Origin of the sequence: Nanhaiella sioensis (genome assembly GCF_046557775.1) — a bacterium.
Lineage (GTDB): Bacteria > Bacillota > Bacilli > Bacillales > SM2101 > Nanhaiella > Nanhaiella sioensis.
In genome coordinates this window covers 2,410,685-3,333,430 of the sequence record NZ_JBKAEG010000001.1, presented here as the reverse complement: position 1 = coordinate 3,333,430, position 922,746 = coordinate 2,410,685, and the positions used below count along the sequence as shown (strand labels likewise).

Sequence of the window (922,746 nt, the reverse complement as noted above, 5' to 3'; positions counted from 1 at the left end):
GTAACTATTTTGGATTCTGTATTGTAGTCCAATACTAATCCAGCAAAATCAAATGCTGTTTTCTTGCTATGATTTCCATACATTTGTTCTTTATACCCCGGTACACCCTCAAAAAATGCTGGAGCCGTTTCACGATTTGCACATTTATCAAGTTCCTCTAGCCATTCTTGTTTAATAGTAAAATGATCTGGATCAGCACAATAAGCGTCAATAATTTTTCGATACACGCTTACTACAGTAGCTACATAATGAATGGACTTCATACGACCTTCAATCTTTAAACTGTCAATACCTAAGTCAATCATTTTTGGAATCGATTCAACTAACTTTAAATCTTTCGGACTCATTGCAAATGGTGCATCAGTTTCCTCAAACAATGCCACTTCACCATCGTTTGAGTTAAGGCTATACAAGTCATAATCCCATCTACAAGATTGGCAACAACCTCCACGGTTAGAATCACGTGCAGTCATATGATTACTTAACGTACAGCGCCCTGAATAGGAAATACACATTGCCCCATGGATAAATGTCTCAATTTCAATATCAGTCTTTTCCTTAATTTCTCTTATCTCTTCCGCACTCGTTTCACGACCTAATACAACACGCTCCAGTCCTTCTTCTTTCCAAAATTGAACTGCCTTCCAGTTTGAAAGTGATTGCTGTGTACTTAAATGGACCTCTAACTTAGGAGCAACTAGTCGACATGTTTCGATAATCAACGGATCTGCAACAATAATTCCTGTTACACCAGCACTTTGAAGCCCTTGTAAATATTCTTCTAAACCATCAATATTTTCATTGTGAGCATAAATATTTGTAGTTACATATATTTTAGCACCATAATTATTGGCGAACTTAACCCCTTCTGCCATTTCTTCATGGGAGAAATTATCAGCATTGGAACGTAAGCCATATTCTTGACCTCCAATATACACTGCATCTGCTCCGTACTGGACAGCTATTTTTAACTTTTCTAAATTACCTGCTGGGGCTAGTAATTCAGGCTTTTTAGTAATAACTCTTTGGCCATTAATCATAGCAGAAATTCCATCTTTTAATGCAACCATAATTACTACCTCCTTTTATGTCTAGCTTTTCTTTTGTTCTCCGTCTAACACCTATCTCCTGGAAGTCATAAGCCAAGCTGCTAAGAAGGTTAAAAAAACAACCTTCCTGCGACTTTTCTTATGCTTGTCGGAAATGAACGAGGCGCTTGCGCTTTTCTTTAATAAACTGTTTCTTTGAAGAAAAATCCACTATCTAACGGACGATTTTGGGGTTGTATCTTTTCAATTTCTTCAATAAGCTGATCTTTTTGTTCTTCGTATTGCTCTCGATCTTTAGCACATAAATCCATCGCATATCGATATTTTTTTGTAACCTCAAGTAAATATTGAGGTGATTTTAATACCCCATCAATTTTAAAGCTTTCTATTTCAGCATCCATCATTTCTTCTAACTCATCTATTATACAAATATCATTTGGACTCATAATATGTGTTCCATTTGCGTCTTCGAAGATTGGATATTTGTTGTTTCTTTCATTATCGTGTAGAAATAAATTTTTGTTATTGCTATCGTTCTTTACTTCCATTGACTTACCTTGGAATTCAAAGTAGTTACCAATCAATGAACGTTTTGAATGGAACATACATGTCATACCATGGACTTGTACTTCTAGCTTCACTTTAGCATGTTCCTTCATTTCAAGGATCGCATCCATATTTAACTCTCTAGCTAGAACAGCACGTTCAGCACCTTTTCTTCCCCAATAGTTGCATGTATACCAGTTAGTAGCTGTTGTTTCCGTATTCCAATGCAACCTCATATTTGGTGCGATCTCTTTCACAGTCATTAACACAGAAGGATCACCGAAGACAATTGCATCTATCCCAACTTCATTTAAATAAGAAATGTAGTCTGGTAGTTCACCAATTTTGTCGTTATGAAATATGCCATTCATAGCTACATATACTTTTCTATTTTTTGCATGGGCGATTTGTACTACTTCTTTTATATCATTTCTACTAAATTCCCCAGCTAATCTTAAACCATACCTTTGTTCACCTATAATAAAAGCATCAGCCCCTGCTTGAATAAGTGGCTCAATATCTTCCACACAAGTAGGGGTAACTAATAATTCTGGTATCCTCATTTTTTAGTCACCTCTTCGCTTACTAATTGCCATGCCATCTCCTACTGGTAAAATAGTTGTATCATATAAAGGGTTCTTCATTAACCACTCGTTATAATTTCTTATTTTGCTAATAAGTTGATTAGTACGCTTATTTTCTGTATCTATTTTGGAAGCTACAAAACCTTTATATAAAACATTATCAGTAATGATTATTGCATTTTGTGAGAGCATAGGGCTATACAATTCAAAAAATCGTTTATATTGCCCTTTTGCTGCATCTATAAATAAAAAATCAAATGGACCTCTATGCTTCACTTGTTCTTCAAGTTCAAGGGCATTGCCAAATAAAATATCTATTTGCTTTGAACATCCACTCTTTTTTACGAAATCACGTGCAGTATCATATCGTTGTTTGTGACGTTCAACTGTTACAATTTCTGCATGTGGCAAAGTTAATGCCATCCTTAAAGCAGAATAGCCAATCGCCGTTCCAATTTCCAAAATTTTTTTAGGTTGCGCAATACGTAATATTTGTAGTATTGCTTCTATTCCAACGAGCTCCATTATCGGTACATGATGCTCGTTTGCATACTGCTCCATTTCGTGTATTAGAGGCTGTCTCTCTCTTACGAGACTCTCTAAATAGGTATTCACTAGCTCGACATCCACGCTATGCTACCTCATTCCTGTAGATTATCATTGTTCTATTAGACTGTTTTCGCATTGATGGTTGTTTACGTACTAAGAATATAAACCCGTTACATCTAACGTTCTGGTGATTTTTCCTGTATAAAACGATACAAACTTATAAAACCACTTCTTACGATTCTAATTGAGTAACAAAAACAACAAATTGATCGAAAAGAGCCTTAAAAAAAGAAGAGTTCGACAAAAGAACTCCCAACAACTCGATATATTTTACCATAACAACAAGGGGATTGCGAATTATTCTCCGCCCCCCCTTTAATTACCACTTTTTATACATATAATTTGTTCGATCTCTTAGTCATTCGTAATATATTGTGCTTTTAGCGCATTATGTTCTTCAAGTGTTTTTGCATAAAAGACATCTCCCGATGGAGCTGCTAAGAAATATAGGTAGTCTGTACTTGCTGGATTTAATGCAGCAATGATGGACATTTCTCCTGCATTAGCAATCGGACCTGGAGGTAAACCAGCATGCATATAAGTGTTATATGGAGAATTCACTTCTAAATCTTCGTATAGTACGCGATCCTTATGCTTTCCTAATGCGTATAACACTGTAGGATCGGTTTGTAGCGGCATACCAATATCCATTCTATTGTAAAATACACTAGATATCTGTTCTCTATCGGTTTTTGCTGTAGCTTCTTCTTCAATTAATGAAGCCATCGTTAAGACTGTGTGTGCAGACATTCCTAACCCAGCAATTTCTGCATCATAATTTAATAATACTTCTTGTGTTTTAGCTAACATTTTTTCTACAATATCCTCAATTGAAGGATCTTCTTTGTAAAAATCGTAAGTTGCCGGAAAGAGATATCCTTCAAGGGGATATTTAATATTTTCACCTAGAATTTCTTCCGTCAAGAGATCAGGATAGTGAGATTGAAGTGTAGCTATATACTCTTTGTCTGTAAGTTTTGCCATCACTTCATCTTCAGAATAATTCGTTTTCTCTGCAATTATTTTACCGATTTGTGTTAGTTGTTTACCTTCAGGAATCGTTATTTTAAAAACAACATCTTGTATAACCACACCGGTTTTAATACTATCGATCAACTCTTGAAAAGTCATCGACGGACTCAATTCATAGTCTCCAGCTTGAAAACCTGATTCATTTTTAAACTTAATATAATAGCGAAATATTTTAGCATCTTTTATAAGACCGTTTTCCTCTAAAATATTTGCAATAGCAGTTGATGAAGAACCAATCGGTATCGTAATATTAACAGTTTCCTCATTTTCCGGTTCTACTGGTTGTAGAGCTGATTTTATATATACATAGCCGCCTCCAATAACTCCAGCTATTACAATTAATAAAACTAAGGTGATAACAAGTACAATTCTTCTAATAACTCTAGCTTCTTTATGTTGTTCTATAATTTTTTCCTGCTTTTCATTCTGTGCTTCTTTCTCAGACATATCGAGTCCTCCTTTCACTCGAACTATTATACTACATTTTTTTTATCATTCGCCATTTGCTTACAAAATTATTCTAATCTTAATAGGTAAAATGAGTTAAGTGGTACCGTAGAATAATCATGTAATCGCAATTTTCATAAAGCATAAGTGTTTCACTCATCCTCGACAAGCCTTGAGGTCATTCATTTGAAGGCGTTTTACCTTCAGGGAAAATGATAAAGTGGCTTTGATGGGTAAGGCAATGCGAATAAAAAAGACTGTTTTCACATAGATTGTTGCTTTTCATACTAAGATTTATACGCACGTATACATCTAGCTTTCGTGGTGCATCTACAACGACGCACTAATTTAAAAACAATAGCTACAGATTTTACGAAAAGAAACATAAATAATGATAAACATCATGCAGTAAATATAGTTCAGAGAAATCTCACTTTTTTATCTGTTAAAATAGATAAGGCCGACTCTATTTTGTAGCTAAAAAGCTACCATTAGAGTCAGCCTGGTCCTTATCTGTAATAATAACTACATTTACACTTCTTCGTTTTCATCAAGGAAAGTATTAAGCATTTCTTCAACCATATCCCACTCTTCATCAGTTTCAATAGGCTGTAATTCACCATCTTTATTGTCATCACTCGGAACAAAGCTTGATGCATGAATTTCTATATCTTCATCTTCATCATGGTCTGCTCCAACTGGATAATAAAGTACATATGATTTACCGAATTCAGCATTTTCAAATGTAAAAAGCACTTTACATAGCTGTTCATTCCCGTTTTCATCTACTACCGTTATTTGATCTTCGTTGTGTGTCATACTTTCACCTCATTAGTTTTTACTGTCCAAATATCCTTGTAAAATCATCACTGCTGCCATTTTGTCAATGACTTTCTTTCTTTTCTTACGACTAACATCTGCACTTAATAATACACGTTCAGCTGCCATCGTAGATAAACGCTCGTCCCATAATTGGGTTTCAAGCTGAAATGTTTCTTCCATCAATTTAGCAAATGCTATACAAGCTTCTCCCCTTGGACCAACTGTACCATTCATATTTTTAGGAAAGCCGACAACAATTTTCTGAACTTCATATTGTTGAATGAGTTCTTTTAGACGGTCCAACCTAAATTCATTTCTCTCTTCGTCGATTTTTATTGTTTCGATACCTTGGGCAGTCCAACCCATTTCGTCACTTACAGCTACCCCTATCGTTTTAGTACCGACGTCTAATCCAAGGATTCGCATATACTTACTCCTTACGGTGATGCTCTAAATAAGATTTAACTAACTCCTCAATCAATTCATCACGTTCAATTTGTCTTATAATGTTCCTAGCGTCTTTATGACGAGGAATATAGGCAGGATCGCCAGATAATAAATATCCTACAACTTGGTTAATTGGATTGTAACCTTTGTCTTGCAAAGCATCATAAACTGTAAAAAGTACATCTTTTACATTTGTTTCGACAGGTTCTTCTGAAAAATTAAATTGCATTGTTTTATCGAACGAGCTCATTATATGCACCTCACCCTCAAGATCCGACTGTTGAATCTGTCAAGTTTTTCATACTTACATTGTACACTAAATATATAAATTATAAAACGGATTTAACCCATTCTTCAACATAGTTTAATGCACTTTCAAGTTTATTAGGGTCTTTTCCACCTGCTTGTGCCATATCAGGTCGACCACCACCGCCACCGCCACAGCGTGTAGCTACTTCTTTGACTACTTTGCCGGCATGGTAGCCCTTTTGAATCAAATCCTTAGTAACACCCGCTACTATATTCACTTTATCATCATTAATAGCACCTAAGACAACAACGGCTGAGCCTAAATTTTGTTTTAATTCATCAACCATTGAGCGTAAATTATTCATATCTGCTGCATCTACTATACTCGTTAGAACCGAAACTCCATTCACATCTTTAACTGCATTGACTAAATTACTTGCTTCGATATTTCCTAACTTTGCCGATAAGGATTCATTTTCACGCTGAACCATACGTAATTCGGATGTCAAAGATTCAATTCTGCTCGTAACATCCTTCGGATTTACTTTTAATTTGTTTGCAGCTTCATGTAATAACTGAACTTGCTCATTAATTACTTGATATGCCCCTTGACCAGTAACGGCCTCTATACGCCTTGTTCCAGCACCTATACCTGATTCTGAAATAACCTTGAATAAACCGATGACCGAGGTATTCGGTACATGGCAACCACCACATAGCTCTAAACTGTAGTCACCTACTTGAACAACACGTACAACCTCTCCATATTTTTCACCGAAAAGTGCCATTGCACCCATTTCTTTTGCTTCGTCAAGTGATTTATAGTCAATTTGAACTGCAATGCTTTTCCAAATTTGTTCATTAACGATAGACTCTATTTGATCCAATTCTTCCTGTGTCACTTGACCAAAATGTGAAAAGTCAAATCGCAGACGATCAGCATTTACCAATGAACCAGCTTGATTAACATGTTTTCCTAATACATCTTTCAACGCTTGGTGGAGAAGATGAGTAGCCGTATGATTCTTAATAATATTTAACCGTTTTTCTTCATTTATTTTCGCTTCAAATGCTTGACCTTTTTGTAGTGTACCTTTTTCAACGATAACATGATGAATATTTTGTCCATTTGGAGCTTTTTGAACATCTTTTACTTTTAATACAGTATCTTTATTTTCAAATAATCCCTGGTCAGCAATCTGCCCACCACTTTCAGCATAAAAAGGTGTTTTATCAACGATAATTTGTGCCTCTTGCCCTTGTTCTATACGTTCAACAAAGTCACCATCTTTAACGATTATTTCAATTTTACTTCCAGCCTTTGTTTGTTCATAACCAACAAAGTTACTTTCAACCTTAACGTCACCTAACACTCCGCCTTGCACTTGCATTGAATCAACATCTTGACGAGCAGCGCGAGCTCGTTCTCGTTGGAGCTCCATCTCTTTTTCAAATCCTGCATGATCAACCTTCATATGTTCATCTTCTGCATATTCCTCAGTAAGCTCAACTGGAAAACCGTATGTATCATATAAACGAAACACATCTGTTCCAGAAATTGTATCACTGCCATTTTCTTTCTCTTTTTTAATTACACTTGCTAAAATCGTTAAGCCTTCATTAAGCGTTTCATGGAAACGTTCTTCTTCATTTTTCACAACTTTTTGAATAAATTCAGTTTTCGCCTTTACTTCTGGATAAAAATCAACCATGATTTCTGCTACGGTTGGTACAAGCTCAAACATAAACGGTCGTTGGATATTAATTTTCTTTGCGTAACGCACAGCTCGACGTAATAAACGACGCAATACATAACCTCTTCCTTCATTTGATGGAAGTGCACCATCACTTACAGCAAAAGTAACTGTGCGAATATGGTCAGCAATTACTTTAAATGCAACATCTTTTGAACTGTCTTGACGGTATTTTTCATTTGAGATATGCTCTGTCGCTTCTATAATTGGCATAAAAAGATCCGTATCAAAGTTGGTTGGAACATCTTGGATAATTGAGCACATGCGTTCAAGTCCCATACCTGTATCAATATTTTTCTTTGGTAGGGGTGTATAAGATCCATCAGGATTATGATTAAACTGTGAAAATACTAAATTCCATACTTCTAAATAGCGCTCATTTTCTCCACCTGGAAATAATTCAGGGTCATTGGGATCATTCCCAAATTGCTCACCACGATCATAAAAAATTTCTGTATTTGGTCCACTTGGCCCTTCACCAATATCCCAAAAATTCTCCTCTAATCGAATTATACGTTCTTTCGGAACACCAACTTCCTTATTCCATATTTCAAACGCTTCATCATCTTCTGGGTGGATCGTGACAGAGAGCTTTTCTGGATCAAACCCTATCCACTTATCACTTGTTAAGAATTCCCATGCCCAATGAATTGCTTCATTTTTAAAATAATCTCCTATAGAAAAATTCCCCAACATTTCAAAGAAAGTATGATGACGAGCTGTTTGCCCAACGTTTTCGATATCATTTGTTCGAATCGATTTTTGGGCATTACAAATTCTAGGGTTATCTGGAATAACTCTGCCATCAAAATATTTCTTTAATGTAGCAACACCACTATTTATCCATAACAGCGTTGGGTCTTCATGTGGCACTAATGAAGCACTTGGTTCTATTGCATGGTCTTTTTCCTGAAAAAAATCTAAAAACATTTGGCGTACTTCTGCAGAGTTTAGTTTCTTCATGTTAATATCTCCTTTTAGAAATTGTTCAATAAAGCACTGAAAAAAATATTTCACTAATTGAACACTCTTTAATAATGACTCTTTCCGAAAGCTATGTTGCTAATGTCACCGAATTAGAAAATAAAAAGAGTTTAATACGTTTCACATCTTTTTAAGAAGAAAAGATGTCACCAACGAAAGTGGTGTACGTGTTTATTACTAATTCGAAAAACAACAAACATTGCGAAAACAGCCTTAAAAATATAAAAAACCCCCATCCCAAAAGCAGGGACGAGAGTTATACTCGCGGTACCACCCTGATTATGAACAATTTCGAAAAGCGTAAATTCCCCAACATTTCTGGTAAATGACAAGCGCCTTACAGAAAAATATGTTTGTTCATCACTCATGATAAGCCGTAACGTGGCAAAACGGCAGGGTTTATCTGCACTCAAGATTAGCTTTCTGTTATCCTTCACCTAGAATTTCTTTCAGCCTAAAGGGAAATTCCTCTCTGATTTTATAATTACATAAGGTGGACTATAACATACTCGATCCGTCATCGTTTTCCGTATTATAATGCGAATTATAGACAAGCAAAACTTATTTGTCAATGATTCATTAAATATGTTTTGGCATGAAGTATCGTAACTTTTAGTATCGCTAAAAAAGGAACAGCAACTATTAAACCTAATACACCTGCAATCTCTCCCCCAACTAACAGTGCAAACATTATAACAATAGGGTGCATATGCAGGCTTTTTCCTACAATTAGTGGTGATAATACATTGCCTTCAATAAATTGTAAAACAAGGACTAAACCGGATACGAATAGAACCATCTTCATTGAGATAGTCGCTGCGATAATAACGGCTGGAATTAAACCAATAATTGGTCCAAAATAAGGAATAATATTCGTAACCCCTATGATGCTTCCTAGTAGCAAAGGGTATTTCATTTTGATTAACCAAAAACCAATTGTTGCAATAATTCCGATCGCAAAGCACACAAATAGTTGCCCTCTAATGTAATTACCAAGTGATTCATCAACCCCTTTTAAAAACTCTTTCCCGGGGGTACGAAATTTTTTTGGTGTTATGTACCATATTGCCTTATTTATATCTGGGTAGTCTTTAAGCATATAGAAAACTAAAAACGGAATGATAGCAATTAAAATAATATAGTTCAGCAATCGTTTCATACTGTTTAATAACTTTGTAACTAGTAATGCACTCTCTTTCTCAATTGATTGTAGCCCTTCCTCAATTCTATCGTGAAATCCATTTGGCCAATGGGATGTTTGATCACGAATTTCCTCAATCCAATCTCGGTACGTCTCGATAAATATTGGTACATTTTCACTTAAATCCTTTAGCTGTTCAATAATAATTGGTACTCCTTTATATAAGCCGAAACCAACTCCTCCAAAGAACAAAGTATATATAAGTAAAATAGCAATAGACCTGGGAACTCCGTGATGATGGATTTTCTCGATAATGGGATGAAGTAAGTAAGTAATAAATGCGGCAATAACAAAAGGGGTAATTACAATTGCAATCATCTTTAGCGTTGGTTTCCAAATCGGCGCAAGCTTCATAAAAACGTATAACAATACAAACATTAATAAAAAGAGAAGTAAGCGATAAATCCATACTAAACGAATGTCCTTCATCTATACCCCACCTCTAATTAAATTCTGATCGTTACAAAATATCAACTTTAAAAAAGGGCAGAACCCGTAATTGGGTCAGCCCCTTTTAGTCAGTAAAGCATCTTAGCAACTTTCTTTCTCATTCTCTTTATATTTTTTGGAGACATGATGTCACTTCTTTGGTTCATTTGGTATGCAGCAACCCCCATACCTAAAGCAACCAATGACGCAGTAATTGTTCTGTTCATTTTGTCCTCCTTAATGAAAGAGTCAATTACAAATTTATCGTACGATCTTCTTCTCCAAAGAGATCATCCAATGAACTAAGCGTTCCATCTTCTTCAACTTGATGGGTATTAATGATACCTTGGTTTACTGACATTTCTATAAAACAGTTCCAACAATAATATTGGTTAACACCAATTTTACCAAGATCTTTATTTTTACAATTTGGACACATTAACATCAAACGACACCTCTTTATTTCCGCTTAGCTTTAAAAATGATGGTATCTTTGTTAACGGTAAAGTCATTGCTTTTAATTACTTTTTTTCCATCACTTATATCAGAAAAGAAACCATCTGTTATTTTATACCCTTCTATTGTGCCCAATTCTTCTTGGAAAAATACGTCTTCTAATATTCCAAGAACTTCCCCATTTTCAGATTTCACGAATTTTTTTGCTAAGCTATGGTGGGTGTTTAAGTAATGTGTATTTTTCTCTTGGCGTGTAGAATATTTTGTTGTAGAACTGCTAATCGTAATTCCATCATTATCAAAAGATAAAACTGATTCTATTGGAATAAAAGTATCTCTCTGAAAAAGCCTTTTACCTTCAACAACGATTGATGCGACCTTTCCATCTTCTTGAACTAAAAGATCAACGACGTTGCCAAGCTGTTTGCCATCATGTGAATAAACTGGTAACCCCTTTAATAAGGAAAATGTCCGCAAAGATATCCCACCTTCCCGAACATTATTAGGTTACTCAATCATCCATGAAATCATAAGGTGTAACGTTTTCCATTAATTTTTCTTCTTGTACAATAAAAGGAATGTCATCTTCGTTGTCAATTTCACCTTCATGAGCCATTCTTAATTTTTCACATAATGTTGTTTGTCTTATACCATCATCATTACGGCTAACTCCATGTCGAAAAGCTTGCTCTTCACCACATAATATTAGAAATTTTTTACTTCTTGTAATACCTGTATATAGTAAATTTCTTCTTAGCATGCGGTAATAGCTTTTTACAACTGGCATAATAACGATTGGAAATTCACTACCCTGAGACTTATGTATGGAACAACAATACGCGTGGGTGATTTGGTTCAAATCTTGTTTTGTATAAGTAACTTCATTTCCCTCAAAAGATACAATAACCATATCTTGTTTTTCAGTATTTTCCTTGGAGTAGAATATTGAGACAACTTCTCCCATATCTCCATTAAAAACATTACTTTCTGGTTGATTGACGAGTTGCAACACCTTGTCGCCAATTCTATATATTACATCGCCAAATGACATTTCACGTTTTTGGTCTGACGGAGGGTTAAACATACTTTGTAGCATTTTATTTAATTGATCTATACCTGCAGGCCCACGATACATGGGTGCTAGAACTTGGATATCTCTTGCACTATATCCTTTTTCTTTTGCACTTTGTGCAACCTTTGATACAACATCAAGTACTTGATTAGGTCTACATGGTAAAAAAGATCGGTCAGTTTTTTGCGAAACAATATCTCGTGGCAATTGACCTTTTTTAATGTCATGAGCAAGCGCTATGATTGAGGATCCTTCTGATTGTCGATAAATTTCAGTTAGACGAACTGTTGGAATAATATTAGCATCTAATAAGTCCTTCAATACTTGTCCTGGCCCAACAGATGGCAATTGATCCTCATCTCCAACAATAATCATTTGGATAGATTCAGGTAGTGATTTAAATAGTTGATTTGCCAACCAAACATCAACCATTGACATTTCATCTACAATTAACAATTTTCCTTCAATTGGGTTATCTTCATCATGTTCAAATCCATCGACTCCATTCCAACCTAATAAGCGATGTATTGTCACAGCCTTTAAACCTGTGGCTTCACTCATGCGCTTTGCAGCTCTACCTGTAGGGGCAACAAGTAGTATTGGAAACGGGTTTTCTTTATTATAATCACTAGGGTTTAATGAACAGCCATGTAAATCTGCATATACATTTACAATTCCATTAATAACTGTCGTCTTCCCAGTCCCAGGTCCTCCGGTTAGTAAAAGCATTGGTGATAATAAGGCTTTTTGAATTGCCTCTTTTTGTGAAGGTGCATACTGAACATTGAGATATTCTTCTATATTACCTAGCGACAATAAGAATTCTGAATCTGGAAATTGATCCTCATATTCAGTTTGACTCAATATTCGACCAATATTTGTTACAAGTCCTTTTTCTGAAAAGAATAATGAAGGACTGTAAACTTTATCCTCTTCAACAATAATTTTATCTTCTTCCGACAGATGGGTAATAATCCGAGAGATATCTTCTTCATCCATGGAATCACGCTTATTTTCTTCTAGTAACTCTTTTACATCCCTAATTAATTGATGTAAATATTGATATGTATGCCCTTCTTGAATTGATTGCTGATCAAGCATATAAAGACAACCTGCCTTTATACGATGCGGATTATTGCCCGAGATGCCTAACATATACCCAAGCTCATCCGCTCTACTAAAGCCAACTCCTTCAACATCTTCTACTAGCTGGTAAGGGTTGTTTTGGATAATTTGTAATGTTTCATCTTTGTATACTTGATAAATCTTCATTGATAATTGCGGACCGAATCCATATTGAGATAACGCAATCATTATTTGTTCAAGACCTTGATGTTCTTTTAACGTATCAACTATTTGCTGAGCTTTATCTTTTGAAAGTTTAGGTACCTTTTCAAGAGCTGAAGGATTTTGTAAAATTGTTGAGATTGCAGCTTCACCTAATGCATCGACAATGTTGCTTGCTGTTTTTTTACCCACTCCTTGAAATAGATCACTTGATAAGTACTGTATAATCCCTTGCTTCGTTTGAGGAAGATCTTTCCTGAAACTATCGACGTGAAATTGCATGCCAAACTTAGGATGTTCCTTCAGTTTACCAAAAAAGATATATGTTTCATCTTCATGGATACGAGGGAAATAACCTGTGACAACTGCTTCTTTTTCTGTATATTGTTCGTTCGTTTCCTGCAATCGGATGCGAACGACTGAATATAGATTGGCTTCATTGTGAAAGATGGTGACTAGATGTGTACCCTTCATATACTTCTGCTCTTCATTATACAAATCCAGCACTCCTTGTTGCTCCATCAGCATCATTTCCCTCCTTTCATTACGAATCGTAAATATGTATGTTACGAGTTGCCGTTTGATCTAAAAACACTATATAAAAGCACGTCCTAGAACAATGTAACAGCGACTAATCAAGGCGTTGTTACAGTACTGCATCTAATTGACAGATACCAAGTTACAATTCGTGGCATCTTTCCTTTATATAGTTGATAAAGTACCAAAATACTTCTCGTTGTATCACTATAGAAACATTACCGAAGAATAAAATCTATTATGAAAACATTAAGTTTGCTCTATTATTTTTTTTCCATGAGCAGCTAATACATGATCTGGTTGAATCTCACATGCCTTATTAAACATCGCTAAAGCTTGCTCACCATTTTCTTTGAATGCATACGCAACACCTAAATTATAAAATGCATCCGCATGATTAGGGTCTAAATGAATGACCTGTTGAAACTGTTCCATGGCTTGATCAATTAGATTTTCATTCGCAAGACATAAGCCGTATTGAAACCTTGCTTCGGCATCATCGACATTTAGTTCAACTGCTCTTTGAAAATAAGGTAAAGCGAGTTTGGGTTGATCTAATTGTAACAACGACATACCTAGCATAAAATACGTATCAGAGTTTGTTAAACCTTTTTTCATAGCTATTTCGAACATATTCTTTGCATCTGCATATTTTTCATTATTGTAGTGTAAGTTACCAGTGCTGTAATAAGCCGCACCATTATCTTCATCAAGCTCAATTGCTTTATTAAAAAAAGCTATCGCCTTTTCGTTTTCACCTAAGGCAGAAAGCAAGTTCCCAAAATTGATATATGCGATTGGATCCTTTGGTGAATCTTCAATAGCTTGATTAAACACCTTTGCAGCTTCTTCATATTTTCCTTCTTGCATATATTGAATTCCTAGCTTATTATTATCAACCATTTTTAAAACCTCCAATTAGCTATTAGTATAGCATAGGAATGATACTAGTGCCTCAATACACTTTGATGGCACCGTTACGTTCATCAAAGTTGTAAATCCAATCATAACAGCATTTTATTGTTACTAAAACGTATAATTACAAGAGGTTGTATTGCACCTAAAAAGCTTCACCTCTGCATAAGTGAGGTGAAGCTTTTTCTAAAATATTTTACTACACGTAATCTAGTTCTTCTCCATTTTTGTACACAATATCAATTGTCCCACCACCTAGGCATTCGTCTCCATCATAAAAAACAACTGCCTGTCCAGGTGTTATTGCTCTAATTGGTTCCTCAAAAATAATTTTGACATTATTATCATCTATTCTATGGACGGTAATAGCATTGTCCTGTTGACGATAACGAAATTTCGCAGTACATTTTAGTGTATCTGTTATTTCACGATCGGATACCCAACTTACATTTGTAGCTAAAATTGCGTCCGAATACAACAAATCATTATGAAAACCTTGGTCAACGTATAAAATATTTTTTTCTAAATTCTTTCCTACTACAAACCAAGGCTCACCACTTCCTCCAATACCTAAACCATGACGTTGGCCAATCGTATAATACATTAAACCGTCATGCTCTCCTTTTATTTCACCTGATAATGTTTGCATTTCTCCAGGCTGAGCAGGTAAATAATTACTTAAAAATTCTTTAAAGTTTCGTTCACCGATAAAGCAAATTCCCGTACTATCTTTTTTCGTTGCTGTTGCTAACCCAGCTTGTTGGGCTATTTCACGAACCTTACTTTTATTAATTTCACCAAGAGGAAAGAGTACTTTAGAAAGTTGCTCTTGACCTAGTTGATTTAAAAAATAAGTTTGGTCTTTATTTTCATCTATCCCACGGAGCATTTTGTATTCTCCGTTACGATATGCAACTCTAGCATAATGACCCGTCGCCACATAATCGGCTCCTAAAGCTAGTGCATGATCTAAAAAGGCTTTAAATTTAATTTCTTTATTACACATTACATCTGGGTTAGGTGTTCTACCAGCTTTGTATTCATCTAAAAAGTAAGTAAATACCTTATCCCAATATTGTTTTTCAAAATTAACTGCATAGTAGGGAATACCAATCTGATTACATACTTGAATGACATCGTTATAATCTTCAGTTGCTGTACAAACGCCATTTTCATCAGTATCATCCCAATTTTTCATAAAAATACCAATTACATCATAACCTTGTTCTTTTAACAGCAATGCAGCAACCGAAGAATCAACCCCACCCGACATACCTACAACAACACGTGTATCGTTAGGAGCTTTGCTCATTACTTTCACCTCATTTATATATAATATTATTTAATGTTTTGTTAACCGTTTCACAATTTTGGTTATTTCATATGCTGCTTTTCGGATTTCTTCCTCATTATTTCCATAACCAAAACTAAACCTGATCGAAGATTGTATTCTCTCAGAGCCGTTCCCAAACATCGCTACTAAAACATGTGATGGATCAACAGAACCGGCAGTACAAGCCGAGCCACTAGAAGCCGCAATACCTATAAGATCTAAGTTAACAAGTAAAGCCTCGACACTTACTCCTGCAAAACTAACATTTAATATATTTGGTACAGTCAATTCAAGATCTCCATTGATGCTGAAATCAATTTCTTCTTGTTTGAATATATCTATCATTTGTTTTTTATAGTTGCTATATAGCTCAAAGCGTTCATTCCTGCCTTTGTTGCTTAATTGAACAGCATGTTTAAGACCAACAATACTCGCCACGTTTTCTGTGCCTGCACGTCTCTTTCTTTCTTGTTCACCACCATGTAAACTTGGAGTGATTTTCACTCCAGAACGAACGTATAAATACCCAACACCTTTTGGGCCGTTAATTTTATGCCCTGAAACCGATAATAAATCAATACCAAGGTCATCGACATTAATAGGGAATAAATTATACCCCTGTACAATATCTGAATGAACATACGCACCATTTGCTCTTACAATTTCACTTAACTCTTTAATAGGTTGTATTGCACCAACTTCGTTATTAGCTAACATAATTGACACAAGAATCGTTTGATCTGTCAATGATGCCTTTACATCTTCAATAGAAACAATTCCATTCTCCTGCACTGGTAAATACGTAACCTTAAAGCCTTGGATTTCTAAATATTCACAAGTATGCAAAATAGCGTGATGCTCAACCTTAGTTGTAATTATATGGTTACCTCGGTGTTTATTTGCTAATGCAACTCCAATCAGAGCTAAATTATCTGCTTCCGTACCACCACTCGTAAAAATAATTTCTGTTGACTTGGCACCAATATTAGCAGAGATTGTTTGTCTAGCATCATCTATGGCTTGGCGACTTTCCCTGCCAAAGGAGTGAATACTAGAAGGGTTACCGAAAATTCCACTCATATATGGGCTCATCTCTTTAACAACGTCTGGATGAGTTGGAGAAGTTGCCGCATGGTCAAGATATATTCTTTCCATTGTATTCCTCCTTAAATGAAATGCGCAAGCGACATGCTCATCCCCGAACCTCGAGGGGATAGGCGCTGAAGCTAGACTACCATGAAATGCGCAAACAACTTATATATAAAACATGTAAGATTCTTGATCTCCACCACTGTAACTTGCTAAATCCTCTAGTGTAGTATTATCTAGGACATCTTTCACAGCATCACGAATTCGTATCCATAACTGCCTTTTGGCAGGCTCTTCATCATCTAAAACCTCAACTGGACTAATTGGTCCCTCTAAAACTCTAATAATATCTCCAGCAGTTATCTTTGATGGATCACCTGCTAACACATATCCACCGTACGCTCCTCGAATGCTCTTTACTAACCTAGCATTGCGTAAAGGAGCAATCAATTGCTCTAAATAATGTTCAGATAGATCATGAGTTTTAGCGATAGATTTTAACGAAATCGGCCCATCACCATATTTCTTGGCCAATTCAATCATTATTGTAAGTCCATACCTACCTTTAGTCGAAATCTTCATCCTTTATATCCCTCCACAAATAAGAAATGCTTAGACACTAGATTTCCCCACGACTGTGGGCAATGGTGAAATTGTCATCTTGATCCTGGTGATAAGCATAAGACGAACCTACGAGAGTGCTTTTAAGATCATCTTCTTGTCGCATTGGCTTATACCGGAAGCCGATGGTGCCTGGGGCTAGACATTATCGAAGTCATTAAGTCCCGTTCACAATCAAAATTTATATTATAAAATGGCTGATAGCTAACCATTGTATAGTTACAGACGGCTGTTCTCGCATGCATTGTTGTTGTACGAACAATTTGTTTAATCACCATTCCTGGCTTCTTTTCTTCATTAAAATATGCCAATAGAATAAATCACTTCAATACTAAAAACAACAATGCTTACTTAAAGAGTCTACATATATAACATTAAGCATTTGCCATTATACCATAATAGTGTATTGTAATACATATTAACATCCTAGAACAAGAACAAAGATTCCAAAAAGTAGGAGAGATGATTACTTTGTTATTCGAGTCATTGGTTGAATCCCCGTTATCATTTCGAATGAGACCTAGGAAATTAGACGAAATTGTTGGCCAACAACATATAATTGGACCAAAAACGGCGTTATATAAAATGATAGTTAATGGCCATGTGCCATCAATATTGTTATATGGAGAACCTGGTATTGGAAAAACTTCGATTGCCAAAGCTATTGCCGGGACGGTAAATATGCCCTTCGTTTCTATTAATGCAACTACAGCAGGCAAAAAAGATATAGAAAATGCTGTTAGACAAGCGGAAGTTGAAGGAAGTTTAATCTTATTTGTCGATGAGGTGCATCGGTTCAATAAAGCACAACAAGACTATCTTTTACCTCATGTTGAAAAAGGTTTAATCACATTAATAGGTGCAACTACTGAGAACCCCTTTCATGATGTAAATCCAGCGATTAGAAGCAGGTGCGGTCAAATAAAAGAATTACAACGTATTTCTAGAGAAGATATGATGACATTACTATTGAGAGCATTGACTGATTCGACAAGAGGCTTAGGTAGCTTAGACATTGAAATTGCTGATGAAGCTCTTGAAATAATTACTCAGTCGACTAACGGTGATGCACGATCAGCATTAAATATTCTAGAGGATGTAGTAATAGCATCAAAAGAGGTTGATGTGGAAAAAATCATCGTTCCTATTAAAACAGTAGAAGAATGTGTTGAAAATAAAGGTTTTTCTCACGACAAAAAGGGCGATATATACTATTCTCTATTATCTTGCTTGCAAAAGAGTATTAGGGGTAGCGATGTAAATGCAGCACTTCATTATTTAGCTCGGTTAATTGAGGGTGGAGATTTAACATCAATTATTAGAAGACTAATTGTCATTGCCTATGAAGACATATCTCTCGCTGCTCCAGAAGTAGCAGTAAGAACGGTTACTGCATGCGAAGCAGTTGAAAGACTTGGCTTGCCAGAGGCAAGAATTCCATTAGCAAACGTCGTTGTAGATCAATGTTTGTCTCCTAAAACAAACAGTGCATATAAAGCTCTTGATATGGCACTAGAAGATGTTAGAAAAGGTTATACAGGTGAAATCCCCTTACATTTACGGGATGCTCATTATAAAGGAGCTAAAACGATGGGGCATGGAATTGGTTATAAGTATCCTCACGATTATCCTAATGGCTGGGTACATCAGCAATATCTTCCTGATGAACTAAAGGGTAAGGAGTACTTTCAACCTAAGCAAAGTGGACAAGAAAAACAATATGCTAAAGTATATGAGCGGCTTAAAGACTTATTTGATGGAAAGTAAACTTTAACACCTGAATGAATTCTAGCAAAATGTCATCGAACTGCCTAAAAAAAAATAAGTACGTAAGGGGAGAATTAAATTATGTCATTTTAATTCTCCCTTTTTTCACTTACATACTTTCATGGAATGTTCTATTTATAACCTCAATTTGTTGGTCGCGTGTCAATTTAATAAAATTCACGGCATAACCTGAAACACGTATTGTTAATTGTGGATATTTTTCCGGATGCTCCATTGCATCAAGTAACTGTTCACGTTCAAACACGTTAACATTTATATGATGACCATGTTGTGCCATATATCCATCTAAGATAGAGACAAGATTATTGATTCTCGTTTGCTCTTCTTTACCTAGAGAATTAGGAACCATTGAAAAAGTACAAGAGATTCCATCTAGACAATCTTCATAAGGAAGCTTTGCTACAGAATTTAGTGATGCTAACGCTCCATTTTTATCACGTCCATGTAACGGGTTGGCACCCGGTGCAAACGCCTCGCCTGCTTTTCTTCCATCAGGTGTTGTACCTGTTTTTTTCCCGTACACAACGTTTGAAGTTATAGTTAATATAGATTGTGTCGGTACAGAAGAACGATACGTCGGATACAGACGAAGCTTATTCATAAATGTCTCAACTAACTCTGTTGCAATCATGTCAACACGATCATCATCGTTACCGAACTGTGGATAATCTCCGTCAATTTCAAAATCAACCGCGATTCCATACTCATTTCGAATAGGTCTTACTTTTGCGTATTTTATTGCACTTAAAGAATCTGCTACAACCGATAAGCCAGCGATACCGCAAGCCATAGTACGTAATATTTCCTCATCATGTAGTGCCATTTCAATACGCTCATAAGAATACTTATCATGCATGTAATGTATAATATTTAAGGTATTCATATATAGCTTCGCTAGCCAATTTAGCATTTCATCATAGTTTTTCATTACTTCTTCATAATTCAAGATATTTGAAGTAATTGGATCAAGGCTTGGTCCAACTTGCACACCTGACTTTTCATCTATCCCACCGTTAATTGCATATAGTAATGCCTTCGCCAAGTTAGCACGCGCTCCAAAAAACTGCATTTGTTTACCTATCTTCATGGCAGAAACACAACATGCAATACCGTAATCATCACCGTATTCTTTACGCATTAAATCATCATTTTCATATTGAATGGAACTTGTTTTTATTGACATTTTTGAACAATATCTTGTGAAATGATCTGGAAGCTCAGTCGACCAAAGTACTGTTAAGTTAGGTTCAGGAGCTGGTCCAAGATTGTCAAGCGTGTGTAGGAAGCGGAATGATGTTTTGGAAACAAGTGGACGTCCGTCAAGACTCATACCACCAATTGATTCAGTTACCCACGTCGGGTCACCACTAAACAACTCGTTATAATCAGGAGTACGCAAAAATTTCACAAGACGTAGCTTCATTACAAAATGATCAACTAATTCTTGGACTTCTGATTCAGTTAGAACCCCATTGTGTATATCTCTTTCAAAATATATATCTAAAAATGTGGATACACGACCGAGACTCATCGCAGCGCCATTTTGTTCTTTTATCGCTGCAAGGTATGCAAAATATAGCCATTGAATTGCTTCTCTAGCGTTTACTGCGGGTTTTGATATATCATACCCGTATGATGCAGCCATATCTTTTAACTCTTGTAATGCTCTAAATTGTTCAGAAATCTCTTCACGATCACGAATAACTGTGTCACTCATTAAATCATTCTCTAATCGAGCATGAGCCTTGCTTTTTTCTTCCATCAAACGGTCTACACCATATAATGCTACTCTGCGATAATCACCGATAATTCTTCCTCGTCCGTATGCATCTGGTAACCCAGTAATGATACCAGCTTTACGTGCCTTCCTCATTTCTGGAGTATAAGCATCGAAGACCCCTTGATTATGTGTTTTTCGATACTCAGTAAACGTTTTCTCGACTTCTGTATCGAGATCATATCCATAAGCCTCGCAAGCATCTTTTACCATACGGATACCACCAAAAGGTTGGATGGAACGTTTTAATGGCTCATCCGTTTGTAGCCCTACAACGCTTTCAAGATTTTTATCAATATATCCTGGCTCATGTGAAGTAATGGTTGATACTGTTTGTGTATCAATATCAAGTACACCACCATTGTCCCGTTCCTGTTTCATCAACTCTAATACTTTATCCCAAAGTTGAGTGGTTTTTAGAGTTGGGGGGGCAAGGAAATCTTCCTTGCCCGTATAGGGTGTAACATTTGTTTGAATAAAATCTCGTACATCTATGGAATGTAGCCATTTTCCTTCTTTGAAGTTCTTCCAAGCAACTTCCGTTGGAATCGTACTCAATCTGTTCATCCTAATCCCCCCAAATTATACTCCTTTGAATGTTTGACGATAAATTTCTTCTAACTCGGTAACTAATGGTAACTTTGGATTTGCTGGTGTACATTGATCTTCAAATGCTCTGTCTGCCAAAATTGCCACTTTTTCTTCAAATTCTTTTTTATCTACACCATTCTCAGGTAAACTCATAGGAATATTTAGTTCTTTCGCTAATTTAATTACCGCTTGGATTAAGCTCTCTACACCTTCTTCAGTTGTACGTGCTGGTAAACCTAATGCTTTAGCAATTTCAGCATAACGTTGATCAGCAATGAAATGTTTATATTTAGGGAATGCTGTAAACTTTTTCGGTTTTGTTGCATTGAAACGAATAACATGTGGCATTAATAATGTATTTGCTCTACCGTGTGCAATATGGAACTCTGCACCCATTTTATGTGCCAAGCTATGATTAATACCTAAGAATGCATTTGCAAATGCCATACCTGCAATTGTAGATGCATTGTGCATTTTCTCTCTTGCAAGTTCATCTGCACCGTTATGATAAGCTTTTGGTAAATATTCAAATACTAGTTGAATAGCTTTAATCGCTAAACCATCCGTATAATCATTTGCCATATTAGAAACGTAAGCTTCAATCGCATGTGTTAGAACATCCATACCAGTATCTGCAGTTACGTGCTTCGGAACTGTCATAACAAACTGTGGATCTACGATTGCAACATCTGGTGTTAACTCATAATCTGCTAACGGATACTTGACATTGTTTTTCTTGTCTGTAATAACAGAGAATGGTGTTACCTCAGATCCAGTTCCTGAAGTTGTTGGTATTGCAACAAATTTAGCTTTGTTTCCTAGTTTAGGATATTTGAACGTACGTTTACGAATGTCTAAAAACTTCTGTTTTAAGCCATGGAACGTTGTTTCTGGGTGTTCGTAAAATAACCACATTCCTTTTGCAGCATCCATCGCTGATCCACCGCCAAGTGCAATGATGACATCAGGTTGGAATTCTTTCATCATTTCTGCACCCTTCATCACAGTTTCAATAGATGGATCTGGCTCAACATTTGAGAAAATTTCACAATGGACGTAATCTTGACGTTTACGTAAATAATAAAGAACTTTATCAACATAGCCAAGCTTCACCATACCTGGGTCCGTTACAATCAAAGCTTTTGAGATTTCAGGCATTTTTGCTAAATATTGAGTAGAATGCTTTTCAAAGTAAACTTTTGGTGGAAGCTTAAACCATTGCATATTGACATTCCTTTTCGCAATTTTTTTGATATTTAATAAGTTCGCTGTTCCAACATTTGAAGATACAGAGTTCTTACCGTAAGATCCACAACCTAATGTTAATGAAGGAATATATGCATTATAAATATCTCCGATTGCCCCTTGTGAAGATGGAGCATTCACAATGACACGACATGCCTTCATACGTTTTCCATAAGCTTCTATGGTTTTTTGGTCTTCAGAATGGATTACAGCAGAGTGACCTAGACCTCCAAACTCTAGCATTTCTTCTGCACGAGTAATCCCTTCCTCTGTATTATTAACTTTATAACAAGCTAGTACTGGACTAAGCTTTTCTCTTGAAAGTGGGTGAGCTTCACCTACACCTTTTAATTCAGCGATTAGAATTTTAGTATCTTTGGGTACTTCTACACCAGCCATTTTTGCGATTTCATAAGCTGGTTTACCAACGATGTTTGGATTAACAGCACATTTGTTTTCATCAATAACAAGTTTTTCTACTTTTTTCTTTTCGTTTTCTGATAAGAAGTGACAAGAATGATATATCATTTCTTTTTTCACTTCATCATAAATTTCTTTATCGATAATAACAGCTTGTTCAGAAGCACAAATCATACCATTATCAAATGTTTTTGATAAAATTAAATCATTTACAGAACGTTTCACCTCAGCAGATTTTTCAATATAACAAGGTACGTTACCAGCACCTACACCTAACGCAGGTTTACCAGTACTATAAGCTGATTTAACCATTCCTGGGCCACCTGTCGCTAAGACGATCGCAACCCCATCATGATTCATTAATTGTTTTGTTGCTTCGATAGATGGCGTTTCTATCCATTGAATACAACCTTCAGGCGCTCCTGCTTTTACTGCTGCGTCACGAAGAATTCTTGCTGCTTCACTACTACATTTTTGTGCAGATGGATGGAAAGCAAAAATAATTGGGTTTCTAGTTTTAATTGCAATAATTGCTTTAAACATCGTTGTTGATGTTGGATTTGTCACTGGTGTTACACCAGCAACAACACCTACTGGCTCTGCAACTTCGATTACACCTTCGTGTTCATTATCATTAATAATGCCGACAGTTTTATCATATTTAACGTTATGATAAATATATTCAGTAGCAAAAATGTTTTTAATAATTTTATCCTCATAAACACCACGTTTTGTTTCATCAACTGCTAGCTTAGCTAAGTGCATATGTTGATCTAATCCTGCTAAAGCCATTTCTTTTACTATGTCATTGATCATTTCTTGATCATAATTGCGAAATTCCTTTAAAGCTTTAGAACCACGATCAACTAAAGAATTAATCATTTTTGAAACATCTTGTTGTTGTTTTAATACTTTTTCTTCAACAGCCATTTGAAACTCCTCCTAATTTCTCGCTTAAAGTTTGTGAATGTTTTCACATGTGAATGTTAAAAAAAAGCAACTTACTTGATACTTTACGTTTTTTACTAAATTTATTAACTAACTATCTTACACGTTTATTATACTATCGATATGTTGCGAATAGTTACATTAAATTTGACGACATTGTGAATAATTTCACATATATTATTAAACTGATATCCTCGACTTTTACTCCTTTTAATCCTTAAAAAAACTAGTAAATGTATAAAAATTATAATAGCCGTCCATTCTATTAATAGAAAATCTACTATATAGTAAATTAAATTTTTCAGAAGATAGGAGTGTTTATGTGAAAGTTCGTCAAGATGCATGGTCTCATGAAGAAGACCTATTACTCGCAGAAACAGTACTTCGCTATATTCGTGAAGGTGGAACTCAGTTATCAGCCTTCGAAGAAGTTGGTGATAAGCTTAACCGAACTTCTGCTGCTTGTGGATTTCGGTGGAACGCGGAAGTAAGAGGAAAGTATGATCAAGCTATCGCCATTGCGAAAAAGCAAAGAAAAGAAAGAAAGAGAGCGTTAGACAGATTAAAGAAGCAAGATGAGCTTCCTAGTACAATTTCACTACCACAGATTACTACAGTTGATGATAACCATCCAGTAGAGAGCTATAATCTAAATAATGAGTTCACGACAGAGTTGTTGACTACGCCAGTGACGACATCAGTTCCACCTATAGAGCCATCAGCTGGATCAAATTCAATATCTCTAGAAGATTGCATTTCTTATTTAAAAGAACTTAAAGTACAAGATCAACATTCAATGAGATTGCAGCAGGAAAATGTACAATTACAACAAGAAAACCAAACTCTTTCAAAGCAAAATAAAGAACTAGTTATAAAGCTTGAAAAAATGTCCGAAAAGCAATCTATGATACAAGAAGACTATCAAGCATTAGTACAAATTATGGATCGAGCACGGAAAATGGTTTTATTTGATGATAATGAAGAAAGACCTTCTCCAGCTTTTAGAATGGATAAAAACGGAAACTTAGAACAATTAGCTAAGTAAAAAACGTGGTCTATCTTTAGACCACGTTTTTGTCATTGTCGGAACGAGAAGAACCAAGTCGATATCAGATAAATGTAGAGTATTTTTAGCCCTGATTTACTCGTTTAATTGGTATATCTGTTAACAATTCAGTAACCACGTGACTTGCCATTATTAGCCCTGCTACTGATGGAACAAAAGCATTGGATGATGGTGGCATTTTAGCTTTTCTAATAGGTGTATTTTCATCAGGTACAATTTTCTTGCGAATATCTTCCCGAATCACAATAGGACTCTCGTCAGAAAATACTACTTTAATCCCCTTACGGATACCCTCTTTTCTTAACTTCGTTCGAATAACTTTTGCAATGGGATCAGTGTGAGTTTTGGAAATATCAGCTATTTTAAAACGTGTAGGGTCCATTTTATTTGCTGCACCCATACTTGAAATAATTGGAATCTTCCTCTGCAAGCATTCCTTCATTAAATGGATTTTATAACAAATCGTATCAGACGCATCTATAACAAAATCTATTCCATAACTAAAAAATTCCTCATACGTCTCCTCTGTATAAAACATTTTCAACGCAATCACTTGACATTCTGGATTAATATCTTTTATACGGTCCTTCATGAGGTCAGCTTTTGGCTTACCGACAGTTGAGAGTAAAGCGTGAATTTGTCGATTTACATTTGTAATATCGACATCATCCTTATCAACTAATACAAGCCTTCCTACACCAGATCGAGCTAGTGCTTCAGCTGCAAATGAACCTACACCACCAATTCCAAGTACTGCCACTGTGCTATTTTTTAAAATGTTTAATCCTTCTATCCCAATCGCTAATTCATTTCTAGAAAATTGATGTAACATATTCTCAACTCCGTTTGTCACAAACTTATTCAATGTTTTCCGATAAAAATAATATCATAAATTATAAGAAATACAAGATTTGAAGATCATTTTTTCGACAAAATACAAAATGTAACAGTCTTGGAAAAAAGTTTTTTTGTAACGTTGCCGTCGTTATCTAGAACAAAAGCTGCTACGAACTTTAACTGGGGGCACGTTTATTTCTTAGCAAAACAGCCCATTGTAAGATCATCAAGCTACGTCTGTTACAAATGTATGGCATTTATGTACTCTAAATAGCTACAAAAACCCTATACATCATGTATAGGGTATACCTTTTTTATTTTATTATAACGGAACGGAAGTCCCAATTGTGCCGTCGATGCCTTCGTTTTGATCCCGCACTCCGCAGGTGGGTGCCCTGTTCCAAATGTTAGTACGTCCTTATAATCCAGAAGGCATGTACGCCGTTTGAAAACTCAAGCTCCCGTATAACTTATTGTTCGGTCAAAACAATAGGTTATAAGACGAACACATCAGGACTTTCAAGTTCTGTTATTATAATATCACACCAATTTACAGTTATCAAGTTGAGGAAATATTGGACATATTAGCTTTTTTTCACAGTTAACGCTAAGTTAAGTTCAGCTAATTGTTCGATGCTTACTTCTCCAGGTGCGTCTGTTAGTAAATCGCTAGCACTAGCAGTTTTCGGAAAAGCAATCGTATCACGTAGATTAGAACGACCTGCTAAGATCATGACAATTCGATCTAAGCCTAAAGCTATACCTCCGTGAGGTGGTGTCCCATATTCAAATGCTTCCATCAAAAAGCCAAATTGTTCGTTAGCTTCTTCCTCTGTAAAGCCTAAAGCTTTAAACATTTTTTCTTGTAACTCTCTTTCATATATACGCAGTGACCCTCCACCTAATTCATAGCCGTTTAACACTAAATCATATGCAACAGCTTTTACGCGAGAAGGGTCTGTATCTAACAATTCAATATCTTCTCGAGCAGGCATTGTAAAAGGATGGTGTGCTGCGTAATAACGCCCTTCTTCATCATCATGCTCTAATAAAGGCCAGTCTGTTACCCACAGGAAATTAAATTTATTTTCAACAATTAAGTTTAGTTCTTTTCCTAGCTTTATGCGCAATGCACCAAGAGCATCTGCCACAACTGCTTTTTTATCAGCGACGAATAATAATAAGTCTCCTGCAACAGCTTCTAAAGAAGAAATAAAGCCATTTTGTTCTTCTTCACTGAAAAACTTTGCAATTGGACCTTTAAGCCCTTCTTCCTCAACTTTTAGCCAAGCTAACCCTTTTGCGCCATAAACACTAACAAAATCAGCTAAAGCATCAATATCTTTTCGAGAAAAGGAGGTCGCAGCACCTTTCACATTAAGTGCCTTGACTTGGCCACCTGAATTAACAGCCCCTGAAAACACTTTAAATCCACAGTCCTGAACTTGTTCCGATAAGTCTATTAACTCCATCTCAAAGCGCGTATCAGGTTTATCAGAACCGAATCTATCCATAGCTTCGTCATAGGTCATGCGTGGAAACGGAAGCGATACTTCAAGACCTTTAACATCACTCATGACTTTTGACATCATTTGCTCTGTCATCGAAATAATATCCTCTTGATCCATAAAGGAAGTTTCGATATCAATTTGGGTAAATTCAGGTTGGCGATCTGCTCGTAAATCTTCATCTCTGAAACAACGTGCAATTTGATAATATTTTTCGATGCCACCTACCATTAACAATTGTTTGAATAATTGAGGTGATTGTGGTAAAGCATAAAACTCACCCTCATGAACACGACTAGGTACTAAATAATCACGCGCTCCTTCTGGTGTACTCTTTGTTAGAATTGGCGTCTCAATATCTAAAAACCCTTCATCATCTAAATATGATCTAATTGATTTCGTAATATTATGGCGCATTTTTAACGTATCAAATATGACTGGTCTTCGAAAATCTAGGTAGCGATACTTTAAGCGGGTATCTTCAGAAACCTCTGATTGATCAGCAATTACAAAAGGAGGTGTTTTTGCTGAATTAATGATTGTAATTTGTTCTGCGTGTACTTCAATTTTTCCAGTACTAAGGTTTTCGTTAATCGTGCCCTCTTCACGAGCAACTACATTACCCTCTATATGAAGAACAAATTCATTTCTTACTTTCTCTGCTATACTTAATGCTTCAGGAGACATTTCTGGATTAAATACTACTTGAACGATCCCCGTACGGTCACGTAAATCAACAAATATTAAGCCACCTAGGTCACGTCTTTTTTGTACCCACCCTTTTAATTTTACTTTTTCTCCAATTGCCTGCTCTGTTACTTGCCCACAAAAATATGATCTTCCAAACATAAGAATCCCCCTATTGTATGTTTTCCATTACATATGACGTAAAATCATTCAGATTTATTTCACTTTGTTCACCAGTACTCATATTTTTTACATTAATTACGTTTCTCTCTATCTCTTCGTCACCTAATACAGCGACAAATTTTGCTTGTAACCTGTCAGCCGCTTTGAATTGAGCTTTTAATTTCTTATCTTGATAATCTTTCTCCGCAATTAATCCAGCATTCCGTAATTGATGTACTAGGGAGACGGACATATCCTTCGCTTTTTCTCCTAGCGTAACAACGTAACAATCGATGTGACTCGTTATTGGAAGCTGTATCTTCTCGGCATCGATTGCTGCTAACAGTCGTTCTATACTTAGCGCAAACCCTACACCAGGAGTTTCTGGCCCACCAATACTCTGTACTAAACCGTTATATCTACCCCCACCACATAAAGTTGTAATGGAGCCAAAGCCTTCTGCATTACTCATTATTTCAAATGCGGTATGATTATAATAATCAAGTCCTCGTACTAGGCGAGCGTCTACTTCAAAGGGAATGTGTAGGCTTGTTAAATACGTCTGAACCTTATCAAAATATATTTTTGATTCATCATTTAAATATTCCAATATGGAAGGTGCTGAATTCATCAATTCATGACCTTGATCCTTTTTACAATCTAAAATTCTTAACGGATTTTTCTCTAATCTGGTTTGACAATCGGTGCAAAACTCATCAATTTTAGGTTCAAAGTGCTTAATAAGGGCATCACGATGAGCCACTCTACTTTCTTGATCACCTAAGCTGTTGATAACAAGTTTTAAATTTGTAAGCCCTAAGCTTTTGTATAAGTCCATTGCTATTGCAATTACTTCAGCATCAATTGCTGGGTCATTACTTCCGAGCGCTTCTATGCCAAATTGAACAAATTGACGAAACCTTCCTGATTGCGGTCTTTCGTAACGAAACATTGGGCCAATATAAAATAGTTTTGTAGGCTGATTAGGACTCCCGTACATCTTTTTTTCTACAAAAGCTCGAACAACCGATGCTGTGCCCTCAGGCCTTAATGTTAAACTCCTTTGTCCTCTGTCCTCAAATGTATACATCTCTTTTTGGACGATATCTGTTGTTTCTCCTACCCCTCTAGCAAATAGCTCTGTATGTTCAAAAACTGGCGTCCGGAGTTCCTTGTAATTATATTTCCCACACAACTCTCTAGCTTTTTCTTCAACATATTGCCAGCGCTCAACTTCATCCGGGAGAATATCTTGTGTTCCCCTTGGTATTTGATAAGACATACATTTTCCTCCTAAATTAACCAAAATAAAAAACTCCCATCCCTACTATTCGTAGGGACGAGAGTTATCATTTACCCGTGGTGCCACCCTAGTTGAAGCATTATTCATCTGCTTCCACTTAGTCAGTTAACGCCTGATTACGTCCTTCTCCTAGTCAAACCTTGTTACTTGTAAACGTTCAAGAAACTCTTGACCATTTTCAGTTAACAATTAATAATTTTTCAGAGAGAAACCTCCAGAGTGTTCATTCGTTAAGTCAGCATGACGAAATGCTTTCAGCCTAATGGCACTTCTTCTCTTTTCATGTGAACCCTTAACTACTATTCTCTTTCACTGGTTGCTTCAATATTATTTTCAGAAAGAATTTTATATTATCATACGTATGAACAGAAAACTTGTCAAGAGAATTCGATAATTATTATGATCTATGCAAGTGTTTTTTTAGTTTTTTTATATCTTTCACTGCTAATCCATACTCCGACGCCAATTCTATTAATGTAGAATCATTCTCTCTTTGAATAAAGTCATGGAAGTCCACACCGAATAATTGATTGCCTTCTTTTCCACTAATCGCACTTTTCTCACTATATCTCACAATAAAACTTCCTTTCCACACCATTTTCTACTGCATTTATATTTCTCTACGTAATAATTGTAGTTTTCCCTTCTGGCTGAAAATATTTCATTAAATATACAAGGAAATATAAAAAAATTAGCGAAAGAGTAAAGATGGCAAAAAGCTAATAGAGGAGGTACATTGTTTGTTCAAGAAGATATGTTTATTTGTCCTAATTCTTGTTATTCTTATACCTAATAATAAAATTACTTATGCTGAAACAGAAACAATAGCAGTGAATGTTCCATCATTAAATGTGCGTACAGGACCTGGTTTATCATATGAGGTCATTACAAATGTTAAACAGGATGAACACTTTACATTAATAGCTACAAAAGACGATTGGATTCAAATACAATTACCAAATCAACAAACTGGTTGGGTGGCCTCATGGCTGGTCACCCAAAATCTCACTACAGAAAAATATAGCTCGACATCAAAAGTTACTGCAATTGTAGATGAGCTACGTATACGACAAGGTCCAGGAAGTAATTTTGAAATTATTGGTTCGATGAATCAGGGTGATCATGCTAATGTAATTGAGCAACAAGTGGATTGGACAAAAGTTTCATTTGCCAGTCAAGTTGGATGGGTCTCTTCACAATACTTGTCACTATCTGATTCTGATTTATCCACTCCTATGGAACAAGCACAAATCATTGCTCAAATATCTGTGGATAGCTTAAATGTTAGAAGTGAACCTTCTCTAGAGTCAGAAATTATCGGCCAGCTTCATAACGGAGAAGAAAATGCAATATTAAGTGAGCAAGAGAATTGGCTTGAAATTTCATACATGAATACTTCTGGCTGGATTCATCGATCATTTGTCAATTTTATTAATAAACAACAACAGGAAATTGACACATTAAACCCAAACGAGCACACCGATGGTTCTGATTCAGAACATGAGGAGCAGCAACACACAGATATAAAAGGTGTAGTAACAGCAACGACACTTAACGTAAGGAGCAATTATTCATTAGATGGAGACATTGTAGGTAATATACCTCAAGGAGAAGAGGTACTCATATTAGAAGAAAATAACAAGTGGTATAAAATCAATTGGCTCGGAGGTGAAGGCTGGGTTGCTAGCTGGTACGTCAAGCTTTTAGAAGAACAAAATAACCCTAACACGGTAAACGAACCTAAAGAGAAAGAAAATACTGTTCGTATTTTACATAATGGTACAAATTTACGAGATAAGCCATCAACGACTGCAAAAATAGTCGTACGTGCAAATGAAGGTGATACTTATCCAATCCTTGATATTGATGGAGATTGGTATAAAATTCAACTACCTAATGAAAGTACTGCCTATGTTGCAGGCTGGATTGTCAAAGCATCTACTAACGTACCCATTATAGAAAAAAGTGGCATTGAACAATATTTAAAGGATAAAATTATCGTCATCGACCCTGGACATGGTGGACGTGACGGCGGAACAACTGGTTTGAAAGGTTCGCTCGAAAAGAACATTACTGTTAGGACTGCAAACATCTTAGAAGACAAGCTAACTGCTGCAGGAGCTACAGTCTTTTTAACTAGAGAAGAAGATATTTACGTATCGTTAAGAAACAGAGTAAGTATTTCACATTACTATAATGCTGATGCCTTTATTAGTTTACATTACGACAGTACTACTGATAGAGGGGTAAGTGGCATTACTTCATTTTACTATGACGAAACAAAGGATAAACAATTAGCAGTATCTTTACATGAACAACTTATTAATTATACTAATTTAAATGACCGAAGTGCCCGATTTGGCAATTATCATGTATTAAGAGAAAACAAGCAGCCATCAGCCCTTCTCGAATTAGGGTTTTTAAGCAATAATGAAGAAGAATTAATGATCAATTCAACACACTTTCAAGAAGCGATAGGCAATGCACTCTATTATGGGCTCGCACAATATTTTAATAACAATTAGAGGTTGTCCAGAAAGTCATTCAATGACTTTCTGGACAACCTCTTCATTTACGCTCTCTCACTATCAATGATTAATGTCACTGGACCATCATTGATAAAGTCAACATCCATCATTTTTCCGAATTGACCTGTCTCAACAATAGCACCATTGTTCATTAATTGTTTATTAAAAAAATCATAAATGGCTTTCGCCTGCTCAGGTTTAGCTGCTTCCATGAAATTAGGTCTCCGTCCTTTACGGCAATCACCATATAATGTGAATTGTGATACAGATAGTACTTGCCCACCGACATCTAATAATGAAAGATTCATTTTTCCATTGTCATCTTCAAATATTCGAAGATTAACAATTTTTTCAGCTAAATATTTGGCATCTTCTTCTGTATCGGTATGCGTTACACCTACTAGCAATAAAAGCCCATGAGAAACTTGGCCAACTGTTTGTTCATTTACGATGACCTTTCCGTTTTTAGCGCGTTGGACGACTACTCTCATATCGTTAATCCTCTCTAATTCATGATCCTTCTAACAGAATAAACATCAGGAATCTGCTTAATTCTCTCTACTACTTTTTGTAAATGACTAATGTTTTTTATAAAAATGGCCATATTTATCATTGCCATTTTATTACGGTCTGTTTTCCCTGTGACAGATGAAATGTTCGTTTTTGATTCATTAACCGCCTGCAGAACTTCATTAAGCAGACCTCTACGATCAAATCCTGTTATCTCAATCTCAACATTGTATTCGCGACTTTCTTTAGCATGACCTTCCCACTCGACAGGAATAAGTCTTTTCTCAGCATCTTCAGTATTAATGTTGGGACAATCAGCACGGTGTATGGAAACACCTCGTCCTTTTGTTATAAAGCCAACAATTTCATCACCTGGAACAGGATTACAACATTTTGATAATCTAATGAGCAAGTTGTCAATTCCTTGCACACGAACTCCTGCATCACGTTTTTTTGCTTGAGGAATAGGAATTTGTCTTACTTCCGATGCAGCTTCTGTAATATTCTTCTCTAGTTCATCGTCTTTCTTTTTGCGCCATTTATCGGTAAGACGCGTAACAACTTGAGCAGCTGTAATTCCATTAAATCCAACAGCTGCATACATATCTTCTTCATTATTGAAGTTGAACTTTTCAGCAACAACCTTTAAATTTTCTGGTGATAATACTTCTTTCACGTCAAACTCAAGATTCTTAATTTCTTTCTCAATAAGTTCCTGCCCTTTTTCAATATGCTCTTCACGTCGCTGCTTCTTGAAAAATTGTCGAATCTTATTTTTCGCTTGAGAAGTTTGAGCAAGCTTTAACCAGTCTTGACTTGGACCATAAGAATGCTTCGATGTTAATATTTCAATGATGTCACCTGTTCTTAATTTATAATCAAGTGTTACCATTTTTCCGTTAACTTTTGCACCAATTGTCTTATTACCAATTTCTGAGTGAATACGATAAGCAAAATCAATAGGAACCGAACCAGATGGTAATTCGATTACATCGCCCTTTGGTGTAAAGATATATACCATATCCGAGAACAAATCAATCTTTAAAGATTCCATAAATTCTTCAGCATTTGTTGCATCATTTTGCCACTCTAAAATTTCCCGGAACCAAGTCATTTTCGTTTCAAATGAGGATTTATCACTAACAGCTTTACCTTCTTTATATGACCAATGGGCCGCTATCCCGAATTCTGCGATTTGATGCATTTCAGTCGTTCGTATTTGTACTTCCATAGGCTCACCTTTAGGGCCTATAACAGTCGTATGAAGAGACTGGTACATATTAGGCTTTGGCATTGCTATATAATCCTTAAACCTGCCAGGCATAGGCTTCCAACACGTATGAATAATGCCTAAGACCGCATAGCAATCCTTGATGCTATTTACAATAATCCTCAAAGCCAACAAATCATAGATTTCATTAAATTGTTTATTTTGTAGAATCATTTTTCGATAAATACTGTAAATATGTTTAGGGCGTCCATATATTTCTGACTTAATCGATACATCATTTATCTTTGTTTTTAAGTCCTGTATCGTTTCAGCTAAGTATTGCTCTCTTTCAGCCCGTTTTTTCTTCATCAAGTTCACAATGCGATAGTATTGCTGGGGGTTTAAATATCGTAAAGCAGTATCTTCTAGCTCCCATTTTATTTTTGATATTCCAAGGCGATGAGCCAATGGGGCGAAAATTTCAAGAGTTTCATTTGATATACGCATTTGCTTCTCATGTGGTAAATGCTTTAATGTACGCATGTTATGCAAGCGATCTGCTAGTTTTATTAAAATTACGCGAATATCCTTTGCCATAGCAACAAACATTTTTCGGTGATTCTCAGCCTGTTGTTGTTCATGAGATTTATATTTAATTTTACCGAGCTTTGTTACACCATCTACAAGCATAGCAACTTCTTTGCCAAACTCAGTTGTCATTTTTTCAATTGAAGTATCAGTGTCCTCTATAACATCGTGAAGAAAACCTGCTGCAATCGTTGCAGGATCTAACTCTAAATCTACGAGTATTCCTGCTACTTGAATAGGATGAATAATATATGGCTCACCAGATTTTCTAAATTGATCATGATGAGCTTGCTCCGCAAACTGATATGCATTTGCGATAAATTCAATATCGTCTTGTGACAAGTAAGCTCTCGCCTTGTCAATTACCTGTTCAGCTGTTAACACATGTTCATTAGCCATGATATCACCTTTACAATAAGTATTGTATTTATTATCATGAAATTTCGAGTAGATGTAAAGTATTGATTAAACGGAAAATCTAGCCGACACATGATAATGGCGGAATGTCGTCATCCATGACTCTCCCCGAAAAGCATGCACTCCACTTTTTAGCCGGGGCTAGGTCCGATCGCTAGACATCTGAAAAACAATTTCAAGCATCTCCATTACCCCCAAAGACAAGCATTAGCATTATATCGCCATGAAGGTGTTTTACCTTTTTACGATTTGGGGGGATTTGTGAAAGATATAGACATAGGTTGATCTTATATAATGGTTTTTTTCGCATTAATTATTGCTTTTCGTACTAAGAGCCAAACACGTACACAACTAGAGTTCGAGGCATCTTTCCTTCTATACAACAATGACCATGTAAAACCAATATTTTTTGTAATAATTAGCTTATAATAGCAACAAAGTTTACGAAAAGAACCTATTTAATTGATAAAGCTTGAAAAAAGAGCCCTCTTCAAAATGAGCGCTCTCTTAAATTCTATGTTAAGCGTGTGGAAAAACTTAAAATTCCATTAATGAAAGAACATCGTAATTATCAATCTTGTTTCGCCCATCTAAATACGAAAGTTCGATTAAAAAGGCAATTCCTGCCACGACTCCACCTAACTCTTCTACAAGCTTGATTGTTGCTTCAATTGTACCACCAGTTGCTAATAAGTCGTCAGTTATTAATACTCTTTGTCCTGGCTTTATCGCGTCTTTATGAATCGTAAGCACATCTTTTCCATACTCTAATCCATAATCTACCTTTATCACGTCACGAGGTAATTTACCTTCTTTTCTTACAGGTGCAAACCCTACTTCTAAAGCATATGCTACTGGACATCCAATAATAAATCCTCTTGCTTCTGGTCCAACTACTAAATCAATTTTTCTTTCACTTGCATATTTCACAATTTGATCTGTTGCATATTTATAGACTTCACCTTTATCCATAATCGTGGTGATATCTTTAAATTGTATTCCTTCTTTAGGAAAATCTGGTACTACGGTAACATACTTTTTTAAATCCATTCGTTCACTGCCTCCTGCGAACCTTTATTATTATTGTTATCAAACCAATGCTTCAATTGTTGATATGATGAATACGAAAATGTACGTTCAAGCTCAAGCTGTGCTTGTTTTGAGCGATACGTTATTGACTCAGTCAAATCCCTTTTTTCTGTATGATTTGATATAGAAATGAATCCATTGTCTATTTTAACAAATTCTAATTCAAAAAACACCTTTGACATAAATTCTATCGTTTCTTTTGTCCATCCTTTATGAATAGCTAACTTTTCAGCGTAGCGGTTCAAATCGAAAGAACCTTTTTGTACTAAAAAGCGATAATACCAAGAAAAGTGTTTTCGAGTTGGTATTGTAGTAAAAAAATGATCTTGTTCATGGTGGAACAATGCGTATATTCGTTCAGGTAAACCAGCATGTTGTAGCAAACTTATCTGCTCAATCGATGATGGTAGGTCTACCATTATAACGTGTTTTGAACTTATGTCGATAACATCATCGTGCGCTTCAACTTTATAAATAACATTCTCGTATTCGCTAAGTTGTAATTTACTTATCGTTTGCTCGTTAAAGATGATTAGCTGTAGTTTATGTGATGGAATAAGTTCAATCAATTTTTCTACATCTTTTGTACCCCTATAATCAAAAAGCTGCCACTCATTCACGCTAATATCTTGCAGCATTAACTGAGCCTTTCGATTATTGTTCCACTCATTAATAGATAAATCTCCTACGACAGATACTCGAGAAAGTGGAGATATATCATCATACAAATAACCAAATCTAAAAGCAATTGTATCTAATTGACTTCCAGCTTCTTCAAGCACTACTTTCAAGTGTGCTTGATCAGTCCCAATCTTGCGCATATCACTAATATTGACATTATCTATCAAAAACTTAGGCTTTGGATTGTTCATTCCATATGGTGCCAATTTTCCTATTTGTTCAATTGTTGAAATTGTCACTTCGTCTATTGAACATGTGGTATCTATATTGGTAATTGGTACATATTCCTCTTCGATTAAAACATCTTGAGCTATAGCATTTAATCGGTATCGTAAATCTTCAATATCTTCAAGTTGTAGTGTCATTCCTGCAGCCATAGGATGGCCTCCAAAATGAGGTAAAATATCACGACATTTTGATAAATTTGCGAATAAATCAAAGCCTTCAATACTTCGAGCAGATCCTTTAGCCAGTCCACTTTCCTGATCAACACTTAAAACAATTGTTGGACGGTAAAATTTATCCACAAGACGAGAGGCAACAATACCGATAATCCCTGAATTCCAATCTTCGTCTGCAACAATTAGAACAGCATTGTCGTCTAGAGGGTATTGTTCTTCAACTTGTTTTATCGCTTCTTCTGTTGTTTTATTTACTAGCTGCTGACGTTGCTTATTTAACAAATCTATTTCATTAGCAAGGTGGGAGGCTTCCTCTACATTATCAGTCATAAGTAAATGTACTGCTGGATCAGCCGAATCTAACCTACCAACTGCGTTAAGTCTCGGTGCAATAGCAAAGCCAATTGTATCTTCATTAATTTCATTTGCATCAACACGACAAACTTTCAATAATTCTTTTATACCTTTTCTAGATGTCACTTGAAGCTTTTTTATTCCTTTATATGCAATTAGACGGTTTTCTCCTGATAGAGGTACTAAATCAGCAATTGTTCCAATGGCGACAATACCTAAGAGTGATGTCGGTACCTCGCCAAGTAATGCATGGGCTACTTTAAATGCAACACCAACCCCTGCCAAGTCTTTGCACGGATATACACTATTTGGTTTTTTAGGGTGGATAATTGCTAACGCATCAGGAAGCTCAGGACCTGGCTCATGGTGATCAGTTATAATTAAATCTAACCCTAATTCCCCAGCAACCGTCGCTTCATTTAAAGCAGCAATTCCAGTATCTACAGTTATGATTAGCGAAACCCCTTCTTCTTTTGCCCATTTAAAAGCTTCTTCGTTCGGACCATATCCTTCTGTGAACCGATTTGGTATATAGAAGTCTACCTTAGCTCCCATTTCATTAAGAGTTGATAATAGGACTGCTGTACTACTAACACCATCTGCATCATAGTCACCAAAAATGAGAATCTGTTCTTCAAGTTCAATTGCTTTCTTTATTCTTGCAATTGCAACATCCATATCTTCTAGTAAAAACGGGTCATGAAAATCTTGATTTTCTATATTTAGAAAGGCATGAGCATCTTCAACAGTATCTATGCCACGATTGATGAGTAATTTTGCAACAAGAGGGGTAATACTTAGTGCATCGGCAAGCTGCTGTACTTGTTCTTCATTACATTCATTTATTTTCCATCGAGTTTTAGACTGTAGCATACTATCTCCCCTTTATTAAAACAAGCCCTATTATACTAGAGAGCTAGTTGTGTTTCAAATTCAATCTATTGCCAGCTCAGACTTTATTAATTTATTGTCTCTAACCTTACCCCTTTTTTAATACATAAGACTGTTTTCATATAGAATGTTGTTTTTAATATAAAAAATAAATTTTTAGTCGCATCTTTTCTTCTATTTTATGAAGAAAAAAGTTTACGAAAAGTGCCTACATAAAAAAAGCCGCAGTACATGTACTACGGCTATTGCAAAGGGTTATTTCGCAGCTGTTTAATTTGGTAACAACAGCAACAAAGTATTCGAAAAGAGTCTTTGCAAAAAACGTTTTTTTTAGCTCAAATTGTTCTCTTACTGTTGTTTTGAAGGATTTCTAAGACCTAGCTTCTTGCTTTTCCAAACTAACCAAAGCTGAGATGCGATAAACATGGATGAATATGTTCCTGCAACTAAACCGATCAGTAGAGCAAATGAGAAGTTTGTAATTGATTCACTTCCGAATATTAACAATGCACCTACAGCAATAACTACAGTAAGCACCGTATTAATAGACCTTGCTAACGTTTGCTGTAGACTTTTATTTACAACAGCTGCTAGATCTTCAAATGTTTTAATTTTCTTTTTCTTCTTATAGTTTTCACGTATACGATCAAATGTAACAATCGTATCATTAATCGAATAACCTACGATCGTTAAGACCGCAGCGATAAATGTTAAATCGACTTCGAGTCTAGTTAAACTAAAGAATGCAATAATGAAAAATGAGTCGTGTAACAATGCCACAATGGCTGCTAACGCCATCGTCATTTCAAACCGAATGGTAACATAAATGATGATACCTATAGATGCAATCAATACAGATATGAATGCATTACGAGCTAGTTCCTTACCGATAGTTGGAGAAACCGTACTTACATTAGGCTCTTGACCATATTTGTCAATAAAATGAGACTTTAGTTCATTAATTTTAGCTTGCTCAAGTACTCCTAAAAAGCGTGCAACTGCAATTTCATTATTTGTTCCTGAAAGTACGATCTCATCATCTGGTACTAAACCTATCTGACCAAGCTCTTCAGTTACTTCTTTTGCTGTGAGCGATTGACTAGCACCTATTTCTACCCTCGTTCCACTTTCAAAGTCTATGCCGAGATTAAGCTTCATTGTTAATAGGAGAATCACTCCAACTACAATCATAGCCCCTGAGAATAGGAAAAATTTCTTACGATGCTTTACAAAATCAACCTTATCAAATTTTGTCGATAACTCTGTTTCATCTGTTACGTCTGCAATATCTAATATATCCGCTTGCTTAACTCCAAAATAACTAGGCTTTTTATTTAGGAAGCGGCTATTCACCCACAAGCCAAGCAAAATTCTTGAGCCATATACAGCAGTAATAAAGCTGACGATAATACTTACGATTAACATCGTTGCAAACCCTTTAACTGAGCTTGTCCCATATACAAACAATACTGTTGCTGCTAACAGTGTAGTAATGTTAGCGTCTAGAATGGTTGATAGCGACCTGCGGTTTCCAGCCCGGAAAGCAGACATCGTCGATTTACCTAGCTTAATTTCTTCCTTAATTCGCTCATATGTAATGATATTTGCATCAACAGCCATACCTACACCTAGGATTAACGCAGCGATACCTGGTAAAGTTAAAACACCATTCATTAAATCAAAAACGAGTAAAATGAGGAAAATATAAATGCTTAAAGTAATTGTTGCGATTAATCCCGGAAAACGATAATAACCGATCATAAATATAAAGATGATTGCAATTCCGACAATCCCCGCAAATACCGTTTTTTCCATTGCTTGTTCACCGAATTTTGCACCTACCGATGTAGAATAAATCTCTTTTAGATCTACTGGTAGCGCTCCGGCATTCAACAAATCAGAAAGCTCTTTCGTTTCAGCTACAGTAAAGTTACCTGATATCATTGGTGTTTTAATATTCAATACTTCATTTACATTTGCAACTGATAAAATTTTATTACTATTGGTGTTCTTTAACTCTTCAAATGAGTCTACACCTTCTTCGAAATCAAGCCACATAACTAATTGATTATTTGGAGCCATATTTAAAATTTGTTCTGTAACTTGACCAAATTTATCTGCATCTTTTATTGTAAGGGATACAATCGGCGCTCCATTTTCATCGAAAGATGGACTCGCACCCCCCTCTTCCAAGTCTGTACCATCTAACATAATATTGTCATTAACATCTCTAATCGTTAACTTTGCACCTGTTGATAGGATTTCTCTTGCTTTATTTTGATCCTCAACACCTGCTAATTGCACACGAATTCGATCTGTACCTTCAATCTGAATACTCGGTTCACTCACACCTAAAACATTCACACGTCGGTCCAGAGCTGCAGCTGTACTTTCTAAAATAGAGTTGGTTATTTCTTCATCCTCATGTACGGGTATAGCTTCATATAAAACTTCAAAGCCCCCCTGTAGGTCAAGACCTAACTTAATGTCGTTGGTTATTCCTTTTAGCGTATAGCCCATCGTGCTGCCAATCACTAGCACGAGCAAAAAAAACGCTACGATGCGACCTCTTTTTACCATAACTAAAAATCCTCCTTAAAATTAACAAAAAAGCACAAGCACCTTAGAAATATTCTTTGCGTTAATAATGTATATCTTATATGTCTGTAACCTTGTCTAACAAAACAATTATGAAACATATTTAACTACCTGTCAATTTCACACTAAATATGCATTGTTCAATAAAAGATATACCCGCCTACAATAGTTGATTCAAGACGTCTTTTCCTTCTTCACTAAATAAACTTGGTGCTTTATATGCTTCAATTGTTATATAGCTCATATATTCGCTTATCGTAAGGCTCAAAATATCATTTACCATTTCGTAAAGTTTCTTTCCTTCTTTTACACGCTTCCACTTTTTTTTCTTTAAGCACTCCCATAGCTGCTCCTCAGTTACATCTTCATAACCAAACATGCAGAACTCTTCTAATTTACTCGTTAGAGCAGGTTGACAAATTGCTTTAAATTGTTCAAGAACATCCAATTTATTATTCAATATTATCCACTCCTACGTTAGAAATAGAAAACGTTTAAATGTTATGAAACAACCTCGTATTTCTTTTCCCATACTTGTCATGCTTGGCCAACCCACATGCATATAGTTAATTGTATATGATATCACCCTTTTTGAGAAGGTAGGGACCAAGATGACAAAACAAACATTTTTGAAAGGTACGCTTATACTCGTTATAGCTGGTTTAATAACAAGAATTCTAGGATTTATTAACAGAGTAGTAATTGCTAGAATGATTGGTGAAGAAGGCGTTGGCTTATATATGATGGCCGTGCCAACATTAATTCTAACAATTAATTTAACCCAGCTTGGACTTCCTGTTGCAATATCAAAGCTCGTAGCAGAAGCAGAAGCAGTTGGTGACAGAAGAAAAATCAAAAAAATATTAGTTATCTCGTTATCAATTACTCTTATTACGAGCGTTATTTTTACAAGTGGAATGATTGGATTTGCCCCATTACTCTCCAATACGCTATTAACCGATTCAAGAACACTTTATCCTTTGTTAGCGATTTCCCCAATTGTTCCTATTGTTGCATTGTCATCGGTTATGAGAGGATATTTCCAAGGGAAGCAGAATATGAAACCACCAGCTATTTCACAGGTGATAGAACAAATCGTCAGAATTACGCTCGTAGCAGTCTTTACAAAAGCTTTTTTACCTTATGGGATTGAATTTGCTGCTGCAGGTGCAATGATTTCTGTAGTGATAGGCGAATTTGCTTCGCTTATTTATATGATAACGATGTTTAAGCTAAATAAGAGAATAAAAGTTAGACGCCATTTTTTTAAATCAATGAAAGATGGAAAAGAAACGTTTAATGGGCTGATGAGAATAGCATTGCCTACTACTGGAAGCAGATTAATTGGTTCAATTTCATGGTTTTTTGAACCCATTGTCGTTGCCCAAAGCCTCGCTATAGCAGGACTCTCAATATCTCTTGCTACAAGACAATACGGGGAATTAACAGGATATGCCCTTCCATTAATGTTCTTACCCTCTTTTATTACTCATTCATTACAAGTTGCACTAGTACCTGCCATTAGTGAAGCTGCTGCAAATAACAAAATGCAGATCGTGGAATATAGGCTACAGCAAGCATTACGTCTATCTTTTGTTACTGGAGGTTTAGCTGTAGTAGTTCTTTATATTTTTGCCACACCTCTTATGGAGATTATGTACGGGACTAGTAATGCAGCAATATATGTAAAATTAATGGCTCCTTTTTTTATTTTACATTATTTTCAAGGTCCATTACAAGCAACACTTCAAGCTCTTGATTTGGCAAAAGCCGCTATGATTAATAGTTTAATAGGGGCAATCGTTAAATTAGCTGCAATATTTGCCTTAGCAACTCAGCCAGAAATAGGAATAATGGGGGCTGCACTCGCTATTGTCGTATCAATGATGCTAGTTACTCTACTTCATTTTTCTACAGTATTAAAAGTCATTTCCTATACTTTTTACGTAAAGGATTATATAAAAACGGGTTTAACAATTGTCATTTCAGGTATTGTTGGGCACTATGTATTTTCTTATTTATTAGCTATAGATTCATTAATATTTAGAACGTTATTTGCGATTATTAGTACATCTCTCACATATTTTCTATTATTAATTATCTTTAACTTAATCAAACCTGATGAGCTCGCTCGGGTGCCTATTTTAAGAAAATTATTTACAACTAGCGGCAAATAATTTAAAAGGTAAAAAAATGTACATCTAGCAATCGTTATCCAGGGTATTTAAAGCTATTCTACTTATAGAGGAAAAGAGCTATCCTTAAAGCAAAGTATATATGAATTCGCAAAAGAAACACTTATTGATTCACATTGCAATTCACACAAAAAGACTGACTTCTGTTAAGTCGGTCTTTTCTATCCTAAATAATAAAATATTCGATTACCCAAATTTGTAGTTGAAGAGCTTATAAAACAAATACCATTAAATCTTCATCAAAGTATTGACCATTAAACTTTAATGATTTAAGCTCTGTTCCATAAATTTTAAATCCAACAGATTCATATAAATTTTTAGCATTGTTGTTATTATGTTCTACGGTTAAATTGATTTGTTCTAATCCTTCACACCCTTTTGCCTTTTTTATAAGTTCCAAAATAAGTGCTTTTCCGATACCTTGCCCTCTAACCTCGGGAGCTACACACATGCCAAAAACATTTCCTTTATGAGCAGTTTTAACATTAATTTCACGAATAAAAGTAACAGTTCCAAATAATGAACCATCATTATCAAAAGAGCCTAAAACAAACTTGTCTTTAGATGGTTTTATTCGCTCTACAACGGTATCGGTTGAAAATTGGACTTCTCTTTCATATGTTGAACCAAACGCTTCAGGATTAGTTTGTAAGGCTTTTAATCTAAATTCTTGATAGATAGGAGCATCAGACTCAGCCAAAATACGAATATTCATTATCTCTCCCTCATTTCCTACTATATTCATTTCCATCATATAAAATATTTTTTATTTTAACATAAAATCCCATTAAATCTTTAAAAAATCATCCTTTTGCAGAGGATGATTTCCATAAACTTATTTGCAATGGCTGTTTTCGCATTAATTGTTGTTTTTCGTACTTAGAACCAAACACGTACACAACTAAAGTTCGTGCAAATTTTCTTCTGTACTACGACGTACTAATTTGATAACATGAGGAACAATATTTACGAAAAGAGCCCTACTAAACTTCGTTCGTATTCCAGCTTTATAAAAATTCTATTAGATAGCGATAATAAACATAAATAGATGAAATAAATAGTGACACTACAACAACTGGAAACCCTATTTTTAAAAATTCTAGAAAATTCACTTGTTGCTTCGCTTTTGCAGCTAAACCAGCAACGACTAAATTTGAGGATGCCCCCAATAGCGTACCATTTCCTCCTAAACAAGCTCCTAACGCTAACGACCACCATAATGGATCAACATTAGTCATTCCATAATCCTGAAACTCCACAATAACTGGAATCATTGCTGCTACAAATGGGATATTATCTACAAATCCTGAAAAAATTCCTGTTAGCCATAAAATTAACATGGCTGTTTTAGGTAAATCTCCTTCTGTATAATACATAATTCCTCTAGCCATTTCATTAATTATACCTACCTCTTCTAACCCGCCTACTAATAGAAATAACCCAATGAAAAAAAATAAAGTTCCCCATTCTACCTGTTTAAAAACATCTTCTGGTTTGTGTTCTTTATGGGTCAATAATAATAATAACAGGGCACCTGCCAATGCCACGCTAGTTAAGTCAATATGTAAAAATGGATGCAAAATGAATCCAGTAAACGTCATACATAAAACAGTTAACGCCTTTACTAACGTAGCATTTTTTTGTAAATATTCAACAGGATCAATTTCCATTAATCGCTGCCTATATTCTTCTTTAACATGTAATTGTTTTCCATAAATTAAAGCTAAACCACCGATAATTAATGTAAAAATGACTAAGACGATTGGAGAGAGATGGATAATAAAAGAATTAAACGTTAAATGTTTGACTGCTTGACCAATCATAATATTCGGTGGATCTCCAATTAATGTAGCTGTCCCACCTATATTCGATGATATGATAATTACAATCAAATAAGGCACAGCAGGGATATGTAGTAATTTAGTTAACGTTAAGACGACTGGAACTAGTAGTAATACCGTCGTAACATTAGCTAATAATGCAGACCCAACCGCAGTTATTAAAGAGATAACGATTAATAATGGAATCGCCTTCCCACCTACTAATTTTGCAACGACAATCGCAACATACTCAAATACCCCTGTTTGACCCGTAATTGAGATGAGAATCATCATGGAAAACAATAACGCAATTGTATTCCAATCTATATACTCTAAAAATGCAGCGTCAATATCAAAAATCCCCACTATTAGCATTGTTACTCCCCCAAGTCCTGCAACAAGGGTCCGATCTAGCTTTTCAGTCATAATGACGATATAGGAAATAATAAAAATAATGAGAGCAAGCATAGAACTCATTCCATTTCTCCTTCCTTGTCCCCTTTAAATATCTTGTTCAAAAAGAAATTCTTACTAAGAGCTGTAATGTTTCATAGCGAATATAGATGGGTACATAAAGCTCCAGTACAGTTATGTTATTTATCTTTCTCCTACTTTTTGAACACCTTCTTTATAATCATATGATGCTTATCCAAAAAAATATTTATATTCTATTTTTTTATTTACTGAATATGCTCGTACTATAAGAAAAGCGGAGACGCCTTTGACTATCCCCGACAAACACTGGAAGAATTTTTTTTGAAGGCATTTCTCGCCTTGGAATCAAATAGTGAAGTGCGCTCGAGGGGTTAGGCGTTGGAGCTGGACATTAAGAAAAGCGTAGTCGAATGTTCAATATATACGGAAGGGGAATGGTGAAAATGGAAACAAAAAAAATGAGTGGAGCAGTACTCTATGGAGTATTAACAATTTTAATTATTGTCTTGGGAATGAGCATGTTATTTTCCTTACTTCTTAGGTTTACTAACTTAAATGAATTGTCTCTTTCTTGGGTTATTACAATCGTTGGGTTCATCGCTGTCTTTATTGGAGGATTTGTTTCAGGAGGTAAAGGAAAAGAAAAAGGATGGCTAGTCGGTGCGATGACTAGTATTGTGTATACTTTCATTGTTTTCCTCGTACAATATTTAGGATACGATTCTCCCTTTACATTACAGCAGTTGTTGTTCCACACTGGCTTTTTAGTTACTTCTATTTTTGGAGGGATCATAGGAGTGAATATTTCCTCCTCACCAACAAGAGAAACTTAAATGTGTAAAAGAAGATCATTACTCGGTTATTACATGAGGTAAAGAAAAAAGGTTGGAGTCATATTCATTTTTCAAACTATGAAAAGAACATTGATACCGGCATTTTTTCTTTCTAGAACGATGGAATTTAAATCGGATATGATCAACTATGCTAAATGAAAGGTCTTTTAGTAAGGCTGTGCAAATGAAAAGAGGTTGACTAAATAATATAGTCAACCTCTACATACGTTATTCAGATACTAATTCTCTGACAGCTTGACGATCGTATGTAAGACGAGCCCCATCTCCTGCTTTGAGGATTATCTTGTTCTCATCAATTGAATCAACGATTGCGTGTAAACCACCTATTGTGATGATTTTATCACCTTTTTTTAGTTCATTTTGCATTTGCTGAACAGCTTTTTGCCTCTTTTGTTGTGGTCGAATAAGAATGAAGTAAAAGATTACAAACATTAACAGCAAGGGCAAGAAACTTAAAATCCCTTCCATTTTTTCACCCCCTTTTATGTAAATGCTCAAAAGTCATTGCCTTATGAACAAAACCTCTTAAGCTAAAATTGTTTGGCATTTGGTTTATTGAAACCGTAGCGATCAAAAAACTCCTCTCGGAAGTCTCCAAGACGATCCTCACGTATCGCTTGTCTGACCTGCTCCATCAATTTTAACAGAAAATAAAGGTTATGATAAGACGTTAATCTAATTCCGAACGTTTCATTACATTTTAACAAATGTCGAATATAAGCTCGCGAATAATTTTTACACGTATAGCAATCACAATTCTCATCTAAAGGATTAAAGTCTCGAGCATATTTTGCATTTTTCACAACGAGACGCCCTTTACTAGTCATCAAGGTCCCATTCCGAGCTATGCGTGTAGGTAACACACAATCAAACATATCAATACCCCTAATAGCACCATCTATTAAAGCGTCTGGAGACCCTACTCCCATTAAATATCGTGGTTTATTAGAAGGCAATAATGGTGTTGTAAATTCCAACACTCGATTCATAACATCTTTTGGTTCACCAACCGATAAACCACCGACAGCATAACCAGGAAAGTCTAATGAGACAAGGTCTGCGGCACTTTGTTTACGAAGTTCCTCATACTCTCCACCTTGAACAATACCAAACAGCCCTTGATCATGAGGTCTATTGTGAGCTGTTAAACAACGCTCTGCCCAACGGCTCGTACGCTCTACTGATTTTTTCATATAATCAAATTCAGCAGGGTATGGAGGACATTCATCAAAAGCCATCATGATATCTGAACCGAGTGCATTTTGAATTTCCATTGCTTTTTCTGGTGACAAGAACAGCTTATCGCCATTCAAATGATGACGAAAATGGACACCTTCTTCTTCAATGCGCCTGAAGTCACTTAAGCTAAATACTTGAAAGCCTCCTGAATCTGTTAGTATCGCTCTATCCCAATTCATAAATTGGTGTAAGCCACCTGCTTCCTTAACAATATCATGTCCTGGACGTAACCAAAGATGATAAGTATTACTAAGAATGATTCCAGCACCCATTTCCTTCAAATCCTCAGGGGACATCGTTTTTACTGTTGCTAACGTTCCGACTGGCATAAATACAGGTGTTTCAAATGAGCCATGAGGAGTATGTACTCTACCTAAACGAGCACCTGTTTGTTTGCAAGTTTTTATATGTTCGTAAGTAATTGCTGTCATAAATTAATCCTTTCCTATAAGGTATTTCTGTATTTCTTATATACACAAGCGTAGTTGTATTTACAGTGTTACTTAATTAGCATTGCATCGCCAAAACTAAAAAAGCGATAACTATTTTTCACTGCCAAGTTGTAGGCTCTTAATATATTTTCTCTTCCTGCTAAAGCACTAACAAGCATAATGAGTGTAGATTTTGGTAAATGAAAATTTGTTAACATTGCATCTATTGCCTTGAATTTGTACCCAGGGAATATAAATATATCAGTCCAACCACTACAAGAGGTAAATTTTCCATGATTGTCTCTTGCAATTGTTTCTAACGTCCGAGTTGTAGTTGTCCCAACTGCTACGATCTTTCCTCCACTGTTTCGCACATCATTTAACAATTTTGCTGTACCCTCTGTCATTTGATAATATTCAGCATGCATATCATGCTCTTCAATTGTTTCAACACTTACAGGTCGAAAAGTACCTAATCCAACATGAAGTGTAATAAAAGCAATGTGCACACCTTTATTACGAAGTTTTGTTAATATTTGCTCAGTAAAATGGAGCCCTGCAGTTGGAGCAGCAGCTGATCCTATTTCACGTGCAAATACTGTTTGATAGCGCTCACGATCTTCAAGCTGTTCTTTTATATATGGAGGTAATGGCATTTCCCCTAGAGAGTCTAGCACCTCTACAAATATACCGTCATACGTAAACTTTAAAGTTCTCCCTCCTTGTTCACTAGTATGCGTGCATTCCGCTTTTAATCGCCCATCGCCGAATAAAATGATGGTTCCTTCTTTTACTCTTTTTGCAGGTTTAACTAATGTTTCCCATTCATCGTTATTTTGTTGCTTCAATAGCAACACTTCTATTTTCGCACCAGTATCTTCTTTTTCACCAAATAAACGGGCGGGTAGTACTTTCGTGTCATTTAAGACGAGACAATCACCTTCATTGAGGAAGGATATAATATTTTCAAATTGTTGATTGTTGATCTCACCAGTTTGTTTATCTAACACCATTAATCTTGATGCTTCACGATTCTCAAGCGGTGTTTGAGCAATTAATTGTTCAGGTAAATCAAAATCAAATAAGTCTACTTTCAATGCTGTCACCTCATAAGTGTTGTTCTCTTTTTCAGGTTTGATACATTATTAATACATCTTCAATCAATTTTATAAACTTGATAAGAATCGAATTATTTCAGACGGTTTATGACAAATAGTATGAGAGTTAATAATACGCTAAGAATAATTGATGTTACAATCGGAAAATAAATCGTCGAGTTACCTTTTTTAATAACCATATCACCAGGCAATTTACCAAAAGAAATAAATTGCATCAAAAATCCAATGATAAAAATTACCGCACCCACTATCATCACAACTTTCGGTATTCCTGTCAAATGTTTGGCACCTCCATACCGAAATGATCGTAAACGAGGTTCGTTACCATTCTTCCCCTAGGAGTACGTTGTATAAAACCCATTTGCAATAAATATGGTTCATATACATCTTCAATAGTTTGTGCTTCTTCCCCTATCGTAGCCGCAATGGTTTCAAGGCCCACAGGTCCTCCACGAAATTTTTCTATTATTCCTTTTAATAGTTTGTGATCAATATGATCTAATCCTAATCGATCAACTTGTAATAATTCTAGCGACTTAATAGCATTGTCATTTGTAATATCTCCATCACCACGTACTTGAGCAAAATCTCTCACACGTCTAAGTAAGCGGTTTGCTATTCTTGGTGTTCCCCGTGATCTCCTTGCTACTTCTACTGCAGCCTGAAGGTCAATATTTACGGAGACAATATCAGCAGTCCTTTCAACAATTGTCGTGAGCTGCTTTTCATTATAATATTCCAATCTACTCAAAACACCGAACCGATCACGAAGAGGAGCTGATAATGAACCTGCTCTCGTCGTTGCACCAACCAAAGTAAATGGGGGGAGATCTAATCTAACAGATCGTGAACTTTCTCCTTTTCCTATTACTATATCAATGCAAAAATCTTCCATAGCTGGGTATAAAACTTCCTCTATTGTTCTTGGTAGACGATGAATTTCATCAATAAAAAGAACATCACCAGGCTCTAAAGATGTTAATATCGCTGCTAAATCACCGGGACGTTCAATTGCAGGACCTGAAGTTGTTCTAATGTTCACATTCATTTCATTAGCAATAATCGTTGCTAACGTTGTTTTCCCAAGTCCTGGTGGACCATATAGTAATACATGATCTAATGTTTCTTGACGCTGCTTTGCTGCTTCAATAAATATTTCTAAGTTCTCCTTAACCTTTTCTTGACCTATATACTGCTTTAAAGTTTGTGGACGTAAACTCTGCTCTAATGATACATCATCAATATCTGCTTCACTACAAACAAGGCGCTCCTCCATCGCTTCAAGCCTCCTACGTTAATAGCCTTTGTAATGCTTTTTTAATATACTGATCAGTCGTAAGCTGTTCTTCAAGTAAATGTTTTTTCACCTTATTAATTTCTCTTTCTGCATAACCGAGAACTTTTAGCGCTTCTATCGCTTCAAGTAGCGCCTGTGGTCCATTCTCTTGTTCTTCTATACTATCATCTGAAGAAAATAAATTTGGCACTGCTACTAAGTCCTCAAGTTTACCTTTTAAATCAAGAATCATTTGTCTAGCAGTTTTTTTCCCTACTCCTGGAAATTTCACTAAAAACTTTTCATCTTCTTGTTCAATTGCTTGGACAACCTGTACTGGCTGTCCAGCAGCTAAGATTGCAAGTGCTCCTTTTGGACCAATTCCAGAGACTTGTAAAAGTTTGCGAAATAATGCTTTTTCTTCTCTAGTTTGAAATCCGTATAAAGCTAGAACATCTTCACGAACGTACTGATATGTATAGATAGTTTCCTCACTTTGTACGTGAAAAACATAAGGGTTTGGTGTTTGAATCTCATAACCAATCCCATTATTTTCAATAACAATATATTCTGGGTTTATATATTGAATACTCCCTTTGACAAATTCAATCAACTTTCTCTCTCCTCATCTTTGCTGTACATCATTTTACCATACTTTATTCACAATGAAGCAAAATCTTGTACAAGAAAGAATATGTTAATTGAAGTCACTGTTAAAAAACATTTTTTAGGTAAGAAGTGACAAGGTTCTCTAATCAACTTACAAATATATCCATTTGTTACAGGCAATTATGGTATACTAGCTTGAAAATGCTTAAACGCTTCAATGACTTGATTATATTTATCCTTTGATTCAACAGGAATACCTCGTTTTAATAACTCATGTTGGTGACTTTCAAGTTTACCTATATCAATTTGATAAAAAGATTGAATGACTCGACTCCCACCTGCTGGTTTTCCTTCAAAAATCATCAATACACCATTATCATTAATACCGAAGTAACCATTTGCCTTCAATAAAGGCGAAATATCTTCAATATGGCGCATAAAAACAATTTGCTCGTCATTTTGTTCAACTAGTTGCCAGTCAGCATATAGCGCCCAAAAGTCTTCCATTGACCAAATCGTTTCATTTACAATTTCTTCACTTACTTCACCATCTAAATAGATTCTTTCAAGAATGACCTTTTTATATAACGGACCTGAAACTTCGTAAACGTCCGAATCAGCATTTCTTTTGTCATTCGTAGAATGTAATCTCATATCATTTCCTGTAGCTATAACTGAAGCTAGCAAACTAAAAATTGAAAAAATCATACTTGATATCAAAATTTTACTAAACAGTCTCATTATCATCACCTCTAAAATCAAGTGCTACAATATTATTCTGACCATTTAATAACATTTTTAATCTACATTGAAAATATGCCGCATAGCATCCAAAACAAAAGGGTCAGAAACCCAATACATATACATAGTATATGTATTGGGAGTTCAGACCCTCTTGTACTTTTTTATCTCATACGTGTGTTTATTGAACCTTCAAACAAATCGTTAATTGATTTATTAATTGTTTCTCGAGGTCCACCGTTTCGGATATCGTTATCTATTTGACGAATTAATGAAAGTGTTCCCGTATCTGTTACAACCTTCACATTTTTTCCATTAGCAAGTGTACCGATTGATCGCTGGACATCATTAATAACTTCTCTTTGATTTCCTGTAGTATCACAGGCAACAATAACATCATTTCCACGAACTAACGTACGTGCTGCCCTTACATTTGGGACAGTTTCTGCTTTTCGTGAAATATCTTCAGCAAGTCTTCCTTCATAATTGGTGTAATATGATGACCTTGCCGGTGTTGTTAAGTTATTTAAGTGTCCATGGTAATTATACCCTGATTGATCTGCAAGTGGCTCGCGGTTAACTGTTGCTGGAAAACGCATTGGAGCATTGTTATAATTTGTACTTTTTTTATAAGCAATATTCCTTTTGTTATTTGTAACGTTTCTATCCATAAATTCTGTTATCGCACCATCATTATCATTCATCATATAAGCATTACCAGTATTTTGGTTATACCGATTATGGTTTATATTTTCATTTGAATAATATCCAATTGGCCTTGTCCGTTCGTTATATTCAAGTGCTTCTTCTTTAGCAGTTGTATTACAAGCTGCTAGCACTCCAACAAGTAATAGCGATCCTGATATCGAAAATACAGATTTCCGCAACGTTTATCCCCCCATACCATTCTGTGCGTCATCATGTGTGAACATCATCTAAAAAAGATTGATGTTCATCATTATGTTGGCATTTAAGCATGAAGGTTATACTAAAACTCCGACGGTAACTGCTTACAGTTTTGGAGAGGCAGCCGCAAGCTCTCATTTTTAATAAGAGCGATGAATTTGACGATCAATTTCAGAAATTGCTTCGCATTATATATATTTATCGGTTATCTCATTTTCATCAGTTTACCAATAAGCCTGCATTTGGTGCATAGCAACTCGCGCATTTCACACTAAATAGTTGTAATTATTTACTACTGCATATCACGTAGTCATTCGAAGACGAGCACGGGTATTGAGCTCATTAGTTGTACTAAAAAGTAACAACTTTGCATATACAGTGTCATAGTCTTTAACTGCAAGTTGCTACGATCAATAAATGTAATAACAAATATATGGTTTACGGTAAGTAACAGTCAATCGTATGCTAACTAAAAAAAGAAGGCTTTATGCCCCCTCATTGATAAATGTACAATTTGTTGTTTTCATCATTTATCCGCATAATTATGCTCCCTCATACAAAACAAAAAGCATAGGTTCCGATGCTTTTCTCAAATGTTCAAGACTTTTGAATTACATCATAAGCCAAGCCAACAACAAGGTTAAATATTACTCATCTTGCTGTTGGCTTATAATTGACACCAAAGAAAGTAAGTATGACGTTTGCTTTAATTGTCTTCATTATCGTAATGTGGCATTGGATAAACAGGTTGATACGGTGGAGCTGATGGATAATAATACTGATATGGTGCCACCCTATGGTGTGATTGATGATTATTATATGCCTGTGGTTGCATCATTGGGTTAACACCATAAGGTTGTTGATTAGCGTATGGCATTACCCCTGCTTGCTCTGGAATGGTAGGCGCATTTTCATAAGACATCACACTTTCCTTATTATCTATTTCTTCATCTGGGCTTAGCGCTTCAGGAGATACTCCCTCCGGTGCAGGTTGCATTGAATAAGGTTCATAGCCAAATCCGTACCCTGGCTGAATAGGTGTAATCGGTACACAATATGGTGCAGGTTGCATCATATATGGTGCTTGTGGTGCGTTTGCTGGTGAGACCCCCATTGGAGGTTTCTCAACACTAGGCATTACATTTGATATAGGTGCGATATTTTGGTTTTGCTTCATTACCATTTCTTCTTCCATAGGCATAACATTAGCTTTCATTGTTTCTTCTTCCATTTCTGGCATCATCATCGGGCTTACTGCTTGTGGATAAAAGTTAGGAGGTGGTGTTGGCTGATATCCGTATGCTGGAGCGACATATTGTGGTGTAGGTGGGTAATATTGTGGCATTGGTGGCATCTTTGGCATTTCTATTTTCTCCTCCATCACATCTTCAGCTTCTACCTCTTCCGGTTTCATCATACCAGGTAAAACATTACTAGGCTTTTCTGGATATTCAGGTGCAGGTGCAACTGCAGGTTGTTGATTTACAATCGGCATATTCATTGTATAATAGTTATTCACATCTATTTCAGGATAGTAGGGTGTATGCTTTTGCTTCATTGGAGGAACATATGGTACTTTGTTTTCTTCCGCCATTAATGCTTTGTTCTGAGTTTTTTCTACCGGTTTAACTTCTTCCTTTTTCTCTTCTGCCATGACAGGCAAAGGTTTTTGTGGCTGATTAATAATTGGCTCTTCCACTTCAGCTTCGACATTCGATACTACGTTTACTTTTGCTTCTTTTTTTACATTATTGTTAATAGCCGCTTCTTTTTTTACATGAACATTCCCAGTAGGTACTTTAATTTTCATCCCAGGCAAAATCATATCCGGGTTACTTAATTGTGTATTCATATTTTTTAATTCTGTAAAATCAACTCCATATTTTTGAGCAATTTTCCATAATGTATCACCTTTTTGGACAATGTGGATTTTCACTATTAGGCTCCCTCCTCACAAATCAGTCTTTACAGTGTATGTGAACTTAGGCATTTTGCCACTATTCTTCACCAAAACATATGCTGTATGAACTTAAATTATGTATAACAGCTACAAAAAAACTCCTGAGAACATACCAGGAGTCTTCTTATTAATTCATATTTAATAAAGGCTGTTTGCGCATTGAATATAAGCCTCCATTCAAAGAAATAATTCTACATACAATGCTAAAGTCATTGACATGTTTTCCTAATTAACAAAGGAAATTAATAACAATATCTATATTAACTATTTCTTGAGTTGCGACATAGTTTATATAGCGTGATTTAACTTATATCATGCCCTTGCAAGCATTCTTTCTAACGCCTTCAATGAATCTTCTGCAACTTGTTCTGGGACAATAATTTGATTATGAACATTGCCCTTTTCAAGCTCTTCTAATGCCCAAAGTAGATGCGGTAAATCGATACGATTCATAGTTAAACAAGGACACATTGCCGGATTTAACGATATAATTTCTTTATCAGGATGATCGTTAATTATGCGATTAACTAAGTTCATCTCTGTGCCGATTGCCCACTTACTTCCAGCTTCCGCTTTAGAAATTGTTTCTATAATATATTTAGTTGAGCCTGCATCATCTGATAATTCAACGACTTCACGACTACATTCAGGGTGAACAATAATATTCATATCAGGTTTAGTGGCGCGTATTTCTTTAATATTCTCAACAGTGAAATTTTCATGGACAGAACAATGCCCTTTCCATAAAATCACCTTTACATCTTCTAAGTCACCTTCGTATTCGAAGCTATCAGAGATTGGATTCCAAACAGCCATTTGTTCTAAAGGAATTCCTAAATCGTAGGCAGTATTTCTTCCTAAGTGCTGGTCAGGCAAAAATAAAATTCTTTCTTTTTGTGTAAATGCCCATTCAAGCATTTTTTTCGCATTTGAAGATGTGACCGTAGCACCACCGTTTCTTCCAACAAATGCCTTAATTTCAGCTGTTGAATTGACATATGTTAAAGGTAAAATTGTATCCCCAAATTCGGCTTTCATCTTGCTAAAACCGCGCTCAGTTTGTTCAAGGTTTGCCATATCTGCCATCGAGCATCCTGCGCGCATATCTGGCAAGATTACTTTTTGATTGTGGTCGGTCAATATATCTGCTGTTTCAGCCATAAAATGCACTCCACAAAACACAATATATTCAGCTTCTTTATTTGCAGCTGAAACTTGTGCTAGTTGGAGTGAATCACCTGTCGTGTCTGCGAATTGAATAACTTCATCTTTCTGATAATGGTGGCCTGGAATATACAACTTATTACCGAAATTCTCCTTTATTTCCGACACACGTCTGACCATTTCTTCTGTTGATAATTCTCGATATCGCTCAGGCAATCCTTGATGTTTTTCACTTTGAATTAAATCTAGTACGTTCAATTTCAGTTCTCCCCTTCCTGTTATTTAACTCTCATGCTAATATCTAAAGCCTTGACAGAATGTGTAAGCATTCCTAAGGATATATAATCTACACCAGTATCTCTGTATAACGGTAAGCTTTCAAGATTGATTCCTCCTGATGCTTCTGTAATTATACTTGTGGGCACTAAAGAAACATATTTTTTAATTGCTTCCGGCGTACAATTATCAAACATAATAACATCAGCCTTTGCTTGCACTGCTTCTATTACTTGTTCTTCAGTCTCCGTTTCCACCTCAATTTTTACCATATGACCTACTTGCTGTCTAACGGCTGTTACAGCCTTTGTAATTGATCCACAAAAGGCTATATGATTATCTTTAATCATTACACCATCATAAAGACCTATGCGATGATTATATCCACCTCCACAAGAAACAGCATATTTTTCAAACATACGTAATCCTGGTGTCGTTTTTCTTGTATCGCATATCCTCGTATGATCACTGTTTAATTGCTTAACTACTTCATTAGTGAGTGTTGCAATGCCGCTCATCCGTTGTATTAAGTTTAATATCACACGCTCACCAATGAGAATATTTTGTATCGAGCCTTCAATGGTTGCAATAACATCACCAGCAGCTACTATATCACCATCGGTCTTATGTGTCTCTACAGTAATATTGGAATCAAGTATTTGATAGCCCTCTTTAATAATGTCTTCTCCGCAAAAAAGTCCATCACCTTTAGCTATCATTTTTGCTATGCCTTGTTGATGAGTAGGAAAGATTGTTTCAGATGTTACATCTCTCTCACCAATGTCTTCTAAAAAAAATTGCTCAATGTCTTTCCGTAACTTAATTTTGTTCATACTGTCATCTCCTGTTACTTACTGCATAAGTAGATGCTTCATATTTATGTCTAATTATTTCTTCTCCTAACCATCCTAGATCATCTTCACTCGGATAATCAGTACGATAATGTCCTCCTCGACTTTCTGTTCTTAACAGTGCTGATGATGAAATTAACCAACCTACCGTCACCATATTAATGATGGTAACTTGTTCATTAGTCAATTGAGATAAATCAACATATTTTTTATCATTCATTAGATATTGTTCAAACCATGTTTTTGCATCAAACAAGCTGTTTTCATCTCGAACAATACCTACATTTTGCATCATCACAGCTTGTATTTGTTGCTTAGTAGGAAGATCCGTTGAATACTGTCCAATTTGGTCTCGTTTTTTTAGATGGTTAATATTTTTAAAATTTAAGTTTGATTGTAAAATATAGTCCGATAAGAGCTGTGAAAATACAATTCCTTCTAACAATGAATTACTTGCTAATCGATTAGCACCATGTACTCCTGTACAAGCTGTTTCACCTACAGCATATAAGCCTTTAATAGACGTTTTACCTTGATGGTCTGTCCTTATGCCCCCCATAAGGAAATGAGCTCCTGGTACGACTGGAATAAATTTATCGTTAAGATCTATTTGCTGTTCTTGACAGAGTTTGGTTATTGTTGGAAATCTCTTATTAAAATTATCAATTGTGGATATATCTAAAAATATTTCTTCACCTTTATTCATTTCCGAGTAGATGACTCGTGAAACAACATCGCGAGGTGCAAGATCGCCTAACTCATGTACACCTTCCATTATTTTTCTGCCTTCTTTTGTGACCAATTTAGCCCCTTCACCACGTACAGCTTCAGATACTAGACCACCTACAATCCCATCCGCATATAACATCGTTGGATGAAACTGAATAAATTCTAAATCAACGAGCTGTGCACCTGCACGAAATGCCATCGCTAAGCCGTCGCCAGTAACAGAATCATTATTCGAAGTTCTACTGTACATCCCACCGCAGCCACCTGTTGCTAGCACCGTGTGTACAGCATAATATTTCGTTGTTTGTCCTTTGCTATCTCTAGTGATAACTCCAGTGCACACATCATTGGTCACGAGTAAATCTATAGCCATCTCATCCTCAATGATAGTAACTTTATCTTTAATCCGATTGTGTAAATAGGTCATCAGTCGTCTTCCTGTAGCATCTCCCCCAGCGTGAAGGATTCGCGATGCTCGATGAGCCCCTTCTTTACCAAGTTGCAGATGATTACTAGCGCTTCTATCAAACTGCATACCATTTTCAATCAATTGTTGTATATAAAAAGGTCCTTGTTGAACAAGAAGCTTAACAGAATGCTCATTATTATGATTACGTCCGGCTATAACTGTATCATAATAATGTGCCATCCAATGATCATTTTCATCAACTACACAAGCAACCCCGCCTTGTGCTAAAGATGAATTATTATCATGTTTCGTGGACTTTGTGATAACTATCACATTTTTATGCTTACATAAACGTTCTGCAGCAACTAATGCCGATATGCCACTACCAATAATAATTACATCTACTTTAGGCATATTTCCGCCCCCTAGATTACAACTGTCTTGACACCTATATTGACATATATTTAAACTAAAGACAAGAGATATTTACTTTTTTTCATAAAGAGGTGCAAATGATGATTTATCTAGACTATGCTGCTACAACACCTATATGTAGTGAAGCAATGCAGGTTTATGAGCATACATCTACAAACATTTTTGGAAATGCTAATAGTTTACATGATTATGGTAGTAGGTCAAATGAAGTCTTAGAGGCTTGTAGAGCTGAATTAGGAAAATTGTTTAATGGTAAGAAGAATGGTATTTTTTTTACTAGTGGAGGTACAGAGAGTAACTTTCTTGCCATCAAATCACTTATAGAAGCTCATCACCATAAAGGCAATCATCTTATTACTACTGAAGTTGAGCATTCATCTGTATTAAACGTATTCCGACAATTGGAGTTAGAAGGGTTTAACGTAACATACTTAACAGTTAATCAACACGGTCAAATAGATTTAGAACAATTGAAAAGTGAAATAACATCAAATACAATTTTAGCCTCTATTCAACATGCTAATTCAGAAATTGGAACGGTTCAACCCTTAGCAAAAATAGGGGCACTACTAAAAGAACATCATGTTCTTTTTCATAGTGACTGCATTCAAACATTTGGAAAGATTCCAATTGATGTACAGAAATTTAACCTTGATAGTATTTCTATCTCAAGTCACAAAATATATGGACCAAAAGGTGTTGGGGCAGTATATATTCACCCTGGAGTAGAATGGAGAGCACAATATCCTCATTCAACTCACGAGAATGGCTTTAGGCCTGGCACTATAAACGTACCAGGAATTGCTTCATTTGTTGCTGCTGCACAAATATCCTGTCGTAATATAGATAATGATATCGATCATTTTGCTACATTAAGACAAAGCCTGATTTCTGAATTACATGGACTTAACAGAACTGTCGAAGTTATTGGTCATCCTCAAGATCAGCTACAGCATATCGTTGCTATCATTATTGAAGGTATTGAAGGTCAATATACTATGCTTGAATGTAACCGTTTCGGCATCGCTATATCTACTGGAAGTGCATGTAAAGTTGGTATGCAAGAGCCTTCAAAAACTATGCTTGCCATAGGAAAATCCAAAGAGGAAGCCAAACAATACGTACGGTTATCTTTCGGTAAATACACAACAATTTCTGATATTAATAAATTCATCTCAGTTTTAGACAAACTTGATCAACAGTTTCAAAAAAACAGTTAATAAGGAGGTATAGAATGGGTAACGAACAGAAAATATTTGGTGAAGCGAGAAGGAATCTTATATTAAAGTGGCTAAAAGAAAGTCATGGTCCAGTTACTGGAGGAGAACTCTCAAGGCGGACAAAAGTAAGTAGGCAAGTCATTGTACAAGATATTTCTTTATTAAAAGCACGACATGAACCAATTTTGGCAACTAGTCAAGGATATTTATATGTACAGCAACAACAAAAACAACTATATTCCAGAATTGTTGTTTGTCGTCACACCCCTGAACAAACAGAAAGAGAACTAACGTTACTTGTTGATCTTGGAGTTACAGTAAAAGATGTGACAATTGAACACCCGGTATATGGTGATTTAACTGCATCTGTCATGGTTAGTAATCGTAATGAGGTCAAACAATTTCTCAAAAAATTAACTACGACGAATGCTCCATTGCTCTCTGAACTAACTGATGGTATTCATATGCATACATTAGAGGCCAATGAAATAACTAAACTTGACGCAGCCTGTGAAGCGTTAAAAAAAGCTGAATTCTTAGCCTAGTAACAAAGAAAAGCGGAAGTGCCTCGGTCATCACCGACAAGCACTGGAAGCAAAAAAATGTAAAGGTGTCTTTTGCCTTTACTTTTTTGCTGAAGTGACCTCGAGGGGATAGGCGCTATAGCTAGACAGTTTGAATAGCGGAAGGTGCTTGCTCATTGGCGACAGCTAGAAGCAAAAAAATGTAAAGGTGTCTTTTGCCTTTACTTTTTTGCTGAAGTGACCTCGAGGGGATAGGCGCTATAGCTAGACAGTTTGAAAAGCGGAAGGTGCTTGCTCATCGGCGACAGCTAGAAGCAAAAAAATGTAAAGGCGTTCTCTGCCTTTACATTTTTTAGTGAAGTGACCGAGCCGAAAACGTCTGAAGCTAGACAGCTTCAAATGTGGAAAGTGCTTAAGTCTATGATAAGCTGGGACATGGTAGATTATGGCGCCATTTTTTCACTTCGATTGGTGTTTTTATACTCACACATACTTACATTTTTATAGCATATTTTTCACATCTTGTAACCATTTGAAAAACTATGTCTAAAGAATAATGCATCTTAACTGCTTAAATATGAAAGTATGGATAGCTTCCTAATATGTTTACAGAGCAACCTAGAGCTTCCAGTTCAGCAATTGCACCTGGTATTAGCACATCATCCATTTCTTTTTCTATATCAATAAGAAAAAAATAATTGCCTAGACCGGTCTTCATTGGTCTAGATTCTATTTTTGATAAGTTCAATTTCCTCCATGCAAAAGCTGAGAGGACTTGGTGTAGTGCACCAGATTGATCATCTAATGGCAGAGAGATCATTAAGGTGGTTTTATAACCTGAAACTTTTTTACTAGTATGAAGTTGTTTATTACCTTTATGCAACACGACAAACCTTGTGTGATTATTTTGGTAATCATGAATGTTTTCACGGACGATCGATAATCCATATTCCAATGCAGCTAATTCATTAGCAATCGCAGCTACCTTTTCACCTTTGTGCTCCCTAACATACTTTGCAGCTGCACTAGTAGAAGTAGTGTAGTCATGTGTAACACCTTTTAAATGCTTATGCAAGAATTTATGGCACTGTGCAATAGCGTGAGAGTGTGAAAATACTCGTTCAACAGCTTGCCATTCTTTTTGATGATCTGGATGTACCATTAAATGCTGCTTTATGGGAGCTACTATTTCACCTACTATTGGAACAGTTTGTTCATGAATTAGATAATCAACGGTTAAATTGACAGATCCCTCTAATGCATTTTCTAGAGGTACTACACTTAATTCTACGTCACCATGACTTACTGCGTCGATACACTCTGGTATCGTGTGGAACGGTATTCTTTCTACAGGTGAAAAAAGCTTAGAAACTGCTAGGTCTGTAAATGACGCTTTTGGTCCTAAATAGCCAATTGACAGTACCACAAGTATCCCCTCTCCTATTATATATATAAATTTATATTAAGTAGTCTTTAATGTGTTGTACATATGAAATACGTGTCTATAAGCCCAACTGGTTTTATGCACCTGAACTCAATACTTCAACATTCAAAACAAACTCTAAACGGTTTAGCTTCGAAAGTAATGTATTAATTTCTTCAGTCATTCCAGCTGTATCGAGGGATAAAGTAACATTTGCTTTTCCATGAACAGGTATTGTTTGGTGGATCGTTAATATGTTACATTTTGCTGCCGAAACAAGCTTCAGCAATTGAGATAAAGTACCAGATCTATCCTCTAGATGAAAGAACAGAGTTATAATTTTCTCCTTTACAATTGTATTAAAGGGGAAAACAGCATCACGATATTTATAAAACACACTTCGGCTAACATCAACCTTTTGAACAGCATCTGCAACAGATTTTGCCTTTTTTCGTTCAATTAGTTCTTTCGCCTCGAGTACTTTTTTCATTGACTCTGGCAGTGCATCTTCTCGAACTAAATAAAACTTATCTCCCACTTTGCCCCAAGCCCCCCTCAATTTATATTTTTCTAAAGTCCTCAAAGGTTTCAAAGCGGTTAGATTTATAAATTGATCATATAATTTATTTAGATTTAATCTATAAATTCAAACTCGAATTCAAGTATCTTAACAAGGTCTCCATCCTTTGCTCCCTGTTGGCGTAGTGCATCGTCAATCCCCATACCTCGTAGCTGACGAGAAAAACGTCGTACAGATTCATCTCTAGAGAAATCAGTCATTTTAAATAATTTTTCTACATTATTACCATATACTACAAACGAACCATCACTTTCACGCGATATTTGGAAGTTAGGTGTTTCTTTAATATGTTTATACAGAACGCTTTGACTTTCTTCTTGATCATCACTTTCATCATATAAAAGAAACTCTGGTGTTTTTTCAACCAAATCAGCAATTTCAAACAATAGGTCACGCAAGCCTTGTCTTGTTACTGCAGATACAGGAAAAATTTTCACATCGTCACTCATAAGCTTGTCTTTAAACTGCTGTAAGTTTTCTTCTGCATCAGGCATATCCATTTTATTTGCAACGATGATTTGTGGTCGTTCTGTTAAACGTAAGTTATATTCACGTAATTCTTCATTAATGACCTGATAATCATCAAATGGATCTCGGCCTTCCATACCAGACATATCTATAACATGAACAATTACTTTTGTTCTTTCAATGTGACGTAAAAATTGATGACCTAGTCCAACACCTTGATGTGCACCTTCAATAAGCCCTGGTAAATCTGCCATCACAAAGCTACGACTATCTTCAGTCTCTACCACACCTAAATTTGGAACAATCGTTGTGAAATGGTATTCAGCTATTTTTGGCTTCGCTGCAGAAACTGTTGAAAGCAATGTTGACTTACCAACGCTTGGAAAACCTACTAATCCTACATCAGCTAGTACTTTCAACTCCATCGTAACATAGCGTTCTTGACCTGGTTCACCATTTTCAGCAATTTCTGGTGCAGGATTGGCAGGTGTTGCAAAACGTATATTCCCTCTTCCGCCACGTCCACCTTTCGCAATGACAGCGCTTTGCTCATGGATTGTTAAATCAGCTAATACCTCTTTGGTATCATCGTCGAGTACAACAGTTCCTGGAGGCACTTTAACAACTAGTGAATCAGCGTTTTTACCGTGCATACTCTTTGACATTCCGTGTTCTCCACGGGATGCTTTAAAATGTCTTTTGTAGCGGAAATCCATCAAAGTTCTTAGACCCTCATCTACCTGAAATATTACGTCAGCACCTTTGCCTCCATCACCACCTGCAGGACCGCCTTTTGGTACATATTTTTCACGTCGAAAGGCGACCATTCCATTTCCACCATCGCCACCTTTAACATATATTTTGACTTGATCGACAAACATATCTCTTCCTCCGATCTTAGTAATTAAGAAAAGCGCAAGGCGCTGGCCTATCGGCAACATGTATAACCGTTCAGTCGAAAGGTTGTCATTTACCTTCTGGGCACACCCCGATCTCGGGCAGAAGCACCTGGAGCTAGCATTTAGAAAAGCGGATGCGCCTTATCATCCTCAACATCCACTAAAGTCAATGAAGACGTTTTTTGCCTTCAAGATCGTATGACGAATAGAAGCGAGGAGATTGACGCTAAAGCTATATATTCAAAAAATCTTAGGTCACATCAAAGTAAAGATACTTCTAGCGACATTTCAGTGGTATGTAAATCGTAATCAGTAATAGATATTTGTTCTTCACTATTGTTATTTTTTACCCACAAAGTTATTTTATCTGCTTCTGATATTATGCCACGAAAGTCAAAAAAGAAACGGACATCGTTGTTACGTATATCGATTGAAATATTTAAATGGTGATTTCCATTTGGGTGAACTGAATTTTCTAAAAGCTCTATCAAACTTTTTGTCCAATTTATCATACTTCGATCGTATTTTGATAAATCTTGGACTTCCCCAAGCACCTCATATTCAATGAATACTTTATGGCTTTCCCAATTATAAGTCATTAAATATGCTGCTAAGGAAGGTAATTTTAAGTTAGAAAGCTTGGCTTCATACTCAGCTTCAAACACCATTTCTTCAATAATTTCTTTTACTCTATCAAGGTTATCTAGTTCTATATTTCCTTTTATTAATTGTAGCTTATTCAGCCAATCATGACGCGAGTGTCGCAATAACTCAACGATATCCAACTGTTTTTTCATATTTCCACTCCTAATGACACAAAATAGTGGTTAATATATAAAAATGAAGAAAACTCTAACCATAATGGTTAGAGTTTGTTTAAATGTTACGCTTCTTGAGCAACAGGGTACACACTAACTTGTTTGCGGTCACGACCTAACCGTTCAAAACGTACCACGCCGTCAACTTTTGCGTATAATGTATCATCCCCGCCACGGCCAACGTTGACACCTGGATAAATTTTTGTACCGCGTTGACGATATAAAATTGATCCACCTGTAACTGTTTGACCATCAGCACGTTTAGCACCTAAACGTTTCGAGATTGAATCACGTCCGTTTTTTGTACTACCTACACCTTTTTTAGATGCAAAAAATTGAAGGTCTAATCTTAACATGATATTCACCTCCTATTTGATTTTAATTATTATTGTTTAGTAATTTTGATGTAATCCCCATACTCTTGTTCAATGGATTTCAAAGACACGAGCATTCCTTCAAGCAACAACTGAATTTTATCAGCTACAACTTTGTCAATGTTAGATGGTACTTCACAGTAAAGGTAGCCATCTTGTTGTTGAATGATTGGCTCGGTATTTGTTAATGCATAAATAGCATTAATAGTACCAATTGAAACAGCTGAGGCACCAGCACAAACAATATCTTTACCATGCGCAGCTTGATACGCATGACCACTCATCGTAAATGATTGTATCGTCCCATCATTTGCGCGGTCAATCTTAACATTTATCATAGTACACCTAGATTATGCGTTGATTTTTTCAATAACAATTTTTGTATAAGGTTGACGATGACCTTGCTTTTTACGCACGTTTTTCTTAGGTTTATATTTGAAAATGACAATTTTCTTTTGACGGCCATGTTTTTCAACTTTTGCTGTTACAGTCGCACCAGCTACAGTAGGACTTCCAACTTTAACATTGTCTCCACCTACGAATAAAACCTTATCAAAAGTAACAGTTTCACCATCAGCCACGTTTAGCTTTTCAATATAAAGCTCTTGACCTTCTTCAACTTTAAGTTGTTTTCCACCAGTTTCAATAATTGCGTACATACTTGCACCTCCTTAATAAACTAAGACTCGCCAGTATTCAGGCGTTTCGAAAGCATCGAACACTTATTTATGTACCTGATCTGAGCGGTTGTAGCACGGTGCTACAAACAAACACAAATAAAATGATAGCATAGAAAAATGTTTACTGTCAATAAGTGTTTTCTACTTTCGACTTATTTACTTTTTCAAGAATATCTGCATATGTACCCATTTGCTTTATTTCATAAAATGCGTCTGTTTTCTTAGATGTTGTTGTTAAAAAGATAGATAGCCGTAACATCGTTTCTAACCTAGTAAGATGCTCATCATTATGACCGCAAAATATCTTTTTAATGCTTTCTGTTGTCTCTATCCATATTGCTTCAACATCTGTTTGACGATATTCCATCATTTCACGATCAAGTTTATATGCAATTTCTTCATTTGAAAGCACCCTACCTATACCATCACATTTCTCACAAGATGCTGTTAATTGTATTGGTATACTATCTCGTACTTTTTTACGTGACATTTCTAGAATACCTAAACGTGTATATCCAAAGATGTTAGTTCTTGTCCTATCTTTAGCCATTTCTTTTGTAAGTACATGACTAACTTGTCTTTTATCTTCTTCGGTTTTCATATCAATAAAATCAATTAAAATAATTCCTCCGATATCACGTAATCGAAGTTGTCTTGCTATTTCTATTGCAGCTAACTTATTTATACGTACAATAGTATCACGAATCGCAGATTTCCCTAAATATTTACCAGAATTCACATCAATTACTGTTAATGCTTCTGTTTGCTCAATAATGATATACCCTCCATTATCTAACCAAACAATTTTTTTTAGCAATTTGTCTATTTCATGGTCTATATGGAAAGCAGAAAAAATATTTATTTTATTCGTATACAATGAAACGCTTGGTGTAGCTTCTTTTTTACTACCGTTAAATCTTGTTTTTATTTCCTTATAATAGTTCTGTTCATCTACGATGACTTCTTTAATTGTTGATTGAGGAATTTCTCTAAATATCTTATCAACAAAATGATTACCATGATGTAAAAGATAAGGTGCCTTAGCCATTTGCTGTCTACGTTGAAGTTGCTGAAAACGTTCCTTTAAAAACATTAACTCTTGAATGATAACCTCTTCATCAATCTCTATAGAAGCTGTTCTAAAAATAACTCCTTCATTTTCTTCGCACCAATCTTCACCTAAGCTTTGTAAATAAGTTCGCTTTATATTATCATCAATTTTTTTCGAAACTGCAACATAATTACCAAATGGTAAATATATAACGTAACGACCAGGTACCTCAATGATACCGCTTAACTTCGCACCTTTATTACCAATTTCTTCTTTAATTCCTTGGACGAGTATTGTTTCACCTTGATGGATAAAACTTGATATCGATTTTTGTTGTTTTTCCTTTACTGATAAAGGCGACAAATGATAGCTTAAAAGTTGATCTCGGTGTATAAACCCTTTCTTCTCAGCTCCATAATCTACAAAAGCTGCTTGTATACCAGGATGAACATCAGTAACTCGACCTAGGTAGATATTCCCTACAACCTCATGATTATTAGGTTGCTCAATATGATATTCAACGAGCTTATTATCTTCAACTATCGCCATTCTTTTTTGTAAGCTCGTTGCGTTAATAATCAGTTTTTTTTCCAATATTCAATGCCTCATTTCGTGAACGATCGATATTTTTATATTTTACCGCCACACACAAGATAAGTGCAAGCTCCGACCAATCCAGAGGGTGAATGAAGACTTTTTATCTTGGCTGCTCTACCATTGATTATTGCTTTTCATACTAAGAAATAAATAAGCATAAACTTAAGGACTCGTGGCATCTTTTCTCATTTAAAATGAGGTCAATTGCATAAAATTTAGTTATTGCTGTTCTAAATTAATCTCATTAACAACAAAGTTTCAATGATCATCTTTGCTTTTTTTGCTATTAAAAATAGGCTATAGTACTATAGGTTCAAACGATGATCTTTTCTTCTTTATTCCATGACAAACATTTAAAACATGATTAGGGCAAAAAAAAAAGAATGTTACGAGAACATCGTTAGAAGATTTTAGATGCTAAAAGGCCTTGCGTGCAAAAAAATTCCCATAGATTATAATTAGTACTCATATAGCAAATCACCAATTGGTTGTGTCACTAGCTTTTCAGAAAAATACGCATGTAATAATTCGTTCTCATCTAGAGAAGCATTTTCCTTCTCTCCACGTTGAACAATAATGGAATGTTTATAACCTCTTTGAAACTTTAGTAAAACATGATGAATTTGTTCTACATCATCAACAATTATAGACTTTAACTGCTGAACAGAATCTTGTTTGCCATAATATCTCTCTAGCAAAAATCTCATAAACACATAATGACGTTGGCGCCATTCAATAATGAGAGAGTAAGCTAAGAAGCCAATGATCATCCAAAGATTTAATTGAAACGGATAGATAATTAGAAATAATACGACCATTACAAGAATTAGTATGAACGAGCAGGAGAGTGTCCTCTTATGTGCATTGCTAAAAGGTTGTTTTAAAGATAATATTACAAATAATAATTTCCCCCCATCTAGCGGCCAAATAGGAAGTAAATTTAAAGACAAGATCACTAAATTTTGATTTACAAATAATTGAAAGCTGTCTTCTGACAACAACGACGTAGTGTATAGGAGATAGCCAACTCCCAATAGCCATATATGTTGAAGTGGTCCTGCTAAAATCACAATTAACTCTTGCTTTATTGGTCGGTTCCCATGTTCATCTACCTCAGCTACTCCACCAAAAGGCAACAAAGCAATGCGTTTAATACGCCATGAAAAAAAATGAGCCGCAAGCACATGACCCATTTCGTGAACAAAAACGATAAGAAAGAGCATGATAAGTTCCCTTACATGTCCGGTTATAATGCCGATCCCTATCAAAAACCAAAGCAATGGGTGAATGTATACTTTTGATAACAATACAATGATGTTATTCAAATGAGATCACCTGTATCGGATCAATAAATTCGGTACCTTTTTTAATTGCAAAATAATATGTTCCCTTTGTTTGATCACTATCTTCCATCACATCACCAATCACTTCACCTTTTTCAATAAATTTAAACATTTCAGTTGAGATTGACTGCAAATTTCCATACCACGTTTCTGTTTTATTAGCATGTTGTACGATCACTGTTTTACCAAGACCTTCCTTCTTTCCAGCGAAGGATACCCACCCATCGTCCATCGACTCAACTTCTGTTTTGCTTACTGTCTCAATAACAATACCCTGTCCATCCGTCTCAAAACCTTGTAATACTTTTCCTGATGCAGGGACTGCATACTCAAAATCGGAAAATTCAGTTTTATCCTCTCCTGCAATATTGCGTTCAGGAAGGAGAGCAATCGGTTTTCCGAATATATCTTCATACCATGCTGAGACAGAAGCAAATTGAAATTCTTGCTGAAATGTTCCGGTAACAAAATCCCTACCCGATTTAAATGTATCTGATTCGTTTTTAAACATAATTGCTACAATTAACACTAGACATATAGAAAATAATACTTTAAACATAAATTTTTCTTTTTGAAATAGTGGATGAATATCATTAGATTCATTTTGAAATGAAGAGTTGGGCATTGGTACTTTATGATGTTCATCACGAAACATTTCCGTTGAGGGTTGATCGCGAGGTGGGCGTATCCCTCTATCTTTTTTTCTTTTTGCAATACGTTTTCTAATTTCATCAGCACGATGATGTCCCATTTATCTCACACCATTCCCCTTTAAGAGCATGTTCAAAAAGAGCGAAGAATAACAAGACGGCTTAGCTACGAGCACCGGAATGAAACTACTGCACTGAGAAAAAATTCTGCTGCTTCGTATCAAGGAATTAACTTCTCTGAAACAAATCTCGGAAGAATCGAGGCATCCGTAATGCCATTTACACTACATTACAGCAAATGTATTGGATCCCCACATAAATCCGTAATTTTCTATGGCGCATACGGATTAAGAACACCCTGTTCAAGTTAATTCTACAGTCCTTCTTCCCAAACTTTTTGAACGATCTCTTTAATCAATTGTTTGTACCATTTTATGACTTGTCCGGATTGATTAGAACAAAAAATCCATTAGGAGATGGTGAAAAAAGTCGTTGTAACTATATTTATTTATTTGGATCGTGTGTCTTCTATTCAACCTCATTTAAAATTACTACACAGATAGAAGTGGTCGGCTACAATGTTAGAAACTAAAGGATTTTTTTATTAATTGTTATTTTTCAAACTAGGAGCTAAACACGAATGACACAACCGTTACTGCATGTTCTCTTTTCTAATGATTATCAAGTTCATATAAAACAGCCTAATCACTTCAAATTTTGAAATACAGTTACAATTTTTTGAAAAGAGCCTAAATATATATAATCACTATACAACAAATCATATAATCGAGAGATTGCTAAACTTCCATAATAAGACTGGTGTTTTTGGATCGATTGTTTATTCAAAGTTAGTAGCAAATAAATTTATGAAAAGACCCATAAGAAAAAGACCTCTGATTAAAAGGAAACTAATCAGAAGCCATTATATATACTTGATAGAGGAATGATATAAACCTGCTCTATCCTATTTATACTTTCACGCCAAAGAATTTTTTAATTTTTGAAAACATACCCTTCTCCCCAATGTCTAAAGATTGGAGAGGAACAGATTCGCCTAACACCCTTCGTGCAATATTTCTATAAGCAACACCAGCTATATTCTTTGGATTCATAGCTATCGGCTCACCTTCGTTGGATGCTTTAATTACCTCATCATCGTCTGCTACGATACCGATCAAATCAATTGAAAGATGAGCTACAACATCATCCACGTCTAGCATATCCCCGTCTTTTACCATTTTATTACGTATTCTATTAATTATTAGTTTTGGTGGTTCTATGTCCTCTTCTTTTTCAAGTAAACCTATAATACGATCCGCATCTCGAACAGCTGATTTCTCTGGTGTTGTTACGACAATTGCCTTATTCGCTCCCGCGACAGCATTTCTGTATCCTTGTTCGATCCCTGCGGGGCAATCGATAAGAACATAATCAAAATCCTGTCTAATTTCGGAAACTAGTTTTTTCATTTGATCAGGGGTTACAGCTGTTTTATCACTTGTTTGTGCTGCAGGAAGTAAGTATAAATTATCATCAAACCGCTTATCTTTTACTAAGGCTTGATTAATCTTTGTACAACGACCTTCTACTACATCTACTAAATCAAATATAATTCGATTTTCTAGACCCATTACGACATCTAAATTTCGAAGGCCAATATCTGTATCTACTAAACACACACGTTTTCCTGCTAGCGCTAAAGCGGTTCCTAGATTAGCAGATGTTGTTGTTTTGCCTACTCCACCTTTTCCTGATGTTATGACTATAGCATCTCCCACTGTCACATTCCCCTTTCCAACCGCGTTAATATAGGTCTAATATGAGTTAGCAGTTGTAAACGATCTACTATTATTTTGTTATCATCATTTATATAAGCACATTCCATACCATGTGAACTATCATCATCATATTCCGGTGCTCGGCTAATAATATTACAGATTTTCAATTGTGAAGGTTTCATTACTGATGCAGCAATTACGGATTGTTTATCGTTATTCGCACCCGCATGGGCAACTCCACGCAGAGCACCTAAAACAAAAATATTACCGCCAGCTACAACCTTCCCACCCGGATTCACGTCACCAATAAGTAGTAAATCACCTTGTACATGCAATACTTGTCCTGAACGTATTATTTTACATACAGGAACAACCTCTGTTTCTCGTTTCCACGTTAATGCTTCCTCTTTGGAAATTACATTCCCCTCTATTGAATCTACAACAAGTTGCTTCTTTGAACGAATGAGCACACGAATTTGTTCTTCTTGTTCATTTGTTAGAAAACGATTACCAATCTGCAAATGAACAGCTATGAAAGGACCTTCCTCATCCCCTTGAAATGTTAGCGATAGCTTTTCTTCTAGCTCTTGTAACAAGCTTTGGAATGAGCATGTATCATCGAGATGTAACGTCAATCCTTCTTTCGTTCCTTTTATCGTAACCAATTGTTGTTTATGCTTATTCACGTCGTTCACCTCAATGAATATATATTTCGACAAAGGTTGAATATTTCCTCTAAGATGATTGTCAAAAAATCAGTTAATTAACTTGTTATGTATTTAGCTATGCTAGCCTTTTCTATCATCTTCTGACACTTTTGTTAAGTATCTTTTTAAAGGATAAGAGAAAATAACTAGAAATATACTATTTAACACGATAGTCGGATATAATCGATTCATACTAAAATCATTTATTGACATTTGTGTACTTGTAATTAGGGCATATAGTCCATATACATAATATTCTATGAAAGAAATCATAAAAAGACATATAACTGATACAATAACTAAATTAGATTGGAGAAACTTCATAAGCTTAAAAACTAAGTATGCAGCAACAGGATACGAAAACATATATATTCCAATAACTTCTGTATATACTACATCATATAATAATCCAAATATTGCTGCATATATAATACCGATTAATTTATCACGATAAACTGTAATAAAGATAAACATAATTAACGAAAACCTTGGAACATAAATGAAATCTTTAAAAAACCGTTCAGGTGGAAATATGTCTATGATCGTACTTTCAGCAATAAATAAGAAAGTAGCGAAAAGAGGAAGGTAAAAACGTCGCACTATTCTTCCCCCTCGATATCTACTGGTGTCATAGTCCGTTCTAGTACGATGACGTGATCGATTGCTGAAAAATTCGCTTCTGGTTTAACATACGCTAATTGTAATAACCCAGATTCATCTGGCACTACATCTATTACTTTACCGATTGGCAACCCACTAGGAAAAACGCCACCTAACCCAGATGTAATGACGTCTTGGTCCACCTTCACTTCGACATTCGATGCTTTCTTAAGTTTTAATAATAGTGCCTCACGTTCATCATCATAGCCTTCAATAACACCATCTACATTGCTTTCTTCATCCTCACCTAGAACAACTGCAGCAACCCGATTTATTCGATTTTGATTCGTATCACTTAACAGTTGAATGGTTGATTTAAATTGTGAAGTCTGCTTCACTTTTCCTATTAAGCCTTTTGAGGTAATGACTGCCATATCGACTTTCACACCGTGTTTTTCACCTTTATTTATATATATATTCTGATACCATTGATCAGGATTTCTACCAATAACCGTCGCTTGAATCGGAGTATAATCTGTAAGACTTGTTGTTTTTTCTAATATAGCACTAAGCTCTTCATAATCTTGTTCAAGAATTTGATACTTGTCTTTTAACGCAACGTATTCTTCCAACCTGGCCTTTAACATTTTGTTCTCTTCGTATGTATTCTTTAAGTCATTCACATTTTCAAAGAAGCCCGCAACATATTGTGCGGGCTGATGAACGATGGATTGTACCCAACCAACGGTGTCTTTGATAAACTGTTCTGGCCATGTTACCTGCTCACGGTCTCTTAATGAAAACCCAATCAATGCCACTAAAATAATTACACATATTAATAATATTATTAATCGTTTATTTAAGAAGAATTGTGGCATGATTTGCACCCTCTTAAGTTAATCATATTAATCATTAACTTGGTTTTTGAATAAATGAATGTGATCTAATGCTTTTCCAGTACCTATCGCAACACAATCAAGTGGATTTTCTGCAATAAGAACTGGCATTTTCGTTTCTTCACTAATAACCTTATCTAAATTTCTTAACAACGCGCCTCCACCAGTCAAAACAATTCCTCTATCCATAATATCTGCGGCTAATTCAGGAGGCGTATTTTCTAACGTATTCTTTACTGATTCTACAATAGAAAATACTGTATCACGCATTGCTTGAGTGATTTCGTCTGCAGAAATTTCTATAGTTTTTGGCAACCCTGTAACTAAGTCACGACCTCTTATTTCCATGCCTTCGACATCATCTGATATACTTGCTGATCCAATCTCTACTTTTATTAATTCTGCGGTACGCTCACCAATTAATAAGTTAAACGATTTACGAATATATTGAATGATCGCTTCATCCATCTCATCACCAGCAACACGTATGGATTGCTTAGTAACAATCCCTCCTAAAGAAATTATCGCAACCTCCGTCGTACCTCCACCAATATCGACAACCATGCTACCAGTAGGCTCCCACACCGGTAAATTTGCACCGATAGCTGCTGCAAATGGCTCTTCAATCGTGTATGCTTCACGGGCACCAGCCTGCTTTGTAGCATCCTTAACAGCCCGCTTTTCAACTGCAGTTACACCAGAAGGTATACATACCATAACATTCGGTTTACGCGCAAAAACACTTTTATTTTTCAATGCTTGCTTAATATAATATTTCATCATCGTTGCTGTTGTTTCATAATCTGCAATAACCCCATCCTTCATCGGGCGTCTTGCCACAACATTTCCAGGTGTACGTCCAATCATATTTTTAGCTTCATTACCAACAGCCACTATTTGCTTAGAGTCTTTTTGAAAAGCCACTACTGAAGGTTCCCTCACGAGTATACCTTTTCCTTTTACATACACAACTGTATTTGCTGTTCCTAAATCTATTCCAAGGTCTCTAGTACCAATGCCAAACATTAATTGTATCTTCCTTTCTGCTACGAAATACATATAATTATTGTAGTAAACTTTTGCTTGTCCATTTAAAAGTGATTTGTATAGCCACTTTCAGCAAAAAACTTGCTGTTTTCATATTAATAAATATACAACTAGAGTATGTGCCATCTTCTCTTATTTCATGAGATGACTATCAAGTAGAATAGTCACTAGTTGATCTAATTTGATAACATTATTTACAAAGTTTACGAAAAAGAGTTAGTAAAAAACTCATAAATAATATTATATCGTACCACCGATTAAAATAACAGTGCTACAAATATCCTTTTTCCTTTAAGCTTACGAATTTATTATCACCTATTATAATATGGTCTAATAAGTCGATTCCTATAATCTTACTACACTCTGATAGTCGCTTAGTTACTTCAATATCCTCACGGCTAGGTGTCGGGTCTCCGGACGGATGATTATGTGAACATATGATTGAAGCTGCTGAACGGCGAAAAGCTTCTTTAAACACTTCTCTAGGATGGACAATTGATGCATTTAAGCTACCAATGAAAACTGTTTGCCTATGCATCACTTGATTTTTAGTGTTTAAATACAAAACGACAAAATGTTCTTGTGTAAGAAAACGCATGTCATCCATGACGTAACTTGCAGCGTCTCTAGGTGATTTAATGACATACCTTTCTTCAAATTGCAGTCTTCCAATACGCATGCCTAATTCCACAGAAGCCATAATTTGCACAGCCTTTGCGACACCGATTCCTTTAATTTCTGTAATTTCTTCTATAGAAGCGTCCTTTAATAAACGAAGTCCTTCAAAGTGTGTTAATAGCCGGTTCGATAATTGAAGAACAGATTCATTTTTCGTTCCAGTTCTTAAAATGATTGCTAGAAGTTCATGATTAGAGAGACAATTTGGTCCTTCAGTGATAAGTCGTTCTCTAGGGCGCTCGTCTTTTGGGAAGTCACGTATCATCACTTCGCTTACATTCATATTTCCCCCCCTTAGTATAGAATACGCATTATTATTTAGTTATCTTTGGGTAATAGCCGATTTTTTTCAGCTCGCGAACAGTTCTAGCTACCGGTAAACCTACAACTGAAAAATAATCACCTTTAAGCTCTTTTACTAATAGTGCACCTAATCCCTGTATACCGTAGGATCCCGCTTTATCAAATGGTTCACCACTATCAATATACTCAGTAATTTCTTGTTCAGTTAATTCCCAAAAGGTTACCTCTGTGGATTCAAAAAACGTCTTTTCCAATTGAGGAGAAATGAGTGCTACTCCTGTTAGGACTTGATGCTTGGAACCAGATAGTTTTGTTAGTGTATTAAACGCATCATCTCTATTTTGTGGTTTACCTAGTAATTCACCGTTACTTATAACAATTGTGTCAGCCCCAATTACATATGAATTTGGATTGTAGTTTGAGATATTCTTTGCTTTTTGGTATGCAAGTGACATGACGACATCTTCAGGAGGTAAATGAGCATCAATAATTTCTTCAATATTACTTACAGAGACAGTAAATGGTATGCGAAGGTTTTCTAAAAGTTCTTTTCTACGAGGAGATCCAGAGGCTAAAATGAGGTTATTCATACTATCACCCTTTATTTTATTTCGTACAGTTTGGAAGATACAACAGTATCGTAACAAATTATTGGCTCATTAACAATTCATATTAGTATATTTTAGATCATATTTATTTTTTACCCTTATTTATTACACTAAATTGCTCTAAAACAGTAAAAAATCACTTAATTAGAATCATTATTAAAGGAAAAACGACTGCAGCTGCTCTTAATTACTACGTGCTTTATTCAAGTTTAGATTATGTAAATGAGCATACTTTAAACACTGAAATACAAAGTTAATCTTAAGTAGAATAAATAATGCCCGTGGCTTCAAAAGCTGTTGACAAATAAATTAGGATTTCCTTAATTAGTATAGAAATTAATCTCCACAGTTTTTTAGGTAGGAAATAGCTAATAGAAAGGGTCGCAAGATGGTCATATACAACTATATAAAGTATATGCAGCTATACAAAGGATTGTGTGGTTTGTCCTTTCAGAGAGCAATGTTGTCCACAAAAGGGTATATATTCAACAATCAGTAGACTCATTGCCTATGAATCATTGGAAGTGAACGATCAACGTTCCATATAAATATAAAGATTTAACACTTAAGGAGAAATGCAATGAAGGCTCATACCGGACCATGAAGTCAAAGTACACTTACTTTATACATATAAACGGACCTTGTAAAAATAAAAATATGCCTCTTATCAGCTAGAGTGAAAAATAATAAAACAATTGTAAGTAATAAACTGAAGCATAAAACCTAAAATTCAAAAGTGAGAAAACAAAGCACATAGGATGGAAATCTGAAAAGGGTAATTGACCTTTGCTCAATTCCCTTTTAGCTAACTGCCATATGAACTTTATTTTTTATGATGACTGCTTTCGCATTAATTGCTGCTTTTCACAATCATCTCATCGTATAATACGAGAATATTCAGTAAAGCTTGCTGACTATTCATTATGGATGTACGGTCACCGTTTTGCCTATAGGTTTTCAGTTGTTGAACTGCTGTGGTTAGTTCCTTAGCATGCTGCTGTATTAAGGTTGACAATGTATTCAAATCTAGCTGAGAAATCATCAAATAGTTTTGCTCTAAACTATTCCACACTTCTTCATTTAATGACTTTCCAGAAAGTAATATAGCTGATGACTCAATAAGACTTTCATAAAACTGTCTGCTTAGTCCAATATAATTCTTTTCTTCATCATTACTAGTAGTAATTGTTCCACCCTCAATGACAAATTGCTTGTTATACGTCTCTAATCCTCTATCAGTAAAAAGTTGACTAAGAGAGTCAATAGATGCCTGCGTATTGCTAAGCCCAATAAACAAAGAATAATTGTCCGCGCTTTTTATTAGGATCGATGGGATTCCATTACTTGATAATTGCTGTTGATATTCCTGTCCAGAAGATTCTTGAGAAAAAGCTCCTCCTTGAACAACTTGTACAACGAGAGGTTCAAAAATATCTATTTGAGTAGTACTAGAAGCCTGGTTCAAATTGGTAGCATCTGATAAGTCAACTGAGTCTTCCAATGGCATATTTTCTTCTAGTGCCTGTTTTGGCTGCTCGTCAGAAATTAATTGTAACATTAATAAGCCTAACCCAATTCCAATGACAATTGCCAATAGTATGGACATCAAAAAGTTTTTTGATGAATACGGAAATTTATGGTTTATTTTAGGGAATCTTAATTTACGCCTCGATGTATCGCTATTTCCTTTATGACGCAAGTCTTCGATTGAAACTATATCTTTATGCTCAATATTGTTTTGTTGTTTATCAGGTAATACCCACAAAAATTCCTCTTCACCTTGATCTTTTGTTGTAGCTACTTGTTTCTTCCCGACAGACAGGTTCTTTTTTTTTCTTTGAACCCCATTTTGCTCTTTTCCGTTAATTTTAATTGATATCTGTTCTTTTTGCTCGTCCACACTTTCACCACCTAGTGTCACATTTCTTAGCTTGCTCCAATGGTAGCATAGGGCTTCAAAAAAAACACAAGACTTTTGTCGTCTTAATATTAAAGGTTTTCGTCAAATTTCTTAGTTGCTTTTTTGGCTCTAATTTAATATTGCCCGTTTTCACATTGATTGTTGTTTTTCGTATTAAGGAATTAACACGTACACAACAAGAATTCGGGGCATCCTTTCTTCTTTTTAATGATGACTTACATTCTAAAACCATGATAACCATAGCAACAAAGATCACGAAAGGAGCATAAATATTAAATAACAATCATCTTGTTAACATACCACGATATTATTATTTCACTAAAATAATAACTAATGATTGTTCCAAGCAAAATAAACGGGACAAATGGAATGGGAATTTTCCGATTTAGCCTGCTTAACAACATCCCCAATAACCCATACAAAGCACCAAATAATGTTGAACAAAAAAATGCTAACAACACCCCTTTAGAGCCAAGGACGACCCCTAGAAGACTAAACAGTTTAATATCTCCACCACCTATTCCTCCTCTGCTTATTATTGAAATAAGGCTTAGTAAACAAAACGCAATAAGCGCGCCTATGATGGCATCCCACCACGGTGTTAACGGAAGGAAAATGCGTTCAATCACAAACACAACTGTGAAAAATAACAAGACTTTGTTTGGTATTAGCATGAAAGTAATATCTGAAACAAAGAGGATCATCAACATCGAAATCATTGTCCAACAAACTAATAATTCCATCGACCAACCTAATATCAATGGGGAAATTGTTATAAGAATTGCAGTCATTAATTCAACAATAGGGTAAAGAGGGGAAATAGGGGATTTACATTTACGACATTTCCCTCCTTGAATGATAAATGAGAAGACAGGGATAAGCTCAAGTGATGTAAGCTGTCTCTTGCAGTTAAGACAAGCAGAGCGAGGAGCAACAATCGACTCCCCCTTTGGAACACGTAGGCCAATAACATTGAAAAAAGAGCCGAGAATTAGTGATAATAAAAAAATATATAGATACACATATACCATATGATTAGCTCCATCTACATATATTTTGACCAGTTTCTTCTGAACTCATATGCTAAGCTACAACTCATTAATTACAGTGGCTGGAGGGTTCTCTATGTTTACTTTGTTGTTATTTTCCGATAAACCTGAGTACAACAACTAGTTTTTTTATTACTATCTTCATTTGATAGATGAAATAATATCAGGATTACTATTTTTAAAATAAACACCCATTAACAAAGTAATCGATTATGGAATTTCCCTTTATAATGAAAATTATTGTGCAAGCACGGCTACTTTATTTCTTCCTGCTTGCTTCGCTCCTGTATACATCGCTCTATCAGCTGTACGAATGAGCTCTATTGGATTTTCTCCATCGTAAGGAGAGGTAGCAATTCCTATACTTGCAGTAATTTTAACTTGTTGGACTTTCTTATCAGATAAATTCCCAGTAATATAAAATGGTCTTGATGCGATCTTTTTCCGAATGTCCTCCGCCAAAGAAAACGCTGATTGACGGTCGTAGAGAGGTAATAGAATAATGAATTCTTCTCCTCCATAGCGTGCAACAGTTCCTTCATTCCCTACAATCTCTGTTAACAGCATAGCAGTATCACGGAGAATGTCATTTCCGCTTTGATGACCATAAGTATCGTTCACCGCTTTAAAATGGTCTATATCAATTAAGATGATGGATAGCGATTTGTACCAATCTTTTTTTGATAATACATCCATTTCTTGACTTAATAAGACTTCAAAATATTGATAGTTATATATTTTTGTTAAACCATCATGTTCACTTTTATGCTTAGCTTCTTCGTAATGACGCGCATTTTCAATCGCTACAGCCAAATAAGATCCTAATAAATCTACTAGCATTAACTGATATTTTTTATATGCCCGCTTCTTATGGGAGGCTAAAACAATGACAGAAACAACAGTTTGGTTTCGCACAACAGGGACAGCCATAACACTTTCTACCGTTGGTGGTAAACAGCCATTCATAACCGATTTCCAGCTGTTACGAGAATGATAGATAACTGGTTTCTTAGAAGCCCAAACCTCTCCAGCAATCCCTTCATATTTTTGTAATGGAGGGATTGTGAGCTTTTTTTCCTCAGAACATTCAAAATACCTAATTAAATTGAGAGTATCATCATTTACCACATCTAAAATATATGCTAAATCTACAGGAAACATCATGGTGAGCTTCTCTAAAAATAAATCTATTACTTGTTTTACTTTTAGCTGTTCTGCCAGTTGATGACCTATTTCACTAGCACGTTGTAAATAATCATTGACTTTTCGACTTGAATTATAGAGTTGAATCATAGTTACGATACATATAAATGGTAAGCCTGTATAAATTAATGCATGGATACCTAGTTGTTCATATAATAAAAATAAAATAAGTCCAAAAGGGATAAGAATACAAGTGGTTATAACTTCCCATAGCATGTCTCGACTTAACAGTGACTTTTTCATTTTTCTTTTGAATTTTACATAATCAATTATTGCTAAAAACAGTTGGTTTGAAATAAAAATAGTTACCAAATAACCTATTATTGGTATGGCTGACTGAGTTAAATTGACTATTTCAGCACCATGAGCGCCTCCTAGGCTATAATATACTAGGCCTCCTATGATAGAAATTGATACGAACATGATTGAATTTAATGGGTAACGATATAATTCGCTCTTGCTAATACGTAACCTTAATAGAAGTACGACGATAGAAAGCTGCATTAATACCATCTCAACAAATAACCCAAACGATAAAAACACAGCTAATAACACAGCTTGGCCAAAAAATATCGGCGTTTCATTAACAATAATAGGAAAAAAGCAAACAATAATCATTAATATTAAAAATAAAAGAATATCCTGAGCATTCTCATATAATAAAGGACTCGTATTTGAAAATACTAAGTATAAAACTAAAGGTGTATATATAGCCCAATATACCCATAATATGTTTTTAGATTTCAAATATCGTCCTCCTCTACCACATATTTCATATTTAATCATTTATCGTCTATATTTTACCAAATTTTCAGACAAAAGTCATATGTAATATGAAAATACTACGACAAACATCCTAATATATGTAATCGTACTTCTGATATAAAATATAGTGAACCTGTGATAATAAGAACGTCATCTTTAGGGATGGAGTTAAGCTTTTCATTTATAACTACTTTCCAATCTTCCTCGTAATCCTTATTACTTCTACTACATTGATCATACAATTCTCTTGCTGATAAAGACCTAGGAAAATCGAATGAAGTACATGTAAGTCGTTCAGCAATATCAGCTAAAGGGTTAAGCATATCTCCAATGTGTTTATCTGCTAATGCAGAAAATATGATATGTATCTTCTTATCGTTAAAGTGATCGTTAAGCGTTTTACATAAGGCTTGAACTCCCTCTGGGTTATGTGCACCATCAATGATAACCATCGGTTCTGCCATTAGCGTTTCAAAACGACCAGCCCAAAATGCGGCCTTTATTCCATCGCGAATATGGACTTCTTCTATGGTCATTGAAAAATGTGTTTTCAAATATACGGCTGCCATAATTGCTAGAGCCGCATTTTTCACTTGATGAGCACCTTTCATCTTAGAGTTGAGATCATTTATTGTTAAAAAAGGAGTCTTAATTGAGAATGATTCACCGCTTTTTGTTGATTGATAATTAGCAATAGTAAAATCGAGGTTATATTGATATACTTGAGAATTTGTAGACTGTGCTTTTGCTAAAATGACTTGTAAGGCTTCTTCCTGTTCAACCGAAGTAATCACTGGTGAGTCTGGCTTTATAATTCCACTTTTTTCATATGCAATTTCTTCAACTGTCTCGCCAAGAATAGCAGTATGATCAAACCCGATGTTCGTAATAATGGAAAATAATGGGTCAATAACATTCGTAGAATCTAACCTACCTCCTAGGCCTGTTTCAAAGATTACGAGGTCAACTTGCTTTGTTTTTGCAAAATAAACTAATGCCATCGCAGTGATTACTTCAAATTCGGTAGGCGAACCTAACTCAGTATGTTCTAACTGTTCTGCTAACGGTTTAATCTCATTAACTAAACTTACGATTTCCTCATCATGAATTGGAACACCATTGATGCTAATACGTTCATTAAATTGTTCAATGTAAGGTGATGTAAAAGTACCTATGTTGTAGCCTGCCTCTTGTAAAATTGTTCGCAAATAACATACCGTCGAACCTTTACCATTTGTCCCAGCAACATGAATTGTTTTAATATGTTGTTCAGGATGAGCCAAACGCTCCATCATCCACTCCATTCTTTTTAGTCCTGGCTTCATACCTAAACGAAGTCGTGAATGAATCCAATCTATAGCTTCCTTATATGTAACTACCATAAAAACTCCTCCTTAGTAACAATTAACGTGAAGCTCTTGCCCCTCTAATATTCCCTGCCAATCTAAAGCTCTGTGTCATCTATTAAAAGCTTATTTTAATGCCGAAATCATATCTAGGACTAAAGGATCTAGATTATAGAAAAGTGCAGCTCTTTGACTATCTGTCGCAAACACTGCAGCTTTGTTATATTCAAAAAACACGAACCCTCTCAGGTTCGTGTTATATTTTAGTCTATCCATCATTCATTTGTCTACAAATGAATTTAGAATAATTTTTTAGAAAATGCTCCTCATTCATCATGCCTTTCAAATGAATCCGCTCTTTATTAATGTATTATCCTTTCAGTTCCGCGATACGAGCACGAACTGTTTCACGTTTTTCAACATAATCCTGTTCCTTTGCACGTTCTTCAGCAATTACTTTTTCTGGAGCTTTGTTGACGAAACCTTCATTACTTAATTTCTTTTGTACACGGTCTACTTCTTTATTCAGCTTTTCCAATTCTTTTTGCAGACGTTGTACTTCTTCTTCAATATTAATTAAGCCTTCAAGTGGTAGAATTAATTCTGCACCCGTTACTACCGCTGTCATAGACTTTGCAGGTGGTTGTAATCCTACACCGATCATTAATTCACTTGGATTACAGAATCTATCGATATATGAACGATTGTCTTCTAGACGAGTAGCTACATTCTCATCTTTTGCATTAATGTGGAGCTTAATCTTCTTACTCATTGGTGTATTCACTTCAGCTCGAACATTGCGGACTGATCGAATAATATCAACGAGTAAGTGCATATCATTTGCAGCTTGTTCGTTTGAAAGTTCTGAACGAACCTGCGGCCACTTAGCAACTGTTATTGAGTTACCTTCATGAGGTAGATTTTGCCAAATTTCCTCGGTAATAAAAGGCATAAACGGATGTAATAAGCGTAGAGTATTATCTAACACATATGCCAATACACTTCGTGTCGATTTCTTTGCCTTGACATCATCCCCATATAATGGGAGCTTAGCCATTTCTATATACCAATCACAGAAATCATCCCAAATGAAGTTGTATAACACACGACCAACTTCACCAAATTCATATTTATCTGCTAAAGTAGTAACCTTTTCAATTGTCTCATTAAGTCTTGTTAATATCCATTGATCTGCTACTGACTTCTCTCCTGTTAAGTCTATTTCTTCATACTTAAGGCCATCTAAATTCATTATTACGAATCGCGATGCATTCCATATTTTATTAGCAAAGTTCCAAGTAGCTTCAACCTTCTCCGTGCTATAACGTAAATCTTGACCTGGAGAGCTACCTGTTGCCAGGAAGTAACGTAAGGAATCAGCACCATATTGGTCGATGACATCCATTGGATCTACACCATTTCCTAAAGATTTACTCATTTTTCTTCCATCCGAAGCACGTACAAGTCCATGTATTAATACATCATCAAAAGGACGTTTCTCAGTAAACTCGAGAGCTTGGAATATCATTCTTGACACCCAGAAGAAAATAATATCATAACCAGTAACGAGAACATTCGATGGATAATAACGATTGTAATCCAATGAAGATTCATCAGGCCATCCCATCGTTGAAAATGGCCAAAGCGCTGAACTGAACCAAGTATCTAATACATCAGTGTCTTGTTCCCAATTTTCAACGTCAGCTGGTGGTTCATGATCTACATACACTTCACCTGTCTCCTTATGGTACCAAGCAGGAATACGATGTCCCCACCACAATTGACGAGAAATACACCAATCACGAATATTTTCCATCCAACGTAAATACGTTTTTTCAAAGCGATCAGGAACAAAATTCACCTTATCACCTGTTTGCTGTAACTTGATCGCTTCATCAGCTAATGGCTGCATTTTTACAAACCATTGTGTTGACAAATATGGCTCAACTACAGCTCCACTTCGTTCACTATGACCTACTGAATGCATATGCTCCTCAATCTTAAAGAGTACTCCTTGCTCTTCTAAATCTTTCACAATTTGCTTACGACATTCAAAGCGATCCATCCCTTGGTATTTACCAGCATTGTTATTCATCGTTCCGTCTTCATTCATAACAAGAACTCTTTCAAGATTATGACGGTTACCAATTTCGAAGTCATTTGGATCATGGGCTGGAGTAATTTTTACTGCTCCAGATCCGAACTCCATATCAACATAGTCGTCACCTACGATCTTTAGCTCTCTTCCGATTATTGGTAGTTTAGCTGTTTTTCCAATCAAATGCTTATAGCGCTCATCCTTTGGATGAACTGCAATAGCAGTATCTCCAAGCATCGTCTCAGGTCGTGTTGTAGCAATTTCGATATGCCCTGAACCGTCCGTTAGTGGATAACGCATATGATAAAATGCACCTTGCACATCTTTATGAATCACTTCAATGTCTGACAGGGCTGTCTTCGTTTGTGGGTCCCAGTTAATGATATACTCTCCACGGTAAATAAGATCTTTTTTGTACAATGTTACGAAAACTTCACGAACAGCTTTAGAAAGCCCTTCATCAAGTGTAAAACGCTCGCGTGAATAATCTAGACCCAAGCCAAGCTTTGACCACTGCTGACGAATATGACTAGCGTACTCCTCTTTCCACTTCCACGTTTCCTCAACAAATTTTTCTCTTCCTAAATCATATCTAGATGTTCCTTGTTCACGTAGCTTTGCTTCGACCTTTGCTTGAGTAGCAATACCAGCGTGATCCATTCCAGGTAACCAAAGAACATCCAACCCTTGCATGCGTTTCATACGCGTCAATATATCTTGTAATGTTGTATCCCAAGCATGACCTAAATGTAGCTTGCCTGTTACATTTGGTGGGGGTATTACAATTGTATAAGGTTCTTTTTCACTATCTCCAGTTGCCTCAAAATATTTTCCTTCAAGCCAAAACTTATATCGATTTTTTTCAACTTTATTTGGATCGTATTTTGTCGATAGCATTTGTTCATTTGTTTCCATGTTAGTTCCTCCTGACTAATAACTTAAGAAAATTAAAATAGCAACGTTCGAAAAACGCCAATCAATTGCGAAAAGCAAAACCTAACTAAAAAATAAAAACTCCTCCATCCAAAAAAGGACGAAAGGAGTTTATTTTCCGCGGTTCCACCTTAATTCTTAAACTACATTATTACACAATGAAGTTTAAGCGCTTAAACAAATAACGGTTGCATCCGGCTTCTTCTAATTGACACATCGATCTTTCAAAGAAGCAGCTTAAGGGTGACTTTCGAATAATAGCGATCCTAAGAAATTTCTCAGCTATAAATTTCTCTCTCTGAAGGAGCTACCTATTGTACTCTTCCCTGTCTACGCATTTAGATATTGTTCAATGAACATGAACGCATCTCTTATATGTTTGTCAATAGTATCATATTTATATTCTATATACTACCGAAAAATTGTTTTTGTCGTCAATCATCTTAACCAATTTTTTTTAAAGTTATTCATTAGTTAGCAAATTAGATGGGTGAATGCACTATTTCATTGATGGTGGCATACTTTAATATATGTTTATTTACGAGTATTTATTGTAAAGGCTGTTTTCAGTTGAGGTGATCATGGACTTAAATTATACTACTGATTACTCCAAGTGTTTTCTCCTCTTTAAACCGCTACAATTCCTTAAAGCCTCATCTATACGAAAGGCTCTTTTCATAAACTTTGTTGAAATTTCCGAAATACTCTTGTGATTTACAATACTAATATGTCCATTAAATCCTAGTTGTTTGCATAGTTATATGTTATCACGAAAAACAACTAAAAATTCGAAAACAGCCATAAGAAAAGTGTAGCTGTGAAAATCACTAGCTTATTTAAATGTAAGGAGGCTAACGATGAGACGGAAATACACACCTTTTTCACTTCCACCATGGGCGCGTCAGCTTCGCGATATTTGTGGACAAATGATCATTCCTATTGCGGTCTTTCAATTACTTCGTACCATCTTTTTTCCAACTACGTTTGATGTGTTTATACTTGCTTTGTTAGTCGTTATTGCAGTAGCATTTGAATTCAATTGGATATAAGAAATCCCATATACAACATATGATATGTTATATATGGGATTCTTTTTATTCGTCACTAGTCATTTTTTCTCCGTCAATTAACTGCATAATAACAAACTCAATGTTTTTCATTTGCCAATATGCCCGTAGTAATTGTTCAGTACTCTGAAGCTCATTGTTATTTGTTGAACTTGCTAAATGTTTTCGAACAATATTATATAATTGTTCAGGATATGAACCGTAACTGTATAGCAAAAAACGTTCTTCTTCCTTTAATGAGTTAAATTGTTGATAATGCTGAATCCACTCGACACATTCATGGTTATTCACTGGGTACGTTTTTAATGTACGGTGTATTAATGTAACTAAATCATATACAGGAGAAGCGACAGATGACCTTTCAAAGTTAATAAAATAACCTTTCCCTTTATCGTTGCTTACGACGTGTTCAGGTGAAACATTCCCGTGTACGATTGAAACTCGAGAATGCTTTTTTTGTTCGGTCCTTTCAAACCATTGATCTAGATTTCGTTCAGCAAAATGAATAGCTTGCATGATTTCGTGAAAATACGTAACAAACTGCAATTCAAATGGTGACATATACCATTTACTTTCACACACTTCCATATACCTTTCCAAAAAGACCCTTTGAGTTCTCCATGATGCTTTTATATCATTATATGATTTTGCTATTTGATTATTCGTATACACTATGTCCTTCGATGTCATATAATGAAGTCTCGCTAATTCTCGCATCATTTGCTGAAAGAAACCTTGACGATTTTCATGTTGAAACCATGGCATTAAATAAAAACAATTATTGTCGAAGTGTACAAGAAAGTTTCCATTGTTAGTTCGATAAATAGGAATAATATTCGTAAATCCACGTTCGAATAAAGATTGCATTGTCTTAATAAATGAACCGTCTTTATATTTACCATCCAATCTCTTCAATGCGAACGTTCCTGACTTGGAATGTACTTTGACAAGCTTCTTTCCAATCTGCTCAACCTGATCGGGTATTATTCCATATTTAGCTATGATAGGACTATGATAATTTAATACTGTTGCTGTTTTATCATGACCCTCATTTTTCGTAGTCATGTTAATTACTAAACTTTGCTATCGATGTAGATAGGTATATATAATATTTGACCTTCATAAATGTCATGTTCTTGTTCGAGATGATTTACTCGTAAAAGCTGTTGAACAGATACATCATATCTTTCTGATATGGATTGTACGGAATCACCTTGTTGAACAAAACACATTTTCACTTGTGAAAAATCGCTTTCATGCTCCTCTTTGCCAAATATCTTGGTTAAATATAGTGCATTCTCATCACGTTTTGCTTCAGATTCGTCCCCTATCATCGCTTCTTCTCTGACCTTTATTTCCTTTGTTTGAACCTCATTACGTTCTTCACTGTGCCTTTCAAAGTTCAATACTAAATCAGTTTCTTCTCTACCTTTTAATTCAACCTGAGGACTATATACATCTACATTTGGTACATTACTTTCAGCACTTTCTGCTGAATCTAAAACATCTTCTTCTACTTGTTTTCTGACTTCAACTTCGAATGGATCATACAAGTCTTCTTCAATTCCAACATGCACCACATCTTCTCCATCTTTTACATTTCCCATTGAATCGACATCATTTACTTCTACTCGTTCGGTCCCTTCCTTTCCCTCTTCATGCTCAATGATTTCCTCATAATACTCACCTTCTCTTATAACCTCAGATTGGTGATGATCATATATTCCACTTATAGAAAGATCTGCAAACACTTCTAAACACCTTGTTTGAGGAATTTCATAGTCAAATGAATTGATTGAAATATACACGTCATCCATACGATCAATTCGAGTCTTCGGAATTGTTATATCAACAGGAAAAACATGCTTTAGCTCACTTACACCATCTTCTCGTGTAATAATAGTATTAACAACCCTTCCAGGAAACTCTCTGACGTCTTCATGTACAGCATTTTCATCTATTCTGTATTCACCTGATAGCTGAAGCGAACCACGAATTGTAATATATTGATCATGCTCTTCAATCATAATATCAGGATCTAAAGAAATTGATAAAAGTTCAGAGACTTCCTGTCCCTTTTGAAACCATACCGACTCTTCAATTGAAAATCGCAGCGACGATTGCTCTTCTTGTGTCACCTTACTCCTCCTTTCAAACAAGTACCATTTTTACTATGACATTACAGATTTATGAATGAAATTGATCATTTATGTATAAAACGTTGATAAAACATGAAAAAGGTGTAGATAAAGTTGATGGTACACTTTATCTACACCTTCTTTTTCTATGTTCATTTACTTAAGATTTAAGCTTTGAAAAAGCTTTTTCCGCACTGTGAATTGTATGTTGAATATCTTCATGTGAATGAGCTGTTGATAAAAATAGTCCTTCAAACTGAGATGGTGGCAAAAAGACACCTTGTTCAGACATAGCTTGATAAAATGTTGCAAAATAAGCTAAATTAGATTTTTTTGCCATTTCATAATTTGTTACTTCTTCATCTGTAAAGAAGAAGCCGATCATTGAACCAGCACGATTGATTGTATGTGGAATTTCATATTTACGTGCTGCTGCTGAAAGACCTTCCTCTAAAAGATCTGCTTTTTGTTCAAATTGTGCATACGATTCTGGTGTTAATTGGATCAATGTTTCATAACCAGCTGTCATTGCAAGTGGGTTACCGGACAGTGTACCAGCTTGATAAATCGGTCCACTCGGAGCGATTTGGTTCATTATTTCCGCTTTTCCACCGTATGCACCTACTGGAAGGCCACCGCCAATAACTTTTCCTAGGCATGTAATATCTGGGATAACACCAAAATACCCTTGTGCACAATGATACGCAACTCTAAATCCTGACATAACTTCATCAAAGATTAATAATGAACCATACTCTTCAGTAATTTCCCTTAATCCTTCTAGAAAGCCCTCCTGAGGTGGTACAACCCCCATATTACCAGCAACAGGTTCAACGATAACGCCAGCAATATCATCACCAAATTGCTCAAAAGCATATTTGACACTATTAAGATCGTTATAAGGAACTGTAATAGTATTTTTTGCAATACCCTCTGGCACACCAGGACTGTCAGGTAAGCCGAGTGTTGCAACTCCTGATCCAGCCTTAATTAATAATGAATCTCCGTGTCCATGATAACAACCTTCAAACTTCATTATTTTATTGCGAGAAGTATAACCTCGGGCTAAACGAAGAGCACTCATTGTTGCCTCTGTACCTGAGCTAACCATTCTAATTACTTCAATGGATGGTACGCGATCAATAACAAGCTGGGCAAGATCATTTTCAATTAATGAAGGTGCTCCAAAGCTTGTGCCATCTTCAGTTACTTTTTTAATTGCTTCTACGACTCTTTCATTTGCATGTCCATGAATAAGTGGTCCCCATGACAAAACATAATCTATATATTCATTTCCGTCGATATCGTATATTTTTGATCCTTTCCCCTTTTTCATAAAGATCGGGTTCATATCAACAGATTTAAATGCACGAACAGGACTATTCACTCCACCTGGCATAAGTTGTTGTGCTTTTTCAAACGCTTCAATTGACTTTTGATAGCTTCGCATAATTAGACACCTTCCTATAAATAATCAAGGGTGTTACTCAGGGGTAATAAAGTATCTACATTCCCTGACATATAAGTGTTTCTCAACATGTTTACTTCTCAGTTAACCAACGGGCTGCATCTTTAGCAAAGTAGGTTATGATTAGATCAACTCCAGCTCGCTTCATACTAGTCAGTTTTTCTAAAACGACTTCTTGTTCATTCAACCAACCATTTTGTGCTGCTGCTTTAATCATCGAATACTCGCCGCTAACGTTATAAGCTACAATTGGGATGTTAATATTGTTTTGCATATCTCTGATAATGTCTAAATATGAAAGAGCTGGTTTGACTATGAGAAAGTCTGCTCCTTCTTCTACGTCAGATTGAGCTTCACGAAGTGCTTCCAAACGGTTTGCTGGGTCCATTTGATATGTTTTACGATCCCCAAACTGTGGCGCACCATGAGCTGCATCTCTAAAAGGGCCATAGAAAGCAGATGCATACTTTACACCATAAGACATCATTGGAATATACTCATAGCCCGCTTCATCTAAGCCTTGACGAATTGCTGCTACAAAACCATCCATCATATTTGAAGGAGCAATAATATCAGCCCCAGCTTTTGCCTGGCTTATCGCTGTTTTCACGAGTAAATTTAATGACGGGTCATTCAAAACTTGTCCACCTTGAATAATTCCACAATGCCCATGATCTGTATATTGACAGAGACATGTATCAGCAATAACGACAAGCTCAGGAAAAGATGCTTTAAGTTGTCGTATAGCATCTTGAACAATTCCATGGTCATGATATGCTTGAGAGCCAACATCATCTTTCTCATTAGGTACCCCGAAGACAATGACAGATGGTATACCAAGTTCAACAACTTCTGCCACTTCTTCATTAAGACGATCAAGTGAATATTGATAAACTCCAGGCATCGATGAAACAGGGTTTTTTTGGTTTTCCCCTTCTACCACAAATAGGGGATAAATGAAATCTTCAACGTGTAAATGTGTTTCACGTACCATTCTTCGGACATTAGCTGTTTGACGTAGCCTACGATAACGGGAAAAATTAATATCTTTCATGTAACAAATCCTTCCTTTCATATACTCACATGATTTTCACAAAAGTCCGAGTTAAATAAATTTGCTTATCACTTATAGATGTTATTCTAAGGCTCTTTTCGTAAACTATGTTGCTATTGTAATCCAATTAATACCAAAAAGTGGTTTAACATGGTTAGTCATTGTTGTACAGAAGAAAAGATGCCACTAACTCTAGTTGTGTACGTGTTTGGCTCTTAGTACGAAAAGCAACAATTAATGCGAAAACAGCCTATTAATTTGACACTCGGTTATAATACAGAACAAGCTCTTGCAGCATACTATCAAGCGTATACTCTTTTGGACATATATGCACGGTTATACCAAGATTAGTTGCTGTTTCTTTCGTTATAGGGCCGATACAAGCGACTATACAGCCTCGGATGTATTGGGCTATTGAATGCCCACTTAATAATGATACAAAGTTTTTAACAGCTGAGGAACTCGCAAATGTGATGACATCTATGTCATCATTTGTGAGCATTCTATATAATTTATGTTTACTCTCGCTGTTCTCAATTGTTTGATAAACGACCAAATCCGTTACATCATATCCGCTATTAATTAACTGAGACTTTATCGTATCACGTGAAAGATTCCCTCTAACGTTTAAAATTCGATTTCCCGAATTCAAATATGGATATAATGCCTCTAATAAACTTTCTTGTACAAACTGTTTTGGTACAACTGACGCTTCGTGTCCATACTGTTGTAATGCTTCTAAAGTTCTTTTTCCTACTACAGCAATCTTCGGAAATAATACGTTACAATCCAGCTGCTCCTGAAATTGTTGAAAAAAGAAATGTACGCCATTTGCGCTTGAGAAAATAAGCCATTGATATTCATGTAGCTTATTCACAACCATCTTGTTTTCATGTGTATAATTTGCAGGGATGATAGAAATTAGCGGAATTTCTACCGGGATACCTCCAAGTTCTACAATTTTCTCAGCAAAGCCTTTTGCCTGCTGTTTACCTCTTGTCACAACTATTCTTTTGTTATGTAGAGGTAACATATTATGCATTATTGATTAAGCTCCTCTTTCACTTGATCAATGAGGTTTTTGGCACCCATTTTTGTAAGCTTCATAGCAGCTAATATACCTACTTCCTCTGGGTTTGTTCCGGTAATCGTTTCTTTAAAAATTGTTTCGCCATCAGGTGATGCTACGAGTGCATGTAATACAATTTCATCATGTTGGTTAATTTGAGCATACCCCGCAATTGGAACTTGACAGCCACCTTCCATCTTATCAAGAAATGTACGTTCTGCTTCAGTAGTTCGGGAAGTTTCTTTATCATTTAATTTTGCCAGTTCATTCAAAAGGTCCGTATCATCAATGCGACACTCAATTCCAAGTGCGCCCTGACCGACAGCAGGTAAACAACTTATTGGCTCAAGATATTCAGTTACTACATCATCTTTCCACCCCATACGTGCTAACCCAGCTGCTGCTAAGACAATTGCATCATATTCGTTATTTTCTAATTTCCTTAAGCGAGTATCAATATTACCTCGAATCCATTTAATCTCTATATCGGAGCGAAGTGCTAGCAGCTGTGCTGCCCTTCGTAAACTACTTGTTCCAATTATTGCTCCACTCGGAAGCTGTTCAAAAGGAATGTGACCTTTTGAAATTATGACATCTCTAGGGTCCTCACGTTTTGGAATACAGCCAATCGTTAAATGTTCTGGTAAAACAGCTGGCATATCCTTCATACTATGTACGGCCATATCAATTTCTTTATTAAGCATAGCTTGTTCGATTTCTTTAACAAACAACCCTTTTCCGCCAACCTTTGATAAGGTCACATCAAGAATTTTATCACCTTTAGTAACAATTTCTTTCACTTCAAACTCAAATGGAACGCCTAATTGCTTTAAAGTATCTATTACCCAATTAGTTTGAGTTAACGCTAATTTACTTTTACGAGAACCTACAATTATTTTTCGCATGATTTCCTCCTAAATCATTAGCAAAGTGGAGGTGGTTATTTATATTTCCAGCAACCACTATCGTTTTATTTAAAATGCAGTACTTTTAATGAAATCTAGATAGACTTCCAAATAGAAAAAAATTAATAAGAAGGACTAAAAATGAAGCCACATTCCATGTCGCAAGCGTTTTCCCTTGTAAATTCTTACCCACACGCATATATAGATAAACCCCGTATACAATTAAAACCGTAAAAGAGCCAAGGACTTTCACATCATACCAATGAAAATTAGGAATTTGTATATACGCCCATATCAAGCCTAAAATTAACCCTAGTAGTAACATTGGTACTCCAATTACATTTAACACATAAGACATATGATCCAATTTAGTGAGGTCTTCTATACGAAGCAAGCGTTTTCCCCATCTCTTTTGTTTTAGCAAATTATATTGAATCAAATACAGTGTTGTAAAGATAAAAGATAATGTAAATGCTCCATATGACAATATGGTCATTGTAATATGAATCACTAATAATTCTGACATGAGTTGCTCTGCGCCTGCGACAGATTGTTCATGATTAGGTGCGAATGTATGTAAGGCCATTACAAAAAAGCCTAGAACGTTCGTAAAAAAAACAATAAAGTCCACTCGTAACAGACGATTAATTACAAGTGATAACGTAATCAATACCCATGCATAAAAATAGAGTCCTTCAAAAAGCGTCAAAATAGGAAAGCGCCCTGTTTCCATCATTCTCAGAAACAAAAAAATTGTTTGTAAACACCAAACAATAGAAAGTAACCAGAAGGCAACTCTATTAGCCTTCCGGTTATTATGAAGAAAGTCAACAAAATATAGCAGTACACTTACTGCATATATACATACGGTAAACTCGTATAGCCTTGTCATATATATATCTATCATATTCGTCTCCTCACTTATGAACTATGAAGAGATAGCTGTTTTGCAGTCGCAAGTTGTTGAACCTGCTGCTTGTCTAGCTCAACCTTTACCGCTTCTTCAATATTAAATATTTTCATAAAGAGCTGTAATGACTCTTCAGCATTATCTTCCGCAGCTATTTCTTTTGCTCCCAAGATTGGATCTTTTAGCAATTGATTAACAATGCTCTTTGTATGTTTATTAATAACTTTTCTTTCTCGTTCTGAAAGGTTCGGTAGTTTACGATCGATGCTTCTCATCGTTTCAGCTTGGACTTCAAGTGCACGTTGTCTAAGTGCAGAGATAACAGGTACAACCCCTAATGTATTAAGCCATTGTTTAAACATCACTATTTCTGACTCAATCATTAACTCAATTTGTATTGAAGCCTTTTGTCGCTCCGCTAAATTAGCTTGTACTATATCCTCTAAATCATCAATATCATATAGAAATACATTATCAAGCGCTGCAAGCTGTGGATCTAAATCGCGCGGAACAGCAATATCGACCATAAATATAGGTCTACCTTTTCTCATTTTTTTTACTTGTTCCATCATAGCTTTGTTTATAACATAGTCCTTCGCTCCGGTCGAACTTATCATTATATCAGCTTCTACTAAAGCTTGTTGAATATCTTCCATTGACTTAGCTTGTCCTGAAAAGCGCTTGGCTAGGGATTCAGCTTTTTCCATCGTTCTATTAACAACCGTAACTTGTTTTACACCATTGCCATGAAGATTTTCGACAGCTAGTTCTCCCATCTTACCTGCACCTAAAATTAACACATGTTTATTTGTTAACTGACCAAAAATCTTCTTTGCAAGCTCAACTGCAGCATAGCTGATCGACATTGCATTTGAAGAAATTTCAGTTTCCGAATGCGCACGTTTTGCTAATGTGATTACTTGTTTAAATAACTGGTTGAAGATTGTACCAGTCGTTTGCGCCTCCTGAGCTAATAAAAAACTTGATCGAACCTGACCTAATATTTGTGTCTCACCTAAAACCATCGACTTTAGGCCACATGCGACATTAAATAGGTGGTCAATCGCACCATCACTTTCAAATATCGTTAAATACGGCGATACCTCATCTTTATCTAAATTAAACCAATCTGCTAAAAAAGCTTTTATATAGTATCGACCTGTATGCAATTGATCAACAACAGCATAGACTTCAGTTCGATTACATGTTGAAATAATAACATTCTCTAAAATACTCTTTTGCTTTTGCAAAGCTTTCATTGCCTCATGTAATCTATTTGCATCAAAAGTCAATTTTTCACGAATTTCGACAGGTGCTGTTTTATAATTTACCCCAACAACGATGATATGCACTGTAACTTTGCACCCCCTAATATGCCTATTCTCCCATATACATAAAACTATATCTATTATAACATGTATGAAATATTGTCATTTTTTTAAATGTGAACACAATATGAACATATGTTAAGATTAATTAAATACGTACTACATTGTGTAGAATATCAAAAACAGCTTTGTTTATCAAGTAAGCTCTATTAAATTCAAGGAGGTTTTCATGAAGAAACAGAGCATTTTTTCTAGTATAATCCTGATCGGATTTGGGATTTATTTGCTCATTCAACAACTAAACATCAAAATAACTCCAGGTTTTTACACATGGCCTACTTGGCTGTTAATCATCGGAACCGCCTTGATAGCTCACGCATACATAACTAAGCAATATAACAATATATTACCTGGAATTATTTTATTTGGCTTTGGTATACATTTTCAAAATTTCTTTAGTTTACCCTTTTGGCCAGATAATCCTGTCATGTTATTATTTATTATATCCATAGGATTATTATTACAGTATACAAAATTAAAAACAGGCTTGATTCAAGGGTTACTATTATTGTTTATAGCTCTATTGTTTCTATTTAATAACGAAATTATGAATTGGATTGGCAATCTCGAAAATACTACATCAAGTATATCAAGTTTTTGGCCATTCATTCTTATTGCTATCGGTTTATATATTCTATTTTTCCAAAAGGGCTAAGGCTAGACAATTAGAAAAATGCTGGCGTATGCCCAATCATGTTACACAAATTCCAAATGTCTGTCTTCATGCTGACTCATCGAACAAACGCGAAGTTTCTTTCACTTTGGCACTTGTTGCTTTTAGGGTGAAAGGGCGAAACGACCTTGAAGCCTTGTGCTGACAACTAGAAAAGTACAGGAGTCTCTTTTTCCCTCAAGCATATGCAATTCGAATTTAACACGCTAATAATATTCAGACGCTCTTCGTAACCATTGTTCTGCTAACAATGGTTTTATTATTTTCAACACTTCCTACCAGTAAAGGCGCCATGAAATTCTAGTTGTTTCGTTCTTACTTCTCAATATATTGCACACCATTATTAAACACAAAAAAGTAAGCAGAGTATAATATTCCCCTGCTTACTGCAACTATCTATCATTACATAAACTTATTTAAAGCTGACCATGCCTCTACTTTTCCTTTGCCTGTTTCAGATGAAAATAGTATTAACTGATCGTTAGGGTCGAGTTGTAGGTCCTGACGAATAACTTTAGCGTGTTTTTCCCATTTACCCTTTGGTATTTTATCTGCCTTTGTTGCAATTACAATAGTAGGAATTTCATAATGTTTTAAAAAGTCATACATAATCACATCATCGTTTGAAGGTGGATGACGAAGATCTATCAATAAAATTACCGCACGTAAAGGCTCACGTGTAGTAAGATACTTCTCGATCATTTTACCCCAGGCTTCCCGTTCCTTCTTAGACACTTTTGCATAGCCATAACCGGGTACGTCAACAAAATATAGTGACTCATTAAGTAAATAAAAGTTTAAGGTTTGTGTCTTACCTGGTTTTGATGATGTTCTAGCTAAATTTTTACGATGGATCATTTTATTTATAAAGGAAGATTTACCAACATTTGACCTTCCTGCTAAGGCGAATTCTGGAAACCTCTCTGCATTTGGATACTGTTCTGGCTTCACCGCACTAATAACTATTTCTGCATCTGTAACTTTCATATAGTATCTCCTAAAATCGCATGTTCCAAGACTTCATCCAAATGAGAAACGAGTATGAAGGTTAAATCATTTCTCACACTTTCTGGAATATCATCAATATCTTTTTCATTATCTTTAGGAACAATAATTTTCCTTAAGCCAGCTCGATGAGCACTTAACGTTTTTTCTTTTAGTCCTCCTATAGGAAGCACTCTCCCACGAAGTGTAATTTCTCCAGTCATACCTACTTCTTTACTAACAGGATAATCCGTTAAAGCAGAAATAAGTGCTGTTGCCATTGTAATTCCTGCTGATGGACCATCTTTAGGTACTGCACCTTCAGGGACATGGATGTGGATATCATTCTCTTCATGGAAATTTGGATCAATATGAAGCTCTTCTGCTCTAGATCGTATGTAACTGAATGCAGCTTGTGCTGATTCTTTCATTACATCACCAAGTTTCCCGGTTAAAACAAGCTTCCCCTTACCCGGAGAAAGTGAAACTTCTATTGATAACGTATCTCCTCCAACAGGAGTATATGCAAGCCCAGTTGCCACACCAACTTGGTCATCTATTTCAGCTTGACCGTAACGAAATATTTTTTTCCCTAAAAATTCTTCAATATTCTTATCAGTAATGATTACTCTTTTACGTTCTTCTGCAACAATTAACTTAGCTGCTTTTCTACATATTGTTGCGAGCTGACGTTCTAATCCACGGACGCCTGCTTCACGTGTGTAATACCTTATAACACTCTGTAAGCCATCATCTCTAATTTGTAATACTGCTTTTTTCATACCATGTTCTTTCAACTGCTTAGGAAATAAATGGTCCTTTGCAATATGCAGTTTTTCAATTTCAGTATAACCAGCAATCGTTATTATTTCCATTCGATCTCGAAGCGGTCCTGGAATTGTAGATAAATCATTAGCAGTAGCAATAAATACTACATTAGATAGATCATATGGTTCTTCAATATAGTGGTCACTAAATGAATGATTTTGTTCTGGATCAAGTACTTCTAGCATCGCAGAAGATGGATCCCCACGAAAATCACTTGACATTTTATCAATTTCATCCAATAGAAATACTGGATTGATAGTAGATGCTTTTTTCATACCTTGAATAATTCTACCTGGCATCGCCCCTACATATGTTCTTCGGTGACCCCTAATCTCTGATTCATCACGGACACCACCAAGAGAAATACGGACAAAATTTCTATTTAACGATTTAGCTATAGACTTAGCCAGTGATGTTTTACCTACCCCAGGAGGACCGGACAGGCATAAAATTGGGCCTTTTAACGATTCCGTTAACTGTTGCACTGCTAAGTATTCAAGAACACGTTCTTTCACTTTTTCAAGACCGAAATGCTCATCGTTTAAGATCTTTTCAGCTTTTTTGACATTTAAACTATCCTCTGTAGAAACAGACCAAGGTAACATAATTAACCAATCGATATAATTTCTAATTACACCACTCTCAGCAGAGCTAACAGGTATTTTCTCATATCTATCTAACTCTTTTAAAGCAGTTTCTTTTACTTGGTCAGGCATCCCAGCTTCATGTATTTTACTTTTTAGTTTTTCAATTTCACCAGTTTTTCCTTCTTTATCTCCTAGCTCTTTTTGTATTGCTTTCATTTGCTCACGGAGATAGTACTCTTTTTGCGTTCGTTCCATTGACCGTTTTACAGTTTGTCCTATTTTTTTCTCTAAGTTTAAAACTTCACGTTCATTATTAATGATAGTAATAACTTGATGAAGACGTTCTTTAAGATCTGTTGTTTCCAATATCTCTTGCTTCTCTTTAATCTTTAACGGTAAATGGGAAGCAATGATATCTGCCATTCTCCCTGGCTCTTCAATATCTGACACGGTCATAAACGTTTCTGCCGATATTTTTTTTGATAGTTTTATGTATTGCTCAAATAATTGTAGCATTGTCCTCATCAACGCTTCTTCTTCATTGCCTTTCACCTGCGGATCTTCATATGTATTAATTTTTGCAGAGTGATAAGTACCTTCATCATAATATTTTTCGATTTCAGCTCTACTAATCCCTTCTACTAAAACCCGAATTGTACCATTTGGCAACTTAAGCATTTGCTTAACATGGGTTAATGTCCCCATTTCGTACAGATCATCGATCGTTGGTTCTTCTATCGAAACATCTACTTGCGATGATAAGAAAATATGTCGGTCTTCCATCATTGCTTTTTCGAGCGCTTTCACAGATTTATCACGACCGACATCTAGATGCAATACCATTGTCGGATAGATTAATACTCCTCGGAGAGGCAGGAGGGGAACGATCATTTGTTTATTCTTACCCATCGGAAAAATACCTCCAATTATATAAAACACTAAATACTTGTATTGAACTATTGTATAGTACATTTTTTCCTTTGTAAAATAGAAACAACTATCACTGCATTTATTGAAGGTGAGTTTTTTGCTTTTTGAAAAGCGCCACAGTTCAAAGAGTCTAACTTACAAGGCACTTTATACTATGGCTCATTTCAAAAATCCTGCTGTTATTGTTACTAAATTTGAAAGGCTCTCTTTTCTTATTATTTATTCCTCTTGATACTAAATTTAGGACAGCACCATACAAATTTATGCAAGTGACTTTATATTAAAGACTTGGTTTATACGTATTTATTTCTTAGTACGAAAAGCAACAATCAATCCGAAAACAGCCATATGGAAAGTAAGATAAGGTTTGTTAGAGAAGAAAAATTACCACGAACATCGTTTGGGTGGTATTTACTAAATACTGAAATCAACAATTAACAAAACGGACACAACCTTTTCAATTATCGATCATTAAACTGATTCTTTTTCCTGTAGTTTTGCTGAAGATGATATGATTGATTCAGTATGATGAATCTTTGGCTTTATTAAAGCAATATCGAATACTTCATTTAGATGATTGACAGGAATAATCTCAATTCCTTCTATGCCTTTTAAAAGCTTTTGCATATTTTCCGATGGTATGATCACCTTTTTTGCTCCTGCTTGTCTTGCAGCTTTCACTTTCGCAACGACACCACCAATTGGTTTTACATTACCGTGAATACTAATTTCTCCTGTCATCGCTACAGTTCTATCAACTTTCACTTTATTAATTGAAGAATAAATACCAGTCGCCATTGCAATCCCTGCAGAAGGTCCATCAACTGGAAATCCACCAGGAAAATTGACGTGTATATCAAAATCTGATGCAGGGACGCCCATAGAACGAAGAACAGTAATTACATTTTCAATAGACCCTTTAGCCATACTTTTTCGTCTAATTGATTTAGCCCTATCTCCAATACTTTCCTCTTCTGCAATGCCTGTAATATTAATTGTACCTTGATCTTCTGCAGGAATAATCGTTACTTCAATTTCTAGTAACGCTCCTGTATTTGGCCCAAATACAGCTAAGCCATTAACTAGACCTACCTTTGAATTAGCACAGATTTTCTTTTCATAACGTGGTACAAGCTGAGAGGACTCAATCACCCACTCTATATCCTCATCATATATGCTCTCTCTTTCTTCAGAAATTGCAATCCCTGCAGCAACTTGAACCATATTGACCGCTTCACGACCATTCCTAGCATAATTTGATAAAATCCCTAACCCTTTATCTTCTATCTCCATTTGTACTTTCTGAGCGGCATTGCTAGCTACAACCTTAATTTCATCTTTATCTAACTCTCGGAAAAACACTTCTAAACATCGAGAACGAATCGCAGGTGGTATTTCACTTGGTGTTCTAGTAGTTGCTCCAATTAACCGAAAGTCTGCTGGTAAACCATTTTGAAAAATATCATGAATATGATTAGGAATTTGTGAATTTTCTTCACTATAATAAGCACTTTCCAAAAATACTTTTCGATCCTCAAGAACCTTTAGTAGCTTATTCATTTGAATAGGGTGAAGCTCTCCAATCTCGTCAATAAAGAGTACACCACCATGGGCATTCGTCACAGCACCTTGCTTTGGTTGCGGTATACCTGCTTGCCCCATGGCCCCCGCACCTTGATAAATTGGATCATGTACTGAGCCAATTAATGGGTCAGCAATACCCCTTTCATCAAAACGAGCAGTAGTGGCGTCAAGTTCAACAAAAACCGAAGATTGGTGAAATGGTGATTTAGTGCTTTTTTTTGCTTCTTCTAATACTAATCTAGCCGCAGCCGTCTTTCCAACACCAGGTGGGCCATATATAAGGACATGTTGAGGGTTTGGCCCACATAAAGCAGCCTTTAAAGAACGAATTCCATCGATTTGTCCGACAATTTCTTGAAAACTTGACGGCCGAACTTTTTCGGCTAATGGCTCAGTCAATGAAATAGAACGAAGTTTTCTCAAATGTTCCATTTCTTTACGTGATTCTTTATCAATTGATATTTTTTGAGTGCGTTGATTTCTTAATAAATTCCAAAAATATAGCCCAATAATTACACCAAAAAATAACTGGACGAGTAAGGCGATGCTAGTCCAACTCATATCAATTCCCTCCTGAACGTATGAATCCATCATTAATTGATAGTATCTCCGTGCAGAAGTTTGTATAAACACATTTTTTTCATACATTAAAATTAATGGAAATAAGTCACTGACAACTGAACATCTCGTTCATTCATCGGTAAATTAGCTGCCCACTATCCTAAAATATTATTGGGATTAAAACCCCAAAAACCTCTAAAGGTAAGTAAAATCCTTTAGAGGTTGTTATGTTTCCAGACAATTTTTAAGCTGATGTTTTTCGATCTTTTAATTCTGAACCATCATCAAGTATTAATTTTGGTGGAGTATTATGCATAACAGTATCTGCTGTTATAATACACTTTGATATGTCCTCTCTAGAAGGAAGCTCGAACATAACATCCAGCATAATACCTTCAATAATTGAACGTAGACCACGAGCCCCTGTTTTACGTTCAATTGCTTTTTTGGCAATTTCAATCAGAGCATCTTCTTCAAAATCTAACTCTACATTATCTAGCTCAAGCATTTTCTGATACTGTTTCACGAGTGCATTTTTAGGTAATGTAAGAATTTTTACTAATGCATCTTCATCAAGTGGTTCTAAGCTTGCAATTACAGGTAATCGACCTATAAACTCTGGAATTAGTCCAAACTTCAGCAAGTCTTCAGGTAGAACTTTTGATAACAGCTCCTTCTGATCATGCTCTTTTTGCTTCATGTCTGATCCAAAACCGATCACTTTTTTTCCTAAACGACGTTTTATAATTGGCTCAATGCCATCAAAGGCACCACCACATATAAACAAAATATTTGTTGTATCAATTTGAATAAACTCTTGATGTGGGTGCTTCCTTCCACCTTGAGGAGGAACGCTAGCAATCGTGCCTTCTAAAATTTTCAGCAATGCCTGTTGCACGCCTTCTCCAGAAACATCACGAGTAATAGAAGGGTTTTCCGATTTACGAGCAACTTTATCTATCTCGTCAATATAAATGATACCCTTTTCAGCCTTTTCAACATCATAATCAGCTGCTTGTATTAACTTTAGCAAAATATTTTCAACATCTTCACCTACATATCCAGCCTCAGTAAGTGATGTTGCATCAGCAATAGCAAATGGTACATTTAAAATTCTTGCTAATGTTTCAGCTAGCAAAGTTTTACCTGATCCAGTTGGGCCTATCATTGCGATGTTACTTTTTGAAAGTTCAACATCATCAATTTTACTATTTGAGTTAATTCGCTTGTAATGATTGTACACTGCTACCGCAAGGGATTTCTTTGCAGCATCTTGACCAATAACGTACTCGTCAAGGATTTCGCGAATTGCAATTGGTTTCGGAACTTCTTTGAATTCTACTTCTTCTTCAGTCCCTAATTCCTCTTCAACTATTTCAGTGCATAATTCTATACATTCATCACATATATATACACCTGGACCGGCAACTAATTTACGAACCTGATCTTGGGTTTTTCCGCAAAACGAACATTTTAATTGTCCTTTTTCTTCGTTAAATTTAAATCCCATATTTTCACCCCTTATTTCATTTTTTCTTATGGAGGATGTTCAAAGCAACAGCGCCTTATCCTTCTATGTTCTTGTTATCCTCATAGTACAATCAAAATTACCGATTTAAAAAAAGTTATGTATTGCATTTTATCACAAATGTACTTGCTAACAAAAATAATGCGCTCAACACTATGTATAACAACTGATCATCTTTATTAATACAACATTATAACTCATACGGATAAATAATAACAGTAGAATGCATTGACCTACTTATCGTTTATTAATAAGCAGTTTTCTCATTGTTTTTTTCCTACTGAGAAATAAACAACTAGTGTTCTTGGCACCTTTTATTCTGAAACGTGATGACTAACATCTAGAGCCACTTCTTATGGGTCTAATTTGGTGATAATAGCAACAAATCTACGAAAGAGCCTTTTTTAAAACGAGATCTTCCAACTTATGAACATTAGCAACATGGTTAGAAAGGAGCCATTAATAATTACTTTACCCATACTCATTTAAAAAAAATAACATTATTGTTAGCAATACATGGAAAAAAAAGACGCATGCAATATTCCTCTGATTAGATAAAACAAGGCACGATGTACTTCGTGCCTTGTTTTACTTCTTACTTATTATTATGCAACATCTTTACGATTCTCTACAAGAAAATCAATTGATTTACGAATTTTTAAATCTCCTTTGATGCTATCTAAATTCCCTAACATCTTCTTAATTTCTTCTATAGGCATGTTGTACATACCTGCCATATTGTCAAGTTCTTTTTCAATTTCTTCGTCCGTAACATCAAAATTCTCAGCTGCAGCAATTGCTTCTAAAGTTAAGTTAATTTTAACGCGTTTTTCAGCTTCTTCCTTCATCTGCTCTCTGAGTGCCGCTTCATCCTGACCAGAGAATTGTGTGTATAGCTCAAGGTTCATGCCTTGCATTTGTAGACGCTGTTCAAACTCTTGAACCATTCTATCTGTCTCAGTTTTAAACATCGCTTCAGGAATTTCTACTTCAGCATTTTCAGCAGCTTTTTCTATTAATGAATTTCTAAGGCTATCCTCTGCTTCACGCTTTTTAGTTTCTTGTAATTTTTCTCTCGTTTTTGTTGTTAATTCTTCTAAAGATTCAACTTCATCATCAACATCTTTTGCAAACTCATCATCTAAGACAGGAAGTTCTTTTGCTTTTATTTCATGAACTTTCACCTTAAACGTTGCTGGCTTGCCAGCTAATTCTTCAGAGTGGTATTCTTCAGGGAAAGTTACTTCAACTTCTTTTTCAGCACCTGCTTCTAAACCAACTAACTGATCTTCAAAACCAGGAATAAATGTACCTGAACCGATTTCTAATGAATAATTTTCAGCTGTTCCACCTTCGAATGCTTCACCATTAACAAAACCTTCGAAATCCATGATTACTGTATCACCGTTTTCAACAGAACCTTCTTCTTTTAAAGTTAATTCTGCTTGGCGTTCTTGAAGTTGCTTAAGCTCATTATCAACATCTTCATCAGTTACAGTAGCATCAATTTCTTCAACTTCTAAGCCTTTATATTCACCTAATTTAACTTCCGGTTTCACTGTTACCTTGGCTGTGAAAATAAGTGTTTTACCTTTTTCCATTTGTTCAATATCAACATCTGGGCGATCAACTGGTTCAATTCCAGTTTCCTCAACAGCTGCTGAGTATGCCTCAGGTAATAAAATATCTAAAGCATCTTGATATAAAGACTCTACGCCGAACCTTTTTTCGAATAGACTTCTTGGCATTTTACCTTTACGGAAACCAGGAACGTTCACCTGTTTCACAACTTTATTAAACGCAGCATCTAGTCCTTCATTAACTTTTTCTGCATCTACTTCAACAGTTAGGACACCTTGGTTCCCTTCTGATTTTTCCCATTTTGCAGACATAAAAATTCCCTCCAACATCTATTTATATGCTTCATTAATCAAATATGATAGATAACGAATTGATTATATCATTATCTTTTTGCGCACTTATATGTAGCTTCAAATTTACTACAATACAACCACTACATTATAACACAGAATAATTTGCTTTCAACACAAACTAATTTTTTTATATAAATTAATTAACAGTTAAAGATTCCCAGCTATGTACGTAGTGTGACTAATTTACTGTTCAACTCATTTATTATGAAGAAATGTCCTCTATCTTATAGATGGCTTCACAAGCTTGCATTAATTGTTCATTATTTACATTATACTTGGATACTATACTATGTCGGTCATGATCAAACCCCTGCATCTCCAAAGCTATTATATGTAATGCTGCAGCCCAGAGATTTGCTTCCTTTGGTTCTGGGTATAAAGGAAATAAAATGAACAAATGTCTAAACCAAATCTCTTTAATTACTTCATATAAAGTTGGATTTTCATTTAAAACATTCTTTTCCAGTATTGTTAAAACTTCTTTTGTAAAAGGATCCTCTCTACTATCTAAAAGCTCGGTTGGCTTTATTGTTATATCTCGATTAAATTTATTGATACTTATATCAAAATCTACTTCTTGCTCCATTAAAACTTGTAATAAAGCAGATTTAATTAGCGGTGACTTTTTAGGGTTAGCTAAATAAGTCTCTATTGTCTGTCTCTCACGACGAACATTTTGATTACGAAGAAGTTGAATTGCTGTCCAGTGTTCTTCAATATCATCGCCTTGGTTGAGCATTTGATCCAGAGTGCTACCTTCAGCAATATTATCGTTATTACTATTCTCCACATTATTGACATTCATTTTTCTACTGAAGTCTAGAAGTTTAAATAGATTTTCAGCATATTCTGAAGGGATATTTCCCTCTTGAAGTATAGCCTCAATCGTTGTAATGATTTCATTGTAATGCCCCTGCTGGAGCAGAATAGACGTATATATTTGTAATACTTGATAATAATCGCCAATTCCTTTTTGCAGCATGCTATTACATATTTCTTTTGCTTCCTCAAATCTATTTAATTCGAACAGGCATAACACAGTACCTAATTCAATTTCAGGGTGGTCACTTTCTAATTCACCTGCTTGATCAAACAACAAAAGTGCTTCTTGAAATTGCTTATGCTGTAGTTGATCGAACCCCTTTTCAATAAGTCGTTCTTTTAGATTAGGGAAGGGAAGAATATTTTCACTTTGTTTTCTGATATCTGCCATCAATTTTACCGTCCTATAGCCATTTTCGTACTTTTGTGTTATTAAGTTTATCAAGTAAGTGAACAGAAAACAAGAAGCGCCTCGGAACGAACCTAGGCGCCTCTTCTACTTATTTAATATCTCATATTGTGATATGTGTTTTTCATAAACAAAAGTCAAGTCTATTTCATCCCAACCTTTAATTAACAACTCTTTTCTGTATTGATCAATGAGAAATCCTTTACTTAAGCCTTTCTCATCCGATATAGTTTGATTCTCTAAATCTATTTGTAAAGTATAGTTAGAACTATTTCCTTCATATAATATATACTTTACATCTTCTCTATCTAATTTAATTGGGAGCAAACCATTTTTTAAGCAATTCCCATAAAATATATCTGCAAATGATGGAGCGATAATTACTTTAAATCCATAGTCTTGTAATGCCCACGGGGCGTGTTCGCGAGAAGAACCACATCCAAAGTTTTCATTTGCTACAAGTATTGTTGCACCAGCGTTCTCCTGTTTATTTAATTCAAAATCTGGATTTAATGTATGATTATCAAGATACCGCCAGTCATAAAATAAATATTGACCAAATCCTGTTCGCTCTATTCTTTTTAAAAACTGCTTAGGTATGATTTGGTCGGTATCAACATTTACACGATCTAACCCTGCTACCTTACCAGTGTGAATATGAAATGGTTCCATACCCCTATCTCTCCTTTAACTTTAAGTTTTCAGGAATGCTCACTTCAACTAATATATGTGAGTAATGCCAACTACCTACTATGTCACTTACTACGTTACACAATAGTTTTTTGTAGTTTTCTAATATCTACAAACCTACCATATATAGCTGCTGCTGCTGCCATCGCAGGACTAACTAAATGAGTTCTAGCACCTTTTCCTTGTCTTCCTTCAAAATTTCGATTTGATGTTGAAGCACAGCGTTCTCCCTCTGGTACAACATCTGGATTCATACTTAAGCACATGCTACATCCTGATTCACGCCATTCAAAACCTGCTGAAATGAAAATATCTGCTAAACCTTCCTCTTCCGCCTGACGCTTCACCTCTTGTGAACCTGGTACAACTAGCGCTCTTACCTGATTTGACACCTTGTTACCTTGCGCAATTTTAGCAGCTTCGCGAAGATCGCTTATCCTTGAATTTGTACATGAACCTATAAATACATGTTGAATTTCTACATCAGAAATTTGTGTACCAGCTTGTAAGCCCATATATTGTAGTGCACTATCTACAGCCCTTTGATCTGCTTCATCATCGAAGTCTAGAGGTGAAGGTATTACTTGCTCGATCGTTACACTCATCCCCGGTGTTGTTCCCCATGTAACAGTTGGAGCTATTTCACTTGCGTCAATTTCAATGACTCTATCAAAGGTTGCATTTGAATCACTTGCTAATTTTTCCCATTTTTTCACAAGTCTATTATACTCTTCACCGTTGGGAATATGCTTCTTTCCTTTTAAATACGAAAATGTTGTTCTATCTGGACTAATTAAGCCAGCTTTTGCACCTGCTTCTATTGACATATTACATATGGTCATCCGTTCCTCCATCGACATATTACGGATTGTATCACCTGTAAATTCAATAATATGACCTGTACCAACATTTACACCATATTCTCCGATAATAGATAAGATGACATCTTTAGCGGAAACACCAGCAGCTAACTTACCATTTATATTAATTTTTAATGTTTTAGGTCGGTGTTGCCATAATGTTTGAGTTGCCAATACGTGCTCAACTTCACTAGTACCAATACCGAATGCTAACGCTCCAAATGCTCCATGAGTCGATGTATGGCTATCACCACATACGATTGTTTTCCCAGGCTGTGTGAGACCTAATTGAGGACCTATAACGTGAACAATACCTTGATCAGGACTGTTTAAATCCGCCAAATAAATGCCAAATTCTTCACAATTTTTTTCAAGAGCAGTCATTTGGTTTTGTGCTACTTCATCTTGGATGATGTAGCGATTGAATGTAGGTACATTATGATCCATCGTTGCAAATGTTAAATCTGGGCGTCTTACTTTCCGATTATTTAAACGTAACCCTTCAAATGCTTGTGGAGAAGTAACTTCATGAACGAGATGAAGGTCTATATACAATAAATCAGGCTTGCCTTCTTCTTGATATACGATATTTTTTTCCCATATTTTTTCTATAATATTTTTTGGTTCCACGAATAAATTCACCTCTCAATATTGTCAAATGTTAATCAAACATTATTCGTGTAAAGACCCTATATAGGTTTCCACTAGATAGGTCTTTAGACCTATCTAGTGGGTGTGCAAGGGTTTCCTATTTATGTCTACCTATGATTTACGCGTATATTGACATAATGTTTGATATTGCAGCATGGTCTAGTACAGCTGCTTTAATACGTTCAACCATTTCCTCTGTTTTAACCGCTCTTTTTCCTTCTTGTACAACATCAGGAGTACGATGTCCAGCAGCAAGCACTTGATTCACAGCATTTTCAATTGCTTTTGCTTCTTCATCCATTTGAAAGGAATTTCTCAGCATCATAGCAGCAGACAATATCATTGCTACCGGATTCGCTTTATTTTGCCCTGCTATATCTGGTGCTGACCCATGTATTGGTTCATACAGGCATGGACCTGTAGTTGACAAACTTGCCGATGGAAGCATTCCTAAAGACCCAGTCAACATTGATGCTTCATCACTTAATATATCACCAAACATATTTTCAGTTACAATGACATCAAACTGTGTTGGATTTTTTATTAATTGCATCGCTGCGTTATCGACCAACATATGCTCTAATTGAACATTTGGAAAATCTTGCGCTACCTCCTCAGCCACTTCTCTCCACATGCGACTAGACTCAAGTACATTTGCTTTATCAACAGAAGTAACTTTGCTCCGACGGTTCTTAGCCAATTCAAATGCTGTGACTAATATTCTCTTCATTTCTTTTCGTTTATAATAAAGTGTATCTACGACAGATTCTTCTCCTCTGTCTATCGTTCGAGCACTTGGTTTTCCAAAATACAATCCTCCTGTAAGCTCTCGTACGATGAGTAAATCAACACCTGTAATTATATTCTCTTTTATTGGTGACGACTCAATTAAACTAGGGTTAAATGAAACAGGCCGTAAATTTGCATATAACTCCAATTCTTTACGAATTTGTAATAAGCCCTTTTCAGGACGAAGTTCAGGTGGATTTTGATCCCATTGCGGTCCTCCAACAGCACCTAACAATACAGCATCACTTTGTTTGCAATCATTTAACGTCTTATCTGGTAACGGGCTACCTGTTTGTTCAATCGCTGCTCCACCAATTAAGCTATATATAAAGTCAAATTGATGATTAAATCGCTCTCCTACAGCTTTCAATATTTCTACTGCCCCTCTAGAAACTTCTGGACCAATTCCATCTCCGGGTAAAACGGTAATTTTCTTTTTCACTTTTTATTCCTCCAATCTCAAATTATCATTGTTAACTTATTGGTTTATTTAGAGGGCATACGATAGTTTTCTCTTGTTAAGCTGTTATTTCATCGTCACTTCTTCAACAGTATTCTTATATTTTTGTAGGTAAAATACTCTATTTATCGCATTAATATATGCTTTCGCAGAAGCTTCTAACACGTCTTGATCCAAGCCTCTCCCACTCGTCTCTTCACCATTTACTCGAACATTCACATATACTTGTGCTAACGCATCTCTACCTCCACTAACTGATTGTATTTTATAATCTAATAGCTTTACAGAAGCATGGACCATTCTTTCCAATGTATTGTATATAGCCTCTACGCTACCTGCTCCAGTTGCCGCCTCTTGAATGATCTCACCTTCCAATCCTTTAAGGGTAATAGTGGCAGTTGGCACTTGGTTGGTACCGTATTGTACTTGTAGAGAGATTAATTCATATTGTGTATCTCCCTTCCCGAATCTCTCTTCTAGTACTAATGCAATTAAATCATCATCAGTAATGTCTTTCTTCTTATCCGCTAAATCTTTAAATAACTTAAACAATGAATTAATTTCTTCATCTTTCACTGAGATCCCTAGCTCTTGGATACGCGTTCGGAACGCATGTCGTCCTGAATGCTTACCAAGCACCATTGCATTTGTATTTACACCGACTAATTCAGGCGAAATAATTTCATACGTTGTTTTTTCTTTTAACACACCATCCTGATGAATTCCTGCCTCATGTGCAAAAGCATTTTTACCAACTACAGCTTTATTTGGTGGTATTACCATGCCTGTTAGTTTACTTACTAAGTCACTTGTTCTTTTTATTTCATTTAATTGGATATTTGTTTTAGCATTATAGAAATCTTTTCGAATATGAAGAGCTACAGCGATTTCTTCTAAAGAAGCATTCCCAGCACGCTCGCCAATCCCGTTTAATGTTGCTTCTACCTGTGTTGCACCGTGTTCAATGGCGCTAAGGGAATTAACGACTGCCATCCCTAAATCATCGTGGCAATGAGCGGACAATGAAACTTTTTGAATATTCGGAACATTTTTCTTAAGATAGCTGAATATTTCACCGTATTCCTTCGGGGTTATATATCCTACTGTATCTGGAATATTAATGACACTTGCTCCTGCTTCAATCACAGCTGTTACAATCTTTGCTAAAAATGGGAGTTCTGAACGACATGCATCTTCAGCTGACCATTGAATGATAGGAAACCGCTGTTTGGCGTATTTAACAGCCTCCACTGCTGATTCAAGTACTTGCTCTGGGCTTTGCTTTAACTTATATTTCATATGAATTGGAGATGTTGCGATAAAAAGGTGAAGTCGAGGCTGAGCTCCACCTTTTAACGCATCCCATGCTGCATCTATATCTGATTGAACTGATCGTGAAAGTCCTGTAACTGAACTATTTTTAATAACAGCTGCAACTTCTCTCACTGATTGTAAGTCACCGCTTGAAGCAGCCGGAAAACCCGCTTCAATAATATCAACACCAAGACGTTCAAGCTGTTTAGCAATTTCTATCTTTTCCGATAAGTTCAAATTGACTCCAGGAGATTGTTCACCATCTCGAAGCGTTGTATCAAAGATTTTAATTGTCTGCACTTGTTCCAACTGCCTCCTTCTTTTGTTTAATAAATGGCATCATTTTTCTTAATTCGCGTCCCACTACTTCAATTTGATGCTCATTTTCCCGTTTATTAATCGCTGTAAATTCAGGGCGATTCGCCTGATTTTCTAAGATCCAGCCTTTTGCAAATTTACCTGTTTGGATATCTTCTAATACTTTTTTCATTTCTTGCTTAACGGAATCAGTGATTACTCTAGGTCCTGATACAAAATCTCCCCATTGTGCTGTATCAGAAATTGAGTAACGCATCCCTTCTAAACCATCTTCATACATTAAATCGATAATTAATTTGAGCTCATGTAGACATTCAAAATACGCAAGTTCTGGTTGATATCCCGCTTCTACTAATGTTTCAAATCCAGCCTTGACAAGTGATGTTAAACCTCCACATAAAACCGCTTGTTCACCAAATAAGTCTGTTTCTGTTTCTTCTTGGAACGTTGTTTCAAGTACCCCAGCTCGAGCTGAGCCAATTGCTTTGGCATATGCTAAAGCGACCTCTTTTGCTTCACCTGATACATCCTGATATAGAGCGAATAACGCTGGCACTCCAGCACCTTCTTTGTACGTTCGTCTAACAAGATGTCCCGGACCTTTTGGTGCTACTAAAAATACATCCACAAAGCTTGGTGGTACAATTTGATTGAAATGAATGTTAAATCCATGTGCAAATACTAAAGCATTCCCTGGTTTAAGACCTTGTTCAATTTCTTCTTTATATACTTTCGTTTGAAGTTCATCAGGTAATAAAACCATGACAATATCAGCTTGTTCGGCTGCTTCTTTAACCGATTGTACCGTAAATCCATCTGCTACTGCTTTGTCCCATGAACCACCTTTTCTTAAACCTACTACAACATCTACTCCACTTTCACTTAAATTTAGGGCATGTGCATGACCTTGAGAACCATATCCGATGATTGCTACCTTTTTTCCTGTTAAATAACTATCGTTTGCATCCCCGTTATAATATACTTTTACCATGATTTAATCTCTCCCTTTTTAGACGATTGAATGTGATTTTATATTTGTTACAGCTTTTTGCATGCCACGTGCAAATGCTGTTGTTCCTGTTCTAGCTATTTCTTTAATTCCATAAGGTTTTATTAATTCAATGAGTGCTTCAATCTTTGATGATTCTCCAGTTACTTGTATAACTAGGCTATCCTTACTAACATCAAGGATTGATGCTCTAAATGGTTCGATTAAACCATATATTTCATTCCTAGTTGCTGGAGGTGCAACTACTTTAATTAACGCTAATTCTCTCGCTACGATAGCTTGATCAGTTATGTCCATTACCTTCAAGACATCAATTTGCTTATTTAGTTGCTTTGTAATTTGTTCAGCTACTCGCTGATCCTCAACGTGAACAACACATGTTATCCGAGAAACTCCAGCTACTTCTGTTGCTCCAACTGTTATACTCTCAATGTTATAATGACGTTTTGTAAATAAGCCTGTAATGCGATTTAAAACACCAGATCGATTATTAACAGTTAATGTGATAATACGTTTCACAATTTCACCCCCACCATCTCATGTAATCCTTTGCCTGGGGCTACCATTGGATAAACATTCTCGTCAGATGTAACATGAAAGTCGATGAGAACTGGTCCATCAATTTCTAAAGCTTCTTGCAACACTTTTTTTGCTTCTGCTTCCGTTGTTGCTTTTAACCCTCTAATTCCGTATGCTTCTGCAAGCTTCGCAAAATCTGGTTGATTTGGAATAAGTGAATGGGAATAACGTTGATCATAAAATATTTGTTGCCATTGTCTAACCATTCCTAATGATTGATTGTTAATAATTACAGCTTTGACAGGTAAATTAAGCTCCTGCATAACTGATAGTTCCTGACAGGTCATTTGAAACCCTCCGTCACCGACAATTGAAATGACAGTTGCTTCTCTATCAGCAAGCTGGGCACCTATAGCTGCTGGTAAACCAAAACCCATTGTACCTAGTCCTCCAGATGTGACCCACCTATTTGGATATTTAAATTTGTAGTATTGTGCAGTCCACATTTGGTGTTGCCCAACGTCAGTCGTAATAATTGCTTCACCATTTGTATTTTCATAGATTAATTCAATTACTTTTTGTGGTTTAAGTTCGTTCGTATTCTTTTGATAAACTAGCGGATATTCTAGTTTTCGGTTCGCTAGCTTCTTGCGCCATTCACTTGAAGGTCCACATTTACCATTTTGAGCAATGAGTTCTTTTAATGCTTCTTTTGCATCTCCAACTACTGGAATTTGCGTCGGTACGTTTTTACCGATTTCAGCTGGGTCAATATCGATATGGGCTACAACTGCATTTGGTGCAAAATGCTTCAAATTACCAGTTACTCGATCATCGAACCTAGCACCTATGCTTATGAGTAAATCACATTCATATAGAGCCATATTTGCTGTATATGTGCCATGCATCCCCGCCATGCCTAGGGATAACTCATGCTCTGCTGGAAAGCCACCTAAACCTAATAGCGTGTGAATAACTGGAATGCTTTGTTGATCTGCGTATGCCTTCAATTCGTTTGAAGCATTTGCATGAAGAACTCCAGCTCCGGCAAGAATAACCGGTTTTTGCGCTTGACTGACTGCTTCAACTAACTTACGAATTTGAAGATGATTTGGCTCCCTAGTAGGCTGATACCCTGGAAGAGATATTTTTTGATCGTAATCAAAATGACCTTCAAGTATTGCCATATCTTTCGGAATATCAATTAATACCGGTCCAGGACGACCTGTCGTTGCAATATGAAATGCCTCTTTTATCACCTTTGGTACGTCTTTAACATCTCTAATTTGATAATTGTGCTTCGTAATTGGTGTAGTGATTCCTAGAATATCTGCTTCTTGGAATGCATCTGTTCCAATCACTGAAGATGCTACCTGACCAGTAAATACAACAAGTGGTAATGAATCTATCATTGCATCAGTTAAGCCAGTTACGATATTCGTTGCTCCTGGACCAGAAGTCGCAATAACCACTCCTGGCTTTCCAGAAATTCTTGCATAACCTTCAGCTGCATGTATGCCTCCTTGTTCATGTCTTGTAAGCACATGGTCTATTCCAGAATCATAAAGTGAATCGTAAATTGGGAGAACAGCACCACCAGGATAACCAAAGATCACTTCAACGTTTTCCTTCTTTAACGCTTCTATTAGCATATAAGATCCGCTCATCTTTGATTTAACGTTATTTCTTACACCTACCTTTACCTTTGCGCCCACGTAATTTCCTCCTTTTTGAACACTCTTTTGTAATTGCTGTTTTCGAATTAAGAAACATATATAAGACAAGTATTGTGGCATCTTCTCGTGATAATAATTGCATAGTAACTGTTCTAGATTTTAAAATTAATGACAATAGCAACAATGTATACTGAACCTTTGTAATAAAAAAAGCCCCTTCACCCCCAACAAACACTCACCATAACAGTAAGTGTAAGGGGTGAAAAGACTTTACTTTCCACGGTACCACCCTTTTTCATGATCATAAGATCATCTCATGAATAGTCTAATGCTATTCCTTTTGATAACGGGTAAATTTTTAATTTCACCCGGCCAACCCTACTATGACGTTCAAGTTGACACTCAGAGGCGAGTTCACCTTTCGATAGTAGCACCGGTTTCCACCAACTCCGGCTCTCTGTAGCTTCCTAACTCGAAGATTACTTATCCTCTTCAACATTTTATCTTTTTTCTAAATTTTCAAAATACAAAAGATGTTACAATTCTAAGTCGATGTATATATACTAGCCCGCCGTTACTTCTTGGTTTGATTGATAAACCTTTACTCCATCAGAAACGACTTTTTTCCTAAACTCCTCAAGCAGTTTTTTAGTATGTTTTCCTGGTTTTCCATCACCAATTTCCCTGCCATCAACTTTGACTACAGCAATGACCTCTGCTGCTGTTCCTGTGAGAAATACTTCATCACATGTGTATACATCATGACGAGTAAATGGCTCTTCCTTGAGCTCGTAACCTAATTCAGAAGCAATTTCTAAAATTGCATTTCTCGTAATCCCTTCAAGGGCTCCAACATAACCTGGAGGAGTATAGAGGGTGCTATCTTTGACAATAAAAATATTGTCCGCTGACCCTTCTGAAACATATCCTTGATCATTTAACATTAAAGCTTCACTTACATTTGCCAAATGCGCTTCAATTTTCACTAGAATATTGTTTAAATAATTTAACGATTTAACTTTAGGGCTTAAAACATCAGGTCTATTTCGTCTAGTTGCAACAGTAATAATCTCTATGCCAGTTTCATACAGCTTTTTCGGAAAAAGTGCAAGAGGCTCCACGATAATAACAACTTGAGGTTTACTGCATTTAAACGGATCTAGACCCAAATCACCAGCACCCCTAGAAACCACAAGACGAATATAAGCATCTTCAAACTTATTTTTTTGGATTGCTTGAACAACTAGATCTGTCAATTCCTCTTCTGTATAAGGAATAGTTAGCATAATTGATTTAGCTGAGCGATATAAACGATCCATATGTTCTTTCATCCGATAAACGTTTCCGCTATACACTCGAATACCTTCGAATACACCATCTCCGTATAAAAAGCCATGATCATAAACTGAAATTTTTGCATCTTCTTTTTTTACAAAAGTATCACCTAAAAAAATCCACTGATCACCCATCTTATATCCTCCTTCCCTTTATTATATAGACGCTTTAAATCGATAAATACATAGATATAAAAAAATATCCTAAAATGTACCTTTTTGAATGAACCAACACTAGGTATTTATACCGACAAAAAACTAAGGAATTTTAACGTAAAATCATGTAAAAATATAGATTTTAAAAACTAATAAATATTGTGACAATTTTTTATTTGAGGACTATCTTACGCTCATTTGTTTAAAGAGTCAATAGTCTTTTGAAGAATTATTTGAAAATTTGTATTTATCACTCAATTTGAATACGCTTACATCACTGTTATTATGAGGTTTTTAAATTTGTGAAACTTTTTAAAAAATAGGTTCAAAAAGTTAGAAAGAGAAACTGAAAATGTGAAGCCTTCAATCCAACCTCATTTATTCAATATAAAATTTATGATTAAAGTAATTTCCAATACATAACTTTTATTCATGATCTTCCCTCAAATCAGTTTACATATATAAGCAGTATTAATTATTTCTTATCCATATTACATATTTCTATAACTACTGCAGAGAATATTTCTATATAATTTAAATTTTACACATTTGGAGGAGAACTAATGACATTAATACCTCACGACCCGTTCAGACATTTATCAAACATGAGAAGGGACATGGACAGGCTATTTACTAACTTCTCAAACTTCCCTTTCGACTATACCAATGAGCAAAACTACTTAGGAATGATTAGAGTTGATGTTTATGAGACAAATAACGAGGTTGTGGCTACGTGTGACATTCCTGGATTAGAAAAAAAAGAGGATGTAAATATTGAAATTGACAACAATGTTTTAAATATTAGTGGCTCTATAAATGGGACTAACGATGTAAAAGATGAGAATTTATACAGAAGAGAAAGACATACAGGTAGCTTTCATAGAGCAGTAACTCTACCAACAACTGTAAATGTTGAGGGAGTGATAGCAACATACAAAAATGGTGTTCTAGAGGTTACTATGCCAAAAAAAAACCAAGGCACCAAGAAGAAAATTAATGTTGATTTTCATTAATCAACAGAGGAGCTTTTCATATTTGGTTTTACTGGAGTAACATCATTTAGTTGATATACTTTTATTTACTTTCGTATACATTAAAAAAGAACAATATTTTTCTAGCTATATAAAATATCAACTTTTTCAAAATATCCACATAACTACTTCAAAAAATACCTGTTTCCTTATATCAATAGCAGTATAAAAAAATGGATAATCATACAGTATTCACACTGTATGATTATCCATTATCTGTTAAAACCCATCATGGGTTACATTGCTATGTAATGGCGTCCCAGGAGAGATTCGAACTCCCGACCGACGGCTTAGAAGGCCGTTGCTCTATCCAGCTGAGCTACTGGGACAAAATAAGTTGATTAATTGTTAACGACAAAATTTATTATATAAATATTAGTATAGTTTGTCAATCATTTTTAAGGAGTAAATAAAAAAAATTTCCTCACTCAAATTTATAATCCCCATTATTCTACTTAGAGAGTACCTTACCATTTTTATATTATAGTAAGGTGACTCTCAAGACTAAGCATATATAGAACTATGCATTTTATTATTCAAGGATAAATTCGCTTGATAAAGACGGTACAATCTTCCCCTCAATACTATAGTAATTGACATGGATATGTCTATTTTGTATATGTAGTATAACATATGTTTTATCTTTGCGCATTCTCGGGAGTCGGAGGCTCCCCGGGTTAATAAATAAAATTCCATCAGCCATTTCTGTTCCTGCTATGTGTGAATGCCCAAAGCAAACAACCTTCGCATCAACTTCCTTAGCACGATATAAAAGATTCATTAAAGTCATTTTTACATTATATAGATGACCATGTGTAACAAATAAATGTTGCTGTCCACATTTTTCGACTAAATGATCAGGGTATGCTGAGTCTATATCACAATTTCCTCTAACAGAGTTAAATCCTTGCATTGCCTCAGCATGAGCTGGGAGCTCTGAATCTCCACAATGAATCATCATTTGAACATCATCTTCGTGTCTACGAGCAACTTGTGTAAGCTCTTCTGATAAGCCATGGCTATCACTTACGACTAAAATTTTCATGTTACTTGTCCTCATCAGCAAATATCTCAGACCATAAATGTGAAAGCTTTTTTAATGCAATGGCTCGATGACTCATTTCATTTTTTTCTTGTTTCGATAATTGAGCCATTGTCTTTTCTTTCTCTTCTACATAAAAAATAGGATCATAGCCAAAACCGTTTTGTCCAACAGGGGTGTCCGTAATTCTACCTTCACATGTGCCTTCAACTACATGGGTTTCTCCTTTAGGAAAAGCAATAGCTAAGGCACAATGAAAACGTCCAGTCCTTTTATGAGTTGGTACACCTTCTAGCTCCTGCAATACTTTTTCCAGATTGGCTTGATCATCTTTATGTTCTCCAGCATAGCGGGCAGAATAAACTCCAGGGCGACCGTCAAGAGCATCTACTGCTAATCCTGAATCATCTGCAATGACAATAGTATGAAACCGATTTGCTACAGCCTCAGCTTTTATGATTGCATTTTCAGCAAAAGTCTGTCCTGTTTCCTCAATATCTATCGGCTCGTTAATATCGAACAAAGACTGTATTTCAATTCCTTTAGGCTCTAGCATGGACTTAAATTCATTTACTTTGCCCATATTTTTTGTTGCAATTAATACTTGGTTCACTCTAGTTCCCACTTTCATCAGTAGCTGATTTAATATGTTGGACGAATTCACCTAATGCTTCGCGCTGCTTTTGAATGATCTCATGAATCCCTTCTTCAGCTAAAGATAATAAATTGTTTAGCTCATCTCTTGAAAAAGTTGCTTCTTCTCCAGTTCCTTGTAACTCAACAAATTGGCCTGACCCTGTCATAACAACATTCATATCTACTTGTGCTGATGAATCCTCGATATAGTTCAAATCTAAAATAGGCCCTAGCTTCGCATCTATCCCAACAGAGGTAGCTGCTAAAAAGTCTTGTATTGGTGATTTTGTTAATTTTTTCTCAGACATTAGTTTCCCAACTGCTAGCACAACAGCAACAAAAGCACCTGTAATGGACGCAGTTCTCGTACCACCGTCTGCTTGAATGACATCACAATCAATCCAGATTGTTCTTTCACCAATTTTTTCTAAATCAACAACTGAGCGCAATGCTCTTCCAATCAAGCGTTGTATCTCCATCGTTCTTCCCGATACTTTCCCTTTACTAGATTCCCGGATGTTTCTTGAATCAGTCGCTCGAGGTAACATTGAGTATTCTGCTGTAATCCACCCTTTACCTTCACCTCTCATAAACGGTGGAACTCGATCTTCAATACTCGCAGTACAAATAACTTTCGTATCACCAACAGAGATTAGTACTGAACCTTCAGGATGCTTTAAATAATTTGTCTCAATATGTATTCTTCTTAATTGATCTTCGTTCCGTCCATCAACTCTCATTTATAATTCCTCCTCATCAAACATAAAAAACATAAACACCCCATTCCACATATAACAATCCCACTCACTTTGGGGAATGGCGAAGTGTTTTTAATTGCGAAATGCGCAAGCACCCTGGTTATTCCCGACAAGCGCTGGAGTCATCGCATACGAAGGCGTTCTTTGCCTTCAGATGCGATGACGAAGCGACCTCGAGGGAATGGGTGCTGAAGCTAGACAATTGCGAAATGCGCAAGGCGACTGCTTATCGGCGACAAGCATAAGTTAAGCTGGCTGGAAGGTTGCTTTTTAACCTTCTTGACAGTTTAGCTTATGACCTCGAGCCGATCGCGCCTGGAGCTAGACAATTGCGAAATGCGTAAGGCGACTGCTTATCGGCGACAAGCATAAGTTAAGCTGGCTGGAAGGTTGCTTTTTAACCTTCTTGACAGTTTAGCTTATGACCTCGAGCCGATCGCGCCTGGAGCTAGACAATTGCGAAATGCGCAAGGCGACTGCTTATCGGCGACAAGCATAAGTTAAGCTGGCTGGAAGGTTGCTTTTTAACCTTCTTGACAGTTTAGCTTATGACCTCGAGCCGATGGCGCCTGGAGCTAGACAATTGCGAAATGTGCAAGCACCTTGATTATTCCCGGCAAGCGCTGGAGTCATCGCATACGCAGGCGTTCTCTGCCTTCAGATGCGATGACGAAGCGTCCTCAAGGGAATTAGACAATAAGAAGAGGTAGCTCAAATACGCCTACCTCTTGTACTCATCTTTATATAGTATATCAAAAAAAGATTTTTAAAAACTATCCATGTTCACATTTTTTGGCCTTGATACTGGTTCAGCTAATAATTCACCTTGTTCATTCACAAGCTCTGCTTTCCCATTTACTTGAATAGCTACCTGTTCTATACCTTCCTGTTCTGTTAGTGTTAGGACTAATGTATCTAATACATTTGTATTAATAATCGGATCTTCTGAAAAGCTTCCTAGAATATATTCATTAAAATTTAAAATAACTTGCCCGTCTTGGATGATCGGTTCGCTCAATAATTCAACTTCATTATTGATTGCCCCTAATAATTTTGATGTGTAACTAGGTCCTTCAACTAATTCATTAATGACAGCAACGATGCTATTTTCTTCAGTGTTCTCTACTCTTCTAGTAACAGGAACATAGTAGGTTGAATCAGCATTTTCCGCTAAGAAATAGACTGTAACAGGGTATGAATTTGTAATATCTGCAACTTCATTTTCATCAAAATTAATACCGTGCTCTCTGCTAACCCCTTCCCCAATCGGTGTTCCGTTCACAGGCATTACAGGTTGATCGTAACCATTTATCCTTATCTGTACTTTATTAATTGTGTCAAACTGAGTTAATGTCCATGTGATTGCTTGTAATATTTTTAGTTCATCTTCTTTATTGTACTCTTGAAATTCCTTTGAAAAATCAGCAATTACTATTCCATCTTCTACTATGTTCACCTCAACTGATGTACCTGCAGGTAATACAGCTCTAAATCCATTAGGAAGCATATCCTCTACTGGCCCATCTTGTACCAAGTATTCTAAAACTTGCTTTGCTGGACCTTCTACTATCGGTAACTCTACTGTTTGTGGAACGACCATTCCATATTGATCGAGCAGAAATAATTCACGTTGAACAGTGTCTACCACTACATCTTCCTGTAAATCAACACTTACACCTTCTTCTTGTTCTGAATCCATTATACTTTCTCCGTCAGTAAATTCCCCTTCCTCCAAATAAGTTGTTTCTTGAGGTGGATCAATCTCAAGGCCTGTATCTTCTCCACCAAAAAGACCACATCCAGCTAATAACACTGATAATGTTAATATAGCAGTGGTCATTTTGAGTATTTTCCATGTTTTCATTTATCTTCCCCCTTACATCAGTTTGTACTACTATGTATACGAGCTGTTTTTATTTTTAGACCGATAAAAAAGAAAAAACCCTCTAGCTTGGCTAGAGGATGTAAAATAAAGCTTCTCATTTAATTTTTTATAAACTAATAGTTTCTATATTTTCAATAGGGTGCCCAAATAAATTCGAAGCAATTTGTTGGAAAATCTCCTGTGCACCTGTTGTAAGGAATAGATGATTATTATTACCATCTTCATCATTTAATAATCCACTATGATATAGAATCGTGCTGACTTCCCGAGCAGTCTCATCTCCCGAACAAATAATATTCACCCTTTCTCCCATAAATTCACTAATTAAATGACTTAAAAGTGGGTAGTGAGTACAACCTAAAATAAGTGTATCAATTCTTTTATTTTTTAATTCTACTAAAGTTTCAGCAACCACTCTTTTCGCTTGTTCCCCTTCATAGTCACCACTCTCAACGAGTGGAACAAATCTAGGACACGCAAGTGATTCTACATAAACATTGTGGTTAATAGACTCTAATGCTTGTTTATAAGCGCCACTAGCGATGGTACCTACAGTACCGATTACACCTATATGATTATTGCTTGTTATTTTTAGTGCAGTCCTAGCTCCTGGATGAATTACACCAACAACAGGTATATTGAGCTCATTCTTTATTTCTTCTAATACTGCAGCTGTAGCAGTATTACAAGCAATAACAAGCATTTTAATATCATATGTTAGCAAGTAATTTGTCATTTCCCATGTATATTCCCGGACTTCTTCACTCGGCCTCGGCCCATAGGGACATCTAGCGGTATCTCCTAAATAAATGATTCTTTCTTTAGGTAACTGACGATTGATTTCTTTCGCAACCGTTAGTCCTCCTACTCCTGAATCGATAACTCCAATCGGTCTTAACAAAAAATCGCCTCATTCTTATCTCGTTTCTCGATGTATATTTAAAGTGTCACCTTATTTTCTATCTTTTTGAATTGAAATGCAAGTATTTCACAAGGTGAAGCATAGCTACTAAATTGTATAAAAGTAATTTACCTTAGACAATCATATTATTTAAATATTCTTTGCCGATAAAATCGAGCACAGTCATAACTTTTTATGAAACTAGTTATATGCACGTATTACAATGTATGTTTCTTAAACCATTTCCAAACGTATATAGACATCAAGAAACTTAATACAAAGCAAATAACCCAAACAATTAACAATTCAGTAAAATCAATCTGAAACGTAAAAGAGTTCATAAAATACTTAATTATATAATAATCTACAACGAGTGGAATAGATATAACCACAGTGTACAATAGTACAAATTGTACTCTGCTTAAGTTCTTCAACTCCCTAAAATTGTCCATTTAATAACCTCCAGTATCAAACCTTAAAGTTACATCTTAGATTGTGCAATCCACTACTTATATTTTTTCACATAAATATTATATGTCGATCACGTTTGCTGACAGAACTTACTTAAAATTAAGACATATAAATAACCGGCCTCCCTATGTAAGGTAAGCCGGTATACATTAAAGCTTAAGTTCACCCATTCGCAATAGCTCGACTACTGCCTGCGAACGCCCCTTAACTCCTAGCTTTTGCATGGCATTTGAAATATGATTTCGAACAGTTTTCTCGCTAATAAATAATTCACTAGCAATTTCTTTTGTTGTTTTATCTTGAACTAACAATTCAAATACTTCTCTTTCTCTCTTAGTGAGTAACGGCTTTGGTTGAAACTCCTTCTCCTTCAAATATTGTAACCCTCCTTGCTAAAGGTACGAGCTGAACTAGCGGATGGGTATATATTTAGTCATGTTATCTTATGTTTGAAGGAGTATTGCTGTGATTATTTTCGTCCAAAATGTACGAACATCATGCTTTTCTTTTACATGACACCTTATATCAGAATTTATTTTCTTGGTTTATAATTAAACCGTAATGAATTGCTTGATTGAGTTAGATGTAACGGGTTGTTTCAATCAATCCTAAATATTAGTTGATCAGATGCCAACTCCTATAGAGATGATTATAAAAGGCTGTATACGTTTGAGAGCTATACACAAATATAATTCATTTTTTTCTCACTAAAGACTATAAAATTATATCATACACATGAGCTGCTTAATTATATATGAAAAAAAGCGACAAAGTTTACGAAAAGAGCCTTAAAAAAATATTAAAAACCAGCTAATTGTGAATTTGTTGACGTCGTGGAGGTAGGAGCTATATCGAATAATTGACGTAAATATGTGTTCATAAATAAACTATTTGGATCTAAGTCATTTCTTAACAGCAAGAACTCATTCCAATATGGATATACTTCTTTTAGTGTATGTGCTGTTAGTGTATGCATCTTCCCCCAATGAGGTCTGCCGTTATATTTTCTGCATATTTGTTCAACACTACGAAAATAATCTATATACTCCATCCCTTTGTACATATGAACAGCAATATATGCGGAGTCTCTCTCAAAAGCTGGGCTTAGCCATATATCGTCTCGTTTAACATAGCGACATTCTATTGGGAAATGTACGGGGAACTTTTTTTCATTAATCATATCCCTTATTTCTGTAAGCACATTCGCAAGCTGATTAGCTGGAATATTATATTCCATTTCATTGAATTTAACATCTCTTATTGATGCAAAAACTTTATAGCTATCGTCGATGGCTCGCTCATTCGGAACTACTCTTCCTGACAATCTGCTTACCGATTTACTTAACGAAGGTATTAAACGACACCCTTCTGATAACACCCTGTACAAGCCATTTTCAATAAATTTTTTATTAAATGAATCTGTAATATTTTTTTTCGTTTTATCGTCGTTTGTTTTATTAACAAATTTAGCTTGAACATATTTGCTATATGGAAACCAAAAAAATTCAAAATGTCGATTTTCCGTTTTATATTTGTCTAGATTTTGTAGGCAATCATCTAAGAACATTCGTTTGCTCTCTAAAAGTAATTTATATGCTGGTACAACCTTCAACTTAAGTTTAACAATAATACCTAAAGCACCCAATGATAGCTGTAAAGCTTTAAACATTTGAGTGTTTTTATCCATACTACATTCTAGTAACTCTCCCTTCCCAGTTACTACAGTCATTTCTACAACTTGTGTAGCCAAACTACTAAACTGGATTCCCGTCCCATGAGTACCCGTACTTATAGCTCCAGCTATTGATTGAGCATTAATATCACCCAAATTTTCTTGTGCATATCCAAGTTGGTGAAGAGCCTCTCCCAAAACATGCAGCTTTGTTCCTGCCCAAACAGAAACAATATCATTCTCTCGGTCTGTATGTTCTATCCCTTCAAGGAGATCCAATGAAAGTAATAGATCATTAGTTGCTACTAATGAAGTAAATGAGTGACCAGAACCAACCACACGTATAGCCTGATTAGTTTTGTTACATTGTTTAACGATTAAAACGATTTCTTCAATGCTTTTTGGGTACATGACCTTTGCAGGTTTACTTACAACACTCCCAGACCAGTTCTCCCACCTCTGTACTTCTACAGCTTTTACGGAGTTCACAGTTGTCCCCCTCACTATACAATTTATTCTCAAAGTCTTATCTATCATATTTAAATCTCATTAATATTATACTAAATCTTCAGAATTATCGAAAGAAAACATATATTATTCACTTAGTTTTTATTACAATATAATTATAGGTAAAATTCTTATCATAATGATAGTTGCAGTATTATTAATAACAAACGTCTTGATAAAGGAGAATGTACATGGCAATAAAAGTCGCAAAATGGATAAGTTATATCATTCTATTAATCGCACTCATTTTTATCACTTTTTTGATCTATGTGACAGTTACAGATTACAAACCTGCAGAAGAAATTTCACTTACAGTTAATAACCAAAGTGGAAATATGCTTAGGGCAAATGAACCTTTTACGATGACTACTTTTAATATTGGTTATGCAGGGTTAGATAAGGAACAAGATTTTTTTCTAGACGGTGGAAAAATGTCAAAATCAAGTAGCAAAGAACAAACGTTGATAAATTTAGAAGCAATAACGTCATTCATAGAGGATAAAAAATCTGATATTTATTTATTACAAGAAGTTGATACTGATTCTTCACGTAGCAATCACATTAATCAAATCGATCATATTTCAAAGAAATTACCTGATTATAGTTATACGTATGGTGTAAATTACAAAGTCCCTTGGGTACCAGTACCAATCCTAGATCCAATGGGATCGGCAAATAGTGGTATATTGACTTTATCTAAATACACAATTGAACAAAGTACTAGATTTGCACTAGCTGGAAAAGAAGACTGGCCAAGACAATTATTTGATTTGGACCGTGCATTTACTGAAAATAGAATTCCTATCGACAATGGAAAAGAGCTGATTCTTATTCACCTACATTTATCAGCATACGATGAAGGTGGGAAGGTGAGAAAACAGCAATTACAATACTTATCTCAATATTTAGCAAATGAGATACAAAAAGAAAACTATTTAATATTAGGTGGAGACTGGAATCATGTTATTCCTGGAACAGATCCTTATTTATTCGAAACAACAGAAGAGTGGCCTGAATGGCTGCAAGAATTCCCTGAAACATTTAAACCAGAGGGCTTCCAATGGGTAGCAGATCGACAGGTTCCAACTAGTCGCACAACCCAATATTCATTTAGAGAAGGAGTGAATTTCTTAGCTGTAATTGATGGCTTCTTAGTATCTCCAAATATTGAAGTTATAAATGTATCAGGAGATTACTTAGGATATGAAAACAGTGATCATAACCCAGTGACAGGAGAATTTATTTTAAAATAGAAATGCTCGCTTCACTTTGTTGCTATTGTTATATAAGCAATAGAATGAGGTTAGATGTCATTTGCATCTTTTTAGAGAAGAAAAGGTATTAAAGCTTGCTGTTATGCAATTTCATATTATATTAATGCTAGATAGATAGCCTCAAGGCTTTGGACTTATTTTCAGCTGGATTAAGTATAAGAGCATAATCAATAAGAAAACAAAAAACCTCTTCAACCGTTGAAGAGGTTTTCATTACTAATTAAACTCGATCACTACCGAAGAAGTTCTTAAATGATTGAATAGCTGTATCCCTATTTAAGGATGCAATTGATGTAGTTAATGGAATTCCTTTTGGACATGATTGTACACAGTTTTGGGAATTCCCACAATTCGCCAGACCACCTTCACCCATAAGTGCATCTAGACGCTCACCTTTGTTCAGGGCTCCTGTTGGATGTGCATTGAACAAGCGAACTTGTGAAAGCGGAGCAGGTCCAATAAAGTTTGATTTACTGTTAACGTTCGGACAAGACTCTAAGCACACACCACATGTCATACATTTTGATAGTTCATAAGCCCATTGACGTTTCGTTTCAGGCATACGTGGACCAGGTCCTAAATCGTACGTTCCATCAATCGGAACCCAAGCCTTTACTTTTTTCAATGAATCAAACATTCTACTTCTATCAACTTGTAAATCACGCACAACTGGGAATGTTCTCATCGGCTGTAATCTAATCGGCTGCTCTAATTTATCAACCAAAGCTGTACATGATTGCTGTGGCTTACCATTTATGACCATTGAGCATGCACCGCATACTTCTTCTAAACAGTTCATATCCCAATTAATTGGTGCTGTTTTATTACCATTTTTATCAACCGGATTTCTGCGAATTTCCATAAGTGCTGAAATGACATTCATGTTCGGTCGATATGGAATTTCAAACTCTTGTTCATAAGGGGAAGAATCAGGCTCATCTTGTCGTGTAATAATAAATTGAACGACCTTCTGCTCACTCATCTTACTTCTCCCCCTTCTTTTTCTTCGTATAATCACGCTTACGTGGTTCAATCAATGATACATCAACATCTTCGTAACTAAATTCTGGAGCTGACTTATGATCAACAAACTTTGCCATCGTTGTTTTTAACCATTCTTCATCATTACGATCAGGGAAGTCAGGCTTATAATGAGCACCGCGACTTTCGTTTCTGTTATATGCACCAATCGTTACTACACGTGATAATTGTAGCATGTTTTGAAGTTGACGAGTAAATGATGCACCTTGGTTACTCCATTTGGCTGTATCATTAATATTAATATTATCAAAACGTTCGATAAGTTCTTGTATTTTTTCATCTGTTTTTAGTAGCTTATCATTGTGTCTAACAACCGTTACATTATCGGTCATCCATTCCCCAAGTTCTTTATGAAGAATATAAGCATTTTCATTACCATCAAGATTTAAAATATTATTCCATTTTTCAGTTTCTTGCTTCTCAAAGCTTTCAAATAAAGAAGAGGATATATCTTCAGCACTCTTCTCAAGACCATTAATATATTCAACAGCTTTTGGCCCAGCGACCATACCTCCATAAATTGCTGACAGTAATGAATTTGCACCAAGGCGGTTAGCCCCATGTTGAGAATAATCACATTCTCCTGCAGCAAATAGGCCAGGTACATTTGTCATTTGATTATAATCTACCCATAAACCACCCATTGAGTAATGAACAGCAGGGAAGATCTTCATCGGTAATTTACGTGGATCATCACCCATAAATTTTTCGTAAATTTCAATGATACCACCAAGCTTAACATCAAGCTCTTTAGGATCTTTATGTGATAGGTCTAAATAGACCATGTTTTCTCCATTTATTCCTAGTTTTAAATCAACACACACATGGAATATTTCACGTGTTGCAATATCTCGTGGAACAAGATTTCCGTATGCAGGATATTTTTCCTCAAGGAAATACCACGGCTTTCCATCCTTATACGTCCATACACGTCCACCTTCGCCACGTGCTGATTCACTCATCAGTCTCAGCTTATCGTCACCAGGGATAGCTGTTGGATGAATTTGAATAAACTCACCATTCGCGTAGCTCACACCTTGTTGATAAACAATCGATGCTGCTGATCCAGTATTAATGACTGAGTTAGTTGACTTCCCAAAAATGATTCCAGGTCCACCAGTCGCTAAAATAACTGCATCGGCTTTAAATGATTTAATGTCCATTGTTTTTAAATCTTGACCGACGATACCACGGCAAGTCCCATCGTCATCAATGACAGACCCTAAAAATTCCCATCCTTCATATTTCGTTACAAGTCCACTCACTTCGTGGCGACGAACTTGCTCATCTAATGCATATAGCAGCTGCTGTCCAGTCGTTGCACCAGCAAATGCTGTTCTATGATGCTGCGTTCCACCAAATCTACGGAAGTCTAATAATCCTTCTGGTGTACGGTTAAACATAACGCCCATACGATCTAATAAATGTATAATACCAGGTGCAGCATCACACATTGCTTTTACCGGTGGCTGATTTGCTAGAAAGTCCCCACCATAAACTGTATCATCGAAATGCTCCCATGGTGAATCTCCTTCACCTTTTGTATTTACGGCACCGTTAATACCACCTTGTGCACATACAGAGTGAGAACGTTTAACTGGTACTAATGAAAATAGATCAACCGCTACTCCTGCTTCTGCAGCTTTAATTGTTGCCATTAAGCCAGCTAGCCCACCGCCGACTACAATGATTTTTCCGTTACTCAAAGTAACTCACCCCTTTAATTGCTTACTTAGATTCAAGTGAATGCTAAAATCGTACGAATACCTACATATGAAAGTGCTACAAACACACCGATCGTTACATAAGTAGAGATTTGTTGTGAACGGGGAGTTACGGTAATTCCCCAACTAACTAGGAATGACCATAATCCATTTGCAAAATGAAAAATAGTTGAAATAACACCAACGATATAAAAACCAAGCATGATAGGGCTTTCTAAAATATTCGCCATCATATCATAATTAACTTCTGCACCGAAAGCTGCTTGAACTCGGGTTTGATAAACATGCCAAGTAATGAATATTAACGTAATAACCCCTGATATACGTTGTAATAGGAACATCCAGTTTCTGAAAAAACTATAATTGCTTACATTATTTTTAGCTGTGAAAGCAATATACAGCCCGTATATCGCATGAAATAAAATAGGAAGAAAAATGACAAAAGCCTCTAAAACATAGCGATATGGCAGACCTTCCATAAAGTGAGCCGCTTTATTAAACGCCTCCGGACCTCTTGTCGCAAAGTAATTCACAGTTAAATGCTGAATTAAAAATATCCCTACTGGAATGACTCCTAATAGTGAATGTAATCTGCGATAAAAGAATTCACGATTATTTTCCACAGTTATACCCCCCTTGAGTTGAATCATTTTTTTGAAAACTTAAAACAAAAGTAAAATAAAATAAAATCCCATCCCCATTACTTATGATGAGGAAAAAATAAAAAATGAATAGATTGCATTTTTTATCAATATAATGTAACAAATTTATTGTACTCTCAACATTATCAAGCGTCAAGAAAACGTGTTCATAAAATATTCATGAATTTTCTTTTTTTTCGTCATAATCAATCAAATTTCACCGTAATTTTCCATTATACGGTGAACCACTCTTCATAAAAGACGAACAATCTGTATCCTTAAAAGTTTTCATTAAAAGTAAACAAAAAACTTATGCCTTAATGCTGCTATTGTTATATAATAATTTGGTGAAGAGGGGGTCAAAATGAAAGACTTAATCTATACCGAAGAACATACAGAAGAAAATAATACATCCGTACCTGCTTTTGGGTTAGAAATCTATAGAGAACATGTGCTTCCGAATATTTTTCGAAAAGAATTATCATTTATTATGTATTTATCAGGAAAAGATCTAGCAAGAAAATTTCCATGTAATAATATTGATGAAATCATTTCATTTTTTCATGAGGCTGGATGGGGGAACTTATCCACTGTAAAAGAAACGAAAAACGAGCTACACCTCGAATTAAATGGACATCTTGTTGAAAAGCGCTTATCATCTGACAATATAACCTTTCAACTGGAAGCTGGTTTTTTAGCGGAACAAATTCAAGGACAAAAACAAATGATTACAGAAGCTTATGAGCAGCAAAAGCCTCGATCGAAAAAGGTGATTTTCACTGTAAAATGGGATAGGCTTGATACCATTTCTTCATAAACAGCCAGCTCTTCATTAATCATTATATTTAATGTAGAGTCGCTCTTTTCGTAAACTATGATACTTTTTTCCTAAACTAGAAGATAAAGATGTTGTTGTACGCAACAATCATCGTTTTATAGAAGAAAAGATACTATGAAATAGGTACGAAAAACAACAATCTATGCGAAAGCCGTCATTAAAAAAGACAAATCTGTTTGTTATTTCTTAGTACGATAAATTTGCTATTTTAACGATAGAGACCCTGACGAATATACATCAGGGTCTCTTCTCAGTTTTGGCTCCTTATGGTTTATGATTGTCATCGATATCATAAACATAAATGATATGAATCATTGAGCGTAACAGTAGTTAATTCCTAAATGATAACCTTTTATTATTCTTCGTCGTTCATCTTGTTATAAATTTCTTTAGCTACATTAATTGGAATCTGTGCTTTTTGAAGATCTTCAACGGTTGCTTCTTTTAACTTTTTAATTGAGCCAAAATGCTTAAGAAGTGCTTTTTTCCGTTTTTCACCAACACCTGGGATATCATCAAGTATAGATTTAAATACAGATTTACTTCTTATTTGACGATGGAAAGTTATTGCAAAGCGATGCACTTCATCTTGTATACGTTGAATCAAATAAAACTCTTGGCTATTTCTTTCAAGCGGTACTGTTTGGACAGGATCACCAACAATTAGTTCAGATGTGCGGTGTTTATCATCTTTAACCATTCCTGCAACCGGAACTTCGATTCCAAGCTCATTTTCTAAAACATCTTGAACTGCGGCTAAATGCCCTTTGCCACCGTCAACTAAAATTAAATCTGGAAATGGCATATTCTCCTTTAATACACGAGTGTATCTCCTTCTTACTACCTCGCGCATAGAATCATAATCATCTGGCCCAATGACTGATTTTATTTTGTACTTTCGATACTCTTTCTTTTCTGGCTTCCCATCAATAAAAACAACCATTGCAGATACAGGATCCGTCCCTTGAATATTTGAATTATCAAAGGCCTCTATACGGTGAGGAGTTTCAATCCTCAATTGTGTACCTAAGTTTTCTACAGCCTTTATTGTTCTTTCTTCATCACGTTCGATAAGTGAAAACTTCTCTTGTAAAGCAAGCTTCGCATTTTTCTTTGCTAAATCAAGCAGTTCTTTCTTTTGTCCACGTTTTGGTTGTAAAACCTGTACTTGTAATAACTGTTCAACTAACTGTTTATCAATATCATTTGGAAGCAATATTTGCTTTGGGATAAAATGCTCTGTTTTCGAATAAAACTGCCCTAAATATGTTAAAAAGTCTTCAGTCGGCTCATTGTAAAAAGGAAATATCGACACGTCTCGCTCAATCATCTTTCCTTGACGAATAAAAAATACTTGTACACACATCCATCCTTTATCAAAAGAGTAGCCAAAGACATCACGGTCAACTAAATCCTTCATTGTTATTTTTTGTTTTTCCATCGTTGTTTCAATATGTGTAATTTGATCACGGTATTCTTTAGCCCGCTCAAAATCTAGCTCTTCCGATGCCTTTAGCATTTTTGAAGTTAGCTCTTTTTTTGTTTGTTTATACCCACCATTTAAAAATCGAACGATTTGTTCGACCATTTCTTTGTTTTGCTCTTCAGTCACTTCATTCACACAAGGAGCTAGGCATTGTCCCATATGATAATATAGGCAAACTCGGTCTGGGAGCGTTGAGCATTTGCGCAGAGGGTACATACGATCCAATAGTTTTTTCGTTTCGTTCGCAGCTTGAACATTTGGGTATGGACCAAAATATTTGCCTTTATCTTTTTTGACCTTCCTCGTAATAAGTAGACGTGGGTGAGTATCTGCCGTGACTTTAATGTAAGGATACGTTTTATCATCCTTTAACATAATATTATATTTTGGATCAAACTTTTTAATTAAATTAATTTCAAGAATTAAAGCTTCTATATTTGAAGATGTCACGATATATTCAAAATCAACAATTTCATTTACTAGCCGTAACGTCTTTCCATCATGAGAGCCTGTAAAGTAAGACCTGACACGATTCCTAAGAACTTTCGCCTTCCCTACATAGATGACTGTCCCATTCTTATCCTTCATTAAATAACATCCTGGATGTTCTGGTACAATTGAAATTTTTTCTTTTAAATGATCTGACATGACAATCGCTCCAACCTTTAATCTTTCCACTTATATAAAGTGATTTCTCCATATGAAGGGTCCGACATGATACTCGAAGAGAATGAAGTCACTTTCTCAATAAATCCTGAAACATTAACCCCTTGTGATTCAAATCCTTTGAGTACATGATCAGTAACATAAATTGTTGCATTCTTATAATATAATTTATCTTGTAGAAACCTTTCATAAGTAAATATTCTTTTGTGAGGAAAGGATACGTTATTATACTTTAGCACCCTCGTTTCCTCCCAAGTATATAATACAACAAATTCGTTCTGTGCATCTAAATAATTGCCTAATTGATGTGTAGCTGGTTGCTCTGTTGCTTGTTCGTAAATTAATTTATATCCTACAATCCCTTGACTAAGGACAATAACTGTTAACATCACAACAAGGAATATGTGAAAGGATCTCTTTAAAATCAAAATGAGTAATTGAAAAAGAACCATACCAACTAGAGGCGTTATATGTCTAGGCTTATCAATGTTTTGCGCAAACAATGCCCAGATGAAATACGTTGCCCCGATGATTAATAACCAATAATCCGAGCGTGTGTAAAGTTTTTGTGTAAGTAATTTATAGCAACAAAAAATGAATAGTACGCTATATACTAACAATAATAATAATGATTTAGCAGCTACTCCATTCCAGACTATGTTTATTCCGATTAATGTTAATAATCGATAAAAAACAGACTCGCTAGCAGTAACTTGTGTTCCACCCCAGTCATTGAAGTGACCGGATGTAAAAGATAGAGCTAATTTAATAAAGCCACTAACACTTCCTTCAGTCATTATTAACCCTATAACCCAACATAATTGAAAAATGATTGCAAATACAACTAGACGACTAAGTCTCCCAAAAGATTCAAACCTTTTCCAATCATATATCCAAAGAAGTATAATACCAATCCCAAAGGGTAAATAAGATAGACGAATGCCTAATACGATACTAAAAAAAAGCAGAGGCAATAACTGCAAAACAAATCGATCTGAATTTTTTGCTTGAAATAAACTCCATATATACCACCAAAGAAATGCAATCGCTGAACCTTCTGACATAGGTTGAGTAACAATTAAGCCTACGTAACTTGCCGTTTGTATGACAGCTACGACCAAAAGGCTTTGTTGTCTATTAATATATTGTCTAGCCATCAAATAAATGGGTATAACGGAAGTGATCATCGCTAAAACATTAAAAACCGCTAGTGCCTTGGCTCCATTATCAATGACCGTATTTATTAACATACCACCTAATATAAAATAAGGATAACCAGGGAAATGTGGTTGCATTGATAATAAATCATAACGTGTAAGTGCCAAAGCAAAATCTACCTGATCCCATGTTGCAGCAAAAGGACTACTATATATTAATTGCAAATAATAATAATAAGTTAAACAAATGATACAAACAGTAACACAAAGTGAAAGTATATGCTTTTTATTATTTTCTAGGAAATGATTCATTAGGTTTTAAGGTTATTGAAAATCAACAAAACGCTGATAACACCCCAGGCTAACCTCCTTAATTCTTCCAAATAGAGAAGCATAAAAGCGACTTTTCTGCTCATCTTGCAGTTTCAAAAACATTATTCAACCTCGACACTACATAGGTTTATGAATTTATTTGTTCCTTATACATCAATATAAGAATACTTTAATATGCTGAAAAAAGTACAAGACTACTGTCTCGTACTTTTAAAAAGTATATTTTTTAAAGCTTTGTTTGGGGTTCAAGCACCTTAACATTGTTTGTTTGTTCTTGTTTGCTGTTCTTCTGCTGTTCTTGGCCATAATGGGATTTAATTAGTAAATAGATGACTACGAAGTACCCTATATATGCCAACATTTCTTCAATTGACGGCATAGAAGAATAACCGAAAAGTGCTTTTAAGAATATGCCAATATCACCAGATAAGAGAGGTGCTACTCCGTTATCTCGCACATAGTGCGCGTAATCGATTGGATGTTCTGGTAAAAACCAAGTAATGTCATAGACATGTGGCATTACACTACCGATAATTTCTAAATCTTGGAGCATTCCAATTCCTTGAACTAATAAACCAGCTGCTATTAAGATAATAAATGCACCAGTAACTTTAAAGAATGTCTTTAATGGAATACGCATTGTCCCTTTAAAGAAGAAGTAACAAATGACTACAGCAATGAGCATACCCGTTATTGCTCCCCAACCTTCAAGTGCTGCACCAATATTCCCCCCGGTAATAGCTGCAAAGAAAAATACTGTTTCGACACCCTCTCGCAAAACGACTAGAAATGAATGAATAACCATACCAATTATATTACCTGTTGAAATAAATCGGTTCATTTTGCCTTCTACATTACCCTTAATATCTTTACTATGTGCTGCCATCCAAAACACCATTTGGGTAAGTAGCAACGTAGAAACTAAAATAATTCCAATCTTTAAGTACATCTCGTTTCCCATAGCTGCAAAACCGGTAAAAACAACTTGGAACAACATCGCTATCCCGACACTTGCTAATACTGCTAATCCTGCTCCTAACCACACATATTTAGTATATTTTGAATGGTCCATTCTTTTTAAGTAGGTCGTAATGATCCCAACAATGAGCAGGGCTTCAAGAACCTCTCGAAACGTAATTAATAATGCTTGAATTTGCATAGCTTTTCTCCTTCCCCACTAGGAGTATCTCATAAGACGAATTTCAAAACACTTAAATGATGCTCATATATTACTTACTTTTTTTCTTCATAGAATATATAACGATAGCTATTATCACACCAATGATTAAAAGAATTGGAATCCAGTTTGTAAAGTTAGATAAATCTGTCCATTCTTTTTTTCCAGTATCCGTCAAAGTAGACTCAACATCTTCTTCGTTAAAATGTCCAACTTCAATATTTAACACATTAAGCTGCTCTTGAATTGTCGAAAGAATGATTTCTTTACTTTCTATAAAACTATTAATATCTGCTTCTTTCTCACCTACACCAAATAATCCAGGATTTCCAAGGGCAGATAATGCAAGATCAAACTCATTTCTTAACGATTGATCCAATTCTTGATCTTTACTCTCGATAAGTGGTGATAATGCTTCATATGTAGCAAATCCTTTTGCTAATAAACGCTTAGATGTATCAAAATCTTCAAAGTTTAGTTCAATACTTTCAAGTCGACGTGCTATATTCAAAACGAGGATTTTTTCTAAGTCCTTAATGACTGCATCTTTATTTTCATCCTCTATATGTTTTGTAATAGTTTCTGTTGGCTCTGAGCCCATATGGAGGTCAACATCTTCTTTGACTGTCTCGTAAATGGCTTTAACCTCAGAAAAATTAGGTGGTTCTTCATTTAATTTTATAAGCATATCCTTATATGCTTCAGCAATCGGCTCCTTATTTGGATCACCGTATGAATATGCAAAAACTTGAGTCGATAATAGCGAATTGAAAATGAATATCAATGTCACCCAAAAAAATAATACCTTTTTCATATAATATTTCCTCCCACACATTAATGATAATGATTATCATCATTAATGTCAATACTATATATTAAGAAAAGCATAAGTGTCATTACTAATGTTTCTTGCTCTGTTCAATGTTATTTAAACGTAAAGTTCTTGCTTGAAGCCTGTCAGGAAAAACTTCATTAAAATGTGACGAAGCTTTAGCACATATTAAGTGATTTCAAATCAGACCGATACGGTTTGAGAGGCTTGAAGGTGTTGCAATAGGCACAAACACCTCCTACATCTTTAAAAAAGCATTTTAGCTATTCATACGTCATTCTGTAGATCTCTTAACAAGTTAGAATTATAGCTTTTCGTACTAGTGACATGTATCTTCTATCCATTGATGATACAAAACCATATTTTACTGACATAATTTTGTGAAATTAGCTACTCTTTTTCGCTGCTTCTAATGGTAATATGTGATAATTGTAATCTATTTCTACTTGTTCGACTGGCCTTGTTATTTCTTTTATTATTGCAGGTAGGACACTTGTCATATAAGAATTAAATTTAATAAAAGATTTGCCTTTTGTCCTCACATGATACTTAATGGGAACTTCCTTCACACGAAATCCTTTTCTTACTAAATTTAGCGTGATAACTTGGGCATAATTGTAATCATGAATAATCTCAGCATTTTTCATCGCCTGTAGTGAGAATGCCCGCATACCCGATTGTCCATCATGTATCCATTTTCTTAGTAGGATGGATTGCATAAATGTAAAGCAATAATTTCCTAACCTGCGATGAAGCTTCATTCCTTGAATTGTCCCAAGAAAGCGTGAACCCATTACATAATCATATTCACCTGATAAGATTGGCTGTAAAAGATCAGGGATTTGTGTTGCTGGATATTCATTATCAGCATCTATCATTACACTGATGTGTCCACCTAACCTAACACTTTCCTCTAACCCCTTTCTAACAGCTGCTCCTAAACCTTGGTTTGACGAAAATTGATAAAAATAATCCGCGCCTGCCTCTCGTGCTACTTTCACCGTTTGATCTGTGGAGCCATCATCAATAACGAGTACTTTTACTTCTAACCTGTCATGAAAGTATCTAGGGATTGCTTTAATAACCTCAGCGATTGATTTTTCTTCATTGTGGGCTGGTAAAAATACGATTACAGTTTGCTTCATCATCATTTGTGAACGCCCTTTCTTATCGCATCTACTAAAACTGGTCCACGGCTATGACTAGGGTAGGGAGCACCTAATAAGTATGCGATTGTAGGCGCAACTGAAACGAGACTTTGCTTGTCGTCAATTCGCTTACCTTTTTCGATATTTGCTCCATACATAAAAAATGGAACATAGCGTTCTCCCTCATCTAAATGTCCATGACCACCTATCCCATCAGCTTGTCCATGGTCAGCACAAACGATAATTGTTGTGTTTGTCATCTTTCCTTGTTCTTCTAGCCAATCAACATATTCCTTTAGCAAAGTATCTGCTTCTTCAATTTTTTGAATATATTCATCATATAGAACACCACGGCTATGACCTGTTTGGTCTGTACTAATTAACTGGGCGACTAGTAAATCCGGATCTTGTTCGCTCATAATTAGCTTTGCTCTATCAATGATGTTTCTGTCTGCAACATCATTATGCATAACTGCTGTAACGGTTTCCACATCATCACCCATTGAGTCAACTAAATGTGCGATGCCTAGCAGCCTTCCTTTTTTACCTACTTTTCGCAATGAGTCAAAGATACTCTCAACTTTAATTCCTAATTTCCACACCATATTTGATTTAATACCGTGTTCAAAAGGATATGTTCCAGTAAACATTGAAGTAAAGCATACAACTGTTCTAGCTGGATATAACGTTTCCATTTGAGAATAGTCTGTACCATTTTTTCTTAAATAATCTAAGAAGGGTGTATTCGCCTCTTCAAATCGCTCTTTTCTCATACCATCAACGACCAAGACAACTACTTTATCACTCATCGCTTCCTTTTGTTCTGGAGCGTTATTTGTTTTTTCACTTATTATTTTTGGCTTCCAATCAAACAAATTTCGATGTAATATCCATGCAAATAATAATAAAAAGACATAAAATGCTAATAAAGGTGAGTATGATAATTCAAAATCCATGTGCATTTGTTCAAATGTTAAATTCCACAATGACAGAAGTAATAAGAACTTTGGTAATTGCTCTTGTGCATTACCACTCGTTGAATCACTATTTTTTAGTACGAGCTTCCAAAAACGCGTAAAGTTCCACCACGTTGTTCCAATGCGCAAATGATAATACAATGTACCCCAAAAAAAGACAGTAAAAAAGAAATATAACCCTAAAGCAAATAGTAGTAATGGGACATTAACACTGTTCCAAATAATTAAATAAATAACAAATGGTATCCATAAATAATTACGTAAAAACAATGGAAAATCATAAATGAAATATAGAATAAACACAGGGAGTATTAAAATAAAGCTTAATAGAAATGCTGAAAACGATTGTCCCTCAAAAAGAGTCGTAAGATTAAATAGAAGCATCGTACCTATTACAAAAATAGGTGTGAATGGCTTCCCTTCATTCAAAAGATTCCAGCACCGAGCTGCAAACTTCTCAAATTTTGACGCCTTTTTCATGAAGAATAGCCTCCTTTTCTTTTTATCCAAGTGCTGATAGAACTAACAGAAACTGGTGTGAAAATAGTTGTTATTATACCTACAATAAACGAAAAAATAAATTTAAAACCATGACTAATAATTGCAATCTCGTATGCCTCTTTCATTGTGATGTTTTTTATACTAGTAATGGCAAATGTCATAACCGTTTCATAGGTGGCAAGTCCGCCAGGAGTTACCTGAAACACTTGGCCACCGACAGTTAAACTATTTACCCATACTGAATGCAAAAAAGCGAGATTACCTTGATAAAGGAGAGCGACACCGTATACGACAATTCCTTCACATATCCAGCTTAATAAAACTGTCGAAATGATTAAAAACCCCTTCCAACCTTTTAACGCATTTTTCAACAAAGCAAAATGCCTTCTCACAAGATTGGCAAACTTTCTTATAAAAAAAATGGCCATAATAGTAACCATGAAAAAAACAGCACCATAGAAAAAAATAGATTGCTGCAATGGGAAGCTTTTTAATATAATTATAAATCCAAACCCTGATATTGACATTAAGATGGCCATATCGATGATGCGTAATACAACGACTGAATGTAATACCTCATCTAGTCGGATTAGCTTCTCCTTCTTTGCCATCACTCCTACTCTAACAACGTCTCCAACTTTGAAAGGTACTACATGATTAACAAAAAGGCTTAAGAAGATGCCTTGCATACAAGTGATTAACGTAACCTTACCATTTACATACCATTTCCAGGCTAACGACCGCAAGATAAATGACAATCCATAAACTACAAACATGACAGCCAATAATAGTGGTGTATTTATAAGTTTTTTTATTGATAATAGCAAGTCAGAACTATTAAACAGCGTGGATGATAAGATTATAAAGATAACTACAGAACAAATCCCAATTGCTTTTACCAACAGTGAAAGATTACTTCTTTTCATACTCTCTTCCCATTCATCTTTACTCTGTACCTTAAGATATTACCATAAATAATACTTAAAATATATTTTTTACAAAGGCTGTTTGGATACACTATAGTCCATGACATTTATCCAATGACCTACCTTACCTAACAAGTTTAAATTGCATTGAAGTTTACGAAAGGCTGCTTACGCATTGATTGTTGCTCTTCCTTCTGAGATATAATCACGTAAACATCTAGTGTTTGTGGCAACTTTTTGATAATATTTAACTCTCTTAAATCTCATCTTACAACAAAGTTTACGAACAGTGCCCTACGAAAAGTTCCTTTTCGCAATGTTATTTTTTCTCAAACAAAGAGCCGCAAAGAGCGGCTTCTATGTTATTCATTGATTAATTTGTCAAGTGTAGCAACGATTGATTCACTAATAGGCGCTGCTTCATCACCCTTATTCTCGCTAACTGCATCATACCATTTTTCTGCTTGTTCTAGGAGTGCTATTCTGTCATCTCCAAGCTCTAGCTCGATAGCTTTAACAAACATATTTCCTTCTAATGCTTCGATTGTCGCTTCATTCACGTTACCTTCTTCTAAAGCAGTTACTACTTTCCCGTGGTATACCTTTGATTTCCCTACAAATGCTTTTGTAAATAAGTCATGTACTTGCTCTGCTTTGATGTCAACAGGATTTGTCATATTCAGAGAGAATAATTCATCTAGCTGTTGAGCAGCAGCTTCATCACCACCTGATAAAGATCCTTTAATTGCTTGGAAGAAGCCCCATGCTTCAGCTTGCATGATCGTTAGGTTTAATTCATCAGCATTACCTTCTGCTACTGCTGCTTCAATTTTTTCTGCGTAAGATTGAGCTGCTAAATAGTAGCTACGGTAAATTGATTTATCAGTTAATTGAACAAGTACTGAAAAATCTTCAATATTTCCTTCATTTAATGCTATCTCTTGAGCCGCAAGCCCTGCTTGAATGCTCTGTTCCATACTAAAAGTATCAGTTAATTCATAGTAACTATCACGTTTCACAGCTGTTGGTATAATCACTTCTTCTGCTAAAAGCTTTAATTCTGCAAAAGCTAATTCAGCATCTGCTTGCTTTTCCTCTTCTAAAAATGCAATCACATCTTTATGTAAACTCTTTTGCTTATGATAGAAGTAGGATTGTGTTAACTTATCAATTATTTGTTTGGCAATATTTGCATCTAGCTCACCTGCTGCTGCTGCATCCTTTGCCGTTACAATCGCTTGATCGAAATCACCATTTGTTTCAGTGACCGCATCTTGAAGGTCTGCCTCGTATAAGCTACCTACCTTATCCCAATCTACTGGATTTCCTTCTTTTGCATTACCTAGCTCTTCAATCATTAATTTATATGCTTCAATTTGCTTTGATGTAATCGAATCTTCTACAGATACCTCAGTAGTTTCATCAGAAGTTTGTTGTTCCTCAACTTGTTCAACAGATGCTTCTTCTTTTTTATCAGTATATGTTTCCTCTGTATCAGAACTACATCCTGCTAGCACACCGCCAGCAAATACTATACTTGAAAATAAAGTAATAACTTTTTTCTTATTCACTAAAAACCTCTCCCTGAATGTGTTGTGTTTGTTTATTGATAATGATTTTCATTACAGGTTGAATTATACAGAGAATGATTTTCAATGTCAATGGTATTTCATAAAAAAGGTTGATTGCTAGTTCATAGATTACTAGTCAATTCAACCAAAAGTTGTAACAATTCTCATCCTTCTTTACGATGCTGAAGTCAAGTTTGTTATGTAAGCTTAAATTATTCAAGGTTGCTTCCGCATTGATTGTTGCTTTTCGCCCTTACATATAAACGAATATATACATCTAGCATTAGTGGCGTCTTTCCTATTCTCATAATAGCAACTAATTTAAGAAAAAAAAGCATTATTCAAAGGGGGAATATAAATGAAGGTTTTAGATTTAGTGAATACACCTGTTTCAGCTTCAAAATTAGAAGTCATCTTTAAAAGTGCTTCCAAAAATACGGCACTATTCGAATGTGTGCTACTACCTCAAGAGGAGATCAAACCACATATACACTCCTTTGGTGAAGACTGCGCAGTCGTTCTTTCAGGAGAATTGACTTATTACGTATCTAACAATCAATCGATAACTGCTACAGAAGGAGATCTTGTTTTAGGATGGAAAAATGTTATTCATGGCTACAAAAATAATACAAAAAACCCACTTCATCTGCTTATTTTTGCATCGCCACGAGAGTTTTTTATTTCATCAACAGCAATCGAGTATAAATATGTAGCGGATGATGATCCAATGGTTATTCATCTACCAATAGAACAGCGTATCATTCTTTCAAACCAACAAAGAGTAGTAGAATCACAATATTCTTCTTTCTCCACTCTTCAAATAGAAGGAGTACACCAAGGGGAGTATAACAAGGAGATGCAAGCATTTGTAGACTATAAAAATAAAAGAGTTTATATATATGAAGATGAGCCTGTTGATTTACAAGTAAACCAAACCACATATTTCATTAAATATGAATACTCTTACAAATAACGATTACCTCTATTACGATAAACCGAAGCAGCCAAGTTAGAGACTTCTGTGTGATAATCATCATTTGTTAGTAAAAATGAAAAGAACCTTAGTAAATAATAATAAAAAAGGAGATAAGACACTTTTACATTTTGTCATTATCTCCCTGCTAATTTACCATGTTATTTATCGCTTAAACGTGCTTTGACAATAAATCAGCTAATGCTTCTTTAGGTTGGAAACCAACCACTTTATCAACTACTTCACCATTTTTGAAAACTAATAATGTTGGGATGCTCATCACACCAAATTTTGCTGCAGTTTCTTGGTTATCATCAACGTCAAGCTTAACAATTTTAACTTTATCTCCCATTTCTTGATCTAACTCTTCAAGTACTGGAGCAATCATCTTACAAGGTCCGCACCATGGTGCCCAAAAGTCTGCTAGTACTACTCCATCACTAGTTTCAGCTGTAAAATTTTGATCAGTAACATGTGAAATTGCCATGTTTATCTTCCTCCTAATTATCTACTTCTTTTGATACATCAAAGTATATCACTGTATGGTTTTGGATGCTAATTTTTTGCTTCAGTTGTAATTTTACCTTCAAGATAATATTTTACTTCAGTAAATTTCGAATTAACTAATCTTGTTCTTTAAGGGGATTTTCTGTCGTCTAGCATTGTAAAAAGGACTTCACCCTTGTTACTTATTTAGTAAGCACAGGGAAAGTCCTTTTAGCACATGTAAAAAGGTTATTTCTATTGACTACACCATTTTGTGTTTAAATTTATGAAAGAACTTTTAATTTCTTAAATTCATCTGTTAGTAACGGCACAACATCAAACAAATCACCGACAATTCCATAGTCTGCTACATTAAAGATATTTGCCTCTGCATCCTTATTAATTGCAACGATAACTTTCGAATTAGACATACCTGCTAAATGTTGAATAGCGCCTGAAATGCCACATGCTATATATAGATCAGGTGTGACAACTTTTCCAGTCTGACCAATTTGTAACGAGTAGTCACAGTATTCCGCATCACAAGCCCCACGTGAAGCACCAACTGCCCCGCCAAGTACATCTGCTAACTCTTTTAATGGCTCAAACCCTTCTTCACTTTTTACACCTCTACCACCAGCTATAACTACTTTAGCTTCTGACAGATCTACTCCCTCGGAAGCCTTTCTAACGACTTCTTTAATAATTGTTCTGAGGTCCTTAATATCTACTGTTAATGAAGAAACTTCACCTGTTTTAGCTTCATCCTTTTCTAGTGGAGCAATGTTATTTGGACGTACTGTAACAAAGATTTTGTCACCCGTTACAATCTTCTTTTCAAATGCTTTACCAGAATAGATAGGGCGAGTAAATACAATATTCCCTCCTACACTTTCCACAGCAGTTGCATCAGATATTAATCCACTGTCAAGTTTACTCGCAATTTTTGGTGCTAAATCTTTACCTAGAGCGGTATGCCCAATCACGATTCCGTCCGGTTGCTCAGCATCAATTGCAGCAAGAAGTGCCTGAGAAAAACCATCTGTAGTATATGCATTTAATTTTTCATTTTCTACTATAACAACACGGTCTGAACCGAAATAGATCATTTCATTAGCTACACTTGATACAGCATCTCCTATTAGTACTGCAACTACTTCGCCGCCTTCTGCAACTGTTTTTGCAGCTGCAACCGCTTCAAACGACACATTACGTAATGTGTTATCACGAACTTCACCTAGTACTAAAACTTTTCTAGCCATTTTTATTCCTCCCGAATACACTATTTTTAAGATTAGCACAAGCGGTTTGATCTCCTCCGACAAGTGCCTTCATGTAGAAATGACTAAGTGACCACTTGATAATGCATACTGGAGCATGGCACATGGAACCCCTACTCCACCCAAAGTCAGCCCTTGCCATCATGAATAACTTCCATGCAATCCTCATTTACCTAGGCTGTTTTCGCATAGATTGTTGTTTTTCGTATTAATTGTTAAACACGAATACAACTGGATTTCGTGGCATCTTTTCTTCTATAAAAAGATGATTATTGAGTAAAACGACACCTTTAACTTCTCGTTTAGGAACTATAGTAATAAAGTTTAAGAAAATAGCCTTTACCTAAGAATAAATTTATAAAACCTTCGCTTCAGAATGTAGTAACGATACGAGTTCTTTTACTTGATCAGGAATGTCGCCTGCTAATATTTTTCCTGCTTCTTTTTTAGGCGGTAAATATATTTCAATTGTCTTCGTTTTTGGAGCTACATCGTCTTCATCTATATCTAAATCATCTAGTTCAAGCTCTTCTAACGGCTTTTTCTTAGCTTTCATAATACCTGGAAGTGATGGATAACGCGGCTCATTTAAACCTTGTTGAGCTGTGATAAGTAATGGTAATGTCGTTTCAATAATCTCTGAATCTCCTTCTACATCACGGACAACTGTAGCTTTACTACCATCAATGTCTAGTTTTGTTATTGTAGTAACATACGGTATCCCAAGTATTTCTGCAACGCGTGGACCAACTTGACCAGAGCCACTATCAATTGCTACATTCCCTGCTAAAATTAAATCAACTTCCTGTTCCTTTAAATACTCTGCAATTATTTTAGCAGTTGAATATTGATCGCTCTCTTCTAAATCTTCTTCTGTGTTAATTAATACAGCCTTATCGCATCCCATCGCTAACGCTGTTCGAAGTTCCTTTTCAGATTCTTCTCCTCCAACAGTTATGACAGTTATTTCTCCACCATGCTCATCTCGAATTTGAATTGCTTCTTCAACAGCATATTCATCGTAAGGGTTAATAATGAATTCAGCCCCATCTTCATTTATTTCACCATTTGAAATAACAATTTTTTCCTCAGTATCAAATGTTCTTTTTAATAATACATAGATGTTCATTCTATTCCCTCCAATTTACTCTTCAAAATATTTTAACATCTCAAACTATTGTTACTTTCCTTTAAAAGTTGGTGCTCTTTTTTCTAGAAATGCACTAATACCTTCGCTAGCATCTTCTGTTGCAAAAACTTTCCCAAAAAGCTCTGCTTCCCGCTTAACTCCACCATAGTATTGATCAGCTTTTGTGTATCTTAATAATTCAATTACAGCTGAAACAGATATTGGACTTTTTGCAGCTATTTTTAAAGCTAGTTTACTAGCTTCTTCTAACATAACTTCTTCTGGAAATGCGTGGTTAGCTAAGCCTAACTTTACAGCTTCCAAACCTGAAATTGGCTCGCTCGTTAACATCAATTCAGCTGCCTTAGCAGTACCTACATAACGTGGTAAACGCTGTGTTCCTGCAAAACCTGGTATTAAACCTAATTGAAGTTCTGGCAAGCCAAGCTTTGCGTTGTCGGTTACAATGCGTATATGACAGCTCATTGCAAGCTCTAAGCCTCCACCAAGCGCAGCTCCATGAATTGCTGCAATAACAGGTTTTGAAAATAACTCAATTCTTTCAAATAATTGTTGACCAGCTTCTGATAAGACTGAAAACTCTTCACTGCTCGATACAGTCGTAAATTCCTTTATATCAGCTCCTGCGGAAAAGAAGCGCCCCTCACCTTGTAATAAAATGACTCTCACATCTTCATTCTTTTCTAAGTCATCTAATCTTTTTGAAAGCTCTTTCAAAACTAAAGATGACACAGCATTCGCTGGAGGATGATCCAGTGAAACTGTTGCGACATAGTTTGCTATATGACATTTTGTATATTCCATACGTTCACCCCTTCTTTCTGAAAGGCTCTTTTCACAACTTTTATTGTTATATTTTAATACTACAACATCAAAGCGAGGTTTTATGCAATTGGTGAAATTTTCATTTCAAGGAAATGATCATAAAACCATAGTGGTACACTTATGTGTGAAGACAAGCCGTTTGCAGTGTCAAAACTGGAAAAGAACGCCAGTTTTGACCATTTGTTTAATTAACTAATCTCAGTTGACCCACATCCGCTAACTACTAAATGGTGCAGAGGATATGCTAATGTCACTAGATCATACTTTTGATCATTCATTACCCACGATGTTACTGTTTCATCAATCGTTCCAAATATCATCTGTCTTGCTAGGCGTATGTCTAAATTTTTGCGAAATTCACCTCTATCGATTCCTGCAAGTATTATATGGTCCAATACTTTTAAATAGCCTTTTAACACATCGTTTATTTTCACACGTAGCTCTTTATTAGATTGACGTAATTCTAACTGAGTAACGATCGCTAAATGATGATCATCTGATAATAATTTGAAGTGTTTTTCAATCAACAGTAATAACTTCTCTTTAGCTGATTCCATTCCTGCAATTTCTTCACTAATTTTTTCTATAAAACTCCCCATTTTCTCTTGAAATAAAGATATCAATATATCTTCTTTGTTTTTAAAATATAAATATATAGTTCCATCTGCAACCCCAGCTTGTTTTGCAATTTTTGAAACTTGAGCTTGATGATAGCCATTCTCTGCAATTACGATTACAGCTGCATCAATGATTTTCTTGTATTTCGGTTTGTTACGCTTCACTATAACTCGTCCCTTCAAAAGGATGTTCAAAAAGAATGGTAAAAATGATGCTTTTGGACGTTACAGCAGTCTATGCCAATATAGCAAGTTACACGCCCTGCTCTTCTAACCTTCTTATCCTCCTTTTGAACACTCACCTCATTAAATGAATGAATCGTCATTCATATTTTAATAATAAAACAGGACTGTTTTTCTTGTCAAGTATATAGTGACTAAATAGACCCTTTCACCGTATGCTCATGTGAAAGGGTACTAAATATTATTGTATATTACACTTACGTAGACTAGCTATCCTTTTTCTTACCCCGTAAAGAAAAGCATATATATGATGCCTATTAATACAAAGATTCCACATAATACAAGTAGAACTTTTGCTAAAGTTTCCATTCTTACTAATCTCTCCTAACCTATCCCTGCTCCAATCACATAGGATAATCCTACTGAAATAATCATTGAAATAAAACCGACAGCCCTATTATCACTCTCAATTTCTTCATCAATTTTAAACATTGGTGTTAAAAACTCGTAAATAAAGTAGCCACTGAGGAGTAATATAAAACCAAAAAGTCCCCACCCCATCATCGTTAATAAAGAATCATGATGACCGATGGAAAATCGAAAAATATTCGCTAAACCGAAAATCTTACCTCCGGTAGCCATGGCAACAGCAATGTTTCCTTTCTTTATTTGTTCCCAATTTTTATACTTTGTTACAATCTCAAAAATCGATAAAAATATAATAATTGAAAGCACAACAACACTGTAATATGCTGCTGTTTGCACAAGTTCATTTTCCCAAAATGAGCTCATTTTCGCTCCCCCTATTTCAATTCTACAATAGAAATTCCTGAACCACCTTCACTCGCCTCACCATAACGAACTTTTTTAACAGCTCTGTGATTTTTTAAAAGGTCCTGAACTCCTTTTCTTAGAGCGCCAGTTCCTTTTCCATGTATGATAGAAACACGTGGGTATCCAGCAAGTATTGCATCGTCAAGATACTTCTCTACACGAAGTATCGCATTTTCAAATCTTTCACCTCGTAAATCTAATTCAAGGCTGACATGGTACTCTTTTCCTTTGATTGCTACAAGAGGCTTCGTTTCTATCGGTTTTGGGCGACTAGCATATTGAAGATCTGATTCTTTCACTTTCATTTTCATAATTCCTAGTTGCACTAGCCACTCTTTCGATGAAGCCTTTTCTAGTAAATGACCTTTTTGATCAAGGCTAATTACTTTCACTTCGTCACCAGGTTGGAGGCTTTGTTCATTCTTTTTGCGAATGATATTATTCTTGCTTTTATTAAGCTTTGGAGCTGCAGCTTCAAGTCGTTTCTTTGCATCAATAAGCTCGTGCTCTTTCACCTGTACATATTGTTCCTTTTGGATTTTACGTAAATCCCCAATAATCGATTCTGCTTCTTGTTTTGCAATATTAACAGTTTCACGAGCTTTTTGTTCTGCTTGTTCGAATATCACATCTTTTTGACTAGCAAGCTCAGTCAGTTGATCTTCAAGCTTCTTATGAAGATCCTTTGCTTCTTTCCTAAGTCGCTCAGCTTCCTCTAGCTTCTCTTCCGCATGCTTTTTACTATCTTCCAAGGAAGCAATCATATTCTCCACAGTATTACTTTCAGTACTAATTTGCTTTTTAGCTCGATATATGACCTGTTCGTCTAAGCCTAAACGTCTTGATATGTCAAAAGCATTACTTCTCCCAGGAACTCCAATAAGCAAACGATATGTAGGACTCAACGTCTCTACATCAAATTCCACACTAGCATTAATTACTCCATCTCTATTATATCCATATGCTTTAAGCTCTGGATAGTGTGTCGTAGCTACCACCCTTGCTCCTTTTTGGTAGACTTCGTCCAATATAGAAATAGCTAATGCCGCACCTTCCTGTGGATCTGTTCCCGCTCCTAACTCATCAAACAGCACAAGGCTTTCACTATTAAATTGCTGTAAAATGTCTACAATATTTACCATATGCGACGAAAAAGTACTTAAACTTTGTTCTATAGATTGTTCATCACCTATATCTGCATAAATCGAGGAGAAAACAGACATTTCAGAACCATCTTCAGCAGGGATTTGCAGCCCAGACTGTGCCATTAACGTACATAAACCAATCGTTTTTAGCGCAACTGTTTTCCCCCCAGTATTTGGTCCAGTTATTAAGATCGTAGAATAATCTTTTCCTAGCTCTATATCGTTAGGTACCACCTCATCAGGATCAATTAATGGATGCTTTGCTTTAACCAATCTAATATAACGATCATTGTTCATCACTGGCTTTGATGCTTTGATACTGCGAGCATATTTTGCCTTTGTAAACATAAAGTCAATTTCAGCTAGTATATCAATATTATGTAGTAACCCATCAGCTTCTTCTGCTACATTTACCGTTAATTCATGCAGTATTTTCTCAATTTCTTGCTTCTCTTTTATTTTTGCCTCATGTAAAAGGTTATTTAGTTCAACGACAACTTGCGGCTCAATAAACAATGTTGCACCAGATGAAGATTGATCATGAACGATACCACCGTAAGAACTCCGATATTCTTGTTTTACTGGGATAACAAAGCGATCATTTCTAATTGTAATAATAACATCTGATAGCTTTTTTTGAGCTGAGCTCGACCTAATAATACTTTCTAATTTTTCACGAATGCGGGCTTCACTCGTTCTTAACTGCTGTCTTATTGTTCGCAGCTTAGAACTAGCATGATCATAAATCTCTCCATAATCATTTATACATTGCTTAATTGAGTCTTCCAATTCTCTAAATGGAATTAGTTCAGAACTTAACTCGTGAAAATATGGGATGTCATGATCATCTTCAATCATATCACTCGTAAATTTTTGAATTTGCCTTCCCGCATATATTGTATTTGCAATATCCAATAGTTCTTCAGGATGTAACGTACTGTTGATCTTTGCTCTTTTCACGTTTGATCGAATATCAAAAATACCCCCTAAAGGAACATTCCCTTTTAATCGAAGTATTTTGACAGCCTCATCTGTTTGCTCTTGTAATTTAACTACTTCTTCAAATTTTGTAGCTGGCATTAACGTATCTACCTTTGCTTTCCCTAATGAAGAAGCAACATGAGTAACCAATAAATCTTTTATTTTGTTAAATTCTAATGTTTTTAAAACTCGTTCTAGCATGATGTTTTCCTCCTTATGCTTGGAGAGGTCAAATATATGTTAGTATTATTTCTCATGTCGATGTAAAAAAGCCCGAACACTTTCTACGTCCCATGTATTAATCACATTTGCGCTTTTTACCCAACCCTTCATTGCAGTTGATACACCGATCGACATATCCTCAAGCATTTCAATATTATGAGCATCCGTATTTATGACAATCTTCAATCCTGCCTGTTGCGCTTTTCGAAGGTGATCTGATGAAAGGTCTAAACGGTTTGGGTTTGCATTCAACTCTAACGCGGTATTAGTCTCCTTTGCGAGTTCAATTAGCATATCAACATCTACATCATACCCAATGCGCCTCCCAATCAACCTGCCTGTAGGGTGAGCAATTATATCAACATGATGATTACGTAATGCTGTTGTTAACCTCTCCATGATGACCTCTTTTGGTTGAGAGAAACTAGAGTGAATGGATGCAATAACAATATCCATATCCTTCATGACTGAATCATCATAATCTAATGTACCATCTGGTAATATGTCCATTTCTACACCAGCGAATATGACAAAATCATCATATTTTTTATTTAACCTTCTAATTTCCTCTCTTTGAGCCTTTAAGCGTTCAACTGTTAAGCCATTAGCTACTCGTAAGAACTGTGAATGATCCGTAATGGCCATATATTTATATCCCTTATCCCTACACACTTCAGCCATCTCTTCTATTGAATACGCACCATCGCTCCAAGTCGAATGCATATGTAGATCACCTTGAATATCTTCTAAGGAAATTAAGTCTTTTGAATGAAAGGATGTAGTTACTTCACTACCATCTTCACGAAGTTCAGGTGGAATATAATTCAAGTCAAAATAAGAATAGAAATCTTCTTCTGAAGAAAAGGTCGTCGTTTCTCCTGTATTTATATTTTCGACACCATATTCACTAATTTTTTCACCACGTTCTTTTGCTAATTGACGCATTCGAACATTGTGGTCTTTAGAACCAGTGAAATGGTGTAGTGTCGTCGCAAATTCAAGAGGTGCAACCAAGCGAAAATCGACGGAAACTTCATAATCATATTGTAATTGAACCGAAACCTTTGTGTCTCCATTTGAAATGATAGTGGTCATATGTTTAAGCTCAATAAGTTGTTTTCTAACTTTATCACGCTCATTTGTAGCAATAATAAAGTCTAAATCTTTTATTGTTTCTTTCATTCTTCTTAAACTGCCAGCTCTTGAATATTGTATCACGCCGTCCATGGATGCTAATGCCTGTTCAATTTCATTAGCTATCGGAAGCATGAATGCAATGGGTAACCTTTCGGGACGAGAGCCCATATCTTCAATAGCAGCAAGGATCTTTTCCTCTGTTTTCTTCCCGAATCCTGCTAATGCTTGTACCTTATTTGCAATACAAGCCTCCTTTAATGAAGCAGCGTCAACAACCGCTAATTCTTTATAGAGCTTTGCAATTTTTTTGCCGCCTACCCCAGGTAATTTCAATAATGGAATAAGACCCGTTGGTACTTCTTTTTTCAATTCTGTTAATAAAGAGGACTCTCCACTTTCAATAAACTCCGAAATCACCGCAGATGTACCTTTACCTATTCCTGGTATATCAGTAAAGATATTAATTGAAGAAAGGCTTCGATCGTCGTTTTCTAACGCTGTTGCTGCTTTACGAAATGCTGATATTTTAAAAGGGTTTTCTCCTTTTAGTTCCATATATATTGCAATTGTTTCGAGTAGCTTAATAATTTCTTTTTTATTCATCTCCAACGATACCACTCCTTTAATTATTTCTAACTATAAGAAAAGTGTCATGGCTATCATTACTTTATCTTATCAAAAGGCTCTTTTTATTAACTTTTTTGCTATAGCTCCTAACTAGAAGGTTTTTACTCAAAAATCATTGTTTTATAACAACCTGCCACGAAACCTAGTCGTATTCGTGTTTATTCTTTTGTGTACAAAATAACATTTCATGTAAAAACAGCCACTTAGAAATAATGGCGTAAATTGCTCCTGATGAGCCAATAAGAAGGTGTATCCAAAATTGAACATACCATAAGAGCGTATATCGTGAAAAGCCTTACTTTTCTATAAAAATAATACAGTTTTTTTCAAAAAATGTACAACTACGAACTAGCAAAGGCTATTGTCGTAAAATTTATTGCTTATGACAAAATTAAAACCGTGATCAACTGACTTCATGCAAAAGATGCCACGAACGTTACATATCTAAGGGTTTATTATTTAGTGTGAAAACAAAAAGAGGGTAATTCACACCAAAAACAACTGGTCGATGAACTATCCTCTAAAGACGGATCTCACTCCTAATTTATCCCGCAACATACTCAAACCAAAGATCTTTTATCATTGATGAAAAAATCGGGGTGTGTTTTATCATCATATTAGCCACAAATGAATCTTGTATAGGCATTTGAATAAAGTCTATTGGTAACAATGCTACAATATAAAGCACAACAAATAAGATGATGTAAACTTCTAAGAAACCTAGAATAGCTCCTGCCCATCCATTGATTTGTTTTAAGATTGGTAAATGAGCAACAAAGTCTAGCATCGATCCAAGGATCTGCATAATGATCTTGACCATTATAAATATGATTACAAAAGCGATCGCTCTATAATATGCATCCTCAAGGTTCATATTTTCAAATAAAGAATTTAATGCGCTTCCTTCACCAATTGTTGGATATGGGATCCAAAGAATTAATTTGGGTGCTAGAGTGTCATAATAGATTGATGCTAAAACAAATGCAACAATCAACCCAAAGAAGTGAATAATTTGAAGCACGAACCCTCTCTTTAAGCCTATTAAAAATCCTGCAATAAGAATAATTATTAAAATAAGATCAAGCATTTAAAATTCAATCCTTTTCTTTATTTACTTGTTGTTCTAGTTTTTCATATTTTTCGGTCAGCTTTACGTAATCATGAACTACGTTAACAGCGGTTAACACCGCTAATTTATGAACGTCTAAATAAGGGTTTTTCCGACCTATCTCTCTCATCTTTTCATCTACTATTGAAGCTACTTTTAGCACATGACTAGTATTCTCTGAGCCTACAATTGAATATTGCTGACCATATATATCAACAGTTGTTCTCGTTTTAGATTTCTCTGACAACTTGTTGTCCCCCATTTCATCAAAATCCTAATCTTTATCATACCATGAAAAAAGTAGTTGTGGAAAGAATTCCATAATAGAAATGAATACAGAGTATAATGAAGGTATAATGAGGGTATAAAGATCATGGGGTACTATATTTATATAAATCTCTGAATTTGCCTCTAGTGTATGATAGTTGATGCTATTAGCTTCCTTTTGGCAGCTTTCATCCTCATTGTATTTTCGTATTCTATGACATATACGAATACAACACCCATAACACCTTTATTCTTGAAACACTATACCTATCATATATAATCTAGCTATTCGTTTTTAACATCAATAGTAACGAAATTTAGGAAAAGAGCATTACTTCATAAAATGAATCTGTGAAGGGGTTGTTTATAGTTGGCTAATTCTGTTATTACAGTTGATAAAGCTACCATCAATAAAATGAAAAAACACTATGAAAATATTAGTGGTGGTGCTTTACCACCAGGAGCTATTTTTATAGCTAAGGGACCAACGTTTACTATAACTGCATATCGTTCAGGAAAAGTATTATTTCAAGGCAAAGAAGGAAGCCAGGAAGCACAGCTTTGGGAGTCACAACAAAACAGCTCTTCAACTTCTAGTAACAAGATTAACAAGAGTTCCACACAAGGAGCTGCGAAAACAAAGTATTCCCCGCCAGATAATATTTCAACTCTTTCAATTATCGGCTCTGATGAAGTAGGGACTGGCGACTATTTCGGACCTATTACTGTAGTCGCTACCTTCGTTGAAACAAAACACATTCCGTTATTGAAGGAATTAGGAGTGAAAGATTCGAAAGGCTTAACAGATGAAAAGATTTGTTCTATTGCAAAAGACATCATATCAATCATTCCATATAGTTTACTTATTTTACATAATGAAAAATATAATGACCTACAAACTAGCGGTATGACCCAAGGAAAAATGAAAGCTATTCTACATAACCGTGCTATTCAACACGTATTAAAGAAAATTGAACCAGCGAAGCATGACGGAATATTAATTGATCAATTCGCTGAACCGTCGACTTATTATAAACATTTACAAAAAGAGCGAACAATCGTTAAAGACCATGTTTATTTCAGTACGAAAGCTGAAGGTATCCATATGGCTGTAGCTGCTGCGTCAATAATTGCACGATACGCATTTTTGAAAGAAATGACTAAATTGAGTAAAGAATGTGGGATGGAGCTACCAAAAGGAGCTGGCGCCCATGTTGACAAAGCAGCTGCGAAAGTAATTTCAAAGTTCGGTATTCAAAAGCTAAAACAATTTACTAAATACCATTTCGCAAATACCGAGAAGGCGAAGAAATTAGTATAAAGATAAACAGTGATAGGATAACCATTATATAATGCTATTGCACAAACACCATAGCGCCTTTCTTCCCTTATGTATGTACAAAATTATGAACTAACTAGAAGAAGAGCATGCATATAAAAAAGTGTCTCGTATTGATCCGAGACACTTTTTCATATTCATGACTTCCTTTGAAGTTCATTATGTTGTATGAACCATATGTCCAGTGAGGCATGATACTCTATTAATTGGAATACTTCCATTCGCACTCTGTTGGCTATCATAATCTATTGTAACGCATATTGTATCTAAGCTTTGCAATTGAATTAACGTATCTGTGGTACAACATCCCGGTCCCTCAATTGATTGACATGATATGTTAGTTAAGCTATTTTGTACTAAATTAATTGTAGTTTGGGCATCACCATCCGAAGTCTCAATTTGTATCGATGTACTAAAATGATAAACACCATCCGAAGGTGCAGTAAATATGGAAGTACTAGTATCATAATTGTTTCCACCAAATTCAAAATCTTCATTTGGGAATGTTACTTTTAAAGCGGTTGAAGGATCTGGAATATCCTGACCACCAGTTTCTGCTCTAAAACTAAGCATCGGTACTGGGCCTGGTGGACCAGTAGCTCCTTGTGGGCCTTGAACACCATCTAATCCAGGTGGACCAGTAGCTCCTTGTGTTCCTTGTAGTCCTTGCGGTCCTCGTGCTCCTTGTAGCCCTCTTAATCCAGGTGGACCTGGTGGTCCTTGTGGGCCAGATGGTAGTTGTGGAACCACTTTACACTTACAATTTTCACTTTCCATTCTCTCACCTCTCATCTTGCATAGTTGTAATCATATATATGAAAAACCTTTATATGTGTTTGGATTCATATACATTTTTTTACAATAAAGGCCTTAACATAAAAAAAGTGTCCCGATATAACTCGAGACACCTTTTGTTAATGTTTATTAACACGGTTAGTATGATAGTTCAAAACTAACCTCTTAATTTTGCATCGAACTGATTTTCGACAGCCTTTAAAACATTTTCATGGACAGAGGTTACCTCTTCATCAGTAAGCGTACGTTCTGGATCTAAATAGCGTAAAGAGAAGGCTACTGATTTTTTGCCTTGCTCCATATGCTCACCTTCGTATAAATCAAAGATCGAAACATTCTTTAACAGATCTCCACCCGCTTCTATAATTGTTTTCTTTAAATCACCAACTGCTACTTCACTATTGACAACGAGTGCTATATCTCTAGTAATTGAAGGAAAGCGCGGAATGAGATTATATTTAAGTTCCGAAACTTCAGCTTGAAGTAGCTTTTCTAATGACAATTCAAATACGTAAGTCTCTTGTAAATCAAGTTCATTTTGAGTGATTGGATGAAGTTGACCAATGATACCTAATACGTCTCCATCTAGTAAGATTTGTGCAGTTCGACCTGGATGAAGAAGATCTTGTTTTATTTGTTTGTATTGAATGCGCTCCTCCAAACCCAAGTGGCTAAATAAGCCATCTAAAACACCTTTTGCGACATAGAAATCTACTGCTTTCTTCTCACCTTGCCATAAGTGGGATGACCAAAGGCCAGTCAATGCTCCAGCAACATGTTCCTTTTCATTTGGCAGTGCATCTTTATCAGATGATACAAATACTGATGCTGTTTCATAAATTGCAATATCTTCAATTTGTCGAGCACTATTATGTTTTACTACATCAAGTAAATGAGGTATTAAACTTAAACGTAGCATGCTGCGCTCTTCACTCATCGGCATGGCTAAACGCACTGGCTCTGCCTCTTCTAATGCAAACTGTTTCACTTTTTCCTCACTCGTTAATGAGTAATTCACTACTTGATATAAGCCTGCTCCTTCAAGATAACGACGTACTTTACGACGTTTCGCTTGATAAGGAGTCAATATACCTGGTCTAGCTTCACCGATAGGGAGAGTCGATTTGACATTATCATAACCGTATAATCTCCCTACTTCTTCAACTAAATCTTCTGGAATTGAAATATCGTTTCTTCTTGTTGGAACAGTGACAACAAAAACATCATTATCTACAGTATATGAGAACTGGAGATTATGAAAAATGCTACCAACTTCTTCATTCGAAATTGACGTCCCGAGTAAACGATTGATTTGTTGGACAGACACCGACACGACAACAGGTTGTAATTGTAGTGTATCACTGATGGCCTCATCACCAGCGATTTCTCCTCCAGCATATTCCATCATTAAATATGCTGCTCGATTTGCCGCTTCTTGCGTTCGTTTCGGATCTATACCTTTTTCAAAACGCGCACTTGAATCGCTCCTTAATCCATGGCTTTTAGAACTACTTCGTACGACACCACTGTTAAAGTAAGCAGCTTCCAATAAAATCGTTGTAGTATCTTCACGGACCTCAGAATCAGCTCCACCCATAACCCCAGCAAGCGCTACAGGCTCATTTCCATTTGTAATGACAAGGTCATCTTCTGTTAATGAGCGTTTTACATCATCTAGCGTAGTAAGCTCCTCTCCAGGTTTAGCACGACGCACAAGTACCTCTTTTGATCCAAAACGGTCATAATCAAACGCATGTAATGGTTGACCATATTCAAGTAGGACATAATTCGTAATATCAACTACATTATTGATCGGTCTAATACCCGCTGCCATAAGGCGAGTTTGTAACCACAAAGGTGATGGACCTACTTTGACATTTTTTATTACCTTAGCAATATATAGTGGATTAGCGTCATGATCTTCAATATTCACTGAAACTAAATCTGAAGCCATGTCATTGCTTTCCTGTAGTTGAAAACGAGGAAGTTCAACCTCTTTCCCCAACATTGCACCTACTTCATACGCCACACCTAACATATTTAAACAATCAGATCGATTCGCTGTTAACTCCAACTCCAACACATGATCATCTAAGTTAAGCTGTTCGAGTGCGTCACTACCAACTTCAACATCGTTAGGAAAAACAAAGATACCTGTTGCATAATCTTTTTGAATGACCTTCGCTTCAATTCCTAGCTCTTGAAGTGAACAAATCATCCCATGGGATTCCTCGCCTCTTAACTTCGCTTTTTTAATTTTGAAGTTTCCAGGTAATACCGCACCTACTTTTGCAACGGCTACCTTTTGTCCTGCAGCGACATTTGCCGCACCACAAATAATTTGAACAGGTTCACTATCACCGATATCAACGCTACATACGCTTAGTTTATCAGCATTTGGATGCTGCTCCTTTGACAACACATGACCAACAACAACATTTTTTATGCCCTTATTTAAAGATTCTACTACTTCTACTTCAATACCAGTACGATTAAATTTTTCTGCAAGTTCTTCAGGAGTTACAGCAGATGCATCGACATATTGCTGTAACCATTTATATGAGACTAACATGTTTATCCCTCCTCATTAAGCTCGGTTAAATTGTTTTAAGAAACGAAGATCATTTGTATATAAGTGACGTATGTCATCAATTCCGTATTTCAACATCGCTATTCGATCTGGACCCATTCCAAAGGCAAAGCCTGAATATTTTTTCGAGTCAAAACCCGCCATTTCAAGCACGTTTGGATGCACCATCCCTGACCCTAGTACTTCAATCCAGCCTGTACCTTTACAAATGTTACAACCTTTACCACTACATTTCATACATGAAATATCAACTTCAACCGATGGTTCTGTAAACGGGAAAAAGCTAGGACGAAGACGAATTTCCCTTTCATCACCAAACATTTTCTTTGCGAATACTTCTAACGTACCTTTTAAATCGCTTAAGCTAATATTTTCATCAACTACAAGTCCTTCTATTTGCATAAATTGATGCGAGTGTGTTGCATCGTCGGTATCTCGTCGATACACTCTCCCTGGACAAATGATTTTCACAGGCCCTTTACCTTGATGTTTTTCCATCGTTCTTACTTGCACTGGTGAAGTATGTGTCCGAAGTAAAATATCGTTTAATATAAAGAAGGAATCCTGCATATCACGGGCAGGGTGTCCTTTAGGTAGATTTAATGCTTCAAAATTATAGTAATCTTGCTCAACCTCTGGCCCCTCTGCTATCGTATAACCCATACCAAGGAACAAATCTTCAATTTCTTCAATAACGACCGTTAAAGGATGTGGATTCCCAGCAGCAATCGGCCTACCTGGCAGCGTGACATCAATTGTTTCGGATGCTAATTGCTCTTCGACTGCTTGTTTTTCTAGTTTCGTTTTCTTTTCTTCTAATGCAGTTTGAATAGCTTCTCTTACCTCGTTCGCTAAAGCCCCCATTTTAGGTCTTTCCTCAGCGGATAGCTTACCCATACCTCTTAATACTTCTGTAATAGGGCCTTTCTTTCCTAAATATTGGACACGAATATCATTTAACTGCTTTAAATCTTCTACTAAGTTAACTTTTTCAATTGCTTCTTGTTGAAGCTCCTTTAATCGTTCTTGCATGTTTTATACCTCCTTTTAATTAACAAGCTTCATGCTTTTTAACAAACGCTGGATTATAGCGCGATCTCCCATGAAATAGCCATGATTTCGAGCATATAAATACAGCTACATATCTCAGAAAACATATGACATTCAATAACAACTGTTAAGTAACTGTGAATTGTTGTCTTCAATCACTCCCCTACAAGTAATGGAGCTAGACAATTCTTAACAAACTTTGAAAGCATAATAAAACCCCGTCCCTAAAAGAAGGGACGAGGTATATCGCGGTACCACCCTTGTTAACAGCTACGAAGTCTTGAAAGCTGTTCACTTCATTTAGATAACGGAACTAGGCCCGGTACACCTTTACATTTTAGCCAACGCCAAAATGGTCTAAGTGCCAACTCAAGAGGTGAATTCACTTATTTCTACCATAAAAATGCTTTCAGTCATCGGCATTTTCTCCCTACATGGCGATCGATAAGCTACTCTTCTCTGTCAAAGTTTTTAATATTTATAGAGGTTGTTCAAAGTGCTGAAACAGAACACTCATTTACACTATTTTGATTTATACAAAATAACTATTGCTTTATTATATTTAAAAATAATTGCTTATGCAACCTTATTGTTGAAAATGATAAAGTACAATCCCCGTTGCAACGGCAACATTTAATGATTCACTTTTTCCATATATAGGTATATAAATGTTGGATGTCGTACTTTTTAGCAGTTCTTCATTTACCCCATTACCTTCGTTTCCAACTAATAAAGCAAATTTGGATCGGGGGGTAATCTCTCGATAATCGACACCATTTTGTAAAGATGTACCAAAGATAGATACATTCTTTTCTTTCAATAGTCTCACCCAATCGACAAGGCTTCCTTTTACAACTGGTACATGAAAGACCGCTCCTTGAGTTGCCCTAAGTACCTTTGGATTATATACATCAACAGTCCCATTTCCTAAAACAATCGCATCAATGCCAACCGCTTCTGCAGTTCGGATGATCGTTCCAACATTTCCTGGATCCTGTACAGCATCAATAAGTAAATATTTATTTTTATTATCTAAACTAGTGTCCAATGTTAATTTGTTACAAACTGCAAATATACCTTGAGGTGCTTCAGTTTCACTTATAACTGCTATTATTTCATCATTGACGTATGTAACATCTATATTCGTTATATCCCACTTTGATGGTATTTCAGTTTTTTCATTTATAATTAGCTCATTCACCGTACCATTTGTATGTAGTGCTTCTTCCACCATATGAAAACCTTCAACGAGAAAAAGTCCTGTTTTTTCTCGTTCTTTTCTTGTATGAAGCTTTTTCCATTGCTTCACTTTTGGATTTTTAGAGGATTCAATTCGTCTCAACTAAGTAAACTCCTTTTATTTTGCTCAATATTTAAGGCTGTTTTTGCATTAATTATTGTTTTTCGTATTAAGAAATAAACACGTACACAACTAGTATTCATGGCATCTTTTCTTCCATACAACGATAACTAACATGTAAAACCACTTTTTTTGGAACTAATATGGGGACCATAGCAATAAAATTTACGAAAAGAGCCATATTTAAACTTTACCTATTATACATAATAACAGTGAAATACACAAAAACTATCGCTATATTACATTACACAATGAAGAGGATGATAAATATGAACTTAAACTTGCGTCAAGCAATCCTTACAAACGTATCTGGAAATTCACAACAAGAATTAGAAAATACAATTGTTGATGCCATTCAACGTGGAGAAGAAAAAATGTTACCTGGGCTAGGCGTTTTATTTGAAGTAATTTGGGAGAATGCAACTGAAGAGGAAAAACATGAAATGTTGCAAACACTTGAAGATGGATTGAAACAATGATAAACAGCAAATGAAAGAAATTTTGAACATATAGGGGAGAGAAAGGGTCTCCCCTACGCTGTGCTAAAGCAATGTTAATGATTAACTTGATTCAACTAATTGTTGTAAGCAACCATGAATTTTATCCGCTTCACTTACTCCTGATAATGCAGCACCTTGATAACCACCCCCAGGGCGTGTCCATGCCCCTACTAACGACAGGTTTTCAATAGGTGTTTGTCTACTTAACCTATTTAATCCAGATTGATCAACAGTTTGGGAAAATCCATATACCGCACCTGCAGGATTCTTTGTATATCTTTGCATCGTTCTTGGCGTACCTAACTCCAATACTTCTATACTGCTAGTGATACCTGGATAATTCTCTTCTAATTGTGTTAATAAATAATTTGTTACTTCTTCTTTCTTCTGCGCGTATTTTTCCTTGTCTTCAGGCCAATTAGTAATAAAGTCAATAAAGGCTAGCGCAATGATTGGTTTTCCATTTGGACTTAATTCAGGATCTAATTTGTAATAATTAGTTATACCAAAATTAGCTTGTGTATATTGCCCTTCCTGTAAGTAATTGTAATCTTTACTAGGGTCCTTTTCCTTCACAAACACAATATCCTCATCAACTAAATTATATTTTGCTGGATCATCTTTTAACCCAATATATAGTTGAGTTACTGAAGGGCCGATTTCTAATTTCTCTAAATCCTGAACATAAGAACTACCTTTGAACTGATCACCTAATAAATTGGCGAATGTCATTTGTGGACTCGCATTTGAAATAATCCATTTCCCTTCAAATACATCACCTTTTTTTGTTTTTAACCCTGTCGCTTTTTGCTCCGACACAATAATTTCCGTTACTTCTTGACGTAAAAATACATCTCCACCATTTTCATGGATAACATCGACTAAGGCATCTGCGATTGCTTGTGCACCACCTTTTACATAGTAAGTGCCGTCCAGATGATAGCCTATCCACGGTACAAAAAAGTAATGAGCAGAAAGAGTTTTAGGTGGCAGACCGTAGTAAGGCCATAGCAACGTGAAAATTGCAATAAACTCCTCATCTGTTACATACTCTTTCAATACTTCTTCAGTAGACATTTGTGACCATTTAATAAATAACTGTGCATGCATAAATATTGTTTGTTTCTTTTCATCCTTAGGTATAGTTGCATCGGTCAAAAACTTCATCTCTTTACTGAAAGAAATTAAGTCCTTAAATAAATTCGATATACCTTCTTTTTCATGTGGGAACATTTTATGCAAATAAGTTAAATATTCATCAGGGTCTTGTGGGATATCAATCCTCTTCCCGTCCCATACAACAGTATATGGATGTTCTTTTTTTATAGGAGTGATTCGATCCATCATCCCACATTTTGAAAAGATGTCATAACAAATCTGACCTTCTTCCAAACTTGCAATACCGTGTAAAGATACGTCAAATTCATATCGCCCTTTTCGTGGAAAATTAGTTGCATAACCACCTGGACGAACATGATGATCAAAAACTGCTACCTTGTATCCAAGCTTTGATAACCTCGCTGCAGAACAAAGTCCACCAATTCCTGACCCAATAACTAATACATCATAACTAGACATTTTCCTTCCCCCTTTATCAAAAAGATATATATCTTATAGATATAATTCTATAAATAGCTACAAAAGATGTCAAGATAGAAAATAAATGGTATATTTAACTTTAGTTTGACATTTTAACAAACTTTATATATCATTTAGATATATAACTTTTAGATATATATAATCGTATTTGAATTGAGGTAATTGTATGTCAAGAGAGAATAAGACGATGTACACACTTTTAGGCTTGTTAATGTATTCACCTTTAACTGGGTATGAAATAAAAAGGACCATTGAGAGTAGTATCAAGCATTTTTGGCAGGAAAGTTATGGACAAATCTATCCAACCCTTAAGAAGCTAGTAGATCAGGAACTTGCAGTTGTACATATTGAAAAAGTAGAAGGAAAGCCCGATCGAAAAGTTTATACGATTACTGAGCAAGGGAGACAAGAGTTCATAAATTGGCTGGAAAAACCGATTGAAAAAATTCCTATCCATAAAAATGAATTATTACTAAAGGTTTTTTATGGCCAATATCTAACTGTAGAACAAAATATTGAACAGATAATTCAATACCGACAAAAAATGGAAGATATATTACAAACTTTAAATACTACTGAGCAATTCTTAATATCTAGAAAAAAGGACGATCCTCACTTTGATTATTGGATGCTTACTTTATCACATGGACAATCAATCGTAAAAGCAACAATACAATGGTGCGAGGATAGTATGGACATATTATCCAATAAATAACCTTTAAATAAGATGAAGATATTTTACCACCTGATTCTTCAATATTTCACTATTATTTAAGGCTCTTTTCGTAAACATTGTTGCTAATGTTATCAAGTGCTATAAAAAGTGGTAAAAGATGCCGCGAACATTAGGTGTATACGTGCTTATACCCTACAACGAAAAACAACAATCAATACGAAAACAGCTGTATAAAAAATAAGTAACAAAGCTTACATCTTTTTGTAAGCTTTGTTACTATTGGACGCTTAAGTTGTACTAAGATCAGTTACTTTTCAAATGATAAGCTACGTTGAAAATATGAACAACAACTTACTATAGAAAAGTGTGTGAACAATTGTTAATTAAAAGTAATTTTTTGGACATTACTTTCATCTAACTGTTTAATAACTTCTACAACTAGCTTAATAGTGTTTTCATAATCATCACGATGAAGCAAAGCAGCATTTGTGTGAATATACCGAGTAGGGATTGTTATTGTAAGTGTAGGAACTCCTTTACCAGTTAAATGAATTGCACCCGAATCAGTTGTGCCACCTGTAATTAGATCAAATTGATAAGGAATATTATGCGCTTCAGCAATATTTGTTACGAAATCTCGTAAGCCCTTGTGGGCTATCATTGATGCATCATACAATATTACTTGAGGGCCTTCTCCCATTTTTCCTACAGCTTCACTTTCATTAACACCTGGCGTATCACCAGCAATTCCTACATCAACACTTATTGCGATATCAGGTTGAATCATATGCGCAGACGTTTTCGCACCACGTAAACCTATTTCTTCTTGAGCTGTCCCAACCCCGTAGAAGACGTTAGGATGATTCTCAATGTCCAATCTTTTCATTACTTCGATCGCTACGGCACACCCAACTCTGTTATCCCACGCTTTAGCAAGTAGCATTTTTTCATTTTTCATCACTGTAAATTCTGTATGAGGAACAATTTGATCACCAGGACTAATCCCCCATGCAGCTGCTTCTTCCTTACTTGAAGCACCGACATCAATATACATGTTTTTAATATCGGCTGGCTTCTTCCGCGCTTGTAAAGGAAGAAGATGAGGAGGTTTTGAACCTATTATACCTGTTATCTCACCTAATTTAGTTACGATAGTCACTCGTTGTGCGAGCATAACCTGAGACCACCAACCACCAATTGTTTGAAAACGAATAAAACCATTTTTATCAATTTGTGTTACGATAAAGCCTACTTCATCTAAGTGTGCTGCTAGCATGATTCTTGGCCCTTTTTCCATACCCGTTTTTCTCGCAACTAAGCTTCCTAAACCATCTATCATCACTTCATCGGCAACTGGGGATATGTATTTCTCCATTACTTCACGTACTTCTCGCTCATTTCCAGAAATTCCTTTTGCATCTGTTAAATCTTTTAGCATCATTAACGTTTCATCTAATTGCTTCGTCATATATATCCTCCTATACTACATTAACCACATAAAAATATTCTGTACTATTTAATAAAAAAATTATAACAAATTAAAATATATTTGAAACCTTTTTAAATTTCATTCGTAAAGATAGCAAACTATATTTTGTGAGGGTGTTGAACATGTTTGTATTATTCATTCGTCTTGCTATCATTGTGCTTCTTATTTTTATTATATATAGAATGGTCAAATACATTTTAAATCCTAAAAGAAAACTTGAACTGGCACACGAGCAAAAAAAATATTTCTTATTAGATAATCCAAATAACGTTCATAAAAACTTTCTGTTAACGTACCAAGGGGTTCTTTTTGAAGGTGAGAAGTATTTAGGGACAACCGATAAAGCGTTTGAGGTAGTATCAATGTTTGTGTGGGCAAAAGATGTTTCAACATTACAAGGACTCAATCGTGACGATTTTTTAATTATTGAACAGCACTTAAAAACACACTATCCAAATGCAAAAATCGATTGGAAAAGTCCTATTAAAGAATTTTTAAATTAAACTTTGATGTTGCTATTGTTTCTAGATTAAACAGTTAGATCAGGAGAGCTAGTTGTGCAAACACATCCATACAAAAACAATAACGGAACTCTTGATCCATGCAGTAGAAATCGTACCATTTGAAATTTTTTGTACACTGAAGTGAAACTTGCTGGAGAGCTAAGCGGCATAGTCACTCAAAAATAAAGGTAACTGAACGCAGAAGTTACCTTTATTTTTATTTTTCTGAAAAAAAATCTCCCCACTTAATGATCACTTGCTTTTCCCTTAAAAGGTAAAATAATAAAGTCAATGATAGCAAAATTGTAATAATTAGCGTTGGAGAAAACTGTTTCATAAACTGGCCAAATACTGTGTAAAATAAGGCTACTGGAATATTTGCCATTACAGAGAACTTTAAATAGTCTTTGAAGTTTTTGGATATTTCTACTATACACAACGATAACAAATGATAGTGGATAAAAGGAATTAAGCGCAAAATTGATATTTGAGCAATTGTAAAATTCACATGATCTCCTAACCATTTCTTTTTTAAAGATAGCATTTTTTGAAATACTTTAGGAATATATTGAAATAAAATAAAAAACATAATACCCGCCATTGATAAACCAATGATTGAATATACCGTTCCTAAAACAGCTCCAAACAACACTCCACCTGCTATACATACAATCGGTACTGGAATAAAAATAAATTGTCGAACCAAATGAAAAAAAATAAAAATGATCGGTGCCATGTAACCACTAGAATCAGTAATAACAAATAACATTGTCATAGCTTCATTCACAAGCTCACCCCATCGATCTATGCTGCACAACTATTAAGTGCAAGAGAGGATATTTATCTTTGGTTTTGATTCTAAAGGCATTTATAATGTGAACGACAATAGCAGTGCTATTTCATGATATACTTCGCAAGTAGCAATTATGACAAAACAACCAATATTGATGCAAAAATTAATAAGTGGGCGGTTGCTACTATAGGGAGTCCAATAGTAAACATTTTATGTTTTGTTTTATGTCTATGTCGGTACATTCCTATCCATAAACCGAACGCTCCTCCAACTAGCGCGGTATACCAAAGTGACTTCTCTGAAATTCTCCACTTTTGCTGTTTTGCTTTCCTTTTATCAATATACATGACAACATATCCAACTAAATTTAATATTACATATAAAAGTAAAAATACCTCTTTCATTCATTCTCCCTCCCTCCTACAAACTACCAAGTGCCTCCAAATCAACCTAAGAACACCCACATCCTGTATGTCAATGTCATCCAGACTCCACCTACCAACACTTTTCACTTTAATATGGTTTTTCCTAACCACTAGATTTACCGACATACAGCATTTAAAACTTTGAAAAATATAAACTTTCTTATCTCATAAAAAGGCCATTCTCAACGTTGAGAATGACCTTTTTTATCATTATTTATTTAAGCTGTTTTTTGCAACTGTAGCTAACTCAGCAAATGCTTTTTCATCATGAATAGCAAGATCAGCTAGCATTTTACGGTTTACTTCAATACCAGCAATTTTCAAACCGTTCATCATGCGGCTATATGAAAGACCATTCATACGTGCTGCTGCGTTAATACGAGTGATCCATAGCTTACGGAAGTCACGTTTTTTCTGACGACGATCACGGTATGCATACATTAATGATTTCATTACTTGTTGATTAGCAACTTTATATAATGTATGTTTAGAACCGTAATATCCCTTAGCTAATTTTATTACTTTTTTACGACGTTGACGCGTCACTGTACCGCCTTTTACTCTTGGCATAGTAGTTTCCTCCTAAAATCGATAAGATGATCAAAATATCAGGAGAATTAAGCTTTAGATAAGTGTGTTAGCTTACTTTCACTCTTCGTGAATGCTATACACTAATCATCGGCTTGTTCTTCTCCACTAATTTGAACTCCCTGTATATAAAACGAATTATTTTAAGTTATCAAGCAAGTGACGAATACGTTTGTAATCGCCTGAGCTTACTAATGTACCTTTACGTAGTTTACGTTTTTGCTTTGTAGATTTGTTAGCAAATAAATGGCTAGTATAAGCGTGTGAACGCTTCAGTTTCCCTGATCCAGTTTTCTTAAAACGCTTTGCAGCGCCACGATGAGTTTTCATTTTAGGCATAAGGTGTTCCTCCTCATTTCATTACTTTTCATTATTTGGTGCTAATATTAAAAACATGCTACGCCCTTCCATTTTGGGCTTTGATTCAACTACACTTATATCATTACAAGCTTCTGAAAAGCGATCTAATACACGTTGACCAATTTCTTTATGCGTAATTGCTCGCCCTTTAAAACGAATTGACGCCTTAACTTTGTCTCCTTTTTCAAGGAACTTACGAGCGTTACGAAGTTTTGTGTTAAAGTCATGCTCTTCAATAGTTGGACTTAAGCGAACTTCTTTCAGACTAATAACTTTTTGATTCTTGCGTGCTTCTTTATCTTTTTTCTGTTGTTCAAAACGGAATTTTCCATAGTCCATAATACGACAAACTGGCGGTTTCGCGTTTGGAGCAACTAAAACTAAATCAAGATTCGCTCTGGCTGCAATTTCTAATGCTTCATGCTTAGATTTAATTCCAAGCTGATCACCATCTTTACCAATTAAACGAACTTCGCGAGCACGTATGCTCTCATTGACGAACATATCCTTGCTAATAAGTAGCCACCTCCAAGGTTTTTTAAACACATTATTTGAACTATTGTGTACTCTACAACAATTGATAAGTATTGTTCCACTGTAATCATGGATAATTATGACCAATCATGCAAAAAAGTGTGAGTACACAAGGCACCCACACTTTACGATTTATTAGTAAAGACACATATCGTATACCTGGCAACTGCAAACATGCGTCAAACAGGTGAGAAGCGGGTGCTTCTTCTTTTTAACAAACAAGTATTCTTTTATCACCTTAGCTATTTTATCATTAACAATTTATTGTGTCAAGAAAAAGAATATTAACAAGCAACGTTTATTATTCTATCAAATTCCATTTTAATATGCAACATGAAAATATTAGTACTTAACGATTAACTTCTTTTGTTAATCCTTCTAAGAATTCAACAAATGGAACTGTCTCAGATTTCTGCTCTCCATATTTTCGCACATTCACTGCTTTTTCACTAATTTCATTATCACCAACAACAAGCATATAAGGAACTTTTTGCATTTGATGCTCACGAATTTTATATCCAATTTTTTCATCACGTTCATCTAATTCAACTCGAAACCCTTGAGCTTGAAGCTGTTCCTGTACCTCTTTAGCATACGCTAGGTGAACATCAGGAGAGACTGGAATGACCTCAACTTGTACAGGAGCTAACCATGTAGGGAAGGCTCCCTTGTACTCCTCAATTAAAAAGGCTACGAACCTTTCCATTGTAGATACAACCCCACGGTGAATAACAACTGGGCGATGCTGTTTCCCATCCTCACCAACGTATGTGAGATCAAAACGTTCAGGTAATAAAAAGTCAAGTTGTACAGTTGATAAAGTTTCATCTTTACCTAATGCAGTTCTAACTTGAACATCAAGCTTTGGTCCATAAAAAGCCGCTTCTCCATCTGCTTCATAATATTCTAATTGGAGATCATCCATCGCTTCTTTTAGCATACTTTGTGCTTTTTCCCACATCACATCATCGTCAAAATATTTTTCTTTATCTTCAGGATCCCGATAAGACAAACGGAAGGAATAGTCATTAATACCGAAGTCTTTATATACTTCTTGAATAAGTCGGACAACACGAATAAATTCATCTTTGATTTGATCAGGCCTAGTAAAAATATGAGCGTCATTTAATGTCATACCCCGTACACGTTGTAAGCCGGATAAAGCACCTGACATTTCGTAACGATGCATCGTACCAAGCTCAGCAATTCGAATTGGTAGTTTTCGATAGCTATGGATTTCATTTTTATAAATCATCATATGATGTGGGCAATTCATCGGTCTTAATACTAATTCTTCATTATCCATTTCCATCTTTGGAAACATGTCTTCTTGATAATGATCCCAGTGTCCAGAAGTCTTGTATAAATCTACACTTCCTAATACTGGAGTATATACGTGTTGATATCCTAGCTTTTCTTCTTTATCAACGATATAACGCTCAATGACTCTTCGAATAGTAGCACCTTTTGGTAGCCATAACGGTAAGCCTTGCCCAACTGTTATTGAATTAGAAAATAAGTTTAGTTCTTTTCCTATTTTTCGATGGTCGCGTTCTTTTGCCTCTTCTAGAAAGCGTAAATGTTCCTTCAACTCTTCTTTTTTAAAGAAAGCTGTTCCATAAATACGTTGAAGCATCTTATTTTTACTATCACCACGCCAGTATGCTCCAGCGATGCTTAGTAGCTTAAATTCTTTAATTTTGCTCGTAAAGGGTACATGAACTCCTCTGCAAAGGTCAAAAAATTCGCCTTGCTCATAAATTGATACAGTCTCACCTGCTGGAATATCATTTATTAACTCAAGCTTTAGATTATCATCTATTTCTTCAAAACGCTTTATTGCTTCTTCACGACTCACTTCGTGACGTACAATTTCAATATTTTCATTAACAATTTTCTTCATTTCTTTTTCAATTTTTTGTAAGTCGTCTGGACGAATAGATTCTTCCATATCAATATCGTAATAAAATCCATTTTCAATTACTGGACCTACACCAAGCTTCACATTTTTATAAACACGTTTGATTGCCTGTGCCAATAAGTGAGCTGTACTATGACGTAAAATTTCTAACGCCTCATCCTCACTTTGTGTAATGATTGAAATAGTACCATCTTGTAAAATTGGTGATCGAAGATCAATAAGCTCACCATTTAATTTTCCTGCAATTGCCTTTTTCTTTAACCCCGGACTTATGGATGCCGCAATATCTTCTGTCGTGATTCCTTTCTCATACTCCTTAATAGCTCCATCTGGAAATGTCATGTTAATCATTTCTGACATCCTACTCACTCCTTTTTTCATCATTTAATGTAACTACCTCAAAAATAACAATCCGTTGTGGAAAACATCGAAAAACAAAAAAACTCATCCCTAAAAAAGGGACGAGTTTGGTCTCGTGGTTCCACCCTTGTTTCTTACTTATCTGCATGCAAAGATAGATATAGTAAGCTCAAGACATAGATAACGGATATCCCGCCAGTAATTAATAAATTGAAACAATCGTTCACTACTGAAGTTTAGAGGTGGTAAGTATATTTTTCGTGTTAGGAAGATTTCAGCCGAGTCTTCCCTCTCTATAAACCGTAAAAATGATACCCATGTCCTCATCATAACCTTTAAAGAAGTTGTTCAAAAATTATTTATGTAGGTAATTATATTTTTATTAGTGTCGAAAATCAAGCCTATTATACAATTATTTTTCAGTCCATTATCTATTGTAGTGACTTAATTGCTGGAAATCTTGCTTTGGATAGATCTTTACACGTTCTTGAAAGATGTTGTGGATGGTTTGTATTAAACTATGATCAATTTCATCACTATAAATCATTACAGATTGTGGTGCTAGCGATACAAGAGGTGCAATGACAGATGAATCTATGTAAATAGATTGTGAAATCATCATTTTCCGATCTATTTGTTTCGTCAAATCTTCCCTTTGCAATTGTACATATCGATCATTAAAAAAATGGAATAAATGTCCATTGTCATGTAACAGATGGATCTTAGAATAAACCGCTTGTCGTACATGTAGTAAGTCACGTAATGTTTGAATAAAATTTTGATATTCCTGCTCAAGCTTATACTCATCTATAGCTAGTTCAGTGTATTCCAATAATTGTTCAAAATATTTCTTTAAGCGAAAACGGATAAATGAATCGAATGAAAACGATATAGATTCGTGCAAAAAATCTTCTAATGATTGTTTAATAAGTGTTATTCTAGATCGGGCACATTTCATAGCCGGGAGATCATTCCTCTCCCCATTAAATATTGTATGTGCTATCTCGATTATTTGTCTTTGCTCGTCCGTATTCTTAAAATAAAATGAATTTACAATAAATGATTGTAACCACTCATCCTCCTTTTTATCAATTATGTAGTTTAGAAGCACAGGGATAACAAGCATATCTATAATCTTTTTCATATCTTTGTCAGGGCCGATTTTAACTAAATGGGCAAAATCATATGTAATTAGAACTGAATGGTCAGCTCCACTTTTTAACCTCTCACACACTTCACTTGCATCTAATTTATTTTGAAAATAAATTTCAATCAAGTTTGTCCCCCCTTTTGCCAACACCTGTTTATATATATATGGGGGATATGATTATTTTAGAAGTTTCATTTTCGCTGTTTATAAGAAAGGCCGTTTACCCATTATTACTTGTCCTTTTTATCTACAAACCCTTTAGTCACATATAACACCGTTTTGCTGCTGTAAGCTTGTAAAGACCATTAGAGACGAAATTCACTTTTAAAGATTCCCTATAACAGTGCAATAGTAAAACGTATATATACATCTCGACAACTGGTGGTTTTTCATACTAAGAAGGTGGAGAGGAAGCTTTGTGGTAAAACGCAAAACTATACAACCAACTAAAAACGGCGTATCCATAGTAAGGATAGCCGTATCAGTTCAATTCTTGTCGTATCTTCTATTTTTCCCAGTAATTTCAACAGGAATCGTTAAATATTTTATTCGCTCCATAATCCTCGCTGCTTTCAGCTTTTCTTCTTCGCCCCGTTGAGAATAAGATAGATGATGCTGAAGTTGATCATAACTAAAATTGGATGTAAAGAATGTTGGTAAGTTCTCAAGCATTCGATACTGTAAAATGGGCCCTAAAATCTCATCACGTGTCCAGCTTGTCATTGATTCAGCTCCAATATCATCAAGCATAAGTACCGACACCTTTTTTACCACTTCAATTTTATGATTTAACGATTGATCCTGAAATGAACCTTTCAGTTCACGTAAAAATTCTGGGAGATATATTAGCATTGTAGCGACGTTTTTGCTTGCTAATTCATTTGCAATGGCCCCTAAAAGATATGTCTTACCTACTCCAAACGGGCCATGAAAGAATAAACCTCTCCCTCCGTTCTTGTCTTTATCATACTTTTCTATAAAGTCTTGTATTAAATGAACAGCTTTTAGTCTACTTTTATCATCTAAAGCAACTTGATCAATAGTAGCTAGAAGTATTTCACTTGGAATATTAATGGACTGTATAAGATCTTGTTGCTTTTTTTGCTCATCGTATTTTAGTTTTTTATTACATTTATCATATTGTATATCAATTGAATTTCCACTAATAATTAAAGTTGGCTCGTACCCTTTGATCATATTTGAACACCGATCGAAAGATATACATTTCTGACAATTTTTCGACTGGCTAATATATTCATATAATTTATTTAAGCTACGGTCAATCATATCTCCTGTGACTCTATCATGATGTTGATTTAAAAATTGTTGGATATCAGGATTTTGGAGTATTTCAGTTTTCATCTGATTTAGACGTAGTTGAAACTTATCATTTTGGAACAATTTAGACATCGTTTCGTTAATTCGCTCCACTCTGCTCCCCTCTTTTCCTATTTTGAGTTTCCTTTATATTTATTAATTCGCTCCTGAAGCTTTTGCCTTTCCTTTTCAAAATCTACTTCTTCCACTTTTTCTTCACTTACCTGATCCTGTTTCTCTTCAACAAACCAATCAGGTAACAATTCTTTACGAACTGGTTTTTTTGTTGAGGCAGAACGTTTTTTATTATTTGTATTCGCCCAGGTTTGATATTGCCGATGCTCTTGTTTAGCAAGCTCCATCGCTTGTTTCACGGTTTTAATATTTTTTCTCGACCAATGACTAGCTATCTTTTCAACGTAGCCTCTTGTGAGCTTCATATCAGTACGAAGCAACACATAATATATTAAGACGTTCACAACTCCTGGTAATAATTTCTGATTAACCATCACATCTTCAATAATTTGAAGGTCAGCAGCTGATGGTACAGAACCATCCGCAAGATCCATTAAAACCTTCTTTGGTGATATTAATTCAAGTTGTTTTATCAGTTGGTCTTCCTTCGTTTCTACTTGTTGATCATTCATTGTCCTTTGTGTGATCGGTTGTACTTGCTCGACAATAGAAGGTAGCCGATCACCATTCTCAAATTTATACCAGTCTCGTGCTTCTTTGCGAAGTTTTTCTATATCAATTTTATCATCCATAGTTAACGAACTCATCGTAATTTTTTGCATTTCTATTGGGTCTATTTCATATAAAAACGATAGCTTTGTTATCATGTCTTTTACTTTATCAGTAATCGCCTTTTTTGGTACCATACTTTCGGATAAGCCAGCGAAAAATAAATTAAAGTTAAATGCTTCTTGCAAATAAGTTGGTTCATTTTTTGCAGCATTATTGATATAGTTATTTCCTTCTTGAGGTATTAACTGTTCAATGATCTCATCGTTAGCGTTAGATACCATTTCGGAAGGGTGAATAGATTTAAAAATCTCATTAAACGATTTTGTTATAGGTGTATATTGAATGCTGTCGATTTGTTTGTCTGAGAAGAAACGTTTTAGCTTTGCATATTTATTTTTCCCAACTCTATTATACAAAAAAACATTTAATACTCCGTCATTAAAAAATTGATCAGGAGATAATGGAGGTTGCAGCTCATAAATAAAATGACGAACATCATTTTCTTTTTTTTCATATGTTTTTAATAGTCCAATTCCCTCAAGCTTAAGCCTTTGTCTAAAAATTTCATGTAAATTACACTGCATAAGCCCCATTAAACTATGGTGTGTAGATTCTTCACTCCACAATCTATTTTCTTCAAGTTCAGCCCATAGAGTCATAAATAAACTAAAAGCACCATTTTCAATTAATGGTTGATAGAGCAACGTTATTATTTTTCGATCAAACTCTTGTAAAATTGTTTTACAACTCACATAATATCGATCTACAGGAATTAATTCTTTCCAATGATGTTCCACTATATAACCTAACCTTTCATAGATATTCTAACTATTCCTATGTTCAATATATTAAAAAAAGAGCTTGAAGAATATTCTTAAGCTCCTATCTAAATTTCTTTTTTAATTAGTTCTTTTAATTCTTCTATAAAAACGTTGATATCTTTAAATTGTCTGTAAACAGAAGCAAAACGAACGTATGATACTTCATCAATTTTGGACAACTTTTCCATGACCATCTCACCTATCATCTCGCTACCTACTTCGGAATAACCTTGGCTTCTTAAGTCCTTCTCAATGAAGTTAATGATATCTTCTAATTGAGTTAAGGAAACAGGCCTTTTCTCACAAGCTTTAATAAGGCCACGTAGAATCTTTTCGCGACTGAACTCTTCTCTTGTTCCTTCTTTTTTAACAACGATAAGTGGTAGTTCTTCCACTTTTTCAAACGTTGTAACCCGATATTGACACACTTCACATTCACGTCTTCTTCTTATAGCGCGTCCTTCATCTACAGGCCGAGAATCTAATACCCTAGTTCCATTATGTTGACAAGAAGGGCATTTCATACAATCAGCTCCGTTCTTTTCTTGCTGAGTTTTTAATATAGGCTTCTTTCGCATTAATTGTTACTTGTCGTAATAAGCTGTTTTCGTACTAACGTATACAACTACTAGGTTTTGGTACATCTTTTCTAAAGACTATAAGAAGCATATAATACATATCAGTTTTTCTAATGTAAGTAAAAAAGCAACAAAATTTACGCAAAGAGCCTTAATAGAAGAGAACATAGCTTTCCTTAAGTTTCTTATTCTCTATACTCTAATGATATAAAAAGACGAAACTAAGTACAAGCATAAAAATAAAGAGGTATATTGATATACCCCTTTTTTGTTCGAACATTTATATGATTGTTATAGAACTTTTAATTTTGATTTTTGCACTTGCACTGGACCCATTCCACGAGGTAATTCAATATTCTCACGTGATTCAGCACCTAAAGCTTCTGCAATATGTTGAGCAGCAACATTAGGGTCAATACGATCACCACATGTATAAACGTCTATGCTAGCATAACCATGCTCGGGAAAGCTGTGTATTGTTAAATGAGATTCAGAAATAATTACGACACCACTTACTCCGTGAGGAGCAAATTTATGGAAAGCAACTTCTCTAACTTCAGCACCTGACTTTAATGCTGCATCAACAAAAATCTTTTCAATTTCATTGATATCATTTAACTTCTCAAAATTACAACCCCACAGCTCAGAAATAACGTGTCTACCCATTGTTTCCATATGCTAGTCCCCCTTAAGCGATAAATATTATTCAGACATGAATTTCTTCTAACAGATATTTTTCATAACTACCACGGGGGAAAGTTAGTCCAAAGAGGTCCTAACCCTTTAAGTAGCTACAGTATCTATTCATCAAGAAGTTCACGAAAAATAGTATACTTTGTTTGTGTGATTTTTGCAACAACCTTTTCTATTTTTATTCGCGTAAGTTAAGGGCAGTATTGATTTGTGGTGATACTATTTACATTTTCCTTTTTTATAACAAATATCCGATAAAACTTGTGGAAATAACAAAAGTTGCACGTCAATTCCTCCAAAGTCTTATGATTAACTGCACTGCAGAATGTCTGTCTGATGTCTTCTTGCTGATGTCAACGGCAAGTAGAAGACGAGCTCTTGATCTTGGAATGGGTATTTTACTGCAACTTCCATTAACATTGCCTCATCGAAAGAAACATTTTCTTTTCTGAGAAATAACATTGCTCACTCAAAAAGATTATTTACATCTCATGATAATAAATAATATGTCCATATCCATTAAAACTATATAGTAAAAAGTTTATTGCGATTGTAACTAAATTACGTCTGCAATGTGATTTTATCCCATTTTTTAGTAGGGTGTGTTATTTCTTAATATACGAACAACAATTCATGACTTATTAACACTATAATCGTAAATGTTGTTATTTGTATCCAATTGAACAGCTAGTAGTGGTTATATACGATTGTCATCGTTAAATTGAAGTAACGATGACACGAACCCTAGTAGAATCCGTAGCTCAAAAATAACTATCTATACGATGACAACCAAAGAAAAAAGAGTATATTTAAATAAACATACTCTTTAGCTATATAAACCATATCCTTATGCTTTTTTACCCAACCTTCATTTCTGTTTTTTTCATCATTTCACATGCTACATATTTAACTAAATCTACAACTCGACATGAATAGCCCCACTCATTATCATACCAAGCAAGAATTTTTATTTTACGATTATTTAAAACCATTGTTGATAAACCATCAATGATCGAAGAATGGGGATTTGTATTAAAATCAACTGATACTAACGGCTCTGTTGTAAAATCAATAATCCCTTTTAAATAAGTATTAGATGCAATGATAAATGCATCATTTATTTCATCAATTGTTACATCTCTCTTTACATCCACGACTAAATCCACTAGTGATACGTTTGAAGTTGGGACACGTAGCGCCATACCGTGTAATTTTCCTTTTAACTGCGGTAGAACAAGTGATAACGCTTTCGCAGCACCTGTACTTGTAGGAATAATTGATTGCGCACACGCACGCGCACGACGTAGATCTTTATGAGGATTGTCAATATTTTTTTGGTCATTCGTATATGCATGTACTGTTGTCATTAGACCACTTTCTATTCCAAATTGTTCATCAATTATTTTGGCAACTGGTGCCAAGCAATTTGTTGTACATGAAGCATTTGAAATAATATCGTGCTCTTCTGTATTAAATTTACTCTCATTTACTCCCATTACGACTGTAATATCTTCATTTTTTCCAGGTGCTGTTAATATTACTTTTTTTGCCCCTGCATCTAAGTGTAAGCTAGCTTTAGCTCGGTCATTAAATTGACCAGTAGCTTCAATAACAATATCTATATTAAGACTTCCCCAAGGTAATTCTTTTGGGTCACGTGTACTTAACAACTTTATTCTGTTTCCATTTACGATGAGGCAATCATTTTCTGCAACCACTTCACCATCAAATTTGCCATGATTCGTATCATACTTAATTAAATGTGCCAATGTTTCAGCTGGGTAGCTAGCATTTATTGCAACTATTTCTAATTCTCTGCTTGTCATCGCTTGACGAAATACCATTCTTCCAATTCTTCCAAAACCATTAATCGCAATTCTTGTATTCATAATATTACTCCCCTCGAAAATAATGTTATACTTTTCATTACATTCGTGTAATTAGTATAACATAATTATCTAGAATTGTGATAATTAAAATACACATATTTTTTTCCAACATACAAAAAGACCCCTACCTCTATATCTATCGATAAGAAGTGGGGGAATGTTCTCTAAGCTTATGTTCTTTTCGTAAACTATGTTGGTCATGAACTAGAAGTAGTTTTATGTATACTTTAGTTAAGTAAACGCTGAGTGAATAAGGAGAAATATTCTACTCACCGCATTGAAAACCAGCGCATATCCCATGTAGGAAAAGCCTAAATCAACCTAAGATTAATGAGCTTACTGATTCGGCAATATTTGTATACTCCAGTTTTGGAGGAGTTTGTGGAGTTGTTCCTCAGTATTTAATATAGAACCATTATTATTTAACACCGCACTAGCTAAAGAGATTTTATCCTTTAGAGGCATTTGCGAATTAATTCGAGCTTCGGCTTCATGCTTAAGGTAGTTATTTCTTTGCATTAGTCTATGTAATTGAACATCTGGGTCTACATATACAAGTAGCGTTTTGTCGACCATATCAGTTAATTTACTTTCAAACAATAGCGGTATGTCTAAAATAACCACTTGTAAACCTTGCTTCATGTATTCATCCATTCGTTCAAACATCTTTTTACGTACTGCTGGATGCACGATACTGTTCAATTGTTGCCTTTTTTCTTCATCATGAAAGATAATATTACCTAGTTTCTCTCTATCTAACTCTCCATTAGGTTGTGTAACCTTCTCACCAAATGTTGCAATTATTTTTTTATATGCAGACTCACCAGCTGTGACTACCTCTCTCGCAATTATATCTGCATCAACTATAGGAAATCCAAGCTTTTCAAGCATTTTTGCTACTGTGCTTTTACCGCTTGCTATTCCTCCTGTTAGCCCTATGATAAGCGTCATTACCGATCCCCCATTTTCTGCAAGTAATTATATTCGGAATGGGTAGTAACCCCATTCCTCTTTGTTTTAACGTTATAACTTCCATATTCCTAAGACAATTAAAATAACTCCTGGTAAAAAAGAGAACTTTTTTACCCATGTTAGTCCTGAAAATAAAATACCACTTTTTAACCCTAATGATAAAAAAAGCATGCTCATCAATGCAACTGAAGCAGCCATTAACATCGGGGAATAACCTAAAAGGGCTGCTCCAAGGCCTGCACCAAACGCATCTAACGAAAGGGCTGCTCCAAGTAGGAATGCTTCAATACCAGTAATTGTTCCCGATTTGTCTAGATCGGCCGCCATCGGCTTTCTAAGAATATTAATAACTACGCCTAACGATCTAATTTCCAAATTAAATAAAATTTTTTCTTCATCCTCATCTAACATATTTTTCGCAGGACGAAAAAACTGGAATAATACCCAAGCACCTATACATACAAGTACTACCGCACCAATTTTTTCTGCAATGCTTGGAGATAGTATCATTGAAATCATATTTCCAAAAAACATTGCTACACTTAAAGTAATTGCTGAACAGAATGCAATGATAATAATTGACTTTATTGGCAAACTCATTTTTCGCAAGCCATAAGTGAAGCCAACAGTAAAACTATCTAAACTAACTGCAAAAGCTAAAATTATGAGCGACATATATTGAACCATTGCATGAGCTCCTTCCGATTTAGCTACAGTAGTATATGGAAGAAGCCCATCCAAAGTTCAAAAAGAAGCTCTATGTTTTTTTACAGGCGGTTTTATCGCAACGATTGTTGCTTGTCGCACAAAAAATAAACACGTATTTGGTAAGATTTCGTGGCATCTTTTCTATTGATAAAATTACTGAGTTCTCATAAAACTCACATGATGTCCATTTTTAGTAAAAATAACAAAATACTTACGAAAAGAGCCTTTTATAGCTGTTTTTTCGCATCGCTTGTTGCTTGTCCCACAAAAAATAAACACGTATTTGGTAAGATTTCGTGGCATCTTTTCTATTGGTAAAATTACTGAGTTCTCAAACTCATCATGATGTCCATTTTTAGTAAAAATAACAAAATACTTCCGAAAAGAGCGTTTTACAGCTGTTTTTTCGCATCAATTGTTGCTTGTCGTACAAAAAATATTCCGTGGCATCTTTTCTTCTATAAATTGACGACGGTTGCATGTAACTGCATCTTAATCTTCTATTTTACGAACAATAACAATAAAGTTTTTAAAAAAGTGCCTTTTGTACAGCTGTTTTCACTGTTGATTGCATGTAAAAAGCGCAGTACTACAACAAATATGCTTGAAAACATAATCAACTTTTTGCTTGGCAGTTAGGGCAATAAAATGATGAACGCTGATCTATTTTTAGGTTTTCAATAGAACTTCCACATTCAGGACAAAAGTCTTTATTATAAACCATATGGAGTTCTTGGAATGTTCCTTTTTTCCCTTCGGAATTTACATAATCTCTTATAGATGAGCCTCCTAGTTTTATTGCAAGTTCAAACGTTTCTTTAATATGACCTAATAATTCTAACAGCTTTTCATCTGAAACCTCCCCAACAGATGTTAATGGGTTTAGCTTAGCTTTATAAAGACATTCGGATGCGTATATATTTCCCACACCTTGAATGACATTTGGTTGCATAATTACACGTTTTATCGGTTTGTTAATGAAAGCTTTATTTCTTATTATTTCCAAAAAAATCCTTGGAGCATCTTCAGAAGCTGGATCGGGACCAACCTCTTGAAGAGGTCGATAAGCGGTATACTCTTGTTTATTCAAAGCGCCCATCCATCCAAATCTCCTTTGATCTGAATAAACCATTAATGACTTGTCATTTAATTTAAATATGATATGAACATGTTTTCGATAATTTGGTGCAATTTCATCTAAGTCGTTTACATGAAAAATAGCACCAGTCATGCCAAGATGGGTGACTAAGTATAAGGTGGGAGTATCAGCTTGATTTAAATTGAAAATTAAGTACTTACCTTTCCTTTCAAGCTTTTCTATACTTCCTCCTTCTAGACGTTGAGAGAATGTTTCAACTTCTTGCCTTCCTATTTTTTTAAAAGGCATAGTAATCTTTGGATGTAGAACAGATACCTCTGAAATTATTTTGCCTAGTACTTTAGGCTCTATTGAGTTTAAAACTTGTTGTACTTCAGGTCCTTCCGGAATGAAGAACTCCTCCTTTCAACCATTCCCTATATGCTGCTTTACCACTACTTTGCATCATACCATGTAGGGCCATATGAGTAATCAACCTTCAGTGGAACAGTTAATTCTACTGCACTCTCCATGACATCAGGAACAAGTTGTTTCAGTATTTCTATTTCTTCTTGTGGTGCTTCAAAGATTAATTCATCATGTACTTGAAGTAACAGCTTTGCTGCTAAGCCCTCTTGGTGTATGCGATTAGCCATTTTGATCATCGCCAATTTAATAATATCGGCTGCACTTCCTTGTATTGGTGTGTTCATTGCAGTTCGTTCAGCAAAACTTCTCACATTAAAATTCCTACTCGTTATTTCCGGAATATAACGCCTTCTTTGCAAAAGGGTTGATACATAACCTTTTTGTTTTGCCTCTTGAATGATATCATCCATATAGTTTTTCACACCAGGGAAGCTATCAAAGTAACGCTGGATAAAGTTTGCTGCCTCTTTTCTAGTAATCCCAAGATTTTGTGACAAGCCATAATCACTGATTCCATAAACAATTCCAAAATTCACAGCTTTTGCTTGCCTACGCATGTTTGATGTTATATCATTTTCATTTACATGAAACACATCCATCGCAGTTTTTGTATGTATATCTAAATCTTGATTAAATGCAGTAATTAAATTAGCATCATTTGCAATATGTGCTAACACTCTTAATTCAATTTGTGAGTAATCTGCAGCAAAGATGACCCAGTCCTCTTTAGAAGGAACAAAAGCCTGCCTAATTTTGCGTCCTTCCTCCAATCTTATTGGTATGTTTTGTAAGTTAGGGTCAATTGAACTCAATCTCCCTGTCTGTGTTAAAACTTGATTAAATCGAGTATGGATTTTGGATGTATCCTTATGTACAACCTTTAATAATCCTTCAATATATGTTGATTTTAGTTTACCTAATTGTCGATAATGTAAAATTTTATCAATAATATTGTGTTTAGATTGTAGTTTCTCAAGAACGTCAGCAGAAGTAGAGTATCCAGTTTTCGTCTTCTTAATAACAGGTAAGTTTAATTTCTCAAATAAAATAACACCTAATTGTTTAGGAGAATTAATATTAAAGCTCTCTCCAGCTAGTTTATATATTGCATTCTCTAAGTTAGATAATTGCTTTGATAGCTCATCTCCCATTAGTTTAAGCTTGTCTACGTTCACATTTACACCGATTTCTTCCATTTTTGCTAATATAGAAGATAGTGGCATTTCTAAATTCAGTAACAAATCTAATTGTTCATTTTCTTGCAAATCATTTATAAGTTGATCCTTCATCTTATATAATGCATTTGCTTTACGTATGAGGTGTTCCATCAATTGTTGTTGCTCGGGAACTTTTCTCTTGGCACCCTTTCCATAAACTTGTTCATCAGTTAATATATCTGACATACCATAACGTTTTGCTATACTTGTGACCTCATCATTCGTGTCGGATGGATCTAATATATAGGAAGCAATAATGGTATCGAAATCAATTCCTGCTAATTGTATGCCATTCCAATGTAAGGAAACCATTGCTTTTTTTCCATCAAAAACAGTTTTCTTCATTTCCTCATTTTTTGCCCAGTCTTTAAATATATTAGAATTTACTGCTACTTCTGTAGGAATAAAATAGCGGCCATTCGTATTTTCAATTGCAATGCCTAAAATATCTCCCAAATGATAGTTTTCTTCTAATACCTCAACAACTAATGAACAATGATCAGCTAGCATATCTTGAGTTACCTCAGTAGCAACTGTAAATTCTATTTCGTTAAACTCCTCCTGATTTACCTCCTCAGAGTAGCCAAGTTTTGCTAACATTGATTCAAAACCTAAATCTTTATAAATGCCACTTACTTTTTCTTTGTCTATACCCTTAAAGTTAGCATCATTTACAGTGATACTAAGAGGAGCTTCACAGTTAATAGTTGCTAACTCTTTACTCAATATTGCAAGCTCTGTATGATCAGTTAATTTTTCCTTTAACTTTTTTCCACTTACTTGATCAATTGATGCAAGCACTTGTTCCACTGTTCCAAATTCTTTTAAGAGCTTTAATGCAGTCTTTTCTCCAACTCCTGGTACTCCAGGAATATTATCTGAACTATCACCCATTAAACCTTTTAAATCAATGATTTGAGCAGGTTTAATACCATATTTTTCTGCAATAAACTCAGGTGTATACTTGTCAACATCAGTAATACCCTTACGAGTAATATTAACAGTAATATTACTTGTAGAAAGCTGAGTTAAATCTTTATCACCTGTGATGACTTTGACATCAAAACCATCCAGTTCAGCTTGTTTTGATAAAGTGCCAATTATATCGTCTGCTTCATAATTTTCGAGTTCATAGCGAGTAATTTTATAGGCATCTAATAGTTCTCTAATAAATGGAAATTGTTCTGATAACTCTGGAGGAGTTTTTTGCCTTCCTCCCTTATATTCACTATAAGTTTCATGCCTGAAAGTCGTTTTTCCAGCATCGAATGCTACTAACATATGTGTTGGTTTTTCTTCATCTATAATTTTATTTAACATCATCGTAAAACCATAAATTGCATTTGTATGTATCCCTTTATTGTTGCTCAGTAAAGGTAGAGCAAAAAATGCACGGTATGCGATACTGTTTCCATCTATCAACACTAACTTGTTTTTATCCAATTAAAGCCCTCCTCAACGCAAAAAAAAGCCGTTATTCCTTCTTTCTATTGTAGCATGATATAGAAAAGAAAGGAAAATAACGACTTTTAAATGTTTGTTATTGTAAATTGCCCATCAGTAGATTTGCATAAGGTGAATCACTAGGAAGGATTATCATCGTCTCACCATTAATCGTCGTTTTATACGACTCTAAAGTTCGGAATAATTGATAAAACTCAGCATCTTTAGAAAATGATTCATTGTATATTTTAGCAGCTTCAGCTTCCCCTTCCCCTCGAATTACTTCCGCATCAGCCTTTGCTTTAGATAAAATTTCTTTAACTACTTTATCAGTATTTGCAATTATACGATTTTTATCAGCATCTCCTCTTGATAAATACTCCTGAGCAATCTTTTCACGATCAGAAATCATTCGAGTGAAAACAGTTTGTTCATTTTCTACAGGTAAATCTGTTCTTTTCATCCGTACATCAATTACTTGAATCCCATAGTTATCACGTACTAGCAACTCATTCACTTTTTCGGTAACCACATCGTTCAAACTACCTCTTGATGATTTTTCATCATTAATAACTTCATCATAGTTTAGCTTCCCTAACTCAGCACGGACGACAGAATAAATGAACTCGCCCATCTTAGCTTCTGCACCTGCAACAGTTCTTGCATTTGCAATCATCAGCTTAGGGTTCTCAATTTTCCATACGGAATAATTATCAATAATTAATCGTTTTTTATCTCTCGTATTAATTTCAGCCTCTTCCACATCATAAATCATTTGATATTTTGGTAAAGTAGTTACTGTTTGGATAAAAGGGATTTTATAGCTTAGCCCTGGTTCATCTTTATAATCTACTACTTCCCCAAATTGACGGATGACTTTATATTCACCTTCTTTTACGATAAAAAGGTTACTTAATATAATTCCAACTAAGACGAGAAATATAATTAAGAAAATTCCAGAAGTTCTATATTTCTTCCAATCCACATTCCCTTTCCGCTCATTAATATCAACTATGTTTTGATCACTCATTATTACCTTCACTTCCTTCCTGCTTAACTGGCGGTGTTTGACTTTCAAGTGGTTTAAGAGGTAAGTATTTTAATGTATTTCCGTCATCATTCATAATATATAGCTGAGTGTTAGGTAACACCTGCTCTAATGTTTCAATGATTAAACGTTGTTTCGTAATTTCTGGTGAATTTTTATATTCACTATATATTGAATTAAATAACGCTACATCACCAACGGCTTTTTGAATTCTTGCCACCTTATCTCCTTCTGCATTGTAGATAATGGCGTCTTTTTCCCCTTCAGCCTCTTGCTTACGTTTGTTTTCATATTTTTCTGCCTCATTGATCTTCGTATTCATCGTTTCTCTAGCGTCAGTAACATTTGTAAATGCTTTTCTTACTTCATCATTTGGTAATTCAACATCTTGCAATTTAACTGCTAACACGGAGATTCCAATGTCATATTTATCAACGAGTGATGTTAATAATTCAAAGACTTCCGCCTCAATTTCTGCTTTCCCAGATGTAAGAGCATCATCAATTGCTGAGCTACCGATAATACTTCTTAGTGAAGCGGATGTAGAATTGTATAAAATTTGCTCAGGATCTAAGGAATTATATAAGAATTTCCCTGGGTTTGTTATTTTCCATTGAACTACAAGATCTGCTAAAACAATATTTTCGTCACCAGTAATCATCTTCGTATCATTACGGTTTTCACGAACTACCTCATTGTTCCTTTCCTCATATCCAAACTGTAAACTAAATGTCTCCTTTGACAGCTTTTGAACACTTTGGATAGGCCAAGGCAATTTAAAATGAAGCCCTGGTTCACTAATACCTTCTTCTACTTTACCAAAAGTTAAAATAACTGCTTGTTCTGATTCATCAACGGTGTACCAAGACGTTAAAGCGCTCACACCTAACAGAACGACTAAAATTGCTAACCCTATAAATGAATATATCCTCTTCATACTAATCATGTCTCTCCCTCTCTTTCTTAGGCCTTAATATGTAGTACGGTTCAAAACATAAAAAGGTTTCATATGGTTCCCAATTTTATTTTAACGGAATATTAACAAAGAAAATAGCAAAAACATTGTAAAAACCACAAAAAAAAAGAGAACATGTTTCCATGTTCCCAAAGATGGTTCCTTCTGGATGAAGGGGTTTTCATTATATATACTAGCAGAGTATTGTAAAGGTTGCTTAAACGCCCTGTAAATTAATTGTTAACATATCCCATGATGTTAACTGTACGCTAGACGTATTGTTTTTTCAATACTACTGTAAAAACCGTTCCTTCCCCAACCTTACTTTCGACAAAGATTTGCCCATGATGCGCTTCTATAATATGCTTTACAATCGCAAGGCCTAATCCAGTCCCACCTGAATTTCGACTTCGATCCCTATCAACTCGGTAAAAGCGTTCAAAAATCCGTGGAATTTCTTCCTCTTTTATACCTATACCAGTGTCTATTATTTTGACAGATACCTCTTCTGTATTTTCAGCAATCATGATATCTACCTTTCCCTCAGGTCCAGTATAGACAATCGAATTTGATATTAGATTTATAAATACTTGCTTTAAACGGTCAGCATCCCCTGCCACAAATAAGTTTTCTGTCGCTTGGGCATTCATAGTAACTTTAATATTTTTTTCATCAGCTTTTCCAGCTAAAATGACCATTATTTCTTCAATAAGTACCTTTATGTCAACTTGATCAATATTTAAAGTAAATCCATGTTGCTCAATTTTCGAAAGATCTAGTAAATCTTGAATTAAGCTTTGCATCCTTTCACTTTCTTTCAATATGATGGAAAGAAAGTACTGCAAAGTGTTTTCGTCCTTCATTGCCCCATCTAATAATGTTTCACTAAAACCTTTAATAGAAGTAATTGGCGTTCTTAATTCATGAGAAACATTTGCTACGAAGTCCTTTCTCATTTGTTCAAGCATTTTTAATTCAGTAATATCGTGGAAAACTACAACTATACCTTTCCACTCATCGTTATTTCCAATAATTGGTCCACCATACACCTCAAAATGCTTTCGTTCAATTGAAATAGGTAGGCGTAATTGCTTTCTTACCTTTTCTTCAGTCATAAAAATTTCTTCAACGAGAGAAATCACTTCCTTATGACTAAAAGCTTCATAATAATATTTATACAAAAAATCATTAGGGTTTACTTGAAAGATTTCAGTAAAAGCTTTATTTACTAAATGAATGTAACCTTTACTATCAATTAAGAGTAAACCGCTACCCATATTTTCGATTAATGTTTCCAATCTATCTTGTTGCATTTCATGAGATTTTTTCATATCCTGGAGCGTTCGAGCTAGAACATTGATGGACTGGCTTAACATTCCAGTTTCATCTAATTCACCTTCATATGTCCTCGCTTTATAATTTCCTTTTGCTAGCTCCATAGCTACCTTAGTAGCTGATTCAAGCGGCTTTGTATATTGTGTTGTTATTTTAATAGCTAATAGCATGATAATAACTAGCCCGACTCCAAGGCTACTTATCACTAGTCCCCAAATCTGTGTGCTAATTTTATCTAATGAGGCCTGAGATGTTGTTAAAATGATATAACCAAGTAAAGTATCTTCTTTTATAATAGACATGCCATATGAATATAAGTTTTCATCTTCGTTAGTTATATGAAATCCATTGTCATTTTCCTTATTTTGCTTTAGAAGATATTGTAGATCTCCATTTGTTAGTATATTGTTATTAGGATTTGATTGGTATTTCTCTCTACCTCGTTGATCCAAAATGGTAACATCAGTGTTTAAAATCTCTCCTATTGAATTAGCCCTCTCGTTAATATTCGCGCTTTCAATCCCTTCTTCAGCTATAGTATACGCAGCCATTTTTGCATCCTTTTCAATCTGCTCGTAAAATGAATTATTATAATATGACTCAAATAATTGTCCTATAAATAGACCTAAGGCTAATAATACTGTGACGATTAATGAAATCAATGCAAAGAGAAGGCGAGATCGAAATTTAAGCATCTAGTTTAGGCTCCTCCAGTTTATAACCTAATCCCCGAATCGTTTTAATATATATTGGCTTTCTTGTGTTCATTTCAATTTTTTCTCTAAGGTGACTAACATGAACATCAACTATACGTGTATCTCCAGCAAAGTCATAATTCCACACTGCACTTAGTAGTTGATCTCTCGTTAAGACTCTTCCTTTGTTTTTGCACAAGTATAATAGTAACTCAAATTCCTTCGGCGTAAGTTCTAATTTCTCACCAAGAAAATACGCTTCATAGTGCTCTGGAATGATTTTTAAATTTCCAATGATGATTGCTGCTTGATCTTCAACAGATTCACTCTTGACTTGATTTGATATTTGCATACGCCGTAAAATCGCTTTTACTCTAGCGACAACCTCTCTTGGACTAAAAGGCTTCGTCATATAATCATCTGCCCCTAGTTCTAAGCCAAGTACTTTATCAAATTCATCGTCCTTTGCAGTAAGCATTAAAATTGGCGTAAAAACCTTTTCTAATCTTAGTTGTTTACATACTTCAATACCATCAATTTGAGGTAGCATTAAGTCAAGAATGATTAAATCAGGCTTTTCACTTTTCGCTTTTTGTTTACCTGATTGTCCATCAGTCGCTACAATAACTTCAAACCCAGCTTTCTGCAAGTTATATGTAAGTAATGTCACAATAGACTGTTCATCATCAACCACTAATATTTTTGTACTCATATGTACCTCCAAGTATACGTATTAAACCCCATCCATCACTCAGAACTCTGTTACATATTCAGTGTTTTTGTTTTCATATCCAGAATTACACACATCTTTCAATAAATCTCTTTTCGTAAACATTGTTGCTATTGTTATCAAATCATTACGATAAAAAATGGTTTTATAAAGTTATTCATCGTTGTCCATAAGAAAGATGCCACGAACGTTAGTTGTGTACGTGATCTAATACGAAAAACACAATCGATGCGAATACAGCCTTTAATAAGCATTCGGTCATCTTTTCGAGGTAAACAAACGAATTGAAACACATCAACTTCGACTATTTGTTCTTTTGTATATTATAGTACGAAAGTGTACGAAAAGAGCCTACATACATAAATTATAATCGATTAGAAATAGACAAACCAACTTTTTTTATTATAGGCTCTTTTCATAAACTTTGTTGATTTTCTTTCACTTACATTGGAGTAACCGATGTTATCTGCCTTTATTTAGCCCTTTTTAATATAGACCCTTTCACTATTTTTATTAACATTGAACAGCATGATGCGTTTATAGAAAACTCAGTAATTTTAACACAGAAAAAATGCCACCAACGCTAAAGTAAACTTGCCTATATTTAAGAATCAATGCGAAAATTAAAAGAACGAAGAGGATCAATTCTCTTCGTTCTTCAGTATATATTAAAAGTTTTCTAAAGCATTCCCGTCTAATGATTCTAAGCGATGGGGTGGACATACAAGTGTAGTACCTTCTAATACTTTTTCATCTTCCTCATTTGTTGCTTCAATCTTAATTTCAATCGTATGGTTACTTTCATCAACGTTTATGACTTCAAAAAGAAATTGTACCGTTCCATAATGATATACAGGATGAATAAAGGAAATATCTTGTTTGAGTATATGACTGCCTGGTCCAGGTAAATACTTTGAGATTGCAGAGGTAATAATTCCTATTAACATAATATTAGGGGCTATTGGTTTTTTATAAGGTGTCTGAGATGCATAGTCATGCTGAATATATAATGGATTTGAATCATTTGTTAGTCCTAAATAGAGTAATAAATCTTTGTCCTCAATTTTTTCAGTTAAAGATAATTTTTCACCAACTGAAATTTCATTAATCAATCTTCCTAATTTTCTTTTTTTGCCTAACAACATACAAAACCTCCTATATTCGAAATACAGTATAATTGAATGCGCTAGTTCATACTTATTCCCGAAAAAGCACTGAAGACCTTTATATGATTATGCTTGAACCATCACAGTGCGTATATAAAAATAGAACATACTAGAAATTATGTAAAAACACAATGAAAATAAAAGGGTCATACTCCACATTTCTATAACATTTAGGGTAGTTATTCCCTATATACTGTATAGTATGTGGAGTTAGACCCTTTTGAATGCTAATGATTATGCGAGAACTTTCATTACACTTTTCACAGCTTCAGCTGATTTGGACAGAGCACTCTTTTCTTCCTCTGTTAACTCTAACTCAATAACTTTTTCAATACCATTAGCTCCAAGGATAGTTGGCACACCAAGATATATGCCCTCAAAGCCATATTCACCTTCTAAATAAGCGATGGATGGTAATACTCGACGTTGGTCTTTAAGAATTGCCTCTACCATTTCAACAAGGGAAGCAGCTGGAGCATAATATGCACTACCATTCCCTAGTAAGTTAACAATTTCCCCTCCACCTTTACGCGTACGTTCTACAATTGCATCTAGACGTTCCTTTGGAATTAACGTTTCGAGTGGAATACCACCTGCATATGAATAACGTACTAATGGCACCATATCATCACCATGACCACCTAATACGAAGCCAGTTATATCTTTAACTGATATATTCAGTTCTTGTGAAATAAATGTTCTAAAACGTGCAGTATCGAGTACCCCTGATTGACCTATGACACGATTTTTTGGAAATCCAGATTCTGTGAATACAGTGTAAGTCATTGCATCAACAGGATTCGTTAAAACAATGATATAACAGTTTGGCGAGTATTTCACAATTTCTTGTGTCACACTTTTCATTACTTTTTGATTTGTTTGCACTAGATCATCGCGACTCATTCCTGGTTTACGTGCTATACCAGCGGTAATTACTACGATATCTGAATCAGCAGTATCAGCATAATCAGATGTTCCGATTATATTTGAATCAAACCCTTGAACAGGACTTGCTTCTAACATATCTAATGCCTTACCCTTAGTAGGATTTTCCATTTGAGGAATGTCCACTAATACAACATCTCCAAGTTCCTTTTGCCCTAATAAAAATGCTGTCGTTGCACCAGTAAATCCTCCACCGATGACAGAGATTTTTTTTCTTTTTAATGTCATGAAAATTTCCCCCTAATCAACATCTATTTTGTCATTAATGCTTATAAGTTATTAATTAATTCATCAGCAAACTCTGAACATTTCACTTCTGTAGCACCATCCATTAAACGTGCGAAATCATAAGTTACAACTTTAGAAGCAATAGACTTCTCCATAGACTTTGTGATTAAATCAGCAGCTTCATTCCACCCTAAATGCTCAAGCATTAGTACCCCAGATAAAAGTACAGAAGATGGGTTAACTTTATCTAAACCTGCATATTTAGGAGCTGTACCGTGTGTCGCTTCAAAGATAGCATGTCCTGATTCATAATTGATGTTAGCACCAGGGGCAATCCCAATACCACCAACTTGTGCTGCTAATGCGTCAGAAATATAGTCACCATTCAAGTTCATTGTAGCAACGACATCAAATTCTTTTGGACGAGTTAATATTTGTTGTAGGAAAATATCAGCAATTGCATCTTTAACGATAATTTTCCCTGCTGCTTCAGCTTCAGATTGAGCTTTATTCGCTGCCTCTTTTCCTTCTGCTTCAACGATGCGATCATACTCAGCCCAAGTAAATACTTTATCTCCAAACTCTTTTTCCGCAAGTTCATATCCCCAATTTTTAAATGCACCTTCAGTAAATTTCATGATGTTACCTTTATGAACAAGCGTTACAGATTTACGTCCTTCTTTGATAGCGTAATTTATTGCTGAACGTACTAAGCGGTATGTGCCTTCTTCTGACACTGGCTTAATTCCGATACCTGATGTTTCTGGGAAGCGAATCTTGGCAACTCCCATTTCATTTTGTAGGAATTCAATCACTTTTTTCACTTCATCTGAGCCTTTTGCATACTCAATCCCTGCATAGATATCTTCTGTGTTTTCACGGAAAATAACCATATCAGTATCCTCTGGGCGCTTAACAGGTGATGGAACACCTTGGAAATAACGAACAGGTCTTAAACATACAAACAAATCTAGTTCTTGACGAAGAGCTACATTTAAAGAACGTATACCTCCACCAATAGGTGTAGTAAGTGGTCCTTTGATAGCAATTATGTACTCTCTAATGTCATCAAGTGTTGCCTCAGGAAGCCATTCACCTGTTTGGTTAAATGCTTTTTCACCAGCAAGAACTTCTTTCCAAATAATTGATTTCTCACCATTGTACGCTTTTTCTACTGCAGCCTCCAACACTCGTGATGCTGCTGCCCAAATGTCTGGCCCCGTACCATCACCTTCGATAAAAGGAATGATAGGATTATTTGGTACATTTAACTTTCCATTTTCAACCGTAATTTTTTTCCCTTGTGTCAATATAAAAACCTCCATCCATGATGCTGTTGTTATTTTTATTAATCCATTATCCATTGGAAAGAGAAGGAGCTCCCTTTCCAACCAAATACTATTTTATCATTTAATACTTCCTTACATAAAATACTTTCTATATTATCTCTGTTCCATAGGGATATAAACCTGTTTACTCGGTCCTGTATATTCTGCTCTTGGACGAATTAAACGGTTGTTATCATATTGTTCTAATATGTGTGCTAACCAGCCTGAGATACGGCTTACAGCAAATATAGGTGTAAATATATCGTGATCAATTCCTAAGCTGTGGTAGACAGATGCAGAGTAAAAATCTACATTAGGAGGAAGTGGTTTTTCAGATGTTACTAGGTCTTCAATTTTCACAGACATTTCAAACCACTTTGTTTCACCTGTAATTCTTGTTAGTTTCTCAGACATTTCCTTTAAATGCTTCGCACGAGGATCGCCTTTTCTATATACTCGATGACCAAAGCCCATAATTTTTTCTTTCTGTTCAAATTTATTTTTAATATAAGGATCTACATTTTCTACAGACCCGATTTCTGTTAGCATTTTCATTACAGCTTCATTTGCACCGCCATGAAGAGGTCCTTTAAGTGCACCAATTGCAGCAGTAATACCAGAATACACATCAGATAGCGTTGCGACACACACACGGCCAGTAAAGGTTGAAGCATTGAGCTCATGGTCCGCATGTAAAACCAACGCTTTATTGAAAGCTTCTATAGCGATGTCACTTGGCTCTTCACCTGTAAGCATGTACAAGAAATTAGCAGCAAAACCTAAATCTGTACGTGGTGATATTGGCTCAAGACCTTTTCGTATACGTGAAAAAGAAGTAACAATTGTAGGTATTTTTGCTTGTAAACGAATAGCTTTACGATAATTTGCTTCTTCATCCATTTTATCAGCTTCAGCGTCATATAATCCTAACAAGGAAATAGCTGAGCGTAACGCCGCCATAGGGTGAACCTCGTTAATAGGATACATATTAAAATGATCAATGATTTCTTGTGGAATGCTTGCATTTTCAGCTAATTCATTTGTTAGTTGTGCAAGCTCATTCTTGTTAGGTAATTTGCGGTTCCAAAGTAGGTAAATGACCTCTTCAAAACTAGCATTTTCTGCAAGATCATCAATGTCATATCCTGCGTATGTTAGTGTGTCATCTATGATTGAACTAATAGATGATGATGTTGCTACTATCCCTTCCAGACCGCGTGTTACTGTCATAAAAATCTCTCCTTTTTAAATAAAATTCCCCATAGCCTTTATATTTACTGTACTAGAAATTGAGCGGTTGCTCAAATTAGGAAAAAACTTACTTATTTCATATACACATCAACAGCAAGGTTATTCTATTTATATATAATAAGAAAATATGTGCACTAATACACTAATAAGCATGAGAAAGTTTCCCTCCTTAAATTAAGAAAACATGCTGCCTAGTCTATAGTCCCTCTCATTTATATGAGCAAATTGGTTTTTTCACAAACGGGGAAGTGCGAATGATCTTATCTCACAAAAAGAAAATGCTTACATTTTATGCTTTTTTCAAAAGATTAACATTCCTGCTAAGACATGTAAAAATACCCCTCTACTATTTTATTGTGAGTAAGGGCATTAATATAAGAAAGATAACATATTAGTATTATTATAAACAATTATCAGACTCTTGTGAATGAAAAGAACCTTATTTATTTAAAAAAATATTATTACAAGAAAATAATCAACCAAAAATATTAAAAATTCTCATACATATATATGCAATCCCTGCTCCAATTAAAGGGCCAACTGCTACAGCTTTAAACAGTGCTACTGCTAAAATAGTGCCGAATACAAGTGCTGCTGTAATATGAGGATCATTCTCCAATAACGTTAAACCACTTTTTGCAATGATCGCAACAGCCATTCCAGACAGTAATGCAATCCAAGCATATGGAGATTTAAGAGCTTCAAGAAGTTGTTTAAACCCAATTTCACCTGTCGCAATAGGAACTAATACAGCAACTGTAATGATCGTTACACCCCAATTAATTCCCTTACCTTGAATATAAGGATATAGCTTTGAATCAAATCCAAGCAATTTTATTAGTAGCAGGACAAAAATAGCAATGATTAGTGATTGATTTTTCGCGATGATTCCAATTGCTAGTAAGATTAATAAGAATGCTGTTGATTGAGAGAACAATATAATCAATCCTCCTTGCTGCGCTCTACCAGGTCAATCATAACAAACAATTGGTCAATGTAAAAGAATCGCCTTATAATGTATAAAATTCACAAAACTATCCTTTCCATTCTTAACCATATTATTATAAAATACTTATATGGGATAGGGGGGCTGTTTATTGAATCTTGAATATGTTTACCGTGGGCTACGCCTACTATTTGTATTAGCAATAATAACGATAGGAATCATAGGACTTTATTATGTATCAACTGTTACATATCCGTTCATTATTGCGCTAATAATCGCTTATTTAATAAACCCGATCGTAAACCTCTTGGAACGTAAAGCAAAAATACCACGATCACTATCAATCTTTATTACCTTAATTTTATTATTCGGAATCATAGCAGGCTTAATTACACTATTAGTTGTCGAAATAGTTGCAGGCACAGAATATTTAGCTAAAGTTGTACCTGAACACTTTAACACACTAATGCAATATATTGAAGTGTTTATTGCAAGTAAAATCATTCCGTTCTACAACCAGCTTGCAGTGTTCTTTAAAAATCTAGATGCTGGGCAACAAGATACAATTATGCAAAACATTTCATCAGTCGGTACGAATATTGCGTCAAGTGTCGGAGATTTCATCCAACAAGTACTAGAAAACATTCCAAACTTATTAGCTTGGGTTCCTAACACTGGAACAGTTGTCGTTTTTTCACTACTAGCTACTTTTTTCATTAGTAAGGACTGGGATCGTCTGTCTGGATTAATGAGTAAACTGTTACCTAGAAAAGCAAGAACTAGCGGTAAAAAAGTCTTTTTTGACTTAAAAAAAGCTCTTTTCGGATTTTTAAAAGCTCAAGCAACTTTAATATCGATTACCGCAATTATCGTATTAATAGGGTTGCTCATTTTAAGAGTAAATTATGCAATAACAATCGCTTTAATAATAGGTTTTGTTGATCTACTTCCGTACTTAGGAACAGGACTTATTTTAGTGCCATGGATCGTTTATGCAGCTGTAAGTGGAGATATATCTCTAGCCATTGGGTTAGGGATACTATATATCATCATCCTTATTACAAGACAAATTATGGAACCTAAAGTATTATCATCTAGTATTGGTTTAGATCCTTTAGCAACGCTCGTATCATTATTCATTGGATTTAAACTGCTAGGGTTTTTGGGGCTAATCGCTGGACCTGTTATATTGGTAATTATTAAAACCTTGCATAGTGCAAATATATTTAATGAATTATATGCTTATATCATAGGTAAAAAAGAGTCCTAAACAAGGACTCTTTTTTATCTATGGGCAAATTTTCTACTCGTATACCCATCCCATTGTGTTATCTTATAATCGTTATATTTCCACGGTCGATCATCTTTTTGATGACTTTGAGTAGGAATGGCTTTAAAATATTTCTTGTCATCGGGATTAGTAGCATAAAACCTATTGCATCGGTAATAAAGCCAGGGGTTAATAATACTACACCACCAACTAGTATACAAAGTCCATCTATAATTGCATCTCCTGGGGGTCGTCCGTAGCTCACTTGTTGTTGAAAATTACGTAATGTTTCTATTCCTTGCTTTTTAGCTAGCCATGCTCCTAAAACACCAGTTAAAATAATTAAAACGATCGTCGGAAATATACCTAAAGTATTACCTGACAATATTAATAAGCCAATTTCTAGTGCTGGAACTATAATGATAAGTGCAATCATCATTTGCAACATTATGTTGTGGTCCTCCAATCACCGTTGAACAATATTGATCTATTTGTCCTTATTATACCTTAAAATAAAAAAAAGAGAAGGCATAACACCTTCTCCAGTGATGAATTTATAATACACTAGTTCTTCCTTCATAAATCGTTCCTAAGCCGCCATCAACAGTTATTTCATTTCCATCTTTAATAATCTTAGTCGCATTTTCCACACCAACGATGACAGGTATACCTAAGCTCAGTCCAACTACTGCTGCATGACTTGTAAGACCACCTTCTTCAGTAATAATAGCTGAAGCCATTTCTAAAGATGACATCATATCAGCATCTGTACATTGAGTAACTAATATAGCTCCCTCTGTCATTTTTTGTTTAGCATCTTTTTGACTAGCTACGACAACCGCTTTTCCAAATGCTGATTTACGACCTACACCTTGTCCTTTAGCGATAACATTGCCTACCACATGAATTTTCATTAAGTTGGTAGCACCTTTTTCACCAGTTGGAACACCTGCTGTAATTACGACTAAATCACCGCATGAAATAAGTTTGGCGTCTAATGATGCCTGGACAGCTACTTCAAGCATTTCGTCAGTTGAGTTCGCTTGTTTAGCCGTTATTGGATAGACACCCCAAGTAAGAGCAAGCTTGCGAGAAGTAGATTTATCTCCTGTTACTGCAATAATTGGTGCTTTTGGACGATATTTAGAAATCATTCTAGCAGTATATCCACTCGCTGTTGGAGCGATAATCGCATTAACTCCTAAATTAAGTGCAGTATGAGCAACCGATTGGCTAAGAGCATCAGGGATCGTTGGATTTGTTTGTTTACTACGCTTTGCTAAAATTTGAGAGTATTCCAATGCTGTTTCGGCACGGGATGCAATGCTGTGCATTGTACCTACAGCTTCTACTGGATACGATCCAGCAGCAGTTTCCCCAGATAACATGATAGCATCAGTACCATCAAAAATAGCATTTGCAACATCACTCGCCTCAGCACGTGTAGGTCTTGGATTTCGTTGCATAGAATCTAACATTTGAGTTGCTGTAATAACAGGCTTTCCAAGCTCATTACATTTTTTAATAAGTTCTTTTTGTACAAGAGGAACTTCTTCTGCTGGTATTTCAACACCTAAATCTCCACGAGCTACCATTAATCCATCTGAAACCTCAAGTATATCGTCGATATTATCAACGCCTTCTTGGTTTTCAATTTTTGGTATAATTTGTATATTTGGTGCATCATGTTTTTCTAATATCTCACGAATATCTAGAACATCACTAGCACGACGAACAAAAGAAGCAGCGATAAAATCTACACCTTGTTCGATACCAAAAATGATATCGTTAGCATCTTTATCGGTAATTCCTGGTAATTTCACCTTAACCCCTGGAACATTTACCCCTTTTTTATTTTTTAATACACCGTTATTTAATACTTTTGTTGTTATTTCCCCAAGTTCTGCATTAATTGCAATTACTTCAAGGCCAATTAAACCATCATCTAGCAAAATTTTAGAACCAACTTCAACATCTTCAATTAAACCTGGATAAGTGATAGAAAACTTTTGAGGTGTACCAATAACCTCTTCCATTGAAATAATTACTTCAGAACCATCAATTAACTCAATTGCACCGCTTTCCATCGTATGTGTTCTAATTTCCGGACCCTTCGTATCGAGAAGAATAGCGATATTTTTTCCAGTCTTTTTGGCAGCTTCACGAATATTTTTTATACGTGCTCCATGCTCCTCAAAATCACCATGTGAAAAATTCAATCTAGTTACGTTCATCCCTGTTTCCATTAACTCAACTAACTTATCTACACTTTCACTAGCCGGACCTATTGTACATACAATCTTTGTTTTTCTCATCAATTTCTACCCCCAATAGTAATTTTCTTTCTATATTGATAATTCTTTTGATAATTTATACATATCTTCATCAATATGATGTTGCTGTGCCAACGCTTCGATAATATCATGATCGACGAGTTTATTATTTTGAATACCGACAGCTCGGCCACCTTTACTAGCTAATAAAAGCTCTACAGCTTTCGCACCTAGTCGGCTTGCTAATACTCTGTCAAATGCAGTAGGTGATCCACCACGTTGAATATGACCTAATACAGACACACGTGTTTCAAAGTCAGTTTCCTCTTGAATCTTATTACCGATATCAACACCACTGCCTACACCCTCTGCAACGATAATGATACTATGCTTCTTACCTCTTTCATGTCCACTTCTTAATCTATTAGTAATCTCATTCATGTCATAGTTAGCTTCAGGTATTAGAATTGTTTCTGCTCCACCTGCTAAGCCAGCCCATAACGCTATATCACCCGCTAATCTTCCCATTACTTCGATAACATAAGTGCGTTCATGAGAAGTAGCAGTATCACGAATCTTATCTATCGCATCTATTACAGTATTTAATGCAGTGTCAAACCCAATAGTAAAATCAGTTCCAGGAATATCATTATCAATCGTTCCTGGTACACCTACACAAGGGTAACCATGCTCAGTTAGCGCTTTTGCTCCTCTGTACGATCCATCTCCACCAACAACAACAAGCCCTTCAATTCCATGCTTATTTAACTGCTCAATACCTTGTTTCTGCCCTTCAGGTGTTTTAAACTCTTCACACCTTGCAGAATAGAGCATTGTTCCACCTCGATGAATGATATCTCCAACGGAACCAAGTTCTAACTTTTTAATATTACCACTCATTAAACCTGCATAGCCTTGGTACACTCCATATACTTCAATATTATGATAAATTGCTTTTCTAACAACTGCTCTAACTGCCGCATTCATTCCTGGGGAGTCTCCACCACTCGTTAACACACCAATTCTTTTCATTACGTCTCACCTCATTAATTTGTATGAACGGCCTTGAGAAGAGAAGGCGAGATTTACAAAAAAATACATCCGACCTCCATCATCAGAACCTAAGTATTCTTAAAATAACATTTCATTACGACGAAAACAATATCACAAATGTGAAAAAAAAAGGAAAACGTGCATCCAAAATTGATTTTGGATGCACGTTGCATTATTTTACCTCTACGTAACCGTTTTCATAAGAAATTTGTCCGATAGTTTTGTATTTTCTATACCTTTCCTGAACCAAAGTTGCGGAGTCCAATTCCTTTAGCTCACTAATGGATTGCTTTAAAACTACATCAATTAGCTTAGCTTGCTCATCAACATCTCGGTGAGCTCCACCTTTAATTTCAGGAATGATTTCGTCAATAACACCTAACTCTTTTAAATCTGGTGCAGTAATTTTCATCGATTCAGCAGCTTTTTTGGCTAGGGCTGCATCCTTCCATAAAATAGATGCGGCACCTTCTGGAGTGATTACTGAATATGTTGAATTCTCTAACATATGAATATGGTTTCCAACTCCAATACCTAAAGCTCCTCCACTTCCACCTTCTCCAATGACAATACAAACAACTGGGACTGTTAATCCAGCCATTTCAAACAAGTTCTTTGCAATCGCTTCACTCTGGCCTCTTTCTTCAGCTGCTTTTCCTGGGTAAGCACCTTTCGTATCAATAAAACAAACGATCGTGCGCTGAAATTTTTCTGCCTGTTTCATTAAACGTAATGCTTTACGGTATCCCTCTGGATGAGGCATTCCAAAATTTCTACGAATATTTTCTTTCGTATCTTTACCCCGTTGATGTCCTATAACAGTTACAGGAAGCCCATAATATTTTGCTATTCCTCCAACGATTGCACCGTCATCTCCAAAATATCGGTCTCCGTGACACTCCATAAAATTAGTAAACAAACGTTCAATATAATCTAATGTTGTTGGGCGATTTGGGTGACGAGCTATTTGAACCCGATCCCACGTTTTCATATTTCCATATATTTCACTTTCTAATTTCTTTAACCGTTGCTCAAGTTTTTCAATTTCAGCAGACAAATCCACATCAGAATTTTGTGTAAATTCCTTCAGTTCAGCAATTTTTTTAGTTAGTTCAATTATAGGGCGTTCAAATTCTAACTCAGCTACCATTCCAAATCACCTCCTATATGTATGGATAGTACATTCTCTAAAGTTTCTTTCATATTATGCCGATGAACTACAACATCAAGCTGCCCTTTTTCCAATAAAAATTCAGCAGTTTGAAAATCCTCCGGAAGCTCTTCTCGTATTGTTTGCTCTATAATACGTCTACCAGCAAACCCTATTAAAGCACCTGGTTCAGCAAAATTATAATCTCCTAAAGATGCAAAACTCGCTGAAACCCCGCCGGTTGTAGGATCTGTCATTACAGATATAATGAGTCCTCCTTGATCACTAAAAAGTTTAAGGGCTGCACTTGTTTTAGCCATTTGCATTAAACTTAATACACCCTCCTGCATTCTCGCACCACCTGAAGTAGTAAATATAATAAAAGGTACATTCAGCTCCATGGCCTTTTCAATTGCAAGAGTAATTTTTTCTCCAATTACAGACCCCATACTACCCATTCGAAAGTGTGAATCCATAACAGCTATAACTGTTTTAAAGCCACTAATTTCTCCCTCACCAGTAACTATTCCTTCGTTAAGACCTGTTTTGATACGATCTTTTTCTATCTTTTCTTCATATCCAGGAAAGTTTAGTGGATTATCCGAGATCAAGCCTTGATCATACTCACGAAAAGTCCCTTCATCTATCAAACTGCCAATTCTTTCGAAAGCTGTCATTCTATGATGGTGATCACAATTTAAGCATACACGTAAATTTTTGTTTAATTCTTTCGTATACATAATTTTTTTACAGCTTGGACATTTTGTCATGATACCTTCGGGCACATCTTGTTTTGCTTGCTCTGAGGGAATGGATGCATACTTTTTCTTTTTTACAAAAAAATCCTTAAGCATTGTGTAAATCCCCTTTACCAAATTCTATATACTACCTCTACTTTAACTAAATGTTATAAATAATTTTGTCAAAGTTTGTCATGCATCTATCGACAATTGTTTTACAGCTATGTTTTCATAAGTGCTAAGGGCTAAGTCTACTTTTTCTTCCTCAAGCGCATTTATGAGTTCTGTATAATAGTCTAACGGAAGGTTATAAGAATGATATTCCAACTTATAATAATCAAATAACACTAGCCAAATTCTTAGCAACAGCCTATTATTTGTCGCTTCTACAACTGTTTTCATAAATTGATCATGATCAAAGTTATTACCAGAAGTTAACGACTTCAAACATTGTAAATAGCTTTTATTACTTACTTTGCAACATAAAAAAATAGAATTGCGCTCGAGTAAATATTTGGTCTCTAGTATATCTTCTTTAGCCTTATCATCCTGTAAAATAAAGCTTCCAATTAGCTCAATAAGGCTATGGTCACCAAATTCTTTGATGAACGTTCCTTCACCCTGTCGTGTTTCAATTATGCCTAGTAATTCTAACGCTCTCAGTGCCTCACGTACAGAAGAGCGGCCTGCTTTTAATCTAACAGCAAGCTCACGTTCTGATGGGATTTTATCACCAGCTTTTAATCTATCTTCTGTAATTATGCATTGTAATTGATGAACAATCTCTATATATACTTTAGATCTTGATGACATTATTATTCATTACCAATAATTGAAAGTTTGCGGGTTTTTTCTGCAATACTCTCTGGGTCTAATTGGATACGTGCTACACCTGTTTCCATTGCAGCTTTCGCAACAGCTGCAGCAACCATTGGAGCTACTCTAGGATCAAATGGAGCTGGAATGACATAGTCTGCCTGTAGATCTTCATCTGAAACAAGCCTTGCAATCGCTTTAACGGCAGCGATCTTCATTTGCTCATTTATGTGAGTAGCACGAATATCTAGCGCACCTCGAAATATTCCAGGAAAAGCCAGGACGTTATTTACTTGATTGGGAAAATCAGATCGACCTGTTCCAACAACCTTTGCTCCAGCTTCCTTCGCCTGATCAGGCATGATTTCAGGATTAGGATTTGCCATTGCAAAAATAATCGGATCATCATCCATATTTTGAATCATTTCCTTAGTTAGTGCACCTTCAACAGAAACACCTATAAAAACATCAGCACCTTTGATAACATCGGCTAATGTTCCCTCCATTTTTTCCCGATTAGTGTACTTCGCTACTTCATTTTTTACATTGTTCATCCCGTACGATCTGCCTTCAAATATAGCACCTTTAGAATCGCACATCACTATATCTCTTACACCAAAGTTATATAATAATTTGATAATTGCTATTCCAGCTGCACCCGCTCCATTAGCTACTATTTTGATTTCAGACATCTTTTTCCCAACTAATTTAAGTGCGTTCACCAAACCGGCTACTGTAACAATAGCTGTTCCGTGTTGGTCATCATGGAAAATAGGGATATTCGTTTCTTTCTTTAAGCGTTCTTCAATGATGAAACAATTTGGAGCTGCAATATCCTCAAGGTTAACCCCACCGAATGTCGGTTCCAATAATTTCACTGTTTCAACAATTTTATCAACATCTGTTGTGTTCAAACAAATTGGAAAGGCGTCAACTCCTGCAAAGCTTTTGAAAAGTACAGCTTTCCCTTCCATGACAGGCATAGCTGCTTCTGGTCCAATGTTACCAAGCCCCAATACAGCTGTACCGTCAGAGACTACAGCAACCATATTTCCCTTCATCGTATATTCATAGACTTTTTGTACATCATCATAAATATCCTTACAAGGTTCTGCTACACCAGGTGAATAGGCTAAGCTTAAATCCTTTGCATTTCGAACAGGAACTTTAGATTTGGACTCTAACTTTCCTCTATGAATACTATGCATATGTAATGCTTCTTCTCTTAATGACATGTCATTTCACTCCTTAATGTACTACAAAGTTAGCGAAATATATAGCAAAAATATACCTCTCTTACTGCCACTCAATGTTCCTATTGTTTTATTAACTCACGTTTCCTTCAATATGTTAATATAACTCATGTCACAAACAGCAGTAGATTGGTCTGACCAATGATACCTATACAATATAACATAATAGTGATAGAAGTAAAGAAGTATATCATTTTAAAACAACGTTTCTTTCACCCAATATCTCGGTCATCTGCTCTATACATTCTTGTGAAGGGTCTACCAAAAATTCTTCAGGTAGGCGAATTGTTCTTTGTTCTCTTTCATAATATATAAGTACCGCAGTTTCTCCAGGGAATGATGATAATATATTTTTTATTTCTTGAACTTTCCCTTCAGCCATTTGTATGTCTTCAAATCTCAAATAAAGAGATTTATTAGAAGATGACTTGATCATTTCATCCATTGTATAAACGGTTTTAATAATAATTTGTAGCTTTTCTAACCTTTTTTCACATTTCCCTTCTACGACCACGATATTGCCCTTGTGCAGAATATTACTATATTGTTTATAAACAGCTGGAAACGCAACCGCATCAACATCTCCTGAATCATCACTAAACGTATAAAATGACATTACTTCCCCTTTTTTTGTACGTATTACTCGATCATTTGTAATATATACACCTAATTTCACTAATTCATTTGATTTATTATCTGCAAGCTGATGAATTTTTCTCGTACGTATGGAGAAGAATAAATCTTCATACATCGTTGTGGGATAACTTGAGAGATAGAATCCAACAGCTTCTTTCTCCAGCTTTAACATTTGATCTTCGGATAATTCTGCAACTTGAGCATATTTTGGCTTGAGCATAAATTCCTCATGAAATAGTTCAATTTGATCTTTGCTATCTGGTCTAACTAGTTCAGCATGCTCTAATGCAATATCTATACTAGCTAATATAGTAGCTCTGTTTTCTCCAAACTCATCAAAGCAACCTGCCATTACTAATGACTCTATCGTTTGTCTTTTAATTTGTTTCGCGGAAGTTCGTATGCAAAAATCGAATAGATCACTAAACTTTTTTTGTTTTCGGCTACGAAAGATTTCTTTTAAAGCAGCTCCTCCAACATGGTTAATAGCAGCTAGTCCAAACCTAAGTCCATGTTTTTCAACTGAAAAACCAAAGAAGCTGTGATTTATGGATGGTGGTAATATTTTTATGCCTTGCTGCTTAGCTTCTCTAATATAGGAAGCGAGCTTATCCTCCTTACTTATGACGCTTGTTAAGATTGATGCATAAAAATAGATTGGATAATTTGCTTTTAAATAAGCTAAATGATACGCAATCATGCTATATGCAACTGAGTGACTTCTATTAAATCCATAATTAGCAAAGCGAACTATTAAATCATAAATAGAATTTGCAACCGACACAGAGTACCCTTTGCTAACGCTGCCATTGACAAAGTGTTCCCTTTCTTCGTCTAATACATCCTTTTTCTTCTTTGATACTGCCCTTCTTAATAGATCCGCTTCACCTAACGAAAATCCTGCCATTACCGCAGCAATTTGCATAATTTGTTCTTGATACACAATCACACCGTACGTCTTAGCTAATATAGACTCTAAATCAGGATGCGGATATGAAATTGGAGACTTATTATGCTTCCTGTCAATATAAATCGGTATGTTATCCATTGGTCCAGGTCTATATAGTGCATTTACAGCAACAATATCCTCAAAGCTACTCGGCTTCAATCTTTTGAGCACCTGCCTCATGCCTTCGGATTCAAGCTGAAAAACACCTGTTGTTTGCCCTTGACTAAGGAGAGAGTAAGTGACCTTATCATCCATTGGAGTTTGATCTAGGTTAATGTTATTCCCAGTCTTTCTTTCAACCATAGTTATAATATTTTCTATCAGTGTAAGGTTACGTAAGCCTAAAAAATCCATCTTTAGTAGACCAATATCCTCTAAAATATCCATTGGATACTGTGTTAAATATACATCTGCATGACCTTCTTGAATGGGAATGATATTCGTTAATTGTCGATCACTTATAATTACACCCGCAGCATGAGTAGATGTATGTCGTGGTAAACCTTCTATTGTTAACGCTATTTCATATATTCTTTTCGCCACATCGGTTTGTTGTATACGCTCCCTAAACTCAGAAGATTGACGATACGCCTCCTCAAGTGTGATTCCTTGCTTCATCGGTATTTTTTTAGCTAAAAAGTCCACTTCTTTTGGTGATGCCCCCACTACTCTTCCTACATCACGTAATGCTGCTCTTGCACCAAGCGTACCAAATGTAATGATTTGAGCGACATGTAATTGCCCGTACTTATTCTTTACATAATGGATCATCTCGTCACGACGGGTATCTGGAAAGTCAATATCTATATCAGGCATCGTAACCCTTTGTGGATTTAAAAACCTCTCAAACAACAACTGATGCTTTATTGGATCTATATTAGTTATGTATAAGACATATGCAACTAGCGAACCTGCGGCAGATCCCCTTCCTGGACCAGTTAGGATACCGTTATGGTGCGCATACTTCATAAAGTCCCAAACGATTAAAAAATAATCGCTAAATTTCATTCGATTTATAATTTCTAATTCATACATTAGACGGTCATAATGTTCGTCCGTCGGCTCTTGATAACGTTCCTTTAACCCTTTCAAACATAAAGAAGCTAAGTAATCATTCGACTGCTTGCCATCTGGAACAGGAAACCTTGGCAATTGTGCCGTACCAAGTGCTATCTCAGCATTACATCTATTTGCTATTTCAACAGAATTTGCTACTGCGCTTGGATAGCTATTAAAAAGTACAAGCATCTCTTCTGGACTCTTTAAATAATACTCATTTGAGGCTAGTTTAGTTAAATGATCGTCGGATAATTTTAACCCTTGTTTAATAGCTGTTAAGCAATTATAAGCAATAGCATCTTTCTTTTCGGTATAATGTATATCATTTGTTGCTACAACACTGAGATCAACATCTTTACTTAACGTTACTAGCATCTCAGTTAATTCACGATCTTGTTGTCTATGTTGTTGAATTGAAAAGAAAAAGCAATGATTAGCAAAAAAACTTTTGTAGAAATTAGCACGTTCTCTTGCTTTTTCAACCTCATTATTAAGTAACAATTGTTCTATTTCACCATGACGACCAGGTGTAATTGCAATAAGATCTTGTCTATAATGCTGGAGCCATTTTAATGGAATACCGTCCTTCGCTTTTGTTAATACCGAACTGCTAATTTTCATTAAGTTTTGATAGCCATTGTTATTTTTTGCGAGCAGTACTAACGGATAAGCACTAGGCGCATCTGAACTTTCATTTACAAGTACAGAGACTGTAAGACCAATGATAGGTTTTATTGAATGCTTTAAACATGTTTTATAAAAGGTAACAGCTCCGTACATGACATTTTCATCTGTTAATGCCAAAGCACTATAACCGTGATGTTTTGCTTTTAAAACTAAACTTTCAATTGATGCTGCACTGTTCAATAAGCTGTAAGCACTTTTTATTTGAAGGTGAACAAAAGACACAGAAACCCCCACCTTATCATCATTACTTTTAGAGTTCATTTATAAATAACCCGAATTGAATGCACTTGTAGACTTAGGTTCATTTAAATATGTAGCTAGCTTAGTCGTCGAATGACATAAGCTGTTGCATTTTTTGTTAACAGAATATAGCACTTTCATACAAGTACAGTTTTGTTCCTTACTTCATTCAAATCCCTCTATTAATAATTATATTTGTTGTAACCAAGCTATACAAATCTAAAACATATTTCCTTACGTTTGTCCATATACATGTATCGAAAGGATGATGAGTATGGAATTGAAGGAAGCGTTTATCCCAATGTTTATAAAAAGCTATTTTATAGCCTTCGGTGTTCTACTCGGCGGGGCTTTAATTGGTGGTTTAGGAGCATTTATATCTGGGCAACCACCCTTAACTGAAATGTTTCGTCTGTCAAACAGATTAAAGATATGGGCATTGGTAGCGGCAATTGGTGGAACGTTTGATGCGATTTATAGCTTTGAGCGGGGCATATTTTCTGGAGAAACTCGTGATGTATTTAAACAAATTTTACTTATTGTTTCAGCTATGGGAGGCGCTCAAACAGGGACGGAAATCATTCATTGGTTTACACAGGAACATATTTCACGATGAGGATACCGCCACATTTTCAATTACCGAATTGGCAGCGATTTTTTGCTGGAGTAGCTATTGGCGCCATTATTAGTTGGTTAGTGTTTCTATATATGTTTGGCGTTTTACAGGAAAAACAAGTTAGTATGATTGAGCGTCAGCAAAAAGAAATTTTCAAACTTAATAATGACATAAAAATTTGGCAGGATGATTATCGAGAGTTAAATGAGAAGAATAAAAAACAACTAACTTTACAAGAAATAATAATAGACATCACCGCACATGAAAAATTTAACTTAGATCAAAATAGCATCATCTTTATTCAGGAAGAAATCAGAAAAGAACTAAGCTCTTTGCTTGCGAAAGATATTGAAACAGTTTATAAAAATAGTACTTTGTTAGAGAAATCAATTGAAAACAAACCATTTACAATTAATGAAAAATCATACCGAGTAAGAATAAAAAAGATTGGATATTTCACAACATTATATATTCATGGAACGATTGAAATCGTAAAGTAAGCAGATAACAGGAATGAGTGAGATTCATTCCCGTTATTTTATTCAGCACAAACCTTTTCTAAATCTGCCAATACATCATTAATTGTATCCCAAGAATAAATTGATGCCCCTGCGGCGAGTGGGTGCCCCCCACCATTGTATTTCTTCGCTACCCCATTTATTACAGGCGCTTTCGAGCGTAGACGTACCCTAATTACATCTTCCTCTTCAACAAAAAACACCCAAGCTTTTATCCCTTGAATATGTCCGATTGTACTTACCAATTGAGAAGCTTCCATGGGAGTAACCTCAAATTCATCTAGCATTTCCTTTGTTATAATAACAGAAGCAGCACCATTTTCTGACACAGTAAGGTTTTGAAATACATAACCATTTAACTTTGCAACATTCAGTTTCGTTTCGTATAGCTGATTATAAAGATTATTAATTGAAAAACCATATTCAATTAGTTCACTTGCATACTTAAAAGTTATTGGGTTCGTATTAGGAAACATAAACCTCCCAGTATCTCCTACAATACCTGCATATATCAATTCTGCCGCTTTTTTATTTAATACTAATCCTTCATTTTCACCATATTTATAAAACTCATAAATCATTTCACTCGTTGAACTTGCAGTTGTATCTACCCAAATAATATCACCATAAGGCGTTTCATTAGGGTGATGATCTATTTTTATTAGTTTCTTTCCTAAGGAATACCTCGTATCATCAATTCTTTCTTCATTGGCAGTATCACATACTATCACGAGAGCATCATTATATGTTATATCCGTGATGTCATCTAATCTACTTAAAAAGTTCAAAGACTTTTCCTCACTACCTACTGAAAATACTTTTTTTTCTGGAAAAGACGCTCTAATGATTTCTGACAACCCACATTGGGAACCGTATGCATCAGGATCGGGGCGAACATGCCTATGAACTATAATTGTGTCGAACTGTTTTATTGCTTGCAAAATATTATCTTTCATTCGTATCACCTAACATTCAATGGTTTTCTTTATCATAACATGAAAGAGCTTAGCATAGTTAGTTGTAGCTTTTTAGGCTATTAATGGCTAAAATAATAATGGACAAACAAGATGGAGGTTTAACTGCATGCCTGTATTCGTTATATTTATCGTTTTATCTATTTCATTTTATTTATTTTATAAAATAAAATACTTCAGAACAAAAAGGCCGATTGAACGTCAGTGGATATCTGCTAAATCCAGTATTGCACTTGGTACCTTCGTTTTATTATTTGCAATTAACCAGCTAATATTATTCCCAACAACGATTACATTCATTGTTGGAACGATATTGATATTGTTTGGTGGAGGTAGTATTTGGGCAGGGTATCGAGCGTATAAATATTTTTTACCACTAGCGATTAAAGAAGCTGAAGAACTTAAATAAAGGATGAAAGCGGAGATAGCTATCTCCGCTTCCGTTATTACTTGGACGATGACAATTTACCGTGTATGGTGTTTGTATTTAGTAGAATTCGGTCGCACACATATTCTCTAAGATAAGGTAAAGCACTTATGACCGGTCAATAAGTTGACACATCATTAAAGCTTTTCCAACAACCACCCCTTCATTATAAACCTCTACATCTACTTTGCCGAATTTACGACCCACTTCTAATACTTTTGGACGTATTTCAATCATACTCTCAATTTGTACAGGTTTAATGAAATAGATTGTAATGTTTTCTACAACTATATCTCCTTTTTTAAAAGAACGAAGAACTCTATTAGCAGCTTCCGTTACGATTGTCGTAAATACACCGTAAGAGATTGTTCCAAGATGGTTTGTCATTTGTGGTGTTACTTCACACCGATACATTTCACTTTCTTTTGAACTAGTAGATATATTTACAAAATGACTCGTCACTAGATCATCAATTGTCTCTCCGATTTGAGGTTGTCGTTGAATCATTTGCAATGCTTTTAACACGTCTTGCCGACTAATTATTCCTTGAAGTTTATTTGATTGATTCACAACAGGGAGCATTTCAATCCCTTCCCAAACCATCATATGAGAACATGATGCTACTGACGTTTTCCCACTTACGTTCAATGGATTTTTCGTCATTATTTTCTCTATCACCGTGTCATTGTTACTCCCCATAATGTCTTTTGCGGTAACCATGCCTTGAATTTTCAATTGATCATCAACTACTGGATATCGACTATGTTTTGTCTCAGTATTATATTCATACCATTTTGAAACCGGATCATTCACCTTTAAATAAATGGTATTTTCGATAGGAGTCAATATATCCTCAACTAACACAATTTCTTTTTTAATTAATTGATCATATATGGCTCGATTGATCATTGTTGCAACAGTAAACGTATCGTAACTACTAGAAATGATCGGCAATTGTAGTTCATCTGCTAGCTTTTTCACATAATCATCAGTATCGAAGCCACCAGTAATTAATACAGCTGCTCCCGCCTCTAATGCAAGTTCATGTGCTTTCGTCCGGTTTCCAACTATTAATAGATTTCCTGCCCCAGTGTATCGCATCATTGCTTCGAGCTTCATTGCACCGATGACCATTTTGTTCAGTGTTTTATGTAAGCCTTCTCTTCCACCTAAAACTTGCCCATCTACAATATTTACAACCTCGGCATATGTAAGCTTTTCAAAGTTTTCTTTTTTCTTACGTTCAATTCTAATTGTTCCGACACGTTCAATCGTACTCACATAGCCTTTATTTTCTGCATCCTTTATTGCACGGTACGCTGTTCCCTCACTTACACTCATATCTTTTGCAATTTGGCGAACTGAAATTTTTTCCCCTACCGGTAAGCTATCAATGTATTGTAATATTTGTTCATGTTTTGTAGCCAATTTATTCACCCTTTTTCTCGGTTTCATTATTGGTAGTAGCTAGAAGTTTGTTAAAATCCTACTATTACACTACCAAATATGGACACCACTTGGATTATCTAACCCTATTTTTCTTTATTATAAAGGTGTGAGCAAATTGATTCAATGAAGCTATTGGTACTGTTTTACTTTTTTTACTTGATTTTTAGATAATCTAACCTTTTGTGATGATTTGTTCTTAGGTAAATACAACAATCCCACTAAATTCCCTCCTATAACAATGATCCCAAAGCTAACCCAGACGAGCGAATAAACACCATGCAAGGTATCTGTTGTAAAAGACAAAGAGGGTACCGCAATATATATGATCGCACTACTAATAAGAAGGCATAGCAACAATCTATTTTTCATTTGTTTCAATCCTTTCAAATAGAGTTTGTACTAATTAATATGCACCTTATGCCTTAAAAAGAAGTAGCTGATCGAGTGGATACATAAAATAGATAAATTCCTCTCATTTACAAAAGGAAAAGGCTCTTTCGTATTTCCTACTTTCACATGTGGAACAAGTTACCAGGGTAACACATCTAATTATGTATGTGTTATTAGTTTATTAAATCGGCTACTGCTTCAACATATTGTTGTGCCCAGTTAGAAAATGATAGATCATGCTTCCATGTAACCATCCCCATAGCTTTCGCACAGCCCCAATCTAGTACATTTTGTTGGAGCATGTGTACTTTTATTCGTTGTTGATAAGATTCTTTTTCTTCTACATTATGTAAGTATATAGACAATAAATGTCGTGCAATTTCCTGTTCTCCATTATCAATATATAGTATGAGCATCTTTATTAAATCTGAAACTGGGTCTCCAAAATAGGAGTTCGTGAAATCAAATAAACCACTAATACTCCATCCTCTATCATTTGTATGTAACAAAAAGTTTTCTGGTTTAAAGTCTCCCATAACGAATGCGGGTGAAGTGATGCTATCAAAATATCCTTTTGCACTGTTTAATAATTCCTCTACCCACAATATGTCTTCAGTAGTTATAGTTGAATACTTTTTTGCATCATTCAACCAATAATTAATTCTGTTATATAGCCATGTTCTGTATGTACCATCAAAAGGACGTATACTGAAATCTTTCGTATTTAACTCACCAAAGTCATTTACTTTCCAACTATGTAGTGCAGTAAGCGTTTCAGCTATCACTTCAGCAATTTTAAATTTGTCCTCTAAAAACAGCCTACTACTAACTTCTCTTAAATGTTTACCTGGAAGTAATGGCATGATTGCATATTTCCAACCAAATATATCTTCATTATCATCAACAAGATAAGGTGTAGGAACAGCTATGCTTGTTCGATCACGTATTTTTTCTACAAAAAACTTCTCTTCAGCAAACTGCCCAGAAAAAAGCGGATTTCCTTTGAGAACAAACCTTCCTTCAGTAGACGTAACAAGCAAGGTTTGTCCCATAACACCAATTGCTGTTTTTTCTGAAGAGACAAATTTACCTAAGTTAAATCTATGAAGCATAGACTGTAGCTGTGTATCAGTAATATGCCCCAATTTTTTCGAAGCAAAAATAATTTCAGTAGTCAATCTTATCCCCCTAAATAAAGCTTTTTTTATGTTTCACCTGGCTGTTTTCATATTATTTGTTGCTTTTCGTTCTAAAAGCACGTATACAAATAGCATTCGTACCATCTTCTCTACTTTTACAATTATTAATCTTTCATAAAACTCATCAAACTGTTAAAAGTATCAAGAAAACTTACGAAAAGATTTTTTGGTTATTATTGGATGAAACTAGCTTAAAATCTTATTTTGCTATTCGCAACATGATTTACGAAAAAGATTTTTCCTTGTTATATAATATTCTTTATGATTTACTCATTCCCTTTTCAAATAAAAAAAGCTTGTTTTGATCGCTTTCAAAACAAACTCTTTATTTCAACATTCAATGTATAAACCATTATTCAAATGTTAATTTATCTTGTTGATTAACAGTTATTTAATCTAGACGCGAATGCCTTCGCCTACCTGTAATACTTTTCCATTACCTTTTAATTGGCTAACAAATTGTTCGGCATTTTGTTCAATCACTGGGAACGTATTGAAATGAATTGGCACAACGAGCTTTGCCTGCAACCATTCCGCAGCAACAATTGCATCAGTAGGACCCATCGTGAAATTATCTCCAATAGGAATAAATGCAACATCTAAATTATTCAGCTCACCAATCATTTTCATGTCAGAAAATAGCGCGGTATCTCCTGCATGGTATATGGTTTTACCCTCTGAGCTAAATAGTATACCACTAGGCATACCGGTATAAATAATTTCTTTCTTTTCTTCATCTATGTAGCTAGAGCCGTGAAATGCTTGTGTTAGCTTGACAGTACCAAAATCAAAGTCAAAAGACCCACCGATATGCATACCGTGGACCTTTACACCTTGCCAGCTTAGGAAAGTAGCTAATTCATATGGAGCAATAACAAGTGCATCATTTTTTTTAGCTAATTGAACGGTATCACCAACATGATCCTTATGTCCGTGTGTTATTAAAATCACATCTACTAGTAAATCTGACACTTGTAAATCTGTTAAATTGTTCCCATTAATAAATGGATCGATGATCAATTTTTTGCCTTTCGTTTCTATCACAACAACTGAATGGCCATGAAACGATACTTGCACAAAAATCCCTCCTTTTTTTTATATGTATGAAAATCTCCTTACACTCATGAGTATAATCCTATAGCTGTTATTTTCAAACTATTTTTCGTTTGCTAATCGTAATTAACTGTTTACATTCTCACCTTTCCCTGCTAGGCTCAAGATTAATAAGATTTTTCAAAAGGGATGGTGTTGTTAAATGAATCAACGTCTTAAACTACTCTCAGAGTGGCTAACGGAGCAAGATATCTCTATGTGCTTTGTTACGAATCCGTCAAATGTCTTCTATTATAGCGGTTTCTTGAGTGACCCTCATGAAAGATTATTAGCGTTACTTGTATTTCAGCAAGAAGAACCTATTCTAGTGTGTCCACAAATGGAAACACAGCAAGTAAAAGACGCAGGTTGGACATATGAAATTATAGGATATAACGATACCGACAATCCGTGGGAATTTATTGCTACTGCCATAGCCAAAAGAAAAATAAACATCCATTCACTTGCAGTAGAAAAAGACCACCTGAATGTTAGCCGTCTAGAATTACTTCAGAGCTTATATCCAAATGCTTCGTTTATTCGTGCAGAAGAAAAACTAAACACGCTTAGAATGTTAAAGGATAGCAAAGAGATTGACATTTTGCGACAGGCTGCAGAACTAGCTGATTACGGCATTGAAGTTGGAGTTTCCGAGATTAAAGAGGGTAAAACAGAGATGGAGATTCTGGCTACGATTGAATATGAACTCAAGAAAAAAGGGATTCAACAAATGTCTTTCCAAACAATGGTCTTAACAGGAAAGAAAACAGCTTCTCCTCATGGAAACCCAAGTACTGATAAAATCCAGCAAGGAGATTTTATTTTGTTTGACTTAGGGGTTGTTATTGATGGCTATTGCTCAGATATAACAAGAACAGTAGCCTTAGGTAACATAAGTGACCAACAACAGCAGATTTATGAGACTGTTTTAAAAGCAGAATTAGCTGCACTTGAGGCTAGCAAACCTGGGGTTGAAGTTGGAAAAGTAGACAAGACTGCCCGTGATATTATTACTAGTGCAGGATATGGTGAATACTTTACTCATAGAATTGGACACGGACTCGGTATTGAAGTACATGAGTATCCTTCAATGAGCGCAACTAACAACATGCTATTACAACCGGGGATGGTATATACTATTGAACCTGGAATTTATATACCTGAAATAGGTGGGGTTAGAATTGAAGACGATGTCGTAATTACTGAAAACGGCATTGAAACCTTAACAAAATTCCCTAAGGAGTTAACTATTATATAGAAAAGCGCAAGCGCCTTGATCATCCCCGACAAGCACTGGAGGCATTTCACATGAAGGCGCTTTTTGCCTTGGGGTGAAATGGTGAAGTGACTCGAGGGGATAGGCGCTGGAGCTAGACAATCAGGAAAAGCGGAAGGCGCCTGGTTATCGGCGACAAGCATAAGACAAGACGGCTGGAAGGTTGCTTTTTAACCTTCTTGACGGATTGACTTATGACCTCGAGCCGATGGCGCGTGGAGCTAGACAATTAAGAAAAGCGGAAGGCGCCTGGTTATCGGCGACAAGCATAAGACAAGACGGCTGGTAGGTTGCTTTTTAACCTTCTTGACGGATTGACTTATGACCTCGAGCCGATGGCGCGTGGAGCTAGACAATCAGGAAAAGCGGAAGGCGCCTGGTTATCGGTGACAAGCATAAGACAAGACGGCTGGTAGGTTGCTTTTTAACCTTCTTGACGGATTGACTTATGACCTCGAGCCGATGGCGCGTGGAGCTAGACAATTAAGAAAAGCAGACTGACCAAGACAATCAGGAGGTATATTATGAAAGTTGAATTATTTTCTCACACCCAGCTATCCAATAAAAAACGAGAACAACTAAAAGATGTACTAGACTTAGGGGTAACAGATGGCAAATTAGTTGCCTTTACCGCAATAAGAAACTGTTATTCCCATCTTTTACCAACCGAAATTGTTGAACAAGAAGGGCATAGATACCTAAACAAACCTGCTACAGATGGTGGAAGTGGAAATGATATGGACAGATTAATACGACATATTGTTCATAGCGGACATACTTCTACGATGGAACATATCTCATTTACGTTTGCTCTTGAAGGTGTTTCAAGAGCGCTTATGGCTCAACTAACGCGCCACAGAGTTGGCTTTTCATATTCCATCGAATCTCAAAGGTATGTAAATTACGGCAGTGATAGTAAAAGTGGTGGCTTTACTTATTCAAGCCCTGTTTCATTAAATGAAGAACAATTAGAGGTTTTTTCAACTTACATGGATGATATACAAAATATGTATAATAAACTAATAGAAATGAAGGTTAAGCCTGAAGACGCACGTGCTATTTTACCACAATCTGTAAACACAAATATTGTAATGACATGCAATCTAACATCTTTCTTAAGTTTTTATAGCAAAAGAAAGCCTGGTACTCATGCTCAGGCTGAAATTCAAGAACTTGCAGTTAAAATGCGAGATGAAATCTTAGATGTTGAACCTTGGCTTCAAGGATTTTTCGAGTAAAACCACACTTTACAATCAGGTGGAGAACCACCTTCACCTGATTGTAGGAACAATGGAGTTAAATGCTACAAAAATAGGTGGTTTGAATTACCTAAATCTGTTTATTACATTTTCCCCGCCTGTCACATCAATGATAGAACCTGTTATCATGTCTGAGTCATTTTCACATAAGAAAGTAATCGTTCTTGCAATATCTTCTCCTGTAGCAGACCTACCTATTGGTGTGTGATTCATACCTGTCATGCTTCTAGCGTCCGAAATAGAAGCTTCCTTCATATCACCCAATATATTACCTGGACATACCATATTTGCAGTAATTCCATATGAAGCCTCTTCTAATGCAATTGTTTTAGTTAACGATACTAGGCCAACTTTAGCTGCACTGAACCCAGACCTATGAATCCAACCTTGAGCAGCATCAGCACCTTGGAACCCATATGTAATGATTCGACCAAAATGTTGTTTTCGCATTATCGGGAGCGTTTTTTTGAGCAAATGAAAGACACTATTAAGATTGCCTTCAATCATTTCATACCATTCAGCCTCTTCATAATCTATAAGATTTTTGCGTTCAAAAATATAAGGTCCTGCATTGTTAATTAAGAAGTCCATTCGTCCAAACCTCTCCATTGTTTTATCAACGAGTTGAATTAAATTTGTTTTATCCGTTACATCTCCTTGTATAAATTGCAATCGGTCGTCCAAGTGCTTATACTGATCTTGAAAATCTTTAACAGCTCGGTCATACGTACGATAATTCACTGTCACAGAGTATCCCTTCTCTAACAGTTTTTCTGTTACTTTCCGACCAAGCCCCTTTGCCCCTGCAGTAATCAGTGCATGTCTCACAATTTCACCCTCCCCCTAAATATCATTACATGTATTTTTTCCAACATTAATTGGCTATGTTCTATATATGTAAAGTTGTACATTGTTATTATATTACAAGATGTTTCTCTTTGTATATTTTCCCAACCAAAAACACCATGACCTCTTAAGTCATGATGTCTTAGTTTATACTATTTATTATTTATTATTAATATCCTCAGCTTCTTGTTGTTTATCATATCGTTGCTCAATTACACCACTTGAGTATGCCTCTGTTATTTGTTGACTAATTTCCTCTGAAGCCTCTTCGAAATAGTTATACTGATTTTTAGTGCCTGTATTATTTTTATGTTTGTTCATCATCAACACCCCTTTTTAATTGTCATAATATTTTCAAGACATCATTAGTTTCTAATTTTTTTAACATGCTATACTGGTAATATAAAGAAATATAAATCCTAAGGGGTGATTTTTATATGAGCATAACTTATAACAAAATTCTAGTAGCAGTGGATGGGTCAAAAGAGGCTGAATGGGCTTTTAAGAAAGCTGTTGAAATTGCCAAAAGAAATAATGCTGGTATTGTTCTAACACATATTGTTGATACAAGATCATTTGCCACTGTTGAGACTTATGACAGAATGATAGCAGAAAGAGCTGAGAAATATGCTACAGAGCTCCTAGGAGAATATCAAGATCTAGCAAATAAGGCTGGTGTAGAAGAAATAACTATTGATATAGACTTTGGGTCACCTAAAGCACATATTGCAAAAGAGATAGCACCTAAACACAATGTAGACCTTATCATATGTGGTGCTACAGGGCTAAATGCAATTGAAAGGTTTTTTATCGGAAGCGTTTCGGAAGCGATTACACGTTATGCAAAATGTGACGTATTAATCGTTAGAACTGAAAAAGATTTGTAACTTTTGAATAATTAACTATAATAAATGATCCAGGGTTTTATAACCCTGGATTACTTTTTTTCTAAGCGTAATTTAGCTTGTAATATTGCATTTTCTACTTCCCGAAACCCAGTCCCTCCTACACTATTTCTACGATTTACAGCAGTATATGGGTCCAAATAATCAAATATATCTTCTTCGAATAAATGACATGCATTTTTGTATTCATTGAATGGTAAATCTAACAAATAAAATTCTCTATCAATACATGTTAGTACAAGCTTCCCTACAATTTCATGAGCTTCACGAAATGGTAATCCTTTCGATGCTAAGTAGTCAGCTAATTCAGTTGCATTTGAAAAATCTTGATTAGTCGCTGCTGACATTTGATTTTTGTTGATAACCATTGATGCAATCATGCCTGTAAAAATTTGTAGTGAACCAATAACAGTTTTTACAGTATCGAACATTCCTTCCTTATCTTCTTGCATATCTTTGTTATAAGCTAACGGCGTCCCCTTTAAGACAGTTAATAATCCAAATAAATTTCCATAAACCCTGCCAGTTTTCCCACGAATTAGCTCGGCCATATCTGGATTTTTCTTTTGTGGCATTATACTACTTCCTGTTGCAAAACGATCATCGATTTCAATAAATTGAAATTCTTGACTAGACCATAAAATCATTTCTTCACATAAGCGTGATAAGTGCATCATTAGCATAGAGCTGTTACTTAAAAATTCAACAATAAAATCTCTATCACTAACTGCGTCTATACTATTTTCATAAATACTATTAAAGCCTAACAATGAAGCGCTATATTCACGGTCAATGGGAAATGTTGTTCCAGCCAATGCTCCAGCACCAAGCGGGGATTGGTTTATACGCTTTAGTGATTCCTTATATCGAGTTTTATCCCTCTCAAGCATCCAGAAATAAGCCATTAAGTGATGTGCAAAGGTTATTGGCTGGGCTCGTTGTAGATGTGTATAACCTGGTATAATCGCTTCAATATGGTGCTCTGCTTGCGTAACAAGTGCAGCTTGGAATTCACAAATTAATAAAATAATTTCATTCACATTTTTTTGTAAATATAAATGCATATCCGTTGCTACTTGATCATTTCTACTTCGGCCTGTGTGTAACTTTCCACCCACAGGCCCTATCTCTTCAATTAACATTTTTTCAATATTAAGATGAATATCTTCTTCACTCACAGAAAAAGACAATTCATTGTTTAATGCTTTTTGTTCTAATAACAGAAGCCCTTGCTTAATCTTTTGAACATCACCTTCAGGTAATATTCCACATTTACCTAACATCGCTACATGTGCAAGGCTACCCTTAATGTCTTCTTCTACTAGTTCTTGGTCAAAGGGAATAGAAGCACCGAACTCTTCAACCCATTCCTCAGCTGTTTGCTTAAAACGGCCTCCCCAAAGTTTCTTCACACTATCACCTTCTCATTGTTAACGATGCTGCTCACTTTCGTTGGTAACCCCCACAGTGTTATAAAACCTACTGCTGAAGAATGATCAAATTCGTCCTCCGTAGAATAGGTTGCTAATTTTTCATCATATAATGAGTTTGGCGATTTTCTTCCTTCAACGATCGCATGCCCTTTAAATAATTTCACACGTACGATACCGTTCACAAACTGTTGTGTTTCAGCTAAAAATGCTAGTAACGCATCTTTTAAGGGTGAAAACCACAGTCCATTATAAATTAATTCAGTGAGCTGTTTTTCAATGAGTGGTTTGAAATGTGCCACTTCCTTGACTAATGTTATATCTTCTAGTTCTTTATGAGCTTTTATAAGTGTCATTGCTCCCGGGCATTCATACACCTCCCGAGATTTGATACCGACTAAACGATTCTCAACATGATCGATTCTACCTACACCATGCTTTCCAGCTAATAAATTCAATTCTAATATAAGCTCTGCTAAGGAGTATTTTTTGCCATTTAAAGATACAGGAACCCCCTTCTCAAAGCTAATTTCTACAATATCAGGTATAGTTGGCGTGTTGTCTATGCTAGCTGTTAGTTCGTAAGCCTCTTCTGGAGGGGCTACCCATGGATCTTCTAGTACACCACATTCGTTACTTCTTCCCCAAAGATTTTGGTCAATGGAAAATGGACTATCCAAATTAACCGGTATAGGTATGTTTTTGTTTTTTGCATATGCAATTTCTTCTTCACGAGACCAACTCCAATCTCTAACTGGTGCTAACACTTCCAATTTAGGATTGAGTGCTTTAATAGCCACCTCAAAACGTACCTGATCGTTTCCTTTACCAGTACAACCATGAGCGACAGCAACTGCACCTTCAAGCTCTGCAACTTCTACTAACTTTTTTGCAATTAGTGGTCTTGATAATGCAGATACTAATGGATATTTCCCTTCATATAACGTATGTGCTTGCAATGATATTAAAGCGTAATCATTTGCAAATTCCTCCTTAGCATCAATGACATATGATTTGATTGCTCCAACCTTTAACGCCTTTTCCTTAATAAATTGAAGATCCTTTCCCTCCCCAACGTCTAAACAACACGCTATAACCCCGTATCCATGCTCCTGAAGCCATTTAATTGCTACAGAAGTATCCAAGCCACCTGAATATGCTAAAACAATTTTTTTATTAGTCATCTTAACTCTCCCTCATTTTTTGTATATTTATTCTTATTAACTTATATTTATTCATACATATTAACAGCACTTTTACAAGATTTCAATAGAATTTTTATAATAAGTACAAAAATTCTCTATTGGATAAAAAGAACTTAGTAATGTACAATAGCGATAAGTAACTAGTCTTGGAGGAACGTTAATGATAGAAAATTTTATAATGGATAAACGTTTAGGAATATCCATTCCTAAACTTCAGAAGAATTGGGAAGACTTTACTAAAAATGATCAGCAAGCAATATTGTTGCAATGGGAGAAGGTTCGAGGGAAAATCCCTGACCGTATTGCAGATTTAGAAAAGATAATAAATAACAAACAAGCGGCACTTGGAAATGAAAATGATTTTCAGCGTTCATGCATACTCAATTCAGAAATAGCAGAATTAGCCTCCATTATTAATGATTTATGGCTATGGTATCGAATCAACCAAAATGTAACCGAAAAAATACATGTGTAAAGAAAAGCGGAAGGCGCCCGGTCATCGGCGACAAGCATAAGACGAGCCGACGAGAAGGTTGCTTTTTAACTTTCTCATCGGCTTGACTTATGCCCTCGAGCCGATGGCGCCTGGAGCTAGACAATTTAGAAAAGCGCAAGCGCCTTGATCATCCCCGACAAGCACTGGAAGCCTTTCACTAGAAGGTGCTTTTTACCTTCTGGTGAAAGGGTGAAGTGACTTGAGGGGATAGCGCTGGAGCTAGACAATTTAGAAAAGCGGAGCCGACTGGTTAGACTCGACAAGCGTTGGAACCTTTACGACTGAAGACGTTTTTTGTCTTCTGATGTAAAGGTGAAACGAACCGAGAGGCTAGGAGGCGGAGCTAGACAATTAAGAAAAGCGGTGCCGACTGGTCAGACTCGACAAGCGTTGGAACCTTTACGACTGAAGACGCTTTTTGTCTTCTGATGTAAAGGTGAAACGACTCGAGAGGCTAGGAGGCGGAGCTAGACAATAAGAAAAAGCCGAAGGCACCTTGATTATTAGAATCCATCGACCCGAAGGCGTTTTTTGCCTTCGGGTCGATGGTGAAGTGACTAGAGAGGATAGGTGCACATGTTAGCACTGCAACTAAATAAATACTATAAGTCCTTTCGTATTTCACGGACTACATGGCCAAGCTCCGGAAGAATAAGTTTATTCATTGCAAGCTTAACGGCTCCAGAAGAACCCGGTGTAGAAAAAATTGCTGTATCACCTGCTACACCAGCTATCGCACGTGATAAAATAGCTGCAGAACCGATATCTTCAGTGTAGCTTAACATTCTAAACAATTCTCCAAAACCTACTATCTCCTTGTCTATCATATCTTTAACTGTTTCAATAGTCACATCTCGTCTTGCAATACCAGTGCCACCATTTGTGAGAACAACATCAATATCTTGTTGATCACACCCAGCTATTATTGAACGGTGAATAAGCTGCTGTTCATCCTTCACAATGTCATAATCAACAACTTGATGACCACTATCCTTTAATAAAGAGATCATTAATTGTCCACTTTTATCTGTCATTTTATCTCTCGTATCACTAATTGTTATCACTTTACATCTAACCAGCTTTGGGGCCTCTTTTTTATGTTCTATTGTGCTCATAAAGGATTCCCACCTTTCTTATGTAGATAAGAGTATTGGTAATATTTTTGTGCAAAGGTTGTAACATTTCTAGTTAATTGATAGTTTATACCCGCTCCAATCGCTATACCGACAATTGGTATTCCTTGAATCATTTTTCTACGGAAAAAGTAAATCATCATTGTTTTTAGTATCTGTTTAAGAGGTTGGTCCAGCCACTCTTCATTCATTAGTTTTTCATTTCCTTCATAAAAAAATGACTGAGTTGAATTTTCCATATCGTTCAACAAATTTCCCCATGCATTGCCTTGTAATCTTTTTGGAAGTGTCGCACCGTGAAATACCTTCAATGCTGTCATCATTTCGGATGGTGTATTTATTTCATTGCCATATGACATAGCAATTAATTGAACTGCCCTTAAGTTGATAATTAACATAAGAGGTAAATCTATTCCTAAAAACGGAGCTCCTCCTGTACCAGTAATCCCACCTTGAACAAAAGAATATAATCTACTCTTGGCAACTTGCTGTTCACATAAATATGTAAGCTGATCTATGGATAATGTTTGTAAATCTGTTAATTGATTTATGTCTTCTTCAAATAATCTTGCAGAAGTAATGATTTGTTCTCTCGTATCTATTTGTGGCTGTGATCCTTGAATCATTGCATGTAAATGAAATAACCAGTTATCTAGCTTCACAAAAAACTCTGTTCTTATATCATCAGGAAGAAGTTGAAAAGATTTATGCAGCCATTTGTCATATAATAATTCAAAGTCTGTCGGGTTCAATTGAGAGAATCGACTTTCCCAAGCAATTATATCATTTAAAACTTGTTGTTCACGATCAGTCACTGTCATCTTATTCCTCCTATTTCCAAACTTAGCCTATTATTATTATAACATGCTGACTAATTAAGAAAAGCGCAAGCGCCTTGATCATCCCCGACAAGCACTGGAAGCGTTTTACACGAAGGCGCTTTTTGCCTTAGGGTGAAATGGTGAAGTGACCTCGAGGGGATAGGCGCTGGAGCTAGACAATTTAGAAAAGCGCAAGCGCCTTGATTATCCCCGACAAGCACTGGAAGCATTTTACATGAAGGCGCTTTTTGCCTTCGGGTGAAATGGTGAAGTGACCTCGAGGGGATAGGCGCTGGAGCTAGACAATTCAGAAAAGCGCAAGCGCCTTGATTATCCCCGACAAGCACTGGAAGCATTTCACATGAAGGCGCTTTTTGCCTTCGGGTGAAATGGTGAAGTGACCTCGAGGGGATAGGCGCTGGAGCTAGACAATTCAGAAAAGCGCAAGCGCCTTGATCATCCCCGACAAGCACTGGAGGCATTTTACATGAAGGCGTTTTTGCCTTAGGGTGAAATGGTGAAGTGACCCTGGAGGGGATAGGTGCTTGAGATTTCACACATGGATAAACATCATACAGTGAATGAAACTACGAAGTAATTTTATACTTTCTTACCTTTTAACAAATACAAAAAGAGTCTTGTTCAGCAAATAACGCAAAACAAGACTCTCATTTATTAAATGATAACTTTATTAGTGTAATGCAATTTTCACAACATCACGAGCAATCATAACTTCTTCATCCGTCGGTATGACAATAACCTTAACAGGTGAATGCGGATAATTAATAAACGCTTCTTTACCACGAACTTTATTAAGTGACGGATCCCAGTATACTCCCATAAATTCAAGTCCTTTTAACACACGAGTACGTATAACGTCACTATTTTCACCAATACCTGCAGTGAATATAATCGCGTCTACACCATACATTTTAGATGCATATGAGCCTATATACTTATGAATTCTATCTGCAAATACTTGTAAAGCTAATTCGGCACGTTCATTTCCTTGTTCAGCTTCTTGCTCAATATCACGTAAATCACTTGAGAAACCAGATACACCAAGCATTCCACTGCGTTTATTTAATACATCTAGTACTTCATCGGCAGTTTTCCCCGTCTTCTCCATAATAAACGGAATCAACGCAGGATCAATATCACCTGAACGCGTACCCATAGCCACACCTGCGAGTGGAGTGAAGCCCATTGAGGTATCAATTGATTTACCACCTTCAATTGCAGCTATACTTGCCCCATTACCTAAGTGACATGATATAAGACGTAGCTGTTCCAACGGACGTCCTAAAAGTTCTGCTGCACGTTCTGAAACATATTTATGTGAGGTACCATGGAATCCATATTTACGAATTCCATATTCACTATAATAATGATATGGCAAACTATATAGAAATGATTGATCCGGCATCGTTTGATGAAATGCGGTATCAAACACAGCGATAGACGGTACATTAGGTAGTACTTCCTTAAATGCTTTTACACCAGTAAGGTTTGCTGGATTATGCAATGGTGCTAATTCAGATAACTCTTCGATATCCTTAATTACATCATCAGTAATTAATACAGAGTCATTGAATTTTTCACCACCGTGAACGACACGATGACCGATGCCCTCAATCTCATCTAATGATTGAATAATATTTAATGATGTCAGCTTATCAAGAAGCATCTTAACCGCAACTGAATGATCAGCGATAGGGCTAACTTCTGTTTGTTTCTCACCATTAACTGTTATATTAAAAATTGCATCGTCAAATCCAATTCGTTCTACAATCCCCTTTGTAACAACCTCTTCACTCGGCATTTCAAATAATTGAAATTTAAGAGAAGAACTACCTGCATTTATAGCAATAACTTTAGACATGTTATTTCACAGCTCCTTTAAAAATCGACACAATTTCATATCCGCCTCTATCATTTAACCACTCACTTTATTACAATGCAATATTAATGTAAAAATGGTACCGTTTTCGTCATAATTTCTTTATTTTCTGATTTTACTTTATTATTTTTCTACTTTAATCCAACTATCAATTCTTTGAATAATTCCTTGGATTGCTTCTTTCTTGGAAAAACTAGGGAGGTCAACTAGCAGTGCCTGCTTTGGCACCTTAACTTCTGCCCCCTTTTTCTGTAAAATAAAAATACTTTTTGCATGCTTCTCATGTTGAAACAAAGATAAAGGCAACTGTAATAACCCTTGAATTATACTCGTTTCTTTTAAATACTTATGTAATGATGGTGCTAGCTCACTTTCAAAAAGGTTATTGGGTACAAGGAAGAACAAATACCCTCCCTCTTTCGTGTAGTTCATGCATTGTTCAATAAATAAATGATGTGCATAAGAATGTCCTTCCGGTGACTTCAATTCATACCCATCGGCCACAACATAGTTTGGATAGTATCCAATTGGCAAATCACATACAACAAGATCAACAGGATCAATTAATAATGGCTCTAAACTATCTTGATTAAAAAATTGAATTGGGTGCTGCTGAAGGTTAGCATTCACATACGCAAGCTTAATTAATAAATCATCCACATCTACACCGAAACTCGTTATTTGTTTATCAGAAGTATGGTTTAGAACAGTCGTAAGTAAATTTCCTGTCCCTACAGCAGGGTCAACAACTTTGAAGGATTCATAGTTTCTCATGAATTTAGAAACAAGATAACTTACGAAAACCCCAACTGAATCTGGTGTCATTTGATGATTTGGCTGTGTCGATTCCCGCATCCCCTTTAAAGCTGCAAGCTGGTATGCTTTTCTGATTTCCTCATTTGAATATTTTTGTACAATGAGCTTTTCGTACTCTTTATTTAATCTTTTCTTTGAAAGTTCACTAAGTTCTTCCTGTAAAATTGTTTCATGAAATATGTTTTCACCTGTTTCTGCCACTGCTTCTAAATATGAGCATGCTAGGTCCTCTTGCAATAGATTAGCTGTACAGTCTATTACTGTAAAGATTTGTTCGATATTGGTTGACAAATTAAAAACCTCCTAAATGTAAATGTATACTAATTGCAATTTAATATTCTCCTATACAGAAAATAATTATATTAATTTAATCCGATCAAAAAAGAAGGAAAAAGACCTCAACATCGAGGTCTTTTAGCATATGCAGCGTATTATCGTTCGTTAGTACTTGTCAGGGCAATTCAAGTCGGCTTCGCTTTGCTTGTTACTTTGCGGCCTTTACTGCTTCGATTGCTGCTTCGTAGTTTGGATGGTTCGTACCTTCTGAAACATACTCTACGTACGTGATACTATCATTGCTATCAATGACGAATACGGCACGTGCTAATAGACGAAGTTCTTTAATAACAACTCCGTATGCTTCACCAAATGATAGATCACGATGGTCAGATAAAGTAACGACGTTATCTATACCGCTTGCTCCACACCAACGCTTTTGAGCAAAAGGTAAGTCTACACTTACTGTTAACACTTGTACATTATCTAGGCTAGCTACCTCTTCATTAAAACGTCTAGTCTGCGCATCACATACCCCAGTATCAACTGAAGGGACAACACTGATTAGGCGAACTGAACCTTTAGAATTAGCTAACGTCACAGGCGACAAATCATTTGCTAACACCGTATAATCCGGAGCCTTGTCACCAACCTTAACCTCATTACCTAGTAATGTAACTGGATTACCTTTAAACGTGATATTTGCCATATTAAAATTCCCCCTTATTAGTGTATGTTCAAGTTTCTTGAACAACTATTTTTCTCCTAAATCTTTAAACAATCTAATATTTTTAGTATGTATAGTGATAATCATAACTTTTCTTATTATAGATTGCAAAGAAAAAACCTAGCTTACGTGTCAATACTAGTGAGTGGATTCACCCTCCATAATTAGAAACTTTATTAGCCACCTTTTCTTCTCTGTTTTAGAAAAGGAACTCTAGTTGCGCTCCTAGTACGAGAAACAACAATCAATTCGAAAACAGCCTATGGTTTTCATGCAACTATGCTAAACGATAATAAAGTACGTGAATTGGAATATACTTATACAGGTGGAGGGTCCACTAATTCGGTAGTAAAAATTAACGTAGCCGAATAATTGATGATACTAAAGGGCAGATAATGAGGGTAAGAAAATAGTGTTTATGAATGCTCACAGTTTAAATTTCCACTGCCTGCAATAGCACTAATTTTTTCCTATTAGATCGTACATAACGGATAGATAAGGGACAAGTTACGTTGTACTTTATCTACCCGTGTTCCCATAACAACTATGTCGATGTTTTTCGTAAATTTGTTTTCATATTAAGATATTTAAAAATATACAACCATTGTTTTGTGGTATCTTTACATTAATATCGGATGAAACCTGATTTGCTGTTGCAAAAATAACAACCAAGACCAAATGATTTAATTAAAGGAATTTTACTTTAGCTCATATATCAAAATCTTGCTTTGGCATATCTTGGTGATCTTTTGCTTTATTTCCTTTTATCTCCCGTTCACCATTTTGATCATTTTTCGAAAACATTTGTTGTATTTTTTCTACTGCCTGTGGAGCTAATTCTAATATTTTTTCATACAAATGTGTATTTTCATCAAGATGCAACAGCTTTACTCCTGAAGGATTAACAATTAAAAAAGCAATAGGGGTAATCGAAACTCCTCCACCACTTCCACCTCCAAAGGGATGTTTCTTAGAATTTTGCCCTTGTTGCCCTTGTTGACTACTCCGTTCTTCGATATAAAATTCACTTCCTCCTGCTGCAAACCCAAACCCTACTTTTGAAACAGTTAAGATCACACTACCATCAGGTGTTTCAACAGGATCTCCAATTATCGTATTTACGTCAATCATCTCTTTTAAATTCTCCATAGCAGTGGTCATTAAACCTTGTATAGGATGATCAGACATATTAACACCTCCTATAGTTTATATCGATTCTTTCATTTTTTTATTTTTATGTAATGGAGGGTGACCATGCTGACCATGCCTAAAATGTGGCCGTCCCCCTTTCCATAATTTCAATAACCTTATTCCTCCTAAAATAGCATACCCGATTCGAAAGTATAACATACACTTTAATTTTGTATGCGAACTAGGTTTTTGATATGAAGGAGCTATCTCTATATAAGGGTTCGTATCAAGTTTCATATTATTGCTAACCAAACCAATAACTCCTCCCTTTACACCCCATGCAAGTCCAGAAAGTATAGCTGTCATAGCTGCATCACGAGCACCTAATTGAGTTTGCCATTCAAACTTCGTTACGTGAACTTTTTTAAAAAAATTTCTGATTATTTGATGAAACCCAACAATATGTTCTATAAGCTCCTTTGCGTTTTGTATCCCTTCAATAACATCATTTACTGAAATGTGTTCAACATCTTTATTGTCAGTTTGTTCTTCCCCTACATTTTTTGACGATTTGTTTTGTCCCACGACAAGATTAGCATCTTTCTTATCTACTTTTATAAATGGAACATTGTACGTATAGCGTATGATCCCAAACAAAGTTCTTAGTTGAATCTTAATTTGATCGTTGTCCTTTTCATGTAGTAGAAGTACACGAACAGTAATCTTCATGAAGAGCAAACATAGGATGACAACAACAGAGCTTGCTATGATAGTTATCATTACCAACATATACTCCTCCCTTCTACTAACCTATTATCACCTTCCCCAAATAAAATAAACCTATGAAGACACTAGCCTTCATAGGTTTTAAAATGAAAATTCGTATGTTATTTTCTTTCATGAACTACAGTCGTATCAGCAAATATGTCATGTAAACCTTGTTTTTTCGGTAAAAATGCTACTAAAATATAGCCAATCATAAAAAACTTTGAAATAAACCTACCAATAAACTCTCTAAACAGGATAGTAGACCAAGTTAACTGATCGCCTTTTATGTTAATGACACGTAGACCAAACACCATTTTTCCAAGTGTTTTATGAAAGTACTTTGTCATTAAAACGAAATATAAGTAGAAGGTACACGCAGTTGCAATTGAAATTGCTGCAAACATCCCACTGTCCTTTAGTGGTAAATCAAGCAAACGGAACAACGGATATATAATGATGCGATTAATACTTCCTATGACAGCTAGATCAAATAAATATGACCAAAATCTCATCCAAAATCCTGCGTTATAATGTAGTGATTGTTGTTTATTTGAAATGCCAACATTATCATGTTCTTGATGATCAGAATGAACAGTTCCATTATGAACTATATTGTCATTATGACCTTCTAAAACAGCTTTTGTTTCTGCAGGACTAATTTCCTTGTTTTCGGTTCCATTATTCTTTGTTTCCATATAAATCCCCCCTATTCAGCATATAAATACATAGGTCTTGGGGAATTTGGTTGAGATAACATTTTCATGAGTCCAGCCATTTCAATTTCTTTATTCATAAATTTATTTGCTGTTATCTCAAATATTGACCAATTCAACCCTAAGTTTTCTTCATACTTAATTACTTGTGCATTTTTAAGGTCCATGTCTTCTTTTAATATTTCTAGAGCATCATCATAATATCCGAATTCATCAATGAGATTTAGCTCTTTTGCTTGCCTTCCGTCATAAATGCGCCCATCAGCAATTTCTCGTACTTTATCTTCTGGAATGTTTCTTCCCTCCGATATCACCTTAACGAAGCCATCGTACGAATTATTAAGCATAGATTGCAGTATGTTTCGCTCTTCTTCTGTCATCTCTCTTGAAGGGCTCATAATGTCTTTAAATTGACCACTTTTGATTGTCACAAACTCTACTCCATATTTCTCAGCTAAGCCAGCGTAATTAACCCCCTGCATGATAACACCTAACGAGCCTGTTAAAGTTTCAGGACTCGCAATGATTTTATCTGCTAATGCTGAAATATAATATCCACCTGATGCTGCCATACTTCCCATCGATACATAGACTGGTTTACCCGTTTCTTCTCTGTATTCTGTTAATTTCTTATGTATTTCAGCGCTTTCAACAACTCCTCCACCAGGTGAGTTCACACGAAGTAAAATCGCTTTGATGGCATTATCTTCTTTAGCACTGTCTATCATACTTAAAAATCGTCGATGATTATACCCCACTGATTCAAAGATTGATGTTACATTCGTAGTGTCTTGAATCGCGCCATTTACTTCTAAAACAAGGATTTTTGATAAAGGGCTCTTCCCCTCTTCAATTACTTTTTCATCAAATTCCTTGTCTGTTGTAAAAATTTCCTCAGATATATCACCAATACCAGAAAAAGCAATTGAACTTACTGTATTAACTAAAACTGAAATAACGAAAAGTAATACAGCTATGCCTAGTGCCGCCCATCTTTTTAAACTCATCAACATTCACTCCTTCTTAATCACAGTATCATTTCCTATTTTGTCATACATTTAGTTTCATAAAAATGATAAACTATATACACAATAATCAATTGTAGCAGATTTTTTAGCAAAATAGTGAATACTTGGAAACAATATTCTGTCTTGATACTTAGTAGGAGGTATGATTTATGTTTAATCGCCGTAACATTTTTTTGTTTTATAAAAGTGATCCAGTCCTCGACAAACAAGTAGAATCATTATACACAATAGCTGAACAATACGGATTTAAAATCGTAAATGACTACAAAGATGCAAATATTATTGTAAGTATAGGTGGAGATGGGACATTCCTTCAAGCAGTAAGAAAGACTGGCTTCCAGGAGGATTGTTTGTACGCTGGAATTTCCAACACAGGCTCTCTTAGTTTATATTGTGATTTCCACATAGATGATACCGATAAAATGATAGAAGCATTAAAAAATGAAGAAGTGGAAGTAAGAAAATATCCTACGATTAATGTATCTGTAGATGATATGACCTCGTTCCAATGTTTAAATGAATGTTCAATTCGTTCAACAATTATTAAAACGTTTGTCATTGATGTACATATAGATGACCTTCATTTTGAAACTTTCCGTGGTGATGGCATGGTTATAGCTACACCTACAGGCAGTACGGCATATAATAAATCTGTTAATGGAGCCGTTGTAGACCCACTACTTCCATGTATGCAAGTAAGTGAGATTGCCTCATTGAATAATAACCGCTATAGAACATTAGGTTCATCGTTTATTTTAAGTGGTGCACGTAAGCTTACGCTTAAGGTAGTTCAAGATGGTAATGATTTTCCAACTATCGGTATGGATAATGAAGCGGTTAGCATACGCCATGTAAATAAAATTGAAATTCAGCTTAGTGACAAAAAAATAAAAACTGTAAAATTACGAGACAATTCTTTTTGGGAGAAGGTTAAAAGGAGATTTTTGTAACTGGTTTTAGCCTCAATTCATACAATAGGATTATGCCTTAAATAACAATATAGTAAAAAAAGCCTGTTTTGATTCATTTCTAAACAGGCTCTTAATCTTTGAACCATTCCTAGCTTCTCAGTTTGTGTCACTTTTATAGACAATATTATTATCAACAACGGTCATCACAACATTTGTTAACGGAATATCTTCCGGATCAATTTGTAAAATATCTCTATCTAATATTGTAAAATCAGCTACAAACCCTGGCGTTATTTTTCCATGTGTTTGTTCCATTTTCACTGCGTAAGCACTGCCACGTGTATAAAGACAAACAGCCTCAAACGGTGTTAGTTTTTCATCTTGATAATAGCCTTCATGTTTATCAGAAGGGGACTTCCTCATAATAGCAGCGTAAATTCCAAGTAGAGGATTTGCACTTTCTATCGGTGCATCCGACCCTCCAGCACAATGAAATCCTTCATCTATCAGAGTTCGCCAAGCATAGCTATATTGCATTCTGTCTTCACCAAGCCTATCGATAACCCAAGGGAAATCCGACATTACAAATGTTGGCTGTATATCCAAAATGACTGAAAGGTGCTTTGCTCTCTCTATTAATTCTTTACGAAGAATTTGTGCGTGAATCAACCGATCCCTTTCTCCTTTAGGTGGTGGGTATGCTTCAATTGCAGAAATTGCATACTCAAATGCTAAATCTCCAATAACATGGATAGCCACCGGCATATTATACAACCTTGCTTTTTTAACGAGCTCCTTTAATTCATCTTGAGAATGAATTGCAATTCCTGACGTGCTTGATTGATCATGATATGGTTCAGATAATAGAGCAGTTCGACCACCTAATGCGCCATCAGCAAAAATTTTCATCGCACCAAATTTGATGAATTCTTCGTTGCTACTATCATTTAATTCCCTTTGAATCATGTCATCAATTACTTCATGATGAACTAATAAATTTGCCCTGAATTTTTTGCTTTGTCCATTAATGACATGAAGAAATGTTTCATACGTTTGTGAAAAACTATTATAATAATTCAAATCTTCAGTATGTGCACCAACTAGACCTAATGAAAAACAATGATCAATCGATGTTGCCAATGCCTTGTTCAAGTAGTCTGTTGTTACTGCGGGGATAGCCTTCGTCACAATATCAACCGCCTTGTCTAACAAATACCCTGTTGGCTCACCTTTATCATTCCGAACAATTACCCCACCTTTAGGATCCGTTGTTTCTGCTGTTATTCCTGCTAACTGAAGTGCTTTTGAGTTAACAATTGCTGCATGATGACAAATGCGTTTTAAAACCATCGGATTGTTCGGTGAAATCTCATCTAGATCAAATCGGTTGAAAATTTTTTTATCTTTAAGATTATTTTCATTCCAACCTTCTGCAATGACCCAATCACCACTATTGTATGATTTCACATATTCTTTCAATGCTGTTCTTATATCATCTGAAGTAGTTTTTGAAGATAAATCCATTGTTAACAATTTTTCTCCAAGTCCTATTAGATGTATATGACTATCTACAAAGCCTGGAAACATAACGGCATTTTGCAGGTCAACATTTTTAGTAATATACTCACCATATTCTTTCCGCAACTGCTCTTCGGAACCGATATCTTTAATCATACCTTCTTCCACATATACTGCTTCTGCTTTATCATTTTCGTTGCACATCGTATAAATTGTTCCGCCAAACCAAAGTGTACCCATTTTTACCTCTCCCAATATCGATCGTAGAGCAGTTCTGATAGACTTGTAATTTACATCTTGGAACTGCCCTATCTATATTTCCTTCTTGACATTTATTTTATCAAAACATTCGAAGGAGAGAAATATAGCCTTTATTTTTGTTTGAAAGACCTCTCTTTCCGAAGTTCTTGATTTCGTAATTCTATACGACGAATTTTTCCTGATGTTGTTTTTGGCAAGTCTTCAACAAATTCTATTTTCCGAGGATATTTGTAAGGAGCTGTTAGATCTTTGACATGATCTTGTAGTTGTTTAATAAGCTCTTCATTATGTTCAGATAACCCCTCACGCAGAACTATAAATGCTTTAACGATTAACCCGCGAACATCATCTGGGCTACCAACTACAGCACATTCTTTTACGGACGGATGTTTGACTAAAGCATCTTCAACTTCAAACGGGCCGATGGTGTAACCAGAACTTATAATAATATCATCACTCCTCCCCTCAAACCAATAATATCCATCTTTATCTTTCTTCGCCTTATCTCCTGTGATATAGTATTCTCCACGAAATTGCTTAGCGGTTCTTTCTGGATCTTTATAATAATGTTTAAATAATGCTGGGGTTTCAACATGAACTGCAATATCACCAACTTCTCCAATATCACATGGCTCTCCTAAATCGTTAATGATTTCAATTGTATTACCTGGCGTCGGTTTTCCCATAGAACCTGGTTTAATTTCCATTCCTTTCATGACCCCTACTAATAAAGTATTCTCTGTTTGCCCGTATCCGTCCCGAACGTCAACATGAAAATATTTATTAAACGTCTTAATCACTTCACGATTCAGAGGTTCCCCAGCTGAGACCGCACTATGTAAAGATGGAAGTTTGAAATCACCAATGTTATCTACTTTCGCCATAAGACGATATTCTGTTGGGGTACAACATAATACATTTACTTCATAATCACTTAACAGCTGTAAATATTTTTTAGGTTCAAATTTCCCATCATAAACTATTCCAGTAGCACCAGTTCCTAGTGTTGAAAGAAAAGGACTCCAAATCCATTTCTGCCATCCAGGACCCGCAGTTGCCCAAACTGTGTCGTTATCTCTAATGCTTAACCAGCTCGATGCTGCTGTTTTCAAATGAGCATATCCCCATCCATGTGTATGGACAACCCCTTTTGGGTTTCCAGTTGTTCCTGACGTATATGATAAAAAAACAATATCATCTCGTTTAGTTTGTGCAGTTACTAATTTATCACTGCTACCTTTACATTTTTCCCTAAGATTTTTCCATCCAGCTTTATCTTCTTTTCCAACAATATACTTAGTTATTGTTTCAATATTTTTGACTTCTTCAAATTGCTCGACAAAAGGATGATAGCATATGATACCTTTCACTTCTCCATGTTGAATACGATACTGTAAGTCTTTAGTTCGAAGCATTTCTGAACAGGGGATAACAACTAATCCCGCTTTAATTGCACCTAAATAAATACTATATGCCTCAATCATTCTTGGTATGAGAACGAGCACCTTATCACCTTGTTGAAACCCATCATTTAATAATGTATTCCCTATTTTATTTGCTTCCTTCATTAAGCTACCATATGTAATCTCTCTTTTGACACCTAGCTCACTTTCGTATTTTAAGGCAATTCTTGAACTATCACTTGAAAAGCGTTCTACTTCTTCAGATAAATTATAAATATCTGGCGCAATTAAATCTTGTCGATTCATGAACAACTCCTCCATTCAAAAAAAATCATCTTAATATTTCATATTATACTAAATTATCAAAATTTTTGTAATGGTGTAGTAAATTATAAAAACAGCGAAGTACTATATCACACTATATAGTCTCCTATTGTCTTCGTATGCTAAAAATTATAAGCTCAAAAATAAATAATAAAAAAGAGCGGGATATGATCCCGCTCTTTGTAGCCATAATATTTATTTATTGTTGTTGGTAGCCTCCACCTATTTGCTGCTCAGCCATTTGTACAAGGCGCTTCGTTATTTCTCCACCGACAGAACCGTTTGCACGAGAAGTAGTGTCAGGCCCTAGGTTCACTCCAAATTCAGAAGCGATTTCGTACTTCATTTGATCAAGAGCTTGCTGTACACCAGGAACTACTAATTGATTTGAACTGTTGTATGCCATGTGTTATCACCTCCTTGTGGTAATAGAGTGTGTTAAAACAATAGGCATAATTCACGTAAATGTTGGTAATTGTTCAAAATTTGCAAAGGGGCATAGGTTAATAGCGCTGAAAATCGCTGGACAGAAGTGTCTTGAAGGATTTTTTGACGATAGCAAATAGACGGCTTCTCTACTGAAATATATAGGAAACCTAGAACATAAAAGCCATTAAAGCCTTTATGCTCTATTTAGTTTACAACTGAGTGGACACTACAGCTAATTAAAATAAACTTTCAATATTTTCCTCGTTTGTCAATTCTTTATCATTTCTTATAACAATAGTTTCAGTACCTGAAACCGCCTCGCTAATTAATGAATCAAAATCGACAAAACTCTCAAAATGATTTATTTTATCACGCTTTGGTTTCGTTTTAGGTGAGGTTGGTGTAAATATCGTACAACAATCCTCATAAGGACGTATTGATATATCATGAGTGTCAATTTGCTTAGATATATCTATAATTTCTAATTTATCCATCGTTATTAATGGTCTGATGATTGGCGTTGATGTAACTTCATTAATCGTATACATACTTTCGAGTGTTTGAGATGCCACTTGACCAAGGCTTTCACCATTAATAATTGCTAAGGCATCATTCTTTTGCCTCAATTGATCAGTGATTTGTAGCATTAAACGCCTCGTTGAAGTCATCGTATAATTATCAGGTATTTTTTGTTGAATAACTTGTTGAATATTTGTAAATGGGACAATATGAAGCTTAATTGAATCTGTATAATCAGTTAGCTTCTTAGCTAAATCAATGACCTTTTGTTTTGAGCGTTCACTCGTAAAAGGCGGGCTATAGAAATGTACTGCTTCTACTTCTAGTCCTCGTTTCATCGCTAAGTATCCAGCAACTGGGCTATCAATTCCACCTGACAACATGAGCATTGCCTTACCACTAGTACCCACTGGAAACCCTCCGGCACCGCTTATATCTTTAAAGGTGATATATGTTGCATTATGACGAACTTCTACACGTAAATTAATATCTGGCTCATGTACATTTACCGTTAAATCTTGGATATTTCGCAAAATATGACTACCAATTTCATAATTTAATTCATTTGAATTGAGAGGAAATTGTTTATTTGCTCTTTTTGCAGTTACCTTAAATGTTTTTCCTTCAGGGTCTAACTCCTTAATTGCCTCAAGAGCCCCTTCTTTAATTTTTTCGATATCACTTAAGGTTTTGATCGCTAGGCTAAATGAATGAATCCCAAAAATTGATGATAGTTTTTCAATAATTTTCTCGTAAGGCTCACCATTTAATTTGATATACATTCTATCACGCTGTTTTTCAATCTCGATGTTTTCAAACTCTCTTAACTTGCCCTTTATATTTTTCTTTAGACGATTTACAAAATAATTTCTATTACGTTTTTTTGTTGATAATTCTCCATAACGAATTAATATATGTTCATATTGCATGTTGTCATTACCTCATTACTATCTTTAATTTGGACTGTTGTCACTCTAATAATTGTTTGTTATTTCTGTACTACGATAACAGACGGAGAAAGCCCGATCTATTAAGTAACCATAAACTACTAAACTTTACGCAAAGAGCCTTAATTTTTTAGCCGATTTTTGAATAGCAGTTAATACTTTAGGTACTTCATGTATGGAATTATTATAGGATAAACTGATACGAATTGCACTTTCAGCTTCTTGCTCATTTTTTCCCATTGCTAACAATGTTTTACTTGCCACCCTTTTCTTTGAAGAGCATGCTGATGTTGTTGACAAATAAATTTGTTCCTCTTCTAATGAGTGGACAAACACTTCCGGCTTTATTCCATGTATTGTCATATTAATAATATGTGGTGCCGAGCTTTTAGTAGATGTATTAAGTGTAATAAATGGTAATTTACTTAACTCATCCATATACGCATCTTTTATTTTTACCAGATCTTTAATTTTCATTTGATAATTTTCTAATGTAAGGCGAAGTGCTTTTGTCATTGCTACGATCCCAGCTACATTTTCCGTTCCTGAACGATTATTGTACTCCTGAGAGCCCCCAGCAAGTAGTGGGGATACAGTAACTCCTTCTCGAATATAAAGAATTCCGTTACCTTTTAAGCCATGAAATTTATGCCCAGACATTGAACATAAATCAATAAAATTTCTTTTAAAATCTAGCGGCACTTTCCCTAACCCTTGTACATGGTCTACATGAAATATAATCTTTGGGTAAGCTTTTAATAATTTCCCAAATTCCGCAATCGGCTGAACTGAGCCAACCTCATTGTTCACATGTATGATAGATACAAGGATTGTATCATCTCTGATTGCCTTTTTAACATCATCTATTTGTACCATTCCATTTGAATTTACAGGTAAATAAGTAACATCATATCCAATTTCCTCAAGTTGCTTACATGCTTCCGTAACGGAAGGATGTTCTATAGTCGTTGTAATAATGTGTTTTCCTCGATTACGGTTAGCAAATGCAATACCTTTTATTGCATGATTATTTCCCTCCGTACCACCTGAATTAAATGTAATTTCATTTGGTTTAACATTTAATAGCTTTGCTGTTGTTTCTCGTGAGTGTGTCAATAGACGCTCTGCTTCACCACCAAGCTTATGTAATGAAGAAGGGTTCCCATAAAATTTACGAGACACAGTAACTAGTGAATCAATGACATCCTCATATGGATTTGTTGTAGCACTATTATCTAAATATATCACAATAAGTCCCCCGATTAGTGTCATTTTGCAACTATCTATAATATCATATTTTCATTTAAATTCCCATAAAATCGATAATTTAATCACATAAAAAAGGGGCTGGGACAAAACCCACCTTTGAGATGAAAAAGCCGGTGAAATTTTTACAAGAAGTAAAATTTCACCGGCTTTGTTTATTTTGGAATTAAAATAAGGACCACTTCTGATAAAATAAAGTTACCACACCAAATTTCATCGGAAAGAAGGGTCCTTATGTTTAAAAATTATATCATGAATCAATTAATTTTGCCTTTAGATCTAGAAGTAAAATTACAAAAGAACGATATTGCCTTCCATGTCCATCATTTAGTTGAAAGTATCCCTCAGGAAGCGTTTGAACCATTTCTCCGAAATGAAGGCTGTCCTGCCTATCATCCACGCATGATGCTTAAAATAATTCTATGTGCCTACACGCAATCTGTCTTTTCTGGACGCAAAATTGAAGCCCTATTAAAAGACAGTATTCGTATGATGTGGCTAGCTCAAGGATATGAACCAAGCTACCGCACAATCAACCGATTCCGTGTTCAACCAGAAGTGAAAGAATTAATTCGTGAATGTTTCGTACAATTCCGTTGCCAATTGATCGAAGAGAAACTTATTGATCAAGAAGCGATTTTTATTGATGGTACAAAAATCGAAGCAAATGCGAATAAATTTACGTTCGTCTGGAAGAAATCCATAGAGAACTATCATGAGAGTTTAATTGAAAAGTCAAACCAGCTGTACAATGAGTTACTTAAGAATGAAATCATACCTGAAATTCAACGTGAAACGGCTGAACAGTTATCATTGGATGAGCTCGCTCAATTGGTTCAAAAAGTAGACGATGTCGTAACCAAGTATGATAAACAAATTGAAGATACGTCAGACGTTTCAGAACGAAAAGCCTTAAGAAGTGAACGTAAGTACCCAAAACAAATTCGAAAGCAATTGATTGATTTCGTCTCACGTAAACAGAAATATCAACAAGACTTAGAAACCTTTGGCTCACGTAATAGTTATTCTAAAACAGATCCCGATGCGACATTTATGCGAATGAAAGATGATTATATGAAAAACGGACAATTGAAAGCTGGTTACAATGTACAAATCGCAACGGAAGGTCAATACACACTTGCCTATAGTTTGTTTTCAAACCCAACAGATACACGTACATTAATTCCATTTTTAGATGAAATTGAGCAACATTATTTCGAGTTACCGAACCACATTGTTGCAGATGCAGGTTATGGTAGTGAACAGAACTATAATGATATCCTTTCTAATAGAAAACGAGAAGCGCTTATTACGTATAACTTATATTTAAAGGAACAAAAGAAAAAGTACCGACAAAACACATTTAATCCCGAAAATTGGGAGTATGACGAGGAAACAGATACATATACATGTCCTAATCAAAAGCGCCTTCAATTTCAATATCATTCTATTCGCAATGACCGTACAGGATTTGAACGGAAGTTCAAAGTCTACGAGTGTGAAGACTGTTCCGCATGCCCATTCCGTTCATTATGTACAAAAGCAAAAGAAGGCAACAATCGAAAACTAATGGTGAATGAAAAATGGGAACAGCAAAAAGAATATGTAAGAGCGAAGCTTTCAGAAGAGACAACGAGTGCCATCTATCGAAAACGAAAAATCGATGTGGAACCAGTTTTTGGATTTTTGAAGGCGAATTTGTGTTTCTCTCGATTTTCTGTACGTGGAAAATCGAAGGTGGAAAACGAAATGGGCCTTGCGTTAATGGCTGTGAATTTAAACAAAATCACTGCCAACAAATAAGGTAATAGAGGCCCTACCACTCTAAATAGAAAAAAGGTGAATTTGAGCTCACTCAAATTCACCTTTTTCATTTTTTGAGGCTAGTTATGTCCCAGCCTCTTATAAAATGGCTGTTATCACAGTGATTGTCGTTTTTTTTACTAGGAAATAAAGCACATGGCACCTTTTCTTCTCTAAAGGCTATAAAATCTTTCCTGCTTATATTTTGTGAAGTATAGCAACATAGGTTATGAAAAAAGCCTATAAAATTACATATCCAGCTTAATCAACTTAACAGAAAAAGGACTTATTTATCCTCTAACATTTCCTCTATTTTACTTAAAGCACCTGGCTCTATTTCTTCAATAGCAGTAGCTGCTTGTTCAAGTGATAATGAGTAATCATAACTTCTAAATGATACTTCAGACTCTTTCAGTTGTTCAGCAAGCTTCTTATTTTTACTTCTATACCTATTCCCATACTGTATTAACTTTTCAACTAAGTAAGCTTGCTCAATCATTTCATCTGTCATTGTGGAGGATGCATTTACCTGCTCAACTGCTTTTGCAAGCAACTGATTAATAGCAACCATATCTAGAGGTTTTTCTTCAAGTTTTAAAAAGACCTGTTCAAGCGCATTTCTAGTCTCACTTAATACAGCTTGGTATGAAGCGGGAATACCCGGAATATTACTCTTTTGAACTTTTCTTTTTAGTTCCATGAGCTGCTTCTTCATCTCAGTTGTTTTTTCTCTTGCAAATAGTTCATCTTTACGTAAATTTTGAAGCATCTCTTTAAATTGTTCATGTTGCTCTGTTAAATCGTTGATTCCTTCTAAACAACTCTCAAGTTCTTCTCTGACAATTGTATAGGCCAATTGTTCTTCATCTTTTTTATTTACAATTGCTGTATATCGTTTTTGAAGCTGACCGATTTGATTTTCTATATTATGGTACTTTGCAATTTCTTCTTCATCTAGATGATATAATTGTTGAACAAACAATGTTTCTTCTCGTGTCTCATTTGTCTCTTCTTTTAGAGAACGTATTAGTTCACTTACGTTATGTTGATTATGATTGATAAAATGATGAGCCAATACTTCTTTCTCTAAAAGATCATATAGTGTCTCAATATTTTCTTTAGTTTCTTCTAGCCCTTTTGAAACATCATGTATTTCTGTTTTTTCTATTAAATCTATATACTTACTAAGTTGTGTTCGTATTCGTTCAACTTCAATCTCAACTGGTATATGATCTAATTTGTACCCCTGTTCACTCATCTCAAGGTATCCACTATGAATTTCTTCAAGTTGGTTAGGTATCGTCCCTTGACATTCTGTTAATAATTGAGGTAATTGTTCCATCTTACTTTGCATTTCTTGAAGATTATTACTTAAATCTATTAAAGCCTCTTTTGCCTCTAAATAATCTCCATTAGCAGTAATTTCATCAACATGTAAAAATTCTTTTTCTAGTTCATCTAATTGATTTTCTAAATTTGTTTCCGCCTTACCATATAAGTGGCGTCTTGCTAGTAAATCCTTTTTTATATTCTTAAAGATAGTTCTAAACTCTTCTACGTCTAATCTATTTTGCTCTTCACTGCCTACTAATTCTTCCAGCTCTTTTAAGATTGTAGCAATATTGTCTTCTACGTCTCTTATCAATTGATCAATTTTCAGTAAAACTTCCTTTGATTTATTAAATCTGTATTTGTCTGTATATTCTTCTGCGTCAAACAATAATTCTTCTACATTTGGCAAGTGCAATGTAATAATTTCATCCCACTCTTTACGCCAACGTTCAAAAAGCTCTTCTGTTTGTCCAGTCATATGAAGATCTTTCACCTTAGACATTTCATCAGTAACAGGACGATTCATAATTTCTATTTTTATAGCATCTAATCGATCAATTTCTTTATACATCTTTTTTCTCATATATATACTAAAAATAATTGTAATAAGAATGATTGAAATTATTCCATATAATAATATATCCATAATTAGCTCCCTTGCGCTATCGTTCTCTGCCATTCAACTATGTAAACAAGAAGTTCAAAATGGTTGACACTTTGAACATAGACGTACGATATAAAGGTAGTAGGCAAGAATGCTGTCGTTCAAATTAATCACTCGGTTTTGTTCGTGAATATGAGCTAGCACTCTACATATCAATGTTTTTATGATAACATGTAAACGACATTTTTTGAGCAATAATTTAAAAATTTTTATAAAAATTAGCATTTTTTCCCGTTTTTTTTTTAGAATAAATATTAAAAGTTTAAGCTCCATAATCATCCCCTAGTTTGGTCATGAAAGTTTTACATTTGTCGAAAGGAGAATTGCTATGAAAAGTGACGGTCACGTCCACACACCTTATTGTCCACATGGTACAGATCATTCAATTGAACAATATATAAATAGGGCGCTTAGCCTAAACTTATCAGAAATATCTTTTACTGAACATGCACCTTTACCAGTGGGATTTGAGGATCCTACTCCACAGCAAGATAGCGCTATGAAACCTTCACAGCTTGAAGAATACATAGCAACTATTTCAACCTTAAAAGAGAAGTATAAAAGTGAAATTAAAATTAATATTGGTTTAGAAGTTGACTATATTCAAGGGTTCGAATCAGAAACGAAAGAATTCTTAAATACATATGGAGCTGTATTAGATGATTCTATTCTATCTGTCCATTTTTTACTGAACAATGGAGCATACCATTGTATAGATTATAGTCCGGAAATGTTCCACACAATTATTCAAAAAATTGGTTCAATAGAAAAGGTATATCAACAATATTATGAGACTGTGTATCAGTCTGTTATTGCAGATTTAGGGGAACATAAACCAAAAAGAATTGGACATATCACCCTCGTGAAAAAATTCCAAAAAAAATTTCCATGTAAATTGACTTTCTCAGACGAAATAGTAGAGCTTCTATCCATGGTGAAAAAGGAAAAAATGCAGCTTGATTACAATGGAGCAGGGGTAAATAAACCTTTATGCAAGGAAGCATACCCTTCAGATTGGATAATACTAGAAGCAATAAAGCAAGGAATTCCTCTAGTATATGGGTCTGATGCTCATAGTGTAAATGACTTAGGTCAAGGTTATTCTCACATCATTTGTAAGGATTATCTCAAAAACCCTACTAGTATTTAAATCGCTGTTAATGATCGCTCTTCAGTGATTGGCATGTATACCATACCTTCTAACCAAACTTCAATTTGCTTCATATATTGGTTTAAAAAATACTCCTCAGTAGGAATAATGTGGAGAACTTCAGAAATGTATTGACTCTGTAGATATGGTGTACTAAGCAAGCCTTTTAATTGAATAATCGTGTAGGGGATTGAAATATCCCTAAACTCGCCATCTTTTATGCCTTTTTCAAATAATGCAATCAAATGGTATTTTTCCTTCGTTAAGTAAGTGGTCATAACTTCCCTAATCAAGGTTGTTTCTAGAGTAATTTCTCTGCAGACAAATCTTGTTAATAGATGATGTTGCTTTTGGTAGATTAACGTTTCGAGAACAAATTGTTTCAATGTTTCCTTTGCAGATGTTTTCTCTGATGAACGAAGCACATTTTCTATTACTAAAAAATAACCTTCAAAAAAATTTGATACTAGGTATTCTAACAATCCTTCTTTACTAACGAAATAATAAGAAATATTTGCAACATTTACCTTCGCCCTATTAGCTATATCTCTAACCGATGTGCCTGTATAGCCATTAACATTAAACAACTCAATGGCTGCATTTATAATTTTTTGTTTTGTTTTCATAGTGGTTGTCATATGTTATCACCCCTAAGAAAATAGTTAATATAATACATTCTTTAGATCTTTATTGAAACCTTCCTATTTCTATCGACAAAGTCATGCATAAATCAACGTTTTTTGATATGATTAGTAAAACCTTGAATCTAGGCTCATTCAATATGAACTTACCATTTCTTATTTATAATAAGTTTCTTTGCGAAAATGTTGGTAAGTCCTAGAGCATGAAGGAGCAAAATAAATGGTGAATCGTGTCCACCAACACGGTACATGTCGATTTATATAAAGCTGTTTTCGTATGTTTTCTCGTATTAATAAAAACACACGAATACAACGATTGTTTCGGGCCATCTACACTCTATATTTTAGCAATTTTTGTATAAACCAACAAAGTTTACGAATGAGCCTTAAATAATCACGATAATTTTTAGTTACTTATTTTAGATAGGGGGATATATATGTTTGAAGTGAAGAAGTATAAGGAAAATAAAGAAGAGAATTATGAGCTCGTAATTAAGCAGCTTCATGCTCTTATAGAGGGCGAAAAGAACGATATAGCCAATTTAGCTAATGCAGCAGCGTTGCTAAATCAGTTTTTGGATTATATTAACTGGGTAGGTTTTTATTTAACAGATCATCCACATGACGAACTAGTTTTAGGGCCGTTTCAGGGCTTACCTGCATGTGTCAGAATTCCTTTCGGTAAAGGAGTATGTGGGACAGCTGCAAAACAAAACAAAACTATTAGAGTTGCTGATGTTCATCAATTCCCAGGGCACATTGCCTGTGATGCAGTAACACAATCAGAAATAGTTATACCATTAGTAAAAAACAACAAAGTGATTGGAGTGCTAGATATTGATAGTCCAATTAAAAATCGCTTTAATGAACAGGATGAAAAATTCCTAGAAAAATTTACTCGCAAATTAGAAGAAGCCTTCGCTATGTAGCAAACAATCTAGGACTAAATGATTCATATCAATAGTAAAATGGGCGTCCTGTCCTTCACTTTCGACGCCCATTTTACTGATAAATACTGCTCTTTTCATATTGTTTGTTTTCGCATTGATTGTTTTTTTACACACTAAGATATACACACATAACACTAGAGGTTGAGGTATCTTTGCTCTTTTAAAACGAAAACTGCTTAGCAACAAAGTTTAGAAAAAAGTCCTTATATTTGATCCAAAGCCTGACTTAAATCTGACCATATATCTTCACAAGCTTCTAATCCTAAAGATAATCTTAATAAATTGTCATGAATGCCCATTTTTAACCGAGCAGATTCTGGAATAACTGAGTGTGTCATAGTTGCGGGATGTTGAATTAGAGTTTCTGCATCGCCTAGACTAACAGCGATCTTAATTAACTTAAGTTTATTTAATAAAGATTGTGCTTCTACCTTATCTCCTTTTATCGTAAACGAAATTAAGCCCCCTGGTTTTTTCATTTGCTTCTGCATTATGTTGAACTGATTGCTAGAACTATCTCCTGGATAAAAAACTTGTTCGACTTTTGGATGTTCTTGTAATTGTTGAGCAATTTGCTCCGCATTTGAACAGTGACGATCCATTCTGACAGGTAATGTTTTTAATCCGCGTAATAATAACCAAGCATCAAAAGGAGAAATTACACCCCCAATATCTTTTTGAGTTGTTTTTGCAACTGTGTCTATGAAGTCTTTTTTTCCAACTATTAAGCCAGCAATGACATCACCATGTCCACCAATATATTTTGTTGCACTATGAACAACCACATCACAACCTAATTTAAGGGGTTGTTGTAAATATGGTGAACTAAACGTATTGTCAACGATTACTGGTATGTCATATTCCTTCGCAACCTTAACAACCATTTCTATATCAATCAGCTTCATAGTGGGATTAATGGGTGTTTCAATGTATATGCAAGCAGTATTCGGTCTAATTTCTTTTTTAAATTTATCCTCTGTTTCCATAGAACAGAAATCATGTGTAATTCCATATTTTTCGTCAATAAGCTGTAATAAACCAAACGTACAACCATATAGTCCTTGTGAACAAACGATATGATCTCCTGATTTGGTCATTGCTAACAAAACAGCAGATACTGCTGCCATTCCTGAGCCAAATGCTAATCCTGCCTCTCCATGTTCTAAAGTAGCAATACGTTCTTCTAAAATTTTCACTGTTGGATTGCTTAATCTGGAGTATATATAGCCGTCTTCTTCCCCAGCAAATCTTCTCTCTCCTTGTTGTGCAGTTTCAAAAGTAAATGTGGAAGACTGAAACAATGGAGGCGTTAGACTGCCTAAATGTTCACTTGATTCATACCCACCGTGTATAACTAAGGTCTCAATATTTCGATACTTATGATCTTTCATCTCCGTATGCCCCCCTTAATTGTATAGGTTATTAATACAACCTCCTATATCATATGAAAAAGCGGACAAAAATGAAAGCGTTTTCTTTTGGTAATAAAAAAAGGAGCTCCAATTTTTCTCCTTGCTGTATCGCATAAATTATTGTTTTCGTTCTAAAAGATTACCTCTTATCCAATTAGAGTTCGTGTATCTTTACATCTTAATAACAACGAAATCCAATAAATGTTCATCAACAAAGTTTACGAAAAGAGCAGCTCGGAAAAAACATGATTATCCATCGGAGCACCTGTATAAGCACTTTCTTCAGTTCTCAACATTATAAGTGACAAGTTGATTTTTTCCTGAACCTTTCGCTTTATACAGCGCTTTATCTGCATGAAAGATCAAATCGTTTAAACTGTTTTTATAGTCATTTCCCCAATAAGACAGCCCACATGAAATCGTAATTTTTGGATTTGTACCATTTTCAATCTTTTTTATTAGACGTTTAGCAACTTCCTTACCAATTTTACAATCTACCCTTGGGAGGTAAATAGCAAATTCTTCTCCACCCCACCTCGCACCTATGTCTTTCTCTCGTATATGCATTTTAATAATGTCGGCCACTTGAATAAGAATATCATCTCCTACTTGATGACCATATGTGTCATTGACCTCTTTGAAATTGTCGATATCAATAAGTAATAGCGTTCCTTGGGGATCTTCACTTAATGAATACAAAATCTTTTCATCTAGATATTTCCTTGAATAAAGCTTCGTTAAATGATCAGTAATAACTAGCTTTTCCAATTCTTCTCTTAACATAGAATTAGAAAATGCCAACGTAGAATGATGAATTAACGATTGCATTAATTTAAAATATTCAAAGGTAAAATGATGTGGTTGTTTATGTAAAACAAGTGCAAACCCTTTTAATTTATCACTATGTACCATTGGTACTGACATTAAAGATCGGTAAATAGCATTCACTATATGATCAGTTTGAAGCTCTCCTATAAAGAGCGAATCCATTTCTTCTTTTATTTTTTTATGGATAAAGTGGATATATTCCTCACTATCCTTAGTTTCAAAAAAGCTTGTACTTCCTGGTAATACCGTAAGCTCGTTGTTATCGTCAATTAACACAAAAACCACTTCTTGTGCATTGAACGAATTTATCATTTGGTCTGTCATAAATGCCATTATTTCTCTTAAACGAAGGTTAGAATTTAACGTATGTGAAGTTGCATTTATTAGCTGTAAATCAACAATCAATCGTTTCGACTGTTGATATAATTGTGCATTCTCTATCGCGCTACCTGCAGTATTTGCTAGCAATATAATAAAATCTACTTCCCGTTTAGGAAAAGCGATACTATTATGTGCTGTAATTTGTAACACCCCGTACACACCTTGCTTACCCCTAAGAGGAGCATACAAGATCGATTGTTTTTCCTTCTGTTCAAAAAACACTTCACCATTGACATATGCTTTCATAGCGAGCTCATGAATATGGTTATCATCATAATTCAAATCTCTAATTTGCATGTGATTCTGATTGTTGTTGTCATGTGAAAGAAGTAAATGATGTGTAAATGATGGAAAAATATCTTCAAGTGTCTCAATTATTTCCTCTAAAACGCTGTCGATTGACATGGAGGAATGAAACTTTGCTGTTATTTGATTCAGTTGCTCATAGCGTTTTTCCTCATTAATAATATTTGTGAACTTCCTCACTTGGTTAACAAATTTTTCGCACTCTCTTCCTATCTTCTGTAAAAATTGATTGCTATACTCATTGACGTTACTCTGTTTTATTAATAAAAAACCATTTTCTTCTATTAAAGTTTTAAAAGGGATCGTTACAGAAGAATCTCCTAATTGATCAAGTACAACTAGCGGCTGTCTTATAATAGTCTTATTGAGAAGATGCGGTAAAATTTTTGCAGATGAAATGAAGAACTGATCTAGCTCTTCAACAACACTTGTCATAGTTGAAGCTTCTAGAAAAAAATGATCGATTTCGTGGTTATATAAAAACAAACTAACTTCTAACGCTTGTAAATTAGTTTTAATAAGGTAGGTTAACTCCGATGGTATATGATAATAATTACTATGATTGTCATCAATTAATAACAGATCGAATAACTCTGCTTTAATACGTGTATATATTTGCTCTTCCACTAGTTCCATTTTATCACCCGTTTATTAAGGTTTGGTTCATATATATGGAAAGTTTAAATAATTCTGTCTTATCAATATTATATCTTAAAACAATTAATTTTTCCTAATTTTTTTCAAATTTTATAGTCAATTTGTCCCATAACACTACTTTTATCCTGATAATTTTCTGTATATGTACTTTCTTATTATAACCTTCTTGACTTTCATGAAGAAAAAACATATAATGTTCGTTGTGTAAAATATCGCAGCTTATGTGATGTACATTGGGTTCTCAGTTTGTTCCTCTCTATTGGAGGTGTATCGTGTAACTCTCTGCTGCTAGAGCGAGGATACATGAAAAACAAAATGGGCTGAATGAAATACATTACGTCTGTTTTTATTTTATACAAAATAAAAACATTGAAGGAGGAGTCATCATGGCTCGTTATACAGGTCCAGCATGGAAATTATCTCGTCGTCTTGGAATTTCACTAAGTGGAACGGGAAAAGAATTAGAGAAACGCCCTTATGCACCAGGTCAACATGGCCCAGGTCAACGTAAAAAACTTTCTGAATATGGTTTACAGTTACAAGAAAAACAGAAGCTTCGTCACATGTACGGTGTAAACGAACGTCAATTCCGTAACTTGTTTGATGCAGCTGGTAAAATGGCTGGTAAACATGGTGAAAACTTTATGGTTCTTTTAGAATCTCGTCTTGATAACTTAGTATATCGCTTAGGATTAGCTCGTACTCGTCGTCAAGCACGTCAATTAGTTAACCATGGTCATATTATCGTTGATGGAGGTCGATTAGACATTCCTTCATATAAAGTTAAACCTGGTCAAACGATTTCTGTACGTGAGAAATCTCGTAATCTTGACATTATTAAAGAAGCTATTGAAGCTACAAACTTCGTACCTGAGTACGTAAACTTCAATGCTGATAACCTAGAAGGTACATTCACTCGTTTACCTGAACGTTCTGAATTACCAGCTGAAATTAACGAATCATTAATCGTTGAGTTCTACTCTCGTTAATTAAATCGCTTTATATCTAGCGATGGTAAAAACCCTAGAAACCTTGTTTTATCAAAGTTTCTAGGGTTTTTTGTTTGTTTTTTACTTTGTAGAATAATGTATTCTCCTCAAGTTATTTGGAGGAGATTTTTTGGGAAGCTAATTGACTCAAATGATCTGTATTATTAAAATATTTTATTACAATATTAGATGAGTTATACTCAATTAAATGTACTCCTGTATCTTGAGTATGAATAAAACAATTAGGAACAGGAGGTAATCTTAATAAAACATGTATCAATTTTTCAATCATACCACCATGTGACAATATAATAATTCTGTTAGAATCATTATGTTCATCTAATATTTTTAATAGGATAGTTTCTGCTCTTGCTCTAAACTCTATATCTGTTTCTCCTTCTAGAATACTCTCAAATGGTTTTAAGTCATAGTGAGAATTCATGTTTTCTTTTGTAATAGGCTGCCCAGCTAAAATACCATTGTTCCTCTCTCTAAGGCCGTCACTATAAGTAATATTACATTTTAATTTTGCTCCCAAAATCTTTGCTGTTTCAGAAGCCCTTTTTAATGTGCTTGTCCAAATTGCATCAAATTCCCCAAAATTTTCAACTAAATGTGAAGCTAAAGATTTCGCTTGAATTGTTCCTTTTTGTGTTAATGAGAAATCAGCTCTTCCTTCATGTACATTAAGAATATCTGCTTCTGATTCACCATGTCTTATTATTAATATCTCCATTTTTATCCCCTACCTTACAGTGGTAATTTAACACCCAGCTGATACTTATTTTTTTGATTTTTTGATGTTTATTAATGTTTAATAATTACATCAATATACAACACATATTGAGCTCATTAATTAGCCTTAATTCACCTATCAAAAACTTCTAACCTCTCTATAAATGGATTTTCCATCATAAGGTCCATAAAGAACCTTTTTAATGTCGTCTGCATACCTAGTATACTGTCTCCACTTTGCATGTTAAGCAAGATTTTGAGAGATAACAATATTTGCTTTACTTAGATCATAGCTTCCATTTTCTTCTCCAGCATGGTCACAATCAATTTCCTCTTCTAATATAACTCCACCGTAATTCAAATCAGCCTTTTGAAAAGTATGGATACACTCAACTCGTGATAATAAAGAAGTTCTAACTCCGAATCACCCTAAATGAAGGGGGTAATTAACCAATTTAAAAATTATCTCTCGGAAGAATGATACTGTCTTTATCTTCCATCAATCAAGAAATCTACTCATTTACCGCACCAACAAATACTTTATTAAACGAATTATAAAAAAACTGGCAAAAAAAAGATAACACCACATGTTTAAGACATTCTCATGCAACAATTTTAATTAGTCAGAGAATTCCTGTGAAAGTATGCCTGCCCGTTTAGGTAACACTCCACAAATGATTTTGGTCATTTATAGTCATTCTTTCAAGGACATAGAATAAGAATCTGTTCAAGCAGTTGAGCAGGCTTTAAACCTCTAACTAGGTTTTCTCAAAAATATTAGTGTTAATAGGCTTTTTAATTGTATTGATTTCTACTCTCGTTAATAAGTGCAAAAACCCTAGAAATGATTTTCTAAGGTTTTTATTATGTTAATTAATATATTTTATCATTGTTGTGATTTATAAAATGAGCACCATGTCAGCTGCGCTTGGCTATTAATACTTGATTAGGAAGTATTTTTTCTTACCTCGGCGAATAACAGTGAATTGGCCTTCGATTCTATCCGTGTTAGTTATGACACGATCAATTTCTTGTGTTCGTTCACCATTAATATATATAGCTCCATTTTTTATATCTTCTCTTGCTTGACGCTTTGATGGGGAAACCTTGCTAGTAACTAGCAAATCAACTAAATCTATTTCATCTTCACCTTCAAAATTGTATGAAGGGACATCTTTAAATCCTTGTTTAATTTCTTCAGCTGTCAGTGCCGAAATCTCTCCATTGAATAGTGAATTAGATATTTTAATTGCCTGATTTAATGCCTCTTCTCCATGAACTAACTTGGTCACTTCTTGAGCAAGCGCTTTATGAGCCGTTCTTTGTTCAGGTGCGTCACGTAATTCTTGCTCTAATTGCTCAATTTCATCCTTAGATAAGAATGTAAAATACTTAAGAAAATTGATTACATCTCTGTCATCAGAATTAATAAAGAACTGATAAAACTCGTATGGAGATGTTTTTTCCTTATCTAACCATACGGCTCCACCAGCAGTTTTGCCGAATTTTGTACCGTCTGCTTTCGTGACGAGTGGTATCGTTAATCCAAATGCTTTTTCCTCTTCATCAGAAGATTTTCTAATTAATTCTAAGCCTGCAGTAATATTTCCCCATTGGTCACTACCACCAATTTGTACTTTACAATTTTGTTCTTTATATAAATGTAAAAAGTCTAATGATTGTAATATCATATAGCTGAATTCTGTAAATGAAATCCCCGACTCAATTCTTGATTGAACGGAATCTTTTGCAAGCATATAATTGATCCCAAAATTTTTACCTACATCTCGCAAAAATGTAACAACATCTAGCTTGCCAATCCAATCAAAATTATTTGCTAAAAGGGCTTTATTTTCACCATTATCAAAATCTAGAAAACGAGACAGCTGTTGCTTTATACGATTAGACCATTCAATGACTACATCTTCTGTATTTAATGACCTCTCACTACTTCTACCACTTGGGTCACCAATTAACCCTGTTCCTCCACCGACAAGTGCAATTGGTTGATGGCCAGCTAATTGAAACCTCTTTAAAACCAATATTGGTAATAAATGACCAATGTGTAAACTATCTGCTGTCGGATCAAATCCACTATATAATTTTACTGTCTCCTCATTTAAAAGCTTTTCCAACCCATCTTCATCAGTAATTTGATTAATTAATCCTCTGAACTGCAAATCCTCTATTAGATTCATACAGATCATCTCCTTTTCGTTAAATTAGAACAACGCAAGGGGCCTCATTATTGCCAACGTCCTGTGGATAATGTTGTAATCGGGTCAACTCCCAAGACTCGCATAAGACAACCTAACAAGAAGGTTACTTGTTAACATTTTTGTAGATCGGCTAATGATCTAAAGCCGACGAAGCCTTAAGCTAGACAAATAAAAAACTCGCCCCTAAAAATGAAGGGACGAGTGTATTCGCGGTACCACCCTACTTGAGGAATATATCCTCCGGCTTAAAAAGATAACGGTAAAACCGTCCTTTGCTACTTAGTCAACTAACCGTTCGCAAAAGATGCTCTAGGAGGTAATTCATGCATATCTTTGTACTGGTTCCCACCAAACACCAGCTCTCTAAGTGAAGTTGTTAAATTGACCTAACAACCATGTTTACAGGGAGATATTTCACTACTAATTCCTATCATTGCATTCATGTATTTGAGTTAAGAATATTTTTATCACATTAGCATCATAAATGTCAAGAACACATTTAATTATTTTGAATTAAGCTTTACAAATTTAACGATTTGTAAGTTCAAATCTTCCATACGAAAAATGATATTTTATTCATAGGCCTTAAGCCATATCATACAATTTACATTTAAAATATGGAAACAAAAATATTTTAGAACAAGGAAAATGACTTATGCTATAATTGTAATGATTTTGTCTTTTTATAAAGTGGTTTTCCAAATGATAGTTGTTTATTGTGGCAAAGGAATAAATACATAGAAAACTAGCATACAATGCAACTTTTTCTACAACAAAATAATAACTGAATGAAATTAATTTGTTACTAACAATAACTACAAATTTTTGGGAGAGAGCTTTTTAATAGGCTCTTTTCGTAAACTTTGCTGCTATTGTTACTAAAAATTTTAAAGTAGAAAAATGCCACGAAAACTAAATGAATATGTATTTAACTCTTAGTACGAAAAGCAACAACCCATGCGAAAGCAGCTTTTTAATAAAACTTCAATGATTAAAAATTATAAATTAGATAGAGATTTTTAGTTGATTGTACCCAGGGGGGAAATATTGAATATGAGTGATAATAGATCTAATTGGCAAGATCGATTACAAAAAGTACAAAAGATGTTCAGTAGCAAAGATGCTGTTAAAGGTGCAAGAATTACCTACGGTGTGTTTTGGAACATCACCTTACTCTTTATTATTATTGGATTAATCGGATTCTTTTTTGCTGGTGGTGTTGGAGCTGGCTACTTCGCGTCGTTAGTAAAGGATGAACCCATCCGCTCTTATGATAGTATGAAAAAAGACATTTATAATTATGAAGAAACGACTGAGTTATATTTTGATGATAATGTTTATTTAGGTAAGCTTCGTTCCGACCTTGATCGTGAAGAAGTTAGTATAGATGATGTTTCTCAGCACCTAATAAATGCAGTCGTTGCAACAGAAGATGAGTTTTTTTGGGATCATAGTGGAATTGTTCCAAAAGCAATCATGCGTGCCCTTTTCCAAGAAGTTACAAATTCATCTATAAGAACTGGTGGTAGTACGCTTACCCAACAGTTAATTAAAAACCAAATACTTTCAAACGAAGTATCATTCGAACGTAAGGCAAAGGAAATGTTACTTGCTCTGCGACTTGAACAATCTTTTGACAAAGATGAAATTCTTGAAGCTTACTTAAATGTTTCTACTCTCGGAAGAAATTCTTCAGGTAGGAACATTGCTGGTATCCAAACAGCTGCTCAAGGTATTTTTGATGTTGATGCGAGAGATTTAAACATACCTCAAAGCGCATTTATTGCTGGTTTATTTCAAAGCTTTAGCTATACACCATTTACAAATAAAGGTGAGATAAAAGAGAATTTAGAATCATCTATGAATAGAATGCACACTGTACTTAGCCGTATGCTGCAAGCTGAGTTTATTACGAAGGAAGAATATGAATCTGCATTAAATTACGATATAACAGCAGATTTTGCACCACCTAAGCCATCTCCAATAGATAATTACCCTTGGCTTACTTTTGAGATTGAGGATCGTGCAGAGGAAATATTAGCCGAAATATTAGCTGAAAACGACGGGTACGAAGTGACCGATTTAGCGGAAAACGACGATCTATACAACGATTATATAAATCGTGCGAGTAAAAACTTACGACAAAATGGCTATAAAATCCATACGACAATTGATAAAGAAATCTATGATGAAATGCAAACTGTAGTTCAAAACTTTGAATATTTCGCACCTGACAAGCCAGAAGAAAAAGAAGATCCTGAAACTGGGGAAATGGTTCAAGTAATGGAGCCTATTGAAGCTGGAGCTGTACTAATTGAAAATACAACTGGTAAAATCATCAGCTTTGTTGGTGGACGCGACCATGATCGAGAACAGCTGAACCATGCTACCAATGCACCTCGTTCAAACGGTTCTACAATGAAGCCTTTGTTAGCTTACGGTCCTGCAATGGAGTTAGGAAAAGTTCAGCCTGGTTCAGTATTAGCTGATGTCGAATTAAAAGTTCCAGCTGGTGGAAAGACTTATTCGCCAGGAAACTATGATGGTAGAACACACGGTCTGACTTCTGTTCGTTATGCTTTGCAGAAATCATATAATATACCAGCTGTTAGATCATATATGTCTATCATTGACCAAAATCCTGTTTCTTATTTAGAAAAAATGGGTTATACAAACTTAACTGAAGGAGATCATTATAATTTGTCAATGGCAATCGGTGGATTAACATATGGTGTCACTGTTGAAGAGAATGTTAATGCATATGCTACCTTCGGAAATGATGGTCAATTTGTCGATGCTTATATGATTGAACGAATTGAAACAAATGACGGTGAGATAATTTATGAGCATGAAAGTGAGCCTGTCGAAGTATTTAGCCCACAAACATCTTACTTAATGATTGACATAATGAGAGATGTCATTAGCAGTGGAACAGCTGCATCACTCCCGGGTAGACTTGATTTTAAGTCTGATTGGGCAGGTAAAACTGGTACAGCACAAGATTTTAAAGATGCATGGTTTGTTGCAACAAACCCAAATGTAACCTTTGGAGTTTGGAATGGGTATGACACACCAAAGTCAGTAAAAACGACGTCAGGGCCAACATATGGCCAAAGAAACATATACTTGTGGGCAGATTTAATGAATGCCGCTTATGCTATTAAACCTGAACTAGTTGCTCCTGAAGAAAGGTTTAAAATGCCTGGTGGAATCATTAGTCGTTCTTATTGTGCTGCATCAGGTCTATTGCCTTCCAAAGCATGTGAAGAGGCTGGGCTTATTGAAACAGACCTTTTTAACGCAAAATATGTACCTACAAAAGAGGACAATAGCTTAGAAAAAGCTAATTATGTTGAAATTGGTGAAAAAATATATCGAGCTTTAGAAACGACCCCTGAAGAATTTACTATTGAAGGATTTATGTTTACTGAAGCATTCCTTGAAGAAATTGGCATTACCGATATAAAAGTAGCTAAGCAACTCATTCCAAATAGTGAAAAATGGAGCAACATTATTTTTCCAGAATTAGAGGAATTAGAAGATACGGGAGAGGTACCTGATACAATGGGCGGTGTTAAACTAAATGGAAACTCAATCTCATGGCCTGCTCATTATCAACAAACTGTTATTGGATATCGAGTGTACGAAATATCTAATTATGGGGAGAATGTTTCTGAAATAGGTATCGTACCTGTTGGTGAAGATTTAGGATTTACAGTAGGTAATACTGATAGTGCTTATTATGTGACTGCGGTCGATATATTTGGAAGAGAATCTGCTGAGTCTAATAAAGTCATTAATGGTGATTGGCAGGAAGAACCTGATGATAATGAAGACCCTAACAACGGGGACAATGACCAACCTGGTGACGGTGAGGATGATCCTGGTAACGATGATAATGATCAACCTGGTGAGGGCGACGATCCTGATACAGGTGATAACGATAATGATCAACCTGGTGACGGTGAGAACCCTGGTGATGAGGATAACGATCAACCTGGTGACGGTGAGGACCCTGGTGATGAGGACAACGATCAACCTAGTGACGGTGAGAATGATCCAGGAAACGATCAACCCGGTGATATAACTGAACCAGAAGATCCAAGTACACCTACAGACCCATCAAATCCTTAATAGTAAAGTTTAGGGCCTATTAAAAAGAAGGTTGCTCAAAAGTTAATACTGAGCGACCTTCTTTTTTTAACCCTTTATTAAAAATATCATATTTTCATATATAAGAACTATTAATAGTTAGACGTATAAGATGCTACCTATTAAATATTTGTTTCGTTCTTAATACGAAAAACATCGTTTATACCTGCAACTAATCTTCCATAGTTGATAAATCACCCGTAGGTAAATCTAATTCCCAGGCTTTTAACACTCTACGCATAATTTTTCCACTTCTTGTTTTAGGTAACTTTTCACAAAACTCAATTTCACGTGGAGCTGCATGAGCTGACAGACCTTTTTTCACGAAAAGCCTGATTTCTTCCTTTAATTCATCAGTAACATCGTAGCCATGTCTAAGTGCAACGAATGCTTTAATAATTTCTCCACGTACTGGGTCAGGTTTTCCTATCACCCCAGCTTCTGCTATTGCTGGATGTTCAACAAGCTTACTTTCAACTTCAAAAGGCCCAACTCTTTCACCGGAAGTCATAATCACATCATCTATCCTACCTTGGAACCAAAAATACCCCTCTTCATCCATATAAGCTGAGTCCCCTGATACATACCAATCACCTGGCATAAAGTATGATTCATATTTTTGTTGATTATTCCAAATCGTATACATCATCGATGGCCATCCTTTTTGTATAGCCAAATTCCCCATCCGGTTTGGTGGTAATTCATTTCCTTGATCATCAACAATCGCAGCCTTAATTCCTGGAATAGGTTTCCCCATTGAACCGGGCCTTATTTCCATACATGGATAATTACATATTAATTGGGCACCTGTTTCAGTCATCCACCATGTATCATGAATACGATTATTGAATACTTTAACACCCCAACGTATGACTTCAGGATTTAATGGTTCACCTACACTTAAAATATGTCTAAGGGTGCTCAAATCATTTTGCTTTACTAAATCATCTCCAGCACCCATTAACATTCTAAATGCAGTTGGAGCACTATACCAAATAGTAACACCGAACTGTTCAATCGCTTCATACCATGTAGCTGGGCTAAATCTTCCTCCAATAACTACATTTGCAGCACCCACAAGCCATGGAGCAAAAATACCATACGCAGTCCCTGTAACCCATCCAGGGTCAGCAGTACACCAATAAACATCATCTTCTTTTAAGTCCAATACCCACTTTGCTGTTTGATAGTGCTGAATCATAGCATTATGGACGTGCAATACTCCTTTTGGTTTACCTGTTGAGCCTGAAGTATAATGAATAATAAGTCCATCTGATCTATCGACCCATTCAATACTTAAACGGTCACTAGCACTTTCCATTTCTTTATAATAATTAATAAACCTTTCATCATCTTCTAAGCCATCACCAACTAAAACGATATGCTTTAATGCTGGAAGCTCATTAACTGGAACTCTATCTAATAACTCAGGAGTCGTTACTAACACTTTTGCCTCACTATCTTCTAACCTATCACGTACTGCCCCTTCCATAAAAGCTTCAAATAACGGACCAACAATTGCTCCTAGTTTTATTGCCCCTAGAATAATAAAATATAATTCGGGAGAACGAGGCATAAACACAAAAACACGATCACCTTTTTCAACATCAGCTGCTTGCTTAAGTACATTCCCTGCTCGGTTAGAGAATTCACTCATTTCCTTAAATGTATATTTCTCTTTTCGAACAGAATCTTGATAATATAATGCAATTTTATTTTTCCTAAAGGTATATGCATGACGATCAATCGCCTCATATGCCATATTCACTCTACCTGTCTTTGACCAAGAAAAGTTATTTTCCACATCGGACCAATTAAACTGACTATAAATTTCTTCGTAGTCTGTTAAATTGTAATCCCCTTTCGTAACAGCTAACGATTCCACCTTCATTTACAATTCCCCCTTTGTAAATCTCTTCAAAGAATATTATATTATAAATACATACTGTTCTCAATTTTAAAAATATTAAAATAACATTTGTAGTTCTACAATACATTGTTAACGAATTGCCACAAAAATGAAGATGAAAAAAATGCACTGAGAGTAATTATATATTACTAATATTATGTATAATAGAATAAAACATGTAATAAGGTGGTGACCTAATGGAACATAAAAAAACTTATAATGCAAAAGAATTAAAAACACCACAGGGAAACTTAATTTTAGAAGGACCCATTTCATCTGCTAAACTATCAAGCTACGATTTTCATCACGATCTTATAGCATTTCGCCAACCAGATCAACAACATAAGGCATTAATAGGGATAGCAGATTTGCCTGAAGGTAGAATTATTATCGCAAGACACCAACATACCATAGTTGGATATGTTACTTTCTTATACCCTGATCCTCTAGAACGCTGGTCTGAAGGCAACATGGGAAATTTAATTGAACTCGGGGCAATAGAAGTGATTCCTAAATTCCGAGGTTCATCAGTCGGCAAAAACCTTATTAATGTATCAATGATGGATGATGTAATGAATGACTACATTATTATTACGACCGAATACTACTGGCACTGGGATTTAAAAGGTACAGGGCTTAATGTTTGGGAGTATAGGAAGGTAATGGAGAAAATGATGAATGCTGGCGGTCTAGAATGGTATGCCACCGATGATCCAGAAATAAGTTCTCATCCAGCAAACTGTTTAATGGCTAGAATAGGAACAAGAGTTGATAATGAATCCATACAAAAATTCGATCGATTAAGATTTATGAATAGATTTATGTATTAGATAGCCTTTAAATTGAAATACAGCTTGAAGGGGGAAATACAATGATAGTTGAACAAATAATGAAAACAGATGTAACAACACTCTTCCCAAATGATACGATTGAAACTGCTATCATCACGTTGCACAAAAAAGATATTAGACATATCCCTATTGTAGACAAAAGCCATCACATAATTGGGGTTATCTCAGATCGTGACTTACGTGATGCAAGCCCTTCTATTTTGGAACTTAACAATGATAATAAACACATACTTAAACAGCCAATAAAGAACATTATGAAAACTGACGTTATTACTGGTCACCCGTTAGATTTTGTTGAGGAAGTGGCTGCTGTATTTTATGAGCATCGGATCGGTTGTATGCCGTTAACAAATAATAATAAATTGGTAGGTATAGTTACAGAAACAGACGTCCTTCATACCCTTGTACAACTTACTGGTGCACACCAACCTAGTTCACACATTGAAATTAAAGCTAGTAACAAAACCGGCATGCTAAGCGATATTGCCTCAATTTTTAAAGACCGAAATATAAACATCAATAGTGTCCTAGTATATCCAGATGTAGATGAGAGCTATAAAATACTCGTTTTTCGTGTCCAAACGATGAACCCACTGAAAATCGTAAATGAATTGAAAAATGAAGGTTATACAGTCTTATGGCCAACTCAACCAGGTATTTCTTTATGAGCGGAAACTCAGTCTTTATTTATTCGGACCAATTTCAATTATACAAATTTAGTGATGACCATCCTTTTAATCAATTGAGGGTGAAATTAACTTATGACCTCCTTAGAAAGCTTCATTTACTCGATGATAATCAAATTATCCCTCCTAGAATTGCAACAGATGAGGAACTGACGCTTATTCATGACCCAAACTATATACAAGCAGTTAAATTAGCTGGCAAAGGTCAACTTTCAGCGGAAAAAGCTCAAGCATATGGAATTGGCACCGAAGATACCCCCATTTTTAAAGATATGCATACAGCAAGTGCTCTGTTAGTAGGCGGTACGTTAACGGCTGTAGACCATGTGTTAACAGGAAAGGCTACACATGCACTAAGCCTTGGAGGAGGATTACACCATGGATTTAGAGGAAAGGCATCTGGCTTTTGCATTTATAATGATAGCTCTGTAGCCATTAAATATATGCAAGAAAAATATGGGGTACGAGTAATGTATGTCGATACAGATGCTCATCATGGGGATGGAGTACAATGGACATTTTATGATGACCCTGAAGTATGTACATTATCCATACATGAAACTGGACGATATTTATTCCCAGGTACAGGACATGTAAATGAAAGAGGACATGGGAAAGGTTATGGGTATTCGTTTAATATCCCAGTTGATGCTTTCACAGAAGATGACTCTTGGTTGCATGCTTATAAACAATCTTTTTTAGAAATTGCAGACTATTTTAAACCAGACGTCATTATAACTCAAAATGGTGCCGACTCTCATTATTATGACCCACTTACACACCTTTCTTCGACGATGAAAATATATCGAGAAATTCCAAAGCTAGCTCATGAAATTGCTCATAAGTATTGTAGTGGTAGATGGATCGCAGTAGGTGGAGGGGGTTATGATATATGGCGTGTTGTTCCTAGGGCATGGTCCTTAATTTGGATTGAGATGATTGAAAAATCACATAATATTTCTGATATACCTGAGGAATGGATCAAAGCATGGCAAGACGCTTCTCCAGTACAACTACCGTTAAAATGGGATGATCCAGCAGACCTTTACTCTCCTATACCGCGTAGAAATGAAATTTCTGAGAAAAACTTGCACACAGTCATGAAAGCGCTTCAAATCATTAGAGAAAATAAACAACAACGGAATTCTATATAAAAAATAGCTTATAAATCAAAATGATTTATAAGCCATTTTTTAATTTTATGTCCTAATAACATTTCATTTAATATGCTTAAAAGAAGCTGTTTCTACTACAAGCGTTAAGGCATGTTCGAGAGTTAAAAATTAATTAGTTTGTTCAATGTATTCTGGATCAGAAATGACTATTTCAACTCTTCGATTTTTCTCCCAATTTTCTGGATTAGAGTTAGGAGCAACGGGTCTAGTATCACTAAATCCGACAGCTTCAAAGCGGATATCATCTAGCTGATGCTCTTCTATTAAATAACGAATAACACTGCTAGCCCGAGCTGTAGATAATTCCCAATTTGATGGGTATCTAAAAGTTTCGATTGGACGATTATCTGTATGCCCTTCCACTTTAACTAGATTTGACATGTCACCTAATAAATTTCCAACCTTATCTAAAAATGGATAAGCGGATGGCTGAATAATTGCTTCCGCAGTGTTAAATAAAACCTTTTCTTGTAAAACTAAAACAACTCCACGCTCATAACGATTAGCTACAATGACATCTTCAAGACCATTCTCTTCGAGGAATAGTTGTATTTCTACAACTAATTCATTTAATGGATCTGAAATAGTGGTCTCCCCACTACCCTCTTTCAAATGTATATCTTCTGCTGATAATGGATCGAAGGGGATAGGAGATGGATCAAAGTCTAAAATATGGTTCGTTTTAAATGAATTAGCAACAGCTTTAAACTTAACAATATCAATTTGCGACATTGAAAACATTAATATGAAGAAAACAAGAATTAAAGTTATAAGGTCAGAAAAAGTAACCATCCAAGCAGGTGCACCTTTTTTTCTTGCAGTATGCACTCTTTTCCTATCTCTCATTTTGAGCTGCCTCCTCTACCTCCTCATCTTCGATGCCCACTCGCTCCTTATAAGATAAAAAGGCACTGAGCTTTTCTTCCAAAATTTTAGGGTTTTGACCAGATTGAACCCCAATCACCCCTTCAATGATAATTTGCTTCAAAAATACTTCTTTTTCTGTTTTCAAAGCAAGTTTTGATGCTAATGGAATGAAAACTATATTAGCGAGTAATGAGCCGTACAATGTAGTTATTAAAGCAATTGCCATGTTGGGACCTAAAGTCGTTGGATCATTCAAATTTTTGAGCATTAATACTAATCCTGTTAAGGTACCAATCATTCCCCAGGCAGGTGCTAGTTCTCCAGCCCTTTCAAGAATACTTCTTCCCTTCCGATGTCTTTCTTCCATTGCAGAAATTTCAGCATCCATAATATCATTAATAACATCAGGTTCGATACCATCTACAGCTAATAGGACACCTTTTTTAATAAACGGATCGTTAACATTTTCAATTTCAGCTTCTAATGCAAGTAAACCTTCCCTTCTCGCCCTATCAGATAAATTGACAAATGTATTAATTAATCCTTGTAGCTCCTGTTCATTTTGACTAAATGCTTCTTTTAACACCTTAAATAAAAGTTTAATGTCTTTTAAGGGAAAACTTGTTAACAACCCAGCAGTTAAACCACCCAAAACAATATACATTGATGGGAAATGGATAAATGAGGATAATCCTGTCGATCCACTATTTGATATTATACCGAATAAAAACATAGCTACTGCAAGAACTAATCCACTAGGTGTTAGTAAATCGAATTTTTTTTTCATAATTTCTCTCCCTGTGCATATATAGAATCCAACCTCTCTATTCTATATATCGACAGGATTTTTAATTTGTTGAATGACGAAACTCAATTCTATGAGGAAGTACTACGACGCTATCCTCTACCTTCTCTTTATTCATATATTTTGTTAACAACCGCATTGCTACTGCACCGATATCATACATAGGTTGAACAACTGTCGTCAATTGTGGTCGCACCATAAAAGATAGCCTTGTATTATCAAAGCCAATCACTTCCATATCTTTAGGAATCACTGTGCCATGATCTTGCGCCCCATGAATGACACCTAAAGCCATTTCATCATTCCCAGCAAAAACAGCCGTTGGTTTATCTGGCATCTCCTCTATCTTTTTGTAAGCCTCAATCCCTGAATCATAAGTATAATCACCTTCAAGAACATATTCATCTACATATTGTAGCCCAGCTTCTGAAAGAGCTTTTTTATATCCTTCTAGCTTCTTTATACTACTAATTTGATTATCAAGTGGGCCACTGACGTATGCAATTTTTTTATGGCCATTATTAATAAAGCTAGTTGTCGCATCAAATGCAGCTTGTTCATAATCAATGTTGACAGAAGGTATAATATTTTCTTCTTCAATAGATGCTGCTAAAACTACTGGTACTTGTGATTTTTTAAATTGTTCAACATGATCTTTTGTAATATTCCCACTCATATAAACGATTCCATCGACTTGTTTTCCAAGCATGGTATTAATTAAATGAAGCTCTTTTTCTTTATTTTGATCGGAGTTGCTTAAAATAATGTTATATTTATACATTGTTGCTATATCTTCTATCCCTCTCGCTAGCTCAGCGTAGAAGATACTTGATATATCAGGAATGATCACACCGACAGTTGTAGTTTTTTTACTCGCTAAACCACGTGCCACTGCATTTGGTCGATATCCAAGTTGTTCAATTGTCTCTAATACTTTTTTCCTCGTCGCTGGTTTTACATTTGGGTTCCCATTTACAACCCTTGAAACAGTTGCCATTGATACATTAGCCTCACGTGCAACATCATATATAGTAACATTCATCATTATCAGCTCCTAATTATTTTTCTTTATGCTATTATTTGCTTAAATTTTATATTTAACAGAACCACTACTTATATTAATAAGCAAGAATTGTTTTAGTATTGTATAGAGTTTCACAAATGGCCTTAATAAGGGCTATTTTCACATCAATCCTTACTATTCATACTAAGGTGTAAAAAACTAACATTCGTGCATCTTTTCTACTATCACTTTAACGGTTTCGGACAAAAACCCATCTTCATGTTCATTGTTAATATATAAATATAGCTGCAAAGTTTTTGAACAGAGATTTAATTATAAATATTATGTAGGTGACATTTCTTAAGTTATATGTAACATATCATACGATACTATGAAATAGACCGCAATCAATATACAAATTATTTTCACAAAAAAAACTCCTGCCGTAGCAGGAGTAATACATATTCAACACAAATATAGCTATATTTCGTAACATCTGTACACTAAAAACCGTTGTAAATGGTGTCACATCACGCTTTTATAAATTTTTATTAAAACAGTAACAGTATAAAGCAAAAAGAGCTATTAATTAAGCTTTAACAGTGCTAGCTGATTTAATTTCATTGATAAAATCGTTAAATTGATTGAAATCCATTTGTTGTGCTGAATCAGAAAGTGCTACAGCTGGATCTGGATGAACCTCTGCCATTACACCATCTGCCCCAATTGCTAACGCTGCTTTAGCGGCAGGTAATAACAAGTCTCTACGACCAGTAGAGTGTGTAACATCAACAAATACTGGAAGATGTGTCTCTTTCTTTAAAATTGGTACTGCTGATATATCCAATGTGTTTCTTGTAGCTCTTTCATAAGTACGGATACCACGTTCACAAAGAATAATTTGTCCATTGCCTTGAGAAATAATATATTCTGCAGCGTTGATAAACTCATCTATAGTAGCTGCTAAACCGCGCTTCAGTAATACTGGTTTATTCACTGCCCCAGCAGCTTTGAGTAATTCAAAGTTCTGCATATTTCTTGCGCCAATTTGTATAACATCAATATAATCCACTGCTTTCTCAACATCAGCTGGATTAACAATTTCACTAATAACTGCTAAATCATATTCATCTGCAACTTGTTTAAGTATTTTCAATCCTTCTACACCTAAACCTTGGAAGTCATATGGTGATGTTCGTGGCTTAAACGCTCCTCCACGTAGAAGCTTTAATCCATGCTTCTTAATTTCGTTTGCTACTGATGCAACTTGTTCATAGCTTTCAACTGCACACGGCCCCATTACAAAGTGATGATTTCCATCACCAATTTGTTCACCTTTTATATCAATAATTGTGTCTTCTGGTTTTTTCTTTCTAGAAACTAATAATGCTTTACGGTGATCATCTTTTTGTAGTTCCAGCCCTGCCTTAAATATTTCTTTAAAAATATGTTGCAATGTTGAAGTCTCAAATGGCCCATCATTTTGTTCATTAATTAAATCCAACATTTTTCGTTCTCTAACAGGATCAAAACGATTAACACCTTGTGCTTCTTTCACTTTTCCTATTTCTTGTACAAGTGATGCACGTTCATTTATTAACTTCAATAATTGCATGTTAATCTCTTCTACTTTTAACCTTAGCTCGTCTAATTGTTTATTACTCATCTCTTTCATCCTTTCGACTATGATAAAGTGTATTCAAATCAAGAACTTTGGTTCCCCTTTTTGAATGACAAATTATAAGTTTGATTCCTCATCTTAATAATGATATAGCAAATATATTATGCTCAGATTACTTTATTAGATGTGGAAAGTGTGGTACATTTCATGTAATTAGAGTTTATTATATACGAATTCAATTGTGTTGTCACTAAAAAACTTTAATATTTAAACGCTTTTAAGTGTTAAAGTATTTTGATTAATTGTGAAGAAGGTGAGAAGCTTTGACCTTACTACCTACGATTTTTGCATTAGATATAGGAACAAGATCTGTCAACGGCATAATAGTTAAGGAAAAAGATAACAATTTTGAAATTGTTGATATTGTAACAAAAGAACATTCTGAAAGAGCAATGCTTGATGGGCAAATTCATGATGTATTGGCTGTCTCAAAAGTAATAACAGAAATAAAAACAGAACTAGAAAGTAGACATGGGAAATTAGCTAAAGTATGTGTAGCTGCAGCAGGGAGAGCATTAAAAACTGAACGTGGTCTAGTTACTATGCCCATTTCAGGAAAGCCGATCATGACAAAACAAGACGTACTGCATTTTGAATTAAGCGCTGTTCAGCAGGCCCAAATAAACTTAGCGTCAAATAATAAGGAAGATAAAAGCTATCATTATTATTGTGTAGGATATTCTGTCATATGCTATAAGCTAGATGATGAAGAAATTGGCAATTTAATTGACCAACAAGGTGAAACTGCTTCTGTTGAAATAATTGCCACATTTTTGCCTAGAGTCGTTGTCGAATCTCTTATATCAGCATTACAGCGCTCTAATTTAGAAATGGAAGCTCTCACACTGGAACCGATCGCTGCCATTAATGTACTGATACCCCAAACAATGCGTCGATTAAATGTAGCTTTAGTTGATATAGGTGCAGGTACTTCAGATATTGCGATTACTGATGCTGGAACAGTTGTTTCTTACGGGATGGTACCAATTGCAGGTGATGAAATTACAGAAGCTATAAGCGATGGCTACTTACTAGATTTTCCACTCGCTGAAAAAGCAAAACGAGAGCTATTTACGCAAGGGACCATTACGATTACAGATATTTTAGGATTTGAGACAGAGGTTCCGAAACATGAGGTTATTAAACAAATTTCTTCCTCCATAGACAAGCTGGCATCCTCCATAGTAAGTGAAATACTAACATTAAATCAGCATAAATCTCCAAAGGCAGTGATGCTAGTAGGTGGTGGTAGTTTAACACCTGAATTGCCAAAACGAATTGCTTCATACCTAGAGCTACCAGACAATCGAGTCGCGATTCGTGGCATTGATGCAATTCAAAGACTAATTTTATCTGAAAATATTCAAAAAGGGCCTGAACTAGTCACTCCTATTGGAATAGGAATTGCAGCTAAACAAACGCCTGTTCAGTATTTAAGCGTGACAGTAAATGACAAATCTATTAGACTATTTGATATAAAAAAACTAACTGTTGGTGATTGTTTACTATCAGCGGGCATAGAAATGAATAAACTGTACGGCAAGCCTGGTATGGCAAGCATTATTACATTAAATGGACAAAAAGTTACTTTGCCAGGAAATTATGGTCTTCCACCAACGTTATTAAAAAACAATGAACCGTGCTCACTCGATGATTTAATTCAACAAGGTGACCATATTACGATTGAAAAAGGCCGCGATGGAAGTCCAGCTCGAGTACAAATCAAAGATATTATTGATCAAATACCTACAGCACACATCACGATTAATGGACAAAAGCATAAAATTGTTGCAAGATTTTTTAAAAACAAGCAAGAGGTGAATGCAGATAGTTTCGTTATTGATCATGATAGCATTCATTGTGAATTTCCTTCTAATATTAAAGGGTTACTAAATTTTATACAAAATGAAAATATGCACTCTGAGTTGCTTACATATTCCTTAGTGATTAATAAACAAGAGACAAAAATTCCCTCTATGTCTGGATACATAACTCGTAATGGTGTGAAAGTGCCTCCAACATCTAGCTTTACAAATAATGATAATATCGTTATTAATTTCTCTAAATCTACATTAACTGTTAAAGACTTAGCTGAATTAAAGGGAATTATGTTATCTCAAACGATTCCAATTCAGTTTAATCATAAGCAAATATTATTAACAAAAAGTATAAATGAGATTTATAAAAATGGAACGAAACTGAATGAAGCCGATATTTTATATAGCGGCGATCACATTGAAATAGAAAGCAAAACCGTTGAGCCATTTATCTTTCAAGACATATTTTCACATATAGAATTTAATTTACCTGACAATGCGCATGGCGGTTACGCATTACTTAGAAACAATGAAGAAGTATCGTTTAAAGATATTATAGAGCCAGGAGATGAGCTACGTATCGTCTTTCAGGATAAAAACACATATGTGTAAGCATAAGGCTCTTCTCGTCAGCTATATTGCTATCTAATTAGAAACAGTACGAAGAAAAATTACAATTTATGCGAAAACAGCCAAACGTTAAGGAGTGGGAGGATGATCCTCCCACTCCTTTATCCTACCTGCTTTTTTAATGTATCGTAAGTGATGTTCCAGTGAGATGCATGCCAAATGACCTTGCCATCCTTCACTAGTAAAACTTGTGGAGATTCATGTTTAGTACTATATTTTTCAGCTATAAAATTTGAAAGAGCTCTTGATTCCTGTACATATAAATAAAATATTTGAAGCTCTTCATTTTCATTATTATATTTTTCAAATTCCTTAAAAGCTGAACTGCTAATCGGACATGTTAAGCTGTGTTTCATTACTAAAAACTTTGAATGTTCATTAATAAGCTTTTCAAATTGTTCCTTAGATGATATTTTTACTTTAGCCAATATAAATCCCCCTAACCTTAAAAATCGCAATTGTTCTTCTATCTAATCCCAGCATGCCATGACTTTCTTTCTCTTGAACTTATACAGTACCTTCATCCAAATCTATTGCGACTCACAAGGGCATAGGTGCTGAATCTAGACAACAAGAAATGAGCAATCTCCTTAGTTATCTCTGAAATTCTTCCCAAAAAAATAGGTAGTGAAGTAATCATAACACTCCACTACTTATTACTCAATTGAATTGAACTTTCCATATCCTCAATAGCTTTTTCAGTTTCTTGGAGCTTTTTTTGAATATCAATATCATTTTGTCCAATGGTAATATATTCATTTTTTTGTTTAGCTAGTGTTGGTTCCTCTTTCTCATTTGTTATAGTAGTTGGTATGTCAGAATCGCCATTTCTTTTCATTTCTTTCATTTTAGTTACGATGTTAGAAGATTGTTGAGCAACTGTTTTTCTGAACCCTGCTGTTTTATCCTTCGCTGAACCTGCAATCGATGAACCTTTTTCCATGACTGTATTTTTAATTTGACCAGTTTTATCCTTAACAATTACTGCTTGTTCATTAATATCACTTCTTAATTCTTTTCCTGATTTAGGTGTCAAGAATAGAGTAGTACAAGCTCCTACAATACCACCGACTAAAGCACCAATCAGAAAATCTTTTGTATTGATCCCATCTTTGCTCATCGTATTATCTCCTCCTTCATTAATGTATTCAAAATGTATATTCAAGCTCCCCCACAAAGTATCATGCTTCTTCAAGCGGAGTAGACTTTTACAAACCACTGAAGCTAATTTGCTTTAATGACTTACTTAGATTTACTTTTCCACTTATTCCATAAGTCAATTGCTGCACTTCCCCATTGAACTACTTGAGTTACTTTCTCTTGATTATCTTCTAATTGATTCACTACTGATGTAGAAACCTCTTGTACTGACTTATTAAATCGATGTACAGACGTACCCACATCATTAACAGCATCTACAACTGAATTTAACTTTTCGGATTTTTTTTGAATATCTTCAGCGAGAATGTTTGTTTTCTTTAATAAATCAGTTGTTTCTGATGTAACTCCCTCCACTTGTTTTTCTAGTGAAGACAGAGTATGTGCGACACTTTTTAACGTAAGTTGTAATGAAACTAATGTCTTTGCTAAAAAAATTACTAGTACAACAAAAGCAACAGCTACAATAGCTACACTAATATAAACTATCCACATCAACCTAACGTTACCTCCTTTTCAGCTATAATAACCTAATTATCTTTTAAATTCGACGTATGTCTATTATGTTCCTCTCTAAAAATGTATAAAGTTACATTTTTGTATTTATTAAATTGATACTCGTAGTATTTCAGTAATACAAAACAAATATTTTCGGTTACAATAATATAGGATAGCTCAAGATCAATTAATTGTATTAATCTGTTAGTAACATTATGTATATACTTTATATAAGGTTTTGAGTTAAACAATGTTGCTTCACAATTCTTAAAACAATTTGGAGGAATTTATCATGAAGGATCCAAGAATTAACACATTGGCTAAAAATTTAATAAACTATTCCGTTAGTTTACAAAAGGGTGAAAAGGTTCTAATAGAGAATTTCGGACTGGAAAAAGAGCTTGTTGTAGCATTAGTTAAAGAAGCATATGCTGCAGGTGGTCAACCATTTGTTTCATTAAAGGATCAACAAGTTGACCGTGCATTATTAATGGGAGCAGAAGATGAGCACTATAATATGATAGCTGACTATGAAGCAAACGTGATGAAAGATATGGATGCTTATATTGGCCTTCGCTCAGGTAATAACATTAATGAATTATCGGACGTCCCTGATGAAAATATGAAAGTATACGGAAACACAATACTAAATAAAGTACATCGAGAAATACGTGTACCAAAAACAAAGTGGGTTGTATTGCGTTATCCAACCTCTTCAATGGCTCAATTAGCGAAAATGAGCACTGAATCGTTTGAGGATTTCTATTTTAATGTTTGTAATTTAGATTATGGTAAAATGGCCGTTGCCATGAATAGCTTAGTCGATTTAATGAATAAAACTGACAAGGTTCGAATAACGGGTGTAGAAACTGATTTAACTTTCTCTATTGACAATATTCCAGCAGTTAAATGTGCTGGCCTCAGAAATATTCCTGATGGTGAAGTTTATACTGCCCCTGTACGGGAATCGGTAAACGGAACAATTACTTATAATACCCCATCTCCATACCAAGGTTTTACATATGAAAATGTAAAGCTTACATTTAAAGATGGCAAAATAATCGAGGCAACCTCTAATGATAATGAACGAATAAATAAAATTTTTGATACTGATGAAGGTGCTAGATATGTAGGTGAATTTGCAATTGGTGTAAATCCATACATCCAACATCCAATGCAAGATATCTTATTTGATGAAAAAATAGATGGTAGCTTCCACTTTACTCCTGGGCAATGTTACGATGAAGCATATAATGGGAACAGCTCAAATATTCATTGGGATATGGTCATGATCCAACGCCCTGAATATGGAGGTGGAGAAATATATTTCGATGATGTCCTCATTCGTAAGGATGGTCGTTTCGTTATCCCAGAACTTGAAGCATTAAATCCAGAAAATCTTAAATAAACACTAACAAAGCAGAATCACCTTGGATACTTCTGCAAGCTTCACCATTATTTTAAAAGAAAAGCGTACTACACTAACCGTTAAAAACGCTCAGAGCATAAGCTCTGAGCGTTTAGTGTATGTGTATATATTAGTAAATTGCTTGGTCATTTATTTAGGTTGCTACTGTAAAATTAAATATTTCTTGAAGAGAACGATGTGGCTTTACGTACAGCCATGGTATATAAGAGACGCTATGCCACAAGCTCTAATTTGTATGCGTGTTTATTTAATTGTCTTTTCATATGCTTCTTCAAACTTTTGAATATCACCAGCACCCATAAATAACAGCACACTATTTTCATGACGCTTCAATCGTTCAATTTCTTTCTCATTTATTAACATGCTCCCATCTATCTTTGCTTGTAAATCAAAGATAGAAAGCTTACCTTGGTTTTCACGGGCTGATCCAAAAATATCGCACAAATATACTTGGTCAGCAAGTTGTAAGCTAGTAGCAAATTCATCTAAGAAAGTTTTGGTTCTAGTATACGTATGCGGTTGAAACACAGCGACAATTTCTCTGTCAGGATATTTTTGCCTTGCTGACTCTACCGTTGCTTTCACTTCTGTCGGATGATGCGCATAATCATCGATCAATACCTGATTACCTATTCTCTTTTCACTGAACCTTCTTTTCACACCCTCAAATGTTTGAAGTTGCTCTTTAATAACAGCTAAATCAATATTTTCATAATGACATAAAGCAATGACTGAAAGGGCATTTAATACATTATGATCACCAAAAGTAGGTATCTTAAAAGATGAGAAAAAAGTATTTCTAACAAATACATCAAACGTGGTTCCATCAGAACTTTTTTCTACATTTCTAGCTTGAAAATCATTATCATCATTCAAGCCATAGTACAATACTGGTACTTTAGCTTGAATTTTTTGTAAATGTTCATCATCACCACACGCAATGATTCCTTTTTGAACTTGTAATGCTAATTCTTGAAACGCATCAAATACATCATCCACATTTGAGAAATAATCAGGATGATCAAAATCAACATTTGTCATGATTGCGTAATCAGGATAATAAGAAAGGAAATGGCGTCGATATTCACACGCTTCCACAATAAAATATCTACTGTTTTCTACTCCCTTTCCAGTACCATCACCAATTAAAAATGAAGTAGGATGTGCGCCTCTCATTACATGAGATAAAAGTCCAGTTGTAGATGTTTTCCCATGAGATCCTGTAATTGCAACACTAGTAAATTTCTGCATAAAATCACCTAAAAAACGGTGATATCTTATGACTGGTACGCCTAATTTATTCGCTGCATCTAATTCTTCATGTGTATCAGGAAAAGCATTACCAGCAATTACAGTATGATCTGGCTTAATATTTTCCTTATCAAAAGAAAAAAATGGTATTCTTCTTTCTTCAAGTCCTTGTTGTGTAAATAAACGCTTATCAATATCAGAGCCTTGAACCTCGTAATTCATATCATGAAGTATTTGAGCTAGCGGACTCATTCCAGTACCTTTAATACCGACAAAATGGTAAACTGTCATATGAAGAACCTCCAACTTTTCGTATATCTGTAAGACAGTATATGACACTTATCTAGATTTGCTAACCTTTGAAAACATTAAACCTCAATGATTTCATATTTGAACATTATACCATTGATTGTAGATGAAAACCATGTAATTTGTAATACAGATACTTACAGTTATAAAACCATCTTCAGTTAAAGTAGAATTGTTCTAAAAAAGTAAGTGTTATTAGGCTCTTTACTAATACTTGGATGCTATGTTACTAAATTAAAATAGTAAAGTCGTTTTAAATAATCGTCTACTGCTATTGGAAAAATATAAAAAAATCAGATTGATACTTTCGTTTTAAAAAAAAACGAAAAACAACACCTATTTGAAAAGGGTCTTTTGTTATTATAGTTCAACCTTTTCAAGTCTTTCATTCGGTCTAAAACGTCGTCCTACTTTAGCTTGGGGAACTCCATCCAGTAAAACGTTGTCTCCTGTAAAACCAATATGGATTTTTAATAAACTGCTCCCGACACCATATATATCCACTGGTACATTTTGTTTTTCAAATTCATTAATTCTCTTTTCATTAAATCCACCACTTACAACTATTTTCACATGATCAAATCCTTCTCGATCAAGTGCTTCCCTTAAGGCAAAGATAAGTGGAGGATTTACTCCCCTTGGATCAAACGTACCAAGGACTTCAGGATGTCTAACAAAATATTGGTCAATCATCGTTCTTGATGTATCAACTCGAACAGCTTTCAGTTTTTCTCCGAACTCTCTAGCAACTTTTAGAGCATCAACTATACTGTCATTATTATAATCGACCAATACTATAAGCTCTTCTTCTTGAAAAACATCATGATATGCTTTCGTCGCTGCAACAATGTCACCATCAAATAACTGGATAAGAGCATGTGGCATCGTTCCCATACCTTTTTTACCCCACCACTCATTCATCGCATGAGTAGCTTGTGCAGTGGAACCACCTATATAAGCTGCGTATCCATCCCCCGCTTGCTGTGTAAAATGATCATCACGATCACCCATAAATATAATTGGCTTTTGTATACCAGATAATCCCGCTGCTTTTACAACGTTATATACATTAGTAGCAACTGATGTTCTTCGTGCTAATATGCCATCAATAATTCCCTCTAAATAACCAAAACTTTGATAGGGACCAGTTACGGTTAACACCGTCTCAAAAGGACTAATTTTGTCACCGTCCTTCAAAGAATAAACTTCTAGTTCTTTTGGATTATCAACAAAAGTATTTAATAGTGCAATCACTTCATCCGTACCACATAAAACTGCATGATTTTTCTGAAAGAACTGCATCGTAACAATATTATCGGGCTTAAACTTTTCAATGATTTCTTTTGTTTTCAAAAAATAAACAGCCGAAAACCATCCGTCTTTTACACGTTCGTCAAACTTAAATGTCTGATTAGTAAGCCTGCTAATTTTCCCTTGTAACTTTAATTCTATTTCTTTCATACCTAAGGAACTCCTTATATCATTCTAATATGTATCATAATACGCAAACATAAGCTATTGCTACTAGTTTATATTATTCAGAATACCATTTCTTTTTAGGATGTACTAGTTTCTTGTAACAAGCTAAGCTCTTCTCTTGTAATTAGAACATCACGCGGCTTTGTTCCTTTTGCCTCTGAAATTATTCCTTGTTCCTCCATCATATCGATCAAACGGGCAGCACGATTATAGCCAATTCGAAAGCTCCGTTGTAATGCTGAAGTAGAAGCACCACCATGTTCAACTACATACTCACAAGCTGGTAAAAATAAATCATCACTGTTGTCGTTAACAACACTTGTTTTTAACAGCTCTTCTTCTTCAAAAATGTAAGAAGGTTTCATTTGATTTTTCACATGGCCAACTATTTGCTCAATTTCATCATCAGATACAAAATTTCCTTGAACACGTAATGTCTTTGATGAACCGTTTTCTAAAAATAACATATCACCTTTACCTAATAGCTTTTCCGCTCCACTCGTGTCAATAATTGTTCGAGAATCAACTTGAGACGATACAGAAAACGCGATTCTAGTAGGTATGTTTGCTTTAATTAAGCCAGTAATTACATCAACTGAAGGACGTTGAGTTGCGACTATTAAATGAATCCCACATGCTCTTGCTTTTTGAGCGATACGACAAATCGCTTCTTCAACATCACCTGGTGATACCATCATTAAATCAGCTAATTCATCGATAATAATTACTAGATAAGGTAATTCTCCACTTGCTTCTCGTTTATTTTTCACCAATTCGTTATATCTATTAATGTCCCTTACACCGCTATGAGCAAATAATTCATATCGACGCTCCATTTCCTCTACCGCCCACTTTAATGCTGCTGTCGCTGCCTTTACATCGGTAATAACAGGACTAACTAAATGCGGGATATGATTATACGGCGCTAATTCAACCATCTTTGGATCAATTAATAATAATTTTACTTCATGTGGTGCTGCATTATAAAGTAAACTAATTAACATCGCATTGATGCAAACACTTTTCCCTGAGCCAGTTGCTCCAGCAATAAGACCATGAGGCATTTTATTTAAATCAGTAACAATCGGAGTTCCAGAAATATCCAATCCGAGTGCAACTGTTAATGCTGAAGATTGCTCTGTAAACTGCTTGCTTTTTATTATTTGGCGTAGATACACCGGTTTACTTTTTATGTTGGGCACTTCTATACCAATAGTATTTTTCCCTGGTATTGGTGCTTCGATACGAATATCCTTCGCAGACAAACTTAATTTGATATCATCTGCTAAATTCGTTATTTTATTTACTTTAACACCCGGCTGCGGGTGAACTTCAAACCTAGTAACCGATGGTCCTTGTGTCACATTAACAACACTAGCTCCTACTTTAAAATTAGCTAACGTATGATCTAATAATTCTCGCTGTTGGTTGAGCCATTCGCTATTTTCCGTTTGTTGTTCAGGTGGATTATGTAATAAAGAGATTTGTGGAAAAAGGTATGACCCATTTTTTTTATCTGTTTTATTGTTATCTGTTCTATTGTTATCTGTTCTATTGTTATCTGTTTTATTGTTATCTGTTCTATTGTTATCTGTTCTATTGTTATCTGGTTTATTGTTATCTGTTCTATTGTTATCTGTTTTATTGTTATCTGTTCTATTGTTATCTGTTCTATTGTTATCTGTTCTATTGTTATCTGTTTTATTGTTATCGCTTTTAAGCTTCTTCTTATCCTGTTTGAGCATGATAACATTAAAGGGGATTCGACTTCTTTTCTTAGGCTGAAAACGACTGCTTGTCTCGTCATTTGAATGATGATTAGTCGTTTGAATATCTTGAACTTCATTATCCACTTGTTCTTCTTGTACATTGTTGTTATCGCTCGAACTCATATCAGTAATTCTAGACTCGGAATCTTGATTTACCTGCTCATCTTTTTCATCACTTGCAATGTCTGCATCTGAGAGCACATTAATCGGTTCAGGTTTTATTTCAAGATTACTTGTAATACTTGTAATCATATCCTCAGAAGATAGCACCTCTTCAACTTTAGTGGCCGGTATTTCAATCTCTACAACTTCTTGGTCCTCCCGAGGAGCATAACCGTAAATTGGTGAAGCCACTTCTGTTGGACGAAAGGGCGTTTTTTTAATTTCTTTTTGGATCGTAACTTTACGAGACCTGTTGCTCGTTTGATGTTTAATATTTGTTTCCTCTTGTACAGGTGTTGGTGATGGAGTTTTTGCAGATGACCTAACTTCCTCATCAGGGATGACTGGAAAACGAAATTTTCCTTTTGGATACTTATATGTCATTTTAGCTTCGATTTTGCTATTGTATCGGACATTTGTTAGTTCTTCATTACTATTATGTTCGTTAGCAATTTCCTCTTCATCAGGCTGGAAAAATTTTTTTATCCAATTCATCATAAATCACTCTTTCATTACTAACTTTCTACTCTCACTTATTATTAGTGTACAACGAAGGAGTAAATAAGAAAAGCCACTAGTTGGACTAGTGACTAAAAATCAGATCTATCTTTGACAAATTTAATGTTGTCGCTTATTTTTCCCTAAAATAAATATCGGTTCTAAATCTCCTTGTTCATATAAAAAAGAAAGTGCAGTGATAGGGACTCTCCCGTTAGAGAAAAAGCTCATTGTCATTTGAGCTAGTACATCATACCCAGTTTCATTTCTAACATCTGCTATTATTAATACATCTTGATGTGGTACTGCAACGACCATCGTTCCTTCTATTTTATCGTCAAATGTTTGTAGAAGCCGCTCGTTTAATATCCTGCTCGCATCATAACCATCATTAGAATTAATAAAATAATAAATATTATTAGCAACTTGATCTTCTTTAACTGGGACGTCTAAGGATCGCACATTAAATCTTGCAATTTCTCTTACTTGATCAATATTCCAATTTTCTTGATCTAACATTTTTTCATCTATTAACCGATACGTCTTTCCTAAATCGAGTGCATAAAAGATTCTTGTTTCCGCAGTATGTTCATCAAATACTAATTTAGAATCTTCATTTGATTTCGTTGGAAAAGATGTTGAGCGAATGACCGGGAAAATATTCTTTTCTTTCCCTTCTAAATGTAGCTGCTCATTCATAACTGTTAGCGATTCCTCGATATAATAAACAACCTCATCGATCGCCTTTTCTTTCTCATTTTCCCATTTTGATATAATTCCAGGTAATGAAAGAGTTAGCCCTTTTTTAGTTTTTACATCTTCTATACGTAGATTATCCTTTTCGCGATCGTAAACTATGTTCCAATTGGGACGGGATAATCTTTCAGTAAGCTTATTTCTCATTTTGTTACTGTCCATCTTCAACTTTATCCCACCTCGCCCTTCTCTCTTATAATCTCATGTGTTCAGGTTATAAAGATTTATTTACAATTCATTAATAAACTGCTCAATCTCTTCTTTTGTTTTTCTATCTTTACTTACAAACCGACCAACTTCTTCACCATTGTGAAATGCAAGAAAGCTAGGAATACCAAATATATTTAATTCCACACATAAATCTACAAACTTATCCCGATCTACATAATAAAATGAGTAAGTATTATATTTTTCCATAATTTCTGGAAGAACAGGTTCGATTACTCTACAATCAGGACACCAGTCTGCTGAAAACATGAGAATCACTTTATCATTTTGAATAACCTCATTGTACTGCTGTACACTTTCTAACTTTTGCATAATAAATTCATGCCCCCTATGTTTCATCATTTCATTTTCTTAATTCGGATCATACCAAACTAATTAATCTCATACAAGTAAACAGTACTTAAGAAAAACAAAGTGGACTTATTTAGCCTAAAAAAACGTAGTTTTAAACCAATGAAGCTCTTTTTACCTTGTGCTCGTATGAGATAACATAAAAAGTTTAACTGCTTTATGAATATGTGCTTATACCTTAGAAAGAAAAGCAACAATCAATGTGAAAACAGCCATTGGTTATTACCTTGATTTAACTTGGAACTTTTTCTCCCCTTACAATTATGAGCTCACTTAAAACTCATCATACTGTCCAATTTAATAAGAATAGGAGACTAACAAAAAAAGGAATTCTAATGACAGCTGCCATTTCGAATTCCCCACTTTTCAGAAAAAAACTATTTAACAGATACTGATTTTACAATATTCAACATTTTTTCAGCACTCTCAGAGATAGCATTCGCTTTAGTAACGGTCGTCATTTTAACTCCTCCAATTCCAACAGTTACTTCATACGACTTATCTTCTGTTTGATTCACTACAGTATAGGTAAAATCCTCATCACTTTCTATTGTCTCATCAATTATGTTGTCACCACTAGATTTCTTAATATCCTCATACAATACCTTACTTTTTACATCCTCTTGAGGATTAACAAATAATATATATTGCTGTTTACCTTCGATAAATACAATATTATTTAACGATTCATCATCTTCTATCCTCATATTATCCGGCAAAAAATAGGAAAATTGTTCATTACTCTTATTTGGTTCTGAAGGTTCACTTTGAGACAATGTTGTCATTTGATCTTTTGTTTGTGTAATTTCTTCTTCTATTGAAGCATTGCAACCAAATAGCACAAGAGAAAGGATACTTATGAAAAGTACACTAAATATTTTTTTCATATGATTATTTTCTCCTCCTTTGAAAAACAAGATGATTGGCTATAAATGAATTCTATTGTTCTTCTACATAGGTCATCCTCTATCAGACAAAATACCTAAACCATACCCTATATACTATCATAACTTTCTATTATTGAGTATGACAAAAGCTTTACTAATTTTGTAATAATCATAGAAAAGTCCTATTGGAGAAAATATCTTTCCTAGCTATTATTACGTATTGTGTCAACCGTTGTTTGATCACACGCTTTTACTAATGTTACGATTAGCTCTTTGGCTGCAGCATAATCATCGACATGAATAATCGAACCGTGAGTATGAATATAGCGTGAACAAATACCAATTACAGCTGAAGGTACACCGTTATTAGACATATGGACTCTCCCTGCATCTGTACCACCTGTAGGCATAACAAAAAATTGATAAGGAATGTTATTTGATTCTGCTGTATCTAAAACAAATTCTCGCATACCACGATGTGTGATCATAGAGCGATCAAATATTCTGAGAAGTGCTCCCTGTCCAAGATGCCCAAAAGCACTTTTATCCCCTGTAGTATCATTGGCAGCACTGGCATCTAAAGCAAAAAAGAGGTCTGGTTTTATCATATTTGCTGCTGTTTGTGCACCTCTTAATCCTACCTCTTCTTGTACAGTTGCTCCTGAATAAAGAACATTAGGTAATTGTTCACCTTTTAGCTCCTTTAATAATTCAATCGAAAGTCCACATCCATACCGATTATCCCATGCCTTAGCCAGTATCTTTTTACTATTTGCCATAGGTGTGAATGGAGAGAAAGGCACTATCTGTTGACCTGGTCTAATTCCAATTTCCAAAGCATCCTCTCTGTTGTCTGCACCAATATCGATTAGCATATCCTTAATTTTCATTGGTTTGTTTCTTTGTTCCTCTTCCAACAAATGTGGTGAAATTGAGCTAATTACACCAATAACTGGACCATTGTCAGTAATTATCTGTACACGTTGTGCAAGTAACACTTGACTCCACCAACCACCTAGTGTTTGAAAACGAATAAGTCCACTAGAAGTAATTTGGGTTACCATAAAGCCTACTTCGTCCATATGTCCCGCTACCATTATAGTTGGACCATTCTTATCCCCTCTTCTAACACCAAAAATACTACCGAGTCCATCTTGCACAATCTCATCTGAATATTTTTCAATTTCTTGTCGCATAAAATGACGAACTGCATGCTCATTCCCAGGTGCTCCTGGCAATTCCGTTAAAGTTTTAAACAAATCTAGTGTGTCTTTATTCATTTTCATTTTCCTCTCTTTAGTGCTATTTCTTTTGTCGTTGAAGTTCTTAAATTGTATTAAATGTGCTAATGCATAATATCTCACTCTTCATTCGTCAAAAATCAGGGGTTACTAAATCATTAATAGATTTCTTGTCAAACGTACACCAAGTATACTCTCTTCGAATAATTCAGATGAAAACTTTGCAACATTATATTTAGTTTGTACATCGTTCATTGTAGCGAATTTTTTATATTGTTTCCACTTCAACCTTTTTCACTTCAAAATCCTTACAATTAAGCAAACAGTTTTGTATACTTAAATAAATACGGAAGTGCCTTACTCATCCCTAACAAGCGTTGGAACTAATTCACATAAAGGCACTTTTTGCCTTCGGGTGAATTAGTGAAACGACTAGAGGGGATTGGCACTGGTGCTGGACAATAATAAAAGTGATAGACCCTTGCTCATCCACAACAAACACTGTATATCCTTCATTTGATTAAAATTACACATATTAGTAGAATTATCTAAAAGAGAGAAATATCGTTTCTGAAAAATAGCGTAATCGTCTAAATATTGCTTAAAAGAAATGACACTACTTTTATTTGCAAAGGAGAGATTTTAGATGGGTTGGAAAAAGTTTATCCTTGGTATTGGTGTTGGACTAGCAGGAGCATATGTTATTCAAAATTCAATGTCAAACACTTTATTATCACCTGAAAAAGCGCTAAAAATAGTGAAAGATACCTTTAAGGAAAATGGTAGTATTAATGGATCTTGGATCAATATGTCCCCAAAGAGTATAAAAAAGGATCATATTAATTACAGAGTATATGAGGGCGGTATTAGTAGAAATGAGGATGGGCAAAGCACACAATATACATTTATTGTTGATGCACAAACAGGTACCATATTAGAAGTAGTTTAACTAACGTACATAGATCAGTTTCACCATTTCCTATACTATAAGTGAATAGAAATGGTGAAACTCGCTATTTTAGATAGCAGTGCTCGCATAAGCTTGTTATTTTCATTTACTGTAAATACAATTACAACGTACATAGCTTGAGTTTTGTCGCATCTTTACTTCTATAAAGAGATAGCTACACATATAACCTGCTGTTGTAATTTTGTAAATAAGGGACATGTAGTTTCCGTTAAGATCCTATTAAAAAGTTCAATTAACTCAAAGGTGATTGGGAATATGTGACCTTACTCATTTCTCTCTTTTAATTGTAGAAATAACCTCTCCCACTTCATCCCATTTTATCGCTCGATATAATGCATCATGGTAAAAGCTATACCATGCTCCCATTTTCATTCCATGCTGCATCCATTCCTGCTTTTGCTCAATAGAATTCATTGGATAGTCATCGTATGCCATTACCCATAATGGGTTTTGGTGTGCATGTGTTGGCATTAAGTCTGCCATATGTATTAACATTTCGTCTCCCTCTTCGACGACAATAATTGAATGGCCATCACTATGACCACCAGTATGAATCATCTTCAAACCTTTGACGAGTTCAATTTCATCAGTAAATGTTCTAATCTGTGTTTCAATGGGTACCCAATTGTTTTCCCAATATGTGTTTTTTGAACGTATATTAGGATGCTTCATTTCATGCCATTCAACCTCAGATGTAATTATTTGTGCATTTGGAAATGTAGGAATAAGCTTATCGTTTTCCCACTTCGTTAATCCACAGGCATGATCAAAATGCATATGTGTCATTAATACAAAATCAATGTCGGCTGTTGTTAAATTTAGCTTTGCTAAGGATTGATCTATTGATGACTCTTCAATTACTCCAAAATTACGTAATTGTTTACTCGTTAATTTATTGTTCCCGATCCCAGACTCTATTAAGTAGTTTTTATGTTCATATTGAATTAAAATCGGATCAGTCCTTAATTCAATTTGATTGAAGTCATTTACGGCGTATTTCTTTGACCAAAGAGGCCTTGGTACGACACCAAACATAGCTCCACCATCCAGATGAGTTACCCCACCATTTAACCATGTTAATGTAAAATTTCCAAGACGTAATTGCTCCATATTATCCCACCTCTCCTTTTTAATACATTTTAACACTTAGAGCAAAAATAGACACATATGAGTTCTCATATGTGTCTATCTCTCATATTTCATAAATATTTCACTTCACACCGGTAAATCCTTTGTCCTTTAGCTGAAAACTTTTGTTCATATTCAGTCATAATATTGCCTTCAAAATCACTTTTATGAAGGTCCAAACTAACATAAGTTAACTGCAAGCCATATTTTGAAAAGCTCATTAATGAGTACTCGAATAATGACTGATTATCTGTTTTAAAATGAATTTCTCCACCGTCAACTAATAAATTCTCATATAATTGCAGAAATGACTGGTATGTTAACCTACGTTTCTCATGTCGATTTTTTGGCCATGGATCAGAGAAATTCAAATAAACTCTTTCAATATCACCCTTAGCAAAAAGCTCTACTAAATCAACTGCATTTGCATTAATTATTTTAACATTAGGAAGATCAGCCTCAATTAGCTTATCAAGTGCTGACACGATTACACTTTCATAGACCTCAATCCCGATATAATTTATATGTGGATGTTCCTTCGCCATTTCTGTAATAAAATTTCCTTTTCCTGTTCCTACTTCAATATGAATTGGATTCTTATTTCCAAAAACCTCATGCCATTTCCCTCGATTATTCTCAGGGTGTTGTATTGCAAATTGAGGATATTGAAGTAGGTGCTCTTTTGCCCAAGGTTTATTACGTAAACGCATGATAATTCCCTCCATATTGAATAAAAACTGTCTTATTACATACTTTAAGAAAAGCGTGGTTTTAATCATTCATTGTCATTAGCTTTATCCTACTATTGAAGGTTTATATCCCTCTCAGATAATGAAGATCTTGCATATATCATTAACACTAACAATAAATCATTTTCAAAATCACATAAAGGATGTGTCATAATGCCTCTAGACCAAAATCATCAAATAAATTTATTAAAAGATATATTAGAAAACCATCTATCCGATTGCTGTGGAACAGTTTCAGAATGTGAACAAGTAGAACGTCTTGTTAAATCGTTAATGAATAACACAAACAGTCAATTAAAATTGAATGACACATTCGAGAACATATATAGTTACAGTCAAAGCGGAAAGAACAGCCATAATTTAGAAAATCATATTTCTACACATCGAGAAGAGTTGTCTCAATGGGTTGATGATATTACACAATTAACATAAACCATTGCTCTTATTGCATTGATTGTTCCTTTTCGTACAAATGAATAGACACGTACAACCCTGCGTTCATTACATCTTGTCTTGTTAAAAAGATGAGAACTGATTAAAGTCATTTGTTACTATTCTAATTTAATTGGCTGTTTTCACATTAATTGTAGCTTTTTGCCCTTAGATATAAGCAAGTATACATCTAGCGTTGGTGGCATTTTTATCAACCTCTTTAAACTGTCTATTATTAGTAACAACAGCTACAAAGTTTATGACAAAACCTTTGTTATATCACATAATATGAGGCAATCGGAAATTAATCCGATTGCCTTTATTTATCAATATTTAAAAGTTCATTTAAATAGCTTAACCAGTTTTGAAATTCTTTTTCTTTATTCTTCGTTTTATACCAATGTATAGACATTAATGTTTGAGCGATAACGTACCACTTCATTCGTGCATGTAAATTTGAAGTCAGTTCTATTCCGTAACGCTCAAGCCATGAACTCCATTCATGCTTTGGAATATAACGGTACAATAGCATACCTATATCAATAGCAGGATCAGCTATCATCGCTCCATCCCAATCAATTAAATAAAGTTCATTTGTTTCAGATAATAACCAATTATTATGATTAATATCACAATGACAAACAACTTTATTATTGTATTCTATAGCTGGAAGCTCTTCTTGTAAAAATGTTATCGCAGACTTGATGTCCGGAATTGCTGTTTCTTCAATAGGAAAATAAATTAACAGTTCATTTATAATCATCTCTGGTAACAGTGGTTTTTTCTCTAACCGTGTAAGCATCCGTAATAATTCTGTCGAGTTATGAATTTTCTTTAATAAATCCACAACTCTAATATCAATCATATCCGCATGCTTTAACTCGCGACCATTCAACCATTGTTGAGCTGTAATTACATCACCATTTGCCATACGTTTTGTCCATACCAACTTAGGTACGATTCCTTCAGCTGATAACACAGCTAGAAATGGTGAAGAATTACGTTTTAAAAATAATTTTCGTTCATTGAATCGAGCAAAGTACGCTTCTCCAGTTGCTCCACCAGCAGGATATATCTCCCACTCATTACCTAATATATGCTCCAACTATTTCACCCTCAATGTCAACACACATGTCGTCTTGTATAAGAAAAGTCACCTCTTGGGGATAGGCGCTATATCTATTCTTAGATGAACTACGAAAAATAGCTCAGATAAAGTTATACTTATTTTTCATTAGAATAAAAAAGACGGCTATATGAGTATTTAATAATAGCCATCCTTTAAATTTTATATCTCTTTTACTTTTTTAGTCAAGTAAAAATAACAAGTTCTAATTACGAATTAATACCAATGTACTAATTGATGGTACAATTATTTGATTTCCTGTCATTTTTACTAGCGGTGTAATACCTGTTTTATCCCCATGACAAATAGCTTCCCAAACCTCTCCACTATCAATTTTAACCAATTGTTCATCTTTACTATTATTGTGTATAACAGTTATATATGCCCACTGACCATATTTACCAACATCAAGCAATTGGTAAGCAATTACTTGATCATTATCTGAAATAAACTTTAAATGTTTTCTAATGAGGCTGGAGTCAGGAAATCGAAAGGCGCGATGCTTTTTTCTGAGTAACAGCAATCCTTTCGTATAATGCACACTAGATTCATATATGCCTTTTCTATCCCAGTCCAGCCAATTGATTTCATCAGGTGATTTATAACTATTTTCAACACCCAATTTAGTACGAAAAAATTCTTGGCCACTATGAACAAATGGAATACCTTGCGATAGGAGTACGATTGCTGTAGCTAAGCGCTGTCTTTTCATTCGAGTTTCTTCATTTTCATCTGGGTTGCTTTTAATCATCTTATCCCACATCGTATGATTATCGTGTGATTCTACATAATTAATTGATTGTACAGGTTCATCAAACATACCACTCTTAGCTTGATCATAGCTTATACTTCCCGTAATAACTTCCTTAACCTTATCGAGTTGAAAGCTATTACCTAAAGAAAATCCTTTATCCTCAAGTTTAAAAGTACTACCTTTTATACGGTCTCTAAATTGGTCATTGAAATGTCCAATTCTAGGGAGTTTTTTTGCATTTTGTATTGTAGCTTTCATTTCAGTTGGCAGTGATGTTGGTAAATCCCATCCTTCTCCAAATAAAATGATACTTGAATCAATCTTATCTACAGCTGTTCTAATTCTATTCATCGTATCAACATCTAAAATACCCATTAAATCAAAACGAAAGCCATCAACATGATACTCATTAAGCCAAAAGAGAACAGAGTCAATAATGAACTTTCTCACCATTCGTCGTTCTGAAGCAATATCATTGCCAACACCCGTTCCATCTGATGGAAGCCCATTCTCATCGTGTCGAAAAAAATACCCTGGCACAATTTTTTCGAACGATGATTGTTCTCGAATATATACGTGGTTATATACGACATCCAACACGACTCTTAAGCCATTTTTATGAAAAGTAGTAATAACTTTTTTTAACTCATTAATACGATTATAAGGGTTTTGAGGATTACTAGAATAACTACCCTCTGGAGCATTATAGTGCAGTGGATTGTATCCCCAATTATATGTTTTTTCTGGAGTAAGATCATCCACACCAGCAAAATCATTACAAGGCATAAGTTCTACATGTGTAACTCCTAAATCTACCAAGTAAGAAAGTCCTGTATATGAACCACTACTTTCAGAAGTTTGTGATTCAATTAGTCCTTTATACTTACCTTTCTCGTTAATACCGCTATTAGGATGTTTTGAAAAATCCCGTGTATGGACTTCGTAAATAACCGCATCTGTTGCATGCTCTAAAGGTGGCAATTTATAATCTTGCATAGCTGTTTTATTTAAATCGACAATGACACCATACTCACTATTTACAGATAAAGCTACAGCATACGGATCGATGGCTTCCTTCCAAATAAGATTTACACAAACAAGGTATGAGTAATATATACCTTCTAGGTCTTCATGTACTAGTAAATCCCATACTCCATGATTTCCACGATTCATCTCGTAATATTTCTTCTCGTGATCGATGGGATTCGTTATTTTTAATTTCACCTTCGTTGCACTTGGAGCCCATAATTTAAATAGTGAGTATTCTTTAGAAAATGTAACTCCTAAATCATTCCCATCATAAGCATATAGCTCATCAAATTTAGCTGTTCTAATAACAGCCCCAACCTGTAAATCAGTACTACAGCCTTCATCATCATAAACAGCATATGCTTTACCTACTTCTATATGGCAAGCGGCTTTACATTCATACTTTATATACAAACGATCATCAAATGTAGAACAAATTTGTAATGGTTCGTTAACATCCTCGTCACCTTGGAGTGTAAAAGAGTTAGACAACCCTTGTCTATATATTTTTGGCATAATAATCGTGATCAAATTCATTTCATCTAAAAATGCCTCATAGGTACGTCTAATCTGTAACAAATTCATTCACTCCTAATTGTTTCTCCATGTGATTTTCCTACAGAGTGAGTCGTAAAAAAGGAGACTGCTTTGTTCTGTATTTTTACATTTACTGGTGACATGCCTACTATCTCACCGTCAGCATGTACTAAAAGTGAGTCTCTACTTGAAATATCAATACACTCACCTGATTTCATATTTACACCTTTAAACTTTGTGTGCAGACCAAAAAACACACTCATAAATACCGCTAATAATTTTATACGTGATACATTATGAACAATTGTTACATCTAATATTCCATCATCTGGTTGTGCAAGTGGAGCTATTTTCATCCCTCCACCATAATATGCTTGATTGGAAACAGTAATAAACCATACATTTTGAAAACGATGAATATTTCCATCTATCGTTAAAGTTACATCTGTTCTTTTATAAGTAAATAAAGATTGTATTAAAATAATGACGTAAATAAGTGATCCTAAGCCAATTTTATTTAAGCGTTTTTTTAGATATGATTGATTCGCTTTACTAGAAATTTCAGCATCAAAGCCAACCCCCAAATTATTAACAAAGTACCTTACTTTCTTAAGAGGGTTACTTATGGTATATTGCCCTAAATCAAATAAAGAATGACTTGGCTCCTTATCATCTATTATATGTTTTAGAGCCTCTATTGGTGCTTGAGGAACAGAATAGCCTCTTGCAAAATCATTTCCTGAGCCTGCTGAAATAAAGCCTACATTTATATTAGAAGTACCTGCTAAGCCGTTAATTACTTCATGCATTGTTCCATCACCACCAACAACAACAATGCCGGCAACCTTCCACGGATGTCTCTTAACAATTCCTTTCGCTAGATGCTCTGCGTGTCCAGGTGACTTTGTCAAAAAAGATCGATATTCAATATTCTGTTTACCAAGCTCCTGTTTGACCTCGTTCCAAATTGTTTTTGCTTTGCCATTTCCAGCAGCAATATTTACAATAAAAAAAAGAATTTTCATAGTATCTACCTTCTATGTTAATTTCATAAGATCTGTATGATCATCTTCCCATTCATAGCGTTTGATAGATGATGTTTGACAATATGATAATAATGACTTTGCCGCCTTTAATTGGACATGTTTTAGTGGCGAAACCATCTGTCGCTGCTGATTAAACCAATCGTTATAATTTCTTTTCTCAATAATATCAAGATCGATTGGTTTATCAAGATAATCAACATATCCAGAACGATTCAATATTATCTTTTTCACCGGCATCTCAATTTGTTCAGTGTCATATATGTTTCGAACAATCTTTTCCATTCTATTTAAAGATATCGTAGGTGATAACACTTTATTTTCTTTGCCAGCATGTTTTTTTAACCAAAATCGTTTGTTCGAGCCAATGAATACACTGTCTTCCTCATCTTCTAGTATTGCAATACAATACGTATGAATAGGTGTAATAACAACAATATCAAATTCAACAGGTGCTTGCTTTACTAAAAAAATGGGCTTATACAAAACTAAGAATGTATCGGGAAATCTTTGAAGAAAAAATTTAATTTCTTGATTGTAATAATAATCTCGATCAATTAACGACTTTTCACGTATCGTTGAACTAGCCCACTTCATTTGAATATGAAACAAACGATCTAAAAATAGTTGCATTAGCTCTTCCATTGTTTCAGGGTTATTTTCTTTATGATTCAATTGCCATTCAACCTTATTATCATTATTCTCCGCATCATTTACCAAGTGATTATTTATTTGAGAATCCTTTTGCTTACGTTGAAACATAGATTTTAACTTTAATAGAATATTGTCATCTTTATTATCTAGTAAAGAATCCCAGTCCCTATCATGAGCAAAATCTTCCTTTGTCGCTAAATCTCCATTTTCCCAAGCTAATCGAATTCTATTCCATTGTTGCTTCTTCATTCTAATATATTGACTTGGATAACGATAAGTATCTATTTCGTAACGTGAAACATAATTTTGAAGTTTTATAAGTTGTCCCATCAACTTCACCAACTTTCAACTTGAAGTTTTCATCATTTTACATCTCTCACACATGTTCATGCGAAGTTTAACGACCGTAATAACTATTATATTACTGGTAACTTATTGTGAGTATCATTACTCGGATTTTTACTAAGGCTCTTTTCGTAACTTTGTTACCTCTCACACTTATGTTTGAGTCGCTGAAGTGTTATAGAGCATCTATAGTCATTAGAGAAGAAAAGATGCCTCGAACTTTAGTTACATACTTGTCTAGCTTTATATGAAAAGAACTCATGCTAATACAGCCTTACATAAACATTTTCCAAGGCTCTTTTCGTAACTTTGTTTCCTCTCACACATATGTTTGAGTCGCTGATGTGATTATAGAGTTTTTATAGTCATTAGAGAAGAAAAGATGCCTCGAACTTTAGTTACATACTTGTTTAGCTTTATACGAAAAGAACTCATGCTAATACAGCCTTACATAATCTTTTTTCCAAGGCTCTTTTCGTAACTTTGTTGCTTTTCACACTTATATTTAAGTCACTGAAGTGTTATAGAGTATCTATAGTCATTAGAGAAGAAAAGATGCCTCGAACTTTAGTTACATACTTGTTTAGCTTTATACGAAAAGAACTCATGCTAATACAGCCTTACATAATCATTTTCCAAGGCTCTTTTCGTAACTTAGTTGCTATTTTAATTAATATTTATTGACGATTATTTTCAAGAGAAAAAAACTTAATCGGTTTATATTTTGGTATGCTTTCTATATCGGTCTGATAGAGTGAAAGTTGATTAACTTTAAATACCTTATGATTAGTTAAAAGCCACGACGCGTTGTTTAGTGCTTTTATATTAAATATTTTTTCACCCTTCCATTTCCTCCCTATAGTAATATGAGGGGAATACGGTCGAGTATCTAATAAGAAACCTAGTTCAATACATGCTTTGTAGATATCCTTCTGCAGCAAAAAAAGAGTTTCATTGTTATGTATTCCATACCATAAAATGCGTGGATGTTCATCTTGTCCAAACGTACCGAAAGACGTAAGCTCAAGCTGAAAGCGATTGTATTGTTCAGCGATTGTTGAAACTTTTTCTATCAATGCTAATAATTGCTGTGGATCTTCTATACTTCCTAAAAACGCTAATGTAATATGATAATCTTGTTCATAAACCCACGTCTTAAAAGGAAAATGAGATTTAATTTTTTCTTTATTTAAATATAATTCTCTTTTCGTTTCATCTGGTAAGCCAATTGCCAAAAAATAATGTGGTTTTCTACCCATTATTCTCACCTATCTAATTTAATTTGTCTTAGCTCTTTAGAACATAATTCACACTAATTTTCGTACCGTACAATGACTGAAAGCACATATAACTAAACATGGAAGCGTCTTCTTTACTTAAATAATAATGACAAATCCAGAAATCTTCTTCAAGCTGGCTTAGTAATTTTTAAAAATTGATGTTCGTACTAAGATAATGAGCTTACTGTTCTTCTTTTATTATCAATAATTATAACAAAAAGTAATGTAATTAATCCTACAACAGTAAGAAGACTAAAAAATAAATAGACATTATTTATTGAAAAACGCTCTAAAATGACACCTCCAAAAAAATTACAAAACCATGACCCTAAGCCAATCCCCGCAGCTGAATAAAGAGAAATAGCTGTTGCGCGCACTTTACTAGGGGCAATATCTCTAACATACTGCAGAGCAGCAGGAATAAAAAAGCCTACAGAAATTCCTTGTGCAATTGTTGTAGCATAGATAACGGTTAGAGAAGGTTCAAAAAAATAAAATAACCATCTTGCACCAGAAACAAAAGAAGCGAATAAAAGTACTTGTAATATTCCAATACGCTTAATCCACCGACCTGCAAATAGCATAAATGGAGCCTCACTACCAGCAGCTAAAAGAAAGGCCATTCCTACCTGTCCAGTTGAACCACCCATTTCAGTTATTAAAATACCGAAGTAAGTGTTATTTGCGTGAATAGGACCAAAAATAAGGAAAGTGGTTAATAAAAACAAAACAAATCTTCGCAATCGAATGAGTTGAGAGAGACCTGCTCTAAGATTTACTTTCATAGATTGGCTTTCATTTGGTAACTTTATTGCAAAAAGGGCTGAAATAAATAAAATAATTGCAAAAGCAAAAAAAATGACACCTAAACCATAAAAATCAGCTAATTTACCAACGATAAACACAGAGAATGCAAAACCAATTGCCCCCCATAAACGAATAGACCCATAATTTTTACGATGTCTTTCAGTATATGTCAGCGTCATACTATCTGAAATTGGAACGATAGCACTTTGCATGACTGCTAATAATGCAGCAATTATAATAAACATCATGTACGATGAAGCGTATGAATATACAATACCAACTACGCCTGTCAATACAATTGCTAACGTTAACAATTGTCTAGGCTTTTGTGTATAATCACTTAACATTCCCCACATAGGTTGAATGACAATCATTACAACAGGACTAATAGACATAATGATACCAATTTGTGTACCCGTTAATCCTATATCATCTTTTAAATAAACACCTAGAAGTGGGTATAAAGATCCTATTCCAAAGAAAACGAAAAAGTAAAATAAGACGAAGTACAATTGAACATTGATGTTTCGTTTCATAAGTAATTCCATAAAAAGCACCATCCAACTAGATTATTCCATTCTTTCTTAAATAACGACAAAACAATTAGTGTGCAATTTCACTAATCTTATTATTATGTCTATATACAGTATTAGTCCGCAAGACATCTTCAATTTAATGTCTTACGGACAATTTTAAATTATTGAGCTAATTCGTAAATAGCTTGTGCATAAATTGCTGTTGCTTTTAATAGATCATCAATAATGATATACTCATCCTTTTGATGTGCTGTTTCTTCTCGCCCTGGAAATAATGGACCAAAAGCTACTCCTGCTTCTAATGAACGAGCATACGTCCCCCCACCAATTGATAATAAAGTAGCATCTTCACCTGTTTGTTCTTGGTAAACTCTTTGTAATGTCTTAATTAATTCATGGTCTTTATCCACATGGTTTGGCTCCATATGTGAGACAATTTGTACTGTCATATCATACTTCTCACATGCTGCCTCTATTGATGATTTAGTTTTTTCGAAATCGTTTGTTACTGGGTAACGGACATTTATCCCAATTTTGCTTTCACCGTTACGATGATAAGATAGGATCCCAGCATTGATTGTAAGCTCTCCCGTTATGTCATCTTCAAATTCTACGTTAAGCGCTTTTCCTTTAGTATCTTCTTCAAAATAATCAGTAACAAATGTAACAAACGTTTGAGCTTCCTCATCTAGCTGTATTTTTTTCAAAAAGCTTAATAAATGTATACCAGCATTAATACCGAGATGAGGTAGTGATCCATGTGCAGATTTTCCTTCAAGCTGTAATATAATATCGGTGTCTTCAACATAGCCCTTCCCTTGAAGCTTATGCTCAGATTTAAAGGAATCAAAATGTAGCAGTATTTGCTCAGCATCTCCTTTGATTGTTAGCTTTGCTTCAGCGAACTCTGGAACCATGTTAAAGCGGCTACCTGATTGAAAGCTTTCTAATACGATATCGTTTTGTGATGATATATGATTTTGATTTTTTTTCTTAATGAGATGAATATCAGCTATTCCTTTTTCAGCATATATAATCGGGAAGTCAGCATCTGGAGCAAATCCCATCGTCGGCATTTCTTCATGCTTAAAGTAGTGCTCTACACAGCGCCAGTTACTTTCCTCATCTGTACCGATAATCATACGGACACGGCGTGATAATGATAAGCTAAGTTCTTTAACGATTTTCATAGCATAATATGCAGCAATCGTTGGGCCTTTGTCATCTATCGCACCACGTGCATAGATTTTTCCGTCTCTAATTTCTGCACCAAATGGGTCACTTGACCAGCCGCTACCTTCAGGCACAACATCGACATGACATAGAACACCAACGCTTTCTTCTCCCTCTCCAAATTCTATATGACCAGCATAGTTGTCAACATTCTTTGATTGAAACCCATCTTCACTACCTTTGTTAAGTAAATAATGCAAAGCTTGAGCAACGCCTTCCCCGAAAGGGAATTCCTTTGATGTATTCTCTTCGTCTAAAATACTTTTAATTTTTAATAACTCCTGTGTAGTCTGAATGATGCTATCTTTTTGCTTGTTAACCTCAGCTAACCAATTTATTTGCTCAACCATCATCTTCACCTCTTCTATAATTTTTGCTCCTGCTAACTTATCTTTTGGTATGTATTTTTATCACAAATGACATATAAGTATGTATTCTTCGGAATAGGTTTATCTAACATGCGATTTATATTTAGTTTATCCTTATCTGCGATTAAAGTCGCACCTGCTTCTAACAACTGTTCGAAAGCATCACGATACGTTTTCCACTCAGATTTCGCCTTAATTTGATATAGATCGTCACCAACATTTCTGCTTATTAATTGAGTATATACAGCAGATATTCCTTTTGTAAATGCAGAACGGACAGCCATACGCGAGACAGTTTCATGGGTTAAGACAAATTCATCTACCTTTACATGGACAAAATTTTGAATATGTTCCTCCGATAGAATTTCCACAGTCGTATGTATATTCGGAACAAGACGTTCAATTGCAGTAGCAATAAGCAATGATTTTCCATCAATTAATTGAACATCGTGAATTGAGTCATCTGCAAAGATGATAGCTGCTTTACATTTTGAAATATTTGCTTTCGACAGCGTTTCATTATCAGCAGCATAGCCTTGCACATAGTGAACCCTATCATTTATGATCGGTGACTTTTCCAGTGTATCAATGATGACTAACTCGATTTTACTTTCTGATTGTAGTATTTCTTCGATGGCAAAATTTGCTTTTCTTGACCACCCGATAATAACTAGATGATTTTCGCCTTTATAATGCACTCTTCCTTCCTCCCTCTTCCTTCTGAATGTAGCAAAGAAGTCAACAATCTTACCAATAATGACACCAATTAAACCAATTCCAACTAAATAGAGAAATATAGCATATAATCTTCCTAGCGTAGTGACAGGATAGAGATCACCGTATCCTACAGTTGTGACAGTTGTCATCACCCACCATACACCTTCAAAAGGTGTAGTAAATGTTTCTGGCTCTAGATACATCATAATAAGTGAACTACATGCTATTAGTGCAATTGTGGAAGTGAATAAAATCCAATTATTAAACCTTACTAATTTGACAATAATTTTTTTAATAATAATCACAATTCCCCCCCTCTCCCAGAGTCATAGGATAATGATTTAATATTTTTCACTTTTTGATCTTCTTTTAGCTTATCAAACTATAATTGTGGATTAAAGATTGATTTATTAAAGCAATGGTTAAAGACTAATCATTGTGGCCCCTAATAATAGTGTGATAATAAACAGCATGGACGGCACCCAAAATATATTAACTGCCTTTGTTCTTGCTAGAGCTAGCTCCTTCTGATCTTGATTAACATGCATAATAAAGTGCTTATTTTGGATGTGATCCCACATCGATGATAGCCATATTTTTATGACGATAATGATTCCAATACATAGTAACCATTTCAACCAAATAGCAGGAACGATGATTACCGTAGGTACTGAAATACCAATTAGCCTTAAAAGCGAAAATATGTACTGCTTATTTCTCAACAGAATTTTTATAAAAACTTCAACGAGCGTATTCTGTTTAGTCCAATATGAAAAAATTCGCTGTGATTTGCTAAACAACAATGGTCGTTTTCTTTTTATTTTCGCAGGTTGGTCAATTTTTGATATTTGTAATATAGTACTCGCATATTTTAACTTTTCCTCTTTTTCTGTAATAACATCTTCAAAAAAAGTACCAGTTTGACGGATCATTCGTCTTACTATAAATAAATATGTTAGCAAAAATACAAACGTCATCGTAATGATGAACTGAGGAATGAATAACATATTTGTAAAACTTATGATACTACCTAATATTAAGAACAATATTAATAAAATACCCTTTTTAAGCCAGCTACGTTTAAAATATGATAGCCATTTTTTTAGCATTAAGATTAGAAGTTTCAGACTTAAAAAAAATATAAATGCAATCATTACTGTTTGCACGTTCAAATTGTAATGAATAAACAAAAAGGGTGCAAATATTATCATTATGATACTCATTTTAATGCTATTACTAATGACATTATAACTCACGGCTATTTTTTTCAAATTCCTAACGATTTGCTTCTTTTGAATTAAATAAAGCTGATCAGCTTCCTCAATAAAAAATCTACATGCACCTAGCCAACAATATAGATATACTACTAAAAATAAATATAACTCTGGTACAGGAACGATCCAACTTGGAATTGTAATCCACCATAAACCATATATGTAACTACATGCTAATAATGTAGGTATGATTATATAAACAATAATCGTCCAGTCTGCAATCGAACGAAAAATCCCCCATTGAAACTTCCATTCCCGTTTCAACCTTTCAAAAAACAAGCTACTTCCTATCATTATCATCGACCTCTGTTAGATGATAAAAGCAATCAAATAAAGAACCATCTATTAACCCACTTTTATTCCTAATGTCTTGCATCGTTCCATTTGCGAGTAACTCCCCATTAGAAACAAGTAAAAATCGTTCACAAATTTTTTCAGCTGTATCTAATACATGTGTTGACATAAGAATACTAGCTCCTTGCTCTCTCTCTTTATCAAGTAAAAATAACAAGTCTTTTACGGCTCGTGGATCCAAACCTATAAAAGGTTCATCTATAATGAAAATGTCTGGCTTAATTAAAAACGCTATTATAATCATTACTTTTTGCTGCATGCCTTTAGAAAAGGTGTTAGGGAATTGATGAATGACATGATTAAGCTTAAACACTTCTAAAAGATGTTCTGCTCGATTTTTAAATGTTCGATCATCAATATTCATAGTCGAAGCAGCTAAGTCTAAATGCTCCCATAAGGTAAGTTCATCGTAAAAGATTGGCTGTTCAGGTATATATGCGTAAGTCGTTTCATTACTAAAATTAATATCCCCTTCTAAATAATTAAGTACTCCTAATATCGCTTTAATCGTCGTACTTTTACCAGCACCGTTTGGGCCAATTAATCCAACTAATTCACCTTTTTGCAAGCTAAAATGGATGTCTGAAATGATTAGGTCTTGTGCATCGTAGCCTGCTTTATTAATATTCACATCGAGTAATTGCATGTATATCTCCCCCTAATTCTTATACGGTTAAACATAAAAAAGGTTTCCTCAATTAGAGGGCTAAGGTGATTCTCATCAATCCCTTCAGAAGCTCTTTTTGAAAACTAGTTGCTATTGAAATTAATTTAACACAGCAATAAATAATTTGATGCCAAAATTAAATAAGTCAATACGTATTTATTTCTTAGTACGTAAAGTAACAATCATTGCGAAAACAGCCTTTAAAAATGAATCATTTTAATTTACTAGGAACTGTTTGCGTCTTATTAAAAACCACAAAAATGTATAATTATTTTGTAAATTATAAATTTTTATGGTTTTTTTCTCTTTTTTTTGTGTAAAATAAATATATACGTATGACAGTAAAACATGAATACAGCTAGATGAGTACGTTGTACTATGCGAAACCATACTATAAGGAGTGGTTTTTTGAAACCTACAACAGATCGTATGCTAACTCGTATTAAATCAGTTTACATGTTTATTAATGAAAAAGGAACTGTCACAACAAAGGAGCTAGTAGAAGAATTCGGTACAACTCAAAGAACAATTCAACGAGACCTTCACGTACTAGCATTCAACAATTTAGTACGCAGTCCTAGTCGAGGTAAATGGACAACAACAAAAAAGAGAGTTAAAATTTCTTAGCCAACTAATTTAAAATATAGGAAATGGTATACACGTACAATGTAATGAAGTTCCAGTTACATCTAATTCTAATAATCTCAAATATAAATAGTTTTTTTCTATAAACTAACCAAATGAGATTTTATTAGTTAAAGGTGCCTGAACTCTTATCGTATACGTGTTTATTACTTTGTACAAATAAATAACAATCAATCATAAAACAACTAATATTAATTATAAAAGCTGTTACATACGGACCTAAAACAGGTCTTTTTTTCTTTGTAATTCAACTATAAAATGAGGAAAAGAATATAAGGATTTATTTTCTCCCCACACACCGTTCGCTTCCTCCTCCAACCTCCCTAGTTGAGTTAACGATTTGTTTTTTTTCTTAGGAGCCACCTATTGCTTCAACTGGTGACTTCTTGCGGCTAATATTTTTCGACTGTACTAATGTGCAGCTGAATGATCTCCTATAGTAAGATAACTATCTTTCCTCTTTTAGTAACCTGATTACTTTATAGAGTTACAAACATCTTTTGATTTGACGTGAAGTCTCATTCCTATTTAAAGCGTTCGTATCAGCTGTCTGTTCGTAAGCCAAGAATTTATTCCACGCCTTTATCCATCTCTCTACTTACATGATGATAAGCACCTTGGACTTGTGTACCCACACAGTGGACTTTCATCACTAATGATTCCTATATTTAACACAATAAAAAGTGCCATTATTAATGGCACTTAACATTATCCTTAACAAACATGACGAAACTTATAGCTAATCCGATATTGAAGTGTTTCCCGTTTTTAACAAATCTATTTCTTCATCTGTCAACTCTCGATATTCTCCAAGCTCAAGTGATTCATCTAATTTAAGACTTCCCATCTTAAGACGTTTTAAATATGTTACTTTTTTTCCAACAGCTTCAAACATTCGTTTCACTTGATGAAACTTTCCTTCTGTTATCGTTAATTCTATTTCAGAACGAATACCAGATCTTATAATCGTTAAGTGACCTGGTTTTGTTATATACCCATCATCCAATTGAACACCGTTTTTAAATGCAGTAATATCTTCTTCTGTTACTTCCATATTAATAATTGCATAATACGTCTTCGGTATATGTTTTTTAGGAGATAAGAGCTGATGAGCCAGCTTACCATCATTTGTAATGAGTAAAAGTCCCTCCGTATCTTTATCAAGTCTCCCAACTGGAAATGGTTCGTAGATTACATCCTCAAATTCAAGTAAATCAATCACTGTTTCATGTCTTTCATCCTCAGTTGCAGATATAATCCCTTGAGGTTTATTCATCATTAAATAAATGAACTCTTTATATTCAACTATTTCACCAAGTAAAGAAACTTGTTGTTCATTTGGATTAATATGAGTCTTTGCATCTTTTATAGTCACACCGTCTACCTTGACAGCTCCTGACTTTAATAGTTTCTTTACTTCTTTTCTACTACCATAGCCAACGTTTGCCAACAATTTATCAATTCTCATTTTGACAAACTCCCTCCTGAGATTGTTTTTCTGCTCGCTAATTTTTTTTATCATTTTATTCTTTACCAACAGCCTGCCTTTTTCGTAAAAATGGTAGTCTATTTCCAAGTAAAAGATATAATAATTTTGTACGATAACTTAAATAAAAATAACTCGCTCCGCCGGTTATAGCACATATGGTTACAATTCCAATCGATAAAACTCTGCTACTTTCAGATGATATTCCTAAGCTGGACATGATGAATAGTGTAGTGGCAACTACAATGACCATGATAACCGTAAAAACAGTCATTAACATGGTTCTACGGATTACTAAGTGATAACTATAATTAGCATATTTGCGAATAACCCAAAAGTTAAATAGCACACTAACTGCATAGCCTAGCCCTGTAGCAATAACAGCTCCGATTTCTCCAAGCTGGATAATAAGAATATAGTTTAAGCATAGTTTAACAAAAAGTCCGATTCCTAAACTAATCACCGTAAATTTCTGTTGATTGATTCCTTGCAAAATAGCCGCTGTCACAGAAAATAGAGCAAATAAAATGGCAACAGGTGCATACCAGCGTAATATCTTCCCACCAATTTCTACATCTTCAAGTCCGAAAAACATGATATATGCTGGATCAGCTAATAGAGATAACCCAATTACAGCTGGGAAAGTTACAAAAAATACAATTTGAAAAGTTTGATTTAAATGTCTTGTTAACAACTGTCCCTTCTGCTCAACAAATGCTTTTGTAATTGTCGGAATTAAAGCTAGCCCAAAGGATACAGCTAAAGATACAGGTATCAATACAAGCTTATGGGTTTGAAACGTTAAAATACCAAAGGCACTTTCAGCAACATCAGCTTTGCCAATTGCCCCCATCGCTCGATTAAAAGTAAACATATCTATAGCTTGAAATAGCGGGTTTGCAATTCCAACAAAAACAAATGGCGCTGCATATAAAAGGAGCTCTTTATACATATCTGTTAAAGACACTTGTACTTGCCCTTTTGCATGCGTTAAAGTTTGATTAAGATGATCTCTTCGTTTATACCAATACCAAATTAATGCCCCCAAACCACCTAGTGCACCAATAAAAGCTCCAAACGTCGCAAAACTTATTGCTACTGTCACACTCTTATCTAATATAACAACCACGATAAATGTACTCATTAGGATAAATAGTATTCTAGCTATTTGCTCAATGACTTGGGAAACAGACGTTGGACCCATCGATTCATGACCTTGGAAAAAACCACGAATTAAACTCATCACAGGAACGATTAATAGTGCAAAACTTACAGATCTAATGACCAGAGCCACGTCTTCTTCTGAAAATGTGTTCTCACCCTCTGAGATGACAAAAGGAGTAATCAGAGGAGTAATACTATATAATAACAAAAATGATAGGATACCAGTAATAAGCATAACGACCTTGCCTGATTCGAACAGTCTTCTGCTTACTCCGTATTCTCCCATAGCATTATACTTGGCTACATATTTTGAGACTGCTAATGGGACACCAGCTGTAGCTATGCTTAAAAAGATTGTATATGGGACATAAGCATATGAAAACAATGTTGTCCCTTCAGACCCAACAATTGCAGTAAAAGGAATGACGTATAATATACCCAACACCTTGGATAGCATTGTACCTAACGTTAAAATAAAAGTACCTCTTAAAAGCTTCGAACTCATATGATCACTACCCTATCATTAAACTTCAAAAAGTAAAATTAGTATAAATACTTATGTATTGTATCATAATGATCACTTTCATGTTGCTTTTGTTACAGTTATAATGGTTGGTAGTTTAGAAAAGCTTGTTCCTAGAATCGACTTAAAATCGCTCCACTTTCCAGTGAGTCACAGTGGATGTCGTCACCCTACTTTTTTGACACATCTGAGGTGTTTTTTGAACCTTCTTTTTGGATAGCTTATGACATTAAGGGAACAGTGGATGCTGTGGACAAAGAGGAAATAGCTCGAGTCACATCACTAGAAGGTAGATTAGGCTTTCGGATGTAATGTGTAGTGATCGGTAGGGCATAGTGGATAGTATAGTAAGTAGTGTATAAACAGCTTAATCGGTAACCTTTGTAGTTTTTGACTAAGAGAGCACCTTTCGCCTCGATAGTCATTGACAACAATAAATTAGACTAAGTAATATAACTAGCCAATATCAATAGCATGGTTAAAGCAGTTTTGAACAAATAACACATTTCGTATTTAAACATAAGGTTGGTGTAATGCTATGAAATATGATGTAGTTGTAATCGGTGGAGGTCCATCAGGCTTAATGGCAGCCATTGCAGCAGCAGAACAAAAAAAACGCGTTTTATTACTTGATAAAGGAGAAAAGCTTGGCAGAAAGCTAGCAATTTCAGGTGGTGGACGCTGTAATGTAACTAACCGTCTACCAGTGGATGAAATAATTAAACATATCCCAGGTAATGGCCGTTTTCTCCATAGTGCTTTCTCGATTTATAACAATGAAGATATCATCTCTTTTTTTGAACGGCTAAAAATACAACTAAAGGAAGAAGACCACGGAAGAATGTTCCCGATAACAGATAATGCCCAATCTGTTGTTAACGCTCTTCTTGATGAGCTTAGGCGTTTAAAAGTCCATATAAGAACAAATACACCTGTAAAAAAAGTAATATATGACGATGGAAAAGTGATAGGTGTGGAATTAAAAAATGATGAACTTATCCGTGCTAAAAGTGTAGTAATCGCAGTTGGTGGTAAATCAGTTCCGCATACAGGATCAACTGGGGATGGCTATGCATGGGCTAAAAAAGCAGGACATACGATTACCGAACTCTATCCAACAGAAGTGCCAATTACATCTAATGAACAGTTTATTAAAGAAAAAACATTGCAAGGCCTTTCCCTACGAGATGTTGAATTAAAGGTGATAAATCCAAAAGGAAAAAATGTCATTGCACATCAAATGGATATGATTTTTACACATTTCGGCATATCGGGTCCAGCTGCACTGCGCTGTAGTCAATTTGTATTAAAAACAATGAAGAAATTTAATCTAAATGAAGTAGAGATGCAACTTGATGCACTACCAGGCAAAAATACTGAGCAACTCTACCAAATGATATTAAGGAAAATGGAGAATGAACCGAAAAAAGCAATTAGGAATGTTTTGAAAGGTATCGTGCCAGAAAGATATTTACTATTTTTATTTGATAAGAATGACATTGATCCACAATCCACAATGTCACATATAGCAAAAGACAAGCTTCGGGCTCTTGTTGTCGACTACAAACAATTTTCTTTTAAAGTAAATGGGACTTTATCAATTGAAAAAGCCTTCGTTACGGGTGGCGGCGTTTCTGTAAAAGAAATTAATCCGAAACAAATGTCTTCGAAGCTAACGAGAGGGCTATATTTCTGTGGGGAAATTCTTGATATCCATGGATACACAGGTGGCTATAATATTACAGCCGCATTAGTCACAGGAAGACTAGCTGGAATAAATGCAGGTGAAAATGCTAACTAGTTGTTAGGGCTAGCGTAATTATTGACCGATTTACATTGTTTATCGGTCAATTTCATTCTTTTTCCGATCAATTATATTCATTTTTGGGTCAATTCCATACTTTTATCGTACTGCACAAAGAAAAAAAGAGAGTAGAGAAAAATACCTCTTGCTCTACTCAGAATAGATCACTTATGCTTTATCCCCTGACCATTCTAACATACCACCAACCATATTTTTTACATTATAACCTTGCTGCTGCATGTATTGACATACACGCTCACTTCGCGCACCAGAACGACATATGAATATATATTCTTCATCTTTTGAAAAGTGATCGAGATGATTAGGGATATCCCCCATTTTTATATGCTTGGCACTAGGAATGATACCTGTAGCCACTTCATCATCTTCTCTCACATCTACTAAGTTTAGCTTTTCTTCTCTATTCAACTTCTCTTCTAACTCAGTTGTTGAAATCTCTTTTACCGAATTCATCATATAGAAAAATGCCTCCTTTAATAAAAACATATCCACATTTATTATAGTTTTAAGTATGCACAAAGTATCAAGAAAAATATCTCCTTGTAAAAAGAAGCAACAAGCACCTTGAATCCAAATGACAACAACCCGCCATAGCCCACAGAATGTGGGCTATTTTAGGAGATCTTTATGCGTTTGTCTTTTACATAACCTGTTGTCGCATTGATTGTTGCTTTTCGTCTTTAGATAAAAGCAAGTATACAACTAGCGTTCGTCGCATCTTTTCTTTTGTACAACGATAACTAACATATAAAACCACTTTTCATAGTACTAAATCTGTTAATGATAGCTACAAAGTTTACGAAAAGAGCCATTAAATATTAATTTGCAACAATGTTAACTAATTTTCCAGGAACAGCAATGACTTTACGTACTGTTTTCCCTTCAATTTGTTCTTTTACCTTCATGTCATCCATAGCGATTTGTTCAAGTTGCTCTTTTGAAATCTCAGTAGGGACATTCAGCTTTGCACGAACTTTTCCGTTAATTTGTACAACAATCTCAACTTCATTATCAACTAGCTTAGCTTCATCGTATGCAGGCCATGCACTATATGCAATCGTTTCGGAATGTCCTAGCTTTTCCCACAGTTCTTCAGCTACATGTGGGCATATAGGTGCAAACAGTTTTACAAAGCCTTCGATATAACGTATTGGTAAATCATCAGCTTTGTATGCTTCATTAATAAATACCATCAACTGTGATACAGCTGTATTAAACCTTAGCCCCTCATAGTCTTCCGTTACCTTTTTTACCGTTTGATGATACGTTTTCTCTAATGCACCAGTATTGTCATTAGCAACAATTTTCGAACTTAAGTTGTCGTTATCATCCATAATTAATCTCCACACGCGGTCTATAAAACGACGAGCTCCATCTAAGCCAGTAGTTGACCATGCAATTGATGCATCAAGTGGACCCATGAACATTTCGTATAACCTTAGTGTGTCAGCTCCGTGACTAGCGACTATATCATCTGGATTAACAACATTCCCTTTTGATTTACTCATTTTTTCATTGTTTTCTCCAAGAACCATACCTTGGTTAAATAATTTTTGGAAAGGTTCTTTCGTTGGTACAACACCGATATCGTATAAGAACTTATGCCAGAATCGAGCATAAAGCAAATGTAATACAGCATGTTCTTGCCCACCAATATATATATCGACCGGCAGCCAATCTTCTAATTTTTTAGGATCAGCTAGTTTTTCTTCGTTTATTGGGTCAATATAGCGCAAATAATACCAGCAACTTCCTGCCCAGTTAGGCATCGTATTTGTTTCACGACGACCCTTTCTTCCAGTCTTTTCATCAACCACATTTACCCAGTCAGTAATTTTTGCTAGAGGTGATTCCCCAGTACCCGAAGGTTTAATGTCATCAACCTTTGGAAGTGTTAACGGTAATTCCTCTTCCGGAATCGCTTCAATCGAGCCGTCTTCCCAATGGATGACCGGTATTGGCTCTCCCCAGTATCTTTGACGACTAAACAACCAATCACGAAGGCGATAAGTAATCTTCTTTTCTCCTCGATCATTTGTTACTAACCATTCAATCATTTTAGAAATGGCCTCTTCTTTATTTAACCCGTTAAGGAAGTCTGAATTCACATGTTCACCGTCTCCTGTATATGCTTCTTCAGAAACATTACCACCTGCTACAACTTCTGTAATATCCAGTCCGAATTTTGTGGCAAACTCCCAGTCACGCTCGTCATGTCCTGGAACAGCCATTATTGAACCAGTACCATAGCTCATCAACACATAATCTGCAATCCAAATCGGCATTTTTGCATCATTTACTGGATTTATTGCATATGCACCAGTAAACACACCTGTTTTATCCTTGGCTAAATCTGTACGTTCTAAATCACTTTTGCTTTTTACTTTGTCTACATATACATTCACTGCTTCCTTTTGCTCATTAGTTGTAATAATGTCTACTAAAGGATGCTCTGGTGAAAGTACAGCATAAGTAGCACCGAATAAAGTGTCCGGACGAGTAGTAAATACTGTGAACGTTTCCTTGGAATTTGCAATATTAAAAGTAACCTCAGCACCTTCTGAACGTCCGATCCAATTGCGTTGCATATCCTTTACGCTTTCAGGCCAGTCTAGATCATCTAAATCCTCTAATAAACGATCAGCATAAGCAGTAATTTTTAACATCCATTGCTTCATTGGACGTCGTTCAACAGGGTGACCTCCACGTTCACTTTTTCCATCTATCACTTCTTCATTAGAAAGCACAGTCCCTAAAGCAGGACACCAGTTCACTGCAACTTCATCAACATATGCAAGACCCTTTTCATACAGCTTTAAAAAAATCCATTGTGTCCATTTAAAATAATTTGGATCAGTCGTTTTCACTTCTCGGTCCCAATCATACGAAAATCCTAAAGATTTAATTTGTCGACGAAAAGTATTAATATTATGTTCGGTAAATTCAGCTGGATCATTCCCTGTATCTAATGCATATTGCTCCGCAGGTAAGCCAAATGCATCCCAGCCGATTGGATGTAAAACGTTAAAACCTTGCATGCGCTTCATTCTAGATATAATATCAGTTGCAGTATACCCCTCTGGGTGACCTACATGAAGCCCTGCTCCAGAAGGGAAAGGAAACATATCTAAAGCATAAAAATTTTCTTTTCCTTTATCTTCAGATGTTTTGAATGTTTTGTTCCCTTCCCAATATGATTGCCACTTCTGTTCAATTTGTTCATGATTAAAACTCATTGTATTTCCTCCTTACAAACATCTTATTTACAAATTTAACCATTAAAATAAAGTAAAAAACCTCCCATCCCTAAAAAGGGACGAGAGGATTAGAATTAATTCTTCCCGCGGTACCACCCACATTAGTATCATAATATGACACTCGCTTTTCATTCCATAACGCGGACAACGGCAAGCATTACTTATGAGGGTTTTAACATACCTCAGAATTTTCACACTTGCAACTTAAAGGTGAGTTCATGAATATACAACGTCTGGCTTGCACCACCCGCCAGCTCTCTATAACGTGTAACATTCATTACTATTCCTTATCAATGTTGTTATATCATTATATTTCATCATTATTATGTATTGTATAGAATTTAAAATAAAACTGCAAGTTGTATATAGAAATTTTTTCAATACTAACATATTACCTATCACATCATCTTGATTTCCTCTTGTTGATTTTGTCGGTTTAACCTGTAATCATATGAGGTAGTCGTTATGATTGATATTACCAAGAAGATAATTAAAACGATGAATAATATATTCATTCCATAAATATCAGCCAACAATCCACCAAGCAATGGTCCAACCATTCTTCCACCTGTAGCTGTGCTATTTACAATACCTTGATAAAATCCTTCTCGTCCCTCAGGCGCAAGTTGATGAGCAATAGTTGGAACAGCCGGCCATACTAACATTTCACCAATTGTTAAGATTACCATCGCAGTAATAAAAGAGGAATACTCCGACGCATTCGCAACGACAATGAATGAACAAATAAATATGATGTTTCCGACAACTATCTGAGATTTCAATGTTTTTGCAAAGCGTTTTACAAAAGCAGAGACTAATGGTTGTCCCAAGACGATTAATATTCCATTTACTGTCCACAGCACACTGTATTGCTTTAAGCTAATGTTTAATTCCTGGGTATATGTTGATATCGTAGTAGACCACTGCACATATCCAGCCCAGCATAATAAATATCCCACACAAAGAATAATTAATGAATAAAAGTTAACCTTGCTTTTCCTTGCTATCGTTTCTGTGTCATGATTAGCTGAACTCTTCCCTTTAACATCTAACTGTCGATACCATATCACTCCAATTAAAAAGAAGATTAAATACAATAGGCCACTTGCCATAAACGTATAGTTAAATGAATATGACGCAATAAAACCGCAAAGTGCTGTTCCAAGTGCTACACCTATATTTTGAGCAACATAAATTGCATTAAATGCTTTCCTTTCGCCCTCAGGCCACACCGCACCAGCTAGAGCATACATAGCTGGAAATATTATTCCAGAGCCAAATCCTATAATTATTAATAACAATACAAAATGAGGCCAATCATGAAAGAATATCAACATTATTGAGGCACATAAAGTAACAGATACACCTGAAACAATTGTTTTAAAGCTTCCAAACTTATCATAAATGACTCCACCTAGCAAATTTCCAACTACACCCGCAGCAGAATTAAACATAATAACGACACCTGCTGTTGTTAAGCTTTTACCTAAATAATCATGAACATAAATCGTACTTAAAGGCCAAAGAAACGATGACCCTGTAACTAAAATTGCCATACCAACCACAACAAAATACAATGACCGAGGCATAAATATTCCTCCTCATACGCACTTAAATTGTTACATAGTTCACCGCACATATTGTATTCGCTCTAAGCTAGAATAGCAATAAAAAATATCTTTAAAATAGACACCTTTTCTGAAATTTGTTGCTTTTTCATACATAACAGTAGAACGAGAAGTAAACGATTTAGTTGAAGAAATGGCACCTCAAAATTCAAACGGAATAACACGAAAAGCAACAACACATCCTAAAATTCCCCAACACAAGCTTGAATATATCCTTGTGAAAATCCCTAACAGTTTACATTATTGGTTAATTAACGAAGGCTGTTTTCATATTGGTTATTGCTTATTTTTGCATATATAGTCCCATAAAAAATTAATAAGCTTTCATAAAACTGTCATATTGTCCAAGTAAAGTAATGCCATCTTCTCATGGATTGTTTTTTTTCGTATTAAGAAATAACCAGATAGACAACTAGCATCCTTGTTATTGTTTCTTCTGGACAACGATGACTAACATATAAAACCGTTATGGTACTAATTTGGTAACAACAACAGTGTTTACAAAAAAAAAGCCTTTAGTAAACATAGCTACAGAGTTTGCGAAAAAAGCCTAACAAAAGCAGTGTCCATAATTGCTAACACTGCTTTCTAATTATTTTTACTTTATTTATTTTTGTGTTGTTTTGATGTTATTGGTTGCCCCTTTTCGGCGTAATTTTGCTTAGCAATTTTTTTAGGATCAAACTCACGACCTAATTCAATATCATTATTATTTATTCCATTTTTCGTTTTCTGCTCAGGATTGTTTTGTTTAGATCTTTTTTTCATAATACCCTCCAGCTATATTGAATATTCCTAATGATCTTGTAAGATCATCTCGTTCTGTAGTTCCTGAATTTGTAGCCGCATTCTGTGCAATTGTTCTTTTTGTTGGGCATTACAGCTAAGGGCAAGATGAGCTAAATCATTATTTGCATTCTCCAGCTGCTGCTGTGCTTGAGAGAACTCATAATCATTGTAATGCTCTTGTCTTCTCGCCTCAGTTAGTTGCTCTTCCGCAAAGTTTAATGTTTCTTCACATCTGTGAATAAATTCTTGTACTGACTGACGTGTAGCCATCTCGCTACTTGCCTCCTTTATTTCAATTTAATTCAATAATTAGTTTTACCTATTCGTTCTTTTCTATCATTTAAGACTCCATCTAATCATTTCCAACACAATAATTACATTTGTATAAATTTTATTAATCGTGATAAAATGCTTAAGATATGGACGTTGGCTAAGTTACAGCCTATTTGTGCTATTCTTTGGAAATTTTTATAAGGAGGTTACTGACTTGACTCAGAATAACCTATTTCAATATGCTACTGATGATAAACGATACCATACTTGGAATTACCATTTACGACAAACATTTGGCCATAAAGTTTTTAAGGTTGCCTTAGATGGGGGATTTGACTGCCCCAATCGAGACGGCACTGTTGCACATGGAGGATGCACATTTTGTAGTGCAGCAGGCTCAGGAGATTTTGCAGGAAATCGTGTTGATGATCTTATTACGCAATTTCATTCAATAAAAAATAAAATGCATGATAAATGGAAAGACGGTAAGTATTTAGCTTATTTCCAAGCATATACGAATACACATGCCCCTGTTGATGTCTTAAGGGAAAAATTCGAATCCGTGTTAAATTTAGATGGAGTTGTTGGACTATCAATTGCAACAAGACCTGATTGCTTGCCTGATGATGTAGTAGAATATTTAGCAGAATTAAACGAGAAAACATATTTATGGGTGGAGCTAGGATTACAGACAATGCACCAAAGTACAGCTGATCTTATTAATCGAGCACATGATTTAGCTTGCTATGTTGAGGGCGTACAGAAGCTTAGAAAGCACAATATTAATATTTGTTCTCATATAATTAATGGCTTACCTCAAGAAACAAACGAAATGATGATGGAAACGGCTAAATTTGTTGCTGGATTGGACGTTCAAGGCATGAAAATTCACCTATTACACTTGTTAAAAGGGACACCTATGGTCAAACAATACGAAAAGGGCTTACTTGAATTTTTATCATTCGAGGATTATGTCAATTTAGTATGTGACCAGTTGGAAATATTACCACCTGAAATGGTCATTCACCGTATTACAGGTGATGGTCCAATCGATTTAATGGTTGGTCCAATGTGGAGTGTGAATAAGTGGGAAGTTCTTAACGCAATTGATGCGGAACTCAAGCGTCGTGAAAGCTATCAAGGTAAGCACGCAGTACACAAGGTGAGCATTAAATGAAATTAGAACGTGTCTTACCGTATATGAGAACATTATTACAAGCAACATTATCTAAAGGTGATCTCGCAATTGATGCAACAGTTGGAAATGGTAATGATACATTATTTCTATCCCAGCTTGTCGGAGAATCTGGACATATATATGGATTTGATATACAGGAACAAGCAATTTTAAGTACAACGAAGCTGTTAGAAACTCATAATGTTTATAACGGCGTTACACTATATCAGGCTAGTCATGATACGATCATCGATACGATTCCAACTGAGCTACACGGTCATATAAAAGCAGCTGTTTTTAATTTAGGATATTTGCCTGGAGGAAATAAGGAAATTGTAACAAAGCCCACTAGCACGATTCAAGCTCTAGAACAGTTGTTATCGGTTTTGACAGTAGGAGGAATTATTATAATTGTTATTTATTCTGGGCACCCTGAAGGGAAAATTGAACGTGATGAAATATTACATTACGCTTCCACCCTCAATCAAAAGGATGCCAGTGTATTACAATATAAGTTTATTAATCAAATTAATAATCCACCGTTCATTATAGCCATTGAAAAACGCTAAAGCCCAATATCAATTGGGCTTTAGTCATGTTATTTCACGAAAATTAATTCTGTCTCCGAATTACAACAAAATGGTATACCCTAATTCGATTTGGCTGTCGCTACATTCAAATTTGGTTTCCAACGTTGTAGCCTTCGATATGCTCGACCATTAAAATAAAAAAACTTTGATATTGATCCACCGAGTTTAATAATCTTCTTAGCTGCTTGCTTAACATCCTTTTGTTTACTAACCTTTTCATCTGATAAATAAATGCCTAATAAACCTCTGTTAATTAGACGATGAAACTTCTCGTCAGGTAACCCAGCTGTATTTTTATCTGCCTCTTCAACAAAATGGATAAATCTCTGAATCATTTCTTCCTGATTCTGATAATAAAAACAAAAATTCAAATCTCCACCTTGTCGATCTTCTTCCTGGTCAATAAAATAATCCAATAGTATGTGCAGACCTTGAATATAAGGAAAATAGCTATTACGAATTTTTTGTGCCATACCTTCTTCAAAATAGTCATTAAATGAATAGGCAACTAAACAAAAGATTCCTAATGTAGATCCTGAACAAGCTGAAAATTCGTACCACTCCATTTTTGGTAACTCCGATTCATAATCTTCAAACCACTTTTCTAAACGTGGTACCCTTTCTTCGATAGTTACATGCTTATGGACTTGTAGATCACAATAGTAAAGAGAAAGCTCTAGTAAATAAGGAGCAATCTGTTCATAATGCTTACTCTTTTGTAAAATTCTTTGACAAGTAGTTACTAAATCATGTAAATATCCACCATCAGCTTGTTCATCACGGTATCTGTAATAATTCTCCTTATCACTGTGAATCGTAAGTGCATGCGGCATTGAATTGTGTAAGGCACGAAAATCATTTGGATCAAGTGATGTACTGCGATCGCATAAATTATCTAAATAATCGCTGATCGTTTGATATGCGACAATAAATTCTATACAATCATCCAGGTGCTCTTTGGCAAGCAGTGCCAAAATAGATCCACCTTCACAATGAAATGTCTTGTCATTTATGCTAGCAATTGCCTGCTTTCTAAGCTCTTTATTCGGTATGTTTTCCGCTTTGTGTCGCCAATATGCTAAATAATGATGTACAGTTGGTAGTACCTCTTTATACACTTTTTTCATCAAGCCTACTGGTTCACTTGGTATTTTCAAAAAATCACCTCTATGTATCAATTCAAGTTTTCATATAGCTTAATTTCTTTTTCAACAAAACTTTTTGCGAAGTTAAACACATTTTCACGTTCTGGTTCATTAAATATTTCATGGTATAAGCCAATCCACTCTTTATATGTTTTATCTGTACATTTTACGTGATCAAACCATTCTTTTACAACAACTTTATCAACAATTTTATCGCTACCACCTTGCATTAGCAACAACGGTACATCTGGTAGTTTATGAATATTTCGATAAGCAAGTTTCATTGCCTTCAATAATTCATGATACCAACGAACCGACACTTTTGTAACGTATAAAGAATCATTATTATCCTGCTCTTGAATATCTTTATTACGAGTTGCTATTTCAGCAGACAACTTTGCTTCAAACAGTTTTTCAGGAAATAGGTAATTTAACCCCTTTGAGACCCACTCCAAACCCTTTGGAGGATGTTCCACTAGCCCTAAGCAAGGAGAAGATAGCATTAAACCATGAATAGGTAATTGTTTTTCCTGCATGGCTCTAATTGCAACAAGTCCACCCATACTATGACCTAATATAAAAACAGGGAGTTTAAATGTAAGTGCTTCTTGCACCCACATTTCTATTTCCTCAATATAATCATCAAAAGAATCAATATGACCTCGGTGTCTTCTTCTTGACGTACCTTGTCCAGGTAAATCCCCCATCGCAACATGCATACCGATTGACCTCCACATCTCCAGAAGCCACTTATACCTCCCTATATGCTCACAAGCACCATGAATGATCACGATCACCCCTAGAGGCTGTTCAGCATGCCATAATCTCATTATGATCCCCCCTTAATCGTATAATAAATTCATTTCGAATGTGTTAATAATTTGTTACACTTATTTAAAACTATACTTAGTAAGAAATGCGAAGCCGACTTGTACAGTCTCGACAAGCGTTGGAGTCAATGGCAATGAAGGCGCTTTATCCTTTGTGGGCATTGACGAAACGACTCGAGAGGCTAGGAGGCGAAGCTGGACAGATTGAAATGCGGAAGTGACTTGTTCATCTCCGACAAGCGCTGGAACCAATACACATGAAGGCGATTTTTGCCTTCGGGTGTATTGGTGAAGCGACTCGAGGAGATAGGCACTGAAGCTGGACAAATTGAAATGCGAAGCCGACTTGTACAGCCTCGACAAGCGTTGGAGTCAATGGCAATGAAGGCGATTTTTGCCTTTGTGGGCATTGACGAAACGACTCGAGAGGCTAGGAGGCGCAGCTGGACAGATTGAAATGCGGAAGTGACTTGTTCATCTCCGACAAGCGCTGGATTCAATACACATGAAGGCGATTTTTGCCTTCGGGTGTATTGGTGAAGCGACTCGAGGAGATAGGTACTGAAGCTGGACTGCTAGAAATGCGTTTATTACTATTAATGAAAGGGATTGTGAACATGATCTATCCGTACAAGGGTGTAACCCCTACAATAGCAAATACAGCATTTATTGCTGATTACGTGACAATCACTGGTGACGTATCTATAGGTGATGAGTGCTCAATTTGGTTTAATACTGTCATTCGTGGTGATGTTGCACCGACTACTTTAGGCAACCGTGTTAATATTCAAGATAACTCTGTTTTACATCAAAGTCCCAATAAACCTTTAATTATAGAAGATGATGTGACAGTTGGCCATCAGGTGATTCTCCATAGCTCAATTATTCGAAAAAAAGCACTAATTGGTATGGGCTCAATTGTTCTTGATGGGGCAGAGATTGGAGAAGGCGCATTTATTGGAGCGGGAAGCCTTGTACCACAAGGCAAGACAATCCCACCGTATACATTAGCCTTTGGGCGTCCTGCAAAAGTTATTAGGAAATTAACTGAAGATGATCTAAAGGAAATGCACAGAATTCACAGTGAATATGTAGAGAAGGGCCAATATTATAAGAGTCTACAAGATAAACAATAATACTGCAGAGCAGCTAAAGTTGAAATATTTATTCTATTTAAAGTGGGGATATTCTAGCAGAAAATCATAAATTCAACAATAGAATTACAATGGCTACAATTGACTTGTATTATATAATATTTGAGGAGAAAAAATGATATTTTTATTTTGGCTACTAATTATTATCATAATTGGGTATCTTGTATACCTATACAAAACTCAAAAAAAAGCAAAGAAAACAATTATATCCTGTATACTCATTCTATTCATAATATGTATTATTTTGCTCATAAAAAAACTACCTGTGTCGACATTGAGAGAAGCAAATCATACTTCGGTAGAAGCTCAAGCACCTGAAAATGATGTTGAAATCATACAAAATACGATGATAAAAATCAAAGATTCTGTACTATTACAAGCACCAGCACTTTCACAACTTCCTGAACTTCCTCGTGGTTGTGAAGTAACGGCATTAGCAATGTTTTTACAATATGCGGGTGTCGTTGTTGATAAAATGGAATTAGCTGAAAAAATAGCAAAAGATCCAACACCATACAAAAAGAAAAATGGCATTATTTCTTACGGGCATCCAAACAATGGGTTTGTAGGAGATATGTATAATCGTAATAACAGAGGGTATGGTGTGTATGTTAAACCAATAAAACAGCTTGCAGATCAATATTTACCTTCAAAGATTATTGATCTAACTGATCGTGACTTCAAAGAAATTGAAATGTATTTATCAATTGGATCACCTGTATGGGTGATTACTAATACTACATATCAAAAATTATCTAATGATAAATTTGAACACTGGGAAACTCCTAATGGAAAAATAAAAATTACTTATTTTGAACACTCGGTTCTAATTACAGGATACGATTCAGAGTTCATCTATTTTAATGACCCTCTTACTGGCGAAAAAAATAAAAAAGTTCCTAGAGACCATTTCATCGCAGCTTGGCAACAAATGGGGAGTCAGGCCATTACCTACATGGAGTAATGACCTGGCTTTTTTCATGCATGTCTGTTTTCGCATTCTCGCAAAATAATCACAATGACTAGCGCTTGGAGGATCCTTTTTCTTCGTTAAAATGAATGTCACCTAAAAACAGTTCTAACTCTTCTATATAAGTAATAATAGCAACAAAAAATTTTTATTTAAGCTACATTAAGTGCTTAGAGATTATCCCTTAACCTCGCTACACCATTCTTTTCCAAAGACAAAAAGCGCCTTCGAGTGAGTCAACTCTAGCGCTTCTCGTGAGAGTGCAATACACTTGCACTTATCTTATCGTTTAAGCTGTTTCATTTGCTCGCTCATACATTGACTCGAAATCAAACTTCTTTTCAATATACACCTGATGCCAAATCATAAATATAACAACTGTCCAAATTTTCCTACTGTAATCACCCTTATTAGCACAATGATCATCTAGTAATGATAAAAGTACCTCTTTATTAAAGATATGATCTGTTTCGCTAGTTTGAATGATCTGTTTTACCCAATCGTACATCTCATCTTTCAGCCAGTGACGAATTGGTACTGGAAAACCTAGCTTCTTTCTTTGTAGCACGTGAGCTGGTACAATTCCTTCAACAGCTTTGCGTAAAATATATTTCGTTGTATTTTGAGCTGTTTTCATTTCTGGTGAAATTTTTGAAGCCACTTTGAAAACTTCTTTATCTAAAAAGGGAACACGTAATTCAAGTGAATGAGCCATCGTCATTTTATCTGCCTTTAATAAAATATCACCACGCAACCACGTATGAATATCAATGTACTGCATTTTGTTTACAGGTTCATAGCCTTGGATATCCTCATAAAATGGTGCTGTAATTTTTCGATAGTCTAGTTGTGAGTTATAGTCACGTAAAAGCTTACGTTTATCTGCTTCTTCAAACATTTTGGCATTACCAATGTACCGCTCCTCCATTGGTGTTATTCCTCGCTCAATAAAACTTTTTCCCTTCACACCATCCGGTAACATTGTAGCAATTTTAGCAAGAGCAGATTTTGCAAAGTTAGGTAAATTACTAAACATTTCAAGAGATTGCGGCTCACGATAAATGTTATACCCACCAAACAATTCATCTGCACCTTCTCCAGATAATACAACAGTAACATGTTTTCTGGCTTCTCTGGCGACAAAATATAACGGAACTGCTGCAGGGTCAGCAAGCGGATCGTCCATGTGCCAAATAATTTTTGGAAGCTCTTGCATATACTCTTCTGGAGAGATAACATAGCTTATATTTTCCAAACCAAGCTTTGCAGCTGTCTCCTTCGCTACATCTATTTCACTGAAACCATCACGTTCAAAGCCTACAGAAAAAGTTTTTATATTAGGGTGAAATTCCTTTGCTATTGATGCGATAATCGAAGAATCGATTCCACCTGAAAGAAAGGATCCAACAGGCACATCACTACGCATATGTATTTTCACCGAATCGTATAATACATCACGAATTTCCTTGATGAGCTTATCCTCTGACTTATGCATCGTATGAAAACTGGCTTTCCAATATTGTGAGATATTCATAGGCTCACCAATTTTTTTTGTAAAGTAGTGCCCAGGCTCCAATTTACGAATGCCATATGACATCGTTTCCGGTTCAGGTACATATTGATACGTTAAATAGTTTTGCAATGCCTCATAGTTTATTAAGCCGTTCTTCAGCGCTGCCAATATACTCTTTTTTTCTGATGCAAAATATGTTAAATCATCCTGCTCCATATAGAAAAACGGTTTAATTCCAAATTGATCCCGTGCCCCAAATATAGTTTTCGTCTCTTTATCCCAAATGACGAATGCAAACATTCCTCTTAGCTTTTCTACAGCTTTTTCCTTTTCGTGGCTATAAAGAGCTAATATAACTTCTGTATCAGAGCTCGTATTAAAATGAAAGCCTTCCTTGACTAAAGATTCACGAAGCTCTACATAATTATATATTTCACCGTTAAAGATTATCCAATAACGTTCATTTTCATAAGTAAGAGGCTGATGTCCCCCTTCAAGATCAATAATACTTAAACGTCTAAAACCTAGCTGTATATGTTCATCGAAATAAAACCCTTCATCGTCTGGTCCTCTATGAGTAATAATATTATTCATATTTTCAAACAAAGCTTTGTCATTTTCGTTACGTTGATGATTTGCTGTATTGTTTACACAGCCAATGAATCCACACATTATGTAAGTCACCTACTAATTCGTATTTATATATTTAAGAATTATATCATATTTAGCTAGTGAATTGAGCAGTGTTAGTAGTATACACAATTTTCCTTTTTGTCTAATCAGAAAGGCTCTTTTCGTAAACTTTGTTGCTATGTTTACTAAATGCTTTTTTTTGTAAAATTGCTATGTTTACTAAATGCTTTTTTGTAAAACTCTGTTGTTGGTACCAAACTAGTTCCATAAAAAGTTGTTTTATATGTTAGTCATCGTTGTACAGAAGAAAAAATGCCACGAACACTAGATATATACATCCTAAAATCCTAGAAGAAAAAACAAAAATCAATGTCAAAACAGCCAGCGGCAAAAATTTAACTCTCCTATATTTCGCTTAGTATGAATTATTTTCTTTCATTTATAAAGGAATTTTTTATGAGAGTAGAGAATTAGTTTGTAAAATTCTGAAAAATCAGGAGGGTTACTTGTGGACTACCGTGAACATGAGGTACTAAAATTCATTAACGAAAATTTTCCTAACCTAGAACTTGAAATTCAGAACTTGTCTTTGTTTCCTTTTGGCAAACGAATAATAGATATTAATGGCTATGAGATATTCGTATACTACTGTCCTTTTGCTGATAGTGTTAAAACGATATTTCCTAATGTGGCAGAAGTTAAGAGTCCATCTTAGTTATTACCTATAAAAAATATTGTCATTCATAGTAAGGGCATATCTCACATACAGAATATGTTGTATGTGGGATATGCCCCAGTTATTTATTAAGGTAATTTTCGTATATTTTGTAGCTATTATCATGAAAATAGAACAGCAATAATGATTCCTTAATATGAAAAGCAACAATCAATGCAAAAAATTCCTTTATTAATTACTTCGAGATAATGCTTGTTCTTTTAACACTTCTGCTTTATCAGTACGTTCCCACGTAAGATCAACATCAGTGCGTCCAAAATGACCATATGCTGCTGTTTGCTTATAAATTGGACGTCGTAAGTCAAGCATATTTATAATCCCTGCTGGACGTAAATCAAAATTATTACGAATGAGGTCAACTAACACTTCATCAGCAACCTTACCTGTTTCGAATGTATTAACTGAAATGGATACAGGCTGTGCAACGCCGATTGCATACGCTAACTGAACTTCCAACTTATCAGCTAAGCCTGCTGCCACCAAATTCTTCGCAACATAACGTGCAGCATATGCAGCTGATCGATCAACTTTTGTAGGATCCTTACCAGAGAATGCTCCCCCACCGTGACGGGCATATCCTCCATACGTATCAACAATTATTTTGCGCCCTGTTAATCCAGCGTCTCCTTGTGGGCCACCTATTACAAATCGACCTGTCGGATTTATAAAGTATTTTGTATCAGCATCAATCAATTCTTTAGGAACAACATGGTTTATAACATGCTCCTTAATATTTCGTTGAATTTGTTCTAATGTAATCTCAGGGTGATGTTGAGTAGAAATTACAATCGTATCTATGCGAACAGGTTTATCATTTTCATCATACTCAACAGTTACTTGGGTCTTACCATCAGGTCGTAAGTATGGAAGAATTTCTTCTTTTCTTACCTTTGTTAAGCGTTGTGCTAATTTATGAGCTAATGAGATTGGTAACGGCATTAATTCTTTTGTTTCATTACAAGCATATCCGAACATTAAGCCCTGGTCACCAGCTCCTATCGCATCTATCTCTTCATCTGTCATTGACCCTTCACGAGCTTCAAGTGCTTGATCGACACCCATTGCAATGTCAGGAGACTGCTCATCAATAGATGTTAATACCGCACAGGTTTCTGAATCAAAACCATATTTTGCACGTGTGTAGCCAATGCTGCGTACAGTTTCACGTACGATCTTAGGAATATCAACATACGTCGATGTAGTAATTTCCCCAGCAACCAAGGCCATCCCTGTTGTCACGGTCGTTTCGCATGCAACACGAGCGTTAGGGTCATTTGTTAAGATAGCATCAAGAATGGAATCTGATATTTGGTCACAAATTTTATCAGGGTGACCTTCAGTTACAGATTCAGAAGTAAATAAGTGACGTTTTTTTGTCATAGCTTTTTCCTCCTTTATGAAGCAACCACTTCATATAGTTATATTTTGAAACGGAACTCATTCCCATATTACTTTCCAAAATTTCGAATTTTTTACTGGAAATAAATAAAACCTCTCCTACAAATCATGAGGAAAGGTTTGAGATACTCGATTCACGCCTTTCACTCTTATCGTTCAAGACAAGTGCCTTGCACCAGGTTAGCACCTTATCACATTAAGAACAAAGCAGATTATTTTCTCATAATCTGAAAATATAGTGATGGTTGCTGGGCTTCATAGGGCCTGTCCCTCCACCAGCTCGGGATAAGAGAGTATCCGTTCAACACAATATATTAACGTAGTAAACCGTTACATGTCAACATAGTTAAGAGCTGAATTGTTCATTAAATTTTCGTTATGTATCTTTTACAAAGAATGGTACGATTATGTTGAATCCAGTATAAAATTATTATAAATAGTATAGACTATTTGAGTTAATGTGTTATACTATTTTTAAGTTATGAATTGTTAACGACATTATTAAAACGTAAAGGAAGGTTTTGATCATGAATTCTGTTAGTGTATCATGCGAATTATCAAGTTTACTAGCTCGTAAAAATACATTACACAATTTATCCGTCCCTACTCTCGTTGAAAGTGTGTTAAATAGAAAAGAAGGCACTTTAACTTCTTCAGGTGCCATACTATCTACAACAGGAAAATATACTGGACGATCACCTAAAGATAAATATATTGTAGATGAACCATCTACAAAAGGTAAAATAGATTGGGGAACAGTAAATCAGCCTATTTCACAGGAATCTTTTAACAATCTCTATAATAAAGTACTCGATTATTTAGCTAACAAAGATGAAATTTATGTATTTAATGGGTTCGCAGGTGCTGATAAAAAATACCAACTTCCTATTCAAGTGATTAATGAATATGCATGGCACAATTTATTTGCACATCAGCTATTTATTCGTCCTACTGAGGAGGAATTACAATCGCATATCGCTGACTTCACTGTCATTTCTGCACCAAATTTTAAAGCAGATCCTGCAATTGATGGAACGAGATCGGAAACATTTATTATTATTTCATTTGAAAAGCGCACAGTACTTATTGGTGGAACAGAGTATGCAGGTGAGATGAAAAAATCCATATTTTCTGTTATGAACTATGTTCTCCCTGAAAAAGAGATTTTATCCATGCATTGTTCAGCCAATATTGGTCAAGAAGGAGATGTCGCTTTATTCTTCGGGTTGTCAGGAACGGGTAAAACAACCCTTTCAGCTGATGCCAACAGACGATTAATAGGGGACGATGAACATGGATGGTCAGCAAATGGAGTGTTTAATATAGAGGGTGGCTGTTACGCCAAGTGTATAAACTTATCCCGAGAGAAAGAACCACAAATTTACGATGCGATTCGATTCGGTTCAGTACTAGAAAATGTCATCGTTGATGATTGCTCAAGAAACCCTGATTATGACAATTCTTGTCTTACAGAAAACACTCGAGCTGCTTACCCTATACAGGCAATCGATAATATCATTTTTCCTAGCATTGCAAGTCATCCTAATACGATCATTTTTTTAACAGCTGATGCCTTCGGTGTTTTACCTCCTATTAGTAAACTATCGAAGGAACAAGCAATGTACCATTTTCTAAGTGGATATACGAGTAAGCTTGCTGGAACAGAACGAGGAATCACTTCTCCACAAGCTACATTTTCAACTTGCTTTGGTTCACCATTCTTACCATTGCCAGCAACTAGGTATGCAAAAATGTTAGGTGATAAGATTGATGAACATGGTGCTCAAGTATATCTTGTGAATACAGGCTGGACTGGTGGAGAATATGGTGTAGGTAACCGAATGAAGCTTGAATTTACTCGTTCAATGGTACGTTCTGCTTTAGAAGGAGAATTAACCAACGTTGAAACAATAAAAGAAGGTATATTTGGTTTAGAAATACCATTACATGTTCCCGGTGTACCTGATGATGTACTACAGCCAATAAAAACATGGGCAAACCAGCAAGAATACGTTGATAAAGCAACTGAACTAGCAGCAAAATTCCAGGAAAACTTCAAAAAGTTTAATAATATTGATGAGAAGATAGGACAATTAGGTGGACCTCCATTAACAGCTAACTAATTACTTACTACTCTAATTACACTTTCATCATGCACGATACTTAGAATAATGATAACAATAAAGGGTCTGACCCCATCAATTGAAATGGGTCTGACCCTTTTACTCTTTACTAAGGTTAGTATTATTTTAATCATTCGACTAGGATTGCTGTATTCTTACTGTTATATGTTGTACAACAACCTCAAAATGCAAAACAGCTTTGTTTTTGCTCGATATAGTATCTCCATTCCTTAGTTTGTTGAATGTAAAGAAATCAGCCGGTAAGTGATCACAGTTTTATTATTTGCTAATTCCACCTTATCAATTACCCCTTCTCCACTTATATCTCCCCCTATAGTTCTTTTTACCTCTAATGGGATGTCGAGTGGATATAGACGGTAACCTGTTTTTTCAAGAGTGAAAATATTTTCTCCTAACCTTTTTTCTTTTCCCTTCGTAACAATCATTGTATTTAATTCAAGAGGCATACCCATTTTAAACGCTCCTTTAACATAGTTATCCTTTTATGACTATTTTATCATGGTGTTTATTGATTTTTCATCCACTCAGTAAGTCTTTTTACAATTTTTCTATTTTCAGCAGGAGGAAAGTAATGAGTATATTCGTCAAAATACCATGTAGTTACGCTTTTATTAAGCTCTTTCAGTCTATTTTCAAGTCTATATGCATGTTGAATGGTCACATTGCTATCGTTTTTACCGTGGATAATTAAAATTGGTGCATGTATTTGTTCTAGCATAAAAAGAGGTGTACGAATTTTGTATCTATCTGGATATTTATTAGGCGTTCCTCCAATAACTCTTTTCAGCATACGTCGTAAATCAATTCTTTCGTTATATGTAAGCGTCATATCAGAAACACCACCCCAAGTGACAACTGATTTTACATTGTGTTCTATAATCCCTGTGAAAAGCGCCATGACACCTCCTCGTGAAAAACCAAAAACGTGAATCCTATCTTCATGAACGCTTTCAAGCTGTTCTAGTACTCGATAACTTGCAACGGCATCGTGCCGATCATTTCCAGCAAAGTCCTCATTACCTTCTCCACCTTGATTTCCACGGTAAAAGGGCGCCATGACTACAAAACCTTCTGAAGCAAATTGGACGATGCGTCCAACTCGAACTTTACCAACATTTTTTATTCCACCTCTTAAATATAAAAAACCATCATACTTACCAACGTTTTTCGGTTCAGCTAATAATCCCTTCACTTTCAAACCTTTACTTAAATATGTTAATTCATATAAATGGATATTTGGATTAGGCGAAGGTAGCCGTTGTCTTTCAATAATATGTCCATCTCTACATTCCAAGCTGATCTCCTCCTTCTACTTAAGAATATAGCATGGCAGAGTATTTATGTTGTTTATGCTGCGATACCCACAATGAATTAATAAAGCAACAATTGTTACTAATTCTGTACAGTTAGGTAGACTTTGAGAAGCAAGATTATAACAAGAGGAAGGTTGTAGAACAATTTATCTCTTAGGCCCGAAAAACAACAATCCCTGGGTAAACAATCAAAATAAGTAACTAAAGTTATTATTAGCTTCTATGTTAAATTCTCTACATACTATTTTCACATGTCAACAACTACATTCAAACAGTGTAAGTATTGAAGTGACATTCATAGGCGTTCACCTTTTCGAATGGTGCTTCATAAACTATCTTAGCTTAGAAAAGTATATAGGAGGAACTGGCGATGAAGAAAAAAATAAGCTTTATATTTCTTGTAGCATTTCTAATCTTCATACCATTGTCTGGGTGTAATGAACAACAAATACAAAAATTACGTGTTGCTGAAGTAACCCATTCAATATTTTATGCTCCACAGTATGTCGCATTTTCTGAAGGGTTCTTTGAAAAGGAAGGGCTGGAGGTAGAGTTGACAACGACATGGGGCGGCGATAAAACGATGACTACTTTACTATCTGACGGTGCCGATATTGCATTAGTTGGCTCAGAAACGACAATATACGTCCATGCTCAAGATGCTAATGATCCAGTAATAAATTTTGCTCAACTAACTCAAACGGATGGGACTTTTTTAGTTTCACGCAAAAACATCGATAACTTTTCCTGGGATCAACTGAAAGGAAGTACTTTCCTCGGTCAACGCAAAGGTGGCATGCCTCAAATGGTTGGAGAGTTCGTGTTGAAGAAACAAGGTATTGATCCACACAAAGATTTAGATTTAATTCAAAATATTGAATTTGCTAACATTGCAAGCGCATTTGCAGCCGGAACAGGAGATTATGTGCAGCTTTTTGAACCAACAGCAAGTATATTTGAACAAGAAGGAACAGGATATATTATTGCATCATTTGGCAAGGAGTCTGGATATGTCCCATATACTACTTTTATGGCAAAAAACAGCTTTATGGAAGAGAATAGTGAAGCAATAGAAAAATTTACTCGAGCGATATATCAAGCACAACAATGGGTTGACTCTCATGATGCAGCAGAAATTGCTCAATCAATTCATAGCTTTTTTGAGGATACATCAATAGAATTAATTGAAACAGTAGTTGATCGATACAAAAGTCAAGGCTCATATGCAACCAATCCAATCTTAGATGCAACTGAATGGAATAACCTTCAGGACATAATGGACGAAGCTGGTGAACTACCTTTACGAGTAGATCATGAAACATTAGTCAACACTGATATTGCCGAAAAGGTGATGTCCAAATAAGAGGTGATGATTCATGAGTTTTTTATTAATCAACAATATTCATCACACATACTTTTCTAAATCATCAGCAACCACCGCACTCGAGAATATTAACCTAGCAATTAACGAAGGGGAATTTATTTCATTTATTGGACCAAGTGGCTGTGGGAAGACAACGCTACTTTCCATTATTGCTGGACTTTTACAGCCTACTAAAGGTGATGTTCTTCTAAAAGACACAAAAGTGACAGCAGCTGCCCACACTATCGGCTACATGCTCCAGCAAGATTATTTATTTCCTTGGAGAACGATTGAAGAAAATATTTTATTAGGATTAAAACTCAATCATAAGTTATGTGACAGAACAAAAGAGAAAGCTATTCAACTATTACAAGAAATCGGATTAGAGGGAACCGAAAAGCTGTACCCAAGGCAGCTCTCTGGGGGGATGCGTCAAAGAGCAGCGCTAGTGAGAACTTTAGTTACTGACCCACAAATTTTTTTACTAGATGAACCTTTTTCTGCACTTGACTTTCAAACGAAACTTAAATTAGAAGATCTCGTATCAAACACTTTAAAGGAATACAAAAAAACTACCCTACTTGTAACACATGATATTGGAGAAGCAATTGCAATGAGTGACCGCATTATATTACTGAATGCAAATCCAGGTAGAATATCCGAAACATTCGTTATTCCAAACACATTAAGTAAACTACCTCCATTTAATGCAAGGCAACACCCCATATATGCTGATCTTTTCCAGAAGGTTTGGAAGGAGTTGGATAAACTTGACATCTCAAACAAAATATAGCGACCTTCATGCCCAATACTTGTATCAGCTAAAAAAAGAAAAACGCGTAGTAAGAATTTATCAACTGCTCATTTTTATTGTATTTTTTTCAAGTTGGGAAATAGCTAGCTACTTTAAGTTGATAGATCCACTATTATTCAGTTCTCCTTCAAAAATCACAAAATTATTAATTGAAAAAGTAGCAGATGGCACGCTATTTGTTCATATAGGTGTCACATTATTCGAAACCGTGCTTGGCTTTATTTTAGGCACCTTATTAGGAACCATCTTGGCTGCACTCTTATGGTGGTCACCACGCCTTTCCAACATACTAGACCCTTACCTTGTTATTTTAAATGCGATGCCAAAGGTTGCACTAGGACCTATATTAATCGTTGCCTTAGGACCTGGATTTACTTCCATTATCGCTATGGGAACTATCATATCAGTAATTATTACAACGATTGTTGTTTATACCTCTTTTAAAGAGTTAGATCCAAATTATTTAAAAGTATTACACTCATTTGGAGCTTCCAAAAGACAATCATTTTTTGAAGCAGTACTTCCTTCTTCATTTCCAACGATTATTTCGACACTTAAAGTCAATGTAGGACTTTCATGGGTTGGTGTAATCGTAGGGGAATTTTTAGTATCTGGTAAAGGACTTGGGTACATGATTATTTATGGTTTTCAAGTATTTAACTTCACACTCGTTCTCCTAAGTTTATTAATTATTGCAGTTTTTGCTACAATTATGTACCATGGCGTTGAATACCTAGAAAGAAAACTGATCAAAGATGTTTAAATGGAGCTAAAGGGTAAAAGAAATGTGCAACAGCCTTCCTAATCGAAAGCTAAAGACATTTAAAGCTCGCACAAGGACCTGAAGATATATAGACCTTGTTGCGAGCTTATTGGTTATTCATTCATTAATTCTCTTATTCGTTTAAGACTATTTTGTAGTACCCCATCCTTCATGATAAAGCTATAAGAATCATTATAAGCAATATTATCAGGGAGATGATCGAGTAACACAGGCCCCTTTGTTTCGTAGTATGTTGGTTGTTCCTCAATTGAATTGATATTTGCAAAATAGATATTTTTTATAATCTTCTTCTCTTTTCCCATCACCATATATTGACCGATATACTGAAGATCAATAATGTTACCACCTGTTTCCTCCTTCACTTCACGAATTGCCGCTTGTTCTGGGGTTTCTCCTTCTTCGACATTACCTCCAGGAAATTCTAGACCTCGTGTAGCATGATTTGTTACAAGCCATTGTTTGTAAAACCTACATATGACCCATACATGCTTAGGAGATAAAGAAAATGGATGATTGTCAAATGAGAGGAAAACATCATTAAAATAATAGTCCTTAAATTGTATTTCCATTGCACTTCTCCGCTCCAACTGTTTAATTATAAAAATATTAACATAATTTATTAAATTTATCATGACTAGTAAGATTTGTAAATTTTTATTTTCAATTAAAAGTACACTTGTTATAATACATATTGAGGAACGAATCAAACAAATCTCACAGATTTATCTACTAATATATATTAAAAATAAGGTTTGTGAAACTTCCTTTATGTTAAATCGTATACATAGTATACACTTTATGAGGAGGAACGATATTGAAAAAGCTAATAACTACTATGTTTGCTGTATCTTTTATATTACTACTCGCAGCTTGTTCTTCATCAGATGCTGATGTAAATGATTTGTTTAACAAATCAATGGAAGCTGCTAAAGATCTAAATAGTTTTTCAGTTGATATGGTAATGGATCAAACAATTGAAGTGGGAACAGAGAGTATGCCCCAAAACATGGAAATTTATTTAGATATGGTGCAAGAACCACTAACGATGTATCAACAGATGTCTATATCTATGGGCGATATGATGAATATAGATACAGAATCATATTTTACTGATGAAGGATTTTTCATGTATGATTCAATGAGTAACATGTGGCAAAAACTTCCTAGTGAGCAATTTGAAAACATTATGCAAATGGCTGATAATCAACAATCACCTATCAATTCTCTGAAGCAAATGGAAAAGTTTGTTGATGATTTTGAACTTATCGAAGAAGATAGCCAATACATTTTTAAACTTTCTTCTACAGATGAAAAAATGAAAGATTTAATTACTTCAATGATTCCACAGGATCAACTTGCTGGTGCTGGAATGGCAGACGATATAGACCAATTAATGGAGAATATGACTATCTCAACGTTAGAATATGAGATAACTATTGATAAAGAGACTTACTATCCAAAAAATATTTCAATGATTATGGACTCAACGATGACAATGGAGGGAGAGACTGTCGGATTCTACCAAGAAATGACAGGTGAATACTCTAACTTTAATGAAGTCAATGAAATTTCTGTTCCTGATGAAGTTATAAACACAGCAACTGAAAGTCCTTTTTAATCATATTGAGGTCACTCATAATTAAGAGAATTAAGAGTGACCTTTCTCCATAAAGTGTTCCAAGGCACCTTCACCTCTTCTACTTTGATTAGGCTCTTTTCGTTAACTTTGTTACTATTTTTTTCTAAAACTGGGCAGTATGATGGTCTTATGAAAACTCGATAATTTTAGTAGTAGAAAAGATGACACGAACGCTAGGAACGAAAATCAACAATTAATCGAAAACAGTCTTTAATATAGAAAAAATTAAACAATTTTATAGAAAGAACCTATCTTAAAATTTGTCGTTCCAAACCCACCTATTGTAACTACAAATTTCAGTGCACTTCTCCTCAGCTTTACTCACGACATAAAAAAGTAATACATTTTATGTTTTTTCATTGAAAAATACATCATGTAACAGTCCTTGCTCTTCAATAAATTCTCTAGTTTTTTTATCCCCTAATTGGTAAATTAATTGAAGTATTTTTTCGAGGGTTTCATCATAGGCGTCATTTTGTTTATCATCATGATATTGAATATACGGGATGTGTGCCCTGAAAAAATTTTGCCATTCTGTTGAATAATTTTGGTCAAAATATTCACGTAATGTTGTAATTTCTTCGTCTGTTGCAAATACTTTATAATTCCAAGGAGATGCTGTACTTAATCTAGAAATTTCCCCACTTCCTAAAGAGATATAATAAGCTTCCTTCTCTTTACTCATAATTATTCAACTCCTATATTTGCTTAAATATAGGTTTTTCTATCAAGAGTAAAATATACACATAATATATCTCTCTTGCTTACTGATTATTGCGATCTCTTAACAATTTAATCGCTCGAGTAAGAACTTTTGGAACAGGTACTCCAGCCCTTCCTGCATTTTCAATAATCGATAGCAATTCATTAGAAAGATAAAAAAAGATTGTGGTATCACGTAAAAAATGATATTCTCCTAGAATGAGGTCTATTAAATGAGCAATTGCAACTAATGCAAATATAAATATCTTTTGCATAATTCCTTTAAACCCTATTCTGCTGGACAAAGACCCCTCTATGGTTGCAGATATCATTCCGGTCACATAATCAATGATTACAAATACGAGTAAAATTACCATTAATTTGTCCCAACCACCGAATAGGAATGTCACTGTGGAACATAAAAATGAAAAAGCCACGATAAAAATATATTTTTCCAACATTACCTTCCTTTCTTTGGATATCTGGTTAACAAGTGAAATTAAGCTTTTCCCTTACTTCAAGTTATGAGAAACTTAACATATTGATTGAGTGAATGCCTTATAAAGTGGACATTGTAACCTAATTATTATGAATTTATTTTGTTTGACAGTCATAGACTATAGGATAATCAATATATTGGAGTGAGAAAAATGAAGTTAGTCGATGAACTTTATGATATGTATCGTCATAAATTAACAGGTGACGAAGAAGATGCTGAAATTCTTACATTGGCGCTACTAGAACAATTAGATCGAAATGATATCTTGTCAATGGTTGAGGAACTAAGTGATTATGAATTAGTTGGTTTAGTTAGCTTATATATCACTGAAAAGCTAAAGGGGAAAATAGCGCGAGATGGAGTAGGCAATAATAGACGATCATCCATTTCTGAATTACGAAATCTTCATTGATTTTCTCTCCTTCATTTCATAAGACTCTTTTCGTAAACTTTGTTGTAACAGTTCCTAAACTAGAAGATATAGATGTCGATTTACTCAACAGTCATCGTTGTAAGAGAAAATGACACGAAATCTAGGTGTATACGTATTTATTTTATTTATACGAAAAACAAACAAACTATGCGAAAATAGCCTTTTATAAACAACATATTCGGTCATTATGAGTATTCATGAAGGAGGGTAAATTTTGCTTGCTGTTTTAATAATATCAATTATTATCGTCCTTGGTGTTCTTTTTATAACCTTAATGACAACCTCAAAAGCATATCAATATGAGCATACAGTTGACGATTTACAAGAAAACCCCAATATCAAAACCGAAGATAAAACACCTTAACTAACAACTGCTATATTTACATAAATTACAAATCATTGTGTACAAGCCAAAAACTGATCTTACTATTCGTTATTGTTATCGATGAAACAGTTGACAGTTTAGTAACTAAATTGCAAAAAACCCACCTTGGAAGAGGTGGGGCCAGTACAATAAAACATTACCATAAATTTTTCGTTCCGTGGAGAGAATAAAAGACCCTCCTTTAATATTAAGTTATATTAAACTTTTCACGATATGTAAACCTCACTCCATTAACCCTAGTTCAACTGCACGATGAGCAATTAAATCATCTACATCGCTTGGTAGACCGTCCAAAGATCCAAATTCATGTTCCCAAATGTTAGCAAATGAATCAACACACGATGGAAATGTTAATTGATTAGCATACTTAGCTTCTTCTTTAAACGAATTAATTAGACTTTCTTGATTCATAACCATCATTTATCTCTCCTTAGTGAATAAATAAATAGGGCAGACCCGATGAAGAGCCTGCGCCATGCTTATTTTCCTTATGAAAAATGATTAACTTGGTGTGAATGTTCTACAGTCTGTCTCTTCTGTGCTATTTGCAGAAGTACCACTGTGGCTAATTACATATATTTCCTGTGCATTGCATTGGTTTCCCTGTTTCCAATAATGACAATTATTTACCTCACATAAAACATCTTTTGCCATAATTCCTTACCCCCTAAAAAAATGATACATAATATATCATTTGTTTTTAGGAATTTTTCATACCATATAATAATTGTAAAATTACCCCTATTCACTTTACATTCATTTGCATAAATTAATTGGATTTCTTTTTTCTAAACAAACAGAAGCTGTTTAATAGCCAATAACTAAAGTTATTGTCCATGTATTTTTAGTATACAAAACAACAATCTATGCAAAAACAGTGTCGGTAAGTATCCTACTTCTCAATTTTTGATGTATGCATTGATGAATTTTTTTCTGGTACTGGATCAAAGCCACCCGGATGAAAAGGATGACACTTTACAATGCGTCTCATTGTTAACCAGCCACCCTTTAGCGGTCCAAAGCGCTTAATAGCTTCAAGTCCATAGTGAGAACAAGTTGGATAAAAACGACATGTTGGTGGTTTTAAAGGCGATATAACAAGTTGATAAAAACGAATAAATCCAATAAATATTTTTTTAAGCAAAGTGACTCACCCTAACTTTATAATACCTTTAATAAAGGTCATTTCGTAAACTTGTGACTTTTCTTTACTTTACATATGAGTAACTGAAGTGTATTATATGGTTTTTATAGTCTTTGGAGAAGAAAAGATGCCCCAAAGATTAGTTGTATACGTGTTTAGCTCTTTTTACGAACAAGCAACAATGAATGCGAAAACAGCCTTAATAAATGATATACTATTTTTAGCTGTATAGAAAATATTATGTTTATCGAGACTCATTCCACAATCATCATTAGTGAAAATTTGTGCTTGGACATGTATAATAAAAAAAGAAAAAATGACAATTTATATAGGAGTGGTCATCCATGCCATCTGTTGAAAGTTTTGAATTAGATCATTGTATTGTAAAAGCGCCTTTTGTAAGACATTGTGGCGTTCACAAAGTAGGAAGCGACGGTATAGTCAATAAATTTGATATTCGCTTTTGTCAGCCAAATAAACAGGCGATGAACCCTGACGCCATTCATACACTTGAACATTTATTAGCTTTTAATATTCGTAAATATGCTGAAAGATACAACCACTTTGATATCATTGATGTGTCTCCTATGGGATGTCAAACTGGCTTCTATTTAGTTGTCAGTGGAGAACCATCTGTAAGTGAAATCATTGATTTATTAGAAGATACATTTAAAGAGGCTGTAGAAATTACTGAAATTCCAGCTGCGAACGAAAAACAATGTGGTCAAGCGAAGCTACATGACCTTGAAGGTGCTAAACGCCTTATGCGTTTTTGGTTAGAACAAACCAAGGAAGACCTTCACCAAGTATTTTAACATGTTCTTCTGAAAGACTGTATGCTATTTTCACTGAAAAACTCAGCTGGATAAAATCGACGTGCTTATAAAAGAGACAACATCGCACAAACTGTATATACAGTTTTTTCTTAGTATGATAATTATCAATCTATTCCACAAAACCAAATCTAACAAAGGGCAGACCTCACTTATTATAGTATAAATAAGTACTATATGTTGTGGGGTCTGACCCGTATAAAAGACAAATCACTTCATTCCACTAAAGTTGTTACTGAATTTCTTCATTTCTGTTTGAATAGTGTCAAGATCAAGATGTTGTTCTACGATTTCAGCTAATTTTTCAAAGCTTTCCTCCCTTAATCCATTAAATGATGGACGCAAATTAATCGGCGACAAACCTTTCTTAACTCTAAGGTGATTCAACAGCTTTGTTCGAAATAAATCATTATGCATAATACCATGAAAATATGTGCCGATGACATCATACTTGCCTTTTACACATCCATCTGTATGTTTGCCTGTAATAACAAAAGGATTACATTGGTTAAGCTTGCTAGTCACTCCCATATGTATTTCATATCCTGTTACAAATACTTGCTCATCTTCAAATTCCACATAACCCTCAGAAAGGGTCGTCTTCTTTTCCTTTGTAATTGTCGTTTGAATAGGTAAAATACCTAGCCCATGACAACTAACTTGTGATGTTTCAATTAAAAATGGATCTTCAATCATTTCACCTAGCATTTGATAACCACCGCAAATGCCAAAAATAAGCGTATTTTGTTCTTGATGAAGGTACTGAATCCCCTCTGTCAATCCGCTATTATGCAAAAATGTACAATCATCAATTGTATTTTTACTTCCAGGTAAAATAACTAAATCTGGCTTGCCCAACTCCTCTATGTTTGAGACAAACCTCACATGGCAATCTTCTTCAATATGAAATGGATCTATATCTGTAAAATTTGAGATAAATGGATACCTTATGACAGCAATATCAATATCTTTTACACCATTTTGAGACCTATTGTATGTATCTAAAACAACAGAATCTTCGGCATCTATATGAAGCTTAGGAATAAAAGGGACCACACCTAATACTTTTTTACCCGTATAACCTTCGAACCATGTTAGCCCTGATGTTAATAAGTTTATATCTCCACGAAACTTATTAATTATTACACCTACCACTCTGTCACGCTCTTCTTTTGTAAGTAACTGTAATGTACCAACTAAGCTTGCAAATACCCCTCCTTTGTCAATATCCCCAACCAAGATTACAGGAGCGTTAGCCATTTTGGCTACCCGCATATTAACAAGCTCTCGGTCATTTAAATTTATTTCTGCTGGGCTTCCTGCTCCCTCAATCACGATGCGGTCATATTTTTCAGCAAGCCTCTGATATGAATCAGTAATAATCTGTAAGCCTTGTTCAAAGAAATCTTGCCGATACTCGGTAGCCTTCATATTTTTCATAGGCTTACCGTGCACAACAATTTGAGATTGGCTATCTCCAGTAGGTTTAATTAATATGGGATTCATATCTGTTGTTGGTAGAACACGAGCAGCTTCAGCTTGAACGCCTTGTGCTCTCCCTATTTCTTTACCATCTTGTGTAATATAGGAGTTCAAAGCCATATTTTGTGATTTAAAGGGTGCTGTTTTATATCCAGCATTAGCAAACATCCGACAAAATGCTGTCGCAATTACGCTTTTTCCACTATCTGAATGTGTACCCTGAATCATAATTGGAAATCCTTTTTCCACTGTTATCCCCTCAATTTAATAGATTATTATCATGTTAGATCATATAAAATGTTGTGTTCTGAAACAAAACAAACTCAATATTTTGTGAATTTGAGAAAAATTTGTTTCAATGTTTATATCAAAACCCGAGAGTTTGTGATTACAACAAGAAATAAATTGTAAAAATTATAATGATGACAATAAAGAATGAAGATAAAAAGAAAATGAATAACTTTGGTGATTGAAATGTCCCTTCATTTATATCATGTTGTTTTTGTAAATAGTTCTTTGTAGAAAAAATGATTGTGGCTATCCCCAATATTACAGATAGAATTTCAACAATATTCGCAATAAAACTCACAGACTTTGTCATAGTTCGTGGAAACGTAAAATGTAAATTTGCAATGAGAAAACCCACTCCAATAATAGCTATTGCAGTTCTAATCCAAGCTAAATACGTTCTTTCATTAGCTAAATGTTGTTGTATATATTTTGAATCAGTCGTTTCCTTCATAAAATTCACCTTCTTAAATTATGGCTATTTTCACATCGTTTGTTGCTTTTCCCTCTAAGAATTAAAATACGCTTAAGCCAAGCGGTCCTGGTATCTTTTCTTATGTTATATGACGTCAATTGCATCAATTTATTTGATGCTGGCCGAAAAAATTGTCTCAATGGCAACATTGTTTACGAAAAGAGCTTTACGAAAAGAGCTTAAATGAAAAAATGAGACGTTTGTGTTATCAAAAGTCCCATTTTTAAAGTTAATTCTCTAACTGCTCTAGTCTTCCAGAATCTAAATGAAATAAAAAGCCTAAGATTTGTATCCCTTCCCCATACTTTTTATAGACTGGATGACTTTTTAGCTTTTCAATTTGCTTTATGACATTGACTCTAGACATATCGTCTAAGGATAAACTCTCTGATCGGTCTTCTAACGGTAAGTTTTCCTTAATACTATTAACCCAGTATTGGAGCTCTGGTTCTTGATTATTATTACATGCAGCTGCAACACCACCGCAATTTGTATGACCCTCTATAATTATTTTTTTTACTTTCAGATGATGAAGAGCATAGTATAAACTCGCCGAAAAACTCTCATCGTCTTTATTTACTTGATTGGCAATATTACGATGAACAAACATTGTACCCAATGGCATTTGGCTTATCACTGAAGGACTAACTCTTGAATCGCAACAACTTAACACGAAATATTCAGGGCTTTGTCCTTTTGAAAGCTCTGAGAAATATAGTTTATTTTCAGATAAAGTTTCCTTAACAAATAGTTCATTTTGTTTTTGAATGTCCATTATAAGCCTCCTGTAATGGTCTTATTGCAGATTTAACGCATGCTGTAAGGAAAGATAATTAATATTGTTCCCATATTTGCTCTCCCAATCTGCTCGTTTCACTAAATCTTTTACTGGACCCTTCATGCCAGCAATTAATATTTCTATATTCGCTTGCTTGTAGTCGTCAATGATCTTTTCAAGCTCATCAATTGAAACAGCATCTATCGCATTGACACTTGAAAAGTCTAAGACGATCTTTGTCGTAGTGGGATGGTCTGCAATTTCTTTTCTTAGTTGTTCTTCGAAGAAACCCATATTTGCAAAATATAATGAAGCATCTATCCGAAAAATAATGGTGTCTTTGAACGTTTTTGCGTTTTCATACCGTTTAATATTTCGGAACACATTTTCTTGTTCAATATACCCTAATTGTGCAACATGAGGATATGCGCTTCTCCAAATAAACACAAGTAGTGAAAAAGCAATACCAATTAAAATACCTTCTTCGATACTTGTAACTAATGTAGCTATAAAGGCTACGATAAGTGTCCAACCGTCTACCTTTTTTATTTTAAACAAATGCACTGCTTCTTTCACATCAATTAAGCCAAAGACAGCTACCATAATAATCGCCGCTAACACGACGTTAGGCAAATAGTAAAATAATGGTGTAAAAAATAACAATGAGATAATAATTAAAACTGCGGTAATGATTGAAGCTAATCCAGTTTTAGCACCTGCTTGATAGTTAACTGCTGATCTCGAAAATCCACCCGTCACTGGGTATGCTGAAAAGAAAGAACCGACAATATTGGCTAGTCCTAAACCTGATAATTCTTGATTTGAGTTTATTTTATCATTTTCCTTCGCTGCAATTGCTTTTGCAACTGCAATTGATTCCATAAAACCAACAAATGAAATAGTCAAAGCAATCGGAAGCAAGCTTGTGATCGAGCTGATGTCAAATGCAGGTAATGATATTGATGGTATCCCTCTAGGGACTTCTCCAACAATACTTACACCTAACTCTTGAAGGTTTAAAAAGTATACAAGTAATGATCCACCGACTACAACAATTAATGCTGCAGGGAAACGGGGATAGTTTTTCTTAAAGTAAAGTAAAATCGCAATGCTTAATGCCCCTATTGATAAAGTGATAAAATTGACATTTCCAATTTGAACAATTGCACCATATAATACTTCGAATACACTTCCTCTTGCGATATCAACTCCTAATAAATGCTTTAGCTGACTTAAACCTATAATTAGTGCTGCTGCAGATGTAAATCCACTAATAACTGCATGTGACAAAAAGTTAACGATGAACCCGAGTCGAAATATACCCATTCCGAACTGAATCACCCCAACCATGAGTGAGAGCAATAATGCATAAGACAAGTATTCACTTGATCCAGGTTCAGCCAATGTTGATACACCTGAAAATACAAGTAAAGACACCATTGCTACAGGGCCTACTGCTAATTGTTTTGAAGATCCAAATAAAGCATAAATGATTAAGGGGATAGTGGAGGCGTAAAGTCCTATCACAGGAGGTAAGCCCGCGAGCATTGCATAGGCCATACCTTGAGGAATTAACATGATAGCAACGATAAGACCAGCAGATAAATCTCCCTTAAGATATGACCCTTTATAACTCTTCATCCAATCAACAGCAGGGATAAGGTTCTTTAACATCTTTAATCATTCCTTCATTTTATCATAATTATTGTATAAAATGTTTAATTTGGGTGTAACAAAAGGGTGTTTAGGACAATGTCACTTACATGAACATTGTCCAAAAAATTTATCTTATTATAAATTCTCTTTTGTTAATTCTGGTGGTATTTAAAACTTAATTACAACAGTAAAAGGGGCGCTTTATCCCCTTGAAAAAGTTGCCTCGTACTCTCTTTGTGTGTGTATTTCGAAAAGGCTATTTTCGCTTTAATTGATCGTTTACGTAATATAAACTAAACACGAATATATCTAACCTTCTAGGCACCTTTCCACCTCAAAATGTGATAAGAATCATATAATACACATCGGTGGCTCTAATTTAAGTGATATAAGCAACAAAGTTTAAGAAAAGATCCTTCGAAAACCAACTGTCCATACAAAAACAGCCTTTTATTACTTATGAATGTGTATGATGAACTGCACAGCGATTAGGTCCAATTTCTAATTCTTGTTGCTTCTCTACTGTCGCATTTTCAACCCCACGGTTAATCGCTATGATTTCTTCAAAGTTTGGTGGAGTTTCTGTACTTGCTGACTGTGCTACAAATTCAACAAATTCATCTTCTCTTTGGTTTAACATCACTTCATTTTGCTCACGAATGGTTCCTAATTTCTCACCAATATAACCTTGTTGATTGACTTCATCATCAAAGTCAGCATAATGAGCTGGTAGTACAATTACATCATCAGCAATTTTAGCTACTTTATCGTATACAGTGGTATATAAGTCCTTTGCCCATTCTCTTACCTTACCACCTAAATCTGGTCGTCCTAATCCACTTACAAAAATTGTATCTCCTGAAAAGAGTAGCTTGTCATTCACAAAGAAAGAAACACTCCCTGGGGTATGTCCAGGCGTTTTAATAGCAATGACTTCAAGAGTAACCTTTTCAAACTCAATTGTTTCATGCTCCTCAAACGGTTCATGATTGAACACTGCGCCTTCACTTTTCATGACATAATATTTAGCGCCTGTTTCTACTGCAAGTTGACGCCCACCCGATATATGGTCAGCATGGAGGTGAGAGTCAACAACATGCGTAATTGTAGCCCCTTCATCATCCGCTATTTCTTTATAAATATTAGTAAAACGTGCGGGATCTACGATTAATATTGCTTCGCCAGAAACGATCATATATGATAGGCACCCTTTACCAACTCTAATAAACTGATATACTTTCATATCTTTATCACGATAAACTTCTGTTTTATACAAATATTCACTCCACGACTTCATACCACCTTTTAAATAAGAGGCAGCTAACCCTTCCTCACTGAGCATTTCAGCTACCATTTTCGAAGATCCCTCTTTGGCACAAACAACAAGTATTTCTGTATCTTTTGGTAATTGCTCAATAATATCTTCAACACCATCTAACAGTTCAAAATAAGGTATGTTTAAATGGTCAATATTCACCCCTTCAATTTTCCAATCTTTAAAGTCGCTCTCATTTCGCACGTCAAGAATAAATACTTGTTCTCGTTCAAGGATATTCTCTAATATTTCAGCGCTTGTAATTTCTCTTACACTCATGTATTTTCCCTTCTTTCATTAAAATGTTAGTGAAACATTTGCATCCTTAGCAAAATCTAAAAACGTCACCGCACCGCCGACATCAATACCTTCAACAAAATCCTCTTTTTGTAATTGCATAACATCCATTGTCATTTGACATGCAATCATTTTCACGCCTAAATCTTTTGCCATTTGAACTAACTCTGCAATCGGTGGTACTTTAGCAGCTGTAAAACCTTCTTCAAAATGCTCCTTGCCTTGTGGAAGCGGGAGGTTCATATGTGCTTCCTTATGAATCAGGTTAAGTCCTTCAAAGGTGAAGAAAATACCAACCTCTGCGTCAGTTGCAGCTGAAGCAGTGGCTATATTAAACACTTTATAAGCATCAAATAATCCTCCATTGGATGCAATGATTGCTACTTTGTTTGACATCTTTTTTTCCTCCGTATCATTTTTTAAATTTTTTTTAATTGTTTATTAAAGGCTCTACCAATTCCATCAACTTGTTCGGATCGTATCCTAATACCCATTTTCCATTTACTTCTGTTTGAGGAACACCCATATGACCAGTTGCGGCAAGAATTTTTTCTACAGCTTGCTGATTACTCTCAAGGTTAACCTCTTTATAGGGAATTCCTTTATAGGCTAAAAAATTTTTCATTTTAGTACAATAAGGACATGTAGACGTCGTATAGACAGTTACATTTGCCATGACCAATCCCCCTTTCATTAAATTAATTTAGTGGTTTTACCTTTCCAAGTACTCATACCAGGGATGACATTAGTAACTTTTTTAAATCCTTTTTTTGTTAATTGCTGTGCTGCTAAATCACTCCTACTACCAGTTCGACATATTACATAAATATCATCATCTTCATTTACTTCATGGATGCGGCTTGCTAATTCACCAAACGGAATTGATACTGAACCTGGAATATGATTAAAGACAAATTCAGATGGTTCTCTTACGTCTAGGATTACAATATCCTCATCTGTATTTATTTTTGTTAATAACTGTTCATTGTTTATTACAATGGGATGTTTTGTTTCAGCTAATTCTTCATCAGCTGATTTACGTAAATAGTGTCTTATGATGGCACCTTCTTCTATCGTTCCTAAATATTGATTTCCTGTATTTTCTGACCAAGCCTTAAGGTCTGCTGTAGAGCCTTTATCTGTTGCTTGAATTTCTAGTACTTGACCTGGTCGTATGTCATTCATAGCTTTTTTTGTTTTCACGATAGGCATTGGACATGATAAATTTTTTGCATCTAAAACATGATCTGTTTTAATCGAGTTCACTTGAAATACCTCCAAAATAATAATTTCTGAATCACTTACTCACATCTACCCTTTTTTAATCCAAAATTTAAATACGTTGTTTTCATCAGTCGCTTTCAACAATTCATGGCCTGTAGCATTTGCCCATGCTGTAAGATCTTTTGTTGCACCTTTGTCAGTAGCATGTATTTCTAAAATTTCACCTGAATTCATTTCATTAATTGCTCTCTTTGTTTTTACGATTGGCATTGGACATGATAAGCCTTTTGTGTCGAGTACTTTATTTGAAATCAATTTGTCTCCTCCTTATATACCCATAAGGGTATTTATATATATAAATTTTTTTATTCAATATGATCAAGTGTAATTAAATAGTTTATTCAATATACATTCGGGGTATTATCTCAGCTGTTACAAACGGCTAGAACTACGAGCAATATACGCAAATAGTCTCAGATAAACAGGTTTACATTTCCATCCTCTGCGTCCGCTAAATAAGCACCAACTCCAGCAAACTCAACGCCATCGATAATTTCTTCCTTTTTAAGCCCTAATAAGTCTACAGTCATTTGACAAGCTACCAGTTTTATTTCTTGCTCCTTCGCCATATCTATCAACTGCGGAACAGGCACAGCATTATGCTTTTTAATAATATTTTTAATTAGTTTTGGACCCATTCCTCCAAAGTTCATCCTGGATAGTCCCATTCTATCTGCACCTCTAGGCATCATTTTGCCAAACATTTTTTCAACAAAGCCTTTTTTCACTTGAATTGACTGATCCTTTCTTAAAGCATTTAAGCCCCAAAAAGTATGAAAAATAGTTACTTCATGATCATATGCTGCGGCACCATTCGCAATAATATATGCTGCCATTGCCTTATCATAATCACCACTGAATAAGACAATTGTTGTCTTTTTTACTTCTCCCATTGCTTCAACCCTCCCTTTTTACCCCCAAGGGTATATTGTTTAACAAAAAAAATTTAGATACCATATTTAATGTTTCGACTTATTACCTTTACCCCTATGAGTATTTTATTATATATTTTAATTTTTATCAACAAATAAATCTTATTTATGAATTTTTTTTAAAAACACGTATTTGTCAACGTTATGTCACTGAAACTTTCTTGTTTTTTCACAACTCTTAAGTATACTACCGATAAAAAAGTGTTCTAGGGTGGAAATCAATGATAAAGAAAATGATTACCTTCACATTATTTATTAGTTTTACTATGTTTCCAATGGAGTCAAACGCTCAACAGAGCCATTTATTGATCGTAATGCCTGGCACTTCTATTCAACAGGTTATAAACAAAGCACCAGAAGGAGGAAAAGTCGTTATAACAAAAGGAGTATACAAGGAAAACATCTTTATTGAAAAACCTATTTACTTAATTGCTGAAGAAGGGGTAATCCTACACGGAAATAACACCGGTTCAGTAATTACAATCAAATCACCAGAGGTGATTGTAGAAGGTTTTCACATTACTCAAAGCGGAAGAGATGACAATGATGCAGGTATCTTCGTCAAGTCCTCTAACGTGACAATTAAATCTAATACATTTACTGATGTTCATTTTGGTATTTACGTTGAAGGAAATGACAACCACATTATTAATAATTTTATCACGAGCTACCCTGTACATTTTGCTAAACGTGGTAACGGTGTTCACCTGTTTTCTGGCAATAACAATATTGTGAAAGAAAATACAATTAACAAAGTGCAAGATGGCGTGTATATTGATTTTGCAACAAATAGTAAAGTTATTGATAATGAAATCACTCAATCACGTTATGCTGTACATTTCATGTATGGTGAAGGTGGAGTTGTACAGGGGAATTATTTAGTGTCCAACATCAATGGATTAATGATTATGGCATCCGAAAGAATTTACATTTATGCCAATACTTTCGCAAAGCAGCTTAGCTACCATGGATACGGAGCACTTATTTATGATTCCGATGATATTTCCTTAATTGACAACAAAATGATACAAAATAGTAACGGTATAGCTCTACAAAATGCACGTCAATGTGAAGTCAATCATAATGTCGTTGCTGGAAATCATGTAGGTATAAGTATTTTAGCTAACAATGAAGATTGCAAGATTACTAACAATAACTTTATGGGAAACGTAGCTCAAATAAAATTGATCACAGAAGAAAAGGGATTTTACAACAACTATTGGGATGATTATCGCTCATTTGATTTAAGCGGGGATGGCATAGGAGAACTACCATATAAAACAGGTTCAATGTATAACGAAATACTAAGTAAAGAGCCTTATATTCAGTTCTATTTTGAAAGTCCTGCTATTAAAATATGGACTACCGTTGAATCAATGGTCCCATCGTTAAGCGTTGCAAACATTGTTGATCCATTTCCACTTGTGGAACCAATTTCTATTTCAACAGACATTACTGAGATGCATGAAAGAAATATAGCCATTGGCTTTATTGCAATATTGTTTCTACTTATAAGTAGCTTTATATTTTATATTGGGAGGATGTAGTGATGCAACGAAATTATGTACTGCTTTCTACAATAATGATTACAATCCTATTATCATCTTGTAGTAAAGAGATTGCTTTTAAACCACGAGAAATTAATCCAGATATAGATATTTGTACGATTTGTAACATGAGTGTTGCACATATCGATCATGCAACAGAGGTCATATTAGACAATGGTGAAATTCTAACTTTCGATGATATTGGTTGTATGATCGAATACATAGAAAGTAGTGAAGAAAATAATACAGCAATCAACAAATCATATGTGCGCGATATTAAATCTAACGAATGGATTGAATTACAAGATGCACACTTTGCCTATCATCAAGAATTTTGGACACCGATGGCTTATGGAGTTATATCTTTTGCCACGAAACAACAAGCCGAGGCTTATATTGAAGAAGAAAAAAAAGGTGAGCTGCTAAAATATGTTGATTTGTTCAATCATAACTGGGATGGATTTTAATGATGAGCATATGGATTATAGCAAAACAAGAACTAAAGCTTATGACGAGAAGTAGATGGATTCCAAGTTTTGCTTTGTTATTTACGACCTTAGCAGTTACTATTGTTTATTTTAGTGGAATGAATACTGAAGCGGGCTACGATGGTTTTACTAGAATGACTGGTAGTCTTTTAAATCTATCTTTATTTCTTATTCCTTTAGTTACTCTATTAACAGGGAGCTCATTTATTGCTGGCGAAAAGGAAGACGGTGGCTTTTCTTTGTTATTAACATACGCGCTACCGCCTCGAAAGATTCTAATTGGGAAATATATTGGCATGTTGATAGCTCTAGCTTCTGTTATTTTCCTAGGGTATGGCTTAGCTGGAGTGATACTATTATTACAGCATGGTAGTATATCAACTACATTATTTTTATTATTCGTATTTTTTACATTACTATTAACGATGATGTTTTTAGCGGTTGCAATATGCATCGGAGTTATATCTACTAATCGTTTTGAAGCATTAGGATTTAGTCTAGTAGTTTGGGCTACACTCGTGCTATTTTACGAATTTGGCATCGTAGGTTTAATTACATTTGTTGATCGTTCATTTGTTTTACCAATCATTACGGTATCAACATTATTCAATCCAGTAGAAATTATAAGAGTGTGGACAATATTGATGATGAATAGCGGAGAAATATTTGGACCGACATTGTATGATTTCACAGTTTGGGCACAAGGAATGATAGGCAATATCGCATTTTCTTCAGCAATGACCTTATGGATAATATCGCCACTAATACTAGCAAACCTATTTGTCAAGAAGGGGATTAGAAATGAGTAAACTAGACATCGTGATAGAATGCCATAATGTCACAAAAATTTATAATAACAATAATCAAGTACAAAATATCCATTTTACAGTTCAAAAAGGAACATGTCTTGCTCTTTGTGGCAGTAATGGTGCTGGAAAAAGTACTATTATAAAGATGCTAATCGGTATTATTACTCCCACATCTGGAGAAATCTATTTAAATAAACATAAAGTTTCTGCTAAAAACACCTTCTATAAATCAATGTTTTCTTATATGCCGGATAGCATGGTTTTCCCGAAAACTTTAACTGGATATGAAGTGCTCACTTTTTTTGCAAAGCTAGAAAAATTGCCCCTCAATCAAGTAACAAAATTTATTCGCTTAGTCGGGTTAGAGAACGACCAACATAAAAAAGTAAAAGAATATTCAAAGGGGATGCAGCAAAGACTTGCACTCGCTCAAGCTTTGTTATCTGAATCACCTATCCTCGTATTAGATGAACCAACTAACGGACTGGACCCATACTGGGTACGTCGCTTTAAACAAATTATCAAACATGAACAAGAGAAAGGCAAAACGATCATTTTTTCATCTCATGTCCTTTCAGTTGTTGAAGATCTTGCAGATACAGTTGTTTTTATCAATCAAGGTCAAATGCTAATCAATGATTCAATTCACAACCTGTGCAGTAGAGATGGCGAATATCGATCTCTTGAAGAAGTTTTCTTTCATTCAGTTCACTCCAGCGTATAATAAGCCAATGAACAAACTTATTATACTAAAGGCTGTTTTCTCATTGATTGTGTTTTTTTATTAAGAAGTAAACACGTACACAAATCTTTTCTTCTGTACAACAATGCCGAACAATATAAAACCACTTTTTATAATATTAATTTGATAAATACTAAAAAACACCGACCAGAATCTAAATCTTGGACGGTGTTTTTAGTAGAACTATTTTTGCATATTGCACAGAATATTGTTTCCATACGGATTAATGATCGCGTACAGTCTTTTCTTTAGGCTAACTTTATGTTGTATGATGTTTATTACACTTGCACAAATCGCATTCACAGCATCTTTACTACTTTTAAATTATGGGGCACGGATCAACCCTTGATAATTTTCAAAAATTTTTTTTAAAACAAAGCGAAATTCACAAAAAGAGCCAACGTATAAAAGCACAAAACCATTAAAGTTCTTAACAGCTTTACATCGTTAACTAGGATTACGATTTCATAGGCCAATTCGTAACATACGTTCTGGTAGCAATATACGGCATCATCTTTTTTCAATCAATTGTTTTGTGTAAGTAATGATCTATTATCATTACTGCTTAATTCCCATCATGGCCTTCTTCATTTTGCCCCATTTTTTTCATGTAACGTTCATGAGACACATGATCAATTTCATCCCATGAAGAGATAACAGCATTGATGTCTTTACGCTCATCAACAAAGGTTTGAGCAGCTTTTTCTGAGTTAAATAGTGCGTAACCATATTTCATAGGCGTTATGATATCCGCTTTTACCGGAACTGAGCCGTCCAGATCAATCCACTCTGAAGAATTGTAATCTCTCACCCATTTTGCAATTGCTTGTTCATCCTTGCCTCTTTCATAATTAAGTAAACAGCCAACATCATCAAAAAAATAATGCTCACCATCTTCCATTTGAATTTGTGCTGTAAATACCCCCATTTCATGTTCCATACCATATACCTTCATATCACAGAACGCACACGTATGTTCATCAGTAGGTTCAACAGCAACAACTTCATGTGTATCAATATTTTGTTGTGAGGATAGCTGCTCACCACTAGCCACCTCCGAAGCTTCCTCTACGCCATTTTGGCTATTGCTACACCCCACCAATACTCCTAAACTAATCGTAAGAAAAACTGAGAAAATAAAAAATTTCCTCATATGCATCCCCCCTTAGTATTTTCTACGTTAGCTTAGCAACTAAATGTGAGGAAACTATGAGAAAATTATTTAAAAGTATTTTCTTCACTATATTGTCATTTTTATCCGACTAAATCATGATATCCTATTTCTCCCTTCCAAGAGAGCATACCACCAATCATATTTATCGCTCTAAAACCTTGTCCTTCTAAGAAGCGTGTAGCTAGACCACTTCTATTTCCTGAACGACATACTATAATATACTCCTTAGATTTGTCTAATTCATGTAAACGAAATTCTAATAAACCTAATGGTATATGAATCGCATTTGGAATAATCCCTGTCCTTACCTCATCTACTTCACGAACATCAATGATATTTAAGGTTTCATTATTTCTTAACGTTTCCTCAACTTCTTTACTAGTTATCTGCTTCATTTTCATTCTCCAGTCCTTATACCTATAAGGGTATATTTTTTTCTAAAAAAAGGGTCTCAGCCCTTTCACTTACGCTAATTGCTATTTGTACTAAGATATAAACACGTATTCAACTGCTTATAGTATCGTAAATATCAATAGCAGAAAATCTTAGCAAAGAGTCCTCATTCAAAAATTAATTATCTACTTTTAACTAATAAATTTACTGCTTCTTTCACTATTTCTTCTTTTTTATAGCCCTTTTCATCAGCGTTTTCGACACACTCAACTAAATTAGAGCTAACGATTACACCAATTGTACGATCGATGGCAGCTCGTGCTGCTGATAATTGTGTAATTACCTCTTTACAGTCTTTGTCTTCCTCCATCATTTTTAAGACTCCTCTAATTTGTCCTTCAGTTCTTTTTACTCTATTCTTCACTTGATTATTGTATTCCATTTTTACACCACCTAAAAACTTATATTCATTTACAAGTGCAGTCAGTCATCGTATAACTAATTATTTTATATCCTTTACTACGTAAAAAACGGATACCCATGTTTTTTTCTATTTTGTCTGAGGCGATAATATGAACATCATTTTTAGGTAAGTCATTATAATTTCGCTTCAAGTAAGCCATAGGTACGTTAACAGCATTTTTATAAGGTAACTTATGCGAAACATTATAATCCCTAATGTCTACTAATGTAAATTTTTCTTGATGGTTATCGTGTCGCTTTACATCTACACATCGTACACCGATTATAGGGAAATATCTTGTGTAAAATAAATAAGTTAAGCTAATCAGTATAATTATTAAGAGATAATCCAATCATCATCCCCCTCACTCTTATAAAATTATACTCATTCTATACCTGAGAGGGTATAATGTCAAGAGATTCACATTACGATTACAGTTTCTAGACTATTTCCTCAGGAACTGTTTTTTAGTTATCGTAATTTCTTCAAGGAACTTATAATTAATATCAAAACCAATCCCTGGGTTGTTCGGAACATCCACTTGTCCACGATTAACAGTAACTTCAGGAATAATGACATCTCGTTCCCAATACCTCGATGACGCTGAAATATCTCCAGGAATAGAAAAGTTTTCTAAAGAAGCTAAAGCTATATTATGTGCCCTCGATATCCCTGTTTCAAGCATGCCACCACACCACACAGGTATATTATTTGATTTACAAATATCATGAATCCGAATAGCTTCATATAAACCACCTACACGACCAATTTTAACATTCATAATTTGACAGCTGCCTAGCTCGATTGCTTTTCTAGCATCATCATATGATGTTATACTCTCATCCAAACAAATTGGTGTTTTGAGCACGCGTTGAGCCTTAGCATGGTCGATAATATCATCAGAGGCAAGGGGCTGCTCAATCATCATTAATTCATATTCATCTAAAGCCTTTAATCGATCTATGTCTGCTAGGTTGTAAGCTGAATTGGCGTCTACCATTAAAGGAATCTTAGGAAATTCTTTTTTAATCTCCTTAATAATTTCCACATCTTCATCAGGTGCAATTTTTATTTTTATTCTTCGGTACCCTTCTAACAATCTCCTTTCTATAGTTTTCAGCATGTTTTTCGTGCTATCCAACCCAACTACAACCCCAGCATCAACAGACATCTTCTTACCGCCAAGCAAGCTAGCTAGTGAAACATTTTGCCTTTTCGCAAATAAATCCCATACTGCTGTTTCCAAACCTGCTTTTGCCATTCGATTTCGTTTTACATTAGCTAACACACCAAATACTTCGGACGGATGTGTAATAGACTCTGCAAATAGCTTTGGAATTAAAAAATCTTCTAACATATGTAGCGACGTTTTAATCGTTTCCTCTGTATACCATGGTGAAGAGAACGCAACTACTTCCCCCCACCCAATAAAACCTTCACGATCTTTTATTTCAATTAATACTGATTCCCTATTTTGAACAGTTTCCAAGCTTGACACAAATGGGGATAATAACTTCATTTTAGTTACATGGAGCGTAATAGTATGTATATCCAGCTTCTCATTTCCCCCTCTCTTTACCACACACGAAAATTAATTTCTTATATATTCATATAGTTTCCTACGTAATAGTTTATTGCTTGCGTTTCTTGGCAGCTCATGAACAAACACAATTTTATTAGGAACTTTATACTTTGCAAGCCTAGTCGAACAATATTGAATAAGCTCACTTTCTGAAACGTCTACATCATTCTTACATTTGATAAAAGCACATGGTACTTGTCCCCACGTTTTATCAAACACTCCTATTACTCCTGCTTCGTCAATATCTTGATGTGAAAGTAGGACGGATTCTATTTCTGCTGGATATATATTTTCCCCGCCAGATATAATGAGGTCAGATCGTCGATCGAGTACATACAAAAATCCACCATCATCAATATAGCCTATATCTCCTGTATAAAACCAATCGTTAATAATTGCTTTTCTAGTAATTTCTTCTTGAAATAAATAACCGCTTGTTACATTTGGACCTTTTACAACAATTTCACCAGTTTCATTTGCTGCAACTATGTCTCCGTCTTTCTCAATTCGTACTTGAGCAGGGAATAATGGTTTTCCCGCCGACCCGACCTTGTTGAGGCTATCTTCAGGTGTGAGTGTAACGATTTGCGATGCTGTTTCGGTCATACCATATGTTTGAAAAATCGGTATGGCTCTTTCCTTACACTTTTTAAGTAATGGTGTTGGCACAGGACCACCACCTGTTAACATGCATCGAAAATGAGGCGGGTAAGAATGACCTTCTAGCTCATCTATCATTTTTTGAAGCATAACAGCTACAACAGAAACAATTGTTACTCCATCACGCATGATCGATTGATTTATTTGAGATGGAATAAACCGGTCATGAAGAATGACAGTCATTCCATATATAACACTCCTCATCAAAATTGATAATCCACTTATATGAAATATAGGAACCGCCAACAACCAACGATCCTTCTCATGTAAACCTAAATTCAAAGCAGAGCCAACAGCACTCCACCAATGATTACCGTATGTTTGAATAACACCTTTCGGTTTGCCAGTCGTTCCTGATGTATACATGATTGTATCGATTTCATGTAAAGGAAATTCTTCAATTAACGAAAATTCCGTTTCTTGTAAACGATCAAGTTGTTTCACACTTACTATATTCAATAAAGGATTTTCATTAGCTATCCCTTTAGAAATGCTAGAAAATGCATCCTCAGTAATAAAATAATCTACTCTAGCATCAACAATTTGCCATGCAATTTCTGCTTCAGTTAGCCGAGTATTAAGGAAAACAGTAATAGCACCAATATGTTTTAACGCATGGATGATTTCGATAAATGCTATACTATTATTCATTAATATTGCTACTGTATCATCCTTTTTCACACCAAAAGAGTGTAACTTTCTTGCCTTCGTTATAGCCCGTTCGTGTAAATTTAAAAATGTAATTTGCTCTTTATGATAAGTAACGGCAATACGGTTAGGAGTTAATTTAGCCCGTTGTAGTAAAAAGTTTGGAATGACTTGTTGCATACTCATGAAAATCACCTCACAAGATGTCCTTATAACGATAGTAAAACAGCTTGATGAAGTTACCCACCAAGCTGTCTTTTACACTTATCCTATTTATTATAAAGGACTAAAACTCTTATTTAATTGCTCATATTAAGGAAAACGTGGAAACTGTTTAAAGTCAGGGCTACGTTTTTCTTTAAATGCGTCACGACCTTCTTTTGCCTCATCAGTCGTATAGTACAATAAAGTGGCATCTCCTGCAAATTGCTGGATGCCTGCTAAGCCATCAGTATCAGCATTAAATGCTGCTTTTAAGAAACGAAGAGCTGTTGGGCTTTTCTCTAGCATCTCTTCACACCACTGTACGGTTTCGTCTTCAAGTTGTTCTAGAGGAACAACAGTATTTACTAATCCCATATCCATCGCTTCTTGTGCACTATATTGGCGACATAAATACCATATTTCACGAGCTTTTTTATGTCCAACAATTCTAGCTAGGTAGCCAGATCCATAGCCAGCGTCAAAGCTACCAACTTTAGGCCCTGTTTGACCAAAAACAGCATTTTCTGCTGCAATTGTCAAATCACACACAACATGTAATACATGTCCTCCACCAATAGCATATCCAGATACCATCGCAACTACTGGCTTTGGAATAACACGAATTAAGCGCTGAAGGTCTAATACATTTAAACGAGGAATTTCATCTTCACCTACATAGCCTCCATGCCCTCGAACCTTTTGATCTCCTCCTGCACAAAACGCTTCATCACCTGCACCAGCTAAAACAATAACACCAATGTTAGCATCGTCTCTAGCATATGCAAAAGCATCTATCAACTCCACTACAGTTTTTGGACGGAATGCATTGCGTACTTCAGGACGATTAATCGTTACCTTTGCAATGCCATTATAAGTCTCATATAAAATATCTTCGTACTTTCTCTCAGAAACCCACTCTCTTCCCACTTATGTAATCCCCCTTATATTTATGTAGTTTACGCTTACAAAAACTCATATACTATTTTACCAAAAATTCTTGGTTGTTCCACATGAATTGTATGACCAGCATGATTAATTGTCTCCCACCTAGCATGTGGTAATAATTTTACCATTTTTTTTGCGACATTGTGAAACTTTATATCATCCATACCTGTTATTAATAAGGTTCGATGAGGAAACGAAGATAATTTGTCCCACCATGATGGCTGCGCTCCTGTTCCAAATCCTCTAAGGCTATTAGCTAAGCCAATTGGATTGTTTTCCACGCGTTGTTTACGAATCAACTCCTTGGTTTGAACAGGTAGTTGCTTCATATTATGAAAAAGTGGGAGGTTTGTCCATTTATCCACAAACCACTCCATTCCATATTGTTCGATCGCTTCAGCTAATTGTTCATCAGTCTTTTTTCTGAGTAGTCGTTCTTGTTCTTTTTCTAAGCCTGGTGAACTGCTCTCTAGTATTAGCTTATCTACTCGTTCAGGGTATGACATTGCTAGTGATAATGCAATTCTACCACCCATTGAATAGCCGAGAACATTCGTTTTTGTTATGTGAAAATTGTTTAGAAGTTGAACCAAATCTAACAAAATAGATTCCATATTGTATCTATTACTATCCATGGGTGATGCTGTATCTCCATGACCTATTATATCTATTAAATAAAGAGTTGACTTAGCTCCCCACATACGAATAAATGGTTGCCAACTCTTGATAGAGCCTGTAAAGCCATGTAACAGTATTAATGGTGGACCTTCCCCTACAATCTCAATATTGTAGAGCACATTATTTAACTCAATTTTCATGATCTACACCTAAAAAGGCATCAATTTCAGCGACTGCCATGTTCCATAAGGAGCGATGCATTTCAACATTCGTAGTTCTATCAGTTGTTAATTCAATAACGGATAATCCATCAGTGTGAATAGACTGTTGAACCTTTTCTCGAAAGTCGTTCCACTTAGTAACACGGTTAAATTCACCACCATACATATTAACAACATACTCATAATCAAGACCCAAAGGTGTTCCAAATAAAGTCTCAAAATGATTTTGGTGTTGAGCCTGTGGTAAAAATGAAAAAATACCACCACCATCATTATTTATAACAATAATTGTCATATTAAGTTTGTGCATTTTCGCTGCCAACAATCCATTTAAATCATGATAGAATGACAGATCTCCAATGACAAGTACTAGAGGTGAGCAATTTATACTAGCACCGAGTGCCGTAGAAACAATCCCATCTATTCCGTTAGCTCCCCTGTTTGCCAATACTCTAATTGATTTATCATTTGTAAGAAAAAAGGAGTCTAAGTCTCTTATTGGCATACTATTTCCTACAAATAATGTAGTGTTATAAGGAAGTGTTTTTGTTAATTCAGAAAATACTTTCCCTTCAAACAAGTCCTCTTCATATTCTAAACCATTCCATATTGATTTTATCATCGCATTCATTTCTATCCACTGTGTTACCCAATGGGATTTATTATTAAGTTCTTTAATAACATCACTAAGCCCACTACAAAAATTCACTTCATCACAATGAATCATGTCTGAAGCAGATAAAGTTGGCTCTCTCCAGCCCCCTCCACCATCAATGACTAGATGATCAATATGATCAAGCTGTTTTATGTATAATGTTAATGCTTTTGAAACTGGCATTTCACCAAATCGAATAATAACCTCAGGTTTATACAATTGAAGAATTTGTTTATTTCTTAAGATCGTATCATAACTATCAATAATTAGTTCTTTATTATGGTGACCACTTCTAAGTTGAGATAACGGATCAGCAAATATTGGATATTGTAATTTTGCAGCTAACTCTATTACCGCTTCAGCAAAGGAAGGATCATCTATGGCTCCACAAATAATTAGCCCTTTCTTCTTAGCTGCTATACGATCGTGAATACTGTCGTATTGATTTGTTGTTAAGCTAGGCGCACCTATTGTAACATTCACATAACTGCCTTGATCATGATGTTCAATTGCTTCCATTAATGGTACAAGTGGTTCTCTAAATGGAAAATTCAAATGAACAGGACCTTTTGGTGCTTGCATAGCTGTTCCTGATGCTCGACTTGCAAAGGTTCTTACATAATTAAGCATTTCAGGTGTATCTTCAGGTATTGCCATCTCAGCAAACCATTTCGTATACTCCCCAAATAATCCAATTTGATTTATAGCTTGTGGTGCACCGATATCACGTAATTCATGTGGTCGATCTGCTGTAAGTACGATTAAGGGAACTCTTGAATAATATGCCTCGACAATGGCAGGCATATAATTAGCAGCTGCTGTTCCTGATGTACATAATATGGCTACTGGCTTTCTTTTCGACTTAGCTATACCTAAAGCAAAAAAAGCGGCTGAGCGCTCATCAATGTTTACATAAACATTCATCATTGGGTGCTCAGCCATTATCATAGCCATAGGTGTGGAACGAGATCCAGGACTAATCACAACATCTGTGACATTGACTTTTATTAATTCATCTACAAAAGCCAACACAAAAGCAGTTAAAGAATTATTATTATTCATTTTCTTCATGACTCATACCCCCTATTGCTGAGAGCATAGGCTTCAGTTTTAATTTAGTTTCTTCATATTCACTTTGTGGATCGGAATCAGCTACAATCCCACAACCAGCGAATAGCGAAGCTTCCTGTCCCTGAAAAAGAGCTGATCGAATAGCTACTGCAAATTCTCCACTATTATTAGCGTCAACCCAGCCGATAGGAGCTGCATACCATCCTCTATCTAATTGTTCAACTTCTCTTATTTTCTTAATAGCTTTATCTGTTGGAAACCCTCCCAATGCAGGGGTTGGGTGAAGCTTTTCCACCATAGATAAAAACGAAATATGATCTTTTACTGTACATATAACAGGTGTATATAAATGCTGAATATGACGCATTTTAAGCAATGTTGGGTGACTAGGAGCTTCTATTGTATTACAGAAGTTTAACATTGCTTTTTTGATCATTTGGACGACAAGCTCATGTTCATGTAAATTTTTTTTATCACATAATAAGGAATTACCAAGCATTTTATCCTCGTCCAATGTTTTCCCTCTTTTGATAGAGCCTGCTAAACATGTAGATAATACCTTACTATTTTCTTTTTTTATTAATCTTTCGGGAGAGGCACCAATAAAACAATCTTCACCACTTTCGAAAGCAAATATATAACTCATAGGCTGCTCAGCTCGAAGATTATTTAGTACAGACGTCACGTTTACTTTACTGTCAAAATGAAGTCTTGTCTCCCTTGCTAACACAACTTTATCTAGCTCACCTTGTTTAATATCTTGTGTTACATTGTCAACAGAATCTATCCAAAGTTCAGGTTCAATTTCAGTTTGACGATATGAATGTTTCCATTTATCATTAGGCTGCCAAGACCATTCTGATTGTAGAATATGTTCCATTTTATTTTCCAAATCCTTCAATATTTCTATAGGATCAGATGAGTGTTGACAAATGATATTAGAAGTTATCCAAGCATCCCCTTTATTTATCGTGAGCATGAGCTCTGGCAATATAAATTTCGCAGGGGGATATTTACCCCATAAAGAAGTTGATTGTTTTAATGGATCAAAGGAAAAACCACCTAACAGAATGGGCCCAGTCCCAAACGGACAAGTTTGTTCTTGCTTAACACAATTAGTTAAAAAGCGTTCCCATTCTTTTTCAACAGTCTCAAATCTATGCTCTTGGGCTACTATTGAAAATACGGTACCTAGCCCGACTAAAATGATTTCATCACTAGGGTCTGTCCAAAAAAAGCGTTCTCCTTCATAGGATTGTTTCGCAGCCTCATAAAATAACAGGGGATCTTTATATGGAGTTTTTTTTACTATACTTGTTAGTATAGGCTTTGTATGTTTTTTCGATCTACTAATTCCTTGTAATAGTTGTTCATACGCAGCAGTTTGTTGTACTGCAACCACAATAATCCCCCCGAATGATGAAACGTTATTCTTATATATAATAAATGCTTAATTCTCTTTCTACTTTAACAAACACACATTTTAAGATACACTTAGTCATATACACTGTCAATATTGGTAATTTCTAAGATATATCCGCTACATTTCTTCATACTTCATATCAAATTTTCTATACGAATCCATTCATTATTATATTACTCTTTTTAAAATAAGAAAACTAAAATGACATACAATTTTCTTTACCTAAAAGTTAACAGCAAAAGTATTTGTCAAAATCCCCTAAAATGATTGACAGGGTCTTACCCTTTTTCTACACTTAATTTGTATTCATAATTTTTTATAGCTCTTTTCGTTAAAATTGTTGCTATTTTACTAAAGCATAGCTAGATGAGGTCTTTTAAAGTTGGAACTTTTTAAAAGCTAACACATCCTCGTTGTATTCGTGCTTTAATTTATAAACAACAATCGATATGAAAACAGCCTTTTTTATGTTAAATTTCTCTTTAAGAGGGGAGGAGAAATTATGGAATCACAAATAAATATGAAACAAAAATCCATAATGCCCAAACAAAATAAAGGATGGAAGGTGTGGTGGAATTTAACAAGGCCACATACACTTACCGCTGCCTTCGTCCCTGTATTTATCGGCACAGCACTTGCTTTAGAGCAAACCCAGATAAATATGCCGCTATTTCTAGTCATGTTAATTGCTTGTATACTCATTCAAGCAGCAACAAATATGATTAATGAATATTTCGATTTTAAACGGGGATTGGACAATGAAGAGTCAGTCGGAATTGGAGGAGCAATAGTAAGAGATGGAGTAAAGCCAAAGACTGTCCTAATAGCCGCTTTTCTTTTATTTGCTACCGCAACATTTTTAGGTATATATATATGCTTGAATAGTAGCTGGTGGTTAGCACTTATTGGGACAATTTGTATGCTAGCTGGATATTATTATACAGGCGGACCTATCCCGATTGCGTACACACCTTTTGGAGAAATAGTTGCTGGCACATTTATGGGGCTAATTATCATATTACTTTCCTATTTTATTCAAACTGATACGGTTTCAATAGCAAGTATACTTGTATCTATACCCGTCTCAATATTAGTTGGAGCTATACTGCTTGCAAATAATATTCGTGACCTAGATGGTGATAAAGAAAATGGACGAAATACATTAGCTATTATTCTAGGTAGACCCAATGCAATAAAATTATTAGCTGGTATGTTTATCATCTCATATGGCTGGGTTGTTATCTTAGTGTTAGCTAATATTTCTTCACCATGGGTTTTGTTAGTATTGATAAGTATTCCAAGTGCAATTAAAGCTACAAAGGGCTTCGTTGGAAAAAACATTCCGATACAAATGATGCCCGCTATGAAGGCTACAGCCAAAACAAATACTCATTTTGGTTTTTTACTCTCACTTGGCTTACTATTAAGTTACTGGTTTTAAACACGGCTCATCGTCGTGTTTTTTTTGTGTTCACATCGATTAATGTTTTTTAGTAATGGTATGTTGATTATTAATATGTGAGGGAAATACCGGCTACGGTGTTTCCCTCAACATATTTCAATTAAAAATCTTGTTAATTTCAGGTTTGTCATAATCCAAAATCCAATTATTATACCTGTTATACATACCTCTTATTGTTTCAGGTGAAGTTGCCAATAAATCACAACCTCTGTCATCGTAAACATGATAGATCGTTTTCTTGTCTATATTTATGAAATAAACCCTATGATAAATACTTGGTTTTATTCCTAAATCATCATTGCATAATGCCATTAACAAACGTTTGTATTTAAATTCTGTAGATTTACACTTTAGAGTAAATCTATGTGTTCTATATGTTCCTTGTTCATCAACTTCAGGGAAAATATAGGGTATTATTTGGTGCTTTAACGTATACAATAATGACTTCTCAACATAGGGTGAAAAGTTTGTTAATACACGCTTAATGCTTTTACCTTGATTAAAATCATTTACATCCATCACTACAAATATATCGTCCGTAGAAGAATGTAGAGCTTCAAATAATGTAATTGCTCTTTGATAGCACCCTAATACATATGGATTATTTGGATAATCATAGTCCTTTTTCCAGTCTACCCCAAGTTCAAACCGTATGCCAGTATCCCAACTATAAAACAAAGGTGGTCTTAGCTCTAAATTAGGGAATGTTTCCTGCATAAAATCGTTTAATTTCATTCCAACACCTCATAAAATTAATCTGCAAATAAGACAATTTTTAATCATTTTTTTCCGCAATAAGTAAACAATAAGAAAAGTAGAGCCTACTAGGTTAGTCTCGCCAAGCATTTAAGGCATAATCATTTGAATGAGCTTTTGTTTTGAAATGGTATGGCGAAGGAACCTAAAGAGGCTACGATGTTGAGCTAGACATAATAATGCGTAAGTGCCCTGTTATCACCCATGCAGGCTGCTCAATTAAGCGCTACAGGCCAACCACTCGACGTGATTGACACTTGAGCTAGACATTGAATAATATGCCTTGGATATCAAAGCAGGCACTGTCGTTTCGATTATTTACAGGAAGGAGACTAGCTATGCTAACAAAAGACCAATCTTCAGCCTTCCGTTCAAGTTTGATTACTACTAGAAACCAACTTAAGTCCCAACTAGAAGCAAATAATCATTTTAACCTGAAGCTTTCTGACGCACATGATTCAGTTGGTGAATTATCAAGCTATGACAACCATCCAGGTGACTTAGGGACAGAGTTATATGAACGTGAAAAGGATATATCACTTTTAGAACACGTTGAAAAAGAAATAACTGATATCGAAAATGCTCTTGATGCAATAGACAATGGAACATATGGCACTTGCATAGTTTGTGGAAAGGATATACCGATTGAACGTTTGCAAGCTCTGCCTACCGCATTACATTGCAAAGAACATAGTCCTGATCAGGCTGTATCTCACAACAGACCTATTGAAGAGGGAGTATTATTACCTCCATATGGGAAGTTTAATAATGATGATAAAGATGCTGTAAGTTTTGATGCTGAAGATTCATGGCAGGAAGTAGCACGTTTTGGTACTTCAGAATCACCATCTGATCTCGTTAATCCACCAGACCACTATAATGATATGTATATTGAATCGGATGAAAACTTAGGTTATGTAGAGGACTATGAGAACTTTGCGGGAACAGATATCGAAGGTAAAAATGTAAAGGTATACCCTAATATACAGCATGAGAAATATGAACAATTGTTAGACGAGGAAGGTATGATGACACCATTTGGTGATTTACTACCTTACGAGAAAAACCCGTACACAGAAGAATCTTTAGAAGATTCAGAATGATACAGATTGATTCGTATTCAAATAAAAAGCCACTTGTGAGTCGAAACAAGAATGGCTTTTTTTATGTAAATTAATTAAAAAATATGCTATATACCAATAGGAATAAAAAATAACCTCTATAGAAAGAGGTCAATCAAAAGTAAGCAAATGTTATTGCTTTTCGACGTTTGAAGCTTGTGGGCCTCGAGCTCCTTCAACTACCTCAAAACTAACTTTTTCGCCTTCTTCTAAAGTTTTAAATCCATCTCCAGCAATTGCACTGTAATGTACAAATACATCTCCACCGCCATCCACTTCTATAAACCCATAACCCTTTTCTTTATCAAACCATTTTACTGTACCGTTTTGCATTAATCTTTTTCCTCCTAAATATACACTCAACTCGTGTAAAACAAGATTCCTACCGATTGCAAAAGATGGTGGTTAAAAAGAAAACTTGAAGATTGAGTAACAAATATAACTCACACTTCTTAAAAGTCTATTGTCAGCCTTACTTTCGCCCTTTTATAATCAATAGTAAGCTTACAATAGCATACCATCTGAACCTAAGTCAAACACGATAAAACACTGATATTCTACATGTTTCTAGCATATTTCCTAAGTGGTTTTTCTACAAAATGATGATCTTAAGTAAACAAATTTATACAACTATACATAATGTTACAAATCTCTTCACATTGCTACATTAATTCATCACTTTATATTTGATAAAATGAAACAATCTTATACAATAGACAGGGAGATTCATTATTTACATCGAATGTAATATACGTAATGATACAAAATTTATTGAGGTGATTATCGTGAACGCACATGAAATTGAATACAAATTATACGGAGACGACATGCAGTTTGTAGAAATTGAACTAGACCCTGGTGAAAGTACCATTGCAGAAGCAGGCGCAATGATGATGATGGAAGATAGAATTGAGATGGAAACAATTTTTGGGGATGGCTCAAAACGTGGTGGATCTGGATTGTTTGGTAAACTTATGGGTGCAGGAAAACGCGTTATTACTGGGGAAAGTTTATTTATGACTGTATTTACAAATGAAGGGAACGAGAAAAAACACGTTTCATTCGCCGCACCTTACCCTGGTAAAATTATTCCTATTGACTTAAGTGATTTAGATGGGAAAGTAATTTGTCAAAAAGATGCTTTTTTATGTGCTGCTAAAGGGGTATCTGTTGGCGTTGAATTCCAGCGTAAGCTTGGTGCAGGATTCTTTGGTGGCGAAGGCTTTATTATGCAAAAGCTAGAGGGAGATGGAATGGCATTCTTACATGCTGGTGGTACAATTCATCGTCGTGAGCTTCAGCCTGGCGAGATGTTACGTATTGATACTGGCTGTTTAGTTGCCATGACAAAAGAAGTAGATTATGATATTGAATTTGTTGGAAAAGTAAAAACAGCTTTTTTTGGTGGTGAAGGCTTATTCTTTGCTACTGTCAGAGGTCCAGGTACAGTATGGGTACAATCATTGCCATTTAGTCGCTTGGCTGATCGTATTTTTGCAAGTGCCCCTCAAACTCCAGGTAAAACAACAGGAGAAGGTAGCATTTTGGGCGGTTTAGGTAACTTCCTTGACGGAGATAACTAATAAGCACAATCTGTCAAAATTATAAAAATATCAAGGTGACTCGGCAAGCCATCATACTTTAGCGCTTGCCAGTCATCCAAGTCACATTAAATATACTCCTTTCTTATACTTTAAATCTGCTAATCCTCTCTGTTAATTCTTCACTTGACTCTAATAAATCTTCTGATACTTTTGTAACCGAATTAAATGCTATTGATTGCTCATCAGTTGAAGCACTCACTTCTTCACAAGCAGCAACAGCCTGTTGTGACATTGCCGCAATATTCTCAATTGATTGCGAAACTTCTTGTCGATGATTATGAATATTCGTCATATCTTCTTGCACATCATCTATTGAGCTCTTTAATTGGTCTACAATTGTTGAAATCGTATTAAACGCTTGTTCAGTATCATTCACAACTAGGGCTTGTTCTTTATAATATCTTTTTGTATTTGCCATTTCATGTACCGTTCGCTTTGATTCTGATTGAATACTTTGTATTGTTCTACGAACCTGATCAGTAGCAACAGTTGATTGCTCAGCTAATTTTCGAACCTCGTTTGCTACTACAGCAAATCCTTTACCGTGCTCCCCAGCTCTAGCAGCTTCAATACTTGCATTCAAAGACAATAAATTTGTTTGTTCAGAAAAATCATTAATCGTCTTCATGACAGATTCAATTTCCGCTATTTTCTTCTCTAAATGAACGATAATTTCATCAACTGTATTAAAATTCTCTTCAGTCTTTGAAAATATGCTTTTTAATTCCTCAATCTTCTCAAACCCATTTTCATTTGCTTTCTCGGCATCTACGGATAGTAATGACATCTTATCAGTAAGAGTTGTAACATTTTTTATTTGAGTAGATAGTACACTAATTAATTGATTGGATTTCTCTATATCCTCCGCTGATCGTGATGCTCCAAGTGCAATTTCATTTATCGCTTTGGCAATTTCTTCACTTGAAGCATTTGTTTCTTCTGAGACAGCACTTAACCCTTGAACCGATTCAAATACATGGTTGTTAGATTGTTCAATAGCTAAGATTAAATGGCGCATATTTTTCACCATATCGTTAAAGTGAATAGTCAAATCACCTATTTCATCTCTTGTTTTTTGTTTTGTCTTAACAGTTAAATCTCCAGCAGCTACCTTCATTACATCTTTCTTCAAATGTATGATTGGGTTTAATATGCGACTCGTAACAACATAAACGATAATTAATGATAAAACTACAGCTGTTAATGAAATAATCATAATCCAACTACGTAATTTATTGGAACTGGCCATTAAATCTTTATATGTATAAGACGTCCCAAGTTTCCAACCCGTTTGATCAACAGTTTCAAATGCAAGTACCTTCTCCTCACCGTTGAAATTATAATGGAAAAAGCCCTGTTCATTTTCTCCATACATCTTGCCTATAAATTCAAGATTAGATAAGTTGTTCCCTCTCTCTGTCGGGTGCACAATGGCATTTTTATTTTTATCAAGTATAAAAGGATAACCGTTATTCGTTAGATCAATATTCTGCATCACTGATTCTAATTGTTCAAGCTTAAGATCAGCAGCAATGACCCCTTTAAACTCGTTGTCAATTATCATTGCTTTTGACACTGTTACTACTAATTCACCGTCTTCACTAATATAAGGTTCTGTCCATATGGCCTTATCCTTGGTTTGCTCTGCTAACGTATACCAAGGTCTATCAAACACGGTAAAGTCTTCACCTAATTCCACGGGTGGCTGAATTTTCAGTGTGTCATTTCTAGCAGCCACATAAATTAAATACGCATCGGAATAAAGATCTAAGTAATTATTAAATCTGTCCAGAATAATAGGGTCTAATTCCTTAATGTCACTTTCATTGGCAGATAACATAGCTAATACATATGCTTCAAAGTCTTTTTCTCTACTAATCTCTTCAATGCTAATCGCATATTTCTCAACAAATGAATCTACGTAATTATTTATTTGCTCGACAAGGTTTTCAGCCTGTATTTTGACGTCTTTTTCAATTTGTTGCTCCGTTTGATATTGCAAAAACAAAGCAACAAATAATAACGTACCTATCATTAATAGCATAAATAACACTAGAAGCTTCCTCTTAATTGATGTAAACAATCTCTAATTCACCATCCTGCTGTATAATTTTTGGTTTTTTTCCACACCTTTCAAAGTTTAACATAATTCACAAAGTACACAAGCATAAAATTACACTATACCCATAGAAATAATGTATTTAACCTATGTAAGCTTTAACTTCGGATAAGCAGGTGCAAAATTAATCCCACCTAATTGCAAAACCCCACCTTAAGAGGCGGGGTCTGAACTCTGTAAATAAAAAAAAGAGAGTGGCCTATCAAATGGTCGTTCGCCACTCTCTATATGAACATGTAAATATTAGATCATTTTTTTTCTAATAAACCAGCAGTTATTTTCCAAACGTTGTCTGCATATTGTTGTATCGTTCTATCGCTAGAAAAGTAGCCAGAATGCGCAATATTTATAGCACTCTTTTTTAACCATTCATCTCTAATTTGGTAGGAAATTCCTATCTTCTCTTGTGTACAAACATAAGAATCAAAGTCTCTAAGAACAAAATAATGGTCATTTTGCATAAGTAAAGAGTCGTAAATGACCTCGAACTCATCTAACACATGTGGAAAAAAGCCATTTATTAATTGATTAATTATTTGTTTAATTCGTTCGTCATGATGGTAGTATTCAGTAGATTGATAACCTCCATGTTCATAGTATTGGATGACTTCGTTTGCCGAAAGGCCAAATGTAAACATATTTTCTTGACCAATCCGCTCATTCATTTCTACATTAGCTCCATCAAGTGTTCCAATTGTAATAGCACCATTCATCATAAATTTCATATTTCCTGTTCCAGAGGCTTCCTTACTCGCCGTCGATATTTGTTCACTAACATCTGTAGCAGGAAAGATCTCTTCAGCCAGTGATACCTTATAATTTTCTAAAAAAACTACTTTTATTATGTCGTTTATATCCGAATCATTATTCACAATGTCGGCAACTGAATTAATTAATTTAATTATTTTTTTTGCATAAAAATATCCTGGTGATGCTTTAGCACCAAAAATAAAAGTTCTTGGGAAGACAATGAAACTTCTATCTTCTTTTAGCCTGTTATATAAGTACATAATATGCAGTACATTTAACAATTGCCTTTTATATGCATGAAGTCTCTTAACTTGGACATCAAATATAGAATGTGTATCAACGACAAGACCAGTTTGATCCTTTATCCTGCGTGCTAGTATTTTTTTTCTCTCTTGCTTCACATGATACAACTGTTCCTGAAAGATTGAGTTCTCACAATATTTTTGGACTTCAATTAGTTTTTCAGGTGCTGAAATCCATGAATCTCCTATTGTTTCATTTAATAGCATTGTCAATTGAGGGTTTGCCTTTAATAACCATCTTCTATGCGCTATGCCATTTGTTTTGTTATTAAATTTATCAGAAAAAACATCATGAAATAACTTCATTTCTCGCTTCTTTAAAATTTCAGAATGCAATTTTGCTACTCCATTTACACTATGACTGCCTACGATAGCAAGATGTGCCATCTTTACAACATCATGAGCAATAATAGCCATACGTTCAATTCGTTCCCAGTCATTAGGATACCTTTGCCACAAGTCTCTACAAAATCGCTCGTTAATTTCTTCAACGATCATATAAATTCTCGGAAGAAGCGGTTGAAAAATGTCAATTGGCCATTTCTCAAGTGCTTCTGTTAATGTAGTATGATTCGTATATGAAATTGTATTTGTTGTTATATTCCACGCTTCATCCCAGTTCATACGCTCCTCATCAAGTAGAATCCTCATTAATTCAGGAATAGCTAATACAGGATGAGTATCGTTAATATGAATAGAAATATGTTCGTGAAAATCTCTTAAACTACTGTGATTAAGCTTATATGAACGAACAATACTTTGCAGACTAGAAGATACTAGAAAGTACTGCTGTTTTAACCTTAGTAGCTTTCCTTCAACATGTGTATCATCTGGATATAAAAATTCTGAAATTGCTTCAGTTTCACTTTTATAATCCATCATATTTTTACGAACTGCATGAGGAGAAACTTCCGCGCTCCAAATTCGAAGGGTATTAACTGAATGTAAGCCGTAACCTATAATTGGTATATCGTATGGTACAGCCATCACTATTTCCGTTTCAACATGTCGAAATGATAAATAATTATTTTTATTAGTTGTTTCAACCTCACCCCAAAAACGGACCTCTACTGCTTCATCTGGTCTTCGAACCTCCCACACATTACCATGTCGCAACCATTGTTCAGGTAGTTCTACTTGATATCCATCAACTATTTTTTGATCAAACAACCCATGCTTATATCTAATACCGAATCCATGTCCCGGAAGATTTAAAGAAGCTAATGAATCTAGAAAACATGCTGCAAGACGTCCTAATCCTCCGTTACCTAGGCCTGCATCTGCTTCACTTTCCTCAATTTCAGCTAAACTAATACCAAGTTCCGCTAATCCCTCATCAACAACTTCTCTAATTTCTAAATTAATTAAATTGTTACCAAGCAATCTTCCTAGCAAAAATTCAATTGATAAATAATACACCTGTTTATTTTCATTCAGGCGGTTCCTTTCATTTGTTTCGATCCATTTGGTGCTTATATGTTCTCTTACCATGTTTCCTAGCGTAAAATATTGATCGCGTATAGTTGAATAACGAAATCCCTTCCCATATATGGTCTCATATTTTTTGATAAATGCTTCTTTGAACGTCTCTTTGTTAGAGAACACGATTACCACTCCGAGTCATCAAATCAGCATACAGCTGATTGTATTTAAAAGCCGATTGTGCCCAACTAAAATCACGACCCATCACTTCTATAATCAACTTATTCCACAAATCAGTTTTATGATAATAGGATAATGCTCTGCTAATTGTATACAACATATCGTGAGCATTATAATTCGTAAATGTAAAGCCATTTCCTGTCATTTTCTCTTCATTAAATGATTCAACCGTATCGTTTAAGCCACCTGTTTCTCTTACAATAGGAATAACCCCATATCTCATTGCTATTAATTGACCTAATCCACACGGTTCAAATAAGGAAGGCATGAGGAATAGGTCTGCTCCTGCATATATCATCCTGGCTAACTCTTCGTGAAAACCGATGTATGCTTTACACTTATCTGGATAATGATTTACCATTTCATTAAAGAATGACTCATATTGATGATCTCCAGAACCAATGACAATCAATTGTATATCTTCTTGCATAAGTTCATGGAAAATATTAATAAGTAAATCAATCCCTTTTTGTTGGGTTAACCTTGTTACCATTGCGATAACTGGTGTTTTTTTTCTAACAGGTAATGAAAAATGTTCTTGTAGATGTTGTTTATTCAATACTTTTGAATCTATAGAGGTTCTATCGAAATTCTTAGTAATATATGGATCATTTTTGGGATCATACGATTGATCATCTATGCCATTTAATATTCCAACGAGCGACTGTTTTCTATCTCTAAGAACTCCATCTAATTTCTCACCATAATAAGGTGTCTGAACTTCATGTTTGTATGTGGGACTTACCGTTGTAACAACATTTGAGGTAACTATACCTGCTTTCATAAAGTTTACATTCCCATAAAACTCCAGGCTAGTTGATGCAAATGATTGTTCATTTAAACCGAATAATTCTGGTAAAATTTCTTTCGGATATACGCCTTGATACTGAAGATTATGAATAGTGAAAACAGTCTTTATTTTCTCGTAAAAGGGCACTTTACTATATTTTTCTTTTAACAAATAACTAATCATTCCAGTATGCCAATCATGAGCATGTATGACGTCTGGCTTAAAATCTAAAATTGGCAACGATGCTAAAACCGCCTGGCAAAAAAATGAAAAGCGTTCACCATCATCATAATGTCCATATAAGATAAAATCACGTTTGAAATAATATTCATTATCTATAAAATAAAATGTGACTCCATCTTGTTCTAATGACTCAATTCCACAATACTGCTGTCTCCAACCGACTTGAACAGTTATATTCGCTTCTTTTTTCATTTTTTTTCTATACTGGATAGGAATCGTTCCGTATTTTGGTAGCATCACTCTAATATCTGTACCGAGTTGTTTAAGCTCTTTCGGTAACGCTCCTGCTACATCACCTAGTCCGCCTGTTTTTGCAAATGGTACACATTCTGAAACAGCAAATAAAACTTTCATGTATTCATCAACGCTCCTTGAATTGTCCCCTTTGGAACTATATATGGTGTTGTGTAATCACCTGTAAGTATGACATTATTTTCTACTTTAACATCTTTATCTAAAATGACACCGTTTAATACACAATTTTCACCTATTTGACTCTTTTGCATAATAATACTGTCTTTTACTACTGTCCCTTTACTTATGTTTACTGAGCGAAAGATGATGCTATTTTCAACTTCACCTTCGATTTTACATCCATTTGCAATAAATGAATTTTTTATCCTCGAGCCATTCATATATTTTGTAGGAGGTTCATCTTTCACTTTAGTATAAATTGGATTAATTTGGTTAAAAAGTTCTTTCCACACTTGAGGTTTTAATAGTTCTAGACTCTGTGTATAGTATTCTTTTATAGTGTTTATTTTTGCAACATATCCCTCATATTCGTATCTACATATTTGTAAATGATGTGAAGGATCTAATACCACGTCTTGAATTGTCGTATATCCAAATTTTTCATAGTTAGTGATTAAGTCAAACAATAGAGAAAAATTAAAGATGTACATACCCATAGGTTTGCCGTTATGTGCAATTTCAGTAATATCACAATGTGACTCTATATGTTGTTGCAAAATAGCTTGATAGTCAATATTGCATACTGTATAACAATTTGAGATTAATACATATTGCTGTTTGCTACGAAGAAAATAATCGATGTTGTTCTTATACTGCCGGAAAACATTGAATTCCTCACTCTGTGAATCAACCGCAGAAGGAAAAAAGAATAATCCATCCCTTTTACGATTTAAATCCCACTGCTTGCCATATTCAATATGATCCATAAGTGAACGATATTGATCTTTCGGAAAAATAGCGACACTAGTAATTCCAGAGTTCACCATATTGGAAAGTACAAAATCAATTAATCTATATCTCCCAGCAAATGGGATTGCTGCTACTGAGCGATTGATAGTTAGTTGTTGTATAGAGTCAAAGCTTTGTGTTGCATCAATGATCCCAAGCATCGTTTGATTCATTTATTCGCCATCCTTTCCTTGTTCATTTATGAACAAACATATGTGAAATAAGTAATATAATTTTCATATGTTCTTATAATGCAAATTATTCCTCACTAACCAAAATGATTTCATCACTTTCGTCCTTTTTACGTATAATCATGTCATCACATATATTAACTCCTGAAGAAATAATGGCGTTATCTATATAAGCATTTTTCCCAATAGTTGCTCCAGGCATAATTACAGCATTTTTCACAACTGCTCCCTCCATAATATGTACACCTTGGAAGAGAACAGATTGATCAATCTCTCCTTCTACGATACACCCTTCACATACAATGGACTCTCTTATGTCTCCAGTTGGGGCTATATATTGTGGAGGATGATTAGGATTAACTGAGTAAATTCTCCATGAATGATCATATATATTTAAATCTGTATCATTGTGTAATAAATCCATATTGGCTTCCCATAAACTATTAACAGTACCCACATCTTTCCAATACCCTTGAAAAGGATAAGCGACTAATTTTTTTTGTTCACCGAGTAATAAAGGAATAATATCTTTGCCAAAATCATGCGTTGATTCAGGGTTAAGTTCATCTCTTTCTAATACATCAAGTAAAATAGATGTCTTAAAAATATAAATTCCCATTGAAGCAAGGTTATTTTTAGGATTCGTTGGTTTCTCTTCAAAATCAGTAATATTCATGGTTTCGTCGGTATTCATAATGCCAAAGCGACTCGTTTCTTCCCACGGAACTTCGATGACAGAAATAGATACGTCTGCCTGTTTTTGAATGTGGTAATCAAGCATATACGCATAATCCATTTTATAAATATGATCTCCAGACAAAATCAGTACATATTCAGGGTTATACTGTTTAATGTAATTAATATTTTGATATATTGCTGAGGCTGTCCCCGTATACCATTTCATTCCTGCTTCCGCAATGTACGGAGGTAATAGTGTTACGCCACCATTTTTTCGATCAAGATCCCAAGCACTGCCTATACCAATATAATCATGTAATTCTAATGGCTGATATTGAGTAAGAATTCCAACAGTATCAATTCCTGAATTTGTACAATTACTTAACGCAAAGTCAATAATTCGATATTTACCTCCGAATGGCACTGCTGGTTTTGCTATCTCTTTTGTTAATGACCGTAGTCGGCTACCTTTTCCTCCTGCTAAGATCATTGCTATGCATTTTTTTTTGCCCATCAGTTTTCTTCTTCTCCTTTCTTTTTTTAATAGGACGTATAATCGATATCCCTAATGGAGGAATTGTAACTGCTAAGTGATATGGCTTCCCATGATATGTGCCTTTGTTACTAATTATTTTTTTGCTATTTCTATTTCCAGCACCTCCAAAATCCAATTCGTCACTATTTAGAATTTCCCGATACTCACCTTTGCTCGGAACACCAACTATATAATCATGGTAAACTGTAGCAGTGAAATTACATACGATAATTAAAAAGTCCTGTTCATTTTTTCCTTTTCTAATAAATGAAAATATTGATTGCTCATGATTGTTTACATCAATCCATTCGAAACCGTCATGAGTATCATCCATTTCATATAAAGCTTTATTTCTTTTATAAATTTTAAGTAACTCTTTAACATATGCATGAAGTTTTTGATGCATGACAAAATCTTGCAAGTTCCAATCTAATTGTTCTTGATCTTTCCATTCATCAAATTGTCCAAATTCTCCACCCATAAATAACAATTTCTTACCAGGATGTGCTATTAAATAGCCGTATAAAAGGCGAAGCTGGGCAAATTTCTGCCAATAGTCACCAGGCATTTTATTTAACAGTGATTTCTTACCATGAACAACCTCGTCATGCGATAGTGGTAATACAAATTTCTCTGAAAATGCATATAGAAGTGAGAAAGTTACTTTGTCATGTAAATATTGACGGTCACTGAACTCAGCCTTCATGTAAGTCAAGATATCATTCATCCAACCCATATTCCATTTGTAACTAAATCCTAAACCTCCTGCTGATACATTTCCTGTTACTTGAGGGAAGTCAGTCGAATCCTCCGCAATCACTAACGTTTCAGGTGCATAAAAGGAAATAACTTCATTAATTTTTTGTAAAAATGATATGGCTCCTTTATTAAGATGTTGATGTCCATCTGTACTAGGCCAATAAATCATATTAGCTACAGCATCAACTCTAAAGCCATCAATATGAAAATGCTCAATCCAAAAAAGTGCATTCGAAATTAGAAAGCTTTGAACTTCAGGCTTGCCTAGATCAAAGTTAGCAGTTCCCCAAACTGGATTTTCTCGATCTTGTGAATTTTCATATTCATATGTAGGCTGGCCATCAAACATATATAGCCCATGATTATCCTTGCAGAAATGACCTGGAACCCAATCTAAAATAACGCCAATTCCTTGTTGATGGCATAGATCTATAAACTTCATTAACTCATGTGGAGATCCATATCTACTCGTAGCTGAAAAATAACCTACCCCTTGATAACCCCAAGAAATGTCCAATGGATGTTCAATAAGTGGTAATAGTTCTATGTGTGTATAGCCATTTTCTACAACATACGGAATTAACAACTCCGCTAATTCACTATATGAATAATGGCTCCCATCAGCTTTTGTTTTCCAAGACCCAAAATGTAACTCATAAATAAAAACAGGTTTAGATTGTACGTTCTTTTGTTTTCGATTTTGCCATTTTTTATCTCTCCACTTATAGGAACTCATATTATAAACAATTGACCCTGTTTGAGGCCGTTCTTCAGAGTAAAATGCATAGGGATCTGATTTTAGTATTTTTTGATTAGACGGTGTGACAATTTCATACTTGTAAATCTCACCCGCTAAATTAACAGGCATAAAAAGATGCCATACTCCCTCATCATTTATTTTCTCAAGCTCAAAGTTTTTTCCATTCCAATCATTAAAAGTCCCTACTACACTTACGCTCTGAGCATGTGGAGCCCAAACACAAAATCGTGTTCCCTCAATGACGTCACCCTTTTGACAAATATGTGCACCGAATAGCATATGACTTTGGAATAAAGAGCCCTCATGAAATAAATGCAAATCAAAATCTGTTGGAGGCGCGCTTACTGTCAATGTATTTCCCCTCTTTTCAAAATATAGTTTTCATTAATATTAATTATTCACGAATAAAATAATAATTCCTTTTAAAATGATTCGTATTTTTACTACATCATTCTACATAATATGTCATAAAAGCTCATATCATAGTTAAAAAACGAATAATGTAAGCGCATACAATTAGAATGTTCATTTAAAATAAAAGGATATTTAATTTATTCGGTATATTTTTAAAAACGCAATTACATTTTCATATGAAGAATAACTTTACAATATTATTTATATTTGAGGGTTAATAATTACACTGAGAATGCTCACGTTGTAAAAGCAATCAAATTATCTATTCGTTTCGGAGTTACTTTCGTCCTAACCATTCATATAGTTCAAACACTATGATTCCGTAAATTAAGCACTTCGAATAAACAGTATGAATCTACCTTATGGAATGAACAAAAGGGAACTACTGTGAAGAGGAGTAAAAAAAATGACAAAGTAAAACTTCCTAAGCAAACCAATCAATCCGCCCTTCATATTTTATTTTTGTCATGCCAAACACAACACAAAAAAGACACTGCACAATGTGCAATGTCTAAATGGATGACCCGTACGGGATTCGAACCCGTGTTACCGCCGTGAAAGGGCGGTGTCTTAACCACTTGACCAACGGGCCATAATATATATAAAACTGGCGGAGAAGGAGGGATTTGAACCCTCGCGCCGCTTACGCGACCTACACCCTTAGCAGGGGCGCCTCTTCAGCCACTTGAGTACTTCTCCAATGGCTCCACAGGCAGGATTCGAACCTGCGACCGATCGGTTAACAGCCGATAGCTCTACCACTGAGCTACTGTGGAATAATGGTGGGCCTAAATGGACTCGAACCATCGACCTCACGCTTATCAGGCGTGCGCTCTAACCAGCTGAGCTATAGGCCCATTATTTGAAATGGAGCGGGTGATGAGAATCGAACTCACGACATCAGCTTGGAAGGCTGAGGTTTTACCACTAAACTACACCCGCAATTTTTTTTAGGTATATAATTTTTAAATGGGGCGACTGATGGGAATCGAACCCACGAATGTCGGAGCCACAATCCGATGCGTTAACCACTTCGCCACAACCGCCATAATATATATGTGTATTTACTAACTGAAGATTGACGGATAGAGATAATATACTCTTAACCCATAAATGGTGGCTCGGGACGGAATCGAACCGCCGACACAAGGATTTTCAGTCCTTTGCTCTACCGACTGAGCTACCGAGCCAAACAATAATAAAATTAAACTTTCTAAATAGATATAACACTTTGCTCGTCACATCTCTTTGCAAGACATTGCTCCTCTCAGAACTACATTGAAGTATCTCAAGATGTTTACGTTCTGCTCTACCGACTGAGCTACCGAGCCATTTTTTTAATAATGGCGGTCCCGACGGGAATCGAACCCGCGATCTCCTGCGTGACAGGCAGGCATGTTAACCGCTACACCACGGGACCACATTTATTCATTGGTTGCGGGGACAGGATTTGAACCTGCGACCTTCGGGTTATGAGCCCGACGAGCTACCAGACTGCTCCACCCCGCGATAATAGTAAATTTATATTTTCTCAATACACATTTCTCACGTAACCATCTTGACTTCTAAGTGCCTCTTCTTAATGTTTAACATCGGTACGCTGTTGTTATTAAGAAAATAAAAATGGCGGAGGAAGAGGGATTCGAACCCCCGCGGGCTTTGACACCCCTGTCGGTTTTCAAGACCGATCCCTTCAGCCGGACTTGGGTATTCCTCCAACATTATATGGTGGACCTTGTAGGACTCGAACCTACGACCGGACGGTTATGAGCCGTCTGCTCTAACCAGCTGAGCTAAAGGTCCTTGTTTACTTGGTAGCGGCGGAGGGGATCGAACCCCCGACCTCACGGGTATGAACCGTACGCTCTAGCCAGCTGAGCTACACCGCCAAGTTAATTTATATAAATGATATTTTATTGGTGGAGCCTAGCGGGATCGAACCGCTGACCTCCTGCGTGCAAGGCAGGCGCTCTCCCAGCTGAGCTAAGGCCCCTTAATTATTATAAGTGGTCGGGAAGACAGGATTCGAACCTGCGACCCCATGGTCCCAAACCATGTGCTCTACCAAGCTGAGCTACTTCCCGTTATTCACTAGATGGCGCGCCCGAAAGGAGTCGAACCCATAACCTTCTGATCCGTAGTCAGACGCTCTATCCAATTGAGCTACGGGCGCATCTTAGTGTAAATGGTGCCGAGGGCCGGACTTGAACCGGCACGGTAGTCACCTACCGCAGGATTTTAAGTCCTGTGTGTCTGCCAATTCCACCACCCCGGCAGCATTGGAGCGGAAGACGGGATTCGAACCCGCGACCCCCACCTTGGCAAGGTGGTGTTCTACCACTGAACTACTTCCGCTAATCTTATTAAAGTAATGCGGGTGAAGGGACTTGAACCCCCACGTCACAAGGACACTAGATCCTAAGTCTAGCGCGTCTGCCAATTCCGCCACACCCGCGTAAAATGGTGAGCCATAGAGGACTCGAACCTCTGACCCTCTGATTAAAAGTCAGATGCTCTACCAACTGAGCTAATGGCTCATAAACTAAAAAGTTTAAATATATATTATTTACTTATAACGAGACACCCAAATCTCTACATGAATACTCATGAAGCTTATCGATTTGTGCGCTGTGGTTAAGCTACGACGATAATTCGATCGTGCTCTACCAACTGAGCTAATGGCTCATAAACAAATGGTGCCGGCGAGAGGACTTGAACCCCCAACCTACTGATTACAAGTCAGTTGCTCTACCAGTTGAGCTACACCGGCTTAATATTTAATGGTGGAGGATGACGGGATCGAACCGCCGACCCCTTGCTTGTAAGGCAAGTGCTCTCCCAGCTGAGCTAATCCTCCGATATAGAAACATCATAACATGTCCTATATTTAAGTCTGGCAATGTCCTACTCTCACAGGGGGAAACCCCCAACTACCATCGGCGCTGAAGAGCTTAACTTCCGTGTTCGGTATGGGAACGGGTGTGACCTCTTCGCCATCATCACCAGGCTTATTTTATTAGCGACAAATCTTATTATACTAATTTATCGAGATTTATCAAGAGAAAATTTAACTTTTTTTAAAGTTTTTATTCCCTCAAAACTAGATAATAGACATTCATTGAACAAAGCTTGCTCTGCATTTCTAACTTGGTTAAGTCCTCGATCTATTAGTATCTGTCAGCTCCACGTGTCACCACGCTTCCACCTCAGACCTATCAACCTCGTCATCTTCGAGGGATCTTACTAGCTTACGCTATGGGAAATCTCATCTTGAGGGGGGCTTCATGCTTAGATGCTTTCAGCACTTATCCCTTCCACACATAGCTACCCAGCTATGCCCTTGGCAGGACAACTGGTACACCAGCGGTGTGTCCATCCCGGTCCTCTCGTACTAAGGACAGCTCCTCTCAAATTTCCTACGCCCACGACGGATAGGGACCGAACTGTCTCACGACGTTCTGAACCCAGCTCGCGTACCGCTTTAATGGGCGAACAGCCCAACCCTTGGGACCGACTACAGCCCCAGGATGCGATGAGCCGACATCGAGGTGCCAAACCTCCCCGTCGATGTGGACTCTTGGGGGAGATAAGCCTGTTATCCCCGGGGTAGCTTTTATCCGTTGAGCGATGGCCCTTCCATGCGGAACCACCGGATCACTAAGCCCGACTTTCGTCCCTGCTCGACTTGTAGGTCTCGCAGTCAAGCTCCCTTATGCCTTTGCACTCTTCGAATGATTTCCAACCATTCTGAGGGAACCTTTGGGCGCCTCCGTTACTTTTTAGGAGGCGACCGCCCCAGTCAAACTGCCCACCTGACACTGTCTCCCGAAGCGATTAGCTCCGTAGGTTAGAATTTCAATACAGCCAGGGTAGTATCCCACCGACGCCTCCACCGAAGCTAGCGCTCCGGTTTCTACGGCTCCTACCTATCCTGTACAAGCTGTACCAAAATTCAATATCAGGCTACAGTAAAGCTCCACGGGGTCTTTCCGTCCTGTCGCGGGTAACCTGCATCTTCACAGGTACTATAATTTCACCGAGTCTCTCGTTGAGACAGTGCCCAGATCGTTACACCTTTCGTGCGGGTCGGAACTTACCCGACAAGGAATTTCGCTACCTTAGGACCGTTATAGTTACGGCCGCCGTTTACTGGGGCTTCGATTCAGAGCTTCTCCTTACGGATAACCCCTCCTCTTAACCTTCCAGCACCGGGCAGGTGTCAGCCCCTATACTTCGCCTTGCGGCTTCGCAGAGACCTGTGTTTTTGCTAAACAGTCGCCTGGGCCTTTTCACTGCGGCTTCTCAGGGCTATTCACCCTAAAAAGCACCCCTTCTCCCGAAGTTACGGGGTCATTTTGCCGAGTTCCTTAACGAGAGTTCTCTCGCTCACCTTAGGATTCTCTCCTCGCCTACCTGTGTCGGTTTGCGGTACGGGCACCTCTCACCTCGCTAGAGGCTTTTCTTGGCAGTGTGGAATCAGGAACTTCGGTACTATATTTCCCTCGCCATCACAGCTCAGCCTTTATGACAAGCGGATTTACCTACTTGTCAGCCTAACTGCTTGGACGCACATATCCAACAGTGCGCTTACCCTATCCTTCTGCGTCCCCCCATTGCTCAAATGGTGAGGAGGTGGTACAGGAATCTCAACCTGTTGTCCATCGCCTACGCCTTTCGGCCTCGGCTTAGGTCCCGACTTACCCTGAGCGGACGAGCCTTCCTCAGGAAACCTTAGGCATTCGGTGGAGGGGATTCTCACCCCTCTTTCGCTACTCATACCGGCATTCTCACTTCTAAGCGCTCCACCAGTCCTCTCGGTCTAGCTTCGCTGCACTTAGAACGCTCTCCTACCACTGTCCGTAAGGACAGTCCACAGCTTCGGTGATACGTTTAGCCCCGGTACATTTTCGGCGCAGAGTCACTCGACCAGTGAGCTATTACGCACTCTTTAAATGGTGGCTGCTTCTAAGCCAACATCCTGGTTGTCTATGCAACTCCACATCCTTTTCCACTTAACGTATACTTTGGGACCTTAGCTGGTGGTCTGGGCTGTTTCCCTTTCGACTACGGATCTTATCACTCGCAGTCTGACTCCCAAGTATAAGTCTTTGGCATTCGGAGTTTGACTGAATTCGGTAACCCGTTGGGGGCCCCTAGTCCAATCAGTGCTCTACCTCCAAGACTCTTCACTTGAGGCTAGCCCTAAAGCTATTTCGGAGAGAACCAGCTATCTCCAAGTTCGATTGGCATTTCACCCCTACCCACACCTCATCCCCGCACTTTTCAACGTGCGTGGGTTCGGGCCTCCATTCAGTGTTACCTGAACTTCACCCTGGACATGGGTAGATCACTTGGTTTCGGGTCTACGACCACGTACTATTTCGCCCTATTCAGACTCGCTTTCGCTGCGGCTCCGTCTCTTCAACTTAACCTTGCACGGGATCGTAACTCGCCGGTTCATTCTACAAAAGGCACGCCATCACCCATTAACGGGCTCTGACTACTTGTAGGCACACGGTTTCAGGATCTCTTTCACTCCCCTTCCGGGGTGCTTTTCACCTTTCCCTCACGGTACTGGTTCACTATCGGTCACTAGGGAGTATTTAGCCTTGGGAGATGGTCCTCCCAGCTTCCGACGGGATTTCACGTGTCCCGCCGTACTCAGGATCCACTCTGGAGGGAACGAAGTTTCAACTACAGGGTTGTTACCTTCTTCGACGGACCTTTCCAGATCGCTTCGTCTACTCCGTTCCTTTGTAACTCCGTATAGAGTGTCCTACAACCCCAAGAGGCAAGCCTCTTGGTTTGGGCTTATTCCGTTTCGCTCGCCGCTACTCAGGAAATCGCTTTTGCTTTCTCTTCCTCCGGGTACTTAGATGTTTCAGTTCCCCGGGTCTGCCTTCAATACCCTATGTATTCAGATATTGATACTGCTCCATTACGAACAGTGGGTTTCCCCATTCGGATATCTCCGGATCGATGCTTACTTACAGCTCCCCGAAGCATTTCGGTGTTAGTCCCGTCCTTCATCGGCTCCTAGTGCCAAGGCATTCACCGTGCGCCCTTTCTAACTTAACCTTAAATAAATGATAAGCGGCAGATTACTGCGTTGTCTTCGCTTCCTCCGTTGCTCACGTACCCAAAAACGTACGCTCCGCTACTCGGAAACTCGACGCCTTGTACTCTTTGCTTCTCATTAATTTTTAAACAAATGATCAACTTCGAATCTCATCGTCAGCTTCGTTCTTCCACTGCTCATGTATGCAAGATACACTCCGCTGCTCCAGAACTTTGCTTCCTCGACCTTCTCGTTGCTAATTTGCTTTTTTTATTTGACCAACGGTCAAACCGTCATCAAATAATGAAAAAAGATTTTCACTTTCTTCAATGAATGTGTCGTTATTATCTAGTTTTCAAGGAACATCGGTAAAAAATAGCCATCGAATTTCTTCGTCAGCTTGTTGTTTACCTTCTTCATTTTGAGAGAATGTTCTCTCAAAACTAAACAAAAACAAAAGCGTCTTTTTATATGAAGTCTAGCTTCACATATTTCCTTAGAAAGGAGGTGATCCAGCCGCACCTTCCGATACGGCTACCTTGTTACGACTTCACCCCAATCATCTGTCCCACCTTAGGCGGCTGGCTCCTTACGGTTACCCCACCGACTTCGGGTGTTACAAACTCTCGTGGTGTGACGGGCGGTGTGTACAAGGCCCGGGAACGTATTCACCGCGGCATGCTGATCCGCGATTACTAGCGATTCCGGCTTCATGCAGGCGAGTTGCAGCCTGCAATCCGAACTGAGAATGGTTTTATGGGATTCGCTTAACCTCGCGGTTTTGCTGCCCTTTGTACCATCCATTGTAGCACGTGTGTAGCCCAGGTCATAAGGGGCATGATGATTTGACGTCATCCCCACCTTCCTCCGGTTTGTCACCGGCAGTCACCTTAGAGTGCCCAACTTAATGCTGGCAACTAAGATCAAGGGTTGCGCTCGTTGCGGGACTTAACCCAACATCTCACGACACGAGCTGACGACAACCATGCACCACCTGTCACTCTGTCCCCCGAAGGGGAACGCCCTATCTCTAGGGTTGGCAGAGGATGTCAAGACCTGGTAAGGTTCTTCGCGTTGCTTCGAATTAAACCACATGCTCCACCGCTTGTGCGGGCCCCCGTCAATTCCTTTGAGTTTCAACCTTGCGGTCGTACTCCCCAGGCGGAGTGCTTAATGCGTTAGCTGCAGCACTAAAGGGCGGAAACCCTCTAACACTTAGCACTCATCGTTTACGGCGTGGACTACCAGGGTATCTAATCCTGTTCGCTCCCCACGCTTTCGCACCTCAGCGTCAGTTACAGACCAGAGAGTCGCCTTCGCCACTGGTGTTCCTCCACATCTCTACGCATTTCACCGCTACACGTGGAATTCCACTCTCCTCTTCTGCACTCAAGTTCCCCAGTTTCCAATGACCCTCCACGGTTGAGCCGTGGGCTTTCACATCAGACTTAAGGAACCGCCTGCGCGCGCTTTACGCCCAATAATTCCGGACAACGCTTGCCACCTACGTATTACCGCGGCTGCTGGCACGTAGTTAGCCGTGGCTTTCTGGTTAGGTACCGTCAAGGTACCGCCCTATTCGAACGATACTTGTTCTTCCCTAACAACAGAGTTTTACGATCCGAAAACCTTCTTCACTCACGCGGCGTTGCTCCGTCAGACTTTCGTCCATTGCGGAAGATTCCCTACTGCTGCCTCCCGTAGGAGTCTGGGCCGTGTCTCAGTCCCAGTGTGGCCGATCACCCTCTCAGGTCGGCTACGCATCGTCGCCTTGGTGAGCCGTTACCTCACCAACTAGCTAATGCGCCGCGGGCCCATCCGTAAGTGATAGCCGAAGCCATCTTTCAAATAAGAACCATGTGGTTCTTATTGTTATTCGGTATTAGCTCCGGTTTCCCGAAGTTATCCCAATCTTACAGGTAGGTTGCCCACGTGTTACTCACCCGTCCGCCGCTAACCTCCGGGAGCAAGCTCCCTTTGGTTCGCTCGACTTGCATGTATTAGGCACGCCGCCAGCGTTCGTCCTGAGCCAGGATCAAACTCTCCAATAAAGTTTGATTGCTCATTTGTTCAAAAAAAATTAACGTTGACGCTTTTGTTTTGTTTAGTTTTCAAAGAACATTGTTCTGTGTTATCGCTCAGAGGCGACTTAATTAATATAACATCTTCAACACTAGAGTGTCAATATGTTTTTTTATTTTTTCTTAAGTAGCTGTTTACTAGCAGCGACAAGAAATAATATATCACGATAATTATCTTAATGCAACATGTTTTTAAAGAAAAAGAATAATGTATTAAAAAAGTGTAACTCAATTTATAACATTAAATCTTGTAGTAACTATCTTTTTATATCATATATATGATATGTAAGCACTAAAAGCTATTTTGTATAAGGGGGAGATAAAATGATTATTATAAACGATACGCTATTTGACCCAATCGATTTAGATATAAATTATTTCTCTGGTCCACAACAAGAGATCATTAATAAAATGGCTTACTATCCAGAAAGATATGTATATGATAATATTAAACAGTTTCAATTTGAAATACATGTTAGAAGTGAAACTGTTAAAGCAGCAAAAGATTTGTTTGAAAGTGGTGTAAAGTTTGCCACATTTGCAAATTCAAAATGTAATGAAGAGTATTGGGATCTTACAGATATGGGTGCCTTTGAATTAAAAGAAGGAATTAAACCATCGACAGGGATTCGAGATATTTTTAACAACGGGGTAAAATATGCTTTTGAATGTGCAACGGCTATGGTCATAACCTTTTATAAAGCACTATTAGAATCAATTGATGAACAAGATTTCAATAGATTATTTGCGAACCTTACCCTTTATGATTGGCATTACGATAAAGATTTAGGTTTAATAACGAAAGCAGGGAATGACTTTCTACCAGGTGATTGTATTTATTTTAACAACCCAGACTATAATCCTGCTACACCTGAGTGGCAAGGTGAAAACGCGATTGTTCTCGAAGACGATTTATATTTCGGGCATGGGATTGGAATAAAGACTGCTGAAGAAATGATAGAAGCACTAAATAAAAGAAGGAGAATGGGATCACTCGAGTCTGCATACCTGTTATCTCAAACATCAAGACCTAATTACAAAGCTTTGTCAGTGTATCGAAAAGAAATAAGACTTACTCATTCCATTAACTCATTTAAAATGATTATTGCTAACATAGGTAATAAAAACTATATAATGTAATGACTCTTTTCAATAACTTTGTTGCTATTGTTTTAATACATGTTTATTTCCTCGTAACAAAATCAACAAGCAATGCGAAAACAGCCTTCTCAAATGTACTACAGCTTTTACTTGATATCAAAAACTACTATTTGATTGACTTTCCAAACCTTCTTGCATTGCTTTCTACTATAAAATACGCAATTGCAAAAATGATAATGGCACCACCTATTACTTGTGTCCAAATCACTTGTTCACCTAGAATGAAGTATGCCAAAATTGAGGCTCCTACTGGTTCGAATAAAATACCTATTGAAACAGTTGCCGTACTTAACCACTTTAACGTCCAATTAAAAAGGCTATGTCCAAGCAAGGTTGGAACAATTGCCAACAATAAAAAGTAATACCAATCAGCCGTCGGGTATTGCAATAATGGATAACCTAGTAACACTACATAAATAAATAATGTGATCGTACTCACTCCGTAAACAACAAAAGTATACGTAATGACTGCTAAGCGTTTTCTAGTATACTGACCTAATAACAAATAAGCTGTAACCATAATACACGCAAAAATAGCTAGTATATCTCCAAGCAGTGCACTACCATTTAGTCTTAAATCCCCTATGCTAATAATAAAGCTACCAATAATAGCTAACAAACCAGTCATAAATGCTTTAAATGTTATTCTTTCTTGAAAAAACACCATTGTTCCTACAAATGCAAATAACGGTTGAAGAGATACAAATACAACAGAACTCGCTACAGATGTATACTGCAGAGATTCAAACCAAAGGATAAAATGAAAAGCTAAAAAAATACCTGCTCCAATTGAATATATCCATTCTCTCTTAGACATGAGAGCCATTTCTTTCACATTTTTAATCAAGAAAATTGGCGAAATAAATAGAACTGCAAACAGCATCCTATAAAATGCGATAACAGGTGCCGGTGCTGTAATGACTTTTACGATTACCGCAGAAGTAGAAACAGAAATAACCCCTATAATAAGTGCAGCATAAGGATTTAAGATTAATTTTTTCATAATAACCCTTTCTTAACTTATTGAACAATAAACATAAACTAGACTAGCACACACATATTCCCCTTCAATATCTAAAGAGCTAAGCTAAAGGGTCTATACCAAAATTGGTTCAGACCCTCAGCTAACTTATTTTTACTTAACGTTCTTCTCGTAAACTTTGTTGCAAATATTATCAAATTGGTACCAAAAAAGTGGTTTTACATGGTTAGTCATTGTTGTACAGTAGAAAAGGTGCCACGAACGCTAGTTGACTACGTGCTTATTTCTTAATATGAAAAACAACAATCACTGCGAAAGCAGCATTACTATACAAACAAGATGAAATATTTTAAGAGCTCAACAATTATAATAGTAGAAAAGATGCACGAACATAAGACATATACGCGCTCATACCATAGAACGAAAAGCAATAATCAATACGAAAAACAGCTTTACTAAAATACTAACTGATCACACACTACTTCACTAGAACCTTATTAATCTCTTCATGCGTACTTAAATTGTGTGCTGTAATGGTTGAAGGGGATAGAGCATATAGAACATTATCAATATAGATAAGTCGGTATATTTCGTTCTCCCAATCTGGGTACAAAATATTATCTTGTTGATGTGTTACCGTTGAATTTAACTGGAAACCATTCTCCAAATCTAAATGATATATATATCCACCTTGAAATGAAAAGATTTGTTCAAATTCACTATCCACTTTGTTATCATAAACTGCAATTGGAAACGCGAATAAGTTCATATCCTTGTTAAATAGTAATGCTTTATGGTCATAATTCAATGGTGAGTAAGTTCCCCTACCTCCAATAATTTCTGTGAATTTTTCTTGTGGATTTGTTACATCAGTAATATCGAAAAGTGAAATTTTCACTCCATCTGTTATAACTCTAGGCTCTAAATTCGGATCTTTATTCGCAATGAGTGTAGTATTTTGCCCAAAGCCGATAATATGATTTTCGTCATAAGGATGTAAATAGTTACTGAATCCAGGGATTTTTAATTCTCCCAATACAGCTGGCTTATTAGGATTACTCAAATCGAGAACAAATAATGGATCTACTTGTTTAAATGTGACAACATAAGCTCTGTCATTCATAAACCTAACTGAATAAATTCGCTCACCCATTGCTAAATCCTCTAATGAACCTACTGTGGTCATTTTGTCGTCCAAAACATATAAGTTATTTGAGGACGGGCGTTCATCACTCCACACCTGGCCTGAAGTTGTAGCAATGCGAAAATACCCTTCAGCTTCATCCATAGAAAACTGATTTAATACTGTTCCAGGAACTTCACCATAGCTATAAAACTTTACATCTGAACCATCAATTGAGAACTTATATATTTCAGTACTTTGTGTAAATGTTTCTTCCATGAGCCTTTCGAAATTAGTTATCATCGGAAACTTAGTAACCGCTACATAGAGATTATCCTTAGACATATAGATATTGTGTCCACTACCCAACCAAGTTGTTACTTTCATCTCTTCATCAGGTTTTTTTACATCAAACGTTCCTATCATCATATAATTGGCTTCTTTTGAATCCGGAATATAACTTATTTCATCATAATTCACCATTTGTAAATCATCACTCACAGCTGAATCATAATAACTTGGTCGTAAATCAATTGGCTCCTCATCTTTCATTATCCAATAATGAGGATATTGATTAGCCACGAGATAGATAATTGAATCCACTTTCCTCGCTGTTACATAACTTCCTTCTAAAGAAACTGCTCTCACTTCTATTGGGTTATCACGTTTAGTTATATCATATACATATGCGTTTGTGACCTGCTCTATAGGAGCAATTAAGCTCCTTTTTGCTGCCTCATAATAATGTGTACCGTAAGTTGAGCCAATCACAATTAGTTTGTCACCTTCAATAAATAATTGTGAAGGAGAAAAATCCTCGTTAGAAATAGTCGCCACTACCTCCATATCATCCGCTGGAACGGCCTTTGTAATGATCACATCCTGGTTAGAAATATGGTAAATAAATTCTCCATCAGTTTTTACTCTATCCGCCTCATCTACACCTTGTACTTGATTATTCGTTTCTGAATACGAATTGCCTTCTGATAATGTAGATACTTCAGCATCTGCCTTTTCTTCCATAACTGTCATATCTCTGTTCGTTTCATAGAAATCAATAATGTCTTGGAAATATTCATGTAGCTCTTCTTTCGATCCAATTGTAGGGATTTCAGGTATGACTGTGAAAGAAAAGGTCGTATTAGAAGGTAATCGTTTCCCGGACTCTAGAGCGACTTCCGAAGTAATAACAAGTGTATAGTCCTCCTTCACTTCATAGCCGTCTGCTGGAGCAGTAATCGTTAATAGCTTATTATCTTCACTTAACAGTAGACTAACGTCAGCCTTTTTATTCTGGCTATTTTTTATATAGACAGATTGTGAAGAAATGGTTGATTCATCCACTGGTGATGAAAATGAAATTTCCCACATTTTATTTGGTAAGACGACTGATTGTTCATTAAGATCTATTAAGTCACTCGCAATGGCTGGACGAAATTGATAAAAGAACAAGCCAAACAGAAAGCTTAACGCTACTATACAAAAGCTAATTACAGAGAACTTCTTCATTTCTGTTCCACCTTTCTGAAAATTGTCTAAGGGCACCCCTATACTCTCATAACAATAGACGACAGTTGGTGGGAAATGTTACACACAATGGTTAATATGACCTATCCCGTTTTTTAAATGTTTTATCATATTCTCTATGTCTTGGTCATCATATCTATTCATACAGGCAATTTGTAGCCAATTATTCGCTTTTAAATAGCTACTTTCATAATGAAGATAGTATCCCTGTATATATAATTCATCTCCTATATCGGTAGAAAGCAAGTGCGAGGGAACAACGATTGTCATAATACCTGGTGATGAAAACTCTTCATCTACCAAAATCTTCAAGCCTATGCGCTCCACTTCTGATCGTATGAACGAATATTGTTTACGTATATGAGTGAACTTTTCTAATGTTTCATAGCTATCTAATGCAGTATGAAGTGCATGTAATAAATTGGATGAGTAAGAGAAAGCCACTCCTTCATTTTCGATATAAATACCTAAATCTAAGTATTTCGGAATAAGTGGAGAAGATTTTATTGATTTATTGTGATAGACAAACGATATGCCAGTGTAAGCTCCTAATCCCTTCCCACTTACCCCTGAGGCTAAAAAAACATCCTCCAAATCCACAGGTATGATCCCCACCGTACTTATACAATCTAAACACAGTCTAATATTATGTGTTGTGCTCAGTTCTTTAAGTCCGTCAATATCATTTATCATTCCTGTAGATGTTTCACAATGAACTGCCCATAACCATGAATATTCTGATTGGTTTATTTTTCTTTTAATTTCTTCTGAGCAAAACGGTTCTCCCCACGTTTTTTCTATCATATCAAATTGCAGCCCACATCTATTAGCATGGTCTACTAACCTGTTTCCGAACTCACCATTTACAAGAATTAGCCCTTTTCCTCTGTTTAGCTTTAATTGCATAGCTATCATGTCATTTGCTAGTGTCCCCGTCCCCATTAGCAACTGCACATTCATAGCATTCGTTAAATTACATAGTTTCCCTTTTACTTTACTCAATAATTTATGAAATTCAGTAGATCGATGAGAAATCGGCTTTTCATTTAACGCTTCTGTAACTTCATCTCTAATATATACAGGTCCGGGTAGAAACGATTTCATTGTCGGCATCAAACGTCCAGCCACTGATTCTTCAAATGTATCTCTAGTTAAATACATCGGTTGGAAATAAGCATCTTCTTTCCCTACGAGCTGTGAAAATGGCTGAAAGCCCAATTGAGCATATAATTTAGCTCTGCGAGTTGTTCCCGATATTACAGCTAGATCATACCCTTTTTTCAAACAATACCTAGCTAATAATTGAGCAATCCCTACAAACACCCGCCCATTACGATACTCTTTTTTTACAGCTAACAACCTTATTTCACATGGAAAAGAAGCATTAACAGGTAACTGTCCTTCTATTTTCCCTATCTTTTTGTCTAATGAAAATGGCCTATTATGTCGCAAAGCAACCATCCCAATTACTTCATCTCGGTGCTTACATATTAGGTATGTATTTTCATCATGAAATTGGTCTACTATTTCCTTTGATGTATTCGAACCATGTTGTGGAATTTCCTCTACAAAAGTTTCATAGTTTAAGGAATGAATTTGATTCAATTCATCAGCGTTTTTTGCAACTTTATAAATGTATCCCATATCCATCAGCTCCGTTTTTAAATTATGAGGTTATTAATAACGGGAAATATATAATTAACTTTTCTTTATCTTGTATCGACACCTTAAGTTTTAATACCTACTTTTCCCATTTTAAGGAAATGTTATCTCTATGAGCAAAAATAATAATTAAAACAATAAATATTGCAATAACAACACTCAGTATTGAATAATTTAGAAATAACAATATTAGTGGCAACAGAGAAATTGCGCCTAAACCAGCAAGAGTAAAACTACGCATAACTAAATAACAAACGAAAAAGAATATTAACAACAATAAACAAATTAGCTCATCAAACACAATCAATCCACCTAATAATGTTGATATTCCCTTTCCACCCTTGAAACGAAGTGTGATAGGCCAAATATGACCTATTACTACAAGTAGTAGGCAAAGCAATTGAAATTCTAGTGAAAATGACAGCAGTTTTGCAATTCCAACAACAACTGCTCCTTTTAATGCATCACCACAGAACGTAAGAATAAAACCTTTTTTTCCAACTATACGTCCGGTGTTCCGCGCACCAATATTTCCACTTCCATGATCTCGTATATCAACACCTGCGTAAAACTTGGTTACAAAAAGTCCTGTCATGATCGTACCAAGTAAATATGACACAAGACCAAAGATCAAAATATTCATCCAATGCCTCCTAAATAAAATCGTATATTTTATTAATTGGCTCTTTTCGTTAACATTGTTACTATTGTTATTAAATTAGAAATTGTTAAATAGTTTTGTTACTTGAGTCAGCCTTTTGAGTTAGAGTTGCTTCCATGCTTAAGTATTAATACGTTTAACAACAAGCGTTGCGAAAAAAGCCTATTGAATGCTCAACCCCCTAAGTAATATCTGAATGATTAGAAAATTCTTATCATTACAAATACTGTACTTGTAAAATATTTTAACATACGAATGTATATTTCTCTTCTAAAATACTTATCTAAAGGTGATGCTTTATGATTGAAACTTCTCATTTGTTACAACTAGGCTTATCCGCCATTTTAGGCTTGATTATAGGTTTAGAGCGGGAACTAAAAAGGAAACCCGTTGGATTAAAGACAAGTCTTGTTATATCTATTGTAAGTTGTTTATTAACGATTGTATCGATTGAATCTGCTTATCAATTTCCAGACAGCAATCGCATCACGATGGACCCATTGCGCTTAGCTGCTCAAATCGTTTCAGGGATTGGCTTTTTAGGTGCTGGTGTTATATTACGGAGAGGAAATGACAGTATTTCAGGATTAACGACAGCTGCAATGATATGGGGAGCTGCTGGCATAGGTATCGCTGTAGGAGCAGGCTTTTATTGGGCAGCAATTGCTGGCGTTATCTTACTCATCATTAGTGTTGAAATCGTACCCATCTTAATAGGCTTACTAGGTCCAAAAAAACTACGTGAAAAAGAAATTCTACTTAAACTCATCGTTCAAGACAATACCCAAGTTTCAAACATACTAACTAGCCTTCAACAGGAAGAAATCACACTAAAGCATATTCGGATTAAAGATTCTGAAGAAACTAAGTTGATCCAAATGAAAATAACCGTCGATCAAAAACGCTATACAACAGATGTGTACTATACAGTTCAAAAAATCCCAGGTGTGAGCAGTATTGAAATAGAGAGCTTGTAACGTCACTAAATATGGGTATTGATCTATGTTCAGAATTCATGCTATCATTTTCCATATAAGGGGCATTAGCTCAGCTGGGAGAGCGCTACACTGGCAGTGTAGAGGTCAGCGGTTCGAGCCCGCTATGCTCCATTATACGATAAGCCAAACTTAACGGAAAGCCTGTCATCGCTTGTATGACGGGCTTTTTACGTACATTGACTTAACGGTGACTTAAGTGATGACTTACCATTGGCTTGGGGTAGAAAACAGCTTTTGTTAATTCCTTAACAACCTTTTTGTGTATGTGGGTAACGAGGGCGAAAACACTATAAATGTAATTGATACGAAAACTCATTCGATAATCTAAACCGTTTCTGTCGAGAGTAATCCAGTTGCTATCGCGTTCACACGGGATTAATATTATCTAGCCTATTAAAAAATCACTTTGACCTTGTGCTCGCATACATTGGTAAAAACGAATTAAGGAGGTCGGTACGATATGGTACTGGCTTACGTGGTTAGTTTCTCTTTTTTAGCACCTGTTACTGTAATTGACACTAAAACCCATTCGATTATCGCAAATATACCTGTACAACAAAACGGAATTGATAAAATCGCCATAACACCGGATGGAAAACTTGCTTATGTAACAAGTAGTATTACAACTTTCCAAAGCAACGTTACAGTGATAGACACGAAAACGCATTCTGTAATTGCATCCGTTCTTGCCGGCATTCAGCAGAGTGATATAGCGATTACGCCGGATGGAAAACTTGTATATAATATATATCACGAACTCAACATCAGGAACTGTGTCCGTAATTGACACGAAGACCCACAGTGTAATAGCAACTATAACTGTAGGTGTTTTTCCAAGCAATGTTAAGATAACCCCGGATGGAAAACTCGCATATGTCACACACGACACAAATCCGGGCAGTATATCAGTTCTCGATGTTAAGACCCACAGTGTAATAGCAACTATAGATTTAGGGATTAACACATTGGAAAACGATATTACGTTAACACCAGATGGAAAACTCGCTTATGCTACAAATAACAGCGTTCCAGGGACTGTAACTGCCATAGATATCAAAACTCATTCAGTTATTGCTTCTATAAACGTGGGAAACGGACCATTTAGTGCTGCTATTACGCCTGATGGAAAATCACTTTATGTTTCGAATATATTTTCAAATAACGTGTCTGTTATTGATACGAAGACACATTCGTTGATTGCTACAGTAAGTGTAGACGGATTTCCTCGAAACATTACGATATCACCTGATGGAAAAATTGCTTATGTAATAACACAAAGTAATGGTACAGGGGTAATTGATCTAAAGACGAACTCTCTTATAGCAACAATCCAAACAGGAAGCGATCAGCAATTTGTAGCATTCACTCCGAATGGAAAATTCGCTTATATCGGCGGGGATAACACTGTCTCGGTTATTAATGTGAAAACACATAGAGTTGTAGCGTCTGTAATTGTTAATCCTCCAGCGACGGAAAAAAGATCTATAGCGTTTACCCCGAACTAATATAACGCAATTTTATTAGCTCAATAAGCTCGCTCATCAATCAGCGAGCTTTTTGGCGTGCACTAAAACGGAAGGGAGGACGATTTATTGGCGTGGGAAAAAGACGGTTAGTATTCAATTCACCCCCATTTACGTCCACTTCAACGCCAACTAACTCGCCAACCACTACGTCAATAAAATAGTGCATACAATTAACCTTCCGTTTTAAGGCGAAAGTGCTCGAGGTACCGTGCTTCGGGTGCGTCGTGCAGACTTATTTACAAGTTTCTGTCATACCAAGGAAGTTAACTGAACCTGTACATCCAGATCCTCCTTGCGCTATACACATCACTTCTACTCTTGTTACATTTTGAAATGAAAAGACTTTAATTGGATCATTATCGTTTAAAGTTATAGGCTGAACAATACCGTTCGAGGTAAAATTTATTACAACTTCATCTACAGGATTCTGAATAGTTAATTGGGAATTACCATGGAACCCAACTACTCTACCGTTGTATATCTCTTGAGTAGCGTTTGTGTCTAACTCATTAAAAGGTATATTAAAGTTATCAACTATTAACTGACACGGACAATCACACATTTTTCCTTCCTTGATTGTACTCCCGCAACACGTTGTTACCTTCTTATATTGACTCATTGTTATTCCTCCATAATCACAGTTTAATATGGTATTTTATGCCGATATTTATAACCATGATTGGACGTACGACTTCAACCGACATCAAGTCTGCCCTATAAGCGTAAAAACTTACTTAAGTTATTGAGTTGTAAAAAACAGTACCAACGTCAATCTAAATGACACTTTTATCTTTTGCTCTATAAATCTACAATTAATCGTAGACTTTCATTATAAATCTGAGATTTAGCGAGCGAATGATTAAGAATGCGGTTAAAAACGTAATTGAACACGGGAAAAAGGTCACAAGTGTGGTTTACGGAAAGAATTTCGGTAAAAATTTTGCTACTGTTAGTTATTAATACAAACAACGGCAAGTCTTAGAACATACATAATATGTAGCGAAGGAAAACTTCGCCTTGCTGAACTAGTAATTTACCCCGTTTAATTATGAACGGGGCTTTTTTAATACTCACGATTAATATTTGAGCATATATTGAAACATACGAATTAGTAAAGGAGGTCGGTCGCTCGGTGGTACTGGCTTATGTAACAAATATAGTCGGTGGTAGTATCTCGGTTATTGATACGAAAACTCATAGCGTGATTGCTACAATGTCAGTCGGTATGAATCCTCAAGATGTTGCATTCACACCGGATGGTAAAATCGCTTATGTCACCAATAGTGGTGGTGTGACTGTTTCCGTTATTGATACGAAAACTCATAGCGTTATCTCTTCTGTTCAAGTAGGTGCGAGGCCAGCTTTCGTTGAATTTACACCTGATGGTAAACTTGCTTATGTGACGGGACGTGGAGATACTGTAGTTTCGGTAATTGATGTAAAAACACACAGTGTGGTTGCTACTGTGGAGGTTGGTGATGGCCCATTTTTTATTTCGTTTACTCCTGATGGAAAACTCGCCTATGTGACAAATCCGAGTACTGTATGCGTTATTGACGTGAAAACTCATTCCGTCATAGCAACTATAAATGTTGAAGGAACCCCGCAAGATACAAAACTTTCTCCCAATGGTAAACTCGCTTATGTAACTGGTTCTAATGGAAGTGACCCTTCTACAGTTTCAGTTATCGATGTAAAGACGCATTCTGTTATTGCTTCTATTTCAGTTGGAATCATGTCGTTTAGAGTAGCATTTACACCAGATGGAAAGCTTGCTTACGTCACTAATATATTTGATAACACTGTGTCAGTCATCGATGTTAAAACGCATAGCGTAATTGCAACGATTCAGACAGGAGGCCTTGTATTTGATGTCTCTGTAACACCCGATGGAAAATTTGCTTATTTTTCAGTAATAAGTAATAACGTGACTAATGCTATCTGTGTTATTGATACCAAAACACACATAATTATTTCTAACATAGATACCGACGTTTTATCCGGTACTGGTCTTTTTATCAATTTCACTCCCGATGGAAAATTAGCATATCTCCCGAATAATAATAACCCGGGCACTGTAACAGCCATTGACGTTAAAACGCACTCTATCATCGCCTCCATTCCAGCTGGTACTAATCCATTTAATTTGGCCTTCACACCGAATTAGCCCCACTCAATACGAACGGGGCTTTTTCCGGAGGGAGTCCGAAAAGGCTCTTACCAACCAGTAAATCAGTATATCCTGTCTATCTAACTCATATTCACAGCCCGATACAAAACGACCAAGTACACGCCTCAACGTACCGTTTGACTTTTGAAATTCCTAATCCTACTCCCAGTCTAGGCTAGTTCTTGATCTATATTCATGAATGAGGATTGCACATTTGTAAGGAGGTAAGTATGATGGTTTTGGCTTATGTAGTAAACAACGATAACCTTGGAAACTCAGGTTCTGTGTCTGTTATTGATATTAAAAAGCACTCCACAATCGCCACAATCCCTTTTAGTAATATTCCAAATAATATTACTATCACTCCGAACGGAAAACTCGCTTATGTTTTAATTACAGATATAACTAATGAAGTTAGTTTAGTATCCGCCATTGATATAAAAACACATTCCATAATCGCTACTGTGCAAATTGGTAGTACTGCTGGTTTCTTCTCACAAAACGTTGATATATCTTTCACACCTGATGGAAAGCTCTCCTATGCGACTATTAGTGGGACAAATTTCGTATTAGCTATAGATACCAAAACACACTCAGTTATTGCAACTGTGCCGGTAAATATACGTCCAGAAGCTTTTGCCTTTACACCTAATGGGAAATTAGCTTATGTAGTGAATAATACTAATTTAGGTAGTGTATCGGTCATCGATACGAAGGCACATTCAGTTTTTGCGAATGTAGCCGTTGGAGCAAGCCCGATTGCTGTAGCAATAACACCTGACGGAAAGCTTGTTTTTGTTTTAAACTTTTCATCTAACAACGTATCAGTTATTGATGCAAAAACGCAAACTCATATAACTACGGTACGCGTCGGAATAGCACCTGCCAGCTTAGCTATTACACCAGATGGAAAACTAACCTATGTTGTAAATTCAAATCCAAATGATATAGGTTCTGTTTCAGTAATTGACGTACAAACTCAATCCGTTATCAGTACAATTCCTGTAGGAAATAATGATAACCGACCAAATAATATTGCTATATCACCAAATGGAAATTTTGCATATGTCGGTACTTTCAGTGGCACAACAGTCACTGTCATAGATACAAAATCTCATTTAGTTATAGCGACAATCCAATTAGACAGCAGTCAACGTTTTGTGGAATTTACTCCTGATGGGAAATTAGCATACGTTGGGTGTGATTCGCAAAATACTGTCGCGGTTATAGAAACAAAATCTCATTCAATCATTGCAAACGTTCTTGTTGGAGGTACTCCAGAAGCTATTGCTTTTACATCAAACTAACCCCGTTCTAATAAAGTGACCTTTTGGCTTAGGACACCAACTCTCTATCGTATTATCCTCACCACCAATATCTAGTACAAAATCGTCAACACATAGCAAGTCGTACACAAGCATTCAAAAGAACCCCGTTCAGTTAAGAACGGAGCTTTATACTTTAGGGTTGACCGACTTAGAATATCATTTCCCCAATACCTAGATTATGCAGTAGGATAAGAGTTAAAAGGCACAGTATAAATATACTGGTCCGTATGTTCATTGTACTGAAGTCCATTTTCGTTTAATCCGTAAGAAAATGAATATTTTATCCTATCCCCATCTTTTATAGGTGCATAATAGACCCATGTCCCATCAGACATTTGCTGCATACGTTCATTTATCACAGTATCATTATTTAACCGATAGCTAATGCTAACTCCAGATAAATCTTTATTATCTTTTGGTGTAAAAACAAATTTTACAGCATCGACATAATAATAACTTACCGCTTTCTGTGACTTTGATACATCAATTGTACTATCTGTATCCGTTTGATGACTTTCATTATAAGTAATATCTAGTTTATTGTCTGAATTCATATAGACAATGGTGTTAATATCTTTACTCATTCCTTTTTCATAATCTGCTTTTATATCATTGTCAGTACGAGCAATATTTGATATGCTCAGATTATTAAACGATCCACTAAAAACATTTGTTTTTCCATCTGTTGACCCTATATACATAACATCGTCTATATAAGATAATGATGATGAAACCGTCTCACCTATTTTTTCGCCATTAACAAAAGCTTTAGTTACATGCTGTCCATCATCATTCATACTATAAGTCATAGCTACAAAAATTTGATGTCCAACTTGTGCAACACCATCGCTAGAGTTGATTCTATCATAAGAATTTCCAACCGCTTCAAAAGAAATCCTACCATTGCTATTAAAAAATATAGTTGTTTTCTTTCCATTATTTTCATTATGAGCTTGAAAAACACGTTCAAAGTCGGATAACTCATAAGGTGTCACTACTGCTTCAATCGTATACTCATTTGGATTAACGAGTACATTTCGAAAGTTATCTATTGATTGAGGCGTAAATTTATTATATGGTTCATTAAAAACCATACTTTCCTGAAGTGTTAGCGCAACTTCCTTTATATCCTTCCATCTAGAATTAGCAATATCCATTTGCGGATTCAATAAAGCTGGATGATTATCAACATCGGTTTTATTTAAAACATTAATTAGTTGTTCAAAGCTATAATCAAGAACTACCCATGCATCCCTAATATTTGTAAGTGTCAAGTTATTTGCAACAGTATTTATTTTATCGATCAAAGATTGTATTTCGTTTTGAAAGTTACTTAATGTGTTAATTTCATCATTTAATTTGTCTATATCGTTTTGATCACGTGTTTTGTCCTTCTGCAATTGAGTATTATCATATTTTTGTACATATGTTACAGTACACCCGTAATAGTTACAAGTTGTAACAGGTGTTTTCTCTTTCATTTTCTTATTTATGTCATCTATCTCGGTCTGAAGTGCTTTAATCTCATTTTGTTTATGAGAGATTTCCGATTCTACCTCATTTTTGTCATCTGTAAAGTTTGTAACATCATTCGTCAGATCAGCATCAAAGCTATTTAACTTTGGTTGAACTTCATCAATTGTTGCTAGTTTCTCAGCAACTTTACCTTTCATTTCCGTTAGTAATGATATTAACTGATTACTAGCATCAGCATTATCATTCAGTTCACTAATAAGCTCCTTAACTTGTGTATAAGCTTGCTCAAAATCGTTGCTATAATCAACCACATCACTAACAACCTTATACATTTGATTATTTATATCGTATAACCACGTATCAGCATGCTCTTTAGAGGCTAGTTGATGGTCTGCAAAACTAGCACTTGAACCTAGTTCATCTTCAATCGTTTTTTCTTTAATTGCTAGTGCATATTCTTCTACCTGTTGAATCATATGAGACAAATTATTAACATTATCTTGTATTTGTACAGGGTCTATAGATATATCATTTTCAGCATTTGTTACTACAGTAGTATCACTCTCAGCAGCATATGAATGATTTGTTATCACTGTATTAAAAAGAACTAATGTAACTAACAATAATGGAAAAAACTTTCTCCCCAACAACCTCACCCCTTCGTAAAAATGGACTCTTTTCAAATCAACGTATTAATAAATTTTAGCTAGACTCCATACACTAAAAGAAACAAGAATAATAGTAATTAATAATTGAAGGAATATAATAGGAAACTTCTTTGTAAAATTCCTTCTCGTATCCTTAACTAAATAAATCAAAATTAATACATAAATGAAAGCTAATAATAAACCAAGTACACCTACAATTTCATTCATTCGGACAAAAGATATGGAGATCACCCATGCGATAAGTAACCCGTACTTCAGAGACACTAACATGCTGTAATACCGATTATTTTCCATTTACCTTATCTCCTTTTCACTATTTTAACTGGGCTTATCCATGCAATGAATAATTTATAGCTGCCCCTTACTTTTAATTAAAGTTGTATACGGGGCAGCTCATATTGTTAATTTGTAATTGTTATTGTTGCTACATCTGAATAAACTGTGCCATCAAATGCCCTAACTGTATAAGTGTGTTCACCTGAAGGAGCATTATCTCCTGATAATACAACACTTGTATTAGTTAGTTTACTCTGTTTTACTATGCCATCAAGTGAGACATCATACGTAATATTATCTCCGTTAATTTTTGAAGCAAAAGTCGGCTTGTCCCAATTTAAAGTAACTGAAGAGTTACTACTATTTGCTGTTAAGTTTGTTGGTGCATCAAATTGGTAAGCGTCAAGATCAGCAACAGATACAGCTTGGCCAAATGTGTTTAATAAATTTGTATCTGCATAAACAGCTGCCCATTTACTTTGAGATATCTTAAGCTCTGCTTTAGCTCTTGAGATTTTATCTTCTACATTAGTATCAGCAGTTGTCAGGTGATCAAGTAAATAACCTAAGTCATTTTGTAAAGTAACCCACGTATCTTTTACATCATTAAGTGCTACAATCGCCTTGTCTATTTTATCAACCATTAAACTAACTTGTTCTTCGGCAATTTTAAATCCTGCTGATTGTTTTTGTAAATCAGTTAATTCATCCATTGCTGCGATATACTCCCGCTTAACATCATTAATTTTTGATTGATATACACCAACTGATGTACCGACTCCTCCCCCAACTGCTAGTATCCCACCAGCAGCCATACCTCCAATAATCCATGGAGATGTTTCAGGCGCAACAGCTAGCACTACCCCTGCTCCTATCCATAACGCTACTCCAGCTCCAGCAGAAGCGAGAGCAACATCTAATTCTTGTTGTCTAAGTGAATCCATCTGTTTTTCAAAGTTTGCAATATCTTTATTTAATTGATCAATTGCATAACCATCTTCCCCATTTTTCCCTAGCCATGTATCAAGTTGGTCTTTGTCACTTTTTAAATCTGTTGAATCCTTCGTAAGGTCAGTACTAAAGGCTTTCATGTCTTCAATCGTGTTATTTACATTTGTTACGTTGTCATTCGTTTCATCAATCATAGCTGCTATCATTTCTTTTGCACTATCTATATCTGATGAATTTAAATATTCAATAGCATAATCAGAATAGTACTGAAAGTCATCAGCAGAAGACCTTATATCGTTGTTCAGTTTAATCATTTTGGGTTCAAGGTCATCTCTCCAATAAGAGGCATTTTGTTTGGCTGTTGCTTGATGTATATCAATAGGAACTGTTACTAGTTTCCCATCATCGTCATTAAACTGAATCTGTTTAATAGTTCCTTGTGCTAATATTGTGTTTGCATAAATATCAAGTGCAAGTTTATCAGAAATCAACTGTTGTGCCCGATTCTGAAACAAATCAATATTGTCTCCCATCTCAGAATCTTGCAGCTGAGTATCTTCAACTGTAACTACTTCCTCTGCAAATACATTATATGGGATTGAATTCCCTGCAATTGTTAATGCTAGTAAAGATGCCGTAACTACTTTTGTTGTCTTTTTCATTGTAAGCCTCTCCCTTTATTAGTATCATTTTTTTTCATACTTTTCGTAAACATTGTTTTGACCTAATTACATCAATTAAGACGTTGCCATAGCTTAAGAAAATCATAGATTTTAGTACAAAAAAACAACATGTTATTTAAAAGCGAAGTATTACTCTAATTAATTCAGCTTCCAGTAGTAGCATTTTCAACAGAATTTTTTAAATGAAGTTGATTGTTAATATAGCTAGCTTGGGCACCATTGTTTTGCCAGCTCTGTTTAGCGTTAAGTAATATATTACGTATTTCTTGAATACTAATATCACCCTGTTCAAATTTATCTTTTAAGTTTTGAATTCCAACATAGGCGGAATCCCATTCCTTATATAGATTTCTAGTTGATTGAATAATACCATCATTAGCATTATAGAAATTACTAAGCTGTAGCTGTATGCCAGCTAAAATTGCAGCTTGACTTTGTATTCCTTTTAACCCTAGGACAATATCATTATATTGTTCGGTCAGTTCTTTTACCTTTTCTTGTTTTTCCTGCAATTCCTTATTTCCATTCACCGCACCATATATGATCGTAAATGTAGCTAAAGCAATTCCTATCGGGGTTGGGGTCAGCTCGAATTCCACAGCCATTTCTAGTAAATAGGTCGTGAGTTCAAGCCCTACAACTCCAGCTTCTATATACTCTCCAGTTAAGATTGTATTTTCATTAGAAATTTCAACTCCTAAGTCCTGAAGCTGTTCAAGAACCAGTTTACTTTTTTCATCTTCTAATTCAATTGTATTCAGTGCTGTGGTAGCTGCATTTTGAAAATTAAAGTGATCTTCCTGCAAATCGTCTTTATACACTTGATATGAATACATCGTATCGTTTGCATCGTCCCGATAGTATTGTATATCTGACTGCAATAAATCTAATAAATCTTTGAAGTCATTACGCGCTTGTTCATCCCCAGCTTCAATGCTATCTAAAGCCTCAATAAGAAGATCATAATAAACAGTGAATTCGTCAGCAAAATCTACAACATCAAGGTCCCTATCAATTAATAATTCATTTAAATTATTCGTATAATCACTAGCATGATCTCTAGCAATTTGTTGATAGGTAGGTAAATCTGGAAGTATGTCTGATTGAATCGTTCCTTGTGTTGATATTGCTGTTTTATATGAATCCATAATCACTTTACTAGCAGCAATTTCGTTTAATACTTTTTGCATATTAACAGGTGCAAGAATGATATCCTCTGCAGTTACATCAGAAACTACGCCTTGATTTGCTTGAGCAAACGCATAATTTGGCAAGATTGTGCTCGTAGCTAAAGTTGCCGCTAATGCTGTAGCAGCTATTGACTTCGTTGATAATCTCAAATTATTTTTCCTCCTATCTTGTGGAATAGATTTGAAATTCATTTAATAGATAACTTGTTTAGCACTGTAGATATATGATAAATAATAAAATTGTTGAAAGTTTGATAGGAGTGTGAAGGAAGAAAGAAAGATTATGTGATAATGATGTGATTTTAATATTTACAAAATATGTCAATTTTAATAATAGCTTTATTTATAATAATTATCTTTAATGGATAAAATGCAAAGCAGGAATGCTCATTATGTATTCTAGCTGTCTGAATTTGACGTGAGTCGATTTACTTGAGCAAATAAATTAAATGAGCCCTGCTCATACCAAACAGGGCTTTACGGAGGATATCAATGAATTGTGTCTTATTATTCCGCACATGGCCGCTTATTATACTAGACAATATAGATCATCATTTTATCAAAAATACACACCCTTTCAGACAATTAGTCATTACCAGCTTTTATGTTCATATGTTGTTACTAGGAATTTAATATCAAGTCTAATATAATGATTTTAAAAGCTCTGTAGGAGGATCGATATGTCCATTTATAAAGCAGGGAAAAATTTGTATAGATTAACTAAAGTTCTTAGAAGCAGCAAATCAATTAACAAAGGGACAGTTGGAAAAAAAATGATATTTAAATTAGGAAAGAAAGCACTAAGGAAAATGTTGAAATAAAGAATGAACAAGAGCGTTGATACATTTATATCAGCGCCTTTTCTCTCTCAACCTCCTTCACTTTTCCTTTGGCTGTTTTGCATTGATTGTTGCTTTTCCTACTAAGAGCTAAATACGTAAAAACCAGCTATTCGTGACACCTTTTCTCATTTAAAATGAGGTCAATTGCCAAAAAAAGATTAATTTCTTTTCTTAAATAGTCTTGATAGCAACAAAGTTTACGAAAAGAGCCTTTTCTTTAAATATCCACTACTTTCTCTTCGATTTGTAGGACACACCATTTCATAACCCTCTCATTAGCTCTTTGATTCTATACTTGGTAACTTCTCCGATCAAATTTAGTTTGAGAATTATAAACTGCCGATTAGGAAGATTTTTTAAAGACTTCTTTTGAAATCTTTGTTAAGTTTTTCACTAAATTAGTACCATCAGGAGTGACTTGATCCTATTAGTCATTATGCTACTTAAGAAAAGATGTCACGAACTCTAGATACGTACGTGTTTATTCCCTTTGAAAAACAACAAACTTTGCTAAAACAGCATTTTGGTCTTAGCATTTATAAGAATTAGAGAGCTTAAATAAAATTTTTTCATTTCATTCAACTTTTCATCCACCTTGATACGTCTATATCGTATAGGGCAAAAAACACCAAAGGAGGGAAGAATGTTATGAACAAGAGAAAAGGAATATCAGAACAACAACTGACGGAATTCATCTTGGAACACAAACAGAAATGCTATAGGTTAGCCTATAGTTATGTAAAAAACTCTGAGGATGCATTAGATATTGTTCACGAATCGATACAGAAAGCCCTAACATCCATTCATACTCTCCAAGATAAAAATTCTTTGAAAAGTTGGTACTATCGTATAGTCGTTAATACCTCTTTGGATTTTATAAGGAAGAAGAAAAAAGTTAGCGTAGTTGATACACATACAATGGAGTTAATAAGTCCAAGCAAATACGACAACTATGAACAGCTTAATTTGGAAATGATCATCGAGTACTTACCGGATAAATATAAAACTATTATCATTCTTAAATATTTTGAAGACTTAACATTAGAACAGGTTGCAAATGTGTTAAATGAGAATGTGAGCACGATCAAATCCCGCTTATACAAGGCTCTACAATTATTACGTATAAAAATTGACGATGATTATTTAGAGGAGGCAAATATAGATGAAAAAACACTTTACCAAAGCACAAGAAGAGTATAATCGCATTCCGGTCCCTAAAGAGTTAGATGACGTCGTTAATAAGGCATTAAAGCAAGGTAGGAAGAAAAAGAAAAAGTGGTATTTCGCTGGATTAGCTGCAGCAACGATACTTTTTGTATCTAGCCTTAATATTAATCCAACAGTTGCTAGTACATTATCAGAAACTCCCATCATTGGTAGTATAGTGAAGGTACTTACTTTTAGAGAGTATGAAGTAACGGATGAAAAATTTAGTGTAGATATTAAAGTACCTGCCGTTCAAGATATGGAAAATTCCTCATTAGAAACAACCTTAAATGAAAAATACCTTGAAGAAAGCCAACAGCTATTTAATGATTTTATGGCAAAAATGGAAGATGAAAAGGATTCTGGAGGGAATTTCGCTCTTTCCAGTGATTATGAAGTTAAGACAGATAATGAACAAATTTTATCTATAGGTAGACTCGTTGTTGATGTCGCAGGATCAGCTCAACAAACAATTCAATATGATACGATTGATAAAGAAAATGAATTACTAATCACCCTCCCTAGCCTGTTTATAGATGAAAGCTATGTGGACGTGATAAGTGAAAATATTTTAAATCAAATGACAAACATGATTGAAAACGAAGAACTTACGTTTTGGATTTCACATCCAGATGTCAACATGCAATATTTAAGACGAGATCCGTGGGAAAAAATTCAACCTGACCAACAATTTTATATAAACAACGATGGTAAGTTAGTCATTTCGTTTGATGAATCAGCAGTTGCCCCTGCTTACTATGGAATAGTATGGTTTGAAATCCCAACTGAAGTACTTTCTGATATACTCGTCTCTAATACGTACTTAAAATAGCTACATTAAATTAAATTAAATTGCTTGAGGGCTTTGTTAGACTCCATATATAAATATATATGGAGTCTAATTATTAGTTTTAATATTTCTATACAGGCCTTTTACATCATCCATTTTTGACATATTACAAACTGTCATTTATTATTTCTACATAGATTAATCGATACTTAAGAACAAAGATCACCAAACGACAAACAGCTATCCAGTTAAGTACAAAACACGAAAAGGACGACGACTATGGATGCGAAATCACAAAATAATTTAGAGCAAATGAGATCATTCAAAAAAGATTTAATTCGCTTTATGATGTCTTACAAGTTTGCTTTAGCTGAAGTGAATACGAAAATTGATATATTAAAACAAGAATTTCAATATATACACGACTATAATCCCATTGAGCATACTAACTCTCGCTTGAAGTCCCCAGAAAGCATATTAAGGAAGATCGATAGAAAAGGTATTGGCCTTTCACTACCTTATATAAGCGAAAACATTAAGGATATTGCAGGAATTCGTATTACTTGTTCTTTTATATCTGATATTTACAAAATAAAAGACATGCTAGAACAACAAAAAGATATAACAGTCATTGAGTGTAAGGATTATATCGAATATCCAAAACCAAATGGCTACCAAAGCCTTCATTTAATTATCCAAATTCCTATCTTCATGTCTGATAGAGAAGATCTAGTTCCTGTAGAAATTCAAATTCGTACGATTGCCATGGATTTCTGGGCAAGTTTAGAGCACAAAATATATTATAAATATAATAAGGAAATTCCAGAAAGAATCAAAAATGAGCTCAAAGAAGCAGCTGATACCGCTGCTAAATTAGATAAGAAAATGGAAGATTTACACAAAGAAATGAATCAAATTAAACAATTATCGCAGCATGAGGATATTCTTGGGGAACAACTGGCAAACAATGACACATTTAAACTAATACCAGCCATGTTTATGTCGGAATTTAATAAGAACAATAAGAACTAGCTATTTTAAGCCTTCCTTTAAATTAGGAGGAGTATCGTCTCCTCCTAATTTCACCATAAATTTAATAGTACGTTAACTTAATTATTGTTCATAAGAGTTGGAGTGTTAAGCTCGAAAATAATCCCCTCTCCAATTAACAATGTCCTTCTTAATTTGTTTCCTTTTCAAATTTTCTTTTACGGCTTTCTCACAAAGTGTAGGAAATTCTTCGTCGCTAGCAAATCGTAACGCAATAATTTGATCGATTGTCAAATTAGAATCTAATAACCTACCTGTTAACACATACGCTCTTAAATTCTCTTCTGTTCGAATGACACGATCTTGTAATTTCAAAATATACTCTCGAACGAGAATAAACGTGATCATTAATCCAACTACCCCTACTAACATTAATGTTGCAGGCCAAACTGACTCACCATCTGATAAAGCAAACACTAAATTTACAATGGCTCCAATAAATGCAGCAAGAATAATTGGTAGACCTATAAAATGGTATGGTACATGGTAGCGAGTATGGTTTTTAAAATTTTGTTCTTTCAAATAAAGCGCTCCTTTACTGTTGAAATATTCTATAAATTCAGAATATCACAACAGCAACAATAATGGTACAATTTACTAAACTTAGACAAATATACCTATAATGTCTTAACTGCTAGATAATAATTTCATACTACCCTTTAAGTAAAAAATCATTACCATCAAGATCTTTAAACTGAACAAATGTCCCCCATTCCATTTTTTTCGGTTCATCTAAAAACTCTACGCCATTTGTTTTTAACATTTCGTATGTAGCTTGTACATTGTCACACTCAAACACAATGGATGCCTGCTTCTCATTCCAATCTTTCATCATGACCTTCGGATATATTACTAAATGAGATTGCGCACCTTTTGGAGCTACTTCTAGCCAATTAGCATTTGGTCCCATTGGGAATTCTGCCACTACTTCAAATCCTACTTGTTCTGTCCAAAAGTGTTTTGCTTTTTGCTGATCATCTACATACACTGCAACTGTTGCAATCTTATTAATCATTGATTCTAACCTCCATTCTTCTTACCTACCACCATTGTAACTTATATGGTCAAGATGACAACGGTTTTAATTTGCTTCTCTTCGTAAGCTTTGCTATTTTAATACCACGATTGCTAGATGCTTACATATTTTATTTCTTAGACCCCAAAAACCTACTTATGCAAAAAAAGTGGGAATCTCATCATTGAGAGTTCACCACTTTACGTGAATCCTATTCGTTTAAACCTCTTCTAACTCAGCAATCGGTACAGACCGTTTTTCATGATGATTACCTCTCATATGGACTGTAGCAACATTCCCTTGCTCATCACAACTATCAATCCAAACAGACACGCCGTTATAATGAACAGTTATATCATTTGGTGATGAAATGATTTGTTTCGCTCGTTTTATATCCATTACTATGCCTCCATCTTTTTAAAAGACTTATTTTCGTAGAAATTAACGCGTTACAACTAGAAATCATGTCATCTAATTAATATTAAAGTAAAACCATTTCTAGCTATTTTACTGTCGTAAAAATAATTCCAACGGTTACGAAAAGAGTCTTTTGTAATTTTTACTCCACCAATATCATTACAAAAAAAAGAAAAATTTATGCAAAATTGTCCAAATATCGAACACACTATTAGCATACATATTATTTTTCTAGACTAAATTTGAAAGGGCGAACAGCAATGAAAATGACAAATGATGAGAAACAAGTGCTAAGCGATACGATTGATCGCTTAAATGAAGGGCTTGATTCAATCATTGCTCTATATAACGAATCAGAGACAGACAAGCCAATTCTTGACTTTGAGGATGATGTGATTACCGCTATTGAACAAGCAAAGGAAAAGTATGGAGACCAAAATATAAATGATCATCTTAATAATATTATGAGAGAAATTCTCTCCATGATGACGTGACTCAGCTTCTGAATGAAATACTTATAGGCTTCAAAAAATTAAGAGGTGTACTTTTAGATTGGAGGTTAGGCCGTGAAAGTTGGTGGGCTATTAGCATCGTACTTACGTTGGCATGTTGTTTATAGGATACTATCCATTATTCTTATAATGATTATCCTATTCGGTACAATTATTCATTTACTTGAACCAAACCAATTTCCTACAATATTTGATGGAATTTGGTGGGCAATCATCACTACTTCAACTGTTGGTTACGGTGACTTCGTTCCAGCTTCAACGATTGGAAGGCTGGTCGCTATTATTCTCATCTTAGCTGGGACAGGCTTTGTTACAACATATTTTGTTACTCTTGCGGCTACAGCAGTTGCTAAGGAGAACGAATTTATGGAGGGAAAAATCTCTTTTAAAGGAGAACATCAAATTATTATTATAGGCTGGAATGGTCGTGCGTACGAAACGATCACTCACCTTTCAAAACTTAAGCCATCGATTGAAATTATCTTAATAGACGAGTCATTAGAGCACAATCCATTACCAAACAAAAATGTTCATTTTATAAAAGGAAACCCTTCACAGGATGATACTCTAAAAAAAGCAAATGTTAATTCAGCAATTATGGCGTTAATTACAGCTGATCAAAGCAAGGATGAATTAACTGCAGATATGAATTCTATCCTAACACTTTTAGCAATCAAGGGGTTGAATTGTAACATATATAGTATTGTTGAAATCTTAACATCACATCACGTGAACAACGCTGAACGTGCAGGTGCAGATGAGATAGTCGAAACGACCAAGTTATCAAGTTATGTAATGGTTAATAGTCTACTATCACATGGTATGGCCCACACATTACTCAAAATGCTCGATCATTTAAAAGGCAGTAAAATCATGTACATACAAACGACAACAGACCTAATTAATCAAACATTCCGTGATGTTAGCCACAGTTTACTTTGCAAACGTATTTTATTAATAGGAGTCAAAAGAGGAGATGAATCTTATGTCAACCCCTCTCACTCTTTTCTAATTAAGGCACAAGACGAACTGTTAGTCATAATGGATTAGTGAAGTAACCTCTCTTCTAAATCTTTAATGAGGGACTTCCCCATATCTACATATTTCGTTGGGACAGTTGCATCAGGATCTTCTGGCTCTGAAAACTGATTAAATGAAGCATTCACATTTCCAACATGTACGTTATCATCTAAACCAACTTGGTATTTATGTGTCAATAAGAATGGGGTACCAAGTTCAACGGTTGCTCCTTCTGAATCTAATTGACCATCGACAGCTTCAAAAGGAATACGAAGAAAATGATAGCCGACCTCGTTGGCAATTTTATAATCAAATGAGCCATGATCATAATCCCAATTTCCACCAATAACATAACCTAAAGGTTTTAGCTCTTGTTCCAACTTAAATAATTTAAAAGTTGTACCCGTTATCTTTGATGATAATTCAATCATTTTGTAACACGTCCTTTAGCTTTTGCTGTTTTCTATTAGATTGTTGCTTTTTATGACTAGATGACAACCCCCATAGCTGTTATCACGTTCGTTGTCACTATCCTTACTTAGAAAAACTTATCATAGCTTGTTTAAAATGATGTAACTGAATTAAATAATATGTTGCTGTAATTGCAATAGCAATAAAGTTCACGAATTGGTGCCTTAGTAATACTAGCAACAACATTGTCAAAAAGAGCCTTACTCTTGTATTAGGTTAACCATCTATATATCATTCATCCATATGTATAATTGAACAAAAATAAAAAAGCTTGAGGAAAATCCCCTCAAGCTTCATTCATAATTATTACATTAATTCATTAATCATTAAGTCGCTTTTCTAGCTCAGCCTTCTTCTCTTCGAAACCAGGCTTCCCTAATAGTGCAAACATGTTTACCTTGTATGCTTCAACACCTGGTTGATCAAATGGATTTACACCTAATAAATATCCACTCATGGCGCAAGCTTTTTCAAAGAAGTATACTAAATAACCGAATGAATACTCATTAAGCTCTGGAATTGAAACAGTTAAATTTGGTACTCCCCCATCTGTGTGAGCAAGCATGGTACCTTCAAATGCCTTTTTATTAACGAAATCGACTGTTTTACCAGCAAGGTAGTTTAAGCCATCTAAATCACTACTTGCCTCTTCAATCGTTAATTCATGACGAGATTTCTCCACATGAAGAATCGTTTCAAATAAATCACGACGACCTTCTTGGACATATTGTCCTAATGAATGTAAATCAGTAGAGAAGTTTGCTGATGAAGGGAAAATACCTTTTTGATCCTTCCCTTCACTTTCACCAAACAACTGCTTCCACCATTCAGCAAAGTATTGAAGCGATGGTTCATAATTTATTAACATTTCTATCGTTTTACCTTTATTGTAAAGTACATTCCGAACAACTGCATATTGATAAGCACCGTTTTCTTCTAACTCTGAGTTAGAAAATTCGTTGCTAGCATCTTGAGCTCCTCGCATCATTTCTTCAATATTAGCACCACTAACTGCGATTGGTAATAATCCAACAGCAGTGAGTACTGAATAGCGCCCACCTACATCATCAGGAATGATAAATGATTCATATCCTTCTTCAGTAGCCAGAGTTTTCAATGCACCTCTAGCTTGATCGGTGGTAGCATAAATTCTTTTTCTTGCCTCGTCAATTCCATATTTTTCTTCAAGCATTTTTCGGAAAATACGGAAAGCAATAGCTGGCTCAGTTGTCGTACCAGATTTTGAAATGACATTAATAGAGAAATCTTTGCCCTCTAATACGTCCATCACATCTTTCATATACGACGAGCTAATATTATTACCTACAAAAATAATTTGTGGTGTAGTTCTTTGCTCTTTTGATAGCGATGAATAGAACGAATGATTTAACATATCAATGGCAGCTCGTGCACCTAAATATGATCCACCAATTCCGATGACTAACAATATTTCAGAATCACCTTTAATTTTTTCTGCGCTTTTTTGAATGCGTGAGAATTCCTCTTTATTATAATCTGTAGGTAAATCAACCCACCCTAAAAAATCATTTCCTGCACCAGTTTTTTCATGCAAAGAATGATGAGCTACTTTTACCGCATCACGTAAATATGTAATTTCATGTTCTGAAAAAAACGATAATGCTTTTGAATAATCAAACTTAATATATGACATCTTGTTAACCTCCAAACTGAATAATAAATCTTTATAAATACCACTTTAGCGAAAGGCTGTGAGTAAATCAAGAACACCACCCATATGTAAGCGTCTCCAAAATAAAATATTTTATGACAATATAGAAAAGCGGAAGCGACTTGGTCATCCCCGACAAGCACTGGAGCCTTTTCACTTGAAGGCGCTTTTTGCCTTCGGGTGAAATGGTGAAGTGACTCGAGGGGATAGGAGCTGAAGCTGGACAACTTGAAAAGCCGAGCCGACTGTTCAACCTCGACAGCGTTAGAACATTTTCAACTGAAGACGCTTTTGATCTTCTGGTGAAAGGACGAAGTGATTCGAGGGGTGTAGGTGCTGAAGCTAGATAAACGCAAATAATCTGTTAATCACTCGTTTTGTTATAAAGGATTAAGTGCGTTAACTTTACAAATAGTAAGCGAAGGCACCTCATTCTCCTTATATTAAGCTAAATGAGTTTGTCGATAATTAGTAAAACCCTTTCACTATCTATTCTTCTAATTGCTTCTCTTTTTTAATAAAACGGCTCATAATTATAAAAATCAGCCAACATATGATTACGATAATACCCGATAACATTCCTGTACCTAATATCACCCATCCACCAACTATTGTTAGCAAGAATAAATGAATTGCAAGTACAATATTTGCAATAATTAGAGGGTAGGTTAATCTTCTTCTCGTTTCAAAATTTTCCGTAATGAAATACAATCCAAGAACAAAAAGAATAATTGGCAGTGCATAAATGACAAACTCCATATTTTTTCCTCCTAACACTAATGAGTATTTTTAAAAAATTTACAGCTATTTTTATAACAGTTAACTGAGCTCTTTCAATAGTTATTCTTTAAAGAAAAAAATATTTCAAATGCTCTAGTTGTATACATGTTTATGTCTTTTCCAACATTTAATGAGAGGAAAGCTCATTCTATTACCCTCACCTAATTTAATTTTACCATTATATTACAATTGTTTTTCAAATAATACAAGATAAAAAAGCTCAAATTCACATAGATGCATAAGGATCGTACAAAAGTAATGGCTTTTTTCGAAACTTGTTTTTTACCTATCTTTTAGTAACTAATATGTATAATATGATTGCTATAGTCTCTAGAGAAGAAAAGATGCCACGAACGTTAGCAACATACGTGGGTTTATATCTAAGACGAATAGCAATAATTAATGCGAAAACAACCAATAGTAAAAGACCAATTACAATCGTAATTGGTCTATACTTATTTATGCTACTCATTATTTTTAGCTAACTATTTTATAGTGACATTTTTAAAATGGTTAATACATTCTCTTTGTTTAGCTTTTTAAAATTACCAAAATCACCATAAACAACAGTTTTTTCAGCCATTACTTCAAGGTTCGAATCATCAATGTCATAATCCGCAAGTCGTGAAGGTGCACCAATACTTGACCAGAATGCACTAAGTTTATCAATGCCTACCAATGCGATTTCACGATCACTCTTACCTTCTGGATTTACTTCAAATACTCTTATCGCTAATTGTTTAAATCTACCTACATTTTCATCAAGGACATGTCTCATCCAGTTTGGAAATAAAATCGCTAAACCGCCTGCATGTGGAATATCGTATACAGCTGATACAGCGTGCTCAATATTATGAGTTGCCCAATCTCCACGATAACCCATGCTTAACATACCATTTAAGGCAATCGTACCATTGTATAATATCGTTTCCCTATGCTCGTAGCTCTCTAAGTCTTCAAGCAGTTTCGGAGCTGTATCGATGACAGTTTTTAGTACTGCTTCACACATTTGATCTTGCAAAGGTGTATTTGAAACGTTATGAAAATATTGCTCAAATACATGACTCATCATATCAACCATACCATAAATTGTTTGATCTCTAGGTACTGAAAATGTATTGGTCGGATCAAGAATGGAGAATTTAGGGAATACTAAAGGACTTCCCCAGCCATATTTTTCTTGAGTTTCCCAATTTGTTATTACAGAACCTGCGTTCATTTCTGACCCAGTTGCAGCAAGTGTTAACACAGTTCCTAATGGTAATGCAGCTTCAGGAACTGCTTTTCTACTCATAAAATCCCATACATCTCCATCATATTTCGCACCAGCAGCAATAGCCTTTGAACAATCAATTACACTGCCGCCACCTACAGCTAATATAAATTCAATACCTTCATTCTTACAAATCTCCACACCTTTTCTTACTGTTGATAAACGTGGATTCGGTTCAACTCCTGCTAATTCAACAAACTCAGCATCAATTTCTGAGAAAATTGCTGTAACTTTTTCATAAATACCGTTGCGCTTAATACTTCCCCCACCATAAACGAGCAGTACTTTTTTTCCATATTGAGGTATTTCTGTTTTCAATTGTTCTAATTGATCTTTACCAAAAATTAGTTTTGTTGGATTAAAAAACGTGAAATTATTCATAACATCCTTCCTTTCACTAACATTATGATTTAAGGAATACAAAATCGCAAGCTCCCTGCTCAGTCCAAGACAAGGCTATCCTGCCCGAGCAGATCGAGAAAGTAAAGTGAAAGATTTTCACTCTAAAATAAGCGTCACCTTCTGATGTGTGAATTGACCCCTACAGTTATACTTATCTTTTTATAAAGCTCTATTCATAAACTTTACTGCTATTGTTATTAGTTAAGGCTCTTTTCGTATATTTTGTTGCTTATATGATTAATTTAGGACAATAAAATAAGATATTCGGTATCATCGTATAAATTAGAAAAGAAAAGATGCCACGATCTAGCTTGAAATACGTGTTTAATTTCTATGTACGAAAAGCAACTATTAGTTGAGAACGAAGTTGAAAAAGGCTCTTTTCGTTTACTTGTTGCTTATATGATTGATTTAGGACAATAAAATAAGATATTCGGTATCATCGTATAAATTAGAAAAGAAAAGATGCCACGATCTAGCTTGAAATACGTGTTTAATTTCTATGTACGAAAAGCAACTATTAGTTGAGAACGAAGTTGAAAAAGGCTCTTTTCGTATATTTTGTTGCTTGTATTATTAAATTAGAACAACAAAATAAAACATAAGATGGCATCGTATAGAGAAAAATAAAAGATGCCAACGACCCCTGTATATCCAATACAAGTGCAAACAGTCAAATAAAAAAATTAAAGATCATGAATATTTTTCCTTATATATGCCAAAATATATATTAATTAAGATAAAAAGGAGGCAACATATTATGGGTACTATGCAACGAATCGCACTTGTTTTTACTATTATTGGGGCTATAAATTGGGGGCTAATTGGATTTTTTCAATTCGACTTAGTTGGAGCAATCTTTAATGGACAAGGTTCCGCTCTTTCAAGAATTATTTTTGGTATCGTTGGAATTGCAGGCCTCATTAATTTAGGGATATTATTCAAGCCTACTGAGGAATTTGGAACAAGTACCGAGCCTAGAACGACTAGATGATATCACTTATTTCATGAAACTTATGTTAAATCAAAAAAATCGCCTTAAAAGGTAGGCGATTTTTTGATTTGAACTGAGCTGTTTTTATGACTAAAGATCCCCACATTAATAACGAGGGGATCTTTCATCGAATGGATAGAGCTCCCACAAGATTCACTGATGCTCAAGTTTACTTATGTGGGGTTTATTTTTTTATTAAATCTTCTCGCTTAGACTGTTCAATCCATTCTTCAAGTTTCTCTTTTAAAGTATTAAAGCCTTGTTGTTCATCCATTTCCGTTACTGGCATTTGTATTTGACGTTTTTTAGGTTTTTTAGGTTTTTCAGTTTCAGCAGGTGCCTCTTGCGTCGCACGGATAGATAACCCTATTTTACCTGCTCCCTCATCAATGGATAGAACTTTAACATTAACTTCGTCTCCAACCTTCACATGGTCATTAATATCTTTGACATATCCGTGAGTAATTTCAGAGATATGAACTAACCCTTGTGTATTTTCATCTAAGGCAACAAACGCTCCATAAGGTTGAACACCTGTAACTTTACCTACAACAACACTTCCAATTGCAAATTTTTCAGACATGAAAACACTCCTAAACCGATATTCTTATTTCGTTTATACGCAATTAAACATTATATCATAAACAATAAGTTACCTCAAAGCAAATTTTCTATCTATTTTTTTATAATTTGCAAATTGGACTAAAAATATGAGCATAACAAAGAAAACCATTTTAGACGTATTCTTCATCAATAACTAATATATTTTGTATATACCTATCAAGTTGAAGCCTTTACACTCCTAAAAAATCACTCTTACATTTAATCACTAAATATTCATATTTATAGTGATTTTTTTACTTTCAATCATGGTAAAATATTTATAAGAAATGAATGTGCTAGGAGGGAGCTAAAATGGGTACACTCGGATCAAACATTAAAATGTACAGAATGCAAAAAAAGCTAAGCCAGCGGGAATTGGCTATGAAGATTCGTGTCGGTACTGGTACGATTGAGAAATATGAATCTGGTGCACAACTCCCTGACACCCAAACAATTTTAAAAATATCAACTGTACTAGATATCCCAGCACCAGAACTGTTAGAACAAATTTATCAAATAAATTCGGGGTTTGACGAAGAAATTGAACACCTTATAAAAGAAGTTGGCACTGAAAAATCAAAGCTCATATTACGTAAGGCAAAAGAATTTAGCGAGGAAGATTTCTTAAAAGTGATGCAAATGCTTTATGATATAAAATATGAACAGAAATAACAAAATGACTATAGATTTTAACCGTACTTGAACACATACTACGATTATTATCTTACACAAAATATATTCAGACAAAACCATAAAGGTTTTGTCTTTTTATTACGCTCTATTGGCAACCTTTGTTGTTATTTAATACCTTAATATCAACAACGATTGATAAGAAACAACTTTCTAATAATGGCTATGCAGCCAGCCAAGTTAGCTGTTTATAAAGCGATTAATACGTTTGATTGCTTCTTGCAATTGTTCCATTGATGAAGCATACGAACAACGGATATGCCCTTCTCCGCTCTCACCAAACACATGTCCAGGTACAACAGCGACCTTTTCTTGTATCAATAATTTTTCAGCAAATTGTTCAGAGGTCAACCCAGTACTTTTTATGGAAGGAAATGCATAAAATGCTCCCCCTGGTAGATGGCAATCGAGACCGATATCGACTAATGATTGCACAAAGTAGTTACGACGACGTCTATAGCTTTTTTTCATTCCATCAACATCCTGACGTCCATTTTTTAATGCTTCAATCGCACCGTATTGAACTGGAGTCGGTGCACACATCATGGAATACTGATGAATTTTGAGCATAGCCTGTAAAAGTTCAGCAGGAGCAGCAACATATCCTAATCGCCAGCCTGTCATTGCAAAACCTTTAGAAAAACCGTTTATTACAATCGTACGCTCTCTCATTCCATTTACATTTGCTATACTATAGTGCTGCTCATCGTAGGAAAGTTCAGAATATATTTCATCTGATATAACTACTAAATTGTACTTATCAACAATTTCTGCTATAGCTTCAAGCTCTTCTTTTGTTAACACCGCTCCTGTAGGATTGTTTGGTGAGCAAATCATAATCGCTTTAGTTTTCTCAGATATCACTTTTTCAATATGCTCTGGCTTTAGCTTAAATTGATCAGTTTCCGTTGTTTGTATAGCGATTGGTTTACCACCAGCTAATGTAACTAATGGTGCATACGAGACAAAACTCGGTTCAACAACAATCACTTCATCTCCTTGATTAACAATAGCTCTTAAAGCAAGATCAAGAGCTTGACTTGCCCCAACTGTAACAAGAATCTCTTGATCTGGGTTATACTGGAGCATATATTGGCTCTTTAAATATGATGCTATTTCCTGTCTCAGTTCAAGTAACCCTGCATTAGCAGTATATGACGTATACCCTTGTTCCAATGATAGTATACACGCCTCACGTATACTCCACCCTGTCACAAAATCAGGTTCGCCAACCCCTAATGAAATAACTCCATCCATACTAGCAGCTAGATCAAAAAAACGACGAATCCCAGATGGTTTTAAACTTAAAACTGTATCTGATAAAAATGATTTTTCTGTATGAATCATGGTGACACCACGATACGCTGATCTTTATCATCCTGATCGAACACTGTACCATCATGTTTATATTTTTTTAACATAAAATGAGTCGTCGTTGAGATTACAGAATCAAGTGTAGACAACTTTTCAGAAACAAAGTTGGCGACCTCTGGCATTGATCGACCTTCAATGACGACTGATAAATCATACGCTCCACTCATTAAATAGACAGATTTCACTTCCGGATAACGATATATACGTTCAGCAACTTCGTCAAAACCAACCCCACGCTTAGGAGTTACTTTTACGTCGATCATTGCAGTTACATTTTCGAGACCGTTGACTTTATTCCAATCTATCATTGGAACATATTGGACAATAACTTTAGAATTTTCTAATTTTTTAATACTTGCTTCAACTTCCTCTGTTGACAAAGAAACCATTTTTGCGATTGTTTGCGCAGGTAAACGACAATCAGCTTCTAGAACCTCAAGAATCTCAATTTCTTTTTGTGATAATTTCACGCATATCTCCTCCGCTTTTTTACGTATACACTGTTAGAATTTCTTCTGTTAATTTATTTATTATAGCATTTCGGCAATTAATTCGTTAATACCTGAAATGCAATATGAACTTGAGTACCTTCTCCTACTTTACTGTAAAATGATATATTTCCATTATGGGCTACAACAATTTGTTTAACAATCGCTAAGCCGAGGCCGGTTCCTCCATCTTTCCGAGTACGCGCTTTATTTATACGATAGAACCTTTCACCTAATTGATTTAGATGCTTTTCATCCATTCCTATCCCTGTATCTGAAATGATTAGCTCACATTGATTATTTTTTGCTTTCTTTAACTGAACTGAAATATTACCACCTTTTTCAGTATAATGAATAGCATTATCTATAAGGTTATGAATGATTTGTTCAATACGATCTTCATCGGCATAAATAATAATTTCTGGATCCAACATCATGTTAAGTGAAATTTCACTTTCAAGCAAAATTGGTTCGTAAATTGCTAACGATTCTTCAATTAATTGTGAAAATACTAGTGGTACCTTTGTTAAGTTGTACACACTACTCTCTAGCTTTGATAAGTCAAGTAAATCATGCACGAGTCGTTGCATTCGAGCAGCCTCACGATGAATCAATTTAAGGTATCGCTGTACATCCTCCTGTTTTTTTACGACGCCATCGACAATTGCTTCACTATAACCTTTTACATAACTAATAGGTGTGCGTAACTCATGGGAAACATTGGCTAGAAATTCTTTCTTACGCTCATCCTCTTTTGCAATAGCACATGCCATATCGTTAAAAGCTTGTGCAAGCTTACCGATTTCGTCATTTGTTGTAATTTCTACTCGTTCTGTATAATTCCCCTTAGACATGTGTTGGGCAGCTTGCTCAAGTTGCTTGAGCGGCTTAATTAGTTTTGTAATAATTTTCCTTCCAAGGAGAATGGATAAAATGACAAATAAAATAGCAACTGGAATCCATAAGTTAGTAATATCATTGATCATATCAGTAATATTCGCTAAAGGGGTATATAAATAAACAATGCCTTCTAGTCTATTTCCATCTAATAGAGGAATGATAACACCTAAAATTTGATGTCCCATTTTTTGTTCATATCCTATTTTGGATATGTGTTCACCTCTTAATAGTCGCTCTCTATCTTCTTCATCAATATAAGATTCATAATCAATATCAAACGGTAGACACGCACTTAATTCTCGAGGGTTTGTTATTAGCAACACTTCCGGCTCAGACATTTGGTTGTACCAATTAATTTGGTCAATTAATTGGTCTGTTATTTCTCCACCATTATAATTAGTCGCAAGTTGAGAGCCTTCTTCTTGAAGCGTTTTTCTTACATTTTCAACATAGTATTTTTCATAAAAATAATTTGATAATATATATGAAAAAAAAATTGTCCCAATAATGGCGAGACTAATAGTAATCCAAATTTTATGTGCTAACGTCAAATTTCTGATTATTGTAAACATCTTTTCACACCTCTAACTTATAACCGATACCCCATACAGTTCTAATCGAATCTCCAAACTCACCCAACTTTATTCTAAGCGTTTTAATATGTGTATCGACTGTTCTTACACCACCCTTATAATCAAAGCCCCAAACCCCTTCTAATAATTGCTCTCTACTCAATGCTTGACCTAGATGTTTACAAAAGAATAACAATAAATCAAACTCTTTAAGTGTTAACCCAATAGAGCTACCATTTATGCGCACTTTGCGACCTTTTTCGTTAATTTCTAATGAGCCAAATTTAACAAATAAACCCTCTTCATTATGCATGCCTTGATTTGTTCTACGTAAAACTGCATCAATTCGAGCAATTAATTCACTTGGACTAAAGGGCTTTACAATATAATCATCCGCCCCCATTTTCAAACCGTATACACGATCCCACTCTTCACCTCTAGCAGTTAAAAAGATAATCGGTATGTTCGAGGTTTGACGTAGCTTCTCGCAAAATGTAAAGCCATCGATATCAGGCATCATTACATCAAGAATGATGATATCAATATTAGTCTTATCGAGTATGTTAAATGCCTCATTACCATCAGATGCATGGTATGTTTCAAAATTATCGCGCTCAACATACATTTGAATAAGGTTTCTCATATCCTCTTCATCATCAACGATCATTACTTTCTTCTTCTCAGTCATCATCGTTCACCTTCTCTTTTAATTAATTGAAATGGCCCTTTGCCTACTTTGATAGTGCTTGTTATTTCCATTGTTTTTTGGTCAATAACATACACCTCATCACTATCATAGCTGGTAATATAAAGCTCATCATTCATTGCAACCATTTCAACAGGATTCACACCTACATTTATTGCTGATATCTCTTCATATGTACTTGGATTGAATTTGCGAATCATGCTTGATCCATGACTGAGGACAAAAATCCCCTCTTTTGTTTCTGAGAAAAATATTGGCATTGTTGGAGCTGCAATTTCCTCCTTCAGTTTTCCTGATTCTAGTGAAAACACGCTAATATTCGTCTCAATTTTATTTGCATTACCATGCCCCCCTAGCCACAATTCTTTTTCCGCTTCTCGTAATAGTCCTCCAGTAGGCAAAGGATTTATGTTAAACGTATCGATAACCACATTATGAATAGCATCTACGACGGATAAACTTGTATCATCTATATTAACGACATATATTCTTTCTCCATCATTTGATTCAAACATACTAAATGGACGCTTCCCAATTTTTATTTCATTAAGCTCCTCACCAGTTAGAGAAAATTTTCGGATAGAATTTCTATTTTGGTCTACAAGATAAATACTGTTTTTATCAGAGGAAAGAATTCCATTTACAATTCCTGTTCCAGTTTTCCAAGGGGTTAATTCTTTCCCTGTGGATAATTCATACAAATAAGCACTTTCTTCATTCTTCCCATATAACATTAGTGTATTTTGATCAGGGAACATCAGCCCTCCTATAACTGCTCTATTTATTTCCCAAGACTCAGTCTGTTCCTTATTAGAAATATCTATAAAAGATAGACTTGCATCCTTTATATTTACCGATAGTACAGATGATTGATGAGGGTTAATTGGCTTAAATTGTTGTGTGTTACTGCATCCTACAAGTAAAATGATTAGCATAACAGTAAGCATCAATACTTTTCGTTGAAACATATTTTTCACTCCTATATAGGGTTCAAACAATGAATCTTAGTTTGTATAATGAGTTATAGGTGGAATCTGTCAATCAGTCAAATAAAAATCCAACCTGCTATGTTCAAATATACTTAAGCTAATAGTTGTTCTTGCAATCATTATACATTTAAATTGTGTTCAAACAGTGAAGTTCATCTGCTATTGTTTAAGCGAATGGTTCTTAGTTCAACAACTAATTGACTTAATCAAGATGATTCGTATGCCTTTGAACCGGTGTATAAATATTTACATACTCTACAAGCAATGTTGTTGCTCGTACTAAGAAATTAAACACGCACACAACTAGCGTTCGTGGCATCTTTTCATCTTTACAACGATGACTAACATATAAAACCACTTTTTATGGTGCTAATTTAGAAACAATAGCAAAGAGTTTACAAAAAAAGCCTTTTAAAAAAGAAGTATACTAAAAAGAGGTAGGTGTGAAGAGCATGGATAATCATTTTTTTGATCAAGTCATTGATCGGAGACATTCAAATTCTGTTAAGTGGGATGGTACTAAACGTGTTTTTGGTGTAGATGATGTGTTGCCAATGTGGGTTGCAGATATGGATTTCAAGGCACCCCCACAAGTATTAAAAGCAATACAGTCTAGAGTAGAGCACGGTATTTTTGGCTACTCAGAACCACCTCTATCAACGAAAAAAGCTATTCAAAAATGGGTAAACAATAGGCATCATTGGAATATCCGAGATAGCTGGATAACTTACTCGTCAGGTATTGTACCCGCATTGGCAACTGCCATAGAAGCGTACACAAAACCTGGGGATAAGGTTATGATGCAAACACCAGTCTATCCACCGTTCTTTGACCTTGTCATAAAAAATAACCGAATTCCAGTCTATCATTCTTTTGATTTAGACGATGGCAAATTCGAAATTAACTTTGACAAACTAGAACAATTAATTGATAAACAAACAAAATTGTTCTTTCTATGCAATCCTCACAACCCTGGTGGAAAAGTTTGGACTAAAGGTGAGCTAACAAAACTTGGTGAAATATGCTCATTACATAACATTACCATTATCTCAGATGAAATTCATTCAGATATTATTTTAGCAGGCACCCATATTCCAATTGCATCAATTGATGAAAAGTTTGCTCAGCGAACTATTACTTGTATCGCACCAAGTAAAACATTCAACCTTGCGGGTCTTCAAACAGCTGCTATTATTACACCTAATACTCAGCTAAGATTAGCTTTTCAAAAAGTACAACAAAGGCAAGGGTTCTATACAGTAAATGCACTGGGCATGGTTGCTATGGAAGCAGCCTATCATTATGGAGAAGTTTGGCTAGAGAGCTTGATTGCATACTTGAAGGAAAATATTATGATTGTTGATCGTTATCTCAAACAACATCTACCTAGCCTAAAAATGATTAAGCCCGATGCTTCATATTTGATCTGGATAGATTGCCGTAATCTACACATGACAGATGAACAACTTAAGAGAGAATTATTAGTAGAAGGTAAACTAGCTTTGGAACCAGGCAGTAAGTTTGGTATTGCTGGTAATGGATTTGTTAGAATGAACATTGGTTGCCCAAAACAAACTTTATATGATGGATTAAATAGACTAAAGAAAGCACTAGGATGAGTAACAAACATTTATAAAACCCTTTAATTTTACAAGCAATTTTTTCATGTATTTCTTTTAAAAGTCATTGTAAATCAGGTGGGGTAAATTCTCCACCTGATTTACATATCAACATTTATTAATGGCTTTTTTTGTTTCATTTTGTTCCCTAAATCACTAAGTAACAAGTATGTAAAAACTAAGTGTTCACGGCACCTTTGCTTCTTTATCTACTTACTGTGGTCATTTAATCACACTAGCAATTTTATAATATAACACTAAACAGCAATCTTAGTTATCATCCATTTATTCCTCTTCCTTCTCTTCTTTATCTTTTTCATTTTTATCAGATGTTTCTTCACCTTTGCTTTGCTCTTTAGAAATAACCCCACAAGCGATTCTTTCACCTGCATCCCCTGCTGGCTGACTCATTCCATCATCCTTATCTTGATGAATAACGAGCGCTGTACCTTCCATAGTAAGTAATGAATTTTTATCTTCTTTTAACGTAACTTCTGGGGCAGTAATATCTACTTTTACATTTCCATCATCTTTAACGGTAATATTGGGTAAGTCTCCTGCATGTGGGCCTTCAGGCTGTAACAGACCATGGTCTTTATCTTCTGGATTAAAATGATTACCCGCTGACTTAAAATCTGGAGGTTCACATTTACCAGTTTCATGTATATGTATTGCATGCTCGCCTTCAGGTAAGCCCTCTAAATCAAGCTCTATTTTTACACCTTTGCTTTGCTCTGAAAATTTTGCTGTTCCAAGTGAATCTCCATCAGCATTATACATTTCTACATCTACCTTTGTTGGGTTTTCTTCTGTACAACCTATCGTCAAAACAGAAATAAATAACAAAGGAAATAGTACTTTATACATTGTTACCTCCAAAAACACATTTTTCTTATATATTTCCCGCTATCCATTCCAAATATACAAAGGCTTATTGCGTTATTTTCTTGCTTTTGTAGCTAAATTAGAAAAGCTACTAATGGATTTATTCCACTGACATCATTGTTAGAATAGAAAAGATGCCACATGAGTCTAGTTTAAACATATTTTTGGATAGTACAAAAAAACAAGGCGATAACAGCCTATACAAAAAAAACCTACTGAAATTTACTCAGTAGGGTCTTTAATTTGGTGTTTCTCCTCTAATAATTTTGCTCTTTGTTCCTCACGTGCTGAAACTTTTTTAAATATAACGAATGTGACAAAAGCACCGATGGCAAATATAACAAAGGTTAACACTGCCGGTATATACTCCGTTTTATCTTCAGGGAAATACAAAAACAAATATAAAATAGCGAGTATTTTCATCTACACAACCCTTTCCAGCTACTCAATCACGCTAATTGATTCGATAATTACCGGTTCAATTGGTTTATCATTCTCTCCAACCTCAACGTTAGCAATTGCATCGACAATATCCATTCCTTCTATTACTTGTCCAAAAACAGTATGTTTAAAATCTAAATGTGGGGTTCCACCATTTTCAACATAGTATGCGATTATTTCTTTAGGAAAACCTGCTTTCTCCAATTCCGCTTCAAACCCAGAAGGAAGATTCTTATTTTGAACGATAAAAAATTGACTACCATTCGTATTTGGTCCACTGTTTGCCATTGATAGTGCTCCTCGAATATTAAAAAGCTGACGTGAAAATTCATCTTCAAAAGGTTGACCGTAAATACTCTCTCCGCCATACCCATTCCCTTCTGGGTCGCCACCTTGAATCATAAAATCATTAATAACTCGATGAAATGTTACTCCATCATAATAGCCATTTTCACTATGTGTAAGGAAATTTTCAACTGTCTTTGGCGCCATCTCTGGAAATAGCTTGATTGTAATTATACCCATTGTTGTTTTCATTTCTACAATTGGAAAATTTGTAGTCTCATCCGATAATTGAGGATACTCAACCTGATCCTCAGTTTGTTCTTCGTTGTTTTCTTCTTGTTGTTCATCATTTTCCTCATCGACTTGTTCTTGTTGTACTTGATCTGATGAAGTATTTTCCTCCTTCACTTCCGCAGTGCCACAGGCAGCAAGTATGAAAAATAGACTTGATATCATAACAATCATTTTTTTCATGGTTTTAGTCTCCCTCTTTTTTTATATCAACTATTATCATATAAAAAAAGCAAGTCCACCACCAGTAAAAACTAATCTTTTGTCAAGATGCACTTTTTACTTCATAATTAAAATTAAATATGAAAGCTCTTTTCGTATACTTTGTTGCTATATTATTTGAATGATGTTGGTTATCTAAGTATGTCATCATTTTTACGATGATAACATGCTACATAAGCTAACCTTCATAAACTAGAAACAATGCGAAAACAGCAAATATAAATGAATGGAGGAATCAGTTTTGACACAAAATCACTTCCAAACCGGTGACCTTGTTACAGCGATATATAAGACTGGGAAATATGTTGGAGAAATTACTAACATTCGGGAAAATCATTATTTAGTCAAGATTAAAGCTGTTATTACCCACCCAATGCAAGGGGATCTACATAATCCTAAACAAATTAACGTCCCATTGTTTCATGAACGTCGTGCGTTAGCCTTTGGTGAACAAGCAAATATCCCCAAGAAGATGGTTAAGCAATATAACGGTAACATCCTAGACTATGAAAAATCTTTACGCACAGCTCTTGAGCTTATGAAAGAACAACTGCAAGAAGACAACAGTGCATGGGCACTTCAAAGTATTGATAACTTAATAAATCTAGAAAAAGAATATTTTTAAAAAGGGTCTGTCACCACGGTTATTTTACAGCTAAAAAATGTCACAAATACCATTTGTAACTACGTGCCAATATTAGCGTAAATAACAACCGGTTATACTTTAATTATAGTTAACATGAGTACCCTAGATAACCTCTAGCCTTAAGAGTCCATTAATTTCTTTTAAGCATCTTTCTTTTAAAAAGGCTGTTTTCGCATTGATTGTTGCTTTTCGTTCAAAGGTATAGGCACGTATACATCTAGCGTTCGTGGCATCAGCTCTCATAAAACTCATCATACTGTCGAATTTTAGTGAAAATAACAACAAAGTTTACGAAAAGAGCCTAAAAATAGCTAAATATAAGCAATTTTTCGTCAACTTAGCCATCGTATTAAATGATTTCTTTCTGTAGCTTTCTCATATATAATATGTTGATAACAATATCTTACATCTAAGAGGTGTTTGTCATTTCAATTAAAAATAGAAATCTACTAATCATGTGGTTTGCAAACTTTTTTGTTGCTGCAAGTGCCACAATGATCATGCCATTCTTATCCCTTTTCATTGAAACGATGGGGGATTTTTCTGCTGACTATGTACAACGTTGGGCTGGTTTTGTATTTGGAATAACTTTTTTAACTGCTTTTTTTATGTCTCCCATATGGGGAAGGTTCGGAGATAAACATGGTCATAAAAAGGTTCTGTTAATATCCGGGTCAGGAATTGCGCTATGCACTCTATTAATAGCATTTGTTCAAAGTGTTGAGCAACTTTTTACTTTACGTCTTTTGATGGGCGTAGTGACAGGCTTTATCCCCACCTCCTTAGCTCTTATCTCTGCACAAACTCCGAAAGAAGAAGCAGGTAAGACTTTAGGCACATTACAAATGGGTACTGTTTCAGGTGGGCTCTTCGGTCCTTTGTTAGGTGGTTTATTAGCTGATGCAGTCGGCTTCCAATATACTTTCATTCTTACATCAGCTGGTATATTACTAGCTACCATCGTCGTTTTACTTGGAATTAAAGAAGTTAGACAAAGTAAGAAGAAAGATAAACAACAAACATACTCTAGAAAAGAGGTACTTTCCCATATCTTACACCAGCCAATACTCATGACCATTCTCTTAGTAACTACTTTGATCCAAATTGCGAATTTCAGTGTTCAGCCTTTGCTAGCACTATACGTCATTGACCTTACCAGTGGATCAAATATAGCATTTTTGGCAGGTATGGCTTTTTCTGCAACGGGCTTCGGTAACTTACTAGCAACAAGACAGTGGGGTAATTTAGGTGATAAAATTGGTCATGAAAAAGTACTTGTCCTTCTGCTAGTATTTTCTTCTGTTACATTTATTCCACAAGGATTTGCGCATTCATTTTGGCAGCTTGTTGTTGCTAGATTCATTTTCGGTATAGCAGTAGGTGGTTTAATCCCCTGCACAACTGCATATATCCGTCAAGTTGCACCAGTTGCTATGCAAGGTGAAGTACTCGGATACAATGTTAGTTTTCGGTTTTTAGGTAATGTCATCGGACCAATGATGGGTGGGGTGTTATCTGGTTATTTTGGCATATCTTCTGTATTCTTTATTACTTCATTATTATTTCTACTTGCTGCATTTATACTGTGGGGAGCTATTCATTATGTAAATAGACACTCCGAAAAGGCTCACTATTCATAGTGAATAGATTAGTTTTTTTCAAAATGCTGTTTTTGCATTGATTTGATTGCTGCTTTTCATCTATAGATATTAGCACGTATACAATCACATTCGTGGCATCTTTTTCTACATTTAATATTAAAGAGTTCTCATAATAATGTTCATTTTTAGGAAAAATAGTAACAAAGGTGACGAAAAGAGCCTTAAGAAAAAAAAATATGTTCATAAATGAACCAGGCTAATAGCCTACTTTCTTCCTATATAAAGAGAGTTTATTAGCCTAAAAAAAAACAAAGAATAAATTTATTCTTTGTTTGAGTCTAACAGTAAAAACACATATAATGTTCTTTAGAGAACTGAGGACATAAGGAGGAAAGTTATGAAAAACGTTGTCATTCATAAAATGGTGAAGTTTATTTTAACCGAAGGACACCTTAAGGGCTACTGGGATAAACATGGTCATGATTTAGATTTTGGTTCTTTAACGAATGAGCAACTCGTAAGCTTGGCGAAAAAAGTTTTGAATAATGCCTCTCATAGTCAACTTGAGCAACATGTTGTTGGCCGTGGCTGGCGGACGGAAGATGAAACAGTTGGAAAGCTTTTACTGGAAGATAATTCAGAAAAAGATGAACATATTGAAGTGATTGATACATCCGTCTCTGGCTCTAAATCAAAAAAACTACTAATCGACAGATTGTTAAAAGTCGATTGTGAGAAAGGCGACTTTTCTTTTTTTGTCGAAGACTTAAATATTGATGTAACAGCACTTGTATGTCCAAAATGTGGTGGAAAAGTTATCGCTGACAACTAGAAGCTACAGATAAATATTAGAGGAGTGAATATCATTGTATGAAGCAGTAACAACGGGAGTAAGTGACTTCCAATATTTTGCAGCTATTGCGATATTTCTAATATCGTATGCTTTTATCATTACAGAAAAAATTAACCGTGCTGTCATCGCCCTATTAGGTGCTGGATTAATGATCTTCTTAGGCATTGTTGATTTAGAAGCAGCTTATGAGCACCATATTGAATGGGAAACTATTACCTTATTAATTGGTATGATGATTCTTGTTTCTATTACGAGTCAATCAGGAGTTTTCCAATATGTTGCCATTAAAACGGCAAAACTAGCTAAAGGGAAGCCGATGAATATCCTACTTGCGCTTTCGCTGTTGACTGCAGTAGGCTCAGCATTTTTAGATAATGTAACGACAGTATTACTAATCGTACCTGTTACATTTTCTATTACACGAATTTTGAAAGTAAATCCAGTTCCTTTTTTAATTTCAGAAATCATCTTTTCGAATATCGGTGGTACTGCAACACTTGTTGGTGACCCTCCGAACATTATGATTGGTTCAGCAAACTCACATTTAACGTTTAATATGTTTTTAGTTAATTTAGCTCCAATCGTGCTTGTAATTATGGCTGTTACTTTTGTAATTATCTACTTTATCTATCGAAAACAAATGAAGGCAGACCCAGCTCTTATTGATAAATTAATGAACTTAAACGAAAAAGATTACATAAAAGACACTGTTTTAATGAAAAAATCATTATCAGTGCTTCTTTTAACAATCTTAGGTTTCTTTGTACTTCATAGTATCTTCCATATTCCTGCGGCAGTTATTGCAATGGCAGGAGCAACATTGTTAATGCTAATTGGTGTGAAAGAGCATGATTTAGAAGAAGTGTTTGCATCTGTTGAATGGGTAACAATCTTCTTCTTCGTAGGTTTGTTTACATTAGTAGGTGGACTTATTGATATTGGTTTAATTGGAAGCTTAGCTGAAAAAGCACTAGAGGTAACAGGTGGAGATATTGGTACAGCATCTCTTTTAATACTTTGGGTATCAGGTGTTGCTTCTGCAACAATTGATAACATTCCTTTTGTTGCTACGATGATTCCATTAATTCAAGATATGGCAATTGGAATGGGCTTAACTCCAGCTTCACCGGAAATAGATGTATTATGGTGGTCACTCGCTCTTGGTGCTTGTTTAGGTGGAAATGGTACACTTATTGGAGCATCTGCAAACGTGATTGTAGCTGGTATGGCATCTAGAGAAGGTAAAGGATTTAGCTATATTGAATTCTTAAAAATTGGTGCACCGATTACAATCGTTTCACTTATCATCGCACATGCATATGTTTGGTTGAGATTTTTATAATATCTAAAAGCCTTTTTAAGAGGAGATTGGTCACTTATTATTGATCAATCTCCTCTTTTTATTGCGTTGGGGATAATCATAAAGCTTTGTTGCTATTGTTAGTAATTAGTAAACTAGTTAAGACACATGTCACGCAACAGTCATCGTTTTAAAGAAGAAAAGATGCCACGAACTCGCATTATATATCGTATTTAATTGCTTAGTACGAACTACTACAATTAGTTCGAAAACAGATTTAGCTAAGGCTCTTTTCTTATACTTTTTGCTATTGTTATTAAATTTAAACAAGTGCTTAGATGTATTAAGCTATGTCGTCTTACAAGAAAGAAAAGATGCCACGAACTCGCATTACATACCGTATTTAATTACTTGGTACGAACAACTACAATTAGTTCGAGAACAGGTTTAGCTAAGGCTCTTTTCTTATACTTTTTGCTATTGTTATTAAATTTAAACAAGTGCTTAGATGTTTTAAGCTATGTCGTGTCGTCTAACAAGAAAAGATGCCACGAACTCGCATTAAATACCGTATTTAATTGCTTAATACGAACAACTACAATTAGTTCGAGAACAGGTATACCTAAGGCTCTTTTCTTATACTTTTTGCTATTGTAATTAAATTTAAACAGGTGCTTAGCTATATTAAGCTATGTCGTCTTACGAGAAAGAAAAGATGCCACGAAATCGCATTAAATACCGTATTTAATTCTTAGTACGAACAACTACAATTAGTTCGAGAACAGGTTTAGCTAAGGCTCTTTTCTTATACTTTGTTGATATCTAAGCTAAATTAAAGTAGCTAGATGGTTATTTTTTATACAATGTAACACCTCAACAACACCAAATGATTACGCTTTATCACAACGAAAGAATACAGTGAAAACACACTTCATTTGTATCATCACATAATTTCCCACAATTCCTTGATAATTCTTTGACAATATTGCCTATAATATAAAATATAAGTAATGTCTAAGCCCACAATGTCACGATTGAAAAGGAGGTTAGCCCTTTTCTTAACACCTAAGAAAAAGTTATAATGATAATACCTTAAGGGGCGTAAATACATACGCCTCTTATGGTTGTGAAGACATATATGAGGAGGCTTTTTTCCATTGAGTTATTCAATATATCTAGTTGAGGATGAAATGAATTTAAACCAAATATTAACAACGTATTTGCAAAATGAGGGGTGGCATGTAAAATCGTTTCATACAGGACTTGACGCTAAGAACTCAATTAAAGAGCAGCCAAACCTATGGATTTTAGATATAATGCTCCCTGATATAGATGGCTATGAATTAATTAAAGCCATTAAAGAGCATGATGAGCAAACACCGGTTATTTTTATTTCAGCTCGTGATGAGGATCTAGACCGTATCATCGGTTTGGAATTAGGAAGCGATGATTACTTAGCTAAACCGTTTTTACCAAAGGAGTTAGTTATCCGCACAAAAAAACTATTAACTAGAGTTTATGGCAAGCAAACCGTACATAATGCCATTCATTATGGAAATTATGTGATTAACGAAGAAAAGCGAACCGTACACATAGAGAATGAAGAGGTTGTACTATCATCAAAGGAATTTGATTTATTATTATTGTTCGTTAAAAACATAGGGCAAGCATTTTCCCGTGAACAGGTTCTTGATTATATTTGGGGGAGTGATTACTTCGGTTCAGACAGAGTTGTTGATGATTTAGTACGGAGAGTTCGTAAAAAGGTTACAGAATTGCGTGTAGAAACATTATATGGTTTCGGATATCGAACGGTTGAATCAACATGAAAAATTGGCCCCTGTCAATTCAAATTTCTGTTGTATTTGCTGGATTAATCATTTTTATCGGTGTGACATTAGTTACATTTATTCCTAACACACTAAACTCTTTTTTTACAAACGAAATTTTCACGACAATTGAAAACTCACAGCTACAGATGACCAATGATTATACACCTTCAGAAAACTCACTTGAACAACAACAAAGTGAACAAAATGCGCGCTCCGTAAACCACGTTGTGTTAGATTTTAAGGGGAACATTGTAGAAAACGCTATCCTTCCAAAACAAACATTAGCTAACATGTACATTAATGCTCGGAGACAAAAGGAAGGAACTGCTCGTTATGAAACGCTTGTTCAAGGACAGACAATCTATTACACCATTAGTAAAATACAGATATTGCGACAACCAAGGGTTGTTGAACAAGGTTTTATCATTTCTTTTATGTGGGATTCATACCGTAAAGAGCTAGTACACACACTATTTTCTCGGCTAGTACAGTTAATGTTATTCGTCTTAATTGGTGGACTCTTATTAGCATTTTTGTTTGCAAAATGGCTATCAAAACCTATTGTTCAAATGAAAGAGCATGTACATCATATTGCAAACAGACAGTGGGATGAACCAATGGTTGTTAAACGACGAGATGAAATAGGAGTTTTATCTCAATCGATAGAAAAAATGAGAGTACAGCTAAAAGAGCAGGATACAGCGCAACAAACCATGCTTCAACACGTATCTCACGATTTAAAAACACCTGTGATGGTCATACGAAGCTTTGCTCAAGCAATTCGTGACGGAATTTATCCAAATGGTACGATAGAACAAACTGCTGAAACGATTGAAAACGAATCGAAAAGATTGGAAACAAAAATCAAGGACTTACTCTATCTTACTAAGCTCAATTATCTCGCCCAGCAACAAACTATGGATGAAACATTTAACGTAAAAGAGGTCATTGAAGAGGTTTATTCACAATTCCAGCTTCAACGTTCAGATATTCAATTTGAACTATCTCTTTTAAGCATTACGATAACTGGTGATCGTGAGCAATGGAGAATAGCCTTTGAAAATATTATTGATAATGCCTTAAGATATGTGAACAATATAATCAAAATTACTATGAATAAAGAATATGGACAAATAATTATTTCAATTTGGAACGATGGACCCACTATTCCAGATGATGAGATCGAAGACCTATTTAAGCCCTATACAAAAGGTAAGCAAGGAAATTTTGGCCTTGGTTTGACCATTGTAAAACGAATCGTAGATATACACAATGCAGAGATTACTGTCTTTAATAGAAATCATGGTGTAGAGTTTTTATTTCGAATTCCTCTATCGAAAAATGAATAAGCTATTTTTTTCGCAATAAAACCACTGCAAATAACAGATAAGATAAAAGAAATATAAGGACTGGGATAACTACCTTAAGTTCCACCATTATAACTCTCCTTATCACTTTGTATGAGGGACCACACCCATAGTTTAACAAACAGTATTAAGGAGAGTATAAACCATTTGTAAGAATATTATTAAGATTGTTAATTTTTGTCTCGTCCTCCATTCCTAATATATATGTCGTAAGTTTCCTTCCTTAAAAACAATGACAACTATACAATCTAGAAATTTAAGTAAATAACAGCAGAACCTCATACATCTTCTCGAAAAAACAAAATTCGCAATATTTGACATTTTTCTTCGTTTAAAATATAATAAATTCTGGGAATATATTTTTTCCGAGGAGATCGATATATGACAATGAATAAATTTAACATTCATTTAAACAAAGAAGAACAACAATTCTCTGTTTTTACTTTTATCGCTTCTGTTATTTTTATGATAGCAGTGTTTTTTTTTAATAATACTCATGTCATCTCTGAACAATTTTACTTTCCTATTTATATTATTGTCGGATTTATTTGTATAGCAGTTACCACTACTATCTCAACACAAAACGGATTTATTCCTCCCTCAAAAATGTCACGGCGACAATTATACATAAGTACTACTTTTTGGACTCTCTCATTATTAAATCTATTTAGACTCTTGTCTTATGATGGAATGCCTCAGTTTATAGTCACCCATTCCATAGAAACTTCTGCATGGTTCTGGATAATCATCCAAGTGTTATTAGCTTCATCATTATTTGTTATTTATTATTCTAATGATTTAGTACTGATCACACATAAAAAGTGGATTATTTATAGTATTTCTACACTAGTATCAATTATCTTATTTATGTCACTTTCTAAATGGGCTATTCATTTTCCTAAGTTATACGACATGAATGGTGGCATAACACCGATACATAGACTTTTAACATACTTTGTATGCTTGTTCTATTTTGCAACTATTGTTATACTCCACAAACGTTACCGATCTGTTAAGATGTATTCATATTTAATAATCATAAACGCACTAATCTTATTTATACTGGGTCAATTGTTGGTCATTTTTTCGCAATATCACCATGATTTCATAACCCTTCTTGGACAAATATATTTTCTTATCGGAACTCTTTTCATGTTGAAAGGAATATACCTTACAACAATAGCAGGGCCAATGAATCAACAGCGAAGAGTAGAAAAGGCACTCTATACAAATGAAAAAAAATTATCCGTTATTGTTGAAACAATTCCAAGTTCAATTATTATTGTAAATCGAGAGGGCGACCTTACATTTATAAACCCTGCCTTTGAAAACTTAATTGGTTTAAAAAAAGAAGATATTCTACAAAAAAACGTAGCTGATCCTTTTTGGAAAATATCCAAACTAGATGGTACACCCATCCTTAGTAGTCAATTTATTTATGAACCCATATTAGCAACCAAAACTGCTATTATGAATAAACACTGCTTTCTTGAACATAGTGATGGTCATAAACTAGTTCTTTCTGTTAATGCTGCTCCTATATTTGATGACAATCAAGAAATTACGAATATTATATATTCACTAAATGATATTACTGCTTATTGGAAAGCCCAAAACAAGATTAACGAACTTGCTTTTTACGATGAATTGACACACCTACCCAACCGACAATTATTTATTAATAAAGTCAGTCAAGCAATAAAGAATCAGTTACTCGGCAAAAATATTGTCATATTGTATATAAATTTAGATCGCTTCGAAAACGTAAATCATTCGCTTGGACATGATTTAGGTGATTTGTTTTTACAAACAATTGCCAAAAGGCTTAATTCATTAACAAATGATCAAACTTCGGTTGCAAAGGTAAGTGCTGCTTTCGCAGTCTTGATTGAGAACATTCATGAACAACATGCAGATCAATATGCACAAGATATATTATCAACAATCCAAGAACCAATTGTAGCCAAAGGCTTCACCTTCCATATTACAGCTAGTATTGGTATCTCAATATATCCAAAACATGGAACAGATGTAGACACTCTTATAAAAAATGCTAGTACTGCACTATACAAGGCAAAAGAGGTTGGGAATACATATAAGACTTTTGATCAAGAAATGACGAAAGAGGCATATGAACAGATCATGATCGAAAGTGAATTAAGAAATGCTATTGAAAAAAATGAATTAACATTGCATTATCAGCCTCAGATTAATGTTCTATCTGGAGAAATAGTTGGTGTAGAAGCATTGATACGATGGGTTCATCCACAAAAAGGGTACATATCTCCTGCAACTTTCATTCCTATTGCTGAAAAGACAGGATTAATCGTACCTTTAGGACAATGGGTATTAGAAACAACTTGCCAACAACTGAAAAAATGGCATAACAAAGGATTTAATACATTAAAGGCATCGGTTAATTTGTCAATGCGCCAATTTTTTCAACATAATCTAAGGGACACAGTTCAACATGCTTTAATTAAGTCACAGCTTGACCCACATTTCCTAGAACTAGAAGTAACAGAAAGTGTAACAATTGATATAGACAGAGCACTTAATGTACTTGATGATTTAAAAAAAATCGGGGTTCAAATCGCAATTGATGATTTCGGAACAGGTTATAGTTCTCTTAGTCATATAAAAAATTTTCCAGTAGATAAATTAAAAATTGATAAATCTTTTATATGTGATATAACAAATAACCCGAAAGATGCTGCTATTGTATCTAGTATTACAACAATGGCCCAACAGTTAAACCTTAAGGTCATAGCAGAAGGCGTTGAAACTGAGGAACAAGTAAAATACTTAGATAAATTACGATGCCATACAATTCAAGGTTATTACTATAGTAAACCTATAACAGCAGAGTCTTTTGAAGATTTGCTAAAACCTAAAGTATCATAAGTAAACTGAAGAAAACTTGAATAGTAGTAAATCAGGTGGGAAGCCTACTCCACCTGATTGAAAAATCAATCAAAAAAAATCTGCTTCCTTATCTCTTCAATCTCAAGTTTCCAAGGATCAACAAATGAGTTTCTTGTAACATAGAAATGTATAATTTTTTGAACCGCCCCTAAGTCTTCTCCATAATATTCAATTTTTAGAGGTATGTCTATAACAAGAGATCCAGTGCTGTTTTCAGAAGGTATAGGTGATGTTCGAGCAATCCCTTCTAATGAATTAAATTTATTGAAATAGTCCTCTGCAACCATTCTTTTACCTCCTATTATACTTGCTGAAAATATATGTAAGTCGCGTTGGTTGACACTAAACAAAAAAGAATCAATTAGCTCCATTGGAGATATAGATAAAAAATATTCACCAGTGATGCCTGCTGCTTTTCGAACCATTAATTGATGAGAGAAATCTTCACTTCTTGATGAATGGGTTGTACTAGATTTGAAATGTATACAAAAGTGCCCGGGGAATCCATTGATTAAAGCACCACTTCCGTGAGGCATACCATGCATTGAAGCAGCAATTTTCTGATGATCAGCCATAATAATGATTGCACGTCTATTCCAGCTCCACTTCCCATTAAATATTTGTTTCATGATTTTGGTATCCTCTTTAGTAATTGGCTGGACGTCAGCATGCTTACTTCCTGCTCTTCGTTGACCATTGAAGGATAAACCCGTTTCAATATCAATAATTTTAAACGTACTATACTTTGGAATTATCTCATTAACTTGTTCCCAGGGGATGATCGTACCATAGTGCTGAGCTTTAAGTTTTTGTTGTATATCTTTAAGTTGTGAAACTAACTTACTTGGAATATTCCACTTTTTTTGTTGTTTAATATTGTAAAGTTGCCAGTTGTTATTTACATAAAACTTTTGGTTCACTCCATTACTTTTTATTACGACAAAAGTATCTGTTAACGGCATATGCTCTGTTGTATGCACACCTTTACTGTCTTTTAACTTTGAAATAATTTCCTTTGATTTTATTGTCATTTTACTTTCGTAAAGAGATGTTGGTGAGGATTTCACAATAATTGTTACTGTATGATTTTGCTTGGCCGCAGCAATTGAACTTGACATTCCAAAACTAATAAATAATATTACAAAGAAAATTGTTAATCTCATGCTCTTCCCTCTTCAAATATTAATATATATATACCCAATTATTATTTACAAGAACATGACTGATACTCATAGTAAAACTTGGTCACACGAAAAAAGCTTGTAGAACTTTCGCTCTACAAGCTTTTAATTACTTCCTCATTCGTACCCTATACTGTAATTGCTGTTTCAATTCTTTGCTACATGCTGTTTTCGTATTAATTGTTGTTTTTCGTACTAGTTAATAAACACGGATACAACTAAAGCTTTGTATCATCTTTTCTTCTAAAAAATGATGATACATTTTTTGTAAATAACAACAAAGGTTACGAAAGATGCTTGCGAAAAACAATCACAAAATATTTGAATTAGTAAAAGTAGCGATGAAGCTTGGGCATCAAACCTTTAGTCATTACTGTCACTAAATCGTTCAACAAATGTTGCTAGTGTTCTTACCATTACTCCTGTAGGACCTGCTGGACCTAAATCATGTTGAGACCTAGTTGTTGCAGTTCCAGCAATATCAAGATGAACCCAAGGTGTATCCTCTGCAAATTCACCAATGAACGTTCCTGCCATAATGGCATGACCTTCCCGCCCAGGTGAGTTATTTAAATCTGCCATTTTACTATTACGTACTCTTTCTTTGTCTTTTTCTGTAATTGGTAAACGCCAAATTGGTTCGCTAGCTTCATAAGACGCTTCAAGTAGCTTTTCAAACAGCGGTTCATTATTTGTCATTGCACCTGTCATATCTTCGCCTAAAGCAACGATAACACCACCAGTTAATGTAGCAACATCAATAAGGTAATTAGCTCCGTGCTGCTTTGCATATGTTATTCCATCTGCCAACGCTAATCTACCTTCTGCATCTGTATTTAGTACTTCAATAGTCTTCCCACTCATTGCAGTAATGACATCATCAGGTTTCAGTGCGTTACCACTAATCATGTTGTCAGTTGATGGTATAACAGCAACTACATTTTGATCTGGACGTAACTCTCCAATCACTTCCATAGCACCAAGTACGGATGCTGCCCCACCCATATCTGATTTCATACCTACAATCCCATTTTTAGGTTTAATTGAGTAACCACCTGTATCAAAAGTTATACCTTTCCCAACTAAGCCAATCACGTTCTCCCATTTCTCTTGTGCTTGATATTTAAGTACAATCATTTTAGGTGGTTCAACAGAGCCTTGATTTACTGCAAGAAATGCGCCCATACCTAATTTTTCCATATCTTCTTTTTCTAAAATCTCATACTCAAATTCATACCTTTTTGCTAGTTCAATAGCATAATTTGCCATATCAGTTGCAGTTAGCATATTTCCAGGTAAATTTACAAGTGTGCGTGCAGAGTTTGTACCTTTTCCATATGCATATCCAACTGCCAGACTAGCCTCAATTTCCCTAATATCATGTTCGCTGTATACTGTTATATGTGTTATTTCTTTTTTAGGTTCATTCGCCTTTTGTTTATAGTTAGCAAATTGATATGTAGCTAGTGGTAACGCTTCACCTATGGCATGTGATGTATCAAATACATCGATATTTTTTGTTGCAAACGAATCTACTGCAATTGCGACCTCTTCAAATTTCTCATTTCTTAGTTGTTTAAATAATTTACCAAAAGCTTGTTGAGCAATCTCAAATGTAAGTTGTTCTTCTTTTCCTAAGCCAACGAAATAAAAACGCTTTATAGGTGATTTTCCTAGTGTATGTACTTTTGAAATAACCTTCTTCTTTGCTGAAATATCCCCATCCTTTAACATGTTAGTAATTTGACCTTCCAGAACAGTATCAACCTCAGCAGCTAAGCCACTCAACTGTTTATTTTTCTCAAATAAACCGATGACAATGACTTCACATGATTGAGTAAAATCTAAATCATTTTTCACAATAAACATTGTTATACACCTCCACATATATGATAACGAATAAATTTACAAAAAGAAAACATTTCAAATTATTCTTCTCGTTCCTCATTTAAGTATAATAATAATGTAGGTAGTTTAGGCAAACCATCAATGTGTTCGAAAGAAACCCGATCCACATCTTGTGGTATAATAATAAGGCATTTTTCAATAAATTCATTGACTTCTTCCAAATTAATACCCCAATAAGATGGACGGTATTTCTGAATATATTGATGCCCTGCTCTCATCATTAAACGTGCGCCTTCTACATTTCCATAGCCATAATGATAAAGCGCTACTGTCATTTGAAGAAGTCCTTTTAAAAAGTAATTATGCTTTTCAGTCATCCATATTTCTTCAAGAAGGTCATGACATGTGTAATAATCTCCTTCATTAAATTTAATAAAAAATTGATAGTATTCTAATGGATAATTGGCCAAAGTATTTTACCTCCAAAAAGCGTAAGCGCTCGCACTTCTAAATGGGTGAGCACATTAGCTAGATCTTTTAAGGTATCCCTTGGGGATGAATGCTGAAACTGGACATTTAGAAAAGCGTATCATATTCTTTTAATTATATCAGCAAGAAAGGGCGTTTTAGTCAAATGGAATTAATGTCAAATTTTCCTTTATGGTCTGCATTACTTGCAATCTTCTTTGCACAATTTGTCAAAGTTCCAATTCAGTTTTTTGCTACTAAAAAAATTGATTGGTCATTACTAACTAGTACAGGAGGAATGCCCAGCTCTCATTCGGCTGCTGTAACAGCATTAACGACAGGCATTGCTATAGAAGAGGGGTTTGGTTCACCTATATTTGCCCTATCGACTGTATTTGCAATTATCGTTATGTTTGATGCAACTGGTGTCAGACGCCACGCCGGTGAACAAGCAACTGTGTTAAATCAACTAGTGTCAGACTTCAATAAATTCGTTGGAGAAGCAAAATTATGGCCTAAAAAACCTCAAGAAGAAAAGCGTAAGGAGTTGAAAGAATTATTAGGTCACCAGCCTATTGAAGTGTTCTTTGGTGGCTTAACTGGAATTTTTTTAACGCTCCTTTTACAATATTTGATTAGCATGTAAAAAATGGTGACTCTATAATTTATGAGTCACCATCACCTTTATGTTAGGCTATTTATATTGATTATTATTTTTTGTATAACCAAATCAATTTGTACAAAACTAACATTCATGGTCCCATGGCATACGTTTAAAACCACCTCGTGCTGTTCTATAGGTAACAATAACAACAAAACTTTTGAAAAAAACTTATATTAATTTTTTGAGTTTATATATTGTTGTCTAAACACTTGCATAGATTCATTTTCATTTAAGACCGTTAAATCTTGCTCAGTAAGCTTACCTGATCCTCGCTCAATAATATAAACTTCAACAGTTTTTTTACCCCATTCTTCATACACTTCTTCAACAGTTTCGTAGTACAAATCAATTTTATTACCTTTAATGGCACCGCCTTTATCCGCAACAACACCATACCCATAATCCGGGATAAATAAAATTGTTCCAATTGGAAAAACTCTAAGGTCTGCAGCTACAGTTGAATATAAATCTCTTTTCACCTTCACCCCAGAGTATGTAATACCATATTGTGGATGACTTGGTGTTTTTCCAGTTGACTCAAAGCCTGCAGTATATCCTGTTGCTGTCACCTTCATTGAAGGATATTTACTCCAGTCAAGATCCTCAAGACTTAGTTCCGCATTTACCTCTTCACTTGATGAAATTTCCGTTGGATTTACAGCAATTCTGTTTAACAATTTTGAAGGTAAACTTATGTCCCTCTGTAAATAATTATATTCCGGTAAAAACTCTTCCTGTACTAAAGTAGATTTATGATAGTTATTTTGCACCCAACCGATAATTGACTTAGCCTCAACACCGGAAAATGACTGAAAAGTAACAAATAACGCAGCAACCAACAGCATAGTCATTACTGCTCTTCTAGTAATAGTTCTTAGTAAACTCATTTTTTATTTTTCACTCCTCTCACGAATCTATTACTTTCCAAAAAGAGAAAGAAATATTCATGAGAGAGGAAAAATTATTGTAACTATAGAATGTCGATTGAAATTTGATTGACGATGTCACTTAGTTAAAACAATGAAATTATCACGTTATTGTTGAGATATTCGATATGTAAAATAACAAAAATTAACAACAAAAAAAAGACCTCAAAATTTTGAGATCTCCATTTAGAACATTTGGTAACCTTTTGCCCGTAATATTTTTATTGTAATTCCTGAGCAAATAGCACCAATTAAACCGCTAGCTAATATGATAACATCAGCTGGAGCTAACGATATAAAATTTTCATATAAATCTGTAAATGATGCACTTGGTTCAGTAAAATAATCTATAAATCTGACCTTGTCAATAATTAGTATAAAAATAAGCGGGCTAATAATTGCCATAATCCAAGTCATTCGTAAAACCATATTTAGAAGGAATCCAATTCCAAAGAATAAAATAAAAAATAACAGTATTGAAATGATTAAAACCGGTACACTCATTTCCATCCTACTCACCTCCAGCTACCACCATTAAGTGTACTGAATGATGGTATAGGGGTCAAGTACAAAACACTTTACTATAAGCTTTCATTCAAACTATGAAGATTAAAGTACCATTATAATGTGAACGTATTAATCTGCTTATTCATTTTACTGTCGTGTAATGTTCATTGTTCTATTTCTTGCCACTACCACCACAGTTAGTACATGTTTCTGATCCACCTAATAATAGTTGAATATAACCTTTGCCAGAGCAATATGGGCATTCTTTTTTGTCTGTTGAAATAGCTTCCATTAATAACACCCTCCATTAAGTTTTTATTTTAATTTAAATTTTCTGATAATATTACCAACAATTTTATAATAAGGAAAGGTACGTTATTGACGAAAAAGTACTTATGTAAGCGATTACAAAGGTCTTATACAACTGTATCCTTCTTTAATCACACTTTTTCAAATAATTAAAGAAGGCTAAAGTATGTCGATGAGAAAAATAAGAGAAATTTATACGATCAAAACTTAAAGAAACAATTTATATTTTGTATAACCAAATTGACTACCAGGGTTTATGTCGTCATACATCTTTCTGTTTTGCAATTCCTTTTGTGAAAAACGGATGAGTAATATTGATGAATCTGGATCTTTCACTAAGTCATCAGGTGAGATAAATGCTGCGTCATACAACTCTTTTTCTTGAATAACGATTTCCTCACTCTGAGCTTTTAATGAGAACAACACCATATTATCACTTATGTCATTACTTATAACACCTGTTCTCAAGCCAATCATTCCTTCTATTTCGCAAGCAATTCCCGTTTCTTCATAAACCTCTCGCAAAATAGCTTCATCTAATGTTTCATTATGTTCTACAAATCCAGCAGGAAAGGACCATTTATTTTTGAGTCCACCGTATTTCTTCTTAACAACTAGCCATTCCCCATTATTTGATGTCACTACACCTGCAACTGCTAGCCATACTTTACCTCTATCTTCTCTCCCCATATTTATACAACTCCCATGTTATTTATCGTCTTACTATACAAACCACATGCATGTATCTTATCGGACGCAAATATTAATTTTACATACTCTTTGTAATTTTAGATAATGATGGTAATAAGTTCACCAAAAGAACCTAAAAAAAGCAATAGCACAAGTTTTATGCAATTGCTTTTTTTAGGTTTAGCTATTTTCGCATAGATTGTTGCTTTTAGTTAGTAGCACAGTATACGAAAAGAGCCTTATGTTTAAAATATATTAAATTTTCCTTTTTTCATTACTAATGACGGTCCGCCTACTAAAAATAGCGCGCGATTATCTACCATTTTTTTCATAAATGAAGCTTTTGAGCCTGTGATTTTCTTACCGAATACAACACCAATGGCATCATCTTCACCCAATGAACATACTGTTCCTTTTATATCTGGTTTAAATTGTTCTAATTCTCCTTGTTCTCTTACGAGGACAGCTAAATTTTTCGCACATGTTTCGCCTTGTTGCATTGCAATTTGGGCTGTCGGTGGATATGGTCGATTAATTTCTTCGTTTATCATTAATGAACAATCACCTACGATAAATACATCATCATGTCCAGGAGCACGTAAATCAGCTTCTACCTTTACTCGACCACGCATTGATTCAAAGCCTGAATTTTCAACGATACTATTTCCACGAACACCCGCTGCCCATACAACAGTTTCTGACTTAATTTCTTCTACTTCGTCGCCTTTTGCAACAATAATACCTTCTGTTGTACATTCTTTTATAGCAGTACCTATTTTAAATTCTACACCTTTACGTTCTAAATGACCTACCGCATATTCAACTAACTCTGGATCAAATCCTGGTAATACAGTTGGTGCTGCTTCTACACATATAATACGTGGTTTATGTTCATCAATATCGTATTCACGACATAACTCAGGTATACGATTTGCTAGTTCTCCAACAAACTCAATACCAGTGAAGCCAGCTCCTCCTACAACGATCGTTAAACGTTCATCACGATTTTCACTGTCATTATTATAGTTAGCAAATTGATATTCAATATGTTCTCTTATTCGACGAGCAGCATTAATATTTGCAATTGAAAAAGCATGCTCTTTTAAGCCTTTAATACCGAAAGTTTCAGACTCAAATCCTAATCCGACAACTAAATAATCATAAGTTATTTCATTATTCTCAAGTACAACCAACTTCTCTTCACGCTTAATTTCTACTACTGTATCTTGGATAAAGTTAACTTTTCTGTTATCTATTACATTATTAATTGGATAACGTACACGATCATGATGTAATGTACCAGCCGATGCCTCATGTAACCACGTACTTTCATAGTGATAGCTATTTTTATTTATTAACGTAATTTCAGCTTCGTTAACGCCTAAATATTTTTGCAGACGAACTGTTGTCATTAATCCACCATAACCTGCACCTAATATAACTATTTTTGGTTTTCTCAACCGTATCACATCCACCTTTAATAAATTATATTGCGGTTATACTTATCATTCACCGCTATGAGATTTTTTATCGTTTTTTCTTTATGAAAAGCTTGGTATCTACCAATATAGTATTTTTTTCCAAGTTCATGAACAAAGAACAATGTGAATTTCTTCACTTACTTAATCAAAACACTATCAAAAAATATAGGTATGATAAGGGTTAAATTTGTCACAAAAATTTAACATATTTCCTATATTACATAATATTCTTTTTATACATGTTTTTCAAGCACAAATTCTACATTTATAAACTTAAGAATATTTAAAAAATAACCTTTTTCTTCAACGTTTCGACAAATTTTACACTTTAGTCCAATAATGGAGTTTTTTAAACTGTCACAATTTAATAAATCAAAAATTTCTGCATTTATGCTTAAGATATTTTTGAATGCATGTGGTATGATAAATAGTGCAGAAACAAATATACTATTAAATGTAGCTTCACATATGGGGGGATTTGGTTTGAAAGAAGATCAAAAAGTGTATGACATTACCATTATTGGTGGAGGTCCTTCAGGATTGTTTACGGCTTTCTACGGGGGAATGCGGCAGGCTAGTGTAAAAATTATCGAAAGCCTTCCACAATTAGGTGGACAATTATCAGCACTATATCCAGAAAAGTACATTTATGATGTAGCTGGATTCCCGAAAATCCGGGCTCAAGAGCTAATTGATAATCTAAAAGAGCAAATGGAAAAGTTTTCACCAACCATTTGTTTAGATCAATCTGTAGACAAGCTAGAGAAGCAAGAAGACGGAGTTTTTAAGCTAATAACAAATAGTGAGATACATTATTCTAAAACAATTATCATTACTGCTGGTAATGGTGCGTTTCAGCCTCGTAGAATTGACCTTGAAAAAGCTACAGAATATGAAGGGAAAAACCTTCACTACTTTATAGATGATTTACAAAAATTCAAAGGTAAAAAAGTAGTCGTGTGTGGTGGAGGAGACTCGGCTGTAGATTGGTCACTAATGTTAGAGCCAATTGCAGAGAAAGTATCCATTATTCACCGTCGTGATAAATTCCGTGCACATGAGCACAGTGTAGAAAATTTAATAAATTCAAAGGTTGACATAAAAACACCTTATGTTCCTGTTGAAATTATTGGTGATGAAAAGGCTATTAAACAAATTGTCTTAGAGAAAGCTAAAGAAGGAACAAAAGAAGTGATTGATGTAGATGACGTTATTGTTAACTTTGGCTTCGTTTCATCTCTTGGTCCTATTAAAGAATGGGGACTTGAAATCGAAAAAAATTCTATCGTTGTAAACTCTAAGCAGGAAACCAATATTCAAGGTATTTATGCTGCTGGAGATATTTGTACGTATGACGGCAAAGTAAAGCTAATTGCTTCTGGCTTTGGTGAAGCACCTACCGCTGTTAATAACGCAAAGTCATACATTGATCCAAAAGCAAAGCTACAGCCATTACACAGTTCATCTATGTTCTAAAATGAACGCTCTTTTCGTTAATTAAAATTCACCAAATAATATGCTTTATTAAAATCAGCGATCATAAAAAACATAACAACCATTTTTCCAATGTAGGAAAGATGGTTGTTTTTTTAATTATTACTTATCTCACTAAGATTTAAACACGTAAGCATCTATAGCGATCGTGACATCTTTTCTACTTTGCTAATGATGGAATTTGTAAAAAACTAATCATACTGTCCATTTTTAGTAATAATAGCAACAAAGTTTACGAAAAAAGCCTTTCATAAAGGATAGTCAAATTCTTAATATGAGCAACTACGTTACTGTACACCTATTAGCCGATTTTATCAATTTATCGCACGATAGACTAATGAATCAAACCTCTATGTTTATTATTGAATAGACTAGTAATAAAAGAAAAGAGGTGAATTCATTGAACTGTAACTGTCTATTTAATTCTTGTGAATGTAAATGTACGTATGAGAGATGGAATGAGATTCCTTATGCTGGAGAAAGTGAACCTCCTAAAAACCCTGAAGAACCATATGCAGGATCATGGTCAACTTACTATATTAAGCGATGTGGCAATCAGTTTATTACTCTTCCAAACAAAGAACCTATTTATTTCTCTATTAAAAACCCAAATTATATTGATTGGAATGAACAACTAGAGAAAGTATTAGAAGTAAGAGATAATCTAGATGATCATAAAAAAACTGTAGCGAAATATTGGGGTACAGGTGTTGCGACAAAGCAATGGACACCAATAATTGACCGACTCATTGACACATATGGTGTCACAGCACCTAGAGCTGCTAGAATATTGGGTGCAGTGCAAAGTGCTATAAATGATGCATTTGTCATTACTTGGTTTTATAAATTTCTATGGCTTGTTGCAAGGCCTGATCAGCTAGACCAAGAGTTAGCAACCGTTGTTTGTACACCAAGACATCCTACGTACCCTTCAGGCCATGCCGCTGTTGCTGGTTGTGCTGCAGAGCTATTAAAATATTTCTTCCCAGGGGAATCTTTAAGATTAGACGAATTAGCCGAAGAATGTGCCATTTCTCGATTATATGGACTCGTTCATTTCCCTATTGACAATGATGAAGGACTAAGCCTAGGTAGACAAATCGGTCAAGTTGTTGTTAACAATCTCAAGAAGGAAGTTGACTCACAATGTGACCCAATTGATACACCATATGAGGATAACCTACACGCAGATCTCATGCCACCTCCATATGAACAAGTCATTCCATTTGATTTCAATACTGAGTGCCAATCATTAGTCATACCTGACGATGACTAATATGAATAATATACAACAATCCACAATACCCCAGTAAAACCACTGTATAGGAGAGTTCCTATACAGTTTTTATTGTAAATATTGTGGATATTGTGAATAAACTGTGGATAAAACTGTTAAAAAGTTAACTCTTTTGATAAATACTAAGCAAAGTAAATGAACTAAGATGTGTGACAGATTCATCAAAAGGTTTTACCATCTTAGACTTTATTAATGAATTTTCTATATATTAATAATTTTTATTAATAATTATCTATATTCTTTTTCCCTTCAAAAAGTTATTTTGATGCTGTTTTTGTGCCACTTCCATATCTTTATGTATGAATAATAATGTTATTGATGAGCTTTGAGAATATATTAGTTCCGTAGAAAGGCTGAATTTCATTATACATTCTCAATATATATTTTTTAAAGCTGTGGACATTGTGTGTAAACTGTGGATAAAATTGTTAATAACTTCAACCTGCTAAAGGATAGCGTCGGCAGCTTAGGTAAAATATTTACTTTACCTTTTATACAAATGTGTTTACATTAATTATTATTTTTCGTAAATAGAGCTAAATACTACTATAAAAATCATATTTCACACCGGTTACCCAATTGTAGCTAATAAAAAGCAGCAAAGTTTACGAAAAGAGCCTTTATTTAGTTTCAATATTTTCAAAGAGAATAATAGAGTGTAGTAAATACCCTTCTCTACACTCTAATGATGGATCTTATGTTGAGGTTAAGAGTTACTTATTACACAGATAGTTTATTAATTTGATAAATGTATTCAGGATACGATACTGCATCTCCTAAAATGGACATATTCCAAGTATTTGTTTCATTTGAATTTTTCTTCTCAAGAAGTTTGTTTAGAAAATATATTTCAGAGAAGTACTTATCTTGAAATGAATGCTTTCTTAATTTCTTTTTCGCTTCAAATCTCCTTTGAAGGCGGTATAAACATAATAACATCCACCGGAAATATACTGCTTGAAGTTGTGGATCTCTCGTTTCATCATATAGCGAAGTAAAGTCCTTTAATGCTTCTTCAAACTCTCTTTCAATGAAAGGTCGATACCCTTTATGATTGATTAATATTTGATTATTATCGGATTGAACTGGACTATAGCAAATATCTTCTACATGATTTTGTATATTTTTATGGTATGCGACGACTTCCCAACGAGCAATTTTTATGGAGCTATCAATTTCGTATACGACTGGAATTTTTATGACAGATGCTTTTGTTATATTTATTAGTTTAAGAAATTTAATGTAATCGCTTGGATTGATAAATGCATCTTCTGAAATTCCTATGTTCCAATCTTCCTCTGTATGTTGTCGCTTTACTTCAAATGATGCAACCTTCTTATAATAATCATAAATTTCATCTATAGTCACATGCCATTTAAATTGCTTGGCGGTAGAAAGTCCATTCGTTATAAGTAAATCAACTAATTCATCGTCATCTAGCACTTTTTTGATTTTACTAGTTAAGTCTATCGGATCCCTAATTCTACATAGTAGAACATTCTCTCGGTCAATAGCATATTCTAGTACGCCATCATTTTCCGTCGTAACGACAGGACAACCACAAGACATGGCTTCTAATGGTGGAAGAGAAAAGCTTTCATAATGAGACGCAGATACATATAATCTCGCACCTCTATATAAATCTGCGATTGTACTTTGACTAGGTTGAACGAAGGCTTTTGTAACCTTATTTCTCATGTCGTTTGACGGCTCCTCAGGCGTTATCCAAAACAACGATATATCGTATTCTGGTTGAATGGCTTGATACGCTTCAATAATTTCACGTATACCTTTAAAAGAAGCAGATTCTGCACCCACCATTAGCATATACGGCTTCTCTGATTTGAATGAAGAACTTCCATCGTAAAAGATGCTTTCATCTATTGCGTTATGAATGACACTTACGTTTCGACCATAATTTCTATTTATCAATTTAGCTGCATTTTTTGATACTGTATATATAAATGTCGGCAGTTCATATTGACGTTTAATAAATACCTTTAACGTGTCATTCATACTTTCATAATCAAACAAGTGAAAGTCACCTTGTTCAAAATAAACAACTGGCGCAATACCTGTATCTATACAGGATTGAATATGATCCCAGTAGGTTGCAACAATAACATCACAATTTGGTATTCCTTTTGCTAATTCGATCGTAAATGGAACTTGTATATAGGTAGCATCAATTGGATACCAATGAGGTTTTTCAAAATGTGTCACAATTGTAACTTTAATGCCAAGGCGTGTTAAACGATTAACATGCTCAAAAATAATTTTTACTCCTCCACTTACAGCTACACTAGACATCACATAAACGATATGAAATGAGTCTTTGGCTTTGTCCTTTTGGCATAAGACCTGTTTTTCGGACATGTGTTGTTGAGCTAATCGCTTGTTAAATTCTTTTAATTTTAGTTCTTCGTACATACTAACCTCCTTACATATAGTTGATGAAAAAATTATATTTCGTATGATCTATCATATTAGTAAAAATGATAAGGGTGTTGTCTTGAGGCTCAAAGCTCACATAAGAATACTGCAAACATATTATGTTGTATTGATAAAACAAAACAGGAGGGCGATCTGTGGTTACAATCAGTTTATGTATGATCGTTAAAGATGAAGAACAAACACTTGAGAATTGTTTAATCAGTGTCAAGGAAGCTTGTGAGGAAATCATTATTGTGGACACTGGATCTACAGATAAAACGAAAGAAATCGCTTCAAAATATACAGACAAAATCATTGATTATGAATGGATTGATGATTTTGCTGATGCAAGAAACTTTGCTTTTAGCCATGCTACTAAAGAATACATCCTTTGGTTAGATGCTGATGATGTGGTACAGCAAGAAGATTTAAAAAAATTATTACAACTTAAAGAGGCTTTAGAGGAGTCTGTAGATGCTGTATCTATGATCTACAATATCGCCTTTGATGAGTATGGGAATCCAACGTTTAGTTATAGAAGAAATCGTTTAGTAAAACGAGTAAATCAGTTTAAGTGGTTCGGAGTTGTGCATGAGTATTTATCAGTATCAGGAAATATTATTAAATCAGATATTGCAATTAGTCACCATAAACATTTAAAGGAAAATGATGTGAGTGAAGGAAGGAATCTAAAAATTTATGAAAATCGTATTAAACAAGGAGAAAATTTTACTCCTAGAGATTTGTATTATTATGCTAATGAACTAAAGGACCATCAATTTTACCAAAAAGCTATTAGTTATTATGAAGAGTTTTTAGCTACCAAAGAGGGCTGGGTGGAGGATGAAATTAGGGCATGCCTCAACTTAGCTGACTGCAATAGTCATTTAGGCGATCAAGAAGAAGAATTAAATTGCTTATTAAAATCTTTTAAATATGACTATCCACGTCCAGAGATTTGCTGTCGTTTAGGAAGCTATTTCATGGAAAAGAATGATTATCAAACAGCAGCATTTTGGTTTCATACGGCCCTTCACAATTGGAATACAAATACTGACGGGTTTCAGCAGCTTGCCTATTCAACATGGTATCCTCACTTGCAACTATGTGTATGCTATTGGAATTTAGGTGATGTAGATCAGTCTATTAAACATAATAAGGAGGCTGAGAAATATCGTCCGAATGATGAAAGTGTGAAATATAATCATCAATTTTTTTCAGAATTAAAGGGAGAAAATACAATTAAAAAAGTTTTATATGTCGGATGGATTGGTTATAAAAACCTTGGTGATGATTTGCTTTGGGATCTTTTCCGATATAAATTCAATAAAATATTAGCTGATAAAGAATGGAAGCTAAAAGGTACTTATATGCGCACATCAATCGAAGAGTATAACCTTGATACACATGATTTAATTGTGTTAGGAGGTGGCTCTATTATTTGTAAAAATAACATTCCTTTGTTATATGAAGCTATAAAAAGAGGCAAGAAAGTACTTATTTGGGGGTCAGGTATAGATTTAATTCAATTAAACCATATTCCATTATTATTAGAAGGAAAAAGAATTAACGTCGATAAATACTTTACGAAAGATATTCAGAAAAAATTAATAGAAGTCATAGAGCATGCAGAGTTTGTAGGTGTTAGGGGACCATTAACGTACGAAATTATTAAGCAAATGGGAGCAAACGAAGATAAAATGATGATTTGCGGAGATCCTGGGTTCCTTCTCTCAGAGAGAACTACATTCAAAGAAGAGGATAAAGTATCTTTCCCATCTACAAACAAAGTAATTGGAGTTAATTGGGGAACATCTTTTAACCGCATATACGGAGCAAATGAGCGTCAGCTAGAGAATTCATTAGTGAACGTAATAAAATCACTCATTCAAAAAGGCTACAAAATTCACTTATATACGGTCTGGGATCAAGATATTCCAGCTTTAAAATCAATTTATCATAAAATAAATGATCAAGAAAATGTCATCTTGGACACAACCCTCTATCATCAAGATGCGTTAATAGACCTTATATCAAATTTTTCTTTCACAATCAATTTTAAATTGCATGCAAATATTATTTCTATTGCTGCGGGTACACCTCCAATCGCCTTAGCATATCGATTTAAAGTTTTTGATTTTGCTCACTCCCTCAATTTGGAGGATTTCGTTATTTCAACTGATTCAACAGACCTCGAAACCAAAATAATGGAGTTAGAACTTTTAATTAGTCAAGATAGACCAAACATTATTGAAAAAATAAAGAAAACAGAATTAGAATATATGCATTTAATTAACAAGCCGTTTGATGAAAAGTTATACCTTTAAGAATGTGAAAAGGAATGAAAAATAGATGTATAACATATCAAAAAGTGAATGGCAAAAGCTTAAGAAGTATGGTCATGTTGAAGTAGGTAACAACAAAAACTATGCTGTTGAAGGCTTATATTATGGTGGTGACAAGATTGTAGAGGAAAGTTTAAATAAGCAATTTATTTTACCATTTAGCATTGAAAACATCATTGATGCTGGAATAAAACAGTTAAGTGAGGAAAAAATCAAGCTGAAAAACGCGGAGCATATCGCTAACGAAATAAGAGAGGCACTAAGAAATGGAAAGGGATATTCTCTTGTTCGAATTGGAGATGGAGAGTTAATTTTTTTGTCACATGACCTAATCAATTCAAGTGAGGAAATTAACAAAGAACCTCGACTCCAATTTCTTTCTTATGCAGGAGTTACCTTACCTGATCATGAAACTAGAGATTTTTTAACAGAAAAATTATTATTAACAAATGTAATAGGTGTGCCAATCGCGAGGTATCCTACTTTTCAAAACTTATTTATAAAGCTAGTGAACTACCATAATTGGAATTTAAAGAAAATGAACGTAACGAGTTCATTTATTCATTTTGAGCTTTGTCGGTATACAACACTGTATCATGAGTTATTACAGCACCACCGTGTATTGTTAATTGGAAATAAGATGAATGAGGGAAGAAAGTATTTTGAAGACATTGGTTACGAGAATATAGTTGGTAACGTTCCCGTTTTTGGAGTAAAGGATGTTTCAAATGTCATTACTAGAGCAAAAGAATATGAATATGACGTGGTTTTTGTCTCAGCGGGAATTGCTGCCAACCTAATTTGTGTAGAGCTAGCTCAAGAAGGGAAAATCGCTATAGATTTTGGTCATTTAATTGATTCGTTAATAAACGACAAAGCTCATATTTTATCTTTAGACAGCAATTTACTTGACGTAAGTAAATGCTCTGATATTGGATATTATTATGTCAATTGGGGTGATTATAAAACTGCAGCCTATTGGTATGAGCAGATTCTTAAAATGGAAAATTTGTCTTCCGAATGGATGAAGATTGCACACCTACAGCTTTGTGTTTGCCACTGGGAATTACATGATCTTCAAAAAGCTAATGAGCATAATGAATACGCTGAGACTTATGCCCCCAATGACCCGAGCGTTTTGCATAATAAGGCTTTTTTCAAAGACATTCTAAAAAATAACGAGGGGTGAATTTATGATCAGTGTTATTCTACCTGTTTACAATGGAGAAGCATTCATTAAAGAAACAATTGAAAGTATCTTAAATCAGACAGAGGAAAATTTTGAGCTAATTATCGTAAATGACGGGTCCACAGATAAAAGTGAAGAGGTGATAAAATCCTTTACAGATCGAAGAATACGTTATTTTCTTCAAGAGAACAAAGGGGTAGCTGCGGCAAGAAATAAAGGGTTAAGTCATTGTAAGGGAGACTTTATTACTTTCCATGATGCTGATGATCTGTCATTGAAGAATCGATTTGAGAAACTGTTAGAAGGATTCTACGGAGAAGACATTGTCTTTGTTCATTCAGATATGCTATTAATCAACGAATTTAATCAGCCAGTCGGTTATTGGCAATCGAATAATATTCATCCTTCAGAATTGTTTTCTTTTTTTATCAATGTAGGTACTCCTTATAATAATGGTACGATTATGTATAGAAAAGAAAAGATAATAAACAATAAAATCCCACCATATGTACTCGGCGAAGATACTGCATTTGTTATGAATATTGCCGTCAATTACCCATCCTACCATATACCAGAACCAATCTATTTATATCGTCGGCATTCAAAGAATGCATCGCAAAACAATAGCTACGAGACGCTTGTACAACACATTAAAGAGTTCTTAGCTCAAACTGAACCTAGTAAATTTTTAAAAGAAATTGATTGGTCTGATGAGCCAAAGGAAAGAAATCAATTAAAGGCCAACCTTATTGTGGGTGTAGCACTTTCGAAGCGGGGCTTATTCCCTGAAACGGTGAAGCTATTTGATGAAGCAATACCCTTCATAACTGATCAGAAGGATAGAGATTTTTTCGAAGGAATGAAAGCATTGGTAGAAAAAAGGTTCCATGATGCAGAGAATATTTTTTCCCAGTATGAAGAGAAGGATCATATTATAGAAAATTACTGTGGCGAAGCTTTATTGCACCAACACAAATACAATGAAGCGTATATCCATTTTTTAAATGCACTAAAGCTCAAAGCTGATTATGTGACCCCTACACAAAATTTAAAAGCGATCGGTCAAATGATCGGTCTTAATTTAGTTGATAAATATAGAAATAAATATTATTAGTTTAGCTGTAGGGATTTTATTAGTGTTTTTTCTAAGAAAAGTATTTACAACTAGCATTCGTAACATCTTTTTTTCTATATAATGAAAACTGCTGTATGACATCATATATTGCTGATCTAATTTCCAGTTAAAATGTAGGGAAAGAGCATCATTACAAAAATTCCAATACAAAGCATTTTTTATATAAAGATACTTTTTACCAATCACCCACTCAAATTATTTTCGCTCATTGTATCCCAATATTTTCGGTACTTAATTTAATAGCTTCTTTCCTATTATCGTTTTTTTCCTGTACTTTTATAAACATTTGTTGCTAAACTATTACATTTTTTAAGCTATGACTTATTAGTAATAACACATAAGTTCTTAGTGATTGATGCTTCTTAACAAAACACTCACCTTTAATCAATTCAACATTACAAAAAAACTTCAATCGTAATGATATATATTCCATTTCTATAGAAAGATCGGAAACTGAAAACAATACATTAATGTAATTTTAATAGTTTATTGCTGATCTGCAGAAGAATAAAGCCTATGCTTTTCTGATTACATGCCCTTTTTTTAGTTATTTAATATTATTTTTACAGCTTGTGGCTATTCTACCCAACCAATTATTTAAAACGAACATAGACTAAATTAGAACAAGGAGGTGTGAAGAATGTATTATAGTAATAAAGATGAAGATTGCAAGTGTAAAGTCGTTCCACAACCGAAACCAGGACCTCAAGGACCTCAAGGGAAACCAGGACCTCAAGGACCTCAAGGACCACCAGGACCTCAGGGACCTACCGGACCTACTGGACCTACTGGACCTACTGGACCTACTGGACCTACCGGACCTACCGGACCACCTGGTAATCCGACCGTCTTTTTAAATACAGACCAACAAGTCGATATAGGTGCAAATGGTTTCTTAGGGTTGGGTACCTTTAGTAATACTTTTCTTAATAATTCCGTAGTAGTACCACAACTAGTAAATAATATCCAACTGACTTTCAATATTCGAAATGCAGTTTTACTAAATGCGAATCAATCAGTAAGGGCAGAGGTTTTTTCCTCTGATCAATGCGGTGGTAACCTGACAGCTACAGGAATTTTCGTATTACTATCAGGTCCAACTACTGATTGTTGCGCCAGTGCATCTGGTCCTGTTACCCCTATTCCCGCTTGTAGTCTACTATCGGTACAAATCCAGAACAATTCAGGAGTAGCATTGCCTTCTGGTGTTGCAGCAACTGTCACTTTATCTTAACAGAAATAAAGGGAAAGAATTTATATGCTCTTCCCATACTTTTCGAAAATTTGTTTTAGATATAAATTAATACTTTGATATAATAAGGTTCTGTACAGACGAACATTCCTTGAAAATTATGCATAGAGATAGAGTGTCTTGTTAAAGACTTGATTATTTTATCACTAATAAAACAAATTTAAACAGTTTTAGAGCTCTGTCTCTATCCTTCATTTTATTTCGGGAATTATTCATTCATACTGATCCCATGAGTTAATTACATTTTCGTTGCTTCAATGCTATAGAAAAGGCCTCTCAACAGTTAAAGATTTACCGTTAAGAAGCCTGTTATTTTTACAACCTTCAATTCTCGTTATAGGGGTTGTTATTAATACCTCAACATGCAACGTCTAGAGCCCTGATCTCCTTTTATCATCTAACACTCCTCAGGTGTGCCCTCATTCGTTGATGTACGGAACGATGAACCACAGCCACAATTCGCAATGGCGTTCGGATTATCGATCGTAAAGCCCCCACCCATTAAAGACTGTTTGTAATCAATTTTTACTCCCTTTAATATTGGTGCGCTTTCCTCGTCAACGACCATTTGAATCCCGTGTTGTTCAAATTGGATATCACCTTCTGCTACCTCATGTTCAAAGCCCATGCCATACGATAGTCCACTACATCCGCCACCTTGGACTCCGATGCGCAGAAGAGCTCCTTCTTCTTCATTTTCTTTCTTCATCGCATTGATTTGATGTGCTGCTGATTCAGTTATTTCTAATATATCACTCATTCATCTTCCCTCCAATCTGAGTTTTTAATTGTCTAGCTTTGCCTCATAGCCGCGCAAGTCGATTCAACTTAAAGATGACTATTGTACTTTTATTTTTCTTTTAGTATACCTTTCCCGTTTTGGCTATACAAATAATTAGTCCTGTCATAGCATGGGATTCTAAAGGTAGAAATTGATATATCTTCTAGTAGTAATACGTGCCCGTACAAATTGTTTCAGCAGGTCCTGTCATCATGACATTCCCTTCATTTGTCCATGTGATGCGTAAATCTCCACCTGCTAAATGTACAAGTGTTTCTTTATTACGTATCGTCTTTTCATTTAATACAGATGCGACTACTGCTGCGCATGCACCTGTTCCACAAGCTTGAGTAATACCTGATCCTCTCTCCCAAACTCGGAAATGAAGTTCGTGATCATTCACGACTTCAACATACTCAACATTAATTCCTTCTGGGAACCTTGCATCCTTCTCTATTAATGGTCCTTCTGACGTTAATGGAGCCTCATCAATATGTTCAACGTAAAAAATAGCATGTGGGTTCCCCATAGAGACAAGTGTCACTTCTCGCTCTTCACCAGCAAAAATATTTTTCTCACTTACAACAGCTTCCTTCTCATCACCAACCATAGGAATTTGAGAACGTTTTAGTTGTGGTTTGCCCATATCTATCGTTATACTAATGACCTTGCCTTCCTCTTCTTGAATTTGCGCATGTACAACACCTGATAGTGTTTCGATTGGAAATGCCTTGTCACTCACTATTTTATGTTCGTACACATATTTCGCAACACATCTGAGACCATTTCCGCAGTTTTTCCCTTCTGAACCGTCATTATTAAAAATTCTCATTTTCACAGCTGCTACTTCTGACGGACAAATTAAAATCATTCCGTCTGATCCAATTCCTGTATTCACATTAGAAATTTTTATTGCAAGCTCAGCTAATTGTGATTCTTTAAGATTTTCCTCGAACATATTTACATATATATAATTATTGCCTAGACCATGCATTTTAGTGAAAGTCAGTTGATTCATTGCAACATACCCTCCATATATTTTTTCGTTCCGTTAGTCTTCATGTATATTGTACTCATTTTTTGTTCATACTGGAATTATCCCCCGTATGATATCGTCCTTCATATTATTTGAAGGACTTCTTTTTGTTTCTTTCGACTCATTATTAGCAGTACTAATTTCATATATTTTACGATATAATTATATAAATATTATTTTGTGCTTAGGAAATATAAACTGCTAGTTAGGAAGGAAGCAACATGAATACTATCCCTCCATTCTATGATTATAAACCTACATGCTTGCTATGTAAAAAAACTTATACTACTAAAAAGGTTAGATCACGTTATACGAAGGTTTCTCTTCATGAGTCAGATTTCTGCCCTCAATATAAAAATGAAGAATACGATCCTTCACTTTATTATATTTGTGTGTGCCCTCATTGTGGGTTTTCTAGTTCAAATAAGTTTGAAGCGGCTTTCCCGCCTTTAACGATAGAAACGATTGAAAAAAATATTTGTGACAACTGGGCAGGTAAAAATTACTGTGGGATTCGGACAAAGAAAGATGCCATTGATACATATAAGTTAGCAATATATAGTGCATTACTTAAGAAAGAAAAACATATAACAATTGCTGGGATGTATCTTCGTACAGCTTGGTTATATCGTAAATTAACAAATCAAAAACAAGAACAACGTTTTATGAAGTTAGCACTAGAGGAGTATATTCAGTCGTATATGACCCACGACTTTAACTTTACTCAAATGTCTGAAATTCGTATCTTGTATATGATTGGAGAATTGAATCGAAGACTTGGTAACGATGAACAAGCTATTCGATATTTTTCAAAAGTTCTTGAACAGCAAAATAACACGATTGAATACGGAATCATTAACATGACGAGAGAACGTTGGTATGAAATCCGCCAGGATCGCCAAATGGTCACTCTCGATTAGGACAGTTGTTGTTGGATTATTAATCTTAGAGCATGACGATTAAAGTAAATTGAGCAGGTACCTTATCAATTTAAGAAAGCTATAGCATGACCAAACATAATAGTAATCAAAAAAAGTGCACTAATAAATGAGTGCACTTTGTTTATTCTGTTACGACAATATAATTTTTTGTACCAAGAATTAAATACGAATTACGAAGCACTTTTCCTACAATAAAATGACGGCAGTCAAATTAATTTTCAATTTAGTACCATTAGCAACAGAATTTACGAAAAGAGTCTCATTAAAACATCGGATTATCCTCTAAATATTGATTTATATTATTTACGAGTTCATCAGCATCTTTTCCTACAACAATCTCTCCGTTGACAAGTGCAAACAAGGATTGGGCACATTTACCACAATAGCCTAAACATCCATACTCAATGATATCTAAATTTGGATCCTTCTCAAGCCTTTCACGTGCTTGTTGACCACCATTAGCTAAATTACTAATACAAAATTCAATAATAGGCTTCATTTTTTTCACCTCTCATCGATTTTATATGCTACTCATTTTTTGCTGTTTCGTCAACAATATTGCTCAAATTTTGTCAAGAAATATGGAATATTTGTTGTTATTTTGTCGTAATTTAGTTATACTTTTTTATGGTTTCATCATTATTTAGTTATTAACCATATTAATATGTATAACATTATATATTTTATAGAAAATTTATGAAGTACGTATCGTAATCTCTTACTTTTTTAACAAAGGGGAAGTCAACAATGAAAAACCTTGTCATTCTTGGTGGCGGATACGGTGGTATGCGTATCCTTCATCGCCTTTTACCCAACGAACTACCAAATGATGTCCAAGTTACTCTAGTTGATCGCATTCCATATCATTGTTTAAAAACCGAATACTATGCTCTGGCAGCTGGTACCATTTCAGATACGCATGTACGAGTATCTTTTCCTGAGCACGATCGGTTGAACCTCTTATATGGAGAAGTTACGAACATTAATTTGGAAGATAAAACCGTTGAATTTCAAGATCGAGAACCGTTATCTTATGATGATTTAATCATTGGTTTAGGCTGTGAAGACAAATATCATGGCGTTCCTGGAGCGCAAGAATATACGTACAGTATTCAAACAATTGATAATTCACGAGACACTTACCAAAAGCTTAATAACTTACCAGCAGGTTCCACTGTCTCTATTGTAGGTGCAGGACTAAGCGGCGTAGAGTTAGCAAGTGAATTACATGAAAGCCGCGTTGATTTAAACATCAAACTATTCGATCGTGGAAAACACATTTTATCGATGTTCCCTGAACGTTTAAGTAAGTATGTTGAATCATGGTTTTTAGAACATAACATAGAGTTAATTAACAATGCTTGTATTACGAAAGTAGAAGAAAATGTCTTATATAATCATGATGAAGGTATCTCAAGTGATGCAATTGTTTGGACAGCAGGCATTCAGCCAAATAAAGTCGTTCAAGCTTTACCTGCCGAAAAAGATGCACAAGGACGCGTAGTATTAACAAACCAGCATAACATTCCTGAAAATGAAAATGTCTATGTAGTTGGTGATTGTGCAAGCCTGCCACACGCACCTAGCGCACAACTCGCTGAAGGGCAAGCTGAACAAATCGTTCAAGTGCTTCTAAAGCGCTGGAATAATGAAGAACCACCAAGCGAATTCCCACCAATTAAATTAAAGGGTGTTCTAGGTTCTTTAGGTAAAAAACATGGTTTCGGTTTACTTGCAGATAGACCTCTCATGGGAAGAGTTCCTCGCCTATTAAAATCAGGAATTCTTTGGATGTATAAAAATCACAGGGGATAAACTCGGCCTCTGATTATCATCCAACATACCTCGAGCTACATTTAGAATGTCACAAGCGGGTTGACCACCCTAGAGCATATCAATACCAGAGGCTTTTGCCTCTGATTTTAATAAAACGTCATCAATGGCTGACTATAACTATGCCAGGAGATTGACTAAATTACATGGTACATTAAACAAGAAAAGACGGGCTGTTACCCGTCTTTTAACTGTATTTTTTGCTATTAACCTTATTAAACGAGCTTTGGATTGCCTTCACTTAGTCATATGCTTGTTATCCTTGTTGATAGCCGTATTTCTCCATTTCTTCAAATACAGCTTTTAATTTAGGGTTCCCTTCACCAACAATATTGTCATTAATAACAACTACTGGATAAAACATATCCTCTTCTATCACTCTAGTAGCGAAGCTCTGTTTGTCCTTCTTTGAAGGGGGAGCATATATATCAACATATGATATTATAAATGGCTGATTAGGAAATTTTCTCGTTATTGCAGCATCCAACCATTCATATGTTTCTTTCGAAGATGGTAAGTTTACACAACTAGGACATAATACTTCCGTACCGTATACACAAACTTCTACTTGTTGTAATATAGTCATAGGGTAAGACACTCCTCTTTTTCAGTGTTCTTATCTTATTGTACAAGAAAACGATTGCTAACGAAACTTTTTCTGTAACCCAATCGGTAAATATCCAAGTTCGTACGATAGATTTTTTTCATTACACTGTTTATAATAGATAATAAGGAAAGGAGTCGATAATCTTGGCTGAATTAGCAATGGAAGAACAAGTACAAGAAGTTTTAGATAAACTTCGCCCATTTCTTTTACGTGACGGAGGAGATTGTGAATTAGTTGACGTAGAAGACGGTATTGTAAAGTTACGTTTATTAGGTGCATGTGGTAGTTGTCCGAGTTCCACAATTACATTAAAAGCAGGTATTGAGCGTGCACTTCTAGAGGAAGTACCAGGTGTAGTAGAAGTAGAACAGGTTTTCTAACCTGATATAATATGTCATATTGGTCATCTAACACTAGTTCACTAGTGCTAGAGCAAGACAATATGAAAAGCGAAACCTTCCTGAATGGAGGTTTCGCTTTTTTATTATATTGTTTTTGCATTGATTTTTTGTTGTTCATCGTAAAATATAAACACGGAAAATACCTGTGATCTCGTCGCAATTTTTCTTCTATAAGACGATACCATTCGCTTACGACCTCACTGTGTTGCAATTTTATATAAATAACAACAAAATCTTATGAAAAGAACTTTTATTTACAGTAGACCGAGCTTTTATGGTCAGTTAATCTTTACAGTATAGTCAGTTCACTTCTTCCTTTTCTTTCGATGTTTGAACTACCGTGCTCCCTTGATTGTCTACAGAAAGAAATTCTATTTTATGTTGAGAAAAGCTGCTTTGTAGGGATTTTTGAAGATTTGCACCTTTACCTTTTTCAGCAAAACAAATAATTGTTGGTCCAGCTCCACTTAATGCTGTACCAAAGGAACCGTATCTTCTCGCACAAGAGCTAATTTCGTCTATGTCAGGAACGAGCTTTGATCGATATGGTTGATGAAAAAGGTCTAGCTCCATCATTTTTCCCGCAAGCGTCCAATTTTTAGTCAATAAAGAGCTTATTAACACATTACTAATTGAGCTTGCTTCAACAGCCTTTGAGAATGCAAAATCACTTGGAAGGACACTTCTAGCTTCAGCAGTTTTCAATTCAAATCCAGGTATCACGACTACAATATCGACATCAAAATCATGTACTGCGATAATGTCAGTTTCATGTTGACGGTGGCTACCGATTATTAACCCTCCATAAATGGATGCACCAACATTATCAGGGTGCCCTTCATATAAGCTAGCAAATCTAAGCTTTTCATCATTTGTCAGATGCAAATCACATAACACATTCGCTAGTTCGATTCCTGCAACAATGGCAGCTGCGCTACTACCAAGCCCTCTAGCAAGTGGAATTTCACCAGTAACGTCTACATAGCATGGAGTTAACTCTTTTTCATGTATATCAGCTACTTTTTGTGCAACTTGAAATATGAGATTATCTTTACCCGTCGGAATATCTCTTAACTCGTCTGTCAGCGAATGAAATAACCATTGTGTACTTCTCTGTACTTCAAGTGTTAAGTAGCGTGAAACAGCTAAGCCGATAGAATCAAACCCTGGTCCTAAGTTGGACGTACTGCCTGGTACTTTTATCACGATCCGTTCATTCATAGTCACGAATGAACAGCTCCTTGAATATGATCAAATACAACTTTCTCGTCATTCGGCAATACAACAGGCTTAATTTCTGTTGAATCAATGGCAACATTTGGATCCTTTAAGCCATTCCCAGTCAAAACAGCCACAACTTTGCTTCCTTTGATCATTTCTCCACTCTTTAGTTGTTTTATTACTCCTGCTATTGAGGCACAAGATGCAGGCTCTGCAAAGATACCTTCACTACGTGCTAACAGACGATATGCTGCTAAAATCTCATCATCTGTTACTTCATCAATTTTACCGTTTGATGATTTAGCTGCATCAACTGCATAATCCCAGCTAGCTGGATTTCCGATCCGGATCGCTGTAGCAATAGTTTCTGGGTTTTTAATTACTTCACCTCTTACAATCGCAGCTGATCCTTCTGCTTCGAAACCTCTCATTTGTGGTAAACCTGTCTCATGCTTTTCATTGTATTCTTTAAAACCTTTCCAATATGCGGTAATATTTCCTGCGTTACCAACAGGGATAGCTAGCACATCAGGGGCAGAACCTAATTGGTCACATATTTCAAATGCTGACGTTTTTTGCCCTTCTATTCTATATGGATTCACCGAGTTCACTAGCGTAACTGGCGCAATTTCACTAAGCTTACGAACCATTGTTAGCGCATGGTCAAAGTTTCCTTCAATTGCAAATATCTCTGCCCCATACATGACTGCTTGAGCAAGTTTCCCCATGGCAATTTTCCCATCAGGAATGACAATTATACATCGCATACCAGCACGAGATGCATATGCGGCAGCTGAGGCTGAAGTATTTCCAGTGGAAGCACAAATCACTGTGTCACTGCCTTCCTCTTTTGCTTTTGCTACAGCCATTACCATCCCTCGATCTTTAAATGAACCAGTTGGATTTGCACCTTCTACTTTGACATATAGGTCAATTCCTAGCTCCTTTGAGAGATTGTCAGCTCGGATTAATGGTGTATTACCTTCATGTAAACTTAGTAATGGTGTGTTATCAGTAATCGGCAAATAATCCTTGTAATAATGTAATAATCCTTTCCAAGCCATTATACATTCTCTCCCTCTATGCGATATGAACTTTTCACTTCATATATAACATCTAAATCTCTTAATTGCTGCAAAATTTGCTCATAATCTTGTAATGAAGCGTGATGTGTCACTAATACGATTTCCGCTAAATCACTTTCTTTTAAAGGTAACTGTAATATTTTTTCAAAGCTTACATCTCGTGCTGTAAATAGACCCGTTATTTTCGCAAAAGCTCCAACTTGATCCTTCACATGGATACGTAAAAAGTATTTTGAAAGAATTTCTGAAGCCGCTTTAAGTTGCTTATCATATTGTGGAGTAATAAAGCTATTTCCATTAATACCAAGTCTCATGTTTTTCATTACTCCAACCAAATCTGAAACTACTGCAGTAGCTGTTGGTAAGCTACCAGCCCCTGGGCCATAAAACATTGTTTCTCCTACTGCTTCACCATAAACATATACGGCATTGTACTCGTCATTTACTGATGCTAACGGGTGTGACTCCGGAAGTAGCGTCGGCTGGACACTGACTTCAACTCGATCATCACTTCTATTCGCCAAACCAACAAGCTTCATTGTATATCCTAATTGCTTACTATATTGAAGATCCTCTTCCGTAATATCTGTTATACCTTTCACTGAAACGTCTTCTAAATCAATATTCATCGAAAAGCCGAGGGTAGCCAATATTGCCATTTTCCTTGCGGCATCTAATCCTTCAACATCTGCAGTTGGATCTGCTTCCGCATATCCCAATTGTTGTGCTTCAGTTAGCACCTCATCATAAGGACTACCAAATTTATTCATTTTCGTTAAAATAAAGTTTGTTGTCCCATTTACAATCCCCATCATTTTAGTTATTCGATCTGAAGCAAGACCGTCTACTAAGCTTCTTAAAATTGGAATTCCGCCTGCAACACTCGCTTCATAGAAAATATCACAACCGTTTTCTGCAGCAACTGTTAACAATTCTGATCCATATAACGCCATAAGGTCTTTATTTGCTGTAACAATATTTTTCTTATTTCTGAGTGCATCTAAAATATGTGAACGGGTTTCATCTACTCCACCCATTACTTCGATGATAACGTCGATGTCAGGATCATTAATCACATCATCAACATTCGTTGTGAGCACAGATGCATCTATCTTAACATCCCTATCTTTATTAACATCTTTTACAACGATTTTCTTAATTTTCACCGGACAGCCGACCTGATGCATAAGACGATCTTGATGATTTTCAATAATTTTCACAACACCGGAGCCTACTGTTCCAAGACCTAATAACCCAACTGAAATTGACTGTACCATACTCCCCACCTCGTTCATTGTTTTCTCCATAGAAACATTTGTTTATATATAAAAGACATTATAGAGAGTATTACATATGATTACAAGCCTTTTTTTAAATGCAAAAATGTAATCGCATACTTTTATAATGACTGTTTTTTAGTGATTAGTTGTTGTATATCGTACTAAATTATAGACATGTATACAACTTGCCTTTCTTGGTAATCTATTTTCTTCAAAGCACAGTTCTTAAGATTCAAAATACAGTTTACAAAATGAGCTTATATAAAAACCTCACTTATATAACCATTCCAATTTCTTTAATGATCCTTGCTGGTTTACGTGAGACAAGTAATCATATACTTCTTTAAGAAAATGCTCATACTGCTTTGTTGTTTGTAAGATGTTATCTAAAGCTTTTATATTCCTTTCTGCATTTTCTTGTTTATTATTACGATAATATTCTTCAATACAATCGAAATAATGTATCGGAAATAGTAAACGAGCAAACAATATTCTAATAAAAAAAGGAGATAGTTGCTTGGAGCGTCCATAATGATAAATAAATTGAGGAATTGTTCGGTTGTCAAACTTACCAGCTCTAAAATATTGGTGTCGCAACCACTCAGCAATATCTCTTGACGGATGATCAAAAACCCAATCTGTAGGAAACCTTACAAGCTGTTGATGTGACCATGTATTGTCTGTAAACCGTTGATGACAAACTGTTGCAGAATCTACTGGTTGTGGTTGTTCATCTAATTCTGTATCAACAAGAAATTGAATAGCGTTTTCTGTTATACCTAAGTAGTATGGAAATGAGCATAGAAATTTTTCATCGAAAGCATTTAGATTTTCTGCTCTTACTTTTCTCCCCCAGAATATTTCCATTTGATCAAGCCTTTTTTCCCATAAGTATTTCCACTGTCCAATCCTAGCAGTTCTCGTTACTGAATATGGAAACCCACGACCTATATGATGGAATTTGGCAAGTTCCTTTGCTATATGTACATGTTTTTTGTACGTAAAATTTTTATATTGTAACAAAGCATACCTTTGGTCATTAATAAGGGCAAACAATAATTTACTCTTAGCAGGTACCAACGTTGCAGTGAATTGGTCTCCTTTTTGAACAAAATACTTACTAAACTGATCAAGTTCCATTATTTCTTCATCTTCAAGATGATCAACACGGACTGCAACATAGGATGTACGGTTATTTCTAAGTGAAAGGAAACTACCTGGATTTGAAAAGCTCTCATTCACAGATATTCCAAAAAATTCATCTATTTGCTCTTTGTTCATTTTATTCTCCTTTCTTCACCATAATAAAGGCAATCTCATAATGGCATAACTTAGCTAATTTACTTATATGTATGCTGCTAATTACTTGAATAATCTACAATGCTCCTTTATGATATAGAAAACAATCTGGCAAAATTTTTCACATTCTTAACAATGAACTAGTAAAATATAAGAAAAGTGAGAGCTAGAGCCATCGATGAAAACTTCCATAAAACATGAAGGTTTCTGTTCGTAAGATATGTATCTCATAGGTAATGTTAAAAAAAACTACATTCAATATGAGACGCTTAAATGTAAGAAAAAAACACTTAGGAATCAGGTGACTACAATGGAAATTGAAAAAAGCAACCAAATCGAAGCGAGCGCTAGAGAGCTATTAATTCAAAGAGGTGTTACAATCGATGATATTGCTGACCTTGTATATTTTTTACAAGTGAAATATCATCCAGATTTAACGAAGGAAGTATGTAAAGATAATATTGAACGTGTTTTATCTAAACGTGAAGTACAAAATGCTATATTGACAGGAATTCAATTAGACATTCTTGCAGAAAAAGGCTTACTTGAAGAACCACTTCTTTCAACAATTACTGAAGATGAAGGGTTATATGGGGTTGACGAAATACTCGCCTTATCAATTGTCAATGTATATGGTTCAATCGGGTTTACTAACTATGGATATATTGACAAAGAAAAACCTGGCATACTTAAAGATTTAAATGATAAATCCTCAGGGAAATGTCATACATTTTTAGACGATATCGTAGGAGCGATTGCAGCAGCTGCCTCAAGTCGACTTGCCCACAGATTTGCAAACACAGAGTAAGAAGGAAATGTGGAACTGCCTTGAACATCCCCGACAAGCACTGGAGCCTTTTCACATAAGGCTCTTTTTGCTTTCGGGTTTATGCCTGCAGTGACCTTGAGAGGCTAGGATGCAAACTAGGTTTATACGTTTGTAAGAAAAAAAACTGTTAAAACGCTTAAGAATTGAATGCATGTCAAATTGTTAAACAGTATCTAACAATTTGACGTGCAGTTTTTATGTGCTAAATATAATGTTAATTAAACATTTTGTTGCGAATTAAACTTCTTAATGAAAGATGATGCGGTTTTTCCAACAGATCAAATATGTTCCATCCATTCTTCTAAAGTATTGATGACGTGTGTTGGCTGCTGCTTATACCCTTTTAATAATTCCTTAGTAGTCACACCTGTATGAACTAATAACGTATCCATACCAGCATTCATACCTGCTAGAATATCTGTATCGTAATTATCTCCAACCATCACAGTATTTTCTTTAGCCACACTAAGTACTTTTAGGGCTTGGTCTACAATTATTTTTTCTGGTTTACCTATAAAGATTGGATCAACTTGAGTTGAAACAGTAATAACAGATGTTAGTGAACCGTTACCTGGTAATAACCCTCTCTCTGTTGGGATTGCAATATCACCATTTGTTGAAATAAAAGTTGCTCCATCTCTTACAGCAAGACAACCTAATGCAAGTTTCTCATAATTAATACTTCGATCAATCCCTACTACAACAAAATCAGGTTTGTTATCCTTTAATTCAATTCCTTGATCAGTTAATGCTGATTGAATACCTTCCTCCCCTATTACGTATACACTGGCATGCTCTTTTTGTTCTGATATGTAGTTAGCCGTTGCCATACTAGTCGTAAAAACCTGCTCTTCTGTAGACGGTATATCAAAATCTCTAAGCTTTTGTGCTACTTGTGCTGGTGTTCGAGAAGAATTATTCGTTACAAATAAATAGGGGATATTATTCTTGTATAATTTTTTCACAAAATCACTCGCTGCATCAATTTTATCTTTTCCCCTATACATGGTTCCATCTAAATCAATTAAATAGCCTTCATATTTCTTTGACATGTTACACTCTCCTAAATAGTCATTGTGCTTTCTTATCTTATCAAAAAAAACACTTTCTATAAAAAATAGAAAGCGTTTACTTTATTTTTTTCTATTTTCTGATGGCTTTTTTACTTCGTAACGACAATAATCATCGCCTTTTGCTAAACAAGAGCATGCAGTCACATCAGTTTTAAGTACATCTTTAAATAGCTGTAATTCACAAGCACATGCTTGTTCATAGTGCTCAGCAACTTCGGAAATTGGACAATTAAATTCGTTAATGTAAAATACGTCATCGTCTTTTTGTTCAATTTCTGCCATATATCCATTTTCATTTTGAATAGAAGCAAGTTCTTTAATTTTTTCCTCAAATGTTTTATTCTTCAATCGATCGTCATATCTTTTCGTCAATCGGTCTAATCTATTTTGGAAAAGTTGATGAATCATTTCTTGTCCGCCCATTTTGTGAATATCTTCCAGGAACTCTAAGGTAACTGATTTATAATTTCGAGGAAATAGTTCTTCACCTTTAGCTGATAATTGATAGACATGTATAGGTCTACCAATTGCTTGACGTACAAGTGTAGATTGTATATATAAATCTCTTTCTAATGTATTTAAGTGTCTTCTAACAGCCATTTCTGTTATTCCAAGCTCATTAGCAAGTTCAATAACAGTCAGACGCTTTTTGAATTTAAGCAGCCTTAAAATTTCATCACGAGTTGAAGAGGATTTATTTTGCATGTACTTTCACCATCCTCTTCTTATTGTATACGATTTTACATGTTATAACAATTAATACGTTGCAAACAGCAGGCTACCATAGCATGCTATCGTTCACTTCTAAATGCTGATACTGGGCCTAATTCATTAGCTAAATAGTTTAGAACAGACGACGAAAATGTTTTAATACAGGCTATGTTTTTCTGTACTTCAGTTATTAATTGTTTATGGTTTATATGTAAATAATCATGGACAACCATTTTACGGTAACGAATTATATTTTTAAGTGCCTCACCATCATCTTTGGAAACGACCTTTTCATCAATTAATATATCTATTATATCTTCATAACTTCCTGGATCTCGCATAATGAATCCATCAATGATTAAATTTCCTACATCTAGCACCGACTCAATCATAATATGTACTATTCGTTCCAATGCTAATTGTTCAATTTGCCCATTGAATGTTTGTTTACTTTCAAACAATTGCACATGATTATCTAAAAAGACTAATGTTACTTCTATTTTTTGTCTATCAACAAAATACATATAAGTCTCCTTTCAACTTACAAACTTGCACTTCCCCTTATTCTACCACATCATAAGGTCCGATATTGTTGCTGCTTCCCTCCTAAATGTTCAGATACTCATAAGAAAGTTGCGTGGTTGATTCATACGATATAATATACTAATAGTAAGGAGGGAGTACATATGAGTGAACGTTTCTTTTTATATGATGAAACTGCACAAACAACGACAAGATTTGTGAGCTTCATGGGAGAGCATCAACGTTTTGATTTGGCAATTATTAAATCAGATAAATATTACGGTAAGCACCTTGTCTTAAACTTACTAAGTAATAAATTTGCTATTATAGGTCAAGACGATTTGGATGAACCTGGGTTTCTTGAGGGGGCTTATCAGCTAAGTGAAGAAGACGCACATGAGTTGCGCTCATTTTTAGAAGAGATTGTATAATTCAGTCTGTTCACTGGGAATAATACCAATAGTTCTAACTTTAAGCTGTTGGTATTATTCCAAAAAGTAGGTGTATCCATCATGAATAATAATAAGAATGAATCTTACTCAGATTTTAATAATGTTGAAGCAATGAAAAATTATCTAGTTCCAGAACAACTCCCTGAAGGTCCTTATGGCTCACCTCGGGGACAAGAAGAGCAAGTTGAGAATAAAAGCTCTTCATGGGAGCCAAGTCAACGATATTATAGTGCTTTTAACTATGAGGTTAAATCACTACATCATGATATTCCTCGCAAATTTCCTGGTGCACACCCTCCACATGACAAATAAAGTGCTCATGTGTTATGACAAACCCTTGTCGTAAACTTTGTTTTTTATTTTTACAATATCACAAAGCTAGGTCTTTTAAACTTTGTGCTTTTTTACTTACTTTAAGCAACTGATGTGTACGATATGATTTTTATAGCCTTTAAATGTAAAAGGTGCTAAACATGATTAGCCCTTATGACGAAAAGCAACAATTAATGGGAAAACAGCCTTAACAAAACAAAAGATATGGCTTAAGGCTAGTTGTATGTTGGCCTCTAATACGTCATGACAATAGTATTGATACTAGCTTACTTTTTTTTATTCTTCACTTTTCGCAAGACAAAATACGCACAGCCAAAATTACAATATTCAAATAAATACTCTGAGATTGAACTAATCTTTGTATCAAATGTTGCTTTTTGATTTTGATCTTCAAAAAAGCCTCGTAACCTTAATTGATTATAACCCCAATCCCCTACTATGTAGTCATACTTATTTAAAATATCTGAATATCTCGCTCGGAAATCCTCTTCTTTAAACCCATCTTTTATATTTTCAACTAATTCAAAACAATGGTTATTAATACAAATCATTAAATATACCTCCTACAGAAAAAGAAGTTCTTACCTTATTTTTACCATAAAAATTATAGAATTACCATTCGATTACTCTTATAAAACTGTTTCAATTGCACAATGTTAGTAGATGAGGAGGTGTTTGAATTGAACAAAACGATGATACTGCTAGTCAGCATATCGAGTGCTTTTTATTTAACAGCTTGTGCAACCAATACAGGAGAAAAACAAGCACTTTATGAAAGAAACGGTACAACAGTTAATGTTACAGATCGCAACGATTTATATAATGAAACAAACTTGAGAAACGATAGAGAGCCTACTCGTTATGGATATGTGAGACATCAGAAAAACCCTATACCTGGAAAAGATACATCATATGATCAGATGGCTAAATTAGACAAAGAACAAGCAGCTGACGTAATTGGAAAGTTATGCACTCAGCTACCGAACGTTTCAGATGTAGCCACACTCGTCACTGATGAAGAAGTATTAATCGCTTATGAAACTGAATCAGATGATAGAGACTTGATTGCCGAGCAAGTAAAGAGAACTGCAACATCAGTTGTTCCAGGCTACTACGATATTATTGTTGCAGATAATCTAGAAATAAGCAAAGAAATTGAAAGGTATGGAGCCTTGGATGCATCTAATAGTAGTATCGATAAATCACTTAGAGAAACCATTAAGAAAATGTTGACATATCCTCAAGGAACAGACTTTAATTCAAACAAATTGAAAGATCAAGACATGATGTCAAAATAAAGTTCATTATACACTGAAGTCCAGCATTGTAGCTGGACTTCTCATTTAAAAAATATTTATGCTTCCTGCGCTTTCTTTGCAGCTGCATTAACTTGTTCATCGGCATGATATGAAGAGCGAACAAGCGGACCAGACTCACAATGACTAAAGCCTTTACTTAACGCAATTTCTTTAAATTCAGCAAATTCATCAGGGTGATAATATTTCACAACAGGTAAATGACTCTTAGAAGGTTGTAAATATTGCCCAATTGTAAGAATATCAACTTGATTTTCTCGTAAATCATCCATAGCCTCTATAAGATCTTCCTTCGTTTCACCTAAGCCAATCATAATACTTGACTTAGTTGGAATATCTGGCTGCATTTCTTTCGCTCTTCTTAAAAATTCTAAAGAACGCTCATATTTTGCTCTAGCCCTTACACGATCCGATAATCGCTTAACTGTTTCAATGTTATGATTTAAAATATCGGGACGTGCATCCATTAATGTTTTCAAATTATCATATTTTCCTCCCATATCGGAAGGGAGTACCTCTATAGATGTAAGTGGGCTTTTCCTTCTAATAGCCCGAACAGTTTCTGCAAACACTTCACTTCCACCATCTTTTAAATCATCACGTGCAACAGCTGTAACGACCACATGCTTTAAATTCATTAACTGGACAGAATCAGCAACACGTTCAGGCTCTTGCCAGTCAAGCTCTGTAGGCAAGCCTGTTTTTACTGCACAAAATCGACACGCTCTCGTACATATATCTCCTAAAATCATAAATGTCGCCGTTCTTCGCTCAGCCCAACATTCGTGTATATTTGGGCACTTCGCTTCTTCACATACAGTATGTAGCTTCTTTTCTCGCATCATTTTTTTAAGGCCTGTATAATTTTCGTTCGTATTTAATTTTATTTTTAGCCATTCCGGTTTACGTTTATATTCCTGTTTGTTAGCCAATTTTATCAACTCCAATTTATAGCTATCTCATTAATTATATATCCAAACAATGTGTGTATCCAAATTTCAAGCTTTTTGCATTGATTATTGCTTTTGCACAAAGATACATATCCCACTAGTTCATGACATCTTATCAAATTTCATCAAGCTGTAGTTTACAAATGGGCAACAAAGTAAACTAAAAAAGCCCCATCCAATGTTATTTCTTCTGTCACTTTACCACATTTCTCAAGAAACGAACAAGAAAAAAGAATTACCAAGAATTTCTACTCAATTTTTATTATTAAAATACTACTTAGCTACAAACTAACATTAAGTAGCTCAGAGAGGGATCAAAGGAGCTTCACCAACAGAATTAACATGAGAAGGCTTAGCTTTAAGCGCTCAAGTTTGTGCGGTAATGGATACGAGTGATATAGCAAACAAACTCAAATTTTTTCCTCACTTTTTTAACACCTTTAATAGAAGGGAGAAATGAATTTCGTGCAACGTATTTCTATGGTATTATTAATCATTTTTGCAATCCTTTTTACTGAAAACTATGTCGTTCATGCTGAGGAAAAAAATGTACAACAAACTTACAATGAACGAATGGGACTATACAAGAAATTTGAAGCAGTCACACAAATCCCGTGGTATTATTTAGCAGCTGTTGATCAATATGAACGTAATGTACGACGAATTAGGAGGGACATTCCTGATGACGAAGGGATTATAGGTGTTTATATTAATTCAGATATGTGGACAGGTCCCTTAAATCCAAACAAAGCTGATCAAGATCTCTATTCCATTCAATTATTTGGCGGCATAGGAATGGACGGTGATGGTGATGGTTTAGCTGATCAGCAAAACGGGGAAGATGTTCTATATACCTTTACTCAACACTTTTTAGCTAGTGGAACAGACCATGAAAGTATTAAAATTGCATTGTGGGATTATTATAAACGTGATATATCTGTTGATGTAATATTAAGTCATGCCAAATTGTATCAAACATATGGGAAGCTAGATCTTACTCAACACGCATTTCCTGTATCTTTAAATAGTAATTACAGTTATAGAAGTACTTGGGGATACGCTAGGAGTTGGGGAGGCAGACGAAGCCACGAAGGAACTGATATTTTTGCTAATTATGGAACACCTGTACGCTCTACATGTTATGGAGTTGTTGAAATCAAGGGGTGGAATAGGCTCGGTGGCTGGAGGATAGGGATCCGTGACATTTCTAACACGTATCATTACTACGCACATTTAAATGGTTTTGCAGATAATATTAAGGTTGGTCAAGTTGTAGAACCAGGTCAGGTCATCGGCTCTGTCGGTAGCACTGGTTATGGACCACCAGGAACTGCTGGAAAATTCCCTCCTCATTTGCATTATGGAATGTATAAAGACAATGGAAACATCGAATGGTCATTTGATCCATATCCACATTTAAAAGCATGGGAACGACAAGAACGAAATAAGTAATAAAACTGAGCAGATTGATATGAGTAAAATAGGTGTCCTATCAACTGAATACGTGTTTTGTCTTCTAACTCAAAACTAAGATGCAGAGCTAGACAAAAAAGCGAGCACCACGTCGTTTATCTTCGTAAGTTGATCGCATAAGTGCAATAAAAAGCATCGACAGTTACATTGTCGATGCTTTTTATTAGTTATTTTTTTTTCGCTTTTATAACAGCATTTGTTACACTTGCTGCTAAACCACCCCAAATGATAAGAATACCTAGGACCATCATTACGATTGCACTACCATCCATTACCCAGATACCTCCTTATCTTTTTTCACCTGTAAAGCTTTACTATCCCATTTTTTAAATGTGAATATGACACCAATAAGCATTGCGCCTATCGCAACTGTCCAACCCCAATTAAAAATGAATTCTCTTGGATAGTCTCCATATTCTGATGTCAAGTTCGTCTTTAAGTTCTCAAACATCATATATCCTAATACGACTGGAGTAATAACTCCTAAACAAATTTTCCACCATAGACCTAGCTTGATATCTGAAATAGCATTTGCGTGATTTTGAAGATTTTTCAAATCTCTTGCAATCCAAGCGACTAATATAACTTCAAACAATCCTGCTAATGCTACACCGAAGTTATTAATGAATGCATCTGCTACATCAAGGAAATTCAATCCACCTTGTGTTGCAAAAACCAATGAGATAACAGCTGAAAGACCTCCAGCAAAAAATACAGCAGCTGTTCTCGACATCTTGAACTTATCTTGTACAGCAGCAATATACGTCTCAACAATTGATATTAATGATGATAACCCTGCAAGTACTAATGATCCGAAGAACAATACCCCGAACACTTCGTTTAATGCTGGGAACGAGTTAATTATTTCAGGGAATACCATAAAGGCTAAGCCAACTCCACCTTTAACTACTTCATCAACAGGAACACCTTGAGCTGTAGCCAAAAACCCTAATACACTAAATACTCCAATACCAGCTAACAATTCAAATGATGAGTTACTGAACCCTGTAATAAATGCGTTGTTTGTTATATCCGATTTTTTCGGAAGGTAACTAGAATAAGTAATCATGATCGCGAACGCAATAGATAAACTGAAGAAAATTTGTCCGTATGCTGCGACCCAAACCGTACCATCGGAAAGAGCACTCCAATCAGGCTTAAAGAACGCGTTAAGACCTGTAATTGCTCCATCAAGAGTAACTGCACGGATAACGATAATTAAAAATAATACTACGAGTGCTGGAATAAAAATTTTATTGGCAATCTCAATACCTTTTTTAACTCCCGCAAATAATACCCCTAATGTTACAACCCAGACGATAATTAATGGAATAAGGACTCCTGGAACAAGACTTCCAAAGCTTCCTGCGTCTGTAACTTGTAAATAATCACCTACTAAAAAGTCAACTGGTTTATCCCCCCAGCCTAGGTTAAAGGCAAATACAGTATAGCTCATTGCCCAGGCAATGATAACTGAATAATACGTTGAAATGACAAAGGCTATTGCAACCTGCCACCAACCAAGCCATTCTGAGCCTTTACTTACTTTTGCATATGATAGAGGGGCTGAGCCACGATATTTATGGCCGATTGTAAATTCCATAACAAGAAGTGGAATACCGGCAGTTATTAATGCGAATAAGTACGGTAAAAAGAATGCTCCTCCCCCATTTTCATACGCTGTTGCTGGGAAACGCCAAATATTACCTAGGCCAATAGCTGAACCTACTGCTGCTAAAATAAACCCAGCACGCGTTCCCCACTGTGGACGATTATCCATATTTGCATTACCTCCTTTTAATATTTTACCTCTCCGTATCTAGTAAAAGAATAATATCTACACGACTAAATTTAAACGGAAAGTTTTATATATTCTGATTATTTAATATAATCTATCCATAGTATAGCTAGTTCTAATGACATTTGTCAAAACATTATTTGTTTTTTTACAAAAAAGATATTTCAAAATAATGGATATAAATAAACCATTGGTAGAGTATGCTCAAATGCTATTATTCATAAGGTTTTTAAGCTAAATTTAGATATAAAAAGAAAGGATCAGCTCTTACAACTCATTATTTTGTATAATATATTAGAGTACCTAACCTTTATACTTTCAATGAGTGCTTAAGCTAATCCTTTTGGCTCACTTGCAATTCTATTTATTATTGTATGCAGCATTTACAGCCTGAGAACTACTACTTTGTTTCTGCTTGGCAAAAATAAATATACCAACTAACATTAAGAGTACAACAGCTAACCCTATTAATGTACTATTCGTAAATCCTAATACTAAATAGCCTATAGAAGCTACTACTGCTGCAATAATAGCATATGGAAGCTGCGTCAATACATGATCAATATGATGACTTCCAGCCCCTGTTGAAGATAAAATCGTCGTATCTGAAATCGGTGAACAATGGTCTCCGAATACTGACCCAGCTAAGACAGCAGACATTGCTGGAAGCAATATTGTTATATCTACTGTAGCTGCAATTTGTCCAGCAATCGGAAGCATTAAACCAAACGTACCCCATGATGTACCAGTAGAAAACGCCATAATCCCAGCAATAAGAAACATGATAACTGGTATCATACCAATATTTATGTTCGAACTTTCCACAAGTCCTGCTAAATATACACCTGTTTCTAATTGGCCAATTAAATCAACAATCATCCATGCTAATAATAAGATCCAAATTGCAGGAAGCATTGATTTAATTCCTTCAACAATACCTTTCGGAATTAATTCAAAAGATATTTTTTGAGAAATCGTAGCCTGTCTTATAAACATAATTAAAGTAACTAACAGACCGAATAAACCACCGTATAACAATGAGCCCGTTACATCTGTATTTTCAAATATAGCTAGTGCAGTAACAGCAGTTCCCTCAGCAACATTTGCCCAACCTGTCCAAATCATCGCTACGACTACACCTACAATTAAAGCTAAAATAGGAAGTACTAAATCCCAAACTGAGCCTTTGTCACTCACAGGTAAATTTTCTTTCAATTCACCAGGTACTTCTTTTTTGTCTGGGTCAACAACATTCCCAGAATCAATAGCTCTTTGCTCATGCGTTTTCATAGCACCTAAATTAACATTATAAATGCTAACTATAAACACCATTGCTATCGCTGAGATAACGTAAAAATTCATCGGAATCATTTGTACAAATGCAGCAAACGGTGTTATATCTGCAACACTATGTGCCGCTAGGATCGTACCAATTATACCGATAATGTATGCTCCCCAACTTGATACAGGAGATACTACACATATCGGCGCCGAAGTCGAATCGATCAAATAAGCTAGCTTTGCTCGAGAGATGCGATGACGATCTGTAAGGGGTCTGCTCACTTGTCCTACTGCCAAGCTGTTGAAATAATCATCAATAAATATAATAATCCCTAAAAATGCAGTAACTAGATGTGCCCCTACTCTAGTTTTTACACGTTTTAATGCCCACTCTCCGAAAGCTCTACTACCACCTGAAATAGAAATAAATGCAGTAATTAATCCTAATAATAGTAAAAAGAAAATAATATACACATTCCAAGTATTAAGAGCTCCGTCTGATACAAAGATTGCTGAAAAACTACCCCACATTGACTTACCAGCTTCGGTAATAGAGAATTCATGAAGAAGTAGAGCAGCAGACAAAATCCCTACCCCTAGTGAAAGTAAAACTCTTCTCGTGACAATAACCATAAGTATCGCCAACAGTGGTGGAATTAGCGAATAAATTGTTCCACTCATTTAAATAACCTCCTAAAAAATTTTTTTGGAGGGCTACTAATTTAAATAAAATGAAACAAGCACAAAAAGAGTAATGATAGAAAATAACCTATCATTACTCTTTGTAATGTTATGTTATCCTCCATCACGATCAGTAGCCCTCCATTATGAAATATGCAACGATGCTTTCCATAATGACAGTGTTACCCTTATTCAAGGTAACCCCAGTAAAAATATTTTCGACAAATTATTTTCACTTCGGCAAAAAATCCTTTCAGCTATGATCATCGTTGTCATCCTTACATAGCCTAATCATACTTTTTGCGTCCTCTACCTCATCGATCAGATAAGGTTAATTATTCAGTTTGAAATTATTATATCAATAAAATGTAGTTAAAACAAGCTTAATTCATAGGAATTTCAATAGAAGGTTGAGTATCGCCACCGCCATTATAAAAATCAGGTACTTTACCTTGAAAGACTTTACTATCTAATATGACATCTGTTTTTACTGGAACTGTTTCAGTAGCAAACGGGATGACAACCTGCACATTTACCTCTAATTCTACTTTCACAATTAGTAACACATTATTAATCCCCCATGGCTCCATTTCATATATTACATTGGGCTTCACACTACCAACCATATAAAAAAGAACTGGTATGGACGGTCCTAAATTACCTAACAAGGCATTATTAGTTGCTTGCCCTAGTGGTATATTAAAGATAACACCGTTACCCTCTTCATCACCTTCTGTTTCGATATCTACATCTGGTACCTCTAGTTCATTTACCTTGCCTTTCCGTACTTTCGCAAGGTTTTGTTGAACCCTATTTGTTATTTGTGCTGATATACTATTAATAACGCCAGTATTGATGTTAGTAATATAAATATAGCCATCCTCATCTGTAGTTACATTATTAGTTAGTCCTTCAGTCTCCATTCCTTCTTTGATCTGCTTATTTACTGCATTATTTATGACTAATGTAGCAATTCGTTCTGATTCTTTCTCAGCCACATCCATCAATGTCGGTGTTATTCCCTTATTAATAATCCATAAACCAGTAGCAGTAGAAAAGATAAAAAAGACAAACGTTAATAAAAAAACATACCGAAAGGGTAGCGGCCCTTTTTTTCGAAAACGGCGGTTGTATAGTGACAAAACAAGATCCCCCCTTACAAGCTATATGTATGCAGACAAGGGGGATTTAACGCTAGAATTTTGGTATTAATTTCTCCTTATTACTTGTAAATGTTCGCACTTCACAATCAACGATAACAATGTGCAACTCTTTACTTAAATTAATATCATACGGATAAGTGAGAATTTGCCCTTTTTCTTCTAATATACGAATAATTGGACGATCACTACTATTTGGGTTTTGTTTTGCCACAATACCTTTTCGACCATCACTTAAAACAACACCTAAACCATCTGGGTAAATCGCTACAGCTTTGCGGAAAGCTTCTACAATATTTTTTTCAAATTGAGTTCCAGATCCAGCATATAAAATCTCCAATCCTTCATGGGGAAGCATAGCCTTTCGATATACACGATTAGATGCTACTGCATCAAAAACATCAGCGACAGCGATGAGTCGTGCAAGGTAGTGAATTTCATTTCCTTTTATGCCCCTTGGATATCCAGATCCATCTATCCTTTCATGATGTTGATATGCGCAGTGAGCTGCTACCAAAGGTATTGTATCAATCTTGCGAAGTGCTTCAAATCCATATTCCGTATGCTTCTTCACTTCTTCAAATTCTTCATATGTTAACTTACCTGGCTTAAGTAATATATTCTTAGGTACCATTAATTTCCCAATATCATGAAATAATGCACCAATACCAATTGTCTCTAACTCTTTATTTGTTAAATTCAATTCTAGACCAATCGCTAGCGAATACATTGTTACATTTAACGAGTGGTTAAAAATATGGTGTTCATACGAAAAAATGTCTGCTAAAAGTGTGAATAAATCTTTATTTGACTTTAATTCTTGAAGTAATTGATTAACAATTTTTTTGAAACGTTGTGAAGCTTCATAAAATGCTGATGATTTCAAAAATTGTTTTGGATTTTTAACCTCTAAAAATGTATATTCAATTTCTTTTATGGCTTCCTTCCGTAAATCGATAGAAATTGCTTGTTTTGGGTTAATATCATTTGTTCGGTTATCATTTATGTATACAAAAGTTATCCCTAACTGTTTTAATCGTTGAATCATTCGGTTAGTTAACTCAATATCATTATTTATCAAGGATTGTCCAAAATCATTGTATATAGGCTTAGCTAATTTCGTGCCTTGATGTATTGAATCTACTGATACTAGTCTCATAAAATACTCCTCACAATTATAGTGATGGCTACTCAAGAATCTATGTAAAAGTATACACTATTTTAAACGTTAACATAGTCTCCTCCCAAAAACTGAATCATTAGACAAATTTTACTTAAAAAATAGTCTGCTAAACATCTAGTTTACCAGACTACTCCATCTTTAAAAGCGCTTCTTTTCCTTTCATGCCACTTACAACGCCTAGCTTTTCTGCTCCGAGTGTTACCGATTCTAAAGGTGCTTCTAGTAATTGTTCAATTGTCCTTACCCCGACTGCTCTTCCAGCTATGATTCCTCTTTCTTTCAGCTTTTCATTAAGCAAGGCTACATCAAGCGCACCACACATTATATACCCTTTATCATTCGTTACTGCCATGAAATTCGTCTTAGGAAGCTTTACAGTAATGGCAGTAAATTGTTGATTTTCAATTATGATTGGTGTCATTGTTATCATTGCGAAAACTCCCCCTCTCCTCCTTATATCACTCCATGAAAAGGAAAAAACAAACGGTATAAATGTTTTTATAATCAGCATAACCTTGTTACAAACTGAAATTAAGTCATTATACGCTATTAGAACGTCATTAACGTCTTTAACCTCTCAAAAACTAAACTAGCAACCACGAAATAACAGCTAACAGTTACATGCTGGAGGATTAGGAAGCATTCTTACTGTGCCCTCATATGAACCTCTTACTTGGTTACATGTAGGTTGAATAGTATTTGGAGCTATCCCCATACACACATCGTTAGGAACACCCGTATTACATGAATTTACAAAACTAGCCTGTTCACCTTGTATTTCAAGCGCACATACATTCTTTGCTACAATCGATTTTTTCTGTCCTGGGAATACTCTAATTTCTTTTACTACATCATTTGTAGGTGATAATAATCTTGCGACAATTGTACAATTTTCTATTTGGTTAGTATCTGAGCCTGGATTATCTGGATCACAGTAAATCGAGTCATTTTGAATATTAATACACCAATCTCCTGCACACGTTGAACACTCGTATTGATCTACTACAGGCATCATTGTATTTGGGTCTATACAATCTTGAACGATACAACCGCTTATTTCACATAAACAACAATCCTCGATATTAATGTTACAATCACCTTTCGCGGTCTTACCACAACAGCTGGAAGTGCTTATATGTTTAACCATACTGAAATATCACTCCTAATATCTTGTATTATGCTACATGGTATGATATTTCTCTTAATCATGTTTACGCTTATGCCTACCTCTCAAGAAAAAGGCTCAGACTTTCTCTAAATCAAATTAACCAGTTCATATTGTGTATTAGTTTCTTCCCCTTTGCACAATGTTGTTTTCGCTTCTATTGTTGTTTATCGTACTAAGTAATTAAACACTTACACATTTACAGGTCGTAGCATCTTTTCTTTTATAAAAATTTAGAGACTTTCACGAAACCTCTTGTAGCTGTGATTTTGTAATGATTGTACTACTTAGTTTTCGAAAAGAGCCTTACACAAAGCTGTTTTCGCTTCTATTGTGGTTTATCGCACTGAGTAGCATACACGTAATTAAATATAGGTCGTGGCATCTTTTCTTTTATAAAAACCTAGATAATCTCACTAAACCCCTTTTAGCTGTGATTTTGTAATGATTGTACTACTTAGTTTTCGAAAAGAGCCTTATGCAAAGCGTTTTCGCTTCTATTGTGGGTTGTCGGACTAAGCAATTAAACACGCACACAATTACACGTCGTTGGCATCTTTTCTTTTATAAAAATCTAGAGATTAATTTTCACGAAACCTCTTGTAGCTGTGATTTTGTAATGATTGTACTACTTAGTTTTCGAAAAGTGCCTTACGATAAGCTGCTTTCGTAGATTTTGTTTTTTATCGTACTAAGTAATAAACACGTACACAATTACAAGTCGTGGCATCTTTTTTTATTCAAAACTATGGCAACTGTAAATGATGACTACTACTAACTTTTCTTATTTTTGCAGCATTGAAGTTAGTTTTCAAAAAAGAAGCCTTGCATTTAGCAATTTGTAAATATTATTTTGTGAATGAAACGGTACAAGCATGAATATGAATAGAAGCATAACGACTGATATAAGAGGAGGAATATGAATGAAGAAGGGGATATTTTTGCTGTTCGGCATATTGTTTTTCGTGAGTGGATGTAGCCAAGCTGCTTCATACGACCTTTGTGGTTATGGATCTATGTTTTCGTTAGATGGAGATGGCTTTTTACTTGTCGAACCATCAGCAACAGTCTCGTATACAATTAATGAAAAAGTAGGTGCAATTGAGAAACAAATCGAGGAAGAGTACCACCCTGTTAATCACTTAGTCTCCAACCATTTAGAAGAAGGAACAGTCATTTATTCTGTCATGGAAGACCCCACTCTTATGATTGCAAAAATCAATAATGATGAGTATGCCTTATTCGAAAAAATTGATGAATGAATAGGGATAGGGAACATCACCCATGAAGGTAAAAATGACCTTCATGGGTAATGATGATGGTGCTAGTCTATTTCACCATCCTGGAGGCTACGTTATCTGTATATATGAATGTTGAACTCATCTTCTAAAATAAATCCAGCTGTTTTGATGATAAACCATTATATTGTATCTCTAACATTGAGATTAACTGCTTGGCGTTGTCAGCTGCGTCTCCCCCAGAATTATTATTAAACAACACATATATATTTTCAGAATTCTTCTTCAGTTGATGTAGATTTTTTATCCACTGCTCCAGCTCTACATCATTATATCGGTATAAATATCTAATTTCTCTCCAGTTACTAGAACTAGATTTATTCCAGCCATGGACATTACGGCCATGAAAACGGACGAGTGTTTTTTGCTCATTTGTTGTATTAAGGATCGTTGGAATTGAACCTTCTCCTGCTTGGGGTTCGTCACATATACTATGTATCCAACCTTCTTGAATCATAAACTGTATCGTTTTATGTCGGTAATGATCAATAAACCATGATTGATGCCTAAATTCGAGGGCACACGGAATCTCCTGCATTCTTTCACGACAGTAACGTAAATAATCAACATGCTCCTTTTTACAATCAAACCAAGGCGGAAATTGAAATAGCACCATAGCGAGTTTTTTTCTTTCTATTAAAGGTATCAGCGATTCTCTAAAGTCATTCTATGTTATTAAATGGTACTTTTCCTCGTAAATGCCTAGTCATCCCTTGATATGCTTTAACAATAAATTGAAAGGAATTCGGTGTTTCATTTGCCCACTTCTCCATATTTTGTAGTGGTTGAATTATAAATTGTACATCTAATATTATTGGGATAAAAAAGTAAAACGTTATAAATAATAAACTTGTACATTTTTATCCCAAAATAATTGGGATAAAATATATAAAATAACCTCTAAATTCTACAATTCTTCTTATTAAATTTGTTTAGTGCAGTTTATCAAATTGACCTATAAAAGAAATAACCTTACCTTACAAACATTGAATGGTACAAGGTTAGGTTTTATAGTAGAACAAGTAAACCCGGCTAGAATCAGTTAACGGGTTTACTTGAGAGGTGCAAAAAAGCAATGTTATTCACAATTGAATTCACACTGCTTTTTCTGCTTTTTCTCTAACTTCTTCTATTTAGATGAACAATTTCTTTGTATTTCGCAGAACATCTCACCCTCTCACCCCGCAGGAAGGAGCTGACGGCTACTTTTAATTTCCTTTTTTCTCTATGCTTTTTTGTTTACAATACTTTTTTTATCATCTAATTTTTTATTGACAAGTAAAACAACATCTTTTATAACGAGCTTTTGAATAGCAGAGATAAAGGTTTCCATTATTGCATAATTGGGCTGGTGGTTAATAGCTGGTAGTGTCATTTTAAAATCAAAACTTTGAGAACTTCTTAATTTTTTCCCAAAAGAAAATCTCCCAGACATTGATTTCTCCATTGATGCTGTAAAAAATAGCATTGTTTCTTTTGAATATTTTTTTTCATCGTCCCAATATACACCTGTATCATCACCTGCTCCAAAATCATAAGCTCTATAAAAAGTATTGCCAAAAATGTCTATTGTTATTGAATTTTTAGGAAAACTTGCTACGGGATTTGAAATATAATTTACAACTCCTGTATTTGTTGTTCCAGCCATTACAAAAGGAATATTCCCCGAAATTTGGTCGTCTTTTTTGAGCCTTCTACCTTGAACAATTTTGTTGAAAATACTTTTATAAGTAAATTCATTAAACTCAACTTTTTCTTGTTTAAAATCATCTAAAACCTGTTGTTCTTCATCTGTTAAAGTATAATCTTTTAGTCCACTAGTTGACAAATAGGCTTCTAACTCCGATATACGCTCAGCTTCCAACTCCGATATAAAACTCTCCATAAATTTAAAATCTATCTTGCCGTTTTTGGTAGGAAGTTGGATTTTGGTTTTATTAAAAACTTTTTCAAAATCACGCACTAATACATTTTTAAAAACTTGTTCGTTTTTATTTAATAAACTAATGAAATAAGCAGCTAATCTTTGATTTAAAGAAAATGATTTTGGAATTGCTCTTTTGGTAAACTGTCCTGCATAAAAATCTTTTTGCATATAGAAAAATTGCATCCCAATCATTCCAACAGCCAAACAATTTCCCTTTATTTTATGTTTTTCATCTAAATAATCTACATATCCTGCTATACCATTATTGAAAACTGTTCTCGTAAAGTAAGGATAATCTCCATTTTCATTAAATGAAAAACTATCTTTATTTAATTGTGGATTTCCTTTTATTTCAAACAAATCACCTAAGTTATATTCACCCCACTCAACCTTTTGTAATTTCTCGTTAAGTGGGGTGACTACTTTCCCAGGCTTTCGTCGTCTATGCTTTGTTGTTTTAAGATATTAGAAACTTCCCAAGCCAAATAATCACTTATAGTTTTTTTAAAATCTTGCAAAGTAGGTTTAGTGTCTATAGGTGCACTTTTGTTCCAATCAGTTCCATTTTGGGGATCAATAGTACCTTCGTAATACTCTTTATTAGTAAAAATATTGAGTTTACTTTCTCCAAAACGTACTAAATTTACCAACTCATCATATCGTTCTTTGGCACGGTCCGTATCTTTTAAATTATTACTTGCTTTTTTTCGGTTGGATCTAGTGTAGCCATCATTAGAAAAATCTATAAACTTCACCATTTCATCTCTATGGTGTCTTTCATTTACCTTAAAAACATATATATTGGTTTGTACACTTGATTTTCCAATGAACAAATCGACTGGCATTTTGATACTTGCCAAGAGTGTATGTTTTTCTAATATTTTTTTGTTATATTCTTTCGCTTTTCCCGATCCTGCTGAGTTTTGGATAATAATAGCAGCATAGCCTTTATTCATCATTGCAAGGGCTTTTTCAACAAAGTTCATACCATTTCCGTTGGCAGAATACGGAGGATTTAGAACAAAAGCATCAGCGGGGAATTTGCTGTCTCTTTTCCCAAAACCGTAATTTCCATCAAAATCTTTTAAAGAGTCTTTATTTAAAATATTCGAACTTCCATCACCCATCAAAATCATATTTAGAATTGCCAACATATACACACTTGAAAGCAACTCTAAACCTAGCAATTGTTCAGCTTTTATTCTAACCTCTTTTTGAGTAAGTTCTTCAGGTGATTTAATTGTGTTTTTGGCATCATTAAGCATTTCATTCATAGCAGCAACCAACAATCCAGCAGACCCTGTAGCAAAATCCCACACAAAAGAATCTTTGTTTACTCGTGCTAATTTCACCAAAAGAGTAGCAACATAAGATGGGGTAAGCACTACATCGTTAAGTTTGTCTTGTGAAAAACCGAGCCATCCATACATTTCATTAAAAAGTTTCCCTGTGAAATCAGTTGTTAAACCGATTTTATAGTATATTCCCAAATCATCTACAATTTTAGTAAAAACCCTTTTTAGTTGGCTTTCACCGTTTTCAACTTTGTTGATATTATCAGTTAAAAGTGTATTTTGTAAAGTTCTTACAATAAGTTCTCTTTTCTCTTTTGGCAGTTCTTTTTCACTTAAAAAAGCTTCTATTTTCCGTACTATTATTTCACCATCAGTACTTCCTTTTTCAGTAGAAGATTTTAGGTCAGATTTTTCGAGAGGTGTAACTTTTCCAGGTATTCCAAGTGTTGCAATAATAGAAGCAGCAACGAGATAAACGCGGTCATTTTCACCTAAACCTTTTTCATTTTGATAAATATCGTTATTGAGCTTTACTAAACTAGCATCAATCTCTTTTTCACGTTGTTCTTTTAGTTTGTCAATTTCCTCTTGCGATAAATGTAAAGTTTTTACTTTATCAATAAACTTATCAAAATATTTAGGTGCTAAAAAAGAAAAATCTGTAAACATCCCAATTTTTTGCCCTACACCCAAATTACTCTTTGAAACATAGTAAACTCCTATTTCGTGTCGGATTTTTCCAGTTTCATCTTTGTGTCCCGTCATACCAATGGCAATAATATCAGTATAACTAGTATGATGTAGCAAAGCATTTGCATAATGTACTGCTCCGTTCACTGCAAAAGAATTTATATTTTTAAAATGTGGCTCATTTTTTTTGGTTCTATTTTCAACTTGTCTATTATCATCAAGTTTTACAAGTTTATCTTTGTAGCCCTTATACTCAATAAGAACAGGATAAAAATCTAAATTTTTGTCTTGTAATAGTAATTTTGCATCTGGACGATTTGCACCTGTTCCACCATTTTTAGTAAAGTAATCAAAAAGTGCTTTATCTATTTCAGTATTTAAAGGTTCCTGTTCTAATTTATAATCTAATTTGTAAGATTTAAGCCAACTGTTCGCTAAATCTGCAATATTAGGTTCTATTGATTTTGCCATTTGTTTTTTTACTCCTTCTTTATCTTGACTCACTTAGTTTTTGACTTAACGTATCCCTATCAGCATCACTTCTGGTTATGGTTCGCTACTTTATCTCTTCGATCCATTCAAGAGTCTTCCTCATTTTACCTCTTGGTATTTTAAAATTATGGAAATTGCTGCTGCACAGTATACGTATTCCCTCAAAATTCTAATTACTACAATCTTACTATAAATGTTTCTTATTTTCGACAAAATAATGTCCAGTTAGTCAAATTGGAAGGAGCTTCTTTAGTTACAATCCTTTCTTACTTCTTCAATATTACTCCCTCGGTAGCTTAATTAAAAAAAGTGGCCCAATGACAGCTTTTAAAGAATTACACTCTGCTATTTGCTCACTTTTACCTTCATTACAAAGAAAAACAATTGTCCACTTCCCTGGTTGTTTAGAACAGTTTAAAGAATCTAAGTTCAGTGGTTTAAAATATCGATTTCCTTTTTACAACAATTTTGTTATTTGATATAAAATGAGTCGAGTTTTTCTGAATTATGGGGGTTAAATAATGGTCAAAAGAGTAAGAGGTTGGACGGAAACAAGATAGTAAGATATATAAAAGAAGGTATACAGTTCAGTTGATATTTCTTCCATTTGTGGTGGCGAACATCTCACAAATACTTACATTACAGGAACACTCATTAGAATCTAATTTGTAGACTTATTCTTATTTGATTCCTCAGCTGGAAAAGATAATATTTTCGTCAGAATAGAGCTGAAGACTCTGAAGGTTATACTTTTGACACTTAGCAGATTTTGATAATCCACTTTCTCAAATCCCCCACAACTGGTATGTAAAGAGATTATCTCATAATCTATTTATAAATTATATGTGGTTAATATTTGTCACTTGTACTTCTTCTGGGTCATTTGTTTTTTCAATCGTTCACACTATAAACAAAATCTCTTGTTTGAGGACATTTTGGTTTCTGCTTTACTATCGTAGGTTAAAAAGGGGGCGTTTCAATGGCCAGATAAGCATTCTAAATAAGCCACTATCCATAATCAAGGCAACAACTAAGGTGGGAGTTTGGTGAATTTGCTTTCCATTTAAAACAAGGACATCCATCCCTACTCGCAGAATGATTTTGTCGAATCTATCTATTTATGAAAACAACAAATTCTCAAAAGTTGTTTTATAACCGAGTGTGAGATGTTGAGTGTGGAGAAATTTTATCATTCCCGGCCCTATGATTTTTGAAGAAATAGTTAAAAGGATTAACAAAACAAATAGAATTAAATGCTCACAATTAATATACAAAATCCACGTATAAAACCTTACCATACCAAACCAGACCACAACACACCACAACATACCGTATCGCACCGCACTTTTACCACACCGCATAATAATTAATTATTAATCATCCCAGACATGATTCCTCCATCCAGGTTTAATGACTCCATCTTTTAAGGCTTTATCAATCATACCTTGATGCCTTATGTCAGCACGAAGTACATGGCATTTTCTGCATAACGTACGCAAGTTTTTCATTTCATTTGTACCCAACAATCCTGACTGTTTATGATCTATGTGACAAGAGATTAATTTTAATTCTATTGAGCACCTAGTACATCTTTTCTTATCTCTCAACCATACCTTTTTCCTCAATTCTTTCCAGAGAGCTAAATCCAACCTCTTTCTAGGCAGTTTTCTCACCAGAGCAAGAAAACTTCTTAATAGAAAACCTTCCATATCCAATGCTTCTACCATCACCAAAGCCTGAAAATTTACCAGCATCTATAAAGATTTGCTCCATATGCTCTAACCCAACAATTGTATTATCGAACTGTATTTTGAATTTTCCAGACCAACCAGGATTCAAGCAAACTCTATATCTTATGTTCTTACTTCCCTTATTATTTTTGTTTGTTACACCACGGACATCTAAGTAAACATCATCGAATTCGGATTTTTTTAAAATGTCGTCTGGAAGCTTTCGATTTAACAAAATTTTATCATCAAGAATATCAAGAGTAGCAGCTACTGCATTTTGATAAGTTCCTTTTCCTTTTCTGAGCATTTTAGCCCCATTTAATGCACAAGCAAATGCATAAGAAGAAGGTAAGTAGATTTGTCCAGACTCTGTTACTTTCACCGACTGTTTCCATTCTTCTGGGTTATTTCCAGCTGTTCCTTTTACTTCAGATCTTGAAAAGGATAATGCTTCAATAGAGAAGCTGTTATAAAGAAGTGGTTTTATTCCTTCAAATTCTAACTCAGCCATTACGATAGCCATAAAGACCCTCCTTTTTTGATTACTATAGTCTACGTTATTATATCCATATTTTTCTTTTGTATACTATAGTCCGTAGACTAGTTATCACATCTTCTGAACAATCAGGGTAATAACAAATCATTTTTTAATGTGAAGGTGGTTATTACTTGAGATTAGAAGATAAGATTGGAAAATCCCTAAAAAAACACAGAAAAAATATGGGGTTATCACAAGAAGAGCTAGCACATAGATGTAATCTTGATAGGACTTATATATCAATGTTAGAAAGGGGATTGAGGAAACCAACTGTTCAAACTATCTTTTCTTTATGTAGAGAATTAAATATAAAGCCAAGTGATTTTATTAAAGAAGTAGAGGAGGGTTATTGATTAATTAATTTGAGTATCCTGTTAAAAGTCTTTGTGAATTTAATAAAGCTTGATGCTTAAACAAGTAGTATATAAAAACTTGTTTTTACAGCCTTTAAATTATTTTTTAATTAACTATTGAATATCTTAATCATTTAAATGTAATGAGTTTTTCTTTTCAGCAATTAAGATTAAATTGCTTCCGTACATGTACCAGCAGCTTCGAAACCACTGATTGTTTCATCAGGAACATATTCATTTAGTATTAATGATGAGTAAGTTTATTTAATTTTTTTGCACACTCGCTAAAAACTAACTTCTTTTCTATTCCCTTTATAATCTAAAATTGTTTAACTAAAGCAACCCCTTCGTTGAACCAACCCAGCGAGGAAAAATAATGAGAAGAAGTATGTTCATTTAATGAGGAGCATGAAAGAGCTAGAGAATTAATCTTAGCTGCTGAACGCAACCAATTTCATCCACCCCTGTATGAAAGTCTTCTTTTCAGTCTAAATATGTATATCTGACTGGAGTAATTCATATTCTTCAAGTTATGTGATAACTGATTATTCTTACACGCTACTTAGAAAGTTGTGAGTGATGATTACATCCACAAGAATGCACCATCTCGGACATGTTTTTTTACCAGAGGTTAACAAGGGATATACCACTTAGTGTCAATCTAGAAAAACGTAATTCTAAATTATTTAAGCCTAATTCATCTTATTTTTCACCAAAGAATTAGGCTTATGGTCATTCGCAAAAGTGACCGGATGGAGAATTAAATTAGTTGTTTAACTGTATTCTTGTCCTGCGCAGTAAGTCATTTATTTTATGGTTTTGCTTCTTCAACATAAGTCCCTAAAGAATAAAGTAATATATAGTAAAATTAAATAGATTAATTATTGTTATTAAGGATGTGATTTCATATGGATTTCGATATGGACATGCCCCTTTCACAAAACCACTGCTTTTTGTGTGGTAAGGAACCTACAAAAGACACAGATGAACACATCTTTCCAAAATGGCTCCAACACAAATTTAATCTTTGGAATCAAACAAGCACCTATAATTAAATGGGACAGTAATTCTCTATCATAGGCTAAAAATACCTTGTTGTAATACCTGTGTAATAATGAACATCTATCTCAGCTTGAAATTGACATATCCCAAACCGTAGATGGTGGTTATGATTCATTTTAAAAGCTTGAACAAGATAAAATATTCTAATGGGCTGCTACAATTCTATTCGATTTATTCTTTAAAGAATTATTTCTTAATGTTGACCGATGAGACCAGATGATTGCTAAGATTATGATCCTGAAGCAAAACGCTGAATATGCTACTGCAAGGCATTCGCTTCTCAACAGAATATATGCCGATTAAACCTTATTCCATTTTCATCTTCAAAATGTATGAATATGAGAAAGATGATTGGCAAGAATCTAATTTTAATTATTTTGACAGCTAATAACGGCTCCTCTTGATGTTATCCAGAGTTTACTCGCGCATGAAAAGAGGAAACTATTCGTATCTATGCTCAACTAAGTGGAAAATTGAGACAAAAATTTTATAGAATATACTTTTAGCTTGATTTAGGTGTTAAAGCCATTGCAATAGGTGCCTTACGAACCTCATTGCTTATACATGTAATTCGTTGCTACACAGTAAAAACTCATTCCTGAAAATTTTATTTCCATTATTGTGAAAAGTGTTGAGAATTACCTTGTGAAATAAAAGTGAAATTAAGTAAGAATGCATTGTAATCGTCTAAATAATAAAAACAGGATGTAAATTCGCCTGAACTACAGTATGTTTTTTATTGTTTTTTTATGTGTGAATTGTAATGTGTGTACCTTTTAAGTAAAACCGTTAAGAATCAGTGAAATATTATACGCATATAGACTCACCTGATAACATCACTTAAGCTGCTATTCTTAATTTTTCAATTTCATAAAAGAATGCCAAGTTTGAAAAAACCAATCCCCATACCTTCAATTTGTGTTTCTAATGACAACCAAAACCCACTGGCTTCTACGTCAATTCCCACTATCTTCCTACATAAGGTTCATTCTCTAGATGTATTCAGCCATTATTTTTGTTTCCCTCCTAAAACATGATTTATTACTTAACTTCTAAAACCTTCCCTCAAAATCATCTGCTATAGTTCTCTTAGTCTTATCTTCCGCATTATTTAAAGACACAACATTATCTTTTTTAGTTATTTCATTTGTTGTACGCTGCTGGAAGACTTCAAGTTCTGTATAAAAATCCTGTGGCTTACTAAACGCCTCTTCTAAAGCCCTTTTAATTCGTTTGTTTTTATTATTTATATCAAGTAGGTTTTGTAATGGAGTTCCATCCTTATCACTGTAATGAAACAATTTGAACATACTTTCTTTAAGAGCTTGAATTTGTTCTCTTAATTCTCTTTTTTCTTCTCTTACTTGCACTAATTTTTTTTCCAAATCTTCATTTTTTTGCTTTAATTCTCTTTCTTTTTGTATACTCCTTCTTACTTCATTTTCAAGAGGTACCAAATGTTTAATTAACCTCCCTGAATCTTTCAAGTATTTATTCACTACATCAACCACATTCGGAATGTCTTTTTTATTTTCGTTTCCATCCACAAGGGTTACTGTTCTAATTTCGTTAGAGGTATCAATTGCCTTGCGTCCTGGCTGACCTTTCTTTCTCCAAAAATCCTCTGAATAAGTTCTGCTACAAATCTCAGGATGCTCCTTATGGAGTTTTAAATGATAATGATACAACTGTAAATACTTAATATCGCCTTGTGGCTTAACATTTTTCCTATAATGATTTACGATTACATATATTTCTTTTTCGTCATATTCCGTTGCTGGCCTGCCTTTTTTTTTCTTCTTATTCATCGTCATTACCTCCCTTTAGTATCACTAAACGAGCTATCTCCTCTAAATGTTCCTGAATAAATGAAGCATCAGTCTTCATTTTAGTATAGGTGTTCGGATGTACATCATTTTGTTTTACCATTTCCGTATTAAGACTTTCATTTAGTTTTTTCAAAAAGTCTCCCATTTCAATTATCTTTTGTTTTCTTTCAAGAATTTTCTTTTCAATTAACGGCTTTATTTTCACTAAATCCACAGGGTGAATCCACCAATGCTTACATAACATGCATTCTACACTCTCACACCTTTGTAATTCATCAGTGCAAAAACCTATTTCCATCTGTAACCTCGTTTTATTATCTTTAGAGGGAAACTGCAAACTTCTTTCTTCTATTTCACCTAATGTAATCTCTTGACCTTCAAAAGTGGTTCCTCTCAGAACTCCATCTTTTCTTTTAAAACCATCAATCAGTTTTTTCACCTCTACATCAATAAAATACTCCGTATGGTTTGAATAATGGTATTGAGCTTCAAGGGAAGAATGTCCACCTAATCTAGCTATTTCAATCGGGGATATTCCTTGCAGCAGTAAGGAACAAAATGCAAAATGCCTAGTATCATTGGGTTTTACTTGTCGTTCTACCGATATTTTGTACTCACCATAGACGACATCTCTATAAAATCGTTCTAATAGTTTTTGGAAAACAAAACGATTAAAATAGTCCTTATTCTTTTTCATCCTCTCTCTATTGGTATTCTTATCCTCTAAGGCTAAGATAGCTCTATAAGATATCAATGTTTTACTTTCCCTATATGGCTTTGTTAGTTGGATATAATCATCAATCAAATCAAATATGTCCTTGGTGATTTCCAGAGTATCAACTACTTGAATTCTTCTTTTAGTACCGGGTTTTTTCTCACGTGGTAACATAAGGTAATATCTTCCATTTTTCTGTGAAATACAATCTTTTTTCATCGTACAATACTCGCTTATACGGATTGGGATTATATTTGTTATCTTCCACCATAAAAAAATAGGTGCGAAAAACAGTCTGGAAGGGGAATTGAATCCATCGACAAAGTATTGATTGATGCTGTTGTCTAATTTTAGAACATCTTTTCCTTTGGATAATCGTCTAGCAGATGAATTATTCGGTAATCCTTTTTTGATATCCATCAAAGGTTTATGGTAAGTGTGAAAAGATTCCAATTGACTATATGTCAAGAAGTTCAAGGAAATATTTATAATTCCAAGAACAGTTCCAATCCCTTGATTATCCTTTTTAAGTTCCTCTTCTAGAACATCTATATTCAAAACCTCATTCTTTTCCAACAACTTTTTGACTGAAGGAGTGTAGTTTCGTAAGTACTCTATGAAATCATTTAACTTATCTTTATTAAAATAGTCGGTTTGTTTGATAACCTTCAATAGCCACCCTAATTTCTGTCTGACTGACGCTGGGTAGAACTCACTTAAAAGTTCAGCAATCCAACATTTCACAACAAGAACAGAGTAGGGAGGCCAGTCATCACGAAATCTAGCTACGTTTTCTAATTTAGTAAAATCAAAAAAAATCTCTGTGCCTTTTGCTAAATGTCTTTCAAAAGTCCAGTTATCATCATCAAATTCCCCATCAAAGATTTCATCATCTTCTCTGAGAGTTGCGAGGATTTGTTTTGCAATGGCAACACTTTCGGTGATCGAAAAGCTCTCACCTGACAACTCATCCAAATCTATATATTCTTCCAGCTGGTCTATTTGCAAAGTTAAGTTCACCCCTCCGTTAATTGAAATTGATCTGCTAGAGACCTAATCATATCTTGCTTCTCTATAAATTCTTCACGAGAATCTGTTAAAAACTCGTATACATCAAACCCGAACTTTTGAATCGCTTGAGCAAACATGTCTAATTGGATATAAAATAACCTAGCGCGTTTTCTCTGTTCATAGTATGGAATTTCCGAGTCCAGTTTATGGGAGTCTAAGTAATTGTTTAATCTATCCTGAAGACTTGCTCCAAGTGCTGAGAGGGAATAGTAGTTTGGAATGTTATATGCACAGTCGAAACAATCAACACCTTGTCCTTTTTTTACACAACCAGTTTCCGCAACCATGCATTGAACATTTTCTTTCTTACTCGGTAATTGATTTGTTTCTATTTTATTGATAAATTCTAATGCTTCATCTAAACCCATTGCTAATATGCGATCTAAGATTGCTTTTCTATCCCTCTGTATGACATTCAGAAACCCTGAAATTTCTTCAATTTGATGAATGCTACCAATATATTTTTCTAGGAACTGAATTTCCGTAGTTCTTTTTTCTCTATCGATTTCAACACCTTGTAAAACATCCAGAAATGTATCGTATATAAAACCAAATGAACCTCGTGCGAATAATTGTTTAGTAAGAAAATTCAACTCTTCTTTTGGAATATCCACATACATATTAGTCGTCTCTTTCTCTAAGTGTCCTCTCATTTTCTGAATAGTTTTTAATCCTTCTGATCCTTTTTGCATCTTACTCAATAATACATAGATATAGGACAGCAACGATCTATTCATCTTTCTTGAAGAAAAGTGAAATTCTTTATCATCATAAAGTCCAAAAAAAGATTTACGTCGTGAATCCGAAAAATTCTGCTTCTTATTACCAAAATCAATAAGAGATTCACGTAGGGGAGAAAGTGCATTGATTCTGAATTGGCAAATTGCAATTGCTGTAGCAAAGGTTTTTTTTAATTCCTCAGAACAAAAGAAATAATTTTTAACCTGAGTTTTAGAAATAATAAACTCGGATCTATACACCTGTTTAATAATATGATCGACATCATCATCTTCCAAATCATTTTTTAGAATCCAGTTTAAATCAATAATTTGTGTCCCACTTAAATTTACTTTTGGAAAGGTAATGATATCTGAATGTCTCCAGGCATTATTTAAGTGCAAAAGAACATATAACCAACTTGTTGCATAATATTTTATCTTTCTTTTTCCAGAAATCTCTCTTAATGTATCTCTTATGGCTCTTTCTTTGTGCAAAGAGAGGTTTTTGGCATAACGATATACTTCTTTATAGACCTCGTATTCGTATACCGATTTATCTTTTTCTTCTTTATCAAAATCATTGGGGTCATTAACCTTTTGAAAAGCAAAAGCTTTCATCTTCTCCTTATTCAATTGATTATAGACTCCTTTTAAATACCGGTAAATTATCAAAGAGGACCTTTTGGGGATTTCATTAAACAAGATATTAATATCGTTTGAAGTTACCGAATAAATTTCTCGTATCTTTGTTGAATTTACTAAGCCAATCAAATATTCTGTACAATAAACATAATTAGTAATGTATCTATCGGTAGATTGTGAGTTAGCTTTTGAACTTTTAAGGTTGCTTGAAATAAATTGTAACCAGGTTTTAGATGTAAAAGGGCCCAACTCATTAATGTCTATCCCTTTAATTTCCGAGCGATATTTAAATGTATTAAAATCTGATTCCATTGACAGCGAAAAGAACTCAGATTTAGTTTTTCGGCCTTCCAACCAGTTGTTGAATACTTCTATCGAATACATCTTCACCTTGTTTTTAAAAAAAGGACGGAGCAAACTATTCACTGGTTCACTTTCAATATATTCTGCACCAAACCTAAAACCTTCGGCAGCAGCCAGTTCTTCTGCTTCTGGAAGTGAAATATATTTTTCTCTTAAATAGTTCTGTCGAAGTTTTAAATCATCAATTATGTCTTTTTTGTAAAATTTCCAATGTCCATTTAGTTTCAAGGGTTTAAGATCATAATCTTTTTCAACGGCAAGAGAATCCTTAGTTTGCGACAATAATAAAACTTGTCTAAACTCTTCTAGTGTATAATAATTAGATTGATTAATACTTGCGTCAGCTTCATCCAAAATGTTTTCATATTCACTTTTTTTGATAAAACGCTTTGCCCCTATAGTCAGTGGAGTGATCTCTAAACGCTTAAACGTATACCACCAAGTATTTTCACTCCTACTCACTACACTTTTCACTTCATCCACCGATATATATGCTCTTAAAAACCTCTCAACTGATGATTTGTTAATAAAAAACTTACGATTATAGATTGGAAATTCTGTTTCCACATAATCAAAAATAAATTCAGTTCTCAATCCTGATAAAATATCCTTCATTTTATCAGAACGAATCTCTACACTAGTTCCGAGTAGTTCATGAAATTCTACAAGGTTCATATATTCCTCTAAGATATTTGATTCAAATTCAACATAATCTTTTAATGAATTAATATCAACTAACTTGTCATTTTCGTCTCCTTGTACAACTCCATATTTAATCAATCTTGTTATTCTGGAGATTAAAGAACTTCTTGATGATTGTGTTGGATATTTATATTCTCCTCCCAGATGCTTATAGGCTTCTTTAAAGGGAATTATTGATGTCATTTGCTGAAAACCTCCCAATTCCATTTGTTATCCAAAGCATTTCCCACACCCAACGTCTCTATATTCGAGAAGGCCTCCATTGCATCTTTAAAGTTGGATATCACGTTTCTATAATCGATATAAGCTTTTGAAGATAGGGTGCTTTTATCACCTCTAGCAATAGACATTTGCCTGTCATCAAGAGCCATATCATATAAATAATTAGTAAAAATCCCTCGACCAATATGAGTTCCCCAAATAGCGTCATCAAGCATGTTAAAATCCGAATAACGACCAGGGGTTCTTGCTAATCTATCAATATATGCATATTTAACTTTTGCAAATTTCCTTTCATAAGTCCCTCCAGAAATGGTTTGTCCTTTTTCACCAACGAAGAGAGCATATTGGTTCTTTTTTCTTATCTTTGTATTCATTTTCATATGGGCTTCGTATAATTCTTTTAAGTAAGCACTTGGCAATACAGGTTGTAAACGGGGCCTTTTCACTTGCTCCTTTATTGTGTTCTTAAGATGTTTAAATAGACGATATTGGTTATCAAGGACGGCAATATAATTTGAACCACTTAAAAAATCTGTAGGAACAGTTGCTGAAGTTAGGTTCACAACTTCACCTCTTCGTAATCCTGCAAAAATTTGAAGAGCGATTCCAAAAGCTATGTCAGGAGATACTCTTCGAGCTTCTTCTATAAACTCATAAACTAACTTATTTCTTTTTCCAGTGTCGTCTCCAAAATCTTTTAATTTGTTTCGGACTGGATCATCGGTGGAAGGGTACTGTGTATCTAAACTTGGATGAACAAAAGGGGTCATCATTACTTCTTCTTTTCGCCTATTAACATATGTATTAAATTCTATTTCTTCATCTAATAAGTCCATATCATTTAAGTAGTCATAGAGATGTATGAGATATCTCTCAATAGTTTTGACATATTTATAAGATAGTTTTTTTTCAGCACAGTATGTAATATAACGGGCCCCATGAATAAGTTGTAATCCTCTAAACCCTTTCTCTAATAAGATTTGAAATTCAGGATTCCGAAGAGATATTTGTTCATTGATAAAGTTTAAGAATTTAACTATTTCTCTAGCTGGATTTATTTGTGAACTTAAAGATTTTCCTTTATATTGATATTTTTGTCTTACAAAATGTGAAATAGGGTGTGGGACTTGAAAGTTGGTGTTCTTATCTTTAATTCCAATTGTAACTACGGTTTTTTCTTCTAACTGGTTGTTACCTAGTAAATGCTCTATTTTTGTTTCTGTTGCAAACCATTTATAATTCTCTATTCCCATTACTACTTAAACACCCTTTCCTGTTTCACATTCCTACTAATATGTGATCTCTGCATATCAATATGTTTTCTTAAATTCCTCGAACTTCGTTCTGTGGAGTCCTATCCTCGGGACCGAGGCTTTTTCCCCTTACTAACTATTAAATAATGTTAAATTCATATAATTTAGTATAAAGTTAATATTCCCACACAGCAAATAAATGGGAATAAAAAAAAAACCTGATATAAGTTAATATATAAAGGTTTTTTCTTCTTATCCTATTAGTCGATTTTTATCCCCTATAATAGGTGTACAAGGCATAAAAGGATGCATCTAGCTCTACGATTGGAAAATGAGCACTATAATGATGTAGCTTATCACGTGAGGAAGCCTTGTTTGGATATAAACTATCGTGATCACCCCAGCCTGTAAGACCGATGTAAATCATAATAACCTCCTATAAAATATAACGATGAACAACGCAAATTAAGAAAAGAACCCACAATATATGTGAGTTCTTTAACGATTATAAATTATCCGATTGAACCTTCCATTTCAAATTTGATCAGTCGGTTCATTTCAACAGCGTATTCCATTGGGAGCTCCTTAGTAAATGGTTCGATAAAGCCCATTACGATCATTTCTGTTGCTTCTTGCTCAGAAATACCACGACTCATTAAATAGAATAACTGTTCTTCAGACACTTTTGAAACCTTCGCTTCGTGCTCTAACGAAATATTATCATTTAAAATCTCGTTATATGGAATTGTATCTGAAGTAGATTTATTATCCATAATTAACGTATCACATTCGATGTTAGATCTTGATCCTTCTGCTTTACGACCAAAATGAACAATTCCACGATAAGTTACTTTTCCACCTTGCTTTGAGATCGATTTCGATACAATTGTTGACGATGTGTTAGGTGCAAGATGGATCATTTTCGCTCCAGCATCTTGATGCTGTCCTTTACCAGCGATCGCAATCGACAATGTCATCCCTCTTGCGCCTGCACCTTTCAAAATAACAGCTGGGTATTTCATTGTTAGCTTCGAACCGATGTTACCATCAATCCATTCCATCGTAGCATTTTCTTCACATACCGCACGCTTTGTTACGAGATTAAAGACATTATTTGCCCAGTTCTGAATCGTCGTATAACGACAATACGCGTCTTTCTTAATAATAATTTCTACGACAGCACTGTGTAATGAATTTGTTGTATAAACTGGTGCCGTACAACCTTCTACATAATGAACGTGTGCACCTTCATCAACAATGATAAGTGTACGTTCAAACTGTCCCATATTTTCAGAATTGATTCTGAAATATGCCTGTAAAGGTGTATCTACCTTAACTCCAGGTGGAACATAAATAAACGATCCGCCTGACCACACTGCAGAGTTTAATGCAGCAAATTTATTATCAGTTGGTGGAATGACTTTCCCCCAATGCTCTCTGAAGATATCTTCATTTTCTTTTAGAGCAGAATCAGTGTCTTTGAACACAATTCCAAGATCTTCAAGGTCTTCCTTCATGTTGTGATAAACGACTTCAGATTCATACTGCGCAGATACTCCAGCTAAATATTTTTGTTCTGCTTCAGGAATACCTAGTTTATCAAAAGTTGTTTTAATTTCGTCTGGAACTTCATCCCATGATTTCTCGGATTTTTCAGATGGCTTCACATAATATGTGATGTCATCAAAATTCAAGCTCGCTAAATCTCCACCCCATTGTGGCATCGCTTGATTATAAAAATGCTCTAGCGACTTCAAACGAAAGTCGAGCATCCATTGTGGCTCTTCCTTCATGCGAGAAATTTCTTCAACAATCTCTTTTGTTAAACCTCGTTTTGAACGGAAAATCGACACATCTTTATCCGCAAAACCGTATTTATAATCACCTATTTCAGGCATTTTTTTTGCCATTGATCGCAGCCTCCTTTAACTAAATGTTCATCAGATGAGAAAGTTGGACATTTTCACGTCCTCTCAGTTACTCTTTCCCTTGTAAACCTTTTTCCATAGCCTTCCATGCAAGTGTTGCACATTTTATTCTCGCTGGAAATTTTGAAACTCCTTGTAAAGCTTCAATATCACCTAAATCGATATCATCGTCATACTCTTTGCCCTGCATCATATCTGAGAAGATTTTTGAAAGTTCCATTGCCTTTGAAATTGGCTGGCCTTTTATCGCTTGTGTCATCATTGACGCAGATGACATTGAAATTGAACAGCCATCTCCTTCAAATTTGGCATCTACAACTTTTCCATCTTCTACTTTCATCGTTAAATGAATCCGATCACCACATGTTGGATTATTCATATCCACCGTTACGCTATCTTCTTCAATAGCACCTCGATTACGTGGTTTTTTGTAATGATCCATAATCACTTGACGGTATAGCTGGTCAAGATTGGCATTAAAAGACATTGCTAAAGTACTCCTTTGTTTTAATTAATGAAGAAACAAAACGATCTACATCCTCTTCATTATTATATATATAGAAGCTAGCACGTGCAGTAGCCGAAACATTTAACCATTTCATTAATGGCTGAGCACAATGGTGTCCAGCCCTTACTGCAATTCCATCAGCATCTAATACCGTTGCTACATCATGTGGATGTACGTCATCAACATTAAACGTAACTAACCCAGCTCGTTTGCTTGGCCCATATACAGTACATCCATCGACCTCCGATAGTCTGTGTAAAGCATATTGAGCTAATGTATGTTCATGTGCTTCAATCTTATCTAGTCCAATTTCTTCAAGAAAATCAATCGCTGCTCCAAAACCAATCGCACCTGCAATAATCGGTGTTCCACCTTCAAATTTCCAAGGTAGCTCTTTCCAAGTCGATTCATATAAGTCAACGAAATCAATCATTTCTCCACCGAACTCAACTGGTTCCATATGTTCAAGTATATGTTTTTTTCCGTATAATACTCCTACTCCTGTCGGTCCGCACATTTTATGAGCAGAAAAGGCGTAGAAGTCACAATCTAAGTCTTGGACATCTACTTTCATATGCGGAGTACTTTGGGCTCCGTCAACAACCATAACAGCACCGTGCTTATGAGCAATCTTCGTAATTTCTTTAATAGGGTTAATTGTACCTAACACGTTGGAAACGTATACCATCGATACAATCTTCGTGTTATCCGTTATTGTGTTTTCTACATCCTCTAAGGAGATTGTGCCGTCTTCCTGTAACGGTAAGTATTTCAAAGTCGCTCCAGTTGCTTTTGCAAGCTGTTGCCAAGGAATAATATTACTATGGTGCTCCATGTAGGTAATGACAATTTCATCACCTTCTGCAAGGTTGGCACGGCCATAACTAGCTGCAACTGTATTAAGTGCAGTAGTTGTACCGCGTGTAAAAATAACTTCCTCAGTGCTTCTTGCATTAATAAATTTTCGAACCTTTTCTCGCGCGCCTTCATAGCCATCTGTAGCCTTTGTACCTAAAGTATGAACACCACGGTGTACGTTAGAATTGTACTGGCGGTAATATTGATCAAGTGCTTCAATAACAGATGTTGGTTTCTGTGAAGTCGCTGCGCTGTCCAGATAAACTAAGCTGTTTCCATTAACCTCTTGGTTTAGAATCGGGAACATATCACGAATATCTTGGATATTCATTATTTTACTTTCCTTTCGATTACCTCAACTAACTGTTCTTTAACCGAATCAATTGGAAGCTCGTTAACAACAGGTGCTAAAAAGCCATGAATAACGAGACGTTCCGCTTCTTCCTTCGGCAACCCACGACTCATTAAATAATATAGTTGAATTGGATCAACTCGACCAACAGATGCAGCGTGTCCAGCTGTTACATCATCTTCATCAATTAATAGAATCGGGTTTGCATCTCCGCGTGCTTTTTCACTAAGCATAAGAACGCGTGATTCTTGTTCTGCATTAGATTTTGAAGCCCCATGCTCAATCTTTCCAATGCCATTAAAGATAGAGGAAGCTGCCTCTTTCATAACACCATGCTTTAAAATATAACCTTCAGAATGCTTCCCATGGTGCACTACACTCGTTGTGAAATTTTGAGTCTGCTCACCGCGGCCAACAACCACAGTTTTAGTATCTCCGTAAGATCCATCACCAATAAGATGGGTAATATTTTCCGATACTGTATCTCCGTCATTCATTAGGCCTAATGCCCACTCAATTTTCGAATCTCGACCAGCTACTCCACGGCGATTTACGTAAGTCGTAACACCTTGTGCCAGATTATCAACGGCACCATACGTTACTTTGGCATTAGTGTTTGCAAACACTTCCGTAATAATGTTAACAACTCCGTCATTAACCTCCGTAGTAGAAATATAGTTCTCTACATAAGTGACCGAGCTATTATCTTCAGCAACTATAATCACATGGTTCATTAATGTAGCGTCTGCATCATCGTGTACATATACAGCCTGTATCGGTGTATCAACCTCTACATTTTTCGGAACGTAAACGAATACTCCTCCGTTCATTAAAGCTCCATGTAATGCTGTTAGTCGGTGCTCATCAATCTTTACTCCATCGTTCATATAATACTTCTGTAAAAGATCACTATGTTCACGTGCTGCAGTTTGGATATCAGCTAATATAACACCCTTCGCTGTTAAATCTTGTGGTAGCGTTAAAAATGCAGCTGTATTATTACGTTGAATATATAGGCTTTTATCATCTTTTTCACTTTCAATGAGTGCCTTCACCTCACTTGAAAGTTCGTCTAACGATGTATATTTTTCGCTATTTACTAGGTGGTTCTTAAAATTAGCAAAATTCCATTTATCTATTTTAGTTTTATCAGGTTTTGGCAGAGGTAACTCTTCATATTTCGCAAGAGCTTGTAAGCGGAGATCTAGTAACCATTCAGGTTCACCTAGTTCTTTTGACAAGCCTCTAATATAATCCTGATCGAATGCATGTTTCGTATCAATTGTTGACATGTCCATCCTCCTAACGCTTACGCTTCTTGGCCTACTGTTTCATCTTCAATTCCAAGCTCATGTTTAATCCAGTCATAGCCTTCTGCTTCAAGACGTTGAGCTAGCTCAGGACCACCTGATTTAACAACACGGCCTTGCATCATTACATGTACTTTGTCTGGAGTAATATAGTTTAATAGACGTTGATAGTGAGTAATAATTAAACAACCGAACTCAGAACTTCTCAACTCATTAATACCTTTGGAAACAACTTTTAACGCATCGATATCTAGACCTGAGTCAATTTCATCTAAAATTGCAATCTTCGGCTCAAGCATCATTAATTGCAAAATTTCATTACGTTTTTTCTCACCGCCTGAGAAACCCTCATTTAAGTAACGTTGTGCCATATCTGGGTCCATTTCTAAGAAGTCCATTTGCTTATCCATTTTACGAATAAACTTCATTAATGAGATTTCATCGCCTTCTTCACGACGAGAATTAATAGATGAACGTAAAAAGTCTGCGTTTGTTACACCACTAATTTCACTTGGATATTGCATAGCAAGGAATAGACCAGCACGCGCACGCTCATCTACTTCCATTTCCAGCACATCTTCACCGTCCAGTGTTATGCTACCTTGCGTTACTTCATATTTTGGATGACCCATGATTGCCGCAGATAAGGTTGATTTACCTGTACCATTAGGTCCCATAATCGCGTGAATTTCTCCACCTTTTATGTCAAGGTCTACCCCTTTTAGAATTTCTTTACCGTCAATAGAAACATGAAGATCTCTAATTGTTAATGTTGATGCTGCCATTACTATACCTCCAATTTATCTTCTATACTATTTGTTTAAATACTTTCATTCTCATTTTATTCTCATTACAATCTTATAACAAATGAAAAGTATTAGCAACCATTTAACACCATAGCTATACTTTTTAAATAAAAAAGTTTAAAAAGTATTTTCTTTCATTATATGTAGAAAAGTAAAGATTGTCTTCGACATATATTGTTTGCATAAAAAACAAAAAACATCCAAAATACACATCAAACTCATTATACGATAATAAGAAGAAAAAACCAGTGAAATCACTGGTTTTTCTTCTTATTTCTTATTCCGAAACAGGGACAACTGCTCCTTCAAATTCTTCAATAATATAATTTTGGATTTCTTCTGAGCGCAAAGCGTTAACTAATTCGACAATTTCCTTATTTTTTTCATCACCACTACGCACAGCAATAATATTTACATAAGGAGAATCAGCGCCTTCAATTGCTATAGCATCATCTAACGGATTTAATCCAGCATCAATCGCATAGTTTGTATTGATTAAAATAGCATCACCTTCGTCATTATTATAAAACTCAGGTAATAAAGCAGCGTCGATTTCAGCTTCAAATTCCAGATTTTTTGGATTTTCTACAATATCATCAAGTGTTGCTGCTACTTTTTCAACATCATCTGCTAACTTAATTAAGCCCTGTGATTCTAGCATTGTTAAAATGCGCCCATGATCAGCCACTGAATTACTCATAATAATTACAGCGCCTTCTGGTAATTCATCTAAGCTGCTATATTTTTGTGAATATACTCCGATTGGTTCAATATGAACGCCACCCGCATTCACGAAATCATAGCCTACATCCGCCATTTGCGATTCTAAATATGGTATATGTTGAAAATAGTTAGCATCAAGGTCACCACTATCTAAATCTTCATTCGGTAAAATATAATCTTGATATGTTTCTATAACTAAATCAATTCCCTTGTCAGCTAATATCGGTTGTACTTGTTCTAAAATCTCCGCATGCGGTACATTCGAAGCTCCAACTACTAATGGCTTGTTCTCCTCTGAAGCTTGATTAGTTTGACTCTTTTCTGATGAACTTTCTTTTTTACTCGTTCCACATGCTGCCAAAGCAAAAACTACGAGTAATGTACTTACGATTGCAAATATTTTTTTCATGATGATCTTCTCCTATCTTTTGTCTATTTTTGATGTTATAAAATCTCCAATGTATTGGAGGATAAACACTATAATAAGAATAAAAATGGTTGCTACAACAACAACATCGGTATGACGGCGAGAAAAACCTTCTAAATAAGCCAAATTCCCAAGCCCCCCCGCACCGATAATTCCAGCCATAGCAGTATAACCAACTAGAGCAATTGCTGTCACTGTAATTCCTGATATGAGTGCAGGAAGTGCTTCAGGTAGCAGCACCTTGAAAACGATTGTTCTTGTTTTCGCCCCCATAGACCGTGCCGCCTCAATAACACCTTTATCAATCTCTCGCAATGCAATTTCTACCATTCTTGCGTAGAAAGGTGCTGCTCCAATTACGAGAGCAGGTAAAGCGGCATTTGCTCCTCTAATTGTCCCAAGCATGAATTTTGTTAACGGAATTAATAAAATGATTAAAATAATGAATGGTATAGAACGAAAAATGTTTACAAAACTACTGATGATTGTATTAATCAGCTTATGTTCCAATAGGTTGTCCTTCGATGTTAAAAAAAGTAAGAGCCCTAAAATAACACCAAAAACAAATGTTGCAATCACCGATGTAACAGTCATATATAACGTTTCAAATGTTGCTTCCCACATTTTTTCCCAATTAACGTTTACAAATAGTTGACTAACCATGCTGTATCACCTCCACTGTCACATGTTTTTCCTTTATATATGTGATCGAGCGGTTTATCTCTTCATCGGTTCCTGTCATATGAATAAACAATGTGCCATATGCACCGTGTTGTGTATGTGAGATCTTTCCTTGTATAATATTAATACCAATATTAAACTGGCGGATTAATTCTGCTATTAAAGGTTGTTCAGCATCATCCCCAACAAACAATAGCTTAATTACTTTACCTTCAGGGTAGCTTTCTAAAATATGCTCAATTGTTTCTGTCGCTTCTTCTGGTTCTGTAATTTGCTTAACAAACTGCTGAGTAATAGAAGCTTTCGGTTGCTGAAACACCGATAACACTTCACCTTGTTCAACAATGCTGCCATCTTCCATTACAGCTACACGGTGACATATTTTACGAATCACATGCATTTCATGAGTGATTAACACAATTGTGAGACCTAGCTTTTTATTAATATCCACAAGCAGTTCAAGAATTGAGTCTGTTGTTTGTGGATCAAGTGCTGAGGTTGCTTCATCACATAATAATACTTTCGGACGATTTGCTAAAGCACGAGCTATTCCAACTCGCTGCTTTTGGCCACCACTTAGTTGTGAAGGATACGCATTTTCTCTTCCCTCCAACCCTACTAGCTTGATTAGCTCATCAACCCTTTTCAACCGTTCTTTTTTACGAATACCAGCAATTTCTAATGGAAATGATATATTCTCCCTTACAGTTCTTGACCAAAGCAAATTAAAATGCTGAAAAATCATACTAATTTCTTGTCGTGATTTACGTAACTCACCCCCTTTAATAGAGGTCATATCATAATTATTGATCGTAATTGTTCCTTCTGTTGTTGCTTCAAGCTGGTTTAACAAACGAATGAGTGTACTTTTCCCTGCGCCACTGTAACCAATAATGCCAAATATTTCACCCTTGCCAATATTCACATTGACATTATCTACAGCAACTACTTCTCCTTCTTGAGATTGATATACTTTTTTTACCCCAGATAGCTTTATCAAAAGGCTCACCTACTTCCTTAATCATATTATTCATATAAATTTAGTGCGTTTTATGTTACAAACTAAACGATCTGCCAAATTTAGCTCTTCTAGCAGCTAGATAGTCGTTTTATCCATTATCATTGTTTTATCAAAGGCTCTTTTCGTAAAATTTGTTTCTATCGTTAACAATTCAGCAACTATAGTTGTTGTTGATTTTCAAAAGATTAGATGGCATGAACTATAGTTGTATATTTGTACTTCTTCATACAAACTACAACAATCATTATGAAAACAGCATGTGTAAAAGATAAGATATTACGAATACCAAATGAATACATGTTTATATTTTTGTACGAACAGCAACATTTAATGCGTAATCAACCTAATAGAAAAGCTTAGCAACAAAATTAAAAAGCCTTTCCGCACATATGAGCAGAAAGGCTTAATTATATTCCTTTCTCTCATCTATCAAAGCATACGCTTCGTGTGAATTGGCACCATTTCAACTTCACCGTTGATGGTTGCCGGGCTTCATAGGGCACATCCCTCCACCTCTCTTGATAAGAGTATATATCAATGTTTAATTTATTCATTTTTAAAATTACATTTCAAAATTAATCTCTTTTAAAAAGTATAGTTGTGATTCTATCACGCTCATTTATATGTGTCAATGAATATCTTTATGGAATTTACATACAAAACAAATATCAATTCACCCTAATTATTTACTTTGAGTTAGTCCTGTAGCTGTCTCTATTGCTTGCTCTAAGTCTTCTAATAGGTCGTCAATATTCTCAATTCCAACTGACAATCTTATCAAATCTTCTGTTACACCTGAAGATTTTAAGCCCTCGGTACTTAATTGTTGATGTGTTGTACTTGCTGGATGGATAATCAAGCTTTTAGCATCACCTACGTTTGCTACATGCGACCATAGCTTCACATGATTAATTACTTTAGCGCCTGCTTCTCTCCCTCCTTTAATGCCGAACACAACGATGGACCCACTACCTTTTGGTAAATATTTTTTAGCAAGTTCTTTTGCAGGATGATCTTTATGGTCGGGATACAAAACCCACTCTACAGCAGGGTGTTTCGCTAAATATTCAACGACTTTCCTGGCATTATTAATATGTTCTTTCATCCGTACATGTAATGTTTCTAGTCCAAGGTTAAATTGATAAGCATTAAATGGACTTAATGAAGCACCTAAATCCCTTAATAATTGCACCCTAGCTTTGACGATAAATGCACTTTCTCCAAGTGCTTCTGCGTATATAAGATTATTGTAGCTTGGGTCAGGGGCTATAAAGTCTGGGAACTTCTCAGAATTCCAATTGAATTTGCCACCATCAACGATTATTCCCCCTAAAGTCGTACCATTTCCTAAAAGCCACTTTGTAGCAGAATGAATGACAATATCAGCACCATAGTCAATCGGTCTACACAGATAAGGAGTAGCAAATGTATTATCAATGATTAGCGGAATTCCAGCTTCGTGAGCAATTGAAGCAACCTTCTCAATATCCAATACGTGTAAGCTTGGATTACCAATTGTTTCAGCAAATATCGCTTTTGTTTTAGAAGAAATGGCCTTTGCAAAATTTTCAGGTTGGGAAGGGTCAACGAAGTGAGTTGTTATACCATATTTCGGCAATGTGTTAGCTAATAAATTATACGTTCCACCATATAAAGTAGATGCTGCAACAATTTCATCATCTACTCCTGCTAGATTAAGAATCGCAGTCGTTATAGCAGCCATTCCACTTGATAATGCTAATCCACCAATTCCACCTTCAAGTAATGCCACTCTTTCCTCCAAAACAGTTACAGTAGGGTTGTGTATCCGTGAGTAAATATATCCTTCTTCTTGGAGTGAGAATAAATTAGCTGCATGGCTCGTATCCTTGAATCTAAATGCATTTGATTGATAAATTGGTACTGCTCTTGCACCTGTCACTGGATCAGCTTCTAATCCTCCATGGACACTCAAAGTTTCTAAACGATAATCTTTCTCATTACGCATTTTTTTCTTCCCCTTCTCCTTTAATATTTAAAGCAAATAAAGATTCTAGTAAAAGAATGTATCTGAATTTCCCTTGGCAAATGATACTTTGTCGACTTATCAATTTTTGTAACTTTTCTTTACCAGATAACAATTCGTAAAACTGCTGGGGTTCAGCACCTAATGAAATGTCTGCAGGACTTTGTTGCCGATTGCTCAACTCCAATCCCCTTGCTGTTAACACAACTTGAACTTTCTCTTTATTACTTTCAAAATTAACAATGATTGCTTGGTTAGGTAGGAGTAGGTTTAAGTGTGAATTTTGAACGAACCTATTATTAAACTCGTTAAGAAATAAACTAAGTTCCATACATTCAGTTACGATAAACATATGACTAGCTGTTCTACATGTGTATAGGAGTACTTCACCAATTCATACAACCTAGTACAACAAACAAGTAATATATTTTCGGTAACTTCTCTCCCCCCCTCGTTCCTTAGAATTATAAGAAAGTGTGCAAATGTTTAGACCATCTTCTACAAGCGTCGGAACCATCCCATATAAAGGAGACTATTCAATTTAGTTAACGTGTTTATTATCTAAATTGAATAGGCTCTTTAGCTGGACAGCCAAAAGAGTAAAGGACTTTTATATCCTCTATTAACTGAACTTTAGGTCACTTTTGCTCTTCTAGGTACGTGAAACAACTCGTAACGCTAAACATCCTGTAAAGCTTAAGGTCAACAAAATATTTTTATTATTTTAAAATTTTCGATATTTCAAGGCAAACTCCTTCAAGAAATTAAAAGTAATGCCGAGCTACCTCTTTCTGAGCGCTCACTCCCTTGATGAGATTCAGGTTTTCCACAACTGAATTTGTTTTTGTTGAAATTACTGGAGGAGTATGGAAGCTGACCTAGATAAAAGGACTCTATCATCCCTCACAAGGAATAGAGCCACCTAATCTGAAGCGAGTTTTTCCATCGTATGATTGGATAAATGGCCTCGAGGAGAATGGCTCTAAAGTCTGGAAATAAGATATAGTTTTTTAATAGAGAACAAATGTTAATCTAGGTCCTTTAAGTGCTTATATAATACGTCTACGGATTGAAAAGCATAGATACGCTTAATGACCATATTATTTTTAAATATGAGCAAGCACGGTACACTTTGAATTTCGTACCGTTCTGCCATGTCAGGAACATAGTTAACATCCACTTTACCAAACTCTATTGAAGGTACAATTTCTTTTACAACGCCAAGCATTCGTTCTGCTAATTGACAAGTTCCACAAAGTGGCGTATAGAAATATACTCCCTTTAAACCTGAAGCTTGTAAAACCTTGTTTATTTGGTCTGTCCATTGCTGCATAATGCTTAAACTCCTTATAAGTATTGTCTTTTCACTATAAAATTTGCACGGAATAAAACTGCTGCAATATGTTTTAACGGAGCAGCTGCAACTTCACGATACACTTTATCAATATAAATATGTTGCGCTTCAGGAAACTCTCTTTTAAATTGCTGACGGAGCTTGTTACCAGCTTCATCAGCATCAACAAGAACAAATACATCTTGATGAAATGTTGAATCAATAATTTCGTCCAATTTAGTCACACTTAGCGTCCCATTTGTACAAATGATTTCTATTGGTTCATTTAAAACGTTTTCGACTTGCTGTTTATCAGTTTTCCCTTCAACAATAATGACTTTATTAATCTCAATAATCGCCATCGACATCACCCTCGTTGAACAATTCATGAACTTAATAACTAATTTCACATTAGTAGTTTATGTTATTCAAACTACGAATCTACACGCAATATCTTCTCTTCTAAAACAGATAAGTGATACAAATTTCAAATAACGTTTATGAATTTTTGCACAGTCTCTTTTCATAACTTCGTTGCAATTTTGATGAGTATTATGATAGCTCAAAAATTGTAAATATAGAAAGATGTCACGATTGTTAGATGTATACGTTCTCATTATCTTAACAATGCTAAAACAGCCAGCATCATCGCCATATTGTCTATGAAAAAACAGTGGAGCTGTTACCCCACTGTTTCAAATATCGACCTTAATTTTGGTGAAGATAACTTAATCTTCCTTTGTCATTTCCTCATATTGTTCAGCTGACATTAAGCTTTCAACTTCACTCATATCAGCAGGCTTGATTACAACCATCCAAGCTTTTTCATATGGAGATTCATTTACGAATTCAGGCGTATCGTTTAAGTCTTCGTTAACTTCTAATACTTTGCCACTAATTGGAGCATATAATTCAGATACTGTTTTCACAGATTCAACACTACCAAATGGTTCATTGATTTCTAGTTCATCACCCGGTTCTGGTAATTCAACGAAAACAATATCTCCAAGTTCTGATTGAGCAAAATGAGTAATTCCTATGCGGACTTGATCTCCTTCAATACGTACCCACTCATGTTCTTCAGAATAACGCAATTCCTTCGGTGTATTCATTTCAACAATCCCTCCAACATTTATAATCATTTTATATATATTAAAAGATGACCGTTTTAACAGTACCTTCTAATTTCAATGACTACCCCCAAGTGTCTTCAAATTGCTTTTCATTAAACCCTACCGTCACAACACTGCCATTCGTTACGATGGGACGCTTGAGTAACATGCCATCACTTGCTAGAATATCTAATAAATCAGCCTCTGAAGCAGCTTTGACCTTATCCTTTAATCCAAGCTCACGATACTTTTTCCCACTCGTATTAAAGAACTTTTTAAGTTCTAATCCACTTTTATGATATAATTCTTCGATTTTTTCTCTCGAAGGGGGATTATCAACAATATGTAATTCTTCATAAGAAACATGATGTTCATCTAACCATTTTTTTGCTTTACGACATGTTCCACATTTCGGATACCAATAAAAAGATACCATATAATTCCACCACCCAACGACTTTTTTTGAGGGTTTGCAAACGAGAAACTTGGTCAAAATTCCCCTCTTCAAATGAATATTATCATATTTTTAATTAAATGCATAATCAAGAATTCACTTGTTATAACCTTCTCAGTTTTATTCGTCTTTTATTTTGTTATTCCTGCAATTCTTCTTGAGAAAAATATTCTTAATTTCGTAAGTAACTAGGCCCTATTGGACAGTACTAGTAACCTTTCATAATAAGACTCTTTGCTTAAAATAGCTCTTGTTACGAAAAGCAGCAATCAACGCGAAAACACCCTTTAAGTAGGCTCTTTTCGTAGGCTTTGTTGCCATAATTACGATTTAAACGATGTATATCATTATCTCAGACACCAGGTGTATGTTTCTTCGTATGTAAATATAGTGGTTTAAAAAAAGCTCCCATGATACAGGAGCTTTTTTCAAGTAAAGGCCAATATTTCGGTGTTGTTAAACTGTATAGCGTTCTGCTTCAATTAGTACTGCTGCAGCTTCACGCTTTTTAGCAATTACGTTAATCGGAGTATAACGAGTGAACTTGCGTAGTGATGATAACATCATGCGAAGTGTATCACCTTGCTCTGTTGCAACAAGTGTTTCTTTTGCATGTGCTTCGATTTCGTTAAATGCTTCTTGGCAATAAATTTGTGTATATAAAAGTTTTTGGTTGTTTTTCTCTAGCCCAGTTTTGTTGATTGCTTTTTCTGTACGTAAGACAGCTGATTCCATGGCATATAAGTTGTTGACAATATCTGCAATATTTATTAAAATTTCTTGTTCTTTTTCAAGCTTTGGACCAAACTTTTGTGCAGCTAAACCAGCTACCATGATACCTATTTTCTTCGCATTTTTCACTAAATATTTTTCTTGTTCTAGTGGCTCATCACCAACCTCTTCAGGCATCATCATCATTAACTCTTCCTGTAAAGCTTGTGCTTTTTGTAATAGTGGAAGCTCGCCTTTCATTGCTTTACGTAAAAATGTGCCTGGTACAAGTAAGCGATTGATTTCATTTGTTCCTTCGAAAATACGATTAATACGAGAATCTCTGTATGCTCTTTCTACTTCATATTCAGCCATGAAGCCATATCCACCATGAATTTGAACGGCTTCGTCAGCAATATAGTCGAGTGTTTCAGAGCCCATCACCTTCCCAAGAGAACATTCAATCGCATATTCAGCAACTGCTTTCCCTACTTCTTTGCCGTCTTTAACTTGTTCTGGTGTAAGAGCACCCATACGGTCTTCAAATAAACCAACTGTTCTATAGACAGAGCTTTCAGAAGCATATAATCTCGATGCCATCGTACCGAATTTTTCTTGAGTTAAAGAGAATTTAGATATTGGTGTTTTGAACTGTTGACGTTGGTTAGCATATTGAAGTGCTACTTCTAACCCGCGTTTTGCTCCTCCTGTTGTCCCTACTCCTAGCTTGTAACGACCAATGTTTAAAATATTGAAAGCAATAACATGACCTTTACCCGCTTCACCTAGAAGGTTTTCTTTTGGTACATGTACATCTTCTAAAATGAGCGTACGAGTTGAAGAGCATTTGATACCCATTTTCTTTTCTTCAGGACCAGTAGACACTCCATCAAAGTCACGTTCAACAATAAATGTAGAGAAATGTTCACCATCGATTTTTGCGTATACGACGAATACGTCAGCGAAACCAGCATTTGTAATCCACTGCTTTTCCCCATTTAACACATAATGTGTTCCTTCTGCATTAAGTTTTGCAGTTGTTTTTGCGCCTAATGCATCTGAACCACTACCTGGCTCAGTTAAGGCATAAGCAGCGATCTTTTCACCTACCGCTAGTCCAGGTAAATACTTCTTCTTTTGTTCTTCACTACCAAATAATACAATCGGTAATGAACCGATTCCAACATGAGCACCAAACGTAATTGAAAAGCCGCCTGATCTTGACATCTTTTCCGTAATAAGTGCTGAACTAATTTTATCTAGATCAAGCCCACCATACTCTTCAGGAACATCCGCCCCTAATAAACCTAGCTCCCCCATCTGTTTTAATAGCTTAACTGAACGGTCAAATTCATGGTTTTCAATATGATCAAGCTGTGGCACAACCTCATTAACAACAAAATCTTCTGTTGTTTTACCTATCATAATTTGTTCATCTGTATAATCCTCTGGTGTAAATACAGCATCTGAACTAATATCTTCAACTAAAAAGCTGCCACCCTTTACTAATTGTTTAGTTGTATCTGACATTTTAATTTCCTCCTATAAAATAATGTGTTGTTATTTATTCTATTGCAGTGCTAGTCATTCCCCTGTGACTAACACTGCTTTATGATTCCGACCAAATACCCCCTATTTGTTCCGAACACTCTATACTAATTCAAATACCCCAGCAGCACCCATTCCGCCACCAATACACATCGTTACAATCCCAAATTGTTCGTTACGGCGTTTCATTTCATGAATAAGAGATAACGTAAGTTTAGCTCCAGTACAACCAAGTGGATGCCCTAATGCAATTGCCCCACCATTCACGTTAACCTTTTCTTCATCTAAACCTAATTCACGAATAACTTGAATTGATTGTGAAGCAAACGCCTCATTTAATTCGAATAAGCCAATATCAGCTAATTCTAACCTAGCTAATTTTAATGCTTTAGGAACAGCTACAACCGGTCCAACTCCCATGATTTCTGGCGGTACTCCACCGACTGCAAATGAACGGAATTTAGCCATCGGCTTCAAGCCAGATGAATCAGCTTTTTCTCTATCCATCACCATCACCGCAGCTGCACCGTCACTCGTTTGCGAAGCATTACCAGCTGTTACAGATCCTGTGACAGAAAATGCTGGTCTAAGTTTCGCTAATCCTTCAACAGAGGAATCCGGGCGTACACCTTCATCTTGAGAAAATTGAATTGTTTTTTCTTGAACTTTATTGTCTTTACCTACTGAACGCATTGTAACGTCTACTGGTACGATTTCGTCAGCAAACTTTCCTTCTGAAATTGCTTTAGCTGCTTTCTGATGGCTTCGTACAGCAAATGCATCCTGTTCTTCTCTCGTAATACCATATTTCATTGCAACTTGTTCAGCTGTATGACCCATGCCCATGTAATATTCTGGTGCACTCTCAGCAAGCTTCGCATTTGGACGAACAACATGACCCATCATTGGTACTAAGCTCATTGATTCTGCCCCACCAGCAATAACTGTATCTGCGTGACCAAGCATGATTTTCTCTGCACCGTAGGCGATTGTTTGTAAGCCAGATGAACAATATCTATTTACTGTAACTGCTGGAACGGTGTAAGGTAACCCAGCAAGCGCCCCAATATTTCTAGCCATATTTAATCCTTGTTCTGCCTCTGGCATTGCACAACCAATGATTAAATCATCTATATTACCTTCATAGTTACCTGCACGTTTTAATGTTTCCTTTACTGCAGCAGCCCCTAAATCATCAGGACGTACATCTTTTAATGTCCCTTTCTTTGCTTTACCAACCGGTGTTCGAGCACCAGCAACAATAACAGCTTCTCTCACATCATTCCCCCGCTTTTCTCCGTATTTTTTCGAATAGGTGGAAGCATTTTTAGACGATGTTCAAAAACTATGCTTATTTAAGAAATACTGATCCACATAATTACTGCAAAACTCACATAGATGTTCTTTCCTAATCTCTATCCAGCCTTTTTGAACACATAGTAGTTATTATTAATTGCGTAACGGCTTACCTTTTACTAACATGTGTTGCATACGTTGCTGTGTTTTTGGTTCTCCAATTAAGCTAACGAACGCTTCACGTTCTAAATCAAGTAAGTATTGCTCATCAACCTTTGTTCCAAATGGTACTTTACCACCTGCAATAACGTGTGACAGTTTTTTCGCAATTGTTAAGTCGTGATCGGAGATATATCCAGATAAATGCATATTTTGTGCTCCTAATAATAATGTTGCATATCCTGTTTCCCCAACCACTGGAACCATCTCACGTTTAGGAGCTTGATAGCCTTTATCATAAAGTGATATGACAGCTTGTTTTGCATCATGGATAAGATGATCTCCATTAAAGCTAATGCCGTCTTGTTTTGTTAAGAAATTATAGTTTCGAGCATCAGGTCCAGATGTTGACACTTTAGCCATTGCTATCGTTTCGAATACTTTATTTGCGACAGCTTGCAGATCAAAATCTACACCTTTTGGCATTGTTTTCAGATGGTTAATGTAAAGCTCTTTATTACCACCACCACCTGGAATTAAACCTACACCAACTTCAACTAAGCCCATATATGTTTCACTTGATGCTTGAATCTGACTTGTCGGTAAGCTAATTTCTGTACCGCCGCCTAACGTCATAGCGAATGGTGCGGCAACAACTGGCTTAGCACTATATTTCACATTCATCATTGCTTGTTGGAAATGACGTATAACCATTTCAATTTCAAAGAAATTATCGTCCTGTGCTTCCATAAGCATCATTGCTAGATTAGCTCCGACACAGAAGTTTTTACCTTGGTTTCCTATTACTAATCCTTTATAGTTACGATCGACTTCTTCAAGAGAATAATTAACCATTTGAATGATGTCTAATCCAATGGCATTATTCGGAGAATGGAACTCTAAAAGTGCTACATCATTACCAATATCTATTAAACTAGCACCACTATTTTTCTTAATAACTCCATTTTTCTCTTTTAAACTCTTAAGATGAACAATTTTTTCGTTTTCCTTTAGCAGCTTGTATTCATCTTTGTCTAAGTATGCAACTCCACCGTTCTCTTTTTTATAGAAGGAAGTAATACCGTTTGAAAGCATTTCTTCTATCCACGCTGGAATCTCTTGTCCTTCAGACTTCATTTTGTTTACTGATTTCTCTAAACCGATTGCATCCCACATTTCAAATGGACCGATTTCCCAACCAAAGCCCCACTTCATCGCTTTATCAATTGCAACGATGTCATCTGCAATCTCACCTAATAGTTCAGCAGAATACAAGAGTGCTGGGCTAATAATATTCCATAGCAGTGCCCCAGCTCTATCGTCTGCATATACAAGCGCTTTCAATTTCTCAGGAAGCTTCTTAATTTGTTTACTCATTTCGATAGATGGCGCTTTTAGCTTTGTTCTTGGCTCATACTCAAACGTTTCTGGATTTAATTGTAAAATCTCTTTTCCTTTTTTCAAGAAAAAGCCTTGACCAGTTTTACTACCTAACCAACCTTTTTCAACCATCTTTTTCATAAATGCTGGAGTAACAAATACTCCTTTATCCTTACCTTCAACATTATCGTATACGTTTTTTGCAACGTGAACGAATGTATCTAAACCGACAACATCAAGCGTGCGGAAAGTTGCACTTTTTGGTCTACCAATTAATGGACCGGTTACCGAGTCAACTTCACCGGCGCTGTAGCCACCTTTTAACATTTCATTTACAGTGATGTGAAGCCCATAAGTTCCAATTCGATTGGCAATAAAATTAGGTGTATCCTTCGCTTCAACTACACCTTTTCCTAGTTTTTCTTCTCCATACTGCTTAATAAAAGATAAAACTTCAGGAGAAGTATCCTTTGTAGGTATAACCTCCAACAGTTTTAAATAGCGTGGCGGGTTAAAGAAGTGTGTTCCAAGAAAGTGTTTTTTGAAATCATCGGAACGACCTTCTGCCATTGCCTCGATTGATATTCCAGAAGTATTAGAACTTACGATACTTCCTGGCTTTCTTACTTGTTCAATACGTTCAAATACTTGTTTCTTAATTTCTAAATTTTCTACAACAACTTCAATTATCCAATCACATTCAGAAAGCCTTTCCATGTCATCTTCCATGTTACCTGCTTCAATTAACACAATATTGTCCTTTGACATTAGCGGAGCTGGCTTTTGTTTTAACAGTTTTTTAATTGCTTGAGAGCTTAACCGATTTCTTACACTTTTATCTTCTAATGTTAGCCCCTTAGCTTTTTCATCGTCTGCTAACTCTCGAGGTACAATATCTAATAATATAGTGGGAACCCCAATATTAGCTAAGTGTGCTGCTATTCCAGAGCCCATTACACCTGAACCAAGAACAGCTGCTTTTTTAATATGTTGGACCATTCCATTTCTCCTCCTCTGACTCTTTGAATGAATACTCATTCATTTTACTGTCAAAAAAAATACTGCCTACCTAGAATGAGTTCCTTTAATTATAAATATAAATGATTTTTCAAATTTTCGCAATATAGAAGCAATAAAATAGGTAATTTTTTTCAAAATACAACATTATTCTACAAGAAGATTAACAACGTTCTATAACGAATGGCTATTTTTCCTATGAAAAAAAAATGTAGTTATGTGCGTGCTTATTACGAAAAGCAACAATTAATGCAAAAACATCCTTATGTAAAGAGCCCCATAATTATTATCTTGATAAAAATGTTCACTTTGGAAACGTTAATAAAATGGAGGTGATGCGAAATGGCACGCATGAAGAAGAGTCCATCAAAAGCGGGAGTAAGCGCAGCAAGTGTAAAAGGGAATGCTGGTCCTACGGTTGAAAATGAGGGTGGAAAAACTCAAAGCCAAAATCAGCAATATAAAAAGCATAATATGCAACCCGAGGAATAAAAAGGCGTTTTACCGGTTAAACAATAGCGGAATGTCCGTTAATTACAATACTAAGACAGGTATTCACACGAAGGCGCATTGCCTTCGTGTGAAATCATGGTCTGGGTTAAGCTTTATGATGAACATTCAGTCAAACAGATAAACTTTAAATTTTTCCCTTTTCCTAGCCGAAATGTATGGTTTACTATCCAAATTCGCACTTTCACTTGTCAAATATGCTGTTTACTGTCCAAACTGCCTATACTATACCATGCGCTTTAACGCGTCTGCTACGAATTCAACATTTGTTCCTACAATTACTTGAATATGATTGTCATCTACTTTCATAACTCCGTGAGCACCATGTTTCTTTAATGAAGCTTCTCTTATAACACTGCTGTCTTTCACCTCTAATCGAAGTCGAGTGGCGCAGTTATCTATACTAGTAATATTCTCTTTACCACCTAAATCTTGTAGGAAGCTCTCAGCCATTGTAGTATATTTATCACCTGTTCCAGCTGCGATAGGATCCTCCTCAATTGCCTCATCCTCTCGGCCTGGTGTTTTAATATTCATAACCTTTATAAGAACATAAAATACGATGAAGTAAATTACTCCATAAATTAATCCTACTACTAATAGTAAAAGAGGTTTTTGGGCAATTCCAAAATTCAATAAATAATCTGTAACACCCGCTGAAAATCCAAAACCGTCGTGGATGCCAAGTAAGTTCGTCACTACCATTGAACTCGCCGTTAATAATGCGTGAATAACATACAAAAGTGGTGCGATAAACATAAACGTAAATTCTATCGGTTCAGTAATACCTGTTAAAAATGACGTTAAAGCAATTCCTATCAGTGCGCCAGAAACTTGTTTTCTTCGTTCAGGTTTTGCGGCAGCTATCATTGCTAGGCATGCTGCGGGAAGGCCAAACATCATGATTGGAAAGAAGCCCGTCATAAATTGACCTGCTGTTGGGTCACCAGCAAAGAAGCGATTTAAATCCCCTGTTGCTCCTCCATATTCGCCGAACACAAACCAAACTAAGGTGTTTATGACATGATGAAGTCCTAACGGAATTAACAAACGGTTTAAGAAGCCGAATACGCCAACACCAACTGCACCTGCACCAATAATCCATTCACCTAAACTATTAATCCCCTCCTGAATAGGTGGCCAAATAAACCCTAATGGCAAAGCAATTATAAGCATCACGATAGATGTAACAATTGGAACGAACCTTCTTCCTCCAAAAAAGGCTAACCATTCTGGCAATTTTATATCATGATAGCGATTATACAATTGACCACTTATAATCCCCGCTAAAATACCACCTAGAACCCCCATATTAATTTCATCATTAATAGCTTGCGTTGCATCTGTTAAGACAAAATATCCGACTGCACCTGCTAGTGCTGCAGCACCGTGATTATCTTTTGATAATCCTATTGCAATCCCTATTGCAAAGATGAGTGATAAATTAGCAAATAATGCTCCACCAGCAGCAGATATAAACGGGATATTTAATATATCCTCTGCTCCAAAACGAAGTAATAATGCTGCGGCTGGTAATACAGCAATTGGTAGCATAAGTGACTTCCCAATTCTTTGTAAAAATTTAAACATTTTTCATCTCCCCAATTCTATAAAAGATGTGTGACTCTATCTTTATATTGATTAATTAAATCCTGATTGTGGATATCTGAGCCTTGTACGTTTCCACTTAAGAAAATGGGTGGTTTAATATTTTTCATTAATAGAATATTAATGGTCTCTACGATTACACTATTTATAATTGCAGTATTAATAATTGTAGAAGTTGGTCCAAATGGTTGCTGTAGTCGATCGTCAGTCATGACAGCATCGCCTATAGGAGAATAGTTATCTATTACAAGATCAACGACTTCATGCAAGCGTTTTTGATCTATATGCCTTGACTTTACATGTTTTGAAAAATCAATCGATGTTAAAGCGATCACTTGAGCCCCTTTCCTCTTAGCATATAGCGCAGCATCAATCGGAACTGGATTAATACCTGAAGTAGACACAACGATAAAAACATCATTTTCTTGAATTTGATATTTTTCAAGGTTAACTTCTATAAAATTATTAACCCTTTCAAGCATTGAAGACCTTACTGGGCCTTTAAATAACATTAAATCTTCTATAAGAATAGGGTTTACACATGCTAGCCCCCCTGCACGATAGAAGATTTCCTCTGAAATGATATGCGAATGTCCACAACCAAATATATGAATAATGCCTTCTTTTTCAAGTGTATTTGCTAATATTGATGCAGCGTTTGATAACGTTTGTTCATTGGATTTCACCTTATTAAGCAATTTCTCAACTTCATCCAAATATTGAGTAAGCATACATCCACCCCCAAGAAAATAAGCTCCGTTTCCTTAATAATCTTTTTTATATTCTCCCTATACACCACCCCATTGTTTTTAATCTGACCAATCACAGAAATGAGTCTAAAGTACAACTTACAAAGAAAGTGACCTTTAATTAATGGTGATATTAATTTTACATCTCGGTGGTCATTCTTTAAGGCTGTTTTCGCGTTGAGTGTTACTTTTCGTTCTAAGATGTCTATCGTTTGTGGCATCTTTTCTACTATTACAATGATTGAGCTCTCTTAAAACTCATCATCCTGTCCAATTTAAGTAAAAATAGCTACAAAGTTTACGAAAAGAGCCTTCTTTTATTAAGTAATAATGTTAAGGTCACTATTGAACATATTGTAGAGCTTGTTAAATTAACTAAATTTTCTGATATTTAACCAACGCATGCATGAACAATTTGTAAACGCATTCATAATTTGCACCGATAGAGAGTTTTTCAACCTCTCCATCAACTTGCTAAAACTTGCAATTAATATTTTACAGGTAGCCTAGTGGAACAACTATATCGTATCATTATAATATATAGTTGTCTATACCAATTTATATATATGTATAGTTGTCTAGACAACTAATAATTAACATGATATGATATAGAAAAAAGCATAAGGAGTTTTCGATATGCTTATTAAAGGCTTAACAATTTATGCCGAAGATAGAACGATTGAACAAGGTACTATTAAGATTACTGATGGCAAAATTGAGTCAATCAGTGAACACATAGATGAAATTGACACTAACATCATTCAATTTCCTAACAATTATAAATGCCTACCAGGAATGATTGATGTTCATATTCATGGTGCACATGGTTCTGATATTATGGACGCCTCTCCACATGCACTGGATACAATTTCGAAAGCATTACCACAAGAAGGTACAACTAGCTATTTAGCTACTACAATCACACAACAGTATGCAAAAATAGAACAGGCATTATGTAATGTTGGTAACTATATGAAATCTCAGAATGATGGTCAAGCTGAAATATTGGGAATTCACCTTGAAGGTCCATTTATTAATTCACAAAAAGCAGGTGCACAACCTTATGATTACATTATGGAGGGAGATATATCATTATTTAAAAGCTGGCAAAAGCTTTCAGGTAACAATATTAAACTTGTGACGCTTGCACCCGAAATAAACAATGGTTTCGCCTTGATAAAATATTTAAGTTCAAATGGTGTTGTTGCTTCCATCGGTCATTCAAACGCTACTTATGATCAAGTAGTTGATGCCATTCGTGTTGGAGCATCTCACATTACTCATCTATTTAACGGCATGAGCGGCTTACATCATCGAGAACCAGGTGTTGTAGGTGCAGCAATGATGCGAGATGAATTATTTGTTGAAATGATTGTTGATGGTATACACGTTTCTCCTAAAATGATTGAATTGGCTTACCGTTCCATTGGATGTGAACGAACAATTCTAATTACCGATGCGATGCGTGCAAAATGTTTAAGAAATGGCATCTATGACCTAGGTGGTCAAAATGTACACGTAAAAAATGGTAAAGCAACTTTGGATGGAGGAGCATTAGCAGGTAGTTTATTAACGATGGATCAAGCAATGCAAAATATCTCGACTTACACAAATGCATCTCTTACTGAATTAACCTTAATTACCTCAAAGAACCCTGCTAAACAATGTGGCGTCTTTGATCGTAAAGGTAGTATAAAAGAAAATAAAGATGCAGACCTTATTATTTTAGATGAACAAAACAATCTAGTTATGACTATCTGTCGAGGAGTTATCTCATACGAGAGATAAATACACGAGGTGAATTGCTCATGAAAATCATACAAGCAGAAGACTACCATGATTTGAGTATAAAAGCCGCTCAGCATATTATAAAAAAAATACAAAATGAACCAGATATTGTTTTAGGTTTAGCCACTGGTAGCACTCCTAAAGGTGCTTATAAACAAATGATTAATGATTTTCAAAAGAACAACACATCTTATCGTTATGTAAAGACTATTAATTTAGATGAATATGTAGGCTTAGCTAAGGATGACATAAATAGTTACTTTACATTTATGAATGAGCATCTTTTTAATCATATTGATATTCCTTACTCTCAAACACATATTCCGAACGGAATGGCAAACGATTTACAAAGAGAGTGCAACAACTACGATAAGCTTATTCATTCATTAGGTGGCATAGATCTACAATTATTAGGCATCGGACACAATGGTCATATAGGCTTTAATGAACCATATACTTCCTTTAAGACCCGTACGCATATTGTAAAACTTACCTCATCAACTCGATATGCAAATGAGCGATTTTTTCAACACATTAATGAAGTTCCTAAATATGCGATTACGATGGGTATTCAAACTATTCTTGAAAGTAAACAGATACTTTTACTTATATCAGGTAAAGATAAACGAAAAGCTGTCCATAAACTATTAGTAGAACAAAATATGAGCGAAGAATTTCCTGCATCTTCCTTATATGAACATCCACATGTTACAATCATAGCAGATAAAGCAGCGCTTTCACTAACTTAATAGCGAAAGGAGAGCTAGAAATGATCGACAGAGAATCACCTGTGCCAATCTATTATCAAATTGAAGAATATATAAAGAATTTAATAGATAATGAAGAACTTACCCCTGGTGATGCAATTCCTTCAGAAAGAGAATTTTCTGAACAATTTAGCGTAAGCCGCATGACGATCAGGCAGGCGATTATAAACTTAGTTAATGAAGGATATTTATATAGACAAAAGGGGAGAGGTACTTTCGTTGGTGAAAAGAAAATAGAACAAACATTACAAGGCTTAACAAGCTTTACTGAGGATATGGAAAAAAGAGGGATGAAACCAGGAAGTAAACTTCTTAAATTTGAGCTTATTCCAGCAAGCCGTAGTATTTCAAACAAGCTATTAATAAATGAACATGACCCTCTATATGAAATAAAACGGATAAGATTTGCTGACGACTTACCGATGGCAATTGAAACAACCTATATACCTGCAAATTTGGTAAAGGGCCTAACCGAAGACATAGTCAATCGTTCACTTTATTCTTACATTGAAAATGAACTAGGTTTACAAATAGACTCTGCAAAGCAAATTATTGAGTCGTCAATTGCGAGAGCAGATGAAGCGAAAGATTTAGGTATAAATAAAAATGCACCAATATTATATATTCGGAGACAAACTAAGTTAACAAACGGGCAGCCGCTAGAGCTCGTTAAATCAGTTTATCGAGCTGATCGATATAAATTTGTTATTAATATGAAGAGAAATTAAAATTTTTATTATTTTAAAAACTAAAGAGCCTTTCGATAATGGATAATGATTTTATCGTATGGCTCTTTTCATAACCTTTGTTGCTAGAGTGACAATATTAGCAAAACAAAATGATTTATAATTCATTGACGTCATTTTATATCAAGAAATAATATATGCCGTGTTAATGTTTAAGTACGAAACACAATAATTAATGCGAGAACAGTTGACAAAAACTGTTTGTGTTTTTTTTCAAAAAATAACAATCAATACTAACCTCCAAGATAAAGTGAAATAGGCTTAAGAGTTAGACAATAAGGACTCAGAATCTACTTCCCTAGAGATTATCACCTTAGTATGAATATTACGCAAAGTATAATAAAATAGCCCACCCTATTCACTCAAACATCTATCGAATAAGGCTGGCTTTATCTTGATAATTTATCATTCTACTATTTTATTCGTTCACTAATCATACAAAGTTATGGAGAAGTCCAAAAATCTTTATTTTTTGACCATTCCCTTTACTACAAACGCAACATTTGCTGGTCTTTCCGCTAACCTACGCATAAAGTAGCCATACCAATCTGTTCCATATGGTACGTACACTCTCATTTTATATCCTTCATTTGAAAGCTCCAGTTGGCGTTCTGTTCTTATTCCATATAACATTTGAAACTCGAATTGATCATTCGGAATATTATGCTCTTTAACGAGTTGTTTAGTATATTCTATAATCGCATCATCGTGGCTTGCTACAGCTGTATAATTCCCATTTAATAAATGCATTTTTATAATTTTTTTAAGGTTGTCATCTACATCTTTCTTATCAGGAAATGCTACTTCAGGGGATTCTTTGTATGCCCCTTTTACTAGCCGTAGATTAGGATGATAGTCATTTAAGTCTTCAATATCTTTTTCTGTTCTATATAAATATGATTGGATAACTGTCCCTACATTATCAAACTCTTTTCTTAACTCTTTGAAAATATCTATTGTTTTCTGGCATCGAGAATAGTCTTCCATATCGATAGTAACGAACACACCATTGTCTTTTGCAGCTTGTAAAATTCTACGCATATTGCTCATTACCACTTGGTCAGATATATCCAAACCCATAGAAGTCATTTTTAATGATAGCTGTGAATCTAAATTTTCTCTACCAATTGCCTTAATTGCTTCAATTGACTGATCTGCCATTTCGTTAGCTTCTTTTTCGTTATCAACAAATTCACCTAAATAGTCAATTGTTACAACTAGCCCTTTACTATTTAGCTCTTTAATCACATCAACAGCAAGGTTAATCGTTTCCCCTGCAACAAACCTACCTGCACCAAAACGCAAACCGTATTTTTTTGCTAACTTTGTCATAGGTTTATTCTTTGATAAAAATAAGAAAAAGTTTTTCATCACTTGTTCCAATTTATAATAACCTCCTTTTTGTAACCGCATTCATTTGAGTTAGCAGAGTCCTCAAAAAGTGTGGAAAAAGATGTTGTATAAACTTTGTACAAGCTAACCTGAAATGAGCTTTCCTTTTCGTAGTTTGAGTAAATCTCATTTCGTAGCTATGTGTAATTTCACTGTTCATGATCGTATGTGTTTTTTCGAGCAGTTAGTAGCCCTACTTTAATACGCCTACCACCATGATTTCTTCTTCGTACTTTTTAAACTCGCATTTTTAAGAAGGCTGTATTTATTTTTTCTACTAGCCAGCATTATTTTATCATCTTTTATTATTTTTGAATATAATTTAACGCTATTTTTGTCGAAAATATGACAAATTGTTTAACAGGCTATTTTCACATTGGTTGTTGCTTTTCGTTTTAAGTTTTTCTAACGTTCGTGTCATCTTTTCAACATTAAGATCAAACCCAATTTTAATGTCCATTTTTAGTAATAATAGCAACAAAGTTTACGATAAAAGCGTTAATAATAATTTGTATAGGTATTAGCCGTTAGGGAACGATAAATTTTGAAGTTAATAAGGAGGGTTTAATGATGCAGCAACAAAATATGACTCAAAACCAAACAATGGCAATGCCACAGCCACCACAAGTAATATCAACAAAAGACTCGATGTACTTAACTGACATGCTTTCTTGGAATTTATTAGCTATGAAGAAAGCACATTTCTTTGCTAGACAATGTCAAGATCAAGAAATTATATCAGCTATAGAGCGAGCTGGACAAATGCATCAACGACATTACGGTATAATAATGTCCCATTTGCAAAATAACAATCAGCCAACCCAACCAATGCAATAAGGAGGTAACATCATCAATGAATAATCAAAACAAAATTCAAAACCCAAAAACACCGACACCTCAAACACCTGAAATGAACGAACGTGATTTTTTAAATGACATGCTTGCAACTGAAAAATATATGACAGATTCTTACTGTACAGCATTGAATGAAGCAAGTCATCAAGCACTTTATCAAGATATACAAAATGTCTTTAACGAAACGCAAAATTGTCAAAGACAGCTATACAACCTAATGTTCCAAAAAGGTTGGTACAAAATCGAGGCTAGTGAACAACAGAAGCTACAACAATCTTATCAACAATTCCAAGGCTATACGAGTCAATTTCCATATAACAATATGACCCAATAAGAAAAATCTCTCATCCGGACTCCCCCCGACAAGCGCTTTATTTAAAGGTGCTTGTTGTTTTTTATTAGAACTTGAGGTTAGGGAAATAACATTTCGGCAACCAGTCTAACCAAAGCTTCCTTTACCAAAGTAGGACACACACAACTCTTTGTGTCTGCCCTACTTTGATGTACGATGTTCTTCATTTAATTGTTTAATTTCAGCGATAACCTTCTTCATTTCTTCCTTTGCATCTGGGTACATTTCATTCCAATGCTTAGCCAATGCAGGCATGCTTTTCGCAATATGAGTATAAAGCGCCCACATCTCAACCTTTTTGATTGTATCAGGAGTATGTTGACCAACTAATAAATCAGTATATTTTTCAAGTAAACCGTCAAACTGCTCTATAAATTTTTGTTCCACCATCTCAGCCCCTTTGAACAAATACTTTAACTGTATATATTATAATCTTACACTTTACTACATACAATTTATTACTCCTAAAAAAGAAAGGGTTGTTTCGATGAATTCGTACCCTTATTACAATCCTTTTCCTAAACAGCTAAATAAAAGACACACTCAACATGACAAAGTTGAGCCACATATCATTGTCGAAGGACGTGGGAAAGTAACTGTAAAACCAGACCTAGTTTCTATGCAATTAGGTGTTATTACTGAGGATCAGAGCGCCACCACTGCTCAACAACAAAATGCATTACAGTCAACACAGCTTATTCGTTCTTTAATTGAGTTGGGAATTGACAAAAATGATATTGAAACAATGGCATATAACGTATTTCCAAAGTATAAAACAGTTGATAACGAAAGCATACTAGAAGGATTTAAAGTTACACACCAGTTAAAAATTACGGTTCGAAACAGCCATATGTCTGGCGAAATTTATGATGTAGCATTTCAAAATGGAGCTAGCAGTGCTGGAAGGTTAAGTTTTGAATTATCAGATCCTGACCCCTACTATCTGCAGGCTCTACAAGTTGCTGTAAATCATGCCATTCGAAAAGCTGCTGTCATTGCAGAAACGATTCATGCACAAATAAATCAAACTCCTACAAAGATTAAAGAGCTTGGTCACCCTCCATACAGGACATTTTCTGAAGAACAACCACTTATGTCTACAACAATTACTCCTACTACATCCATTCTGCCTAGAGAAATTAGCATAACTGCGGAAATTGAAGCTCAATTTGATTATAAGAACTAGCCTGTTGATCAAGTCCTCAAAAAAGCAAAAGCATAGCTATACTAATTGTTCTTCTTGACTAATCGACCCAAAAACGGCTATTCTCGCATTGGTTGTTGATATACGTACTAATATATAAGCACGCATCCATCTAGTGTACCGGGCATCTTTTCTACTTTTACAATTATTAAGCTCTAATAAAATTCATCAAATTGTCCATTGTTCATAAAAATAGCAACAAAGTTTACGAAAATAGCCTATAAAAAACAGCCAGGGAGAGAGTATGCTCTCTCCCTGGCTGTTTTATTGTATAGCTTTTACTAGTCAAACCTTCTTTTCTTATAAGTAATTAACGTAACAGCAATCGCTACAACTACCCAAATAAGAAGAATAAACAGATTTCCAAAAATATCGCTATAGCTTCCAGTATCATTAAATTGAGTCCACATATAATTAAATTGCTCACTCGGTAAATAGCTTACTAGCTTTATAATCAATTCATTATCTGTCACCGAAGTGAATATAGAACCCATTCCTAATATGACCAAAATTGGCATTCCAACTACTCCGGTTTCCATTACTGTACGAGAAAGTAAACCTATTATTGTACCAACCGAAATATATATAATCAATCCTACAATTAACATCAATATGAAGATTGGTAAAGATACCATCTGAAAATCACTAAGAAACATAACACCAGCAACGACAACCATTGTAGCTGCGGCTGATAATGTACTTTTTCCTACTAGAATCTCCAATGTACTAGCTGGTGAAAGTAATAGTCCTCTCAGTGTATTTTTTTCTTTTTCTTCAGCGACTATAGAAGCTTGTACGAAAGTCCCTACTAGCGTAAAAGTTAAATTAATCAAAAACATGTGAGAGAGTTCGTCATTGCCACCTACTCTACCTAGATAAGCTGCAAGTGCTAACGGCATAGCGATTGTTAATAACATATAAGAATTTTTTAATAAATCAATCCAGTCCTTAATAAAAATTGCATTTACTCTTTTCAATGAAAATATCATACTAACTCCCTCCCAGTTAATCGTACAAAAATATCTCCGAGTGTTGGCTCATTTGAATGTATTGAAACAACATCACCTGATTTCATCAGTTCATAAATTTGTTTTGCCCCTTGTTCATCCTTATCAACAACTATAGTTCGATCCCCTTTTAGCAATAGTGAAATGGAAGGATCTGCAAATTTAGTGCGTAAATTTTGAGGGGTATCGAGTAACTCAATCTCACCATTATTAAGAAATGCAACACGATCACAAATCTCTTCTGCCTCTAACATGTCATGTGTTGTTAAAAAGATTGTCGTTCCCTCTTCATTTAATTGACGCAAACCATTGTGAATATTTTTCGTATTTGCTGGATCCAATGCTGATGTTGGCTCATCTAAAAATAATAGATCAGGCTTATGAAGAATGGCACGAGCCAACGTGACTCGTTGCTTCATTCCTTTAGATAGCTTTTTAACTTGTGTTTTTTTCTCATTAACTAGGTTGACAGATTCTAATACTTCATCAATTCTGTTCACATCCACATCATATAGCTTACAATAGAGCACAAGGTTATCGTAAACAGACAGTCGATCATATAGCCCACTATTATCTGTTAATACACCAATTCTTTTCATATAAGCAGGATCTTTTAATTTGCTTACATGTTCTCCGAACACTTGAACCTCTCCAGATGTATGTAGAAGTTGAGATGTTAATATTTTAATAGTTGTTGTTTTTCCTGATCCGCTTGGACCTAAGAAACCGAAAGTCTCCCCTTTTTTCACATTAAAAGAAACATCCTTCAAAGCTACTTTATTTTTAAATGACTTAACTAAATTACTTACTGCAATAATATTGTTCATAACATTAACTCCTTATCCTAAAATTTCCGATTTAGTTAATTGTTTGTTTCGCTGTTGTATTTAGTATAGGCTCATTTCTTTTTACTAGCATTAAATTTTAGGTGAAAAGAGTATATCTGTTGATGAATAAATCCTTTTTATAGATGATTGGCGTTTCAAATTATGTAATATCATCAAATTTTATATTCCAATTATGCCCTTCAAATCATTTAATTTACCTTTTGATAACGGGATTGAGCTTTTTTTCGCATCATCTAGAATTAAACTATAACTATTACGTGTCCAGGTTATAACTTCTCTTACCTTTTGCAAGTTTACAATGTAAGAACGATGGCACCTGAAGAAACCAAATGGATATAAGCGATCAAATAATTCATTTAATGTATAAGAACACGCAAAAGTCTCCCCTTTCACATGTAAATGAGCGATTCCGTCATTACTTTCAATAAAATCTATTTCTGTTGGATCAAAGAGAATGATCTTTTCATTCACTTTAGCCGGAATCTTTTCAAAACGAACTTGTGTATTGATTACTTGATCCTCTTCAACATCTTGAATATTTTTCTCAGTCATTTCCGCATTTGAAGCTGCTTTATTATTTGTCGTCCTGTTGTTATTCTTAATAATCTCCTTTTTAACGCCTTCGCCATCAGCTACATCTATCTTTTTTAACCCTTCTCCATTCAAACGATACACACAGTTCGTCATAATAATCGCATTTTCAAGATCGCTCGTCGTCAATAATATTGCTTTCCCCTGCTCAGCAAGTTCTTCAATTATCCTTTTTACAATCATTTTACTTTCAATATCAACATTTTGTGTTGGTTCTTCCATGATGAAAAACTGTGGATCTTGTAAAATTACCCGGGCAATTTGCAAACGCTTCTTTTCAGAAAAGCTAAGCTTGTCGATTTTTGTATTCTGTTTATCTATTAAACCAACCATTTTAACAATAACTTCAATATCGCCATCCACATTATACAGCCGCTTAATGAATTGTAAATATTGTTTCGGTGTCAGGCGTTCATAATAGCCATCATCAGACAATAGGACACCTATGTTAGGACTTATATCTTTAAAATTACCAACAAATGGTTTTTGAAAATAATTAATTTCTCCTCCAGATTTAGGTAATCTATCGGTCAGTATTTGAATGAATTGTCCACCAACTTCAATGTTACATTGGATTGCAACGATGTCTCCATTATGTATTGTTAAGTCTATAGGTGGGAATAAGACCGTATTCCCAATATTCCTTTCAAGCTTTTTCACACTTAATATGCCCATAGCTTCTTCACCCCTGTTTAATCCAAAGTTGTAATAAGATACCTATTTATTCCTAGATTATACATTAAAACTATAAACATAATGCAAAAATAAAAAAATGAAGATCAAAAAATTCATTTTTTATCCCTTCTACTTCATAATATTAAGAGATATGAAAATTAAGGAGTTGGTTATGTTGAATTCAATATCAAGCACAGTTTCATTACATAATGGCATTGATATGCCATGGTTAGGGTTGGGGGTATATAAGGCTGAGGATGGCAAGCAAGTAATAGATGCAGTTAAAGCTGCTATTCGTGCTGGGTACCGAAGCATTGACACAGCAGCAATATACAAAAATGAAGAAGGTGTCGGGCAAGCGATTAAACAAAGCGAGATACCCCGTGAACAATTATTTATTACATCAAAGGTTTGGAACTCTGATCAAGGCTTTGAATCAACTTTACGTGCTTTTGAAGAAAGTCTTGCGAGACTTAACCTCGACTACTTAGACCTTTATCTTATTCACTGGCCTGTAGAAGGCAAATACAAAGAAACGTGGCGCGCTCTCGAACAGCTTTATAAAGATGGAAAGGTCCGTGCAATTGGTGTAAGTAACTTCCATGTCCATCATTTACAAGATTTATTAACTGAAGCAGAAATAAAGCCTATGGTGAATCAAGTAGAATTCCATCCAAAATTATTCCAAGAAGAGTTGCGTAACTTTTGCCGAGATCATCAAATTCAGTTTGAAGCTTGGTCACCTTTAATGCACGGAAAATTACTAGATAACGAACTTTTAACTGAGATTGCAAACAAACATAACAAAACAGTAGCTCAAGTAATTTTAAGATGGGATTTACAAAGTGGTGTTGTAACAATACCAAAATCAACAAAAGAGCATCGAATCATTGAAAATGCTTCTATCTTTGATTTTGAATTAACAAATGAAGAAATGCGTACAATAAATGACTTAAATGAAGATTTACGTTTCGGACCAGATCCCGATAATTTTGACTTTTAATAGAAAGTAATTGTCTTAACTGTTGGAGGGGCTATCTCATTCATTGTGTTAACAACTTAGTAAGCCCCTTTTGAATTTAACATTATTCATTTTTCTGTTGTCCTTTGTCCAATGAATACTATTTCAGTTTCTTTGAGCCTCATTTTCTCAACCTCATATATGCTGACGGATCTAGTTCTTCACTCTCAATAACGACGGCTGTTAATCCATCATTTGATACAGTTTCATGCCACTCACCTTTGTTCCAAAACACTGCATCACCAGCTTCAACAATTTGTGTTTCATTATTTTCACCTCTAACAGTGCCACTTCCACTTACGACTAATAGCAGCTGATCAGAAACTGCTTGGTGATAGCCGACGACACCTTCTTTATTTAGATACATAAACCCAATATGAGCTTTTTTATTTATGATACCTATACGCGACATGACAAAGTTTGAATCAAATTGTGTTATTTCTTTTCCCGTATTTCTGTTAAACTGATATATTTTCATTTATGACTCCTCCTACTATTTAATTTCAAGCGGTTAATTTTCACATGACTAGTTTAATTTCAACTACTTTACTATATTTTATAATTACTGTTATTTTTTCGAGAAGTCTATTAACATATTTTCTGGAATAGGAGAATTCCCTATATCTTTTGACAATATAATGAGCTCATTACATAAAAAACGACTGCGTCTTGATGGGTATGTAGGTTCCATATTTTCACCTATACAGACTCTCTCAGGTTGAACATTAAAAGTCCCAATTGGCACTTCATTAACTTTAGCATTATTAAAGTAAATTCGAAAATATTCGTTTTCATTCCAAGTTAACCTAACTGTTCTTTGTTTTTCACAGCATAACATTGGTGTATCAATAATAACTGAATTTACTTCTTGATCTAATGAGAGCCAAACCTTAAATTTTCGTTGATGAACATTGTAAAAGCATAAGAAAAAATTATTTTCAATAGCTGTAGGATATGAATTATCTCGAATCATAAAAAAATATATATAATCTGGATTTGATATGCCCTCCATTGATTTAGTATTAAAAGTCCATTCAATCATACCTTCCTTCTTATTGAAAGGAATATTAAGTGATTTTCGGCTATCAGGAGAAATCCAAGTACCATTGGATCCATAATTTTTGTAGTAAATCATATTATTTAGATTAAAATCACAATGTGCAGCTTCTTCAACCTTAGGTGGGTTTAGTAAATATACATATCTGTCTACTTTATTAAGTGCCTTTGCTTTATACTTTTTTAGTTTACTTTTAATCATGAATACGTTCTCCCCTTTTTTCGTCAATAAAAAAATCATCCCCATAGAAAGTTTGTTTAAACGAGGATGACTATATATTCTATTTCAATACTTTGAAAAAAATGTTAGTTCACAAAAAATTATGACCATCTACTAGCCATGACGCATACCTTCTAAATATTAGTTTAATTATTTCGGTTTCAATAACAATAAATGCGCATTTTTCTGGTAGTTATCAGAATCTGTGCTTGTCACATGATACTCTCCTTCAGCCCAGCTTTCCATTTGATCGTGGTAGTTTTTACTTAATACGTGTCCGCTTTGACCAGGTCCAACAACACTATAGCTTGTTGTCATATCAGCTAAATCTTGTATTACTCGCCATGATGCACCGTGATTAACTTCTCCTGTTTCTCTATTCCAACTAGCTGCTTTGACAGTAATATTACTACCGCTTACCGGGATTGGTGATGAGTTAAATAATAAATTTAATGGTTTAATTGCGGCAAGAGGGTGACTAAAAATAATTTCGTGAAAATTGCCCCATTTCCACTTATCTACATTATTCCCTTGTAGCTCAGCCGCTTTGTCAATAGCTCGCTGTAATGCATTCAAAACAACTTTGTCTAATCCCCCTGCATCTTCAATCCAAGGCCCTGGATTTCCTCCAATTGCCCTTCGAATCAGTTCATCAACAACTTGTGATTTTCCCCTAAAAAAACCTATCATATCCTCGTCGATCTTATCTTCAAACAACACATTTGAGATTTCTTCCATCCAAAAATGAAAAACGAGCGGTTCGGCTAACTCTTTATCATCTATAAAATTCCATTGACGCATTTTACTTAACACTTCTTCATCAATGGATCTTAGTTGAACATTATTTATTAGTGATAAGAACAATGGTACAAACTCTTGTGCATATAAGTTCTTGTTATCAAGTTGAAGGTTTTTCATATCCTCCATTGAAAATGTATCTTTACTTAATAACACATCGCGAATCCGTTGTTGTCGATATGGCTGCGCCCATATATTTGACAGATGATAAGGATAACTATCATCAACTACTTTATTATTTGCAGTCGATATAAACCCTTCTTCTGGATTTACTATCGTTGGGAGCTCCTCCCAAGGAACAAATCCTTCCCATTCATACTCACCTGTCCAACCAGGTACAGGTACAAGACTGGTCCCATTCTTTCGAATTGGAATTAACCCATTTGCACGATAAGCAATCGTTCCATCTATTGACGCAAAAACAAAATTAGAAGCTGGGGCATAAAAGTATGTGAGTGCGTCTTTAAAATCATCCCAGTTCTCAGCCCTCCCAAATTTCAATACTACTTCAAGCTCTGGTGAAGGTTCGAGTGCCGTCCATTTCAGCGCAAGTGCAGTTTCTGACTTCTCATCATGCGCAAACTCAGAAATAATAGGCCCATGACGGGTTTCTAGAACTTGGTAATCAATGTCTTCTCCATCTTTAACAGCAATTGGCTCTTGTATGACTGTTGCTTTTTCCCATTCACCCATGTATTCAAATTCTAAGTCATTTTCTGGATTCCTTTTTTCAATATATAAATCTTGGACATCAGGACCAACATTCGTAATTCCCCACGCTATATGCTCGTTTCTACCTAAGATGATTCCAGGTGCTCCCGGTACAATCACACCGCTTACTTCAAAATTTGATGTTTTTAGGTGTGTTTCAAACCATATAGAAGGAGTTGCAAGTCCGAGGTGAGGATCATTCGCAATATACGGATAGCCCGATTCGGTTTTTTCCCCTGCTACAACCCAATTATTACTTCCATTTAACTCATTTGGCATATGAGCAGATGCCAAGCTTTCTTTCACATTAAGTGGATTTTCACGTAATGCTTGCAAAATGGTTGCCCCGTCTTCAGGGTATGTCGGAAACAGATCCAATGTTTGTTCGTCAGAAAAATTTTGAGCTAAGTAATAGCGGAAAGCTTGCCCCTCCCAATGTCCTCCTAAGTCATACGCCATATACTTACCTACAAGAATTGAATCGTAAACTGTCCACATGTCCGGTTTATAACCCATTAACCGAAATTCAACAGCAAGCCCCCCCTCTTCAATAACTGTATCGATGAATGCATTTACCCCATTGGTATAAGCAGTTAATATTTGCTGTGTCTCTTCTGATAAAATATCCCATGTCTCATTTGCAACACGATGTAAGCCAATTGTGCGGAAAAATTTGTCCGTATCCACTGCGCTTTCACCAATGACTTCACTTAGTTGACCTGATGCTTGACGCCGAATTAAATCCATTTGAAACAAACGCTCTTGCGCGGTCACGTACCCTTGAGCAAAAAACAAATCATGTAAATTATTTGCTTCAATATGAGGAATACCCATTTCATCACGGTATACTGAAACTTCTTGTTGTAATCCACTAATTATAATTTCACCTTTTGTTTTTGGTTTACTTTGTAGAACGTAAATATATCCGGCTGTAAGTAACAGAGCGCAAACAATAATAATTGTAAATATACTATAGAATACTACCCGACGACGTTTCGTATTAAAAAGAAGTCGCTTACTTTTCTCTGATGGTGCCTCCAATAAACTCCCCCCCTTTTATTATATTAATATTCATAATATTCTAATAAAAAGAACATAATCCTTTATATTACATATACTCAAACCTATGCGCAGTATTAACGAAAAACTAATCTGGTGGAATTTATGTGCTTATAACAAATATCAACCAAATGTATACAGAACTAAAACATCCGGTTTTATAGGTTCTTTTCGTAAACTTACTTGAATTTTTGTTACAATAATTTGAGCAACTGATGTGTATGATATGATTTTTATAGTTTTTAGAGAAGAAAAAATGCCACGAGCATTAGATATATTCATGTGTAGGTCTTATTACGAAAAACAACAATCAATGGGAAACAGTCTTTTCAAAGTTTAAAAAAACTCATGAATGACATCATAAAAAAAGATAGGAAATTAAAAAACTAGGTGGAGAAAATCCTCCACCTAGTTTAGAAAAATGATGCTACAACTGCTTATTAAGATATGTATTAAACCTTAGTGTCTGGCTCATTTTCTGTAACGGCCGTATCCTATAAAAAACATTGCCCCTCACCTCGATAGGTTGCATATTCTCCAACGATTTCACCTTGTGAAATGCCATACAAACACGAAAATCGCTCACATAGTTCACCACTTTTGGCATGGCGGAAAAATATCGGATCACCTAAGGATAAAGGTTCTGACCCTTCATAGAAAACCGGTGTTTGAACTTCTCCCGCCCCTTCCAAGGCATGCAAGCGAGCACCTGATGGCAAATACGGCTTAGGTGTTTTATCATCTCCAACTGCACCTGAAGCTATATATCCACCACCAAGACATGTATAATACCGATCTTTCGGAGTTCTAACAATCTCTAACGCATAGCCTGCAGCAGGTTTATATTGGAAATCTTGATAAGAATCAAACAAGCTTGGTGAAAAAAATCCGGAACCTACTGTTACTTCTGTAACAACGTGCTCTTTACAAGTTGATGATAGGCTCCCTGTACCGCCTCCGTTAACGAACCTCAATGAAAAACCAAGATCTTCTACCCTTTTAACAACCTCTGCTCTTCTTTCACTAATCGCTTGAATCGAATGACTTTTTAGCTTTCTTACAATAAAGTTTTTTGCTGATTTTCCTGCTACAGCATCACCTACACCAGCAACCTGCGCTTCGTAACCCATTATGCCGTCTAGTTTAACGTATTGGCATTTTTTTATTACTTGTCCAATGTCATCCACATGTTTGGCAGATTGCAAAGGTGAGCGGTATACACCGAATCGAAAGCGTGGAAAATCGACAGACATATCTACGTCTATACAAATGGGGATTACCACGTTATACGTTGCACCAACTTGGTCAATTAGCTTAACATGTTCTACAGAATCAACCATTAACGTGATTAAAGAGCCTTTCTTAACCTGCTCTGCAATTGCTGTTAAATACGATTGATCTACAACAGGGTAAGCAATTAACACATCATTAAAACCATAATTAGCTAAGAAAATTGCCTCATTAGCAGTAAAGCACATAATGCCTTCAAACTGTTCATTACTTTCAATAATTCGTTTCATTATTGGTACACTTCTTATTGATTTACTGCCCAAGCGTATTTTTTTTCCGTTACTGGCCTTTAAAATTTCTGTGATATTATCATCCAGTAAATCCAGATCAATATAAGCAAATGGTTTTTGTATATGCTGTAAAGTGTCTTTATAATATTGATAATTCATGTAAATCGCCTACTTCCTTATCAAATTAAAAAAATCCTACGATATCTCCCACTATTTTAACAGAAATTTCTGATAACAATCTACCTATTATCATATTCATAATTTTACTCTTTCAGTAAAAAATATAGAGGATCAATGTACTAACAATATAAAGGAGCTGAAAAAATGTGTTCAAAATTGTATTTGATTCGTATTGGGTTCGTTAGCGCATTATGCTTCGCAATTATTACAGGCTGCGGTACACCTAATGCTAATGAAGAGACCGGCGAAAATGCAGCTGGAGAAGAAACAACTGAAGAGCAAAATGAAACAAATGAAGAAGCACCCCAAGCTTCAACGGTTAATATCCCTGCTGAAAATATTATGTCTACCTTATGGCATCAAACGTCAGGCGAACGAAATGCTTTATATTATCAAGGGTATAATATTGGCAAAATGATGCTTGACCAAAATTTGACAGAGAATATTGAAAAGAAGAGAGCAATCGTTTTAGATCTTGATGAAACTGTTTTAGATAATGACCCGTACCAAGCGTATGCGGCTGTAAATGAGGTTGAATATCCTGAAGGATGGGATGATTGGATTAACTCGGCTAGCGCAGAGCTTTTACCTGGTGCACTTGAATTTCTACAATATGCTGACGAACAAGGTGTTGATATTTACTACATTTCAAACCGTAAAGACGAACAAAAGGAAGCTACAATTAAAAATATGGAGTATCACGGAATTCCTCAAAGTACTGAAGACCGTATTTTGTTGAAAACAGATGAATCCAGTAAAAAAGCAAGAAGGGATCAAGTTCTAGCGGACCATGAAATCATTCTTCTCTTCGGAGATAATTTAGCAGATTTTGCTGATGTTTTTGATAAACAGACTGTTCCAGAGCGTAACTCTTCGGTAGATGATTTAAAGGCTGATTTCGGTTCAAAATTCATAGTATTTCCTAATCCAATGTATGGCGATTGGGAAGGAGCTGTATATGACTTCAACTGGGATCTAACGCCTGAAGAGAAAGATGATAAAAGGAAAAAGGCTATGAAACCATTCGAACGAGCAAGCTAATAGTAAATGTAACAAAACATACTCAAGGAGGAGCAATATGACTACAACCAATGTTGATTTAACAACTGTAATTAATGACAGACACTCTATCCGGGTTTATGACCCTTCAGTAAAAATTGATAAAAATGAGCTTAACGACATGATTCAGGAAGCAGCAAAAGCTCCTTCCGCATGGAATCTTCAGCATTGGAAATTTTTAGTTGTTGATGACCCAGACCTACAAAACACCTTATTGCCGATTGCCTTCAATCAGCAACAAGTCGTTGATGCGTCAGCAGTCATTGCCATTTTAGGTGACCTTGAAGCAAATAAAAATGCTGAACGAGTTTACAGTGAAGCAGTTGCAGCTGGATTTATGACAGAAGAAGCAAAGTCCACATTAATTGGACAAATAAATGGAGCATACCAATCTCCAGAAGCGGCTCTTCATTCTGCCATACTTAATCCTTCCCTTGCGGCTATGCAGCTCATGCTCATAGCAAAAGCGCGAGGTTATGACACTTGCTCTATGGCTGGCTACGATAGCGCACAGTTCATCAAAACATTTAACATTCCTTCACGGTACGTACCAGTCATGTTATTAACGATTGGAAAAAAAGCGAAAGATGCCCATGCAACAAATCGTTTTCCTGTAGAAGATATAACACTTTATAACAATTTTTAACTAAGTGAGGAGCACCTGCAAAAGATGCTCCTTCTAATTATCATGATATAATACTCCTTATTACATAAAGGAGATCTCAATTAATGATTATTCATGATAAGATTTATGGCAATTTTGAAATTGATGGTGTATTAAAAGAGCTCATCCTATCTCCTCCTGTTCAAAGACTTAAGAAGGTTCATCAAGGAGGAGCTTGCTATTTAATGAATGAAAAATGGAACATAACCCGCTACGATCATTCTATTGGTGTAATGTTGCTAATAAGAAAACTTGGTGGCTGTCTAGAGGAACAAATTGCTGGATTATTACACGATGTATCACACACAGCTTTCTCTCATGTTGTCGATTACGTATACGAAAATGAGAATGAAGATTTTCATGAACGAATATTTGACAAGATCATTGAGCAGTCTGATATCCCTACTATCCTCTCAAACCATGGGCATGACTATAAAGAAATACTCTTCCCCATGGAACAATGGTCAATTTTAGAACAGCCTTTACCGGAGCTATGCGCTGATAGAATCGATTATACACTTCGAGATATGCATAGTTATTTTAATATTTCAAAGGATGAAATAAACAAATTTTTGAATTCATTAATTGTAAAAGAAGAGAAAATCTGTGTAAAATCACTTCAAAGTGCCGAATGGTTTACTGAAACATACTATAAAGAGGTCATTGATTTTTTCATGAGTCCAGAAAATGTTTATAGCTACCATCTTTTAAGCAAAGCTATAAAAATCTCCTTACAGCATAAATTAATAACATCAGATGATTTGTTAGACGATGATTACACCCTATTGAGTAAACTAACTACCAGTAATAATGCTGAAGTACTCGCAATCCTACAACAAATCAATAGCAATGTGAAGTTAGAGCTCAATAATACCCATTACGATATTCACGGAAAACATAAAGCAAGACTCATTGATCCAGCTGTTGTTATAAACGATTTTATTAAGAAAGCATCGGAACTCTCCACATCGGTAGCACAACTTAATGACCACGCAGCACACAAGTTTCGTGAAGGCGTGTTTATAAAAATCGTATAGCATATTGTAAACAAAAGAAGAATGGGTGTTGACTAGTATCTTTTAATGGTGAATTACATAGTTGTTAAACAAATGGACTTACCATTATGAGTTGATCTTGCCCTTCATGTTAACGAAGAAAACAAATTGCCAAAACTTAAATCATAATCAGAACTTACATAGGTCTAAATGATAGTAGGTCTAAATGATAGTTATATTTTACATGGTTAAGCACTAGTTCTTCATGGACAACTAGTGCTTTTTGGATTATACACATCATTGGAGGAGCAAAATTAAGTTTACTATTTAATTTACTCGCCAATCCATTTTCTTCATAATTAATAAGAAAGAAAATATTGAATAACCAAACAAAATTACAAGGTTTATAGATACTGACAAATCCCATCCGGAAATAAATATAGTTCTAAAAGCCTCTGCAATGTATGTAGTAGGAAAAATGTAAGAAATCCATTGAAGGACCTCAGGTAACTGCTCTATTGGCATCAAAACAGGGGTCAAAAAGCTCAGGAATATCCATAACCCTTGTACTAACATATTCCCTAGTTGAGGATTAGGAGACCAAAATCCAATAAACACCCCAAAACCAACTATACTGAATATAGAAAGGAAAAATACAGGTATAATTCCCCAACTATACTGCAATTGAACACCATATACAAGTTGGCCAATGATCGCTAAAATGATAATTGATGGCATTGTTGATAAGAGACCACGTAATAAATTTGCTAAAACAAAATTTATTTTTGCAATTGGCAGCGACGCATAAAAGGTAAAATGCCCCAAATGTTTTTGCCAAGAAAGTTCTTGAGCTACCATATTAAAACCTGTAAGTATTATAGAAAAGATCATATTCCCCGATATAATTTGAATCATCATTTCATCTGTCGGATTGACAGTGAAAAATTTCAAAAATAAGAGGGTTGAAAATGGAAAAAGGGAAGCCAAAATGAATACCCAAATCCATTGCTCTCTAATCATAGAGAATTGGATGCGAAATAAAATGACACACTCCACAAGCCATTGTCTTACTCCATATAACATGAGTAATCCTTCACCTTTCACTTGTTCCTCGTTGGATAGTTGATAGCTCATGATACCAGTCCTTCTTCTGTGTGAATTTTTTCTTCAGAATCGTCATCAATATGAAAATAAACATCTTCTAGATTTGGCGGTACAAGTGAATACTCGTAAATGGGAAGACTAGATGCTTTGGCGAGTGAATCAATGACAGCACCTGCTTCTTTTTTAGCGACGAGTAACCTTACCCTATTCTCACCTGTCCTTATAGGCTGACCGTACTGACTCAAAAACTGAATAACCTCTTTACTTCTCCCTATATGGGTTGTTATTTCACATTTTAAACGTTGGTCCACACGCTGTTTCATCACCGATATATGATCAATATTAAGTAGTTTTCCGTGGTTTACAACTGCTACACGATCTACTACATGCTCGGCTTCCAAAACATTATGAGTGACTAATATGATAGTGGACCCTTGTTGATTTCTCTCCTTAATCAAATCCCAGACTAGTCTTCGTTTCTTAGGGTCTAATTCATTTGTAGGTTCATCAAAGATCAATACTGAAGATTCACCTATTAGAGCAGTGCCAATACCTAAAATTCTTTTTTGCCCTCCTGAAACATCCTTTAATAACTTGTTTTTTAAATCGTACAGATCAAAACGGTTCAGTAAAAATTCTGTTTGAGCCAAAGCCTCCTTTTTTTTCATACCACGAAGTCTTCCAGTAAAATATAAAACTTCCCATAAGCGCAATGAAGTTAATGCATTTGGATCTTGAGAATAATAGGACACGTTTTGTGCTATCATTTTGCTATGGTGTGTGACATCTAATCCTCTAAAATTGATTCTCCCAGATGAAGGCTTCAAATGCCCGACCATTTGTTTAATCAGTGTTGACTTTCCAGCTCCATTAGGTCCTAATAAACCTAAAATCTCCCCTCTATACACATTAAAACTTATTTGATCATTAGCCTTAACCTTTCCTTTTTTAAACTGCTTACTCACATTAACTATCTCATACTCTGTTTCCATTTTTTCATCCTTTCCATGAATCTTCCCTACGCTTTGAGAGCAGCTATTCACAATATGTTTTAAGACTTGAGCCATTATACTTCTCTTTAATCATGTTACGATATTGTGTGAAGTCCATATCAAGGTATAAAAATAAAGTTTTAATCATTAAAAAAATTAAAAACATGGTGCTAACACCATGTTTTCAAACAATAAGATCTATGATTTTGATTGTTGTCTATGATTTAATCTCATTCTAAATGTCTTTTCTCGTAAACTTTGTTGCTTATTTCACTTACATTTCAGCAACTGACGTGTTTTATATGACCACCCGAACCATAGTAATATCCGTGGTTAGTTCATTTTACGAAAAGCAACAATTAATGAGGGAAAAGGACTTAAGCCTCACCCCTTATGAGATTATTGTAATCTTACTTCTTGACAGTAGAATGTGTATATACAACTAAGTAGCAAGTGCTACTAAAATAGATTTATTTAGAGTGGTCATAAAGTATGTAAACCAACGAACAACCTACTAAAGCTTACGGGAAATTTCCTTCCTAGAATTATTATGTACTAGCAATCCGTCTACCTCTTCCCAATGTATGTAAAATATGTTGCAATATCATTTTCTGAAACTAGTTGTTCATATTTATACTTTGAGCTACTCGTTGGATATTTACTCTCATTCTCAAATTCAACCTTATAGCCTAATTCATGCATACTACTCATTAAAAATTCTTTTTGAAATAAATTTCTTCTTTGTGGTGGAATAATATTATTAATTCCAAATCTATGGTAAATAATGCTAGTACCAATTAGGATTGTTTGATTATTAGTATACTTATCTAGCATGGGAAGTATGTATGAATCGTTAGCCAAACTATAATTCGTTACACCAAAATAATCTACTAGAATATCTGTAACACCCGATTTTAAAGGAAGTTTTAAGTAATCTGCACAAACGAATATTACCTTTTTTCTAATATTTAAACTCTCCAAATGCTCTTTCAAGTACTTATGAACTTTAAAATCATGGTCTACAGCTATATATAAGGTATCTTGAGGTAAGTCATTGTAAAATAAGCGTAAAAAAATTCCTGTCCCTGAGCCAACGTCTAAAACAACCTTCCCTTCCCAATCCTGAATACTCACATTTTTGTAAAGGAGTTCATTTCCTTTATTTACAGCATCTAATACTTCAGGGTTCGTTTCATTTAAATAATCAACTATTAACTCGTCGTTCACAATCTCTTCTTCTGTCTTATTTTCATTATTCACTAATAAAATTCCATCTTTTATTTCATACTGCTCCTCACATTCACAAGACAACCATCCATTAATTATTTGATGTTGTATTACCTGACCCTCTGTTAATATTAGATCTCCTTGACAAAGTGGACAGCAAAAGAAAGAAAGGTAACTTAAATGAATTCCCATTTGATTAGAATAATTTTGCTGATTTCTCTCTTCATCTAATATTCTAAGCTGTTCTTCCAATTTATATTTATTTCTTGTTAAACTTTCTATTTGATTTTCAAAATCTTCTTTTTTCTGCAATAGTTGTTCTTTGTACATCTCTTTCTCAAGCTTTGAACCTTTAAAAAACCTATACGCACGCTGAAGAGATTGAATTTCTTTAAGACTAAAACCAATTTCCTTTAGAATTAATACTCTTTCAAAATCATCATTACATCGTTTATCAAAAATATAATGTCCACCACGTTTTTCGGGAACAATAAGTCCTAGCTTCATATAATGACGCACCGTATCAATACTTACTTGGTGACTCTCTGCAAATTTTCCTATTCTTCTTATTCTATGGTCTCCAGTCAATGAGTAATCCCCCCTCTTATGAAAGGGGTAACTTGTCCCCCTCTATAATTTTATTACGGATCAAACTCCACTTTTCAATTACATCCAATACTACTTTAGGTTTCTAACTTATTTGTAGATGTACTAAATATAATTTTTCATCAGACGGACTTTGTCAAAAGACCGATAAACATGCAAATTTGACCCAATAATTTAACAATCTGACCGATAAAACTATGAAAGTGACCCAATAACTTAACAATCTGACCCATAAAACTGTAAAATTGACCGATAAGAGCTACCATTAAGTCTGCAAAATAAAGATTTATATAGAAGATTACGATGCATCATTTGTTTGATCTTCTGAAACAGACTCTTCAGTTTCTTCTTCCTTCACTTCCGGGTCCTCTTTTACACTATCCTCTACTTCTTGTTCTTCATCAATTACCGGCCCGTTATCTCGCAAAACGACCATAACCTTTCGTTTGAGCTGACTTTCTAAGACACTTTCAATCGTCTTCTTAAATTGATCATCTAAGATGGATCCCCCGTCAATAGTGAGTTCAACTAAATACGCTCCTGTCCCACGTTGATACTGAAACATAAAATCCTCAAGTTCTGTACCTTCGAATAATAGCAGCTTTTCTGATACTACTTGTTCGATAACTTCTTCAGGTGTACCTGTTTCAATGACTTCAACGATTTTTTCTTCAGGTTTTGGGAATAACGACTGAAAAGCATTAGTGGAAGTCTCATTACTTACTTTTTGAACGAGTGTCACATCTGCTTGCAATTTTACAGGTGAAGCTAACTTATATTCCAAACTATTCTCAAGCTTGCGAATATCCTCTGGATAGATCACTCTTTCAGTATTTAATTCCGTATTAATCGTATATTCATTTTCCTCTTTGTTAAATTCAACGGACACAATTTTTGATTCAGGTGAGAGAACAGTTAATCCTTCTTCAAGTGCGTTCCTAATTGTTTTCTCTGTCCTGTCGGCCTCTATAGAATTCGCCATAAATATGATCAATGGAATACAAATTAAGAGGAGCAATGTAAATGGATAAATGATATTATTCGTCACTAGTCTACTAAACAATGTCTTGCGTTCTTCGTTAACGGATATGTTTAAATAATTTGATAGCGTCGGATTGGTAAATCCAGCAATTTTAAAAATAATAATACCTATCACGATAATTGCTACCATATTTGCAAGAAATAAAAGTAATGCACCTGCAGCGTATTGAAATTCTTGCTTGGCAATCGTAATTCCAACTACACATAATGGCGGCATTAACGCGGTAGCTATCGCCACTCCAGGTAGTGTAGCACCTGACCGATAACATATCGCATACGTCCCTGCGGCCCCGGAAGCTAAAGCAATAATTAAATCAATTAATGTAGGCTCTGTTCTAGAAAGAATTTCTGGTGTTAAATCTGATACCGGTAGTAGCAAGGTTAATAGTGCTGACAAGATGATCGCAATTGATGCCCCTATAAACTCTGCTTTTATCGTCACCCTCAATAATTTGTTATTTCCGTTAATCAATGCAAGTGCACTACCTAGAATAGGATTCATCAGCGGTGCTATTAACATGGCTCCTATAATTACCGCGGTACTATTTGATAATAAACCGTATGTTGCTACTGAACATGACAATACAACCATGACGTAATAATATGTATCTGGTCTAGCTTCTTTCCTTATACTTTTAATAATCCGATTTCTATCATTTACTGATAGTATACGTTTAAGCTTTTTTACCTCATTTACGTGCCCAAATTCATCGGCATCGTTAATTCTTTCTTCCATATAATTTTTTCCTCACTAGTTTTAAATGAATTATACATCTGATCTTAATAGATTAGAAGATTATTGTAAAAATAACCTAGTCAACACATGCTTTTATTGTGTGAAAAACAAAACAATCGTATCCATATTAGGAAAATGCTACAATAATATTTATGGGAGTTTCACTAGTACTAGTGAGGAGGGTACATACATGGAACAAGCACCAATAATTGAAGTAAAAAAACTTGTGAAAAGGTATGGGGATTTCACCGCTGTCAACGGCGTGGAGTTCAATGTTTATAAAGGTGAAGTATTTGGCTTATTAGGGCCGAATGGTGCAGGCAAAACAACAACGATGGAGATGTTAGTCGGCCTACGTAAACCAGATGATGGCACAGCAACAATTGCAACTTTTGATATAAAAAAAGAAATGAAAAAGGTTAAAAATGTGATCGGTGTTCAACTACAATCTACTTCATTATTTGAGTTACTTAAAGTTGAAGAGATTTTAGAGCTATATGCAAGTTTTTATCCTACTAACGTCTCAATTCCAGCATTAATTGACGAAATGATATTGACTGAAAAGAAAAATGATCGGGTTAAAGCTCTGTCTGGCGGACAAAAACAGCGTCTAGCCATCGCATTGGCATTAATTCACGACCCGCAAATTTTATTTCTTGATGAACCAACAACAGGATTAGATCCACAAGCAAGAAGAACCTTATGGGACATTATTCTTAAATTAAAAGAAAGAGGTAAATCCATTATGCTGTCTACACATTATATGGATGAAGCTCATATCTTATGTGATCGCATAGCCATCATGGATCGAGGTCATTTAATCGCATTGGATACACCTCCAAACTTAGTAAAGAACCTTCAATCAGATAGTGCCGTTGAATTTCGACTACAAGGTGGAAATGGCACGGATTTCTCAAACATCGATGGCGTCAAACAAGTTGGTCAACGAGAAGATGTGTATGTCCTTTATACAGATCATTTACAAAATACGTTAACGAGTCTCATCGAAACAGCTTCAAATGAACATGTAGAATTAATAGACTTACAAACGAGAACCGCAACGTTAGAAGATGTGTTTATACATATGACAGGAAGGAGTTTGAGAGAGGAATGAAAGCGTATTGGCAATTAACTTTAGCTCAGCTTCGCATATTTGCACGTAATCGGCAAGTATTATTTTGGACATTATTTTTCCCCGTATTTCTCATGCTCATGCTCGGCTCATTCCTCGGATCAGGCAACAGCATCTCTCTCTCATTAGCTATTATAGATGAAGAGAAATCGGAGTCGAGTCGTGAATTTATTGCAGTTTTTGAAAACAATGAAACGATTCAATTAGAACAAGACATCACCGAAGAAGACGCTTTAGATCTATTAAAGAAAGGGGATTTTCAGCTAGTAGTCATTATTCCTGAAGGTTTTTCTGAAAGTATGACCGAAGTAAATGAAGATGGACCTGTATTTCAGATCCCAGTATATTATAATGAAACGAATTTTGCAGTTTCTCAAATTGGCTTAACACTTGTTGATAGTGTAGTTGATGGAATTAGTAAGCAAATGGTTGATTATCATCCTGTCGTAGTAACAGAAGCACAAGGTGTTGAAGCCTTGGATCTACAATATATTGATTTTCTTGTACCAGGAATCGTAGCAATGATGATTATGAGTAACAACATGAACGGTGTTGCAGGACAAATTTCAGCGTGGAGAGAGCGAGGCATTTTACGTAGAATGCAAGGCACAACACTAAAGGCTTCAACATTTATTGCTGCACAAATAACAGCAAGATTATTACTTAATGGCTTACAAGCAATGATTGTTTTGATTATTGGAAATATCGTTTTTGATGTTCAAGTAAGTGGCTCATGGCTTAACCTTACCTTATTTGTTATATTAGGAACGTTAGCATTTATGGCTATTGGCTTTATTATTGCCGGAATTGCCAAAACACCAGAAAGTGCAGCTCCAATTGCAGGCTTTCTGTCATTCCCTATGCTATTTTTAGGAGGCGTATTTTTCCCAATTAACAATATGCCTGATTTTTTACAGCCTGTTGTTAAATTGCTTCCTATTTCACATCTGAGCACAGCTTTACGTGAAATTATGAATGTAGGTGCGTCACTGACAACTATGTGGCTAGAAGCGATCATCTTGATCGGTTGGCTTATAGGTGCATTTATCGTGGCGAGCTTCACGTTTAAGTGGGAATAATGACAACTATAAGTTATAATGTATTTCCTGTAGAGTTAATTTTTTATGTCTTACTATATTTTTAAAAATAGTGCATTTATAGTAATATAATCTTAAAAAGCCGATGTAATCATTTTAAAGTTACATCGGCTTTAATTATTGTTATTTTTTTTACTGTTATTAATTATTTATATTATTCCCACGAAATGTAAAGTGATATTTTATAAGTCGTTGGCCCTTTCTGGATCGATTATATCAGCTTGTTTAGCATCAAATGATAATACTAAGTTATCAATAGAATCACCTTTTTGGTGATTTTGATTATTATTATCTTCATATGTAATAATAATTTCAACTTCAACCGGCTGGACATCATCAGGTGTTAAAGCAGCATTGATAATATTTTTTTCATCAGCTGATTTTGCAGCAAATAAAGAAACACCATCTAGTCCATCAATAAGTTCATCACCTACACGTATTTCTATTTTGAGGTCCTCATCTAATTGATTTAAAGAATCGTCGGTATCAATTGGGTTTGCGTCTGTAAGTTCATAGTTCATATCAAACAATACTTCTTGGATATCGAGTGTACCTATATTCGATAATTCAATTGTTCTTGTCATCTGTTCACCTGGTAATAGATTTGATACTTTAAACAATGCCGTATGTGATGGATCTGCTAGTAAATCTAAATTACCTGCTGTAATCTTATTGCCTGCAAATTCTTCTGTTTCAGTAATAAATGCAAATGTCCCACCTAGTAAAGATATTCCCATTATCAAAGATCCTATTGCCAACCCTAATTTCGTTTTCTTCTTCATCTTATATTCCTCCTTATGTTTTATATAAACCTTTATAAAAAACTTGGTGTAACTACAAATACTCCTAGAGTTCTTTTCCCCTGCTTTTAGATGTATCTGTAAATATTTCCTTAAATAAACTAAGTGCGTAAAGGATAAATAATATAGCTGGGACGAGTAGAAGAGTAGCACTACCCACCTTTGATTTCGAGTAATTAGCAATATACCCCATGTACGGGATAGTAAACCCGTCGTATTCTGCAACTACTTGTTTTGACCATACTTCATTTGTATCTGGCGTCGCGTTATTATCTCCTTTGGTCGTATAAAAAACATCGCCATTCTCATTTCTCACATCTATAACACGATGTGTTATGAGTACATTTTCGTCTCTCATATAGGTGATGACGTCCCCTTTATTAAAACGAGTCATATCTCCACCAGGCTTTACCGCAATGATCGATCCAGCTTTTATTGAAGGTTCCATCGATCCAGATAACACTGTTTTAACTTGATATCCAAATATGGTAGGCTCATTTGCAGAAAATCGCGATATGACTATTAATAAAACCATTACAAGAAAAACTGACCCTAAAAGAATATTTAACAACATACTCACTCTTTTTTGAAGTTTCATCTCTAGCCCCTTTATTTGTAAATATAGATAACTCAACTACAACAGTTGGAGCGAACTATAAGTATAGTTCACTCTATATCATTGAGATTGAGTAGATGTCAGCAATCACTACTATATCAATGAGTATATTCATACTCATCCGAATCAGATGCTGCTGTACCAGAGGAGTAAGTATAAAAGAATAATACAATATCACCATTTGTTAGATCATTGATTGTATACACCCATGATTCATCATTATTAGCTGTGGCAATGTTTTGTTGTTGTGCACCATTTATTGTATAGTGTAAATCTACAAAACTAGTTCCAGCTATGTTTGGTGTGAATATAAAAGTTGCACTGTCACCATTGTTTATCATTTCAATTGTAAAGTCTTCATGCTCAATCGTTTCGTCAACAATGTCTGCAGTATCTGTTAAAACATCAACTGTGCTTCCAGTTGATTGATTACCTGACTCATCTTTTGCAATAACTGTAAATGAATATGTTGTATTTTCTGTCAATCCAATAACCTCATAGTTTGTCAATGTTGTACTGTCTATATAAACTCCATTTTGATAAATATCATAATTTACTACCCCAACATTATCAATAGATTCATCCCAAGTAATCATTATAGTCGTAGCACTTTTTGCTGATACAATAAGATTATTAGGTGGTGCAGGTGCTTCTGTGTCATTTCGTATGATTCCTCCACCTAATCCTACGATATAGCTATATTGATCTGATTCATATGCTGGCTGACCTAAAGTATATGTGTACGAGAAATCAATCGTATCACCTTCACTCAGATCTATGATTGTATATTCCCATTGTCCTTCATTTTCGTTCATGCGAACATTTTGCTGTACCCCACCATTGACAGCATAGTGTAGATCTACGAAGTCTGACACACCATCAGTCGGAGTGAACATGATTGTAACTTCGTTGCCATGATCAATAACTTCGATGGTATATTCGTCTTCAACGATTATATAGTCATTATTACCTATTGGTTCTTCATCGGTTGTCACTTCTATAAGATCACTTGCGTTAGATTCATTTCCTGCTGCATCTTTGGCAATTACTTCAAATGAATATGTGCTGTTATTTGTTAATCCTGTAACATGATATACAGTCGATACCGTACTAGCTATGATTTCTCCATCTTGATAAATATCATACTCTACTACTTTGATATTATCTGTTGCAGCATCCCATGCTATAGTCACTGTTGAATCACTTTTTTGTATGTATCTAAGGTTTGTTGGTGCCGTAGGTGGTTCTGCATCAGGCATACTTCCTCCACTAGATCCAACGGTATAGCTATATTCAGGTGAGTCATTTGCTTGTCCGCCTAATGTATACGTAAATGAATAATCGATCGTATCCCCTGCACTCAACCCTCCGATTGTATATTCCCATGTTCCTCCATCGGCATTCATACGTACATTTTGCTGTGTACCATCTTCAACATCATAATGCAAATCTACGAAGCTAGATTGACTACCTTTAGGAGTAAACCTTAATGTAACTTCGTTGTTTTGATCAAGTATTTCAATTATGTACTGTGCGGCATTCGTTGTCACAATTAACAGGTTGCTTGCAATTGATTCATTACCAGCAGCGTCCTTAGCAACTACTTCAAATGTATATGTTGTGTTTTCTGATAATCCAGAGACATGGAAAGTAGTTGTTGTTGTAGAGGAAATAAGCACTCCATTTTGATAAATATCATAGCTTTCAACTGCTATATTGTCAGTTGCTGCTGACCAAAGTAAATCTACTGTTGTTTCACTTTTATGAGTAAATTTCAGATTTGTTGGTGCTGATGGTGAGTCACTGTCTACAGAAGTAGTTGTAATGAAACCAGCGAATGTTTCCTTATCAGTAAAAAATGAGGACGTTGGTGAGGTAAAAGTGTGTAATGATACTAATCCTACATAGGAAATAACTACTAAATAGATTAAAAGTCTACTAAAAATAAATGCTATTGTTCCCAATACGAGCCTCACCTCGTTCAATTTGTGAGTGAACTTTTTACTACGCATTCAACTCAGTAAACCATTATACTTTACTATACTAAGTAATTGTACCTAAAAAAAATTACCATTTTAACCTAATTCATACTATCACTTTTTTATTCATCGTTCAAGAGCAATGTTTGATTGAAAAACCACTTCTCATGAACGAAAAAAAGACACATATTTCCCCCTAAGTATTTTTCATTCAGTTTTGTCGTATACTTGTTGTTAGTTACAGTAAATTACGAAAGCAAAACGTGATGATATGCGCTTTGTCTTTGTTATGTAGTAGATAAAAAGATGAAACGATAGTTGTATACTTGTTTATTTTGTTAGCAAAACAATCCAAATCAACAATAACCTTTCATTAAAAACAAAAAGATTGTATTTCATATTTAAATTACTTACCATTCGTAATTTGTAATATAGAAATACAACCGTTCTAAAAAATTCTTTCTTTATCCAAGTAACTTTTCTTCGTTAAGAATTGATCGTACGATATGTGATGCAGAATTTTCGAAAAGAGAAAAATAGTTTAGTGGGGTTCTTTTCGGAAAAAGCTGTTTTTGAATTCTTTTTGGAGATACCCCTTTTGTGTGAAGTGTAAGTACTTTATGTTGAATGTCTTCCAAGTAGGCTAACTTTATAGCAATTTTATTTCTTCCATCCTCAATCATCCCTGCATGGGAGCAAAACATTGTTGTGAAATCGTACGTTAATATTTTTTTCATAGATTCGATTAATACAGGAACAGATTCAAACGCAAACATGGATTTTGGTCGTGACATTAAGTAAAGATCGCCACTGAATAACCAACCAGTATCCTTGTTAAATAAGACAACATGATCGTGAGCATGGCCTGGGGTATGAATGACTTCAAATTTAAATTTCTCTGTTTCGATAATTGGAGGGATTGCTTTTGGGGTAAAAGGCTTCCTATTTCCCCAAAATAACCTTCTATACAGTGGTATTGGTTTTACGTGAGTGCAGTCAGCTACACCTGATTCGTGCACATACATTGGCACATCATAATGATCTTGTATCCATTTCGATAACCCTGTATGGTCTTCATGATGATGAGTATGAACAACCTGTGTAAAAGGTATCGTTTTTAAATGTGATTTTAAGACATCCTCCATGCTGCTGGGACCAGTATCAATTAACAAACCATCAACAAAGTATAGATAGCTCTTTAGCTTAACGTTCATAAAAGAAACAGTGGACTGGACTATTTTTACTCCTTGATATTCAAAATGAGTTAGCACCTTTTTCATTCCTTTCAAGTCCATCTTTTTATAACAGTATAATTTATTTGATAAAATACTTACAAGTAATTTTTAGATAATTATGAATTTTAGTTATGAAATAGAATTTTATAATAAACATAAGAATGACAAACTATTATGCTAGTCAAATTTCTTAGTGAATGATTAAAAACATACTGTATACTTTATCCCTAAGCCCCTTTTTAAAGTATCATGATAGACTTACTGTTAAACGAGATAAAGAAATTAAAGGTGAAATACTTGAGGATGGTTATATAAAAATTACTCATGTATCATTAGAACAGAATGAAAATGACCAACAAACGCGATGAATCATACAATAATTAAAGACAATGTATTCATAAGTTTTGAACTTTTAAAAAAAGCAACAGATTTAGATGTTAATACGGAATGGTCGCAGGCACAGAAAGTCAATGCCAGGTGGACGAGAAGGAATTGCAGTAAAGAAAAAAGAAGGATAAAAAAAGCAGCGATTAATGCGCTTTTTCTATCCTTCTATTATATCTGGTCACTTCTGCTAAGCTACAATACTTATAGTTAAGTAATCAGCAGTTTTGCTTATCATTCACCTAATTCAGTTCCTTCAGCTTGTTTACCATTTCTTCTAATATAATGAATAATGAAGGTAACAGCGAATACCGCTAATAAAATTCCAAAAAACAGTCCTTCTTCGACATGGATGCCAAAAGTAGCAGCAGCAAGCATTTTTAGACCGATAATAGCAATTAACACAAATGCAGCTGTTTCAAGCTCAGGTATACGCTCTATAAGCGCTAAAAATACTTGAGCAATACCACGCATCATTAATACGCCTAACATACCACCGATAAAAATAACCCAAATCTCACTCGAGACTCCAAAAGCAGCTATAACACTATCAATACTGAAAGCAATGTCCATGAGCTCCACAGCAAGCACTGTTCTCCAAAAGCCCATTTTCTTGTTTTTCACTTTTTTTTCGCTATGTTTCTTGATAAAGTGGGAAATCGCAAGCCAAAGCAAATATGCTCCACCGAGAATTTTTACCCACGTAATTTTTATTAAAATGACACCTAAGCCGATCGCAATAAAGCGGAACACATAAGCACCAAGAATACCATAGAATAAAGCTTTCTTCTTTTGCTTTTCAGGAAGGTGTTTGACCATAACCGCTAAAACTAACGCATTATCAGCCGATAATAAACCTTCTAAAATAATTAAACTACCGATAATAGTCCAATTAGTAGGATCTGATACGACTTGTTTAATTGCTTCTAGTGAAAAAAATGATGCATAGCTATTAAATATTTCTTGAAAAAATTCTATCATAAAGCTTCATTTTCCCCTTCAATTACGATCTTCTCGATCTTAATAATATATCCATTGTAACTTTTGCTAGATTGTAGGATTTAGCTCTAGTACAAAATTGTATCTCTCTTTTTCTAATTGGATTTTAATGCTCACAAATTCTAATTATAATCGTTTCTTACATGTAAGTAAATAACTACTCCGAACCATAAGATATTAGAAGATATTAACAAAGATCTATCCCATTCACTACATTTCTTATGGACTACGTTAAACAGCATAAATCAGGTGGCTAGTTTCTCCACCTGATCTTGTACTTTCAATAAATATGAGTGATTCAACCTTTAATCTAGGTATATATTGGCATCTTTTACTTAAGCTCTTCTCATAAAACTTTGCTTTTATTAACAAATTTGTACCATAAGAAGTGACTTTTCGTCATCATTTTACAGTCGAACAGATGCCACGAACATGAGTGATATTCGTGTTTAGTTCTTATGACGTAAAGCAACAATTAAAATGGAAATAGCCTTTTCCATCACACCTCTTAAGCTGTTCCGATTTTTAAAGATAGCAACAGATTTCATTTTAGCTACCTATTTTACTTAATAACAATTCGAACCGTATCGCTTCCTACCTTTACTTCTTCATAATTTGTTAACGATTCAACAAATTCAAGTTCGTTCACTAATAAATTCTCACGTAATAAATGTTCAAAGCTATTCACTGCTTGTAGCATTTCATCATCAAGCTGCAGTGAAATATCGATTCTTTTTTCAACAGGTAACAATAATTTCTTACGATATTCCTGAACTGCACGAATGAGCTCTCGAACTTTCCCTTCATGTAAAAGATCCGCTGTCAATTTTGTGTCCAGAAGAACCGTAACTGAAGGTCCTTCTGCCATTTGATATTCGCCAATTGTTGATTTTTCTACAATGATATCCTCTAAACTTACCTGAAACTTCTTATCATCAACTTCCACAGTAAGTTCTTCCGTTTCTAACAGAGCTGCCACTTTACTTGCTGATTGACTCTGAAGATACTGATGAATGTGACTGCTGTATTTGCCATATTTAGAGCCAGCTTTTTTAAAATTTAACTTTAAGGAATAATGAAAATATCGACTCTCATTACTCTCATTCATAATCACTTTAACATTTAATTCTTCTTTAATGATGTCAGTATGACTTTGTAACCATGTGAACTTCTCATCTTTGGTCATGATAATAAGCTGTTGAAGTGGCTGTTTCACTTTCAATCCTGCATTATTCCGAGCTTGCCTTCCGAGTTCTACAATTTGGCGTGTTGCATCCATTTCAAGTTCAAGCTGACGATTAATGATTGTATCATCCACTACAGGATAGTCGCTTAAGTGTACACTTTCTCCCGTCAAGTTCTCAAAAACATCATCGGCAACAAAAGGAGTGAACGGAGCTAACAATTGACTGCTTTTCGTTAGCACTTCATAAAGCGTCGCATATGCAGCTAGCTTATCATCGTCCATTCCCTCACGCCAAAAACGCTGGCGCGTTCTTCTTACATACCAATTGCTTACTTCATCCATAAAAGTATTTAATAACCTTGCAGCTAAAGTGAATTGGTAATCATCAACATACAACTTTACTCCTCGGATCGTACTATTTAAGCGAGATAATACCCAATGATCTAAGCTCGTATAATGAACATTTGTAAATAAATTAGGTGAGATTTGATCAATGCTTGCATATAAAGTATAAAAACTATGCACATTTACAAACGTGTCAACGAGCTTAGACTTAGCTTCAGCAACGACTGCTTTGGAAAAACGCTTCGAGTTCCAAGGAGCACTGTCTGCTATAAGCGCCCACCTTAACGCATCCGCACCAAATTCTTCAATTAATTCTAGTGGATCAAGAACATTCCCTTTACTTTTAGACATCTTTTGGCCGTTTTCATCGAGAATATGACCGAGTGAAAGTACTCTTTTATACGGAGCTTTTCCTGTGAATAATGTCGAGATTGCTAACAAACTATAAAACCAACCTCTAGTTTGATCAATACCTTCAGCAATAACATCAGCAGGAAATTGATCTTTAAACAATTCTCCGTTCTCAAATGGGTAGTGGTGTTGGGCAAATGGCATTGAGCCACTGTCAAACCATACATCCACTACCTCTGGAGTACGGTTCATATTGCCCCCACAGCTTCGACATTCAACCTTCACATCGTCAACATAAGGTTTATGCAGTTCCAAATCTTTATCAACATGCTCTACACTGTTCGCTTGCAACTCCTGAATGCTTTTTGGGACAAATTGTTGATCGCACTGTTCACATGTCCAAATGTTTAGAGGTGTTCCCCAATATCGATTTCTACTTATATTCCAATCAACAACATTTTCTAAAAATTTACCGAACCTTCCGTGCTTCACATGTTCTGGGTGCCATGTCACCTGTTCGTTATTGCTAAGTAAGCGATCCTTCACAGCAGTCATTTTAATGAACCAGCTATCTGTCGCATAGTACAGTAACGGTGAGTCACACCTCCAACAAAAAGGATAGCTATGCTCATATTTTTGCTTATGAAACAAAAGATTGTTTGCTGCTAAATATTTGATGATATCTACATCACAATCTTTCACAAACCTCCCTGCAAACATCGGAAGGTCATCTGTGTAACGACCTGATTCATTGACTACATTGACGAAGCTTAACTCATATTGTTGTGCAGCGCGATAATCATCTTCTCCATATGCTGGTGCAATATGGACGACACCCGTTCCGTTACTATCAGTTACAAAATCCGCCTCAATAACAATATGACCCTTCTCTACAGGGATGTTGTCAAATGGAGCGTCATACGCTATTCCTACTAGCTCATCCCCCTTCATTCGTGAAAGAAGTTGATAATTTTCTTGTAGTACATTTTCAGCTAATGCTTCTGCTACGTAATACACCTCTTTACCTTTTTTAGCTTTTACATAGGTTATTTGAGGATTAATAGCTAAAGCAACATTTGCAGGAAGCGTCCAAGGTGTTGTCGTCCAACCAAGAAGATATTCATGTTCACGATCTTTGATAGGAAATTTAACAGTTACACTTAAATCCTTTACATCTTTATATCCTTGTGCAACTTCATGGGAGCTTAACGATGTTTGGCAACTAGGACAATATGGTGACACACGATGTCCTTTATATAAAAGTCCTTGCTCATGAATCGTTCCAAGAATATGCCATACACTTTCGATATAACTATTTTCTAATGTCACATACGGGTCCTCTACATCCACCCAATAGCCAATTAGCTCTGTAAAGGTGCTCCATTGTTGTTCATAAGCAAACACACTTTCTTTACACTTGTTTATAAATTTTTCGATCCCATATTTTTCGATATCATGCTTACCCGATATTCCTAATTGCTTTTCAACACCTAATTCTACAGGTAAACCATGTGTATCCCATCCTGCTTTGCGTAACACTTTATATCCAGCCATCGTTTTATAACGTGCGACTAAATCTTTAATAACACGACCTAACACGTGCCCTGCATGGGGTAAGCCATTTGCAGTGGGCGGTCCTTCGTAAAATACAAAGCTTGTGCTTTCTTCTCTATTGCTAATTGATTGTTTAAATGTATCCTCTTTTTTCCAACGTTGTTGGACTCTCTTTTCTCTATCGCTTGCTTGTTCTTTCACATCAACCTTTCTCACAGTACCACTCCTTTTAATTTTAGCTGTTTCGTATTATTGTTTTCGTTTTGAAAGTTTCATGGCAACTTCATACCATGAATAACTGTTGTAATTTAATAAGGCTGTTTTCACATTGATTGTTGCTTTTCGTTCTTAGATATATAGGACCTATACTTCTAGAGTTCGTACCATCTTATCTACTTCATACTGTCCATATTTAGTAAAAATAACAACAAAGCTTATGACAAGAGCCTTTAATAAACGTAACAATGGATACGAAAAGAGCTTAAAAGCACACAAAAAACCCCATCCCTATAAAGGGACGGGGTATCCGCGGTACCACCCTTTTTCTATCGACGCCGGTCAATAGCACTTAGCAACGTACAATCATACGTGTTCCTATTAACGGGGGAAATCCGTTCAAGCTTACTTCATTCAGCTTGACTTCTCGGAGATGATTGTTCAACTAAAGTCCGAACGCTAGCTTTCAGCACCTACTAGCTCTCTGGAGGACGGATCATTTAGTTTACTTGTTCTCGTCATCAAATTTTGTGTGCTTTTATTAAAAAGTATATTAATGGATATTTATTTTGGTGTCAAGAAATTTCTCATACACTTGCTGATTAGTTAATGATGTCATCAATAAGCCCATATTCCTTTGCTTCTTTTGCACTCATGAAATTGTCTCTATCTGTATCTCTAGACACCTTATCGAGTGATTGCCCTGTCCGATCAGCAATGATTTGATTAATATGTGATCGAAGCTTGACAATTCGGTTAGCTGAAATTTCTATATCTGTCGCTTGACCTTTAGCACCTCCTAAAGGCTGATGAATCATAATTTCACTATTTGGAAGCGCATAACGTTTCCCTTTTGTTCCACCAAGTAAAAGCATTGCACCAAAGGATGCCGCCATACCAGTGCATATCGTTCGTACATCAGGTTGGATATATTGCATCGTATCAAAAATCGCAAAACCTGCTGAAGTCGAACCTCCTGGACTGTTAATATAGAGTGAAATATCTTTCTCTTCATCATTAGCTTGTAAAAATAATAGCTGTGCTACTACACTTTGAGCCATATGGTCATTAATTTCTTCACTAACCATAATAATACGATCCTTCAAAAGCCTTGAGTATATATCATAGGAACGCTCTCCACGACTTGTTTGTTCAATGACATAAGGTATTGTACTCATTTCTTTCCTCCATCATCATATTTATCTAAGCTGCCATAGAAATTATGCCAGCCCGAGAGGATATTGGACGTATCAACTTACTATTACATACTGGCTTTTCACTATCACTACTTAGAGAATCAATACTTGGAATCACGCGGATAAGTATTTCAGGATCTTGCATTTTTAATGACAAATAAAGTGAAGTGATTAACTGTTCTTGTTCTTGCTCTGGCCACAAGCAATGAACTGGTGACAATGGATCATCAAGTGAAATGTTTTTTATCCGCTTTTTTCCACGATGAAGTATACTTTTAACAGCCGTTTCTGTCGTTGTTAAAATATTTGCAATTTCAGTAATTTGATATTGAAATGCTTCCTTTAAAATAAAAACGACTGCTTGCTTTGGTGTTAATTTTGACACTAATTTTTGGATGATATCTAAAGAATGCTCTAAGTGATCAACGTCAGTAACAATCGTTTCTGGAGTAGATTCAATTGTTTCTCGCTGTCTTTTTCGACAACTATCAATCCATTGGTGATAAGCTATTTTATTTAACAATGCGGAATTCATATCAGGCAAATCCTTATACCGCTGTAGTGCCTTGAGCAATGTTTCTTGTACAAGGTCATCCCCATCCCAACTATTTTGAGAAAGAAAATGACAGTATTTTGTTAGCTTTTGATAATGCTTTTCTAATTCATTTAATGACAAGGCTGCATGTTGATCGTCCAAGTTCGTGCAAGATTTAGCATTTGTGTACACATCTACTCCTCCTTTTTGCACCTCTCAATATATAAAACGAATAACGATAAAAAAAAGATACGGGTGATAAAATTTTTTCATGCCTTTTTTTTAAACAAACTTAAAAGCAAGATCATGAATTAGAAGTCTTTACTAACAACATCACAGTTAATCAAAGGTCATCCTTCTAGCTTAGTATTCTCTTTTAAAGTACGTTTCACCATTAGTCATTATTCGGTCAATAACATCCCATTATTTTACCGATTTACATTTTATTTACTAAATGTTAGTAATTTATCAATACCTCTTTTACATTTTTCTCTTAAACTATTATATGATCAAACATATAGGGAGGAAATAATGTTATGAAAAAATGGCATTGGAAGAAGTCACTGTTACCTGTGGCACTTGTTAGTACATTAACAGTAAGCAGTATCGGCCTTTTGCATGGTGAAGAAAAAGTTGTTAATGCAGCCTCATCAAAAAATGGCAAAGTAAAGAATGTGATCTTTATGGTCGGTGACGGAATGGGTGTTCCTTATATGACAGCTCTTCGTTATATGAATGATAATCCAGACACGATAAAATATGAAGAAACAGCTTTCGATCCATACTTAGTGGGATTACAAACTACATACCCAGACGATCATGAAGAAAATGTTGTTGATTCTGCTGCAGCGGCAACTGCAATGTCTGGTGGAGTAAAAACATATAATGGCGCTATTGCTGTAGATAACGATAAATCAGATGTAAAAACAATTCTTGAGCAAGCAAAAGAAGATGGTATGGCAACAGGTTTAGTAGCTACATCACAAATCAATCACGCAACACCTGCTGCATATGCTGCTCACGATGATTCTAGAAAGAATTACGATCAAATCGCTGATGATTATTATGATGACCTCATTAACGGAGAGCATAAAGTGGACGTATTACTTGGAGGCGGTACATCATACTTTGAACGCGAAGACCGCAATTTAACTAAGTTATTCCAAAAGGATGGATATAGTTATGTTACAACACGTGATGAATTGTTAAAAGATAAAAACGACCAAATTCTAGGTTTATTTGCTCCAAAAGGTATGGACAAAATGATTGACCGTACTGCTGACATTCCTTCTTTACAAGATATGACAAAAGCAGCAATTGACCGCTTAAGAAAGGATAAAGACGGCTTTTTCCTAATGATAGAAGGCAGTCAAATAGATTGGGCGGGTCACGATAATGATATCGTCGCAGCGATGAGCGAAATGCAAGATTTTGAAAATGCCTTTAAAGAAGTGATTGAGTTTGCGAAAAAAGATGGTGACACACTTGTTGTTGTGACAGCTGACCATTCAACTGGAGGATTCTCTATCGGCGCTAACGGTGTTTATAATTTCTTCGTTGAACCGATCAAAGCATTTAAGAAAACGCCTGATTTCATTGCTAATGAAATTGTTGAAGGATTAGAGGTAGAAAAAGCCCTAAGTAAGTACATCGATTTAGAATTAACTAAAGAAGAAATACATGCTGTAAAAGATGCTGCTAAAGCTGAAGAAGATACATTGACTGTTATTGACAATGCTATCGAAGCTATCGTAAATACTCGTTCTCTATCTGGCTGGACGACAAGTGGACATACTGGTGAAGAAGTACCAGTATATGCATATGGTCCTCAAAAGGAACTATTTGCAGGCTTCATTGACAATACAGACCACGGAAAAATCATTGCAGAATTATTAGAAGTTAAGAACAAGAAAAAGTAGGTTTTAAGAGGGTGCTATCATTTGATGGTACCCTCTATCTTATATTTATGTGAAAATTTTGAGCGCTTGTGGTCTTCAAAATGAAGCAATTAGTCAGGCTTACTCACCCTTCCACCATTTGTCTGTTCGATATTTCCACAGCAGTGGTTGCTACTCTAAGAAATAAAAACTTGTAAAAATGGCGTTTCGTCTTACTTTTTTAAAGCGATGACAATGGCAGAGAACCCCAATTGGTCTTGTGATTTCTTACAAACAGCCGCAAAGTTACGATAATAACGTTCATGTAAAATATGAACCTAGCAAAACAAATTAAATTCAAAGTTAATGAGTCATATCTTGTTGTTTTAATATTTCAACCGTACCAGTCTCACCGTTAATTCTAACCATTTGTCCATCCTTCAATGTTGCTGTTGCAGAAGGTATACCGACAACAGCAGGAATGCCATATTCTCTTGCTACAATTCCACCGTGACTAACAGGACCACCATACTCCATGATTAGCCCTTTTGCAGTCATGAATAACGGTGTCCAAGCAGGGTTCGTACTTTCAGTAACAAGAATCTCCCCTTCTAATAACTCAGCTTTATTCGGGTCAAAAATAACCCTTACTTTACCCTCATAAATACCTGCTGATAAAGGAACACCTTGAAGAATTTTGCTATGGGGATCAACATTTTGAGCTGAATAATATGTTTCTCCAGTATTTAATACAATGCGAGGGATCGTTGTTCTAGCAAACTCCCTTTTATATACCTCTTTGTTCGTTAGAATGGTAAGCCTTAATTGCTCCCTACTTCTTATATCCTGCGTCCTTAAAAAAAAGACATCTTCTTGATCTTCAATTAATCCTTGCTGTTCATACAACTGACCTACTTCTAACATAACCTCTCTCGCAAGTGCCAACATTCTGACGATATCAAACTTTGGATACTCTCTCATTCCAGCAGCTATTCGATAATCAATGATCATCTTTCTCATTTTCCTAGCTCTTCTTTTGCCTTTTAATACTTTAATTCTCTCATATATTTCATTAATTAACTGATCTGCTTTTTGCGCATTCCCATGAACTTCCTCAATGTTCCGATTGTACATTTGATCTACCATGTATGATTTTATTAAGTTCATGATATATGCTGGATCCTCCGACCATCTCTTCACACCAAAATCTAATTCAATCGTACTTCTGTGTCCAAATTCCTTTAACAACTGTCGCACTTTAGGGTGATTTTTTGTTGGTTCTATCCCCTCTTCATCAAAGTACTTTGCCAAATAATTAAGTTCCATACCTAATTCAACAGTTATACAATTTGGGAATGATTTTGTTAGCGGAACGATATCAAAATCATCACCTAACATTTTCGAGAGCTTTTTACTAATTTTTGAGAAATTAGCAAATTCCACACAATATAAGGCTTGCTTCTGAGATAATATGAATGCGTTGACAAGTGTATCCTTAATAAAATCCAACTTCTCTTCAACAGTTTGGAGAGAACATGCGAGCTTCATATGTTCTTCTACTACAGCATGACCTATCTTCTTCATCTGTCCATATCTGTCTTCGGAAGCGATTTTATTAGCTTCAACATATGGCTTAACCATACTAATAGCATATTTAATGATGCCCCAAGGTATTTTAAATTTGATTCCTTGGTTAGTAAACTGTTTTCCATGACGTTTTAATACAGCATTCATCGTACCTTCGAGTGGGAGATCGTTTCCCGCAAAAGCTTTCGCAAATTGCTTTCCAACAAATTTATTTGCTAATAAATAAGTGATATCAGCAAATATTCTTCCACCAGCCTCTTTTACAAATCCACCATCCAATGGCTTATTGCGACTTGTCATCACGTTTACGATCGTCGGAACCATATGCCCAAACAGCTCAAATCCTAACGGTGTAAAAGGCTCCTTCATTCCTAGCATAACTGTACTTACTGATAAATATGCTCTAAGTTTTTTATCTTGAATAAAACTGTCTATCGGGAATAATGAAGTGATGTCTCTTGATTGAACAATATATAATTCATCGTTATGATCTATAGCAAACTCAATGTCTTGAGGTTTACTAAAGTATGCCTCAAGCTTAATAGCTTCTTTCACAATCGATTCGATGTGCAGATTTTCCAATGAACTACCGTTCTTTAAACCGTCCCTTATTGGTACATATTCAATCCCATCTTCACCATATTGACACAAGCGTTCTTTTGAAGATAGTTCTTCTATCAGTACCTTTCCATTCGACTTCGCTACCGTATACTGATCTGGATTCACTTCACCACTTACAATCGCTTCCCCAAGCCCATAAGATCCATTAATGTATATCTCATTTCTATTCCCTGTAATTGGGTTTGCTGTAAATACAATACCGGATAACTTAGAATTGATCATCTCTTGAATGACGACACTATGAGTAAAATCTGACGTAACATCATACTTAGTTCTATAATCAATTGCTCTTTCATTCCAGAGGGACTGCCAACATAATAGAACTTTGTCAATGATATCTTTTCGTGTTACGTTTAAATACGTGCTATATTGCCCAGCAAAACTCATTCCAGGTAAATCTTCAACAGTTGAACTACTTCTAACAGCTACACGTTTACTAGCGATTTTAGTCAATTGATCTTCAATGTGCTTTTGTAATTCTATTGAAAACAACTCTTTAGTGAATAATGATTTTATAGTCAAGGATTTCTCTTTCGTTGACGTCTCTTCATTTAAAATCCTGCTAATTTTTTCTCCTATGAAATTTTTTTGAATATATGAATTATAAGCATCTGAAGTAATAACAAAGCCATTTGGTACATTTAAGCCTTGATTATACATTTTGCTCAAATTGTACCCTTTGCCGCCAACAGCTTGAAAATCTTCCTCTCCTATTTCATAAAACCATCTAATCATCAAATTCCTCCTTATGCTCAAGCCGCTTTCTAGATTGCTGAACGTATTGAAGGGCTACTTCTTTAACTTGAATCATATTACTAGAAACACCTAATTCACGATTGATAAGATCTTCATTAAAAGCTAACAACATTTCAAATTCTTCATATGCTTCGACATCGGTAGAAAAAATAAGCTTTCTACATATTGAAACTACTCTAATCATTTCTCTAGACCATAATCCAGCCAACATTTTTGGGTGTTTAACATGAAAGACTCCTTCTCGAACACCTTGCAAAATGAGCTGTGTATATAATTCCGTCGTCATTACTTCAAATTGACTAGCAAAATTTTTTAGAATGATATGATTTCCATTAAATGAAAAGATTTTTCTCATTTTTGGCCATTCAGGAATTTTGCTAAGCTTGTATTCAATCAGCTGTGTAAAAATATGATTCCATAATTCAATAGTTGAACGTTGTTGATGTTGAAGAAGCTTCTCATAATCAGTTTTTAATTCATCTATATAACGCGAGGTGATTGCTTCGAGAATTTCATCTTTCGATTTGAAATGATGATAAAATCCCCCTTTGGAACTGCCAGCTAAATTAATAATTTCTGATACTGTTGCTTTTTCAAACCCTTTTTCCGCAAACAAATCAAACGCTGCTTGTATAATCTTATCTTTTAACTCCAACTTATTAGCCTCCTTTTCCAAACAAACCGACCGACGGTCTGTTAAATGTATCTTACAATAAATTGCAAGTTCAGTCAAAGAAAATACCCTTATTGTGTATGATTAATACTCTTAAAGATAATAGCTGTTGTTAACACTATTTAAATTTTCAGAATAAATTGACTTTTTAGATGATGTGTAATATACTATCATTCACATAAGGATTCCGGAATTTATGAAAAAAGGGGAACGGATATGCAAAATATAAATGGGAAAGTTGTCATTATAACTGGTGCTGGGAGCGGTTTAGGGAAAGAAACTGCCATTGCCTTTGCTAAATGTGGAGCTAATGTAGTCATTTGTGGACGGGAGTATGCTAAGCTTGAAGAGGTTGAGCGCTACATCACAAGTCAGTATAATGTTAAAGTTCTGCCTATCCGTGCAGATGTTTCATCTCAATCTGATGTTAGAATGCTTGTACAGGCAGCTACGGCTAAGTTCGAACGGATTGATATATTAATAAATAACGCGGCTGTATTTGAACAATATCACATTTTTGAAAGCCCCTTGGATTCATGGGAGTACCAAATAACGAATAATGCTACAAGTGTATTCTTAATGATAAGAGAATGTTTACCAGTTATGAGAAGCCAAAAGTCAGGACAGATCATCAACATTACTTCAGGCCTAGCGAAGGAAGGTGCTGCTGGTTTTGGTGCCTATGCTGCAAGCAAGGCGGCCATTGAAGCATTATCCTATACTGTAGATGATGAAGAACATAAAAATGGCATTACGTCACACGTTTTTAACCCTGGTGCGATGAAAACGAATTTGGTAACAACAGGTGATGACCCTGCAAATATCGCACCCTATTTAGTTAAACTAGCACAATGGCAATCTTCTAGTGAAAAGAAAGTACTGCAAGTTGACCATATCCAGAAAGCGGAATAACTTTTATTATGTAACTTTAACCGTTTTCACCAAGGTTTTATACATTTAACCTTGGGGACATCATTAGCTGGACGTTTAAAATTTAACATTTGTATATGATTTTAATATCGGTATGAAAAGATCATTAGCTAAAAACAACAGGCCTGCTCCCTGTTGTTTTTTCATGTGGTTGATTTCGTATTCATTGTTGCTTTTCGTAATTAGAACTAAATACGATTATAACTAATGTTCGAGGCAGCTTTTCTTCTGTACAACGAAAACTAACAAATTAAACGTCGCTTTATGGTAATAGTTTGGTAACAATAGCAACAAAGTTTAGAAAGAAGACTTTCATTTAAATTGAATCCTTCTCTTATTTTGGTTTAGTAGCAACGGAGCCTAGATGTTTCATACTAACCATTTTCTTATATGAGTTAATTTTGTCTTCAAGCATCTTTTCCGTGTCAACCAAGGTTTTCACTTGATTTTGAATCTCACTCCTATGTTCTTCAAGCAGTTGTAAGCGAGCGATTGTTGTATGCTCTCCTTCAATATACAATTGTGCGTATTCTCTAATTTTTGCAATTGGCATTTGTGTCTGTTTTAGTTTCATCACAAATCGAAGCCAATTAAGATGTGCATCACTATACATTCTATCTTTATTCTTGTTGCGATCTGGTTCTATGATTTTCTCTTTTTCATAATACCGTAATGTATGAGTACTGACTCCTAATATTTTAGCGACCTCACTGATTGTATACATGACATCCCATCCCCCCTATTCTTATATTACCTCGGACAGCGTAATGCTCACAAATAATTAAGATGTTAATGTATGAGTGTTATCGGTCAAATGACTAAACGGTATAAAAACTGTTCTACTCAGAATCATCTTTAATTTTACCCTTTCTTAAGGTAAAATAAATTTCCAAAGCGACTAATAAAACTAAGCCAACAATAATATACTTTACCTCTTGATTGAGATGACCGATCGTCAAGGCCATAGAAACGATAATGATTTTGATAAATTCACTGCTCACTTGCTACTCCTGTTCTCTTAGTTGCTTGAAATACTAAATTTTATATAGTAGTAAATGTTCATTGTAGTTAACAATTTATCCTTATTTTACTTCATAAAGTATTACTATTTTATATGAACAGCTAGTGATTTTACTTTTATATTTAATCGTATGATCAATTACACTTTGGATTGACGTTGAATACTTCAAAAGTTTATCTAAGTTATTGAATGCTAAATTTTAACTTTTATTTCCTCTTATAACAATTCAATTATCATATGTAAGACGCATAAAATGACAATTCGTTACACCATTTTGACTGTACTATTTTTAAAGAAGGCTGTTGGCGCATTGGGTGCTATTCTCTAAGCACACATATATCTAGCTTTCGTGGTAACTTGCTATTTCAATTATTAAGCTCTCATAAAACTCATCATACGAGCCATTTTTAGTAAAAATAGTAACAAACCTTACGAAAAGAGCCTTTTTTACATTTCAATACCATCATTACTTAACACTGACAGCCTTGACTATCCAACATAGCCCTTTTAATATAGCGAAAAACAAAGATTTTTATATAAATGAACGAAGAAGATTATAATAATGAGCATAGGATATTTTAAACAATACGTTTCATATAAATATATTAAACGAAACATTTACAATGTAGAAAAACCGACAATAACTAGGGAGGGAACATAGTGCAACGAGATGAAAAGAAAAATGAAGTGCTTTCCCTATATGACTTGTATAGTAGGCGAGTTTTAAAGTTTATTTTTACATTAACTAAAGACTACCATACAGCTGAAGACTTAACCCACGAAACTTTTATAAAAGTATATAACTCGTATGGTCAGTTAAAAAATAAAGATAAAGTTGAAAGCTGGATATTCAGGATTGCTCACAATATTACAATGGATTATATGAGACGGAAAAAATTTAATATTTTTGAGCACTTTAGTCATCAATACCGAGAGAAAGAAGCTAACAATACATTAGAAAGCGCTATTATGATCAATGAAAGCTTTCAAGAATTGTATGAAGCTCTTGGTAAGTTAAAACCGAGTTATCGTGAAGTGGTCATACTTAGAAAAATTGAGGGGATGTCTACGAAAGAAACGTGTGAAATTTTAGGTTGGAGTGAGAGTAAAGTTAAATCAACTTTACTTAGAGCTCTAAAAGCGCTACAACAAGAATTGTCGAAGGGAGAATGGGTTTATGAGTAACCAACATGATCATAACCTCTTTAAAGATGTGAAGAATTTAGATGAAAGTATTTCTTGGGATTCTAAAAGACAATTCGAGCTTAGAAAAAGAATAGAAAGTGAGATAAGTAATCCAAAGAGAGAGCGCAAATTAAAATCCAATTTACTCCCAATAGCAGGTATGGTTGCAGCAATGTGCATTATTATCATTTTGTTTTCTTCATCAACATTATTAGAAGAAAGTGTGGAGTTGGGGAATACATCTGGTGAGCAATTTGCTGAAGCAGAACTTCAAGTAGAAGATGTGCTTACTGAGAATAACAAAATTTATACCGTAAATTTAGATGTTGAAAAAGGTTCGGAGTGTAACTTTTGGTTAAATAACCTGCATAATAGCTATAACTATAAATACAAAGTATATGCTCCTGACGGTACTCTCATTGGTAAATCAGAAACAGCTAAATCACAAGAGAGGTTATATGCAGTGGATTTAAGTAAATATGGATCAGGTGATTATACGGTAAAAGTATATTCCCCCTATGGCAATATTGGTGGAAAGTATGTACTAAGGGTTAGAAATTTTTAAACACAAAATCGGTCAGAAGTTGTAGATTACTTTACTTCTTCCTACCGTATGAGATAAGCATACATAACTGTTAAAATCTAAATTACCAAAAACAATTGGAGTGATTTAGATGATACAGAGTATATACGAAACCCATTTACAAGTGAAAGATTTAGAACAAAGCATTTCGTTTTTTGAAAAGCTCGGACTTCAACTAGCGCATCGAATTCATGAAAGAAAATGCGCGTTCTTTTTTATTGGAAATAAGGAACAAATGCTTGGCCTATGGGAAGTACCAGCCGGGCAAGAAATTGCAAAGCGACATTTTGCATTCAGCGTACAATTAGCAAAACTAAAAACATCAATAGAATGGTTAGAGGACAGAGATATTAGGCTTGCTGAAGATTTTTTTGGTAGAGAACCGATTGAACCAATCGTATTTACTTGGATGCCTGCTGCTTCAGTTTATTTTTATGATCCTGATGGAAACAGTTTAGAGTTTGTCTCGGTATTAGAAGGTGACCCGCTAGATTTAAATGAGATGCTTTATTTAAGTGAATGGGATGAATTGAAAAAGAACGAACAAAGAAAGATGTAAACAAAAATTCCCTTGGTATCTTCTCAAATGAAGCTGTCAAGGGAATCTTTCGTATTAATTTGGCACTTTGGCAAATGATAGGTCAATTATGTCTTCAGTCGACTCCATTCCACGATATACAACCCGATAAACAAAACGACCCTTTCTCGCAATAAAATCAGATTTAGTATCGGTTTTCCTAAGCCATAGCTCATCAAATTCACTATGAAATTGTTGCTCGTAAAACCCATCATAGTCATTAGTATATTTATCTTTTAAAGATTGTGTAAATGTTTTTGCCAACCATTCACTCCTTATTTCATACCCATAAGATTTAAGTGAATGACGATAAACGCCACTTTTGTCATCCCACATCGTATTCGGGACTATAACTTGCTCTTCAAGTTCATAATAATTAGGTACTAAAATACTCGATTGTTCTGTGTAAAAATTTGCCCGTCTATCAATCTCACCATTCCTTGTAACGTACTCAAAATTATCAAATACATTTGACATGTGAACGATAGGTAGTTCTTTATTGGGGATTTCAGGGAATCTTTCTTGAGTAATGTACATAATAGTATTACTCACTATATAAATCATCCAAATCGTCGCAAGCGCAATCGTACCACTTCCTATCATTTTACTCCGATTCATTTTCTTCTTGTAATCTAATTTACGGTCGAATAAATGCCCCGCTTTCATTTTTTTCATTAGCTTTGACAAATGGAACATGCCAGTAATCATATTAAAGCAAACACTAACGTAAATAAGTATCATTACTGCTGCATCTATGAAGTTATCTTCTACATAATTGTCAACAGGATCGATAAATAATGTACTCATTTGCAATATAATAATTATTATTGAAAGAAATAGAACCATCCAACACCTTTTAGTAATATCCCTTTTAAGTAGAGATACAGTTTCTGCTAGTTCACTAGCGTCAGTATGAATTTCAGATGTAACATCGTCACTTCCTCTAAATATTTGAACGAAACCACGTGAGCCGATATGTTCCCAACCAGCCTGTTGATAAAAATCAATTCTGTTATAGTATTGATCGTTAACTTTGAATATATCACATCTGTAATTCACTTTTTCTGGTTCACTTTTTTCAAATGTTGCAAAGAAATGACCGATATTTATCAACTTCCATCCTTCTAAGGTCATATTAGAAAACCATGCTTCCTGCTCCTCAATATACCAACTCTCAAGCCATAAGAATTTCTTTTTTAGCTTATTTTTCATTTGAATCTTCCCCTCTAAATAATACATCCCCATCCTCTACCATTTTAGTAAGACGCATATATTCTTGTTTAAATGCTTTACGACCACTTGAAGTAATTTGATAGTTTTTGCGCCTTCCATCGGAATCTTCTAAAAAAATGAGTTTGTCTTTTTCCATACGCTTCAAAATACCGTAGAGTGTTCCTGGTCCCATATTCACTCTTCCACCAGACGCTTCTCTAATCGCATTCATGATTGCATAACCATGAAGTGGTTTATGTATAGTCAGAAGAACATAATACATCGCCTCAGTCATTGGTGCTCGCTCATTTTCATTCAATATTATCACCTTTATCATTACATATATTATGTTATACGATATATCGTATAGCATAATAATAGTCGTTATTGGTTACAATATCAATTCAATTATTGCTCGTTTGCAACCATCCACAATTGAGAAGCTCGATATAGTTCAGTGGCTATTTTTCTAAAGTCTAAAAAAATAAAAACCATTTGACTTAGAGTAAGCTCTAAGGAATATAATTACATTGCAGTTTGAAATTAAGGACTCTGTTCGTAAACTTTGTTGTTATAATTCCTAAACTAGAAGGCAAAGATATTGTTTTATAAAAGAAAACATCCCACGAATTCTAATTGTATACGGCTTTATTGTTCAGTAGGAAAAACAACAATCTATGTGAGAAGAATCAATTTAAATGAGTCAAGGAGGAATTTGATAAATGAAATATACCGTCATTACAGGTGCAAGTTCTGGAATTGGATATGAAGCAGCTTTGGCATTTGCCGCTCGAGGAAAAAACTTAGTTATTGTTGCTAGAAGAGAAGACAAGTTGGAAGAATTGAAGTCCAAAATCGCACAGGTAGCTCCGGACCTAGACGTTATCATACGAATAGTTGACTTATCGGTAATTGAAAACGCACATAAACTATATGAAGACCTCCAAGATTTAGACATAGAAACATGGATTAACAACGCGGGATTTGGAAATTTTGCAGGAATTGGTGAACAAAATTTAAATAAAATAGAAAAAATGCTCCATTTAAATATTGAAGCATTAACGATACTATCCTCACTGTATGTACGTGACTACTCAAATGTAGAAGGTACCCAGATTATCAATGTATCTTCGGGTGGCGGCTATACAATTGTTGCAGATGCTGTAACCTACTGTGCAACTAAATTTTACGTAAGTGCATTTACTGAAGGGCTTGCTCAAGAATTAACAGATCAGAATGCAAAAATGCAAGCAAAGGTTTTGGCTCCTGCTGCAACAGAAACAGAATTTGGAAAACACTCAATTGATGCTGAAGATTTTCAATATGAAGGCGTTATTCCTAAATATCATACTGCCAAAGAAATGGCAGCATTTATGTTAGAGCTTTATGATAGTCATCACGTTGTAGGAATCGTCAACGGTCTCACTTATGAATTTGAGCTGAAAGATCCTATTTTTAATCGAGTGACAAGAACGAGATAACTTAAAAGTCAGTAAGGGCTATATTTATATCATGCTAGCCCTTACTGATTTTTTTTGCTCTTTTCGTTATTAATAATGGACAATAAGATGGGTTCTGATGTCAAAGAAAGTAGAAAAGGTGCCACCAGCACTAGATGTATACGTGCTTATGTCTTAATACAAAAAGCAACAATCCGTGCGAAAACATCCTTTATTTATGTAAAGTAAAGAAGGAATATTTTTGCAAACTTTGTTATTATGATTTTAGTTTTACATAATTTCCAAAATGCAACTTGATACGTGTAAATTAAAAATTCAAACAAAGTGTGACGTATGACGAGTGAGCATAAATCATGTCTTAATTGTATCAATACTGAATATGATGGGTGTACAGATTGTTAATAATCAAACCTTTAGATTAAGGCTAGTATTAGTTCTTTCAACACGTATTGAACATCCACAACAATTTAGAAAATAGCTAAAAGGGGTTTTTTAATTTGGATCATAATGTGAATTCATTAATACAACTTCTTACTACTACCGAATACAACAATCGATTTATTTTATGCATTGATGGCTTAAGTCGTTCTGGCAAAACTACGCTTGTAAGTAAGCTTAGTCATCATTTGCAAGAATTAAATATTCCATATCATACCTTCCATATTGATGACCACATCGTTGAGCGAAAAAACCGTTACAATACTGGGCAAGAAGAGTGGTATGAGTATTATCATTTACAGTGGAACAAAGCTTGGCTAAAGGAGCATTTTTTCAAACAACTTAAACATGCAACCGAGCTCAATCTTCCTTATTATGAAGGTGACTCAGACTCATGCAAAGTGAGAAGCATCTCTCTTCCTAAAAATTGTATCATTATCATTGAAGGGGTTTTCCTTCAGCGATACGAGTGGCGGGAATTTTATGATTATGTTGTTTATTTAGATTGTCCGAGGGATCATAGGTTTCTTCGTGAAAGTACAAATACACAGAGAAACATCACGAAGTTTAAAAATAGGTATTGGAAAGCAGAAGCATTTTACTTACAAAATGAACTTCCTGAGAAAAAGGCAGATCTCATTTTACAAAACTAATATGTCGACACTTCACTCTAAGGTTAAATTACAGTTTGACTAGCTAACTTAAGTAATATTTCCTCCCCTTTTTGAGATCGTTATGAGGTAGCTTCATCGAAGACAATATCTTTTTCACAATTGTACTGGATGAAACTTGCAAGAACTCTCTAGCAGATGAGTTGGTTATCGTAGAGTTTATTAAGAGAGCATAGTCTTCAAAAGTTTGTACATGGGCATCTTTTGAGATTGTGCTGCATTGTGAACATCTCCATCTACCCCAATCTCGTTCTAAAGGAAGAAAGAAGCAATTAGGACATTGGACACCTGTTTGTATATCTGATTGAGAAATGTTTTGTTGAAGAAGTATGTCCACCTCTAATGGCACATGTTTGTTAATAAATTCGTTAGAAAGGTTACGAAGCTGCTTGAATTGAAGAGCTTCCTTCTGATGTGATTTGTGTATTTCATTCACTTTATAAGGAAGTGTTGCACTATGGAGCACTTTATTGTAAATGTATTGATTATTAGAGGAAGTTTGAAGCATCGTTCTAGGGGTACTAACAACAACAAACGTTTCGATAGGAATTATGGGGTAGTTACTTATCCGCAACCACTTTGCTAGTTGAGCACTCTGTCTTTTCACTTGCAAAATGGGATCAGGAAATCCCTCTTTTATATCATCTATCGTTCGTATGAGTTGGTTAAAATGGGAGTCAAAATAGAGGGTTCCTTTAATATTTTTAACTTCTAATATGAGGATAAAACGTTGAGAAAGAATGAGGGTATCAAGTTGAAAGTAATGAGTTCCATCAAATAGCCTTAAATCATGAAAAAGGTGATATTCTTCTTCAGGAAGAAAGCTTAGTGGAAAATCTATTTCTTGTTCTCCTTTAAAGCCAGCCAAACGCTTAGATAGCTGTTCTGAAATCCCTACCCTTTTTGGGTGACTTTGCGGAAGTCTTCTCACTAAAGCTTCTAGTTTTTTAATATAGATGGGGGTGGTGCGGGGCTTTACAATCATATCATCTCTCCTTCTATCATTTGTAAATATATATTCTATCTACAAATTTAGCTTTCCTGCATAAGAATGATCTATATTTTGCTGTCTATCTGTTTAATCGGTCTATTACAAACATTATTGGGTCAAATTTATACTTTTTCGGGTCAAATTCTATGTTTTTCGGGTCAAATTGGCACATTTACAGGTCAAATTCATAGTTTTATAGGTCTTTAGACAAAGTCCTATTATTTTCGCTGAGTCTCTTTTCTGTATATTGCAGGACTGACACCTACATGTAGCTTAAATAACTTTGAAAAATGAGCATAATCTTTGATGCCTACACCTTTACTAATTGAATTAATGGTTTCATCTGAATTAGTTAACATATGTTTCGCTTGAGAGAGTCGGTATTGAGTTAGGAATTGAATCGGTGTCACCCCGATTGTTCTTTTCATACACCGGGTTATATAATCTGGATGGTAGAGTAAATCTCTTGCTATATTATCTAAAGTAACCTGATCTTGAAAATGATTTTTTATATAAACGATCACTTGTTCTGTTAATTTCTCAGACGTATTCTGAACAGTCATTGCTTCTTTTTGTAACTGAACAAAAAATTCTTGAAAATATATTTGTTGGTATAAATATAATTCAGGATTTTGCAGGTCATTAGAAGCAATAATTCGATCCATCAACCTTTCCATATATTCTTTTTTTCGTATCTTAGCATATTGAGGAATTTTCAAAAGTAGGTTTGCTGGTTCTATATATGACGGGATGTTCTGTACGATGTTGGACCAATCAATTGATTCATTTACTTCTAAGTCATACTTTTTTTCATACTGAAAATGCAGCCATATAAACTGACTACCTTCTATACAGTCTTTATGTCCATAATGCTCCTCACCTGGAAGGATAATAAGATATTGCCCCTCATTTATTTCATATTGGACATCATTCGTAGTAATAAATATTTTTCCGTATTTTACATATAGTAAATCGAATACAGGAAATGTCCTTCTAAAATGACGATCTCCCTTGTTAAATACATATTGGCCCCCATTCACAAATAAAGGAAATGGGGGTATCGGAAACTTTATGATATTCATACTCCACTCCTGAAGTTTGTAGGTTGTGATAAGCTCATTATAAATGTCCGCACCTATTATTCAAGTGCATAAATGCAGCCATCAGTACTACCAAAATAGATTGATCCATTTTCAATGAAAGGGGTTGAAATGATTGACCCTAATGACATAATCGTATCATAAACTTTACTATATTCGTCAATATCCTTTGCATTTCGTAGTTGTTCATTAAGTTCTTCACCTAACTTACCTTCATCATCTAACCATTTTTCGAAGCCTTCCTTACTTGATTCGGTTTGGTATACCCATTGTTGTTCTCCTGTGTGTAAGTTAAGAGCATAAAACTTCCCGTTCATATTTCCAAAATATAAAGTATTATGTGCTATTATACTTGATCCGAACGTATTAATATGGAGGGGTAAATTCCACTTTTCTCGCCCGCTTTTAGCATCCATCGCAAACATTTTAGAATGGTCTGATGAAGCAAAAAAGACAAGCCCATCTTTCACAGTTGGTGTTGTAATAACCCAAGTTCCTGATACTTTATAATTCCATTCACCTCTGCCTGTTTCAGCGTCTATCGCGTACAGGTTGAAATCACGACTACCAAAATAGACTGTCCCATTAGAAACAGATGCCGAACCTTGAATGTCGCCATTCGGAAACCATTTGTCTCCTATTGTCCTAAACACCCATTTTTCTTTCCCAGTTTGAATATGTAGTGCGTAAAAATAACCATCGTAGCTACCTATGAACAATGTTTGATTGTATATTGCCGGTGTTGCATGTACTACACCTCCAGTCTTATACCTCCAAATTTCTTCTCCTGTTAGAGCATGAACAGCATATATATGATGATCACCGCTACCAAAGTAGACGATTCCTTCACTTACTATAGGTGATGAAAGAAAGTAATCCCAGGGGTCGACCATAGCTTCCCCGTTTGTTTCAAAACGCCATAATAGCTCACCTGAATCAATTTGGACAGCATAAAGAAAGCCGTCAGTGCAAGTAAAGTATGCCAGCTCATTGGCAATACTAGCTGCAGAACGTATCGCTCCACCGCTTGGAAAACACCACTTTACTTCCCCATTTTTCTTATCAATTGCATAGAAATGCTTATCTTCACTTCCAATATATACAGTGTCATCAAAAACTATTGGAGAAGAATATATTTTTCCATCAGTTTGAAACTTCCACTTAACTCCCTTCAATGATTTTATTTCATTTTCCTGAAAGACTCCTGATAGCTGTATATCATTACGAAAATGAACTGACTGATTATCTCCTTTATTTTCCATGACACACCTCCACTTTTGAAAACATAAGCTTATTAGGAATTATTTTAGCTGTTTTCAATATGTATGGATATGTGAATGACCGAATCATTTTGTGTTATCTCGACCAACTTATATATCAGTTATCATCACTCGTTGTTTTCCTACAACGAATCAAAGCGAATAACAAAACTGTAGATCCACTCCACAAACACATGGTGATTGTGAATAAGCTGTTGATAGCTATTTGTTTTCGTAGCACCTTTTTTCTTTTGCAGCGATGGCTGTTGTGTATAACCTACTCTTTTTTTACAGGATAAAAGGTTTAGAAGCATTTTACGTATTTTTTAAAACTAAAGAAGTGGGGATCAATGTTAGAGATATTTCTTAGCAAGGATTAAAGAAAAAAATGATAAAGGTTGGACATTTTCAGCTCGTTTTTAGAGTTATTGAAAAATATTAAAAGGACCTAAACGGAAGAATAGTATTTCTATACACAAATGGAAGATATGAAGAAAGGATTGTCCAAAGGTTTATATCTATTGGGCAATCCCTTTTCATTTTAACTTGGCTAACCTTTTCAGTCAGCTTTTTTTATATAAGCTTTAATCTGATCATATTTAAACGGGTTTGTACAAATAAAAATTTTCTTGCTTTTTTTCTTCACTGTTTATAAGGATTTTTAACATATGCAATCCTTCATAATGCTTTCTAGTTGATAGATCCTTAAATGAATGGGTTCTCGTATAGGTTTTTGTATCTACAAATGTATTCTCTGTTATTTTAAACTTCTTTGCTGAAGTTTTGTTATTTGCTTTTACAAAGTGAATTTCATAGTCTACACGGAGTTTTTTTGGTCTTTTTGATGTATTTGTAATAGAGAAAGAAAATGTTAGATCATCACCTACAGTTAGCTTTTCGCATGATAAAGATAACTGATCGACTGTAATTCCTTCAGGAGTATCAAAGCCAAATAGAATTAAAGCTTCAGGGTCTCCCTGCTTCAAGAGTGTACGACAGCCATGTTTGATTATCCAATTAGTGTGAGAATCATGACCATACCACTCTTTGGCAATTTTTTTCACTATATGGGGATGATCTTTTGAAATATCATTTAAATTGTTCGCCACACTTCTCCTTACGTATTCAGATGAATCCCTTTTGAGATATTCAAGTATTGGCAAAATAGGTGTTGGATCAATTTTCAAATCTTTTAATGCTATATTCCATGGTAATCTTGGGCGGCACCCTTCACTTGCAAGTCGTCTAACATGATGATCATCATGCTTTGCCCACTGAAGCATTTGTTCCATCATTATTTTTGGGGAGGCAATAATAAATGGCCTTACAGCCCCCTCCGAGGTCGAGAACTTTGTAAAGTGTTCTAATGCTGCTATAGAAATATCCCAATGTTCAAGACCATATACTTCAACAAAATCAGGAAAGAATAAATATTCAATCCCTCGACACCGTGGTGCAATGCTGTATAGTATAGCTAATGCCTCTTCATAAGAAGGAGGAAATGTTTCACGTAAACATATTGTAATATGTCTCATTCGCTGCTTTAATTCTTTTGAATCCCAGTCATCACAGTAAATAAGCTTCGTAAAATGATTTGAGTCAAACTGAGGATACGCTTCCTTAACAATATTAGCAAATTGAATAAAAAATGATTCGGTGTACATATTCTTTAATGGTTCTGCCACTGAAATTGCACTCCTTCTTTATTAATAGTCCTTGTCGTAAGTTTTGTTGTTATTTGTACAAAATACCTCCCGATATTCGTACGACAACAATACGAAAACTGTCTTATACAAAATAATGTGTTGTGCTATTAAATAAAAATTAGCATACAACTACGACAATTTACGTCGTAATTAATAAGAATCTTGTAAGTGTTGGAGAAGTTTCATTCCAGTGACTCTTTGTGCGTTCAAGTAATCTGACGAAACCATGATGATATATAGACATAAGAATATAAAAAAAGAATACCTAAATAAGAAGTATTCTTTGTAAAATAGATAATCAATTATTCTCTTTGTTGATATATACATCTTGCAATTGATTAATTAATTAAACCGTACAGATTATAAGCCTATTCCGACAACATAACATCGTTTTATTGCAAGTTATTGTTGATACGAAGGTTTACGAACCTTTTGCATGAAGAATTCTGGATTATTAATATGCTCAAAACCGTATTTCGTATATAACGAATGAGCATCTTTCGTCGCAAGCATAAATCTTCGAACATTTGTAAGTTCGGGATGATTGTTAACAATGTCCAATAACCATTTTGCTAAACCTAATTTTTGAAAATCCGGTAATATGAATACATCGCAAAGGTAAGCAAAAGATGAGAAGTCTGAAATTACTCTTGCAAAGCCAACTTGTGCACACCCCTCTGTTCCTACTTCCCCTTTATATACCCCAAAGCATAACGAACTATTTGCTATAGATTTTATGATGTTCTCCATCGGTATCCCTTTTGACCAGTATGCTTCTTCACTCAAATAACGATGAATAATATCTAAATTTAAGTACTCGTTATTCGTACATATAGAAAACTCTTTATTTCGCCACAAATCCATATCATAACCTCCTTTTAAACATATTAAATATTTATTATTATACTAATAATTAAATTTCAGAAAACAGTTAATATGTCAAAAAGTCAGATATTTTTTTATGGATTAAACACAGTTTATGAGAAAACTAGAAATTCATGATTATTGAAAATGCTATAGGTCTCCCACTTCATTTTAACCCAAAAGTCCTACCTTTCTTTTACATTCGTCTGTCAGGTGGCGTTCATTTCCACCTGACTTGTTTCAAGTTCCTTGACTGTATTTACTGTTCATTTTTCATCGGCATCATACGTGTAGCAATAGCGATTCGATTCCATGCATTTATTGTAATAATGGACATAATTAGTTCTGAAATTTCCTTTTCTGAATAGAGATTCTTCACTCCATCATAAACAGCATCAGGTACGTGTTTTTCTGATACTAATGTAATAGATTCGGTTAGTGCTAACACCGCTCTTTCCTTGTCAGTATAAAAATCCGTTTCTCGCCATGCGTTTAAGGCATATATTCTTTCTTCTGATTCTCCATTTTTCCTAGCATCTCTCGTATGCATATCAATACAAAAAGCACACCCGTTAATTTGTGACGCACGGATTTTAATAAGCTCTAACATTTTTTTGTCAATTGAAGAATGAGATACATACCCTTCTAAGCCGAACATAACTTTATATGCTTCCGGATCAACGTCTCCCATAATAAATCTTGTCTTCATTAATGAACACTCCTTCTTCAGATATAATTAAGATAAGAGTTATCTGTAATAGAAATCAAAAAAATTTAGGTGAAGCCCCAACTACTATAACTAATATCGATTTTAATTATTGATTGATCTAATTACGACGAACATGGTATTAGCTTTTGCTTTTATAGATAACCCTTATCTGGATTATACATATTATTTCTTATTTTTGTCAACTCCCAATTTGTAATTTATTTGTAGATTCAATCATTGTGTAAAAACACAAAAAAACCTAGTTAGTTTCATTAATGAACTAGGTGAGTTAAAATAATGCGTCAATGGATTTCTCAGGTTTTAATTAAGGTTTTATATGCTCATCAAACCATTCTGCTGTTTTTTCAATCGTTTCAGCTGGTAATTCTTGATCCAATGTATCTTTTAACCATAAAAGAGTTTTACTTTTTAAATAATCCCGCATTTTATTTTCAGCTTCTAACATCGTTAGATTTATTCGACAAGGTATGTCTGAAGAACATTCGCCTTCGCTACATGGCTCGTTAAACATATTTTTGTCAACTATTCTCCTGCATTGAAATAATGGCTTCTCTCCCTCAATTGCCCTTACTACATCCCAAAAAGTAATATTTTCAGGTCGTTGCGTTAATACATATCCACCTTTCACGCCTGTACTTGAAGTAATAATATCAGCTTTTACTAATTTCGTGAAAATTTTGGATAAATATGTTTCTGATAGCCCTTGTATTTTTGCTAAATCTTTAATTCCTATGGGTCCAATATTTGAAGTGGAACATAAATAAACTAAGCTATGAAGCGCGTACTCAACACCTACGCTGTATTGCATTACCATTTCTCCTTTATACATAAAGCTGTTTTCAGTCATTATTGTTTTACGTAATAAAAACTAAACGTGATCCAACTAGAATTTTGTGACATCTCTTCTTCTAAAAAACCATGCTATCGCATAAGATCTCGTTTAGCAGTAAAGTTGTTGCTAGAAATATCAACAAAATTACGAAAAGATCAGTAGATAACAATTATCTATATTGTATAAATTCTTTTTACATGAAGTCAATATATAGCTTTCCAAAAGTTCATATAGCTAAATAATACGAGAAGTTGAGCAGAAAAGTTACTTGGCCAAAAAAATTAAAAGAGTATAGCAAAAGCCAACACTTACTCTACACTATATACATTGGAATATTTTCCTATTTATTGCTACTTTTCGTACTATGAAAAATCTTCATATTACAAGCTTTAGTGGCATCTTCCATCATTTATAATGAGGTCTATTGGTTGTTATTCTAATTTAGTCTCAATAGAAACAAACATAATGAGCCTTATGTTAATATAACTTTTTTACCATATTCAGTATGAATGGTGTGAAATCCTCAACTCAGTCAACTGTGTATATAAAAAGGATGCTCCTTTTCATCTAAACATTGTTGAAGTTCATACTTAAAATCTTCACGCTGTATCATTTCCATTGCATCATGGCTACTATAGAAACCTACCTCTAAACTTTCATTACATGTAGTTATTTGTCCTCCAACAGGTCGAGCTATCTAAAAAGTATGACACATATTGCTCTTTATATCTTGTGAAATACCACAAAACTTCAATATCTCTATATCAATTCCCGTTTGTTCTTTAACTTCTCTTATTACACAGCTAGAAATCGATTCTTCATTTTCTACATGTCCACCAGGCAGTTCCCATCCTCTAGTAGGATCTTTTTTCAGAAGTATATTCCTTTCGTTATCTACGACAACTGCTCCACCTGTAATACAATACTTTGTCATTATATTCGTCTTACGTTTTTTTAACTCAATCTCGTTTGAGCATGATTTCGTTCCATGAAAACGTTACAAACTGCATTATAAAAAAAACTACATATCTCCTCTTTTGTGATACAGTTTATACCATTAAATCATATTTTTTCCTACTTTTGACCATCCTCAAGCTAAAAATCTCCTAATCTTAAATAGTGAATCTACTGTACATACATAAAAAAAGCCCACTTCCGAAGAATATAGGCAATAACATTTTTATGAACGCTATGTGAAACTAAAAATATGGCTGTTGAGTTTCGTCAACAGCCTTCGTTTAAATAAAATTTTCCTCAAACCAAATTTTTGCGGCATTAAGCTCTTCCGTTCGAAGTTCATGCCCTCCTTCTGTCCAATACGCTGTAACTTGTCCATGTGATTCTTCAAGATTTCTAACAAGCTCTTTTGTTTCCTTAGTAGAAATTAATTGGTCATGTTTACCACCACTGATGAACACTGGTAGATTATTTAAATGAGGAAGTGTTATCCCGCGTCGTGGAACCATCGCATGAAATAATATACCGCCTCTTAACGCATTTTTATGATGGTACATAAGGCTCGCAGCAATGTTTGCACCATTTGAATAACCAACCGCAATTACATTATTTCGTTTAAAATCATATTCATTAGCGCTGTCGTCGATAAATTTATTAAGTTCACTTGTGCGAAACACTAGATCCTTCTCATCAAATACTCCTTCTCGGAGTCTCGCGAAAAAACGTGCCATTCCGTTTTCATCTACATTCCCTCTTACACTCAATATAGATGCTCTTGGTTCAATGATTTCTGCAAGAGGTAATAAATCTTTTTCATCTCCACCAGTCCCATGAAGGAGAAGTAATGTTGGTAAATCTGGTCGACTTCCCTGTTTATATATATGTTTCAAGTTATCCCTCTCCTCTGTTTATTCCTTAGTATCAAGTGGCTTTAATTTCTTCTCAATAGATTCCCTTTGACCTTCAAAAAATGGTGGTAAAGCTAACTTTTCACCTAGAGTCTCAAAGTCCTCATCTGATTCAAATCCGGGTCCATCAGTTGCAAGTTCGAACAAAATCCCATTCGGTTCACGGAAGTATAAGGAGCCAAAATAGTATCGCTCAACGAATCCAGAGTTCGCCACTCTGCTCTCAGTCAACCGCTCCACCCATTTGGTTAATTCTTCTCGATCTTCAACACGGAAAGCCAAGTGATGAACACTTCCACTTCCTGGTCTCTCAATTGGAAGATCACTTCGTTCTTCTAGGTGAACCTCACCACCAGTACCTCCTTCACCTGATTCGAAAACGCGAATATTTGTATCCTGCTCCTTTGCATAGGAAGGAAAGCTTCGAGTTTCACGAAAGCCTAAAATATCTGTTAAAAATATTGCAGTGGATTCAGCATGTGCTACAGTTAAAGTAATAGGACCTAACCCAACAATGCCATGCTCGACTGGTACTGGACTCTTATCCCACGGCTTCCCACCTTGAACGCCCTTATTATTTTCATCTGATACAAGAACCAGTCGTTGACCCTCAACATCACGAAAGCTTAATGTCGCTCTTCCAGTATGATGAGAGATTTCATCATGATCTACACCTAAATGTTCAAACCTCTCTTTCCAGTAGGTTAAGGAATCATTACTCTTAACACGTAACGCTGTTAAGGTAATACTATTGGTTCCTTTGTAAGTTCTTCCAGCATTAGGGATTTCAAAAAAAGTCAAATCTGTCCCTGGAGTTCCTCTTTCATCTGCATAAAATAAATGATAAATAGAAGTATCATCTTGGTTGATCGTTTTTTTTACTAAACGTAAACCAAGTGTTTTTATATAAAAATTATAGTTTTCTTTTATATTAGCTGTTATGGCAGAAACATGATGGTTGCCTTTTAATGGTCTTAAACTCATGATGCTTCACTCCTTATAATTTTTCTTTTCTTTCATAAATAGTTTACACTAACATTATCTCTAATTCAAGATATTTTAATTAAAGATATTAACAGTGATTTATTATACCCCCTTCCCATATTTAAATGCAGTATAATTTGTTATTCGTACATCCAGATAATACTTTTGTGATTTGCACCAAAAGGGTAGTTTGTCATCACATAATCTTTAACAATTACTAACACTTTATGTACAAACCGGACTATTAATGGCATGTTTTTTTAGACTATTACTAAAAGGTCAGATACAAATTTTTTCAAGATATTTATTGCTACAAGGTATTGTCTTTTCTAAATATTGTAATATCCTTCCCTTCTATTATGCCTCAATGATGAAAGATTCTTTGTACATTACAAAATCTACTCAGTAAGCTACTTTTACATTAAATGATGTTTTTCTTCTAAGCAGTATACATGTATACCTTATTGGTTCAGATAAACCCCCATCTTCCTATCAAATATTCATAATTTTAGAGCTTTTAGGTATATGAAAAAAAGTCGTGCTATTGCTATTTATCAGTACTAGTAAAGAACTTCATACATTGCATAATTCAAATAAAAAATAATATTTTCTTTGATGAAAGAAAGACTAACTAAAGTAAATAAAAAAGGGAGGTAGCATTTTGAATAAAACAAGTGTAACCGTGCAGAAAGGTGAGGGGTTTACAACTTTGCTCATAGATCATGGTGAAGTAAATTTACTTTCAAATGATCTAATAGTTGAATTGCAACAAGTAATAAGTGAGTTAAATAAGGATGAGCATAATAAAGTGGTCATCTTCCGTTCAAACAATAAACATTTCTTCAGTGCTCACTTAGATGTGCTTGTTATAAATCGTAAAGAAGAAGGTATAACAGGAACGGAGAATTTTATGCAACTAATTGAGGACGTTAAGAACATGCGTGCTATTACGATTGCAATCGTTGACGGTGCAGCACGAGGTGGTGGAAATGAACTTGTTATGGCTTGCGATATAGTATATGGAACTGAAAATGCAGTGTTCGCTCAACCCGAGTTAAGTACAAACATACCTCCAGGTGGACAAGGAAGTGTACAAGCTGCACGACGATTAGGCCGTACAAGAGCTTTAGAATTCCTCTTGACGAGTGCAGATATGGATGCTCCTACTGCCGAGCGCTTTGGTCTGATTACACGTCATATTCCATCAGATTCTATTGAAGAAATGCTACAGCAAGTTGTACCTCCATTAACTTTCCTTGATCATCGCAATATAGACATGATAAAGGATATTGTTGATTTAGCACTTAAAGATGAACAAGCAGCCATCGACCTTGAACGCAAAATGTTTATCGAACGTGCTGGTGAAGAAAAAACACAATATTTGATAGGCAAAGTATTAAAACATGGCGCACAAACATCTCGAGAAATTCACATTTCAGAGCTATTGGCTGATGTTGCCGCTGACGTTATGCAGGATTTAGCCCAAATGAATCAAGGAAGCCAATAAAATTATGAAACAAAACTGCCAAAGATCAGGCTTTTCAACTGATCTTTGGCAGTTTCAATATAGTTAGCTTATGCAGCAAGGTACAGGTTGTTGTTTTCGAAATAATTTTCTAGTTAATTTAGAATAGAGGGATTTGATTGAGATAGACATCTTTGATCGATAAAAGGGCTCATATTTCCATGCCTCTCTGTTAATCAAATCCAGTTTGCGCATTTGTTCTTTCATCATTTGTTCATACTCATAATCATTCATAAGTATTTCTCCCTCCCTTTTCATATTAAGCACAGCAATTATTATTAATAGTGTCTTCCTCAGTGTCTTCTTTGGTGAAAAAGAATTCCCATTCATGGCCATCTGGGTCAGTGATCCAAAATTTATCTTGCCTAGCGTAACAACATGTTGTATCTTTCTCATCTCTAGAGAAGAACCCTTGAGTTTCCAATCTTTCTTTATTCTTTATTAACTCTTCTGGTCTAGACACTTGAAAGCCGAAATGATTAATGTGATTTCCTGCTACACTATCTACAGGACGTAATGTGAAATTTAACCCTGGCTCTTCTAGCAAGAATTTCGCATAGTTAGGTTTGACCTTTGCTGGGTTTGTTCCGAATAACTTCGCATAAAAATCAATCGAAGCGTCTAAATTTGTTACATTTAAACCAACATGAATTTTCATACTTTGTTACCTCCTAATGAATAATATATATCAACTTTTTTTGATGTATAGATCAAAAAAAATGAACAACAAGTAGAACGAATCTGACAACTTAAATTTAAAGATAATAAATTTCTATTTCTTGTTTGGTTATGTCAGCATTTTAAAAAAATGTTACACAAAATCTCAAGTGTTTAAATTGTTCATGAAATGAACATGCATTCGTTTCTTGCTTAAATGTTTCTTCATTTCTTTATAAATCAAAATTATTTGATTAATTAATACTATATCCCACGTGAGAATATATTGCAAGTTATATATCAAAAAAAATTGATATATTTTTAATATTGAACTAATTATGTATTTTTTATCCTATAACCCAGTGATCATATCTATTTCCTTGAGTGAATCATAAATACCAATGTAATTAATTGTTCTGTTTACATATCTCCTATTGAATACTGTATTATGCACAATAATGCCTTTGTAAGTAAAGGCTGTTTTCGCATGTATAGTTGTTGTTCTTACTAATAACTATACATGGATACAACTATTGTTTCGGGGCATCTTCTCTTCTATATATGATGACAATGACATAAGACTTCTTTTTTACTTTGGTAATTTTATAAAAAACAACGTTTACGAAAAGTGTCAATGTAAAAACACATTAACAACCCTGACAAGTATATGTCAGAGTTGCTTTGCTATAATTATTTTTGAATTAGTAAGTCTACAGTAATCACTCTTAATAAAGGAATATAGAAACAGCTTAGGAGGGAAGCAAAATTGATTGAACAATTATTCACGCTAAAGAATAGGGTCAGTATCAATGTCAGATATTCAATTCCTGGAGGAGAAACGATTCTTTTTTTACATTTTAGCTCTGGGAATTCCCATATGTGGGATAGTCTTATCCCATATTTTACAAATCATTTTAATTTAATTGTTCCAGATATAAGAGGTCATGGGAAGTCAGATAGTCCAAAAGAGGGTTATCATATTGATGATATGGCAGCTGATATGAATTTGTTATTAAAAGAATTAGGGATTAAGAGGTGTCATATTGTAGGTAGCTCATTAGGTGCAGAAATTGCATTAAGCTTTGCTTCATCATATCCGGACATGGTCAAATCAATTATATGTGAAGGGGCTTTATACAATGAATTTGGACCTTATGGCTTAATAAATGATAGTGAAGAAATAAAAACAGAAACAATTGACAAAAGACGTATAGATTTAATGAATTTTACAAGACCAGCTTTCAACACAAAGGATGATTTCGTTAATGCAATGAAAAATGACTTTAAAAAGCAAGGTATATGGAACGAACATTTCTTAAATTTTGTTAAACATAATATGTCAAAAACTGAAGACGGATACTTTACTAACTGTTTTCCGCTACTTGCAAGACAGGAATATATTCAACATTATTGGGATGTTAAGTTTGAAGAATATTATAAGAAAGTTAAATGTCCTATTCTCATGTTACCGAGTGATGATGAGTGGCACAACTTAAAGGCTAGAGAAATAATGATAAAATTTTCTACATTAGTAGGAAAAAGTGAAATTAAGCATATTGAAGGGTCTAAGCACGCCTATATGTGGATGCAGTTCCCAAAGTTAATGAGCACTGTCGTTCATGATTATTTAAAAAGAAAAGTGCTATCAATAGATTAATAAGTTTTAACTTAGTTGTCAGGTAAACTAATCTCAATTTTTTCTATAGTAGAATTTCCTAACAAGCTATTTTACTTGGGCTACCATATGAGATTATTAAAAAATAAACCACCTACATCTCTAAACAAGGCTGTTCTCGCATTAATTGTTGTTTTTCGTCATAAGCTTCTTTCGTTTAGATTGTTGTTTTTCGTGCGAAGAAATATATACGTATACAACTAATATTCGGGGTATTTTGTCTTGTATAAAACGACAGTTTTATCTTCTATATTACAAAAAGAGCCTTAAACAAGCTTTGTTAATGCTATAGTAGGTGGGTATTTTGACAACACTTCTATTACATCATTTGGTGTAAGAAATACGTAATGACTAATATTAATAGTGTCGTATAAACCACCATTCTCTTCAAGAAACCAACTTAAATATTCCGAATCACCTAATTTGAATAGAGACCACTCACTATAAAATCTTTCGTCATAATTGTTATATAGTGAATATAGCATTTTAATTAATGAGCCTTCTTCAGTATTTGAATAAGACAATACACCTACATCAAATGTCATCGTTATCTCTGTCTCGTCATATTCATCAATAAATGTTAACGTCAGTCCTTCCTTATTATCTATAAGTGCCGAATTATATATCTTTGAAGGAATTCCTTCAATTGGTACCCACCTTTCCCACACTGCCATGTTACATTTCCCCTCAACCTAATATTCTTTCAATTTTGTTAAATTCACAAAATTAGTAAGCAAACATTTTCAATAATAGCTTGAATCAACAAGATAAACTATTAAAATTAAAGAGCAATATAAAGCTATCAAATAAGAACGTCTACCATGGTAACGGCTGATTTTGCAATTCCTTTTCCCAAAACCGTTGTATTTGTTTGACCATATCTATTGACATTGCCTTTTCTGTAGCTGAATTATTTTCATATAGCTGTTGAATATTTTTCGTTCCTGGAATAACCGTCGAGACTTCCTGACAAGCTAAAATATACCGTAAAGCAGTTTGCACCATCGTTGACCCATCGTTTATAAGATAACGTAGCTTAGACAATAATTTTGCTCTTGTTTCAATTTGTTCTTTCGACCAACGACTACGCACACCTTCAAATGTACTATGTGCATTATATTTACCAGAAAGCCAACCAGAATCTAGCGGGACTTTAATAATAAGGCCAACACCCTTATCTTTTGCTAATTGAAATGCTTTAGCAGGCTCCTGATGGAAGATGTTATACATGACTTCAATCACTTGACTATTTGTGCTTTCTAGTAATTCGAATAATTCAACACTTGAATCAACCGAAGCACCATATGCACGAATTTTTCCTTCTTCTTTTAAACGCTCTAGTAATTCATAATGAGGACTTTCTCCATTAAGAAATTGAAACGGAGGATTATGCAATAATATCGAATCGACGTAATCAGTATTTAGACGTTTTAAGCTTCCTTCGAGTGATTGACGTAATAAGCTCACATCAAAATTTTGAGTATTGTTCGAATGATGGCCAAATTTTGTATTAATAATCACTTGGTCTCTTTTACTAACTAATGCTTTTCCTAACAACTCTTCACTTTTTCCTAATCCATAGTTAGGTGCCGTATCAAAGAAATTACAGCCTTGATTAATAGCTTCATGAACTAGCTTAATGGCTTTGTCATCATTCATTTCTCCCCAATCTTTCCTATTTCCAAGTTGCCATGAGCCAAACCCAACTTCCGATACACGAATACCTGTATTACCTAAAGGTCTATATTTCATAACAAACTCCCCTTCTAATTTATTAAACAAGTTGTACTTCATATCATAAGTTTGAATAACATGCACAATTACAATCATTAGTTGACCATACCTTGTGTTGAATGATTCCTATGTACGTTATAAAAATACATCTTGATTATTTACATTTGTTTTCAATAAAGTTCAACTGACTCCTATCGCTTGTTATTCATATTTAACCATAGATTGATATAATTAAAAGTATCAGTTTTCATAAAATGAATGGTACCAGGAATAAATGGAGGAATTCACAGTGATTGAATTAACACCCATATTAAATACTAAGAGTGAAAAACCTATTTATATTCAATTGACTAATTATATTAAAAAAGAAATCATAGCCGGAAGTATTCGACCAAAAGAAAAACTCCCGTCTAAACGAAAGTTATCACAACATCTAGGTATTAGCCTTAACACCATTCAGGCCTCATACGATCAGTTATGTGCTGAAGGCTATGTAAGAAGCATACAAAGAAAAGGATACTTTGTAACGGATTTAGATAACAGCATATTGTTATCTCATCATCATCCTCACCCACTACAAATCAATAATAGAAAAGCAGAAAGTACAAACATTAAAGTCGATTACAACGTCGGAAGAGTAGATTTAGAAAAGTTCCCGTATACATTATGGAGAAAATTAACTATCCAGTCATTATATGAAGACCAGGGAGAACTCTTTAATTTTGGGCACCCGCAAGGAGAAATATCACTTCGAGAGCTTATCGTAAAACATCTTTTTGCATCCAGAGGCGTTAGATGTTCCGCGGACCAAGTAGTGATTGGAGCTGGCACACAGCAATTAATAAGTCAATTATGCACAATAATAGGAATAAACCATGTATTTGCATTCGAAAATCCTGGATTTAATGGAACAATGGCTGTTATAAAAAATCAAGTAAATAAGACAGCTGCAATTCCTGTTGATGAAGACGGAATTAATATGCAATCGCTAAGACAAAGCGGAGCGAGTGTTGTTTACGTTACTCCATCCCATCAGTTTCCGCTTGGAATGGTTATGCCTATTTCACGCAGGATTGATTTATTAAAATGGGCTCATGAAAACAAGGGCTATATCATTGAGGATGACTATGATGGTGAATTTCGATACAAAGGAAAACCAATTCCATCATTACAAGGTCTCGATAAGTATGACAATGTAATATATTTAGGAAGTTTTTCAAAATCGTTAATTCCATCTATTCGTATAAGCTATATGATATTACCTCCACATCTAATAGATCGGTATAAAGAGTATTTCTCTATTTATAAACAAGCAGCTTCAAGGTTACATCAAGATACATTATTTCGATTTATGAAAGAAGGGTATTGGGACAGTCACTTAAATAAAATGAGAACATTATATCGGAAGAAGCAAAATATGTTAATAACATCTATTACTAATGATTTTGGGAATCAAGTAAATATCATTGGCGAAAAATCAGGGCTACATATTATTCTAGAAGTTAGTAACGAAATGGTAGAGGAAGAGCTTGTTACTTCAGCTCTAGAGGTTGGTGTAAAAGTATATCCATTATCAACATATTACGATGAATCTACAAAGCATGAAGAGTCTAAAGTAATACTAGGTTATGGAGGCTTATCTGAAGCTGAGATTATAGAAGGTATCAAATTGTTAAAAGGTGCGTGGAAACTTTAAATACATATAAGTACATTCCCTTCTTGAACTTTGGTTGTTTTCGCTTAGTTTTCCAACTAAGAAATTACTGTTATACTCATTAATCTATTAAGGAAACTATTTTCACTTTTTAGGTTAAAACCTCTATCAACAATGTAATAAAGACAAGCAGCCCCAAATAATCCATTGTTGGAGCTGCTTTAGATCATTAACTTAAACTTTGAATACCCAATTGATCATACTTTTCACTTGTAAGTTCTCCTTTATATAATAATTCCCCTGAGGATAAATCACTAACATAAAGGGCATAACCATTGGTTGTTGGATGAAATATGTTTATTTTTCCATTTATTAATTTGTAATTAATATCATAACCAGTTTGTTCATTAAGAAAATCGAAAGTTATTTTATCGCCCCATTCTTCCTTTTCTATATCATACATAATGACTCCAAATTCATCTTCTTGTTGAGATGGAAAGAATAGCGTTGAACCAACAATTGTAGATGAATTAGAAGATATTAACATTTCATCTGGTATAGTCAATGATTTGGATTGATTTGTCTCTATGTTGTATATAACAAGTTCATTAGGATCTGAACCTGAACCATCGTCATATTGTACCGTCTCACCATTTTCACTATAAATCGTAGCATCTGCTTTCATTAAAAGATATTTTTGAGGTTCAACAGATTTTAAATCATTCATCATCGTTATGGTTGCATAGAAATTGGTTATCGTACTTGGTATAATCGGTGTAGAAAGTAGTAATTCACTATTCATGAACTCTTGCTCATCTATATCAAACGTGTAAACCGTTAAATCCTCTCCTCCATCTTTCCGCTGACCACTTGCAAAGACCTTAGCTATGCCATTAATTAATTGAACCTCTCTTACGTCTAGGAAATCATAACTTTCTTTGTTTGGTAACTTCAACTGGATTGAGGTAACTTCTTCAGATTTTTTATTAAGAATATCAATATTAAATGAAATATTGGATCGAGATTGATAATCCCAAATATCACCGACATAAACTAGTACGTTATCATCTTCATAATAGTGATTTAAGTTAATTGAATTTTTACTACGCATAAAATTGTTGTACTGTTCTCTCCATTCCAAAATAATGGGGTGTATCCAACTCTCTGACAATTGTTCAAGCAGAGACGGCGTGTTATTTCGATTAATTGTATTCTTATTTGTAATTTGCAAGTTGTGATATTCACGCGTTTCTTTTGTATAACCGCCTGCCAATATTTCTATATTTTCTACTGCATCCTCATTTCCACTTACTTTTTTCCATTCAAGTAGTTTATTTTCTGTTGCAGCTATACTAGATTGCATATAAAAAGTTCCTATTATTATTACAGTAACAATACAAAGCAAAATTGTTTTTCCAAATCGTTTCATTAGTTTTGGCCTCCTATCAAACCATAATTTTTTTCTTTAAAAGGAAATGTCCGATCAAAATACTTCCAACTAAGATAATTCCTCCAATTCCTAGATCCAAAAAAAATAGTTCCTTGAGATACAAATAATCTTTTAAAACAAGTTTATTTATTAATAAAGGAGCCAACAAAATGAAAAGACATAAACCACTATAGATAATGCCATAGAACACCCCTTTTAAATGATAAGATCGTTCAAACAAAATAACGGTAAAAGCAATAAATACAAATGTCATGCCACTTCCGTAATAAAGTAGAAATTCAGTGAAAGTTGTTGGAATTAAATTTTTTAGTAATGTGTCTTGAGTTGTAATTTCAATGAAAGTTAAATCGGTACGAAACTCATGAGGGACCATCCATTGGAAAACTTGACCTTCAATGAGTAACAATAATAACTGGAAGGCTACGAGACCTAATATTAATAGTAGAATCGTTGTCGCCTTTGCTAAATAAAGATTAATACGTGCAGTTGGTAACGCTAATAAACGATAACTAAATGTATTTTTACCGAACCAATCACGGTACCATATAAAAAACACACATAGTATTAACGTAACGATAGCAAATAATATCGGTGCCTTAAAAAATAGCGTTTCTGAAATATTTAGAAAGGACATCGTTCCATTCTCTTGCAAAAACACATCCATCGGAATGAAATTTCCATATATTTGTTCATTAGCTCGATTTACATACCTTCTTGATTGAAAAATGACCCCGACCATTTGTGAAAAGAACGTTAGCCCCATTAATACAACATATAATTTTATAAAACGATTAAACTCAAAATCAATTAACTTCATATAACGTTTCATACTATATACACCTCTCTCATCACATCGATGATTGATTTCCCATGACTCTTTCTCACTTCTTCTGTATCGAACTCTTTTAAAACTTCACCATTTTCTAGTAAAACAACTTTATCTATTAAATGATCAATATCGTTTATTTCATGTGTGGTAATGATGACGCCACGATCTTTTATTAATTCACTAGTAAACACATTTGCAATTTCTTCACGACTAAACACATCAATACCTGAAAAAGGCTCATCCATTAGGATATACTCAACATCCATCGCTAATCCTAGTAGAAGATTCATTTTTGCTGTATTTCCTTTCGATAAATCTGAGATTCTGTCAGCTTCATTTAATTTAAAGAATTGAAGCAGCTCTGTGGCACGTTGTTGATTCCAGCAATCGTAAAAATCAGCCATGAATGTAAAGGCTTCATGTATTTTCATATGTGGTAACATCGTGATTGAATCTGGAATAAAGGTGATTTTCTCATAGCTCCCTTTATGGAGCCTTTCACCATCAATGAGGATTTCACCACTATCTATAGGCATTAATCCCATAATCGATTTCATAATGGTAGTTTTACCTACACCATTAATACCAATTAAACAAGTAACCTCCCCTTTTTTAGCAGTAAAAGACACATCCTTTAATACACGCTTTCTACCATATTTTTTTATGACATTTTTCACTTCAATCATAAGGATACCTCCAATTCATTTTCTCTTATAACAGACCCATGTTATATTTAGGACCTAGATGTCTCTATTGTAGGAAGGTTGATACATTCTTTTTAAATTTCTATATTGCAAAAATATCAACCGACCATTTATTTGATACTAATATTACTAAGTGATTCTTAAGAACCCCGATACATAATAGTGAAGAATTTCTTAAGTCTTTACTAATAATTAGTTATTAGCATTCATTACTTGGCATTTTAAGGGCTGTGAAACAAGGTGAAATAGTAGAAGAAGAAAACGATATTGCTAAAACGAGTAGCTCGATCAACAATAGCTATGTAATATACGTGCTCCAAGTCATAAAAATGACGCCTTCTTTTGGAAAGAGGCGCCATTTTAATAAATTATCCTTATTTTTCTCTTTAAATCAACTAACAAATTTTTTATCAATATATACTTGTCATTGTCTTTTTCACTTAAAGTAGCATGTTCATATTTATTCCTGATAATTTTTCAACTGGCTTTTAAAACAGTGCGGTAAGTCAAATTTGAATTAGCTGCTATAAAGGGTCAGTTCTAGCTTAAGTTATTGGGGTAGTATGGTTATTAAACATCCTTATTCGCAAAATATTATACAGTTATGACTACATTCCCCTTTTTGTGACCTTGATCTACGTATTTATGTGCTTCAACAATCTCTTCTAATGGATAATTTCTGTCTATGACTGCCTTAACATGTCCTGCTTCAATTAACTCGTTGAGTTTAATAAGATACTGTGGATGTATCTTTAAAAATCCATCATCTACTGACACGTATTTTCCATTATTACTAAGTGCTGTTTCACATTGCCTTTTTAATCTCGAGCTTTTGTTTTTTCCAACAGCATCAAGGATAAAATCATAAAGTTCTAATTGATTTAATGAATCCTCTTTAGTGTAATCAATTACTTTGTCTGCACCTAGAGATTTCACTAATTCTCTATTTGTTGAGCTACATACCGCAGTGACTTCAGCACCTAATTGTTTTGCTAGTTGCACCGCAGTCGTCCCTATTGCTCCCGAAGCGCCATAAATAAGCACTTTCTTTCCATCTTGGATATCACCATCTTGCATAAAATGCATTGCCAGAGCACCACCATAAACTATCGCTGCCGCTTCTTTATGACTTATATTTTTAGGTTTTAGCGCCAATTCCCCTTGCTCAATTTCTTTCTCAGATACACATTTGTACTCAGCATATGTCCCACGGCTATTACCTGTAAATCCATATACTTGGTCACCTTTGTTGAATAGATCAACATCGTTACCTACTGATTCTACGACCCCTGAGAATACGAGTCCGATTATAGGATTTCTTGGTTTTGAAAACCCAAGAAATATTCTCATCATCAGTTCCATGATTTGCTTTTTAGGAAAGCTAGGGTTGCCAGGCATGTTAAAACCTCTAATTACACAATCACTTGCAGTTACTGCAGTTGCGTGTATTTTCACGAGTACTTCATTGTTTTTTGGAATGGGTTTTTCCACTTCTTTAAGCTGAAGGACTTCAGGTGGACCGTATTTAATGCATGTAATCGCTTTTATTGATATCTCCTCCTTATAATTATCATAACTGCTTATCAACCTAGTTCTTCCGTTCAGATAATGCTTTTTGTACTAGGTTGTTTTCGTACTAAAAAAATATACACATCGGTATCTTCAAAAATCATATAGTACATCTCAGTTACTCGAGTTTTAGTGAAAGAGCAACAAATTTCTAAAAGAAGCTTATTTAAAGCAATTGGGTCTAAATTATCTCACGTCGAGCTTTTCATATATTACCTATCGTGCGTTTGAAATGATAATTAGCATTTATTTGCCGTGCTTAGCAGTCAGCAACTCATCAAGTGCCACTAGGTTGAATCCCTTAATAATCAACCAAAGTGCCATTATCATCTCTTGCACACCCAACGGAGCATACAACATTTCTAAATTAAGATTTAGCCCAAATAACTTTAATAAATCGACAGCCAGATAGATAACCGCTCCGATCAAACCCCAGACGGACAACCAACGAGGGATAAGTTTGGTGAGATAGAAAAGGGTGTACAGCAGCATTGCCCCGATGATAAAAACAATAGTCGTAACGGGACTCATAATGTCATTTGCCTGAAACAGGACATTACCAATTACCTGTAAAGATGCCTCCTCTGCTCCAGCCGCTGTGAATTCTTTACTGAACACGCCTAACAATAGCCAACTGACTACCGCTAGGATATATACACTTCCTTCTAGTGGTCCTCGGAATACGACCATCCCTAGTGCCAGGGCTTCATTCTTTTTTTTGAAAAGTGGGTATAAGAACACAGGCATCGCCGCTAAAGAAAGCCCCATCATGAGAATAAAAAATGCGCCTAGGTTAAGCTGATAAGGATTGGCAGCAATTTTGCTTAAAAAATCCTCCCCAGTAAATAGATTCCTGGTAACTAACTTACTCAAAATTCCTGATGCCGTTCCGATGATGTAGAGGACACCCACGATCACTGCAGTCATTCTGTATGGTTTCATTATGTTGTTCTCCTTTCATCTTTTGTTAAATTAGCGAATAATTTTACCTACTCATTTAACGACTCGAGAGAATACAAGACCGACCACCGGCTGTCTAGGTTATGAAAAACCTACAAATAGCCTTTTCATTAGTTCTATTAGTTCCTTTTTGTGAACTGAGGTTGGCAGTTTACAATATTTCCATATCTTCCTCAATTATGATGTTATATTCCTTATGAACATTTTCAGTTATTTAAAGCAGAGTCTCAGAAGCCTGTATTTTATTTTACTTCCATTTTTTTAAAATCCATAGACACTTTAGTGTTGTTTTTCAATATGTAGGTGTAAGATATTTAAGCGACAAACGAATAAGATTCTACAGCAACCCCATCTCACGTGCTTTGGCTACAGCCTCAGTGCGCCTTCTAACCTGAAGCTTTTCAAAAATCCTTCGATTATGTCCTTTCACAGTGTCTAATGCAATAAATAGTTTTTTACTAATTTCTTTGTTTGAAAACCCCTGACCTATTAGCTGTAAAACCTCAAGCTCACGTTCGCTTAAAGCATCAAATAGGAGCTGGGGTTGAGTCATATTTTGTTGTGCTACATAATCAAGTTTGAATGCTTGTAGTAAAAGGTCTATATACTCTGGCATAATCCCATTAGCATATGCTTTAATCAATAATTGTTCCATATGCTCCCCTTCATCAAGGAAAGTTCGAACAAAGCGACCAGAGCTTGCTTCTAATAGATGGTCTGTTAACAATTGTAATGCTTCGTCTGTTTCACCATCTAAATAAGAAACTACTGCCTGTAAAACCTTCAACTTCAACATTTTTTCTCTCATGCCATTTTGCTTTACCTCTTGGTAGTAAGTGTGTAACTCATGCTGGGCTTTAGCGGTGTCTCCTTGAGAAAGATATACTCTTGCCTGACTATGGGGGAGTTTGTATGTTTCAGCTAATTTACGTGCAGCATGAACCTTTCCCTGATTTAACAATAAAAGTACCTCTGTCTCACTGACTTCTGACATCCGATCTTCTAAGTCATACTGAAAAGCAAACTGTTTTATTTCATTTAAGATGCTAGTTGCGCTCTCAAGATCCTTTTTCGCAAGCAATGTTTGGACATATAGAAGGTTACACGTAATGATTTGATTGTAATTTTCTATATATTTCGCTAGTTGTTTACTTTTCTCTATATATTCAATGGCTACATCTAAATCGTTCCATTCGTAATAAATACGGGCTAAACCAATATATACAGGATACAAATATGATGACGGCGTTTCATCCTTCATTTTTAGAGCTTGCTCGTATGTTTTACATGCTTGCATGAGCAGGTTTTCTTTTACTTGTAAGTTCCCTAGCGCGATTGTGGATAATATTTCAATTATTCTATTTCCAGACGCATTACTAGTAGCAATAGCTTCTGAATATGCTTGTTTCGCTTTGGTATTGTCACCTTGTAGTTCATAGGCTATACCTAGCTTCCAAGTAGTTGCAGTTCGCACCGCTAAATTACTTGGGCTTAGATTCTCTAGTGCAATAAGAGACTCGGAAATAATCACGTCCACATTATTTTGGGCTGTAGCTAGCAGCGCACGTATGGCAGCAATATGCCCTATAAGGTTCCGAGTTTTCATATTTTTCTCAAGTCCATGCAAGGCCCTTTCAGCAGCGAGTAATTTAGGCTCAACCTCGTTATATCGAGCAGACATAGAGAGAACTGAAGCATATATAACCCATAATGTAGGATGAGCATCCAATGTGTCTGTTGTTAATGTTTCAAGCCATTTCATTACAGGGACAACAGCTCCACGAAAGTGAAGAGGGATCCCATTCCCCAACAATATACGTTCAGCTCTTTCTACATCACCAGCAGCTGTAGCATGCTGAAATGCCTCAATCTCGTAGTTGTTTTTTTCATACCAAATACTTGCGCGTATATGTAATTGCGCAATATCTATACCACTGCTCACTAAGGTATCATCACTGCTATGCAACAATTTTTGTTTTAACAACTCTGCAAAAAGGTGGTGATACCGATACCAGCGACGCTCATTATCCAAAGGAATAATAAACAGATTCGATTTTTCTATAAACTCAAGTGATTGCTGCCCTTTAAGAAATGTATCTTGCATTATTGCATCACATAATGAGCCACATAAACGATCTAAAATTGATGTTTGCAATAAAAAATTCTGGATATATACTGACTGTTGTTTAAGAACCTCTTCTACTAAATAGTCAACTATGAAAGAGTGATTTCCTGTAAATGATTTTATAAAGCTTGATGGGTCATCATGTCCGCCCATGGAAATCCCAGCCAATTGAAGGCCAGTAATCCATCCCTCCGTTTTCGTTAATAGGTTATCGATATTGTTTTTTGACAGCTTCAAATTCATCACTTGATTTAGGAAGCTAGCAGCTTCAGAGCTAGTAAAGCGTAAGTCTGAGTTGCGTATTTCCGTCAGCTGATCTCTTGCTCGTAAACGTGCCAAAGGAAGTTTAGGGTCTTCACGAGTTGTAATTACCATATGCATCTGTGGAGGCATGTTTTCTAAAAAGAATGTCATGACATCGTTTATAGGTTGTGTATGAACCGTATGATAGTCATCAAGTACGAGAATAAAATTATATGGAATTGAAGTGATTTCATTGAGAAGAGAAGTTAAGATATCCTCCAATTTGGGTGGCTGGGGAGATCCGAGTAAACTCAAAAGTTCATCACCTAGATCTTCCTCTATTGTCTGTATTGCCGCAATAATATAAGAGAGAAAAGAGTGAGGATTATTATCGCCCTCTTCTAACGACAGCCAAGCTACAGCACAATTACAGTTGGCAAGCCATTCGCTCACTAATGTCGTTTTCCCAAAACCTGCATGAGCTGATATGAGAGTCAAATGCCGATACATCCCATCGTTTAGCTGCTTAATTAAACGGTCTCGTATAACTAACTCTCGCCTCATTATTGGGATATTGAGTTTCGTAGATAAGATGGAATTAGTCATTATTAACTCCCTTCTATTATCACACTTTTTTTAGATTTTACCTTCCCAAGCCGTTAAACATAGTAGTGAAAATCTTATAAGCAAATCAAGCTTAAATATCTGTTAATCATATGGAGACTCTACTATATATGATCCTGGGGAAACACCTTTTCTATATCGACAACTTATTAACATGGCTATATTCGGTTGTTTATTTTACTAAGTTATAAACATATACACACTAAAATTTGTGGTATCTTTTATTTTCTAAATAAAACGATGACAAACGTTAAAACCGCATGTTTCGATTCAAATTGGTAACAATAGCATGATCCATTGGTCGTGCTCCTGGCTCCCCGCTTATTCATTTCTAGAACAAGAACTTATCGACTCAATAATCATTATGGATTAATGTTAGCTGTCACATAAGCCGTGAAAAATATAGGTTTAGAAATCTTAAGAAATTCTTCATATATATATTAATAATTATCTAGTATTATTAGTAGCTAGAGCTATTAATGAAAAATTAAGGTCGTATAACCTGTATGCTAATGATAAGATAAAGAACAAATTTTTATAAGAATATTGTAAAGGGGTAGAAAAAAATAATGTTGGTACAAAGTTTATTCTTTATTGGAGTACCCTTTTTCATTGTTGTTTTCGCTTGGTGGATAACTAAAGAATTACCTTCTAAAAATCGTTCCATGCCTGGGAAGATACTAATTGGTATTGGAATCATATTATTTATTGTTGCAGAAATTCAAAGTTGGAGTTGGCCATTATCTCTTGCTATACTTCTCCCTATTTCAATATTTATAATAGGTGGAATAGTAATACTAGTCATTGTTTTATTAAAAAGCTAAAATATATCATCATACTTTCAACAATCATTATGACCTCATATGTAAATAGTAAAAATTCACTCAGCACAGACTCAATTCTGGCCGTAGCATTTTTTCTTCATTAACAATAGTAGTAAGGCAACATTTAGGGGTCAAACCTCTATGTTTACGGGTCAAATCCTCTGTTATATCGGTCAAATCACTATGTTTACGGGTCAAATCCTCTGTTATATCGGTCAAACCTCTATATTCCCTATATCGTATTAAGTTGGATCATCATATTCAGACAAGCTCCAATATATGGTCAATATAGTATTCTCCCCTATAGTAATAATCTTAATATTCCAACAATTAATTTTATCATAATTTACAAACTATGATAACTCTTAACCTAATCACCGTAGAAAAAGAGATGTTACTTTGAAGAGAACTGGAGAAATTATTATTTCAGAGATAGCATCCATCTTAAGTTCATTAATAGCTATTATGAGCCGGAATGAAAAAAAGCAAAGAATTTTTAAGTAAATTGGAGGATGAACTAGCTTTAGATTATCCGATGTGGCAGTAACCAATATAACTGATTTAATTGAATGAAAGGCTAGTACAGTATGGCTCGTTATGGTATCGTGTTTTATTAGTCTGATGATAGATTCAATTGCGGACTTTAGCCTGAAAGGAAATCTTTATTGTAAAGTTTCACTCATTTAAAGAAAAGATATTTATTATAGCGAGTGAAATATCCTATCCTCAACAACTATGCTAATCTTCTACATTGATGCTCTTTTAACGACACTCAGTTAACATATCCCAATTTGAAATACCCCTTTAGATATCAATATCTAGAAGGGGTAAACTCGATTTGTACATACCACCCTACTCCATCTTAATGTTATGTACTCCATAATCTTGTTACATCTACTAATGTTTGATCATTAAATTCCATTTTGTATACATCTGGTTTAGAGGTATTTAACAAAAAATTCAAATCGTACTTATCGTCATAATACTCCACATCAAAGCCATTACTGCTCCATGAGTACCTAATGCTATTTTTTGTCCTTTGTACTCTTTCAATAATTTATTCAAGACCTTTATAGCTCGATGTTGACAAAGTGAATTAGACTCCCCTCCCGGTAAAGCAAAATCAGGATTTGAGTATGACTTATTCAATAGAGGGAATAATTCCTCATCAGATATTCTCTCGTTTCCATTAATGAAGATCCTTTCTTTAAGATCTTCAAATACTATTACTTTTTGTCCCGAGCGCTGAGCTAATTCCTCTATCGTTAAAATTGCTCGTTGATATGGACTTGAAACGAAAACCCCGATCCCCTCTCCCTGTAATAATTCCGTTATTCGACAAGAATCTAATTTACCTTTTTCCGTTAATCCTCTTGTTCTTTCATTCCCATCCTTTGGTGACTCCCCGTGTCTTACCATGTAAATATATGTATACATATATAGCCCTCCATGTTTCCAATATTAGTATGAAATCTTCAAATGTAATTTTGTATACTGAGTGATATATTAGTAGCTTTGAAGAGCGGTTAACTAACAGGGTATTTTTTTGCCCTATTGTTCATATGATTAATTCTAATATTATTTTTCCTTCATGATATTTCTATGAATACGTCACTATATATTTCTTGCATCTTTAAGAAATAATCACAATAAGGGGACATTTTATTTTGCGCAAAAGCTGTTAAAGCTCCCCTAATAAACCAAAGTTGGACATATTCACTTAATTGTTTTATATCAATGTAATCATATTTCATATATTCCATTGAAAAACTCTTTATATACGATTTTAAATCTTTTGAACAGGTTGCACGAGGAGCTTGGGAGGTTACCAGCGCTGCAATATCAAAGTAATGATTACCTCTTCTTGATTCACTAAAATCAATAAAAAAGTATTTATTAGTATTATCATTATATATTGTATTCCAACTACCTAAATCTCCATGAATCCACGAGCTATCATCTTGTTCTAAATGGCTCAAGCGATTTAACATCGTATCCATGTTAAATGTCACTACTTCCTGTTTCACGTTATACCATTCATCTCGTAGGTTATTCCAAGTTGTAGTTAAGTTAAATCTGTCATTTCTTTTTCCTGCCCACTCAAAATCTAATAGAGCTTTCCTTAACAAAACAAGTTTCTGTGTCCATTGTTGTATAGTTGGTTTCACTGAACTTGGTGAACAATAAGATTGTAGATGGTAGACCTCCCCATGTAGATTAATCCATGCTTTTCCATCAATTGTTTGAAGAATATTAGGGACAATTGCAACATTAGAGCGAGACTGTATATGCGAATGCAACTCGTACTCAAAGCATGCTTCTTCAATTGATAAAAGCGATCTTAAAATATACTTTCCGTTCTCTGTTTCTATTAGGAAAGTTTTTGATGTATTACCTGACGTTAATTCCCTTATATGCTGAATACCTTCTAATTGATATTCTTGTTGTAATTTTTTCTTGTCCATCAATAAGTCCTACCTTTTAGTAAACGCACGGTTTATAGAACAAAGTTCTTTCTTTTTTACATTATAAATCTTGAGATAATCGAATCATATCTCTACACTGTATACCGTTCTCAAAAATTTCTTCTTCATAATGTTTAATAAAAAAGTCCAAATCAACACCAATAATTCTAAAACCACATTTTTGATATAGAGCCAATTGACCAATACTTGAATTTCCAGTTCCAATTTCAATCGTTTTATAACATTTTGCTTTTGCTACCTGTATTGCATCCATCACCAATTGCTTCCCTATACCTGTACCATGTAGCTTTTCTACAACTCCAACATTCACCAACTCAACCGTCTCAGGTCTTGTTGGAAGTATTACATACACTCCAATAACTTGCTGTTCACTTTCGGCTACATAACATTCTCCCCTATTTACATAATCATTGACAATATCTCTTGAAGGGTCAGCCAATAACAACAATTCCATCGGAGGTTCTTCATCTATATTTAGTTTCCGAATAATCATAATTAATCTCCCTTAATTCATATGAAATTGTTATAATCTATGCTGTAACAATTTGTTGATTTGCTCAGAATACCTTAATACAATCTCATTGTTATCTTTTTAAAAAAATGAGATAGATTGCAAGAGGTCAACGTTACAAATGCTTTACAAACCTATAGCCCGTTATTTCATAACCAAGAAATTTATATAGTTCGTGTGCTTTTACTCTCTTCTCACTTTTCCCACTTAAAAGATAGATAAAATTAGAGCCTCTTCTCATTGACCAGTCTTCTACATATTTAACCAAGGATTTTGCAATACCTTGACCGCGATATTGCCTTTTCGTAACGAGCGAGGTTATTTGAATCTTAGCTTCGTTACTTGTGTATGTTGTATGTACTGTTATTCCAATCATCCCAACTAGAGATTTTTCCTTTTCTGCAACAAAGGTGTAGTAATTTGGATTGGATTCGATACGTTCCATTCTTACTTTCATATCATCAATTGATGCAGGGTAGCCTAAATCAGCCATTAAACTTGTGAGTTGTGCTAAATCACTAGTGTCGTATTCTCTTATTTCTATTAGAAAAACCTCCCCAAATCCCTGTGCTGTATGATTATTGTAAAAGACTCTAAGTTCATTCTGTACTCTTCTTACATTAACCGCTTGGCAGCTACTATGTTCAGCAATTGTCCACGTTTATGGAAAAAGACTTTAGAAGTTTTTCTCTAAACAGAGATGAGGCTTATCCTCAAAAATTACTTCTTTATATTTTTTGAATCCTAATTTACTCCAAAAATCTATCCCTCTACTATTTTCTTTATGAACTGCCAAACGTAACTTTTCTTTTTGCTCCTGTCTAATAAGGTTTTCTATATGCTCATATGCTACAAGCGAATTACCTGCACCTTGATACTGTTTATGAATGACAAACAAACTTATCCAAGGTGTATTATCTGATGAGTTATTTATACAGTAATCTACTAAGCCTATGTAACTTTTATTCTTTTTGATTAAAAGGCGTGTGGTATTCAACTTTTTAGACTCTTCATACTCTGACTGTATATCTTCAAAATTAATTGTGTTTTTATTTTTAGACATAAGGTTATAATTTGAATTTGAATTCATAATCTCTAGCTCAATCTGCCATTTACTTATGTCATTCATTTCACTTGTTATCATTTCAACCACCATTTCTATTATTTAAGCAATCCTGCCCTTTATCTTAATACCAATTATTTCAAATGTTCTTTACTTAGACAATCCCTTTGTACAATATATAACCTAAAATGAAAAGATTCTTTTCCTAAACTAAGAGATAAACATATCGTTTTACATAAGAAAAGATGTCACGAAATCTAGTTATATACGTGTTTATTGTTGGTACGAAAAACAATAATCTATCAACCAATGAAAAAGGGCGCTCATCTTTATTTCAGTTTTGCGCCAAGTTTTGAGAATTTGAAAACTATTCTAATGAACTCCAAAGGGTCAACAAATTTTTCAAAGTTAATAATAAACTATCTTACCCTCACTTCTATTCTCTATTATTTTTAAATCGAATTAATAACTTCTACACAATTTGAAGAGAGGGTGATCTTATTGTCTATTCATTACACTTTTATTTTTAGCGCCCTCGTAGCAATAAAAGTTTTAATATACTTATCTAAAACCCTTGTTCCACCGAAATCGTCTTCATAAAAACCTGCAATGACAAAGCCAGCATCTATTTGACCTTGAATTTGGTCTTCCAAAGTATGAGCATATTCTATCGTTTGATGTGAATTGAGATAATCTTGAACCTCATCCTCAGGTAAATGATCTAGAGTAGATGAAGGTATAGCATGTTTCACATCTAAGATTCCTTTTCTTTCTTGAGTGTCATCAAAAATCCATAATAGAGGATTAGTGAATCCTGTGATCAAGATTCCTCTATCCTTCAATACTCGAGATGCTTCACTCCATACAGGATGTACATCTTTTACGAATAAATTTGAAACAGGGTTGATAATCATATCAAAAGATTCATCTTCAAAATCGCTAAGATCAACCATATCTCCTTGTATTGCTTTCAACGTTAAACCTTCACGTTTAGCAACTTTTTCATCCTGTTCTAACTGTTTCTTAGATATATCGGTTACTGTTACATCTGCTCCTGATGCAGCAAGAATAGGAGCCTGTTGCCCCCCACCAGAAGCAAGACAAAGTATCTTTAGGCCCTTTAACGAATAAGGAAACCAATTTCTCGGGACAGGTTTTTCAGTTGTCACTGTGATCTCCCATTCATCATTTCTACTTCTTTCTATCGTTTCACTGCTAACAGATTTAGTGTACCTAGAACCTTCTTCTACTTTCTTATCCCAAGCAGTGCTGTTTTGTTGTGTTGTATTCATTTTGTCATTCCTCCTGCCAAAAATATATAAAAATTCATCTATTTAACAATAACATAATATTTTGTTATTAATTTCCCTATCAAACAAATCTCCCACATAAAGCAAAAAACGCACATTGCTGATTTATTACTGAACTGAGCTATTTTCATGGAAGATACAATAGATTTAAATCTCGTTGCTTTTTATAAAGAAGACTGCAATTCTTGTAAAGATTAAATAGCCCGAGCCTAATCTGAAGAAAAATTCCAGTTTATTAGAAATTAATCAACGTTTCTTTTAGCTGGTTTTCGTTCCACTCCTAACTATGAATTACTATTCTCTAATAACTCCTATATAAAGACAAATTCCTCCAATTATAGTCAAAGGGTTTCGTAAGAGAAGCAAGAATGTATAAACAAAGCTTTTTGGAGGTGATCGAAAAAACCAATCCTATTCCTTTATTTATACAATGTTTAACGATTCTTTCTTTATTTTTGTTAGAACATCTACTCCTATCGCATTTTTTTCGTTACAACACTTTATGGTGTAGCTCCAATTCTTACAATCTATTAGATAAAATATATCCTTTATAACCATCTATTACTGTAATTAACCTGCATATTCTAACACACTTAAATCCACCTATTCCTATATGGTTATGGTAGATGTTTTAAAATCTTTATGCTTCTTAGGAAAGCTTTATGAGGTTTCTTGATCTATGTTGTAGCCAAAATAACTTATAAGGTAATGGAGGTAATTTATTTGACTAAAAGGCCTTTAGAAAAAAAATTATTTATTATAATACTAAGTGCCATCATCATTATAGGAATAGGAGCATCCTTGTTCAGTGCTGATCATATCGCAAATGGAGAAGTTGTCCCAATATATCAAGATGCAAATGCACCTATCCCCGATCGGGTTACTGATTTAATTTCTCGAATGACATTAGATGAAAAAATCGGACAAATGACACAAGTAGACAGAAGATACTTAAATTCTGATAACGATATCGCATCATATCATATTGGATCGTTATTAAGCGGTGGTGGATCAGCCCCAAATCCTAATACACCCGAAGCATGGGCTGACATGTATGATCAGTACCAATCAATTGCACTCTCGTCAAACCTTCAAATTCCAATTATTTATGGAATCGATGCTGTACATGGTCATAATAATGTATATGGAGCAACCATATTCCCGCACAATATTGGCTTAGGAGCTACGCGTAACCCTACATTATTAAAGGAAATTGGTGAAGCTACGGCCAAAGAAGTAGCTGGAACTGGAATTGATTGGACGTTTGCTCCATGCTTATGTGTCAATAGAAATGAACGGTGGGGCAGAACCTATGAAAGCTATGGTGAAGATCCAGAGATTGCTAGTTCATACTCTACGATAATTGAGGGATTACAGGGTACAAGCTTAAATGACCCTTCCTCTATTTTGGCAAATGCTAAGCACTGGGTAGGTGACGGAGGTACATTAGGAGGCGACGATCAAGGTGATACTATCATTTCTGAACAAGAATTGAGAGACATTCATATAGCACCATTTATAGACGCTATTGAAAAAGGTGTCGGTTCAGTTATGATTTCTTATAGTAGCTGGAATGGAGAAAAATTACATGGACATAAGTATCTCATTACAGATGTCTTAAAAGGAGAACTAGGATTTACAGGATTTGTTGTTTCAGACTGGGCTGCCATTGATCAATTGCCTGGCGATTATGCTAGTGATGTCCAAACTTCTATAAATGCAGGTATAGATATGGTAATGGTTCCTGATGACTATAGAACATTTATTAATACATTACGTACAGAGGTAAACGAAGGTCGCGTATCAATTTCACGAATCGATGACGCAGTAGAACGAATTTTAACGAAAAAATTTGAACTCGGCTTATTTGAACAACCTTTTACTGATAGAACCTTCACATCAACTATAGGATCGCAAGAGCATAGAAATATTGCTCGAGATGCTGTAAGACAATCTCAAGTGCTCCTTAAAAATGATAATAGTATCCTCCCATTATCAAAAGATTTAAATAAGATATTTGTCGCAGGGAAAAATGCTGATAATATTGGGAATCAATCTGGTGGTTGGACGATTAGTTGGCAAGGTAGTAGTGGAGATATTACACCTGGAACAACTATATTAGAAGGTATTCAAAGCACAGTTTCTCAGAATACTGAAGTTACGTATAATGAGAGGGCTATCGGATTAGACTCTAGTTATGATGTAGCTGTAGTTGTGATTGGGGAAACACCATATGCAGAAGGTAATGGAGACCGACCAACAAATTTAGGACTGGATAGAACAGATATTGCAACTCTTCAAAAAATCAAGAGATCTGGTGTCCCTACCGTTGTTATTTTAGTTTCTGGAAGACCGATGATCGTCACTGATCAGCTAGAAAATTGGGATGCATTTATTGCAGCATGGCTTCCTGGAACAGAGGGTCAAGGCGTGTCAGATGTTCTCTTTGGAGATTACAACTTTACTGGTACACTGCCACTAAGTTGGCCACGCACAGAAGATCAAATTCCAATTAATGTTGGGGACACTCCCTACGATCCACTATTCCCTTATGGATTCGGACTAACCTATCCCTAAGGAGTAGCATATCTTTATAAATAAATGGCTCTTTCGTTAACTTTGTTGCAATTGCTACCAAATTTGAACCGCAACATGTTGTTTTATACGTTGGTCATCATTGTAGCAAAGAGAAGATGCCACGAACGCTAGTTATGTATATGTGTTAATCATAGTATGAAAATTAACAAGCAAAGCAGTCTAAAAAACACACAATTACTACCTTTCAACAGAATTTAAATGGACTCTCGTCATTTTATAGAATGAGAGTCTATTTTCTTTTATACAAACAGTAATTAATTTCACACCAACTACATCAAATGCTTCCATTAAAGCTGTTCTTCAGACCCACATGCCCCATCCGAATCAGTAGCAGTTGGGAATGTGGATGATTCAGCTGTCTATATGTAAGATAATTATTTAATTGAGGTTTTATTGTTTATAGTATCAGATTATAAATAAGGGCTGTTTAAAGTACGAAAAAGATCAAAAAAAGCAAAAATTAATGAAAATTACCTAGTACACAAATACACGCTCATTACACATAAATGGCATACTATAATTTATAAGATCCTTCTGCCAACCTCCCTGATCACCCTCCTTTCATGAACGGAACAGGGAGGTACATATATGGCTAAGTTGTATTTAGCCCTTTCCCCTCGTACAACTTTTAGTAGCTTATCTGCATCTTCAATATTAGCTGTTAGCAAGGTTCATTTGGTATGAGTTTTAAAAGTAAATCAACATATTGACTCAAAAAACAGCCCTACTAAGTATGTGGGGCTGCTTCTTATAATCAAATATTTATGTAATATTTCATTAAAAGCTCCTGCTTTCTTTCTTCAATTTCCTTAAATATATCTACATTAGATGAATTTTTTCGTTTGCGTTTCAATATACCTTTTAACAATGTTATCACCCTTAAGTTTTGATACTTTAAGTATAGGCTGATACCCATTTTCTGAAACCGAGCAAAAGATTTGTTTTTCTCTCATACTTATGACTGAAATGATCCTCCTTCATTTGCTCCATCAAACACAAATTTTCACCCCCCATAAAGGTTAGGGGGTACATCATCTAAACCGAACCAACAGCTTTTATCCATTACTATTCTAAGTTTATTTAGCCCAATTATATAGAAAAGCAAAAACACCCCTATCGTTTAAATAAGGATGTTTTTGCAATATTCTTTCCAAGATATTCAAAAACGTTCTACAGTTAAATCAGTATTTACAGCGATCGCAGCTTTATTTCCTTCTGCTGCCGAAATCAATAGTGATGAAGGGACCAATTTTTCGGTTTCCCCAGCTATATAAATGTTTTTTTGAGTTGTCCTTCCCATTCCATCTGTTACAACAACTCCATTTTCATCAATTTCACAACCTAGCTGTTCAACAAATGAAATGGGGCGATAAAACTTTGGTACAACAAACCCTCCTGTTCTCGCAATCGTTTCTCCTGATTCAAATTCTATTTCATGTAAATACCCATCAGCACCTATTAATTTTTTAACTGGCTCCATCTTTATTTGTATATGACGCTTTTGCAGCTCTAAGGCTCCACCTTCACTTATTTCAACGCCATTTGTGATGAGAACTAAATCCTTAGACCAGTTGTAAACTAATTTTGTCATATGAAGCATATATTGCTCATCTTCTGCTATAACAATCAATGGCTTTTCTCTCATCTCCCAGCCATCACAATATGGGCAACTAAAAATGCTTTTACCATAATATTCTCTAATAGATGGTATAGGAAATACTTCTTGAACACCAGTGGCTAAGACGATTTTTCCCGCAATAAATTCTTTATCGTCTTCGGTCCTAACAATAAATTTTCCATTATCTTTAATTATCTCCGTAATCTTTGTATTAAAGTAAGATATTGCAGAATACTTCTCTAATTCTTTTAACCCTATTTCTCTAAATTCATGAGGTTTCGTTCCGTCTCTAGTTATAAATCCATGAGATTCTTGAGTGACTCTATTCCTATTGGTTCCATCATCAAACAAGCCAATATTTCTTCTTGCCCTTCCTAAAGTTAAACTAGTACTTAACCCAGCAGCTCCTCCACCGATAACAATACAATCAAAAATATTCATTTGAATCATCCTTTTCTGTTTTTATATTTATAACAATTATTAAAGATCTTTTATATCTGTAATTAAATTAAAGTTGAACAAGTACCTTACCGAATCTCCCTCCCATTCTTAAGGGGATTTTACCTGTATATGTTTCAAGTAAATATTCTTCGGATTTTTTAAGTAGCTTATCTTCTAAAGGGATTCCGTATTCAACAAACCATTCCGTTAATTTAGTTACGACGTTTTCGATATCTATGTCCACAATTTTTACATGTCTTTCAATTAAAGATTGATAAGAGTAACCTTTTAGAAAAAGTAGTTGTAAAAGATATGCCATATCAGAGGAACCAATTCCTTGCGACTCTACACCTATAATTGGTAATAGCTCATCCATTAAATGATTTTCTTTTCTACTAGACATCCCACTTATATAACAATATTTCTTCGCAAAGCCGAGTGCTTTTTCAACTATCTTCCAATTGCTTATAGCCGGACACATAGATGAAAAAACGAGATCAAAGGATTGCTTATTATTGCCTTCCAATATATTCTCAAACGGCTTTTGAATGATATTGACTTGAACAGAATGTTTTTTTGCATGTTCCGCTAACATTGTAGCTAAATCTGAAGAAGGTTCGATAGCTGTAACCTCTGCTCCTTTTCTTGCCATAGGGATGCTAAATACACCAGATGCTGCTCCTATGTCTAACACAGATATCCCCTCAAAGCTAACACCTTGTTGTTCAATCCATGTTAAAATTCTATTGCTTCGTTGTCTACCTTCATCACTGAACGACATTTCATCATAAGACTTAGCCCATTTTCTGAAGCCTTCTGTATTATAAGATCCCACCTGCCCCAATCTTTGCATTATTTTCACATTTGTATTAGGATCATTTTCCCAAGCAGACTCCCATGTTTTCTGATTAAATAAGTCGCTTCTCAATTATGATCACTCCTTCCATTTATATTCGATGATATTAAAGACATTTTATATCCGTAATTAAATTATAAAACAACGTTACCTGTTGTTTTATTTAAGCTACTTTCGTATTGAATGTTGTTTTTGTACAACAATATAAACACGTATAAAACAAGTTTTCTTGACTTTCTTCTATAAATCGATGACTGTTGAGAATTACGACATCAATTCTTCTTTTAGAAACAATAGCAACAAAGTATATGATAAAAACCTTTATTTAATTAAGTCAGAAATTTTACGCTTTCTTAATTCTTCTTCCATTTTTTCTTCTGAACTTAACATGACTTTTTGTATCGGACATTCAGGTCCATGATCATAACAATCAAATAATGAAGATCTTCCTTCAATTGCATCAATTATATCGAGAAATGAAATTGATTCCCACCCATGAGACAATGAATATCCTCCATTAGCACCTGACGCAGAAGTAACCATGCCTTCTTTAACAAGTTTCGTTAATATTTTTGATAAATATGTGGGTGAAACATTTAATTTTTCGGCAAGAACTTGTACTCCAACAGGTTTATTAGCATTTATGGTGGCTAAGTATAACATCGTATGCAAAGCGTGACTTGTTGCTTTTGAAAATTTCATTTTCTAACCTCACTTTAACAATAATTACAGACTTAAAAGGTCTTTAATAACGATTATAATTCAAACTTATTTTGATGTCAATTTAGGACACTCTACTTTATTTTGCTCACTAACACACTTTCAAATTACACTAATCTAGTAGGTTTTTGTCAATAAACTATCGGGGTGTATACTTCATCAATCACGCACCATCTATGGTTTTTATGCTCATTTCTCACACAACCCTCTATATTAAGGCATATAATGTTTCATAAAATCAAGTATAGAATAGAGTTGACATAATGAGCACATATAAGACTACACCATGTTGTGGAAAAAGTGTCACCAAAGAGACAAGTGCTGCATGCTGTAATTGTCCCGTTTCAGCTGGAGAATTCTTTGGTAATTTTAATATATCTTGCGGGCAACGAGAGACGGTTTTCTTTATAAATGAAGGGATTGCACCAACTTTGAATGGAAGTATCGAAGTAGCTCCTGAATCTGATTGTGGAGTCAATGTAGTTGTTACCTCAAATGGAAACGACATCCCTTTTAGTATTGGGAGACCATGTAACCCAGATTCTATAGGGCGAGGGAATAGTAGAAGCTTCGTATTTAAAAATGTAACTCAAATAGAAATTATATGTAATGGTAATGGGATGGATAGCTGTTGTGTAGGTAATTATTTCTTTACAATAGTAGATAGCTGTGTAACTGCCACTCCCATAGGTGTTAGAAGAATCCTAACCTGATTATACAAAATATTAACAGTTTCATTTTTTTACATATGAAGAAATGGAACTTTTCACCTTACTAACTATGAGTTTCTTAATAATAATTTATTTGACCTATCACATAAATAAAAACTCGAAACTATAATGATATACCTAATATATAGTACATCATAAAATTATCACACTCTCTCCCCGTTTCCTCTCTTCACGAGGAAACAGAGAGAGTTTACATATTTATAGGCTGTTTTCACATTGATTGTTGCTTTTCGTACTAAGAACTACATACGTATAAACCAAGTATTCGTAGCATCTTTTCTTATTTAAAATCAGGTCAATTGCAAATTTTACGAAAAGAGCCTATTTATAAGATTATTAATAATAACTTCCTGATCAGTAACAATCACATGGTACTTCTACGAAATCATTGTTATATATAGGTGTACCTACAGTACAGTTATCTTTGTCACGAAAATACAGGTTTGCAAATACACACATACATTTACATTTATTCTCCGTTTCGATCACGAGTTCAGCGTGTCGAGTCATATCAAAATCAAATGTTCTACGAGTTCCTGGAGGAATCATTATTGTCTCTTCTTTAATTATTGATGGTTGATTTAATTCATCCCAATCAAATGCTGTAGCTCTAATTGTACATTCTTCTTCACCACGATTTAGAATTTCAGTATGTCCATTATCAGCACCGACTTCTCGGTACAAGACACCAGTAGTTCGTACTTTTCCTTTGGCCATTTATACACCTCCTTCAACCTTTATAGTTCATAATATTCATTGATGAGAGAATAGCTTGGACTTATATATAGAAATAAAAAAACTATGCTTACATGTATTTCAGAAGCATAGTTTTTTATTTGAATGTTGATAGATATCATTTCTATTATGTTTTCAATTCATCAATCAATTACTTGTGTTTACTATACGTTAGCCCGTATTTATCCATTTCAGCGTACACTATTTTATAGGATCTCCAGATATTATGTGCCAATGAAGATGCTTAGAATCTTGGTAATCTCCTAGATTATTACTCTGCAAGCACCATGTTCCTCAGTAACTTTCGAAGCAATCTGTTTTATTACATCGAACATTTCAAGTAATAACTCATTATCATCTTCTTCTAATGTAATTAAAGAAGAGGTGTGCCTTTTTGGTATGGCTACAATATGTATAGGATAGAAAGGCCTTGTATGATAATAAGCTAGAACATTATTAGTTTCCAATACTTTATTCACTAGAGTTTTACCACTTAGTACCTCATCGCAATAAAAATCTTCCGTCATCATAAACCTCCTATAATTTTCTCTAATAACAATATTACACCAATTTAATATTTGTTATAGGGGCCAATTGTTTTTTCTTATTCAACCCTTCCTTATAATTGATTAAAGATCAAAAAAATGGACTGATCAACAGTCCATTGTTGTTCAATTCTTTTGAGCCATTTTGCAGATTACTTAGCTTGCATACCTCTTTTGACTCAATCAGAACTTCTCGTTATTCGTTTACTACTGCCCATCGCATGTGATCTTCCCATACACCATTTACTTTCATCATTTTTCGAGACAAACCTTCATATTCAAAGCCTAATTTCTTTACTACTTGAATTGACCCTTTATTCCTTGGGATAATAGGTGCTTCAATACGATGTAAGCCAAAGTCTTCGAACACCACTTTAATGGCCTTTTCTAAAGCTTCAGTAATAAACCCTTGATTTATTTCATCTTTATCTATTTTGTAGCCAAGAATACAAGACTGCAGTATCCCACGAACAATTACACTAAAAGAAATACAGCCTATAACTCTAGCATAGCCTTGATCTGCTTTTTTAAATATCCACAACTTAAAAGAATTTCCCTCATTATAAGATTCGAGGTCTTTTGTTATATTATTTTCTTGAACCTCTAGAGTATAAAAATCAGAAGGTCTTTGTGCCTCCCACTTGCTAAGAAGTCCTTATTTCTTTGATAATAGGCAAGTACTTCCTCGACGAAGGTTTTATCTATTTGTCTTAAAACTAAACGTTCAGTTTCATATATTTTCATTTTTTCAACCTTCTAGTTTATATTTGGTCAGTTATACACTTATCTTCAACATTATTGCAGAAACAGCAGAAACAGTCTGTTTATGTAACCTTTACATAATTAAATTCTTTGTGAATAGAAACAAATAAATTATTGCTACAATAACAACAATAGCTAAACTTACTACTATGAATCCATAAATAAATCCACTTACTGACGCAAACACATCTAAAAACATGTTCTTAATAAAGTCGAGAACCTTCTTCATATATTTACCTCTCTACTAGTAATAGGTTTGTATAATTATAACTTCACTCTTTAAAACATCCTTTATATCTAAACTCTGCCCTCTAACTTAAGACCAATTATTTCAAATGTTTAGTACTTAGGCAACCTTTTGTTACCAAATATTTTACTAAAATAACAAAGACCCTTGTCTTATTTCAGCTTAACACCATTTTATTGAAAGCGAATACTTCTAATCATTTGTAATAACGCTTTCTGAAATAAAATTTTTCTTTCAGAGAAGCTATTTAAGATGACTGTTTTCCCAGTGATTGTTGTGTTTCTTATTAAGAAATAAAATAAGTACACAACAAGAGTTCTGGAAGCTAGTTCAATTATTTATTTAACAATTTGTGTAGTAGCCCATAAAGAAGCTTTCACGACTAAAATCTTAATTTTTTACTGAATCAGCCTACATGCTCCAAAATATTTTAGCGTTATGAGCCAATTTACAAGAAATTCTTCTTACTAATACACATATCGCCTACATATAAGCCCCTATACTTAAATATTGACAAAGTGTTAATCATCATCTATTATATAAATTATCCTAGTTTTGAGATAAATATTATTAGAATAAATAATATTAGATTATATATAATTAGGATAAATAATATTTTTTATTGTTTAACTGGCCAGTTATCAATATAAATTTAACTACAGAAAGGTGCTGTAAATTATGAAAAAAAATTATTTAGTTGCTTTACTCTCACTTTTGTTAATGTTTGGTATAATCGGAAGCTCTTTTGCAGCTGGGTTTAATGACAACAATGAAAAATTAAATGAAAGTTCAGAAAATGAAGATAGTGAGTTATATCCAGCCCCACTTCCTGATAATGCAAAAGGAGCTATGATCCCTATGGATAAAGGGTATCTAGTCGAGGAAATAGGAGATGGAATTTATGCTGTAATGGATGGTATTTTCAGTACGATGTTTATGACTACTGGCAAAGGAGTTATAGCAGTGGATGCCCCAACTACACTTGGAGATAAGTATTTAGCAGCGATCAAAGAAGTAACGGATGAACCGATAAAATATGTCATTTATAGTCATGCACACCAAGATCATATTGGCGCTGCGTCTATGTTCCCTGATGATGTAAAGATTATTGCGCATGAAGAAACAGCAAACATATTAGAAGAAAGACAAGACCCTAACCGCCCTATCCCTACACAAACTTTTAAAGGCGATAAAAAAGTGTTATCAATTGGAGATAAAAAGCTTCAGTTAGATTACATTGGAGATAATCATCAAGAAGGAAATATATTTATTTCTGTACCAGACCAAAAAGTTTTAATGGCTGTGGATATCGTTTTCCCAGGCTGGGTACCGTTTCGTTATTTAGCTCTTTCTGATAATATTCCAGGGTGGATAGATGCGCATTATAAAATATTAGAATATGACTTTGACACTTTAGTTTCTGGTCACGTTACTCGCTTAGGCACACGTGAGGATGTAGAAACTCAAATAGAATACATCGAAGATATAATTGAAACTACTAAACTTGCTATGCAAGAGGTAAGTCAATTTGAAATTGGTCAAAGAGTAGGTTTTGAGAACCCTTGGTATGTCATGGATGTTTATTATAATGAAGTTATTAAAGTAGCTAATGACGATCTTCTTCCTAGATGGATTGATCGACTAGGTGGAGCTGATATATATACATCGCAACACATCTCCAAAGTACTTGATATGTTACGACTTGAATAAATAGTATTTTCTTTTCACATGTTCATACCTTTTAAACGTCGCCTCTTAAGCGTTTAAAAGGTATGAACTGCACCTGCAATATAAGTGAGATTCTCCTACATGAACAAATTGATACGTGTGTTCCTTAATGAATACTCATATTATTGAATGACGTTGGTTGTTAAGTTTCGTTCCTCCGATACAATTATTGACCTCGTCTAAATTCATTTACGAGGTTAATATAATTACTTACATATAAACTGCTTTACAGCATTAAAAATATAATAGTAAAGTTGTTAAAACTCGTATATCCGATTCAAGTACCATACTTGTGGAATAACATTTACTTTAAAAACTAATCAACTCAATAATCATTTCGTATCAAAATAACAAAAAAAACCCTTTTGATAAAGCTTCATCAAAAGGGCTCTTTTTATGTGGATGTATACGTTATTTTATTTAAAATGGTACAAACTTTGATTCAAATGAGCATTTGTTATAAGTTTATATCATTATTATTACACATGTGTGTTGCAATTTTTTATTTATCTGTATGAATCATGTGTTGGTTGAAATAAGTCTTCTTCAGCATTTCTAACCATTGAAAAGTGTTCAACATTGTAATGGCCATGGAGAGTTTTATTATGGTGATTTATAATATCTTCTGCTCTTAAAACATCACTATCCGTTGTTGAATGTCCGTCACCGACTAATGTGACATCCAAACCACTAATAGTTGCTGTTCTTACAGCACTATCTATACAGTGCTGTGTTGCACAGCCCATAATAACAACATGCTCAATTTCTTGAGACCTTAAATGGTTTAAAAGTCCTGTCCCATGAAATGCATTCGTAGCAGCTTTATCGAAAATCTTTGCATTTGAATGTACATTTATATCATCGTGAATTTGAAACCCTTTTCCTTTACCTTCAGCAACATCCTGATCCCTTACAAAGACTACTGGAACTCCGGATATTTTTGTTTTTTCTATAACTAAATTAATATTGTTAATAAGTTGCTTTTTATTAAAAACCGCACTTTCTTCTTGATTCCCATCAATTAGTTCTTGTTGAGCATCAATAATTAATAATACTTGATTCAAGTGATTTTCCCCTTTCAAATTTGGGGAACCGCTATATAAGTTAATTAGACGTATCCCCCGTAGTATTGTTTACGTCATATTTTTTGTTAGTCATCATATCTACCTCCTTTAAAAAAATATTGCCTCATTATTTTTCATAATATTTAGGCAACTAAATATTAACACAATTTCTTTTACAACGATACTTCAAAAAATTCATTATTATCATTTTGTTAAAGATAATCCATAATAGATTTTTTCAGAAAGCCGCTTTTATACACTTTCCCAAAAGATATAATGAACGTTCGCAATAGTTTACGAAATAGTATTCACTACGATCTCATGCATAAATTCCAACTCCCAATCCACTCACTAGGCTTTGATTATTCATACTCTATACACTATAATTCCTAGTTAGTTTAGTTACTACACTGAAACACTTAGTTTATGTAGAGTCAGTATAAAGTGGTTTAATCCACAAATCTTCTAAATGTCTTCATGAAAAATAGTATCATTTGGCATAATGGTACGGAGTTTATGGACTTCGTCTTTGTTTGTACTATGAACAAAAAATTCTGTTCCCCAATGTCCTGAGTTAAAGCATTTAGTTTCATCATTATAAAAAAAGAGAGAAAACCATTTCACTCTCCCCATGTTATCCAAGTAATCGGATAACAGATAGTTTACCAGATGAGGATGTAATTCAGTTTGTAAAATGGTGATCTCGTTTAGTACGTGTTTTATATTAGTACCTTTTATTGACACCAATTCCTTTATAGTTTTCTTTTCCACATTCCAACAATGTATTTCAACCGTATTACTTTGTGCTGAAAGGTATGTAATTAGAGGTATCCAGTAATCATAAGATATAGGGATTGCTACATCTGAGTTTTTCTCCATATACAGGGGTACAGCAAAGTACAATTTTGAGTGCATTACAACTTCCTCCTTTTTAGTCTTTTATATTAAATATTAGTTATCACACTATCACATATGAATAGAACATTATTTGTCTATTTTTAATTAAAATACCAGGCAGTGATATGTAAATGAATACCCACACAATAAGAACTAAATTACAATACCCTCACTTCTCTTACAGTTGAAAACTTAATAGTAATGGGTGAATGTTGGTATTTTGCCATATTCGCAAATAAACACTTTTCTGATGTGTTACATAAAAGTACTTATTGTTTAATAACAACTATTTATTTACCTACTCGTTCAAAAGCTAGGTGTCCTGCTAAACCAGTCAACACACTACCCATGAACCACCGTTGAACCTTTTGCCATGTAGGACGTGTTGAAAACCATACAGCTATTTTACTAGCTGTTAAAACAATGAGCAGATTAACGATAAAACTAATTATAAGTTGCGTAAGACCTAGAGTAGCACCTTGGAGAAGTAATGAACCTTGTGCTGGATCTTGAAATTGAGGAAGTAAAGATACATACAAAATTGCAATTTTAGGATTTAGTAAATTAGTCATGAATCCCATTAGAAACAATTTTCTCGGGGACTCAATAGAAAGGGTTTGAGGGGTTAAAATTGAAGTCTTTGCATTAAATGAATTCCAAGCAAGCCAAAGTAGGTAAGCAACACCTGCCCATTTTACGAATTCATAAATAAAGGGAACTGCACTAAATAATGAAGCAAGTCCAAGTAATGTCGCAACTAAATAAATCACAAATCCAAGCATAACACCTAAAAGAGAGATGATTCCTGCAATTCGTCCTTGAGTAATAGAACGAGAAATAAGATAAATCATGTTAGGACCTGGAGAACATACAATACCAAGTGAAACCAATGCAAAAGCTAACAAACTCCCAATGCTAACCATAAAATTTCTCCTTTCAATATATTAAGAGTTGGAAATATCTGCTTAATAATAAATTATGACATCATTCTAGTCAAAGAAAATAATAGTCATAAAGAAAGCTGCTTCTCTATTAGACTTTCCTCCTTCTGTTCTTCCTGTACTCACCTTCGGTTGTTATATTTTAAACAACTATTTAACTTCGTTTATATATCTTCATTTTTATTTGAGTAAGTTGGAATAAGTATACTTCCCATAATAAACATCACTATTGCAGCCCCAATAAAAATATAACGGAATACATCTTCTTGATAATATACAGCCTTTATCCCAATTATGATCCATCCTAATAGGATGAGGATTTTTCCAATAAGTCCCTTTGACATCATTACCATCCTCCTATTATTTTCCTCAGGATATATTATCAAATTTTTACATTTATGTAAATCTAATATTTCGATAGTCAGCTCTTTTCTTTTTCACAAACAAAAAGGTCTATTTTCTGCTCCTTGTAACCTAAATCATTTTCATTTCAGGTTATACCTAATTTGCCAAAGATAATTGTATTATTATTTTCAAGCAAAAATTTATGTTCTACGAGATAATTACCGATTTTCCCGAACGAGAAAGCTAAGCCAACATATACTGTTGAAGAGTAAAATTTATTACATCACTCACAATATTATATATCACCATTTACCCATTCTATCGATCCAGGTCATTTTACTAGTTTCTTAGAATATAACAAGAGTCTCAGTTGTAATATTTATTCCATCGTTTAATATTCTTACATTATCATTATTAGGTGAAATATCTTCATTAATATTTGTACAATTTTAAAAGAAATGAGGTGAAATTATGTCAGATGCTCTACAAGTCTATACTTTTGGAAAAGATAATAAGGGCAACCTTATGCCTCTTCAAGGCGTTCAAGTGGTGACTACGACAGATAACCCTTCGGTTTCGATAAATTCATTAACTACAGATTCCAACGGATTTGGACGAGCTACTGCCAACGGTCTCGGTCAAAGTGTGAATACAGTAACTACTTTTCCCACATTTCATCCCCCTAGTGGAACTAGCTTTGCTACGAATGATATGGAAGGTGTTACGGTTACACTGAACTTCACAACACCTATTATCTCAGTTCCACCGAACCTTGATTTAATACTTAATCAAACTAACACTACCAAAATCACAGTTTACTCATTAAGTGCGCCAAATAGAATTAAAACCGTAGATGATTTGTTGGCACAAAGAAAGCCTTTAGAAGGTGCAGATGTACGTCTCGTAAGAAACCAAGTACAAAAGGATCAACAATTTAGTAATAGTGATGGCGTAGCACAACTAGACATGCAGTCTTCAACAACCATGGTTGGTTTTAATATTGAAATAGGTGCTAGTGGGTATTTTAAAATTAATCTAACTCCATTTACAGTTGGTGAAAATCTTGGGGTTACGTTTGATGCTTACCTAACAAAAGATATCGTACCTCAACCTTAGTAAAGATTTCCGTAACAACATTCACATTACGTTTACGAATATAGTGGTTTAGTTCTTTACTCAATAAGGATTATTTTAAACACTAGTGTTTATGATTTCTAAGATAATAATTAATACCCCTATCAATGAAAAAAGAAGCCTCTTCGAGAAAGGCTCCTTATTGATGAAGGGGTTGTTTTTCGTACGAATAAATAAACACGAAAACTACTAGATTTTCTGCCATATTTTCTTTAGTAAAATGACAGCTATATGGAATGATAGCAACAAATTTCACAATAGATCATTTAGTTAGTAATAAGTTACTTCTGTACTAACTGAATGAGGTTGCCACATGTATCATTGAAGATAGCTATTGTGACTTCACCCATTGCTGTAGGCTCCATAGAAAACTTCACACCTTTTTCCATTAATCGTTTGTACTCTCTTTGAATATCTGTTACACCAAACATTGTTGCTGGGATGCCATCGGCAAATATCTTCTCTTGATACTCTTTAGCGGCAGGATGGTCATTCGGTTCGAGTAAAAGCTCTGTCCCGTCCTGATCATCGGGAGAAACGAGCGTTATCCACCTAAATTTCCCGGCAGGAACGTCCTCCTTTTTTTCAAATCCAAGCTTTCCTGAATAAAAATCTAGTGCCTTGTCTTGATCTTGCACAAATATACTCGTAACAACGATTTTCATACTTGGCAGCCTCCCTTGTCTACAAAGAACATGCTATTCTGATTTGGTAAAATTACACTTGATTTGATGATAATTCGATAACATCTATCCTTCTTATTACTAAATGATATGACAATAGTTTATATAGCCATATACGTTACTAACTCTATTTTTTTCCTTTCCTTCTGTATGAAACTCCCCCTATAAAAGATGTTATTATCAAAAGAAGTAGGGGTATGACACTTTTGTCGAGACCTTCAATTAATATAGTAAACAGCATTCCTAAAAGCATTACTCCCGATATAATAAAGTATACTAAAGATCTGTCTATATATTCTTTAGCTGTAAATTCTTTTCTCTTAATCATAAATATCTCCCTTACAACCGAGTGTATTCATTAAAGTCTCATTTCGTAAACATTATTGCTATTGTAATCAAATTAGCACTATAAAAAGTGGCTTTAAATTGTTAGGTATAGTTGTACAGAAGAATAGATGCCACGAACTCAAGTTGTGTAAGTTTTGCTTCTTAAACGAAAAACAATAATCAACACTTAACACCGATTATTTCAAATGTTTAGTACTTAAGCAATCCCTTTTTACAGAATATGGACATAAAAAAGACGCTTTTCTTAATTTCAGGTTTATAGTAAAACATGTTGAAGCAACTTATTAAATGTAAAAATACTAGTGGTAGAATTATAGCAAGAGAATCTGGGAAGGAAGTAGTTTTTATGTTAGAAAACAAAACAATAATAATGTTAATGAAGTTATCAGACCGTAAATATTGGGGGATGTCGATTCTGAATTATGTTGTATTGATAGGTAGCGTGTCAGTAATCGTGTTGTACGTGTTAGACACTCCTATTAGAAGAGTAATAGGTCCGTATGCTTTTCTTATTTCCATAATAAGCTTTATTGATCATCATGTTTATTATAAATTAGTTAAGAAAGTCAAAGAACAAGAAGAGGTTGAGTACGAGAAAAATAACCAGTAGAAAATATAACAAGGCCATTAAAGGATTTTCTACCTTTCCTACAGGTTCTTTCCACTCTATTATGTTTTATAAAAGGTCCTACGGATTATGAGTTCAACCAATCAATTTTCGATTATTATTCTAGCTCTACAACATTCTTGTACCATGAATAACCATGAGCTAGTACATTCACCATTCTTAGTGTATTTTAAAAATGTCATTATTTTTATTATAGATTTTCAAATAAAAATTCTGTAATTTCTTCATTTAAGTCACGATGGAACTGCTCTCTATTTAATCCAGGTGGGTCTTGTGATGGAAGAAACGATGTATTTGTCATTCCTTTTGGAAATGGGCTAAGAAACGAGAAATGTCCTGCATTTTTAACAATTTTATGTAGGATCGTTGTACTGTCAGGTATCCCATTCAATATAATGTCTGCATGAAAAGAAGGTGTAATTTGATCTTTCTCCCCTACATACATCAATATAGGGATGTTTATGTCATCCAAAGCACCCTTATCTTTAAACCAGACTGAAGCTGGTGCTAGCAGAATTAAAGATTTAATTCTGTAATCAGGTGTAACATTAACAAGATGAACTTTTCCATCAGAAGATTCATATGGAAAAGAAGTTGGTACTCCTCCTGCTGCAGCTAATGCTGTGTACCCTCCCATAGAATGTCCGATAACTGAAACAGAATCTGGTTTTAAAATTTTCGAGAAATTTTCATTATTAAAGAACCAATCGATCACCATTGAAATATGCTTTGGCCTAATCGTTAGGTTATCTACAGTACCTTCTAATGTATTGTCGTTTATATTGTTAAATGGGTGCTCAATCATTCCTACAACAAATCCTTTGCGAGCCAAATAGGAAGCAATCGTTCGATAAACTAAAGGTGAACCACCGGTGCCATGAGATATCAACACCAATTTAAACACACCTGCTTGAGGCTTAGCATTACTTGAAATATTCAATTGATATGGTCCAATGTTATCCACTTTTTCAGGAATACTCGTTGGATACATAACAAATATTGAAAATGTTACATCTAATTGTTCGTCAGTAAGCTCGACTCTTCGATAACCAGCAAACCATTCTTCATTCATAAAATTCAGCTCCTAATAATATAGAATTATATTCCCCTATATCCCAATGCAATGAACTATCTATACTCCTATTTCCTTTATAACAAAAAAACACCAAACATTATTTTATAAGTAGCAATGATCTATTCCACAGATTGAATTCCTATTTAAATAAGACATACTTAGAGTTGTAGTTGAGTATCATTAATTGACTTAAAACGATACCTTTTTTATAGGAACATAAATATTATTTTGTAATAAATTTTGGGAATTTATATTACATCTCTCACTAAACTCGGTAGTACCTGCATGTTCATAACCAGAGTGTGGGAACCATTCTTCATATATTACGCGCCAAGTTTCTTGAATTGATTTACTAAAATCTGCTGGTTTTACTTTTGGTGTAGTAAAAACAGCAAACTCTGTTTCTGGAAATATTTTAGAAGTTTGACCTTCCTCCACTTGATCAAAATCATATACTTCTGCTCCGATTATATATAAAAATTCTCCAGTTTCTATATTAAAATCTGTACAAATGCCTAACTCAACCATTTTGTCACTATGAATACAATTTTTTATCTTCGCACCTAAATTTCGCTCTATATATACCTTCCAAAAATGTGGAATTTCTTTAAAATTCCTTCCATCATCTATCGTCTTTCTTAGCTCATAACCAACCACTTTATATTCAGGTTTTTTATTAATATGAAAATCCATTTCAATTCCACCTAAGTAGGGATTATATCGACGCTGCAGTACATTTGCCTTTGGATATAAATGTGTTTTAATACGTCGTTTTCTATATTCGCTAGGTGTCATTTTAAATAGTTTTTTGAAAGAACGTGTAAAGGTTTCATGAGACCTAAATCCATTTTCCAAAGCAACATCAATTACTCGAATATCTGTACAGGAAATTTTATAAGCCGCTTGTACTAACCTCCTTTTTCTAACGTACTCCATTACCGATGCTCCTACCAACGTATGGAATACTCTATGAAAATGATAGATTGAAAAGTTAGCTTTATTGGCTAGTTCTTCAAGTGTTAAGTCATTTTGTAGGTTTAACTCAATATAATCAATCACTTTCTGAATCGAATAATGATATCCCATTGGTAGTTTAACTCTCCTCTCTTGTTTAATTCTATCTCTTTCAGTTTGAGATTTCTTGACGTTTTTTGCTTTTGTAGAGTTACGTAAAATTCATTATATGAATCATCTTATACTATTTCATTTTCTGGGATACCTTTCACAATTGAAAACTCATCCAAATGGCAAATACAGTTGAACTATAATCTATAATATTCATCATAGTTATTATGTTCATTCTTAGGCGTATAGAATAATTAGCACAGCTAGCGCTCAGATCACCTATCTACTAGTCCATTCCATTAATGACGTTTCTTTTGTTTGATTACTCAAATTTTCACAAAGGATCTCCAGTAAACTTGTAAAGCCAACTACATAGTTTTATAAAAAATCCCCTTTGTGTAAGATAACAAGGGGATAAATTAATTTTACAATAGATTCAAACAAGCCTTATAAGTTAAAGATCTTTATTAAATCACCAGGTTATGGACTCCTTTAAAAAGCCAGGTTGTTGAATAATATCTTCATGTAATCCAATAGTAAGCTAAGTCTACCTTAGAACTAAGCGATTTATTAATCATTGTTTTTCATAATGATATTTGTAGAATGAAGGGCCGTTCTCCGTTGCGTATATAAGTAGTCAGGTATTCATGCAATCTATTTAGACTTCATTTACTTCAAATTTTATTGTCTAACACGATATTACGAATAATTTTCATTGGCTTGAAACTATCATCATACGTCTCACTAGCTATTGTAACTACAAGATTTTTTGGTGGAGAAATAATAATATATTGCCCTCCAAAACCTAGTGCGAAGTAAAAAGTATTATCATATGAAAATTCCTGTTCCTCGTCTAATTTATTCACCCACCAGTGCATCCCATAATGTCCTATGTAATCATATGTACATAAGTGTGGAGTTGTAGCTTCTTTTATCCACTGTGAGGATACGATTTTCTTTCCATTAAACGTACCATTTTGCAACACTAATAGCCCAATCTTCGACATGTCTTCAATTTTCAAAATAAGTCCGTCCGCACCTTTGTTAATTTTCATTTTATCAGCATACCAATGGTATTGTTGAATTCCTAACGGTTTAAATAAATTTTTATTAGCGAAATCCTCTGTTTTCATCTTTGTTACTTTTTGTATTATTGCTGATAAAACGTGGGAACAACCTGAATTATAGTTCATATGTTTTCCAGGATAGTGTACCATTGGGCGGTCAATTACAAACTTAACAATATCGTTATGATATGTCATTGGAGCAAAACAATTCCATTCACCAAACTCTGGGAAATGCAGTCCATCGGACATAGTTAATAGATGATGTATGGTTATGTCCATTTTTCTCTTGTCTTCCTGAGCTTCAAAAAGTTCAGGAAAAAATTGATATACAGGTAAATGTATTGAATCTAAGTATCCTTTATCTAGCGCAATACCCATCAAGATAGATATGACACTTTTTGTACATGAGTTTATTTTATGAAGTTTCTCCTTTTGTTTTTTGTTTTTATAATATTCATATATATTCTTTCCCTCATGAGTAATGTAAACGGCGTTTATTTTCTTCTTCCTCAATTCCTTATTTAATTGATCTCGATTCATTTTCCAAAACTCCTTTACCTTTACAAAGAAATCATTGTGAATGATGTTTTCTTTTCTATTTATGTCTTTGTGTGTACAAAATAAAAAAAGACCAGCTATGGTCTTTTTAGTTATTTCTAGTATTAAAGAGATGTGTTTCACAATACATAATACTAGATCGCAATACTTTAGTTTATTTGTAAACTAAAGTAAATCCATCTTAACAAAAAGCCATAGAGAGCCTCTCTATGGCTTACACATGCAAAAAAGATTAATACAAAATTTCCGTTAGAGGGCTTTCAAAGTACTTTATTAAATTCGTTGAAGTAAGTTTTATGTTTACCATTTTGAAGAGCCTCCTTATCAATTCTAATAATTTACATGATATTGTATTTTATGGAATTTGTAAACCAATTTTATAGAAAATTCAAATTTTTATTTATGCTATTCAATGAATTCTCTCATTTCTTTATTAAAGGAATTAGATCAACCTAATTCCTTTTTCGGTAAGTTAATTTAACAAATTCCAATATATAGACTCATCCATAGAGAAAAGCGCCGTATTGCTTTATTTGAAAAACTCACTATTCTAATGTGATCACAGATTTAATCAATTAGTTATTTGTTTTAAAGTTCTAGTTGGCATTTTTGATTAACTAAGAATGGACAGAAAAATTTGAGATTATTAACTTATCATGCGTGCAATAATAAATGCAGAGGTTAACTTACATTTAAGGAGCTGGTTATGACAAATGGGTGCAATAGACCGGAATGGATATAGATTTGAACCTGAATATAGTTTAATTGAGAAAAATGGAGCAATTCACGTATATAACAAGGGCGAACTTGTTGATGAAGTGACATTTTCCTTTTCTGGTAAATATCCAGAGCTTGATCAAATTGAACAGCTTGTTGATGAATATTGTGAAGAGCGGGGAATTTGATTACCTTCATTCTTTCTTCTACCTTGCGTCTCACTTGCCCAATTCATTAAGAAAAGCGCATTTCTTTCTCTAGAAATGCGCTATGTAGTGGGATCGAATCTCTGGCACTATTACATTATTTAGCTATAAGATTACGGATCAAAGAATTGATTTTATTTTCTCGTTATTTTCGAGCATTACGGTCTATGGTCATTCCTTAATTGGATGTCATATCGGTTTATAATGTAATACATACTATGTACTTGGCACCTGTGTATCCAATCATTAAGAATGGTTACATGACTTTAAAATGCATATTGATACAAACCATAATAAAGAGGAATACTGATTAATACTCCAAAAATACTTTCTATAATTGATAGTTTTTTTATATAACCTGGAGGAAAAACGATTCCTGTTATCCCCCATATTAATGCACATACAAATATTATCATCCAAATAAAAGGAGTTAACATTTGAACATTGTACACATAACCGAATAACCCGATAAAAGTGATAATGTGCATTACTAAATCAAGTTTTTTCCTTTTTGTTTTAAGCTTCTCCACGTATAAAAAAACAATCAATGAAGCTGCTAGAAAGATCAAATAAATTGACCACATTACTGTAGCAAACATACTTTCCTCCATGATATGAATAGTTTGCTCAATCTTATAATATTAAAATTGAATTGTCATTAGTAAATTTTTGGTAGAGAAAGCATATATTAATCTACAAAACAAACGCTTAAAAATGACACAATACTTACTTCTTTGACGGTTGAAGGCTTAACTATAGAAATAATATAGAAGCTAAAATAAATTCATGCTAACTTCTTTAATGGCAAACGCTAATCTCTATTTTAGATTAGCGCCAGATTGTTAGTAAGCATCCATCATATTTCCATACCTAATGTGCTTCTTTTGTAACTAGCTGATGGGTATATAGATTTCTACTTCTTCACCGTTTTCTACAGGATGATAAGTTTCTATTATGTATGAACCTTGTTTATTATGATACCCTTGTTCTTTAGCCCATTCTCCTAATTTAGAATGAAGTTCACCGACTTCCATGATACTCCCTCTCGTTACAACGAATTCATCCTTTACTTCAATATATTCCATGTCTGAAGGAAGTTCTGATATAGAATCCGACACAATAATTCCTACATAATATTCTCCTTCAAGATGGTCATCGCCCTTTTTAGGCTCAAAGAGAGCGATCTCTGTTCCAATGTGGTTCGAGATTTCGTCTACCCTACTCATAAATTTCTGAGCATTCATCGGTACTTCATTTCCAAAGTTTTTAATTTTTCTTTATTTTTCATTCCGACAATTTTAAATGTTTTTTCAAGCTTTTTAAATTCCATATTTTCTCCCTCTGATTATATAATTTTAGAGTCCATTTACTGGTAGTAGGTAATAATAGGTTTTTATTACCATATGTATATCCTAAACCTTGAAGTTAGTTTAATGTCAAATATTTTTTTCATATATTTTTTAAAAATCTATTTGTCTTTAAAAATAATAAGGTAACTTCTGTTAACGAACGAACCCTGCACTTAAACAAACTCCTAATAATAAAAAGAGCACAAATCTTTATTTTAGATTTGCACTATATTGTAGAATATCATTATATTTTTCAAAACATGTCATTTTACCAATGTGATAATCTCTACCCTATGATAAAGAAATCATTAAACATAATATAAATACAATACTCGATAAAGGTGTCATTACGTATCTTTCTCTTATACTTCTGAATATTAGCTTTCCTACTGTATTTAAATAAACTGTTATTACTCAAAATAAAATATTTGTAGGTGAAAATTAAATATATTCTGCAAGTCAGAATGCTGTAAAAATACATTTCCCATAAAGTGTAGCCGATCCATTTTTTGATTTATATAGGAATTGGTTGTTATAGAAATAAAAACCAATCAACTACATATTACAAAGAGATCATTCCTGTATAATGTATTTATAAGTTAATGTTATATCTCACCAAGAAATCTTTCACTCTAGATATATTTCTTTCTATAAAATTTGTTGGATTTTCACTAACCTCTAATATATAATTCAGGAAACTTACTCTTCTAGCTGTCATAAATAGATCTAGCTCATAGTCAGTTACATCAGGCAAATCACGGATCTTTCTATAGCCCTTAAAATAAAGTTTTTTCACTTCGTCAAAATTTTGAGATTTATTATACTTGTAGTAATACAACATAATTGATAAATCGTGTATTGGTAAACCAAGCATAGAATCTGCAAAATCAATAATGTGCATTTGTTCATTTTGCACCTTAATATTAGATGGATTTAGATCACCATGTATTAATTGAATGTCTTTGATATTATTTTTATAGTAAGACGATAATTTATTATTTAAATAAGGGATAATACCGTCCATTATTTGATAGTATTCCTTTGACAAAAATTTCTGAAACTCTTCTTGCTTATATATTGCTTGTTCTCCCTTAAAATAAAACACTTCATCCCACATTTTTGGGGCAAGCTCTGTAGGGACCGAAATCCCGTATGTTGCGTTATGCAAATGAGCAGTTAGCTCACCTAATTGTACAAACCGCTTATCATTTTCATTTTCCTCTAGCTCTTCACCGTCCAACCAACTATATACAGCAACATGTTTCGGTGTAGAAGTATAATCAGATGTAATAACTTGTAATTTTTCACCATCTTTAGCAGGGATCATTCTTGGTGCTGAAATGTGGTTTGTTTTATTTACAATGTCCATAAAAAATATTTCAGTAAGGTTATCTTCAAGAGAGCTATATTCATCTTCAAAAATTTTTAACACATATACGTCACCCAAGCTATCTATAACCTTGTATAGAAAGTTGGTCTCTTCACTCAAAAATTCTAATCGCTTAACTTGTAGATGATATCTTTCTATCGAAAGTTCTGCTACCTTTTGTAAAGCTTCTTTTCTTGATAATGGGCTACTTTGTTCGTATGCCATACTTTAATACACCCTTTCACATTGCAGCTTTTCTCATGGTTCTTACTATTAAGACTAATTGATGATTAACCACAAATAAATAGCAAGAATCATTAGTAATCAAGGTCACCATAAAAAAACTGAGCATCTATTTTGCTAGATGATCAGTTCTAATGTCATTAATTCTTTGTATAAATTATTTTTTTTACAGTTTCAGTTGAAAGGAAATATTGTTCAGCTAATTGATAAACAGTCTTCCCGTTTTTAAAATCATTTTTCATAGAAGTATTTCTTTCATTGATTTTTTGCCTTCCACCAGAACATGTACCCCATTTTTGAAAATTATTCTTCGTCTTAGGGATATATATTGTTTCCCCTTGAACATATTGTTGAAGTTCTTTTAGAAGTTTTTCAGGTAGAATTTTGTTTGCATTTATATAACTCATTTCTGCAGCCCCTTATTCGTAATTAATTACTATAAATAAGGTGCAAAGCCATATATCAGAAATGGAAATACAAAGCAGCAGTGATTTTATTCTTCACTTCATGCGAAGTATTAATTTCTAATACAAGACTTTGCATGAGTAATTTCCAAATTTGCGAACGAAATAATTATCATAATAATGCCCCTTCCCAAGTTAGACTATTATATTATTTTATCAGAATTTTTAAACTTTAAAAACTAGTAATGAACACAATTTAAATTTCCACATTTCCCATAAACCTTTAGGGGGTCAGAAATATGTTAGATGATGATGACTAGATCTATTTAAACTTTACTAGAACTAACTATATAAGACTAAGAGCATTTTATTTATATTTTATCCTTCAAAAATGATGAAAAGCACTAACCTTTGTTACAGATTTACGCCATTTTGTTGAATAAATAACATTTAATTAGTAAACAGAATACTGGCTCATCTTCTCATCACCATTATCACAGAATTAGTACAATATTATATGTATCTTCTTTTTCAGCGATAGGACAATTAATTTATAAATACTATCCCATTCAAAATAAAAACACTGGAACTTTAAATTTTTTAAAGTCTACAGTTCTCATTTTTTAGTAACCACAATTTATATTAAGTTTCATATTTTACTATGTACTTGTGTATTTTTTTGGTAAATACCATAATTTAGGATTTTTCGTCCAAGCTAAAAAGAAGTTATAGCATACACTATAGTAGTTTCTATTAAGGAGGTGTATTAATATTGTCTTTTTGTGTTCGTCTTAAGGAACCAATCGCCGCAGAAGTCGGTGTTCAAGAGTTTATTCAAGTATGCGCTTTTTCAACTACTGATTTAGAAAGGGACACAAAAGTTTTAGTAGCTTTAGGAGATCCCGATCAAGTAGATGATATAAACTTTGTGTTTAGCGAGGGCTCACCAATTGAATTTAACGAAGTAGGTGTTCATGTTTTTGATGATGTAATCTTAAACACATGCGCTAACATTCTTGGAACTTTCAATAAAACAGGAGAATATTTATTTCAAGTGGCATTACTTGATCAAAATACTAATGATATATTAGATTTTGAAGCTGCAACTGTAAAAGTATTTAGCTAGAAATTAAAAGCGCTATGAGCACAGGCTGATTAACACAATATCACTTGTGTTTCATAGCTTGCGAATTAACCAATCCTATTTTCCATATCTTTATTATAACAAGTATTGAAAAGAGGTGGCTTTATTTGACGAGGACGGTGATTGATGTGAAAAATTGCAACGATACCTGTTGGTATTGTTGCAAAAATTTTGTACAGCTTGACGTCTTTTCGCCAGATGGAAAACTTGCTTATGTCATGAACAATGACGATACAACTGTGTCTGTGTAACAACACATAGCGTTATTGCAACTGTGCAAGTTGGGGGTAGTCCACGTTTTATGGCCATCTCTCCTGATGGAAAACTCGCTTATGTCATGAACAATGACGATACAACTGTGTCTGTGTAACAACACATAGCGTTATTGCAACTGTGCAAGTTGGGGGTAGTCCACGTTTTATGGCCATCTCTCCTGATGGAAAACTCGCTTATATCACAATGATCTCTGGAACTGTATCTGTCATTGAAATGAAAACGCATAGCATGATCTCTATCATTCAAATAGCGGGCGGCGTTTAAGGTATTGTCGCCTTTACGCCTGATAGGAAACTTGCTTATGTCGTTGAATCATCTTAAACATAGTTGACAAATTGTCCATTGTGGTTACTACAGTATCTGATTTACGCAATATTGTTCAAAACATACAGAAAGTCGTTATTCAGTATCATTTCTGAATAGCGCCATATAGTATTATGAAGTCAGCCAGTAACTTTTCTAGTTGACCTATTTTTATTAGGTATTATTCTGAATGTAGTCTGGATACCCTTAACCACATTCTTGCGTCAAATTGTTCAATAAATTTAATCTACCAAAAACCTATCACCTTTACTTGATGGTTGGGAAATCAACATAAACTCAACTTCATTATTTGACCTGTTACACATTTGGTGGGGTACCAAAGGAGGAACTTCAATTCCCTCTTGAGGATTTAAGGTTATCTCTTTACCATCTACCTTAATAGTTGCTATTCCTGATAAGACAAAGAAGAATTGGTGTGATTGTTGATGGTAATGATTTGATTCAGATGTATTAGCTGGCATACGTTCATGAATAACACTTAAATTTTGATTTTTCACTAAGTGCCACCCTTCAACGATATCTCCCAATATGTAATGTTCAGCATTGTTTTTGCTTATTTTCATTTTCTGAACCCCCTATCAATAAAAATCTTAGCTTTTCCAATACATAAATAACTTCAATTAAAAAGTTCGGTTCACTTTCTAAAAATTCCTGCTCTTATTCAAGAAAAAGACGCTTATCTTTTAGATTAGCGCCAGGTTGTGGAATAACATTTTCATGTACTCCAATAGTAAGCTAAGCTTATCTTAGTACTATTCGACTCATTAATCACTATGTTTACTATAAGGTGACGCTAATTCGCCCACCTGAAACTATGGATTCATTTTTAGACATTAATAAATTCTTTATGCTTTGCCTCAAGTACACCTTTTTCTTCCCACTTATCTAAAAATGATTTAAAGAAACCTTCTGTATGATGATTAAGTTTTTTGGCAAAATTATACCCATTAATTCCAGCTGATATGTTGTATGAGTCTAATTTTAACGTCTTAACAAAAGCATCAATAGCCTCTTCTTCTCTTTTTAACGTACCTAAACAATGCCCAATCATATACTGGGTGAATATTAACCTTGGAAGACCAACATGTAGAGATTTTTCAAACATTTCTAATGCTTTCTCAACCTGATTAGATGCTAAAAAGACCTCTGCTACCTCATGATACGAAATACTCCAATTCGGATCTAATCTTAGAAGGTTTCGACCTGCTTTTTCAGCTGCCTGCAGATTTTTGGATACATATAAATGCTCCTTTAATTCGGATTCATAAATAGTTTTGATGGCATCTGATTTACGATATTCCTGCCAGCTATTTTTAGGAACAGCTAAATTAGCAAAGTATAAAGATTTTTCCATTTCTTTTCTTGTTTCGTTTATTAGTAAATCCTCTGCTGGAATCATTGCATAAGCACGATAAAATTGTGATAAAGCAATATGCTCTTTAAAATCTCTTCCTTCTCCTAAACTATCGGCAGTTTTTAAACCATACTCAACAAACCAATTAAAAAGTTTCTCTCCAATGCTCTTAGCCTTTAGCTTCCACACAATCGCATTTGAGCAAACCATCAAAATTTGTGATTCTGGTAATGTGTGTACTTCGAATAATTCCATCATCTTTGTAAATTCTTTTTCATGTTGATTTTGATTTTGTCGATTCTGCAAAATAAATTTTAAAAAATAGTATTGAATTTTATTTTGTACAACTAAATCATCGATATTGATTGAAGAAAAAATAGAAATGGCTAAATCATAGCGCGCTATGTATGTTAAACGGTAGGATAAAATTAATTTTTCTATAGACGATAACGATGACATATTGCTTATATTATCTTTTATATCACGCATAAATCCACTAGTTTCATAGTCTAATTTTAGAATTTTTTCTAAGGGTAACTCTGTTACTCGAGACACCTCAACTAATGTAGAGGGCTCCAATACTTGTCCCAAATGAAAAGGTATTTCATGTTCTATTGTTCTACAAACACCCTGTGTCCAAAGTGAAGATATATTATCAACCTCTTTTAAATGTAGGATAGCTGATAAAAAAGCATTATCATTTTCCATTGTTATTATCCTCCCTTTCCTATTAAACTCTTATCTAATAAAAAAGCGATAGTGAATTCTCAGAGAGAATTCACTATCTTAGTAGCTTATGCAGGGAAAAGTGCAGATAGACGATCAACTACAGGACTCTCAAATGTCATCATGGAAAATCACCCCTTTTATGTAACTTATTAACATTATAAACCAGATTAATTTTTTTGTCAAACAATTACAAAAATATTATTTATTTCTAAAATTGGAAAATTTATACTTTTTTGTGTTATAATTAATTTTGGAGGGTGATTAATTTATGAATAAACTATGGACAAAAGACTTTATCTTTCTTTCTCTTAGTAACCTGTTTATGTTTGGAAGCTTTTATATGCTTTTACCCACATTACCATTATTTATAGTCGATTCTTTACAAGGAGAAGAAAAGCATGTAGGGCTAATTATTGGTCTTTTTTCGGCAGCACAAATCTTTTCGCGACCCTTAACTGGTAGATGGCTTGATTATTACAGTAGAAAACATGTATTCTTGTTGGCTAGGATTTTATTTGCTCTTTGTATGTTCTTCTATTTAGGAATTGCTAGTCTGTTTGTTTTTTTTCTTTTGCGTTTCGTGCATGGTTTTGGTTTTGGAATGGCTACAACTGCTTCAGGAACAATAGCTTCTGATATTATTCCTCAAGAGAGAAGAGCCGAAGGTATGGGATATTATAGTACCTTTGCAAGCATTGCCATGATTGTTGGTCCATTTTTGGGACTAGTATTATTACAGGCTTATGATTTCTATACGATGTTTCTTATTTGTACATTATTATCGATAACGAGTTTTGTATTAGGCTACTTTATCAAAGTTTCTAAGACAGAAAAATCAAAGGAACGTTCGAAAAAGAAATTTAAATTAACTAATTTCTTCGAATACAAAGTAGTTCCGATATCAATTGTATCTGGTCTTATGTATGTCCTATATGGTGGAATTGTGTCCTTCATCTCCCTATACGCTAAAGAACGTGGTAATGTTGATTTAGCTGGTTATTTTCTAGGGATTTTATCTATAGCTTTAATTTTCGCACGTCCACTATCGGGAAAAGTATCGGATAAGTATGGTTCCCATCTGGTAGTTTTTCCAGGCTTTATATTAGCTATCATAGGTGTATTACTGTTAAGTCAAACTCAAACTGTCCTCACCTTTAATATATCAGCAGCACTTATAGGGATAAGCTTTGGGTTAATGCTACCTAGTTTGCATGCTACAATGCTTGAGTTAGTTCCCGCTGAAAGACGAGGAACTGCAACAGCTACATACTTTATGGGAAACGACATAGGTATTGCATCTGGATCATTCATTCTTGGTTTTATTGCTAATTATCTTGGATATGCCATGATGTACTTATCATCAACTCTTTTCATAGTACTGAGTTTCCTTTCATATCTCACTGTTTTACACAAGAAAAGACTGGAACAAAAACAGGAAACATCATTATCATCATGAAATGTGATTTATATTTTAAATTGTTATTTACCTCTTAGAACGTTACTTTTAAGTAACGTTCTTTTTATTTGGCAAAAGGGAAATACAGGAATACAGTTATGATATCAAAATGAAACGCAGCATGATTTTACCCTGAGCATTATTCAGATGAAATTTGTAGTATATATCCTCCCATTTACACATAGTTTCATGGATAAACATAAATATATTTATGTTTATAGTGAATTACAACTAAGATGACACTCATTAGCTTAAAGCTCCTACTTCCATAAAAAAATGAAGTCTACAACTCTTTAATAATTCATTTCTATAACAATGCAAAAAGGACTGATTTCAGTCCTATTTAAGCTAAATTTCTATAATGTTATGGAAAGTATTTTTCCTCTTGTTTATTAAACTAATAACTAAAAAGGTGTATAGTAGTAGAACTGAAGCATCTGTAGACGATAACCACAAAGTTGACCAACGGCTTTCTTAATATAACTTTGTTTCGAATAAAAACTATGTTTTAATAAAATTGAAATCAATCATCAACAATTGAGGTGAAAGAAGCATGGAAAAAATATTTTACGGAACAAACCAAAATCAATTTGGTGAACTACTTCTTCCTGAAGGTGAAGGGCCTCATCCTGTCGCCATTGTCATTCACGGTGGATTCTGGCGAAAACGAGTCACGCTTGAGAGAATGAGAAAGGCTGCTCAGGATTTAACAGCAAGCGGGATCGCAACATGGAACATTGAATACCGTCGCACAGGCCAAGAAGGTGGAGGTTGGCCCGGTACATTAATTGATGTTGCGAATGCGAGTGACTACATACGTACCCTTGCAAAATCTTATCCACTCGACCTGAATAAAGTTGTGACAATCGGTCACTCCGCTGGTGGTCATCTCGCAACCTGGATTGCTGCACGCCATAGTATTGCAAAGGATAGCGAGCTTTTCATCGAAGACCCTATCTCTATTCTCGGTACTGTTAGCCTTGCTGGAGTGAACGACCTTGAAATGATGCATGGTGTGCATCATTATCGTGACAAGGTGCTATCTCGCGAACCAGATAATCCAACAGCTGAATTAATTGGGGGATCGCCAGAGGAATATCCAACGCGTTACAAACATGCTTCTCCTGTTGAACTTCTTCCAATCGGTGTCCACCAGACACTTATTCATGGTGCACTTGATATCCACGTACCGATCGGAATTAGTGATCACTTTCACCGTGAAGCAGAAAGGGCAGGAGATAGTGTAAAATATGTTAACCTTCTTACTGCAGAACATCTCATGTTGACAAATACTACCTCTCCCGCATGGCCAACAGTCAAAGAAGAGGTTCTGTTACTAGTCAACAATTAATTGAGTCACAGTGTATGGTGCCAGTTAGGATATTACATAGTGCCAAATTCCAGCAGGTATCATAATGACGGAGTTATCATAAATGCTTCTTTGAGAGCTTAAATTGTTTCTATCCATAGAAGGTTCATACCTAATTAGAAAAATACTGACTACTAGGTATGATCCTTTTATCACTTTTTAACAAACAGATTGAAATGATCCATTCTAAAAACTCTTAAAATGTATTTTTAAAATTTTCCTAACTAACTAGACAAATTTTCATTCAATGTCTTGTCCTCTTAATTTGAATAAAGGCACATCTTTTTCAAAATGTGCTCCATATTGCTTAACAAAAAGTTATTCAATTTGCTCACTCTGATACCTGTTTGCTACCAATTATTTAAAACCCTTCTTAAATTTATACCAATTTCCACAAAGGTGATTTACGAACCCATAGAAAAATTAATAGACTAAACATACAAGCAAGTAAAAATACTAGCGAAGGATTATACCACTCTGCAATCCAGCCTGATGCAATAATTGCGATAGGCATACCAATCTTAAACATTGAACCTGTAATCCCGCTAATCCTTCCAATTAGTTCATGTGGCGTCGTTTCTTGGCGATATGACCAAATACAAATTGATGAGATCGTTCCAAATAATCCGTATAAAAACAAACTGAATCCTAATATCCAAATGTTATTTGCAATAAATAACATAAAGTATGTTAAACCTGATAATAATGTTGTCATTCCGAGAATCACACCAACCGCCATTTTATTGCGAATCCACGTAACAACACTACTCCCTACCAATCCTCCAAGGCCAGCACATGATAAGACGATTCCCAATTGTGAACTATTTAGCTGTAATACATCCTTAGCAAAAAAGATAATCATTGTATCTACCATTCCCGAAGTGGAGTTAGTAAAGATAACTAGAATGGTGATCATCCAGAGTGGCCTATTATTTCTAAGTTCTTTCCAGCCTTCTTTTAATCCTTCACGAAAATTTGTATCCCTCTCTATTTCAGCTTCGTTTGAATCCAATAACATGAGTAGGAAGAATGCAACGGTAAAAGCAATTGCTGTAATAAGTAAACCGATATGCAAATTAGAAAAAAATAATATTAAACCTGTTATTGCAGGGCCCATTATCCCAATAAATGTAGTAATAAATGCAAATGATGCGTTAGCAGGAGTTAATAACTCTGTTGGTAATACTTGCTTAATTATACTTGCCCTTGCATTAAAATAAGCGTAACTACAAGTCATCAACATGAATCCAGCACTGTAGAAAACGATTAAGTTCTCAAACCCAATTTGGATGAGCATAAATAACAGAAAAAGCACAACAATTTGTAAAAAGATCGCCCATAAAGACCACCTTTTTTTATTGACACGATCAACGATAACACCAATAAACATTGCCAATAATAGATTAGGAAGAAATTCAATAGCCCTCATTGTGGACATTGCTACTGAGGATGCTGTTAAAGTGTATAATATCAACGGAAGCGCTAATTCATAAACCTTACTTCCAAAAGCAATAATTGATCCAGTGATGAAAAGAATAACAAAATTTTTATTCATCCATAGTGATGAATGTTCGTTCTTTTGTCGAATAGATATGTTTTCTTTTGGTTTAGGTAGATTCATAATCTTCCCCTTTCTACTGTTATTTATTGGCTGTTTTCGCATAGATTGATCTTTTTTGTACTAATAAATAAACACAAATACAACTAGATTTCGTAGCATTTTTTCTATACAAAGATGATTTATGAGTCAATGACACCTTCTTCTAATTTAGGAGCTATTATCAACAAAGTTTACGAAAAGAGCCTATTTATTAGTTTAAACTCAATTAAGATGAAAGAAAGCTGAAAGAATTATATTGTTTTTTCACCTTTTATCTCGTGTCAACTGGTTGGTTTAACTAACCAACAGTGGGGAATGAAGAAGAAACTGCACTGTTGGGAGCTTCAATTAGTTTGAACAGCCATCTATGAATAGCTTGATTTTGTGTTAGTTAAAGTATTCTATTACTTTATTGTTTCTAAAAAATCCCTACTCCATATAGAGTAAGGCTTATCTGTCAATCAATTATTTGTAAAAATTTCTCAGCACCTTTATTACTAACATTTGTATATTCCATCGTCACACGCTTGACCCGTAAGAATGGAACTCAATGTAATTCTAGTACCCACTATTGAATTTTCAAAGTAATAATATTGATTTCATACGTATTCCCATGTACGCCCCAAGGATATAACCTAAGCCCTCTCACACTTATACTTTCGTTGACATTTATTAGTTAGTCTTAACGTCCTTAGTAAATATTTAATCGAGATTAGCATAGTCAATAATAAAATAAAAAAAGGGTATAATTGATATATTATTAGTAAATTGTTCGCTAACACATCTTCGCAACTACATGTTTGTTATTGTAAGAGCAATGCTATCAAAATAATTTAGGAATTAATTGTTTAATACCTATTGCAACTATATCTTGCTTTCACTTTATTCCTGTATTTTACCTAATCAAATTCACGAAAGATAATAACAACAATGTCTCTTTAAAAATCTACCTATTAGGATGTGTGACAAATGTTAGTAGAAGAGCACTACCTACAATTACGAACCCATTTTTCTAACGAACAGAACGGAGAATGGATTGAAGTAAAATTAACTAGAATCAGTGAAATTCTATATAGTACAAAAAGAAATGCCAATATTTTAATCAAAAAAATGGAAGACCGTAACTGGATAAAGTGGTCTTCTGGAAGAGGTAGAGGAAAATCTTCTAAAATTATGTTTTTAAAAGAGAAAGACCTTTTATTAGTAGATCTTGCAAAACATAGAGTTTTGTCAGGTGACTTACATAGCGCGCATACTTTATTAAATACATATAATGTAAGCAATGATGGCAGTGTAATGTTCTTCAACTGGATGGAACAACAACTAGGGTATCATCAAAAAGAAAGTTCACAACAGCAATTGGACATCCTTCGTTTCCCATTTTATCGACCAATACCATTTCTAGATCCTGCATTCGCAATGCGTCGAACTGAAGTTCATATCGTTAAACAAGTGTTTGACACATTGGTTATCTTTAACCCGAAAACGAAAGCTATTGAACCTCATCTTGCCCATTATTGGACTAATGATGAAACATACAAGGTGTGGACATTTTATTTACGAAAGGGTATACGTTTTCATCATGGAAAAACGATGTCATCATTAGATGTGGCCTATACCTTACAAAGAATACAGAATCCTAAAACGCAATCACCACATCAATGGATGGTTAACGGTATAAAAAAAATTACTTGTATGCATGAACATGCCATTCAGATTGAACTTTTTGAATCTAACTCTTTATTTGTAAATGTTCTAAATTCTTCTAAATTGTCTATTGTCCCTAATGATTTACATGAGCATGTAGAATTTTCAACATTCCCGGTTGGAACAGGTCCATTTTCTATTAAACGAAACGACAAGTCTAAGCTATTATTACAAGTAAATGAATACTATTTCAAAGAAAGAGCTCATCTAGACCAAATTGAAATATGGATATGGCCAGACTTTACAGTTGAACAAAAACTAAAAAGCCTTAACTTTAAATACTTGCATATAACTCATTCATTGAGAGATGGAGAAGGCTTCAACGAGTTAAATCGGTTTGAAAATGAGAGTTTTTATTTGGCGTTCAATTTACATAAACAATCACCATATCAAAATGTGAATTTTCGTAAAGCATTTCATCTTGCAATTAATAGGACCTCATTAATAGAAGACCTTGGTGGACTAAGGCATAAACCAGCAAGTGGCTTCCTGTCCAGTAATCTAATAGAAACATACATTAACGACTACGATATAACTAAAGCTAGAGAAAAACTAGCTCAAAGTGGTTACGCTGGAGAAACCATTCATTTGTATACATATGAAATGCCATTAAATATCGAAGATGCTCAGTGGATAAAAAGGGCAGCTGAAAAGCTAGGTGTTTACATCGAAATATCGGTATTTCCAATCGAGGAATTAAGAAAAAAGGATGTCATGATGCAGGCTGATCTAATTGTAGCAGGTGAAGTATTTGATGCAAATATTGAAATTGAATTAATCGGTGTTTATAAAGAGAAAGGTTCATTTATCGGCTCGCTTATAGCGAGAAAATTATGAAGAAGAAATAGAAGAATTAATAGCAACAGCATTAAAAACATCAAATAAAGAACAGCGTTTGCACATATTAAATAACATTGAAAACATCATAAGAAACAGCTATAACGTTATATTTTTATATCACAACAGACAAAATGCAGTACACCATAACAGCTTAAAAGGTGTCTCTCTAAATGCACTTGGTTGGATAGAGTATAGAGAATTGTGGTTGGAAAAATGAATCATCTACCAACAAACAAAAAGCTTCTCTATTGTTAATAGTAGCTAAAAGGTCAATCAAATTTTTGATTGGCCTTTTAGCTGTATAAACCGTTGATAATTTACTCAAGAATTTTTCAAGACAATTATTAAAACGTAGTTGTCCTTACTGTATAAACATAGAAGTTGATGATCACAACTGCTTAGTTTTTGTACATCTGTAGCTTCGTATCATTATTTTTACAAGGTGGAAACCCAAACTTACTCCTCTTGTTGACTAGTTCTCCTAGCAAAGTATAATTCAAAAGAATTTTTAATTCCTATTAGATTTAGAGATATAATAACGACCGTGAGTTAGAAAATCTTTCTTACAGACTAACCACCCTACTCAATATTCATTATTTCACATTTATCACGATACTTTTTGCTTGAACACTTTTTTTCCTGTACAGGCATGATTTTATTGTTGTATACGTAGATAATGTAATGGTTTACGATTAGCAAAGTATTTTTCGATAGAACGAAGTACTTCTTCGTTACCTGGTAATGAAACTGTTTCAAATGCTTCCTTGAAGGAAACCCATTTATAATCATTATGTTCATAGTTTAAACTTACCTTTTGTGCTTCATCCACATAACCTATGAAGACCTGAGCAATATAGATGTAATTTTCTTGAGGTGAATAAATTTGATCAAATAGATTCGAGGTATAGAGGGAATTACATGTAATCCCTGTTTCCTCTTCAATTTCTCTAAGAGCAGCTTCCCACGCTTTTTCTCCTTCTTCTATACTCCCACCTATGTAACACCAAACATCTTGTAAAACTGCTGTATCACGTTTAAGCAATAGAACTTTGTAATCTGCTCCAACTCTTTTTAATAATACAGCCGCAACACCTGTACATCTTAACGGTACTTCTACATTAACCAACGCAACACCCCCTTATCTTGTCGTTATAGCTTTTTTTGACAATCAAAATTTGATTCTCCTCCCTCTCTGAATATCTATAATAATCCCTTGTCTCTTTTCAAAGAAGATTCCTTGAAAGCAATTTACTCATCGATTGGTTTTCTGAAATTGTTTCTATTTTGGAAAACTAAGTATCTATTCTCTGGAGTAGTCTACCTATTATTAGTTAATCGACAGTTGTCGTTTTTCTTGTCCTTTTTGATGAGATTGAGATAAAGACCAGTCATGTGTCACATCCCTTGTAAATATCTTTTTAAAAGAAGGTTTCCATTCTGATAAATCTTGATAAACAAACGTTATATTGTTACATATTTTGTCTGCAACTTCGTACATATGATTTATATCATACGCCGTAAATAATATATAACCTTTACGTTGAGTACTGTCTACAATAGTTGGTATGGTGTCGCCCTCTTTTACTAATAGATCAATTAATACGACCTCGGATATGTTAGCTAATCCTTCATACTTGATTTCTTTTAGGCAACCTGGTTTTGGAATCAAACTTAAAGACATAGCTTGACATTTAGAAGGTACACATCTAAATTCATCGATCGTTTTAGTTGCTAACGCATCATAATAGTATCCAAATTGAGATATGCCAGTTGTTAATTCTACCATTTTCCAAATATTACCTCCACCTATTCTGACTTGAGACTCTATGATTATTGGGTTATTTTGTTTGTCTATTTTTACCTCCGTATGAGTAAGGCCGTCTTCTAGCTGCATGTCGTCCAAAAATAGCATGACTTTCTCAATGATTAATTTTTTTTGAAATTCATCTATAGGTGCCGGCATAATAGTATAGTTTATTAAAAACGTATCTTCTTTAAATACTTCAGCTGATATAGCAAGTATAGAATGTTTTTTGTTATAAGAAACGGCTTCTACCGTATAAACCACGTCACCTTCAACGTACTCTTCCACTAAAATAGGTAGCTGAATACCGTTATCTTTAATAAATACCTCTACGTCATCTCCCCTGTCTAACTTAGATACCTCTTTACCACCTGCACCACTGGTGGGCTTTATGATAATACTATCTTTTTTGTTCAAGAATTCATCAATATCTTTTATATTATTGCAAACTATCGAATCTATCGAAAATTCCTTGCCTGCTAAAATTTCACGCATCATGTCTTTATTACGGGTTATCATATTAGCGTTGTAAGAAGTTCCTTTAACATTAAAAATCTTTGCAATTATAGAAGCCGTATCTAATGCCGTTTCGTTGAAAGATACAACCATATCAAACGGTTTCTCTTTGTACAAATCTTCAGCGTAGTATACACATATGGGTATATTTGTTGTGTCTATTTCTTTTTTATAGAAACACTTTTCTAAGATCGTTCCATCGAAATATATGTGTTTAGTGTAAGACCCTATATACGAAACAGTAAATCCTCTTTCTAAAGCATCTTGTATAGGCTTTGTCCATCCCCCTACAAATAAAACGTGTGGTGTATTTTCTAGTTCAGTTCCTTTTAATATCTTATACATCATAATCATCTCCTCTAAAGTGAAGTCATATATTCAATGTTGGTTCCTTTTGACACGCCTCGCCTTAACAACACTATTAAACACAATGTTGTTCCGAAGCCCCCTATAAATAACGTAGTTTGAAGTCCAAATATTGAAACTAACAATGCACTAGCAAAACTCCCTAATGCCCAAGCTCCCCAATTAAGCGTACGCTGTACAGCATTTACTCTGCCTAGCATGTGGCTTGGTGAGGCAAGTTGTCGTATGGTTGCAGCGTAAGGGCCAAATACACCTTCTCCCATACCATGTATGATACTTGCAGCTACTATGCCGATAACGGTTCCTAAATATCCCATGATCGGTATAAAGCACAGACCAATAACTGATACAGTAGCGCTATAAATAAGCACTTTAGTATTATTAAATTGTTGACTTTTTTTCATAAGTATCGTATTGCCTATTAAAAATCCTACCGCTGCTGAACCTACAATAAATCCTATTTCAAGTTCAGATAGACCCATTACCTTATAAAGGAATATTACTAAAATGCTATTTAGTATGTATTTAAAAAAACCGTAAACAGCGCCACAACTTACAATTGGTTCTAACACAGGGTGTTTTTTAAAATATATCAACCCTTCATATATGTTTTTATAAATGGATTTTACATTTACGTTTTTTAAAGAGCCCTCTGTATGCGGTTTAAACCTTGAAATAAATAATACAAATACAAAACAAACAAAATACGTTACTGCGTCAACAGTGAATGAGCCTGTTAATCCAACTAGAGTAATAACAATTCCTGCTAGCATAGGACCAATTACTATAGAAAGAGACTCCGATAGAGCTAGTTGAGCATTTCCTTTTTTCAAGTTATCTTTATCTGTTAATATTTCCGGTAAGAAAGAAGGAATTGCAATATTGTAAAAAGTAGTAAATATGCCGTTTAAAAACATGAGAAACACCAATAAAGGGAACGTCATTATATTTGTTACAGTCAGTATGAATACTGATAAAAATAAAACGCCTTGGCATATACTACAAATTAGCAAAACCCTTTTTCTGTGAAGGACGTCTATCAAAGCACCAGCTACTAATCCGAAAATTAGGTAGGGGATGAATATAATCCCACGAAGCAAGGCAGCATTCGCCTCACTTGTTTCTAGCACCTCTAATGCAAAAAGTGGCAAAGCTACTAGTGTAAACTGGGTACCTAACAAACTTATAGACTGTCCTAGCCAAAGCTTGTAAAAATTAAAATGTTTGTTATTTTTCATGATACAACCCCGTTAATTCATATTTATCATTTCCCAGTCAGAAGACCCCCACCTCAAACAAAAACAATGCAAAGCGAGTAAAGGTTTAGTGGGGGTTAATTGACCATTGGCGTAAGCCAAAATTCGCTTGTGATATCGAACAATCAACCTATTAATAGATAGATGAGGTGAAGACGGTGCTCGTCAATAAAACCTTTTAATTTATAATCTATCCAAACAAAGAACAAAAACGATTAATTGCTAAAACCATAGGTTGCAGTCGTTTTGTATACAATCATTTTTTAGCTAAATGGAAGATACATATAAAGATCCTGTACAACATAAGTAAGATAAGGTGAAGCCATATTTTTGTACCAGGTCAGTATCAAAACACTTTTAGTTCCAAAATGAGGACAAGGTGGTCCTTATGACAGCACTATGGTTCGAAACCCCTCTGGCTAATGAAAAGTTCGTCTTCTGAAAAATACTGTAGCATGCGCTTATAAACCATTTGATAGGCGGAAGGATGATACCATTCTTCCATTTCCAGATTTCTATATAATTCTTGTAAGCCCAACTTGTATGTTCGTTTCCCACCGCTGCCGTCCCCCATAAAATAATCATCAATACATACTCGGCTAACCAGGGGCCGCAATATTTCTGCAAATCGCTCGCTACTTGGCAATACAGGTGCGATGGCAACCTGTGTGGGAATACCGGATTCAGCAAGCAGTTGGAGTGTTTTAAGCCTTGCCGGAATAGGAGGAGCGTACGGCGCAAAATGCTTGCGAATATCTTCTCTATCAGTCTCTACTGTCATACTTACCCGAACTTTGGTTCCCAACTGTTGCAACATCTTAATGTCCCTGCGAACAAGTGGGCTTCGTGTTTGAACAAGCAGGAAGTCCGGTGGACTTTCCACCATGATTTTCAGTAAAGACTGCGTAACTTTCTCTTTGTGTTCGATTGATTGATAAGGGTCCGTGCTAGATGACATAAAGATGGTGACCGGTCCTATTGTCTTAGCTCTGAGCAATTCTTTTTGGAATGTAGACGCAGCATCTTTCTTAATGTCTACCCAAGTTCCCCATTCTGTCTTACGAAAAGTGGAGACAGGCATTTGACGCACATAACAATACGAGCAGGCGTATGCACATCCCGTATATGGATTCAATGAGTGGCTATATCCGGACAAAAAACCAGTTCCCTTATTCAGCAATGTTTTCGGCGTTTTATATAAATACTCAATTGTCATCTGCAACCACCTGCTAAATCATATTTTGTGTACGGATTAGACAAGAAGCAGCAATGCTGATTTGTTACATGCTTACATGGAGGACATTTCGGCTTGGGTTCACTTCGCATCATGAAATATAACCCCCAAACTATAACGCTTTCCAGAGGTGACCGTGCCAACGCCATGTCGCAGAGTCACCCTGTAATAGCCACGCGTACCCAATACCGGTCGATGTTGGGTTGGAAAGATGAGACCTTCACCTTGATTGAGCGTAATGACATGACCTCTGCTCTGTGCCCGTGGTCGCTGTTCGATGAGTAAAAATTCACCGCCTGTATAATCTTCGTTCCGTTGGTTCAGAGTAAACACGACTTGAAAAGGGAAGAAGATATCACCGTACAAATCCTGATGGAGACAATTGTAGCCCCCTGCTTCATATTTCAAAATTAGTGTAGTGGGGTGATTCTGCCCCGCTTGATGACATTGATCGAGAAACATTGCCAAGGTTTCCGGGTACTCCGGTGATCTATTCAGCTGTTCTAACCAGCGATTTGCCGCCTTCGCAAGCTCCGGATACAATATATCACGATGTTGTTGTAATAAATCAGGAATAGGCGTTTGATAATACTTGTACTCCCCCATTCCGAAACGATATTGCTTCATGTCGATGGTCTTGCGATATAGAGATTCGTCTTCATAGCTATTGATAAGACTAGCGCACGAGTCCGCATTTAAAAGTGGTGGCAGTTTGGCGTAGCCCTGTTCATCAAGCATTTGATGCAGCTCTGCCCATTTGAGATCGGCTAAAGATGTTATATGTTGTTTAGACATGTTGTTGCTCCTTCTCATTGGTAGCTGAGCCTCGTTCAAGTTCCAACAGATGTGTTTTCATTTCCATTCCGCCGCGATATCCCGTCAGCGATCCATTTTTGCCGATCACACGGTGGCATGGAACCGTAATTAGGATTGGATTTGCTCCAATGGCCCTCCCAATTGCCCGAACCGCAGTAGGTCTTCGAATTTGACGAGCAATATCTGAGTAGGATCGAGTTTGACCGTACGGAATATCACATAGTGCTTTCCATACAGCTTCCTGAAAAAGTGTTCCGCGATAAAAGATTGGAATCGTGAAACGATTGAGTTTTCCTTGAAAATAACGATTAAGCTCATCTACAAATGGTTGCAATTTTTCGTCATCTTGAATCAGATCGTTTCCAGGCAAGTAATGATTTGACCATTGCACCAATTCTTCAAATGGTTGATTATGCGATCCGACAAAGCATAAGCCTCTTCTTGTTGCAGCAATGTAAACCTTCCAGTTTTCATAAGAAAACAAGGACCAATAAAGAGAGCTGCTTTTGTTAAGTGTCATTTGAAAAAGCCTCCTTCAAGCGTTGTTTTTGCTGTCGACGATAAGCTTCAGGCGTTTGTCCGATCTTCTTCTTAAACAGCGTAATAAAATAAGGCGTATTGGAAAGCCCGACAGATTTACCGACTTCAGCAATCGGGGCATCGATAGTAGTCAATAACATTTTTGCCTTTTCCATTCGGATATGCTGAATGTAATCCACTGGGGTCATGCCTTTGATTTTTTTAAACGTTCGATGCAAGTGATAAGGAGAAACGTGGCTCATAAGCGCAAGGACTTCAAGCGTCAACTTTTCATTGTAGTGGCTATCCACATATTCGGTTATGACAGCAATCCACTCGTCATCTGGCAACCTTTTCCCTGTTGGCTTGCACCGTTTGCATGGGCGAAAATGTGCGGCTAATGCTTGATTAGCATCTTCAAAGAAGCCAATATTTTCTCTATTAGGTAATCTTGATTTGCAAGAAGGGCGACAAAAAATCCCTGTTGTTTTCACTGCATAAAAAAATTGTCCGTCATAAGAAACATCATTATTGGCAATGGCCTCCCATTGTTCATCAGAAACAGGTGCGGATAGGATTGGCTTGTCAGAGTCTGGTTGTTGAAAAGCCCAATGTGGATTCATTTTCCAATCGTCTGTCATTTTGAATCACCTCTAGCTTTAGTATAAACCTGAAACCCAGCTTATGTATGTATTTTAGAATGTAATAGCAAGATAACGAAATCTCCAATGACAAGTTGTTATATTAATATACGTAGTCAGATCACGCTGAAAAACCTGTGAATCCAGGCAACAGTTCGACTTCAATTCATCCCAAATATACACTTGTGAGATCTGGTCAACATTTCATAAATTGTTTGGAATCCTAAAGACGTCATGTGATAACTGGTCAAAGTGTAAAACAGCATAATGACAAATGCCCTCAGTATTTTATGACCTATCTTTATGATGTAAGGAATGAACACGAGAAATGTGTGTTAAAGGGAGGGACATGCGTTTGGGTTACTGATCATGATTAAACATATACAAAAGCTCACAAGAAAAACGATTTCAAAAAGTTTATTGGAAAAACATCGAACTTAGTGTTCGTTGTTTTTGTTCATAAAAGGCAAATGAACATATAGTTTTAGATAAAATGACATGGTATAATTATCCAAAATAAAGAAAGGGTGATAACAATGTCAAAAGAACCTAATTATAAAGAAATTAAAAACCTTAACATATACCACCTTGAAGTGGCTAAAGTTATTTCTTTTGTTTTTATTCTAGCTTTTTCCGTTGTGACGATTATGTCTCCAATCGGTCTACGAGAATCATTTGGAGATGATACAGTAGCAGCTTTTTTTATAATAATAGTTTTATTGTTCGGATCAATTGCAGTATTCCTTACATCAACAATTGCTTTAGCAAATGTTAAGAAGGATTGAAGAACATGGATAACTATTTCTATATAAATAACTAAATTTTTATTTTGACTTATTCAATCCTTTGTCTATCTTTTTAACCATTCTTTCAGTCGAGGATCATAAGGCAAGAATAACTCCGCGATTAAGATGTTCTCATTTTCTGTATGGTTCCATAGTTTCGAATAAGTCTTATCACATCTAATTAAAATAGCTTCCACTTCAATCTAATAACCTCAATAATTCAATAATTTCCATATCTTAAATTTAATCTTTTATCAATTGCATATATATTTTTTCAACATCTACTAATACAACTAATTTTTTAAAAAGATCGATGTCACTATAAACTTCTAATCATTGCAAGTACTACTTAAACAACAATGGTTGAAGTTAAAATTGACTTAAATTCTGAATTGTTCTCTAAAATGCCCCTCTCTGCCCCAGTCATTCAACCATAAGGTACTATGTTTGTTGAATTAGACTTCATTCTTCAACGCTCTACTAGTAATGGGCCTTTTTCTAATCTATCCACGGTAATAGCTAGAAAAGACCTAATATATATTCAAAGGACTTAATAATCCTGATAGATCATCATTAAACACTAACCATACTTGGAACAGATATACCAGGAATAGTTTGACATGTGTATCATGTATTTATAGATAACAGCACTGTGGTTGCTTGAGCAGCAATATTTGATTCACTAATGTTCTAAACTCGTTCCTTAAATACTACTGTTTTCATCCTTATTTTGTTAAAACAAAGTTCAAAATAAGTCTGAAGTAAAAATTATTTACGGCTGCACCCCAAAGGTCTTAGTTAATTCTTATAGAACGTGTTAGCTGGTTATCCTAAGTATGGAATTTTAAAAATCCCACTTATGTAACGAAGGTGGGATTTAATTATCTTTCAGGTTATTGTTAGCAAGCAATTAAGTCTATCTAGATATAGGGATCTTCCTACAATTTATAACCTACAAAATTATTAATCAATAATACTTGCTATTCCACAATATGGCCCTAAAATAAAAGAGACGCTAATCTTTATTTCAGATTAGCACCCTGTTGGTGAATATTATCAGTATCCATAAAAATTTCATAAACACGTACATAAATAGAGATCGTGGTATCTTTTCATCTGTAAAAAAAAACGATGACTACCATATAAAAACACTTTTTTGGTAACAATAGCAACAAAGTTTACGAAAAGAGTCTTTATAAAAGTAACTCCGAACTTAACCATTCATTAAATTCTTCATTCGTTTTTCTTATGCTTTCTCCATCTAAGATTATATTTATATCTTCTTGTTGATAGTAAAAAAATATATAATATTCTTTACTATTCTTTGTCCCATGAAATAGCATTGCATTATAATCATCACTTTCAAAGGTCCAATCCGGATTTTCAAATGTATGATTTAACAAATCGTACATACTCTCTTCATTCGGACCTTTAAACTTTGCCATTTGCTCCTTCATTATTTCATCAAAATTTTCCATATCTTCTCTTCGTATCGGATTTTCTTGTAATTCTTCTTTCTCAGATAATGTAACCTGATTATTATTTATTGAAAATTCACTTAGCCATTCATTAAATTCTTCATTCGTTCTTCTTATGCTTTGTCCATCTAAAATTATATTTATATCTTCTTGTTGATAGTAAAAAAATATATAATATTCTTTACTATTCTTTGTCCCATGAAATAGCATTGCATTATAATCATCACTTTCAAAGGTCCAATCTGGGTTTTCAAATGTATGATTTAACAAATCGTACATACTCTCTTCATTCGGACCTTTAAACTTTGCCATTTGCTCCTTCATTATTTCATCAAAATTTTCCATATCTTCTCTTCGTATCGGATTCTCTTGTGATTCTTCACTCTCAGATAATGTAACCTTATGATCATTTATTGCAAAATCGGTTTTCTGATATACTAATCCTCCACCGATTAATGACATTGTTAACATACTAGCAATTATGATTTTTATCATGTTGTATAACCTCCAATTTTTTGGTTTTTCTTCTTGTTGATTGTATTTTATTACGATTTATTTAAAAGAAGATTACAAAAAGGTTACAACTTTGATCACTAATAATACTCCTACTTGATAACAGAAGTAAAGCGATGTAATAAATACAACACCCCTTCAATATGTAATAAATGTATACTCAATATTTAACACCTTCATTTATATAACTATTCTATGAAAAAAGTAACTCCTCAATCGTCTCAAGTATTTAGACTAGATATATATGATTCAACAAACTTTTCTCTTTAACAGGAATGCCTTCCACTATTACTAACCTCTCATTCTAAAGTTGTATTAATATATCATTCTTAATTCTCATACCGTCCTTAAGACATATTTAGTATAATAAAATAAGCTGATCTAGAGAAGAAAACTCTTACCACCTTCGATAGAGTTGAACGAAGGATACATAGAGTAACTCGGAGGGAGGAGTGTAAGTTGGGAATAAGAAGAATTCATCCAATAAGTCTCACCATAATCATTGGTACACTCTTTGCTCGAATGGCTACATTTATGACAATCCCATTCCTAGCAATTTACCTCACTTCAGTGAAGGGGGCTAGTCCAGGTTTTGCTGGTGCTATTATTGGAGTTAGTTCAATTGTAGGCCTATTTGGTGGTTTCATCGGTGGTTATTTGTCAGATTTATATGGGCAAGAAAAGGTCATGAAATATTCCATTTTTATTTGGATTTTTGTTTTTGTTGGCTTTGCTTTAGCAGAAAGTGTAGTTACGTTTTTTATTTTAAATGCCTTAAATGGTTTATGTCGTTCTTTTTTTGAGCCATCGTCTAGGGCGTTACTTTCAAAAGTTACTAAGCCAAAAAATAAACTGTTGGTGTTTAACCTTAGATATGCAGCCATTAATATCGGTGCTGCAGTAGGTCCCCTTATTGGATTAAAGATAGGTAGCTCATCTTCAACATCAGCATTTTTTGTGACTGCAGTTATTTATGCTTTTTACTTTATTGTTCTGCTTGCCATGTTTTCTATAAACCAAATTGATGATAGTTTAAACACTAAAACAAGTGAACGAGTAACCATGGCAAAAGCATTGAAGGTACTTAGTGCTGATCGTGTATTTTTTTTCGCAGTCATTGGACTAATTATGGGGGTGTGCGGTTATTCTCAATTTAGTTCAACCATCCCACAATATTTAGCCTCCTCACCAATTATAACAAATGGTGTAGAGGTATTCTCTTACCTTATCGTGTTTAACGCTATAACAGTATTAATTGTCCAATACCCAGTAACAAGGATAGGAAAACGTTATTCCGCACTAACATCAATCATGATTGGAACATTAACGACATCTATTGGGTTACTAGGCTTTGCGTTTTTTACTTCTATACCCTTTTTATTCTTGTCGGTCTTCGTATTTACGGTCGGTGAAGTAATGATGTTTACAATGACAGATTTATTTATTGATCAAATATCACCACATGATTTAAAAGGTTTGTATTTTGGTGCGATGGGTTTTACTGCAATTGGAGGATCATTCGGTCCTTTGATTGGAGGGCTTATGTTAGAGTATTTCGGTTATACAAACCATTTTACTTTGTTTAGTGTGTTGGCACTAGTCTCTTCACTTGGGTTCCCCGTTCTTCTGTATGTTAAGGGCTTAATGAAGTCAACAAATCGGAAAGTAGGATATAGTTTATAACAGATTTTACTTAGGGATAGAGTTATAAATACCAGAGACAAAATAAGAGATGAGTATAAAGCAGGTTTAATTACATTAGACCTCAATATCTTCACTCCTCCAATACAATCTTTTTAATAAAATGAAATGGTATGATTAATGATGTATACGATGAGTTTGGATTTTGATAATTATTTTCAAACCTTAATTTTTAATTAATTCAAGTTACTGGTTTGATTTCAGCGTGGTTGCGGCTATCTCTTGTGTGAATAAGCTCTTACACTGGATCTGTACCATATTATAAGCAAAACAACCTTCCAAACTGTATATTCGGAAGGTTGTTTGTCATGGATTATTTTAGTATAGCATGGATAAATAAAGTTTTTATTGGAAAATCGTGATAAAACATGAACTGGTTTATTGAAAAAAGAGCTTTTCTTATACAATTGTCTTTTATGTTAAAATTCTATTATCACTAAATTAATAAGAAGGGGAAATATGATTTCTTACAAAAAAATTAAAGAGTATACAATTTATTTTATTGTTTTTATAGTGTTTTGGTTCTTTAAGAGTAAGTTTGATAATTGGTTTAATGCAGAGTGGGAACGATTTTCTATTTTGTTTTATATGTATTCTACTCTTTACGTAATTTCTAATTTCATATTCGGTATTGTGATTGGATTACCGACTTTTTACAAAGAAATCAAAAAGCAAGGTAAATGGAAACTTCATCTTGAAAAACTTCTATTACTAGGCGTACCAGCTATGTTTATTGTTATAATAAGTTATTTTTACCTTCCGAGATATCCTCTTTTCTTTGAGCTCCAGGCTCATAGCTGGGAAAGTGGTCTTAGTCTATATGCTACTATATTTTTAGGTTATGTGGTTATATCGAGCTTTTACAAAAAAATGGATTAGGGTTGATTTTAGCCCTTAGTAACTTTGTTTAACAATATTGCTCAATACATAAAGAAAGGCGCTTTCAGTATTATTACTGAACAGCGCTATATCGTATTATGAAGTCATCCAGTAACTTTCTGGTTGACCTATTTGTAATAGGTATTATTCCTAATGTAGTCTGGATACCCTTAACTACCTTCTTGCACCAAATTGTGGAATAATAAATTCAGAATTGTCGTTAATCTAATAAATTTATAGATTTTAAATCATTGAGTTCACTAATTAAAATAAAGATACGGGCCGTCACTTATTATTTTTGTGCTTATTTATTCTTATTTTGGTGAGAATACAACATCACCTGCACTATCGAGTAAATCAATCGTCTCGATTTGTTGGTGCGTCTTCGTATCAACCACTGATATTTTATTATCATCTGCACTCGATGCATAGACAAACTGTCCTTTAGGTTCAATTGAAACAAAATTATTGCAAGCCCCAATATTACCAACAGTTGCAATGACACTATGTGTTTTTGTATCTATCACAAGTAAATCACCAATATTAAGTAATAGCACGTAGGCCAACTTTCCATCTGGGGTAAAGGAAATATCGGATACAACATCATTTACATCTAATGAGGCAATGACACTATGTGTTTTTGTATCCATAACAACTAACCTATTTGGGTTCTGACTTCTAAGATAGGCCACCTTCCCATCTGGGGTAAAAGCTATATCATTTGGAAAATCACTAACAGGTATAGTCGCAATTACACTGTGAGTTTTTACATCAATCACCGATACAATACCCTCATCATCAATAGTCACATATGCTAGTTTCCCGTTTGGCGTGAAAGCAATCTTATCCGGCTCGGCACCAATTGATATAGTCGCAATCATATTATGTGTTTTTACATTTATTACAGATATAGAGCCGTTGTCCATACCAGTGGCTGATACGTAAGCTAGTTTCCCGTCTGGTGTGAATACGACTTTATCTGGACTGCCTCCAACCTGCACTGTTGCGATTTCACTATGTGCTTTCACGTCAATCACTGATAATGTGCTCTCCCCATCAATAGTCACATAAGCTAGTTTCCCATCTGGTGTTAAGGCTACATCATCTGGATTGTTCCCAATCTGTATTGTTGCAATCACACTATGTGTTTTCACATCTATGACAGATACTGTGTCATTGTTTTCACCAGTATCTGATACATAAGCCAACTTCCCATCTGGTGTAAAGACTATATTTACTGGCACCCCTCCAACTTGTATTGTTGCAATCACACTATGTGTTTTCGTATCAATTACAGATATCATACTACCAGCCCTAACATAAGCAACTCCCATAAAATCCACCCCAACATCATTTTTTTATTGTTACTATACTCTATGTACGTTGGTGTGGGTTGACTCACTTTAATATCACATGTGTTTCAAAAAAAGAAGGTCTGAAATCAGCCCTTTAACTTTCACTACAAATTTCATTAATCCTTTTCTGTGGATCTTCTCTAGTATCTTTTATTGGCGCATTCTCTAAACTCCCTATATACTTTAGATCCATACCAACGATAAAAGACTGGTGAGCTGAAATTAACTCCTTAATTGTAGTTAAATCCGCTCCATTTTTATATTTGAGATATCTAAACACCAAAAAGTTAAATATCACCAACACTGAGTTTAATGTAAGTTATTTATCAAAAGCAAAGTTTTTTTATCTAGCTACAAAAAATATAGCATTAAATTTCCTAAAAAAATAAAGCATAAAGCTTCCAAAAGGAAATCTTATGCTTTACGTCACAAAATAAATAAAACCACCAAATGTATGTATTTGGTGGAGACGGTGGGAGTCGAACCCACGTCCAGAAACATCGTCACTTAAGCTTCTACGAGTGTAGTCGATATATTAGTATTTCGCAGACTCTTCAGCCTATCGACAGGCTTCCAAGTTGCTAGTCTGATTGTTCTCTTCCTTCATCCTCAGACGGTGGAATCCGGCGTAGCCCACTTAAAGTGAGTTCCTTACCCTACCACATGGGCGATGGAGGGAGGAACCGCTAGCTGACTTAAGCAGCTAAAGCGAAGTTATTGTTTTCTTTGCCAGTTATAGGCGTTGACGTTTTAACGAGGCCGATCCCCTCGACTCGCAACTTAAGCTCGAACTATCCCTGTCGAATCCGTAACGTCCCCATTATAAAATGTTGTTCAATATTTAGGATGAACAACTTTAAGGAAGTAACAAACGGATAGATAAGCTACAAAATATATTAAGTTATGTTAGTTAATGTTGTTATCGTGACTACATTTATTATTATAGCACATACACATTATTTTTCAATTGACAATTTATGGGTAATCAAAACGACTTCTGACGATCGCGGAATGCCCTTTCGACCTCACGTTTTGCTTCTTTCTTCTTTAAGTCCTCACGTTTATCGTACTTCTTCTTACCTTTTCCTAGGCCGAGTAATACTTTTGCAAAGCCATTCTTCAAATATAACTTAAGTGGAACGATAGCATAACCATTTTCCTTTGTATACCCGATCAACTTGCTAATTTCCTTCTTATGCAATAACAGCTTTCTCGTACGAAGTGGATCATGATTATAACGATTTCCCTGCTCATACGGACTTACATGCATATTATGAAGAAATACCTCGCCATTTTGCACTCTCGCAAATGCATCCTTTAAATTAACTCTACCAGCTCGGATCGATTTTATTTCTGTACCTTGCAGAACGATGCCAGTCTCATATGTTTCTTCAATAAAATAATCATGATATGCTTTTTTATTTTGTGATATAACTTTTCCTTGACCGCGTGGCATCAATTGTTCCCCCTATATAAACGTATATTATATTTTAACAGAGGCCCAATTCAGATTGCAACTATATTAACAACTCCTCTATACAACTTTCAAATATTTATACGTATTTTGCAATCAATATTATTAATACTAAAGAAATCCATAGCTACGATTTTACTCGTAGCTATGTAGTACTAGCGCTTTTTCTTTTTCTTTTTACGCTTAGCGTTAGGGACATTTTCGTAAAACTTCTTTTTCTTCTTGGTTTTCTTTCCACCATTCTCGCTCTTATCATGCTGTTTGTTCCGAGAAGAATGCGTTTTTTTGCGTCCTTTGCCAGCATGGATGACCTTTGGTACGTCTTTTGAAGTTTTGCGGCGACCTTTCATACCTACTACTTCAAAATCTACTGAACGTTCATCTTTATTTACGTTAATAACTCTTACAGCTATTTCATCCCCAATACGAAATACATTTCCCGTTCGTTCACCTATCATGGCATAGTGGCGTTCATCATAGCGGTAATAGTCATCTGTTAAATAGCTAACATGAACAAGCCCCTCAATTGTATTTGGTAATTCAACAAATACACCAAAATTAGTAACTGAGCTTATAATTCCATCAAACTCTTCACCAATTTTATCTTCCATAAACTCCGTCTTTTTAAGTTCATCCGTTTCACGCTCAGCGTCGACCGCACGTCGTTCCATACTTGATGAATGCTCAGCAATTTCTGGTAGTTTCTCCTGCCAATTTTGTTGAACCTTTTCATCTAATTGACGATTAATTAAATATGTACGTATTAACCTATGAACGATCAAATCCGGATAACGACGAATTGGTGACGTAAAATGAGTATAAAAATCAGTCGATAACCCAAAATGACCAAGGCTTTCTGGGTCGTATTTAGCTTGCTTCATAGAGCGTAGCATAACTGTTGATACAACAACCTCTTCTGGTTGTCCTTGAACTGCCTCAATGATCTCCTGTAAAGCACGAGGATGGATTTCATTTGCTGAACCTTTTACTACATAGCCAAAGTTTGTAATGAACTCTAAAAAGCGATTTAACTTTTCTGGATTAGGATCCTCGTGAATACGATATATAAAAGGTACATTCATCCAATGAAAATGTTCAGCGACAGTTTCATTTGCAAGTAACATAAACTCTTCAATAAGCCTTTCTGCTACTGACCGCTCTCGAAGTACGACATCATAAGGGGCACCTTCTCGATTCACTAGAACTTTTGCCTCTTTAAAATCAAAATCAATTGCCCCACGTTGCATCCTTTTGTTACGTAACAATTCAGCAAGGTCAGCCATATCCTCAAACATAGGCACTAAAGAATCATACTTGTTTCTTAACTCTTCATCCTTATCAGTTAAAATATTGTTTACATCCGTATACGTCATTCGTTCAGTCGTTTTTATGACACTTTGAAATATTTCATGATGAACGACATCACCAGCTTCATTTATTTCCATTTCACATGATAAGGTCAATCGATCTACTTGAGGATTCAAGGAACAAATCCCATTTGAAAGCCGATGTGGAATCATCGGAATCACACGATCGACTAAATAAACGCTCGTTCCTCTTTCATGCGCCTCAATATCAATTTCTGCCCCCTCTTGGACATAATGACTGACATCGGCAATATGTACTCCCAGTTTAAAGTTACCATTCGATAGTTTAGTTACCATAACAGCATCATCTAAGTCCTTAGCATCCGCACCATCAATCGTCACAATAACTTGGTCACGTAAATCACGTCTATCTTTGATGTCATCTTCTGATATAGTATCAGGAACTGAATTTGCTGCTTCTATTACTGCAGATGGGAATTCTTGAGGTAGTCCATGTTTATGAATAATGGAAAGAATATCGACACCCGGGTCATTCTTATGACCTAATATTTCTATAACTTCTCCTTCGGCACTCATTCTACCTTCTGGATAGCTAGTTAAGCGAACGACAACTTTATGTCCTTCAACTGCACCACCAGTCTTCCCTTTCGGAATAAAAATGTCATTTACAATTTTTTTATTATCAGGAATAACAAACCCAAAATATTTGCTTTCCACAAATGTCCCTACAGCTTCCTTAATACCACGATCTAATATTCTTACGATTGACCCTTCTTTTCTTGAGCCAGAAGAATGCGGGTTAATGCGAACAAGGACGACATCGCCATGCATTGCATTTTTTAATTCGTTTGGTGGAATAAAGACGTCATCAAGTGATTTGTCATCAGGAACGACAAACGCAAACCCTTTTGCATGACCTGTTAACGCGCCTCTAACTAGATTCATTTTTTCTGGTAGCCCATAGCGATTGCTTCTTGTTCTAACGACTAGCCCTTGCTCCTCCATTAAGACAAGTGCTTTGACAAATTGCTTAAAATCAGATGAATCTTCTATACCAAACGCTTCCTCTAATTCTTGTACTGTTAATGGCTTATACGCCTCTTCTTTCATAAAAGATAGCAGTTTATCGGTATGTTGCTGGATTTCTTCCATTGTATCTCCCCTCCTTTTTAAAGCATTTTCACACAGCTTGTTTGGAATATTATACTAGACACTCCATAGCAAAGGGTAGTAACCTCATTGAAATACAACAAATTCTTCTACCCTTCTCTTTTTAAACTCGCTTGTATTATTGATTATATAATAATTAGCTATTCCAATCTAAGCTTTCTAAAAAGGTATAAACATCTTCATGCAACTGCTCCCGCTCATTGTCAAGTGTAATCACATGGCCAGATTCCTCATACCATTTCAATTCCTTAATTGGTGATTCTACGCGGTTATAAATAATATTAGCACTGTCTGTATTAATCATGTTGTCATGTCTTGCTTGAACGACAAATGTTGGTGCATAAATTAAATCAACTTGATCTCTAACCCCAGCAATTAACTGCTGTAGTGCTTTTAAGGTCGTCATTGGCGTTTGCTGAAACTGCTGCATTTCTATGTCAATTTGTTCAACAGATTTCCCTTCAAACTTCTTATATTCTCTTGCATAATCAAGTACACCCTCGTACATGACCTCTTCACTCTTAATATACATCGGTGCACACATAGGAACAATTGCTTTTATAGGTACAGTGTAACCTAATTTTAACGAAAATACCCCCCCAAGTGATAGACCTGCTACGGCTATTTCTTCATGTCCTCTATCTTTTAAGTGTTGGTAGGCTTCCATGACGTCCTGCCACCAGTCCTCTGGCCCTGTATGAACGAGCTCCTCTGGAGGAACACCATGTCCTTTATAAATAGGCGCATGACACGTATAGCCTTTCTTTTCTAAAAATCTTCCTAGCATTCTTACATCAGCTGAATTACCTGTAAAGCCATGCAATAATAACACCGCACGTTCGCCTGCTTCAAAGGTAAACGGCTTTGGGACGACTTGTTTCATTGTATATTCTCCTTTTCACGATGCAAAATACTGTTATAGTTTGCTCAAAACCATATAAACGTTATTATAGATCAAATTCACCATTTTCTCACTTAATAAATCTTTATTCATAGTATGTATATCGGACTTAACCATTCATTCATGTAGAATGGAAAAATAACATCATTTTTGTACTTAAAGTTGGAGATTTTCTCCTATAAAATAATTGTCTAATCCAAATGAAACACACTTAAAAAATTGCTGTGTTGAAGCATTATATATCTCTACATTAATGAAAGAATCATTATACTCAGCTGATAACCACTAACAAAAAGCACCTCTAATGTTAACCGGGCAGGGAAGAACTTAAAAGCGTATTACTTTTAGATTGTACGAAAGTATTCTTAGAGAAAATAAATAATACCAGCTCATTAAGTTTTTTGTATATATACACGTGCACAACTAGAATTCATGGCATCTTACCAAACCCCTTTTTCGGTCTAATATAACAAAGGAACAAAATTTACAAAAAGAGCCTATATTAAAAATAGAAATTTTTGTAATAAAAAACATCAATATAGCTTTATGTCAGATTTGCCCCTTCTCCATCTCGACCCTAATCTGTATTTTCGAGAGACCCAGCTGCTGTCATCGGAGACTTTTATATAGCCTGTTTCAGAACTTAAGTTGGGATTATCGTGCTAATAGACATTGAATTTTCAATCAACCCTAATTGTATCGCTATGTGATACGCGAGCTACAAATCTCATATAATTGTAAAATATACGATATAATAACATTTAGATTTCCTAGTCAATATAGGAGTTATCTATAATACTACTATTTCGTGGGGAGTGAATATAAATGGATGAAAAAATCGCGATTGTAACAGGAGCTAACTCAGGAATGGGGTTGGCAACAACCGTTGAAATCGCCAAAACTGGGGCTACAGTTATCATGCTTTGTAGAAATAAAGAACGTGGTAACAAAGCTTTACAGGAAGCGATTGAACAAAGCAATTCAAACAAAATTGATTTAATGCTCTGTGATTTAGGTTCCTTTGAAAGTATTCGTTCATTCGTCAAACAATTTAAAGAAAAATATAATGCTTTGCATATATTAGTGAATAACGCTGGGGTTATCTCTTTAAAAAGGCAAGAAACAGTAGATGGTTATGAGGCACAAATAGGTGTTAACCATCTTGGACATTTTCTGTTAACTAACTTATTGCTAGATGTTATGCAAAACTCTAAGGAAGCTCGAATTGTTAATGTATCTTCTGGAGCTCATAAAATTGGAAAAATACATTTTAACGATATTAACCTAACGAAAAAATATAGGACTTTTAAAAGCTATTCACAATCTAAACTAGCGAATATTTTATTCACTAAAGTGCTAGCTGAAAGATTAAGAGAATCCTCTATTACTGTAAACGCTCTCCATCCTGGCGCAGTAGCTACAAATATTGGTGTCGACCGCAACACAGGTTTCGGTAAGACCGTCGTTGGATTGTTGAAGTATTTTTTCCTGACACCAGCCGAAGGGGCAGCTACTGCTGTTTATCTCGCTACAAGCCCTGAAGTTAAAGGTATAACTGGAGAGTATTTTTATAAAAAGAAGATCACTCCAGTTTCAAAACGAGCTCAAGATAACGAAGCTGCGCATAGGTTATGGAGCTGGAGTGAAACTGCAGTAGAATTAACATAGGATTTTTTATAAATATAGGCCCTTCACGTAAACTTTGTTGCTATATAGATAAAAACGTCGTTTTACTTAACATTCATCGTTTTATAGAAGAATAGATGCCCCAAAGAATTTTTTAGTGTGTTTATTTTTTCGTACAAAAAACAACAGTCTATATGAAAACATCCTAAAAAAATGATAGCTAGGTACTTATAATATTACACTTTCCAATAAATAATTCTCTATCGTCACTTCCATACTATTAATAGCATTATGACGAAGGAGGATTTCCATATGAACCAAAGTAAAATACCTGCACAGCATCAAAATCAGCAACCCGGCCTGGAAAACATGATGGATCCAAAACCAATTTCAGCTCTGCCTTCCTATAAGGCGAGTGGTAAACTAAAAGATAAAGTTGCGATTATTAGCGGTGGGGACAGTGGAATAGGAAGGTCAGTCGCTATACATTTTGCAAAAGAAGGATCACATATTGTTATCATTTATTTGAATGAACATGAAGATGCGACCGAAACAAAAGAACTTGTAGAACACGAAGGTAGCAAATGTCTGTTAATTGATGGTGATATTGGTGACGAATCTTTTTGTATGCAAGCGATAAAGCAAACCATAGAGCTTTTTGGAAAGATTGACATCATTGTAAATAACGCTGCAGAACAGCACCCACAAAGTGGGTTACTTAATATTACCTCAGCACAACTAGAACGAACGTTTAAAACAAATATTTTCTCCTTCTTTTATCTTACAAAGTTTGCATTACCCTATTTACAGCAAGGAAGTGCCATTATTAATACTACTTCTATTACAGCTTATGAAGGAAATGAACAGCTCATCGATTATTCAGCTACAAAAGGTGCAATTGTTGCCTTTACTAGATCATTGGCAAAGTCATTGGTAGGGAAAGGTATTCGTGTAAACGGTGTTGCTCCCGGTCCAATTTGGACCCCTTTAATCCCTTCTACTTTTTCAAGCGGAAAGGTAGCAACATTTGGGAATAATACGCCAATGAAACGCCCTGGGCAGCCATGTGAGGTTGCCCCAGCATATGTATATTTAGCTAGTGATGATTCATCATATATGACTGGTCAAATACTACATATAAACGGTGGAAAGATAGTTAATGGGTAAAAAGAAAAGCTGGATTGCATATACTGGAACCTTAACACATGAAGATGAAGGTGTTTTTCCTTTCGACTCAAGACTACACCACTTTAGGCTGAACATCTAGAATTGTTTAAGCACCTTGGTCACCCTGAAAAAGCACTGGAACTAATTAGGATCTTATTTATAGAAGGTAGAATTAAAAAAACAAAGCAGAAAAGCCGATTCCCTCTGGAATTCGGCTTCTTAGATTAATAACCATAACAAAGCATTTATATATAGGTTACTAAAATATTGCTCAAAACATAAATAAATACGTAATTAGTATCATTACTGAACAGCGCCATTTCATGAATAATATTTTCAACTAGTCCAATAGTAAGCTACGCTTACCTCTTCGAACTATTCAACTTATTAATCATTTTGTCATATAATAATGATTCATTTGCAATACATACTTTTCCAAATAACTAACATCTTTGTAAATTGAAAGTTATTTAGGCGTAAATGCGACAGCCCTAGGATTTATCCCCACTTGCACAGTAGTTAGCACACTATGTGTCTTCGTGTCTATAACAGACACGTCCCCTGATCCATTGTTTATGACATAAGCATGCTTTCCAGCTGGTGTTATCGCTATATCAACTGGACCCATCCCCACTGGTACGGTAGCTATTACGGAGTGTGTCTTTATATCGATGACTGTCGTAAACATACCTAGCAACGGCTCTGTCCCAAAAACCTCTGTGTTCGTGACATAAGCGAGTTTGCCATCTGGAGTAAAAGCAACTGAAGCAGCTGCACCTCCCGTATCTACGGTCGCAAGCACACTGTGGGTCTTCGTATCGATAACCGATACATTTCTAGATCCATTGTTTGGGACATAGGCGAGTTTGCCATCCGGTGTTATTGCTACATCAAATGGATTCGATCCCACTGGTACGGTAGCTATTATAGAGTGTGTCTTTGTATCGATGACTGTCGTGAACATACCAAACACTGTTCCTATAAACGATGCGTTTGTAACATAAGCGAGTTTGCCATCTGGAGTAAAAGTAACTGAAGCAGCTGCACCACCCGTATTCACAGTAGCAAGCACACTGTGGGTCTTTGTATCGATGACTGACACGTTTCTTGAGTCATTATTTGTGACATAAGCAAGCTTTCCATCCGGTGTTATTGCTACATCAAATGGATTCGATCCCACTGGTACGGTAGCTATTATGGAGTGTGTCTTTGTATCGATGACTGTCGTGAACATACCAAACACTGTTCCCATAAACGATGCGTTTGTAACATAAGCGAGTTTGCCATCTGGAGTAAAGGTGACATTAGCAGGAGTGCCAGCGGTATCCACGGTAGCAAGCACACTGTGGGTCTTCGTATCGATAACTGACACGTTCATTGAGGCATTATTTGTAACATATGCAAGCTTTCCATCCGGTGTTATTGCTACATCAAATGGATCACTTTCCACATCCACGGTAGTAATGACACTGTGGGTCTTCGTATCAATGACCGACACAGTTCCTGATCCTTGATTTGTGACATATGCAAGTGTCATAAAAAAAACACCTTCTTTCGAATAATTGAGGATCAAAACGATTTTATCTATAGGAGTGCTACGAATTAAACATAATTTAATAATTATATATAATATCCATATCTCAGATACCATAAAACTTCTTATGTTTGATGAAGAAGGATTTCTTCTGTAACTCCTTACTACTTGACGTGTAGAAAAACATGTTTCGCTATCGGGGGCACATACAAAAAGACTTTTCCAAAACAACTCTTCGTTAATAACCACTAGCCATCCTTAAATTACTCTTAATATAGTATATGTGTGTCTGTCGATGTTGTAGAACCACCAATAAGCATACATAATATTGGATTCCCAGCATATTTACTTCTGTAAAAAGACTTCTAAAATTCCCCCCTCAGAAAGTATTAACTTTTCTCCCGAGCTTTATTTAATATAAACCACAATGAAAAAGATGCATATTATCCTTAAATGAGTGATCATCTGTAGTGTTAGATGGAATTAATGATTAAGGTTCTTATTTATGTTAATTATTCATATTCATTCTTTAACTAAAAGACTTTATATATATATCTATTTATTTTCCCATAATTATCTCAGTTTCATTACTTGGATATAAGCCTCCTAAATCTCTAGTAGGATTGGGTCGGTGTAGAGTCTTTACCTGACTCATCGTTGGTGTAGTTAAATTGAACAAAATCACTGATGGTGTCTAGCTCTTTCATATTATAGAAAGCTATTATTAATTCTAGATAAGGTAGGTAAATATTTATAAATAGGATAAAGGGGTGATTAACTATTGCTAAAAATAGGATTAGACTCAAGGGTGTTAGATTGTCAACATAGAGCCGGTGTAGCAAGGTATACTCATAATGTAATTAATGAAATAGTAAAAGATTATGAGGACCAGTTTTATTTGCTAGGTGGACCTGCTGATCATTTAAATCACTTAAATAGAATTAGTATCGATTTACCCAACTATAATTTTGAGTATGCCAATAAAAGCATAGAATTAGCAGGGAATTCATCTGATTTGGATTTAATATTTTCTCCTTTTTATCCAATTCCAGAACAACGAAATTTCAAAGCAGTATTAACAATTCATGACTTAATTCCATTAAAGCTAGAGGAGTTTTATAAAAATACGCTAATTCATCAATTAATGGATGAATTTATTCGTAAAACAGTGGAACATGTTGAACATATCATTGCAGTGTCAAATCATACTAAACATGATATTATCGAGTTATTTTCTGTTGAGGAAGAACGAATTACTGTTATATATCCAGGACTTGATAATATTTTTTTGTCAGAACAAGAAGTCGAAAGCACATCTAAAAGCCAAGCTATACTGAATAAGTACAATATAAATAAACCATATATTTTATCAGTCTGTTCGTTCGAATTTAGAAAGAATCTCCAACGAATTTTAAATGCTTATGAACAATTAAGAGAAGCTCATAACGATAATATTGGATTAGTGTTAGTTGGAGGAGGGTTGTGGCCTTATGGTGAGTTATTCACTAATATAAGACACAGTAAATATTTTAATGACATCGTTATTACAGGTTACATTCCTGATGAACACCTCCCAACCCTTTATAAAAATGCTGAAACTTTTGTTTACCCTTCATTATATGAAGGTTTTGGATTTCCAGTTATCGAAGCAATGGCTTGTGGTACTCCAGTCGTGACATCAAATGGATCTTCATTATGTGAAGTAGGCGGTGAACTAGCTGTTTATTGTGATCCCTATAAAGTTGATTCTATCGTTAGTGCGCTAGAGGAGACACTATTTAAAGCTAATAATTATAAAGAAGCAACATCATTTAAAAATTGGGCTAGACAATTTTCATGGAAAAAAGCTGGGGAACAGACTAGAGAATTGTTATTTACAACTGTAAATAGTATTAAGTAACACTCTTAATTACTTATATTAAATAAGTATTAGGAATGGAGGAATAATCCCAATTATAATCTAAAGTCATTCGACAATGATCAAATGAGCTTATCTCTTCCATTAAGTTCTCCTATTTATTATATAAATAATATATCAATACTTCTAAATACTATATGGACAATTCTCTTCTTTATTAACAACTATTTATCGTTGCTTACAGAACTAGAAAAAAATGATTATAACTTTTACCACTCTGCTAAACACTATGTGATAGATTGCTATTCGCTATGTTTCTTTAATAAGGATAAAGTATAATTGTAATTTTATGTTAAAATAATTATGGGGATGGTGAAGGGCTGTTAAATTAACGAAACAAAGTTATGTTTAAGACTATGGAGTAATAAGGTTGGTGAAAAACTATTAAAAAGATTTTACTCCCAGTGATTTATGTAAGTGAATGGGTATTATTTTTGTATATACTAATTTTTGTCTTTATGTTCAATATGATATATTACGCTAATATAATTCTGATTGATATGCCTTGGGAAGAGCCTATTGTATTGCCATTTATGAAATCATTAATCTTTGTATTAGTAGTAGGCATAGTTAGCTTTATATATATCAAATATCTAATAGGTAGTGCGTTATACATAAAAATTAAAGGAGTTATTTGGGGGTTATTATTCAGTTCGAATCTTCTAAGTTGTCTTCTTTGGTTTAGTTTAAGCTTTGTCTTTAATTTGTCTTATCATGAACGGATTTTACTAATAATAGCTATGTTAGTAAGTGCAATATTAACAATTCAAATTGTCTTTAAATATCGAAAAACTACAGTGACATAATCCACTTAAAGTAGGTTGTTATACTCCCCTTCACTTATCAGATCTCACGGTCTTGATTCAAGTGGGGTATTCTGACCGTAAAATGATAAAATCTCTCTTAGCTAGTAAAATGTAATACATTTAAGGCGTAGATACTAATAATAGATTCGGACATAAGGATATAGTTATAAAGTCACCACAAAAAATCTACGATTATATTTTGGAGGTTATGGACAGATAATTCTACCAGTATAGAGGAAAATAGTAGATTTTTTTCGCGAAAGGAAGAGGAGAGAAAAAGACCATTCATAGGATCATTTTTTTATAGCGAGATTCATAGACATATTACAAGAACAATTGAGAAAATAAAAAGGAAGAACCTGTGCAAACAAGAAGAACTGAGTGCTGATCAATATAACCCAACTTTTTTTAATTCACTAAAATGGGCTTTCTAAGAGTGGTCAGCTCTGAGGGAATCGTCTATTGTGTAAGACCGTGAGTTCTATAGACACTTGCGGTCTTTCTTATTTTATGCAGATATTGCTTTTCTATATCATAAATGTTTGGAAACGTACATTTCCACCACCTGGTAACTTGTAAGATGTTACGATAGATATTGAAAAATTTCTTTAATTACAAACTGTTCGTCGTTATTCAGTTTTTTGACTGATAAAGGAATAAAAGGGGTAAGTGTATTGTGAAGATCTTATATGAGTTAATTATGATAAGCTTAGTAATTTTAATCATACTTACTTTTTGGATAGAAAATTCTTTTAATTCCATTATAAGTTGGGTAGTTTGGGTTGTGTTTTTCTTAGATTTCATTTGTAGATTAATTTTTGTGAAAAACAAATGGGAATTCATAAAAAATAACCCCTTACTCATCGTTGCAATTATTCCATTTGATCAATTTTTTCAATTGGCCCGCCTTGTAAGAATCATTTATTTATTTAGGATTAAGACCATTACAAAATATTATGTACAGCCATTGGTTCAACGGATATCTAATTTATCAAAATTACTTATTATCTTAGCCTTATTGATAATATTTTCTGTAGAAGCACTGCTATTATGGCAACTAGAGAGCAATATTATATCTTTTTGGCATTCTTTTTACTTTGTGATAGGGCAATTGATGTTTTTTGGACGTGATATATATCAGGTAAATCACACTGTAAGTTATATTTGTGTAACTTTTAATTCAATAGTCGGAGTAGTCATTCACGGGTTGGTGATTCAGTGGTTTTTCAATAGAATTGAACCCTTTTATTTGAAATTTACTAGGATCCAACGCAAAGGTGAATAATTTGGTAAAACTACTCGTCTCTCTATCGTTCGTCTTTTCTAGGGGCAGTTTGAATTGAATAAGACAATACTCATAATGAAAAACGCTTGAATTAATATTCAAGCGTTTTTTTGTGTCATCTTATATACGATAATTTACGTTACCGTTTATTATACGTTTGTATTTATTTCATCAGGTTATCTGAACCGCCTAGAGAAAAACCCTGAGCATGATAGTACATTAATGAAATAATAATATTGCTTGTAAGCTTTTTTTATTTAGCTATGTTGACCCTTAAAGACCCATATATGCTAATACAATTGTTAACACGAAAAATAATACAGACAAAATAATCGTTAAGTTTTGTAAAACAGCATCTAATCCTCTTGCCTTTTGCTTTCCAAAAAGCTGCTCGGCTCCACCAGAAATCGCACCTGATAATCCTGCGCTTTTCCCTGATTGTAAAAGAACTACCGTAATGAGAGCTAGACAATCTATCACTAATAATGTCACAAATAATGTAGACATATGATACACCTCCAGAAAATCGTACTATTCACTTATTATAATTTAGCATATCTTAAAACTACAGACAAGTCCTTTTCAGGTAGTGACAGTATTTCAAGCACTACCGTAACAGATTATTTGTACTATTTGTTATTCCAGCTGTACCTATACTTATTTATTATGAGGAGATGTTTAATAATCTTTCGCTGCCACCCAATGTCTCTTGCACTATGGCATTTATAGTATTCAAGTAGAGTTACCTTAGCATTGAAACTAATTTATTCCCGATGGCTTCGTCATTTGCTATTAGAGAAACATGACGTGATATATTAAAATCTTGAATTTCGATAGCTTTAACATTCTCTGAACTATTTTGTATAAATATTTCTGGAAGAATGGACATACCAAGGTTTGCTTCAACAAAACCTAATATACTTTGACCAAATTCAATTTCTGAGGCAACCTTTAAAGTAGAGCCCTTTGACGCAAATTCTTTGTCAACGAGCATTCTAGCATCGCATGTAGAGGGAAGTACAACAAATGATTCATCCTTTATTTCATGAAAGGAAATAGAGGTTTGGTTAGCATAAATCGGATGATTGGCATTTATAAATAAGAAAAAGCGTTCTGAAAATAAAAACTTAGAGTAATAAGAATGTTTGATTTCTCGATCATCAAATAATGCAACGTCTATTAACCCCTTCTCTAGCCCCGATAATAATTCCAAAAAGCTATGAGAAATTTTTACTCTGAATTGATCATTGAACTTATGCTTAGCAAATTTATATGGAAGATAAGACGTTGCTATACTCGGCCAGGATCCTATTGTAATATCACCAATTCCTTGACTTAGATTAATTTCTTTACGTACAGAATTGACTTCCTTTAAGATATTTTTACTGCTTTTTAATAATATTTCACCAGCTTGAGTTAATCGAACACCCGTAGAAGAGCGAATAAATAAACTAGCGCCTAAATCTATCTCAAGATTTCTTATTTGTTTACTTAAAGCAGGTTGACTCATGTGTAATAATTCACTCGATTTAGTCAAACTTTTCGTTTCTGCAGTTATTTGAAATGCTTCTAACCATTCAATTTTCATGTATTTCACCTTTATAACTTTCTGTTATTCCCATCTAACATAATGGAAGTACATAATCTTATATATTGATGATAACCTATAGAAGTAACGAAGACAATTTTCCAATAAGAACAATACTACATCAATAATTATTATAATTAGGAGGTATATACATTGGCAAATATATTAATGGTTATATCAAATGGAATAGCAGTAAAATCATATCGAACAGGTTATTGGTCTGAGGAATTTCATGTTCCATTAAATGTATTAGAAGCAGCAGGTCATACTGTGTCAATTGCTTCACCAAAAGGCGGAGATGGGATGGTTGATCAGTTTTCTTTAAATGATGAAACAGACCCAGACGGGAAATCAAGAGAGTTTGAAAAGCTTGGGCGTTGGAAGGATACGTTACGTTTAGCTGACTTACAAGGAAAAGATTACGATGTCATATTATTTGTCGGAGGACATGGACCCATGTTCGATGTTTCCTACGATCCACATGCTCATCGTTTAATAAATGAAATTTATGATAATAAAGGCATCGTTGCAGCAGAGTGTCATGCACCTTCTGTGTTAGCTTTCACTTATAGAGAAGACGGTAAATCAATCATCGATGGGAAAAAGGTTACTGCTTTTCCAGATGCCTATGAACCAAAGGAAGTAATAGAATTTCTACCATATAGTGTAGAGCAAGAGCTGGCTAAAGTAGGCACATATGTCGGCAAATTAGACCAGCCAGCATTATCGATCTGGGCAGATGATCAAATTATTACGAGCCGTGACCCTGCATCATCGGAAAGTATCGCTCAAGAAATTGTAAAAGCATTAAAGAAAGATTAATTATATTGACAGCTGGCACATGAAGAATTTCAATTTGTGTTTCAGCTGTTTTCTTTTCTGAAGATTTGACTACGGAAAAATGCAAGTCTGTTCGAACGGTAAACTTATTTAAGTATACTTTCACACTTAATAACAGACTAAGATAAACAAATAAAAGGGTGGGACAGATGTTTATTAAGCAAAATTTTATAAACGGTCAGTGGATAGCATCAGAAGATGTTATTGCTATCAAAAACCCGGCAACGAAAGCAATAATAGGAGAAGTTTCAAATGGCGGGCATACAGAAGCAGTTCTAGCTATTGAAGCAGCATCAAAAGCCTTTGCTTTATGGTCGAAAAAGACTGCAAGGTATAGAAGTCAACTTCTTTATCAATGGTATCAATTAATTAAAGAGAATCAAGATGAACTAGCTCGGATCATAACGATTGAGCAAGGAAAACCACTAAAGGAAGCTTTAGCAGAGATCAAATATGCAAATGAGTATGTGTTATGGTATGCAGAGGAAGCGAAACGAAATTATGGTAATACGATTCCAGCCTCTACAACTAATAAACATATTATAGTAAAAAAAGAGCCAGTAGGAGTAGTTGCTGCTATTACACCTTGGAATTTCCCTGCTGCAATGATTACTAGGAAACTTGCCCCAGCATTAGCAGCTGGATGTACCGTCGTTGTAAAGCCCTCAGAAGAAACGCCTTTTACCGCTTTAAAGTTAATACAATTAGCAGAAAAAGCTAATTTCCCTAGCGGCGTAATAAATATCGTAACAGGTAATGCTAAACAAATTGGCGATGCTTGGTTACGAGATAAGCGGGTTAGAAAATTAAGTTTTACTGGATCAACACCTGTAGGAAAACTTCTAATGAAAGAAGCAGCTGATTCTGTAAAAAAATTATCTCTCGAACTAGGGGGACATGCACCATTCATTGTCACAGCACAGGCAGACATCGATAGAGCTGTTGAAGGAGCCATTCAATCTAAATTCCGCAATGCAGGTCAAGCGTGTGTTGCATCTAACCGATTCTACATTCATGAAGATGTGATAGAAAGCTTTACAGCTAGATTAGTAGAACGTACTTCACGTTTAACCTTGGGAAATGGGTTGAACAATAACATTGATATAGGACCCCTCATTAATGAGAAGGCTATAGCAAAAGTTATGTATCATATTGAAGATGCTGTAGAGAAAGGTGCGTCTATTTTAACAGGCGGGAAAAAGGTCTCGGAAGAAAAAGGTCATTATTTTCAGCCTACTGTCGTTGGAAATGTGACAGATGATATGGTCTGTATGCAGGACGAAACGTTTGGACCGTTAGCCCCTATTACCTCTTTTAAAACGATTGAGGAAGTAGAGAACAGGGCAAATAGCAGTCAATATGGTCTTGCTGCATATGTATTCACAACTAGTTTAGATGAAGCTACATTTTTCATGAACAATTTAGAGTATGGAGTAATAGGTGTAAATGACGGACTCCCATCAGCTGCGCAAGCTCCTTTTGGCGGTTATAAAGAAAGTGGATTAGGTAGAGAAGGCGGGTACTTTGGAATAGAAGAATATTTAGAGCAGAAGTATATCTCTGTTGACTCCTTTACGCAATAAGCCGTGATTCAAAATACAAAGCTATGGGTATAGAAGGAAAAAGTTATAGTATTTGTCTAACCAACCATATCACGAATAGTCTAATTAAGAGTTACAGAAAGATAATAATAATCCTTTAAGAAATACTAACCAAAACTAAAAAGACCTCACATTACATGAGGTCTTCAATAATGTTATTTCTTTAAGTTATAGAATGATGCTAAACCATCAAAGCGTGCTGTTTCTTGTAATTGATCTTCGATGCGTAACAATTGATTATACTTCGCAACACGATCTGTACGTGATGGAGCACCAGTTTTGATTTGTCCTGCATTTGTTGCAACAGCGATATCAGCAATCGTGCTATCTTCAGTTTCACCTGAACGGTGAGAAATTACAGCCGTATAGCCCGCACGTTTTGCCATTTCAATTGCATCAAATGTTTCAGTTAATGTACCAATTTGGTTCACTTTAATAAGGATTGAATTACTAATTCCTTTTTCAATTCCTTCTTCAAGCTTTTTCGTATTTGTTACAAATAAATCGTCACCTACTAATTGAACTTTGTGTCCGATACGTTCTGTTAGTAGCTTATGACCTTCCCAGTCATTTTCATCTAATCCATCTTCAATTGAGATGATAGGATACTTTTCAACAAGCTCCTCATAGAATGAAACCATTTCTTCAGACGTTTTCACAACGCCTTCACCTTCTAAATGGTATTTGCCATCATCTTTGTTGTATAACTCAGATGAAGCTACATCCATTGCTAACATAATTTGTTCGCCTGGTTTATAGCCTGCTTTTTCAATAGCTTCAATAATTGTTTGTAACGCTTCTTCATTTGAGCTTAGGTTTGGTGCAAATCCACCTTCATCACCTACAGCTGTATTATACCCTTTTGCTTTAAGAACAGATTTTAAACTATGGAATATTTCTGTACCCATACGAAGTGCTTCCTTGAAGTTTTGTGCACCTACAGGCATAACCATGAATTCTTGAATATCTACATTATTATCTGCATGCTCTCCACCGTTTACGATATTCATCATAGGAACAGGTAATGTTTTTGCGTTAAATCCACCTAAATATTGGTATAGTGGAATCTCTAAGAAATCAGCCGCAGCACGTGCAACTGCCATTGATACACCTAAAATTGCATTTGCACCTAAATTACCTTTGTTTTCTGTCCCATCTAATGCCATTAACGCTTTGTCAATTGCTACTTGATCAGTCACGTCAAAGCCTACCATTTTTGGAGCGATGATTTCATTTACATTATTTACTGCTTGGATAACTCCTTTACCTAAATAACGATCTTTATCACCATCACGTAATTCCACAGCTTCATATTCTCCAGTTGATGCACCACTTGGTACTAATGCACGTCCAAATGCACCAGATTCAGTATATACTTCTACTTCAACTGTTGGGTTTCCACGAGAATCTAATACTTCACGACCATAAACGTCTACAATGATTGACATAATTATCTCTCCTTATTCGTTAATTAATGATTTTCCAGTCATTTCACTTGGTTGCTTTACATTTAATAATTGTAGCATTGTAGGTGCTAAATCACCTAATTTACCCTTATCTCTTAACTCAATTCCGTTTTTTGTTACGATTACTGGAACCGGGTTTGTCGTATGTGCAGTCATTGGCTTTCCTTCTAAAGTTACCACTTCATCTGAATTTCCATGGTCAGCGGTAATAATAGCTGTTCCGCCTTTGGCTTCAATTGCATCAACTATTTTTCCTAAACATTCATCCACTACTTCTATCGCCTTAATGGTTGGTTCTAGCATTCCGGAATGCCCAACCATATCAGGATTGGCATAGTTTAGAATAATTGCATCGTGCTTATCTGCGTCAATTTCCTTTAACAACGCATCAGTCACTTCATATGCACTCATTTCTGGCTTTAAATCATACGTTGCTACCTTAGGTGAATCAATTAAAATCCGTTCTTCACCAGGGAATTCTTCTTCACGACCACCGCTCATAAAGAAGGTGACATGCGGATACTTTTCAGTTTCTGCAATCCTTAATTGCTTTAAGCCATTTTGTGATAGGACTTCACCAATTGTGTTGTCTAAATTTACTGGTTTAAAGGCTACGTATCCTTTTACCGTTTCACTAAAATGTGTTAGACAAACAAAATGTAAGTTTTTCGGATGCTTTGGTCCTCTGTCAAACGAACGAAAATCTTCATTCGTGAAAGTATTTGAAATTTGTATTGCTCTGTCTGGCCTGAAATTATAGAAGATCACCGCATCATCATCTTGGATGGTTGCTACTGGTGAGCCATCATCTTTGACAATAACTGAAGGTAACACGAATTCATCATAAATGCCGTTCGCATAAGAATCGTCTACACATTCAATCGCACTTTGATACGTCGGTCCCTCGCCATAAACCATGGAGCGATAAGATTTTTCTACACGGTCCCATCTTTTGTCCCTGTCCATTGAATAATAACGTCCAGAAATTGTAGCAATTTCTCCTACACCAATCTCAGCAATTTTTTCATTAAGACTATGAATGTAGGTTTTCGCTGTTTGCGGACCAACATCGCGACCATCTAGGAAACCATGAACATAAACCTTTTCTACACCTTCACTTGCAGCTAGTTTTAACAACGCGTACAAATGTTGTATATGGCTATGAACACCCCCATCAGATAATAAGCCAAAAATATGGAGGTTTGAACCTTTTTTCTTCGCATGATCCATCGCATTTAAGAAAGTATTATTACTCTCAAATTCACCTTCACGAATGGCTACGTTGACACGTGTTAAGCTTTGGTAAACAATTCGACCAGCACCAATATTTAAATGTCCAACTTCTGAGTTACCCATTTGACCCTCTGGAAGTCCTACTGCTTCCCCACTTGCTGTTAATGTTGCATGAGGATAGCTACTCCAATACCGATCAAAATTAGGCTTCTTTGCATGGGCTACAGCATTCCCTTTCGTTTCATCACGAAATGCAAAGCCATCTAAAATAATAAGTGCTACTGGTTTTTTACTCATGATTTGCTGCCCCCAAGAGCTGCAGGAAAGACTTAGGCTCTAGGCTTGCTCCACCGACGAGCGCACCGTCAATATGAGGTTGTGCCATATACTCGTTAATGTTCTCAGGCTTTACACTTCCACCGTATTGAATACGTGTTTCATCTGCCACCTCTTGAGAAAATTGCTCAGCGATAACTGAACGAATATGTTCACAAACTGCATTGGCATCTGCTGATGTAGATGACTTACCAGTACCGATTGCCCAAATTGGTTCATATGCTATAACAGTTTGTTTTGCTTGTTCAGATGTTAAACCATCCAACGCTTTTCTCACTTGATCAGCTACAAGGTCATTCGTTTGACCAGCTTCACGTTGCTCTAATGTTTCACCACAGCAAACAATAGGAGTAAGTTGATGATCAAAAGCTGCTTTTGTTTTTTTGTTTACAGTTTCGTCAGTTTCAGCAAACATCTCTCTACGTTCAGAATGTCCAATAATTACATAGCTTACTCGCAAATCTTCAAGTGCAACTGGGCTAATTTCTCCAGTAAAAGCACCACTGTTTTCGAAGTGCATATTTTGTGCACCGATTTTTAAATCAGTACTTGTAGTACTTGCCACTAACTTTTCTAAGAATAATGCTGGAGCACAAACGACTGAGTCAACTTTGCTAGGAGCAGGCACAAGCCCTTTCACTTCATCAACAAAGCTTACTGCTTCTGAAAGTACTTTATTCATTTTCCAGTTCCCAGCGATGATTGGTTTACGCATCGTACAACATTCCTTTCATTCTAGAGGATGTTCAAGAAGTTTCAATCGTTCTTGAACAAGCATTTATTGGGAAATTACTATAAGGTCGTGTTCAAAAAGGATGGACAACTCAGTAATTCGTCCCTCATTTATCTCTTACATTTTGAACAACCTCGTTAATTATTTATCTTGTAATGCTACAACACCTGGTAAAGCCTTACCTTCCATAAATTCAAGTGAAGCTCCACCGCCTGTAGAAATATGACTCATCTTATCAGCTAAATCAAATTTCTCGACTGCTGCAGCTGAATCTCCGCCACCGATAACAGAATACGTATCATTTGCATCCGCAAGTGCTTCTGCAACTGCTTTAGTTCCATTTGCAAAAGAGTCCATTTCAAAAACACCCATCGGTCCATTCCAAATAACAAGCTTAGATTTTGCAATCACATCTCGGTATATTTCTCTTGTTTTTGGACCAATATCTAAACCTTCCCAATCACTCGAAATGTTGTCGATACTTACATGTTTTATGTTAGCCTCATTTGAAAAATCGTCTGCAACAACCGTATCAACAGGCATATAAAAGTTCACACCTTTTGCTTTTGCCTTATCAATAAATGACTTTGCAAGATCGATTTTATCTTCTTCTAATAATGATTTACCAACATCATGTCCTAATGCTTTGATAAATGTGTACGCTAATCCCCCACCGATAATGAGATTATCAACATTATCAAGAAGGTTATCAATTACACCAATTTTATCTTTTACTTTAGCTCCTCCAATAACTGCTGTGAATGGGCGCTCAGGATTAGATAAAGCTTTGCCTAGCACTTCAAGCTCTTTTTCCATTAAAAATCCTGATACTGCTGGTAAATGTTCTGCAATACCAGCTGTTGTTGCATGCGCGCGATGTGCAGCACCAAAAGCATCATTTACATATATGTCAGCAAGCTCTGAGAAAGCTTTTGCTAATTCAGGATCATTTTTTTCTTCCCCTGGATAGAAACGAACGTTTTCAAGTAAAAGTACATCACCTTCTGATAAACTAGCAATTGCATTGTTTACTTCTTCACCGTATGCAACATTCGTCTTAACTACTTGTTTCCCAAGATGCTCACTTAAACGTTCTGCAACCGCAGTTAAGCGTAGTTCTTCCACAACGTTTCCTTTAGGACGTCCAAGATGACTTGCTAAAATTACTTTTGCACCTTGCTCCATCAAATATTGAATTGTTGGAAGTGCTGCACGAATACGAGTGTCATCAGTGACAACTCCATCGTTCATAGGCACATTAAAATCGACACGACAAAAAACTCGCTTTCCTTTTACATCAACATCTTTTACAGTCTTTTTGTTCATTTGCAAAAGGCCTCCATTTCTGATGATTCTTCATAATCATTACTAAATCATGATAAGCGAAGTATTTATATCAAATTCTCTTTTCTTAAGTAAAGGGAGGGGGAATACTTCCCCTCTCCCCTATTGCAATGTATTTATGTTATCTTACAAGCCTTTTGAAACCATGTAGTCAATTAAATCAACAACACGATGAGAATATCCACTTTCATTGTCATACCAAGATACAACTTTCACAAGATTTCCTTCCATAACCATTGTTGAAAGTGAATCAATTGTAGATGAAGCAGGGTCACCGTTGTAATCGCCAGATACTAATGGCTCTTCACTGTAATTTAAGATTCCTTTTAGGTCGCCTTCAGAAGCTTGTTTGAAAGCTGCATTAATTTCTTCAGCAGTAACTTCTTTGTCAACCTCAGCAACTAAGTCAACTAAAGAAACGTTTGGAGTTGGTACGCGCATAGCCATACCATTTAATTTTCCTTTTAATTCAGGTAATACTAATGACACAGCTTTTGCAGCACCAGTAGTCGTTGGAATAATATTTTCAGCAGCTGCACGAGCACGTCTGTAATCTTTATGTGGTAAATCTAAGATTTGTTGGTCATTTGTATATGAGTGAACAGTCGTCATCATACCACGACGGATACCAAAGTTATCATTTAATACTTTAGCAAATGGTGCTAAACAGTTTGTAGTACAAGATGCATTTGAAACTACGTGGTGGTTTGCAGCATCATATTGATCTTCGTTTACACCCATAACAATTGTAATATCTTCATCTGATGCAGGAGCAGAAATAATAACTTTTTTAGCACCAGCTTCAATATGTTTAGCAGCATCAACGCGCTTAGTGAAACGTCCAGTTGACTCAACTACAACATCAACTCCAAGATCTCCCCAACCAAGTTGTGCTGGATCACGTTCTGCTTTTACAAGGATTTCCTTACCGTCAACTACTAAATTGTTACCATTAACAGTTACATCAACATCTAATTTTCCATGAACTGAGTCATATTTTAAAAGATGAGCAAGCATATTTGCATCTGTTAAATCATTAACAGCAACTACTTCAATATTAGGGTTTTTTAATGCAGCACGAAATACGATACGACCAATACGGCCAAATCCATTAATACCAACTTTTACAGTCATGATAATTTCCTCCTTAAAATAGAAAGCTTAAATATATTAGGTAGGGATTAACCCTTAACTAACTCTTTTGCAGCACCTTCGTCGGTAATGAGCAAGGCGTTACTTGTTTGTTTAAAATAGGCTTTAATTGCTTTAGCCTTTGAGCCACCACCAGCAATTGCTATTACTGATTTATTATGTTTTAGGTCTTCAAGTTGTAGGCCAATCGTTTGAGCTTTATATACGACTTCTCCATGCTTATTAAAGTAATATCCAAAGGCTTCTGCTACAGCATTCGCCATTTCGATTTTCTTCATATCTTCATCTGAAGTTTTTCGGCGTATAGCCATAGTTTTAGCGTCTCCGATACCATGTATAACTATACTGGATGATTTTATAAGCGTGAGTACCTCTTTAATCGCAGGTTCTTCTATAATCGATTGGTAGGCTTCAGTACTAACTTGATCTGGGACATGAAGCAGTTGGTAGTTACCCATTGCTTTTTCAGCCATTTTTGCACATATCGTATTCGCTTGATTTTTTACATTCTCTCCTAAGCCACCTCGTGCAGGAACAAATAAGGTTTCCTTACTTTCGGTATTGGGAGTCATCATCTCTGCTACAGCAGCTAAAGTCGTACCTCCAGTTACCGCAACGATGCTGTTATCTTTCAAGCGCTTTTTAATACATGCAACACTCGCTCTGCCCATTTCTTTCTGAACCCAAGCCGATTGATCACTATCCCCTGATACTACAATTACTTCTTGTAGGCCTAATTTTTTCTTAACCTTCTCTTCAAGTAGCTTTAGTCCAGAGATTTCCTTCATCATCTCCTCAAGCTGCCGAAGAACGTAGACACCATCTTTCGTAATTGTCATACCAGACGCTTGTACAGAAAGTAAATCTTGATCCTTTAAGAATTGTACTTCAGCACGTAAGACCCTTTCACTCATACCTAGGCTAAGTGATAAACTTCTTCTGCCTATAGGTTGCATTAACCTTACATATTGTAAAACTTGATAGCGCCTTTGCATAACCTCTAGAAGGTTAGGTAATAATTTTTGTTGAACTTCAATTAATGAACGCATTGCAGTTCTCCTTAAAATTGGTGAAATTACCATCCGGGACTTTTAAAGTCCACCTATGACATATTATGTCCCGCATGTGGTAAAAAAAATCACCCCTGTTACAACTCTTATTCTAACAGGACTGACCCCTTTAATCAACCATTTAATCCTTGCTGTAAGCGCTTTTTTATTACATCTTTGTGAATAACTCCATACGCAATTTCTTCGCCCGCTATCTCAACTACAGGTATCATTAACTGATATTTCTCTAATAGCTGATCATCCTTGTAAATATCAGTTAATTCAAGTTGAAAAGGAATTTCAGCTTGTAGTTCAACTAATATTTTTTGAGCTTTGTCACATAAAGGACAGTTTTCCTTCGTATACATGATTACTGTTTTGCTCATATCTTTCATCCTTTCAAAACAAAAACGCCTTCTTCAATCATATCTTTTTCTTTTTGAAGAAGACAAGATACCTAATTGATCTCTATACTTTGCAATTGTTCTTCGTGACACAATGATTTTGAAATCTCTATTTAACAGATTAACTAGTTTTTGGTCAGACAACGGACTTGCTTTGTCTTCCTCGTTTATCATTTGCTGTATTAACTCTTTAACTCTTGTTGAAGAAGCATCTTCATTAGAAGACGTATTGAGACTACTACTGAAAAATACCTTCATTTCAACTAAACCAAAGGGAGTCTGTACATATTTTCCTTTAACGGCTCTACTGACAGTAGATTCATGACATCCGACTACTTCTGCGACCTCTCTCATTGTAAGGGGTTTCAAAGATGATAACCCATGAACAAAAAAATTCGTCTGCCTCAATATGATTTGTTTTGTAACACTTAATAACGTCTGCTTTCTTTGTTCGAGGCTCTTGATAATCCATCCCCATTGTAAACCTTTTTCTCTTACAAAAGCACTCACTTTCTCATCATCTACATTAGATAGGTCTTGCTCATATTGGACGTTAAATGATAGCTTTGGAAAATAATCTTCGTTAATAGCAGCTTCAAAATGTCCATTTTTGCGTTCAATAATTATATCAGGAATAATATAGGTTGTCTGTTCATGATGAAAAATATGTCCAGGACGAGGCTCTAATAATTGTATATGATCAAATATTTGTTGAATCTCTTTAGGCTTTACATTCAAAATCTTCGCCAAAGCCTTCCACGATTTTTGTGCAAACAATTCAAAGTAATCTTTAATAATAACTTCAGCTAATTCGTTCCTATGCTGCTCCCTTTGTAGCTGTATAAGCAAGCACTCTTGAACACTCCTTGCCCCAACTCCCACTGGATCAAGGTTTTGAATAATTTCTACACATTTAGTTATATCCTGCGCAGTAACCCCAAAGCGATTAATGACATCTTGAGCCTCAAAATGAAGATAACCGTTATTATCTATATTTTCTATGAGATGATCAACAACATTTCTTTCTATATTACTTATTGGTAATAGTAATATTTGTGAACGAAGATGATCGTATAGTTTTTCAGGCTCTCCCCCGATATTTTCCAACCAATTATGTTGCTTACTTTGAGATGATGTGTTGGAAGTTTTTTTTCTAGGTATATCAAATGGTGTACTTTCCTGTATCTCAACAAGAGGATTTTCTATAGCTATATCATGTAAAAAGGTAAGTAGTTCTTGAGAGGAATATTGAAGAAGCTCAATTGCTTGAGATAGTTCCTTAGTCATCGTAAGCTTTAACGTTTGTTCTTGAAATAACCCCGGTCTCATTTCCATGCTCTCCACCCCATATCTATTTTACAATATATGAGATAATAGGTGTATGGTAAAACAATGGAAGTTAGAAAAGCGACGCCGACTAAGCAGACTCGACAAGCACTGGAAGCTTTTCATTTGAAGGCGATTTTTGCCTTTGAATGAAAAGGTGAAGTGACCTCGAAAGGCTAGAAGGCAAAGCTGGACATCTAGAAAAACGGAAGCTCCTTGGTCATCCACTTCAAGCGCTGGAATCATCACACATAAAGGCGCTCTTTGCCTTTGGGTGTAATGGTGAAACGACTCGATAGGTGCTGGAGTTAGACAGTTAGAAAAGTGGAGACGACTTGCTCAGCCTCGATAAGCGTTGGAGCTTCAAACTGTGAAGGCGATTTTTGCCTTTATGGTTTGAAGCGAAACGTCTCGAGGCGAATCTAGACAACTATTAAAAAGCACCTTATTCATCTGAAGCTCTATCATTTAAAGGCGCTCTTCCCTTCCAAGTTTCTTGAACAAAAAAAACCTTCTTTTAAAAAGAAGATTTTTTCTCTTATGTAACGCCCTCGACAGGATTCGAACCCACCCTAAGAGAACCGGAATCTCTCGTGCTATCCACTACACTACGAGGGCATATAACAGATTGCTTTCAATATTATATGTTAGATTGATGTACAATGCAAGCAGAATTCAGTAGTATTTAGGTATAGCAGGTATGGATTTAAAAAAACATGAATAAGATAGTATTGTTAGTACTTTTCGTTTGACCTTTATTGACCATAGGTGTATGATAAAAATTACATAAATATCTAAATAAAGTTTAAAAAGGAGGATAATTAAATTGAATCTAATTCCTACTGTTATCGAACAGACAAATCGCGGAGAAAGAGCATATGACATTTACTCACGATTATTAAAGGATCGTATTATAATGTTAGGTAGCGCTATAGATGATAATGTAGCAAACTCAATTGTATCCCAATTTCTATTTCTTGCAGCAGAGGACCCAGAAAAGGATATTTCTTTGTATATAAATAGTCCTGGAGGATCAATTACTGCAGGAATGGCAATTTATGATACGATGCAGTTTATTAAACCTAATGTTTCAACAATGTGTATAGGAATGGCAGCATCAATGGGTGCATTTTTATTAGCTGCTGGTACGAAAGGCAAGCGTTTTGCTTTACCAAATAGTGAAGTGATGATTCACCAACCACTAGGTGGTGCTCAAGGTCAAGCAACTGAAATAGAAATTGCTGCGAAGCGCATTTTATTCTTACGTGATAAATTAAATGGCATCCTTTCTGATCGTACTGGTCAGCCATTAGAAGTGATCGAACGTGATACAGAGCGTGATAACTTTATGACTGCTGAAAGAGCCACAGAATACGGCTTAATCGATAAAGTTCTACACCCAGCGAAGTAATCATCTACTTACTAAATAAGCAAAAAACCCTCTCACTGTTGTGAGAGGGTTTTATTTAGCCATTTTGAATAACAAAATTACATAATGCTTCAAGTGCTTCTTCTTCATCTTGCCCATCAGCATACAATGTAATTGTTGAACCATTGCTAACCGCTAAGCTCATTAGGCCCATAATGCTTTTAGCATTTACCTTTTTGCCATTCTTCTCTAAAAAAATATCTGAAGCGTAACGATTCGCCTCTTGAACAAATAGAGCTGCTGGTCGAGCTTGTAATCCTGTTTTCAATTGTACCTCTACTTTTTTTTCAACCATTTCATGTTCCTCCCTTTTTCAAAAGCTATTATTTTGTTTTAATAGAATGACCTGATCGCAGCTTGTCTGCGATTTCATCTATTTTTCGAAGGCGATGATTAATCCCTGACTTACTAATGCTTCCACCAGGTAGCATTTCACCTAGTTCCTTTAATGTAACATCTTGATAAGTAATTCTTAGCTCTGCAATAACTCGAAGCTTGTCGGGAAGTGAACTAAGCCCTACTGTTTCATCAATATACCGAATATTTTCTACTTGCCTAATAGCTGCACCGACTGTTTTATTTAAATTGGCAGTCTCACAGTTCACTAAGCGATTAACTGAATTCCTCATGTCTCTAACAATACGGACATCTTCAAATCTTAACAATGCACTATGGGCACCGATAATATTTAGAAATTCAGCAATCTTTTCAGCTTCTTTTAAATACGTTACAAAGCCTTTTTTTCTTTCAATCATTTTACAATTTAATTGGAAGCTGGTGTTCATTAATTCACAAAGTGCTTGACTATGTTCCCGATATAACGAAAATATCTCTAGGTGGTATGAAGACGTTTCTGGATTATTGATCGATCCGCCTGCTAAAAAAGCTCCACGTAAATAAGATCTTTTACAACATTTTTTCTTAATTAAGTCATCTGAAATCCTTCCAAGAAACGAGAAACCTTCATCGATGATTTTTAAGTCTTCAAGAATACCTTTAGCGCTTTCAATTAAGCGAACAATATATACATTATTCTTTTTCAAACGCATTTTTTTTCTAACTAATAGTTCAACTGAGACATCATACAATCTCTTTAGCAATGTATAGATACGTCTTGCAATTGCTGCATTTTCAGTTTGGATAGTTACAATGAGTTTACGATTTGAAAAAGTTAATGACCCATTCATTCTTATTAATGCAGAGAGCTCTGACTTTGCACAGCAATCTTTAATTTCAATATTTGTGAGTTCCTTTTTGGTCTCTGATGCATATGACATACCTCTCAGCCCCTTTTATCTATATGCCGTTAAATAGGAGGACAAAAAGGTCGACGCAGAATAAGGCGGTATAGCTTCTGTCACCTCTGAGGTTACTTACATTGAGCAACCTCCTTGACTCCTTCCAATATAACTAGTATATGCAAATACAAACAAAATTGTATTTTGCATTCAAAAATTAAGTAGTTCCATTAAAATGCTATCACACTCGTACATAAAAGGTAAATGAGTACTTTGTATACGACCGTTACATTCCATGGATTTTGTGAACATTCTGTAAAAGTGAGTATAAGAGAGATGCTACTTTCTTTGTGTCATGTCGAATGACTCCATCTTCAAAGCTAATAATATTATCGTGAATAATATCTAACCCTAAATCCTTTAATCGTTCGATATCATATATGACTGGTTGAGCCATTTCTTTTGCATATCTATCCATAATGTACGCAGGGATTTCCTCTTCATTCACCATAATCACATCAAGAAAATCGCATTTCATATGATCATAAAGTGCTCTAACATGGTCACTTGCTGTATAGTTTGATGTTTCTCCAAACTGAGTCATCACATTACACATATAGACCTTTTTTGCTGTTGCAGCACAAACCTCTTTTCCTATATTAGAAACTAATAGGTTAGGTAAAATACTTGTATATAAACTTCCGGGGCCAATAACAATTAAATCTGCTTCGCGTATTGCTGCTATTGTCTCAGAAAGCGGCTTAACATCTTCTGGTGTCAAAAAGACACGTTGGATCTTCTTTCCATAATCAGGTATTTTTGATTCTCCAGATACCAATGTTCCATCTGCCATTTCAGCATGCAAATTAACGCTTCTATTAGCAGCTGGTAACACTTGACCTCTCACGTTTAACACTTTGCTCATTTCTCCAATTGCATGAACAAAATCGCCTGTTATATTTGTCATTGCAGCTAAGATAATATTTCCCAATGAATGTCCAGACAAACCATTGCCATCCTCAAACCTATACTGGAACAACTCTTCAACCAATGGTTCAACATCTGATAAAGCTACTAACACATTTCTAATATCACCAGGTGGTGGAATGTCAAGCTCGTTTCTAAGTCTTCCTGAGCTCCCACCATCATCAGCCACTGTAACGATAGCGGTGATATTCACAGGGTATTGCTTTAAGCCCCGCAATAAGACAGGTAAGCCTGTACCTCCGCCTATAATTACAATATTAGGCTGTTTTTTTCTTTCCATGTATTATTTTTCCTTTCGCTTGTCAATATCTCGATGAGATATACGAGTTTTATAGCTATTTTCAAAATACTGACCTAAATACTCCGCTAGTGTTACGGAGCGGTGCTGACCACCAGTACATCCAATTGCAACGATGAGCTGGCTCTTTCCTTCTCTTTTATAATGTGGCAGCATAAAAGTCAATAAATCAACAACTTTTGTTAAAAATTTTTGCGTATCATTCCATTTTAATACATATGATGAAACTTCTTCATTGAGACCAGTTTTAGGTCTCATATGATCAATATAATGAGGGTTCGGTAAAAAACGAACATCGAAGACTAAATCAGCATCTATCGGCAAACCATATTTAAAGCCAAAAGAAACAACATTAACAGTAAAAATTTGTTTACCTTGGGTTGCAAACTGCTGTAATATTTTTTCCCTCAAGTCACGAGGTTTTAAATCAGATGTATCATAAATCAGCTGTGCTCTTCCCTTTAATTCTTCCAACATTTTTCTTTCTAACTGAATACCTTCAAGAGGAAGTCCTTCTTGAGACAGCGGATGAGATCTCCTCGTCTCTTTATAACGACTGACTAAAGTCGCATCCTTGGCATCTAAAAATAAGATTTGAGGTGTGATCCACGATTTCTCTGCCATATCATCTAGTGCTTCAAATAGTGTTTCAAAAAATTCTCTTCCTCTTAAGTCCATTCCAAGTGCTACTTTATTCATCTTATTACCGGAATCCTTCATAAGTTCTAGAAATTTCGGAAGTAAAGAAGGCGGTAGATTATCAACACAAAAATATCCTAAATCTTCAAAGCTTTGTATGGCTACCGTTTTCCCTGCACCAGACATTCCTGTAATAATGACCATTTGGATATCACTCATTGAGCCAGTACTCATACTATTACCCCCTCAAACACGTTTAACTAGGATCTAATCGATAAGAAAGCAACTCAAAGTTCGGCGTATATGTGAAAGTACCATAAATGATACCTTTTCCATTAACCATATAGTCAATAATGTGATAGTCACCTGGCGCCATAGGTAGCTTGGATATTTGATCCACTTTCTGCCATGCAACCTTCCCTTCCTCTGACTCTTTCACATTGCTACCATCAAATTGTGTGGATAGAAAGGTAAACATCATCCATTCCGAAATGATTTGATTTTGCTCTTTTATCAATATTGTGAAAATACCTTTGATGCTTGGATCTTTTATAAATATACCTGTTTCTTCACGAAATTCACGTATGCAAGATTCTCTAATGGATTCTCCCTGTTCCATTTTTCCACCAGGTGCTACCCACCAGCCTCTACTAGGCTTTTGTAAAAGTAATACTTGACCTTCATGAACTAAGACGCAATTAGTTACTCTTTGCACGCCTTTCACCTCGTTGTATTTATACCATTAATTATACTATTTCTACTTGCTCGTCACAATAAATGGTATAAAAGAAATACGGAAGGCACTCATTTCCACTCAATATCAACCGTCCTATCGCTAACGATTGGCATCATCTGTTTCAGAAGACAAGCAAAGGACATTGCGTTCAGGTCGTTGTATTGTCATAAATGACAAACAGAGATTATAGCTCATAACATACCTATATAATGTAGTTTTCGCATTAATTATTATTTTTTCAGTCTTAGAAATAAGTACGTATACCTCTAACGTTCAAAATTAGAGGATCATCACGGAATAAAGTAATATAAAAAAAGGGCACGGGGTCATTTCCCGTGCCAAGGATATATTTATAAAAGGGGGTCAATTACTTATATTTATAGTACCTAATAATTGTTGCACCTGTGTTACAACTCGGTTAAAACGTTATTACGGTTTTGTTATAATTATTTCGATTTCTCTTTTAACTCTTCAATATAATGCGCTGCACTTTGGGCTGCAACACTTCCATCACCAGTAGCTGTAACGATTTGTCGAACGGTTTTTTCTCGAATGTCTCCTGATGCAAAAATACCAGGAATCTTCGTCTCCATCTGCTCATTCGTTTCAATATATCCATTTTCATTCGTAATACCAAGGTTTGCGAACGGTTTTGATAATGGATTTAAACCGATGTATATGAACACACCATCAGTATTAAATTCTTGTTCTTCACCTGTTTGAGTATCAACTAGTGTCACACTACCCACTTTTCCTTCTTTTTCATTAACCTGTTTCACAGTATGGTTCCAAATAAAATCAATCTTGTCATTATCAAATGCACGCTGTTGTAGTATTTGTTGCGCTCGAAGCTGATCACGACGATGAACAATCGTCACTTTAGATGCATAACGAGTTAGGTATACCCCTTCCTCTACTGCAGAATCTCCACCACCTACAACAACCAGTTCTTTTCCTTTAAAAAAGGCTCCATCACAAACTGCGCAATATGATACACCTCGACCACCTAGTTCATTTTCACCAGGCACTCCTAGTTTTTTATATTCTGCACCAGTGGCAATAATAACTGCTCTTGCTTTTAATTCCTTACTACTAGTGACCACAGTTTTATACTCTTCACCATCTATAATTTCCTTAATATCGCCATATGCATATTCAGCACCAAATTTCTTCGAATGCTCGAACATTTTATCAGATAACTCTGGCCCTAAGATTGATTCAAATCCCGGAAAGTTCTCAACGTCCTCAGTGTTCGCCATTTGACCACCAGGAACACCACGTTCCACCATAATCGTTGACAAATTAGCTCTTGATGTATATACCGCTGCTGTCATTCCAGCAGGTCCTGCTCCAATAATTACTACATCGTAAATTGTATCTTCTGCCATTTTATTCACTCCTTCATTATTAACTGATTCACTCATAAGAATGTTATAAAATATTCTTTCACTTAGAACATCTCTATAAGTCAATGAATATATAATACCTTTTCCTTTGGCTGTTTTCGCATTGATTGTTACTTTTCGTATTAAGATATAAGCACGTAAAGTTCCAGGCATCCTTTTATCTTTATTAACGATGATAATCTCATAAATACTTATGTGCTGTTTTAGTTTTTAACATAGCAACAAAGTATACGAAAAGCGCCTTTCCTTAATTGTATCCTATAAGACACCGAATGAATCGTCCAATAATCTGCTCACTGAAGAAGAACATTCACAAATTCACCATATTTTGAAACAGTTTTTACCGAAACATCATATTTTAAGGCAACCTCTCGTTGAGTAACTTTTTTACGTAATAACTTTTTCCATTTATATTCAATTGCTGCAGCCCAAGCTTGTGTATTCAAAAGTTCATATTTCATAATTATTCCATTATCAAATACTAAGCATGCCTTATTGAAAAGGTCAGCCATTTCTACATGACTCAGTTTATTGCTTTTAAAAATATGATCCAATATCATGTATGAATTCTTAATGTAGCCTGTATGACTATTTAATCCCTTCTGGCTAATTTTATCAGTCATATATTGAGCAAACTCACTTTCAAATGTTGTATATTTTGTTTGATCATTTTCTTGATAAATGCCAGTTGGTTCAACATTACTTCCTTGACTAACTAAAAACAAACCATACAATCGTTCATATTTATTTTCACTCTTCAATAGTGAGTTTGCGCCTTTAACAACCTCATGAGCAATATGCACTTTCCAAGGCTCTGTGCCGTGCCTATCTGGACTGAGTTCAATAACTTTTTTCCATATATTCTTTGCAAAGCTTTCGTGATCAGAGTAATACGCGGCATTTGCTAGCCAATAATAATACGTGCCATCACCTTCAAACCCTTGTTTATAAAGCTGTTTTAACCACTTGTACGCTAGCTTAGACTCTCCTACTAGCGCAAAGGTCGCTCCAAGCTTGTAGCGATGCTCAACCGTGATTGGGTATACTTTTTCAAGTTTATTGATAAGTGGCTTAACAAGCTCATCTTCTTTATGGTAATAAAAGAAGATAACCATATTACAAAGCGCGTGTAGATTCCCAGGATTTTTATCAAAAACCTCGTCAAGGGTTTGTATAGCACGATTTAAATCGCCTAAGTAGAAATGGGCTAACGCTAAATTATTATAAGCTGACCAAAATTCAGGGTTTTCCTTAATCATAGAGTTTAATAATTGTATAGCTTCTGAAAACTGACCATCTTCTAACAAGCTTCGCGCTCTTTCTTGATTTAAGATGAGCGCATCTTCCTCACTATCTTGCGCTTCTGTGCTTACATCATATTCAATACTTAACAGCTCGAGTAGATCCTCAGTATCTTCACTAAATTCTCCATTTGGAGCTTGTTTAAGATACTCAAGCGCATATTTGCGTGACATTTGAAATAACCCTAGGTGAGCATAATTATTTGCCATAAAATATGAACATTCCACCATCGTTGGGTCTACATTTTCCAATATATTAGCTAACATAATATTTGATTGCTGAAACTCTCCATTCTCCATAAGAACGATCGCCATTTGACATAAATACTCCGGCTCATTTGGTTTCAGTTGTATTGCACGAGATAAATACTTCTTCGCTTTATATAAATCGCTATTTCGATAAGCTTTTTTTCCTTTCAAGAAAAGTTTCTCATCATCTTGAAATGGAATGATAATCGCTGATTGTTTTGAGTTTTTCCCCATTCATGCCTCCATAAAAATATCTTCCTACTTGAACACTCAATTTGTTCAAAAGTGTATTTCCTGTTAAACATAAGGTGCTAGATTCACCAAAATCAGTCCACGCCTTGTGGACAATACTACTCATTAATATATCTGCTAAATTAGATGAAATGACAGGAAGATTACTCGTTAATCTTCTTGCATTTTGACTTTATGACCTCGCGTTGATGGCGCATGAGGTACACATACAATTCTTTCTTAATATTTAAACTGGCTCTTTCCAAAAAATTTGTTGCTGTTGGTACTAATAACCCAAAACCATTTATGATGAAAATAGTCACAGTCACAAACCTAATGGTATACAGATTTAACTCTTAGCACAAAAAACAACATTTAAAGTGTAAACAGCCATAAATAATTTCTGCTACTTATTAAATTAAATACTTAAAATTAAGTTCATTTCACCGATGGTAGTATAACATACATATGTTGTCCAAAAACAGTGTAAGTTTTAGGTTATAATACTATAATAATGTGCGTTAAAGAGGAAGGAGCAACCCTATGAGACAAGCCGCAGATGATATTGCAAATGTCCCAATGAAAAAGCAAACAAAAAAACCTTTAGTCCTGGCTGCTGTGATGCTTGCTATGTTTATGGCTGCTATCGAAGCTACCATTGTATCTACCGCTATGCCAGTCATTGTTGGAGAATTAGGGGGTTTTTCTTTATATAGCTGGGTTTTTTCAGGATATTTATTAATGAATGCTGTTACAGTACTTATTTATGGTAAACTGTCTGATTTATTTGGTCGCAAACCAGTTATTACCTTTGGTATTATCATTTTCTTATTAGGCTCTATATTATGTGGATTTGCTCAATCAATGGGCATGCTAATTCTTTTTCGTGTCATACAGGGATTTGGAGCAGGAGCTGTTATGCCGATCGCTTCAACCATTGTCGGTGATATTTATACAAAAGAGGAAAGAGCCAAAATCCAAGGATATTTATCAAGTGTTTGGGGAATTTCTGCAATTACCGGCCCTGCTTTAGGCGGGCTATTAGTTGAGTACGTTAGCTGGCGGTATGTCTTTTGGGTTAATATACCACTTGGTATTTTGGCCATCATCGCTTTATGGGCTTTTCTTCATGAAGACGTTGAAAAAAAGAAACATGACATTGACTACCTTGGTGCTGTACTATTGACCATTTCAATTGCTTCCTTTATGTTTATTCTCGTCGAAGGCGGTAATAATCAGTCGTGGACTTCACTACCTACATTAGGTCTACTAACGATAGGAATCATTGCAATTACGTTATTCGTTTTTCAAGAAAGACGTGCTGTAGATCCGATGATGCCCTTTAACTTATGGAAAGAGCGCTCCATATTTATTGCTAATATGGCTTCTTTGACAACAGGCATTATGCTTATTGGAATTTCTAGTTTCCTACCTGCATTTGTACAAGGGGTCATGGAACAGTCACCGATTGTTGCTGGTTTTACATTGACGACGATGAGCATCGGTTGGCCAATTGCAGCGACCGTTGCTGGTAGGTTATTATTGAAAATCGGCTTTAGAACAACATCCTTGTTCGGTGGGGCTTCATTAATATTCGGAAGCATGATATTTGTTTTCATGTCTCCTGATGCAGGACCTATTACTGCTGCCACTGGCTCATTTTTTATCGGTGTAGGGATGGGATTAACGACTACTTCTTTTATTGTTTCTATTCAAAGTACAGTTGACTGGAAACAACGGGGGGTCGCCACAGCAGCAAACATGTTCATGCGAAATGTTGGTAATACAATAGGTGCGGCTCTACTTGGAGGAATCTTAAACAATCAGTTTCAGCGATATATTCATGAACAGGAAACCAACACTGAAGGGTTAACGATTAATTCAGCAAATATTTTACTTAATGAGGAAGAAAGGAATCAGCTGTCTGAAGGTGTAAAACAAATACTTCAAGATGGACTAACCTTCTCTCTTCACTCTGTATATTACGTTGTTCTCGGATTTGCCATTGTTAGTCTAATATTAATTGCGCTACTGCCTAAAAAAGATACTGCTTAGTATATCAATTGAAAAACGTCAAAATTCCACCTAGCTTGATCTATACTCAAAAATACTAGGTGGAATTTTATCGTCGTTGACACAATTTCTTCTCTCGCCTAAATAAACCTTCGAGATTGGAAATTTCAATTTATTGCTTATGCCTTTTTTCTAAAACATTTAGCACATCATCTAATGGAAGCTTCTGCTCACGTAACAATACGAGTAAGTGATAAAGTAAGTCAGCTGTCTCCCAGGTGAGTTCATCACTATTACGATTTTTTGCTGCAATAATGACCTCCGCGGCTTCTTCTCCTACCTTTTTCAATATTTTATCTACACCTTTATCAAATAAATACGTAGTATAAGAGCCTTCTTCACGTTCTGTTTCTCTTTTTGCAATAATTTGCTCTAACTGATTTATAATAGCAAAGCGTTCATGTCCTAGCTGTTCTTTTGCACTTATGATTTCTTCTGTGAAGCATGTATATGTGCCTTTGTGACAAGCTACACCTGCTGGCTCAACGAGTACTAGTAATGCATCCTTATCACAATCATACTTCATTTCAATAATTTTTTGAGTGTTTCCTGACGTTGCGCCTTTATGCCACAACTGTTGTCTAGAGCGACTATAAAACCATGTTTCTCCCGTCTCGATAGACTTTTCTAAAGAATCCTCATTCATATATGCTAACATTAATACTTCCTTACTGACGATATCTTGAACAATTGCAGGCACTAATCCTTGGTCATTAAATGTAAGATGTGGTACCGTCACCTTACATGCACCCCCTTCTGATGTAAAAAGGTTTTTACCTCTCTAACTGATGTTTCCTTGTAATGAAAAATTGATGCAGCTAATGCAGCATCAGCCTTCCCTTCAGTAAATGCCTCGACAAAATGAGCTGCACGACCCGCTCCCCCAGATGCGATTACAGGTACAGAAACCGCCATGCTTACTTCTTTCGTCAAATCAATATCAAAACCACTCTTTTCACCATCACTATCCATACTCGTTAATAAAATTTCTCCTGCCCCGCGTCTAACAACCTCTTTCGCCCAGTCAATAACGCGCCATTCAGTTGCCTGCCTTCCTCCGTGTGTAAACACTCGCCATGTTTGAATAGTTTGATCATATTTTGCGTCAATGGCTACGACAATGCATTGTGAACCAAAATAATTTGCCCCTTCAGTGATAAGGTGAGGGTTGTTAACAGCCGCTGTGTTTATTGAAACTTTGTCCGCACCTGCACGCAACATCTTTTTCATATCTGCTAAACTATTAATGCCACCACCAACCGTGAACGGAATGGCTAGCTGACCAGCAACACTTTGCACGACGTCAACCATCGTTTTTCTTCCTTCATGTGAAGCGGATATGTCTAAAAAGACTAGCTCATCTGCACCCTCTTGATCATAGAAGGAGGCTAATTCAACAGGGTCACCTGCATCGCGTAGTTCAACAAACTGGATTCCCTTCACAACTCTTCCTTCCTTGACATCTAAACATGGAATTATTCGCTTCGTAATCATATGTCTTTCACCGCACTCACTGCCTCACTTACAGTAAATTGATTCGTGTATAGCGCCTTTCCAATAATCGCACCACTTACACCTATTTGCTTGTATTGTATTAAGCTCTTCACATCATCAAGTGAGGAAATTCCACCTGATGCAATAACCTGCTTATTCGTAGCTTGTGCCATTTCAACGACGGCATTGGTGTTAGGACCTGACAGCATGCCATCCGTCTTAATATCTGTAAAGATAAAAGTTTCCGCTCCATGTTCTGCAAGCTCCTTACCAATTACAGTCGCTTTGATTGTCGACGTCTCCAGCCAACCTTCTATCGCTGCATAACCATCTTTTGCATCGATACCTATGGCAATATGTTGCTGATATTTCTTAAGCATTTCTTTGACAAAAGGTGGGTTGTTAATTGCTGCAGATCCTAATATAATGCGCTTAATACCTTTCTCTAGATAATAGACGATGTCAGCCTCTGTTCGAATTCCACCACCAACCTGTACGTTTGCTTGTAATTGTTCAGCAATGTCAATGATTTTACTGTCATTCACTGGCTTTCCCTCTTTTGCTCCATCTAAATCGACAGTATGAATCCAAGTTGCTCCTTGATTTTCGAAGAGCTGCGCCATTGCTAATGGCGATTCTCCATAAATCGTTTCTTTAGCGTAGTCGCCCTGTAATAATCTAACGCATTTGCCATTTCTAATATCAATCGCTGGATAAATCATAAATTGTTTCATGACGACAACACCTTCCCTTCAACAAGCGCTACAAAGTTTTCTAGTATTCTTAAGCCTGTATCACTGCTTTTTTCTGGGTGAAATTGCGTTCCAAAGACATTACCCTTACCAACCACAGCTGGAACATCCACAGCATACTCACTACTTGCAATCACATCTGACTGCTTACCTGCTTGAACATAATAAGAATGTACAAAATATACATATCCATTTTTCACACCTTCTAGAAGTGATGAAGGTTGGCTAACATGTAGTTTATTCCATCCCATATGTGGTATTTTATAAGCGTCATTTTGAGGAAAGCGGACGACACGTCCCTTAATTAAGCCAAGCCCCTCTGTTAGTCCATTTTCTTCACTTTCATCAAACAATAACTGCATACCTAGGCAAATACCGAGGAGTGGTTTCCTTTGCTGAGCACAATCCTTCAAAAATGTAGTCAATCCGCTGTCGTTTAAAATTGCCATCGCGTCTTTAAATGCTCCAACGCCCGGAAGAATTAAACCTTTCGCTTGTTTTAGCAGAAGCTGGTCATCAGTTATAACATAGTCAACACCCATCCGTTCTAATGCTTTACTCACGCTATATAAATTCCCCATACCATAATCAACAATGCCGATCATTTATAACAACCCTTTCGTAGATGGTACCCCTTTTACTCTCGGATCGATCATAGTTGCTTCATCAAGCGCTCGACCTAATGCTTTAAACACTGCTTCAATCATATGATGTGTATTATGACCATAATGAATAATTACATGTAAATTTATACGCGCCTCAAGCGCAAGCTTCCAAAGAAATTCATGAACGAGCTCAGTATCAAAGGAACCGACACGTTGACTAGGCAAGTCGCCCTTCATTACAAAGTGAGGGCGATTACTGAGGTCAACAACAACCTGTGCTAGTGCTTCATCCATAGGTACGAAAGCATTTCCGTATCTTTTAATCCCACTCTTATTACCAAGAGCTTCTCTTAGCACTTGTCCTAAACAAATACCTATATCCTCTGTCGTATGATGATCATCGATTTCAGTGTCACCATTTGCACGTATTGCTAAATCAAATTGTCCATGCTTGGTAAACAGATCTAACATATGTGTTAGAAATGGAACACCCGTTTCAAGGTCAGCATTTCCCTTTCCATCAATATCAAATGATAGCTGAATCGATGTTTCATTCGTTACTCTATTTACACTCGTATTCCTCATCATGATCCCTCCTTATCAGCAGTTGGTAAACGAACCTCTATGGCACGGGCATGTGCTTCTAATCCTTCAGCTCGCGCAAAAGAAGCAATCTTTGCTCCGTTAGTAATTAACGCATCCTTACTATATGAAATAATGCTTGATTTTTTAATATAGTCATCCACTGAAAGCGGACTTGAAAAACGCGCTGTCCCATTAGTCGGAAGAACATGGTTCGGTCCAGCAAAATAATCACCAACTGGCTCTGAACTATACCTTCCAAGAAAGATAGCACCAGCATGACGAATACTTGCTACAATAGACATTGGGTCTATGGTCATAATTTCTAGATGTTCTGGTGCAAGTTCATTTACAACATCAATGGCTTCCACTAAATTATTTGTGACATAGATCGCTCCATAATCTCGTAATGATGCATGAGCGATTTCTTTACGCGGTAATGTTTCAAGTTGTTTTTCAATCTCATGCCGTACTTGTTTTGCAAGTTCTATAGACGGTGTCACAACGATGCTTGAGGCTAATGCATCATGCTCTGCTTGCGATAATAAATCAGCAGCAATTTCATTTGCATTTGCTGTATCATCTGCTAATACAACAATTTCACTAGGTCCCGCTATCATATCAATAGCAACATGCCCAAACACTTCACGTTTCGCAAGTGCTACATATATATTTCCTGGACCGACTATTTTATCAACAGAACGAATTGATTTAGTCCCATACGCAAGCGCCGCTATGGCTTGTGCTCCTCCAATTTTATATATTTCTTTAATTCCTGCTTCATGTGCAGCTACAATAACTGCGGGAGGTAACGCTCCATCATGTTGAGGAGGTGAAACAATAACGATGCGTTCAACGCCTGCAACCTGTGCGGGTATGACATTCATTAAGACAGAAGACGGGTAAGCTGCCGTTCCCCCAGGAACATATACCCCTACAGCATCAAGCGGCGTAATCTTTTGCCCTAATAATGATCCGTCCTCTTTCATCGATATCCATGTTTGTCGTACTTGACGTTGGTGATAATCTCGGATATTTTCTGCTGCCTCTCTCATTACTTGTATGAGTGTTTGATCTACTTTTTCATAAGCAGTTGAGATTTCTTCATCAGTCACACGAAAAGAGGATAGCTGAACACCATCATACTTCGTTGTTAAATCTCTAAGAGCTACATCTCCATCTTCTTTAACTTGCTCAATAATTGATAATACTGACTGTCTCTGCTGTTCTGTTCCACTATCAATTGTTCGCTTCAACGTCATGTCCTTTGATACCCGTTTTATGTTCATAGCATTTTTTCACCATCCATCACAAAATCGAGTTGCTCAATAATTGATGCAAGACGTTCAACAAGCTCACCAATTTGTTGTTCCTTCATTCGATAGCTTACTGGATTTACAATTAGTCTCGAAGTTACATGTCCTATATGCTCCATTTCAACAAGTCCATTTTCCCGCAAAGTCTGACCTGTTGAAACGATATCAACGATGCGATCAGCTAAGCCGATGAGTGGTGCTAATTCTATAGAACCATTCAGTTTTATAATTTCAACTTGCTCTCCCTGCTCTCTAAAATACGTAGATGCAATATTTGGATATTTTGTCGCTACTTTTGGTGCGACATCTGTTGTTTTTACACCGGGCAATCCAGCAACTGCTAAGTAACAATGACTAATATAAAGATCAAGTAGCTCATATACATCTCGCTCTTCTTCGAGCATGACATCCTTGCCTGCGATACCGAGATCAGCTACACCGTATTCAACATACGTTGTCACATCCATCGGCTTAGCAAGGATAAATTGAATTTGTTCTTCCTCTACATCTATAATCAACTTACGTGAAGCTTCAAATTTATTAGGCAACCGATAGCCAGCCTTTCTCAGTAATTCAACTGCTTCCGTAAAAATGCGCCCCTTTGGCATAGCGATAGTAAGCAAGCCTATTCATCTCCCTTCTGTGATGAGATACAATATATTAATTTCAGCTTTGTTCTCCTATAAAAAAAGAAACCTGTGCAAAAGATTTTGTATAAGCATCGACGTTCGTAAGGCCAGATATATCTTGGAGTATGACACGCTCACCATTCTTTCTACGTTCGTCTGCAAACTCGATTGCTCGTTTTAAGTTATCAGAGCTGTAAATGACGCTATGAATAAGAGGTTCTTGACCACAATATCCAAGCGCTTCTAATAGACGATCTATCCTTATTCCAAACCCTGTTGCTGGTGCATCAACATGAAATTTGGATAGTAGATTATCATAGCGCCCACCGTTTCCAAGTAAGAAACCTACTTTTTCTGCATATACTTCAAATAAAAGACCTGTATAATAGCTCATATGGCTCAATAATGTAAGATCTAATTTTATAAATTTGGAAACACCAAACGATCGTAGGTGCTCACATACTAGTTGCAGTTCCAGAAGCAATTGTTTACCTCTCTCCCCGTCAACAAGCTGCATAGCATCCTCTATGATATTTTCGTCACCACGTAAATGTAATAATTGTAATAAACGTTGTTTATCAATAGATGATAGAGACAAACCTTTCACATGTTCTTTATATCCGACAAAGTTTTTTTCATATAAGAAGCGTCGCAACGTGTTAGCACGTTCTTCATTACCGACCGTTTCTAAAAATAATTCATTAACAAATCCGATGTGACCAACAGTAACTGCAAATGTCTCTAACCTAATATTTTGTAATAAAGATACTAGCAGAGCAATCACTTCGGCGTCTGCACTTAGTGTCTGATCACCTATACACTCAATTCCAACCTGTTCAAACTCTGCTGGACGTCCCCCCTCGCGCTGTTGAGCGCGATAAACGTTTGCTGAATAGGCAAGACGTAACGGGTTCTTATTTGCTAATAATTTTGATGCAGCTACCCTAGCAATAGGGGCTGTCATATCCGGCCGTAAAACTAACGTATGACCTTGCTGGTCCAAGAGTTTAAACAGCTGCCTATCCGCAATCGCTGATGATGACCCTACGGTATCATAATACTCTAGCGTTGGCGTCTCAATTAGCTGATAACCCCATTGCTCAATCCCCCTTAGTAACTCACTCCTAAGTTCTTTTTTAGTTTCATACAAAGAAGGTAATGTGTCTCTCATACCTAATGGCTTTTCAAACATAAAAAGCTTCTGCATTTCAATCCGCCCTTTAGTTAATAATTTGTGAATCTTCAGCGCCTTAGGCATCCCTTACAAGCATCGGAGGCCATGTCAATTACGCGCTAGCTACATAGAAATTTATTCCAAAATTGAACCAAAACACTTTAGTTCGCTAATTTGCTAATAAATTAAAGTTTTTAGTATTGTAACTTGGCTTTTATCATCCGTCAAGATACAAATTGTTATATATTGCTCATGATTTAATTTGTTCACAATGAGGTTTTATTATTTTGAAATAATATTATATAGAGCTTATTAATTTAATCTTCTTCTACTTATACTGTAGTGACCTACAGGTAGCTGTATTCTAAAAGGTGTCTGTGAGAAGTTAAAAAAATACCATATTGCATAGATACAGCATTAAATATACAAATAATGGGTGAATATCCATATTAATAAATGGCTGTTTACCTAAAGATTGTTGTTTCTCGTAATAAAAAACAAACACGTATACAACTAAAACTGATGGCACTTTTTCTTGATTAAAACAAATTCCAGCTTATAGTTTAGAAGCTACAGCAACAATTTTTACCAACTGAGCCTAATTAATTGACAAAATTATAATGTTTATTTTATTATCATTTATATAATTAAATTTTCTCCTAAAGGGGAGTAGCTTTTACAGCAAAGTCGTCATTACGGAGTATCATACTCTCGGCTTTGTTGGCAACATACGTTGTTAGCGAGACCTTTATCATTTGGTAAAGGCCTTTTTATGTAAAAAACCTTTACCATCATTGGTAAGGGTTTTTTTGTGAGAAAAATAATGAATAGAGTACCAAAAGTTACTTCATTCATTCTAGATAAAAAATGATGGAAAGGAGAGATACTAATATAGCCTACTATTACACAAGTTGAATATTACGAAAGAAATCATTAATTCTTGAATCTTTTTAAGAAGTGAGTCGTATTAAACATTGGAGTAATATTGACAAAAACACCACTAAACACGGATGTTTACTGAGGAATTATTACTTTTTAAAGGTCTTTTATTAGGGAAAAAGAATTCTACGAGCACTATAGTTGATTATTACGTATACAAAGAGGGGGAGATAAGCAGTGCTTATTATTGAATTAGCAGCTATTTTATTTGCTTCAAAAATAGCAGGGGATATTAGTGTCAGGCTAGGCCAGCCATCTGTTCTAGGTAAGTTATTAATAGGGATTGTATTAGGCCCTACCGTTTTAGGAATCGTTAACGATACAGAAATCTTAAGTGAAATTAGTCAAATCGGTGTCATTTTATTAATGTTTATTGCGGGCTTAGAAACCGATGTTGATGAATTTAAACGCACTGGAAAAGCTTCAACTTACGTAGGTGTACTTGGAATCATCGTACCTTTATCAATCGGATATTTATCAGGAGTAATTATTGGTTTACCTACATTTGAAGCTATATTTCTTGGATTATTACTTTCTGCTACAAGCGTAAGTATTTCAGTCCAAGCATTGAAAGAAATGAATAAGCTTAAATCAAAAGAAGGTGCAACGATATTAGGAGCAGCTGTCATTGATGATATTCTCGTTATCGTATCATTGGCCTTTTTAATGAGCTTAGCAGGTGGGGATGTTCATTTAGGGGAAGTAATTATAAAGAAAGTTATCTTCTTCGCCGTAGCTATAGGCTTAGCTTGGAAAGTAGTCCCTTGGGTATTAAATAAGTTTGCACCATTAAAAGTAACTGAGTCAGTCATTTCTGCAGCCTTAATCATTTGTTTTACTTATGCGTTTATCGCTGAGTATGCAGGTGTTGCAGCAATCATTGGTGCCTATATTGCTGGTGTTGCGATCAGTTTAACTAATCATAAACATGAAGTGTTTGAAAAAGTGGAAACAATCAGCTACTCGATTTTTGTACCTGTATTTTTCACATCAATTGGTGTTACTGTAGAATTATTCGGCATTGGTGATAACATTGGACTAATCGTCATTCTTAGTATCGTAGCTATCCTTACAAAACTGCTTGGTTCAGCAGTTGGTGCAAAAGCCGCTGGATTCAATTGGAGAAGTTCTATGGGTATCGGATCTGGTATGGTATCAAGAGGTGAAGTAGCATTAATTATTGCAGCGATTGGACTAGAAGCCGCATTGTTAAGCCAAGAATTATTTGCAGTAATTGTAGTTGTCGTCCTAATTACAACAATCGTTACACCACCTATGATGAAGTGGTTTTTCTCCGAAAACAAGCATGAAAACAATAAAGTGGAGACGACTGGGTAGTCTCATCAAGCATGAGAGGGCATTTTCCCCAAGCAGCTAAAAATTGAAAGGCTTGATCGAAGTCCCGTGAAGCACCGAAGGTACAATTTACTTTAGGATGAAGTGATCTGAAGGGACTAGGTTGACGCAGCATTTTTACTAACTAAAAGATTAACCTTTAAATAGGCAATATTTATTACTAGCTCCAAAAGCAGCTACCAACTCGAGAAAAGCCTATATCATAAATAAGAACCTGTTTGTTGAAACAGGTTCTTTGCTATGTAAGCATTAGCTCATGATTTGATCGGTTACACCATTTTCGATACGTTTTTCCATCTCTTCTTTTGTGTAAATCATTTGCATGGGATTCCCGCCTACAAATGCTCCAGCAGGTACGTCTTTATGTACAAGCGTCCCTGCAGACACTATCGCACGATCACCAATTACTACACCAGGTAAAATAGTGGAGTTAGCCCCAATTAGCACCTCATCTCCAATTATAACATCGCCAAGACGGTACTCTTCAATTAAGTATTCATGTGCTAATATTGTTGTATTGTAGCCGATCACAGTATTTCGTCCTACAGTAATTTTTTCTGGAAACATGACATCTAGCATTACCATTAATGCAAAAGATGTTTGTTCGCCAACTTTCATTCTTAAAAATGTACGATATAACCAGTTTTTCATCCCTAAAAATGGCGTATAGCGAGCTGTTTGGATAACGAGAAAGTTTTTTACTACTTTCCAAAAGGGAACTGTTTTATATACATGCCATAATGAATTTGCTCCATTTACAGGATATCTTGTTGTTTTTCTCACTGATTCTCAGCCTTTACAATGGAGAGTAAATCACTCATTTTATCTAAAACATAATCTGGGCTGTATTGTGTTAAATGTTCTCTACCTTTAATCGCCCACCCTACGGCGGCAGTTTTTGTACCAGCATTTTGCCCTGCCAACATGTCATGATGATTATCACCGACCATAATCGCTTCATGTGGAAGAGCATTCAGTTGCTGTAATGCTTTATGAATTGGCTCAGGATCTGGTTTTGCACGTTCAACATCATCTAAAGTAATGACAACATCAAAGAACTGATCTAGGTTTGTGAGCTTTAGCCCCATTGTTGTCGTTAACCTCATTTTTGTTGTCACAATTCCTAACTTGAATTTTTGCTCGTGTAGTGCTTTAACGGTATCAAACACACTATCATATTCCTTTACGAGTAAATCATGATTTGCTAAATTAAACTCGCGATAGGTTTTTACCATATCCTCAACACGATCTTTATCTACTGAGTGTAATGATTCGTACAACGGTGGGCCAATGAATTCGAGCACATCTTCTCTTGAGTAATCATTAGGGTAGTACTGCTCTAATGTATGCATAAACGATTGGATAATTAATTCATTCGTGTCAATCAATGTTCCGTCTAAATCAAACAGTATCGTCTTAATGGTCATAGTTAGCTTCCTTTCTGTTATGCAACTCTGCTTTTTTCCATATAAAAGCGACAATCATCGTTAATAGTATTGCAACGAAAACACGTATTAATAACAATGGTAAAATTGGAATTCCTAAAGGTATAAATACGAGTGTATCTTCAATAACAGCATGGCATGAAACGAGAAATATAAATGCAAGTACAGTATCTTTTTTAGACACACCGTCTTCCTTCACTGCTTGAATCATCACACCAGATCCATATGCAAGTCCAAATAAAAGTCCAGCTGCTAAGGTTGTTGACGTATTCTCCTTCATACCTAATAATTTCGTCAAGGGAGACATCCACTTGGAGAACGTCTCTAACCATTTTAGATCTTTTAATATTTGTATACCGATCATAAGTGGAATAACGATAAGTGCAAGTTGTAAAATACCTATTAAGCCTTTTTCTACCCCAGCCATGATGATACTTCCCCATCCTGTAACAACTTCTTCTTCCTTGGATATCAATCCATATTGAGCTAACTCATTTCCGCCTGCCCATAGAATATTAATCATGAAAGCTGATATAACTGCTAATCCTATACGAGTAACCATCATTATCCAGAGCTTTACCCCTACTCTTGCAGCAACGCTTGACTCTATTATCAAGTTATGAGAAAACGATAACATCACAGCTAAAATAAATACTTCTTTTACAGTCAAATCAAGTGTTAAAATCGCACCGATAGCAGCATACAGATTGAGAAAATTACCTAGAACCAACGGGATTGCTGCATCTCCTGATAGTCCAAACAAGCCCATCAAAGGTGATATGCCTTTCATAATCCATTGTAGAATAACAGTGTATTGTAAAATCGTCACTATTAATGTAACTGGAAAAATGATTTTCCCTAATGTCCATGTTGTCTGTAACCCTACAATAAACCCCTTTTTAACTGACCCAACCAAATTCCCACTCCTAGCTTTTTAATTAGAATAATAACAAAATGTAAAGCAATTGGTAAATACCCAATTGCTTTACATTTGTTCACTTTGAACGTCACTTATTATACTGTTTAGCTTCTATGAATCTTTATACCTTTTATCTGCATACCCTTTTACTCGTCGGACTATAATCATAGCAATTGCAAAACCAATTAATAACAACGAGATAAACTGCGCAACACGTAAGCTTTCAGTTAGCATTAAGCTGTCTGTTCGCATTCCTTCAATGAAAAAGCGGCCAAATGAATACCAAATGACATACGTTAAGAATAGCTCACCACGTTTTAAATTAACTTTTCTTAGCAGTAGTAAAATAATAAATCCAGTGAAACTCCAAATTGACTCATATAAAAATGTTGGGTGATAATACGCTCCGTTAATATACATCTGGTTGATTATAAAGTCTGGTAACTGTAGGTTCTCCAAAAACTCCCTTGTCACAACACCACCGTGTGCTTCTTGATTGACAAAGTTCCCCCATCTACCGATAGCTTGTCCTAAAATGATACTCGGTGCAGCGATATCTGCAAGCTTCCAAAAAGAAATACCTTTTTTCCTCGCAAAGACGATAGCCGTTAACACCGCCCCAATCAAACCACCGTGAATGGCTAAGCCACCTTGGTTAATCATTACAATTTCTAAGAGATTTTCTGAATAATAATCCCATTTAAATATGACATAATAAAGACGTGCTGAAATAATAGCAATCGGTACTGCAAATAATACTAAGTCTACAAACGTGTCTTTATGAAGACCTCTCTTTTCTGATTCCTTGACAGCTAAATATAAACCTAAAATGACACCGATACCGATGATCGCTCCATACCATTGAATCGACAATGGACCAAGTTCAAGAAAAACACGATCTAACGGCTGTATTTGCTCTTCCATCCTCTCAACTCCTAATATTTATTTCTACATTAAATATGTATACCTTATAGCTCTTCACTATCTTCAATGACATCAGCTAATCTATTTGAAAATTGTTCTGCAGCATCCATACCCATCCTCTTTAATCGAAAATTCATAGCTGCTACTTCAATAATGACTGCTAAATTTCTTCCTGGACGAACAGGAACTGTTAAATGTGTTATTTCTGAATTAATAATTTTCATTTTATCTTCATCAAGACCAACACGGTCATATTGTTTAGCTTGATCCCAAAGCTCTAACGTGATCACTAAAGAAATTCTTTTAAAATTCCGAACTGCTCCCGCACCAAACAATGTCATGACATTTATAATTCCTAAGCCACGAATTTCTAGTAAGTGTTCCAACAGATCTGGTGCGTTTCCTATTAAGGTGTTTTGGTCTTCTTCACGAATCTCAACTAAATCATCAGCAACTAGTCTATGCCCTCTCTTCACTAATTCAAGAGCAGTTTCACTTTTTCCAACACCGCTTTTTCCTGTAATTAATACACCTATACCGTATATGTCTACTAACACACCATGAACCGCAGTTGTAGGTGCAAGCTTACTTTCTAAATAGTTTGTTAAACGGCTCGTTAAGCGTGTTGTCTTCATTGATGAACGCATAACAGGTACTACCTCACGCTCAGAAGCTTCAATTAACTCTTCAGGAATGTCCAAATCTCTTGAAATAATAATTCCTGGGGTAATATCAGTACATAATTTATTCATACGAAGCTGTTTTTCCGATTTTGTTAACTTATCATAAAATGAAAGCTCTGTTTTACCTAATAGCTGTATTCGTTCTGCTGGATAATAAGTAAAATATCCCGCCATTTCAATCCCAGGTCTAGATAAATCACTCGTAATAATCGGTCTATTTATCCCATCTTCCCCACTTATCAACTCTAACTGAAACTTATCTATAATGTCTATCGTTCTAACCTTAGGCATAGAAACCCTCCTTTTTGAACACTCACAAACACTTTCTTTATTTTATCAGTTTTTTTCCCTACTAACAAAGAAGAAATGCCAAAGCCTATAGATTAGTCCAGACTAGCATTGGAAGCATTTCATTTGAAGGCGTTTTTTGACTTCGAATGAAATGCTGAAGTAGCCTCGAAGGACTAGGAGGCAAAGCTAGACAAACAAGAAATGCCTAAGCGCCATGAAACCCCTAAACAGTACTGGATCCTTTTCATTTGAAGACACTTTTGAAAAGTTGAAGCGACTCTAAGTGAGACGCTGAAGCTAGACAGCCAAAAGGGCTTAGCAAACCTTACAAGTCTTGAGTCTCCATCCATAAAAGCACTTATTGACTTTTTTCGTATGAAGGGGAGTGGCTGAAGGTGCTTCGAATTAATATCTATCAGACCCTTAATTGAAGTGATCGGTAAACGATAAAAACTCCACTTCACAAAGGTAATCCCCTTTGTAAAACGGAGTGTAGAAAAGTAATCCTCGTTAATCGTTACTATGTGTAGTAACGTGTACTGAGCCACTTTTTGAATCAGCAAATAAATGAAGCGGTTCAGTTGCCTTATCATTTACCGTAAACCTTAATATTTTTTGCACAATTTCGTCTTTTTCCTCAATAATATTAATATTAGGCACATAACATTTTACTTTACCTACACTTGACTTCAAATCACCTTCCATTGTCAATCCGTCTGGGACAGTAATATCTATACTACCCGTTGTCGTCTTAGCAAAAACGGTATGCGCTTTTTCATTGTTTATCTTACATTTGATACTGCCAGTAACACTTTGTAGGTCTACTCTTTCAAAGCTACCTCTTACATTAATACCACCATTAACTACTTCAGCCTCACAGTCACGACTATAGCTATCGAACACGTCAACAGCTCCATTCGTGGTCTCAATTTCCATCTCATCAACATGCATGCGTTCTAATGTCACTGAACCGTTAGATGTTTTTGCTTTATAGTCTTTCACCTTAAACCCTGTACTAATAACCGGCCCATTGAATACCCGAATTCTGATCTGGCTATAATCTTTCTCAGGAATATAAATTTTTGTATGAACCTTCATTTGTTTTTTCTGAACAGCAAAACGCATTAGACTATTATCAGTGGAAAATAGCACGTCTTGTAAAAATACTCTTCTTGCTTCTTCATTATTTTCGACTTTGTATACTTTCGCCTCACATTCAATTCGAACATCATTTTCATTCCACGGTATTAGCTCAACACTCCCGTTATACACATCTAAATCAACCTTATCAATGAATACATTCGAATTTTGAAAGATATGATGAACGTCAACCGAAGGTCCAAAATTAAAGTCTAAATCTAAATTCTTCACCTTCTTTACTGCTGTATTCATGAAGTCAATGAGTTTTTCTTTCGTTGAAGCTTGCTTTGTTTCACGACTATACGGACGTTGTTGAGCATTTTCATAGTCAATATCTGTCGATAAGTCCGTAGTTACTACTTGCTCCTCTTTTCCCTTTTCCTTCTGATCATCTAGTGCTTCTAAAAGTGTTAACGCTTCATCAGGTGATAATTTACCTTCTTCAACCATTTTCAATATCCGTTTACGATCTTCAACCATTTAAAACACCCTCACTTTTCTCTTCAATTTTTTTAATTAAAGTTTTTTATTAAGCTAGTTTTTCTGTAGAGATTGGACCTATAACAATACTCCATTCACTCTATTTTACTTACAGTTTATTGAATCAGTACTTGGATGCCTCTAATAATATTCCAAATAACTACTCCTACATTTACAATGATAATGATGACTATTGGCCAAAATACTGTTGTAAAAGCTACACCTCCAGAAAATATATCTATAAATGCAATAATGATAGCAAGTATGATAGATACAAACGGTAATAGGTGTGAAACAAAAGCACTCTTCGCATGTGATTTAACTTCATTACTTTCAGTTACAAAATATGCAACAATCGGAAATAAAAATGGTGCAAAAAACACGCTGAAATAACTTAATGAAGACAATAATTTATTTATATCCACAATGACATCATCTCCTTTAGCCTATTATACGAATATGAGCCAGAAGAAGTTTCATGAATTTTCCTAAAACTATTTAAAAATTAATAAATGATGGTTAAATATTAAATTCTCTATTAGTTGTCCTTATTTTTATAGGAAAAAAGTTTGATTACAACACAACTAATGGGACATCTTGTCAATTTAGTGAAAAGCTATTAAAAATAAAATATTTTTTCCTTATGTGTTTTACAAAATGGTAAAATAAATAAGATAAAAATTTCGTCAATAGAGGGATTTCATCAAATTATGCCGAATTGTTTCGGTACGGATAAATATTATACGACAAAATCTGGATATTTTTTACATATTTTACATTAATTAGTCCTAAAGAACTAAACAGCATGCACTATCTCACATATTTTACGAATTTTTTTCTGTACGCAAATTAGCAAGACAAAGAATTTTTTCGATACACCTAATTGGAAACGCATTCAATTATAACGAACAATAAATTACTCACGTACATGAGAATGATGCTTGATTTAGTTGGCTCACAATAATTTATAGGAGGAGAATTTATTTATGCGTTCTTTTTTTACTAAAATCTTTGATATGACAATAAGAATGAAGCTCATTTTACTCATGGTTTTTGTCACAATTACTGTTATCACATTAGCCATCAGCCCCATTGTAAGTATGAACAGCTATAAAGGTCACATTGAAGAGAAATACAATAATCGTTTAGCCGTTATTGAGGATTTACATTTCATACTTGGCAAAATTGATGAAGCCCATGGGATCGTTGTCGATTTTTCTAATTCGTATGATGAATCAATGGTTACAGATTTAGATAAATCGATGGAACTGATTGATAGTTTATTAAACCAATTCACGGAAAACCCGTTATTAGATTATTACAGCACGGAAGATTCACAACACCTAGATAGCATAATAAAAAATTACAGTCAATTTGAATCCAGTTTAAAATCTATAAGAGAGCAAATGCTTAATTTTGATTTAGAAACCTTTTTAATAGACTATGATTTAGAAAAGAATAGCTACCTTACATTAATGCAAGCATTTTCAACTCATGACAGAGCCTCCTTCCAATACCTTTTACAAACTGAAACAGAGTTAGAAAAGCTTGCTGAGAACATCATTTTCACAGTCATCATATTCTCTATTACATTAGTTATACTTATCATTTCTTTTGCTAGCTGGGTTTATATAAGCACTTCTAAAGATATTGTAAAGGTTATTAATAAATACAAAGGCTTATCATCTGGTGATTTTAGAATTAGTACAGGCTCAAATAAAAAGAATGAATTAGGCAAACTAGCTGATAATATTGATGGTTTAGTAGAAGTATTGAAAACAACCTTTTTGGATATAAAAGAATTTGTTGAGAAATTAAAGAACCTTTCTGTAAAGACTAAGACTAATATGACAAGTAGTAATACCAATATTGAAAATACTGCAGGGGCAGTAGAGGAAATAACTAGAGGGGTAGATCAACAAGCCAGTGCAGCTGAGGATTCTTTACTACACGTAACTGAATTAACAGATAAACTCCATGTAACGGTTGAATCTTTGGACATGTTTAAGAAGAATGTAACTAAAACAGATGATGAGATTAACTCTTTTTCTAAGAGTTTAGCTAATGTCTCAAATAATTCTAAAGACGTAGAAGAAACGAACAACACATTATTAGTTTCATTTACAGAGTTATTGTCCAGTTTCGAAAATATAGATGAGTTATCTAAACAAATTGTAAATATTGCTTCCAGCATTAAAATTGTGTCCTTAAATGCATCAATTGAAGCTAATAGAGCAGGGGCAGATGGCAAAAGCTTTAATGTAGTGGCAGAAGAGGTAAGAAACTTATCAACACAAACATCAGAAGTTTCTAAACAAATTTTAGAAGTTGTGAAAGTGAATGTTGATAAAATGGCTAACTTCCAACAATTATTACAATTTGCAAATAATAAAAATGAAGAAAATGGTAAAAATACAACAATCGTCATGAATAGCTTTGAAGACGTTAGTATTCGTTTTAATGCTATGTTAGAGGAACTATCACTAATAAATAATAACCTTATAGACGTTCAAGAAAAGGCGACTATGATCCAAAATAACGTAAGCGAAACAAGTGCAACAAGTTTGCAAACAAGCGCTGTTATGCAAGAGATTTCCAGCAGTTTTGAAAAACAAGTCGATTCGATGAAGGAAATAGCAGATTACACGAATGAGCAAGTGACATTGGCTAATGAACTTAGTGAAAAGTCTAGTCAATTTAAAATGTAAGAACAATTATTTCTTAGGAGCTTACTAATCATATGCATGCTTAGTTCCTACATGGGTTTCCTAACAACCTATATTCACGGTCTGCACCCACGCTGCATAGCACAGCAAGGGTGCAGACCTTTTTGTTATAGAGATTCACCTTCGTTGTTGTCTTTCTTACGAAGGAATTTAACGGGGTACCACTTAAGTTCGTGGCATATCCAATATTAGAATAAAAAGTCAAGTAATAATAACAATGAATAGAGCGTAGAAAAATAATGGGGGTGGAGAGGTCCATCACATTTTACGCTTACTAATACTCGTTCACTTTTCATGACTAATTTGAATTCGATTGTGTTTCATGTTAATGTATTCATTAACTTTTTTAGCTTGGCTATTTTCGTATTAATAGCAGTAAACACGTATCTTTTCTACTATAAACCTCTGACAAAAGGGTATAATATATCATTGTTATTTTGTAATAACAACAATGAACCATACGAAATGAGCTTTTAGCATATCGCAAAGAAAGGTGATTTATACATCATGAAGAAAGAACAATGGAATTCAAAGCTAGGTTTTATTTTAGCAGCTGCAGGCTCAGCAATCGGGCTAGGAGCTGTTTGGAAGTTTCCATATATGGCCGGCACAAATGGGGGCGGGATTTTCTTTCTCCTGTTTTTACTTTTTACACTTCTTATCGGCATGCCTATGTTGTTGGCTGAGTTTGTCATTGGCAAAGCAACAGGTAAAAATGCCATCTCCGCTTTTAGACAATTAGCCCCTCGATCCCTATGGTACGGAATTGGTTATTTAGGTGTCATTGCAAGTTTTATATTATTATCTTTTTATAGTGTTGTGGGTGGCTGGATCATTTTATATTTGATTAGAAGTGCATCGGGGAACCTGAGCAACCTTCCAACTGAATCTTATGGACAACTATTTGATTCAATCATTGCAAGTCCACTAGAAGCAACGATTGCACAATTTTCATTTATTCTCTTAACTATACTTGTTGTGCAAGGTGGGATACAAAAAGGGATCGAACGAGCTAGCCGTGTTATGATGCCGGCTCTATTTCTTCTTTTTATCATCTTAGTTATCCGCTCATTAACACTTGATGGTGCGATAGAGGGGGTAAAATTCTTCTTACAGCCAAATGTAGGAGAAGTTACAAAAGAGACCGTTTTTCTTGCATTAGGGCAATCACTTTTTTCATTAAGCCTTGGAATTTCCATCATGGTTACATATAGTTCATACTTACCTAAAGAAGAAAATATTGTTAAATCAGCGTCATGGATTGTAACATTGAATATTGTCATATCTTTATTAGCAGGACTAGCTATATTCCCAGCTGTTTTTTCCCTTGGTTTCGAGCCAGATACTGGTCCAGGACTAATATTTGTCGTTATACCTGCTGTATTTAATGAGTTAGCATTTGGCGGTTTATTTCTAACAACATTCTTATTATTGCTATTATTTGCAACGTTAACTTCCTCCTTTTCAATTTTAGAAATCATCGTAGCTGCGCTGATTAAAGAACAACAAGAAAAAAGAAAAGTCGCTACTTGGATTGGTGGGATCATTATTTTCATTGTAGGTATCCCGTCAGCATTATCATTTGGGATGTTGAAAGATATCAAAGTATTTAATAAAACAATATTTGATTTAGCAGATTACTTTGTAAGCAACATATCTCTACCTGTGGGATCATTACTTATTTCGTTATTTGTCGGTTACCAAGTAACTCGCCCAATACTAGAAAAAAGTTTTAATGTTTCATCACAGGTTGGGAGCTATTTATTTCGATTTTGGTATGTTAGCGTTCGCTTTCTCATCCCGTTAGGCATATTCCTAGTTCTATTTTTAGGAGCTTAATACTTAACGAGCAAAAGACACTGGGATTTATCCCAGTGTCTTAAATATAATCCTTTATTTAGATTTTCGTATTTATAAAACGATGATAATCGCACATAAACACATCTTGCCAATATAATTAAGCCTTTAATTTTACGAACAGCCTTATTTTTTCAGGACAAGCTCCTCTTTTTCTTTTATCATTTCTTCCATACGCTTTCGATCTCGTTCTAAAATAGGCTTTAAATATCTCCCAGTATAAGAAGCGTCTTGCTTAACTACCTGTTCAGGTGTCCCTGTTGCAATAATTTTCCCACCTTTATCTCCACCTTCAGGGCCAAGATCAATTAAATAATCAGCTGCTTTAATAATATCTAGGTTATGTTCAATAACTAAAACTGTATCTCCATTTTCTACAAGTCTTTGAAGTACCTTTAATAGCCTTGAAATATCATCTACATGTAAACCAGTCGTTGGCTCATCTAAAATATAAAGAGACCTTCCCGTTGAGCGTCGGTGTAATTCCGATGCTAATTTTACCCGCTGAGCCTCACCGCCTGATAACGTCGTAGCAGGCTGTCCAAGCGTGATATAACCTAAACCAACATCGTAGATCGTTTGAAGCTTTCGTCTTATTTTAGGAATATTTTCAAAGAAAGTGAGTGAATCCTCTACAGTCATTTCTAATATCTCTGATATATTTTTATCCTTATACCTCACTTCTAACGTTTCACGATTATAACGTTTCCCATGACATACCTCACAAGGAACATAAACATCAGGTAAAAAGTGCATTTCAATTTTTATAATTCCGTCACCACGGCACGCTTCACAGCGACCACCTTTAACATTAAAGCTAAAACGCCCTTTTTTATATCCTCTAACCTTTGCTTCATTTGTTGCGGCAAATACATCCCTAATGTCGTCAAACACACCAGTATATGTAGCTGGGTTTGAACGTGGAGTTCGTCCGATTGGTGATTGATCAATGTCAATAACCTTGTCCAAATGGTCAATTCCTTTAATTTCTTTATGCTCACCAGGTCTTGATTTTGCCTTGTGAAGCTTTTGAGCTAAGGATTTATGTAAAACCTCGTTAATCAGTGTACTTTTCCCTGATCCAGACACACCTGTAACAGATATAAATGTACCTAAAGGAATTTTGACTTTCGCATTTTTTAAGTTATTTTCCTTTGCACCAACGATTTCAATATAACGGCCATCCGGCTTACGACGTTCTGTTGGTAGAGGAATAAACTTGATTCCCGACAAGTATTGACCAGTTAATGATTTTGGATCATTCATAACTTCTTCAGGCGTACCTGCAGAAACAACCTGACCACCGTGGATTCCTGCGCCTGGGCCAATATCAATTAAATGGTCAGCTGCTAGCATAGTATCCTCGTCGTGTTCCACGACGATTAATGTATTACCGATATCCCTCATGTTTTTTAACGTCTGAATAAGGCGGTCGTTATCACGTTGATGCAATCCAATCGAAGGTTCATCTAGAATATATAAAACACCTGTTAACCTTGAACCAATCTGTGTCGCTAAACGAATTCTTTGGGCTTCTCCCCCAGAAAGTGTTCCAGCTGACCGGTGTAAAGTTAAATAATCTAGTCCAACGTTGTTTAAAAAGCCTAAGCGCTCACTAATCTCTCTTAAAATCATATTAGCTATTGTCATTTCTTTGTCAGTCAATTTAAGGTTTTCAAAGAAATCCAACGCTTCTGTAATAGAAAAAGAAGTAATTTCACCAATATGCTTCTGATCAATTAAAACAGCTAAACTCTCTTTCTTTAAGCGATAGCTTTTACATGTTGGGCAAGACTGCTGTGCCATATACTTTTCCATTTGCTCACGAATATAATCCGAGCTCGTTTCACGATATCTCCGCTCAATATTAGGTATGACCCCTTCAAAAATAATATGATTTTCGCGCACTTGTCCAAAGTCATTTTCATAACGGAAATAGATCTCGTCATTCCCACTACCATACAATACTTTCTCAAACAAATGCTTTGGTATGTCCTTTACAGGTACATTCATATCTATTCCGTAATGATCACAAACAGCCTTTAACAATTGAGGGTAGTATTGAGAGCTTTGTGGTTCCCACGGAGCAATAGCATGTTCTAGTAATGATAGATCCCAATTAGGAATGACTAAATTAAGATCTACTTCAAGCTTGGTACCTAGTCCATCACAACTTGGACACGCTCCAAATGGACTGTTGAATGAAAACATTCTCGGCTCCAATTCCCCTATTGAAAATCCACAATGCGGGCATGCGTGAAGCTCACTAAATAACAGCTCCTCTTCGCCTATTACGTCAATGATTACTTTACCTTCACCTAACTTCAAAGCCGTTTCTAGTGAATCTGATAGCCTTGAAGCAATGCCATTCTTGATGACAATCCGATCGATGACGACTTCAATTGAGTGCTTTTTGTTTTTTTCTAATGTTATATCTTCTGTAAGCTCGGTCATTTCCCCATCAACACGAACACGAACATAACCTTGCTTTTTAATTTCCTCAAAAGTTTTCACATGTGTCCCTTTACGCCCAGAAACGATTGGAGCAAGAACTTGCATTTTCGTTCTCTCAGGGTATTGCAAAATGCGATCAACCATCTGCTCTATCGTTTGAGATGTAATTTCTATATGATGATTAGGACATACCGGACGACCTACACGAGCATATAATAGCCTTAAATAATCATATATTTCAGTAACTGTACCGACTGTTGAACGAGGGTTACGACTTGTTGTTTTTTGGTCTATCGATATGGCCGGAGAAAGCCCATCGATTGCATCGACATCAGGTTTGTCCATTTGCCCTAAGAATTGACGTGCATATGCTGATAATGATTCAACATAGCGCCGTTGGCCTTCCGCATAAATCGTATCAAATGCTAACGAAGATTTACCTGAACCAGAAAGACCAGTTAAGACAACAAGCTGGTCTCTTGGTATTGTGACGTCGATGTCTTTTAGATTATGAGCTCTAGCTCCTTTGACAATGATTTTATCCTTTACCATGCTCTTATTTTCATCCTTCCGCTTTTAACTCGATCAATATGTCACGCAGTTCAGCTGCACGTTCGAAGTGGAGCGCTTTTGCAGCAACCTTCATTTCTTTTTCCATATCTGCAATTAGCTTTTCTCGTTCTTTTTTGGTCATTGTTACTTTTGGCTTGTTTGTTTCGTAAGTTTCTTGATTTTCCGCTGCATAAGTTGCCTGTATGACATCTCGAACTTCTTTTCTTATTGTTTTTGGCGTAATGCCATGCTTTTTATTATGAGCTTCTTGTATTTCACGGCGCCGCTTCGTCTCTTTGATTGCAATATCCATTGAGTTGGTCACATGATCAGCATACATAATGACTCTTCCATTTTCATTACGTGCAGCCCTTCCCATTGTCTGGATAAGCGACCTTTCCGATCTTAAGAATCCCTCTTTATCGGCGTCTAAAATAGTAACTAGAGAAACTTCCGGTATATCTAAACCTTCCCTTAATAAATTGATACCAACGAGGACATCAAATTTACCGAGTCGGAGATCACGTATAATCTCTATTCGTTCGAGCGTTTTAATCTCTGAGTGAAGATATGTAACCTTTATACCTATTTCTTTGAGGTAATCTGTTAAGTCCTCTGACATTTTCTTTGTCAATGTTGTAACTAGCACGCGTTCCTTCCGCGCTATACGCACTTGAATTTCCCCGATTAGGTCATCGATTTGTCCTTCAATTGGACGCACATCAATTAATGGATCTAAAAGCCCTGTTGGACGAATGATCTGTTGAACCATTTCAGGGGAATGCTCTAACTCATACGGACCAGGTGTCGCCGATACATAGACTATTTGGTTTACATGCTCCTCAAACTCTTCAAAACGTAAAGGGCGATTATCTAATGCTGATGGCAACCTAAAACCATGATCTACGAGCATCTGTTTTCGAGCTTTATCACCGTTAAACATTCCTCGAATTTGTGGTAATGACACATGTGATTCGTCAATAACAATTAGAAAATCATCAGGAAAATAATCGATCAACGTATATGGTGTAGATCCCGCTTCCCGGAGTGTTAAATGACGCGAATAATTTTCAATACCAGAACAAAAACCCATTTCCCTCATCATTTCCAGGTCATATCTAGTACGTTGCTCTATTCTTTGAGCTTCAAGTAATTTGTCATTGTCACGAAGCTCTTTCAAACGCTCTTCAAGCTCTTGTTCAATATTTTTCATGGCAATTTGCATTTTTTCTTCTCGTGTTACGAAATGAGATGCAGGAAAAATAGCCACGTGTTCACGTTCACCGATAATTTCTCCTGTTAAAGCGTCGACTTCACGTATACGATCAATTTCATCTCCAAAAAACTCAATACGTATACAATGCTCGTCTCGTGATGCAGGAAAGATTTCAACTACGTCTCCACGTACGCGAAACGTTCCTCTCTTAAAGTCAATATCATTTCTATCATATTGAACATCGACGAGTTTTCTAAGCATTTGATCACGCTCAATTTCCATTCCAACACGTAATGATACGACGAGCTCGCTATATTCCTCTGGGGAACCTAGACCATAAATGCATGATACGCTCGCAATAATAATAACGTCTTTCCGTTCTAGCAATGAAGAAGTTGCTGAGTGACGCAGCTTATCAATTTCATCGTTTATACTGGCATCCTTTTCAATAAAAGTATCCGTTTGTGGAACATACGCTTCAGGTTGATAATAGTCATAATAACTAACAAAATATTCTACAGCATTATTAGGAAAAAACTCTTTAAACTCACTATATAGCTGTCCTGCAAGCGTTTTATTATGAGCAATAATTAAAGTAGGTTTATTAACTTCCTTAATTACATTAGAGATCGTAAACGTTTTTCCCGTACCAGTTGCCCCTAATAATGTTTGATGCTTTTTCTTTTGTTTAATACCGTCTACAATTTCAGTAATTGCCTGTGGCTGGTCACCAGACGGTTTAAAAGCTGAGACTAACTCGAACTGATCCATTTTTGATGAAAGCCTCCAATCCCGTAAAAGTTGTATTATCATTGTACCATATTTTATCATTAATTAAACAAAAATACGAACTTATATTCGATTTTTTAACAAACCCCATTACTTAAAAGAAAGAAAATAACAGGGCACTTTTCGTAAACTTTATTGCTATTATTCCTATGAGACCAATAATTTTAATAACATCAACGATAGATGTATACGTGTTTATATGTTAGTACGAAACAACATTTTTTTATTAATAAAGGATTGAAATGGATGAAAATGAAATTAACAGTTTTGCACTCGTGGTATAGCTCGTATATTTTTTAGAGGTTTCTGTTATTTATCGTAGAATGGCATTATGTAGAGTTTTAAAGAAAACTTGGCACGCACAGGGAAAAGTAAACATTAATAAATTGTTATTTACACTTAAGAAAAAGCTTCATTTTCTCATCCAACAGTATGGTATTTATTGTATAATAGCAACTTTTTTGAGCTAGACATTTCTAAAAAATTAGGGATAATTATGGTCTCATCTCTACAATAGGAGCTATTTTTATTTCCGCAAAGAAGATACTTACTACTAATCAATACGTAAGCAAAGCTATAGGGTCTGACCCTAACTGCTCCAACTCATTAACGCAGCGGGTGTCAGACCCCTTATTTTTCTAGCATAATTGTTAAGCTGATGAGTGTCACGAGGATTGTGGCGCCCATGTCTGCTAGAATGGCAATCCATAAAGTAAGCCAGCCAGGGATTGTTAATAATAAGGCAATGACTTTTAATCCTAGTGCTAAAGTGATATTGAGTTTGATCGTTCTATTCACCTTTTTCGCAATGGATACAGCGCTTGGTAGTTTACCTAGATGGTCTTGCATTAAAACAATATCAGCCGTTTCAATCGCACTATCTGTTCCTTTTCCCATCGCTATGCCAAGATCAGCGACCGCTAGAGCAGGTGCATCATTTATACCATCACCAATCATCGCTACTTTTCCATGGTCATGTATATTTCTTATTTTATCGACTTTTTCCTCTGGAAGAAGGTTTGCATAAAAATCTGTTACGCCTACTATTCCTGCTACCTTTTCAGCTGTTTTTCCGTGATCCCCTGTAAGCATAATGGTATGTTTTATACCCTTTTTGTGAAGCTCTTCCATAACATGTTTACTTTCCTCACGTATTTCGTCAGATATACCAAAGATTCCTAACACATGATGTTGATCAGCGACGATAACTAGTGTGAGCCCTTCGCTCTTTAGGCGATCAATATCTAACTGTATTTTTTCATCAAAGTGTATGTGAGGCATGCTTTTTTCATTACCGACAAAATAAGTTTTATCACTAATTTTCGCAATGACTCCGCGGCCAGTGGCCGTTTCTATGTCATCTGCTTCAACGTAAGCTATTTCTTTTTCTGCTACCTTTTTCATGATCGCTTTTGCTAATGGATGTGAAGATTTACTTTCAACAGCTCCTGCAATGTTTAACAAATTGCTATCATATTCGATAATTGTTTCTACGTGAGGCTGTCCTTTTGTTAACGTACCAGTTTTATCAAATGCGATGGACTCAATTTTCCCTAATTGCTCTAAGAAAACACCACCTTTTACGAGAATACCGTTCCGTGCGTTGCGTGTAATTCCAGATACTATCGCAATTGGTGAAGATAATATTAATGCACATGGGCAGCCTACGATTAATACAGCTAAACCTTGATAAAACCATGGTCCCCAAGCATCCCCAAATAACAATGGGGGTACAATCATAACAAGTAAGGAAATGATCATGATAATTGGTGTATAGTACTTAGCAAATTTATTAATAAACTGCTCAGTTGGTGTCTTTGTTTCCTGTGCTTCTTGCACAAGGTGTAAGATTTTGGCCAAGGATGAATCCTCATACGCTTTTAAAATCTTCACCTTAAGGACACCTTCATTATTAATGCTGCCACCAAACACATTGGTGCTTGCTTCTTTTTCAACTGGTAATGATTCACCAGTAATCGCTGCTTCATTCACAGAGCTTTTACCATCTATTACGACACCATCAGAAGGTATTTTTGTCCCAGGCTTCACAAGAACGATATCATCTTCTGTTAAAGTCGAAATAGGAACGATTTGTTCAACACCATTCGTAATTAATATTGCATCTTTTGGCGCAACTTGTAGTAATTTCTCCATTGATTTTCTGGCCTTTTCCATACCAAGTCCTTCAAGGTATTCATTTAAACCGAACAAGATGGCAACAATTGTCGCTTCCTTCCATTCACCGATTGAAATTGCTCCAATTAAAGCGATGGTCATTAACGTATCAATATTGAATTTAAAACGAGCCAAATTTTTAGCCCCTTTTATAAATGTTTGATATCCACTGATGACAATTGCCACAAAATATAATGAAACAGCTAATAGAGTTGGTATTGATGATTCAAATAAAATGGTTAACAAAAATAACGTCGTAGAAATCCCTAAGTGCATCTTTATTTTATTTGTGTTATGGGAATGGGAATGTGAATGATCATGACCTTCAGTTTTTATAAGGGATGCACCATCACTAGCAAGAATTTTTTTAACTTTGTTGAGGTCGATGCTTTCATCAACCTTTAACTTAGACGAGTTGTATAATAAGGCAGCTGATTCACCATGATCTAGCCCTTTAATCTGCTTTTCCATATCAGCTGCACAATTCGCGCAGCTCAAACCTTCAATTTTGTACTCTTTCATTGTCTAGCTCCTTTTTACTATTCTAATGATGTAGAGCATGGTTTATAGTTTGTTCAAGAATATCCATTACATGTTCATCGTCTTGAGAATAGAATAAAGTTGTGCCTGCCCTTCTGTATTTCACTAATCGTAAATTTTTTAAAAAGCGTAGCTGATGAGATACAGTTGATTGCAGTAAGCTTAATTTATCCGCAATTTCATTTACTGAGCATTCTTGAGTTGATAACAAATGGAGAATTCGAATTCTTGTAGGATCAGATAAAGCCTTGAACGTTTGAGAAACGATAAATAACGTTTCTTCATCTAATTCCTCATAAGCTGTTTTTATATCAATAAGATCTTTTTTGTCAGTCATTCATAATCACACCTCTTTATTAATATTTATATGTTCATATGCTCATATTGACAATAATTTATTTCAAAATTATCATAGCTTTCTTATAATCGTCAATAAAATTCTTACAATTAATTAAATAAAGTTGACAATTAGGCACTTACTACATATGATGTAATTAAAAGTTGGTCGAGGGAAACATATTAAGTTTCACCCACACATTTAGGCCAGGGGGAATATTTATGAATAAATCCAATAAAATAAATGAATTGTACCATTTTACTTCTGGAGATGAAGTGAAAATTGATCGGTTAGATATCTCTGGAACAATGAGAAGAAGATTACTAGACTTGGGCTTCGTTCCTGGAGCGACTGTAAAAGTCCTACAGCGTAGCCCTTTGGGTGATCCAATTGCATTTGCGGTCAGTGACACTGTCATTGCTTTAAGAAAAGAAGAAAGCTCTAAAATTTATGCTACGAAAATAGGAGGGGAATCACGTTGAGTACATTTACGATTGCGCTCGCAGGGAACCCCAATACCGGAAAAAGCACGTTATTTAATACTCTTACTGGCTTACGACAACATACTGGTAACTGGCCAGGAAAAACGGTATTGCGAGCTGAAGGAGATTTTGAATATCAAGAAAACCAATTTAAAGTGATAGATTTACCAGGAACATACTCATTATACTCAAATTCAGCCGACGAAGAAGTAGCAAGGAATTATATATTATTTGAAAAGCCAGATGTTACAGTCGTTGTTATAGACGCAACTGCGCTAAAAAGAAATTTAAATTTAGCGCTACAAATTATGGAGATGACAGACCGAGTAATTGTCTGTGTCAATTTAATTGATGAAGCTAAGAGAAAAGGAATTCATATTAATGAAGAAAAACTAGCTAAAACTCTTGGCGTTCCTGTAGTAAAAATCTCTGCCAGAAACAAAACAGGAATTAATACTCTGTTAGATCAAATAAATAAAATGTGCCTTAGACAAATAGAAACTAAACCATACCAAATTCAATATAACGATGAATTGGAGGAGGAGATTAATAACCTCATTCCAAAAATTCAAAATGTGCTTGGCACTCACTTACCTTTGAGATGGATTGCACTGCGTATTTTAGATGGAGATACGAGCTTAATAGAAGAACTTAAGCTTCATTTATCAGGAAAAAAGGAGGTTCAACACCTTGCAGAGTCAAATTCAGTTCAACCAGGATGCCATTGATCAATTATTTGCTCAAGGGTCAGTAAGCTCTTCTGACGATAGAACGAGAGATCAAATTGTTTCTAAAATTTATGAAACATCAAATGCCATTACATCAGATGTTTTGACGTTCGATCAGCAAGATAGATTTCAAAGATCTGAAAAGATAGATAAAATTCTCACTTCTCCTATTTGGGGCTTCCCGATTATGCTAGCAATTTTAGGGCTCATATTTTATCTAACAATCGCAGGAGCGAACGTACCATCTTCTATGCTAGCCACATTTTTTGGCACCATCGAAGGTTACATTACGGCTGCATTTAATGCGGTAAATGCACCAGATTGGTTACATGGGGTATTAGTATTAGGACTATATAGAGGGACATCTTGGGTCATAAGCGTCATGCTACCACCAATGGCGATCTTCTTCCCTGTCTTTGCTTTACTAGAAAACTATGGGTATTTGCCTCGTGTAGCATTTAATATGGATCGGTTATTCAAGCGTGCAGGCGCACATGGAAAACAGTCGTTAACGATGGCGATGGGCTTTGGATGTAACGCCGCTGCTATCATGTCGACTAGAATTATAGAATCTCCACGGGAGAGAATGCTAGCAATTCTTACAAATAACTTTGTACCTTGTAATGGACGCTGGCCAACAATTATTTTAATGGCATCATTGTTTATGGCTGCAAGCTACACTGGAGGTACTGCCACACTTGTTACAGCAGCAACTGTTATGGGCATCGTCTTATTTGGTATCGTTGTTACATTATCAGTATCTTGGGTGTTATCTAAAACTGCTTTAAAAGGTGTTCCAACTCACTACACGTTAGAGCTCCCACCTTATCGTAAGCCACAATTTTGGAATACTATTGTAAGAGCTACGCTTGATAAATCTGTATTTGTGTTGAAACGAGCAATTATTATCGCTGCACCAGCAGGTGTACTCACATGGGTCTTCGCAAACATTTATATTGGGGATACGAGTATCTTAATGTATGTTGTCAACTTCTTAGATCCATTCGCACAGCTGCTCGGTCTTGACGGCTTTATCTTAATGGCATTTATTTTAGGGTTACCAGCAAATGAAATTGTCTTGCCAATTTTATTAATGGGATATTTATCTACAGGTGCTATGCTAGAGGTAGAAGATTTAAATTCTTTAAAGAATATCTTCATCGATAACGGATGGACTTGGTTAACAGCCCTTAATGTCATGCTGTTCTCATTGCTCCATTATCCTTGTGGAACAACATTAGTAAATATATATAAAGAAACTAAAAGTGCAAAATGGACATTTTTATCATTTCTCATTCCTACACTGATTGCTGTGGGTGTAACATTTATTATCGCACAAGTCGTAAGAGGTCTAGGCCTAGTATAACAGGTCTAACCCCCATCACTTTTAAAGTGCATAAGTGATGGGGGGTTCTTTTTAACTTTAATTGGTTCTTTTTGTAAACTTTATTTATTGTTATTAAATTAGTACTATAAATAGTAATTTTTTATGTTAGTCATCGTAGTACAATAGAAAAGGTGCCACGAACGCTAGGTGAAGACATACTTATAGGTAAGAACGAAAAGCAACATCAATTAATGCGGAAAAGACCATGCTCACTTTTTTATCATTGAGACTTAGATACAACTGTATATATCATACATAAATTGAGTTTTCATACTACCAAAATAAAATTAAGGGATTTGACCTCCCACTCATTTAACGCTACAGCAGCGGAGGTCAGATCCCTTTAATAAATGCTTTTAGTAAGAATCGTTCATCTTCATTTGGTTTTCTGTTGTAGTGGTTTACGAATTTTTGGATTGCCTGTTGTTCTGTATCGTTACTTTCCACTAGGTCCCCTATCGCTTTTACTACATCTAGATAATAGTCGGCCAATTGCTGTTTCGTTTCAGGATTTATATGTGATGAGACATAGTAATCGACATCATAGCTTAATATTTTGTCTATTAGAGGATATATATTTTCTTTTGAATATTTAAATGATCGTTCATAAATATCAACCCATAAGCAGTCCGAGATAACAAGCACTCTCTCTTCAGGTACATGGATCACGATAGAATCGGGTGCATGGTCTCCACCTACATGTTCCAATATACAAGTCACTCCACCTAGGTCAATAGTTAATTTACCTGAAAACGTCATATCTGGAAGCTGTATTTTTAATTGCTTTCTTTCATCCTCTGTCATCGCTCTTAATAGATAATCCTGACAAAATTCACTTTCTATCCCTGCTTGAACACGCTCTATAATTGATTTGTCATCCCATTCAAATCGGCTCATTTCCTCAAGTTTTTCTTTCGTCATATCGTGTGAGATAGTCGGGAGATTCATTGTCTCAATTCCAAAAACATGATCCCAATGCCAATGTGTAATAGCTAAATAGCTTGGATTTGGAACATTTAATTGACGGACTTCCTCTAAAAATTTCCCCGCATGTTTTGGTGAATTTCCAGCATCTATTACAAGGCTTTTTTCTTTACCTACGACAAGTAATAAAATCGGCTGATCTGTTTCTTGATTAAAATCCATATAATATATATTTTTTGTAAGAGTATGTAACATCATTAATTCCTCCTATAATAATGACTCATGGTTTATATACTAACAGAAAGCAACTTAAAAAATAACTAATCAAAAATTGCATACTGAACTGAATATTAATTTAGATTTATATAATTTGAATGTTTTAAAAAATGTCCTAAGTGAATGGATCACGTAAATTGTATTAAATTTAAAAAATTATTCATGTCCTTATTTTGATAATAACTAATCATATTTAACCGTTTAGGTAAACTATAAATGACCATTTCAAAACACCTTTGGTATTTATAATACAATCAGAGTAGTTATCTGAAGCGCCTGGTAAAAGGATAAACAGAGTAACTTGCTGCCACTAGTTTTTTTGCATAGAAGGCAACTACTAGTAAAGGATTTTGTTTACATTTACATACAATCCTAAATCGTTAAAAAATAGAGTCGCCTAAGCGACTCTATCTAGAGGTAGATATTACTATACTTCTGTAAATTTCAGGTTTAGTAAGTGATACTAAAATACATAATATATTCGTATACGATGTAATCTACTCTGTTATCGTATTCAAATTTATAGTAATCCTGTCCTTCACCATTAGCTCTATTCTCAAACCACGTTACGAAATCATTTATTTGATTAATAGATAAATCGTAACTAAATATAGCGCCATCTTCCATAGTAATAACAAGGTTTGCTATTGTCGCCTCTGGGTCAGCAACAATAACTTCTGAATACTCACTCTCTCCATGCTCATTCAATGCCGTTACTACATAATAGTACGTTGTGTTGTTTGCTATGTCTATATCAATGTAGCTTGTTTCATTGACATTTTGAGCAACTGAGATGTATGGACCATCGACCGTTGTGGAGCGGTAAACGTTATATGTCGTTGCGTTCGTTACTTCTCCCCATGATACGGTAACTTGTCCTTCCTCATTTACGATCGTTATATCTGTTGGTGCTGATGGAACTAGCACTCCAGGTGTACCAGATATCTCTTCAGAGTACCCACTTTCTCCATGCTCATTCACTGCCGTTACTACGTAGTAGTACGTCGTGTTGTTCGTGATGTCTACATCAATATAGTTTGTTGCAGTCACGTTTTGAGCAACTGAGATGTATGGGCCATTGATCGTTGTGGAGCGGTAAACGTTATATGTCGTTGCGTTCGTCACTTCTCCCCATGATACAGTAACTTCCCCGTCTCCATTCAATATACTAATACCTACTGGTGCTGATGGAACTAGCACCCCAGGTGTTCCAGATATCTCTTCAGAGTATCCACTCTCTCCATGCTCATTCACTGCTGTTACTACGTAGTAGTACGTTGTGTTGTTCGTGATGTCTACATCAATATAGTTTGTTGCAGTCACGTTTTGAGCAACTGAGATGTATGGACCATCGACCGTTGTGGAGCGGTAAACGTTATATGTCGTTGCGTTCGTTACTTCTCCCCACGATACAGTAACTTGTCCTTCCTCATTTACGATCGTTATATCTGTTGGTGCTGATGGAACCTGAACTTCTGGAGTTTCAGATACCTCTTCAGAATATCCACTTTCTCCTTGTTCATTCACTGCTGTTACTACGTAGTAGTACGTTGTGTTGTTCGTGATGTCTACATCAATATAGTTTGTTGCAGTCACATTTTGGGCAACTGAGATGTATGGACCATTAATCGTTGTGGAGCGGTATACATTATATGTCGTTGCGTTCGTTACTTCTCCCCATGAAACAGTAACTTGTCCTTCCTCATTTACGATCGTTATATCTGTTGGTGCTGATGGAACCTGAACTTCTGGAGTTTCAGATATCTCTTCTGAATATTCACTTTCTCCTTGTTCATTCACTGCCGTTACTACGTAGTAGTACGTCGTATTGTTCGTTACGTCTACATCAATATAGTTTGTCTCATTGACGTTTTGAGCAACTGAGATGTATGGACCATTGATCGTTGTGGAGCGGTAAACGTTATATGTCGTTGCGTTCGTCACTTCTCCCCACGATACAGTAACCTGTCCTTCCTCATTTACGATCGTTATATCTGTTGGTGCTGATGGAACCTGTACTACTGGAGTTTCAGATATCTCTTCAGAATATCCACTTTCTCCTTGTTCATTCACTGCTGTTACTACGTAGTAGTACGTCGTGTCGTTCGTAATGTCTACATCAATATAGTTTGTTTCATTGACGTTTTGAGCAACTGAGATGTACGGACCATTGATTGTTGTGGAGCGGTAAACGTTATATGTCGTTGCGTTCGTTACTTCTCCCCACGATACAGTAACTTGTCCTTCCTCATTTACGATCGTTATATCTGTTGGTGCTGATGGAACCTGAACTTCTGGAGTTTCAGATATCTCTTCTGAATATTCACTTTCTCCATGCTCATTCACTGCCGTCACTACGTAGTAGTACGTTGTGTTGTTCGTGATGTCTACATCAATATAGTTTGTTGCAGTCACATTTTGGGCAACTGAGATGTATGGACCATTAATCGTTGTGGAGCGGTAAACGTTATATGTCGTTGCGTTCGTCACTTCTCCCCACGATACAGTAACCTGTCCTTCCTCATTTACGATCGTTATATCTGTTGGTGCTGATGGAACCTGTACTACTGGAGTTTCAGATATCTCTTCAGAATATCCACTTTCTCCATGCTCATTCACTGCCGTTACTACGTAGTAGTACGTCGTGTTGTTCGTGATGTCTACATCAATATAGTTTGTTGCAGTCACATTTTGGGCAACTGAGATGTATGGACCATTAATCGTTGTGGAGCGGTAAACATTATATGTCGTTGCGTTCGTTACTTCTCCCCACGATACAGTAACCTGTCCTTCCTCATTTACGATCGTTATATCTGTTGGTGCTGATGGAACGAGCACTCCCGGTGTTCCAGATATCTCTTCTGAATATTCACTTTCTCCACTATTATTGACTGCTGTAATCACATAATAGTAATTCACATTATTCGTTACATCAATATCAATGTAGTTCGTTTCGTTAATATTTTGAGCGATTGAGATGTACGGACCATTGATCGTTGTAGATCGGTAAACGTTATATGTCGTTGCATTCGTTACCTCTCCCCACGATACAGTAACCTGTCCTTCCTCATTTACGATCGTTATATCTGTTGGTGCTGATGGAACCTGAACTTCTGGAGTTTCAGATATCTCTTCAGAATAGCCACTTTCTCCATGCTCATTCACTGCCGTAATAACGTAGTAGTACGTTGTGTTGTTCGTAATGTCTACATCAATATAGTTTGTTGCAGTCACATTTTGAGCAACTGAGATGTATGGGCCATTGATCGTTGTGGAGCGGTAAACGTTATATGTCGTTGCGTTCGTTACTTCTCCCCATGAAACAGTAACTTGTCCTTCTTCATTTACGATCGTTATATCTGTTGGTGCTGATGGAACCTGAACTTCTGGAGTTTCAGATACCTCTTCAGAATATCCACTTTCTCCTTGTTCATTCACTGCCGTCACTACGTAGTAGTACGTTGTGTTGTTCGTGATGTCTACATCAATATAGTTTGTTTCATTGACGTTTTGAGCAACTGAGATGTACGGACCATTGATCGTAGTCGAGCGGTAAACGTTATATGTCGTTGCGTTCGTTACTTCTCCCCACGATACAGTAACTTGTCCTTCCTCATTTACGATCGTTATACCTGTTGGTGCTGATGGAACTAGCACTCCTGGTGTACTAGATACCCCTTCAGAATACTCACTTTCTCCTTGTTCATTCACTGCCGTTACTACGTAGTAGTACGTCGTGTTGTTCGTTACGTCTACATCAATATAGTTTGTTGCAGTCACATTTTGGGCAACTGAGATGTATGGACCATTAATCGTTGTTGAGCGGTAAACGTTATATGTCGTTGCGTTCGTTACTTCTCCCCATGAAACTGTAACTTGTCCTTCTTCATTTACGATCGTTATATCTGTTGGTGCTGATGGAACGAGCACTCCCGGTGTTACAGATATCTCTTCTGAATATTCACTTTCTCCTTGCTCATTCACTGCCGTTACTACGTAGTAGTACGTCGTGTTGTTCGTTACGTCTACATCAATATAGTTCGTTTCATTGACGTTTTGAGTAACTGAGATGTATGGACCATCAATTGTTGTGGAGCGGTAAACGTTATATGTTGTTGCATTCGTTACTTCTCCCCATGTTACAGTAACTTCCCCGTCTCCGTTCATTATACTGATACCTGCTGGTGCTGATGGAACTAGCACTCCTGGTGTTCCAGATACCTCTTCTGAATATTCACTTTCTCCACTATTATTGACTGCTGTAATCACATAATAGTAATTCACATTATTCATTACATCAATATCAATGTGGTTAGTTTCGTTAATATTTTGAGCGATTGAGATGTATGGACCATTGATCGTTGTGGAGCGGTAAACGTTATATGTCGTTGCATTCGTTACTTCCCCCCATGATACTGTAACTTGTCCTTCCTCATTTACGATCGTTATATCTGTTGGTGCTGATGGAACTAGCACTCCTGGTGTTCCAGATATCCCTTCAGAATACTCACTTTCTCCTTGTTCATTCACTGCCGTTACTACGTAGTAGTACGTCGTGTTGTTCGTTAAGTCTACATCAATATAGTTTGTTGCAGTCACGTTTTGAGTAACTGAGATGTATGGACCATCGACCGTTGTGGAGCGGTAAACGTTATATGTCGTTGCATTCGTCACTTCTCCCCATGATACGGTAACTTCCCCGTCTCCATTCACTATACTGATACCTACTGGTGCTGATGGAACTAGCACTCCCGGTGTTCCAGATACCTCTTCAGAATACTCACTTTCTCCTTGTTCATTCACTGCCGTTACTACGTAGTAGTACGTCGTGTTGTTCGTTACGTCTACATCAATATAGTTTGTTTCATTCACATTTTGGGCAACTGAGATGTATGGACCATCGATCGTTGTGGATCGGTAAACGTTATATGTCGTTGCGTTCGTCACTTCTCCCCATGATACAGTAACTTCTCCGTCTCCATTCACTATACTAATACCTACTGGTGCTGATGGAACAAGCACTCCAGGTGTTCCAGATATTTCTTCAGAATAGCCACTTTCTCCATGTTCATTCACTGCCGTCACTACGTAATAGTACGTCGTGTCATTCGTTACGTCTACATCAATATAGCTTGTTTCATTGACATCTTGGGCAACTAAGATGTATGGACCACCGATCGTTGTGGATCGGTAAACGTTATATGTCGTTGCATTCGTCACTTCTCCCCATGATACGGTAACTTCCCCGTCTCCATTCACTGTATTGATACCTACTGGTATAGTTGGAATTAAAGTGCTTGGTATCCCGGATACTTCTAGAGAATATTCACTTTCTCCACTATTATTGACTGCTGTAATCACGTAATAGTAATTCACATTATTTGATACATCAATATCAATGTAGTTAGTTTCGTTAATATTTTGAGCGATTGAGATGTACGGTCCTCCACTTTGGGTTGAGCGATAAATATTGTAAGTAGTTACATTCGGAACCTCTCCCCAGGTTAACGTAATTTCACCATCACCAGTTGTAACTTCTACTTCTGATGGAGCTAAAGGTATTAGAGAGGCACTTGCTTCGTTAGAAAAGTCACTTTCTCCATCTTCAGTAATCGAGGTGACTACGTAAAAATAAGTATTTCCATTATCAACTGTTGTATCAAGGTACACTGTATTTTGTACATTTGATGCTATTAAATCATATGGTTCTCCTGAATTTGTAGAACGGTAAATGTTGTAGCTAGAAGTACTATCAACTGCAGACCAGGATAGGGAGATTCCCTCATTTATTGTTTCTGCACTTAAGCTTAAAGGATTCGTTACTACTTCATTAAAAAGTCTAAGATACGGGTAAGAGAAACCTTCTTCAATTCCCCAAATTGTAGAGAAATCCCACCCTACATATGTATCTCCTTCCATCATCTCAACTGTAGTACGTCCGTATGAATCTTCAACACCTAAATCCGTAACAACACGATCATAATAACTATTTACTAATCGAGTATCACTACCAAATCCAATTAGTCCAGATATGTTAGATGTTCCAGTTACCCTCCCTGCGGCATAGTTATTCTCGATTCTAATTGTATAGGAGGAACTGCTTCGATCTGTATAGCCGATTAAGCCTCCCACATACCTTGTTCCACTCACATCACCTAAAGCATAGTTGTTCGTAATGTCAATGTTGTATGACTGATTTGGAATTTGTCCAATCAGTCCACCTACATAATCTTCACCACTCACATTGGATGTGGAATAGCTTTCATTCACATACATTCTTATGTTACTTCCAATCAGTCCACCTACGGCATTTCCACTTGCTGTTACAGTCCCTAAAGCGTAGCTTTTATTTAACGTTCCAGTGTTCGTAGAACCAAATAATCCACCTACGTTGTTCGCTCCATGAACTGTACTGTTTTCTGTTAATTTCACGTTCTCCGTGGTTAGCGTGCCACTCCCATTACCAACCAATCCACCTACGTTACTTGCTCCATTAACTGAACTACTTCCTGTTAATTTCACGTTCTCGATGATTGTCGTTCCAATTGTATAACCGATTAAGGAGCCGACATTGTTTCTCCCTGTAAGTTGGATATCGCTTAATTCTAAATTTGTAACCGTTACATCCGATGTATAACCAAACAATCCAATATAGTCTGTACTAGATTGATCGATTACAAGATTATGTATCTTGTATCCGTTCCCATCTAATGTACCTGTGAACGCGGCACTGTTAGTGCCAATTGGTGTCCATTCTTCATCTGTTAGATCTATATCATTCATCAGTTTGTAATGCGCACCGAGCTCATATTTCATATTTTTCAAATGTTCTATCGTCTCAATTAAGTATGGATTCTCTTCCGTACCATGTCCCCCTGCTACCTCATTCACTGGTAACCCTACACTCGTTTCATTTGGGACATCCAATTGTAGGAGGTATGGATAAGATGAATCCTCATCAATTCCCCAGATGGTTTCAAAGTCCCAGTTCACATAATTAGCTTTTGTCTTCATCGCACTTGTTAAACGACTGACACTGCTTGAGATATAGCCGACGGCAAGCCCATCATAATAACTGTTTACTAATCGAGTATCACTACCAGATCCAACTAATCCAGATATGTTAGATGTTCCAGTTACCCTCCCTGCGGCATAGTTATTCTCGATTCTAATTGTATAGGAGAAACTGCTTCGATCTGTATAGCCGATTAAGCCTCCCACATACCTTGTTCCACTCACATCACCTAAAGCATAGTTGTTCGTAATGTCAATGTTGTATGACTGATTTGGAATTTGTCCAATCAGTCCACCTACATAATCTTCACCACTCACATTGGATGTGGAATAGCTTTCATTCACATACATTCTTATGTTACTTCCAATCAGTCCACCTACGGCATTTCCACTTGCTGTTACAGTCCCTAAAGCGTAGCTTTTATTTAACGTTCCAGTGTTCGTAGAACCAAATAATCCACCTACGTTGTTCGCTCCATGAACTGTACTGTTTTCTGTTAATTTCACGTTCTCCGTGGTTAGCGTGCCACTCCCATTACCAACCAATCCACCTACGTTACTTGCTCCATTAACTGAACTACTTCCTGTTAATTTCACGTTCTCGATGATTGTCGTTCCAATTGTATAACCGATTAAGGAGCCGACATTGTTTCTCCCTGTAAGTTGGATATCGCTTAATTCTAAATTTGTAACCGTTACATCCGATGTATAACCAAACAATCCAATATAGTCTGTACTAGATTGATCGATTACAAGATTATGTATCTTGTATCCGTTCCCATCTAATGTACCTGTGAACGCGGCACTGTTAGTGCCAATTGGTGTCCATTCTTCATCTGTTAGATCTATATCATTCATCAGTTTGTAATGCGCACCGAGCTCATATTTCATATTTTTCAAATGTTCTATCGTCTCAATTAAGTATGGATTCTCTTCCGTACCATGTCCCCCTGCTACCTCATTCACTGGTAACCCTACACTCGTTTCATTTGGGACATCCAATTGTAGGAGGTATGGATAAGATGAATCCTCATCAATTCCCCAGATGGTTTCAAAGTCCCAGTTCACATAATTAGCTTTTGTCTTCATCGCACTTGTTAAACGACTGACACTGCTTGAGATATAGCCGACGGCAAGCCCATCATAATAACTGTTTACTAATCGAGTATCACTACCAGATCCAACTAATCCAGATATGTTAGATGTTCCAGTTACCCTCCCTGCGGCATAGTTATTCTCGATTCTAATTGTATAGGAGAAACTGCTTCGATCTGTATAGCCGATTAAGCCTCCCACATACCTTGTTCCACTCACATCACCTAAAGCATAGTTGTTCGTAATGTCAATGTTGTATGACTGATTTGGAATTTGTCCAATCAGTCCACCTACATAATCTTCACCACTCACATTGGATGTGGAATAGCTTTCATTCACATACATTCTTATGTTACTTCCAATCAGTCCACCTACGGCATTTCCACTTGCTGTTACAGTCCCTAAAGCGTAGCTTTTATTTAACGTTCCAGTGTTCGTAGAACCAAATAATCCACCTACGTTGTTCGCTCCATGAACTGTACTGTTTTCTGTTAATTTCACGTTCTCCGTGGTTAGCGTGCCACTCCCATTACCAACCAATCCACCTACGTTACTTGCTCCATTAACTGAACTACTTCCTGTTAATTTCACGTTCTCGATGATTGTCGTTCCAATTGTATAACCGATTAAGGAGCCGACATTGTTTCTCCCTGTAAGTTGGATATCGCTTAATTCTAAATTTGTAACCGTTACATCCGATGTATAACCAAACAATCCAATATAGTCTGTACTAGATTGATCGATTACAAGATTATGTATCTTGTATCCGTTCCCATCTAATGTACCTGTGAACGCGGCACTGTTAGTGCCAATTGGTGTCCATTCTTCATCTGTTAGATCTATATCATTCATCAGTTTGTAATGCGCACCGAGCTCATATTTCATATTTTTCAAATGTTCTATCGTCTCAATTAAGTATGGATTCTCTTCCGTACCATGTCCCCCTGCTACCTCATTCACTGGTAACCCTACACTCGTTTCATTTGGGACATCCAATTGTAGGAGGTATGGATAAGATGAATCCTCATCAATTCCCCAGATGGTTTCAAAGTCCCAGTTCACATAATTAGCTTTTGTCTTCATCGCACTTGTTAAACGACTGACACTGCTTGAGATATAGCCGACGGCAAGCCCATCATAATAACTGTTTACTAATCGAGTATCACTACCAGATCCAACTAATCCAGATATGTTAGATGTTCCAGTTACCCTCCCTGCGGCATAGTTATTCTCGATTCTAATTGTATAGGAGAAACTGCTTCGATCTGTATAGCCGATTAAGCCTCCCACATACCTTGTTCCACTCACATCACCTAAAGCATAGTTGTTCGTAATGTCAATGTTGTATGACTGATTTGGAATTTGTCCAATCAGTCCACCTACATAATCTTCACCACTCACATTGGATGTGGAATAGCTTTCATTCACATACATTCTTATGTTACTTCCAATCAGTCCACCTACGGCATTTCCACTTGCTGTTACAGTCCCTAAAGCGTAGCTTTTATTTAACGTTCCAGTGTTCGTAGAACCAAATAATCCACCTACGTTGTTCGCTCCATGAACTGTACTGTTTTCTGTTAATTTCACGTTCTCCGTGGTTAGCGTGCCACTCCCATTACCAACCAATCCACCTACGTTACTTGCTCCATTAACTGAACTACTTCCTGTTAATTTCACGTTCTCGATGATTGTCGTTCCAATTGTATAACCGATTAAGGAGCCGACATTGTTTCTCCCTGTAAGTTGGATATCGCTTAATTCTAAATTTGTAACCGTTACATCCGATGTATAACCAAACAATCCAATATAGTCTGTACTAGATTGATCGATTACAAGATTATGTATCTTGTATCCGTTCCCATCTAATGTACCTGTGAACGCGGCACTGTTAGTGCCAATTGGTGTCCATTCTTCATCTGTTAGATCTATATCATTCATCAGTTTGTAATGCGCACCGAGCTCATATTTCATATTTTTCAAATGTTCTATCGTCTCAATTAAGTATGGATTCTCTTCCGTACCATGTCCCCCTGCTACCTCATTCACTGGTAACCCTACACTCGTTTCATTTGGGACATCCAATTGTAGGAGGTATGGATAAGATGAATCCTCATCAATTCCCCAGATGGTTTCAAAGTCCCAGTTCACATAATTAGCTTTTGTCTTCATCGCACTTGTTAAACGACTGACACTGCTTGAGATATAGCCGACGGCAAGCCCATCATAATAACTGTTTACTAATCGAGTATCACTACCAGATCCAACTAATCCAGATATGTTAGATGTTCCAGTTACCCTCCCTGCGGCATAGTTATTCTCGATTCTAATTGTATAGGAGAAACTGCTTCGATCTGTATAGCCGATTAAGCCTCCCACATACCTTGTTCCACTCACATCACCTAAAGCATAGTTGTTCGTAATGTCAATGTTGTATGACTGATTTGGAATTTGTCCAATCAGTCCACCTACATAATCTTCACCACTCACATTGGATGTGGAATAGCTTTCATTCACATACATTCTTATGTTACTTCCAATCAGTCCACCTACGGCATTTCCACTTGCTGTTACAGTCCCTAAAGCGTAGCTTTTATTTAACGTTCCAGTGTTCGTAGAACCAAATAATCCACCTACGTTGTTCGCTCCATGAACTGTACTGTTTTCTGTTAATTTCACGTTCTCCGTGGTTAGCGTGCCACTCCCATTACCAACCAATCCACCTACGTTACTTGCTCCATTAACTGTACTATTTCCTGTTAATTTCACGTTCTCGATGATTGTCGTTCCAGCTGTATAACCGATTAAGGAGCCGACATTGTTCCTCCCGGTAATTTGGACATCGCTTAATTCTAGATTTGTAACCGTTGTATTCGATGTATAACCAAACAACCCGATATAGTCTGTACTAGATTGATCGATTACAAGATTATGTATCTTGTATCCGTTCCCATCTAATGTACCTGTGAACGTGGTACTGTTAGTGCCAATTGGTGTCCATTCCTCACCTGTGAGATCTATATCATTCATCAGTTTGTAATGCGCACCTAATTCATTACTTATCCCCTTTAAACCCTCGACAGAATAAATTAAATAAGGAGAATCAATTGTTCCACTACCTGTTTCTTCTGCTAAAGCTTGTATTTCATTAATGGGTAAAGTCAATGATAGACTTAATAAAATGAATAAAAATAAACGAATAAAAAAATGATGCTTAAATTTGTTTGACATTTTACAACCCTCCTATGGATTTTTTTGTAAATTACAGACATAAAATGTGATAAATTGCAATATTCTTCCCTTTTCGACAATACCCAACTATTTTTATACCACATTTTTCCGTCGAGAAAAAGGTTGATTTTTTCTTCTACTATTCAAAACAGGGAACATAGTCACTTATTGATAGATGTTTCCTCAAATAGATCCGTACTCCATACATGAGGAAAATTATAATGGTCATTATGAATGAATGGGTGTTTGGTAAGGGATAGAGGATTTATGATAGTGGTAAGAACCAGGAGAGTGAGTAAATTCAGAATGTGTTACATTGTTTGCAGAAAAAATGATTAAGTAAAAAATATATCAATACAAAATTGGTTATAATGGGAAATAGCCACTAATATATAAACATGAACGGCATAGAAAAATAAGGACTTCCAAAAAAAGAGAAAATTCATTTACAGGTGAGAAAATAAGAAAAGGGAATAGTCCCTTAAAAAAAAGAAATCACATTCTTAAACAAGGTTAGGGAATTCAAGAGGGTGCGAGGTTAAGTCAAGGACGATTACTACAGAAAAGTAAAAAGTATATCGCTTTCAAGAGCTACATATAGAAGTAGGGTTTTCACTTGTTTTTTCAAATCGTTAAACAAGCATCTTCAGAAACTTAAAAACCTTAGCCCTTTGAGTAGCGGGCTAAGGTTGCTTAAAGTCTAATTTTTCCTAATATTTTTTTACACAAAGTACCCTTCCGAGGAGGAAATTTTTTTGCGCTAAATAGATCATATAGGAAACCTTAGAAAATATATTCCTACTTTCTTTTTTTCACAACCTAAAAATAACATAGTTAACACCTTTTAAACATCTCATTTACATATTAATTAAACATCTTCATGTCACATATTACGAGCTATGTACGACTTCATAGATTTCTATCTTTGATCCAGTTGCAGTTGTGCCTCGTGTTCGACGCTCAGCGTGAGCTTGACGAAAAGCATGGCTTTCAGTCCATGCCTTAAAATCTTCCTTGCTTTCCCATTTTGTATACACAACTTGTTTCTCTTCTTCCGACGAGCTTAAAAATTGAAATTCTACACAACCTGGTACCTTTTTCATATTTTCAGCACTTTTGCTAAATAACTCAACCATTTTTGACTTACCGTCTTCAGGTACAGTTAACACATTCATCACTACATACATGTTATAACCTCCACTTTCTGTTATCGGATAAGATTTTTTTAATCACTTTACATTCTTATATCCATCTTAACAGCAAACCTTTGCATTATTCAATTTTTACACTTAATCGTCACGGAATCACAATAATATATAAACAGTAAATATTAAAGAAATAGCATTTTTTCAAAGCTAGTTGTCACATTAACTGTTGTTTCGTTTTCAAAATAAAAAAATCACACATATACACCAAAAGCTCGTGGCACCATCACTTCTTTATATAATAATCGTGTATAACCATCTCTTGCTCTTTTAATTGGTAACACTAGCGATAAAAGTGCCTTTCAAAGAACAAAAAGACTGGCCTATAAAACCTTTGTCGAAATAGCTAACACATGTATGCGTATTACTATAAAGGTTATTGGCCAGCCTTATCTTTAGCAAGAAATAAACGGCATTATATATCTTTTGCAAAAATAACAAAACGTTTATACATTTAAAAATGGTTTAATTTTCGGAAACACTTTTATTGCATTATGATAAAAAACATCCTTGTGATGCTGCTCTGGTACTAGCTCCTTCACTAAATCAATGTATGCTTGTATCGGAGCAAGTGGCCAATCTGTGCCAAATAATAGCTTGTCGTAACGATCACAAAACGTTAAAGCATGACGTATATGATCTAAAAAATTGGAGTTTACATGCTTTTCAATATCTTGTTTTGTACCAACAAGCCAACCGGATAAATCTGCGTACATATTAGAGTTTTTATATACTACTTCTGCTCCATCTAACACCCACGGATCTCCGAAGTGAGCCATCATAAAAGTGACATCACGATGCTCTACAGCAACTTCATCAAGTGTAAGAGGGTGGGAATACTTTAATAAGCCTCTCTCTGAATAAGTATCTCCTGTATGAAATACGACTGGTAGCCCATATTTCGCAGCTATTTTATATACTGGCTTATAAACGTCATCATACGCATAAAAAGGGTAGTACCCTAAATAAATTTTTATCCCAACTACATGAGGCTTCTGAACTTCTTTCTCGAGCATTCGCAATGATTCCTTAGTTAAAGTATAAGGATTAACCCCTGCACAATATACAATAGAAGGAGGAATTGACGACGATAAATCAATCCCCATAGGTGTTTGTGCATACTTTGAAGGAAATCCTTGATTGGAGGTTTCAGTTAACCCCATCGCAATCCCAAGCACGACATTTGCGTCTTCAAATTCCTTTACGATTCCTTCAGATGAGTAATTAACTTTTGACATTTCATCTGCAGTTTGAAAGAAGCTATTAATATTTGAAAAATGCAAGTGAGCATCAATAATTTTCATGCAATTTTTCCTCTTTTGTTAGAACTAAATTTGCTAAATGATGCAGTGCCTTGTGATTAATTTTACCCTTGCCTACTGTAATGAGTAACGGTTTTGTAAATATTGTTTGACGATTAGCTAAGTGTAGCTTTTGATTGATACTTGTAAAATTAACATCCTTGTTCATATATACTTCAGTTTCAGATACTTCATCATGTTGAATGATGTGTAGTAATTCGTCTACTTTATCCCCACCAAACGCATGCTGAAGTTCTAATTTAGCCTCGTATTCCGCACCACCACCAGTAACCTTCACATCACCATTTTGTATAAAGGTTTTATCCAAATATGAATTTGGTTTAATTGACAATTCAGTTTCCAATTTTTTATCGAGTAGGTACGAGCCTGTATGTTGATCAATTTTCGAGAAATGAGCGACGACAGGTACCCCTGGTAGCATAACAAAATATTGGTGAAAATTAAGTCCTTTATATTTTTCGTGTTTCGTAATGCTCGTTGAAATTTCTAAACCTTCCCAAACATTATGAAATTGATCGTTTAAAGTAGCAAACTGAACCGAAGATGATTCCTTGCTCCAAGAACGGTTACTCAAATCACTCATTGTGCTACGAATACCACCTGACCATGGATTCCACCACGATTTAGATGTTAGTTTTGGAAAGGATGAATCTAGCCACTCTACTCCATTCATTTTTAATGAAAATAGCGTAGGAAAAAAGTCTGTTGATGCTCCTATTTCTATTAAACCATTATTCACTCTATGAACCTTTAGGTCATCCTCTTCAACGATATGATGCACAACTTTATCATTTGAAGGTTTCAGTAAGACACGTTCTGAATAATATGCTATATTATTACGTCGATCTTTCACCTTCACATGTACGAACGGATCATGAATCTGCTTAACTGGGACAGATACTTCATGCTCTCCTGCATATGTGTCATTTGCCAAGGTGACTTGGACAGTTCCATCTGATGAGGTATTTTTCTTTTGTTCAGTTTTAATGACGATTTCATTTGTTGAGATAACAGGGTTTCTAGCATTATATACAACCTCAATTGCATCCTGTGGCAACTGTTTGTTGACAGGCTTTCTTTCCGCGAAACGACGGAATTCTTTCCATGTTTGAAAGGCACCCATGTTGATGAAGATTGGCTCTGTTTGTACAGTCACTCCTCCATCAAGCTTACCAAGGTTTTGTTCACAATATGTGTACCAGTTTTCAAATTGCAACTGCGATTGCTTTGGCCAGCAAAATCCACTAGGGTAAGGTTTGTACTGTGAAAAAATCCAGTTTTCCGTAAGCTTAGAGCTTTCCCATTCTCCGTAAAAAGTGAAGCCTTTACCGTGTTCAACTAGGTCATGATTATAATGAAAAATTGGATTTTCCAGACTATGATAAATCGGCTGACTTATCCACACATCTTCTGATGTAGCTTCATTACCTTCGTTCGTCAGTTGTACTGCTGCCTCTATTAAACCTTCTGCAAAAAGCTTATAAATATAAACAAATGAAATATTATTCATCGACTCTGATTCAAATGTTGCCTTTAAAATCATTGCTCCTTGTTGTTGCTCAAACTCCACCTTCTTTGGTTTTTTCTTAGAAAACTCGTCGTTATACGGCTTCCCAAGCTTAGGAAACATGAGCGTTGTCGGTTGAGAATCACTCATAATACGACCGGGAATGAATTGATTATTAAACTTACTAAAATATCCTTGGTAGCTCCCATTATATATATGCCAGTATTCATCACATTCCCCGTCAAATTGTGCGCCAATCCCTTTAAAGCCAACCCCAATTCGTTTATTAAAGGTTTGTTCAATATGACCGTCCCTAATAACAGACACTTCTATTTCCGGTCCATAAAAACCATAGTCATGTAAGTATGCATCGATCGGTATAGACATTTTTTCTTTCCCTTGTAATGTTACTTCTATCTTTTGTTGCTTAATCGTTAGCAAATTCGTAGAAGGTAGTGAGAAAGAAAATATTTGCTCGCCCTTCGATTGATTTTCAATATCAAGGAAAAAGGTTACCTCTTCCCCGGCCATAAATTGATCTTGTGGTGCAGCAGCTTTTATATTTGCAGGTAATTTTGGATTCACTCCAATTGCAAAAGTAGCTTTTTTGCCATTTATCCACACATTTGCTTGTACAGCTGGATGCGTTCGCCACGGACTTTGCTCTTCCACATAGTCAGCGATTGAAAACATCGCTTCAATAGTCTTTTCACCTTTTACCTTGACTTCATTCTCATATAAGAAACTAATTTGCCCTTGCTCTTCCCCTTCAAATCGAAGTTGAAGTGGCTTATCGTTTTTATTTATGACATGAAATTGGATTTGATGGGATTTGTTACAAACAAGTTCAAAGTCCTCTACTGTAGCTTCTATTAAATAGTCATCCGTCTCAATAAGCCGTAAACCACGGCCTGACCTTTCAAAATGCATACGTAATTTTCCATAGTACTCGTCGTTCCAAGAATACTCGTAATAAACAAAATGATTACGCTTAATATCGTCTGGTACGACCTCAATTTGCCGATCACTAGCAGTATACCAATCTACTTTTGCAAAATAATCTTTCACTGCATCTGTAGCGAGCACAGTTGGAATAAAATTCATCAAATGTGTAGTATCATCACGATCTTCCCAAAAGAACCCACATTTTTTGTAAAGAGGAACAGCCTTCGTATTTCCGGGCCATGTATACAAGTCAAGACGCGGCCATTTCCTTTGAATTACTTCGTTTAATACTCTTGTGACGAGCATTTTCCCAATCTTCTTCCCATGATAATCTGGGCGAACATTTAATAATGGAATATACATTGCTCCTCGATCTTCACGGTATTCAGATAAAGAACAATAACCAACTACCAATTCTCCGTCCATTGCTAAAAATACTTTAATATTACTAGAATTTGCCTCCTGTACCTTCACCTGTACACCTGTTTTAACAGATGTGGAACCTCCCCAGCCCTCTTGACTGTTATTCCACATATCTGCTACAGCTTCAGCTAATCCGTTATGGTATTCTACAATATTAATATCTGATGTCACTTTCCCCATGATCATTCTCCTTATTGAAATGCTCAACAAATCCGTCAGTGATTCCACTCTAGAAGCTTTTTGTTTTCATTTCGTATTTATAGCTTAGTTCTTCTAGAACAATACCTCGTTATTAAAAGCCGCTTGTCATTGTTGAACACTCCGTTGTAGTTTTTTCTTATTTCTACGTTTTACAATTCCTAACCTTATGAAAATCCTTCAACTTTTTTGTTATTACCATCTCAATCTCCTCCTTATATTTTTTAGATACTAAACTATCCATTGTTAATATTCAAAAAAATAGATTAATACCCATTTTTATACTAACGAATGTACAGATAATTGTAAATATTTTTTAGAATAGTAATAGTTGTATTAATTTAATTAGATTTTTAAGTAAGAATTTTTTCCGCTTTGATTGTTTTTTTCGAACGTAGAAATAATAATGTATCCAACTACAGTGGCTTGGCATATGTTCTTCTATAAAGGTTGTTTTCGCATTAATTGTTGCTTTGCGTACTAAGAGCCAAACACGTAGACAACTAAAAATCGTGGCATCTTTCCTCCTGTACAACAATGACTAACCGTGTAAGAACCATATTCGCATAACAATAGCAATAACGTTGAAGAAAAGAGCCTCTATATAAGAGGTAACATTCACATTAGTTATATAAAAAAGTACAAAACTTAAGACACATAAATAACAAAAAGAAATGTATGATTTTACACACATTTCCTTTTAAATGGATCTCATATTGACTACTTTTTAACATTAACCCTGTACATACAGCTATTATTGTATTGCTCTTTGTATGTCATTTCTTTACCTGTCTTCTTTCCCAGATAAACCATAGAGCATAAATTGAATAGTGTGCTCAATCTCTTGTTCGTCATCCCATTCAGCATCAGGTAAAATGAATAACCTTGTAAGAATAAATCCAATACCAGTAGTTAAAATCATACGGATAACCGTTTTTGAAGGGAGATCAATAATATCCCCTTGCTGTTGGAAATGTTCAATAATCTTTTGCAATTGAACATATATATGTTCTGTAAATATACTCGTAAATTGCTCTTTCAGCTCCTCCTGAAAAGGGATCTCTTGCAACAGGATTTTCAGCATGGGTAAATGCTTCTTAGCGAATTCTAAGCGGTTAATTAATAACGCTCGTAGAAAATCCTCCGCTTGATTGTATTGATTTTTCTTAAACACTTCTTTCACGAATGATTTTGCGAGCAATGGTGTAATAATTTTTGTCCAAGTTGGAACTACGATTGAAATTAATAGGTCATGCTTCGTTTTGTAATGTCGAAAAATTGTACCCTCAGCTACCCCAGCCCTTTTGGCTATTTCATTAGTAGATGATGCTGCAAATCCCTTTTCGGAAAATATTTCAACAGCAGCTTCAAGGATTTTCTTTTGCTTAGGGCTAAGTTTTTCGTCACGACTACCCATTTCTAGAAGCTCTTCAAGCCACTCTTTATCCTGCATTATGATTAACTCCTTACATCTGCTAGCTTTTGCTTTCTTCTATCACCATGTTGAAATTCCAGCTTTTTATACTTTTATAATCTTCTATGCTTCTTTAAAGCTACTACATTTAATACCATAAATAATAAAGAGAATCCAAGCAAGACGAATACATCAATTTGTATATCAGCCCAGCCTCCACCACGGATCATAATGTCTCTCATAGCATCCCCACCATACGTCATCGGCATAATTACACTTAATGACTGTAACCACGGTGCCATTGTTTCCAAATGGAATAATCCAGAAAAGAACACCTGTGGAATAATAACTAGCGGGATAAATTGGATCATCTGCAATTCGTTATTAGCAAATGCAGACAAGAATGTTCCTAAAGTGAGTGCAGTTAATGACAGTAGAAATGTAATGAGTAACACATACCAAATTGATCCAACCATAATAATATCAAGAATTTCTATTGAGAAGAACACAATGATAGTCGCTTGAACGGTTGTGAATATACCGTATCCTAAAGCGTAACCTATAACCATTTCCCACCTTTTGAGCGGTGTAGATAATATACGATCTAACGTACCACTCGTTCTTTCTCGTAAGAAAGAGACCCCTGCAATTAAAAATACGAAGAAAAATGCAAAATAACCGATTAAAAATGGACCAATGTTATCAAAGAGGGCCATCTCATCTGAACCATGTAAATATGTGAATTCAGGCTTTATTAATGATTGTTGCTCGTTTTCCAGCTGTTGAAATGCTTGTTGTATTGATAATAAAACCGCTTTATTGACAGTCGGATCACTACCTTCAAGGCTAATGTGCGGTACATTCTGATCCATAATAATAAATGCATCTATTTCTTGCTCAGTAAGCTTTGCTTCTGCTTCTTCTTGATTTATCGAAAGTAGCTCTACATTTTCCTCTTCTAGTTGCTCTAACAACATATCTGGGACATCAACCATCCCTATTGTAGGTGTGTATTCGTTACCATCAAATACTAGCGACATTAACCATAAAATAAACATAGGGGCTATTAACATGAGACCTATCGTTCGTTTATCTCTCAAGAACTGACGAATAATTCGTATAACCATCGCTCTTATTCTCATCCTCTTACACCCCCGAATGTTAAAAAGGCTTCTTCTAGAGTGTTAGCACTCGTTTGCGCTTTTAATTCATCTGGTGTGCCGAGTCCGATTAAGCACCCTTCTCGTATCATACCGAGGCGAGAACACTTCTCTGCTTCATCCATGACATGTGTTGTTACGATGATTGTTTTTCCGTTATCTTTTAATCTTCTTAACTCATCCCAAATCGATTGTCTTAAGATAGGATCAATCCCAACAGTCGGCTCATCTAATAATAAAACTTCTGGCTCATGAACAATAGCAATAGCAAGTGATAACCGCCGTTTCATTCCTCCAGAAAACTGGTGAACAGGCTTTTTCTTTTCTGGTAGCAGGTTGACAAGTTCTAATACTTTATCAATTCTTTGTTGCTTTACCTTCCCTTTTAAACCATAAATCGTTGCAAAAAAATCAATGTTTTCATATGCTGTTAGCTCATTATATAACGCATCTGATTGTGCCATAAAACCGATTTTATTCATCATCTTTAAATTAGGCATCTTAGTGCCTAAAACCGATATCGACCCTTCAGTTACTTCATCTATTCCACCTATCATTTTTACAAGCGTTGTTTTTCCAGCTCCAGATGGACCAAGTAAGCCAAAGAACTCTCCGAAGGAAATGTCAAATGTTACATCTTGTAGAGCAGCTTTTTTACCAAATCTCTTTGTTACATGACTAACTGAAATACAAGTATCATTATTCACGTTGTATCCCTCCATTTCAGTGAGTGATTACTCACTTTTATTATACGTTGCATTTCAATTATATGTAAATGTTTTTTTTCTTTTCGCATAGATTATTGGTTTACGTACTATAAATAAACTCGTTACATCTTCTCTGCTATAAAACGATGACTGTTGAGTATTTTGTATATTGCAACAAAATTTACGAAAAGAGCCTGTATTTTTGTTGTGATAATTACATTGGCATTGGTAAAGGGCGTTTTGATCTGATTGACCTTAGCCATCAACGTAATTGAAGCTGTGTTTCTGTTTTGCGAAAAAAGCTTTTAATTTTTTTCGTTAATCTCTGCCTTTTCAGCCTTTAAACTGTTAAACACTAACTCATAAGACCTATCAATCATTTGTAAGATTTGTTTATTTGGTACTGTGCCATCAACTGTAATTGTATTCCAATGTCGCTTGTTTAAATGATAACCTGGTTTAATGGCGGGATATTGGTCACGAAGTATTTCATTAACATCTGGCTCACATTTTAAGCTAATGGCAGGATGGGTTTCTCCTAGAGACAAAATAGCAAACATTTTAGTTCCTACCTTCATCACATGCGCATCATCCCCAAATGGAAAATCCTCATAAGCACCTCGTTTTGTTAAACAACTTTCCTGTAGCTCTTTGAAATCCATCTTATCTCTCCTTTTATAGTTTTGATGATTTTGTTTATCCGTTTCATATGTAATTTTCTTCTAAAATATAATCAATAGCTTGTTCGATAAACTTAACAACTTCGTCATTAATCGGATATAGTCCTAGCTTTTGAGATTTCTCCTTTGATTTGCGAACTTCCCAAAATTTCAGTTCCAGATCTTCATCACCATGAAAGGTTTCTTTCGACAGTAATAGTATATCTTCTGCAATGAGTTGACCTTCTGCAGATTCTGGTTTTATGCTGTTTTTCAAACATAACTCCACCCTCCTAATAATGTTAATCCACTTCTTAGTTTGCTCATCGTCCTCGCCCATTTTTGGAAGGTTATTTGAGAGTGCATCAACTTCCTTTTCATTAAAAAACTCCTTCCAAATCATTTCTTTTTGTTCTGCTGACTTACGATGTAGATATTCATCTATTAGTGGTAACAAAACCTCCCAATTTAATTGTTGTTCCACTCTTATACTAGTTAAAATCGTCGTTGTATGATTTAACGACCCTTGTAGCTCAAGAATTTGGTTCTCTAATGACTTTTTATGGACAGCTAAAATGTCTTGAACAGTGATTTGATCTAGAACTTTTTTAATGTCATCTAGAGAAAGTGAAAGAGCTTTTAGTATTGTAACCTTTTCTAGTTTAAGCATATCTTGCTCTGAATAAAGACGTCGACCGTTGTCTTCTTTAATCGTCGGTTCGACGAGTCCTATTTGATCATAGTAACGAAGCGTTCGTACGGAAAGATGAAGCTTCTTTGAAGCGTCACCCGTTGAATAATATATCACTTCTATTCCCCCTATTAGCAAGCACGATTGATGAAATAATTTCATAACGAACTACGCCTAAATTAAGAAAAATAACTTTCTAAAAACCATTTAGGTAAAACATTTCTATGGATATACGAATTTTTCGGAGCATCTTTTCTTCTATAAAAAGGTGGAGATTGAGCAAAATCTTCCTTTATAGGAACTATATCAACAAAGTTTACGGATAGTTATTTTCATAACGATTGTTAAACAAATGCCATCTATTCTGACAATATCCCATAAAACACTTTAGAAAAAGTACTTGCAAGTGACGTTACGTCACCTTTTACAATAATTGTATCATATGGAATTTATTCATATCGAAGTCATTCACCATTCATAGCTAAAACATACATTAATTTGGAGGATTTATTTATGGAAAGTATACAAATTAAACGATTAGATTTTAAAGATGAAGTTTGGACATGGAAGGAATTCATAGGAGCACTTATAGTAGCATTCGTTGTTGTACCCATACTTATTGAATATTTATTACATGCGTATATAAATAATATATTAGCAAACGATCTATATGCAGGTACCCTCACTGGGCTAATAATGGCAATATGTTTTTTATACAGTATTTATATGATTTCATTAAAGCCCCATCATTTAACATGGAAGGATATTGGTTTACGATCGTTTCCAATTCAATATTTGACATGGATTATACTTTGGATAATACTTTTAATCATTGTTGGTGTCATTATAATATTTGCTATGTCGTGGTTTGGAGTTAACTATGAAAATAGTAAAACAGCTAGTATTCAATCGCAGGTCACTCCTGTTAACTTTATCATTGGGTTTGTATCTGCTAGTGTAATTTCTCCTTTTTATGAAGAAATTTTTTATCGGGGGTTTATTTATAAATGGCTAAGGGCGAAATGCGGGATATATACCGGTATGTCGGTTAGCTCATTAATCTTTATGCTCGTTCACATACCAACATATAATGTGCTGCCAATCACTTTTGTAAGTGGACTTGTTTTTTCATGGACATACGAACGGACAGGGTCGGTCATACCAGCTATGATCATTCATGGTTGCTTTAATGGTATTGCTGTAGTAGCTACAGCTTTGGCCTAGTATCACATATAAGGAGTTAGCTAGGGTTTAATTTCAGAGGTCATATTGAAAATTGAAATGAGAGTCCAAAGCTCTTTTAAAAATTAGGAGGAGAAGTTCTTTATGGATTTCGTGCTAGAACATAAATGGATTTTTTTAATTATTGCTGAAATCTTCTTTTGGGTGTTTATGATATCATTTTTGACTGTTCGCTATTGGTTTGGGTTAAAAAAGCTGAGCATGCTTTTATTTCTCATTTTTATCATAAATGATCTATGGATTGCAGCAATGGGGTTTTTTGATTATTTAAAAACAGGAGATTTTACGAGCTATCAGATCATTATTTTAGTTATTATCGTCTACGCTCTCACATACGGTAAAGCTGATGCACAAAAGTTAGATACTATTATTCAACAAAAAGTTGCTCTATGGAAAGGAGAACCTATCCCTCAAGCTAAACCAGCTAAAGTACTATATGGTAAAGCTCATGCCAAAAATCAACGAAAACAATTTTTTTCTCACTTTCTTATCTTTGCTATTGTACATTTCATATTATTCATTTCTTACGGTTTGTCAGAAGAAATTGTTAATATTAACAGCATCGAACAACTATTTACAGTTTGGCTTAACAATAAAAATGCTACTTTCCCTTTTAACAACGCAATTGTAAATAACCTAAGCAGAATTTGGATGATGATTCTAACACTTGATGCGGTGATCTCACTATCATATTCAGTCTTTCCAAAGTCGAATAAAGCAGCTTCTTCATAACAAGTAGTACAACGGTAACACTACTAGCGCTGGGAGATTTCCCTAGCGCTTGTTATCATTTCACGTAAGAAAGCCTCTAAATCATGTCGACAACAGTATAATAAAAAAATTAGGCTGTTATAGGATTGCTTCTACAGCTTAAAAAATAATACTAATCGAACATTTTTAGTTACCCTAACTTTAATACAATAATAAGAAAGATTGTGAAAGAAGCTTTTACAAAAGGCTATTTTCGTATAATATATTGCTTTTATTCACATATTTTCAACCGCATGCAGTGGTTTGGTATACTTTGATTTGCAGAAGAAAGGCTGTCACTAACTCTATATTTATACGTGTTAAGACCTTAGTACGAATAACAACAGTTTATGCGAAAACAGCCTACAAATAACAACTAAACTCATTACCTCCTTCCACCTAAATATCATACGCAAAAAATGTAATTATTCCCTCTTCACAATAACCTAGCTACTAAACTACGATTGGATATACATACCATTGAAATGAATTAGACATCTATACTAATATCAACAAAGATTAGTTACTAAGTAATGTGCTCATTTACTTATAGCTCTCAAATTTTATTAATTATATAATAGGTGACTATAGCATTCTATCTTCCATTATTAGTAATAATAATCAATCATCATTGGAACAAGGGGAAAATATGAAAAGGTATAAAATGATTTTTAAGTCTTTAAGTGTCATGGCAGGATTGTTTTTGCTTTTTGCATTCGTTATTGGCATTGTTCAATCTGCAATGAGTATTAATTACACACCTTCAAAAGCAAGTCAACAAACAAGCATACTAGAATTAGAGCCTAATAGCGCTTTTACTCCTGTATACGATAATAGGAAGGAAGAATTCACCATTGTAGGGTATTTACAAAATGGACATACATTCGAGATACTACGTGATTATAGCAATGAATGGTGGCAAATTTCCTTTGGTAACGGAAATGGATATGTAAAAAAAACAGATGTCATTGTTAATGAAGAACCATACAGATTGAAGTCTACAAAAAACACAAACGATATGTTTATTACGATTAAAGAAACAAATATATTTGAAAAACCATCAGATTCTCTTCATCCTATCGCAACGATTGCTCAAAACTTAAGATATCCTATCATGACTGAGTCAAACGATTATTATGAAGTGAAGATAGCAGGTAAGGTCGGCTATGTAAAAAAGTCAGACGTAGAACTTGATGATGGGATTCCAATATTAATGTACCACCATTTTTCATACGATGAAGACAATCTTTACCCTGGTAATCTCAATATCATTCCCCCGCATGAATTTTCTCAGCAAATGACTATATTAGCTGAGGAAGAAGTTGAAACTATTACACTCACAGATTTAGAAGGTTATCTAAATGGTACGACGAATTTACCTGGAAAAGTCGTCGCGTTGACATTTGATGATGGGCTACAGTCTGTTAATGAATATGCTTATCCAATATTAAAAACCAATAAACAACTTGGAAATCTATTTATTATAACTGGCCGTACTCCGAATGAAGGGGCACCATATAATCCAAAAGCTACAAAATTTCAATATTTGACTACTCAAATGATTGATAACATGAGAGATGTTTTTTCCGTTTCCGCTCATACACATAATATGCATCGGCTAAAAGGACAAACAAGTCACTTAGTCGCTAAGCCCCTTGAAGAAGTACAAGAAGATTTGCGATTGAATAAATCAATCTTGGAGACAGATTACTTTGCTTATCCTTTTGGCAAATATAATGAAGATATAGTAAGAGTTGTGAAAGAGGAAGGATTTAAAATGGCTTTTACAACTAAACGAGGCTATGTAAAAAAAGGTGATAATCCATACCTATTAAACCGCTTGAATGTTCCTCCTGGAATGACGATAAATGAATATAAAAAACTCGTTGGAATTGACTAATGTTACTGTGATGAGCGTTTATAATTCTAGGTAAATCTGTCTAAAAAAGCAATTGGAGACACGACGGGGAGGTCACTACCTTCGATGTTGACGAGCAAATAGTCACATTTACTTGGATTGAAGAGATAGAGCGGCTTCTCAATTGTATCGCGAAGAGAAGCCTCTTTTTTTGTAGTTGGACAGTAAAAGTAGACATTCGGATAGTAAAAAGTGATATTTCGATAGTAAAAGCAGCTTTTTGGATAGTAAAAGATCATTTTTCGATAGTAAACGCAGCTTTTTGGATAGTAAAAAGATCATTTTTCGATAGTAAACGCAGCTTTTTGGATAGTAAAAGATCATTTTTCGATAGTAAACGCAGCTTTTTGGATAGTAAAAGATCATTTTCCGATAGTAAAGGCAGATATTTGGATAGTAAAAGATCATTTTTCGATAGTAAAAGCAGCTTTTTGGATAGTAAAAGGGCATCTTTGGATAGTAAAAGATCATTTTTCGATAGTAAACGCAGCTTTTTGGATAGTAAAAGATCATTTTTCGATAGTAAACGCAGCTTTTTGGATAGTAACCGTGCTATTTGGACAATAAAGTAATCTATGGACAAATACCGCTAGCCAACATAGCCAGTGAAAAATTTCTAGGAATCCCAGCAGTGTTTATTATAATAATAAGTTACTTTTACGTTCCTGGATATTCTATCTTTTTTGATATACAGGCTTTTAGCTGGAAAAATAATCTTAGTCTGTATGCAATTATTTTTCTAGGCTATGTAATTACAACAAGCTTTTATAAACAACAAACAAATACAAGTAGTAAAGATAAAAACAGTCAAACTTAAGTGTGAGTGTCTTTTAATAAACTCAATGAACATTGAACAATAATGCCAATGAAATGGATTCTGTTATTAAAGAAATTAGTAATGTCTCCAATCAACAATCCGTGGACTTTGTCTGCAAAAATAACAATTATTATCAAAAGGAGGCGTATACCTAAGTAATGAGGTTACGCCCTTTTTCATAGTAAATAACAACCAATTTGTACTCAACCTTCTATACATGTGGCTGTTTTCACACTGAATGTAGCTAACGTATAAGCACATATGCATTTAGCTACTACTTAAACCCTACTAAGGGATTGTTTCAGTTATCTACATCATCTACTTATGACCCAGAGCTAATAAATCGACTTACGATTAGAATGTGTTAATATTATAATGTTGTATTTGTTAATGACTTTGAGCTTTCACCATGACAAGAATTATACATTTCTTGTAAATCCTCTTCCCCGAGATCAGGATGTACTTCCTCCATGTATTCTTTCATTTCAGTCCATTCAAAGTTATTTTCGTTCCAACCCATGTTATTCATCTTATTGTCATTAATCATGAAATTACTTGATTGACCTCCATTTGCTAAAGCAGTAGTACCAGCTCCAATTGCTAAGCTTGCAGTTAGTATGCCGACCATTATTTTGTTTTTCATCCTTTTTCCCTCCTTCATTTATTTACTGTTATTATCTTAAAAATAAATCGAGAAACTTTGCAGATTCTTAAAACATTTTGTTAACATCCAACTAAATACACGAAGATATTACATATATACTGAATGTAGCTAATTCCCAATTGACAACCAGAATATGTGGCTGACATTTAGTTCTGCTTGCTATCTTCTTGCCTTGTTCGTACAGCAATAAGTATTATGTCCCTTGTACTAGACGAGATGTAGCTCATTCTTACTCAACATGTTAAAACGGTCGAGAAACGAATTATGACATTTTAGTGATAACCATTTTGCTTTTTATCTAATTAACATTAAATACTGTATAATACCATATAGAAACTAATAAGGAGTGGATATTAATGAAATTGAAAAGTGTATTTGTAGTCCTCTCAACTGCGTTTTTGTTAGTAGGCTGCAGTGAAGAAAATACACAGACACAATCTCAACAAGAAATGGATCCACAGTCTATTAAAGATTTAGTAAATGACTACAGTATTGGTAACATTGACGCGGAGAATGCATCTATTACATCTGAGCAACTCATTGTAGAGGAAACTAGCGGAGAGAAACGTGAGTATGATTTACCAGATGATGAATTCTTTGTTTCAATTGCACCATATGTAAAGAATACACATCCATGTACAAACCATAGCTTGACAGGCTGCCAAGGTGAACTAGCAAATGAGCAATTTGATGTTGTAATCGTAGATGCAACAGGGAATATAATTATTGAGGAAACAATGGTTTCTGGAGAAAATGGCTTTATTGACATGTGGTTACCACGTGACAAAGAATACGAAGTTAGAATAACTCATGACGGAAAAATGGCAGAAAACAATTTTTCTACTTATAAAACAGATCAAACTTGTATGACCACAATGCAATTATTGTAAAGAGGAGCGTCTATTAACGCCCCTCTTTTCGTAAATTTTGTTGCTATAGTTCCTAAAATAGGAGAATACTCAACAGTCATATGATATATAAATAAATGGCGAGTGAACCTCTATTTCAATTTTATTATAATTATTCATAATTAAATGGATTGGGATATTATAAGAACAATACGTTACTAATGGGATAATTCAGAATTAAATGGAATAACAGTGATATCACTTTATTCAATTAATGCGTTTTTCATAATTAATCGGAAAAAATTATTGATGCTTTTACACCTATATAGTTGCAAAACTCCACTGATATGCGTTTAATTTTCTATCTAAGTATAGGCCTGGAACTTTTCTTATTATATGCATTAATAATTAAATTTAGATATTTGGTACTATAATTATCCACGGCAATATAGTACATTGAATGGATTGGCGTAGAAGGAGAAAAGAATTTTTGCATCCATTATATCTATGATATGAACAAAAGCTGACCGCCAGCCCGGATCTTTATACTTGTTATAATTAGATTTCCTTCTTCATTTTCTTGGAAACTTACACATTTATACCGCTTCATTATCCCATTTCTTATCATCTTGGACGAATAGTATGCCTAGCTCATGATGCTCGCCATCGTATAACGCTCTTTGTGTAAAGCGTACCTGACCATTCACATCAATGACTTCAAGCTTGCAGAAAGCACTATTTTTTTGTATAGCTTCGTAAAATTCTTCTACTGATCGAACAGTTACACCATTCACTTTCGTAATCATTTCTCCAACTTGAATTACCATTTTTTCTGCTGGAGACTGGGAGATAATAGCTAACACAACAAGACCGTGATCACGCTGTGAGAAATAAAAAGGATAGGAGTCATCTTTCAATCGTTGTTGGATGGCAATCATTTCTCTTCCTAGTATCGCAATGAATACAGCAATCGTTGCAAATACAGGTAACCAAATACTACTAATAGCAGCAGTAGCTACAATCAAACTGAGCAATAAAACGCGTTTTCCTGTTTGTTGGATCATTTCAGATGGATGCATACCTTGAATATGCATTGAAAAACCGATGACAAAAGGAACGAAACATAACGCATACTCAGTTTGTCCTATGGAAAAGACAGGCCACCAAGGTATTTGAGTAGTAATAACTTCACCCGGCAATAGAAATAGTACAGGCAACATCCAAATTCGTTGTGCTTTATGTGCCCCTACTTGTAATCCACGCTTACTTTTTTTCAAATAAGGCGACGTCCCTACCCCACCTTTTTTCCATATTAAAAAACCTTCCATTACCATAAATAATGCGAGTAGAATGGCTAATCCTGACAAGCTTGTCCACAACTGGTCTGACGAAAATGACAACATAGCCAAATCATTCAAGTCTAATTTCGGTAATAATATTAAAGAAAAGAATGTTAAACCTAACACATTTGCTGGTGTTAACAATCTAGGTGTGATCATAAAGCTTAATATCAAAGTAATAATTGCAACAATAACAATAGTCTCTAGTGTTAGAACAATTCCTACCCCGATTGTGACGATTGAAAGAATTGCTCCGGCAAATAGACCGACTGAAAATAAGGATCGAAGCTCAAGAAAAGAATCATAAATACGAACATGGAAATCACGACGTTCTTTCTTCACACGGATAAAGCCGATTAGTAATGTATATGCAATAAAATAATATGTTAATGGATGAAGGAAAAAGCGACCAATCGCTTTAAGGAACTCTAATACCCATTCTTCTACCACTAAGCCACCCCCTCGGTTATCTATGAAATACGTACAATTAGTTATCTATTATTTTATCAAATTGTTGGAAAAAAGGATACGTTCAATATCAACCTCTGCATGGCCTTTCATGATATGATGTGTTTACACAATTTACACCTATGACTATTACATCAAATACGAATTTATTTAGTATTTCACATGATTGTGTCTGTGATCTAGCAAATGAGTTAGATCGTTATACCTCTTTGTTTACTAAAGTAATTTAGTTACATAAATTTTTATGAGCGTTTTATAAAGGATGTTTTCACATTAAGAAATAAACAACTAGAGTTCATGGCACCTTTTCTTCTGTACATCGATAGCTAACGATATAAAACCACATTTTTGAAACTAATTTGATTTACGAAAAGAGCACTAGTTGTATATCTAAGTATTAAAAGAAACTATAAAGTATTTAGGGGTGTTTATTTGCAGCAGTTTAATACAGCTTCAGAATCAACAAGATTAGTCATAAGACCATTAGCACAAGAAGATTACGAAAACTGGCTTAACGAATTTAATAATAGACTCCAATCTCAACATAGGCATGACGAAGGAAAAATTGATATGAGTATGTGTACACGTGAGTGGTTTAACAATTTAGTAGAAAAGCATCAAGAATTCGCATTGAATGATCAAGTGTACATATTTGGTATTTTCCTGAAAGAAGCAGGTACACATGTAGGAATGATTGATTTTTCCACTTTAGCAAGAGATCATTTTCAATGGGGAAGGATTGGTTATACGGTTCATAATCATCATTGGCGGAAAGGCTATGGTAAAGAGGCTGTAAATGAAGCACTTAATATGGCCTTCAGAGAATGAAAATTCCATCGTATTGAAGCTCATATTAATATTGATAATGCACCATCCATTCAATTAGCCAAAAGTGTAGGTATGGAGTTTGAATGTATAAGGAAAGGCTTTATCTATGAATTCGATGAGTGGACTGACAATCTTGTCTACTACAAAAATTCACATGAAGAAACAGGGATATAAATATAAAGAAAAAAGGTCTGTCACACAATCATGTCCTGTATAACATCTCTAAAAAGATTTTTATACAGAATTTAATTGTAATGTCAGACCTTTTTGCAACTTATTTTGTCAGTTGTTCCAATGCTGCCTTTAATTGAGCGTCATTTTCTTCTTTACCGATTTCCTCAATAATTCTATCTTCTATTTGTGTTGCTGTTTCTTGATTTATAACTCCTGTGGCTTCAAGGTTATTCGCTTGCTGAAACTTCGATACAGCTGTTTCAGTTTCTTTCCCGAAATAGCCGTCTTCACGGCCTGGATCGAAGCCGAGTCCTTTTAACATGATTTGAATATTTTTAATGTGTTCAGAATTCATATCATAGGTTAAATCTTCTTCAAACTGGATTGGATTTGTGTAAAAATAAGCTGGTTGCTTCACTTCAATAGTTGGCTCCACACCTTTTTCATGAATCCAGTTTCCATCTGGGGTTAACCATTTAAATTGAGTAAGCTTTACACTGCTACCATCATCCATCGGAATCGCCTGTTGAACTGTTCCTTTTCCGAATGATGTTTCCCCTATAATATCGTAACCACCTGCTTCTTTTAACGCCACAGCAAAGATTTCGGATGCAGAGGCACTACCTTCATTAATTAGAGCTACGATTGGATATGGCTTCTGTTCCTTTAATGATGAAGAACTACGTAGCTTCTCACCATTGCGGTCTTCAATTTGTACATATGGCTTATCTTTAGTAACTAATTGTTTTAACATTTTCTCTACACTGTCTAAATAACCTCCACCATTACCACGAACATCAACAACAAGACCATCTATATTTTGTTTTTCAAGCTGTTCTAGCTGTTGCTCAAAATCTTCATCCGTGTCTTCAGAAAAAGAAGTAATTTGAATATATCCTAAGCTTTTCCCTGCGTGTTCTTTTACAGATGAATAGACTGTTTCAATAGGTATTTCATCTCTCACAACGTCAAAAGTTATAGTGTCAGAAACACCTTCTCGCATCACCTCTAAAACGACGGTCGTCCCTTTTTCTCCACGAATTTTTAACACTGCCTCAAATAGATCCAAGCCTTCTATACTTTCACCATCTACTTTAATAACTTTATCTTTAGACTTTAGCCCTGCTTTTTCGGCAGGAGAATTTTTAAAGGGTGTTACAATTGTAAGAATGCCATCTTCCATACTTACCTCTGCACCAATTCCTTCAAATGACGATGAAAGTGACTGATTAAATTGGTCAGCTGTCTCCTTATCCATATATGATGAAAACGGATCTTCTAACGTTTCAATCATGCCTTCGATGGCTCCTTCAATCAACTCTGAGTCATCAATTTGTTCTACATAACGATTTTTAATTAATTCAAACACTTCTTCAACTTTTGTAAAATCCTCTTCATCATTGGTGACCTCTTGCTGAACAGCTTTGTCTTCTACACTAGTCAACTGGTCCGACTGAATGACTGGTTGATCATCATCAATATACTTTACTCCAGCGTAAGTACCTCCAGCTCCTAGTAGCATCGAGATAACGATCAAAATTACTGCTGTTTTTCGACTCACAACAACGTTCCCCCTTAACTTCGCACTCACTATTATATCATGATGTCCAACTTTCCATTTGAACACACACTATTAAGCGTAACCAAAATAACGTATGATCTTACATATTTATGAAAACATTGTAGCAAAGGCATCACACGGTGTAGTGCGATGCCTTTACAGCAACTATATGAATAACTATTTCATTTTATGTCGTTATATATAGTTTAAAGCTTTCCAACTCTTTTTTCAAATCCTATCGTAATAAATCCATATATTTACATACAAATACGAAACATCGCGCTCAATAATCTAAACAATTACTTTTCTGTGCAATGAATTGCTTTTATTAAAAAAGGACATGCATTTGTATATGGAGAAAACCGAGCAATATCAAAAGCTCGGCACAATTAGTTTATATGAATTTATTATCTTAAATATATATCGATCATTTATGATAGACCATTCAATGTTTTTACTGTCACTGTTGTATTTGATTGTCATAAAGACAGTTATTATTGCGATTCTAAGCATCCTTATCGTACATATATTTTTTCAAGAAATGGATATTATCTGAGAAAATGGTGGTAGCAATTGCTGAATGGACCATGTTAAATATGCCTGTTGAATGTATGCACGGCATGAGAGCCGTCGTTAACCGATATGGTCCAACGCCTTATGTACTGCTCAGTTTTCTTATCGTTAGTTAACTATGTACACTTATGGCTGAATCTAAACCTATTGCAATAACTTTTCTATTTTCAGATATACTTTGACTTATCGTGTTAGCCTTTTGACTCATTTGATTGATCTCTTCAGTTACATTCCTTAGCTCTTCTTTTTGGTTAGCTACAACTGAGATCGCTGAGTGGATTGAATCGAATAGCTCTTTTGACGTTTGAACACTTTGAATCCCTGTTCCTATTTTATGTTGTCCATCCTTTGAAAGATCGCTAATATCTTGAATCTCAGATAAGATGGATGAAATTGAAGTTTGCGCCTGTTTTGTTGCTTTTGCGCTCTCTTCAGATAGCTTACGAATTTCTTTTGCGACAACATCAAACCCTCTCCCTGCATCACCGGCACGGGCTGCTTCTATCGAGGCATTTAAAGCTAAAAGATTCGTCTGCGAAGAAATATTTTGTAACGATTTAATCATTTCAGTTAAATGATGAGATAATCCAGTTAATGTTTCAACCTTTATTAATAACTCCGTAGAGGCTTGTTGAATACTGTTCATCTCTTCTACAGTACGGACTACTGTTTGAGTGCCATCTTCAGCATACTGAGATGCCTCATTCACTTGATTATTAATATCGTTTGAAAGGTACGTTAGGTTATTGGATGATTCGACAATGTTATCAGCATTATTTAAAAATTCAGTCATTTCTTTTTTTTGTAATTCCATAACATTCTTTGCTTGTAAAAGCTTATTATTACTTATCGCTAGAGACAAATTTTTCACTCCTTTGCATATTATCTACACCTTAATAGCTACACCTCTTCAATGCCCTTGTCACCACTATAAGCTACCACCAAATGCTGAAATCATTTCTTATGAAGGCTGTGCTTTTGAATGAGCCGGATGAAATCGTCTTTTAAGCTAACCAAATCTAAAATGCTGATTCCACTAAATATAGGCTGGAACTAACTGAAGAAATTATAAATAAAGCACATTTAAACCAAGACTTTCAGCCCATACGAATAGGGTATATTGTACCCATGTTGACTTGTTTTTTTGTAATGAAGCTTACCGCTTGTTTCTTATTCTATATGAATCTACAAATGATGTATACTAAAAAGCAATGCTAAAGAAAGACCGTAAGTACATGAGCACTTACGGTCTTTCTACACAGACTACCTCAAGGTATTCAATAAATTCTGTTATACGGAAGTCTGAACATCATATATAGAGAAGGTACATTCATAAGCTTTGCTGTTATTGTAAAAACATAACAGCTAGTTTAAGGTTTATATGCTTCCTATTATTTTTACAACATTTTACGTTGTGAATGTTTGTATGAAATTTCCTTAGTTAATATAGTCTCTAGGGTTTACGGCATTTGATTTTGATGCATTCCAATAGCCTTTATGTATTTCAAAATGAAGATGCTGACCAAAGGAAAACCCAGTATTACCCATCAAACCAATTTGCTGTCCTTGGGTTACAACTTGTCCTTCTGAAACTGCTCGACTATTCATATGTGCGTAAACAGTCGTATAGGTTTGTCCATCAATATCATGCAGTAGAAATACAACATTACCATAGCTAGTAGAATAATAGGATCTGAATACAACACCTGTAGCTGATGCTACAATAGGTACTGTTCCGCGTTTTGCAATATCTACTCCAAAGTGAGTTGTACCCCAGCGTGCCCCATAGCCAGATGTATATGATCCTGCAGCTGGTTTAATAAATGTCCCTGATCCTGCAGAACCACCATTCTGCCTCGCTTGCTCTTCACGCTTTTTCTCTTCCTCCAATGCTTTTAGCAGGTTTTTTGCTGCCTGCTCTTGCTTTGCAAGAATCGCTTGTTCTTCCTCTTTTGAAAGAATCTCTCTTTCTAGCTCTTCCTCTTTATCCTTTAGCTGTTCCATAAACACTTCTTTTTCTTGTGATTGTCGCTCTAGCTCAGCCTGTAATGTTTCTAGTTCACCTAGTTTTACTTCTAATTCTTCCTTCTGTTGTGTAAGATTGGCTTCCTCTTCTTCCTTCAACTGCTTGTCCGCTTCATGAGCACGTAAAATCTCTTTATCAGCTTTAACAATTTTAGCTACAGCACTCATTCGTCCTATGAAATCACCAAAGTCTTTTGCACCAAGCAAAACTTCTAAGTAGCTAACTGCTCCTCCTCCTTCTTGTAAGGAACGAGCACGATTTTTTATAAGCTCATCTCTTGCTTCAATTCGTTCTTTCAAATCAGCTATTTTACCTTTTAATACTTCAATTTCTTCCTTTTTCTGTTCAATTTCAGCTTGCTTTGCAATAATTTGTTCATTTGTTTCTGCTACGGCAATATCTAAACGTCTAATTTCATCAAGTAACACAGCTTGTTCCCGTTGTAATTCTTCAACTTCCTTTTCTGCATCAGTAATTTCACCAGCAACTTGACTTTTCTTACTTTGGATATTTTTAATTTCGCTTTTCTTATCTTCAATTTCTTGTGTTGTTACTGCGAAAGCAGCATTGTTATCCGAAGTAACTAATAGTCCACTAAGCCCAACTGTAACTGAAACTCCAAGTAATAATAGCTTTGATTTGAAAGGCTTCAAAGTCTTATTCCTCCAAACATTGAGTTTTCATTATCTCTTTCTTTCACACACTAAGATCATTTTTTATGTTATCTCTTTATCTATACTTTTAAGAATTTTCGAACGGACATTAAACTACCCCAAACACCGATACATGCACCAATCAAAATGAGTATTAAAGCGATTTGCAGTGCAAATGGGTAAAATGGGAGCATTTGTAGAAAGTCAGCAGATAGCATCGGCTGTGCATTTTCTTGTAAATAATAATAGGCTGTTAGAATGATAGATATTGGTAAAATTGCCCCTAATATTCCAAGCCATAGCCCTTCTAAGAAAAACGGCCAGCGAATAAATGAATTAGTTGCGCCAACTAATTTCATAATCTCTATCTCACTTCTGCGTGCTACAATCGTAATTTTTATCGTATTTGAGATCAGGAACATTGCGGTAAATAATAGTCCTATGACTAAACCTAACCCTATATTTCGTGATACATTAAAGATTTTAAATAGGTTGTTCACAACTTCTTCACCATAATCAACCTGTGCGACTGCTGAGAAATCTTCAATTTTTTTCGCTACTTCATTTACTTCAATCGGTTGATTCGTTTTCACAACGTATACATCAGATAAAGGGTTATTATCACCCTTGAGCATATCAAGAACTGGTCCGAGGCTTTCTACTAAGCTATCAAGCTCTTCATCCTTTGATACGAAGGTAATAGATTTAACTTCAGCTATTTTATCAATCTTCTTTTCTAACTCCTTGACCTCATCACCAGTAGCTACAGTATCAATGAACACACGTATTTCTACATCTTCTTCTATCAATTGAGTAAAGTGATACATATTCATCATAATGACAAGGAAAACACCTACTAACAGCAAAGTAACAGTCACTGCACTGATAGAAGCAAAGGTCATCCACCCGTTTCTTCCTAGGTTTTTAACACTTTCCCGTGTATGCCTTTTGAGAGTACTAAATTTCATAACCATAGTCCCCTCTCATTTCATCACGGGCAATTTTGCCATTTTCAATTGCAATAACTCGTTTTTTAATTTTGTTTACGATCTCACTATTATGAGTCGCCATCAAAATTGTCGTTCCCCTATTATTAATTTCCTCAAATATGTCCATGATTTCCCACGCTGTATCTGGGTCAAGATTCCCCGTAGGTTCATCTGCTATCATTATTTTTGGAGAGTTAACGATGGAACGGGCAATAGATACACGCTGCTGCTCTCCACCAGATAATTCATCTGGCTTAAAACGAGCCTTATGCTTCAGGCGAACTAAATCTAATACTCCCATCACTCTTCGTTTTATGTATTTTGGATTCTCTTCAATTACTTCTAAAGCAAATGCTACATTTTCATAAACAGTAAGCTTAGGAAGAAGTTTAAAATCTTGGAAGACAACTCCTATATGCCTTCGTAACAAAGGAACCTTTTTTTCTTTAAGACTTGATAAATTGATTCCATTTATCATAATCGAACCATTTGAAGGCCTTTCTTCACGGTACATCATTTTAATAAACGTTGATTTCCCAGCACCACTAGGTCCAACGACATATACAAATTCACCTTCATTAATTTTCACACTAATCCCGTTAATCGCAAGGACCCCGTTAGGATAAGTTTTATACACATCCTGCATTTCTATCATTAATATCACCTAAATTTTGTCATTTTATGTAAAAAACACTCTTGTTAGTCTGTTTTTTGACAAATTATATGGATAAATCCAATAATTTTACATTCACAGTATCCATTATAACATCAAAGATAGACTATTTAGGACAAAAAATTATTACAGTTATATTTCAAAAAGAGCACCAGACTCACTCAATTAATCGTGAACATTGTCAAAAGAGATAAAAAAATAAAGCTTTTTTCCTAAATTAAAAGATCTTTGTAAATTAGTTGCTATTTGTTTATATAGAAACTCTTCTTATTTACTATTAGGTCTAAAGCAGGTGAAAAATAGAAATTGAGTTAATAATTAATCCAAAAGATAAAGGAGGTAATTGTATAGGGGTGTACCGCAGTAGCTTTAGTCAAGATTTTACAAATAAAAAAAGCCAAACCGTATTAATGGAATGACTTTTTATGTAAAAGCTAATTTTTATCAAAAACTTATTTTTTCTCAGCTAACCATGCTGCAACATTTACTGCATCATCGCCAGTAATGATTCCACCACTCATAGAACCTTGACCGTTCGCAATGATATCTTCAATGTCAGCTTGTGAAAGCTTACTGCCAATATCCTCTAGCTGTGGACCAAATCCGCCTTCTAAATTTCCACCGTGACAACCAGCACAGCTTTGTTTATAAACATCTTCTGCTGCAGCAACATTCACTGCACCTGTATCTCCTGTTTCTGTTTCAGTTTCTTCAGTTGGTGTAGTTTCAGCCTCTTCTTTTGGTTCTGTAGCTTCATCTCCGCCACCACCACAAGCAGCTAAAACAAGAGATGTACCCATCAATAATGCAAGTAATTTCTTTTTCATTTGCGATTCCCCCTCATGTCTGAAATTAGTAAAATATAACTTTATTATACCCAATTTAGGCCCTTTTAAAACCCTCACCAAGGACTTCGGTAGCGTCCATAGCAACGACAAATGCTGATGTATCAATGCTTTTAACTAATTGTTTCAATTTAGTGAACTCTGTTTGGTTCACAACGCACATAAGAATTGGCTTTTCGTCATCCGTATAGCCCCCAAAAGCTGAGAGCTTTGTCACTCCTCGATCAAGTTCATGCAATATTTTACTGCGGACTTCCTCTTGCTCATTTGTAATAATCATTGCCATTTTTGAATAGCCTAACCCAACTTGTATAAAATTAATCGTTTTACTCGTAACAAATAATGCGATAATTGCATATAGACCACTTTCAATATCAAATACAATAGCCGCTGTTATAACGATGATACCGTCAATAAATGCGACGCATGTTCCAAGGGAAATGCCTGTATACTTATGAAAAATTTGCGCAGCTAAATCTGTTCCTCCTGTTGATGCCTGTCCACGAAAAACGATTCCTAGCCCTAGTCCGACACCCATTCCTCCAAATAATGCCCCTAACAGTGGGTTTTGAGTAGCAGGCTCGAGGTTTTCAGATAAATAAACAACAAACGGCAAAAATACTGTACCAATTAATGTTTTCATCCCAAATTTACGACCAAGTAATATTACGCCAGCGATAAATAATGGTACATTGAATGCCCATTGCACATAAGCAGGCTTCCATCCAAACATCTCTTTAGTAATCGTACTAATTCCACTAACCCCACCAGAGGCAACATTGTTCGGTAGTAAAAACAAGTTAAAAGCAAGAGCAACAATAGCCGATCCAATCAGTATATAACATATGTCTAGTGTTGCGATTATTTTCGGGTCCAATGCTTGACTCTTACGGCTTCGTTTCTTCATCCTTTTTTCTCCACCTTTTTAAACACAATTCTAAAAGTCATGTAGACAATTTTACTAATTGCCTATGAGAGTATAGCATGGTGGAAATATCGTGTAAATGCTAACCATATAACGTGTTAAAGGAGTAAACTATAGAAGGAACTTATTGCTTATTTTTTGTTTGAGGAACTATCTTATAAGTGGTAAAAAATGAAAATTACTTAACGCATAGAACTTAATAAGAGACAGAAGAGGGAGTTTCGATGAATAATTTAATCTCGTACTTATATATAGTAGTTTTTGGTGCCAAATTGATTTGATTAAATATGATTTATTGTTCACTTGTTATGATTGTCTACATGTTTGGGTTAAATGTTCTGTATATTGTGTAAACCTATTATTTTTTTGTTGAACATGCTTGTTATAGTCCATTTTTATGCTGTTACTTGCCATATTCTTTCGTTTACTGTCCTAATGGAGGATTTACTTGCCTAAGTAGTAAGCACAAAAAAACTATTCTCATAATAAGTTACACAAAAACCCCACTCATATAGAATGGGGCATTATCAGTTTAGTTAAGTCTTGAACGAAGGTACGAATCGATGAATGAATCAAGCTCACCATCCATCACACCTTGTACGTTACCTACTTCAGTATTCGTACGATGATCTTTCACGAGAGAATACGGATGGAATACGTAAGAACGAATTTGACTTCCCCAACCGATCTCCTTTTGCTCACCACGAATTTCAGCGAGCTGCTCTTGTTGTTCTTCAATTTTCTTTTGATAGAGCTTTGCTTTTAACATTTTCATCGCTCGATCACGGTTTTTAATTTGTGAACGCTCTGATTGGCACGTAACAACAACGTTCGTCGGAGTATGAGTAATCCTTACTGCCGAATCAGTCGTATTGACGTGCTGACCACCCGCCCCACTTGCACGGTACGTGTCTATTTTCAAATCTTCAGTACGAATATCAATTTCAATGTCTTCGTTAAACTCTGGCATCACTTCACATGATACAAAAGACGTATGACGACGACCTGACGAATCAAAAGGTGAGATTCGAACGAGGCGATGAACACCTTTTTCCGCTTTTAAATAGCCGTATGCATTATGCCCTTTAATTAACAGTGTGACACTTTTAATACCAGCTTCGTCTCCTGGTAAATAATCCAAGGTTTCTACTTTGTAACCTCTTCGCTCTGCCCAACGTGTATACATACGCAACAACATTGAACCCCAATCTTGTGATTCTGTACCACCCGCACCTGGATGTAGCTCTAAAATCGCATTATTTTTGTCATAAGGTTCACTTAATAACAATTCTAATTCAAATGTATTTAAGTCCTTCGTTAATGCTTTACATTCACTTTCAAGCTCTTTTTGTAAATCATCATCTGGCTCTTCTTTGACTAGCTCATGAGTCACTTCAAGATTTTCAAATGTCTCATTTAGCGCTGTGAACTTGTTAACTAAGTCCTTTAAGCCATTTGCTTCATTTATGACAGTTTGAGCCGCTTGTTGATCATCCCAAAAGGATGGTGCTGCCATTAATTCTTCCAACTCATCTATTCGAGCTTGCTTCGTATCGAGGTCAAAGAGACCCCCTAAAATCAGCTAAACGAGTAGCCATTTTGTCAAGCTCTTGCTTAATTTCAACTAAATCCATTTATTTTCCACCTCAATAATAATTTTTACCTACCTTACATGTATATCCTCTTGACTGTAATCTAAATACATTAAAACAAAATCATAGAAAATAGGTGAGCTAGCATCCACTGCCAACTCACCTTTGTTCACAGTAAAGAATAAAATAACCTTTATCTCTGTATAGCATCGAGGGTCAGATCCCCGTTATTTGCCGTGGCACTGTTTAAATTTCTTCCCACTTCCGCAATAACATGGGTCATTTCGGCCGATGGAGACTGCTTTTTTAACTGGTTTGCGCTTTTGCTTTTCTCCGTCTTGCTTTGGATTAACCGCCTGTCCTTTTGCGACTTCTTGACGTTGGAGGTTGTTTCGAATTTGGGCTTTCATCACATACTTCGCAACGTCCTCTTCAACTGAAGCCACCATATTTTCAAACATCGAAAATCCTTCCATTTGATACTCACGTAATGGATCAATCTGGCCATAAGCTCGAAGGTGAATACCTTGACGAAGATGATCCATCGCATCAATATGATCCATCCATTTACTATCAACCGCACGCAGAACGATAACTTTTTCAAACTCACGCATCTGCTCTGGCGCTAATTGTTGTTCTTTTTCATCATAACGTTCTTTTACTTTTGCATAGATGAGCTCACTAATTTCTTCAGGCTCCTGACCTTTAATTTGGTCAAGTGAGACATCACCTTCAGCAAGCATTGTTGCATTTGTATAATCAATGATACCTTTAAGGTTCCACTCTTCTGGAAGCTCTTCCTTCGGTGTATGCAATTCAACAGATCGTTCAATCGTTGACTTAATCATACCTTCAACGATATCACGAAGGTTTTCTGATGACAGGACGTCAGATCTCTGTTTATATATAATTTCACGCTGCTGACGTAATACATCATCATATTGTAAAAGCTGCTTACGAGCATCAAAGTTATTTCCTTCAACACGTTTTTGAGCTGATTCAACGGCTCTTGAAACCATTTTACTTTGAATAGGCTGTGTATCATCCATGCCGAGTCGCTCCATCATCGCTTTCATATTGTCCGATCCGAAGCGACGCATCAGCTCATCTTCCATGGATAAATAAAATTGTGTCACCCCTGGATCTCCTTGACGACCGGAACGACCACGTAATTGATTGTCAATTCGGCGACTTTCATGACGTTCTGTACCAATTACCGAAAGTCCTCCTGCTTCCTTCACACCTTCACCAAGTTTAATATCTGTGCCACGTCCAGCCATGTTCGTTGCAATCGTTACCGCACCAGGTTGACCGGCTTCTTCGATAATCTGTGCCTCTTTCCCATGATTTTTCGCATTTAAGATGTGATGAGGAATACCCTTTTTCTTTAAAAACTTAGATATAATTTCAGAAGTTTCAATAGCCACTGTTCCAACAAGTACAGGCTGCCCTTTTTGATGGCGTTCGGCAATATCTTCAACAACTGCTCGAAACTTCCCTTCGATCGTTTTATAAATAAGATCAGCACGATCATCACGTACGATTGGCCTATTCGTTGGGATGACGACAACGTGCATGTTATAAATATTCCTAAACTCTTCTTCTTCTGTTTTTGCCGTACCTGTCATACCAGAAAGCTTTTCATACATACGGAAATAGTTTTGGAACGTTACTGTTGCCAGTGTCATGCTTTCATTTTGAATATCAAGTCCTTCTTTGGCTTCAATTGCTTGATGTAAACCTTCACTATATCGACGGCCTTTCATCAAACGTCCCGTAAAAGGATCAACGATCACAACTTCGCCATCTTGAACAACATAATCAATGTCTTTATGCATACTAGCATGCGCTTTTAACGCTTGATTTATATGATGATTTAATGAAACATGTGTAATATCAAATAGGTTATCAATACCGAAAGCACGTTCAGCCTTATTCATGCCTTCTTCAGTTAGCTGAACACCTTTTGATTTTTCATCGAAAATAAAATCTGATTCTTTATTTAGCGTACGTACGAACGCATTAGCTTGTACATATAATTGTGCTGACTTTTGTGCTGAACCAGATATAATTAGAGGTGTTCTTGCTTCATCAATAAGAATTGAGTCAACCTCATCAATCACCGCATAATACAGCGGTCGCTGAACCATCTGTTCTTTGTATAGCACCATATTATCACGTAAATAATCAAACCCTAGCTCATTGTTCGTTGCATATATAATATCAGCTGCATACGCCTCTATTTTTTCCTCACGAGACATACCGTTTAAGTTCAAACCGACTGTTAATCCTAAAAATTCATATAGCTGACCCATCTCATGAGCATCACGACTTGCTAAATATTCATTGACAGTTACAACGTGCACACCTTTTCCTGTCAAGGCATTTAAGTATACCGGCATTGTCGCTGTTAACGTTTTACCTTCTCCTGTTTTCATCTCAGAAATATTACCATCATGAAGGGAAACACCCCCCATTAATTGTACCTTGTATGGATATAAACCTAACACACGCTTAGCTGCTTCACGAACAACCGCAAAGGCTTCAACAAGCATATCATCAAGCTTTTCCCCTTTATCATAACGACCTTTGAATTCTGCTGTTTTTGATTGTAACTGCTCATCCGTTAAATTATCCATATCTGCACTTAATGAATCAATTTGTGCTGCAAGCTTTTCCAATTTAGTAATTTGACGTTTATTACCATCAAGTACTTTCTTTATCATTCCAAGCATTCAAAACGCTCCTCTATTTTTCATATAAGTTACACCCGATACGACACATTCTCACACTGGATATATAATAATGTATATACTAAGTTTTTTCCCTTATAGAAATCCTATTTCTAATATTAACATTTTGAGACAAAGTGAACAACATTTTGGAGGAATGTGGGAGCATAAGAAGGCAGAATCATATGAATATTTTTTATTTCATTCAAAAACCTTAACTAAACTTGTTTGAAAAAGAGTTAGATCATTCTTATAAGCGTATTTTTTTAAATAACTCCGTTTACGAAAAGTATTGTTAAAAGAGGGATATGTGACAACCACTTCGTTTTTTTTCATTGTAAATCATTCATAATTAGGCTGTAGACGTCCAAGACTGATCAATGGGTAAAATTAGAAGTGCGGAAGTTTTTTCATGAAGTGACCTAGATTGAGTTTTCAACTACTTTCGTTTTCATTTATTCAATTTGTAGTTAATGGTGATGGAGTACATACTAATAGCGGTATTTTTTTAAAATTTCATCAGTCATGAACTGAAACATGGAGTGATGTTGCTGAAGAGATTGTTCAATATGTTTAAAATGACTCTTTCACTGAGAAAGGTTATTTACAACAGCTTCCTTAATTTCCGTTACATCGTTTGCAATTTTCGATAGTCGCTTATCTGCTCTTGTAAAATGCTCGTCCATTTCACCTTCAAGCTTCGTGAAGCTTTTATCCACTTGTGTAAAACGTTCATCTATTTTTGTAAAACGCTCATTTATTTCATGTTCTAGCTTTGTGAAGCGTTTATCAGCTTGGGTAGAGCGCTCGCCCATTTCACCTTCTAACTTCGTGAAACGTCCATTTATCTTTGTTCTAAATTCCCGCATTACGCTCATAAATTCTAATAAAATCTTCTCCATCATATTCACCTCCATTCATTAACATTAATTAAAAAGCCTCACAACAAACTCCTTCTCGCCATAAACCACAAATATAAGGTTACTCGACATATACTATTATATTATTAACAAAGTAACGTTTCTATAAAAGAGCAATGAGTAATTGACCAATAATGCAAAAGATCATATGCAATTTCATACATAGCAAGCACTTTACTCTTACCTCACATTAAACATTAAAAAACGTTAGGTTATGAACAACCTAACGTTTTCTTATCGATTTTTTTAATTCGGTTCAATTAAACCGTATTTGCCATCTTTTCTTAAATAAACCACATTTGTGCGGTTCGTCTCTGAGTTCGTAAATACGTAGAAGTTATGACCGAGCATATTCATTTGCAAGATTGCTTCTTCACTGTCCATCGGCTTTAAGTTAAAGCGCTTTGTACGGACAAGCTTTAAGTCATCCTCTTCTTCATCAGGTATCGCTACAGGCTCATTTGTAAACATATATTTAGGAGTTCCAGTATCTCGGAACTTACGGTTCACCTTAGTTTTATGCTTGCGAATTTGTCGCTCAAGTTTATCTAGCACAAGGTCAATCGCTGCATACATATCTTCATGATTTTCCTCTGCTCTTAACAATAGCTGAGACATTGGAATCGTTACTTCTATTTTAGAATGCTTATCACTATGAACTTTTAAATTAACATGAACTGTGGCATCTGAAGAATCATCGAAATACCTTTCTAATTTACCTATCTTTTTCTCAACATACTCACGCAATGCTGGAGTTACTTCAATGTTTTCACCACGAATGTTGTAAATCATACACGAACTCCTCCTTTAGTTAACTTGAGGATGTTCAAAAAAGTCCGGGAAAACTGACAGTGAATATCTGCGTTGGTTTGCTTTTCCGATCCTCATGTACCCTTTAAGCATACACCCTGGTACTCAAAGCTCCACCGCCTTGATCTTCTTCGTCCTTTTTATCCTCATTTTTGAACTCCATTTTGAAAGGATGTTCAAAAAGTCCAGGAATAAGACTTTACAATTCCCCATCCTTCTTATCCTCATTTTCTTGAAACTTATAACTTATTCGAGTTAAGATTGTGTGGAAGTTGTTTAAAATCTATACGCCACATACCCTCCTCTTATCTCTAGAAATCCGCTAAGCGGTTTTCTTAAGCTATGTATATACATTTCTACAATGCCCTTATCATTTCCTTCTTAAACGTCAAATAATCTGTGAATAAATTGTGACGATTTTCATTATATACATAACCGATATATTACAAATTAGACGTTAGAAGAAGGTAGTATGTAAAATTAGTTAAAAGATTTTTATATCAAACCCAGCTTATGAAAAAGCAACTTACAGTTGTTGGTGGAAGAGAATAAAACACTCGTCCCTAACGACCGATATTTAGCAAGCTACAAATTAATTTTTTAGAGGGTAATTATTGTTATGCACAAAATAGGATCCTTATGAATCATGACCTTCCCCTTTTTCCTTTATGCGAGGAATTAAAAAGGGATTGATCATTTTTAAGCTGATCAATCCCTAAGAACTCTTTCTAACAAATTGTTTAACAATACATGTTAAGGGAATGCTAATGAACCAACATCTTTTTACTGTTGAATATACTTACGTAGCGCCCTTTGAATGGAATTCTTCCATGTTATGAAGACTGGATTAATATTGCTTACAATTAACCTCTGCTTTGCAGCCACGTCAAAAATGACGTCTTCAAGCTTATTCACTTCATGTACTACATCCTCGAATTGATCGATATGAGATTCTACATCCGCATCCTCACGAAAGATTTGAACCATAAATTGATTTGTTTCGTAAATCTTTAAAAATGCAGCATGAATATCAGCAAAAATCCGATCACTTTCAGTTTGTTCGTAGTTTTCAAAGCTTGAAATTACATAATCAAAGCCTTCTTCAATCGTATCTAACAAATTAAAATATTGTTTAACCATCTCAAACTGTACAGCATCAAGTGTAACCATTGTGTCACCTATTTTCGTTTATCGTAAAATACACCATCTGTAAGTAAACTTCTGTATGGGTTAACATACTTGTTTGTAGATTGCTTTCTTTTTTTGATGTCAGTCAAATCGAACTTAATTGTATTTTTTAATTGCAGTAATCTCTCATCGATATCCTTATTGATAGACACTATTTCAGCTCCCAGCCTCTTCTCTTCTACCGTATGGGGTGGCTTTAGCGCATCAATTAATGTCTGTCTTGTCGTTATCAGTTCCTCTATACTTGCTATATGACCGTCACGTTCATCCTTAGTAATTTCCTTATGTAATATGTCATACAGCTGCTTGGATACGTTGTGCAACGCTAAGACAGTATCCACTATGCTCGCCCGCCTTGATCAGGCTGTTGCTGACGGTTGATAAGGATAACTTCCTTCCATGCATCACGAAACTCAGTTATATGTCCTTCTACTTCTGTAAGTGCTTCAACATCATTGTTAATGTTCACTTCAACCAGCCTATGATGAATATATTCATACATCGTCATCATATCTTTAGATATTTCTATATCCATGTTTAACGATCCCATTAACTCTTTAATAATGTTTTGTGTCTTTAACAGATTGGTGTTCTTTTCTTCAATGCTATTCTCTTGAATGGCTTTGCGAGCTAGATTAATAAATTTTAAACAGCCATTATATAGCATTAACGTAAGCTCTCCTGGCGACGCTGTGACAACAGAGTTTGTCTGATAAGATTGATAAGGATTATTTAATGTCATATTACTTTTGCACTCCTTTTAATTAATAACCACCGCCGAATTGCTCAAGTAAATACGCTGATTGCTCGTTTGCACGTTGGATCGCTTGCTCCATCGCAGTGAACTGTCTCCAATATCGGTCTTCAATTTGAATTAATCGATCTTCGAAGCTATCGATTTGTTCATCGATCGATACTAAGTTTTTCCCTATCGAAAATTGTTCATCTGTCTTAAGTGGATTTCCTGCCTTCTCTACGATTTGTTCCATCGTTGTGCTCAGTGTATCTCGTAATCTTGTAGCAAGTCCCTTTGATTCATGAGAGCTTCCTTCTGCATTAAACAATTCATAAACTGCTTCTGGATCTTCGGCAATTTTCTCACGTAATGTGAATTCGTCAATTTCAAGCTTCCCATTTTCTAAGTAGTCTTTTGTAGTATTAATACCTAAATCATTTAGCATAATTGAGCCATTGTCAACAGATACTGGAGAATATAAATCTATTCTTAATTGATTTAAGCCGCTCGATAGCATTGAGTCATTCCTAATTAAGCCGCTTTTCGCTTGTGCTTCCCATAATTCAATTTCAGTCTCACTCATTGCCTGCATTTGCTCATTAGTTAAAGGTGGATAGTCACGATTACGGCTTTCAGAAAGCTTACCATTTATTGTATCAATGATTTCATTATATTTGGCAACAAATTGTACAACTGTATCAACAATTTTATCTGTATCTGTCGATGTGGAAATACTTACTTTTGTTCCAGGGCTTTCACCTTTTAATGTATAGGATACGCCGTTAATTTTAAATTCATTGGATGAACGGGTTGTGCTTAAACCGTTTATTACAAATGCTGCATCTTCCCCACTTGTTTTAATTGGTGCATCTGAGCCATCAATTACTCCATTGCCATCCGTATCACCTAGTTCTGCACCAGCAACTGCTGTAAAGCCTATTTCTTGAAAAAACGCCTCCGTCTCAGGGTCGTCAATCATAATTTGTGACTGTGCACCTGGTTCATTTGATGTAATGACAACTTTGTTCGTTTCTGAATCGTGGAAAATATTTAAATCAAGCTCCTTTGTATCATTAAGCTTCTTGATAACATTATCTAACGTGTCAGTATCAGAAATATCGACCGTTATATTATTACTTACAGTTCCATCGCCATTTGTGACTGATAAACTAATCGTTCGATTTGTACCAGCCATAAAGTTAGCTGTCCCATCAGATATCCATGTGGCTGGTTTAGCTAAATTTAACACTTCGATCTCAGTCGAAATATCCGAAGCAGAAGAATCAGCAATTGCTGTCACAACACTGTCATCAGAGCTTACCGTTGTTTTTGACAGTAGGTTACCTTCACGATCAATTCCTTCGAAAATAAAAGTATCTAATTCCTTTAACAGCGTGTTCATTTCTCGATAATCATCACGCTGCCATTCTAACAATTGCTTTTGTTGATTTAATTTATCAAGCGGCAAACGCTCTGTTCTCATTAAATCACTAACGAGTTGATCAATATCCATTCCACTAGCTAAACCACCTATACGCATCTTATTACCTCCATATGTTATATTTTTTCATCAACCATTAAACCAATGAAATCTGTCATTGCTGCATATAAATCTAGTATTTTCTTTGCTGGTATTTCTCGGACTACTTCTTTTGTCAAATCATCTATAATCGTGACGTAATATTCCTCTAATTCTTCATGGTATTCGTACTTAATAGATGTCCTTGTCGATTCAACAAATTTGTTTAATTCATCAAACAGTTTTTCTATTCTAGATTTAGGAACATATGTTATGGTTTCTTCTAATAATCTATTAACATTCTGCTCCATATTTTTCTGATTTTTAAAAGCTTTCTGACCTTCTATATAAGGTGTGGTGTAAGGAACAATTGTTGTCATATGATTCATATCCATAAACTCACCCCTTTACCGCTTGCTTACTCATTATATCGGTAATATTGGAAAAAAGTTGATAGGAAAGAATAGCTTCAATATAAAAAGAAAGAATTATATGATCATCATCTAGCATAATGGAATATTACAAATTGACTATAAACAAATAAAATTGCATGACCATCTATTAAAGAAGGGTTGACCCTTAAAGAGTCAACCCCATCATGCTCATATTTTCATGCTATTGAATGATCCTACTACTCAATAACATAAAAGCTATGTCGCATATACATACTTCCATTAAAAGAAGGCTTTAATATCGATAAGATATTATTAAAATCTGTAAAGCTTGGTTTTATATTTCTAAACATGAACCTTGATGTGAAGTCTTGTTGGTTAGTATTCGCCACTTCGTGTTGTTGATTAACACTTGTAAGTCTTAATGACTTGTGTGGGTGACTTGTTACGTTTATGTTCGTAATATTTGATGGTGCAGGAACAGTGACGATTGAATATGATCCTTTACCACCATAATAACCTCGGATGTACACACTTCCTCCTGGTGAAGTAGCCGGTATAGTGATCAGACCATTTGCGTCTACTGTTGCTATATTTTCATCACTACTATTAAATGTTGCGCTATCCGTTACATCCACTTGGGTACCGTCAGACATATGTGCTATCACTTGACCTTGTAATGTCTCGCCTTGATTTAACGTCACTGTACCAGGCTCAAATGATATATCTGTGACTGTCGGTGGTTGTGGAATCGTTACTGTCGTTCTCGTTGTTTTTCCTTCATAACTCATGTCAATATATACTGTGCCTGCTCCTGCTGTAGCTAATATTGTGATCAAACCATTAACATCTACTGTTGCTAAATTTTCATTACTGCTGCTATATGTTGCATTTACAGTTACATCAGTTTGTGTGCCATCTCCTAGTGTTGCTGTCACTTGTAGTTGCTGCTCTTCTCCTTGTTTTAACGTTACTGTGTCTGGAGAAACTGTTAAGTTTGTAACTTCACTAGGATCTGGTGGTATTTGGACTGTAACCGCTGTAATAATTGCATATGATGATTTACCACCATAATAACCACGAATATATACACTTCCTCCTGGTGAAGTAGCCGGTATAGTGATCAAACCATTTGCGTCTACTGTTGCTATATTTTCATCACTACTATTAAATGTTGCACTATCCGTTACATCCACTTGGGTACCGTCAGACATGCTCGCTATCACTTGACCTTGTAAAGTCTCTCCCTGATTTAACGTTGCTGTATTCGGCTCAAACGTTAAGCTTGAAACTGTAGGAGGCTGTGGAACCGTCACTATCGTTCTCGCTGTTTTTCCTTCATAGCTCATGTCAATATATACTGTGCCTGCTCCTGCTGTAGCTGATACTGTAATTAAACCATTTGCATCGACTGTTGCTTGGTTTATATTACTGCTGCTGTATGTTGCATTTGCTGTTACATCAGCTTGCGTGCCATCTCCCTTTGTTGCTGTTACCTGTAACTGCTGATTTTCTCCTCGCTTTAACGTTACTTCGGTTGGGCTAACTTCTACGCTTACTACTGCATCTGGCCCTAGCTCTACTGTGACAATTGTGTAGTTTGATTTACCTCCGTAATATCCTCTAACATATACACTTCCATCTGGTGCATTTTCTGGAATTGTAATTAATCCATTCTCATCTACTGTTGCTATATTTTCATTACTACTATTAAATGTTGCACTATCCGTCACATCCATTTGAGTACCGTCTGACATATTGGCTATCACTTGACCTTGTAAAGTATCACCTCGACTTAATGTCACTGTACCAGGTTCAAATGTAATTCCCAAGACTGTTGGCGGCTGCGGAATTATTACCTTTGTCCTTGCAGTTTTCCCTTCATGGCTGATATCAACATAGAATGTACCCGCCACAGCCGTATCTGAGATTGTTATGGATCCAGCTGTATCTACTGTAACATTTAAATTATTACTACTATACACCGCACTTGCTGTCACATCTGCTTGTGAGCCGTCTCCCTTTGTTGCTGTTACCTGCAACTGCTGGGTTTCTCCTGGTTTTAACGTCACTTCTGTTGGACTAACTTCTACGCTTACTACAGTATCTGGCCCTGGTTCTACTGTGACGATTGTGTATGTTGATTTACCTCCGTAATAACCTCTAACATATACGCTTCCATCTGGTGCATTGTCTGGAATGGTGATTAAGCCATTCTCATATACTGTTGCTATATTTTCATTACTACTATTAAATGTTGCACTATCCGTTACATCGGCTTGGGTACCGTCAGACATATTGGCTATCACTTGACCTTGTAAAGTATCACCTTGATTTAACGTCACTGTACCAGGTTCAAATGTAATTCCCAAGACTGTTGGTGGTTGCGGAATTATTACCTTTGCCTTTGTTGTTTTACCTTCATGGCTGATATCAACATAGAATGTACCCGCTACAGCCATATCTGAGATTGATATGAGACCAGCCGTATCTACTGTAACATTTAAATTATCACTACTATACTCCGCACTTGTTGTCACATCACTTTGTGAGCCATCTCCCTTTGTTGCCACTACTTGCAACTGCTGGGTTTCTCCTGGCTTTAACGTCACTTCTGTCGGGTTAACTTCTATGCTTACTACTGCATCTGGCCCTGGCTCTATTGTGACAATTGCGTAGTTTGATTTACCTCCGTAATAACCTCTAACATATACACTTCCCTCTGGTGCATTGTCTGGAATTGTAATCAAGCCATTCTCATCTACTGTTGCTATATTTTCATTACTGCTATCAAATGTTGCACTATTAGTCACATCCACTTGGGTACCGTCAGACATGTTTGCTATCACTTGACCTTGTAAAGTATCACCTTGACTTAACGTCACTTCACCAGGTTCAAATGTAATTCCAGAGACTGTTGGTGGTTGCGGGATTGTTACTGTCGTTCTTACTGTTTTCCCTTCATAACTCATATCAATATATACCGTTCCAGGAATAGCCTTATCTGGAATGGAAATAAGGCCATTTACATCCACCATTGCAAGTGTTTCATCACTACTACTATAAGTGACACTGCTTGTTACATCCATCTGTGTATTATCAAACAAGTTAGCTAATACGAGTAGCTGCTGACTTTCTCCCGGCTTTAAAGTAATTTCCAACGGATCAGCTGTAATGCTTAATACTATTTCAGGAATGGTGACTGTTGTTGAGCCCCTTATTCCTTGGTAGCTTCCTGTGATTACTACATTACCGCCATTGGTGTCTGGTGAGGTCGTGATTAATCCAGAAGCGTCTACCATTGCTAAACTCTCATCTGCACTGCTATATGTCACTAAGTTCGTTACATCTACTGTCGTTCCGTCAGACATATTGGCTACAACTGTGATCTGTTGTGTTTCTCCTTGAGCCAACGTTACTGTTGATGGATCTAATGTAATTCCTTGCACTGTTGCTGGCACTGTTACTGTTGTTGTACCTGTATATCCTTCATAGCTTCCTGTAATGACTACTGTGCCTCCAGTTGCATCGGCTGGAATCGTGATTAATCCAGTCACATCTACTGTTGCTTGGCTTGGGTCGTCACTACTGTATGCTACTTCGCTTGTTACATCCTTCGTTGTTCCATCTGACATATTGGCTACAACTGTGATTTGTTGTGTTTCTCCTTGTGCCAACGTCACTGTCGATGGATCTAATGTGATTCCTTGCACTGTTGCCGGGACAGTTACTGTTGTTGTACTTGTATGCCCTTCATAGCTTCCTGTAATGACCACTGTTCCACCTGTAGCGTCTACTGGAATCGTGATTAATCCAGTCACATCTACTGTTGCTTGGCTTGGGTCGTCACTACTGTATGCTACTTCGCTTGTTACATCTTTTATTGTTCCATCTGACATATTGGCTACAACTGTGATTTGTTGCGTTTCTCCTTGTGCCAACGTCACTGTCGATGGATCTAATGTAATTCCTTGCACTGTTGCCGGGACAGTTACTGTTGTTGTACTTGTATGCCCTTCATAGCTTCCTGTAATGACCACTGTTCCACCTGTAGCGTCTACTGGAATCGTGATTAATCCAGTCACATCTACTGTTGCTTGGCTTGCGTCGTCACTACTGTATGCTACTTCGCTTGTTACATCCTTCGTTGTTCCATCTGACATATTGGCTACGACTGAGATTTGTTGTGTTTCTCCTTGTGCCAACGTCACTGTCGATGGATCTAATGTGATGCCTTGGACTGTTGCTGGGACAGTTACTGTTGTTGTACCTGTATGCCCTTCATAGCTTCCTGTAATGACCACTGTTCCACCTGTAGCGTCTGCTGGAACTGTGATTAAACCAGTCACATCTACTGCTGCTTGGCTTACATCATCACTACTGTACGCTACTTCGCTTGTTACATCCTTTGTTGTTCCATCTGACATATTCGCTACGACTGAGATTTGTTGTGTTTCTCCCTGTGCCAACGTTACTGTTGATGGATCTAATGTGATGCCTTGGACTGTTGCTGGGACAGTTACTGTTGTTGTACTTGTGTGCCCTTCATAACTTCCTGTAATGACCACTGTTCCACCTGTAGCGTCTGCTGGAACTGTGATTAAACCAGTCACATCTACTGCTGCTTGGCTTACATCATCACTACTGTACGCTACTTCGCTTGTTACATCCTTTGTTGTTCCATCTGACATATTCGCTACGACTGAGATTTGTTGTGTTTCTCCCTGTGCCAACGTTACTGTTGATGGATCTAATGTGATGCCTTGGACTGTTGCTGGGACAGTTACTGTTGTTGTACTTGTGTGCCCTTCATAACTTCCTGTAATGACCACTGTTCCACCTGTAGCGTCTACTGGAATCGTAATTAATCCAGTCACATCTACTGTTGCTTGGCTTACATCATCACTACTGTACGCTACTTCGCTTGTTACATCCTTTGTTGTTCCATCTGACATATTCGCTACAACTGTGATCTGTTGTGTTTCTCCTTGTGCCAACGTCACTGTTGATGGATCTAATGTAATGCTTTGCACTGTTGCTGGCACTGTTACTGTTGTTGTGCCTGTATACCCTTCATAGCTTCCTGTAATGACCACTGTTCCACCTGTAGCGTCTACTGGAATCGTAATTAATCCAGTCACATCTACTGTTGCTTGGCTTACATCATCACTACTGTACGCTACTTCGCTTGTTACATCTTTTGTTGTTCCATCTGACATATTGGCTACGACTGAGATTTGTTGTGTTTCTCCCTGTGCCAACGTCACTGTCGATGGATCTAATGTGATGCCTTGGACTGTTGCTGGGACAGTTACTGTTGTTGTACCTGTATGCCCTTCATAGCTTCCTGTAATGACCACTGTTCCACCTGTAGCGTCTGCTGGAACTGTGATTAAACCAGTCACATCTACTGCTGCTTGGCTTGCGTCGTCACTACTGTACGCTACTTCGCTTGTTACATCTTTTGTTGTTCCATCTGACATATTGGCTACGACTGAGATTTGTTGTGTTTCTCCCTGTGCCAACGTCACTGTCGATGGATCTAATGTGATGCCTTGGACTGTTGCTGGGACAGTTACTGTTGTTGTACCTGTATGCCCTTCATAGCTTCCTGTAATGACCACTGTTCCACCTGTAGCGTCTGCTGGAACTGTGATTAAACCAGTCACATCTACTGCTGCTTGGCTTACATCATCACTACTGTACGCTACTTCGCTTGTTACATCCTTTGTTGTTCCATCTGACATATTCGCTACGACTGAGATTTGTTGTGTTTCTCCCTGTGCCAACGTTACTGTTGATGGATCTAATGTGATGCCTTGGACTGTTGCTGGGACAGTTACTGTTGTTGTACTTGTATGCCCTTCATAGCTTCCTGTAATGACCACTGTTCCACCTGTAGCGTCTACTGGAATCGTGATTAATCCAGTCACATCTACTGTTGCTTGGCTTGGGTCGTCACTACTGTACGCTACTTCGCTTGTTACATCTTTTATTGTTCCATCTGACATATTGGCTACGACTGAGATTTGTTGTGTTTCTCCCTGAGCCAACGTCACTGTTGATGGATCTAATGTGATGCCTTGGACTGTTGCTGGGACAGTTACTGTTGTTGTACCTGTATGCCCTTCATAGCTTCCTGTAATGACCACTGTTCCACCTGTAGCGTCTGCTGGAACTGTGATTAATCCAGTCACATCTACTGCTGCTTGGCTTGCGTCGTCACTACTGTACGCTACTTCGCTTGTTACATCTTTTGTTGTTCCATCTGACATATTGGCTACGACTGAGATTTGTTGTGTTTCTCCCTGTGCCAACGTTACTGTCGATGGATCTAATGTAATTCCTTGGACTGTTGCTGGGACGGTTACTGTTGTTGTACTTGTATGCCCTTCATAGCTTCCTGTAATGACCACTGTTCCACCTGTAGCATCTGCTGGAATTGTGATTAATCCAGTCACATCTACTGCTGCTTGGCTTGCGTCATCACTACTGTACGCTACTTCGCTTGTTACATCCTTTGTTGATCCATCTGACATATTGGCTACGACTGAGATTTGTTGCGTTTCTCCTTGTGCCAACGTCACTGCTGATGGATCTAATGTAATTCCTTGGACAGCTGCTGGGACGGTCACTGTTACAGTCCCACTAATTCCTTCATAGCTTCCTGTAATGACCACCGTGCCCCCTGGTGCATCTTGAGGAATGGTGATCAATCCACTCGTATCTATTGTTACTTGACTTTCATCAGCACTGCTATATGTTGTGCTACCCGTTACATCAATTTGCGTATTGTCAGACAAATTTGCTAATATTTGTAGCTGACTTGTCTCTCCTTGCGCAAGCGTTAATTCATCTGGCGTAAAGATTAAACTCTCTGCAGTAACATCGAGTACTTCAATTGTCGCTACTGCTGTTTTTCCGTTATGATATGCTCTAATATATGCGATCCCGCTTGTAGCGTTTTCTGGGATTGTTACTAGTCCATTTTCATCGACCATCGCTATACTCGTATCATCGCTACTATATGTTGTACCTGTCTCTCCTAATGTCACATCTACAACGGAATCATCATCTTTTGTAGCTGTTACAGTTAACTGGTGTGTCGTCCCTCTTAATAAAGTGATGTTTTCAGGTTCAATTTCTACATTTTTAATCACTTCATAAGGCGGTATCGTAATCGTTCTCGCTACAAACTTCTCATCATGATCTGACAATAAATTTACTACATACTCAAGCTCTCTTATGTCAGCACTTGGTTCTATTTCTACATCCCAAGAAACTTGTTTTTCTTCGTTAGGATTTAAAGAACCTATACTTATTTCTTGTTGTTGATTTTCAGCTAGCTTTAAACCCCTTGGTAAAACAATGTTTAATCTAGCATTCGTCTCTGTATAATTTTCAACGTTAGTAATATAAGCAGTAACTGTAAACGGATTTGGACTGTAGCCATTCTCGGTTGCCTCTACAATACTCGCACCAGTTACACTTAATGCTAAAGGTGGTGTTAAATCTTGTGAAAGCTCACTTATACCATAAAAGGTCTTAAATTCTTTTACTTCACCAGGAGCTAATACAGTTGGGTTCCAATAAATAGCAACTGCACTATCTTCATCACTGTCGTTGTTACCACTAAAGTCTCGACCAGGTAAAATCGAATAATCCCATATTTTACCTCTTATTCTTGACCAACCTATAAATTGGATTTTATCGGGCTTGAAAGTAGTCCCATTAAAAACGCTTCCATGTGTTATGACTGTTGGTTCTTCAATATCATCAAATGCTTGCCAATATTCAGGAATGTTATCACCTGTGTACTCTGTTTCTGTATTTACAATACCTTCCCCTGGTATTCTAAATGGAGCACCATCGTTAATCCCAAGCATCGTGTCCAACATAATACGTAACCCAACCTCATGACTTTGATTGCCATTGTTAGTAACTAGATACTTTATTTCAACAGTATCATCATTATTTGTGTTTTGATTTTTCACAATAGATAATACTTGTTGGATAGAAATATCGCCTCTCGTTTGTACTGTTGAATGAGATAAATTTGCGTAATCATACGTACCTGAATTATCAGCTTCAAACCAGAAAGGTACGCCATCTATATTTAATGAAGTCATAGAAGACCACGGAACACCCTCTTCATGACCATATAGCATTTTTTTATTATTATCTCTATCATTGGCTGGGTTACCCCCAGTTGTTCCTATTGTAAATCTTCCTGCATAAGTATCATTAGTAGTATTAGGTGCTACATCAAATTCAATAAAATCATTCCCAATTTCACTCTCTGCAATCGCATTAGAATGATTCACAAAAAACGCAAAGAAAAATACTAAAAATAATGCAAGATATTTTGTGTTTATCCATTTCTCTGAAAACACTTTCATAATAAACTCCTCTCTGTGACAAGATAAAAAAGCTTTTCATATAATGAAGAAAAGCTGTAAGCGCCTTAGCCTTAATAAGCACTAAGTAGCCTTTGATACAACAATAATTAAAGGTTTAGCACTCATATTTTTCATCATGAAACTAAGCACTAAAATGGTGAATAACAATCTGAATTTTACTTTGAGGTATAGTTTATAAAAGATTAACATGCAATAACATATTTGTGTCTAAAAAAAGAGACCTTAGATGATCTAAGATCTCTCCTTCATGTATGCTAGCTTCAGTTATTAACGTAATAATTGAAGTACGCCTTGTGGTTGTTGGTTAGCTTGAGCCAACATTGATTGAGCTGCTTGAGAAAGAATGTTATTCTTCGTGAATTCCATCATTTCTTTCGCCATGTCAACGTCACGGATACGAGACTCAGCAGCTGTTAAGTTTTCAGAAGATGTGCCTAAGTTATTAATTGTATGCTCTAAACGGTTTTGGAATGCACCAAGTTGTGAGCGTTGTGCAGAAACAGTTTCAATAGCATGGTTAATTGTTGATATTGCCGCTTCTGCTCCTCCAGCAGATGTCACGTCAACCCCTTCAACAAACAATGCACTTGCACTCATATCTCCGATACTTACACTCATATTTTGTGATGAATTCGCACCAATATGAAAGCTCAATCGATCATCAGTTAATTCAGATACTTCTTTACGAGCAGTAAAAGTTATTTCTTTCCCAAGATCCTCTGCTGAAAAGTCCTCATTAATTTCTAGCGTAAATGAACCAGAATTGGTTAAAAAGGTATTCGTTCCACCATTAGGGTCGGCGGTAGTTGTATTATCAATAGTTATTGTTGCATTACCATTGTGTTCCATTGTAGCTACATTTCCATATGAATCCGTAAACTGAAGTGTAGCACCGTTAGCAGCATCAAATTCAATAATTTTCACATTTACAGTAATATCCTCAGCAGAAGAATCTACAGGTGGTGTTGCTGTAAGGTCAGATTCTACAGTTAAACCCACATCTCCAAAAAGGACTGTATCTCCTGCATTATCATAACTTATAGAGGCTTCTTGTTGAACCACACCTTCTCTAGTACCGTCTAATAATGTCTTTGTGTTAAATTCAGTTGTAGTAGATATACGATCGATTTCCTCAACTAATTGGTTCATTTCCTCTTGTAATTCAGCACGATCAGCATCAGTATTTGAGTCACTTGCTGATTGAACAGCTAGCTCACGCATACGTTGAAGGATTGAGTGTGTTTCGTTTAGGGCACCTTCAGCTGTTTGGATTAGAGAAATACCATCTTGAGCGTTTTTTGAAGCCATATCTAAGCCGCGGATTTGCCCACGCATTTTTTCAGAGATAGCTAAGCCTGCTGCGTCATCTCCAGCACGGTTAATACGAAGACCTGAAGATAATTTCTCCATTGATTTTGATGCTGCGTTGTTACCTGCTGTTAATTGACGGTAAGTGTTAAGAGCTGCGATATTATGATTAATTCTCATTGTTAAATTCCTCCTTGAATTTTGTATTCCACATCCATATGGAATAGGTATAAAGTATGGTAATTACATACAATAGTCGGCCGCCTATGCATCTAATCTACCAGTTATACTATATATATCGACACGCTTGTTAATTGTTTAATAGATTTTTTAATATTTTCTTGTAAAATTTTCAGGATATATGTAATGAGCGTGAAAAATAAAAAGTCCTAACCATCATGATAGTTGGTTAGAACTATTTTTTAATGTTTTATTTAGTTGCTGTAGGATATCTTTCGAGTTGAGGGCAGACTCAATATTTTCTTGTTGAATAGACAAGTAAATTTCTTTGCGATGTATTTCTGTTTTCTTCGGTGCTTTAATACCTAGCTTAATTTGCTCACGATCAATGGCTAATACTGTCACTTCGATGTCTTCACCAATTTGAATGGCCTCATCTACTTTTCTCGTTAACACTAGCACATCTGCTCCCCCCTTACTTCATTAATTTTTGCTTCTGAGTAAATAAATTGTGCTTTGTATGGTAGGACGTATTTGTTAAAATGACTTGTTTTCCTACTCGCTTTTCTGCATTTATTACAATCGGTGCTTGAAGATTAACAGTCGTGTTTGTAAACGGCTCATGAACTGTAATTATATTGTAAATTGCGACATTTTCCTCTAATATAATATTTAATTGATCGAGCGTACGGCTATCTAGCTCGAAAGTATAATCTTGAAAATAGGAGAATGGTTCTATGAGCGTAAATGCGACATCTTTACTACATACAGACTGCAAAATTTGAAATGGTGTCCCTTGTGAAAACGGGATAATGACAAATTCCTTTTCATCTAAGAAGCCTGGAATACCATTCGCAAAAGTAATCATATCGTCATTATTTATATTGACCGTACCATGATATTTCGTATTAATTTCCATAGTTCACAACCCCGTAACTAAATTTCAATCTCAAAATTATTACCGACAAATTTCAAGTTTTCAAAATCAATTTCTAATGAGTTAGAGCGCATTACAGCAGTATAAACATCACCAGGCTGATAACGGATAATTGGTCTATGCACTTCGACTTCAATTATTGGCCTATGAACTTGCACGTCGATATGAACCTGTGCAGGCTCATAATCGGTTTTCACACTAAAATGTGAAGGAATAAAACCAATGTTCTTCTCATATAATGGTCGTTCACTATTTTCCTTCGCTTGCTTGGCGATTGGATTTCCTCTATTTTCAATGCGCATTAGCTCATCACCTTGCTGTGATCGACGCTCTAGTCCGTCAAGCCAATCCTTATAGCCAAGTTCAGCTGCTTCTTCAATTCTTCGGAAAATATGTTTTAAATCCATATCCTCCCATGCCTGTGTCTGATCTATCGTTAGCTTTCCTGGCGTAGTTTCTATTAATACATCCGGTTTAGGCTGTTCAATCGAAACCTCGGCTGGTGGTTGTTCAATTTCTACAGTTGCGGGTGTCGTCAGCATTTCCATTTGGATAAGGCTTGATTGTTGACGAATTTGTGGTAATTGCATAGCGCTTTCACCCCTTATTTCATGAAAAAGCTATCTCCAATAGAAGATAGCTATATTTTTTATCATTGATTATCGTAAAAAGTCCATTAACGTTGGCTGCATAATACTTGCGCCAACACTTAAAGCAGCACGATGAACACTTTCCTGTACAGTTAAATCGATAATGACCCGCTCTAAATCTACATCTTCATTGTCAGATAAAATTTTAGTAGCGATGAGCTCCTGTTGGGCTAGGCGATCCTCGACTAGCTCAACGCGATTATAGCGCGCACCTAGCTCAGATCGCTCAGCGGAAAGGCTAGATAAATGCCCATCAACCTCGTCTAATAGTGTATCAAAATCTCCTGAGCCTGATGCCAGCCCGTTAAGGCTGTCTTCAATATCCTGAATGGTGTCAAAAAGTGCTTGACTAAACACGTTATCTGCATTTATATTTGCCTTCATATCAACTCCGTTGGAAACAGAAATATTAAATGCATCCGTATTGATATTTGCAACTATAGGAGGTCCTGCATTGACAGGAGCTTCATCTATCGCTGTCCCATTATAAATATATTTCCCAGCTACCTTCGTATTCGCTACAGATATTAAATCTTCCTTAATTTGAGACAGCTCATCCGCTATCGCTTGTTGATCCTCAGGCGATAGCGAGCCGTTTTTTCCTCTTAATACTAGATCACGAACTTGGGCAAGAGCAGAGTTTGCATGGTCTAGCCCATCTTCGGAATTTTCAATCCATGAGTATAATTCTGAAAGGTTTCGTTGATATTGCTCTACCTCTGTCAAGTTCGTTCGATAAGCTATGCCCTTCATCGCTATTACTGGATCGTCTGAAGGTCTAGTAATTTTCTTCCCTGTAGATAACTGGTCTTGTAATTCGCCGAGTCGAGAGTAGCCTTGACTAATATTACGAAGTGAGCGATCAGCAATCATCGTTTGAGTAACTCGCATGTTTTATTCCTCCTATCTACCTACTATTCCCATTCCATTTATTACTCTATCTAACATTTCATCAATCGTTGTAATATTTCTTGCCGATGCGTTGTATGCATGCTGAAATTTAATCATATTCGTAAACTCTTCATCTAAAGATACACTGCTCACGGATAAACGATTTTCTTCTGCTGTACTAAGTAATAAACCGACATTATTTGTGAAAACAATCGATTCTTTGGAAATAACAGCCATTTCACCAATAACACCTTCATAATAATCTTGTAAATTTGTCGTTTCCCCATCAATTGTTAATGCGTTATTTTTCACTTCTGCTAATGCGACAGCGTTACCACCATCCCCAAGCTGACCGGTTGCAGACGCCGCAATGTTATCCGTTGATGCTTCAATTTCAGCTGATAGCTGAAGAAGAGCTGCAGCCCCTTCAGGATTCGTCAGTGCTTCAAAGAAGTTAACTGGGGTTTGCGTACCTGCATCAATATCATTTACATTCCAACCTGATTGATGGACATTGTTAAATTCCGTTGCAAAGGCATAGGCCATATCATCAATCTTTTTGATCATGTCAGGATAAACGCCTTCTTTTGAGGTCCCATCTGTATAGCCGTATGAATCTATTAAACTTCTAATGCTACCTGTTGAAGCAAAGCCACCATCAACACCAATCGTATTACCGTCAAAATCAATCGATTCAGCCAAACCATTTGTTGCATTGTAATTAATCGTTAATGCGTTCACATTACCGGATGTATCTACGAGTGTGCCAAGTGAGTTCCCAGAATCATCAACGAGAGTGACAGTTGCAATCCCGTCTGCTGTTGGAGGGGCATGTCCCCCACTTGAAGTGTACGATACTTCAATGTTAGCAAGATTAGATATTTGGTCTAAAAGTCGGTCACGCTCATCATACAAATCATTTGGTATTAAGCCGTGTGGTTCTACTTCAGCAATTTGCTGATTAACATTATTCAACAATGTCGCTAGTGTATTAATTTCATCAATGCTATGATCTAGCTTGTCTTTAAAATCCTGTTGTGTAGCTTGTAATGAGCTCGCTATGTAATTAAATGCTTGTGCAACTGAACGACCGTTTTCTCGAACAACTGAACGCGCTCCTGAGTTTGATGGATCAACAGCTAAATCCTCTAAAGATTTCCAAAAAGCATCGATTGTGCTTGATAAACCTGAATCAGAAGGCTCATTCATGATGTCCTCCATTCGAGAAAGGGCTTCTGCACGAGATTCCCAATAACCGAGCTTACTGTTTTCACTTCTATATTGAATGTCTAGAAAACGATCCCTTATACGTTGTATTTCTCCCGCTTCAACACCTGTACCCATTTGCCCAGGGATTTCTGGTCTATTTATTGACGCAGGTGGGTAAGGTTCTGTTTGTACGAAATCCACTCGTTGTCTTGTGTAACCAGGTGTGTTTGCATTTGCGATATTATGCCCTAGGACGTTTAGCGCTGTTTGCTGTGTCGTCATGCCTCGACGGGCTGTTTCTAATCCGTGAAATGTAGAGCGCATGTATACTTTCCTCCGTTTCTTTACGCTTTTGAGTCAAACATGCTGCGATTAACTATTTGTTCATGTGATGTAGTTGACGTTGGTTTTTCATAATTGAATGAAGTAGGCTGTGGGATGAGTAAATCTAGAGACAAGTTAACATATTGGAGTGATTGATATATAAGCGCTTGATTAAGTTCATTTTGTTGTTTTAGCTTGTCTATCACTTTAATTAACTCGCTTTGTATGTCAGCTAACTGTTGTTTCGTCTGACCAGAAACGATGTTGATACAATCAGTCATCGTTGGCTCATTCCCTGAAATCGGATGACCACTAACTAGCTCGTAAACCATTGCTTTTCGTTCTTCATTCAGCTTATTAATGATGGCAATATGCTTTTGTTCCTCTATGAGAATCTTGTCCAAAGACTCAATATTACTACTTTTTATGACATCTACCTTTTTTATACTTAGATCATACAAGCTTTCGTGTTGTTTAAATAAGCTTTCTAAAGTTTGTAATAATTTTTGAGAAGACAATCGTACTCCCCCTATTTATCTGTAATATCTATGTTGTGTTATTGTTTAGTGTAAAAATGATACAATCCTTTAGCAACCTGTTCGCGATTAATTGTATAAGTACCATTTTGAACTTGCTGCTTTAGCGATTCGACCTTTTGCTGACGATCGATTTCAACTTGTGAGGTTTCCTGTAATTCCTTTGCAGCTGAAGAAATTTCGATTCGATCAGATTTCGTATGCTTATCTATGTTATTTTTATATTGGTTCGTTTGCTGCTTATATGCATATAAGCCATTTGGTTTAAACTGATTAATTTTCATGTGTATCCCTCACCTTCATTAATGAGTGAACTCCCCTCTTGTTACTATTATCGGTTGTTAACAATAAATTTTAATAAACAATAGTAAATTATTCATCTTTGTAAAGAGAATAATAAGTAATAGACTTGCGTTCACGCTTCCTCATATGTTCCTGTCTATGTTCTTCCCTTTCAAATGTAGCTAATTCATTTTTTAATTGAGCCACACATTTTTTGCATAGTTCACCCTCTTGAATCAAATCGTTACACCGTTTACACGGATATCCTAAGTTCGGAAATTGCTTAAGGCTTAACCGCCCTTTTTTAATAAATTTGATAATATATTCTTCAGCTACCTCTGTATCCTCAACAATTTGTGCAATTGTAGCACTGCGGTTTTTTTTGATTCGTAGGTACGTATAAATCTTGTTAAATGCTTCTTCCTCTTCTTTATAGCATTGATCACAAACTTCTCTCATATTATGCTTTACAAATAATCTCTCACACCGTGGGCAATTCATTAATTCATTCATCATAATCCTCCCGTACTATGTGTATTCATATTTTTAGTCTACTATAGCATTCTATGTTCTAATTGATAATGGCTCTTTTCGTAAACATTGTTGCTTTTGTTAACAAATTCGTACTACAAAAAGTGATTTTATATGTTAGTCATTTTCGTACAGAAGAAAAGATGCCACGATCGATAGTTGACTACGTGTTTATTTCTTAATACGAAAAATAACAATCAATGCGAAAACAGCATTGATAATAAAGAAATGACATATTTATCCTCGCACTAAAGTGAGCGAAGAAGCTGATTTTGCCCCAGCTTGTAATAGGGCTTTCGCAGCATGACGGACGGTTGTTCCAGTCGTATATACATCATCAATAAGTAAGATTTGTTGGTGTTTCACAAGAACAGTTTCATTAAATATAAACATATTGTCCGAATGGATACGTGCATATCTTGATTTTTTTGATTGTTTTTTTACGTGTTTACGTGATAGAGGATGAGACAATGATAAATCTAGCAAATGAGCTATTGCATCTGCTTGATTAAAGCCTCTTTCATATAAACGTTGATTACTTAAAGGAATGGGAACTATCATATAGTTATCTTGAAAATGTTCTTTAAAGCATTGTTGAAATAATGACTTAAAGGCATGCACAACTGCATAATCACCACGGAATTTAAAAAGATTAAGTGTTTCTTTCATATAGTCATTATACATATAAACAGATCGGTTACGCTGAAGTACATCTCGCCACTCTTGTTGATTTTCCCACCTAACACAGTCGTAACATAATGTTGTTGTTGACGATACATCCTGTAAAGGACGACCACATATACTACATAGCTTTCCTTCAATTATTGTAAGCCTTCTATGACATTCGTGGCAAATCTTTTGTTGTTCAGGCGACAAAGTCAATATAGCACGCCAGCTTACTTCCATTTGATATGGTTTGTGACATAGAAGACATGTCTTCATCGTAATCACTCCCTTATAAAACATCAAACTATTTATTATTAATGTAGCCCTGCCTTTGTCCTTTTTTATTCATGTATTGAATATGTCTTTTGGCTCTGACCATCGCTTTTGTTTTTCCGAAATGAAAGAAAATGATTTCTCCAGTTGGATATGCAGCATGCCTTCCTACTCTCCCTGAAATTTGAACGAGTGCACTTTCAGTAAAAATACGATCCTCAGCACCTAGTACTGCCACATCAATGTTTGGTATCGTCACACCTCTTTCAAGTATCGTTGTCGTCACAAGAATTTGAATGTCGCCTTTACGGAAAGCCGCAACTTTTTCTTTACGCTTTGGATCTTTGGATGAAACACTGTCAATTCGTTGATCAAATTTCTTTATAATCATTGTGATTGTGTGCAAAACATCAATTGAAGGAACAAAAAGCAAAGCTTGCTTTTTGCATTGGAGATGCATAGATAGCCATGAGGTGACGATTGTAGGAAGATGATGCTTCAACAGGCACTTCTGCCAATTTCCACACCAGCGAAACGAGGGCAAAGGCAGTGGATAACCGTGATATCTAGCGGGAATGACAATCGCATTCCTTTGTTGTCTTTTTACTTCCCTCTGCCATTGACTATGAGGGGTAGCTGTCAAATAAATTGTTGATGCCGTTAGTTTTTTAGCGTTATTAACAGCATATCGTAGCATAGGTTCTACAGTATATGGAAATGCATCAACCTCATCAATGATCACAACGTCAAAAGCACGATAATAACGTAAAAGTTGATGTGTAGTCGAAAGCGTCAATGGTTCAAGTTTATTTTTCAAGTCAGCGCTCCCGCCGTACAATGCATTAATATTAATAGAAGGAAAAACTTCTCGTAAGCGCGGTGCAAGCTCTAACACAACATCTGTTCTTGGCGTTGCAATGCATATATATTTATTCGTTTGCAATGCTCTTTCTATTCCACTGAATAACACCTCTGTTTTCCCAGATCCACACACAGCCCACACGAGAAGGGTACTATGTTGATCTATTGTTTCTTTAATTGTTGTCGAGGCTAGCTTTTGACTTTTTGACAATGTACCATCCCATTGTAATGAACCATCATTCCTCGGAGAATCTGGGCTTGGACCAATCCAATGTATGACAGGTGTGCATTCACTTATTCTCCCTAGCATAATACATTTTCTACAATAGGTACATTTTTCATGACATCGAGCACATAAGAAGCTGGAAAAGAGCCGCTTGTTTCGATTACCACACCGTTCACAATAATAATTTCCATGTTTAAAAGTAATTCCTTGTTGATAAGTAAGGTAGCCATTTACATAATGCTCATGGATAAGGTCTAGAGGATAGGGGATATCGTGTAACAACAGTTGCTTTCCAAATAAGTATTGCTGTAGTTGCTTACTGTAGACATAAGAAGAATTACAAGTTGGAGGTGACATGAATGAACACTGTCCGAGTGGTTTTTTTTGGAGATGATGCTTTTTAAGCTCAGAAGTAGCAAGAGGCTCAGGTATTAACCGCTCTCGATACTCGTAAAACCGCATATTCGAGCTCCTTTCATAATTTATGAATAGTCATATTTAGTTTAATAGTAGTTGACATAAATTGTTATTCAATGAGTTTTCGTAGCGTTGTATCTTATAACATGACCAGCTTATTAAGTGATCCTACAGTAGGGGTTCGCTTATGCCCCCCCTGCTGTGAATGAGATATAAATAAATTAAGGTGTTTTCGAATGATTGATGTTTTTTGTACTACATGTACACATCCAGATCATTTTTTTTTTCGGTAAAACGATGACAAAAATAAAAACTCTCTTCCTACGATGCTCATTTTATAACAATAGCAAGACAGCTTACGAAAAGAGCCATAAATTACTTCCTATACCAGCCCATACCTATTGCACCTTCTCCAAGATGTGTGCCGATAACTGCTCCGAAATAGCTTAATGTAAATTCGACATGTGGATACTGCTTTTCAAGTTCACTCTTTATTTGCTCAGCTTGTTGTTCGCGATTTGCATGAATGATGACTGCTCGCATTGGTAATTGATTTGAAGCCTCTTCTCCAAACATGTCTATCATTTTCTGAAGTGCTTTTTTGCGTGTACGAATCTTTTCATACGGCACAATCACTTTATTAACAAAATGCAGAACTGGCTTCACTTGTAGAAGACTGCCGATTAATGCTTGAGCACTGTTTAAGCGTCCCCCACGCTGAAGGTGTGATAAATCATCAACCATAAAATAAGCTTGGACTGACTTTTTCATTTCTTGAAGCCTCAAGGTTATTTCTTCAGGAGTTTTACCTTCCTTTGCCATTTCAGCTGCCTCTATTACATAAAAGCCTTGGAGCATACAGCTCGTCTCTGAATCGAATGGGTAGACATTTATGTTTTCGACCATTTCTCCAGCTGAAACTGCACCAGCATAAGTTCCACTAATACCGCTGGAGAGGTGAATACAAATGACTGCGTCAAAATCATTAGCTAATTGTTTAAATTTCTCAACAAACAAGCCAATTGACGGCTGTGAGGTTGTTGGTAGCTCTCCATTACCACGAACCTTGTCATAAAAATCGTCTGCTGATATTTCAATTTCTTCTTTATATGATTCGTTCTCGAAATTAACCATTAATGGAATCATTTCTATATGAAGCTTTTTACGAATTTCCAATGGAATATACGCCGTACTATCAGTTAAAATTGCCGTCCTCATTCCTACAATCCTTCCTTATGCCGTATGTTTGAGCTTAATAACATCTTTATACCATCATTTATTTTACATGATATTGTTTATAAATTGTATAGAAAATACACAAGCTATTTCAATTATTAAACGACGAATATGATCATAAACCCTAACCTTCTCATTCACACAATCATAAGGTGAGGTGTTACCTCATTTATCGTACTTCCACCCAGCCATTTTTAATGGCAACTACAACTGCTTGAGTACGATCATTAACACTCATCTTTTGCAAAATATTACTTACATGGTTTTTAACTGTTTTTTCACTAATATATAATGCTTCACCGACTCCACGGTTGCTCTTTCCGTCTGCTAATAGCTGTAACACTTCACATTCACGTCTAGTAAGGATATGAAGCGGTCTTCTTATTTCAGTTTTTTCAATGGCATTTCCCATATTCGTTTGTCCACCATCAGCTAAGCGTCGGAATTCATTTACAAGATTATGCGTGACCTTTGGATGTAAATATGAGCCTCCATTTGCTACAACTTTTATCGCTTCAACTAATGCATCCGCATCCATTTCTTTCAACAAATAGCCTCTAGCACCAGTCTTCAAAGCATGCATAACATAGTTTTCATCATCGTGAATCGAAAGAATGATGACCTTCGCTTCACTATTTTCTTCTATTAGTAATCTTGTCGCTTCAACACCATTTACAATTGGCATATTTATATCCATTAATATAACATCAGGATTAAATGTTTTTTCAAGTTGTAAAGCTTCGTTTCCGTCACTACCTTCCGCAACTACTTCAAAGCTCTCCTCAAAATCTAAAATCCTTTTTACACCTTCTCGAAATAATTGATGATCATCAATAATAACTATTTTAGTATTCAATGTAATCCTCCCCATACTTTTCAAGGCTACTAAGAACTACGTTACTATATTTATTAATAGCTTAATCCTCTACCGGTAAGAAATAATAGTATTTTTACTGCATTTACATGCGTATTACTCTATGTCTTTTCCTTTTATTACATTCGATTATTTGAAATTACCCTACCACACCTGCCACTACGTCTTGAATGATCATTAAACAGGAATTGGGATTCTTATCATAATTACCGTACCTACACCCACTTTGGAATCTACTGTCATTTCACCTTCTAATAAGTCTACTCGCTCATTCATTCCTATAAGTCCAAAAGCATTTTCTTTTTTTTCATGGATGTTGAATCCTTTACCATCATCTTTAATGACCAGTATAACATTATTCACTCCAATTTCAATTTTCACCTGGATTTTACTTGGGTCAGCATGCTTAATGGCATTTTGTACCGATTCCTGTGCTAGGCGGAAAAGTGCTACCTCTAATCGAGCAGGTAATCTTTTTTCCTTTCCAATACTAAGAAATAGAATGACTACTTGATTATATTCTTCAACTGTTGACAAATACTTTTTTAAGGTAGGGATTAGCCCTAAGTCATCTAGAGCCATCGGACGTAGATCATAAATAATTCTTCTTACTTCAGAGAGAGTGGAGCGTACCATCGTCCGTAAATCACGTATCTCTTTAAATGCTTCCTCTGCTCCACGTTCACGGTACAATCGGTCTATTAACTCTGATCTCATCATAACATTTGCGAGCATTTGAGCAGGTCCATCATGAATTTCACGTGATAGCCTTTTCCGCTCTTCCTCTTGTCCCTCAATAATTCTCAAACCAAAATCTTGTTTTTGAATGGCATCTTCAAGCAATTCTCCAACTTGTCGAAAATCACTGTTTAAATAATTGAGAACGACTGAAATTTGTCCCATTAAATGGTCCGCTCGCTCAATCGTTTCCGATAATGCTAATATCCTTCTTTCAAGGTCATCACGTCGATCTCTAAGCTGTTTTTCACGTTCTCGAACCATTGATAAATTCATTTGTAGCGCATGTGCTTGCTCGTAAGCACCGCGAACTTGACTCTCACTATATTGATCAAAATGTCTACTCACCTCTACAAGTCGTTGCCTTGCAAACTTTTCATGAGTATCTAACTTGTCACCTTCATCAATCACGTCATTTACTAGAATTTTTGTCTTTAAAAGTTCTTCATTTAATTTTTCGTATTCCGTACGCGATTGCTCACTTATTTGAAAAATTTCACCTTTGCTACTATCGACAGTTTCTATCATTTTTTTTAGGATATTATCTAATGCTAATGTATTAAATTTCTTTGTCATTTTTCCTCCTTTATATATTGTTGGGCTTTGTATTAGCAATCGATTTTAGACAAATTTTTCATGATTATTGCAATATATGTATAAATTTCAATCTACAGTGATTTAAGAAGGTTCTTGCTTTTAATTATATCATGGAGCAAACAAGTATATTTTCCCATTTAAACGTCGACAAAATTCGCTATTTTTGTCGATATTTTTTAAAAAATTCATACAAATTGGAAGCAATATAGTTAATAGTACCTATTTCATATCGACAACCTAAAAAGCTAAATGATTTTACAAAAATAAAGAATAAGTACAGTATTTATTTGCAAAACAGACTTTGCTCCATTAATGTAAATATTGCGGAAAACTATTTGCTGTAAAATTTTTGTCGTTTTATAATATATATGGAGAATTATAACGAAAAAGAACGACATTTAAAAGAATGGCGAAAGTTTGATCGAGAAGTATATTCAGGAGGGTTATCAGTTTGTTACAAAAGTATTATACCGTAAAGGGAAATGGAGAACATGAAATTACGATTCAAAAATCCCGCTTCATCTGTCACGTAAAGCGAGTAACGACTGATGCAGAAGCACAACAATATATACTTGATATTAAGAAGCAATATTGGAATGCTTCTCATAATTGTTCTGCATACTTAATTGGTGAAAGAGACCAAATTCAAAAAGCAAATGATGACGGCGAGCCTAGTGGCACGGCAGGTGTACCGATGCTAGAAGTGCTAAAGAAGAAAGGCCTAAAAGATACCGTCGTCGTTGTCACTCGTTATTTTGGTGGAATTAAGCTAGGTGCAGGGGGGCTTGTTAGAGCTTATGGGAAGGCTGTATCTGAGGGGCTTCAAGCGACGGGTATTGTCGAAAGAACGCTGATGCGTGTGATGCACACCAAAATTGATTATAATTGGCTCGGGAAGCTCGAAAATGAGCTGCGTTCTTCAATATACAAACTAAAAGAAATTCACTATTTAGAAGATGTCGATATTGAGGTATATGTAGAAGAAGAGCATAAACAACAATTTATTGAATGGATGACAGATTTAACGAACGGTAAAGCCGTCATCTCTGAAGGCATAAGCACATATTTAGAGGAGACCGTTACAATATAAGGAATTACACGAAACGAAGAAGGGTGAGGGAATGAAAGACAATCAGGACAATAAATCAGGAAAGGTTATATCAAAACGACGCAAGAGGCTTATTATCTTCATCATTCCAGTGCTCATTATCATCATAGCTGCCACTGCATATGGTGCAAATTTATATATAAAAGCTCAAAATGCATTTGAAAATTCACGAGAGGTTCCGACTAATGAGGATACATCTAGTCCACCAGTACAAGAAGCGATTATAAAGAAAAAAGATAACTTTTCGTTGTTAATTATGGGCATAGAAAATAGTGAAACGAGGGTTGATGCAAATAATGTAGATGCATTACTTCTTGCTACATTTAATGAAGAAAAAAAATCTGTGAAGCTTTTACATATCCCACGTGATTCCTATGTATATATTCCTTATAAGGATAGTAAAGACAAAATCACACATTCCAATAATGGCGGAACTCAAGCAACCATTGAAACTGTTTCACAGCTTCTTGATCTACCGATTGACCGCTATATTAAATTGGATTTTAATGCATTTGTTGCCATTGTTGATGCACTTGGTGGTATTGAAGTTGATGTACCAATTACATTTTCTGAACAAGATAGTCAGGATCGACTTAATAGCATTTATATAGAAAAAGGCCTGCAAACATTAACTGGTGAGGAAGCACTTGCGTTAGCACGAGTAAGGAAGCTTGATAATGATTTTGAACGTGGTAAACGTCAACAGCTTATTATTGAGGCGATTATTGATAAAGCCGCTTCACTCGGTTCGATTACGAAGTATGGCACGATGATTGAAGCACTTGGAGACAACTTAAAACATAATTTTGCTACTTTCTCTGAAATCACTTCATTATACAAATATGCCACGCCTGATCTCACAATTGAGACGCTACAGCTACAAGGGTATGATTCAACAGCTGGAGCAGCATATATTTTCGAATTAGATGAAACTTATTTAGAAGAAGTTAAAAAAGAACTGCAAGATCACCTAGAAGACGTTGAGCCTCCTAACAATGAAAGCTCTAATAACGAACAATAAAGCATTTATTTCTACAGTTCAACAACATCCTAATTATTGGATATTAGCACCAGCCACTAACATGTTATACTAGATATAGTGGCTTATGTTTTGTTCAACCAGATGGAAACACATTAAGCCACTAACAGCACCTAGAAGTAAGGCATTTTAGTTCGTTATGAATAATATTAGCTTTCATTTTACTAAATTTCCCCATTTACGAGACTTATAAAAAAAGGTACAATGGAAGCTGTTATACTTTTTTTGAGTTCAACAGTAGCCACCATCATTTTAAATAGTGGCTCTTTTACTAAACTTTGTTTGTGCCTATTCGAACAATCTTTAAAACTTAAAGGAGTAGAATGCTATGAATAATGATAGACGCTATCTTAAGTTAAAGCATCGTAAAAAGAAGCGAAGAAGAATAATTTATTTATTTACGATCCCATTATTAGCCATTATATTAGGCGTGACAACATACGGTTCCATTTTATTAAACCAGGCACAATCAGCTGCCAATGAGGCAAATGAGGAATTAGTCAGAGGCGAAAAATCAGAAAAACGCGAAGAAGTCGTACACCCAAAAGCAGATAATATTTCAATTCTATTTATGGGTGTAGATGATAGTGAAGCAAGAGGTAGTGGTAATAGTAGAACAGATGCTTTATTACTAGCTACATTTAATGAGGAAGAAAAGTCTGTAAAACTATTAAGTATGCCGAGAGATTCATATGTTTATATCCCTTCAGTAGGGTATAATGACAAAATAAATCACGCCCATGCTTTCGGTGGAACTGACGGTGCAGTTGAGACAGTTGAAAACTTACTTGATATTCCAGTTGATTACTTTGTAAAATTGAATTTCAACGCATTCGTTGATTTAGTCGACGCACTTGATGGAATTGAAGTCGATGTTCCAATTACATTTTCTGAGCAGGACAGTCAAGATCGTAAAGGAGCCATTTATCTTGAACAAGGGCTACAAACACTTGACGGTGAAGAAGCACTTGCTTTAGCCAGAACGAGAAAAATAGATTCTGACTTAATGCGTGGTGAACGCCAGCAGCTCGTGATGAAAGCAATTGCTGAAAAAGCAGCTTCATTAGGTTCTGTTACAAAATATAGTGCAATCATCGAAGCACTTGGTAACAACATTAAAACAAACCTTACCTTTGACGAGATGATTTCTTTCTATGATTATGCGACATCAAGCTTTACAATTGATAATCTCCAATTGCAAGGTAGTAATGCAATGATTGACGGCATTTATTATTACGATCTAGATAAACAACAATTAGAAAATATTAAGCAAGAATTAAAAACACATTTAAATGTGAATGCAGATCATACGGCAAATGATTCGGTTGTAAACAACGAGCAACAAACATCCGATCATAATTAAGAAACACAGCTCTATTCGTCTATATTTGACGAGTAGAGCTGTGTTATTTTTAATACTAACTTCTCTTAAGTTAATGAAGATTTAAAACTCTCCTTCAGTTCATAATATATGCTTTGCTGTATTGAAAGTGTTGGGAAAGATACTGGAGTTGATGAGACCGTTTGTCATTCGTCCACTTCACTTCGATTCAATGCTATAGTTGCACATATTAATTTATGTTATGAGAAGTGGGATGTACAAACATATCACATCTAACACAAACTGAAGGTCAGCCCTTGAAGTCTTGCTCACCCTTAAAATAAATAAATTTAATCATTTTAAATAGATGCTAAAAAAGGAGGATGACTATGATCCTGCCCAACAAATTCATTGGGTTAGATCATTTGTCATCCTCCATTAATTATTTTTTTACATTTGGTGCATATAAAATGCCGCGTATGAAATTAATTAGTGGACGATAATTTTCACCAATTAAGCCGATCTTTTCAACAAATAGCTCAACGACAAGTAATAACACTGAAATAATGACGAGTGCATACCATATCGTTACTTGTGAGAAAATAACAGCAGCAACTCCAAACATGGCACTTATACCGTAAATAACAAGAACGGTTTGTCGGTGACTATACCCTAGTCGTAACAAGCAATGATGCAAGTGTGATTTATCAGGTGCAGATAACGGCTTTTTATTTACGATTCGACGAATGATCGCAAAGAATGTATCTGAAATCGGTACCCCTAACACAATGATTGGCACAATCAAGGAGATAAATGTAACGTTTTTAAATCCTAGGAGTGATAGAACAGCTATCATGTAACCAAGGAATAACGCTCCTGTATCACCCATAAATATTTTAGCCGGATGGAAATTATAGAATAGAAAGCCAATAATGCTTCCAAGCATAATTAACCCAATACTGACAACAAATATATCACCTTTAATCATCGCCATTCCAGTAATTGTAATCAATGCGATAGCAGATACTCCTGCTGCTAGACCATCAAGGCCATCGATTAAATTAATGGCATTAGTGATGCCGACTATCCAAAGTATTGTTAACGGTATACTGAACCAGCCAAATTGTAATTCACCACCGAATGGCAAGTTGATAAATTCAACTTGTACACCACCTAATACAACCACACCGGCAGCTAATAACTGCCCACCTAATTTTATCTTCGCAGATAATTCAAATACATCATCTAATACACCTGTGAGGATAATAATGGCACTACCGATAAGTATAGCTAATTGAAATTCATCTTGAGGTCGTAAAATCAACACACCGATTAGAAAACTTATATATATCGCTAAGCCACCTAAACGCGGCATGATTTTTTGATGTACTTTGCGCTGATTCGGACGATCTGTTGCTCCAATTTTATACGCAAATTTCTTTACAAGCGGCGTAATCAATATGGAGATTATTAAACAAATCAATGAGGTCAAATAAATCATGTAGACCCTCCTTAGTAATATATGTTGCCCAATTTGATTCAAAACTATCTTCTTTTTTACATAAAGTTTTACAATTAATTCTAAATTTAAGTATATTTGCTATCTTGTTTTCTAGTTATACAAATTGCATTATATCATAACTACTTTATAAGATAAATAGAATACTAGACAACTATTTTTAACAGTTTCCTGCTACTTCTATCGCATTCTCAAAATAGCGAAACGCAGGCCACCATTTCTTTGTTATAATAATATTCGTGCAAATCTTTCATTTTTTGACCATTATATACAAGGAGGAAACAAAAAAATGAAATTCTCTAAGAAATCGATTCTAGCAATTTGTGTAACTAGTATGCTTGCACTATCAATATTTACAGTTAAGACTGCCGCCAATACAGAGCCTGTCATTGCAAGTGTAGAATGGGTTTTGTCAAAAATTAATCCACTGAGTGATAAGGTAGAGAATTTAGAACAAAGAGTGACAGAGCTTGAAGATCAAGTTGATCAATTAAAAAATAAGCTTGAAAATAACTCATAACGATAGGGTGGTGTACATACGATGAAAAAATTAGCCATCGCTATCATGTCAATCATTTTTATAGCTCTACTCCCAACAATCTCTGCTGGATCTGGGACGGCAGGTATATCACCTCCACTCTATGAGACGAGTATTAAGGTAAAATTGTTACCAGAAAAAACATTTTCAGCAAAAATATTTGGGTCATATCATGTTGTGAACCTAAAAGATCAATCGGTAATTCCTTATACTACAGACATTATATTTGAGCAACAGAATGGTATAGTCATCGCTACAACCAATGGTGACTCCTACGAATCGAGTTCTGGATATGGACTTTATGAAGTAGAGCAAAATGACCAAAATGCTGTAGAAATATCTAACATCCAGACGAGCTCTGGACCGATGCCTGTACAGTATCGAGGTTCGTTTTCAATTACACCTCAACTAACAGAAGAAGCACCTAACTTAGTTAACACGTTACATATTGAAGATTACATCAAAGGTGTTGTACCTAGTGAGATGCCATCTTATTGGCCATATGAAGCACTAAAAGCACAAGCTGTAGCAGCACGGAGTTATGCGTTCTCTCAAATGCAAACATCACAATATTTAAACATGACTGTTGCAAGTCAGGTTTATCGTGGTAAAACGAACGAAGCAGCAACGACTAATCAAGCAATCGCTGAAACAAATGGCATATTTGCAACATATAACAACGAACCTATTCAGGCATTTTTCCATGCTAGTAGTGGTGGTTATACTGAAAATAGTGAAGATGTATGGTCAAATCCTATTCCTTATATTCGAGCTGTAGAGGATTCATTTGATCAACATCCAGATAACACTCATTATGGTTGGAGCATGAGCATCCCTGCTACAACGATAACTAACAGCCTATTTGGTAATGCACAAAACACCTTACTCTCTTTAAAAGTAACTGAAAGAAGTATAGCTGGTGCAGTACAACAAATGGAAGCCATTGTATATGACAATGAAAGGAATACTAGATCCTCCATTTCATTAAAGCCTACATTTACAAGCTCTTCTGATGGATTTCGCACCATCTTCGGAGAGTACATAAAGAGCTCCAAATTTACCGTTACTGGTGATGCAGCTGCAAAAATCATCCTTGCAGACGGCTCAACAACTCGTGTAGATAACCTTTACGGCTATGAGCTACAAACAACAGACAATGCGACAGAGACAATCGTCGACGACAACATTACATTAAAAACTAAAACGTCAACAGCTCTTTATCCAACATTTACTCAAGCGTATCAATTTTCAGGCGACGGTTGGGGCCACGGTCTAGGCATGAGTCAGTGGGGTGCACGAAGCATGGCATCAGCAGGCTATACATACGACCAAATATTAAAGCATTATTACATTGGTATCGAAGTCAGATGATCACCAAAAAAGCTTTATATCCATCTATAGACACAAACAAGGAGACTTACGATAATAAGTCTCCTTTATGTTGCCCTATTTTGTTAGATGTTTTCACCTTTTGTGTATTTACTACTTAATCTCTTTCCAATGCTCGTACAAGAAATGCAGAAAACTGAGAGCGTTTCGTTGGCTCACTTGGGTTAAAATAACCATTGCTTCCTGTCGCAATGCCGTGCTGGGTAACAATCTTTATAGCGTCATATATGTCACCATCACTGTTATCATTTGTTACATCCACATACTCTGTAAAAGCAACGTCTAGTGGCTGTAATTGAAAGCCTTTTTGTAATGCAACAGCCATATGTTTTCTTCGCATTGGTTCATTTGGCATAAACGAACCGTTGTTACCGTCAATCAACCCATGTTCAAAAGCAGTCATAATCAACTGTTCGGCCCAATTACCTGGCTCTACATCATTGAATACGGACGGTGTTTTAGATAGTGGGAGGTCAAGTGCTATGACAATCATCTTTGCTGCTTGTGCCCTTGTAATTGTATTTTCAGGTTTGAAGAGCTGTTCAGCTGGGTAGCCTGAAATAATTCCTTGCTTGTACAATTTCATAACTTCTCCAAAAGCCCAATAATCAGCTTGCACATCATTAAAGACCGGCTGTTCAGTTGACTGTTCTGAACTCATTAAAAGATCTTCTACTTCTTTCTCAAGTAAAGCAACTTTATCTTCTACGCTTTGTGTACTTGCAGCTACTTCACCTAGCTCTTGCTCCGTCCACTCTGCTGTTGCTACCTCGTTATTTTTACCTGCATATGTTTTTTGCTCCTGTGAACAAGCAGACGTGATTAATAAGCCGGTAATAGTACATAATAAAAACCCTTTTTTATGAAGCATCCTTTACCCCTCCCCCGTCAAACAACTTGCTTATTTCTCTTACTTCTTAAGTAACGCGTAAATATTTCAAGCTCAGGAAATTTCAATAATTTCATAAGGAGCGCACCTACGATTACAAATATCACGAACCCGATTGCTACGTTGATGAAGGAAGAAGCAAATGAGAGCCAAATGGAAGAAACGTATGTAATGGTACCTAAGATCAAAATAAAGATCCATGTTTTCCAAATTTGCATTATCTCTTTCCCATACACTTTTAAGCGTAGGATGAAGCGTCCAAACATCACGAGTAAAATGTAATTTGAAATAGCACTTATTGTCGTTCCCCAGGCAATGGCATTAGTGCCTTCATAGTCGATAAGAATATTTGTTGCGAGAACTGTTACACCAAATACGGAAATAACGTTAATCAAAACAGGTAAGAATGTGTTTTCCATCGCATAGAAAAATCTCGTTACATATGCGCTTGATGCGAGAGCATACATAGAAATGGCTAATATTTGCACGAGTGGAGTGGTCAATATTGTGTCGTCTGCTGTTAATTTTCCATATTCAAAAACGATCGTGACAATATCTTGTGCGTAAAAATAGACAAACACCGTGATCGGTAATAGCATCAGCCTAAGTACTCGTAAACCCCTTTGATATAAGCTTTCAATTTGATCCATCTCATTCGCTGCTACCTTTTTAGACAGCAACGGATAAATAACAGTCGTAACAGCTGTCATTAATACTGCTTGAGGGAACTGTGTAAGCTTGGAAGCATTATTTAACAGTGTCGTTAACCCATCAAATTCAGGGAACCGTGCAGCATAAATACGTTGAATAAAAATGTAAAATTGTAACGCAGCCCCTCCTAAAATAAGTGGAACTGTCATATTGACTAATCGTTTCATTTCATTTGTATATGCAAACTGAAAACGAAATTGGATCTTTTCTTTTTTGATTCCGTATATGAGCACAACAAGCATAAAAACTGCACCGAGTAACGCACCAAACCCGTATGAATAAAAGCTGAGTATCGGCATAAGGGCGACTCCAAATATTAAAAACACTAAATTATATAATAACGTTGAAAATGTCGATAAACTAAATCGATTATGAACATTTAATACTCCACTTAACCATATTGATAGTACTAATAAAACGGTAGACGGAGTCATCCATAAGTAAAGATTTTTTGTAATTTCAAAGCTTTCACTAGAAAGCTGCCTAAAGGATAATTTAAGGATTGGATCGACAAATATCATTAACAATATGGTTAAAGCAATAAAAATAACCGTCATATAAGAAAATACGATATTTAGAAATTTTGTTTTTTCTTCTTTCGTCGGTAATTTGCTATAAATTGAAATAAATGCTGTGGTTATTGCACCACCAACAACTAGGTAAATGAGGTTTGGAATCGTATAGGCAAAAAATATAGCATCTGCTTCTGTTTTACTAAATAACATACCTACTACTGCGTCTTTAGCAAAACCAATAAGCCTAGCAACTATATTAATAATCGTAACGATTCCAATCGCTTTAAAAAGTTGATTCTTCATGTCTTTCATCCTTTATGATAAATGCTTATTAGCTTATCGATAAGAGTATCTTCGTCATTTTCTTCTGCGCGTTTCTCGCCATTGTTAATTAATTGCTGTTTAAGTTGGTCATCACTTAAAACTGCATTAATTCCTTCATAAAGTGCATCTGCATTCTGTGGTTGCACTAATATCCCATGTTGATTTGCTAGCAAATACGATAAACCTCCAACATCACTTCCTACTACAGGCGTGTGACAAGACATCGCTTCAACTGCTACAAGACCGAACCCTTCCATATGAGATGGTAAGACAAAAACCTCTCCAGCTGACATCCACTTAGCAAGTTCCTGCTGTGTTAATGCACCAAGAAATTTTATATCAGCTGTCTGTAGTTCACTAACCTTCTGTTGTAACTCATTCATAAAGTTTTCGTTACGACTTTGACCGATTACATACAAGACTGCATCCTTATGTTCTTTTTTCAATAAAGTAAATGCTTCAATCAGTTCGATAAGTCCTTTTTCACGAATGATATTACCGACAAAAATAAGTGGACGTTCATGCTCTTTCAAACCAAGCTGTTGACGGACAGCTCGTTTCTCGTATGGGACAAAGACTTTTCTGTTGACACCCATGTTAACGATCGACAGTTTGTCCTTCTCAACGCCATATTGCTCGTGCATCTCATCATACAGTCCTTGTCCAACCGCAATGACATGATTAGCACGTTGTAATATTTTTTGTGTCCACTTTCGAATCCGTGGATTCTTCTTAGCCATGCGATCTATATCACCGCCATGAGCAGTAACAATTAATGGCGTACGGTGAATTTGTTGAAATAGCAAGCCTATTACCCCAGTTGGAAAAACATAATGTGCATGGACCACATCATATGATCTTCCTTTTATTAGTAAAGTCCACAAAGCTTGCAGCAACCACTTACAATATTTTATTATTACGTTCACTTTGCGATTACTTGGGTCATCAATTGCAATGACATCTACAATTAATCCTTGCTTCCTCAGAGCTTCCACCTGATTCTTCACAAAGATACCGAAAGTTATGCCGTCATCATTAGGGTACATATTACTTAGTACAAGTACTTTTTTCTTCATGTTACTTACCCTCTTTTCTCGGCAACATATGAAATTGCTTTAACCCTTGTGCTGCTTTCTCCTTTAATTGAACGGATATTTTCTTAACAAGTGTTTCTGTGTGTTTCCAATTTTGTTCCATTTCATTTACCGATGACAAAAATATCGTATCGTTCGATGATAAGTTATCTATTGGAATACAAGCCTTTTCTTGATCAATCATCTTCATAAAATGCTCAACCTTATGATGGTACGCTACACCAATGGACGGTGTTTCTACAAGATATGAGAAGATGATAGAATGAAGTCTCGTTCCGATGACAACATCCTGTTCTGCACATATATTAATCAGTTGATGCGGTTGCAAATGATCATCAATGACAGTAGCATGATCTTTATATTTCATCCGGTCATAAATTTCCTGTGTCATCCATACATCCTGTGGATATTTTGTTGAAAAGAACGTAATATCTACACCTTTTTCTTCAATAAGCGCATCTAGGTTTTGAGCCATCCCATTTACATACATTTCATATTTTTCATCATTAGCTTCAGGCCAATATTTTAAGTTATAATACGGTAGGCTTGTTACACCAATTTTTTTTATCTTCTCGCTGCTTTTGTGTGTTTTTTCGGGAGTGATGGAAAAAGCAGGGTCACCAATCACATCGATGTCCTTTTTAACACCAATTTTCCTAAGTAGCTCCTTCGACTGAGGGTCACGCACCGATACACTATCAGCAACTCTCGTCAGAAGTCTAATAAATAATCTACCAATGGACGTATTCAATGGGCCTACTCCACATCCGTAAACAATCACTTTAGCTCCATAGAAGCGTCCTAATAAGCCGTACGTTCCAAACAAAGGTGCCTCACGCTTGTATAAGTCCATCAAAATGCCGCCACCACCAATGATGACAACATCTAACCCTTTCATTACTTTCCGATTATGTTTCACGGTATGTAATAATGTTTTAACAGCCGACCCTTTTTTATAATAAAGTGAGGCTGCTTCCGTTCCATATTTTTGCTTCGTAAAATCTGGGTTATCACTAAAGACCGTAATATCTTTTCTATTTACATCAAAATGTGTCGTTAATTGTTGAATAATACCTAACAGGATCGCTTCATCCCCGTTATTGTTATTCCCATAATTACCCACAATCCCAATTTTCATGTCTATTCGTCCTTTTCTTATTAAAAATACCACGAATATTATACCATACATATGTCATAATAAAACTGTTGCTCTCTTGAATTAAGGTGATATCAACTAGTAATTCTTACAAGAGTAGCTATATCAAATCCTATGTGCATGGGGATTTCTCTTCGTTAAAATGAACGTGCAATTGTTGTCGATTAAATGCACTAATTGTTATTTTTCATACTATAAACACGTATAGCGATGTTCGTGGCACCCTTCACATTTTGGCTGTTCTCGTATGGATTGTTGTTTTTTGCACTAAAAACTTACTTATACATAGTCATTTATTCTTCTAAAAACGATGACTATAGCGTAAAACGGCGTCTTTCGACTAGTTTAGGAACTATACAACAAAGTTTACGAAAAGAGCCTAAAGAAAACAACGAGCTAAACAGCTCGTTGCTATGTTGGTGTTAAAATAATTGATAATATAACTGAATTCCTGAAACAATTCCATCTGCATACTTCACTAATACATTATCATCAAGTAGCAATTCAGCATCCACTTCGTTTGAGAGAAAACCCAGCTCAACGAGGACGCTTGGAATATCATTATGCTTAACTACATACAATTCATTGTCCTTAATGCCACGATCAGCCGATCCAACTATTTTCACAATTTCAGATTGTATAGCACTAGCTAATAGCTTGCTTTCCGCTCCATTTTCATTCGTAGAAGTATTATAGTAAGTTTCAGTACCATTTGCATCTTGATTGGTTGACGAATTCGCGTGAATACTAACAAATATATCTGCATAATTTTCTTTCGCTATGTCAACGCGATCCTGAAGCTCTAGCTTCGTATCATCATCTCTCGTCATAACGACGTGAGCTCCTAATTCGGCAAGTCTTTGCTCAACTAATTTAGCAACTTTAAGAACGATATTTTTTTCTTGCTCATCATAACCCGACGTTCCTGGATCTTTCCCACCGTGTCCAGCATCAATGACGATAATGCGATTTTCGATCATGTTACCTTTATCTGTTGATAACAGCTTAAGATATGTTTTGTGTACATATCCAGTTTCATTGTTAAACTGAATATGTGCCCAATTGCCACTTAAGTCCATTACATCAACGATTTCTCCATTCAACAGCTTGCCAATCACTTCACTTTCTGTTGATGGCGACTGACGAACATTTAACGTGGTCTCAACAGTAACGACTCCTTTTAACTCTCCAGTTTCACTATCAGGCTCTGGAGCTGGCTCTGGCTCTGGTTCTGGGACTGTCATTCGAAAGTTTTCATTTAATGTTCTCGATAAGAACACCGAAAACTCAGCCCTTGACACAGCTTTCTCCGGTTTAAATTGATTATTACTTCCGTTTGAAATCCCTTGATAATACAATGCCGATATGTAATTAGATGCCCAATAATTAGCGTCTACGTCCGTAAATACTGCATCGATTTGTTGCTGTGCTTGTGTTTGCTGTAGAGAAAAAGCCTCTGTAATAATCTTACTCATCTGTGACCTTTTCAACGTGTCATTTGGTTGATATTTATCACCGTATCCTGAAATAACACCAAGCTGCACAGCCTTTTCGATATACCCTGATGCCCAATGATTCGTTGGTACATCAGTAAAAGTTGCATCCGCTACCTCAAGCTGGCTTTCTCCTAACGCTTCAATAATCATTTTAGCTGCCTGTGCCCGGGTTACGTTGTTTTCTGGAAAAAATTGCTTGTCATCGTTTTCTAAAGTATAGCCTGAGATAATCTCTAATGATACTAAGTAATGAATGTTTGGCATAGCCCAATAGTCATTATTAATATCGATAAACACTTGATCTTGATCAATGAAATCTTCAAAAGTTGGCTGATCAGTGTCATCAGACTGATCATTGTTTTCTTCATCAGAAGGTTCCCCTTCATTTTCTGGATCGTCCGTTGGATCATCCTCAGTAGCTACTTCATCAACATCCTCATCATCACTATTTCCTTCCGGTTCTTCCTCATTACTTTGCTCTTCCTCATCAGAACCTTCTGGATTTTCTTCATCATTTGCTGCTGTTTCCTCGTCAGATTCTTCATTATTCTCTGAGTCCTCATCGGATTCTTCATCCTTTTCTTGCTCTTCCTCATCAACAGGATCGTCCGTTTCTTCTCCCCCTTCGTCCTCTGGTGGATCTTCAGGATCAACCTGTGTCATAGGCTCTGTGTTTTGAGTCGCACGAAGATCGGACTCTGCATTGACTTGAGCACCGAGGAAAAATGTAGAGAAGCAAAGCATTAAAATCCATAAAGATAGTTTTTCCCCCACGAGTTACACCCTTTCTATAGCAAACAGCTATACAAATAAAGCTAGCGTCTGCTATGTTTTTTTATGTGGTCATTGTAAATATGTAAAAAAAGACGTAGAAGAAAGGTAAACGCTTGTCCTCAATCGTTGTTCCACGCCTTGTTAAATAGTTTAAGAGGGTTCCTCACACGCTCTATCGAATACATCAATGTTCACGCGTTGCTCATAAGAACCCTCTTTGAAAAGCCCTTTGCGAGAACTACCTCCCGCGTAAGTAGATTTACTTTGTTAAAATACGGTATAAAAATGCACTGAATTGTGCACGAGTGACGTAATTATTGGGCTTGAAAGTTTGATCTTCATACCCTGTCGTCACACCATTTGCTGCTAATGCAGAAATTTCTTTATACGCCCAATGATCAGCAGGGACATCCTTAAAGTCAGCAGCTGCTTGTCCAGCTAAATCATATGCACGCTGTAATATTGCCGCCATTTGGCCACGAGTCAAAGTCCCCTCTGGATCAAACGTGCCATCTTCTTTCCCTTTAACAATCCCTGCATTTGCTACTGCTGCAATCGTTTTATAATATTGATGATCTGTTGATACATCCTTAAAGTTAGGATTAGTTATGTTACTTGTGTCAAGGTTCAGTGCTCTATCTAGCAGCACTGCGGCATGAGCACGAGTTAGGTTGTTATACGGTAAGAAATTTCCATCAGGGTAGCCGTTAATAATCCCTTTACTTGCTAAATATTCGATCTCAGTTTTCGCCCAATTATCTTCTGGAACATCTGAAAATAATTGTTCATTATACGATGCACTGTAAACAGCTTGTAGCTTGTCAAAATAAATTTCACCACTGTCTTGCTTATCTTCCACAGCTTCGGCTAGATAAACTTTACTCACCTCAATTGGTGCTTGAACGTCTTGTGGAATATCAGCTTCAACGTATTTCCAGCCTGTCCAAGTTAAGCCACCTTCGGTAGTGAAATCAATCGTATGGGTCTTGCCCGCGCTATCAATAATTTTTCCACGTAACCAATGACTCTTTCCATCACCGTAAACCCAAAGACCAAGCTTTAATGGTTTACTTGCTACTTTGATCGGTTGTTTCGCAGTTACATAAGCAGCTGCTACTCCCTCCTCACCAACTGAAAAATCATAGCTTAGTTTTAGAGATGCAGAACCTTCTTGACGTGGTTCTGATTCACTGCTCTTTGCAATTGAGGCAGATGATCGAGCCGTTTCAGCAGTCCATTTTGAAACATCGTCAAAGCTATCAAGGCTTAACGGCTTATTGTTCACAGTTACTGGTACGGATACTGACGTTTTTCCTAACGTTGCAGTTATCTTTCCAGATCCTTCAGACTCTGCTGCAGTAAACAATCCGCTGTTGGAAATCGTCCCTATTGCTTCTGTTACAGACCAAGAAACTAAACTGCTATCATAGATGAGCTTGTCATTATTTGAATCCAATGCTTGTAAATTCAATTGTTCAGTTTGACCTGAAGCTACGACTAATGAATCAGGTGAAACTGTTAATTTATCAATCGTATCTACTACAGTGATAGGAAGTTCTTTCACAGCACCTTCATACGTAGCGATAATTTTTCCTGTACCACTGTTCTCTGCTATAAACTTCATGCCTTCAAACTTTCCGAGATTATTAGTTACCTCCAATGAAAGTTTAGAAGAATCAAAGGATAGTGGATTATAATATTTGTCCATCACAAAGTCATAAACTACTTCGACTGATGCACCTTCAACAATTTTCCCTTGCTCCTTCATATGGAGTTCTAAAAATTTCGGTGTGTCATTCGGTGCTGAGCTTACAACGTGAAGAGAAGTTGAAACTGCCCGTTCTCTGCCATCCGAAGGTTTATTTGCTACTGATGCATATTGATCACCATGCTCACGAACGACCATCGTTGTTGATCCACCACCATCAAGGTTGATGGCACGATCTGCACCAAGACTCGCAACATACTCTGCGAATTCTTTAAGATTCATTCCTGTACTATAGCCAGATTGTCTACCATCAACAGTAACAAAAAACACTCGGTTTTTACTACTATCAATGGCAACAGCTGAACGGGGTGCCTTTTCTTTTGCACGGGAGCTGTTTTCATCAATTGTTAAGTACGGTTTGCCGTCCTTCACAAGCATAGGTCCAGACGTTAACATATACTTTGAGTCTTGCCACTTAGAATCAATATTTAAAGAGACTTGAAGCTGGTCCCCTACTTTTACATGTTTAAGTTGTTCATTCCACTTCCCTGTCATAGAAAGAACAAAGCCATTTTTCGGAATAGGAGTATTTGCATTATCCCCATAGTTACGGATGGATTGAACTGTACCATTGTAAACATCACCAAAGCTTGGTAACCCTTCTAATGCTTGGTCTGTAGTAACAATGAATTCCGTTCCATATTCATTCGTATCTGTGTATCCATTAGAATGACTTGGCGTATAGATAATCATCTCATCATAGCCACGACCACGATTGATGCCGTCTGCTTGATATGTAGTTCCGTTATGTTCAAGAGCTATATTTACATTATAATGATCAATTTCTGCTTGCCCATTGCTTAAAATCCCAAATGCAATGGCTTCATTTACATATTGATCTCTACCAGAGGCAATCATGCCACCATTATAAATTTGATTGTCCTTGGCAATCATGTATACAGGTAAACCATTACTAGTATGATAGAACGAACCATTTATCGCCCCGACTACATGATGCTCTGCACTACTATTTGCTTTTGCACTACTTGAAACAGTAGTTAATTTATTTAGAGGGGATGGAATTCCTACTTCAATTGATGTGAATGGGTCATTCAATTGAATATCTAATACATTAGCAACCTGTGTAGTAGATGATGATTGAAGTTTCGTATTTTTATATGTGACACCAGGTGAAACTTGAAACTGGTCTAATAGATCTTGTGAGTAGCTTTCAGCACGTACACTTTCTGTAATCATGCTAAAACTAAGCATTTGTATAATTAATACTAACGACGTAATTAATGAAACTATTGTTTTCATGCTGTCTCCCCTTACACTCCTTTCAAAGCTATTAATCTTGTTCACCACCTTACATATTTTAGCAGATAATGTCGAGATACGCTACCTATCTATTGCACTATTTTCGACAACTTGTAGTCAGTCCTCATAAAATTATAATGAAAGATGCTAGAAAAATAGTAACAAAATAGTTACATTTACCAACAACATCATTCTTATAGCTTAGTAAGATCGTCACAAAATACCATATAAATCGACAAGGACTGTTTTAACTTAATTAAAAATGCAGCTCTATTAAACAATTAATTTTACACTAGTTAGTAACCACCATATATTCTTTTGTGACAAAGTATTACACGAAATTACAACATCTCCTCAACATATATTCGGAGAAGAATAAATCAATATGAGGGTACAAATACGTTTTATGACGTTCTTTTTAGGAATGTCTGTTTGCACAATGATTGTTGCTTTGCGTTCTAATATATAAGCACGTATAAACCAGCATCTTTTATACGTTTACAATGATGAGGTTTTATAAAAACTGTATATTTCAACAAAGTTTATGAAGAGAGTCGTAGGAATAAATGAGACGATGATACTGTTGACTACATGATCGTACGTTCATTATGAGCACCTCTCGTCACAGTCGTTCGTTTGCAAAACGCCTTACACAATATAAAAAACCTATCGCAAAATGCGATAGGTTATCGTTTAAGTATACTGTTTAATCTTGTAGCACTAATTTGTGTTTTGCAGCGTATGCACCTAGAATCATAAAGAAATATAAGGTGTAAATCTTAGTTTCCCAAATATTGTATAGCAACCCACTTGCACATGTTGCCACCCAAAATGCAATCATCACATTCGAAAATAAATCTTCTTTTCTTCTTTTCCAAAAGAGAACTAGCATTCCTAGGAGGAACACAGCAAACAATATAACGCCCGCAGCTCCTGTTTCAGCTATAACCTGAATATATTGATTATCGGTATAAAAATTTTGGAAATAATACTTATTTTCGCTACCTTCACCATATCCATCCGAGTAAATATTATATTTTTCATATATTGGTGATGAAAACGATAATGTAGCCGAATCACCAAATGTTGCAAAGCCTGATCCCATCATTGGATAGTCCTTGAAAACTTCAAAACCTTTTTCAATAAAATAAATTCTTCCAGTCTCTGCAGTTAGTATTTTCGTCTCATCATCAACTGTATGCTGGATCCTATTAATGAAGCCACCCTTACCATAATCTTGGTCATTAATATATTGTACTAGCGCAACCCCACCGTTCGTAGGAAAGTATACGAGCAGTATACCAAGAATTAGCGTGACAACATAGGGCTTGACTGGTTTCCAATACCTTGTCAAAGCTAAAAATACTATCCAGCCTATAAAAACAGAAATGAGCGTTCCTCTAGATAATGTTAATAGCATCGTTCCGTTAAATAATGTTAACGCAACATATAGGAAACGCTTCGTTTGTCCCTCTGCCTGATGTAACAGGTATAAACTTAAGACGATCGCTACGCCAAGATACATACCTAGTGTATTGGGGTTACCAGGCATTCCATAAATACGAGCAAAGTTAGTTTCTGAAATAATTCTTTCAACCCAAGCTTGCGGCAATAGCCATGTTCTCAACGAAAGCTTCTCAATAATCCCATGTACACTAATAAGCATAGCGACAAAAACTGTTACCCAAGCAAACTTTGTGATGTCTTGCTTATCAATTTTCATTCTAGATATTATGTAGTAGAGTAAATACATAATTAAAAAAGTGCGAAGCTGAAATACAATCGCTACGATCGATACGCCTGTCATATAGGCTGAAACGGCACCTACAAGGCAAAATAAAAAGAATGCCCATTCAAAAATTTTAAATCGAAAAATCGAACGCATATCATGTCGCAACTGATATACTGTTATTAAAAAAAGTAAAATTGTGATGATGTCCCCAATATACTTCAGTCCAGGATTTGCTTCTGCATACAATGGCCTGATTGGAACATATAGCAAGAGTAACAAGAGTGCATTTTTCGGATTTACTATAGTATATACTGCAAAAATTGCCGTAATAGAAATTAGAGCTAATTTAGGTGTTAACGTTAATGACAAAGTTAGGATTAAAAAACCTATTAATAGAAATCGATACGATTTAATGTTCTCCATAAATATAGACCCTCGCTATTTTTAATAGTTCATGTTATAAAATCATTTTAAAATCTATTGTTGGGCTGTACTATTTTGCACCTTCATTTAAGCAAAAATGAATACATAAAAGGAATTTAAAACTCCTAATTGTTAGAGATAATGTATAACGAATTGATGTATACAAATATCAGACAGTTTCTATCATACTACAAATTATAAGATTCGTCATATTAATATTTCCTTTATCCAAATAACTGGTAACATTCTATTTTTGAAGATGCTCATATGTCCTCATAAGCATGGCAACGAATTGTGCCCGCGTAATTTTCTCTTCAGGTCGAAAAATCGGTTGCTCACTAACAATTCCTATACTTGTTAAGTACTGCACTGCATTGTACGCATAATGGTCTTCCTCCAAATCGTTAAATTGATAGTGATTTGGTGAATTCATATGATCATTCTTCTGAAGAGCCCTATGCAAGATCACTGCGATTTGCCCTCTTGTCAATTCTTCTTCAGGGTAGAAGCTTCCATTACTATAACCTTTAATAATCCCTTTGTCTGCAGCAGAATAAATCGCTAAAGACCCAGACAATTCGATAGGAACGTCCTGAAATGTCATCTCTATGGAAGCTGGAAGCTCCCAATTAAACAAGCGCCCCAAAACCATCACACTATGACGGCGAGTAATTTCATTATTTCCCCGAAAAGTACCATCGGCATATCCGTGAACAAAACCCAATTCTTGTGATTCGTATATGTAATCGTACGCCCAGAAATCATCTGCAACGTCGGAAAACTCGTGTTCTTCTTCTTCACTGTTTGACATAAGTACCTTAATTTGGTCTGTCGCATGAACTCGTTGTTCACTCATAGCTACGACGGATAAAGTAGGGTCACTTTGGAATGCATCAATATTACTAAAATCTATAAACAGCCTATTGGATTCAGCTTTTTCAGATGAATACAACTGCCCATCAACAAATATATGGATATCAGACCCTATCAATCCGTTAGATAAACCTAGTATGTTCATCTCATCCTCAATTAAGGTCTGTCCATCTTTTAAGGTGAGCCATTCAATCACTTCGGTAGTTTCTTCCTGAACTGCCTTTGTAAGCTGTAACAAGCCAGCTCCGGAATAAATGTCATAACCATCAATGTTTAAGTCCCTCGCAGTTGCTAGCAACTTTGATCTTATTTGTAATACGTCTAACTGATTATTATCAAGCTTCATATAGGCGACTGCTCCAGAGATGTATGGCACAGCCATCGATGTACCTGATAAAGTTTTATATGAATTATCTTTATATGTACTTAAGATATCTGAGCCAGGTGCGCTAATGTCTACCTCCCAGCCATAATTTGCAATAGAAATAATCCTATTAAATGCTGTTGTACCAGAAACAGTAATGACTCCAGGATAAGAAGCGGGATAAATTTTGTCAGTTGCTGTTTTCCAATTACCTGCAGCTGCTACTACAACAATGTTCTGTTGAATTGCTTGCTCAATTGCTTCGCGAAGCATTTTAGTTTCTCCTTTTCCTGCAAGGCTAAGGTTAATCAAATCAACATCTAATTGAACGGCATCATCCACCGCTACGCCTAGTTCATAATCACTTCCGTTACCGTACTTGTCTAATACCTTTAAAGGTAAGATATCAACAGGTGCATTTGCCAGTATACCTGTAACGCCTACTTCATTATCGGAGCATGCAGCTAAAATCCCTGTAACATGTGTACCGTGCCCGTACTCGTCATCTACATATTCATCGTCACTAGTATAATTCTTTCCTAAGCTATATAATACATTCCCGCAATAATCCTCGTGTTGTGATACACCTGAATCAATTACGGCAATTAACAAATGATTCACACCAATGATGTTGTTAATGATTGGCTTCTTCTTCCAAACCCCTTTTGTTTGGACCATTACCTTTATTGAGTCAAAGGCATCATCTCTTGGTATAAGCACATCTAGCGTTTGCAAATTACCTTCGTTCATTGCAATTCTTTCACCACTACTATTGAACACCTCGAGCTGCCATATATCTTCAACATGTTCAAGCTCAATGGAAAGTCTGGAAATAGCTTCACTACCAAGGACTATAGTAAACTCTGTTTGTTCCAACGATTGATTGTTGTAAGTTATCGTTCCTTCAGGCGTAATGATCTCATTTCCAATCATTAAATTATCTCTTTCTGTGGAATAGTTAGCCATACTATCTTCTGCGTTCACTTTGTCCAATCCCCATTGGTCTACTACAAGTGGATCAGAGAGGCTAAGCTCTAACGCTGCAGTTTTCGAATAATTCTTTTCTACTAAACTTACAAACCCTTCTTGTTGAATTGTTTGTATTTCATACTCTGTAAATGACCCTTTTACTATATGTTTTTCAATACTTATAACACCTTGTCCATGACTCTCTAAGAATCTATCTAAATCTGCCTCTTTGTCGAAATATAACAGCCACTCATTAGCTTTTTCCTCGGCACTTGTATTAATAGTAGTAACAAATAAACATACACATAAAATGAGTAAATGTAACAAAACTTTCATAAAGAACTCCCTAATCTTTTATTTTCTATTATACCAACCTTTGTAGTTATTTGAATGAATAGTTTGTTAATCTACAATCAAAAAACGACATAAAGCACAAAATTATTTCCTAAGCAATTATTTTTATATTAATACGGACATAGTGTGTGGGTAAGTTCAAAATAAAATCGTAATCAATAGAATAGGGGACATGTGGGGTTAACCGAAATAAAAAAAGAGCTGCTAGTAAACTAGCAGCCCCTTAAAACAAATCTATTCATTTTTCATGAAGCGATCATCCATGATCGATGCTGCATCAACTTCTTCTGTCATAGCACGCAAATAATCAGCAAATAATTCGCGTTGGAAGTCAGTTGAGTCAGTCCATGTTACTTCTCCAAATGCAGCATAGCCATCACCTTCACCTGTTGACAAGAAGTTGTTTGTCACAACAGAGAACGTACCTTCTGCAAACTCACCATTAGTATAAACTGGTGTACCGTCCGTTAACGTAATATCAACTATTTGATCACCAAGCTCACGAGCATCATCAATCACTACTTTTAAACCTGAGAATTGTATTTGAAGTAATCTGTCTTCAGGACCTTCAAGAATAATTTTCAGCTGCTGAGCAGTCATATCAGATGTTACATTATAGTTATCGAATGGGAGTACTTTAAATACTTCACCGTAATTAATCTCTCCAGCATCGATGTTTTCACGAATCCCACCTGAATTTTGGAAAGCAATTTGAGTTCCTGCTTTTTCACGCATTGCATCAGTAATCATATTTCCTAATTGGGTTACCCCAAAATCACCTTCAGAGTAATCACGAGTTAACTCGCCGTTTGTGCTACCAACAATCTCATTTTCTATTTCTTTCACTTTCGTTTGATAGTCTTTTACAATACTATCAGTATCTGCGTCTAAAGCAGTAAGATTAATATTTGTTTCAAGCAAGCCTACTTCTTGTGATACAACTTCTTTGCTATCTTTATCAACGAATAACTTTATATGACCCACTGCTCTCGTATATTTATCAGCTTCGATTACAGGAATGCCATTAACAATACCAGCCACACGTTTATGTGAGTGTCCACCAACGATCGCATCTAAAGAGCCAGCTGATGCATCAGCTAAATCTGCTAATTCACCTACGATTTCATTCGTTTCTTCCTCAGCCCATCCTGGTAAGTGAGATGTAACAAAGATAAGATCTACACCTTGATCTTTTAATTCCTTCGCTAGCTCTTCAGCAATCGGAGCTGGTGTTGGGAATATTAAACCTTCTACATGTGTTGAAAGTGTAGTAGATTTTGTTTCTGGTGTAGCGAAACCAATGACACCAATTTTATAGTCACCTTTTTCTAGAATCACATAAGGCTCAGCCCAATCAACACGTGAATTTGTTTCTTCATCAAACACGTTTGCACCCATAATCGGTAATTGTGCTTGTGCAATACGCTCTTTTAATACATCGACTCCCCAGTCAAATTCATGATTCCCGATTGCAGCAGCATCGTATTCAATTGAATTTAACGTGTCAATTGTAGAAGCACCTTCAAATGAATTTGAGATCAGTGTTCCTTGCATGATGTCCCCACCATCAAGCACGACTGTTCCGTCTGCATTTACTGAACGGAATGCATCAACGATTCCACCAACAACAGCCATACCGCCACGTTGTTTTGCTTCATCAAACTCAATATTCCCATGAATATCATTCGTTGAAAGAATATCAATAACATCAAAAATTACTGGCTTTAATGCATCACTTGCCTCTTCACGAGTAAGGTTGTCCTTCGCGCCAAACGCTTCACCGTTGTTCACATCGAATACTCCTGCAAGTATTGAATAAGCTACATAAGGACGTGCCCAATCTGAAATATCAGCTACATCTGTAAAATTGTTTAAGACACTCTCATCTACAGTAGGCATATTACCGTCTGTTAATGCTAGAGTAATAATTTTGGCAAACCGCTCTTTATTCACTGTGTCATTCGGACCGAACTCAGCTTCTGAATAGCCTTCTATTAGATTAGCAGCAATTGCTTTTGCTACTACATCTTTATGTTCTTGTGTATAAACATCTTTAAAAGATAGCTCAGCTTTTTCCTCCCCAAGCTCGCCAGCTCTATCTAACATGATTAAAAGTTGTGCACGAGTAACCAGTTGGTCACCACCAAGGTCACCGTTACTAAAACCTTTTACAATACCTTTTGTTTGCATTAGGTTAATATCAGTTAATTTGACTGCATCAAAGTTCGTATCTGCCTTAGCTAAATCTGTCCCTATCAGACTAAAAGCTAGAGCAGAAGATGCAACAAGCGTTGTCAACTTTTTCTTCATTAAAGTTCACCTCATATGTAGTTTTATTAAACCGTTTTTCTATCGCTCTATTAATATAGCACATAGTTTATAAATGTCAAAAAGCCATTGTTTTGGTATTTTATCCATACTTAAGGTTACTTACATATTTTTTCTAGAATGAGGTAAATGTTGTTAGTATAAAATTTTTATTGTCGAAATCTATAGAATTTCTTATAATAGAGAGTGTTTGAGAGTTTTAATAGTTAAGTTAACTTTCGATTGGAGGAGAATATATGAAGACATTTGGTAAAGTTGGAAGCGTTTTAGCTGGAGTAGCTCTATCTACATCTTTGTTTGCTAGTACTACTTTTGCGGAAGCCATTGAAGTAAATCATATTGATTGGATGAAAGAAGAAAGTATTTTAAAGGGTAATCAATCTGGAAACTATAAATTGAATCAACACGTTAAGCTAGCAGATACTCTAATCTTTCTTGCTAGAACAAAAGGTGTTGAGGGGCTAGAAGAATCTACAGGCAAAAACTTTGCTGAAGATTATATACAATGGGCAAAATCAAATGATGCAATTTCCGATGACCAAGCGAAATTTCCTCATAAACAGCTTTCTTCTGATGAAGTTACAGAGATCGCTAGTAAGCTAGGATACGAGCTTGCTCTTGAAGATAGCAAAAAAGTAACGAGAGAAGACTTTTTAACAGCACTTGGAGAAGCTGTTGTTAACCATATTACAATCGGACATACAAATGATATTCACGGTCACATTGAAGAAAATAGCTTTGGTGGAGAATATGGTTATGCAAAAATCTCTACATTAATTAACGAATGGCGTGCTGAAAACGAAAACTTCTTATTACTTGATGGTGGAGATACGTTCCAAGGAACAGTATTAGCGAATGAATACAAAGGTGAATCACTTCTACCTATCTTAAACTATTTGGATTATGATGTGATGGCTGCTGGAAACCATGAATTTGACTTTGGTTACGAGCAAACATTGAAGCTACGTGATGCATTGAACTACCCAATGATTTCTGCAAACGTATTTAAGCCAGACGGAACGGAATTATTAATTCCAGTTCACTATGAAGAAGTTGCTGGTAAAAAGTTTGCCTTCGTTGGATTTGTTGCTGAAGATACACCTGTATTGACTCACCCAGATAATGTTGCTGGGCTAACATTCAAGAGCCCTGTTGAAGTAGCAAAAGAATTAATTCCTGAAGTGCAGAAGCAAGTTGACAACGTCATTGTCGTTTCTCACGTAGGTGTGACAGTTGACCGACAAATCGCTGAAGCTGTTGATGGTATCGATTTAATCGTTGGAGGACATTCACATACACCACTTACTGAACCTGAATTAGTGAATGGTACGTATATTGTTCAAGATTGGGAATACGGTAAATCATTAGGCCGTGCAGACTTATACTATTACAACGATGAGGTCATTGCATTCGATGGCGGGTTAGTAGAATATGATGAAACAGTTGAAGCTGATCCTGAAGTAGCTGCAATGGTTGAAAAAATTGTAACTGAAATTGATGAAAAATTAAATGTTACAATTGCTACTACTGATGTTCATTTAGATGGTGCTCGTGATTTAATTCGCTCTCAAGAAACAAATCTAGGAAACTTAATTACTGACATTATGCTTGAGAAAACATTAACGATTGATGGTTACAATGCTGATGTTGTTTTAACTAATGGTGGCGGTATTCGTGATGAAATTCCAGCTGGTGACATTACGAAGAAAATGCTAAACACTGTCCTTCCATTCCCTAACACATTAGTCGTAATTGATGTAACTGGTGAAGAGTTAAAAGCAGCATTAGAGCATGGTGTTAGTGGTGTTGAAGAAGGTGCAGGACGCTTCGCACAAATCGCTGGTATGTCATTCACTTATGATTCTACTAAACCAGCCGGTGAGCGTGTATTAGAAGTGAAGGTTGGCGAAGAGTTACTTGATGAATCAAAAACTTACAAGCTAGCAACAAATGACTTCGTTGGAGTTGGCGGAGATGGATATGAAATGTTCGCTAACAAAGAAATGTTTAACACAGGGTTCACATTATATTCTGTTGTAGAAGAAGGTTTAATGAGCCGTGAAACGGTAAGCCCAGTTGTTGAAGGAAGAATTGTTGACGTAGCAAGTAATAACTAAATTGTTACAAAAACCCTATACAGTAGTCCTTTTTAACACGACTACTGTATAGGGTTTATTTAATTTAAGCTATGTTGTGTGATGTACTAAGGTATAAACCTATCATTAATTGCTCTAGCCAAGAATACTGCTAACTGGCCTCTTGTTGTTTCCTCTCCAGGACCAAATGTGTTATTTCCTTTACCAGTAGTAATTTTATGAGCTGCTAAACTATTAATATAGTCTTCTGCCCAATGACCAGCTTGTATATCAGTAAATTGCGCATCATAATCAGTTGATAGCTCAAAAGCTAATGAAAGTAATTTTGCCATTTGTGCGCGGGTTAATGTATCCTCTGGCTTAAATGAACCATTACTTCCTGATATGATGCCGGCTTGTGTAGCCGCTGCAATCTCTTTATAAGCAGGGTGATCAACTGGAACATCTGTATAATTTGGTTCATTCACTCCATTTGTATCTAATTGTAACGCGTTTACAATCCAAACAACTGCATCTGCACGTGTTACTTGTTTATCAGGCATAAATGAAGTTGAATCAGCACCTTTAATAATACTTAAACGCTGTAAGAAATCAATTTCATTTGAAGCCCAATAAGATGGTGAGACATCTGTAAAACGCTCTACTTCCTCAATACCACGATAAATGGTGATTTCTTTTTCAGTTACGTTCCCACTGAGGTCAACAGCCTTTAACACAACTGTATTCTTTCCATCTTCAAGCTGAATTTCTTTTTCAGTATCATATGCAATACTTCTCATTTCAAAAGGCTCTTTTAGAGTATTTTTATACTCTTCATTGCCATTAATATAAAATTTAAGTTCATCGAAATTATCTGCTACGCTTACTTTAAGTAATGCAGTCTCAGTATCAACAAAAGTTGGTACTTCAATATCCAAAACTGGAGCCGTTGTATCAACGATTATTGTTCTTCTAAAAGAGATGTCATTCCCTTCACTATCAACTGCGCTGAAGTAAATGTCGTGAAAACCATCCTCTTCATATCGAACCTCTGTAGCAAATGTGTACTGATTTTTCTCAGCATCCCAAGTGAAATCGACTATTTTTCCATCCACTTTTAGCTCCTGGACTTCTGCATCATCACTTATACTTCCAGTAACAGGAACAGTTCTTGACGCTACTGGAGTAAGTGGAGCTGGTGAATCAACTACGACAAATGGGATCACCTCATCTGAAGTTACTACCTTATTCACCATATTTCCTGCATAATCATAGGCAACGACTTTAATCGTATCATCTTCTCCTACATCTTTTAAACGATAGGTTGTAACATCACTAGCTAAAGGTTCCTCTAATACACTACTACCATTTACTTGAACGTCATAATGTGAAACGCCTGATCCATTTTCAATAGACTTAATGGATAACTTACCGTACTCTTCATCATATAAAACGATTAAAGAAGGGCTGTACGTATCAACATAAATTGGAAGTAAAAGAGTTTGCCAATCTGCATCTGGGTAATCAATTTTTGTTTTTATTTCGTAATAGTATAACCCATCCGCAACTTGCTTGTTATTAGCTGTTCCATCCCAAGCTGCATCTTCAAATAAGTGAGCTAATTTATCCCCAGAATTATCGAAGAGATTTTTCTTAACATGTTGAGATGTTGCTAGCTTACGAATCACTTCTTTGTCACTATTTAAAATAGAAAATTCTATTTCCTTAGCATTTCTTAAAAATGTTAAATATGGTATAGCCGCATCATTGAAGCCATCACCATTCGGAGAAATCGCCAAATTATCTCCGTGGACGATTCCATCAACTGGACTATATCCTAAATAGTTATATATTGGTGTTTCTACTCCTTCTACTTCTTCAATTTCAATATCATCAGATACGAGACCTGCTACACTATAATAAGACTGCTCTGATCCACTTAACTCATCTAAAACAGGTGCTGCGTCCCAGTCTCCATGGAAACCGACATAAGGTATGCTTAACTCAGGGTTCACATCATTCGTATCGACTAACTTAACAAAACCTTCAACGAAGTAGCCATTTTCGAATACTTCATCCAATGGTAGGTTTGAGACCCAATCAATGGTGTTAGTTAGGTCGACATTCACATTAAATGTCACCGAATTCTTTGCAGGTACTGTTAAAAGCAGTTCCCCAGCTTCTTCTTTAATATGAGTTGAAGAAAATGTGATTGGGAAGTCACCCGTCCAAGGCTGCTCCTCACTTATTGTACCATCAACATATATACCTTGAGATTCAAGCTGATTTACGCCTTCCATCACTAGATCAGTTAATACACTACCTTCTAAACGATACGTTACTTCTTCATTCGAAACATTTTCAGCTTTTAAAGTAAATGTTGTCTTATCTCCAATTTCCCTCAAGGCAACCTTAGCTTCACCTGATTTGACTTCTGTAACAACTACAGGTGTACTCATAGCGCCATGTAGGTTCATCAAGCCTGCTCCTTGACGACGAGGAGAATATCCATTTCCAGTACCATAGCTATTGAAATCACCTTTGTCATCAATGACTACCGCTGTGTTCATTAATAGATTTTTTGCAAGTTGAACGCGTTCTGTACTATCTACAGAAAACTGTTCATTTACACGTTGCAATACTAGCGCTGCTCCGCCAGCAACATGTGGAGATGCCATAGATGTACCAGACATCAAGCCATAATTATCATCTTGAAATGTAGAAAGAATATTTACACCTGGTGCAGTAATTTCAGGTTTAAAATCAAGGCTTGGCGTTACTCCCCATGAGCTTGATTCTGCTAATTCTCCTATTTGTGGGTTTACCAAAGTAATCTTTTCTCCAGTAAAAGTTATTGAAACATCCTCACCTGCATCTAATAGACTATACAATATGTCTCCATGCTCTTGAAGAATAAACAATTGTGGAATAGTAATTTCAGGATCAGATACCATCGATACATAACCTGGTGAATGGTTATAGATGATCACGCCAGCTGCACCTGCTAGTTGTGCATTTAACGCTTTTGAAACGAAAAACGTTTCACCACGCTGAATCAATGCAATCTTTCCATTAAGATCTAAACCTACAAAGTCATCAGCCGATGGAGCAACATCCGAATCCCCTGGTTTACGACCTAACCCTGCGTATACCACTTCATATGTTTTCTTAGTTAAATCATCTGGATGAACTGATGACGAGGACATAAATGAGATTTCGCCAGTCTCATCACTAGCTTCATATTTAAATCCATCAAGATCTATATAATCATTGTGAATACTTGCTACTTGAAGAGTTTCTGGAAATAATCCCGGAGACCCTACAACTCCTATATCAGGATTAGCACCAAAAGGCAACGCGCCATATCCATACCCAATCTGTCCTGAGTTTCCAGCTGAAACAGCAACAAGGACACCGCTATTCACAGCTCTTTCTATCGCTTCTTTTTCTGGGTTTTCTGGATCATTAAATTGTGCTGAATCTCCTAAACTCATATTTATGACATCCGCACCTAGTGAGATAGAATCATCAATGGCTTTTATGAAAATATCACTGTATGTCCCAGTTAATCCAGGATCATTACCGAATACTTTCATAGCTAAGATTTGCGCTTCTGGTGCAACTCCTTTAATGCCATCATTTTCTTCATCACCATTTGCACCTACCGTTCCAGATACGTGCATACCATGGTATGAAGCACCCGGACCTAAATCAAGAATTTCCTGGTTATTGTCCGCATAATTGTATCCGTAAGGTACTTTTTCAGTAAAATATTTCCCTGCTAAACTATGTTGAGAAACGAGTTCTGCAACACCTTCTTGCGTTAATGCAGGAGCAGTGCCGTCACTTAACACCATATCTCTATGGCTAGGATCAACACCAGTATCTAATACAGCAACTACCATTCCTTCACCATGGTATCCATAATCTTCCCATGTTTCAGGTGCAGACACCATGTCCTTACTATAAATCATATTTGGTTGTTTATTCACGTTTACTACAGGTCGTGAATATTCATTAGCAATGTAAACATTTTTAACATTACTTAAGGCTTTAATTTTATCAATAGATTGATATTCTACTTCTCCACTAAAACCATTGAGTATTGTTGTAAAACTCTCTTCATAGTCAAAATCTATTGATTTAGAAGCAATATCTGACTTAACAAATTGTTGCTCCTTCATAACCTTTTCCTTTAATTCTTGTTTTTTATTGTCATTTAAATCACCAAACTTTACTTTTGCTTTGTTGGCATAAGTTATGCTTGGCTCACTTGCTAACTCTACAATAATACGAACCTTTTCATTTGGATCTAACACTTTCTCATCGGCCGCATCTGTTTCAGCTTGATATGGAGATGCTGTCGCTAATGAAACATTGGACATAATGAGGAAAAATGTCGTAATCATGAGAAATAATTTCTTAAACCTCACCGAATAACCCCTTTCTTAATTATAATAGGTAAAAAAAATTCCTTTGTTACTATTATAAGGAATACTATCATTCTATTTCCTTATAAATATTTAGTCAAACCAGAAAATGGAAATAATTCAAATTATTCAGACTTTAATGGGTATAACAGGCCGTAAAATAATTACGGCTTATCACCAATAGCTCCATTATTATTATTTTATAATAGGATAAACATTGTCAAAACAGCATTTTCTCTCCACTTCAAGTCTAGCCACCATAAGTTAAAGATCACAATAAAAAATATTATTAGGCGACAAAAATTTTCGAAAAAATAATTTTTTCTGCATATTTTTCCACTAAAAAAAACCTTTATTGTGCATATTTATTCAAATTTCATATGATTTGCATTATCAGCATCTTTCATGAAATTTCTATGTAAAACTTCTTTTGCCTTAATAATGATTAATAAGAAATACTGTCATTTATAAATAGTATTCTTTTTATCTTCTCTTCTTTAATAATGATCATGCTTAACTTTATTTACTAACACAATTTCTCCCCTTTTTCTTTGCACGATACAAAGCTTTATCTGCCGCTTTAATGACTTCATCAGTTGCTTTGTTTGTTTCATTTCTTTGAGCGACCCCAATGCTTATTGTTACTTTTAATTTTTGAGTGGTCGATTTACCATTTTTGTATTGTTTCTTGTAAGCATATTCTTGTTTTGAGATTTTTTTTCTTAATTCATCTAAATGCGGAATAACTTCTTTTATATCCTTTCTAGGAAATATGATCGTAAATTCTTCTCCTCCGTATCGATAAGCTTTCCCATTACCGGTTACTTTTTGTAAACAGCTAGCTACTAGTTTTAATACTTCATCACCAACGTCATGACCATATTTATCATTAAATTTTTTGAAGAAGTCGATATCGAGCATAGCTATTGAATACTTACCTCCCAGTTTCATTAAATCTTCTCTTAGCATTCTTCTCGATGGAATACGAGTAAGTTCGTCAATATATGCCATAGAGTATGTTCTATTAATAATAGATAATATTAATAACAGCCCACTAAGTGAAAAGAAGATTTCTAAATTTAATACTCTATCTTGGAAATGAAAGGCTAAAAATAAACAAATAGATATTCCTAATAGGAAAGTATTTTCAACAGAATAATTTACTATGTTGATAATGATTAGGGTCGATAAAAGTAATAGAAATAACACAATTGAAAGCTGTGGCATATTCTCGTAATTAAAATTACTAATTGGTAACTCATAATCGAGTATGAAACGGAAGGCCTGTTCACCTCTATTTCGAAATAACCATACGAATATAGCAGCTTCTAATAATAAAATTATACTCATTATACGACCTTGAATAGAAAAAACAGCACCATCTTTAATAAGTGCCACAATAGCTATATTTAATGGCAGAATGATAGCAAAAATTTCAATTAACAAAGCAGGTGAAGGAGTTGATAAATAGTTTATACATAATAAAGCAATAAAAAGTAAAATACCTACCAAAAATGCTTTCACTTTGTTAAACCAAAAGCTAAAGCATATGAGCACGATAAATATACTATATGTAATATAGTGAAAAGATCCCAATAGTGAATTGGGGATATTGTTGGGATTGCTCGTATAGTATAAACCTAAAGAACATAGAAAAATGATAATTATATAAGGGATAGTATTTTTTAGGATCAATTTCACTTTAACAGTAATCCTTTCTATAATGATGTTAACTTATTTTGTTAGAATGTGTTTTCAATGATAAATCTGAAACCTAGCTAAAATTGATAGTTATAAAAAAATGATGTTAATAAGGTTATTAATAGTTTGTATGATAAGTTTCACAGCAATATTATTACATCTATTATCGGTCAGTATTATAAAAAATGAATTCCCATAATGCAGGAATAAAGCTTAAGAAAGCTTTACTAATAGTGCTCTTTTCATCATGTTGTTTTGCGTATTACGAAGTAAATACACACAACTAGATTTAGGTGCCTTTTCTTCTCTGAAGACTAAAATATCATACACAATAGTTACTCAAATGTAAGTGAACAAAAGAAACAAAGGTTACGAAAAGAGCCTTTGATAAACAGGAAGCAATGCGATACAGCCTATAAGAAATTCCATTGATATAGATATGATTTCGTTTTACAACATATAGTGAACAATAGTCATTACGATTAGTGTACGATATGTTCCCCTTTCAAATGGAATTGTAACCTATATCCATTTCACAAACAACCGTTCGTTTTCAACTTCACACAAATACCTTCAGTATAAAAATTGATTACAATAAAGGATTTATATGAAAAACCTAGAATCCACTTAAGTACATATCATATTTAGGAGGGGACTTCATTGAAAATACCTCAATTGTTAAAGACGATTGAAAAAAATAGAGATATATGTGATATATTGATGGAATATTTTGATTTGGAGATTATCACACCCAATCTCGATGTAAAAAAATTTAATTTTGAAACTAGCGTTGAAACAATGATTATAGCTGAGGATGGATCAGGAGGTATTTTCGCTTTACTCCACAATGAAGGGATAGAAGATCTACCAGTTTATTACATTAACTCAGAGGGTCAAGCCGGAAAAGTTGGAGAAAATTTCGAGCAATTCTTATCAATGATCATTACTATCCCCTACTGGCTAGACTTATTAAAATTCTCAGGAAATGGTCAATTATCTGAAATGAAAAAAGCTCAGCCATTCCTACTAGAGGAGCGATTAGAAGATTTCCCTAAAATTCAGCGTGTGAAAGATAAAATAACGTGTGAACTGTCTATTAATGAAAGCTCGTACCCTGTAGAAAACTTACACAGATCACTTGTTACAAACTCACAAACTCCTATTTACTCTTTGGATGGGGAAAAAATGGAGTCTTTATTTCAATCTTATAAACCATCAGACAACCCTCTATGGAAAGATAGAATTGTATAAGGTTGTTATGGTATATATGGTGTTTCTTCTATTGAGATTCAAGAATCTATATCGTATTTCCTTATAACATTGCTCTAGTTTAGTTGCCCTGCTTTCTGTACATATCATGAAAAAGGAATAAGGTCTTTCAACTGCGACCCCATTCACTTCATTCATGTAAGGATTTAAAGGTATAGGTCTATTTGTTCAGACCCCCAACTGGTGTGTCGCGAATTCGCGGTACATGTTGTGCGTTTCAAATAGTTCGCCGTGTGTACCTTTACCGGTCATAATGCCTTTATCTATAAAGATAATTTGATCAGCATCAACAACGGTAGATAGCCTGTGTGCAATAATTAATGTCGTTCTACCTTTCATTAAATTTTTCAATGCTTCCTGTACGACAATCTCCGATTTACTGTCTAAACTAGACGTTGCTTCATCAAGCATTAATATTTTCGGATCCCTTAATAGTGCTCTAGCAATTGCAATTCTTTGCCTTTGCCCTCCGGATAACTTAATTCCACGCTCCCCAACTTCCGTCTCATATTTCTGAGGAAGTTCTTCAATAAATTGATCGGCGAATGCCATCTGTGCTGCTCTGCGTAATTCAGCTTCACTTATTTCATTTTCCGTTCCATAAATGATATTTTCCTTAATTGTTCCTGCGATAATCGGACTTTCTTGAGATACGTAACCAATCTGATTACGCCATGATTTTAAAGAAAATTGATGAATCGGCTCTTCACCTAGCTGTATGAATCCATCCGACGGTTCATAAAACCTTTCAATAAGTGAAAATAATGTCGTTTTTCCACTACCACTCGGTCCGACAATGGCTGTCACTTTTCCTGCTTTTACTGAAAAACTAATATCCCTTAAAATATCCTCCCCATTTTCGTATGAAAAAGTAAGGTTTCTCACATTTATTGATTGATCAACATTTGTAACAGTTGACCCGCTCGTTACGTGCTCCTCACCATGGTTTAAGATATCAATGATCCGTTCTGTTGCACCCATTGCTTTTTGAAGCTGAGTAAAGAATGCTGTAAATTGGCTCATCGGGATAATAATTTGGATTAAATAAAGGATAAATGCTACTAAATCTCCGGCAGATAATGCGCCTGATGCCACTCTCAAACCACCATATCCCATAATAACAACGAGTAAAGCCATTAACACAAACGACATTAAAGGTGCAATTAAAGCCTGTACTTTTGCCTCTTTCAACCCAAACTTGAATAAATTATTGATACCCCTTCTTCCATTCTCAAGCTCAATAGATTCTGCATTAGAGACTTTTACAAGTCGAACTTCAGAGAGTACTTGACTAAGTACAGTTGTAAACTTTGCTGTTTCATCCTGTAAATCCTTTGATATTTTATACATTTGTCTCCCTAATGGTAGTAATATAAATAGGGACACTGGTACAACCAGCAGCATTATCAAGGTCATTTTCCAATCAAGATACAGTAATATGGCAACAGATCCTATAATTGATATAACGCCAGTGACGAAATTGGTTAAGTGATCCGTGATTAGCTCCTTGACTACTGCAGTATCGTTGGTCATTCTACTTATTGTGTCTCCTGTTCGGTTTTGGTCATAATAACGTATAGGAAGCACTAACAGCTTTTTCCATAACCGTTCCCTTATCTTTGCTACGATAGATTGGCCTATATAGCTTAGTAGATAAAGAGAAACTCCTCCTGCAATTGCCTGAATGACGAATGCTACAATTAACAAGACGACATGAATTTGATTAAATGACGACAATGAAAATTGATCAACTAAGTTTTTTGTAAAAAGGGGGATCGCCAGTGAAACGATTGTCGAGAAGATACTCATCACCATCGCAATTGAGATTAATAATTTGGATGGCTTTGTCTCCTTAATAAGAGCTGAAAATAATCTCCAATCCCCTAATTCCCTTTTCTTTTCCATCTAAAGCACTCCCTACAATAAAATGTTTATTAAAAAGGTGTTCTTAATATCATCGAATGCGTTTGTTATAAAAGATATGGTTTATGTACAATTACTACGTTTATAAAGAAGAGAATGTTTCAAAAACCGTGTTGTTTTTTCACATTGATGTTACTTTTCGTTCAAAGATAGAACCATGTAGTCAACTAGCGTTCGTGGCATCTTTTTTACTTATAGAATTATCGAGCTCTCATAATACTCGTCATACTGTCCATTTGTAATAAAAATTGCAACAAAGTTTACGAAAAAAGCCTAAAAAACAACATATCCTCAACTCACGAATGACAATTAGGTTCGAAGGTTAGTATATTGAGAAAGTCCTTACATTATTAATTCTTTTCCTCTCTTTTAAGAACTTTATCTTTACACACTCTCATCAGGGGGCTCCCTAGCATAGTAATCTAGTATGTATTATAACCATTTCTAGCAACATTTAATAAAAGTTATGAACACGCAACATGAAAATAATTATTATAACTTTAACACTTTAAGATCCCAAAAATAGTGGCATATTTTTGTTACGTATGAATAGTTTAAGATAGATGGGTTATTGTGTACTTTTATGAGCGAATTAGACGATGTTGTTTGATTATGTGAAGCATTCGGGAGGTTATGAAATGATTATATACACGGTTAAGCAGGGAGATTCTATATATTCCATCGGGCAAAAATTTAGAGCCTCTTATCAAGATATTATGAGAGTGAATGGTTTAGAAAATGGTAATATTGTTCCTGGTCAGTCGCTTCTTATTAGACAAAATGTTTATATTGTTCAGCAAGGGGATACTTTATATAAAATATCCGAAATGACGAATGTTTCTACGCAAGCATTAATAGATGCAAACCAAATCCAGAACCCGAATATGATCAATCCAGGAATGCAACTGACACTTCCAAATATACCTAGCTATTCAGCTGACAGTGTTGGATATGAATCAATCATTACAGCTGACGAGATGGGCTATGTAACATTAAGAGATCCTATTCCTTTAGAAGAAGAATTAACAACCTTTGCACCGTGGCTTAATTATGTACCTTTATTCGATTATCAGTTACAAGAAGGCGGTAATCTTAGTGACCTTGATGATGAAAGTGCCATACGAACAGCACGTGAAAATCGAATTGCGCCATTAGCAACGGTCACCGCTTTTAATGCAGACATGATTCATAGAGTATTATCATCCGCAGAAAATACGCAAAGATTAATAGATAATATTTATCAAATTGTATCAAGTAAAAATTATTCTGGGGTAAATATTGATTTTGAAGCTGTAACCGAAAGAGACAGAGACTCATTTTCCGAGTTTTGTAGATTGCTCAACGACCGTATGAAAGTGGATGGGTACCTTACGACGATCGCAGTTTTAGCAAAGGAATCTGAAGCATGGCATAAAGGGCTAGATTATCAGGCAATCGCACCATCAATGGATTTTGTATTTATTATGGCATATGATTGGCATTGGAGATTCAGTCAGCCAGGGCCTATTGCGCCAATTAAACGAGTTCGCACAGTACTTGATTTTGCTATTACACAAATTCCTAGAAACAAAATCGTTTTAGGAACGGCTCTATATGGCTATGATTGGACAGTACCCTTCACACAAGGAATGAGTGCACGTGCCCTGTCATCACATGCGGTCACAAAAATTGCAATGCAATATCAAATTCCAATTAGATACGATGTTGAATCAGCGTCCCCATGGATCGAGTTTGTTGATGAAGAAAACAAAAGACGTATCGTCTGGTTTGAGGATGTTAAAAGTATTAATGAAAAGTTCAAGCTAGTTCGTGAATATGGATTAGGTGGAGTAGGCTTCTGGCAAATAAGACTTGAGTTTCCACAGCTGCCAACATTAATGAGTGAGATGTTTACAGTTGAACATATATTGTAAGTATTCGTGAATTAGTATTATTTTCTCATTGATCGTTGTTTTTCGAACAATAATAGATACATGTATAGTTTTAAATTTCGTGACATCTTTTCTACTTTAAAATATAAGCGTGTATAATAGCACTTCTTCTGTCTATTGCTAACAACAATAGTAACTTAGTTTTTAAGAAGAGCCTAAGGCGCAAAAAAATACCAACCAATTTAGGTTGGTATTTTATATTGGAGATACATTGAAGAAACTTTTTGTCTTGAGGATCGTTGAAGAATATGAGAGGCATTGTGTAGCGAGGATCTATTTGTTGGGGGTTTCTACTAAATTGCAATTGATTCAGGTTTTTTGCCATCCATGAACCGTACAGATTCAGCAATAACTTCAGTTACATACACATTTTTCCGTTCTTGATTTTCGTAGCGTCTCGTTTGGATTCTACCAGTAATTCCAACGATCGACCCTTTTTTACAATACGTCGCTGTATTTTCAGCAGCTTTTCTCCACACTGTACAATTAACAAAATCCGTGTCGATCTCACCCTGGGCATTTTTATAATTTCTATTTACCGCCAAAATAAAGTTTAATACAGCCGTCCCATCATTCGTATACCGCATATCAGGATCTTTGGTCATGCGTCCAACGAGTATGACCTGATTTATCAATTTATTAGCTCCTTTCTTATTTGATAGTCCCATCATACCTAAGCCGTTGCTTGTAAGTAAAATGGCCAATTTTGCATTTTTATCGCACAAAACGTGTCGAAAATGCAATTTCTGTAAGTGAAAATGGCTTATTTGCACGTCTAACAAACATAAAAATACAAAATTAGCATAGTTAACAATTTTTTTAATTAGAAACCACCACCGTAGAGAAGTGAGGAAGTAAAAAACACCATAAGAAAAACTCTTAACCAAGAATCGCTAAGAGTTTCTTATAATTGGCTGTGAATTGATTGATGCTTTTCGCTCTATGATATAAGCACGTATACATGCTAGCGTTACATTATTTCTACTTTGACCATGATTGAGCTCTCATAAAACTCATTAGACTGCTCATTTTTAGTAAAAACAGTAACAAACTCCCACGCGTCTACACGTCAATTATGACACTTCGATTATGTTTCCTAAATATGTTTGTGAGCTTTAAAGTTGCTATCAAGTACATACCAATTTTGTGGAAATGGCAATCCAAGAACCCAGTAGAACAAGCCTCTTAAATGATACTCCTTCACTGTGTCTAGTTTTGCTTGAATGCTCCGTGCATCTTCAAACCACACTTCATGATGTGCTCCTTCTTCATCGTAATATCTAAAAAATGGTGATTGATATGTTGGATCATATTCAATAGTAGCACCGTACTTTCCTGCACGTTCTACAGCAGCTTGTGGACTTAATGTCGACGCAGACGTACCTTGGACGAAAGGAATGTTCCAGTCTCGACCATATAAAGGAATTCCCATCAAAATTTTGTCTCTCGGTATGACAGTAACAGCGTAATCTAATACTTTTCTCACCGAATTGAGTGGTGCTATGGCCAACGGTGGTCCACCAGACCATCCCCATTCGTAGGTCATTAAAAAGACCATATCAACGATTTCGCCATGAGCCTGATAGTCATGCGCAGCACGAAGTAAATCTGACTCTGTGCCTGTTACTTTCGGAGCTAAAGCTGTTGACACCGACAAGCCTTCAGGATGAAGTCTTGCAACTGTTTTCCGAAGAAAATTATTATAATTCTCACGATCCTCAGGATATACAAATTCAAAATCAACATTCAACCCCGCATAGCCTTTTTCCTTCATCGTTTCTAAAATATTCGTAATCAATGTATCTTGTAATTCTTCGCTTGCAAAGATCGTCGCAGTTAGGTCTGAATCAAAATTCCCTCCAGAAAGGTTCGAAATAACCATTAAGGAACCAATATTATATTTCTCAGCTGCCTCTATAACTTCTTTATCACTTAATGTTGAGATCGTACCATCTTCTTTTACCGCATATTCAAATATTGATAAATAGGTTAGTAGATTTCCTACTTCATCAACGAGCTCGACACCTCTTTCACCCATTCTAGTAATGTACGCATTTACATCAGCTAACTGCTTTACACTTTCTGGAATGCGTAACACTTGACCAGGGAAAATGAGATCGGGGTTCGCAAGCTGATTTGCAACAGCTATGTCCTGAACGCTTACCCCGTATCTTTGCGCAATCATCCAAAGCATTTCGCCTGGCTGTACGACATGATGTAAAGCTACAGGGATGGTTAAATACTGACCTATTTGAATACGATTTGGATCAGCAATCGCATTCTTATCAATGATTGATTGGACACTGACACCATACATTTGAGCGATTCTCCAAAGATCTTCACCTGGCTGTACGACGTGTTGGCGTGTCGGCGAAGGAATAACTAGTGCTTGACCAACGACTAGCACATTAGGATCTTTGATTCCGTTCGCCTTAATAATTTGGTTTATATCAGCACCATACCGCTGTGCAATACTCCACAAAGCATCCCCACTTTGTACAACATGGATTTGCATATCATATCCTCCTTCACACAATTCTTCTATATACAACTGTTCAAAAAGGCTGATAACACATTCATTGTTGTTCTTCCAAAAGACTGTTTGAGCATTAATTGTTGCTTTTCGTACTAAGATAAAAGCACGTATACGTCTAGTGTTCGGAGTATCTTTTCTACGACTGCTTGCTCTTCAGTTGCTGTCCCTTTTTTGAACACTCATTATAATGTATTCGGTGATTATTCCACTTATTATTTAAACTCCAATAATTTTTATATATGCTGATTTTATAAGTTGATAAATTATTATATGGAGCATAACTTGAAGAAATTTAATACTGCTGCAAAAGCAGCTATACTCCTACTAAATAAAGGTTATAAGGTGTAAGAATTAGCTGGAGGAATTGCAGCTTGGAAAGCATGAACTTCCCACTTGATGCAGAAAATTTAAGCTGTGGATGTTTGTTTTTTGTCCATAAGAATTTAACTCGTTTTTATATCACCCCCCACTTGCTAATTATTGTGGGGGTTTTTCAAATGTTGATTTTTGGGATATCCTCCTCCCTCTTGGTCGTTGTTTTTATAGGAAGTAATAAGGTAAAGGTACTTCCGTCATTTGAGCTCTCTTTTAAGAACAAGTCTCCGTGTTGAGCATTGGCAAGAAGTTTACTAATTGGTAAGCCAAGACCTAAACCTCTCACTGTATTTTTTTGCACTTTGCCTTTATAGAAGCGCTCGAAAATTAATGACTGCTCTTCCAAAGGGATACCACATCCACTGTCAATGATATCAATCGCAATAAAATCTTTATTTGGCTCGTATATTTTCACTTCAATCTCTTTTGAGGATGCATGCTTACTATTATTTAGTAAGTTTATGATGATTTGCTGCATACGATATGGGTCTCCGTATGCAAAAAGAGGTTTTTTAGAAGATAAAACTTTGACTTGAATGAGATGGTGTTCATCATTAGTCATCTTCCATTGATCAGTCATTTCCTGTATGAACTTATATATATCAAGTTGTTCACAATTTACTTTTATTTCGCCGAGAGTAAATGAATTAAAATCAAGTAAATCCTCCACCATCAGCTGTAGCCTGCGTGCTTCATTTAACGTAATATCCAAAAATTCTTGTTTTTCATCACCAGATACAATTTGATCATTCACAGCCTGCACTAAACCACTAATTGATGCAATGGGGGTTTTCAGTTCATGTGTCACACTTGCAAGCAGCTCTGTTCTCATTACCTCTAATTGTTTAAGGCGGGTAGTCATTTCTTTAAATGATTCAATTAAGTCATAAAGTTCTTCCCCTTGTGTATCAGTAGCTAGGTGAACATTATAATTCCCATCTTGAATTTGTTTGGCAGCTTTAGAGACTTGTAGAATAGGGGATATAATCTTGTTTGATAACAAATAGATAATGATCAAGCCTAATATCGCTAAACTTCCTAGTAAAATAGCTAGTAAACGATATTCTTCATCCATTTGTCTTCCCATTGAGGAAAATTCTTCTTCTGGTACAATGATGGCTACTGCTCCTATGGAACGATCTTCATATTCAATAGGTGACGAAATAACATATGACAACCCTAACAAATCGAATTCCACTTTCTCAACTTCATTCATTTGAAGCAAATTTAATTGACGCTCTTCTGGAGAAATAGTTGATAATCCACGCGGAAAATTCGGATAAACGACTTGCCCATCTTCATCCTGAATTATGATCATTGATCTAATATCCAAACGATTTAATCTTTTAGGATCTTGAATGATTTCTTCTATTACGCGGTTAAACAACGGAGAGCTACCTTGTATTCTTTCAATGTTTCCATCTTCAGTTACTAAACGGTCTGCAACATCTGCAACGAGATATTGTGCTAATTCTAGCTTATTTCTAATTGCTTCATCCTTAATCCAAACAACCGAAGCAATACCGATCACTGTTAGCCCAATAATCAAAGTAACTAAATACCTACTTACTAAATAGTTCAATAAGGGAATGCGCTTATTTTTATTCATAAACACTTAACTGATACCCCATTCCCCGTAACGTTTTAATTTCACCTACAGATGAATCCCACTCTTTCAGTGATTTTCTTAAGCGCTTAATTGCTAAATCTACCGCCCGGTCACTTCCTTCATAATCAATGCCCCACACCTGCTCTATCAGATGCTCTCGTGTAAATGTTTGATTTGTATGCTCTGCTAAAAATATGAGTAATGCTAGATCTCTAGGTGTTACGTGAACCTCAGTTCCATTTAATAGAATTTGATGTGAGCTTATATCGATTGCTAAATTTCCGAAGTGCTTCACCGTGTGATCTTCAATAGACTTTGACCTTCTTAAAACAGCATGCACTCGAGCAACTACTTCTTCAGCAACAAATGGTTTTGAAATGTAATCATCTGCACCGTTGTTCAGCCCTTTTAAACGCTGATTAATATCTCCTAATGCTGTAATCATAATCACAGGGCATGAACTCGTCTTCCTAATCATCTGTAAGACATGCCAGCCATCCACATCAGGAAGCATAATGTCTAATAGCACAAGTGAAGGCCTATGTACCTCAAATGCCTGAAGCGCATCCTTACCTTTCTTCGTATGTTCCACTTGAAAGCCTTCCTTACTCAAGTACGCACGAAGAACTCGTGCAATCGGCACCTCATCTTCAACTAACAAAACTGTATTCATGCTTCACCGCCTTTTCGGGTCAGTCCTCTTATGCTTTTATGCATTACGACAGCGGGGTACTGTCTCCAATCGCAGTAATGCAGTAATTTATGAATATATTACTCGTGTTAAAGCTGTTGATTAAGCCATTGTTGTAGGGTACGAGTGGGGCTACACAAAACCTTATATGTTACTTAGAATGTTTTTGTAATTACTGCATGTTTGCAAAAAAATACATGCCTAAAAATTGACCTCATGACATCATTTCTCTTATAAAACGATAGCGGTTGTGTAAACCTCGAGCTTCTCTTCAAATGAAGAACAATCCAAGCATCATTTACGCAAACAACACTCCGTACACGTACGATAAGCTAAACATAAATCATTTATTGCTACCCGATTTTTTTAGATGTTTACATATATTTTATTTGATAATTATGGAAGAAATGTTGTGGAATGATGTGATGTTATGTGATAATAGCAAAAGGGGCTGGGACAAAACCCACCTTTGAGATGAAAAAGCCGGTGAAATTTTTACAAGAAGTAAAATTTCACCGGCTTTGTTTATTTTGGAATTAAAATAAGGACCACTTCTGATAAAATAAAGTTACCACACCAAATTTCATCGGAAAGAAGGGTCCTTATGTTTAAAAATTATATCATGAATCAATTAATTTTGCCTTTAGATCTAGAAGTAAAATTACAAAAGAACGATATTGCCTTCCATGTCCATCATTTAGTTGAAAGTATCCCTCAGGAAGCGTTTGAACCATTTCTCCGAAATGAAGGCTGTCCTGCCTATCATCCACGCATGATGCTTAAAATAATTCTATGTGCCTACACGCAATCTGTCTTTTCTGGACGCAAAATTGAAGCCCTATTAAAAGACAGTATTCGTATGATGTGGCTAGCTCAAGGATATGAACCAAGCTACCGCACAATCAACCGATTCCGTGTTCAACCAGAAGTGAAAGAATTAATTCGTGAATGTTTCGTACAATTCCGTTGCCAATTGATCGAAGAGAAACTTATTGATCAAGAAGCGATTTTTATTGATGGTACAAAAATCGAAGCAAATGCGAATAAATTTACGTTCGTCTGGAAGAAATCCATAGAGAACTATCATGAGAGTTTAATTGAAAAGTCAAACCAGCTGTACAATGAGTTACTTAAGAATGAAATCATACCTGAAATTCAACGTGAAACGGCTGAACAGTTATCATTGGATGAGCTCGCTCAATTGGTTCAAAAAGTAGACGATGTCGTAACCAAGTATGATAAACAAATTGAAGATACGTCAGACGTTTCAGAACGAAAAGCCTTAAGAAGTGAACGTAAGTACCCAAAACAAATTCGAAAGCAATTGATTGATTTCGTCTCACGTAAACAGAAATATCAACAAGACTTAGAAACCTTTGGCTCACGTAATAGTTATTCTAAAACAGATCCCGATGCGACATTTATGCGAATGAAAGATGATTATATGAAAAACGGACAATTGAAAGCTGGTTACAATGTACAAATCGCAACGGAAGGTCAATACACACTTGCCTATAGTTTGTTTTCAAACCCAACAGATACACGTACATTAATTCCATTTTTAGATGAAATTGAGCAACATTATTTCGAGTTACCGAACCACATTGTTGCAGATGCAGGTTATGGTAGTGAACAGAACTATAATGATATCCTTTCTAATAGAAAACGAGAAGCGCTTATTACGTATAACTTATATTTAAAGGAACAAAAGAAAAAGTACCGACAAAACACATTTAATCCCGAAAATTGGGAGTATGACGAGGAAACAGATACATATACATGTCCTAATCAAAAGCGCCTTCAATTTCAATATCATTCTATTCGCAATGACCGTACAGGATTTGAACGGAAGTTCAAAGTCTACGAGTGTGAAGACTGTTCCGCATGCCCATTCCGTTCATTATGTACAAAAGCAAAAGAAGGCAACAATCGAAAACTAATGGTGAATGAAAAATGGGAACAGCAAAAAGAATATGTAAGAGCGAAGCTTTCAGAAGAGACAACGAGTGCCATCTATCGAAAACGAAAAATCGATGTGGAACCAGTTTTTGGATTTTTGAAGGCGAATTTGTGTTTCTCTCGATTTTCTGTACGTGGAAAATCGAAGGTGGAAAACGAAATGGGCCTTGCGTTAATGGCTGTGAATTTAAACAAAATCACTGCCAACAAATAAGGTAATAGAGGCCCTACCACTCTAAATAGAAAAAAGGTGAATTTGAGCTCACTCAAATTCACCTTTTTCATTTTTTGAGGCTAGTTATGTCCCAGCCTCTTTTTTACTTTTGCATATTAATTTTTTCTCTTACTAAGAGATAATCTACTCACTTCTACTTATTCTTCGAGCATGATTTTTTTCATATATACTTGTTCTACGCTCTTCTCAAATCCAGCCTCTTCAAGAAATGAGACTACCGATTGATTCGTAGCTGCTAAATTGACTGTAATTCGCTTTATTTTTTGATCAAACGGAGCAAATAATTGCGATAATAAACTTGCATTAATTTGTTGTCGGTCACTTCTATGAGGTGCTGCTTCACACTGATACAATACTGTAGTTACATGAACGCCTTCATCATTAAAAATTCGCTTAAATAACGCATAGCCTATACTTTCACCAGTATGATCATCGACCGCAATGAATGCTTCTCCATCCCTCACGCTCTTAAACTGCGTTTGCCAGCAATACATATTTTTATAAAATGAAAGGTTTTGAACTGCCGGTGGAACAGTTTTAATAAAGTTGTATGTAGCGAGGTGTTCTTCAAAAGGATTCGAGTCAAATGATCCTTCATGAGCGATAAAAAGCAAATTATCTTCAATCTCATACCCAAGCTTTTTATACAAATGAATCGCTTTTTCATTTTCTTTAATCGCTTCTAATGTTGCGATTTCAACACCCTCTTCTTCATAGATTGCTAAGGTTGCTGCCATCATTTTCTTCCCTACACCTGTACCTCTATATTGTGGTGCAACACCTGTTCCACCGTTCCATGACACCTTTTTACCATTGATGTTTCTGATGCCATTTAAGACAATGCCGATAGGTTCCTTATCATCAAAAGCAATAATTGAATAGTTGGCAGACAAACCTTCCTGTGTAAGTCGATTCAAAAATGAATCAATAGTCATCTGTGCATCGGTAAAATACCCTGTAAACCCCTCATTCCAAGCAGTAACTGCATCCTGTACAGAACACTCAGTTAAACGTTTAATCGTTATCAATATAGACACCCCTTTTATACCCTTACTCAAAAGCTTGTTTAAATTCACATGCATTCAACTAAAGTTCGTGGTCAATGAACTACAAACTTCTTTCACTTCACATAAAGAACAATAGCTACAAAACTTAGTCTATGTCTTTTCACTCAATCTATTAACGGTATGCCTTTAGTTTACAAATAATCCCCATATAATAACAAGTATATTCCCTTAGTAGCATAAAAAAGTTCAGCATTGTTTAATAACACATAAGTACACATTTTAAGTAGTTGGAAGTGAAATAACGTTGCGGTACTACATAATCGATGCAACTTCAAAAAACTAGACGTAGTAGCATCGATCTTCTCTTTCTTGGACGAATCGTGACAACAGCAAAGCAAATGTATGTGACGTTACGATCTATATTTCCATGTGAAAGAAGAGTTGAGTAAGGAGGTAATAAAAATGGTTTTTAAACTAAGCGTTGCAGAAATTGAAAACACTCTGACTTACTGTTTCGCCATTTCAATTTTAAAATTAGAAGCCATCATTATCGGAATATTTATGGAGGAATTTCTTGAAAAATATTATCCTTCGATACTGACATCTCTCAATATATCGATTAATATAAACCAAATGACTGCACAAAAAAGTAGGATATATTCAGAACAATATCCTACTCCATTAATTTGGTAAGGGAATTACAGTAACATCATCTGATCTACCAAACTTATAGCAAAATGAACAAGCATTTTTACCAACTCATACTCATAAGATATCATGTTATGGAAGATGGTCATACAATCGTTTTTTCAACATTTAACAAAAGAAAAGTCCACGCAATCAATAAAGCGGGACCTTCCTTATAAGTAACATATTCACTTAAACTATAATGTTATCTTCTTTGCTCGAACGAGTTTGCTAATTGTATTTGTCTAATTTATTCAGCTATATTACTCTCTAGCTGGTCAGTGAATGCAGTGTATTCATCTAGCATTGTTGATAACGTACTAGTAATTGTAGCTTCATCATCATTTGCTACTGCATTGTCTAAAGATGCTTTCAGCTCTTGCATCTGCTGTTTATGCTCTTCGTGTAACTGTTCATTTTCTTCTTTTTGTGCAGACCTGTTTGCTTTATATTCCTCGCATAACTGCTTAATGGCATCTTGCCCTTCTTCACGAGCTATTTCACCGTTCTTTATTTGGTCTTTAATGAGTTGTTTTTCGTCTTCAAACTCCTGCTTTTGCACTTCAAGATTGTCTTGTAGCTTTTCTTTAGCTTCCTTGCGCGCTTCAATCGCAGCATTCCATGTGTCAAGCTGATCTGGAGTACGAGCTTCTACAATTGCCAAAATTTTTGTTGCCTTATCTTCATCTGAGATTTGGTTAATGCTTTCATTTTCTTGAATAATCGTTGATTGTTCACTTTCTACAGGCTCCTCTGCAAACACAGAAGTCGGGAGCATCATCCCTAGGACTAAGCTACCTGCAAGTAATTTCTTTTTGGTTAACATTACTAACACTCCTCTTTCATTAAAATGATTAAATACTCGATCGAGCAAATGATTTCATAACCTTTCATGCTGTCTGTTCTATACAAAATAAGGTTTCGATTATATTCTAGCAACCAAATATGCGACAATTGTTGTTAAAATATGTGAATTTATGTGATAAGAGAGTGAAAGAATTGGTAAATTTTTATAAGTTGTGTGACAATAAAAGAAAGAGCATAAGGGGGAGTATTCATGAGCAACGGATTAAATTTTGAACATTCGTTAGTCAGTCATCTCGGTATTGAAATAGTAGAAGTGAGTGAAGAGCGCACTGTCGCTACAATGCCTGTGGATGAACGAACGTGTCAGCCTTTTGGAATTTTACACGGTGGTGCTTCTGTAGCTCTAGCAGAAACCGTCGCAAGCTTCGGAGCTTTCAACCTCATTGATCAGGAAAAAGAAGGCTGTGTCGGTCTCGAGATTAATGCAAACCATATACGTGCCAAAAGAGGTGGTGTTGTGACCGCTATCGGTACACCGTTACACCGAGGAAAAAAAACACACGTATGGGAAGTTAAAATTGTGGATGAACAGGACAAATTAATTTGTATTTCTAGATGTACGATGGCCATCGTTGAACTAGATAAAGTAAGCTTCTAATAGCGTCTTTTATAAAAAAGTCCCCCTCACATGTAAAAATATGAGGGGGGGTGGCTTAGACATGTATGTTCAATATGGTTTACCTACCTATGGTTTTAAGTCTTTTATGGATAAGTAACAGTTAATGTGTATGGGCTTGTACTAAATACACCATCATAACCAACGACTGCTACGTATAATATTTCACCAGCAGATGCCGTATAAGTAAGTGATTCCGCAAGTGTGTTTACATTTTGTGATGCGGTTATTGTTTCTCCGCGACGATTTAATAAATATAGGTCATAATCATCTGGTACATTTGTTAAATCTACAGTCACTTGACCTCTAGCCCCAGCAGTGAATGTATATACATCTAAATCATCAGCAGAAGAGATATAAGATGTATATATTGCTCCACTTACTACAGCGTGTGCAGTGCTTAATGTATCATTTGGCTCAAAATTGTCACTAGAAGCTGCTTGTGTATCATCGATTCCTACGGCTGTAAAACCACTTTCTATTGCTTGATATTCTACCCCACCTGCTCCGTATAAATCTTCGGCAGATTGCAATAAAGCATTTCGTGCATCAATAAATTGAGCTTGTGATGTTAAATGAGTTGTTAAAGCACGGTAATAGATATCGCCAGCTTTTTCAAGACCAATTGCAGATGCAATATTGTAAAATGCTTTATTCGGAATTCCACTATTTGTGTGAACCCCACCAAAATCCCAATCAAGCGCATTTTCATCGTTTTTCACGAGGAAATCGTCCATATGATCCGGTTGTCCATATAATGTCGGGTTTGCAACACTTCTTAATGCATCTCCCGCTATAGCAGGTGTATACACATCCTCACCTAACAGCCAATCAGCTGCTCCGTCTTGTTCTGCTTCGACGAGTACACCGAACACGTCAGAAAATGATTCATTCAGTGCCCCAGATTCATATTCATATATGAGATTAGCGGATGTGTCCGTAACCGCATGTGTAAGCTCATGTGCAACAACGTCTAATGAGCCGGATAATGATGTAAATAGTGACCCATCACCGTCACCATACGCCATTTGTGTTCCAGTCCAAGCAGCATTGTTATAGTTCGTGCCAACGTGTACACTAGAAATAATATTGCCACCTTGATTATCATAGCTGTCACGATTATGGTTATTCAAGAAATAATCATATACAACTCCAGCGTATACGTGAGCATCAACACCTGCGCGTTGAGTAGCTGAATCAAAGACGTTATCATCATCCGTTACATATACACCAGGTTGCGGGTTAACTCTTAACAACGGGCTAAAAGTATTTTCGGCATCATATGTTGCGATAACACCATTCATAGACTTCGAAGTATCGTATAAATAATACGTCCCGTCTTGTTCAAACGTGTTCACTATTTTCGTATCACCAAGCACGCCTGTTCCAGTCCCTACTTCAGCAGCATGTTCAATTCTATTAAATGATCGTAGTACTTCTCCTTTTTTTGCATCAATATAAAAGAATTCACGACCAATGTATGGTGCATGGAATTGCAATTCAACAATATAAACTGGCATCCATTTATTTTCATGCTTATAAAGATAAAGGTCAGAAGCTGGATCTTTCGTATACGTGTCTGCTTCTGGTGTAAAAGTTAACTTGCTTTCAGCGACCTGAATTGCATCCTCTGCGGATAGCTTCACAAAATTACGCCATTTCTTCTGTTCAAGCTTTGGCTCTACTTGACCAATCATGGAAGTGATGATACCATCACCATCAACTTGAATGAGCATTTCTGAGCCATAAACTGGAATACCATCAACAGTCAGCTGTGTACGATATTGCGTCATACCAAGATCATCAGTAACTGTTTGCTTAATCGTAAAATCTCCAGCTTCTAAATCAAATACCTGTCTATTCTCATCAAGGAATGTTAGCACATCAACATTTTGTGCTGATAATTGACCTGAAATATAGCGCGGAATACCCTTTTTCTCATCCCAAGAAACTCGGAATTTTCCGTTAGATTTCTCTTTCATTTTCTCTAGCTTCTCTAGCTGTTTTATTTTTTTGTCGATCTTCTTTGTCGAATTTTCTGTAAGTGATTTTGCATCAACAGTGCCTGTAGTTGGAACTAACAAAGTACCTAGTGCTAATGAGGCTGCTAGAACCGTTGAAACAACTTTTCTCTTTTTCATAGATTTCTTCCTCTCAGTAAAAGTTTTTCTCTATATGTGCATGCATTGACATACCGTCAATCACAAGAGTATTTATGTGATTACTAGGATATAAATCGATACCTATTTATGCCTCAATGTTGAATCAACAATCCATGTATGCTATAAAAAACCTATCACAATCGTACTCAAGGTAAACACATAAACTGAATTAGTGAAGCTAATCAAAATAGTTCTAGTTAACTAGCTATTTCTCTTACACCTATTACGGAACGTTTTACGTGGAAATAAACATTCACATAAAGATATTGTTCAATTATAGGCCCCGGGATATATATATTATCACAATAATATACATGACAAAAAATCTGATAATTTGTCATGATTCGTCAAAATATGCACATTTTATAAGCATTTCTCTATTTATCTTACTATTTTGACGATTTATATAAATATATTTATAGTTATATTTATAAAACAATATGGTATTTTACTCATTAAACAGGCTGACTACGTCACTCTGTATGCGCATTAATTGTTTTTTTCTATTCATGTCCGTAGCACTTTTCTTCATTAAATTAATTACTAACATAAACCCATTACTTGCTGTTCTAATATGGTAATTAGCTCAAAAGCATACATAAGGCTGTTTTTGCATCAATTGTTAATATTCGTACTAAGAATTACGTATTACAGCTATGTTCATGGCACCCTTGTTTCATTTAAATAATTACTACCTTCTACTATTTTAATGAACTTAACATCGTTTATCTATGGCCACCGCATAAAATACTTCTACCTATACTCTCATCTAAGTCGCATTAGCAAAATAACTTTCTAATAGCTTGTCAGTGCAGTCTGTACAAGCAGAGAATGATTTAAAACTGCACCTTAAATACAAGCCTAAAAAACCCTTCACGTTAAAAAACCTACAAGTACGTTACGTACTTGTAGGTCTGAGTAAACGGCTTACCAACCGCCAATTTATTCAAATTGTCATTATCAGCTAGGGTATATGCATATTCTAGCTAACCTTAGTTTCCTCCGTTATCTTCCTCTTCGCTACCTTCTTCGTTGCCACTTTCCTCGCCTTCACTTACTTCTTCCTTTTCCTCACGTTCTGGAGCAACGTAAGCTTCTGGATCAGGCTTATCTGCTTCTTCTATTTCATCATAAAATGCTTCTGTTGCTTCTTGATCAAATCCTTGTACGAGTGGTGTATCGCTGAAGTAACCAACTTGATCAATTGTATAGCCGTACGCTGTAATACTAAAATCCGTATCTAATGTCGCATTAATTTCATCACCATCAACTACAACCCAAAATGCATCTTGCGCGCCATCATACGATGCTACAGTTGCACCACTTCCGTCTGTAATATGAACAAAGTCATATCTTGCCTCTGTTTCAAATGCTGAGAAATGGATGGCTACTTGTTGAGCACCTGCTTTTTGATACGTAAATGTATCAGTAAAATTGTTAGAATATGGGTGTGGTGTATCATAGCTCGCATTTTCATAGAACCATTCACCTTCTGTCGTCGTTTCTCCCGGGAACGATGCCGTTAAGGAATACGGGCTCGTGCTATTCGCTCCGTTATAGCCAATCACTTTCACATAGAATGTATCAGCACCAGAAGCTGAGAAGGTAATCGACTCGTTCGATGTTCTTGCATTTTCAGATTGAGCTACAGTTGAACCACTAGCATTTAGTAAATATAAATCGTAATCCTTAGGAACATTTGTTAAATCCACAGTGATGTCTCCCGCACCACCAGTTGTGAACGTATAGAAATCTTCGTCATTTGAAGAAGAAATGTAAGAAGTGTATGTGTCACCACTTGTTATACTGTGAGCCTCACTTAATGAATCATTTGGTTCAAACGTATCATTAGTGATGGGACCACCACCGCCAATTCCAACTGCTGAAAAGCCATCAGCAACTGCGTTATATTCTGTACCATCTTCACCGAATAAGTCAGCAGCTGATTGTAACAATGCGTTACGCGCATCGATAAACTGGGATTGTGACGTTAAGTATTGTGTTAACGCACGGTAATAAATGTCTCCTGACTTATCAAGCCCTATCGTTGTCGCGATATTATAGAAGGCTTTATTAGGGATACCACTATTAATGTGAACACCGCCCCAGTCACCTTGTTGAGTATTTGGTAACACAACAAAATCATCATAGTGAGCAGGCTGGTTGTATAGCGTTGGATTTGAAATACTTCTTAATGCATCACCGCTTATATGAGGGGTATATACTTCCTCACCTAATAACCAATCTACTGAACCTTCATAGCCAGCTTCGACAATAATACCAAACACATCAGAGAATGATTCGTTTAAAGCACCAGGCTCAAACTCATATACTAAATCAGCAGAAAAATCAGTTACCGCATGTGTTAACTCATGTGCAACAACATCTAATGATCCTGACAGTGCTGTAAATGTTGTGCCGTCTCCATCACCGTACACCATTTGAGTACCAACCCATGCCGCATTGTTCCATGGGCGATTTAATGCATCAGGGTCACGAACGTGAACACTTGAAACCACATCACTACCACGATTGTCATAGCTATTACGGTTATGCTCATTCTTAAAGTAATCATAGACGACACCCGCATAATAATGCGCATCTACTGCTGCTTTTTGACGAGAAGAGTTGAAGTTGTTATCGCTATCTGACACAAGTGTACCAGTAGCCCATTGATCACCAGCATCATACGTTTCAATATTGCCAGTCATTGGTTTCGTGCGATCAGATAAATAATATGTTCCATTTTGTTCATACGTATTAAGTGTTTTCGTATCACCTAATACTCCCGTTCCTGTTCCTGTCGTTTCTGCATGTTGAATTTGGTTAAATGACCTCAACACATCACCTTTCTTCGCATCAATGAAGACAAATTCACGCCCAATATATGGCTCAAGGAACTGTAATTCCACTATATAAACTGGCATCCACTTGTTTTCGTGCTTATATACATAAAGGTCGGAAGCTGGTTCAGTCGTATACGTATTTGCATCAGGTGTGAAGCTTAAGCTTGCTTCAGCTACCTGAATCGCATCTTTTTGTGAGAGCTTAACAGACTTACTCCATTTTTTATTCTCAAGCTTTGGCTCAACTTGGCCATTCATAGCTGTGACAACACCATTAGCATCTGTATGAACGAGAAGCTCTGCCCCATATACAGGAATTCCGTCAACAGTTAGCTGCGTACGATAATGTGTCATACCTAGCTCATCTGTTGCTACATCGTTAATATTAAACTCTCCAGCCTCGATATTAAATACATCCTTATTCTCCTCAAGGAAACTTGAAATATTGGCGCTTTTATCTGATAGTTTACCAGATACATGGCGTGGAACGCCCTTCTTTTCGTCCCATGACACTTTAAATTTCCCGTTTTGTTTTGTTGTTTTTTCACGTAGCTTATCTAGCTTTTTCTGCTGTTTTGTCTTCTCCTTCTGTTCTTTAGACACTTTTTCTGATTTTACCTCTACTGATGCACTGCCTGTTGCTGGAACGAGTAACGTACTTATTGCTAATCCTGTTGCTAGTGCTGATGAAACAATTTTTCTGTTCTTTTTCATTTTTCTCCTCTTTTCTCTTTTTTTAGTGAGCCCCTTCAAAGGATTTTACAAAGTAATCAAATGTGAAAAATATGAATAGAAGTTACAATCGTATCTGGAACCATAAAATTGTAAAACTTTCTACAAAGTTAGCCCACATGTAAACTTTACAAAATTCAAAATATTTGTTCAATACATTTTGCCATAATTGAATAATTCCTCCTATAAAGACATGAATATACATTTTTCCACGTTATTTTTATAGTCATATAGTTTGATACTAGGTCATTAATAGATATACTGGACATGGGATTTCATTGTTCAAAACAAGGTGGTTAGCCCATTCTATCTTTGTATATAAATACATTATTTCTCTCATTTACAACATTATGGTATTAGCGTACAAAAGTATAAAAGTAGTTTCACAAAGCAAACAAAAAAGAGCAAGCGCCATAATAGCACTGCCCTCGTCAATGAACGACGTTATTAAAGCTTTTTGTCGTTTCATGAAGAATGTCATCTATTTATGTAACAAACTTATGATGGTGGCAAAATGATGAAAACACGTTGCTTACATTTCCACAAACTATTATTTCAACATAATGGATGTATGATAATAGACTTATGACCAGTGAAAAAGAACTACGCTTTTTTCTGTCAAAAAGTCTTTTTTATAAATTTTTGCTAATGGTACGCTAGTTTCTAATCTGCCTTCAACAATAACAACACTCTCTATTTCTTTTGCCATTTCTTTATCAATTTCAATAACAAATGTTCTCGGTGTTGCATCACTCGTACAAGGACCCTTCGTCGAGGATAAAGAAACAGTGATCGATTTGTTATTAGAGCTTTGCTTCATACTTTTTATGTTGTATGGACAAGTGCCAGACTCATGAAGTCCAATGAAAAAAACCACCTTCTCGTTAAAGCCTACAAGTGGCATATCATCCTCAAAATTGAATAAATCCCATACTTCTTCAAAGACTGATTCATTCACGACTTTGCTCATTAAGTAATCACTGTAAGGCGTTTCTTGTCTCTCAAAAGCAATTTTTTGAAAATTTGTTGGTAAAACCTTTTCACTTGCGATTACGTTCATGCCATCTTCTATATTATTATTGCAGCCAAATAATAATAACATCGTTATGCCAAGTGTCAGTATAGGTTTATAGTCTGTTGTCACATCAACCACTCCTCATCACATGAATTAGACGTCAAGCATAAATAAAGGCTGATTTTGGAACTTAGAAAAACATGTAAACATCTAGTAATCGTTGCATCTTTTCTTCTGTAAAAAGAAAGACTTCTGCCGCATAAATCCAATTTGCTGTTCGCAAAAAAGCCTATAGACTTTTAAAATGGAACATTTTATATATAAGCAAGTAAAGCACACAAAAAAGAGCATATGCCTAGTCACATTGCTCTTAGCTTAACCATTTAGATCATTTTCACGAATGTATTTATCAGCAACAATAACATATCCCAGTAGCTAGTTCTGAACAACCCCTAATGCTTGCGTAAGGTACATTTTCAAGCCTTTAAATTGCTCAATAATATGTGCTCTTTCGTAGCCAACCATATGTGTATGTAAGTATAAGCCGTCTGTAATATTGCTAAGAAAGAGCACAATAGCCTCTAACGGTTGTATTGGCTTGAACTCACCTGTGTCGACACCAATTTGTAAAAAGTCTTCTAAGACCTTCATATTTCTATCCACTCTTAACTGTAAAAATGGTCCTCTTTCCTTGTATCTTGAGCTCATAATAAAATACTCTGATTGAACTATGCCGAATTCGCTTTTAAGACTTTTTAAATTGCCCTCGAACTCATCTAAATAATAGCAAAGGGCTTGCCATATCGTTTCGTAGTCACTTGCAAGTTGATTAAAGTAAGCGCTAAATTTTTTATCTCTATCGTCCATAATGGCTTGAAACATTTCATCAGTGCTTGAAAAATATTTATATACTCCACCGCGACTAAATTCCGTCTCATTAACGATATCAGTCATCGTCGTTGACCCAAACCCTTTTTCACAAAATACCTTTTCTGCTACGTCCAATATTTCACGACGTCGTTTCTCCTTGTAATCGTCCGTGACCTTTGGCAACTCGATCCCTTCTTTCTAAAAATCTTGTTATAATAAATGTCGCGATTCCTACAATTGTTAATAGGCTTCCTGACAGAAGAATTGCACTAACTACACCAAATGCTTCAGCTAACAGCCCACCCATAGCCATACCGATGAGTGCTGCAAACGTCGTCATACTATTAATCGTTCCGAACACTCTACCACTTAATTGTACAGGAGTCGCTTTTTGAGCGCCAACGTTAAATGAAATGATAATGATTCCTGCTGATGTACCCGCAATAAAAAATAAGATTGGAAAGATAATCATAATCATTGATGCCGGTAGATGAATGAGTAACGGAAGCACCGCAAAGCATAAGCCCAGAACAGTCGCACCTACTGCAATCGCAAAATTGATTGGTAACGACTTCTTTTTCCGCGTAAGGATTGCTGATACGATGAACATGCCCGCTCCACTCGCAGCCATACAATAGCCTAGTAGATCAATCGTATTGCCATCTATATCGCGAAATAAAATGACGAGCTGCGAATCTGCAATTTGTAGCACGAATAGTGACAGGCTTAGCACGATTAAGCCAAATAACAAACTCGGAAAACCTTTTAGAAATTGGAAACCTTCCTTCAGTTGACTTAAAAAAGCAACCTTTTGTTCAGCAGGCTTAGCTTCAACCTTCTCGTAAGTACTTCTTTTGATGCCGATAAGTAATAGTGCAGATACAATAAATGTTGCCGCATCAATATAAAATGCCCAGTAGATACCAGCCGTTGACACGAGAACACCACTGATCATCGGTCCGACAATTTTACTTCCATTATCAATCATGCCACTAATCCCCATCGCCTGTTGCATTTGTTCATCATCTACAATTTCCTTTAGCTTGCCGTTTTTCGCTGGTACAAATAAACTACTGAAAGCCCCTTTAATAAATAATAAAACATATACTTGCCAAAGACTTGTTACGAAGACGAATCCAATGACTACGAGACAGCGAACGATATCTGATAGTATCATCATTTTCTTGCGATCAAAGCGATCTGCGAACACACCAGCTAATGGACCGAATAAGATCATCGGCAGTGCCATACTGAGCATGACACCAGCCATTTGTAATGGTGATACTTCCCACTTCAAACCAACTAATGCCATTAACGCAAGAATGTCTAACCAGTCTCCAAAGCTTGATACGAGCTGTGACGCAATCAAATATACGTATTGCTTATTTTTTAACAAACTGTTTTGCTTTGTAGCTTCCATTGTTTAATTCCCCCTAATATTTATTATAAAGTGACATTGCCGTCACTAAGTGACAATCTTGTCATTTATTATAAGTGACACACTCGTCACTTTCAAGTGTTTTTTTCAATTATTTGTTATTTTTCGTGCACAGGCAGATTTTAAAACGCTGAAAATGGTTTTAAAACGTTATTTTGATGCATGTTTACGAAAGAAGCGATTCAATTTTTTATAAAGACTATTTTTGTAAATTTTGTTAACTTCTTCATTTACATTTAAGTAGCTGATGTGTTTTATATGACTTTCATAGTCTTTAGAATGATAGTTATATTCGTGGTTAGCTTTTATTGTGATATGTAACAATTACTGCGAAAACAGCCTATATAAAGGCTTTATTCGTAAGCTTTGTTGCTATTGTTACTAAATTGGTACTTTAGGAAGTGGTTTTTATCGTTTTACAGAAGCAAAGATGCCGTGAAAGCTAGTTTTGTACGTGTATGTTTCTTCATACACCAAACAACAAGCATTGTGAAAAACAACCTTTATTAAAAAGTTCTCTTTTTTCCTAGTTATTTACATTTAGAGTCTTACAGGACGTGTTATCTCTCATTTTTCCATTTGATAATAGTCTTAAAAAAGGAGCGAAGCACTTGGAAGAACGAGAGAATTTCGGAAAAGCTGTAGGTAAGTATGTGAGATTAAGAAGATTTAGTAAGGAGTTAACGCTAGAGGATCTAGCAGAAATTACAGATCTTAATGATAAAAATCTAGGAAAAATAGAACGTGGAGAAAAAATCCCGACGACGTTTACTCTTTATAAGCTTCATAAAGGTTTGGACATGAGTGTTGACCGCCTGTTTGACATGTAACAGCTGAACTAAAAGCGTTAAACGACAATAAGTAGAAAAGTCTCTATCTCCGCTTGATTAGACTCGCGTTTCCCCTACCTGCTATTACCCTCAATAAAGGAGTGTCATTTCCTATGGAAAAAGTATTACAAGAGTATGACATCAATCAAAGCACAATGATACTTTTACCCGCTACTCATTGTGACTATGACACCATTGTTTACGAACAACAACAGCAATTGGCTATTGCTAAAACACCGTTACAGCTCGTCAAAGCAGCTTGCTTAGAAGGAGGAGCTACCTATGATGGCAGGCGGAAAGCTATGACACATCTAACCGGCTCAAAACAGAAGATTCCCATACCGATTAATCCCCAATATGATATCTTCGCTTTTCCTACGCAGTCACCACATCGCTTTGAAAACAGCTGGATTTTCTATCACCATATAAAGTCTATCGAACCGTATGAAGCCCCAACAAATACAACTATACAGTCAATTATTACATTTACAAATGGCGAGCAGTTGCAAATGAAAGAGTCTCACTATATTGTTGAGAAACAAATGCAACGAACAGCGATGTGTATTATAACGTTAGCTAAGAAGCTTCCTATCTCCTTATAATTGCTAAGAATCTATGCAAACCTCTCATATGTCGAACACAATAAAAAAACCTGTAGAGTTTCTCCACAGGCTTTCAAAATAATAGACTATTCAGTTAATTTCAAGTGTGCGCTATACTTTATTTACCTTCAACTCGTTATGCTTCTAGCTTCTGTGTTTTTGATTTTCTCAAAATACCCATCAAGCCTGCTGGAATTAGAAATAGGGCAGGAACAACGCCGAATAAACTAATAGATATTAAAATTGCAACACCACTAAGTAACATGAGCCAACCGCCTAGTTTGGCTTTAAACTTCACAACGATCGCTCCTATTATTCCAAGTGCACTAAATAAGAAAGCACTTGCACCTAGACTGCTTATTTCACTAGATCCAGAAACGACTTCATCTACTGTACCAACAAATAAAGCAATAAAGGCACCACCAAATCCTAGTAAACCACCAATAATCCCTAGAATCATTTCAGTTATTCTACTCATAATTAACCTCCTTTCATCCAATCTAAGTATAATTTACCATAAATGTATAAATTAAGTGTCGGTTTTTTGTGATTTTTCTAAATTTTTTGTTATTACATGGGGATTTTCTACTAAATTAGTAGCATTTAGTTTCTCTTAATAGGCAGTAATAAAATAATTAAACGCTGAATGACCATACCAGGTAGTTAGCTCAAGCAAATATATTTGATAAGCGTTATGATAATTATTTTTGAATGGTTCTAACTAGATACCTAATACTAAATTCAATAACATCACATCATTTATTCAATCGTAGCAGCTGAGACTTTTATAGATAGATAATTAATATAGTGCTAACAATTAAATTAGCATAAAAAGAGGAATAGCTTCTTGGTTTGAGCTATCCCTCTTTTAAACACAACTTGTTTATTAGTTTTTTAAAATTCTCCTAATTTCGTTAGTAGATTATAAAGTAACACGGCAGCTTGAGCTCTTGTTGCGGAATCCTTTGGTGCGAATGTTCCATCTTCTTTTCCTTTCAGTATTCCTAATTTTGCAGCAATGGCAACGGAGTCTTTTGCATATGCCTCAATCATATGAGCATCAGTAAAAGTTAGCTCAGTTGATACACCTTCTAATAAAGAAGGTTGCTTATAATTTACTGCGCGAATAATCATTGTAGCCATTTGTTCACGAGTAATATTTTCATTAGGCCCATATGTTCCATCAGCACGACCTGTAACAATTCCTGCTCGCTGTGCGGCTTCAATTTCAAGCGCACTCCACGTTAAACTTTCAGGAATATCTGAAAAAGTTCCCTTATACTCTTCCGTAGGAATATTTAATGCTCGGACAATTAATACAGCAAATTGAGCTCTTGTAAGGTTATCTCCAGGGGCATATTCATTTGTAGATTTTCCTTTAATAATTGCTCTTGAAGCTAATACTTCAATTTGATCTTTCGCCCAATCCCATCCTACAATATCAGCAAACGTTTTATCATTTGTTATAGCAGCATACTTTGAAAGATGCAAAGTATTAAATACGACTAAATCATCTTTAACTATACCACCAACATATTCCCACTCATTCTTTTTTTCATTTAAGTAATAACCTGCTACTTTTCTTGTATCTTCTACAAGTGATCGATCAAACTGTATGCTTACCTCAATAGGTTCGTTAAATTCTGTTATTGATATTTGCTTATCATTAACGACAGAATGAATAGTAATATCAAACACATCTGAAACAATTATTTGTCCTTCTACTACCTCTGGTGCTGTAATATCAGCAGCCTGTCCTATTTTGACTGAGATAAGAACATCCTCACCTGCGATTTCAGTAAGCCCTTTAATCGTTTCTGGTGATAACTTTATCGTTGTTTTGCCAGTATTAATGACTAATGATTTGCTATTTTTCACAATTTCGTTCAGTATTGTTTTCTTAATTTCAGCACTTACCGTAGTTGCATTTTCAGCACCTGAAGCTTCAATGTCAATTTCAACGTCTTTTTTCGTCTCATCATTAAGATCATCAATAATATCTGATTCTTCTATGACTACCTTCAGCTCACCTTCAACCACTTCACTTTCTCCATCATCTTTCGTAGGATCTCCTGGTTTTGGAATCCCGCCACCACTTCCAGATCCCGGTGTTGGTTCAGGGTCACCTTTCTCAACAATAAATGAGGTCGTTTCTTTTATCCCAACTGAAGTGACTTCAACACTATACGTTCCTAAAGTTTGATCAGCTCCTAAAGACCAAGTTGAGCTATATGTTCCTTCATTATTTGTTTTCGCCTGATCAGTATAGATGATCGACCCTGTTGAATCCATCACTTTAATCGTTACAGTAATTTGTTTCGCAGCACTTCCATTTTTTTTTACTTTTCCAAAAATAGAAACACTACTACCTTGAGCATACTTAGTTTTATTTGTTGATACTGTCACTTCTTTTAAAGGAACCTCATCCACTTCTTCTACATCAAAAGTAGCTGTATCAGTTACATCAACCGCAGTAACACTTACTTCATATTCACCTTCTGCAGCATTACCCTGAAGTCTATATGTATCAGTGAAGGTCCCTGTAGAATTTGTTAATTCTTGGCCTAATGATTCTATAACTGTTCCATTCTTCTTAACAGTAATCGTAACAGGTATTTGTACAGCTGGCTCTCCATCTTTTGTAACCGTACCAGAAATCACAACAGCTTCTCCTGGATGGTATGTATGTGAGTCAGTTCCAACTGATACAACGACTACTTCTTCGACAGGTATTTCTTCTTCTATGACTTCAAAGCTCGTTGTTGCTAAAGCTTCTCCTATCTCTACAGTTACTTGATGGTCACCCAATTCCGTAGCATCGAAGCTAAAGGCAAAATGACCATTATCATCTGTTGAAGCCACTTCACTATATACTTCATTGCTGTCTTCAATCGTTATCGTTACTTCTGCTGCTTGAACCGGTACGTCATCCTCTGTTACCACACCATATATTTCAACCGTATCACCTATGAAATAAGTTGATTCATCTGTTTCAACTGTAATTTCTTGTTCTTCTTCAACAGGCTCTTCTCCTGGTGGTTCTTCTCCTGGTGGCTCTTCTCCTGGCGGCTCCTCTCCTGGTGGTTCTTCTCCTGGTGGCTCTTCTCCTGGTGGCTCCTCTCCTGGTGGTTCTTCTCCTGGTGGCTCTTCTCCTGGTGGTTCTTCTCCTGGTGGTTCTTCTCCTGGTGGCTCTTCTTCATTCGTTAGAGAAGGGCCTTTATTTAATAACATTCCACTTATTTCAACATTTTCTTCTTGTGTATAAGCCTTTTTGCCAGCTTCAGCATGTAGGTTGCTCGTACCCTCAGCAAAAACCGGTAAGACACTCCCGAAAATCATCAATGTAATAACAAATATATTAAGAAGAATCTTCTTCAACATTTTCACTCCTCATTTTGTTGAGTAAAAAGTATGAGAGAAAGGGCAGCAAAAAATCTCCCCTTCTCCCTAACATTCTACAAAAATATTATTCTACAGTGAATGTTGCAATACCTTTACTTGCTTCAGATAGAGCAGACGGACTATTCCAATCATCCCATACAAAGACATCGATTGAATAAGTCCCTTTATCTAAGTTACTAAGCTGTAATTCTGATCCAAATCCATTGCTAGCACCATCTATCAACTGATCGATCGTGAAGAATGAAAGATCAACAACAATATCTTGATCATCCTTCACTTGAATAATGACTAGCGGACTCTCAGCGTTAGGTCCTAAGTTTTCAATATTTGCCTTAATTCTCACTTTACCACTTTGTGTAAATGTCGTAGCTGCCTCTCCAGCTTCATTTAGGACATCTACCGATTTAATTTTAATCGGGTAATTATACACTTCAAAGGTATCTGTAATTTCATTGATCTGTTGGTCGTTTATAGAACCTGTAACAACAACTTCGTAAAGTCCGTTAACCGTAAACTCGTCTGGAACAAAGGTAGTTGAATATGTTGTTCCAGCGTCTGCAGGAAGTGCAATTTCTGCACCAGTAGGATCAATCAATTTTACATCCCAATTAATTGAGTCTGTAGAGCTTGCTGCTATTGTCACAGGACGATGTGTACTTACATTGTTCTTAGGATTAATTGATAATTCTTCGATTTGAGCATCAGGTGGATTTTCACCTTTATAAATTGAAACAGTTTTTGTTGTAACATTTCCAGCAACGTCTACCGCTTCAAAGGCAAATGTGTTATGTCCTTCGACTAAATTTAATTCATAATCCTCCACCATAGTTATAGGTTGCATTTCATTTTCTTCAAATGGGTCATAAAATTCTTCACTTCCATTAAAGTAAAAACGTAGCTGATCAAAATTTTCAGTAACAGAAACTGTCACTACAGGGTCTGGTCCTTCCAAATCTACATATCCATCTTCAGGTAAGCCAGAAACATCAATGATTGGTGCTGAAGTATCAACTAGAACCTCACGTAAAAAGTCAATTTTATTTCCAGCAGTATCTTCACCCGCTATACGGATTTCATGAATTCCATCTTCCTTAAAGGAGATTGGGGTATTAAAATCATAGTAGCTTTCTTGTTCGTTCCATTGTAATTGAATGGATACTGGTGATCCGACAACAGCATCTCCTGTTAAAGTTAAGTCAAATACTTCAGAAGCATCTGTCACATATCCTGATACAACCATATCTAAGGATGTGTAAAAATTATTATAAACGTATGAACCAGGTGATGTTGCAACAATTCCAGGGACTGTTTCGTCTCCCGCACCAAAGAGCGTCTTAATAGCAGCATTTCCAGCATAATCTATTGCTACTACATCTATAGTTGCTCCTTCTTCTGGAGCTGTGTCAAACACATAAGATTCCATACCGTCTTCAGAATATGGAATGATAATAGCATCTCCACCGTCTACTATAACACCATAATAGTGAATACCAATTCCACTATCTTCACCTTCTATTACTAGATTCAAAGTTTCCTCATCGTATTCTACATTCGTAATTTCAGGTGAGATTGTATCAACAAAGATAGGTATTTGAGTGAGTTGTTCCTCTTCTCCAGCATAGTCTAGCTGAGTTTTTATTTGATAATAATATAAACCATCTGGAACTCGCTCAAGGTTAGCATATCCATCCCAGCTAGTTGTGGGATCGAAACTATAGAATAGTTCGTTTCCATTATTAAAGTAATGCTTTCTAACATTATTATTTGTCTTTATTGTTCTTAATTTCTCCATTTCAGCATTAAGAATACTAAATTCTATAACACTCGTATTTCTTAAAAGAGATACAACTGGTGTTACAGTATCATGTACACCATCTGAGTTAGGTGAAAAGGCGATCTTTTCCTTTAGAAACGAATTAGTACCAAAATCGAACCCAAGGAAATCATCTCCACCATATAAGCCTGTGATATCATAAAATGTTTCCTCATCGTCATAAATAGTACCATCGACAATCGGTGCTGCATTCCAATCACCATGGAAACCGACATAAGGAACCGTTAATTCAGGATATAATTGATCATCTTCGTTATTAAGATTATTTGTAAATGTAACAAACCCTTCAACAAAGTAACCATTTTCCATTAGTTCACTCAAGTAAGCGTCAGCCTCGGATACATCAATAGTAACGTTAATGTCCGCGCTATCGTTAGCTGGAATGGTAATGGACTCTTCACTTATGGTAATATGAGCATCATCAATATTTTGTGCCGTTAATACATTATATTGCTGTCCTTCAGCATCACTAAGAACTAAATCAGTTAATGCATTTGCCGTAACTTCATATGTCACGTCACTATCGCTATAATTAGTAGCCGTTAATGTAAACTTAATCATATCGCCTACTTCTTGCAAAGCTACTTTAGCTTCATTACTATTTTTTTCTGTTACAACTACTGGAGTATTCATGGCATTAAGCAGCTGCATTAACCCAGCACCTTGACGACGTGGTGAATAGACCGTAGAGCCCTCAGGATCTTCGACTGGTGTAGCAGTATTCATGAGAATATTTTTTGCCATGTTGACTTTATCAGCGTTTTCTAGGTCAAAATCTTCTTCAACACGTTGCAGAACAAGTGCCGATCCTCCAGAAACATGTGGAGCTGCCATTGAGGTACCACTCTTCACACCATACTCGTCATCATTCAAAGTAGAGTAGATCATGCCACCTGGAGCTGTAATTTCTGGTTTAAAGTCCAAGTTAGGTGTCAAACCCCAAGAAGAAAAGTCTGACATGTAACCAGCTTGTGTATTTGGTACATCTACAAGCTCACCAGTAAAAGTAACTAGCATTGACCCACCAGCATTTAATATTTTCTCTTCCAACATATTTCCATCAGCAATACTTAAAGAAGCCATTGGAATTGTTGGATTGTCAAGTGCCATGTTAACATAGTCACCATGAGCTTCCTTACCACGAACAATTACTCCTGCAGCCCCAGCTGCTTCTGCTTGAGCTTGAATTTGTGCATATAAGAAGTCTCCAGTTCTTACTACAAAAACCACTTTACCATTAACATCTTTACCTTCATATTTGTCTTCTTGTCCATCTGCAACATAAACCGCTTCTATTTCGGAGTTACCAAATGATGGTGTATCCTGTGCTTGATATCCGATAGATAGCTCTTCATCCCCTACTGTTACAGCAATTTCACCAAGCTTTATATGTGAATTTTCAAGGGATGCAACCTGAAGTGATTCATAAGATAATCCAGGAGATCCTACTACACCGATATCTGGGTTAGAAGCATATGGTGGATAATCCCACCCTACACCCAAATAAGCTGAGTTTCCTCCTGATATCGACATCATTACACCGTTGTCCACAGCTCGTTTAATTGCTTGTTGTTCAGGTGAAGTTGAATCAACAAATCCAGCTGTAGCACCTAAACTCATATTTAATACGTCTGCACCTAAAGCGATAGCATCATCAATAGCTTTAATATAAATATCACCATACGTTGATTCCATCTCTACGTCATTACCAAATACCTTTAATGCTAATAATTGTGCTTCAGGAGCTATTCCTTTAATACCACCATTCGCTTCATCACCATTTGCTCCTACTGTACCCGCCACATGCATACCATGCATTGTCGTGCCTGGTCCTAAGTCACGGATTTCATCATTTTTATCAATATAGTTATAACCATAAGGCACTTTTGCTGTAAAGTACTTACCAGGTAATTGCTTCTCACCACTTCTCAGTTCATCTACTTCTGCTTCAGTGATTTCCCCAGTACTATCATCAGATAAAATCATGTCTCTGTGCCACGGGTCGATACCAGAATCGATAATACCTACAACCATGCCCTCACCTTTATAGCCGTGTACAGACTCCCATACTTTTGCAGCTTGCACAATATCACCGCTACTATTCATTTCAGGCTCGGGACGCTCATATTTAGTCGCGATATGTACACTAGCGACGCTAGATAAACTTTCTAAATCTTCAATATCACCGAATTTCATCTTTCCACTTATTCCATTAACAACAACCGAAAATTGATTCTCAACATCCAGCTCAATTCTTTTCTTTTGTAATTGTGATAAAAGGTCTGTTTGTTCTTCAGCGATGTCCTTATTAAGCTCTACCTTCTTCGTTTGAGTTAGATCCTTATATCTTATACCTTTATTTTGTGCGAATGTTATTGCAGGATCTCCCTCTAGTTCAACAATCACTCGAACTTCATCCTCATCTTCAAATTGAGAATTTGCTTGGATATCAGCTTTATTTCCCTTAACTTGTGAAGTAAGATCTAGTAGGTTTGAAGATTCTGATGTAGCAAATGTTGTTTTCCCGAAACCAGGCTGCGAGATTGCTAGCAATAGAATCAACATGAAAATTACACTTTTCTTTACTTGATTAACACTTTTACGAACCATTCAACGATTACCCCTCTCTCTTAATCTTTTTAAAAAACAAAAATCCCCCCTTAATAGAAAAATATGCTAAAGCGATTTAATTTTATTGGAAAAATTTATAAAAATCAATAAATTCTCTGAAAATTGCCATTATTCAACATTTTATTTTTTCACAATACAAAAACTTCTATATTTATACAATATAGAAAAAATTTATAGAATTTGTCTAAACTTGACCATATCATACGATGATTATGACAACATAAACATAATCACATTCACAAATTCATTCTTAAGAGATTATTAATACTTTTTTGATATACTAATAAAAGGACATGGATTTTGTATTTTAAGAAGAAGAAAGTAGGTAAGTAGGTAAGAATCATGTAGATAGGAAAATGACATTCATTGATTATTTTAGAGGTAATTTTGCAGAGGTATTACGAAGTCTATAGCATGCATGATCTTGGAAATGGATTTTACTTTTTAATATATCAGCAGGAGTATAAGGGAAGTTTTTAACCGAATAGTTCTGAAACAGGTTGGTGTTCAGAACTATTCATCGTACTAACACTGTAATCTTGAACATTCAATAAAGGTGTCAAACTATATTTTTAAAAAACAGCAACAACATTACATTATTTAGATCACTTGTCTCCAGCCTGCTCGCAAGATAAATGCATGATCAAAACACATATGTTGTTTATATAACTTAAACCACTTTACTTATGTTGCTTGTAAATCTAAAATGGTACCTTGGTAATATAAACACGTTAACAATCACTTGCGGCATGCTAAAAGTGACTAGCTGAAGCATAATTTTATTCTGGCTCTATCAGAATATTTTCGACATTTTCACCACCTCTGATTGCTTGTACATTAATGGTCATATTGTTGTATTCGTTTTTCAGTTTATCAGCATATTTTTCTGCTATTTCTTTTGCGTCCTGATCACTTACGTTATCTTCTAAGACAAGCGTGCCAACAGCAGTGTCGTCATTGACATACACTTGCCCACTTATCACCCCTTCTTCATCCTCTAACTGTTTAGTCAAATCTTCGTTTTGATTGACATGTGTACCTTCCTGTTGTGCATTTTGCTCAGTTTCATTTTTTTCACCTTCATCATTCGTACACCCTGCTAGTGCTACAGACAGCATAAAGTATGCCATCATTTTTTTTATGACCATGCTTCCTTCCTCCAAACCATTTTGTACTTTTTTCACCATGTGATTGCTGAACAATAAGCATTTTCATATTTTACCTATTTTGTATCCAATATATACAATGTTGTCATACAATAAGGCTGCTTTCGCACAGATTGTGGCTTTTCGCTCTAAGAGATAAGCAAGTGTACATTTGGGGGTTCGTGTCATCTTTTCTAAATAATTGAGCTGCTTTCTAAAACTTTTTAGTAAAATCCGCGACAAAGTATACAAAAAGAGCCTATCATAATCAATCATGAGAACTCCTCTTTGACTGTAATTGTGACTTCAGAGTGATTTTTATGAACTACTAGTCCAATCAACATAACCTAAACTACATGCAAATCCCTCAAACTGTAGACTTCTTGTAATTTTCCATTAATCATATATTCCAATAATGATTATAAATTGTCGTTCCATTTCTTTAATACATGGGTCGACAGTACTCATGAGAATTATGTCTAATAGCTTACTAGATTGCTTTAAATATGACTAGATTTGTAGTATTCTTAAATTGGTAATTACTAGTTTTTAACGAAATTTAAGGAGGTATTTCCATTTGAGTTATAAAAAATTTGTAGCATCAGCTTTATCAGCTGCTCTCGTCACGAGCGTAGCTGTACCAGCTTCAATACATGCAGAGGTTTCATTTTCAGATTTAAAAGAGGGCGAAACATTCTATACAGAGGTAAAAACATTTGTTGAAAAAGGCATTATTACCGGCTATCCTGACGGCACGTTTAAACCTTATCAAGCGTTAACAAGAGGACAAGCAGCTAAGCTTTTTACCCGCGCACTCCAGCTTGAAATTCCGAATAATGTCGATGAGTTAATTGGAGAGTATACTGATATACTTCCAGGCTCAGAATTTGCAGATTACATCGCAGCGATGAAGAGTGCTGACCTCTTAAAGGAAAATGGTGAAAACGTATTTAATGCAGGTGCACCCCTTACGAGAGATGTCATGGCTATGTGGCTCGTGAAGGCATTTGATTTACAAGAAAATAATGATGTGGATGTCACCTTAACGGACCTACATAACATCGACGCTGAATATGTCGAAGCGGTAAAAGTCCTATTTCAAAATGGCATTACAACAGGAAAAAATGATGGTTCATATGCGCCTAAGGAAGCGGTAAAGCGAGGACAATTTGCGGCATTTATGTATCGGTCTATCTACCAAATACAATCTGTTGAGCGGGTTCCTGACATGACATTTGATATAAGTGAAGCGGTAATTTTACCTGAGACTGTGGAAGTAACCTACTCTGATGGTAGAGATGGTGAAGCAACAGTTAACTGGAATAATGAAAACTTTGACTTTTCAATACCTGGCGTTTACGAGCTAACTGGTTCCATAGCAGGTAGTGGAAAAAAAATATATACAACAGTACTTATAGAAGACGGTCCTTTGGAGATAAGGGGTGTTAAAGCGTCGAATTTGCGTCAAATTGAGATTGATTTGAATCATGACAGGTATAATAGAGACATACTAGAAAATGAACGATATTATGAGATAGCTAGCTCAAAAGGTGACGATATCGATATAGCTCAAGTTAGAGCCTATAAAGACAAAATCGTCATCACACTTGAGAAAATCCAACAAAATAACTCAAATGCTTTTATTACAATTGATAAAACGATAACCGGTGAAGAATACGCAAAAGATGTTAACTTTTTGGATACCCATATACCAGAGGTCGTTGAAGTTACAGCGGTTAGTAAACGCAACCTTAAAGTAATTTTCTCTGAAGCAATGGATTTTGATGCAATACATGGGGAAGAAATTACGAATAGGGACATAGAGTCAGCGTTTGACATTGATGATAATAATTTTTCTATTAAATCAATGACTGTAGCTGATAACGGGAAAGCTGTAAACATAGAGCTATATTCAAACATAGAAGAAGGAGAACATACGCTAACTCTCGATAATGAGATACGTGATTATGCTAACTTTAAAGTGAAGGAGTCTTCTATTCCGTTTATAGTAGAATATGATGAATCAAAGCCTACATTAGAAAAAATTAGTAATGTTTATCCTAATCAATATACTCTAGTTTTTAATAAAGATATTGAGCTTGATGACGACAATGATATAGAGGAGAGCTTTCACCATTCAAGCCGTTCCATTGATGCAAAAGTTGTGTATCAAAAAAATGAAAGAGAAATCGTTGTTATATTTGATCATGAACAATTAATTACAGATGATCAAACTGAAATTTACGTTGATTCGGCTGTCGTTGCTGATTTATGGGGGAATAAAAATAATAGCATAACAGAGAGAATCATTTTAAAGGATGATGAAACGTCTCCAATTATTGAAGCTGTTGAAATGATTGAAGAGGATGAAGCAAGAAGCAGCTATGTTCAACTACTTGTAACTTTTTCAGAACCAGTTAATAACGAAACAGCTTTAGAAGATGAAAATCTTACCGTCTACGATGATGATGGGAATGAGATCACTACTAAAAAGGTTGAAGTAGAAAAAAGTTCTTATAATGATCAAGTGTATATCGTAACGCTTGATACACGTTATGGCGAATTTACCAAAGGTGAATACACATTTAAAGCTTATGATATACAAGACTTATTTGGCAATGAATTAGATGAAAACAGCTATACATTTGTAGCTGGCAGCGAAGTCCCACCACAAGACTTTACAGCTAATGTATTTGTCAATGACGATGAGCTGTTTTTCATTATTGATTTTAACGAGAAAATGGCAACAAGTGGTCAATATTCTATTGAGGATTTGAGTAAGTACGAATTAGCAACTGATAATACATCTGTGCTATTAGAAACGTTAGATGAAGATAGTAATATTAATATTGATATGAACCCATACGATGGTGGAGAGAAACTTGAAATTGTTATTAAAAAGAATGGGACATTATCTGAAAAATACGAGGACTTTTTTGAAGAAATTTTTGAAGCAATTGAAGAACATGATTTAGATGATATAAGCCTCTCAGTAGCAATGGTTGCTAATAAAAATGGTAATCGTACTGATAGCCTATCAAATATTATTAGGCTTGACTCTACTGACACGTTTACAATTGGAGAGGATCATGTTATCGCTTCAACAATAAATACGATTGAAGTCACTTTTGATGAGCCTCTCTATGACTTCGATGTAGATGATTTTGATCTTTTTGTAGATAAGGATGATGATAAGAAGGCTGATTCAAACGAAATCCTTACGATAGATAATTTTGATTTGGATATGGAAGACGATGAAGCGATATTAACATTTACGATAGCAAATGAGCTAGACCATGATGCAACATACCGTGGTGATAACGTATATATTACTACTACTAAAAAGCCGTCTACTACTAATCGATTTGGGCAAGTATTAGAGATTGAAAGTGCACTCATAAATGATAAAATAGCCCCTGAAATAGCTCAAGATGATGGGGAGGATGAAGTATATGTCCATTCATTAAAAGGTGATGACGAAAAAGCTGTTATTAGTATGACCTTCACAGAGGAAATCGATGATGATACATTATCTAGACTGTCATTTGAAGTTGGAGGAGGAAGGTATAAGGTTGAATCTACTACTGTAGAAGAAGAAATTGTTTACCTTATCGTAGATTTAAATGGAGACGAAGTTGAAGACCTTATTGGTGAGTATGTTGAGCAGTTGATACCAATCACTGACTTACACAACAATGTTGTTAGTGACATTGAAGTATCAGTTTCTGCTAAGAAGAGTGAAAAATACATTAGTAATAATTCTTAATCAAATAGAAAGATAACTTCAAAAAGATATGTACGAAGAAGCAAGCCTAGTTTTACTTTTACTAGGTTTGCTTTTTTATTATCTTCCGATTAAAAGCGAATTGGAGATGAAAGTGAGCACTTCATAATTATACCCATAGAGCATGCTAAACAACTGTTGGTTCCGGTAGTATTTTCAAAATATACTTGTTATCTAATTAGTAACTTTCGTGTGTGCTAGACTATTAGTCTCTTCTAACAAAAAACTTCTACGTATACTGACATTGTTAGCGAACCAAAATAATTCAGACACATAAGAGTTTTTTATACCAAGCGGAAAGCTTATTGGAACCCTACACCTAGCCTAGGGGTTTTCTAGTTCATAAAAAAGACTGTCGAGTTTTACTCGACAGTCTAAACTATTAATGAAAATTTATGGTTTAGTAATTACTACGTCTCCGAATGTTGTGCCACCTAAGTCAGTTGCATCAGGAATTGCAACACTAAATACTGCAGTTTCTTGAGCAGTACCTTTAGTAATTGTTGCTGTAAACACAACAGTTTCAGTACCATCTCCAGCATTTTTACGCGTAACTACACCTGCATTACTAAGGTTAGCTGCCGTACCTGAAACCCAAGTAATTGTACTTCCATTAGCCCCAGTTGTTACAAGCTCAATTGCTGGTGCTAAAGTATCTTCTTCATTTCCAACCTTAAATGCTAATGCCGCCGCATCCAATGCAACTTCATCTGCTGCTACATCTGCTGCATTTGTTGCTGCTTCTGTATCAACTTCAACTTCTAAATCATCAAATGCTGCTAACTCATTACGACCATCTGAGATATAGTTAATTGATTCAACAGTTTCAATATCTAATGTTCCAGCCCAATCAGTTGCATAATCTTTATTGTTATCTTGAAGCTGAATTACAAGTTCATTTGCCTCTACACCAGCAGCTAACAGATAGTCAACTCCTGCTAATAAAGTATCATTTTCATCATCAGTGATGATAAATTCTCTACTAGCTAATACAAGATCAAGAGCATTAATATCTTCAGTAAACGTTAGAGTAATTTCACCAGTAGTATCGTCAACAGATACATTATCAGCATCAAGTTCAGGAACGATACCATCTACAACATTAGCAGAATCAGTAAGTTCTAATGTTTCACCATATCCGTTTTCAGATAGGTCCTTTTGAACCTCAACTACTACATTAAGATCTTGAGTCGTAGGATCAGCATCTTCGTCAAATAGTCCTGCTGCTGTTAGATCTTCAGCTAATTTTAATGTTACAACTGTATTGTCATCATCATTTGTGCTTACTTTTGAATCTCTTATAGTAAGTTCTATAGCTTGACCAGCTGGGTCAACAACTACTTTTAAGTCTTGCTCTTTGAATTTAACATAATCGTTAAATGTAACTACAAGTTCATCTGATGCGATTGCTTCAACATCGCCGTCAAAGCGAACATGTCCTGCATCGTCAAATGACTTAACTGAATCTAATAATTTAGTTGTCTTGTTACCTGAAGCATCAGCAACTCTTGCAACCTTAAGGTCATAACCACCATCTTTATCTAGGTCTAGCTCATCTGCAGGAATTAATATTTCAACTTTCGTGTTCTTGTCTGTTGCTTTAATTTTCACATCATCAACTTCGTCTAAGTGGATTTCAGTTGTTCCATCTATAAGAACATATTTCTCTAGATCAACAATCGAATATTCCCCTTCTACTTCCATTGACTCACCAAAATCAACAACTAACTTTTGAATGTCTTCATCAGCACTATATAATTTAGCTGTGAAGTCTTCGTTGATTACAGGAGCTGTTAAATCATCAACATTGAAAGTTTCTGTTACTGTATCAATTTCATTGCCAGATAAGTCTTCAAGATCTTCAATCACAAGACTATATTCACCTGATAGTGCATCAGTAAATTCAAGTACAACAACTTTATTTTCTGAATCAGCCTTGAAGTATGCTTTTTTAATATATTTCTTTTCGTCGCCATCTTTTAGAAGCGTAAAGTTATCTTTGTCTACTGATTCAAGTTGTTCAGTAAATTCGATTTCAAACTTACTTTCACTCACAGCAGTAATATCTTCTACTTCAGGTTTAGTAGTGTCAACATCAACCTCAACCGCAAAACGGATTTGGTTCTCATTAACATTATCCCATAAGTCAACGATAGCTTCGCCATCTACATAAATGTATGCAGTTCCTGGTGGAAGTGCATTATCTGCATCTTCATTTACACCATTTGCAAACGTTAACTTCAATTCATTTCCGTTCACAATTTCAGCATCAGTTACTACAGTATTTTTGCTGTTTGTATGATAGAAATCCTTCATCAAATCAGCATCATCTGTGAATGCAATATCCTCATCAAATACTAATGTTACACCAAATGGTGTCGCATTTTTGTAATCAACTACAGTTGGAGCTTCTGTATCTTCAACTACATCAATTTCAAATTTTGTTGCAACTAAGTTAAATCCTGCATAGTCTTCAAGAGAGTTATCAATAGAAACTTGAAGTTTACCTTCTTCTAACTCAGAATATAATTCAACATTAAACTCAGTCTCAGCAGCATTTACAGGAGTTACTGATTTAACAAAGAAATCATTGTTCCCAAATTCGAATGCATCTGTCAAGTCTAATGCATTGCCATCTTCATCATGAGTTTTAATCGGCTCACTGAAAATGAACTTAATTGTGTCATTTCCTACTACTTTAGATTCAACTAATTCTGGAATAGTTGTATCGAAGAAAGTAATCTCTGTATCTTCCGTATCAATAACAGAGCTACCAATTTCAAGTGTGAAAGTTGATTGGTTTGGTGCAGCTGAATCTAATACAAGAACAGCAGTAGTACCATCTACTTCAACGTCACTCACTTCAATTTCATTATCATCTTCATCTACAAATGTATAATTTGAAGCATCATATAACTCATCTTCATCTATATCATTAAGCGTATTGAAAACTACTTCAACTTGTTTTAAGTTAAGAGCATTTACAGCTACAACTTCAGGATCTACAGGAGTAAATCCAATTACAGTATCTACAGCTTCTCCCATGTAAGAAAGTGTATATTCAACACCATCTTCTTGTAATGAAGTAGTAAGACGTACTGTAGTCATGCCTTCAGCAGCTGCTTCAACTTCCTCTTCGCCAGCTTCTTCTTCTACAAGAATTTCAGCTTCTAATACTTCAAGGTCGTTGTCAAAAGTGAAGTCTTCAACATTAACTTCTTCAAGTACGCTGTTGAATACTACGTCGATAGTCGTGCTATCTACAACAGTTACTTCAGAAATTGCTGATGCTTCCATGTTTAATGAACGGTATAAGAATGCTGCGAAGTTAGCACGTGGTACACTTCCGCTTCCATCATAAGTTCCGTCTTCTTTACCAGTTGTAACACCGTTTTGGAATAAGATTGCAACGTTCTCTCTGTGAGACTCATCGATTAAGTCTAAGTCAGTTAAAGTAACTTCAACTTCGTCATTTGCTTCTAAGCCGAATGCACGAACAAGAACTGAAGCCATTTGAGCACGAGTTAACGTGTCGCTTGCTCCGAATACACCGTTGCTACCTTTGAAGATTCCAGCAGCTTTTACTGCAGCAGCAGCTTCTTTAAGCTCTTCGTCAGTTGAGTCTGCTACATCGTCAAAAGAAGTTAAATCTTCAGGAACTTCTAAGTTAAGAGCACGTTGGAATAATTTCGCAGCTTGACCGCGAGTTAATTCAACTTGAGGTCCGAATGTTCCGTCTGGGAACCCGTTAATAATTCCTTCATTTGCTAGTTCAGTAATGTACATATGTGCCCAATGGTCAGCTGACACATCAGAGAAGCTAGCACTTTCAGCGCTTGCTGCTACTGGTCCGATTGCAGTTGCTACTAAAGCAGCTGACACAGATCCAGCTAAAAATTTACGATAAGACTTTGGTTGGTAAGCCATTAGATAATTTCCTCCCTTTTGCTACTTGTAATTCTAAATTTAAGGTAATTCAATTTAAGAGAATATGTACTTAATAAGTCGTGTTAGTAAGCTATAAATCTCTTAAATCCAATTATAAACAAGTACTAGTATAATTATTTCAGGAACAAATGTCAACGAATTCCTGTTAACAATTTATTACCATAAACAGATACTAGTCTTACAACTACTATTCTACAAGAAATGTCAGTTTATGCAAGAGTTTAATTGCTTTTTTTAAAATTTGCCAAAAATAATTTATAAGTTTATACCTAAGACGTGGTTTGTCTAACAAATAAATGATACATCGTTTCTACTATTATTAGTTGATACTAGATATGAACATTTCAGTATATGTATTTAGGATGGGTTTTATTACTATGATTTCAGTTTAATTGTTACAAAACTGTAAACTAAGTCAATAGATTAATATGATAAGATAAATTATGTGTAGAAATTTAGCAAACGATGCGTAATTTTCCAAGTGATGGGGTGATTCATATTATTAGACGTTTTAGTTTCATAATAGTTACATTATTTATTGTATTTTTATCTAATACGATAAGTACATATGCTGCAGCGCAAAATTATGACGTGTTAATGCCTGCTGCCAAAAAATATATCGGTGTTCCATATAAATACGGTGGCACAACTGTGAGTGGCTTTGATTGCTCAGGTTATGTACGTACCGTACTTGGTCAAGCTGGGATCTCTTTACCGAGAACAACTGGTGAGCAATACAATAGTGGAGTAACAGTAGATAGAGCTAATCTCCGTATCGGTGATCTCGTGTTTTTTAATACGAGCGGTAGTGGCGTATCTCATTCAGGCATTTATATTGGAGATGATCAATTTATTCATTCTCAAAATGGTAAGGGTGTCTCAATTAGCTCTTTAAATGACCCTTATTATTGGAAAGCTCGTTATTTAGGTGCAAGACGTTACCTTTCATATGATTTACAAGTAGCTTCATTCCATGATATACCGACGACGTACTGGGCGTATAACGAAATTGAAACATTGGCTAAAGATCGATTAATCATTGGATATGAGGATAGCTATTTTTATCCGGAAACAATTATTACAAAGGCTGATGTAGCCGCATTACTTGCTGTAGCAAAGAATTTAGATATGTCTAACCGAACGGAAACATTTAAGGATGTATCAAGTGATCATTGGGCTGTAGGTGCGATTAACGCATTGCAAGAACTAGGAATTAACGGTGGTGAGGAAGGAAACTTCAACCCAGACAATGGTCTCACGAGAGCACAGCTTGCAACATGGTTTGCTACGCTGTTTTCACTAGAAGAGGCGAAAGAACCGATTGAGTTTACTGACGTTGATGCATCACACTGGGCATACGATGCCATTCAAAGGCTCGCTGCCTCAGGCATTACAACAGGATATGAAGATCAGTCATTCAAGCCAGACGCGGAAATAAACCGTTCTCAATTTGCAGCATTTCTCTATCGTGCCTTGTACTAAGAATTTTCAACTATTACATAATTGTTGTTTAATAAAGTCATACATCGTTATTGATCATGACTAAAGAATGCTACCTATACAATTCTCAAAAGCTAAAAAGCGATACTCCACCGAGGGAGTATCGCTTTTATATTTGATGCTATTCAAGAAGCATCGTTCGCATAACATATAGCGCAAATTCAGCACGTGTAATGTCGTCCGCCGGTCGAAAGGTCTGCTCAGGAATGATGCCGTTATTTGCTAATAGGTTAATATCTTCATAGTTCCAATATGCTTCATCAATATCCGTAAAGATCTTGTTTGTTTTAGCAGGAATATATTTATCTGTATAGGCACGGGCTAAAATAGAGACGATTTGTGATCTCGTTACATATTCATTCGGACGCAACTTTCCTCCTACACCCATTAAGCCATTTGCTTCAGCGATAGCCATTGCTTCATAGCCTAAATCACCTATATTCATATCTGTTGCTTTTACTTCATAGCCTTCTGGAAGCTTCAAATCAAGTGCTCTTACTATGATTGCCGCTGCATGTCTTCTAAGCAGTGTATGATTTGGTTTGAAAGTGCCATCTTCATAGCCATTGATGACCTCATTCATTTGTAAATACGAGACCGCTGCTGCCAGGTCATCATCCTCAATATCTGGAAAGATCGTGACATTACCTTTGTGTACATTCACCGATGCGATATAGCCACCCATCTCATTGCCTAGCACTTCATAATATACATAATGGATCGCAGGGTCGTTATTTTCAAAGGGTCCTGCAATTATTTGAAGCGGTGTGTAGTCAAAGACGTTTTTCACTGTGTCTCCATCGAGCTCATCGCTAAACTCCGAATAGGATGCATGAGCATTGTTCGTATATACAAGGTCACCATTGCTGAAGGGCTGAGCTGTTTGCGTCATTAACCCGTCCCATTGATAGGACATCGTTGGAAAACTTAGTTGTTCTGGTGCATTAGTATCATCATAAACAAGATCAAAAGGTGGTATTTGTTGAACATCGACTAAGCTATGCTCACGAATAACCTCAAAGACACGCTCTTGATAAGGGGCTTGTTCATGTTCAATATGCGGGTCATTTTGCTTAGTTAATCCGTCATATGCCATGATCGTAAAATACCAGTCTTCAATAATGCTTCGGTCATGCTCGTTAATTTTCGGTAGTTTGCTTGATTCCCAGTATTCATTTAACAGTTGTGCTGCGACCTCTACATTATAACGTGTGTCGGTCTCTAATTGATGACGATCAATCCCTCGTTCATTCATTTCCTCATCAGACAGCCTTATTTGCATCATACCAAGCCCGCCGTTCTCTGAGATGATCGGGTGCCCCTCGTCATCAAATTGCATCATGCCTGTTTCAACATATGCAATCGCTTTTAGTACTTCTGCTGGAATGCGATATTCATTGGCTATTTCTGATAATAGCTGCTTTTTTTCCAGAAACGTTAAGCTGTTTTGAAGGTTCAATTGCTCGTTAGTAATCTTACTTTCTTCTATATTATTATACGTTATTCTTAACGACTCGGAGCCACGGTTAAATCCTACCTCTTCATGCTGCCGTGTAATAAATTTAACACGCTTAAATGTATAGCTATCAAACACCCAGGAAAGATTAGCTTGAAGCTCGGATGGACTATACCAACTAGCTGATGGGCTACTCGTCTCAATTGTACCAATCGTTATTGGTTTATATATACCTTCTCCGTCTTGGCCAATTAAAAAGATTGGGTTGTTACTTATTGAAGAGGTATGGAACTGCAAATTATAATAGGAACTATCCCGCATGTTCTTCTCGTAATCAAGAAGATATAAATCCATCGGCTCCCTTACTTCATACTCGCTTGAATTGAGCACTTCACGCCAATATTCCTGAATATTAACATTATCGAATGGGGTCTGAATGATGCCATTTAATTGAGCATGATCCATAATGGCTAGCTCTGTACCAAATAACTGTACGTAATCCTCCGCCAAAATTTCTGCTAGCCCCCATACATAATCCCCTGACCCGTCACTATGAGCTTTGTGATTTGTTGAAAGGCTTCGAACTTCAGCGTAATGACTTTTCATCCACTCATCAGGCTCTAGATTCTCACCTTCTATTAAATGATAAAATGTAAAGTGATGGCCATATTCATGCGATAATGTCTGAGCAATTTCTGGCACTGTCGCGAAATCATCGACACCATATAAATAAATCTTCCTGTCTGGTAAAAGAGACCACTTTGTTCCACGTAATTCATAAAGTGCAAAATACTGTCCTAGTGTTTCGTCTCCGGCAGGATAGTCAGGGAGAAGAACAACCTTCCCTAATAGTTCAAGCTCCTCACCGTGCTTATTACGCAATAGCTCTTGTTCAACTTCAATAAGCTGCTCTTGTGTTTTCCATTTGGAGCTATAGCTTTCAATCGTTACACCACTATCACCTGTATAGCTTTGCATTAACGTGTAATAATCCTCGTACTGAAATTGGGCTGCTGTCGTTGTCTTCGTTTCATCAAATACTGCTGCTTCAACGTCAAGCGTATAAGCAAGCATGAATACACATGAAATGACAAACAACCGAAGTAAATTTTTCAATATGTACACCACCTGTTTTTTCTACCATTCTACTATAAAAAAAGTCTAGACGTATCAATCTAGACTTAACCTATATATATTTTAAAATATTTTACTTTTCAAGTGTAAGCGTCCGTTTTAAAAACAGTGAAAATTCAGCTCGCGTAACATCGTCTTCCGGGCGAAACGCCTGATCGTCAGTGATGCCATTATTCGCTAGTAGATTAATATCCTCATAATTCCAATATGTATCATCCATATCTATAAATGCTACATTTGTTGTAGCTGCTTCGTATGTATCTGTATACGTACGAGCTAATATTGAAGATATTTGCGATCTCGTCAAATATTCATTAGGACGCAGCTTTCCGCCGACACCCATTATGCCATGAGCTTCAGCAATGACCATCTCATCATAGCCTAGTTCGCCCTGTTCCATATCAGTTGCCTTCATCTTATAGCCCTCAGGTAGCTTTAAGTCAAGAGCCTTCACTAAGATAGACGCAGCATGTCTGCGCAATAAAGTATCGTCCGGCTTAAATGTGCCGTCTACATGACCGGAAATCATACCCTTCAATTGTAAATAAGTAACTGCTGCTGCTACTTCACGATCTTCGATATCAGGAAAAACTGAAACATTTCCTTGCTGAAGATTAGAAGATGATATGTATGCGTCTACTCCGTTCCCTTTTACTTCGTAATAAACAAGATGGTTTGCATCGTTATCACTTTCAAAAGGTCCACTCACGATTTCTAAAGGGGTATAGTGTGGTAAATTGCCAGCATGTTCACCATCTACATCATGACGAATATATGAATATGACGCAGCATTATTTAATGTATAAACTTGATCACCTGTCGTTAATAATTGAGTTGATTGTGTAGCTAGCTCGGGCCAATCATAAGAGGCTACAGAAAAGGTCATCAGCTCCGGCTTGTCTGGATCAGCATAAGTAATATCTACTTTTGGTATGTCCTTAATATCTAGTAAACTATTTTCACGAATGGATTGAAAGACCTTCTCTTGGTACGGCTCATTCTCTTCAAAGTTTGGATCATTCCTCTTTGATAGTCCATTGTAAGCCATTACTGCAAAATACCAGTTTTCAATCACAGTAGGGTCATGATCATTAATAATAGGCAGGAAATCCCACTCCCACTTCTCCTTTAAAATACTTGCTCCTACTTCAATATTATAGCGTAGGTCAGTCTTTAAGCGCTCCACGTCTATGTCACTAGTAAGCTGCTGTTCCTCTGTAAGAGTAATTTGCATCATGCCGATGCCGCCATCCTCTGAAATATATGGCGTGCCATCCTCATTAAATTGTGTCATATCCGTTTCTTTTTGTGCGATAGCCTTTAATATCTCAGGCGGAATACCGTATTCAACAGCAACCTCCCATAATAATTGTTTCTTTTCAGCAGTTGTCAATTGCACGACCTCATCTTTTTCGATCGATGCTGTTGTCTCTGCGACCGCTTGTATGCTAGGCTGCCCTGATAGCAATATGAATGACGAAAGACAGGCCGCTGGTAGTACCTTTTTCAATATCTCCACTCCTCTTTTTTCTATTATTCTACTACAAATGATGCTCAGTCGCTAATAGACTTTAATGAATGTTACTAAATGAGCATTATGTTTTAGTAAATGTTACACGATTAGATCCTCATCAAGCTTTTCACTACATATGCCCTAGTATATTATGTACCTACTTTCGCACAAAAAACATGCTAAATCCCGTGTTTGTTTGCATTTCCCTTCCATTAACATGATAAAGTTCTAACATTGTAGCAACCAAGTTTACGGTTGGAGCCATAAAATAAAAAAAGGTGACTCATAGGGTCATAGCTCACTCTCATTACGAACCGTTGTGAGCCATTGCCCTTTTGAGTCAACCTTTTTATGATGTTATATGCTACTTACTAAATGCTACTCGTAAAGTATATGATTCTTTACTTGATTTAGATGCGGCATCTTTCACTTCAAAATAGTATTTACCCGCTTGTAATGATACTGTAGCGACTTCCTCGTCACCTACTCCGTAGAAGTCGATTTCCTGCACAACATCACCTTCGCTGTCATAAATAGTCACAGCGCCATCAATTGATGATGGTACTTGTAGTGACACGTCAAATGCTGCGTCATTTGATACATTAAATTCATAGTAATCTTTGTCACCGAATTCGACGCCACCGTTTAAGTAAGCAACAGCTTCATATGCTCCTTCAACTTTTGTAAAGTGAAGTGGCTCCGATGGAACATGATTGCTTACCACCGAGTTACTATCCTCGTCATCTGTGTTAGGTTCGAACAACGAAATATCGTATGTTTGGACTGATAAACCATCCCACGTATAATTCATCGCTCCGATAATATATCCTACGTTCTCTTTTGCTTTAAATGAGCCTTGGATCTTTCCATCTGGACTAAAGAACCCTGGCATGAGCATCATTCCTTTTTCTGCTTCGCTATCATCAATCATCATATTACCGTTCGTATCCTCAACGATAACAGCCTCCATTAACAGCGCGCCCTTAACATCTTGTGGTAAGCTTTGCTCTTGTTCCTCTGAATATGGATTTGGCGTTAAGGATATACCTAATACTTCCGTATCGCTACGATGTTTATAGTAATACGTGTCCACATCATTAGGAAGAATGAACGAGCCACTTACTGAGCTACCAGGCTTTAATATCGTTGCTAAAATCGGCTTGTCGTTTGGTTCATTTGCGTCATGTGCCACATCGACAAGGGTTGTTGATGACATTTGATAAGGTTCTGCCGACGGCTGCCAAAGGTCGTTTTGAATTTTAACGTAATATTGCTTACCTTGTTCTAGCGCAACAGTCATTTTACGGTTTTCCATGCTACCGTAATAAAAGTCAGTATACGCAATCCAATACAGCTCATTACTTTCTTCGTCATATTCATAAAGCTCTACCCAAGGCATCATCGTTTTTGTATTTTCAAACTCAAATTGATAGACTGCATTTTTGTCAGCGGTAAACGTATAAAAGTCACGGTCACCAGAGTATTGAATATACCCTTCAATATTGTCACCAATGTTGTATTGAATAGCAGAACTAATAATTTGCTCAGTTTCGTCAGGGTCGAATTCAGACCAACTAGACCCAATAAAAATAGAATTTTCTTCTATAGCATCCTTTTTGTACGCAATATATTCCTCTTGATCAATCGTCCCCTCTATCAATTCTTCCTCATATGTTTCCATCATCGGATAGCCATCCTCATCCTCTGGAATATCGACCACTTCAGCTACTAGCTGATATGGTACTGCTGACGCAGGAAGGACATCCGAAGGTGCTTCTATACCTTCAAAGAAATAAAAGAAGAAGTCAAACTCCGGTTCACTTGAAGCCTCAATAATATACTCTATACCTGGCATCGCCTCAAAGGTAGCTACCTCTCCCTCACCTGTTTGACCAGTATTTGCTCGAACAAATGGCCATGGCTCAAACATAAAGAGTTCTTCCTCTGGTACGTCTGCAGGAATTTCCCTATTGAAATCATCTGCAAAATAAATATTCAATGTTGAGTCAATACCAGGTACTTCAGATAATGATATCGAAACAACTTCAGGCTCTTCAACACTAAAGGTGAAATAGTCTTTATCAGCTTTGTACTCCTCATTGTTATCTGCTTCAGGTATGAAAGTGAGTGGCGCATTTTCCAAATTGTCACTATTAAATGGCAACTCAGAAATAGCCGCGATATTGTTCTTTGTCAACCCATCATCATGTAGCTCATCAAATCGTTCAAGCTTCAGCTCGTAGCGAGATTTTCCTTCTATATTATAGTTACCATTTGCATCAGTAATTCCGATAGCCAATGTTCCATTTTCAAGGGCTGTATATAACGTGCCTTCTTGCCCCCCTAGGAATGCATCATTTATCTCAATTGTTTCTGTTGCTTCTGTCGCTCCTTCAGGAAAGAAACGGAGCTCTAATTCATAGTCGTATTGGCTCGCACCCATTAACGATGTTTGAACAGCTTGACCTTCTTCTAGATCAAATCGGAACCAATCCACCTCTTCGGGTGAAGTGAGCGCTCCTTCTTGTGTATATTCAGCAGAGGAAATTGTCGTAGCTTCTGCTAATACCCTCTCATCTGTCCAATCTATCACTTGAGGCAAATGATTCACATCATATTGCAATGCAGCTACAGGATTAACTATGCCATTTGCATACTTCAAATCATAGCCTTCAGCGCCTAAATCGTTAGCTGTTCGCTCTAGAATCGCTTCAACCTCATGCGGCTTTAAATCAGGATATTTAGATAATAAGAGCGAAGCAACACCCGCAACGATTGGCGACGACATTGACGTTCCACTAAGCTCTGCGTATGAGGAAGCTTGCTTCGTAAAATCATATACCGTATTATAAATATCTACACCTGGTGCTACGATATCAACGTACGCGCCATAGCTTGAAAAGTCAGCTAGCTTGTTATTCATATCGGTCGCACCAACACTGATGACGCCATCAAAGGCAGCTGGATAACGATATCCATCCGAAGCCGTGTTCCCTGCTGAGGTGACGATGACAATTCCTGCATCAATCGCCTTTTCAACAGCCTCCTCTAAAATAGGACTTGGAAAAGGTGAGCTCAGACTCATGTTAATGACGTCTACTTCCTGCTCAATCGCATACAAGATTCCTTCTGCAATCACGTAATCATTAACGAAGATACCTCCAAACACATCAATTGGTAAAATCTTTGCATTCGGATTGACGCCGTAGCCACCAACACCATTATTTGCTTCGGCACCGATAATTCCTGATACGTGTGTGCTATGCACATCTACTGATGCTGTATGGTTCGGGTCACCGACATTATACGGTGGTAAAATTTGAGATTTCAAGTCTGGGTGATTGGCATCAATACCTGTGTCAATAACCGCTACTGTTACTTCGTGGTCTCCTGCAAGGCTTAACGCTTTATCAATTTCAAGTAGAGATAGATGGTACATATTTTCGGATTTTGGATCATTGCTAATGGCATCTGTTTCATATGTATAACTTGGTGTTACACTAGCAACATGATCCAGCGAAGAGTAATATTTAACAGCATCTTCAAGGTTGCGTCCCTTTTTCAGTTTTACAATATCGTACCCTAGCAATGGTACGGATCGTTCTAGTAGCGTACCTGCTTGATTGTGCATGGCATTTGTTAACTTAGACTCATATTTAATCACAAGTGTATCTTCACTAATTTGCTCACTCGCATCCGTCTTCTGCTTGTATGCAAGCTTGTGCTTCTCTAATTTAGTTAAATCTAATTGATTGAGTACATTATAGGGCTGATTTGCTTTAAAATCCTGTGCATTGTTCAGTGTCGTCGATGCAGATGCAAAGCTAGGAACCAACATAGTAGATGCTAGCCCTAATGACATCGCTGTTTTTTGCCACTTTTTCATTTACATACTCCCCTTTCATTTCTTTCAAAGTGCGATCATTTTGCATGTTCAAAATAGGTTATAGCTTTTGAACATCCTCTATAAAACTATTATGTTCCCTTTTATTATAGACGTATAAATCACAAAAAAGTTTCATATTTTTTGCAATTAAACTATTATTTTCTTTTATATGCTACTCTTTCCTATTGCATCGGATCTAAATCAAATAGGCTGAGGAAATCAGGTTGCATGATCCCTTCAGCCCATGTATGTCACGCTATTTATTGCTTGTTACACGTAATGTATATGGCTCCTTACTAAATCGTAAGTATGCGTCTTTCACTTCAAAATAATATGTTCCTGCTGTTAATGATACAGATGAAATCTCTTGATCTCCTACACCGTAGCTATCCATTTCTAGTACAGCTACACCGTGACCATTGTAGATCGTTACAACACCATCTAATCCTTCTGGGCTGTCTAATGTTACATCAAATGTACCGTCTTGCTCGACAATAAATTCATAATAGTCCTTATCCCCAAAATCAACACCTGAATTTAAATATCCGACTGCCTCATATGTTGCTTCGTTTTTCACGAAATGAAGTGGCTTTGACGGGATGTTATTCGTAACGACTGTGGTAGCATCTTCATCCAGACTACCCAGTGTTTGAATGGATATATCATAAGATTTAAGCGATATGCCTAAAAATGCAGTAGATGCAGTTAACACAAAATACCCAACGTTTTCTTTCGCTTTAAACGAACCTGATATATTCGTATCTTCTAAGAAAAACGAATAATAGTTTAATGATTTACTTGCTTCATCATCGTCAATGATCATATTTCCATTCGTATCTTCAACGATTTGTGCGGACATCATTAACGGATTTTTCAATTCGTTCGGCATAGCTTCCTCTTGCTCAGCAGTTAGCTCATTTGTCTTTAGGCCAAATCCAAGAATCTCATCCGCACTGCGATGTTTATAATAATACATATCAATATCATTATTAAATACAAAATACCCAGTTTCAGGTTGGTTTGGCTTTATAATCGTCGCCTGAAGAGGTCGATCATTTTGTTCATTTTTTTCGTGTGGTGCATCAGCAAGTATAGTAGATGTTAACTCGTACGGTACCTCTGAAATTCGGTACATTCTATTTTCTACTTTTAAGAAGTAGCTCTTCTCTTTTTGTAAAGCAATTGTCAATACCGGTTCAGGCTCTCCAGTATAAATGCTATATCCTGATCTTCCCACTGCAATAAGATCATGCTCCTCTTCATCAAACTCGTAAATCGTCACCCTTGGCATCATCGATTTATCTTGATTCAATGAAAATTTATATACAGCATCTTTGTCAGTCGTAAAAGTGTAAAAATCCTCATCACCATACGTTTGGAAATATCCTTCTGCTTCATCTCCAACAGTATATTCAATGGCTGTAGAAGTCATTCTATCAAGAAATTCATCAGAAAACTCTTCGAAATAACTCTCTATGGTGATCACTAAATCTTGTTCGATTTCATCCTTCTTTAATTGCATATATTCCTGCTTGCTTATTTTACCTGCAATAAATTCATCTTCATAACTGTCCATTTGCTCTGCATCTTCATCCGCTGGGAGTTCAACTGTGTTCATTGTTACTTGATACGGATCCGCAGAAGCTGGGATATTGTCTTCTTCTACCATCATTTGAGAAGGATCAAAAAATGGATTAAATGGATCAAAGAAGAAGAAAAAGAAATCATCCACTGGCTCACTAGATGTTTCTATTACATATTCCATCTCTGGCATCGCTTCAAACGTAAGGACTTCACCTTCACTCATGCGTCCTCCATTCATGCTCTCAATTGCCCACGGTTTATACCATTCAAGCTCTTCTGCTGAAAGCCCTACCGGAAGCTCTTGATAAAAATCTTCTGCAAAATAAACATTAATTGCTGAATCTATTCCTACTACTTCTGACAATGAAATACTTACAATTTGCGGTTCATCTACTGAGAATGTGAAATAGTCTTTGTCCGAAATTAATTCTCCATTCTTGTCTTCTTCAGGTAAAAAGGTTAACGGAGCAATATCAAGATCGTTACTATCGAATGGTAATTCTGTAATGCTGACAGGCTCATTTTTTGTAATCCCATCCTCATGAAGCTCATCATGACGAGTTAACGTGAGCTCATAGGAAGATTTCCCTTGCAAGCTATAATTTCCATTCACATCGGTAACCCCAATGGCTAATGTTCCTTTTTCAACGGCTGTGAATAAACGGCCTTCTGCACCACCAGCCAGCATATCATTTACTTCTAGTATGCTACTAGCTTCATTTGTTCCTTCAGCGTAAAATTTAAGATCGAGCTTATAGTCATAATCCTCTGCACCGTTTAAGATCATTTGGACTGATTGACCTTCCTCAAGCTCAACTTTGTGCCAAGCTATTTCGTTAGGTAAGCTAAGCTTTCCTTCTATTGAATAGGCCTCTTCAACAAATGATACTTCAGCACCTTCAGCTAATACTCTTTCGTCATTCCACTCTATCACGTCAGGTAAGAGATTCATGTCGAATTGTAAAGCACCCACTGGATTAACTAGACCATTAGCAAATGTTAAATCATACCCTGCTTCACCTAGGTCAATGGCTGTTTGTTCAAGTATGAATTCAACCTGAGCTGGTGTTAAATCTGGGTATGTAGATAATAAAAGTGATACGACACCTGCAACGACTGGAGATGCCATCGATGTTCCACTCATTTCTACATAGGATGATGCATTTTTTTGAAGGTTAAACACTGTACTATAGACGTCTTCACCAGGTGCTACAATATCTACAGCTGGTCCGAAATTCGAATAATATGAAAGCTCATTTTCACTATTTGTAGAGCCTACACTAATGACTCCATCGAACGCCGCTGGGTAATGATATGCATCAGATGTGCTATTTCCTGCTGCAGCTACAACTGTAATGCCAGCGTCTAGTGCTTTTTGTACTGCGTCCTCCATAATCGGGCTAGGCATCGATCCTCCGAGGCTCATATTAATGACATCTGCTTCTTGCTCAATCGCATACAAGATTCCCTCTGCAATGACATAGTCAGTTAGATAAGACACGTCAATAGGTAAAATCGTTGCCTTAGGATTAATTCCATGCCCACCTTCTCCATTGTCGGCCTCTGCACCAATTATTCCTGAAACGTGTGTACCATGATGGTATGGCATACCTTGATTCGCAGGATCACCAGCGTTATACGGTGGCAATATTTTGGATTTTAAATCCGGGTGGTCTACGTCAATTCCTGAATCTATGACTGCTACAGTCACTTCATGATCCCCTGCAAGATTTAATGCTCTATCGATTTGTAACAGTGATAAATGATACATGCTGTCCGCTTTCGGATCACCCTTACCACCAAGTAGCTCGTACGTATAGCTTGGCAATACGTTTACAACGTCTCTTTGGGAAGTATAATATTGCATCGCATCCTGTAAGCTACGGCCCTTTTTAAGTTTTACAACATCATATCCAAGCGTTGGGAACGATCGTTCAACGAGCGTTCCTGCACGGTTATGTACTTTGTCAGATAGCTTTGTGCTATATTTGATGATGAGCGTATCCTCGCTAACTTGATCATTTGCTTCTAATTGTTGTTTAAAAGCGAGCTCTTGCTGTTCTTTGTTAGTTAAATTCAATCGATCTAGCACATTATAAAACTCTTGCTCCTTTAATCCTGTGACATCGGCTGGTGTTGGTGTAAAGGCTGCTGATGTAAAGCTTGGTACGACTAATGAAGATGCCAAACCTAATGACAACGCAGTTTTCTTCCATTTTTTCATACCCATTTTCTCCTCCTCATTCTATTAATCATAGACGATTCAACTACCTACAACCCTGAGGTTGCACACAATTCTAGAAAAGCTCTCAATCTCCCATACTTAATAAAAAAATACGAATTAGATCTACCACGTAATAATAATTCCATATTTTTCTAGAACAAGAATACTATAACATAATATACCAGTAAAATAATAGCATTACTATATTTTTTTGGGAGTTTATTAAGGTCCTAACTCATATTGATAAAACTCAAAAAAAGCTGATGCTCAAAAGTAACAATACTTTTGGCATCAGCCTAGTTTAAAACGATTAGTTTGTTGATTTTACGTGCAATGTGTACGGTTCATTACTTGCATTTAGTTGTGAATCCTTCACTTCGAAATAATATGTACCTTCTGTTAATTGTACAGTTCCGATTTCCTCATCACCAGATCCATAATGATCAAAGGTCTTCACAACATAACCCTCATTGCTGTAAATTGTTAAGTCACCATCTATACTTGACGGTATTTGTAACGACACCTCATACTCCCCGCTATTTGACACATCAAATTGATAATAGTCTTTATCTCCAAAGTCAACACCAGCATTTAAATAGCCTACAGCCTCATACACATCTTCATTTTTCACAAACTGAAGTGGCATTGAAGGGATGTTATTAGTTACAACTGAATCAGCATCTTCATCTTGGCTGTCAAGTGTATTTAATGCAATATCATACGATTTGACTGTTTGCCCGAAGAATATAGAGCCGTAATTCATCGCGACAACAAAATATCCGATGCCCTCTCGCGCTTTAAATGAGCCGTTCAAATCTCCTTCAACATTCACAAAATCAGGTTCATATACGATTGATTTTCTCGCTTCATCCCCATCAATAAACATGTTACCATTTGTATCTTCAACAATCATAAACCCGAGCATTAATGGTGATTTGATTTCTGATGGCAGCTCTAGCTTTTGTTGATCTGTAAGCTGATTTACTTTGACAGATAAGCCAAATAACTCTTCTTCACTACGGTGCTTATAATAGTAAGTGTCCACATCATCAGCAAAAATGAAGCTCCCATTCACTGAAACATTTGGTTTTAAAATAGTCGATTGTAGCGGTTCATCATTTTTTTCGTTTTCATCAAATGGCACATCGTATACTATTTTTGATGACATTTCATACATTTCTTTCGCTGGCTGGTAGCTACCATTTTCAACCTTCGCATAATATTGCTTGTCTTTCTCTAACGGAATGGTGATCGTTGGTGTTTCTTCCATTTCCATTAAAAAGCTAAATGATTGATTCACAGCATTTAATGTTTGTTCTTCCTCGTTGTATTCATATACTGTTAAGGTAGGTATCATTGTATTCATTTTATTTAAATCGAATTGCAGTATCGCATCCTGCTCCTGGTCGAGCATAAACGTATAAAAATCACTATCTCCGCTATATTGGAAATACCCTTCAGCTTGCTCTCCAATCGTATAATCGATTGCAGTAGCCATAATGAGCTCTACTTCCTCTGGAGAAAACTCACTCCAGCTTGACTCAAATAATAGATCCAATTGATCTTCCGCTGCATTTTTTTTAGACGTCATGTATGCGGATTTATCGATTTCTCCAGACATAAGCTCTTCTTCTGGAGTTGGTTCAAACGACAAGCTATCTTCATCAACTGGAAAGTCTACCTTCTCAACAAGCAAATGATATGGAACTGCAGACGTTGATACATCATTCTTCAAGTCCATTCCTAGGAACAGTAAACTAAAGAAATCTAACGTTTGTTCACTAGAAATTTCGATGATGTATTCCATACCAGGCATAGCTTCAAACGTTACTGATTCTCCTTCACCAGAAGTTCCCGTGTTAGCTGATGCAAATGGCCATAAGCCGTATTCATCTGCAAGCTCTAAGTCTTCAGCGAAATATACATTTAATGAAGTATTAACACCTGGAAGCTCAGATAATGAAATATTGACAGCTTGTAGCTCTTCAACCGTAAGAGCAAAATAGTCTTTATCGTTTACTTTTTCACCCTTGTTATCTACTGATAACATCGTTAATGGTGCCATTTCAAGCTGCTCACTATCAAATGGTAAAGATGTGATCATTGCAGGGTTATCTATCGTTAAGCCATCTTCATGTAATTCATCATAGCGATTTACTGTTAACTCATACGATGATTTTCCTTGCAAACTATAATTTCCGTTCGTATCTGTAACACCAATTGCTAACATCCCGTTCTCTATTGCCGTAAACAAGCTACCTTCCAAACCACCAGCAACAACATCATTCACTTCTATTGTTTCACTTGCTTCCGTTTTAGTAGCTGGATAAAAACGTAGCTCTAATTTGTAATCATAATTATCAGCTGCTTCTAAAATCGTTTGAATGGATTGACCTTCTTCAAGGTTTACTTTTAACCAATGTCTTTCTTCTGGAGATTGTAGCTTACCTTGCGTCGTAAAACGATCTTCACTAAAAGTGATTAATGATGCCTCGCTCAAAATCTTTTCATCATCCCACTGAATTCTCTCTGGTAATTGAGTAATATCATATTGTAGTGCAGCAACAGGATTTACTAAACCATTTGCATAGGTTAAGTCATAGCCAGCTTCTCCAAGATCAGTTGCTGTACGCTCAAGAACCGCTTCCACTTCGTAAGGCTGTAGATCAGGGTACTTTGATAATAGTAAGGAAACAACACCTGCTACAACTGGTGAAGCCATTGATGTTCCATCAGCTTTTAAAAATGAGGAAGCATTCTTTTGAGTATCAAAGATCGAGCTATAAATTCCTTCTCCAGGAGCTACGATGTCAACCTGTGGACCGAAGTTAGAAAAGTCCGCTAAATTATTTTTATCGTTTGTCGCCCCTACACTAATTACACGATCATGTGCTGCTGGATAAAAATAATCGTCTGTGGCATTATTTCCTGCTGCAGCAACGATAACAATGCCAGCATCAATTGCCTTTTGTACTGCTTCATCTACAATCGGGCTTGGGAAAGGTGAACCTAGACTCATATTTATGACATCAGCTTCGTTGTCAATTGCATAAAGTATCCCTTCAGCAATCGAATAGTCATACGCACCAAATCCTCCATTAAACACATCAATCGGTAAAATTTTTGCATTTGGATTTATACCGTAGCCACCTACGCCGTTGTTTGCCTCACCACTAACGATACCCGCAACATGTGTACCGTGTAAGTCTGCAACACCTTGACTTGCAGGATTCACAGCATTATAAGGTGGTAAAATTTGCGATTTAAGCTCTGGATGATCCGAGCCGATACCAGTATCAATGACTGCAACAGTCACCGCATGATCTCCCGCAAGGCTTAATGCTTCATCAATTTGTAACAATGATAAATGATACATATCCTTTGCCTTTGGATCAGCTTTTACACCAAGCTTTTCATATGTATAGCTTGGCGATATATTTACTACATTGTTTTGAGAAGCATAGTAGTTTACCACCTCTTGCAAGCTTTGTCCCTTCTTAACGGTTACGATATCATAACCAAGTGTTGGCATAGAGCGCTTTAGCGTCGTTCCTGCACGGTTATGTACAGTGTTAGATAGCTTTTTATTATATTTAATTATTAGCGTATCCTCACTTATTTGCTCATTAGCATCAGCTTTCATATTCATTGCAAGTAAGCTTTTTTGTTCCTTTAAGTTAAATTGATCTAAAGCGTGAAATGGTAACTCTTCTTTTACCACTGGCTCTATATTCAATGTTGTTGAAGCTGAGGCAAAGCTAGGAGCTAATAAAGAAGTAGCTAGTCCCAATGACAGAGCAGACTTTTGCCATTTTTTCATAAATTTTTTCCTCCTTAGATGTGTAAATGTTAAATGAAACTATGAAGCTAGTAAAACCCCTCTTAACATTTAACGATTGAAACCTACAAAGGTTTCATAGTTTTAGTAATTCATCTACTAAATAGTCTATTATCCATTTTTTACTAGACTTAAATACTATATCACAACAATATAAATGTAGAAACAAAAAAGAAAATGTCTGTCTAAAATGTCAGCTTGTTTCACTATAGAAGGTAATCATTGTTAATAGTGGGTATGATTCATAAGATGAAAGTAATTGTAAACAATGCTATACTGTTTCTATCTGAGGAAATATTGGCAGTGATGAAGCAATATCCCTCTTTTCAATGACGATATTTAGAGAATTTACAAACAAAAAACGAAGCCATATAACAAGGTTAAGGAGAGAAACCATGTTAACCTATATTAAAAAAATGCTTGGAGATTCACAAGAAAAAAAAATTAAAAAATATTATCGGTCAGTAGAGCACATAAATGCGCTAGAGGCTGATTTTGAGGCATTATCAGATGCTGAACTGAAACAAAAGACTTCCTATTTTAAAGAGCAGCTTAACAATGGAAAAACGATATATGATATTCAAGCCGAAGCGTTTGCGACAGTTAGAGAGGCTGCTAAACGTGTGCTAGGACAACGTCATTACGATGTACAGCTCATTGGAGGACTTGTATTAACTGAAGGAAACATAGCTGAAATGGCAACAGGAGAAGGGAAAACGTTGGTTGCTTCGTTGCCAAGTTATTTGCGTGCGTTGGAAGGTAAAGGGGTTCATGTCATTACAGTTAACGAATACCTAGCGAAGCGAGACCGCGATCTTATTGGGAAAATTCATGAGTTTTTAGGCCTTTCTGTCGGTTTAAATATCCCGATGATGGAGCCTCATCAAAAGGTAGCAGCTTACAAGGCTGATATTACTTATGGTGTTGGAAATGAGTTCGGATTCGATCACCTACGAGACAATATGGTTTTTGATATAAGCCAACGTGTACAACGACCATATCATTTTGCCATCATTGATGAAATAGATAGCGTATTAATCGACGAAGCGAAAACACCACTTATTATTGCGGGTAAAACTGGCATTAGCTCTGAACTAAGCTACTTATGTGCACGCATTGTAAAAACCTTCGTTCTTGATGAAGATTTTATATATGATGATGAAACAAAAACGACGAATTTAACCGAACGAGGGATTGAGAAAATAGAAAAAGGCTTTGGCATTCCAAACCTATACGACCTTGAGCACCAAACATTATATCACTATATGATTCAATCATTACGTGCAAATGTCATGTTTAAACGTGATGTTGATTACATTGTAAAAGAAGGCAAGATTTTGTTAGTTGATATGTTTACCGGTCGTCCAATGGAAGGACGTAGCTTAAGTAACGGTCTTCATCAAGCTATTGAAGCGAAAGAAGGCTTAGAAGTTACTGAAGAAAACAAAACACAGGCATCGATTACAATTCAAAATTACTTCAGATTATATCCTACATTATCTGGTATGACAGGTACTGCGAAAACCGAGGAGAAAGAATTTCAAGAATTGTATGGCATGGACGTTAGGCAAATTCCAACTAATAAGCCGATCAAACGAACTGATTTATCAGATAAAATCTTTGCAACGATTGACGATAAATATACCGCTGTCGCAAATGAGGTAAATCGGATTCATAAGACGGGACAACCAGTGTTAGTAGGAACGACGTCAATTTTACAATCAGAACAGGTTGCTGAATATTTAACAAAGGAAGGTTTGCAATTTCAACTACTAAATGCCAAAAGCATTGAGCAAGAAATTGAGCTTATTTCATTAGCTGGGCAAAAAAATCAAATTACTATCGCTACAAACATGGCTGGTCGTGGAACAGATATTATGCTCGGTGAAGGTGTTTTTGAGCTTGGTGGGTTATTTGTCATCGGTACTGAAAAGCATGAAGCTCGCCGAGTTGATAATCAGCTAAAGGGGCGATCTGGACGTCAAGGTGATCCAGGTTGTTCACAGTTCTATATCTCATTGGAGGATGAAATGTTCACCCGCTTTGCCAAAGAAGAGCTGGAAAAACTACAAAAAGCTTTTAAAGCTGATGACAATGGCTTGATTAACAATAAAAAAGCTGATGAATTTGTTGAACGTGTTCAACGTATTTGCGAAGGAAGTAATTTCTCTATCCGTGAATATCACTTGAAGCTTGATAACATTATGAACGAGCAACGAAATACAATCTATGATTTAAGAGATAACATACTAAAGACAAAAGACGCCATATCACTTGCTATTCCAATGATCTCATCCCATGTGCATCATGAAACCGAAAACATATGCAAGGAAGAGCAATTACCTGAAGAGTGGGATTTATCAACATTAGAAATGAAGCTAAATGCCGTGTTCGGTGAAAATGCTGTTTCATTCTCAAATGATATTGCTGATATTAACGATGTCAAGGAAGTTGTTAATGAAGCTCTTGCTACATTCCTTGATTTGCTTGAGAATCAAAAAGAAAGTGAGAAGCTACAGTTTGTCATACAAAGATCATTACTATCTCTTACAGACCACCATTGGCTACAGCATATAGACACAATGGAACGCTTAAAAGAAGGAATAGGACTTCGACACTACAGCCAAGAGGACCCAATGCGCCAATACCAGCGTGAAGGACTTGAACTATTTACGATCATGTACGAAAAAATTGAACGTGACGTAAGCAATCAATTCGGGGGACTCGCCCCTGACATTTTAAAGCATTAAAGTATTTGGTGGGATCTCCCACCAAATTCCTGTGAAAAAGTGAAGGGAGTTTTGTAGATGTTACCATTTTTCAAGAAAAAAGATAAAAATATACAAAAACAAGGAGAAGACAGTACAGTAAGTGCAAATGAAGTGCTCGGAACTGACGAACAATCTCATTCAAATGTCGAAGTGAAAACAGAGCTGAGCTTTCACCCATCATCAACTGTCGGTGTGGAAGAAAAATACTATTACCAGTTTTTAAATAATGAGTTGTCTCCATTAAAAGAGAACCAGGTTTCCTTATCAGGAATTGAACTAAAAAATGTAGAGGATGGTTATGTTGTTTCTGCATTTGTGCGCAACAGTCTAAACAAATCTATTCATTTTAATGAAACGGCACTTTTACTCATTGGCCCTGATGGCGAAAGGCTTGCTAGAAAAGTATTTAATTTAAAAGGGCTTGGCAACCTTCCTGCTAGAAGTAGTCGTCCTTGGGAGTTTCACTTTGAGGAGCAGCATGTTATTGCCTCTGAGCTACCAAGTACGGGCTGGAGACTAGCCTTTGAAATAAAAAAACCTCATGCACTTGACCTAGAGGAAAGCTGGGAAAAGAGCCTAGCAGACCAAGATAAGAAGATGCTTGCTAAGCTTGTTCAAGAAACACCAGCACCAAAGCCAGGAGAAGTTAACTTCATGTCTCTACAAGCTAAACAAGCACAGGACGGTAGCCTGCACGTAACGATGCTCATTCGAAACGGCAGTCCAAATCATATTAACCTAGAGAAGCTGCCGCTAATTGTCGAGGATGCTACAGGTGAAGTTATTGCTAAAGGTGGATTTACGTTAAATTCACTTCAAGTAAAAGCAAATACGAGCAAACCATGGACGTTTATTTTTCCACCATCTTTACTATTGAAAGAACAAATAGATTTACAATCTTGGAAGGCATACCCTCAACAAAACGAAAAAGCTAACCAAAAATAACATGATGATTTAATATGTTATCTTAAATCATCATTTATAGTCTAAGGCTCTTTTCGTAAACTATGTTGCGTGGTTTTATATGTTACTCTTCGTTTTACTGAAGAAAAGATGCCCCGAACGTTAAGTATATTCGTAATGAACCCTAATTACGGAAAGCAACAATGAATTCGAAAACAGCTTAGTTTAAAGAGGACGGTCAATCGTTCCTCTTTTTTCATGCTTTCATTTGTTCATGCAACAATGAATGATGTTTTCACCTACACTAACTAGTACTGTTTCCTTTCGTAACTTTGTTGCGATTATCCCTATTTGAAGATAAGATGTAATTTTACTTCATTTAATAGAAGAAATGATGCCATGAGCGCTAGTTGTAAACGCAATTATTTCGTCGAACGAAAAACAGTCTAAGCAGAAAGAAGAAGGCTCTAGTAGTTAACTTTGTGTCTATCGTTCCTATACTAGAAGATAAAGATACCGTTTTACTCCGCATTCATCGTTTTATAGAAGAAAAGGTGCACTAAATCTAGTTATTTTCGTGTTAAGTTATTTGGAATCTATGCAAAAAAACAGCCCAAAAGAAAAACGCCTATCCTAGGATAGGCGCTTTTCTCACTGGGCTACCAACCGAGATATTATATTCTCAAAAGCAAAAAGGATATAAATAGATCCTACAAGTATATATTACCATTGAAAAGCCTTAATAACAAATGATTTTTGCCGTTAGTTTATACCTTTTTTTAAAAAAATCTACTTTCATATGATAAAAGAATGTAAAATGAAAAATTGTTACCTTTTCATCGCTTTTATTAGAAATTTAGGTAAGATTAATTGCCTTTTAAAACGCCATGGCTCCTTTATTAACCGATATAGCCATTCTAAACCAAGCCTTTGAAATGACTCTGGCGCACGCTTTAAATTTCCAGAAATAACATCATAAGATCCACCTACACCTTGATACACAGTAGGATGCAGCTTATCCATATGTTTTATGATCCAGTTTTCTTGAGAAGGACTACCTAAGGCGACAAAAATAATATCAGGCTTAGCATGATTAATTGTATCAAAAACCACCTGCTCATCCTTCTCATATCCATGTAAGGAACCGACAATTTGTATTCCCGGATATTTATCCTCAAGCCTTGCCTTTGCCTGATCAGCTACCCCAGGCTTTGCTCCATATAAAAACACTCTTTTTTTGTTATTAGCGGCTGCCTCACAAAGCTTAAGCATTGTATCAATACCTGTCACTCTACTCTTTATTTTGCCTCTTCTCATTTTTGATGCGAGAACGACTCCTATACCATCAGGAATCTGATACGTGGCACTATTTAATAATTTGCGCAATGTAGCATCATTTTGGGCTTTCATTACCTTCTCAGGATTGATTGCCACAAGAAATGATTTTTTATTTTCCTTCATATTATTTAATAATTCATCAATTAGTTCATCATACGAATGTGTGCATACATCTATACCTAATATTGTTTCCTTCATATTCTCTTTCATCACCTTTTACAGGATGTTCATGACCCAATTGTCTCTTTAATTTTAACATACTTTATGTTAAATCTTTACGTTAGTAAGGACCACCCTTGCTCACTTTTCTCGTTAGTTTTTCGAGTCGCCTAAACGAAGGACGTCAAAATCATGATCCTTCCATTTCTCTGCTTGAATACAGTTTTTCGTATCAAACACGATTTTCGTCCGTAATCGATTAGCGAATAATTCTGGATCCATGACCTTAAATTCATTATGATCTGTCAATATGACAATGATATCTGCATGATCAACTGCTTCTTCAATGCTTTGAGTTTGGATATCCAATTTATTTTCCTTAATATGCGGATCATAAGCTGAACAATCAAGCCCTAGCTCGCGTAAATGATGAATGACATCAAGTGATGGACTTTCACGCATATCATCTATGTTACCTTTGAAGGCAAGACCAAACACCGCGACACGTCCATGATTAATCCCTTGATTTTCTAAGATTTCTTTTACCCTTCTTGCAGTATGCTCTGGCATACCATCATTTGTTTGACGAGCAAGTGTAATCATTTTTGCGAGGTCCGGCTCTAATTCAGCTAAAAACCAAGGATCTACTGCAATACAATGTCCGCCTACACCTGGCCCAGGCAAATGGATATTCACACGAGGGTGGAAATTCGCTAGTTTAATTGCTTCCCAAGCATTAACATTTAATTTTTCACTAATTTTGGCCAATTCATTCGCAAAAGCGATATTAACATCACGGTACGTATTCTCAATTACCTTAACCATTTCAGCTGTCGTCGCATCTGTCACGTGAATCTTTCCTTTTACGAAAGTCCTATAAAGCTCTACTGTTAGACGACTTGATTCTTCGTTAATCCCACCAACGATCCGGTCATTATTCGTTAATTCTTCAAATACTTTTCCTGGAATAACTCGTTCTGGTGAATGTGAAATAAATAACTCTGTACCGATATCTAAATTAGCTTCTTTTAATACAGGGATCATAACATCTTCAACTGTACGTGGTGGAACTGTTGATTCTAAAATGATGAGGTTTCCCTTCCTCACATAAGGTACAATTGCCTCTGTTGCTGCTCGTACGTAATCTAAATTGGCTGTCTTGTCTTCATTAATCGGTGAAGGCACAGCTATAATAAATACTTCAGCTTCTTCAGGTGTCGTTGACGCGGTAAAATTCCCGCTATCTACTGCGCTATTTAATCTTTCTTGTAGACCTGCTTCCTCAATATGTAACTGCTTATTTTGTATCATCTTCACTGCTGTTTCATTAATATCTACTCCGTGGACACGCATACCATGATTAGCAAACATTACTGCGGTCGGTAATCCTATATATCCTAAGCCTACTATACAAAGCTTTTTAGTCATGACAAAAATATCTCCTTTACAATTTCAGTAAAACGTTAGTTAATCTATATTATATCGAAAAATGTCAAATGATGATAGTTTGATAAAAATTGATAATGAAATTGTAACAATACTGTATTTATTCGCTAAAATCCTAAATAATTGAAATTGGTGTACGATATATAAAAAGAAGAATTTTTATTTATATAACATTTATTCATTTATATATGATAGGTATACTAAGCCTTTACTGGAGGGAGTTTTCACATGTTTAAAAAGTATATGATTTTTATTATCTCAATATTATTAGTTTTACCATTTATAACGAATTCAGCTTCAGCGGTTACATACCCAAATTTAGTTGAATCTAAGCCAGAGGATAATGACCAACATGTTCCATTAGGTACTGATATTTATTTTGAATTCAACGAAGATATATTAGAATACGATATAAATAAAATTAAATTACTTAGAAAGCTCTCAAACAATAATTATAAAGAGGAAAAGATTAAGCAAGTTAAGGTCTCTGATGAAGTATTAACAGTCATTCCTGAAAATAAGCTACTTTTTAATAAAGATTATAAGCTTGAGATTGAATCATACTCTATTGAATTATCGAATGGCTTATATTCTCGTAAAATCACACACGACTTTAAAACGAATTATATGACTTTTTATGAAGTTATGGCTGTTGAAAGCGGAGAAATTTCGAAGCTTTTTGCAAACTATTCACCACGTCAATTAATAGTCACAGCTCCCGAGAGATATGTTGATAAAATTGCTGTAAACCATAAAAAACAAGGTGCTTTTAAAGATCAAGTTACTACTGATGTAACTGATACTTTAACGAGTATCGATATTTTCGTAAATAGTAAAGATGTTGAAAAAGTAAAAGTTGAAATCTACGAAGAGAATACGAGGATTGCGACAAAGTACGCCAAAAGATATGAGTATAGTAGTAATAGACAAGAATATAATATTGGTTTCGGTAATCTACCTGTAAATTTTGATGTAAAAGTGACTGTTCTTGATAAAAATCTTGAGATTAAAGATAAGAAATTTGTCAAAGTAGTTTCTGAAGATCAACTTATTACAAATGTAATAGAAGATTATAAATATAAAACAGCTGGCGAAAGTAACTCGTTAGCTGAGCTCATGGCAGATCCTAAGCTATTTAATACTTATTTGAATGAACATAATATGAATGATATAAGGGTACAGGTTGATAAATAATGAATAATAAAATTGTCGTTTTTTTCGTTACGTTGTTCGTCATCTTAGCATTAGCTATTTCTTTTCCAAATGATCCGCTCCAAGCTTCTGACCCAGAGTTATGGGAAGAAAGCAATATAAGTGACCCTCTCAAGCGGTGGGAGATATCATTTAATGAACAGGTAAGAACTAAAAGTGTTGCGTATGATAGAGTATATATTATTGATAACCAAAATAAGCGTTTGAAAACTGATTTACAAGTTAGCTCAAATGGAAAAACAATTACGATTACTCCACTTGAGCAATACAAAACCGATACAAAATATTGGTTATACATTGATAAGTCTGTTCGGTCAGTCAATATGGATCCACTCAAGAAAAGCGTAATCATGCCATTTTCTTTATCAGATCAAGTTGCTACGGGCGGCTCGCCTATAGCAGTTAAAAATGATGTGCAAGATACAAGTACAGCTGATAGTCAGGAACAAGCAAAAATGACTATTCAAGTTGAAAAATATGATATGTTTGCAGATGTAACAGTGACAACAAGCTCAAATGTACAATCAGTACTTATGGATAACATAACGATGCAATACGTTGGTAATAATACATTTAATCTTGGAATAGTAGATATTATGCCAGGAGATAAGCTGAATTTTAAAGCGCTCGACCAAAATGGCAAGGTGCTTGAAAACATAAAACATGAAGTGAGATAAGCTTTCACCGTACCCTATTCTGAAAATGTGGCTCCTATACTGTGTAAGGAGCCACTTCGTTTGAAAATATGTCTCGTCTTATAAGAAGAATGGTGTTGGAGGGATATAAACACTATAACAAACCTTTATAAACGACAACCTTCTTTATTACCAACTATATTTTTGGAGATGTGAATATGTTAAAAAAATCCTTAATAAGCTTTTTTGTTTGTTTTTTAGTGTTAATTAATCTAGTCATTTGGCCAATTATTTTGCAAGAAAAACCTCAGGATGATAAAGCCGAGAGCAGTGATACTGAAACAACGAGCTCACATACGAATAATACGACAGATGAATCCTCTGAAGAAGAATCGAGTGATGATGAACAGATTGAAGAATCAAATCCTGAAGAAAATCCTGAACAAAATACTGAAAGTGAACAAGCTGAAGAAATTGTTGATCAAGAGGAACAATTTCAAATTATTGATATAAAATAGGGCATGTAATAGAGATCTTCCATTTTTAGCAAAGCAAGAATGGTAGCATAATTGAATAGTGAATACACACCATAAGTCCTTGTAAGAAAGGTACCTGAGTCATTACGCTGGATCGCTTAAGCGTGTTAGTTCATTGGATTGGGAATGAGTTCAGCTTCCCTTAGCAGATTTAACACAAACAGCCTCTCCTACCAATTGAAGCTTATGAAAGATAAACCCACTCATTATCAATGGAATAACCATCGGCAATGAGTGGATTTCTTTGTTAAGTAGACATTGCTTTAAAGCGTTCAATAAAACTGTTGTTGCTAACACATAAATATATGTACCTATAAAATAATGAGGTGCATCATCACTTTTCTTCTAAAAACAATTACAATCGTATAACACACCCCTAGTTGATACAATTTAATAGCAATCGCAAACAAAGTTCATGCACGGATTGTTGAAAGGTTCTTCAATATTGAATTTTGTTGTTAACTTCTATACCCATGAGACTATTTCGACAGTTTCCCATTCCGTTAAGTGCTAGAGGTTATTCCTTTGTTTTACCAAAAGTGGGTCGACAGTGCTGTATGAGGTGGTTTACAATGATAAGATATGGTATTTTTCGGTGTGAATTTGTCATAATGGAGGGTTTGTATGCTTCAAGATGTGCTTTCTAAGGAGCAAGTTGTCAATTGCGCAGAAAAAATTAAAGAATTACTTGCCCCAGACAACGAGAAGGACAGAATATTAGCGAATAAAGGTCTTCTTCTTTATCGCCAAGGAAACGTATATAACGTCAACGTTGAAGAAGACGTAGTCAGAGCGCGAGTGCAAGATGTCACACCATTTGATGTCAGCCTTGATTTGGATTTTATTCAATTCAGTGAATGCACTTGTACAGCAGAACATTTTTGTAGACACCAGCTTGCTGTCTTTTTTTCGGTTTATGCTGCAGTCGATCGCGTAGGTAACTTCTTAGAGGAATGGAAGAGAAGTAGAACAAAGATTGTCGAAAATATAGCTTTAAGTAAGCTAGGTACCAAGAAGGTCATTGCGAAATATGAAGAAAAATCTATCGCTAGTTGGATGGATTTTTTTGAAAAAGAATATACTTCTTTTTTACAGCAGCGTTCACATGACGACAATTATTTTTTTGCTAGCCTTTATCATCGCTATTACGCTAACTTAAAAGGCGAAGCACCGACTCAACTAGAATTAAAGCGCTTATTTACCATGCATGCCGGCTTAACAACCATGGCAAAGATGAACGAACATTTAACTCACATAAGCATGTCAAGTTATGGCATGGATAACTATGTTACTCCATATATACACCACCTCGTAGATGACATCATAGAACAAGCTGAACTACTTGGTAACGTTACATTACCATTTATTTTTGATTCTTTATTACAAGAGAGTATTGAAAGGCTTCATACGCTCTTTATTCCAATAAATCAATTTAAATATGATCGAATGACTGTTTATCGCGTCATTTGGTCTAAGCTATTGCAAAAAAAACAATGGGTTGACTTAGAAAGAGCATGGCTACAAACACGACTAGACGAGCAAGAAAATGAGGATAAGAAAGCTGATTTATATGTGATAGCCCTTGCACATATGGCATTTTTAGATAAAAACGATGAGGATGCCATTAGCTTATATTCACAGCTTGATGACCCTACTGCCTTACCGTACAGCTTTACATGGCTCATACAGTTAGCCGACAAAAAAGCATGGGCAAGAATGGATCCCTGGGTTTACGATATGTTAACGAAGCTAGATGAGTATATATCGTCTTCCCACTCCTATGACCAAAGTCGAACGATGACAAGAAAAATATTACATTTACTTGCTGATTACAGTTCAGAGTCTAATAAAGACGATGTATATGTCGAAGCGATGGAAAAGCTGTTACCTTATAGCTATTATGAATTTGATGATTATTTGTATACACATGAACAATATAAAAAATGGGTTGATCTACAAATTTTAGTAGGTTTCGCTGTTGATGAGCATGACAGATATACGCTAAAGGAAATTGAGGAAAAGGATCGCGAAGTGCTACTCCCCTACTATCACTATTCCATCATGAAAATGGTGAAGCTAAAAAATCGTCAAAGCTATAAGCAAGCTATTAAATTTTTAAAAAAGCTGCGCGCACATTATCGTAAGCTAAAGCGAGAAAATGATTGGAATATATATATAAACAAGCTCGCCACGTCCCATAAAAGACTGCGTGCCTTTCAGGAAGAGTTAAGGAAAGGAAAGTTGCTTCATGAATAGTACATTAGCGTTGCATATCGACACGTTAATAGTTGAAGATCAGTTTTTTATATACGATCGTTCCGTCGTTGAGGAGAACGATTATGAGAAGCTATTTCTCTGGCATGAAGCCTCTTTTTATGGATCATTTCTTAAAATGCAAACCGTAAAAGGTGTGAAGGGAGTCATTCTTTCTCCTTGGGAAGCACTCGACTTTTTTGCTAAAGATGTTCATAACTCATTTATACATGTTGACTGGAGTGAGGAAAGCCAGCTATATAGGAAAATTGCACCTCTGCTAAAAGAAGCCCTTACGAGTACAGACTTTTTACCAGACTATCATAGTTGGAAACTTCACCAACGATTCAGGTGGAAATTAACTGACTTTTGGCTTTCAGAGATCAAGGAAGCTGTTAATCATAATGAAGAGCACGAAAGTATTGCAATAGCATGGTTCTCTAGTGCTTTAGCAAATTGGCTTCAATCCGATGATGAACTAAAAAATGTATGGAATGACATTGAACAAACTTTCCCACTCATTAGCCTCAACGCACATGATGAACATCAACGCCTCCAGTCTAGTGAGATTGACCCGAAGCATGATCAAATTCACCCTCAGACGATCGTCTTTAGTGAAGATGATTGGTTAGAAAAGATCGGTTGGAAACTAGATACAACGCCCTTTACTGTTGGATTGCGACTTGATGAACCTGAACAGGATGATGGAATTTGGCTGTTAGAAACGTTTTTACGCTCAAAGGACAATAAAGACGAGCTAATGATTTTGAATGAAGATCAACTGCCAACCAAATGGAAGCCATATATTGATCGCATTGAAAGAGAACAAACATTGTGGGGAAAACTTATTCCTTGGCTACAAACAGAAAGAGGTATACTGGCAAAGTTAACAGAACAGCACGCATGGGAATTTTTAACCGAGGCAAGTGAAACATTGCTCTCAGCAGGTGTTGAAATTTTGCTACCATCATGGTGGCAAGCATTAAAGGATACGAACCTCTCTATGAAAGCGAAGGTTAAATCGACATCATCCAACGGTAGAAAATCTTTTGTCGGCTTAACACAGCTAATAGATTTCGATTGGCGATTTTCGACAAATGGTATCGATTTATCGGAAGACGAATTTTTGACACTCGTCGACCAGAAACGACGCCTTGTCAACATACGGGGAAAATGGGTGAAGCTTGACCCAGAATTTATTAGAAGAGTACAAAGCGTTCTTGAGAAAGCAAACAAAGAAGGCTTGCATTTTCGAGACATTCTTGAACAAGAGCTATTACGAGATGAGTTAACAGATGGTCAATCAACTGCGGATGACAGACCATTTGCAAAGATCCAAATTGAATTGAATCGCCATTTAAAAAACATGTTAAAGCAGCTTAATGAAGTTCAAGAGATTCCTTCAGCAACAATCCCAGCTACATTTTGTGGTGAGCTGCGTCCTTATCAGCAACAAGGTGTTGACTGGCTGTTATTTTTACGTAAATTTGGTTTCGGTGCATGTTTAGCTGATGATATGGGCCTTGGCAAAACGATTCAAATGATTGCTTATTTGTTAAAGGTTAAAGAGGAAGAAAAAAAACATAAGCCATCTCTATTAATTTGTCCAACTTCCGTTTTAGGAAACTGGCAAAAAGAACTTGAAAAGTTTGCACCTTCGTTACGTATTCATTTGCATTATGGTTCTTACCGTGCAAAAGGTGATATGTTTGAGTCTACTGTTCACAATGCCGATGTAGTAATCACTTCATATGGACTGTCACACCTTGATTTTGAAGATCTTTCAAGGATACAGTGGGGAACGATTTGCATCGATGAAGCACAAAATATTAAAAATGCGGACACGAAACAGTCTAAAGCGATACGCCAATTAGTAGGTGAACACCATATTGCGTTAACGGGTACACCGATGGAAAATCGACTTTCGGAATTATGGTCAATATTTGATTTTAGTAACCCAGGTTATTTAGGAAGCTTAGGTAAGTTCCATAAAGACTATGTGAACCCGATTGAAAAGGACCGATCTGAGCAACACATTAATAAGCTACAAAAATTAATTCGGCCCTTCTTATTACGTCGCACAAAAACCGATCAAGAAGTAGCATTGAATTTACCTGATAAACAGGAGCAAAAGGAATATTGCCCGCTTACTGTGGAGCAAGCATCATTATATGAACAACTTGTTCAAGACACGCTTACAAAGATTGAGCAAGAAACAGGGATCAAACGCAAAGGCTTAATTCTAACGATGCTCAGTAAATTGAAGCAGCTATGTAATCACCCTGCTCTCTATTTAAAAGAAGAGCAACCGCTTGATGTACTGAATCGATCTACAAAGCTTGGTAAGCTACGAGAGCTTATCGACAATATTCGTGAAAGTGATGAAAGCTGTCTCATTTTCACACAATATATTGGTATGGGTAATATGATCAAAAAATTGTTAGAAGATGAGCTCGGTGAAGAAATATTATTCCTGAATGGTAGCTTAGCTAAAACAAAGCGTGATCAAATGATCGCACGCTTTCAAAATAAAGAAGTAAACATCATGATTTTATCATTAAAAGCTGGTGGAACCGGCTTAAACTTAACCGCTGCTAATCACGTCATTCATTTTGACCGTTGGTGGAATCCTGCAGTAGAAAATCAGGCAACTGATCGAGCACACCGAATTGGGCAAAAACGTTTCGTGCACGTCCATAAATTTATCTCGACTGGTACGCTTGAAGAAAAAATTGATCAAATGCTTGAGCAAAAGCAAGCGCTAAACGATCAAATTATTCAAACTGAAGCATGGATTACAGAACTATCTACAGAGGAGCTGCAAAACTTGCTGCTGTAAGTTGGTGATCTGAATACGTTTCATCTTATATTTGTTAACCAGCTATAAAGTTCATATTAAACTCTAGAGTAGGCTTCACCTAATGAGCTGTTGTAGATATAGAGGCAACCAGTTTGCCAATTAGCTGCTCCTTATAAATACCTCCCCCCTACTTAGGTATGGGGGACCCATCTCATAGCGAACTAAAACATCGATCAAGGAGGTAGGAAGATTTGGAAAAGCCTAAACGAACGAGAGGACGAAAGAAAACTACAGTAAACCCAAAACACGAGGGGAAAGCTGAGCAGTGGCAGCAACTGTTACAATTAGTGGAGAAGAAACTAAAGAAGTAAAGCATGATAGGAAGGAAAAACGCTAGGTAGATGTAATTCACAGCACATTCAGGTAGATAAAATATCTATTTAGCAAACATGTGGTGCATAGTAAAACAACCTTCAGCTCTAGGCTTTAAATCATAGTAACACGTAGACAAATTATCGAATGTTCGCACATATCCCTATCTCCTACCTTACTTTAGAAATACTCACGATCACAACTAAAATTCTTAGCATCTTTTGTGATGTAAAATTGTATGAATCACATATCATCTCGTTTAAGCAATCAAGTAACGAAAAAAGTATAAGGCAAAGACAATTAATATCACCACATAAACATATCAGTACTATGTTTATATGACTTTTTCAATTAATGGCATCATTAAAACGATTCATTCAAGTGATGAATCGTTTGCTACTTTCCATATGTACATCATCTAAAAAACTAGGAGCTGAACGATCATTATTTCTTGAAGACATAGAATCCAGTTATTTTCACAGATCTTCTGAAAATTATTGCAGCTGTTAGGATTCCCACTAAACCACCAAAGCTATCTAAAAGGACATCGGCTATAAGCGGAGAACGACTGCCCGTAAACATTTGATGAATTTCATCGCTAGCAGCATAAATAATAATAAATGACATCGCATAGATCATGCATTTCCATTTATTTCGGAAAATCATCGCTAGAGCATTAAATGTTAAAAAGCCTAATAAAAAATAAATAAAGAAGTGAGCACCTTTTCGGATGAAAAACTCAAGAAATGAATAAGGTCCCTTACTTGCCACACTGATTTCCGATCCACTATAAGTAAATTGTATATGTGAGAAATAATCGATAATCCATTGCTTGTCGATATATTTTGCTAGTTGTGGTCTTAAGTCTTGCTGTGAATATGGTTGTGATGAAAAGTAAAAAATGACGGCCGCACAACTAATTACAGACAACCAAATGAGTATAAGTACAGCTTTTTGTTTCATTTATAATCCCCTTCTATATGCATATCCTTAAAAAGGTTGGTATCAAGTGTGGGAAACAACTGACAAAGGAAGCGCTGACCCTATTTTCCACCCTCCACCTTTGCTATTTGCAGTTGCCCTTACCAAAGCTCATTGAACTACCTCACCCTGACCTGTTCCATCCTTTTTTAACAGTTATTCAACTACTATTTATAGCCAAAATATTTAAAAATTATATCTTTTTTTCATTATACTCATTTCACTAGATCATATGACACCGTCAGTGTGTTCTTGACAGTTTAACAATTTGTTTCAGTTAGCTTATTTTACTCCTTCTCCTGCTATTTTTGCTGATAATTTACTTACTAATTCTTTCGCCGTTATCGTTTCAGAGCCATTGCCTTGTTGGTGTGCATACTTTAAAATGTCGAGAAATTGTTGTGTAGAAATGATCGGTTTTATTCCTTCTGTTTTTAACATGATACACCTTCCATAAGTCTTATTTTCAATTCATTATTTAGCATTAATTACAGTTAACAGAACAGATCGCTACGGATTTCAAGCCAATGTGAAGCCTTTTCTTTCTAGTGTATTCAACAACTAGAAGGGAAGACACCTGCTTCTTTAAAACGGTGACTGTTTAGTAAAACTGACAACTTTATTATTAATGGCTGTTTACGCATTGATTATTGCTTTTCGTTCTAAGGTATAAGTACGTATATATCTAACATTCGTGGCATCTTTTCTTCTTTACCAATGGCTAACATATAAAATCACTTTTTATGGTACTAATTTGATAACTAGTAACAAAGTTTACGAAAATAGGAACTATGGCAACAAAGTTTATGAAAATACCCCTTGCTAAAAAATATAGTGGAATACAATTAGCTTTCGAGCTATCCAATGTTAATTGCGATGACAATCGCAAGAAAGCTTCACTAACTGCCCTCATTCATTAAGGGTAATTGTTACTTTCGAATGAAGGTTAGAATACGTATACAGCTAGTATTCCTGCCACCCATTCTTCAATGGAAGGATAACAGCTTCATAAACTAAACCCTATCTTATCTTGCTGACATTTTAGTAGTGATAACCACAATATCCCTTAACCCTTTTTATCTTTATATACTATTACTCTATTAAATTCAAATAATAACCAGTACATTCACAAAAAATACTATTTTATACTAGCATGATTTCTGGCGTTTTTAGTACCGTGACATGCACTTTCAAATTTACGGTGAATATACAGTAAATAACTTAAGGTGCGAGGAGAGTCAAAATGAAAATAGTGAAAGCGTCAAATGGTGATATGCAAACAATATTTCGGCATGCTAAGAAGGTAGCTGTTGAAAGCACGATGGGCTACGCTAAAGGGCATGAACAGCATGCAGTGAATGGCATCAAAATGGCCCTAAGTAATGGCTATTATTTAGTTGCGAAGGAGGACCACAAACTATTAGGCTGGGTTCTTGTTACAGGAACGATAGATTCTATTAAAAATACGTATATCGGCTATATTGCAGACTTATATGTGCTTGAAGAACATCGCAAAAAAGGGATCGGAAATAAATTATTAAAAGCTGGCTTAAATAAATGTAAGCAACATGGTTATAAATACGTTCAGCTAAATGTTTTTGCTAAAAATCCCGCCAAAAATCTTTATGACGAGTTTGGCTTTGAAGATCTCATTCACACAATGCAAATCAAGATTTGATAAAGGCTCTTTTCGTATACTTTGTTGCTATTTTTATTAAAAATGGACAATTTGACGAGTTTTATGAGTGCTCATTAATTGTTTAGGTAGAAAAGATGCTACGAATATTAGCTTATTTGTGTTCACCTCTTTCGATGAAACGACCTATTCCTGCGAAAATTGATAAAAGAAGCCTTATACTTATATAGAAAACGCCCTTCTTGCTATTAATAAATGGGTGTTTTTCATGCAAAGAATATCAACGCGCATACGACTCTCTCCTTCTTTATCTATTAGTTAGCTCAATCAGTTCATGACAAAATAAGAAGATATTAGTATAATATGTAAAAATATAAATATTTTGAGAGGAGAACAGCATATGTCAAGTCCTGTTTCACTTACAAGATACTTAATTCGGACAATTTTATTTGCTGCAATCGGTAGTTCTATATTAGGTATATCATTAAGTACCATAATTGGTTTAGAACGAACCTCATTTGTTACTAATGTGATTGGTGTTATCATTGGAGGTGCAATCATCGGTTCACTTATTAGCTTTTTAAATTACCAAAAGTTTTTCCGTCCAATGACCATGATCATTAAACATACGAATCGACTTGCAGAAGGTGACTTAACATCTCGTCTAGATGAAAACAGAACCGGAAGCTTAAAGCCAATTGCGATATCAATAAACGAAATGAGTGACGAATGGCACCAGCTTATTACAAAAGTCTATGATGTATCGATTCAAGTATCAGAACGTTCACAGGAACTGTCTTCAAGCACCGAAATGAACAACAGAGCAACTGAGCAAATCGCTCTCGCTCTTCAAGGCGTCGCGTCTGGAACAGACAATCAACTCTCAAAAACAGCCTCTACATCACAATTTATGTCAGATATTTCATCAGGCATTAACCAAGTTGCTTCATCTATCCAGTCTGTAGCGAGGTTAACAGAAACGACAAACAAACAAGCAAACTTAGGAACTGAAGCGGTCACAAAAACGGCAGCACAAATGACTCAAATTCAGCAGCAAGCAGCTTTCGCTTCAGAGATTGTTAACAAATTCGGCGAAAAATCAAAAGCGATTGGCAAGATTGTTACACTCATAACCGAAATAGCTGAACAAACAAATTTATTAGCATTAAATGCAGCCATAGAAGCAGCAAGGGCTGGTGAGCATGGGAAAGGATTTGCTGTTGTAGCAGATGAGGTTAGAAAGTTAGCTGAACAATCTGGTAGTGCGACAGAAGACATTCGAAAGCTTATTGAAGAAATTCAATTCGAAGCAGATAAAGCAGTGCAATCTATGATTGAAGGAAAGACAGATGTTACGAACGGCCTTTCATTAATTAACCAAACTGGACAAGCATTCAATGAGATCGCGAAGATGATTGAAGAAATAGCTACACAATCGACAGAGGTATCAACAACCGTTGAGCATGTAAATGCAAGCGCTAACAATATTGTGGTAGCTTCGGAGGAAATTGTTAACATAGCGGAGCAATCTTCAGCAAATACCCAAAACGTTGCTGCACTAACAGAAGAACAAAGCGCAACGATGGAAGACATCTCTCATGCGACGGTCGTTCTTGCAAATACCGCAGCTGAATTACAGGCTATGGTTGGACGTTTTAAAGTGTAGGCTCTTCGTATACTATGTTCTATTTTCACTAAAAATGGACAGTACTATGTGTTTTATATGAGCTCAATCATTATAAAAGTAGAAAAGGTGCCTCAAGAACTAGATGTGTATGTACTTATATGTTAGAACGAAAGTCAACAGACAAAGCGATAACAGCAAAAGTTACAAGAAAAGAGCATTCAGGTGGAGTATTTCCTTCACCTGATGTCCACATGGATTAAGCTTCATTATATTTTAAATACCAATCAATAAACTTACTTACTCCTTCATTCAGTGATGTTTGAGGCTTAAACTTGATCTCATTTATTAAATCCTCAACATCCGCATATGTTTCTACAACATCGCCTGCTTGAAGGGGCAAAAAATTCTTTTTTGCAGTCATACCTAACTTTTCCTCAATAGCTTGAATAAAGTCAGTCAATTTGATCGGGTTATTACTGCCAATATTAAATACTCTGTACGGTACATAGCTCGTTCCAGGATCAGGATTGTTTCCAGACCAATGTTCATTTGGCTCAGGTTTTTTTTGTAATAATCTACTTATACTTTCAACAATATCATCAATATATGTAAAATCTCGCTTCATGTCCCCTTTATTATAAACATCAATTGGTTCACCATTTATAATTGCCTCAGTAAATAAAAATGGTGCCATATCAGGACGCCCCCACGGACCGTATACTGTGAAGAAGCGTAAACCTGTAGTCGGAAGATTGTAAAGATGACTATACGTATGAGCCATTAGCTCATTAGCTTTTTTCGTTGCTGCATATAAACTTACAGGATGATCGACATTATCATGCACAGAAAATGGTTGCTTCGTATTTGCACCATACACTGAGCTTGAGGAGGCATAAATAAGCTGTTCTATACTATGACGGCGGCAAGCTTCTAGCATATTAACGAATCCAACTATGTTAGAGTTAATATAGGCATGAGGGTTTTCTAAGCTATAACGCACACCTGGTTGAGCAGCTAGATGTATGACTACAGTTGGCTGATATTCACGAAACACATTCATGATCGCATGTTCGTCAGTAATGCTACATTTCTTAAATAAAAAGTTTTTATGTTCCAACAATTTTAATCTATCTTTTTTCAACGAGACATTGTAGTAATCGTTTAAATTATCAACCCCAACAACATCATAGCCATCCTGTAATAACCGTCTTGATACATGTGCTCCTATAAAGCCAGCAGCTCCAGTTACTAGAATCCTTTTCAATCCTCTCTCCTACCTTTCATACCTCACACATCATAAGAAACCTAAATGGAACTACAATGACACCTTAAATACAAAATTACTCGCTAAGGTTTTTAGCCATCAACTAATGTTGATTAATATTGGCTGTTTCCGCATTAATCGTTCTTAGATATAAAGCCCGTATACATCTAGCGTTCAAGACATTTTTAAGTTCTCACAAAATTCATCATAGTAAAAAATAACACAGCGTTTACGAAAAGAAACATTAGTAATCAGTTAAACGATCCTAGCTATTCTTATAAAGTTTAAAATAGCATGCAGGATTAAAAAAGTTTAACTAATAATTGATGGGCTATAGGCTATTAGTGTTCAAAAATGGCCGCTTTTCATATTAGATATTCTATTTTAAACCAACCGAAAGTAAAAAGAAAATTGTCATCTTCTTTCGTTTAATTACTTCTCAATTAGCTTATAATAACTGTTGACCTTTGCAAATTAGAAATGGAGTTGATGAAAATGGAGTTTGAAGCTAGAAATTCAACGGAAGCATCTCTTCATCATTATAAGGCTGGACTCGGTTTATTTACTGAAAAGATGCCCGAGCTAGCTAAAAAGTATCATTCTTTTACTGAAGAATGCTTTAAGGAAGGTAGCTTATCACAGAAGGAAAAGCAATTGATTGCATTAGGTATTAGTTTATATGCTCAAGATGAATATTGTATTATTTACCATATAAAAGGGTGTTTGGATCAAGGATGCACTGAACAAGAAATACTAGAAGCTTGTGGAGTGACTACAGCATTTGGAGGCGGAGCTTCAATGAGTCAGGCAGTCACCCTTGTCCAAGAGTGTATGCAAGAGTTAAATCAATTGGAACATTAATGTACGCTAATGGCACAGTTAAAAACTTGTGCCTTTTCTCTTGTCTAATCCTTTGAATGATTTTTTTTGATAATCAGATAATCACACATACACACTTCACGCTCGCACTTCTACTTTAAATAACAGAGATTTGATCATGCCTTGTTGCTAACTAGTTAAAAAAGCAACAAAGTTTACGAGAAAACCCTATCTAATATAATTAAAATATTTATTTTTACCTGCTACCTTTTTATTTAGTACTGCTCCTAAAATATTCGCATTCGTTTGCTCCAGTAATTCTTTAGCTTTTTTCACCTGTTTTATATCTGTTTTTCCGCTTTTTACCACAAGCAGAACACCACCACATAAATTGGAAACAATTTGTGCATCGGTTACTGCTAAAACAGGAGGAGTGTCTAACAAAACCAGATCAAATTTCTGGAGCGCTTCTTCCAAAAAGTCATTCATACGTTTTGAACTAAGTAGTTCAGCAGGGTTATTTGGGATTGGGCCACACGGAACGATGGATAAATGATCTATTTCAGTATTAGAAATGACATCATCAATCGAAGAATAAAACCCTGCTAAAAAATTTGTTAGTCCATTTTCTTGAGATATTCTAAATATATTGTGTAAAGTTGGTTTTCGAAGATCAGCATCAACAATTAATATGCGTTTTCCTTGTTGTGCAAATGAGATTGATAAGTTAGTAATCGTAGTAGACTTGCCTTCATTAGGAATCGAAGAAGTAACAACAATTGATTGCTTGGCATGAGCATTCATACTAAATTGGATGTTTGTCCGTAGGGATCGATACTGTTCCGATACTATTGTTTTTGGCTTCAAATAAGCGATCCTACCTCGTAATCTACTTTTAGCTTTGCCTTTTTCAGTTCTCAAGGTTACTCACTCCCCTCTCTAGTTGAACTTCTATGTTTGTCGAATCTTTTTTGACTTTTATCTTTTTTATTTTATTCACAGAACCTAGTATATTCATGTTTAAATCATCAATATCTTGTTCTGATTTCACGGAATTGTCGAAAAACTCTATTAAAAAAATGAGTACTAACGAAACTAAAATAGAAGCTACAACAGAAAGAGCAATGATTAGGTTTGGGTTTGGTTTAATAGGGTTGCTCGAAGCCTTAGCTTCAGCTAAGATTGTCACATTGTTTACATTCATTAGCTCATAAATATTTTCTTTGAAAACTTGTACAATAGTATTTGTAATTTGTGCGGCCAATTCCTTATCTTCATCAATCACTTCAATCGAAAAGACTTGTGATTGACTTTCCGTTTGTATTGTAATTAGCTTATTTAAACTTGAAGGAGAATAGCTTAACTCTAGTTCCTCCACTACTTGTTCTAAAATAAACGGACTTTTTATAATTTCGCTATAAGTATTTATTAACTCTAAGCTGAGTCGTATGTCATTAGAACTGAATGGCTGTACTTGAGAATTAGTCGGTGAAACTAGTATTTGTGCAGATGATTTGTAGGTAGGAGTTAGAACATAAAAACTGATTAATCCACTAATAACAATAGCTACTATCATCATGATGATTACAATCCATATTTTTTTAATAACGATATAAAGTATTTGTTTAAAATCGATTTCTGCTTCCATCTCTTCCTCCAATGATATATTTACTTACTTTTGTTCTTCTATCACTTTTGTTAATTACTTAAACTAGTAAACTATCATACAATCTACCACCCATCACATTACCTAAATGCACTTTTGTTAAGGCTCTCTTGTAGTAAGCTTTGTCCCTATAAGTTCCTAAAGTAGAAGATAAAGATATAGTCTTACTCAACAGTCGTCGTTTTATAGAAGAAATGATGATCATACGTTTACAATGAATTCACCTTGTCCTCTTTAAAGACTACTTTAAACATACCTTTTTCGTTCTAATGCAATAGCCATCACAAAAGCTTTATGAACAGTGTTTTTACAAAAGTACTGTTGTTTTTCATATAATTGGTGATATTAAATTTTATGTTCATAACTAACAAATATTCCTACTATCTCTTTTTAATACTAAATATCTATCAAGATAACTAGAGTGTGTAGTACTTTTCTACCTTCCATTTGGTTCGCATACTATACCAATACTTAAAAATAACATGACTACTAGATAAAACGATTTAAGCAACCTTACACATAAAACTCTTCTATAAGATTAATAGTCTTTGAATCTAAGACCTCGACCCAAACTTTTTCAAAAGCTTCGTATTTTGTTTTCAATGAACAGATACCATTAAAAATTTATATAACAATTCATATGTCTAATACTTAAAAATTAATTAAATCATCAATTTGCTTCTGATTGACTTTAAACACTTTTCAATGACTGATATCATTATTTTATTTTACGAATGGAATATACCATGTACGAAATCTAAATTTTTTATAAGCATAAATGGAAGCCATAATTTCCCGAATAATGATACTTAATGATGTAGCAACAGCTGCACCTAACATTCCAAATATTGGTATTAATATTAAATTACCCAATACATTCGTAGCTGCGGAAATGACAATTGCATTCCTAGCTAATTTTTCATTCCCTGTCATGTTTAGCAGGTTCATTACACTGCCAGCACATGCATTAATACACTGGCCAATACATAAAATGATAAGAGGGATTACCCCTTCGACATAGACATCTCCAAAAATCCCCAACAGAACGGGTGCGAAAAGAATAGTGATAAATAACAGTGGAATAGACGTCCAAAAGATGAGTCTAGAAGAAAAACGGAAAATCTTTATTAAATCATGCTTTCGCCCTTCCCAATACAGCTCAGAAAATTTAGGCAAAATAATCATGTTAATGGAAGACAGTGAAAAGCTAATTAACAGTGATAGTTTAAGAACGATACTATAAACCCCTACAGTACTAGTACTTTGAAAAACACCAAGTATAACAACATCTGTCCAGTTTAAGATGAGTGTCATAGCCGACGTTAAATACATAGGAATTGAAATTTGAAGTATTTCCTTTAAACTTTTCGTTTCTATTTGATTAAGCAACAGTTTTTGGTCTTCCACATCTTTTTGAATGTACTTATGCCAAGAAAACATACTCATAAATGCGGTGATCGTAATAGCGATTGAAAGAGCATATATAATATGCATGATGTTTTTATTCAATAAAAGCAGGAAAAAAACTAGTATTATTAGGTTCCCAAAACGAATTCCAATAATTTCAAAATATATAGATTTTGTGATAGATTTGATCGCTCTAAATGCTTTTGAGTACATTCTTGTCATAACCATAAAGGGTAAGACGATGGAGACTATTCTAAATGGTTGTATGAGCAATTGTTCTTGAAATACTAGGATAGCAATCGGCTCAGCTAAGATAAAAAATATAACACTACACAAAACAGAGAGTGGTAATAACAATCTCATAACTTTAGTAAAAATGATGTTTGCTTGCTTCAAAGAATACTGACTACGATATTCTGTTATCAATCTTATGATTGCTGTATCTGTTCCAAGTAACACGAGCGTCAAACAGATCGTTATAAATGTAAATGATAAAGTATATATACCTAATGCTTCAGCTCCATAAACTTTTGCAATCATAAAGTTCAATACATATAACAGAATAAATGACAAAAGGCGTAATATAAATGTCATACTAGAACCCTTTAATAACTCTAAATAATCCTTGTTTTTTGTAAAATATCTGATTTTTGATTCGAATTTTAATTGAAATACTCTCATAAATTCCTTCCCTTTTTGATTAATCTACCTACACTATTACATCCTATGTTTATATGAATCTTGTATTCCACTTTTTTTGAGCTGAATAGACGTTGATATTTATTAAAAATAGTAATTTTGTCCAATCATTTGAAGCAGGTGTTACACAGAATATATAAATAACAAAAAAAGGATGAGATAAAAAATGAATGTTGTTAACATTTTAGATTATGGAGCTGATCCTACTGGAAACAGCGATTCAACTGGAGCAATACAGTCTGCTTTTGACGCTGCTGTCAGTGGTGATGTTAAAACTGTATATATTCCTATTGGAAATTATTCCATCTATGAATCGTTACTAGTTGAGGACTCAATCAATATAATCGGCGATGGAAAAGAATATTCAAAATTAATTTGGAAGGAAACATCAAACACTGGTAATGAGGATTTAATTTATTTGTCTAATGGATCAAGAACTGACAACTTTACGTGGTCTGATTTTCGTGTTCAAAATGCACCAAGAGACGGAATCCATATCGTAGACGTACATCAATGGTTTCTTCAAAATATTATTGCTGATCAATGTGGGAGACATGGTTTTTATCATGAAAAATCATGGAAGGGGATCTTCATTGCATGTATGTCAAATCAAAATGGTCAAAACGGATTTCATGCGGGCTCTGAATCTCAAACTACCAATGTGTTGAACTGTTGGGCACTCTCTAATGGAAACTGTGGTGTAGTAGCAGCTGTAGAGTCTTTTGTCCATGGTTGTACACTTGAATCTAATGAGTATTGTGGTATCTATGTTGGCAGTGCAGGGGTAAATGTTGCTGGAAATTATTTTGAAGGAAAAGGTAATTATAGTAACCCTTCAGCTGGAAATGTTTATCATATTTTAGTTGAAGATACGAATGGGGTTCATATAAGTGGTCAAGATGCACTGAAAAATATAGATATTGGGCTGATGATTAGAAGCTCAAGAAACATACAGCTTAGTGGGTTAACTGGAAGACAAGCAGGTGGAGCATTAGGGTCATATGGTTGGGATAAATACGGAAACGTTGGGGTATGGATTACCGAAGACTGTGAGGATATTGTTGTTGGTGCAATTGAGTCAGTACCTATGGTCATTGAGGATTTATCTAAAGTTTATTTTCTAAGAGACCGCAAACCTGATCAAGATGTACTTGATGGATATGGTTTTTTCAACGAGGAAGGAAGTTATCCAGGCATCGCAGAAAATTGGATTCCTGATGTCGATAAAGGAGTCGGTGAAGCACAACTATTACCTTCGAATACTGAAGCAATAGGAGAATATGTCCAGGAAATTACCATGACTTCTACCTACCAGGGAATCAATAGCACTGCTACGTTTAAACCAAATACTACCTATACAATAGGGATATTTTTAAAAAATGAAATTAGGGTATATATTCAGGATCCAGATAACAACAGAATAGCAAATCAAGATATTTATCCTAGCCCTTACATGAGGTTTTTAGCTTTTCAATTTACGACCGATGGCAATCCAACAGGTTCAATACGGATCAGATCAAGAGAAGGGTCTGGGACCTTTTGGATTGGAGGTGTAAAAGTAGTGGAGGGTGCATTTGATATGAGTTCATTTCCAATGCCGAGCGAACATGATTTAGGGGAGGATGCTTACATCCTTAAATCACCTAACGGTAGTAGGTACAAAATAAGTGTTGATAATAACGGTCAATTGATTACTACAAATATATAATCTCTAGTTCAAATTAACTCCCCAAATTTATCATTTTAATTCAAAAGTAATAACTTGTACAATTCTATCATAGTATGAAAGGTCAGCATTTTTTATAAGTAATCTAGTAGATAAAATTGGGGAGTTTAATCAAGGTAAAACTTTTGCTCATTAAGATTGTAAAATACTGCAGAAAGGGGTGTTTCAAAATACACGACCATGAAAACATTAAATACTCTTCAAAGCAATGGGTATAGGATAAAGAATCTGATTAGGACACAGCTAATACATAAACTTACTAGAAGCAATGATTCTTTGAAAATAATAGGACTGTTCACACATCGAGAATAATAGCAATTAACACCTATCCACAATTCATTAGTAGTAGACAATATCTTCCTTGACGTTATATACAACGACTTTTCACTTCTCCTTACGCATGAGTTATTAGCAGGATTAAAAAGCAGGAAAACAATAGACTCGTTGGTACATCTTATGACGCCGTCACTAGCGCAACCTCAAGGGTAACAAATACTCTTAGTAGCATAACACTTCCTGTTGGTGGTTTAATTATCTCCTTTATTGGCTGTGATGGATCTAGTAAATCTACTATTACCGCAGAATTAACCTCTTTTTTTTCTAGCAAACTAGACACTTATAACATGTATTTAGGTAGTGGTGATGGTAACGAGCTCTCTCATTAGATATCCACTAAAGCTACTAAAGCATTGAACAGATAAACGATATATATATAGAGAAAAAAGTTAAAAAGATTCGGTTCTTTTGCACAGAATTAAATTATTTAATATTTGGATAGGTGAGAAAGTAGAGTGAAAAAGAGGCACATATGAAGCCTCCTGATCTCATTGATAGATTAAATATCTCAGCAGATATCGCATTTCAGAGAATAAAGATATGAGGTTTGAGGAGTTTCAAAAGAGAGTCGAAGTCATTAGCACATTTAAAGAAAAGCAACAATTATAGAAATAGATGCAAATCGATCATTAAATGAAGTTCTTTCAGGGGTGAAAACAAAGATATGGGGTCACGTAAAAAAAACTTTCATAACCATAACGACATCATGATAGAATTTATCGGCATTCCAGGTGTAGGAAAAACAACACTGTCACATATGTTGGCTAAATCATTATCAGTTAAAGGCTTTCATGTGAATGAACCAACCTATAAAATAAATTCAAAGAAAGAGTTTTTCAAAAAAATAACAAAATTATTATATATTATAAGAATATTAATTACAGCTCCAAATATATGCATGTATGCTATTAAGATTATTCTTAAAACACATCAAAAAAGCTTTAAAGACTTTATCAAAACTGGTACAAACCTTTTATTTGTAATAGCCATTATCAAATCTAATTCTATTAAAAAAGGGATCCATATTTTAGATCAAGGTTTTTTTCAAGCACTTTGGTCAATTGAGTATAGTGCCCATCATCTCATTAAACCACTCGATTTAAAACAATTAATAGAGATGGTTTACTCAAAGCCGCTGTTAATTATAGACCTTCACGTCAAACATACAGAAGTTCTTAAAAGACTACACCAAAGAAAATCAAACTATAGTAGAATTGAAAGAGACGTTTTGGAAGCGTTACCAAATCATATACAAATATCAAATGAAATTTTAAGCCAATTGAAGCATGATATTTCTGTTATCAATATTGATGAGAAAAAATTAAAGGTTATATCATTAAGCAATGATAGTAACGAACAATTAGATATAAACACAGTAGTTATTGACCAGTATATTCAAGAGCTGTGCCTTTAACCTCATCACTCTATGGAAAATGATAAAGGCTCGCCGATTGGCGAGCCTTTTTTCTAGTTAATACTAGCTGCTAGTTCTTTCTTATAGATCATTTCATTTAACATCTCTATCCTTAACAAATTGCAATTAAACCTACAAAATTCTCCCTCCTCAAAAACCCAGTGACCATTTATCCACTTATATCTTCCTGGAACACCATCAATGTACATTTGACTAGGAGAAATTGATCCGAAAAATACTTGCATTTCATTAATCAAGTAATTACCTTCTAAATCTTCAAAGATATCAAAGGACATTGAGGATATTTTTAATTTTTCACACCATGCTTTAGCCAAATTTAACAATTCTTTTGGAGGATCGACCCAGTCACCAAGAAAACCAGACCCACTTCGCAGCCCATTTTTCCCTTTTGGTTTCCTAAATCCAAAATAAGATTTGCCAATTTTAATGATCCTCCACTCTGTTTTCATATCCACATGTTCTTGAATATGGATGTACCCCTGCCCCCTTTCAGTGTATGGAAAATACTCTCTATTCATATTTTTATACATTTTTATAGGCTTTAAATAGCTTTTCACAAACTTTGGTAGATCACTTATTGTATGGTAGCCTCTAAATATATTTTTTGTAAAAAAAGATTTGTATATTTGAAGCATTAATTTAACTTTAGAATTTATTTTTTTGACACCAAGACCTGAATTTCCACCATCACTTTTAATGATCTTAGGTAATGCCTCTGTTTGTTTAACGAAATGTAGTGCTTCTTTTATATTAAAAAAGGTGTTTGACGAGACATGTGGCAGCTCATTTAATTTATAGAAGTCAGTCATCATAATTTTAGATTCATAATATAAAATGCTCTCAAGCTCAGGAACGCATTTACCTTCTAGTCTATCTTTGATTAACCATATTCTATTAAGGAACACGTTTCGCCACAATCTTGTTTTAGTAGGAGGGCGTACAATATAACCGTCACACTCAGCCTCCTCAAACTGCTCTATCCAATTAGGTGCAAAAATATCAATAATGACATAATCTACATTTCTATCAATACAAGCATCTACAATAGCCTTCTCATGTCCCTGTGGATCGGAAAAAACTCCAATCTTCATTTACCCACCACCTGTACTATTATTCATCCAGACAATAACTTCTTTTTTTATGATTTCTTTTTCATTTGTTGAACTAAACCGATTAGGTCTAACCGTGTATCTCGGAAAAGGATATTTAGCGAGAAATAAAAAACCATACATAATAAAATTGATGTAAAATCCCAGATGAGGCCATCTTTCATTTGTTGTAAAAGATATCCTAATAAACCCATCAAAGTTGCAAATAAAGCTGAAGGGAGCACATTTTTTAGCATTTTAATTATAGAAATCCCGATTGCAAACTTCATTATAAATAAATTAACAATGATACCCTGCAACCTAACCCATGAACGCGCAATGACTAACACCCAAAACCCATACTTAACGCTAATGAGACAAACAGGAATTAAGACGACTAAATGTAATACTTGAGCTAATATTGATAGTTTAGGGCGACCTTTAGCTCGATACACTTCACTACAGTATCGCCCGACACCTACCATAATTGCACTAGTCAACGCCCAATAACCAATGACATCACTAGCTTCATACCAATCATTCCCTAGAAATATTTGGGTCGCTAAATCACTATATAGGTATACACCAATGCCCAGTGGAAATACGATCAAGGAAACGTATCTTTGGATTTTAAAGAAGAAAAGATTAAACTTCTCATTATCATGTTGTAAACGTGACAAAGCAGAAAATAAAACAGGTGCAGTTGAAGCAATAATAAGCCCGAATAAAGCATCGACCATCATAATAGATGTTTTATATATTCCTAAATAATAGACACTTAAGGCACCACTAATAATAAGAACGTCTACCCAAATGGTAAACCAGATCATTATCCCCTCAATTAACGACCATATGCTAAACGACATCATTCGTCTTAATATTTTGAATTTATAAAATAATGATGGTTTCCATTCTGATTTTACAGTTAATACAATTGCACTAAATAATTGTCCTGCAATCATACCGATAATTAACGACCAATAACCTAAACCAAATAGTGCTAAAGGGATCGTAATAAAAAATGGGATACATACAGTCCCTACTCTTACTGTAAATAAAGTCCGAAAATCAAAACTTCGTCTGTATAATGCCATTTGAATACTTGAAAAGGATGTTAAAGGTAATCCCATACAAGAAATCGCAACAACGATTCCTAAACCTGGATTTCCTACTAAAGTAGCAATTAAATCACTAAATATAATGATTATTCCCCAAAGAAACAAAGAAATTCCAAGGTTTGTCCAAAAAGCAACGTTCGTATTTTTCAGCTTTTCTTCCTTATCCTTAAACTCACGTTGAACCAAGTATTTTTGAAACCCTGCATCTGTAAACATATCTGCAAAGCTAATAATCATTGTGATGGTCGCAACAACTCCGAACGCCTCGGGAGCTAAGATTCTAGCTAAAATCATATTAGTAATAGGAGTAACTACTTTTGCAGCGATCTCAGTTAACGTTGCCCATTTAGTAGCATTTATCATTTTTCCTTTTAATTCTTTATTATCCAAAGTTATATACCTCTTAAATAATATAGTCATCCTTAACAGAATTTAGAAATCATGTTTTCCCATTCCTTAATAATATGATTTATATTAAAATCACTTATCCTTTCAACACTTCTATTTGCATAGTATTTTCGCAAATCTTCATTATTTAATAAGTGATGAATGTGATTAGCTAACGTTAATTCCTCTTCTAGTAAGCTATCTTTTTCCCTTAAATGATTACCTCTACAAACTGGTGTTAACACTCCGAACATCTCTCTATTAATTTCATATGTCATATTCTTAACACCCATATGAGTTGGGGCTAATATTTCTCTAGGACCAGATAAACAGTCTGTTGAAATGATAGGAATACCGCAAGCCATTGCTTCTGCTAATGCATTCGGAAAACCTTCGTATAAAGAAGAGAGAACAAATACCTTTGACTTATTGATGTATTTAAAAGGATTTTGTTGAAAGCCTAAAAAGTGGACATCTTGTTTAATTTTTAACTCCTCGGCCAATTGTTCTAGTTCTTCCTTTAATACACCTTCCCCAAGAATAACTAGTTTCGCATTTGGATTTAAAGCTTTCACTCTACTAAATGCTCTAATGAGATGGCATTGTCCTTTTTGTTTATTTAACCTTCCAGCTGTGATAATCACTGGATGTTCGAATATATTTCTATACTGTTCTTCAATGGGTTCTTTTGATAATTCGTTAATTCTTTGAATTGGGTATGAGTTATAAATAATTGTTATTTTATCTTCATCGATGCCATAATTCGTAACTAAATCATTTTTAATTTCGTGTGAAACTGCCACGATTTTATCAGCTTTTTTATACAAGATTTTGATGGTTTTTTTCCAAAAGAAAGCTTTAAGCCCTTTTTTGTGTTTCGTAGACATGTGATTTCTAACAGAAATAACCGTTTTACCATATTTTCTAGTTAGTAAGTTGATTAGATTCGGATATTCTAAAAAACTGATCATTGTTTTAATTTCATTTTTTTTCTTCAGCTTCTTAATGATATTCATCCTATAATAAAGAGCTAAACATTTATAAATGACATTGCTTGCTTTTACATTCCTCACTTTAATTATTTTTCCACTATAGGGGTATTCAACCTTTGCTTTATTTTCAAATAGAATTATATTGGTATCAAACTCATTCGATAAATTTAATGTTAAATTTGATACCGCTCTTTCAGCTCCACCTGTTGACAGTGTTCCTATGAAAAATGCAATTTTATGTTTCATGAGTAGCCTCCTGGTAAAACAAACAATTTTGGTATTAATCAAATCAGCTACAAAGTCAAAAATAACAAAATATATTATTTACAAAGTATTCAATTAACTTAGTTTGCAAGATTATTTGAAGGATATATTATTCGCTTTTCTTTTTTTAAAATCTACAGCAATGATTATTAAAATCATTAGAAATATCCATAGCATCGTATTCCTAATTCCATTATGAAACAGACCATAAAACATTAAGCCAATAATTGAACTAAAATTTTTAAACCCCTCTACCTTTTCTATATAAATGATAATAAATAAAAAAATAAATAGACCTATTATCCCATATGAAAAAATAAGGTTCCCAATTGTTGAATGGATTTCTTTATTAAAAATTTGACTTTCAAAACGATCGTATAAACCTTCTCCAGCTCCAAATATTAAATAATTGATATGGTTAAAAATCCTATCGTACCCTCTTCCACCTAATGAGTCATCATTATCTTTTCCGATTTTATTAATTCTTTCAACTACACTGGTCGTTAATGGATTGTCCACAATTTCATCTTGGAAAACAACTCCAATTGGGATAATAATTAAAAGTAGTATAAACAAAGTTTTGATCCATTTACCATTCTTCACAGAAAATCGTTTGACAATCGTAGGAATAAAAATAATAAGATATGCTAGTATTGCGGCTTTTGACAAAGATATTAAACATATGACTAAACTAGAAAATATAGATATGATATATAAAGGTTTATATATAACGTAAGCTTTTAAAGCAAGGAGCAGAGCTGCGATTAAAATTGCATAATAACCTAACTGATTAGGGTTATTAAAAAACAACACCATTCTTGAAGAAGAAAAACCACCATATATGATGAAGAGCAAAAATTGAGTAATAATGGATAATTGGACGGCTAAAGCTGATGCTCTCAAAAAGGCTACATCGTATACTTTATATAATCCAACGATCATTAATATTGAAAAGAAATTAAATATATAAAACAACGTATTTTTAAAGTAAGCACTCCATTCTTGATTAATAATACCCCAAACAATATTTATAAAAGTTACATACAAACAAAAAGCCAGTGCAACTTTCAAAACTAACATAACGGGTTCAGGAGCGAGAAACTTTCCATTTAGAGCAATAAGAAGTATACCGAAGGTGGCCAACAAAATAAAATCGGCAATTTGTAAAGATCCACTACTAAAGAAGTAAAAAGGTTTCAAGGTAAAATACATTACATAGCCAAATAATAAAGCCACAGCAGGCTTAGTATCATTAATACTTATCATAACCATTTACTCCAAGCTCCTTGATTTTACAGGGCTAAAATAATTTCTTAGCATGGTATTCACCTTACCAGGTAAGATATACATCAGCAGTGCTTTAATAATACCTGACATACAAGCCTTTTTAGGGAGATAACTATTTTTCATTGCATTTACTCTTATTTTTATTCCATTTTTTAATTGAACTTTATTTTTATTGTAGGTGATAGAATTACCTATATCATAAACACTCGTTGATAATATCTCTGGAATAACATATAGACTAGAAACATGGAGCATTTTCACCCACAAATCGTAATCTTGCGAAGTATAGTATTCCTTGTTATAACCACCAACAGCATCATGTATAGATTTTCTAAACATTGTAGTACAATGCTCAATTCTATTACCATGAGCCATTGATCTCTTAATATTTTCAGCTTCTAATACTTTATCGTATTGTTCTATCATTATTCCATCTTTCATTTTAATAATGTTACAATATGAAGTAACTAAGCCAATGTCATCATGTTCATCCAAAATTTCCTTTTGTTTTCTAAGTCGTTCAGGGTACATTAAATCTCCAGCATCAATTCTCGCAATATATTCCCCTTGAGATAAACGAATTGCTTTAATAAGTGATTTTGTCAAACCTATATTCTCTGTATTTTTTATTAAAGTCATTCGAGGATCTAATGTAATTTCCTCTTCTATCATTTCTACTGTATTGTCGGTTGAATAATCATCAACAATAATAAGCTCATAGTCTTGAAATTGTTGGGTTTTAATTGATTCTATCGTTCTCCCAATTATTTCAGCTGCATTATAACAACTCATTACAATGGAAATATTTTTTTTTATCATAACCTCTCCTTCTTTAATAAATAGAGTTTCACCTTCACTTATTAGAAACTTTAATATTCAATCTGTTGTATAAACACCAAATTGTAAAACTCATAGTTCCATTATTCCATTACTAGTTTAATAGCTCCTCAGCCTCTCATTCATTGCATTAATATCATATTCTTTGCTTATTAAATCTTTATAAAGAACATCTAGCCTAGCTGCCACTTTCGCTTCGGTAAATTCACTAATTATTCTTTCTCGCGAGTTCTTTGCAAATTGTTCTAACTCTAATCTATAATTCTCTGAAATCCACTTGGACATTGTTTCTGTCAAACCTTCTATGTCATTTAATTCTACTAATTCACCCGTTTGATTATGCACAACTAATTCTTTCGTTCCTAGTACATTTGTAGCTAATACCGGCTTATTGAACGCCATGGCTTCCATTAAAATTCTCGGTATCCCCTCTTTTTCCGAAGTTAGAATGACAGCATCACATAGTTGGATTAAGTCATACATATCTTCCCTATATCCTAAAAACAAAACTTTGTCTGTAATACGAAGATTCTCAGCCAATAACTTCATACTTTCTAATTCATCTCCTGTACCAGCAAGAAGAAACTTACACGAACGATCGGTTTTTAAATTGGCAATTGACCTCAATAGCATTTGATGATTTTTAACACCCTCAAACCTTGCACCCATTAAAAATACAAATTCATTATTGTTGATACCCATGTTTTGTAGCAGCTCTGCTTTTTTTGAAGTCGCTAACTTTTCATGCTTATCAATTTTATTTAAGGGAATACCATTTCCTTCATATGCTGTTATAATTCTTTTTGGTACGATCTTCCTTATAACATTTAAATCTTCTTTATTTTGAGAAAAGTAAGCATGGCTAAAAAAGCTAGCCATTCTCTCTAAACCTTTATAGACAAAGTTTTTTATGTTAGATTGCCCCTGGTAAAAAGGTAAGCCATGACTTGTATGAATGATCATTTTTACTCCAGCTATTTTAGCCGCTATTCGACCTATGACACCTGCTTTAGCTGCATGTGTGTGCACAATATCATATTTCTCATTTTTCAAGATTTTAACAATCTTCATAATACTAATGAGATCCTTTAATGGTTTTATTTTGCGAGACATACTTACTGTAATGTGACGATAACCTCTGCCCTCTATTTCTGTAACTAAGCCGGTATCATCAGAAAGAAAATCAATGGTATAATTTAACTCTCTTAGTTCATCCATCTTATCTAGCAGCATATCTTTTATCGTTAAATCAATTGTTGACATATGAAGAACCTTTACATGCTTATGATTCATATAACCAACTTCCCCTATTTCGTTATTGGAGTGTAGTATTTTTTGTACCAATCGACAAATTGATGTATTCCCTGCTCAATGCTAGTTGATGGTGTAAAGCCGATATCATTTGTTAATGAATCTATATCTGCATACGTTTCTTTTACATCTCCTGGTTGCATCGGAAGGTATTCGATGATTGCTTTTTTTCCAACGGCCTTTTCTATCGTATCGATAAAGGTCATTAATTCGACTGGTCGATTATTACCAATATTGTATACTTTATACGGTGCATAGCTTGAATCTGGCACAGGATGCTCTCTATTCCAACTTTCATTCGATTGTGGAACCTTATCTATTAAATTTACAATTCCCTCTACGATATCATCTATATAAGTAAAATCCCTCTTCATCTTTCCATGATTAAATACTTGTATAGGTTTCCCTTCAATAATTGCTTTCGTAAATTTAAAGTAAGCCATATCAGGTCTTCCCATTGGGCCGTATACAGTAAAAAATCTTAAACCAGTAGTAGGTAAACCATACAAGTGACTATACGTATGTGCGAGTAATTCATTTGACTTTTTTGTCGCTGCATAAAGACTTATAGGGTGATCTACATTATCTTGAACCGCGTATGGCATTTTTTTATTAGCACCATAAACAGAACTTGATGATGCGTATATGAGATGTTTAATGCCATGATGTCTACACGCCTCCAATACATTTGTAAAGCCTAGAACATTAGAGTGGATATAAGATAAAGGATTTTCTAAGCTATATCGAACACCAGCCTGTGCTGCTAAGTTAATTACTTTAGATATTGGGTAATTATTGAATATATGCATCACTTGATCTTGGTCTTTCAAATCTACCTTCTCAAATGTAAACATCTTGTTTACCTCAAGTAGCTTCAATCTATCTTCTTTTAATGTGACATCATAGTAATCATTTAAGTTATCTATGCCTAAAACTTCATGTCCTTCTTTTAATAGATACTGTGATAAATGATAGCCAATAAAGCCTGCAGCACCAGTAACTAAAATCATATTTTTTATCTCCTCATATTTAAAATCTTTTTTACTACCTTGCTCCATTTCCTGTAATTACGATGCGAACTGTTTTTAACATAATCTTCAGCTCCATCAAAATAGATTGATTCTCTATATAATAAAGATCCAGCTTTAGTTTCTCATTTGGAGTAATCTCATATCCACCATTAATTTGAGCCCATCCAGTTAGTCCCGGTTTTACTGATAAGCGATTTATAAAGCCAGGAATTTCTTCATTAAATTGAGCTGTAAACATCGGGCGTTCAGGCCTTGGACCTATAATACTCATGTTACCTCTTAATACGTTAATAAATTGAGGCAATTCATCAATCCTTGTTTTTCGCATAAAACTTCCAACCTTCGTCACTCTTGGATCATTTTTTTGGGCCCATTGAGCTCCATTCTTTTCTGCATCTACACACATAGATCGCAATTTAATCAAATTAAAGTATTTTCCGTTTTTACCCACTCTTTTTTGAATAAAAAATGCAGGTCCTGGTGTCTCCAGTTTTATCAAAATAGCAAATACGATAATAACGATAGATGTTATTAACAATCCGATTAGCGAAAGAAGTATATCTGCCCACCTTTTCATTACTGGAAATATAATATTCTTTTGCACTTTAAAACTATCTTTTTCTATGTAAGTAGCAGAAACATAAGTGTCGAAAAAGTTATTTGTTGTTTTCAATACGCTGCTTCCCTCCTGTTTTGTTTAGCAATTTATCCTACTTCCAATCCTCACTCTCTATGGGCAACAAGTATCCCTCCTCTAACTAATGCTATAAACATACAAATCTACTTTTTTATAGTTGGAAATTGAACACTGAAATGTGTTTAAACAAAACCTTAATTCATTATATGCACTTGATTACTTATTAATACTGTTTTTATCATTATTAAAAAATTAAGAGAGTTTCTATCATAAAGGGTGGAAAAGCATAAGAATAAGATTGCCAACCAACATCTTTTTAGTGAAGTGATAGGCAATCTTTGTGAAATCTACCTTATACTAAAGAGTAGTTTTTATAATAATCTATCGTTTCTTTTAAACCTTCTTGAAATGAGTAGGACAAATTCCAACTTAGATGTTCCTCTGTAGATTTGTTACATAATACGCTATTCGCTAGTTCTCCTTTTCTAGAATTTTGATAGCTTGCTTCTTGCTTATAATCTAGCAAAGCTGTCATTGTCTTAAATAAATGGTTAATTGTTACTGGCATAGTTGAAGAAACATTTAAGACTAATCCATCACCATTCTTCAAGGCTCGAATATTAGCAGCAGCTACATCCTTAACATAAATAAAATCTCTCGTTTGCTCGCCGTCACCATATATGTTAATTTCCTCATGATTACTCATTTGATTGGCAAAGATGGCTACTACTCCACCCTCACCCAAATAGTTTTGACGTGGTCCATAAACATTGCTATACCTTAAAATACTGAACTTCACACCATAATACTTTGAAGCCATTTTCAAATATTCCTCTGTTGTCCATTTGGATAAACCATATGGAGATTGGGGCTTTGTAGGATGATAGATATCAATGGGTAGGTATTGCGTTTCACCGTACACAGCAGCTGATGATGCAAAAATTATCTTTTGTACTTTAAACCGTTTGGCTGCCTCAATTACATTTAAAGAACCCTTAATATTAACTTCAGCATCGTGCATCATATTCACAGTAGAATTGACAACTGATACATGTGCTGCTTGATGTATGATATAATCTGGTTTTGCTTTTTGCACAACCTCATGGAATTCATCACTTGTAACATCACATACAAACAACTCAACCTTATTTGAAGGAATGTTATCTAAACGACCAGAGCTGAGATTATCCACTACTACAACTTCATACTGTTGTTCCAGTAGTTGATCTACTATATGAGATCCAATAAAACCACATCCACCAGTTACCATAATTTTTGTACCCATTATTGCTCCCCCTCATCTTATTCATATGAATTGCAGCTAATTAACAATTTTCCTTGTGTTACGTTTCGATATGAATCTACGAATCAATACTTTCAAGTTACCTAACTCGCTTTCCATGTTATGTACGTATGACTACTTCTGTTGTCTAGCATAATATTCTCACTCACACTACCTTTCAATAATTTATAGATAAACAATACTATGCGTCTTCATTTACCAATATGTCATTTTTTGCTAATCAAATAATCCAAAAAGTGCTTTTCATAAAACTTAATAATATTTCATAAAATTCAAATAATTTAAATGGATTTTATATCAATATCAATAACTTATGAATAATATGCACGAACGCTAGTTATATTCGTCTTTATTTCTTAGTGTGAAGATAACGCATAATGAGAGACCTTTTTAATGTTATTCAAGTATATAAAAGAGAGGGGCATGCCTTGCTAGCGACATCAAGAGGTAAACGTGATGGAGTTTGACTTAGATGTAACTGAAACTTCTTAGCTATTAAAAAAACCTCTCAATCCACAGCAAACGTAGATTAAGAGGTTTCATATTTATTATTTCATCTGAAAAATTTTCGGCAGAAAGGTCATACTAATACCAACGATAGCACCAGCACTATCGATGATAACGTCCCTCATTTGAGCACCTCTGCCAGACACAAATAGCTGATGAAATTCGTCCGATATTGCAAATAACACACAAATCATTAGAGCAACACCAAAGGATTTCAAACTAGACCATCCACTGTTCCTCAATGCCAATACAACTAGCATTCCTAATACTAAGTAAGCAATAAAGTGCGCATTTTTCCTTACTAAACGATTCATTTTATGTAAATTAAATTCAGATTGAGGTGAGACCTTTTCTGCTGATTCTATTATAACTTGTGTGATGTTTTTACTTAGATGATCAGATTGCTCCTCCACTTGTGAGGATAAATAAAAAATAAGTATCATCCATGTAATGACAGTAATCCATAAAATGATGTAACACGGCTTTTTTCGGCCACTCACCATGTAAGCTCTACCCTTTCAGTTTACTTCTTATTCTACCTAGTCTGTATTATACAAATCCCTCGTGTATACTTTCTCTTTAACATCTTCAATTTCGTCACTTAGCCTATTTGAAACAATGACATCTGATAACATTTTAAACTGAGACAAATCCTTAATAACTTTTGAGTGAAAGAAAAGTTCATCGTTTAAGGCTGGCTCGTACACTACAACCTCAATTCCTTTGGCTTTAATTCTTTTCATAATTCCTTGAATCGATGAATCTCTAAAATTATCTGAGTTTGTTTTCATTGTCAGCCTATATATTCCTACAACTTGAGGTTTTTGTGCTAAAATTTGATCGGCTATATGATCTTTTCGCGTTCGATTTGAATCTACAATGGCACCAATGATATGGTTAGGTACATCCTCGTAATTCGCTAATAGTTGCTTCGTATCCTTCGGCAAGCAATATCCACCATACCCAAAAGAAGGATTATTATAATGATTGCCGATTCTAGGATCAAGCCCTACACCATCAATAATTTCTTTTGTATTTAGTCCTCTGATTTCAGCATAGGTATCTAGTTCGTTAAAATAGGCAACTCTCATCGCTAAATAGGTATTTGAAAAAAGCTTTACTGCCTCAGCTTCAGCAGCGTTTGTATATAAAATAGGGATGTCCTTTTTAACAGCTCCTTCTGCTAATAAGCTTGCAAACCTTTCTGCTCTTTCAGATTTTTCTCCAACGATTATTCTTGAAGGATATAAATTATCATGAAGAGCTTTACCCTCTCTTAAAAACTCTGGTGAGAAGATGATATTATCGGTCTCAAACATTTCCTTCACCCTGGTAGTATATCCTACAGGAACAGTTGATTTTAAAATCATTGTAGCCTTAGGGTTAACTGCAAGGACATTCGCTATAACTGCTTCAACTGTTCTGGTATTAAAATAATTCTTGTCAGGATCATAGTTCGTAGGTGTAGAAATAATAACATAGTCAGCATGCTCATAAGCTTTATATACATCTGTTGTTGCTGATAAATTCAACTCCCTAGTTGTTAGAAATTCTTCAATCTCTGTATCTACAATAGGAGATTGTCTATTGTTAATCAAATCTACCTTCTCCTGATGAATATCTATCGCTATTACTTCATTATGTTGCGCTAATAGTATCGCATTTGATAAACCTACATAACCAGCTCCCGCTACTGTTATTTTCATTATTCAAGAATCGCCTCCTCAATCTACTAACTTAAATTCAAGCTGTATACTTTTTATTTAAAATAATAACCTTCTTCATAAACTATGATTTTTTGTTGCTTATTATACCCATTTTTTCTTCTTACTAAAACGTTAAACGCATTCATACTATTTTAATTTATACATATAAACAACATAAAAGAGGGATAATAGATTCAGTGATTGGCCTAATTATATTGTAGTGCAATGAATGATACGAGTTAACAGAAGAAATGATGGAACGTTTAGCTAGAAAATGTGCAAAAGCTATGATGGTGCTGGAAATGAGCTTAATTGACACATTCTACAAAGCAACATACTCTTTCTTTGACTGTGGATGAATGTAACAGCTTCACTAGCATAGATGAATCCTTACCCATTCACATCCCTAGCTGAAGATCTCAACGACCAAAACTAGGCGTTATTCTTTCATAGCTATAAGTTGCTTTTAGTCATAAGAGATAAATACGAAAAACAACTAAGTTCTGGGAACCTTTTCTTCTCTAGCAATTATAAAAATCATATAGTACACACCAGTTTCTCAAATGTAAGTGAAAGTAAGCAGCAAAGTTTCCGAAAAAAAACTAGATTTAAGAAATCTTCACTTCAATGTTGGATAAAATTAGCCAAAAGCGCAACCTGTGAGGATATAAGCTTAAGTAAGCACATGATTTTGGGACTTATTATTTCAATGGGGCGCAATATGTTTATGAAAGGACCGACTCGTTTGAATAAATCATCCATAATCTACTTTCCACGTATCTCATATTATCTGGATGAAGTCATTTACAAAACGAAAAGCCACTCCATTGAAAACACGCATTAACGAAAGTTTGTCATTATTTCTTTTAAAAATATCCCTCATTGATTATGATATACTGTAAGAAATGAAGTTGTTTCTTATTAAATGAGGGAGGTGTATACATGAAAACCTTCAGATTAGTTGCCCTCACTATATTAAATGATGACGAAATACAGGTTAGTAAGCAAGGCATCTCATTACTTGATGGGTTAATCATTAATAAAGAGGACGGCGAAAACAGGTGGTTACTTGATATTTTAATTGCCCAAGACTATTTACACCTATTCAATGAACTACATAAACAGAGTCAAATAAAGAGCATTCCGATTCAAACAGTCATCTCCAAAGAAGACAATGATCCAGCAACAATGTCTGTAAAAGTAAAGAAGATTACAACCATGGGGGATAGTGTGAGCGTTTTAATGGATGGCGTCTTAATCAATCGAAGAACGAAACGTGCCGAAATATTATTAACTGACTTACTCCAAAGAGGTTTACAAGGTGAACAGCTATTACAAGAATTTAAACAACAGCTTAATAACAATAGTCGTTAAGTGGTGAAACGTGCATGTATGCTATCTATCACTTTGTTACAACTTACCATACAACAATGCGTCTCATGCATGGTGGCATACACGCTAACCATAATAATATTAATTTGAGGTATTCCTAGGGTCTGACCTTACACTATATATTCTACATTTACCGTGAATGGAATCAATTTTTCAAAGTTGTAAGATTGACCCTTTTTCATATTTCGGCTCTATCACATCGTTGCGGCCTACTATTTATTCTTTCTATCATTCGGAAAAAGTATAAATGAAAAAACATTCCCCTTCATAACACTAAATCGTTTTAATACCCTTTGAATTGAGACTTCCATAAAACTATCTTCTACATGCAATGGTTGTAAGATATACTCTTTCATTCGTTTATTCCACTTATAGGTTAATAAGCGTATTTTATGATGTTCCAGGAAAATCGATGCAACTACAAATTGTTTTTTATCATTAGATAAAAAGTCTAGTTCAATGATGGAATTAGTTTTACAATAAAAAGCAGTGGAATGCGAGTGTGGTTTTGGTAAAGCAGATAAAGGTATTTGCACGTCATCGAAGTGATAAATAATTTGGTTAGTAATGACATCATCCAAATTCTTTAAATGTGTATTTTTATGATTATACATCGCTGGATCTTCATTAATGAGAATTTTGTAGAATGAACCATTTTCCTCTGTGTCGCTCCGCACTTCTGATACCGACACCTTTGTAAGGTAAAAGTAAATACTCACATAAAAACCCCCTAAAAAAAGATAATATATATTATATAGTATAATTATCTCAAATTTATGAAAAGATAGAATTTTTATCTAAATATTACTACTTTTAATCCTACCTACTATACTACCTTCTTTAAGTCTGTTCTTATAGAGTATGAATTTAATAATGAAATAGTTTTATAAGAGGGATGCTGGATTAAGTGTGGGGTAGTACCTATTGAATAAGGACAGTCCATATAGGGGTATGGTACCTGTCCATCGATACTTTATATTGTTAATGGTATAATTTAAAGTCTTTATCCTGTGTCATATCATCAAGCTCATCAGTTCGTTCTTCTGCCGCATTAAGCTTATCCTGTGCTTGCTTCCCAATTTTTGTGAGATCATCAAGACTATATGCCTGTTCAGGTAATTCTTCTTCAAATGCCTGAAAATACAAGATTTCAGTTAATTTTTGTCGTTGCTGTTTTTTTTTACAGCCTTTGTTAATTGGTCAATATGGTATTTCGCTTCTGATTTACACGCATAATCAATATCTTCTATTTGCAGTTCATTAACTAGAGATTCGATTTGTTGTATTTGATCGTTTGTTGGTTGTTCTGATAAAAGCTTCTCAATTGTTTCATTAATTTTATCAGCGAGCTGTTCATGAAATAAAGGATTTTCTTTAATTTCATCTTCTATTTTATCAAACCATGATGCATTTTTGTCTGCATAGTGTCTCCAATGCTGAATAAAATCATTGGTATCATATTTTTCTTCATTCCACTCAATTTTGTTCATATACTGTTCGAATGCTGCAGATATTGAGCGAGAAATACTAATTTTTATACCGTGTGGAAGATTTTTGAACATTTACTATCCGTACCTCCAAAATTAATCTGACTAATTATTAATAATACCATATAGTTATTCAAAATGACAAATATTGAGGAAATTTGTTACATTGTGAAGAAGTATTTCGAAGAATAGAATTTGGAGAATGATTTTACTCAAAAAGGCTGTTTTCTTTTCTATTGTTATCTAAATTAGTACCATTCATCGTTGGACAAAAGAAAAGATGCAACGAACGCTAGTTATATGCTTATTTACTTCTTAATACGAAAAACAACGATCAAAGCGAAAACAGCTTTCGTAAACTTTGTTGCTATTGAGACTAATTTTCTGACAGCAATAAAAATTTATTTGCCATTGACCTCATGTCAAATGAGAAAGGTGCCACGAACGCTTACTTATAAGTATTTATTTCTTAGTATGAAAAGCAACAATCAATTCGAAAACAGTCTAACTAAAATGAGCCCACAAAAGTGGGCATTAAAAGTAATACGTATATTATCCCTCTTGATTTTCTTCCTCTTCTTCCATCATATCTTCCTCATAAGTATTATTATTTAAATCTTCTTCAGGCATTTCTTCTTCCATCGGTGTTTCAGTCTCAGGTGGTGGAGGGTTTTCCGGATTTGTATTACAACCCGTAAATAGTAACGCAAATAATAATGAATTCATTAATGTTAATGACCATTTTTTGTTCATGAAAATCACTCCTTATTAATCCTTTCTTAGACATCCAAAGGTTTGTCTTTGAATATGTTTCCCAAAATCGATTAAAATTCTTCATTAAAATATTGTTATTTTTAGGTAATTCCATATTCATTTGTATCTTCATTGCATTATTAACGACATTCGTATAAGAGTTGGTTTAGCAAGATCCTAAAAAACTTACCATACCAAGGGCTCTTCTCATAACCCAAGCAGATAAAAGGGTTAAGATGCCGCGGTAGCTATTGTATACGTGTATATTTATTCGTACGAAAAATAAGGTTTGCCTAAAAAGCCAAAAAAAAAAAGACTACCACTAGGGTAATCGTGTTATTACAACATTCTTTTTAAAGAATATATTTACTCGGTTTTCTCACCAAGAGCAAACATAATTTCTGCTTCACATGCAACTTCTCCATCAACTGTAGCTACAGCCTTTCCCTTCCCTATGGAACCTCGCACACGAATCATTTCTACCTCTAGACGCAATTGATCTCCAGGCTTCACTTGTTTTTTAAATCTACAATTATTAATCCCACCAAAAAACGCTAACCTGCCTCGATTTTCTTCTTTTTTTAGCATAGCTACTGCACCGACCTGTGCAAGTGCTTCTACAATTAAAACACCAGGCATAACCGGAAAATCAGGAAAATGTCCATTAAAAAATTCTTCATTTGCTGTGACATTCTTTATACCTACAGCTCGTTTGCCTTCTTCTATTTCTAGGATCTTATCAACTAATAAGAATGGATAACGATGGGGTATAATATCTTTAATTGCTGTTACATCTAACATCATTCGGTAATCTCCTTCTTACTTTGTATCTTTTTCAACTAAATTAAAAATGTGCTGCCACGTAGATTTTTTCAATGCATCAGATGGGTCTCCATTTCCAATGACACCATAACCAACAATGGCACCTAATAACAGACTGAGAACAAGTAGCACAGCAACAATCATTAATTTTAACCAAATGGGAATTAAGCGAACACGAGCTTTCAGTTTTCTTTTACTCGTATGCTCTTCCCCTTGTTGTTGTTGGTGTTGGTGTCGTTCTTGTCTCAATTGAGATCGCGTCTTTGTTTCAGACTGATTTGCATTCGTTGTCAATGATCTTTGCTCCTTTAGAATATTGATGCGTGTTCAAAAAGGAAGGGGGAATAATATCAAAACTGCATAACATGCTAAATAAACATCATTGTTACCTTGTTCATTGGAAATTACTCCATAGAATAAATCATAAAGCAATGTCTAGCATAGATTTATATTTCTACCTCCTGCTGAAACATTCTGTAATATTCACAGGACTAGTGTACCTTATTCAAAATTATTTAGCCGTATTCCCCTGGTTTTTTGAACAATCTTTATTATCGAATTCCATTTACGAGGCCCATCATTTGATCAGCGATAGAAATCGATTTTGCATTAAATTGATACGTCCTTTGCGTTGCAAGCATTTCCGTCATTTCAGTTGATACGTCAACGTTGGACTGTTCTAATGTACCATTTTGTAGTCTAATTTGTTGCTGAAGATCGTCAGTTAATAATGTTAAAACTTCTTCTTCATCTAAGTTAAGCTGTTCTAGATTCGGTAATCCAAGTAAATTTCCACCGACAGACTGTAGTAGTTGTGGTCGATGTATTTTAACAATAGAAAGGTTATTGCCTTCTACTTTTTCCCCATCACTATTTATTAAGTTTATTGTACCATTTTCATCGATTGATATGTCTTGGTAATCATTTTCAATATTAATCGTGTTACCAGAGTTATCAAGCACAGGATATCCGTCACTCGTTACTAGTATCAATTCATCAGATCCTTCTTCAAGAGGTGAAAGATAGAGTGCACCATTTCTTGTATAATGAACAGCTTGCTCGCCATTATTTTCTACAGCTACACGAAGAAATTGTCCTTCCTCAGTAAAAGCAATATCAAGCGGGCGGTTTGTTTCTTTTAGACTTCCTTGAGCTATGATCATATTCGTTTGACCTAATTTCGATCCAGTCCCTATCCTAATACCATTAGGAGTTAAACGACCAACCTCTTGTTCCTCTCTTGGTTGATTATTATAATTCTGATACAACAGCTCGGTAAAGCTTGCTTGACGACGTTTATAGCCGACTGTATCTACATTGGCAAGATTATTCCCAATTGTGTCAAGTTTGTGTTGTAACTGACTCATCGTATTTGCTGCTGTCAAAATTGACCTATTCATTACATATTCCCTCCCAATAATCAGTAATAATAAGAGTGTATGCTCAATTGAATTACCGGTCTTAATTTATTTCTATCGTAGCCTTCCAATTTCATTTACTGCTTTATCCATACTTTTATCATATGCTTGTAATATTTTTTGATTTGCTTCAAACGCACGGTAGGAAGTCATTAATTCTGTCATTGTTTGTGCTGTGTCAACATTTGACCCTTCTATAAAACCCTGCTCAATATTAAATACAATATCTTCGTTTGTATTCACATTTGGCAAAGGCTGGTTATCTTCTGTTCTTAGCATCCCGGTCTCATCTTTAATAAGGCTATTCGTGTCAGCTGCATAAGCGATATTTATTCGAGCAATAGCCTCATTGTTTTCTAACACTGTTCCATCGCTGCTAACTGTAAATTGACCACTGCCCACATTTATCGGTGCGTTATCTTCATCAAGGACATAATAACCACTACTAGTTGTTAAATTCCCTTGTCCATCTATCGTAAAATTACCATTCCTAGTGTACAAAGTGTCACCATTTGCGCTTTGTACTGTAAAAAATAGTCCACCTTGATTATTTGTATTTTCATTAGTTGGTACAAATACATCAAGTAACGCTAAGTCAGTATGTAATCCCGTTTCTCTCAAGTCACCTTGAGTGAAGTTTGGTCTAGTTTCCTGTAAATATACACCTGTATTAAGTTCACCAATTGGTTTTGCAAAAGGAAGGTTCTTCAACTCTTGTCCTGGAATAGAATTCGTACCTAGTTGCTGCAATAGCATTTCTGGAAATGCTCGTAAGGACCCTTGTTCTGCTTTATAACCTGGTGTATTTGCATTTGCCATATTATTTGTTAACATATCCGCTTTTCTCTGCTGTGATATCATCCCTGATGCTGCTGTGTAAAATCCACGTAACATTGTTATCACCTCATCCTTAAATCTATATACCTGTTATCCATGCGCTGCTCTTTTCGTAAATTTTGCTACTACTAAACACAACAAGTGATTTATGCGTTTGTCATCGTATGATATAAAAAAAGATGCCATGAATTCTATTTGTGAACTTGTTTAATTTTTTGTGCGTAAAACAACAATTAGTAGCAGCTTAGCCATAATTACGTACTGGAAGCTTGTCCAAATTCTCAAGCATAATACCAGTACCAATTGCCACACATTCCATTGGATTTTCTGCAATAAGTACGGGAACCCTCAGCTCATCAGACAATAGCTGATCGATTCCATGTAATAAGGCTCCTCCGCCAGTTAAAATGACTCCGCGATCAATGATATCTGCAGATAATTCTGGTGGTGTTCGTTCTAGTACGCTTTTTGAAGCTTGGACGATAAGTGCTACAGATTCATGCAATGCCTTTTCAATTTCTTCTGATCTGACCGTAATTGTTCGAGGTAATCCAGATACCATATCACGTCCACGAATATCTATTTCCTCATTACGTGCCCCAGGAAATACGGTTGCTACTTGAATCTTAATGTCCTCTGCTGTACGCTCACCAATTAATAACTTATATTCTCGTTTTATGTATTGAAGAATTTCCATATCAAGCTTGTCCCCTGCCATTTTTAACGAAGAAGATGTAACGATATCTCCCATTGATAAAACAGCAACATCAGTCGTACCACCACCAATATCAACGACCATATTTCCACTCGGTTGAAAGATATCCATACCAGCACCAATTGCTGCTATTTTCGGCTCTTCCTCTAAAATAACTTTTTTTCCGCCGCTTTTCATCGCCGCTTCTCTTATCGCCTTTTGCTCGACCGATGTAATATTCGTCGGACAGCATATAAGTATGCGTGGCTTAGAAAGAAAACCTTTTACATCTAGTTTATTAATAAAATGCTTAAGCATTGCTTCGGTGATTTCAAAATTCGCAATGACTCCATCTTTTAGTGGGCGAATGGCTGAAATATTTCCAGGTGTTCGACCAACCATACGTCTTGCTTCTTCACCAACTGCTAACACTTTTTCTAATTGACGGTCAATGGCAACAACGGATGGTTCGTTCAAAACAATTCCTTTTCCTTTTACGTGAATGAGCACATTCGCTGTACCTAAGTCAATTCCGATATCTCTAGCAAACATTATTATAAGCCTCCTTGCAAAATTCCCGATACTTTCTCTAATTTTATATTTTATCACAAATTTACGCCTAGAAGGCAATGATGTAAAAAAATAGTCGAATTTTAAGAGCTAGATCAAATATATGAAAAGAGGATGCCTCAATTGAGTGTGATTTCATATTATATTCAGGATTTATTAATCATTGTTATTTAACATATAGGCTATAAAACCGGGCTCTACCCAATTCATGATTCATCCTCTTTCTTTTTATCGGACAGTCTCTTCTTCTCGTTCACCCTCTTTCTTATATTTTAATTTTGTTGCTTCTCCACCGCGTAGATGACGTATTGATTTATGGTAATCTAATATTTCCTTCACTTCATTTGCAAGTTCTGCATTAATCTCAGGTAATCTTTCTGTTAAATCCTTATGAACAGTACTTTTGGAAACGCCAAATTCTTTCGCTATTACACGAACGGTTTTTCTCGTCTCCACGATATACTTACCAATCTTGATAGTACGCTCTTTGATGTAATCGTGCACACCACTCGCCCTCCCTAAATTGGATGTGAGAAGTGTCAAAGGAGACTCGTTTTCTTTCCAACGATTAAAATGCTCTATTTTGTTACGGCAGTAATAAGTTGTTGTATAAATGAAATAAATTATATCGTTATCATAAAACCCAAGCCCCTCACCTCAAACACTCTCTTTTATCAGGTTTGTAACATTTTATTAGCTTGGATGATTATATATTCCATAAAAGTCAAGAGGGACAAGGGATTTGTTAATTT

At 35.3% G+C, this 922,746-nt stretch carries 754 protein-coding genes, 24 tRNA genes, 3 rRNA genes, 2 other RNA genes, 11 pseudogenes, 3 riboswitches and 10 other annotated features (1 of these 807 running past the window's edge); of the genes and pseudogenes, 189 read left to right on the top strand and 605 right to left on the bottom strand.

Annotated elements, in window-relative coordinates; translation table 11 throughout:
* The 17 genes from V1503_RS15385 to cymR all read right to left on the bottom strand — a co-directional run.
* Positions 1 to 1,070, bottom strand: the 5' portion of a protein-coding gene (locus V1503_RS15385; protein ID WP_410628024.1) for a peptidase U32 family protein. Its footprint begins 202 nt before the window's first position; 1,070 of the gene's 1,272 nt are visible here — the first part of the coding sequence; it begins with the start codon at positions 1,068 to 1,070; its stop codon lies off the left edge, out of view.
* Positions 1,071 to 1,228: 158 nt separating this feature from the next.
* Positions 1,229 to 2,158, bottom strand: coding sequence for a peptidase U32 family protein (locus V1503_RS15380; RefSeq protein WP_410628022.1), 930 nt, complete (start codon positions 2,156 to 2,158; stop codon positions 1,229 to 1,231).
* 3 nt (positions 2,159 to 2,161) lie between these two features.
* Entirely contained in the window at positions 2,162 to 2,794 is a 633-nt protein-coding gene (locus tag V1503_RS15375; protein WP_410628020.1) for an O-methyltransferase, read from the bottom strand.
* Between the two features lie 348 nt (positions 2,795 to 3,142).
* Positions 3,143 to 4,267 (bottom strand): endolytic transglycosylase MltG, encoded by a 1,125-nt coding sequence (mltG, locus tag V1503_RS15370; RefSeq protein ID WP_214480387.1) that lies wholly within the window; start codon positions 4,265 to 4,267, stop codon positions 3,143 to 3,145.
* Positions 4,268 to 4,798: 531 nt separating this feature from the next.
* Complete coding sequence (locus tag V1503_RS15365; protein WP_214480388.1) at positions 4,799 to 5,086, bottom strand: DUF1292 domain-containing protein; 288 nt, start codon at positions 5,084 to 5,086, stop codon at positions 4,799 to 4,801.
* A gap of 12 nt (positions 5,087 to 5,098) precedes the next feature.
* Entirely contained in the window at positions 5,099 to 5,515 is a 417-nt protein-coding gene (gene ruvX / locus V1503_RS15360) for a Holliday junction resolvase RuvX (protein WP_214480389.1), read from the bottom strand.
* A 4-nt stretch (positions 5,516 to 5,519) separates the two neighbouring features.
* The gene (locus V1503_RS15355) at positions 5,520 to 5,786 is read right to left on the bottom strand and encodes an IreB family regulatory phosphoprotein (protein WP_214480390.1); all 267 of its coding nucleotides are present in this window, start codon (positions 5,784 to 5,786) and stop codon (positions 5,520 to 5,522) included.
* 79 nt (positions 5,787 to 5,865) lie between these two features.
* A complete protein-coding gene (alaS, locus tag V1503_RS15350) occupies positions 5,866 to 8,502 on the bottom strand; it encodes an alanine--tRNA ligase (protein WP_410628016.1) in 2,637 nt (878 codons plus the stop codon).
* A 589-nt stretch (positions 8,503 to 9,091) separates the two neighbouring features.
* Positions 9,092 to 10,153, bottom strand: coding sequence for an AI-2E family transporter (locus V1503_RS15345; RefSeq protein ID WP_410628014.1), 1,062 nt, complete (start codon positions 10,151 to 10,153; stop codon positions 9,092 to 9,094).
* An 89-nt stretch (positions 10,154 to 10,242) separates the two neighbouring features.
* Positions 10,243 to 10,380 carry a YrzQ family protein gene (locus V1503_RS15340; protein ID WP_214480393.1) on the bottom strand — a complete coding sequence of 46 codons (138 nt, stop codon included), beginning with the start codon at positions 10,378 to 10,380 and terminating at the stop codon, positions 10,243 to 10,245.
* A 26-nt stretch (positions 10,381 to 10,406) separates the two neighbouring features.
* Complete coding sequence (locus tag V1503_RS15335; protein WP_214480395.1) at positions 10,407 to 10,598, bottom strand: YrzR-like zinc ribbon domain; 192 nt, start codon at positions 10,596 to 10,598, stop codon at positions 10,407 to 10,409.
* Positions 10,599 to 10,612: 14 nt separating this feature from the next.
* Positions 10,613 to 11,086 carry a PRC-barrel domain-containing protein gene (locus V1503_RS15330; RefSeq protein WP_214480397.1) on the bottom strand — a complete coding sequence of 158 codons (474 nt, stop codon included), beginning with the start codon at positions 11,084 to 11,086 and terminating at the stop codon, positions 10,613 to 10,615.
* 34 nt (positions 11,087 to 11,120) lie between these two features.
* Positions 11,121 to 13,490, bottom strand: a complete 2,370-nt coding sequence (recD2, locus tag V1503_RS15325; protein ID WP_410629447.1) for an SF1B family DNA helicase RecD2 — start codon at positions 13,488 to 13,490, stop codon at positions 11,121 to 11,123.
* 264 nt (positions 13,491 to 13,754) lie between these two features.
* Positions 13,755 to 14,408: a tetratricopeptide repeat protein gene (locus V1503_RS15320; RefSeq protein WP_410628010.1), complete on the bottom strand. Its 654-nt coding sequence runs from the start codon at positions 14,406 to 14,408 to the stop codon at positions 13,755 to 13,757.
* Positions 14,409 to 14,619: 211 nt separating this feature from the next.
* Positions 14,620 to 15,732, bottom strand: a complete 1,113-nt coding sequence (gene mnmA, locus V1503_RS15315) for a tRNA 2-thiouridine(34) synthase MnmA (RefSeq protein ID WP_410628008.1) — start codon at positions 15,730 to 15,732, stop codon at positions 14,620 to 14,622.
* Between the two features lie 30 nt (positions 15,733 to 15,762).
* Positions 15,763 to 16,908, bottom strand: coding sequence for a cysteine desulfurase family protein (locus tag V1503_RS15310; RefSeq protein ID WP_410628006.1), 1,146 nt, complete (start codon positions 16,906 to 16,908; stop codon positions 15,763 to 15,765).
* A 99-nt stretch (positions 16,909 to 17,007) separates the two neighbouring features.
* Positions 17,008 to 17,424: a cysteine metabolism transcriptional regulator CymR gene (cymR, locus tag V1503_RS15305; protein WP_410628004.1), complete on the bottom strand. Its 417-nt coding sequence runs from the start codon at positions 17,422 to 17,424 to the stop codon at positions 17,008 to 17,010.
* 510 nt (positions 17,425 to 17,934) lie between these two features.
* Here cymR and V1503_RS15300 point away from each other — a divergent pair.
* Positions 17,935 to 19,230, top strand: coding sequence for a replication-associated recombination protein A (locus tag V1503_RS15300; RefSeq protein ID WP_410628002.1), 1,296 nt, complete (start codon positions 17,935 to 17,937; stop codon positions 19,228 to 19,230).
* Positions 19,231 to 19,339: 109 nt separating this feature from the next.
* On the opposite strand, the gene pflB is transcribed toward V1503_RS15300, so the two are convergent.
* Positions 19,340 to 21,595, bottom strand: coding sequence for a formate C-acetyltransferase (pflB, locus tag V1503_RS15295; protein ID WP_410628000.1), 2,256 nt, complete (start codon positions 21,593 to 21,595; stop codon positions 19,340 to 19,342).
* 15 nt (positions 21,596 to 21,610) lie between these two features.
* Positions 21,611 to 24,214 (bottom strand): bifunctional acetaldehyde-CoA/alcohol dehydrogenase, encoded by a 2,604-nt coding sequence (adhE, locus tag V1503_RS15290; protein ID WP_214480405.1) that lies wholly within the window; start codon positions 24,212 to 24,214, stop codon positions 21,611 to 21,613.
* 340 nt (positions 24,215 to 24,554) lie between these two features.
* On the opposite strand from adhE, the gene V1503_RS15285 reads away from it, so the two are divergent.
* Entirely contained in the window at positions 24,555 to 25,277 is a 723-nt protein-coding gene (locus V1503_RS15285) for an RsfA family transcriptional regulator (RefSeq protein ID WP_214480406.1), read from the top strand.
* Positions 25,278 to 25,362: 85 nt separating this feature from the next.
* Here the strand turns inward: V1503_RS15285 and V1503_RS15280 are convergent, their stop codons facing one another.
* The 5 genes from V1503_RS15280 to V1503_RS15260 all read right to left on the bottom strand — a co-directional run bounded on the left by V1503_RS15280 (position 25,363) and on the right by V1503_RS15260 (position 30,369).
* Positions 25,363 to 26,130, bottom strand: coding sequence for a tRNA threonylcarbamoyladenosine dehydratase (locus V1503_RS15280; protein WP_214480407.1), 768 nt, complete (start codon positions 26,128 to 26,130; stop codon positions 25,363 to 25,365).
* A gap of 339 nt (positions 26,131 to 26,469) precedes the next feature.
* Positions 26,470 to 26,655, bottom strand: a non-coding RNA gene (gene ssrS, locus V1503_RS15275) — 6S RNA.
* 64 nt (positions 26,656 to 26,719) lie between these two features.
* Positions 26,720 to 28,492 (bottom strand): aspartate--tRNA ligase, encoded by a 1,773-nt coding sequence (gene aspS / locus V1503_RS15270; protein ID WP_410627997.1) that lies wholly within the window; start codon positions 28,490 to 28,492, stop codon positions 26,720 to 26,722.
* A 10-nt stretch (positions 28,493 to 28,502) separates the two neighbouring features.
* Positions 28,503 to 29,774, bottom strand: a complete 1,272-nt coding sequence (gene hisS, locus V1503_RS15265) for a histidine--tRNA ligase (protein ID WP_214480409.1) — start codon at positions 29,772 to 29,774, stop codon at positions 28,503 to 28,505.
* Between the two features lie 50 nt (positions 29,775 to 29,824).
* Positions 29,825 to 30,117: a binding site (T-box leader), on the bottom strand.
* A gap of 75 nt (positions 30,118 to 30,192) precedes the next feature.
* Positions 30,193 to 30,369, bottom strand: a complete 177-nt coding sequence (locus V1503_RS15260) for a hypothetical protein (RefSeq protein WP_214480410.1) — start codon at positions 30,367 to 30,369, stop codon at positions 30,193 to 30,195.
* A 166-nt stretch (positions 30,370 to 30,535) separates the two neighbouring features.
* On the opposite strand from V1503_RS15260, the gene V1503_RS15255 reads away from it, so the two are divergent.
* Positions 30,536 to 32,320: an N-acetylmuramoyl-L-alanine amidase family protein gene (locus tag V1503_RS15255; protein ID WP_410627994.1), complete on the top strand. Its 1,785-nt coding sequence runs from the start codon at positions 30,536 to 30,538 to the stop codon at positions 32,318 to 32,320.
* A 47-nt stretch (positions 32,321 to 32,367) separates the two neighbouring features.
* On the opposite strand, the gene dtd is transcribed toward V1503_RS15255, so the two are convergent.
* The 6 genes from dtd to V1503_RS15225 form a co-directional block, all read right to left on the bottom strand.
* A complete protein-coding gene (dtd, locus tag V1503_RS15250; RefSeq protein ID WP_214480412.1) occupies positions 32,368 to 32,814 on the bottom strand; it encodes a D-aminoacyl-tRNA deacylase in 447 nt (148 codons plus the stop codon).
* A 14-nt stretch (positions 32,815 to 32,828) separates the two neighbouring features.
* Complete coding sequence (locus V1503_RS15245; RefSeq protein WP_214480413.1) at positions 32,829 to 35,030, bottom strand: RelA/SpoT family protein; 2,202 nt, start codon at positions 35,028 to 35,030, stop codon at positions 32,829 to 32,831.
* A gap of 555 nt (positions 35,031 to 35,585) precedes the next feature.
* Positions 35,586 to 36,098 (bottom strand): adenine phosphoribosyltransferase, encoded by a 513-nt coding sequence (locus V1503_RS15240; protein ID WP_214480414.1) that lies wholly within the window; start codon positions 36,096 to 36,098, stop codon positions 35,586 to 35,588.
* Entirely contained in the window at positions 36,089 to 38,446 is a 2,358-nt protein-coding gene (gene recJ, locus V1503_RS15235; RefSeq protein ID WP_410627990.1) for a single-stranded-DNA-specific exonuclease RecJ, read from the bottom strand. Before recJ ends, V1503_RS15240 begins: the two co-directional genes overlap by 10 nt.
* A gap of 366 nt (positions 38,447 to 38,812) precedes the next feature.
* Entirely contained in the window at positions 38,813 to 41,044 is a 2,232-nt protein-coding gene (gene secDF, locus V1503_RS15230) for a protein translocase subunit SecDF (RefSeq protein WP_320256771.1), read from the bottom strand.
* Between the two features lie 178 nt (positions 41,045 to 41,222).
* Entirely contained in the window at positions 41,223 to 41,522 is a 300-nt protein-coding gene (locus V1503_RS15225; RefSeq protein ID WP_320256770.1) for a post-transcriptional regulator, read from the bottom strand.
* A 151-nt stretch (positions 41,523 to 41,673) separates the two neighbouring features.
* Between V1503_RS15225 and spoVB the strand changes: the two genes are divergently transcribed.
* The gene (gene spoVB, locus V1503_RS15220) at positions 41,674 to 43,239 is read left to right on the top strand and encodes a stage V sporulation protein B (RefSeq protein WP_320256769.1); all 1,566 of its coding nucleotides are present in this window, start codon (positions 41,674 to 41,676) and stop codon (positions 43,237 to 43,239) included.
* Between the two features lie 229 nt (positions 43,240 to 43,468).
* Here the strand turns inward: spoVB and V1503_RS15215 are convergent, their stop codons facing one another.
* Entirely contained in the window at positions 43,469 to 43,972 is a 504-nt protein-coding gene (locus V1503_RS15215; RefSeq protein WP_410627988.1) for a GNAT family N-acetyltransferase, read from the bottom strand.
* Between the two features lie 292 nt (positions 43,973 to 44,264).
* Positions 44,265 to 45,554, bottom strand: coding sequence for an ArsB/NhaD family transporter (locus V1503_RS15210; RefSeq protein ID WP_214480420.1), 1,290 nt, complete (start codon positions 45,552 to 45,554; stop codon positions 44,265 to 44,267).
* A 401-nt stretch (positions 45,555 to 45,955) separates the two neighbouring features.
* Between V1503_RS15210 and V1503_RS15205 the strand changes: the two genes are divergently transcribed.
* Positions 45,956 to 46,345 (top strand): TIGR04086 family membrane protein, encoded by a 390-nt coding sequence (locus V1503_RS15205; RefSeq protein WP_214480421.1) that lies wholly within the window; start codon positions 45,956 to 45,958, stop codon positions 46,343 to 46,345.
* Positions 46,346 to 46,573: 228 nt separating this feature from the next.
* Here V1503_RS15205 and yajC read toward each other — a convergent pair whose 3' ends face one another.
* The 12 genes from yajC to nadB form a co-directional block, all read right to left on the bottom strand.
* The gene (gene yajC / locus V1503_RS15200) at positions 46,574 to 46,834 is read right to left on the bottom strand and encodes a preprotein translocase subunit YajC (RefSeq protein WP_320207775.1); all 261 of its coding nucleotides are present in this window, start codon (positions 46,832 to 46,834) and stop codon (positions 46,574 to 46,576) included.
* 62 nt (positions 46,835 to 46,896) lie between these two features.
* Entirely contained in the window at positions 46,897 to 48,036 is a 1,140-nt protein-coding gene (tgt, locus tag V1503_RS15195; protein ID WP_214481434.1) for a tRNA guanosine(34) transglycosylase Tgt, read from the bottom strand.
* A 68-nt stretch (positions 48,037 to 48,104) separates the two neighbouring features.
* The gene (gene queA / locus V1503_RS15190; protein ID WP_320256767.1) at positions 48,105 to 49,133 is read right to left on the bottom strand and encodes a tRNA preQ1(34) S-adenosylmethionine ribosyltransferase-isomerase QueA; all 1,029 of its coding nucleotides are present in this window, start codon (positions 49,131 to 49,133) and stop codon (positions 48,105 to 48,107) included.
* Between the two features lie 92 nt (positions 49,134 to 49,225).
* Positions 49,226 to 49,432: a DUF2905 domain-containing protein gene (locus tag V1503_RS15185; protein ID WP_214481436.1), complete on the bottom strand. Its 207-nt coding sequence runs from the start codon at positions 49,430 to 49,432 to the stop codon at positions 49,226 to 49,228.
* The gene (ruvB, locus tag V1503_RS15180) at positions 49,429 to 50,430 is read right to left on the bottom strand and encodes a Holliday junction branch migration DNA helicase RuvB (protein ID WP_410627983.1); all 1,002 of its coding nucleotides are present in this window, start codon (positions 50,428 to 50,430) and stop codon (positions 49,429 to 49,431) included. The genes V1503_RS15185 and ruvB overlap by 4 nt, the downstream gene beginning before the upstream one ends.
* 13 nt (positions 50,431 to 50,443) lie before the next feature.
* On the bottom strand, positions 50,444 to 51,043 hold the full coding sequence (gene ruvA / locus V1503_RS15175) for a Holliday junction branch migration protein RuvA (RefSeq protein WP_214481439.1): 600 nt from the start codon (positions 51,041 to 51,043) through the stop codon (positions 50,444 to 50,446).
* A 176-nt stretch (positions 51,044 to 51,219) separates the two neighbouring features.
* Positions 51,220 to 51,780, bottom strand: coding sequence for an intercompartmental signaling factor BofC (locus tag V1503_RS15170; RefSeq protein WP_320256765.1), 561 nt, complete (start codon positions 51,778 to 51,780; stop codon positions 51,220 to 51,222).
* 164 nt (positions 51,781 to 51,944) lie between these two features.
* Positions 51,945 to 52,667 (bottom strand): YhcN/YlaJ family sporulation lipoprotein, encoded by a 723-nt coding sequence (locus V1503_RS15165; protein WP_320256764.1) that lies wholly within the window; start codon positions 52,665 to 52,667, stop codon positions 51,945 to 51,947.
* Positions 52,668 to 53,392: 725 nt separating this feature from the next.
* Positions 53,393 to 54,622, bottom strand: a complete 1,230-nt coding sequence (gene safA, locus V1503_RS15160) for a SafA/ExsA family spore coat assembly protein (protein WP_410627980.1) — start codon at positions 54,620 to 54,622, stop codon at positions 53,393 to 53,395.
* A gap of 336 nt (positions 54,623 to 54,958) precedes the next feature.
* A complete protein-coding gene (gene nadA / locus V1503_RS15155) occupies positions 54,959 to 56,068 on the bottom strand; it encodes a quinolinate synthase NadA (RefSeq protein WP_214481447.1) in 1,110 nt (369 codons plus the stop codon).
* Positions 56,069 to 56,088: 20 nt separating this feature from the next.
* A complete protein-coding gene (gene nadC / locus V1503_RS15150; protein WP_320256762.1) occupies positions 56,089 to 56,919 on the bottom strand; it encodes a carboxylating nicotinate-nucleotide diphosphorylase in 831 nt (276 codons plus the stop codon).
* 4 nt (positions 56,920 to 56,923) lie between these two features.
* Positions 56,924 to 58,489, bottom strand: a complete 1,566-nt coding sequence (nadB, locus tag V1503_RS15145) for an L-aspartate oxidase (protein ID WP_410627977.1) — start codon at positions 58,487 to 58,489, stop codon at positions 56,924 to 56,926.
* Between the two features lie 101 nt (positions 58,490 to 58,590).
* Here nadB and V1503_RS15140 point away from each other — a divergent pair, with 101 nt between their 5' ends.
* Together V1503_RS15140 and V1503_RS15135 are read left to right on the top strand one after the other, a co-directional pair.
* Positions 58,591 to 59,730, top strand: coding sequence for an IscS subfamily cysteine desulfurase (locus V1503_RS15140; protein WP_410629446.1), 1,140 nt, complete (start codon positions 58,591 to 58,593; stop codon positions 59,728 to 59,730).
* 14 nt (positions 59,731 to 59,744) lie between these two features.
* Positions 59,745 to 60,275, top strand: coding sequence for a transcription repressor NadR (locus V1503_RS15135; RefSeq protein ID WP_410627975.1), 531 nt, complete (start codon positions 59,745 to 59,747; stop codon positions 60,273 to 60,275).
* Positions 60,276 to 60,825: 550 nt separating this feature from the next.
* Here V1503_RS15135 and pheA read toward each other — a convergent pair.
* The 23 genes from pheA to V1503_RS15020 all read right to left on the bottom strand — a co-directional run bounded on the left by pheA (position 60,826) and on the right by V1503_RS15020 (position 85,033).
* The gene (gene pheA / locus V1503_RS15130; RefSeq protein WP_214481685.1) at positions 60,826 to 61,674 is read right to left on the bottom strand and encodes a prephenate dehydratase; all 849 of its coding nucleotides are present in this window, start codon (positions 61,672 to 61,674) and stop codon (positions 60,826 to 60,828) included.
* A 100-nt stretch (positions 61,675 to 61,774) separates the two neighbouring features.
* Positions 61,775 to 62,215 (bottom strand): ACT domain-containing protein, encoded by a 441-nt coding sequence (locus tag V1503_RS15125; RefSeq protein ID WP_320207762.1) that lies wholly within the window; start codon positions 62,213 to 62,215, stop codon positions 61,775 to 61,777.
* Between the two features lie 95 nt (positions 62,216 to 62,310).
* Positions 62,311 to 63,606 (bottom strand): GTPase ObgE, encoded by a 1,296-nt coding sequence (gene obgE / locus V1503_RS15120; protein ID WP_214481686.1) that lies wholly within the window; start codon positions 63,604 to 63,606, stop codon positions 62,311 to 62,313.
* A 278-nt stretch (positions 63,607 to 63,884) separates the two neighbouring features.
* A complete protein-coding gene (locus V1503_RS15115) occupies positions 63,885 to 64,421 on the bottom strand; it encodes a Spo0B C-terminal domain-containing protein (RefSeq protein WP_410627972.1) in 537 nt (178 codons plus the stop codon).
* Between the two features lie 86 nt (positions 64,422 to 64,507).
* Positions 64,508 to 64,798 carry a 50S ribosomal protein L27 gene (rpmA, locus tag V1503_RS15110; RefSeq protein ID WP_214481457.1) on the bottom strand — a complete coding sequence of 97 codons (291 nt, stop codon included), beginning with the start codon at positions 64,796 to 64,798 and terminating at the stop codon, positions 64,508 to 64,510.
* Between the two features lie 29 nt (positions 64,799 to 64,827).
* Positions 64,828 to 65,154: a ribosomal-processing cysteine protease Prp gene (locus tag V1503_RS15105; RefSeq protein WP_214481458.1), complete on the bottom strand. Its 327-nt coding sequence runs from the start codon at positions 65,152 to 65,154 to the stop codon at positions 64,828 to 64,830.
* A 12-nt stretch (positions 65,155 to 65,166) separates the two neighbouring features.
* On the bottom strand, positions 65,167 to 65,475 hold the full coding sequence (gene rplU, locus V1503_RS15100) for a 50S ribosomal protein L21 (protein ID WP_214481459.1): 309 nt from the start codon (positions 65,473 to 65,475) through the stop codon (positions 65,167 to 65,169).
* A 13-nt stretch (positions 65,476 to 65,488) separates the two neighbouring features.
* Positions 65,489 to 65,575 (bottom strand) — a sequence feature (ribosomal protein L21 leader region).
* 48 nt (positions 65,576 to 65,623) lie between these two features.
* The gene (locus V1503_RS15095) at positions 65,624 to 67,141 is read right to left on the bottom strand and encodes an Rne/Rng family ribonuclease (protein WP_320256757.1); all 1,518 of its coding nucleotides are present in this window, start codon (positions 67,139 to 67,141) and stop codon (positions 65,624 to 65,626) included.
* A 461-nt stretch (positions 67,142 to 67,602) separates the two neighbouring features.
* Positions 67,603 to 68,469: a M50 family metallopeptidase gene (locus tag V1503_RS15090; protein ID WP_410627968.1), complete on the bottom strand. Its 867-nt coding sequence runs from the start codon at positions 68,467 to 68,469 to the stop codon at positions 67,603 to 67,605.
* The gene (locus V1503_RS15085; protein WP_320256755.1) at positions 68,462 to 69,238 is read right to left on the bottom strand and encodes a M23 family metallopeptidase; all 777 of its coding nucleotides are present in this window, start codon (positions 69,236 to 69,238) and stop codon (positions 68,462 to 68,464) included. The genes V1503_RS15090 and V1503_RS15085 overlap by 8 nt, the downstream gene beginning before the upstream one ends.
* A gap of 867 nt (positions 69,239 to 70,105) precedes the next feature.
* On the bottom strand, positions 70,106 to 70,915 hold the full coding sequence (gene minD, locus V1503_RS15080) for a septum site-determining protein MinD (protein ID WP_214481463.1): 810 nt from the start codon (positions 70,913 to 70,915) through the stop codon (positions 70,106 to 70,108).
* A gap of 2 nt (positions 70,916 to 70,917) precedes the next feature.
* Positions 70,918 to 71,601: a septum site-determining protein MinC gene (gene minC, locus V1503_RS15075; RefSeq protein WP_214481465.1), complete on the bottom strand. Its 684-nt coding sequence runs from the start codon at positions 71,599 to 71,601 to the stop codon at positions 70,918 to 70,920.
* A 102-nt stretch (positions 71,602 to 71,703) separates the two neighbouring features.
* Positions 71,704 to 72,222, bottom strand: a complete 519-nt coding sequence (gene mreD / locus V1503_RS15070; protein WP_320256754.1) for a rod shape-determining protein MreD — start codon at positions 72,220 to 72,222, stop codon at positions 71,704 to 71,706.
* Complete coding sequence (gene mreC, locus V1503_RS15065; RefSeq protein WP_320256753.1) at positions 72,222 to 73,100, bottom strand: rod shape-determining protein MreC; 879 nt, start codon at positions 73,098 to 73,100, stop codon at positions 72,222 to 72,224. Before mreC ends, mreD begins: the two co-directional genes overlap by 1 nt.
* A gap of 27 nt (positions 73,101 to 73,127) precedes the next feature.
* A complete protein-coding gene (locus V1503_RS15060) occupies positions 73,128 to 74,144 on the bottom strand; it encodes a rod shape-determining protein (protein ID WP_214481470.1) in 1,017 nt (338 codons plus the stop codon).
* Positions 74,145 to 74,436: 292 nt separating this feature from the next.
* Positions 74,437 to 75,126: a RadC family protein gene (gene radC, locus V1503_RS15055; protein WP_410627964.1), complete on the bottom strand. Its 690-nt coding sequence runs from the start codon at positions 75,124 to 75,126 to the stop codon at positions 74,437 to 74,439.
* A gap of 31 nt (positions 75,127 to 75,157) precedes the next feature.
* On the bottom strand, positions 75,158 to 75,736 hold the full coding sequence (locus V1503_RS15050; protein WP_320256751.1) for a Maf family protein: 579 nt from the start codon (positions 75,734 to 75,736) through the stop codon (positions 75,158 to 75,160).
* Between the two features lie 868 nt (positions 75,737 to 76,604).
* Positions 76,605 to 77,654: a hypothetical protein gene (locus V1503_RS15045; RefSeq protein ID WP_410627961.1), complete on the bottom strand. Its 1,050-nt coding sequence runs from the start codon at positions 77,652 to 77,654 to the stop codon at positions 76,605 to 76,607.
* Between the two features lie 293 nt (positions 77,655 to 77,947).
* Positions 77,948 to 78,706: a prepilin peptidase gene (locus tag V1503_RS15040; protein WP_410627959.1), complete on the bottom strand. Its 759-nt coding sequence runs from the start codon at positions 78,704 to 78,706 to the stop codon at positions 77,948 to 77,950.
* A gap of 255 nt (positions 78,707 to 78,961) precedes the next feature.
* Entirely contained in the window at positions 78,962 to 80,674 is a 1,713-nt protein-coding gene (locus V1503_RS15035; protein ID WP_320256748.1) for a sensor domain-containing diguanylate cyclase, read from the bottom strand.
* Between the two features lie 95 nt (positions 80,675 to 80,769).
* On the bottom strand, positions 80,770 to 82,074 hold the full coding sequence (locus tag V1503_RS15030) for a bifunctional folylpolyglutamate synthase/dihydrofolate synthase (RefSeq protein WP_410627957.1): 1,305 nt from the start codon (positions 82,072 to 82,074) through the stop codon (positions 80,770 to 80,772).
* Positions 82,075 to 82,164: 90 nt separating this feature from the next.
* Positions 82,165 to 82,317 carry a hypothetical protein gene (locus tag V1503_RS15025; RefSeq protein WP_410627955.1) on the bottom strand — a complete coding sequence of 51 codons (153 nt, stop codon included), beginning with the start codon at positions 82,315 to 82,317 and terminating at the stop codon, positions 82,165 to 82,167.
* Between the two features lie 91 nt (positions 82,318 to 82,408).
* Positions 82,409 to 85,033 carry a valine--tRNA ligase gene (locus V1503_RS15020; protein ID WP_496113376.1) on the bottom strand — a complete coding sequence of 875 codons (2,625 nt, stop codon included), beginning with the start codon at positions 85,031 to 85,033 and terminating at the stop codon, positions 82,409 to 82,411.
* A 129-nt stretch (positions 85,034 to 85,162) separates the two neighbouring features.
* Positions 85,163 to 85,411: a binding site (T-box leader), on the bottom strand.
* A 515-nt stretch (positions 85,412 to 85,926) separates the two neighbouring features.
* Between V1503_RS15020 and V1503_RS15015 the strand changes: the two genes are divergently transcribed.
* Positions 85,927 to 86,118 carry a YszA family small membrane protein gene (locus V1503_RS15015; RefSeq protein WP_214481483.1) on the top strand — a complete coding sequence of 64 codons (192 nt, stop codon included), beginning with the start codon at positions 85,927 to 85,929 and terminating at the stop codon, positions 86,116 to 86,118.
* A gap of 45 nt (positions 86,119 to 86,163) precedes the next feature.
* Here the strand turns inward: V1503_RS15015 and ysxE are convergent, their stop codons facing one another.
* From ysxE to hemA, 8 genes are all read right to left on the bottom strand, one after another.
* Positions 86,164 to 87,201 (bottom strand): spore coat protein YsxE, encoded by a 1,038-nt coding sequence (gene ysxE, locus V1503_RS15010; RefSeq protein ID WP_410627951.1) that lies wholly within the window; start codon positions 87,199 to 87,201, stop codon positions 86,164 to 86,166.
* Between the two features lie 8 nt (positions 87,202 to 87,209).
* A complete protein-coding gene (spoVID, locus tag V1503_RS15005) occupies positions 87,210 to 88,274 on the bottom strand; it encodes a stage VI sporulation protein D (protein WP_410627949.1) in 1,065 nt (354 codons plus the stop codon).
* Positions 88,275 to 88,434: 160 nt separating this feature from the next.
* A complete protein-coding gene (gene hemL / locus V1503_RS15000) occupies positions 88,435 to 89,724 on the bottom strand; it encodes a glutamate-1-semialdehyde 2,1-aminomutase (protein ID WP_214481486.1) in 1,290 nt (429 codons plus the stop codon).
* A 91-nt stretch (positions 89,725 to 89,815) separates the two neighbouring features.
* A complete protein-coding gene (gene hemB / locus V1503_RS14995) occupies positions 89,816 to 90,796 on the bottom strand; it encodes a porphobilinogen synthase (protein ID WP_214481487.1) in 981 nt (326 codons plus the stop codon).
* 253 nt (positions 90,797 to 91,049) lie between these two features.
* Positions 91,050 to 91,838 carry a uroporphyrinogen-III synthase gene (locus tag V1503_RS14990; protein WP_410627946.1) on the bottom strand — a complete coding sequence of 263 codons (789 nt, stop codon included), beginning with the start codon at positions 91,836 to 91,838 and terminating at the stop codon, positions 91,050 to 91,052.
* A complete protein-coding gene (gene hemC / locus V1503_RS14985) occupies positions 91,838 to 92,770 on the bottom strand; it encodes a hydroxymethylbilane synthase (protein ID WP_214481491.1) in 933 nt (310 codons plus the stop codon). The genes V1503_RS14990 and hemC overlap by 1 nt, the downstream gene beginning before the upstream one ends.
* 85 nt (positions 92,771 to 92,855) lie before the next feature.
* The gene (locus tag V1503_RS14980) at positions 92,856 to 93,677 is read right to left on the bottom strand and encodes a cytochrome C assembly family protein (protein WP_410627943.1); all 822 of its coding nucleotides are present in this window, start codon (positions 93,675 to 93,677) and stop codon (positions 92,856 to 92,858) included.
* Positions 93,678 to 93,691: 14 nt separating this feature from the next.
* Positions 93,692 to 95,032 (bottom strand): glutamyl-tRNA reductase, encoded by a 1,341-nt coding sequence (gene hemA / locus V1503_RS14975; RefSeq protein WP_320256741.1) that lies wholly within the window; start codon positions 95,030 to 95,032, stop codon positions 93,692 to 93,694.
* A gap of 205 nt (positions 95,033 to 95,237) precedes the next feature.
* On the opposite strand from hemA, the gene V1503_RS14970 reads away from it, so the two are divergent.
* Positions 95,238 to 95,723 carry a hypothetical protein gene (locus V1503_RS14970; RefSeq protein ID WP_410627941.1) on the top strand — a complete coding sequence of 162 codons (486 nt, stop codon included), beginning with the start codon at positions 95,238 to 95,240 and terminating at the stop codon, positions 95,721 to 95,723.
* Positions 95,724 to 96,143: 420 nt separating this feature from the next.
* Here the strand turns inward: V1503_RS14970 and yihA are convergent, their stop codons facing one another.
* The 14 genes from yihA to ilvE form a co-directional block, all read right to left on the bottom strand.
* On the bottom strand, positions 96,144 to 96,728 hold the full coding sequence (yihA, locus tag V1503_RS14965) for a ribosome biogenesis GTP-binding protein YihA/YsxC (RefSeq protein WP_214481498.1): 585 nt from the start codon (positions 96,726 to 96,728) through the stop codon (positions 96,144 to 96,146).
* Complete coding sequence (gene lon / locus V1503_RS14960) at positions 96,725 to 99,049, bottom strand: endopeptidase La (RefSeq protein WP_214481500.1); 2,325 nt, start codon at positions 99,047 to 99,049, stop codon at positions 96,725 to 96,727. Before lon ends, yihA begins: the two co-directional genes overlap by 4 nt.
* Positions 99,050 to 99,541: 492 nt before the next feature.
* Positions 99,542 to 101,215 (bottom strand): ATP-dependent protease LonB, encoded by a 1,674-nt coding sequence (gene lonB / locus V1503_RS14955; protein WP_214481501.1) that lies wholly within the window; start codon positions 101,213 to 101,215, stop codon positions 99,542 to 99,544.
* Positions 101,216 to 101,459: 244 nt separating this feature from the next.
* The gene (clpX, locus tag V1503_RS14950) at positions 101,460 to 102,725 is read right to left on the bottom strand and encodes an ATP-dependent protease ATP-binding subunit ClpX (RefSeq protein WP_214481502.1); all 1,266 of its coding nucleotides are present in this window, start codon (positions 102,723 to 102,725) and stop codon (positions 101,460 to 101,462) included.
* 623 nt (positions 102,726 to 103,348) lie between these two features.
* Positions 103,349 to 104,635 carry a trigger factor gene (gene tig / locus V1503_RS14945; RefSeq protein WP_410627937.1) on the bottom strand — a complete coding sequence of 429 codons (1,287 nt, stop codon included), beginning with the start codon at positions 104,633 to 104,635 and terminating at the stop codon, positions 103,349 to 103,351.
* 244 nt (positions 104,636 to 104,879) lie between these two features.
* Positions 104,880 to 105,890 carry a tetratricopeptide repeat protein gene (locus V1503_RS14940; protein ID WP_410627935.1) on the bottom strand — a complete coding sequence of 337 codons (1,011 nt, stop codon included), beginning with the start codon at positions 105,888 to 105,890 and terminating at the stop codon, positions 104,880 to 104,882.
* Positions 105,891 to 105,995: 105 nt separating this feature from the next.
* Complete coding sequence (gene leuD / locus V1503_RS14935) at positions 105,996 to 106,580, bottom strand: 3-isopropylmalate dehydratase small subunit (protein ID WP_410627933.1); 585 nt, start codon at positions 106,578 to 106,580, stop codon at positions 105,996 to 105,998.
* A gap of 95 nt (positions 106,581 to 106,675) precedes the next feature.
* A complete protein-coding gene (leuC, locus tag V1503_RS14930; protein WP_214481513.1) occupies positions 106,676 to 108,088 on the bottom strand; it encodes a 3-isopropylmalate dehydratase large subunit in 1,413 nt (470 codons plus the stop codon).
* Positions 108,089 to 108,227: 139 nt separating this feature from the next.
* Positions 108,228 to 109,340: a 3-isopropylmalate dehydrogenase gene (gene leuB, locus V1503_RS14925; protein WP_214481514.1), complete on the bottom strand. Its 1,113-nt coding sequence runs from the start codon at positions 109,338 to 109,340 to the stop codon at positions 108,228 to 108,230.
* An 84-nt stretch (positions 109,341 to 109,424) separates the two neighbouring features.
* On the bottom strand, positions 109,425 to 110,972 hold the full coding sequence (locus V1503_RS14920; RefSeq protein ID WP_410629445.1) for a 2-isopropylmalate synthase: 1,548 nt from the start codon (positions 110,970 to 110,972) through the stop codon (positions 109,425 to 109,427).
* A complete protein-coding gene (ilvC, locus tag V1503_RS14915) occupies positions 110,959 to 111,981 on the bottom strand; it encodes a ketol-acid reductoisomerase (RefSeq protein ID WP_214481516.1) in 1,023 nt (340 codons plus the stop codon). The genes V1503_RS14920 and ilvC overlap by 14 nt, the downstream gene beginning before the upstream one ends.
* Before the next feature lie 18 nt (positions 111,982 to 111,999).
* Entirely contained in the window at positions 112,000 to 112,518 is a 519-nt protein-coding gene (ilvN, locus tag V1503_RS14910) for an acetolactate synthase small subunit (protein ID WP_214481520.1), read from the bottom strand.
* Complete coding sequence (ilvB, locus tag V1503_RS14905; RefSeq protein ID WP_410629444.1) at positions 112,515 to 114,185, bottom strand: acetolactate synthase large subunit; 1,671 nt, start codon at positions 114,183 to 114,185, stop codon at positions 112,515 to 112,517. Before ilvB ends, ilvN begins: the two co-directional genes overlap by 4 nt.
* Before the next feature lie 261 nt (positions 114,186 to 114,446).
* Positions 114,447 to 114,699, bottom strand: a binding site (T-box leader).
* Positions 114,700 to 114,757: 58 nt separating this feature from the next.
* Complete coding sequence (gene ilvE, locus V1503_RS14900; protein WP_214481522.1) at positions 114,758 to 115,663, bottom strand: branched-chain-amino-acid transaminase; 906 nt, start codon at positions 115,661 to 115,663, stop codon at positions 114,758 to 114,760.
* Positions 115,664 to 116,247: 584 nt separating this feature from the next.
* On the opposite strand from ilvE, the gene V1503_RS14895 reads away from it, so the two are divergent.
* Complete coding sequence (locus V1503_RS14895; RefSeq protein ID WP_214481524.1) at positions 116,248 to 116,697, top strand: Hsp20/alpha crystallin family protein; 450 nt, start codon at positions 116,248 to 116,250, stop codon at positions 116,695 to 116,697.
* 270 nt (positions 116,698 to 116,967) lie between these two features.
* Here V1503_RS14895 and V1503_RS14890 read toward each other — a convergent pair.
* The 8 genes from V1503_RS14890 to V1503_RS14855 all read right to left on the bottom strand — a co-directional run bounded on the left by V1503_RS14890 (position 116,968) and on the right by V1503_RS14855 (position 124,569).
* Positions 116,968 to 117,044 (bottom strand) — tRNA-Arg (locus V1503_RS14890).
* Between the two features lie 203 nt (positions 117,045 to 117,247).
* Positions 117,248 to 117,760, bottom strand: a complete 513-nt coding sequence (locus V1503_RS14885; RefSeq protein ID WP_410627929.1) for a metallophosphoesterase family protein — start codon at positions 117,758 to 117,760, stop codon at positions 117,248 to 117,250.
* Between the two features lies 1 nt (position 117,761).
* Positions 117,762 to 118,370, bottom strand: a complete 609-nt coding sequence (locus V1503_RS14880) for an XTP/dITP diphosphatase (protein ID WP_410627927.1) — start codon at positions 118,368 to 118,370, stop codon at positions 117,762 to 117,764.
* Position 118,371: 1 nt separating this feature from the next.
* Positions 118,372 to 119,133, bottom strand: a complete 762-nt coding sequence (gene rph / locus V1503_RS14875; protein WP_410627925.1) for a ribonuclease PH — start codon at positions 119,131 to 119,133, stop codon at positions 118,372 to 118,374.
* A 784-nt stretch (positions 119,134 to 119,917) separates the two neighbouring features.
* Positions 119,918 to 121,015, bottom strand: coding sequence for a GerMN domain-containing protein (locus tag V1503_RS14870; RefSeq protein WP_214481534.1), 1,098 nt, complete (start codon positions 121,013 to 121,015; stop codon positions 119,918 to 119,920).
* 127 nt (positions 121,016 to 121,142) lie between these two features.
* Positions 121,143 to 121,937, bottom strand: a complete 795-nt coding sequence (gene racE / locus V1503_RS14865; protein ID WP_320256730.1) for a glutamate racemase — start codon at positions 121,935 to 121,937, stop codon at positions 121,143 to 121,145.
* 620 nt (positions 121,938 to 122,557) lie between these two features.
* A complete protein-coding gene (gene gerE, locus V1503_RS14860) occupies positions 122,558 to 122,782 on the bottom strand; it encodes a spore germination transcription factor GerE (RefSeq protein ID WP_214481537.1) in 225 nt (74 codons plus the stop codon).
* 425 nt (positions 122,783 to 123,207) lie between these two features.
* On the bottom strand, positions 123,208 to 124,569 hold the full coding sequence (locus tag V1503_RS14855) for a D-arabinono-1,4-lactone oxidase (RefSeq protein ID WP_410627922.1): 1,362 nt from the start codon (positions 124,567 to 124,569) through the stop codon (positions 123,208 to 123,210).
* Positions 124,570 to 124,778: 209 nt separating this feature from the next.
* Here V1503_RS14855 and V1503_RS14850 point away from each other — a divergent pair, with 209 nt between their 5' ends.
* Positions 124,779 to 125,840, top strand: a complete 1,062-nt coding sequence (locus V1503_RS14850) for an endonuclease/exonuclease/phosphatase family protein (RefSeq protein WP_410627920.1) — start codon at positions 124,779 to 124,781, stop codon at positions 125,838 to 125,840.
* Between the two features lie 241 nt (positions 125,841 to 126,081).
* Here the strand turns inward: V1503_RS14850 and sdhB are convergent, their stop codons facing one another.
* From sdhB to V1503_RS14835, 3 genes are read right to left on the bottom strand one after another with little or no spacing between them, the layout of a single operon-like run.
* Positions 126,082 to 126,843, bottom strand: a complete 762-nt coding sequence (sdhB, locus tag V1503_RS14845) for a succinate dehydrogenase iron-sulfur subunit (protein WP_214481541.1) — start codon at positions 126,841 to 126,843, stop codon at positions 126,082 to 126,084.
* A 1-nt stretch (position 126,844) separates the two neighbouring features.
* On the bottom strand, positions 126,845 to 128,608 hold the full coding sequence (sdhA, locus tag V1503_RS14840; RefSeq protein WP_410627917.1) for a succinate dehydrogenase flavoprotein subunit: 1,764 nt from the start codon (positions 128,606 to 128,608) through the stop codon (positions 126,845 to 126,847).
* Between the two features lie 32 nt (positions 128,609 to 128,640).
* The gene (locus tag V1503_RS14835; protein WP_320207713.1) at positions 128,641 to 129,249 is read right to left on the bottom strand and encodes a succinate dehydrogenase cytochrome b558 subunit; all 609 of its coding nucleotides are present in this window, start codon (positions 129,247 to 129,249) and stop codon (positions 128,641 to 128,643) included.
* Positions 129,250 to 129,631: 382 nt separating this feature from the next.
* Between V1503_RS14835 and V1503_RS14830 the strand changes: the two genes are divergently transcribed.
* Positions 129,632 to 130,084, top strand: coding sequence for a YslB family protein (locus V1503_RS14830; RefSeq protein ID WP_410627915.1), 453 nt, complete (start codon positions 129,632 to 129,634; stop codon positions 130,082 to 130,084).
* A gap of 376 nt (positions 130,085 to 130,460) precedes the next feature.
* On the opposite strand, the gene uvrC is transcribed toward V1503_RS14830, so the two are convergent.
* The 8 genes from uvrC to V1503_RS14790 form a co-directional block, all read right to left on the bottom strand.
* Positions 130,461 to 132,239, bottom strand: a complete 1,779-nt coding sequence (gene uvrC / locus V1503_RS14825) for an excinuclease ABC subunit UvrC (RefSeq protein ID WP_410627913.1) — start codon at positions 132,237 to 132,239, stop codon at positions 130,461 to 130,463.
* Between the two features lie 17 nt (positions 132,240 to 132,256).
* On the bottom strand, positions 132,257 to 133,582 hold the full coding sequence (locus V1503_RS14820; protein WP_410627911.1) for a glycosyltransferase family protein: 1,326 nt from the start codon (positions 133,580 to 133,582) through the stop codon (positions 132,257 to 132,259).
* A gap of 391 nt (positions 133,583 to 133,973) precedes the next feature.
* Positions 133,974 to 134,906: an FTR1 family iron permease gene (locus V1503_RS14815; RefSeq protein WP_410627909.1), complete on the bottom strand. Its 933-nt coding sequence runs from the start codon at positions 134,904 to 134,906 to the stop codon at positions 133,974 to 133,976.
* 70 nt (positions 134,907 to 134,976) lie between these two features.
* Positions 134,977 to 135,738 (bottom strand): hypothetical protein, encoded by a 762-nt coding sequence (locus V1503_RS14810; RefSeq protein WP_410627907.1) that lies wholly within the window; start codon positions 135,736 to 135,738, stop codon positions 134,977 to 134,979.
* Positions 135,739 to 136,142: 404 nt separating this feature from the next.
* Positions 136,143 to 136,904, bottom strand: a complete 762-nt coding sequence (locus tag V1503_RS14805) for a glycosyltransferase family 2 protein (RefSeq protein ID WP_320257139.1) — start codon at positions 136,902 to 136,904, stop codon at positions 136,143 to 136,145.
* Complete coding sequence (locus tag V1503_RS14800) at positions 136,904 to 138,361, bottom strand: alkaline phosphatase family protein (RefSeq protein ID WP_320256723.1); 1,458 nt, start codon at positions 138,359 to 138,361, stop codon at positions 136,904 to 136,906. Before V1503_RS14800 ends, V1503_RS14805 begins: the two co-directional genes overlap by 1 nt.
* Positions 138,358 to 139,308: a lysylphosphatidylglycerol synthase transmembrane domain-containing protein gene (locus tag V1503_RS14795; protein ID WP_410627905.1), complete on the bottom strand. Its 951-nt coding sequence runs from the start codon at positions 139,306 to 139,308 to the stop codon at positions 138,358 to 138,360. The genes V1503_RS14800 and V1503_RS14795 overlap by 4 nt, the downstream gene beginning before the upstream one ends.
* Positions 139,309 to 139,670: 362 nt before the next feature.
* Positions 139,671 to 140,879, bottom strand: coding sequence for a hypothetical protein (locus V1503_RS14790; RefSeq protein WP_410627903.1), 1,209 nt, complete (start codon positions 140,877 to 140,879; stop codon positions 139,671 to 139,673).
* Positions 140,880 to 141,237: 358 nt separating this feature from the next.
* Here V1503_RS14790 and V1503_RS14785 point away from each other — a divergent pair, with 358 nt between their 5' ends.
* The gene (locus V1503_RS14785) at positions 141,238 to 141,852 is read left to right on the top strand and encodes a cupin domain-containing protein (RefSeq protein WP_410627901.1); all 615 of its coding nucleotides are present in this window, start codon (positions 141,238 to 141,240) and stop codon (positions 141,850 to 141,852) included.
* A gap of 172 nt (positions 141,853 to 142,024) precedes the next feature.
* On the opposite strand, the gene trxA is transcribed toward V1503_RS14785, so the two are convergent.
* From trxA to zapA, 10 genes are all read right to left on the bottom strand, one after another.
* Positions 142,025 to 142,339 (bottom strand): thioredoxin, encoded by a 315-nt coding sequence (gene trxA / locus V1503_RS14780; RefSeq protein WP_214481560.1) that lies wholly within the window; start codon positions 142,337 to 142,339, stop codon positions 142,025 to 142,027.
* Positions 142,340 to 142,622: 283 nt separating this feature from the next.
* Positions 142,623 to 143,600, bottom strand: coding sequence for an electron transfer flavoprotein subunit alpha/FixB family protein (locus V1503_RS14775; RefSeq protein WP_410627898.1), 978 nt, complete (start codon positions 143,598 to 143,600; stop codon positions 142,623 to 142,625).
* Positions 143,601 to 143,973: 373 nt separating this feature from the next.
* Positions 143,974 to 144,747, bottom strand: coding sequence for an electron transfer flavoprotein subunit beta/FixA family protein (locus V1503_RS14770; RefSeq protein WP_410627894.1), 774 nt, complete (start codon positions 144,745 to 144,747; stop codon positions 143,974 to 143,976).
* A 51-nt stretch (positions 144,748 to 144,798) separates the two neighbouring features.
* Positions 144,799 to 145,572, bottom strand: a complete 774-nt coding sequence (locus tag V1503_RS14765) for an enoyl-CoA hydratase (RefSeq protein ID WP_410627892.1) — start codon at positions 145,570 to 145,572, stop codon at positions 144,799 to 144,801.
* A gap of 209 nt (positions 145,573 to 145,781) precedes the next feature.
* Positions 145,782 to 146,375 (bottom strand): fatty acid metabolism transcriptional regulator FadR, encoded by a 594-nt coding sequence (fadR, locus tag V1503_RS14760; RefSeq protein WP_214481565.1) that lies wholly within the window; start codon positions 146,373 to 146,375, stop codon positions 145,782 to 145,784.
* A 402-nt stretch (positions 146,376 to 146,777) separates the two neighbouring features.
* A complete protein-coding gene (locus V1503_RS14755) occupies positions 146,778 to 147,185 on the bottom strand; it encodes a DUF350 domain-containing protein (RefSeq protein WP_214481566.1) in 408 nt (135 codons plus the stop codon).
* A gap of 11 nt (positions 147,186 to 147,196) precedes the next feature.
* Positions 147,197 to 149,554: an endonuclease MutS2 gene (locus V1503_RS14750; RefSeq protein WP_410627889.1), complete on the bottom strand. Its 2,358-nt coding sequence runs from the start codon at positions 149,552 to 149,554 to the stop codon at positions 147,197 to 147,199.
* Between the two features lie 45 nt (positions 149,555 to 149,599).
* A complete protein-coding gene (polX, locus tag V1503_RS14745) occupies positions 149,600 to 151,315 on the bottom strand; it encodes a DNA polymerase/3'-5' exonuclease PolX (RefSeq protein WP_410629443.1) in 1,716 nt (571 codons plus the stop codon).
* A 568-nt stretch (positions 151,316 to 151,883) separates the two neighbouring features.
* Positions 151,884 to 152,426, bottom strand: coding sequence for a CvpA family protein (locus V1503_RS14740; protein WP_214481568.1), 543 nt, complete (start codon positions 152,424 to 152,426; stop codon positions 151,884 to 151,886).
* Between the two features lie 7 nt (positions 152,427 to 152,433).
* Positions 152,434 to 152,694: a cell division protein ZapA gene (zapA, locus tag V1503_RS14735; protein ID WP_214481569.1), complete on the bottom strand. Its 261-nt coding sequence runs from the start codon at positions 152,692 to 152,694 to the stop codon at positions 152,434 to 152,436.
* A 390-nt stretch (positions 152,695 to 153,084) separates the two neighbouring features.
* Here zapA and rnhC point away from each other — a divergent pair, with 390 nt between their 5' ends.
* Entirely contained in the window at positions 153,085 to 154,035 is a 951-nt protein-coding gene (gene rnhC / locus V1503_RS14730; protein WP_410627886.1) for a ribonuclease HIII, read from the top strand.
* A 177-nt stretch (positions 154,036 to 154,212) separates the two neighbouring features.
* On the opposite strand, the gene V1503_RS14725 is transcribed toward rnhC, so the two are convergent.
* The 4 genes from V1503_RS14725 to V1503_RS14710 all read right to left on the bottom strand — a co-directional run bounded on the left by V1503_RS14725 (position 154,213) and on the right by V1503_RS14710 (position 159,830).
* Positions 154,213 to 154,830 (bottom strand): C1q-like domain-containing protein, encoded by a 618-nt coding sequence (locus V1503_RS14725; RefSeq protein ID WP_410627884.1) that lies wholly within the window; start codon positions 154,828 to 154,830, stop codon positions 154,213 to 154,215.
* Positions 154,831 to 155,005: 175 nt separating this feature from the next.
* Positions 155,006 to 157,420, bottom strand: coding sequence for a phenylalanine--tRNA ligase subunit beta (gene pheT, locus V1503_RS14720; RefSeq protein ID WP_410627882.1), 2,415 nt, complete (start codon positions 157,418 to 157,420; stop codon positions 155,006 to 155,008).
* A gap of 15 nt (positions 157,421 to 157,435) precedes the next feature.
* Positions 157,436 to 158,470, bottom strand: coding sequence for a phenylalanine--tRNA ligase subunit alpha (gene pheS / locus V1503_RS14715; RefSeq protein ID WP_320207690.1), 1,035 nt, complete (start codon positions 158,468 to 158,470; stop codon positions 157,436 to 157,438).
* A gap of 247 nt (positions 158,471 to 158,717) precedes the next feature.
* Positions 158,718 to 158,963, bottom strand: a binding site (T-box leader).
* 111 nt (positions 158,964 to 159,074) lie between these two features.
* On the bottom strand, positions 159,075 to 159,830 hold the full coding sequence (locus tag V1503_RS14710) for a TrmH family RNA methyltransferase (RefSeq protein WP_410627879.1): 756 nt from the start codon (positions 159,828 to 159,830) through the stop codon (positions 159,075 to 159,077).
* Between the two features lie 287 nt (positions 159,831 to 160,117).
* Between V1503_RS14710 and sspI the strand changes: the two genes are divergently transcribed.
* Positions 160,118 to 160,327 (top strand): small acid-soluble spore protein SspI, encoded by a 210-nt coding sequence (sspI, locus tag V1503_RS14705; protein WP_214481577.1) that lies wholly within the window; start codon positions 160,118 to 160,120, stop codon positions 160,325 to 160,327.
* A gap of 81 nt (positions 160,328 to 160,408) precedes the next feature.
* Here sspI and V1503_RS14700 read toward each other — a convergent pair whose 3' ends face one another.
* Positions 160,409 to 161,926: a phytoene desaturase family protein gene (locus V1503_RS14700; RefSeq protein WP_410627877.1), complete on the bottom strand. Its 1,518-nt coding sequence runs from the start codon at positions 161,924 to 161,926 to the stop codon at positions 160,409 to 160,411.
* A gap of 187 nt (positions 161,927 to 162,113) precedes the next feature.
* Between V1503_RS14700 and V1503_RS14695 the strand changes: the two genes are divergently transcribed.
* Positions 162,114 to 162,662, top strand: a complete 549-nt coding sequence (locus V1503_RS14695) for a PadR family transcriptional regulator (RefSeq protein WP_214481579.1) — start codon at positions 162,114 to 162,116, stop codon at positions 162,660 to 162,662.
* Between the two features lie 340 nt (positions 162,663 to 163,002).
* On the opposite strand, the gene V1503_RS14690 is transcribed toward V1503_RS14695, so the two are convergent.
* The gene (locus V1503_RS14690) at positions 163,003 to 164,091 is read right to left on the bottom strand and encodes a M42 family metallopeptidase (RefSeq protein WP_410627874.1); all 1,089 of its coding nucleotides are present in this window, start codon (positions 164,089 to 164,091) and stop codon (positions 163,003 to 163,005) included.
* A 143-nt stretch (positions 164,092 to 164,234) separates the two neighbouring features.
* Between V1503_RS14690 and V1503_RS14685 the strand changes: the two genes are divergently transcribed.
* Positions 164,235 to 164,615, top strand: a complete 381-nt coding sequence (locus tag V1503_RS14685; RefSeq protein ID WP_214481581.1) for a sigma-w pathway protein ysdB — start codon at positions 164,235 to 164,237, stop codon at positions 164,613 to 164,615.
* Between the two features lie 217 nt (positions 164,616 to 164,832).
* On the opposite strand, the gene V1503_RS14680 is transcribed toward V1503_RS14685, so the two are convergent.
* The 25 genes from V1503_RS14680 to V1503_RS14560 form a co-directional block, all read right to left on the bottom strand.
* Entirely contained in the window at positions 164,833 to 165,402 is a 570-nt protein-coding gene (locus V1503_RS14680) for a TVP38/TMEM64 family protein (RefSeq protein ID WP_214481582.1), read from the bottom strand.
* A gap of 137 nt (positions 165,403 to 165,539) precedes the next feature.
* Complete coding sequence (locus V1503_RS14675) at positions 165,540 to 165,812, bottom strand: DUF1294 domain-containing protein (RefSeq protein WP_214481583.1); 273 nt, start codon at positions 165,810 to 165,812, stop codon at positions 165,540 to 165,542.
* A gap of 231 nt (positions 165,813 to 166,043) precedes the next feature.
* The gene (rplT, locus tag V1503_RS14670; protein WP_214481584.1) at positions 166,044 to 166,403 is read right to left on the bottom strand and encodes a 50S ribosomal protein L20; all 360 of its coding nucleotides are present in this window, start codon (positions 166,401 to 166,403) and stop codon (positions 166,044 to 166,046) included.
* A 156-nt stretch (positions 166,404 to 166,559) separates the two neighbouring features.
* The gene (gene rpmI / locus V1503_RS14665; RefSeq protein WP_214481585.1) at positions 166,560 to 166,760 is read right to left on the bottom strand and encodes a 50S ribosomal protein L35; all 201 of its coding nucleotides are present in this window, start codon (positions 166,758 to 166,760) and stop codon (positions 166,560 to 166,562) included.
* Positions 166,761 to 166,781: 21 nt separating this feature from the next.
* Positions 166,782 to 167,285 (bottom strand): translation initiation factor IF-3, encoded by a 504-nt coding sequence (infC, locus tag V1503_RS14660; protein WP_214481693.1) that lies wholly within the window; start codon positions 167,283 to 167,285, stop codon positions 166,782 to 166,784.
* Positions 167,286 to 167,402: 117 nt separating this feature from the next.
* Positions 167,403 to 167,531, bottom strand: a sequence feature (ribosomal protein L20 leader region).
* Positions 167,532 to 167,664: 133 nt separating this feature from the next.
* A complete protein-coding gene (thrS, locus tag V1503_RS14655; protein WP_410627870.1) occupies positions 167,665 to 169,596 on the bottom strand; it encodes a threonine--tRNA ligase in 1,932 nt (643 codons plus the stop codon).
* A 94-nt stretch (positions 169,597 to 169,690) separates the two neighbouring features.
* Positions 169,691 to 169,935 (bottom strand) — a binding site (T-box leader).
* Between the two features lie 88 nt (positions 169,936 to 170,023).
* A complete protein-coding gene (gene ytxC / locus V1503_RS14650) occupies positions 170,024 to 170,872 on the bottom strand; it encodes a putative sporulation protein YtxC (protein ID WP_410627868.1) in 849 nt (282 codons plus the stop codon).
* 360 nt (positions 170,873 to 171,232) lie between these two features.
* On the bottom strand, positions 171,233 to 172,177 hold the full coding sequence (gene dnaI / locus V1503_RS14645) for a primosomal protein DnaI (protein ID WP_320256702.1): 945 nt from the start codon (positions 172,175 to 172,177) through the stop codon (positions 171,233 to 171,235).
* A 17-nt stretch (positions 172,178 to 172,194) separates the two neighbouring features.
* Positions 172,195 to 173,607: a replication initiation and membrane attachment family protein gene (locus V1503_RS14640; protein WP_214481589.1), complete on the bottom strand. Its 1,413-nt coding sequence runs from the start codon at positions 173,605 to 173,607 to the stop codon at positions 172,195 to 172,197.
* An 89-nt stretch (positions 173,608 to 173,696) separates the two neighbouring features.
* On the bottom strand, positions 173,697 to 174,155 hold the full coding sequence (nrdR, locus tag V1503_RS14635; protein WP_410629442.1) for a transcriptional regulator NrdR: 459 nt from the start codon (positions 174,153 to 174,155) through the stop codon (positions 173,697 to 173,699).
* A gap of 345 nt (positions 174,156 to 174,500) precedes the next feature.
* Positions 174,501 to 174,884 (bottom strand): adenosylmethionine decarboxylase, encoded by a 384-nt coding sequence (gene speD / locus V1503_RS14630; RefSeq protein ID WP_214481590.1) that lies wholly within the window; start codon positions 174,882 to 174,884, stop codon positions 174,501 to 174,503.
* 875 nt (positions 174,885 to 175,759) lie between these two features.
* Entirely contained in the window at positions 175,760 to 176,791 is a 1,032-nt protein-coding gene (locus tag V1503_RS14625; protein WP_410627865.1) for a glyceraldehyde-3-phosphate dehydrogenase, read from the bottom strand.
* A gap of 336 nt (positions 176,792 to 177,127) precedes the next feature.
* Positions 177,128 to 177,742 (bottom strand): dephospho-CoA kinase, encoded by a 615-nt coding sequence (gene coaE, locus V1503_RS14620; protein WP_410627863.1) that lies wholly within the window; start codon positions 177,740 to 177,742, stop codon positions 177,128 to 177,130.
* A gap of 72 nt (positions 177,743 to 177,814) precedes the next feature.
* On the bottom strand, positions 177,815 to 178,450 hold the full coding sequence (gene ytaF / locus V1503_RS14615; protein WP_320256698.1) for a sporulation membrane protein YtaF: 636 nt from the start codon (positions 178,448 to 178,450) through the stop codon (positions 177,815 to 177,817).
* Between the two features lie 637 nt (positions 178,451 to 179,087).
* Positions 179,088 to 179,960 carry a bifunctional DNA-formamidopyrimidine glycosylase/DNA-(apurinic or apyrimidinic site) lyase gene (mutM, locus tag V1503_RS14610; protein ID WP_410629441.1) on the bottom strand — a complete coding sequence of 291 codons (873 nt, stop codon included), beginning with the start codon at positions 179,958 to 179,960 and terminating at the stop codon, positions 179,088 to 179,090.
* A gap of 44 nt (positions 179,961 to 180,004) precedes the next feature.
* Entirely contained in the window at positions 180,005 to 182,638 is a 2,634-nt protein-coding gene (gene polA / locus V1503_RS14605) for a DNA polymerase I (protein WP_410627860.1), read from the bottom strand.
* Positions 182,639 to 182,735: 97 nt separating this feature from the next.
* Positions 182,736 to 183,668: a protease modulator HflC gene (gene hflC / locus V1503_RS14600; protein WP_214481594.1), complete on the bottom strand. Its 933-nt coding sequence runs from the start codon at positions 183,666 to 183,668 to the stop codon at positions 182,736 to 182,738.
* Complete coding sequence (gene hflK, locus V1503_RS14595; protein WP_410627857.1) at positions 183,661 to 184,632, bottom strand: FtsH protease activity modulator HflK; 972 nt, start codon at positions 184,630 to 184,632, stop codon at positions 183,661 to 183,663. Before hflK ends, hflC begins: the two co-directional genes overlap by 8 nt.
* Before the next feature lie 278 nt (positions 184,633 to 184,910).
* Positions 184,911 to 186,671: a two-component system histidine kinase PnpS gene (gene pnpS, locus V1503_RS14590; protein WP_410627855.1), complete on the bottom strand. Its 1,761-nt coding sequence runs from the start codon at positions 186,669 to 186,671 to the stop codon at positions 184,911 to 184,913.
* Positions 186,664 to 187,383 (bottom strand): winged helix-turn-helix domain-containing protein, encoded by a 720-nt coding sequence (locus V1503_RS14585; RefSeq protein WP_410627853.1) that lies wholly within the window; start codon positions 187,381 to 187,383, stop codon positions 186,664 to 186,666. Before V1503_RS14585 ends, pnpS begins: the two co-directional genes overlap by 8 nt.
* A 686-nt stretch (positions 187,384 to 188,069) precedes the next feature.
* The gene (locus tag V1503_RS14580) at positions 188,070 to 188,546 is read right to left on the bottom strand and encodes a MaoC/PaaZ C-terminal domain-containing protein (RefSeq protein WP_410627851.1); all 477 of its coding nucleotides are present in this window, start codon (positions 188,544 to 188,546) and stop codon (positions 188,070 to 188,072) included.
* A 255-nt stretch (positions 188,547 to 188,801) separates the two neighbouring features.
* Positions 188,802 to 189,740, bottom strand: coding sequence for a malate dehydrogenase (gene mdh, locus V1503_RS14575; RefSeq protein ID WP_320256693.1), 939 nt, complete (start codon positions 189,738 to 189,740; stop codon positions 188,802 to 188,804).
* Positions 189,741 to 189,781: 41 nt separating this feature from the next.
* Positions 189,782 to 191,050, bottom strand: a complete 1,269-nt coding sequence (icd, locus tag V1503_RS14570) for an NADP-dependent isocitrate dehydrogenase (RefSeq protein WP_214481600.1) — start codon at positions 191,048 to 191,050, stop codon at positions 189,782 to 189,784.
* A 132-nt stretch (positions 191,051 to 191,182) separates the two neighbouring features.
* Positions 191,183 to 192,298: a citrate synthase gene (citZ, locus tag V1503_RS14565; RefSeq protein WP_410627849.1), complete on the bottom strand. Its 1,116-nt coding sequence runs from the start codon at positions 192,296 to 192,298 to the stop codon at positions 191,183 to 191,185.
* A 496-nt stretch (positions 192,299 to 192,794) separates the two neighbouring features.
* Positions 192,795 to 193,256 carry a DUF441 domain-containing protein gene (locus V1503_RS14560; protein ID WP_410627847.1) on the bottom strand — a complete coding sequence of 154 codons (462 nt, stop codon included), beginning with the start codon at positions 193,254 to 193,256 and terminating at the stop codon, positions 192,795 to 192,797.
* 160 nt (positions 193,257 to 193,416) lie between these two features.
* Between V1503_RS14560 and ytvI the strand changes: the two genes are divergently transcribed.
* Entirely contained in the window at positions 193,417 to 194,535 is a 1,119-nt protein-coding gene (gene ytvI / locus V1503_RS14555) for a sporulation integral membrane protein YtvI (RefSeq protein ID WP_410627845.1), read from the top strand.
* Positions 194,536 to 194,593: 58 nt separating this feature from the next.
* Here ytvI and V1503_RS14550 read toward each other — a convergent pair whose 3' ends face one another.
* The 8 genes from V1503_RS14550 to dnaE all read right to left on the bottom strand — a co-directional run bounded on the left by V1503_RS14550 (position 194,594) and on the right by dnaE (position 205,373).
* Positions 194,594 to 194,983, bottom strand: coding sequence for an FxsA family protein (locus V1503_RS14550; protein WP_214481604.1), 390 nt, complete (start codon positions 194,981 to 194,983; stop codon positions 194,594 to 194,596).
* Between the two features lie 106 nt (positions 194,984 to 195,089).
* A complete protein-coding gene (pyk, locus tag V1503_RS14545; RefSeq protein ID WP_410627843.1) occupies positions 195,090 to 196,850 on the bottom strand; it encodes a pyruvate kinase in 1,761 nt (586 codons plus the stop codon).
* A 30-nt stretch (positions 196,851 to 196,880) separates the two neighbouring features.
* On the bottom strand, positions 196,881 to 197,840 hold the full coding sequence (pfkA, locus tag V1503_RS14540) for a 6-phosphofructokinase (protein WP_410627841.1): 960 nt from the start codon (positions 197,838 to 197,840) through the stop codon (positions 196,881 to 196,883).
* A gap of 193 nt (positions 197,841 to 198,033) precedes the next feature.
* On the bottom strand, positions 198,034 to 199,011 hold the full coding sequence (gene accA / locus V1503_RS14535; protein WP_214481607.1) for an acetyl-CoA carboxylase carboxyl transferase subunit alpha: 978 nt from the start codon (positions 199,009 to 199,011) through the stop codon (positions 198,034 to 198,036).
* A complete protein-coding gene (accD, locus tag V1503_RS14530; RefSeq protein ID WP_410627838.1) occupies positions 199,005 to 199,865 on the bottom strand; it encodes an acetyl-CoA carboxylase, carboxyltransferase subunit beta in 861 nt (286 codons plus the stop codon). Before accD ends, accA begins: the two co-directional genes overlap by 7 nt.
* Before the next feature lie 78 nt (positions 199,866 to 199,943).
* On the bottom strand, positions 199,944 to 200,564 hold the full coding sequence (locus V1503_RS14525) for a FadR/GntR family transcriptional regulator (protein ID WP_214481609.1): 621 nt from the start codon (positions 200,562 to 200,564) through the stop codon (positions 199,944 to 199,946).
* A gap of 2 nt (positions 200,565 to 200,566) precedes the next feature.
* A complete protein-coding gene (gene ystJ / locus V1503_RS14520) occupies positions 200,567 to 201,802 on the bottom strand; it encodes an NADP-dependent malic enzyme (protein WP_214481610.1) in 1,236 nt (411 codons plus the stop codon).
* A 208-nt stretch (positions 201,803 to 202,010) separates the two neighbouring features.
* Positions 202,011 to 205,373, bottom strand: coding sequence for a DNA polymerase III subunit alpha (gene dnaE, locus V1503_RS14515; RefSeq protein ID WP_410627836.1), 3,363 nt, complete (start codon positions 205,371 to 205,373; stop codon positions 202,011 to 202,013).
* 292 nt (positions 205,374 to 205,665) lie between these two features.
* Here dnaE and ytrH point away from each other — a divergent pair, with 292 nt between their 5' ends.
* The gene (ytrH, locus tag V1503_RS14510; protein WP_214481611.1) at positions 205,666 to 206,007 is read left to right on the top strand and encodes a sporulation membrane protein YtrH; all 342 of its coding nucleotides are present in this window, start codon (positions 205,666 to 205,668) and stop codon (positions 206,005 to 206,007) included.
* Positions 205,977 to 206,507, top strand: coding sequence for a sporulation membrane protein YtrI (ytrI, locus tag V1503_RS14505; RefSeq protein WP_410627834.1), 531 nt, complete (start codon positions 205,977 to 205,979; stop codon positions 206,505 to 206,507). The genes ytrH and ytrI overlap by 31 nt, the downstream gene beginning before the upstream one ends.
* Positions 206,508 to 206,545: 38 nt before the next feature.
* Here ytrI and V1503_RS14500 read toward each other — a convergent pair whose 3' ends face one another.
* Positions 206,546 to 207,481 (bottom strand): DHH family phosphoesterase, encoded by a 936-nt coding sequence (locus V1503_RS14500; RefSeq protein WP_320256682.1) that lies wholly within the window; start codon positions 207,479 to 207,481, stop codon positions 206,546 to 206,548.
* 127 nt (positions 207,482 to 207,608) lie between these two features.
* Between V1503_RS14500 and V1503_RS14495 the strand changes: the two genes are divergently transcribed.
* Positions 207,609 to 207,908 (top strand): YtpI family protein, encoded by a 300-nt coding sequence (locus V1503_RS14495; protein WP_320207654.1) that lies wholly within the window; start codon positions 207,609 to 207,611, stop codon positions 207,906 to 207,908.
* 126 nt (positions 207,909 to 208,034) lie between these two features.
* On the opposite strand, the gene V1503_RS14490 is transcribed toward V1503_RS14495, so the two are convergent.
* The 4 genes from V1503_RS14490 to V1503_RS14475 all read right to left on the bottom strand — a co-directional run bounded on the left by V1503_RS14490 (position 208,035) and on the right by V1503_RS14475 (position 212,041).
* A complete protein-coding gene (locus tag V1503_RS14490; RefSeq protein ID WP_320256680.1) occupies positions 208,035 to 209,354 on the bottom strand; it encodes a CBS domain-containing protein in 1,320 nt (439 codons plus the stop codon).
* 150 nt (positions 209,355 to 209,504) lie between these two features.
* Complete coding sequence (locus V1503_RS14485; RefSeq protein ID WP_410627831.1) at positions 209,505 to 209,744, bottom strand: hypothetical protein; 240 nt, start codon at positions 209,742 to 209,744, stop codon at positions 209,505 to 209,507.
* Positions 209,745 to 209,938: 194 nt separating this feature from the next.
* On the bottom strand, positions 209,939 to 210,943 hold the full coding sequence (locus V1503_RS14480) for a phosphotransferase family protein (protein WP_410627829.1): 1,005 nt from the start codon (positions 210,941 to 210,943) through the stop codon (positions 209,939 to 209,941).
* 417 nt (positions 210,944 to 211,360) lie between these two features.
* A complete protein-coding gene (locus V1503_RS14475; protein ID WP_410627827.1) occupies positions 211,361 to 212,041 on the bottom strand; it encodes a metal-dependent hydrolase in 681 nt (226 codons plus the stop codon).
* 178 nt (positions 212,042 to 212,219) lie between these two features.
* On the opposite strand from V1503_RS14475, the gene V1503_RS14470 reads away from it, so the two are divergent.
* The gene (locus V1503_RS14470; RefSeq protein ID WP_214481618.1) at positions 212,220 to 213,314 is read left to right on the top strand and encodes a M24 family metallopeptidase; all 1,095 of its coding nucleotides are present in this window, start codon (positions 212,220 to 212,222) and stop codon (positions 213,312 to 213,314) included.
* A gap of 542 nt (positions 213,315 to 213,856) precedes the next feature.
* Positions 213,857 to 214,570, top strand: a complete 714-nt coding sequence (thyX, locus tag V1503_RS14465) for an FAD-dependent thymidylate synthase (protein WP_410627825.1) — start codon at positions 213,857 to 213,859, stop codon at positions 214,568 to 214,570.
* 87 nt (positions 214,571 to 214,657) lie between these two features.
* Here the strand turns inward: thyX and V1503_RS14460 are convergent, their stop codons facing one another.
* Both V1503_RS14460 and V1503_RS14455 read right to left on the bottom strand, forming a co-directional pair.
* The gene (locus V1503_RS14460; protein WP_410627823.1) at positions 214,658 to 215,419 is read right to left on the bottom strand and encodes an SDR family oxidoreductase; all 762 of its coding nucleotides are present in this window, start codon (positions 215,417 to 215,419) and stop codon (positions 214,658 to 214,660) included.
* Between the two features lie 177 nt (positions 215,420 to 215,596).
* On the bottom strand, positions 215,597 to 215,758 hold the full coding sequence (locus tag V1503_RS14455) for a hypothetical protein (RefSeq protein ID WP_214481699.1): 162 nt from the start codon (positions 215,756 to 215,758) through the stop codon (positions 215,597 to 215,599).
* A gap of 116 nt (positions 215,759 to 215,874) precedes the next feature.
* On the opposite strand from V1503_RS14455, the gene V1503_RS14450 reads away from it, so the two are divergent.
* Entirely contained in the window at positions 215,875 to 216,324 is a 450-nt protein-coding gene (locus tag V1503_RS14450) for a universal stress protein (protein WP_214481621.1), read from the top strand.
* 50 nt (positions 216,325 to 216,374) lie between these two features.
* Here V1503_RS14450 and argH read toward each other — a convergent pair whose 3' ends face one another.
* Together argH and V1503_RS14440 are read right to left on the bottom strand one after the other, a co-directional pair.
* Positions 216,375 to 217,754, bottom strand: a complete 1,380-nt coding sequence (gene argH, locus V1503_RS14445; protein ID WP_410627821.1) for an argininosuccinate lyase — start codon at positions 217,752 to 217,754, stop codon at positions 216,375 to 216,377.
* Positions 217,751 to 218,956: an argininosuccinate synthase gene (locus V1503_RS14440; RefSeq protein ID WP_410627819.1), complete on the bottom strand. Its 1,206-nt coding sequence runs from the start codon at positions 218,954 to 218,956 to the stop codon at positions 217,751 to 217,753. The genes argH and V1503_RS14440 overlap by 4 nt, the downstream gene beginning before the upstream one ends.
* A gap of 181 nt (positions 218,957 to 219,137) precedes the next feature.
* Between V1503_RS14440 and V1503_RS14435 the strand changes: the two genes are divergently transcribed.
* Positions 219,138 to 219,452: a hypothetical protein gene (locus V1503_RS14435; RefSeq protein ID WP_410627817.1), complete on the top strand. Its 315-nt coding sequence runs from the start codon at positions 219,138 to 219,140 to the stop codon at positions 219,450 to 219,452.
* 623 nt (positions 219,453 to 220,075) lie between these two features.
* Here the strand turns inward: V1503_RS14435 and V1503_RS14430 are convergent.
* From V1503_RS14430 to sppA, 9 genes are all read right to left on the bottom strand, one after another.
* On the bottom strand, positions 220,076 to 220,588 hold the full coding sequence (locus tag V1503_RS14430; RefSeq protein ID WP_214481626.1) for a MogA/MoaB family molybdenum cofactor biosynthesis protein: 513 nt from the start codon (positions 220,586 to 220,588) through the stop codon (positions 220,076 to 220,078).
* Positions 220,585 to 221,427 carry an EcsC family protein gene (locus V1503_RS14425; RefSeq protein WP_410627815.1) on the bottom strand — a complete coding sequence of 281 codons (843 nt, stop codon included), beginning with the start codon at positions 221,425 to 221,427 and terminating at the stop codon, positions 220,585 to 220,587. Before V1503_RS14425 ends, V1503_RS14430 begins: the two co-directional genes overlap by 4 nt.
* A 691-nt stretch (positions 221,428 to 222,118) precedes the next feature.
* Positions 222,119 to 223,309: an acetate kinase gene (locus V1503_RS14420; protein WP_214481628.1), complete on the bottom strand. Its 1,191-nt coding sequence runs from the start codon at positions 223,307 to 223,309 to the stop codon at positions 222,119 to 222,121.
* A 141-nt stretch (positions 223,310 to 223,450) separates the two neighbouring features.
* Positions 223,451 to 224,434 (bottom strand): class I SAM-dependent methyltransferase, encoded by a 984-nt coding sequence (locus tag V1503_RS14415; RefSeq protein WP_410627812.1) that lies wholly within the window; start codon positions 224,432 to 224,434, stop codon positions 223,451 to 223,453.
* Positions 224,435 to 224,627: 193 nt separating this feature from the next.
* A complete protein-coding gene (gene tpx / locus V1503_RS14410) occupies positions 224,628 to 225,128 on the bottom strand; it encodes a thiol peroxidase (protein ID WP_410627810.1) in 501 nt (166 codons plus the stop codon).
* 726 nt (positions 225,129 to 225,854) lie between these two features.
* Positions 225,855 to 226,334 (bottom strand): GerW family sporulation protein, encoded by a 480-nt coding sequence (gene ytfJ, locus V1503_RS14405; RefSeq protein WP_410627808.1) that lies wholly within the window; start codon positions 226,332 to 226,334, stop codon positions 225,855 to 225,857.
* A gap of 18 nt (positions 226,335 to 226,352) precedes the next feature.
* A complete protein-coding gene (locus V1503_RS14400; protein WP_410629440.1) occupies positions 226,353 to 227,057 on the bottom strand; it encodes a DUF2953 domain-containing protein in 705 nt (234 codons plus the stop codon).
* 107 nt (positions 227,058 to 227,164) lie between these two features.
* Positions 227,165 to 227,740: an RDD family protein gene (locus V1503_RS14395; RefSeq protein ID WP_410627806.1), complete on the bottom strand. Its 576-nt coding sequence runs from the start codon at positions 227,738 to 227,740 to the stop codon at positions 227,165 to 227,167.
* An 11-nt stretch (positions 227,741 to 227,751) separates the two neighbouring features.
* The gene (gene sppA / locus V1503_RS14390) at positions 227,752 to 228,765 is read right to left on the bottom strand and encodes a signal peptide peptidase SppA (protein ID WP_410627804.1); all 1,014 of its coding nucleotides are present in this window, start codon (positions 228,763 to 228,765) and stop codon (positions 227,752 to 227,754) included.
* A gap of 170 nt (positions 228,766 to 228,935) precedes the next feature.
* On the opposite strand from sppA, the gene V1503_RS14385 reads away from it, so the two are divergent.
* Positions 228,936 to 229,736, top strand: a complete 801-nt coding sequence (locus V1503_RS14385) for an NAD kinase (RefSeq protein WP_214481635.1) — start codon at positions 228,936 to 228,938, stop codon at positions 229,734 to 229,736.
* A 117-nt stretch (positions 229,737 to 229,853) separates the two neighbouring features.
* On the opposite strand, the gene V1503_RS14380 is transcribed toward V1503_RS14385, so the two are convergent.
* The 5 genes from V1503_RS14380 to V1503_RS14360 form a co-directional block, all read right to left on the bottom strand.
* Positions 229,854 to 231,455, bottom strand: coding sequence for an amidohydrolase (locus V1503_RS14380; protein ID WP_410627801.1), 1,602 nt, complete (start codon positions 231,453 to 231,455; stop codon positions 229,854 to 229,856).
* Between the two features lie 131 nt (positions 231,456 to 231,586).
* Positions 231,587 to 233,185, bottom strand: coding sequence for an acyl-CoA synthetase MbcS (gene mbcS, locus V1503_RS14375; RefSeq protein ID WP_410627799.1), 1,599 nt, complete (start codon positions 233,183 to 233,185; stop codon positions 231,587 to 231,589).
* 217 nt (positions 233,186 to 233,402) lie between these two features.
* Positions 233,403 to 233,609, bottom strand: coding sequence for an alpha/beta-type small acid-soluble spore protein (locus V1503_RS14370; protein ID WP_214481638.1), 207 nt, complete (start codon positions 233,607 to 233,609; stop codon positions 233,403 to 233,405).
* 259 nt (positions 233,610 to 233,868) lie between these two features.
* A complete protein-coding gene (thiI, locus tag V1503_RS14365; protein ID WP_410627796.1) occupies positions 233,869 to 235,080 on the bottom strand; it encodes a tRNA uracil 4-sulfurtransferase ThiI in 1,212 nt (403 codons plus the stop codon).
* Positions 235,081 to 235,206: 126 nt separating this feature from the next.
* On the bottom strand, positions 235,207 to 236,346 hold the full coding sequence (locus V1503_RS14360; RefSeq protein ID WP_410627794.1) for a cysteine desulfurase family protein: 1,140 nt from the start codon (positions 236,344 to 236,346) through the stop codon (positions 235,207 to 235,209).
* Between the two features lie 252 nt (positions 236,347 to 236,598).
* Between V1503_RS14360 and V1503_RS14355 the strand changes: the two genes are divergently transcribed.
* Positions 236,599 to 238,167 (top strand): IS1182 family transposase, encoded by a 1,569-nt coding sequence (locus V1503_RS14355; protein WP_410626823.1) that lies wholly within the window; start codon positions 236,599 to 236,601, stop codon positions 238,165 to 238,167.
* Between the two features lie 286 nt (positions 238,168 to 238,453).
* On the opposite strand, the gene ezrA is transcribed toward V1503_RS14355, so the two are convergent.
* Entirely contained in the window at positions 238,454 to 240,145 is a 1,692-nt protein-coding gene (ezrA, locus tag V1503_RS14350; RefSeq protein ID WP_410627792.1) for a septation ring formation regulator EzrA, read from the bottom strand.
* Between the two features lie 346 nt (positions 240,146 to 240,491).
* On the opposite strand from ezrA, the gene hisJ reads away from it, so the two are divergent.
* Positions 240,492 to 241,313, top strand: coding sequence for a histidinol-phosphatase HisJ (gene hisJ, locus V1503_RS14345; protein WP_410627790.1), 822 nt, complete (start codon positions 240,492 to 240,494; stop codon positions 241,311 to 241,313).
* Here hisJ and refZ read toward each other — a convergent pair.
* A complete protein-coding gene (gene refZ / locus V1503_RS14340; protein ID WP_410627788.1) occupies positions 241,310 to 241,951 on the bottom strand; it encodes a forespore capture DNA-binding protein RefZ in 642 nt (213 codons plus the stop codon). The two genes, hisJ and refZ, sit on opposite strands and share 4 nt — an antisense overlap.
* A gap of 440 nt (positions 241,952 to 242,391) precedes the next feature.
* Here refZ and V1503_RS14335 point away from each other — a divergent pair, with 440 nt between their 5' ends.
* Positions 242,392 to 242,883 (top strand): GAF domain-containing protein, encoded by a 492-nt coding sequence (locus V1503_RS14335; RefSeq protein ID WP_410627786.1) that lies wholly within the window; start codon positions 242,392 to 242,394, stop codon positions 242,881 to 242,883.
* Between the two features lie 224 nt (positions 242,884 to 243,107).
* Here V1503_RS14335 and megL read toward each other — a convergent pair whose 3' ends face one another.
* Together megL and V1503_RS14325 are read right to left on the bottom strand one after the other, a co-directional pair.
* A complete protein-coding gene (gene megL / locus V1503_RS14330) occupies positions 243,108 to 244,295 on the bottom strand; it encodes a methionine gamma-lyase (protein ID WP_410627784.1) in 1,188 nt (395 codons plus the stop codon).
* 303 nt (positions 244,296 to 244,598) lie between these two features.
* The gene (locus V1503_RS14325) at positions 244,599 to 246,467 is read right to left on the bottom strand and encodes a sensor domain-containing diguanylate cyclase (protein WP_410627782.1); all 1,869 of its coding nucleotides are present in this window, start codon (positions 246,465 to 246,467) and stop codon (positions 244,599 to 244,601) included.
* Between the two features lie 407 nt (positions 246,468 to 246,874).
* Between V1503_RS14325 and rpsD the strand changes: the two genes are divergently transcribed.
* Positions 246,875 to 247,477, top strand: coding sequence for a 30S ribosomal protein S4 (gene rpsD / locus V1503_RS14320; protein WP_214481647.1), 603 nt, complete (start codon positions 246,875 to 246,877; stop codon positions 247,475 to 247,477).
* 112 nt (positions 247,478 to 247,589) lie between these two features.
* Here rpsD and V1503_RS14315 read toward each other — a convergent pair whose 3' ends face one another.
* Together V1503_RS14315 and tyrS are read right to left on the bottom strand one after the other, a co-directional pair.
* A complete protein-coding gene (locus tag V1503_RS14315) occupies positions 247,590 to 248,213 on the bottom strand; it encodes a histidine phosphatase family protein (RefSeq protein ID WP_410627779.1) in 624 nt (207 codons plus the stop codon).
* Between the two features lie 934 nt (positions 248,214 to 249,147).
* Complete coding sequence (gene tyrS / locus V1503_RS14310) at positions 249,148 to 250,410, bottom strand: tyrosine--tRNA ligase (RefSeq protein WP_410627777.1); 1,263 nt, start codon at positions 250,408 to 250,410, stop codon at positions 249,148 to 249,150.
* A 211-nt stretch (positions 250,411 to 250,621) separates the two neighbouring features.
* Positions 250,622 to 250,874: a binding site (T-box leader), on the bottom strand.
* A 610-nt stretch (positions 250,875 to 251,484) separates the two neighbouring features.
* Between tyrS and V1503_RS14305 the strand changes: the two genes are divergently transcribed.
* The gene (locus V1503_RS14305) at positions 251,485 to 254,565 is read left to right on the top strand and encodes a transglycosylase domain-containing protein (RefSeq protein WP_410627775.1); all 3,081 of its coding nucleotides are present in this window, start codon (positions 251,485 to 251,487) and stop codon (positions 254,563 to 254,565) included.
* A gap of 190 nt (positions 254,566 to 254,755) precedes the next feature.
* Here V1503_RS14305 and acsA read toward each other — a convergent pair whose 3' ends face one another.
* Positions 254,756 to 256,474 carry an acetate--CoA ligase gene (acsA, locus tag V1503_RS14300; RefSeq protein WP_214481651.1) on the bottom strand — a complete coding sequence of 573 codons (1,719 nt, stop codon included), beginning with the start codon at positions 256,472 to 256,474 and terminating at the stop codon, positions 254,756 to 254,758.
* A gap of 215 nt (positions 256,475 to 256,689) precedes the next feature.
* Between acsA and V1503_RS14295 the strand changes: the two genes are divergently transcribed.
* Genes V1503_RS14295 through V1503_RS14285 form a run of 3 tightly spaced genes read left to right on the top strand, consistent with a single transcriptional unit; the run spans position 256,690 to position 259,183 of the window.
* Entirely contained in the window at positions 256,690 to 257,322 is a 633-nt protein-coding gene (locus V1503_RS14295; protein ID WP_410627772.1) for a GNAT family N-acetyltransferase, read from the top strand.
* Between the two features lie 41 nt (positions 257,323 to 257,363).
* On the top strand, positions 257,364 to 258,011 hold the full coding sequence (locus tag V1503_RS14290; protein ID WP_214481653.1) for an acetoin utilization AcuB family protein: 648 nt from the start codon (positions 257,364 to 257,366) through the stop codon (positions 258,009 to 258,011).
* Entirely contained in the window at positions 258,008 to 259,183 is a 1,176-nt protein-coding gene (locus V1503_RS14285; RefSeq protein WP_214481654.1) for an acetoin utilization protein AcuC, read from the top strand. Before V1503_RS14290 ends, V1503_RS14285 begins: the two co-directional genes overlap by 4 nt.
* A 129-nt stretch (positions 259,184 to 259,312) precedes the next feature.
* Here the strand turns inward: V1503_RS14285 and motS are convergent, their stop codons facing one another.
* The 4 genes from motS to V1503_RS14265 all read right to left on the bottom strand — a co-directional run bounded on the left by motS (position 259,313) and on the right by V1503_RS14265 (position 263,545).
* Positions 259,313 to 260,050 (bottom strand): flagellar motor protein MotS, encoded by a 738-nt coding sequence (motS, locus tag V1503_RS14280; protein ID WP_214481655.1) that lies wholly within the window; start codon positions 260,048 to 260,050, stop codon positions 259,313 to 259,315.
* A complete protein-coding gene (gene motP / locus V1503_RS14275) occupies positions 260,040 to 260,858 on the bottom strand; it encodes a flagellar motor protein MotP (protein ID WP_214481656.1) in 819 nt (272 codons plus the stop codon). Before motP ends, motS begins: the two co-directional genes overlap by 11 nt.
* Positions 260,859 to 260,919: 61 nt before the next feature.
* Entirely contained in the window at positions 260,920 to 261,918 is a 999-nt protein-coding gene (gene ccpA, locus V1503_RS14270) for a catabolite control protein A (protein ID WP_410627768.1), read from the bottom strand.
* Positions 261,919 to 262,468: 550 nt separating this feature from the next.
* Positions 262,469 to 263,545, bottom strand: coding sequence for a bifunctional 3-deoxy-7-phosphoheptulonate synthase/chorismate mutase (locus V1503_RS14265; protein ID WP_410627766.1), 1,077 nt, complete (start codon positions 263,543 to 263,545; stop codon positions 262,469 to 262,471).
* A 278-nt stretch (positions 263,546 to 263,823) separates the two neighbouring features.
* Between V1503_RS14265 and V1503_RS14260 the strand changes: the two genes are divergently transcribed.
* Positions 263,824 to 265,989 (top strand): cell division protein FtsA, encoded by a 2,166-nt coding sequence (locus V1503_RS14260; RefSeq protein ID WP_410627764.1) that lies wholly within the window; start codon positions 263,824 to 263,826, stop codon positions 265,987 to 265,989.
* A 119-nt stretch (positions 265,990 to 266,108) separates the two neighbouring features.
* Here the strand turns inward: V1503_RS14260 and ytxJ are convergent, their stop codons facing one another.
* From ytxJ to V1503_RS14245, 3 genes are all read right to left on the bottom strand, one after another.
* A complete protein-coding gene (gene ytxJ / locus V1503_RS14255; protein ID WP_410627762.1) occupies positions 266,109 to 266,435 on the bottom strand; it encodes a bacillithiol system redox-active protein YtxJ in 327 nt (108 codons plus the stop codon).
* Positions 266,436 to 266,656: 221 nt separating this feature from the next.
* The gene (locus V1503_RS14250; RefSeq protein ID WP_320256648.1) at positions 266,657 to 267,127 is read right to left on the bottom strand and encodes a YtxH domain-containing protein; all 471 of its coding nucleotides are present in this window, start codon (positions 267,125 to 267,127) and stop codon (positions 266,657 to 266,659) included.
* A 122-nt stretch (positions 267,128 to 267,249) separates the two neighbouring features.
* Positions 267,250 to 267,663, bottom strand: coding sequence for a DUF948 domain-containing protein (locus V1503_RS14245; RefSeq protein WP_320211036.1), 414 nt, complete (start codon positions 267,661 to 267,663; stop codon positions 267,250 to 267,252).
* Between the two features lie 292 nt (positions 267,664 to 267,955).
* Between V1503_RS14245 and V1503_RS14240 the strand changes: the two genes are divergently transcribed.
* On the top strand, positions 267,956 to 269,071 hold the full coding sequence (locus V1503_RS14240; protein ID WP_410627759.1) for an aminopeptidase: 1,116 nt from the start codon (positions 267,956 to 267,958) through the stop codon (positions 269,069 to 269,071).
* A gap of 264 nt (positions 269,072 to 269,335) precedes the next feature.
* Here the strand turns inward: V1503_RS14240 and murC are convergent, their stop codons facing one another.
* The 8 genes from murC to V1503_RS14200 all read right to left on the bottom strand — a co-directional run bounded on the left by murC (position 269,336) and on the right by V1503_RS14200 (position 278,311).
* Entirely contained in the window at positions 269,336 to 270,634 is a 1,299-nt protein-coding gene (murC, locus tag V1503_RS14235) for a UDP-N-acetylmuramate--L-alanine ligase (protein ID WP_214481664.1), read from the bottom strand.
* 378 nt (positions 270,635 to 271,012) lie between these two features.
* Entirely contained in the window at positions 271,013 to 272,113 is a 1,101-nt protein-coding gene (locus tag V1503_RS14230; RefSeq protein WP_410627757.1) for a nicotinate phosphoribosyltransferase, read from the bottom strand.
* A 95-nt stretch (positions 272,114 to 272,208) separates the two neighbouring features.
* Positions 272,209 to 274,560, bottom strand: a complete 2,352-nt coding sequence (locus V1503_RS14225; RefSeq protein WP_410627755.1) for a DNA translocase FtsK — start codon at positions 274,558 to 274,560, stop codon at positions 272,209 to 272,211.
* 120 nt (positions 274,561 to 274,680) lie between these two features.
* Positions 274,681 to 275,478, bottom strand: coding sequence for a DUF1444 domain-containing protein (locus V1503_RS14220; protein ID WP_410629439.1), 798 nt, complete (start codon positions 275,476 to 275,478; stop codon positions 274,681 to 274,683).
* Between the two features lie 66 nt (positions 275,479 to 275,544).
* The gene (locus V1503_RS14215) at positions 275,545 to 275,856 is read right to left on the bottom strand and encodes a thioredoxin family protein (RefSeq protein ID WP_214481667.1); all 312 of its coding nucleotides are present in this window, start codon (positions 275,854 to 275,856) and stop codon (positions 275,545 to 275,547) included.
* 416 nt (positions 275,857 to 276,272) lie between these two features.
* Positions 276,273 to 276,782 (bottom strand): hypothetical protein, encoded by a 510-nt coding sequence (locus tag V1503_RS14210; protein ID WP_410627752.1) that lies wholly within the window; start codon positions 276,780 to 276,782, stop codon positions 276,273 to 276,275.
* 203 nt (positions 276,783 to 276,985) lie between these two features.
* Positions 276,986 to 278,062 carry a M42 family metallopeptidase gene (locus V1503_RS14205; protein ID WP_410627750.1) on the bottom strand — a complete coding sequence of 359 codons (1,077 nt, stop codon included), beginning with the start codon at positions 278,060 to 278,062 and terminating at the stop codon, positions 276,986 to 276,988.
* A gap of 111 nt (positions 278,063 to 278,173) precedes the next feature.
* The gene (locus tag V1503_RS14200) at positions 278,174 to 278,311 is read right to left on the bottom strand and encodes a hypothetical protein (protein ID WP_320256643.1); all 138 of its coding nucleotides are present in this window, start codon (positions 278,309 to 278,311) and stop codon (positions 278,174 to 278,176) included.
* Positions 278,312 to 278,669: 358 nt separating this feature from the next.
* On the opposite strand from V1503_RS14200, the gene V1503_RS14195 reads away from it, so the two are divergent.
* The gene (locus V1503_RS14195) at positions 278,670 to 278,972 is read left to right on the top strand and encodes a PepSY domain-containing protein (protein ID WP_320256642.1); all 303 of its coding nucleotides are present in this window, start codon (positions 278,670 to 278,672) and stop codon (positions 278,970 to 278,972) included.
* A gap of 288 nt (positions 278,973 to 279,260) precedes the next feature.
* Here V1503_RS14195 and V1503_RS14190 read toward each other — a convergent pair whose 3' ends face one another.
* Both V1503_RS14190 and trmB read right to left on the bottom strand, forming a co-directional pair.
* Positions 279,261 to 280,103: a YtnP family quorum-quenching lactonase gene (locus tag V1503_RS14190; RefSeq protein ID WP_410627748.1), complete on the bottom strand. Its 843-nt coding sequence runs from the start codon at positions 280,101 to 280,103 to the stop codon at positions 279,261 to 279,263.
* An 89-nt stretch (positions 280,104 to 280,192) separates the two neighbouring features.
* Entirely contained in the window at positions 280,193 to 280,831 is a 639-nt protein-coding gene (gene trmB / locus V1503_RS14185; RefSeq protein WP_410627746.1) for a tRNA (guanosine(46)-N7)-methyltransferase TrmB, read from the bottom strand.
* Positions 280,832 to 281,023: 192 nt separating this feature from the next.
* Between trmB and V1503_RS14180 the strand changes: the two genes are divergently transcribed.
* Positions 281,024 to 281,302 (top strand): YtzH-like family protein, encoded by a 279-nt coding sequence (locus V1503_RS14180; RefSeq protein ID WP_214481673.1) that lies wholly within the window; start codon positions 281,024 to 281,026, stop codon positions 281,300 to 281,302.
* A gap of 319 nt (positions 281,303 to 281,621) precedes the next feature.
* Here V1503_RS14180 and V1503_RS14175 read toward each other — a convergent pair whose 3' ends face one another.
* From V1503_RS14175 to V1503_RS14130, 10 genes are all read right to left on the bottom strand, one after another.
* Positions 281,622 to 282,407 (bottom strand): phosphotransferase family protein, encoded by a 786-nt coding sequence (locus V1503_RS14175; RefSeq protein WP_214481674.1) that lies wholly within the window; start codon positions 282,405 to 282,407, stop codon positions 281,622 to 281,624.
* 226 nt (positions 282,408 to 282,633) lie between these two features.
* Positions 282,634 to 284,790 carry a type I pullulanase gene (gene pulA, locus V1503_RS14170; protein ID WP_410627743.1) on the bottom strand — a complete coding sequence of 719 codons (2,157 nt, stop codon included), beginning with the start codon at positions 284,788 to 284,790 and terminating at the stop codon, positions 282,634 to 282,636.
* 2 nt (positions 284,791 to 284,792) lie between these two features.
* Complete coding sequence (locus V1503_RS14165) at positions 284,793 to 285,773, bottom strand: diacylglycerol/lipid kinase family protein (RefSeq protein WP_410627741.1); 981 nt, start codon at positions 285,771 to 285,773, stop codon at positions 284,793 to 284,795.
* Positions 285,774 to 285,785: 12 nt separating this feature from the next.
* Positions 285,786 to 286,775: an NERD domain-containing protein gene (locus V1503_RS14160; protein WP_410627739.1), complete on the bottom strand. Its 990-nt coding sequence runs from the start codon at positions 286,773 to 286,775 to the stop codon at positions 285,786 to 285,788.
* A 692-nt stretch (positions 286,776 to 287,467) separates the two neighbouring features.
* On the bottom strand, positions 287,468 to 288,049 hold the full coding sequence (gene thpR / locus V1503_RS14155) for an RNA 2',3'-cyclic phosphodiesterase (protein WP_410627737.1): 582 nt from the start codon (positions 288,047 to 288,049) through the stop codon (positions 287,468 to 287,470).
* A 188-nt stretch (positions 288,050 to 288,237) separates the two neighbouring features.
* On the bottom strand, positions 288,238 to 289,425 hold the full coding sequence (locus tag V1503_RS14150; RefSeq protein ID WP_320256634.1) for an MFS transporter: 1,188 nt from the start codon (positions 289,423 to 289,425) through the stop codon (positions 288,238 to 288,240).
* A 149-nt stretch (positions 289,426 to 289,574) separates the two neighbouring features.
* On the bottom strand, positions 289,575 to 290,996 hold the full coding sequence (gene pepV / locus V1503_RS14145) for a dipeptidase PepV (RefSeq protein WP_410627735.1): 1,422 nt from the start codon (positions 290,994 to 290,996) through the stop codon (positions 289,575 to 289,577).
* Positions 290,997 to 291,028: 32 nt separating this feature from the next.
* The gene (locus V1503_RS14140; RefSeq protein WP_320256632.1) at positions 291,029 to 292,036 is read right to left on the bottom strand and encodes a potassium channel family protein; all 1,008 of its coding nucleotides are present in this window, start codon (positions 292,034 to 292,036) and stop codon (positions 291,029 to 291,031) included.
* Positions 292,037 to 292,153: 117 nt separating this feature from the next.
* Positions 292,154 to 293,299: an ABC transporter permease gene (locus V1503_RS14135; protein WP_410627733.1), complete on the bottom strand. Its 1,146-nt coding sequence runs from the start codon at positions 293,297 to 293,299 to the stop codon at positions 292,154 to 292,156.
* Positions 293,286 to 294,005, bottom strand: a complete 720-nt coding sequence (locus tag V1503_RS14130) for an ABC transporter ATP-binding protein (RefSeq protein WP_410627731.1) — start codon at positions 294,003 to 294,005, stop codon at positions 293,286 to 293,288. Before V1503_RS14130 ends, V1503_RS14135 begins: the two co-directional genes overlap by 14 nt.
* A 429-nt stretch (positions 294,006 to 294,434) precedes the next feature.
* Here V1503_RS14130 and V1503_RS14125 point away from each other — a divergent pair, with 429 nt between their 5' ends.
* Positions 294,435 to 294,653 (top strand): DeoR family transcriptional regulator, encoded by a 219-nt coding sequence (locus V1503_RS14125; RefSeq protein WP_214481683.1) that lies wholly within the window; start codon positions 294,435 to 294,437, stop codon positions 294,651 to 294,653.
* Between the two features lie 757 nt (positions 294,654 to 295,410).
* Here V1503_RS14125 and V1503_RS14120 read toward each other — a convergent pair.
* Together V1503_RS14120 and V1503_RS14115 are read right to left on the bottom strand one after the other, a co-directional pair.
* Positions 295,411 to 296,139 carry a pseudouridine synthase gene (locus V1503_RS14120; protein ID WP_410627728.1) on the bottom strand — a complete coding sequence of 243 codons (729 nt, stop codon included), beginning with the start codon at positions 296,137 to 296,139 and terminating at the stop codon, positions 295,411 to 295,413.
* Positions 296,140 to 296,194: 55 nt separating this feature from the next.
* A complete protein-coding gene (locus tag V1503_RS14115) occupies positions 296,195 to 297,826 on the bottom strand; it encodes a putative polysaccharide biosynthesis protein (protein WP_410627726.1) in 1,632 nt (543 codons plus the stop codon).
* 556 nt (positions 297,827 to 298,382) lie between these two features.
* Here V1503_RS14115 and V1503_RS14110 point away from each other — a divergent pair.
* Positions 298,383 to 299,645, top strand: a complete 1,263-nt coding sequence (locus tag V1503_RS14110) for a BaiN/RdsA family NAD(P)/FAD-dependent oxidoreductase (RefSeq protein WP_410627724.1) — start codon at positions 298,383 to 298,385, stop codon at positions 299,643 to 299,645.
* A gap of 171 nt (positions 299,646 to 299,816) precedes the next feature.
* Here V1503_RS14110 and V1503_RS14105 read toward each other — a convergent pair whose 3' ends face one another.
* The 5 genes from V1503_RS14105 to V1503_RS14085 form a co-directional block, all read right to left on the bottom strand.
* Positions 299,817 to 300,122 carry a rhodanese-like domain-containing protein gene (locus tag V1503_RS14105; RefSeq protein WP_320257134.1) on the bottom strand — a complete coding sequence of 102 codons (306 nt, stop codon included), beginning with the start codon at positions 300,120 to 300,122 and terminating at the stop codon, positions 299,817 to 299,819.
* Positions 300,123 to 300,487: 365 nt separating this feature from the next.
* Entirely contained in the window at positions 300,488 to 302,905 is a 2,418-nt protein-coding gene (gene leuS, locus V1503_RS14100) for a leucine--tRNA ligase (protein WP_410627722.1), read from the bottom strand.
* Positions 302,906 to 302,978: 73 nt separating this feature from the next.
* Positions 302,979 to 303,229: a binding site (T-box leader), on the bottom strand.
* Between the two features lie 95 nt (positions 303,230 to 303,324).
* The gene (locus tag V1503_RS14095) at positions 303,325 to 304,515 is read right to left on the bottom strand and encodes an MDR family MFS transporter (RefSeq protein ID WP_320256625.1); all 1,191 of its coding nucleotides are present in this window, start codon (positions 304,513 to 304,515) and stop codon (positions 303,325 to 303,327) included.
* Positions 304,516 to 305,157: 642 nt separating this feature from the next.
* The gene (locus V1503_RS14090) at positions 305,158 to 305,322 is read right to left on the bottom strand and encodes a glycogen biosynthesis protein GlgD (protein ID WP_410627719.1); all 165 of its coding nucleotides are present in this window, start codon (positions 305,320 to 305,322) and stop codon (positions 305,158 to 305,160) included.
* 27 nt (positions 305,323 to 305,349) lie between these two features.
* Positions 305,350 to 305,613 carry a YtzC family protein gene (locus V1503_RS14085; protein ID WP_320211001.1) on the bottom strand — a complete coding sequence of 88 codons (264 nt, stop codon included), beginning with the start codon at positions 305,611 to 305,613 and terminating at the stop codon, positions 305,350 to 305,352.
* A 217-nt stretch (positions 305,614 to 305,830) separates the two neighbouring features.
* Between V1503_RS14085 and mnmL the strand changes: the two genes are divergently transcribed.
* Together mnmL and mnmM are read left to right on the top strand one after the other, a co-directional pair.
* Entirely contained in the window at positions 305,831 to 306,793 is a 963-nt protein-coding gene (gene mnmL / locus V1503_RS14080; RefSeq protein ID WP_410627717.1) for a tRNA modification radical SAM protein MnmL/YtqA, read from the top strand.
* The gene (mnmM, locus tag V1503_RS14075; protein WP_410627715.1) at positions 306,790 to 307,362 is read left to right on the top strand and encodes a tRNA 5-(aminomethyl)-2-thiouridylate-methyltransferase MnmM; all 573 of its coding nucleotides are present in this window, start codon (positions 306,790 to 306,792) and stop codon (positions 307,360 to 307,362) included. Before mnmL ends, mnmM begins: the two co-directional genes overlap by 4 nt.
* Positions 307,363 to 307,442: 80 nt before the next feature.
* Here mnmM and tbcS read toward each other — a convergent pair whose 3' ends face one another.
* A complete protein-coding gene (tbcS, locus tag V1503_RS14070) occupies positions 307,443 to 308,540 on the bottom strand; it encodes a tetraprenyl-beta-curcumene synthase (RefSeq protein ID WP_410627713.1) in 1,098 nt (365 codons plus the stop codon).
* 17 nt (positions 308,541 to 308,557) lie between these two features.
* On the bottom strand, positions 308,558 to 309,358 hold the full coding sequence (locus V1503_RS14065; protein ID WP_214483700.1) for an alpha/beta hydrolase: 801 nt from the start codon (positions 309,356 to 309,358) through the stop codon (positions 308,558 to 308,560).
* 288 nt (positions 309,359 to 309,646) lie between these two features.
* Between V1503_RS14065 and V1503_RS14060 the strand changes: the two genes are divergently transcribed.
* From V1503_RS14060 to V1503_RS14050, 3 genes are all read left to right on the top strand, one after another.
* The gene (locus tag V1503_RS14060) at positions 309,647 to 309,814 is read left to right on the top strand and encodes a hypothetical protein (protein ID WP_410627710.1); all 168 of its coding nucleotides are present in this window, start codon (positions 309,647 to 309,649) and stop codon (positions 309,812 to 309,814) included.
* Positions 309,815 to 309,975: 161 nt separating this feature from the next.
* A complete protein-coding gene (locus tag V1503_RS14055; RefSeq protein ID WP_410629438.1) occupies positions 309,976 to 310,494 on the top strand; it encodes a gamma carbonic anhydrase in 519 nt (172 codons plus the stop codon).
* A 133-nt stretch (positions 310,495 to 310,627) separates the two neighbouring features.
* On the top strand, positions 310,628 to 311,476 hold the full coding sequence (locus V1503_RS14050; RefSeq protein WP_410627708.1) for a C39 family peptidase: 849 nt from the start codon (positions 310,628 to 310,630) through the stop codon (positions 311,474 to 311,476).
* 295 nt (positions 311,477 to 311,771) lie between these two features.
* Here the strand turns inward: V1503_RS14050 and asnB are convergent, their stop codons facing one another.
* On the bottom strand, positions 311,772 to 313,667 hold the full coding sequence (gene asnB, locus V1503_RS14045) for an asparagine synthase (glutamine-hydrolyzing) (RefSeq protein WP_410627706.1): 1,896 nt from the start codon (positions 313,665 to 313,667) through the stop codon (positions 311,772 to 311,774).
* A 469-nt stretch (positions 313,668 to 314,136) separates the two neighbouring features.
* Here asnB and V1503_RS14040 point away from each other — a divergent pair, with 469 nt between their 5' ends.
* Positions 314,137 to 314,343: a hypothetical protein gene (locus V1503_RS14040; protein WP_410627704.1), complete on the top strand. Its 207-nt coding sequence runs from the start codon at positions 314,137 to 314,139 to the stop codon at positions 314,341 to 314,343.
* Between the two features lie 192 nt (positions 314,344 to 314,535).
* On the opposite strand, the gene metK is transcribed toward V1503_RS14040, so the two are convergent.
* Positions 314,536 to 315,744: a methionine adenosyltransferase gene (gene metK / locus V1503_RS14035; RefSeq protein ID WP_320256617.1), complete on the bottom strand. Its 1,209-nt coding sequence runs from the start codon at positions 315,742 to 315,744 to the stop codon at positions 314,536 to 314,538.
* A gap of 164 nt (positions 315,745 to 315,908) precedes the next feature.
* Positions 315,909 to 316,054: riboswitch (SAM riboswitch) on the bottom strand.
* A 235-nt stretch (positions 316,055 to 316,289) separates the two neighbouring features.
* Here metK and pckA point away from each other — a divergent pair.
* On the top strand, positions 316,290 to 317,885 hold the full coding sequence (gene pckA, locus V1503_RS14030) for a phosphoenolpyruvate carboxykinase (ATP) (RefSeq protein WP_410627701.1): 1,596 nt from the start codon (positions 316,290 to 316,292) through the stop codon (positions 317,883 to 317,885).
* Between the two features lie 230 nt (positions 317,886 to 318,115).
* Here the strand turns inward: pckA and V1503_RS14025 are convergent, their stop codons facing one another.
* Together V1503_RS14025 and V1503_RS14020 are read right to left on the bottom strand one after the other, a co-directional pair.
* Positions 318,116 to 318,358, bottom strand: coding sequence for a DUF2584 domain-containing protein (locus V1503_RS14025; RefSeq protein WP_214483707.1), 243 nt, complete (start codon positions 318,356 to 318,358; stop codon positions 318,116 to 318,118).
* 53 nt (positions 318,359 to 318,411) lie between these two features.
* Positions 318,412 to 319,200, bottom strand: coding sequence for an alpha/beta hydrolase family protein (locus tag V1503_RS14020; RefSeq protein ID WP_214483708.1), 789 nt, complete (start codon positions 319,198 to 319,200; stop codon positions 318,412 to 318,414).
* 389 nt (positions 319,201 to 319,589) lie between these two features.
* On the opposite strand from V1503_RS14020, the gene V1503_RS14015 reads away from it, so the two are divergent.
* The 3 genes from V1503_RS14015 to V1503_RS14005 are packed head-to-tail and all read left to right on the top strand — an operon-like array spanning position 319,590 to position 322,159.
* Positions 319,590 to 320,582 carry an ABC transporter substrate-binding protein gene (locus V1503_RS14015; RefSeq protein WP_320256615.1) on the top strand — a complete coding sequence of 331 codons (993 nt, stop codon included), beginning with the start codon at positions 319,590 to 319,592 and terminating at the stop codon, positions 320,580 to 320,582.
* A gap of 13 nt (positions 320,583 to 320,595) precedes the next feature.
* A complete protein-coding gene (locus tag V1503_RS14010) occupies positions 320,596 to 321,375 on the top strand; it encodes an ABC transporter ATP-binding protein (protein WP_214483710.1) in 780 nt (259 codons plus the stop codon).
* Positions 321,353 to 322,159 (top strand): ABC transporter permease, encoded by an 807-nt coding sequence (locus V1503_RS14005; protein ID WP_410627698.1) that lies wholly within the window; start codon positions 321,353 to 321,355, stop codon positions 322,157 to 322,159. The genes V1503_RS14010 and V1503_RS14005 overlap by 23 nt, the downstream gene beginning before the upstream one ends.
* Before the next feature lie 113 nt (positions 322,160 to 322,272).
* Here the strand turns inward: V1503_RS14005 and ytkD are convergent, their stop codons facing one another.
* Positions 322,273 to 322,749 (bottom strand): RNA deprotection pyrophosphohydrolase, encoded by a 477-nt coding sequence (ytkD, locus tag V1503_RS14000; protein WP_410627696.1) that lies wholly within the window; start codon positions 322,747 to 322,749, stop codon positions 322,273 to 322,275.
* A 245-nt stretch (positions 322,750 to 322,994) separates the two neighbouring features.
* Between ytkD and V1503_RS13995 the strand changes: the two genes are divergently transcribed.
* Entirely contained in the window at positions 322,995 to 323,798 is an 804-nt protein-coding gene (locus V1503_RS13995) for a DUF6612 family protein (protein WP_410627694.1), read from the top strand.
* 367 nt (positions 323,799 to 324,165) lie between these two features.
* Here V1503_RS13995 and V1503_RS13990 read toward each other — a convergent pair whose 3' ends face one another.
* Positions 324,166 to 324,504 carry a hydrolase gene (locus tag V1503_RS13990; protein ID WP_214483714.1) on the bottom strand — a complete coding sequence of 113 codons (339 nt, stop codon included), beginning with the start codon at positions 324,502 to 324,504 and terminating at the stop codon, positions 324,166 to 324,168.
* 79 nt (positions 324,505 to 324,583) lie between these two features.
* Entirely contained in the window at positions 324,584 to 324,982 is a 399-nt protein-coding gene (locus V1503_RS13985; RefSeq protein ID WP_214483715.1) for a phage holin family protein, read from the bottom strand.
* A gap of 189 nt (positions 324,983 to 325,171) precedes the next feature.
* Here V1503_RS13985 and V1503_RS13980 point away from each other — a divergent pair, with 189 nt between their 5' ends.
* Positions 325,172 to 325,432 (top strand): DUF6154 family protein, encoded by a 261-nt coding sequence (locus V1503_RS13980; protein WP_214483716.1) that lies wholly within the window; start codon positions 325,172 to 325,174, stop codon positions 325,430 to 325,432.
* A 235-nt stretch (positions 325,433 to 325,667) separates the two neighbouring features.
* Positions 325,668 to 325,817 carry a YtzI protein gene (ytzI, locus tag V1503_RS13975; protein ID WP_320256611.1) on the top strand — a complete coding sequence of 50 codons (150 nt, stop codon included), beginning with the start codon at positions 325,668 to 325,670 and terminating at the stop codon, positions 325,815 to 325,817.
* A gap of 243 nt (positions 325,818 to 326,060) precedes the next feature.
* On the opposite strand, the gene V1503_RS13970 is transcribed toward ytzI, so the two are convergent.
* From V1503_RS13970 to yidD, 3 genes are all read right to left on the bottom strand, one after another.
* The gene (locus V1503_RS13970; protein ID WP_410627690.1) at positions 326,061 to 326,255 is read right to left on the bottom strand and encodes a hypothetical protein; all 195 of its coding nucleotides are present in this window, start codon (positions 326,253 to 326,255) and stop codon (positions 326,061 to 326,063) included.
* 84 nt (positions 326,256 to 326,339) lie between these two features.
* Positions 326,340 to 326,492 (bottom strand): DUF1540 domain-containing protein, encoded by a 153-nt coding sequence (locus tag V1503_RS13965; protein WP_214483718.1) that lies wholly within the window; start codon positions 326,490 to 326,492, stop codon positions 326,340 to 326,342.
* Positions 326,493 to 326,730: 238 nt separating this feature from the next.
* A complete protein-coding gene (gene yidD, locus V1503_RS13960; RefSeq protein ID WP_410627688.1) occupies positions 326,731 to 326,982 on the bottom strand; it encodes a membrane protein insertion efficiency factor YidD in 252 nt (83 codons plus the stop codon).
* A gap of 344 nt (positions 326,983 to 327,326) precedes the next feature.
* On the opposite strand from yidD, the gene V1503_RS13955 reads away from it, so the two are divergent.
* Positions 327,327 to 327,797, top strand: a complete 471-nt coding sequence (locus V1503_RS13955) for an S-ribosylhomocysteine lyase (protein WP_410627686.1) — start codon at positions 327,327 to 327,329, stop codon at positions 327,795 to 327,797.
* 228 nt (positions 327,798 to 328,025) lie between these two features.
* On the opposite strand, the gene V1503_RS13950 is transcribed toward V1503_RS13955, so the two are convergent.
* From V1503_RS13950 to V1503_RS13905, 10 genes are all read right to left on the bottom strand, one after another.
* Complete coding sequence (locus V1503_RS13950) at positions 328,026 to 329,546, bottom strand: cobyric acid synthase (RefSeq protein WP_320256607.1); 1,521 nt, start codon at positions 329,544 to 329,546, stop codon at positions 328,026 to 328,028.
* A gap of 139 nt (positions 329,547 to 329,685) precedes the next feature.
* Complete coding sequence (locus V1503_RS13945) at positions 329,686 to 330,039, bottom strand: YidH family protein (RefSeq protein WP_214483722.1); 354 nt, start codon at positions 330,037 to 330,039, stop codon at positions 329,686 to 329,688.
* A gap of 250 nt (positions 330,040 to 330,289) precedes the next feature.
* Complete coding sequence (locus V1503_RS13940; protein ID WP_410627683.1) at positions 330,290 to 330,835, bottom strand: carbonic anhydrase; 546 nt, start codon at positions 330,833 to 330,835, stop codon at positions 330,290 to 330,292.
* Between the two features lie 21 nt (positions 330,836 to 330,856).
* The gene (locus V1503_RS13935) at positions 330,857 to 332,512 is read right to left on the bottom strand and encodes a SulP family inorganic anion transporter (protein WP_410627681.1); all 1,656 of its coding nucleotides are present in this window, start codon (positions 332,510 to 332,512) and stop codon (positions 330,857 to 330,859) included.
* Positions 332,513 to 332,951: 439 nt separating this feature from the next.
* Entirely contained in the window at positions 332,952 to 334,088 is a 1,137-nt protein-coding gene (locus V1503_RS13930; protein ID WP_410627679.1) for an MBL fold metallo-hydrolase, read from the bottom strand.
* Positions 334,089 to 334,106: 18 nt separating this feature from the next.
* Positions 334,107 to 334,502, bottom strand: coding sequence for a DsrE/DsrF/DrsH-like family protein (locus V1503_RS13925; protein WP_320256603.1), 396 nt, complete (start codon positions 334,500 to 334,502; stop codon positions 334,107 to 334,109).
* Between the two features lie 34 nt (positions 334,503 to 334,536).
* Positions 334,537 to 334,782 (bottom strand): glutaredoxin family protein, encoded by a 246-nt coding sequence (locus tag V1503_RS13920; RefSeq protein ID WP_214483727.1) that lies wholly within the window; start codon positions 334,780 to 334,782, stop codon positions 334,537 to 334,539.
* A 17-nt stretch (positions 334,783 to 334,799) separates the two neighbouring features.
* Positions 334,800 to 335,372 carry a sulfurtransferase TusA family protein gene (locus V1503_RS13915; RefSeq protein WP_320256602.1) on the bottom strand — a complete coding sequence of 191 codons (573 nt, stop codon included), beginning with the start codon at positions 335,370 to 335,372 and terminating at the stop codon, positions 334,800 to 334,802.
* A gap of 45 nt (positions 335,373 to 335,417) precedes the next feature.
* Entirely contained in the window at positions 335,418 to 335,645 is a 228-nt protein-coding gene (locus V1503_RS13910) for a sulfurtransferase TusA family protein (protein WP_214483729.1), read from the bottom strand.
* Between the two features lie 158 nt (positions 335,646 to 335,803).
* Positions 335,804 to 336,283 (bottom strand): DsrE/DsrF/DrsH-like family protein, encoded by a 480-nt coding sequence (locus V1503_RS13905; protein ID WP_214483730.1) that lies wholly within the window; start codon positions 336,281 to 336,283, stop codon positions 335,804 to 335,806.
* A gap of 260 nt (positions 336,284 to 336,543) precedes the next feature.
* Between V1503_RS13905 and nosD the strand changes: the two genes are divergently transcribed.
* Genes nosD through V1503_RS13885 form a run of 4 tightly spaced genes read left to right on the top strand, consistent with a single transcriptional unit; the run spans position 336,544 to position 339,890 of the window.
* Positions 336,544 to 337,869 carry a nitrous oxide reductase family maturation protein NosD gene (gene nosD, locus V1503_RS13900; RefSeq protein ID WP_410627675.1) on the top strand — a complete coding sequence of 442 codons (1,326 nt, stop codon included), beginning with the start codon at positions 336,544 to 336,546 and terminating at the stop codon, positions 337,867 to 337,869.
* A gap of 2 nt (positions 337,870 to 337,871) precedes the next feature.
* Positions 337,872 to 338,336, top strand: a complete 465-nt coding sequence (locus V1503_RS13895) for a nitrous oxide reductase accessory protein NosL (protein ID WP_214483732.1) — start codon at positions 337,872 to 337,874, stop codon at positions 338,334 to 338,336.
* A complete protein-coding gene (locus V1503_RS13890) occupies positions 338,336 to 339,166 on the top strand; it encodes an ABC transporter permease (RefSeq protein ID WP_410627672.1) in 831 nt (276 codons plus the stop codon). Before V1503_RS13895 ends, V1503_RS13890 begins: the two co-directional genes overlap by 1 nt.
* The gene (locus V1503_RS13885; RefSeq protein ID WP_250886745.1) at positions 339,159 to 339,890 is read left to right on the top strand and encodes an ABC transporter ATP-binding protein; all 732 of its coding nucleotides are present in this window, start codon (positions 339,159 to 339,161) and stop codon (positions 339,888 to 339,890) included. The genes V1503_RS13890 and V1503_RS13885 overlap by 8 nt, the downstream gene beginning before the upstream one ends.
* A 583-nt stretch (positions 339,891 to 340,473) precedes the next feature.
* On the opposite strand, the gene V1503_RS13880 is transcribed toward V1503_RS13885, so the two are convergent.
* The 10 genes from V1503_RS13880 to V1503_RS13835 form a co-directional block, all read right to left on the bottom strand.
* Complete coding sequence (locus tag V1503_RS13880) at positions 340,474 to 341,061, bottom strand: nitrous oxide reductase accessory protein NosL (protein WP_410627669.1); 588 nt, start codon at positions 341,059 to 341,061, stop codon at positions 340,474 to 340,476.
* Between the two features lie 101 nt (positions 341,062 to 341,162).
* Positions 341,163 to 341,477, bottom strand: a complete 315-nt coding sequence (locus tag V1503_RS13875) for a rhodanese-like domain-containing protein (RefSeq protein WP_410627667.1) — start codon at positions 341,475 to 341,477, stop codon at positions 341,163 to 341,165.
* A 179-nt stretch (positions 341,478 to 341,656) separates the two neighbouring features.
* Positions 341,657 to 341,917, bottom strand: coding sequence for a metal-sensitive transcriptional regulator (locus V1503_RS13870; RefSeq protein WP_214483736.1), 261 nt, complete (start codon positions 341,915 to 341,917; stop codon positions 341,657 to 341,659).
* A 25-nt stretch (positions 341,918 to 341,942) separates the two neighbouring features.
* Positions 341,943 to 342,290, bottom strand: coding sequence for a sulfurtransferase (locus tag V1503_RS13865; protein WP_320256595.1), 348 nt, complete (start codon positions 342,288 to 342,290; stop codon positions 341,943 to 341,945).
* 93 nt (positions 342,291 to 342,383) lie between these two features.
* On the bottom strand, positions 342,384 to 343,493 hold the full coding sequence (gene menC / locus V1503_RS13860; protein WP_410629437.1) for an o-succinylbenzoate synthase: 1,110 nt from the start codon (positions 343,491 to 343,493) through the stop codon (positions 342,384 to 342,386).
* A gap of 36 nt (positions 343,494 to 343,529) precedes the next feature.
* Positions 343,530 to 345,008 (bottom strand): o-succinylbenzoate--CoA ligase, encoded by a 1,479-nt coding sequence (locus V1503_RS13855; RefSeq protein WP_410629436.1) that lies wholly within the window; start codon positions 345,006 to 345,008, stop codon positions 343,530 to 343,532.
* Positions 345,009 to 345,140: 132 nt separating this feature from the next.
* Positions 345,141 to 345,959: a 1,4-dihydroxy-2-naphthoyl-CoA synthase gene (menB, locus tag V1503_RS13850; protein ID WP_214483738.1), complete on the bottom strand. Its 819-nt coding sequence runs from the start codon at positions 345,957 to 345,959 to the stop codon at positions 345,141 to 345,143.
* Positions 345,960 to 345,994: 35 nt separating this feature from the next.
* Positions 345,995 to 346,795 carry a 2-succinyl-6-hydroxy-2,4-cyclohexadiene-1-carboxylate synthase gene (gene menH, locus V1503_RS13845; RefSeq protein ID WP_410627664.1) on the bottom strand — a complete coding sequence of 267 codons (801 nt, stop codon included), beginning with the start codon at positions 346,793 to 346,795 and terminating at the stop codon, positions 345,995 to 345,997.
* A complete protein-coding gene (gene menD / locus V1503_RS13840; RefSeq protein WP_410629435.1) occupies positions 346,785 to 348,533 on the bottom strand; it encodes a 2-succinyl-5-enolpyruvyl-6-hydroxy-3-cyclohexene-1-carboxylic-acid synthase in 1,749 nt (582 codons plus the stop codon). Before menD ends, menH begins: the two co-directional genes overlap by 11 nt.
* A complete protein-coding gene (locus V1503_RS13835) occupies positions 348,526 to 349,944 on the bottom strand; it encodes an isochorismate synthase (protein WP_410627662.1) in 1,419 nt (472 codons plus the stop codon). The genes menD and V1503_RS13835 overlap by 8 nt, the downstream gene beginning before the upstream one ends.
* A 523-nt stretch (positions 349,945 to 350,467) precedes the next feature.
* On the opposite strand from V1503_RS13835, the gene V1503_RS13830 reads away from it, so the two are divergent.
* Positions 350,468 to 351,406 (top strand): 1,4-dihydroxy-2-naphthoate polyprenyltransferase, encoded by a 939-nt coding sequence (locus V1503_RS13830; protein ID WP_410627660.1) that lies wholly within the window; start codon positions 350,468 to 350,470, stop codon positions 351,404 to 351,406.
* A gap of 117 nt (positions 351,407 to 351,523) precedes the next feature.
* On the opposite strand, the gene V1503_RS13825 is transcribed toward V1503_RS13830, so the two are convergent.
* Positions 351,524 to 352,162, bottom strand: coding sequence for a DUF3885 domain-containing protein (locus V1503_RS13825; RefSeq protein WP_410627658.1), 639 nt, complete (start codon positions 352,160 to 352,162; stop codon positions 351,524 to 351,526).
* Positions 352,163 to 352,521: 359 nt separating this feature from the next.
* Here V1503_RS13825 and V1503_RS13820 point away from each other — a divergent pair, with 359 nt between their 5' ends.
* Complete coding sequence (locus V1503_RS13820) at positions 352,522 to 353,286, top strand: yteA family sporulation protein (protein WP_320257130.1); 765 nt, start codon at positions 352,522 to 352,524, stop codon at positions 353,284 to 353,286.
* Between the two features lie 150 nt (positions 353,287 to 353,436).
* Here the strand turns inward: V1503_RS13820 and V1503_RS13815 are convergent, their stop codons facing one another.
* The gene (locus V1503_RS13815; protein ID WP_214483743.1) at positions 353,437 to 353,637 is read right to left on the bottom strand and encodes a cold-shock protein; all 201 of its coding nucleotides are present in this window, start codon (positions 353,635 to 353,637) and stop codon (positions 353,437 to 353,439) included.
* Between the two features lie 452 nt (positions 353,638 to 354,089).
* Here V1503_RS13815 and V1503_RS13810 point away from each other — a divergent pair, with 452 nt between their 5' ends.
* A complete protein-coding gene (locus V1503_RS13810; RefSeq protein ID WP_214483744.1) occupies positions 354,090 to 354,887 on the top strand; it encodes a TIGR00266 family protein in 798 nt (265 codons plus the stop codon).
* A 103-nt stretch (positions 354,888 to 354,990) separates the two neighbouring features.
* Here V1503_RS13810 and V1503_RS25190 read toward each other — a convergent pair whose 3' ends face one another.
* The 30 genes from V1503_RS25190 to V1503_RS13655 all read right to left on the bottom strand — a co-directional run bounded on the left by V1503_RS25190 (position 354,991) and on the right by V1503_RS13655 (position 373,423).
* On the bottom strand, positions 354,991 to 356,991 hold the full coding sequence (locus tag V1503_RS25190; RefSeq protein WP_496113368.1) for a methyl-accepting chemotaxis protein: 2,001 nt from the start codon (positions 356,989 to 356,991) through the stop codon (positions 354,991 to 354,993).
* Between the two features lie 284 nt (positions 356,992 to 357,275).
* A complete protein-coding gene (locus V1503_RS13795) occupies positions 357,276 to 359,684 on the bottom strand; it encodes a glycogen/starch/alpha-glucan phosphorylase (protein ID WP_410627655.1) in 2,409 nt (802 codons plus the stop codon).
* Positions 359,674 to 361,128 (bottom strand): glycogen synthase GlgA, encoded by a 1,455-nt coding sequence (glgA, locus tag V1503_RS13790; protein WP_410627653.1) that lies wholly within the window; start codon positions 361,126 to 361,128, stop codon positions 359,674 to 359,676. The genes V1503_RS13795 and glgA overlap by 11 nt, the downstream gene beginning before the upstream one ends.
* A complete protein-coding gene (locus V1503_RS13785) occupies positions 361,125 to 362,150 on the bottom strand; it encodes a GlgC family sugar phosphate nucleotidyltransferase (protein WP_410627651.1) in 1,026 nt (341 codons plus the stop codon). The genes glgA and V1503_RS13785 overlap by 4 nt, the downstream gene beginning before the upstream one ends.
* A gap of 85 nt (positions 362,151 to 362,235) precedes the next feature.
* Positions 362,236 to 363,360, bottom strand: coding sequence for a glucose-1-phosphate adenylyltransferase (locus V1503_RS13780; protein ID WP_320256586.1), 1,125 nt, complete (start codon positions 363,358 to 363,360; stop codon positions 362,236 to 362,238).
* Complete coding sequence (gene glgB, locus V1503_RS13775) at positions 363,311 to 365,251, bottom strand: 1,4-alpha-glucan branching protein GlgB (RefSeq protein WP_496113367.1); 1,941 nt, start codon at positions 365,249 to 365,251, stop codon at positions 363,311 to 363,313. The genes V1503_RS13780 and glgB overlap by 50 nt, the downstream gene beginning before the upstream one ends.
* Before the next feature lie 583 nt (positions 365,252 to 365,834).
* Positions 365,835 to 365,906: transfer RNA gene (locus tag V1503_RS13770), tRNA-Glu, on the bottom strand.
* A 16-nt stretch (positions 365,907 to 365,922) separates the two neighbouring features.
* Positions 365,923 to 366,013 (bottom strand) — tRNA-Ser (locus tag V1503_RS13765).
* Between the two features lie 2 nt (positions 366,014 to 366,015).
* Positions 366,016 to 366,090, bottom strand: a tRNA-Asn gene (locus tag V1503_RS13760).
* Positions 366,091 to 366,094: 4 nt separating this feature from the next.
* Positions 366,095 to 366,171 (bottom strand) — tRNA-Ile (locus tag V1503_RS13755).
* 11 nt (positions 366,172 to 366,182) lie between these two features.
* Positions 366,183 to 366,256 (bottom strand) — tRNA-Gly (locus V1503_RS13750).
* A gap of 28 nt (positions 366,257 to 366,284) precedes the next feature.
* Positions 366,285 to 366,360, bottom strand: a tRNA-His gene (locus V1503_RS13745).
* A 68-nt stretch (positions 366,361 to 366,428) separates the two neighbouring features.
* A tRNA-Phe gene (locus tag V1503_RS13740) sits at positions 366,429 to 366,504 on the bottom strand.
* A 154-nt stretch (positions 366,505 to 366,658) separates the two neighbouring features.
* Positions 366,659 to 366,734 (bottom strand) — tRNA-Asp (locus tag V1503_RS13735).
* A 12-nt stretch (positions 366,735 to 366,746) separates the two neighbouring features.
* A tRNA-Met gene (locus V1503_RS13730) sits at positions 366,747 to 366,823 on the bottom strand.
* Between the two features lie 115 nt (positions 366,824 to 366,938).
* Positions 366,939 to 367,031: transfer RNA gene (locus tag V1503_RS13725), tRNA-Ser, on the bottom strand.
* A 9-nt stretch (positions 367,032 to 367,040) separates the two neighbouring features.
* Positions 367,041 to 367,117: transfer RNA gene (locus V1503_RS13720), tRNA-Ile, on the bottom strand.
* 9 nt (positions 367,118 to 367,126) lie between these two features.
* Positions 367,127 to 367,203 (bottom strand) — tRNA-Met (locus V1503_RS13715).
* 28 nt (positions 367,204 to 367,231) lie between these two features.
* A tRNA-Ala gene (locus tag V1503_RS13710) sits at positions 367,232 to 367,307 on the bottom strand.
* A gap of 14 nt (positions 367,308 to 367,321) precedes the next feature.
* A tRNA-Pro gene (locus V1503_RS13705) sits at positions 367,322 to 367,398 on the bottom strand.
* Positions 367,399 to 367,410: 12 nt separating this feature from the next.
* Positions 367,411 to 367,487, bottom strand: a tRNA-Arg gene (locus V1503_RS13700).
* Positions 367,488 to 367,500: 13 nt separating this feature from the next.
* A tRNA-Leu gene (locus tag V1503_RS13695) sits at positions 367,501 to 367,589 on the bottom strand.
* Between the two features lie 5 nt (positions 367,590 to 367,594).
* Positions 367,595 to 367,669, bottom strand: a tRNA-Gly gene (locus tag V1503_RS13690).
* Between the two features lie 17 nt (positions 367,670 to 367,686).
* Positions 367,687 to 367,769, bottom strand: a tRNA-Leu gene (locus V1503_RS13685).
* A 6-nt stretch (positions 367,770 to 367,775) separates the two neighbouring features.
* Positions 367,776 to 367,851, bottom strand: a tRNA-Lys gene (locus tag V1503_RS13680).
* A 157-nt stretch (positions 367,852 to 368,008) separates the two neighbouring features.
* A tRNA-Thr gene (locus V1503_RS13675) sits at positions 368,009 to 368,084 on the bottom strand.
* A gap of 11 nt (positions 368,085 to 368,095) precedes the next feature.
* A tRNA-Val gene (locus V1503_RS13670) sits at positions 368,096 to 368,171 on the bottom strand.
* A gap of 34 nt (positions 368,172 to 368,205) precedes the next feature.
* A 5S ribosomal RNA gene (gene rrf / locus V1503_RS13665) occupies positions 368,206 to 368,321 on the bottom strand.
* Between the two features lie 140 nt (positions 368,322 to 368,461).
* Positions 368,462 to 371,392 (bottom strand): 23S ribosomal RNA (locus tag V1503_RS13660).
* A 480-nt stretch (positions 371,393 to 371,872) separates the two neighbouring features.
* Positions 371,873 to 373,423, bottom strand: a 16S ribosomal RNA gene (locus V1503_RS13655).
* Together the 16S, 23S and 5S rRNA genes with 21 tRNA genes alongside form the textbook arrangement of a ribosomal RNA operon.
* A 354-nt stretch (positions 373,424 to 373,777) precedes the next feature.
* On the opposite strand from V1503_RS13655, the gene V1503_RS13650 reads away from it, so the two are divergent.
* Positions 373,778 to 374,593: a protein-glutamine gamma-glutamyltransferase gene (locus V1503_RS13650; RefSeq protein ID WP_320257875.1), complete on the top strand. Its 816-nt coding sequence runs from the start codon at positions 373,778 to 373,780 to the stop codon at positions 374,591 to 374,593.
* Between the two features lie 127 nt (positions 374,594 to 374,720).
* Here V1503_RS13650 and V1503_RS13645 read toward each other — a convergent pair whose 3' ends face one another.
* From V1503_RS13645 to V1503_RS13630, 4 genes are all read right to left on the bottom strand, one after another.
* Positions 374,721 to 375,617, bottom strand: a complete 897-nt coding sequence (locus V1503_RS13645; RefSeq protein ID WP_410627648.1) for a DMT family transporter — start codon at positions 375,615 to 375,617, stop codon at positions 374,721 to 374,723.
* Positions 375,618 to 376,074: 457 nt separating this feature from the next.
* Positions 376,075 to 378,228 carry a beta-propeller domain-containing protein gene (locus V1503_RS13640; protein WP_410627646.1) on the bottom strand — a complete coding sequence of 718 codons (2,154 nt, stop codon included), beginning with the start codon at positions 378,226 to 378,228 and terminating at the stop codon, positions 376,075 to 376,077.
* Positions 378,229 to 378,306: 78 nt separating this feature from the next.
* Positions 378,307 to 379,890 carry an aminotransferase class V-fold PLP-dependent enzyme gene (locus V1503_RS13635; RefSeq protein ID WP_410627644.1) on the bottom strand — a complete coding sequence of 528 codons (1,584 nt, stop codon included), beginning with the start codon at positions 379,888 to 379,890 and terminating at the stop codon, positions 378,307 to 378,309.
* A 97-nt stretch (positions 379,891 to 379,987) separates the two neighbouring features.
* Positions 379,988 to 380,551 carry a glycerol-3-phosphate acyltransferase gene (locus V1503_RS13630; protein ID WP_410627642.1) on the bottom strand — a complete coding sequence of 188 codons (564 nt, stop codon included), beginning with the start codon at positions 380,549 to 380,551 and terminating at the stop codon, positions 379,988 to 379,990.
* Positions 380,552 to 380,868: 317 nt separating this feature from the next.
* On the opposite strand from V1503_RS13630, the gene V1503_RS13625 reads away from it, so the two are divergent.
* From V1503_RS13625 to V1503_RS13610, 4 genes are all read left to right on the top strand, one after another.
* The gene (locus V1503_RS13625) at positions 380,869 to 381,546 is read left to right on the top strand and encodes an MgtC/SapB family protein (RefSeq protein WP_320209485.1); all 678 of its coding nucleotides are present in this window, start codon (positions 380,869 to 380,871) and stop codon (positions 381,544 to 381,546) included.
* A gap of 59 nt (positions 381,547 to 381,605) precedes the next feature.
* Positions 381,606 to 381,678 (top strand) — tRNA-Ala (locus V1503_RS13620).
* 349 nt (positions 381,679 to 382,027) lie between these two features.
* Complete coding sequence (locus V1503_RS13615) at positions 382,028 to 382,354, top strand: YncE family protein (protein ID WP_410627639.1); 327 nt, start codon at positions 382,028 to 382,030, stop codon at positions 382,352 to 382,354.
* The gene (locus V1503_RS13610) at positions 382,302 to 383,072 is read left to right on the top strand and encodes a cytochrome D1 domain-containing protein (RefSeq protein ID WP_410627637.1); all 771 of its coding nucleotides are present in this window, start codon (positions 382,302 to 382,304) and stop codon (positions 383,070 to 383,072) included. Before V1503_RS13615 ends, V1503_RS13610 begins: the two co-directional genes overlap by 53 nt.
* A 253-nt stretch (positions 383,073 to 383,325) precedes the next feature.
* Here V1503_RS13610 and V1503_RS13605 read toward each other — a convergent pair whose 3' ends face one another.
* Positions 383,326 to 383,712: a hypothetical protein gene (locus V1503_RS13605; protein WP_410627635.1), complete on the bottom strand. Its 387-nt coding sequence runs from the start codon at positions 383,710 to 383,712 to the stop codon at positions 383,326 to 383,328.
* Between the two features lie 513 nt (positions 383,713 to 384,225).
* Here V1503_RS13605 and V1503_RS13600 point away from each other — a divergent pair.
* Both V1503_RS13600 and V1503_RS13595 read left to right on the top strand, forming a co-directional pair.
* The gene (locus V1503_RS13600; RefSeq protein WP_410627633.1) at positions 384,226 to 385,260 is read left to right on the top strand and encodes a cytochrome D1 domain-containing protein; all 1,035 of its coding nucleotides are present in this window, start codon (positions 384,226 to 384,228) and stop codon (positions 385,258 to 385,260) included.
* A 236-nt stretch (positions 385,261 to 385,496) separates the two neighbouring features.
* On the top strand, positions 385,497 to 386,570 hold the full coding sequence (locus tag V1503_RS13595; RefSeq protein ID WP_410627631.1) for a cytochrome D1 domain-containing protein: 1,074 nt from the start codon (positions 385,497 to 385,499) through the stop codon (positions 386,568 to 386,570).
* Here V1503_RS13595 and V1503_RS13590 read toward each other — a convergent pair.
* The 5 genes from V1503_RS13590 to V1503_RS13570 form a co-directional block, all read right to left on the bottom strand.
* A complete protein-coding gene (locus V1503_RS13590; RefSeq protein WP_410627629.1) occupies positions 386,562 to 386,684 on the bottom strand; it encodes a hypothetical protein in 123 nt (40 codons plus the stop codon). The genes V1503_RS13595 and V1503_RS13590 overlap by 9 nt on opposite strands.
* Positions 386,685 to 386,767: 83 nt before the next feature.
* Complete coding sequence (locus V1503_RS13585) at positions 386,768 to 388,714, bottom strand: HBL/NHE enterotoxin family protein (RefSeq protein WP_410627627.1); 1,947 nt, start codon at positions 388,712 to 388,714, stop codon at positions 386,768 to 386,770.
* Between the two features lie 45 nt (positions 388,715 to 388,759).
* A complete protein-coding gene (locus V1503_RS13580) occupies positions 388,760 to 389,029 on the bottom strand; it encodes a hypothetical protein (protein WP_410627626.1) in 270 nt (89 codons plus the stop codon).
* 107 nt (positions 389,030 to 389,136) lie between these two features.
* The gene (locus V1503_RS13575) at positions 389,137 to 390,624 is read right to left on the bottom strand and encodes an HBL/NHE enterotoxin family protein (RefSeq protein ID WP_410627624.1); all 1,488 of its coding nucleotides are present in this window, start codon (positions 390,622 to 390,624) and stop codon (positions 389,137 to 389,139) included.
* Between the two features lie 164 nt (positions 390,625 to 390,788).
* The gene (locus V1503_RS13570; RefSeq protein ID WP_214481002.1) at positions 390,789 to 391,985 is read right to left on the bottom strand and encodes an HBL/NHE enterotoxin family protein; all 1,197 of its coding nucleotides are present in this window, start codon (positions 391,983 to 391,985) and stop codon (positions 390,789 to 390,791) included.
* 342 nt (positions 391,986 to 392,327) lie between these two features.
* Between V1503_RS13570 and V1503_RS13565 the strand changes: the two genes are divergently transcribed.
* The 5 genes from V1503_RS13565 to V1503_RS13545 all read left to right on the top strand — a co-directional run bounded on the left by V1503_RS13565 (position 392,328) and on the right by V1503_RS13545 (position 395,705).
* Entirely contained in the window at positions 392,328 to 392,468 is a 141-nt protein-coding gene (locus V1503_RS13565; protein ID WP_410627621.1) for a hypothetical protein, read from the top strand.
* Positions 392,469 to 392,515: 47 nt separating this feature from the next.
* Positions 392,516 to 392,656 carry a hypothetical protein gene (locus V1503_RS13560; protein ID WP_214481003.1) on the top strand — a complete coding sequence of 47 codons (141 nt, stop codon included), beginning with the start codon at positions 392,516 to 392,518 and terminating at the stop codon, positions 392,654 to 392,656.
* Between the two features lie 669 nt (positions 392,657 to 393,325).
* Positions 393,326 to 393,877, top strand: coding sequence for an RNA polymerase sigma factor SigV (gene sigV, locus V1503_RS13555; RefSeq protein ID WP_214481004.1), 552 nt, complete (start codon positions 393,326 to 393,328; stop codon positions 393,875 to 393,877).
* The gene (gene rsiV, locus V1503_RS13550; RefSeq protein ID WP_410627618.1) at positions 393,840 to 394,715 is read left to right on the top strand and encodes an anti-sigma-V factor RsiV; all 876 of its coding nucleotides are present in this window, start codon (positions 393,840 to 393,842) and stop codon (positions 394,713 to 394,715) included. Before sigV ends, rsiV begins: the two co-directional genes overlap by 38 nt.
* A gap of 237 nt (positions 394,716 to 394,952) precedes the next feature.
* On the top strand, positions 394,953 to 395,705 hold the full coding sequence (locus V1503_RS13545; RefSeq protein ID WP_410627616.1) for a GTP pyrophosphokinase: 753 nt from the start codon (positions 394,953 to 394,955) through the stop codon (positions 395,703 to 395,705).
* 105 nt (positions 395,706 to 395,810) lie between these two features.
* Here the strand turns inward: V1503_RS13545 and V1503_RS13540 are convergent, their stop codons facing one another.
* The 3 genes from V1503_RS13540 to V1503_RS13530 form a co-directional block, all read right to left on the bottom strand.
* Positions 395,811 to 396,245: a DUF6526 family protein gene (locus V1503_RS13540; RefSeq protein WP_320257859.1), complete on the bottom strand. Its 435-nt coding sequence runs from the start codon at positions 396,243 to 396,245 to the stop codon at positions 395,811 to 395,813.
* A gap of 130 nt (positions 396,246 to 396,375) precedes the next feature.
* Positions 396,376 to 396,738, bottom strand: a complete 363-nt coding sequence (locus tag V1503_RS13535; RefSeq protein WP_214481008.1) for a VOC family protein — start codon at positions 396,736 to 396,738, stop codon at positions 396,376 to 396,378.
* Between the two features lie 219 nt (positions 396,739 to 396,957).
* Positions 396,958 to 397,137 carry an H-type small acid-soluble spore protein gene (locus tag V1503_RS13530; protein ID WP_214481009.1) on the bottom strand — a complete coding sequence of 60 codons (180 nt, stop codon included), beginning with the start codon at positions 397,135 to 397,137 and terminating at the stop codon, positions 396,958 to 396,960.
* 278 nt (positions 397,138 to 397,415) lie between these two features.
* Between V1503_RS13530 and V1503_RS13525 the strand changes: the two genes are divergently transcribed.
* Both V1503_RS13525 and V1503_RS13520 read left to right on the top strand, forming a co-directional pair.
* Positions 397,416 to 397,649 carry a hypothetical protein gene (locus V1503_RS13525; protein WP_214481010.1) on the top strand — a complete coding sequence of 78 codons (234 nt, stop codon included), beginning with the start codon at positions 397,416 to 397,418 and terminating at the stop codon, positions 397,647 to 397,649.
* Positions 397,650 to 397,721: 72 nt separating this feature from the next.
* Entirely contained in the window at positions 397,722 to 398,717 is a 996-nt protein-coding gene (locus V1503_RS13520) for a potassium channel family protein (protein ID WP_410627613.1), read from the top strand.
* Here V1503_RS13520 and V1503_RS13515 read toward each other — a convergent pair.
* From V1503_RS13515 to V1503_RS13500, 4 genes are all read right to left on the bottom strand, one after another.
* On the bottom strand, positions 398,714 to 399,118 hold the full coding sequence (locus V1503_RS13515; protein WP_214481011.1) for a YugN-like family protein: 405 nt from the start codon (positions 399,116 to 399,118) through the stop codon (positions 398,714 to 398,716). The genes V1503_RS13520 and V1503_RS13515 overlap by 4 nt on opposite strands.
* Positions 399,119 to 399,477: 359 nt before the next feature.
* Complete coding sequence (locus V1503_RS13510) at positions 399,478 to 400,830, bottom strand: glucose-6-phosphate isomerase (RefSeq protein ID WP_410627610.1); 1,353 nt, start codon at positions 400,828 to 400,830, stop codon at positions 399,478 to 399,480.
* 507 nt (positions 400,831 to 401,337) lie between these two features.
* Positions 401,338 to 401,607 (bottom strand): hypothetical protein, encoded by a 270-nt coding sequence (locus V1503_RS13505; RefSeq protein WP_410627608.1) that lies wholly within the window; start codon positions 401,605 to 401,607, stop codon positions 401,338 to 401,340.
* 511 nt (positions 401,608 to 402,118) lie between these two features.
* Positions 402,119 to 403,282 carry an iron-containing alcohol dehydrogenase gene (locus V1503_RS13500; RefSeq protein WP_410627606.1) on the bottom strand — a complete coding sequence of 388 codons (1,164 nt, stop codon included), beginning with the start codon at positions 403,280 to 403,282 and terminating at the stop codon, positions 402,119 to 402,121.
* Positions 403,283 to 404,063: 781 nt separating this feature from the next.
* On the opposite strand from V1503_RS13500, the gene V1503_RS13495 reads away from it, so the two are divergent.
* Positions 404,064 to 404,297: a DUF378 domain-containing protein gene (locus V1503_RS13495; protein WP_214481015.1), complete on the top strand. Its 234-nt coding sequence runs from the start codon at positions 404,064 to 404,066 to the stop codon at positions 404,295 to 404,297.
* Positions 404,298 to 404,481: 184 nt separating this feature from the next.
* Here V1503_RS13495 and yugI read toward each other — a convergent pair whose 3' ends face one another.
* On the bottom strand, positions 404,482 to 404,880 hold the full coding sequence (gene yugI / locus V1503_RS13490; protein WP_214481016.1) for a S1 domain-containing post-transcriptional regulator GSP13: 399 nt from the start codon (positions 404,878 to 404,880) through the stop codon (positions 404,482 to 404,484).
* A 332-nt stretch (positions 404,881 to 405,212) separates the two neighbouring features.
* Here yugI and V1503_RS13485 point away from each other — a divergent pair, with 332 nt between their 5' ends.
* Positions 405,213 to 405,572, top strand: a complete 360-nt coding sequence (locus V1503_RS13485) for a helix-turn-helix domain-containing protein (RefSeq protein ID WP_214481017.1) — start codon at positions 405,213 to 405,215, stop codon at positions 405,570 to 405,572.
* 198 nt (positions 405,573 to 405,770) lie between these two features.
* On the opposite strand, the gene V1503_RS13480 is transcribed toward V1503_RS13485, so the two are convergent.
* From V1503_RS13480 to V1503_RS13460, 5 genes are all read right to left on the bottom strand, one after another.
* Positions 405,771 to 406,937, bottom strand: a complete 1,167-nt coding sequence (locus V1503_RS13480) for an aminotransferase (RefSeq protein WP_410627603.1) — start codon at positions 406,935 to 406,937, stop codon at positions 405,771 to 405,773.
* Positions 406,934 to 407,434, bottom strand: a complete 501-nt coding sequence (locus tag V1503_RS13475; protein ID WP_214481019.1) for an Lrp/AsnC family transcriptional regulator — start codon at positions 407,432 to 407,434, stop codon at positions 406,934 to 406,936. Before V1503_RS13475 ends, V1503_RS13480 begins: the two co-directional genes overlap by 4 nt.
* Positions 407,435 to 407,511: 77 nt before the next feature.
* Positions 407,512 to 408,924 (bottom strand): sensor histidine kinase, encoded by a 1,413-nt coding sequence (locus V1503_RS13470; protein ID WP_410627600.1) that lies wholly within the window; start codon positions 408,922 to 408,924, stop codon positions 407,512 to 407,514.
* Positions 408,925 to 408,928: 4 nt separating this feature from the next.
* Positions 408,929 to 409,615, bottom strand: a complete 687-nt coding sequence (locus V1503_RS13465; protein WP_214481020.1) for a response regulator transcription factor — start codon at positions 409,613 to 409,615, stop codon at positions 408,929 to 408,931.
* Positions 409,612 to 410,598, bottom strand: coding sequence for a YncE family protein (locus V1503_RS13460; protein WP_410627598.1), 987 nt, complete (start codon positions 410,596 to 410,598; stop codon positions 409,612 to 409,614). Before V1503_RS13460 ends, V1503_RS13465 begins: the two co-directional genes overlap by 4 nt.
* Before the next feature lie 473 nt (positions 410,599 to 411,071).
* Between V1503_RS13460 and V1503_RS13455 the strand changes: the two genes are divergently transcribed.
* Positions 411,072 to 412,238: a MalY/PatB family protein gene (locus V1503_RS13455; protein WP_320257848.1), complete on the top strand. Its 1,167-nt coding sequence runs from the start codon at positions 411,072 to 411,074 to the stop codon at positions 412,236 to 412,238.
* A gap of 285 nt (positions 412,239 to 412,523) precedes the next feature.
* Here V1503_RS13455 and V1503_RS13450 read toward each other — a convergent pair whose 3' ends face one another.
* From V1503_RS13450 to V1503_RS13440, 3 genes are all read right to left on the bottom strand, one after another.
* Positions 412,524 to 413,105, bottom strand: a complete 582-nt coding sequence (locus V1503_RS13450) for a superoxide dismutase family protein (RefSeq protein WP_214481023.1) — start codon at positions 413,103 to 413,105, stop codon at positions 412,524 to 412,526.
* A gap of 240 nt (positions 413,106 to 413,345) precedes the next feature.
* A complete protein-coding gene (locus V1503_RS13445) occupies positions 413,346 to 413,546 on the bottom strand; it encodes a hypothetical protein (protein WP_410627595.1) in 201 nt (66 codons plus the stop codon).
* Between the two features lie 18 nt (positions 413,547 to 413,564).
* Entirely contained in the window at positions 413,565 to 414,323 is a 759-nt protein-coding gene (locus V1503_RS13440; protein ID WP_410627593.1) for a peptidylprolyl isomerase, read from the bottom strand.
* A gap of 280 nt (positions 414,324 to 414,603) precedes the next feature.
* On the opposite strand from V1503_RS13440, the gene kapB reads away from it, so the two are divergent.
* From kapB to V1503_RS13405, 7 genes are all read left to right on the top strand, one after another.
* The gene (gene kapB / locus V1503_RS13435; protein ID WP_410627591.1) at positions 414,604 to 414,987 is read left to right on the top strand and encodes a kinase-associated lipoprotein KapB; all 384 of its coding nucleotides are present in this window, start codon (positions 414,604 to 414,606) and stop codon (positions 414,985 to 414,987) included.
* 476 nt (positions 414,988 to 415,463) lie between these two features.
* A complete protein-coding gene (locus V1503_RS13430) occupies positions 415,464 to 416,648 on the top strand; it encodes an MFS transporter (protein WP_410627589.1) in 1,185 nt (394 codons plus the stop codon).
* Between the two features lie 358 nt (positions 416,649 to 417,006).
* Positions 417,007 to 417,441 (top strand): hypothetical protein, encoded by a 435-nt coding sequence (locus V1503_RS13425; RefSeq protein WP_214481028.1) that lies wholly within the window; start codon positions 417,007 to 417,009, stop codon positions 417,439 to 417,441.
* A 34-nt stretch (positions 417,442 to 417,475) separates the two neighbouring features.
* Positions 417,476 to 418,804: an ArsB/NhaD family transporter gene (locus tag V1503_RS13420; protein ID WP_320209519.1), complete on the top strand. Its 1,329-nt coding sequence runs from the start codon at positions 417,476 to 417,478 to the stop codon at positions 418,802 to 418,804.
* A gap of 1,115 nt (positions 418,805 to 419,919) precedes the next feature.
* A complete protein-coding gene (locus tag V1503_RS13415; RefSeq protein ID WP_320257843.1) occupies positions 419,920 to 420,591 on the top strand; it encodes a response regulator transcription factor in 672 nt (223 codons plus the stop codon).
* The gene (locus V1503_RS13410; protein ID WP_320257842.1) at positions 420,588 to 421,943 is read left to right on the top strand and encodes a HAMP domain-containing sensor histidine kinase; all 1,356 of its coding nucleotides are present in this window, start codon (positions 420,588 to 420,590) and stop codon (positions 421,941 to 421,943) included. The genes V1503_RS13415 and V1503_RS13410 overlap by 4 nt, the downstream gene beginning before the upstream one ends.
* A 399-nt stretch (positions 421,944 to 422,342) precedes the next feature.
* Positions 422,343 to 424,865, top strand: a complete 2,523-nt coding sequence (locus tag V1503_RS13405; RefSeq protein WP_410627585.1) for an EAL domain-containing protein — start codon at positions 422,343 to 422,345, stop codon at positions 424,863 to 424,865.
* Positions 424,866 to 424,930: 65 nt separating this feature from the next.
* Here the strand turns inward: V1503_RS13405 and V1503_RS13400 are convergent, their stop codons facing one another.
* The 3 genes from V1503_RS13400 to V1503_RS13390 all read right to left on the bottom strand — a co-directional run bounded on the left by V1503_RS13400 (position 424,931) and on the right by V1503_RS13390 (position 428,385).
* Complete coding sequence (locus V1503_RS13400) at positions 424,931 to 426,049, bottom strand: hypothetical protein (protein WP_410627583.1); 1,119 nt, start codon at positions 426,047 to 426,049, stop codon at positions 424,931 to 424,933.
* Between the two features lie 381 nt (positions 426,050 to 426,430).
* Positions 426,431 to 427,936 (bottom strand): leucyl aminopeptidase, encoded by a 1,506-nt coding sequence (locus V1503_RS13395; RefSeq protein ID WP_410627581.1) that lies wholly within the window; start codon positions 427,934 to 427,936, stop codon positions 426,431 to 426,433.
* A 59-nt stretch (positions 427,937 to 427,995) separates the two neighbouring features.
* Positions 427,996 to 428,385: a DUF309 domain-containing protein gene (locus V1503_RS13390; protein WP_214481035.1), complete on the bottom strand. Its 390-nt coding sequence runs from the start codon at positions 428,383 to 428,385 to the stop codon at positions 427,996 to 427,998.
* A gap of 164 nt (positions 428,386 to 428,549) precedes the next feature.
* On the opposite strand from V1503_RS13390, the gene V1503_RS13385 reads away from it, so the two are divergent.
* Positions 428,550 to 429,029 carry a divergent PAP2 family protein gene (locus tag V1503_RS13385; RefSeq protein WP_214481036.1) on the top strand — a complete coding sequence of 160 codons (480 nt, stop codon included), beginning with the start codon at positions 428,550 to 428,552 and terminating at the stop codon, positions 429,027 to 429,029.
* Positions 429,030 to 429,220: 191 nt separating this feature from the next.
* On the opposite strand, the gene spsC is transcribed toward V1503_RS13385, so the two are convergent.
* The 5 genes from spsC to V1503_RS13360 form a co-directional block, all read right to left on the bottom strand.
* On the bottom strand, positions 429,221 to 429,934 hold the full coding sequence (gene spsC, locus V1503_RS13380; protein ID WP_214481037.1) for a stationary phase survival protein SpsC: 714 nt from the start codon (positions 429,932 to 429,934) through the stop codon (positions 429,221 to 429,223).
* A gap of 225 nt (positions 429,935 to 430,159) precedes the next feature.
* Positions 430,160 to 430,483: a YuiB family protein gene (locus tag V1503_RS13375; protein ID WP_214481038.1), complete on the bottom strand. Its 324-nt coding sequence runs from the start codon at positions 430,481 to 430,483 to the stop codon at positions 430,160 to 430,162.
* A 169-nt stretch (positions 430,484 to 430,652) separates the two neighbouring features.
* Positions 430,653 to 430,772 (bottom strand): YuiA family protein, encoded by a 120-nt coding sequence (locus tag V1503_RS13370; protein ID WP_214481039.1) that lies wholly within the window; start codon positions 430,770 to 430,772, stop codon positions 430,653 to 430,655.
* Positions 430,773 to 430,996: 224 nt separating this feature from the next.
* Positions 430,997 to 431,479 carry an NUDIX hydrolase gene (locus V1503_RS13365; RefSeq protein ID WP_320257838.1) on the bottom strand — a complete coding sequence of 161 codons (483 nt, stop codon included), beginning with the start codon at positions 431,477 to 431,479 and terminating at the stop codon, positions 430,997 to 430,999.
* A gap of 245 nt (positions 431,480 to 431,724) precedes the next feature.
* Complete coding sequence (locus tag V1503_RS13360) at positions 431,725 to 432,948, bottom strand: NAD(P)/FAD-dependent oxidoreductase (RefSeq protein WP_320257837.1); 1,224 nt, start codon at positions 432,946 to 432,948, stop codon at positions 431,725 to 431,727.
* 495 nt (positions 432,949 to 433,443) lie between these two features.
* On the opposite strand from V1503_RS13360, the gene V1503_RS13355 reads away from it, so the two are divergent.
* Together V1503_RS13355 and V1503_RS13350 are read left to right on the top strand one after the other, a co-directional pair.
* Positions 433,444 to 434,436, top strand: a complete 993-nt coding sequence (locus V1503_RS13355; RefSeq protein WP_410627577.1) for an NAD(P)/FAD-dependent oxidoreductase — start codon at positions 433,444 to 433,446, stop codon at positions 434,434 to 434,436.
* A 418-nt stretch (positions 434,437 to 434,854) separates the two neighbouring features.
* Positions 434,855 to 435,730, top strand: coding sequence for a vanadium-dependent haloperoxidase (locus V1503_RS13350; RefSeq protein WP_214481043.1), 876 nt, complete (start codon positions 434,855 to 434,857; stop codon positions 435,728 to 435,730).
* Positions 435,731 to 436,471: 741 nt separating this feature from the next.
* Here the strand turns inward: V1503_RS13350 and V1503_RS13345 are convergent.
* Positions 436,472 to 438,181, bottom strand: coding sequence for a glycosyltransferase family 4 protein (locus V1503_RS13345; RefSeq protein ID WP_410627574.1), 1,710 nt, complete (start codon positions 438,179 to 438,181; stop codon positions 436,472 to 436,474).
* Between the two features lie 158 nt (positions 438,182 to 438,339).
* Here V1503_RS13345 and V1503_RS13340 point away from each other — a divergent pair.
* From V1503_RS13340 to V1503_RS13320, 5 genes and pseudogenes are all read left to right on the top strand, one after another.
* Positions 438,340 to 439,389 (top strand): annotated as a pseudogene (locus V1503_RS13340) (glycosyltransferase); the annotation flags it as partial.
* Positions 439,378 to 440,511: a polysaccharide pyruvyl transferase family protein gene (locus tag V1503_RS13335; protein ID WP_410629432.1), complete on the top strand. Its 1,134-nt coding sequence runs from the start codon at positions 439,378 to 439,380 to the stop codon at positions 440,509 to 440,511. The pseudogene V1503_RS13340 and the gene V1503_RS13335, both read left to right, overlap by 12 nt.
* A gap of 25 nt (positions 440,512 to 440,536) precedes the next feature.
* Positions 440,537 to 441,718 carry a GT-D fold domain-containing protein gene (locus tag V1503_RS13330; RefSeq protein ID WP_410627572.1) on the top strand — a complete coding sequence of 394 codons (1,182 nt, stop codon included), beginning with the start codon at positions 440,537 to 440,539 and terminating at the stop codon, positions 441,716 to 441,718.
* Positions 441,719 to 441,722: 4 nt separating this feature from the next.
* Complete coding sequence (locus tag V1503_RS13325; protein WP_410627570.1) at positions 441,723 to 442,832, top strand: glycosyltransferase family 2 protein; 1,110 nt, start codon at positions 441,723 to 441,725, stop codon at positions 442,830 to 442,832.
* A 661-nt stretch (positions 442,833 to 443,493) separates the two neighbouring features.
* Positions 443,494 to 444,087: a hypothetical protein gene (locus V1503_RS13320; protein WP_410627568.1), complete on the top strand. Its 594-nt coding sequence runs from the start codon at positions 443,494 to 443,496 to the stop codon at positions 444,085 to 444,087.
* Positions 444,088 to 444,502: 415 nt separating this feature from the next.
* Here the strand turns inward: V1503_RS13320 and V1503_RS13315 are convergent, their stop codons facing one another.
* Both V1503_RS13315 and dapF read right to left on the bottom strand, forming a co-directional pair.
* Positions 444,503 to 444,865 carry a HesB/IscA family protein gene (locus V1503_RS13315; RefSeq protein WP_320209538.1) on the bottom strand — a complete coding sequence of 121 codons (363 nt, stop codon included), beginning with the start codon at positions 444,863 to 444,865 and terminating at the stop codon, positions 444,503 to 444,505.
* A gap of 184 nt (positions 444,866 to 445,049) precedes the next feature.
* Positions 445,050 to 445,904 carry a diaminopimelate epimerase gene (dapF, locus tag V1503_RS13310; RefSeq protein WP_214481048.1) on the bottom strand — a complete coding sequence of 285 codons (855 nt, stop codon included), beginning with the start codon at positions 445,902 to 445,904 and terminating at the stop codon, positions 445,050 to 445,052.
* Positions 445,905 to 446,143: 239 nt separating this feature from the next.
* Between dapF and V1503_RS13305 the strand changes: the two genes are divergently transcribed.
* A complete protein-coding gene (locus V1503_RS13305) occupies positions 446,144 to 446,842 on the top strand; it encodes a DUF2225 domain-containing protein (RefSeq protein WP_410627565.1) in 699 nt (232 codons plus the stop codon).
* A gap of 283 nt (positions 446,843 to 447,125) precedes the next feature.
* On the opposite strand, the gene V1503_RS13300 is transcribed toward V1503_RS13305, so the two are convergent.
* Positions 447,126 to 447,362 (bottom strand): YuzB family protein, encoded by a 237-nt coding sequence (locus V1503_RS13300; protein ID WP_214481050.1) that lies wholly within the window; start codon positions 447,360 to 447,362, stop codon positions 447,126 to 447,128.
* A 248-nt stretch (positions 447,363 to 447,610) separates the two neighbouring features.
* Here V1503_RS13300 and V1503_RS13295 point away from each other — a divergent pair, with 248 nt between their 5' ends.
* On the top strand, positions 447,611 to 448,678 hold the full coding sequence (locus tag V1503_RS13295) for an NAD(P)/FAD-dependent oxidoreductase (RefSeq protein ID WP_214481051.1): 1,068 nt from the start codon (positions 447,611 to 447,613) through the stop codon (positions 448,676 to 448,678).
* 274 nt (positions 448,679 to 448,952) lie between these two features.
* Here the strand turns inward: V1503_RS13295 and V1503_RS13290 are convergent, their stop codons facing one another.
* Positions 448,953 to 449,282, bottom strand: coding sequence for a YuzD family protein (locus tag V1503_RS13290; RefSeq protein ID WP_410627562.1), 330 nt, complete (start codon positions 449,280 to 449,282; stop codon positions 448,953 to 448,955).
* Between the two features lie 53 nt (positions 449,283 to 449,335).
* Here V1503_RS13290 and V1503_RS13285 point away from each other — a divergent pair.
* Positions 449,336 to 449,683 (top strand): annotated as a pseudogene (locus V1503_RS13285) (NifU family protein).
* Between the two features lie 321 nt (positions 449,684 to 450,004).
* On the opposite strand, the gene thrB reads toward V1503_RS13285, so the two are convergent.
* The 4 genes from thrB to yutH form a co-directional block, all read right to left on the bottom strand.
* Entirely contained in the window at positions 450,005 to 450,925 is a 921-nt protein-coding gene (gene thrB / locus V1503_RS13280; RefSeq protein ID WP_410629431.1) for a homoserine kinase, read from the bottom strand.
* 2 nt (positions 450,926 to 450,927) lie between these two features.
* Positions 450,928 to 451,989, bottom strand: a complete 1,062-nt coding sequence (gene thrC / locus V1503_RS13275; protein WP_410627560.1) for a threonine synthase — start codon at positions 451,987 to 451,989, stop codon at positions 450,928 to 450,930.
* Positions 451,989 to 453,287, bottom strand: a complete 1,299-nt coding sequence (locus tag V1503_RS13270; RefSeq protein WP_410627558.1) for a homoserine dehydrogenase — start codon at positions 453,285 to 453,287, stop codon at positions 451,989 to 451,991. The genes thrC and V1503_RS13270 overlap by 1 nt, the downstream gene beginning before the upstream one ends.
* 273 nt (positions 453,288 to 453,560) lie before the next feature.
* A complete protein-coding gene (gene yutH / locus V1503_RS13265; protein ID WP_410627556.1) occupies positions 453,561 to 454,571 on the bottom strand; it encodes a spore coat putative kinase YutH in 1,011 nt (336 codons plus the stop codon).
* Positions 454,572 to 454,899: 328 nt separating this feature from the next.
* Here yutH and V1503_RS13260 point away from each other — a divergent pair, with 328 nt between their 5' ends.
* Entirely contained in the window at positions 454,900 to 455,397 is a 498-nt protein-coding gene (locus V1503_RS13260) for a phosphatidylglycerophosphatase A family protein (RefSeq protein ID WP_320257823.1), read from the top strand.
* A gap of 299 nt (positions 455,398 to 455,696) precedes the next feature.
* On the opposite strand, the gene V1503_RS13255 is transcribed toward V1503_RS13260, so the two are convergent.
* From V1503_RS13255 to V1503_RS13245, 3 genes are all read right to left on the bottom strand, one after another.
* Complete coding sequence (locus tag V1503_RS13255; protein WP_410627554.1) at positions 455,697 to 456,470, bottom strand: TIGR01457 family HAD-type hydrolase; 774 nt, start codon at positions 456,468 to 456,470, stop codon at positions 455,697 to 455,699.
* An 81-nt stretch (positions 456,471 to 456,551) separates the two neighbouring features.
* Positions 456,552 to 457,196 carry a helix-turn-helix transcriptional regulator gene (locus V1503_RS13250; protein WP_410627552.1) on the bottom strand — a complete coding sequence of 215 codons (645 nt, stop codon included), beginning with the start codon at positions 457,194 to 457,196 and terminating at the stop codon, positions 456,552 to 456,554.
* 86 nt (positions 457,197 to 457,282) lie between these two features.
* A complete protein-coding gene (locus V1503_RS13245; protein WP_410627550.1) occupies positions 457,283 to 457,726 on the bottom strand; it encodes a DUF86 domain-containing protein in 444 nt (147 codons plus the stop codon).
* 162 nt (positions 457,727 to 457,888) lie between these two features.
* On the opposite strand from V1503_RS13245, the gene V1503_RS13240 reads away from it, so the two are divergent.
* Positions 457,889 to 458,155, top strand: a complete 267-nt coding sequence (locus tag V1503_RS13240; protein WP_214481061.1) for a DUF3055 domain-containing protein — start codon at positions 457,889 to 457,891, stop codon at positions 458,153 to 458,155.
* Between the two features lie 81 nt (positions 458,156 to 458,236).
* Entirely contained in the window at positions 458,237 to 458,488 is a 252-nt protein-coding gene (locus V1503_RS13235) for a cytosolic protein (RefSeq protein WP_320257820.1), read from the top strand.
* Positions 458,489 to 458,775: 287 nt separating this feature from the next.
* Here the strand turns inward: V1503_RS13235 and V1503_RS13230 are convergent, their stop codons facing one another.
* Positions 458,776 to 459,060 (bottom strand): YutD family protein, encoded by a 285-nt coding sequence (locus tag V1503_RS13230; RefSeq protein ID WP_214481063.1) that lies wholly within the window; start codon positions 459,058 to 459,060, stop codon positions 458,776 to 458,778.
* A gap of 129 nt (positions 459,061 to 459,189) precedes the next feature.
* Between V1503_RS13230 and V1503_RS13225 the strand changes: the two genes are divergently transcribed.
* Positions 459,190 to 459,807 carry a YhcN/YlaJ family sporulation lipoprotein gene (locus V1503_RS13225; RefSeq protein ID WP_410627547.1) on the top strand — a complete coding sequence of 206 codons (618 nt, stop codon included), beginning with the start codon at positions 459,190 to 459,192 and terminating at the stop codon, positions 459,805 to 459,807.
* A gap of 56 nt (positions 459,808 to 459,863) precedes the next feature.
* On the opposite strand, the gene lipA is transcribed toward V1503_RS13225, so the two are convergent.
* On the bottom strand, positions 459,864 to 460,757 hold the full coding sequence (gene lipA / locus V1503_RS13220; protein WP_320209554.1) for a lipoyl synthase: 894 nt from the start codon (positions 460,755 to 460,757) through the stop codon (positions 459,864 to 459,866).
* A gap of 474 nt (positions 460,758 to 461,231) precedes the next feature.
* Between lipA and V1503_RS13215 the strand changes: the two genes are divergently transcribed.
* Positions 461,232 to 462,227: a M23 family metallopeptidase gene (locus V1503_RS13215; protein ID WP_410627545.1), complete on the top strand. Its 996-nt coding sequence runs from the start codon at positions 461,232 to 461,234 to the stop codon at positions 462,225 to 462,227.
* 188 nt (positions 462,228 to 462,415) lie between these two features.
* On the opposite strand, the gene V1503_RS13210 is transcribed toward V1503_RS13215, so the two are convergent.
* The 7 genes from V1503_RS13210 to V1503_RS13180 form a co-directional block, all read right to left on the bottom strand.
* Positions 462,416 to 462,520: a methionine/alanine import family NSS transporter small subunit gene (locus V1503_RS13210; RefSeq protein ID WP_214481066.1), complete on the bottom strand. Its 105-nt coding sequence runs from the start codon at positions 462,518 to 462,520 to the stop codon at positions 462,416 to 462,418.
* A complete protein-coding gene (locus tag V1503_RS13205) occupies positions 462,520 to 464,028 on the bottom strand; it encodes a sodium-dependent transporter (RefSeq protein WP_410627543.1) in 1,509 nt (502 codons plus the stop codon). Before V1503_RS13205 ends, V1503_RS13210 begins: the two co-directional genes overlap by 1 nt.
* A gap of 378 nt (positions 464,029 to 464,406) precedes the next feature.
* Entirely contained in the window at positions 464,407 to 466,008 is a 1,602-nt protein-coding gene (locus V1503_RS13200; RefSeq protein ID WP_410627541.1) for a Na+/H+ antiporter NhaC family protein, read from the bottom strand.
* A gap of 126 nt (positions 466,009 to 466,134) precedes the next feature.
* A riboswitch (Lysine riboswitch) is annotated at positions 466,135 to 466,328 on the bottom strand.
* A 63-nt stretch (positions 466,329 to 466,391) separates the two neighbouring features.
* Positions 466,392 to 467,150 (bottom strand): sporulation protein YunB, encoded by a 759-nt coding sequence (yunB, locus tag V1503_RS13195; protein WP_214481069.1) that lies wholly within the window; start codon positions 467,148 to 467,150, stop codon positions 466,392 to 466,394.
* 52 nt (positions 467,151 to 467,202) lie between these two features.
* Positions 467,203 to 468,327, bottom strand: a complete 1,125-nt coding sequence (locus V1503_RS13190; RefSeq protein WP_410627538.1) for an HD-GYP domain-containing protein — start codon at positions 468,325 to 468,327, stop codon at positions 467,203 to 467,205.
* Between the two features lie 151 nt (positions 468,328 to 468,478).
* Entirely contained in the window at positions 468,479 to 468,781 is a 303-nt protein-coding gene (locus V1503_RS13185) for a YunC family protein (protein WP_410627536.1), read from the bottom strand.
* Between the two features lie 180 nt (positions 468,782 to 468,961).
* A complete protein-coding gene (locus V1503_RS13180; protein ID WP_410627534.1) occupies positions 468,962 to 469,498 on the bottom strand; it encodes a hypothetical protein in 537 nt (178 codons plus the stop codon).
* A gap of 941 nt (positions 469,499 to 470,439) precedes the next feature.
* On the opposite strand from V1503_RS13180, the gene V1503_RS13175 reads away from it, so the two are divergent.
* Positions 470,440 to 470,778: a hypothetical protein gene (locus tag V1503_RS13175; RefSeq protein WP_214481073.1), complete on the top strand. Its 339-nt coding sequence runs from the start codon at positions 470,440 to 470,442 to the stop codon at positions 470,776 to 470,778.
* Between the two features lie 124 nt (positions 470,779 to 470,902).
* Here V1503_RS13175 and V1503_RS13170 read toward each other — a convergent pair.
* From V1503_RS13170 to V1503_RS13145, 6 genes and pseudogenes are all read right to left on the bottom strand, one after another.
* Positions 470,903 to 471,632: pseudogene (locus V1503_RS13170) on the bottom strand (DUF72 domain-containing protein); the annotation flags it as partial.
* Between the two features lie 407 nt (positions 471,633 to 472,039).
* A complete protein-coding gene (locus V1503_RS13165) occupies positions 472,040 to 472,642 on the bottom strand; it encodes a restriction endonuclease subunit S (RefSeq protein ID WP_410629430.1) in 603 nt (200 codons plus the stop codon).
* An 18-nt stretch (positions 472,643 to 472,660) separates the two neighbouring features.
* Positions 472,661 to 473,119, bottom strand: a pseudogene (locus V1503_RS13160) (restriction endonuclease subunit S); the annotation flags it as partial.
* Between the two features lie 41 nt (positions 473,120 to 473,160).
* Positions 473,161 to 475,197: an HsdM family class I SAM-dependent methyltransferase gene (locus V1503_RS13155; RefSeq protein ID WP_410627532.1), complete on the bottom strand. Its 2,037-nt coding sequence runs from the start codon at positions 475,195 to 475,197 to the stop codon at positions 473,161 to 473,163.
* 1,394 nt (positions 475,198 to 476,591) lie between these two features.
* Complete coding sequence (locus V1503_RS13150) at positions 476,592 to 476,927, bottom strand: HNH endonuclease (protein ID WP_410627530.1); 336 nt, start codon at positions 476,925 to 476,927, stop codon at positions 476,592 to 476,594.
* On the bottom strand, positions 476,875 to 477,471 hold the full coding sequence (locus V1503_RS13145; protein WP_410627528.1) for a hypothetical protein: 597 nt from the start codon (positions 477,469 to 477,471) through the stop codon (positions 476,875 to 476,877). Before V1503_RS13145 ends, V1503_RS13150 begins: the two co-directional genes overlap by 53 nt.
* A 146-nt stretch (positions 477,472 to 477,617) precedes the next feature.
* Here V1503_RS13145 and V1503_RS13140 point away from each other — a divergent pair, with 146 nt between their 5' ends.
* Together V1503_RS13140 and V1503_RS13135 are read left to right on the top strand one after the other, a co-directional pair.
* Positions 477,618 to 477,839, top strand: coding sequence for a helix-turn-helix domain-containing protein (locus V1503_RS13140; RefSeq protein WP_410627526.1), 222 nt, complete (start codon positions 477,618 to 477,620; stop codon positions 477,837 to 477,839).
* 1,455 nt (positions 477,840 to 479,294) lie between these two features.
* Positions 479,295 to 479,407 (top strand): annotated as a pseudogene (locus tag V1503_RS13135) (integrase); the annotation flags it as partial.
* Positions 479,408 to 479,953: 546 nt separating this feature from the next.
* Here V1503_RS13135 and V1503_RS13130 read toward each other — a convergent pair.
* From V1503_RS13130 to V1503_RS13025, 22 genes and pseudogenes are all read right to left on the bottom strand, one after another.
* Positions 479,954 to 480,709, bottom strand: coding sequence for a hypothetical protein (locus tag V1503_RS13130; protein ID WP_410627525.1), 756 nt, complete (start codon positions 480,707 to 480,709; stop codon positions 479,954 to 479,956).
* Positions 480,702 to 482,453 carry a site-specific integrase gene (locus V1503_RS13125; RefSeq protein WP_410627523.1) on the bottom strand — a complete coding sequence of 584 codons (1,752 nt, stop codon included), beginning with the start codon at positions 482,451 to 482,453 and terminating at the stop codon, positions 480,702 to 480,704. The genes V1503_RS13130 and V1503_RS13125 overlap by 8 nt, the downstream gene beginning before the upstream one ends.
* 8 nt (positions 482,454 to 482,461) lie before the next feature.
* A complete protein-coding gene (locus V1503_RS13120) occupies positions 482,462 to 485,125 on the bottom strand; it encodes a hypothetical protein (protein WP_410627521.1) in 2,664 nt (887 codons plus the stop codon).
* The gene (locus V1503_RS13115; protein WP_410627519.1) at positions 485,122 to 486,417 is read right to left on the bottom strand and encodes a hypothetical protein; all 1,296 of its coding nucleotides are present in this window, start codon (positions 486,415 to 486,417) and stop codon (positions 485,122 to 485,124) included. Before V1503_RS13115 ends, V1503_RS13120 begins: the two co-directional genes overlap by 4 nt.
* A gap of 292 nt (positions 486,418 to 486,709) precedes the next feature.
* Positions 486,710 to 486,844, bottom strand: a pseudogene (locus V1503_RS13110) (DUF72 domain-containing protein); the annotation flags it as partial.
* 85 nt (positions 486,845 to 486,929) lie between these two features.
* Positions 486,930 to 488,327: a Fe-S cluster assembly protein SufB gene (gene sufB, locus V1503_RS13105; RefSeq protein ID WP_214481075.1), complete on the bottom strand. Its 1,398-nt coding sequence runs from the start codon at positions 488,325 to 488,327 to the stop codon at positions 486,930 to 486,932.
* Between the two features lie 67 nt (positions 488,328 to 488,394).
* Entirely contained in the window at positions 488,395 to 488,832 is a 438-nt protein-coding gene (gene sufU, locus V1503_RS13100) for a Fe-S cluster assembly sulfur transfer protein SufU (RefSeq protein ID WP_214481076.1), read from the bottom strand.
* The gene (locus tag V1503_RS13095; RefSeq protein WP_410627516.1) at positions 488,822 to 490,042 is read right to left on the bottom strand and encodes a cysteine desulfurase; all 1,221 of its coding nucleotides are present in this window, start codon (positions 490,040 to 490,042) and stop codon (positions 488,822 to 488,824) included. The genes sufU and V1503_RS13095 overlap by 11 nt, the downstream gene beginning before the upstream one ends.
* Entirely contained in the window at positions 490,042 to 491,355 is a 1,314-nt protein-coding gene (sufD, locus tag V1503_RS13090) for a Fe-S cluster assembly protein SufD (RefSeq protein ID WP_410627514.1), read from the bottom strand. The genes V1503_RS13095 and sufD overlap by 1 nt, the downstream gene beginning before the upstream one ends.
* Positions 491,356 to 491,372: 17 nt before the next feature.
* On the bottom strand, positions 491,373 to 492,158 hold the full coding sequence (sufC, locus tag V1503_RS13085) for a Fe-S cluster assembly ATPase SufC (RefSeq protein WP_214481079.1): 786 nt from the start codon (positions 492,156 to 492,158) through the stop codon (positions 491,373 to 491,375).
* Between the two features lie 298 nt (positions 492,159 to 492,456).
* On the bottom strand, positions 492,457 to 493,311 hold the full coding sequence (locus V1503_RS13080) for a MetQ/NlpA family ABC transporter substrate-binding protein (protein WP_410627511.1): 855 nt from the start codon (positions 493,309 to 493,311) through the stop codon (positions 492,457 to 492,459).
* 12 nt (positions 493,312 to 493,323) lie between these two features.
* Positions 493,324 to 493,992 (bottom strand): methionine ABC transporter permease, encoded by a 669-nt coding sequence (locus tag V1503_RS13075; RefSeq protein WP_214481081.1) that lies wholly within the window; start codon positions 493,990 to 493,992, stop codon positions 493,324 to 493,326.
* Positions 493,985 to 495,010: a methionine ABC transporter ATP-binding protein gene (locus tag V1503_RS13070; RefSeq protein ID WP_410627508.1), complete on the bottom strand. Its 1,026-nt coding sequence runs from the start codon at positions 495,008 to 495,010 to the stop codon at positions 493,985 to 493,987. Before V1503_RS13070 ends, V1503_RS13075 begins: the two co-directional genes overlap by 8 nt.
* 440 nt (positions 495,011 to 495,450) lie before the next feature.
* Positions 495,451 to 495,559: riboswitch (SAM riboswitch) on the bottom strand.
* Between the two features lie 154 nt (positions 495,560 to 495,713).
* A complete protein-coding gene (locus V1503_RS13065) occupies positions 495,714 to 497,018 on the bottom strand; it encodes an O-acetylhomoserine aminocarboxypropyltransferase/cysteine synthase family protein (RefSeq protein WP_410627506.1) in 1,305 nt (434 codons plus the stop codon).
* Positions 497,011 to 497,367 (bottom strand): SCP2 sterol-binding domain-containing protein, encoded by a 357-nt coding sequence (locus tag V1503_RS13060; protein ID WP_410629429.1) that lies wholly within the window; start codon positions 497,365 to 497,367, stop codon positions 497,011 to 497,013. The genes V1503_RS13065 and V1503_RS13060 overlap by 8 nt, the downstream gene beginning before the upstream one ends.
* A gap of 696 nt (positions 497,368 to 498,063) precedes the next feature.
* Complete coding sequence (locus V1503_RS13055) at positions 498,064 to 498,369, bottom strand: thioredoxin family protein (RefSeq protein ID WP_214481085.1); 306 nt, start codon at positions 498,367 to 498,369, stop codon at positions 498,064 to 498,066.
* A gap of 14 nt (positions 498,370 to 498,383) precedes the next feature.
* On the bottom strand, positions 498,384 to 498,731 hold the full coding sequence (locus tag V1503_RS13050; protein WP_214481086.1) for a toprim domain-containing protein: 348 nt from the start codon (positions 498,729 to 498,731) through the stop codon (positions 498,384 to 498,386).
* 366 nt (positions 498,732 to 499,097) lie between these two features.
* Positions 499,098 to 499,481 (bottom strand): glycine cleavage system protein GcvH, encoded by a 384-nt coding sequence (gene gcvH, locus V1503_RS13045; protein WP_214481184.1) that lies wholly within the window; start codon positions 499,479 to 499,481, stop codon positions 499,098 to 499,100.
* A gap of 82 nt (positions 499,482 to 499,563) precedes the next feature.
* Complete coding sequence (locus V1503_RS13040; protein WP_410627503.1) at positions 499,564 to 499,917, bottom strand: arsenate reductase family protein; 354 nt, start codon at positions 499,915 to 499,917, stop codon at positions 499,564 to 499,566.
* A gap of 474 nt (positions 499,918 to 500,391) precedes the next feature.
* A complete protein-coding gene (locus tag V1503_RS13035) occupies positions 500,392 to 502,176 on the bottom strand; it encodes an acyl-CoA dehydrogenase FadE (RefSeq protein WP_410627501.1) in 1,785 nt (594 codons plus the stop codon).
* 120 nt (positions 502,177 to 502,296) lie between these two features.
* Positions 502,297 to 503,472: an acetyl-CoA C-acetyltransferase gene (locus tag V1503_RS13030; protein ID WP_410627499.1), complete on the bottom strand. Its 1,176-nt coding sequence runs from the start codon at positions 503,470 to 503,472 to the stop codon at positions 502,297 to 502,299.
* Positions 503,473 to 503,643: 171 nt separating this feature from the next.
* The gene (locus V1503_RS13025; protein ID WP_410627497.1) at positions 503,644 to 506,028 is read right to left on the bottom strand and encodes a 3-hydroxyacyl-CoA dehydrogenase/enoyl-CoA hydratase family protein; all 2,385 of its coding nucleotides are present in this window, start codon (positions 506,026 to 506,028) and stop codon (positions 503,644 to 503,646) included.
* Between the two features lie 360 nt (positions 506,029 to 506,388).
* On the opposite strand from V1503_RS13025, the gene V1503_RS13020 reads away from it, so the two are divergent.
* Positions 506,389 to 506,538, top strand: a complete 150-nt coding sequence (locus V1503_RS13020) for a YuzL family protein (RefSeq protein WP_214481091.1) — start codon at positions 506,389 to 506,391, stop codon at positions 506,536 to 506,538.
* 243 nt (positions 506,539 to 506,781) lie between these two features.
* On the opposite strand, the gene nagE is transcribed toward V1503_RS13020, so the two are convergent.
* Positions 506,782 to 508,146 carry an N-acetylglucosamine-specific PTS transporter subunit IIBC gene (gene nagE, locus V1503_RS13015; protein ID WP_410627495.1) on the bottom strand — a complete coding sequence of 455 codons (1,365 nt, stop codon included), beginning with the start codon at positions 508,144 to 508,146 and terminating at the stop codon, positions 506,782 to 506,784.
* Positions 508,147 to 508,163: 17 nt separating this feature from the next.
* Positions 508,164 to 508,895 carry an SIS domain-containing protein gene (locus V1503_RS13010; RefSeq protein ID WP_410627493.1) on the bottom strand — a complete coding sequence of 244 codons (732 nt, stop codon included), beginning with the start codon at positions 508,893 to 508,895 and terminating at the stop codon, positions 508,164 to 508,166.
* A 654-nt stretch (positions 508,896 to 509,549) separates the two neighbouring features.
* On the opposite strand from V1503_RS13010, the gene nagA reads away from it, so the two are divergent.
* From nagA to V1503_RS12995, 3 genes are read left to right on the top strand one after another with little or no spacing between them, the layout of a single operon-like run.
* Positions 509,550 to 510,701 carry an N-acetylglucosamine-6-phosphate deacetylase gene (gene nagA / locus V1503_RS13005; protein ID WP_410627491.1) on the top strand — a complete coding sequence of 384 codons (1,152 nt, stop codon included), beginning with the start codon at positions 509,550 to 509,552 and terminating at the stop codon, positions 510,699 to 510,701.
* A 20-nt stretch (positions 510,702 to 510,721) separates the two neighbouring features.
* Positions 510,722 to 511,450, top strand: coding sequence for a glucosamine-6-phosphate deaminase (nagB, locus tag V1503_RS13000; protein WP_410627488.1), 729 nt, complete (start codon positions 510,722 to 510,724; stop codon positions 511,448 to 511,450).
* A gap of 20 nt (positions 511,451 to 511,470) precedes the next feature.
* Positions 511,471 to 512,196: a GntR family transcriptional regulator gene (locus V1503_RS12995; protein ID WP_410627486.1), complete on the top strand. Its 726-nt coding sequence runs from the start codon at positions 511,471 to 511,473 to the stop codon at positions 512,194 to 512,196.
* A 483-nt stretch (positions 512,197 to 512,679) separates the two neighbouring features.
* On the opposite strand, the gene V1503_RS12990 is transcribed toward V1503_RS12995, so the two are convergent.
* Positions 512,680 to 513,597 carry a proline dehydrogenase gene (locus tag V1503_RS12990; protein WP_320257797.1) on the bottom strand — a complete coding sequence of 306 codons (918 nt, stop codon included), beginning with the start codon at positions 513,595 to 513,597 and terminating at the stop codon, positions 512,680 to 512,682.
* Positions 513,598 to 514,176: 579 nt separating this feature from the next.
* Between V1503_RS12990 and V1503_RS12985 the strand changes: the two genes are divergently transcribed.
* Positions 514,177 to 514,443 carry a hypothetical protein gene (locus tag V1503_RS12985; RefSeq protein ID WP_320257796.1) on the top strand — a complete coding sequence of 89 codons (267 nt, stop codon included), beginning with the start codon at positions 514,177 to 514,179 and terminating at the stop codon, positions 514,441 to 514,443.
* Positions 514,444 to 514,459: 16 nt separating this feature from the next.
* Positions 514,460 to 514,795: a spore coat protein gene (locus V1503_RS12980; protein WP_214481099.1), complete on the top strand. Its 336-nt coding sequence runs from the start codon at positions 514,460 to 514,462 to the stop codon at positions 514,793 to 514,795.
* Positions 514,796 to 514,954: 159 nt separating this feature from the next.
* Here the strand turns inward: V1503_RS12980 and V1503_RS12975 are convergent, their stop codons facing one another.
* On the bottom strand, positions 514,955 to 515,200 hold the full coding sequence (locus V1503_RS12975) for a YusU family protein (protein WP_320257795.1): 246 nt from the start codon (positions 515,198 to 515,200) through the stop codon (positions 514,955 to 514,957).
* Between the two features lie 100 nt (positions 515,201 to 515,300).
* On the opposite strand from V1503_RS12975, the gene V1503_RS12970 reads away from it, so the two are divergent.
* The gene (locus tag V1503_RS12970; RefSeq protein WP_410627482.1) at positions 515,301 to 515,999 is read left to right on the top strand and encodes an SIMPL domain-containing protein; all 699 of its coding nucleotides are present in this window, start codon (positions 515,301 to 515,303) and stop codon (positions 515,997 to 515,999) included.
* Between the two features lie 299 nt (positions 516,000 to 516,298).
* Here V1503_RS12970 and V1503_RS12965 read toward each other — a convergent pair whose 3' ends face one another.
* From V1503_RS12965 to V1503_RS12955, 3 genes are all read right to left on the bottom strand, one after another.
* The gene (locus V1503_RS12965; protein ID WP_410627480.1) at positions 516,299 to 517,006 is read right to left on the bottom strand and encodes an ABC transporter permease; all 708 of its coding nucleotides are present in this window, start codon (positions 517,004 to 517,006) and stop codon (positions 516,299 to 516,301) included.
* Complete coding sequence (locus V1503_RS12960) at positions 517,003 to 517,851, bottom strand: ABC transporter ATP-binding protein (protein ID WP_410627478.1); 849 nt, start codon at positions 517,849 to 517,851, stop codon at positions 517,003 to 517,005. Before V1503_RS12960 ends, V1503_RS12965 begins: the two co-directional genes overlap by 4 nt.
* A 180-nt stretch (positions 517,852 to 518,031) precedes the next feature.
* The gene (locus V1503_RS12955) at positions 518,032 to 519,138 is read right to left on the bottom strand and encodes a LytTR family transcriptional regulator DNA-binding domain-containing protein (RefSeq protein WP_410627476.1); all 1,107 of its coding nucleotides are present in this window, start codon (positions 519,136 to 519,138) and stop codon (positions 518,032 to 518,034) included.
* A gap of 172 nt (positions 519,139 to 519,310) precedes the next feature.
* On the opposite strand from V1503_RS12955, the gene pgoN reads away from it, so the two are divergent.
* A complete protein-coding gene (gene pgoN / locus V1503_RS12950; protein ID WP_410627474.1) occupies positions 519,311 to 520,141 on the top strand; it encodes a glyoxal/methylglyoxal reductase in 831 nt (276 codons plus the stop codon).
* A 139-nt stretch (positions 520,142 to 520,280) separates the two neighbouring features.
* On the opposite strand, the gene V1503_RS12945 is transcribed toward pgoN, so the two are convergent.
* From V1503_RS12945 to V1503_RS12930, 4 genes are all read right to left on the bottom strand, one after another.
* Positions 520,281 to 520,637 (bottom strand): cupin domain-containing protein, encoded by a 357-nt coding sequence (locus tag V1503_RS12945; protein WP_410627472.1) that lies wholly within the window; start codon positions 520,635 to 520,637, stop codon positions 520,281 to 520,283.
* 90 nt (positions 520,638 to 520,727) lie between these two features.
* Positions 520,728 to 521,417 carry a hypothetical protein gene (locus V1503_RS12940; protein WP_410627470.1) on the bottom strand — a complete coding sequence of 230 codons (690 nt, stop codon included), beginning with the start codon at positions 521,415 to 521,417 and terminating at the stop codon, positions 520,728 to 520,730.
* Positions 521,418 to 521,585: 168 nt separating this feature from the next.
* Positions 521,586 to 523,985: a penicillin acylase family protein gene (locus V1503_RS12935; RefSeq protein ID WP_410627468.1), complete on the bottom strand. Its 2,400-nt coding sequence runs from the start codon at positions 523,983 to 523,985 to the stop codon at positions 521,586 to 521,588.
* A gap of 512 nt (positions 523,986 to 524,497) precedes the next feature.
* Positions 524,498 to 525,682, bottom strand: coding sequence for an amino acid deaminase/aldolase (locus tag V1503_RS12930; protein ID WP_410627466.1), 1,185 nt, complete (start codon positions 525,680 to 525,682; stop codon positions 524,498 to 524,500).
* A 165-nt stretch (positions 525,683 to 525,847) separates the two neighbouring features.
* Here V1503_RS12930 and V1503_RS12925 point away from each other — a divergent pair, with 165 nt between their 5' ends.
* The 3 genes from V1503_RS12925 to V1503_RS12915 all read left to right on the top strand — a co-directional run bounded on the left by V1503_RS12925 (position 525,848) and on the right by V1503_RS12915 (position 528,463).
* Positions 525,848 to 526,744: a 5'-nucleotidase, lipoprotein e(P4) family gene (locus V1503_RS12925; protein ID WP_410627464.1), complete on the top strand. Its 897-nt coding sequence runs from the start codon at positions 525,848 to 525,850 to the stop codon at positions 526,742 to 526,744.
* A 37-nt stretch (positions 526,745 to 526,781) separates the two neighbouring features.
* Positions 526,782 to 527,408 carry a nitroreductase family protein gene (locus V1503_RS12920; RefSeq protein ID WP_410627462.1) on the top strand — a complete coding sequence of 209 codons (627 nt, stop codon included), beginning with the start codon at positions 526,782 to 526,784 and terminating at the stop codon, positions 527,406 to 527,408.
* Between the two features lie 83 nt (positions 527,409 to 527,491).
* Positions 527,492 to 528,463: an HD domain-containing protein gene (locus V1503_RS12915; protein ID WP_410627460.1), complete on the top strand. Its 972-nt coding sequence runs from the start codon at positions 527,492 to 527,494 to the stop codon at positions 528,461 to 528,463.
* A gap of 285 nt (positions 528,464 to 528,748) precedes the next feature.
* Here V1503_RS12915 and V1503_RS12910 read toward each other — a convergent pair whose 3' ends face one another.
* The 4 genes from V1503_RS12910 to V1503_RS12895 all read right to left on the bottom strand — a co-directional run bounded on the left by V1503_RS12910 (position 528,749) and on the right by V1503_RS12895 (position 534,127).
* On the bottom strand, positions 528,749 to 529,555 hold the full coding sequence (locus V1503_RS12910; protein WP_410627458.1) for an ABC transporter permease: 807 nt from the start codon (positions 529,553 to 529,555) through the stop codon (positions 528,749 to 528,751).
* Positions 529,552 to 530,592 carry an ABC transporter ATP-binding protein gene (locus V1503_RS12905; RefSeq protein WP_410627456.1) on the bottom strand — a complete coding sequence of 347 codons (1,041 nt, stop codon included), beginning with the start codon at positions 530,590 to 530,592 and terminating at the stop codon, positions 529,552 to 529,554. Before V1503_RS12905 ends, V1503_RS12910 begins: the two co-directional genes overlap by 4 nt.
* A 492-nt stretch (positions 530,593 to 531,084) precedes the next feature.
* Positions 531,085 to 532,332: a MerR family transcriptional regulator gene (locus V1503_RS12900; protein ID WP_410627454.1), complete on the bottom strand. Its 1,248-nt coding sequence runs from the start codon at positions 532,330 to 532,332 to the stop codon at positions 531,085 to 531,087.
* 316 nt (positions 532,333 to 532,648) lie between these two features.
* The gene (locus V1503_RS12895) at positions 532,649 to 534,127 is read right to left on the bottom strand and encodes a TIGR00341 family protein (protein ID WP_410627452.1); all 1,479 of its coding nucleotides are present in this window, start codon (positions 534,125 to 534,127) and stop codon (positions 532,649 to 532,651) included.
* A gap of 190 nt (positions 534,128 to 534,317) precedes the next feature.
* On the opposite strand from V1503_RS12895, the gene V1503_RS12890 reads away from it, so the two are divergent.
* Complete coding sequence (locus V1503_RS12890) at positions 534,318 to 535,241, top strand: ABC transporter ATP-binding protein (protein ID WP_410627450.1); 924 nt, start codon at positions 534,318 to 534,320, stop codon at positions 535,239 to 535,241.
* A complete protein-coding gene (locus V1503_RS12885) occupies positions 535,238 to 536,338 on the top strand; it encodes an ABC transporter permease (RefSeq protein ID WP_410627448.1) in 1,101 nt (366 codons plus the stop codon). Before V1503_RS12890 ends, V1503_RS12885 begins: the two co-directional genes overlap by 4 nt.
* Positions 536,339 to 536,538: 200 nt before the next feature.
* Here the strand turns inward: V1503_RS12885 and V1503_RS12880 are convergent, their stop codons facing one another.
* The 8 genes from V1503_RS12880 to V1503_RS12845 all read right to left on the bottom strand — a co-directional run bounded on the left by V1503_RS12880 (position 536,539) and on the right by V1503_RS12845 (position 547,944).
* A complete protein-coding gene (locus V1503_RS12880) occupies positions 536,539 to 537,138 on the bottom strand; it encodes a TasA family protein (protein WP_410627446.1) in 600 nt (199 codons plus the stop codon).
* Positions 537,139 to 537,202: 64 nt separating this feature from the next.
* Complete coding sequence (gene sipW, locus V1503_RS12875; protein WP_410627444.1) at positions 537,203 to 537,754, bottom strand: signal peptidase I SipW; 552 nt, start codon at positions 537,752 to 537,754, stop codon at positions 537,203 to 537,205.
* A 116-nt stretch (positions 537,755 to 537,870) separates the two neighbouring features.
* On the bottom strand, positions 537,871 to 539,736 hold the full coding sequence (locus tag V1503_RS12870) for a fibronectin type III domain-containing protein (protein WP_410627442.1): 1,866 nt from the start codon (positions 539,734 to 539,736) through the stop codon (positions 537,871 to 537,873).
* Positions 539,737 to 540,215: 479 nt separating this feature from the next.
* A complete protein-coding gene (locus V1503_RS12865; RefSeq protein WP_410627440.1) occupies positions 540,216 to 541,031 on the bottom strand; it encodes an MBL fold metallo-hydrolase in 816 nt (271 codons plus the stop codon).
* A gap of 573 nt (positions 541,032 to 541,604) precedes the next feature.
* Positions 541,605 to 542,351: a TerC family protein gene (locus tag V1503_RS12860; RefSeq protein WP_410627438.1), complete on the bottom strand. Its 747-nt coding sequence runs from the start codon at positions 542,349 to 542,351 to the stop codon at positions 541,605 to 541,607.
* Positions 542,352 to 542,931: 580 nt separating this feature from the next.
* Entirely contained in the window at positions 542,932 to 546,021 is a 3,090-nt protein-coding gene (gene ileS / locus V1503_RS12855) for an isoleucine--tRNA ligase (RefSeq protein WP_410627436.1), read from the bottom strand.
* 294 nt (positions 546,022 to 546,315) lie between these two features.
* Positions 546,316 to 546,552 (bottom strand) — a binding site (T-box leader).
* A 71-nt stretch (positions 546,553 to 546,623) separates the two neighbouring features.
* Entirely contained in the window at positions 546,624 to 547,199 is a 576-nt protein-coding gene (gene clpP / locus V1503_RS12850; RefSeq protein WP_410627434.1) for an ATP-dependent Clp endopeptidase proteolytic subunit ClpP, read from the bottom strand.
* 25 nt (positions 547,200 to 547,224) lie between these two features.
* Positions 547,225 to 547,944 carry a sigma-70 family RNA polymerase sigma factor gene (locus V1503_RS12845; RefSeq protein WP_410627431.1) on the bottom strand — a complete coding sequence of 240 codons (720 nt, stop codon included), beginning with the start codon at positions 547,942 to 547,944 and terminating at the stop codon, positions 547,225 to 547,227.
* Positions 547,945 to 548,288: 344 nt separating this feature from the next.
* Between V1503_RS12845 and V1503_RS12840 the strand changes: the two genes are divergently transcribed.
* A complete protein-coding gene (locus tag V1503_RS12840; RefSeq protein ID WP_410627429.1) occupies positions 548,289 to 549,671 on the top strand; it encodes an alkaline phosphatase in 1,383 nt (460 codons plus the stop codon).
* Positions 549,672 to 549,992: 321 nt separating this feature from the next.
* Here V1503_RS12840 and V1503_RS12835 read toward each other — a convergent pair whose 3' ends face one another.
* Both V1503_RS12835 and V1503_RS12830 read right to left on the bottom strand, forming a co-directional pair.
* The gene (locus V1503_RS12835; protein ID WP_410627427.1) at positions 549,993 to 552,572 is read right to left on the bottom strand and encodes a PEP/pyruvate-binding domain-containing protein; all 2,580 of its coding nucleotides are present in this window, start codon (positions 552,570 to 552,572) and stop codon (positions 549,993 to 549,995) included.
* Positions 552,565 to 553,248 carry a TetR/AcrR family transcriptional regulator gene (locus V1503_RS12830; protein WP_410627425.1) on the bottom strand — a complete coding sequence of 228 codons (684 nt, stop codon included), beginning with the start codon at positions 553,246 to 553,248 and terminating at the stop codon, positions 552,565 to 552,567. Before V1503_RS12830 ends, V1503_RS12835 begins: the two co-directional genes overlap by 8 nt.
* Before the next feature lie 234 nt (positions 553,249 to 553,482).
* Here V1503_RS12830 and V1503_RS12825 point away from each other — a divergent pair, with 234 nt between their 5' ends.
* Entirely contained in the window at positions 553,483 to 554,178 is a 696-nt protein-coding gene (locus V1503_RS12825; RefSeq protein WP_410627423.1) for an SDR family NAD(P)-dependent oxidoreductase, read from the top strand.
* Positions 554,179 to 554,530: 352 nt separating this feature from the next.
* On the opposite strand, the gene V1503_RS12820 is transcribed toward V1503_RS12825, so the two are convergent.
* Both V1503_RS12820 and V1503_RS12815 read right to left on the bottom strand, forming a co-directional pair.
* Positions 554,531 to 554,920, bottom strand: coding sequence for a MerR family transcriptional regulator (locus V1503_RS12820; protein ID WP_214481135.1), 390 nt, complete (start codon positions 554,918 to 554,920; stop codon positions 554,531 to 554,533).
* A gap of 115 nt (positions 554,921 to 555,035) precedes the next feature.
* On the bottom strand, positions 555,036 to 555,197 hold the full coding sequence (locus V1503_RS12815) for a hypothetical protein (protein ID WP_410627420.1): 162 nt from the start codon (positions 555,195 to 555,197) through the stop codon (positions 555,036 to 555,038).
* 680 nt (positions 555,198 to 555,877) lie between these two features.
* On the opposite strand from V1503_RS12815, the gene V1503_RS12810 reads away from it, so the two are divergent.
* The 3 genes from V1503_RS12810 (at position 555,878) to V1503_RS12800 (ending at position 557,544) form a co-directional block, all read left to right on the top strand.
* The gene (locus tag V1503_RS12810; protein WP_214481137.1) at positions 555,878 to 556,402 is read left to right on the top strand and encodes an RNA polymerase sigma factor; all 525 of its coding nucleotides are present in this window, start codon (positions 555,878 to 555,880) and stop codon (positions 556,400 to 556,402) included.
* Positions 556,395 to 556,967 (top strand): hypothetical protein, encoded by a 573-nt coding sequence (locus tag V1503_RS12805; protein ID WP_410627419.1) that lies wholly within the window; start codon positions 556,395 to 556,397, stop codon positions 556,965 to 556,967. Before V1503_RS12810 ends, V1503_RS12805 begins: the two co-directional genes overlap by 8 nt.
* A gap of 109 nt (positions 556,968 to 557,076) precedes the next feature.
* Positions 557,077 to 557,544, top strand: coding sequence for a VOC family protein (locus V1503_RS12800; protein WP_410627417.1), 468 nt, complete (start codon positions 557,077 to 557,079; stop codon positions 557,542 to 557,544).
* Positions 557,545 to 557,598: 54 nt separating this feature from the next.
* Here the strand turns inward: V1503_RS12800 and V1503_RS12795 are convergent, their stop codons facing one another.
* Together V1503_RS12795 and V1503_RS12790 are read right to left on the bottom strand one after the other, a co-directional pair.
* Entirely contained in the window at positions 557,599 to 558,774 is a 1,176-nt protein-coding gene (locus V1503_RS12795; protein WP_410627415.1) for a DUF2812 domain-containing protein, read from the bottom strand.
* Complete coding sequence (locus tag V1503_RS12790) at positions 558,764 to 559,093, bottom strand: PadR family transcriptional regulator (protein WP_410627413.1); 330 nt, start codon at positions 559,091 to 559,093, stop codon at positions 558,764 to 558,766. Before V1503_RS12790 ends, V1503_RS12795 begins: the two co-directional genes overlap by 11 nt.
* A gap of 403 nt (positions 559,094 to 559,496) precedes the next feature.
* Here V1503_RS12790 and V1503_RS12785 point away from each other — a divergent pair, with 403 nt between their 5' ends.
* Both V1503_RS12785 and V1503_RS12780 read left to right on the top strand, forming a co-directional pair.
* Complete coding sequence (locus V1503_RS12785; protein ID WP_410627411.1) at positions 559,497 to 560,255, top strand: SDR family NAD(P)-dependent oxidoreductase; 759 nt, start codon at positions 559,497 to 559,499, stop codon at positions 560,253 to 560,255.
* Positions 560,256 to 560,731: 476 nt separating this feature from the next.
* Entirely contained in the window at positions 560,732 to 561,325 is a 594-nt protein-coding gene (locus V1503_RS12780) for a kinase (protein WP_410627409.1), read from the top strand.
* A gap of 43 nt (positions 561,326 to 561,368) precedes the next feature.
* Here the strand turns inward: V1503_RS12780 and V1503_RS12775 are convergent, their stop codons facing one another.
* The 10 genes from V1503_RS12775 to V1503_RS12725 form a co-directional block, all read right to left on the bottom strand.
* On the bottom strand, positions 561,369 to 562,328 hold the full coding sequence (locus tag V1503_RS12775; RefSeq protein WP_410627407.1) for a nuclease-related domain-containing protein: 960 nt from the start codon (positions 562,326 to 562,328) through the stop codon (positions 561,369 to 561,371).
* Positions 562,329 to 562,552: 224 nt separating this feature from the next.
* Positions 562,553 to 563,416, bottom strand: a complete 864-nt coding sequence (locus V1503_RS12770) for an AraC family transcriptional regulator (protein ID WP_410627405.1) — start codon at positions 563,414 to 563,416, stop codon at positions 562,553 to 562,555.
* A 56-nt stretch (positions 563,417 to 563,472) separates the two neighbouring features.
* The gene (locus tag V1503_RS12765; RefSeq protein ID WP_410627403.1) at positions 563,473 to 564,696 is read right to left on the bottom strand and encodes an outer membrane protein assembly factor BamB family protein; all 1,224 of its coding nucleotides are present in this window, start codon (positions 564,694 to 564,696) and stop codon (positions 563,473 to 563,475) included.
* A gap of 596 nt (positions 564,697 to 565,292) precedes the next feature.
* Positions 565,293 to 566,357: a DNA alkylation repair protein gene (locus V1503_RS25110; RefSeq protein ID WP_436976275.1), complete on the bottom strand. Its 1,065-nt coding sequence runs from the start codon at positions 566,355 to 566,357 to the stop codon at positions 565,293 to 565,295.
* A 444-nt stretch (positions 566,358 to 566,801) separates the two neighbouring features.
* Positions 566,802 to 567,263: a GNAT family N-acetyltransferase gene (locus V1503_RS12750; protein WP_214481146.1), complete on the bottom strand. Its 462-nt coding sequence runs from the start codon at positions 567,261 to 567,263 to the stop codon at positions 566,802 to 566,804.
* Positions 567,264 to 567,522: 259 nt separating this feature from the next.
* Positions 567,523 to 567,972: a carboxymuconolactone decarboxylase family protein gene (locus V1503_RS12745; RefSeq protein WP_320257718.1), complete on the bottom strand. Its 450-nt coding sequence runs from the start codon at positions 567,970 to 567,972 to the stop codon at positions 567,523 to 567,525.
* Positions 567,973 to 568,297: 325 nt separating this feature from the next.
* Positions 568,298 to 568,801, bottom strand: coding sequence for an RrF2 family transcriptional regulator (locus tag V1503_RS12740; protein WP_214481148.1), 504 nt, complete (start codon positions 568,799 to 568,801; stop codon positions 568,298 to 568,300).
* A gap of 721 nt (positions 568,802 to 569,522) precedes the next feature.
* Positions 569,523 to 569,759 (bottom strand): NUDIX hydrolase, encoded by a 237-nt coding sequence (locus V1503_RS12735; RefSeq protein ID WP_410627395.1) that lies wholly within the window; start codon positions 569,757 to 569,759, stop codon positions 569,523 to 569,525.
* 304 nt (positions 569,760 to 570,063) lie between these two features.
* Positions 570,064 to 570,672, bottom strand: a complete 609-nt coding sequence (locus V1503_RS12730; protein ID WP_410627393.1) for an alpha/beta hydrolase — start codon at positions 570,670 to 570,672, stop codon at positions 570,064 to 570,066.
* A gap of 18 nt (positions 570,673 to 570,690) precedes the next feature.
* Entirely contained in the window at positions 570,691 to 571,674 is a 984-nt protein-coding gene (locus V1503_RS12725) for a ring-cleaving dioxygenase (RefSeq protein ID WP_410627391.1), read from the bottom strand.
* Positions 571,675 to 572,335: 661 nt separating this feature from the next.
* Between V1503_RS12725 and V1503_RS12720 the strand changes: the two genes are divergently transcribed.
* On the top strand, positions 572,336 to 573,181 hold the full coding sequence (locus tag V1503_RS12720; RefSeq protein WP_410627389.1) for an enoyl-CoA hydratase/isomerase family protein: 846 nt from the start codon (positions 572,336 to 572,338) through the stop codon (positions 573,179 to 573,181).
* Between the two features lie 63 nt (positions 573,182 to 573,244).
* Here V1503_RS12720 and V1503_RS12715 read toward each other — a convergent pair whose 3' ends face one another.
* Positions 573,245 to 573,433 carry a hypothetical protein gene (locus tag V1503_RS12715; RefSeq protein WP_214481152.1) on the bottom strand — a complete coding sequence of 63 codons (189 nt, stop codon included), beginning with the start codon at positions 573,431 to 573,433 and terminating at the stop codon, positions 573,245 to 573,247.
* 25 nt (positions 573,434 to 573,458) lie between these two features.
* Complete coding sequence (locus V1503_RS12710; RefSeq protein ID WP_410627387.1) at positions 573,459 to 573,857, bottom strand: ArsI/CadI family heavy metal resistance metalloenzyme; 399 nt, start codon at positions 573,855 to 573,857, stop codon at positions 573,459 to 573,461.
* A gap of 765 nt (positions 573,858 to 574,622) precedes the next feature.
* Between V1503_RS12710 and V1503_RS12705 the strand changes: the two genes are divergently transcribed.
* On the top strand, positions 574,623 to 575,513 hold the full coding sequence (locus tag V1503_RS12705; RefSeq protein ID WP_410627385.1) for an alpha/beta hydrolase: 891 nt from the start codon (positions 574,623 to 574,625) through the stop codon (positions 575,511 to 575,513).
* A gap of 284 nt (positions 575,514 to 575,797) precedes the next feature.
* Here the strand turns inward: V1503_RS12705 and V1503_RS12700 are convergent, their stop codons facing one another.
* Both V1503_RS12700 and V1503_RS12695 read right to left on the bottom strand, forming a co-directional pair.
* The gene (locus tag V1503_RS12700) at positions 575,798 to 576,205 is read right to left on the bottom strand and encodes a hypothetical protein (protein ID WP_320257713.1); all 408 of its coding nucleotides are present in this window, start codon (positions 576,203 to 576,205) and stop codon (positions 575,798 to 575,800) included.
* A 142-nt stretch (positions 576,206 to 576,347) separates the two neighbouring features.
* Positions 576,348 to 577,283, bottom strand: a complete 936-nt coding sequence (locus V1503_RS12695; RefSeq protein ID WP_410627382.1) for an aldo/keto reductase — start codon at positions 577,281 to 577,283, stop codon at positions 576,348 to 576,350.
* A gap of 271 nt (positions 577,284 to 577,554) precedes the next feature.
* Between V1503_RS12695 and pdxR the strand changes: the two genes are divergently transcribed.
* The gene (gene pdxR / locus V1503_RS12690; RefSeq protein ID WP_410627381.1) at positions 577,555 to 578,961 is read left to right on the top strand and encodes a MocR-like pyridoxine biosynthesis transcription factor PdxR; all 1,407 of its coding nucleotides are present in this window, start codon (positions 577,555 to 577,557) and stop codon (positions 578,959 to 578,961) included.
* Positions 578,962 to 579,148: 187 nt separating this feature from the next.
* On the opposite strand, the gene V1503_RS12685 is transcribed toward pdxR, so the two are convergent.
* The 6 genes from V1503_RS12685 to V1503_RS12660 all read right to left on the bottom strand — a co-directional run bounded on the left by V1503_RS12685 (position 579,149) and on the right by V1503_RS12660 (position 587,405).
* Positions 579,149 to 580,348 carry a hypothetical protein gene (locus V1503_RS12685; protein ID WP_410627379.1) on the bottom strand — a complete coding sequence of 400 codons (1,200 nt, stop codon included), beginning with the start codon at positions 580,346 to 580,348 and terminating at the stop codon, positions 579,149 to 579,151.
* A gap of 16 nt (positions 580,349 to 580,364) precedes the next feature.
* On the bottom strand, positions 580,365 to 581,198 hold the full coding sequence (locus V1503_RS12680; protein WP_410627377.1) for a hypothetical protein: 834 nt from the start codon (positions 581,196 to 581,198) through the stop codon (positions 580,365 to 580,367).
* Complete coding sequence (locus V1503_RS12675) at positions 581,195 to 581,884, bottom strand: ABC transporter ATP-binding protein (protein ID WP_410627375.1); 690 nt, start codon at positions 581,882 to 581,884, stop codon at positions 581,195 to 581,197. Before V1503_RS12675 ends, V1503_RS12680 begins: the two co-directional genes overlap by 4 nt.
* 612 nt (positions 581,885 to 582,496) lie before the next feature.
* Positions 582,497 to 583,450, bottom strand: a complete 954-nt coding sequence (locus V1503_RS12670; protein WP_410629428.1) for an NAD(P)-dependent alcohol dehydrogenase — start codon at positions 583,448 to 583,450, stop codon at positions 582,497 to 582,499.
* Between the two features lie 267 nt (positions 583,451 to 583,717).
* Complete coding sequence (locus V1503_RS12665) at positions 583,718 to 584,413, bottom strand: DUF4386 domain-containing protein (RefSeq protein WP_410627373.1); 696 nt, start codon at positions 584,411 to 584,413, stop codon at positions 583,718 to 583,720.
* Positions 584,414 to 584,768: 355 nt separating this feature from the next.
* Positions 584,769 to 587,405, bottom strand: coding sequence for a winged helix-turn-helix domain-containing protein (locus V1503_RS12660; RefSeq protein ID WP_410627371.1), 2,637 nt, complete (start codon positions 587,403 to 587,405; stop codon positions 584,769 to 584,771).
* Positions 587,406 to 587,992: 587 nt separating this feature from the next.
* Here V1503_RS12660 and V1503_RS12655 point away from each other — a divergent pair.
* Positions 587,993 to 588,247, top strand: coding sequence for a hypothetical protein (locus V1503_RS12655; protein ID WP_214481163.1), 255 nt, complete (start codon positions 587,993 to 587,995; stop codon positions 588,245 to 588,247).
* 868 nt (positions 588,248 to 589,115) lie between these two features.
* Here V1503_RS12655 and V1503_RS12650 read toward each other — a convergent pair.
* From V1503_RS12650 to V1503_RS12625, 6 genes and pseudogenes are all read right to left on the bottom strand, one after another.
* A pseudogene (locus tag V1503_RS12650) lies at positions 589,116 to 589,684 on the bottom strand (histidine phosphatase family protein).
* Positions 589,685 to 589,836: 152 nt separating this feature from the next.
* The gene (locus V1503_RS12645; protein ID WP_410627369.1) at positions 589,837 to 590,712 is read right to left on the bottom strand and encodes a phosphotransferase; all 876 of its coding nucleotides are present in this window, start codon (positions 590,710 to 590,712) and stop codon (positions 589,837 to 589,839) included.
* Between the two features lie 61 nt (positions 590,713 to 590,773).
* Positions 590,774 to 591,226 (bottom strand): GNAT family N-acetyltransferase, encoded by a 453-nt coding sequence (locus V1503_RS12640; RefSeq protein ID WP_410627367.1) that lies wholly within the window; start codon positions 591,224 to 591,226, stop codon positions 590,774 to 590,776.
* Between the two features lie 133 nt (positions 591,227 to 591,359).
* Positions 591,360 to 591,737, bottom strand: a complete 378-nt coding sequence (locus V1503_RS12635; RefSeq protein WP_410627364.1) for a GNAT family N-acetyltransferase — start codon at positions 591,735 to 591,737, stop codon at positions 591,360 to 591,362.
* Positions 591,738 to 591,920: 183 nt separating this feature from the next.
* Positions 591,921 to 592,388 carry a GNAT family N-acetyltransferase gene (locus V1503_RS12630; RefSeq protein ID WP_410627362.1) on the bottom strand — a complete coding sequence of 156 codons (468 nt, stop codon included), beginning with the start codon at positions 592,386 to 592,388 and terminating at the stop codon, positions 591,921 to 591,923.
* Between the two features lie 431 nt (positions 592,389 to 592,819).
* Entirely contained in the window at positions 592,820 to 593,599 is a 780-nt protein-coding gene (locus V1503_RS12625; protein WP_410627359.1) for a class I SAM-dependent methyltransferase, read from the bottom strand.
* 741 nt (positions 593,600 to 594,340) lie between these two features.
* Between V1503_RS12625 and V1503_RS12620 the strand changes: the two genes are divergently transcribed.
* Positions 594,341 to 596,194, top strand: a complete 1,854-nt coding sequence (locus tag V1503_RS12620; RefSeq protein WP_410627357.1) for a glycoside hydrolase family 3 protein — start codon at positions 594,341 to 594,343, stop codon at positions 596,192 to 596,194.
* 1,180 nt (positions 596,195 to 597,374) lie between these two features.
* On the opposite strand, the gene V1503_RS12615 is transcribed toward V1503_RS12620, so the two are convergent.
* The 3 genes from V1503_RS12615 to V1503_RS12605 all read right to left on the bottom strand — a co-directional run bounded on the left by V1503_RS12615 (position 597,375) and on the right by V1503_RS12605 (position 599,832).
* Positions 597,375 to 598,274: an NAD(P)/FAD-dependent oxidoreductase gene (locus V1503_RS12615; protein WP_410627355.1), complete on the bottom strand. Its 900-nt coding sequence runs from the start codon at positions 598,272 to 598,274 to the stop codon at positions 597,375 to 597,377.
* A 67-nt stretch (positions 598,275 to 598,341) separates the two neighbouring features.
* Positions 598,342 to 599,202 (bottom strand): class I SAM-dependent methyltransferase, encoded by an 861-nt coding sequence (locus V1503_RS12610; protein ID WP_410627353.1) that lies wholly within the window; start codon positions 599,200 to 599,202, stop codon positions 598,342 to 598,344.
* A 249-nt stretch (positions 599,203 to 599,451) separates the two neighbouring features.
* Positions 599,452 to 599,832 carry an RrF2 family transcriptional regulator gene (locus V1503_RS12605; RefSeq protein WP_214483682.1) on the bottom strand — a complete coding sequence of 127 codons (381 nt, stop codon included), beginning with the start codon at positions 599,830 to 599,832 and terminating at the stop codon, positions 599,452 to 599,454.
* Positions 599,833 to 600,113: 281 nt separating this feature from the next.
* Between V1503_RS12605 and V1503_RS12600 the strand changes: the two genes are divergently transcribed.
* Positions 600,114 to 600,563: an S-Ena type endospore appendage gene (locus V1503_RS12600; protein WP_410627350.1), complete on the top strand. Its 450-nt coding sequence runs from the start codon at positions 600,114 to 600,116 to the stop codon at positions 600,561 to 600,563.
* 372 nt (positions 600,564 to 600,935) lie between these two features.
* On the opposite strand, the gene V1503_RS12595 is transcribed toward V1503_RS12600, so the two are convergent.
* The 4 genes and pseudogenes from V1503_RS12595 to V1503_RS12580 form a co-directional block, all read right to left on the bottom strand.
* The gene (locus V1503_RS12595; protein WP_410627348.1) at positions 600,936 to 601,298 is read right to left on the bottom strand and encodes a hypothetical protein; all 363 of its coding nucleotides are present in this window, start codon (positions 601,296 to 601,298) and stop codon (positions 600,936 to 600,938) included.
* Between the two features lie 219 nt (positions 601,299 to 601,517).
* Positions 601,518 to 601,846, bottom strand: a pseudogene (locus V1503_RS12590) (HIT domain-containing protein).
* A gap of 211 nt (positions 601,847 to 602,057) precedes the next feature.
* A pseudogene (locus V1503_RS12585) lies at positions 602,058 to 602,605 on the bottom strand (GNAT family N-acetyltransferase).
* 91 nt (positions 602,606 to 602,696) lie between these two features.
* Positions 602,697 to 602,852: a hypothetical protein gene (locus V1503_RS12580; RefSeq protein ID WP_214483678.1), complete on the bottom strand. Its 156-nt coding sequence runs from the start codon at positions 602,850 to 602,852 to the stop codon at positions 602,697 to 602,699.
* A 696-nt stretch (positions 602,853 to 603,548) separates the two neighbouring features.
* Between V1503_RS12580 and V1503_RS12575 the strand changes: the two genes are divergently transcribed.
* On the top strand, positions 603,549 to 604,580 hold the full coding sequence (locus tag V1503_RS12575) for an MBL fold metallo-hydrolase (RefSeq protein ID WP_410627346.1): 1,032 nt from the start codon (positions 603,549 to 603,551) through the stop codon (positions 604,578 to 604,580).
* Positions 604,581 to 605,104: 524 nt separating this feature from the next.
* Here V1503_RS12575 and V1503_RS12570 read toward each other — a convergent pair.
* From V1503_RS12570 to V1503_RS12555, 4 genes are all read right to left on the bottom strand, one after another.
* Positions 605,105 to 605,662 (bottom strand): isochorismatase family protein, encoded by a 558-nt coding sequence (locus tag V1503_RS12570; RefSeq protein ID WP_410627344.1) that lies wholly within the window; start codon positions 605,660 to 605,662, stop codon positions 605,105 to 605,107.
* Positions 605,663 to 606,127: 465 nt separating this feature from the next.
* A complete protein-coding gene (locus V1503_RS12565) occupies positions 606,128 to 606,577 on the bottom strand; it encodes a hypothetical protein (protein ID WP_410627342.1) in 450 nt (149 codons plus the stop codon).
* Between the two features lie 272 nt (positions 606,578 to 606,849).
* Positions 606,850 to 607,482, bottom strand: coding sequence for a LysE family translocator (locus V1503_RS12560; protein WP_320257680.1), 633 nt, complete (start codon positions 607,480 to 607,482; stop codon positions 606,850 to 606,852).
* A 182-nt stretch (positions 607,483 to 607,664) separates the two neighbouring features.
* A complete protein-coding gene (locus tag V1503_RS12555; RefSeq protein WP_320257679.1) occupies positions 607,665 to 607,844 on the bottom strand; it encodes a hypothetical protein in 180 nt (59 codons plus the stop codon).
* A gap of 472 nt (positions 607,845 to 608,316) precedes the next feature.
* Here V1503_RS12555 and V1503_RS12550 point away from each other — a divergent pair, with 472 nt between their 5' ends.
* Positions 608,317 to 608,961 (top strand): hypothetical protein, encoded by a 645-nt coding sequence (locus V1503_RS12550; RefSeq protein ID WP_214483672.1) that lies wholly within the window; start codon positions 608,317 to 608,319, stop codon positions 608,959 to 608,961.
* Between the two features lie 299 nt (positions 608,962 to 609,260).
* On the opposite strand, the gene V1503_RS12545 is transcribed toward V1503_RS12550, so the two are convergent.
* Both V1503_RS12545 and V1503_RS12540 read right to left on the bottom strand, forming a co-directional pair.
* Positions 609,261 to 609,644 (bottom strand): VOC family protein, encoded by a 384-nt coding sequence (locus V1503_RS12545; protein WP_320257678.1) that lies wholly within the window; start codon positions 609,642 to 609,644, stop codon positions 609,261 to 609,263.
* A gap of 145 nt (positions 609,645 to 609,789) precedes the next feature.
* Positions 609,790 to 609,990 carry a hypothetical protein gene (locus V1503_RS12540; protein ID WP_320257677.1) on the bottom strand — a complete coding sequence of 67 codons (201 nt, stop codon included), beginning with the start codon at positions 609,988 to 609,990 and terminating at the stop codon, positions 609,790 to 609,792.
* Between the two features lie 366 nt (positions 609,991 to 610,356).
* Between V1503_RS12540 and V1503_RS12535 the strand changes: the two genes are divergently transcribed.
* Positions 610,357 to 610,620, top strand: coding sequence for a hypothetical protein (locus V1503_RS12535; RefSeq protein WP_214483669.1), 264 nt, complete (start codon positions 610,357 to 610,359; stop codon positions 610,618 to 610,620).
* 208 nt (positions 610,621 to 610,828) lie between these two features.
* On the opposite strand, the gene V1503_RS12530 is transcribed toward V1503_RS12535, so the two are convergent.
* From V1503_RS12530 to V1503_RS12520, 3 genes are all read right to left on the bottom strand, one after another.
* Positions 610,829 to 611,710: an alpha/beta hydrolase family protein gene (locus V1503_RS12530; protein WP_320257675.1), complete on the bottom strand. Its 882-nt coding sequence runs from the start codon at positions 611,708 to 611,710 to the stop codon at positions 610,829 to 610,831.
* Between the two features lie 192 nt (positions 611,711 to 611,902).
* Complete coding sequence (locus V1503_RS12525) at positions 611,903 to 612,799, bottom strand: AraC family transcriptional regulator (protein ID WP_410627338.1); 897 nt, start codon at positions 612,797 to 612,799, stop codon at positions 611,903 to 611,905.
* Between the two features lie 653 nt (positions 612,800 to 613,452).
* Positions 613,453 to 614,385: a serine hydrolase domain-containing protein gene (locus tag V1503_RS12520; protein WP_410627336.1), complete on the bottom strand. Its 933-nt coding sequence runs from the start codon at positions 614,383 to 614,385 to the stop codon at positions 613,453 to 613,455.
* A 731-nt stretch (positions 614,386 to 615,116) separates the two neighbouring features.
* Here V1503_RS12520 and V1503_RS12515 point away from each other — a divergent pair.
* Positions 615,117 to 615,308: a YbxH family protein gene (locus tag V1503_RS12515; RefSeq protein WP_410627334.1), complete on the top strand. Its 192-nt coding sequence runs from the start codon at positions 615,117 to 615,119 to the stop codon at positions 615,306 to 615,308.
* Between the two features lie 284 nt (positions 615,309 to 615,592).
* On the opposite strand, the gene V1503_RS12510 is transcribed toward V1503_RS12515, so the two are convergent.
* The 4 genes from V1503_RS12510 to V1503_RS12495 form a co-directional block, all read right to left on the bottom strand.
* A complete protein-coding gene (locus tag V1503_RS12510) occupies positions 615,593 to 615,925 on the bottom strand; it encodes a hypothetical protein (protein WP_410627332.1) in 333 nt (110 codons plus the stop codon).
* Positions 615,926 to 616,216: 291 nt separating this feature from the next.
* Positions 616,217 to 616,570 (bottom strand): AraC family transcriptional regulator, encoded by a 354-nt coding sequence (locus tag V1503_RS12505; RefSeq protein WP_410627330.1) that lies wholly within the window; start codon positions 616,568 to 616,570, stop codon positions 616,217 to 616,219.
* Between the two features lie 697 nt (positions 616,571 to 617,267).
* Positions 617,268 to 618,269 carry a phosphotransferase enzyme family protein gene (locus V1503_RS12500; protein ID WP_410627328.1) on the bottom strand — a complete coding sequence of 334 codons (1,002 nt, stop codon included), beginning with the start codon at positions 618,267 to 618,269 and terminating at the stop codon, positions 617,268 to 617,270.
* A 158-nt stretch (positions 618,270 to 618,427) separates the two neighbouring features.
* Positions 618,428 to 618,694 carry a CD3324 family protein gene (locus tag V1503_RS12495; RefSeq protein WP_320211261.1) on the bottom strand — a complete coding sequence of 89 codons (267 nt, stop codon included), beginning with the start codon at positions 618,692 to 618,694 and terminating at the stop codon, positions 618,428 to 618,430.
* A gap of 769 nt (positions 618,695 to 619,463) precedes the next feature.
* On the opposite strand from V1503_RS12495, the gene V1503_RS12490 reads away from it, so the two are divergent.
* Positions 619,464 to 619,817: a hypothetical protein gene (locus V1503_RS12490; protein ID WP_214483657.1), complete on the top strand. Its 354-nt coding sequence runs from the start codon at positions 619,464 to 619,466 to the stop codon at positions 619,815 to 619,817.
* An 839-nt stretch (positions 619,818 to 620,656) separates the two neighbouring features.
* On the opposite strand, the gene V1503_RS12485 is transcribed toward V1503_RS12490, so the two are convergent.
* Both V1503_RS12485 and V1503_RS12480 read right to left on the bottom strand, forming a co-directional pair.
* Entirely contained in the window at positions 620,657 to 620,998 is a 342-nt protein-coding gene (locus tag V1503_RS12485) for a cupin domain-containing protein (protein ID WP_214483656.1), read from the bottom strand.
* A gap of 263 nt (positions 620,999 to 621,261) precedes the next feature.
* Positions 621,262 to 622,497: a tetratricopeptide repeat protein gene (locus tag V1503_RS12480; protein WP_214483655.1), complete on the bottom strand. Its 1,236-nt coding sequence runs from the start codon at positions 622,495 to 622,497 to the stop codon at positions 621,262 to 621,264.
* A gap of 289 nt (positions 622,498 to 622,786) precedes the next feature.
* Between V1503_RS12480 and V1503_RS12475 the strand changes: the two genes are divergently transcribed.
* Both V1503_RS12475 and V1503_RS12470 read left to right on the top strand, forming a co-directional pair.
* Positions 622,787 to 623,974: an MFS transporter gene (locus tag V1503_RS12475; RefSeq protein WP_410627324.1), complete on the top strand. Its 1,188-nt coding sequence runs from the start codon at positions 622,787 to 622,789 to the stop codon at positions 623,972 to 623,974.
* A gap of 553 nt (positions 623,975 to 624,527) precedes the next feature.
* Positions 624,528 to 625,325, top strand: a complete 798-nt coding sequence (locus tag V1503_RS12470; RefSeq protein WP_410627322.1) for an alpha/beta hydrolase family protein — start codon at positions 624,528 to 624,530, stop codon at positions 625,323 to 625,325.
* A gap of 397 nt (positions 625,326 to 625,722) precedes the next feature.
* Here V1503_RS12470 and V1503_RS12465 read toward each other — a convergent pair whose 3' ends face one another.
* Positions 625,723 to 626,964, bottom strand: coding sequence for an MFS transporter (locus V1503_RS12465; RefSeq protein WP_410627320.1), 1,242 nt, complete (start codon positions 626,962 to 626,964; stop codon positions 625,723 to 625,725).
* 948 nt (positions 626,965 to 627,912) lie between these two features.
* On the opposite strand from V1503_RS12465, the gene V1503_RS12460 reads away from it, so the two are divergent.
* On the top strand, positions 627,913 to 629,487 hold the full coding sequence (locus V1503_RS12460) for an ABC transporter substrate-binding protein (protein ID WP_410627318.1): 1,575 nt from the start codon (positions 627,913 to 627,915) through the stop codon (positions 629,485 to 629,487).
* A gap of 658 nt (positions 629,488 to 630,145) precedes the next feature.
* Here the strand turns inward: V1503_RS12460 and V1503_RS12455 are convergent.
* From V1503_RS12455 to V1503_RS12445, 3 genes are all read right to left on the bottom strand, one after another.
* Positions 630,146 to 630,616: an NUDIX hydrolase gene (locus tag V1503_RS12455; protein ID WP_410627316.1), complete on the bottom strand. Its 471-nt coding sequence runs from the start codon at positions 630,614 to 630,616 to the stop codon at positions 630,146 to 630,148.
* A gap of 201 nt (positions 630,617 to 630,817) precedes the next feature.
* Complete coding sequence (locus tag V1503_RS12450; RefSeq protein ID WP_410627313.1) at positions 630,818 to 632,155, bottom strand: ATP-grasp domain-containing protein; 1,338 nt, start codon at positions 632,153 to 632,155, stop codon at positions 630,818 to 630,820.
* A gap of 14 nt (positions 632,156 to 632,169) precedes the next feature.
* Positions 632,170 to 633,414: an MFS transporter gene (locus V1503_RS12445; protein WP_214483646.1), complete on the bottom strand. Its 1,245-nt coding sequence runs from the start codon at positions 633,412 to 633,414 to the stop codon at positions 632,170 to 632,172.
* Positions 633,415 to 633,617: 203 nt separating this feature from the next.
* On the opposite strand from V1503_RS12445, the pseudogene V1503_RS12440 reads away from it, so the two are divergent.
* Positions 633,618 to 633,710 (top strand): annotated as a pseudogene (locus V1503_RS12440) (helix-turn-helix domain-containing protein); the annotation flags it as partial.
* Between the two features lie 119 nt (positions 633,711 to 633,829).
* On the opposite strand, the gene V1503_RS12435 reads toward V1503_RS12440, so the two are convergent.
* The 4 genes from V1503_RS12435 to V1503_RS12420 all read right to left on the bottom strand — a co-directional run bounded on the left by V1503_RS12435 (position 633,830) and on the right by V1503_RS12420 (position 636,642).
* Positions 633,830 to 634,648: an SPL family radical SAM protein gene (locus tag V1503_RS12435; RefSeq protein WP_410627311.1), complete on the bottom strand. Its 819-nt coding sequence runs from the start codon at positions 634,646 to 634,648 to the stop codon at positions 633,830 to 633,832.
* Positions 634,649 to 634,747: 99 nt separating this feature from the next.
* Positions 634,748 to 635,461, bottom strand: a complete 714-nt coding sequence (locus V1503_RS12430) for a 2OG-Fe(II) oxygenase (RefSeq protein WP_410627309.1) — start codon at positions 635,459 to 635,461, stop codon at positions 634,748 to 634,750.
* Complete coding sequence (locus tag V1503_RS12425) at positions 635,454 to 636,002, bottom strand: methylated-DNA--[protein]-cysteine S-methyltransferase (protein WP_410627307.1); 549 nt, start codon at positions 636,000 to 636,002, stop codon at positions 635,454 to 635,456. Before V1503_RS12425 ends, V1503_RS12430 begins: the two co-directional genes overlap by 8 nt.
* Positions 635,992 to 636,642: a bifunctional transcriptional activator/DNA repair enzyme AdaA gene (locus tag V1503_RS12420; RefSeq protein WP_410627305.1), complete on the bottom strand. Its 651-nt coding sequence runs from the start codon at positions 636,640 to 636,642 to the stop codon at positions 635,992 to 635,994. Before V1503_RS12420 ends, V1503_RS12425 begins: the two co-directional genes overlap by 11 nt.
* Positions 636,643 to 637,178: 536 nt before the next feature.
* Between V1503_RS12420 and V1503_RS12415 the strand changes: the two genes are divergently transcribed.
* Positions 637,179 to 637,427 (top strand): hypothetical protein, encoded by a 249-nt coding sequence (locus V1503_RS12415; protein ID WP_410627303.1) that lies wholly within the window; start codon positions 637,179 to 637,181, stop codon positions 637,425 to 637,427.
* 1,193 nt (positions 637,428 to 638,620) lie between these two features.
* On the opposite strand, the gene V1503_RS12410 is transcribed toward V1503_RS12415, so the two are convergent.
* Complete coding sequence (locus tag V1503_RS12410; protein ID WP_410627301.1) at positions 638,621 to 639,400, bottom strand: hypothetical protein; 780 nt, start codon at positions 639,398 to 639,400, stop codon at positions 638,621 to 638,623.
* A 477-nt stretch (positions 639,401 to 639,877) separates the two neighbouring features.
* Here V1503_RS12410 and V1503_RS12405 point away from each other — a divergent pair, with 477 nt between their 5' ends.
* Positions 639,878 to 641,101: an MDR family MFS transporter gene (locus V1503_RS12405; protein ID WP_410627299.1), complete on the top strand. Its 1,224-nt coding sequence runs from the start codon at positions 639,878 to 639,880 to the stop codon at positions 641,099 to 641,101.
* A gap of 477 nt (positions 641,102 to 641,578) precedes the next feature.
* Positions 641,579 to 641,998, top strand: a complete 420-nt coding sequence (locus tag V1503_RS12400; protein ID WP_410627297.1) for a hypothetical protein — start codon at positions 641,579 to 641,581, stop codon at positions 641,996 to 641,998.
* A 314-nt stretch (positions 641,999 to 642,312) separates the two neighbouring features.
* Here V1503_RS12400 and V1503_RS12395 read toward each other — a convergent pair whose 3' ends face one another.
* From V1503_RS12395 to V1503_RS12370, 6 genes are all read right to left on the bottom strand, one after another.
* Complete coding sequence (locus tag V1503_RS12395; protein WP_410627295.1) at positions 642,313 to 643,332, bottom strand: cytochrome D1 domain-containing protein; 1,020 nt, start codon at positions 643,330 to 643,332, stop codon at positions 642,313 to 642,315.
* A 115-nt stretch (positions 643,333 to 643,447) separates the two neighbouring features.
* The gene (locus V1503_RS12390) at positions 643,448 to 643,636 is read right to left on the bottom strand and encodes a hypothetical protein (RefSeq protein ID WP_410627293.1); all 189 of its coding nucleotides are present in this window, start codon (positions 643,634 to 643,636) and stop codon (positions 643,448 to 643,450) included.
* A gap of 178 nt (positions 643,637 to 643,814) precedes the next feature.
* Positions 643,815 to 644,172: a transfer-messenger RNA gene (ssrA, locus tag V1503_RS12385) on the bottom strand.
* Positions 644,173 to 644,338: 166 nt separating this feature from the next.
* A complete protein-coding gene (smpB, locus tag V1503_RS12380; protein WP_214483637.1) occupies positions 644,339 to 644,809 on the bottom strand; it encodes an SsrA-binding protein SmpB in 471 nt (156 codons plus the stop codon).
* Between the two features lie 173 nt (positions 644,810 to 644,982).
* Complete coding sequence (rnr, locus tag V1503_RS12375; protein ID WP_410627290.1) at positions 644,983 to 647,307, bottom strand: ribonuclease R; 2,325 nt, start codon at positions 647,305 to 647,307, stop codon at positions 644,983 to 644,985.
* 154 nt (positions 647,308 to 647,461) lie between these two features.
* Positions 647,462 to 648,208, bottom strand: a complete 747-nt coding sequence (locus V1503_RS12370; RefSeq protein ID WP_410627288.1) for an alpha/beta hydrolase — start codon at positions 648,206 to 648,208, stop codon at positions 647,462 to 647,464.
* An 843-nt stretch (positions 648,209 to 649,051) separates the two neighbouring features.
* Between V1503_RS12370 and V1503_RS12365 the strand changes: the two genes are divergently transcribed.
* Positions 649,052 to 649,894 (top strand): SDR family oxidoreductase, encoded by an 843-nt coding sequence (locus V1503_RS12365; protein WP_410627286.1) that lies wholly within the window; start codon positions 649,052 to 649,054, stop codon positions 649,892 to 649,894.
* Positions 649,895 to 650,164: 270 nt separating this feature from the next.
* Positions 650,165 to 651,019 carry an SDR family oxidoreductase gene (locus tag V1503_RS12360; RefSeq protein WP_410627284.1) on the top strand — a complete coding sequence of 285 codons (855 nt, stop codon included), beginning with the start codon at positions 650,165 to 650,167 and terminating at the stop codon, positions 651,017 to 651,019.
* Positions 651,020 to 651,485: 466 nt separating this feature from the next.
* On the opposite strand, the gene V1503_RS12355 is transcribed toward V1503_RS12360, so the two are convergent.
* Complete coding sequence (locus V1503_RS12355) at positions 651,486 to 652,556, bottom strand: cytochrome D1 domain-containing protein (protein WP_410627282.1); 1,071 nt, start codon at positions 652,554 to 652,556, stop codon at positions 651,486 to 651,488.
* Between the two features lie 778 nt (positions 652,557 to 653,334).
* On the opposite strand from V1503_RS12355, the gene V1503_RS12350 reads away from it, so the two are divergent.
* Together V1503_RS12350 and V1503_RS12345 are read left to right on the top strand one after the other, a co-directional pair.
* Complete coding sequence (locus V1503_RS12350) at positions 653,335 to 654,453, top strand: glycosyltransferase family 4 protein (RefSeq protein ID WP_410627280.1); 1,119 nt, start codon at positions 653,335 to 653,337, stop codon at positions 654,451 to 654,453.
* 1,500 nt (positions 654,454 to 655,953) lie between these two features.
* Positions 655,954 to 656,562, top strand: coding sequence for a transporter (locus tag V1503_RS12345; RefSeq protein WP_410627278.1), 609 nt, complete (start codon positions 655,954 to 655,956; stop codon positions 656,560 to 656,562).
* A gap of 273 nt (positions 656,563 to 656,835) precedes the next feature.
* On the opposite strand, the gene secG is transcribed toward V1503_RS12345, so the two are convergent.
* Together secG and V1503_RS12335 are read right to left on the bottom strand one after the other, a co-directional pair.
* Positions 656,836 to 657,069 (bottom strand): preprotein translocase subunit SecG, encoded by a 234-nt coding sequence (gene secG / locus V1503_RS12340; RefSeq protein ID WP_214483628.1) that lies wholly within the window; start codon positions 657,067 to 657,069, stop codon positions 656,836 to 656,838.
* A 235-nt stretch (positions 657,070 to 657,304) separates the two neighbouring features.
* Complete coding sequence (locus tag V1503_RS12335) at positions 657,305 to 658,150, bottom strand: LysR family transcriptional regulator (protein WP_410627275.1); 846 nt, start codon at positions 658,148 to 658,150, stop codon at positions 657,305 to 657,307.
* A 153-nt stretch (positions 658,151 to 658,303) separates the two neighbouring features.
* Here V1503_RS12335 and V1503_RS12330 point away from each other — a divergent pair, with 153 nt between their 5' ends.
* Entirely contained in the window at positions 658,304 to 658,972 is a 669-nt protein-coding gene (locus V1503_RS12330; protein WP_214483626.1) for a type 1 glutamine amidotransferase domain-containing protein, read from the top strand.
* A 167-nt stretch (positions 658,973 to 659,139) separates the two neighbouring features.
* Entirely contained in the window at positions 659,140 to 660,573 is a 1,434-nt protein-coding gene (locus V1503_RS12325) for an NAD-dependent succinate-semialdehyde dehydrogenase (protein WP_410627273.1), read from the top strand.
* A 173-nt stretch (positions 660,574 to 660,746) separates the two neighbouring features.
* On the opposite strand, the gene eno is transcribed toward V1503_RS12325, so the two are convergent.
* The 9 genes from eno to V1503_RS12280 form a co-directional block, all read right to left on the bottom strand.
* Positions 660,747 to 662,039, bottom strand: coding sequence for a phosphopyruvate hydratase (gene eno / locus V1503_RS12320; protein ID WP_410627271.1), 1,293 nt, complete (start codon positions 662,037 to 662,039; stop codon positions 660,747 to 660,749).
* 12 nt (positions 662,040 to 662,051) lie between these two features.
* A complete protein-coding gene (gene gpmI, locus V1503_RS12315) occupies positions 662,052 to 663,587 on the bottom strand; it encodes a 2,3-bisphosphoglycerate-independent phosphoglycerate mutase (protein ID WP_410627268.1) in 1,536 nt (511 codons plus the stop codon).
* Positions 663,580 to 664,341 carry a triose-phosphate isomerase gene (gene tpiA, locus V1503_RS12310; protein ID WP_320257644.1) on the bottom strand — a complete coding sequence of 254 codons (762 nt, stop codon included), beginning with the start codon at positions 664,339 to 664,341 and terminating at the stop codon, positions 663,580 to 663,582. Before tpiA ends, gpmI begins: the two co-directional genes overlap by 8 nt.
* Before the next feature lie 159 nt (positions 664,342 to 664,500).
* Positions 664,501 to 665,685 (bottom strand): phosphoglycerate kinase, encoded by a 1,185-nt coding sequence (locus V1503_RS12305; protein WP_410627267.1) that lies wholly within the window; start codon positions 665,683 to 665,685, stop codon positions 664,501 to 664,503.
* Between the two features lie 144 nt (positions 665,686 to 665,829).
* A complete protein-coding gene (gene gap, locus V1503_RS12300) occupies positions 665,830 to 666,837 on the bottom strand; it encodes a type I glyceraldehyde-3-phosphate dehydrogenase (protein ID WP_410627265.1) in 1,008 nt (335 codons plus the stop codon).
* 47 nt (positions 666,838 to 666,884) lie between these two features.
* Positions 666,885 to 667,904, bottom strand: a complete 1,020-nt coding sequence (locus V1503_RS12295) for a sugar-binding transcriptional regulator (protein WP_214483619.1) — start codon at positions 667,902 to 667,904, stop codon at positions 666,885 to 666,887.
* A gap of 134 nt (positions 667,905 to 668,038) precedes the next feature.
* Positions 668,039 to 668,290, bottom strand: coding sequence for a glutaredoxin family protein (locus tag V1503_RS12290; protein WP_410627262.1), 252 nt, complete (start codon positions 668,288 to 668,290; stop codon positions 668,039 to 668,041).
* A gap of 33 nt (positions 668,291 to 668,323) precedes the next feature.
* On the bottom strand, positions 668,324 to 669,643 hold the full coding sequence (rpoN, locus tag V1503_RS12285; protein ID WP_410627260.1) for an RNA polymerase factor sigma-54: 1,320 nt from the start codon (positions 669,641 to 669,643) through the stop codon (positions 668,324 to 668,326).
* A gap of 537 nt (positions 669,644 to 670,180) precedes the next feature.
* Positions 670,181 to 670,252 (bottom strand) — tRNA-Arg (locus tag V1503_RS12280).
* 208 nt (positions 670,253 to 670,460) lie between these two features.
* Here V1503_RS12280 and clpP (V1503_RS12275) point away from each other — a divergent pair.
* Complete coding sequence (gene clpP / locus V1503_RS12275; RefSeq protein ID WP_410627258.1) at positions 670,461 to 671,045, top strand: ATP-dependent Clp endopeptidase proteolytic subunit ClpP; 585 nt, start codon at positions 670,461 to 670,463, stop codon at positions 671,043 to 671,045.
* Positions 671,046 to 671,100: 55 nt separating this feature from the next.
* Here clpP (V1503_RS12275) and V1503_RS12270 read toward each other — a convergent pair whose 3' ends face one another.
* The 7 genes from V1503_RS12270 to V1503_RS12240 all read right to left on the bottom strand — a co-directional run bounded on the left by V1503_RS12270 (position 671,101) and on the right by V1503_RS12240 (position 678,151).
* Positions 671,101 to 671,358 (bottom strand): HPr family phosphocarrier protein, encoded by a 258-nt coding sequence (locus tag V1503_RS12270; RefSeq protein ID WP_214484204.1) that lies wholly within the window; start codon positions 671,356 to 671,358, stop codon positions 671,101 to 671,103.
* 28 nt (positions 671,359 to 671,386) lie between these two features.
* Complete coding sequence (gene whiA, locus V1503_RS12265; RefSeq protein WP_214484205.1) at positions 671,387 to 672,340, bottom strand: DNA-binding protein WhiA; 954 nt, start codon at positions 672,338 to 672,340, stop codon at positions 671,387 to 671,389.
* Positions 672,341 to 672,587: 247 nt separating this feature from the next.
* Positions 672,588 to 673,568, bottom strand: a complete 981-nt coding sequence (locus V1503_RS12260; RefSeq protein ID WP_410627255.1) for a gluconeogenesis factor YvcK family protein — start codon at positions 673,566 to 673,568, stop codon at positions 672,588 to 672,590.
* A gap of 3 nt (positions 673,569 to 673,571) precedes the next feature.
* On the bottom strand, positions 673,572 to 674,459 hold the full coding sequence (gene rapZ, locus V1503_RS12255) for an RNase adapter RapZ (protein ID WP_214484207.1): 888 nt from the start codon (positions 674,457 to 674,459) through the stop codon (positions 673,572 to 673,574).
* Positions 674,460 to 674,481: 22 nt separating this feature from the next.
* Complete coding sequence (locus tag V1503_RS12250) at positions 674,482 to 674,940, bottom strand: 8-oxo-dGTP diphosphatase (RefSeq protein ID WP_214484208.1); 459 nt, start codon at positions 674,938 to 674,940, stop codon at positions 674,482 to 674,484.
* Between the two features lie 467 nt (positions 674,941 to 675,407).
* Entirely contained in the window at positions 675,408 to 676,349 is a 942-nt protein-coding gene (trxB, locus tag V1503_RS12245; RefSeq protein ID WP_410627252.1) for a thioredoxin-disulfide reductase, read from the bottom strand.
* A 311-nt stretch (positions 676,350 to 676,660) separates the two neighbouring features.
* Positions 676,661 to 678,151 carry a tetratricopeptide repeat protein gene (locus V1503_RS12240; RefSeq protein ID WP_410627250.1) on the bottom strand — a complete coding sequence of 497 codons (1,491 nt, stop codon included), beginning with the start codon at positions 678,149 to 678,151 and terminating at the stop codon, positions 676,661 to 676,663.
* A gap of 540 nt (positions 678,152 to 678,691) precedes the next feature.
* On the opposite strand from V1503_RS12240, the gene V1503_RS12235 reads away from it, so the two are divergent.
* Positions 678,692 to 680,203 carry an MDR family MFS transporter gene (locus V1503_RS12235; protein ID WP_410627248.1) on the top strand — a complete coding sequence of 504 codons (1,512 nt, stop codon included), beginning with the start codon at positions 678,692 to 678,694 and terminating at the stop codon, positions 680,201 to 680,203.
* Between the two features lie 130 nt (positions 680,204 to 680,333).
* On the opposite strand, the gene hisIE is transcribed toward V1503_RS12235, so the two are convergent.
* Genes hisIE through V1503_RS12195 form a run of 8 tightly spaced genes read right to left on the bottom strand, consistent with a single transcriptional unit; the run spans position 680,334 to position 686,806 of the window.
* Positions 680,334 to 680,960 carry a bifunctional phosphoribosyl-AMP cyclohydrolase/phosphoribosyl-ATP diphosphatase HisIE gene (gene hisIE / locus V1503_RS12230; RefSeq protein ID WP_410627246.1) on the bottom strand — a complete coding sequence of 209 codons (627 nt, stop codon included), beginning with the start codon at positions 680,958 to 680,960 and terminating at the stop codon, positions 680,334 to 680,336.
* A complete protein-coding gene (gene hisF / locus V1503_RS12225; protein WP_214484212.1) occupies positions 680,957 to 681,715 on the bottom strand; it encodes an imidazole glycerol phosphate synthase subunit HisF in 759 nt (252 codons plus the stop codon). Before hisF ends, hisIE begins: the two co-directional genes overlap by 4 nt.
* Positions 681,712 to 682,449: a 1-(5-phosphoribosyl)-5-[(5-phosphoribosylamino)methylideneamino]imidazole-4-carboxamide isomerase gene (gene hisA, locus V1503_RS12220; protein WP_410627243.1), complete on the bottom strand. Its 738-nt coding sequence runs from the start codon at positions 682,447 to 682,449 to the stop codon at positions 681,712 to 681,714. Before hisA ends, hisF begins: the two co-directional genes overlap by 4 nt.
* Positions 682,446 to 683,072 carry an imidazole glycerol phosphate synthase subunit HisH gene (gene hisH / locus V1503_RS12215; protein WP_410627241.1) on the bottom strand — a complete coding sequence of 209 codons (627 nt, stop codon included), beginning with the start codon at positions 683,070 to 683,072 and terminating at the stop codon, positions 682,446 to 682,448. Before hisH ends, hisA begins: the two co-directional genes overlap by 4 nt.
* Entirely contained in the window at positions 683,073 to 683,660 is a 588-nt protein-coding gene (gene hisB, locus V1503_RS12210; protein ID WP_496113366.1) for an imidazoleglycerol-phosphate dehydratase HisB, read from the bottom strand.
* The gene (hisD, locus tag V1503_RS12205) at positions 683,657 to 684,943 is read right to left on the bottom strand and encodes a histidinol dehydrogenase (RefSeq protein ID WP_410627237.1); all 1,287 of its coding nucleotides are present in this window, start codon (positions 684,941 to 684,943) and stop codon (positions 683,657 to 683,659) included. Before hisD ends, hisB begins: the two co-directional genes overlap by 4 nt.
* Positions 684,940 to 685,578, bottom strand: a complete 639-nt coding sequence (gene hisG / locus V1503_RS12200; RefSeq protein ID WP_410629427.1) for an ATP phosphoribosyltransferase — start codon at positions 685,576 to 685,578, stop codon at positions 684,940 to 684,942. Before hisG ends, hisD begins: the two co-directional genes overlap by 4 nt.
* Before the next feature lie 58 nt (positions 685,579 to 685,636).
* Positions 685,637 to 686,806, bottom strand: coding sequence for an ATP phosphoribosyltransferase regulatory subunit (locus V1503_RS12195; RefSeq protein ID WP_410627235.1), 1,170 nt, complete (start codon positions 686,804 to 686,806; stop codon positions 685,637 to 685,639).
* Positions 686,807 to 687,889: 1,083 nt separating this feature from the next.
* Between V1503_RS12195 and V1503_RS12190 the strand changes: the two genes are divergently transcribed.
* Positions 687,890 to 689,050 (top strand): cation:proton antiporter, encoded by a 1,161-nt coding sequence (locus tag V1503_RS12190; RefSeq protein ID WP_214484219.1) that lies wholly within the window; start codon positions 687,890 to 687,892, stop codon positions 689,048 to 689,050.
* A gap of 267 nt (positions 689,051 to 689,317) precedes the next feature.
* Here the strand turns inward: V1503_RS12190 and V1503_RS12185 are convergent, their stop codons facing one another.
* From V1503_RS12185 to V1503_RS12155, 7 genes are all read right to left on the bottom strand, one after another.
* Complete coding sequence (locus tag V1503_RS12185) at positions 689,318 to 689,851, bottom strand: acyltransferase (protein ID WP_410627232.1); 534 nt, start codon at positions 689,849 to 689,851, stop codon at positions 689,318 to 689,320.
* A complete protein-coding gene (gene ppaX / locus V1503_RS12180) occupies positions 689,848 to 690,495 on the bottom strand; it encodes a pyrophosphatase PpaX (protein WP_214484221.1) in 648 nt (215 codons plus the stop codon). Before ppaX ends, V1503_RS12185 begins: the two co-directional genes overlap by 4 nt.
* Positions 690,485 to 691,429, bottom strand: coding sequence for a nucleoside recognition domain-containing protein (locus V1503_RS12175; RefSeq protein ID WP_214484222.1), 945 nt, complete (start codon positions 691,427 to 691,429; stop codon positions 690,485 to 690,487). The genes ppaX and V1503_RS12175 overlap by 11 nt, the downstream gene beginning before the upstream one ends.
* A 114-nt stretch (positions 691,430 to 691,543) precedes the next feature.
* Positions 691,544 to 692,356 carry a prolipoprotein diacylglyceryl transferase gene (lgt, locus tag V1503_RS12170; protein ID WP_410627229.1) on the bottom strand — a complete coding sequence of 271 codons (813 nt, stop codon included), beginning with the start codon at positions 692,354 to 692,356 and terminating at the stop codon, positions 691,544 to 691,546.
* Positions 692,357 to 692,400: 44 nt separating this feature from the next.
* Positions 692,401 to 693,330, bottom strand: coding sequence for an HPr(Ser) kinase/phosphatase (gene hprK / locus V1503_RS12165; protein ID WP_320257625.1), 930 nt, complete (start codon positions 693,328 to 693,330; stop codon positions 692,401 to 692,403).
* Positions 693,331 to 693,840: 510 nt separating this feature from the next.
* Positions 693,841 to 694,950 carry a DUF4097 family beta strand repeat-containing protein gene (locus V1503_RS12160; RefSeq protein WP_410627227.1) on the bottom strand — a complete coding sequence of 370 codons (1,110 nt, stop codon included), beginning with the start codon at positions 694,948 to 694,950 and terminating at the stop codon, positions 693,841 to 693,843.
* Between the two features lie 116 nt (positions 694,951 to 695,066).
* Entirely contained in the window at positions 695,067 to 695,375 is a 309-nt protein-coding gene (locus tag V1503_RS12155; protein ID WP_214484226.1) for a DUF4870 domain-containing protein, read from the bottom strand.
* A 561-nt stretch (positions 695,376 to 695,936) separates the two neighbouring features.
* On the opposite strand from V1503_RS12155, the gene V1503_RS12150 reads away from it, so the two are divergent.
* Together V1503_RS12150 and V1503_RS12145 are read left to right on the top strand one after the other, a co-directional pair.
* On the top strand, positions 695,937 to 697,658 hold the full coding sequence (locus V1503_RS12150; protein WP_410627224.1) for a methyl-accepting chemotaxis protein: 1,722 nt from the start codon (positions 695,937 to 695,939) through the stop codon (positions 697,656 to 697,658).
* Between the two features lie 525 nt (positions 697,659 to 698,183).
* Positions 698,184 to 699,515: a sodium-dependent transporter gene (locus V1503_RS12145; protein WP_410627222.1), complete on the top strand. Its 1,332-nt coding sequence runs from the start codon at positions 698,184 to 698,186 to the stop codon at positions 699,513 to 699,515.
* A 144-nt stretch (positions 699,516 to 699,659) separates the two neighbouring features.
* Here the strand turns inward: V1503_RS12145 and uvrA are convergent, their stop codons facing one another.
* The 4 genes from uvrA to V1503_RS12125 form a co-directional block, all read right to left on the bottom strand.
* Complete coding sequence (gene uvrA / locus V1503_RS12140; protein WP_410627220.1) at positions 699,660 to 702,539, bottom strand: excinuclease ABC subunit UvrA; 2,880 nt, start codon at positions 702,537 to 702,539, stop codon at positions 699,660 to 699,662.
* Positions 702,540 to 702,549: 10 nt separating this feature from the next.
* On the bottom strand, positions 702,550 to 704,526 hold the full coding sequence (gene uvrB / locus V1503_RS12135) for an excinuclease ABC subunit UvrB (RefSeq protein ID WP_410627218.1): 1,977 nt from the start codon (positions 704,524 to 704,526) through the stop codon (positions 702,550 to 702,552).
* Positions 704,527 to 705,174: 648 nt separating this feature from the next.
* Positions 705,175 to 707,241, bottom strand: a complete 2,067-nt coding sequence (locus V1503_RS12130) for a heavy metal translocating P-type ATPase (RefSeq protein ID WP_410627216.1) — start codon at positions 707,239 to 707,241, stop codon at positions 705,175 to 705,177.
* Between the two features lie 22 nt (positions 707,242 to 707,263).
* Positions 707,264 to 707,596: an ArsR/SmtB family transcription factor gene (locus V1503_RS12125; protein WP_410627214.1), complete on the bottom strand. Its 333-nt coding sequence runs from the start codon at positions 707,594 to 707,596 to the stop codon at positions 707,264 to 707,266.
* A gap of 221 nt (positions 707,597 to 707,817) precedes the next feature.
* Between V1503_RS12125 and V1503_RS12120 the strand changes: the two genes are divergently transcribed.
* Genes V1503_RS12120 through V1503_RS12110 form a run of 3 tightly spaced genes read left to right on the top strand, consistent with a single transcriptional unit; the run spans position 707,818 to position 710,172 of the window.
* Positions 707,818 to 708,078, top strand: coding sequence for a FeoA family protein (locus tag V1503_RS12120; protein ID WP_320257618.1), 261 nt, complete (start codon positions 707,818 to 707,820; stop codon positions 708,076 to 708,078).
* On the top strand, positions 708,069 to 708,806 hold the full coding sequence (locus tag V1503_RS12115) for a FeoB small GTPase domain-containing protein (protein ID WP_410629426.1): 738 nt from the start codon (positions 708,069 to 708,071) through the stop codon (positions 708,804 to 708,806). The genes V1503_RS12120 and V1503_RS12115 overlap by 10 nt, the downstream gene beginning before the upstream one ends.
* Positions 708,802 to 710,172 (top strand): nucleoside recognition domain-containing protein, encoded by a 1,371-nt coding sequence (locus tag V1503_RS12110; protein ID WP_352223919.1) that lies wholly within the window; start codon positions 708,802 to 708,804, stop codon positions 710,170 to 710,172. The genes V1503_RS12115 and V1503_RS12110 overlap by 5 nt, the downstream gene beginning before the upstream one ends.
* Positions 710,173 to 710,526: 354 nt before the next feature.
* Here V1503_RS12110 and V1503_RS12105 read toward each other — a convergent pair whose 3' ends face one another.
* The 10 genes from V1503_RS12105 to V1503_RS12060 form a co-directional block, all read right to left on the bottom strand.
* A complete protein-coding gene (locus tag V1503_RS12105) occupies positions 710,527 to 711,372 on the bottom strand; it encodes an MBL fold metallo-hydrolase (protein WP_410627212.1) in 846 nt (281 codons plus the stop codon).
* A 471-nt stretch (positions 711,373 to 711,843) separates the two neighbouring features.
* Entirely contained in the window at positions 711,844 to 722,733 is a 10,890-nt protein-coding gene (locus V1503_RS12100; protein ID WP_410627210.1) for a hypothetical protein, read from the bottom strand.
* 890 nt (positions 722,734 to 723,623) lie between these two features.
* Positions 723,624 to 723,920, bottom strand: a complete 297-nt coding sequence (locus V1503_RS12095; protein WP_410627208.1) for an antibiotic biosynthesis monooxygenase family protein — start codon at positions 723,918 to 723,920, stop codon at positions 723,624 to 723,626.
* Positions 723,921 to 724,384: 464 nt separating this feature from the next.
* The gene (locus V1503_RS12090) at positions 724,385 to 725,242 is read right to left on the bottom strand and encodes an amidohydrolase family protein (RefSeq protein WP_410627206.1); all 858 of its coding nucleotides are present in this window, start codon (positions 725,240 to 725,242) and stop codon (positions 724,385 to 724,387) included.
* Positions 725,229 to 728,315 carry a GNAT family N-acetyltransferase gene (locus V1503_RS12085; protein ID WP_410627204.1) on the bottom strand — a complete coding sequence of 1,029 codons (3,087 nt, stop codon included), beginning with the start codon at positions 728,313 to 728,315 and terminating at the stop codon, positions 725,229 to 725,231. The genes V1503_RS12090 and V1503_RS12085 overlap by 14 nt, the downstream gene beginning before the upstream one ends.
* 802 nt (positions 728,316 to 729,117) lie before the next feature.
* Positions 729,118 to 729,786, bottom strand: coding sequence for a TetR/AcrR family transcriptional regulator (locus V1503_RS12080; protein ID WP_410627202.1), 669 nt, complete (start codon positions 729,784 to 729,786; stop codon positions 729,118 to 729,120).
* A gap of 74 nt (positions 729,787 to 729,860) precedes the next feature.
* Entirely contained in the window at positions 729,861 to 730,889 is a 1,029-nt protein-coding gene (locus V1503_RS12075; RefSeq protein ID WP_410627200.1) for an ABC transporter permease, read from the bottom strand.
* Positions 730,886 to 731,629 carry an ABC transporter ATP-binding protein gene (locus V1503_RS12070; protein WP_410627198.1) on the bottom strand — a complete coding sequence of 248 codons (744 nt, stop codon included), beginning with the start codon at positions 731,627 to 731,629 and terminating at the stop codon, positions 730,886 to 730,888. Before V1503_RS12070 ends, V1503_RS12075 begins: the two co-directional genes overlap by 4 nt.
* Before the next feature lie 290 nt (positions 731,630 to 731,919).
* Positions 731,920 to 732,276, bottom strand: a complete 357-nt coding sequence (locus V1503_RS12065; protein ID WP_410627196.1) for an MmcQ/YjbR family DNA-binding protein — start codon at positions 732,274 to 732,276, stop codon at positions 731,920 to 731,922.
* Positions 732,277 to 732,319: 43 nt separating this feature from the next.
* A complete protein-coding gene (locus V1503_RS12060) occupies positions 732,320 to 733,081 on the bottom strand; it encodes a MerR family transcriptional regulator (protein WP_410627194.1) in 762 nt (253 codons plus the stop codon).
* A gap of 396 nt (positions 733,082 to 733,477) precedes the next feature.
* Here V1503_RS12060 and V1503_RS12055 point away from each other — a divergent pair, with 396 nt between their 5' ends.
* The 3 genes from V1503_RS12055 (at position 733,478) to V1503_RS12045 (ending at position 736,856) form a co-directional block, all read left to right on the top strand.
* Positions 733,478 to 734,188: a CPBP family intramembrane glutamic endopeptidase gene (locus V1503_RS12055; RefSeq protein ID WP_410627192.1), complete on the top strand. Its 711-nt coding sequence runs from the start codon at positions 733,478 to 733,480 to the stop codon at positions 734,186 to 734,188.
* A 102-nt stretch (positions 734,189 to 734,290) separates the two neighbouring features.
* Complete coding sequence (locus tag V1503_RS12050) at positions 734,291 to 734,938, top strand: hypothetical protein (RefSeq protein WP_410627190.1); 648 nt, start codon at positions 734,291 to 734,293, stop codon at positions 734,936 to 734,938.
* Positions 734,939 to 735,605: 667 nt separating this feature from the next.
* Positions 735,606 to 736,856: a polysaccharide deacetylase family protein gene (locus V1503_RS12045; protein WP_410627188.1), complete on the top strand. Its 1,251-nt coding sequence runs from the start codon at positions 735,606 to 735,608 to the stop codon at positions 736,854 to 736,856.
* 1,205 nt (positions 736,857 to 738,061) lie between these two features.
* On the opposite strand, the gene V1503_RS12040 is transcribed toward V1503_RS12045, so the two are convergent.
* Positions 738,062 to 738,334: a hypothetical protein gene (locus V1503_RS12040; protein ID WP_410627186.1), complete on the bottom strand. Its 273-nt coding sequence runs from the start codon at positions 738,332 to 738,334 to the stop codon at positions 738,062 to 738,064.
* A 377-nt stretch (positions 738,335 to 738,711) separates the two neighbouring features.
* Here V1503_RS12040 and V1503_RS12035 point away from each other — a divergent pair, with 377 nt between their 5' ends.
* Positions 738,712 to 739,245 (top strand): CueP family metal-binding protein, encoded by a 534-nt coding sequence (locus V1503_RS12035; protein ID WP_410627184.1) that lies wholly within the window; start codon positions 738,712 to 738,714, stop codon positions 739,243 to 739,245.
* A 554-nt stretch (positions 739,246 to 739,799) separates the two neighbouring features.
* Here V1503_RS12035 and V1503_RS12030 read toward each other — a convergent pair.
* Positions 739,800 to 740,993, bottom strand: a complete 1,194-nt coding sequence (locus tag V1503_RS12030; protein WP_410627182.1) for a PDZ domain-containing protein — start codon at positions 740,991 to 740,993, stop codon at positions 739,800 to 739,802.
* A 450-nt stretch (positions 740,994 to 741,443) separates the two neighbouring features.
* Between V1503_RS12030 and V1503_RS12025 the strand changes: the two are divergent.
* Positions 741,444 to 742,013 (top strand): annotated as a pseudogene (locus tag V1503_RS12025) (GNAT family N-acetyltransferase).
* A 100-nt stretch (positions 742,014 to 742,113) separates the two neighbouring features.
* Here the strand turns inward: V1503_RS12025 and V1503_RS12020 are convergent.
* The 31 genes from V1503_RS12020 to V1503_RS11865 all read right to left on the bottom strand — a co-directional run bounded on the left by V1503_RS12020 (position 742,114) and on the right by V1503_RS11865 (position 781,282).
* Positions 742,114 to 743,574, bottom strand: coding sequence for a S41 family peptidase (locus V1503_RS12020; RefSeq protein ID WP_410627180.1), 1,461 nt, complete (start codon positions 743,572 to 743,574; stop codon positions 742,114 to 742,116).
* 685 nt (positions 743,575 to 744,259) lie between these two features.
* Complete coding sequence (locus V1503_RS12015; RefSeq protein WP_320257599.1) at positions 744,260 to 745,009, bottom strand: methyl-accepting chemotaxis protein; 750 nt, start codon at positions 745,007 to 745,009, stop codon at positions 744,260 to 744,262.
* A gap of 575 nt (positions 745,010 to 745,584) precedes the next feature.
* A complete protein-coding gene (locus V1503_RS12010) occupies positions 745,585 to 746,826 on the bottom strand; it encodes a murein hydrolase activator EnvC family protein (RefSeq protein ID WP_410627177.1) in 1,242 nt (413 codons plus the stop codon).
* An 80-nt stretch (positions 746,827 to 746,906) separates the two neighbouring features.
* A complete protein-coding gene (gene ftsX / locus V1503_RS12005; RefSeq protein ID WP_214484297.1) occupies positions 746,907 to 747,794 on the bottom strand; it encodes a permease-like cell division protein FtsX in 888 nt (295 codons plus the stop codon).
* Positions 747,784 to 748,470 (bottom strand): cell division ATP-binding protein FtsE, encoded by a 687-nt coding sequence (gene ftsE, locus V1503_RS12000; RefSeq protein WP_214484298.1) that lies wholly within the window; start codon positions 748,468 to 748,470, stop codon positions 747,784 to 747,786. Before ftsE ends, ftsX begins: the two co-directional genes overlap by 11 nt.
* A gap of 470 nt (positions 748,471 to 748,940) precedes the next feature.
* Complete coding sequence (gene cccB, locus V1503_RS11995) at positions 748,941 to 749,315, bottom strand: cytochrome c551 (RefSeq protein WP_214484299.1); 375 nt, start codon at positions 749,313 to 749,315, stop codon at positions 748,941 to 748,943.
* A 55-nt stretch (positions 749,316 to 749,370) separates the two neighbouring features.
* Positions 749,371 to 750,240 carry a YitT family protein gene (locus tag V1503_RS11990; protein ID WP_320257596.1) on the bottom strand — a complete coding sequence of 290 codons (870 nt, stop codon included), beginning with the start codon at positions 750,238 to 750,240 and terminating at the stop codon, positions 749,371 to 749,373.
* Positions 750,241 to 750,790: 550 nt separating this feature from the next.
* Positions 750,791 to 751,892 (bottom strand): peptide chain release factor 2 gene (gene prfB / locus V1503_RS11985; RefSeq protein WP_410627174.1). Its coding sequence is split into 2 segments (ribosomal slippage): positions 750,791 to 751,819 and positions 751,821 to 751,892, totalling 1,101 coding nucleotides; the frame shifts between segments, so codons are not numbered across the junction.
* 185 nt (positions 751,893 to 752,077) lie between these two features.
* Positions 752,078 to 754,585: a preprotein translocase subunit SecA gene (gene secA / locus V1503_RS11980; RefSeq protein WP_410627172.1), complete on the bottom strand. Its 2,508-nt coding sequence runs from the start codon at positions 754,583 to 754,585 to the stop codon at positions 752,078 to 752,080.
* 584 nt (positions 754,586 to 755,169) lie between these two features.
* Entirely contained in the window at positions 755,170 to 755,484 is a 315-nt protein-coding gene (locus tag V1503_RS11975) for a hypothetical protein (protein ID WP_410627170.1), read from the bottom strand.
* 264 nt (positions 755,485 to 755,748) lie between these two features.
* The gene (gene hpf, locus V1503_RS11970; protein WP_214484304.1) at positions 755,749 to 756,294 is read right to left on the bottom strand and encodes a ribosome hibernation-promoting factor, HPF/YfiA family; all 546 of its coding nucleotides are present in this window, start codon (positions 756,292 to 756,294) and stop codon (positions 755,749 to 755,751) included.
* A gap of 801 nt (positions 756,295 to 757,095) precedes the next feature.
* Complete coding sequence (locus tag V1503_RS11965; protein ID WP_320257592.1) at positions 757,096 to 757,482, bottom strand: DUF8042 domain-containing protein; 387 nt, start codon at positions 757,480 to 757,482, stop codon at positions 757,096 to 757,098.
* 8 nt (positions 757,483 to 757,490) lie between these two features.
* Complete coding sequence (gene fliT / locus V1503_RS11960) at positions 757,491 to 757,841, bottom strand: flagellar protein FliT (protein ID WP_410627167.1); 351 nt, start codon at positions 757,839 to 757,841, stop codon at positions 757,491 to 757,493.
* Positions 757,841 to 758,242 (bottom strand): flagellar export chaperone FliS, encoded by a 402-nt coding sequence (fliS, locus tag V1503_RS11955; protein ID WP_410627165.1) that lies wholly within the window; start codon positions 758,240 to 758,242, stop codon positions 757,841 to 757,843. The genes fliT and fliS overlap by 1 nt, the downstream gene beginning before the upstream one ends.
* A gap of 22 nt (positions 758,243 to 758,264) precedes the next feature.
* Positions 758,265 to 759,776 carry a flagellar hook-associated protein 2 gene (locus V1503_RS11950; RefSeq protein WP_410627163.1) on the bottom strand — a complete coding sequence of 504 codons (1,512 nt, stop codon included), beginning with the start codon at positions 759,774 to 759,776 and terminating at the stop codon, positions 758,265 to 758,267.
* A 17-nt stretch (positions 759,777 to 759,793) separates the two neighbouring features.
* On the bottom strand, positions 759,794 to 760,150 hold the full coding sequence (gene flaG / locus V1503_RS11945) for a flagellar protein FlaG (RefSeq protein ID WP_410627161.1): 357 nt from the start codon (positions 760,148 to 760,150) through the stop codon (positions 759,794 to 759,796).
* Between the two features lie 236 nt (positions 760,151 to 760,386).
* Positions 760,387 to 768,546 (bottom strand): Ig-like domain-containing protein, encoded by an 8,160-nt coding sequence (locus V1503_RS11940; RefSeq protein WP_410627159.1) that lies wholly within the window; start codon positions 768,544 to 768,546, stop codon positions 760,387 to 760,389.
* Positions 768,547 to 768,834: 288 nt separating this feature from the next.
* Positions 768,835 to 770,055: a flagellin N-terminal helical domain-containing protein gene (locus tag V1503_RS25185; RefSeq protein ID WP_496113365.1), complete on the bottom strand. Its 1,221-nt coding sequence runs from the start codon at positions 770,053 to 770,055 to the stop codon at positions 768,835 to 768,837.
* 216 nt (positions 770,056 to 770,271) lie between these two features.
* On the bottom strand, positions 770,272 to 770,517 hold the full coding sequence (gene csrA, locus V1503_RS11925) for a carbon storage regulator CsrA (protein ID WP_320258076.1): 246 nt from the start codon (positions 770,515 to 770,517) through the stop codon (positions 770,272 to 770,274).
* Between the two features lie 13 nt (positions 770,518 to 770,530).
* Entirely contained in the window at positions 770,531 to 770,974 is a 444-nt protein-coding gene (gene fliW / locus V1503_RS11920) for a flagellar assembly protein FliW (RefSeq protein ID WP_410627157.1), read from the bottom strand.
* Between the two features lie 17 nt (positions 770,975 to 770,991).
* Positions 770,992 to 771,582, bottom strand: coding sequence for a DUF6470 family protein (locus V1503_RS11915; protein WP_410627155.1), 591 nt, complete (start codon positions 771,580 to 771,582; stop codon positions 770,992 to 770,994).
* 69 nt (positions 771,583 to 771,651) lie between these two features.
* Positions 771,652 to 772,533 (bottom strand): flagellar hook-associated protein FlgL, encoded by an 882-nt coding sequence (gene flgL / locus V1503_RS11910; RefSeq protein ID WP_410627153.1) that lies wholly within the window; start codon positions 772,531 to 772,533, stop codon positions 771,652 to 771,654.
* Between the two features lie 12 nt (positions 772,534 to 772,545).
* Positions 772,546 to 774,066, bottom strand: coding sequence for a flagellar hook-associated protein FlgK (gene flgK / locus V1503_RS11905; RefSeq protein WP_410627151.1), 1,521 nt, complete (start codon positions 774,064 to 774,066; stop codon positions 772,546 to 772,548).
* Positions 774,067 to 774,086: 20 nt separating this feature from the next.
* On the bottom strand, positions 774,087 to 774,584 hold the full coding sequence (locus V1503_RS11900) for a flagellar protein FlgN (protein WP_410627149.1): 498 nt from the start codon (positions 774,582 to 774,584) through the stop codon (positions 774,087 to 774,089).
* Between the two features lie 38 nt (positions 774,585 to 774,622).
* Positions 774,623 to 774,886 (bottom strand): flagellar biosynthesis anti-sigma factor FlgM, encoded by a 264-nt coding sequence (gene flgM / locus V1503_RS11895; protein ID WP_410627147.1) that lies wholly within the window; start codon positions 774,884 to 774,886, stop codon positions 774,623 to 774,625.
* A gap of 88 nt (positions 774,887 to 774,974) precedes the next feature.
* Positions 774,975 to 775,397, bottom strand: a complete 423-nt coding sequence (locus V1503_RS11890; protein ID WP_410627145.1) for a TIGR03826 family flagellar region protein — start codon at positions 775,395 to 775,397, stop codon at positions 774,975 to 774,977.
* Between the two features lie 255 nt (positions 775,398 to 775,652).
* A complete protein-coding gene (locus tag V1503_RS11885; protein ID WP_410627143.1) occupies positions 775,653 to 776,357 on the bottom strand; it encodes a ComFC family protein in 705 nt (234 codons plus the stop codon).
* 28 nt (positions 776,358 to 776,385) lie between these two features.
* A complete protein-coding gene (locus V1503_RS11880) occupies positions 776,386 to 777,903 on the bottom strand; it encodes an ATP-dependent helicase ComFA (protein ID WP_410627141.1) in 1,518 nt (505 codons plus the stop codon).
* 330 nt (positions 777,904 to 778,233) lie between these two features.
* Positions 778,234 to 779,076, bottom strand: a complete 843-nt coding sequence (locus V1503_RS11875) for a DegV family protein (protein WP_410627139.1) — start codon at positions 779,074 to 779,076, stop codon at positions 778,234 to 778,236.
* A 187-nt stretch (positions 779,077 to 779,263) separates the two neighbouring features.
* A complete protein-coding gene (locus tag V1503_RS11870) occupies positions 779,264 to 779,965 on the bottom strand; it encodes a response regulator (protein ID WP_214480753.1) in 702 nt (233 codons plus the stop codon).
* Positions 779,966 to 780,145: 180 nt separating this feature from the next.
* On the bottom strand, positions 780,146 to 781,282 hold the full coding sequence (locus V1503_RS11865; RefSeq protein WP_410627137.1) for a sensor histidine kinase: 1,137 nt from the start codon (positions 781,280 to 781,282) through the stop codon (positions 780,146 to 780,148).
* 472 nt (positions 781,283 to 781,754) lie between these two features.
* Here V1503_RS11865 and V1503_RS11860 point away from each other — a divergent pair, with 472 nt between their 5' ends.
* The 3 genes from V1503_RS11860 to V1503_RS11850 all read left to right on the top strand — a co-directional run bounded on the left by V1503_RS11860 (position 781,755) and on the right by V1503_RS11850 (position 784,813).
* A complete protein-coding gene (locus V1503_RS11860) occupies positions 781,755 to 782,393 on the top strand; it encodes a YigZ family protein (RefSeq protein WP_214480755.1) in 639 nt (212 codons plus the stop codon).
* Between the two features lie 31 nt (positions 782,394 to 782,424).
* The gene (locus tag V1503_RS11855; RefSeq protein ID WP_320258064.1) at positions 782,425 to 783,432 is read left to right on the top strand and encodes an LCP family protein; all 1,008 of its coding nucleotides are present in this window, start codon (positions 782,425 to 782,427) and stop codon (positions 783,430 to 783,432) included.
* Positions 783,433 to 783,778: 346 nt separating this feature from the next.
* Positions 783,779 to 784,813: an LCP family protein gene (locus tag V1503_RS11850; protein ID WP_410627134.1), complete on the top strand. Its 1,035-nt coding sequence runs from the start codon at positions 783,779 to 783,781 to the stop codon at positions 784,811 to 784,813.
* A gap of 400 nt (positions 784,814 to 785,213) precedes the next feature.
* Here the strand turns inward: V1503_RS11850 and V1503_RS11845 are convergent, their stop codons facing one another.
* Positions 785,214 to 786,272, bottom strand: a complete 1,059-nt coding sequence (locus V1503_RS11845) for a glycosyltransferase family 4 protein (RefSeq protein ID WP_214480758.1) — start codon at positions 786,270 to 786,272, stop codon at positions 785,214 to 785,216.
* A 307-nt stretch (positions 786,273 to 786,579) separates the two neighbouring features.
* Here V1503_RS11845 and V1503_RS11840 point away from each other — a divergent pair, with 307 nt between their 5' ends.
* Both V1503_RS11840 and V1503_RS11835 read left to right on the top strand, forming a co-directional pair.
* Positions 786,580 to 786,810 carry a hypothetical protein gene (locus V1503_RS11840; RefSeq protein WP_214480759.1) on the top strand — a complete coding sequence of 77 codons (231 nt, stop codon included), beginning with the start codon at positions 786,580 to 786,582 and terminating at the stop codon, positions 786,808 to 786,810.
* Positions 786,811 to 786,831: 21 nt separating this feature from the next.
* Positions 786,832 to 788,199 (top strand): SpoIID/LytB domain-containing protein, encoded by a 1,368-nt coding sequence (locus V1503_RS11835; RefSeq protein ID WP_410627131.1) that lies wholly within the window; start codon positions 786,832 to 786,834, stop codon positions 788,197 to 788,199.
* Between the two features lie 115 nt (positions 788,200 to 788,314).
* Here V1503_RS11835 and V1503_RS11830 read toward each other — a convergent pair whose 3' ends face one another.
* From V1503_RS11830 to V1503_RS11790, 9 genes are all read right to left on the bottom strand, one after another.
* A complete protein-coding gene (locus tag V1503_RS11830) occupies positions 788,315 to 789,088 on the bottom strand; it encodes an S-layer homology domain-containing protein (RefSeq protein WP_410627129.1) in 774 nt (257 codons plus the stop codon).
* Positions 789,089 to 789,105: 17 nt separating this feature from the next.
* A complete protein-coding gene (gene murJ / locus V1503_RS11825) occupies positions 789,106 to 790,635 on the bottom strand; it encodes a murein biosynthesis integral membrane protein MurJ (protein WP_410627127.1) in 1,530 nt (509 codons plus the stop codon).
* Between the two features lie 5 nt (positions 790,636 to 790,640).
* On the bottom strand, positions 790,641 to 791,732 hold the full coding sequence (locus V1503_RS11820; protein WP_410627125.1) for a glycosyltransferase: 1,092 nt from the start codon (positions 791,730 to 791,732) through the stop codon (positions 790,641 to 790,643).
* Between the two features lies 1 nt (position 791,733).
* On the bottom strand, positions 791,734 to 792,888 hold the full coding sequence (locus V1503_RS11815) for a polysaccharide pyruvyl transferase family protein (protein ID WP_410627123.1): 1,155 nt from the start codon (positions 792,886 to 792,888) through the stop codon (positions 791,734 to 791,736).
* A 440-nt stretch (positions 792,889 to 793,328) separates the two neighbouring features.
* Complete coding sequence (locus tag V1503_RS11810; RefSeq protein WP_410627121.1) at positions 793,329 to 795,176, bottom strand: N-acetylmuramoyl-L-alanine amidase; 1,848 nt, start codon at positions 795,174 to 795,176, stop codon at positions 793,329 to 793,331.
* A gap of 259 nt (positions 795,177 to 795,435) precedes the next feature.
* The gene (locus V1503_RS11805) at positions 795,436 to 798,204 is read right to left on the bottom strand and encodes an S-layer homology domain-containing protein (RefSeq protein ID WP_410627119.1); all 2,769 of its coding nucleotides are present in this window, start codon (positions 798,202 to 798,204) and stop codon (positions 795,436 to 795,438) included.
* A 706-nt stretch (positions 798,205 to 798,910) separates the two neighbouring features.
* Positions 798,911 to 800,359 (bottom strand): O-antigen ligase family protein, encoded by a 1,449-nt coding sequence (locus tag V1503_RS11800; protein WP_410627117.1) that lies wholly within the window; start codon positions 800,357 to 800,359, stop codon positions 798,911 to 798,913.
* A gap of 247 nt (positions 800,360 to 800,606) precedes the next feature.
* Entirely contained in the window at positions 800,607 to 802,901 is a 2,295-nt protein-coding gene (locus V1503_RS11795; protein WP_410627116.1) for a S8 family peptidase, read from the bottom strand.
* 252 nt (positions 802,902 to 803,153) lie between these two features.
* Positions 803,154 to 805,229 carry a 5'-nucleotidase C-terminal domain-containing protein gene (locus V1503_RS11790; protein ID WP_410627114.1) on the bottom strand — a complete coding sequence of 692 codons (2,076 nt, stop codon included), beginning with the start codon at positions 805,227 to 805,229 and terminating at the stop codon, positions 803,154 to 803,156.
* Between the two features lie 254 nt (positions 805,230 to 805,483).
* On the opposite strand from V1503_RS11790, the gene V1503_RS11785 reads away from it, so the two are divergent.
* A complete protein-coding gene (locus V1503_RS11785) occupies positions 805,484 to 807,364 on the top strand; it encodes a bifunctional metallophosphatase/5'-nucleotidase (protein ID WP_410627112.1) in 1,881 nt (626 codons plus the stop codon).
* An 86-nt stretch (positions 807,365 to 807,450) separates the two neighbouring features.
* Here the strand turns inward: V1503_RS11785 and V1503_RS11780 are convergent, their stop codons facing one another.
* Positions 807,451 to 811,755 carry a S8 family serine peptidase gene (locus tag V1503_RS11780; RefSeq protein ID WP_410627110.1) on the bottom strand — a complete coding sequence of 1,435 codons (4,305 nt, stop codon included), beginning with the start codon at positions 811,753 to 811,755 and terminating at the stop codon, positions 807,451 to 807,453.
* 516 nt (positions 811,756 to 812,271) lie between these two features.
* A complete protein-coding gene (locus V1503_RS11775; RefSeq protein ID WP_410627108.1) occupies positions 812,272 to 813,276 on the bottom strand; it encodes a GGDEF domain-containing protein in 1,005 nt (334 codons plus the stop codon).
* A gap of 837 nt (positions 813,277 to 814,113) precedes the next feature.
* Here V1503_RS11775 and V1503_RS11770 point away from each other — a divergent pair.
* Complete coding sequence (locus V1503_RS11770; protein WP_410627106.1) at positions 814,114 to 814,704, top strand: hypothetical protein; 591 nt, start codon at positions 814,114 to 814,116, stop codon at positions 814,702 to 814,704.
* Positions 814,705 to 814,890: 186 nt separating this feature from the next.
* Here V1503_RS11770 and V1503_RS11765 read toward each other — a convergent pair whose 3' ends face one another.
* Positions 814,891 to 816,627, bottom strand: a complete 1,737-nt coding sequence (locus V1503_RS11765) for an ABC transporter ATP-binding protein (RefSeq protein WP_410627104.1) — start codon at positions 816,625 to 816,627, stop codon at positions 814,891 to 814,893.
* Positions 816,628 to 817,283: 656 nt separating this feature from the next.
* On the opposite strand from V1503_RS11765, the gene V1503_RS11760 reads away from it, so the two are divergent.
* Entirely contained in the window at positions 817,284 to 818,558 is a 1,275-nt protein-coding gene (locus V1503_RS11760) for a glycosyl hydrolase family 18 protein (protein ID WP_214480776.1), read from the top strand.
* A gap of 311 nt (positions 818,559 to 818,869) precedes the next feature.
* On the opposite strand, the gene ssb is transcribed toward V1503_RS11760, so the two are convergent.
* The 4 genes from ssb to V1503_RS11740 all read right to left on the bottom strand — a co-directional run bounded on the left by ssb (position 818,870) and on the right by V1503_RS11740 (position 823,769).
* On the bottom strand, positions 818,870 to 819,211 hold the full coding sequence (gene ssb, locus V1503_RS11755; protein WP_410627102.1) for a single-stranded DNA-binding protein: 342 nt from the start codon (positions 819,209 to 819,211) through the stop codon (positions 818,870 to 818,872).
* Positions 819,212 to 819,672: 461 nt separating this feature from the next.
* Positions 819,673 to 821,091, bottom strand: coding sequence for a glycoside hydrolase family 18 protein (locus tag V1503_RS11750; RefSeq protein ID WP_214480778.1), 1,419 nt, complete (start codon positions 821,089 to 821,091; stop codon positions 819,673 to 819,675).
* Positions 821,092 to 821,605: 514 nt separating this feature from the next.
* Positions 821,606 to 823,096: a HAMP domain-containing sensor histidine kinase gene (locus tag V1503_RS11745; RefSeq protein ID WP_214480779.1), complete on the bottom strand. Its 1,491-nt coding sequence runs from the start codon at positions 823,094 to 823,096 to the stop codon at positions 821,606 to 821,608.
* Positions 823,089 to 823,769: a response regulator transcription factor gene (locus tag V1503_RS11740; RefSeq protein WP_410627099.1), complete on the bottom strand. Its 681-nt coding sequence runs from the start codon at positions 823,767 to 823,769 to the stop codon at positions 823,089 to 823,091. Before V1503_RS11740 ends, V1503_RS11745 begins: the two co-directional genes overlap by 8 nt.
* Positions 823,770 to 824,391: 622 nt before the next feature.
* On the opposite strand from V1503_RS11740, the gene V1503_RS11735 reads away from it, so the two are divergent.
* A complete protein-coding gene (locus V1503_RS11735) occupies positions 824,392 to 825,960 on the top strand; it encodes an IS1182 family transposase (protein WP_410626823.1) in 1,569 nt (522 codons plus the stop codon).
* A 158-nt stretch (positions 825,961 to 826,118) separates the two neighbouring features.
* On the opposite strand, the gene V1503_RS11730 is transcribed toward V1503_RS11735, so the two are convergent.
* Positions 826,119 to 827,009, bottom strand: coding sequence for a GNAT family N-acetyltransferase (locus V1503_RS11730; protein ID WP_410627096.1), 891 nt, complete (start codon positions 827,007 to 827,009; stop codon positions 826,119 to 826,121).
* 441 nt (positions 827,010 to 827,450) lie between these two features.
* On the opposite strand from V1503_RS11730, the gene V1503_RS11725 reads away from it, so the two are divergent.
* A complete protein-coding gene (locus tag V1503_RS11725) occupies positions 827,451 to 827,681 on the top strand; it encodes a hypothetical protein (protein WP_410627094.1) in 231 nt (76 codons plus the stop codon).
* Between the two features lie 244 nt (positions 827,682 to 827,925).
* Here the strand turns inward: V1503_RS11725 and V1503_RS11720 are convergent, their stop codons facing one another.
* Entirely contained in the window at positions 827,926 to 828,501 is a 576-nt protein-coding gene (locus V1503_RS11720; protein WP_410627092.1) for a hypothetical protein, read from the bottom strand.
* Positions 828,502 to 828,732: 231 nt separating this feature from the next.
* On the opposite strand from V1503_RS11720, the gene V1503_RS11715 reads away from it, so the two are divergent.
* Complete coding sequence (locus V1503_RS11715) at positions 828,733 to 829,140, top strand: hotdog fold thioesterase (RefSeq protein ID WP_410627090.1); 408 nt, start codon at positions 828,733 to 828,735, stop codon at positions 829,138 to 829,140.
* A gap of 104 nt (positions 829,141 to 829,244) precedes the next feature.
* On the opposite strand, the gene V1503_RS11710 is transcribed toward V1503_RS11715, so the two are convergent.
* From V1503_RS11710 to V1503_RS11690, 5 genes are all read right to left on the bottom strand, one after another.
* Complete coding sequence (locus V1503_RS11710) at positions 829,245 to 831,299, bottom strand: M4 family metallopeptidase (protein WP_410627088.1); 2,055 nt, start codon at positions 831,297 to 831,299, stop codon at positions 829,245 to 829,247.
* A gap of 1,013 nt (positions 831,300 to 832,312) precedes the next feature.
* Positions 832,313 to 834,880, bottom strand: a complete 2,568-nt coding sequence (locus V1503_RS11705) for a M4 family metallopeptidase (protein ID WP_410627086.1) — start codon at positions 834,878 to 834,880, stop codon at positions 832,313 to 832,315.
* 601 nt (positions 834,881 to 835,481) lie between these two features.
* Positions 835,482 to 836,042 (bottom strand): hypothetical protein, encoded by a 561-nt coding sequence (locus V1503_RS11700; RefSeq protein ID WP_410627084.1) that lies wholly within the window; start codon positions 836,040 to 836,042, stop codon positions 835,482 to 835,484.
* Positions 836,043 to 836,348: 306 nt separating this feature from the next.
* Positions 836,349 to 836,966: a TetR/AcrR family transcriptional regulator gene (locus V1503_RS11695; protein ID WP_214480788.1), complete on the bottom strand. Its 618-nt coding sequence runs from the start codon at positions 836,964 to 836,966 to the stop codon at positions 836,349 to 836,351.
* Complete coding sequence (locus V1503_RS11690; protein WP_214480789.1) at positions 836,923 to 838,203, bottom strand: MFS transporter; 1,281 nt, start codon at positions 838,201 to 838,203, stop codon at positions 836,923 to 836,925. Before V1503_RS11690 ends, V1503_RS11695 begins: the two co-directional genes overlap by 44 nt.
* A 629-nt stretch (positions 838,204 to 838,832) precedes the next feature.
* Between V1503_RS11690 and V1503_RS11685 the strand changes: the two genes are divergently transcribed.
* Positions 838,833 to 839,051 carry a helix-turn-helix domain-containing protein gene (locus V1503_RS11685; RefSeq protein ID WP_410627081.1) on the top strand — a complete coding sequence of 73 codons (219 nt, stop codon included), beginning with the start codon at positions 838,833 to 838,835 and terminating at the stop codon, positions 839,049 to 839,051.
* A gap of 113 nt (positions 839,052 to 839,164) precedes the next feature.
* The gene (locus tag V1503_RS11680; protein ID WP_410627079.1) at positions 839,165 to 839,653 is read left to right on the top strand and encodes a competence protein ComK; all 489 of its coding nucleotides are present in this window, start codon (positions 839,165 to 839,167) and stop codon (positions 839,651 to 839,653) included.
* A 136-nt stretch (positions 839,654 to 839,789) separates the two neighbouring features.
* On the opposite strand, the gene V1503_RS11675 is transcribed toward V1503_RS11680, so the two are convergent.
* The 4 genes from V1503_RS11675 to V1503_RS11660 form a co-directional block, all read right to left on the bottom strand.
* Positions 839,790 to 840,131, bottom strand: coding sequence for a hypothetical protein (locus V1503_RS11675; RefSeq protein ID WP_320258035.1), 342 nt, complete (start codon positions 840,129 to 840,131; stop codon positions 839,790 to 839,792).
* A gap of 416 nt (positions 840,132 to 840,547) precedes the next feature.
* The gene (locus tag V1503_RS11670; RefSeq protein WP_410627076.1) at positions 840,548 to 843,031 is read right to left on the bottom strand and encodes an S-layer homology domain-containing protein; all 2,484 of its coding nucleotides are present in this window, start codon (positions 843,029 to 843,031) and stop codon (positions 840,548 to 840,550) included.
* A gap of 88 nt (positions 843,032 to 843,119) precedes the next feature.
* Positions 843,120 to 847,499 (bottom strand): S8 family serine peptidase, encoded by a 4,380-nt coding sequence (locus V1503_RS11665; protein WP_410627074.1) that lies wholly within the window; start codon positions 847,497 to 847,499, stop codon positions 843,120 to 843,122.
* A gap of 800 nt (positions 847,500 to 848,299) precedes the next feature.
* A complete protein-coding gene (locus V1503_RS11660) occupies positions 848,300 to 848,668 on the bottom strand; it encodes a hypothetical protein (protein WP_410627072.1) in 369 nt (122 codons plus the stop codon).
* A 574-nt stretch (positions 848,669 to 849,242) separates the two neighbouring features.
* On the opposite strand from V1503_RS11660, the gene V1503_RS11655 reads away from it, so the two are divergent.
* The gene (locus V1503_RS11655) at positions 849,243 to 852,431 is read left to right on the top strand and encodes an S-layer homology domain-containing protein (protein WP_410627070.1); all 3,189 of its coding nucleotides are present in this window, start codon (positions 849,243 to 849,245) and stop codon (positions 852,429 to 852,431) included.
* Between the two features lie 411 nt (positions 852,432 to 852,842).
* On the opposite strand, the gene V1503_RS11650 is transcribed toward V1503_RS11655, so the two are convergent.
* On the bottom strand, positions 852,843 to 856,376 hold the full coding sequence (locus tag V1503_RS11650; protein WP_410627068.1) for an S-layer homology domain-containing protein: 3,534 nt from the start codon (positions 856,374 to 856,376) through the stop codon (positions 852,843 to 852,845).
* Between the two features lie 486 nt (positions 856,377 to 856,862).
* On the opposite strand from V1503_RS11650, the gene V1503_RS11645 reads away from it, so the two are divergent.
* Positions 856,863 to 857,879: a C40 family peptidase gene (locus tag V1503_RS11645; protein ID WP_410627066.1), complete on the top strand. Its 1,017-nt coding sequence runs from the start codon at positions 856,863 to 856,865 to the stop codon at positions 857,877 to 857,879.
* A gap of 139 nt (positions 857,880 to 858,018) precedes the next feature.
* On the opposite strand, the gene V1503_RS11640 is transcribed toward V1503_RS11645, so the two are convergent.
* From V1503_RS11640 to V1503_RS11620, 5 genes are all read right to left on the bottom strand, one after another.
* Complete coding sequence (locus tag V1503_RS11640) at positions 858,019 to 860,469, bottom strand: S-layer homology domain-containing protein (protein ID WP_410627064.1); 2,451 nt, start codon at positions 860,467 to 860,469, stop codon at positions 858,019 to 858,021.
* 91 nt (positions 860,470 to 860,560) lie between these two features.
* On the bottom strand, positions 860,561 to 861,997 hold the full coding sequence (locus V1503_RS11635) for an S-layer homology domain-containing protein (protein WP_410627062.1): 1,437 nt from the start codon (positions 861,995 to 861,997) through the stop codon (positions 860,561 to 860,563).
* Positions 861,998 to 862,364: 367 nt separating this feature from the next.
* Entirely contained in the window at positions 862,365 to 865,886 is a 3,522-nt protein-coding gene (locus tag V1503_RS11630; RefSeq protein WP_410627059.1) for a S8 family peptidase, read from the bottom strand.
* A 256-nt stretch (positions 865,887 to 866,142) separates the two neighbouring features.
* The gene (locus tag V1503_RS11625; RefSeq protein WP_410627057.1) at positions 866,143 to 869,700 is read right to left on the bottom strand and encodes a S8 family peptidase; all 3,558 of its coding nucleotides are present in this window, start codon (positions 869,698 to 869,700) and stop codon (positions 866,143 to 866,145) included.
* Between the two features lie 304 nt (positions 869,701 to 870,004).
* Positions 870,005 to 873,514 (bottom strand): S8 family serine peptidase, encoded by a 3,510-nt coding sequence (locus tag V1503_RS11620; protein ID WP_410627055.1) that lies wholly within the window; start codon positions 873,512 to 873,514, stop codon positions 870,005 to 870,007.
* A gap of 413 nt (positions 873,515 to 873,927) precedes the next feature.
* On the opposite strand from V1503_RS11620, the gene secA2 reads away from it, so the two are divergent.
* Both secA2 and V1503_RS11610 read left to right on the top strand, forming a co-directional pair.
* Positions 873,928 to 876,282, top strand: coding sequence for an accessory Sec system translocase SecA2 (gene secA2, locus V1503_RS11615; protein ID WP_410627053.1), 2,355 nt, complete (start codon positions 873,928 to 873,930; stop codon positions 876,280 to 876,282).
* Positions 876,283 to 876,339: 57 nt separating this feature from the next.
* Positions 876,340 to 877,248 (top strand): accessory Sec system S-layer assembly protein, encoded by a 909-nt coding sequence (locus V1503_RS11610; protein WP_410627051.1) that lies wholly within the window; start codon positions 876,340 to 876,342, stop codon positions 877,246 to 877,248.
* Between the two features lie 786 nt (positions 877,249 to 878,034).
* Here V1503_RS11610 and V1503_RS11605 read toward each other — a convergent pair.
* Positions 878,035 to 878,742 (bottom strand): WecB/TagA/CpsF family glycosyltransferase, encoded by a 708-nt coding sequence (locus tag V1503_RS11605; RefSeq protein ID WP_214480804.1) that lies wholly within the window; start codon positions 878,740 to 878,742, stop codon positions 878,035 to 878,037.
* Between the two features lie 114 nt (positions 878,743 to 878,856).
* A complete protein-coding gene (locus tag V1503_RS11600; RefSeq protein WP_410627049.1) occupies positions 878,857 to 880,131 on the bottom strand; it encodes a nucleotide sugar dehydrogenase in 1,275 nt (424 codons plus the stop codon).
* Positions 880,132 to 880,377: 246 nt separating this feature from the next.
* Here V1503_RS11600 and V1503_RS11595 point away from each other — a divergent pair, with 246 nt between their 5' ends.
* From V1503_RS11595 to V1503_RS11575, 5 genes are all read left to right on the top strand, one after another.
* A complete protein-coding gene (locus V1503_RS11595; protein ID WP_410627047.1) occupies positions 880,378 to 881,343 on the top strand; it encodes an Ig-like domain-containing domain in 966 nt (321 codons plus the stop codon).
* Positions 881,343 to 882,038 (top strand): Ig-like domain-containing domain, encoded by a 696-nt coding sequence (locus V1503_RS11590; RefSeq protein WP_410627045.1) that lies wholly within the window; start codon positions 881,343 to 881,345, stop codon positions 882,036 to 882,038. Before V1503_RS11595 ends, V1503_RS11590 begins: the two co-directional genes overlap by 1 nt.
* 176 nt (positions 882,039 to 882,214) lie before the next feature.
* Positions 882,215 to 882,514, top strand: a complete 300-nt coding sequence (locus tag V1503_RS11585; protein ID WP_410627043.1) for a hypothetical protein — start codon at positions 882,215 to 882,217, stop codon at positions 882,512 to 882,514.
* A 642-nt stretch (positions 882,515 to 883,156) separates the two neighbouring features.
* The gene (locus V1503_RS11580; RefSeq protein ID WP_410627041.1) at positions 883,157 to 884,788 is read left to right on the top strand and encodes an SWIM zinc finger family protein; all 1,632 of its coding nucleotides are present in this window, start codon (positions 883,157 to 883,159) and stop codon (positions 884,786 to 884,788) included.
* Complete coding sequence (locus V1503_RS11575) at positions 884,781 to 887,624, top strand: DEAD/DEAH box helicase (protein WP_410627039.1); 2,844 nt, start codon at positions 884,781 to 884,783, stop codon at positions 887,622 to 887,624. Before V1503_RS11580 ends, V1503_RS11575 begins: the two co-directional genes overlap by 8 nt.
* Before the next feature lie 777 nt (positions 887,625 to 888,401).
* Here the strand turns inward: V1503_RS11575 and V1503_RS11570 are convergent.
* Both V1503_RS11570 and V1503_RS11565 read right to left on the bottom strand, forming a co-directional pair.
* Positions 888,402 to 888,920 carry a VanZ family protein gene (locus V1503_RS11570; protein WP_410627037.1) on the bottom strand — a complete coding sequence of 173 codons (519 nt, stop codon included), beginning with the start codon at positions 888,918 to 888,920 and terminating at the stop codon, positions 888,402 to 888,404.
* A gap of 300 nt (positions 888,921 to 889,220) precedes the next feature.
* The gene (locus V1503_RS11565; protein ID WP_214480812.1) at positions 889,221 to 889,379 is read right to left on the bottom strand and encodes a YwzD family small protein; all 159 of its coding nucleotides are present in this window, start codon (positions 889,377 to 889,379) and stop codon (positions 889,221 to 889,223) included.
* 802 nt (positions 889,380 to 890,181) lie between these two features.
* Here V1503_RS11565 and V1503_RS11560 point away from each other — a divergent pair.
* Positions 890,182 to 890,616, top strand: a complete 435-nt coding sequence (locus V1503_RS11560; protein ID WP_410627034.1) for a GNAT family N-acetyltransferase — start codon at positions 890,182 to 890,184, stop codon at positions 890,614 to 890,616.
* Positions 890,617 to 890,974: 358 nt separating this feature from the next.
* Positions 890,975 to 892,240 (top strand): methyl-accepting chemotaxis protein, encoded by a 1,266-nt coding sequence (locus tag V1503_RS11555; protein WP_214480814.1) that lies wholly within the window; start codon positions 890,975 to 890,977, stop codon positions 892,238 to 892,240.
* 217 nt (positions 892,241 to 892,457) lie between these two features.
* Here the strand turns inward: V1503_RS11555 and V1503_RS11550 are convergent, their stop codons facing one another.
* Positions 892,458 to 893,465, bottom strand: a complete 1,008-nt coding sequence (locus V1503_RS11550; protein ID WP_410627031.1) for an NAD-dependent epimerase — start codon at positions 893,463 to 893,465, stop codon at positions 892,458 to 892,460.
* A 495-nt stretch (positions 893,466 to 893,960) separates the two neighbouring features.
* Here V1503_RS11550 and V1503_RS11545 point away from each other — a divergent pair, with 495 nt between their 5' ends.
* Positions 893,961 to 894,326 carry a carboxymuconolactone decarboxylase family protein gene (locus V1503_RS11545; RefSeq protein WP_214480816.1) on the top strand — a complete coding sequence of 122 codons (366 nt, stop codon included), beginning with the start codon at positions 893,961 to 893,963 and terminating at the stop codon, positions 894,324 to 894,326.
* A gap of 186 nt (positions 894,327 to 894,512) precedes the next feature.
* Here the strand turns inward: V1503_RS11545 and V1503_RS11540 are convergent, their stop codons facing one another.
* The 3 genes from V1503_RS11540 to V1503_RS11530 form a co-directional block, all read right to left on the bottom strand.
* Positions 894,513 to 895,205 (bottom strand): CpsD/CapB family tyrosine-protein kinase, encoded by a 693-nt coding sequence (locus tag V1503_RS11540; protein WP_410627028.1) that lies wholly within the window; start codon positions 895,203 to 895,205, stop codon positions 894,513 to 894,515.
* Positions 895,195 to 895,932 carry a YveK family protein gene (locus tag V1503_RS11535; protein ID WP_410627026.1) on the bottom strand — a complete coding sequence of 246 codons (738 nt, stop codon included), beginning with the start codon at positions 895,930 to 895,932 and terminating at the stop codon, positions 895,195 to 895,197. Before V1503_RS11535 ends, V1503_RS11540 begins: the two co-directional genes overlap by 11 nt.
* 741 nt (positions 895,933 to 896,673) lie before the next feature.
* A complete protein-coding gene (locus V1503_RS11530; protein WP_410627024.1) occupies positions 896,674 to 898,038 on the bottom strand; it encodes a flippase in 1,365 nt (454 codons plus the stop codon).
* A gap of 184 nt (positions 898,039 to 898,222) precedes the next feature.
* Here V1503_RS11530 and V1503_RS11525 point away from each other — a divergent pair, with 184 nt between their 5' ends.
* On the top strand, positions 898,223 to 899,764 hold the full coding sequence (locus tag V1503_RS11525) for a right-handed parallel beta-helix repeat-containing protein (RefSeq protein WP_410627022.1): 1,542 nt from the start codon (positions 898,223 to 898,225) through the stop codon (positions 899,762 to 899,764).
* A 472-nt stretch (positions 899,765 to 900,236) separates the two neighbouring features.
* On the opposite strand, the gene V1503_RS11520 is transcribed toward V1503_RS11525, so the two are convergent.
* Positions 900,237 to 900,389, bottom strand: coding sequence for a hypothetical protein (locus V1503_RS11520; RefSeq protein ID WP_410627020.1), 153 nt, complete (start codon positions 900,387 to 900,389; stop codon positions 900,237 to 900,239).
* A gap of 393 nt (positions 900,390 to 900,782) precedes the next feature.
* Here V1503_RS11520 and V1503_RS11515 point away from each other — a divergent pair, with 393 nt between their 5' ends.
* Positions 900,783 to 901,532, top strand: a complete 750-nt coding sequence (locus V1503_RS11515; protein ID WP_410627018.1) for a nucleoside/nucleotide kinase family protein — start codon at positions 900,783 to 900,785, stop codon at positions 901,530 to 901,532.
* Positions 901,533 to 901,585: 53 nt separating this feature from the next.
* On the opposite strand, the gene V1503_RS11510 is transcribed toward V1503_RS11515, so the two are convergent.
* The 11 genes from V1503_RS11510 to V1503_RS11460 form a co-directional block, all read right to left on the bottom strand.
* The gene (locus V1503_RS11510) at positions 901,586 to 902,644 is read right to left on the bottom strand and encodes a hypothetical protein (RefSeq protein WP_410627016.1); all 1,059 of its coding nucleotides are present in this window, start codon (positions 902,642 to 902,644) and stop codon (positions 901,586 to 901,588) included.
* 47 nt (positions 902,645 to 902,691) lie between these two features.
* Entirely contained in the window at positions 902,692 to 904,149 is a 1,458-nt protein-coding gene (locus tag V1503_RS11505) for a lipopolysaccharide biosynthesis protein (protein ID WP_410627014.1), read from the bottom strand.
* A gap of 32 nt (positions 904,150 to 904,181) precedes the next feature.
* Entirely contained in the window at positions 904,182 to 905,384 is a 1,203-nt protein-coding gene (locus tag V1503_RS11500; RefSeq protein WP_410627011.1) for a glycosyltransferase, read from the bottom strand.
* Positions 905,385 to 905,495: 111 nt separating this feature from the next.
* Entirely contained in the window at positions 905,496 to 906,668 is a 1,173-nt protein-coding gene (locus V1503_RS11495) for an O-antigen ligase family protein (protein ID WP_410627009.1), read from the bottom strand.
* Positions 906,669 to 906,674: 6 nt separating this feature from the next.
* Complete coding sequence (locus V1503_RS11490) at positions 906,675 to 907,508, bottom strand: glycosyltransferase family 2 protein (protein ID WP_410627006.1); 834 nt, start codon at positions 907,506 to 907,508, stop codon at positions 906,675 to 906,677.
* 117 nt (positions 907,509 to 907,625) lie between these two features.
* Positions 907,626 to 908,819 carry a glycosyltransferase family 4 protein gene (locus V1503_RS11485; protein ID WP_410627004.1) on the bottom strand — a complete coding sequence of 398 codons (1,194 nt, stop codon included), beginning with the start codon at positions 908,817 to 908,819 and terminating at the stop codon, positions 907,626 to 907,628.
* A 14-nt stretch (positions 908,820 to 908,833) separates the two neighbouring features.
* On the bottom strand, positions 908,834 to 909,847 hold the full coding sequence (locus V1503_RS11480; RefSeq protein WP_410627002.1) for an NAD-dependent epimerase: 1,014 nt from the start codon (positions 909,845 to 909,847) through the stop codon (positions 908,834 to 908,836).
* Positions 909,848 to 909,881: 34 nt separating this feature from the next.
* A complete protein-coding gene (locus tag V1503_RS11475) occupies positions 909,882 to 910,472 on the bottom strand; it encodes an exopolysaccharide biosynthesis polyprenyl glycosylphosphotransferase (protein ID WP_410629424.1) in 591 nt (196 codons plus the stop codon).
* A 385-nt stretch (positions 910,473 to 910,857) separates the two neighbouring features.
* Positions 910,858 to 911,790 carry an NAD-dependent epimerase/dehydratase family protein gene (locus V1503_RS11470; protein WP_410627000.1) on the bottom strand — a complete coding sequence of 311 codons (933 nt, stop codon included), beginning with the start codon at positions 911,788 to 911,790 and terminating at the stop codon, positions 910,858 to 910,860.
* Between the two features lie 566 nt (positions 911,791 to 912,356).
* Positions 912,357 to 912,818, bottom strand: coding sequence for a VanZ family protein (locus V1503_RS11465; RefSeq protein ID WP_410626998.1), 462 nt, complete (start codon positions 912,816 to 912,818; stop codon positions 912,357 to 912,359).
* Between the two features lie 36 nt (positions 912,819 to 912,854).
* Positions 912,855 to 914,021: a nucleotide sugar dehydrogenase gene (locus tag V1503_RS11460; RefSeq protein ID WP_410626996.1), complete on the bottom strand. Its 1,167-nt coding sequence runs from the start codon at positions 914,019 to 914,021 to the stop codon at positions 912,855 to 912,857.
* A gap of 942 nt (positions 914,022 to 914,963) precedes the next feature.
* On the opposite strand from V1503_RS11460, the gene V1503_RS11455 reads away from it, so the two are divergent.
* On the top strand, positions 914,964 to 915,395 hold the full coding sequence (locus tag V1503_RS11455; protein WP_214480834.1) for a YwpF-like family protein: 432 nt from the start codon (positions 914,964 to 914,966) through the stop codon (positions 915,393 to 915,395).
* 230 nt (positions 915,396 to 915,625) lie between these two features.
* Here the strand turns inward: V1503_RS11455 and V1503_RS11450 are convergent, their stop codons facing one another.
* The 10 genes from V1503_RS11450 to spoIIID all read right to left on the bottom strand — a co-directional run bounded on the left by V1503_RS11450 (position 915,626) and on the right by spoIIID (position 922,498).
* The gene (locus V1503_RS11450; protein ID WP_410626993.1) at positions 915,626 to 916,132 is read right to left on the bottom strand and encodes a hypothetical protein; all 507 of its coding nucleotides are present in this window, start codon (positions 916,130 to 916,132) and stop codon (positions 915,626 to 915,628) included.
* Positions 916,133 to 916,394: 262 nt separating this feature from the next.
* Positions 916,395 to 916,559: a hypothetical protein gene (locus V1503_RS11445; RefSeq protein ID WP_214480836.1), complete on the bottom strand. Its 165-nt coding sequence runs from the start codon at positions 916,557 to 916,559 to the stop codon at positions 916,395 to 916,397.
* Between the two features lie 8 nt (positions 916,560 to 916,567).
* Entirely contained in the window at positions 916,568 to 916,975 is a 408-nt protein-coding gene (locus V1503_RS11440; RefSeq protein WP_320207445.1) for a hypothetical protein, read from the bottom strand.
* A gap of 477 nt (positions 916,976 to 917,452) precedes the next feature.
* Entirely contained in the window at positions 917,453 to 917,653 is a 201-nt protein-coding gene (locus tag V1503_RS11435; protein WP_320257996.1) for a hypothetical protein, read from the bottom strand.
* 366 nt (positions 917,654 to 918,019) lie between these two features.
* Complete coding sequence (gene fabZ / locus V1503_RS11430; protein ID WP_214480940.1) at positions 918,020 to 918,454, bottom strand: 3-hydroxyacyl-ACP dehydratase FabZ; 435 nt, start codon at positions 918,452 to 918,454, stop codon at positions 918,020 to 918,022.
* Between the two features lie 18 nt (positions 918,455 to 918,472).
* The gene (locus V1503_RS11425; RefSeq protein ID WP_410626989.1) at positions 918,473 to 918,769 is read right to left on the bottom strand and encodes a DNA-directed RNA polymerase subunit beta; all 297 of its coding nucleotides are present in this window, start codon (positions 918,767 to 918,769) and stop codon (positions 918,473 to 918,475) included.
* 257 nt (positions 918,770 to 919,026) lie between these two features.
* The gene (locus V1503_RS11420; protein ID WP_214480839.1) at positions 919,027 to 919,875 is read right to left on the bottom strand and encodes a flagellar hook-basal body protein; all 849 of its coding nucleotides are present in this window, start codon (positions 919,873 to 919,875) and stop codon (positions 919,027 to 919,029) included.
* Positions 919,876 to 919,947: 72 nt separating this feature from the next.
* Entirely contained in the window at positions 919,948 to 920,787 is an 840-nt protein-coding gene (locus V1503_RS11415) for a flagellar hook-basal body protein (RefSeq protein WP_214480840.1), read from the bottom strand.
* A gap of 187 nt (positions 920,788 to 920,974) precedes the next feature.
* On the bottom strand, positions 920,975 to 921,976 hold the full coding sequence (locus tag V1503_RS11410) for a rod shape-determining protein (protein WP_214480841.1): 1,002 nt from the start codon (positions 921,974 to 921,976) through the stop codon (positions 920,975 to 920,977).
* Between the two features lie 246 nt (positions 921,977 to 922,222).
* A complete protein-coding gene (gene spoIIID / locus V1503_RS11405; protein WP_214480842.1) occupies positions 922,223 to 922,498 on the bottom strand; it encodes a sporulation transcriptional regulator SpoIIID in 276 nt (91 codons plus the stop codon).
* Positions 922,499 to 922,746 lie beyond the last annotated feature (248 nt).

Excerpts from the sequence above, each read along its gene's own strand:
- V1503_RS13920 (WP_214483727.1), bottom strand. The coding sequence starts at position 334,782 with ATGGCAAATGTAACTGTCTATACGACGTCTACATGTCCTTATTGTACT.
- hemL (WP_214481486.1), bottom strand. The coding sequence starts at position 89,724 with ATGCGAAGCTATCAAAAGTCAATTGAAGCGTTTGAAAAAGCACAACAA.
- V1503_RS11560 (WP_410627034.1), top strand. The coding sequence starts at position 890,182 with ATGAAAATAGTGAAAGCGTCAAATGGTGATATGCAAACAATATTTCGG.
- V1503_RS14770 (WP_410627894.1), bottom strand. The coding sequence starts at position 144,747 with ATGAACATCTATGTATTATTAAAAAGAACATTTGATACTGAGGAAAAA.
- V1503_RS13120 (WP_410627521.1), bottom strand. The coding sequence starts at position 485,125 with ATGACATCAATAATTCCCTTTAAAGAAGCCTATAAGCATCTGGGAGGA.
- V1503_RS14225 (WP_410627755.1), bottom strand. The coding sequence starts at position 274,560 with ATGATGAATTGGATAAAAAAATTTTTCCAGCCTGATGAAGAGGAAATT.
- V1503_RS11865 (WP_410627137.1), bottom strand. The coding sequence starts at position 781,282 with ATGACAAAGAAATTTAATACATTAGCATTAGATAATATCCTAAAAAAA.
- V1503_RS12540 (WP_320257677.1), bottom strand. The coding sequence starts at position 609,990 with ATGATTAAGAGAAAAGAATTTACAGCTAAAGAATATATAGACAGATCT.
- V1503_RS12600 (WP_410627350.1), top strand. The coding sequence starts at position 600,114 with ATGAGCACATATAAGACTACACCATGTTGTGGAAAAAGTGTCACCAAA.
- V1503_RS12050 (WP_410627190.1), top strand. The coding sequence starts at position 734,291 with ATGGATTTCGTGCTAGAACATAAATGGATTTTTTTAATTATTGCTGAA.
- V1503_RS12125 (WP_410627214.1), bottom strand. The coding sequence starts at position 707,596 with ATGACTGACAAAAAAGATCTTATTGATATAAAAACAGCTTATGAGGAA.
- V1503_RS11570 (WP_410627037.1), bottom strand. The coding sequence starts at position 888,920 with ATGAAACAAAAAGCTGTACTTATACTCATTTGGTTGTCTGTAATTAGT.
- V1503_RS14180 (WP_214481673.1), top strand. The coding sequence starts at position 281,024 with ATGCCTCTAGACCAAAATCATCAAATAAATTTATTAAAAGATATATTA.
- V1503_RS12575 (WP_410627346.1), top strand. The coding sequence starts at position 603,549 with ATGAAAAAAAATTATTTAGTTGCTTTACTCTCACTTTTGTTAATGTTT.
- V1503_RS13980 (WP_214483716.1), top strand. The coding sequence starts at position 325,172 with ATGAAGTTAGTCGATGAACTTTATGATATGTATCGTCATAAATTAACA.
- thrC (WP_410627560.1), bottom strand. The coding sequence starts at position 451,989 with ATGGCTTGGAAAGGATTATTACATTATTACAAGGATTATTTGCCGATT.
- sigV (WP_214481004.1), top strand. The coding sequence starts at position 393,326 with ATGAACAAGAGAAAAGGAATATCAGAACAACAACTGACGGAATTCATC.
- V1503_RS13505 (WP_410627608.1), bottom strand. The coding sequence starts at position 401,607 with ATGGAGTTTGTCATTTATGCACTGCCAATTATTCTTTTTGTTCTTGGA.
- V1503_RS13185 (WP_410627536.1), bottom strand. The coding sequence starts at position 468,781 with ATGATAACAATGACACCAATCATAATTGAAAATCAACAATTTACTGCC.
- V1503_RS15085 (WP_320256755.1), bottom strand. The coding sequence starts at position 69,238 with ATGGGACATCATCGTGCTGATGAAATTAGAAAACGTATTGCAAAAAGA.
- V1503_RS11690 (WP_214480789.1), bottom strand. The coding sequence starts at position 838,203 with ATGGAAGCTACAAAGCAAAACAGTTTGTTAAAAAATAAGCAATACGTA.
- ytfJ (WP_410627808.1), bottom strand. The coding sequence starts at position 226,334 with ATGTCTGATCATCCTATACAAGGTTTAATGACCACTGCTATGGAGAAT.
- V1503_RS14970 (WP_410627941.1), top strand. The coding sequence starts at position 95,238 with ATGAAGAAACAGAGCATTTTTTCTAGTATAATCCTGATCGGATTTGGG.
- V1503_RS12195 (WP_410627235.1), bottom strand. The coding sequence starts at position 686,806 with ATGCAGAAGCTTTTTATGTTTGAAAAGCCATTAGGTATGAGAGACACA.
- V1503_RS12890 (WP_410627450.1), top strand. The coding sequence starts at position 534,318 with ATGGAACAAGCACCAATAATTGAAGTAAAAAAACTTGTGAAAAGGTAT.
- V1503_RS13820 (WP_320257130.1), top strand. The coding sequence starts at position 352,522 with ATGCTAACAAAAGACCAATCTTCAGCCTTCCGTTCAAGTTTGATTACT.
- V1503_RS12065 (WP_410627196.1), bottom strand. The coding sequence starts at position 732,276 with ATGGATTTCAAAGAGCTACAGGAAAGTTGTTTAACAAAACGAGGTGCT.
- V1503_RS14785 (WP_410627901.1), top strand. The coding sequence starts at position 141,238 with ATGAAGGTTTTAGATTTAGTGAATACACCTGTTTCAGCTTCAAAATTA.
- V1503_RS14695 (WP_214481579.1), top strand. The coding sequence starts at position 162,114 with ATGTCAAGAGAGAATAAGACGATGTACACACTTTTAGGCTTGTTAATG.
- V1503_RS12970 (WP_410627482.1), top strand. The coding sequence starts at position 515,301 with ATGAATTCGTACCCTTATTACAATCCTTTTCCTAAACAGCTAAATAAA.
- V1503_RS13305 (WP_410627565.1), top strand. The coding sequence starts at position 446,144 with ATGAATACTATCCCTCCATTCTATGATTATAAACCTACATGCTTGCTA.
- V1503_RS13020 (WP_214481091.1), top strand. The coding sequence starts at position 506,389 with ATGGCACGCATGAAGAAGAGTCCATCAAAAGCGGGAGTAAGCGCAGCA.
- V1503_RS12960 (WP_410627478.1), bottom strand. The coding sequence starts at position 517,851 with ATGAACAATATTATTGCAGTAAGTAATTTAGTTAAGTCATTTAAAAAT.
- V1503_RS15140 (WP_410629446.1), top strand. The coding sequence starts at position 58,591 with ATGATTTATCTAGACTATGCTGCTACAACACCTATATGTAGTGAAGCA.
- V1503_RS13455 (WP_320257848.1), top strand. The coding sequence starts at position 411,072 with ATGGATAATCATTTTTTTGATCAAGTCATTGATCGGAGACATTCAAAT.
- V1503_RS12070 (WP_410627198.1), bottom strand. The coding sequence starts at position 731,629 with ATGGAGGGATACAACGTGAATAATGATACTTGTATTTCAGTTAGTCAT.
- V1503_RS14750 (WP_410627889.1), bottom strand. The coding sequence starts at position 149,554 with ATGCTAGAACGAGTTTTAAAAACATTAGAATTTAACAAAATAAAAGAT.
- V1503_RS14285 (WP_214481654.1), top strand. The coding sequence starts at position 258,008 with ATGAGCGGAAACTCAGTCTTTATTTATTCGGACCAATTTCAATTATAC.
- V1503_RS11940 (WP_410627159.1), bottom strand. The coding sequence starts at position 768,546 with ATGAAAGTGTTTTCAGAGAAATGGATAAACACAAAATATCTTGCATTA.
- V1503_RS14165 (WP_410627741.1), bottom strand. The coding sequence starts at position 285,773 with ATGAAAATTCTTTTTTTTATTGTAAATATTGCTGCTGGAAATGGCAAA.
- V1503_RS12925 (WP_410627464.1), top strand. The coding sequence starts at position 525,848 with ATGTGTTCAAAATTGTATTTGATTCGTATTGGGTTCGTTAGCGCATTA.
- V1503_RS13270 (WP_410627558.1), bottom strand. The coding sequence starts at position 453,287 with ATGGTACAGTCAATTTCAGTTGGGTTATTAGGTCTTGGAACAGTAGGC.
- V1503_RS12930 (WP_410627466.1), bottom strand. The coding sequence starts at position 525,682 with ATGAATTATCAATATTATAAAGACACTTTACAGCATATACAAAAACCA.
- V1503_RS13295 (WP_214481051.1), top strand. The coding sequence starts at position 447,611 with ATGAAAAACCTTGTCATTCTTGGTGGCGGATACGGTGGTATGCGTATC.
- V1503_RS15320 (WP_410628010.1), bottom strand. The coding sequence starts at position 14,408 with ATGGTTGATAATAATAAGCTAGGAATTCAATATATGCAAGAAGGAAAA.
- V1503_RS13965 (WP_214483718.1), bottom strand. The coding sequence starts at position 326,492 with ATGGCAAAAGATGTTTTATGTGAGGTAAATAATTGTCATTATTGGAAA.
- V1503_RS14205 (WP_410627750.1), bottom strand. The coding sequence starts at position 278,062 with ATGAATAAAGACACACTAGATTTGTTTAAAACTTTAACGGAATTGCCA.
- mnmM (WP_410627715.1), top strand. The coding sequence starts at position 306,790 with ATGAAATTAGAACGTGTCTTACCGTATATGAGAACATTATTACAAGCA.
- V1503_RS14195 (WP_320256642.1), top strand. The coding sequence starts at position 278,670 with ATGGGTTGGAAAAAGTTTATCCTTGGTATTGGTGTTGGACTAGCAGGA.
- V1503_RS13200 (WP_410627541.1), bottom strand. The coding sequence starts at position 466,008 with ATGAGTGGAACAATTTATTCGCTAATTCCACCACTGTTGGCGATACTT.
- V1503_RS15345 (WP_410628014.1), bottom strand. The coding sequence starts at position 10,153 with ATGAAGGACATTCGTTTAGTATGGATTTATCGCTTACTTCTCTTTTTA.
- V1503_RS14815 (WP_410627909.1), bottom strand. The coding sequence starts at position 134,906 with ATGCAAATTCAAGCATTATTAATTACGTTTCGAGAGGTTCTTGAAGCC.
- V1503_RS11680 (WP_410627079.1), top strand. The coding sequence starts at position 839,165 with ATGGAAAAAGTATTACAAGAGTATGACATCAATCAAAGCACAATGATA.
- V1503_RS13055 (WP_214481085.1), bottom strand. The coding sequence starts at position 498,369 with ATGCAGCAATGGACAGACCAAATAAACAAGGTTTTACAAGCTTCAGGT.
- V1503_RS13385 (WP_214481036.1), top strand. The coding sequence starts at position 428,550 with ATGGAATTAATGTCAAATTTTCCTTTATGGTCTGCATTACTTGCAATC.
- V1503_RS11880 (WP_410627141.1), bottom strand. The coding sequence starts at position 777,903 with ATGCGGTTTTACGAGTATCGAGAGCGGTTAATACCTGAGCCTCTTGCT.
- gap (WP_410627265.1), bottom strand. The coding sequence starts at position 666,837 with ATGACTGTAAAAGTTGGTATTAATGGATTTGGCCGTATTGGTCGTATC.
- V1503_RS12675 (WP_410627375.1), bottom strand. The coding sequence starts at position 581,884 with ATGATTGAAGTGAAAAATGTCATAAAAAAATATGGTAGAAAGCGTGTA.
- fabZ (WP_214480940.1), bottom strand. The coding sequence starts at position 918,454 with ATGTTAGATGTAACAGCAATTAAAGATATTATACCCCATCGTTATCCA.
- V1503_RS25185 (WP_496113365.1), bottom strand. The coding sequence starts at position 770,055 with ATGAGAATTAATCATAATATCGCAGCTCTTAACACTTACCGTCAATTA.
- nagA (WP_410627491.1), top strand. The coding sequence starts at position 509,550 with ATGCTTATTAAAGGCTTAACAATTTATGCCGAAGATAGAACGATTGAA.
- V1503_RS11760 (WP_214480776.1), top strand. The coding sequence starts at position 817,284 with ATGATTATATACACGGTTAAGCAGGGAGATTCTATATATTCCATCGGG.
- cccB (WP_214484299.1), bottom strand. The coding sequence starts at position 749,315 with ATGAAAAAGAAATTACTTGCATTATTGATGGGTACATCTCTTGTTTTA.
- V1503_RS11785 (WP_410627112.1), top strand. The coding sequence starts at position 805,484 with ATGAAGACATTTGGTAAAGTTGGAAGCGTTTTAGCTGGAGTAGCTCTA.
- V1503_RS12080 (WP_410627202.1), bottom strand. The coding sequence starts at position 729,786 with ATGCAGGATAAAGAGTGGCTTGAAGAGCTTCTAGAAATGGGTAGTCGT.
- V1503_RS14850 (WP_410627920.1), top strand. The coding sequence starts at position 124,779 with ATGGCAATAAAAGTCGCAAAATGGATAAGTTATATCATTCTATTAATC.
- V1503_RS13250 (WP_410627552.1), bottom strand. The coding sequence starts at position 457,196 with ATGCAAAATAAATCCTCTTCAACTCGTGATGAAATTTTAAGGCTGCTT.
- V1503_RS13315 (WP_320209538.1), bottom strand. The coding sequence starts at position 444,865 with ATGAGTGATATATTAGAAATAACTGAATCAGCAGCACATCAAATCAAT.
- tig (WP_410627937.1), bottom strand. The coding sequence starts at position 104,635 with ATGTCTGCAAAATGGGAAAAATCAGAAGGGAACCAAGGTGTCCTAACT.
- V1503_RS15340 (WP_214480393.1), bottom strand. The coding sequence starts at position 10,380 with ATGAACAGAACAATTACTGCGTCATTGGTTGCTTTAGGTATGGGGGTT.
- V1503_RS14440 (WP_410627819.1), bottom strand. The coding sequence starts at position 218,956 with ATGACTAATAAAAAAATTGTTTTAGCATATTCAGGTGGCTTGGATACT.
- V1503_RS12085 (WP_410627204.1), bottom strand. The coding sequence starts at position 728,315 with ATGGGGAAAGTGACATCAGATATTAATATTGTAGAATACCATAACGGA.
- hisB (WP_496113366.1), bottom strand. The coding sequence starts at position 683,660 with ATGATGAGGAATACGAGTGTAAATAGAGTAACGAATGAAACATCGATT.
- V1503_RS14230 (WP_410627757.1), bottom strand. The coding sequence starts at position 272,113 with ATGAAAGAAATAGAATTAAAGTTACAAGGGAAAATTAGCAGGCTTACT.
- V1503_RS11965 (WP_320257592.1), bottom strand. The coding sequence starts at position 757,482 with ATGGTTACACTTGATGCTGTACAGTTTGAGATGGTTAAACAATATTTT.
- V1503_RS14895 (WP_214481524.1), top strand. The coding sequence starts at position 116,248 with ATGACATTAATACCTCACGACCCGTTCAGACATTTATCAAACATGAGA.
- ppaX (WP_214484221.1), bottom strand. The coding sequence starts at position 690,495 with ATGACCATTAAGACGATACTGTTTGATTTAGACGGAACATTGATTGAC.
- rpsD (WP_214481647.1), top strand. The coding sequence starts at position 246,875 with ATGGCTCGTTATACAGGTCCAGCATGGAAATTATCTCGTCGTCTTGGA.
- V1503_RS12045 (WP_410627188.1), top strand. The coding sequence starts at position 735,606 with ATGAAAAGGTATAAAATGATTTTTAAGTCTTTAAGTGTCATGGCAGGA.
- V1503_RS12120 (WP_320257618.1), top strand. The coding sequence starts at position 707,818 with ATGAATAAATCCAATAAAATAAATGAATTGTACCATTTTACTTCTGGA.
- V1503_RS13180 (WP_410627534.1), bottom strand. The coding sequence starts at position 469,498 with ATGGTTAAACATATAAGCACTTCCAGCTGTTGTGGTAAGACCGCGAAA.
- hemC (WP_214481491.1), bottom strand. The coding sequence starts at position 92,770 with ATGCGAAAAATAATTGTAGGTTCTCGTAAAAGTAAATTAGCGTTAACT.
- V1503_RS14135 (WP_410627733.1), bottom strand. The coding sequence starts at position 293,299 with ATGATAGGAAGTAGCTTGTTTTTTGAAAGGTTGAAACGGGAATGGAAG.
- yutH (WP_410627556.1), bottom strand. The coding sequence starts at position 454,571 with ATGAACAAAGAGCAAATAGATGAATTTTTTGGAATATCTGTGAATGAG.
- trxA (WP_214481560.1), bottom strand. The coding sequence starts at position 142,339 with ATGGCAATTTCACATGTTACTGATCAAAATTTTACAGCTGAAACTAGT.
- V1503_RS14495 (WP_320207654.1), top strand. The coding sequence starts at position 207,609 with ATGCCTGTATTCGTTATATTTATCGTTTTATCTATTTCATTTTATTTA.
- sdhB (WP_214481541.1), bottom strand. The coding sequence starts at position 126,843 with ATGAGTGAGCAGAAGGTCGTTCAATTTATTATTACACGACAAGATGAG.
- V1503_RS11415 (WP_214480840.1), bottom strand. The coding sequence starts at position 920,787 with ATGTTACGTGGATTTTACACAGCAGCATCAGGGATGATATCACAGCAG.
- V1503_RS13040 (WP_410627503.1), bottom strand. The coding sequence starts at position 499,917 with ATGGTATCTTTTTATTGGTATCCGAAATGTGGAACATGTCGTAAAGCA.
- V1503_RS14095 (WP_320256625.1), bottom strand. The coding sequence starts at position 304,515 with ATGCCTCGGTCATTGTATTTTGTTGTGGTTGGTATGGCAATTTTAGTT.
- aspS (WP_410627997.1), bottom strand. The coding sequence starts at position 28,492 with ATGTTTGGAAGATCATATTTTTGTGGGCAAGTAACAGAGCAGGCAATT.
- V1503_RS14065 (WP_214483700.1), bottom strand. The coding sequence starts at position 309,358 with ATGAGATTATGGCATGCTGAACAGCCTCTAGGGGTGATCGTGATCATT.
- V1503_RS12805 (WP_410627419.1), top strand. The coding sequence starts at position 556,395 with ATGAGTAACCAACATGATCATAACCTCTTTAAAGATGTGAAGAATTTA.
- glgA (WP_410627653.1), bottom strand. The coding sequence starts at position 361,128 with ATGAAAGTTTTATTTGCTGTTTCAGAATGTGTACCATTTGCAAAAACA.
- V1503_RS11795 (WP_410627116.1), bottom strand. The coding sequence starts at position 802,901 with ATGAAAGTTTTGTTACATTTACTCATTTTATGTGTATGTTTATTTGTT.
- V1503_RS12980 (WP_214481099.1), top strand. The coding sequence starts at position 514,460 with ATGAATAATCAAAACAAAATTCAAAACCCAAAAACACCGACACCTCAA.
- V1503_RS14355 (WP_410626823.1), top strand. The coding sequence starts at position 236,599 with ATGTTTAAAAATTATATCATGAATCAATTAATTTTGCCTTTAGATCTA.
- V1503_RS11800 (WP_410627117.1), bottom strand. The coding sequence starts at position 800,359 with ATGGAGAACATTAAATCGTATCGATTTCTATTAATAGGTTTTTTAATC.
- flgM (WP_410627147.1), bottom strand. The coding sequence starts at position 774,886 with ATGAAAATTAATCAGTTTAAACCAAATGGCTTATATGCATATAAGCAG.
- V1503_RS12370 (WP_410627288.1), bottom strand. The coding sequence starts at position 648,208 with ATGAAACAAGTCGTCCCAAAGCCGTTTACCTTTGAAGCAGGCGAACGT.
- V1503_RS11510 (WP_410627016.1), bottom strand. The coding sequence starts at position 902,644 with ATGAAGATTGGAGTTTTTTCCGATCCACAGGGACATGAGAAGGCTATT.
- V1503_RS14550 (WP_214481604.1), bottom strand. The coding sequence starts at position 194,983 with ATGTTGCAAATGATGATTGCACTTATCATTATAGTTCCAGCACTAGAA.
- V1503_RS12420 (WP_410627305.1), bottom strand. The coding sequence starts at position 636,642 with ATGACAGACGATTGGAAAATGAATCCACATTGGGCTTTTCAACAACCA.
- tpx (WP_410627810.1), bottom strand. The coding sequence starts at position 225,128 with ATGGCAAATATCACGTTTAAAGGTAATCCAGTTACATTACTAGGTAAT.
- ruvB (WP_410627983.1), bottom strand. The coding sequence starts at position 50,430 with ATGGAGGAGCGCCTTGTTTGTAGTGAAGCAGATATTGATGATGTATCA.
- V1503_RS12460 (WP_410627318.1), top strand. The coding sequence starts at position 627,913 with ATGTTAGTAGAAGAGCACTACCTACAATTACGAACCCATTTTTCTAAC.
- V1503_RS14120 (WP_410627728.1), bottom strand. The coding sequence starts at position 296,139 with ATGAGAATTGATAAATTGTTGGCAAACGTTGGCTATGGTAGTAGAAAA.
- V1503_RS13500 (WP_410627606.1), bottom strand. The coding sequence starts at position 403,282 with ATGAATAATTTCACGTTTTTTAATCCAACAAAACTAATTTTTGGTAAA.
- V1503_RS14385 (WP_214481635.1), top strand. The coding sequence starts at position 228,936 with ATGTTTAATCGCCGTAACATTTTTTTGTTTTATAAAAGTGATCCAGTC.
- V1503_RS12445 (WP_214483646.1), bottom strand. The coding sequence starts at position 633,414 with ATGAAAAATAACAAACATTTTAATTTTTACAAGCTTTGGCTAGGACAG.
- V1503_RS25110 (WP_436976275.1), bottom strand. The coding sequence starts at position 566,357 with ATGTACACCGAATCATTTTTTATTCAATTTGCTAATATTGTTAAGGAA.
- V1503_RS13365 (WP_320257838.1), bottom strand. The coding sequence starts at position 431,479 with ATGGGGAGAGAAGATAGAGGTAAAGTATGGCTAGCAGTTGCAGGTGTA.
- V1503_RS14675 (WP_214481583.1), bottom strand. The coding sequence starts at position 165,812 with ATGAAAGAGGTATTTTTACTTTTATATGTAATATTAAATTTAGTTGGA.
- V1503_RS12735 (WP_410627395.1), bottom strand. The coding sequence starts at position 569,759 with ATGACAAAGTATTGTATTACAGGTGGAGCAGTTGTCGTAGATAACGAA.
- V1503_RS14795 (WP_410627905.1), bottom strand. The coding sequence starts at position 139,308 with ATGAAAAGAAGTAATCTTTCACTGTTGGTAAAAGCAATTGGGATTTGT.
- V1503_RS12520 (WP_410627336.1), bottom strand. The coding sequence starts at position 614,385 with ATGAATCGAGATCAATTAAATAAGGAATTGAGGAAGAAGAAAATAAAC.
- V1503_RS14810 (WP_410627907.1), bottom strand. The coding sequence starts at position 135,738 with ATGAAAAAGGTATTATTTTTTTGGGTGACATTGATATTCATTTTCAAT.
- V1503_RS13785 (WP_410627651.1), bottom strand. The coding sequence starts at position 362,150 with ATGAATCAAACGATGCTTGGGATCATTGATGCAACACAAAGCTTTGAC.
- V1503_RS13575 (WP_410627624.1), bottom strand. The coding sequence starts at position 390,624 with ATGAAAAAGACAACAAAAGTAGTTACGGCATCTTTACTAGCATTAACA.
- V1503_RS12410 (WP_410627301.1), bottom strand. The coding sequence starts at position 639,400 with ATGATAAAAATCATAATTGCTAGTATGTTAACAATGTCATTAATCGGT.
- V1503_RS13945 (WP_214483722.1), bottom strand. The coding sequence starts at position 330,039 with ATGAAGGAAACGACTGATTCAAAATATATACAACAACATTTAGCTAAT.
- V1503_RS14400 (WP_410629440.1), bottom strand. The coding sequence starts at position 227,057 with ATGATAACTATCATAGCAAGCTCTGTTGTTGTCATCCTATGTTTGCTC.
- hisH (WP_410627241.1), bottom strand. The coding sequence starts at position 683,072 with ATGATCGGCATTGTTGATTATGGTATGGGGAATTTATATAGCGTGAGT.
- V1503_RS13370 (WP_214481039.1), bottom strand. The coding sequence starts at position 430,772 with ATGGAAGCTATTTCAACAGACAAAAAAGAATGCCCATATTGCTCTGGC.
- V1503_RS15335 (WP_214480395.1), bottom strand. The coding sequence starts at position 10,598 with ATGTTAATGTGTCCAAATTGTAAAAATAAAGATCTTGGTAAAATTGGT.
- V1503_RS12825 (WP_410627423.1), top strand. The coding sequence starts at position 553,483 with ATGCAAAATATAAATGGGAAAGTTGTCATTATAACTGGTGCTGGGAGC.
- V1503_RS13330 (WP_410627572.1), top strand. The coding sequence starts at position 440,537 with ATGTATAACATATCAAAAAGTGAATGGCAAAAGCTTAAGAAGTATGGT.
- V1503_RS12860 (WP_410627438.1), bottom strand. The coding sequence starts at position 542,351 with ATGATAGAATTTTTTCAAGAAATATTTAATAGCTATGCATCATTTTTT.
- V1503_RS12680 (WP_410627377.1), bottom strand. The coding sequence starts at position 581,198 with ATGAAACGTTATATGAAGTTAATTGATTTTGAGTTTAATCGTTTTATA.
- V1503_RS12075 (WP_410627200.1), bottom strand. The coding sequence starts at position 730,889 with ATGAGAATAAGAGCGATGGTTATACGAATTATTCGTCAGTTCTTGAGA.
- V1503_RS11745 (WP_214480779.1), bottom strand. The coding sequence starts at position 823,096 with ATGAATAAAAATAAGCGCATTCCCTTATTGAACTATTTAGTAAGTAGG.
- V1503_RS11490 (WP_410627006.1), bottom strand. The coding sequence starts at position 907,508 with ATGATAAAAAAAAATATTTCCATTGTAATGAGTTGTTATAATGCAGCT.
- pyk (WP_410627843.1), bottom strand. The coding sequence starts at position 196,850 with ATGAGAAAAACAAAGATTGTATGTACAATAGGTCCGGCTAGTGAAAGT.
- V1503_RS15365 (WP_214480388.1), bottom strand. The coding sequence starts at position 5,086 with ATGACACACAACGAAGATCAAATAACGGTAGTAGATGAAAACGGGAAT.
- secA2 (WP_410627053.1), top strand. The coding sequence starts at position 873,928 with ATGTTAACCTATATTAAAAAAATGCTTGGAGATTCACAAGAAAAAAAA.
- V1503_RS14265 (WP_410627766.1), bottom strand. The coding sequence starts at position 263,545 with ATGAGTAATAAACAATTAGACGAGCTAAGGTTAAAAGTAGAAGAGATT.
- spoVB (WP_320256769.1), top strand. The coding sequence starts at position 41,674 with ATGACAAAACAAACATTTTTGAAAGGTACGCTTATACTCGTTATAGCT.
- V1503_RS13235 (WP_320257820.1), top strand. The coding sequence starts at position 458,237 with ATGAATAATAATAAGAATGAATCTTACTCAGATTTTAATAATGTTGAA.
- V1503_RS12145 (WP_410627222.1), top strand. The coding sequence starts at position 698,184 with ATGAAGAAAGAACAATGGAATTCAAAGCTAGGTTTTATTTTAGCAGCT.
- V1503_RS13190 (WP_410627538.1), bottom strand. The coding sequence starts at position 468,327 with ATGAGACTAGTATCAGTAGATTCAATACATCAAGGCACGAAATTAGCT.
- V1503_RS14740 (WP_214481568.1), bottom strand. The coding sequence starts at position 152,426 with ATGCTTGATCTTATTTTAATAATTATTCTTATTGCAGGATTTTTAATA.
- ytrH (WP_214481611.1), top strand. The coding sequence starts at position 205,666 with ATGGAATTGAAGGAAGCGTTTATCCCAATGTTTATAAAAAGCTATTTT.
- V1503_RS13645 (WP_410627648.1), bottom strand. The coding sequence starts at position 375,617 with ATGAAAAAATTAATCTTAAATCCTTATGCTGCACTTATTATAGGGGTT.
- thrS (WP_410627870.1), bottom strand. The coding sequence starts at position 169,596 with ATGTCAGAAATGATTAACATGACATTTCCAGATGGAGCTATTAAGGAG.
- V1503_RS15210 (WP_214480420.1), bottom strand. The coding sequence starts at position 45,554 with ATGAGTTCTATGCTTGCTCTCATTATTTTTATTATTTCCTATATCGTC.
- pflB (WP_410628000.1), bottom strand. The coding sequence starts at position 21,595 with ATGAACAGATTGAGTACGATTCCAACGGAAGTTGCTTGGAAGAACTTC.
- V1503_RS13990 (WP_214483714.1), bottom strand. The coding sequence starts at position 324,504 with ATGAGTAAAGAGAAGGAAGCTTATTATATCTCTTTAGGAAGTGGGGAA.
- refZ (WP_410627788.1), bottom strand. The coding sequence starts at position 241,951 with ATGACAACCACTATGAAAACAAAACAAAAAATTATAAATGCAGCCATT.
- V1503_RS12765 (WP_410627403.1), bottom strand. The coding sequence starts at position 564,696 with ATGGAAAATAAAGGAGATAATCAGTCAGTTCATTTTCGTAATGATATA.
- V1503_RS13605 (WP_410627635.1), bottom strand. The coding sequence starts at position 383,712 with ATGAGTCAATATAAGAAGGTAACAACGTGTTGCGGGAGTACAATCAAG.
- V1503_RS13780 (WP_320256586.1), bottom strand. The coding sequence starts at position 363,360 with ATGGGCAAAAAAAAATGCATAGCAATGATCTTAGCAGGAGGAAAAGGT.
- V1503_RS11455 (WP_214480834.1), top strand. The coding sequence starts at position 914,964 with ATGAAAACCTTCAGATTAGTTGCCCTCACTATATTAAATGATGACGAA.
- radC (WP_410627964.1), bottom strand. The coding sequence starts at position 75,126 with ATGAATGTAAGCGAAGTGATGATACGTGACTTCCCAAAAGACGAGCGC.
- V1503_RS13320 (WP_410627568.1), top strand. The coding sequence starts at position 443,494 with ATGTATTATAGTAATAAAGATGAAGATTGCAAGTGTAAAGTCGTTCCA.
- V1503_RS12595 (WP_410627348.1), bottom strand. The coding sequence starts at position 601,298 with ATGGCCAAAGGAAAAGTACGAACTACTGGTGTCTTGTACCGAGAAGTC.
- V1503_RS12430 (WP_410627309.1), bottom strand. The coding sequence starts at position 635,461 with ATGTCTAAACAACATATAACATCTTTAGCCGATCTCAAATGGGCAGAG.
- V1503_RS12915 (WP_410627460.1), top strand. The coding sequence starts at position 527,492 with ATGATTATTCATGATAAGATTTATGGCAATTTTGAAATTGATGGTGTA.
- V1503_RS13855 (WP_410629436.1), bottom strand. The coding sequence starts at position 345,008 with ATGCAACAAGTCATTCCAAACTTTTTACTACAACGGGCTAAATTAACT.
- V1503_RS15050 (WP_320256751.1), bottom strand. The coding sequence starts at position 75,736 with ATGAATAACCTCATTTTAGCCTCTGGATCTCCTCGTAGAAAAGAACTT.
- V1503_RS13935 (WP_410627681.1), bottom strand. The coding sequence starts at position 332,512 with ATGTTAAAGAACCTTATCCCTGCTGTTGATTGGATGAAGAGTTATAAA.
- V1503_RS12995 (WP_410627486.1), top strand. The coding sequence starts at position 511,471 with ATGATCGACAGAGAATCACCTGTGCCAATCTATTATCAAATTGAAGAA.
- V1503_RS13440 (WP_410627593.1), bottom strand. The coding sequence starts at position 414,323 with ATGAAAAAAATGATTGTTATGATATCAAGTCTATTTTTCATACTTGCT.
- V1503_RS13885 (WP_250886745.1), top strand. The coding sequence starts at position 339,159 with ATGAGTAAACTAGACATCGTGATAGAATGCCATAATGTCACAAAAATT.
- V1503_RS11595 (WP_410627047.1), top strand. The coding sequence starts at position 880,378 with ATGTTTAAAAAGTATATGATTTTTATTATCTCAATATTATTAGTTTTA.
- V1503_RS11725 (WP_410627094.1), top strand. The coding sequence starts at position 827,451 with ATGGTTTTTAAACTAAGCGTTGCAGAAATTGAAAACACTCTGACTTAC.
- pheT (WP_410627882.1), bottom strand. The coding sequence starts at position 157,420 with ATGTTAGTCTCATATAAATGGTTACAGCAATATGTCGATGCATCTGCT.
- eno (WP_410627271.1), bottom strand. The coding sequence starts at position 662,039 with ATGTCAATCATTGTAGACGTTTATGGTCGTGAAGTATTAGATTCTCGT.
- V1503_RS12305 (WP_410627267.1), bottom strand. The coding sequence starts at position 665,685 with ATGAACAAAAAGACTGTAAAAGATGTTGATGTAAAAGGAAAGCGAGTT.
- V1503_RS12905 (WP_410627456.1), bottom strand. The coding sequence starts at position 530,592 with ATGGCTCAAGTCTTAAAACATATTGTGAATAGCTGCTCTCAAAGCGTA.
- rplT (WP_214481584.1), bottom strand. The coding sequence starts at position 166,403 with ATGCCAAGAGTAAAAGGCGGTACAGTGACGCGTCAACGTCGTAAAAAA.
- V1503_RS13615 (WP_410627639.1), top strand. The coding sequence starts at position 382,028 with ATGGTACTGGCTTACGTGGTTAGTTTCTCTTTTTTAGCACCTGTTACT.
- V1503_RS11675 (WP_320258035.1), bottom strand. The coding sequence starts at position 840,131 with ATGAGTAGAATAACTGAAATGATTCTAGGGATTATTGGTGGTTTACTA.
- V1503_RS12525 (WP_410627338.1), bottom strand. The coding sequence starts at position 612,799 with ATGGGATATCATTATTCGATTCAGAAAGTGATTGATTATATTGAGTTA.
- V1503_RS13545 (WP_410627616.1), top strand. The coding sequence starts at position 394,953 with ATGGATGCGAAATCACAAAATAATTTAGAGCAAATGAGATCATTCAAA.
- V1503_RS14430 (WP_214481626.1), bottom strand. The coding sequence starts at position 220,588 with ATGAGCACAATAGAACATAAAAAAGAGGCCCCAAAGCTGGTTAGATGT.
- hflC (WP_214481594.1), bottom strand. The coding sequence starts at position 183,668 with ATGAGTGATCAAAACATAGTTGATATTAATGAGCGGAAAGGGAATGTG.
- V1503_RS12630 (WP_410627362.1), bottom strand. The coding sequence starts at position 592,388 with ATGATAACAAGTGAAATGAATGACATAAGTAAATGGCAGATTGAGCTA.
- V1503_RS12635 (WP_410627364.1), bottom strand. The coding sequence starts at position 591,737 with ATGGCTGATTTAGGCTACCCTGCATCAATTGATGATATGAAAGTAAGA.
- V1503_RS14980 (WP_410627943.1), bottom strand. The coding sequence starts at position 93,677 with ATGATAGATATATATATGACAAGGCTATACGAGTTTACCGTATGTATA.
- V1503_RS12090 (WP_410627206.1), bottom strand. The coding sequence starts at position 725,242 with ATGAAAATTATTGATGCTCACTTGCATTTTTCAAATATTAATAGCTTC.
- V1503_RS14295 (WP_410627772.1), top strand. The coding sequence starts at position 256,690 with ATGGAACATAAAAAAACTTATAATGCAAAAGAATTAAAAACACCACAG.
- V1503_RS14050 (WP_410627708.1), top strand. The coding sequence starts at position 310,628 with ATGATATTTTTATTTTGGCTACTAATTATTATCATAATTGGGTATCTT.
- smpB (WP_214483637.1), bottom strand. The coding sequence starts at position 644,809 with ATGCCACGCGGTCAAGGAAAAGTTATATCACAAAATAAAAAAGCATAT.
- V1503_RS11645 (WP_410627066.1), top strand. The coding sequence starts at position 856,863 with ATGCGTAATTTTCCAAGTGATGGGGTGATTCATATTATTAGACGTTTT.
- V1503_RS12955 (WP_410627476.1), bottom strand. The coding sequence starts at position 519,138 with ATGGGCATATTAAGTGTGAAAAAGCTTGAAAGGAATATTGGGAATACG.
- V1503_RS13815 (WP_214483743.1), bottom strand. The coding sequence starts at position 353,637 with ATGCAAAACGGTACAGTAAAATGGTTTGATAAAGAAAAGGGTTATGGG.
- ystJ (WP_214481610.1), bottom strand. The coding sequence starts at position 201,802 with ATGTCATTAAGAGAAGAAGCATTACATATGCATAGTATTCATAGAGGA.
- V1503_RS11500 (WP_410627011.1), bottom strand. The coding sequence starts at position 905,384 with ATGAAACATAAAATTGCATTTTTCATAGGAACACTGTCAACAGGTGGA.
- leuD (WP_410627933.1), bottom strand. The coding sequence starts at position 106,580 with ATGGAACCATTTCATATTCACACTGGTAAGGTAGCAGGGTTAGATCGT.
- V1503_RS13175 (WP_214481073.1), top strand. The coding sequence starts at position 470,440 with ATGAAGAAGGGGATATTTTTGCTGTTCGGCATATTGTTTTTCGTGAGT.
- V1503_RS14110 (WP_410627724.1), top strand. The coding sequence starts at position 298,383 with ATGAAATATGATGTAGTTGTAATCGGTGGAGGTCCATCAGGCTTAATG.
- V1503_RS11915 (WP_410627155.1), bottom strand. The coding sequence starts at position 771,582 with ATGCAATTACCACAAATTCGTCAACAATCAAGCCTTATCCAAATGGAA.
- V1503_RS12605 (WP_214483682.1), bottom strand. The coding sequence starts at position 599,832 with ATGAAATTTTCAAAAGCAACAAGTCACGCTTTGCATACGATGTTATAC.
- V1503_RS12985 (WP_320257796.1), top strand. The coding sequence starts at position 514,177 with ATGCAGCAACAAAATATGACTCAAAACCAAACAATGGCAATGCCACAG.
- polX (WP_410629443.1), bottom strand. The coding sequence starts at position 151,315 with ATGAATAAAAAAGAAATTATTAAGCTACTCGAAACAATTGCAATATAT.
- V1503_RS11740 (WP_410627099.1), bottom strand. The coding sequence starts at position 823,769 with ATGAATACAGTTTTGTTAGTTGAAGATGAGGTGCCGATTGCACGAGTT.
- megL (WP_410627784.1), bottom strand. The coding sequence starts at position 244,295 with ATGAAAGATCATAAGTATCGAAATATTGAGACCTTAGTTATACACGGT.
- V1503_RS14325 (WP_410627782.1), bottom strand. The coding sequence starts at position 246,467 with ATGGAACTAGTGGAAGAGCAAATATATACACGTATTAAAGCAGAGTTA.
- V1503_RS13445 (WP_410627595.1), bottom strand. The coding sequence starts at position 413,546 with ATGAAAATACTCGCTATTTTATATTTGTTTTTGTATTTCCCTGAAGAT.
- V1503_RS13635 (WP_410627644.1), bottom strand. The coding sequence starts at position 379,890 with ATGGGATACATTTATAAAGTTGCAAAAAACGCTGATGAATTGAATCAA.
- V1503_RS11710 (WP_410627088.1), bottom strand. The coding sequence starts at position 831,299 with ATGAAAAAGAGAAAAGTTGTTTCAACGGTTCTAGCAGCCTCATTAGCA.
- V1503_RS13870 (WP_214483736.1), bottom strand. The coding sequence starts at position 341,917 with ATGGAATACAATAATCAAGTGAAGAATAGAGTAAAAAGAACTGAAGGA.
- V1503_RS13150 (WP_410627530.1), bottom strand. The coding sequence starts at position 476,927 with ATGGAAGGTTTTCTATTAAGAAGTTTTCTTGCTCTGGTGAGAAAACTG.
- V1503_RS13535 (WP_214481008.1), bottom strand. The coding sequence starts at position 396,738 with ATGATTAATAAGATTGCAACAGTTGCAGTGTATGTAGATGATCAGCAA.
- hpf (WP_214484304.1), bottom strand. The coding sequence starts at position 756,294 with ATGATTTACAACATTCGTGGTGAAAACATTGAAGTAACTCCAGCATTG.
- ilvC (WP_214481516.1), bottom strand. The coding sequence starts at position 111,981 with ATGGTAAAAGTATATTATAACGGGGATGCAAACGATAGTTATTTAACA.
- V1503_RS12095 (WP_410627208.1), bottom strand. The coding sequence starts at position 723,920 with ATGTATGTAGTGATGAATGTGTTAACTGTACCTGAAGACGGTAAGTCA.
- V1503_RS13245 (WP_410627550.1), bottom strand. The coding sequence starts at position 457,726 with ATGTATTTTGTTGATAGACAAAAAATAGAAGTAACATTAGTCTTTTTA.
- V1503_RS11835 (WP_410627131.1), top strand. The coding sequence starts at position 786,832 with ATGAAAAAATTAGCCATCGCTATCATGTCAATCATTTTTATAGCTCTA.
- V1503_RS12500 (WP_410627328.1), bottom strand. The coding sequence starts at position 618,269 with ATGGCATACGAACAAAGTAGCCCATTATCAAGAAAAGAAGCTTTACAA.
- V1503_RS12295 (WP_214483619.1), bottom strand. The coding sequence starts at position 667,904 with ATGCGTTCATTAATTGAAGTTCAACAAAAATTATTACCTAACCTTCTA.
- speD (WP_214481590.1), bottom strand. The coding sequence starts at position 174,884 with ATGGAAACAATGGGTAGACACGTTATTTCTGAGCTGTGGGGTTGTAAT.
- pfkA (WP_410627841.1), bottom strand. The coding sequence starts at position 197,840 with ATGAAAAGAATTGGTGTGTTAACGAGTGGTGGAGACTCCCCAGGAATG.
- V1503_RS14115 (WP_410627726.1), bottom strand. The coding sequence starts at position 297,826 with ATGAGTTCGAAGCTTTTAAGAGGTACTTTTATTTTAACGTTAGGTACA.
- V1503_RS12785 (WP_410627411.1), top strand. The coding sequence starts at position 559,497 with ATGAAATATACCGTCATTACAGGTGCAAGTTCTGGAATTGGATATGAA.
- V1503_RS11545 (WP_214480816.1), top strand. The coding sequence starts at position 893,961 with ATGGAGTTTGAAGCTAGAAATTCAACGGAAGCATCTCTTCATCATTAT.
- V1503_RS14130 (WP_410627731.1), bottom strand. The coding sequence starts at position 294,005 with ATGCAATTACTCGATGTGAATATTAATAAAGCAGGCTACGATGCACAA.
- V1503_RS14525 (WP_214481609.1), bottom strand. The coding sequence starts at position 200,564 with ATGTCATCAAGATCTAAAGTATATATAGAGATTGTTCATCAATTACAA.
- V1503_RS11840 (WP_214480759.1), top strand. The coding sequence starts at position 786,580 with ATGAAATTCTCTAAGAAATCGATTCTAGCAATTTGTGTAACTAGTATG.
- ftsX (WP_214484297.1), bottom strand. The coding sequence starts at position 747,794 with ATGAAATTTAGTACTCTCAAAAGGCATACACGGGAAAGTGTTAAAAAC.
- V1503_RS12800 (WP_410627417.1), top strand. The coding sequence starts at position 557,077 with ATGATACAGAGTATATACGAAACCCATTTACAAGTGAAAGATTTAGAA.
- V1503_RS12820 (WP_214481135.1), bottom strand. The coding sequence starts at position 554,920 with ATGTATACAATCAGTGAGGTCGCTAAAATATTAGGAGTCAGTACTCAT.
- V1503_RS13595 (WP_410627631.1), top strand. The coding sequence starts at position 385,497 with ATGGTTTTGGCTTATGTAGTAAACAACGATAACCTTGGAAACTCAGGT.
- V1503_RS13215 (WP_410627545.1), top strand. The coding sequence starts at position 461,232 with ATGAATTTCGTGCAACGTATTTCTATGGTATTATTAATCATTTTTGCA.
- V1503_RS11590 (WP_410627045.1), top strand. The coding sequence starts at position 881,343 with ATGAATAATAAAATTGTCGTTTTTTTCGTTACGTTGTTCGTCATCTTA.
- sufC (WP_214481079.1), bottom strand. The coding sequence starts at position 492,158 with ATGGCAGCATCAACATTAACAATTAGAGATCTTCATGTTTCTATTGAC.
- V1503_RS12885 (WP_410627448.1), top strand. The coding sequence starts at position 535,238 with ATGAAAGCGTATTGGCAATTAACTTTAGCTCAGCTTCGCATATTTGCA.
- V1503_RS12840 (WP_410627429.1), top strand. The coding sequence starts at position 548,289 with ATGAAAAAATGGCATTGGAAGAAGTCACTGTTACCTGTGGCACTTGTT.
- V1503_RS12530 (WP_320257675.1), bottom strand. The coding sequence starts at position 611,710 with ATGAATGAAGAATGGTTTGCTGGTTATCGAAGAGTCGAGCTTACTGAC.
- rplU (WP_214481459.1), bottom strand. The coding sequence starts at position 65,475 with ATGTACGCAATTATTGAAACTGGTGGAAAACAACTTAAAGTTGAAGAA.
- V1503_RS14940 (WP_410627935.1), bottom strand. The coding sequence starts at position 105,890 with ATGGCAGATATCAGAAAACAAAGTGAAAATATTCTTCCCTTCCCTAAT.
- V1503_RS11525 (WP_410627022.1), top strand. The coding sequence starts at position 898,223 with ATGAATGTTGTTAACATTTTAGATTATGGAGCTGATCCTACTGGAAAC.
- V1503_RS11790 (WP_410627114.1), bottom strand. The coding sequence starts at position 805,229 with ATGAAGAAAAAGTTGACAACGCTTGTTGCATCTTCTGCTCTAGCTTTT.
- ftsE (WP_214484298.1), bottom strand. The coding sequence starts at position 748,470 with ATGATAGAAATGCAGGATGTGTATAAAACTTATCCTAACGGGGTCCTT.
- V1503_RS14700 (WP_410627877.1), bottom strand. The coding sequence starts at position 161,926 with ATGTCTAGTTATGATGTATTAGTTATTGGGTCAGGAATTGGTGGACTT.
- alaS (WP_410628016.1), bottom strand. The coding sequence starts at position 8,502 with ATGAAGAAACTAAACTCTGCAGAAGTACGCCAAATGTTTTTAGATTTT.
- V1503_RS11855 (WP_320258064.1), top strand. The coding sequence starts at position 782,425 with ATGAAAGACAATCAGGACAATAAATCAGGAAAGGTTATATCAAAACGA.
- V1503_RS12560 (WP_320257680.1), bottom strand. The coding sequence starts at position 607,482 with ATGGTTAGCATTGGGAGTTTGTTAGCTTTTGCATTGGTTTCACTTGGT.
- accD (WP_410627838.1), bottom strand. The coding sequence starts at position 199,865 with ATGCTTAAGGATTTTTTTGTAAAAAAGAAAAAGTATGCATCCATTCCC.
- coaE (WP_410627863.1), bottom strand. The coding sequence starts at position 177,742 with ATGACGCTTATCATAGGGCTAACAGGAGGAATAGCAAGCGGTAAAAGC.
- V1503_RS13830 (WP_410627660.1), top strand. The coding sequence starts at position 350,468 with ATGGAATCACAAATAAATATGAAACAAAAATCCATAATGCCCAAACAA.
- whiA (WP_214484205.1), bottom strand. The coding sequence starts at position 672,340 with ATGTCATATGCATCAGAGACCAAAAAGGAACTCACAAATATTGAAATT.
- V1503_RS14775 (WP_410627898.1), bottom strand. The coding sequence starts at position 143,600 with ATGGCTAGAAAAGTTTTAGTACTAGGTGAAGTTCGTGATAACACATTA.
- adhE (WP_214480405.1), bottom strand. The coding sequence starts at position 24,214 with ATGGCTGTTGAAGAAAAAGTATTAAAACAACAACAAGATGTTTCAAAA.
- V1503_RS14685 (WP_214481581.1), top strand. The coding sequence starts at position 164,235 with ATGTTTGTATTATTCATTCGTCTTGCTATCATTGTGCTTCTTATTTTT.
- sufU (WP_214481076.1), bottom strand. The coding sequence starts at position 488,832 with ATGTCTTTTAATGCCAATCTTGACCAGCTATACCGTCAAGTGATTATG.
- V1503_RS11495 (WP_410627009.1), bottom strand. The coding sequence starts at position 906,668 with ATGATAAGTATTAATGATACTAAGCCTGCTGTGGCTTTATTATTTGGC.
- V1503_RS15015 (WP_214481483.1), top strand. The coding sequence starts at position 85,927 with ATGAGACGGAAATACACACCTTTTTCACTTCCACCATGGGCGCGTCAG.
- V1503_RS11530 (WP_410627024.1), bottom strand. The coding sequence starts at position 898,038 with ATGAGAGTATTTCAATTAAAATTCGAATCAAAAATCAGATATTTTACA.
- V1503_RS12470 (WP_410627322.1), top strand. The coding sequence starts at position 624,528 with ATGGAAAAAATATTTTACGGAACAAACCAAAATCAATTTGGTGAACTA.
- V1503_RS13375 (WP_214481038.1), bottom strand. The coding sequence starts at position 430,483 with ATGGAAATGAGTGTACCGGTTTTAATCATTTCAATACTGTTATTTTTT.
- V1503_RS14395 (WP_410627806.1), bottom strand. The coding sequence starts at position 227,740 with ATGGAAACAAAGAATAATGGAACCGAAAACAAGGAAATTAGTCCTGCA.
- V1503_RS12480 (WP_214483655.1), bottom strand. The coding sequence starts at position 622,497 with ATGGAAAATGATAATGCTTTTTTATCAGCTATCCTACATTTAAAAGAG.
- ezrA (WP_410627792.1), bottom strand. The coding sequence starts at position 240,145 with ATGGATATATTATTATATGGAATAATTTCAATCATTCTTATTACAATT.
- recD2 (WP_410629447.1), bottom strand. The coding sequence starts at position 13,490 with ATGGAGCAACAAGGAGTGCTGGATTTGTATAATGAAGAGCAGAAGTAT.
- V1503_RS11410 (WP_214480841.1), bottom strand. The coding sequence starts at position 921,976 with ATGTTTGCTAGAGATATCGGAATTGACTTAGGTACAGCGAATGTGCTC.
- V1503_RS13025 (WP_410627497.1), bottom strand. The coding sequence starts at position 506,028 with ATGGTCCAACATATTAAAAAAGCAGCTGTTCTTGGTTCAGGTGTAATG.
- V1503_RS13210 (WP_214481066.1), bottom strand. The coding sequence starts at position 462,520 with ATGGATGGTAGTGCAATCGTAATGATGGTCCTAGGTATTCTTATCATT.
- cymR (WP_410628004.1), bottom strand. The coding sequence starts at position 17,424 with ATGAAGATTTCGACTAAAGGTAGGTATGGACTTACAATAATGATTGAA.
- V1503_RS11715 (WP_410627090.1), top strand. The coding sequence starts at position 828,733 with ATGAGCAACGGATTAAATTTTGAACATTCGTTAGTCAGTCATCTCGGT.
- V1503_RS13495 (WP_214481015.1), top strand. The coding sequence starts at position 404,064 with ATGGGTACTATGCAACGAATCGCACTTGTTTTTACTATTATTGGGGCT.
- tyrS (WP_410627777.1), bottom strand. The coding sequence starts at position 250,410 with ATGAATCTAATAGAGGATTTGCAGTTCAGAGGATTAATTAATCAAATT.
- murJ (WP_410627127.1), bottom strand. The coding sequence starts at position 790,635 with ATGAAGAATCAACTTTTTAAAGCGATTGGAATCGTTACGATTATTAAT.
- V1503_RS11485 (WP_410627004.1), bottom strand. The coding sequence starts at position 908,819 with ATGAATCATAAGCATGTAAAGGTTCTTCATATGTCAACAATTGATTTA.
- V1503_RS12485 (WP_214483656.1), bottom strand. The coding sequence starts at position 620,998 with ATGAAAATAAGCAAAAACAATGCTGAACATTACATATTGGGAGATATC.
- V1503_RS12770 (WP_410627405.1), bottom strand. The coding sequence starts at position 563,416 with ATGAATATCATAAAGTTTCCGATACCCCCATTTCCTTTATTTGTGAAT.
- V1503_RS13010 (WP_410627493.1), bottom strand. The coding sequence starts at position 508,895 with ATGCTTACTCAATATTTGGATGAAGTTGAGAAATTGCTTAATAAGGTG.
- V1503_RS13145 (WP_410627528.1), bottom strand. The coding sequence starts at position 477,471 with ATGGCTATCGTAATGGCTGAGTTAGAATTTGAAGGAATAAAACCACTT.
- menD (WP_410629435.1), bottom strand. The coding sequence starts at position 348,533 with ATGAATAATAATAATTCTTTAACTGCTTTTGTGTTGGCTTTTGTAGAT.
- ilvE (WP_214481522.1), bottom strand. The coding sequence starts at position 115,663 with ATGGGTGATCAGTGGATTTTTTTAGGTGATACTTTTGTAAAAAAAGAA.
- V1503_RS12510 (WP_410627332.1), bottom strand. The coding sequence starts at position 615,925 with ATGTTTGCTACAGTAATGTGGTCAATTTATTTGATCTTTCTAGCAGCT.
- V1503_RS15025 (WP_410627955.1), bottom strand. The coding sequence starts at position 82,317 with ATGATGGATAGACTAAAATATAACACGAACCTGAGAGGGTTCGTGTTT.
- V1503_RS13460 (WP_410627598.1), bottom strand. The coding sequence starts at position 410,598 with ATGTTTCAACGAAAAGTATTGATGCTTACTGTTATGCTAATCATTTTA.
- V1503_RS15020 (WP_496113376.1), bottom strand. The coding sequence starts at position 85,033 with ATGCTATCGACAAAATACGATCCAAATAAAGTTGAAAAAAATCGATAT.
- V1503_RS12795 (WP_410627415.1), bottom strand. The coding sequence starts at position 558,774 with ATGAAAAATAAGCTAAAAAAGAAATTCTTATGGCTTGAGAGTTGGTAT.
- V1503_RS14435 (WP_410627817.1), top strand. The coding sequence starts at position 219,138 with ATGATAGAAAATTTTATAATGGATAAACGTTTAGGAATATCCATTCCT.
- V1503_RS12290 (WP_410627262.1), bottom strand. The coding sequence starts at position 668,290 with ATGAGCAAAACAGTAATCATGTATACGAAGGAAAACTGTCCTTTATGT.
- ysxE (WP_410627951.1), bottom strand. The coding sequence starts at position 87,201 with ATGACTACGAAAAATGAGGGTCATGATAAAACAGCAACAGTATTAAAT.
- V1503_RS11845 (WP_214480758.1), bottom strand. The coding sequence starts at position 786,272 with ATGATTTATTTGACCTCATTGATTTGTTTAATAATCTCCATATTGATT.
- V1503_RS15310 (WP_410628006.1), bottom strand. The coding sequence starts at position 16,908 with ATGGAAAGAATATATCTTGACCATGCGGCAACTTCTCCAACTCATCCA.
- V1503_RS13240 (WP_214481061.1), top strand. The coding sequence starts at position 457,889 with ATGAGTGAACGTTTCTTTTTATATGATGAAACTGCACAAACAACGACA.
- V1503_RS13290 (WP_410627562.1), bottom strand. The coding sequence starts at position 449,282 with ATGACTATATTACAACAAGTAGAAGTTTGTGTATACGGTACGGAAGTA.
- V1503_RS12775 (WP_410627407.1), bottom strand. The coding sequence starts at position 562,328 with ATGATTGTAAAGCCCCGCACCACCCCCATCTATATTAAAAAACTAGAA.
- V1503_RS13905 (WP_214483730.1), bottom strand. The coding sequence starts at position 336,283 with ATGGGAGAAGTAAAAAAGACAACAATTGTCTTATTCAGTGGTGATTAT.
- V1503_RS12465 (WP_410627320.1), bottom strand. The coding sequence starts at position 626,964 with ATGAATCTACCTAAACCAAAAGAAAACATATCTATTCGACAAAAGAAC.
- pepV (WP_410627735.1), bottom strand. The coding sequence starts at position 290,996 with ATGGTTGAGCAAATAAATTGGTTAGCTGAGGTTAACAAGCAAAAAGAT.
- V1503_RS14580 (WP_410627851.1), bottom strand. The coding sequence starts at position 188,546 with ATGTTGTTAGGCAAAAAAAGAAAATTAGGAAGATTGATTAATGAAATT.
- V1503_RS11850 (WP_410627134.1), top strand. The coding sequence starts at position 783,779 with ATGAATAATGATAGACGCTATCTTAAGTTAAAGCATCGTAAAAAGAAG.
- hisS (WP_214480409.1), bottom strand. The coding sequence starts at position 29,774 with ATGTCTTATCAAATACCAAGGGGAACACAAGATATTCTCCCGGATGAA.
- V1503_RS15245 (WP_214480413.1), bottom strand. The coding sequence starts at position 35,030 with ATGGCTAATGAACATGTGTTAACAGCTGAACAGGTAATTGACAAGGCG.
- V1503_RS13580 (WP_410627626.1), bottom strand. The coding sequence starts at position 389,029 with ATGGAAAATAATCGGTATTACAGCATGTTAGTGTCTCTGAAGTACGGG.
- V1503_RS14830 (WP_410627915.1), top strand. The coding sequence starts at position 129,632 with ATGAAAGACTTAATCTATACCGAAGAACATACAGAAGAAAATAATACA.
- pgoN (WP_410627474.1), top strand. The coding sequence starts at position 519,311 with ATGTTGAATTCAATATCAAGCACAGTTTCATTACATAATGGCATTGAT.
- V1503_RS11470 (WP_410627000.1), bottom strand. The coding sequence starts at position 911,790 with ATGGGTACAAAAATTATGGTAACTGGTGGATGTGGTTTTATTGGATCT.
- V1503_RS11440 (WP_320207445.1), bottom strand. The coding sequence starts at position 916,975 with ATGTTCAAAAATCTTCCACACGGTATAAAAATTAGTATTTCTCGCTCA.
- V1503_RS12745 (WP_320257718.1), bottom strand. The coding sequence starts at position 567,972 with ATGAAGACAAGATTTATTATGGGAGACGTTGATCCGGAAGCATATAAA.
- V1503_RS12645 (WP_410627369.1), bottom strand. The coding sequence starts at position 590,712 with ATGGACAAGAAAAAATTACAACAAGAATATCAATTAGAAGGTATTCAG.
- ytkD (WP_410627696.1), bottom strand. The coding sequence starts at position 322,749 with ATGGAAATACAATTTAAGGACTATTATTTTAATGATGTTTTCCTCTCA.
- V1503_RS15215 (WP_410627988.1), bottom strand. The coding sequence starts at position 43,972 with ATGAATATTCGTATTTTGGCTGAGTCTGATGCTCCTATCTATCAAGAA.
- V1503_RS11975 (WP_410627170.1), bottom strand. The coding sequence starts at position 755,484 with ATGGAGAAGATTTTATTAGAATTTATGAGCGTAATGCGGGAATTTAGA.
- flgK (WP_410627151.1), bottom strand. The coding sequence starts at position 774,066 with ATGCGCTCTACATTTCACGGATTAGAAACAGCCCGTCGAGGCATGACG.
- V1503_RS13130 (WP_410627525.1), bottom strand. The coding sequence starts at position 480,709 with ATGAATAAGAAGAAAAAAAAAGGCAGGCCAGCAACGGAATATGACGAA.
- V1503_RS13940 (WP_410627683.1), bottom strand. The coding sequence starts at position 330,835 with ATGGACATTCAAAAACAAAATGAACTATTTGTTAAGGAAACTTTATCT.
- asnB (WP_410627706.1), bottom strand. The coding sequence starts at position 313,667 with ATGTGTGGATTCATTGGCTGTGTAAACAATACAGCAAATCATCAACGT.
- nrdR (WP_410629442.1), bottom strand. The coding sequence starts at position 174,155 with ATGAAATGCCCTTCTTGTCAACATAATGGAACTAGGGTATTAGATTCT.
- uvrB (WP_410627218.1), bottom strand. The coding sequence starts at position 704,526 with ATGGATCAGTTCGAGTTAGTCTCAGCTTTTAAACCGTCTGGTGACCAG.
- lgt (WP_410627229.1), bottom strand. The coding sequence starts at position 692,356 with ATGGAAGAGCAAATACAGCCGTTAGATCGTGTTTTTCTTGAACTTGGT.
- yugI (WP_214481016.1), bottom strand. The coding sequence starts at position 404,880 with ATGTCTGAAAAATTTGCAATTGGAAGTGTTGTTGTAGGTAAAGTTACA.
- rph (WP_410627925.1), bottom strand. The coding sequence starts at position 119,133 with ATGAGAGTTGATGGACGGAACGAAGATCAATTAAGAAGAATACATATT.
- hprK (WP_320257625.1), bottom strand. The coding sequence starts at position 693,330 with ATGCCTAAGGTTAGAACGATAGACATTATAGATAAGTTTCAGTTAGAG.
- V1503_RS12740 (WP_214481148.1), bottom strand. The coding sequence starts at position 568,801 with ATGCAATACAGCGTAGGTGTTGAGTACGCGCTTCATAGCTTAGTTTAT.
- V1503_RS12700 (WP_320257713.1), bottom strand. The coding sequence starts at position 576,205 with ATGGCAGTGTGGGAAAGGTGGGTACCAATTGAAGGAATTCCTTCAAAG.
- V1503_RS13205 (WP_410627543.1), bottom strand. The coding sequence starts at position 464,028 with ATGGATAATCGTCCACAGTGGGGAACGCGTGCTGGGTTTATTTTAGCA.
- V1503_RS14990 (WP_410627946.1), bottom strand. The coding sequence starts at position 91,838 with ATGCATAATATGTTACCTCTACATAACAAAAGAATAGTTGTGACAAGA.
- V1503_RS11535 (WP_410627026.1), bottom strand. The coding sequence starts at position 895,932 with ATGGAAGCAGAAATCGATTTTAAACAAATACTTTATATCGTTATTAAA.
- mreC (WP_320256753.1), bottom strand. The coding sequence starts at position 73,100 with ATGCCACAATTCTTCTTAAATAAACGATTAATAATATTATTAATATGT.
- V1503_RS12615 (WP_410627355.1), bottom strand. The coding sequence starts at position 598,274 with ATGAATATTTTTGATTGTATTGTTATCGGTGGAGGAGCTGCTGGGTTA.
- V1503_RS12335 (WP_410627275.1), bottom strand. The coding sequence starts at position 658,150 with ATGAAAATTGAATGGTTAGAAGCATTTCAAATAACTGCAGAAACGAAA.
- dtd (WP_214480412.1), bottom strand. The coding sequence starts at position 32,814 with ATGAGAGTAGTCGTCCAACGCGCTAAAAACGGAAAGGTCATCGTAAAT.
- metK (WP_320256617.1), bottom strand. The coding sequence starts at position 315,744 with ATGACAAAAAAACGTCACTTATTTACTTCTGAATCTGTAACTGAAGGT.
- V1503_RS11820 (WP_410627125.1), bottom strand. The coding sequence starts at position 791,732 with ATGAAGAAAAAAGTACTTGTACTAAGTAATATGTACCCTAATGATGAC.
- gpmI (WP_410627268.1), bottom strand. The coding sequence starts at position 663,587 with ATGAGTAAAAAACCAGTAGCACTTATTATTTTAGATGGCTTTGCATTT.
- V1503_RS14015 (WP_320256615.1), top strand. The coding sequence starts at position 319,590 with ATGAAGAAAAAAATAAGCTTTATATTTCTTGTAGCATTTCTAATCTTC.
- V1503_RS13485 (WP_214481017.1), top strand. The coding sequence starts at position 405,213 with ATGGGTACACTCGGATCAAACATTAAAATGTACAGAATGCAAAAAAAG.
- flgL (WP_410627153.1), bottom strand. The coding sequence starts at position 772,533 with ATGCGAGTTACTCAAACGATGATTGCTGATCGCTCACTTCGTAATATT.
- V1503_RS13410 (WP_320257842.1), top strand. The coding sequence starts at position 420,588 with ATGAAAAATTGGCCCCTGTCAATTCAAATTTCTGTTGTATTTGCTGGA.
- V1503_RS13060 (WP_410629429.1), bottom strand. The coding sequence starts at position 497,367 with ATGGAACTTAGTTTATTTCTTAACGAGTTTAATAATAGGTTCGTTCAA.
- V1503_RS14425 (WP_410627815.1), bottom strand. The coding sequence starts at position 221,427 with ATGACAGTGACTGATCGTGAACAACAAGTTTTAAATGATATAATTGCT.
- V1503_RS11575 (WP_410627039.1), top strand. The coding sequence starts at position 884,781 with ATGAATAGTACATTAGCGTTGCATATCGACACGTTAATAGTTGAAGAT.
- V1503_RS14160 (WP_410627739.1), bottom strand. The coding sequence starts at position 286,775 with ATGGGACAACTTATAAAACTTCAAAATTATGTTTCACGTTACGAAATA.
- V1503_RS12655 (WP_214481163.1), top strand. The coding sequence starts at position 587,993 with ATGTTGGTACAAAGTTTATTCTTTATTGGAGTACCCTTTTTCATTGTT.
- V1503_RS12535 (WP_214483669.1), top strand. The coding sequence starts at position 610,357 with ATGTTAGAAAACAAAACAATAATAATGTTAATGAAGTTATCAGACCGT.
- V1503_RS12660 (WP_410627371.1), bottom strand. The coding sequence starts at position 587,405 with ATGACTAATTCCATCTTATCTACGAAACTCAATATCCCAATAATGAGG.
- nagB (WP_410627488.1), top strand. The coding sequence starts at position 510,722 with ATGAAAATCATACAAGCAGAAGACTACCATGATTTGAGTATAAAAGCC.
- V1503_RS11420 (WP_214480839.1), bottom strand. The coding sequence starts at position 919,875 with ATGAATAGGTCAATTTTGACAGCAGCAAATACGATGAGTCAGTTACAA.
- V1503_RS12105 (WP_410627212.1), bottom strand. The coding sequence starts at position 711,372 with ATGTTACATACTCTTACAAAAAATATATATTATATGGATTTTAATCAA.
- V1503_RS11830 (WP_410627129.1), bottom strand. The coding sequence starts at position 789,088 with ATGCTTCATAAAAAAGGGTTTTTATTATGTACTATTACCGGCTTATTA.
- V1503_RS12515 (WP_410627334.1), top strand. The coding sequence starts at position 615,117 with ATGGGTGCAATAGACCGGAATGGATATAGATTTGAACCTGAATATAGT.
- V1503_RS11650 (WP_410627068.1), bottom strand. The coding sequence starts at position 856,376 with ATGGCTTACCAACCAAAGTCTTATCGTAAATTTTTAGCTGGATCTGTG.
- V1503_RS13035 (WP_410627501.1), bottom strand. The coding sequence starts at position 502,176 with ATGTCAGATACAACTAAACAATTAGTAAAGGGTGGCAGCTTTTTAGTT.
- V1503_RS13260 (WP_320257823.1), top strand. The coding sequence starts at position 454,900 with ATGGAAATTGAAAAAAGCAACCAAATCGAAGCGAGCGCTAGAGAGCTA.
- V1503_RS11765 (WP_410627104.1), bottom strand. The coding sequence starts at position 816,627 with ATGGAAAAGAAAAGGGAATTAGGGGATTGGAGATTATTTTCAGCTCTT.
- sipW (WP_410627444.1), bottom strand. The coding sequence starts at position 537,754 with ATGAAACTTCAAAAAAGAGTGAGTATGTTGTTAAATATTCTTTTAGGG.
- V1503_RS13625 (WP_320209485.1), top strand. The coding sequence starts at position 380,869 with ATGATTGAAACTTCTCATTTGTTACAACTAGGCTTATCCGCCATTTTA.
- V1503_RS12355 (WP_410627282.1), bottom strand. The coding sequence starts at position 652,556 with ATGACACTTGCATATGTCACAAATCAAGGATCAGGAACTGTGTCGGTC.
- mdh (WP_320256693.1), bottom strand. The coding sequence starts at position 189,740 with ATGACATTAAAAAGAAAAAAAATCTCTGTCATCGGTGGAGGATTTACT.
- V1503_RS14805 (WP_320257139.1), bottom strand. The coding sequence starts at position 136,904 with ATGATGAAGCAAACTGTAATCGTATTTTTACCAGCCCACAATGAAGAA.
- V1503_RS11950 (WP_410627163.1), bottom strand. The coding sequence starts at position 759,776 with ATGCGTATAGGTGGTTTAGCTAGTGGAATGGATATTGATCAACTCGTT.
- V1503_RS12495 (WP_320211261.1), bottom strand. The coding sequence starts at position 618,694 with ATGAGTTATATAAATGCAAACAAAATTCTACCTGAAAAACTTCTAAAA.
- yihA (WP_214481498.1), bottom strand. The coding sequence starts at position 96,728 with ATGAAAGTTACAGATGCAGAAATAGTTATTAGTGCGGTGAAGCCAGAA.
- V1503_RS13630 (WP_410627642.1), bottom strand. The coding sequence starts at position 380,551 with ATGAATATTTTGATCTTTGGTCTTGTGTCATATTTACTTGGTACGATC.
- thpR (WP_410627737.1), bottom strand. The coding sequence starts at position 288,049 with ATGGGTAGAAAACCACATTATTTTTTGGCAATTGGCTTACCAGATGAA.
- sufB (WP_214481075.1), bottom strand. The coding sequence starts at position 488,327 with ATGGCAAAAAAAATGCCTGAAATAGGTGATTATAAATACGGTTTTGCG.
- V1503_RS11665 (WP_410627074.1), bottom strand. The coding sequence starts at position 847,499 with ATGGTTCGTAAAAGTGTTAATCAAGTAAAGAAAAGTGTAATTTTCATG.
- hisD (WP_410627237.1), bottom strand. The coding sequence starts at position 684,943 with ATGAACATAAAACGGGTATCAAAGGACATGACGTTGAAGCGAACAATT.
- V1503_RS11555 (WP_214480814.1), top strand. The coding sequence starts at position 890,975 with ATGTCAAGTCCTGTTTCACTTACAAGATACTTAATTCGGACAATTTTA.
- V1503_RS11890 (WP_410627145.1), bottom strand. The coding sequence starts at position 775,397 with ATGAATGAATTAATGAATTGCCCACGGTGTGAGAGATTATTTGTAAAG.
- V1503_RS13525 (WP_214481010.1), top strand. The coding sequence starts at position 397,416 with ATGAAAATGACAAATGATGAGAAACAAGTGCTAAGCGATACGATTGAT.
- V1503_RS12545 (WP_320257678.1), bottom strand. The coding sequence starts at position 609,644 with ATGAAAATCGTTGTTACGAGTATATTTGTGCAAGATCAAGACAAGGCA.
- V1503_RS11705 (WP_410627086.1), bottom strand. The coding sequence starts at position 834,880 with ATGAAAAAGAACAGAAAAATTGTTTCATCAGCACTAGCAACAGGATTA.
- hisA (WP_410627243.1), bottom strand. The coding sequence starts at position 682,449 with ATGAAACAATTTATGATTTATCCAGCGATTGATATTAGAAATGGCAAA.
- V1503_RS13450 (WP_214481023.1), bottom strand. The coding sequence starts at position 413,105 with ATGTATAAAGTACTATTTCCTTTGTTATTTATTTCTGTTTTGACGATA.
- hisF (WP_214484212.1), bottom strand. The coding sequence starts at position 681,715 with ATGATTACGAAGCGAATAATTCCATGTTTAGATGTCAAGGAAGGAAGA.
- V1503_RS13880 (WP_410627669.1), bottom strand. The coding sequence starts at position 341,061 with ATGAGGAAATTTTTTATTTTCTCAGTTTTTCTTACGATTAGTTTAGGA.
- V1503_RS13510 (WP_410627610.1), bottom strand. The coding sequence starts at position 400,830 with ATGTCATATATTAAGTTTGATTATTCAAAAGCATTATCGTTTTTTTCA.
- V1503_RS11625 (WP_410627057.1), bottom strand. The coding sequence starts at position 869,700 with ATGGGTATGAAAAAATGGAAGAAAACTGCGTTGTCATTAGGTTTGGCA.
- citZ (WP_410627849.1), bottom strand. The coding sequence starts at position 192,298 with ATGACAGTAACACGCGGTCTGGAAGGGATAGTAGCAACATCATCATCT.
- V1503_RS11620 (WP_410627055.1), bottom strand. The coding sequence starts at position 873,514 with ATGAAAAAATGGCAAAAGTCTGCTCTGTCATTGGGACTAGCTACTTCT.
- V1503_RS14150 (WP_320256634.1), bottom strand. The coding sequence starts at position 289,425 with ATGGAATTACTTATGAAACGAAACATCAATGTTCAATTGTACTTCGTC.
- V1503_RS13970 (WP_410627690.1), bottom strand. The coding sequence starts at position 326,255 with ATGGTTATGAATCAAGAAAGTCTAATTAATTCGTTTAAAGAAGAAGCT.
- V1503_RS12235 (WP_410627248.1), top strand. The coding sequence starts at position 678,692 with ATGAGACAAGCCGCAGATGATATTGCAAATGTCCCAATGAAAAAGCAA.
- V1503_RS11580 (WP_410627041.1), top strand. The coding sequence starts at position 883,157 with ATGCTTCAAGATGTGCTTTCTAAGGAGCAAGTTGTCAATTGCGCAGAA.
- V1503_RS12425 (WP_410627307.1), bottom strand. The coding sequence starts at position 636,002 with ATGACACTTAACAAAAGCAGCTCTCTTTATTGGTCCTTGTTTTCTTAT.
- nagE (WP_410627495.1), bottom strand. The coding sequence starts at position 508,146 with ATGTTTAAATTTTTACAAAGAATTGGGAAGTCACTTATGCTACCAATT.
- flaG (WP_410627161.1), bottom strand. The coding sequence starts at position 760,150 with ATGGATATGAATCATATGACAACAATTGTTCCTTACACCACACCTTAT.
- V1503_RS14240 (WP_410627759.1), top strand. The coding sequence starts at position 267,956 with ATGAAGGATCCAAGAATTAACACATTGGCTAAAAATTTAATAAACTAT.
- rnr (WP_410627290.1), bottom strand. The coding sequence starts at position 647,307 with ATGGAAGAAATCCAGCAACATACCGATAAACTGCTATCTTTTATGAAA.
- V1503_RS13230 (WP_214481063.1), bottom strand. The coding sequence starts at position 459,060 with ATGATTTGTATTAATAACCATTGTTTTGAATTAGTTGAAAATATAAAA.
- V1503_RS13345 (WP_410627574.1), bottom strand. The coding sequence starts at position 438,181 with ATGTACGAAGAACTAAAATTAAAAGAATTTAACAAGCGATTAGCTCAA.
- V1503_RS12150 (WP_410627224.1), top strand. The coding sequence starts at position 695,937 with ATGCGTTCTTTTTTTACTAAAATCTTTGATATGACAATAAGAATGAAG.
- clpP (WP_410627434.1), bottom strand. The coding sequence starts at position 547,199 with ATGAGTACAATACCTTATGTCATTGAACAAACAAGTCGTGGAGAGCGT.
- rpmA (WP_214481457.1), bottom strand. The coding sequence starts at position 64,798 with ATGTTAAGATTAGACCTTCAATTTTTTGCATCTAAAAAAGGTGTAGGT.
- V1503_RS14420 (WP_214481628.1), bottom strand. The coding sequence starts at position 223,309 with ATGTCTAAAGTTATTGCTATAAATGCAGGTAGTTCTTCTCTTAAATTT.
- V1503_RS13155 (WP_410627532.1), bottom strand. The coding sequence starts at position 475,197 with ATGGCAAAATCAATAGAACCTAATATTGCAGATTTAGCGAACAGTTGG.
- V1503_RS12725 (WP_410627391.1), bottom strand. The coding sequence starts at position 571,674 with ATGAGTTTAAGACCATTAAAAGGCAACCATCATGTTTCTGCCATAACA.
- secA (WP_410627172.1), bottom strand. The coding sequence starts at position 754,585 with ATGCTTGGAATGATAAAGAAAGTACTTGATGGTAATAAACGTCAAATT.
- V1503_RS13925 (WP_320256603.1), bottom strand. The coding sequence starts at position 334,502 with ATGTCAAACAAAGTAGCAATCATTGCATCCAATGGAGGATTATTTGAT.
- rapZ (WP_214484207.1), bottom strand. The coding sequence starts at position 674,459 with ATGAGTACTGGCTCAATGAGTGATATCCAAATGGTCATTATTACAGGA.
- V1503_RS14765 (WP_410627892.1), bottom strand. The coding sequence starts at position 145,572 with ATGGAATATACAAAATGTCATATAGCAAACTATGTCGCAACAGTTTCA.
- V1503_RS13050 (WP_214481086.1), bottom strand. The coding sequence starts at position 498,731 with ATGGCGATTATTGAGATTAATAAAGTCATTATTGTTGAAGGGAAAACT.
- V1503_RS12130 (WP_410627216.1), bottom strand. The coding sequence starts at position 707,241 with ATGAAAGAGTACAAAATTGAAGGTTTGAGCTGCGCGAATTGTGCAGCT.
- V1503_RS13930 (WP_410627679.1), bottom strand. The coding sequence starts at position 334,088 with ATGAGTGTAAGAGAAATTACAAGCGCTGAAATATTAGAGAATATCCTT.
- sppA (WP_410627804.1), bottom strand. The coding sequence starts at position 228,765 with ATGAGTTTAAAAAGATGGGCGGCACTAGGCATAGCTGTATTACTTTTC.
- V1503_RS14725 (WP_410627884.1), bottom strand. The coding sequence starts at position 154,830 with ATGGAAAGTGAAAATTGTAAGTGTAAAGTGGTTCCACAACTACCATCT.
- V1503_RS12965 (WP_410627480.1), bottom strand. The coding sequence starts at position 517,006 with ATGATATTTTCATTGAAAAGAGTAAATGCAATTTTTATTAAGGACTGG.
- V1503_RS14305 (WP_410627775.1), top strand. The coding sequence starts at position 251,485 with ATGAGTGATAATAGATCTAATTGGCAAGATCGATTACAAAAAGTACAA.
- V1503_RS11815 (WP_410627123.1), bottom strand. The coding sequence starts at position 792,888 with ATGAAAATTGGGATTGTGGGTAATTATGGGAATAACAATAACGGGGAT.
- dapF (WP_214481048.1), bottom strand. The coding sequence starts at position 445,904 with ATGAATCAACTGACTTTCACTAAAATGCATGGTCTAGGCAATAATTAT.
- V1503_RS14055 (WP_410629438.1), top strand. The coding sequence starts at position 309,976 with ATGATCTATCCGTACAAGGGTGTAACCCCTACAATAGCAAATACAGCA.
- V1503_RS12750 (WP_214481146.1), bottom strand. The coding sequence starts at position 567,263 with ATGGATTTGTGGCGAAATAAAGAGTTTTCTATATGTACGAATAACGAG.
- nadB (WP_410627977.1), bottom strand. The coding sequence starts at position 58,489 with ATGCCTAAAGTAGATGTAATTATTATTGGTAGTGGCATATCGGCATTA.
- V1503_RS13255 (WP_410627554.1), bottom strand. The coding sequence starts at position 456,470 with ATGTCAAAGAAATATGAAGGCTATTTAATTGATTTAGATGGAACCATG.
- lon (WP_214481500.1), bottom strand. The coding sequence starts at position 99,049 with ATGGGTAAGAATAAACAAATGATCGTTCCCCTCCTGCCTCTCCGAGGA.
- V1503_RS14025 (WP_214483707.1), bottom strand. The coding sequence starts at position 318,358 with ATGGGTATGCCTCTTGAATTAAATACAATGATTGTTACGAAGGGAAAA.
- V1503_RS12685 (WP_410627379.1), bottom strand. The coding sequence starts at position 580,348 with ATGAAACGATTTGGAAAAACAATTTTGCTTTGTATTGTTACTGTAATA.
- V1503_RS13465 (WP_214481020.1), bottom strand. The coding sequence starts at position 409,615 with ATGATGACTGAGAAGAAGAAAGTAATGATCGTTGATGATGAAGAGGAT.
- V1503_RS12475 (WP_410627324.1), top strand. The coding sequence starts at position 622,787 with ATGAATAAACTATGGACAAAAGACTTTATCTTTCTTTCTCTTAGTAAC.
- thyX (WP_410627825.1), top strand. The coding sequence starts at position 213,857 with ATGAAAGTTGAATTATTTTCTCACACCCAGCTATCCAATAAAAAACGA.
- V1503_RS13895 (WP_214483732.1), top strand. The coding sequence starts at position 337,872 with ATGCAACGAAATTATGTACTGCTTTCTACAATAATGATTACAATCCTA.
- V1503_RS12365 (WP_410627286.1), top strand. The coding sequence starts at position 649,052 with ATGGATGAAAAAATCGCGATTGTAACAGGAGCTAACTCAGGAATGGGG.
- V1503_RS12550 (WP_214483672.1), top strand. The coding sequence starts at position 608,317 with ATGTCAGATGCTCTACAAGTCTATACTTTTGGAAAAGATAATAAGGGC.
- V1503_RS15280 (WP_214480407.1), bottom strand. The coding sequence starts at position 26,130 with ATGTTACATCAATTTTCTAGAAATGAATTAGCGATTGGGATAGAAGGA.
- V1503_RS11805 (WP_410627119.1), bottom strand. The coding sequence starts at position 798,204 with ATGAAAACAATAGTTTCATTAATTACGTCGTTAGTATTAATTATACAA.
- leuS (WP_410627722.1), bottom strand. The coding sequence starts at position 302,905 with ATGAGTTTTAATCATGAACAAATTGAACAGAAGTGGCAATCATATTGG.
- thrB (WP_410629431.1), bottom strand. The coding sequence starts at position 450,925 with ATGAATGAACGGATCGTGATAAAAGTACCAGGCAGTACGTCCAACTTA.
- V1503_RS15170 (WP_320256765.1), bottom strand. The coding sequence starts at position 51,780 with ATGAGACTGTTTAGTAAAATTTTGATATCAAGTATGATTTTTTCAATT.
- V1503_RS13400 (WP_410627583.1), bottom strand. The coding sequence starts at position 426,049 with ATGAGATTAACAATTTTCTTTGTAATATTATTTATTAGTTTTGGAATG.
- ytaF (WP_320256698.1), bottom strand. The coding sequence starts at position 178,450 with ATGGTTCAATATATGTCGCTCATAATTTTAGCTTTTGCAGTTAGTTTA.
- pckA (WP_410627701.1), top strand. The coding sequence starts at position 316,290 with ATGAATTCTGTTAGTGTATCATGCGAATTATCAAGTTTACTAGCTCGT.
- rpmI (WP_214481585.1), bottom strand. The coding sequence starts at position 166,760 with ATGCCTAAAATGAAAACTCATCGTGGCGCTGCAAAGCGTTTTAAGAAA.
- motP (WP_214481656.1), bottom strand. The coding sequence starts at position 260,858 with ATGAAAAAAAAATTCGATTTACTAACACCTAGTGGATTAGTTCTTGCA.
- V1503_RS11720 (WP_410627092.1), bottom strand. The coding sequence starts at position 828,501 with ATGTTAACCAAAAAGAAATTACTTGCAGGTAGCTTAGTCCTAGGGATG.
- V1503_RS13075 (WP_214481081.1), bottom strand. The coding sequence starts at position 493,992 with ATGGTTAGTCAACTATTTGTAAACGTTAATTGGGAAAAAATGTGGGAA.
- V1503_RS12240 (WP_410627250.1), bottom strand. The coding sequence starts at position 678,151 with ATGGGGAAAAACTCAAAACAATCAGCGATTATCATTCCATTTCAAGAT.
- V1503_RS14220 (WP_410629439.1), bottom strand. The coding sequence starts at position 275,478 with ATGGACAGTAACAAAATGAGAAATAAGCTTACTGAAAGATTATCCCGT.
- V1503_RS12035 (WP_410627184.1), top strand. The coding sequence starts at position 738,712 with ATGAAATTGAAAAGTGTATTTGTAGTCCTCTCAACTGCGTTTTTGTTA.
- V1503_RS14755 (WP_214481566.1), bottom strand. The coding sequence starts at position 147,185 with ATGAGCTCATTTTGGGAAAATGAACTTGTGCAAACAGCAGCATATTAC.
- trxB (WP_410627252.1), bottom strand. The coding sequence starts at position 676,349 with ATGGCAGAAGATACAATTTACGATGTAGTAATTATTGGAGCAGGACCT.
- V1503_RS14315 (WP_410627779.1), bottom strand. The coding sequence starts at position 248,213 with ATGGAGATATTAATAATAAGACATGGTGAATCAGAAGCAGATATTCTT.
- V1503_RS12940 (WP_410627470.1), bottom strand. The coding sequence starts at position 521,417 with ATGATTAAAAGTAAACTAAAAAAGTATAAAGCAAAGGCACTTAATAAA.
- V1503_RS13985 (WP_214483715.1), bottom strand. The coding sequence starts at position 324,982 with ATGTTGGAAAAATATATTTTTATCGTGGCTTTTTCATTTTTATGTTCC.
- spsC (WP_214481037.1), bottom strand. The coding sequence starts at position 429,934 with ATGAGTTTACTAAGAACTATTACTAGAAGAGCAGTAATGACTATGCTG.
- V1503_RS12640 (WP_410627367.1), bottom strand. The coding sequence starts at position 591,226 with ATGATTATTCGGAAACTAAATATAGATGAAGAACCTCCGATGGAATTG.
- V1503_RS14585 (WP_410627853.1), bottom strand. The coding sequence starts at position 187,383 with ATGAGTACAAAAATATTAGTGGTTGATGATGAACAGTCTATTGTGACA.
- V1503_RS13395 (WP_410627581.1), bottom strand. The coding sequence starts at position 427,936 with ATGTTTATTGTGAAAAATGATTTAGATTTTACTCAATCATGTGAAGTC.
- V1503_RS13300 (WP_214481050.1), bottom strand. The coding sequence starts at position 447,362 with ATGAAGCCTATTATTGAATTTTGTATTAGTAATTTAGCTAATGGTGGT.
- V1503_RS15105 (WP_214481458.1), bottom strand. The coding sequence starts at position 65,154 with ATGATAAATGTTAAGATTGACCGCGCAAATGATGGGACGATACAATCA.
- V1503_RS11885 (WP_410627143.1), bottom strand. The coding sequence starts at position 776,357 with ATGAAGACATGTCTTCTATGTCACAAACCATATCAAATGGAAGTAAGC.
- V1503_RS12040 (WP_410627186.1), bottom strand. The coding sequence starts at position 738,334 with ATGAAAAACAAAATAATGGTCGGCATACTAACTGCAAGCTTAGCAATT.
- V1503_RS12555 (WP_320257679.1), bottom strand. The coding sequence starts at position 607,844 with ATGTCAAAGGGACTTATTGGAAAAATCCTCATCCTATTAGGATGGATC.
- lonB (WP_214481501.1), bottom strand. The coding sequence starts at position 101,215 with ATGAGTTGGACTAGCATCGCCTTACTCGTCCAGTTATTTTTTGGTGTA.
- tpiA (WP_320257644.1), bottom strand. The coding sequence starts at position 664,341 with ATGCGTAAACCAATCATCGCTGGGAACTGGAAAATGAATAAAGTACTT.
- murC (WP_214481664.1), bottom strand. The coding sequence starts at position 270,634 with ATGACAGTTTACCATTTTGTCGGTATTAAAGGTACTGGAATGAGTCCG.
- motS (WP_214481655.1), bottom strand. The coding sequence starts at position 260,050 with ATGAGAGATAGGAAAAGAGTGCATACTGCAAGAAAAAAAGGTGCACCT.
- ilvB (WP_410629444.1), bottom strand. The coding sequence starts at position 114,185 with ATGAGCGGATCTTATATGCTAATAGAAGCGTTAAAGAAGGAAAACGTT.
- pheS (WP_320207690.1), bottom strand. The coding sequence starts at position 158,470 with ATGCAAGAACGATTAAAGGAGCTTCAACAAGAAGCAATTGAAAAAGTT.
- yajC (WP_320207775.1), bottom strand. The coding sequence starts at position 46,834 with ATGGAAGGGATTTTAAGTTTCTTGCCCTTGCTGTTAATGTTTGTAATC.
- V1503_RS12835 (WP_410627427.1), bottom strand. The coding sequence starts at position 552,572 with ATGATTAGATGGTTTTATGAAATAGGAGAGGAAGATTTTCAAGCTGTT.
- V1503_RS12880 (WP_410627446.1), bottom strand. The coding sequence starts at position 537,138 with ATGAAGAAGAAAACGAAATTAGGGTTGGCAATAGGATCTTTGATAATG.
- thiI (WP_410627796.1), bottom strand. The coding sequence starts at position 235,080 with ATGCAATATGAACATATATTAATTCGTTATGGAGAATTATCAACAAAA.
- clpX (WP_214481502.1), bottom strand. The coding sequence starts at position 102,725 with ATGGGATTTAAATTTAACGAAGAAAAAGGACAATTAAAATGTTCGTTT.
- V1503_RS14335 (WP_410627786.1), top strand. The coding sequence starts at position 242,392 with ATGTTTGAAGTGAAGAAGTATAAGGAAAATAAAGAAGAGAATTATGAG.
- infC (WP_214481693.1), bottom strand. The coding sequence starts at position 167,285 with ATGTTCGTCAATGAGAGCATACGTGCTCGCGAAGTTCGTTTAATTGGT.
- V1503_RS11605 (WP_214480804.1), bottom strand. The coding sequence starts at position 878,742 with ATGAAGGAAACAATATTAGGTATAGATGTATGCACACATTCGTATGAT.
- tgt (WP_214481434.1), bottom strand. The coding sequence starts at position 48,036 with ATGACAGCAATTACTTACGAACATATAAAAACTTGCAAACAAACAGGT.
- V1503_RS15060 (WP_214481470.1), bottom strand. The coding sequence starts at position 74,144 with ATGTTTGGCATTGGTACTAGAGACCTTGGAATAGATTTAGGAACAGCA.
- V1503_RS13480 (WP_410627603.1), bottom strand. The coding sequence starts at position 406,937 with ATGATTCATACAGAAAAATCATTTTTATCAGATACAGTTTTAAGTTTA.
- V1503_RS12270 (WP_214484204.1), bottom strand. The coding sequence starts at position 671,358 with ATGGTTGAAAAAAAAGTAGAGGTACAATTGAAAACAGGATTACAAGCT.
- V1503_RS13650 (WP_320257875.1), top strand. The coding sequence starts at position 373,778 with ATGATTATTATAAACGATACGCTATTTGACCCAATCGATTTAGATATA.
- V1503_RS12100 (WP_410627210.1), bottom strand. The coding sequence starts at position 722,733 with ATGTCAAACAAATTTAAGCATCATTTTTTTATTCGTTTATTTTTATTC.
- V1503_RS11480 (WP_410627002.1), bottom strand. The coding sequence starts at position 909,847 with ATGATTTTAGTTACTGGTGCTGCAGGCTTTATTGGCTATCATTTATCA.
- V1503_RS11585 (WP_410627043.1), top strand. The coding sequence starts at position 882,215 with ATGTTAAAAAAATCCTTAATAAGCTTTTTTGTTTGTTTTTTAGTGTTA.
- V1503_RS12695 (WP_410627382.1), bottom strand. The coding sequence starts at position 577,283 with ATGAAATATAGACCTTTAGGTAATACAGGTATTCGTGTATCGGAAGTT.
- V1503_RS12895 (WP_410627452.1), bottom strand. The coding sequence starts at position 534,127 with ATGGAAGAAAGAATTAACGATGCCGATGAATTTGGGCACGTAAATGAG.
- V1503_RS12435 (WP_410627311.1), bottom strand. The coding sequence starts at position 634,648 with ATGACAATTGAGTATTTATATAAAACGCCGAAAACATTGCTGAATAAG.
- V1503_RS14800 (WP_320256723.1), bottom strand. The coding sequence starts at position 138,361 with ATGAAAAAGGCGTCAAAATTTGAGAAGTTTGCAGCTCGGTGCTGGAAT.
- V1503_RS14250 (WP_320256648.1), bottom strand. The coding sequence starts at position 267,127 with ATGAGCAAAGATGGGATCAATACAAAAGATTTTCTGATTGGTGCTTTA.
- V1503_RS15355 (WP_214480390.1), bottom strand. The coding sequence starts at position 5,786 with ATGAGCTCGTTCGATAAAACAATGCAATTTAATTTTTCAGAAGAACCT.
- V1503_RS11515 (WP_410627018.1), top strand. The coding sequence starts at position 900,783 with ATGGGGTCACGTAAAAAAAACTTTCATAACCATAACGACATCATGATA.
- V1503_RS13875 (WP_410627667.1), bottom strand. The coding sequence starts at position 341,477 with ATGAAGCAGATAACTAGTAAAGAAGTTGAGGAAACGTTAAGAAATAAT.
- V1503_RS12395 (WP_410627295.1), bottom strand. The coding sequence starts at position 643,332 with ATGGGAGTTGCTTATGTTAGGGCTGGTAGTATGATATCTGTAATTGAT.
- gcvH (WP_214481184.1), bottom strand. The coding sequence starts at position 499,481 with ATGAATACACCGAAGGAATTGCGTTATTCTGAAGAACATGAGTGGGTA.
- V1503_RS12160 (WP_410627227.1), bottom strand. The coding sequence starts at position 694,950 with ATGGTTGAAGATCGTAAACGGATATTGAAAATGGTTGAAGAAGGTAAA.
- V1503_RS11460 (WP_410626996.1), bottom strand. The coding sequence starts at position 914,021 with ATGAAAATAACAGTAGCGGGAGCTGGTTATGTAGGTTTATCAAATGCG.
- V1503_RS14450 (WP_214481621.1), top strand. The coding sequence starts at position 215,875 with ATGAGCATAACTTATAACAAAATTCTAGTAGCAGTGGATGGGTCAAAA.
- V1503_RS14215 (WP_214481667.1), bottom strand. The coding sequence starts at position 275,856 with ATGCAAAAGTTAGAAAGTGTACAGCAGTACAATGAGGTTATTCAAAAT.
- V1503_RS12865 (WP_410627440.1), bottom strand. The coding sequence starts at position 541,031 with ATGAAAAAGGTGCTAACTCATTTTGAATATCAAGGAGTAAAAATAGTC.
- V1503_RS11565 (WP_214480812.1), bottom strand. The coding sequence starts at position 889,379 with ATGTTAAAAACAGAAGGAATAAAACCGATCATTTCTACACAACAATTT.
- V1503_RS15205 (WP_214480421.1), top strand. The coding sequence starts at position 45,956 with ATGGAAACAAAAAAAATGAGTGGAGCAGTACTCTATGGAGTATTAACA.
- V1503_RS14690 (WP_410627874.1), bottom strand. The coding sequence starts at position 164,091 with ATGACGAAGCAATTAGATGAAACGTTAATGATGCTAAAAGATTTAACA.
- ruvX (WP_214480389.1), bottom strand. The coding sequence starts at position 5,515 with ATGCGAATCCTTGGATTAGACGTCGGTACTAAAACGATAGGGGTAGCT.
- V1503_RS12055 (WP_410627192.1), top strand. The coding sequence starts at position 733,478 with ATGGAAAGTATACAAATTAAACGATTAGATTTTAAAGATGAAGTTTGG.
- V1503_RS11610 (WP_410627051.1), top strand. The coding sequence starts at position 876,340 with ATGTTACCATTTTTCAAGAAAAAAGATAAAAATATACAAAAACAAGGA.
- V1503_RS12715 (WP_214481152.1), bottom strand. The coding sequence starts at position 573,433 with ATGAATGATTATGAGTATGAACAAATGATGAAAGAACAAATGCGCAAA.
- fliW (WP_410627157.1), bottom strand. The coding sequence starts at position 770,974 with ATGGAAATTAATACGAAATATCATGGTACGGTCAATATAAATAATGAC.
- accA (WP_214481607.1), bottom strand. The coding sequence starts at position 199,011 with ATGGTAGCTGAGTTAGAATTTGAACGCCCTATAATTGAACTAACTAAA.
- V1503_RS15380 (WP_410628022.1), bottom strand. The coding sequence starts at position 2,158 with ATGAGGATACCAGAATTATTAGTTACCCCTACTTGTGTGGAAGATATT.
- nosD (WP_410627675.1), top strand. The coding sequence starts at position 336,544 with ATGATAAAGAAAATGATTACCTTCACATTATTTATTAGTTTTACTATG.
- V1503_RS12325 (WP_410627273.1), top strand. The coding sequence starts at position 659,140 with ATGTTTATTAAGCAAAATTTTATAAACGGTCAGTGGATAGCATCAGAA.
- secG (WP_214483628.1), bottom strand. The coding sequence starts at position 657,069 with ATGTCTACATTATTTGTGACATTATTAGTGATAGATTGTCTAGCTCTC.
- V1503_RS13405 (WP_410627585.1), top strand. The coding sequence starts at position 422,343 with ATGACAATGAATAAATTTAACATTCATTTAAACAAAGAAGAACAACAA.
- uvrA (WP_410627220.1), bottom strand. The coding sequence starts at position 702,539 with ATGGTAAAGGATAAAATCATTGTCAAAGGAGCTAGAGCTCATAATCTA.
- sufD (WP_410627514.1), bottom strand. The coding sequence starts at position 491,355 with ATGTCAACAATTGATACGAAACATGCATTCGATCAGGATTATATTAGA.
- V1503_RS13080 (WP_410627511.1), bottom strand. The coding sequence starts at position 493,311 with ATGAAAAAAATATTTGCAATCGTAAGTACATTACTCGTAGTTTTTGCT.
- V1503_RS12450 (WP_410627313.1), bottom strand. The coding sequence starts at position 632,155 with ATGTATAAGATATTAAAAGGAACTGAACTAGAAAATACACCACACGTT.
- V1503_RS13065 (WP_410627506.1), bottom strand. The coding sequence starts at position 497,018 with ATGCGTAATGAGAAAGATTATCGTTTAGAAACTTTGAGTGTCCATGGA.
- V1503_RS13325 (WP_410627570.1), top strand. The coding sequence starts at position 441,723 with ATGATCAGTGTTATTCTACCTGTTTACAATGGAGAAGCATTCATTAAA.
- V1503_RS14625 (WP_410627865.1), bottom strand. The coding sequence starts at position 176,791 with ATGAATACAAGAATTGCGATTAATGGTTTTGGAAGAATTGGAAGAATG.
- V1503_RS13430 (WP_410627589.1), top strand. The coding sequence starts at position 415,464 with ATGTGGTTTGCAAACTTTTTTGTTGCTGCAAGTGCCACAATGATCATG.
- V1503_RS14105 (WP_320257134.1), bottom strand. The coding sequence starts at position 300,122 with ATGAATTCGGTAAAAGAGATTTCAACAACTGAGTTAGAAGAGAAGTTG.
- V1503_RS14870 (WP_214481534.1), bottom strand. The coding sequence starts at position 121,015 with ATGAAAACATGGAAAATACTCAAAATGACCACTGCTATATTAACATTA.
- V1503_RS11735 (WP_410626823.1), top strand. The coding sequence starts at position 824,392 with ATGTTTAAAAATTATATCATGAATCAATTAATTTTGCCTTTAGATCTA.
- V1503_RS12910 (WP_410627458.1), bottom strand. The coding sequence starts at position 529,555 with ATGAGCTATCAACTATCCAACGAGGAACAAGTGAAAGGTGAAGGATTA.
- V1503_RS12945 (WP_410627472.1), bottom strand. The coding sequence starts at position 520,637 with ATGAAAATATATCAGTTTAACAGAAATACGGGAAAAGAAATAACACAA.
- acsA (WP_214481651.1), bottom strand. The coding sequence starts at position 256,474 with ATGAAGGTGGAATCGTTAGCTGTTACGAAAGGGGATTACAATTTAACA.
- V1503_RS13955 (WP_410627686.1), top strand. The coding sequence starts at position 327,327 with ATGCCATCTGTTGAAAGTTTTGAATTAGATCATTGTATTGTAAAAGCG.
- V1503_RS15240 (WP_214480414.1), bottom strand. The coding sequence starts at position 36,098 with ATGGATTTAAAAAAGTATGTTACCGTAGTACCAGATTTTCCTAAAGAA.
- V1503_RS11990 (WP_320257596.1), bottom strand. The coding sequence starts at position 750,240 with ATGAAGAAACGAAGCCGTAAGAGTCAAGCATTGGACCCGAAAATAATC.
- rpoN (WP_410627260.1), bottom strand. The coding sequence starts at position 669,643 with ATGGAAATGAGACCGGGGTTATTTCAAGAACAAACGTTAAAGCTTACG.
- uvrC (WP_410627913.1), bottom strand. The coding sequence starts at position 132,239 with ATGTCAGATCATTTAAAAGAAAAAATTTCAATTGTACCAGAACATCCA.
- V1503_RS13560 (WP_214481003.1), top strand. The coding sequence starts at position 392,516 with ATGTCCATTTATAAAGCAGGGAAAAATTTGTATAGATTAACTAAAGTT.
- V1503_RS14290 (WP_214481653.1), top strand. The coding sequence starts at position 257,364 with ATGATAGTTGAACAAATAATGAAAACAGATGTAACAACACTCTTCCCA.
- V1503_RS12415 (WP_410627303.1), top strand. The coding sequence starts at position 637,179 with ATGTCAAAAGAACCTAATTATAAAGAAATTAAAAACCTTAACATATAC.
- V1503_RS14380 (WP_410627801.1), bottom strand. The coding sequence starts at position 231,455 with ATGGGTACACTTTGGTTTGGCGGAACAATTTATACGATGTGCAACGAA.
- V1503_RS14010 (WP_214483710.1), top strand. The coding sequence starts at position 320,596 with ATGAGTTTTTTATTAATCAACAATATTCATCACACATACTTTTCTAAA.
- V1503_RS12710 (WP_410627387.1), bottom strand. The coding sequence starts at position 573,857 with ATGAAAATTCATGTTGGTTTAAATGTAACAAATTTAGACGCTTCGATT.
- V1503_RS11435 (WP_320257996.1), bottom strand. The coding sequence starts at position 917,653 with ATGAACAAAAAATGGTCATTAACATTAATGAATTCATTATTATTTGCG.
- V1503_RS11630 (WP_410627059.1), bottom strand. The coding sequence starts at position 865,886 with ATGAAAAAGTGGCAAAAAACAGCGATGTCATTAGGGCTAGCATCTACT.
- V1503_RS13470 (WP_410627600.1), bottom strand. The coding sequence starts at position 408,924 with ATGTTTACAATAATCAGAAATTTGACGTTAGCACATAAAATTTGGATT.
- V1503_RS13640 (WP_410627646.1), bottom strand. The coding sequence starts at position 378,228 with ATGAAGAAGTTCTCTGTAATTAGCTTTTGTATAGTAGCGTTAAGCTTT.
- V1503_RS12580 (WP_214483678.1), bottom strand. The coding sequence starts at position 602,852 with ATGAAGAAGGTTCTCGACTTTATTAAGAACATGTTTTTAGATGTGTTT.
- V1503_RS12665 (WP_410627373.1), bottom strand. The coding sequence starts at position 584,413 with ATGAAACCATACAGAATGACTGCAGTGATCGTGGGTGTCCTCTACATC.
- V1503_RS14455 (WP_214481699.1), bottom strand. The coding sequence starts at position 215,758 with ATGAACAAACATAAAAATAATACAGGCACTAAAAATCAGTATAACTAT.
- hemB (WP_214481487.1), bottom strand. The coding sequence starts at position 90,796 with ATGAAAGATATTAATTTTTCCCGTTATCGTAGGCTACGTCAAACAGCT.
- V1503_RS12400 (WP_410627297.1), top strand. The coding sequence starts at position 641,579 with ATGATTTCTTACAAAAAAATTAAAGAGTATACAATTTATTTTATTGTT.
- V1503_RS12360 (WP_410627284.1), top strand. The coding sequence starts at position 650,165 with ATGAACCAAAGTAAAATACCTGCACAGCATCAAAATCAGCAACCCGGC.
- V1503_RS15040 (WP_410627959.1), bottom strand. The coding sequence starts at position 78,706 with ATGGTATATGTGTATCTATATATTTTTTTATTATCACTAATTCTCGGC.
- V1503_RS11750 (WP_214480778.1), bottom strand. The coding sequence starts at position 821,091 with ATGCAAATCCATGTTGTACAAAGTGGGGATGCTTTGTGGAGTATTGCA.
- V1503_RS11660 (WP_410627072.1), bottom strand. The coding sequence starts at position 848,668 with ATGGTCATAAAAAAAATGATGGCATACTTTATGCTGTCTGTAGCACTA.
- fliS (WP_410627165.1), bottom strand. The coding sequence starts at position 758,242 with ATGACATTAAATAATCCTTATCAATCTTATCAGACAAACTCTGTTGTC.
- V1503_RS12920 (WP_410627462.1), top strand. The coding sequence starts at position 526,782 with ATGACTACAACCAATGTTGATTTAACAACTGTAATTAATGACAGACAC.
- secDF (WP_320256771.1), bottom strand. The coding sequence starts at position 41,044 with ATGGTAAAAAGAGGTCGCATCGTAGCGTTTTTTTTGCTCGTGCTAGTG.
- V1503_RS14090 (WP_410627719.1), bottom strand. The coding sequence starts at position 305,322 with ATGAAAAAAAGATCTAAACAAAACAATCCTGAGCAGAAAACGAAAAAT.
- V1503_RS11875 (WP_410627139.1), bottom strand. The coding sequence starts at position 779,076 with ATGAGGACGGCAATTTTAACTGATAGTACGGCGTATATTCCATTGGAA.
- trmB (WP_410627746.1), bottom strand. The coding sequence starts at position 280,831 with ATGCGTTTACGTAATAAACCTTGGGCAAAAGAGCACCTACTTCAATAT.
- V1503_RS13590 (WP_410627629.1), bottom strand. The coding sequence starts at position 386,684 with ATGCTTGTGTACGACTTGCTATGTGTTGACGATTTTGTACTAGATATT.
- hflK (WP_410627857.1), bottom strand. The coding sequence starts at position 184,632 with ATGATTAGTATGAAGAGGATATATTCATTTATAGGGTTAGCAATTTTA.
- V1503_RS14885 (WP_410627929.1), bottom strand. The coding sequence starts at position 117,760 with ATGAAAATTTTAGTCGTAAGTGATAGCCATGGCTTATCAGAAGAGCTT.
- mnmA (WP_410628008.1), bottom strand. The coding sequence starts at position 15,732 with ATGAGCAAAGCTCCTAACGATACACGTGTTGTTGTAGGTATGTCGGGT.
- sspI (WP_214481577.1), top strand. The coding sequence starts at position 160,118 with ATGAACTTAAACTTGCGTCAAGCAATCCTTACAAACGTATCTGGAAAT.
- mbcS (WP_410627799.1), bottom strand. The coding sequence starts at position 233,185 with ATGAATCGACAAGATTTAATTGCGCCAGATATTTATAATTTATCTGAA.
- V1503_RS12565 (WP_410627342.1), bottom strand. The coding sequence starts at position 606,577 with ATGCACTCAAAATTGTACTTTGCTGTACCCCTGTATATGGAGAAAAAC.
- V1503_RS14085 (WP_320211001.1), bottom strand. The coding sequence starts at position 305,613 with ATGGCTACACGTCAGTCAGTACAAGAATTTATTCACAGATGTGAAGAA.
- pnpS (WP_410627855.1), bottom strand. The coding sequence starts at position 186,671 with ATGCTTAAATTTCGATCTCGCCTTCTCTTTGCATTGATTTCATTAATC.
- hisG (WP_410629427.1), bottom strand. The coding sequence starts at position 685,578 with ATGCCAAAGGGGCGCATTTTTACGGAAGCAGTTGAATTACTGAGAAAG.
- V1503_RS11870 (WP_214480753.1), bottom strand. The coding sequence starts at position 779,965 with ATGGGGAGGATTACATTGAATACTAAAATAGTTATTATTGATGATCAT.
- V1503_RS15030 (WP_410627957.1), bottom strand. The coding sequence starts at position 82,074 with ATGGTAGTTACATATAAGGAAGCTATAGATTGGATTCATTCACGACTT.
- mltG (WP_214480387.1), bottom strand. The coding sequence starts at position 4,267 with ATGTCTGAGAAAGAAGCACAGAATGAAAAGCAGGAAAAAATTATAGAA.
- hisJ (WP_410627790.1), top strand. The coding sequence starts at position 240,492 with ATGAAAAGTGACGGTCACGTCCACACACCTTATTGTCCACATGGTACA.
- V1503_RS13095 (WP_410627516.1), bottom strand. The coding sequence starts at position 490,042 with ATGAATATCCAAGATATTCGTGATATGTTCCCGATTCTAAACCAAGAG.
- rsiV (WP_410627618.1), top strand. The coding sequence starts at position 393,840 with ATGAAAAAACACTTTACCAAAGCACAAGAAGAGTATAATCGCATTCCG.
- V1503_RS12505 (WP_410627330.1), bottom strand. The coding sequence starts at position 616,570 with ATGAATGCTCAGAAATTTATGAGTAGGGTAGACGAAATCTCGAACCAC.
- V1503_RS14190 (WP_410627748.1), bottom strand. The coding sequence starts at position 280,103 with ATGGAGCAATTACGTCTTGGAAATTTTACATTAACATGGTTAAATGGT.
- V1503_RS13515 (WP_214481011.1), bottom strand. The coding sequence starts at position 399,118 with ATGATTGAATTATCATCAAAGATAACGGGTACAACTTTTAAATTATTT.
- V1503_RS14470 (WP_214481618.1), top strand. The coding sequence starts at position 212,220 with ATGAATCAACGTCTTAAACTACTCTCAGAGTGGCTAACGGAGCAAGAT.
- ccpA (WP_410627768.1), bottom strand. The coding sequence starts at position 261,918 with ATGAATGTTACTATATATGATGTTGCACGTGAGGCTAATGTATCAATG.
- menH (WP_410627664.1), bottom strand. The coding sequence starts at position 346,795 with ATGAAAATTGAGTTAAATAATGTGCTCTACAATATTGAGATTGTAGGG.
- V1503_RS12625 (WP_410627359.1), bottom strand. The coding sequence starts at position 593,599 with ATGAATACAACACAACAAAACAGCACTGCTTGGGATAAGAAAGTAGAA.
- V1503_RS13565 (WP_410627621.1), top strand. The coding sequence starts at position 392,328 with ATGAATTGTGTCTTATTATTCCGCACATGGCCGCTTATTATACTAGAC.
- V1503_RS13115 (WP_410627519.1), bottom strand. The coding sequence starts at position 486,417 with ATGGGAATAGAGAATTATAAATGGTTTGCAACAGAAACAAAAATAGAG.
- V1503_RS14485 (WP_410627831.1), bottom strand. The coding sequence starts at position 209,744 with ATGAAAAATAGATTGTTGCTATGCCTTCTTATTAGTAGTGCGATCATA.
- recJ (WP_410627990.1), bottom strand. The coding sequence starts at position 38,446 with ATGCTACAGTCTAAAACTCGATGGAAAATAAATGAATGTAATGAAGAA.
- nadC (WP_320256762.1), bottom strand. The coding sequence starts at position 56,919 with ATGAACAAAATTAAGTTACGGAAAGACATTGAGCAATTTTTTTTAGAA.
- V1503_RS13425 (WP_214481028.1), top strand. The coding sequence starts at position 417,007 with ATGAAAAACGTTGTCATTCATAAAATGGTGAAGTTTATTTTAACCGAA.
- V1503_RS14210 (WP_410627752.1), bottom strand. The coding sequence starts at position 276,782 with ATGAAAAAAATATTTAGTGTACTTTTCATAAGTATCCTTTCTCTTGTG.
- V1503_RS13890 (WP_410627672.1), top strand. The coding sequence starts at position 338,336 with ATGATGAGCATATGGATTATAGCAAAACAAGAACTAAAGCTTATGACG.
- V1503_RS12260 (WP_410627255.1), bottom strand. The coding sequence starts at position 673,568 with ATGGAAAGAAAAAAACAGCCTAATATTGTAATTATAGGCGGAGGTACA.
- V1503_RS11465 (WP_410626998.1), bottom strand. The coding sequence starts at position 912,818 with ATGGTGAGTGGCCGAAAAAAGCCGTGTTACATCATTTTATGGATTACT.
- V1503_RS15115 (WP_410627972.1), bottom strand. The coding sequence starts at position 64,421 with ATGAAAAAACAGTTGGATATCGTTGAGTTATTGCGACACTCGCGTCAT.
- V1503_RS14370 (WP_214481638.1), bottom strand. The coding sequence starts at position 233,609 with ATGGCATACAACAGTTCAAATCAATTAGTAGTTCCTGGTGTACAGCAA.
- V1503_RS11600 (WP_410627049.1), bottom strand. The coding sequence starts at position 880,131 with ATGACTAAAAAGCTTTGTATAGTAGGCTTAGGATATATAGGATTACCG.
- V1503_RS14500 (WP_320256682.1), bottom strand. The coding sequence starts at position 207,481 with ATGAAAGATAATATTTTGCAAGCAATAAAACAGTTCGACACAATTATA.
- V1503_RS15135 (WP_410627975.1), top strand. The coding sequence starts at position 59,745 with ATGGGTAACGAACAGAAAATATTTGGTGAAGCGAGAAGGAATCTTATA.
- V1503_RS13530 (WP_214481009.1), bottom strand. The coding sequence starts at position 397,137 with ATGGATATAAAACGAGCGAAACAAATCATTTCATCACCAAATGATATA.
- obgE (WP_214481686.1), bottom strand. The coding sequence starts at position 63,606 with ATGTTTGTCGATCAAGTCAAAATATATGTTAAAGGTGGCGATGGTGGA.
- V1503_RS13825 (WP_410627658.1), bottom strand. The coding sequence starts at position 352,162 with ATGAAATTAAACGATTTTATGCAGGAAACATTCCCTAATTTAGAGCTA.